A 922746-nucleotide genomic window follows, 5' to 3' on the forward strand; every position below is an offset into this window, starting at 1 on the left:
CAGAATTATGCTTTATTAATACAGAAATTTTGGTTTGTAAATTAATTTGCCCAGAATTCATGAGGATAATTTTCTATGTAAGGAACATGTAAATGATCAATCTCTTTACCTATAATTTCTAACTCTTCTGCAGCTAAAGTAGACTCTAGATAAGGAAAAAATTCTCTTTCCTCGTAACGGATATGAGCCTCTAATACCTCAGCTAGACGCATAAGACCCGCTGAATCTTTCGGCTTTGAAGAAATAAGTTGCTGAATTAATGTTCTAATTTCTGTATGCTCTTTCATTACTCTTTTACCATACTCATCATCAGGAAGCAAGTAAACAAGAATCTGATTTTCTTCTGCCTCAAAGTGTTTAAACAATGCTTCCTGAGCAAAATAAGCCACATACTTTATGATTTCTATTACAGCCACTTGCTTTTTTAAGCCTTGCTTAATTTTCCATCCTAATAATAAACCATGATGATGGTCTCTGGATAACTCAATCAGATTCTTGTTACGTTTCATATGCTTTTTGGTGGATTTAAACTGATAAATCTTTCTCTAGACGAATGGCTTTAGGGAAAAGAATGTTGTTTTCTAGATGAACATGATTAAACAAATCGTTTTCAAACTCTTGTAATTTCTTAAAGAGAATAGTGTAAGATGTGCAGGCATCCTGAGGCAACAAATAATTCTGCGTAAGCTCACGAATTTCAGCTAAATCTTCTCCGGCATGTTCATGTTCTACCTCCATAATTTGTGTAGGATTACTTACGCTACCAAAAGGTGCTTCAATAAATTTGGTTTTATTTTTAGCTGCCGATGCTAAAGCTTTAACATGAGGAAAAAGAATTTTTTCTTCTTTTTCAAGATGTAAGCTTAAATCATGAGCTATCCTGTTGAAGATATAAGCAACTTTTATAAGCTCTGGATGTCTATCGCCATGTACACGAGCAACTTTATTTGCGAGTTCAAGAATGAAAGGAATATTTTCTTTTACGTATTGATGATGGGTATTTTCAATATAATCACTTAAAAAACCTAAATCCCATGAATCAAAAGGTAATGCATTTGCCTGCTCTATATCGTTAATTTCAGAAAGTTGTGCTTTTACGACTTCAACATCAATTCCCTTTTTATCGCAAACTTCGGCTAGTGTTTTTTTACCTCCACAGCAAAAATCTATACCTAACTTTTTAAAAACCTGTGCTTTTCTGTAATCTTTTACAACCATTTCACCAATGGTTTCTTGCGGCTGATTTGCATCTATTTTACCAATTTTTACTTCCCAAATTTCTGGACCATTGGCTAAATACTCCCATGTAAAAACATGGCCACGCTCTCCTATCAATTGGTAATAAAGCGGTTTTGGATCGTGGTCGTTATGAATAATAAATGCCTCATTTGGATTTAAATCGTCAAATTTTTCAAAAATTTGTGGATGCTTAAATCGAGGTTCAATCTTGGTTACATCAAGTGTTAGAATAGTTTCCATAAAATTTCTTGCTTTACATAATAAAAGATAAACTTATCTTCTATTACAAAAGAGCTAAGAAATTCAGTAGTAAAAAATGATGACCATCACGTTTGAACGATTTTTAGGAGAATAATTGAAGTAATTAGAGGTCTTTCTTTTTGAAGATTTTAAGTGCCAATATCATAGGAATTACAATCCACAAAAGTTGGAGTATTAAAGAAAAAGCTATGCCTAAACCGCTACCAAAAAACTGCTGATATAAGGCCCCGGTATAACCCATAAGGGCAGAAATATCTAATTGCAAGAGAATCAATATCCTAGCTAAATCAATAGGATTAAGAGAGATAATAGCTATCATGGCTTTTTCTAAAGGATAATCGCCAAAAAGGAAAAGAAAAAGCAGTACCAAGCCATCAAAAATAATAGCGAAATAAAACCAAATCATTAAAGCCAGACCTATCCCTTTAGCTTTATCTCTGGTAATGGTTGATGCCCAAAAAGCAAGAGAAATAAAACTTAGTGTAAGTAAAGCGCCGGTAGCCATCATGGTTAAACCTGTGGTAGAAAAAGCAAATACCGCTATGGGCACACAAACACCCAATACAAAAGCAAGAAGAATAGATGTACTGATACCTATATATTTCCCCATCAGAATATGCAGCCTACTTATTGGCTGTGATACCAAAAGTTCTGTAAACTCGTAAGCATTAAAATAATATGTAGTTGCATAAACAATACTTACCAAGGGCACAATAATGAGCATGACTGTTGTAATACTTACCAAACCTTTAGTAACATCGGCATCAGCCATAAAAATGCTGGTACAAATAATGGCAAGAAGTAAGGTATAAGCAAGTAAAACCTTACTTTTAAGAATATCAAAAATGATATATTTAGCTATTTTAAACATCATGATGCTAAAATTTTAGTTAAGGCTTTGCCTAATTTTTCTTCGCCTGTGCTAGATTTAATTTGGCTAAGTGGCATAAAGAATTTTACTTGTCCTTCAAATAAATACATCACTTCATCTGCAATTTCATCAACCTCGCTCATGATATGTGAAGTAATAAGAATTAATTTCCCTTTCGCCTTTTGCTCCTGTATTTTTTCTTTCAGGATTTCTGCTGCTAAAGGATCTAAACCTGCTGTTGGTTCGTCAAGTATTAAAACATCCGGATTAAATAAACAAGCTAGGGCAGCGCTTACTTTTTGTCGCGTTCCGCCAGATAAGGTATGCATGGCTTTGTTAAACATGCTTTGAAGCTGAAAAGCTGCTATCAAACTTTCATCTAAACCGCTATGCTTTTTCCTGATATCCTGCATCATTTTCAAAAGCTGGCCTATTCGCATATGATCTGGATAACGCCCAATTTGAGGCATATACCCAATATTTTCTTTGTATTGATAGGTGTTCACAACAGGAGAACCTTTAAAAAATATCTCGCCACTATCTGGTATAACCATACCTAAAATAGATTTGATTAAAGTGGTTTTACCTGAAGCATTTGGACCTAAAATAGATACTACCCTACCGCCATTAAAACTACAGTTTAAGCCTTTTAAGACATTGAGTTTGCCAAAAGACTTTTTAAGATTGGAAATTTTTATAAGTTCTTCCATGGTTTCATTTTTGGTTGTACATCTTTAACAGATTCTGGCGTTACCGATGGTATAGAGCGCTCTACTTTATCCATCAGATTAATGATAAAACTCCTCATCAGCATAACACTTTGTGGTATTTGCTCCATAATTTGTGCATATAAACTGATGGGGCGGTATGGAATATCGCCAATGCCGTTTTTATTTAAATCATAACCTTCGTATTTATCCCAATAATTATATTCAAAATGGTTGAGGTTAAGGGTTCCGTTGGTACTTACATCAAAAGAATTGGCAATGAAATTATTAGCTATAAACTTGCTATTTATGCAATTGGCTAATACTCTTATGGCCCATCCGTTATTATTGAAATTGTTTTTACTGATGCTTATTTCCTCGCAAGCTTCCATATAAACACCCGTGGTATTTCTTATGAAATTGTTATTACTTATTTGACTGTAAGAAATATCTTTTAGCAACAAACCGTAAATAGAACTCCCCCAGTTTTCTTTAAAGACATTGTTTGTCATTTTTATGCGTTTAGAATACATCACCGCAACACCAGAACCATTGTTTTTAAAGGTATTGTATTGATAAACATCATCATCAGAAAACATAAAATGTAAGCCGTATCTAAAATTTTCCTCGCTTAAATTGTGGTGTATTAAACTGGCTTTCACAAACTCGAAATAAATCCCATCCCGGTGGCCGGTTACATAATTATTTTTGATGGTGATGTGGTTAGATTTCCAAAGGTGAATGCCATTGCCAGATTCCATTTGTATGGCACTACCTTTACACTCGTTATTTAAGATTTCGATATTTCTAGAATCTGAAACATATATCCCAAAAAAATTATGGAGTAATTTATTGTTACTGATGGTTACATAAGCCGTATGATGCAAACGTATACCTGCATAATCTCTCATGGCTCCGGTTTTAGAGTTTTTAACAATAAAACCATCCACTTTAACGTGGTGTGCGGTAATGGTTAAGCACTCTTCTTTAAAACCAGCATCTAAAACCGGATAACCTTGCCCTAAAATAGTAAGCTGTTTATTAATGAGGGTATTGAAAGAATTGTATTTACCCGCTTTAACTATAATTGTATCTCCGTCTTTTGCTAAGGCAACCGCATTTTTTAACGACGTTATCTTACCTGCTGGAGCAACAACAATAGTCCTAGAAATAAGCATTTCTGGAATAAACAAACATAAGACGAGCAGTAATACCCTCATTTTAAAACAGTTGAAATTTGCTGATTTTCTAAAAGTTCATCCCATGAGAAAATTTCCCAATCTGGATTTTGCCTATTGTTTTCTGCCAATTGTTTTAATTCAAAAGCCGCTAAATTACCACCCATGGGAGATTTAAAAGCTTTGTCTTTTAAGAAATAGGCTTTTTTAGCATCAATAAAATTTCCTGGTTGTGCCACATTCATTGCTAAGAAAGAAGCTTCAGGAACATTAATTTCCTGGTTCTCTTGGATAAAATCTGTCATGCATTCTATAGCATCAAACTTGTAAATTTTGCCTTTAGCGGTTATAATTTCTGCTGCAAACTTATCATCCATAATACTCATTTTACAATGAGCGCAAGCATCTTTACCGTAGCTTATAGGTTCTGGCCCTTGGTTGCAAGCACTTAAGCTTAAGCATATCCATAAAAAACAAATTAGTATTTTCATGATGTTAAAGGTTTAATATTTCTTTCCATAAATAATGTAAGCCCTACCAGTATCACTGCAATTGCGATAAATACACCGCCTATATCTGGAAAAGAACCCGCAAGAAAATTCAATAGTTGTTTGTAGCCAATAAGTGGCGGTTGGTAAGACATCCCCGGCACTTTTATAGCCGCTTTAGGGTCTAGGTTATGGCCGTAATCATACTCCCATAAATAAAAATCTACTAAACCCACTACAGAAAAAGACATCAGTAAAATAAATAGAAACCATAAAAGCTTTTTATTGCCTATTGTGGCCGTTAAAAAAGCAGTTAACACAATTGCAGCAAAAATATAGGGTACAATTTTAAACTCTATAAAATCTTCTACAAAAATATGTTTCATACCGATGTAGTGGTTTAAGCCATTTATTTGGTCAACATTTCCGGTTATATTATTTAGCCAGATTTTTAAGCCTAAACCTTCTGGGTATTGTGGTGCCTCTAAAATGATTTGCCACAAAGGCAAGAAATAAGCACTTAATAAGAGTAACCCGCTTATGGCAATGATAATTCTGGATTTCTTTTTCATGACTCAATTTTAAAAAACCGGGGGAATTTCTCCCCCGACTTGTTGGTTATTTTTTGGCTATTGGATTCTCCCCTATTTTATAGGAAATAGGAAGTGTAGAGCTTTTTGGAGATACCCTGATATAGCCAGACATTTCTTGGTGTAAGGCAGAGCAAAAATCTGTACAATAGAAAGGGAACATCGCTACGCGGTCTGGCACCCATTTTAATGTTGCTGTTTCACCTGGCATCACTAAAAGCTCGGCTGTATTGGCACCTTTTACGGCAAAACCATGCGGCACATCCCAATCTTGCTCTAAATTTGTTAAATGGAAATAAACTTCATCGCCTAGTTTAATGCCTTCAATATTGTCTGGCGCTAAGTGAGAGCGAATGGCTGTCATGTAAACATCAACACGGTTTCCTTTTCTTACCACTCTTGCGTCTTTTTCTGATTTAGCAACGTAAGGATGGTGGTTATCTTCTAATTTGAAAAACTTAACTTGATTTTTGGTTACAAGCGCTGCAGGGATAGATTGAGCATAATGCGGCTCGCCAATGGTAGGAAAATCTAACAATAGCTTCATTTTATTACCAGTAATATCTATCAATTGAGCTGATTGTGTAAGCTCTGGCCCGGTTGATAAATACCTGTCTTTGGTAATTTTGTTAAGCGCTACTACATATTTTCCGTAAGGTTTTTTATTATCACCACCCGGAACAGATAAGTGACCAATAGAATAATAAGTAGGAATTCTGTCTATAATCTCTCTGGTAGATAATTTCCATTTCACAATTTCTGAAGAAACAAACATAGAAGTATAAGCATAACCTTCGCTATCAAACTCGGTATGTAATGGGCCTAAACCTGGTTTTTCTACTTCGCCTTCTAAAACGGCGGCATATTTAAGAACTGGTATGCCTGTTTCTAAACCTTGGTCTTCAAACTGTTTGCTTTCTATAGCTTTTAACATTTTTTTGAAAGAAAATACCGGAATAACAGCTGCTAGTTTACCACTGGCCACAATATATTCACCACTTGGGTCTACATCTGCACCATGCGGAGATTTTGGACAAGGGATATAGTAAACAATACCCGGATAATCTTTAACATCTAACATTAATACATCTTTTTTGATGGTTGATGTTGCAGAGTGTGTTTCTTCATTCCATACGTTATGTGCGTATCTGGCAGGTACTTTTTTACCTTTCCCTTGTGCTATAAGCTGCTCTGCTTTTCTCCAATTTACAGCCATCACAAAATCTTTATCACGCTGACTGGCATTTACTTCTAACATGGTATTGGCTTGCTCTGTATTGTAAGTAGAAAAGAAAATCCAATCTTTAGAAACGCCTTTTCCGGCTCTGGCTAAATCATAATTGAAACCAGGAATTACCAATTGAAAAGCTAAATTCATGGTACCTTTATCTTTATCTACTTTTATAAAAGATGCAGCACCTTTAAAGTTTTGTTTGTAAGAATCTATAGATACATCACTATTGGCATCTAAAGGAACACTAAAACGGGTGTTACCTACAATATACTCGGTATTTTCTGTGCAAAACGGCGATGCGTGATTTCCGCCAACATTAGGAAGTTCAATAATCTCTTCTGTTTTAAAAGTAGCAAGGTTAATTCTGGCAATTCTTGGTGTATTATTACCATTAATGAATAACCAGCGACCATCATCCTGTCCATTAGTTTTTGATAATTGTGGATGGTGGGTATCATCCCAAGGGACAAAACCATGCGATGTATTGAGCATGGGTTTGGTTTCTTCTGAATAGCCATAACCATTTTCTGGATTTTGAGAAAATACCGGAATCACTTTTAACAATCGGCCAGAAGGTAAACCGTAAGCAGCAATTTGCCCGCTAAAACCTCCGGAAGCAAACATATAAAGTTCATCATACTTCCCTGGCGCTACATAAACCTTTTCGGCGGCATCTCCATCTGCCTCTTGGCTTACTTTCCCTGGTTTACAACCAGAAAAACCCATAGCTGTTACAACAGTAATACCTGCTGCAACCCATAAACAATTAAATTTCATTTTCATGTCTTTATATTTTAAATTTTATTGTGAGTCGTTTTTGCGAAGAAATTCCAGAATCTGTCTGGCTTCATCATCAGATACATTCTGAAAAGTCATTTGAACTAAATGTTCTTCAAATAAGGCTTTAGCAACAGGGTCCTTTTTGGTCATTTCTTCTGGATTGGTAATCATATTCATGATCCATTCTGGTTCTCTGATATTGGTGATATTTTTAAGACCTGGCCCAACTACCTTATCTGCTGTGGTTTTGTGGCAAGCAGCACATTTAGAAGTAAAAACAGCTTCTCCTTTGGCTGCCAAATCATGATCTATAGGCCCAATCTCTACTGATGTAAAACGCCCTACTCCCTTGCTGTTACTTTTGGCTTTGGTATCTGTAACGGTTGCTTGCTCTGCTGGCGCTTCTGTTTGCTCTTGTGTTGATGTAGGCTTATCGCTACCACCACATGCGTAAATGAAGGTTACTATTACCATCCATAATGCAATTGATACTTTTGTTAAATTTTTCATTTTACCTGTTTTATGAGTTAATAATATTCTTGTTAAATCTGCTCCGCTGTTTTTAATTGATGCAAATTCTATTACCATTATAATTAAAGACAAAATTATCTTTTATTATTTTCTGATAAATGATTTACATCACATTCTTAGATTTATAAAGAAAAAGAGACGTAATTATAATTTTTGCTTTATCATAACATGTTTAACTTAGCCATGATTTTTATTCAGAATGATACTTTCAAAATCTTGCGAATATGCTGTTAGGGCAGCTATTTATATCGCTTTAAAAACACAACAAGGTGAAAAAACCGGGATAATTGCTATTTCTGAAGCTATTGGCTCGCCTACACATTTTACTGGAAAAATTTTACAAGCTTTAGCTCGTAAAAAAGTAATCTCTTCTATTAAAGGACCACACGGAGGCTTTTTCATAGAAAACCCAAAAGATATTTATTTAGTAGATATTATAAAAGCAATTGATGGTTCTGGCCTGTTTAGCTCTTGTGTAATGGGTTTAAAAACTTGCTCTGATACCAAACCCTGCCCAATGCATGAACAAATTAAACCCATAAGAACACAATTACTTACAGAGTTTAGTAAAAAATCTGTTGATGAACTGGTAAAAGACTTTGATAAAACAGGTTACTTTCTGAGATAAAATTCATTTTCTTCTTTTTTTTTCCTGAATAAGCCTTTTGTTTATCTAATTCAGTGTTAAGAAAATAAAAATCGATTTCCATTTTTGTTAGACATTCATTTACAATACTTTACAAAATTTATTTTTTCTTAGATTTTAAAAAAAATAGCTACATTTAAAATTCCTAAAAACCAATTTTAAAAGATAATTTAGAATCTATTATGACCAGATTAAACTGTAGAATTACAGGAATACTAGCTTCGCTATTTTTTCTTGTGTCTTTTTCTAGTACGCTTAAAGCTCAAAAATTTGAAGCCAATCTTGAATCGTTTAAACAATACGAATACCCAGCATGGTTTAGAGATGCTAAGTTTGGTATATGGTCTCATTGGGGGCCACAAGCTGTACCCAGACAAGGCGACTGGTATGCCAGAGACATGTACCAAAGCGATTATTATGATAGAAAAAAGAATGAATATACCGGCAAACCTCATCCTGCTTACCTCTATCATGTAAAAACTTATGGTCATCCGTCAAAATTTGGCTATAAAGATTTATTACCTCTTTGGAAAGCAGAAAGATGGAATCCAGAGCAATTAATGGCTCTATTTAAAAGAGTTGGAGCTAAATATTTTGTGAGTATGGCTGTGCATCATGATAATTTCTTTTTATGGAATTCTAAAATCCACAAATGGAACTCGGTGAACATAGGTCCTAAAAAAGATGTTGTTGCACTATGGCAACAAGCGGCTAAAAAAGAAGGCTTAAGGTTTGGCGTTTCTGAACATTTAGGAGCTAGTTATAACTGGTTTCAAACTAATAAGGGTGCTGATAAAACTGGGCCTTTAGCTGGTGTCCCTTATGATGGAAACGACCCTCAGTATGAAGATTTATATTATGCTAAATCTGATGAAAAGGCATGGTTAACTACAGACCCTAAAAACCATGCTCATTGGTTAAAAAGCGTTAAAGAATTGATAGACCTTTACCAACCAGATTTATTATATTCTGATAGTGAATTACCTTTTGGTGAAACTGGCCATAAAATGCTAGCTCATTTTTATAATCAGGATATTGCAAAAAACAACGGGAAATTAGAAGCCGTTTACAATAGCAAAAGAAGACCATCTGAAGGACGTTGGGTACAAGACATAGAACGTGGCGTAATGGACTCTATCAGTCCGTTTCCTTGGCAAACAGATACTTCTATTGGAGATTGGTTTTACCGTACCGGCCAAAAATACCGTAGTGGAACAGAAATTTTGCAAATGTTGGTTGATATAGTAAGTAAGAACGGAAACTTATTAATTAACGTAGTACAAACCCCTGAAGGAGATTTAGAACCTGATGTTTTAAACATCTTAGAAGAAATTGCCGCTTGGACGCCAGTAAACGGAGAAGCTATTTATGGCTCTAGACCTTGGAAAATTTATGGCGAAGGACCATCAACCAGCTCTAACAAGCCAGAAGGTAAATTTGGTGGTGTTAGCGATGAGCGTTCTTTTGAATCAACTGATATCCGTTTCACAACAAAAGGCGAAACATTATATGCTTTCTGTATGAAAAATCCTCAAAATGAGATTAGCATACAAGCATTAGGTAAAAACACAAAATACAATAATAAAACTATTGCTTCTATAGAGTTATTGGGAAGCAAAGAAAAACTAAATTGGAAACAAGAAAATGGCAAGTTGGTTATCCAGAAACCAACAAAACTTCCAAATTCGCAGGTAACCACTTACAAAATACAGTTTAAAAACTAAATTAAAAAAAGCCCGAAGTTGATGAAATTTCGGGCTTTTTTTTTATGATTAACCTGCTTATTACAACAATTTATCTATAGAGTTCCATATAATCCGGATACTAGAAATTAGGACAATTAAACCTACTCCAATAAACATTTTCTTTACAGGGAGTTTTCCTACCAATCTGGCTGCTATAGGTGCAGCTAAAAGCCCTCCTAAAATTAAACCTATAATGGTTTCTATATGGCTTGTACCCAACATGATAAAGAAGGTTAACGCACTGGCCATAGTAACAAAAAACTCGGTTAAACTAACAGAACCAATAACATATTTTGGACTTCTACCTTTAGATATTAAGGTACTGGTAACTAAAGGGCCCCAGCCACCGCCACCAAAAGAATCCAAAAAGCCACCTGCACCCGCTAACCAACCTGCTCTCTTTACTTTTTTGGGTTTGATATCTGTTTTGAAGGCATTAGTTAAAATTCTAACTCCTAAAATAAAGGTGTAAACAGAAAGTACCGGACGCACCCATTTAGAATTCTCTTCGCCCAGAGTTGTTAATAATAAAGCACCTACTATAGCACCAATAACACCCGGAATTAAAAGTGTTTTAAACAGCTTCATATTCACATTACCAAACCTGTAATGGCTAAAGCCTGATGCACCGCTTGAAAACATCTCTGCCGTATGTATACTTCCAGAAATAACAGCCGGATTTAATCCGCCAGATAGCAATAAAGTAGTAGAAATTACACCATAGCCCATACCCAATGCACCATCTACCATCTGGGCAAAAAATCCAACAGCCACCATAAACAAAAATTGCTTATCTACCTGCTTAATTATATAGTCTTTAACCTCATTAAAAGTAAAATACTCTACCACACTTACACCTATTATCACTAAAGCTAATAGGGCTAAACTGAGTGTAGCAATGTTCTTCCATTTTCTTTCTTCTGTTTTAGGTAAATTTGTTTTTGTCTGCGTTGTTTTTTGCTCTGTCATTCTGAATTGTATAAATGGAAAAAATCTGGCCCTGTCTTTATTCAAAAACAGGAACCAGATTAACCAGCGTGTTAATTAAATTTTAGTTTAAAAGTCCATCAAATGTAAGTGCTAAATAATACAAACCACCTAGGGTTGGTCCGCCTGCATATTGCACATAATTTCTATTTAAGATATTAGTACCTCCTAATTTTATATTAGCTTTTGCCTGAGGAACTTTATAAGTAACCTGCGCATCAAAAGAGTGAAATGCTGGCACAGTACCATTTACAAGCGGACTTTCCCACAAGAAAGATTCTTGCCATCTCCAACCCACATTAAAGCCTAGGTTTTTAACAATTTCTCTGTTGCCAAAAGATAAATTTGTTGCCCAATTAGGCGTATTAAAACCAGTTACAAAAATATCTCTGTTTTTATTTTCTGTGATATCGTTATAGTTGATATTCCCGGCAATGGTAAATTTCTGATAGAAGTTATAAGTTAAACCCAAAGCAGAACCATAATTGGTATATCTATTTTTTGCATTTGTATAAACTCTATAACGTATCTGCTGATTGTTACGATTAGTTTGCACAGAGGCTAAAACAGCTTCATCTGTACCAACCGTTACTTGTTGTGTTAAATTGGTACCTGCTCTGTAAGGTACAGCAACCTCAACCTGGCCTAAGAAACCATCATATTCATTCATATAAGCATCAATATCCACAACTAATTTATTTTCTAATAAAACGCTTTTATAACCTATCTCAAAAGAGTTAATACGCTCTGGACGAGTTTCTCCTAAATTGGTAACCTCTAAAAGGTCTCTGTTTTGAAGTGCCGCTGCATTTGTAGTAGCCCCACCTGCTACGCTTCTGTTTACCGCAGCATTAAATGCATTTATAGATGCTAAAGTGTAAGAATTATCTAAATAATTTAAACCATTATTGATGTAAGATAAACCGCCTACCCTTCTGATATTTCCATTATTCACATAAGAAATAGCTTCAAACAAGGCAGGGAAACGGTACCCATTTTGGAAAGATGCTCTGAAATTATGCTTTTGCGCTAAGGTATAAACAGCCGCTATACGAGGGTTTAATTTAGGATCAAATTCTGGGTTATAATCTAATCTTACCGAACCAAATAACTTTAATTTATCACCAAAAAGGTTTTTGTTACTTGCGCAAATGAACCAAATTTCTTGTAATAAACATTATTTCCGAAGCTCCCATCGGCTAAAGGAGTAGTTCTATCTGCTATAGGTCTAGAGAAGTCTACGAAGTTATTACCATCAGGGATAACCTCATAAACACGAGCATCAGCACCTATCAATAAATCAAATATTTTAACTTTTTCTGATAAATCCCACTGCGCATCGGTATGGTAAGTACGACTCCTCTGCGTTAAAAATGCTCCTCCGGTTGCTGGCGCACCCGGGATAACAGCGCCATGATCCCAATTATTGATTTTGATAATTTGGCTTTTTAACGCATTAAAAGCTGCTGTACCTGGCTCTACTCTACTAGCATCTGCTGCTGCCCTACCTACACGTAATGCTTCGGCTAATGGTGTACCGTTGTTTAGCGCATTTTGTAGAGCTGTTCTATATTTTGCGCCCCATACAGCATTAGTTCCTCCACTGGTGATATCTAAATTATCAACCAAAGGTTTGATATTGTAAGAATCGCCTGTGTTTTCTACAGATAAGTAAGATTTGATAAAATAGTTAGCCCCTTTAAGCTCTAGCTTGTGGTTTTGTACATTTACATTATCCATTTGTATTTTGTTACCACGTTGAAATAAACCATCTAGTTTACCAAAACGGTAGCCATAAGAAAGCTCGGCATGATCACCAAATCTGTAATGTAAAGCAGCATCAAATTTTAAGTTATCTACTGTAGGTTGTACCACATCTTTTTCAAAATATCCTGTTCTTCTTACGATGATACTTTGGTTTCCTGTTCTACCTGGGATGCTTAAACCAGTAAGCGTTACAGCATTGCTACCATTATCATCTCCATATTTATTCCAAGCATCATAAGCTGGGTTATCCGCATCAGCGTTAAGCTCTGGAAAAGAAGGATTTGCGGTATTTAAATTGTTAGGATTTTGATTTGTACGCGTATCAGAAACCCAATCTGTACCTCTCATGTAGCTTAAATTAACCTTGAAGGCAAATTTGTTATTAAAAGCTTTAGCATAACGGATAGCCGTTTCAGATAAATTGCTAAGCTCTCTTCCTGTGCCTCCCAAATGATTTAAACCACTTTTTTGGTAAACACTTAACCCTTGATATAGAAAAGGACTTTTAGTTATTAAGTTGGCCATACCATTGATAGCATTCATCCCATAAAGGGCAGAAGCCGCACCCGGAGTAATCTCAACACTGGCAATATCTAATTCGGTTGGCCCGATAGCATTACCCAGCGGTACGCCTAAAGTACCCGCTTGCATATCCACACCATCTACCAATTGTACAAAACGAAAGTTATTAGGAATATTAAATCCCCTGGTGTTTGGAACTTTAAAAGTGATGCTTGAGGTGGTCATTTGTACACCTTTAACATTTTCTAAAGCATCGTAAAAACTTGGAGCCGGAGATTCTCTTATAGCTCTGATATCTAATTTCTCAATAGCTACCGGAGATTTCAAAATACTCTCTTCTACCCTAGATGCAGTTACCACAACCTCTCTACCTAGTTGAGTTTGCGTAACAAGCTCTATATTAAGCTTAGAATCTGCATTTTCTATAAGAAATTCCTGAGTTTGAAATCCAACACTAGAAATAACTAAAGTAAAAGGAAATTTGGCTCTGGTTCTTAGCTCAAACAGGCCGGCAGAATTTGTGGATGTTCCAGAAACAGTATTTTTTATAGTTACAGTTACGCCCGGAAGAGGTAATTTATCATCTTGCCCAAGTACAGTACCGGATATAACAATAAAGTTATTTCCTTGAGCTGAAGTTGTTTTGGTACTGCCAATAAGTAGCAGTATAAGTAAGATAGTGGTATATAGTTTATTCATGATTTCTTTTTAATTCTTATTCATATTTCATTCTTCTTTTTGCGGAGGTTAGCTCTTCTAACAACAACACATTTTCAACATCATCATAGTCGACATAATTTACATAAACAATAAATCCTACTGATTTAGTCGACAATATTAAAACAAACTTTTAAACTATACAAATAAAATCAATAGATTTTGTAGATTTTATTTTTACTTTAGTGATTTCTAAGCAAAACATATGAAATGGATTACCAGAAAAAGGCCTAAAATTGATAGAATAGCTTGCCCTTGGCTTATTAAAAGATTTATTGATGCTGATGCAGAAATAATTTATGTAGCAGAGCAAGATGTTATAAGAAAAGCTCGAGAGTTGGGCGCAATTCCGTTTGATGTCCCTCATGTAGAGTTTACCCATTATCAAGATAAATGTACTTTCGATTATTTTATTGAGAAATACAAGCTAGAAGACGAGGCGCTTACTACCCTATCTTTAATTGTTAGAGGTGCCGATACAGATGCCCATCATTTAGCCCCACAAGCATCTGGTTTATGGGCAATCTCCGCTGGTTTGGCTTATAATTATAAAGATGATGATGAACTTTTAGAGATAGGACTTACTATTTACGATGCTTTATACAGTTGGGCAAAACATTTAAAGCATGTTAAACATACCCAAAACACTACCGATAGTTTGTTTCTTGATGTTTATCATAAATATCTGAAACATCAAAAAGAGCAGGGTAAAAAAACGCCATCCTGGGCAAAAGAACTCAAGGAAATTATACAAGACCAAATAGACATTAATATAAATGTTAGTTTAAAAGATGTTTCCGAAGAGTTAAACGTTAACCCAGCTTATATATCCCGAGAGTTTGCTAAACATTTTGATAATCTTTCTTTTGGAGATTATATTAGAAAACTACGCATAGAAAAAGCTATATCTTTAATAGAAAGCACTGATTATAAATTATCAGAAATAGCTTTTCTTACGGGATTTTCAGATCAAAGTCATTTCACCAGAATCTTCAAAAAAATTTATGATGTTAGCCCTGCTCAATATAAAAAAGCTTTAAAAAGTAAAATACATCCAAAAGGTAAAATCTCTTCTAAATAGTTTGTGCATCAGCCTTTATTCTTGTACAAAAAAGAAATTATGAAATACTGTATTTATTTAAAATCGGCTTTAAGCCTGATATTAATTAGCATTTGCTTTATTTTGGATGGCTATGCGCAAGAAAACCCAACTACATTTCCTAAAATCACAGGTTATGTAGGCATTCTACACCCAATAGCTACTTTAAATAATGATGGTTTACATACCAATTTTACTGATTATTATGTAGTTGGGATGCCAACGGGTATTAATATCTGGAAAACAGAAAAAATAGGCTTTTCTTTTGAAATCGTTCCGTTTATTAGAACAGAAAACGGCCTAAGTAGAGCTAACAATATCCTCATTCACCCTGGTATATTGCTAAAACTTAAACATGGCTTTACTTTGGTTAACCGGATAGCTTTTGAAACTTCTGGTAGGTACGGTTTTACACCCATCCTTAATAAAGTAATTAAGAAAAATAAACACAGCAATTATTTTATAGCCATGCCATTACCTGTAAGATTTGGTAACAATAATCCGGCTTCTGCTACTGTAGCTTTTCAATTTGGAATTGGTTTTTAAATACATAGAATGCAAAAAAAATACACACTTAAAGATATTGTTATTTATTTCCTCAAACTTGGCACTTGGGGCTTTGGCGGACCTGTAGCTTTGGTAGAATACATGCAAAGAGATTTAGTGGAAGACAAAAAATGGATTTCTCAGGAAGAATATAAAGAAGGCTTGGCCTTAGCACAGTTAGCCCCAGGACCACTAGCAGCACAGCTAGGTATTTATTTAGGCTTTGTACATTACAGAATATTAGGTGCAACATTAGTAGGTTTGGCCTTTGTACTACCCTCCTTTTTAATGGTACTCACTTTAGGTGTTGCCTATAAGCTTTACAGTGGTTTAGCTTGGATGCAAGCTGTTTTTTATGGCGTTAGCGCTGCTGTTATAGGTATTATTGCATTAAGTGCTTATAAATTAACCATCAAATCTATTAGCAAAATCAACCTTAAAGGTTTACAGGATAACTGGCTTTTATGGGTGTTTTACTTAGTTGGCGCTGTTAGTACAATTGTCTTACAGCGAGAAGAAATTCTATTATTCATATTAACAGGGTTGATTTATATGTTGGTAAAAGCTAAGCCCAAAAAGCTACAAAACACAGCAAATTTACCCGTTATTGCGTTTTACTTTTTACCTATAATTACCTATGCAAAAGGCACTTTACCTAAAATGGCCTTATTTTTCTTAAAAGCCGGAGCTTTTGTTTTTGGTAGTGGTTTAGCCATTGTACCTTTTTTACATGCCGGTGTAGTGCAAGAGTATAAATGGTTAACAGAAAATGAATTTGTTGATGCCGTTGCCGTTGCTATGATTACCCCAGGACCAGTAGTTATTACCGTAGGTTTTATAGGTTATTTGGTTGCTGGTTTCTCGGGAGCTTCAATTGCTGCGGGAGCAACCTTTTTACCTTGCTATTTGTTCACCATCTTACTAGCACCCTCTTTCAAAAAGATTTCTCAAAATCAGCAAATTAAACTTTTTGTTGATGGCATTACTGCAACAGTTATTGGTGCCTTGGTAGGTTCGGTTATTGTAATTGCTAGTCGCTCTATAATAGATTTAACTACTGTGATAATAGCCTTAGCATCCGTTTTAGGATTAATGTATTTCAAAAAACTAAAGGAACCCCATATCATTTTAATAGCGGCACTTATTGGTCTTATCCTTAAAAACTTACTTTGATAGACGCCGGGAGCGGATTCGAACCGCTGTACAAGGTTTTGCAGACCTCTACCTCACCACTCGGCCACCCGGCTTTATTAAATTTATCCAAACAAAAAGTAAGCAATCACTAGCGTTACCACTACATTAAATACTTGTGCTATTAAAAAAGCATAAAATGGTTGTTTACTATTTTCGGCAAATAAATCTTTAAAATTTGTTTCTAAGCCAATACTGGTAAAAGCTAAGGCAAACCATAATCCCTGAAGATTTTTTAAACTCCCTTTCACGGTAGACACCGTTTCTGTAGGTACTAAAAAGGAGAAAATTAAAGATGCAGCTATAAAACCAATAACAAACTTAGGAAACCTATCCCAAATAATTTTTAAGGTTGGCTTTTCTGGTCTTCCTGCTTCATTATTTTTGGTTTGTGTAAAAGACCAATAAATACTGATGGCAAAAGCGGCTAAACCTAGCAGTACATTCTGAGAGAACTTCACTATGGTACTTATTTTTAAGGCTTCCTCGCCCACCAAAGAACCCGATGCAACAACCGCCCCTGTGGTATCAATACTTCCACCAAGCCAAGCCCCTGTTACTTCTTGAGATAAACCGAAATATTGAGCTAAGTAAGGCATGAAAATCATCATCGGGATAGCTGTGATTAATACCATAGAAATTACATAAGACAATTTCTTAGAATTACCCTGAATAGCGCCAGATGTTGCAATAGCTGCTGAAACCCCGCAAATGGATACCGCACTAGAAATCATCATGGTTAATTCCTGATCTATTTTAAGCTTTTTACACAGCCAGAAAGCAAAATACCAAACCGATAATACCACCAATAAAGCTTGTACTAATCCTAAAGAACCAGCTTTTAGGATATCAGAAAAAATAACGCTGGTACCTAATAAAACTAAGCCAATTTTCACATAAAGCTCGGTAGATAAGGCTGCCCTAAACCAAGCCGGTATTTTAAAAAAATTACCGATAAGCAATCCAATAGATAAACTAAAAATAACAGCCTCTAAATTGATAGATTTTACAAAATCATTTCCTGCCAATAAAAGAGCAAGAATTGTTAACAAATACACCACAGGAAAAACAATAAGTAAATGTTTAATAGATTTCCCGGTAAGAAAAGCTCCTAGGATAGCAACCGCTATTACCAATACAAACTGCATAAGTAGTATTTCTAAATTTTTGATATTAAAGATATCTGTATTTAATACGGATAAAGATTCCCAATTGAAATTAGGAACTGGTAATAAAAAACCAAGAAGCGAAATAACAATGATGCTTGCTCCTAAAATAACAACAGCCCAATCTTCATGAACCCATTCTTTTTTAATTGTCGACATATTTTATAATAAATTGATTTTATAAATATCACTTAACACAGTTTTTGCTGCATGATAACCACACATACCATGCACACCTCCGCCAGGCGGTGTTGATGAAGAACATATATAAATTCTTTTAGATGATGTACGATAAGGCGAAATTTTTACCGCTGGCCTCGTATACAACTGAGCCAAATCAATGATTCCACCATTAATATCACCACCAATATAATTAGGATTATAAGCTTCCATTTGTACAGTATTCATACGATGTTTTGCTAAAATAGTATCCTTAAAACCAGGTGCAAAACGCTCTATCTGATTTTCTATAGCATCAGTCATATCCATAACAGAGCCATGCGGAACGTGGCAATAAGCCCATGCGGTATGCTTCCCTTCTGGTGCTCTACTTTTATCAAATAAACTTTGCTGAGAGAATAAAACAAACGGCTTTTCTGGGTGGATACCTTGAGACGAGCTTAATTCTGAACTTTCTATCTCTTGATAAGTATTACCTAAATGTACGGTTGCTGCTTTTTTACAAGCATCGGCAGTAAATGGTGTAGGATCGCTTAAAGCCCAGTCTACTTTAAAAACTCCCATACCATGTCGATAGCGTTCTAATTGCCATTTGTAAAGACTAGAAAATTCTTCGCCTGCAATGCTTAAAAGTTGCTTAGGCGTTACATCAAACAATACAACCTGATGCGGTGGCAACTCTTTAATATTTTTAACCATAATGCCTGTTTCTATTTTACCTCCTAAAGAAATAAAATAAGATGCTAACGCATTTGCAATAGCTTGCGAGCCACCTTTAGGAATAGGCCAACCATGTTTATGCCCTACGGCAGATAAAATTAAACCAATAGCTGCCGAAGCCCAGTTACTTAAAGGTTGTATGGCATGAGCAGACATTCCGCCCCATAAACCCTTAGCCTCTTTTGTTTTAAATTTAGCCGCTATAGCATTGGCAGACCTAATAGCATTTAAACCAAACTGAGCCAACAAAAAAGGATGCGATGGAAAGCTTAAAGGCCCCATGGTATCTTCTGCTATTTCATCCCAGTGGTTAACAACTGGCTGAATAAGTTTTAAGTAGGTTTCTTTATCCTTACCTAAATAAGATGCGGTCTCCTCAATAGATTTTGATAAAAAAGCGGCCTTTCCATCATCAAAAGGATGGGCTGCTGCTAGCGGAGCTTGAATAAACTCCAGTCCGTGTTTTGCTAAAGGTAATTTCGAAAAAAAAGGTGAACCCATTGCCATGGGATGAATAGCCGAACACACATCATGTTTAAACCCTGGCAAAGTTAATTCTTGTGTACGCATGCCACCGCCAATGGTATCTTTACCTTCTAACAACAAAACAGAAACCCCGGCTTGCTGCAGCGTTATTGCTGCAGCTAAACCATTGGGTCCCGAACCAACTATAATAGCATCGTATTTCATCTCACAGATTAAGGTGTTACAACCAAATTTTCTTTTCTGCCAGCATATAGCGGATAAACTTTGTCTCTTTTATCTAAAACAACATAAATAGAGTCTTTATACTGGTTTTTACCCCATAATATGATTCTGTTAGCTGATGGTCTTTGGTAATGAAGCGTAAAATTTTCATCCTTATAAACTTTATTCTTACTTTGGAAAGTAATCGTCTTTTTAATGGTATCAGCTTCATAATAAAATGTCTTCTGCCGCCACCTGTCCCGGCAGATTCATAGGTTCTATCAATATCTTTAAATTGTTTTCCTCTGCCTGCTTCTCCATGAATTAAGAAGATATTAAAAACAGTATAAGACATGGTAGACCATTTTTCAAAAGTTACATTTTGCCATCTTACTGAATCAACCGGAGAATATGGGACAATTTTATTATTCACTTTAAACTCTGTAACATCATACAAACCTCTTGAGTCCGCTAAACCGGGTCTTGATGGTACTTTATAAGAGTCGTATTTATAATTATGCCAATGTAAATAAGCACTCAACACAAAAAAGAACAGGAATACAAAGCTTTTAAAAGTTATTCTAAAGTACTTTTGTAGAGGTGTTTTAAAATCGTGGTAATATAAATTAGGCTTAACATCTTTTTGGAGAACAAGTAAAGTCCAGATATTTTTAAGATAAGGCCATAGTACAAATGCACCACCTAAAGTAAAAAAAGCAGCAGCCAAGTGTATGCCACCATCATAAGCATGATTAGCAAAAGTTATATTACCAATCATTGCTAAAGATAAAGCCGCCCCAACTGCTCTGGTAGGCTTAAAAAGTAGAAAAAGCATAATCAGAAGCTCGGCTAAGCCCGCAAAAACTTCGTAACCATGAACAAAGCTAAATTGTATCCAATACAGCTTTTGAGCAGTAAAATCGCCAAAAGGTGTATTCAACTGCGTTAAGGCTAAATCTGGCATTTGTGTAGGAAAGACCTTGGAAAAAGTTAAACCTTGCAGTTTAATCAGCATGGCATAACTTACACCTACCAATAAGAAATAGTATAAATTTCTGTAATGCTTACGCTTTTGATCTAAGAAGCCCCAAATAAAGGCCCCAATTATCCCAATACCTAAAGCTAAAAACCAGTTGATATAGCTTGCTAATCCATAAATTCCTTCTTTAGCAGTTATCGTTAAAAAAGAAGTATTGGCATCTTTTAAAGAGCCTTTATCAGCCGCTCCGTCAAAAAGAGGTTTAATTTTAATGGGATTAAAGGAAGAACCGCTCAACCTCCCAATATCTCTAATATGTAAATTGGCCCAATCCGTAGTGAACCATCCTTTATAGTAATCTAGCTCTAAAGGCACTATGAGCAGGAAGAAAAAAATAAATGACACCCTAAAAGCCCATTTTTCAAAGGCTGACCAAACAGGTTCTTTGTTTTCTAAAAATATATCTGTTGTATTCATTTTGATTGATGTTGGGGTTATAGTTTAACAGATTTTCTTCTGCCTTCTAATAACATATACTTCTTGTTTATTTTATCTAAAACAGCATAAACAGAATCTTTCTTCTCATTTACACCGCTTAAAACCAAAGTAGAATCATTTAAAAAGCGATAACTTAACTGGAATTTTTCTGAAGCATGGTTTTTGTTTTTATTTTGTAGAGAGAGCTTTTTAGAAACAGTATCTGCCTGATAGGCAAAATAATGTCTGCCTCCAACACCAGCCGATTCGAAATTTCTATCTATATCATTTGTATGATAAACATCCCCGAAAGAAGTATCTATTTTTACTGGTTTAGCAATTTTAATACTTATGGTAGCCCATTTTTCAAAAACAACATTTTGCCATCTATTTGTATCTGAGGTAGTGTAAGGAATAACTACGCCATTGTACTTAAACTCTCTTACATTATAAAAGCCATAAGTTCCTTCTAAACCTGTTTTTTTAGGCAATTTATATGGCTCTTTAATATAATTAGCATAAGTGCTTACTCCCAAGACTATGAGAAATATAAATACAGATCCTTTTAATGTTGTTCTTAATCTTTTAAGCCCAAGAGTAGTATAAATAGGCTCAAACTTGCTAGCTATGGTGTATTGCTCTAAAACCAATAAGCTGTAAAGTCGCTTAGCATCATAAATCAATAAAAATAATGCTATCACAACTAGATATAAACTATAAACCTCTTCGCTAGCATCGTAAGCTATATTAGCTGCAAAAACATTTCCTGTAAAACCGGCAATAATACCTGCGCCAAAAGTGGTAGTTCTTCTAAATAATAAGAGTGTACCAGCTACTACTTCTATAGCACCTAGAAAAATTTCATAGCCTTGAGTGATACCTAACGTATGAAAATAAATCTTCCACGCTAAGAAATCACCATAATTGGTATGCATATTACTTAGCGAAGGAAATGGCATTTGTAGCGGAAAAACCTTTAAAAAACCATAAGCGATGATACCAATAGCTAAACGATAGCGCAAAATTACCCTTAACCAATAGTACAGACTATCGTAATTGCAATTAGTATTGCTAAAAGTCCAAATTATAGTAGCTAGAGTAGCTATGAAGCCAGCGAAAAGCCAATTCTGATAACCTACTAATCCAAAAAATTGTGGAGCATATTTGGTTAAACTAAATAGACTATAAAAGTTAAAAGTTGCCCAATTTATATTAAAAAGTTCTTGATAAAACTTCCAATCTATGGGTACAACCAAGATAAAGAAGTAAATAAAGAAAAATCTAAGTAGTATTTTTTCATAACCTTTCCAGTCGGACGAATCATGATTTGAAATATTTAGAAAACTCATAGGTTTTATAATTAATAATCAGGGTTTTGTTCAAGATTTTTATCTAATTGAATCTGAGCCACAGGAATAGGAAAAATATATTCATGCTCTTCCACTTCAATATTGCTATCTAAAGCTTCTAAAACTGTTTTAGCCCTGCCTGTTCTGGCTAAATCAAACCAACGGTGTGGTTCAAAAGCAAACTCATACCTTCGCTCTTCTTCTATTGCTTGTAATATTTCTTGCTGCGTAACCGCTATTGAAACGGGAAGTTCTGCCCTGTCTCTTACCAGATTTAAATCTGCTAAAGCACCATTAGTAATACTTAAATTATTTTGTTGAGCTCTTGCCTCTGCTCTTATTAAATACATTTCTGAAATTCTAAAGATATAAGCAGGATCTGTAGCTGGTAACCTATAATATAAATTACCAAACCAAATACGGGTATTATTTTGTACAACACTACTGATTAAAGCACTTCTTCCACCGCTAATAGCTGGATTATTAAGAAGTGAAACAAATCTATCATTTGGTGCATACCTGTAAGTACCACCTCTGGTAGGATGTTGCATTTGTGCTCTGGTTGCATTAGGGTTAATAGCGCTATATTGCAGTTCAAAAATAGACTCTCTGGTACCCACAACATTATTGGCAAACCAAGCACTATAAGGCTTAACCAAGGTATAATCTGCTGATTTTTCTATCAGCTTGGTGGCATATTCCTCGGCTAAAGCCCATTCTTTTTTGTAGAGGTGTAATCTCGCTCTTAAAGCCCAAACTGTTCTTTTTGTGGCTCTTATTCTATTAACCGCATCAGGTAATAATGCTTCCGCATCTTGTAAATCTGCTAGTACTTGCGCATAGGTTTGGGCTAAAGTACTTCTTCTAATATTTGGCCTTTCTTGTAAAGATACCGTAGGCTCTAAAAATAATTGTACACCACCCCAAGCTCTAGCCAAATCAAAATAGGCTAATGCTCTTATAAACTTGGCTTCTCCTATAATCTGATTTTTTAGGTTTGTGGTAAGCGTAGGGTCTTGTACTGAAGGTACTTTAGTAATAACATGATTAGCTCTGTTGATGGTATTGTAAATAGCAGACCAAGCTGTATTAAACAATACTTCATCTGTACGGAAATTAATGTTCACCAAATTTGCTGCCCCACCAGTAGTTAAATTTCTAATATCAGCACTAGGGAAAAAACCTAAAGTAACATAAGTCTCGCCGTAATAACCGGATGAACTTAATTGCCTATAAACACCTCTTAACGCTGTTTCACTAGATCCTTTATCATAAATAGGATCTAAATCTGATACGGCATTTAAGGGCTCTGTCTCTAAAAACTTCTCGCAAGAGGAAAATAAAATAGAAAAGAGAATAATATATATTTTAAATGTTTCATGATACTCATATTTAAAGGGTGAGATTTAAACCAAACTGAACTGTACGTGGTTGTGGAGGTGTACCATAATCGTAACCTTGGATATTTCCTGTTCCTAGATTAGATTCAGGATCAGCCCCAGTATACTTCGTAAACAGAAGCAGATTATTACCCGTTACATAGAATCTTAGCTTATCTATTTTAGCTCTTGCTGTAAGTGTTTTGGGTAGCGTATATCCTAAGGTTAAGGAACGCAACCTTAGAAAAGATGCATCCTCAAAAAACCTACTGTTTTCTTGTCTGGCGTAATTAGCTGCTGTTAATTTAGGTACATCAGTAACTTGGCCAGGGCTTGTCCAACGGTTTAGCTGACTTGCTAACAAAACACGGTTAGCATCTAACGTACCACCTGTTTCTCCCAACATTCTATTATGGTTCCATAGATTATTTCCATAAGAGAAAGTAAAGAACACGCCTAAATCAAAGGTTTTATAATTGAAATTATTCGTAATCCCTCCAAATAATTTAGGCCAAGTACTTCCTAATATTTGTCTGTCATCAGCAGTAATTCTACCATCCTTATTAAAATCATCAAATACAGCATCACCAGTATTAGGGTCTACATAAAGCTGTTTATACAACCAATATGAGTATAACTCTTTTCCTTGTTGTAGTCTTATTAAATCTCTTCCTGCAAAAGGGATATCAGCCGGTATTCTTTCTATCGTATTTTTATTTTGAGCCAGATTTAAATCGGTTTTCCAAGTAAAGTTTTTAATCTTGACATTGGTAGCATTTATACCTAACTCGAAACCTTTATTGCTAATTTCTCCAAAATTGGTAATGTAAGATGAAAAGCCAGATGTAGCAGGAGTGGCAACCAGTAACAAGGCATCTCTGGTATATTTATTATAGTAGTTAAACTCTATGTTAATTCTGTCATTTAACAACCCTATATCTAAACCTGTACTAAACTGACTTGTTGTTTCCCACTTTAAATTAGGGTTAGCAATTTGTAAAGGAGCAGTTCCGGGTAATTCTGCGCCTCCTAAAGCATCGGCATAGCCAAAACCGCCTGTCCATAAACCATTAGATGCAAAATCATTTATCCCACCTTGGTTACCAGTTGTACCGTAACTTACCCTTAGTTTTAGATTAGAAATTGTACTTAAATCTTTTAAGAAATTCTCTTCATGAATACGCCAAGCCCCACCAACAGAAGGGAAATATCCCCATCTATTATTTTCTCCAAACCTTGATGAACCATCTGCCCTGATGGTAAATTCGAAATAATACTTTCTTTTAAAATTATAATCTGCCCTCGAGAAAAACGATGCTAAAGTACTATTAGTCGTAAACTGAGATGCAGTTTGTATAGCTGCTGATGATATTTGTGTATAAGAGTTATTAGGGAAATTTGTTCCCGTAGCCGATACGTTTTTAATCTCAGCGCTTTGCAAAGTATTACCAATCAATACACCAAAACTGTGTTCTTTTGATTGATTACGATAAGATAGGGTTTGCTCATTAATAACAGTGGTAGATTGAGTAATACTTTGTGTACCTCTGCCTCCACTGGCTCCTAAAATTGTTCGAGTATCCCAATATTCGTTCTCTTCATAATTATTATAATCAGCACCAAAAGTAGAACGAAACTTAATTTTGGGTGTGATATCATAATCCAGATAAACATTACCAACATAATGGTAGCTGTTAGACCAAAGATTAACTGTATTGGTTAATACAGCAATGTTATCAAAATTTACCCACCTTAATGGCGAACCATCTGCAGCAAAAATTGGTAAGTAGGTTGGGATATTTAGAGATGCTTGTAATAGCGTTCCGTTACCACCGTTTGCAGGTCTTGCTTGGTCTCGATAGCTTTTAGACAAGCTATTACTTGTACCAATGGTAATTTTATCATTTACTTTTTGATCTAGATTTACTTTAAAACTTGCTCTATCAAAACCCATAGGTTTCCAAATAGATTCTTGATCTGTAAACCCAGCACCTAAATAATATCGTGTTTTTTCTGAACCACCGTTAATAGATAAATCATAGTTACGTAAATTAGCTGTACGATTTAAATAAGCCATCCTATCAAAAGTGGGTTGCTCCTGAGGTAAACCTCTTCCCGGTACATTATTGATAATTTGATTAACAGGCCTGAATGGTTCTGGTAAACCTGCATTTCTGCTGTACTCATTCACTAAAATTGCATGTTGCTCGCCTGTAGTTGTTTTCCAAACCCTATCAGCCGGAGCCCAACCCAAACCTTCGGAAGCGTTAAAAGAGATACTTGGTTTTTGCCTGTAATTACCTCGTTTTGTAGTAACAATAACTACCCCATTAGCCCCTCTAGAACCATAAATAGCTGTTGCTGTGGCATCCTTTAAAATCTCTATACTTTCTATATCAGCCGGATTTAGATCTGCCAAAGGCGATGTTCCTCTATCTTGTGATATGTTTTGAAGACTTACATTATTAACAAATACACCATCTATTACATAAAGAGGGTCGTTACTGGCATTAATAGAAGTTGCTCCTCTCACCCTGATGAAAATATCAGAACCAGGAACCCCCGTGTTACTGCTGATTTGTACGCCCGCAGCTTTACCTTGCAACTGGGCATCAAAACTTACTTCTGGTATGGTTTTAACATCAGCAGGATTAATTTTAGAAACAGAACCTATTAAGTCTTTTCTATTTTGCGTAGCATATCCAACAACCACAACATCACTTAATTGTCTTCTATCTTCTTGTAATTCTATGGTTATAGGGGTTGTGGTTGCAACAATCCTAAGTTTTTGATAACCTAAATAGCTTATGATTAAAGTTACTGGAAGCTTCTGACCCGTAACAAAATTGAACCTACCTGCTGCATCTGTTTGTGCATTATGGGTAACACCTTCTAATTGAACTAGCGCACCCGGTAGCGGTTCTTTAGTTTGTGCATCTATTACTTTACCACTTAAGGTTGCATTAATGAGCGGTTTGGTTTGTACTTGAGCTTGTAAATAGCTCGATGTAAATATTATAAAAAGAAATAATAGGAATTTCTTGGACAAAGCTATAGCGCAAAAAGACTTTATAGCTTTTTCATAATTTTGCATACTTTTACTAAGGTTTAATTGAACATTTATGCAGGCGACAACGCCAATTGAGGACCTGCATGATTAAAGTTTTAGCCAGGGGGAATATGCTATCATGTTCCCCTTTTATTTTTTCAGTATCAACACATCATTTTTAATCCTCCCGTGTTTTGTTTTAAAATCTTTTTCTGATGCAAATATAGAATTAAAATAATAATCTACAAATTTTATAGATTATATAGTCTTTATATACTTTATAAGTTAAACAAGATTTAAGATTTCAGTATAAAACCTTAAAAAACAATCAAATAAGAATTATACACAAAATCTATTGAAACAAATCTTATTAATTAATGGGTTATTTTAGTAGATTTAAAGTTCTATTACTTTTAATTCTTACCCATAATAAAGAATAAGTTTTGTTAACCAAAAAAACTAAATACGCAGTAAAAGCACTAATTGCACTCGCTAGAAGTGAGGATAATAAACCCATGTTAATTGCAGAAATTGCAAAAAATGAAGGTTTACCCAAAAGATTTTTAGAAGCTATTTTATTGGATTTAAAACGTGGACAAATTTTAGGTAGCAGAATGGGAGCTGGTGGTGGTTACTTTTTAATGAAGCCAGCATCAGAAATTATGGTGTCTTCTATTATTAGGATTTTAGATGGTCCAATTGCCCTATTACCTTGCGTAAGCTTAAATTTTTATCAGCGTTGTGAGGAATGTAAAGATGAGGTTACTTGCAGTATACGCGAAATGATGCAAAAAGTAAGAGAAGCTACCGTAGGCATCATGGATAATACCAGTGTTGCCGATTTGGTAAGAAGAGAAAAAGAAATGTTAGGAAGTTTATAAAAAGTCCATGGACCATAGTCAATAGTCCATGGACTAAAAAATTACCTACTATAATTAGGCGCTTCTTTCGTAATGGTAATATCATGAGGGTGAGATTCTCTGATACCTGAAGCTGTTATTTTCACAAATTGTGCTTTTTGTAAAGTCTCTATATCTTTAGCACCGCAATAACCCATACTTGCTCTTAAACCACCTACGTATTGATGCATCACTTCCATTAAAGTTCCTTTATAAGGCACACGCCCCACTATACCTTCTGGAACTAATTTTTTGATGTCATCTTCTACATCTTGGAAATACCTGTCTTTAGAACCTTGCTCCATAGCCTCAACAGAGCCCATACCACGGTAAGATTTAAACTTACGTCCTTCGTAAATGATGGTTTCGCCTGGTGATTCCTCTACCCCTGCAAATAAAGACCCGGCCATAATAGAACCCGCTCCTGCTGCAATGGCTTTGGCTATGTCTCCAGTATGTTTAATACCGCCATCAGCAATAACAGGTACTCCGGTTCCTGCTAAACCTTTTGCTGCTTCGTAAACAGCATATAATTGAGGTACACCCACACCAGCAATAATTCTGGTGGTACAAATAGAACCCGGTCCAATACCAACTTTTACAGCATCGGCACCAGCATCAGCTAAAGCTTTAGCACCTTCTGCGGTAGCCACATTACCAGCTATAATTTGTAAATCAGGGAAAACCGCTTTAACTTCTTTTAATTTATCTATAACGCCTTTAGAGTGACCATGGGCTGTATCAATAGCAATAACATCAACACCAGATTTCACAAGGGCTTTAACACGATCTAAAGCATCAGGCGTAACACCAACTGCTGCACCAACACGTAAACGACCATGCTCGTCTTTACAAGCTTTAGGGAAATTTTTGAATTTTTGGATGTCTTTGAAAGTGATTAATCCGCTTAGTTTACCATCTTTACTAATAACCGGCAGCTTCTCAATTTTATAATCTTGTAAGATGATTTCGGCCTGACCCAAAGTTGTACCTTCTGGCGCTGTAACTAAGTTGTCTTTAGTCATCACTTCTGTGATGTTACGATCCATGTCTTTTTGGAAGCGTAAATCGCGATTGGTGATGATACCTACCAAAACATTATCAACAGAAACTACCGGAATACCGCCAATTTGGTATTCTTTCATAATTTTAAAAGCATCAGCAACTTTAGCATCTTCTTGTAAAGTAACAGGGTCTTGTATCATCCCACTTTCTGATCTTTTTACTTTACGTACTTCATCAGCCTGAGCTTCAATACTCATGTTTTTGTGTAGAATACCAATTCCCCCAGCCTGTGCTATAGCAATAGCAAGGTTAGCGTCTGTAACGGTATCCATAGCCGCAGAAACAATAGGAACGTTAAGCTTTATTTTCTTGGTAAGATAAGTTGAGGTATCAACTTCACGTGGTAAAACTTCTGAATAAGCCGGTACTAAAAGTACATCATCATAGGTTAAACCTTCGGCTAAAAATTTATGTGGATCTAATTGCATAGCAAATAAATTAGGGTGCTTTATTTGCCGCACAAAGGTAGATTATTTTTTTGGGATTGGAAGAATTTCTTTTTGATGAACTAAAAATTATACCTAATTAAAATTTTAAAAAGAAATGCTGATAAGAAGAACTTATTTAATATATTGAATTCAACAAAACCTACCCCAAAATGAGAAACAAAGAAAATACTACGAAATTCAAATGTATAATTTTATCTATTGAAAAGTCATCTTATACCTCTTGGATATTCATCCTTATAATCTTTTTATCAGTTCAACAATCAGTTGCTGTGACGCAATACCACCCTATCATAGTAGCAGGTAAATCAAAAATAACAGGAGTAATAAAAAATCTTAGTCCTTCTGCAAGAGATAGCATTTTCGTACATATTGCAGTTCCAAATCCTATTTCAGGTGAGACTGTCAAATATAAAGCAATAGTTGACCAGTCTGGAAAATTCGCTATTGATGCTGAAGTAGAAACAAATAATACACTCATTTCTCTGTATACCAATATAAATCCAAGTAAGTATTTTTTTCTTAAACTAACAAATGGTGGTATTACTCATGTTGATATTACCTATAATTCCAAAAATCAGATTGATAGCATAAATACTAATCTTGACATGAATCAAAATGATATAGTTAATGGAATGGAAGTATTAGGTAAAATAATAAGTCATAAATCTGGTAGAAAACCTCAATCTCTATATAATGAAACGCCTGATTATTTTCTTAATTACGCCAAAACTATCTTATTAGGAAGATTAGAGATTTTAAAGAGTAACACAGATATTTCGGAAGAATACAAAGAAATTTTAGCTAAAGATTTCCACTTATTCTTGTATAAATCTCATGTATTTAATTACGAAGATGAGATGATGTTGAATTATCGAAACACTAATGGAGGTAAAAGCGATAAGACTGACTTTATTAAGATTGATAGAACATATTATCGTTTTCTAAAAGACTTCAATCTTAATGACCCACAATATCTAAATACTCCAACTTTCTTAGAATTTCAAAAAGAAATTTTAAGAAATGAAATCTTAAATCTCCCTCTAATAGAAGAACTTGACATCCCCTCTTGGTTAAGTAAAGTAAAAGCTACCTTATCTGATTTAGTTGGATTTAACGATGGTCAATATTATGATATTTTAGCTGCTAATGCCTATGCCAGACAGCTAAATGAAGAATTAAGACCTCTTAGCAAAAAGCAGAAAGAAAACATCTCAAACTATTGGGGAAATGGAGAAATTGCAAAGATACTCTTTAGAAAAAACCAGCAAGTTGTTGAATTAGATAAATTCAAAGCTCCTGTTGTTTTAAATGATGTCTCATCGGTTACCAATGAAAAGTTAATAGCAACAATTCTTTCTAAGTACAAAAATAAAGCCGTTTTTATTGACCTCTGGGCTACTTGGTGTGGGCCTTGTCTGGATGCTATGCAAAGATTTAGAAATACCAAAAATCAGTTTAGAGATAAAGATATTGTGTTTGTTTATTTAACAAATGCCTCTTCACCAAAAAAATTATGGGAAGAAAAAATTAAAGGAATAGGAAATGAACATTATTACCTTACGAATAGTCAATGGGAATACATCATGAATATGTTTAAGTTTGAGGGTATTCCATCCTATCTATTATATGATAAAAAAGGAATACTTGTCAATAAATTTACCGCTTTCCCTGAAAGTGAAGAAGTAAAAGAAATGATTGATAATTTATTGTAAGAAATCCATGTCTAAAATCATTCTCATAACCTTATTTTACGTTTTATTTTTTGGACTTAACTCCTTATCACAACCTAAAACCTATAATTTCACAATTGAAGGAACTTCAAATATTGAAAAAGGAACCATAATTTTAGAATTGGCAGCAGACTCTAGTCTTTATCCAGAAGAATTAAGAAATATCAAAGCTGATGTAATTAATGGTAAATTTGAAATAAAAGGTAATATACCCCATCCTCTCGCCTATCGTATATCTTATGGTGATAGAGCTTATTTATCTGGACTATTTGTTATTGATAAAGGTTATCAAAAAATAGTACTTGATACACTTTTAAACAAAAAAGTCCCACAGATTTCTAACAAAATCATGAGTCATGATTATCAAAATTACCTAAATCATTTTCAAGAATTAACACAGCAGTATAACGCTTTAAATAGTAAATGGGATAGTATTAAAACGCAAACAAACAATAAAATTCCTACAGAAATTAACACGCATCTAAATCAAGAATTAAAAAGACTATACCGCTTAACAGATAGCACCTTACTAACTTATGTAATCAAAAATCCTGATTCTTATTATGCTTTTTGGAGATTAGCCGAACTTCATCAATTTGGCTTCGAAAGCACATTCTTCACTATCTTTAACAGCTTTGATAAAACCATCCAAAATTCTTTTTCTGGGAAAAATCTCTATCAAAATCTCTTAAAAGGGAATGAATTATCCATAGGGAAAAAGATACCAAAATTTATAGCATTAAACCAACAAAACGATGCCCTTTCTTCCAACTTTTACCAAGAGTACAAATACACTTTAGTAGATTTTTGGTATAGCAACTGTGGACCATGCATCGCTCAATTTAAAGAGCTAAATGAAATTTACACCAAGTACCACCAACAAGGCTTCGAAATAATAGGCATATCTACAGACCGTCAAAAAGAAAAATCTAAATGGATAGCTGCCATTCATAAACATAAACTCTTATGGCCGCAATATTGGGATATTGATGGAAAAGAAAGCTCGATGTTTTCTATTCAAGCTTTCCCAACCAATTTATTAATTGATTCTACTGGAAAAATCATAGCAAAAAACATCAAGCCTTCAGAATTATATATTTTCTTAAATAAGTCACTTTAGATACAGCTCATATAAAATTAAATCTCTTCCTAAACCTTCCCTACAATTACCTTATAAAATTGGTCAAAATCCCAATATTTATTAGCTAATTCTAATAATTGTGGCGCATTAATGGTTTTAATGGTATTGATATAATTTGTATAATATTCATAATCCTGATTAAAGAAATAAATATTCTTAAACTTATCGGCATGTGAAAAAGCATTCTCTAAGCTGCCTAATAGACTTCCTAAAAGATAATTTTTAACCAAGGCTAGTTCTTCATCACCAATTAATTGGGTTTTAAGGATATAAACTTCCTTTTCTATTTGTACCAAAGTGTCAGCACAAACATCGGTACCTACCTCAGAAGCAATAAAAAAGTATCCGGCTTGTTCTAAAGATACATTTGCAGAACCTATACCATAAGTATAACCTTTATCTTCTCTGATATTAGCCATCAATCTGCTACCAAAATATCCGCCTAAAATTGTATTTAGCACTTGTAAAGCAGGAAAATCCTGATGTTTCCTATTGATAGAAGGCATCCCGATTCTTATAGCTGATTGTAAAGCCTGTGCTTTTTCTATGTAATGATATTTCTCATCCGCAGCTTTAAATTCAACCGTGTTAGGTTTAAAAGCAACATCGCTTTTCCATGCACCAAAAAGGCTATTTAAAAGCGTTAAAATATCTTCATTTACCTTCCCAGAAACCACTATGGTGCAATTTTCTGGATGATAAGTTTGCTCAAAATGCTGTCTTAAATCTGCTTGATTTAAAGCATCATAATCTTCCAAACTTGATGAAAAACCATAAATGGTATCACCAAAAATAGCCTTGCTAAACTGTCTTCTTGCTAAAAAATCGTTCTTTTCTAAGCTTACTTTTAACTTTTGTTTTTGATTATTGATAAATGTATCAACTTCCTTTTCAGGATAAACAGAATCTGTTAAAACTTCTTTGATAATAGGTAAGGTATTTGGCAAATGCTTATTTAAAGAGTAAAGCACAACCGCAGATCGGTCTAAACCATATTCGGTTTGAAAAAATGCGCCATAATAATCTATTTTATTAGCAATCTCTGCTCCGCTTAAATTACTAGTACCATCGTTTAACATGGTATTGGCCGCTAATGATAATAGTGGCTTTTGAATATCCCAATTAACATTTTTGAAGATAAACTCTATCCTTACCAATTCTTGATCACCAGCATTGATGATGAAAACCGGAATCTCATTAGCTAATTGATGCTTGCTGGCTTGTATAAAATGTATATCCTCAATATTTTTAAACTGAGGCGCTGTGTTTCTATCTAACATGGTGCTTTATTTAGCTAAATAATATAATGTAGTGGCTTGTTCTTTGGTAAACAATTGCTGTGCTTGCTCTTGAATATGAGCCGCTGTAACACTTAAATATTTGTCAACTTCAGTATTAAAAAGTGAAGCATCTCCCATTAACTCATAAAAAGCAATATTCATGGCTCTGTCTAGCAAACTCATTTCAGAAAAAGTTAAGGTAGACTCAAACTTATTCTTCACTTTAGTTAATTCATCATCAGCAACCCATTCTTTTTTAAGCTGTTCTAGCTCGGCCCAAATAGCTGCTTCTGCGGTTTCTACACTTATACCTGGGTTTAACCTGCCTTCAACAATGAACATACCTTTATCTAAACTGCCAAAATTATAAGCATTAATATCACTAAATAACTGTTGCTCTTTAACTAGGTTACGGTATAACCTTGATGATTTCCCTTGAGACAAAATATCCGAAATTAAATCTATAGCCGGATATTCCTGCTCCATTTTCCCTGGCATTTTAAAAGCTTTATAAATTGCATTTAAAGGAACATCAGCATATACAGTTTCTTTAACTTCTGCCACTTGCTTAGGTTCTTCAGGTAAGTTTCTATGGTATTTTTCCCCTGCCGGGATGGGCCCAAACCATTTCTCTGCCAGCTCTTTAACTTTTGCTTTATCAACCGCTCCGCCTACTACCATAATAGCATTTTGTGGGTTATAGTGCTTTTTGAAAAAAGCTTTTACATCAGCCATTTCGGCATTTTCTATATGCGATAACTCTTTACCTATGGTTGCCCATTGGTAAGAGTGCTTTTTGTAAACTAAAGGACGTAGTTTTAACCAAACATCGCCGTAAGGCTGATTAAGGTAACGCTGCTTAAATTCTTCGCAAACAACATTTTTTTGTACCTCTAAGCTTTTTTCAGAGAAAGCTAAACTCAGCATCCTATCAGATTCTAGCCAAAAAGCAGTCTCTAAATTTACCGCAGGTAAAGTGATATAATAGTTGGTGATATCGTTACTGGTAAAAGCATTATTTTCGCCTCCAACACGCTGTAAAGGCTCATCATAAGAAGGTATATTTATAGAGCCCCCAAACATTAAATGTTCAAATAAATGGGCAAAACCCGTTTTGTCCGGATGTTCATCTCTAGCCCCTACATCATATAAAATATTTAAAACAGCCATGGGCGTAGTATGGTCTTCATGTACCAAAACTTTTAAACCGTTTTCTAAAGTAAATCGCTCAAAATGAATCATAAAAGAATTTATAAACAAACAGTAAAATTGTATATATCTGGTGGATTTGTTGTCAAGACATAGTCAACAAAGTTTAAACTTAATGATTTCTAAAACAAATCAAACTGAATAAAGTATTTTTGTATATGAATGTTGCTGAATTATTAAGCAGAGCGTTAAACTTTGAGTTTTTATCGCTAGAGGAAGGAGTTTACTTATATCATGAAGCCAGCACTCCAGAGCTCATGTACGTTGCTAACGAATTAAGAAAAAAACAAGTTCCACATGGCAAAGTTACCTGGCAAATAGACCGTAATGTAAACACCACCAATGTTTGTATTGCCAATTGTAAGTTTTGCAATTTCTTTAGAAGACCGGGGCATGATGAAAGTTATATCACAGATATAGCAACTTATAAACAAAAAATTGAAGAAACTTTTCGCTTAGGCGGAGATCAATTACTCCTTCAAGGTGGGCATCACCCAGATTTAGGTCTACAATTTTATGCCGATTTATTTAAACAGCTTAAAGAGCTATATCCTACTTTAAGACTACATGCTTTAGGCCCCCAGAAATTGCCCATGTTTCTAAGCTAGAGGGTATGAGCCATTATGATGTACTTAAAGCTTTAAAAGAAGCTGGTTTAGACTCTTTACCGGGTGCTGGAGCAGAAATTTTAAATGATAGAGTAAGACGCTTAATTTCTAAAGGTAAATGCGGCGGACAAGAATGGCTTGATGTGATGCGAGCAGCTCATAAACTTAATATTGCAACTTCTGCAACCATGATGTTTGGCCATATAGAAACCATAGAAGAACGTTTTGAGCATTTGGTTTGGATAAGAGAAGTGCAGGCAGAAAAACTCGAGGGAAATTATGGTTTTACCGCTTTTATTCCTTGGCCTTTCCAGGATGATGGTACGCTACTTAAAAAAATAAGAGGCATCACCAATGATGTTACAGGCGATGAATACATCAGAATGATAGCTTTATGCAGAATCATGCTTCCTAACGTCAAAAACATTCAAGCATCATGGTTAACCGTTGGTAAACAAGTTGCCCAATTATGTTTACATGCAGGTGCTAATGATTTTGGCTCTATCATGATAGAAGAAAACGTTGTAAGTGCTGCTGGCGCTCCGCATAGGTTTACATCAAACGGTATAAAAGAAGCTATTAAAGAGGCTGGTTTTGAGCCACAGCTAAGAAATCAGTTGTACGAGTGGAGAACCGAGGAAAAAGACATCCTTCAACAAGAAATTAACTATTAATTTTATTTTTCTTTGTAGCACATGAGCATGACAGAAAAATATATTGAGGCGCTTATTTTTGCTTCTGATACCAGCATACGCTTAGAAGAGATTGTAGCTTGTTTGCAAATAACGCTACAAGAAGATATCAGCGATGCAGAAGTGCTTACGCATATAAACAACATCCAAAGTAGATATGCTCAAGAAGAATCTGCTATAGCGCTGGCTAAAACGGGTGGAGGCTATCAGTTTCTCACTAAAAAAGAAACTCAACCCATATTACAACAGCTTTATATACAACGTTCTAAGAAAAAATTGAGTCAGGCATCTTTAGAAACCTTAGCTATTATTGCTTACAGACAACCTATAACCAAACTAGAAATAGAACAAATTAGGGGCGTAAGCTGCGATTATACCATTCAAAAATTATTAGAAAAAGATTTTATCACCATTGCTGGCAAGGCTAATAGCCCTGGCAGGCCAATCTTATATAACTTAAGTGCTTATTTCTTAGACTATTTCGGTATAAACTCAGTATTAGACCTTCCTCAGTTAAAAGATTTAGAGAGTACAGAGTCATCAGAAATAGGTGAAAAAAATGAATAATTTATGCTTTTGATTTTTTGAAATTAGAATTTCCTTCTATTTTTGAGACATAATTTCACAACAAAAACAAAAAAATTGTTGTTTAAATATTTATAAAATCTTATTAACTTTAATAGAGCTAAGAGTAAAATTTAAATTCATGAAAACTCCTAAAAAACCAGTATCGAAGAACAGTGAGAACTCGGGGATAGAACAACCTGAAGACTCTAAAGCAAACAACAAATTCATGGATGAAGAAGAAGATGAGTTTGATCTCCCTATAGATGATTTGGGAGCTATAGATGATTTTAACGATTTTGATGACGATGATGATTTCTAAACATCACTGATAAAATATATTTATAAGCATTTCAATATGGAATGCTTTTTTATTTCTGCTTAATATTTCATAATGCTGATAAAAGAGGTAAGCTCTACAAAAGACAAAAAACAGTTTTTAGACATTGCAAAGGCTATTTATAAAGACGACGAACATTGGGTTTGCCCATTAGACCAAGATATTGAAGCTGTATTTGACCCTAAGAAGAACAATTTCCATAACCACGGCAAGGTAACCCGCTGGCTTTTGTTTGATGGCGATAGATGCATTGGTAGAATTGCAGCCTTTATAAATGATAAAAAAGCTTACACTTTTGAACAAGCAACAGGCGGCATAGGTTTTGTAGAGTGTATTGATGATCAAGAAGCTTTTAAATTATTATTTGATACCGCCCAAAGCTGGCTAAAAAGCCACGGCATGGAAGCTATGGATGGCCCTATTAATTTTGGTGAAAACGATAACTTTTGGGGTTTATTGATAGATGGTTATACGCATCCTTCTTACGGAATGAATTACCATATGCCCTACTATAAAAAACACTTCGAAGATTATGGCTTTAAAACCATGTATGAGCAAATTACCAATCATTTAGAGCTAAAAACACCTTTTCCAGAGCGTTTTACCAAGATTGCCAATTGGGTTTCTAAAAAAGATGGTTATAGTTTCAAATTTCTTGATACAAAGCAATTTGAAAAATTTGCTGCAGATTTTATGGAGATATATAACGATGCATGGAAAAGCTTTCCAAACTTCTCTCCTATTAAACACCAAACAGTATTAGAAAGCTTTAATAAAATGAAGCTAATCATGGATCCAAAGCTTATTTGGTTTGCTTATGTTAATGATGAACCTGCATCTTTTGTGGTTATTTTACCAGACGCTAACCTCATGATTAAGCCTCTTAAGGGTAAATTAGGATTAATAGAAAAACTAAGGTTCCTTTATTATAAAATGAAAGGTGTAAACAGAATGCGAGCTATTGTAATGGGAACTAAAGAAAAATTCCAGAAACATGGGTTAGAATCTGCACTTTTCATCAAATTAAAAGAATATGTCATCCCGATGAACCAATACGAAGAGCTAGAACTTTCTTGGGTAGGAGATTTTAATGATAAAATGCTATCACTTCATGAAGCAACAGGTGCCAAATTTGGCAAGAAGCATGCTACCATGCGCTATATATTCAAATAAAAAAAGAGGCTGTCTCAAAAATAGTATCTGTCACATTGAGCGGAGTCGAAATGTTCTCTGATATGCTTAGAAAAGGCTTCGACTCCGCTCAGCCTGACACAAAATGGTAATTTGAGACAGCCTCTTGTTTTATGTCTTACTTATGCAAAAGATTTCATGTTTCTAATCTCTTCATAAAGCTCAATTACTTTTTTCTGAAGATCAATAACTTCTGTTTCTCTTTCTTGCAACTTCTTAGTAATCACCTCTAGATCAGATGCATACTTTAACTCCTGTTCAGGATCGTTGTAAGTTAACAATTGTACTACTGTCATATCAAATAAAGCAGAAATTTGCTCTAATCTTGATAAATTAACATCTGTAATTCCTGTTTCAATTTTTGAAAACGCAGGAATAGAAATATCCAATTGTTTAGAAACATCTTCCTGGCTCCACCCTTTTTGGTGTCTTAATAATCTGATTTTTTTACCTAATAACTTCATCTTTAACCTTACTAAAAAACTTTTTTAACTTCTAAATTTATAAAAAATTTAATAAGCATCAAAAATAAAATGAAAATTAATTGAGTAGCAATTTATTTGCCAATGTAACTAAATCAATACCTCCAAAATTACCTGAGCTCATTAATAACAGATTAACATCTCTTAACTGAAACGTTAATAAGTGTTCTTTTATTTTTTCAGGCTGATTAAAAAATTTTATCTCCTTTGATTTAAAAGCATTCAAGATTTCTTCTTCTGTAAAAGCTTGCATCCCTTTCTGTTTTAATGTTTTATCATCAATAAAGACAATAGCATAATCAGCTTGGTTTAATGTATACGCATATTCATTTAAAAAGTTTCTATTTAAACTAGAAAAAGTATGCAATTCTATACAAGCAATTAATTTTCTTTCTGAATATTGTTCTTTAACAGCTCCAACTGTAGCTTTAAGTTTAGATGGCGAGTGTGCAAAGTCTTTATAAATAACGGTATTATCATTTTCTGCCAGCTTTTCTAATCTTCTAGCAGCACCTTTAAAAGACTGAATGGCTTCATAAAACTCATCATTTGAAATACCAGCCTCTAAACATGCTAACCTAGCCGCGTTTAAATTCATGAGATTATGCGCACCAAATATTTCTAAAGGCAATTTTTTATTTTCATTTACTAAAAGAAAAGTCTTACCCGATTTTATAACAGCCTCATGTGCTTGGTATGGATAAACTTTTAAAGATTTATCACCCTTATAATCGCTTACTAAAGTTTTAAGTGCTACATCATCTTCACAATAAATTAATGTTCCGTTTGGTTCTATCGTATCAATAAACTTTGTAAACTGTTCTTTGTAATTTTCAAAAGTTGGAAAAACGTTAATATGATCCCATGCTACTCCACTTATGATACCTACATGTGCTTTATATAAGTGAAACTTAGGCCTTCTATCAATTGGCGATGCTAAGTACTCATCTCCTTCGATAATAATTAATGGAGCATCAGATAAGCCAACCATATTATCAAAACCTTCTATTTGTGCACCTACCAAGTAATCAAAGTCCTTTTTATGATATTTTAAAACATGAAGAATCATGGAAGTAATGGTTGTTTTACCATGACTACCTCCAATGACAATCCTTTTTTTCTGTTTTGATTGCTCATAAATATACTCCGGATAAGAAAAAATAGGAATATTCAATTCCTGAGCTTTTAAAAGTTCAGGATTGTCTGCTTTAGCATGCATACCAAGAATAACTGCATCAAGTTTGTCACTTATATTTGCTTCATTCCAGCCCTCTTCTGCTGGTAGCAAACCATGTTTTGCTAACCTAGATTTTGATGGTTCAAAAACAACATCATCAGAACCTGTAACCTTAAATCCTTTTAAATGTAGTGCTATTGCTAAATTATGCATAGCCGCACCACCAACGGCAATAAAATGTACTCTCAAAATTTTTTACTTTATAAATTTAGCAGAAACCCAATTGTTTAACTCTTTATGCGATATAAATTTCAAATCATGCTTTCTAGCTTCATCAATAATGATTTCTAAATCTGGCTCTTTGTAGAAACCACTCATAAAAAGCTCGCCACCTTCTTTTAGCGCTGTAGCATAACGGTCTATTTGTTCTAACAGAATATTTCTATTGATATTAGCCAAAATAACATCATAAATTTTATTTGGGATAGCTTCTTTAGAACCACAAATAGCAGTAAGATTTTGTATATCATTTAATGCTGCATTTTCCAATGCGCTATCATAACTCAATTCATCATAATCTATAGCGTCTACTTCTTTTGCACCTAATTTAGAAGCCAGAATAGCCAAAATACCTGTACCGCATCCCATATCTAAGATATTTTTATCCTTTAGTTCTGTTTCTAACAACCATTCTAACATTAAAACAGTTGTTTGATGATGCCCTGTGCCGAAAGCCATTTTAGGGTCTATCACAATTTCATAAGGGAAGTGTGGCTTAGACTCATGAAAAGTTGCTCTGATGTAAACTTGATTAGCCAATTCTATTGGAGAAAAATTACTTTCCCACACTTCATTCCAATTTTTTTGTGGAATCAAATTAACATCATACTTAAAAGTAAACATTTCATGGTATGCGCTTAAAGCTTGATCTACATGATCTTTATTAAAATCTACCGATTTGATATAGGCTTTAAAACCTAAATCTGTTTCTTCAAAAGTATCAAAACCTATTCCTGCAAGCTCATTAATTAATAAGTCTTGATGAAAATCTTCGGCAGAAATAAGGGTAAATACCAGTTCGTAATAGTTCATGATGTTGAATTTATGGCAAAAAAAAACTTACAGCTATTAATAAATATACTGTAAGTTTTGAAATAATAAGATTAAGATTATGAATTGAAAACTTTTACGATATCTAAAAAGTCTCTTGATTTTAATGATGCGCCGCCAATTAAGCCACCATCAATATCTGCTTGTGAGAATAACTCGGCAGCGTTTTTTGGATTACAGCTACCACCATATAAAATAGTTGTCGCCTCTGCAACAGTTTCACCATATTTTGATGCTATTTCTTTTCTGATAAAAGCATGTACTTCCTGAGCCTGCTCTGAAGAAGCTGTAACCCCTGTACCAATAGCCCAAACAGGCTCATAAGCAATTACTAATTTTGAAAAATCTGCTGCTGATAAATGGAAAGTTGCCTCTGCTAATTGAGATTTAATGATATCGAAATGCTTACCACTCTCGCGTTCTTGCAAAGTTTCACCAATACAAAATATAGGCTTTAGGTTGTTCTTTAAAGCTACATCGGTTTTCTTTGCTAATAGCGCATTATCTTCACCAAAATACTGGCGACGTTCTGAGTGACCTAAAATCACATACTGAACACCAATAGATGTTAGCATACCAGCAGAAATTTCACCTGTATAGGCACCAGCTTCTTCCTGATGACAGTTTTGTGCACCAACAGAAACCTTTTGGTTACCTTTACCTAAAGCTACTAAGCTATGTAAATGAACAAAAGGAGCACAAACCACAACTTCTTGTTGGCCTTGTACCTCATCATTTACCATATTTACTACCTCAGAAAATAAGCTCATTCCTTCGGTATAATCTTTATTCATTTTCCAGTTTCCTGCAACTATTTTTTTTCTCATTTTAAAATCTTCTGTATGCTTCTGTATTATTAAAAATATGTGTTAAAATATCTTTTTCAACATCGTTAAAAACGCTGCCTCTTCTTTTGTAAACTTCTTCTGCGGTGGTAAACATTTTCTTTAACTGGTAAACCTCAAACCCATGCGAACCTCCCCAAGCAAAATCAGGCACAAAATTTCTAGGGAAACCAGCACCAAATATATTAGCACTTACTCCAACTACAGTTCCGGTATTAAACATGGTATTGATACCGCATTTAGCATGGTCTGCCATAATTAAGCCGCAAAATTGCAAGCCTGTTTTTCTAAATCTCTGGCTATTATAATTCCATAATTTCACCTCGTCATAATTATTTTTGAGGTTAGAATTGTTAGAATCTGCACCTATATTACACCACTCTCCTAAAACTGAATTTCCTAAATAACCATCATGTCCTTTAGACGAACGTCCCCAGATAACGGCATTATTAATCTCTCCTCCTACTCTAGAATAAGGGCCAATAGTTGTACCTCCATATATTTTTCCTCCCATTTTCACTTGGGAATCATGACAAAGTGCAAAACTGCCTCTTATATGTGTACCTTCCCATACCTGAGCATTTTTACCCAAGTAAATAGGCCCATTTTTGGTATTAAACGACGAACACTCTGCTTCAACACCTTCCTCAACAAAAATATGCTCGCCTATTATGGTATTGGTACTACTTAAGGTAGCTGATGTTCTGTTTTTGGTTAACAAATCAAAATCTGCTCTTATCTCTTGGTCGTTATATTTAAAAATATCTTCTGGATAAACCAATTTAGTAAAAGTACCATCAAAATTTGCCCGAGCGTATTTGCCTAAATCTTGAAGATTAAAAGCATTTGCATCTGTATCAGCTAATTTAATAGCTAGGACAACATCATCTTTCACTAAAAGCTCCGCATCTTTTAAAGCATCAATAGCTTCTAGTAGGGGCTGATTAGGAAGAACAGAACCATTAATAAAAATATTCTGTTTTTGAATAAGGATTGGATATTTTACCTGAAGGTAGTCTGTAGTTAAGTAGGATGATTCCTGTTGCAGATAGTGCTCCCATTTTTTTGATATGGTGAGTATACCAATTCTAAGATCTGCAACTGGGCGGGTAAATGTCAAAGGGAATAAACTTTCCCTGGATTGATCATCAAAGAGAATGATTGCCATGCTGCAAAAAAACAAAAAAGTCCCGACAAATTAGTCGAGACTTTATAAAAAATATCTTTTTTATAAAATTATTTTTTTGCGTAACGATTTTTGAATTTATCGATACGTCCTGCAGTATCTACTAACTTCATTTTACCAGTATAAAAAGGGTGCGAAGTATGAGAAATCTCTAATTTAACTAGAGGGTACTCATTACCGTCTTCCCATTTAACTGTTTCGTTGGTATTGATACAAGATTTAGTTATAAAAGCATATTCGTTAGACATGTCTTTAAAAACAACTAATCTGTAGTTTGATGGATGCAAATCTTTTTTCATTATATTTCAGTTCCTTTCAGTCCCATTTTTAAGAGGGGCAAATATATTAATTTATTATCTGAATTATCAAATGAATTCTACTTTTTTTTGAATTACCTTATTTCTTGGCAAATTTCTATTAAAACACCATTTGTATTTTTAGGATGTAAGAAGGCAATCCATTTATCATCAGCCCCTTTTCTAGGCTCGGGATTAATAAGTTCATACCCTAAAGCTTGCAATCTTTTTATCTCTTCAAAAATATCATCAACCTCAAAAGCTAAATGATGTACGCCCTCACCTCTTTTATTTAAGAATTTTGCAATAGCACTTTCATCACTTAACGCTGCTAAGAGTTCAACTTTACTTTCTCCCGCTTGTAAGAACACTGTTTTTACTTGTTGTTCTACCACATCTTCCTCTTTATAAACTTTTGTGTTCATGATAGCCTCAAAAACCGGAATAGCATCTTTTAAACTCTTAACTGCAATACCTACATGGTCTAATTTCTTCATACTCAAAATTGCATTTTTATGACCAATTTACCTATATCTAGATAGACAATATATATAACCTCTCCAAAACTTTTTTCTTATCTTTGTTGTTGATTTAAAATAATTCTAAATAATACATAAGATGTTAACTACACCTATATATCTAGATAATAATGCAACAACGCCTATGGACCCAAGGGTTCTTGAAGCGATGCTACCTTATTTCACTCAAAAATTTGGAAATGCTGCTAGCAGAAACCATCCATTTGGTTGGGTTGCAGAAGAGGCTGTTGATTATGCTCGTGAACAAGTTGCAAAATTAATTGGTGCTTCAGAAAAAGAAATTATTTTCACTTCTGGCGCTACAGAATCTGACAACTTAGCTATCAAAGGCGTTTTTGAAATGTATAAAGACAAAGGTAATCATATCATTACCTTAACTACAGAACACAAAGCCGTTTTAGACACTTGTAAACACTTAGAAAAATTGGGCGCTCAGGTTACTTACCTTGAGGTTGAGTCTGATGGTTTGCTAGATTTACAAAAATTAGAGGCTGCTATGACTCCTCAAACCATCTTAGTTTCTGTGATGTACGGAAATAATGAGATTGGGGTTATCCAACCTATCAAAGAAATTTCTGCTATAGCACATAAACATGGTGCGTTATTTTTCTCTGATGCTACACAAGCAGTAGGTAAAATACCTGTAAATGTAAACGAAGATGGTATTGACTTAATGGCCTTTACTGGTCATAAAATGTACGGACCAAAAGGTGTTGGTGCACTTTATGTAAGAAGAAAAAACCCAAGAGTAAAAGTAACATCTCAAATGGATGGTGGTGGCCACGAAAGAGGCATGCGTTCTGGTACATTAAATGTTCCTGGTATTGTAGGCTTTGGTAAAGCCTGTGAACTTTGCCACTTAGAAATGGAACAAGACGCTAAAAGACTTTCTGCTTTAAGAGATAAATTAGAAAATAGCTTACTTACGCTAGAAGAGTCTTACGTTAATGGTAATAAAGAAAGTAGATTGCCACATACTACAAATATCTCTTTTAAATATGTTGAAGGAGAAGGTTTAATGATGGCCATGAAAGATATGGCAGTTTCTTCTGGTTCTGCTTGTACATCAGCTTCTTTAGAACCTTCTTATGTTTTAAAAAATCTTGGTTTATCTGATGATTTAGCACATTCTTCTATCAGATTTGGATTAGGACGTTTCTCAACAGAAGAAGAAGTTGATTTTGCAATAGAAAACACTAAAAAAGCAGTTAATCACTTAAGAGAACTATCTCCTCTTTGGGAAATGTTTAAAGAAGGAATAGACTTAGATTCTATTGAGTGGGCAGAACACTAGTTAAATTACAATTTAGAGATTTACGATTTTAGATTAGACCTGCGTACTAAAAAGCTAAAATCAAAAATTTGAAAATAAAAATAGAATTATAAATTGATTTACGATAAAAAGGCTTAAGTCTAAAATCGTAAATCTTAAATCTTAAATAAAATGGCATATTCAGATAAAGTAATTGACCACTACAGTAACCCAAGAAACGTGGGTACTTTAGATAAAAGCAAAAAAAATGTAGGTACAGGCTTAGTTGGTGCACCAGAGTGTGGCGACGTTATGCGCTTACAAATTGAAGTTGATGACAACAATATCATTACCGATGCAAAATTCAAAACTTTTGGTTGCGGTTCTGCAATTGCTTCTTCTTCTTTAGCTACAGAATGGTTAAAAGGCAAGTCTATTGATGATGCAATTACCATTGATAATATGGATATCGTAGAAGAGTTAGCTTTACCTCCTGTAAAAATTCACTGTTCTGTTTTAGCAGAAGATGCAATTAAATCTGCAATCAATGATTACAGAGTTAAAAATGGTTTACCAGCTTTAGAGTTGGAAAAATCACATCATTAATTTGTATTGCGTATAGCGTAGTGAGACTTCGCAATACTCATTATTTAATACCCAATACTAAAAAATATGGTTACAATAACAGATAAAGCAAAGCAAAAAGTAGAGGAGCTGATGTCAGAAGCTAGCCTCGACAGCTCTTATTTTTTAAGAGTTTCTGTTAAGGGTGGTGGTTGTTCTGGTTTATCTTATAATATGGATTTTGATAACGAATCTCAAACTGGAGACCAAGCTTTTGAAGATAAAGGAGTTAAAATTGTTTTAGACATGAAATCTTTCCTTTATTTGGCTGGCACCGAACTTGATTTTTCTGATGGTTTAAATGGTAAAGGATTTAACTTTATCAATCCAAACGCTAGCAGAACCTGCGGATGCGGTGAAAGCTTCTCTGTATAAAGTATTATTGATATTACAATTTTAAAAGGCATTCTATAAAGGATGCCTTTTGTTGTTTTATTACTTTAAATAACATAATATTGTCTTTAAACAACCAGTTATAAAAAGTCTTTATTAAAATGAGTTTAATAACAGAGAAAACTACCATACCACATTTATTAAGAAATGTGGTAGATAAGATTCACCCAGCTGAGCGTACTTTCCTAAAAAGAAAGGTTAATGATATTTGGGAAGAAATATCTTACCAAAAAACACTAGATAACGCCGATGCAGCATCCTCCTATTTCTTAGAAATGGGAATAAAAAAGGGAGATAGACTTGGCTTTATCTTAGAGAACTGTCCAGAATATGTTTTTTTTGATCAAGGCCTACAACAATTAGGTGCTATAAATACGTCTATCTATCCTACCCTTACAGAACATGAAATAGAATATATCATTAATGATTCTGGCATAAAAATTCTCTTGGTAGGAACTCATTTCTTATTAAAAAAGATTATTAAAATTGCGAATAACTGCCCTTCTTTAATTAGAATAGTAGCCAATTTTGATGATTATCATAAAATAATAGATAAAGCTAATTTGAATGCCGGCGTTATCAGTTTTAACGAACTTTTAAACGAAGGTTTTGCTACAGTAGAAAAAAACAAAGAAGCAATAACGATTGCTAGAGATACTGTTGTACCTACAGATTTATCAGCATTAATTTATACATCAGGTACAACCGGAACACCTAAAGGCGTTATGCTTAGCCACTCTAACTTTGTAGAAAATGTTAAAGTTTGTTTAGAGCAGATTCCTGTTATAGATAAGAATGATTTATTCTTATCCTTCTTACCCCTATCGCATGTTTTTGAAAGAACAGCAACATATCATGTTTGTTGTACTGTAGGTTGCCAAATAGCTTTTGCCCAAAGTTTAGAGCTTTTGGCAAGCAATATGGGCGAAGTTAAGCCAACGGTTATGTCTTGCGTACCCAGATTATTAGAAAAAATACATGATAAGGCTATTAAAGGCGGTACAGCGGCTGGAGGGATGAAAGCCAAAATATTCTTATGGGCTTTAGAAGTTGGACAGGCACATCGTATGGTATTAGAAGCAGGAAAAACACCGGGATTACTATTATCACTTAAACAAAATATTGCAGAGAAGCTTGTTTTTAGTAAAATAAAAGAAAAAACAGGCGGACGTTTAAAATTTATGATTTCTGGTGGCGCTGCTTTACCAAAAAATGTTGGCGAGTTTTTCGGGAACCTAGGTATCAAAATTTTAGAAGGCTTTGGTTTAACAGAAACTTCACCGGTAATGTCTGTAACAGAATATCATCGTCAGGTTTATGGTACTGTAGGTAGGGTAATTCCAGGAATAGAAGTTGGTATACAAGATGTAGAATCAAAAGAATTTGTTACCATACAAACACATAACACCTTTAAGGAGGATAATACCAGTGAAGAAGGAGAAATTTGTGTAAGAGGACATTGCGTGATGCAGGGCTATTGGAATAAGCCTCTAGAAACCGCATCTGTTATTGATACTGATGGCTGGTTCCATACCGGAGATATAGGTAGGTTTTATAAAGGAAACCTGCAAATTACAGACAGGTTAAAGAATATGTTGGTGAATGCCTTTGGGAAAAACATTTATCCAACCCCAGTTGAAAACACTTATTTAAAAAGCCCTAAAATTGAAAGCGTTTTCTTAATTGGAGATAAAAAAGAATACGTTACAGCTATCATCACCCCCGCAAGAGAAACGATGCAGGAAACCTTCAACTTAGCTAACAACTTTTTTGAGCAAGCAGATGTGTTTATTGAAGATGAAGCTATTAATAAATGGATTGAAGATGACATTAAACGCTTCTCTAACGAATTAGCCAAGTTTGAGCGTATCAAAAACTTTAAAATTAAAAGAAACCCCTTTAGTATTGAAGAAGGTGAGATGACACCAACCATGAAAGCAAAGCGTAAGGTGATTGAGAAAAAATACGCTGATGCTATTGAGGATATGTATTTAGAAAAAGCAGACATGGATTAAATCCAGTCTGCTTTTTATTTTTGATTATTTTTCCATGATTTCCATCTTTTCTGCAAAATGGGCACAGTAATCTCTTAAATCTTCAACAATATTTTTTTCTCCTGTAGCTCTTAAAAAGCTATCGGCCATGGTTTGTAAAGTCTCATAAAAGAATCTTTTCATTTCATCTACAGGCATATCTTTAGTCCATAAATCTATTCTTAAACTATTTTTGAAATTATGATCCCAAAGGGCTAGCATCATTGATTTTACTGCTAAAGCTTCTTTGTTTTCTGCATCACTAGATTCCCAAGTAATATTTTCAGGAACATTATTATCGTCTAGCTCTATCGTTAGTTTTATTTCTGCTTTCTTCATATCGTTTGAAAAATTAAAATCATTAAAGTTATGAGTATTATAAAGGAGCCTTGTATTAACCAAAGCCATCTTTTATCAAGAACAAATCTTCTAAAAAGTAAATCGGTAAGCCAAAGAATAACGGCAAGTAATAGTGTAAAAAAAACTTTTGAATTTACGCCTATTCCAGCATTTTTAGAGGCATCAAAACCTAAAAGCATATAACATGCATAAGTTATGCAGCAAGCAACTACTAAGGTTAAAGGTGTAAACTTTAAATTCTTCATCTTTTCTTTCTCTTGCTTGATGAAACAGGTCTTTTACCAGTGGCTTTAGCTCTTTGTGCTTTAAATTTAGCCTTCTGGTTTTGGGTTTTCTTTTCATGAAAAGCACCTTTAAAATCAGGGTTTTCTCGCTTCTTTTGGTCGTCTATTTCCCTTGCTAGGCTTTGGCGCTCTTCGTAAGGAGTTTCTTCAATATAAACCTTCTCTGGAATATTGTAGACAGGTATGGTTTGTCTAATGAGTTGCTCTACTTTACGGATATAAAGCTCTTCTGCCGGGTTACAAAAAGTAATGGCTTTACCAGCATTTAATGCTCTACCTGTTCTACCAATACGGTGTACATAATCTTCTATCACCACGGGTACATCAAAGTTTATGACATGGGTAACATTGCTAACATCAATACCTCTGGCGGCAACATCTGTAGCTACTAAAATTCTAACTTCCTCGTTTTTAAACGCATTAATAGAATTTATACGTGTATTTTGACCTTTATTGGCATGTAACACCTTTACATGGCTCTCGTTAAACCTTCTTAAAAGAAACTTATAAACGTTTTCTGCATTAACCCTGCTTTTACAAAACACAATTAACTTTTCTACACTAGGGTCATCCTCAACAAAAACCTTTAATAAGTTAATTTTGGTTTTAAAATTAGGCACAAAATAAAGCTCTTGTGTAACAGTTTCTGCTGGTGTTGCTTGTAAGCTTACCTCTACTTTAGTAGGCCAAAGCAAAAAGTTTTCTGAAAGTTTCTCAACTTTAGCACTCATGGTGGCAGAAAAAAGCAGATTTTGTCTTTTCTGAGGCACTACTTCTAAGATTTTATTGATTTGTGGCATAAAGCCCATATCCATCATCTTATCTGCTTCATCTAAAACTAATATTTGTAGCTTCTTTGTTGCAATATGCCCTTCTAAGTATAAATCTGTAAACCTACCAGGAGTAGTGATGAGTATATCTAAGCCCTTTTTTAGCTGTTCTATTTGGGTTTTAGGCCCTAATCCGCCGTAAAGTGCAACAATTCTTAAGTCGGTATATTTTGCATAAAGCCTAACATTTTCTTCAATTTGTATAGCCAGTTCTCTGGTAGGCGCTACTATTAAAGCTCGTATATCATTATCTTGTGCATATTTTAGTTTCATGATAATAGGCAAGACATAAGCAGCTGTTTTACCAGTACCCGTTTGGGCTATACCTAAAACATCTTGTCCGTTTAAAATAGACGGCATTGCTTTAACTTGTATGGGTGTTGGTGTTTCGTAGCCTGCATCAGCAATAGCGCTCAGAACCTGTTTATTGAAATTAAAATCCTCGAATGTTTTGGACATAGCGGCAAAGATACGAAATACAATACTAGCTACGATTTTTAGAACACGATTTTAGATTTTATTTATATTCGCAACATGGCAAATTCAATCCTTATCAAAGCAGCAACACTTGTAAACGAAGGCAAACAAACCGTTGCCGATGTTCTCATTAAAGATGGTAAAATAGCAAAAATCGGGACTCAGCTGAGCGCTCCGGAAGCTAAAGAAATTAATGCCGAAGGTAAATATTTATTACCAGGCTGTATTGATGACCAAGTCCATTTTAGAGAGCCTGGTTTAACCCATAAAGGAGAAATTTATACAGAAGCAAAAGCGGCTGTTGCCGGAGGTATCACCACCTATATGGAGATGCCAAACACCGTACCTAATGCTTTAACCCAAGAATTATTGGCAGATAAATATCAAATTGCCCAGCATAAATCATTAGCCAATTACTCTTTTTATATGGGCGCTGGTAATACCAATTTAGATGAGGTTTTAAAAACTGATCCTAAAAATATCTGTGGAATTAAAGTTTTTATGGGCTCTTCTACTGGTAACATGTTGGTAGATGATGAGAAAACTTTAGAAGGGATATTTAAAAACGCTCCTATTTTAGTTGCCACACACTGCGAGGACGAATCTACCGTAAGACACAACTTACAATTATTTAAAGAAAAATATGGCGATGCTATTACTCCAGAAATGCATCCTATCATTAGAAATGAAGAGGCTTGTTATTTATCTTCTTCTTTTGCTGTTGATTTAGCTAAAAAACACCAAACTAGGTTACATATTTTACATATTTCTACAGGGAAAGAAACCTTCTTATTTGATAATAAAACAGCTTTAGCCGATAAAAAAATAACTTCTGAAGCTTGTATACACCATTTGTGGTTTCATGATGAAGACTATAAAACCAAAGGAAATTGGATCAAATGGAATCCTGCTGTTAAAACTATTGAAGATAGAGATGAAATCTTAAAAGCTTTGTTAGACGACAGAATAGACGTAATAGCAACCGACCATGCTCCGCATACAAAAGAAGAAAAACAACAAACTTATTTAAACGCTCCTTCCGGCGGCCCATTAGTTCAGCATGCATTAAATGCGATGTTAGAAATGTACAAACAAGGCAAAATAAGCTTAGAGAAAATAGTTGAGAAAATGGCTCATAACGTGGCCATTTGTTTCCAACTCGCTGATAGAGGTTTTATTAGAGAAGGTTACTGGGCAGATTTAGTTTTGGTAGATTTAAATGCTTCATACACTGTTAAAGAGGATAATATTTTAGCAAAATGTAAATGGTCTCCTTTTGAGGGTACAACTTTCCACTCAGAAATTACCCACACTTTTGTAAGCGGACATTTAGCTTATGAAGATGGTAAATTTGATGAATCTGTAAAAGGTCAACGACTTACTTTTAGTAGGTAATTAGACTCAAGTCTATATTATTATGCAAGTATTTCGATAATTTAGCCTAAGCATTAACAACCGTTTACGCTTTATTCCGCCTTGGCGGTTGCGGCAGATTCAGAACTAGCCTTAGCAGATCCTTTAGAAGCAAGCGGCGCAGCGGAGAGTTTTTGGGTACTTTTTGCGGAAAAAAGTACCTAGGGCTGGCCGCCTATGAGGCCGGAAAGTCTTGTGTGTAAATGCTTAATCTCTTCAAAAAATTAATAACTTAAGATAAATAATATAATTATATAAAACACTCATTCACAAAAAGCCTCTTGAATGACATTTTAATAACATACCCTAATTTAAAACTAATTACCTTTGCAGCCTGTTAATTTATTATGGCTAAAGTTTCAATTAACCTGGCAACGGGCTCTTTACAAAAAGAGGATATTATTGTAGGAATAGATTTAGGTACAACAAATTCTTTGGTAGCCTTTATTAATCCTGATGGAAATGCACAAGTTATTAACGATATGGGCAGGGGCGTTTTGGTTCCGTCTATTGTACACTTCCAAAATAACCAGACCATTGTAGGTAATGAAGCTAAAGAATACTTAATCAGCGACCCACAAAACACCATATTTTCAGTTAAAAGACTTCTAGGGCGTTCTTATAAGGACATCCAAAAACACGAAAATTATTTCTCTTATAAAGTTATTGATGATGATAATGATGAATCTTTAGTTAAAATTAAAGTTGGCGAACAATTTTTTACTCCTATAGAGCTTTCATCACTCATCTTAAAAGAATTAAAAGAAAGAGCAGAACATACCCTTAAAACAAAAGTTACCAGAGCAGTTATTACCGTTCCGGCTTATTTTAACGATTCGCAAAGGCAAGCAACCAGAGATGCGGGTAAACTAGCAGGTTTGGATGTTTTACGTATTGTGAACGAGCCAACAGCCGCTTCTTTGGCTTACGGTATCGGGTTAAACCCTGATGAATCTAAAACCATTGCTGTTTATGACCTTGGCGGAGGAACTTTTGACGTATCTATACTTAAAATACAAAATGGCATTTTTGAAGTTTTAGCCACTAACGGAGATACATTTTTAGGTGGCGATGATTTTGACCGAGCTATTATAGATTATTGGATTACACAAAATAATCTTTCAGGAGATGTCATTCCTATGCAAGCCTTACGTCTAAAAGCCGAGGAAGCTAAAAAAGCCTTAAGCCATCAAAACTTGTTTAATGAGAAAATTGGTGATATAGCCTGTGCCTTAGATAAACAAACATTTGAAAACTTAATTGCCGATAGAGTTGATTTAACCATTAAAGCTTGCCAAAATGCTTTACAGGACGCTGGCTTAAGCATTACTGATATTGATGAGGTAGTGATGGTTGGCGGTTCTACCAGAACAGCTTTAGTTAAACAAAAAGTTGCTACTTTCTTTAATAAAACCGTTAATGATAGCATAAACCCCGATGAAGTTGTGGCTTTAGGTGCTGCCATACAAGCTGATGTTTTAGCGGGCAATAGAAAAGATATTTTGTTATTAGATGTAACACCACTTTCCTTAGGAATAGAAACCATGGGTGGTTTAATGGATGTTATTATTCCGCGTAACTCTAAAGTACCTACAAAAGCAGGCAGACAGTATACGACTTCTATAGATGGACAGGTAAACATGAAAATATCTGTTTATCAAGGAGAGAGAGATTTGGTAAAAGAGAACAGGAAACTTGCCGAGTTTGATTTAAAAGGTATCCCGGCTATGCCAGCTGGTTTCCCTAAAGTAGATATTAACTTTTTGCTTAACGCCGATGGTATCTTAAAAATACAAGCTATTGAGTTAAGGTCTGGTGTTAAACAAGAGATTGATGTAGTACCAACTTATGGTTTAAAAGATGAAGAAGTAGAAAAAATGCTTTTAGATTCTGTAACTCATGCAAAAGATGATGTTGCCCAACGTATGGTGATAGAAGCCAGAACAGAAGGCGAACAAATGGTTTACACCGCAGAAAGATTTATAACTAAAAATAGCGCTTACTTAAATACAGCAGAAATTGCTGAAACCCAAAAACTCATTGAAGCTTTAAAAGAAAGTTTAGGCAAAGCAGATAAAGACGCTATCCTAAATAATATTGACACTTTAAATGAATATACCAGACCATTTGCTGAAAGACTAATGGACCAAGCCATTGCCCAAGCTATGAAAGGTAAAAACATATAAAACCTATAAAACAGAAAGAGCCGTTTCATAAAACGACTCTTTCTGTTTTCACTGCAATTCAAAGTATACTCCTAAACATCCGACTTTTAAGAGTCTTTATACTCTATACTTTCTACTTTGTAATTTAAAACCTGTACTTTCTACTTTACACTATTCACTAATTCTTGCTCTTTTAAAGCATCTATATTGTTTTTACTCTCGTAAGAAGATTTAATATTTTCAAAATCGCCTAGTATTTCCTGAATACTATCAACCATATCGGCGGCACTTTGGTGCATATTTGGTAATTTATCTTCAAGCTTTTTATTATTAAGCTCCATATTGTCAATCTCAATTTTAGCCATCTTATTTAAAACAGCTATTTGGCTATTTTTAAGATCCTCTAGCTCATGTGAGATCTTCTCCATTAATGCAAATTTTTTCAACTTATCCATAATGATCTTAATTTTAGTTCATCATGAATAAACCATAAATGATGCCAAAATACAACAACTCAATTATCTACTTAACTCAACAAAATTATCTTTAACATCATACCAAAAATCATCCAGCGCTATCAAACGTGGCTTAAAAAAAGATATGATAGCTGGCCAATCTTGTTTATTAAAAACATTTACTTCATGAATTTCTAAACCAATGCGAGATATTGTTCTGCCGTAATCATCTTGGGTATGTAATTGCCAATCCCATTCTTCTTGGCAGGCTTGCTCCAAAATCAATTTAAACTCTTGAAATTGCTCGAAAAATATTTCTTGAAGACCTAAATCTGCATGGGTAATGGCGATACAAATGGATGCAGTTCTTTTATCAGCTTGCATCCTAAAATAAATATCCTTTACCCCGGTTTTATAATTAACCCAATTTACTTTAGTACCAAAAACAGATTGATGGGGCGCTAGGTACTTACCAAAGCTAGTCCAAAATTCTTCCTTTATTCTTGAGGCTTCTTCTCTTGTATACATGAAGGCACAAAAATAGCTTATTTTAGATTTAAAGCCAGTTGATAATATGCCCAATAAGTGTGATGAGAAAAAACTTTACCATCTTTTAAAGGGCGTTCTTTTAAATACTTTTCATCTGGTATTAAAATAATAGGCGTTCCTACTCTGGTATAAGCATTAGAAGACTCGTACTTTGGTTCTTCCATCTCTGGGAAAGTTTTCTTTAGAATTTTAAACACCTGAGTTCCCATATAATGCTCAAACCTCTGCTGGGCTTTACTGGTACTTTTATCTATCCTATTAAATAATCTTTTAGCATACAGGCGTACCAATAAAGGTTGCTTTTTTAAAGCTTTATCTAAATTTACAAAAGGATTGGTTGGATTAAAATCTCTTAAAGTTTGTATAGAAAATGGCGTTTCAGGCACCCAATCGGCCGTATTGATAACAGAAAAAGCCCAGCCACCATAATTAATCGCTTCAAAATCATAAGCGTAATATAAGTTACCAGGTTTGGGTGGCGCACTACAAAAAGTCTTGAATTGGAAAGCTTTGTTAAGCTTGCCCTGTTGCTGTAAATAATGTAAATGAGAACGTAATAAATAAGACAAAGAAGCACCTTGGCTATGCCCCATAATAAAGATTTGATGTTTTCCGGCTTTATCTAAAGAATCTAATTTTGGCAAAATATCTCTTTGTAAATAAGCCAAACCTAGCAACCAACCTACATGAACTTTAGCCTCTTCGCTTTTGGCTAATTGATAATTAAAAGTAAAATTGTTTTCTAATTTTATACTTCCTGTAGCGGGCACCATAGCAGCGTAGAAATTCTCCATCCAACTAGGCAAATCAGCAGTAGTGCCTCTTATACTAATTACAGCAGTTGTAGCATCTTCCCATAACTCCCATCTGTTTAAAAGACCTATCTCTTTAGAGCGATACAATTTCTTAAATCTTGTTGAGGCTGGAGTTTTATCTCCAGGAATAAGAGAATCTATATGACCTCTTGAAACGCTTAACATTTCCAAATATTCATCAACCATGAAACCTGGCTTTAACTGTGCAAAAGAAGAAAATCCGAAAAGGATAAGAAAAACAAAGACAAATATATTTTTCATATTTAAATATTTAACTCAGAATACGTACAAACCTAGCATTTAGTTTATTTTATTTAAAAATAACCTGAGTAGCGCCATAACCAAACTTTTCCTTTTGGGCATCCATAAAGGTTTTTACTTGCGGATGCTTACTTATTGTCTTATGAATAAAATCTCTTAAAACACCATTGCCTACCCCGTGTATAAAAATCATTTGAGGATATTTATGTGCAATTGCTGCATCTAAACTCTTTGTGAAAATATCTTGTTGAATGGTTAAAATCTCGTTTTTGTTTAAAAACTGATGATCGTCTCTTAACTTTTCAATGTGTAAGTCTAGCTCTTTGGCCGGTCTTTCTAGCGTTAATTTTTCTGTGCTAGGTTTAAAAAAGCTTTCTTTTAGTTTATCAACATCTATTTTGAGCTCATCTTCATCAACTCTTAATAACCAGCCATTTTGCTTTATTTGCGGCACATTTACCTTAGCACCAGAAAAATCCTTAGCCTTAAATTTAAAACTCGTGTTTAAAGGCTCTAAAGATTTAACATCCTGCGTAGCATAAGTTAAAAGTTGAATATGTAAAGTAGGCCAAACATCTAATTCTGGCAAAGCTGCTGAATAAATTTTTCTGTTTTGATGAGGCTCTATCAAACCTGCAAATTCTCCCTTTATTTTATTGTTTTTATCTGCTTGCACAGCTGTTAAAAGCTGAAAAGAAGTTTCATTAACAATATAAAAATGTACAATAGAACCCTTGTTAGCATCAGGAATAACCGCTAAATGTATTCCTCTCTTAGTAAAATTATCTTTCACCATTTGAGGAGTGTCTTTTGCAGTTAAATCTTCCACATCTTGGTATTGATACCCATGTACACGTGTAATATGAGTTACCAAAACCGGAATCTCAAAATCATCTTCACCTGTTACACCTACCAATTGCTCATCAATAATTTTAGTGATATAACCTTCTCTATTTTCATCAACAAACCTTACAAATTCGCCCAGCTTAAAATTCATCTTTTTTAATTTTTGTACAATATAAGTTTAATATCTGCCCTCTGCCCAGTTTGGTACAAAAATAGCATGATTATGAAAAACATCACGACTATGGAAAACGAACAAACACTGCCTGCACAAGAGCAAAACCATCAACCGGGTATAGAATCAGAAATGAATCCCCAACCAGAATTTGAAAGTGTTATACAAACCGGGCAACGTTTAAAAGGAAAAGTAGCCATCATTACCGGTGGAGACAGCGGTATAGGACGAGCCGTTGCCGTTGCCTATGCTAAAGAAGGCGCTCATGTTGCTGTTTCTTTTTTAAATGAATTTGAGGATGCAGAACTTACAAAAAAAGAAGTTGAAGCATGTGGTAAAGAATGCCTGCTTATTGCCGGAGATATTTCTGAAGAAAAACATTGCCAATTGATTATCGATAAAACCATTGAGAAATTTGGCAAAATTGATATTCTGGTGAATAATGCCGCTGTACAATTTCCGCAAGAAAGTATCGAGGATATTAGCTCATCGCAATTAGAACAAACTTTTAGAACTAATATTTTCTCTCAATTTTACATTGTAAAAGCTGCATTAGCACATCTTAAAGAGGGTTCTTCCATCATCAATACAGCATCTGTTACGGCTTATAAAGGCAATCCTCAATTACTAGATTATTCATCAACAAAAGGAGCTATTGTGGCTTTTACCCGCTCTTTATCTATGTCTTTAGTAGAAAAAGGCATTCGTGTAAATGGTGTAGCACCGGGACCTATTTGGACACCCTTAATTCCTGCTACTTTTGATGCAGAAAAGGTTTCTAAATTTGGGTCTAATGTACCTATGAAACGCCCAGGGCAACCTAACGAAGTAGCCTATTGCTACGTCTTTTTAGCTTCTGATGAATCTTCTTATATATCCGGACAAATGATGCACCCTAACGGTGGCGAAGTAGTAAATGGTTAATATGGAAAATCACAAAGAGATTATACCTAAACAACAAGAAGGTATAGCAACAGATATTAAGGAAAGCATTACTTTATCTGGTTCAGAAGAAGCTATTCAGTTTTATGATATAGCCGTTAACCGTTTAAAAGATGTAAACCATTGGCATTTACTTACCAAACATACTGGAACCAAATTTACCTTACGTGATAAAAACGGCTTTGAGGTAAAACGCCAAGTTGTTTTAGGAGATTATTTCCAAATAAATATCCCTTTCCCTGGTTTAGACAGTGGAAAGGGATATGATTGGGTACAAGTAAAAGAGCTAAAAGAAGAAAATAACCAACAGCAAGATGAACAAACGTTTTCTATGTTAGTAAAACCCGCTCATCCTCCTTTTGAAAAAGAAACCGCTCATTTTTTTGATGCTGAGGCAAGTTCTACCTTTTCTGTGTTACGTAATGGCACTAAAATTACAGCTTTGGTGCATGGCAGAAATGAAAAGCCAAATACTTTTGTACATAGTTTAGCAGGAAAAATCAGAAACATCATAGTTGCCCTAGGCTCTTTTTTGGGTTTTTCTTACTTCCAATGGAAATCTTTAGTTAAAGGCTTATTGTCTGATAATGAATAAGTAACAAGACCACATAAGTAACAACATCATCACCAAAAACAACTATATCAGAAATTATAAGCACCTTTGTGAAAATTTAAAAAGAAGGTTTGCCTATTTTGATATCAATAATGGGATTTTGCCTTAACCCCATATATGATTTCATTTGATGAATTGGATTTAATAAATCCGATAAAAAAAGCCTTACAAACAGAAGGCTATACCAAACCCACTCCTATTCAGGCTCAAGCAATTCCATTAGTTTTAGACGGAAATGATTTATTAGGTTGTGCACAAACAGGTACAGGTAAAACTGCTGCGTTTGCCATACCTATTATTCAATTATTACATAACTCATCGCACCAACAAGCTAAAGGTACAAGAGCTATTAGAGCTTTAATTGTAACCCCAACTAGAGAACTAGCCATACAAATTGCAGATAGTTTTGCTGCTTATGGTAAAAATACGCCTTTAAAATATGCTGTTATTTTTGGTGGTGTTGGACAAAAAGCACAAACAGATGCTTTAGCAAAAGGTGTAGACATTTTAATTGCAACACCAGGAAGGTTATTAGATTTGATGAACCAGCGTTACATCAGTTTAAAAAGTATCAATCTTTTTGTTTTAGATGAGGCAGACCGTATGTTAGATATGGGCTTTATTCATGATGTTAAAAAACTGATAGCAGCTTTACCAGCAAAAAGACAATCCTTATTTTTCTCTGCTACTATGCCTCCAGTTATTCAGAAGCTAGCATCAGAAATATTAAAAAACCCTGTAAAAGTTGAAGTAACACCAGAATCTTCTACGGCAGATACCATTAACCAATTTGTTTATATGGTAGATCGGGATAATAAGAATAAATTGTTAATCCATATCCTAGAAGATAAAAATATAAAAACGGCTTTGGTATTTACCAAAACTAAACATGGGGCAGATAAAGTGGTGAAAATGCTACTTAACCACGGGATTAAAGCTGCTGCCATACATGGTAATAAATCGCAAAATGCAAGACAAAGAGCTTTAGAAGAATTTAAATCTCATAAAATAAGGGTTTTAGTTGCTACAGATATAGCTGCCAGAGGTATTGATGTGGATGATTTAGCTTATGTGGTAAACTATGAAATCCCTAACATCCCAGAAACTTATGTACACCGTATTGGTAGAACAGGCAGAGCTGGGGCAAACGGAACGGCTTTTTCTTTTTGCGAAATAGATGAGAAAGAGTTTTTACAGGATATCCAAAAAATAATAGGTAAAACTATACCTAAAGCAGAGGAAAACCCCTTCCCTATGACTAAGTTTACTGCCGCACCAAGTACTAAAAAAGGCGGTAAATCTGGAAGAAGTAAATCTGCTGCACCGCATAAAGCGGCACAAGGGAACGCTAAAAATAATACTGCTCAAACTGGTAAAAAGAAGTTCTTTAGAAAAAGAAAAGAAACCAATTCGTAGTAAAATAATGAGCTACTTCTTTTTGGCAAAATTATAGCTACAGTGCTTCATAAACACTAGGCTATGAACCAAACAACAGAAACTTTGATGACCGCTATTGAGGAAAATACCGGTCATCCTTTAGAACATTGGATAGAAATTATCAGAAAAAGTGGGAAACCAGATTGCCAAGCCATCACCAACTTTTTAATTGAAGAACATCAGTTAAACCCTGTATTGGCCGAATTGATAGCTCAAAAAGCAAAAGGCAGCCATTAATTTCTCCTATATTTCCTGCTCATTAAAATAATAGGCTTTTCGGTGTTGTATTTAAGCTATAAATAAACAAAGAAAAGCTTATTTTTGTCCGAAATTTTCAAATTAATGAGTATACTTTCAGAACAGGAAATACAGAGACGCCAGTCTTTACAAGAACTTAGAAATTTAGGTATCAATCCCTATCCTGCAGAGGCATTTGAGATTAATGCAAATGCCTTAGATATTACTTCAAATTACGAAAGAGATAAAACTTCTTATAAAAATATCAGCTTAGCTGGCAGAATCATGACCCGTAGAATCATGGGAAATGCTTCTTTTGTAGAATTACAAGATGCTACTGGCAGAATACAAGCTTATATCAGAAGAGATGATGTTTGCCCAGAAGAAGATAAAACTTTATACAATACCGTATTTAAAAAATTATTAGATATTGGCGATTATATTGGTGTAACAGGTTTTGTTTTTACTACACAAACCGGAGAAATTTCTATACACGTTACAGAGTTTAAGGTTTTAAGCAAATCTTTAAAACCATTGCCTATTGTTAAACGCGATGATGATGGTAATGTTTATGATGGCTTTACAGACCCAGAAATGCGTTACCGTATGCGTTATGTAGATTTAACGGTTAACCCGGAGTTTAAAGAAATCTTCAAAACACGTTCTAAAGTCATTAGCACCATGCGTAATTATTTTGATTCGCAAGGCTGGATGGAAGTAGAAACACCTATTTTACAAGCCATACATGGTGGTGCAGCAGCAAGACCATTTAACACCTACCACAATACCTTAGACATGCCGCTTTTCTTACGTATTGCTAACGAGCTTTACCTAAAAAGACTTATTGTTGCAGGTTTTGATGGCGTTTACGAGTTTGGTAAAATGTTCAGAAACGAAGGTATGGACCGTACCCATAACCCAGAGTTTACATCCATGGAAATTTATGTAGCATATAAAGACTATATCTGGATGATGAGCATGGTAGAAGAATGTTTAGAAAAAGTTACCACAGCCATACATGGCAAAACAACTATAAAAGTTGGGAACGATGAAATTGACTTTGCGGGCCCTTACGAGAAACTATCTATGTATGATTCTATTAAGAAATATACAGGTATAGATGTTTCTCAGATGAACGAGCAGCAATTGATAGATACTTGTAAAAGCTTAAATATTGAGGTTGATGCTAGTATGGGTAAAGGTAAATTGGTTGATGCTATTTTTGGTGAAAAAGTAGAACACAACTTAATTCAACCTACTTTCATTACCGATTACCCTATAGAAATGACTCCTCTAGCTAAAAAACACCGCACCACAGAAGGTTTGGTAGAGCGTTTTGAGCTATTTGTGCAAGGTAAAGAAATTGCTAACGCTTATTCTGAGTTAAACGATGCCATTGATCAAAAAGAGCGTTTTGAAGATCAATTAACTTTAGCAGCTCGTGGTGATGATGAAGCTATGGCTATGGATGATGACTTCATTAGAGCTTTAGAATATGGCATGCCACCAACCGCAGGTTTGGGTATTGGTATAGACCGTTTGGTGATGTTGATGACTAACCAATCATCTATCCAAGAAGTACTATTCTTCCCGCAAATGCGCCCAGAGAAAAAAGCCAAAGTAACCACCGATGAGGATTTTGTAACAGCAGGTATTCCGGCTGCATGGGTACAAGTTATCCGTAAAATGGGTATCAATACCATAGAAGATTTAAAAGCTGCAAACCCTAATAAAGTATTTAACGATTTAGGTGGGATGCGCAAAAAGTTAAAATTAGATTTAACCATGCCTCAAAAAGAAGAGGTTATGGAGTGGTTTAAATAAGCTAAAACTTAACAAAAGCTTAAAGGCCGGTTAACGATAAGTTATTCGGCCTTTTTTATTTTAGGAGAAATTAAGATGAATAGCTATGCAAAACTCCGTTTTAGAAATCACAGAACAGGAATACCTGATAAAACTCAATAAACAAGAGTTCGATTTATCTTTTATCCATGCGCTTTTAAAGAGGATACAATCAGAAAAAGCTTTTTTCTCTAAAATTTGGGATGATGATGACATCATTGCAAAAGGACGGTTTTTAGAGGAACGCGATATAGATTATCTAAGCGAAAAATAAATCATTTATTCCTCAAAGGCTTTAATAAATACTCTAAGCCGTTAATTTTAATCTCGTAAATGGTTGCTAGCTGCTGTCCCAATTTACCAGCTGGCCAACCTTTGGTATACATCCACTCTAAATAACTTACTGGTAAATCGCACAAAATGCGGTCTTTATATTTACCAAAAGGCATACGCACTTTAACTAAATCTAACAGTATCTCGGGGTTCATAGCTCAAATTAAGCAATTTAATATCGAAGATGAGGAATAGATTTTACCTTTGTGTTTATGAATGATGTTTATGGCGATTTTTTGAAAGATTACCTCGATAAAGGAAAAACTTCTACCATTTGGCTACATAACAATTACGCCGAGGCAGAAGAAATGCCTGCCGAAGTTTTCTTCCGTAAAGACTATGAAATTACCGATTTGGAAGCTTTCGCCCTTAGGCAATGTAAAGGCAAAGTGCTAGATATTGGCGCAGGTGCTGGCGCTATAACGCTTATTTTACAAAAACGAGGTTTTGATGTTACAGCTTTAGAAATATCGCCCGGCGCAGCAGAGGTAATGCAAAAAAGAGGTGTTCAAAAAATCATCAATACCAATATTTTTGATTATCAGGATGAGCAGTACGACACCTTATTGTTAATGATGAATGGTATTGGTTTTTGCCAGTATCTAGACGAGATTGAGCGCTTTTTACATCATGCTAAAAAACTACTAAAACCAGAGGGACAAATTTTATTCGATTCCTCGGATGTTTTATATCTGTACGAAAATAAAAAGTACGAAGACGATGGTTATTATGGTGAGATAGATTATCAATACGAATATAAAGGCAAAAAAGGAGATTGGTTCACCTGGATTTACGTTGCCCGAGATATCATGAAAGAAATTGCTACCAAATGCGGTTTCCAAATGGAAGTTCTATTTGACGATGGTAGCGACCAGTATTTGGCAAGGTTAAGTTTAAAATCGTGATAATTTGTATTTTTAAAGAACAAAAAGCAAGTGTAAATGTTCAGTATTTAGTATTTTCAAGACATATTTTAGAAGAAAAAAACATAAAAAATGGCAAAGGCATCAATTTCTGTAATTCAAGCGCTGCTGAAAACGGTTGAAAACCTAGAAAAAGGCGCTGCATACCAGTGGGGACACATGGGGAGCTGCAACTGTGGCAATTTGGCTCAAGTAATTACCAATAGAGACAAAGCTGAAATTCATAAATCTGCAATGCGTAGCAGGCATGGCGACTGGAACGAACAACTGATAGACTACTGCCCTACCAGCGGCTTACCTATAGACCATATTATTGATGAAATGGTTGCCTTCGGTTTCACCAGAGCAGATTTAGCACATTTAGAAAAATTATCAGACCCGCAAGTACTACGTCAGCTACCTGCAAGTCATAAGTACCTGAAGCATAATCAAAAAGCAGATGTCATTTTATATCTAAAAACTTGGGTAAAAGTTTTAGAAAATGAACTTATTGATACAATCAGTTTAGAGGATGTAAATAAGGGGAAAGAATTGGTGACGGTGTAAAACTAAAATCACGAAGTTTTATAAAGAAATAGCACTATTTGGCAGCGTAGGATCTACGCTGTCTTTTTTTTATCTCTTCTTTAGGGATTACCAGAGAATATATTCTTCGCTATTTGTTCGCACCTTGTTCGTAACACCTTCGCAAAACACCCCATTTTTGCGAACAAGTAGCGAAGATGGTACGAAGATGCTAGCTAAATATCAAGCACAATTCTTAGGTTAGCTTTTAGTTTTTCTTTTTGGTTTTGAGTTAATTCCCCAAGTTTGCTCATAAGCCTTTTGTTGTCAATCGCCCGGATTTGGTCTACCAAGATATCACTTAATTTATCCAGTTGATTTTCATTCAAATGAACCCTTAATATTTGTATATCTTGCTGTACATTGGTAGTGATAGGACAAATAATGGTAGATGGATGAATATCATTCAATAAATCAGTTTGAATAACCACTACCGGTCTTATTTTGCCCGGCTCTGTGCCCCTACTCGGATTAAGGTCTGCTAGCCAAATGTCGAATTGTTTAATTTTCATCTAGCAAGCGTTCAAATTCATGAAGAACATCCATAGATTCTTTACTTGTTAATGCAGATTCTTTAGCAAGTTGCTTCTTCAATAATCTCTTTTTTTGAACAAGATTATAAATTCTAACAGCCTCGTTGATATAACGATTTCTAGCTATATGTAGCTCATGAGTAATCTCCTCAGCCTCATTGAAGATTTCATCATCTAATTTTAATGATAACACTTTCATACTACAAAAGTATATGTTTTTAGTATATACTAGAGCTTCTTTGGTTAATAATTTTCAAAATATAAACAATTAAATCAAGACAATTCCAGAAAACTAACCAACTAAAATCTAACTCCCAATAGCTATCTAACTAATAACTAACAACCTAACCATCTAACCAACTAACACCAACAACCTAACTAACTAACTAACTAACTAACTAACTAACTAACTAACAACCTAACCAACTAACCATCTAATCAACTAACAACCTAACCAACTAAACACTATTCGCAATTACAAAACCACTAGCCCAAGCCCACTGGAAATTATAGCCGCCTAACCATCCGGTAACATCCACACACTCGCCACCAAAGTACAAGCCGGGTACTTTTTTAGCTTCCAATGTTTTAGATGATAATTCGTTTGTGTCTACACCTCCACGCATGACCTCGGCTTTATCGTAACCTTTATCTCCTGCTGGTTTAACTTTAAAATGATGGATAAACTCGTTTATAGCGGTAAAATCATCTTTTGTTAAAGAGGCTAGATTCTTATGAGTAGGTAAAATATCACTTAAAGCATCAATAAATTTACGGGTATAAAACAAGGCTAAATAATTAGCCAGCAGCTTTTTACCATTAGCACTTCGCTCCTGCTCTATTAGCTCTTGTATGTTTTGGTGGGGTAATAAATCAATAACAATACTTTGACCCGGACGCCAGTAAGAAGAAATTTGCAAAATAGCTGGACCACTTAAACCCCAATGAGTAAATAAAATATTCTCCTCAAAGCTTATCTCATCATTACTCACAACGGCAGGCATACTATTGCCAGATAAATGGGCGAACCAATCTGCATCTTTACCTGTAATGGTTAAAGGAACCAAAGCTGGCGCTGTTTGCACTACTTGTAATCCAAATTGTTTGGCAATTTTCAAAGAAAAATCTGTAGCACCCATTTTAGCAATAGGCAAACCACCGCTAGCCATCACCACTTTGAAGCTATATAAAGTTTCTGTTTTTCCGTTTCTTTCAAAAGTGATTTTAAAAAGCTCGTCTAGCTTTTCAACAGCTAAAACATGGCTATTTAAGTAAATATCTTGTCCAAAATCATCACAAATTTGTTTAAAAACCTCAACAATATCTTTCGCTTTATTACTGGTAGGAAAAAGTTGTCCTAATGTTTTTTCTTGCCCCGTGATGCCGTAAGTTTCAAAAAAACTAATGGTATCATCAACCGTCCATTGTGATAACGCAGACTTACAGAAGTGCTCATTCTCTGAAATAAAGTTCTGTGCCGTTGTATAATAATTGGTATAATTACACCTACCACCACCAGAAATTAATATTTTAGCCCCTACTTGAGCATTTTTTTCTAAGATTAAAGTTTTCTTACCTAAATATCCGGCTTGTACTGCACACATGAGACCACAAGCCCCACCTCCAATAATAATGGCATCGTATTTAGTTTCTAGCATGCAGCAAAAATGAGATTTTTATGAAGCATCACCAAAGAATATCCTGCTTAAGTTTGCAGCATTTGGCTTAATAATCTTATTTTTGTATCGAATCATGGAAGAATACTCCCAAATTTCGGCATTCGGTAAAGTTCTCATTTTCCTAATTATGGGAATTGTATTCGTGATGCTGGCTTTTATCACCAGTAAAATTATTGCTCCAAACAAGCCAAATCCAGAAAAAAACAGCTCTTACGAGTGTGGCGAGGAAGTTATAGGTAGTTCATGGATTCAATTTAACAGCCGCTTTTACGTTATAGCCCTTATTTTCCTATTATTTGATGTAGAAATGGTGTTTATTTTCCCTTGGGCTATAGTTTTTAGTGATGCTACGCTTATTGCACAAGACCAACGTTGGGGATGGTTAAGTTTCACTGAAATGTTGATTTTCATCAGTATCTTATTATTAGGCTTGGTTTATGTTTGGAGAAAAAAAGATTTAGATTGGATAAAACCTGTTTTAAAACTACCAACGGTTGATACTAAAATTCCATTAAGCGCCTATCAAGCTATTAATGAGGCAAAATATCAACCCGGCTTAAAAAATAAACAGCAAGAAAATAGCTCTGTTGTAAAGGAAAACAACATCGAAACAGAAAATATAAAACCAAAATTTGTCCCAAGATTTAAAAAATCATGAGCTTAGAACAGCAATTAGAAAATGGTGGTGTTGTAGTTACCAAATTAGATGATTTGCTAAATTGGGCAAGGTTGTCATCTTTATGGCCTTTAAGTTTTGGTATTGCATGTTGCGCTATAGAAATGATGGGTTCTATGGCTTCTAATTACGATTTAGATAGATTTGGGGTTTTCCCTAGACCTAGCCCACGCCAAGCAGATGTGATTATTATTGCTGGTACAGTAACGTTTAAAATGGCCGAAAGAATAAAACGCCTTTACGAACAAATGCCAGAACCTAAATATGTAATTTCTATGGGTTCTTGTTCTAATTGTGGCGGCCCTTATTGGGAACACGGCTACCACGTAGTAAAAGGTGTTGATAGAATTATTCCGGTAGATATTTATGTACAAGGCTGCCCACCAAGGCCAGAAGCTTTAATAGGTGGTATTTTAGAGTTACAAAAGAAAATAAGCACACAATCTTTAAGTACAATTTAAGTTTTGTTAAAACAAGGCTTTTGAATATATAAATGAAATCAAATATTACACAAACCCGTTTGGGTATTTTAGGTGGCGGTCAGTTAGGCCGAATGCTCATTCAGGAAGCCATTAATTTTAATCTTTCTATTAGTATTTTAGATCCTGATGCAAACGCCCCTTGTAAAAATATATGCGACTATTTTGAAGTTGGCTCTATCAGCGACTATGAAACTGTATATAACTTCGGTAAAAACCTTGATTTACTGACAATAGAGATAGAAAAAGTAAATATCGAGGCTTTAGAAGATTTAGAAAAAGAAGGCGTTACAGTTTTTCCTCAGCCCAGAATCATCAGGTTGATACAAGATAAAGGTCTTCAAAAGCAATTCTTTAAAGAAAATGATATTCCAACATCAGAGTTTCAACTTATTGCTAACAAAGAGCAGTTGCTAACTGATAAAATACCTTTTCCTTATATCCAAAAGCTAAGAAAAGATGGTTATGATGGCAAAGGTGTGGTTAAAATTGTTGATGAATCTGATTTAAATAAAGCTTTTGAGCAAGCTTCTATTGTTGAGAAATGGATTGATTTTGAAAAGGAAATAGCTGTTATTATTGCTAGAAATGAAAACGGCCAAACAAAAACTTTCCCTTTAGTAGAAATGGATTTTAACAAAGAAGCTAATTTGGTAGAGTTTCTAATCAGCCCATCAACCTACAACTTTGAAATCCAGCAGAAAGCCGATAAAATTGCCAGAGACATTGCTGATTGCCTAAACATTGTAGGCTTATTAGCAGTAGAAATGTTTGTAACCAAAAATGGCGAAATTTTAGTAAACGAGTTAGCTCCTCGCCCGCATAACAGTGGTCACCATACCATAGAAGGAAACGTAACCTCTCAATTTCAGCAACATTTAAGGGCTATACTAAATTTACCTTTAGGTAGTACTGCAAGTATCGCCAATGCTGTGATGATTAATCTTTTAGGTGAAGCTGGTTATGAAGGCCCGGCAGAATATGAAGGTTTAAAAGAGGTGCTACAAAAAGAAGGGGTTTATGTGCATTTATATGGTAAAGTTTTCACTAAACCTTTCCGTAAAATGGGCCATGTTACCATTGTAGATCAAGATAGAAACGCTGCTATAGAAAAAGCACAATTTGTTAAAGAAAAACTAAAAGTTAAATCATAATGTATAAGCCAAAAGTTGGTATCATCATGGGTAGCCGGTCTGATCTTCCTATTATGGAAGAGGCTGCAAATGTTTTAAAAGAATTAGGTGTAGCATACGAATTAACCGTTGTATCTGCACACCGTACCCCAGAAAGAATGTTTGAATATGCTAATAAAGCAGCAGAGAGAGGCTTAAAAGTTATCATAGCTGGTGCAGGTGGCGCAGCTCATTTACCTGGCATGGTAGCTTCTATTACTACACTTCCTGTTATTGGTGTTCCGGTAAAATCAAGCAATTCTATTGATGGCTGGGATTCTGTTTTATCTATCTTACAAATGCCAAATGGTATTCCTGTAGCTACAGTAGCGCTTAATGCCGCTAAAAATGCAGGTATATTGGCCGCACAAATTTTAGCTACCGCTGATGATCATTTAGCACAACAAGTAGCAAAATTTAAAAACGATTTAAAAGCAAAAATTGAAGAATCGGCAGAGCTTTTAAAATCAGAAGGATACCCTTCTGCGTTTTAATTCCATTCTGGGTTTTCAGGAAAATTAGCTACATGGGCATATTTAACGCCCAAATTTAAGATGGCTTCTTTCCAGATATTTTTATCAGAATATTCAAAAATCATAGCTGGGTTGTATTGATCAGATACTATCCAGCTATTTTCATTTATCTCGGCTACTAATTGTCCTTTATCCCAACCAGAATAGCCTATAAAGAACTTAATCTCAGACTCTGTAATGTTGTAACTGTTAATTTGGAGCTTTAGCGTTTCAAAATCGCCACCCCAAAATAAATCTTTCCCTATAGGTGTACCACCTGGAATTTTATCCGGACAACAATGTATAAAATTTAAGGTACCATTAGCTACAGGCCCGCCAATATGAATCAAAAAATTAGCATCCCAACAATCTGCAACAACATCTTTCAGTAATAAATTACTTTTATGATTTAGTACATAGCCAACATCGCCTTCATCACCTCGTTCGGTTAATAAAACTACAGAACGCTTGAAATTTTCATCAAGCATAAAAGGCTCTGATATTAATAAATCTCCAACTTTAGGTAAAACTTTACTCAGCATATTGATATAAACGAAGATGTATGGATTTAGATTTTAAAAATCGTAATAAATACTGATTCATGTCATTTATTTTAAATTATTTTTATCCCAATTTGCAATTCGTAAGTTTGTATAAAATGAGTGAGCAAAAATTAAATTTAAAAGATTTAAGACAAGATTATCGTTCTGCTTTTCTTCTGGAAGAAGATATAGAAAAAACGCCTTTAAAACAGTTTGAAAAATGGTTTAAAGATGCTTTAAAAGCAGAAATTCTAGAACCTAATGCCATGACCTTGGCTACTGCATCTAGAGAAGGTATACCATCGGCAAGAATTGTTCTTTTAAAAGATTACGATGAAGATGGCTTCACTTTTTTCACCAATTATAGCAGCAATAAAGGGCAACAATTAACAGAAAATCCTTTCGCAGCACTGGTATTTTTTTGGGGAGATTTAGAAAGACAAATTCGCATTGAAGGTGTGATAGAGAAGATAAGTATACACGAATCAACATCTTACTATCACTCTAGGCCAAAAGGAAGTCAGCTTGGCGCCTGGGCATCTCCACAAAGCAGTGTAATCCCAAATAGGGAGTTTTTAGAACTAAACTTGAAAAAACTAGAAGAACAGTATAAAGATAAAGAAGTTGTACCGAAACCAGACTTTTGGGGAGGTTACAGGCTTATCCCTAATTTGATAGAATTTTGGCAAGGAAGATCTAACCGTTTACACGATAGAATTACCTATAAAAGACAAAAAGATGAATCTTGGACTATAGAAAGGCTTGCTCCATGACATTTGTAGAGATAAAAGAACTCCTAATACAAAAATTTGGCACTGATAGTATTGAGGCAGAGGAAACACAAGGCCTGCAACCTGCTTTAGTAATCAAAAAAGACCATATCGTTGAGGTTTGTTTGGCATTAAGAGATAATGAAAAAACCTGGTTTGATTTTTTATCAAGCCTTAGCGGTATTGATTATGGTGTAGAAGCACAAAAATTTGGTGTGGTTTATCACCTTACATCTATCCTTAAAAAGCATCAACTGGTTTTAAAAGTCTATCAAGAGAATGATAGAGATGAGCAAAACTTACCTGTATTTAAATCTGTTACCAGCGTTTGGAAAACAGCCGATTGGCATGAAAGAGAAGCTTTTGATCTTTTGGGTATTTATTTTGAAGGTCATCCAGATTTAAGAAGAATTTTATTACCAGATGATTGGGAAGGCTATCCTTTAAGGAAAGATTATAAAACAGCAGAGCAATATCACAACATTAAAATAGACCTTTAAATTGAAGTATACAGAAGCATTAGAAAGGTATCAGCATAAAATTAATAGCGTTTCATCAGAAGAAATGGTACTTAATTTAGGTCCACAGCACCCTAGTACGCATGGTGTTTTACGTTTAGAATTAATTACGGATGGGGAAATTGTAAAAGAAGTAATCCCCCATTTAGGATATCTACACAGGTGTTTTGAAAAACATGCTGAAGCACTCAATTACGGTCAGATTATTCCTTTTACAGATAGGATGGATTATATGGCCTCTATGAATAACAATCATGCTTTTGTAATGGGTGTTGAGAAGATGCTGGGTATTGAAGATAAAATACCAAAAAGAGTGGAATACATTAGAGTGTTGGTTTGCGAGCTTAACCGCATTGCATCACACCTCATTGCAATTGGTACTTATGGTATTGATATTGGTGCTTTCACTCCGTTTTTATGGTGTTTTAGAGATCGTGAACATATCATGAATATGTTAGAGTGGACTTCTGGCGCCAGAATGCTGTATAACTATATTTGGGTTGGAGGTTTATTTTACGATGTTCCTGTAGGCTTTGAAGAACGTTGCGTAGAATTTGTAAAATACTTCAAACCTAAAATGAAAGAGCTGAATGAGCTGCTTACAGAAAATCAAATCTTTATTTCTAGAACAGCAAACGTAGGTGTTTTACCTTTAGATGTTGCCATTAATTATGGATGCTCTGGTCCTATGCTACGTGGCTCTGGCTTAAAATACGATTTGAGACGTGAGGATGAATACTCTGTTTACCCAGAACTAGATTTTGAAATCCCTTATGCTAAAGGAGAAATTGGTACTGTTGGAGATTGCTGGAACCGCTACAAAGTTAGAATTGATGAAATTGCCGAGTCTTTAAAAATTATTGAGCAATGCGCAGTAAAACTACAGCATGAACATAAACGAACACCAGACTTTGACCCCAGAGCTTTAGTACCTAAAAAAGTAGTGCCAAAGCAACAAGATTTTTATTGCAGAGCAGAAAATCCTAAAGGAGAAATTGGTTTTTATTTTATTGCCGATGGCAAATCCGATAAACCTTTCAGGGTAAAATCAAGAGGACCAAGTTTTAATAACCTATCAGTTATATCAGAGATTTCTAAAGGTGTTTTAATAGCAGATTTAGTTGCCATTATTGGCTCAATAGATATTGTTCTTGGAGAAGTAGATAGATAACCCTAGCTTGAGTTGGATAGATAAAACAAAAAAAGCTTCGACAAAGATCGAAGCTTTTTAATTTGTTTAAAGGTTAATCTTAATTATATACTTTCACCATAAAAATATAATCCTGCATCTTTTTAATTTGTTGAGTTCTATTAAATGATGCTAAACTGTTTTTATGATTGATTTTAAGTTTCTTCTTTAAAGAATCTTGAGGAATATTGTCTATAGCTTTTAATAAATAATCTGATTTTATGGCAAAAGCAGCACCATCAACCTGAGTTTGTTTACCACTTATAACACCAATTACGTTTCCTCTATTATCCATTAAAGGACCACCAGAGTTTCCTGGGTTAACGGGTATAGAAACTTGGTAAGCGATAGAATCTCCACCAAAACCAGTTTGTGCGCTTAAATAGCCCTTACCATAAACGACTTCGTCTCTAGGATATCCAATAGTATAAACATCTTCACCTAAATCTGAAGATGACTTTTTAAAGGTGTATGGTAATGGAGATAAAGACTCAAACAAAGGGTCTACAATTTGCAAAATAGCAATATCATAAGATGGGTCTATATAAATGGTTTGCACTTTAAAAGATTCGCCTTTGTTGTTTTGGATATAAACAGAATCTGCACCTTGTACAACATGATAATTGGTAACCAAATAACCATTTGATGATAATGCGAAACCTGTACCTCCAAACTGACTAGGTGCTATTTCTTTATTCGGAGATTTAGAATTGATATCTCTGATTAAAGCATTTTGAGACTTTTTGATAGATTCCATATCTCTTTTTAAGGCATTGTAGGTAGAAGAGTTGGTAGCTTTTCTAAACTGCCCTGTAGAAATTAGCGTAATTAAAGTAGCTAAAATAGCTACTGATGCAGCAACAGCCAGATTTCTCTTATATTTTCTAAAGAATAATACAACAGCGGGTTCCTTTTCTTCTAGTTCTTCTTTTAAAGCAATTACATTTAATTCTTGATGAAAATCTTCCATAGATGCTTTCAAATCTTGAACTTCACCATAGTTTTTTAATGATTTCAAAAAATCTATATGTGCTATTACTTTAGCATCTAAAGCCGGATTTTCTGCTCTCTCTTGTTCAAATTGCATCATCTCTTCATCAGACATTTCCTGATACAGATAGGCTTCAATTCTTTTAATCAATACTAACTCACTACTCATTTTTCATTTTTTTGATTAAAAAATAATTTTTTCAATCGCTGTAAACACTTATACTTTTGCGTTTTAGCATTATCTGCGTTGGTATAACCAAATTTTTCGCAGATTTCTTGCATAGAACGGTTATGTATATAAAAATCTTCAATAATAGTTTTACACGGCTCACCTAAATCCTTTAGCGCAGAGTGCATCATCGTAAATTGTCTATCCTTCTCTTGATGATGTTCTATTTCTTGCTCTACCGGAATATGATCTTCATAATCTTTAATATCGCCGCTAAATCTACTTTTCTGATGAAGCTTCTTTAACCATAATCTTCTGCAAACAGAATAAATAAAGGTTTTTAGTTTACTGCTTAATTCAAAATCTCCACTTTTAATTTTACCATGCAATACAATAATTGCTTCTTGGTAAATATCTTTAGCATCATCCTCATTACCGTTGTTATTAATAACAAGTTGTAGTATCATAGGAAAATAAGCTAGATACAAATGCTTTAAAATGGAAGATGAATTATTCAGAATACCTAAAATAATCTCACTATCTGTTGGCTTCGAATGATTTATCTTTTTATTCAATGTTAATACGATTTAAACGGAATTGTAACCCAAAGTTGGTAAAAAAAAACTTTAAGCCAATTAAAATATGAAGAACTATGCAACAATAATTTTAAGAGTATAACTCATGGTAAGAAAATCTCTAAAAATCTAAAGATTATTTCATGACTTATACAAAATATCTGTATAAACAATTAGACTTAAAGCATTTTAAAATATTTCTAAAAATTATTTTCGCAATAAAAACCCTGATTTATTAGCAGTTAGCAGGTTTTTTCTTTTTTTATTAAAAAAATATTTAAAAATCGGGTTACCTTTTTACCTTTGCAGTATTAACGATTAAATTATCAAAAATTAAAAAAGAAATTAACATGAAAAATTTATTAAAATTCGGATTTTTTGCTTTAGCTATCTCTTTATCAGTAGTTGCTTGTAACTCTAACAAACCAGCTGAAGAAGCAACTGATTCAGTTGTTACTGATTCTGTAGTTGTTGATACTGCTGCTGTTGATACTGCTGCTGTTGATACTGCTGCTGTTGATACTGCTGCTGCTATGTAAGCAAAAATCTTTTTAAGATTTTAAGAAAAAGCCCTTGCTATTAGCGAGGGCTTTTTTACGTTAAATACATTTTGATTTACCTCAATATCCTAAACAAAAAAAGGTTGTCTTTTTCAAGACAACCTTTCAAATAAGGGCGGACGATGGGGCTCGAACCCACGACCCTCGGCACCACAAACCAATGCTCTAACCAACTGAGCTACGACCGCCGTTTCGTGTTGCAAAAGTAGAATCTTTTATGATATATGCCAAATTTTGCTGAAACATTTTTTTATAATAAAACTAAATTATTGATTGTTAGCCTGATTATTTTATTTCCTTTAGGTATTTAGTCTTTTCTTTATCTTCGTTGGATGATTGAAATTTTTACTGATGGTGCTTCTAGTGGTAACCCCGGACCAGGTGGGTATGGTGTGATTCTGCGTTCTGGTAATCATTATAAAGAACTTGCAGATGGCTTTAGACTCACTACCAACAATAGAATGGAGCTATTAGCTGTTTGCGCTGGCTTAGAAGCTTTAAAAAGCTTAAACCAACAAGTGACTATTTTTTCAGACTCTAAATACGTAATTGATGCTGTAGAAAAAAAATGGGTATTTGGCTGGCTAAAAAAGGGCTTTGCTGGTAAAAAAAACAAAGATTTATGGCTGAGATTTTTAAACGCCTACAAGCTTCATCAAGTAAAATTTGTTTGGGTAAAAGGACATGCCGGACATCCAGAAAATGAACGGTGCGACCAATTAGCTGTTTTAGCAGCAAAAGGAAAGGAATTAAAAATAGACACTGTTTTTGAAATGGAAAATAAAATCAATAAGACCATTTTATAACAGTCTTATTGATATTTTTTAAGCTATTGCTATTGGCGAGTATTCACGCATCATTTCTTCGGCCTCTAAAACCATTGTGGTAGACCCAATAAAAATAGCTGCCCTTTGGTGAATCTCTGTCACTTCCATATCTAAAATTCTTTCGTAACCATTGGTAGCCCTCCCTCCTGCTTGTTCTATAATAAAAGCTAAAGGATTACATTCATAAACCAACCTTAATTTACCATTAGGTGCACTTGCTGTAGAAGGGTAAATATAAATTCCTCCCTTAATTAAATTACGATGCAAATCGGCCACCATAGAACCTATATATCTTGATGTATATGGCCTTGAAGTAGCTGCATCTTCAACTTGGCAATACTTAATATATTTCTTTACACCTTCTGGAAAATGAACATAATTACCCTCATTAATACTATAAATAGAGCCCCTTTCCGGGATTCTCATTTCTGGGTGTGATAAACAAAACTCTCCGATAGAAGGATCTAAGGTAAAACCGTTTACGCCTTTACCAGTAGTATAAACCAACATGGTAGAAGAACCATAAATGATATAACCTGCCGCAACTTGTTCTGTTCCTTTCTGCAGAATATCTTCTAAAACACCAGGACCTTCTTTACTTTTTCTTCTATAAATAGAAAATGTGGTACCTACAGCAACATTTACGTCAATATTAGATGAGCCGTCTAAAGGATCTATAGCAACTACATACTTAGCATTTTTAGACACTTCTTTATTTAATAATACAACCTCTTCGTTTTCTTCTGAAGCTACCAAACAACACTCGCCCCCACTACTCAAAGCAGAAATAAATTGTTCATTAGCATAAACATCCAATTTTTTTTGTGTTTCGCCTTGTACATTTACGATACCCGATTCTCCTAATATATCTGCTAAACCAGCTTTATTAATTTCTCGGTTAACAATTTTTGCTGCAATACCAATATCTCTCAAAAGACGAGAAAGTTCTCCTTTCGCATAAGGAAAATCTGCTTGTTTCTCTATTATAAATTGGCCTAGTGTTGTAACTCCTATCATAAATACCTTAGTGTATAATTTACATTATCTTGCGCCTAATTCGACGACTTCTAAAGTATGAATTTTTTCTTCGGAAATGCAAAATCTAATTAAAGTTCTCTGCTTATGCCATCCTATTTTTCCGGCAGCACCCGGATTTATATGCAAGCATTGTATTTTTTTATCAAACATTACTTTTAAGATATGTGAATGACCAGAAATAAACAACTTTGGCGGCTTAGTGTAAATTTCTTTTTTCACAGATGGGCTATACCTATCTGGATAACCTCCTATATGTGTCATCCAAACATTAACTTTTTCGCAAGTAAATTTCAAATGCTCTGGATAAACTGCTCTTAAAGCATGATCATCTATATTTCCATAAACGCCTCTTAGAGGTTTAAAAGCAGCTAATTCATCAGCTAGTGCTAAAGTACCAAAATCTCCGGCATGCCAAATCTCATCGCAGGTATCGAAATATTTAAAAACAGCATCGTCTAAATAACTGTGTGTATCTGATAACAATCCAATTTTAACCATATAATATGCTAAAAAATAGTAAAGAAGTTTTTAAGTGCGCTTTTGTATTGCAAAGAATGCTCGCCCTCTCTTTCGTAAATTGTAAAAACCTCTATTTGCTCTTCTAATGAAGGATTTTTTTGAAACTTTAAGATATGCCTGAAACCTTCTTTATCCTGAAAAGATTTAACAACTATTTTTCTTTCGAGATGTAAATAATAATCATTTGCTAAATGTTGTAATAAAAGTGAAATTTCTAAAGGAACAATAATTTCTAAGCTACCATGTTCATGTAAATGGGTTGATGCTATTCTTAGCAAATCAATAAAAAAGCCTCATCTGTATGTTTGGCTAAGTTTGTTTGATGATGTGGAGATTTTAAAGCATTGAGAAAAAAAGGTGGGTTAGAAATAATTAAATCGTACTTTTTTGTTGGATGCATCTCGAAAAACTCAATAAAGCTATGATGATGTGCTGCCAAACGCTCGTGAAATAAAGAGTTCTGAAAATTTAAACTTGCGGTATCAACAGCTCGATAATCTATATCTAAAGCATCTATTTTACTTTGATGATTTCTTTGCGCCAACATTAAAGCTATCACTCCTGTACCGGTTCCGATATCGCAAATACTTTTTGCCTTTTGAACATCGCATAAGGCGCCCAATAATACTCCATCGGTATTAATTTTCATAGGGCAATTTTCCTGATTGACAATAAACTCTTTAAAATGAAATACCGACATATAACAAATTTAGGTTTTTGATTGGCTACAAAAGCATCAAAGCTTAAACAAAAAATGCTCTTTCAACTTTAACGTTAAAAGAGCATTTATTCTGATAGGATAATAAATTTATTCTCCTAAAATATGGTGTAATACATTATCGTAAGTTGATTTAGCATCTTGAACAGAACCGAAATTTTCATCATCTACCAATAATGAACCTGTGGTTACATGACCTAACAAGCTAAATTCTATTTCTGTAGTTGCCATAAACTCTACAAAAGCTTCTTGCTCTTCTGGTTTAACGCTAACTACAATACGTCCTTGCGCTTCACCAAATAAGAAAGCATCTTTTCTGATTTCTGAATCTGAATTGATATTGAAACCCAATTTGTTTGGCATAGAAGCCTCTAATAAGGCAATATACAAACCTCCATCAGCAACATCATGAGCAGATTGGACAAGCTTATTGCTGATTAATTGTTTGATTACTTGGTGTGTATCGTACTCTTTATCTAAATCAAAATAAGGCGCAGGAGACGCCGAAATCTTATGATAAGATGCCAAATATTGTGAAGATGCGATATCGTTTACAGACTCGCCAACTAGATAGATTAAATCTCCTTCTTGTTTGAAGTCTAGTGTCATCATGTTATTGATATCATCCATAACACCTAACATACCAATAGTTGGTGTTGGGAAAACCGGACCTTCATCTGATGATTGATTATAGAAAGAAACATTACCACCTGTTACCGGAGTTTCAAATTTGGTACAAGCTTCGCCCATACCTTTGATAGCTCCTACAAATTGCCAGTAAACTTCTGGCACATAAGGATTACCAAAGTTAAGACAGTTGGTGATAGCTACAGGCTCTCCTCCAGCACAAGTAATATTTCTTGCAGCTTCTGCTACAGCTATAGCACAACCTTTTTGAGGGTCTGCATTTACATATCTTGAATTACAGTCTACCGTAAGTACGATAGCTTTATCAGTATCTTTAACGGAAACTACTGCTGCATCGCTTGGTTTATTGGTAACCATATTGGCGGTACCAACCATAGAATCGTACTGACTAGTTACCCATCTTTTAGATGCGATATTTGGATGATTGGTTAAATGCTGAGCTACAGCTTTTAAGTCTTCTGGCTCTTTAACATCATTGATATTAAATTTCTGGAATTCTTGATAATAAGTAGGCTCTTTGTATTCGCGTTGGTAAACCGGAGCACCACCACCTAGAACTAAATCATCGGCAGGAACATCGGCAACTAACTCGCCATTCATGAAATATTGTAGTCGTTTGGTATCTGTAACCTCACCTATAATAGCGCAATTTAAATCCCATTTCTCGAAAACAGCTTCTACTAAAGCTTCTTTTCCTTTTTCTACTACAATAAGCATACGCTCTTGAGACTCTGATAATAAAATCTCGAAAGGAAGCATATTTTGTTGACGGGTAGGTACTTTATCTAAATCTATACGCATACCATGCTCGCCTTTGGCAGACATTTCTGAGTTAGAACAGATGATACCTGCCGCACCCATATCTTGCATACCTACAACGGCACCAGTTTTTATTACTTCTAATGAAGCTTCTAACAATAATTTTTCTTGGAAAGGATCACCAACCTGAACTGCTGGTAAATCATTAACAGAATCTTCGGTGATATCTTTTGAAGCAAAAGCAGCACCATTGATACCGTCTTTACCTGTAGCAGAACCTACTATGTAAACCGGATTACCTACACCGTGTGATGTTGCAGAAACTGTTTCTCCTACTTTCACAATACCGGCAGACATGGCATTTACAAGTGGATTAACATGGTAACACTCATCAAAAAACACTTCACCACCTACAGTAGGAATACCAAAGGCATTTCCATAATCACCAATACCTTTTACAACGCCTTTAATTAACCATTGTGTTTTAGGGTGATTGGGATCTCCAAATCTCAATGAATTTAGTTGAGCAATAGGTCTTGCTCCCATCGTAAAAATATCACGATTAATACCACCCACACCAGTTGCGGCACCTTGATAAGGCTCTAAAGCTGAAGGGTGGTTATGAGATTCTATTTTAAATACACAAGCTATACCATCGCCAAGATCTACCATTCCTGCATTTTCTTCACCAGCTTTGGCTAGCATTCTAGGCCCATCTTTAGGTAAGGTTTTTAACCAAGTGATAGAGTTTTTGTAAGAACAGTGCTCGCTCCACATGACAGAGAATATAGATAATTCTGTGAAATTTGGTGTTCTGCCTAAAATTTCTTTTATTTTTTCGAACTCTTCGGGACGTAAACCTAAATCTTTTGCGGTTTCTTGTGTGGTAAGGTTATTATTTTCCAATTTGATACGTATATTTGAATTAGGCCTCAAAGGTATGAATTCAAATCAGTTACTAAAAGAGATTTTAACATCTTCTTTCTAAAATTGTATGCTAAAAATTAAGTTTCTTAAAGTATTTCTATTATTTGGCTGTTTATTATTTTGCAATCTCTTGCAGGCACAACCGTTCGGTAACGAGTGGATAATTCCTTCACAAAAATATGTCAAAATTAAAGTTTCTGAAGAAGGACTATTTGGAATAGACTTAAACCAAATTATACAATCTGGTTTAGTTACGCAAAACATTGACCCCAAAAAATTTCAACTTTTTAATAAAGGGAAAGAAGTTGCAATTTTGGTAACAGGTGATGCTGACAATGTCTTTGATGCTAATGATAAAATAGTTTTTTATGGTAAACCCAATGATGCATCACTAGATAAAGTTTTATATAACAACCAGGCCGATTTACCAAATGAGGAAGTAAGCATCTATGAAAATGACAATTACTACTTTTTAACCTACAGCAATAACACAACTGGATTAAGATTAAAAGAATTTCAACAAAACAACACTGGATTATCTGAAGAAAACTGGATTATTGCTAAAAGTAGAGTTAACCTTACGGACAGCTATTATCCTGGTGAATTTATCCTTTCTGCCATGAGTTTATCTGAATATATTGAAGGAGAAGGTTTCATGAGTAATACTTTTGGTAAAGGCCAAACTTCTAATCTGAATCTAAACACTCCAGATATTATATCAAGCAGTTTTCAACCGCAATTATCATTTTATGTAGCTGGTAGGTCTAACGCTTCTTCTACCAATGCTAATGGCTTTAATCATCATTTAAGAGTTTCATTAAATAATGTTACTGTGTTTGATACTTTATTTAGAGGATATAAAACTGTTAGAAAAACTTTGCCAATCACACTCAATACAAATAATAATCAAATAAGCTTTACGTCTATTGATGATTTAGGTGCTCTTACAGATTTTCAGGCTATTTCTTATGCGGAAATAACTTATGCGAGAGGCACAAATATCAATAACCTTACTAGCTTAAAATTCATCATAAATAACAGTAAGGCTATAAGCTTTTTAAGATTTAGAAATTCTGGTCTTGCTAACCCCGTTTTATGGGATTTGACTACTGATTTTATGATCAGAGGAGTAAAAAATTCTACAAATGCAGATTTTGTTATCAATACTACAAGTCAACAAAAAAGTTTTTTTTTAGCTGATTTGGATAATTTGAAATCAACAAACCTTACACCAGTAACATTTAGAAATTTCTTAACCACAGATGTGAAGTCGTTTTTGATGATATCAAATAAGCTACTTACAACAGGAGCTAATAATTACAAAACTTATAACGATACAAGAAATATTGAAACTACGATTGCTTATACGGATGATTTATATAATGAGTTTTACTATGGGTTTCATCATCCATTGGCATTAAAAAATTTTGTGCATGGGCAATAGCAAGAGGGAATACAAAACCAGAATATCTTTTACTTTTAGGTAAAGGAATGGAGATTTCTAAAGGTAATTTTAATAATAATTTAGTCCCTACAATAGGATTCCCAGCATCTGATAATATGCTCACATCGGGCTTAAATGGCAGCAATTTAGAACCTGGTTTGGCAACAGGAAGAGTACCTGCAAAAACCAATGAAGAGGTTGAAAATTATTTGAATAAACTTAAAGTTTATGAACAATTACCTAATGAGAATTGGAGGAAGAAGCTTTTACATATATCTGGGGGCAATAGTAGCTCTGAAAATACTTCCTTTTTTAATTATCAAAATTTATTATTCGAGAGTGCAAGGAGGGAATTTTTTGGTGCAGGATTGGTTAGGGTCAGAAAAAATGTTGTTAATCCGGTGACGGACATACTTACTGATAAAATAATGTCTGAAACGCAATTAGGCACCGGCCTTATTTCATATTTAGGGCATGGAAGCTCTAATACGACTGAAATTATATTAGCTGATTTAAATAAATTAAACAATGAAAACAAACCAGCAATTTACTTAGTAAACGGATGTAGTACAGGTGCTGCATTTAGTACTCAATCATCATCCTTAAGTGAACAATTTATCTTACAAAAGAGATCTGGTGCTGTTTTATGGATTGGAACAACAAGTGAAGGAGTTGCTTCTTATTTGAATGGGGCCTCTTTAAATTACTATAATAATTGGTTTAAAAATTCTTACGGAGAATCAGTTTCAAAAGGATTATTTAGAGGGCTCAAGACTTATCAAAACCCCAATGACAGACTTAATGTTGCGCATACCAGACAATATATTGTTCTAGGAGATCCTTTTTTAAAGTTTTATTCTCCTGACAAACCTGATTATGATATTGAATCTATAATAATCTCTCCCGGCCAAACAGCAGCAAATCCTAATTTAAATATTCAAATTATCATAAAAAATCTTGCAAAAGCCCTAAATAATAAAGTAACATTAAAAATATCAAGAAGACTATCAGATAATTCAGAGGTTAATTTACCTGATACAAGTATCAATATCTTCAATACAGACACTATTAATGTTAATTTCAATAATACAAATATTATAAGTTCTGGAAATAACAGAATAATGATTCAAATTAATCCTCAAAGATTAGTCGAAGAAACCAATTATTTTAATAATACAGCGATTAAAGACTTCTTTTTGCCAGGAAATGGTTTAAAAATTATTTCACCATTTAATAAAAGTATAGTTAAAAATCAGACCTTAAAACTTCAAGTTCAATCTGAAAATTTACTTACTAATTCTGCTGAGTATTTTTTTGAAATTGATACTACTCCGGATTTTAACTCAGTATTCCGAAAAGAGTCTGGATTAATAAGCTCAAGTTCAATAGCATCATGGAATCCCAACATTAATATGGAAAACAACAAAATCTATTATTGGAGGACTAGGCTTAATCTGGACCCATTAAGAGGTGGAGCATGGATATACTCAAGCTTTACATATGTTCAAGATTTTCAAGGAGAAGGCTATAATATCGGACATGAAGGACAATTAGGTGATTTTACTTTTGACAACATCAATGCCGTAAGACCATTCTTAATGAGCTTCAACACATCTAACATGCTCACCAACATAAAAACAAGAGGAGATGATGCACCTACTAATGTTGAAAAAAGAATAAGAATAGATGGTTTAGCAATATCATATGCTTCAATTGAGTTTAATGGAATAACTATGCTTGCGTTTAATCCTATCAATTATGCTGAGAGATTTCAATATCCAAGTCCTTATAATTATATAAATCCTCCTGGTAGTGGTTTCTATGCCGGTCCATCTGGTCAATATAGATATGATATAAGGAATTCAACAGACTTGGATTCATTAGTAAGATACTTAAATCAAATACCTAAAGGACACCACATTATAGGTTTCAATGGATCAAATGCGGCGTTTAATCTGTTACCTCAATATGTGTTAGATGAATTCAGAAAACTTGGATTAACAAAATTAGAAACTATAAAAAAAGGTGAACCTTATGGCTTTTGGGTTACTAAAGGTAATCTTGGAAGCGTGAAAGAAATTACAGCAGATTATTCATCTTCTATCCCACCGGCTCTTCAGTTAATTTCTGGAGACAATCCAATATCATATCCCGGAAAAAACGGCAGCTTATCAACTGGTATTATAGGACCTGCTAAGAGTTGGAATAAACTAGAATTTAATTTAGAAAATTCAATTAATGACAATTTTAATATTACTGTAGTAGGTGTAGATACTTTAAATAATCAGATAAACTTATTTAATAGCATTAATAATAAAATAGTTGATATTTCTCAAATAAATGCAAAGAATTACCCCTATCTAAAATTTAATTACCAGTTCAACAACAATGTAGAAGCAAAACTTCCTAAAACAAACTTTTTACGAGTTACCTATCAACCCGTTTCAGATATATCTTTCTATCCTGAGTTAAAAAATGAACAATATAAAATATCCTTAGATGAAGGTGACTCCATTAAATGGAATATTGGTCTTAAAAATTTCGGACCAGTTATTTCAGACTCTTTAAAAGTTAAATATGAACTTATTAGTTCGAATAGAACGATTACAAAAAACTTTAAATTACCGTTTTTACTTAATGTGAATGAAACCAATAATATTATTATACATGTTCCTACAATTGGTTTCTCTGGAGAGTGTTTACTTAAAGTATCTATTTCACAAATAGGATTAAAGGAAGAAAATATATTTAATAATGTTATATCTTCTAATTACACTATAAATAAAGACAAAATTCCTCCGGTGGTTAATGTTACATTCGATGGTAAACATATAATAAATGGCGAATTAGTTTCTCCAAATCCTCACATCAAAATCATGAGTTATGATGATAATAAGTTTTTGCTAATGAGAGATACGAGTTTGATAGAATTATCCATTAGAAATATAAATGATAACAATTTTAAGAGAATATATTTTAGTGGACCTCAATTATCATTCTCGAATTTAAATGGAGCTAATCAGATAAATATTGATTATCTCCCAGAAAAATTTGTCGACGGCAATTATACTCTAAAAATCACGTCTAAAGATGTAAGTGGGAACAAGCAACTAAACAACGATTTTGAAATTGATTTCGAAGTTGTTAACAAACAGTCTATTACTAATTTTTATCCTTATCCTAACCCAGTCAGTGATAAAATGAAATTCGTCTTTACACTTACTGGAGATAAAATACCTGAAAATATTAAAATTCAAATATTAACGGTAAGTGGTAGAGTTATCAAAGAAATATCAAAAGAAGAACTTGGCAGTATTAGAATTGGTAATAATATTTCTGACTATACTTGGGATTGTACAGATGACTTTGGAAACAGATTAGCTAATGGAGTTTATTTCTATAAAGTTGATATTTCAGATAGCAGTAATATAAAACATAGAGAATCTGAAGGTGATAAATACTTCAAAAACAAGATGGGTAAAATTTATATCATTAAATAATTTTTTTATCTGCATAAAAAGAAAAGAGCAAAGAAGATACTTGCGAAATACTCCCGGCGATAGCTGCTCCCATTATCCCGAATTTATAAGTGAGTATTATGCCAAAGAGAGCTATAGTTAATAAACCAATCAAGAAAGATATTGTGTTTAAATGTCTTTTATTTATAACCCCGAAGTATTCCATATAAATCGTATTTAATGATTTGGCAAGTATCCCAGGTAAAAAATATAATAAAAACATTTTTATTTGTATAAAATCCTTTCCTAGAACTTTCACATATAAAAAGTTTGGAACGCAAAAAACAATGATTATTATAAGAATTGTGCCTAAAAAACTAAGAGTTAACATTTTATTGCGAATTTTCTTTATATCACCATGATTATCATATTTAATGACTTCTGAAAAAAATATTGTAGCTACACTTTTTGAGAAAATCCAGATAGATTCTGCTATTAAAGTGATGACAGAAAAAACTCCTAGTAATGATAAACCTAAAAACTTATTGATGATAAAATAATTAGTCCTTGAATTAAAAAGGAGTACTAGATTATTTAATTGATTTATAGAACCAATTTTAAAGGAATTATTAAAAGTATCTTCAAAATTTCTGATGCTTTTAAAGCTAAATAACTTTATAAACCACCATACAGAAAGAAATAATATGATTATCAATACACCTAACAATAAATCAATATAAATTACTTCATTAAATGAATTAAAAAGTTTAATAAAAAGAAAGATAAAAAGCAAATGTAATATTGGCTGGCTAATTCTGAGGAAATTATATTTTTCGTATAACTTATTCACCAGAAAAACCTCCATAACATTTTGAATTAGAGTAAATAGTACTGCGGCTATTATTGTTTCATAAAGCTGATCTTGAGGAATGATCCCTAACCAAAACATAATGAAACTTACAATAGGCGCAACTAGGAAACACCATAATGTTGTTAAGATGACTAAAGAAGACAAAGAAGTTTTATTATAAACAAACCCTATGGAACTTGTCCCAATAATAGCTGTGAATATTTGAACTAACGAAGTATTTAGTAAGAATAAACTTAAACTACCTCTACCATCAAGACCTACATATTGTAATGTATAAATAACTATAAAAGCATTTAAAATTGTATATCCAACAGAACTTTGGAAATTATAAAAATACTTTTAATCATTTCATCTTCTTTCTAAGCGTTTTAACAAAACTATCGAATTTACGTTTAGTTAATACTGCCTTCCATCTCCAACTATTAAATTTTACTCGATAAAATGGAGTTAGTTCACCCTTAAATTGCCTCTTAAAGTTACTTATACCTTTAGTATTTGCACCACATAAATCAAAGGATAAATATCCGTGAGATTTCAAATAATAATAATTCTCTGCATAAATAGCGCTATGTACACCAGTATGATATGAGGTTTTATTAGAAGTAACAAGGAAATTATTAGCTATCAAGGAGCTATCGTCCAGAAGTATTATTGATGAGCAAATCAATTCATCATTGACTGTATACTTGGCATTCATAGAATAACAGAAATTTACATCAAAAAGCTTCGCAATAAATTCAACCATTTTCTCGCTGTAAATACTAGAATAGCCTAAACTAATGAAACTTTTATAATGATATTGAAGTATTTCTTCACTAATTGAGTTATTAGCCTCAAATTTTATGTCATACTTTTTACTCTTATTTATTATATTATTTACTTTGGAGTTAAAATTTAAATCTTGAGATAAATCACTAATATAAGTATAATAAACATCCGCTTTAAACCCACTCCAATAAAAAGCTCTTATGTCTTTAATATTAGGCGGTAAATTAAATTCAATTCTGTTAAATTTTTGCGTTAATAAAGATATCCAATAGAGAATGCCTTCTTGTATGATTAAATCAGATTTCGAATTTAACCAAATTGCAGTGTAAAAATACTCATTAGGTTGAATAATCTGATTTGCTTTTTGATATAATATGGATCCTAAAATCGGAACTTTATCATTAAAAATTATACTTAAAAAAGGCTTTAAATTAAACGTCTCACAATTAATCTTAATAAACTTAGAACTATTTAATACAGATTGTCTGCCTAAACTTTGTGTTATTGCACACCATTCATCTAAATCATCATATATAACAACTTTCATTATTCGTTTTAATCTAAATACTTATTTAATTTAGAAAATTAAATATAATCATCATTAAAGAAAAAATATTATCTTATATCAATATGGCATTTTTTAACCAACTAAAAAAAGAGAATAAAGTTCTTTATTATGGGATATTGATATTTATGTTCTTCACACTTTTAGCAAATTCTTTAAGATTAGAAATTGTTCCATTTTTTGTCTTTAAAATGTATTCTTATCCTTTGCCTACAACTAAAGAAGTTCCATTTTATGTTTTAGAATACAATAATAAAGAATTTAATGTTCCTGAAATCTGGAATCATCATAAAAGAATGCTCTTTTATTATTCTATTGAACATCAACAAGATATACAAAAAAATAATGGTTATGATAAATTTCAAACAAGACTCAAATCTTATTTTTCTAATATTGCTTTTTTAAAAGAGCACTCTCTTTATCCATATCAGTATCAGAAGCACACAGACTATGCGCAATGGCTTTCTTCTTATTTAGAGGAAGTGACTAAAGAAAAAATAAAATATATAAAAATATTTAAAGTCGTAGTTGTTTTTGATAAATACAAGATAAAAGTAAAAAACAGGAAGCAAATCATAGAGTATGTCAACCGCAGAAATTAGAAATGTAGCACCTTACAGAGCTTATATAATTAGGATTAGCTTTATTTTTTTCTTAGTTATACTTATTTGGAAGTATTATTCACATGTATTACCTCATCAATTAAATAATCCAGTTTTATTTAGTTTAGGCTTAGATCCTTTGTATATTTTATATTACTTATCAAGTATTAGTGAAGTTCTAACAAGAGAAAATTATTCACATGTATTTTCTACTTTATTGTTTTTATCAACTATATATCCCATTATAAATCCCAATAACCATAGATTTTTAATTATTTATGCTATACTATATTTAACCTATTTTATAGTATTTAATACTTTTCTAACATTTCATGCGCATTACATGAGCTGTATTTTACTACTTAATTTGTGTTTTACAATTAAGGAGAATATAAATTTTAATCTGATATGGGAATTAATGAGGTACTTTATATGCTGGGTTTATTCTTCAGCATTTATTTGGAAAATTATAAACGGCTCATTCTTTCAAAGTTCTTTCGGATTAGAAATTATCAAAACTAGCCAAGCTTCATTTATATACTCAAATCCAAACAATTTCTGGAGTTCATTGTACTTTTTCTTTTTATCAAACCCTGTATTAACTAATTTAGGAACTGTATTTATTTTTTTACTGGAAGCTCTTTTTCTGATAGGATTCTTTACAAAAAAAATAGACGGATTATTGATTTTATCAATTTTTATAATTCATCTAATTATATATTTATTTGTAGATACATTATTTGTAGAGCAATGTATATTATCTATTGCACTAATTTCAACTAGAACTTGGCAAAAAATAGTGAAGAAACAGAATCGATTTTTAAAAATTTCAAGTCGTAAAAATCCACCTAATATTAATTAATAGTTATACTAAAAATATAGGTTTTTGATATTATAAAAAGATTAGAAACTATCTTTTATAAAATTTAACACCATAATTAGCTATTTAGACAAGATTTAATTATATTTTTTAATGTCAATTTGAATTTATTTAATTTGGCATTAGCTCGATTATATTTTAAAATATAGTAGGGTTTAAGTTCTGGTAGAAAATTTTGCTTAAATTCAGCTATGTTAGAATAATTAGCTCCTAAATAATCAAAATATGATATTTGATTTTCAAAAAGCCACTTTTGACTCTCAATATACATAAATGCATTAACCGCAGATTTATTTTCTGTTTTTAAACTTGAGCAAAATAAAAAATATCCACAGTCAACATCTCTATTTATTAATACAATACCAGAAGCTAACCTTTTCCCTTCTAAATTATTAACAGAAAAACACGAGATTAATTTTTCATCATAAAGAGTCTTTAAGTAATTAAATAAAAATGTCTTAGATTTCATCCTGATTTCTTTTTTACTTAAGAAATCATATTGTTCTTGAAAAATTTGTTTAAAATCAAATTCTTCCCTAAACTTTAAATTATAAATTGAAGTTGCTCTTTTATAATGTTTGACAACGTTATAAGAATAATTAATATCTTCAGTTCTTTTTACGTATGTATATCTTAATTGTATAAAAAAATTATATCTTGAAAACGTTCTTAAATCTTTGATATCAATTAAACGGAACTCTATTTTTTTATATTGTTTGATTAGCAGCTCAATCGCGTTGTTTAAATCCTCTCTGGAGTTCTTAGTATTGAGGTTATCTTTAATCCAAATAAAAGAATAGTGATAAATATTTGGATGAACTATTGAATTACCATCGATATACAAGAAGAATCTAATAGAATATTCTCCATCCCTATTTTTATAAGCTAGATATTTAGGTATTAAACCATAATGAATTGTTGTTTTATTTTGAATAAGAAGTCTAAAATTTTTCTTTTCAAATAGATTCAAAAACTCATATTCACTTAATTCCTCTAACATTTCATCATTATGGATTTAAGTGTAAATATACCATCAATCCAACCTAAAAACAATAGGAATAACATAAGAAACCCTTACCGTTTTACCATTTTGTTTTCCTGGTTTCCATAATGGAGATTTTTTTATCACTCTTATAGCTTCTTCATCGCAGCCAGCACCTATACCTCTTAAAACTTTTATATTAGTGATTTCGCCGTTTCTTTCTACCACAAAAGATACGGTTACACGACCTTGAATTTCATTTTCTCTAGCTATAGCAGGATATTGTAAGTTCTTATTTAAATATTTAGCCCATGCTGTCATCCCTCCAGGAAATTCTGGCATTTCTTCTGCAGAAACTAAATACTCATTTCCGGATTCAGTATTTGAACCTGCTTCTAAAATTCCATTCGCCCCTTCATGATGAGTAGCATTAAGTCCGCCAGTTTCGCCTGCTTTATCTGTAGAACTTATAATTCCTGTTTCTAATTCCTTTAAGGTTGGAGCCTCCTTAGTCACCAAATCATCGGTTGTTGGTTTAAAATTAGTGTATTTAATTTCTTTTTGCGCTGTTTGCTTTGGAATAGCTATCTCAGAACCTGCTTTTACCTTATTGAGTTGTTTTGGAGGTAGTTCTATTTCTATAATCTTATGTATCTTCTGGTCATCTTCCTTAGAATTATCAATTGGTATAACATCTACTACTTTTTGCTTATAGAGATAATAAGCAGATGGACCAATAATAAGCAGCGCAAAGCCAAATGAAGCTATAAACAATGCCTTAGCTAGATAGTTACCAGAATTTTTTCTCAGCTCGTAAGCTCCGTAAACTTGGTTTCTGCCATCAAAAATAAGATTAAGCCACTCAATCTTATTTAAATTAAATTTTGAGTATAACATAAGAAGTAGAATTGTTTTACTAAAAATATAAAATTTTAATGTCAGTATCCAATTTTTTCTTGAAATAAAATTATATATCCCGGTACTCTACAAACAAGCTTTAAACAAAAAAACAGCCGAGGATTTTAGTCTCGACTGCTTTTTTTCTCTCTATGATGTGTGTATTTAAACGTATTTGTTAGAAGTTGAAAAAGAAAGACATTTTATAGAAATCAGGACCAGTAGTACCGTCTTCTAAATTAGCCCCACCTGCAAATCTTAATCCAGCGTTACCTTTTGAAAATTGAACATAAGGACCTAACCAAGTATAAACAGTGCTACCTTCAACACTTGCTCCTGTAGCGCTTGTACCACCGGTAAAATCTAAAGTCTCATAATGAGCCCCTAAAGATAACCAAGAACTTGCTTTAACACCAGCATTTAACCAGTAGTGTAAATAGTTGTTTTTATTAGGTTTTTCGTCTCTTAAAGCTCCGTAGTAACCTACATAAAGTTGACCTTCATATTTATCGCTACTGTGGTTGATAGTTAAGTTTGGTACTATACCATCACCAGCTACTGGTCTACCAGCTACACCTGAAGATAATAAGTTACCCATAGTGAAACCTAATTGAGGATTGATACTGAAAGTTCCTGCTGTAAAGTTAAGACCAGCACCAAACTCTGTCCAGTTACCCCATGCTTGAGCTGTACCAGCTCCCCATTGGATACCATAAAAGGTAAAAGCAGTTTTATCATTAAAAGCATACGCACCTGTTAACATTGGGTTAACTCCAAAAAAAGCATCCGTATTTAAAGATAAACCAAATGATAGCTTGCTTTTTTCTTCTTGAGCTGTTGCTTTTGAAATACTCAAGATAGTTAAACCTAATACCAGTGCTAAAGGAAAAATAAATAATTTTTTCATAATTTTTGTTTTTGTGTTTATTATTTAGTTAAGTTTAATTTATGGAGCCAGGTTAATAAAGAGAGAATAAAAACCCGACTCCAATATTTTTATGTTATAATTCTTCTTGATGTTGAGTTAAATCTAAACCATGAATTTCTTCTTCATCAGAAACCCTTAAAGGCATAATGAAATTGGTTATGCGTAGAAGAATATAAGAACCTACAAATGCAAATATTGAAACTCCAATTAGTGTTAGAATATGCAGTACAAATAATTTAGTTTCGCCATAGAATAAGCCATTGCCTGTGGTATTAGCAGCGTTAACACTTTGCGAAGCAAAAACACCAGTTAAAATCATCCCAACCATACCGCCAACACCATGACAAGGGAATACATCTAATGTATCATCGATATCAGTTTTTGTTCTCCACAATACAACCAGATTACTAATAATTGCAGCGACAAAACCTATTATAAATGAACTTGTAATAGTTACAAAGCCAGCAGCTGGAGTGATAGCAACTAAGCCAACAACTGCCCCAATACAAGCGCCTATTGCGGTTGGCTTTTTCCCTCTCATCATATCAAAGAAAACCCAAGCCATTGCAGCCGCTGCAGAAGCGGTTGTAGTTGTGGCAAGAGCGGTTGCTGCTAGTACACCAGCACCACCTGCAGATCCTGCATTAAAACCAAACCAACCAAACCATAGTAAGCTGGTTCCAAGAATAACATAGCTTATTCTTGCCGGAGTGTGATCTATTTGATTTCTCTTCTTTAAGAATAATGCTGCAGCAAGTGCTGCCCAACCTGCAGACATGTGCACTACAGTACCTCCGGCAAAATCTAGAACTCCTAATCCGAATAATAATCCTTCTGGATGCCAAGTTGCATGTGCTAAAGGAGTATATATAAATACCATAAATAAACACAAGAACAATAAATAAGAGTTAAATTTTATACGCTCAGCGAAGGCCCCTGTTATAAGTGCAGGAGTAATTACCGCAAACTTTAATTGGAACATAGCGAATAAGATTAAAGGCACCGTAGGCATTAAAGACCATGAAGCAGTACCTAAAGTATCTTTCATCATGAAAAAAGTACGAGGATCTCCAATGATACCACCAATGTCTTCACCAAATGCTAAACTGAACCCGAAAACCATCCATAAGATTGTAATCAACCCCATACATACAAAACTTTGTAACATAGTGGAGATTACATTTTTCTTTCTCACCATTCCACCATAAAAAAAGGCTAAGCCTGGCGTCATCAATAACACTAATGCCGTAGAAACCAACAGCCAAGCTGTATCTCCAGTGTCAATTGTCGTGTCTTTAACTTGTAAAACGTCTCCGTTAGGAAAAATAAAACAGAGTATTGCTACTATAAGTATAGCAATGAAGGGTACATTTTTTTCATGTTATTAGTTTAGGGTTTAAATTATATGTCCAAAAAAGCATATTATTAATTTTAAATATTATAATTATTACAAAGATTAATTAATAATAATTCATTTTTGACATTGCTAAATTGTATATTTTATAAATTACATCAAAATAATTTTAGTTTTTTAACTATTTTTTAGTATATTTTTAAATAAACACATATAATTTTATTCAATTTTGAGTTATTTTTAATAAAAAAACTAGAATTTTATATTTTCTTTAAAGTAAATAAGAAACTATTAGCACACTTTTAATGCTCTTTCTTCAAAAAAGAACATTAAAACTTCAAACACCCGTCAGAAAATTGATAACAGAAAGATTTTTTTATCATAAAAATGGGATTTTCAAAAAAAAGCTCTAATTCTTGACATATTTTTTTAATATTTTATTGAGATTTAAGAAAAAGCCCGTACTTTTAGCCAAAATTTAATCAAAAACATAATTTATTCATTAAAATAACCTAAGCAATGTCAACAATCAGGTTTCAAGCTTTACAGACTGTTTTAACCAGAACTATTCCTGAGGTAAAACAACCATCATTTAAAATCTCTGATTTTTATGGTTCAAATGTTTTCGATAAGAAGAAAATGCAAGACTATCTACCTAAAGAAACTTTTAAGGCAGTACTTGCTTCTATAGAAAGCGGCTCTCCTATAAGTAGAGAAATTGCAGAACAGATTTCTTCGGCTATGAAAGCTTGGGCTATGAGTAAAGGTGTAACACACTATACTCACTGGTTTCAACCTTTAACAGGAACTACTGCAGAAAAACATGATTCTTTCTTTGAGCCAGCATCAGACGGCCAAGCTATAGAAAGATTTGCTGGCGACGCACTAGTACAACAAGAGCCAGATGCTTCAAGTTTCCCTAATGGTGGTATCCGTAGCACTTTTGAAGCTCGTGGTTATACTGCTTGGGATCCATCTTCTCCTGCATTTATTTTTGGTAAAACATTATGTATCCCAACAGTATTTGTTTCTTATACTGGTGAGGCTTTAGATTATAAAGCTCCTTTATTAAAAGCACTATCTGTAATGGATAAAGCTGCTACAGAAGTTTGCCACTATTTTGATAAAAGCATTGAAAAAGTAAATGCTTCTTTAGGTATAGAGCAAGAGTACTTCTTAGTTGATTTAGCATTATTTAATGCAAGACCAGATTTATTCTTAACCGGAAGAGCTTTATTTGGCCATGCATCTGCTAAAGGACAACAGTTAGAAGACCATTATTTTGGTTCTATCCCTGAAAGAGTTTTAGCTTACATGCAAGATTTTGAAAACGAAGCTTTACAATTAGGTATTCCTTTAAAAACTCGTCATAATGAGGTTGCTCCATCTCAATTTGAGTGTGCTCCTATTTATGAAGAAATAAACTTAGCTATTGACCATAACCAATTATTAATGGATTTAATGGAGAAAGTAGCTAAGAGACATAACTTCAAAGTTTTATTACACGAGAAACCATACGCCGGTATTAACGGATCTGGTAAACACAATAACTGGTCTTTAATTACTAACACTGGTAAAAACTTACTTGCTCCGGGTAAAACTCCTAAAAACAACTTGATGTTCTTAACATTCTTTGTTAACACCATCAAAGCTGTATATGAGCATGCAGATTTATTAAGAGCGTCTATTGCCTCTGTAAGTAACGATCACCGTTTAGGTGCTAACGAAGCTCCACCAGCAATTATCTCTATTTTCTTAGGCGAGCAATTAAATGATGTTCTTGATGAAATTGAAACTTCAAGAATTTCTAAAAAAGCCAAAGAAGATTCTGCAATGTGGCATAGCATTCCAAAAATCCCTCAGATTCTTTTGGATAATACAGATCGTAACCGTACTTCTCCTTTCGCTTTCACAGGTAATAAATTTGAGCTTAGAGCAGTAGGTTCTTCTGCTAACTCTTCTAGCCCAATGACTGTGTTAAATATGATTGTTGCAGATCAATTAACTAAATTTAAAGCAGAAGTTGATAAATTAATCAAAAAAGGAGACAAGAAAGATGTTGCTATCTTAACTGTTCTTAAAAAATACATCAAAGAATCTAAAAATATCCGTTTTGAAGGTAATGGATATAGCGATGAGTGGGCTGCTGAAGCAGAAAAACGTGGCTTACAAAACATCAAAACTACACCTAAAGCTTTAGATGCATTAGTTTCTGAAAAAACTGAGAAAATTTTTGAAGAAACTGGCGTATTTACAAAAAGAGAAGCTCACGCAAGACACGAAATCTTATTAGAGGCTTATTACAAAAAACTTCAAATTGAAGCTCGCGTAATTGGCGAATTAGTAACTAACGTAATTCTTCCTGCTGCTGTTAAATATCAAACAGAATTGATTACTAACGTAAAAGGTTTGAAAGATTTAGGTTTAGCTAAAGACACTTATGCTTCTCAATTAGAAATCATTGAGCGTTTATCAAAACACATCAACTTTATTAAATCTAATGTTGAGCAAATGGTTGATGAGCGTAAAAAAGCTAACGTTCTTGAAGATAGCCGTGATAAAGCCATTGCTTACGATGAAAAAGTTAAATCTTACTTCGAACCAATTAGATATCACGTTGATAAATTAGAATTATTAGTTGATGATACTATATGGCCTCTACCAAAATTCAGAGAGCTATTATTTATCAAATAAGCTAAAAGCAGAAGGCTTAAAGCAACAAAAAAAGCGTATCTAGATTTCTGGATACGCTTTTTTTATGGGCGTTAGGACAGGTTTTACATTGCTCCAAAGCAGTCTCCCCTAGGAAACATGCTTAACCATTGAGACCTGTATCCTCGCCTATCTGCAAAAAGGGTCTTTACCAAAAGCATCCCTTTTGGACAATCCCTAACGCAATCCAGATAACAAATTTTTTATACAGTTCTGTCTTTTTAATTCTTACTTTCTACTTTCTACTCCCTACTTTATTATCTTTGCAAACCATGAGTGATAATAGATACAATCAAAGAGGCGTTTCTGCGGGTAAAGAAGACGTACATAACGCAATAAAAAATATAGATAAAGGAATTTTCCCTCAAGCTTTTTGTAAAATCATTCCTGATATTTTAGGTGATGACGATGCTTATTGCAATATCATGCATGCAGATGGTGCCGGAACAAAATCATCTCTAGCTTATATCTATTGGAAAGAAACCGGAGATTTATCGGTATGGAAAGGCATAGCACAAGACGCTATCATCATGAACCTTGATGATTTACTTTGTGTAGGTGCAACTGATAAAATTTTATTATCATCAACCATAGGAAGAAATAAAAACTTAATTCCAGGCGAAGTTATCGCCGAAATTATTAATGGTACCGAGGAAATCTTAGCAGATTTACGCTCTATGGGTGTAAATATTTACTCAACAGGCGGAGAAACAGCTGATGTTGGCGATATTGTTAGAACCATCATTGTAGACTCTACCGTTACTTGCAGAATGAAACGTTCTGATATTATTTCTAACCACACCATAAAAGCAGGAAATGTAATAGTTGGTTTAGCATCAGATGGGCAAGCTAATTACGAAAGCTTTTATAATGGAGGAATGGGGTCTAACGGACTTACATCCGCAAGACATGATGTTTTTCATAAATATATTGCTGAAAAATATCCAGAGAGTTATGACCCAGCAGTTCCTTACGACTTATTATTCTCTGGCAGTAAAAAATTAACTGATGAAATTAAAGTTAATGATACTACAGTTTTAACAGCAGGAAAATTGGTTTTATCTCCAACCAGAACTTATGCTCCTATTATCAAACAAATATTAGACAAATACAGAAGTCAAATAAATGGCATGGTACATTGTAGTGGAGGCGCACAAACAAAGGTTCTTCACTTTATAGAAAACCTACATGTGATAAAAGATAATTTATTCCCTACTCCTACATTGTTTGAATTGATTCAAGAACAATCTGGTACAGATTGGAAAGAAATGTATAAAGTTTTTAATATGGGACATCGTATGGAACTTTATGTAGACGAAAACATAGCTGAAGATATTATCGAAATATCATCATCTTTTGGTGTTAAAGCACAAATTATTGGAAGAGTAGAAGCTTCTGAAACGAAGCAAGTCACTGTAGATAGTCAATACGGCACATTTATCTACAACTAAGAACATGATAGATATTAAAAAAAGGGCTTCTGAAATTTCAAAAGCCCTTTTTTGTTGTCAAAGCAACTTTATTATTTAGTTCTAATATCTAATTCATCAATGATATTTTTTGCACCTCCAAGTACATCAATACACCATAAAACAAATCTAACATCAACGTTGATAGTACGTTTATAGTTCTTATCAAAAGCGATATCGCCACTCATGGCTTCCCAGTTACCATCAAATGCTAAACCAATAAGCTCTCCTTTACCATTGATAACCGGAGAACCAGAATTACCGCCAGTAATATCATTATTACTAATAAAACCAACCGTTAAAGTTCCGTTCTTACCATATCTTCCAAAATTCTTGGCGTTATAAGCTTCTATTAAATTCTGAGGTAAATCAAACTCATCATCACCAGGAACATATTTTTGCATCATACCATCAATAGAAGTTGTGGTTTGGTATAAAATACCATCCTTAGGAGAGTAATTTTGAACGTTTCCATAAGAAATTCTCATGGTTGAGTTTGCATCAGGGAACATTAATTTTCCATTACTCTTCTTTAGTAAAGCTTGAAGATGTAAATGATCTAGCTTTGCTTTACTTTCTTCAAAATCTGTAATGATACCTCCAAAATTAGATTTTACATACTCTGCTGGAACCAGATTTTTAGCATATTGGTATCCCGGATCTTTATCTAAAGCCTTTAAATCAGGGTTATTTAAGAAAGCTCTTAGAGCTTCTGGTTTAACTATTAAAGATTTCTCCCAAACTTCATTAGTAAACTTCTTAAATGTAGCTTCTGGTGAACCATCCCAATATTTTTCTAAAATTAAAGTGATAAATTGTGGATGTTGACTTTTAGGAATATCTGTATAAAAAGCATTTAGAATTTGAGCAAATATCTTCTTATCAGCAGATTCATTATAAACTGTTTCATAAGCAGCTACGGTTTCTTCTACTCTAGCCTTAATATTTTTTAAAGCTTCTGGGTTATCTTTTGCTTTTTCTAAAGCATTAATGATGGGACCAAGCTGCATCCCTATTTTCACCCATTCTGAAGCCATAAAGCCTTCATTGATAAAAGCTCTGTGTACAGCATAAGCTTCATAGGCTTTATAGATATCACTATATTTTTGCATTAAAGAAGCATATTCTGGTGTATTGGCCGCCCAAGTAGTAAAATTAGCTTCCTCTTCTTGCTTCTTGTCGTAAATCTTTAGTCTTTTTAATTGCTCAGTTTGGCCAATAAAGTATTTCCAATAATTAGCAATGCTAGCATATTTAGAAGAAATTTTCAGTCTGAAAGCTACATCCTTATCCATTTCTTCTTTCCAAGCCTTTAAACGGATATCTCTTAGTTTAACAATTTCTGGCGAAACATACTCGGTTGCCAACTTAACACCATGAGAAGTTAAAAATCTATCTGTTCTTCCTGGGAAACCATAAACCATAGCAAAATCGCCATTTTCAATGCCTTTTATAGATACAGGCAGGTATTTTTTAGGAACATAAGGTTTGTTATCAGCAGCGTAAGCTGCTGGTTTATTGTCTTGATTAGCATAAACTCTAAAAACAGAGAAATCTCCGGTATGACGTGGCCATTCCCAGTTATCGGTATCGCCACCAAACTTACCAATAGATTGTGGCGGAGTACCAACCAATCTGATATCATTAAATTTCTCAAAAATGTAAAGAAAATACTGATTGCCTTTATAGAAATCTCTTACAAAAGCCTCATAATTAGTTCCTTTTGTAGCTTCTGCCGCTAAACTTTTTCCTACTTCTAAAATTTTAGCAGCCTTTTCCTTATCAGAAAGACCTTGAGTAGCATCCATAACTTTTTGTGTAACGTCCTCCATCTTTACCAAAAAATTAACAAAAAGACCCGGAATTGGCTTTTCTTCACCAAAGTTTTTTGCGTAAAAACCATTATCTAGAATGTTATCCTGCGGTGTAGATTTTGAAGCGATAGCATCATAACCACAATGGTGGTTAGTAAAAATCAATCCGTTTTTAGAAACAATTTCTCCGGTACAAAATCCACCGAAAGAAACAATTGCATCTTTTAAACTAGCTTTATTAATACTGTAAAGGTCTTCAGGAGTTAATTTAAAACCCTGTTTTTTCATCTGATCGTAGTTTTTACCAATCAGCATCGGGATCCACATCCCTTCATCAGCTTTAGCTATATTACCTAAAAGTAATAAAAGCGAAAGCGATAGAATTGCAAAAAATTTAATTTTCTTCATATTGTTAGTGTTGTCAATCCAAAATTAACGTTAAAAACAAGATTGTGTTTTTTTTCATGCAATTGTTACAAAATAAAAAAGGCCATCAGTTTTCACTAATGGCCTAAATGTTCAAATAATTATAACTAGAAACCTAAACCTACTGTGAAAGCTCTAACTTTTCTTGGAAACACAACCCCAGGATTTGCAGAACCTAAACTTAAGTTGATGGTGTAAATTCTAGTTTCTGTTCCTTTGGTAAGGATAGCATATGCGGTATTACTTACCGCACCAACATCAAAACCATTTGCAGCATCAGCAGTTACGTTTAATTTCCCTACTCTTGTTACTCTTCCATTTGCCGCATCGTTAATTCTATACAAACTATCTGTAGTTGTATTCATCACAAAGAATACAGGATTTGAAGAAGGGAGAAGATTGTTATTATATGCTGTTGCAGAGAATGTCACACTATTACTTCCGTTTATTCCAGCATCTATGTTTGAAACTAATCCTGTTGTAGGACTTACTCTTAAATTCTGGCCAGTATTACTAACTATCCTAATTAAATCAGCATTAGGAATAAAATCAAAACCAAATGATGTACCTGACAACAATGGAACTAATGGTAAAGTTCCTACTACTGTTGCCGCTCCGGTAGCTGGATTAATCACATAAACTCTACTAGAATTACCTAAAGCATACAACTGGCCATTTAATGGCCTAAAATCTAAACCCACAATAGTTTCATTAGCTTGCAAACCACTTATTGTTTTGGAAACAGGCTCTGGTTTAGTTAAGTTAAATATTAATAAGTTGTTATTAGCATCATCAATAGCATAACCAACAGGTGCTGGAGCGATAGCTAAACCAATTAAAGCGGTTGCAGCAACCCCATTATTTGGTGCAGGCAAAGGTATAACCCCTAAATCAATTGCTTTTCCTGTTGCCAAGTTAATTTGGAATAACGTTGGGTTTCCAGGAACTGCATTTACAGCAGATGAAGGATTAGCAGGAGGACCAGCAGTAATACCACCTATAGGTATTGCAGGTGCGGCGCCATTTTGATTGGTAAATACAGCCAAGGCCTCCCCATTTGGAGCAATATCAAAACCTGCTAAAGCAGAATTCCTAAAGTTTGTGATATTAGTATTGTAAGCTGTAGAAAATGTTGGATCAGTATTAATAGTAATAGGTCTGATACCTAAAGAACCTACCGTTGTTAAAGCACCTGTATTAGGAACTTGCTTATATAATCTTGCATTAATTAAATCCAAGTTGTATAGTTCAGTAGTATTAGATCCATTTAAATTATTAGTATAAGCAGCCTCAACTAAAACAGCATCAGAAACACTATTAATTGCTCCATCGGTTGCTAATATAGTTCCATCATTAGGGTTTAGCCTATAATTTTGACCAGTCTTAGTAATCAATCTTATAAAATCTAAGGTTGGGTCAAAATCAAAACCTGCTACTATACCTACCGTTGTAGCTAATGCTGGAGTAAAAGGAGTTGAGTTTACAGCTCTAGCATTTCCATTTAAAGGATTTAGAATATATAATCTACTCTGGTTACTAATACCATATAAAATACCAGTAGCTGGACGATAATCTATAGCTAAAATACTTTCTCCTGTTTGTAAACCACTAATAGATACGGCTGCGCCAACTATTTGATTAACATTTGATGCATTGTATCTAATTAATTGACCGCCTGTACTAACAGTATTGGTATTAGTTAAACCAACAAAAGTAACGTTTGGCCTAACTCCATTTGGATTAATTGAAAGTTCATCTTCTTGTTTACAAGAAGTCATAGAACTTATAAATAAGGCTACTAAGCCTAATATTTTTATGTTTGAATTTATGAGTTTCATCTTCATTTTCTTATTTTAATTAACAACTTATATATTAATTAAATATATACCTTAACCCAAATTGCATACTGTATGTAGATGCAAAGCCTACGTTATCTCTTAGAATTGTTGGTGATGGTGCATTTCCATCAAACTGTAATCTATAAGTAGGTCTTGTAGCACCATTTGCATCAAGTGCGGCTAAATTAGTAGGTACTAATAATTGATTTCTAACTAAGAAATAGCGTACTCCCCAGTTTCTGTTAATTAAATTCCCAAAGTTTTCTACTGTTACATTGAATTGCAACGTATTTTTCTTTTTACCTACGTTAACAAATAAATCTTGAAGTAAGTTTAAATCTACGTTATTAACCCATGGTAAAAGTCCACCATTACGTTCTGCATACTGACCTCTTCTTGAGTTCAAGTATTTATCTTGCTCTATCAATCTAAAGAACAAATCACTTTGCTGTTGAGCAGTATATGTAATTTGATTAGGTGCAGTACCAGCGGTAAAAGGAGTAAAAGTAATCTCGCTAGGGTTTCTTGGAACATAAATTAAATCAGCATTAGCTCCATCTCTATTCATATCTTGAGAATAGGTGTAAGAAACTCTACCTTGACTTGAACCTTCATAGATCAAAGAAATAGTGGTTCCTAAATTACGTAAGTATTCTTTCTTGTAAGTAATACCCGCTACAACTCTATCAGGTACAAATCCATTATATCCTAGTTCTTTACTATTAGAACCATTAACAGTAGGATTATTTAACCAAGAACCTGATGGTTGATCACCGCCGCCATCAAAAAAGTTTTTACCTTCTTGTCTGGTGTAAGCAATAAATGACGAGAAGCCTTTACTAAATTGCTTCTCTATTCTAGCTGTGACAGAATAATTGTAACCACCACTAGCATTATCTAAAACATAAGTGTTTAAAGCGCCTGTTGCAGTTGGTGTTACCAAACCAGCGCTAGTTAATTTATTGATATACTTATCCGCATTGGCATTCGGATAAATTATTCTATTATCTGGATATCCAGAAACGTTTAAAGGTGCGGCTTTAGTAGGATCTAAGTTTGGATTTCTAAAAAACACCTGATTAATATCATAATTATAAATACCTTCAATAGTACCAATTAAACCTAAAGGTAATTTAACATCCATAGCTAAACTTGTTTTAAAAGCTTGTGGTGCTTTTACATTTGGGGTCAGCATAGAAATTGCATTAGGTAAAGCCTGACCAGGCGTTGGTTGTGTTGTAGGTAGATAAGCGTTAATATCCTCACTAAATTTTCTATTTGGAATAGGTGCAAAATTATTTTGCAAAACTTCCGAGAATTGTAACAAACCTGAATCTCCTGCTTGACTAACAATCCAAACTTTTGGAATACCTCCAGAATAAACACCAACAGCACCTCTAAATTGTAAGGTTCTATCTCCTTTTACATCATAATTAAAACCAAATCTTGGTGAAATAAGTAAAGCAGAACTCGGTAAAACACCAGTATCTAATTTCTCACCATTTGCAAAGGTTAACGGTTTTAACAGTGGATGACTTAATAAATCTTGCTTATAAGTGTATAAGTCCCCTCTAATACCAAAAGACAAACGTAATCTATCATTTACTGTAAAGTCATCTTGAGCATATAATGAATATTTCGAGTCTCTAAAAGTAGGGAATGCCTGAGCATATCCCGGGGTTAAAGAAAAAGTTTTTGCGTAACCAATTGGGTCTACATCATTTTTAAAATCATCAAAAGAATTGAAGATATAGTAACTAGTTCCAAAACGTTGGAAACCGTTTTGCGTAGTACTGGTTTCAAACTCAATACCTGCTAATAAATTATGTCTTCCAATTGTAGTTTGTACATAATCTATAACATTATAAGATTCTACATCTCTTAGGTTTCCAAAACTAAATGGCTCATAACCAAAAGAAGTAAATGGTCTTCCGTCTTTTAGGATATCAACGAATGGAAATACAGAACTATTGCTGGTTCTAGGTTCGTTTTGATTAGAGTAAGATGCTCTTAAAGTGTTGGAAAATCTACCTCCACCAAATGTTGAGTTTAACTCTGCAACTAGGGAATAATAGTTATTATCTGTAAAATAGTTTGAATTTTCAAAAGCTAAAGCGTTATTATCTGTTCTAGATCCATTTACAGGATAAGGGCTACCTAAGAAAGGATTAGTGGAGCCACTTAAAAAAGTAGGGCTTTTACTTTCTAATTGCGAATAACGCAGTGTGAATTTATGGTCTTTATTGATATTCCAATCTAATCTACCTAATAAGTTTAAACGCTCACTTTGAAAGCCATAGCCATCGTAAGCCCCGGTTTCATAACCATAGGTATCTCTTAAATACTGGCTTATCTCATCTAGCTCTGCTCTTGTTGGTCTATTTGCTCTCGGGTTAACACCAAAATCTGATGGATCAATAGATGCTAATCTATTTTGACCTGGTCTATCTTGTTTATCAGATTCAACACTAGCAAAGAAGAATAATTTATTCTTAATGATAGGTCCACCAAGTCTAAATCCATAAATTTTTACATCATTAGGGTTAGGAATTAACTCATCGTGTCCTCCAACTCTCGTACCTACATTATTTTGATTTCTAAAATAAGTATACGCAGAACCAGAAAACTCATTTGTTCCTGAACGTGTTGTAGCATTAACAGCACCACCAATAAAACCTGATTGTCTTACGTCTACAGGAGTAACATTTACAGAAATCTCTCCTAAAGCATCTAATACAATAGGATTTGCTTGACCACCAGGTAAGTTAGTTCCAATACCAAAACTATTGTTAAAGTTTGCACCATCGACCGTAATGTTATTTTGACGATAATTACCACCACCAATACTATTACCTTGCGCTTGAGGGGTTACCCTGGTCAAGCTATTAATACCTCTGTTGATTGTAGGAATCTCATTAATCTGAGCTGTACCAATATTAGTTACAGAACCTGATCTGTCTGAACTTAAAATTGAATTACCACCCGCAGTTATAACTATTTCGCTTAACTCTGTACTAGCTTGTGATAAAGTAACATTCAGAACAAACGGCTCTCCTAAGGTTAAGAAAAGGTTACTTGAAGTTTTAGCCTGATAACCTATATAAGTTATTTGAACTGTGTAAGGACCGCCTGGTCTCATGTTTAAAAGGGAAAATCTACCATCAGCGTTTGTGGTAGTGGCATAAACTGTACCGGTTGGTAAGTGTGTTGCTTTTACAGTACCTCCAATAATAGTTTCTTTAGAGTCTCGCACTGTTCCAGTCATACTACTAGTTGTAATTTGCCCATAAGCCACAGAAGTGACAGCTAGCATCAGTACAAACAAGTAATTTAGTGTTAGTAAATACTTCTTCATAAATTATAAGTTAGTGTTAATTAAGGGCAAAGATAACTTGAAGAAATCACTTTGCATTATCATTTACATTAAATTAATGTTAATTCCACAAAGAATTTATTAACATTTTACAATTATTACATCTAGTTATGATTAAAAAGCATTGTTATGTTAATACTTCACTCCCCTTTTTAGATTATTTTCTTAAATTCGAAGCCAAATTTAAATAGATATGAATTACGATCTTATTGTTATTGGTAGCGGTCCGGGTGGATATGTAGCAGCTATTAGAGCGGCACAACTGGGCTTAAAAACTGCTATTGTAGAAAAAGAGTCTTTAGGTGGAATTTGCCTAAACTGGGGTTGTATACCAACAAAAGCGTTGTTGAAAAGTGCTCAAGTTTTTGAATATATCAATCATGCTGCAGATTACGGTATTAAAGTTAATGGCGCTGAGGCTGATTTTGAAGCTGTTATAAAGAGAAGTCGTGGTGTTGCCGATGGCATGAGTAAAGGAATCCAATTCCTGATGAAGAAAAATAAAATCGATGTCATCATGGGGTATGGAAAAATAAAAAAAGGTGGTAAAGTAGAAATTAAAACTGCCGATGGTTCTGTTAAAGAGTATACAGCAAAGCATACTATTTTAGCAACAGGTGGCCGTTCTAGAGAGCTTCCAAACTTAAAACAAGACGGTAAAAAAATTATTGGCTACCGCGATGCTATGGTGCTTCCAAAACTACCTAAAAGCTTAGTAGTCGTAGGTTCTGGCGCTATTGGTGTTGAGTTTGCCTATTTCTATGCAACCATGGGTACCAAAGTAACCATTGTTGAGTTTATGGATAATATTGTCCCAGTTGAGGATGAAGAAATCTCAAAACAATTGGCTCGCTCTTTCAAAAAAGTGGGTATAGAAATCATGACAAAATCTTCTGTAGAAGCTGTTAACACTAGCGGAGAACTTTGCAAAGTTTCTATCAAAACAGAAAGTGGCGTTAAAGAAATAGAAGCCGAAGTTGTTTTATCTGCTGTTGGGGTTACTACCAACATAGAAGGAATTGGTTTAGAAGATGTTGGAGTTAAAACCGATAAAGGAAAAGTTCTTGTAGATAAATTTTACAAAACTAATGTAGATGGTGTTTACGCTATTGGAGATATTGTGATGGGTCAAGCTCTAGCTCACGTTGCCTCTGCAGAAGGTATTATTTGCGTTGAGAAAATTGCTGGTCACCACCCAGAACCTCTAGACTATAACAATATCCCAGGATGTACTTATTGCTCTCCTGAAATTGCTTCAGTTGGCTATACCGAGAAAAAAGCAAAAGAAGCAGGTTACGAAATTAAAGTAGGTAAGTTCCCATTCTCTGCTTCAGGAAAAGCGAGTGCAGCAGGCGCTAAAGATGGCTTTGTTAAAGTTATTTTTGACGCTAAATATGGCGAATTCCTTGGCGCACACATGATAGGAACTAACGTTACAGAAATGATTGCCGAAATTGTAGTAGCTAGAAAATTAGAAACTACTGGTATGGAAATCGTAAAATCTGTACACCCACACCCTACCATGAGCGAAGCCATCATGGAAGCGGCAGCAGATGCTTACGGAGAAGTGATTCATTTGTAATTTAGTTGGTTAGATGGTTAGTTTGTTAGATGGTTAGTTGGTTAGATGGTTAGTTGGTTAGTTTGTTAGATGGTTAGATGGTTAGTTGGTTAGATGGTTAGTTGGTTAGATGGTTAGTTGGTTAGATGGTTAGTTGATTTATCTTTAATTTCTAACAAACTAAAATTACGACAAGTACTAACAAACTAACCAACTAATACCTAACAAACTAAAATTACGACAAGCACTAACAAACTAACCAACTAATAACTAACAAACTAAAATTACGACAAGCACTAACAAACTAACCAACTAATAACTAACAAACTAAAATTACGACAAGCACTAACAAACTAACCAACTAATATCTAACAAACTAAAATTACGACAAGCCCTAACAAACTAACCAACTAATAACTAGCCAACTAACATCACAATAAGCCCTAACAAACTAATACCTAACAAACTAACCAACTAACACCTAACCAACTACCATGAAACTCCATACCTTAGATACCGGTTTTTTTAAATTAGATGGTGGTGCTATGTTTGGTGTTGTACCAAAAGCTATCTGGAATAAAACCAACCCGGCAGATGAAAACAATCTATGCACATGGGCCATGCGTTGTTTGCTGATTGAAGATGGTGATAAAATCATTTTGGTAGATAATGGTATCGGCGATAAGCAAGATGAAAAATTTTTAAGTCATTATCATTTACATGGTGATGCTAGTTTAGATAGTTCCTTAGCCAAACTTGGTTATAACAAAGATGATATTACTGATGTTATTTTAACACATTTACATTTTGATCATTGTGGAGGTTCTATCATCAAGAAAGGTGATGAACTAGTTCCAGCATTTAAAAATGCAAATTATTGGAGCAACCAACAACATTGGGAATGGGCTGTTTTACCCAATGCCAGAGAAAAAGCATCCTTTTTAAAAGAAAATATCCTACCTATTCATGAAAGTGGACAGCTAAAATTCATTCCGGTAGAAGATGGTTATGCCTTTTCAGAAAATATTAACATACGCTTTGCTTTTGGCCATACAGATGCAATGATGCTTCCTGAAATTCATATCGATGGCACAACATTCTTGTATATGGCAGATTTACTTCCTTCTGTTGGCCATATCCCTCAGCCCTATGTCATGTCTTACGATATGTTTCCTTTAAAAACCTTAGAAGAGAAAAAAAGGATATTGGAACTGGCAGAAAAAAACAACTATATCCTAATTTTAGAACATGACCCCATTCATGAATGCTGTACTTTACAGATGACAGAAAAAGGGATAAGACTTCATAAAACTTTCGATTTGAAAGATTATAAGCAACAAATTGTTTAAAATATTTTTAGCAAAAAGCATACTGGCTAAATAATTGATTCTTGCTGACGAAAACATTATATGTTGGCAAAACCATCTTTTACCTATTTACTTACACTTTTCGTTTCCTGTATTACTTTTTCCTGTAATAAACTAGAATACAGCCCAAATCAAAGCTTCTCAAAAAATAGTGCATCGGCAATAAACGCAAAAAACATAGCTAAATTAGCAAAACAACAATCCGCAGATGATACTTTAAGATTTATCCTTACCGGAGATACACAGCGCTCTTACGACCAAGCAACCGCTTTGGTTAAATTGGTAAATTCTAAATTCCCTAAGCTAGATTTTGTGATCCTTAGTGGTGATATATCTGATTTTGGCTTACTACAAGAAATGGTTTGGGTAACTGATATTTATAACGGCTTACAAGTACCCTATTTAGCCGTCATTGGAAATCATGATTTAATAGCTAACGGCAGAAATGTTTACCTAAAGATGTTTGGCGATTTGAATTTCACTTTCACGCATAAAGGAGTAAAGTTTATTTGCCATGATGACAACAGTAGGGAATATCAATTTAACGGGAATGTACCAGATTTAACATGGATAGCACAAGAATTGCAAACTAGCAATGAAGTTGAGGCTATTGTAGGGGTAGCACACATCCCACCAAGAGGTGGAGATTTTGACCCTGCAATGGAAGACGCTTATATTCATTTATTTAACGCCCCTAAAGTAGTAGCCTGTTTATTTGCCCATGAAAATAAAAGCGATTTATATTATCCTATAGCAGGTGGAGTTCCATTTATTGTAACAGATGCCGTCACCAATAGAGAGTGCTTGTATGTAGAAATTGTAAACGGGAAATTATTCAAAAATGAAAACATTACCTACTAAAATATATTTGCTAGCCATTTGCTTATATATAGGTCAAATAGGCTTTGCACAAGAACCAGATTCTGTACCACATAAGTGGTACACGCCTACCAGTATCACGGTACAGCATGCGGGAAGTATAGGCTTCTTTAGTGTTGGTGCAGGATATTTCCTTAATAAAAGTCACTCGAGCACATTAGACATCAGCTATGGATATGTACCCGCTAAGTTTGGTGGAGATTTAAATATTGTTGCTGCAAAATTTAGCTGGAGACCATTTGCTGTTAGATTAACCGACTGGGCTTTGATACTCCCAATTAACCCTGGAGCCTTTTTATCTTATCATGCGGGTGGTGATTATGATTCTTCTTGGGATGATGATGATTATCCCGAAGGTTATTATTGGTGGTCAACCGCTTTTAGACCTCATGTTACATTAAGTACAGAAATTAAGTTGGATGCTAGGAAGATTTTTAAAACATCTGGGATAAAAGTATAAGTTTCTATTCAGAATTTAACACCAATGAACTGTATTTTGTAAGCTATTTTCAAAATATGAGGCGTTTAGACGTGAATGACATTTTTAAGCTCGGCTTTGGCACAAGAATTTATTTTTAAAAGATTAATTAAGAGCTTAAAAATCTATCTATCAATAAATTAATACAAAAAACAAAATCTTAACAGACACCTGACAAAATGTTGATGGAATGATTTTTGCGGAGCAATTTCTAAATGTTTAATTTAAATTTTTTCTAAAATAACTCCAACATTTTCATATAATTAACGTTAAATCAAACAAAGTTTTATTAGCTTTGCAAGCTTTCGTTATTCAGAAAAATAGAGAATATATAATAAATAGATGAGACAACTCAAGATTACGCAATCCATTACCAATCGTGAATCACAATCACTTGACAAGTACCTTCACGAAATTGGAAAAGTTGATCTAATTACAGCAGAAGAGGAAGTAATCCTCGCACAGAAAATCAGAGAGGGCGACCAAGCAGCCCTAGAACGTCTTACAAAGACAAACTTACGTTTCGTTGTTTCCGTAGCAAAACAATATCAAAATCAAGGCCTTACCCTAGGCGACCTTATAAATGAGGGAAATTTAGGCTTAATTAAAGCCGCAAAAAGGTTTGATGAAACTAAAGGTTTCAAATTCATTTCATATGCAGTTTGGTGGATTCGCCAATCAATCTTACAAGCTATTGCAGAGCAATCACGTATTGTACGTTTGCCGCTTAACCAAGTAGGTTCTTTAAGTAAGATTAGTAAGGCGTTTTCTAAACTAGAACAAGAATTTGAAAGAGAGCCATCTCCAGAAGAACTTGCAGATATTTTAGAAACTACGGTTGATAAAATTTCAGATACATTAAGTAACTCTGGTCGTCATGTATCCATGGATGCGCCGTTTGTACAAGGAGAAGAAAATACGCTTCTAGATGTACTAGAAAACGATAACCCGGATACTGATAGTATGTTGATTGATGAATCTTTATCTGAAGAGATAAAACGTTCTTTATCAACTTTAACAGAAAGAGAAAGAGAAATTATTGTCCTTTTCTTTGGTTTAAGCACCAATCATCCACTTTCTTTAGAAGAAATTGGCGAAAAATTTAACTTAACCCGCGAACGTGTTCGTCAGATTAAAGATAAAGCGCTACAAAGACTTCGTCATACTTCAAGAAGTAAAATCTTAAAATCTTATTTAGGATAAGCATCCTTTTCAAGAATAAACTTTCAAAAAGACTGTCTACAAAAAAGGCAGTCTTTTTAGTTTTAACCAGAGTTTAGAAACTGAAAATGGTATTTACCCTCAACGCAGATATAAACCTATCTTTCCCACTAAAAGACTCTTGTTGGGTAAATTGGTAAAACGGACTAACCTTTAATTTTTGACCAATAGCGCATTGAAAACCTAAATGAATTCTATTTTGATCAAAATGAGAACCCACGGCATTTTCTCTTGAATTATACATGATTTCATCTCCAAAAATTAAGCTTAAATCACTTTGCTTATTAAGCGCTAATAATTTCTTTATCAAATTAATCTGAAATCTCACCCTTAGGTTGGAACTTAAGTTAGCATGTTCATCAAAATATCTTTGTTCTATTCTTAACCTATTCATGGTATTAAAAGAACCTATATTTTTCCTATAGTTAGCCTGTATATAAAATCTGTTTTCTTTACTGTAAAAAGTTTCTTGCGATGTCTCAAAATATGCGTATCCAATGCCTAATTCTAGGTCATTATTTACATTGTATTTGATATCAGGCCTTAAAAGCCAAAGCTGCTCCTTATCAAAAAAACCAGTAAAGCGAGGCATATATTCTACCGACATGGCAAATTTATGAGTAAGTTTTTTAGCTATTCTAAAACTCATCCAGTTTTCTAGAGGTTGCGCTTCGGCATAAACATTGCTCAATAAAAGAATACATGGCAGAAATATTTTTCTTGAAAACATCCAGATCATCCTAAAAATTTGCAATTTACAATCAGGAAAATTATTTACAGCCCATTAACAGATATATTTACAAATGAAAGATATTCCTTTAACCGTTAAAAGATCTATAGAGCTTTTAGGATTAGTGCTGATTATGACCGTTATTTTCTTAGGTAACGATATTATCATGCCGCTATTAATGGCCTTTTTCATCAGCATTATGCTGTTACCGGTTTATCGTTTCTTTAAAAAATATAAGTTTCCTGATATTATTTCTATTGTTATACCGATTATAACTTTATTAGTTGTTGTAGCTGGCTTAGTTTGGTTTTTATCTTCTCAAGTAGCTGTTTTGGCTGATGATTTTCCTCAGATTAAACAAAATGTAAATACCCATTTAGACTCTTTAAGTTATTGGATTAATAAAACCTTTAAAATCTCATCAAAAGAACAAATAGATTTTATTAACGAACAAAGCAATAAGCTACTTAGCTCGGCAGGTAATATTCTATCCGGCGCAGTAGGCTCTGTTTCGGACTTTTTCTTGTTCTTTGGGCTTTTACCTATTTATATTTACTTGTTCTTATTCTACAAAAACTTATTCCTGAGATTCATTTTTATGTGGTTTAAAGACGATAGCCATGAAAAGGTAAAAGAAAGCCTTAAGGCAACTGAAACCATCATTAAAAGTTATTTAATAGGCTTATTGATACAAGTAACCTATATGACTATTTTACTTGGTGGAATTTTAATGCTTATTGGCATTAAACACGCTTTATTGATTGGGGTTATATTTGCACTTTTAAACTTGATACCTTATATAGGAGCCTTGTTTGGCAATATCATTGGTGTTTTGCTTACGCTAACATCATCTGAAGAATTATGGCCTGTTCTAACTGTTCTGGTTGTTATTGCTGCTGTACAGTTTTTAGATAATAATATTTTAATGCCTAAGATTGTGGGCTCAAAAGTTAAAATAAATGCTTTAAGCGCCATTTTAGGTGTTATCATAGGCGGTACGCTTGCTGGTATATCCGGAATGTTTTTAGCCTTACCTATTATTGCAGTACTCAAAATCATTTTTGACCGCTCTGAGATGTTTAAACATTGGGGCGTTCTTTTGGGTGATGAAAAACCTGAACAAAGCCCAATGAATTTAGAAAGACCATAGTTGATGCTATTTATTTAGCAACAGCTCCATTTAATAATTGGAAAGTTGCCCCATCAGGGTTTTCATTAATTTTTAATTTCCCTTTAATAGTGACAGGTTTATTTGAAAATTTTATTGGGACATCCATCATCACTTCTACCATTTCTGGGATATCTCCCTCGCCACAGAACTGACATTGCATAATAGGTAAAACAGATAGTAAAAAGGTTTTGTGTAAAGCGGCAGTTTTAAGCGGCACTATATATCCTGGCAAGGTAATAGTTGTTCCGTTTAGTACCATTAAAGGAGGAGGAAAATAAGGCTCATAAGTTCCAGAAGCACTTTTTTTAATGGTTCTGGTACTTAATAAATCCCAATATTTATTCATTAAAGGAATATGTTTTGGCGCTTGTGCGAAAACAGATGAGCTAGTAACTACTCCAACAAAAAACAATAAAAACAAAATCCCTCTCATTAATTATTTAAAATTTTGGCAATATCATAACGGTAAACTTGCATAGCTGGTATAATAGCAGCTATGCCACCAAGCGCAATACCTGTGAATAAAACATAAAATTCGTCTTTTAAAAACAAATAACCAGAGAATAGAACTTGTGATTCGCCATCCAAACTACCTAAAACATCTACCAAAATATGCCCAGCTGCTAAACCTAATAAAGCACCAAAAAAAGTAAGGATGATACCTTCTATCAACATCATCATAAAAAGCTGTTGTTTTGAGGCTCCTAAAATGCGTAGCACAGCTAAATCATATTTGCGCTCTTTAAGGGATGAAAATAAAGTTACAAAAACACTTATGGCAGCTATAAGGATAATTAAAATGGCAAAATAATGCAAAACATCAAAGCCTATGCCTACCAAAGAAAATAAACGAGCACTTTCTATAGCTGGCGATGCTGCTTGTAAATTGGTTTGCTCATTTATCATTTTTGGAAATAGAATGGTTGATACCGGAGAGCGATATTGAATCAAGATAGAAGTAATATCTTGCTCTTCTTCAATAACTTCTTCATGATGATGCATAGCCCAAATGCTTGATAAGTGGGTAATTACCAATTGGTCTGCACTAGTATTTTGCTTTTTTAAGATCCCCACCACTTTATAAGCGTGTTCCTCATGAACCTCTGCCCACTGGTTAAGCCATGTGAGCCATAAATAAGAGCGCCAAGCTTTATATTTTTTGCTTTAGCAACATCGGCACCTATAACAACTTCAAAATTCTTCTCCCAAAGTTTACCGCTTGCCAATTTTAATTGATGCAATTGTAAAAAAGATGGCTCAGTACCTACAATTCTGTAGCCTTCATAACTATCTCCCAAAGCAATAGGCACAGCCAGTTTAACCATTCTATTTTTCTGAATTTCTTCAAAATCCTGTAAAGGGATATTACCCGTAGGAAAATCAATAAAATAAACGCTGCTTAATATCAATTGTAAAGGACTGCCTTTGGTACCAACAACCGCATCAACATAAGCTGCGTTACGTTCTAACTTCTGCGTAAGCTGATGAGAAACTAAAATAAGCGTAGTAATAATAGCCATACCAAAAGCCACTAGCAAGACACTTAAAAAAGATGATAGCTTTTTAGCTTTTAATGCTTTGATACTTATCCCTACTATAGTCATAACCTAAATTTGATAAGTATTTTTGAAACAATCTTTAACTCTTTTATCATGCGTTGCGATGATTAAACCTGCTTGATTTACAGCTGCCTGAGCTATAAAAAGATTTAAAACTACTTTAGCATTTTCATCATCTAAACTTGATGTTGGCTCGTCTGCGATGATATATTTTGGCTTGTTTAAAACTGCCCTCGCGATAGAAACTCTTTGTAATTGCCCCACGCTTAATTGTTTAGGGTAATGGTTTAGCTTATCGCTAATCTGTAATTGTTCTAAAACCTCCAAGATGCGATTTTTATCTTCTTTAAGTTTGGCAAACTTTTGTGCTACCAGCAAATTCTCTGAAACGGTTAAACTAGGGATAAGATATGATTTTTGGAAAACGATACCCAAATGTCTAGCTCGCCATTGGTCTAAATCATTTCCTGTAAGTTGATACACATCCTGTTGATTGATGTTAACAATGCCCGAAGATGGCTTTAATAAACCCGTTAAGATATTTAGCAGCGTTGTTTTACCGCTACCAGAATTACCTAATACCAGCCAGTGTTCATCAGATTTAATTGCTAAATCTTTAAAATTGATGCTTTTTGTATGAGGATAAGAATATGTAATTCCGCTTAAGGTAATCATGCTATGGTGCTATTAATTTACAAAATAAGCGATTTTTAACACTATAAAGCCTCATTAATGGATGAAAAATAAAGAATAGCATAAAAAATGCCGGCTTAACCGGCATTTCTTGGTTACAATATACTTTTTGAGATTCCTAATTCTAAACCTCTAAGTTCTGCTAATCCGCGTAAGCGACCAATGGCAGAATAACCCGGATTGGTTTTTTTGGTCAAATCATCTAACATTTGATGACCATGGTCTGGCCTAATCGGGATATTTACCTGTCTTTTTTGCATCAATTTTACAATCTCTGCAACTACAGCATACATATCCACATCGCCCTCTAAATGATTATCCTCATAAAAATCACCAAATTCATTTCTTCTGGTGCTTCTTAGATGAAGAAAATTGATACGCTCTCCAAACTGACGAACCATAGCAGGCAAATCATTATCGGGTCTTACACCAAAAGAACCAGTACAAAAGCATAAACCATTACTTAAAGATGGTACAGCATCAGCCAAAGCTTGAATATCTGAAGCGGTACTTACCACACGTGGTAAACCTAATATGGCATAAGGTGGGTCATCTGGATGGATAACCATTTTTACGCCACATGATTCTGCTACGGGTATAACCTGCTTTAAGAAGAAAATTAAGTTTTGTCTAAGTTTATCAGCATCAATACCAGCATATTGGTCTAATGCTAATTGAAATTTCTCTACCGTGAAACTCTCTTCGCTACCGGGTAATCCTGCAATAATATTTCTTTCTAACAAAGCTTTATCAGCATCACTCATAGCAGCAAAACGCTCTTTAGCTCTCTTAATTTCATCGGCAGTATAATCTTGCTCTGCTCCTTTCCTTTTCAGGATAAATAAATCAAAAGCAATAAAAGCCGCTTTTTCAAAACGTAGGGCTTTAGAACCATCGGCAACGGTAAAAGCCAAATCGGTACGTGTCCAGTCTAAAACAGGCATAAAGTTATACGTAACCGTATAAATACCGCAAGCAGCTAAGTTTTGAAGAGATTGCTTATAATTTTCTATATGCAATAAATAATCTCCTGTTTGGGTTTTTATAGCTTCTGATACAGGTACGCTCTCTACAACGTTCCAAACCAAACCAGCATTTTGCACTTCTGCTTGTCGTTTTTTTATTTCTTCAACTGTCCAAACTTGTCCGTTAGGTATATGATGAAGAGCGGTTACAACGCCCATACATCCTGCTTGCAGAATATCTGATAAACTTACCGGATCATTAGGACCATACCAACGCATGGTTGGCAACATTTGATATGACATTTATGCTAAATATGTAATTAAACCCCTCCGAAGGTAGCAAAACCACCATCTACGTTAACAATTGTACCCGTTACAAATTTAGAAGCATCACTTAATAACCAAATTAAAGCGCCTTCTAGCTCTTCTGCTTTACCAAAACGTTTGTATGGAGTTTGTTTGATAACTAAATTTCCTCTCTCTGTATAGCTACCATCTTCTTTGGTTAATAAGGTTCTGTTTTGCTCTGTTAAGAAGAACCCTGGTGCTATAGCGTTCATTCTGATTTGGTCTTTATAACGATTAGCCAACTCTACAGCAAACCACTTAGTATAAGAATCTATAGCTGTTTTTGCCATGCTATACCCCAAAACTTTGGTAATAACACGCTGCGAAGCCATAGAAGATATATTTACAATACTACCATTACCTGTTTTGGCAATTTCGGCTCCAAAAACTTGAGTAGGTAAAACGCTTCCAAAAAGGTTAAGATCTAAAACTTGTTTTAAAGCTGGTATATCCAACTTAAAAATATCTGCTGATGGATCTACCACAGCACCAGGCATATTGCCTCCAGCACCATTTACTAAACCATCTATTCTGCCAAAAGCAGCTAAAACTTGCTCCTTTGCTTTTAAAAGACTTTCTTCATTTAACACATCAGCTACAACAGCTATAGCTTTACCACCTTTAGCTTTAATAGCTTCTGCTCTTTCTTTTGCTACTGCCTCATTTCTCCCTAAAATAGCAACGCTACCACCCGCTTCTGCAATAGCATTTACAAAAGACTCGCCTAAAACACCTGTTGCACCGGTAACAATAATTACCTTACCTTCCAGAGAGAAAGGGTTATTTTTGTTGATCATCATATTATAATTAAATTGGTTTTATGTCCTCTAGTAAAGACAAAGGCGAAATTATAAAATTAATTGAAAAAGCGATTAATTAATTGAAATTAAGCAAATTGATATTAAATTTCTTAATAAGATTTTAAGAGTTTGATGATATTTTGATAAGTTTGAGTAACTGCAAAAGAAATAACAGCCGCTGCATCTCCTGAAAACACATCTCTATAAGCCAGGCTTTTATCTTGATGAAGAATATGTGTAAAAATAGTACCTACTGGTTTGTATGGTGCTTCGCTACCGCCTGGGCTACACAAACCTGTAATGGCAACTACTATATCAGCACTTATAAAATCTTTTAAACCGATTGCCATTTGCCTGGTTACCTCGGCAGATTCTGGCGTATAATGTTCAATCATGGTATCGCTTACGCCAAGATATTGCTTTTTTAACTCACCATCATAACAAACTAAACCGCCTTTAAATACCGCTCCAGAGCCTTCTACAGTAGCAAAACCTGCACATAAAGCTCCTGAAGTAACACTTTCTGCAAAAGCAATAGTTAACTTTTTATTTTTTAGTAGTTGGCAACATTGTTTGGCAAGCTCTTCCATAATCATGGAATTACAATTTTAACGCCAACACTTGCTTATTCTATTAGAAAAGAATCTTCTGTATCATCAGTTAAACTAAATTGGTTGTTATCTGTACCCGCAATACCCTCTACAGAACCATGAATATGGGCTGCATTTAACATTACTTTTTCCAATTGCTTTTCGCGAGCTTTCCATAATTTCTCCATAGCATCCCGTTCTCTTTGGATGCTCATTTTCATGCTTAGGAAACCTTCACGGATGGCTTTCCATTGCTCGGCAAATTCATTCCCCGTAAGATAATCATACAACATGTGCATTTTATCTCCTTTATTTTCTTGAGAACGGGCTACTCCTGCTATTTTAATGATACCATCTCTTAATAAATGAGCAACTGCTTTAACTTCCGCAAAAGAGCAAATCCAAACACCGTCTCTTTCACCAAAGCAATCCATACCTTTAGGGTAAACCTGGCTAACGATTACCGCAACATCTACACCTGTGCTACGCATATCTTTTTTAAGTTTTTCTATCCATTCCATAGAAAAATCTTTTGTGCGTTTACTCTCGTAGATGATTTTACCACAATCTTGCCCGAATTTATTACGCACCAATTGTACGCAATCTGCACCGCGAACGCCTTTGCCTACTTCAGAAATCACATCAAAAGGGAAGCTGTTTTTTAAGAGCTCTTCTAAAATTAACTCTTGAACTTCGCCTTGTAATTGCATAGAACCTTGCTCGGCTTTTCTACGCATTTCTTCTGCCAGCTTTTTCTGATCCTCGATTTGCTTTTCTAATTCTCTAACTTTAAGCTGGTACTCGGTATCTTTAACACTACTTTTTTCTGCTTCTTGTTTTCTAATTTGTTCTGCTAACTCTTGGCGCTGCTCTTGAAGCTTTCTTTGTAGCTGAATTTCTAGCTCTGCTTCTTTATCTTTTAATGCTTGTTCTTGCTTTAAAAATTCTAATTCTTTTTGGCGGGCAAGCTTCAATTTTTCTTCGTTTTCTTTATTATTTTGTTCTAATAAGGCAAGTTTATTCTCAAAATCATTAGCAATTGCCTTACGTAAATTTTCTTCTACATTTTGCTGCAACAGTTTTTTTTCTTGTTGCAAGCGCAGTTCAAAAGCTTGCTCTTGTTGCTGTTTTTCTTTATCAAGATCTTCTAGTTTCTTCTTAAACTCCTCTTCCTTTTGCTTGGTAAAAGACAGCATTTTCTCTCTCAATTCTTTCTTATACTCCTCTGTCATAGCTTCTTCCATAGGAAAAACATGAGCGCAATTAGGACATTTAATTTCTGTAGACATGAATAATATTTTGATGTTAGAATTTACAAATTTACATCGCTAAAGCTAAAAAAAATAGCAAATTATACCTAATGCGTATAACTATTTTAAAAGCATGATTACAGAAGCTAGTAAAGTAATGGCAATGATAAACCAGCGGAAAGTTTTATCGGTCAATTGTTTTACAACGGTTATCCCTACATAAGCGCCTAATAGTATGGCTGGTATAGTTAAAAGATTTAACACAAAACCATCCCAATGTATGGTATGCCATACAAAAACATGGAAAGGAACTTTAAAAACATTTATCACAAAGAAAAACCATGCAGTTGTACCAATAAAAGAGTTTTTATTAAGCTTCATAGATAAAAAATATACTGCCATAACGGTACCAGCTAAATTTCCTATCATAGATGTAAAACCTCCGGCTATGCCCATAGAGGCTGCAAAAGCCGGATGTTTAGGAATCTTTTCTCTATTTGTCCGCTCCATCCAAATCATGACCATAACACTTAACACAATAATAACAGCCATAAAGGCTCTAAATATGCTATCGTTTATATAAGTGCCCACCCAAGTGCCTAAAATAATACCTACTGCTGCCCAAGGAAATAATTTCTTTAGATAAGACCACTCGGCATGGCGGTGGTAGTATATAACACCAAAAATATCTGCTATAATAAGCATGGGTAAAATGATTCCACTTGATGACTGTCCGCCGAAATAAATAGCCATAACCGGCACAGAAAGCATACTTGTACCATGAATACCTGTTTTAGACATCCCTACCAAAAAGGCTACCAGCATAATTACCCAAACTTGGGTTATATCATAAGAAAAGGAAAAAATCTCTATCAAAGCGTTCAGGTTATGTATGACAAAACAACTAAGAATTTATGTGATAGAAGAATTTATTTTAAGGATGTTGAGTTTGTAACGGCAAAGAGAAATAAAAAGTAGAACCATTACCTATTTCACTTTCTATCCAGAAATCGCCATCGTGTCTATTGATGATTTCTTTAGAAATAAACAAACCTAAACCCAAGCCTTGAAATATCATTGCCGTTTTATCAACCCTAAAATAACGGTCTGATATATGTAAAATATTTGCATCAGAAATTCCTATTCCATAATCCTGCACAGCCACAATTAATTGATTGCCTTGAACTTTAGTGCTTACGTTTACCTCTTTTGCATTTGGAGAATATTTTATAGCGTTGGATAAAAAATTATAAATCACCTGTTCTATTCTAAATTTATCTCCGTTAATATTTACCCTTGCAGATTCTAATAAATTAATTTGATGTGTTGGAGATATATTTTGAATACTGGCAATACTTTCTTCAAGCATTTGATGAAAATCAAACTCTTTGATATGATAGGTAAGTTTTCCTGCATTTATTTTAGACACGTCTAGTAAATCGGCAATTAAAATCTCTAGCCTTTTGAGGTTTTTAGATGCTTTTAACACAAATTGATAGGCTTTATCATCCTCATTTAAAGATTTTTCTATCAGTTGGATAAAAGCTTTTACACTGGTTAAAGGTGTTTTAAGCTCGTGACTGGCTATACTTAAAAATTCGTCTTTTTTAGCCGATAATTCTTTTTCTGCTTGTTGCACCAATTCTTGTTCGGTAATATCTATAATACTACCAATAAAACCAGCAAAATCACCATCAATATCATAAGGATTGGCTTGCGCATACACCCAACGTAAAGCGCCATCGGCTCTTCTAAGCTGAAATTTGTTTTGGTATGATGTTTTGGTAGCTATTGCATTTGCCCAAGCTGCTTTGCGTTCTTCATCATCTCCGGGTGGAATTGCAGTTCTAAAGCCTGAACCCAAGCTTTCGGTAATACCTAATCCCGTAAAGGCTGTCCATTGCTTATTTACATAAACAAAATTGCCCATCGCATCAGATTTCCAAACCATAAAAGGCGTTTCATCTGCCAAGGTTTTAAAATACTCTTCGCTATCTTTTAATTGTTTAAGTTGTTGTTTTTGGTCGTGGATATCACTATTAGAACCTACCCAAACCAACACTTCATTTTCTTTATTTTTTAAAGGAACACCTTTTATTAAATGCCAACGGTATTCGCCTTTTGCATTTTGCAAGCGGGCTTCAATAGTGAAATTTTGGTCGTATTTCATAGCCTGCGACCATAAAATTTGCACTATAGCTTTGTCTTCTGGGTGTACGGTATCAAACCAACTCCAACCATTTGATGATGATTTCCCTACATAAGCTAACCAAAGCTTATTCACATAAATAATATCTCTTCCGTTGGCTGATGTCATCCAAACTTTTTCAGGCATGGTATCGGCCATAGAAGCAAAACGGTCTTTACTAATTTCCATTTCCTGGTTTGCTAGAACCAAATCTGTTACATCAAAACCAAATGTGGCAATACCATCTACCTTACCTTCATAATCATAAACAGGGGTAATTAAATAATCTAGATAAATATTTACCATTTCGCCTGCTTCATTTTTATAACGAGCTTTATGGCGCTTACCTTTAGCTGCTATACCGCTACGGTATACTTTCTCACTTATTTCTTTATCTTCTTCACTGACTAAATCGGGGAATAATTCTTCAGGAGTTTTACCGATATAATCATCTCGATGGGTGAAATCTGTAATGGCCTTATTAACAAAAGTATATCTCAATTCTGGCCCTCTTCTGATAGAAATATAAGCCGGAGCATTCATAAAAACCGATTTAAACTCTTCCTGCTGGCGCTTAATAATGGTATTAAACTGTTTGGTTTTTGCATCAACCTCTTTTTTAGCAGAAATATCTATCACGTAAGTAATAGCATCTCCTCTTTTATCATTTAGTAACCTTGCAGAACCTAATAAAACCCAAACTTTGCTACCATCTTTATGATAATATTGCTTTTCAAAAGGCACACACTCGCCTTTTGCTTTTAATTGTTGAAGCGCTTGAAGAGATTCTTCTTTAAACTCTGGCGGTGTTAATTGATCCCAACGGATAAACCCTTGTTCTAGTTCCTCTCTGGTGTAACCAATAATATCCAAAAAAGCATCATTAGCATCTACAATTAAACCATTGAAATCAGAAATTAAAATTCCTAATACGTTAGCATCGTAAATACGTCCAAATTTTTGCTCGGCATTTTTGAATTTATACTTTGCATTTTGTATAGTTATACTGATGTTTTTTCTAAGCAATAAGAAAAATAAAATAGCCGCTGTTAATAAAATAGCGATGATGATTTTAAAGGTAATTAAATCAATATTTTCTATAAAGAATAAAATAACTGTAATAGAAATAATGAAAAGAAGTGCTATAGAAGCTATTTCAAGGGCATGGTAAACTTTCTTTTCATTCATAGGTAAAAGAAGTTAAAGCTATCATTAATTAAAATGGGTTTATGTACGTTTAAAACAGTAAGCGAGTTGTGATATATATCACTAAAATTATACCATCTTATTACAAAATATAAGCTATTAAAGGCATACTTTTAGATATATTTAAACAACAAAATACATACGTTATGATTATACAGGTTAATACAGACAACAACATCGAAGGAAAAGAAAGATTAAATGAATATGTTAAAGGCATTATAAGCGAAAGCCTTAACAGATTTAGCGGCCATATTACAAGAGTTGAAGTGCATTTAAGTGATGAAAACGGGCAAAAAGAAGGTGCTGATGATAAGCGTTGTTTATTAGAAGCAAGAGTTGAAGGTTTAAAACCTGTTGTAGTTACCAACTTTGCAGAAAACTTGCATAAAGCCGTAGACGGAGCAATTAGCAAAATGAAAAGTGCTTTAGATAGTGCTTTAGGAAAAATTAAAGAACATTAAGAAATCATCTTTTTAAAGGTGTTTAAATTTCATCAGCGTAAGGTTATTTTTATTTACCTTTCCGCAAAATCTTTAGATTGATGAAATTTAAACACCTTTTTTATTAAAATTATTATGGCAAAAACTAAACTTACGGTAAATAATAACGGTTCTTTAAAAGTAGAAGGCGATTTTGAAATTGTTGACAAAGCAGGAAATGTATACCATTTAGGAGGCAGAGAAATAGTTTCTTTATGCAGATGTGGTTTATCTAAAAACAAACCTTTTTGCGATGGTGCGCACAAAGGCCATTTTGAGCATGATGCTACTGCTTTTGACCTTCCTCCTAGAAATATTTAAGTAAAAAAAGCAGCCTAATTTTCATTAGGCTGCTCGTATAAATAATATGAAGAAATATTAATATTATTGTGCTCTGCCAGATTGTTTATCTTTTTGTCTTCCGATGATATAACCTGTACCAGCACCAACCACACCTCCTATTGCAGCACCTCTACCATCTTTTTTATCAACTAAAATACCAGTTACCGCACCTGCACCTGCACCTATAACGGCTCCTTTTGCTGCTGAACTCCAGCCTTTTTTCTCTGGCTGGCTAGCCACAGTATTACTACCACTAGAAACAGAAGATGAAGACCTATAACTATTACGAACTTCTTCCCTTGCTGCAGCTTTTGCTGCTGCTATTTCCTCGGCTCTTTTTGCTTCGTCTTTTCTAGCTTGCTCTGCCCTTTCAAAGCTATCTAATCTTAAACTATCTCTAATAATTTTCACAGAATCTTTAAAGGTATAAGTTTGATTACCTTGATTATTTTTAGCGTTACTATTACATGCAGATACCGCTACGGCAACTGCAAGCGACATGATTAATAATCTCATAATTTCTTATTTTTTCTATCCTCATTAACCTATGTATTTAGGTTAATAACCACCCAAACACTAAGAAAAAACTATGCCAACTTATAAAAGTATTTTATTGCTGAGCTCTTTATCTATAGAAATATAACCCGGATATTTAATAAGTTTATTGCCAATAACTATGCTTGGTTTAATCTTCAAAGTCACCAGTCCTTTTTGTTCTTTATCAGTATTTAAGAAATCTATAATTTCATTACGGATTTTATCGTCGGCTAATAAGCTATAAATATTTGCCTTTAAAGCGATGGGTATAATAGTAGAGGAGCCTGTACCAATGCTAACTTTCTGGTTTACAAAGCCATTAGCTATCTCCCTACCTTTTATCATGATTAAATATTCAAACTGATTGATAGAGGCCTGCCTTGATGTTGGATTGGTAATTTGAAGATTAACATTTCCCTCTATAGGGATATTCTTTCTTAGCAAGCCTAGTGCAATGCCGGGATATTTTGCCAAATTAAAATCTTTAGCTGTAGAAAAATCTTTAATAGCTATACCTGCTAGGTAAACACTATCTGCCGAGCGAATATGATACTTACAATCTTCTAAAGCTTTAAGCTCTCTGGTTTGTTTATTTATACCACAAGCTGTAGCAAAAACAGACACTAAGGTTAACAATAAAATATGCTTGGTTAATTTCATGAATCTTTATTTTTATATCATAACGCTTAAAGCGGATGAAATATATCTCAGCAAATTTTATTCATCTTCTAATTTTCCCTTTTCGGGATGATCATACTCTTCTGAAGTGCTTGTTAAAGGCGGGTGTCCTTGAAATTCGGCATTAACATCATCAACCCATTGTTCCTTATTGGTAGGTTGGTGTTCATTTTCCTCATGAGGATAAAATGGAGATCTTTCTAAAGGCTCTTGCTCTGGAATATCTTCTGTAATGATTTTATTTTTCAAAGGTTTCATAAGCGTTTTTTTCTGTAACACTTACAAAAACACGACCAATACCATTAGAACTTAATTTTTTTGGCTGTTATCCTTTTCGTATCCTGATCCATGGTTTCAAAAACCAATTTTTGGGCATTTAGCTCTTTTACCAGAAAAGGTATAGCTCTTTTTTGTCCGTCTGGCAATACCTCTTCATAACGGATGATATCACCATCTAAAACAAAAGTGCCTTCTGATAATATTTTTCCAGAAGAAACAATTTTGGCTTTACCGCTTTTTTCAAAAACGACATAAGGTTCATCAGCCTTGAGCTCTTCGCCTTCTGTAATGATAATGGGATTTTGCCTCAAAAACTCAACTTTTTGGTATAACCATTTACCTTCAATTTCCTCTGTTCTTAAGCTTTGCTTACAAGCGAAAAGTAAGCTAAAACCCAATAAGATCATGTATAATTTATAGCTCATTATTTTTTGTTCTGTTTGTGCGTATCATGGTTCCAAAATCCATATCATACTCCATAGCTTGTAGGGTTTGGGTAAGCCTTTTTACTCGGGTTATATCTGTTTTGGCTTTATTAATCCAATTGATGAAATAGTTGCGATGAGATTTACTCAACTTCATAAAGTTATCCATTAACTCATCTTGTTCTGCAAGACAAGCTTCTAAATCTTCCGGAAGTTCTACTTTAAAATCAACATCTTCTTCTAAAGTAAGTTTTACCATAGCTCCAGGTCCTTTAGCGATATCTTTTCTAATGGCTTGTTTTAAAGGCAATATGAAATCACCATCGCCAACAGGCAAAAGTGCTAAACCGTTAAAATTATAATTGTCTATTTCTCCTCTCACCCTAAAACTAACTTTGCAAGACGGTTTTAAATCGGCAGCTATATGGCTTGGAATATCAATATATGTCCAACCGGTTTTTTCACCCATTTGTCCGTACTTTTTATAAGTTTTTGAAGCGTAATCATCTACACTAAAGTATACATTATCAAGAAATATTAATGCTTAAATTGGTATTTAAGACTTAAACCTTGATAGTTAAAACCCATAGCAGGTGTAAGAGACAAATTTGTATTATTGCTTTTCTTGTGTAACTGAGGCACTAAAATACCAGCCCCGGCACCTATAGCATAGCCTAATAAATTATCAGAAAGAAAATGTTTACCCGCTTTTAATCTTAAATAGCCTACGGTAGCTGGTACAGCCGCTGCTGCGGCCCAAACGTATGGTTTAGCTTTAGAATCGGGATTAAAATCTTGAAAAACTTTAGCTACAAAGAAAGAAGCTGCTGCCGTTGCTGCTGTATGCCCTGCAAAAAAAGAACGTTGTGCATCTTTATCTATACGATCTTCTACTGGTAAGCTGGCATTATAAACCAAAGGTCTGCTACGGTCTACCAAACCCGCTGTTAAAGTAAAAGCAGCACCGGTAACAGCCATAGTTTCAACAAATAGCACCATTACTTGCCCAGCATGAGAGCGTTGACTTTTATTTAAGAAAGCCATGATGGGTGCAGCAGCAAAAGAGGCGTAAAAAGGGATATAGCTATCTTTATCAGCCTTATCAGAAAAATTCCCTGCTGTACCTCTGTCCATAAAAAAGATATCTTCTTTATTTAAATCGTTTAGCTGGGCCAAAGTAAGTTCATCTTTATTTTTAATGATACTAAGGCCTAAAACATTTAAGCCAACCAAACCTGCAACAATAGGTGCATCGGTTTTAAAACTGGTTCTATAAGGCGATGATTGCTCTTGAGCAAATACTAAATTCCCGAAAAATAAGGATAATAATACGAGGGTGTAAAATGATTTTAAGTTCATATGTTTTTCTTTTAGCAAAATTTTTTGATTGATTTACACCTAATCAAAGTACTTGCCAAAAACCTAGAACTTACATTTTATACACAATACCAAAGCTTAAAGAGGTATAACCACCTTTAAGATTTTTATTTTTAATGAGCCCAAAATTACTACCACTAGTATATTGTAGGTTAAGATTTTTACCAATTTTCATCCTGGTAAAGAAAAGAGGTTCTATAAAAACATTACTTTCTAAAGGTGCATTAATGTTATTGATGGTAAAATCTCGCATACTGATATAGTTTACACGTATTGCTGTACCATAAGTTAGCGGGAATTTAGAACCAAATAGTTTCAAATCTTTCTTCTTGTTTTTACTGAAATTTACTTGAGCAAAGGCTTTACTTAATGATGCATCTTGTATTTCTGTTATTTCAGGACCATCAAAAGTTAAATCTTTATACACCCTTCTGGAGTTACCAAAGCCAAAACCACCGTAAACTTCTAAAACACGCTCTTTTTGCTCGCCAAAGGTGGTAAAGTAGCCCGCTCCTATCTCCATAAAATCAGATGTAAAATCTCTTTTATCTTTAACTTGGTCTACATAAGCTCCGCTAAAAATAACACCAATATGGTTTGATACTGCATAAGCCGCATTAGCGCTAATATTTCCTTTTAAACCTATATGGCCGTCTACATTAAACTCGCCTTTGTTACGCAACATAGGTGTATTGGGTACATTAGGTAAATAAAGGGAAGAGCATGAACTCAGTAATACACCAACCAATACTATCGAAAAGATTTTTATCATATGTTTTTGTTACAATTTACAAGAATCCTAAACGAAGAAAAACCAGCATTAGTTTATACTCCAATTCTGGCATCTCCTTTTTAGGGCTTTTTGGTAAATCTCATGATGGCTACATCATCAATCAAAAGTGTTAAAGCGCTTTCATTTACAATGTAACGTGTAGATTTTTTTAAGCTTTCAAGAAATAATTGTTCTCCTTGTCCTTCGCAAAATCTTTTCGTTAGGGCCATAGGGGTATTAAAATCTATACCATTATCGGTAATCAGCAAAGCGCCACTTAAGCTATTGCAACTGGTATTACCATAAAGTTTATTGCTTGCAATATCAAAGGTGAGTTGTGGCTTTTGGTTGGGATATAAACCTTCAAAAGCTATTCTAGGGCCAGAGATATAATTAAGCTCCCAAGTACCAGTGAGTTGGTTTTTATCTTCCGTTGCTTTTTTAACAGCACAGCTACTGATGATGCATATGAAAAAGAAAATGAGGTAGTTGTGTTTTTTCATAATATTATTTTTTTAATGATAAATATAAGGAAAGGCTGTCGCTATCAAAACTTCTCTTCTATTCCTAAGCCAAATAGAGCAAAATCGTATTTCACAGGATCGTCTTTATCAAGCAATCTTAATTGCTGCGTAAGTTCTAAAGCTGTTTGCCAATCGGTTTGTTTACGTGTTATCAGATGAAGTTTACGAGCTACCCTATCTACATGTAAATCGCAAGGGCAAATCAATTGTGAGGGTTTTATCCTATTCCAAATACCAAAGTCTACACCTTTATCATCATCACGAACCATCCAACGCAAAAACATATTTAAACGCTTACAAGTAGATTTTTGTAATGGCGATGAGATGTGCTTTTTAGTGCGATGAGGAAAATCTGGCAAAGAGAAAAAATAAGATCTAAAGAAATTAAGGTTGCCTTCAATGGTTTCAGCTGCTAAATCTTCTTGTAAGCAAACTGCCGATTGATTTTTATCTTTCTTTTTTAATTGCGGACTTTCCAGATAAGCATCTTGATAAACTTGCTGCAATTGAAAGGGTAAAAAAGCATCTTCTAAACTCTCGAAATTACTATAATGATGCTTGAAGAAATGGATAAAATATAAAGTATCGGTATAGTTAAAGGTACGATGTTTAAAATGCTGAAATCTTTTTAAATCTTGCTCTTGATGATGAAGGATAAAATCATGCGGAGTGCCATCCATTAAATCAATCAGCTCTTTACATTTATTAATGATGGTGATTCTTTGTCCCCAAGCTAAAATAGAAGCCCAAAACCCCATGATTTCTATATCTTGTTTTTTAGAAAACAAATGCGGGATACATATAGGATCATGAGCAATAAAACCAGGTTGGTTGTATTGAATAACTTTTTGATCAAGAAAAGCTTTGAGATTTATGATTTGAGACATAAGGTATTGAAATTTCAGATATGAGACGTTAGGCTTGAGAAGTGATACAAAGAAATTATACACCAAGAGCGTACATACTCTGTACTTTCTACTCTATACTTTTGACTTTCTACTTTAACGCCTCTTTTAAATCTTCCAGTAAATCTTCAATATCTTCTACGCCAACGCTTAATCTTAATAAATTATCAGTAACACCAACTTTTTCACGTTCCTCTCTTGGGATAGAGCCATGCGTCATAGTTGCAGGATGATTAATTAAAGATTCTACTCCGCCAAGAGACTCTGCCAAAGAAAACACTTTGAAGGAAGAGGCTATTCTGAAAGTTTCTTGTAAATCGGCACCTTTTAAAACTATAGAAATCATCCCACCAAATCCTCTCATTTGCTTTTTAGCAATATCATGATTAGGATGATCCTGAAAACCTGGCCAATAAATTTTTTCTACTTTAGGATGGTTTTTCAAGAATTGAGCAACAAGAGCTCCGTTTTCGCAATGCGCTTTCATGCGAAGATGCAAGGTTTTAATCCCTCTTAAAGCTAAAAAGGCATCTTGCGGACCAGGTGTTGCACCACAAGAATTGTAGATAAACCATAATTTCTTATACAAATCTTCATCGTTTACTACTAAAGCGCCCATCACAACATCAGAATGCCCTGCAATGTATTTGGTAACCGAGTGCATCACGATATCTGCACCTAAATCTAAAGGATTTTGTAAATATGGCGATGCAAAAGTATTATCAACCGTTAGCAATAACTGATGCGCTTTAGCAATTTTGGCACAAGCCTCAATATCAATAATTTGCATAGTTGGATTGGTAGGCGTTTCTATCCAAATTTGCTTGGTATTGGCATTGATATAAGGCAGCATATTATCCGGATTTGACAAATCCAGAAAATGAAATTTGATACCATAATTGGCAAATATTTTCGTAAAGATGCGGTAAGAACCACCATATAAATCATTCCCGGTGATAACCTCATCACCAGGCTTTAGTAGTTTCATAACGGCATCTGTAGCACCCATGCCGCTAGAAAATGCTAAACCAAATTTTCCATTTTCTATCGCCGCAAGGCAATCTTCTAAAGCTTTACGAGTAGGATTTGTACCTCTAGAATATTCGTAGCCCTTATGTTCTCCAGGAGATTTCTGCCAGTAAGTAGAAGTCTGATAAATAGGAGTCATCACAGCCCCGGTTGTTGGGTCGGGTTCTTGTCCTGCATGTATAGCTTTAGTTGCAAATTTCATAAAAACACCATTTTAAAATTTTCCTACTTCCAACTCACCATCTGCTACTTACTCATTACCATTATTAATAAGCTCTCGCAAATAATACTCGTTGGCTTGATGGTTTTCCAGTTACCATACAAAGGCCTTCTTCCTGTTCGTTATTTAAAGGAATACATCTGATAGTAGCTTTTGTTTCTTCTTTAATTTTGGCTTCGGTTTCAGAAGTTCCATCCCAATGTGCGGCAATAAAGCCGGGTGTTTCATCTAAAGCCTTTTTAAAATCATCGTAAGAATCTACTTTTCTGGTATTCTCTGTTCTAAACTGTAAAGCCTTGTTATAAATACTTTCTTGAATTTCTTCCAGTAAAAGTTCTATTCTGTTGGCTATGCCATCTCTTGATACCGTTTCTTTTGTTTTGGTATCTCTTCTAGCAAGCTCAACGGTATTATTCTCTAAATCTCTACCTCCCATGGCTAAACGTACAGGTACACCTTTTAGTTCATATTCTGCAAATTTAAAGCCTGGTCTTTGTGTATCACGGTCATCATATTTAACAGAAATACCCTTTTGCTTTAAATCTTTGATGATAACATCAACAGCTTCAGAAATTTTAGCCAACTCTTCTTCTCCTTTGTAGATAGGTACTATCACCACTTGTATTGGAGCCAATTTTGGAGGTAATACCAATCCGCTATCATCAGAATGGGCCATAATTAAAGCGCCCATTAAACGGGTAGAAACGCCCCATGAAGTTGCCCAAACAAACTCTTGTTTACCTTCTTTACTGGTAAATTTTACATCAAAAGCTTTGGCGAAATTTTGCCCCAAAAAATGCGAAGTTCCAGCTTGTAAAGCTTTACCATCTTGCATTAAAGCTTCAATACAATAGGTGTCTAAAGCTCCTGCAAAACGCTCATTAGCGGTTTTCTTACCTTTTACTACGGGTAAAGCCATCCAGTTTTCTGCAAAATCTGCATACACATCAAGCATTTGCTCGGTTTCTGCAATAGCTTCTTCTGCGGTTGCATGCGCTGTATGGCCTTCCTGCCATAAAAACTCTGCAGTGCGTAAAAATAAACGTGTACGCATTTCCCAACGTACCACATTAGCCCATTGGTTTACTAAAATTGGCAAATCTCGGTAAGACTGTATCCAACCTTTATAAGTATTCCAGATAATGGTTTCTGATGTTGGCCTAACGATTAATTCTTCCTCAAGTTTGGCATCTTCATCAACAATGATATTGCCGTTTCCATCATTTTTTAATCGATAATGTGTAACCACGGCACACTCAGTTGCAAAACCATCTACGTGAGATGCTTCTTTAGAAAAAAATGACTTAGGGATGAATAAAGGAAAATAAGCGTTGCTGTGGCCAGTTTCTTTAAATTTCTGATCCAAAACAGCCTGCATTTTCTCCCAAATAGAGTATCCATAGGGCTTAATCACCATACAACCTCTAACGGCAGAGTGTTCTGCAAGGTCGGCCTTTGCTACTAATTCGTTATACCATTGTGAATAGTCTTGTGATCTGCTTGTTAATCCTTTACTCATGAGCTGATATGGAATAATTTTTGTACTTTTAATATTGATTCTAGTGCTCAAAGTTATAAAAATATTACACTTATAATTTTAGGTTTGATGCAACCAATTGTAATATTTTACGTCTTATAAACGTATGTTATTGTTAGACCAGAATTGTCTTTAAGACCTTAAAAATATACAACATGAAAAATAGAGTTATTATATCGGTAATTAGTGGGGGATTGCTCTAATTCTAGGTGGTTGTGCTACCGGCAATATCGCTACACAAACGGCTTTGTACGATGATGTTTACAACTCGGAAGTAGAAGCCAGAGCTTTGACATTTACGCCAAGGCCAGCAGCTAATGCTAACAACCATAGTTATGATTATTCTACTGATAATTATGCTTATGAAGAAGAAGCTGCACCTCGTTTGGATATAGAAAACCGTAACGATTACAATTGGAGAGACCATTATTACAATAACAACCTTGCATTTGACCCATTTTTTGACCCTGCATTTTCTATGGGTTCTATGGGTTGGAATAATTGGGGTTGGAATAGCTGGAACAGACCAGGTTTTGGTTTCAATTTAGGATGGAACAACTGGGGTTGGAATAATTGGAACTTAGGCTGGAATAATTGGGGATGGAACAATTGGGGTTGGAATAATTGGGCTTATAACCCTTGGTACAGTCCTTTAGGTTCTCCTTATTGGGGCATATATTCTTTCAATAACCCTTGGGGTGGCGGTTGGATTGGCAATGGCGGCTTATGGGGTGGCGGAGGATTTTTTCCGGGTGGAGGTGTCATCACCAGACCTAACAGCCCAAGGCCTTCCAGAGGAAGCGTTGCAACAAGACCTATTGATGCTGATGGAAGTAGCGTAAGCAGAATCCCTCGTCCAACAGGTCCGGTGAGTACAACTAGACCAGGAACGTCATCAAGACCTACAAGAGATAGCTATGGAGATTATAGCAGACCAGCAACTTCTAGTACAAGACCATCTTCTAATGGAGGTTCATCTAGCCCATCAGGAAATAGTAGACCAACAAGATCCGAAGCACAACAAAGTAGGCCTTCACGTACAGAAAGCAGCAGGCCATCTCGTACAGAAAGACCAAGTTATTCTCCTTCTCCAAGCTATAGCCCACCTTCAAATAGTGGTGGCAGTTCTGGCGGTAGTAGCAGAGGTTCTTCTGGAGGCCGCAGTTCTGGTGGTGGCAGACCATCAAGATAATTTTATCATAATTTTTTGTCAAATTGAGCGGAGTCGAAATATTGTTTTACGTCCTTTTAAAGGCTTCGACTCCGCTCAGCCTGACACTAAAAAAATGTGTTGATAAAGTTCAATTTATAAAAGATATACTTTATTAAATATCAGTGGTTGAAACTTAATACCTCTGATGATTATCCTTACAAAAAACATGAAATTAAAAATATTTGCTCTTACAACTTTTATAGTAGGTGCGGTTTCAAGTGTTTCTGCACAATACACTGCTGACGCATTAAAATTCTCTGGAACAGAAAATAGTGTTACTGCTAGGTTTGGAGGTTTAGGTGGCCCACATACTTCTTTAGGTGGAGATTTAAGTTCTCTTTATGGTAACCCAGCAGGTTTGGGCATGTTTAGTAGTTCTGAATTTAGCTTTACCCCTGGCTATGTTAATTCATCAAATAAAACCACTTATTTAGGCCAAAACTCAGAATCTTCTTTAGGCAACCTAAATATCAATAATTTAGGCGTTGTGTTTCATAGTCCAACATACAGAACAGGCGATTTAAAAAAAGGCCTTGTATCCATAAACTTTGGTATAGGCTATCAAAAAAACAACTTTTTTAGAAATGAAATTTCTTTTGATGGTGTTACCAATAATGCTAATGGATTGGGAAATTATTTTGCTTACCTAGGTAATACAGACATAAATCCAGATAATAATCAACCTTATCCTCCTAATCAAATTTTTGATAATTTGGTATTTGCAGCGCATGAGGGCTTTTTAATAGATTACAATACTGATGCCAACGAGTCTTTTTATTCTTCTAATACTCGAGCTAATGCAAATCAGGTAGTTTCGTACGATAGAAAAGGCGGGCAATCTAATGTTGATTTCTCTTTAGGAATGAATTTTAGCAATAAATTTTATCTGGGCTTTGGATTAGGCTTAGCATCTATAAATTATCGTTCAGAAGAATTGTTAAATGAACAAGGTTTAAATTTTGTTGATAACGTAAACTATAATGCCAATTTCACTAAGAGTTTTGATACTAGAGGTTCTGGCGTAAACTTCAAAATAGGTGCTATTTTAAAACCTGTTAAAGAAATTAGGCTGGGATTATCTTTAGAAACACCTACTTATTATTCTATTGATGATGATTATTATGAAGAACTTTCTTTAAGAGACCCTGATAACAGGCTGATTACTGATAATAACTCTTCACCTTTTTCTTATCGTTTAAACACGCCTTTAAAATTGAACGGAGGTATTTCCTTCTTTATAGGCAATAAAGGTTTTATCAGTGCCGATATTAATTATCAGGATTTTTCTACTATAAAATTTAGGTCTGATGAAAATGCTTTAAACATCAATACCAATAGGCAGATTACTTCTACCTATCAAGAAAGTATCAATGTGGGTTTAGGCGCCGAGTTTAAGGTTACCAATAGCGTAGCTTTAAGAGCTGGCTATAGAAATTTAGGAAGTCCTTATCAGGATATTGACTTTAAAGCTCATAGATATACCGGAGGAATTGGCTATCGTTTTGGTTCTTACACATTAGATTTTGCGTTACAGCACCAACAAAATAGCGCCTTATCTACCTCATTTTATACTTTTGATAATCCACAAGTTACTCCGTTTGCTAATACTAAGACTAACGTAACGGCGGTAAGTATAACTTTTGGAGCTAGATTTTAGATATCTCTAAAAGTCATAAAAAAGCCTTAAATGCATCATGCATTTAAGGCTTTTTTATGCTGGAATCTTAAACAATAACTCATTTTTCGCAACTATATTATGTCTTAAAAAGATATGAAGAGTTTAGTTTATTACTATTTATCTTCATAATGTCCCCAAAAAGCAAGAACTAAAACGATTACCTTATCATCCATTATCTTATAAACTAAGCGATGTTTATCTGTAATTCTACGAGACCAAACTATAGACTTAAAGTATTTTAATTTTTCAGGTTTGCCTGTTCCTTTTGTAGGATGTTCTCGTAATTCATTTAAAAGCCTATCAATCTTTGTAAGAACTTTTCTATCACCTGCTTTTTTATGTCTTTCAATATCTAAAATAGCTTCATCGGTTAGTTCTATGGTATAACTCATAAACCTAAAAACTTCTTTTGCTCTTCTTTAGCTATCCTTTTTATTTTTCCTAGATCTGCTTGCTCAATTGATTTGTCTATTTTAGCGGTAAATTCATCTTTACTTAACAAAGTTTTATCCTCTAATTTTACTACTTCAAAACGGACTTTCATTTCTTCCAATAAGGATTCAAGTAAAGATTTCTGCTTATCATTTTTAGGATATATGGTAATGCTGTCCATTTTCTTATTTTTAAGATGATATACAAAATTAATAAAAGTATTACGTAATATACTAAAATGAATTTTCCAAATTTTACTTCTTAATTGAAATTAGCCAATCAAAAATCCATTAAAAAAAGCAATTATTTCTTCACTACAAGCTCTCTTAACTCGCTATTAGGGTGATATTGATGATTACCTTCATGAAAGGCTAAGATAAGTGTCTTGCCTGGCCCCACAATATGTACTTTACCTTCTGGTGTAATGGTTGCAACGGTTAAATCAGAACTTCTGTAAATTAAGGGAAGTTTGGCACTAGAGCTAGCTCCTGCATCAAAATCAGCATCTCCTAGTTTTTTAACTGCTAAAGGCGGATAATTGATTTTTTGCTCTTGCTTATCGTACATCTTACCACCTTTATCTTTAAAATGTTGTACGTTACGCCATATCACTTTAGGACTCTCATGGCCATCCCTTACCGTACCATAAACACCATATTTATGATAATTCCCATTAAAATTATTGATAGCTTTTTCGTTATCTGCCAACTCAAAAACTTTCTCATCATTTAAATAGACCATAAATTTATTACCCACATCTTCTTGCAGGTGTATCACATTTACCTTTATCTCTTTCCCGTAAATATTATCCATCACTTTAACTCTAGTTGATGAACCACAATTAATGGTTAAGCTTCCGTTATCTTCATGAAAACCTCTTAGCATAAATTGCGTTGCACCTTCATGACTTCCCCAAATCTGCATTAAGCATTCGTCATCTAAAGGTTTAAAAATGGTTACATAACCTTCAAACTGGCGAGCACCATATTCATACTCGTTTATCAACCTAATTTCTGCCCGGTTAGATTTCTTATCATACAATTGGAATGTTTCTGTCTTATCTTTAGGGTTATAAGTGTAACTGGCGTTTTTACCCACCGATGTATGTAGCTCTTGATGCGCTGTCCAATCGTACATCATGTGTTTGCCAACCTCGTTACAGAGGTGTATTTTCTTTTTAGGATGATAGTTTTCCCAAGTAATACTACTTACAGGAATTTGAGCCATCAATTGAGATGATATAAATACCACCACAGTAGTTAATTTTAATTTTAGCATGATTTAGCTTATAAAGGTTTATTGGTCTTAACCCAAATATCAAAATTAAAAAGAATGAAAAACTACTGCATATTAGCAGATTCATCATTCAAATTAGCGTTAAAAAATTATGATAAACCGTTTTTTAATCAAAAAAAGGCACCTACTCAAGCAGATACCTTTTTAAATCATCAATGAAGAAATTTATTTATTTCCGTTGTATGCTCTCAACATCCAACTGGTTTTTTCTTGAAACTTCATAAAACCTGTAATCATATCGGCAGTACCTTCATCATTCGCATTTTCTGAGGCATTTTCGATGATTTCTCTTTCTAAATCAATAAGGGTTTTATAATCTTGCAATACAGCATCAACCATTTGCGCTGGCGCTAAACCTTCTGTTTGTATTTCTTTAATTTGAGCAACTTCTACATAACTTTTAAAAGTACTGTAAGGAGATTTGCCTAAAGTTAATACACGTTCTGCAAGTTCATCAATGGTGAGTTGGGCGTTATTGTATAATTCTTCAAATTTCACATGTAGCGTAAAAAAATCATTCCCTCTAACATTCCAATGGCAGCCTCTAAGCTTTTGATAATGAACTTGATAATTAGCTAATAAATCATTCAGTTGGTCTACTAATGCTACTACTTTTTTGTCGTTTAATCCTATTTTGTTTGTTGCCATAATCTATAAGTATGATTTAAATTAAAAGGTAATTAGCTATCAGATTTTCTAACTACCAGATTATAATTTTCAATCTTACTTACAACAATATTCGTTCCGTTCTCAATAAAACCATCATTAGAAACAGCATCGTACCAATTCCCATCTATTTCTATTTTACCTGATGGACGTAAATCGGTTTTAGCAAAACCAGTTTTACCAATAAAAGTGGTTTCTGGTTTCCTTACCTGATAGCCTTGTGTTGCCTGTTGCTCATCCTCTAAAACTAATCTTTTAAACATTTTAGATTTCAGGATATTGCCACCAAAGAAAGCACCAACTACAACTGCCCCAATCATAGAGAGGAGAACCAGCAAGAAAGAATTGGTTAAACGCTCACCACTGGTGACGCTAAAATCAAAGAAATCATTCAAAATAAGGCTAAAGGCCAATCCGCTTATAATCATCACAATGCCTAAAATACCAAAAATTCCAAAGCCGGGGATAAGAAATATTTCTAACACCAATAAAGCTATCCCCACAATAAATAATAGAATCTCCCAGTTATCTGCTAAACCTTCTAAATATAGAGGAGCGAAAAATAATAAAGCCGCTACAACAGAAACAAGCAAGGCAAAACCAATTCCGGGTGCTTGTAACTCAAAATAAATTCCTCCAATAATTAATAAAATTAAAATACCACTTACAGCCGGGTTGATTAAAAAGCCTATAATATTGTCTATTAAAGTAGGTTGATAAACTTCCAAATCGTAAGACTTTAAACCTTCTTTGGCTAGTAATTCTTTTATAGAGCTAGCTTCTGCATCGCAAAAACCATTAGCAATAGCTTCTGAAGTGGTAAAAGTGAGTACCTTACCTTTGGGTTTAATATTAGGTATTTCTAAATCCGGATCAACAAAACCTTCTGCTATTTTAGGGTTTCTACCTTTGCTTTCTGCCGTAGTACGCATTAAGCCACGCATATAAGATTGATATTTCTCTGGTAGCACCTCGCCTTCTGCGTTTACAACACTTGCTGCGCCAATACTTGCTCCTTTGTGCATATAAATTTTATCGCAAGCTATAGCAATTAAAGCACCGGCTGATGCTGCATTGTTATCTATAAAAACAACAGTTTTCATGGGTGCGGTTAAAATAGCAGAGCGTATAGAATCTGCATAATCTAGCATGCCGCCAAAGGTATTCATGTGTATCAATAAAACATCGGCTTTTTGTTGTTTCGCATTTTCTATAGCTATTCTAGTTGTACGCCAAGCAGCCGGATTTATTTCTTGCTTTAAGTTAAACTGATAAACTTTTGGCTGCGCCATTGCAAATTGACTGCCTATAAACACACTTATGAACAAGTAAAAGATATGCTTCATGATATTAATTTCTATTTTTGATTAAGATGTTAAATAAAGATACATTAAAGCCCTTACTAAACCAGAATATTGAAGGAATTATCTGGAAAATAATGTTGGATGATGAGCAAAACTGCTTAGCTATAGAAAGTAGAACTTTAGCAAAACAGGTAGTATTTTCTGTTTACGATTTTAATAAACAAACTTTCCTTATCCTTAACTATGCTTTTGAGGAAAGCTGGCAATTGGGTTTATTAGCAGTTCATGAGTACAAATTGGTGCTACATGGTTTCGAAAATGAATTTGCCCCTACTCCAAAAAACATATTGGTATTTGATTTAGCACAACAAAAACTTAGCTGGCAAAACTATAGTCATACTGCCCAGGCTGTTTATAAAGAAGGTATAATGGCTTATAATGCTAGAATAATGCCTCGTAAACTAGAATTATTAGATTTAAATACAGGCTCATCTTTAGGTTATGTTAAAACTAATGAAGCCTTAAAGCAGCTTCAAAATCAAATTATTTTACCAGAAAATAAGCTTGCAGAAAATATTTGGGAAACAGCGCAACAATTAATTTACAAAGACCTTTTTATAAGAAGCTTATACCTAAAAAACAACAGCAGCTATACCCAAATAATTGAAGTTTACGATAAAGAAAACAATATTTTGCTTTCTGATATTTTAAGTAACGACATACAAAAACTAGCTGAAGACACGTTCTTTGTGTGGCTTGGCAAACTGGTTTACATCAGAAACAAATCAGAAATTGTGAGTTATTTACTATAATTGCAAAGTTTTTCAGAGAAGACCTTAATACATGAAGCTTAAAAAAATCTTATTAATCACCTTTTCTATACTATCATTTTCTGCATCTGCAACTACTTTGGTAGATTCTGTGGGTATAGAAAATTCTGCCGGAAAAAAAGTTATCCTACACAAAATAGAACCTAAAGAAAACTATTATGCTTTAGGCAGAAAATATAATGTTGCTCCAAAAGCTATCATGGATTTTAATAGTAACGCAGCACTTAGCATTGGCCAAATTATTAAAATACCAACCGATAGACCTTTTGCAGAACAAAAACCGGTTAGCTTTAATTCTTCATCAAATACAACTCAAAATAACGGCAAAAGAGAATCTACCCATGTGGTGCAAGCCAAAGAAACTTTGTATAGCATAGCCAGTAAATACAATATGCGTGTAGATGATTTGAGACTGCTGAATAACTTAAAAACATCTGCTTTAAGCATTGGCCAAACTTTAAAAGTTTTAGTGAACGATGAGGTTAGCTTAAAACCAGAAGTGGTTAAAAATACGCAAACAGGTAAACCGGAAGTGGTGAGAGAACAAATCACAAAACCCGAAACCAAAATCAAGTATTTGGATTCTACTGATTCTAACTTGGGCATAGAAATACCGAAAAACAGATATGGTATTACCGAAAAAAATGAAAAAGGTATTGCCGTTTGGATAAATGATGAAAACTTAGACGCAACAAAAAGCTATGCTTTACACAAGCTTGCCCCGGTGGGTACTATAGTAAAAATCACTAACCCAATGACTAATAGAAGTGTATTTGCTAAAGTTGTAGGTAAGTATACCGAGAATGAAACTACCAAAGATGTCATCATTGTTATAACCAAAGCAGCGTCTGATGCTTTAGGTGCGCTAGATAAAAGGTTTTTAGTAAACATTACATACGGACTTCCAAATGAACAATAAGCCTTTTGTGATAGGGGTTGCTGGTGGTAGCGGCTCGGGCAAAACGTTTTTCTTAAACTGTTTTTTAAACCATTTTACACCAGAAGAGGTTTGCTTAGTGTCTCAGGATGATTACTACATCCCGGTAGGCCATTTATCGGCTGAGGAAAACAAACTTTACAACTTTGATTTACCTTCTTGTATAGATATTGAGGCTTTTGAAAAAGATATCACCAGCTTATTAAATTACCAAACCGTTTACAAAAAAGAGTATACTTTTAACAATAGCAATGCGGTTCCTAAAATTTTAGAAATAAAACCCGCTCCTGTATTAATTGTAGAAGGTTTATTTATTTACCATTACCCAAGTGTAGACCCGCTTTTTGATTATCGTATTTTTATTGATGCTGCTACAGAAATAGCACTAGAAAGACGTTTACATAGAGATTTAATGGAGCGAGGATATTCTGAAGAAGATGTGATGTATAAATGGGAAAACCATGTGATGCCAGCTTATGAGGAATACCTATTACCGCACCGTAACCGTTGTAATAAAATTGCAGATAATTCTACCAACGAGCTCAGAAATATTCTTGATTTAACAGACGAAATATCTCAGGAACTACGTTTGAAGTTGAATATATAAACTTTAGAATTATTTATAGGTATTAATTTTCTTAAAAAGCTCTAATACCGAAATTGCTATTTATCTATGACCAAAGAGCCTAAAAATGCTGCACTCGGATTTATATTTATCACTTTATTGATAGATGTAACTGGTTTAGGTATCATCATCCCGGTATTGCCCACTCTTATTTCTGAACTTATTCATGGAAATATTAGCGAAGCAGCAAGCATTGGAGGCTGGTTAACTTTTGCTTATGCTTTTGTTCAGTTCATATGCGCTCCACTATTAGGAAATTTAAGTGATAGATACGGTAGAAGACCAGTTTTGCTTTTTTCTTTATTAGGTTTCGGGATTGATTATTTACTACTTGCTTTTGCCCCCACAATAGGATGGTTATTTGTAGGACGTATTATTGCTGGTTTTACCGGAGCAAGCTTTACAACAGCGTCAGCCTACATTGCTGATGTAAGTACACCCGAAAAAAGAGCTCAAAATTTTGGTTTAATTGGCGCTGCCTTTGGTCTAGGCTTTATCTTAGGCCCCGTACTAGGCGGAGTATTAGGGCAGTTTGGATCTAGAATACCATTTTTTGCTGCTGCAGGTTTAAGCTTTTTAAATGTTATTTACGGATATTTTGTACTGCCAGAATCTTTACCTGTAGAAAAAAGACGTCCTTTTGATATTAAAAGAGCAAATCCATTAGGCTCATTATATCAATTAAAAAAATATCCTGCTGTTTATGGCTTAGTGCTTACCCTCATCCTCATGTACATTGCTAATAATGGTTTGCAAAGTACGTGGTCTTTTTATGGAATGGAAAAATTTAAGTGGAACGAAGCTTGGGTGGGCTATTCTTTAGGCTTTGTTGGTTTGATGATTGGGATTGTACAGGTGGGTATCATCAGGTGGGTAATTCCTAAGTTTGGGCAAGAAAAGAGTTTATACATTGGCTTAGCTTTTTACAGCCTAGGCTTATTATTATTTGCTTTTGCAGCAGAGGGCTGGATGATGTTTGCCTTTATCATCCCCTATTCTTTAGGCGGTATAGCCGGACCAGCACTTCAAAGTATTATAAGTGGTTATGCCCCAACAAATGAACAAGGAGAGCTTCAAGGTGCCTTAACAAGCTTAATGAGTGCAACAACTATTGTAGCACCACCAGTAATGACTAACCTTTTTGCTTTCTTTACCGGAGATAAAGCACCATTTATTTTCCCAGGAGCACCATTTTTTGTTTGTTCTATTCTGGTTTTGATAAGTGTTTTTACTGCTGCAAAAAGCATGAGAACACATGCACCAAAAAGTTAAAGATTTTGTATTCTTGTTTATGCTTTTAAGCCTTCACTATTTCGTTAAAGAAACTATACTTAAAACTGTTGATTTTTTCTATCCAATCTTCAGGAAGTTTATGCCGTTACAAACTTACCGTTATGCCGCTTGTGGAGGTTCAAATACCGCTTTAAATATTTTAATTTACTTTATATCTTATAATTTTGTACTAAAAAAGCAAATTGTTCATCTACCATTTATTGCCATAAGCCCGCATATTGCAGCTTTTTTAATAGCCTTTTTTATAACCATGCCCATAGGCTTTTATCTAAATATGTTTGTAGTTTTTAAAGGCTCTTACCTGCGTAGAAGAATACAATTTATAAGATACTTTATGGTAGTAATGGCTTGTGTGGTTTTAAACTATCTGTTTTTAAAACTATTTGTAGAGCAATTTGGCTGGTACCCTACCCCTTCTGCAATTTTAACTACGGTTATTATTATAGGTTTTAGTTATTTATCGCAAAGGTATTTCTCTTTTAGGGTTAGAAAATAAAAAAGGCCCGAAATTTTTCGGGCCGCTCATATAAAATTTTGCGCTATTAAAACTGTCTAAACCCGCTTCCGCCTCTGCCACCACGCACCATTTGAGTTTTATCTAGCATATTCATCTGCCCTTTCATCATTTTAATTTGCTCAGCTAAAAGCTTATTCTTATCAGCTTTTTCAGCTTCTTTTAATAATCTTTGTGCTTCACGCTTATTTCTTTTACCCATCTCTACACCAGCTAAACTTAAGTTCGCTAAGGCGATGTTATGATCCATCGTCAAACCAAAAGATAAAGCCTTTTTAAAGAACTTTTCTGATTTCATTGGAGATTTTCTAGACTCTATTAAACCTAATAATAAATGGTAATATCCCCACTGACCTTTAAACAGCTCCTTTTCATAATTTTTGATGCTATCTAACCAAGATTCTGCTTTGTCCATGTTTTCTTTTCTCAAAAACCATTGCGCTATAAGCATTTTTTCGTTGAAGATATAGGTAACAAAAACTAAGATGGAAATGAAGATTAAAAGAATTCCCCATCCCCAATGAGAAAAAACAATTAAAGTGATGGCAGCTCCAAGAATCAAAGCTCCTAATATAATTCTGATGAAATTTGGCATGTCAAATGTATTTAATATACTTTAGTGGCTGCAAATATCGTTTATTTGAGCTTTTAATCAATAAAAAGATAAAGAAATATGTCTGTACAATTAGAATCATCTTGGCTAGCTGTTTTAGGGGAAGAATTTGAGAAAGATTATATGCTTCAATTAAAACAGTTTTTACGAGAAGAAAAGCAAAAAGGGAAAACCATTTACCCACCTGGCACAGAAATATTTAATGCTTTTAACTTAACTCCTTTTCATGATGTCAAGGTTGTGATACTGGGGCAAGACCCTTATCATGGCCCTGGGCAGGCACATGGTTTATCTTTTTCTGTTAAAGAAAACATGAAATTACCTCCATCATTACAAAATATTTACAAAGAACTTAGTACAGATATTTCTGGCTTTAAAATTCCTTTTCATGGAAATTTAAGCAGCTGGGCCAAACAAGGTGTATTACTTTTAAATGCCACTTTAACGGTAGAAGCCAGTAAAGCAGGTTCGCACCAAAACCAAGGCTGGGAAATTTTTACCGATGCAGCAATAAAAGCCTTATCACAACATAAAGAGAAACTTGTTTTTATGTTGTGGGGTAAATTTGCACAGCAGAAAATTACTTTAATAGATACAGCAAAGCACTTTATTATTAAATCTGCACATCCATCTCCGTTTTCTGCCTATAATGGTTTTTTTGGTTCTAAGCCATTTAGTCAAACCAATAATTATTTACTACAACAAGGTAAAGAAGCTATCAATTGGCAAATAATTTAGATAGATACAAACTCGAACATGAAATTAAACGTAAAACCATAAAATAGAACTAACTTTGTATTTATAATTGAGCAGCTTGAATCTACCCATAAGCAATCTTATTAAAAAAATTATCGTACCCTGTTTGCATCTTGCTTACTGTTGCTTGTTTTATTTGTAAGCGTCAAAGAAAGCTATTTACTTTTTCATACGCTGGTAGAGCTATTTTCTGTAACGGTTGCTTTTGCAGTTTTCATCGTTACCTGGAACTCTAGAAAAATTCTCGATAATAACTACCTCTTTTTGGTTGGTATAGCTTATTTGTTTATAGGGATATTAGATATTTTGCATGCCCTTACTTATAAAGGGATGAACATCATCAATAGTACAGCCTTTTATGCCAACCAATTTTGGATAGCCACACGTTTCCTAGAAAGTATTACTTTACTGGTAGGTTTTTGGTTTTTAAAACGTAAACAAAGGCTTAACGCCGATTATATCTTTCTAATCTATTTATTTATCAGCGGCTTACTCGTTTTATCTATTCTTTATTGGAAGAATTTCCCTGTTTGCTACATAGAAGGTATTGGTCAAACAGCTTTTAAAATTTATTCAGAGTATATCATCATCATCATATTAATGATGGCTTGCTTCACCTTAGTTAGAAGGAAAAAGTATTTTGATCCTAAAGTTTTTTACTTGCTTTTTGCCTCTTTAGCTTTTTCTATTTTAAGCGAGTTTTGTTTCACTTTATACATCACCAATGATGGTATTCTTAACCAAATTGGTCATTACGGCAAACTCATTTCCTTCTTTTTAATTTACAAAGCCAATGTAGAAACCAGTTTCCTTAACCCAACTGGTATTTTATTTAAAGGACTAAAAGATAAAGAAGAAAGCTACAGAACTTTAGCAGAAAATCTTCCAGAACTTATCATCCGTTTAGACAAAAATTTCAGATGTATTTATACCAATAATGCATTAAGTAAATTCACAAAGCTAAACAGCCAGCATTTTTTAGGTAAAGCATTATTTGCTATGGGTTTACCTAATTATTTTGAGCAAGCCTTAATGGAAACCCTGTTGAGTGCCCAAAGAGATAAAAGCTTAAAAGAAACCAAGCTAGATATTGTCTTAGATCATAAATCCTATTTTTTTGCGATACAAATTGTACCAGAATACCTATCAGATAATGAAATAGAAACTTACCTCATCATTTGTTATGATATTACTCAGCTTAAAAACACCGAAAATCATTTACAAGAAATAAATGCTACTAAAGATAAATTCTTCTCTATCATAGCTCATGATTTAAAGAATCCTTTTAACGCCTTAATTGGCTTTAGTGAACTCATTTATAAGAATACCGAAAAGTATAGTACAGAGCGTATACAGCAACTGGCACTTAGAATGAATACCAGTGCCAAACAAGCGTTCAACCTTCTAGAAAACTTATTAAGTTGGTCTAGAATACAAACAGGTAATTTAGTACCCAAAATACAAACCCTACATGCTGTAGATATACTAACAGAAACACATCAGTTATTTTTGGCTTCCGCCGATGCTAAAAATATCACCATCAACTTAAATTACCGAGAACTTATTTACGTAAATGCCGATAGGCAAATGCTGAATACCGTTTTACGTAACTTAATCACCAATGCCATAAAGTTTACGCACCCAAATGGTAAAATAGAGCTTAAACTAGATGTAAAAAATCAAGAAGTTTTATTTAGCATCACCGATAACGGCATCGGGATAGAAAAAGCTTATGTTGATGAAATTTTTAAGATAGAAAACAGATATTCTAAACCCGGCACCGCAGATGAAAAAGGCACAGGTTTAGGATTGATACTAGCTAAAGAATTTATAGAACTACACCAAGGAAAAATTTGGGTAAAAAGCGAAATTAACCAAGGAACAACTTTTTACTTCACGCTTCCTGGCTTTGCAGCCGATAAATCCTAATATTCTAAAGGGATAATAGGCTCTTTTTTACTGGTAGACATAATCATCATGGTTTGGAAAGTCTTTACCACAGATATTCTACTTATCTTCTGCATAATTAACTGCTCATAAGCCTTAATATCTTTTACATAAGCTTTTAAAATAAAATCGCATTGGCCGGTTACGTGGTGGCACTCAGTAATTTCTTTTATCGCATTAACTTCTTCTAAAAAAACCGTAATGGTATCGTTCTGATGAAAATCTAAAGACACTTGTATAAAAGTTTTAATTCCTAAGCCTAGCTTTTCCTCATCAACCAAGGCATGGTAACTTTTGATATAGCCAGAATGCTCTAACTTTCTTACCCTTTCTAAAGTTGGCGCTGGCGATAAACCAATCATTTGTGAAAGTTGCAAATTGGTAATTCTACCATTTTCTTGCATAATCTTAAGAATATTCAAATCTATCTTATCCAGTTCCATAACCTTATATTTTATACAAATTTAGCTTTTAATCCCTTAAACCAAATAAAATTCTTTAAAACGATTTATATCAAGATATTAATTGGTTAAAATAATTTTTAGATTAATCTAAAAATATAATTAGATTTGTAATAATAATATTTTAGCATCATGATTACTTCCTTTACAGAAGAAAATTACTTAAAATCTATTTATCACTTATCACCAGACGAAGGCACTGCCGTTAATACCAATGCCATTGCAGAATCTTTAAATACCAAAGCAGCATCTGTTACAGATATGCTGAAGAAACTTGCTGAGAAAGAATTCATCAATTATATCAAATATCAAGGTGTTACTTTAACGCCTTTGGGCAGAGAAAGGGCTTTAAATATTATTCGTAAACACCGTTTATGGGAAGTTTTTCTGGTAGAGAAGCTTAATTTTAAGTGGGATGAAGTACATGATTTAGCCGAAGAACTAGAACATATCCATTCTGATTTATTGATCAATCGTTTAGATGAATTTTTAGAGTTTCCTAAAACAGACCCACACGGCGACCCTATTCCTGATAAGCATGGCAAATTTAACGTTCCAGAGCTCATCCCCATATCAAAACTTAAGAATGAAACTTTAGGAATTATCAGTGGCGTAAGAGAACACTCGCCCCTATTTCTCAAATACCTTGAAAAAACCGGACTGGTTTTAGGGCAGGAAATTAAAATTAAAGAGCAAATAGAGTTTGATGGCTCTTTCATTATTTCTATCAAAGAAAACGACATTATGATTAGCAGAGAAGTGGCAAAAAATTTATTGATAGCTATATGAACAGAAAACATACAGAATCTTTAAGTGAGGTACACAGCAGCATTAAAACCGAAAAAAAAACAGGTTGGAGAAAAATTTTCGCCTTTCTTGGGCCAGCCTATTTGGTTAGCGTTGGCTATATGGACCCCGGAAATTGGGCTACAGATATAGCCGGAGGCTCTCAGTTTGGTTATAAACTGATATGGGTTTTACTGATGTCTAACCTGATAGCGCTTTTATTACAATCATTAAGTGCCCGTTTAGGTATTGTAAGAGGTTTAGATTTGGCCCAAGCTTCTAAAAAAGCTTATCCTAACTGGGCAAATATTCCACTTTATATTTTAGCTCAAATAGCTATTATAGCTTGTGATTTAGCAGAAATTATAGGAATGGCTATTGGCTTAAACCTCCTTTTTGGCATTCCTCTAATTTGGGGCATCAGCATAACAGCATTAGACACCATTCTTTTACTTTTCTTATTAAAAAAAGGGATGCGCAGCATGGAGGCCTTTATAGTTTCTATGGTTTTTATAGTTGGCGTTTCTTTTTTGATGGAGATGATTATTGTACAACCCCAATTAAATGATGTTGTAAAAGGTTTTATCCCTAGCTCTTTAGATGGTAGTGCTCTTTATATTGCCATTGGTATTATTGGCGCTACGGTAATGCCCCATAATTTATACTTACACTCTTCTTTGGTGCAAACACGTAAAATAGAGCGCAGTAGCAAAGGCATTAAAGAAGCTTTAAAATTTAATTTAATTGATACTACCATTGCACTTAATCTGGCTTTCTTAGTTAATGCAGCCATTTTAATACTCTCGGCAGCTGCTTTTTTCACCAATGGTTTTAACGAGGTTGCAGAGATACAAGACGCACATAAACTACTTGGAAACATATTTGGTAACGCAGCACCAACACTTTTCGCTATTGCGCTTATTGCATCGGGCCAAAGTTCTACCATAACAGGTACGCTAGCAGGGCAAATTGTAATGGAAGGGCATTTAAATTTACGTATTGCACCTTGGTTAAGAAGGTTAATTACCCGTTTATTGGCTATTACCCCTGCATTTTTTACCATCATTTATTTTGGAGAAGAATCTTTGGGTGCACTGCTTATTTTAAGTCAGGTAGTGTTAAGCTTACAACTAGGTTTTGCCATCATCCCGCTTATCCATTTCAATTCAGACGCTAAGCTGATGAAAGAGTTTGCTATTAAAACATGGGTTAAAATTTTGGCTTGGCTAAGTGCAGTTATCATCATCAGTTTAAACGTAAAATTAGTTATTGATGAAATTAGCGGATGGCTGGTAAGTGCTGGCGAAAATGCTTTCTGGTTATACTTAACGGTAATTCCTTTAGCTATTGCCGTTGGTCTATTATTGTTATACATTATCATTAAACCCTTTTTCCCTACGCAAGACAAGCAAACGGCGGTACCTCATGGTAGTGCCCTCAACCTAGCAGATTTAAATACTCCTGTTTATCAAAACATTGGCATCAGTATAGATTTTTCTGAGAACGATAAAAACGTTATCAGACATGCTATTTTACAAGGTGGCAAGCAAGCCAATTATACGCTTATTCATATTGTTGAAACAGCCGGAGCCCGCTATCATCAGCAAAATGTAATGGATATGGAAACCATCAGCGATGAAGAAAATCTTAAGAAATATCAGCAAAACCTAAAAGATTTGGGTTTTAACAGCACCTATAAAATTGGCTATGGTTCTACTTCAAGTGCTATTGCAAAAATTGTGAATAAAAGTGAAATAGACTTTTTAGTGATGGGTGCACATGGCCATAAAGGCTTTAGCGATTTATTATTTGGTTCTACAGTAGATGCAGTAAGACATCAGGTTAACATACCTGTTTTAGTGGTTAGGAAATAACATGAAAAATTTAAATAACATGAAAAATTTATTTATTCTATCATTTTTTTTATCGCCAATGGCGCTTTTAGCTCAAAAAGCTAACATTTATGGAAGAGTTTTCGCTTCAGGTATGCCTGTAAAACAAGCGGTTGTTAAACTAGATAAAAGCTTAAATTATCAGGTAACTGATAGTTTGGGAACTTTTCAATTTTCAGATGTTTTACCCGGACAGCATATCATCAGCGTAAGCTTATTGGGCTATAAAAATTATAAAAAATCTATTTCGGTTAAACCGGATGAAAAACTAAACTTAGAAATACAGCTCCATAACGATGATTTAGGCTTAAATGAAGTGGTTGTAAGCGCTACCAGATATGGCGTATCAAGAAAAGAGGCCCCGGTTGTGGTAAACGTCATTGGTGCAAAACTTTTTAATGCCACACAATCCTTAAGCTTATCAGAAGGTTTAAATTACCAACCCGGTGTAAGGTTAGAAAACAATTGTCAAAATTGCGGCTTTACCCAAGTAAGGTTAAACGGATTAGAGGGCGCATATTCCCAAGTTTTAATCAATAGCAGGCCAATTTTTAGCGCTTTAAGTAGCGTTTACGGTCTAGACCAAATACCCACCAGTATGATAGAGCGTGTGGAAGTGGTAAGAAGCGGAGGCTCGGCACTTTTTGGTTCAAATGCTATTGCAGGTACTATCAATATCATTACCAAAGATCCAGTTCTAAATTCGTGGGAAATAGGCTCTAACATAGCCTTAATAAATGGAAGAGAACCAGACAACGTTATAAATTTTAATGGTAGCATTGCCGCAGAAGATTTAAAAAGTGGCGCTACATTTTATGGGATGTTTAGAAATCGTTCTCCTTTTGATGCCAACGCAGATGGTTTCACAGAAATTACCCGTATGGAGAACAATACCTTTGGTGGCAAAGCTTTTTTAAAACCTACCGATAGAAGTAGGCTTACGCTAGATTTTAGCGCTATAAAGGAATTTAGAAGAGGTGGAGACCGCCTAAATCTTGCACCACATTTTACTGATATTGCAGAGCAGCTAGACCATAATATTTTAATAGGAGGTTTAACTTTTGACCAGTATAGTAAAAATTATAAAAACAAATATTCGGCTTATATATCAACACAAAAGGGTACCAGAAACAGCTATTACGGTGGTTTAGGAGGTAGTTATACTGCGGCAGATAGTACCAGAGCTAATAATGCTTATGGTTTTACCGATGATATTTCTGTTGTAGGAGGCTTGCAGCTAACCAAAAATCTTGAAAACACCTCGGTTTTTGTCATGGGTGCAGAAGTACAACATAACCAAGTTGAGGATGAGATTGCTGGCTATAACAGGATTATAGATCAATCTTTAACAACTTTAGGTTTTTATGCACAATACGAATGGAAACCTAACGATAAACTCACTGCTTTATTAGGAAGTAGATATGATATTACTCATGTAAATGGAAATTATACTTTGCAAAATATCTTCCGTAACTCGAACCTTAGGAAAGGGGTGTTAAGTCCGCGTTTTACGCTTTTGTATAAATTTAATGAAGACTGGCAGTTTAGAGGCGGCTATGCCCGAGGTTTTAGAGCGCCACAAGCTTTTAATGAAGATATGCACATTTCATCCGTAGCCGGCGAGCAAAGATTTGTGATATTATCAGAAAACTTAAAAACCGAATTTTCTGATGCTTTCACGGCATCTTTAAGCTATGCTTGTACTTGGGGTAATACGCAAGTGAGTTTCCTTACAGAAGGTTTTTACACCACTTTAAAAAACCAATTTGTTACCATTAATACAGGTGCTTCTTTAGGAAACGGAACTATTTTAGAAGAAGTAAGTAACGGAGAAGGCGCTTATGTAAGTGGTGCAAATTTCGAGCTTAATATAGTGCCTTCTGCTAAATTTAACCTGCAAGCTGGCGGAACTTGGCAAAAAACCGCATACAACAATGCTCAGGTTATTTATGATAATCCTGATGATTTAACAAATACCAATGTAAGTATTACCGAGTTTTTAAGAACCCCACGTAGCTACGGCTATTTTAATAGTAATTATAAGGCTACCCAAAAGTTAAGTTTTGATGCAAGTGCAGTTTATACCGGAAATATGATTGCCGCTAGAGTTATCAATGCTGATGGATTACCACAGCTGGTTACAACCCCAAGTTTTTTAGAATTAAATTTAAAAAACACTTATCAGTTTAAGCTAAAAATTTGATGATAGATTGCAGTTTAGGCGTTCAAAATATATTTAATAGTTTCCAGAAAGACTTTGACACAGGCCCTACCAGAGACTCTGGTTATGTTTACGGACCAGCCAGACCAAGAACATTTTATTTAGGCTTGAAATTTAAGAGTTTGTAATATGCTGAGGTTTTTGCTAGTTGTATTTTTTTGCTTAGGCGTGATAAAGTCTGGAAATGCTCAGGAAATTACATGGCTGAGTTTTGAGCAACTAGATGATTCTTTAAAAGTAAAGCCTAAACCTGTTATTATTAGTTTTTATACTGATTGGTGTTTATACTGCAAAAAAATGGATAAAGAAGTTTATTCTAAAGCTGCTGTTATTAAAGAAATTAACCTACATTATTATGCAGTTAAGTTTGATGCAGAAACTAAAACACCTATCCATTTTGATGGTAAAACTTTTCATAAAAAATCTCAATTTCATGAGCTGGCCCTTTTGCTTGGCGCTAGAGAAAAACAATTTACACCTCCGGTAATACTTATTTTAGATAGTAATTTCGTTATTAAAAGTCGGTGGTTTGAATATTTAAGTAGTGATAAACTCCTTGAAATTTTAAAAACTAACTAGGAAAGTAACCCTGTTAAAGCTTCAATTACTCAATTTTTTCACGATATTTGCGCCATGTCTAATAAAATAACATCCAGTGTAAACATCAGAAACAAGAAAGCTACTTTTGAATTTAGCATTCTTGAAAAATTTGTTGCTGGCATTAAACTTTTAGGTACCGAGATTAAATCTATCAGACAAGGGAAAGCAAATATTGGCGATTCTTTTTGTTCTTTTATCAATAACGAGTTATATGTGAGAAATATGGATATTGCCGAGTATTCTCACGGTTCTTTTTACAATCATGAAGCTAAAAGAGACCGAAAACTTTTACTCAATAAAAAGGAAATCAAAAAATTATTGGTTAAAGGAGAAGATAAAGGTCTTACCATTATACCCTTACGTATTTTTATTAACGAGAGAGGCTTTGCTAAAATGGAGATAGCCTTGGCCCAAGGTAAAAAAGCTTTTGATAAACGTGATGCCATTAAAGAAAGAGACGTAAAGAGAGAATTAGATATGGTGAAGAAGAAGTATGTTTAGGTGGTTAGTTTGTTAGGTGCTAGGTGGTTAGTTTGTTAGGTGGTTAGGATCTAGGTGGTTAGTTTGTTAGGATCTAGGTGGTTAGGTGGTTAGGATCTAGGTGGTTAGGATCTAGGTGGTTAGTTTGTTAGTGGTTAGTTGGTTAGTTTGTTAGGTGGTTAGGATCTAGGTGGTTAGTTTGTTAGGTTCTAGTTTGTTAGGTGGTTAGGGTCTAGTGTTTAGTTCCGATAGCTATCGGGAGTTTTTAGGTTAGGCATCTTAAATAGCGCTATTTTACCAAGCTTGGTCTCCTAATAAGGGCACAAATCTGAAAGTATCCAATACAATTTTATCGAAATCATTTTCTGAAACACGCAAAACAGTTACCATTTTTTGGCTTTTTTCATCCCCTACGGGTATGACTAAAATACCTCCTATTTTTAACTGCTTTAATAATATTTGTGGAACTAAAGGTGCGCCTGCTGTTACAATAATCTTATCGTAAGGGGCATGTTCTGCAATACCTTTAGAGCCATCTCCAAGAAAAAACTCTGCCTGATAACCAATATGAGGCAATACTTGTCTTGTTCTTTCGTATAGTTTTTCTTGTCTTTCTATGGTATAAACCTTGGCCCCTAACTCTAACAAAACACAGGTTTGATACCCACAGCCAGTACCAATCTCTAAAACTTTATCTCCTTTTTTAATATGTAATAATTCACTTTGGTAAGCTACAGTATAGGGGTTAGAAATAGTTTGCCCTTCGCCAATTGGGAAAGCTTTATCTAAATAAGCTTGGTTCCAGAAAGTTTCATCAAAGAAATAATGTCTTTTTACAGCACCAATAGCTTTTAGTACCTGTTCATCAGAAATCCCTTTTTGCTTAAGCTCTTCTACTAGCTTCTTTCTTGCCCCCTTTTCGCGGTAATTATCTACAAATTTATATCCCATTTTGCTACAAAAATAGAATCTGAAATCGAATTTAAAGCAATTTTATTAGCTTTACCAGCAGTTCATCATCATAAAAATATACAAGTAACAGAACATCAATGTTTAAACAAAAAAACTTATACTTTTATTTGTGTTGATTTACTTGCTGCACTCTTTTTTCTATTTAGCACAAAAAGCATCCTGAAGGAGAATCTTTTTCTAGTCTTTATCACCTTTATTCTATTAGTTCTGCTTTATGCCTTTACTGGTACTTATGCGCAGTTTACTAGAAAATCAAGATTTAAAGAGCTTATTAGAACATTTAACCAATCTATCATCATCACCTTATTTTACATTTGGTTATTTACAACTATTAAAGACAGTAATTTATTCAGCGTCTATTTAGAGGAATTTTTAAACTTTGGCCTTTGCCACTTATTAATTGTTGGCTTTTGCCGATTATTATTTCTAACCTGGATAAAGAGACAAATTCAGAAAGGAAGTATAGGATTTAATACAATTTTAATTGGCAACAATGTTAAAGCCAAACAACTGCTCGAAGAAATTCAATCTCAACCTAAAAAATTAGGTTTTAAATTTATTGGCTATGTTTACCTTAATGACGGAACGTTAGATTCGCCAGCTATAAATCTTCCAAAACTGGGTAGCTTTGATGAAATCCATCAACTCATTAAAGACCAAGAAGTAGAAGAAGTTATCATTGCTATAGAAAGTAAGCAACATCATCAACTAAAGAATATTTTAAGCCAATTAGAACAAACAGAGGTTATCATAAATATCATACCTGATATTTATGACATCATCTCTGGTTTTGTTAAGCTTAACTATTTGTTTTCTATTCCGCTGATAACGCTACACCCAGATAATATGCCTTTTTGGCAAAGAAGCCTTAAAAAGATACTAGATTATAGTATTGCTATAACAGTACTTACCCTCTTTTCGCCAGTATTTTTAGTCATTTATGTTTTAATTAAATTAGATAGTAAAGGCCCTGGCATTTATCAACAAGAAAGAATTGGCAAAGACGGAAAGCCGTTTAATATCTATAAGTTTAGGACAATGTTTGTAGATGCAGAGAAAAATGGTCCTTCTCTATCTAAATCTAATGACCCAAGAGTTACTAGAATTGGTAAAATTCTAAGGAAAACTAGATTAGATGAGCTTCCGCAGTTTATTAATATTTTAAAAGGAGATATGGCTTTGGTAGGGCCCAGACCAGAAAGAGCTTATTATATTCATGAAATAGAAAAAGAAGCACCTCATTATCATTATCTGCATAAAGTATTGCCAGGTATTACTTCTTGGGGACAAGTAAAATTTGGCTACGCAGAAAATGTTGAGCAAATGGTAAAAAGATTAACATTTGATATAATTTATGTCGAAAACAGGTCTTTGGCATTAGATTTAAAGATATTGCTGTATACAATTATTATAGTATTGCAGGGAAGAGGAAAATAAATTATATACTTGTAAAATTTTTGAGCTCAAAAAAATGAAGAAAATACTAATCTTAACTTTAGGTATCTTATTTTATAGTCAAGCTTTTTCACAATCGCAAAATAACTACTCTTATAGCTTTGGTATAAAAGCAGCAAATTATGGTGATTTTCCTAGATTGATGAACGAAGTTAGGGGTACTAACAGTTACCGTTCTTCGTATTTAAACGGCTTTGTTTTTAAATTTAACGACAATCAAATCAGTTACAGATTTATCGGCTCTAAATATGCAAATAGTAATTATTCTTTTAAAAATATTTGTCATGATTGTGAAGCTGTAACAGGTAACTTTTCTGATTTTAATTTAAAAGCCGGTTTTGAGCGTAGTTTAATCTATGGAGTGGTACAACCCTATTATGGCTTAGACTTAGGCTACAGGAAAATATATTTTGATGGCACTGCCAACAGTGCTAATAATAACGCTTTGCTGTATGATGTTATAGTTGAGAAAAATGGCGCACTTATACATCCATTTTTAGGTGTTAAAGTAAATTTATACAAAGCAATGTTTACTTTAAGTGCAGAAGCAGGCTTAGACATTCTTTTTTCTAATGATAAAGAAACTAAAACGCTTAATGATGGTAATAGAACTACATCTATTGCTAACTTTAGAAGATGGGGATTCAATAATTTGCCCTTAAGTATGCTAAGTTTACAGTATAATTTTGGTCGTCAATAAGGGTCTACATTTACAACTAGATAGCTTCCTTTATTGAGTTTATTAGCCTCAAAATTGCCAATTTCTCTTTTTAGATATTCTTTAATTTTAGGTATAGATTGATGCTGCAAATCTATCTTAAGAATAATGGTTTGGATATAATAGTTGCGTATACGTCCAATAAGCGGAGTTTGAGGTCCAATAACCAAATCACCCAAAGTTTTCTTTAATTCTCTTGCAAGACCTTCTGCTATTTGTTGGGTTTTAGCAAAATCTTTGTGCTTGATATCGATATGAATTAAACGGTAAAATGGCGGATACTTAAATTGCTTTCGTTCTAAAATCTCATGTCTATACATAGCCTCATAATCGTTATTCACAATTTGTTGGATGACACGGTTTTTAGTATCATAAGTTTGGATAATCACTTTCCCTTGCTTCTCTCTTCTTCCTGCCCTACCTGCAACTTGAGACAACATTTGAAAACTACGCTCGTAAGCTCTAAAATCAGGAAATTGCAGCATACTATCTGCATTGATAACACCTATGGTTGTAACATTATCAAAATCTAAACCTTTAGCTACCATTTGGGTACCAACTAAAACATCTAAACGCTTCTCTTCAAAATCTGTAATGATATGTTGATGAGCGTTCTTATTTCTTGTTGTATCATAATCTAAACGCCCAATTTTTAAATCAGGCAGCATCACACGTAAATCATCCTCTACCTTTTCTGTACCTAAGCCTTTATATTCTATATGTTTAGAACCGCAAGCCGGACATTCAGAAATATTATCTTCCCTATAACCGCAATAATGGCAATGTAATTTCCCCGAGGCCTTATGATAGGTTAAGCTTACATCGCAATTGATACATTTTGGTGTATTACCACAAGTTTTGCAAATTAAGATGGGTACATAGCCTCTCCTATTCTGGAATAAAATAACTTGCTCTTTTACTTTTATAGCTTCCTGTATACGATCTAAAAGTACGCTGGTAAAATTTTCTTTGATGGTTTTCCGAGCCTTTTCTTCAGTGATACTCACCACTTCTATTTCTGGTAGGTTAACTCCGCTATAGCGAACATCTAACCTAACCAAGCCATACTTTTGCTGAGTAGTAGCATTAAAATAGCTTTCTAAAGATGGCGTTGCAGAACCTAATAAAACTTTTGCTTGATAAATATTGGCCAAAACAATAGCAACATCTCTGGCATGGTAGCGTGGTGCTGGGTCATATTGCTTGTAGCTGGCTTCATGCTCTTCATCAACAATGAGGAAACCTAAATCTGCAAAGGGAAGAAATAAAGACGAGCGAGCTCCTAAAATGATTTTAGCTTCATTCTTTAAAACTTTCTGCCAAATTTCTGCCCTTTCATTATCATTAAATTTACTGTGATAAACCACAATTTGATTTCCGAAATGGAACTTTAATCGTTCTACAATTTGTGCTGTTAAAGCAATTTCGGGAAGTAGATAAAGTACTTGTTTGCCTAAGGCTAAATACTCTTCCATTAAGCGTATATACAACTGTGTTTTACCAGATGAAGTAATACCATGCAAAAGTGTAACCGGCTTCTCTTTAAAAGATTGCTTGATTTCATCAAACGCTTTTTGTTGCGCTTCGCTTAAACTAAAATTATTTGTACTTTCTTCATCATCAAAACTAAAACGACTGATGATTTCTTCCTTAACCTCAAAAATACCTTTTTCTATTAAAGCTTTTATAACTGCTGCACTAGCACCGCTTGCTTCTGTAAGGGCTGCTCTGGTTATTTTTATTTGTTCCTTTTGAAGTTTTAAATAGGCTAATAAAGCATCTAATTGCTTAGGCGACCTTTCAAGAAGTTCAAATAGCGCTTTCAGATGTTCTTTATCTTCATAAAAGCTATTTAAACGAATATTTTTAACGGTTTTGGGCTTAAATTTTTCATTTATCTCTTCCGATATAAAAACAATACGTTTATCTAGCAGACTTTTTATGATAGGAAATATGGTTTTCTGGCCTAGTATTTTCGCAATTTCTTGCAGCGTAAGTTCATTCTGAATTTCAAGAGCGTCTACCACAAGATACTCTTTATCATTAAGGATACTTTTGTCTAACCCTTCCTCATGGCTAAGAATAATTTTTGTTTCGCTTGCCAATTTTAGTGCTGAGGGTAATGCGGCGGCCATAACCTCGCCTGTGTAACACAAGTAATATTCGGCAATCCAGTCCCAAAGTTTTAATTGTTTTTGGGTGATGATAGGATGCTCATCTATAATATCAATCAGGTATTTAGCTTCGTAGGCAATTGGTGCTTTATCTGTTATAGAAGCAATAATAGCTGTATAAATCTTACTTTTACCAAATTGTACAACTGCCCGCTTCCCTATAGCCAATTCGTCATTTAGCTCAAAAGGAACACGGTAAGTGTAAAGCTTAGGAATTGCCAAAGGCAAAATTACCTCAGCAAATAAGGTTTTTCTTGCATTATGATGATCAAAATCTATCATTTATCTCTTAAGGCTGCTAACAATAAACTTAACCAACCCATTATAAATAATAAGCCACCAACAGGTGTTACCGGACCAAGAAAAGAAGCGCCGGCCCAGCCCATATAATCTTTTAAAGACAAGATATATAAAGAGCCGCTAAACAGCAAAATACCTCCTGTAAAACAATAAGAAGCAAAATTTATGAGCGCATTTTTATATCGAGCAAAAGTGCTCAGAAATAGTAATGCAAAAGTATGATAGAAATGATACTGAACAGCAGTGTGCCAAACATCTAAGCTTTGTGCCGATACTATTTTTTTTAATGCATGAGCGCCAAAGGCACCTAAAATTACGGCTAAAGCTCCAAAAAAAGCTGCTGTGATGATAATTCTCTTGTTCATAAACCCGCAGTGTAAATCGCTAATTTAATAAAGATGCAATCAATTTTCGGTGCTTCAATACAAAAATCTATTTTTGTTGAGAGGAAATATAAAATGAGAAAAATAATAATCACGATAAGCGTACTTGTAATTGCCGTTTTTGCTGCCGTATGGCTATATTTCAGTAATATTTCCGCGTCTGAAAGCACCACAGAAAAAGCTTTTAATGCAATACCTGCTGATGCTTCTCTTATTTTCGAATATAAAAATGAATCTTCTTACTATGATATTTTTAAAGATTTCACACTTTTTAAAGATGTGTTAGGTGAAGATATCATGAAGCATTTAACTGCCCTTAAAAACACTTTTATTGATGATGCCGGATTTAATGAAGCCTTATTTGCATCCGAGCTTTACTTTTCTATTCACCAAACCAGTAAAAACCAAGCTGATGTTTTGATTATTGCTCCTTTAAAGAACAAACAGCTAGAGCTTAGCCAAGAAGGCATCAATAATTTAAAACAGAAGTTTAAAGTAACAGAAAAACTGCTAGATAAAACAACACTTTATACGCTTACTTTTAATAACCAAAGCAAATTCTACTTCACTTTAGCAAAAACTGTTTGGATAGGTAGTTTCAATGAAAATCTTGTTCAAAAAGCAGTTTTAGAAAGCTCAAATAAAAAACAAAAATTCTTTAAAGGCGAGAGCTTTAGCTCGGTAAGAAATAAGAACGCTATTGCTAACCTATATATCAATTACCCAAATTTAGCTTCTTTCTTAGCTGGCTTCTCTAAAAAAGATAAACCCGCAGAAACAGAGAATTTAAAAACCTTTCCAGCATTTTCTAGCTTAAACATCAATTACCAAAAAAATGCTTTTATGTTTAGTGGCATTACAGAGCTAGAACAAAAAGGCAGTTATCCTGCTTTATTTTTAAAGCAACAATCGGGAAAATGCACCTTATTAGATTTAGTTCCTTTTGATGCCGCTTCTTACCTTTTTTACCTCGTTTCCAATCAACAAACTTTTCAAAATGATTTGAATACCTTATTTGAGAAGAGAAAAGAAATTGGAAAGAGAAAAAGCCAACTTCAGAATATTTCTGAAACGCATTCTATCAATATCGAAAAAGAATTCCCAGTTGTATTAGGGAAAGAGTTTGGATGTATCCAAGTAGCATCGGGCAATAAAATAGGCATCATTAAAACTACCAATACCGGAAGATTATCTTTCATACTATCAACTATCAGTACTTCTATCAACTCAAAAATATCAAGGTTTGATGATTCTGATTTACTCTATTACCATTTAGGAGATCCTTTCAAAGGCTTTAGAAGACCTTATTATGCTATTATAGAAAATCATTTATTGGTTTCTAATAATATGCAGGCTTTAAATGGCTTCCTAAAAAACTACGAAGAGCAAGATTTCTTAAGCAGAACAGATAAGAATTTGCAGTTTCAACAGTACTTATCTAACCAAGGAAACATCTTTTACTTCTTACATAATAGCAATGCTAAAGCTGTAGTAAAATCTTATTTAAGCAGTAAAGCAAACAAACAGTTTAAAGGTGAAGAGTTTGGTTGGAAGAATGTTTACGGTATATCTATACAATTTAGCGCTGATAAGGATAAATTTTTTACCAATTTGTATATGAGTAAAGTTCCAGAATTGGAAGATGTAAACCCTCAAGCAGATTCTTTACTTTTAGACTCCTTATTAAAATAAACTTTATTTAACCCTTATTTTTAGATAAATTTAATCATGAGAATTTGGGTATTTTTAAGCTTTCTAGTGTTTGCCCATCTTGTAGTTAAAGCTCAAGAAACATCTCTTATACATTCTAAAACTGTATTTGATTCTTTTGAAAACCCTGTAAATACTGCCTTTGTTCCTGAAGTAAGTAACAAATATGCAGTAAGCTTTTTATTATCATCTTTTAGCACACAATTACGTTTTAAGGGAGATATAGAGCCTAGCTTAAAGGCTTTTATTTTTAACCGAGACAGTATAAAAGGCGGTCCTTTATTAGGGGCTAACAAACAAAATGAACTAACGGGTAATGTAAATTACTACTTAGCCATGTTTAAATTATTCAAGAGTATTAAGTATCAAAGAGAAATTGGCGCATCAATACAATTTAGAAATATTGGCAATGCTTTAGTACCTAACTCTACCTTTGCATTTTTAGATAGCTATAAAAATTTTAATAGCCCTTATGCTGATGTTTTTAATAGCACAGCACTTAATCAATCTTTTTGGCAATTTGGCTTAACTTACCGAGAGAATTATAATGAAAAACTCGCTTTCGGTGCTAAGTTAAGCTTCTTAAGTGGCGCAACTTATCATCAAATTGATATTAAAGAATCGGCCATAAGGCTATTAACAAAAGGTTATGAAGCATACTTTAATGGCTCTTATCAATCTAACTTAGGTACAGATTCTGTAGAGATTAAAAACCTTTTACCCAACTTTAAAAACCCAGGGATGGCCATAACTTTAGGAAGTTCTTATGCTTTTAAAAATGGCATGTATGTAACTGCACATTTGAAAGACTTAGGCTTTATCAGGTGGAATAAAAATGCGGTAAGCTCAACTTTTAGTGATACATTAACTCCTACTAAAATAGATACTTTGATACCCAATGGTAACATCAGAACAAATCTTAATAGAATGATTGCCACTGGAGCTCATTTAGGTAAATTCACCAGCTTTTTACCTGCTCATTTACAAATTGCTGCCTCCAAAGAATTTGGCTTATACAAACCCGTTTTTGTAGCTACCCAATATTTTGATGGTCGTGGCACCCAGTTAGCCTTGGTAAATAATTTTAGAACCGGTGCTTTTAATTTTGCTCTTAATGCTCAATATGATAAACCTAACGGATTGCAATTTGGTGGCTTGGTGATGTTACAATCTCTTACTACCGAGCTGTATTTAGGCTCTGAAAAGCTTTTACCAAGTTATTATTTCACAAAAGGCATGCTTAATAAAGATGCCAATATTGGCAGAAGCCCTACCCAAATGAATATTTTTATGGGACTTAATATTAAGTTTGGTAGAAAAGTTCAAAGCGATGGAATGGCAGATTTTATTGATGGTTTAAACGATGCAGAAACAGGTTTTGTGTACAGATTGAGCAATAAAGAAAGAAAAGCTGTTAGAAAAGAAGCCGCAAAAAACACTAAGAAAGCTAATAAAAGAAGAAATTAAGCTTTTTTCTTTCCGGCCACGTAGTCCTTTAAATAATATGGCTCAAAATAGGCTATGTCTTCAAAAACAGCTTCTTTAAACTTCTCATAAGCTGGTTCTATTAAATCCTGAGCAGAATTGGTAAAGTCATCCATTACTCTGGTATTGATATGCGTAGCTAAAACCTCTTCACATTTAGGCGCTCCATCACCAAAAAAGTAAACAATATAAGTGTCTAAAATAGCTTTAAAAGAATTTTCATCTACAATTACAGCTTCCGTAGCTTTTAATACTTCTACCTCTTTGTTGTAAAAAGCAGTATAAACTTCCATTCTTCTGGCGTCTATCATAGGACAAAAAACAGTGTTTCCATTTACAGAATAACACTTTTTAATAAAACCATTAGCCATTGCGGTTAAAGTATTAATGGCTATTAAAGGAATATCCAAAGCAAAACATAAACCCTTTGCGGTAGAAACACCTATCCTTAAACCAGTATAAGAACCGGGCCCCATACTTACGGCAACAGCTTTAAGTTCTTTAAAACTTCTTTGCGTCTTTTTCAGCAATTCATCAATAAAAACAGTTAAAGATGCAGCATGAATATTAGCTTCTGTACGTTCTATTTTATCTATAAATACACCGTTTTCTGCTAAAGCTACAGAACAAGTTGTAGTAGCTGTTTCTATATGTAGGATAAGTGCCATATGGTTTAAGGTACTGGATCATGCCCATGGCCGCCCCAAGGGTGGCATTTTCTAATTCTATTTAAAGTTAACCACATCCCTTTAAATGGACCATGCTTTTTAATGGACTCAACCCCGTATTGAGAACAGGTGGGTGTAAATCTACATGATGCGCCAAATAAAGGAGAAAGCAAATATTGATAAAGCCTTATCAGCAATAAAAACAAAAATGAAAATATTTGTTTGATAAAACCCATTACTTAACCATTTGCTTTTCTAGGTTTAAAAGCGCCAAAGAAAGTTTTTCATAAAGGTATTGATAATCTAATATCTCTTTACCAACATAATTAAATGCTACTAAAACCTGCTTTTGCTGATTTTCTAAAAAAGGATATAAGCTAGTGGCTTTTTGTAATCTATAAGCTTCTTTTATTCTCCTTTTGATGAGATTTCTATCAACACTTTTTTTAAACCTCCTTTTTGGTACAGAGATTACAATTTGTGCAGGATATTTCTGAGGCGTTTGATTGATTAACCAAGTTATCCTAAAAGGATAAAATAAAAAAGAAGAACCATTGTTAAAAAGCTCTGTTAAAAGCTTTTTGCTACACAATCGTTCTTCTTTTGTAAGTTGGAAATTTTTCATTGCATTAAACCCGATTTAAAATATAGAGACATCGGATTATACATTCACCTTATAAAGGTAATGAACGCAATTAAAATTATGCTTTATGACGACGCTCGTCAGAAACTGTTAATCTTTTTCTGCCTTTAGCTCTTCTAGACGCTAATACTCTTCTACCGTTTGCAGTAGACATTCTTTCTCTGAAACCATGCTTGTTTCTTCTTTTTCTTTGAGAAGGCTGGAATGTTCTTTTCATGATTATATATAATAATAATTTCGCTCTATAAAATAAGAGTGCAAATATAGACTTGTTTTTCTATAAATCAAAACCAAATTAGAAATAAATAAAATTTAGGCTTTGATAAACATTTAAGCTTAAGTCCTTTTATTTTGCTTTTAAAATATCTCTAATTTCTGACAGTAATAATTCTTCCTTACTTGGTACTGGCGGTACTACAGCCTCTGCTTCTTTATCCTTTTATTGATTCTATTTACGCCTTTAATAAGAATAAAAAGCACAAACGCCACAATCACAAATGCTAAAACTTCTGATAAAAAGTTACCATACTTTATAGCGGTACCAGGTATTACCAATTGGTTAAGCTCTGTTAAATTTGCAGCTGTTAAAGCAGGTGTTAATATAGCTGGTGTAATCACATCATCTACCAATGAGCTTACAATTTTTCCAAAAGCTGCACCTATTACAACCCCTACTGCTAAATCAATTACGTTACCTTTTATAGCAAATTCTCTAAATTCTTTAATTATCCCCATAGATTTTGGTTTTAGTTTTGTTATTAATAAGAAATGAAATTAGAAAAAAATTAAATACCACCGAAATTTATCGAACAAAATATCCATAAAATATGCTTAAACTAGTGCTGTTAATATTAAGCAGCTTTGTTTAACTTTGCTATTTCTGATACACTATTATGCTTAAACAGAATCTTCAACAAAAATTATTACAAAAACTATCTCCTCAGCAAATACAGTTTATCAAACTGTTACAAGTGCCAACCGTTGCGCTAGACACTAGAATTAAAGAAGAATTAGAAGAAAACCCTGCTTTAGAGGATATTAGCTTGGCTGATATGAATGACCCTATTGAGGAATATCCTGATAAAGACCCTGATGATGACTTTAGAGGCGAGGATTCCGGTGATGATTTAGCCGAGTTTAATGTTGATGATTACCTTCAAGATGATAACCTCAATGAATATGGAAACAGGTATGATAGCAACGATGATGAAGAAGAGAAAAAAGAGCTTCCAATAGCTATAAACAATACTTTTTTTGAAAATTTACAAGCTCAATTAGATTTAATTCCTTTAGAGGATAAAGAATATTTAATTGCACAACAAATTATAGGAAGTTTAGATGATGATGGTTACCTGAGAAGGCCTATACCTTCTTTAATAGATGATTTAGCTTTTTCTCAAAGTGTAATGGCAGAAGATGAAGAGGCCGAGGAAATGTTAAAGGTTATCCAGAACTTTGACCCACCAGGTGTAGGTGCTAGAGATTTACAAGAATGTCTACTCATACAGCTCAGAAAAAAGGACACTTCTTTAAAAACCATTCAAATAGCTATCAATATTGTTGAGAATTATTTGGATGAATTTACAAAAAAGCACTACGATAGATTAGAAAAATCTTTAAGCTTAACTTCAGAAGAGTTAAAAGAAGTTATCAATGAGATTTTAAAATTAAACCCAAAACCTGGAGATTCTGGAGTTTCTAACTTGAAACAAATGCAAGTAATTCCGGATTTTCATATCACTAAAAATGATGGCGTTTTAACCCTTACGTTGAATTCTAAAAATGCTCCGGAACTTAGGGTTAGTAAATCTTACCAAGAAATGTTTCAGCATTATGAAAAAACTTCAGAAAAAGATAAAAAACTAAAAGAAGCAGTTCATTTTGTAAAACAAAAGTTAGACTCTGCCAAGTGGTTTATAGATGCTATTAAGCAAAGACAACAAACCCTGCTTAAAACCATGAATGCTATTATGCATTACCAATATGAATACTTTCTTTCTGATGGGGATGAACGCTATTTAAAACCTATGATTTTAAAAGATATAGCAGATAAAATAGGCATGGATATTTCAACGGTTTCTAGGGTAGCTAACTCTAAATATGTACAAACAGAGTTTGGAACTTACTTATTAAAATCATTCTTTTCTGAAGCTATACAAACGGAAAGTGGAGAAGAAGTTTCTAACAAAGAGGTTAAGAAAATTTTGGAAGAGTGTATTGGTAATGAGGATAAAAGAAAGCCTTTAGCAGATGAAAAACTAACTGAAATTTTAAAAGATAAAGGCTATAACATTGCCAGAAGAACCGTAGCTAAATACCGCGAGCAAATGGGGATACCAGTTGCTAGACTAAGAAAAGAATTATAAATAAATTGTGATAGGTTTAAAGCTTTAAACCTATCACAATTTCATGTGTACCATTAGAAACTGCATTTAAAGAGGACCTGGTTATATCATAAGCATAACCTGCATCTAAAGTTTTACTAATGGTAAAACCCATAATAGCAGAAAAAGAATCCTTTTTACGATACGAGCCTCCTAACCAAAAATTATTTCTGTAACTCATTCTTAAATTAAAGTCTATACCAACAGGTAAAGGCTTTATATACTTAAACATAACTGAAGGTGTAAAAGAAAGATCTTCTGTTACCCAAAACCTGTATCCACCGTTAATAAAGTAATGACTTACCTCTAAACCATCTTCGTAATTACTATTAAAAACTAGTTTTTGCTTCATCACCTGTTGCATAGATGCTCCTAAAAAGAATTGATGCGCATATAAATAAACGCCAACATTTACATCAGGAATCCATTTAACGGTACTGCCTTCTGCTAAAGCTGGCTCAAAAGGGTCTTCAAAATTAAGTTCATTAGCATGAAGACTTATCCGGCCAACGCCACCACCAACACCTACGGATAAATTAGCAATATCGCCCAAAGCTAGATGATAAGCATAAGTTAAGTTGATACTTGCCCTACCAAAAGAACCTGTTTGGTCATTCAAAATAGTTGCACCAAGCCCGTGATGATTTTCTGAAGATAGGTAGCTGTTTTTATCAGACCTAGTACCTATTTCATCTACACCATAATCAGCAGAGCCGGCAATAAGCATATCACGATCAAAATTTATGGGAGTTGAAATGGTGAGATAACTGGTTTTTGGCGAGCTTTCTAAACCTAACCATTGATTTCTAACTCCTCCTCTAATTTCTAAAGCTCTAAACATCCCAGTAACAGCAGGGTTTATAACCTGCATATTTTGCAAATATTGTGTATAATGAGGTCTCTGTTGTGCTATAACCACAACATTTAACACCATCAATAAGATTAACAGCTTAACTATCTTCATTATCTTATCAATGTTATAGAACCTGTATACCTATTGCGCCCATTATTAGGTTCGATGATGTAATAATAAACCCCAACCGGGACATCAACCCCATTAAACCTACCATTCCAAGGAGTGTTATATTGTTGAGCCTCAAAAACCACTTGCCCATACCTGTTAAAAATTTTGATAGATGCACTAACAAAAGATTCTAAATATTTAATCACCCAAGTATCATTATAACCATCGCCATTAGGACTAAATGCATTAGGAATATTTGGATCTTGATAAACGGCCACTAATACTTCATCTGCTACATAACAACCTTGTGGCGAGCTCACCGTTAAAATGTATTTTGTTGTTTCTTTAGGCGATGCAATAGGGTTTAATATTTTATCATCACTTAACCCTATAGAAGGAGACCATTTGTAGGTAAGATTTTCGCCTTTTATGATTTTAGCTTGTATTTGTTTTTCTCCTGCTAATAAGATGTTTAAATCTTCGCCAGCGTCTACCTCAGGAACATCTAAAACTCTTATGGTTTGTTTCACTGTATCGGCACAACCTCTTGGAGTTAAAAAAGAATATACAATTTCATGATTCCCTACACCGGCTACCACAGGGTCAAAATACACACCGTCCACAACTCCTTTACCCACGTACTTTCCTGTTCCAGCTATACTATTAATGTCTTTCCCATTTAAAAGAACCCTGAAATTATTTAAACAAAGCTCTGCAGGAGCAAGAAAACTTAAAGACGGACTGCCATTAACAGTTACATTTGTTGGTAAAGATTGTTGGAAACAAACCGAACCAGAGTAGGCTCTTAATACTACTCTATAATTTGTTGCTAAATGATTTTTAGGATATTTGAAACTATATATTTCCTCAAATTGTGGGTTCACATCAACCAAATCTGGTACAGAAGAAACGCCGTTATATTGGAAAAACCATTCTATTTTGGTGATATTACCAAAAGGAATGGTGCTTTTATTTTTAAAAAAGACTTCTTTATTGCTACATAATCCGGTAGCATCCATAACTTCAAAAATTGGCTGAGGGTTAGCGCCACTTATTTTAATCACCCTAGAAAAAACAGCGTTACAACCTTCTGTAGAAATAGCTGTTAGGGTTACCGTATATTGCCCTGCTGCATTATATTTATGTACAGGCTCTGCTTTGGTGTTTTGAGAAACATCATTGCTACCATCTCCAAAATTCCAAAACCAAGATGTTACACTGCCTGTTAAAACTTTAGCCTTAAAACCTACAAAATCATTCACACAAGAACCAGGGTCATCAAAAGTAATTTCAGCAGGATTATTAATTACAAAGCTTCTGGTTATGGTATTTTTACAATTGAAAGAAGTTGTAGTGGTTAACTTAACATTATAAGTTCCGGCAACTGCGAAAAGATGAGAAGGGTTTTGTAAAGTACTTATTGTTGTATTATCTCCAAAATCCCACTCCCAAGCTATAATATTTCCATCTTGTGAGGTACTTTCATCTCTAAAACTGATATTGGTATTTACACAAAGAGGAGACGCTACACCTATTTTAGAAACTTGTGGTGCAGCAATAAAAACAGTTTTCTCTAAAACATTAGACAAACAACCAATAATACTTTTCAGAACTAATTTTACTTTATAATTTCCTGGACGAGCATAAATATGTGATGGATTTTGCAAGGTAGAGGTACTTCCATCACCAAAATCCCAAATCCAACTATTAACAGGCTCTCCAATATTTTTCTCTACATAAGTAAAATTAGCCGGAGTACCTAGACAAGTAGCTGCCGGAAATGTAAACTCGGGAACAGGTAAATCTATCACCTCAAAATCAAACTCGATGACTTCTTCATCTGTAGTAGAACAAATATTTGCTCCAGGTGGAGTTGTAGAGGTAATGATAATCTTTTTAACTCCGGAGGATGAAAAATTCTTTTGTGAGGATAATCGATATTCATACAGAACCTTATTCCCAGAATTAATGATAATAGGCTCTGGATTGTTTTGTACAATTTCTGTATCAGAAGCTTCTAATTTCCATACCAACTTAGTTGTTCTATAAGGTAAAGCCAGCTTAAAATCATACGTATCACTCACACAGGCAATTTTTACGGCTTGGTTTGTACCACTTTTAAGTGCCGATACATTGATATTAGATGCCAAACTTGTTCCTGCAGAATAAGCATAAGATTCATAGTTACCGAAGCCATAGGCTATCGCATTAAAACCTGTATCTGCGGATAGGCTAAAACTACTTCCACCTATTTGATGAAGTAATATTTGTGCATAAGAAAACTCTGGCTTACTTGGGAAAGCGGTAAAACGATTAGAAAAATCCTGATTATTTAGTTTAAATGAGGATACTTTTGATGTAGGTATAGTGATATTTAAAAATTGCTCTGCTATGTTTAGCTTAGTTGATGAATACAAGGTTATTCTATCTATACTGTATTCTAAAGGATTAAGCAATACCATATCTGGGTCACTGGTTCTAGCAGGAGAACGTATACCATTTCTAGAGTCGGCACATATTTGCGTTAAAGCATATTGAGCTACTGATATTTTTTGTCTGCAGTAATGAAAGAAAATGATGTTACAGGCGCTGTAGTATAATATTCACCAGCATTTAAAGTAATCGTTGTTCCTAATAAATTAACATTTGTATTATTCTCAGAAGCTAGAATACGATAAATACTACCCGAGTCTCTATCATAAAAGGGAACCATACTAAAATTAACACCCCAGCTTTCTATTGGATAAAGCTGCTGCAATAAAGGATCAAGTGATGTATCATTGGTGACGATACAAAATGGACTACTTATAATGATAGCTGAACTACCCGAAAAAACTGCGATTTTTTTACAATTAGAAATGGTTTTGTCTACTTCAATCAAAGTTCCGGTAACATCCTGAGGATTTTGGTATTGATAAACATCACCAATATTAGGTAATACGACCTGAAAAGTACTTTGTTTGATGCCATCTAAAACCGGCGTAATATTAACGGTTGTATTGGCTTCAACAGCAACTACATTAAGTTGAGATAAACCACGATCTATTGTAGATTGTGTGTAAGCCATAGCATGATACTTTTGCCCTAATGCTTCATTAGGAAGCACTAATGTTGCAGCAGATCTTGCTCCTGCAAAAATATGCCCATAAACAACTATTTTAGGCTTGCCAGGGTCTACAGTTACTTTTATCCCTTTATTACTAAAAACACTTGTCCCTTCACCTATATAAGAGATATCTCTAGGCAAAACAACTTCTGTTATGGTATTAGCGGCTACACTAAAATCTTTAGAAAAAGTACCACACTGAACTTTTCCGGAACTATTACTTTTAGACGTAACAAAAACTGAAATATTTGCCAAACTACCACCCGAAGGCACATGCGCTGGGAAACATAACCAAAAAGAAGTACCCTCATTAGAAATATTTTGAGCCTTACTGGCTGAAGATACGGCTATTAAAAAAAATAGAAAGTAGAAAAACAGTAGCCTACGCTTGAACATGAACAGATCCCAAAAATTAAAAATTAAAACACAGGGGTTTATTTTTATGCCATCCTAAAACTTTTCTATACCTGCCAACGTAATTGTTAGTAATTTTGAGGAAAAGGTTTAATTTATTCTAATCTAAAGATTAGTTTAATAAAAGTTAAATATATTTTAAAATATTTAATCTAGCTTTTCTTATTGAAATATCATTGAATTAAAAATATTTAAGAGATACATGCCAGAGAAATTATCGCAACCCAATATTGATGTATATGTAATTATTCCGGCATATAATGAAGAGCAATCTATAGCTAAAGTTGTACAAGCTATACCCAAAGAACTGGTTAAAACTGTTGTTGTAGTTAATAATAATTCTAAAGACAACACTAAAATACAAGCAGAAATGGCTGGTGCCATTGTTGTTGATGAACCTAGACCAGGCTACGGATATGCCTGTTTAAAAGGTATAGATTTCTTGAGTAATCATATTAAACCCCAAGATATAGTTGTTTTTTTAGATGGTGATTTTTCTGATTACCCGGAAGAAATTCCTGATATCATCAATCCGATTTTAAACAATAAAGCCGATTTAGTAATTGGTTCTAGAGCTTTAGGCGTAAAAGAAAAAAACTCTATGACCATTCCGCAAGAGTTTGGTAATTGGCTGGCAACAAAATTAATCAAGTGGTTTTATGGAGTTAAATTTACAGACTTAGGACCATTTAGAGCCATAACATGGTTACATTTGCAGCAAATTAATATGCAAGACAAAACCTACGGCTGGACGGTTGAGATGCAGATTAAAGCCGCCAAACAAGGTTTAAGATGTATGGAAGTGCCCGTTAAATACCGTAAAAGAATTGGCGTTAGCAAAGTTTCTGGAACCGTAAAAGGTGTTATATTGGCGGGCTATAAAATTATTTGGATGATTTTTAAAAATCTATAAAGCAAAATGTTTCTACAGTATTCTATCTTAATCATTTATGCTTTTTGCTTATTGGCTATTTTTATATTTAGTATTGGACAAGCTTTTTTGATTTATTACTACATCAAATCATCAAAAAAAGAGGTTAAAGCTTTATCATGGCATCATCAACCTAAAGTAACCATACAATTACCTTTGTTTAATGAGCTTTACGTTGTAAAACGATTGATACACAGCGTTTGCGAGCTAGATTACCCAAAAGAACTACTAGAAATACAGGTATTAGATGATTCTAATGACGATTCTCTTGCCCTAACAGCTCAATTGGTAAAAGAGCAACAAGCTGCTGGTTTTAATATTAAACATATTACCAGAACAAAAAATATAGGCTTTAAAGCCGGAGCTTTACAATACGGTTTAGAACAAGCTTCAGGAGAATTGATAGCTATTTTTGATGCCGATTTTGTGCCTCCACAAGACTTTTTGCAAAAGCTTGTCCCTTATTTTCAAGAAGCCCAACTGGGTATGGTACAAAGTAAATGGGAGCACTTAAACGAAGATTATTCTTTATTAACAAAAATTCAAAGCTTTGGCTTAGATGGCCATTTTACGGTTGAACAAACAGGAAGAAATAAGCAAAATTTATTCATCAACTTTAATGGTACAGCTGGTATATGGCGTAAAAACTGTATTGTGGAAGCTGGCGGCTGGCAACATGATACCTTAACAGAAGATCTGGATTTAAGCTATAGAGCACAACTAAAAGGCTGGAAATTTAAGTATGCAGAAGCGTTTGGCACTCCGGCAGAGCTCCCAATGGAACTTAATGCTTATAAATCTCAACAACACCGCTGGACAAAAGGCGCTATAGAAACCTCAAAAAAAATGCTTTCGCAGATTTGGCAATCTGATGAAAATCTTAGCCGTAAAATTTTTGGTTCTTTACACTTGCTTAACGCTTATGCTTTTTTACTGGTGTTTATAGCAAGTATTTTAAGCTTACCTATTTTGGTTATTAAGAACCTGCATCTGGTTGATATGTTGTATTTTAATTTGATGACCGTTTTTGTTGGCGGATTTATCATTGTTACCATTTTCTACACCACCTCTTATTTTTCTAAAAAAACAAGTTTTATAAACTTCTTGAAGCTTTTCCCTGTTTTTCTATCATTCTCTATGGCCATGAGTTTCCATAACGCAATAGCTGTTTTAGAAGGTATTTTTGGGTTTAAATCTGATTTTATCAGGACACCAAAATTCAATATCAACAATAAAAAAGAAGGTTTTACCCATAACATCTATATCAAGAAAAGTTTACCGAAATCATTTTATATAGAACTTTTCTTGGCTTTTTACTTCCTTAGCGGGATGATGATGTCTTTTATCTATCAGGATTTCGGATTATTGCCCTTTCATACGCTGTTGTTTTGTGGTTTTTGCTTGTTAAACTTTTATGCCATCAAACATAGTTTTATGGGCTTAAAAAATTAAGTTTTTATGCTTTCAGCCTTGCTATCTGGTTCATCAATAAATTTAACTTTTTTATAAGGCCAATAAGCGTTTCATCAAAACTTTCATTCCATAGCTTAGCATCCTGCAAAAGTAGTTCCTGCTCTCTAAATAAAGCCGCTAAAGGCTTTGCCCCTACTTGTGCAACACGCCCAGCAATACGATGAACTACTAAACTAACCTCTTCTAATTTTTGCTTTTTGATATTGCCTTCTAAAATTTTAATATCTTGATGAGAATCTTCTATGAATCGATTTAAAATATTTAAAGTTTGTTGCCAATCACCAAAAGTCATTTTCTCTAGCGCAGTTAAATCAAATTCTGGATGAGTTTGATTTTCCTCTTCAACAGTATTTACACTACCATTTATCAGCATAGAAAGTAATTGTTCTTCTTTAAAAGGTTTCATAAGCAAACCATCAAAACCACTATTTAAAACTTGTACGGTTTCTTCTGGTAAAACTTGCGCTGTTAAAGCGTATATCAACACATCGGGATGTTGAATTTTCTCTTTTAATTTTTTACAAAGGGTAATACCGTTCATCCCCGGCATACGCATATCTAAAAAAATAAATTTAACATCATTGGTAAGTTCTGTTTTTAAAGCCTCTTCAGGCGATGAAAAACATTCATAAGCTATTTGATAGTTATCAAAAATTAAAGCACATAAATCTAAAATAAATTGGTCATCATCTACTATCCAAACTTTACCCTTGAAAGCAGTTGATAGCAGATTATTTTTTACCCCTAATAAGCCTTCTTCTTGAGGCTGATGGACTTGCCTGAATTTTAGATAAACCGTAAAAGAACTACCTTTTGCGGGGCTACTTTTTACATGTATTCTCCCTTCTTGGCTTTCTACTAATGCTTTAACAATGCTTAAACCTAAACCTGCGCCTGCCCTGTTCATCTCCTTATTTTCGGGGTTGTTGGCTTGTTCAAACTCATTAAAAATAAGTCTAACTTCATCTTTAGTCATCCCAATTCCAGTATCTTCAATAACAAACATAAAATGCACATCATCAGCTTGTTTCTTGTAAGATACGGCAATGCTCACCATCCCCACATGGGTAAATTTTATGGCGTTACTTAACAAATTATAAAGAATTTGTTTGAGCCTAAAAGCATCACCTTCTACCCATAAGTCATCGTCAATATCAAAATCCTGAACAATTTTAAGTTCCTTTTTCTCTGCTTGTAAGTGCATCACAGAAAGCACCTCGGTTAAAAGTTTTTGCATATTAAAAACTTCATGAGAGAAAGTAAGCTTTCCTGATACAATACGGTTATAATCTAATACCTCATTTACAATTTGCATTAAATGTTCTGATGAATGATAAATAGCCTCAATATCTTTTTTACGAGGATTTTCTTGTTTTCTAATAAGTTCAGAATATCCGATGATTGCTTGTAAAGGTGTTCTAATCTCATGGCTCATGTTAGACAAAAAGCGTTGTTTGGCTAAGCTATGATATTCTGCCTCTTCTTTAGCTAACTCTAAATCTTTACGGTATTGGTTGCTTTTAGCGATATCTGACAGGATAAAATAAAGCAAGATAACGGTAACCAAGAAAAACACAATAATGATGATGCTGATTTGCTTAATGCTATCATTTACAACTTCGCGGGCTTCTTTATTGTTGATTTCTATTTGCTTCACAGCTTCGCTTTCTACCTCACGTAATACAGTTAGCATTTTATTGATGAGTAAATCGCTAGTACTGGCTAAAATGGCTTCCCTATTGATAAAAACTTCGCTTTTTTTACGTTGAACTTCTTCTAGCTGCCTAATAGTTCTTTCTACATTTTGGATGATACTATCTTGACGAGACAAAGCTACTGTATCCACTTTAACATTAAGCTCCTCATTCATGATATTGAAAGACTGATTATTCTTATCATCCTTTTTTTTACTGAAGAGCTTACCAAAGAAGGTTTTAGGTCCTTCGGATAGCTTATTTTCATCATTATTTTTAATGGTAGTGATTAATGTTCTTTTTTCTGAACGCAAGACCAAACTATCCAAATCTTTAGATGATTCATCAACCAAAGCGTTTAACTCTGCCACTTGATTAGAAAAAGAATTGTTATTAAGCAAACCTTCTCTTACTTTAAGGTAATTGATAAACAAACGGTCTCTTTCTTTTAGCAGCGCATTCATAGATTTTATGCGGCTAAGCTGTAAAGAATCATTAGCGTAAAGTTTGCTAAGGCTATCAATACCTAAACTTAATTGCTTTGTTTCTTCCAGAAAGATACTGTAATCGCCTGGGTTATTTAAAGCCTGTGCTTTTTGTAATTGATCAAGACTAATGATTTTGAACGTAAGCTCATTTACCAATCTTAAACGTTCGCCGGGTTTGGCTACATCCTCAAAAGAACCTAGCATTTTGTTAAATGCATACTTACTGGTAGCCCAAGCTAGGCCTAAAGCAATACAAGCAAAAAATGCTGCTATAATAATTTTACCCCGAACAGATTGGCTAAAGCTTTTTGTTTGTTGGTTCATTAAAAAGCTTTAAGCAAAATTTAATCCAATGTTAGGTAAGTTTTGGATAGATTAATAATAACAAAGCGCTGCAAATAAGCTTAGCAACGCTTTGTACTAGTTAAAAGATGAATTTTTGTTCTTAGCGTAAAGTGAATTTTTGTTCTAACCTGATATCATTAGAAGCGCTACCAATCATAAGTTTAAAATCTCCGGGCTGCGTAATGTAATTTAAATCATCATCATAAAAGGATAACTTACTTCTCTCTATTTTAAAGGTTAAGTTTTTAGACTCGCCCGCTTTTAAGTTGATTTTTTGAAAATCTTTTAATTCTTGTACAGGCCTTATAGGTTGTGCAACTTCATCTTTTAAATATAATTGAACAACCTCTTCGCCATCATATTTACCTGTATTAGTTATATTCACACTTACAGTTATTGTATCATTCAGATTCATTTCAGATTTATTTAAAACTAAATCAGCATATTTAAATGTGGTATAGCTAAGACCATGACCAAAAGCAAACTGCGGTGTGTTAGGGATATCTAAATAAGCAGATTTGTATCGTGTATCATTTTTTAGAGGAGGTCTGCCTGTATTGTAATAATTATAAAACAATGGAATTTGACCTACAGAACGCGGGAATGTCATAGGTAATTTACCAGATGGATTGTAATCTCCAAATAAAACATCGGCCATGGCATGACCTGCCTCACTACCTAACCACCAAGTATATAGGATAGATTTTACGTGATTGGCTGTATAATTAAATACCAAAGGACGGCCAGCCATAATCAAGACCACAACTGGTTTTCCGGTTTCTTGTATAGCCTGAATTAATTTCTCTTGAACACCTGGGATATGAATATCAGATCGGCTTTTTGCTTCTCCGCTCATATCGAAGGTTTCTCCAACAGCCATTACCACAACATCTGCCTGTTGGGCTACTTTTAAAGCTTCTGCAAAGCCTGAAGTTATAGTATCGTTTATATTACAACCTTGTGCGTAAAGGATATCGGTGTTTTTACCTAGCTTACTTTTTACCCCATCATATAAAGAAACCAATTCATCGTTTTCCCATTCTACAGACCAAAAACCTTTCATATCTTTATTAGATTTAGCTAAAGGCCCTATTAAAGCAAGTTTCTTAACTGTTTTAGAAATAGGTAATATTTGGGTTTCATTTTTTAGTAAAACGATACTCTTTTTAGCTACTTCTTTGGCCGCTTGCCTATTTTTATCAGCGTTAAGCTCTTGTTTTTCCCTTTTTTCATTACTATAACGGTAAGGATCCTGAAATAAACCAAGCTCAAATTTCTTTCTCAAAACTCTTCTCACCGCATTGTCTACATCAGCTATAGAAATCTTACCTTCTTGCACAAGCTCTACCAGATGTTTACGGTAACCACGGCTTTCCATATCCATATCATTACCAGCTGTAATTGCTAATTGTGTGGCGTGTTTTAAATCTTTGGCATAACCATGAGCTGTCATCTCTGTAATAGAACCCCAATCGCTCACTATAATACCATTAAAGCCCCATTTATCTTTTAAAATATCTCTTTGTAAATATTTATTTCCGGTAGCAGGGATACCATTGATATCATTAAAAGAATTCATGAAGGTGGCTGCACCAGCATCAACTGCAGCTTTAAAAGGAGGTAAATATATTTCCCAAAGAGCTCTTTTACTAATGTCTACACTATTATAATCTCTTCCAGCCAAAGCAGCACCATAAGCTGCAAAATGCTTGGCACAGGCTAAAATAGCTTGTAAATCTCCAAAACCTTTGCCTTGTAAACCTTCTACTCTAGCTTTTGCTATTAAAGAACCTAAATAGGGATCTTCTCCAGCACCTTCCATCACCCTTCCCCAACGTGGGTCTCTAGAAATATCAACCATGGGTGCAAATGTCCAATGCAGACCTGCGGCAGCAGCTTCACGAGCGGAAACCTGAGCAGATAGCTTAATAGCATCTAAATCCCAGGATGCCGCCTCTGCTAAGGGAATAGGAAAGGTAACCCGATAACCATGTATGACATCTAAACCAAATAGTAGTGGAATTTTAAGCCTTGTTTTCATGGCTTCTTGCTGAATTTCTCTGGTTACTTTAGCACCTTTAACATTTAACATAGAGCCTACATGACCTTTCCTAATCTCATCAAGCATATTCACGTTTCGCTCATGCACAGGGCCGGTTACGTTTCTACCAGAATATTGGTTTAATTGGCCTGCTTTTTCTTCTAAAGTCATGAGGTTTAGTACCGAATCTACTTTTTGATCGATTGTTTTTTGTTGGGCATAGCCTAGACTACTCCATAAGCCCGCAATAAATAATAAAGATGTTTTTTTCATTAAATTAATTGTAAAAGGGAAGCTGTTTTATACAGCTCCCCGATAAGTTTAGTCCCATATGGTAATAGCATTTTTTAATCCATCATAAAAACGCTCATAAGTATATTTTTTGTATAACTTGATTGATTATATAAAGTTGCAAAACCATTGTTTTCAACCTTATTTAACCATGAATCAGAATCACCGACGTTCCATAAAGTAATACCCCATCTTTGATTATCAGGTACGATAGAACGATAAGCCTGAGGGACAAAATAATAACGATAATACTGCGCTCCTTTTCTCTCACTCTCTGTTGTCGTGTCATTATTTATACTGCCGTTTATTTCTCTTTTTGCGATGCTAACATCTAGTTCAGAAATATGAACTTTTAATCCGGTTTCTTTCATTTTACGGATGGCATACTCTATATTTCCGTTTGCGTTTTCAGCTATATCTTTAGTTTTTGTGGTATAATTCATGTGAAATTGCAAGCCTACACCGTCTATAATAGGTTTACCTCCTTCTGTTTTTGTCTTTAGATAATTAACCAAATTATAAATGGCATTGGTTTTAGCTTTAGAGTATTCATGACCATAATCATTATAAAATAATTTCAAATCATAATCTCCTGCTTCATTAGCGGCCTTTCTTGCAGCTCTAAAAGCTAATTCTATATGATGGCGTCCTTTTTCTTCATCAGTAGAGCCTTGCTGAAGATTTCTGTACCAAACACTGTAGTCTTTATCTTTGTCTGAAACTGCATCGCCACTTCCTCTATAGGTACCATTATCATTAAAAGCCTCATTTACAACATCCCAAGATTTCATTAGAGGCTTTCCATTTGCATCTTGATAAATACTTTCTCTTGCATAATGCTTAACAACTTTAGAAATATGCGCTTCTAAAATCCCTTTAAATCTGTTATATCTTTCTGCTTGAGGAGTATTATTTTCAACATAAGTTATCCAAGATGGATTACTAAAATACCATATTAAAGCATGGCCATGTATCCTTTTTCTACCATTGTACATTGCAGCATGTTCTATTATCGTATTATCTAAACCTGTAAAATTATTCTCATTAGGCTGAAGAGCACTAAATTTCATGGCATTTTCTGCTGTAATACTGTTATATTCTTGCTTAACTAAATCAGAATACAGCGAATTATTAGTATAATCACTAAGACTTATTGCAACACCCACTTTAACATCAGGATTTGCAGTTTGTAATCGCTCATTCCCCACTAGAGCGCTAGTATTTGCAATATTTTTATTTGATGGCTTAACTGATTTTTCAGCGTTTTCAATAGTTTTTTTACAGCTTAGGATGCTTAACCCCATAACTGTAATAAAGATGATTTTTTTCATAAAAATTGCTTTTTGGTTTTATAATGGTGAATATTAAATTTTAAAGCTGTTCCTCCTTTCGTTGTTAAGAGCATTAATAAATATTGTTTTTAAATATCCTTCTTAGGATTATCATAAAACTTGATAAGATTATACACGTTATCGTTCATGATTTTCATTTGCTTTAATAATGGTTGATACCTATTAAAGTCTGAGTCTACAATCCCTTTATTGGAATCTCTATTAGAATAGTCTACCTTTAAATTATTTGGATCATTATCTTGATAAGTAAACCAATGCCAGCCAACGCAATTTTTACTTTTAATAAGCTCATTCACAAAATTCTGATAGAAATAGCCTCTATCTAACTGCGTTTTAACTATCCAACCTGCACCAGTGGTATTTTTTAAGCCAGAATCTTCTCCTTTAGTATACCATTCTGTAATTAAAAAAGGTTTACCGCTCCATTTACCCCAGTTTTGTAATTGAAGAGAATCTGGCTCCCACATTCTGTAATGGTTAATAGAAATAATATCCATATACTTACCAGCAACCTTAAAAATTTCCGGATTGGTTAATTCCTGACGATTTTGCTGATTGAATCTACAACCTAAGTACATGTGGTTAGGATCATATTTTTTAATAGCTTTTGTAACCTTTTGCATGTAGGTCTCAAAATAATAGCCTGAGAATGCTAATCTATCCTCTTCTGTAATATCTTCTATACCAGCAGTTTTACCCTTACGTTTATTTAACCAGTTACTTGCCGCTATATATCCAGCCTCGTCTTTGGCTAATTGTGTTAAGTGAATATCTAATGCATCAGTTTTCCAAGGAAGTTCATTATCGGTATAATAACCTAAGAGATATTTATCTTCTTTATATTTTACAATTTCTTTAATTGCTTTTTCAACGTGAACATCAAACTCAGAATCAAAAACCATTGCTAAATCAAAACGATAGTTTTGCCAGCCTGCTACTTTATATTTACCACCAAAACGCTTAATATGTTCTTCTCTATAATTCCCCATTGGACTAATTATAATAGTGTAAACCAGGGGTTGCTTAGCTGCTCTTAATAAATCTACCGCAGACCAGCTTCCGGCTCCATTAAAGCCATAGCTTCTTAACATAGCAACCTCTTCTTCTCTCCAGCGCTCTTCTGTTTGGTATTTCTGTTTTAACATTTCTTTTTGATGGTCTGATGAGCCTGGCCTAAAAACAGCTACTGCTTTATGTATAAAAGGGTAACCCTCTGGATCAATAATCCACCAACGACCATCAATTTGCTTGGTTGTAAAAAAACCACTTGCTTGGACCTGATTTACTTTCCAACTACCATATTGGTTTAAGATTGGCTCTTTTTTAAATTTAAAATTTGGAATCTTGTCTAGTGTTTTTGCCTTAAATTGCAACCAGACACTATCTTCTTTAGACTTTTTAACGTCTACCAAGTGGTAATTAACAGGATTTTGTGCCCATAAATGGGTTAAGAAAATTAGACATAAAATGCCTATTAATGATAATTTGTATTTCATCATTTTATATAATTAGATATAGTTTTTATTATTTTAAACCAGCTAGGAAACCAAAGTAAGCAGGCTTTTTAGCATATGATTCATCAAAAAGTAATGGATATTCTTTAAAGCCATTTGCACTTTCTTTAAGCCAAGTGTATTTATCAGTTATTCCCCACGTTGTGATAGCAAATTTTTGATTGGCAGGTATAGCATTATAAAGTTTAACGATGTTTTTATAAACCTCTGCTTGTTTTTGTTTATCAGCATCTGTTAATACATAGGTACTTACATTATTAGTATTTACTTTAATATCTATTTCAGAAATATGTATTAATAAGCCGGTACTTACTAAATCGGCAAATCCGTTACTTATTTGAGTTTGGTTTGTAGAAATACGATAATGAAATTGGTCTCCTAAACCATGAATTGGTACTCCGCTTTCCTTAAATCTTACGGCCATTTCCTTCATGGCTCTTCGTTTTCCGGCGGCCAACACTACGCTATAATCGTTATAAAATAATTTAGCAGCCGGATCTGCCTCGTTAGCATACTTAAAACATCTACCTACAAAAGCGATTGGATCTTTAAATTTTCCTTGTATTTGAGATTCTACTCTTAATGAACCATTATCATTAAAAATCTCATTGGCTACATCCCAGCTTTTGATTTTCCCTTTATATCTTCCAACAACAGTTTGAATAAAAGTTTTCACTTTATTTTCGAAAGTAACTGTATCATAATTAGCATTTTTAAACCATTCTGGAAAAGATTTATACCACAACAAAGTATGGCCATGTACATCCATATTGTTTTGTTGAGCATAATTTACCAGATAATCGCAATCAGCAAAAAAGTAAGTGTTTTCTGCTGTCCAAATGAAATTCATTTTCATCTCATACTCTGCAGAAAGCTGATTAAACTCTCCTTTAAAAGTATTGTTATAAGCGCTTTCTCCTTTAATCAAATCTGATTTTACAGCTGCACCAAATTTAAAATTAGCTACATCTTTAATTTTTTCTGTTGATGTAGGAGGTGTAACTACTGGAGGCTCAACTACAATAGGTTTCTCTACTGTATTTTTCTTACACGCTGTTGTTGCCAACATTAGGAAAGAGATGTATAAAAGTACTTTTCTCATAATCATTTAATTTATCATACTAAGCAACAGAGTTGGTATTAGTAATTGGTTTTAAATTGGTTTATAATGGTTTTACCATTTTTTCTATTACAAATTTCTATTTTAGAATTGGGGTTAAAGGGTGTCTTTTTTCCTTAATTAAGGGCTTAAACGTACTTTAAAATGTTAATCATTAGTTTTAATTAGTTTACGCTCTTCCGGAGCTTTCATTAAACGCTCATCTAAAGCAGAGTAACTGAATTTTTCAATAAATTTCCACGTTTATCAAATACTAGCATGTGTGTAGTTTGAGGCGAAATAGCAGATTGATAGTTTTTAGCTAAACCAGCTGCTATATTTATACTCACATGTTTATTTGTTTTTTTCCTATTAAATTGTAAATGATATTCAAATGCTTTCTGCTTACTTTTATTAAGTAACATTACTGTCATTCCTTCTTTATCTCCCATAGGAATAACTACTATTTCTTTCTGGCTTTCTTGATGTGGTAAGTAATAAGCTCGCTTGTAACGAGACAATAACCAAGTATGGTAATAATTAGACCTTTTTAAATATTGATTATTTAAAAAATCAAACATACTCAGGTCTGTTCCTTCTCTATCTGCACCTCCTTCTAAAATACTCCAAGGGCAAATGGTAAAAGCTTGCTCTCGCATGCCTAAATCGTATAATTCGGCAAACATTTGTCCATTATAAAAAGTATAAGGCTGATAATCTTCTTCTAACTTCTTATCTACCAACCAATGCGAATTAAACTCTGTAATAGCCCAAGTTAAATGATGCTTTTTTGCTCTATTTTTATTTAGAACATAGAGCTTCTGCTTTAAATCTTTTACATCAGTTTCAAACCTGCTGATATCTTTAAATTTGTAATGATGAAACGAAACTACATCTAAATAATAATAGTCTTTACCTGATATTTTACCAGTTAAATCTAAATCGCCACCAAGCAGCCTGTTATGATAATCAGGAGTGAAAGAAGCAGCATCAAACCCAATAATTTTTACATTGGCATCGTATCTTTTTATTTGCTCGCTAATTTTTGTAAAATAATCATACACTTCTTCTGGTTTTGCAAACTGATTTTTGTGATCAGGTTCATTACCGATACTCCAAAACTTAACTCCCTTTTTGTTTTCTCCATTGATATAAGTAATGGCTTTAAAAGCTAGGTCGTTATTTTTAAATTGACGCGGCATTTGCAAAATAGGTTCTGCACCTACAGATCTTACATAATCAATTAACTTTATAGCTTCTTTATTGATAAAACCTGCATTTTCATACCCATTACCCCCAATTCTTATGGTTTGATACTGAACATCTTTTACAAACTCTTGAACCTTAAAAATTCCACTTCTTTCCCATGCATTTTGTCCGAATAGATAATTGCTAATCTTGATTTTCTTAGGATAAACAGATTGTGCAAACAAATGCCCTCCGAAAAATATATACAGAAAAAAAAGTAAGCATCTCATATTTATTGCATTAAAACAAAGCGGAGAATATGATTATCTCCGCTTTGTATATTTATTTAATAATCTTCTTACTGATGTTTCCTGTTGCAGTTTTTAAGGTTACTACGAGTACATTTTTAGCATTTACAGGTATCGTAAAAGAATTATTCCCTTTAGAAAGCTTAAGAGAGGTTTCTTTAATTTTTCTTCCTGTTAAATCTGTTATGATAAGATCAGCATTGGTAAAATGAGCTGAATGAATAATGACTTCTAATTCGTCTGAATTTTGCCTACTAAAGACTTTCAAATCAGCTATCTCTAAACCAGATTGAACAGCGATTATATCAGATAGGCTAAAAGATCCGTTAAAATCAATTTGCTTTAATTGATAGTAGTTTGTTCCTATTACTGGATTTTCATCTGTAAAACTGTAAGTAATTTTGTTATTAGAGTTTCCATTTCCATCTATAGCTTTGATTTTTTCAAACTTTTTACCATCGCTAGAACGCATAATATCAAAATATGAATTATTACGTTCAGAAGAAGTTACCCAACTCAGCTGAATGCCACTTTCTACTTTTTTTCCTTGAAAAGAAACTAAACTAACAGGTAAGGTTGCTGTACCTATGGCACTACTTCCCTGTGGCGCCATGGTAACACTTCTAAATACTGTGCCAGCAGGCGCTGTTGCTAAAGTTGTTACAGCTGTTGTTGCTGTAGGCGCAGCAGGAGCTCCGGTTGGTGTTAGGTAGGTATCCTTAAAAGTAATTAATCTAGAAGAACCTGTTCCGGTACCATCATTACCCCAAGTAGTGAGATACAAAGTAATTTCTGTATTGGCCCCTACTACATTTAACACTCCGGTAATACTTTTAACTAAATCAGTATTTGGACTTGAGCTTATATTAGTTCCAAAAGAAATCCAATCTGTATTAGTAGAGTTGGTATAGTATCTTCTTATGGTACCCGTTGCATCATCAACAGCATACATCAACCTTCTTGTGCCTAGCTGAAACTCAATTACCTGATTTATAGTTACACCACTACCTAAGCCTGCTCTTGTTATAAAAGTTGTAGATGTTGTTGGCAATGGAGATGCATAAGCTAAAGTAGAGAATGTGCCAATTGGAGCTATTAAGCTATTATTTATAATACTTAAAGTTCTAGGAGCATTTTGATTTACACTTATTCTTGTTGAGCTGGTTGATCCTAAAGTAGTGTATTGAACACCGTTAGTAAAGCCATTAGCCCAGATATTTGTACCATCAATCACTGCGGAACGCGGTGCTCCTAAACCTGTTGTGGGGTCGCTTGAAAGTGTAGTTGTAGTATTTAAACTTCCATCTGCTGCTATTACACCTACCACTAAACCGTCTGCGGCATTTGGTGCTGTAGAACCTACTGCGGCATTATAGCCAAAAATTGTAATGTATTTACCATCTTGAGACAAAGTAGATGCACCCTCTTCTTGATATTTACCAGTTGCTGCTAGCTTTAATAGACCTGTTAAACCTTTGTTTACTCCATTAGTTACTGTTGGTACTGCTCTAGTTTTAACTAAATTTCCGGATGTATTATACTCATCTAAAAAAACTGGCACTAATTCTCCGTTGGTATAAGTAGCACCATTACCGTAGCGGTACACTACCAAATTACCGGATGTAAAACCTTGGGAAAAAGCAATACTCCCTGCTAGTAACATAGCACCAATTAAAAGTAATTTTTTCTTCATGTTGTAATAATTTAAGTTTATAAGGGTTAGAAAAAGGACTATTTGTATAGTCCTTTTATAGTTTCATAAAAATTATAAAGCGTATAAAACGCTTTCTTCTTTTTACCCGTTTCTGAAATAAGCCCTTTACGGTTCCAGAAATTCTGATAAATAGGATGAGGTCTTCTAGGCGATCTAAAATCAACTAAAATCCAAGGCGTCATTCCTCTTAAAGCATCAATCTTTTTAAGAATTTTAAACTGATTTTCATAAAGAGCTTCTTGATACTCTTCAGAGAATTTAGTTTCAGCATCTGCATGGAAACCACCCAAAGCATCTCCGCCAAATTCTGATATAACCACAGGTTTATCGTATTTTATATCAAAATAGTATTTGGTAATTTCCTTAGGTGTACCACCCCAATACCAACCTGCGTACTCATTAAAACTTACTAAATCTAGCTTTGCTCCTAAAACATCATCAATAATAACACGGTTACCATCACGATGTAATTCTAATGCGGCAGCCACTAATCTGGTATTATCATTATTTCTGGCAACATCTACCAAATTCCCCATAAATTTGTGTCTTGGGTTACTTAAAGGTGTTTCATTACCAACAGACCAGATGATAACACTTGCTCTATTTTTATCACGTGTTATTAAATCTGTTAATTGTCCTTTTGCATTAGCATAGGTATCAGGATTTTCCCACTCTATTGTCCAATAAACTGGCACTTCTGCCCATACCATTAGCCCCATCTCATCTGCAAGACGTAGCATTTCTTCATTATGAGGATAATGAGCAAGTCTTACAAAATTACAGTTGAGTTCTTTAGCCCAATTCAGTAACATCCTTAAATCACCGGTAGAACGCGGGCGACCTGCAACCATTGGATTTTCATCATGTATAGAAATACCTCTTAAAAAAACAGATTTACCATTAAGTAAAATATCTTTACCAGAGGTTTGTATGGTTCTAAAACCAATTTTATCTGCTACGGTATCCGTATTAGCTATAATTTTTACTTGATATAACTTAGGGCTCTCTGGAGACCAGTATTGCAATTTTTTTATAGGAATTTTTATGGCCGCATAACCATTGTTATTGGTTTGGACATTGATATTAAGTTTAGCTTCAGGTATTTGGATATTAAGTTTTTGACTCTTATTACTTCCTTTTAACTGAACAAAACCCTCTAACTCTTGCGCATTATTTTTAGCTAACTGTATCTTATAATCATGTATATAAGTATCAGGCAATTCTGCTAAATAAACATCGCGAGTTATACCGCCATAATTCCACCAATCTGTATTAATAGTAGGTACTTCTTCTTTTCTTCGGGTATTATCTACTTTTAAAACAACAGAATTTTCGCCTGATTTTAGCAAGTCCGTAACATCAAAATGAAAAGGCGTAAAGCCACCTTTATGAATACCTAATTTTTTACCGTTTAAATAAACATGTGCTTCATAGTTTACGGCAGCGAAATAGAGTAAATACTTTTTACCATTTATTGGCTTAGCACTAAATAAACGACGATACCATACCGTACCTTCGTAAAAAGCAAGTTTTTCTGCTTGCGAATTCCAATCAGCAGGTACATTTAAAGTGGGCTCATAATCAAAATTATATTCTATCAACTCTGATTTATCAACCTCTGTTTTATCATCATAATAACCACCAGTTTTACTGTTAGATTCATCAAAAGGCTTTCTTCTATAGTCATAAAAACCATTCTCATAAGGGTCTAAAACGTAATTCCATCGACCGTTTAAACTTATTTTTTTTCTTGAAGATATGTTTTGTATTAGCCCATCTTGAGCCTTGATAGGCTGCACTAAACATAAAACACATAAAATGGCGAGTAACTTTCTCATATAATTTGTTAAAGAATAACTTGATAAGGTTTACTTATGCAAGGTTTGATAATAAATTGCTATTTAATTAAGTAGTTAGGCTAGATGCACTGCACCTAACCTTTACTACTTTAAGAATGAACATTAACCAATTAATACTAATTTGTCCATCCGGGATTTTGAACTAATGCAGGTTGCCTATTGATATCTACTAAAGGGAAAGGAAATAAATAATTTTTGCTGGTGAAAATCCTGTTTTCTACGATAAACCTTTCATAAGTAAAAGAACCGTTTGCTTGTCTGGTGATACGCATACCACTTACTGGCTTGTTAAATTCTGTTTCGCCTTTTTTCCATCTTCTTACATCATAAAAACGGTGACCTTCAAAACATAGCTCAACACGTCTTTCGTTATGTATCAAATCTCTCATCTGTTCTTTTGATAAAGTTGGAGAACCTGCTACTAAAAGAGGTAAATTAACACCTGGTCTTCTTCTAACTTGGTTTAAATAAGTATATACACCAGCTACAGGGCCCTGTGCCTCATTTAAAGCTTCAGCATAGTTTAGCAGAACCTCTGCATAACGTAAAATAACCCAAGGTCTTCTCACATTACTGTTAGATGCTTGATTCCAGGTAGCCGCTTCGCTTAAGAATTTGCGCATATAATAACCTGTCTTTGTAGCATTTACATTTCTATTTAAACCATCTCTACCATCAACAAAAGTTTCAACTGCTCTGCCTTTAAATACTCTGCCATTGTAATTGATATTAAGATCTAGCCTTGGATCTCTTCCTGTATAGGGGCTGTTAGGATTATAACCAGATGTAGGGTCTGTAAGAGGCTTACCGTTTGCCATACCAAAAGCATCAACCATTTCTTGCGTAGGGTTTGTTCTTCCACTTGCCCCATCAAAACTGATTGGCGCATTAAAGGTTTCTATATCATTACGGTTGGTGGCTTGAGTAGCAAAGATTACTTCATTGTTGTATTGCGCTTGATTATAATTAAAAATAGATACATAGCTAGCTTGAAGGCTATGTCTATTTAAATCTATTAATGCTTTTGCAGCATCTGCAGCAGCTTGCCATTTTGCTAAATCATTATTAGGATTATTGAGAGGGCTTGCCGCATACAATAGCATTCTTGCTTTTAATGCCATCGCTGCGGTCTTAGTTGCTCTTCCACGATTAGCAGCACTCCAAGACTGTGTCCATTCTGGTAATTTAACCATAGCAGAATCACAGTCTTTAATAATTTGATCAACACATTCTTGAAATGTGTTCTTTGGCTGGTCTAAATCTTCTAACCTATCGAAAACACGAGTAGCTAAGATGACACCTCCGTATCTTTTCACCAAATCAAAATGAAACATGGCTCTTAAAAAAAGAGCTTCTCCTTTTAAACGTGTTTTATCTGCCTGCTCTGTTAAACCATCAACTGGTATAATCACAGCTCTATCTACATTTTCTAAAAAAAGATTTACCCTTCTTAAACCTGTATAAAGTGTTGAGTATTGTTCATCAACGGTTCTAACGGGGCTCCAAGTACCATTATTAAAGATATTAATGGAAGAACCTACGTTAGAATTAACAGCCTCGTCACTACCAGAAGCTAATAAAGCACCATTTCCATCAATATTATAACCATCTTGAAGAGATAAATACGCAGTATTTAAAACTCCCCTAGCATAAGCATCATTAGCCCAAACTTGATCTCCGGTTATAGCACCATCTGTAGTGGTACCATCTTGTAAAAAGCTTTCTTTACAACCAGTTGCTACTGTAGCAGCTAGCATGATATATATTATATTTTTAAATGTCTTGTTCATCTGCTTACAATTAAAATTTAAGATTTAAGCCTAGCGAATAGGTTCTTAGGTAGGGATATGATGAGTTATAACCTGCTTCTGGTATTTCAGCATCAATAGGTAAATCTAAATCATCAAACGTAAGTAGATTAAAACCACTTACATAAACCCTCATAGAGGATAACTTCAACTTTTTAAGTACTTGAGGAGAAATAGTATAACCTATTTCTGCATGCTTTAACTTAATAAAATCACCAGAACGTAACCAAAAAGTAGAATTTTGAACATTATTACCTCTATTCGCAAGGGTTAATCTTGGATAAGCTGCAGTAGCGGATGTTTCTGGTGTCCATCTATCAACACTAAACTGATTGATGTAACCTGTATTATTTGAACCAGCGTTTACTAAATCATTTATTTGGATTGTTCTGCCTCCAACACCTTGAAAAAGGGCTGAAAAATCGAAGTTCTTATAGTTGATAGAAGTTCCGAAACCAAAATAAGAAGTTGGAATATTGGTATAATCTGTAGTAACAAAGTCAAGATTATCTATTACTTTATCATTATTCATATCGCGGTAGCGGATATCACCTGGCTTAACCAATGCAGAAAAACGCTGTACAGGTGCTGCATCTATTTCTGCTTGAGATTGAAAAAGCCCTTCTGCTATAAGAAAACTCTTGGTAACAGAGCCTCCAACATCAACACCACCAATAGGCTTACCAATATTTCTTTGATAGGATGGTATGTTAGCAGGTTCGTTTAAAGCATCTGCCTGGCTTTTCACATAAGTATAATTACCAAATAGCCCAACAGTTACTTTATTAAAAGTTTTGCGGATGTTGATTGTTCCTTCTACACCTTTAAAGCTTGCTTCACCTTCATTAACTGCAACCAAATTTTGGCCAATAATTCTAGGTAGTAAATCAGTAGTGAGTAGTTTTTCTCTATTTTCTTGAAAATAGTCTGCGCTAATAGAAACTACTTGTTTAAACATGTAGGCATCAAAACCTAGACTTGCTTTTTTAGCTCTTTCCCAAGTTAATAATGGGTTTCCTAACTCTTGCTCGTAAGTAGAAGGCACATTAGAGTAACCGGTTCCAAAGAAAGTTTGAGTACCACCTCTTGAAAAATAATTTCTATAAGCAAATTTTCTTGATGTACTTAAAGCATCATTACCTACAATGCCGTATGAACCTCTCAGTTTAAAATAATCTAAAGCTTTGAAAGTTTTAAGAAAGTTTTCCTCTGTAACTATCCATCCGGCTGAAATAGCTGGAAACCATCCTGCCCTATTGCCAGGCAAGAAATTTTCAGAACTGCCATAGGTAGCAATAAAATCAGCAAAATACTTTTGTTTATAGTTATATGATAATCTATTAGCTAATTGCTCTGTCTTATTATCTAAACGCCCAGGCGCTGCACTAACGGCTCTTTGGAAACGAGTACTAAAATTAACATTGTGTTTACCAAAACCCCTGATATAATCAAACCCTCCCCAGAACTCATTAGCTCTTATATTACTATTAAAAACTGAGTTTGAGTATGCAATTGGGGATTGATTTCCGAAACGCGTATACGAACCATCATTTTCTAATTGATAAACTTCATATGATTCATCAAACCCAGATTGATACAAGCCAGTAACATCATAGGTATAAAAAACATTTGCCGATAACCCTTCTGTGATAAAGTTTAATTTTTGTTTAACATTTAAGGTGGCTAATAAAGTACGATATAAGTCTGTTCTGTTTCCTCTAGCTTGTATCATTCCTAGTGGATTATTTCTAAAAAGTGCACTTCCACCGTAAGTACCATCGGCATTATAAATAGGAAATGCATTAGAAGGAGTTCCGAAAACAGCCGATAAAAAACCGCCGTTCCCATCTCTAGGGTAACGTAAATCATTAACTCTACCACCAACATCCAAGGCAACATCTAAACTTTTGTTCACACGGATGTCTAGATTAGTTCTAAAATTGTACCTTTTAAAATTAGTATTTGCATTGTAACTGATATTTTCTCCGCCACCATATAAGCCATCCTGATTAAAGAAGCTTACATGAGTAAAGTATTTAGCAAAAGAATTCCCACCGCTTACAGTAGCTACATAACGTTGTACAGGAGCAGATTTTTTGATAAACAAATTCGGAAAATTAACATTTGGATATTTGAAAGGATCTGTTCCATCACGATAAGCGTCTAAAACAGTTTGATTATATTGAGGAGTATTACCATCATTTACTTGAGCTTCATTAAATAAAGTAGCATAATTAAATGAATTTAAAGGACTGATTAAATTTACCGGGGTTTGCAAACCTCCTTGAACATCAAAAGTTACTTTTGTTTTACTAGCACTTCCTCTTTTTGTAGTTACATAAATAACACCATTAGCAGCATTCATACCATACCAAGCCAAAGAAGCTGCATCTTTTAAAACGCTTATTCCTTCAATCTCATTCAAATCCATATCAACAAAATCCCTAGCTACACCATCAACCAATACCAGAGGTGCTTGCGAGCTGTTAAAAGAAGACCTTCCTCTGATTAAAAATGTAGCATCATCTGTACCTGGTCTTGTGCCTGTCTGTTGAATATGTAATCCCGATAATCTGCCTGCTAAAACGTTATTTAGGGTTGATGATGGAAGTTGAGGTAAAGCATCGCCTTTAATTGTATTAATGGTTGCTGTAACTTCTCTTTTTTCCTAACTCCGAAAGGTATAAATACGTCATCATCATCACTAGCATCTATTAAACTACGATTTAGTATTACCTGAGCATCTTGTAACTCTACTGCAGATTTTCTTAAGGTATTAAAGCCAGGTTTAGTAAAAATAATTTGATTAGTTGCGTCTGTCTCTAAAGAAAATGCGCCATTATCATCAGACATCACACCTGTTGTTTTCTCTTGGATAATGATGCTAACACCACTTATAGGATTGTTTTTAGAATCTTTTATCTTACCAGATATGGTAATTTTTTCTTCTTTATTTTGAGCAAAGTTGCTAAAAGCAGCCCCCAGCAATAGAAGAAGAGAAATGATATGTTTATATTTTGATTTCATCTTATTTAAGTTTAAAGTTTACAACCTATTCCCATCCAGGATTCTGAGTAAGAACACCCTTACTTTTAAATATCTCTGTTCTTGGAATTGGATACAGGTGCATATAATCAGCAAAAGTTCTTTGGTAGATGCTTGGTAAAACAATAGGATTATAAGTAAAAGAGCCATTAGAATTTCTTACCACATTCATCCCCATAACAGGCTTATTAATGACTTCTACACCTATTTTCCAACGCATAATATCATACCATCTAAAATCTTCAAAAGCTAGTTCTACAGCTCTCTCATGTCTAATAGCTTCTCTCATTTGAGCTTTTGTTAATCCTAAAGGAAGATTTGGCATAGAAACCCTTGCTCTAATAGTATTTATAGCATTATAAACCGTATTATCTGGTGCTGCTAAAAATTCATTTTGTGCTTCGGCATAGTTTAATAGCACCTCTGCATATCTAAAAAAGATATAATTAAAGAGTGCTCTTGCCGTTGTATTTCTGGTATAAACTTCTGGCCACATTTTTCTGCAGTAATATCTGGTGGCTGTATAAATGATATTATTCTCTCTAAAATCATTACCATTATTCCACATCTGCATTCTTCTTCCTTGCCAAGGCGCATCATTATAAAGAATATTGGCGTAAAATCTTGGATCTCTACCTGCATATGGATTAGCAGGATTATATCCAGAGGTTGCATCAGTAATAGGTTTACCGGTAAGTTGCATTTCATACATATCCACATGGTTTTGGGTAGGATTCATAGAACCCTGTGCACCACCAGAACCTGGAGACATGATGAAATCTAGTAGCATCCCATCTATAGCTCTTGGACCTCTTATTTTAATCATGATATATTCTGGAGACTCTGCTACATTCATGATTTCGCTATAAGTAGGATGTAAGGTAAATGCATTTAAATCCATTAAAGCTTTAGCAGCATCAGCAGCGGCTTTCCATTTATTTAAATCATTTGAGGTATTATGTAAGGCACTAGCTGCATATAATAATACTCTTGATTTTAAGGCCATGGCAGCTCTACTTGTAGCCCTTCCATAACTAGCATTATCATAAGAAGGTGGTAAATTAGTTATAGCTTGGTCTAAATCTGCCACTATAAAGTCTACACATTCTTGATAAGTATTTCTAGGTAAATCAGCATTATCGGTAATTTCAAGAGCTTTGTCTACAATCGGTACACCACCAAATCTTTTTATCAATTCAAAATATAAAAACGCTCTTATAAACTTCATTTCTCCTTCTATCCTTGTAGGATCTTGATTGGGTGTCCATGGCACTGTAGACATTTTCCCTAGCATTACATTGGTAATTCTTATACCGGCGTATGCTCTTTCCCATATTCCACCAATATCATTTAAAGCAGAACCTCCTCTTTCATAATGATCATGAAATAGACCTTGATTTAATGTTCTGATAGAAACATCGGTATTACCAGAAACCGCTTCATCTGAAGCTTGTGATGTTGTACCTCTGTGGTTGTTAAACCTTGCATAATCATCTACTAAAAAGTTATATGCATTATTTGCAAACTGAGAAGCCAAAACAGGATCACTAAATACTTTTTCCTCTGATAAGGCTACTCCAGGTGCTCTATCGAGAAAGTTCTTCTCGCAAGAAGTAGCTGTTAAAAGTATAACGATGGATACTATAATTTTAAAATTTTTCATCATTACAGAATTATAATTGAATGTTTAAACCAAAATTGTAAATACGGGATGATGGATACAGAGACTGTACAGAAAACGAGGTGTTAGATAAATTGATGTTTTCTGGATCTAAATACATACGGAATTTTGTCCATGTATGTAAGTTCTGTCCGTTTAAAAACAATCTTAAAGATGAGATTTTAGCTTTCTTTAACCACGTTGCAGGAACATTCCAAGAAAGCTCTGCATTTCTAATTTTTAAATAACTAGCATCTTGTAAGATAAAATCATTTAACCTGTAATTTACATAAGGATTTCCTCTAGAATGTAATGCCGGCCAAGTTGCTGTAGCAGCGGTTTCTGGTGTCCATCTGCCCAACTGTATACCATACATTTGTTGACCATTGTTTTGTTCTGTTAAAATTACATTTGAGCTTACATTGGCAACACCTTGAAATAGTACCGATAAAGAGAACCCTTTATATGCTAACCTTGGGGTTACGCTATAAGTATATTCAGGAGTACGAGAGTAACCTATAGCAGTTTGGTCATCATTAGTAATTACTCCGTCTTGATTTACATCTATATATTTTAAATCTCCCGGAATAGATGTTCCTAATAAATTTTTTGGAGAGTTATCAATTTCTTCTTGAGAGTCATAAAAACCATCCGTAACAAAACCAAAGAACTGACCTAGTCTTTTACCTTCTTGTTTTTGGTATTCTGGTCTACCTTGTGGTTCATCCCTATTAATAACTTTATTTCTAGCAAAAGATAATTGGGTAGTTAAACCATACTTAAACTGTCCGGTTCGTTTTTGATAATCTAACTCAATTTCATAACCCTTGTTATAAACTTCTCCAATATTTAATCTTGGATAAATTTCACCATAAGTTTGTAATCCCGATTGTCTTGCAGTTAAAATATCTGTTCTTTTCTCATCAAATAAATCAAATGTTAACCTGATAGATTCTTTTAAAAATGAGGCATCAATACCAATATTTCTTTTTCTACCTTTTTCCCAAGTAATATTAGGGTTACCTACAGAACTGATAAAGGAAACCAAATTATTAGTAATAGAATTGGGGTTACCAAATTGAACACCGTTATTTGGTCTTGACCATGCAGGATTAAAAGAAGTTCCTCCAGAAGCGGTCCCATAATTCTCCAAAAACAAAAATCTTTGATTTGTCCCGTCAATAGATAAATTATCATTACCTACAATACCATAACTACCTCTTATTTTTAAAAGGTTAAGCCATGATATATCTTTCATAAAATCTTCGTTGGTAATAGTCCAACCGGCAGAAACCGCGGGAAAGAAACCATATTGTAATCCTATCGGGAAGTTCTCAGAACCATTGTAAGCTGCATTAAATTCTGCAAAGTATCTGTTATCATAATTATAAGTAACCCTGCTTACTACACCTTGTGAAGCAGATGGCGGAGCTGTTGTTTGACTAGAGCCTGGACTCTTTACAAGCTGACGAGTACCTAATGCTAATGCTGTAACTGTGTGTTTTCCAAAAGATCTATTGTAGTAAAGCCCTCCTTGTAAATTAGAACTTATTCTACCATCATAACTTACTAATAAGCCACTTAGGGGCTCGTCTCTTTGTCTGTCTGGTGATAAAGTAACATCTCCTGTCCTTCTATCATAAACATAAGCCGCCCAATTGGCATTTCTTCTGGTTGTACTATTAAAATAAGAGTCATAACCTAAATTGGCTTTAAAACTTAAGCCTTTTACTAAAGACCCTAAATTATAATTTATGTTAAAAGTACTTTCTACAGCATTAAAATCATCATTTCGGGTTCCCCATCTGGTTAAAACAGCAAGCGGATTCCAGATATTAGTACCTACAGACGGGTTTTGAGCTATTCTACCATCAGGTAGCATAATAGGATAAGCAAAAGAAGGTGTTTGTAAGATTCTAGAAATCATTCCCTCTACGTTATCATAAGAAAAAGAGTTCGACTGTAAACCAGAAGGTTGATAACGTTTTTGTAGCCTACCACCTAGTATAACACCAACAGTTAAATTTTTTGATAATGTGATATCTAAATTTGAACGAAGATTGGTACGATTGTAATCTGGTGTGCTTTTTATGCCAAAAGGAGAATCAAATTCCTTAAAGATACCTCCTTCATAAAGATATCCAACCATAGCAAAATACTTAATAACTTTTGTACCCCCACTTACTTGTAGATTATGTTGTGTTTGCGGATAATATTTTTTGTCACATAATCAAACCAATTTACGTTGGGATAACCTAATGGGTCTGAACCATCTTTAAATTTCTGTAGTTCTTCTGCTGTCCATGTCTCGGTTAAATTGTCATTCCTATTAGCTTCATTAATAAGGAGTGCATTATCATAAGCACTTAAAGCCTTGGGGATTCCTGTATAGGTTTGTATACTGGCATTACCTGAATAACTCACTACTGGTTTACCTACTTTACCTGATCTTGTAGTTACTAAAATAACCCCGTTAGCTCCTCTGATACCAAAAATTGCCGTTGATGAAGCATCTTTTAAAACAGAGATTGATTCTATTTCATTAGGGTCTAATTGTCCAAAATCGGGTCTTTCTATACCATCTACTATTACTATTGCAGATGAATTACCATAAGTAGCTGCACCTCTAATATTAATAACCGAGCCGTTAGCTCCAGGTTGTCCGCTAGCTTGTACAGTTGTAACACCAGTTAAACGTCCTGCCAAACTATTGGTAACATTAGCTACTGGAGATTGCAAAATTTCTTTAGTTTGAATAGTACTAACAGCACCTGTTAAAGTTGCCTTTTTTTGTTCTCCGTATCCTACTACAACTACTTCATTTAAATTATTTACACTTTCTACAAGTACTACTTGTATGACAGATTGGTTTCCTACCGTAATTTGTTGAGAGAGAAAACCCAAATACTTAAATTCTAATACGGCTTGTTCATTAGGTACTCTAATAGAAAACTCTCCATTAGCTCCGGTTATCACTCCGTTAGTAGAATTTTTCACTAATACACTTACACCTGGAAGGGTTAAGCCTGTTGCATCTTTCACGGTTCCTGTTACTACCTTATTTTGTGCTAAAACTTCTACTGTTATTAAACATAACATTAAGCATAGGCTTCGCTTAAAATAAGTTAATAGGATACCGCACTTGAAATTTTTCTTCTTGTAAAGACTTTTCATTTGAATAAGTTTGGTTTAATAATTTGGTTGTGTTACACAAGACTGGCAACAGCACAAAGATGTATAGATAATGAAAAAGCAGAGGGATTCATCTGTACGTAATTGAGGTGTTAAACGTACTTAAAGGCATAAAAAAAGGGATTTTTAAAATCCCCTCCTACTTATTGAAAAAATTTGATGGATGATAAGAGACTTAAGAAAAGTGTGGATAAAAATATTTTCAACCTTTATTACATGAGCTTAATTAATCTGTTTGTTTAACAGACTGTAAAAATTCAGAAGGAGATAATTGATATTGTTTTTTAAATTCTTTACTAAAATGTTTTCTATCGTTAAAGCCTACCATATACGCAACCTCTGCAATAGAGAAAGTAGAAATTTTAAAAAGCTCTGCTGCCTTTTTTAATCTCATTTGTTTAATTAATTCTGCTACAGAATAACTGGTAAGTGTTTGAACTTTTTTATAAAGAACAGTCCTGCTCATCCCTATTTCATTTACTAATTCATTAACATCAAATTCTGGATTACCCATTTTATCTTCAATAATGTGTATCAGTTTTTGAATAAATTTTTCTTCCGGAGATGTTATAGCAGTATTACTTGGCTGTAAAATTACTTGCTGACTAAATTTTTCCCGCATCACCTCTTGAGCTTTTAGTAGATTCCTAATATTTAACAATAATATTTGCAAACTAAAAGGCTTAGAGATGTAGGCATCAGCCCCTATACTTAAACCATCTACTTGATGAGCTACTGAAGCTCTGGCTGTAAGTAAAATAAAAGGAATATGACTCGTACTTTCTGATGATTTTGCTTTCTCGCAAAGTTGTAACCCATCTAAACCGGGCATCATGATATCACTAATAATTAAGTCTGGAATTTCTTCTTGCATGTAATCCAAGGCTAATTGACCATTTGTAAACTCTACTATTTCATACTCATCTCTTAAAGTATCAGCTATTAAACCTCTAACCTCATCATTATCTTCTGCAATTAATAATTTATACTTTTTATTTTGGTTTGACACCTCTGCTTCATCATGGCTATAAGCTGGTACATGATAAGGCATGAAAGATTTTTGATAATTCTCTATGTATGCAGATTCTGAAACAACTTCTGATTCTGCTAAATGATTCTTTCCAGTTCTGAGCTCTATGGTGAAAACAGTAAGCTTATTTTCAGCCTGCTTACTAGAAACTCTAATTTTACCTCTATGCAGTTCTATAATACTTTTTGATAATGCTAAACCTATACCACTACCAATATTCTGATGCCCTCTATCATCAACCTGAAAAAAACTATCAAAAAGTTTATTCTGGAAATCTTCTGGTATTCCTTTTCCCGTATCAGTAACTTTAATTTCTATCCAATCTTTATTTCCTTCTTGGTAAGCTATCTCAACTTTTATACAACCATTATCTGGCGTAAACTTAAAAGCATTAGATAGCAAATTAAAAATCACCTTTTCTAACTGATTTTTATCAAAATACAGAAAAATTGGTTCTTTAGGTGCAACAAATTGATAATCTATGTTCCTATCTATGGCTAAGTTTCTAAAAGATTCATAAATATCTTTTGAAAAAGGGATTATATCTTGGTAACTACAATATATCCTCATATGCCCTTCTTCTGCCTTCCTAAAGTCAAGAAGCTCGGTAACTAATTTCATTAATCTATCTGCATTATTTTTTATAAGCTCTAGCTGTTTAATAAATTTAGGATGGTTATCTCCAGATATTAACCTTTCTAATGGCCCTAATATTAATGTTAATGGAGTTCTTATTTCATGAGAAATGTTAGTAAAAAAGTTCAATTTCATTTGATAAAGCTCTTGTTGCCTTTCATTTTGCAAATGTTCTAGATATAAATCACGTTTTAACCGAGCTCTATTTCGTAAGAAATTAATAATTATACTTGATACTAAAACTATGATTGCAGCATAAAGCAGATATGCCCACCATGTTAACCACCAAGGTGGCAAAACAATTATCTTAAGATTTGTAACCTCATTACTCCAAACGCCATCATTATTAGAAGCTTTAACTTTAAACAAATGAGAACCAGGTGCAAGGTTTGCAAAATTTACAACTCGCTGTTTTCCGGTTAGTTGCCAATCTTCATTAACAGAAAATCCTTCAAGTTTATAAGCATATTGATTATTTTCTGGATTTATAAAATTAAGTGCAGCATATTTTAAACTTATATTAGCTTGATTATAATCAACGGTTATTTCTTTTAACTCAGAAATAGACCTTGATAAAGGAGAATCATCACCGTTAATTTTAACTGCTTTATTATTAATTAGTATTTCTGTAAGAACAACTTTAGGTGCTTTCTTATTCTTAATGATTTTCTCAGGATAAAAAATGGATAATCCATTCATTCCGCCAAACAGTAGTTCATTGGTTTTAAGCCTTACAGCTGCAAGCGTTGAAAACTGATTACTAATTAAGCCATCATTTGCAGAATAATTTGTAATCTCTATATCTTCTTTTTTAAAGGGCAATGAAAACTTCTTGAAACTGAGTTTGAACATGCCTACATCAGTACTTATCCAAATATTTTGTTTACTATCTTCTACAATAGAGTGTACAACATCATCTTCTAAGCCTAATTTCTTATCTATAACATAAAATCTTTTTGATTTTTTATCAAAGTAATTTAAGCCCCCCCTTCTGTACCTATCCAAAATCTTTTTTTTGAATCTTGATAAAGGGTTGTTATGTTATTGTTGCTTAATTGAAACTTAGTATCTCTAACCTTTTTATAGAGCTTAGTGAGTTTACCTAAACTTGTATCATAAAAATTTAAACCGTTTTGAGTTCCAATCCACAAATTGTTATTTTCATCCTTTAATAGGGCAGTTACAAAATTATCGCTCAGAAAACTTAGGTTTGGAGAACTTAAATAAGAAAAATAGCCGTTTGGAACTACATCTCTAATATTTAAAAAATTTTGTGGTTTTTTAAATCGATTGATAGCTAGTTGCTCTGTATTTTTCCGTAGGTATACAGGAGATTCTCCGTTTGGCCTAACAAACCTTAGTCCACCACCATTAGTACCTACCCAAACACCATCATTATCAGGTAATACGGTTAAAATAAGGTTTTCACTAAACTTTCCATCTTTAACAGGAAAGCTAAAATATTTAAATTGTTTATTTGCTTTATTAAATAAACTTAAACCATCTAAAGTACCTACCCATAAATTTCCCTTTCCATCATCACCTAAAGATTTAACTCCATTATTTGGCCGACCAATACTTTTAGCTTTTATAGCATAATATTCACTTTTATTAGTTTCTAAATTGATATGGTTTAACCCACCTCCAAATGTACCTACCCATAAAGAACCATCCTTATCTTCTAAAACAGCGTTAACCAGAACATGGCTTAAGCCTATTTTACCTCCTATACGTTCTCCTATATTCCTAAAATTAGAGTTTCCTGCATAATAAAAGTTTATTCCACCACCAAATGTACCTACCCAAACACAAGAAGCTTTATCTTTCATAAAACTCCAAATAGCATTATCATTTAAAGAATTAGGGTTTAATGGATCATGCTGATAATTAGTAAATTTTTGAGTTTTAATATTTAAAGAACTAATACCATTTCTTGTAGCAAACCATACGGTTTGATGATCATAAATTAAAATATCCCTTACCCAATTAGACGCTAGAGTATTAGCGTTATTTTCTTCAGATATAAAACTAGTAACCTTATCTTTTTTTATATCATAAAAAAATACACCGGTAACCTCGGTTCCAAACCATAAATTACCTGTGTAATCTTGTTTGATTACCATAACTTTAGAATCTATAAGCAATGGTGTTTGATTAAAGACTTTTGGTAAAGACACTAACTTACCCGTAAATGGGTTAAACTTCTTTAAGCCTTGTTTAGTGCCTACCCATAAATAATTACTATTATCTATAAATAAAGAAAATATAGGTACAGTTCTAAAAGATGGATTTTCAGAATCATAATCTACATCTTCTAATTTTAAAGTTTTCTTATTTAACTTCTTTAAACCCCCAAATGTACCTACCCAAATATTTTTTTGTTTGTCTTCAACTATTGTAGATACATAATTACGTCCTCCTTTTATCTCTTGTATATCTATATGAGTAAAAGTTTCTGAATCTTTATTGTAAAGATTTAAGCCATTTGCTGTGCCTATCCATATTTGTTTATAGCTATCTTGAATAATGGCATTAACACGGTTATTACTGATACTTTTGGGGTTAGTATCATCAAAAATGAAATTTTTAAACTCATACCCATCATAACGGGTAAGCCCTTTTAGGTTACCAAACCAAATGAAGCCTTTATCATCTTGTAAAAATCCAGAAATAGGACTTTGTACTAAGCCTTCTTTATAAGAGATATGCTTAAAATTTATCTCATGGGCCTTTTCTTGAGCTTTTAAATTTAAAAGCATACAAAAAATGCCACAAACAAATAGAACTTGTAAATGAGAGTTTTCAAAAGTTAAAAGATAAGTTGGCTTATACGAATCTAGTAAATTATAATTTAATGTATTAAATTTTTTACAAGTAATATTATAATCTTCAGCTTCAAAAACAAAAAGGCGAAATTTTAAAATTTCGCCTTTTTTATATTTAAAATAATCCCAATTGCCCTTTGTCGTCTATATCAATGTCATCGGGGTTGGTAATTTCAAAATCTACTTTTTTAAGAGGTTTTACTTCTGCTTTTTCTGGCTGCTTTTCATCCTCAGGAGATTCATCATTATCATCAGCTATTTCTGAAGTGCTGTTCTCTAAATCATCTGTTTCTTCTTCATCTGAAGGCGCTTCTGGCTTTTCTTCTTCTGGTTCTTCGGCTTGCTCATCAGTTAGTAAAATTACCTTTTGCACATCATGCGGACTTAATTTGTTCCCTTGTGCTTTCATGCCTTTTACATCTATCAGCTCTGCTAAGTCAACCTCGCTTTCATCATAAAGTTGGCTTTTACCTTTTAAAGCTTCTATTTTTACTATTGGATGTTGCGCTTTGGTTATGATAATCATTTTAGAACCTGGCTCTTCATTAATGAAACCAATTCTTTTACCTATGGCTAAGTCTTCAAATTTAAAGCGTTTGATATAGTAAACCTTTGATTTTCCGTCTTGATGGATAACGGAATAAATCGTTTCTAGATTAAACTTCTCCATCCTCATCATTTTATCATCAAAATGATTGGTTAAATCAAAACTACTAAGCTCATAACTACCATCAGCAAATACGCATAATATTTTATCTTCTGCTTGGAACTCGCCTAAGAAACGCCCATGGCCGTTTTCATTTAAGCGTTTTACCACATCATCAAACCATATTCTTCTTCCGGCAAGTGTAGAAACTCCTTTAGATTTTAAGGTGATTTTCTTTACCGCATATTTGCTTGCGATATTACCTTGGGAGGCTCTTCCTTTAATGGCTGTCTCGGCAAAATCTAAATCAAAACTTAGTTTACGGAGTTTAGACATCGGCTTTAAAGCCACATTTACAACTTCTGCTTCTCCGTTAGGGTTGGCTGTAAAATACAATACTTTAGACCCTTTGGTTCCTTTGGTTAAATCGTATTCCTTATCTCTGGTAACACCGCCAACAGCAAACCTTTTAATGTAAGATGTGCCTGTTTTGCCGTCTTTATAAATCATGTTATAAATGGTGCGGTCATCATTCTTTTTAAAAACCCCAACATGTAAAATGCCTTTTCCTACGAAAGTTTTGTCTTGTACTTTGGTTACTAGGCAAATACCATCTTCTCTAAAAACAATGATATCGTCTAAATCAGAACAATCAAAAACATATTCGTCTTTCTTTAAACCTGTTCCTACAAAACCATCTTCCCTACTTACATAAAACTTAGTATTTGCTAAAGCCACTTGCGAAGCCTCTACCCTATCAAAAGCTCTGATTTCTGTTTTACGTTCTCTGCCTTTGCCGTACTTCTCTTTCAATTTCAGGAAATAATCAATAGCAAAATCTGTAAGATGCTTTAAATGCTTTTTAATTTGGACGATTTCTTTTTCTAAAGCGGCCATTTGCTCATCCGCTTTTTTAACATCAAAGCGGGTGATGCTGCTCATAGGTTTATCAATCAACCTTTTAAAATCTTCAGCTAAGATTTCTCTGTAAAGAGATGACTTAAATGGCTCGAAAAGTTGATGTAATACCTTTACAACTTCATCAAAATTTGACGAGTTTTCATAATCAGGATGTTTGTACATCCCTTCCTGAATGAATATTTTTAGTAAAGAGCTAAAGAAAATCTTCTCTTGCAAATCATGCAATTTAATCTCTAACTCCCTTTTTAATAAGTTTTTGGTGTAATGTGTACTCTCTGTAAGAATATCATTTACACTTAAAAAATGAGGTTTATCGCCTTTAATAACACAAGTATTTGGCGATATAGATGTTTCACAAGCTGTAAAAGCATATAAAGCATCTATGGTAACGTCTGGTGATATACCTGGCGCCAAATGAATCAAAATCTCTACATCCTTTGCTGTATTATCTTCTATTTTCTTGATTTTGATTTTTCCCTTATCATTAGCTGCGATAATACTATCAATTAAACCGATAGTTGTGGTGCTAAAAGGGATTTCGGTAATAACTAAAGTCTTTTTATCTAGCTCAGAAATTTTAGCTCGAACCCTAATTTTACCACCGCGTTGACCTTCATTATAGGCGGAAAAATCTGCCATACCACCAGTTTGAAAATCAGGAAGGATATCTGGTCTATTTCCTTTTAAAACCTCTATAGAAGCATCTATTAACTCTATAAAGTTATGCGGCATCACCTTGGTAGCTAAACCAACAGCTATACCTTCTGCGCCTTGTGCTAATAATAAAGGAAATTTTACAGGTAATGTAACGGGTTCTTTATTTCTACCATCATAAGAAGCTTGCCATTCTGTAGTATCAGGATTAAAAACTACGTCTAATGCAAACTTAGATAACCTTGCTTCTATATAACGCGGAGCTGCCGCAGAATCTCCTGTAATAGGATCTCCCCAGTTTCCTTGTGTGTCTATTAAAAGATTTTTCTGACCAATTTGTACCATGGCATCCCCAATAGAGGCATCACCATGTGGATGATACTTCATGGTATTACCAATAACGTTTGCCGCTTTGTTAAAACGACCGTCGTCCATTTCTTTTAAAGAGTGAAGAATACGTCTTTGTACAGGCTTTAAACCATCATGTATATGAGGTACCGCCCTATCCAAAATTACATAAGAAGCATAATCTAAGAACCAGTTCTCGTACAGGCCGTTTATAGCCGTTACATTATGAAGTACTTCTTCGTTTTCGTAATTGTTTTCTTCCATATTATTATAAACTACAGAGATTTATTTAGGAACCCCCATCTTTGTTTATTATTTTATTCAATATTGTTAATCAATCTTTTAATTCCGCTCTTTAACAAGAGAACATTAAAATTAATAAGCAAACCTAACTTACATTCCGAAAGCTTTAAATAAGTTAACATTTGTGCTAAATGTATATCATTTATTTCTGCTACAGCTTTTACTTCAACAATAAGCTTATTATCAACTAGAATATCTAATCTATAACCACAATCTAATTCTACATCTTCATATAATAGTGGCAGTTTTTCTTCCTTTTTAACGTTTAAACCCGATTTCTTTAATTCGTAATATAAACATTCTTTATATGCAGACTCTAGCAAACCAGGACCTAAATATTTATGAACTTTTATAGAAGCTCCTATTACTTCGGTTGCTAGTTTGTTTTCTATGTTCATATGGTGTTTTAATTCGTTTTTAACTGCAATTTTTGTTTTAACCACAGAGAGTAATGATTTTATCTCTATTCAAAAGCAACCCAGCTCTGTGCTCTCCGTGTACTCTGTGGTTATTTTTTTTATTAAACGCCGAGTTTTTTTGTTTAACCACAGAGGGCGCAAAGTACACAGAGTTGCCTAAATTCGCTTTACCTAGCTAGGTATTTAATTCTCAAACTCCATTTTATGAGTAAGCCAGCTCTGTGCTCTCCGTGTACTCTGTGGTTATTTTTTTATTAAACTCCGAGTTTTTTTGTTTAACCACAGAGGGCGCAAAGTACACAGAGTTGCATAAATACGCTTTACCTAGCTAGGTATTTAATTCTCAAACTCCATTTTATGAGCAACCCAGCTCTGTGCTCTCCGTGTACTCTGTGGTTATTTTTTTTATTAAACGCCGAGTTTTTTTGTTTAACCACAGAGGGCGCAAAGTACACAGAGTTGCATAAATACGCTTTACCTAGCTAGGTATTTAATTCTCAAACTCCATTTTATGAGCAACCCAGCTCTGTGCTCTCCTTGTACTCTGTGGTTATTTTTTTTATTAAACGCCGAGTTTTTTTGTTTAACCACAGAGGGCGCAAAGTACACAGAGTTGCATAAATACGCTTTACCTAGCTAGGTATTTAATTCTCAAACTCCATTTTATGAGCAACCCAGCTCTGTGCTCTCCTTGTACTCTGTGGTTATTTTTTTTATTAAACGCCGAGTTTTTTTGTTTAACCACAGAGGGCGCAAAGTACACAGAGTTGCATAAATACGCTTTACCTAGCTAGGTATTTAATTCTCAAACTCCATTTTATGAGCAACCCAGCTCTGTGCTCTCCGTGTACTCTGTGGTTATTTTTATAAACCTTGGAGTTCCAAATAAAACTCTGTTGTAAAATCAAAAAATCACCCTTTACCCAACCTTTTTTCAAAAAACATCATTGGTAAAAAGCTATTTACACCTTTAACTTTCCAAACTTCTCCGTTAATGCAGTAAAGTAAAACCTCTATGGGTTTATTTTGCTTCTGCTCATACTCGGCCATTACCTGCAAACAAGGGCCACAAGAAGTTACAGGCCTTAATAATTGAAATTCTTGTGTTGATGCTGTAACTGCTATGGTAAGTATTTCTTCCTCTGGAAAATTTGCTCCGGCAGCAAAAAGAGCTACCCTTTCTGCACATAAACCTGATGGATATGCTGCATTTTCCTGATTACTTCCTCTAACAACCTGCTTATTACTTAATAAAACAGCCGCACCCACTCTAAATTTAGAGTAAGGAGAGTAAGAAGACTCCATAGCTTTAACAGCCTCTAAACATAATTGCTTGTCTTGGGTAGAAAGTTCATCAATACCTGCATAAGCTTCGTAAGCTATGTTTATATTTTAACTTCCATTAAGCTGCGTTTTCTTTACTAGCCAATAAAGCATCTGCTGCTTCCTGTACTGCTTTAGCATCAGCTATAATATCAGCCTCGTCTTTCTCTATTCTTAAATTCTGAACGATATGTTTTTGTCTATCTGGAGTATTTTTACCCATGTAATACTCTAACAGGTTTTTGATTTTCATATCTGCTGATAAAATTACGGGGTCTAACCTAATATCAGCGCCTATAAAATTTTCAAACTCATCCGGGGAGATTTCACCTAAACCCTTAAACCTGGTTATTTCTGGCTTATTACCCAATTTATCAATAGCTAAAACGCGTTCTTCATCGCTATAGCAATAAATGGTTTCTTTTTTATTTCTTACCCTAAATAAAGGTGTTTGTAAAATAAACACGTGACCAGTTTTTACCAAATCAGGGAAAAATTGCAAAAAGAAAGTCATTAGTAATAAACGGATGTGCATGCCATCCACATCGGCATCTGTTGCAATAACAATATTATTATAGCGTAAACCTTCTAAACCATCTTCAATATTTAAAGCGTGTTGCAAAAGGTTAAATTCTTCATTCTCATACACTACTTTTTTGGTTAAACCATAAGCATTTAATGGCTTACCTTTTAAACTGAAAACAGCCTGTGTTTTTACTTCACGAGCTTTGGTGATAGAACCAGAAGCCGAGTCTCCCTCGGTAATAAATAAAGTTGTCTTTTTACGGTCTTCTTCAGAAAGCTTCTCATCATCCATATGCCATTTACAGTCTCTTAACTTACGGTTGTGTAAAGAAGCTTTTTTGGCTCTTTCATTAGCTAGTTTTTTGATACCCGCTATGTCTTTACGCTCTCTTTCTGATTGCAGAATACGTTTTAATAAGCCGTCTGCCGTTTCCGGATGCTTGTGTAAATAGTCGTCTAGCTCTTTCTTAACAAAATCATTGATAAAAGTTCTAACCGTAGGGCCATCCGGACCAACATTTAAAGAGCCTAGTTTGGTTTTGGTTTGCGACTCAAAAACGGGTTCTTGTACCCTGATAGATATTGCCGCTACAATAGAGGCTCTAACATCAGAGGCATCAAATTCCTTCTTGTAAAATTCTCTTATGGTACGTACAACCGCTTCTCTAAAAGCTTGCTGATGTGTACCCCTTGGGTGGTGTGCTGCCCATTCACAAAAGAATAATACTCTTCGCCGTATTGCTGCCCGTGGGTCATGGCTATTTCAATATCTTCGCCTTTTAAATGGATGATTTGGTATCGGTTTGATTCTGCATCGGTATTTCTTACCAATAAATCATGCAAACCTCTTTCTGAGAAGAATTTTTGATTATTAAAATTGACAGTTAAACCGGCATTTAAGAAAACATAATTCCAAATCATGTTTTCAATAAACTCTGGTATGTATCTAAAATTCCTGAAAATACTTTCATCAGGAATAAAAACTATAGCCGTACCGTTGCGCTGTGTAGTTTCTATTTCAGGATTATCTTTAACTAATTCTCCCCTTTCAAATTCGGCTTTTTTTGTTTTTCCATCACGGTAAGATTGAACCGTGAAAGATGCAGATAAAGCGTTAACGGCTTTTGTACCTACCCCGTTTAAGCCTACAGATTTTTGGAAGGCCTTAGAATCGTACTTACCGCCAGTGTTTATTTTACTAACGCAATCTATTACTTTCCCTAAAGGGATACCTCTACCATAATCTCTGATAGAAACTTTATGATCACTTACAGAAATATCTATGGTTCTACCTGCGCCCATCACAAACTCATCAATGGAGTTATCCATAATCTCTTTCAAGAGCACATAAATACCATCATCAAAAGCAGAGCCGTCTCCTAGCTTCCCGATATACATTCCAGGTCTTAACCTGATATGTTCTTTCCAATCGAGCGAGCGAATGCTATCTTCACTGTAATTCACTTGTAATTCAGCCATTTCTTTTTATAGATTGATATGGAAAATGAGAAAACATTATTTTTTCCCTTGTACAAAGCTAAAATTTTACGCAAAAGGGGCAAATATGATTTATTAACATTTAGACATTCTCCGGGATGAGTAAGCCTCAACACCAAATCAGAAAAATCCAAATGTTTAATATTAATTCGTAAGGAGCTTTAATTAAGCTTTGTTGTACAAATCTCTGATCACAACACTGGCTACCGTACAACCAAATATAGCTGGCATCCAGGAAACTGTACCAATTAAAGATTTTTAGGTCCACCTTCTGGCGCTAAAATAACTTTATTTGCATCTGGAAGTTCTGATGAGAACACCACTTTTAAGCCTTTTCTAATACCAAATTTCCTCAATCTTTTTCTTACATAACGGGCTAAAGTACAGTTATAAGAATCAGATATATCTGATACTCTTACTTTGGAGGGGTCTACCCTGCCGCCAGCGCCCATAGAAGACACCAAAGGAATGCCTTTTTCTAAGCAGGTTTGAATAAAAAACACTTTTGGAGAAAGCGTATCGATACAATCTACGGCATAGTCAAAATTACCTTCATTAAGAATTTCTTCGGTACGTTGGTCTTTGATATATTCATTAATAACGGTTAAATCTATATCAGGATTAATATCGCGTAAACGCTGAGCCATGACTTCTGCTTTAGGCTGATTATCTGTAGATATTAAAGCAGGAATTTGCCTGTTACGGTTACTTGCCTCTACCACATCAGCATCTACAATAGTCATTTTACCCACTCCAGCTCTGGCTATCATTTCTGCACAAATGCCTCCAACACCACCTAAACCTACAACCAACACATTGGCATTCATTAATTTTTGCATTTGATGATTGTCTAGCAATAAATTGGTGCGAGACATCCAATGAGGAATTTCAATCATGATATTATTTATGGAATTAATCTTTTAAAAACGGCTTCAAAATTATAAAAAACCTGCTTTTTTAATTGCACTATATCTATTTTTCTGATTTTTGCAGCTTGCTGATAAAGCGCTTCAATCTGTAAATGTGCTGTATCTGTTTCTAGAAAGAAACGGTCTGCCGGTACTTCCTGAAATGTTTTTGCAGCTTTGCTATCCTCGTAAAACAAATCCTTCCCAAAAGAAAAATACACCTGTGGATATTTTAAAAACTGATTTAGCTGGTGCAGATTAGCTTTAAAACCATGTAGAACAAATGGCATCTTAAACTGCTTTAAATAAGGGAGTACATCGGCGTAAGCCTTAACAGCATGAATAATAACTGGTTTTTGATAAGCTTCTGCAGTAGCTAATTGCTTTTGAAAAACTTGCTTTTGCAATTCTAAACTAGGTCCATTTACTCGGTCTAAACCAATTTCACCTATGGCCAATACATTTTCTATTTCTAAATAAGAAGCCAAATTTTGGGATATATCTTGAGCCTCGGAAGCAAACCAAGGGTGTAAGCCTACAGAAACAGCATAATCCAAATGATGCAAATTCTGAGGTTTTAAAACAAAAAAAGCATTTCTCAAAATCCACTCGTGACAGCTAGATGCCTTTTTATGCGTGTGAATATTGATGAAATGCTCTTTTGTAGGATATATCATTTATTCTAAGCCATCTATAGTTACAGCAACTTTTCCGTTTGCAGTCATCATGGCTACAATAGCATTTGGTGTTAAGATAATTTTATCTGGCGTAAACTGATTTAAAGCGCCATTAACTTTTACCCCCTTTACTGGCTGATAATTGGTTAAATAGCTTTTCATTGATTTTTCTCCCTCTGCTAACTGTGCTGCAATAGAAAAACGGCAATTTTGTTTGATTTTATTGAGGATAATACCATGCGCCAACCAGCTTCCTGCTTTAAGGAGTTTACTTTTAGAATCTAACACATAATCTATCTGGTCTAGATACACTTCTTTGGTTGTAGCATCATATAAAGGCACTCCAGAAAGGTAAAAATCACCATTAACAGCACCACTCATGTTTACCGCGACAATCATTTTTCCTTCTTTACCCCAAAGGTCTACTTTATTAACCGTTACAGATTTCTTTCCAGACTCAAATTTCTGACCAGCAAAATTTTTCTGAATAATTTCTGATGCATAAGTGTATGGTGCAAAAGCAGCTACATTAACTTTAAACTCGTTAGGAATTTTATCTACCGCTTTTAATGCAATAGCGTTTTTATTAAAAGTAAGCGATGGTTTTCTACCTATAGATGTCTCTAAATAAGTTTTTAAGCCTAAGGTAGCCGTTATTTTTTATTAGCTGCAACAGCTTTTGTAGCATACATTTCTACTGGCTGCATTGCAAACCAAGTGTTATATTGCTCATCAACCTGTATGGGAGATGCAATAGCTTGTAAAGCGTCTAAGACATAAGGTTTAATATCTAAAGATTGTGCGATAGCGTCATCAACCATTTTAGATAATCTGCCTTTAAAAACGCTGATTGCAGGGTTGATTAAATAGGTAATTGGCACATTTTTACCAGCTACACTTATACTAGGGCTTTCTTTCCAAACAATTTCCTGAATAACGGTATTGGTGTTAATTTTCCAATCTTTTAAAGCCACCAAAGAGTTTAGTTTTACAACGCCATTTAAATAAAAATCGCGGGTATCATACATAGAAACACCCATACTCTCAAAGCCATATTTAACTTTCCCGTTGATACGTAATGGCAGGTCTATATAAATTCTTCCGTTTTGCTCTTTAATGGTAACAGGAGCTTCTTTGGTAACTTTCATCATCACGTTATCACCATCTAAAGATTTATCGTCATAAATGATGCCTACCAAATACTTATTGGTTTGGTTTTGTAAGTCGGCAATGCTAACCTCTACAGGCATATTGATATAGGATAACTGCTTATCATATACAACTGTAGTGGAAGAATAATCTGGAAGTGGTTTTAAAGCTGTTACTTGTTTGCTAGTGCTACAGCCAGCTATTACAAATAAAGCCGAAGCAAAGAATATAGATAATACGGTTTTCATGTTTTTAAAAATTTCACAAAGATAATTCATAATTGATGTAAAAAAATAGGATAAAATCATATTTTTTGAGGATAAAACACAAGAAAGTAAAAATTAATTCTATTTATAATCAGATGGTTATAAAAAAATTAAAATTTTAAAAAACGCTTTGGCATTATTTTTCGTAACCTATTTTAAAATCAGTCGTCTTATTATCTAAAAAACCAAACATATGAAAACTAAAGAAACTACTAAAAGCACCACAAGCAAAGTAAAAAACTTGATTAAAAAATTTGATAAGCAATTAGCTGCTTTATTGATGGAAGATATTAAATCATTAAAGTTAAAAACTGCCTAAGCCAGCCTCATGAGCTTCCGTTTGTAATAATTTCATAATTATTAGAGCCTGTATTGTAAATACTCTTAAGTTTTTACATATTTGCTCACCTTAAAAACGGGGGTTTAGCTCATTTGGCTAGAGCGCTTGCCTGGCAGGCAAGAGGTGACCGGTTCGAATCCGGTAATCTCCACAACTTATTAAAATCCTCTTTAAGAAAATTAAAGAGGATTTTTCTTTTTAGAGCTTTTCACAAGAAACCATTGTATTTCAATCTTATTGTAAAAAGAGATATATAACTATTAACAGGGTACTCACAGGGTACTAACAGGGTCATTACCCGTTAATAACAAGTAAATTTACGAGTAAGCTCCCTGTTAGATTCTTGTTATATTCCTATAAGTTCTGAATGTATCACTCTTTAAATTACTGACCTCGCTTACGCTGATTATCTTTATTAGAAGTTTGATCAGACCGCTGTCCACCTGCATTGCTGATACCTATTTTCTTTTTGTCTTCTTTTAAAGAATTAAAATTTCTGTCGGCAGTAGATTTACCTTGTAAACTTCCTGCACCTTTACTTTTGTCTTTCATATGGTATTGTTTAGGATATGTTTAACAAAGGATAGACCAATATTAAATCTCATAAAAATAAATGGCATATAGTTTGCGAACTTTTATTTCGGGAAAATGGACCCGATATTATGAAAACATTATTGAATATTCTTGCAATGCTGTTTGTATTGGGATGGGGCTTAGGAGTATTTGTTTTTACTGCCGGTATATTGATTCATATTTTATTAGTATTAGGCGTATTCACGATGATTATTAATTTGTTAAGCGAAGAAGAATCTACAGGATAAAATAAATATACATCTATATGGAAAACGCAAGCCAACATCGAAAAGATTTTGACACTATGGTTGAAGCTTTAAATGATTTAAATGCCAGAGGATATTCTGGAAATTTAAAGCTTAGAGCCGATTTTTTAGAAGAAACAGAAAAGCAATTGATTTTATATCCAGAAAACTTTAAAGTGGTAGAGTCTTACCGTTTTGAAGGCATTACAGACCCTGCAGATAATGCTGTGGTTTATGCTATAGAATCTATTGAAGGAGATTTTAAAGGCGTATTGGTAAATGCTTATGGCGCTTACGCTGATGACGCCTCTTCTGAATTAATCAAAAAACTGGAAATAGAACATCAGCATTAATATTTTTTTGAAACAAAAAAGGGATAGTTTTCAATAAAGACTATCCCTTTTTCTATATAAGCTACAACTTAGACAGCAACAGGATAATCTGTAAACCCTTTTTCGTCTGGAGTATAAAGTGTATTGAAATCTGGCTGTGCTAAAGCAAGGTTTTGTTGTAAGCGTTCTACCAAATCTGGGTTTGAAATAAAAGGTTTGCCAAACGCAATTAAATCTGCTTTTCCATCTTGCAAATCTTGAATAGCTCTTTCTAAATCATAAGCTCCGCACCAAATTAAAGTACCTTTAAAATTTGCTCTTATGGTTGCTCTTAAATCTGCCGGAACTAAATCTAACCCATTTGCAGAATGATCTAAAAGGTGTAAATAAGCAACACCTAAATCATTTAATTTCTGCGATAGATAATCATAAGTTTCGGTTACTTCATTGTAAGCAGGTATATCATTAAAACCGCTAAACGGAGAAAATCTTACCCCTACTTTTTCTTTACCGATAGCTGCAATTGTTTGCGCTGCAATCTCCAATAAAAATTTACTTCTATTTACTACCGAGCCACCATATTCATCTGTACGGTTGTTTACAACTCCGTTAATAAATTGTTCAATCAAATAACCATTAGCAGCATGAAGTTCTACGCCATCAAAACCTGCCTCTACAGCTAATTTTGCGGCGTTTACATATTCCTGAATGGTTGCTTTAACTTCTTCTGTAGTTAATGCATGTGGCTGAGTGTGTGGCTTCATCCCTTCAGCATCTGTCCACATATCACCTGCAGCGGTAATGTTAGACGGACCAACAACTCTAGCTCCTTTAGGAAGATTTACTTCGTGTGAAACTCTACCTGTATGCATCAGTTGTATAAATATTTTAGCGCCTTTTGCATGTACAGCATCTGTAACTTTATGCCAACCCGCTACTTGTTGCTGATTGAAAATACCAGGAATTCTGGCATAACCTAAACCATTAGGTGACGGGGAAGTACCTTCTGTGATGATTAATCCTGCTCCTGCTCTTTGCTGGTAATAAGTTACCATTAAATCGTTAGGAATGTTATTTATAGCTCTAGAACGAGTCATTGGAGCCATAACAGCTCTATTTTGTAAGGTAAGTTGACCTAAATTATAAGTCTGAAATAAGTGATTGCTCATATTGTAATTACATGTTTAAACAAACATATTACAAATATCATTCCCACGTGTCATGAAAGAAACAGTTATTCGTCAGTAAAAAGTAAGTCTTACCTATTCAAATACTCATAAATAAGCTTTGCGGTTTTCTCAGAAGCGCCTGGCAAACCCATTTTATCTGCTAGTAGCTGATATTGCTGTAATTGAAGTACTCGTTTCTCTCCTTCTAAAAGGGGTTTTAGCTCTTTCAAAATTTGCGCTGCATTACAATCTTCCTGAATTAATTCTTTAACCACCTCTTTATCCATAATTAAATTCACTAAAGAGATAAATCTGATTTTTACAAGCATCCTAGCAATAGTAATACTTATTTTTCCGCCTTTATACAAAACAACTTCTGGTACTTTAAATAAAGCGGTCTCTAAGGTTGCCGTTCCGGAAGTTACCAAAGCAGCATGTGCATGGTGCAACAAATCATAAGTAGCACCAAAAACAACAGGAATATTCCTTCCGTTTAAAAATGAATCGTAATGTTCTTGATTAAAACTAGGCGCTCCGGCAATTACAAATTGATAATCAGGCAGTTTATCGGCTACAGCCAACATATCTGGCAATAAGTATTGTAGTTCTTGTTTTCTGCTTCCGGGTAAAAGTGCGATGATTTTCTTATCACCTAATTTATAAGAAGCCAAGAAATCATCCTGAGGTGTAAAGGCGGCAATGGCATCTAATAAAGGATTGCCCACGTAATCAACCTCCATACCCCATTCTTTATAAAAATCAACTTCGAAAGGTAAAATGCAAAACATTTTATCTACTACCTTTTTAATTTTGAGTACACGTTTTTGGTTCCATGCCCAAACTTTAGGAGAGATATAATAATACACTTTGATGTTGTGCTTCTTAGCAAAATCGGCAATTTTTAAGTTAAAGCCAGGGAAATCAACCAGAATCAAAACATCGGGCTGGTAAGCTAATACATCCTGTTTACAGAAACTAATGTTTTTAAGAACAGCTCTTAAATTCATAAGTACTTCTAGGAAGCCCATAAAAGCCATATCTGCATAGTGCTTTACCAAAGTTCCACCTTGTGCCTGCATTAAATCGCCACCAAAAAACCTAAACTCTGCCTCAGCGTCTAAATTTTTAAGCGCTTTCATGAGGTTTGCACCATGTAAATCTCCGGAAGCTTCGCCAGCTACAATGTAATATCTCATGAATAATATTTAAAGATTGTATTTGTAAAAAAAGAAAATGATAGCGCAAATGAAAGATGCAGAAATAATACCTCTTACTGTTTGCTCGTATTCGTCTTTATATACAAACTTTATAAGAACCAGATTTAAAGCTACACAACCTACGTATAACAAATCGTCTTTTGCTAATACAATTAAGTTTCTTTTCAAAACTTGCACCAGCAAAAAGGCTATACCAGGTACTACAAGACCCAGTGCTAAGCCTAACCAAACATTATCTTTCTTAAACATTAAAATCCCATGTATTTAAGGTAGAAATTGCATGATGAGCTGTCATATCAAACTGAACGGGTACAACAGAAACAAAACCATTGTTTAAAGCCCAAACATCAGAGTCTTCACCGTGGTCATGAGATTGGAAAACACCTGTTAACCAATAATAACTTCTTTTATAAGGGTCTTGTCTTTCATCAAAATCCTCTGCCCATTTAGCATTTGCTTGTCGGCATATTTTTATACCCTTCAATTGCTGCCCAGCCGGGAAATTAACATTTAATAAAACACCTGGCTGTAAGCCATTTTTAAGTACTTGTAAGCAAATCTCTTTGATGTATTTTTTACAATGTTCAAAATTGGCATCCCATGTGTAATCATCTAAAGAGAAACCAATTGAAGGAATACTTTCTATAGCGCCTTCAACAGCTGCAGACATGGTACCAGAATATAAAACATTAATAGAATTATTAAGACCATGGTTAATTCCTGAAACACAGATATCGGGCTTTTTACCTTTAAAAATTTTGGTTACCGCTAGTTTTACACAGTCTACAGGTGTACCAGAACATTTATACATCTCTACCCCTTCGTATAAACTAACCTTATCCATTCTTAAAGGTTTACCAATAGTGATGGCATGGCCCATACCCGATTGCGGACTATCAGGAGCAACTACGGTTACCTCTCCTAACTCTTTCATCACTTCAATTAAAGCCTTAATTCCTGGAGCTGTTATACCATCATCATTAACTACCAGTATTTTATATTTTTTAGTACTCATCTGTATTATTCTCTTTATTAATTAACCTTGAAAACGCATGCCTAAAAACACACCAAGTATCACAAAGTTAAGAAAGCTAAGGGTAAAACTAAGAAAGATTGTAAGTCGGCAAAAAAACAAGAACATAACCGTTATCTTATTAAGTGCCTTAGTAGGTTTAATAGTTGGTTTAGCGGCTATTTTAATTAAACAGATAATTTATGCGGTAGAAAATTATGCGGTAAGTTTCTTTCCGGGTTATTTATTTTTTGTTTTGCCCATGATAGGCTTATTGCTGGTAACTTTTTTAAACGGCAATATTTTCAAGAAATTGGTAGCTTTTAAAGGGATGCAGCATGTTATACAAGCTATAGAAAACCATCAATCTTTTATCAATATCAGGCTAATATATGCCAAGTTTGTTACAGCAGGTATTACCATTGGTTTTGGAGGAAGCTCTGGCATGGAGGCCGCAATTGTTACTTCTGGGGCATCTATTGGCTCTAATTTAGGGAAATCATTAGGCTTAAATTATCAACTTAGAACTTTATTAATAGGATGCGGAACGGCATCTGGTATTTCTGCCATGTATAATGCCCCTATTGGCGGGTTTTTATTTGCCTTAGAAGTGATATTACCTGAATTCACCCCTGCTTTACTCATTCCTTTACTGATAGCATCGGCCACAGGAAAAATTTTATTTGAGATGATTATGGGGGAAAACCTCCGTTTTGACGCTCATGTGGAGGCCTTTTCTTATGAAAGCTTACCCTATGTAGTTTTAATAGGTTTTGTTGGTGCTTTTACAGCGATGTATATGATTAAAACTTATGGTTTCTGTTATAAAATACTCTCTAGGTTAAATAATCCTTATTTAATGGCTTTAATAGGTGGTGGACTTTTAGGTTGTTTGATTTATATTTTCCCTGCTTTGTATGGCGAGGGCTATGTAAGCATCAATCGTTTACTACACGGACAAGAAACTGAGGTTTGGAAAAATTCCATCTTCCAAAATTTAAATATTCCTTTTCAGGGATTATTGATTTTATTGGTATTGCTATTACTACGGCCGCTTAGCACTGGCCTGAGTTTGAGCGCAGGTGGCGAAGGAGGTTATTTTGCACCATCTCTAGTGGCAGGCGGTATAAGTGGATATTTACTTTATAAGGTAATCATCGCGGTAAGCGGACCTCATCTAGATTTAGAAGGCAATACTTTTATATTTTTAGGGATGGCTGCCACTTTTGCATGTGTTATGCGGGCACCCGTAACGGCTATTTTCCTCATTGCTGATACCACCCAAAGCTATGCGATAATAGTCCCTTTAATGATAGCAACAACTATAGCTTACACTTTTAAGAATTATATTGATGCACACCATCCGCTTACAAAAGATAGCCATGGACCATTGCAAATGGAGAAATTTATCCTTAACCAGATTAATTTGCGTGATATTATAGACCCTGTGGATACTTTTGTGTACACCAACTATACACTACGTAAAATAATTGAACACTTTTCTAATCATGACCATGCGATTATACCAGTTTTAAACAGCCAAAATGAGGTTGTTGGAATTATTGAACTAAAAAAAGTACGAGAATTAATGAAAAATTTTGAGCAATACGATAGTATTGTTGCTGAACAATTATTAGAAAAAGATTTTCTCCAAATAGAATACGCACAACTTAGAAATGAATTGATTAGCGCACCAGAATTAATAAAGCGAAACCACGTATTAGTGAAAAGAAAAGAAAATACCATAGGTTATGTCTCTAAATACAAGGTTTTGAATATGTATAACCAGTATTTAAACCACCCAGACCGCTTATTTGTAAAATAAGCATTAAAAAGAAAAAGGAGACATGGGCATGTCTCCTTAATCTTTACTAAACCTAAACCTAAACGTATGAATAATCTTTCGATCAGAGAAGATTACATTTGATATTTATCAAAGTGCATACCAAAATTTTATAATAAGTGTAACAAAAAAGCAGCTTATGATTAGCTTATCCTTAATATTTACAAACTTCTTAACCAATTAATCACTTCGTCTCTGGTTTTACCTGTTTTGTTCTGTATTTTTCCAAGCATTTCATCTTCTTGGCCTTCTTGGTAAGTTAAATCATCATCGGTTAAATCGGCATAAGCCTGTTTTACTTTACCTTTAATTTCATTCCACTTACCTTTTAATTCTAAATTGTCCATGATGTTTTTCTTTTAGGGTGAATAAATATTTATATCATTCACCCAAGCATCATGCCACTAGAAGCTAAGATAATCTGCCGTTTTTAATCTCATCTACTACCGCTGGGTCTAATAAAGTTGAGGTATCTCCTAAGCTATTTACCTCTCCCTCAGCAATTTTTCTTAAAATTCTTCTCATGATTTTCCCAGATCTAGTTTTAGGTAAACCACTTACAAATTGTATTTTATCTGGCTTAGCAATAGCACCAATAATACGACTAACCGTCATAGAGATATCTTTTCTGGTTAGTTCATCGTCATCTGTTTCTCTAGAAAGTATTACATAAGCGTAAATACCTTGTCCTTTAATATCATGCGGATAACCTACCACGGCAGACTCTACCACATCAGAGAACATATTGATAGCGTTTTCTACTTCTGCGGTTCCAATTCTATGTCCAGATACATTAATAACATCATCTACCCTGCCGGTAATGCGGTAATAACCATCTTCATCTCGCATACAACCATCGCCAGTAAAGTATAAATTCTCATACGTAGCAAAGTAGTTTACACGGCAACGCTCGTGGTCTCCGTAGGTTGTTCTTAGCATTCCCGGCCACGGAAATTTGATACATAAATTACCAGAAACGCCATTTCCTATAATTTCTTCGCCCTTTTCATCAACTAAAATAGGTTGTATGCCCGGTAATGGTAAAGTGGCAAAGCAAGGTTTTACGGGTGTAACATTGGCTAAAGGAGATATTAAAATACCACCAGTTTCTGTTTGCCACCATGTATCCACAATAGGACAATTCTTTTTACCAATATGCTCATGATACCAATTCCATGCTTCTTCATTGATAGGCTCTCCCACAGAACCTAAAACTCTTAAAGAGCTTAAATCTTTATCTTTCACGAAATCTAAACCAAACTGCATTAAAGAGCGGATTGCCGTAGGCGCTGTGTATAAGATATTTACTTTATATTCTGCAACAATATCCCAAAATCTACCAGCATCTGGCCAAGTTGGCACTCCTTCAAACAATAAACTTGTGGCACCCATAGCTAATGGTCCATAAACGATATAGGTGTGTCCAGTAATCCATCCAATATCTGCTGTACAGAAATAAACTTCTTCTGGCTGGTACTGAAAAACGTTTTGGAAACTGTAACCAGCATAAACCATGTAGCCTCCGCAAGTATGCACTACGCCTTTAGGTTTCCCGGTTGAACCGGATGTGTACAAAATAAACAAGGGGTCTTCTGCATCCATTTCTTCTGCAGGGCAATTTAGCATTCCCAAAGTTTCCACTTTTTTAATTTCATCTTCCCACCAAACATCACGACCTTTTATCATGGATATTGGTGTTCTGCTACGGGTAAGCACAATAACTCTTTTAACAGATGGGCATTGCACCAAAGCATCATCCATCACATTTTTTAAGGGCACTTCTTTGGTACCACGGTAAGAACCATCGGCAGTAATAACCATGCTACAATTAGCATCTTGTATTCTATCTGCAATAGATTGGGCAGAAAAACCACCAAATACTACCGAGTGTATAGCCCCAATTCTGGCACAAGCTAATACCGCAACTGCCAATTCTGGCACCATAGGCATGTAAATACAAATTCTATCGCCTTTTTTAGCACCGTTGTTTTTTAAAACATTGGCAAACAAACATACTTTTTGGTGTAATTGCTTGTAGGTAAAAGCTCGGTGATGCTCCTCGGGGTCGTTTGGTTCCCAAATTAGAGCAGGCTGGTCGCCTTTATCTGCTAAATGCCTATCTAAGCAGTTTTCTGTAATGTTTAATTTTCCTCCAACAAACCAATTGATATCAGGCTCTTTAAAGTTCCAGTCTAACACTTTGTTCCACTTCTTTTTCCAAACGAAGCTGCTTGCAACAGTATCCCAAAATTGCTCTGGCTGCTCAACACTGTGTTGATAAACTTTCTGATAATCTTCAAACGACTTGATGCTTAAATCCATTTTTCTCTTTATTTTATTGTTTTATAATCTTCCTTATTTAATGCTGTTATTTTCTCTATCAAACGGCGGGTAGAGAAAGGTTTTATGATAAACAAATCTGCTCCTTTACTATACGCCAATTTAATATCCTCATCTTTACTTTTTGCCGAAATAAAAATCACTTTTATATGTTTGTAAACTTCGCTTTGCTTCACAAAATCACAAACTTCGTAACCGTTAACATCGGGCATCATAATATCCAGTAATATTAATTCTGGTTCATGCTGTTTTATCTTCACTATAGCTTCTGTACCGCTTAAAGCAATAAAAACTTCGTAGCCTACTTTTCTTAATAAAAACTCTACAGACATCACTATGGCTGGGTCATCATCAACAATTAAAACTTTTCTAGCTATACTCATCATTTAATCTCTATAGGTAATGTAAAATAAAAACAAGTACCAGATGTTGCGGCATCAGTTACACCAATTTCGCCTTGATGTAACTCCACAATTTTCTTGCAAATTGCTAAGCCCAAACCACTTCCTTCTGCCTTTTTGGTTTGATTTTCTGTTTGATAGAACTTGTTAAAAACGTAATTTTTATCCTTGTCAGGGATGCCTTCACCATTATCTGTGATGTTTATTTTTATAAAGCCTTCATCCTCTAAAACCATCACTTTTATCTCTCCATCCTTTGTACTACAATACTTAATAGCATTAGAAACCAGGTTGTTAACCACCCTGGATAGTAAATCCTGATCTCCATAAACTAAAGGAAGATGCTCTGGAAAAGATATAGATAAGGTGATATTTTTATCTTTAATTAGCTGAGATAAAGCATGCAAGACATCTTCTACTAATTTTTTAATAGCTATTTCCTGATGCTTTATATTTTGCTTACCAGATTCTAATTTCTCTAAATCTAAAACCTGAGTAATTAACCTACTTAAGCGCTCAATTTCCTTAATCATGGTGGCTAAAAACTGTTGTCTTTGTAAGGTATCTAACTCCGGGTTATCGAATAAAATCTCAGAGAAGGCTCTTATAGAAGTAAGCGGTGTGCGTAGCTCATGCGTAATGCTGTACAGGAAATCATCTTTAATAATTTCTGCTTCTTTCATTTGCATATTGGCCAGTTCTAAGGCATCAGAAGCTTTTTTAGTTGTTCTGATTTTTGTTGTAGTTCTTTGTTTAAGCTGATAAATTGCTGAGATTCTTTCAGGATTTCTACAACTTCATTCAAGCTTATTTCTTCTTCTTTAACAATAGACTCTATTAATATTCTTGATGATGCAGAACCAATAACACCCGATAAAATTTTCTCTGCATAAGTAATCAAGCGTTGGTCGGCATTGGTGTCTTCTTGCAATAAATTAAGTTGATACCTCCTAGAAAAATGCGTTAAGAGTTGCTTGGTTTTCTCTTGCCCTAAGAATTGCTCCATCAAGCTTTTAATTTCTTTTATTTTGATTTGCCCTGTTCTGTTTAACGATGTTTCATAAGCAGCTTTATATTTTGATACGTTGATAAAAAGCTCGGCCTGTATTTCTTCCTGATTGCTTGATTTAGTATATAAAGAGCCTAAAATGTAAAGTAAAATATTGATAAACATGCTCCAAAAAAAGGCATGAGTTAATGGCGTAAAAGCTGCCAAACCAAATAATTGGTTGGGTTTTAACAGGTAAACACCAAACAAACCGTCGCTTAATATCTCTTTAGGTAATAAACCCGCACCAATAATGGCCGGGATAATTAATGTAAAAAACCATATGGTAAAACCGCTGATGATACCCATTAAAGCGCCATTTTTATTGGCCCTAGACCAAAACATCCCACCAATAACAGCAGGTGCAAATTGTGCTACAGCGGCAAAAGAAATTAAACCTGTTGAAACTAGCGAGTAACTTTCTGCTATCTCAGCAAAATAAGCGTAAGCTAAAAGCAGGATTAGGATGATTGATAACCTTCTGATGTTTTTGATAGAACGCTCTACTTTATGGATGAAAATCTTTTTAAAAGGAGCTACTTTAAGAATGAGTGGTATCAACAAATTATTGCTCAGCATGGTACTTAAAGCAATAGTTTCCACAATAATCATCCCTGTTGCTGCAGAAAAACCTCCCAAATAAACCAATAAAGTAACCCCTTGATGATGGTGTACAAATGGCAGAGAGAGTATACTAAAATCAGCCTCAAAGCTTGATGATGTAGGTAGTAACTGCCCTGCTAAAGCTATGGGTAATACAAATAAATTAATGATTAAGAGATACAGAGGAAATAACCAAATAGCTTTATAAAGGTGTTTTTCATCAACATTCTCTACCACCGAAACCTGAAACTGCCTTGGTAATAACAATACCGCAAACATAGATAGGATGCACATTACCAACCAATCGGTATAATTGTAAGAAGCGTCAAAAGTAAAACTCTTTTGTAGTGCGGGTATGGCGGCTGCTCTGCTAAAAATATCATCAAACCCATTAAAAAGAAAGAAAATAACAAAAATTCCACCTACTAAAAAAGCTACTAATTTCACTATCGACTCAAATGCTACGGCGGTAACCATCCCTTCATGTCTTTCTGTTGAATCTACTTTACGTGTACCAAAAATGATGATGAAAACAGCTAGTAAAACAGTTATCCAAAAGGGAATATTACTTAATAAAGAGATGCTTGAATTTGAATTGGTATGCTGAGGATGATTAACTAAAAAAGCAAAGGTTATAGCAATGGCCTTTATTTGTAAGGAAATGTAGGGAATTACGCCTAACACGCAAACAATAGTTGCTAAAGTACCTAAAGAGGTGTTTTTACCATAACGGGCAGAAATAAAATCAGCAATGGAGGTTATTCTTTGCGCCTTGCAGATTCTTATCATCTTCCTGAGAATCAAGAACCAAAGCGGTGCTGCAATGGTAGGCCCTATGTAAATAGCTAAGAAATCAGGACCAAAATCTGCCGCCCTGCCAATGCTGCCATAGAAAGTCCATGCGGTACAATAAACCGCCATAGAAAGTGCATAAACGTAAGGCTTCAGCGTAGTGCTTTTTTGGTTTGATTTTTTCTCGGCCCAATAAGCCACACCAAACAGTAAAAGCAGGTAACCAAAAGAAAATATGACAACCAATAAAGTATTCATATCTATTCTCGACTATCCTTTCTTACCACATAAAACAATACTGCGATGATGAAAATCCAAGCAACAAATAGGTATAAATACAAGGTAGGGATACCCCAAATTAAAGAAGAGCGATTAAAAATAGAAAGTACAGGATATAGCAACAGCACACAAAATATAGCGCTAAAGAAAACTAACTTTTCATTCATTAATCGCTCTCTCATTTCTACTAATCTTCCTGATTATATTCGCCCTGCATAGCGTATAAGCCAAAAACAAACATGCCTCCTACTATAATGGGGGCTAAAATAAAGCAGTAAATAATGGCTGGCACTAAATCCTCAGTACTGCCAGTAGCAAATTTTGGAAGAGCTTGACTAACCAGCAAATAATAACCAGCTGCAATACCCAGAAGAATCCATACTATTCCTAATATTCTTTTTATAAAATTCATGTCTTTTAAAATTAATCGTTCATAGCTTTTTGTTTACCAATGTAGAGTACACCTATAATAAAGCATACACCAGCAATAATGATTGGATACCATAAACCTTCCAGATAAGGCTTATCAAAAGGTAATACCTGCCCAGCAGCTGCGGCGGCCTCGTTAGCTGTAGTAGCTTGCGATGCTAAATAGGTAGCAATAGCAGGTAATAATCCACCAAAAACACCATTTCCAATGTGGTAAGGTAAAGACATAGAAGTATACCTGATATTGGTTGGGAACATCTCTACTAAAAATGCTGCAATTGGGCCATAAACCATGGCTACATAAATAACCTGAATCAATACTAAAGCAACAAGAATATAAAAGCTTTCATTACCGACATTTACTATTTTTGTAATTTTAGCTTTACTCGCTTGCGCTGATGATGAAATAACTTGTTCTGATATCTCGGTATAAATAGTTCCATCAGTATAAGATTTGGTTGTGGTTACAGTTTTGATAGAATCTGAAGTACCTTCTTTAAGTGAAACTGCAAGATCTGTTTGCACTTTATCCTGAAGTTCTACTTTATTAGTTACATCTGCTGTCTGATAAATTTTATCATAGATTGGTCTGTAAGTTAAAATCGCGACAAGCATACCCACCATCATGATACCTTTTCTGCCTATTTTATCAGATAACCAACCGAAAAACACGAAAAAACCCGTTCCTAACATCAAAGCCAAAGCAATGATATAATTGGTTTGATCAAATTCTATATGGCAAACAGTTTGTAAGAACGATAAGGCATAAAACTGCCCGGTATACCATACCACGCCCTGACCCATAGTTGCACCAAATAAGGCTAGCAAAACAAATTTGAAGTTTAACTTTTTCCCGAATGATTCTTTTAAAGGATTAGCAACGGTTTTACCCTCGGCTTTAGCTTTCTTAAACAACGGAGATTCATCCATATTTCTTCTGATGAAGTAAGAAACGGCTACCATTACAATAGAAATTAAGAAAGGTACACGCCATCCCCAGTCTTCAAAAGAAGCTTTATCCATAGAATTTCTGGTTATCAGAATCACAAAAAGCGAAATAAATAAACCTACCGTGGCTGTAGTTTGTATCCATGCTGTTCTTAAACCTCTTTTATTAGGTTCAGAATGCTCTGCTACATAGGTTGCAGCACCACCGTATTCACCTCCTAAAGCTAATCCTTGTAATAGTCTTAAAATCAAAACTAAAACCGGTGCTATAAAACCAATAGTATCATAACTTGGAATTAAGCCTATAGCAAAAGTTGAGAAGCCCATCAACAATAAGGTTACCATAAAGGTGTATTTCCTTCCTATAATATCGCCTAATCTACCAAAGAACAATGCGCCAAAAGGCCTTACCACAAAACCTGCTGCAAAGGTGGCTAAAGTTGATAAAAACGCTGCTGTGGGATTGTCTTGCGGGAAAAATTTAGTTGCAATAATAACGGCTAAGCTTCCGAAGATATAGAAGTCATACCATTCAATGAGGGTGCCTGCACTGGAGACACCAATTACTTTCCAAAGGTTTTTTTTATCCACCTTTTGTTGCGGAACACTTTCTAACATAATTAAAATTCTAGGTTGTTTGGTTTATAAAAGTTTTATAAAGCTTGTTATAAAGTCGCTTAAAAACAAACTACAATCTTAAAAATGCTAACTATATATATAAGCTTATTTAAACCTATCCCACTTGATGAGCATATATTTGTCTCCTAATTCTGTAACAATCATTCCTGCTCCTTTTAAATTCTCTTCCTGAGCATAAAAATCTATCAATTCTTGATGTTTAAGTATTTTATATGAAGGTTTATAGACCGTTTTAACCGGTCTTATTAACTGAAACTTTTTAACCCATTTAATTACGGAAACATGGCTTACACCCAACAAACGTTCTATTTCTCGGTAAGAAACTCCCTCAACGTATAACTGCAAAGCTTTGATAATGTAAGAATTATCTACTTGTTTACCTAACTTATCAACCGTGAAATAATATTGGCAATCTTTGCACTTAAAGCGTTGTTTATGATTGATAACTCCACTTTTAACCACCTGATGAGATTGGCATTTTGGACAAGTCTTTTTTATTTCTTTTGTTGGCTCCATAAACTATAGCAAATTAGCAATAAAATTTTAATAAGAAAAATGAAGCCTATTTACAAAGGCATTTGCTTACAAGATTTTAGCGATTAAAAGAGGGGAAGAAATAAATTCTAAAAATAATTGAGTTTACTATTGCCTAATACATTTTATTTATTGATATTTGCACACTCTTTGTAAAACTGAGTTTTAATAGAAAACACGATATAGTCATGTCAAGAATTTGTGATTTAACAGGAAAAGCATCATTAGTAGGTAACCACGTATCTCACTCGAACGTGAAAACCAAACGTAAGTTTCATCCTAACCTTCAATTAAAGAGATTTTATATCCCTGAAGAAGACCGTTGGATAACTTTAAAAGTTTCCACATCAGCAATAAAAACTATCAATAAAATCGGTATTACCGAGGCTATTAACAGATTCATTAATAAAGGATCTATTTAAATTTAAGACTTTTAAAACCGAAATAGAATGGCTAAGAAAGGCAACAGAGTTCAAGTAATTTTAGAATGTACTGAACATAAAGAAAGCGGAATGGCGGGTACTTCAAGGTATATCACTACTAAGAACCGTAAAAACACTCCAGAGAGATTAGAGATAAAGAAATTTAACCCTGTTTTAAGGAAAGTTACTTTACACAAAGAAATTAAGTAAGAAATAGCTACCTGTTAGCATAAAATAATATTTAACATGGCAAAGAAAGTAGTTGCAACCCTAAAAACCGGAACCGGTAAAGAGTATTCAAAGGTTATTACTATGGTTAAGTCTCCTAAAACAGGCGCTTATACCTTTAAAGAAGTTATTGCACACAATGATCACATTAAAGATGCTATCGTTGCTGCAAAAGAAGGCACTAACGCTTAATTTAAAACTTCTATGATATTGAAGCCGTTCTAATAACCATTAGAATGGCTTTTTTTATTTAATTTTATACCCTATGGGATTATTTGATTTCTTTAAGAAAAAAGAAAAAACTGTTGAAGAAAAAGAAGCACTGGATAAAGGGCTTGAAAAAACTAAAGACACGTTTTTTTCTAAAATAAGTAAAGCTGTTGTTGGAAAATCTACAGTTGATGATGATGTTTTAGACGAATTAGAGGAAATATTAGTAACCTCTGATGTAGGTGTTAGCACTACACTGAAAATTATAGAAAGAATACAAGCAAGAGTTGCTAAAGATAAATACTTAAATACCAGTGAGCTCAACAACATCCTAAAAGAAGAAATACAAGGATTATTAGAAGAAAACAACTCAAGTGATTTTGAAAATTTAGCATCTTACAGTAACCAAAAGCCTTATGTAATTATGGTTGTTGGTGTAAATGGTGTTGGAAAAACCACTACTATTGGTAAAATGGCTTATCAATTAAGAGAAGCCGGACAGAAAGTTGTTTTAGGTGCTGCCGATACATTTAGAGCTGCAGCTGTAGATCAAATTAAACTTTGGGGAGAGCGTGTTAACGTAAGAGTAGTATCGCAAGGCATGAATGCCGACCCTGCCTCAGTTGCGTTTGACACCTTACAATCTGCTGTTGCTAACCAAGAAGATATAGCTATTATTGATACAGCCGGAAGGTTACATAATAAAGTAGGCTTAATGAACGAGCTTTCTAAGATTAAAAATGTTATGAATAAAGTTGTACCTGGTGCACCTCATGAAATTTTATTGGTTTTAGATGCTTCTACAGGGCAAAATGCTATTGAACAGTGTAAGCAATTTACACAAGCAACAGATGTAAACGCCTTAGCACTAACTAAATTAGATGGTACAGCCAAAGGCGGTGTAGTTATCGGAATTTCTGATCAGTTTAAAATCCCGGTAAAATATATTGGTGTTGGCGAAAAAATGACCGACTTACAGCTTTTCAATAAAAAAGAGTTTGTGGATAGTTTGTTTAGTACATGATTACCTAGATTAATTTGATTATACTGATTTCTTGTTGATCTATCTATAATATGGCAGAATCAAATTTAGTAAAAGACACTCTTACACATAAGATCATTGGATGCTGTTATGAAGTACATAAAGAATTAGGTCCTGGTTTTTTAGAAAAAATATACGCAAGAGCCCTTATCCTTCAATTTAATAAAGAGAATTTAAAATTTGAATATGAAAAAGAATTTACAGTTTTATTTCAATGACAATCTGTAGGTAAATTTCGATGTGATTTTTTAGTTGAAAATAAAATCATTGTTGAATTAAAATCAGTTACCGGAATAATGCCGAAACTTTTTCAAAGTCAAGTGATATCTTATTTAAAGGCTAGTAAAGTAAAAACTGGTTTGTTAATAAATTTCGGAAATACAAGTTGTGAAGTTAAAAGATTTTCTGTTTAGCGTCAGTGAAATCAAAAAATCGGTGAAATCAAAAATAATGAAAGTAAAATCAACAAAATCCCCTATCATAAAACCACGTGTTAATGTAGTTACCTTAGGCTGCTCTAAGAATACTTATGACTCTGAGGTTCTTATGGGGCAATTAAAAGGCAATCAAATAGATGTTGTGCATGAGGCAGACCGTGTACAAGAAAATGATATAATTGTTATCAATACTTGTGGATTTATAGATAATGCTAAGCAAGAATCTATTGATACGATATTGCAGTTTAGCGAGTTAAAAGAACAAGGTAAAGTTGGAAAAGTTATTGTTACCGGATGTTTATCAGAACGTTATACTCCAGAATTATCAGCAGAAATTACTAATGTTGACGCCTGGTTTGGTACTAACGATTTACAAAACCTTCTAACCTCGGTAGGTGCCAACTACAAATATGAGCTACTGGGAGAAAGACTTTTAACAACACCATCGCATTTTGCTTATTTTAAAATAGCCGAAGGTTGTAACAGACCATGCTCTTTTTGTGCTATTCCTCTCATGCGAGGCAAACACTTATCAAAACCTATTGAAGAATTGGTAAAAGAAGCTAAACATTTAGCTAAAAATGGCACAAAAGAACTTATTTTAATTGCTCAAGATCTTACTTATTATGGTTTAGATCTTTATAATGAGCGTAAATTGGCTGATTTAATGCGCCACCTTTCTGATGTTGATGGTATTGAATGGATAAGATTACAATATGCTTATCCGTCTGGTTTCCCTATGGATATTTTAGATGTGATGAATGAGCGCTCTAATATTTGTAATTACTTAGATATGCCGCTACAACATATTACAGATAATATGTTAAAATCTATGCGTAGAGGAACAACAAAGCAAAAAACCATCGACTTGGTTAATCAGATTAGAGATAAAGTGCCTGATATTGCTATGAGAACCACCTTGATTTGCGGTTACCCAGGCGAGACGAAACAAGATTTTGAAGAAATGTTAAATTGGGTTGAAGAAACCAAATTTGATAGATTAGGCTGTTTTACTTATTCACATGAAGAAAAACACATGCTTATGATTTGATTGATGATGTAGCGCAAGAAGTAAAGGAAGAACGTGTTGAGGCTATTATGGAAGTGCAGCAAGGCATCTCTTTTGACCTCAATCAGCAAAAAGTTGGCAACACTTACAAAGTTTTAATTGATAAAAAAGAAGGTGATTATTTTGTGGGAAGAACACAATTTGATTCTCCGGAAGTAGATAACGAAGTTTTACTACATGCTGCCGATAATTATGCTACTACTGGCAGTTTTGTTCAAGTTAAAATAGACCGAGCCGAGGACTTTGACCTTTATGGAACTATTGTCAAATAATTGATAGAAATAGGGGAAATGATGAATTTCTCCTATTTTCGTTTTCAATGGAAGCTCAGTATATTGATTATGAAGAAACCCGATGTTTTTCACCGGCGTTAATCAGATACATCAGGCAAGATGCCGATTTAAAGCCTTTTTATCATCATCCAGCAAATCTTGCAGGTTTTAAAGCTCTGCTAGCAAATAAAAAAGTCATCGCCAACAGGCAAGCTTTGGTTGAGGTTTTAAAAGAGCAATACCAAGCTATCACCAACCAGTCTGCTGTAACACAAACCCATATCAACCAGCTTTTACAGGATAACAGCTATACCATTACAACAGGGCATCAGCTCAATATTTTTACAGGTCCGCTTTATTTTATATTCAAAATAGTAACAGCTATTAATTTAGCTAAAGACCTTAAAAAAGAGTTTCCTCACCAAAATTTTATCCCAGTTTATTGGATGGCTTCAGAAGATCATGATTTTGAAGAAATTAACCATACTTATATTGGAGGTAAAAAAATAGCGTGGAAAAAAGAAACAGCTGGCGCAACTGGCAAGGTAGATACAAAATCCATCATCCAAGCTTTAAATGAATATAAAGGAATTTTAGGCCTTTCTGATAATGCTTTACAACTGAGTAAAATGGTTGATGAAGCTTATACCAAGTTTGCTAAACTTGCCGATGCTACCAGATATTTAGTGAATGAGATTTTCGGAGAACACGGCTTGGTGATTATAGATGCAGATCATCCACAGCTAAAAAAACAGTTTGTTCCTATTATCAAACAAGATATTACGAAGCAGCATAGCTTCAAAAATATCTCTGATACTGATAAAGCATTAACGGATATTGGGATAACACCGCAAGTAAATGCCAGAGAGATTAATTTTTTTTATCTAACGGATGATTTACGTGAGCGCATTATTTATGAAGGCCAACAATATCAAGTATTAAATACAGCTATTAAGTTCTCTGAGGATGAATTAAAGCAGGAAATAGAAAATAATCCTGAAAGATTTAGCCCAAATGTGGTGATGCGCCCACTTTATCAAGAAGTGATATTGCCCAATATTGCTTATATAGGTGGCGGGGCCGAAGTGATTTATTGGTTACAACTAAAATTAAATTTTGATTTCTATAAGGTAGATTTCCCTATTTTGATACTTAGAAACTCGGCCATGATTGCCAATACTAAGCTAAAAGATAAATTAAACAGACTTAAGCTAGACTTTAAAGATATTTTCGAAGATATAGATACCCTAAAATCTCGTTGGATAAAAGCACACTCTAACCATATTTTAGATTTAAAAAACGAGTGGAGAGAGCTAGAATGTATTTTTGAAAGGTTAAAATTAAGAGCTCATAAAATAGATCCTACTTTATCGCCAAGCACAGAAGCTGTAAAAGTAAGATTAGAAAAAGCGATTCTGAATCTCGAGAAGAAGCTCTTAAAAGCCGAAAAAAAGAATTTTGCTGATGCGATGAGTAATCTGGATAAAATAAAATATGCCCTTTTCCCCGGTGGAGGTTTACAAGAACGGAAAGAGAACTTCGGCTTATTTTATGTAGCCCAAGGAGATGATTTTATCCAAAATCTAATCCAACATTTTATACCTTTAGATTTTAAATTTACCATACTTATTTAATGGAATACCATATTTTCCCTGAACAGCAGTTAAGAAGTTTTACAGAAAATATTTTTAAAGCAATGGGTTGCTCTGATGAGCATGCCCAGCTGGCTGCCGATGTTTTAATAAAAGCAGATTTAAGAGGTATAGACTCTCATGGCGTTGCCCGTTTAACAGGATATGTAAGGCTATGGGAGAAAAAAAGAATTAATACCAAACCACATATTAAAGTAGTACACGAAACTAACAGCACCGCTACCGTTGATGGCGATGCAGGATTAGGGCTTATTGTTGCACCTTGGGCTATGCAAGTAGCCATTAGAAAAGCCGAGGAATGTGGTTCTGGCTGGGTAGCAGTAAGAAACTCGAACCATTTTGGTATTGCTGCTTACCATACTTTAATGGCTGTAGAGCAAGACATGATTGGCTTTGCTGTAACCAATGCTAGTCCTTTGGTGGCACCAACCTTTTCTACCGAAAGAATGCTAGGGACCAACCCTATTTGTTACGCTTTTCCGGCAGAAAACTACCCGCCAATGGTGGTTGATATGGCAACTTCTACCGCGGCCAATGGCAAACTAGAAATAGCACAAAGAAAAAATACAGAAGTACCTAACGGTTGGATACAAGATAAAGAAGGAAATACTACCATAGACCCTCATGGGTTAAAAGCTGGTGGTTCTTTACTTCCGCTAGGCTCTGATAGAGAACATGGCAGCCATAAAGGATTTGGCTTAAGTGCTACAGTTGATATTTTATCGGCAGTATTGTCTGGTGCTAGTTATGGGCCTTGGGCGCCGCCTTTTGTAGCCTTTATGGACCCACTTCCTAATCAACCAGGGCAAGGGCTTGGCCATTTCTTAGGCGCTATGCGGGTTGATGGTTTTAGACCTAAAGCAGATTTTAAAGCACACATGGATAATTGGATAAAGCGCTTTAAAGAAGCTAAGCCTATTAACGAAAATCAAAAAGTTATTATACCTGGCGAGCCAGAACTAGCAGCAGAAAAGGACAGGAAAATTAATGGTATACCTTTAATAGAAGCTGTTGTTAAAGATATGAATGAAGTTGCAGCTAAATTTGGGTTGCCTATTTTATAAATCTTACCGATTTTTAAAATAGCTTAAATACATATCGGGAGTAAAAACAGCTAATTCACTTTTTTGATAACCTTTAACGTTTCTGGTTATAATAAAAGAAACGTACTGGTGATGAATAGCCGAAAAGTTCTGTAACGCATCCTCAAAATCTTTAAAGTCAGAATTTAAAGAATCTATAATAGTGTTTTTATCCATCTGAAGAACATCTATTATAGTAAGCAGTTGTTTTAACTTTTCAACTATAACTTGATGCTTTGCTATTTTTCTTAAGAGGTAATAAACGTTACAAATGATAACTGGAGTTGTAAAACCTTTTATCTGCTTTTTTTCACATAAGGTAAAAACTTCTGCGGCACTTTTAACAAAAGGTTCTCTGTCAAAAAAGAAGTCTAAAATTACATCTGTATCTATTAATACATGATCCATTTTACAAATATTTTGCTTGTAATCTATCTCTAAGCTCCTTTTTATAGTCCATTTCATTAGCTATTTTAAAGCTTCCTTTTAAAGATTTCACTACAGGAGTTAAATGCTCATTTTTTTGACTTTCAGTTTCTTTCGTAAGGCTTTTAAGATAATTTTCTATGATATCAGACAAGCTGCGATTTTTACTTTTAGCATATTTCTTTGCTTTGGCAATAATCTCTTCTTCAATGGTTAAAGTTAGTTTGGTATTCATATCCATTTAAATTATCAGTACAAATATAACACAAAAACACGTGTGATAAACATAAAAATCACACGTGTACCAATAAAAAAAGCGAACCTTTAATTAAAAGTTCGCTTTTATTATATTTTAAATGAGAATTAATGAATCCCCATAAATAGTCTATTCCATCTTATCTTATCAAAGAAAGTTCCATTTTCATTCCAACTCATCCATACGAATAAGGCTTTACCAACAATATGATCTTCTGGTACAAAACCCCAATATCTAGAATCTAATGAATTATGGCGATTATCTCCCATCATCCAATAATAATTCATTTTAAAAGTATAAGTGTTAGATTTTTTTCCATTGATATAAAAATCATTACCCTTTACTTCTAATTGGTTACCCTCGTACAATTGAATAGCTCTTTTGTACATGGGGAAAGTTAAGCTATCTAAAGTAACTGTCCAGCCTTGTTTAGGAACAATGATAGGTCCGTAATTATCCTCGTTCCATTTCAAATTAGGATCATGCGGAAAAATTTCTTGTTTAAACTCCCCTTTTTGAGCTATCATAGGTGTAAAAACCTTCACATTAGAAAAAGCTTTTACTTTACTGATTTCTGTAGATGGCATGATAAAAACATATTCATCGGCACTAACACGCTCTACATCAGTATCTATATCCTCTAAAGCTTTAGGATTAAATTCGCTACCATCAGTTTTAACGTAATAGGTTGTTTGGCTTCTTTCTGGAATATCAACCTGTTTTCCATTTACAAAAACAACACCATTATCAATGCTTAAAGTATCGCCACCAATGGCTAAACATCTTTTAATGTAGTTCTCTCGCTTATCAATTGGACGATTTAAAGGTTCATCAGCATCCATAGGATAATTAAATACCACTACATCATTACGCTTTATATCCTGAAAACCAGGTAAACGGTAATAAGGTAATTGCCAGCCGTCCCAATAAGCTTTAGTACCCGTTACGGGCATCGTATGATGAGCAAAAGGAAAGGCGATAGGCGTTATAGGTGTACGAGCACCATAGTTAACCTTACTTACAAATAAGAAATCGCCCACCAATAAAGAGCGCTCCATAGAACCTGTTGGTATGGTATAAGCCTCTATAAACAAACCACGAATTAAAGTAGCGGCTATAACAGCGAAAACTATCGCATCAAGCCATTCTCTACCTGCACTTTTCTTTTTTGCTGGTGTTTTTTTGTTTTTGTTCTTTTCCCAGAATTTAAAATTCATGTGTGTATTATTTATACATTAAAATTGTACATCTCTTTTACAGAGTAAAAACCTTTTTTACCTTGTAACCATTCACCAGCTAAAACAGCCCCTAAAGCAAAGCCTTGTCTGCCATGCGCTACATGCTTTAATTCTATACGGTCTACATCAGAATCATAAATAACTGCATGTGTGCCCGGTACTTCGCCTTCTCTGTAAGATTCTATGATTAGATGCTCTGGGCGATGTTGTGTTACATTATTTTCTGAAGCATTGACATCAACCCACTCTTTTTTAGTTTTAAACTCTTCTAAAATGTCTTCAGCAATGGTAATAGCTGTACCGCTTGGCGAATCTAATTTATGAATATGATGAATTTCTTCCATACCAACATCATATTGGTCAGAAAAGTTATTCATCATCTTGGCAGCAATTTTACTGATTTGGAAAAATATATTAACCCCTACACTAAAGTTAGAGCCATACATAACAGTAGAATTTGCTGCTAAGCAAGCATCTTTAACTTGTTGTAACTGGCCGTACCAACCTGTTGTACCTACAACCAATGGCACTTGTGCATCAATACATATTTGGATATTGGCTAAAACGGTAGCTGGTGTGCTAAACTCTATGGCAACATCTGCCTTTTGCAGATTCTCTACCGTAAGTTCATGTATATTGCTTTCATCTATTTTTAAAACAATTTCGTGATTACGGTCTAAGGCAATGCTCTCAATCATTTTACCCATTTTACCGTAGCCTAATAATGCTATCTTCATAATTTTATGGTTAATTTAAGCATAGGAACCGGAGCTTGGTTTATGCCGAAAGAATAAACTGGTGTATAAATTGAAGGTGATATTTTGATGGCTAAATCGTCATCAACATCAAAAGTTGCTAAGCGGGCATCTATATAGGCATCAATCATATTGATACCATAAAAGCCGACAAAAGCCAATATACTTAAATCTCTATTTCTTCTGTAAAAGTCTTTTGCGCTGTAAATTTGTACGTCCGAAGCATTGAAGTATTGCTCAAGTTCTTTACGACCTTCGCTTCTGGCCTGGCTTTCGCCTAAGAACTCTTTATAAAGACGCTGATTAAAATCATAAACTAAGCCTATACCTACAAAACCACCATAAACTAAGGGTACTTTCCACCATTTACCGTTTCTTGCTTGTCCCCACCCGGGGATAATAGCAGAACGTAAAACAGCTTTACGTGGCGATTGCAGTTCTGTACTATCTTTAAACAAAGAAAAAACATCTCTATTTAAACGTTGTTTAACAAATATTTTTGGCTTTTCTACCGATACAGTATCTTTATTCTGTGCCAAACACAAAACACCGCTACATAGTAAAATCGCAAAAAACAAAGGCTTAAGCATGCTACCAGTCCAAAAGTTCTAAAATCCTACTCAGGTCATCATCAGATAAAAAAGGAATTTCTATACTTCCTTTTCCGTTTGGCTGAACTTTCATCTTAATTTTAGTTGCAAATTTTGAAGATAAATCGTCCTGTATTTTTTGATACTGAAAAGAAACACCATCTACTTTTTTTGCTGATTCTGGTTTTTTAGCACCATTTTGCTTGATATTTCTTACCAGCTCTTCTACCTTTCTTACTGATAAATCTTTATCAATAATCTCTTGAAAAATAAATAACTGACTGGAAGAATCTTCTACACTAATAAGCGCTCTTGCATGGCCCATAGATAAATGATTATCTCTGATAGCAGCCTGTATTACCGGAGGTAATTTTAACAAACGCAGATAATTGGTAATGGTTGAGCGGTTTTTAGAAACCCGATCGCCCAATTCTTCTTGCTTTAAAGAGCATTCATCTATCATTCTCTGGAAACTTAAAGCTACTTCTATAGCGTTTAAATTTTCTCTTTGGATGTTTTCTATTAAAGCCATTTCCAGCATCTGCTGGTCGTTAGCGGTACGTATATAAGCCGGTATTTCATCAATACCTGCCATTTTAGTAGCTCTTAATCTTCTTTCACCAGAAATTAACTGATAAGCATCTCCGACTTTGCGAACAGTAATAGGCTGAATTAAGCCTTGCAGTTTAATAGATTCTGAAAGTTCTTTTAAAGCTTCTTCATCAAACTCAAAACGAGGTTGAAACGGGTTAACCTGTATTTGGTTGATTTTAATTTTACTGATAGAACCTAAAGAACCTGAATTTGCACTTTCTGAAACGATGGGCTGCTGGCGCTGATAGGATGTATCCGGAGTATCATTAAGTAAAGCACCTAAACCTTTACCTAAACCAAATTTTCTTTCTTTAGTCATGCTTTATACTACTTCTTTTTGATCAACCGGACTTTCTTTTGATAAACCATTCTTTTTGATAATCTCGCGGGCAAGATTTAAATAGTTTATAGCGCCTTTAGAGTTAGCATCATGCATAATCACAGAAATACCAAAACTTGGCGCCTCGCTTAATCTTGTGTTTCTAGCTATAATGGTTTGGAAAACTAAATCTTCAAAATGAGAACGCACTTCTTCTACCACTTGGTTAGAAAGACGTAAACGTACATCATACATGGTTAATAAAATACCTTCTATTTGTAATTCTGGATTTAAACGTGTTTGTACAATTTTGATGGTGTTTAATAGTTTACCTAAACCTTCTAATGCAAAATATTCGCATTGTACAGGGATGATTACAGAATCTGCGGCAGTAAGTGCATTAATGGTTATCAAACCTAAAGATGGAGAACAATCAATAATGATAAAATCATATTGATCTCTAATTTTTTCTAAAACAGCCTTCATCTTGAACTCGCGTTCATGAAGATTAATCATTTCTATTTCTGCACCTACTAAATCTATGTGGGCAGGTAATAAATCAAGATTAGGGGTTTCTGTTTTCCTAATAGCCTCTTTAGGATCAACATCATTAATGATACATTCGTAAATACTTGTTTTGATGGTACGAGGATCAAAGCCTATACCTGATGTAGAATTTGCCTGAGGATCGGCATCAACAATTAAAGTTTTAAATTCTAGTACGGCTAAACTTGCTGCTAAATTAATAGAAGAAGTTGTTTTACCTACCCCTCCTTTTTGATTGGCAATTGCTATTATCTTACTCATCTACCTAAAGTGTATTGCTATTTTGCTTTGTTTGTTTTTTATAAAGGTTAAAAAAAAGCCATAAATTTGTAATTTTAAGCCTGTTTAACCCTTTTTCATAAAGGGCTAAGATACAAATTTAAACAATATCAATTTCCACACGTTTACAAGACTTATAAACATATCAATATGACTTTAATAATTTCAGCAACTAACAGGCTGAATAGTAATACGCTTAAAGTAGCAAAATATTACCAAAAAATTTTAAAAGCCAAAGGCACAGAAGCTTCTGTTTTATCTTTAACAGATTTACCAGAAAATTTAATCGTTTCTGATTTGTATGGTAAAAGAAGTGCTGATTTCCAGAACATACAACAATTAGTGTCTGCTGCTGATAAATTTCTATTTGTTATTCCAGAATATAATGGAAGTTTCCCTGGTGTTTTAAAAGTTTTTATGGATGCGTGTGATTTCCCTCAATCTTTTTATGGCAAAAAGCTGCATTAGTAGGTATAGCATCAGGTAAATATGGAAACATACGCGGTATAGACCATTTTACTGGCGTTTGTAATTATATGAATATGCAGGTTCTGCCATTAAAAATTCATATTACAGCGGTTCATAAAGAATTAAATGAAGATGCTGATTTCTTTAATGCCGATACTATTAAGTTTTGCGATGAGCAGGCAGAAAAGTTTATTACTTTTAAGCTACATCAAACTTAAGCCAAGCATTACCCTCATAACCAAAATTGAAATATTTTGGTGTGATAATTTCAGCTAAAATCTCAATAGAATCTACTAACCTAGGACCACTTCTGTTAAAATAGTGGTTACCATCAGCAATGTAGATTTTATTGTTTTTAACTGCTTGTAATTGGCTCCATTGCGGCTGACTTAATAAAACATTTAGCTCTTGCATGGTTCTGGAAATAGAAAATCCGCATGGCATGATGATCATGATATCAGGATTTGCTTCTGCAATTTCATCCCAACTTACAAAAGGAGAATGCTCGCTATTTTGCGCTAATAATGATGTGCCTCCAGCAATTTCTACCAACTCAGGAATCCAATTTCCTGAAACCATAACAGGCTCTAGCCATTCTATACAAGCTACTTTAGGTTTCTCGTTAAAAAATTTTAGTTTATGTTTTATGATGTCTTTTCGCTCTTCTAAATCTTCTATCAAAGCTTCGGCTGCAAGCATCGTGTCTGTTGCTGTAGCTATTTTTCTGATATCATCAAAAACATCATTTAAAACTTTAGGCTCTAAAGAAATAATTTGGGTTTGATGACCAATAAAATCGGCTAAAGCCTCTTCAACATCTTTTAAAGAAACGGCACAAACATCGCACTGTGCTTGGGTGATGATGATATCTGGCTTTAACTCTTGAATTAATGCTTTATCAATCTTATAAATAGATAAAGAATCTGATAAAATTTCTTTAACCTGCTGGTCTATTTCTTTACTACTACCTGTTGAAGTGAATTTTGCATCAGAGCAAATGGGCAAATGCTGGATACTTACAGGGAAATCACACTCGTGAGAGCGGCCAACAAGGTTTTCTTCTAAGCCTAAGGCACAAATAATTTCGGTTGCGGCAGGTAATAAAGAAATAATTCTCTTCATGAATATCAAATTTCTGCAAAGATAGTAAAATCAAAACAGGGATAAACCAATCCGATTTATCCCTGTTTTAAATTGTTTTATTAATGGTTTTAGTTGCCCATACCGCCACCTGCTTGGCCGCCACTTTCACCTTGTTTTAAGTCGTCATTTTTAACACCTTTTTTAGGGTTTTGATTAACTTTTAAACTTCCAAATCTCCAACTGAAGTTAACGCCAACAGAACGGAAAGGAATGGAGAAATTATTAGATTGTACAAAGGCTGGATTTCTAATCTCAGACTCGAAGTTTTTACGATTGTTGAATGGATCTATCATATTTAATCCAATACTTCCTTTTTTATTAAATAGCTCTTTTTTAAGACCTAAACTCCACATATTGAAAGATGGATTTCTACCTTGGAAAGTTCTTCTTGGTGAGTTGGCAATTAAAAAAGTCTCGAAAACTAAACCTTTAGGCATGGTATAAGTTGCGCTTAAGAAACCATTATATATCAGGTAAACTTTATCTTCTATAGCTGATATATTTGCGCTGGCTGCAGATAAGTTAATATCATAAGTATAAATATTAAAATTACCTCTTAAGGTAAGTTTTTTGTTGGGTTGATAGAACCAAAGAAGTTAAATCCTACAGAATTATTTTTACCAACGTTATCATAAGTGGTATAAGAAATATTTTTTCCATCAACAGGTATATTGGTAATAATACTCTCAATAATATCTGTAGTTGCTCTATAATAAATAGAAGCATTGATAATAGTTGTTTTAACAAAAGTGGAATAATTAATCTCGAAATTATCTGCCAATTCTGGCCCAAGAAGCGGATTACCTTGAGATTGATTATAAAAATCGGCCGAGTTTAAGAATGGATTCAAGAAAAATACACTTGGCCTTTGTAAACGTTTATTATAGCTAAACTTCACCGTTTGAAAATTTTTGAAAGTTCTTGAAACCACAAAGCTTGGCACAAAATTGCCATAATCATTGGTGAAAGGCGTAAAAGCAGCAGTTCCGGTTGCAAAACCATTAATATCTGTAAACTCATACCTACCTCCTATTTTCACTCCATACTTTTTAGCCAAAGTAAAGCCGAAGGTTGTATAGGCAGAAAATACATCCTGATTATAATCATAAATAAAATTTCTACCATCTACGGGGATTCTATTACCTCCTAATAAATCTGCACTATCTACACCAGAATCATTGGTGATATCTCTTATGATAGCTTTTACACCTGTTTCCCAAACTACTTTTTGAAAGGATGGGTATAATCTAACTGAAAGGTAGATTCTTTGTTGATAGCATCACTAGTACCAATTTCTTGACGAGCTAGGGTAGAAAAATAAGAATCATAATCATTAACCAAATTACTCTGGGTTAGCTGCCATGCTAATGAAATTTCTTGTCCTTCTTTTTTGAATTTGTGGGTATAATCATTATTCCAATCGTAACCCGTTACCCTATTTTTGTTGTTAGTTACCCTGGTAAAGGCTTGTTGTACTCCTCCAAAAGAATTTCTATTGTTGTTAAAACCATCTACACCAAACTCAAACCAGTTTAGTTTAAGGGTAGAGCTAACAGAGTTGTATTTATTAAAATCATAATCGGCACCAATAGAACCATTGGTAGCTAAACGCTCTGTTGTACTTCTACCATTTTGTAAATTAAAATCTCCGTTGTTGTTTACTCTATTAAAATCTAGAATAGAAGTTTGTGGCCAAGAATAGTAACCACCACCATTTGCAGTAACCGTTAACCTACTCTTTTTAAGATTTAAATTTAAGTTTCCACTGTTTTGACGGATACCTACACCTGCATTAACAGAACCGCTCATCCCTTCCAAGTTATTTTTTTTGGTGATGATATTGATGATACCAGAAGTACCCTCAGCATCGTATTTAGCCGATGGTGATGTAATGACTTCTACGTTTTTAATTTGATCTGCAGGAATCGCTTTTAAAGCATCAGCAATATTACCTGCCATAGTACCCGATGGTTTACCATTAATTAAAACCCTGATGTTTGAGCTTCCTCTTAAAGATACGTTACCATCATAATCAACAGATAAAAGAGGCACTTTACGTAAAACATCTGTAGCATTACCGCCAGCAATAGCTACGTCTTTCTCTGCATTATAAACCAGCTTATCAATTTTATTTTCTACGATAGAGGTTTGCCCTTCTACCACAATTTCTTTAAGAACTTTAGTATTAGGAGACAATTTAATAGTGCCTAAATTAATATCTGGCTTACTATTGGTAGTTACTACTGGGTCTATAACTTTTGTATGATATCCAATAAAAGAAATGGTTATTCGGTATCTACCGGGTATAATTTTCTCGATTTTGAAAGAACCTTTTTCATCGGCCAAAGAGCCGTTTGTAGATTTTGTTTGCTGACTTCTTGACAATGCAATGGTTGCATAATCTACCGGTTTGTTTGTTGCAGAATCTATTACCGTACCCGATATTTTTCCGATAATAGCACTTGAACCGCCGCCTGCTCCCATAGGCATTTGAGCAAATGTTTTAGTTGATATAAAAACAACTATTAATAAGTATAAATATTTCATCCCTTGTTTTGTTGTGTTTGCAAAATTAGAAGCAAAAAAAAAGTAAATGTTACAGGAATGAAGAATTATTTTCTCCTGTAACACTTACTTTACTAAACCTCTCTTTAAAAAGAGTTTTACATGTATTTGTTTTGAATTAAATATTCAATAACTCTTGAGAATTGTGGTGCTGTTTGATCTACCTTATCTACTACATTACTATTGAAATCTAAAAAGTTAGAACCAGTGTGGGTAACGTTATCTTTATAGGTTTTTAAAGACGCTTCTAAAATATTACGTTCTTTTTTTGAATGCTTTAGTACCGACTTTACATCATAAGTAGCAATTAAAGCCCCTTTTTTATTGTAAATAGAGACTACATAATTCTTGATTTTAGATTTTGCAGCAACTATCTCCTTTTCATCGGCTTTAATTTTTCCTAAAACTTTGTCTTTTGCTTTAATTTCATCGTTCTCTATTACTATATCAGGTTTTTTATCATCAAAAGAAGCCGCATTAGAGAAATTAGAACATAACAGTACAAGTAAAATAAAAATTAAATTTTCATAGTTTATGGGTTGTTAATTTGTTTAGTATAGATTGTTACGTAAAGATAGCATTTACGGTTTTAATTTTTCAAATTCTAAACTACAATATTAACAATTCTTCCTTTTACTACAATCACCTTTTTGGGGGATTTACCTTCTAAATATTTCTGAACAGCTTCGTTTGCTAAAACTTCCTTTTCTATATCTGCCGCTTCCATACTTAAAGGGAAGCTTAAATTAGTTCTGGTTTTACCGTTAACAGAAATAGGATAGTTAAAATCATTTTCCACCAAATACTCTGGGTTAAATTTAGGGAAGTTTGCATAAGAAATTGTTCCTGCGGCATTTCCTAATAAAGCCCAAAGCTCTTCTGTAACATGTGGTGCATAAGGGTGCAACAGCAAAACTAAATCTTGAAGGATAGCTCTTTTGTTACATTTTAAATCTGTTAACTCGTTAACCGCAATCATGAAACTAGAAACCGATGTATTGAAAGAAAAACGCTCTATATCTTCTTCTACCTTTTTGATGATTTTATGTAAAGCTTTTAACTCGGCTTTTGTTGGTGCTTCATCAGCAACTACAAAATTGAAGGCTTCATCATGAAACAGTTTCCAAAACTTTCTTAAAAACTTAAACACACCTTCTATACCATTGGTATTCCATGGTTTACTTTGCTCTAGAGGACCTAAGAACATTTCGTACATACGTAGAGTGTCTGCTCCGTAACGTTCGGTTAAATCATCGGGGTTAACCACGTTGAATTTGGATTTAGACATTTTTTCTACTTCAGCTCCGCAGATGTATTTAGCCTCACCCCTGCCCTCTCCAAAGGAGAGGGAGTTGGTTCCATCCTCGAAAATAAAGACAGCATCTTTATATTCAGGTCTGGATGCTCTAAATTTTTCTGTATCTAGGATATCGTTGTTTACGATATTGACATCGACATGTAAAGCAGAAGTTTTTGTATAATCTATATCAAAAGTAATTTCAAAATCATCTGAATCTAACCTATTTTTTATTTGTGATAACATTAAACTTTTAATACTATCATTCTCAAAAGAAGATAAACTACCTTTTAAACCTTTTTCGTAAAGACCTTTAGATAGAAGAATTATAGGAAAAGGTAACTTCGACTCATTATAAAAGTCTACATCATTATCTTCTAAATTTTTAATCTTTAGCTTATAATTTTTTAATTGAATCCTATAAACAAAATTAGACCTTCCCTGAATCATCCCTTGATTAATCAATTTTTTGAAAGGTTCTTCTTCTGTTACATAGCCTAAATCTTTTAAGAATTTATTCCAAAAACGGCTATATAATAAGTGTCCTGTAGCATGCTCAGAACCACCTATGTATAAATCAACATCTTTCCAATAAGCTATTTTATCTTTATCAGCGAAAGCGTTTTCATTTTTTGCATCCATATAACGGTACCAATACCAACTACTACCTGCCCAACCTGGCATGGTACTTAATTCATACTCGTACTCGTCTTTATATTTCCAGTCTTTTGCTCTTCCTAGCGGTGGTTCGCCAGATTCTGTAGGTAAGTATTTATCAACTTCTGGCAGCATTAATGGTAACTCGCTTTCGTCTATTAAGTATGGCAAGCCATTTTTAAAATACACGGGAACAGGTTCTCCCCAATAACGTTGGCGACCAAAAATAGCATCACGCATACGGTAATTTATTTTTGCGTAACCCATACCTTCTTGCTCTAAAAATGCAATTACTTTGGCTGTTGCCTCTTTATAGTTTAAGCCGTTGATAAATCCTGAATTAACATACCGTCCTTCTTTAGTTGGATCGGCCTCGTTTTCCATTTGCTGTGCATCTAAGATTTGGATGATTGGCAAATTGTACTGCTGTGCAAATAAATAATCACGCTGGTCTCCGGAAGGAACAGCCATAACCGCACCTGTACCATAACCTGCTAACACGTAATCAGCTATCCAAATTGGCACTCTGGCACCATCAACCGGGTTGATAGCATAAGCTCCTGTAAAAGCTCCTGAAACCGTTTTAGTATCGGCCATACGATCTAATTCTGATTTCTTTTTGGTTTGAGCAATGTAAGCTTCAATTTCTGCTTTTTGTGCAGCTGTAGTAATTTGCGCTACCAATTCATGCTCTGGTGCTAATACTAAAAATGAAACCCCGAAAATGGTATCTACACGGGTTGTGAAAACTTCAACATGGGCCTCACCCCCCGCCCTCTCCGAAGGAGAGGGAGCTGCCAGTCCTGCGGATAAACGCTCGGATTGTATCGTTTGATTTGTTGTAAATTCTTTTTGCTGGGATAAATGCTCTAGCTTTTCTTTTATAACAGAAACTACTTTTTCTGTTTGATTGATTGCTTCTTCGTTGGTAAAGCGGATAACTTCAAAACCTGCTTGATTTAAGAAATGAGTTCTTATTTTATCATATTCTGCTGCATCAATATCCTGGTGATAACCTCCGTCAACTTCGATAACAAGTTTTTGTGACAGACATGCAAAATCAGCAATATATCCTTCAATTACATGCTGCCTTCTTATTTTAAAACCTATTTGACTATTACGTAAACTCTGCCAAAGAACAAATTCCGCATCTGTTTGATTCTTGCGATTAATTTTAGAATTCTCTTTCAATAAATTCCAAGCAAAAGAATTAGCCGTTTCATATCCGAATGATAGGTTCTCCTGCGCTCCCTTCTCCTTTGGAGAAGGGTTGGGGATGAGGCTAAATTTCACCATCGCTCCTACACTCTTCCCTATCCAGTTGCGCTGCATTTCTTTTAGCGGTTCTGGCCAATCTATAACATTTAAGCCTTGAAGCAATCTTTCAGCGTAAGCGGTAATACGCATACTCCATTGCATCATTTTCTTTTGCTCTACAGGATGCCCGCCACGTTCTGAAAAACCATCTTTAACTTCGTCATTAGCTAATACGGTACCTAAAGCGGGGCACCAATTAACAGTACTTTCTTTTAAAAAAGTTAAACGGTATTTTAATAGCTCTGCTTGTTTCTCTTCTTCAGAAAAAGCAGCCCAGTCTGTTGGTAAAAGTTTTTGCGTATCATCATCAGAAACAGCATTTAGATTTGCTGTTCCTTGTGTTTCTAAATGATGGATTAAAGTAGAAATATGCTCTGCTTTGTCAGAAGATTTATTATACCATGCATTAAACAATTGCATAAAAATCCACTGTGTCCATTTATAATAGTCTGGCGAGCTGGTACGCACTTCTTTACTCCAATCAAAAGAAAAGCCTAGATTATCTAATTGCTCACGATATCTTTTAATGTTAGCCTCTGTGGTAATTGCCGGATGTTGCCCCGTTTGTATGGCATATTGTTCTGCTGGTAAACCAAAAGAATCATAACCCATAGGGTGCAAAACGTTAAAGCCTTTTAACCTTTTATAACGAGCAAAAATATCAGAAGCTATATAACCCAGCGGATGCCCAACATGTAAACCAGCACCAGAAGGATAAGGAAACATATCTAACACATAATATTTGGGTTTAGTGGTATCGGTTTCTACTTTATAAGTTTGGTTTTGAGCCCAGAAATTTTGCCACTTAGTTTCTATACTTTTAAATTGATAATCCATTTCGCAATTCTTTATTTGTGCGAAAATAAAAAATTAATGTATAGGCTTTAGGGTTTTATTTATTTTAAGATGCTGAGCTTATAAAATATCAAGACATAAAAACGTTATTTAAATATTTTAAAAGCCAAAAAATGTTAAATTCTATAGTTTACAAGCAATCATGCTTATTTTAGACTAAGGTTTCTTATTTTCGCAGAAATAATCGTCAGTTTTTATGGAAGAATTTGAAGATAGCAGAGCATCAAAAAAAACCAAAACCATTTATATCTCAACCGTTATAAGCATTTCTTTAGTGTTATTGATGGTTGGTTTACTAGGTTTAATTCTGGTACATGGTAAAAATTTATCAAACTATGTTAAAGAAAACATTGTACTTAACCTGGTGATTAATGAGGGTACAAAAGAGGTTGATATTTTGGCTTTGCAAAAACAGGTAGAGGCTAACGGTTATGTAAAATCTACACAATACATTAGTAAAGAGCTAGCTGCAAGAAACTTAACTCAAGATTTAGGTGAAGATTTTATTAAGTTTTTGGGCTATAATCCTTTACTTTCTTCTATTGATGTTTATTTAAAAGCAGAATATGCTAACAACCAAAGCATTGAAATTTTAAGTAAACAGCTTCAAAAGAACCCCATGATTAATGAGGTGCGGTATCAAAAATCTTTAGTGGATATGATTAATCAAAACATCAGGACTATATCTTTAGTAATTTTTGGATTTGGTGCTGTGCTTTTAATCATTGCTATTGCTTTAATTAATAATACCATAAGATTGGCCATTTACTCGCAACGTTTCTTAATAAAAAGTATGCAATTAGTAGGTGCTACAAGAAGTTTTATTAGAAAGCCTTTCTTAGTATATGGCTTTTTACATGGCTTAATTGCTGGTTTAATTGCTATTATTTTATTGGTGCTAACTTTATATTTTGCACAACAGCAAATTCCAGAATTGGTAATTTTAAGAAACTACTATGAGTTTGCAATTGTATTTATAGCTGTAATTGGTGTAGGCATATTTATCTCATGCTTAAGCACTTACTTTGCGGTTACAAAATACTTGAAATTAAAAATTTACGATTTATACAGATAAACCATGTCTCAAAAACCAACATCAACCCCAGACAATAAAGTTCAATTTGTTTTTGGTAAAAGCAACTATCAGTTTTTGGTGATTAGTATCGCTATCGTAATTATTGGTTTTGCTTTAATGACAGGCGATACAGATATTTATGATTTCAGGAAAACTGTTTTAGCCCCTATTGTGGTTTTAGCTGGTTTTGCTTTAGGCTTTTACGCTATCTTAAAAAAATCAACTCCTAAATCTCATTAATGAATCTTTTTGAAGCTATTATTTTAGCCATTATAGAAGGTTTAACAGAGTTTTTACCAGTTTCTTCTACTGGCCACATGATTATTGCCTCTTCTTTAATGGGTATACAATCTGATAATTTTGTTAAACTATTTACGGTTGCCATACAACTAGGCACTATTTTATCGGTTTTTGCACTTTATTTTAAAAGATTCTTTAGGTCTTTAGATTTTTATTTTAAACTATTTGTTGCTTTTATTCCGGCCATTATATTCGGTGTACTTTTTAGCGATAAAATTGATGAATTATTAGAAAGTCCGCTTACGGTAGCCATTTCTTTATTGGTTGGAGGGATTATCCTCCTATTTGTTGATAAATGGTTTAAAGATGGCAATATAGATAACTCTGATGACATAAACTATCCAACAGCTTTTAAAATAGGGATGTTTCAATGTATTGCGATGATCCCTGGCGTTTCAAGATCTGCTGCTAGTATCATCGGCGGGATGACACAGAAACTTAGCAGAAAAGCAGCAGCAGAATTTTCTTTCTTTTTAGCTGTGCCTACTATGTTTGCAGCTACAGCAAAAAAACTATTCGACTTTTATAAAGACGGCAATACAATTACCAGTGAAGAAGTAAACTTACTTTTAATTGGCAACATCGTTGGTTTTGTGGTAGCATTAATTGCGATAAAAAGCTTCATTGGCTATTTAAGCAAGCATGGCTTTAAAATATTTGGGATATACAGAATTATAGTTGGTGCTATACTTATTGCTTTTATTTTGAGCGGTGCCAACCTACAAGTGGTATAATGGAAGAAGTTCAAGAAAAAAAATTCCCCAATTTTGATTTTACTACTGGCGAAGTTTTATTGATTAACAAGCCTTACAAATGGACATCTTTTGATGTGGTAGGTAAACTGCGTAACTCTTTTAAACCTTTAAAATTAAAAGTTGGTCATGCTGGTACGTTAGACCCTCTGGCTACCGGTTTATTAATCATTTGCACAGGAAAACTCACCAAACAAATTGATACTTTTCAGGCCGAGGAGAAAGAATATACGGGTACCATTACTATAGGTGCTACTACACCTTCTTATGATTTAGAAACAGAGGTTGACCAGAATTTTGATATTTCTGCACTTACAGAAGATGCTATAAAAGACAATACCCAACATTTTATTGGCGAATTAGACCAATTTCCACCAGCACATTCGGCCATTAAAGTAGATGGCGAAAGGCTTTACATGAAAGCAAGAAGAGGTGAAGATGTTGAACTAAAATCAAGAAAAGTTACCATTTCTGAATTTGAAATTACCAGAATAGAGCTCCCTGAAATAGATTTTAGAGTAGTTTGTAGCAAAGGTACCTATATACGTTCTTTGGCTCATGATTTTGGCAAGAAATTAAATAACGGCGCTTATTTAAGTAAACTTAGAAGAACCAAAAGTGGTAATTTTAATGTTGATGATGCTTTTGAGATTATGGAATTGGTAAATCATATCAGAGAGATTAAACAAAACCCTGATTTTAAATAATTCAGTATCATGAAGATTTATAATCATATAAATGAGTTTAAGAAGCTAGATAACGCTGTAGTTACCATAGGTACTTTTGATGGTGTACATCTAGGGCATCAAAAAATAATTGGAACACTTGTTGAAGAAGCTGTCAAAACAAACGGAGAAACGGTTATCCTTACTTTTTTTCCGCATCCAAGAATGATTCTTCATCCAGAAGATCATCAGCTAAAACTTATCAATAATATGATAGAAAAAGCTGCTTTACTAAGTAGCTTAGGCGTAAACCATCTAATTATAACGCCCTTTACCAGAGATTTCTCTAACCTAAGTCCAGAGAACTATATTAAAGACATTCTTGTTGATAAAATTGGAACCAAAACCATCATTATTGGTTACGACCATAGGTTTGGTAAAGACCGTAGCGGAAGCTTAAAAGAGCTTCAACATTTCTCAACTACTTTTAATTATAAAGTTGAAGAAATACCCGAGCAAGATATTAACGATGTTACCGTTTCATCAACCAAAATAAGAGAAGCCATTTTAGCTGGAGATGTAAAAACAGCTCATGATTTTATGGGGCACCCTTTTTCTTTAACCGGAAAAGTTATCAAAGGCGACCAAATTGGACGTACCCTTGGCTACCCTACCGCCAATTTATTTATTGAAGAAAACTATAAACTTATTCCGTCTGACGGGATTTATGCTGTTGAAGTTTTCATTAAAAAGAACCGTAACAAAAATCAAATTATAGGAAACCCTTTCTATATTTCTACCGATGCTAAACTTGATGTTACCGAAGTTCAGAAATTTAGAGGCATGGCTTATATTGGGCACAGACCAACCATTAACGGAATGAGCCAAAATATTGAAGTTAATATTTTTGATTTTGCCGATGATATTTACCACCAACATATTCAATTAGATTTTCTTCACTTCATTAGACACGATATAAAATTCGGAAACCTGGAGCAGCTTACCGCTCAACTAGCTAAAGATAAAACTGCTGTAGAAAAGATATTTGTATCTTAAACTTATAGCTATTGGCTGATATTTTGCCAGCTAATTTTAAAGGGCTAAATATGAATATAGACCGCGAGAAAGCAGATTTTTTAGATGAGATGATAGATTACTGGAAGAAAGAATCTATTATTGAAGAAGAAACTGCCGAAAAGCTAAAATCTTCTTATGAAACCAAAGCATTCGACTGGCGCAAATTAGCACAATACGCTATTTATATTGCGTTAGCTTGTGGCGTATTTGCTTTAGGCTCTCTCCTTATTGATGATGACATCTTGAATTTCATTTATCAAATTTATGATGCTCCAAATTACATCATCAGTTTATTTTCTTTTGCTATAGCCGCTTGGGTACTATATAGAGGTAATAAAAGAAGAGCAACATTCCCTAAACAGGAATTCACCAATGAAGCCTTACTTTTTATTGGTGTTATGCTAATTGCTAATGGTTTAGCTTATTTAGGAAAATCTTTTCAGGGGAATGCAGATAGGTATTCTACTATCTTCCTGATGGCGATACCTGTTTATGCATTTTTAGGTTATTTCTTTAAATCTAGGTTGATATGGGCTTTTGCCTTATTCTCGTTAGGTGCCTGGTTTGGTACAGAAAGCAGCTATCTATCTAGAAGTAATTTTTATTTCCTGGGGATGAATTACCCTTTACGCTTTGTTTGTTTTGGAGCTATTTTAACTGCCTTATCTTTTACCTTAAAGAATATCAAGAAGCACCAATTCTTATTCCAAACCACTTACTTTATTGGTTTATTATACTCATTTTCTGCACTTTGGCTCTTATCAATTTTCGGAAATTTTGCTTCTATAGACCAATGGTATCAGGTAAACCAAATACAGCTTTTTGCTTGGGCTTTACTTTCTATTTCCATCTGTATCCTTACCCTATTTATTGGCTTTAAATTTAAAGATGAAATGGCTAGAGAGTTTGGGGCTACCTTCCTCATCATTAACTTATACAGTAGGTTTTTTGAATATTTTTGGGATAGCTGGCATAAAGCTTTATTCTTCTTTATTTTGGCAATTTCTTTTTGGTTGATTGGGCGTAAAGCAGAGAAAATCTGGAATGTTGAATTTCTAAAAAAGTAAAAGCCCTCCAAATTTGAAGGGCTTTAAGATATATTAGTGTGTTAGTGTGTGTTCTAAATTATGCTTGTTTTGTAAATTGTACGTTAATGGTTAATTTAATTTCATCGCCTACAACAATTTTACCTGCCTCGGTTACGCCATTCCAAGTTAAGCCAAATGCAGTACGGCTGATTTTACCTGTTACCTCAAAACCTGCTTTTTCTTGATTATAGAAATCTGTTGCTGTTCCACCAAATTCAACATCAAGCGTAACTGGTTTAGTTACATCTTTTATAGTTAAATGCCCTTCTAATTTATAATCATCGCCACTTTTGGTAAAAGCAGTTGATGTAAATTTCATAGCTGGATATTTCTCTGCATCAAAAAATCAGCAGATTTTAAGTGATTATCTCTATCCGTTTGGTTGGTATCTATACTGGTAACATCCAAAGAAAAATCAATAGATGCGTTAGTGAAATCTTCGCTTTCTGTACTTAAGTTACCATCAAATACTTTAAAAGTACCTGTTACGGTAGAAATTACTAAGTGCTTAACTTTAAATTGCACCTCTGAGTGCATAGGGTCTACAACCCATTTTCCAATGTTTGACATATGCTTTTTATTTTAATTTAAAATCTAATATACATGTTTAAACATCTAAATACAATAATTGTTTTTTTATTAGAATTTATTTAAAAAATACAAGCTTTACAATATGAATAATTGCTAAAGCAAAGAATATACAAGCTACGCTTTTATTAATTATTTGGTGACTTAAAGCAAATTTATTTTGGATGTATTGGGCAAATTTAGCGAATAGGTATAAAGCAGAAAAAGCACCTATAGCAGCTCCAACGGCAAAAATTTCTAATCCAAAACCCTCCGTGGTAATCCATTGATGAGATATAAGATAGGTTCCTCCAATCATCCAGAAAGGTATTTGCATAGGATTAAATATTCCTAAGATGATACCGGTTTTAATGCTGTCTCTTTTTCTGTGGTTGGTATTTTGCTTTAATTCTTTTTTTGCGTTGCTCCAACTACTGGTTCCTAAAATGATAAAAACAGCTATTAATACCCAATCTAGCCAGTGCATCAAATCTTTTTTTGTAGCAAACCATTCTGCGAAGCGCATCAACACATAAGTAAAACAAGCCTCAAAAATAGAAAATGTGAGTATAAATACCAATGCTTGTTTCATGCCTTTATTCACAGACATTTGAACAGCCGTGAGGTTAATATTGCCGAAGGGCAAATAACCTACAAAGTTTACAACTACAGCAACTATAAAGGTGAGTAAAAACATGGCTGCAAATATATATGGCTTATTTCATATTAACTCTAATAAAAGAGACGTTTTTTCTATGAGTTAAAATAATACTTTTGCAAAAAAAATATCACATGTCTCATCCTTTAAAAGCAATTCTTTTTGGTTTACTCTCGGCCTTATTTTTTAGTGCTACTTATATTTTAAATAAAAGTATGGCTAGTGCCGGAGGAGATTTCTTATGGTCGGCTTGTTTAAGATACATCATTACCTTACCCATTATTTTAATGGTAGCCTTATTAAGTAAAGGTGGTAAAACTATGTTTAAAGCAGTTTTTAACAACCCTTTACCTTGGTTATTATGGGGAAGTGTAGGTTTTGGGCTGTTTTATATCGCCTTAACGGCAGCAGCCTCTTTTAGTCCGGCTTGGTTGGTTGCTGGTACTTTTCAAACTACCATTATTGCGGGTTTACTTCTTTCTCCATTAATCTATAAAGATGAGCGAAAAATCATCCCCAAAAAGGCTTTTATAGCAACCTGTATCATCCTATTAGGCGTAATAATTTCTCAAATTGGCGAGGTTAAATCATCTTCCTTGCTTTATATCCTTATTGGGGCTTTATTAGTGATGTTTTCTGCCTTTATGTTTCCTTTAGGCAATAGAATGATTTTACTATTTCAAGAAAAAGAACATATTAAACTAAATGCCATACAACGTGTTGCGGGGATGACTTTAGGATCTATGCCTTTATGGTTAATAGTTGCCGCTATAGCTTACTTTAGAAGTGGTGCGCCATCATCTTCAGAGGTTGTACAATCGGGTATAATTGCTTTATCGTCTGGTGTAATTGCTACTGTTTTATTTTTTAAAGCTACAGAAATGGCGGGTAGCAATACTTCTATTTTAGGTGCGGTAGAAGCAACACAATCTGCCGAGATTGGCATTACCTTAATGTTAGAGCTTTTATTCTTAAATGGAAAAGCACCATCTACATTAAGTATTTTAGGGATGATATTGATAACCTTAGGTATGTTGTATTATACCAAAATATCATCGGCTAAAAGCCATTAAACAAAAAAGCTGCTACATTTCTGCAACAGCTTTTACCATCATAAATTATATTTTAAAGTGCTGCTCTTAACATTAAAGCACCAACGGTTACATTGGTTCTACTATCAATAATAATGGCACCACCGTTTCTCTTATTTACATCGTAAGCATCAAAAGCCAATTCATCAGCTGTTTTAATTTCTACCCTACCAATGTCATTCAATCCAAAAGCATCAGCGTTTACTTTTTCTAGTGTATTGATATTTACTTTGTATAGTATCTCTTGAATTTTGCATCGCGTAAGCTTACTATTATGCTGAATAAAATAGGTAGCTGATGTATCTAATTCGCGAGTATCCATCCAGCAGATATCAGCCTCAATTAAATTAGAAACTATAGGCTGTCTTTCGGCCTCAGAAATCATATCTCCTCTACTGATATCTATCTCATCTTCTAAATGCATGGTAATAGATTTTCCTTCTTCTGCAATGGCATGCTCGCCATCAAAAGTTTCAATTTTTGAAATTTTTGATTTCATACCAGAAGGTAATACTTTTATCGTATCTCCTACTTTAAAAGCACCGCTTGCCACACGGCCGGCATAACCTCTATAATCATGAAGCTCTTCTGTTTGTGGCCTAATTACCCATTGTACTGGGAAACGAGCTGGTAAAAGCGCATCCATTTCTCTAACAGGTACCGTTTCTAAATGGTCTAACAAGCTTTTGCCTTTATACCATGGCATGTTTAAAGAGTTATTAACGATGTTATCTCCTTTTAACGCACTTACAGGGATAAAAGTAACTTCATGCAAATTCAATTTAACAGCTAAAGAGTGGTAATCTGCGTGGATTTTCTCAAAAACTTCTTCACTATAATCAACCATATCCATTTTATTTACGCAAACTACCACATGCTCTAAAGCAAGTAGAGAAACTAAATAAGAATGGCGGATGGTTTGCTCTATCACACCTTTACGAGCATCTATCAGAATAATAGCTAAATCTGCGTTAGAAGCACCTGTAACCATATTTCTGGTATACTGGATATGACCAGGTGTATCAGCAATGATGAACTTACGTTTCTCTGTTTGGAAATATTTATAAGCAACATCAATTGTAATTCCTTGTTCACGTTCTGCTTTTAAACCATCGGTTAAAATGGCTAAATCTATAGAACCATCATCGTTTTTACGACTAGAGTTTTGGATAGCTTCTAATTGATCTTGTAAAATAGATTCTGTATCGTACAGCATTCTACCAATTAAGGTACTTTTACCATCATCAACACTTCCTGCTGTTAAAAATTTTAAAATATCCATTAGAAATATCCTCCTTTTTTACGGTCTTCCATAGCCGCTTCTGAAACTTTATCATCCATTCTGGCACCACGCTCACTTATTTTAGATTGTGAAATCTCTAAAATAATATCATCTATTTGGTCTTTATCAGACTCTACAGCGGCGGTACAAGTCATATCACCAACGGTTCTAAATCTTACTTTTTTTCTGGTGATGATATCTTCTTCATCCATATTTAGATATTCTGAAGCTGCCATCCATTGCCCGTTACGCATAATCACGTCACGTTCATGAGCAAAATAAACAGAAGGTAATTCTATGTTCTCACGTTTGATGTAATTCCAAACGTCAAGCTCTGTCCAATTACTAATTGGGAATACCCTAACATTTTCTCCTTTATGGATTTTTCCGTTATAGATATTCCAAAGCTCTGGGCGCTGGCGTTTTGGATCCCATTGGCCAAACTCATCACGAACAGAGAAAATTCTTTCTTTAGCTCTCGCTTTTTCTTCGTCTCTTCTAGCTCCACCAATACAAGCATCAAACTTACCTTCTAAGATGGTATCTAAAAGTGTAACCGTTTGTAAAGCATTTCTACTAGCATTTTTGCCTGTTTGCTCTATTACTTTTCCTTGGTCTATAGAATCTTGAACGTACCCAACAATAAGTTTTTCTCCTAATTGTTCTACCAATTTATCTCTAAACTCTATGGTTTCAGGGAAATTGTGGCCTGTATCAATATGTACCAAAGGAAAAGGAAATTTTCCCGGACGGAAAGCTTTTTCTGCCAATTTCACAAGGGTAATAGAATCTTTACCTCCCGAAAATAAAAGTGCAGGCTTTTCAAATTGCCCTGCAACTTCTCTTAAAATTGCAATTGCTTCTGCCTCTAACTGATCTAAATAATCCATATTTTAATGCTAAAAGCTGAAAGCCTAAGGCTAAAAGCTTCTTATAAATTTTTATGTTTTTTCTACTTTTGGCTTTTCGCCTTTAGCTTTTCGCTTCTAAATCATGCAAACCGCATTCTTTTTTGCTTTGGTCTTCCCACCACCATCTTCCTGCTCTAAAATCTTCTCCTTCTCTTACGGCTCTGGTACATGGTGCACAACCTATGCTAGGGAAACCTTTGTCATGTAAAGGGTTATATGGGATGTTGTTTGTAGCAACATACTTTTTAACGTCTTCTAATGTCCAATGAAAAATTGGGTGCACTTTTACCAATTGATGCGCTTCATCCCACTCTACCCAATCCATATCTTCACGGTTGGTAGATTGATCTGCCCTGATACCCGTTATCCAAATTTTTTGCCCCTTTAAAGCTCTATTTAAAGGTTCTACTTTTCTTATACCACAGCAGCTTTTTCTATTTTCTACCGATTCATAAAAACTATTTGGCCCTTTGGCCGATACAAACTCTTGTAACAAAGCCGCATCAGGAAAATAGGTATGAATAGGCTTTTGATAGGTTTCTAAAGTCCTATTCCACACATAATAAGTTTCTGGAAATAATCTTCCTGTTTCTAAAGTAAATACCTTTATGGGTAGGGCTTTAGTAAAAATCATGTGCGAAATTACTTGGTCTTCCCAACCAAAACTTGTTGAAAAAACAATCTCTCCCTCGTAGCTTTTAGCTAAGACTGCTAAAACCTCTTCAGGACTAAGACCTTTTATAATTTCTTTTATTTCTTCTGCTTTATTCATGTTAAAATTTCGGCAAAAATACAATTCTTAAACTTTATAAAACCCTATGCTAAAAATTTCATGATAAAACCAATGATATTTTTGCTGCTAGCTAAAATCACAATGATACCTACTGCAAACATGATGGTTTTGGCTGATATCTTATTTGATACTTTAGCTGCTATAGGCGATGCTATGGCGCTTCCTAAAACTAAACCGCTTACGGCGTACCAATGTAAATCATTCAACATGGTAACAAAGGTTAAGGAGCTCATTAAAGCCACAAAAAACCTACTCAGTTTAACCGAACCTAAAGAATAACGAGCATTTCTACCACCAGCAATAAGGGTTGATAATACAATAGTACCCCAACCACCGCCACCAACAGCATCTACAAAACCACCTGTAAAGCCTAAAGGCGCTACTTTCGTGATTTTTTTCTTTGCTGGCTCGTTTTTTCTTCTGTTAGCTATAATAGCTTTCCTGATGATAATCACCCCTAAAACAAAAGTGTAAACAGAAATTAGGGGTTTGGTATAATGACTGTAATGTTCTAAAGACGATAACAAAAACGCTCCTATAACCGCACCTATAATCCCAGGAATAACCAACATTTTAAAGAGTTTCTTATTTACATTACCCATTTTAAAATGCATCCAGCCGGCTATACCATTACTTAATATTTCTGAGATATGTACTGCCGTACTAGCTGATGCAGGAGGAATCCCCATAGAAAGTGAAAAAGTTGTAGAAGTTACGCCGTATGACATCCCAATAGCACCATCAACCATAGCGAAAATAAAACCTGCTATTAAAAAATAATAGAAGTATGGATTAACGGTAAGCAAGTAATTCTTAAAAGCCGGGTCTTGATTCCAAAGGGCAAAAAATGTTATCCCTGCAAAGGCCAGAACAGTTATCCAGATAATCCAACCTAAAGCTTTAGGAGAGATTTTCTGTTTAGGCTCTTCATCAACCAAACTAGCGGTAACTTCATTTAGCTTTTTAACTTTATAAGCGAAATCTCCTGTTAAGGTATTTCTTATTTTATTGATGTTATCTAGAGTTTGGTCTAACTCATCTGGTAAACTTTCGTTTAACACCTGTTTTAGTCTTTTTGCTACCGTTGGCGATTTACCATTGGTAGAAATAGCAATTTTAAGATTTCCTTTTTTTACAATTGAGCCTAAATAAAAATCGCATAGATGAGGTGTATCAGCAACATTAACCAATATGCCATTTACCTTGCATAATTGCTGTATTTGTTGGTGAAGCTCGTAATTATCGGTGGCTAATATCACCAGCTCTTTACCTTCTAAATCTGATACCTGAAATTGACGTTGAATAGTTTTTACTTGCGGATGTTTCTCTAACAAAGTAAAAACTTCGTCTAAATACCTATCTGCAACTACGGTAATATTTGCATCAGGACTATTGTTTAACATAGCTTCAAGCTTTTCTAAACCTACATTACCACCACCTACCAATAAGGTATTGAAGTTTTGCAGCTTTAAGAAAATAGGAAAAAGCTGATTTCCAGCCTTTTCCTTTTCACTATCTTGAGCTAATGTTTGATTCATTTTTATGTTGGTAGCTATTATGCGTTTGCAGATTTCTCTAACTCCGGTTGATTTCTGTGATTTTTAACTTTCTCAAGAAAATCATTTGCTTGTGCAAGGTAAGACTCTGCAAAAGCTGCTGTAGGCTCATTTTTATTGATTTCTAAAACTAAATCGCTAAAAGGACCATCTACAAACTGTCCTTCAAAACGCTCTGTAAATTCTTTGATGATACCAGATTGTGTACTGCTATTCACTCCCAAATCTAACAATAATGCTTTAGCACCACTAACAAATACGCTATAAGAATAGTAAATAGCATCGGCCCAAGCTTGTTTTTCATAAGCTTCTACTGCCCAGCTAAATTTCTCTTCAGCTTCAAATATTAAAGTAGCTACTAAGTCTATTACAACACCAGCACACTCACCAACCCCAATAGCCGTTTGGAAAGTTTCTTCATGTCCCCAATCAACAAAATCACTATCGGTAAACAAAGTGCTATCTGCCAAAGGCTTTAATAATTGATAGAAATAATCTTTTCCTTTTTCATCGTAATAAGCGTGGAATGTTTGGTTTTCTGATGCATTTGTATGAAAATCATCCAACACATTCCTTAAAACCTGTGGTGCTCTTTTAGATGGAACTTTTAAAACTTTATCTGCTGCTCTGCCTAAACCATCGCCAACAATACCACCACCTAAAAGTACTTGTACCGCTGGTAAAACTTTACCATTGGCTTTTAAAGAACTTCCGTGGAAACCAATATGTGCTAAACCATGCTGACCGCAGCTATTCATACATCCACTAATTTTAATTTTGATATCTCTATCGTAAATCAACTCTGGATATTCCTCATAAATTACTGATTCTAAAATACGGCTTAGCTCTGTACTGTTAGAGATACCCAAATTGCAAGTATCTGTACCCGGGCAGGTAGTCACATCGGCAACGCTATCAAAACCTAAAGCAACCAGATTTAATGATTTTAAAACATTATACAAAGCAGGTAAATTTTCTGCTGGCACATATTTTAAAAGTAAACCTTGGTTAATGGTGATTCTAATCTCATCTGCAACTAAATTCTTGATACCATCAATCAATAACCTTGCTTGTGCAGTAGGCATATCGCCAGTGCTTACTTTTATATAAGCCCCAAAAAAGCCTTCTTGCTTTTGCTCGAAAGTATTGGTAGCTACCCATTTTTGGTATTCAACTTCATCTATAACGGTTACTTGCTCAGTAACTTTTACTGGTAAAACCGGAGTTTTAACGGTATCTCTGTTGATTTTAAAAGTCTTAACTTTTATAGCGGTCTTTTCTTCTTCAACTAATCTTAAAACTTCGTCTATCCCGATTTTATTAACCAAGAACTTCATACGAGCTTTATTTCTGTTATTACGCTCGCCATATCTATCAAAAACACGAAGTACAGCTTCTCCAAAAGGGATAATATCGTCTTCATGCATAAACTCGCTTACTACATGCGCTAAAGAAGGTTGTGCACCCAAACCACCACCTAGTAAAACTTTGAAACCTCTTACTTCTTGGCCGTTCTCTATTTTCACTTTAGGGATAAAACCTAAATCATGAATAAAAGAGAAAGCAGTATCATCATCACTTGAAGAAAAAGAAATCTTAATTTTTCTACCCATTTCTTGGCAGATAGGATTTCTTAGAAAATACTCGAAATATGCCTGTGCATAAGGAGAAACATCAAATGGTTCTTTAGGATCTATTCCTGAAGTTGGCGATGCTGTAACATTTCTTACCGTGTTACCGCAAGCTTCTCTTAAAGTAATATCATCTTCTGCAAGTTTTGCCCATAATTCTGGCGTTCTATCTAAACTTACATAATGAATTTGAATATCCTGACGGGTAGTAAAATGCAGATTTTTTGATGCATACTCATCGGAAATATCTGCAATTTTTAAAATTTGCTTAAAAGTAACTTTACCAAAAGGTAATTTGATACGAACCATTTGAACACCAGGCTGTCTTTGGCCGTAAACGCCTCTGGCCAACCTTAGACTTCTAAATTTTTCATCATGAATTTTTCCTTCACGAAAAGCTCTAATCTTTTGTTCAAGATCTATAATTTCTTTTTCTACTAAAGGATTTTCAAGTTCTGTTCTAAAGCTTTGCATAATATTTTTATATAAAAAAACCTCCCTGAAACAAATCAGAAGAGGTTTTCAATTAACACACTAGAAATAATATTTTGATGTGCTTGCTCTCCTGTACCCACCTCAACTATTTATTTTTTGCAGGTAAAATTCAACTGTAAACCATCAAACTAATTTTGACTTCTGCAAATATATATAAAGTATACAGAATTAGTAGACATTTTTTAAAAAAAATCAGCTTAGCCAGCTAATCTTTTCTCCTTAGCAATTAAATCTGCGATGGTAGTCTCAGATAAAATTTTTAAAGTTGCGTCTCTTACATCTTTAAAAGTATCTCTGATACCGCAAGTGCTTTCCTCTTTACACTCATCGCAACGTTGATAAAAATTTAAGCTTACGCAAGGTAATTGAGCTATTGGCCCCCCGGTCAAGCGCATTACTTGCACAAGATTTATCTCTTGAGGATCTTTTAATAAAGAATAACCACCGCCAGCACCTTTTTTACTGTATAAAAAGCCAGCATTACGCAACTCGAGCAAAATTTGTTCGAGAAATTTCTTAGGAATTTTCTCTGTTTCTGCAATAAAAGAAATATTAACAGATTCTTTCTGGTAGCGTTCTCCTAAAGCAATAAGTGCTCTAATAGCGTATTTGGTTTTCTTGGATAACATTTTAATTTATTTCTATAGCATAGGTAATATCAACACCGCCTGCTGCAAGCATATCATGTACAGAGCAGTATTTTTTCACAGCCAATTCTGCTGCCTTTTCTACCTTTTGCAAATCTAAGTTACCTTTAAATTTAAAATCATATGTATAGAAGTGAAAACTGCTGGTATACCATCTTTTCTTTGGGCTTCTACTACCACTTTTAAATCTTCTATAACTTGTCTTTGTTTTTTTAGTATTGATATTAAATCTAAAGAACTGCAAGACGCTAACGCCATTAAAACTAGCTCCATAGGTCTTGCGCCTAAACCTTCACCGCCAATTTCCGGAGAACCGTCTATATGTACTTTAATATCACTAAAACTACTTGCAGCTTCGAAATGTACTGCATCGTTAACTCTATTTAATTCTACTTTCATTTTTTAGATATGAGTATGGAGATGTGAGCTATGAGACTTGCCTATCGTGAGATAAATTAACATATCGCATAACTCAAATGACCTTAATTCTAACTATTAACTAATGAACTATATACTAATGAAATTACCTACTAACCTCTAAAGCTTTAGAAATATCCTCCACAATATCATCAATATTTTCTAAACCCACAGAAATCCTGATACTACCTGGAAAAATACCAATTTGCTTACGCTCTTCTTCTGATAATTTAGAGTGCGTAGTTGATGCCGGATGTGTTGCAATGGTTCTTGAATCTCCTAAATTTGAAGAAATCAAAACCATTTCTAAAGCATCTAAGAAACGCTTTGCTCTTTCAAAACCACCTTTTATAACAAAAGTTACAATTCCACCGCCTTGTTTCATTTGTCTTTTTGCCAAATCATATTGTGGATGCGATGGTAAATGCGGATACCTAACTACTTCAACTTCTGCACTAGCTTCTAAAGCTTCTGCTACTTTTAAAGCGTTGCTACAATGCCTATCCATTCTTACAGGTAAAGTTTCTAAGCTTTTAGATAATAGCCAAGCGTTAAATGCAGACATGGCTGGGCCTGTATGCCTAATGAAGAACATCATCTCCTTAATTAAATCTGCTTTCCCGGCAACAATACCACCTAAAACACGTCCTTGTCCGTCCATATATTTTGTGGCAGAGTGACTCACAATATCAACGCCGTAAGCGATAGGCTTTTGTAGATATGGGGTTGCAAAGCAATTATCTACATTGATAATAATGTTTGGATACTTTTCTTTGATTTTACAAAGCCACTCTAAATCAACCAGCTCAAGACCTGGGTTTGATGGCGTTTCTAAGAAAATCATTTTAGTGTTTTCTTGTATAGCTGCTTCTAAACCTTCTGGATTTGCAGCATCAACATAAGTTGAGGTAATACCCCATCTAGGAAACAAAGTTGTTAAAAGCTGATGGGTAGAACCAAAAATAGAACGGAAAGCCACCACATGATCGCCACTTTTTAATAAGCCAGCAAATGATGCAAATACAGCCGCCATGCCAGAAGAAAAAGCCAAACCTGCCTCTGCTCCTTCTAAAGCGCATACTTTTTCAATAAACTCGGTTGTGTTGGGGTTAGAGTATCTTGAGTAAATATTCCCTTGTATTTCATCAGCAAAAATAGCTCTACCTTGTTCAGCATCATCAAATATAAAACTTGATGTTAGGTATAAAGGAACAGAATGCTCTCTGTTTTGTGATCTTGCTGCTTGTGTTCTTATTAATTTTGATTCTTCTTTCATCTTTATTCAGTTGTCAGTTTTTAGTTGACAGTTATCAGTTTCTCGTTGTCAGTTGACCATTGCCAGTTTTAGTTAGCCTTCCAAACTTCGGACTTCGGACTTCGGTCATCAAACCTCTGTCTTCATCAAAACCTCTCTCTCAAATATTCCCCAGTATATGATTTTTGTTCTTTGATGAGCTGTTCTGGTGTGCCTTCAAAAACTAGGTTACCACCTTTATCGCCACCTTCTGGGCCAATATCTATTATCCAATCTGCACATTTTATAACATCCATATTATGCTCTATCACAATAATAGTATTGCCTTGCTCTATTAATGCTTCAAAAGATTTTAGCAATTTTTTAATATCATGAAAATGCAAACCTGTGGTTGGCTCGTCAAAAATGAATAAATTTTTGTGACTATTATTACCTTTTATAAGAAAAGATGCCAATTTTATCCTTTGTGCCTCGCCTCCAGATAGCGTATTTGATGATTGTCCTAAGTGTACATAACCCAAACCAACATCTGCCAAAGGTTTTATTTTATTGATGATTTTTTGCTCAGATTCAAAGAATACCAAAGCTTCATCAATGGTCAAGTCTAAAACCTCTGATACCGTTTTATCTTTATAAGTAACATCTAAAACGTGTTGTTTAAAACGTTTTCCTCCGCAAGCTTCACATGGCAAGAATATATCTGCCATAAATTGCATCTCTATTTTCACCTCGCCTTCGCCTTGGCAAACATCACACCTACCCCCTCAACGTTAAAAGAGAAGGCCGCTGGTTTTAATCCGGCTGCTTTAGCCGCAGGTTGTGCTGCGTATAAAGCTCTTATCTCATCCCAAGCCTTAACATAAGTAACCGGATTTGAACGAGACGAACGCCCTATTGGATTTTGATCTACCAACTCAACCTGATTTAATAAATCATAAGCCCCTTCTATACCATCATACAAACCGGTTTGCTCACCAGAATAATTACCTAAAACTTTTTGTAAAGCAGGAAATAAAACTCTTTTTACCAAAGATGTTTTACCCGAACCCGATACTCCTGTAACAGCAGTTAATACATTAAGCGGAAATTTTACATTGATATTTTGAAGATTATTTTCTCTTGCTCCTTTTATTTCTATAAAATCTACTGGCTTTCTTCTATTCTTAGGAATAGCAATTGCTTCTCTTCCACTCAGGTATTTACCGGTTAAACTCTTCTCATCTTTAAGAATCTGTTGGTAAGAGCCTTCGAAAATTAAATTTCCCCCTTGTGTACCTGCTTCGGGGCCAATATCAATGATATGATCTGCGGCTTGCATAATTTCTTCCTCATGCTCTACTACCAAAACGGTATTACCAACATCTCGTAAAGATTTTAAAACACCTATCAGTCTGTTAGTGTCCCTTGGGTGTAAGCCTATACTTGGCTCATCTAAAACATAAACAGAGCCTACCAAAGAACTGCCAAGAGATGTTGCCAGGTTAATTCTTTGCGACTCGCCACCGGATAAGGTGTTGGATAAACGATTTAAAGTTAAATATCCTAAACCAACCTCGTTTAAAAAAACAACTCGGTTAGTGATTTCTAATAACAATCTTTTAGAGATTTTCTGCTGCTGCTCGTCTAATTCGATATGTTTAAAAAACTCCAGAAGTTTCTCTAAAGGCATTAAAACCAAATCTGTAATAGAAAAGCCATTAACCTTAACATAAGCAGCATCTGGACGTAAGCGTGTACCCAGGCAGTCTGGACAATTGGTTTTACCACGATAACGTGATAGCATTACCCGATATTGAATTTTATAGGTTTGTTCTTCTAGATATTTAAAAAATTCATCTAAGCCTTCGAAATATTTATTCCCTTTCCAAAGCAATTTACGCTCTGCAACGGTTAACTGGCTAACAGGTCTGTGAATAGGAAAATCAAATTTTGATGCATTTTTAATGAGCTTATCTAACCATTCTCGCATCTTTTCGCCACGCCAAGGAGCTATAGCACCATCATAAATAGATTTTGATTTATCTGGGATAACCAAATCTTCATCAATACCTATTACTTTTCCGTAACCTTCGCATTTTGGGCATGCTCCGTAAGGATTATTAAAGCTAAAGAAATTTGGAGTTGGCTCCTCAAACTTTATCCCGTCTAACTCAAACCTATCTGTAAAATGCTTTCTATCATCGCTATAATCAACAAAGCAATCGCCTTTACCTTCAAAAAAAGCAGTTTGTACAGAGTCTGCAATTCTACTTAAAGTTTCATCTTCTTGATTGGTTACTACCCTATCTATCAGGATTAAGATTGCATGCTCATCGGCTAAATATTCGTTCTTAATGCTAGCATCTTCCAAGATGGCTTCAACCTTTTTTATCTCACCTTTAAAAACAACTCTGGCGAAGCCTTTCTGCAATAATACAGCTAACTCTTCTTTTAAAGTTCTGTTATTGTGTGGATGTAAAGGACATAAAATAGTAACTGTAGACTCTTCAGGTAAGGCCGATATGTAATTTACAACATCAGTAACCGAGTCTTTTTTAACAACAGCATCAGAAATCGGGGAAATCGTTTTTCCTATTCTACTAAAAAGCAGCTTTAAATAATCGTAAATTTCTGTTGATGTACCCACGGTAGACCTTGGGTTAGAAGTAATAACTTTTTGCTCAATAGCAATTGCAGGCGCAATACCTTTGATATAATCTACATCAGGCTTGTTCATCCGACCTAAAAACTGCCTTGCATAAGAAGATAAACTTTCTACATATCTTCTTTGCCCCTCGGCATAAAGTGTATCAAAAGCTAAAGACGATTTTCCTGATCCAGACATACCTGTAACTACTACAAGTTTATTTTTTGGTATGGCTACATCAAGATTTTTTAGGTTATGAACCCTTGCCCCTTTTATAATTATATTGTTTACCGAGTTTTTATCTTCTATCATCCTTATACAAAAGTAGGGCTTCTAAAAATTGTTTTGCACTTTATTAAGTATTTTGACTTATTTTTAATATATCTTGTAAATATGTAGCAAATTAACAAAAGCTAACGTATTAAGACTTTAATTAGCTTTTGGATTTTTTATCTCAATTGATTAAAATAATATATCTTATAAAAAACTTGATGATAACATTTTGATTTTTATAAAATTATTATTTCATTTGGTAAAAATAAATTTAACAACTCAAATTTTTAGCTTATAGAGAAAACTCTTACTTAATTAGAACTAACACAAGGAAGAATTAACTAGGAGGAATTATGAGCTATCAAACCAAATCAGACCAAGAACTGGTACATCTTTACATTAAGGGTAAAGAAGCTGCTCTAACAGAATTAATTACCAGGCACAAATCCAGAATATATACATCTATTTATTTATTAGTAAAAGATGAATATTTGGCTGAAGATATTTTTCAAGACACTTTTATCAAAGTTATCAAAACCCTAAAACAAGGTAGATATAACGAAGAAGGTAAGTTTTTACCGTGGGTATTAAGAATAGGCCACAACTTGGTTATAGATTATTTTAGGAAACAAAAAAGATCACCCGTTATTACCAATACCGATGGTTTTGACATTTTTGATGTTTTAGGTATTTATGATGAAAGTGCAGAAGACAAAATGGTAAAAGAGCAAACTTACCAAGACTTAAAACAACTGATTCATTTATTACCATCTGAACAAAAAGAGGTATTAATTATGAGACATTATGGCGATTTATCTTTTAAGGAAATTGCAGATTTAACTCAAGTAAGCATAAATACTGCTTTAGGAAGAATGCGTTATGCACTAAATAATTTGCGCAAAATGATTACAGAAAAAGAATTATCATTAAAAAATTGATTTTTTATTTGGCTGTAAAATAATAGCAGCAGCTAAACGTTTCTATCTTATATTTTTAACAAATTTTAACAGTTAAAGCTTATGATAGAAACTTTTACACAACAAAACTCTGAATTGTTTGACGAACAAAATAACGAGGAGGAAACTGCTATGAAAAATTTTACTAAAGAAGAGCATCTGTTTTACGAACAGTTAAAACCTGCTTTAAACAAACTGATTAAAAATCCATCAGAAGAAAGTATAAACAGGATTTTAAAATACTCCAAATCGTTATAAACAAAAAAGCCTCTTGTAATTTGAAGAGGCTTTTTTGTTATGTTTTATTTTTTAGTCGGTAATACTTATAAACTTTAACTGCCGACATGATGACTGCGCTAAAAACAATCAGTCCGATTAATCCGTAAAGCCAATCTACTGCACTTTTCAAAACTACAGTAAAAACTATAGCTACCAGAAAAATGGTTGCTAGCTCGTTCCATAACCTTAATTGGGTACTTGTCATTTTAAAAACGCCGTTTTTTAGCTGCTTGATAATTCTACCGCATAAAAAATGATAGATAAGTAAACCTACTACAAAAGCTATTTTAACTTGCATCCAGCCGGTTTGTAATAAACCCGGATTTAAATGTAGCATAGTTAAACCAGCCAAAACACTTAATAACATAGCTGGTGTAGTGATAATATTCCAAAGTTTAGTTTCCATAACCTGAAATTGCTTTTGCAAAATATCACGCTCTATAAGAGGTCTTTCATTAGCTTCTGTATGATAAATAAATAACCTAACGATATAAAAAAGCCCTGCCATCCAACTAACAACAAATATGATATGTATTGATAAGACGTAGGAATACATGTTATAATTTTTTTATCAGATTAAAATCTTACTTGAATAAAATCTATGTTAGTGATAAAACCACAATCCAGAATTCTCTCTCCTTTTGAGAGGGATTTAGGGTGTGGCTTTTTAATATCTAAACTCTTTTACTACTTCAATAGCATATTTAACATTATCAAAAGGAATATCAGGCATAATACCGTGTCCTAAATTAAATATAAAGCCTTTTTCGCCACGCATACGTTCAAAAAGCCTATGGATTTTTTCTTTGATAACCTTTTTATCTGCATAAAGAATAAATGGATCAAGATTTCCTTGAACTGCCATTCCTTGTGGCAAACGTTGTTTAATATCTCTCAAATCAACATTCCAATCAATAGAAATAACATCTGGTTTGGTTTCTGCCATAAGTGGTGCAAAAACAGAACTTCCTTTACAAAAAGAAATTACAGGAATATCTTTCCTATTTAGTTTACTAATAATTTCATTGATATAACGATGAGAAAACTCAGTATAATCATCCCAGCTTAATGCCAAAGCCCAACTATCAAATATCTGAACTGCGTTAACGCCAGCTGCTATTTGCAGATTTAAATAATCAGCAGTTACCGTTGCAATTTTACTTAAAAGCTTATGCGCCAATTCTGGATGATTATTAATCATCAACTTTGTTAATTTAAAATCTTTAGAAGAACCGCCTTCAACCAGATAGCTCATCACGGTAAAAGGTGCTCCGGCAAAACCAATTAAAGGAATTTGCTTATCGCCCAAAGCGCTTAACCTTTGCTGAATAACCTTAATAGCATCTGCAACATACTGTAAACGATGGGTAACATCAACTTCTAAGGCATCAATATCTTGAGCCGTTCTTACCGGATTGGCAAACTTAGGCCCAACGCCTTGCTCAAAACTTAAATCGCCCCCATAGCCTCTCCTGTAACCAGTATATCTGAAAACAAAATAGCGGCATCTATACCTAATAAATCAACTGGTAACATGGTTACATCAGCAGCAATTTCTGGTGTTTTACACATTTCCAGAAAAGAATATTTGTTTTTAATCTCCCAGTACTCTGGCATAAATCTACCTGCCTGACGCATCATCCAAACTGGTGGACGTTCTGTTTCCTGAGATAAAGCTGCTTTAATAAATAACGAATCCTTCATTTAATTTGATGTAACTCTTTTTCTAAATTTTTTAATATGCTTTGTTGTCTAGCTGGTAAAGGTATCTTTTTTGCCTCTGCTATCCATAACAAACCTTTGTCTTTTTGCTTATTTCTAAGATTGATATTAGCCAAATGCATAATAGTTGTACCTAAATCTTGCACTTTAAGACCAGAAAAGGCTGCTTTTTCTAAATGCTGCTCAGCAGTTTGATAATCCATCTGGTGTACAGCTATACAACCTAATAAATACTCGTAATAAGGTTTTCTCTTTTTACTTAGATATTGTGGCTTAGCAATACTTAAAAGCAGATTTTTAGCTGCTTCGTAATCTTTATTTCTAAACTGTTTAGCTGCTAAAATAATAGGCCCTTCTTTAAAATAACCCCAAATAACTAAGCCAATAAATAAAAAGCTTAATGCTGCAATTTCATAAACCTTTAAAGTTATGGCCAATATAGCCACAATCAAAAGCAAGAAACCAACTAACCACCTAGCTTGATTACTAAACATGTTGCTTAAGCATCAGTAAATTTATAACCAACGCCTCTGATAGAGTGAAAATAAATTGGATTTTTTTGATCTGGTTCGAAATATTTTCTGAACGTAAGAATAAAATTATCTATGGTTCTTGTTGATGGATAAACATCGTAATTCCATACAGTTTCTAAGATTTGCTCACGAGAAACTGCCTCATTCTTACGCTCTATCAATAACTTTAAAAGCATGGTTTCCTTTTTAGTCAAAGGTGTTATAGTGCCATTTTCATGCTTTAACTCGAAAGAATTGAAATAAATAGTTTTATCTCCTATTTTATAGGAGTTGATTTCCTTTAAATCATCCCCCTTCATACTTCTTTTGATAAGATTATTTACTCTTAAAATAAGCTCTTCTAAATTGAAAGGTTTTGTTAAATAATCATCAGCACCTTTTTTAAGTCCCGTAACTCTATCTTCAGAAGTATTTTTAGCTGTTAAGAACATGATAGGTACCTCACTATTTTCTAGTCTGATAGTTTCAGCAACCTGAAAACCATCTATCTCTGGCACCATAACATCTAAAATGATAAGATTAAATTTTTCTTCTTTAAATACTTTTAAAGCTTTTTTACCGTCGGTTACAGCTCTTACAAAAAAACCTTCCATTTCCAGGTTCAATTTGATGGCTTCAAGAAGATGCTCTTCATCTTCCATCAATAATATTCTTTGTTTATTTACCATAATTGTAATTTTTTATCCAAAAGAAACTTCAAATACAGTTCCGCTTGGTTTATTATTCTTTACTTTAATAAGCGCTTGATGATTTTCTAGCACTTGTTTCACAATAAATAAACCCAAACCTGTGCCTTTAGTTTTACGTGTATTTTCGCTACCTACTCTGTAAAACTTATCAAATATCTTAGGCTTTTCTGCATCTGGTATACCCATACCTAAATCGGCAACTTTAAAGCATACTTTCCCATTACTTTTACGCTCTAAACTTACGTGGATAGGCACACATTCTGGCGAATATTTTACTGCGTTTTCTATTAAATTCGTCACTACAGAAGCCATAGCAAACTTATCACCAGTAATGAAAATATTAGGCTCTATTTGCGTAATTAAGGCTTCTTTGTTACAAACGTGTATCTGTAATCTAGCTACAATTTTCTCTATTAATTCTGATAGATTAAGCTGCTCTTTAGGGAAACTGTATGAATTATTTTCAATTTTAGATGCTAGCAGCATATTTTCAACTAAATCGTCTAATCGTTCTATATCTAAAAGTGATTTACCAATGAAATTCTTTTGAGTTTCTTGATCTAAATCCCTTTTCTGGATAGTTTGTAGATACAATTTTATAGATGCTAAAGGCGATTTCAACTCATGAGTTACAGAAAGTAAGAAGTTTTTCTGCTGTGCATTCATTTTTTTTTCTCTATTGATAGCCTTGTGTAATTTATAAGCTCCAAAGCTCATTAGAGAGATAAAAACAAAGCCTTCACCAATCACCATACCTCTTCTAATAGGTTCTAGCTCTATCAATAAGGTTGCCCACCAAAATAATTGTGCAATTACATAGAAAACTAAAACGTAAAATATGGTTAGCGGTTTCATATTACCTGGTTCTAAATACTAAATCTAAAGTTTCAAAAATTTGTCTTTTTGCCTTCTCTAAATCTACTTTATTATGCGCTGCCGATATAAAACCTACTTCGTAACCAGATGGGCCAAAATAAATACCTCTGTTAAGTAGTTCTTTATGCATCATTTTAAATTTTTCCATGCTAGCAGGATCAATATCTTCTGCAGTTTGGATTTTATCTTTATCCGTAAAGGCAAACCAAAAGATAGAACCTATGGTAAATACTTTAAATTTATAATTTTTAGCAGTAGCATAACGCTGTATAGAATCTGCAAACTCTTGGGTTTTATTGTTTAATTCTTTATAAAAGCCAGATTTACTGAGTTCGGTTAATTGAGCAATACCTGCTGCCATAGCAACCGGATTACCAGATAATGTACCGGCTTGATAAACCCCACCTTCTGGAGATATATTAGACATAATAGCGGCTGAAGAAGCATAAGCTCCTACAGGCAATCCTCCGCCAATTATTTTACCGTATGTAACTATGTCTGGCTGTATATCATAATATCCTGCAGCACCTTCAAAACCTACTCTAAAGCCAGAAATCACTTCATCAAATATTAATAGAGCGCAGTTTTCATTACAAATATCTCTTACAAATTGCAGAAAATCTTTGTCTTGTAAAAGTAAACCATTATTAGCTGGCACTGGCTCTATAATAACTGCTGCAATTTGCTCTTTGAAATCTTCAAAAGCCTTTTTTAAAGCTTCCTTATCGTTTAGTGAAACTACAATAGTTTCATTAGCAAATGATTTAGGTATCCCAGCGGATGATGTTTCTCCAAAAGTCACCAAACCAGAACCTGCTTTTACTAAAAGAGAATCTGAATGGCCATGATAACAACCTTCAAATTTGATGATTTTATCTCTTTTGGTAGTACCTCTTGCTAAACGGATAGCAGACATTACGGCTTCCGTACCAGAACTCGTAAATCTTATTTTTTCTATGTATTTATTATTTGAGATAATAAGCTCTGCTAATTCATTTTCTAAGGCTGTAGGAGCGCCAAAAGACATTCCATTAGCCATAACTTCAATAACTTTTTCTCTTACTTTAGCAGGATTATGACCTAAAATTAAAGGACCCCAAGAACAACAAAAATCAATAAACTGATTTCCATCTGCATCCCATAAATAGCAACCATCACCTTTTTCTATAAAAAGAGGTGTTCCATAAACAGATTTAAAAGCTCTTACCGGTGAATTTACTCCACCTGGGAAAAAAGTTTTTGCTTTTTCATATAATTGAGCAGACTTTTCTCTGGATATATCCGGTTTTGCACCAGAAGTTAAGGATGTAGTTTCTTCCTCTCCGCTACTAAAAATCTTTTTTATCGAATCGAACATCTTCTTATGATTATGGTAAATCTTTATTTAAATCCAATTATTAGCCAAAACTTCTTTAGCATGATAAGTTAAAATAACATCAGCTCCGGCTCTTTTTATTCCCATTAAGGTTTCTACAATAGCTCTCTTTTCATCTAACCAACCATTTTGCGCTGCTGCTTTTATCATGGCATATTCTCCACTTACGTTATATGCCGCAATAGGTAAATCAAAATTATCTTTCATTAATTTAATGACATCCAAATAAGCTAAAGCTGGTTTAACCATTAAAAAATCAGCTCCTTCTTGGCTATCTAACATGCCTTCAATTAAGGCTTCTCTTTGATTAGCCGGATTCATCTGATAGGTTTTTTTATCACCAAAACGCGGGGCAGAGTCTAAAGCATCTCTAAAAGGTCCGTAAAATGCGCTCGCATATTTTGCCGTGTAAGACATAATAGAAACATTGGTAAAACCTACAGCATCTAACGCTTCTCTAATGTAGCCTACTCTACCATCCATCATATCAGAAGGAGCAACAATATCTGCACCAACTTCTGCCTGTGCAACAGCCATTTTAGCTAATATTTCAAGTGTTTCATCGTTTACAATTTCACCATTTTTCACCAGTCCATCATGCCCGTCAGAACTGTATGGATCCATGGCTACATCCGTAACAATACAAGCTTCTGGAAAATTAGATTTTACCTCTTTAATAGCTTTAAGATATAATCCATTTTTATTTAAACTCTCTGTTGCGGTCTCGTCTTTTAATGACTCTTCTAAATTCGGAAATAAATCAAAAGACTTAAGCCCTAGTTTAAGACAAGACTCTACTTCCTTCAAGAGTAAATCTATTGAATATCTATAAATGCCTGGCATAGAAGAAACTTCTGTTTTTTGATTTTTACCATCAATAATAAACAGCGGAAAGATAAAATCAGAAGCTCTAAGAAAGTTCTCTTGAACCATATTTCTAATCACTTCAGATTTTCTATTTCTCCTTGGTCTGCTAAACATCATCATACTAAATTTATTTTATATCTATCCCAAAAACCGCTTCTGCTAAACCAATTTCATCTGGCGACGATGGCAATATATAAGGGACATTCATTTCCTCAAACTTCTTACCTGTAGAAACTCCTATCGCAACAATTTGCTGCCCTGGCTCAAGTAAGTTATCTATAAAATAGGCTTCAACATTAGAAGGGCTTGTAAATACCAGTACATCTGCAAAACTTTGGGCAGCATCATCAACCAATATGGTTTCATAAATGGTTAAATCTGTTATTTGAGTTTCTTGAGATAAAGCTTTTTGTACTGTTCTTAAAGAGTCTTTTGCTGATGGGAATAAAATATGTGTCCCATTAGCTATAGCAGCAAATTCCTCAGCTACTTCAGCAACATCACTGCTTTCGCCAACAAAAGCTGGCACTTTTCCTAATTGTCTTAAAGCATCTTCAGAGCCTCTGCCCACAACTCCAAATTTCACATCTTTTGGCAATACAGGATTTAACTTAAAAAAGTACTCTATTCCATTTTTACTACTAAAGAAAATCCAATCTACATTTCTAAAAATATAAGAATCTAGCTTATGTATGGTTGGTACAGTTTTAATTAACGATCTAGCTTCAATCTCTATATCGTGTTTAGCTAACGCTCTATAGAAATAACTATGTTCTGATAATTCTCTTGATATGAATACTTTTTTGGCTAATTTTCTTTTTTCTAAATCAAATTTAGCAACAATTTTTTCTGCTAACCCCTCAGTTATGATTGATTCTACATATAATCTATCTGGTAATTCTTCACCTGAGTTTGCTTTGGTAGTCCAAACTTTAAAGATATCGTCTTCTCTTTCACAATAACACCCCAAAGGCATATGACAACCACCATTGAAAAGGTTAAGAACCTTTCTTTCTACAGCAATACAATTAGCAACTTCTGCATCATTAATTTGCTGTAAAACTGTGTTAAGTTCTTCATCATTATCTCTAATCTGAATTGCTAAAACTCCTTGTGCCGGAGCGGGTACAAGCTCTGATGTTGGCTCTATTTCTTCGATGTAAAATTCAGATAAATCTAGTTTTAATCTACTAATTCCAGCTTTAGCTAGAATAATAGCATCGTAATTTTCATCTCTTAATTTCTGAATTCTTGTATTCACGTTCCCTCTTAAATCTTCAATCTCTAAATCAGGCCTAACTGCTAATAACTGAGATTGCCTTCTATTAGATGAAGTACCAACAATACCATTATGTTTAACTGATAGCTTTTTAGAGAAATCTACGCAATCTTTTAAAATTAATATAATTTCAGATGGATCTTCTCTTTCAGAAACAGCGGCTATTTTTAATCCAGGAGGATTCTCTGTAGGTAAATCTTTATGAGAATGAACAGCTAAATCTATTGTCCCAGCCAAAAGGTGTTCTTCTAGTTCTTTAGTAAAAAAACCTTTACCCTCTAATTTATCTAGTCTTAAGTTTAAAATATTATCACCTTGGGTTTTAATGATTTTAATCTCAGTACTTATCCCTATATCATTAAGTTTGTCAGCTACGTGGTTTGCTTGCCATAGCGCAAGATCACTACCTCTTGTTCCTATAATAATTGTTCTGTTCAATTGACCTAAAATATGAGTAAAAATAAAACTTTTGGAGGTACTTTAAGTGGATTATTAATTAAGCATTATTCACCAAGATATCCTTCGCCATTACCATAGGAACGCTGATATATTTCTTTTCCATATAAGCAATAACCTTTTCTAGAATCTCTCTGGAGTTTGGATCCAATGAACTTATTTCCTCAGCAAAAACAGAATTTAAAGCCCTAGTTTTAATTTCTTTAATTTTTTCAGGAACTTCTTTCATAGCAAGTTCAATCCTACGTTGCTTTAAAATAGGTCTAAACTCTTTAATATTTTTTTCAATAATAGCCTCACCGTTAATTAATTCTTGGTAACGCTCTTTAAGATTCTTATCAGCTATATCTTGTAAAGTTTTAACATCAATATACTCAAGTTTAAAATCAGATATAACATCCTGATGAGTATCATTAGGAATAGCTAAATCAACAATGATTTTCTTTGATGTATCGCCATTTAATAACTTAAGGTATAACTCCTTCGTAAGAATGGGCTGTGTAGCTCCTGTACAAGTAATAATAACATCAAAACCAGCAGAATAAAGCTCTAAATCTTCTAAACTATAAGCAACACCTCCTAGTTCTAAAGCTAAAGACTGTGCTTTACTTAAAGTTCTATTAAATATAGAGAAGTTTTGATATTTATGTTTCTTAAGATATTTAGCTAAATTTTGATTGGTCTCACCTGCCCCAATAATTAAAATCCTGCTATTTGGATTAATTTTTAAATCCCTAAGTTTTCTATAAGCTAAAGAAACAACTGAAATTGGATTTTTAGAGATATTAGTATAAGTATAAACTTCTTTTGCGGCTTTAACTACTCTATTCATAATGAGCCTTAGAAAATCTCCTGTGAACTCTTTTTCCTTACAAGATTCATATGCTTTTCTAACCTGAGCTAATATTTCCTTCTCTCCTACTACTAAACTCTCTAGAGAACTGGAAACCCTCATCAAATGATTAAGTGCGTCTTCTTGTTCATAAATACAACAATTATCTACTATCAGATTTAAATCCTTATCAGACATCCTTCCCTTATGGAATAAATCTAAAAAACGCTTTACAAAATCCTTGGTTATATCATGTTCTGCTGTAAACACGAATTCTACTCTATTACAAGTACCTAAGTAAAATATTTCTGAAATATTAAACTTTTCGCGTACCAAATTAAGAGTAGAATCTATAGCATCATTACACAATACTAAACATCCCAACTTATCAAGCTCAATTTGCTTATGAGTAAATGCTATAACCTTTAGATATTTCAATGATATATTTTTGAACTGTACAAATGTAAAATAGCTAATTTACACCTATGTCAATCATTTGTCAATTGCATTTATTTAGAAAGGATTTAAATAACAATAATAATTCGATAATTAACCAATACTAGATGGAGGATTATGAATTTAACATATAAACTTAAAGACTGAAGTTATACGCTAAGTAATTTATGTCAAACATCTAAGTTGTTATTATAACATATTAATTAGTATTCATTCCCAACTTGACCAGCAATCTAGTATTTCCTTTCAATACTGTCCTAAACGTTTATGAAAACATCAAAAGTAACGCAATAGCTTAAAATTTATGAGATAAAACAATAGCGTCCTAAACGAATAAAAAAGGAGAAAGGAAAGTTTTAACTCATCGTTACCTTTGAGGTGCAAAAAAACAAACCCTTTCTCAATGGTAAATGTAACACTATTCTCCCAAATCATATCAAAACTTGAGCGTTCAAAGTTCAACAAACTGGTATCTACATCTCAGAGCGACAAACATAATAAAGGTTATACAAGCTGGACACATCTAGTATCGATGTTGTTCTGCCAGTTTGCCAAAAGCCAATCGGTACGTGATATTAGTAACGGTCTTCGTTCAGCTACTGGCAACCTCAATCATTTAGGTATTCAAAAAGCTCCATCTAAATCTAGTGTAAGCTATCAGAACAAGCACAGGGACTATAACATCTTCAAGTCCTATTATTTCATACTGTTAGAAAGTTTGGGACAGCAGGCAGGCTTTAAACAAATAAAGTTCAGGATTAAGTCCAAAATCTTCCTGTTAGACTCCACTACTATCAGTCTGTGTCTTTCTCTATTTGATTGGGCCAGGTACAAAACAGCTAAAGGAGCGGTTAAACTGCATACTCTGCTTGATTATGATGGCAATCTACCAGCATATGTCAATATTACCAACGGCAAAACTGCGGATAACAAAGGAGCTTATGATGTGCCTTTACACAAAGGAAGTGTTATTGTTGCAGACCGATTCTATAATGACTTTGCCCTGCTGAATGTTTGGGACAGCAACGGCGTATTTTTGTGATCAGACATAAAGAAAACCTCCAATATACTACAGTTAAGGAAAATATATTGCCGGAGAACAGGCATAAGAATATCCTGATTGACGAGATTATTGAGCTTAAAACCGCAAAATCAAAGGACAGCTATCCCAAAAACTTAAGAAGAGTGGCTGTTTGGGATGATAAAAATGAACAAACTATAGAAATTATTACCAATCAAATGTATTGGACAGCAAACACCATCAGTGAGCTTTATAAAAGCAGATGGCAGATTGAAATCTTTTTTAGAGAGATCAAACAGAACCTGCATATCAAATCATTTATCGGAACCACAGAAAATGCCGTGATGATACAGATATGGACAGCGCTAATTACCATCCTCATCCTTAAAGCACTTAAAGCAATGGCTAAATATGGATGGCAGCTCTCCAACCTTATCGCATTTATCAGACTTAACATATTTGTGAAAATAAATCTACAGAATTGGCTCGATAGGCCTTTTGAAGAACCCGATGAGCTAAAAGATAAACAAGTTATTCAAGGGGTTCTTTTCTGAAATCTATTTTTATCTCATAAATTTTAAGCTATTGCGTTACTTTTGATGTTTTCATAAACGTTTAGGACAGTATTGGAGATAAAAATAGATTTCAGAAAAGAACCCCTTGAATAACTTGTTTATCTTTTAGCTCATCGGGTTCTTCAAAAGGCCTATCGAGCCAATTCTGTAGATTTATTTTCACAAATATGTTAAGTCTGATAAATGCGATAAGGTTGGAGAGCTGCCATCCATATTTAGCCATTGCTTTAAGTGCTTTAAGGATGAGGATGGTAATTAGCGCTGTCCATATCTGTATCATCACGGCATTTTCTGTGGTTCCGATAAATGATTTGATATGCAGGTTCTGTTTGATCTCTCTAAAAAAGATTTCAATCTGCCATCTGCTTTTATAAAGCTCACTGATGGTGTTTGCTGTCCAATACATTTGATTGGTAATAATTTCTATAGTTTGTTCATTTTTATCATCCCAAACAGCCACTCTTCTTAAGTTTTTGGGATAGCTGTCCTTTGATTTTGCGGTTTTAAGCTCAATAATCTCGTCAATCAGGATATTCTTATGCCTGTTCTCCGGCAATATATTTTCCTTAACTGTAGTATATTGGAGGTTTTCTTTATGTCTGATCACAAAAAATACGCCGTTGCTGTCCCAAACATTCAGCAGGGCAAAGTCATTATAGAATCGGTCTGCAACAATAACACTTCCTTTGTGTAAAGGCACATCATAAGCTCCTTTGTTATCCGCAGTTTTGCCGTTGGTAATATTGACATATGCTGGTAGATTGCCATCATAATCAAGCAGAGTATGCAGTTTAACCGCTCCTTTAGCTGTTTTGTACCTGGCCCAATCAAATAGAGAAAGACACAGACTGATAGTAGTGGAGTCTAACAGGAAGATTTTGGACTTAATCCTGAACTTTATTTGTTTAAAGCCTGCCTGCTGTCCCAAACTTTCTAACAGTATGAAATAATAGGACTTGAAGATGTTATAGTCCCTGTGCTTGTTCTGATAGCTTACACTAGATTTAGATGGAGCTTTTTGAATACCTAAATGATTGAGGTTGCCAGTAGCTGAACGAAGACCGTTACTAATATCACGTACCGATTGGCTTTTGGCAAACTGGCAGAACAACATCGATACTAGATGTGTCCAGCTTGTATAACCTTTATTATGTTTGTCGCTCTGAGATGTAGATACCAGTTTGTTGAACTTTGAACGCTCAAGTTTTGATATGATTTGGGAGAATAGTGTTACATTTACCATTGAGAAAGGGTTTGTTTTTTTGCACCTCAAAGGTAACGATGAGTTAAAACTTTCCTTTCTCCTTTTTTATTCGTTTAGGACGCTATTGATTTCCTTTATTAAATAATAAATTTAAGTCCCTAATAATATGGTTATAAAATAAACACTAAATAGCTATCTTCCTAAAGGTAATAATTAGTGATAGAGAAACAGTGGAAGAGGTATCAATAGGATTAGCAATCGAAGATCTTTGGAGGCATCATTTTCATTTGGATAGCTATCTCTACTAAAGCAAGAGATTAGGATTTACAATCCCCTAATAAACACAAAAAGCTCTTGAAAAGATTCAAGAGCTTAAAGTTTATTGATTAATAAAAGTCGGCATCGACCTACTCTCCCACATTTTACTGCAGTACCATTGGCTCTGATGGGCTTAACTTCTCTGTTCGGAATGGGAAGAGGTGGACACCATCGATATAGACACCTGAATATCTTTATGTTGATTCGTTTCTCAGTTAATAGTTGCTAGTTATCAGTTTATCAACTTTTAACCTATTACTTATAACTCAAAACATACAACAATGACATATTATTGAAAGAAGATATTGTTCGAGAAAACAACAGTTTGATTTTTATCTATCTGTTTCTGGAAAGTATCGGATAATTAGTACTACTCGACTTTGATGTTACCACCTTTACATCTATAGCCTATCAACGTGGTCATCTTCCACGATCCTCAATGGAAATCTCATCTTGTGGCTAGTTTCGCACTTAGATGCTTTCAGCGCTTATCTATTCCCGACGTAGCTACTCTGCAATGCCCCTGGCGGAACAACAGATTCACTAGAGGTCAGTCCAACCCGGTCCTCTCGTACTAAGGTCAGCCCCACTCAAATTTCCAACGCCCACAACAGATAGGGACCGAACTGTCTCGCGACGTTCTGAACCCAGCTCGCGTGCCACTTTAATCGGCGAACAGCCGAACCCTTGGGACCTTCTCCAGCCCCAGGATGTGACGAGCCGACATCGAGGTGCCAAACCTCCCCGTCGATATGAGCTCTTGGGGGAGATCAGCCTGTTATCCCCAGAGTACCTTTTATCCTTTGAGCGATGGCCCTTCCATGCAGAACCACCGGATCACTATATCCGTCTTTCGACCCTGATCGGCTTGTTGGCCTCACAGTCAAGCATGCTTTTGCTATTGCACTCCACGTACGGTTACCAAGCGTACTGAGCATACCTTTGAAAGCCTCCGTTACCCTTTTGGAGGCGACCACCCCAGTCAAACTACCCATCAAACAATGTCTCCGACTCAGTCGGATTAGACACCGAATACAGAAAGGGTGGTATTTCAACGTTGGCTAACTGAATCCTAGCGAACCCAGATCACAGCCTCCCACCTATCCTACACATCCTGTACCCAATGTCAATGTTAAATTGTAGTGAAGGTTCATGGGGTCTTTCCGTCCCGTTGCGGGTACCCGGCGTCTTCACCGGGACCACAATTTCACCGAGCTCATGGCTGAGACAGCGCCCAGATCGTTACACCATTCGTGCAGGTCGGAACTTACCCGACAAGGAATTTCGCTACCTTAGGACCGTTATAGTTACGGCCGCCGTTTACTGGGGCTTCGATTCAATGCTTCTCCATTGCTGAATGACATCCCCTCTTAACCTTCCAGCACCGGGCAGGTGTCAGGCCTTATACCTCATCTTTCGATTTTGCAAAGCCATGTGTTTTTGTTAAACAGTCGCCTGGGCCTTTTCACTGCGGCCTCTATTGCTAGAGGCGCCCCTTCTCCCGAAGTTACAGGGCCATTTTGCCGAGTTCCTTAGCCATGATTCACTCGAGCACCTTAGAATTCTCTTCTCGACTACCTGTGTCGGTTTACGGTACGGGTTTTTATAACCTGATGCTTAGAGGGTTTTCTTGGAAGTCTGATTACCTGCTCTATCTAATTGCCCGAAGGCTCTCAGTACTATTGGGGTTCAGCAAGACCGGCGGATTTGCCTACCAGTCCTATACCTACGCCTTTCAACGAACTATTCCGTCAGTTCGCGGCAGTGTCACTACTCCGTCACCTCATCGCAGTTATAAAAAGTATGGGATTATTAACCCATTGTCCATCGGCTTTCTCCCTTCGGATGCGCCTTAGGTCCCGACTAACCCTGATCCGATTAGCGTTGATCAGGAAACCTTAGTCTTTCGGTGGGCGGGTTTCTCTCCCGCCTTATCGTTACTTATGCCTACATTTGCTTTTCTATACGCTCCAACACCCATTACCAGATATCTTCGCTGCATATAGAATGCTCCCCTACCGATATATTTCAATCCCATAGCTTCGGTGATATACTTAATGCCCGTTTATTATCCATGCCCGATCGCTCGACTAGTGAGCTGTTACGCACTCTTTAAATGAATGGCTGCTTCCAAGCCAACATCCTAGCTGTCTATGCAATCGGACCTCGTTAGTTCAACTTAGTATATACTTGGGGACCTTAGCTGATGGTCTGGGTTCTTTCCCTCTCGGCGCGTGACCTTAGCACCCCGCGCCTCACTGCAGTGTATATTTAATCAGCATTCGGAGTTTGTCTGGATTTGGTAGGATTTGACTCCCCCGCACCCAATCAGTAGCTCTACCTCTGTTAAACTTTACCACCACGCTGTTCCTAAAAACATTTCGGGGAGTACGAGCTATTTCCCAGTTTGATTAGCCTTTCACCCCTACCCACAGATCATCCGGAAACTTTTCAACGTTTATCGGTTCGGTCCTCCAGTACCTGTTACGGCACCTTCAACCTGTCCATGGGTAGATCACAAGGTTTCGCGTCTACCCCCTCTGACTGTACGCCCTATTCAGACTCGCTTTCGCTTCGGCTCCGTGGCTTAACCACTTAACCTTGCCAGAGAGGAGTAACTCGTAGGCTCATTATGCAAAAGGCACGCCGTCACAGAACTTGTCTGCTCCGACCGCTTGTAAGCACACGGTTTCAGGTTCTATTTCACTCCGCTATTCGCGGTTCTTTTCACCTTTCCCTCACGGTACTAGTTCACTATCGGTCTCTCAGGAGTATTTAGCCTTACCAGATGGTGCTGGCAGTTTCCCACAAGGCGTCTCCGACCTCGCGGTACTCAGGATTCCACTATCTAATTATTACTTACGTCTACGCAGCTATCATGCGCTATGGCCAGGCTTCCCATCCTGTTCGACTTCATGCTAATCTTCATGTTGTGGTCCTACAACCCCAGTTATGCCGTAACATAACTGGTTTGGGCTCTTTCCCTTTCGCTCGCCACTACTCAGGAAATCATTATTATTTTCTCTTCCTCTGCTTACTTAGATGTTTCAGTTCGGCAGGTTTGCGCTATTGCAACTAGTCTTCAACTAGTTAGGTTGCCCCATTCGGAAATCTTCGGATTAATTCGTATGTGCCAATACCCGAAGCTTATCGCAGCTTATCACGTCCTTCATCGCCTCTGAGAGCCTAGGCATCCCCCGTGTGCTCTTATTTACTTTCTTTTTCTTGTATGATTACATACAAGCGTAGATGTCTCTACCTGTTGTCTTCTCTTTCAATAACTTCTTCCAATATGTCAAAGAACTTTTTTAAGCTGTAGTTTACATTGCGTATGCTACTTTTACTTAAACGTGGAGAATAACGGATTCGAACCGTTGACCCCCTGCGTGCAAGGCAGGTGCTCTAGCCAGCTGAGCTAATCCCCCTTTAAAGATGTTTTTTGAGTTATCGTCTTTACAGTTATTTAAAGTCTATTACATAGACTCTTATCTTAACTCTTTAACTTCTCTCTTGTAGTCTCGAGCAGATTTGAACTGCTGACCCCTACATTATCAGTGTAGTGCTCTAACCAACTGAGCTACGAGACTTTCTATCCCCTTACCTCATCGGTAGAACCACCGATTCTCATCTCTTCAGGTTCATTTCCTTTTATAAAAAAATATACATATAACGTAACAACTTAAAAACCTTTCGACTTCTCTAGAAAGGAGGTATTCCAGCCGCACCTTCCGGTACGGCTACCTTGTTACGACTTAGCCCCAGTTATCGGTTTTACCCTAGGCCGCTCCTTACGGTTACGGACTTTAGGCACCCCCAACTTCCATGGCTTGACGGGCGGTGTGTACAAGGCCCGGGAACGTATTCACCGCGTCATTGCTGATACGCGATTACTAGCGAATCCAACTTCACGGGGTCGAGTTGCAGACCCCGATCCGAACTGTGAATGGCTTTTTGAGATTGGCATCTTATCGCTAAGTAGCTGCCCTCTGTACCATCCATTGTAGCACGTGTGTAGCCCCGGACGTAAGGGCCATGATGACTTGACGTCGTCCCATCCTTCCTCTCTGTTTGCACAGGCAGTCTGTTTAGAGTCCCCACCATTATGTGCTGGCAACTAAACATAGGGGTTGCGCTCGTTGCGGGACTTAACCCAACACCTCACGGCACGAGCTGACGACAGCCATGCAGCACCTAGTTTCGTGTGGTAAACCACTGAATCATCTCTGATTCATTCACTAACTTTCAAGCCCGGGTAAGGTTCCTCGCGTATCATCGAATTAAACCACATGCTCCTCCGCTTGTGCGGGCCCCCGTCAATTCCTTTGAGTTTCACCCTTGCGGGCGTACTCCCCAGGTGGATAACTTAACGCTTTCGCTTGGACGCTGACTGTATATCGCCAACATCGAGTTATCATCGTTTAGGGCGTGGACTACCAGGGTATCTAATCCTGTTTGATCCCCACGCTTTCGAGCCTCAGCGTCAATTAAACCTTAGTAAGCTGCCTTCGCAATTGGTGTTCTGTGACATATCTATGCATTTCACCGCTACTTGTCACATTCCGCCTACCTCAAGTTTATTCAAGCCACTCAGTATCAAAGGCAAGCTTACAGTTGAGCTGCAAGTTTTCACCTCTGACTTAAATGGCCGCCTACGCTCCCTTTAAACCCAATAAATCCGGATAACGCTTGGATCCTCCGTATTACCGCGGCTGCTGGCACGGAGTTAGCCGATCCTTATTCTTACGGTACATTCAGCTCGATTCACGAATCAAGGTTTATTCCCGTATAAAAGCAGTTTACAACCCATAGGGCCGTCTTCCTGCACGCGGCATGGCTGGTTCAGAGTTGCCTCCATTGACCAATATTCCTTACTGCTGCCTCCCGTAGGAGTCTGGTCCGTGTCTCAGTACCAGTGTGGGGGGTCATCCTCTCAGATCCCCTAGTCATCGTCGCCTTGGTAAGCCGTTACCTTACCAACTAGCTAATGACACGCATGCCCATCCTCATCCTATGAATATTTGAACATTGTACGATGCCGTACTATGTTTTTATGCGGTGTTAATCCGAATTTCTCCGGGCTATCCCCCTGATGAAGGTAGGTTGCATACGCGTTACGCACCCGTTCGCCACTCTCATGAGGAGCAAGCTCCCCAATCCCGTTCGACTTGCATGTATTAGGCCTGCCGCTAGCGTTCATCCTGAGCCAGGATCAAACTCTCCATTGTATAATGTTGTTTGATACTAACTTTCGTTAATATTTGTTTTCTTCCGTCTCTAGGTTACTGATCTCTCAGTGTCGCTACGTTATATGATATCTTTTTAAAGAACTTTTGCGCCTCACCATCTCGGATCAGCTTTTATTGCTATCTCGATAATTACTTATCTACTTAGTATTTCTATTTTGTCTTGTCTTAAAATTACAATCGCTGTAACTCTTTCCCCCTTTCGGGGGCTGCAAAGGTAATCATCCAACTCCTAATATCCAAATGTTTTTGAAAATAATTTTTAACCCCTTCTTTTCTTCATCTCTCTCATTATTCCCTCTAACTTATGTCAACCTTTTCCCCCTTGCGGGCTGCAAAGGTGCATATCTTTTTCTTCTCTCACAAATACTTTATACCCTTTTTTATCCAAATCATCATAACTCACTGTATATCTTATCGAAAAAGTTTAATTTTCTTTTTTTTAAGCTATGGATGGGAAATATATGAAACGCTTAAGGCCTAATAGCGCTGACTTATACTATTATTATAGTGTTAAATTCTGTTAAAGGCTAATATGAGGCTTATTATTAGTCTTATATTAGTAGCTATTAAAAAATTGACTTGTATTATTTATTAAACTATCTTTGCAGCATGTTAAAAAATAAAGGCTTAGCATTATTCGGATTCATATTATTATTTGTAGGATTAAGCCTCAGTAGTTGTAAAAGCAAATTTGAAAAGCTTAGAACTAGCAATGATGTTGCTAAGAAGTACCAAGAAGCTATTAAACTTTACAATAAGAAAGATTATACTAAAGCATTAACTTTATTTGATGATTTAGTACAAAGATATAGAGGGAGGTCTGAAGCTGAAGACTTATATTACTATTACGCTTATACTAATTATCAACTGAAGGATTATTTATCGGCTAGATATCACTTTAAAACTTTTGCCGATACTTACCCTAGTAGTCCTAAAGCCGAAGAGTGTAGGTTTATGACTGCTTATTGCTATTATATAGATTCCCCTAATTTCTCATTAGATCAGGATAATACCTATAAAGCTATAGAATCATTGCAATTATTTATTAATATATACCCGAGAAGTGAAAGAGTGGCCGAGGCTAGTAAATTAATTTTAGACTTACGTGATAAATTGGAGCGTAAATCTTATGCTAATGCAAAGCTATTTTTGGATATTGGAGATTACCAAGCGGCAGTGATTGCATTTAGAAATTCTATGAAAGATTTTCCTGACACGAAATTTGCTGAGGAAATGGAATATTTAATTATAGAAGCTCAATATCTTTACGCGAAAAATAGTAGAGAAATTAAGCAAGAAGATAGATATAATGAAGCTTTAGTTGAATACGAAAGATTTACGGAAAAGTATCCTAGTAGCACTTATACGGAAAAAGCAAAAAAGCTTAAGGAAGATATAGTAAAAGGAATAGCATTAACAAAAGAAATATTAGCTACATATTCAGAGAATAAAAAAGTAGAAAAAGAAGATGAACAACAACAATAACAATAAACCTACGGTTTCTGGTACAACTGTAACAAGAGATTTAAGACAATTAGATATTGAAACTGAAAATATTTATGAGTCTTTAGTAGTAATTAGTAAAAGAGCTAATCAAATTGGAGCCAACTTAAAAGAAGAGCTTCACGGTAAATTAGCTGAGTTTGCAAGCTCTAACGACAATTTAGAGGAAGTATTTGAAAACAGAGAGCAGATTGAAATCTCTAAGCACTATGAAAGAATGCCAAAAGCTTCTTTAATTGCTATTGATGAATTTATTCATGGTAAAGTTTACCACAGAAATCCTTCTAAAGAACAAAAATAATTTGTTTTATATTTGGCTTTAGAGGCTGAGCGTTTTAGCAAAAAGCCTAAATAATTAACTCTTAAATTATTTGAGAGAAATTTTAAGACTTTTTGAAGATGCTTGAAGGAAAAAATATATTACTTGGCGTTTGTGGCAGTATAGCAAGTTACAAATCGGCAGAATTAACTAGATTACTTGTTAAAGCTGGCGCAAACGTCAAAATAATAATGACCAAGGATGCTAAAGCATTCATTACTCCTTTAACCTTATCTACCCTATCAAAAAATCAAGTATTTTCAGAATATTATCAGGCCGATACGGGCCAATGGAATAACCATGTGGAATTGGCTTTGTGGGCAGATTTAATATTAATTGCCCCTATCACTGCTAATACTTTAGCTAAATTTGCTTCTGGAGGATGTGACAACTTGTTAAGCGCATGCTACCTATCGGCAAAATGTCCTGTTATGTTTGCCCCGGCGATGGATTTAGATATGTGGCAGCACCCATCGACAAAAAAAATATCCAAACTTTATTAAATTACGGCAATATCTTGATTAAGCCAGGTAAAGGAGAGCTAGCCAGCGGACTACATGGAGAAGGTAGAATGGAAGAGCCGGAAACTATATATCAACAGGTCATTCATCATTTTGAGTTTGAACAACTATTGAAGGGTAAACATGTTTTAGTAACGGCTGGACCAACTTTTGAACCGATAGACCCGGTTAGGTTTATTGGTAATCATTCATCTGGAAAAATGGGCTTTGCTATTGCTGAGCTATGTGCGAAACTTGGTGCTCATGTAAACTTGATAAGTGGACCAGTAGCTTTGGATGTTCATCATCTGAATATTAAAAGGACTAATGTAACTACCGCAGAAGACATGTTAAATGCTGTTAATCTTACTTTTGCTGATTGTGATGTTTGTATTATGAGTGCAGCAGTTGCAGATTACACTCCGATAGAAAAGGCTGAACAAAAAATAAAAAAAAGTGATACCGAATTTAATATCACCCTAAAGAAAACAACTGATATTCTTCAATATTTAGGCTCCATCAAAAAAATCAAATCTTAGTTGGTTTTGCTTTAGAGACTGAAAAAGAAGAAGAGCATGCTGAGATTAAACTACAAAAGAAAAATCTTGACTTCATTGTTCTTAATTCCTTAAATGATGCAGGAGCGGGATTTAGAGGTGATTTAAATAAAATAACAATCATCAAAAAAGGTGGCGAAAAAACTAAGTATGATTTAAAATCAAAATCTGAAGTTGCAATGGACATCATCAATACATTAATAAAATTTTTATGAAGCATTACCTTTTAAGCTTGCTTTTTTGCATCATATCATACGTATCTTATGCTCAAGATTTAAATGCCAGGGTACAAATATTATCTCCACAAATTCAAAACACTAATAAAAGACCATTAGAAGTATTAGAAACAGCTATGTCTGATTTTTTGAATAATAGAAAATGGTCTACTGATGAACTTTTAGCTACCGAAAAAATAGACTGTAATTTTGTCATCAACCTTAAAGAATGGGATGGTTCTAGTAATTTTAAGGCTGAAGCACAAATTATTAGTAGTAGACCTGTATTTAATAGTTCATACAATACTACACTTTTAAGTATAAATGATAGAGATTTTGACTTTTCTTATTCTGAAGGGCAGCCTTTAGACTTTTCTGACCAAAATTTCATCAATAACCTGAGCTCGATGTTGGCATTTTATGCTTATATAATTGTTGGATTGGATTATGATAGCTTTACTAAACTAGGAGGCGCTAACTACTTTAATAAAGCACAAGATGTTTTAAATAATGCACAAAATGCCCCATTTTCTGGTTGGAAAGCTTTTGAAGGATTGAGAAACAGATATTGGTTAATTGAAAATATTACCAGTAAGAATTTCTTGCCATTAAGAGAGATTATTTATGATTACCATAGAGAAGGATTAGATGTGATGGCAGAAAATGCGGCTAAGGGGAGAAAAAACATCTTATCTATCTTACCAAAAATATCCGAAATAGATAAACAAAGACAGGGAGCAATGTTTAATCAAGCATTTTTCACTGCTAAAGCAGATGAAATCACGAATATTTTTTCAAAATCAGATCCTTCTGAAAAATTGAAAGTATATAATATTTTAGTTGTTGCAGACCCTGCTAATACCAGTACTTACGAAGCATTAAAAAACAATAAATAACAATTAGATTTAGCTATGCTGAGCAGATTACATATTAAGAATTATGCGCTTATAGATTCATTGGATATTTCTTTTGATGAGCATTTAAATATTCTTACCGGAGAAACTGGAGCAGGAAAATCTATTATATTAGGAGCTTTAGGTCTAATTCTAGGCCAGAGAGCAGAAGGTAAATACTTCTTCAACCAGCAGAAGAAATGCATTATTGAAGGTTTTTTCAAAGTGAAGAACTATCAATTGAATACATTTTTTGAAGAAAATGATTTAGATTATGAAGAGGAAACCGTTTTAAGAAGAGAAATTTCTTTAGATGGAAAATCAAGAGCCTTTATTAATGATACTCCGGTTAATTTAACCACACTAAAACAAGTTGGCGAGCAGCTGATAGACATCCACTCGCAACATGCGACATTAGAAATTAGTAATCAGAAATTTCAGTTATTAGTGGTTGATTTAATGGCTAATCATCAAGAGCTTATTGAAAAATATACATCTTCTTATAAAATCTATAAAAAGAAAGTTAAACAGCTTGACACTTTAATTGAGCAAAGCGAAAAAGAAAAAGCAGAGTTAGATTATTTACAATTTCAGTTTGATGAGCTTGAGCAAGCGAAGCTTAGTGCAGATGAGCAAGATCATCTGGAGCAAGAGTTGGAAAGGTTAAATCATGCGGAAGAGATAAAATCTAATCTTCTAAACGCTTCTACCCTATTGCAAAATCAAGAAGTTAATGCTTTAAACTTAATAAAAGAAGCATCAAACCAATTACAACAGGCTGAAAAGTATCAACAAGATATTAGTGCTTTAGGCGAAAGATTAAAAAGTTGCTTAATAGAGATAAAAGATATAGCTAGTGAAGTAGAGGATATAGAACAAACCATATCTTTTGATGAGAATAAAGCTGCTTTAGTGAGTGAGAGGTTAGATTTAATTTACAGTTTGCAAAAGAAACATCGTGTTAACAGTAATCAAGAGCTTTTAAATTATCAGGAAGAGTTATCATCAAAACTTAATAAAATTCTTTTTGCTGATGAAGACATAGAACGCTTGCAAAAGGAAATACAAGAAGAAAAGCTTTTACTTGTAGAGCAAGCGAAAACCATCAGCTTAAATAGAAAAAATGCAATTCCTGCAATAGAGGAATATATCATCAAAATTTTAGCAGAAATTGGTATGGCAAATGCTGATGTTAAGCTTGAGCAATTGGTTAAAGAAGAAAACAACTTTGACCAAGACGGTTTAGACCAGATTAAATTTTTGTTTAGTGCAAATAAAGGCCATCAGTTACAAGAATTAAGTAAGGTTGCTTCTGGAGGAGAGTTATCTAGGCTGATGTTAAGCATTAAATCTTTGATAGCTAAGAAAACTGCTTTACCAACCATTATTTTTGATGAGATTGATACCGGAGTATCTGGAGAAGTAGCTCATAAAGTTGGGAACATTATGGAAAAGCTAGCAGAAGACATGCAAGTGATAACCATTACACATTTACCGCAGATGGCTAGCAAAGGAAAGTCGCATTATTTTGTATATAAAGAAATAAAAGACGATTTTACTTATTCGCAAATAAAGAAACTTAATAACGAAGAACGCATTTTAGAGATAGCAAAAATGTTGAGCGGAGAGCATCCGAAAGAATCAGCAATACAAAATGCTAAAGAATTATTATTTGGATAAATTTTATCATCCACAAAATTTTATAATCTTTACACATTCAAATTACAATGAAGCTTAATAGCTTAAAAAAGAATTAAAATATGGCTTATAATTTATTAAAAGGTAAACGTGGTATCATCACAGGTGCTTTAGATGAAAACTCTATTGCGTGGAAAGTTGCTGAGAAAGCTCACGAAGAAGGTGCTACTTTTGTATTGACCAACGCACCTATTGCAATGCGTATGGGAGAAATAAATAAACTTGCTGAGAAAACTAACTCGCAAATTATCCCGGCTGATGCAACAAGCATAGATGATTTAACGAACCTTTATACTCAGGCTCAAGAAGTTTTAGGTGGTAAAATAGATTTCGTTTTACACTCTATAGGTATGAGTGTGAATATCCGTAAAAAAATTCCTTATACAGAGTCTAACTACGAGTATTTTGCAAAAGGCATTGATGTATCTGCTATGTCTTTACATAAAATGCTTGCGGTTGCAAAAAAATTAGATGCAATAAACGAAGGAGGAAGTGTGGTTGCCTTAACTTATATGGCAGCACAACGTACTTATCCTTTCTATACCGATATGGCCGATATTAAAGCTATGTTAGAATCTATAGCCAGAAGTTTTGGTTACCATTATGGATTAGAGAAAAAAGTACGTATCAATACGGTTTCTCAATCTCCAACAAAAACAACAGCTGGAACAGGAATTAAAGGTTTTGGCGATTTCTATGATTTTGCTGATAAAATTGCTCCTCTAGGCAATGCTGATGCAGAATCTTGTGCAGATTATTGTATTACTTTATTCTCTGATTTAACCCGCATGGTTACCATGCAGAATTTATTCCATGATGGTGGTTACTCATCAACAGGTGTAAGTATGGATGTAATGACTGCTATTGGAGCTGGTGAAGAAGGGTAATAATTCAAATTTTTATATAAAAGGAGGCTGTCTCAAAAATAGTATCTGTCACATTGAGCGGAGTCGAAATGTTCTCTGATATGCTTAGAAAAGGCTTCGACTCCGCTCAGCCTGACACAAAATGGTAATTTGAGACAGCCTCTTTTTTTTATTCCTCTGATGGTATTAAAACTATTTTAACCGGTAAAGCACCAGGTCTGTTAATCACTCCTAAATCAGTACTTTGTACCTTGATGATGGCACCTACTCTAACGGCATAGGTATAAGAAATTCCTTCAAATACATTTGGAATAGGTTCATCCTCACCATCAACAAATGTCCCATAAACCAAAATACCATCTAAATCATAAACATTTTGATTAATCTCTGTTAAAGGAATAGAAAAGGAATAAGTTACTCCGCCATCATTAGTAATCCATTCATTTTGTTGAATAACATCATAAATGGTTTTATTTGGAACAGTATAATATTCTTCTGTTACTTTTTGGCAAGCTGATGTTCCTAACACCAATACACCTAATAAAATGATGGACAGCTTCTTCATGTGTATTATGTTTGAGGTGAATAATTATTATTTAGACGATTGAAATTTCTATATGGTTGCATGCTAACAAAAAAAGCACCACAATTATTGTGATGCTTTTTTATATAGAAGAAGTTCTAACTACTCTCCGCCTTCTTTCTCTTCTTCCTTCTTCTTTTTCTTTTTAGCGGCTTTACCTATGATATGGATTTGATCTTTTTCTTTATCATAATCTACTTCCATGGTATCACCTTCTGTAAGCTCTCCTTTAAGAATTTCCTCTGCAATTGGATCTTCTAAGAATTTTTGGATGGCTCTCTTCAATGGACGAGCACCAAAATTAGAATCAAAGCCTTTTTCAGCTATGTAATCTTTGGCTGCTTCAGTTAATTTGATATCATAACCCAGAGTTTGAACTCGACCAAATAAGGCTTTTAGTTCAATATCAATGATTTGGAATATTTCTTCTTTTTCAAGAGAGTTAAATACAATTACATCATCAACACGATTTAAAAACTCAGGAGCGAATGCTCTTTTTAAAGCACTTTCAATTACAGTTTTATTATGACTTTCTGTTTGTGATAATTTAGCAGAAGTTGCAAAACCAACACCTTGGCCAAAATCTTTTAACTGACGAGCACCAATATTAGAAGTCATGATGATGATGGTATTTCTAAAATCGACTTTACGACCTAAAGAATCTGTTAACTGACCTTCATCTAAAACTTGTAATAAGATATTAAATACATCTGGATGCGCTTTTTCAATCTCATCTAACAATACAACAGCGTAAGGTTTTCTACGTACTTTTTCTGTTAACTGTCCGCCTTCTTCATATCCCACATAACCCGGAGGCGCTCCTACCAATCTGGAAACAGCAAATTTCTCCATGTACTCGCTCATATCTATCTGAATCAAGGCATCATCAGTATCAAACATAAAACGAGCAAGTTCTTTAGCCAACTCTGTTTTACCAACACCTGTAGGACCTAAGAAAATGAAAGAACCAATTGGTTTTTTAGGATCTTTTAATCCGGCTCTGGTACGTTGTATAGCTTTTGTTAATTTCTTGATAGCATCATCCTGACCAATAATTTTCTCGTTAATTTTCTCGAACATACCTAATAGTTTTTGGCTATCGGTTTGTCCAACACGTTGTAACGGAATACCAGTCATCATAGAAACTACTTCAGCAACATTGTCTTCAGAGACGATATATCTCTTAGTTTTAGTTTCTGCTTCCCATTCTGCCTTAGCTTTATCTAATTCTTCTAGCAGATTCTTCTCAGTATCGCGAAGTTTTGCCGCTTCTTCGTATTTCTGGCTACGAACTACTTTGTTTTTCTCAACCTTTATTTGCTCAATTTTTTGCTCAATATCAATGATATTTTGCGGAACATGAATATTGGTTAAGTGAACTCTAGAGCCAGCCTCATCTAAAGCATCGATAGCTTTGTCTGGTAAAAATCTATCAGTGATGTATCTTGAAGTTAGGCTAACGCAGGCTTCAATAGCTTCGTCTGTATAAGTTACACCGTGGTGTTCTTCATACTTTTCTTTGATTCTGTTTAAAATCTCGATAGTTTCTGTTGGTGTAGCAGGTTCTATCATCACCTTTTGGAAACGACGGTCTAAAGCACCATCTTTCTCGATGTACTGACGATATTCATCTAAAGTTGTAGCGCCAATGCATTGGATTTCTCCACGAGCTAATGCAGGTTTAAACATGTTAGAAGCATCTAACGAGCCCGAAGCACCACCAGCACCAACAATGGTATGAATCTCATCAATAAACAAAATAACATCAGGAGATTTCTCTAACTCGTTCATTACAGCCTTCATACGCTCTTCAAATTGGCCGCGGTATTTAGTACCAGCCACTAAAGAAGCTAAATCAAGTGTAACAACTCTTTTGTTAAATAATACTCTTGAAACTTTACGTTGTACAATTCTTAAAGCCAAACCTTCTGCAATAGCAGATTTACCAACGCCAGGCTCTCCTATTAAAATAGGGTTATTTTTCTTACGACGAGATAAAATTTGAGAAACACGTTCAATTTCTTTCTCACGACCAACGATAGGATCTAATTTCCCATCTTCGGCCATTTTGGTTAAGTCTCTTCCAAAATTATCTAGTACTGGTGTTTTAGATTTGATATCTGAAACCTTTTTTGGTGTAGAAAAAGACTCTTCTTCTTTAAAGTCATCATCACCACCACTAGTTGCAGAATTTGTAGGATCATCTCTAAAACCACCTTTATTATTTTCTACTTCAGATTTAAATATTTCATAATTTAAATTGAACTGCGCCAATATTTGAGAAGCTATGTTATCTTCCTCTCTTAAAATGGATAATAAAAGATGCTCTGTACCTATAATATCGCTTTTAAAAATTTTAGCTTCTAGGTAGGTAATCTTCAATACCTTTTCTGCTTGCTTGGTTAGGGGAATGTTCCCTAAGTTTGCGGTAATAGCAGAAGTACCGCGTACGGCATCTTCAATAGCTCTGCGAAGCTTTGCTGTATCAACACCCAAAGATTTTAAAATCTTTATTGCTACTCCATCTCCTTCTCTGATCAAGCCCAATAGCAAATGTTCTGTGCCAATATAATCATGACCTAACCTTAAAGCCTCTTCACGGCTGTAAGAAATTACGTCTTTAACTCGGGGCGAAAATTTAGCTTCCATATAATACCTTTCTCTATAAGTGTAGAAACGTTCTAATGTATCAAATAGTTTTAGAAATGCAAGAGTAACGTTTGGTAGTTTTTATCAACAATTTAACCAATATAGTGGAAAACCGTTTAACGATAGTGAAGTTAAGAATTTTTACCTGTTTCTGACCAAAAAAACGATATTTGCCTTTCAATTGATGAAATAATGGCAGACGAGAAAATAATCTTTTCAATGGCAGGGGTAAATAAGATTTATCCGCCACAGAAACAGGTACTGAAAAATATTTACCTTTCTTTCTTTTATGGCGCTAAAATTGGCGTTATAGGGTTAAATGGTTCTGGTAAATCTTCCCTATTAAAAATTATTGCTGGCTTAGATAAATCTTACCAGGGGGAAGTGGTATTATCTCCAGGATTTTCTGTAGGATACTTAGCACAAGAACCAGAGCTAGACCCAGAGAAAACCGTGAAAGAAGTAGTTGAAGAGGGTGCAAAAGAGATTACAGACATCCTAAAAGAATATGAAGAAATAAACGAAAAATTTGGTTTACCTGAAGTTTATGAAGACGCTGATGCGATGGATAAATTGATGGCAAGGCAAGGTGTTTTGCAAGACCAAATTGACGCTGTTAACGGGTGGGAGCTGGACGCAAAACTAGAGCGAGCTATGGATGCTTTACGTTGCCCAGAACCTGACGCAAAGATTGCCACATTGTCAGGAGGAGAGAAAAGGCGTGTAGCTTTATGCCGTTTATTGATACAAGAACCTGCTGTTTTATTGCTAGATGAACCAACCAATCACTTAGATGCAGAATCTGTGGATTGGTTAGAGCAGCACTTACAAAACTACGAAGGAACTGTAATAGCGGTTACCCACGATAGGTATTTCTTAGATAATGTAGCTGGTTGGATTTTAGAATTAGACCGTGGAGAAGGCATTCCTTGGAAAGGTAATTACTCATCTTGGTTAGACCAAAAGGCTAAACGCTTAGCTCAGGAAGAAAAAACGGAGAGCAAACGCCAAAAAACATTAGAAAGAGAGTTAGAATGGGTAAGGATGGCGCCAAAAGCAAGACACGCAAAATCTAAAGCCAGACTAGGGAACTACGAAAAACTAGCATCAGAAGAAACAAAGGAAAGAGAAGATAAGCTTGAGCTATTTATCCCACCTGGACCAAGGTTGGGTAATGTAGTTATTGAAGCTAATGGTGTTACCAAAGCTTATGGAGACCGTGTGCTGTTTGAAAATTTAACCTTCTCTCTTCCGCCGGCTGGTATAGTGGGTATAATTGGACCAAATGGTGCCGGAAAAACCACTTTATTTAGGTTAATTACCGGACAAGAGACACCAGACGCTGGTACTTTTAGGGTTGGGGAGACCGTAAAATTAGGTTATGTAGATCAGATGCATCATGATTTAGACCCAGAAAAATCTGTGTGGGAGAACATTACAGGCGGACATGAGACCATGATGCTTGGAAATAAATCTACCAATTCTAGGGCTTATGTTTCTAAGTTTAACTTTAACGGAGCAGATCAACAGAAAAAAGTAGCTGTGTTATCTGGAGGAGAACGTAATAGAGCCCATTTAGCTATTACTTTAAAAGAAGGTTCTAACGTTTTATTACTAGATGAGCCTACCAACGATATAGATGTAAATACTTTGAGAGCTTTAGAAGAAGCTTTAGAGAATTTTGGAGGTTGTGCGGTAGTTATTTCTCACGATAGGTGGTTTTTAGATAGAATATGTACGCATATTTTAGCCTTCGAAGGCGATTCACAGGTTTATTTCTTTGAAGGTAATTACTCGGAATATGAAGAAAACCGTAAAAAGAGATTGGGTGATGTTGCTCCTAAAAGGATTAAATATAGAAAACTAGCTTAAGCGATTATAAAAATCACTGAAAGCCTGCTTTTAACGAAGCGGGCTTTTTTATTTTTAAAAAATAAGCGTTTTAAATGCGCTATTTATGTTTAGATGCTAATTTAAAGGGTGTTGATAAACCAGTTTATGTTAACAATTAAATAATAGTAATTTTATAAAATTATGAAAATCAATTACTTAATTTTATAGACCACAAAAATTGATGGTCAAATAAACTTTAAAAAGCATTATTATGACCTGGAAAAAATTTAGCGGCGAAGTCATCAATTCATCTATCCTAGAAGAAGTAGAAAAAACTATTGAAAGAGAGTACGAAGCAGGCAACAAGCTTAAAGTTTGTATTGGTACAGACTCTCAGGTTAAAGGTAATACCACAGACTTTGCTACCGTAATTGTATTTCTGAGAGAACAAAAAGGCGGTTTCATGTTTATCCATCAGGAAAGAAGCACCCAGAAAATGAGTATTAAAGAAAGAATGCTTACTGAGGTACAGAAATCTATTGAAACAGCCTACACCCTATGTGATTTACTTGATTTGTACGATGTAGATTTAGAGGTACATGCTGATATTAATACCAACCCACAGTTTAAATCTAATGCAGCGCTACATGAGGCTATGGGCTACATCTTAAGTATGGGCTTTGTTTTTAAGGCTAAACCAGAAGCGTTTGCAAGCTCTGCTTGTGCTAATAAAATGGTGCAGTAATTAAAACTAGCTTAAAACTTTAATCATAGATGTTTGTTTAAACATCTACATGAAAACTTATACACTAAATTTTAGTCAGAAATTACCTATTAGCTTAGCAGAAGCTTGGGATTTTTTTTCATCACCTCTTAACTTGGCAAAAATAACTCCGCCAGGTATGAATTTCATCATCACTTCTGATTATACAGAAAAGACCAAGATGTATGAAGGCATGATCATAACATATAAGGTATCGCCTTTATTGGGGATTAAAATGGATTGGATGACCGAAATTACATCTGTAAAAGAGCATCAATACTTTATAGATGAACAACGTTTTGGGCCATTTAAATTTTGGCATCACGAGCATCATTTTGAAGAAATTGATGGCGGCGTTTTAATGACAGATAAATTGATTTACGGCATTCCCTTTGGCCCTATTGGAACTATAGCAAATGCACTTATTGTTGGTAAACAAACTCGTGAGATTTTTGAGTTTAGAGAAATAGCGGTAGAAAAATTGTTTGGGAAATATGGCTAGGTTGTTAGTGTCTAGTTGGTTAGGTTGTTAGTGTCTAGTTGGTTAGGTTGTTAGTGTCTAGTTGGTTAGGTTGTTAGTTGGTTAGGTGGTTAGTGCCTAGTTGGGTAGGTGGTTAGGGCCTAGTTGGGTAGGTGGTTAGTGTCTAGTTGGTTAGTTGGTTAGGTTGTTAGTTGGTTAGGTGGTTAGTGCCTAGTTGGGTAGGTGGTTAGGGCCTAGTTGGGTAGGTGGTTAGTGTCTAGTTGGTTAGGTTGTTAGGTTGTTAGGTCCTAGTTGGGTAGGTGGTTAGCCAAATATGATGATATAGAAACAGCGACTATGAGAAATTTAGAGTCGCTGTTTGTGTTTTATATGCTTTTAGATAAGTATCTTTTGATATTTAGAACCTTGTACTACTCCTCTTCTTTCTATTTCGTTATCAATATAAGTTTGGATTTCAGATTTTTTTAAGCCCCATTTTGGTGCAATTAACATATCTAAATCTGAAATACCGAAAAGGCGTTGTATAATAATGTTTGGACGAACTAATGGTAATAACTCGCAAAGAAAATCAGTATACTCTTCCAAACTAAACAACTTAAAAGGTTCTTTTTTATATTTTACGCCCATAATAGAGCCTTCTACGATGTGTAAATGATGAAATTTAACGAAGTTTATCTGCGGGAAACGGTTTATCTCGTCGGCATATTTAAGCATCATATCCTTAGTTTCTCCGGGTAAACCAAAAATGGTGTGTACGCAAATATCTAGTTTAGAATTTTCAAGCAATTTCATGATATCTATAAACTCATCATGAGAGCAGCCGCGGTTAATTTGCGATAGGGTTTCGTTATAAATAGACTCCATTCCCATTTCTAAATCAACATCTAGCCTATCGGTATAACTTTCTAATAAAGCTATTTTTTCTGCGTCTAAACAATCGGGTCTTGTACCAACAGATAAGCCAACAACATCGGTCGTATCAACACTTAAAGCTTCGTCATACATGGTTTTTAAATAATGTGCCGGAGCGTAAGTATTGGTGTTTGGCTGAAAATAAATGATAAATTTTTCTGCCTTATAATGCTTTCTTGCTCGTTCCATCCCAAACTCTATTTGCTCTTTCATGGTAGCCATAGTTCTGGATGTTGGCGTAAAAGAATCTACATTGCAATAGGTACAGCCTCCGTAGCCTTTAGAGCCATCGCGGTTGGGGCAAGTAAAACCTCCATCAACAATAACTTTATACACACGTTTTACCTGATACTTCTCTTTTAAGTAAGCACTATAGTAATTATAATTTTTTTCGCCGAAAGCGAGAGATTTTTCCACTATTAAAAGATATTTTTGCAAAGATACGAAATGATAAAGCAATACAAATTGATGGCCAATGCTTAGAATCTATTATAAAAAAAATACCCGCCTTGCAAAAGAGACTGATGTAGAGCTTTTAAGGGAAATACCTATGGAGAGCTTGGTTTGGGTAGATTTGCAGAACCCTACAGTAGAAGAAAAAGTTACCATAGAAACTTATTTTGATATTAAATATTCATCAGAAGAAGAATCTCAGGAGATAGAAAGTTCATCACGCTTTAGCGAAATGGATAATGAAATCATCATTAACTCTAACTTCTTAGCCGTAAGGCAACATGGTTTTGATTATAGTCCGGTTTCTATTATCCTTGAAAAAGGCATTTTATTTACTTACCGTGATGATGATTTAAAAACTTTTGGAGAATCTGTAAAAAAGATAAAGGCCAATCCAACTTTATATATTAATGGTTTCCAGATACTTTCAACCATTTTAGAAACCTGTATAGACCAAGATGCAGATTTGATAGAGAATATTGCCAAAGTAATATCAGAACTAAATAAAAGCTTAAAAGCAACCAGTGAGAAAGTAGATGAAGAAGATTTATTAAAGATTTCATCGCTTCAGAACGATAATATGATGTTAAGGGAAAACATCATTGATAAGCAAAGAATGATTTCTGCTTTGATGAAATCCTCAACTTTTCCGCAAGAGTATATGGGGGTTTTAAGAATCATGATTAAAGATATCAGCTCCCTATTAGAGCATAATAAATTTGCTTTTGAACGATTAGAATATCTTCAAGATACTTTTATGGGTTTAATTAACATTGAGCAAAACCGTATCATCAAAATATTTACCGTTGCTACGGTTGCTTTTATGCCTCCTACCCTAATTGCCAGTATTTACGGTATGAATTTTAAAATTATGCCAGAACTTGATTGGGAGTATGGCTATCTATTAGCTATTACTTTAATGTTTGTTTCCTCTTTTGGCACTTTGATTTATTTTAAGAAGAAGAAGTGGCTTTAATTTTGCATGATAGTGTAAAAACTAAACATGAAAAATTTAAAGTCTGCTATAAGTGTATTTGTAATTTTTGCTTTTATACTTTCTAGTTGTGCCTATCAAACAGCTGGAAGAAGCGGTAAGGTACCTCCGGGACAAGCCAAGAAAATGACAGGTAGTAAATCTGCCAAACCTTTTGCGCCAGGGCAAAGAAAAAAATAATTTAATTTTTCTAGGATAATACAATAAGTGGTTTAAAAATTGTGTTTGTAAAAGCAACTCATACCCCAATTTATTATCTCATGAAAAATATTAGTCATTTCGTTAATTTTAAAGCCGCCAGCGCTTCTGTTTTGCAGTGGATAACGTCTATTTCTAAAGTTACAGAAGCAAAATCAGCATTTTGCGATACGCAAATAAAGCAAAACGCTAAAGAGAAACAACTTAACCTTGTTGCAGAAACAGACAGTAGTGAAGTTTATTCTAAACAGGTTAATCAAACTAATTTATTACCTGAAATTTTACAAGGTAATTTTTCTAACCAAATACACTATCCTATTTTTAATGCTCAGGAGATTTTAAAATCTGAAGATAATTTCAAACAGGTTTTAGATACTCAATTCATCATCATCAATTGTTCTTATGTAGATGAAAAAGGTATTAGATTAGATGCCTTAACTTCTAAAATTATGAATGAAGCTAAATGCCCAGTTTTATTCATTCCTGATGATGTACAAGAACCTAAACAGCTTAAAAGTATTGTTTATTGCACTGATATTAGGTTTACAGAAGTAAGATTTATGAGAGTTTTTGGACAAGTTGCGAAGCATTTAAACTGCGATTTAACCATAGCCCATGCTTCTGATAGCGGCATACCCGATTTAGATATTGAATACGGAAAGCAACTTTACCAAGACTGCTTTGCAGGCAGAGTAAGCGATTGTAAAATGAATCTCGAGAATTTAAGACGTTTAGATATTCAAAAATATCCAGACTTAATTCATGAATATTTGTTGGGCGATGTTTACAGTATGATTAACAAAAACCATTTATTAAAAGATGGAGATTATTTAGAATCAGTGGCTATTAAATTGGCAAGAATTGCTAAAAAACCAATATTGGTGATTAATAATTAAGATTTAAAACCTTTTTAGAATAGGGAGCTGATGAATATTAGCTCCCTATTTTTTTTGACCTTATCAATATCCATAAGATTATTACGAATTAAAAGCTTTGGTACATCATCAATTAGTTAAATTTGCTATGTAAAAACCTTTCAGCGTTATGCAAGAAATCTCCATTTATAAACCAAAAAATAAAATAAGATTTGTAACGGCAGCCTCACTATTTGATGGCCATGATGCTACTATCAATATCATGAGGAGGATTTTACAATCATCTGGAGCCGAGGTTATACATTTAGGGCATAACAGATCTGTTGAAGAGGTTGTAAACTGCGCTATACAGGAAGATGTGCAAGGCATCGCTTTAACATCATACCAAGGCGGGCATATAGAGTATTTTAAGTATATGTTTGATTTGCTTAAAGAAAAACAAGCAGGTCATATTAAAATTTTTGGTGGTGGCGGAGGCGTTATTTTGCAAGAGGAAATACAAGAGCTACATCAATATGGTATAGCTAAAATATTCTCTCCGGATGATGGCCGTACGATGGGTTTACAAGGCATGATAAACTATATGCTGGAGAGTTGCGATTTTAACCCGATTGACATTTATCATCCACAGTTATCAAATATAAAAAACAAAGATTTTCAAGAAATAGCTCGTTGTATAACACTTGCAGAAAATGACGCTCAAAAACATGAGGATTTTATTAAGGCCTTAAAAAATCTTAACGAAAAGGCCACACCTGTTTTAGGTATTACAGGAACAGGTGGTGCAGGAAAATCATCTTTAACAGATGAATTGGTAAGACGCTTTTTAACCTATACAGATAAGAGTTTAGCCATAATATCGGTAGATCCATCTAAAAGGAAAACCGGTGGTGCACTTTTGGGAGATCGTATCCGCATGAATGCCATAAATACGCCCAGAGTATATATGCGTTCTCTAGCCACCAGACAAGCAAATTTGGCGCTTTCTAAACATATTGAAGAGTCTATAGCTATTTGTAAAACTGCCGGTTTTGATATGATTATTGTAGAAACATCTGGCATTGGCCAATCTGATACCGCTATTACAGATTATGTGGATGTTTCTTTATATGTGATGACCCCCGAATTTGGTGCAGCAACCCAATTAGAAAAAATTGATATGCTTGACTTTGCAGATTTGGTGGCCATCAACAAATCAGACAAAAAGGGTGCACAAGATGCGATTAGAGATGTAAGAAAGCAATTTAAACGTAATCATCTGTTGTTTGAAACTCCGGATGAAGATTTACCCATCTTCACCACGATGGCATCTCAGTTTAATGACCCTGGAACCAACCAGCTATTTAAGGCCATCATCCATCAAATAGAAGCAAAAACAAGCTTAAATTTTAATATTAAAACTGATATTGCTACAGCAGATCATGAGAAAAATTATATCATCCCACCTCATAGAACCCGTTATTTAGCAGAAATAACAGAAGCAAATTTTGCTTATTCTGGTTGGGTTGTGCAGCAAGCAGGTATTGCTCAAAAGATGTATCAGGTTAAAGGAGCAGCAGATTTATCTTTACATTACAAACAAGAACAAGCTGCTGAGGCTTTAAAAGAGATTTATAATCACTTAGAAGAGCAACTAGACCCCTATTGTAAAACGCTATTAAAAGAATGGCCTCAAACACTAGAAAAATATCAGCAAGATGAATTTGTTTATCATGTTAGAGATAAAGAAATTAAACAGGCTTTAAAAACAGTTTCTTTATCGAAACTTAAAATTCCTAAAATTTCTTTGCCTAAATATGAAGCTTGGGGCGATGTTTTAAAATGGTTACTTACAGAAAATTTACCGGGCGAATTTCCTTATGCTGCGGGAGTTTTCCCTTTAAAAAGAGCAGGTGAAGATCCTACAAGAATGTTTGCTGGTGAAGGCGGACCAGAACGTACCAATAAAAGATTCCATTATGTTTCTTTAGGTCAGGATGCAAAAAGATTATCTACCGCGTTTGACTCGGTTACTTTATATGGCGAAGATCCACATATCAGACCCGATGTTTATGGCAAAATTGGAAACTCGGGTGTAAGTATTGCTACTTTAGATGATGCTAAGAAGCTCTACTCTGGCTTTAATTTGTGCGACCCTAGCACATCGGTATCCATGACGATTAACGGACCAGCGCCCATGCTTCTAGGTTTTTTTATGAATGCCGCTATTGATCAGCAATGTGAAATTTATATTAAAGAAAACGGTTTAGAAGCAGAGGTTAAAGCTAAAATACAAGCTATTTATCAAGCAAAAAAACAAGCAAGACCAGTTTACAACGGAGCTTTACCAGAAGGTAATAATGGGCTAGGCTTAATGCTTTTAGGAGTTACTGGAGATGAAGTTTTACCATCAGCTATCTATAACCAAATCAAAGAAAAAGCCATAGCAACGGTTAGAGGTACTGTACAAGCAGATATTTTAAAAGAAGACCAAGCCCAAAATACTTGTATTTTCTCTACAGAATTTGCTTTAAGGATGATGGGCGATATACAGCAATATTTCATAGACCAAAAGGTTAGGAATTTTTACTCTGTCTCTATATCTGGCTATCATATTGCTGAGGCTGGCGCAAACCCTATTACGCAATTAGCATTTACCCTAGCAAATGGTTTTACTTTTGTGGAGTATTACCTAAGTAGAGGGATGCATATTGATGATTTCGCTCCTAATTTATCTTTCTTTTTCTCTAATGGTATAGACCCAGAATATGCCGTGATAGGAAGAGTAGCCAGAAGAATTTGGGCTAAAGCTATCAAAGAGAAATATAAAGGGAATGATAGGTCTCAAAAATTAAAATATCATATTCAAACTTCCGGGAGGTCTTTACATGCCCAAGAGATAGATTTTAACGATATCAGAACTACACTACAAGCGCTTTATGCCATTTATGATAATTGCAACTCTTTACACACCAATGCTTATGACGAGGCTATTACCACACCTACCGAAGCATCTGTAAGAAGAGCTATGGCTATACAGCTCATCATCAACAAAGAATTGGGTTTAGCTAATAATGAAAATCCTTTACAAGGTGCTTTCATTATAGAAGAGCTAACCAATTTAGTGGAAGAAGCGGTATTGTTAGAATTAAACAGACTAAATGAGCGTGGTGGCGTACTAGGCGCTATGGAAACCATGTACCAAAGAAGCAAAATACAAGAAGAATCTTTACACTACGAAACGCTTAAACATAATGGAGATTTCCCCATTATTGGTGTAAATACATTTTTAAGTAAAGATGGCTCGCCTACGGTTGCACCAGGAGAAGTTATTAGAGCAACTACAGAAGAAAAAGAATATCAAATACAGGTTTTAGAAGCATTTAAGAAAAGAAATTTAGATAAAGCAAGTATAGAGCTTGAAGCTTTGAGGAAAACAGCCATCCAAAACGGCAATATATTTGAAAGCTTAATGGAGGCCACAAAATATTGCTCTTTAGGGCAATTATCACAAGCACTTTATGAAGTTGGTGGGCAATATAGAAGAAATATGTAGGTTTTCGTCCCTAACGTTAATTTAATATTAACAAATCATTAACTTTTCAATTTGATTAAGCTATTGTTATCATAATATTAATTTTGCATCGATTTTAATATTTATTTAACAATTAATTATCCATGTATTTAAAACCTGTTAATGTATTAAGTAGCTTTTTATTATTTGCAATTCTAACTTTTACCCATTTATCTCAGGCCCAAACTAAAGATACTTTAGTGTTGAAACCTAAAGCATCAATAGAAAAATGGTACGATAAACTTGCTATTAGAGGTTATGCACAATTAAGGTATAACGGATTGATAGAAAGTAACCCGAACTTAAAATGCGAACAATGTGATAGATCTTGGGGCGATGGAGGAGATTTTTTCATAAGACGAATAAGATTAATATTTTTTGGACAAATAAGTGAAAAAGTATATCTATATATTCAACCAGATTTTGCGAGTGCAACTGGCAATTCATTAAATTTTGGACAAATTAGAGATGCTTATGTTGATGTAGGTTTAGATAAAGATAATGAGTTTAGATTTAGATTTGGGCAAAGTAAAATACCTTATGGTTTTGAGAACATGCAATCTAGCCAGAACAGATTAACATTAGACCGTAACGATGCTATTAACAGCGCAGCAGCTAATGAACGTGACTTAGGTTTATTCTTTTATTGGGCACCAAAAGAAATTAGACAAAGATTTTCAACTTTAGTTAAACAAGGTTTAAAAGGCTCTGGAGATTATGGAGTTTTTGGTTTTGGCGCCTATAATGGCCAAACCGCTAACAGACCAGACCTAAACAATAAACAACATTTAATAGCTCGTTTATCTTACCCTTTTCTATTTGGCAAACAGTTTATAGAACCTGGTATACAAGCTTATACTGGCAAATATGTAATGGCAGCAGACCAATTAAGTTCTGGTGTTAAAACCAATGCCAGCAAAAACTATTTAGACCAAAGAATTGCAGCAACTTTAGTAGTTTACCCGCAACCATTTGGTGTACAAGCAGAATATAATATTGGTAAAGGACCAGAGTTTAACAAACAAACAGATTCTATTGAAGTCAAATCCTTAAACGGAGGTTATGTAATGTTTAATTATATGGCTAAAATCAACAATCAATTATTATATCCTTTTGTTAAGGCCCAATATTATGATGGAGGGAAGAAACACGAAAGAGATGCCCGTAGTTATTTAGTTAAAGAACTAGAAATTGGGGCAGAATGGGAACCTAACAAATTCTTAGAATTAGTGGTTAACTATACTTTTTCTTCCAGAAGATTTGAAGATTTTGCACTTCAAGATAACTTACAAAGAGGGAGCTTACTGAGAATACAGGCACAAGTTAATTTTTAGGCCTTAGAAACAAAAGCATAAAAAAGCTATTGGAGATTCCAATAGCTTTTTTTGTACAACTAAGGTTTAGACTAAGGCCAAATACCCATATTCATATAAGAAACGGCTATTTTATCTACAGCAGCAACAAAAGCGGCTGTTCTTAAACTACCTGTATTTTTTACATTTTTAATTTCTCTTATTTCATGATAAGATCTTACCATGGTATCCTCAAGGCCAGAGTTTACCAATTCTAATTCAGACGGACCTTTCGCTATCATAGCTCTTTGCTGAGGGGTTAAAGTAACTCCGGTAGTGCTTTCTATCATGCTTAAGATATTCAGGTTATTCGTCTCATCGTATCTTCTATCCATTCTACCAAAAGCTACATGAGATAAGTTTTTCAACCACTCGAAATAAGAAACTGTAACCCCACCTGCGTTGGCATACATATCAGGAATAATCATCCCACCATTTTTAATAAAGAAATCTGCAGCATCTGGCGTAGTTGGACCATTAGCACCTTCTGCAATAATTTTAGCTTTTATTCTGGCTACGTTAGCCATAGTGATTTGATTCTCTAAAGCTGCTGGCACCAATATATCGCAGTCTTGCTCTAAGCCTTCGGCAGAGTTTTTAAATTCTGAGGTAGCTTTAGCATAACCCAGAATACTGCCTGTTTCTTTTCTATGCTTTACCACATCGTTAACATCTAAACCATTGACATTATAAATAGCACCATCAAACTCGCAGATACCTACAATGATACCGCCTTCTTCGCTCAAAAATTTTGCAGCATGGAAACCCACATTTCCTAAACCTTGTACAATGATACGTTTCCCATTAATACCTGCTGTTAAGCCTAATGCTTTCATATCTTCTGCAACAGAAACACATTCTCTAACAGCATAAGCCACACCTCTTCCTGTTGCCTCTCTTCTACCAGCAATACCATGTAAAGCAATTGGTTTACCTGTAACACAACCCAAAGCATCTAAAGAGCCTGGATTCATGGTTAAATAGGTATCAGCAATCCAAGACATTTCACGCTCTCCGGTACCGTAATCTGGTGCTGGCACATCTATACCAGGGCCTATAAAGTTTTTCTTAATAAGCTCTACGGTATAACGTCTGGTAATATTTTCAAGCTCTGCCGCAGTATAGTTTCTTGGATTAATTTTGATACCACCTTTAGCACCACCAAAAGGAACATTAACAATAGCACATTTATATGTCATTAAAGCTGCAAGAGCCATAACTTCATCTTCATTTACAATATCGCTATACCTGATACCTCCTTTAGTAGGTAGCATATGGTGCGAATGTTGTACACGCCATGCATGAATAATTTCAAAACTATTTCCTTTTTTTATTGGAAATTGAAGATGATAAACACTATTACATGCTTTAATTTGCTCTAATAAACCTTTATCGTGATTGGTAAATGCTGCCGCCTGGTCTACATACTGGCATACATCATTAAAAAAATGGTAGTCATCAAAAATAACCTCTCCTGCTTTGGTCATAGTAGTAATTTTTATGGTTTATAAAAAATTTTATACAAGTTGAGAGATTTTTTTGTCATCTCCAAATTGATAAAACCTTAGTGTTTTAACCACACAGGGGCATTTTTGTTTTAAATGTTTGTTTTTAAGGTAGATGAAGCTTATTTATTTTTTTCAATTTTTTTTAATCTTCTATCGATAGAAAATAGATAAAAAAACAAGCCGATAAATAATACCGCTATTACAGCTACTACTACGTAAATTTTACCAGAAGAACGCATGGTTTCTGCCATCTCAACTGACTGTGCTTGTGCAAATTGTACAACCAAAAAGAGTATTGCTGTTAAAGAGAAAAATCTTTTCATTATTGAATTTGATTATTTTTATTTTCTATGACTCTAATTCTAAAACGTATGGTCATGATCCAGGTAGCTACTAAAATCCATCCTAATACGGCAGGATAAAAAACATAGCGCATATTACTATCTAAATCATAAGCACCAAAACCTGGGTTTCCACCGTTACCGGGATGTAAAGAATCTGTTAATCGTGGTAACACAAAAATAAGTACTACCATGATGGGGAAAGCAAATATGTTATAAATAGCAGAAATTTTTGCCCTCTTTTGCTCTTCATCAATAGAGCCTCTTAAGATGATGTAAGCTAAATACATTAACGTAGCAATAGCAGAACCATTTAATTTTGGATCATTTGGCCAAGGTGCGCCCCAAGTAAAGTTTGCCCAAATCATACCGGTACCTAAACCTAAAAAACCGAAGATAATACCTGTATTTACACTTTCTACAGCAATTAAATCATCGTTTTCTTTTCCTGAACCCAAATACTTGATACTGTAAATTACAGAAACTAGGTAAATAATAATCATGGCAAACCACATAGGTACATGATAATATAGGTTTCTGATACTTTCATGTAAGATTGGAAGCGCCGGAACATCTATCAATAAACCTCCGGTAACGGAGAATAATACTAAGATTACAGACAATACTTTCCACCAATTTTTATACATCATTGCTTAAAAATTAATCTCGCCAAAGGTAAGGAAATAGTAATAAAGAAACAGCAATTACTACGATATTAATGAGGCATAAAACGCCAATTTCATCATAAGAAACTGAAGGATCTAAGCCATCCATGGCATTTTTAGAAAGCTTAATAATCAGCATCAATAACGGGATAATAACTGGGAAACTTAATATAGCCATTAAAGTACCATTATTACCCGCTTTAGAGGCTATGGCAGATATCATGGTAAAAACCGTTGAGAAACTGATACTACCCAATAAAACTGCTATTAAATACAATCCTAAATTGGCAACTGCATTCTGAAAAACAATTTGATAAGCCAAAAAAGCGATGGCAGACATAATCATCATCAACAAAATATTATAAATAATTTTAGAGATGATGATGGCCTGCGGACTAGCGATGGTGTAATAATATAATAAGCGGCCTTTACTTTCTTGCATAAAACTTTTTGCAATGGCATTGATAGCAGCAAAAAGTAAAATAATCCAGAAAAGCGCATTCCAAACTAAAGGCGGAGTAGTTTTAAACGATAAATAACAAACAAAAACGGTAGAGATAACATACAGCAAAATACCATTGAAGGCATATTTAGAGCGCCATTCTAATAAAATCTCTTTGTACAATAAACTCTTTACTTGTTTAATTAATATCATGCAGCTGCAAAGATAGTAAAAGCTCATATATAAGCTCAACATCGGTGTAAAGCCTTATATTTTTATGATATTTGATTGATGAATGTACAAAGTATGGAAAGTCCATTAGGCTTCGTTATTATTAAAGAAGAAGACCAAGCTATTTGTGAAATTAGTTTTGCAGATGTACCAGAGGAAAATGGTACTAAAACAGATGTTTTAACCTTGGCTTTAACAGAACTTCAACAATATCTTGATGGAGATTTAAAAAGCTTCACCTTCCCTATCAAACAAAGCGGCACAGTTTTTCAACAACAAGTTTGGAGTACCTTGCAAGAACTCAATTTTGCAGAAGTTATCTCTTACACCACTTTAGCTATCCGGATGCAGAATTTACTAGCCATAAGAGCCATTGCAGCTGCCAATGGTAAAAACAAAATCATGATTGCAGTACCCTGCCACCGAGTAGTAGGCATGGCTGGCGAACTTACCGGCTATGCTGGTGGTGTATGGCGCAAACAATGGTTGCTAGAACATGAAGCTAAAATTGCAGGAATAGGACAAACTAAACTGTTTTAGTATTCCTCATTAAACGAGCAACATATTTACCAATGATATCAAATTCTAGATTTACCATATCGCCAGGTTTTACGCTTTGTAGGTTGGTATGCTCGTAGGTATATGGAATTATAGCAACAGAAAACTGCCCAGGTTTAGAATTTACAACGGTTAAACTTATCCCGTTTATGCAGATAGAACCTTTTTCTACCGTAACATTTCCTTTATCTTCATTGTAGCTAAAAGTATAAAACCAACTACCTTCTTGTTCTTCTAAGCCCATACAAATACCCGTTTGGTCTACATGGCCTTGTACAATATGTCCATCTAACCTACCATTCATTTGCATGCAGCGTTCTAGGTTTACCAAACTTCCTTCTTGTATACTTCCCAGATTGGTTTTTTGTAAGGTTTCATAAATAGCGGTTACAGTGTGGCTTTCCTCATCTTGCGAAACCACTGTTAAACAAATGCCATTATGTGCAACAGATTGGTCTATTTTTAAATCTTTACTTATCGTAGAAGATACGGTAATGTGTAAGTTTTCTTGCTCTTTTCTTAAGCTTGTAACAGTTCCTAAAGTTTCTATAATACCTGTAAACATGTATTGTTTTATTTGTTGAATTACCAATTTCTTCTATTTCTTAACCAGTTTGAAGTTTGCTGCCCTGCCGCAACTAAATTTTGAATGCTTGATTTTGTAAACAGTCTATAAGCTAAAATTGCAGCTATTCTTTCTTCCTCGTTATTTTGCTGTTTCAATACATCTGGTTTAAAATATTTAGCTACAAAATGCGTATCAAAATTTCCTGATATAAAAGCTTCATGCTGCATGACAAAGCTACCAAAAGGCAGGGTAGTTTCAATACCACTTATTTGATATTCTTCAATTGCCCTTAACATTCTTTCTATAGCTTCTTCCCTATTTTTTCCGTAAGTAACCAATTTAGCTATCATTGGGTCGTAGTAAATAGGTATTTCCATGCCTTGCTCAAAACCATCATCAACCCTTACACCAATACCTTTAGGTGTTTTATAAGTTTTTAGTGTACCAATATCTGGCAAGAAATTATTGGCAGGGTCTTCTGCATAAACTCTTAACTCTATGGCGTGGCCTCTGATACTTAAATCATCCTGAGAAAAAGAAAGTACTTCGCCTCTGGCAATTTTTATTTGCTCTTTCACTAAATCAACTCCGGTAATCATTTCCGTTACCGGATGTTCTACCTGCAAGCGGGTGTTCATCTCTAGAAAAAAGAAATTCTTATCGGCATCTAAAATAAACTCTACCGTACCAGCACCTGTATAGTTTACAGAGCGAGCTACATCTACCGCACATTTTCCCATTTTAGCTCTAGTTGCCTCGTCTAAAACAGCAGAAGGCGCTTCCTCAACCACTTTTTGGTGGCGACGTTGTACAGAACATTCGCGTTCGAAAAGATGAACAATATTTCCATGCTGATCTCCTAAAACCTGAATTTCTATATGCCTAGGTGATGTTACATACTTTTCTATAAAAACAGCACCATCTCCAAAAGCAGATTCTGCTTCGGAAATAGCCAATTTCATTTGCTCTTCAAAATCTTCTACCTGATGTACCAAACGCATACCTTTACCACCGCCACCGGCAGCAGCTTTTATGAGAACGGGAAAGCCAATACTTGTTGCCCTTTCTTTGGCCTGCTCTATATTGGTGATAGCTTCTTCTGTGCCAGGAACCAAAGGAATTTGATATTTTAATGCAGCCGCTTTCGCTGATAATTTATTACCCATAATTTCCATGGCTTCTGGCGATGGACCTATCAGGATGATACCTGCCGCTTTTACTTTTCTAGCAAAATCTGGATTTTCTGATAAAAAACCGTAACCCGGATGAATGGCTTCTGCACCTGTTAGCTTACAAGCATCAATTACCTTTTGAATATTTAAATAAGATGCTGTAGAAGCAGCTTCGCCAAGACAAATAGCTTCATCTGCATAGCGTACATGTAAGGCATTTCTATCTGCCTCAGAAAAAACTGCAACAGTTTTAATACCCATCTCCTTTGCAGAGCGCATAATTCTGAGCGCTATTTCGCCCCTATTAGCAACCAATATTTTTTTCATATGGCTTAAATTATCTCAACAAAATACGCATTTATGAAGATAACCTAACTAAGCACCGACATGTTTTCTGAATCTAAGATTTTTACTAATAATTTTTCTTCGGGGAGAAGACTATCTTCTAAATCTTCATCAATATCATACTCGTATAAGGTGCCATTTTCATAGCTGTGTAGCACAATAGGGTGTATATAATATTTCTTACACACCGTACGGGTATTACCTAATTTACGGGCAAAAAGAAAACAGAATGTCATTTATATGATAATGAGGAATGATTTATAAACGCTAGAAATATAAATTCAAGAGAGGTAATTACTATTGGTATTTACACATCGGGGGTTAAAATCAAAGTAGGTTTTTACAACTTAAATCAGATTCAAATTATGAGTGCCAAATTTGACGAATTAATTCCGGGAGAAGACTTTAGGACAGGAAATGGCTATGAAGGTGTTTTAGAGATTAAAAGCATTGATACAGTTAATAGAAGAATGACAGGTACTTTTTATTTTGATCCTTACAATGAAAAAACTAAACAAACTGTGAAAATTACCTCTGGCACATTTAATCTTAAATACGTAAACTTTTAATTAGGAGCTTTTTATTTTAAATTATATATCTTTAATTTCATTTATACTATATACAATTAAAAAACTAACCATATGAAAAATCTAATCAAGCTAATTACTTGTTTGCCAGTCATCATTTTTTTATCTGCAGCATCTTGCAAAAAAGACGAAATAGATGCAGGTTTTACCTGTAAAGTAAACGGAGAAAGATGGAGACCTTTTGCTAATGATTTTAAACTACAGGAAACAGAATGTCATCTTACAAATAATAATGAGGAATTGTTTATCTACGCAAGAAATACTAGTAGAAATGAGGCTATCGGATTTGGTGTTTTTACTAAAGGCACAAAAATAAAAGTAGGCAAATATAATTTAGACCAAAAACAGATTATGAGGGGTTTCTTTGACGAAAGAATACCCGGTGAGGACTTTAGGACTGGTAATGGATACGTGGGTATTTTAGATATAATTACTATCGATGAAACTAATAAAAGAATGACTGGTACTTTCTTTTATGACGCTTATAATGAAAAAACTAAACAAACTGTAAAAATTACCTCTGGCACATTTAATCTTAAATACGTAAACTTTTAATTAGTAGCTTTTTATTTTAAATTATATATATCTTTAATTTCATTTATACTATATACAATTAAAAAACTAACCATATGAAAAATCTAATCAAGCTAATTACTTGTTTGCCAGTCATCATTTTTTTATCTGCAGCATCTTGCAAAAAAGATGAAATAGACACAGGCTTTACCTGTAAAGTAAATGGTGAAAGATGGCGACCTTTTGCTAATGATTTTAAATTACAGGAAACGGAATGTCATCTTACAAATAATGGGGAAACTTTATTTATTAAAGCAAGAAATACCAATAGTAGAGAGCATTTGGGAATATTAGTTTCAACTCCAGGAATCTTAATTTCTACAAAATATTATACAATTAATAGTAATATGTTTTTGAGTGGTACTTATGATTCAAATAGTTCAGGACCTGGCGATTATTTTCAAACAAACTCTAGTTATACTGGACAAGTAGAGATTAAAAGCATTGATACTGTTAATAAAAGAATGACTGGCACTTTCTTTTATGACGCTTATAATGAAAAAACTAAACAAACTGTGAAAATTACCTCTGGCACATTTAATCTTAAATACGTAAACTTTTAACCAAAACCTATGAAGAAAATTTACATTAAAAAAGCAGTTTTAACTGCTTTAATTTCTTGTTATGCATTATTTAGTGCAATAGCACAAACCCAAACCTATCAGCAAGAAGCAGATCAGGTTTTATTAAATCTTAATAAAGTAGAAGTAACAACAGGCATATTATATGACCGTGTTTTCCCTTTAGCTAACTTGCAAAATTTTCAAGGATTAGTTACCGATGACACAACTAATACCGAACATTTTCATCAAGCTTATTATGAACTTTATAATGCAATGTTGAATAACAACGGCTATCAAACGCCTGAAGCATTAAACAATTATCTGATTAATCATGATCAGCAAAATGAGCATAATATAGGTTTAATGATGTTTAATTATAATTATTTAGACACTAATGCTATAAAAAATAATCAGCTTTATTCTTCTGGTGGTTTATTATATGATAATAGTAACCGAAGCACCTCTCCTTGGTTGCAAAAAACTTTTTTTATTGCCACCCCACTATTACCTGCCGAAAGTGTAATAAAAACAGGAGAACATACCTTTAATTTTGACCCCAATTTAATCCTTAGTAATACTCCTGTAAATATTGCAAGCATCACTGTAAATTTTGATGATGGCTATGGCGATCAACAACTTTATTCTAACGGAGGCGGATCAGGGGGGCTTCAAACTTTTAGCATTTTTAGTAAAGTTGCTCGCTTTTTAACTAGTAGAACATTTTTAGTAAGGCTCACAGTAGTTTTAACTAATGGACAAATCTATAAATCAATTAGCACAGTAAGGGCTAAAAAAGAAGAACCTTTTAAAACAATTATAGATGGATGCAATGGTGGCGAGGAAATAAATATTACTGGTTTACCTATTAATGCAAGCCAATATGGTGGGGGATTAGAAAATGCCGAAGGTAAAGCTTATATATTTTACTCAAATGCCAACTGTGGTACTGGTAAAATTAGTAAACCTATAATTTTTCTGGATGGTTTTGACCCATCAAATGATAGAGGTGTTCAACAAATTTATGATGAATATGTAAATACAGAAATCATCTTTAATAACCAGCAAGTAAAATTAGGTGATAAATTAAGAGCAGACGGTTATGATATTATAATTTTTGATTACAAAGATGGTGGAGATTTTATTGAGAAAAATGCGATGGCTGTCATTAGTCTTTTGCAACAACTACAATTTAATTTTGGTACAAACACTAAAGAAGATTATGTTCTTATTGGGCCAAGTATGGGGGCATTAGTAGCTTCATCTGCATAGCGTACATGTAAGGCGTTTCTATCTGCTTCAGAAAAAACTGCAACAGTTTTAATTCCCATCTCTTTAGCAGAGCGCATAATTCTGAGCGCTATTTCGCCCCTATTAGCAACCAATATTTTTTTCATATGGCTTAAATTATCTCAACAAAATACGCATTTATGAAGATAACCTAACTAAGCACCGACATGTTTTCTGAATCTAAGATTTTTACTAATAATTTTTCTTCGGGGAGAAGACTATCTTCTAAATCTTCATCAATATCATACTCGTATAAGGTGCCATTTTCATAGCTGTGTAGCACAATAGGGTGTATATAATATTTCTTACACACCGTACGGGTATTACCTAATTTACGGGCAACCTCATCAATAGCTTGTATAATATTCTTTTTACTTATTTGCTCTTTATCAGCTTTTTCCATCTGCTTTAAGGTACATAAAGCATGTACACTACCAGCCCAAGTTCTAAAATCTTTAGCTGTAAAATCTTCTCCGGTTATGCTTTTAAGGTATTGGTTTACATCACCAGACTCAACACTATAATGTTTTCCTTCATCATCATAATATTGAAATAATTCTTTACCGGGGATATCTTTACATCTTTTTACTAAAGCCGCAAGTTTTCTACTTTGTAAATTGATATGGTGCTGAACCCCTTTTTTACCTTTAAAGATGAAATTAACTTCGCTACCTTTAAATTTCACATGCTTATCTCTTAAAGTAGTAAGACCAAAAGAGCCATAGAGCTTACTATACTCGGCATTTCCTATCCTGATATGCGTTAGCTCAATCAGTTTAACAACTAAAGCCAATACTTTTTCAAAAGGTAATCCTTTCCTATTTAAATCTATTTCTACTTGTTTCCTGATGCCGGGTAACGCCTCTGCAAACCTTCTTAAACGGTAAAATTTAGCTTCATTTCTTATTTTATTCCAATCTGGATGATAACGATATTGTTTTCTGCCTTTAGCATCTACACCAGTAAATTGCAGGTGTGTATTTTCTGCTGGAGAAATCCAAACATCTTCATAAGCAGGCGGAATAACAAGTTTTTTAAACCTTTCTAGCAGATTCTTATCTGTAACTTTTTGGCCATCCCAATCTTTAAAAGCGAAACCATTTTTTGTTCTTAACCTAATATAGCCCGCTTGTTGGTTGTTTACATAACGTAAGCCTACGGCTTTAGCTGTAATTTTTGGGTCGAGGCCAATTTTCTCTAGACGCTGTAGTTTTCTATTCATGTTCTTTACAAAAACATTGAATATCATGCCACTAATATTTAATGTAACATTTATGCCCTACTTTAGGTATCAGGTAAAAGAAATTATTTATTACTTTGCATCAATATCTATTTTTCAACATATGGCTAGTACGAATTCTATAGAAGAAGAGAGAATGAATGAGATTTACAAAATCACTTCGCTTCTTATTCAAACCCAGTCTGATGATTTTAAGGAAATTATCGGTATAGCCTGCGGCTTTCTTCAGATGGAAACAGGAATAATAGCCAAAATTGTAGATCAAGACTATCAAGTTCTTGATTTCTACTCTGCCAACAAAGAATTACAGCTTAAAAATCAGGTTTTTGATTTACAAGATACTTTTTGCGAAATCACTTTAACTGAAAACAAAGTTTTTGATATTGATGATGCAGAAACATCGCATTTAAAAGGGCATCCTTGTTACAGTAAATTTCAAACTAGGTCTTACATCGGTGTTCCTATTTTGTCTGAAGGCAAGAAATTTGGAACTTTAAATTTCTCATCATCTTATGCTAGTCCGAAAAGCTTTAACCAAGCTGATAGAGATTTTGTACAATATCTTGGGCAATGGATTAGCAATTATTTAGACAAAAGATCTTTTGAGAAGCAAATAGCTGAAAAGAATGAACAATTGCTAAAGCTTAACCAAGAACTAGCCGATAATAACGAGAACCTGTATAAAATTATGCAGGAAAAAGACCAGCTTTCGCAGATATTACTTCACGATTTGAAATCGCCTTTAAGTAATATTAAAATGCTATCGTTTTTATTTGAAGAAATGGTAACCAATAGCGAAACCGAGGAGCTTTTTGGCATCTTTAACAAAAGCATGCAGGATGTTTTCCACCTCATTAGTCAGATGGAGACTTTAAACAGCATGGAAAATAATCCGGTTAAACCGTATGTAGAAGACGTAGAAATAAACACTTTTATAAAAGATGTTGTAGGAAATTTCTTAAAATCTGCTGATGAAAAGCAAATCACTTTAAACTACGAGCCTTTAGCATCACCTTTAACCATTAAAACCGATAGTAATTTACTCACCAGAGTTATCAATAATATTTTATCAAACGCTATTAAATTTTCTGCTTTTAATAAGGAGGTATTTATTACGCTTCAAAATCAAGAAAACCAATTTAGTGTAAGTATTAGAGATGAAGGACCGGGAATTTATCCTCAAGAAATGGATAAACTTTTTAAACGTTTCACCCTACTATCAAATAAACCAACCAATAACGAAAGTTCTTCTGGCTTAGGCTTATACATTGTAAAAGAGCTGCTAGAAAAACTAAGCGGTACTATTAATGTTATTAGCACACCCGGACAAGGCAGTATATTTAGAGTAAATTTACCGCTTACCTTAGTAGTTGACTAATATCATTTAAAATTTAGAATGTCTTTTAAAGCTGTACCTGTTACCATACTTACCGGATTTTTAGGTGCTGGTAAAACCACTTTTCTGAACCATCTGATAGCAGAAAATCCTCACAAAAAATTCGTGATTATAGAAAACGAGTTTGGCGAAATTAATATAGACAGTCAGCTAGTTATCAATACCGATGAAAATATTTTCGAGCTTTCTAACGGTTGCATTTGCTGTTCTGTAAACGGAGATTTGGCAGCTTTATTGAACAAACTGGTTACTGGCCCTTATGATTATGACCATTTAATTATTGAAACAACAGGTATTGCAGATCCATCTGCCGTAGCAGCCACTTTTTAACAGATTACAACATCCAAACTGCTTTTAAGCTTGATGGCGTTATTGGTATTGTTGATACCTTAAATGTATTAGATGTTTTAGGTGTTGAGGAAGAAGCATCTAAACAAATTGCTTTTTCTGATTTCTTAATCTTCAATAAAAGTAGCGAAGCCTCGGCAGAAACCTTAGCAGAAGTAAAAGAAAAAGTAAAAGCCTTAAACCCATTTGCTGATTTTGTTTTTACCGATTATAGTAAAACCCCAAGTACAGCTTTATTAGAGCTTAATGCTTATGATAAAACTAAAGTAAGGTTTAATTTAGGTTTTAAAACCGATGATAAGCCGCTTATACAATTAAAACCAGAAACTCATCATCACAATATTGTATCACAAAGCTATGCGCTTAAACCCAGTTTTGATTTACTAAAATTGAGGCATTATTTTAGTGTGATGCTGATGATACAAGGCGCTTACTTTTACAGGATAAAAGGAATCTTAAATATTGAAGGATTTAAGAAACAACTTATTATACAATCTGTTAAAGGAGCACCTGTTTTTACAGAAGGCGACGACTGGAAAAATGATGAAGAAAGAGAAACAAGAATTGTTTTTATTGGTAAAAACCTAAAAAGAGAAATTTTGGAAAAAGGCCTTAAACAGTGTTTTTATCAGTAAAATCTTATTTTATAAAGAAAAATAACTTAGTGTATTTTGTACAATAAGAAGATTTGTCTATCTTTAAAAACCTAATTAAATTTAACATGATTATAATTGCCGACGGAGGCTCGACCAAGACAAACTGGTGTTTGATTACTGAAGATGGGAAAAAAGTACTTTTTAATACAGAAGGTTACAATCCTTATTTCTCAAATACCGAGTATATTATAGCATCCTTAAATAAAAACGTCCCTTCTGATTTACCAATAGCAGCTATTAAAGAAGTTAATTATTATGGCGCTGGTGTTCATAACGATGAGAAAGCAGAAATTGTAGCTAAAGCTATGCGAGCTTTTTTTGTGAATGCACAAGTTAACATTGGACATGATTTATTAGCCGCAGCAAGAGCTTTACTAGGCGATGAAAGAGGTTTTGCAGCTATCTTGGGCACAGGTACCAATACTTGTATTTACGATGGTGAGGATATTGAATTTAACATAGATTCTTTAGCTTATATTTTAGGTGATGAAGGTAGTGGCTGTTATATTGGTAAAAAACTTTTATCAGACTATATAAGAGGTTATATGCCGGAAAATGTTAGAGCTGTATTTTGGGAAACTTTTAAGCTTACTCCGGATGATATTTTAAACCATGTTTATACACAACCACTTCCAAACAGGTTTTGTGCTAGCTTTAGCAAGTTTGTTTATGATATTACCGTGAATATTGAGTATTCAAGAAATTTAGTTAAAACATCTTTTAACGATTTCTTTAAAAACTTGGTCAGTCATTATCCTAACTATAAATCTTATAAATTTAATTGCATTGGTTCTGTTGCATATAACTTTAGAAATATACTAGAAGAAGTTGCAAAGGAATACGATATGGAAATGGGTGTTATCATCCGCTCACCAATAGATAACTTGGTAAATTATCACGTAAAAAAATTCAACAATAAATAGAAAAAGGGGCTTTAAAGCCCCTTTTTCTATTTATAATTTTTTTGAAAAAATTACTCTTTCCCAAAAGAAAGTTCGTTATGGAAATACTTACTGTATTTACGTTTATCAAACTTGTATAATTTGGCAGCTCTGTAAGAAACACCTTTCTGTTTCTCGTCAAGTTCTTTTAAGATATCATAAGCCAACATTTTCTTTCTAAAGTTTCTTTTGTCTAGCTTTTTATTTAAGATAACCTCATACAAATTTTGCAATTGCGTAAGGGTAAACTTCTCTGGTAAAAGTTCAAATGCAATAGGTTGATAGCTAATTTTATTCTTTATTTTCTCGAAACCTTTTTTGAAAATTTCGGTATGGTCAAAAGCTAATTGAGGTAAATCTTGTACAGAAACCCAAACCGCTTTTTTAGCATAATTGGTAATAGGCTTAAGCTCCTTTTGGCCATTTAATCTAATCATGGCAAAATACGCAACAGTTATAACCCTGCCCTGTGGGTGTCTATTTACCTCACCAAAAGTATAAAACTGCTCCATGTATATCCCTTTCAGTCCTGTAAGTTCGTATAAAATACGCTCCGCTGCTTCGTCTATACTTTCGCTTTCGTAAACAAAGTTACCTGGTAAAGCAAACCATTCTTTAAAAGGCTCTTCATTTCGCTCTATCAATAAAATTTTCAACTCACCTTCATCAAATCCAAAAATGATGCAGTCTGCAGAGAAAATCGATTCAAAACGTAATGGTAAATTTTCCAAGTCTTAGGGTTTATAAAAACTAATAATAATCAAATTTGAAAAAAAAAATTGACAAAATCTCACTTAGTGTAAAAAATACACCGTATATTAGTGAGCCGTAAACGAGAGTTCAAAAATAAAAAATGTCGAAAATTAATAAAATAGCAGTATTTACTTCAGGTGGAGATGCCCCAGGAATGAATGCATGTATAAGAGCCGTTGTGAGAACGGGTATTCATTTTGGTTGTGAGATGGTAGGTATTAAACAAGGCTACCAAGGAATGATAGATGAGAATTTTATCCCAATGAACCGCCACTCGGTTAGTAATATTATGCAATTAGGTGGTACTATTTTAAAAACCGCCCGTTGTTTAGAATTTAGAACCGAAGAAGGCATGGAGAAAGCCTATCAAAACCTTAAAAAACAAGGCATTCAAGCTTTAGTTGCTATTGGTGGCGATGGAACATTTACAGGTGCAGAAAGATTTTCAAATAAATATGATATCCCGGTAGTTTGCGTACCAGGCACTATTGATAATGACCTTTATGGTTCTGATTTTACTTTAGGTTTTGATACCGCAACCAATACCGTTATAGAAGCCATAGATAAAATTAGAGATACCGCAGAATCTCATGATCGTTTATTTTTTATAGAGGTTATGGGCCGCGATGCTGGCTGTATTGCTTTAAGAGCAGGTATTGCAGGTGGCGCAGAAGCTATCATGTTGCCAGAAAAAGACACCGCTATAGAAGATTTAATTTCTACACTAGAGCATGGTGCGGCTAACTTAAAATCATCTAGTATTGTAATTGTAGCAGAGGGCGATAAAAACGGTGGCGCTTATAACGTTGCTAAAAGAGTAAAAGAAAAATTTGACTATTATGATACCAAAGTTACCATTTTAGGTCACTTACAAAGAGGTGGTAGCCCAAGTAGTTTTGACAGAATTTTAGGCAGTAGAATGGGCTTTGCAGCAGTAAAAGCATTGTTAGCAGGCCAAACCAGAAAAATGGTTGGCTTACATGGCAACAATATTGCACTTACAGATTTACGTGAAGCACTATCAGGACACGAGTTTAAGTTGGAAGACGATTTAATGGAAATGTCTAGCATATTAGCATAAAAAAATGGTTGCAGTTGTTTACAGTGGATCTAGATATGCCAATTGGCGAATTGCCCATAAGGGTACAGAAACCATTGAGCTTAGAACTGTAGGTATAAACCCATTTTTTAACGATGAAAAGTATATTCTTCAGGTTTTAAATAAGAACATACAACTCATCCATAATGCAGAAAAAATAAAGAAAATATTTTTTTTGGCGCAGGTACAACATCAAAAGAAAGAAATGAGATTGTAAGCAATGCATTTGCGCAATTCTTCAGATATAGCAAGATATTTGTACATAATGATTTGCTAGCTGCTGCAAAAGCAAGTTGCGATGATAAAGCGGGCATTGTTTGTATCATGGGAAGTGGCTCTAACGCAGCTTTTTTTGATGGAAAAAAAATCATCGATAACAATTATGGTTTAGGTTATGCCATTGCTGATGAAGGATCATCTAACTGGCTGGGTAAAAACTTAATAAAAGCTTATATCACACAAACTTTGCCGCCAGACATTAACCTACTTTTTAAGAAAAAATACGATTTAGATAAAAAACAAATTCTGGATAAGATATATAAACAAGCACATCCTAACATTTTTATAAGTTCTTTAGTAGATTTGCTCACAGAAAACAGAGAACATCCTTTTGTAAAAGACTTTGTTAAAAATGGATTTCATGTGTTTATCAGCACTTATCTTATTCCTTTGATAGAAAAGTACGGCAAGAAACAACCTATTTATTTTGTGGGGACAGTTGCTGCAAATTTTCAGGATTATTTAAGAGAAATTGCCAAAGAGCATAACATTAAAATATCCACTATCATTAAAGAACCTATTTATAACTTATTGAATTATTACGCAAATAAAAATTAAAACAAATGAAAATTGGAATTAACGGATTCGGAAGAATTGGAAGATTAGCTTTCAGAGCTGCAATAAACAGAAAAGACATTCAGATTGTTGGTATCAATGATTTGATTGATGTTGATTACATGGCTTACATGCTAAAATACGATTCTACACACGGAAGATTTGATGGTACTGTAGAAGTAAAAGATGGCAACCTTGTGGTTAATGGCCAAAGCATTAGAGTAACAGCAGAAAAAGACCCTGCAAACTTAAAATGGAATGAAATTGGAGCCGAATATATTATTGAATCTACTGGCTTTTTCTTAACTCAAGAAACTGCACAAAAACACATAGAAGCTGGTGCTAAGAAAGTAGTTATGTCTGCTCCTGCTAAAGATGATACCCCTACTTTTGTTATGGGTGTTAACCATAAAACTTTAAGAGCAGACCAAAATATCGTTTCTAACGCTTCTTGTACTACAAACTGTTTAGCTCCTATCACTAAAGTATTAAACGATAACTTTGGCGTATTAGAAGGCTTAATGACTACTGTACACGCTGCTACTGCAACTCAAAAAACTGTTGACGGACCATCTGTTAAAGATTGGAGAGGCGGACGTGGCGCTTACCAAAACATCATCCCTTCATCTACAGGTGCTGCAAAAGCTGTGGGTTTAGTTATCCCAGAAATTAAAGGAAAATTAACGGGTATGGCTTTCCGTGTTCCAACTGCTGACGTTTCTGTAGTTGATTTAACTGTACGTTTAGAGAAAGCTGCTTCTTACGAGGATATTAAAAAAGCTATGAAAGCTGCTTCTGAAGGCGAACTAAAAGGAATTTTAGGTTATACAGAAGATGAAGTTGTTTCTACAGATTTCTTAGGAGATGCTCGTACTTCAATTTTTGATGCAAAAGCTGGTATTTCTTTAAATGATAACTTCGTTAAAGTAGTATCTTGGTACGATAATGAGTGGGGATACTCTAACAAAATTGTTGATTTATTACAACACATGGCTACTTTGTAAGAAGATAGCTTATTAGCATAAAAAAGCTTTCCTGATACGCATCGGGAAAGCTTTTTTTATTTATACTCATTTGGATAGTGAATTTCTATATACTCTTGTAACTCTGTTTTAAGGAAAATATACTTGGCTTCCGCTTCTTTGCATATCCACTTTTTAATGGCCCTGCCCTGCCCAAGTACCTCAATAACTCGGAAACGTCTTACCAACTGATCCATTTGATTATTGTAATTCTCGATTATAGGATCGCTTAAAAGATGAAGATTCCTTTTCTTAAACTGAACTCCAAAATGAATATGACCTACTATCATAGTAAAGAATTTAATAGTTAAAAAATAGGTAGAAACATTTAGGTAGATATATGTTTCTGAAACAGAGAGCATCGCGTTAGAGAAACTAAGTTAATGAATAAATCTTAAAAAATATAATTTTAAAAGATAATTAATGATAAAAACATAATAAAATAACCCTATTTTTAAAGATGTTGCAACATTTATTATTAACAAAGCAAATAAAAAAGCGAAGCGCATGATTAACAAAAAAATTACTGCAACCGATTGCAATAATCTTTATTTTTCTTTACCTTGCTTCGGCTTTCAAAGCATAAACCTAGCATAAGAGATTTAAAAAATGAAGAAAGAGATAACAATTTATGACCTTGCAGAGAAGTTAAATATTTCTGCAACCACGGTTAGTAGAGGTCTTCAAAATCATCCTGCGATAAATATCAACACCAAAAAGAAAATTTTTGATTTAGCTAAAGAACTAGGTTATCAATCAAATAAATTTGCTAGCAGTTTGCGTAAACAAAAAACCCATACCATAGGCGTTATTGTCCCAAGACTTAATAGTTTATTTATGTCATCTGTGTTATCAGGTATAGAAAAAGTAGTAAATAACGCTGGCTATAACCTTATCATCAGTCAATCTTTTGAACAAGAAGAGAAAGAAAAAACAAACGCCATTACCATGTATAACAACAGGGTTGATGCATTAATTGTATCGCTTTCTTATGACTCGGCAGATTTCACCCACTTTAACAACTTCATTAATAAAGGTATTCCCATTGTATTTTTTGATCGGGTTACAGATAGCTTACCCGTTACAAAAGTTGTAATAGACAATTTTAAAGCTGGTTATGATGCGACTATGCATCTTATTGAACAAAATTGCAAAAGCATTATGCACATTACGGGTAACTTAACCAGAAATGTTTACAAAGACCGCTACGAAGGCTACAGGAAAGCACTTGCTGATAGTTATATTCCATTTTCTGATGATTTATTTATCACCAATGATTTAAGCGAGCAAGAAATTTACAATGCCGTAACCAACAATATTTTAAAAAGAAAACAACTTCCTGATGGTTTATTTGCCACAAATGATTCTGCCGCAGCTTACGCTTTAACATTATTTAAAGAAGCCGGTTTAAAAGTACCAGAAGACATTGCTATTGTAGGTTTTAATAACGATTTCATTTCTAAAGTAACAGAACCTGCTATTACAACCATTAATTACCCTGGTAATGAAATGGGAGAAAACGTAGCTCGCATTTTAATTAACCATTTAGATGGCGAAGGCGACTTAAGTTTAACCAGTACCGTTATCTTAAACTCGGAGCTTATTGTAAGAGGCTCATCTTTAAAAAGTAAAGTATGAAAAAATTTTGGGCTCTTATTATAATCGTCATCTCTCATTTAAGTGTTTCTGCTGAAAATGGCTATAACCTTTGGCTAAAATATGAACCAATTAAGGATGCAAAATTAGTAGCTGCTTATCAGGAAAATATATCTTCCTTATATGTTTATCAAAAATCAGAAACGCTTGACATAGCTACTAAAGAGTTTATCACTGCTTTTAAAGGTTTAACCGGAAAATCAATTAGCACATCGGTATCAATACAAAAAAATGCCATTTTATTCATAAAAACAGATGATTTACAAAAACTTAACATCACACACCCATCACCAGAAAACGATGAAGGCTACCTTATAAAATCTATCCAACATCAGGGTAAACCCCTTACTTTAATAAGTTCTAAAACAGATAAAGGCCTTTTATATGGCGCTTTCCACTTGATTAAGCAATTACAACTTAAACAAAGCATCTTCAATTTAAATATTTGGGAAGAGCCTAAAATTAAACATCGTATACTTAACCATTGGGATAATTTAGACCGTAGCGTAGAGCGTGGTTATGCCGGTTTTTCTATTTGGGATTGGCACAAGCTACCTCAATACACCGACCAGCGTTATATAGATTATGCCCGAGCAAACGCTTCTATTGGTATTAATGGCACTGTTTTAAATAATGTTAATGCTAATTCTCTTATCCTTACGGATGATTGGCTTAAAAAAGTAAAAGCCTTGGCTGATGTTTTTAGACCTTACGGAATAAAAGTGTACCTAACTGCCCGTTTTAGTGCTCCAATAGAAATAGGAAAATTACCAACTGCAGACCCTCTGGATGAAAAAGTACAACTTTGGTGGCAGCAAAAGGCTAAAGAAATTTATGCTAGCATTCCAGATTTTGGAGGCTTTTTGGTAAAGGCCAATTCTGAAGGACAGCCTGGGCCGCAAAACTATGGAAGAACCCATGCCGATGGCGCAAATATGCTAGCCAAAGCACTTGAACCTTATGATGGAATAGTGATGTGGAGAGCTTTTGTTTATGATAATGAAGTACCAGAAGATAGGGCAAAACAAGCTTTTAATGAGTTTAAACCTTTGGATGGTAGTTTCCATAAAAATGTAATTATACAAGTTAAAAACGGAGCTATAGATTTTCAACCCCGCGAACCTTTTCATCCCTTATTTGGTGCTTTAACAAAAACACCTGTAATGGCAGAGTTTCAATTAACGCAAGAATATTTAGGTTTTGCTACACATTTGGCTTATTTAGCACCTTTGTTTAAAGAATGTTTAGATGCAGATACTTATGCAAAAGGTGAAAATTCATCGGTTGCTAAGGTTATTGACGGTTCTTTATACAAAAATCAAATTACGGCTATTGCTGGTGTTGCCAATATTGGTAATGATGTTAACTGGTGCGGACATCCTTTTGCGCAAGCAAATTGGTACGCTTACGGCAGGTTAGCTTGGAATCATCAATTATCTTCTTCGGCTATTGCCGATGAATGGCTCAATACTACGTTTACTGGTCTACAGAAGACATCAAGTACTTTGTTAAAAGATATGATGCTAGAATCGAGAGAAACCGTAGTAAATTATATGACGCCACTAGGCTTGCATCATATCATGGGATGGGACCACCATTATGGACCCGGACCTTGGATAAAAGATAAACCTAGAGCAGATTGGACATCTGTTTACTATCATCAAGCAGATAACAATGGTATTGGTTTCAACAGAACATCAAGCGGTAGTAAAGCAACTTTACAGTATTTCTCTCCTGTTGCACAAAAATTTGATGATTTAAAAAGCTGTCCAGAAGAATATTTATTATGGTTTCATCATTTACCTTGGGATTATAAGTTAAAATCTGGCGATAGTTTATGGGATGGAATCGTAAAAAAATATTATAAAGGTGCTGACGAAGTAAAAGAAATGCAAAAAACTTGGGCTGCTGTTGAACATGATATCGATAAGCAGACCTATCAACAAGTAAAACAATTATTGACCATACAAAGTGAAGAAGCTTTATGGTGGCGAGATGCTTGTGTATTGTATTTTCAATCTTTTTCTGGTAAACCTATACCCATTGGCCTACCAAAACCTAAACACAACCTAAAATACTATCAAGATTTAGAATTTAAGTTTGTACCTGGCATATAATATCAAATCATACTCTCTTTTAAACGCTTATTAAACATGAACAAAAAATTATATCATCATTTAAAACCAGTGCTTTTTTTTAGCCTTTTTATGCTATCGATTGCATCATGTAAAATCACACCAAAACCAACTACATATCAGCAAGATAGCAAAGGATTAAAAGATTTTTATAAAGACTACTTTTCTATGGGAGTAGCTGTTGGCCCTAGAAACCTTAGTGGAGATGAAGCTACACTTATTAAAAGACACTATAATAGTATTACCGCAGAAAATGCTATGAAAATGGGACCTCTACAACCTAGAGAAGGCTATTTCTTTTGGCGAGATGCAGATTCTATTGTAAACTTTGCCACCAGAAATAATATTAAAGTTAGAGGCCATAATTTATGCTGGCATGAGCAAACTCCAAACTGGATTTTTACCGGTAAAGATGGTAAACAAGTATCTAAAGAGGTTTTATTACAAAGGCTAAAAGATCACATTTTTGCCGTAGCGGGCAGATATAAAGGAAAAATTTATGCCTGGGATGTTGTAAATGAGGCTATTGATGATAACCCTAATAATTTCTTGAGAAACTCTAAATGGTTTGAAATATGCGGAATAGATTTTATTATAAAAGCTTTTGAATATGCCCATGAAGCAGACCCCAATGCTAAACTTTTTTATAACGATTATAACACCGAAAGACCAGAAAAAAGAGAACGCATTTATAAACTTCTTAAATTACTTAAAGAACAAGGAGTACCCATCCATGGTGTTGGCCTACAAGCGCATTGGTCTTTAGAAGAACCTACAGAACAAGAATTAAGAAAAGCCATTACGCAATATGCTTCTTTAGGTTTAGAAATACAGTTTACAGAGGTTGATCTATCTATCTATAAATGGGAGAAAGAAAGAAGAGAAAAAAGAGTAGATGAATCTGATGCATTTACTGCCGAGTTAGAAGAACAACAAGCAAAGCAATATGAAATGGTTTTTAGGGTAATGCGTGAGTATAAAAACGTTGTTAGTAATGTTACTTTCTGGAATGTTTCTGACAGGTATACTTGGTTAGACCAATATCCAGTAAGAGGAAGAAAAAACTACCCTTTACTTTTTGATACTCAATTAAAACCAAAAAAAGCTTATTGGAGCGTTATCAACTTTAAGAAATAAGTATGAGAACAATTATTTTAACCATTGTATCTGTTCTTTCTGCTGTTGCTTGCTTAGCATCAGGCTTAGATAGAATTGTAACTAAGAATTATACCAAAGGGAGTTTTGCTATTGCTAATAAAGATAAAATAGCCCCTATCATCATCAGTGAAAACGATTTTATTGGCGTTAAAAGAGCCGTAAAAGATTTACAAACCGATATTTTTAAGGTTACAAGAAAAACCCCTGAATTACTTATAGATAATAAAAGCGCACTACCCATTATTGTAGGAACAATTGGTAAAAGCACTATCATTGATGAAATGATTAAGCATAACAAAATAAATGTTGCTGGTATTGCAGGCAAATGGGAAAGCACTTTAATTGAAGTTGTTAAAAATCCTCTGCCCGGTATAGATAGCGCTTTGGTAATTGCCGGAAGTGATAAAAGAGGAACCATTTATGGTATCTATGAAATATCTTATCAAATTGGGGTTTCGCCTTGGTATTACTGGGCTGATGTTCCTGTAAAAACAAGTCAGCAGTTATTTGTAATAGCTGGTAGACATGTTATTTCTTCGCCAGCAGTACAATATAGAGGCATATTTTTAAATGATGAAGCACCAGCTTTAAGTGGTTGGAGTAAAAAACAATTTGGAGGCTTTAATCATCAGTTTTATGAAAAAGTATTTGAACTAATTTTACGATTAAAAGGCAACTACTTATGGCCTGCCATGTGGGGAAGTGCTTTTAACGATGATGACCCTATAAATCCTGTTAAAGCAGACGAATACGGTATTGTGATGGGTACATCGCATCATGAACCTTTAATGAGGGCACATGATGAGTGGCGCAGATACGGCTCTGGCAAATGGAATTACGAAACCAATACCACAAAACTGAAAAGCTTTTGGGAGGATGGTTATAAAAGAACAGCAGGTAAGGAACAAATTGTTACTATTGGTATGCGTGGCGATGGTGATGAACCCATGACCGAAGGTACAGCTATAGATTTACTAGAACGTATTGTAAAAGACCAAAGAGCCATTATAGAAAAAGTTAGTGGTAAAGCAGCAGCAGAAACGCCACAATTATGGGCTTTGTATAAAGAAGTTCAAGATTATTATGATAAGGGGATGCGTGTACCAGATGATGTAACCTTGCTTTTATGCGATGATAATTGGGGTAACATTAGAAAATTACCTAAACTTAAAGAACAGCCAAGAAGCGGTGGATACGGCATTTATTACCATTTTGACTATGTAGGCGGACCAAGAAACTACAAATGGATAAACACCAATCCTATCCAAAAAATATGGGAGCAAATGAACCTAGCTTATGAACACGATGCTAATAAAATTTGGATTGTAAATGTTGGCGATTTAAAACCTATGGAGTTCCCTATCGAGTTCTTTTTAGATTATGCTTGGGCACCTGATGCTATTCCGGCAGAAAAACTTAAAGAATATGGTATAAAGTGGGCCACTAAACAATTTGGAGACTCTTATGCTACAGAAATTGCCGAATTGATAGAACTATATAGCAAATATAATGGTAGAGTTAAGCCAGAACTTTTAGATGCTAATACTTACAGCTTAACTCATTACAACGAATTTGAAACTGTTACTCAAGATTACCAAAACTTAGCAAACAGAGCTTTAGAGCTTTATAAAAACATACCCGAAAAGCAAAAAGATGCTTATTATCAATTGGTTTTACATCCGGTAACGGCAAGTGCAAATTTATACCAGTTATATTACAAGGTGGCTAAAAACAAATTATATGCAAAGCAAGGCAGAAACAGCGCCAACTCTTTAGCCACAGAAGCAAAAACATTATTTGCGAAAGATGCTGCCATTAGTAAATTTTATAACGATACTTTGGCTGGTGGTAAATGGAAACACATGATGGACCAAACGCATATTGGTTATACTTACTGGCAGCAACCTCCGGTAGATAAAATGCCAGATACCCAAGAAATTGCCATCCAAGAAAAAGCACAATTAGGTGTAGCTATAGAAGGTAGTTTAAAATCTTGGACAGGAAAAACCACCGTAGACGATAATTTTCCTATCTATAATTTCTATACTCAACAAAAACACTTTATAGAACTCTTTAACAAAGGTATAAAGAGCCTAAATTATCAAATTAAAACACCACCTTTTATTAAAGCTAGTTTAGGAAATGGAAAGTTAGAAACACAAGAAAGAATTTATCTGGAGGTTGATTATACTAAACTAAGTCAAACAAAAAATAAGAGTGCTATCATCATATCTGGAAGTGATGGTTCTAAAATTACCCTACCCATTGTTATTGATAACACCCGATTTGCAGATGAAAAAATAACGGGTTTTGTTGAACAAGATGGTTATGTATCTATAGAAGCTGTGCATTTTACAAAAGCGGTAAATAAGCGCCCTATTTTTTGGAAAGAGATTAAAAACTATGGTAAAACTTCTGGCGGGATGATAGCAGTACCTGTAAGCAGCGAAACACAAACGCTAGATAAGAACACACCTCATTTACAATTTGATATTTACTTGAAAAATACAGGAAATTTCACTTTAAACACTTACATATCTCCTACCATAGATTTTACCAATACAGATGGGCTAAAGTTTGCCTTGTCTATAGACGATGGTGAGCCTGTTATTGTAAATATCAACAAAGATGATCAGGATAATAAAGCTTGGGAAAAATCAGTAGCAGAAAGTATTAAAATCTTTAAAACACCTTTTAACATCAGCCAAAATGGGAAACACACTCTTAAGTATTGGATGATTAGCCCTGGCGTAGTCTTACAAAAACTTGTATTAGATACTGGTGGTTTAAAACCATCTTTCTTAGGACCAAAAGAAACATTTATTAACCATAAATAAAACATGAAAAAGAATTTAAAACCCACTATTACAGCCTCTTTTTTAGCTATAGCTATAAGCGCCATAGCTTGCCAAAACAATTCGGGAAAAACGGCACAAACCGACAGTTTAAAACAAGATACTTCTAAGTTTTTAACGCAACCGCTTATATCAAATATTTATACGGCAGACCCATCTGCCCATGTTTTTGAAGGTAAAATTTACATTTATCCTTCGCATGATATAGAAGCCGGTACACCAGAAAATGATAATGGAGACCATTTTGACATGCGAGATTATCGTATCCTATCTATGGATAGTGTGAATGGCAAAGTAACAGACCACGGAGTTGCTTTAGACATTAAAGATATACCTTGGGCAGGCAGACAACTTTGGGCTCCTGATGCAGCTTATAAAAATGGAACTTACTATTTGTATTTCCCTGTTAAGGATAAAAATGATGTCTTTAGAATAGGCGTAGCTACATCAAAAACACCTGCCGGCCCCTTTAAGGCAGAACCACAACCTATTAAAGGAAGCTTTAGTATAGACCCTGCCGTTTTCACGGATGATGATGGCACTTCTTACATGTACTTTGGTGGTATTTGGGGTGGCCAATTACAAAGATGGAAAGACGGAAAGTATGATGCTAATGGTTCTAAAACAGATTCACAAAAAGAAGATGAGCCAGCATTAACTGCGAAAATTGCAAAGCTGAGTAATGACATGTTAAGCTTTGCAGAACCCGTAAAAGATGTTATTATTTTAGATAAAGAAGGCAAACCACTGTTAACAAAAGACCATGATAGGAGATTTTTTGAGGGCGCTTGGATGCATAAATACAACGGAAAATATTATTTCACTTATTCTACAGGAGATACGCACTTCTTAGCATCAGCGGTTAGCGATAACCCATACGGACCATTTACTTACCAAGGTACTTTTATGGAACCTGTACAAGGCTGGACCACCCACCACTCTATTATTGAGGTTAAAGGTAAATGGTATATTTTTTACCATGACACACAATTATCTGGCAAAACACATTTAAGAAATGTTAAGGTTACAGAATTAACCCACAATGCCGATGGTACTATAGGCTTAATAAAACCTTTAAAAAAATAAGATTATTTTAGGTTTTATGCATAAAAAAGCGGCAGTTTTTTCACTGTCGCTTTTTTGCTTTTATACAAATGTTATGCTATTGTTTTAAATCAACACCTTCATAATCTAAATATTTAAAAGAAGCTGTATTTGTTGATGTTTTACCGTTAGCACTAGCATATATTGCAAATAAAGCTCCTACAAAACCACCTGCTTGTTGCGTACTTAAATATTTTCCATCCAAATGAGGTGCTAAAACTTTCCAATTTTTAGGTTGCTCGGCGTAAGCCAAATTATAATTAGCGCCTTTTGCTTCTATTTTAAGCCAAACTTTAGTATTAGCTGTTGTAAGCTTCTGTTCTTGTAGTAAATCCATACTTTTTGAAGCCTTATTGCCTTTAAAAACCTGAATTACAGGTATGCCACTAGCTATAGATTTACAGATATAGTAGAAATGGAATTCGTTTTGAAAAATCAGCAAACCAGCCTTTTCATTTTCCTTTGCAGCTTTAAAATCCATTTCTGTAACTACGGTTGCAAAAGCATGTTGCTGGCGTTTACCTACAAATGCCGGATTAGACAACTCCATACAGGTTTCTGGCTTTAACTGTAGGGTTAAACCTTTTTTGGCTGATAATTCTAACCAACTTTTATCATGAGACCTTAGAAACAAGAAAGAATAATCAAGCGTATCTTTAAACGTGTGGCGATACGTAAATGCACCACTTTGCGGTAAGGCATTTTGTTTAAGCTCTGGCCAATTCACCGTAAATTGATATTGAATTTCTTGATGATCTGGGTTGATGATTGGCCACCCATCGGCAGTCCATTTTACAGGCGCTAAAAAAGTTTCTCGGCCTGTATTGTAATAATTTCCTTCATAGGGTCTAACAGCCAAAAACACAGCATAAGTATTACCATCTGGGCCCTCAACTAAATCTGCATGACCTGCCGATGTGATTGGGTTTTTACGATTGGGGTCTAAATGCCTTTGCGTTAAAATAGGGTTTTTATCATAAGGGATATAAGGCCCTCTTACGTTTTTACTCCTCAAAATAACCTGAGAGTGATTTACAGAAGTCCCCCCCTCTGCGGCACATAGATAATAATAATCGTTTCTTTTATAAATATGAGGCCCTTCTATCCAAACAGGTTTGGTAGAAATATCAACCCCACCGTTAACCAAAATAGTTTCCTCGCCTTTTACAGAAAAATTTTCCTTATCCAGTTCATAAATTCTAATGGTACGATGCCCATCATACAGAGGTTTACGCTCTGGCGCATCGCTATTGTAAATGATATAAACCTTATCATCATCAAAAAACAAAGAAGGGTCTATACCTTTTACTTTGGGTAATAAAATAGGATTACTCCATGGCCCAGCCGGATTTTTTGCTGTCATGATGAAATTCCCATCCTGATCAATATCTGTACAGGTGATATAGAAAAGTCCATCGTGGTAACTTATAGCGGGTGCGAAAAGTCCACGAGAAACTTGCTCGCCCATAAAATCCATTTGTGTTGGGCGAGTAACAACACTGCCAATTTGCTTCCAATTTTTCAAGTCTTTGCTATGAAAAACTGGTATACCAGGCACATAAACAAAGGTAGAGTTCACTAAATAGTAATCTGTGTTTACTTTTACGATACTGGGGTCTGGATAAAAACCACCGAGTATTGGATTGTGTATAGTAGTTTGGGCCTGAGTAGCAGTAAACCACATCAGGCTAACCAAAAAGAAATATTTACGCATGTTTTTTTTATTTATCTGTGGCAAAAGGTGAAGCTGGCAAACCTGCTTGGTTATATAAATTAGCTCCTTCCGGATTATCAGCCCAAGCATAACGTACCGCAACCGGGTTTTTAATTTGAGGATGTTTAACTACAATTTGTTTTCCTGAAATAACAGCCTCTGCTTTTAAAAAAACTTTATCAGCACCTGCCAGGTAAAACTCATTTAATTTAGCACCTTTAGCTAGCAAGCCGCCATTAACATGGTCAAAACTGAGGAGAATTTCATCATTTTTAACCTGCATACTTTTATATATGGGCCCGCTGTAGGCGATATTTTTTTCATGATAGGCTAGCTTTCTAGCGGCTAAAGCTAAACGCTCTCCTACTGTTTTTTTATTTAGAGGATGAATATCATTCCATTCGCCAACATCAATGGTAACTGCCATGCCTGTATGATTTAAAGCTAATGTTTGCAATTGTGAATTTCTAAGCTCGGCCCAATTACTTTCTTTAAAAGTATCTTGAGCTTTCATAAAATTTGCGAGTTGCACATACAAAAAAGGCATATCAGCCTGTTTCCATCTTGCTCTCCATGTCTGGATTAGATCTCTAAAAAGCTGCTTATATTCTTGATATTTGCCTGTATTAGATTCTCCCTGATACCATATTACACCTTTTATGGGGAAGTTTAACATAGGCGCTATCATGGCGTTAAACAAACCTGCTGGCTGGTAGTGGAAAGTAGTTTGCCCCATTGGCATAGGCTCGCTGGCATAGCCTAAAGCAATTTTCCAATCTCCTTTTAAATCTATTTTATTGCTGCCTAATATTAAAGCGTATTCCTTATCTAAAACAAAACCGCCTTTTCCAATATTACTCACTACTCTTATAGCGATGGAGTTTTTGCCGGGTTTTAAAATCCCTTGCGGGATAGGATATCTTCTTGGAGGATATTGATAACCAGTTGTACCTACCTGCTTACCGTTTACATAAACTACATCTCTATCTACTATGGCGCCCAAAACTAATAAAGCCGAAGATTTAAGCATCTCATCGGTAACATAAATATCTCTTCTAAGCCATACTACACCATTTAAGTTTTGATTTTTATCTTGAGCTAGTTTGGTAAAGGTTTGTTTATCCCAAAAACCCGGTATAGAGAAATTAGTCCAGTGGGTATCATCATGTTCAGTTTCAAACCATTTATTTTTTAAGCCCTCATCATTTTTATCAATATTGTTGTTCCAGGTGTTAACAATGCTATTGTCTTTATTTCTAATACTATCTACCAAGCTGGTATTTTTATATTTTTGAGTGAGTTTTAGATAATGAGGATAAGCATGAAGCGCTTCTTCACTTAGCCAAGCCTCGGCCGGAGAGCCGCCCACACTAACCCGAATAAGCCCTATAGGGATTTGATATTTTGCATATAAAGATTGGGCAAAGAAGTAGCCAACGGCTGTAAAATCTAAGATATTTTCTGGTGTAACAGCCTTCCATTGGCCCGATGAAAAATCATCTTTTTCTTCAGTAAAAGCAAAAGAAGTTTGTACGCCAAACTGTCTAATTTTAGGGTTATTGGCATTTTTAACAACATCAGGATATAAAACTTCTACCCTACGCATAGGCAATTCCATATTAGACTGGCCGGATGCTACCCAAACATCACCAACTAAAATATCTTTAATGATGATTTGGTTATTTCCTTTAATATCCATTTCATAAGGACCACCCGCTTTTAAAGGCTTTAGGTTAATATTCCACACCCCATTATCACTGGTTGTTACTTTATACGCTTTATTTTTGAACCTCAAGGTAACCTGTTCTCCAGCGCTAGCCCAACCCCATATTTTAAGCGGAACGTTTCTTTGTAAAACCATCCCATCAGAAATTAAACGGGGCAGCTTAACATCAGCAAATGTTACCTTAACTGCTATTAATAAGAATATGATTAAACCTAAACGCTTCATAGAAATGTCTTTTAATAGGAACGGTAAGCCCTCTAAAGAGAACCTACCGTTGTAACCTAAACCAATAATAAATAATTATTTTCCTTGTAGTGCCATTTTTACCCCGGCGTAAGCTGGTTTTTTAGTAAAATTGGCATTAAAGAGCAATGCAAACTCCGGACGATCGGCTCTGTTTAGCCATCCTCTAGGGTCATCAACTCCCCAAATTGTAATTCCGCCTCTTTGTGCAGCAGGCACATATTTTAAGTAAGTTTCTACCACAAACTTATACATCTCTGCTTGTAAAGCTAAAGTGAATTCATCTGGTGTAAATGCAGCTGCGTTACCTACATTAACTCTGATATCTAATTCGGTAATTTTAACTTTTAAACCCGTAGAAGCTAATTTTCTTAAAGAATTGATGATACCAGCTCTGGAAGAATTAGTGGTAATGTGCATTTGCGTACCAATACCTGTAATAGGCACATTTTGTGCTTTTAAGCGGTTGCAAAGTGCTACCATAGAGTCTACTTTTAATTGGTTACCTTGCTCTAAATTAAAATCGTTGATGTATAAATCTGCGTTAGGGTCTGCTTCTCTGGCATATCTGAAAGCATTAGCAATATAATCTCGACCAAGGAATTTTACCCAATAGTATTCTGTAGGGCTGTTTGTACCATCTCTTAAAGTTCCGTTTTCTGCCAAAATCTCATTTAATACATCCCAACTTACCACGCCTCTTGATTTATAACGGTTAATCATGCCTTGAATAAAGGCTTTCATAGCATTATCTACACTTATTCTTACTTGAGTTAAATCTACACCCGGAACTGGCGTAGCATCAACCACTGTTACATCATCTACAAAATACGTATTTGCTCTTGCACCCATATCAAATAAAATACGTGTTTGTGCATCTCGAGCTCTAAAAGTCCAGCTAATAGGTGTCCAATCTGTCCCTACAGTTTGGTCTCCTTGAAATTGTGCTGAAGGGGCAGTTGATAATCTCATAGTACCTCCTGCTGTTGCTGCTCTAATGAAGAAAGTCACTCTATAATCAACACCAACTGTTGTAGGGAATAAATCACTAGCTAACTGTACCCTCCATTGGCCTCCAGGATTATCTGTAGCAACTACAGCTTTCATAGAGCGAGTGCCGGTTCTAACCTCGCCACCAGAACCTGCTGAAAAAGATGCTGCTCCGTTAAATTTAGACCAGTTGGTATAATCAGCACCGGTACCACTTTCAAAACCACCATTTAATAAAATATTTGGTCTTGGCGGTGGTGCAGTACCTCCTAAACTACTTAAATAAGTGCCATTTTGTTGAGAATGCCATACTAAAGTGTGACCATGAATTTTTAAACCTGCCGCAGTTGCAGCAGTAGCTAAAGCATCGGCTCTTGTAAAATCAAATGTTCCATTATCTCTAACAATGGCATTATGCTTCATAGAGTTTTCAAAGGTTATCATAGATGCATTTGAAACTATAGCTCTTCTGTAAGCGGCATTACTTTCAAAAGTAGGATTATCGGCTGCAAAGCCAATTGGAAAATCTGCTACTGCTTGTAAAGAGCCAACGGTATCTGTAAAATTACCTTTGTTTAAGCTATTAAATTCCACTTCTCTTTGGCAAGAGCTTAGTACTGTTGTACCTAAGGCAAACAGCACCATGGACTTTATAAATGTATTTTTCATTTTTATGTCTTTATGATTAAAAATTAATTATAACCTGGGTTTTGAGGGTAAGCAGGACCAGATGTTACCAAATCTATTTGTCTTTGCGGAATTGGTCTTAACATATGGAAATCTTGAATATTAGCTCCTGCTTCTGTATTAAAAGCTTTCACTCTGGTTACTAGAGAGCGGGTTCTTACTAAATCCCACCATCTGATGTGCTCGCCATAAAACTCTCTGGTTCTTTCATTTAAGATAAAATCTAAGGTAATATCAGCAGCTGTTACTTGTAAAGCTGTAGCTGCGGCGGCATTTTGTGCTGGTGTTCTGGTTGGGTTAAAGGCAGCTCTTCTTCTTACCACATTAATCATATCAGCGGCTCTATCATTTCTATTAGACTTATGATAAGCTTCTGCTGCAATTAGATAAACATCAGAAAATCTGAACATGATGAAAGGACGAGTTGATGGGTCATTCACCGCTGGTCTGCTTGGATCATCATATTTTTTCATTGAAGGGAAAAATACATTGGTATAAGCATTACCGCCATTAGCGCCTGTTGGCGTAAAAATAACCCCTTTAAATGCTTGTCTTCTAGCGGCGGTAACTTCAAAAGGAGGCATCCAGATTGCAGTATCAACACCTACCGTTAAAGCACCTCTTGGTGTAGTTACATTTGCCGTGTTAGCTATCCAAGTAGTTTGAAAAGTTTTATCAAAACGAGTATCGTTAGCTCTATTTGTAAATGCTACGTTAACCACATAATTGGTATTTGGGCGCATGCGAATAAAAGGTCTTCCGTTTGCAACATCTCTTGTCATCACTGCCGCACCACCAGTACCTGGGAAATTAGCATTAACAGTTGGGTAGTTTGGCCTTTGAAAATAAGCCGTACCATTAATTCTACCACCAGCAGCTGTAGGTACAAACTCCCCAAAACGAGGATCTCTATTATAATCTACCACAAATAAAGTTTCTTTACCATACTCATTACCTAGTTTATGTGCATCGGCATAATCTTCCCATAAATCAACCCCATAAGCTGCTTTATTATCTATTAAATTTTGAGCAATAGATGCCGCTGTTTGAAAATCATTGGGTTGAGCAACATCAGACCAACCTCTGGTAGCATAAACTTTAGCTAAAAGGTATAGTGCGGTTGCTTGTGTAGCTGGTTTACCGGTGAAAGGAGCGGTAGGTAAAACCTGTAATTCCGTTGAGGCTTCTGTTAAATCTTTAATAATAAGATTATAAATATCTGCTTTAGGGGCAGGGACTGCTGCAGTTGAAGGCTCTGTTATAAATGATGTACTAAGTGGAACATTACCAAAAGTAATTACCATATTATAATAAAGAAAAGCCCTCATAAATTTGGCTTGAGCTATTGCTCTAGTTTTCTCAGCTTCTGTAGCAAAATTTGCTGCAGGACCAAATTGTAAAATACCATTCATGGCATTGATATCTTGATAAGATATTTGAAATATTGGAAGATAATCATTAGAAGTTACAGCAAGGTTATTATAAGTTAAAGTATTGATAGACCCCCAGCACTAGCACCAGCTAAAACCTCATCCGTACCACCTTGTGTTTGGATAGAGAACCCTTCTGTTCCCCATAAAAAGCGCATATCTGAGTATGCTCCAGTAATTCCTGCTATAATACCTGCAGGTGTAGATAAATATTGCTGAGTTAAGCTTGTTCTTTGCTCTTCTACTAACAATTTTTTACAGCCAGAACCTCCTAATACACCTAGGATAAGACCTGAAAATAATATTTTCTTATATAGTTTCATATGCTTGAAGATTAAAATTTAAGATTTACACCTAGTTGGAATGTACGGGTTGGCGGATTATTTAAGTTTACCGTAATTGCTCTTCCTGTAACGTTTTCACCCGCAGCGGTAGAAGTGGCTACTCCTCCATAACCATTTCCTTCAGGATCTATGGCTAGACCTTGTCTTACAATTGGAGACCAAAGTATAAATGGATTGACAACAGTAGCATAAACTCTTAATGAGCTAATACCAGCCTTAGCTAAAACATTAGCTGGAAGGTTATACCCTAAATTGATACTTCTTACTTTTATAAAAGAACCATCTCTATAGGCTAAAGTCGAAGAATATAGTACTCTGTCTGAACTAGCATCTGGTGCAGGAAAATCATTTGTTGGATTCAATGGTGTCCAGTAATTTATTTTGTACTGGTTGGCTCTAGAGTTATTAAAGAATGGATATCCCCTATCGCTACCATCTGCAGTTAAATAAGGTAAAGCTACCGTTTGACCAATTCTTGCAAAAGTTACAATAGATAAATCAAATGCTTTATAAGAAAATCTATTGGTAAAACCGGCATCAAAATCTGGTTGAAAGTTTCCAATTATTTGTAAATCGGCTGCACTAATAGCAAAATCGTTATTTACATCTTCTACCCTTATCTGTCCGGGAAGCTGTCCGTATCTTGCAGCTAAATCAGCTTCATTAGTTTGCCATATACCTACTTTTCTAAAGTCTCTAATAATATTAAACGGTTGCCCTACTACCCAGCCTCTACCAAAGTCTTGTAATAATCCTTCTCTTAAAAAAGTAATTTTATTTCTTACAAAAGATATGTTAAAATCTGATGACCAGTTAAAACCACTCTTGCTTGTAATATTAGTACTGCTTAGACTGAACTCTAAACCTTTACCTTCAGTTCTACCTGAATTTACAGTAGTGCTACCAGCACCGTTAGTTGGAGGAAGAGGAAGTACTTGTAAAATATCTCTAGTTTCTTGTTGGTAAACTTCTAAACTACCCGTAATACGATTATTTAAAAAACCAAAGTCTAAACCCAAATTAAAGTTTGAAGTCTTTTCCCACTCTAAAGCCCTGTTGGCTAATGTTGATACAATAGCACCAACCTGACCCACCTCACCAAAATTATATACATAACCTTGTGGAGTAGATCCGCCACCAGTAGTTGTTAAATTACCTTGAGTAGCATATGCAGCAACTGACTGATTAGAAGTTAAGCCCCATCCTGCTCTTAATTTCAAAGCTGAGATAAAAGTTAGATCCTTTATAAAGTTTTCCTCAGCAATATTCCAACCTAAACCTAATGCTGGATAAGTAAAATATTGAAAGCCTGGAGATAATACAGAAGAACCATCACGTCTTACAGTGGCAGTTAATAAATATTTACCTGCAAATGAATAATTTAAACGGCCCATATAAGAAATCAATCCTCTTTCTACGAAGCCTCCACCATCAGCAGTTATAGAATTAGCTAAGCTTAAATTATAATTTTGTATATAATCTGCTGGTATACCTACACCTCTAAATCCACTACTTTGGTTATGGTTTTTCTCCATTGAGAATAAACCTGTAAATGTTACATTATGCTTTTCAGCGAATGTTTTATTATAGGTAATAACGTTTTCCCATAAAGCCGCCCAATTTTGTGAATTTGAAACGGAAGCTGTTGATTGACTAGCTAGCCTACTATTATTGTAGAAAGTATTGGGACCTGTATAAGCACCACCCTGTACTTGGTTAAAAGTTAAACCAATATTGGTACGGTACTTTAATCCTTTTATAATATCTACTTCTCCATACAAGCTATTAAATGTTGCTAACCTTCTGCTAGGATTAGTATGAGTATCTTCATCTCTTATAGTTAATGGATTTACAGACTCTACATCTAATGTACCAACTTGCGGTCTTAAATTAATACTTCCATCTTCATTATAAGGAGAGAATAAAGGACTAATTCTTAGAGAACCACCAACCGGGAAACGTCCACCGCCTTGGCTATTACCTAAACTATTTAAGGAATTGATACCAACTTTTATACGCTTATTAATTCTATGGTCTATAGTTGTTCTTAAGGTGATACGATCATAATCTTGACCATAAACAATTCCTTCTTCCTTTCTGTATCCGGTACCAAATGAGAACTGAGTATTTTCATTTCCACCAATTACAGATAAAAAATGATCTGTATTATAACCTTGTCTAAAAACAATATCTTGCCAATCAGTATCAACACCAGCTGCAAGATTTGCAGTTTCTACTGGAGTAAGTGCGTAAGGATTTGTCCCATTAAACCTTGTCGCTGCATCTTTGAATGCGGCAAATTCTTGGGCATTAAAAAAGTTATAATCATCCATTCTACGGTTAATGCCATAAAAAGAATCAAAACTTACAGTAGCTTTTCCTGATTTACCTCTTTTAGTAGTAATTAAAATTACACCGCTTGAGCCCCTAGAACCATAAATAGCAGTTGCTGATGCATCTTTTAAAATATCTAAAGAGGCAATATCATTAGGATTAATTTCATTGATACTTCCCACAAATGGAATTCCATCTAATACAATTAAAGGCTGATTTTGTCTATCAGCATCCCCTGCACCAACAGCTAAAGAACGCTCACCTCTAATACGTATCTGACCGCTAGCTCCAGGTTGCGTACTATTACTTTGAATATCCACACCGGCTGCTCTACCTTTTAATTGGTCTATTACGTTGGTTGTTGGCACTTCTCTTAAAGCGTCGCCACTAACAGATACTACAGAACCTGTCACATCACGTTTCTTTTGCGTACCGTAACCTACAACAATAACTTCTTCAAGACTTTTTGCATCAGGCGCAAGACTTACGGTAATGTTATTCTTGTTTGCGATATTAACTTCTTGTTTAATGTAGCCTATAAAAGAAACTACAATAGTATTTTGCTGTGCAGGTACATTGATAGTAAAAGAACCATCAACAGAAGTTTGCGTACTTGCTGCACTACCTTTTACTTGTACTGCCGCACCTGGTAAGGGCTGCCCAGTTTCATCAAGCACCTTTCCCTTAAGTGAGGTTTGCGCCAAAGACAGCAAGGGCACAAAGCTTAATAGCAACACCAATAGTGTAGCTACTCTTAAATAATTTTTAAATTCAGGTTTATTCATAATTGAAATGAAATTTTTTAAAGCCCTAAAGCCTTTTGTAAAAAATGAGATTGTTTAACTGTTTTGAATAAGCTTAGGTATGGGGCTTGCCTGTTCTGCAAAATCAAAATGAATACTTGATAAAGCATGGCAGTAGCTTATAGATGACCATAATACAGAATTTAAATAACTGTATAATTTTTCAGCGTCATCTAATACATAAAATTGAAAGTAATTTTTGTACATATGATTTTTGTTAATTGGTTAAATAGCTCCTTAAGTTTTAGCCTTTGATTGTTAAGCTTTTCTTAATTGGTTAATCTAAAGTAGAAATTAAAAAATTAATTTGCAACCGATTGCATAGTTTTTTTTTATTTTTTTATAAAAAGCTTATTTAAATACCTTGTAAGCTTATTTTGGTAATTGTTATCGGTTGCAATAAATAAAAAAAATATTTTATAAGAATGAATTGTATTGCAAAAGGGAGAAAATATAAAAAGGAAAATTAGATAGGATTACCAAAAATTAAGACCTTTTTAGGCTTAATAAGCTACATTAAAAAGAGTTAATTGAAAGGTTTTATAATTAGGAGATAGTTATAGAAGAGCCATATATAAACGTAACAAAATTTAAAGGCAATTTAGGAAGAAAAGGCAATTTTAATCCTTTGCCAAGGTAGCCGTTATCAGCTTTACTACTTCAAAAGATTTAAAAGGTTTGGTAATGAAATGGCGACAACCTAAATCTAGGCCCTTCTGTTTATCATCATGACTAGTTAAGGCAGAAAGAAAAATAAAAGGGACATCTTTGAATTGAGCTTGTATTTTTACTTGCTCCATCATTTCAAAGCCGGTCATGCCGGGCATTAAAACATCACTTAGTATCAAATCAGGAACTGTATCTTTTAAAATCTCCAATGCTTCTAAACCAGAGCTAGCGGTTATAACTTCAAAATCATTTAATTCTAAAATTTCTGCTAAGGTTTCTCTTAAAATGGTTTCATCCTCAACTAACAAAATCTTACTCATAGGTATTAGGCAAAGTTAAAGTTACTAAAGTTCCTTTATCTAATTCACTATCAATTTTTATTGTTCCTTGGTGAAGCTCAGTAAATTGCTTTGCAATAACTAAACCTAAACCAGAACCTTGTATGGTTGATGTGTTAGAAGCCCTATAGAAAGAACTAAAAAGTTTAGATTTTTCATCAGGAGGAACACCAATTCCGTAATCTTTTACTAAGATATCAATTTCATTCTCTTTATAAACAATTTCTAGCTCGGGATTTGGTTTACCTACAGAGTATTTAAATGCATTTGAAATAATATTGGTTAATATATATATGAATAGCAGCTCATCTAATGCCACAATCTTTCTGATACCTTTATTGTCAAAGTTGATTTTCCTTCCATCAGGCTGATTTGAAAAATAGGTTTCCAAAACACGGTCTATCAAAGCGGAAAGCTCAACAGGTTTAAGATTTACAGAAAGTTCCTGAGCGTTATAACGACCAAAGAGCAAGATATTATTCATCAATTCTGTCATCCTATCTATTTCTCCTTTTATTCTGCTAGCAAAAATGGTAAAACGCTCTAATGATTTATCATCTAATTTACTAGCATAGGATTCTATAAGCTCTATGTTAGAGTAAATAACCGTTAATGGTGTCCTAAACTGATGAGAAGCCATAGAAACAAAGTTCGACTTTAGCTCGGTTAGTTCTTTCTCTCTTTCTTGTGCTTCTTTACGGTCATTAATATCTATGATACTACCTGCAAAAGCCGATGTATCTGAAAAAGAAGATTTAAACTTACTAGCAATTACATTTACCCACCTGTAGTTTCCGTCTTTATGTTTTAACTTAACATCAATATTGATAGCATGATTGGCTTTACCTTCCAACAAAGAAAACTGTTTCTTCATGAACTCCACATCATCATCAGCCATAAAACTACAAATGGTTTTATGTGTAGATTCTTGTTGGGTATAGCCCGTCAGGTTATACCAATAGTCATTTAAAAAAGTAAACTCATTAGCTGTATTAAGCCTAAATACAACTTCTGCAAGGTTATTTATTAAATAATCAAATTCGTTACGTTGCTCTTCAAGTTCTTGCTGCTGCGTTTTAAGTCTGGTTATATCTAAATGAGAACCTGCCAGATAAATTAGTTTCCCTTCATCATCCCATTTCCCTACGGCAGAACCTCTTACCCAAACACAATGGCCTTCTTTGTGTACTTGTCTAAACTCTACAGAAAACTCTGGGATTCTTTTATGGATATAATCATCAAAGGCTTTAACAACATTTGATTTATCATCAGGGTGTATGATGTTTACTGCAAATTCAAAAGTTTGCTCAAACTCTTGAGATGCATAACCCGCCATAGACATGTATATCTGGGAGAAATACCACTTATTTTCAGCTACATCAAATTCCCATATCCCTTGTTGCGAGCCTAAAACAGAAAGATTAAACCTTTCTTGAGAGTGAAGAACTCTTTGTTCGCTTTTTTCACGAGAAAGCCTTATCCCGATATTTTTGGCTACCACATGTAAAGCCTCTACTTCCTCTGGCAGCCACTTTCTTTCTATCTGGCAATCGTCGTATCCCATCCAACCCCAAAATACTCCTTCGCAAAAAATTGGTGTAAATAAGAAAGCTTTAATGTCTTGAGACTCCATTACTTCCTTAAAAAGCTCATTTTGGCTTTCTTTAACTATACCATAATAAGCTTCTTGGTTAATTAAGGTTTCATACAAGCCTGGGAAAATAGCATATTCCAAGCCGCTTAAATCGGGATTACCTAATTGAATTTCTATGTCTTTATTACACCACTCATGTGTATAATAAAGTTTTAAAATACCATCAGTATCTATCTTATTGGTAAAAATATAGCAACGGTCTACATCTGTAGCCTTACCTAACTCCTCTACTACTTTTTGTAAAGACTCGTTAACGTTACTTTCTTGAAGGAGGACAGTGTTGGCATTTGAAATGCCTACTAGTAAATGTAGCATTTGATTGTTATAGATTCTCAAAACTAAACATCCTCATTTATTTTTATATCCCTTAAATTAGGGATATAAATAATTTAAAAAATACTATGTAAAACACTGCTATTTAATTAATTCGCTGTAAATACAGATTAATGTTAAAAAAATATGGTAGTTATACCCCCTTTTTAGGGATAACCAATAAATACACTATGAATAAACTAAACATAAAGCTCTTCAAGAGCTCTAGCAACTAAAGCCTTAGCCTTTTCAGAGAAAGGTAGTTTTAAAGCATGTTCATGACCATGTTTATCCATTTTAAGGAGAGATTTTCTTAAAATACCAATCATTTTTATATCGGGCTGCGTGTTTAAAAAGTCTTCGAACTGATATTGTAAAAAAACCAAACACAAAGCATTTTCCATAATTTGCACTTCGGCATCAATCTTAATTTTTTGTTTTAAGATGATTTGCTTAACGCGATAGCAAACAGTTTCATCAAAACCTGCATGACGTAAAATAGCCAAAGATTTATCTACATGAAAATTTGCCTGTTCTTTTCTCCATTTTAGATAACCTTCTCTTCCTTCTGGATATTGCTTACGCGGAGTTTCCCAACGCCCAATATGTTGGCATCTAGATGCTAACAAAAGCTCTAAACTAGCTTTTGGATTTAAAGTTAAAACCCATTCGTGTAGTTTTAAGGCTAAAAAATATTCTTGTGGATAAGTTAGCCCTTCGTATACAATCTGATTTGGATCTTGCTGATTATAGGCATCAAATGCTGCAAATGCAGCTTTCATATTTCTCATACGGCACTAGGTTGATTTATTGCCTTAAAGGTAAATACTTTTTTTAAAAATCAAATTAGAACAGCATTAAAAATGGTTTATATTTTGCTATATAACTTCTAAAAAAAAGCAATCTTTCATACTTCATTCATGGTTAAAACAAACTCTAAAATTCCTGTATTTTTTTGCATACCAGACATTACAGGTTTCACAAAATTCATGATGTCTGCCAATCAGGATTTTGCGCATGAAGTAATACCCAATATTTTACAAACCATTATTAAAACCAATATATTAGAACTTAATGTAGCCGAAATTGAAGGCGATGCTATATTTTTTTACAAAACAGGCAGGCTACCATCTGTACAAAAAGTAGCTAGGCAATGTAAAGCTATTTACGATGCTTTTAACAACTTTATTGCATCGTACAAAGAAATAGATATACAGAATTATGAAAAATACTTAGCTAATAACCAGCTTGGTATTAAAATCATCATCCATCATGGAAAGATATCTATTTCTAATATAGAAGGGCATATTAAATTAATGGGCGAAGATGTTATTTTGGTGCATAAGCTACTTAAAAACAGCGTACAGCAGCATAATTACATCCTTTTATCACAACAATATTTAGATAAGCTTAAAGACAAAAAAGTGGCTAAAAACTGGTTCAATTGGGATAAACTACAAAAAGGAAAAGACAGTTACGAACATTTTGGGTCTGTACCTTATCATTATATCGCTTTCGCTGATGTTAAGAAACTTAGTAAGACAAAAGCATAATCAATAAAAAGCCTACAGCACACACAACTAAGCCTCCCATAAAAATATTATAAGAAGTAGTTAATAGCTTATATTTCCTTACCAGTACTACTCCCAAGTGGTAAATATCTACTGTCATACTATCATAAAGCTCTTCTTTTTCTTTTTTAAGTTCTTTAATATGACTTACAAATTCATTGATTTGTATTTGAGCAAAATTCCCAAAAAACAGGATACTACTGTTTTTATTATCGAGCTCGAATTTTTCTTTGCTGGTAATATTTGGCCTGGCAGATAAAATAGCAAATACCACAGAAAGCAAACTACTGATAACTAAAAAAGCCATTGGAAATACAAATCTTATACTGGCAAAAGTACCATCGCCTGTAAAGGTATAACCAGAACCAAATAGCGTAATAATTAAAGAAACTATAATGGTATTGATACTAATCATGATGTTGGCTTTATTATCAGCAATAGAGCTTAAATTGATATGATAATCATAAACAGAACGGTATAAAGTTTCTATCCCTCGGCCCTCTTTTTTAGATTTTACTTCAATACCTTTTTCTTTTAAATGTAGCTTAAACTGGTCGCTTTTTAGTTTTTCTATTTGCTTACGCTGCTTTTTTAAATTTTTCTCTTTGCCATCGCCATAGGTTTGTAAGGCATAAGCTGTTTTAAACTTTTTATTGATAAGAAAATGTAGCTGCCCCTCGGCCCATTGTAAATCCGTATAATTTTGTTTAAGGCTTTGCTCCCACTCTACCCTTAGCAATTCTGCATTTTTGCAAAACTGCTTTTTACCCATGTTGATACAATCTGCATCATGTAAAATTTCCTCGTTTAAATTATTAACAGGAACATTTACATGCGTACTTTTTATCATTTCGGTGATGCTGCTTAAGCGCTTTTCATCTAGTTTACTTCTTAAAAAAGTTTCGGCAATTTTAACGCTTTCTTCTTCATGATCTTTGTATTTTACGGTATAGCCAGTATCATGAAACCATGCTGCTAGCATTAAATCTTCTTTCTCAATATCATTTAATTGATAATGATTTGCCATTTCTTCGCAAGCGTCTACCGTATCTTTAGTATGGTTAAAATTATGGTAAACCAACTCGTTGGGCAGTTTATCTTTTAATAAATCAAAAACATAAACTTCTGCTGCTTTTAATAAACCAGATGGTGTTGTCATCATATATGATTTTAGTGGTATAGGATTTGATTTGTGTGTGCTACAATTTATTTTTATGCACAAGGTCTACATCATACCTTTTTTAATTTCATCAATACTTATCACATCCTGTACCAATTCTTCTTTAAAGAAAAAGAAAGCACAGGCTGTTAAGAAATCTTATATCAAAAATTTCGAGACCATTAACCTCGATTATCAGCTTAAAGAAATTTCTGGAATCACCTTTATTAACGATAGTTTAATAGCTGCCGTAGAAGACGAAAATGGTATAGTGTACTTTCTTGATCTTATTGAGAAAAAAGTTGTTAGAAAATTAATTTTTCAAGAGCCTGGAGATTTTGAAGACATCACCAAAGTTAAAAACGACCTTTTTATCATCAACAGCAAAGGCAGTTTAACCCAAATTGTATCCTTTAAAGATAAAAGACCAGAAGTTATACAGCATAATACCGCTTTTAAGAAGAAAAACGATATTGAATCTGTTGTTTATGATGAAGCACAGCATCAATTATTAATTGCTGTAAAAGCAGAAGATTTGAAAGGTAATGAAGATAAAAAAGCTGTTTATACGTTCTCTTTAACAAATTTTAAGGTTGATGAAGAACCTTATCTAAATATCTCTCATCAAAAAATCTTAGCCATTTTTGAAGGAGACCGTTGGGAAGAGCTATCCAAGGCTTTTCTAAAAAAACTTGGGAACGAAAATCTAAACAAAGTTTTTAGTCCTACCGCAATGGCTATACATCCGCAAGACAAAGATTTATACATCCTATCATCAACAAATAACTTTATTGTAGTTATCCATCAACAAGAAATTAAACAGGTTATTTCCCTACTTGGAAATGCTTTTACCCAGCCAGAAGGCATGGCCTTTAATAGCAAAGGAGAGCTTTATATTTCTAACGAAGGAAAAAAACTGAGTGGCAACATCTTAAAAATCACATCTATACATGACAAATAAGTTTAAAATATCATTCATTGTTCTCAGTAGCTTTTTGTACGCTGCTTGTACAACTTATAAGCCTTTTTATGCTAAAAAGAAAAGGAATGGCAAACGGCAAACAATCCCGATACCTTAAGTCTTAAATACACGGTTTTTTTAGTTGGCGATGTAGGCAACCCTGATTTAAGCAGGCAAGAACCTACATTGAAACTCATGGAATCGCAGATGTTTAGTTACGATACCGTGGTTTCTAAAACTGGTAGCGATACGCTTATCAAAAAATTATCTAACCCTAAAGACGTAGCTATATTTTTGGGAGATAATATTTATGATAAGGGCTTACCAGAACCTGATGATTATGACCGTGAAGAGAAAGAAAAACGACTGGTAGAACAGCTGAAAATTGTAAAAGATTTTAAAGGCCGTAAAATATTTATTCCGGGTAACCACGATTGGAACCACAGCAGACCAGGCGGACTTGCTGCTGTAAAACGCCAAGAGCAATTTGTAGAGCAATACTTAGATAGTACCGATGTATTTATCCCTAGTAATGGTTGTGCCGGACCAGTAGAAGTTCGTATGAATAAAGATCTGGTTATTATTGTTTTAGATAGCGAGTGGTGGTTGCATAAGCACAGTAAATCTAACAGATACCAACAAGGCTGCACAGCGGTTTCTAAAGAACAAGTACTTACCCAAGTAAAAGACATTATTCTAAAAAATAAAGGAAAAAACATACTATTTACCCAACATCATCCGCTATTTTCTAATGGTAAACATGGTGGTTATTTTACGCTGATAGATTACATATTTCCACTCACCTTGGTTAAAGATAATTTATACATTCCGTTACCTATTTTGGGTTCTTTATATCCTTTATTGAGGCAATATGGTTTGTCCAGACAGGATATTTCTAACAAAGATTACCAGCAGCTCAAAAACGGTTTACTTTCTATACTAAACAATGCAGAAAATGTAGTTTTTGCTGCCGGGCATGAACATGCTTTACAGTTTACTAAATACCAAAACTTAAATCATATTATTAGTGGTGCAGGCAGTAAAAACAGTGCGCTTTTTAAAGGCAATAATGCGCTTTTTGGTCACGGAACAAAAGGCTTTGCCCGCTTAAACTATTATACCAACGGCCAATGCTGGGTAGAGTTTTGGGAGCCTGTTAAAGATGGCTCTACCGGTAAACTGATGTACAGAAAACCGCTCTACGCAACAGCACCTAGCAAAGCAGAAATAAAAGAAGAAGACTTGTTAGATCTTCAAGATTCTATGAAATACGTAGCCGTAGGTAAACAGTACAGGGCTTCTAATTTTAAAAAGAAAATTTTAGGCGAACATTACAGAAACGTTTGGGCTACACCAGTAGAAATTCCTTACCTAGATTTAACCAAATATGCCGGAGGTCTAAAACCTTTACAACTTGGTGGCGGTAAACAAACTACTTCTTTACGGATGATTGGTAAAGACAGTATCCAATACCAATTTAGAACGGTTAATAAAGACCCATCAGATTTATTACCAAACGGTTTTGAAACCACTTTTGCTGATGATTTCTTGCAAGACCAAATATCATCTGCCCATCCTTTTGGCGCTTTAACCATCCCAGAAATGGCTAGCGCAGCAGGAGTTTACCATACCAAACCACAATTGGTTTATATGCCTTATTCTAGGTTATTAGGCCCTTATTTAGCTGAAGTTGGTGGCAGGGTTGGTATCATAGAAATAAGACCCGATGAAAATTTATCTCTATATAAAAACTTCGGCAGAACCAAAAACGCCATCGGTACAGAAACCTTATACGAAAAACTAAAAGAAGATAACGATAACGAGGTTGACCAAAAAAGCTTCTTAAAAGCCCGTTTGTTTGATATGCTTATTGGCGATTGGGACAGGCATGAAGACCAATGGCGTTGGGCTGAGTTTGAAAAAGATAAAGGTGCTATTTACAGACCTATCCCTAGAGACCGCGACCAAGTTTATACTAAATTTGATGGCTTACTACCTTCGCTTTTTAAAAGTTTTGTGGCAGACATACAACATTTTGGATATGAAATTAAAGACCCCGCCGAACTCTCTATTGCCGCCAGAAACTTAGATAGAAATTTCTTGAACGAGCTTAACCTTAAAGATTGGCAAAAAATAGCCAAAGAACTGCAAACAGAGTTGACTGATAGTGTTATAACATCATCTATTAAGGCTATGCCCAAAGAAGCTTTTATGGTTTCTGGGAATGAGATTATCGAGAAATTAAAATCAAGACGTAACCAATTACATGATGTGGCGGTATCTTATTATAAAACTTTAGCTAAAGAAGTTACCATTGCTGGGTCTGATAAATATGAATATCTAGAAATTACTAGAGAGGCTGATAGCACCTTGGTTTGTCTATACAAAACCAGAAAAGAAGGGAATATCGATACCCTAATTTATTCTAGAAAGTTTGACAATAGCCTTACCAAAGAGCTTAATTTTTTCCTTTTGGATGAACGCGATAGCGCTATAGTGAAAGGAAAATCTAAGCATCCTTTAAAAATTAGAATTGTTGGCGGAGATGGGAAAGACCGTATAACAGACACTTCTAATACTGGTAAAATAGTTATTTATGATACGCCAGAAAATAACATCAGCGGAAGCAAAAACACCAGAATTGTACTTTCTAACAAAGCTTGGATTAACCAGTATACTCCAAATTGGTTTAAGTACGATAAGGCAGGTATTGCACCTTCTGTAGATTATCCAAACGGTTTAGATGGCCCTTCTTTTGGCTTATCTCACCAAATAAAACGCTATGGTTTTAGAAAAGACCCTTATGCTTTTGAGCAGAAAATAACTGCTTTATACGCCCCTAAAAACGGAGCATTTGAAGTAAAGTATAGAAGTATTTTCCACTCGCTATTTGCTAAAAAATATGACTTGGTTTTTAGTGGCGATTTTGCCGGACCAGCCTATAGTTTTAATTATTACGGTATTGGTAATAGTACGCCTAATGAAAATCATGTTGATTTCTACAGGGTACGTTCCAGAGCTTTACAGGCAAATGCATATTTCCAATACCGTTTATCTGAAAGGGCTAAGTTTGGTATTGGACCGGGGCTAGCTTACGTAGATATTATGAAAAACAGACCCAATAGCTTTATTGGTAATTTAGCTGATGATTTTTCTAATACCGATAAATTTATCACGATAAAATCTTATGCTGATTTAGATTTGAGAGATAGAAAAATCAATCCGCAAACGGGGTTCAGATGGCTGAGTACCATCAACTATATTTGGCAAACCAATGCAGAGCAATATAAACATCTAAACTTATACACCAGCTTTAGCGGTTATGCTACGCCTAATATTTCTTTCCCTGTAACTTTTGCTGTTAGATTAGGTGCAGAAACTAATATTGGTGATTATCAGTTTTACCATGCCAGCTCTTTAGGTAACAATGAAAACTTAAGAGGCTTTAGAAATCAACGCTTTTCTGGAAAAACAGCCTATTTTGCTAATACCGAGGTGAGAATACCAGTTACCAAAATACGTGGCTATATCTTAACCGGAGATTTTGGCGTATTTGGTTTTTACGATACCGGCCGGGTACATTCTGCCCAAATTGAAAGTAATACTTGGCACCAAGGTTATGGGCCGGGTGTTTGGCTAAACCTTTTTGATAATATTTTTATAAGCTTAGGCTATGGCTTTTCTAGAGAAGATAAAGTGCTTTCTTTTAATACTGGGTTTAGATTTTAACAAAAAAGCAGAGCCTGGGAAGGCTCTGCTCTAAATATAAACGAACAAAAAACTTACTGTATAAAACTACTTGTACTATAAATATGGTACTCGCCAGGCGCTAAAGATTTGGTATAGTTACCTGTAATACTGATAGTTTCGCCACTAATAAAATCTTTCCATTGGCCTGTAGTTGGAAATTCTACATTGGCGCTTCTGGTAACAACATCAAAATTGCCTACTACTACAACTCTGTTATTTTGACCATTTAATACCACACTCTTAACTGCACCGCCAAGTGCGTATTGTGCGTTAGTAGTATTGAAGACATCGTTTTTAGTTTTCAATTTTATAAACTGTGCAAACCTGTTATATAAAGCTTTTCTTGGGGCATTACTATTATAAGTCCATAAAACAGGCTTTTCTCCTGTTCTACCATTTTGGTTGATAGAGATATCGTAACCTAATTCGCCAAATTGCCAAAGCATTTTAGGTCCTGGTATAGCAAATAAAAATGCTGCTGCAAGTTCCTGCCTTTTTAAGGCAGTAGCTAAATCTTTCACGTTATACGTTCCTGATGTATTACCAAATTGCAGATTTTTATACATCATACGCTCTTCATCATGGCTTTCCATATAGGTTACCAAACCTGCCGTTTGCGTAAAGCCATGTGTGCTTGCAACTGCCCTGCTTAAATCTGAAGTGGCCACAAAACCCATACTAGCCTCGGTAAAAGAATGGTTCATGTTGTTCCAGAACATCATACCTTCATCGGCAAGTTCTTTTTCTTCTAAATCAACAGCAAAATGTTCTAGAATGACATAGAAGTTATTGGCATCTAGGCTCTTCATGTAATTGTTATAATTTTTCCAGATGGCAACTCTGCTAGCATCGTAAGCGCTCCACGCACCAACGCCAGTTTCTGCGGTACCCGAATTTTTCTGTGTAAATCCTTTAGATAAATCAAATCTGAAACCATCTACTTTAAACTCTTGCATCCAAAATTTCAGTACATTTTTAGAAAAATATTGGGTAGCCTCACTTTCATGGTTAAAATCATAACCTACATTAAAAGGATGACGAGCATCCGTATTAAACCAAGGATTATTTGCACTTGGTTTGCCCGCAGCTTGGTCAAAATATAGCTGTACCATTGGAGATTGCCCAAAAGAATGGTTTAATACCATATCTAAGATAACGGCTATCCCACGACCATGACATTCATCAATTAAAGCTTTTAAAGCATTTTTAGTTCCGTAAAATTTATCAACGGCAAAGTAGAAAGATGGGTTGTAGCCCCAACTAGAATTTCCCTCAAACTCGTTTAAAGGCATAAATTCTATCGCGTTAACGCCTAATCTGCTTAAGTAATCTAGGGTATCTTTTAAGGTTTGATAATCTCCTTGCTCTAAGAAATCTCTTAAATGTAGTTCGTAAATAACCAGTTTATTTTTATCAGGACGGGTGAAACTTGCATTTCTCCAAGCATAAGCCGTTTGGTTAGCTTTAAATACACTCACAATACCTGTTGTTTTACCTGTTGGATAGGTTTTAAGGTTAGGATAAGTGATAAAAGGTATTCCTGCATCTTGTTGCGGATCTAAAACTTTTTCGCAATAAGGGTCTGCAATACGTAAGTTTCCATCAACCAAAAATTGGTAAGCATACTCTACATTAGGATCTAAATTATCTACTTGTACCCACCACCTACTACCATCAGGTGTTTTTTTCATGAAATAAGTTTGCTCTGTTTGCCAGTTATTAAAATCGCCAATTAAATAGGCAAACTGTTTGTTAGGAGCAAATAAATTAAAAATGGCAGATCTACCACCGTTAATAAAAGTTATACCATCTTTTGCTCCTGCTGGTAATGCTGCTGTTTCTACGGCCCCGTTAATGATAAACTCAAAAGAAGCATTGGTAGTTTCTGCACCACTGCTAGCTGTTACTGTAATCAGTTGCTTTCCTGTAGCAGTAATTTTGGCTGTTGCCGATATTTTATTGGTGTTAGCTGCGTTTCCTAAAGGATTTCCATTTAGCTGTAGCGTTAAATTTGCAGCTTTAGAAGATACTGCCGTAACAGCTAATTCTTGCCCAACCATGGTAATTTTAACCGCTGGTGCTGGGGTATAAAAAGGCTCAAAAGCTGGATTTGAGAATTTAACATGAAGTTTATCAGCCTCGTAAAGAGGGATATAAATATCACTGTCATCGCTATTTCTGCCTACGCTGCTGCCATCGGTATTTCTAAAAACCATGGCTAGTTTTAGAATTTTCTCTCCGGCAGGTACAGTATAAAACTCCCTTGGGTTTAAAGTAAATTTATACTTCCCACCGCCAATAGCAGTCATTTTAGTAGCCGCAACGGGCTGGGTAAAATTGCTGTTTTTCACATATTTCCAATCGGTAGCACTAGTACTTCTATCGGTAATGACACCGGTATGCACATAAACATCGCCGCTAAGACTTTTTAATCCGCCGTTACCTTTAGCAGCATCGTAAATAAAAGTAAAAGCTTGGTTTTCTGAAGGAAAATCTGTCTCCAGACTTATTAAAGTAGCTTCTGTTATACCTACTGGAGGCTTTTCTTCTTTATTACCGGTAACCATGTCCTTTTTACAAGCTGTAAAAAGAAAGGCCACAAACATCCCATAGAAAATAATATTTTTCATTTGCTTTATTTTTGTTTTTATTGATGATGAATCATCGTCATCTGCAGAACTCAGTTTATAAACTCAGTTAAACAAAGATTAATGAGTATGACTCTTCTTATTATCTTGAATGTATAGGACAGAGACAGCGCCAAGAATCATGAAAATACCTGCCATGACGATGGCATAAATTGCCTCTCCGTTATAAAAATGTTTTACTATTAACCCGCCAAAAAAACCATTTACAATTTGCGGCATGGTGATAAAAAAATTGAAGATACCCATGTAAACCCCCATTTTTCTGGCTGGTATAGACCCCGATAGTAAGGCATAAGGCATTGCTAAAATACTTCCCCAAGCCAAGCCTACGCCTACCATAGAGATGATAAGCATATTAGGATCTTGAATAAAATAGATAGATAAAAGTCCGGCACCACCAGCAATTAAAGAAAAAGCATGAGCCATTTTTTTGCTGGTTAACCTTACTATGGCAGGTAAAAAAAGTGCATAAATAGCAGAAACGGCATTGTAGATACCAAATAAGATACCTACCCAGTTTCCAGCATCAGCGAAAGCTACAGAATTGGTATCACCAGGTGCTACTTTATAAATATGATTGGCTATAGCCGGGGTAGAAAAAACCCACATAGAAAACAAAGCAAACCAAGAAAAAAACTGCACCAAACCTAGCTGCCTCATGGTTAAAGGCATCTTAGAAAAATCGGTAAAAATAGAGCTGATACCTTTAGATTCTTCTACCTCTTCTTCATCTTTAGAAAAAGCAGCCATTTCTGCTGGAGAGTATTCTTTGGTACTTACTACTGTCCATAAAATAGAAGCTAATAATACCAAAGCGCCCGCATAGAAAGCATAAATCACATTATCTGGTACAAAACCACTGGCAGCTGTTTTAGAAACCCCAAAGTATTCTGATAAAATATAAGGCAGCCAAGAACCGCTAACGGCACCAACACCTATCAAAAAGGTTTGCATAGAAAAGCCTAAACTTCTCTGGCTTTCTGGAAGCTTATCAGCCACTAAAGCTCTAAAAGGCTCCATAGCAACATTAATAGAGGCATCCATAATCATAAGCATACCGGCACCAATAAGTATTGGGGGCAGAAAGTAGGCAAGCAAAGCAGCGTTTGGCATTAAGGTTAAAGCCAAGGCAGTTAAAATAGCCCCTATTAAAAATAGGGTCTTCTACGGCCAAATCTATTCCAAGTTCTATCGCTATAATAACCAATAATGGGTTGTACCAACATACCTGTTACTGGGGCAGCCAACCAAAAAAGAGAAAGATGTTCCACATCGGCACCAAAGGTTTGTAAAATACGCGAAGCATTACCGTTTTGTAAGGCAAAACCAAACTGGATTCCGAAGAAACCAGCACTCATGTTAAAAATTTGCGCAAAACTTAATTTAGGTCTTTCCATTGGTTTTATCTCTCTTGTTTAGGCAACAATGTTTACAATTTTTTCTTTATGAACAATGTAAATTACGGTTTCTGCTGCAATTGTATAGTCTTTATCAAACACTTTTATCGTTATCGCTTCCGCTGATTTATTGCTAATTATAATTTGCTCATGCCCTATTTTTATATTTAAAACATACACCCTAAAGTTGATGGTGAAAGAGAAAGACTCCCAACTATCCGGTAAAAAAGGGCTAAATTTTAATTGATTATCGCGGACACGCATACCAGCAAAACCTTCTACAACACTCATCCATGTACCTGCCATAGAGGTGATGTGTAAACCATCTTCGGTATCATTATTATAATCGTCTAAATCTAAACGGGCGGTTCTTAAATAAAATTGATATGCCCTTTCCTGATTGCCTAAACGAGCGGCCAAAATACTATGAATACAAGGAGATAAAGAGCTTTCATGTACGGTACGGGGCTCGTAAAAATCAAAATTTCTTCTTAAAGTGTCTTTATCATAATCATCCTCAAAGAAATATAAGCCTTGTAAAACATCGGCTTGTTTGATAAAACAAGAACGTAATATTCTATCCCAACTCCATTTTTGGTTTAGTGGCAAATGCTCTGAGGCAAGTTCTGACACCAAAGTTTGCTCTTTATCTAAATAACCATCTTGTTGTAAGAAAACCCCAAGCTCTGTACTAGCAGGATAATACATGCCTTTTACAATGGCATTCCAACTGCTAAACTCTGCAAATTCATCTAGCTGTAGTTTTTGAACAAGCTTTTGATAAACATGAGGCTGATTATCTTTTACATAAGTTGCCGCTTCTATTGCATATTTTAAGCACCAGGTGGCAATTGTATTTGTATACCAATTGTTATTAATGTTGTTTTCATACTCATTTGGCCCTGTTACCCCCAGCATAACGTAAGCGTTTTTAGCAGCGCTCCAGTTAACACGTTGTTTCCAAAAACGAGCGATACCTATTAAAACTTCTAAGCCATATTCTGCTAAATAATCAGCGTCTCCGGTATAACGGATATAATTATAAATTGCATAAGCGATGGCTCCATTTCTATGAATTTCTTCAAAGGTGATTTCCCATTCGTTATGGCATTCTTCGCCATTCATGGTAACCATAGGGAACAAAGCAGCACCATCTGTAAAGCCTAGTTTCTGAGCGTTTTCTATAGCTTTATCTAATTGCTTGTAGCGATAAATTAGCAAGTTACGTGTAACTTCTTGTGCCGATGTAGATAAGTAAAAAGGCACACAATAAGCCTCGGTATCCCAATACGTAGAACCTCCGTACTTCTCGCCAGTAAAACCTTTAGGACCAATATTTAAGCGAGCATCTTTACCCGTATAGGTTTGATTAAGTTGGAAAATATTAAAACGTATAGCTTGCTGTGCTTTCACATCTCCTTTAATCACGATATCGCTGGTTTCCCATTTTGCAGCCCAGGCAGCAGCCTGCTCCTCAAGCATATTATTGAAACCCTTAGCTACAATTTTATGCAGCAATTGCTCGCTAATGTGTTGTAATTTATCTTTTGGATGATTTTCTGAGGATACCTGTACAGCATATTTATGTAGAACAATACTATCTCCTGCTACAACATCTGTTACTGCCAAATGCGATACAAATTTCTCGCGATGGGTACTCGCTGGCTTTATAGCAACAGGCTTATTATTCTTCTGTATAAAAACTTGTGTGGCCGTACAAACTTCAAAAAAGGTTTTCTTGGTTTGCAAGGTTAAAAAAGCAATATTATCAGAAACAGCCCCTGAAACTTCGTTCCAAAATTTCTCATCGTAATTAGCATCTTGGTTTTGGATATCGCCGTCTGTAAAACTGGTAATTTGGATAGTTCCAGCAAAGTTTAAAGCTTTTATGCTATACTGTAAAGCACCTGCTTCATCATCAACAATACTATAAAAGCGCTTTGCATGAACTTGTAACTGTTTGCCACTTGTTAATTTTGCTATAAAGCTTCGCTCCAGATAGCCTTCTTGCATGTTTAAAACACGCTTAAAATGGGTAACTGTACAAGTATTTAAATCCAGAATTTCATGATCTATTTTTATCTTTAAACCAATCCAGTTTGCAGCATTTAATACTTTTGCAAAATACTCGGGATAACCATTTTTCCACCAGCCTACACGTGTTTTATCAGGATAATAAACCCCTGCGATGTAGTTACCTTGCAATGTTTCTCCGCTAAAAGTTTCTTCAAAATTGGCTCTTTGGCCCATACGGCCATTGCCAATACTAAAAATACTTTCAGATATTTTATTTAAATGAGGATCAAAACCTTCCTCAATAATATTCCACTCGTTTGCTTTGATGTAATTTTTCATAAACCCCTCTGTTCTTACAGGCTTCTACTCTTCTCTAACTTGTTTAAAATTTGTGCTGCGCTTTGGCCTTCTAAATTTGGCAGTACCCAATCGGCGTTTTTTAAAATGCTTTCTTCACCAATACCAATAACCCGCATATCTGCATTTTTTGCCGCTTCTATCCCGGCAAGGGCATCTTCAAAAACCACACATTGTTGTGGCGCTACTTGTAATAATTGTGCTCCTTTTAAAAAAACTTCGGGATTTGGTTTAGATACTGAAACTTCATTTCCATCAACTATAACATCAAAAAATGAGGTTAAACCCGTACGTTCTAGAATTAAGCTTGCGTTTTTACTAGCCGAGCCTAAAGCACATTTAATACCTGCTGATTTTAATGAACTTAATAAGCTTTGCACCCCAGGTAAAATTTCCTGAGCTGTCATCTTATTTATCATTTCTACATACCACTGGTTTTTTAAAGTGGCAAGTTCTTGCACTTCTTTAGCTGTTTTTTCTACACCACCCCAGCCTAAAATCAGGTTTAAAGAATCTATCCTACTGATGCCTTTTAACTGCTCATTTTGGGCTTCAGTAAAATCAAAACCAAGTGTATTGGCTAGCTTTTTCCAGGCTTTAAAGTGATAAACTGCGGTATCTACAATAACGCCGTCTAAATCGAAAATAAAAGCTTTTATCGTACTCATTGCAGCTCCATTACCAAAGTACTTATGCTCGGAATTTCCATGGCTACGCTTAAATCGTATACTTTTCCGCTTACAATATCCTTTGCCTTTTTAAAACCTTGAGTTCTTTCGCTAAAGCGTGATGTTTCTAACGACATAACTTTATCATTACTGTTTACCACCACCATAACGGTTTTAGCATTATCGTATCTGAAATACACATAAACACCGTCTTGTGGTACAAATTGCATCAGTTTGCCAGTTTGTAAAGCTGTTGTTTGCTTGCGGTACTTAGCTATGGTTTTGATATAGTTGAAAACATCATTTTCTGCAGCTGTTCTACCCTCGCTGCTAAACTTATTTACTTTATCTTCTGCCCATCCGCCAGGGAAATCAGAACGTACCAAACCATCGGGATTAGAAAAGTTCTTCATCATGATTTCTGTACCATAATAAAGCTGTGGTATGCCTCTGGTGCTTAACAACATCGCTAAACCAGATTTAAACTTCTTTACATCCTCGCCAACGATAGAGAAAAACCTGCTCATATCATGGTTATCTAAAAACACAACATTTCTACTGGCATCTTTATAAATAAAATCTTGTGATAAAACGGAGTATAAACGGTTTACACCTGTAGTCCAGTCGAACTTACCATTTAAAACATCAAAAATAGCATCCTTAACCTGTACATCTGTAACACCGGGTAAACCTGTATCAAAACCTTGTCCTATGGTATTGCCTTCCGTAAAATAAGCCTGACTTACTACTGAGTTCACCAAAGTTTCGCCAAAATACCTAGGTGCGGAAATTCGGCTTTCATTTGTGCAGCCCATTTAGCCATATAGTTTAGGTTATTATAAGGGTAAGTATCTAACCTTAAACCATCTATCCCAGCATATTCTACCCACCAAATGATGTTTTGGGTGATGTAATTTTGTACAAACTCGTTCTCCTGATTTAAATCGGGCATGGTACGTACAAACCAACCATCTAACATTTGCTTTTTATCTGCCGCAGCAGCATAAATATCCATTAAGGTTTGGTCTTTATAAGTGGTTTGAGTGTAAGTAGGCCATTGGTGTACCCAATCTTTCATGGGCATATCTTTGATAAACCAATGCTCGTTACCACTGTGGTTGTGTACCACATCTTTAATTACTTTAAGGCCTTTAGCATGTGCCTCATCCACAAACTTTTTGTATAGCTCGTTAGAACCGAAACGAGGGTCTATTTGATAATGGTCTGTAACTGCATATCCATGGTAAGAAGCCAGTGGTTGGTCGTTCATTACCTCCGGAGTTAACCAAATAGCCGTAGCACCAAGTTCTTTGATATAATCTAAGTGATTGATGATGCCTTGAATATCGCCACCATGACGATAGTACATAGAATCTCTGTTTAGAGCAGTTTCTTTTAAGCCTTTAACAACATCATTATTTTTATCGCCATTGGCAAAGCGGTCTGGCATCAATTGATAAATAAAATCTTTATTGGTAATGCCCTGAATTCTGTTTTTAGCGTCTCTTTCTCTTAATTCGTAATTGTATGCTAAAGTTTTAGCTCCTTTTTTAATAAACTGTATTAAGAATTTTCCCGCTTTCGCTGATGTAGAAACCTCTAAATCCAAAAACAAATAATTAGGATTTTCTACCTGATGCACCTTTTTTAAGCTAACACCCGGATAATTGAGTTGTACTGTTCTTTCGGCAATTTTATCGCCATAGATGATGAGTTGCAGCTGCTGATTTTTCATCCCTACCCACCAAAACAAAGGCTCTACCCTTTCTAATGGTTTGGGAGCTGCAAATATTTGCTGACAAAACAGCAAGAAGAATATAGAGAGTAATTTTTTCATAACAATTGCTTTTTAATTTTTTTTACCACGATAAGGATATTTTATCCGTATCATTTTTGATGATTAAGCTTTTAGCTTGATATCCTTCTGCCGGATTATTATTCCCCTGCGGATCAAACCTTGATATTGGCGTTAATAAAGACACAAATTCATTTTTAGTATTGATAGATTTCCCTGCATTTTTTAAAGCTTTTAAATCATCAAAACCTGTAAACACAACCTTGATATAGTTGAACTTAGATTTATAGTTACCTTCTACTTTATCAAAAACTAGGCTTTTAGTACTTGGGCTATATAAAATTACCCTTTTAAAGAACTCGCCTTTTTCATAGTTATAGCTATCGCCATCATCTTCATAATAAACATAGTTATTGTTCAACTCGCCTTTATAAACATGGATAGTTAAAGTATCTGTAGGTTTTTCTGCGGTTGTTTGTATTAAAGACTGCATCGGGATGATACTGCTTTCTTTAACATAAACCGGTAGTTTGTGCATGTTTAGTTGTATAATTTTTTCTTGATTACCTTGCTCTTTATCAGCTGTATAAAGGTTATACCAAGTAGCTTTAGGGAAATATACCTTTCCGTATTTATCTGTACTTTCAAAAGGAGCTACCATAATGGCTTTACCAAAGAAAAACTGATTTTGGAATTGCGTATCGTAAACTTTAGCATCATGCGTATAGTCAATAGCTAAACTCCTCATGATAGGTTGGCCACTTGTGCTTGCCTCATAAAATGCGCTGTATAAATAAGGAAGCATTTTATACCTTAAGCTAATGTAGTTTCTAGAGATTTCTAAAACTTCTTCGCCATAGCTCCACGGTTCTGATGATTTGGTATTTACCGCCGTATGATTTCTGAAATAAGGGTTAAAAGCACCAATCTGAATCCATCTGGCATAAAGTCCTACGGTTGGATTTCCTGTAAAACCGCCTATATCCATCCCTGTAAAGGCAACCCCACTTAAGCCTAGGCTATTCATTAATCTTACGCCTAAAAGCATATGATTATCTTCAGAACGGTTATCGCCTGTCCACTTTGCAGTATAACGCTGCATACCTGCATAGCCCGCTCTGGTTAAAATGAAAGGACGTTTATTTGGTACTTGCTCTGTAATTCCTTCAAAACTAGCTCTTGCCATCTGCATACCATAAACATTATGTGCTTGCTTGTGAGATGCCTTCATCCCATCATAATCAAACAATACGTTTGAAGGCATTTTTTGACCCCAAGTAGCTATCTCGTTCATATCATTCCAGATACCAGACACACCCGTTTCTGCAAAAAACTTCACTTCCTTTTTCCACCAATTTCTTGCTTTATCGCTTGTAAAATCTGGAAAATGACACCAGCCCGGCCAAACCTGCCCGCTGTAGTTTGTACTATCAGGATATTTTATGAAAATATTATCGGTTAAGCCACGCTCATATGCACCATAATTTTTCTCTACTTTAATGCCTGGGTCTACAATAACTGTTGTTTTAAAACCCATTGACGATAGCTTTTTAGTCATCTCTAAAGGGTTTGCAAAACGCTGTTTATCCCAGGTAAATAACTTATAATTGTCCATATAATGGATATCTAAGGTGATACCATCAGCAGGGATTTTTTCTCTCTTAATGTTTGAGCTATACGATACACTTCTGTATCGGGATAATAGCTATAACGGTTTTGCTGGTAGCCTAAGCTCCATAGTGGAGGCATTTTCATGCGACCAGTTAAGGCCGTGTAGGAAGTAATAATATCTGCCAGATTTTTGTGGTAGATGAAATAATAATTCATTTCGCCACCTTGCGCACCAAAAGACGAAAAACGATTGTTAGAAGCACCAAAATTGAAATCGCTTTGGTAGGTATTGTCTAAGAAAATACCATAATTTAAATTGTTGTGGATACCTATATAAAAAGGTATGGTAGAGTAAATGGGGTCTTGGTCGGTACGGTAGCCAAAAGCATCGGTATTCCAGTTGGTATAGCCATTCCCTTTACGGTCTAGGTTACCCGTTTTTTCGCCTAAGCCAATAAAACGTTCACCTTCTTGCATTTTTTTGTAGGTAGTCACTTCCTCGCCAACCCAAGAGGTTGTTAAATCCGCTTCATCTTGATTGATGATTCTCCCATCAAGCGTTTGAAAACTTATGGCATATGGTTTTTTTTGGATAACAGCCTTTAAAGAATCTGTTTGGATGATGACTAAATCATCTGTTTGTGAGATATTAACTTTTGTAGTTTTTGGCTGCGAGATGACCGCATAAGAAAAATCTTTCTTTAAGCTTTTATCGATACGTACTCTCATAACATTAGCACTGTAAACAGTAATTTCTGTTTGTGCATGGTCTGTAGTTAAATTTACTTTTTGGTTGTTTACCACTACTGATTTTACATTACCAATAGGTAAAACCTGAGCATCAGCATTAACGAAGTTTAAGCCTAAAATGGTTAAGCTGGCTATCACTCCTCTAAAAGTCATCTTCATAAAAAAGCCTGTTATAGTTTAAAAAAAGCAGGGAGCATAAACTCTCCCTGCAATAAGAATTTTATAATCTTGTGATGGTGTAAGTATTGGTTACAGTGCTAAAAGAAACACGGTAAGTTCCGGCTGTAGTAATATCTATATCTCCACCACCAGAAACAAGTTCACCGTTTGCACCACCATAATTTGTTCCCCAATCATCATTTTTTCTAAATTTAATAACCCCTACGGTAAGTGGCAAAGTTACACTCCAAGTTCTGGTACCGTTGTTATAGGTCATGTCTGTATCGGTAGTCCAACCACCTGGTGTTGCGTTGCCTATTACACCAAAAGAGAATGGTTCAAAAACAAGAGTATTAGCATTTAAATTAGCAATTAAACGATAACTACCTGCTGCTGGTGCACTTAAATCGCCACCACCAATAGCTATTGACCCTGCTACTGAACCCGCACCATACTCTGGCGGACCCCAAGATTTGTTGGTCAACATTTTAAAGCTTAAACCATTTGATGGGAAATTGATAATACCTTCATAAATGCCGTTACTGGTAGCAGAAATTAGACTTTCTGCCGTTGCCGGATTCCAGCCTTGATAAGCACCTGGCACATAAATGAAAGAAATTAGCGGATACGGAGTTACTTTTAAGGCTGTAACATTAGAAAATACAGGTGCAACATTCGAAGAAATGGAGGATTTAACCCTTACGTCAACATCTGAAAGTGCATTAAAAGGCAAGTTCATAGTTAATAATAAAGCATTAAGCTCTAAACCTGTATAAGCTTTCGAAGTAGCTCTTGTAGGTAAAGTAACTTCCTTTGCATTAGCAAAATTAGTACCCTTTAAACCAAATTGCAATGTGTTTGTAACGGCTGCTTCATACCCAAAGTCTGGCGCAGTAAAGTTAAACTTAATGGCTTCCTGAGCTTCGGTTGCTTTTGTAAGTACTAAAGTGTTTCTTGTTACCGATAAATTGCCAGATGCATTAGATAAATTGGCTACTGCCATGTCTTGATCCTTTTCACAACTTATCAAAAACAATGACGTTAAGCTAAGTAGAAGGAAATTTGAAAATAATTTTTTCATAATTATAATATTTAATAACCTGGATTTTGAACTAAGTTTGGATTTGCAGTTACATCAGCTGCTGGAATCGGGAATACTTTTCTGAAATTTTCAACACTTCTTCCGTCTCTAATTCCACCTTTCCAAGGCCATAAGTAAGTAGCTTCTGTAAAACGATTGTATCTAATTAAATCCGTTCTACGATGACCTTCCCAGTGTAATTCTCTTGCTCTTTCATCAAGAATTAAATCCAATGACAAAGCTGTTACCGCTCCGGTTGCGTTACCATAAGCTCTAGTTCTTAAATTATTGATATAAGTTAAAGCAGTTCCAGCAACTCCGTTTCCTCCTCTTAAAGTAGCTTCCGCATAAATAAGATACATCTCTGCTAGTCTGAATAATGGAAAGTCGGCATCAACGAATGTTAAATTCGTACCTGCCACACCAGCGCTAGTTTTGTTTTGGAACTTAGGTAGGGCATAACCATCAGTAAAGGTGGTTAAACTAGCTATTTCTAAATTTTGTCCGTTAGTGTAAAAATTAGCTCTACGATCTGGAGAACTGGTAGGATTAGGAAATAAATTTACTAATGCTTTAGTAGTTCTTATACCTCCCCATCCAAAATCAACACCATAATCACTTGCTTGCATACTGCCACCAATAGCGGCATGAGTTAAGAAAGTTGTACCACCAAATACTTGAGATCTCTGTCCGTCATAATTAATCGTAAAAATTAGCTCAGGACTGGTATTATTGTCATTTAAAGTTAGCTTACGGTAGTTTGGATCTAAAGTATAACCAGCATCAATTACCCTTTTAGAGTATTCTACAGCCTCGTTATTTTTTTGAGTACCAGTATAAACCTGAGCATTCAAATATAAACGAGCTAATAAAGCTTGAGCTGCTCCTCTAGTTGCTCTTCCGTAATAGTTCGCTGCTCTGGTAGCTATTAATTCAGGCTCAATAGCTTTTAACTCAGTTTCTATATAAGTAAATAAGGCTGCTCTCCCTATTTGTTTAGGGAGCGGTCCTCCAATAGGGTCGTTTTCTGTAACAAAAGGAGGATTACCAAATACATCCATAAGCGACCAATATTGGTAAGCTCTTAAAAATCTAACTTCTGGTCTATAAGCTTTAATCCTATCAGCATCTGCCCCAGATATCCCGCGGCTTGCCAATTTAGCATCAGTAGATTCTCTTAAAAACTCGTTAACTAAGGTTATTTGATACAAGCTTCTAAAATATAATCCCCTTAAAAATGAATTATCTGGTGTCCAGTTCATTTGATGGAAATCCTGTAAACCAGCATCACCCCAAGCAATTACTGCCTCATCTGTGGTAAGTTCTTGTGCTTTCCAAAATGTTCTAAGATAATCTGCATTACCGCCTTCATCCAAACCAACTACATCAGGTTGTCCAGTAGGACCTGCATTACCTGTTAACGCAAAGCTACCATAAACCTTAGCTAGTGATTGTTGGTAACCTAGAGGTGTTCTATAAACAATCTCAGAGGTTACATCATTCATAGGCTCCAAATTCAAAGAATCTTTACAAGAGCTTAAGCTCAAGGAAATCACTCCAATTATTAGCCCTGTTTTATAAAAAAGATTTTTCATTGTTGTAAGTTTTATTATTAAAATCCAAGGTTTAAACCTAATGTAAATGTTCTAGGTCTTGGATAGAAGTTGTTATCTATACCTCCACTTATTTCAGGATCAATTCCATCATATTTAGTAAGAACAAAAGCATTTTGGATATTTCCGCTGATGCTTAAATTTCCTGTCCCTTTAAATACTTGGCCAAAATTATAACCTAGGTTAAAGTTATCCATTCTTAAGAATGATGCATTTTGTACATAGTAATCCGATAAAAAGTATTGGTCTCCAGCTCCCGAAAATTGGGTATTTAGAATATCTCTTGAGCCATTACTTAAGAACTCTAAAGGATTAAAGATATTTCTATAAGTACCTGTGCTAGAAGCTACGTTATTATATACGTAATTGTTAATGTTAGCTCTTAAAGTAAAACCACCAGTGAATTTTTTGTAATTAAAATTCGAAGTAAAACCTAAAAAAACATCAGCATCAGGATCTTTAAATCTGTAAAGATCTTTATCAGAAATTTGTCCATCACTATTTCTATCTACAAATACTCCATCAAGAGGTTTTCCATTAGCATCATAAACTTGTTGATACACATAAAAAGAAGCTCTATTGAATCCTACAGAATTAATTTGGATATTATTACCAGTACCACCAGAAATACCGCCAAATCTGTTACCGATAAAGTTAGGATCATCTACCAATGTTAAGTTGGTAATAGTATTTTTATTGAAGGTAGCGTTAAAAGAAAGGCTTAATCTGAAATCAGTTTTATCAACCGCTAAACCTGTAATCATCATCTCGATACCTTTATTAGTCATGTTACCAACGTTGTAAGTAAATTCGTTAATAAAGTTTGTTCCAGCAGGTTGAGTGATATTACTCAATAAATCGCTAGTGTTTTTGTAATAAGCATCTATGCTACCAGTAATTCTATTATTGGCGAAACCATAATCTAAACCAATGTTAGATGTAGCTGTCGTTTCCCATTTAAGGTTAGGATTAAAACCTAAAGGGCGATACATATTAAAAAACTCATTACCCAATTGGTATTGCGCAGTTGGTGTACTTAACGCATAGTTAGCTAAGTAAGAATAATTACCTATTCCTTCTTGCTGACCAGTAATACCATATCCAACTCTTAGTTTCAAATCAGAAAATACATTAGATGATTTCATGAATGATTCTTCTGAAATTCTCCATGCAAATGCTGCAGAAGGGAAAATACCTACTCTATCTTCAGGATTGATACGAGAAGAAGCATCTGATCTTACGGTAGTTGTTAAGGTATATTTATCACTTAAAGTATAGATCATCCTACCATAAATAGAAAATAATCTATTTTGAGGAACATCCAATGGGAAATTAGGCTCCGAATTTGGTCTTATCGTTCCATCAAAACTAAAATCAGCAAAAGAGTAATTTCTAGCTTCAAACGCCTGATAAGATGTACCACCTGTTATATCAATACGGCTATTAATTGATTTTATGTCCTTAACATAATTTAAATAGAAGTCAGAAACATAGTTAGAACGCTCTTGCTTGTATTGGTTATTTACACCACTTTTGTTTGCTCCGTTAGCATCTGCAAATCTACGGAATGCAAAACCAGCACTTTCAGGAACAATTATAGTTCCTCGACCTTGTGCCACATCATAACCTAAATTTAAATTAGCTCTTAAATCTTTTAAGAAAGGAAGTGCATAATCTAATTGGATATTTCCTATGCTTCTGTAAACATCCGATGTATTGTTTCTTAAATCTAAAAATGAAACTGGGTTACGTGGTGCTAAACCTACTAATGGATTTACACCCGGTCCAGCTTGAGGATTTAAATATTCAAAAAATCCACCAAAGTTTTGGTTACCCGAAAATATAGGTTGAGTAGGGTTAAAGGTAGCAGCAGTACCAATAGCAGCGCCATCAGCAAAACGGCTATTACTTAAACTACCTTTTAAACTTACATTCACTTTTAAGCTATTATTAAATAGGGAAGGGTTTAGGTTTAAACCTACAGTTCCTCTATCTAAGGTTCCTGTTTTCAATAAACCATCCTGAGACAAGTATCCAAGTGATAATCTGTAAGGAAGTTTTTTATAAGTTCCTGCTACACTTAAATTATTATCGGAAGTAATGGCATTATCATAAATAGCATCCTGCCAATCGGTATCAACATTACCTAATTGAGTTAATAATTTTGTTTTTAAGGCAGGAGTAACTGTAGTATTAGTAGGTGCATTGGTTACTAAATCTCGGAACTCCGCAGGTGATAAAATATCAGCCTCTCTAGCTAAAGTTGCTACCGAGAAATTGGTACCGAAATTAACTTTAGCTTGTCCGCTTTCACCTTTTTTGGTGGTGATTATAATTACACCATTAGATCCCCTGTTACCATAAATTGCAGTTGCAGAAGCATCTTTTAATACGGTAAATGATTCAATATCATTAGGGTTAATTAAGGAAAGTGCATTTGGAGATCCCGCAATGCCACCTTGGTCTAAAGGAACTCCATCTACCACAATTAGTGGATAATTATTTCCAAAAGAAGAACCACCTCTTATTAAGATGTTACTTCCACTTCCTGGCTCACCACTACCCTGAGTGATTTGCACACCGGCAATTTTACCCGCAATTAATTGCTCTGGACTTGTAATTTGTCCTTTAGTAAAATCTTTTGTGGTTACAGTAGTAATAGATCCAGTAATATCTGCTCTTCTGGTTGTACCATATCCCACAACTACCACTTCGTCTAGACCTCGGCTATCTGGAACAAGAGAGAAATTAAGCACTTGCGGAGTAGCAGAAACGGTAATTTGTTTCTTTTGTTCTACATAACCAACAAATCTTGCGGTTACGGAAACGTTCCCGGATTTAATTCCAGAAATTTGGTAATTACCATTTACATCAGTTTGAGTGCCTAAAGATGTGCCATCTATAAACACCGCAGCACCTGGTAAAGGCTGGTTAGCTTCGTCAATGATTTTACCTGAAATACTTCCGCTCTGAGCTTTTACAACTACAACGTTCAGGATTAAAAGTAACATCAAAAGACCACACTTTTTTAAGTAATAGAGTTTCATTTTGATTAGTTTATTTTGGTATGAATAATTGGTTTCTAAATTGTCATTCACAGACAAAGACTAAGTTACTCTTCTATTTTAAAAAACAAAATTTTAAATAAAAAAATATTCCACACCTATTTTTGAAAAAATCAGAGTGTATTCTGACACAGAATCATTCAACAAAATGAAAATATAAAATATTGATTTACAAAACTTTAATACAAATCTATCATTACCTTATTGTATTTTTTACACAATATAATTTTTACTAATTTTTCGGGAACGGTACCGGCACCGTTCCCGAAAATGTGAATAACTTTTATGTTACTCGAGTCAAAATTCTTCCTGATTTTACAATTTGTTTGAAAAAATTTAATTTTTTATCCTCTTAAAATGAGTAGAATTTATATAAATTTTGTGCTAATTTTTTTTAGGATTTTCACAAAATCTTACCCACCTCCGCTAGAGCGTCGCTCTATTAATTTTGAGTTGAGAGTCAAGTTATCTGATTCTGAAAAGTCTCCACCAGATTCCATAGCTCTGAATAAAATTTTGGCCGACTTAACGCCCATTTCAAATGCGGGTTGGGTGATGGTAGATAAGGATGGATTTAGTAGTGGGGCAATCTCTAAACTAGAAAAACTGATAACTTTTAAATCTTCCGGGATTTTAATTCCTAGTTCATAAGAAACATAATAGGTAGAAAAAGCTAACCTTTCTACCGATGCGAAAACACCATCGGGCTTTAGGGTTTTAAAAGCCTCTTTTAATATGATACTATTGGCTTCGTAATCGTTACTACAATCTATTACATATTCATCAACATATGGTAAACCATGCTTTTTTAAAGCATCTACATAGCCATTCATACGGGTTTTGCCAATAGAAAGGTTTTTATTCACCACTAAATAAGCTATTTTTTTACAGCCGGCTTTTATCAAATGCTCGGTAGCATCAAAACTACTTTCGTAATCATTAGTAGTGATTTTTGCGGTATCAATATCCTCATAAACCCTATCAAAGAAAACCAAGGGCATTCTTTTACTCTTTAGCTTTTTCAGGTATTGATGATCGTTAGCTTCCCCAGAAACAGACATGATCACACCATCTGCCCTACCACTGTTGAGGTGCGTTATGTAAGCCACTTCCTTTTCGTAATTATCATCGGTAACGTAAATTAAAACATGATAATCTTTCTCTCTAGCCACACCCTCAATACCTCTAATAACTTGTGAGAAAAAATTATTGGCTATCTCTGGAACAATAACAGCAATAGTTTTGCTTCTTTTCTCTCGCATATTACTAGCCAAATGGTTTGGCTGGTAATTAAGTTCTTTAGCCATAGCGAGGATACGCTCTTTTGTTTCTTTATTAATATCACTATGCCCCCTAAACGCTCTAGAAACTGTTGATGTAGATAAATTTAGTTTGGCAGCTAACTGTTTGATATTAATAGCATCCATAATTTTATAAAATATAATGTAAAGCTAGCAATTTTGTATGAGTTGTATCTATTTTGAATCTAATCAAACATTCTTCAATATTATTCTTTTATTTTTATCATCATGAAAAAAGAAAACTTCTCTCTAACTGGCAGTAATCAACATACTATCATAGGAGACATAACTTATAGTGCAAAACCAACAAAGCAGGTTGCCATTTTTGTACATGGTTTTAAGGGATTTAAGGACTGGGGAGCTCATCATTTGGTGGCTCAGTATTTTGCTTCGTATGATATTCATTACGTAAAATTTAATTTTTCGCATAGCGGCGTCAATCCAGAAAACCCTGTAGATGTTAATGATTTAAATCTCTTTGCTGCTAATACACCTAGTTTTGAACTTTTTGATTTAGACCTTATCATATCCTACACAAAACAAAAATTTCCTGATGCCGCACTCACTTTAATTGGGCACAGCCGTGGTGGCGGCTTAAGTATCTTAACAGCAGCAGAAAATAAGAGCATCCATAAATTAATTACTTGGGCCGCTATTGATAGTTTTAGCAGCTTATGGAAAAAAGAACAAGAGCCAGAATGGCGAGAAAAAGGCAAAATTGAAGTTTTTAACGCCCGAACCAAAGAATATATGCCTTTAAACTTATCTCTTTTACAGGATATTGAACAAAATGCTGATAAACTAAACATCAAAACTGCTGCAGAAAACATTAAAAAACCTTGGCTTATTATCCATGGTAATGATGATATTAATGTCCCTTTAAGCGTAGCACAAAACTTCTTAAAACTTAATCACGAAGCTAGTTTTATAGAGATAAACAAAGCTAATCATGTATTTGGCGCTAGTCATCCCTATAAAGAGGACCAACTACCAGAACAATTAATAAAAGTTTGTGATGCTAGTATTGATTTTATAAAGAAAACCGAATAAGCTTACTCTTTCTCTACCCAATTACCGTCTGCCCTGATGATTTCTATCAATTCATCTAGGGCATTTTCTGTATTTACATTTTTCTGGATAACTTCTTTTCCACGATACAAGGTTATCTTACCCGGACCAGTTCCTACATAGCCGTAATCGGCATCGGCCATTTCACCTGGGCCATTAACTATACAGCCCATAATACCAATCTTTATTCCTTTTAAATGATCGGTACGGCTGCGTATCATTTGGGTGGTTTCTTGCAAATCAAACAGGGTACGTCCGCAAGAAGGACAAGAAATATATTCTGTTTTAGAGATACGGCTGCGTGTTGCCTGTAAAATCCCAAAAGAGGTAGATACAATAAATTTAGATGACAGATGTGGAGCATCTATCCAAACGCCATCGCCAAAGCCATCTAATAACAAAGCACCTAGATCTGTAGCTGCATAAAGCTGAGCTTTTAAAGCTATATCTTCTTGATTTTCATCATCAAATTGATAACTTCTTTTAATAATGACTGGCGTATCGATACCTGCTTGGGCTAGTTTAAAGAAAAACGCTCTTTGGTCTGCCATGCCATGTGTTTCATTAGTTTCTAATACAAAAACTAATGTTTTATCGAAAGGAATATCAGCGAAAGCGTCTGTATCTAAATCCTCACGTTTAATTTTTACTAGATTAAGCGCAGTATCTCTTTCTGTTGCGCTTACATATTCTGTTAGGCTAAATAGCGGATGGCAATTGGTTTTATTTTTCAATTGCTGCCAAGTAGAATAATCAAAAAGCTGTTTTAAATTACCCGGAAAGCTAAAAGAAGGCAACTGACTACCCATATAGGCAAAATCAATGGATTGATCGCCCATGTTGTATTTATCTAAAGCTGCCGAATAGATATATCCAGCATCAGCCAACACAAATGGATCTTTTAGGTTTTTATCAGATATATCTAAAATAACTCGTGGAACTTGATGTCCGCCAATAAAAGTATTTAGCTCCGCAGAAGGGCGTTTATTATACTCGAAAGGAGAAAAATATTCAGGAAGTTCAACATCATCAGCATTTTTTAGTTGCGTTTGCTGATGTTTGCGCTCTTCATAACGTTGGGCTAACACTCTGGCAACTGGTATTTCAAACTCTGGTTCTTCTGTTAAGGAAACTCTAATGGTATCGCCCAAACCATCTTCTAGCAAAGTACCAATACCCACGGCAGATTTTATTCGGCCATCTTCACCATCACCAGCTTCGGTAACACCTAAGTGTAAAGGATAATTCATCCCCTCTTTTACCATAGTTGCTACCAATAAACGGTAAGCTTGCACCATAACCTGTGGGTTGCTAGATTTCATAGAGATGACCAGCTGATGGTAATCTAAAGCATGGCATATACGAATAAACTCCATTGCCGACTCTACCATTCCCTTAGGTGTATCGCCATACCAGCTCATGATACGGTCTGATAGCGAGCCATGGTTAGTGCCTATACGCATAGCTGTACCATGTTCTTTACAGATTTGTACCAGTGGAGCAAATTTCTTTTTTATACGTTGAAGTTCTATTTCGTAAGCTTCTGGCGTATAATTAAGCTCTTCAAATTTCTTTTTATCGGCGTAGTTTCCCGGGTTTACCCTTACTTTTTCTACAATTTTTGCTGCAAGTTCTGCTGCATTGGGGGTAAAATGTATATCGGCAACAAGTGGTGCGTGGTATCCTTTTTCGTGTAAACCTTTTCTTATTTCTGCTAGGTTTTGAGCTTCTTTTATAGATGGTGCTGTAATTCTTACATACTCGCAACCCGCATCAATCATCCTGATACTTTGCGCTATAGAACCTTCGGTATCCATCGTATCAGTAGTAGTCATAGACTGTAACCTGATAGCATGATTTGCCCCCATAGGAACATTTCCTATATAAACTTCTAGCGTATTAAATCTGGAGTATTGGGTTAAAGAATTACAATAAATACCTTTTAAAGACATTGCCGCCTCTGCATCCATAAAATAAAATTTAAACAAAAATAAAGGATTTTATTAAAAGCCGGCTTTTTAAAATTTGTTTTAAAAAAGCAGAAAATTTATGCTTTTAAATTAAACGCTCTTTTATAACTAAAGTGCCAGCCCAAACATCGTGTAAACATTGCTGTTTTTTATTTAAGAAACTATACAAATAGCCTATAAAAAGAGTTAAAGTACTACCAATTTTACCAAGATTTCTAATGAATATCTGATGAAATGATGGTTTTAGGCCATCTAAATTGGTAACTTTTATATTTAACATACGCTTACCTACTGTAAACTGAGTTTTAGTTTCTGCAATAATTTGATAAACAAACTTCAGGAGTGGTAACGCTACTAAATTGGATAATAAGATAAGTTGTACAGCATCTTCCTTATCAAAAGCTAGGATATAAGTAAACTCGGCAACAGCCACCACAAATAAAACTAAAAACCAATCTATGGCAGCTGCTAAAAGTCGTAAATCAAAACCGGCGAAGTATTGCGGAGCTGTAAATTGTTGCTTAAAACCGAATAAACTTCTGAGCTCTTCAAATTCATGGGCTTCTTTATAATCATCCATACCGGGCTTTCTAATGAAAGCATCGGGTTTAACATCCAAAGCTTTTAATTCTTCTAAACTAAAAGGTCCTTCGGGTTTACCCTTCATCACCAAGGTATAGATTTTGGTCTCCATTGTTATTTAATTATTGACTGCTTATTTTCTTAGGTGGCGCTTCTTGCTTGGCTGGCGGAGCGTTTTCTTTCTTAACAGTTGGAGCCGCCTTAGGTTTAGCTTTACTAGCAGTTTTAGATTTTGACGTACTTGCTTTTGGCGTTGGCTTTTTACTCGTCGCTTTTTTAACTGCCTTTTTAGCAATAATTTCATCCTTAGATTTTGGCCTATCTTTGGGCTTCCAGCTAAAGTTTGGTAAGGTCTTTAGCTCTTCTGTAACATCTTCTATAGGGTAATAAGTCATTTCTGGCTTCCTAATAAAAGTGATAGACATTAAGCTATCGTTGGTGAAATTAATCCGCATACGGGCGGCCAGCGTTCTAGACATGCTATTGTATGCTGTACTATCCTTAGGGAAATAAATACTCTCTGCATTACCATCCACAAAAACCCGGTCTAGCTGCTCGTTAACAAAATAACCTTTCATTATTTTACCAGCAACTTGGTTAAAATAGGCAGAATCTTGTTCTGTATTTACAACAATGGCATTTCTAATCATGTCCATATTGTCCATCTTCTTATTGACCATTTGTAAGTACATAGTATCGGCAGAAATTTGGCTACCCTGTGCCCAAACCATAGGAGCTTGAAAAATTCTTAAGGTAGAATCTCCGTAACTAAAAAAAGCAGAATCAGACCTGGCCTGTAAATCAGATTTAAAAACTCTTACTTTACGCCAAGCACTTACAACCCTAATTTTTGTGGTATCGCTTTCCAAAGCGTAAATGCTATCTTTTCTAATACTATCTATCACAAACTGCTTTCGCAAATTGGCTTTTATCAAAACAGAATCTACTTTGGGCGGCATCAAGTTTTGCTCTTCTACAGGAGCTTTACTTTGCGTAGCAATTTCTTGTACAGGGGCTTCATTGCTCTTATTCTTTCGCTTTCTAGTTCGTTTAGGTGTCTTTTCATCCTCAGCAGCTTTAACTATGGCTGGTTGTTTTGGTGTATCTTCTAGGATGACTAAACTATTTTCTTTTAGTGTATCTATAACTAAAGAATCAGCCGGATTGAGACCTTCTTGTTTTGGTAAAGTTAAAGCTGCGCTATCTAAACTGGCTTTGGTACTATCTGCCGCTAAGCTATCTGCAAGTGCAGCCAAAGCCTTTGCTTTTTGTATAGCGTAGAGTTCCTTTTTCATGTAAACTTTACTGTAAAGGGTATCTGCCGACATCCAGATGCTATCTTTTGAGACCGAATCTTTTTCTGTTACAAAAACGATATAAGCATTTTGCGTAACGGTTATACTTTCATCCTTTTTAAGATAATTCCCCAAATCGCCTCTTAGCTCTACTTTTTGGGCGGTATCAACAAAAAGAATATTTTTAACCGCCCTGCCATAGCCCACCTTACCATCGTAAAACAAGCTATCGCCCTTTAAACTTTTAGAGTTCTGCGTATATAAATTTCTTTTACCAAAAGCAGCTTGCTCTGTAGCGGTATTGTATTGGCCGTTTTCTGTATATAAAGTATCGTCTTTACCGTAAATATGGGTTGGCCCATAGAAATAGGCAATTTTACTTAAAGAATTATAGCGTAAAGTATCAGATTTTATTAGAACCTCTGGCGTTTTAACTCTTACATTGTACCTAAAATAGGCATCGCTAGAGCTAGAAAAATAATAACCATTGGTGCTGGTTAAAGTATTATCTCCGTTTACAATTTTACCGCCATTGGTATAGGTACCAACCTTGCTGGCCATGTTGTATGTTAAATTATTGGTGGTTAAAACCGAGCCTCTATCAACCATTCTTACATTATTGGTTAATACCGCCATCTTGGTATTTCCGTTATAATTCAGTAAATCAGCAAAAATATTAACGGTATCTGCTTGGTTAATATGTACATGTCCAAAAGCATCAAAGCTATTTTTTTCGATGTAGAAATAAGCGCTATCGCAAATTAATGTGGCGTTATCTTGCTGAAAAACAGGCCTAATAACTTTCTGAATATTTTGTCCGTTCCTTTTCATCCCGATAAAGGACTGCGATTGCAACAGTTCTACACGAGTGATTTTTTGTGCTTGTACCATTTGTACCAACACCAGGATAAACAATAAAAGGGAATACTTTTTCACAAAGCAAAATTAGTTTTTTGGTAACGATTTTAAACGGTTAAATTTGATTGATGTTATGGCAACTAAAATCTTTTCAGGATTTCATTAAATCCGAAGGCTTAATTGGGTCTAAAGATACTGTTTTGCTAGCTGTTAGCGGTGGTAAAGACTCTGTTGCGATGGCTCATTTATTTAAACAAGCCAACTTTTCTTTTGCTATTGCACACTGCAATTTCCAATTGAGAGGTACAGAATCTGACCGCGACGAGCAATTTGTAGCTCAATTAGCCAAAACTTTAGAAGTTCCTTTTCATGTAACCAGTTTTAATACTTTGGCTTACGCCGATGAGCATAAAATAAGCACCCAAATGGCGGCTCGGGATTTAAGATATCGCTTTTTTGAGGAGCTTGTATCAACTTTTAATTATCAGAAAATAGCTGTAGCACAACATCAAAATGATGCTATTGAGACTGTTATTTTAAATTTAACTCGAGGTACGGGTATAGCCGGTTTACATGGCATTAAAACCGAGAGGCAAAATATCATCAGACCTTTAATGCTTTTTAAACGTGAGGATATTGATGCTTATATTTTAGCAAACCAGCTAGATTTTGTTGAAGATAGCTCTAACAGTTCTACCAAATACATCCGAAATAAAATCAGACATCAGATTATTCCGGTGATGAAAGAGATTAACCCCTCTTTAGAAGATACTTTTCAAAAAAACATTGCTTATTTTTCTGATTTAGAAGCCTTTTTAAAAGCAAGCATCCAAGAATACAAGCAAAAACTGTTTCAAAAACATCCGAAAGGCTATCTAATCAGCATCCAAAAATTAAAAGAAATACCCGCTTTACATTTTATTTTAACCGAGCTATTATTGCCTTATGGTTTTAATAGCACCACAGTAACTGATGTTATTTTGGGTTTAGATAAAGAGAGCGGCAAAACCTTTTTTGGTAAAGATGATGTTTTATTAATTGATAGAGATTTCATCTTCTTACAAAAAATACAGCAAGAGCACCGTACCGAGTTGACCTTAAATGAAGATGATTTGATGCTTTATTTTCAGGATTTCATCATCACCCAAGAAATTACAGAAACTACTTTTTCTAATAGCCAAACTACCGCATTTGTTGATACCGAGAAATTAAAATACCCTTTAGCGCTAAGAACATGGCAAGAAGGCGATAAATTTATGCCCTTAGGAATGAAAGGCTTTAAGAAGTTGAGCGATTTTTTCATCAGCTTAAAAATACCGCTTACGCAAAAACATCTGATTCCGGTTTTAGTTAATGCTGATGATCATATCATCTGGATTGCTGGTTACCGTTTAGATGAAAGATTTAAAATAACTGCCGATACTAAAAAAATAACTAAATTCGAATTAAAGAATATAAAGCCATGATTCATTATTACCCTTTTTATGAAAAACAATACCTTGGAAGAGACTACTCTTTTATAAGCATTAGGTTGGTAATGGCTATTTTTTGTTTCTTGGCTTACTATTGGACAGAAAATAAAGATAAAAACGGCGATTTATTACTCTTAGTAGGATGCGGAATTTTAGCCGTTAGCGTGTTGATGTTGTTTTTACTTCATTACCGCACCATTGTAAACAACAAAGCTGTTTTAATTGATGGTTTATGGACCACCAGATTGGTTAAAATAGATTTAAATAGCATTGTTAAAGTTGAAAAAGGAGAATACAGCAAGTACTTTCTTAATAACCCCGTATATAATTTACATAGAAACGGTTCTATTAAATTTTATGCTGGTGGTAAAGATGCCATCCGCTTAACAGACCGCGACGGCTTAATTTATGTAATTGGTACCCAAAGACCAGTAGAACTTTATCAGGCTATTATGGAAGAGATGAAGAAGTAGTGATGGGAAAGGCCGAAGGCTGAATCTGGACCAAAGGTATTTTTTATACCTATACTAGCATATAAAAATTAAAGCCCAAGGTTTAAACCTTGGGCTGTTAAAATGCAAGTTTAATATTAGAATTATAGATTTTCTACTTTTTAGAACACCTTATATATAAATCAAAATTAGACTTACAAGGTTCGCCAAAATAACAATCATGATCTGCTTGACTCCAATAAACAGACTTCCTTTGAGGTAAACAATAAATAAGCTCTTCTAAAATGTATGTACATCCATTATGATTGAAGTTCATCCCAATATAAAATTCTGATTCATGGAATACATTTTTATATAGCCAATCAAAATCTCCTGACATCAAAAACACGTCACTTTTATCCTTACTAAGAATAAAATTAAATAACACTTGTACGCTCATAATCTAATTATTTATTTTCACGAGAAAATTTAATACAATAGCACTAATACCTATTAATTAAGACCCGCAAGACAAGCAACCATCTTCCATACTACAACTTGCACCTTCTTCTATCACAACTTCTGGTGTTTGTACCAAAGGTTCCATCTCTTTTCCCGCCTGACTTTCTACCGAGAACTTGACTGCTTGTGTAGCTGCTTGTGTTCTTAAGTAATACATACCTGTTTTTAAGCCTTTTTTCCAGCTATAAAAATGCATAGAGGTTAATTTTGAAGCGGTTGGAGAACTGATAAACAAGTTTAAAGACTGAGACTGACAAATAAATGCTCCTCTATCGGCAGCCATATCAATCACATTTCTCATCTTAATTTCCCAAACCGTTCTATATAAATCTTTGATGCGTTGCGGTATAGCCTCTATATCTTGTACCGATCCGTTTGCCAAAATAATAGCATCCTTCATTTTACTATTCCAAAGATTGAGTTCTACTAAATCTTTTAATAAATGCTTATTTACCACTACAAACTCTCCGCTTAATACCCTTCTGGTATAAATATTAGAGGTATAAGGCTCAAAACATTCGTTATTTCCAAGTATTTGTGAGGTTGATGCTGTTGGCATTGGCGCCATTAATAAAGAGTTTCTTACACCTTTTTTTATAACTTTCTTTCTTAAAGCATCCCAATCCCAACGTTTACTTTCTGGCTGTACTCCCCATAAATCAAACTGGAACTGTCCTTTAGAAAGTGGTGAACCTTTAAATGTTTCATAAGGTCCTTCTTTCTCTGCTAAATCAGCAGAAGCTGTCATAGCAGCAAAATAGATGGTTTCAAAAATATCTTTATTCAGTTGTTTTGCTTCTTCACTTTCAAAAGGCATTTTTAACAGAATAAAAGCATCGGCAAGACCTTGTACACCCAAACCAATTGGTCTGTGGCGCATGTTAGAATTTTTAGCCTCTTCTACCGGATAGTAGTTGTTATCTATAATTCTATTAAGGTTTAAAGTTGCCTGATAACTTACTTCGTAAAGCTTTTCGTGGTTAAAAGTACCATCTATAACATAACGAGGTAAAGAAAGTGAAGCCAAATTACATACCGCAACTTCATCTGGAGAAGTGTATTCTATAATCTCGGTACATAAATTAGAACTTTTTATAGTGCCTAAATTTTGCTGATTTGATTTTTGATTGGCTGCATCTTTATACAATAAATATGGCGTACCTGTTTCTATTTGCGAATCAAGAATAGCGAACCATAATTCTTGTGCTTTAATGGTCTTTCTGGCTCTTCCTTCTTGCTCATATTGCTGATAAAGCGCTTCAAACTCGGCACCAAAACAGTCGGCTAAGCCTGGTGCTTCATGTGGGCAAAACAAACTCCAATCGCCATTAGCTTCTACCCTTTTCATGAATAAATCAGACATCCACAGAGCGTAAAACAAATCGCGAGCTCTGTTTTCTTCCTTACCGTGATTTTTCTTTAAATCCAGGAAGTCAAAAATATCTGCATGCCAAGGCTCTAGATAAATAGCAAAAGCACCTTTTCTTTTACCACCACCTTGGTCTACATAACGGGCAGTATCGTTAAACACTTTCAGCATAGGAACAATACCATTACTGGTTCCATTTGTACCACTAATGTAAGAACCGGTTGCCCTAACATTATGGATGCTTAAACCAATACCTCCTGCACTTTGCGAAATCTTGGCGGTTTGCATCAAGGTGCTATAGATACCTTCAATGCTATCATCTTTCATGGCAACCAAGAAACAGCTAGACATTTGTGGCTTTGGTGTACCAGCGTTAAATAAGGTTGGTGTAGCATGAATAAACCAACGTTCGCTCATTAATTCATAAGTTTTGATAGCGCTAGCTAAATCCTGCTTATGAATACCTACTGCAACACGCATAAATAAATGCTGCGGACGCTCTACAATACGACCGTTAAGTTTTAGCAAATAAGAGCGCTCTAAAGTTTTAAAACCGAAATAATCGAAACTAAAATCTCTATCGTAAATGATGGTACTATCTAAAATGTCGGCATTTTCTTCTATCACCTGCCAAACATCATCAGCAATTAAAGAAGCTGGCTTTAATGTTTTTGGGTCTTTATATTCATGCAATAATCGCATGGTTTCTGAAAAAGACTTGATGGTATTCTTATGTAAATTAGATACCGCTATACGAGAAGCTAAAATGGCATAATCTGGATGACGGGTGGTTAAAGAAGCCGCGGTTTCTGCCGCCAAATTATCTAGTTCTGATGTTGTTACTCCGTCGTACAAGCCATCGATTACCTTTTTAGCAACCTCTACAGGGTCTACAAAATCTGCATTTAAGCTGTAGCTGAGTTTCTCTATTCTTGAGGTTATTTTATCAAATTTTACGGATTCTGTTCTTCCGTCTCTTTTTATTACGAACATTCTTTTTTAGTTTGTTAGATTGTTAGGTGATTAGTTTGTTAGGTTGTTAGTGGGTAGTTTGTCGGGATGGCGATTTCATAGCCTAATAAACTAACCAACTAGCCCGATAATTCATCAGGACTAAGCATCTAATTAAAAATCTTCTTCCAGTGAAAACGCTTGGTCTTCTTTGCTACTTAATACACCACTTTTTTGGTAATCGCCTACACGTTTTTCAAAGAAATTGGTTTTACCTTGTAGGGATATCATTTCCATGAAATCAAAAGGATTTGTAGCATGATATTTTTTATCATAACCCAATTCTACTAGCCATCTATCAGCCACAAACTCGATGTATTGCATCATTAAGCGAGCATTCATCCCGATTAAATTAACGGGTAATGCCTCAGAAATAAATTCTTTTTCTATCTCTACAGCTTCAGAAATAATTTCATAAACCTCTTCTTTGCTCAACTTATTTTGAAGCATACCGTAAAGCAAGCAAGCAAATTCGCAATGTAAACCTTCGTCTCTTGAAATTAACTCGTTACTAAAAGTTAAACCAGGCATTAAGCCTCTTTTCTTTAACCAGAAAATAGAACAGAAACTACCGCTAAAGAAAATACCTTCTACGGCAGCAAAAGCTACCAAACGTTGTGCAAAAGTGCCTTTTTCTATCCATCTTAGTGCCCATTGTGCTTTCTTCTGCACACATGGAACCGTATCTATGGCATGTAAAAGATGGTTTCTTTCTTTTACATCTTTGATATAAGTATCAATTAATAAAGCATAGGTTTCTGAGTGGATATTCTCCATCATGATTTGGAAACCATAAAAGCACCTAGCTTCTGGCACCTGTACTTCGCTCATGAAATTAACCGCTAAGTTTTCATTCACAATACCATCGCTAGCGGCAAAAAAAGCTAAAATATGGCTAATGAAATGCCTTTCGCCATCATTAAGATTTTCCCAATCTTTTTGGTCGGCAGATAAATCTATCTCTTCTGCTGTCCAAAAACTAGCTTCGTGGCGTTTGTACATTTCCCAAATTGCGGGATAATTGATGGGCAGAATCACAAAACGATCCTTGTTTTCTTTAAGTAATACTTCTTCCTGTTGCATGGTTCTAATTTTTAAATTTTACAAACAGGAATTGACAAAAGACAACATAGACCCTGATAGGTATTGAGGGTTTAGAAGAGCTTCTATCAAAACCTTTTACGTGAAAGTCTTGACAAATCCTAATCGGCAGGTCTCCTGGCTTATCTGTTTACTAAATGCCTTCCCATTTTGTTGAAAAACAAAACAGTGACCTGATATTTAGCAAATTTTTGATTTCAAATTTTAGTTGAAAAAACAGAAATACAGTTGCAACGTCAGCCCATGATTTTAACATGGTTCCCTTTTAATACCAAAACAAATTTGGTAACCTGAATAAGTGATGTTAAAGAACTATTTCAAAAGTATGACTAATAAAGCGAGTATAGGCAATGAAGTTTTGAACAATAAGGAAACTTATTCACAACCTTGCTATAAAAACAAAAAAGCGCCTTTTTGGGGCGCTTCCTTCCTATTCTGAATTACTGATTTTTATTTTTTAAGACCTATTTCTCTTAAACGTTCGTCGAGATACTCGCCAGCCGTCATATCGCTATAAGCTTTAGGGTTTTCTTCATCAATACAAGAAGTTAAAGAAGTTAAATCCATACCCGATTTTGGATGCAAGAAAAAGGGTACCGAGTACCTAGAGCTCTTCATCAATTCTCTTGGCGGATTTACCACACGATGAGTGGTCGATTTTAACTTGTTATTGGTTAAACGCTGTAACATATCGCCAACATTAACTACAATATCTTCGCCATGGGCTTTAACGGCAAACCAATCTCCGTTTCTAGTCAAAACTTCTAAACCATCTGCGCTAGCACCAATTAATAAAGTAATGAGGTTGATATCTTCATGCGCCCCGGCTCTTACTGCATCGGCAGGTAAAGCATCTGGATTTTCAATCGGGAAATAATGTATAGCTCTTAATATGGAGTTTCCATTATGCACTTTATCCTCAAAATAATCCTCGGGTAAACCCAAATAAACTGCTATAGCTTTTAAAAGCTGCTTACCTGCATGCTCTAATTTTTGGTAGATTTCTTTGGTAACGATGTTAAAAGCAGGTACTTCTTCTACAAGAACATTATCTGGATATTCTTCTTTGATGACATCTCCATCCTCAACATATTGCCCGGTTTGCCAAAACTCTTTTAAATCTGGTGTTTTAGAATCTTTAGCTTTTTCGCGACCTTTTGAGGTATAACCACGTTGCCCTGCAAGCTCTACTTTTTCGTATTTTAATTTAGTTTCTTCGGGTAAACTAAAAAACTCTTTTACTTGTGTGTAAAGGTTATCGATAAGCTCCTTACTTAAACCATGATTGGTGATGGTAACAAAACCTGTATCATTAAAAGCTTTGCCAATATCATCAGAAAATTGTTTTCTCTGTACTGCTGTACCATTCACATAATCGTTTAAATCTAAACGCGGTATATTTATTGATGTAGCCATGTTTTGTTGTTTGTAGTAAAACAAATGTAAGCTCAAAATGTGGATAAACCTATATTGTTTTTAAACATCACGCTTTAAAACTCTGATTTTCATTATTTTGAGTTTTACACATTTTTATAAAGATAAATAATTTCCTGAATTATAACTATGAATGAAATTTTTGAATGGGAAAGAGTTTTAATGAATGATTTGCCTATTATTTTCTTGTTGGAGGTGATATTCAGATGCTTAGTCATGTTTATCGTGGTCTTATTTTCTTTAAAACTTACAGGCAAGAGAGGCATTAAGCAATTATCTATTTTTGAGTTGGTCATTATCATCACGCTAGGTTCTGCAGCCGGCGACCCTATGTTTTATGAAGATGTAGGTTTATTACCCGCTATTACTGTTTTTATTTGCGTTTTAGCTTTTTATAGAACTGTTACTTGGGCGCTTAAATTTAAAAAATTTGAGCATTGGATAGAAGGCAAACCGGCTTATTTAATTGTCGACGGGGAATTTGTTATAGAAAGAATGAAAAAAGAAGACATAGCTGTTGACGAATTTTATGCAGAACTAAGAATGGAACACATAGACCATTTAGGCCAAGTAAAACTAGCTATTTTAGAAGTATCTGGAGATATAAGTGTATTTTTCTATAAAAACGAAGATGTAAAATACGGTTTACCTATACTGCCACAAGAAGTTAGAAATCCTGTAAAAGAGATTACAAAAAAAGGTTTATTTGCTTGTGTTTCTTGCGGTAAAGTTCATGAATTAGACATAGCAACAGAGGCGGTTTGCAGCAAGTGCGGCAAAAAGAAATGGTTAGAAGCTAGGAATAACTTTAGGGTAGTTTAGTTTAGATAGACACCATCGGGCTCATTATTCTCGTCTAAAACTACTTCTACGTGTTCTTTTAATACGGTAGAAAGTTGTAGGCCTACAAAATCTGTAGCTACCGGAAATAGTTTATGACTTCTATCTATCAAAACAACAGATCTCAATTTTTTTAAAGGGATATTTAAGAATACTCCTAAACCATAAGCAATGGTTCTACCGCTATTTAAAACATCATCAACTAAAATAATAACTTTATTTTGGCAGGCTTCTATAGGGATATTGATAGATGATTCTAGCTTAGAGCTATCTTTATTTAACTCAATTTCTGCTAAGGTAATTTTAAAATGAGCAATTTCTTTTAATACTTTTTCTAGCCTTAAAGCAAACCTATAACCTCTAGAAACCACACCCGCAAGAATAATTTCTTGTTCTTCTATATTGTCTTCTAAAATTTGATAAGCAATACGGTTAATTTTCTGCTGTATTTGCGTATGGTTAAGAATAAGTACTCTTTTGGTTGGCATAGCTGCTATTTTTGGCTCAAATTAACTAATTATGTTTAAACCTGTAATCTTTTTTAAAAATTAATGTAACTAATGATGCTATGATAGCGTCTAAGTTTTAAAAGGTTTACAAATTTGTCTTAATAAATTTTTAGTGTGTGTTAATGCTAAGAGGTTATCAATAATCGAATCCACTTTATGTGGCTGGTTTCAATTGTCATCCTGAGCAGGGTCGAAGGATGAATTAGGCTTCAACTCCGCTTCAGCCTGACACGAATTATTTGATTTGACAGCCTCTTTTCTTTTAATAGGGGTAATAAACAAAATTTGCTCCTTCTGGCACCACAACAAAGACACAGGCAAAATCGTCGGCATTTTTATAGCTGCTTAAAAAAGCATCTTTCTTAGTCTCCTGAATAATGCCTCTTTCTATAAATTCTTCTAAAGTGGATGCTTGTATAGTCCAATCTGTAGCCAATTCTACCCTATCTAAAATAACTTCACCAATATGAACTTCATGCTGATGAGCAATAAATATAGGATGGGCCGATAAACCTTCTACCATAATTTCTATGGCAACCTCCCTAATGGCATCTTTATAATTTGCTAAATCTTTTTTTAAAGAGAGTAAAGGACTTTCCTGAGGTTTTTGATTTTCCCCCGCAGCCGGATTACCCATTAAATCTTCTTGATTCATTTCTTCAATTCTAATAAAACCACATTTTCTACATGCTGCGTTTGAGGGAACATATCAACAGGTTTAATTCTGCTCACTTCATATTTCTCTTTTAAACGCAGCAAATCTCTAGCCTGTGTAGCCGCATTACAGCTTACATAAACAATTTTATCAGCCTCCATCTCCATTAAGCGCTCTACAACATCAGGGTGCATACCCGCCCTTGGAGGGTCTGTAATCACCACATCGGGTTTGCCATGTTGGGCTATAAATTCGGCATTTAAAACGTCCTTCATATCGCCAGCATAAAACTTCGTATTGTTTATACCATTAATTTGTGAGTTTACCTTTGCATCTTCTATGGCCGTTGGCACATACTCTACCCCAACAACTTCTTTAGCATCTTTTGCTACAAAATTGGCAATGGTACCTGTACCGGTATACAAATCGTAAACCAATTCTTTACCTGTTAAACCTGCAAAATCACGCGTTATTTTATACAATTCATAAGCTTGTAAAGAGTTGGTTTGGTAAAATGATTTAGGCCCGATTCTGAACTTCAAGCCCTCCATTTCTTCATAAATAAAAGGCTGCCCGTGGTATAATAAAATATCTTGATCAAAAATGGTGTCATTTTTCTTTTGGTTGATGATGTACATAAGCGAATTTACCTGAGGAAAACTAGCTTTCACAAAATCCATCAAAAGCTCTACTTGCCCTTCTTCCGGATAAGCAAAAACCATCACAATCATCAGTTCTCCTGTTGAAGAAGTTCTGATGATTAAATTTCTTAACGCACCTTCATGAGCTCTTAAATCGTAAAAAGAAATTTGATTAGCTAAAGCAAAATCGCGGATGCTGTTTCTAATTTCATTAGAAGGAGAAGCCTGAAGCCAGCAATGCTGAACATCTAAAATCTTATCAAAACGAAGAGGTACATGAAAACCTAAAGCATTCATTTCCATAGCTTCGCCAGAGGCAACATCTTCTTGGGTTAACCATCTTTTATTAGAAAATGTATATTCTAATTTGTTACGGTAATAAGTAGTTTCTGCCGATGCTAAAATAGGCTCGGTATGTGCAACATCTAAACCTGCAAGCCTTTGCAAAGCATCAGTAACAGATTTTTGCTTGTATTTTAACTGTGCGCTATAATCCATGTGCTGCCATTTGCAGCCTCCGCAAGTTCCAAAGTGTACACAAAAAGGTGTTACCCTATCTGCCGATGGTTGATGTAGCGTATGCACCTTGGCCTCAGCAAATTTTTTCTTCTTTTTATAAACTGCGGCATCTACAACATCACCAGGGATAGCTTTTTCTATAAAAACCACCAAATCTTGATGTCTTGCTACACCTTTACCTTCTTCTGCAATGTCAAAAACTTCTAATTGCTCTAATATCTTTTGTTCGCCCAAAACTTATGCTGTTTAAGCTGGCAAAATTAAGGTTTTAAAAAGATTATTCACCATGAATAAATTTCTTATGTACCTGTTTTGTGCCTACTTCAAGCTTCACTATATAAACGCCTTTTACTAAAGGTACTTTACTTAGGAAAACATGGTTTTCTCCTTTTGCAAAACTTAATAAAGAAGTTTGTACGCATTTACCAGAGATATCGTAAACATAAAGCTTAGCGTTTTCTTCTTTAGCCGTAAATGCTGAGAGCTTAAATTCTGAGGGTAAAACAATAATATCTAGCTCTTGCTGATTGGAGATACCCGTATTTACTGCAATAATTTTTAATTCTGTAGATTTTCCATCAAAATCTACTTGAACCAATTTATAGTAATTTGTTCCGCTTAAAGGCTTTGCATCAGTTAAGCTATAATTTTGAGGAACAGATGAATTACCTACACCAGCTATACTTTTTAATAAATGGAAGTTTTTACCATCATTAGACCTATAAATATGAAACTTCTGGTTATTGGTTTCTGTAGCTGTAGACCAAGCCAGCTTAACCTCATTATTTTGGTTAAACCCATTGAAAGAAAGCAAACTTACCGGTAAAGTATAAATACCACTAGTAGCCAAAGTTTGGTTAAAATTTAACCATGGACTACCTAAAATAGAACTATCGTTAGATGATATGAATAAAATTTGCTCATTTGCAGCTATACTGTATGACCTAGCAGTAAGGGTTTGTGGTGATGGTACAAAGTTATCTCCACGGGTAAAATGAATTTCATGCTGATTACCTGCTGGCATTAAAGTATCTAGATTTAGCGTTACATTTGTGTTGTTATCATTTCTAAATGATGCATAAACTGCTCCGTTTAACCTTACCACTAACCCTTTAACACCGTTTACGGTAAGTCGGCTTACCGAAGCTTCCCCCGTTGCGTTTGCTCTTCTGATTTCTGTGATGAAGAATTTTCTGGTATTTGCCGGATATGTGAATGGAGTTGTTCCTGTAGAAAGGTTAAATCTTAATCTAATTTCTGAGGCTAACCTAACGAAATCTCTTAAAGTACCGGCCATAGCAGTATCTACAGAAGTAAAATCATGCTGATGTATAATAGCTCTTAAGCCACCATAGGTATATCTTTTGCCAGGCTCATCTATGGTAAAAACTTTTGGGTTTAATAAGCCGAACCTTCCGTAAGTAAATCTGATACGGCCATCAATACTACCTGCTTGCGTAGCTACATTATCTTTAGGATAAACTTCTACCAAACCTACCATTCTATCTGGCAACATGATCCATTGCTGAAAAGAAGCCCAGTTGGTATCAAAACCTCTAGGGCCGGATGTTTGGTATTGTAAAATAGAAGGAGTAGAAATTGTAGCAGCAGTTTTAGCTACATTACTTTTAGCATTCATTTTGGTACTCATATAGCCCCAATCTGTCCATTCTGTTGTTCTGGTACTAGTAGCAAAGTTTCTAACATGAACTTTAGCATGTACAGCCATTAAAGCAGCATCCATTTCATCTTGTCCGGCAAATCTTCCGGGCTGGGTTGTCATGGCGCCAACAATGGTTTGTGCACCTGGAAAATCCTCATTACCAGAGACATTTCTACCAGATGCAGCATAAGAGAAACGGCCATATCTTGCTTTAGGTCCTTGGATATTTCTGTTATAAACAAAAAAATTATCGGGTACTGGTGAAGATGACAGATTCATCTTATGAAAAGTAACCGAAAGTGGGTCGCCATCAAAACCATAAACCTGATGGTATCTATCATAAACAGATTTCAGGTATGGATTTTCTGTGATGTATAAAATGGGCGCTAAAGAGGCAGACCTAGAAAACAAATGTGTTGCACCGTTCCACATCGTTTTCCAGGCGCCTGCCGTGTAATACTCTGGTACCTCTAAGGGTTCTATGTCTAAAATTTCATAATTGGCTGATTTTGAAATGATATCCCAAGCAGGCTGATACTCTATCATAGCCCAAATTTTAGCTAGAGAAGCCGTTGTACCGCCATGATAATTTGCTACTTCATTTTGCTTTTTGATATAGCTGTAACCTCCATCAGGATATAAACCGTATTGATGTAAAGAATCTACCAATACTTTAGCCCTATCAATCCAACCATTATTATTTCTATATAAACCCGCATGGATTAATACTTCTGCATAAGATATATCTCGATTGGTATAAATACCTTTTAATAATTCTGTTTGGCTAAAGATGATATTAGACCTGTTGAAGAATTGTCTGCCCATTTCATCGGCTGCACCACGCATTTTTTGCTTTAAGCTAGTAGGTATATAATCAGGAAAAGAAAATTCAGACATGTACCAACCATAGGTTACTAATGGAGCTGCAAACCAATCATTTAAAGCATTTGCCGTTGTACCTGGCACACCATTACTATCAGACCCGTTGATTAAATAATCATCAGAAGTAGCATATAAACTCATTAAAAAGCGTCTAAAAAGCTCTGGATGATTGCGGTAATTACTTTGCGGAGAAATTAGCAACCAGTACATTTTCTCTATATTATCTCCTAACAGGCGAGAATTATATTCCTGTGGGAAAACAAAATTACCAGGTGTAGATTTTGCAAAAGCAGGAAAACTACTTGCTAAATAAGATGAAGCCCAAGCATTTAAGCTGGCAATAAATGGATTTGTAGCCTCTGTAGTATGCAATGGTGGCGGATTAAACCCTATTGCTTTTTGAGGAACTAAAGGAGTGCCTGGTGTTGCATCTCTTAAAGCTTCAATTTCTAAAGCTAGGGTATTGGCCTCGGCATCATAGCCTGCATTTTGTGCTAGTAATTTACGCTCTTCAGCAACATCTATGGCTATATCTTTTAGCTCGGCCAAAGCCGTAAGCGGTACGATAGAAATATCATCAAACCAAATGTTTTTTGGATAAGGACCTGTAGGAAGTGCTGTTGATGTATTTGGCCGAATAGAAATACGCATGTTGGTACGTTCTGTAACCGTCCAAGTTGAAATATCTACATACATTTTGTACCTACGCCATGTACTGGTAGGTGTAAAAACTTGTAAAGGGGTAGCTACTGTACCAGAGCCATCTCCATTAGAGGTAATACTCTCGGTAGATTTAAAAATATTAACCGTTACCGGATATACCTGATCTGATTTCATGTAGAAACTAACTACATAATTTCCGGCAGGTACAGGTGTTATATTTCCGAAGGATTGTAACAACCTGATATCATTTCTATTGGTTTGTTTATCTATTTGTAAAAATAAAGACCTCGCCCCAGAATTTACTGTATTACTTACAATAGTAGCAGAACCTAAAGCACATGGACTACCAGAACAGTTACTACTAGAAATGATAAGCTGCCATTCATTTGGACGACCTGAAGGGGTGCCAGCATTTGATGTATTTAAAAACGCTGGTGTACCTGTTGGAGTAATTTCAAAACCTGCATTACTAAGTAAATTGCTTTGTGCCTTGGCAGTTCCAAAATTTGCTAATGTGAAAGCTACAAGGGTGTATCTCGCAATTTTTTTAAAGTTTATAAAATGAAGTATCATGTGGTTTATTTGGTAAAGCTAAGGTAGGTGAAGCTGCTATAGACCAAATGCTTACATGTTGCAATTGATTATTTAAAAGTTGCAAGTATGTTAGATTTAAAAGGATGAAACATCTAAAAAGACCTAAACTGCTTGTTTTGGCGAGTTGAAACAAGAAGATGCAACATCTGGCAAATCTGAAAAATAATTCTAAACCTACCTTTATGATAACCAATTAGAAAAGGCAAAAGCCTTTATCGAAAATTTTATCAGCAAAAGTATTAACAAGTTTTTTTAATCATTTTAAATAACCAATTATGAAAATTTCTACTCGTAAATTTAAATTCATGAAGCTAAACTTCATGGCAATTTTGCTCATGATGAGCATTAGTTTTACTGCTTTTGGGCAGACTACTATACCTGCAAGACTAACTGGTGATTACGTATCTACTGCAGTTGGTGGAGCTTGGAATAGCACCAGTACATGGACTAGGGTTGGAGGGGCAGCAGTAAATGCAAATGGACCACAAGCTGGAGATAATGTACATATTATTGGCGGAAGCACTGTTACAATTACAGCACCTAATACCACAACAGCCTTTACCGTAAGTTGTAGAAATCTTTATATTGAGGCGAACGGTAAATTAGAAAGTGGAAGCAGTGGCGCTGTTGCTTATGTAACAGCTACAGGTGCTACACAAGGAAATGTTTCTTCTGTAACCTATAATGTGCTTAGAGTAGGAGTAAATTTACAAACGGATTCTACAGCATCACGTATTATTAACAATGGTACAATAGGCTCGGGAAATAACATAGATGCTGCTTTAGATATTAGAGATATGATTGATATTCATGTTTATAATTCAAACAACTCAACTAATACATCTTTCGTTCCTAACTCTACTTTTACTTTTTCTGGAAATGGAAAGACTAAAATAGTTGGTCTGGCTGCATTTGGAGCGCAAACAGGAACAAGTCCTAACATTATTAATCATACTAGAACCTTAACTATTAATTTAAATAACACAACTAATCCATTACTAATAGCTGGTCAGTTTTCTAATGGAGCCAGAAGTTTAACACTTAACCGACTGGGTAACAACTCCATCAATGAAAATCATATTATGAATATCAATACTACAGTAACGGTAAGAGATAATGGTTCTTCAGTTGCCAAAACTTGCCTAAAGTTAGTGGCTTTCAGCCTTACCAAACAGACGGACCAACTTGGGAGAACGATAAAGTAGGTTACCGCCATTATTTAGATGGTAGACATGCTAAGGATTTGTTTGGAAAATTACAAGCGGAAATTTCACCCGAAAATGTGGGTTTAACTGATAAAATGGAAGTGGTAGATAATTATCATGTCATGGAAAAATGGGGCAGAGATATACTGCCTGTGGGAAATTCTGTTGGCATTGGTGGTATTGCCATAAGCACTAAAAATGGTTTTAAAAGAATAGGTAGTATTGCTACCGATACCCTTTATCCTGTCAAAAAAACTAAATGTAGAATTTTAACAGAAGGCCCTATTTACAGCCAATTACAGATTAAGCATCATCAAGCTCGACTAAACAATAAAAACTTCAAAATAAAAGAAAAACCCGCTATTTGGGCATCAAGCTATGCTTATGAAAATCAGATAAATGTATCATCAAAACATAAAACTGATGAAAATTTAATGATTGGTTTACCTAAAGTAGTGACCGATGTTGCTTTAGATGAAATAAGAACTAAAAATTGGATTGCCCTTTACACTTACGATAAGCAGAGCTATAATAAAGAAAATGTAATAGGTATTGCTATTGTTGTGCCTACAAAGCATTTTATAAAATCTGGCAAAATACCCGATACCGAAAAACTTTCTAATTCTTATTTTGCAGAACTCTCTTTAAAAAACACTAAAGAATCCATCTCTTATTTTGCTTTAGGATGCTGGGAGTATTCAAACACTCAATTTAAAACTAAAAGTGGTTTTGAAACCTATTTAAATAGCTTTTTAAGAGGTTTAAATGCGGATGTTAGGGTAAATATACTAGATTAACTTCTTAGAGAAATAAAAAACGGGGCTGATTGATCATCTAGCCCCGTTTTTTTTATGCATTAGCCAAAGCCCTATCCAGATGTACGTAGCCGCCATCAACATGAATCAGCTGCCCGGTGGTATGACTTGATTTATCTGACATTAAGAACGCTACCGTATTCGCAATTTCTAGCGTAGTTGTCATTCTGTTTTCTAATGGAATATTAGCTGTAATCTCTGCTAACTTTTCTTTCGCATTTGCTAAAGTTTCTATCCATTTAGCATACTGTGGTGTCCAACACTCGGCAACAATAACAGCATTAACCCTAATACCGTATTTTAGTAATTCTACTGCCCATTCGCGGGTTAAAGCATTTCTTCCGCCATTTGCTGCTGCATAGCCAGAGGTATTACCTTGTCCGGTTTCTGCTGTTTTAGAACCAATATTTACTATACTACCTTTAGATGCTTTTAAGTAAGGTAAAGCATAATGAGCGAGTAAATAATAATGTACCAAGCTATGGTGTAAACTTTTCACAAAACCCTCATAACAACCATTTTCCAAACCTACACCATCATTTAAACCTGCATTATTAACCAAACCGTCTATCCTGCCAAAGGCTTTTACAACTGCTTTAATGGCATCTTCACAAGCTACTGGGTTTGATAATTCTGCTTGCACACAAAATGCTTGCCCTCCTGCTTTAGCAATATCATCTGCTAATAATTGATTATCAGCTTGGTTTCTGCCTAAAATAACAGGAATGGCACCTTCCTGAGCCAAAACTCTACAAACGCCTTCTCCTATACCTTTGGCTCCACCAGATACAACAATAACTTTATCCTTTAATCCTAAATCCATAATGATTAGCCTTGATATGCCTTAACCTGTTGCTTAGAAGTTCCTAAGCCATCTATACCCAACTCTACAACATCTCCTGGTTTTAAATATACAGGCGGATTAAAGCCTAAACCTACGCCATGTGGCGTTCCTGTCGAGATGATATCCCCAGGCAATAAAGTCATGAAATGACTTAAATAACTTACCAGTTTAGGTATACTAAAAATTAAATCATCGGTATTACCGTCTTGAAATATCTTATCGTTTACTTTTAACCAAAGTCTTAAGTTGTTTACATCAGCAACTTCATCTTTTGTAGCTAACCATGGGCCAATAGGAGCAAATGTATCACAGCCTTTTCCTTTATCCCAAGTACCACCACGCTCCAGTTGAAACTCACGCTCACTAACATCATTGTGCAAGCAATAACCAGCAATATAATCCATAGCATCTGCTTCTTCAACATAGCTTGCTTTTTTACCAATTACAAAAGCCAATTCTACTTCCCAATCTGTTTTAACCGAGTTTTTAGGGATGATGATATCATCATTTGGACCAACTAAAGCTGTGGTAGATTTAAAAAACAAAATAGGCTCTGCCGGAATAGGTGCATTTGTTTCTTTGGCGTGTTTAGCATAGTTTAAACCAATACAAACTATTTTTGATGGTCTTGCTACAGGCGAACCTAATCTTTCTGATGCAGAAACCTCTGGCAAATTACCTTCATTTTCTTTCAAAAAGGTTGCTAATCTATTTAAGCCATCGTTTTCAAAAAATGCCTCGTTATAATCTTCACCAAATGCAGATGTATCATATCTTTTATCGTTAATAATAACACCTGTTTTTTCTTTTCCTGCTTGTCCGTATCTTATTAATTTCATTGTTTGTATGTTTTATCAGAAGCTCTCTTAAGAAAGCATTTTAATTTATTAGTTATTCAATTTTATAAATCCACCATCTATAGGATAATCATTACCAGTAATAAAACCAGCTTCATCACTACATAAGTATAATGCTAATGTAGCAATTTCATCAACACTACCCATTCTGCCTATAGGCTGAGATTTAGATAATTTCTCGAACATCTCTTGTTCTTTACCAGGATAATTTTTAGCTATAAAACCATCAACAAAAGGAGTGTGTACCCTTGCCGGGGATATAGAATTACATCTGATATTTTGATGAATAAAGTCTTTAGCAACACTTAAAGTCATGGCAAAAACAGCTCCTTTACTCATGCTATAAGCAAATCTATCATTTAAACCTACATAAGCCGCAATAGAGGCTACATTTAAGATAACACCCTGTTGTGTTTTGGTGAAATAAGGCAAAGCCTCATGTAAACAGTTATATGTTCCTTTTACGTTTACTTGATAAACGCGATCAAAATCTGCTTCGCTAGTGTTTACCACATTACCAACATGAGCAATACCGGCACAATTAACCAAAATATTAATGTTACCAATTTTTTCAAATACAGATTTTACGATTTGCTGATTGGTAACATCGCATGCAAATGCAAATGCTTCCCCGCCGTCTTCCTGAATCTTGAAAACAGTTGTACTAGCCTGTTCCTGATTAACATCTAAAACATAAACTTTAGCCCCTTGCCTTGCAAAAGTTAGCGCTATAGCTTGCCCAATACCGCTTCCTGCTCCTGTTACAACGGCTGATTTACCTTCTAATGAAAACACGTCTTCTTTATTTTAATGATTACAATAATATGAACTTATAAACTTACACCTCTTTTCCAAGGGATAAAATCATCCTGATTTAAACCTACCGCCTTTGGTATTATTTCGCCGCTAGCAGCTTTGATACAATAGTCTAAAATCTCTTCTCCCATTTCTGCGATGCTTTTCTCTCCTCTAATAATAGCGCCTGTATCAATATCAATAATATCAGACATTCTTAAAGCTAAACCCGAGTTTGTAGCAACTTTAATAACCGGACAAACTGGGTTACCCGTGGGTGTACCCAAACCTGTAGTAAATAAAATTAAGGTTGCCCCGCTAGCTGCTTTTCCGGTAGTAGCCTCAACATCATTACCTGGTGTACAAACTAAATTTAAACCTGGTTTAACTGCTGGTTCTGTATAATCTAGAACATCTACCACAGGCGCTGTACCTCCTTTTTTTGCTGCTCCGGTACTTTTGATAGCATCGGTAATTAAACCGTCTTTTATATTACCCGGCGATGGATTCATGTGAAAACCAGAACCTACGGCATGTGCCTGTGCATCGTAAGTTTGCATCAAGTGGATAAACTTTTCTGCAATTTCTTTCCCTTCACAGCGGTCTATCATGTTCTGCTCTGCACCGCACAACTCTGGAAACTCGGCCAATAATACCTTAGCACCTAAGGTTACCAACAAATCTGCGGTATAACCAACCGCCGGATTAGCGGAAATTCCGCTAAAACCATCACTACCTCCACATTTAACACCTACAGTTAAAGCTGATAGAGGCGCTGGCTTTCTTCCAATTTTATTGATTTCTACCAATTGCAAGAAAGTTTGCTGTATGGCATCTTTAATGAGTTGCTCCTCGCTTTTACTTTGTTGCTGCTCAAAAACTAATAAAGGCTTATTGAAATTTGGATTGTATCGCTTTAAATCATCTAAAAAGTTTTGCGTTTGAAGATGCTGGCATCCTAAACTTAAAACCGTTACACCCGCAACATTTGGATGATTAGCGTAAGAGGCTAAAAGCTTACTCAATAACTCGGCATCTTGTCTGGTACCTCCGCAACCACCTTGGTGATTTAAGAATTTTATGCCATCAACATTTTTAAATAAACGTTCTGTAGGTTGTACGGCATTTAATTCTAAAGATAAGTTTTGGATATCTTTACCTGCTTCTAAAGCCTCTCTTAAAGCTTTTGTATAAAGTTTATACTTATCAGTTACAGCATAGCCTAAAGTATGGTGTAAAGCTTCTTTAATAACATCTAGGTTTCTGTTTTCACAGAATACTGTGGGTATAAATAACCAGTAATTTGCGGTACCTACACGCCCGTCTTCACGATGATAGCCTAAAAAAGTCTTATCAATATATTTACTTACATCTGGTTTTTCCCATTGGTAACTTACTTCTCTGTAAGCATAATCTTCTGCTGCATGTTTAAGATTGTTTACAGTCATCAAATCTCCTTCATTTACCGGAGTTTGAATTTTACCAACTAAAACACCGTACATGGTTACCTCATCACCAGGCTGCATCGTATTTAAATAAAATTTATGCTTAGCCGGAATATCCTCTTTAAGGGTTAACACGTTACCGTTAAAATCTACGGTTAAACCCTTTTCTAAATCTTGTAGCGCTACCAGCACATTATCATGTGAATGAAGCTGTAAATACTTCTTACTCATATTACTTTAAATCAAAAATCTTATCCATTAAAACCCATTTCTCTCCTTCTTTTGCAAAAGGCAAAGGTTGTTGAAAATCCCACATAAGAGTTTCCCAATCTTGTACTTTGGCATTTTTTTCATCAGCTTTTGATTTTTTATCAAAAGAGAAATTGTCATCCACCTCCATAATCATCAATAACCTGTTTCCGGTTCTATAGATTTCCATATCTCTAATACCTGCTGAAATGATACTGAAAGTAACCGCAGGCGGAACTTTTTTATGCCATGCCTCATACTCGGCAATTAACTTAGGGTCGTCTTTTAAATCGAGAGCTAAACAATATCTTTTCATTTTTTTACGGTTGAAACTTTATGACCATGAACAGCAAAGATTAAAATCACAAAAAAGCAAAATGCAGGTACAATATAACCCAGCTGGATATTACCATATAAATCACTTACATGACCAAAAATTAGAGGTAAAATAGCTCCTCCTACAATAGACATGATGATGAAACTACTTCCTAGCTTAGTGTCTTCTCCTAATTCTTTTATCCCTAAAGAGAAAATTGTTGGGAACATGATAGACATAAAAAATGCAATACCAATAACAATATAAATAGATGTTAACCCTGTGATATACATAGCTAAAACACTTAAGCCCATACATAACACGGCATAAATAGCCAGTAAAACCGGAGGCTTAACAAATTTCATAAAGAAAGTTCCTACAAAACGCCCTATCATAAAGGCCATTCCTACCCCAAAACCTGCATATTCTGCTGCTTTCATTTCAGAAATTCCGGTTGCATGGGTAGCATAAAGAATAAAGAAACTGAAGATACAAACTTGCGCTCCAACATAGAAAAATTGTGCTGCTATAGCCCAATTAAGGTGTTTGTGCCTAAAAACAGATAAAGAAGAACCAGAAGTACTTTTCTCCTCTTCTTTAATCTCCGGAAGTTTCATGAAGAAGAAAATAACGGCTAGCACTAAAATAACAGAGCCTAATATAAAGTAAGGCATTTTAACGGTTGCTGCTTCTGCGGCAAGGGCTAATTCTCTTGCTTGCGGCGTCATTAAAGCTAATTTTTCTTCGGGCAAACCTTCTGTTAAAATAATTTTAGCCCCAATGATAGGTGCTAAAGTAGCCGCCAATCCATTAAAAGATTGTGCTAAATTTAAACGTTGAGTAGCTTTCTCTGGTGGCCCCAATAAAGATGCGTAAGGGTTTGCTGCTGTTTCTAAAATGGTTAAGCCACAGGCAATAATAAAAAGTGCTACAAGAAAAAAGTATAAGATTGTAAGTTTGCCGATGGTATAAATAAATAAGAACCTACTGCAAACAACATTAAGCCTAAGATGATTCCGGCTTTATAGCCTTTTTTCTTGAGTAAAAATCCGGCTGGTAATGCCACAACAAAATAAGCTATAAACACAGCCGAGTCTACCAATGAAGCCTGTAAAGTGGTTAAACTGAAAGCTCTTTTTAAATGTGGTATTAATATAGGATCTAGATTATGAACAAAGCCCCACATGAAAAACAAAATCGTAATCATGATGAAGGCAAAATTGGTAGAGCCTTTTTTTGATGTTGTCATTTAATTTGGTTTAATAATAACTGAGCTTCAAATTAAATAAACTTATTTTTATAAAACAAAAATTTTATATTGTGGAATAAAATAGTAGTTTTGGTTGTATGATACAAGTGATAAACCGAGCGATAGACATCCTAGAATACGTAGCCAATAACCCCAAAGAGCCAAAATTAATGGGGCATATTGCTGATCACCTAAATTTAAATACCGCAACTTGTGCCAATATCATCAAGACTTTAGTAGACCGCGGCTTTTTAAAAAAAGCCGAAAAAGAAAAAGGCTATTTGCTTGGAGATAATTTTACAGAAATTGCAAGCGGCTCTTTTGGCTACAAACAACTGTTAGATAGAGCAGAACCAGAATTATTGCTTGCCCAACAAGCGCTTCAAGAAAACTGCTTGATAGCTGTATTAAAAGAAAATAAGCGCATTATCTTAAAGCATCATATTGCCAACCAACTGATACAGGCCACAACTGCTGATGAAAAAAATGCTTATGATGCCTCCACCGGCAGGTTATTAGTTGCCATGCTGCCTGATAAGGAACTAGCCCAATTTATTAAACGCTTTGGTTTACCCGATAAATCTATTTGGCCAGAAGCTTCTTCCAGAACACAATTGCTAGAGCAAATAGCCATCATTAAAAAACAAGGCTATGTCTTAATTGAAGATAGTGTGCAAGTTATTGGTATAGGAACACCTATTTACCAAAACGGGAAGGTGGTTGCAGGATTTAGTATTTATATGCCTGCTTTTAGGTTTAACCATGAAACTAAAGAATTAATGATTAAAACTGCCTTAGAAGCCGCTCGTCATATTTCTATAATTTAGTTTCATATTTATCCCTCATAGCATCAAAAAAGCCTCTAAGAAAAATCTTAGAGGCTTTTTTATTTAGAAATTAACAATTACGCTTCTTTCTTGGTTGCTTTTTTAGCAGGTGCTTTAGCAGCTTTCTCTGCTTTAGGCTTAGCTTCTTTAGCTTTGGCTGCTTGAGGTTTTTCTTCCACTACAGCTTCAACCTCTTGCACTTCTGCAACAGCTTGTTCTTCTTCTGTAAAAACTGGAAGATCTTTTAAAATATGGAACCATGATACTATCTTTTTAATATCAGAAGAGTAAACTCTAGTTTCATCATGGTTAGGCGCTACTTCAAAAAAGAATTTTCTAAGGTCTTTACCATCAACTTTGGCTTCTGGAACAACACCTTTAAAAGCTTTCATAGCCTCAAAAACGTCTTTTAATCTTAAATCTTCATCATCACCATAAATGGTAATATCTTCTAAAGATGCCAATTTAGCTGTAGACATATTAACAACTAATTTAGATTTTTGAGCATCTAAGCTTTCTAATATGAAACCCGATTTGTTTTGCCCTATTAATTTGTATAATCCCGGTTTCCCCGAAACAGCTACTAAGCCTGTTAAATTCATATCTCTTGCTGAAGCTAATTAATCTTCTACTATTTCTATGCTTAAAATTTTATCACCTTGTCTAATATCATCAACAACGTCTACATTTTCTACAACTTTACCAAAGCAAGTATGGTTACGGTCTAAATGAGCAGTATTGTTACGACTGTGGCAGATAAAAAACTGAGAACCACCAGTATTTCTTCCTGCATGCGCCATAGATAACACACCACGGTCATGATATTGGTTACCACCAGTTAACTCGCAGTCTATATGATAACCCGGACCACCACTTCCAGCTTTATATGCTGTTGCAGCGTCTTTAGAAAAAGGACAGCCGCCTTGCACTACAAAATCAGGAATAACACGGTGAAAAGTTACGCCATTGTAAAATCCTTCTTGTGCTAATTTTTTAAAGTTGGCTACTGCATTTGGTGCGTCTTCATCATAGAAGGCTACAGTCATATCTCCTTTTTCGGTTTTAATGATTGCTTTACTCATATTGTTGGTTTTAAGAATGCAAAATTAATAAAATTTTTAGCCTCCACTAATCGTTTTCATTCAATATGCTTAATTTTAGAGAAATGAAAAAAAACTTCCTCCTTTTATTGCTCCTCATTTTCACTTTTAAAAGCTTTGCAGCTTCTATTCTTATCCCCATGGATGAAGATCAGAAAAACCATTTAAAAGCTTACGGACTTACTTATTGGATTTTAAAAAACCAGCAGGAAGTAAACTGGCTATTAAATTATAGAGGTGGGAGCTTTTTAACCAATTATCAAACCACAATAGAAAAAGAACTCAAAATAAGAGGAATAAGCTATGAAGTTATTGCCGATGCTAAAGTAACAGCCATTTTTACCGAGATATCTAATCCTGAAGTGAATATGGATATCGTAAAACTTGAAAAAACTCCAAAAATTGCTGTTTATACGCCTAAAAGTAAGCTTCCTTGGGACGATGCCGTAACCATGGTTTTAACTTATGCAGAAATTCCTTACGATATTATTTATGATGAAGAGGTCTTAAACGGAAAACTTCCTGAATATGATTGGCTTCACCTACATCACGAAGATTTTACAGGGCAATACGGCAGGTTTTGGGCCAATTACCGCATGGCTACTTGGTACAGAGATGATGTGCAACAGCAAGAAACTACAGCAAAAAAAATGGGCTTTAAAAAAGTATCTCAAATGAAACTAGCTGTAGCTACTAAAATAAGAGATTTTTGCAGTGGAGGAGGTTTTCTATTTGCCATGTGTTCTGGTACTGATAGCTATGATATAGCTTTGGCTGCCGCCGGAACAGATATCTGCGAAAGCATGTTTGATGGCGACCCTGCCGATCCACAGGCTCAGCAAAAACTAAATTTCAATAACACTTTCGCTTTTCAGAATTTCCTATTGGATTTAAATCCATCTAATTACGAGTTTTCAAATATTGATGCTACCAGCTTCAGGAATATAGAAAGAACAAGAGATTTCTTTACGCTATTTGATTTTTCGGCAAAATGGGATGTTGTTCCTGCCATGCTTACTCAAAACCATGAAAAGGTTATCAAAGGTTTTATGGGGCAAACCACTTCTTTTAACAATAAAACCATTAAACCTGATGTATTGGTGATGGGCGAATTAAAAGCTGCAAATGAAGCCCGATACATTCACGGACAGTTTGGAAAAGGACAATGGACTTTCTATGGCGGCCATGATCCAGAAGATTATCAACATATCGTGGGCGATCCGCCAACAGATTTAAATCTTTACCCCAACTCTCCAGGTTACAGGCTTATTCTAAACAATATCCTTTTTCCGGCAGCTAAAAAGAAGAAACAAAAAACTTAATCGTAGAAATTCCACTTTACACCAAATTGCGCAATAGAATAAGGCATTGGGTACCTGTTAACGGTATAATAGCCATTAGAGAAAAGCCCTTTATTTACATAGTTATACCTTAAAAATAAGTTTGCTCTTTTCCAATTGGTTCTTATCCAGGCATCGGCAATAGGCCAAGTATTAAACCTTACCGCTTCACCATTATAAAACTGCCCAATAGCTGGCGCATAAGAAGGTGCGGTATATTGGCTAAAGTAACGCACATCAAAACCAAATTCGGTTTTTAAAACCTTAAAGAAATTCTGATGCATGTAAATGCTATGGAAAGTATAAACTTCTGGTGTTCTTAAAATTTGCTCAAAATCTGTTTTCTGGTAAACCAGATAATTCTCAAAAGTAAACTTGCCAAACTTAAAATCTTTACCAACACTTAATTTCAATAAGTTGATATTACTCCCTAACTGCTTAGGCTCTATGATATTATTTTCTGATGAAAAGTAAAGATGATTAGACACTAAAAAATACTCGGCTTTAGCCTGAAAATGATACTTAGGATTTAAATAAGCAAAAGATAAATTTTGTGTTTTTTGATTATCGAAATTCAAATTCCAACGGTGGTGGTTAGAGAACCAACGTTCGTAAATAATAGCAGGACTCTGATTTTGAGAGTAAGCACCTAAGACCAATCTACCGGCAGAATTGCTCAACTTTATTTCTGATTGCGCTTGATACAAGAAATCACCAATATTTCTGCCTTGGAAAATCTGTTGTAAGTCTACTTTTAAACTGGCTTTATCGCTAAAGCTATAATTTAAAGTTCCTTTTAAGCTTAAGTTCTGAAATTGAGATTGATAATTAACCTGCTTATAATCATAAAAATCTTGTACCAAACCTACGTCCAACTTCAACTCATTCTTTAAAAAAGAGAGCTTCTTCCCTCTTAAATAAAAGCTATAAGCAAATTCGTTTTTAAGATGATTTACCAAGGTAGAATCTGAAGTAGAATCTCTAAAAATATAATAGTTATTTAATACCCCAGTAGTATCAACTCCTTCATTTCTGAAAAAATATTTCTGCCTGTTATAAGTAAAATTATAGCTAACCCTTTGTGTTGGCAAAGCCGATGTACTATCTGCCGAAGCAAATCTTTGCTTACCAATATTGTAAAACTGTTTGATGTTGATGGTATTATATCGCCAGTTGTGTAGCGCTCCATCTAAACGGGTAGCTTCAAACTCGGGCTGTACTACGGTAGGTACAGTAAAAATAGAATCATTTCTGATAGAGCCATTCTCGCCACTCTTTATGGTGTTAAAAATAGCGTTTGCTAAAAGTGTATAGCGTTTATTTTTAGACTCGTACCATGTCCATAAAGAAGCATTTAAATTGTTAGCCGTTTGCCCAAAATAATAACCTTCTGTACGGTTGGTAGCATATTTTGCCCCTACATTCCAATTGGGTTTTATATTCTGACTGTGGATAACATGAAAAGCCTGTTCAGCATTTACCCCAAAAGTGGTAGATAGCATATACATTTCTGTAAACTGAGACCTGGCTTGATAATAAATAATATCTTCTGGCTTGGTTAAATACCTATCAAAAAAATGATAGCCTAAATCAAAGCCAATAGTTTTTAAGGGCTCAAACAACATCGGCCTATAAGCCAAACCCATAGCTCCGGTATTCATGGTTGGGCTTTTTGGGTCGTATAAAGGATTAAACCTATGAAAATTGGTAGTACTGGTATCTAAAGGAAATAACCTAGTGCTATCTCTTAAAAACTCTTCTTTAGTAACTTTTATAAACTTAGCTGTGTAAATAATAGAATCCTTCTTGGTTTCTAATTGCTTTCTTAAAGAATCAACACTAATTTCTTGTTTGGGTTGCGCTGGTTGCTGCTGCCCATTTGGTTGATTTTGGTTTGGATTAAGAGAAGAAGGATCATTAAATCTGGTATTACCCGTTCCAATAGTACGCGGTGTACGAATTACCTGTGCCATTAAAGGGTAATATCCAACAGCCAATAAAAGTAAAAGGAACAGCTTTTTTAACATTACACCAATAAAATTAACTGTTTTAAGATATTGGTCATGTGTGGCTCTGCCTCTGTAGCAGTTTTGATAATTTCTTCTACCGAAACAGCTTTCAACGTTTCAGGGAAACCTTCATCTGTTAAAACAGAAATGGCAAATACAGGTAATCCCATGTGGTTAGCAACAATAACTTCAGGTACAGTACTCATCCCAACAGCATCTGCACCAATAATTCTTAAATACTTATATTCTGCTCTGGTTTCTAAGTTTGGCCCTGTTACAGAAGCGTAAACACCTTTATGGCAAGTAATCTGTTCTTTTGCGGCAATAGCCAAAGCTTTTTCTATCAAATGCTTTTGATAAGGCTCGCTCATGTCTGGAAACCTCGGACCCAACTCATCAAAATTTGTTCCCGTTAGCGGATTTTCTGGCTGTAAGTTAATATGATCTTCAATAATCATTAAATCGCCTTTTTTAAAAGCCGGATTTAAAGCTCCACTTGCATTAGAAACAAACAAAGTTTTAATACCTAATAATTTTAAAACCCTTACCGGAAAAGTAATTTGTTTCATATTGTAGCCTTCATAATAGTGCAAACGCCCCTGCATAGCTACCACCTTCTTGCCAGATAATGTTCCAAATATCAATTTACCAGAGTGAAATTCTAAAGTTGAAATAGGGAAATGAGGAATATGCGAATAAGATAATTGATGCGTAACTTCAATATCATTTACCAAACCACCTAAACCTGTGCCCAAAATAATACCTATCTCTGGCTCAAAGTCGCCTATTCTTTTCTTTATAAATTCTACAGAATCATTTAACTGCTTTAACATATCTTATAATTTCTTCTTTAAAAGTCAATTCATCATGTTTAAAAACAACCTCTATAGGCCATTCATAAATAGGAAGTTGGGCCAATAGTTCTTTATCAGCCTGAGATTTTAAACGTACCGCATCCTTTTCTGTTGTAATAATGAATGCTCCTTTACCACATTTCTTAAAATCTGCTACAAGTTTAAGCATATTTTTTCGGCTGAAATGGTGATGATCTGGATAATTATGATGAATAATATGAGTGCTATACTTTTCTACTTCCTTTCGTAATAAAGCTGGCCTAGCTATACCCGTAAGTAATAAAATAGGTGTGCCGGTTGCTATTTCTTCTAAAGCCAAACCTTCGCCAGTAGCTATTCTTCTCAGTTGCTTACTGTATGCTAAGGATGAGAAAAAGATTTTTTGATAACTAGCTAAAGAAAAAGATTCCTTGATGTTTCTTTTCTCAATCTCGGATAAATCTATAGGGCATTTGGTAATGATGATGATACGGGCCCTGCTTTTACCCGCAAAAGATTCTCTATAATTTCCTGCCGGTAATAATAATTTCAAATGCTTTAAGCGATGATAATCAAACAATAAAAGATTCATCTCAGCTTTTAAAGCTCTATGCTGATAAGCATCATCTAATACTATAAGCTCATGCGTTTCTTTAAGTTTCTCCACTCCTAAAACCCTGTCTTCGCAAACAGCTACCGTTATTTCAGGAAATTTATTTTTCAATTGCTGAGGCTCATCGCCGTTTAAGGATGCGTCTTGGTTTGCTTCTACCAGCCTAAAACCTTTGGTTTTACGTCCGTAACCCCTACTTAAAGTAGCCATTTTAAAATCAGACTTTAATAGTCTGATGATATATTCTGTTAAAGGCGTCTTACCAACACCACCAACTTCTAAATTGCCAATAACTATAAGGGGTAACTTAAAAGATGTACTGTTAAACCAGTTCCAATCGTAAAATTTATTACGCAGCCAAACAATGATTCCGTAAATCAGCGAAAAGGGAAAAAGTAATAAACGGAATATGGCCATGCTATTTCTTAATAAACAAAATTAGAAAACCTAAGCATTATATCTTTTAAAGATTAAAATAAAAATCCACATGCTTACAAAAATAGCTATCAAAGCAAAAAACCCTTTCAAGATAAACTCGAAAGGGTTTCTGGTGGTATGGGCCGGGATCGAACCGGCGACACATGGATTTTCAGTCCATTGCTCTACCGACTGAGCTACCGTACCATCTTGGTGGAAACGTTGCTTCGTTTCGGGATTGCAAATGTAGCCTCTTTTTGATAAAATACAAATAATATTTTCAAATAATTACTAAACTTCTTTAAGTCACCTCTTTAAAGCTCATCAAAAAGAATTTCATCATGCATCCATACCTTAAAACCCTTACGATATTAGGCTAAAACTTTTTGTACAATAGCCAATACTTCGCCCAATATAGAATCATCCTCCTGCTCTCCGGCAAGCATCAGCTGTAAAGCTTCTTCTAGTAATTGCTCTTCCATAAATTAACTGTTTTGTATCCTAAGACGATGTTCATGAAAGCTTTGTTACAATCACAAGAAAAAAATCTTAAGGGGTATAATTCTTGATATTAAAACATTTAATACATTACACCTATTCTAGGTGAATAAGAAAATTACTATGCTTGCATAGTTTTTATGAATTTAATCTTTATATTAGCTCTATCATCAATTTAAACACTATGCTGGCACAAATTATTTTCATTTTAGCACTTATTACAGCTATTATAGCTTTTACCATTAGTATTAAGAAAATCATCAGAAATATTAATCTAGGAAAAGACATAGACCGTACAGACCATCAACCGGAGCGCTGGAAAAACATGCTTAAAGTTGCACTTGGCCAAAGTAAAATGACAGCCAGACCTGTAGCTGGTATCATGCACATACTTGTTTATGTTGGTTTTATCATCATCAATATTGAAGTTTTAGAAATTATCATAGATGGTATTTTTGGTACCCACCGGGTATTTTCTTTTTTAGGAAGCTTCTATAACTTTTTGATAGCTTCTTTTGAAATCTTAGCTTTATTAGTTCTTTTAGGCGTATTTGTTTTTTTAGCAAGAAGACTGGTCTTACAGCTTAAGCGTTTTAAAGGTATAGAGATGACTGCCTGGCCAAAATCAGATGCTATTTATATTTTAGTGATAGAGGTCTTATTAATGTCGGCCTTTTTAACCATGAATGCCGCAGATTACAAGCTACAACAAGCTGGCGTTCATCATTATACACTTGCTGGTAGTTTTCCTGTATCTCAGTTTATTCTACCTTTACTCCCTACAGATATCAATTCTTTAATTCTAATTGAGCGTTTTTGTTGGTGGTTCCACATCTTAGGTATATTGGCATTCTTAAATTACCTGCCATTCTCTAAACATTTCCATATTATTTTGGCATTTCCTAATACTTGGTATGCTAAACTTGCTCCAAAAGGCGAATTTAATAATATGGAAACCGTATCTCATGAGGTAAAAGCGATGCTAAATCCTTCTTATACACCACCTGCTATAGATGCAAATAATAAGTTTGGAGCTAAAGATGTACAAGACTTAAACTGGGTGCAATTGATGAATGCCTATACCTGTACAGAATGCGGTAGATGCACCTCTTCTTGTCCGGCTAATATAACAGGCAAACTTTTATCTCCTAGAAAAATTATGATGGATACCCGTGATAGAATGGAAGAAATTGGTAGAAACATAGATAAACACGGTAAAGATTATAACGATGGTAAAAGCTTATTAGATGACTATATCAGCAGAGAAGAAATTTGGGCTTGCACCACTTGTAACGCTTGCGTAGAAGCCTGCCCAGTAAATATAGACCCGCTTTCTATCATCTTAGATTTAAGACGCTTTGCTGTGATGGAAGAATCTAATGTAACAGGTAGCTTAAACGCGATGTTCTCTAACATCGAAAATAATGGCGCTCCTTGGAAATATTCGCCTGCAGATAGATTTAATTGGGCAAATAAAGAGGATTAGATTTTAAGATAAAAGAGTTAAGGACACTTGACGATGTTAAAGATTCTACCAAAGAAACCGATAACTAACAAAGATAACCAATGATACAAGTACCAACCATGGCAGATATGATAGCTGCGGGCGAAGAACCAGAAGTTTTATTTTGGGTAGGCTGCGCCGGTAGTTATGACGAAAGAGCACAAAGAGTTACGCAGGCTTTTGCTAAAATTTTAACCCATTGCAATATTAAATTTGCGGTATTAGGCACAGAAGAGAACTGTACCGGAGACCCTGCTAAAAGAGCAGGTAATGAATTTTTATTTCAAATGCAGGCCATGATGAATATCGAAGTTTTGAATGGTTATAACATCAAAAAAATTGTAACCGCTTGCCCACATTGCTTTAATACCATTAAAAATGAATACCCAAATTTAGGTGGTCATTATGATGTTATCCATCACACGCAATTGATACAAGAACTTATTGATGCTGGTAAGCTAAAAGCAGAAAACGGAGAATCTTTTAAAGGCAAAAAAATAACTTACCACGACCCATGTTACTTGGGCAGGGCTAATGGCGTATATGAAGCCCCTAGAAAAGTATTGGAAGTTTTAGATGCTGATTTGGTAGAAATGAAACGTTGCAAGCAAAACGGACTTTGCTGTGGAGCCGGTGGAGCGCAAATGTTTAAAGAGCCAGAGAAAGGCAAAAAAGATGTGAATATTGAAAGAATGGACGATGTTTTAGAAACTAAAGCAGAAGTTGTGGCTGTAGGTTGCCCTTTTTGTATGACGATGATGAAAGATGGCGTTAAACATTTTGAAAAAGAACAAGAAATAGAAGTCTTGGATATCGCAGAAATTACAGCCAGAAATAATAATTTGATTTAATCATTCTTCCAGCATCTTCCAAGAAGGTGCTGGATATTTTATCTACTTACGGAAATAGATTCTGCCTTTTGAGAAGGCATAGCTTTATAGTTAATCAACTTCCCCTCTTGTTTTAAACTATCTTTAGTGTTCTGATACTTCTTGAAGCTTACTTTAGTAGTTTGGATAGCATCTTTACTTAACCAAATATTCAGAATCAGGGTATGGGTAATAAGAACCATACATATTAAAACAATATAACTTATTTTACCAAACTTCATTTAATTCATAAAAACAATGTTACCAAAATAAGAAAAACTATCCATAATCCCTAATTTTAGGGATTATTTTTGGTGTTTTCTCTCAAAACATCAAAACTTTTATGGAGAGAGTTAAGTTCATCTTCAGAAATTCCCTTTAATGGAAAATTTATTTCATTCGCCATAGAGTCAACATCCCCGGAAGGGTCTTTATAACTCTGAAAGATAACAGAAGACGGCTCGCATACGACACTTAACCAACCCGACTTTTCATTTCCATAATAGTTCAATTTTTGAACTTTTTCTATTTTTACGGAATAGTATTCTGTTTTGTTACTGGCTAGTATCCTCTTGTAACGCAAAAAGCCATTGTTATTCACTTCTAAGGTAAATGACTTTGTCCCCAATAATTGGTCAGCATCATACTTTTTCAGCAGCTCTTCTATTTGCTTTCTATAAAAATTTTTATGCTCATCGGTATAATTTAGAATACCTAAGAAACTCCAGAAAATAAAACTTAAGGCATATAGTAAATTCACGCTCTAATTTAACGTAACATTTAAAAAGGATGAAATATATTTTTCCACTTATTAACTCCATATTAATGTAAACTCTTTTAATCATCCTGTACAAGACATTTAATATTATTAATTTTACGGTTATGGAATTTCACCCACTTTCTAGAGTTTGGATTTATCAATCAGACAGCGTTTTCAACAAGGCTCAAGTACAAGAGCTTGAGCAATTACTTGCAGATTTCACTGCAGATTGGCAAGCACATCAGCAACAGTTAAAAGCTGGATATGAAATAAGATACAATCGTTTCCTTGTTTTAATTGTGGATGAAAGTCAAGCTGGAGCCAGCGGTTGTTCTATTGATAAATCTGTTCATTTGATGAAAGAAATTCAGGAAAAATATCAGGTGAATCTTTTTGACAGATTTAACATCGCTTATAAAGAGCAAGAAGAAGTAAAAGCTTTAAGTCGTGAAGGTTTTGAATCTTTAATAGCAGAGGGACAGATTAACCAAAATACTATTGTTTTTAATAATCTGGTACAAAGCTATCAAGAATATCAAGAAAAGTGGGAATGTAAGTTTCTAGATAGTTGGCATAATAGGGTATTTTCTTTACCTCAGGGTATCTAAAATTTCAATTTTCCTAGGTTTCTCATATTCCTTAAAATAACACCTTGTTTGTAGTAGATATAGGCAGTTGGTTTTAGGGGTGTCCACCTTCTTGGGTTAGGTAAAACTGCCGCTAATAAAGCAGCTTCTCCTTTTAATAGGCTTTCGCAAGATTTACCATAATAAGTTTGCGTAGCGGCTTCCATACCGTAAATACCATCTCCGGTTTCTATAACATTGAGATAAACCTCTAAAATTCTTTCTTTAGACCAGAAGAGTTCAATCAGCAAGGTAAAATAAGCTTCAAAACCTTTTCTTACGTAAGACCTACCTGGCCATAGAAATACATTTTTTGCAGTTTGCTGAGATATAGTGCTACCCCCACGTATTTTTTTGCCTTTCTTATTTTTTTGATAGGCTTTTTCTATAGCTTCAAAATCAAAACCATGATGAACCAAAAACCTAGCATCTTCGGCAGCTAAAACTGCTTTTTTGAGGTTCATGGAGATCTCTTCAAAATCTTTCCATTCTTTTTTGAGCTTCCATGTTTTACCTTCTGCTTTTCTTTCAAAACCTCTTTGCAGCATCAAATAGGTAAGAGGAGGGTTTATAAATCTCAACAGGATAACCCATACGATACTGATACCTAAAAACCATAACAAGAGTCTGAGTATGATTTTAGATAACTTTTGCAGGATAGAAGATGATTTTGCCATATATGATTTCAAAAAAAATGCTTCCTGAACATGATCAGGAAGCATTTAAATTATTCATGTACCGATAAATTACTCAGCAACTACGTCAAAAGGAACTTGTACTTTAACTTCTTTGTGTAAGTTTAAATTAGCAATGTACTCACCAACAAACTTAACATCAGAATCAAAAGTAATTCTTCTTCTGTCTACATCAAAGCCTAATTTCTTTAATGCATCAGCAACCTGAATTGTGTTAACAGCACCAAAGATTTTACCGCTTTCTCCAGCTTTAGCACCAATGCTTAATCTTACATCAGTTAATCTAGCTGCAACAGCATCTGCGTCTTTCTTAATTTTTTCTTGTTTGAACTGAGCTTGTTTGATGTTCTCAGCTAAAACTTTCTTTGCCGACTCAGTAGCTAAAATAGCTTGACCTTGAGGAATTAAATAATTACGGCCGTAACCTGGCTTTACTGAAACGATATCGTCTTTCTCGCCTAGGTTTTTTACATCTTGTGTTAATATAACTTCCATCTGCTTAGCCTCCTTATTTTAAACCGTCTGTAACAAAAGGTAATATACCAATTAAACGAGCTCTTTTAACTGCTTGAGCTACTTTACGCTGGTATTTTAAAGAAGTACCCGTTAAACGACGAGGTAAAATTTTACCTTGATCATTGATGAACTTCAATAAAAAGTTGGCGTCTTTGTAATCGATATACTTGATACCATTTTTCTTAAAACGGCAGTATTTCTTTCTGTTATCCTCCACCTTGGGAGCAGTAACATATTGGATTTGATCTTGTGCCATTAGTTTGCTGCCTCCGCTTTTTTCTTGTTAAATGCGCCGTTACGTTTTTTCTCGTTATAAGCTACAGCATGTTTATCTAAACGTACTGTTAAAAATCTCATAACACGCTCGTCACGTTTTAACGCTAATTCAAATTTGCCGATAACCTCTCCTGATACCTTGTATTCAGTTAGATGATAATATCCAGTTGATTTTTTCTCAATTGGATACGCTAGTTTTTTCAAACCCCAATTATCCTCTTGGACAATTTCGGCGCCGCTATCAGTTAAAATCTGAGTGAATTTTGCAATCACTTCTTTTGCGATTTCTTCTGATAACAATGGGGTAAGAATGATAGTGGTTTCGTATTGATTCATTTCTTACTATTGTTTTACCCGATTTTACGGGACTGCAAAGGTAGAAAACATTTAGTTGATAAACAAGAGATTAAAAGGATTTTATATTAAAGAACTCCATCTGAAGATTTGGTAATACCTTCATTTTATTACTTTTCTGAATAAAAAAGTTATAAAACCAGGTAATAGTTTTACAAAAAATAAGAACTTATGCATTGGTTTAAAATTGGTCTATTAAAAATGAAAAAATTAATTTAATAAAACAAAATATAATTCAAACAAAGCTGTATGTTTAATCATTTTTAAATTGCACAATCAAATACATCTTTCTATTTTAGCACCCTGATGGAGAACTTTATAGTATCGGCTAGAAAATACAGACCTGTAACATTTGAAAGTGTTGTGGGGCAGCTGCATATCACCAATACTTTAAAGAACGCTATCAAAAACAACCAGCTTGCGCAAGCATTTTTGTTTTGCGGACCAAGAGGTGTAGGTAAAACAACTTGCGCCAGAATTTTAGCTAAAACCATCAACTGCTTGGATTTAACTCCAACAGGTGAAGCTTGTGGCACTTGTGCGTCTTGTATTTCTTTCCAAAATGGTAACTCTTTTAATTTTCATGAGCTAGATGCAGCATCAAACAATTCTGTTGATGATATCAGAAATTTAATAGACCAAGTAAGAATACCTCCACAAGCCGGAAAATATAAAGTTTATATCATAGATGAGGTTCACATGCTTTCTCAAAGTGCTTTTAATGCCTTTTTGAAAACTTTAGAAGAACCACCTTCTTACGCTATTTTCATCTTAGCAACAACAGAAAAGCACAAAATATTACCAACCATATTATCGCGTTGTCAGATATTCGACTTTAACAGGATAAAGGTTGAAGATATGGCTAAGCATTTGGCTAAAATTGCTACCAGAGAAGAGATTGCTTATGACCAAGATGGCTTACACCTGATTGCCCAAAAAGCAGATGGTGGTTTAAGAGACGCCTTATCTATGTTTGACCAAATTGTTAGTTTTTCTAACAGACAGGTTAATTATCAAGCTGTTATTGATAACCTTAATATTCTTGATTACGATTATTATTTTAAGGTGACCGAGTTTTTAATGGCACAAAACACGCCAGCCGCTTTACTTTTGTTTGATGAGATTTTAAACAATGGTTTTGATGGAAATAACTTTATCACTGGCTTAGCATCGCACTTTAGAAATATACTGGTTTGTAAAGACGCCGCTACCGTTCAATTATTAGAGGTTAGTGAGAATATTAAACAAAAATATTTGGAGCAAGCTAAATTAGCTTCAGCTTCTTTTTTAATAAGCGCTTTAAATATTGCTAACCAATGCGATTTAAATTATAAAATCAGTAAAAACCAACGCTTACAAGTTGAACTTACGCTGATTAAGATAAGCCATATTAGCCAAGCGGTAAGCTTAAGTCAAAATCCTAATGTTCAGCAAATGGCTGAGCAACTAAAAAAAAAACCTGAAAATTTAGCAATCCCTCAAGCTAGCATAAGCCCTGCTTTACCCAAACAGGAAGTTGTGGAAAAGGCAGTTCCTACTCTTCAGGAAGTAGAAAAAGTTATAGCTCCTGCTGCTGCACCACAGCCAGAAGCACCGGTTGCAGAAATTAATATCAACCCAAAAAATCTTATTCCTAAACTAGGCAATACTCTAATTCCTAATTTAAAGAATCCTACAGCTATCAAAACCAAAGAGCAGCTGGAAGACACGATAGATTACCTTACCGGTGATGCTAAGGATGATTTTACCACAGAGCAATTTATTGAGGCTTGGGGAACCTTCTCGTTTAAAGCTAAAGCTGATGGAAAAATGGGCTTAGCTACTTTAATGATGAATTATACGCCCAAATTGAAAGATGGCTATCAAATAGAATTAGAGGTTGAGAATAAATTGCAAGCCAACGAGTTGGTTAATGAGCGTATAGATGTTTTAAATTATCTGCGTAAGCAATTGAATAATTTCTCTATTACTTTAGAACCTGTGATTAACGAGAAACAGGAAGAACGTAAATTATATACCAGTAGAGATAAATACCAACATCTGGTTGAAAAAAACCCTAAACTAGAAGACTTTAGAAAAACTTTCAACCTAGATATTGATTTCTAGTTATTTCAAGAATTTAGGATAACCCTCTTCATCTAAATCATCACGATCATCTTCCGGAGTACGAGCAATTTCTTCATCTTTTTTACTAATTTTAAGATTCTCCTCCCCTGTAATGTGCATCCCTAATTTATCTGCATCATGTTCTAAAGAAGCATTTTTATCATACTCATCTCCTACATAAGGGTTAGATTCATCATAATCAGAATCAAAATCATCTGCAGCTGTATCATAAGGGTCTGGATGATCATACCCTAATTCTTTGGCTTCTTCGGGGTCAACATCTAACTCAAAACTATCTTCTTTAGGGTTGTATTTTAGATTTTGAGCCTCATTATCAACTAAATTAGACTCTTGGTTACGGTTAAATTGTTCATCGTTAGGATGACTTTCTTTTTTATTTTCCATGGCTTATTTTATTTAAGATTTATACTTAATGATGTACTATAAATATGCCAAAACATAAAAATTAAGACCTTAACATTACAAAAAACACCTTATTCAAAAGCCTGCATTAAAAATCAATTCTTATATTTACCCCTCATTTTAAGTGGGATAAACAAAAACAAATAAATAATGAGCAAAATCAAAGTTGCAAACCCTGTAGTAGAACTAGATGGTGATGAAATGACCAGAATTATCTGGAAATTCATTAAAGACAAATTGATTATTCCTTACCTAGATTTAGATATCAAATACTATGATTTAGGAATGGAATATCGTGACGAAACAAATGACCAAGTAACCATTGATGCAGCTAATGCAATTAAAGAATATGGCGTTGGTATTAAATGCGCTACCATTACTCCGGATGAAGCCAGAGTAGAAGAATTTGGTTTAAAACAAATGTGGAAGTCTCCAAACGGAACCATCAGAAATATTTTAGATGGTACGGTATTTAGAGAGCCGATTGTTTGTAAAAATGTTCCTCGTTTAGTTCCTAACTGGACTGCTCCTATTTGCATTGGTCGTCATGCTTTTGGAGACCAATACAGAGCAACTGATTTTGTTACCAAAGGAAAAGGTAAATTAACCGTTAAATTTGAAGGCGAAGACGGTAGCGTTCAAGAATTTGAAGTATTTAACTTTAAAGGAGATGGTGTTGCTTTAGCCATGTACAATACAGACGAAAGTATTAAAGGATTTGCTAGATCATGCTTTAACCAAGCTTTAAGCAAAAAATGGCCTTTATACTTATCTACTAAAAACACCATCTTAAAGAAATACGATGGTCGTTTCAAAGATATTTTCGAAGAGATTTATCAACAAGAATTTAAAGCTCAATTTGAGGCTGCTGGTATTACTTACGAGCACCGCTTAATTGATGACATGGTTGCTTCTGCCTTAAAATGGAATGGTAATTTTGTTTGGGCTTGTAAAAACTACGATGGTGACGTACAGTCTGACACCGTAGCACAAGGTTTTGGTTCTTTAGGTTTAATGACTTCTACTTTAGTTACGCCTGATGGTAAAGTTATGGAAGCGGAAGCTGCACATGGTACAGTTACCCGTCATTACCGTGATCATCAAAAAGGAAAACCTACTTCTACTAACCCTATTGCATCTATTTTTGCTTGGACTAGAGGTTTAGAATTCCGCGGTAAGTTAGATAACAACCAAGAGCTTATTAATTTCTGCCAAACTTTAGAGCAAGTTTGTGTTGAAACTGTAGAAAGTGGTAAAATGACTAAAGATTTAGCGGTATGTATCCATGGCAATAAAGTAGAACATGGTAAGCACTACTTATACACAGAAGAATTCTTAGCAGCTATTGATGAGAATTTGAAAGCTAAATTAGGCTAATCATCTAAAATGACAAGCATTGAAGTGAATTGATAGCTTGTCTCAAAATTTATAAATCCTCAACATAAAAGTTTTTTAGCTTTAGGTTGAGGATTTTTTAATGCATTTTATTTTTTAATGATGGACGGAACAGTAAGAAGTAATATTAAAATAGGCGCTTTGGTGAATATTGTTTTAAAGAAAGACCAAAGAACAGGTATCCTTACAGAAGGTATTGTGAAAAGAATCTTGACAAGCGCCCCAAAGCATCATCGTGGAATTAAAGTTATGCTGGATGATGGACAAGTTGGCCGCGTTCAGGAAATATTGGAAGAAGATTAAAAATTCATCCCCATAAAAAAAGGCTACCGATTAAAATCAGTAGCCTTTGCTATTTAGTGTGTTAGTTGTGTTATTTAATATCAACTAAAATTCCTGCAAAAATCATTCTTCCCAATTGCGGTCCACCCCAAATTTGAGTGTTGTAAGCATTGGTTAAGTTAGAACCACCAATCTGGATGGTTGATTTAGCTTTAGGAACTTTGTAAGACAAAGAAGCATCTAAAGTTCCGATGTTGTCTATTGGACCAACATCAAAAGGGAATTCATATACAAAACCTTGTTGCCATCTGTAATTAACGTTATAGCCTAATCTTTTCTTAAACTCGCCATCAATACCTAAGTTAAACTTGTTTTCTGGTGTGTTAAAGAAAGCCAAGAAACCTGTTGGTAAATCGCCAATTTTGTTATAGCTATAATTAGCATTGAAGTTTAACTCTTTTTTGTAAGCGTATCCTAAACCAACACTAACACCTTGCGTTGTTACCTCTTGTTGGCTATTAAACCAAACTTGAATGATACGGGTAGGACTTGAAGCATCATTTAAACGGTTTCTTGCTCTAACAACATTATTATCATTTGGGTCTGGAGCAGGTACCGCACCTACTGCAACAGCTATTTGTCCTGCTGTTGGTCTAGAACCATCTGTATTACCAATAAATGGTTGTGCACCAATGAAGTTATTATAATTACTTCTAAAATAAGTAATATCAAAAGTTAATTTATCTTGTATGATAGTTTTATAACCCACTTCAAAAGTAGCAACTTGCTCTAAATCTAAGCGTGGCGCAGCATAGTTAAATGCTGTAGAACCACCGGCTACTGCCGCAATGTTTGCAGCTGGACTGCCTTGAGTTAGCAAAGTAGTATTATAACCATTAAAACCGTTTCTAACATTACCTAATAATAAGGCACTACCAATATCTAAACGGATGTATTGGTCTATTTGGGTAGGACTTCTAAACGCTACACCGTAACTAGAACGGAAATTATGTTGTCTTTTTTCGCCAAAGGTATAAACCGCTGAAGCTCTTGGTGAGAATTTAGACTCGAAATTTTTAAAATCATCTAAACGAGCAGCAACTTGTAGTTTTAATGCATCGTTGAAGAAGGTTTTAGCCACCTGGCTGTAAACGCCATATTCATAGTTTTCAATTCTATCACCACCTGGGCTATCTTCAAAAACTGCCCCTTGTGATGCTAAACCAAATGCTCTGTAAGCACCACCCACAATAACATCGGCAAATTTAAATCCGAATTGGTATTGCCCACTCACATCTGTCATAACAGAATTTACTGGTAATCTTGAACCTGCTGGCTGGTTTAGCTCGGCATTGTATTTACGTAAGGCATTAAAAGAAGGAGATCCTGCTTGTGGCCAAGTTGCGCTTGCTGCTGCATAAGCTTGTGCAGGCGTTGCGCCTTGTTGTATAGCACCTCCGTAGGTAGTAAAAAACTGTTGAGTATGACTAGTATAAGGCTGGCCTGTAGTAGGATTTATAGGCAACGCTGGTAAACCTGCTGCTGTAGGATTTAAAGTAGCCATTCTAGCTCCTAAAAAGCTTAAATCATAAGTATCACCACCATTATCTTCAGTTCTGAAAGCTCTTAAAAACCATTTATCAGATTTTAACTCGGCTCTAAATTGGTCTACACTTAAGTTTTTAAAACGATACCTACTGGTAGATTGGTAAGTGGTAGTACCACCTGCTCTTTTATAATCTAAAGTCGCTTTTATCTTATCGGTAATTAAATAAGAAATGCTTGGATTAATTCTATAGCTTAAAGTTCTGTTATCGTTTGCAATTAAAGCAGTTTCAGACCATCCTGGTGTGTAAATTACCTCTCCCGGAACAATAGGAGTTGTTACACCAGCTTGTACTGTACTGATTTCCCCATAGGTATTTAAGGCATCATAACCAAAGGCAGAACCTGGCCCGTAGTTTTTAGCAGACGTAATACGCTTTGCAGATTGGTCATTGGCCATCCAGTCATCGGCAGAGAAATAAGAAGCATTAATTTTAAAAGCTAACTTATCAGTTAATTTTTTAGCATATCTGATTTGACCATCAAATAAAGACCTATTACCGCCTCTTAATTTTAATGATAAACCTTCTGTATAAAATGGATCTTTTGAGTTGGTTAACAAAACACCATTAAACGCATTTGCGCCATACAAGGCAGATGCAGGGCCATGTATAATTTCTACTGAGCTAACATCTAACTCTGCAACGCCTAGCATATTACCAGCGTTAAGGTTTAAACTTGGCACTTGCGTATCTACATAGTCGGCTAGTTGAATCATACGCTCTGATTTAGGGCTGTTAAAGCCTCTGGTAGAGATGGTAGTAAGCAACATAGAAGAGCTATTTACGTCAATACCTTGGTATCTGGCAAGGTTACTAAACATCTCTGGCCCTCCACCAGCTAAAAGTTGGTTAGAACTTACTTTAGTTACCGTTACCGGAGCCTCCAAAATACGTTCTTCAACCCTTGAGGCAGAAACCACCAATTCATCAAAATTGATACTTGCCTCTTTTAAAGTGACTTTTAAATCAGCATTGGGTTTACTTAAAGAAATCTTTTGTGTTTGGAAACCCAACATAGAAAACTCTAAAACTATTGGCCCCTTTTCAAAATTTACATTTAAGGCAAAAGCCCCGTCTCCATTGGTAGATGTTCCAACAAATGAGCCCTGTACAGTAACACTTACCCCGGGTAAAGTACTATTATCAGACGCTATAACTTTACCTTTTACGTTTTGTGCTAAAACAGGAAAGGCAAAAAATGAACAGCAAAGCATAACTATGCTTAATAGTATTCGTCTTTTCATCTTAAATTATTTTTCGTTTATATATGGTTATATTATGCAAGCATAATAAATAAAATTATAACAATTATTTGTAATATCAAATAAATTAAATCTTACTTAGGTAAATAATTATCTTACGAGCCAAAACAAAGCCAGAAATATAATTATGGTCATGATCATTTTTATATAGAATCTCCTATATGTATATCGTAAACCATACAAAATTGTATTTTAGCGGCACAATTATTTAAGGAACAACAAAGTTGAGTTTAGACTTAAAACATCAAATAACGAAAGCATGAATAGGTTATATCCATTAAAATTTAAAACCATTTTTAAAGACAAAATTTGGGGCGGACAAAAAATTAAAACAGTTTTAGGGAAAGATTTTGGTACACTGCCTAATTGCGGCGAAACTTGGGAGCTATCTGGCGTAAAAAGTGATGTTTCTGTTATAGCAAACGGACCTTTAGCAGGTACTTCATTGGCCGCTTTATTGGCTTCTGAAAAAGAAAACCTGATAGGTAAAAGTGTTTATAATAGGTTTGGAGATGAGTTTCCTTTGTTGGTGAAATTTATAGACGCTAATGAAGATTTATCTATACAGGTTCACCCTGATGATGAATTAGCAAAAAAACGCCATAACTCTTTTGGTAAAACAGAAATGTGGTATGTGCTCCAGGCTGATGAAGGTTCTTCTTTAATAGCCGGCTTTAACCAAAAAGTTGACAAAGCGCTTTACCTAGAAAAGTTTAATGAAGGTAAGCTTCAAGATATTTTAAACGAAGAAGCTGTAAAAGCTGATGATGTTTTTTTCTTACCAGCCGGAAGGGTGCATACCATAGGAAAAGGGCTATTAATTGCCGAGATACAGCAAACATCTGACATTACTTACCGCATATATGATTTTGATCGTGTAGATGATCAAGGCATTAAAAGAGAATTACATGTTGAAGAGGCTTTAGATGCTATTGATTACAACTTCTACGATGCTTATAAAACATCCTACAAAAAAGAAAAAAACACGCCTACTCAGCTTGTTTCTTGCCCGTATTTTACTACCCAAGTTTTAGATTTTGATACTTCTGTAGGTAGAGATTATAGTGCTCTAGATAGTTTTGTGATACATGTTTGTATATCAGGTTCATATATACTAAAATATGGTATGGAAGAGCTACCAGTTAACATGGGAGATTGTATTCTAATTCCTGCCGGCACACAAAAAGTAGAACTAAGCACTAGCCACGGCTTTAAGATTCTGGAGAGTTTTGTTGGGTAAGTAGGCATTAGTCATTGGTGGATAGTCAATAGTTTATTGGTGAATAGTTATTGGTCAAGAGTTCATTAGTCAATAGGGAATACTTTATAGAAACTGATAACCAAAAACCGGCAACTGACAACCGGCAACTAAAAACTGACAACTGATAATAAAAAAAGCTGCCTAATAGCTATTATTGCTAAATCAGACAGCTTTTTTTTGTGGCTATAGATTTCTAGCCTTGTATAGCTTTTACGCCTGGAAGTTCTTTACCTTCCATATATTCTAGCAAAGCACCACCGCCTGTAGAAACATAGCTTACTTCGTTTTCTAAACCAAATTTAGCAATAGCTGCTGCAGAATCGCCACCACCAATTAAAGAGAAAGCGCCGGTTTTAGTTGCTGCTACTATAGCATCAGCTACGGCTCTGGTACCTTCTTCAAATTTCTTCATTTCAAAAACACCCATTGGACCATTCCAAAGTATGGTTTTAGAATTCATCACGATGTCTGCATATAGTTTACGGGTTTCAATACCGATGTCTAAACCTTCCCAATCTGAAGGGATATTTTTTGTTTCTACATATTGTGTGTTGGCTGTTTCTGCAAAATCATCAGCAATTAAAGAATCTGAAGGGATATATATTTTCACCCCTTTTGCTTCTGCTTTCTTTAAAATCTCTAGCGCTAGTTCTTGCTTATCTAACTCTACAATAGATTTACCAATTTCACCACCTAAAGCTTTCACGAAAGTATAAGTCATGCCACCACCAATGACCAAATTATCTACTTTATCTAATAATCTTTCAATCAGTTGGATTTTATCTGAAACTTTAGAACCACCCATAATTGCTGTAAATGGTCTTTCCGCTTTATTTAATACTTTCTCTGCATTTTCTAACTCAGAAGCCATTAAATAACCAAAGTATTTTGCTGTTGGGAAAAATTTAGCAATGACAGCGGTAGAAGCATGTGCCCTATGTGCTGCACCAAAAGCATCGTTTACATAAACATCACCTAGTTGCGCTAATTTTTCTGCAAATGCTTCATCACCTTTTTCTTCTTCTTTGTAGAAACGTAAATTTTCTATCAATAACACCTCTCCTGCTTGTAAAGCATCAGCTTTAGCTTTTGCCTCTGCACCTATACAATCATCGGCGAAAGCCACTTCTTTACCTAATAAAGTAGACAAATGCTTCACTATATGTTGTAAAGAATATTTATTTGTAGGACCATCTTTTGGCCTGCCTAAGTGCGACATTAAGATAACTGCACCACCATCATTCAAAATCTTTTGGATAGTTGGCAAAGCAGCGGTGATACGTTTATCATCGGTTATATTGAAATCAGCATCCAGAGGGACATTAAAATCTACCCTTACTAAAGCTTTCTTGTTTGCGAAATTTAATTTGTCTACAGTATTCATATTTATTGTGTTGGATTGTTATTGAATTTTTAAATACATGCATTTATGAGGACCTATACCTGTAATTTCAAACTCGTCTGAAATAAACTCGAAACCCAAGCCTTCATAAAATTTATAAGCTACTTTTCTGGCATTACACCACAAATAGTTGGCCTTTTTGCCTCGCAAATATACGATTGCAAAATTAATCAACATATTACCATATCCTTTACCTCTAAAAGTAGCGTGGGTAGCCATACCTCTTAATTGATAGCCCAAACCCGTAAAACCTTCTTTTGAAACGATATGAAATGTGGCAATGGAAACCAATTCATCTGCCACGAAATAGCCTAAATGGAAACTTTCTTGTTCTTCATCTAAAGGCAAAGCGCATTCATGGTCTTGAAGTTTGCCTTCTCTTAAAACCTGATTGCGTAAAGGCAAAACATCTTTTGCGGAAATAAACTTAATCATAAGCTTTATTTTATGGCCATTTTTTGGGCTACATCTACCAACCTGCTAGCGTAACCAAACTCGTTATCATACCAACCCACCACTTTTACCATGCCACCTACAATAGAGGTTAGTAGCGCATCAAATACGCAAGAGTGTGGGTTATCAATAATATCAACAGAAACAATAGGGTCTTCGGTATAATATAAAATACCTTTAAGTGAGCCCTCTGCCGCGGCTTTAAAAGCCTCGTTTATTTGCGCTACCGATGACGGCTGCTGCTCTAAAATGCATGTAAAATCTGTTAAAGAACCATTTAAAACAGGTACACGGATGCCTGCACCTCCCAACTTACCTTCTAATTGAGGAAAAATACTGGTGATGGCTTTTGCCGCTCCTGTTGTGGTTGGGATGATAGAAGACGAAGCTGCTCTTGCCCTTCTTAAATCTCGATGTGGGGCATCATGTAGGTTTTGATCACCTGTCATAGAGTGTACCGTGGTGATGTAACCTTCTTTGATTTTCCAGTTATCATCTAAAACTTTTACCATAGCCGCCACATTGTTGGTGGTGCAAGATGCGTTAGAGATGATTTTTGAAGACCAATCTACCTGCCCATCATTTACGCCTAGTACTACGGTTGGAATATCTTTATCTATAGCTGGGGCTGATAATAAAACCTTTTTAGCGCCAGCTTCCAGATGCTTGTTAGCGGATGCTTTAGTTAAAAATTTACCGGTAGACTCTATCACTAAATCTATGTTTAAGGCGCTCCAAGGTAAATTTTCCGGATTTTTCTCTGCAAAGGTTTGGATGTTTTGCCCGTTAACAACAAGTATTTGCTGATGATGTGTTACGGTTCCTTTATAATTACCATGTACAGAATCGTATTTGAACAGGTGCGCTAATGTTGCGGTATCTGTTAAATCGTTAATGGCTACAACCTCTATATCTTGCTTTTGTAATAATAGTTTTAAAACGGTACGCCCGATGCGCCCAAAACCATTAATGGCTACCCTCATATATGCTCTCAGAAATTTTAGCGAATTTACCTAATGTGTACGATTAAAAAATATTTAATTTTTTTTGTGAGTTTTAGTCAGTTTTCTATATTTGCACACCCAAAGAAATTTGGCCCGTTCGTCTAGGGGTTAGGACGCCAGATTTTCATTCTGGAAACAGGGGTTCGATTCCCCTACGGGCTACAAAATAAAATCCTGCAAATGAAAATTTTGTGGGATTTTTTGTTTTAAAGCCCAAATAAGCATCTACGATTAAATTATCCGATTTTTAAAAATAATTCTGCTGGCAGGTTAAAAAAATCCCTTAATTTTTGAGCCGTTCTCAGTGTAATTTCCTTTCTACCTGAAAGCACAGAAGAAACATGACCTTTACTGCCAATAAGCGGTTCAAGGTCTTTGTTTTTTAAGCCTTGTTCATTCATTTTATCTCTGATAACTTCCAAGACATCTATTTCGGGCATTGTTACAGTTTTATCCTCATAATCTTTGATTAAAAGCAGTAATACACCTAATTCATCATCTTCTGGCGTACCTTGTTCCGCATGGAATATTTCCATAGCCCTATCAACCGCCTTTTGATGTTCTTCTTCTGTTTTTATTAATTTCCAGTTCATTGCTTTATAAATTAAGATTGTAAGAAACCGTTGTTACATCTATTTTATCGTACTCTTTATGTGTACCAAACCAAATAGTATAACAAGCATTCTGCCTAAAATTAATAGAGACCACCAACCTATAATCATTGCCCTTGATATTAAAAACTACCCCTTGGTTATTTACCAAACTGGCATTACCGTATACAGCTTTTAATTCGTTGAAATTCCCAAAACTTTGTTTCAGAATCTCATTGTACCAAACTAACAATTGCGTTTTAGCCTGCGGATATTTTTCTGTATAATAAATAATTGTCTTACGGTTGATGACATTCATGAAAAACAAATATGAATAAAAGTTTTCAAAAAGAAAACCAATTTTTATTAAAGGAAGAGGTAGACAAAGTTGGTCATTACATATCATCAGATTTTAATACAATTTCTCCTATTGTTTCCCCTTTGGATTTAATTCTTACAAGGCTGTACGGGAAAATTGATAAAGATTCGAGATTTTACAAGCCACTACGGGCTACAAAATTAAAATCCTTCAAATGAAAATTTTGTGGGATTTTTTGTTTTAAAGCCTCTCCTAACATTAAAGAATACTCAAAAAAGCCTCAACATATAAGGCTACAGAAACCACGATAAGCCTAAGAGATTTAATACCTACCAGCTATATCATTCAGCTTAGGGTTATAAAAAAATAGAGAACAAGATTATAATGAAGGAGTAAATTTTAAATATCCAACGCATGATATATATTTGTATCATCTCATTAACCAAGTTGTTAAAGGAGAAACAAAGCCGTTAAGTCTACTTAGCGGTTTTAGCTTTTTTATAAAGCTTACTGGCTTGTTAAAAACTAAAACTACCTAAACATTTATCTATATGAATATATCATCTGCTTTAATATTAAATCTTAATTTACGATGTTATCATTATTAAAAAAGCAGCCTTAAACGTATGAACACAAAATCAAAATACATGTAACTTCTTTGAGAAAAATAAACCTATAGGTTGATAATATGAAAATCGTTTCTATATTTGAGGACAGTTTATTTGCTATATGTTATGGAGATGGTTCTCTTAATGAATTTGATAAATTAATGGATTTATGGACAAATGTAGCATACTTAAAAGAATTTGCTGTTAACAATAAAGTTGTAGACGTGGCACAATTTGTGGAAGATAGATTAGCAGAAGCAGACAAACTACAGGATAAGCTAGACGAAATCATGAGCAATCATGATCCATTAGAAAAATATTTTATGCCTTTATATAACAGTGAAACTGGTTTTAAAATATTGTCTTTACAAAAAGGAAAGCTCTCTAAAAGTAAATTACGTATTTATGCTATCAAGATTGATGAAAACATGTTTTTAATTACAGGCGGTGCAATTAAAATGAGCCAAGAGATGAAAGATCATGATGATACCAAAAATGAGTTAGACAAATTAAATACTGCACAACAATACCTAAAATCTCAAGGTATATTTGATTACGATTCATTTTTTGAACTTTTAAACGAAGAAAATGACCACTAGAGAAAAATTTAACCAATTGGTATCTAAAGAAAAAACAGATACCATAGAAAGAAACAAGGCCCGAATAAAAAACAGGCAAATGTTAAAAGAATCTCAGAGGATTGCTTTAAAAGTATTATTAAAGTTAGATGAATTAGGCTGGACACAAAAGGATTTGGCAGCAAAAATGGAGGTTAGCCCTCAGTATATCAATAAGGTTGTAAAGGGGCAGGAAAACATTACGCTAGAAACCCAAATTAAGTTACAAAGTTTATTAGACATCCCTATTCTGGCAAGTTATTTTGATGATAAAATAAAAATTAGTCCCGAAGAAGTTTTCCTCAAATAGAATCTAGCTGCCATTTCGAGTTGAAGAAACAATCTTGGGATAAATTAAAAAAAGAGGAAAATAATAAATTAGAAGTCCCTAAAAATTTTTTTAGCCCATTTACTTATTATTACCGTAGGCACTACACGTGGTGTTTTGTTTGCTAAAACAGAAAACACACCATACAACCAATTCATTATCCCTTCCTTAAATATTGCAGAGTTGGTAAATAAAGATGCCATATTTGATTTAGGAGATTATGCTAACTAGACTCTTAAGTAAAGAGTTGTAGATATTTATAGCACTTTAGGCTTTTGCTCAAAACAAGCTTCCTTAAGAGTTGAGCTAGTGATGAGGTAGAATATTTTAAACCAAAATCAGATTTTTATAAGCTGAAGCTTATTGATTAATATTTTTGAATGAACAAATTATGTCCTTGTTAATGAATAATAGAGAACCATCTAAACGTTTAATAGTAACTTCTCTCGGTAACTTATGATGACCTTTTTTCGTTTTTAAATTTATAGTATAAATATCCTTGTCAAAAAAAGTCAACAATTTATTCTCAACTTTAGTTGACATGTCAATAAAGTCTTGTTTTATAATCTTACCTATTTCTGGATAATGCTTTTCATCAATTTCTCTTAAACATCCGGTTAAATTAGCTAGATAATCTTGTATATAGTATAGCTCATGAACAACATCTAAATCAAGCCAGTGAGAATTAGTATTTGAGTTTGAGTAAAATTTAGAATGAAACTCTTCAAGCATATATTTATTATCTAATATTAAAGGGTAAGTAATCAAATTGCCATCAATATCAATGGAATATGAGGAAACAGTTACTCTTAATGATTTTATCATCTCTAAAACACTCTCATAAGCCTTTAATCTTGTATCAAAAACTTTTTCTAAAATCCTAAGCTGACTTTCTCTTTTTTTAAGTTTATCATTCGCAAAAACACCAATTAGACTACCAATTAAAACACCGATTATACCAGATAATGAGGGAATTAAAATTTGCCATAATTTTATTTCATTTTCTAACATTATAACTATCCCTCCACAATTCTAATCTCCTCTTCTGTTAATTCATAAAGTTCATAAACCATTTTATCTATTGCTTTATCTGTTTCTTCTATTTGGGCCTTAATAGCTAATGCTTTTGCTTTTTGCTCTTCGAAAATATCCATAAATTCAAATTCATCTTTTTTTGAGAGTTGATTTCCACCCTCAATTTTAATAGATTTATTTAGCTCTTTAATAAAATCATTAAATGAAATATTTATCCAGTTTTCTATTTTGGCGGATACTTTATTAAATTTATATACTCCTTTTACATATTCAATAAGCTTTTTGCATTTTATTCTTAAATCTTTATTCAGACAAATCATTTCTTCTACAATTTCTGTGAAATTGTCTTGAATACATTCTTGAACGTTTTTTATAGGAAACTCTTTACACTCTTTTATAAGGATTTTTTGAAATCTATCTTTAAATTCTTCTAGAAATTTTTTCTTGTGGTAAAATGTCATTAAGGAGCTATTTATTAGAGCAACTATATACTCAATCTTAAAATTTTCCTTAGGAATTAAATTAAAAGCATTCTGTGTATTATATAACTCATCTTCTGTAATAGCAGCCCAAATTCGTTTATCTGACCAATCTATAATTTGCTTAACTAGTATTCTTTTCTTTTGAAAAAATTTAATTTCTCTTGATGCACCTAGCCAGTTTCCATAACTAATCCATTCTTTACCGCCCCACTCCACATTGTATCTAATAATATCATTACCTGCTAGCAATTTTTTAAAAGTCTCATCTTTTTTATATTCTGAATGAAAAACTCTATTTGCTATTTGCTCTTCTGTATGTCCTGTATATTTATCATAAGGAGTAAGACCTAAACAAAACTCAACACAATCATTTAATCTGTTTGTATTCTTTTCGATTTTCGTTAATAAAGAGTCAATATTATTATTACTATTTATCCTAAACACATGCTTATCGTCATTTTCCCAAGTTGATTGATTTATATAGATATTCTCGTTGCTAGTTAATCGGTTAATCTCATCTATTCTATCAAAACCTTTATAAATTATTATCTCAATAACTGATTCAATATTTTTTAAATTTTCAAAACTTAATATTATTGTATCAACCTTAACTTCACCTGCACTGCCTCCAAAGGATTCATTAGGCAGCCTAATTATATTCTTTATCTGCGTTCTCTTAAGTAATAACTCTCTAATTTTTATATAAGAGTCTTGAGTTAATAATGAAGATGGTATTATAAAAGAAAAATTTCCCTCTTGATTTAAAATTAAACATGACTTTTCTATAAATAAGGAAAATAAGTTTATTCTATTATTCGCCGTAATATAATTATCGAAGTAATATCTAACCTCAACTTTATTTAATGCTTTTATATCAACATAAGGCGGATTCCCAATCACCACATCAAAACCACCTTTATCAAAAACTTCTTTAAACTCGGTTTGCCAGTTAAATGCTTTCTCCCCTGCTACTGCTGCATCATCTATTAAAGAGTTGCCGCATTTTAAATTCTGGTTTAGAGAATTAAGCTTTCTGCCTTTGCGGGCGGTACGTAACCATAAAGAAAGTTTAGCTATTTCTACAGCTTCATCATTAATATCAACACCGTAAAGGTTGTTCTCCAGAATGCTGGTTTCCACATCAGATAATACCATACTGCCACCCAATAACTTTGCTTTTAATTCATCAAGCTTGGTGTGTTCTTGTATCAGAAATTCTAATGCTTGGTTTAAAAATGCTCCTGAACCACAAGCTGGGTCAACAATTTTTAATGCTAAAAGCCACTGGCGGTAATCTGTTATTTTTTGATTAAGGGCTTCTCTTTTTGTTTTGTCTTTCCCCTTTGCTTTAGCATCAATGTATTCAAAATCTTCATCTTTTATCTCTAGCTTTTCTTTTTGCTCTTTACAAAGTGTACCAATGGTATTTTCTACAATGTATTTGGTAATGTATTTAGGGGTATAAAAAACGCCATCCTTTTTTCGCTTACTTACTTTCTCAACTTTTTCTTCTTGTAAGCTGGCCTGTATTTCGTCAATTTCATTTAAAGAATGTTCAAAAATATGTCCGAGGATATTTACATCAACTTCGCTCTCAAAATCATAATTGCTTAATTTTAACGAGCCTTTAAATAGTAAATCATCATCAATAGTTAAACTATCTAAAATTTCATCAGGAGCAAACAAACCTCCGTTATAAGCGAATATTTCACCATCTTTTCCACTATATCCGGTATTTAAATAATCGAAGTTTTTACGAAAACGGTTATAGAGCGGAATATAATTGTCGTATTTATCTTTTAAATCGGTCCAATCTTGTAAAATCTTTCTGGTCCAGTTAGGAGAAACCAAACCTCTATCTTCGGCAAAAAACAAGAACAAGAATCTATCTAAAAGCTTTTGAGTTTTCTTGAAGAGAATGAGTTTATCAAAATCAGGATTTTTTTGAAGGATATTTTGAAACAAATCTGTTCTAAATCTGGCATAATCAGCATAAAGCTTTTTAGTAACGTTTTCTTCTTCGTGGTTTGATGCCTCTTTTATTTGCGAAGGAATATTCTTTAACAAGTAGCTTGAGCTCAAACAAATCCAAAGTAATTTAAACTGCTCTACTGTTAAATTGAATAAATCAAACTCTTCAAAATCAACAGCGTTATCTATATAAAATCTAAGCTTCCTGAAATTGGAGGTAATAACATATTTACAAGCTTGCTGATTGTTTTTATAGCCAAAAGCTTGACTTTCTATGGTAGAAAGATCTATGGTTTTTGTTGATTTTAACTCTATTACAGCTAATACCCTTAAACCATCTAAAATTGCCCCATCAGACTTTTTACTATCCTTCTCATTTTTTTGCTCGGTTATAAGGTTGTAATCCACATCAGGATTTAATACATAGCCTAAAACTTGTACAAATAATTCTCTGAGAAAACCTTCCTGATATTGCTCTTCTTTAGAATTAAGGATATTCTGCTGCTTAGCCGGATGATTAAAAATATTTTGAAATACTTGATAAGAGCTTAAGATTTGCGCTTGAGGTAGCTCTGCTAAATATCTTTTTAATACTGATTTTTGAAATAAAGGCATGTTAAAAATAAAAGATGCTCTAATATGAGAAAAAAACAATTAAATTTAGATAGGGCACATTATTTTAACTTTTGTTTAATGTTGCACTACCTTATAAGTAGCCTCTAGTACTTCATATAAAACATCACTACTTCCCATACATTAAATAGAGCGAATAAGTATTTTCTGAAATCTCTTGAGATACTCTAGAACGACTTCTAATTTGGTGTTTACACAAAAATTATGATTCAATAATCCTTCAAAACCTTAAATAGACCTTACTTAACAGGGTACTAACAGGGTGCTAACAGGGTTATTACTCGTTTTTAACATATTAGTCTACCCTATTAATACCTTTTTATCTTCTTGTTAAAACCTTATAAATATTATCGTTATATTTAATAAAATTAAAATCATCACTATGGGAAAATTAGACAATGGTATTTTAGGAGGTTTTAGTGGCAAGGTAGGCCCGGTTGTAGGTGTGTACAACAAAAGCACTTATTATATGCGCTCTTTACCTGCCAAGAGAACAACATTTACAGATGCAGAGCTTTTGAACCAAGCTAAATTTAAATTGGTACAAGATTATTTAAGGCCAATAAAAGAATTATTGGTTTTGGGCTTTAAAAATTACTTTACCAAAACCGGAGGATATAGAGCTGCGATAGCTTATACCCGTAAACATGCACTGGTAAATGATGAACATGGTTTTCATATAGACCCTGCTTTATTTAAAATCAGCGGAGGAGATTTGGCCCTAGCGGTTAATCCGAGGGTAAGTTTAGAAAATCAAAGCACACTTTTATTGCAATGGGAACAAGCAGCAGCAGATAGCAATGCGCATAGTGCCGACCAATTACTGGTTTTACTTTATCATCAAGAATCATTTTTGGCCTACTATCAAATTTATGGAACTGCCTTTCGTCATCAAGGAACTTACAGCTTAGAGGTTCCTCCAGAGCTTAAAGAAAAAGATATAGCTATTTATATAGGCTTTGTAGCTGCTAATGGTTCACGACAATCAGACAGCCAGTATTTGGGAAGAATAACTTTATAAACTCTAAAAGATCCATTTATCTCAATCAGAGCAAAATTAAAATATCATCTAATTGAAGTCTAAGAATCATAACACCTCGACTTCAATTATTTCTGGTAAAAGAACATCAAAAAACTTACTCCTTATTTACCTTCACATCCCTAAACATAAAAGTATTATCACTTATTCTTAAAGGTTTTCCGCTTAAAATAATAAGGTTTTTGATGTTTAATCTTTGGTTTATAGGTGAAAATTAAATGATAGATTTACAGGAAGTAAAATTGAAATGATGTTGAATTCATCACCGATAAAATTTGATTATCTGAAAATATGAATTATTATACTTTCAGATACACTGCTAAATGAAAATATAAAATTCTATATTTACAATTGAAACCAGAATTTAAGCTTCAATGAATATTAGTAGTTTCAAGTCGGGCAAATTAGTACAAAGGCTTCAATACAAAAGCTTTGAACCAACATTAATTAATACCCAATGGCATTTAGATAATGATGATGTAGCATTATTATTAAGCCAAGCTGATCAAAAACTGGGAGAACTGAATGCTTTTAGCCAATTAATACCTGATGTTGATTTTTTTATAAAAATGCATGTCTTTAAAGAAGGTACAAAAAGCAGTCGTATAGAAGGTACTCAAACCAATATAGACGAAGCGTTGCAAAAAGAAGAATACATTAATCCCGAAAAAAAAGATGATTGGCAAGAAGTCCAAAACTATGTACAAGCTATGAATACTGCCATTAATAACTTGAATAGTTTACCTTTAAGCAATCGATTATTAAAAAATACTCATAAAATAATACTACAAGGAGCTAGAGGAAAACATAAGCAACCTGGAGAGTTTCGTATAAGTCAAGACTGGATAGGAGGAAATAGCCTAGCCGACGCTAAATTTATTCCACCTCATCAAGATGGTGTATTAGAATATATGTCAGATTTAGAGCAATTTATTCATAGCGAAAACAGTAATCTCCCTCATTTAATAAAAATAGCCATCTTGCATTATCAGTTTGAAACCATTCATCCATTTTTGGATGGTAATGGTAGAATAGGCAGACTTTTAATAACTCTCTATCTAGTAAATTCAGGTTTATTGGTAAAACCAACTCTCTACTTATCCGACTTCTTAGAAAAAAACAAGGAACATTACTACGACAATTTAACCGCAGTAAGAACTAAAAATGATTTAGTGCAATGGCTTAAATTTTTTCTAGAAGGCATACGTGTAACTGCTGAAAACTCAATTCAAACTTTTAAAGAAATTATTGCTTTAAGAGCTTCAGTAGAAACTAAAATTATTTCACTTGGTAAAAAGCAAATGCTTGCTAAAAATGTGTTACAATATTTGTATAGTCAGCCTATCACAGATATGCAAAGTATTGCTAAGGAGGTGAATGTAAGCATAGCTACCGTTTCAAGATTATTAAATGACTTTGTAAAACTTGGAATATTATTAGAACTAACAGGCTTTAAACGCAATAGAATATTTGCATTTGAGCAATATTTAAAACTATTCCGCTAATGTGTAAAGATTAAATGGATTTTAGAAAGCATTTAAAGATGCTTCAGCAGGGCAATATCAATAAGACAACACAATCCAGAAAGCCCCAGCGGAGAGAAATCAACTAATAATTATATTTTAAAAATATTCTTTTGTTATGATTTTATTAGTAAAGTTTTGCTCCTCTGGAACTGAATTATCAAAAAAGCTTACTCCTTATTTACTTTAACATCCCTAAACATATAAGTATTATCACTTATTCTTAAAGGTTTTCCGCTTAAAATAATAAGATTTTTGATGTTAACTTCTTTGGTTTTCACGTAAGGAAATTTTTCCTGATAAGTTTCATTCATCATTTTAGGATTGAAATTTGCAAAAATTGCAGGTCCGTTATAATCCGACGGAGACTTCTTATCATCAATACGGAGGTTCTCTATGGTGATTTTTTCTGGCATGTAACAGGTATAACCAAAATCATGCTGACCAGAATAAGACCCGCCAATAAGGCTAGCCATTTGAACATTGGAGGGTACAAAAGTACAATTACGAATCATGATCTCACCCTGCCAGGTACTACCATAATCGGGACGTAAGTTGATTAAATGCCTTGAATAGATGGTAGAGTTTTCTAATAAAAATTTTCCTCCGCCAATAGCATTGATACCTTGATGCCCTAAAGTTGAATTTCTGATGGTTGCATTGGCTACACCCATGTGGGCATCAAATCTGGAGAAAGAACATCCATCATACAACAGGTTTTTAGAATAGTTAGAGCCTAGTATGCCCCAATAAGTACTATCGTTAATATTATTGGTTTGACTGCAATTGATAAAAGAAACGTTGAGTGCTTTATTAACAGAAAGATCATAAGTACCCATAGATACCGGAACTCCAGCAGCACCAATGGTTCTATAAACTTTATGGCCCGTGAGAAGCGTATTTTTAACAGTTACATTGGCACAATCGCCTATATTGATGAATCCGCCATAAGGCGCTCCGTTTTCGCCTTCACCAATAATACGATGCTCTAAGCCTTCTACCACAACGTTAGAACGTCTTATCGAAATTCCTCTGCTATAATAGTTATATTTCGCATTTTCTTTATTAGCAATAGTAGTAAAACGCCCTCCTTTTAGGGTTAATATAGTGCTATCCATTGGCAAAGCTGTCATATCTGTAATGGTATTAAAATCCCAAATGATTGGCGCTTTAGCATCTACATAACCATGCTTATCTACTATAAAAATGTCTGTTTGTGCTTTTCCGCTATTTTGGTTTGCACCAAAACGAATGTATTGCTTTACCGTAGCATTGCTTACCGTAACCAGATGAGGACCGCTTAAACTAACATCTATTTTCTCTTGATTTTTTTGAAGAGTGCTTATCCCTTTTAATTTAAAAGATTTAAGGGTAGAGCTTACCATAAAAACTGGCAGATTACGGTTTTCTACTTGGGTATCATCAATCATGAAAGATGCATCGCCAAAATCGGTATTTGTTTGGACAACTACTGTACGCCCTTTACCTCCAATATAATACTTGGCTTTACTATTGGCTTTTACAGGAATTTGGTATTGATTAGCAAAGGCATGAGTTGCAGCTATGGCATCTATATCATCGGTTTTGCCATCTCCTACTGCACCAAAATCGCTATAGCTTACTTGTTTATTTTTTTGAAATTTTTGTAAATCTTGTGGAGAAACATTGATCAATAATTCTCCCTTATCACCAGTGCTTACTTCGGTTTTACTGTTGTTTGAGGTAATGGTTGCACTTGTACTATTGGATTGCCCGTAGGCTAAACTAAAGGAAAAAAATACTAAAATTAGTAGCCTGTGCTTCATCATGATTTTGTTATGTATAGAGGTTTAATAAGTGATTTAAAGCCTTTTGACTTTAATATTTGAAGATAGTTTAAATTTTAGTATTTGTGAGGTGAGAATTTATTTTTCTATTTCCTCTTCTAACAGATTTTCTTCCGCTATTAAAATAAGTAAGGAGTTACAAGTTTTTAAGTCTATTTCTCATAAAAAAATCTTTAAAAGATAAACTCAATTAACAGCTTTTGCCAAAGGTTAAAAGAGTAGAAAAAGTATCATTTACAAAACCTTTTTGTTTAGAATTTTAATTAAGTTTAAGCACAATCCCGAAGGGATGAAAATATTATAATCACCTTTGAAAATTAAAATCAACCCCGAAGGGGTGAAATAAATACAACCTATGGCAGGTACCTACGCTCAAATTTACATCCAATATGTTTTTGCTGTAAAAGGCAGACAAAATATTTTACAACTACCTTGGCGAATCGAGGTTTTCAAATACATAAGTGGGATTATAGAAGCAAAAGGGCAAAAATCTATTATAGTAAATGGAGTTACATACCATGTTCATGTATTTGTAGGCTTAAAACCTTCTATGAATATTTCTGATTTAATTAGAGATATAAAAAACAATTCATCAAAATTTATTAATCAACAAGGCTGGGTAAAAGGTAAATTTTCTTGGCAAGAGGGCTACGGAGCTTTTTCTTATGCTCATTCTCAAGTAGATAATGTATATCAATATATTTCAAATCAAGAGGAACACCACCAAAAGAAAACTTTTAAAGAGGAGTATCTAGATTTTCTTTAAAAATTTGAAGTAAAGTATGATGATAGATATATCTTTGATGATTTAGAATAATCATATCACCCCCTTCGGGGTTTCTTAAACAAGTATAGTCCTGTTTTTATAATGATATCAGCCTTTCAGGCTTTTACTTTATATGGTTACTTATTCTTATGTTTTATAAGTGGATTGTGTTGCTTTGTTGTATGATGATATTAAGCTTTTACATCAAACAACGAAATTGCTTAACAAATATCACCTTTGCTTTTTTAATACTCAAATCATTCCATCCATCAAAAAAAATCTCTCTCTTGGCTAAATATTTGATAGTTATACCGCACAATCCATTCATATTAAAAAAATACAGTTATGAAATTTACAAGAAAAGCATCTGCTAATTGGAAAGGTACAGGTAAAGAGGGAAGTGGAAATATTAGTACAGAGAGTACGGTCTTAAATAACGCTCAATTATCTTACAAAACTCGTTTTGAAGATGGTATTGGCACCAACCCAGAAGAATTAATTGCAGCAGCCCATGCGGGTTGTTTTACCATGCAGTTGAGCTTCTTAATATCAGAAGCAGGCTTTACACCAGAAAATTTAGATACAGTTGCTAAAGTACAATTGGAAGATGGCAGCGTTAACCTCATTACCCTAGAGTTGAGTGGCGCCGTACCAGGAATTTCTGCTGAAGAATTTGAGCAATTAGCACAGAAGGCAAAAGAAATATGCCCTATTTCTAAGCTTCTTGATACAGAAATCACTTTAACTGTTACTTTACAAGAATTGTCTTAAAACAGAAAACGCAGCTATTAAAACTGCGTTTTCTTACCCAATTTTAGGAATTGGGCTTAACTAACACTTTATTGTTTAATCAATTTGAGGTAGCAATAACGGTCCCGCAGCCTAACATATTTTTAGGGTAGTATGGGTTTTTGATTTCTTTTGAAAGGCTTAACCATTTAACACCTGTCATTGGGCATCTTTGTAAGTAAAGCGTTGAGCCTTTGGTTTTATTTACCAATGGCCATATTTCTGCCGAAATACCTTCAAAATACTGTCTTTGTAAGTTGATATTTCCTGTTTTAGATAAGGATGCAGCATACTTAACTATTTTGGCTTTCGCCGAGTTTAGCTTGGCTAAAGTATCAGGATGATTAGCTTTAACAGGCATGTCTTTAAGCAATTTACTTAGTTGCGCACTTGATACTTTGGCTGCTAAAGAGTCTGAAACTACCAACTGATCTTTTAATTGTAGATAAGCATTTAAAGCTCCAGATTTTACACTTTTATCTTGTGCCGATACCATTTGTGTAGCAAATAAAAAGGCTACGAATAAGATTTTCTTCATGTTGATACTTATTTATCTTCTTTAGGATTTAAAATTTTATCGATTTCTTTTATACAAGCTTGAAAATGCAATTGATCTAATTTACTGCTTGAAACAAGCGTTTGGATATGACTTTTCAGCTTCATAGCATGTTCTTTGGCATAAAGCGGCACATCACTTTTAAAAGTAAAACCAGATTCTTTCATGTCTTTTACTTCTGGGTTTACCAAAGCTTTTAACCTCTCTAGGTATAACCTCTGGAAAGCTCTTCTATAAACAGCAGCCTCTGCAACGTTTTCTTTCTTCCAAATGACAGGAATTAAATCATTCAAATATTCATCTGCCGGATATTTAGCTTCATGAGCTGTAGGCTTACTGATGTTGATGACTAAACCTGAACTTAAAAGCATATTTACTATTTGACCCTGCATTTCAGGTATTCTTTTTAATGGATCTGCCTCAATTTTAGAGCTTATAGTCTCTGGAAACAACCATAAAGGCGAGCTAAATAACTGCATATCTAAATAAGTTAGCCCCTCTTTCACCATACTTTTAGGGATAGGTGTAAAAACTGGCCCTTCTTGCTCATAAGTTTTTAAATTGATATAATAATTGCCAAAATTCTTCATCACATGATATAGGTATCTTGAATACTGGGTAACCACTTGCTTGTGCATGCGCTCTAGGTTGGTATATAAATTACCATCCTCATAAGTCCACTGTGGTAGGTTTTCAACTACTCTTTTCAAGTTTTTAATACCATAATTGCTTGCTTTAATGGCATTATCTCCTAAATCCTCACGTTGCGATCGTGGGTCGGCATCTTTACCTTCGCCACCAAACCATAATTTGGGATTTTTCTTTAAGCTCTCTATCGTAAGCTTATTCAAAATTTTAGTTTCCTCTTCTAATGGCTTATAAAACCTGCGGTAACCCCATTCTATAGCCCATTTATCATAAGCACCTATTCTTGGAAAAATACCTTTAGGACCTATTTGGTCTTCTGGTTGCGCTACATAATTAAAACGAGCATAATCCATAATAGAATTGGTATGTCCATTCGCTTCTACCCATTTCTTATCTCTTAATAACTCTACCGGCGTTTGGCTGCTAGCCCCCATATTATGCCTTAAACCAATGGTATGACCAATTTCATGGGATGATACGAAACGAATTAACTCGCCCATTAATTTATCATCAAAAACCATTCTCCTGGCTCTTGGGTCTAGCGGACCAGCCTGTATCATATACCAATCGTGTAATAGGCTCATTACATTATGAAACCAGCCCACATGACTTTCAATAATTTCTCCACTTCTAGGGTCGCTGATGCGAGGGCCATAAGCATTTGGTGTTTCTGAAGCATAGTATCTGATGACAGAGAAACGAGCATCTTCTAAACTCATGCTAGGGTCGTTCTCAGGCCATTCTTTAGCAAGAATAGCTTTCTTAAAACCAGCAGCTTCAAAAGCTTCTTGCCAGTCTTCAACCCCAGCCATTAAATAGGGTCTCCATTTCTTAGGTGTGGCAGGGTCTATATAAAATACAATTGGATTTTTAGGCTCTACCAATTCGCCTCTTAAATACTTTTGTATGTCTTGCTCACGAGGTTCTAACCTATAACGTTGAATAAACTCGGCACTTTTGCTGCCTTGGTCATCATCATTAAAAGTGAGAATTTTATTAGCGAAATAACCTACACGCTCATCAAACATACGCTTCATCATAGGTACTTTAGGCAACAATACCATAGAAGTATTAAGCTCTAAAGTAATATTACCGGTTAAAGCACCAGCCCCTACCGTTGATGAACTTGCGTTATACGTTTTGGTTGTTCTTACCTCTAGGTTAATAGGGTAAGCATGAATGCTATTGATGAAAGATCTATCATCAGCCAAGCCAGATAATTTTTTATCCGTTTTGATACTCGCGGCAAGCGAAACAACAGCATTATCCTTTTTGAAAAAATCAGTTACCTCTATAACATGTCTGTTATTTTTAGGATTAACAGTTTTAATATCAAAAGCTGCTACAATAGGGTTTAACCTTGATGCCGAAACTGCCCTGTAAATAGCTTGAGTAGAATCTTTACTTTCTTGCTTATAAACTTCTGATCTGATAAAAATCCTGTTGTCTGGAGCTTTTTCAAAATAGATGGTTTGCTCGTTCACTTTCTCTCCGCCAAATAAACCAAAACCTTGTGGGGTAGCGGTTAACCTGGTAATGGTTAAGATAAGTCGGTTAAACAAACTGTCTGGTATCTCGAAGAAGTATTTACCGTCGAAATTTTTAACGGTAAATAATCCTTCTGTGGTAATGGCTTTGTCCGGAATAATGTCTTCATACTTCTTTTTTCCTTTTGTGCTGGTACTTGTTTTTGTACTATCACTTTTTGTTTCTACACTTTGTGCAAAACCAATTTGAATTAAAAAAGAGAAGAAAACGATGCTGATGATGAATCTCATGTATTTTTTATGGGTTAAAATGGTAATTTCTCGTCGGTGTTAAGTCTTAAATTTGGATTAAGTTTCATCGCATTTAACGGAAATGGAATGATATATAATCTTGAATTTGGCGCTAAAGTATAGGTTTGCCTAGGCACTGCTGTGCTTACAAGCGGATATGTTCTGGTTAAAGTTTTAGCATAGTCTGGCTCATTGTTTAAGCGCTTTAAATCAAAGAAACGATGAAAACCAAAAAGTAGTTCTTTACGTCTTTCGTTTACAATTAATTCCATAGTTGCTTGCCTGGTTGCCGGAACATCTAAATTAACAGTTCCTGAAAGTATTCTTTTAGCTCTTAATTTATTAAGGATAGCAATAGCATCAGTGAAATTATTTTCACGAGCATAACATTCTGCTAACATCAAATGTACCTCGGTTGTTTTTAAGCCTACCGTACCGTAGAAAAATTGGTTAAACCTGATGTTATAATAAGCCGCCCCTGTACCTAAATCTACAAAACTAGCGGTGTTGTTAACAAAGAAAAGGTTAAACCTAGCATCATTGTTTCCAAAAAGGTTTCTTAACTCAGGACTGATTACATAATTAAATCCAAAATTCATTTCGTTATAACCTGTCATGTACATATAACTTAAAATTTCTGGATTATTTGGTGCTATTACAGGTACAGAAGTTGGCCCGCCTCTTCTTGAATAATCAACCAAATCAAAAATCTCATCTTTATAAGATAAAGATTTTAAAGCAGCTTCTTTAGCTTGTGCAATTTCTCTTTTGAATAAGTGTACTTTAGCTTTTAAAGCATATCCGAAAGCAACATTTGGATGATATGGCCCAGCTGGATTTTCTTGTAAGAAAGGAAGCGCTTCATCAATATCTTTCTGGATAAACCTATAAACCTCTTCTACTGTAGATTTTTTAGGCTTTGCTTCCAAATCGTACTTATCCATAATACAAATACCACCATCTGTAGCAGCTGTTGCAGGGTCATAAGCTTTGGCATATACGTTTACCAAGATGAAATGATCAAAGGCTCTTAAAATTTTAGCCTCAGCTTTAGCTAAATCTTTAATACGCTGTTCGCCATCGGTAAATTCAATACCAGAAATTATGGTATTCCATCTATTGATGTAGAAGTAAGCTCTATCGTATAAGTTAGACGAACTTAATAAAGAAACTCTATCTGTCTGTTCGTCAAAAGTAAAGTTGATGATATTGATATTTTTGTTTAGTCCAATAACATTAGACTCTTTCATCCATTGGTCATCTACCAAGTATTGGAAGTTTAAAGTTACATATGCTCTATTTGGAAAAGACACCAACCTGTAATAATCTTGAGTTGAATTTAAGATGACAGCACCTGTTGGGGTAATATCTGTATATTTTTCGCATGATGGAAGTAAAGCCATTACAACCAATGCAAACGCTAATATTTTATTCTTCATTTGTTTAATTTTATTTTCTAATGATGATAAAGCAATCATAATTGTTTTATGCTTAGAAAGTTACGTTTACACCTATTAAAAATGATTTTGGAAGCGGAACGCTATAATTACCAGAGTTTAACGAGTAAGTTTCTGGGTCTATATCATCACCAGCTGCACTAGCATACCATAAATTATTAATCTGACCAGTTAAACGAGCAGATGCTAAACCTACTTTTGTAACCATTGCTCTTGGTAAACTATAAGCCAATGATATATTTCTTAGCTTGATATAATCAGCAGAGAAAACATTTACATCCGCAGCTCTAAACTGAGAGTTGATGGTACTCATGTTACTAAAAATATGGGTAGTAATAGGATAATCTGCCGGTAGTCTTGGTGTAGAACCATCGCTTACGGCTATATTAGCTGCTCTAATATTATTAACATTATCTTGAACTGGGTTTTTACGTAATTTATTACCTCCAGAGTATATAAATAACATTCCTAACTCAAATTGTTTATAAGCAACTCTTTGAGAGAAAGAGCCATTAAACTTAGGAATTAATGTCCCTAAATTCACCAAAGCTCTGTTATCATTTATGGATTTAATTGTACCTGCAATAGGCTGCCCATTAGCATCAAATTGTATACTAGGATTACCATTTTCATCTAATACGTAAGGGTAACCATTAACAATACCACCGTAACGGAAACCATAGAGACTACTAAAAGCATCATTCTCAAAGAAATTAGAATTAGGAGATTGGATATAAGAGAATGGAGTAGGTATTGCTTTATTCACATCCTCTATGATATTCTTATTATACGCATATACCAAAGTAGAGCTTAATTTCCAATCTTTAGTTCTTAACCACTCGCCACCTAAAGTAATCTCTATCCCTTTATTTCTTAAAGCGCCATTATTTAAAACAATGCTAGTAGTACCAACAGTTGGCTCCAGTTCTGTACTTACAATTAAGTCTGAGCTATATCTGTTATACAAATCAATATTTCCGAATAAACGATTGTTAAACAAGGCGAAATCAATACCTAAGTTTGTAGTAGCCGTTTTTTCCCATCTTAACATAGGGTTTGCTAAATTGGTTAGATCCAGAAACTGTAATGATGGGAATAATTGATCGTTCCTTAATCTAAAAGTTGCGTATCTGCTGGTACTTCTATCAGTTCTACCATTTATACCGTAACTACCTCTTACTTTAAGCATTTCTAACCAACTGATGTTGCTTAAGAAATCTTCATTGCTGGCATTCCAACCTAAACCAACCGACCATAAAGGTCTGCTTCTATCGTTAAACTCTACACCAAAAAGGTTGGTTTGGTCTACACGGAAACTACCTGTAACATTATACTTGTTTTTGAAAGTATAGCCAGCATTGGTATAAAAAGAAACATATCTATTTTTAGATTCTTCTTGAAGTCTTGGTGCAACACTTAAAGTTTTTCTACCTCCGTAAATATAACTTGGTAAACCTGTTATGCTTAACTCATTTTCATTGATGATGGTTGATGATAAAGTAACAGGATCGTAACCATAACGAATATCCTGAACAGATCTTGGTGTAAAAGTTTGTCGCATCTCGAAACCTGCTATAGCATAAATAGCATGGGTACCTTCATCAAAACTTTTATCTAAATTTAATTGATTCCTAAAAGTATAAGCATTAGATGCTCTATTTAACTGCTCAAATCTTCCGCCAATAGGTAAACCATAAGTATAGGTATTACTGGCAAAATTGGTTAAAGCATTTGCAGCACTACGTACTTTATAAGAGTTAACATCTAAATAACTTTCTCTTCTAGTCTCATTCAGCTCGTACTGAAACTGAGTGCTATAACTTATAGCTTTAGTAATATTAAATTGCAAATTGGTAAAAGCTCTTAATCCAATTCTTTTGCTGCTTGTTACACCTTCATCTAAAGCATCTAAAACATTAAAACGCGTAGACTTAAAAGCAGGCGTAGCATTTAAAATTCTGGCAACAGCACCATTTATAGGGGTAGCTCCCGCAAAGCTATCGCCAATGTTCACAAAATCTGCCTGCTCTCTGTTTCCATTTTCAGCTATAATACGCTCGTAACGGTTTTGAAGAAATATATTATTGTAAATACCTTCCGTATCATCAGCTAATTGATACTGACCATTTAAACCAACCGTTACATCTAACCATTTTTTAGGCTTGAAACTATTTTTAACATATAGGTTATAGTTTTCGTTGTTATTACCTATAATACGTTCTTTACCTTTATCGTAATTTAAAGACACAAAAGTGTTGCTTTTGGCATTTCCGGTACTTAAAGAAACGTTATAACGTTGTCTAAACTCGTTTTGCCAAACTTGGTCTCTGTACTCTTGCATATAGTCATTTTTGGCCCAGTTACTTAAGGTTTGGTCTACCGCAGCCTGACTAAACAAACCAGCATCTCTGTCTCTATATAATTGATATAAAGGAGAGTAATACCTAATATTTCCGTTAGCTACTGTACCATAAGATTGAAACATAGCATCTGTAGTAGCAACCCTTGATCTTTCTTGGTTATAAAGACGTGTTTCATAATCTATCACCTGTGCTGTAGATGCTAATCCTAACAAGTCTAAATCTGGCTTGGTATTGATAAAAAAGTCTGAGTTTACAGAAATTTTTGTAGCTCCTTGAGCTTTTTTAGTAGTTACCACGATAACCCCATTAGCAGAACGAGCACCATAAATAGAAGCTCCCGCCCCATCCTTTAGCACCGTTACAGATTCTACATCGTAAGGGTTAATTTGGTCAAGTGTTAATTCTGTAGGTAAACCATCAACCACAATAAGCGGAGCATAATCACCAGACAGCGTAGAGTAAGTAGCTCTACCTCTTATTTCTGGTTGGTCTGCACCTAACCCATTTGGGTTTTTATTATAAACTAAACCTGCTACCCTACCCTCTATGGCGCTTAGTAAATCTACGTTGATGTTTTCATTTAACTTTTTCTCGGTTAAAATGGTCGCAGCAGCTGTAGAGCGCTCTCTGCTAATGGTTTGATAACCATTTACTACAACAGCGCTCAACTCTTCTGCATTAACCTGCATTTGTAAAGAAACATAAGCTGGATTTTTAGATACAGAACGCTCTTCCGTAGCATAGCCTAAATAACTAAACACCAAATACAGATGGGTTGTCTGATAGATTGATAGAGAAATTTCCATTCGCATCAGTAAGAACAAAATTATTGCTGCTCTTATTTTTAACTACTACACCCGGTATAGCTTGTTTATTTTCATCTATCACCAATCCTTTAGCCGTAAAGCTTTCTTTAGCTGATGCTTTTTTAGGCACTATCACAATGGTGTTTTCTGATAGCGTGTAACTAAAAGTCTGGTTCTGAAAAACAGCATCTAATATTTGTTTCATCCCAGCACTGTTTACCTTTAAACTAACAGGTTTAGCTTGCTGCAAATAGCTTGCATCAAAAACAAATTGATAATTGGTTTTTGATGTAATCTCTGTTATAACTGTGTTAAAGGGAGTGTTTTTAAACTCGAAACTATAAGTTTGAGCATTTGATTTTAATGTTACTAAAACTAAGAATAGCGGTACTAATAAGAACTGCAAACATAGTTTAGCGGTAAGTGAATAGGTTTTGTGGGGTTGTTTCATATCATACGTTTTGGTTAAATTTTAATTTTTCATTGTTCTATGCTAAGTTTCCTCCCTTCAAGCTTGAATTTCACATCGGTAGTAAGTGATATCATTTCTAAAACTTTCTGCATGTCTACATTTCTATTAATTTTCACGTATAGATTTCTTTCTGGTAAACTATCATAGTCTACTTCTATGTTATACCATCTGGCTAGTTTTTGCATCACTACATCAAACGGAACATTATTAAATAAGAATAAATTATTGGTCCAGGCGGCAGATTCTTCTGTATCTACATCAGCAATGGTTAAACCGCCCTTGTTAAATAAAGCTTGTTGATTGGGTTTTAAAAGATTGGTTTTGTTATTACCCGGATAATCTATAGCAACACTTCCCTCTAGTAGCGTAGTTTTTATTCCTTTATCTTCCGGATAATTACTCACATTAAACTTGGTACCCAAAACTTTCACCTGCATACCATTAATATCTACTATAAATGGTCTTTTGGCTTGATGCGCAACTTCAAAATATGCTTCGCCATCTAACTTAATACTTCTGGTATTACCCCTAAAGCCTGCTGGAAAATATAGTCTTGATTCTGAGTTCAACATCACCTTTGTTCCATCGCTCAGCGTAATTTTATATTGGCCACCTCTTGGGGTTTTAATGGTTTGTAAAGCAACAATTTCTGTACTGTCTGCACCTTCATTGATATGATAAGTGATGGAACCATTTTTATGATGGATGATAGAAATACCTGTCTGTCTGTAAATTTCACTTTCACGCTTATCATCCAAAAAGATCTTTTTACCATTAATCTCTAATAAGGCTATATTTTTTCCTGGCTTAATGGGGTTTATTGGCAGATTTTTAGGATAAAATAAATAAGCAACTACACTTATCAGTACTAAAACTGCGGCAACTCTTAAATAAGTAGGAATAATAAAGCGTTGATTTTTTTGCGCAACAACTTGCTCTTCTTTTATTTTATTGATGATTTGCAAACGTAAACGTTCTAAATGTTGCTCATCTGTAAACTCAGTTTGATTTTGATTGGATACAAAAGCCTCCTTGATCTCATGTTTAAGAGATGCTTCACTTTCATTTTTAAAGTGATCCATCAATTTTTCAAGCTCAAGCTTGGTGATGGTATTAGATAAGAATTTACGGTAAAGTGCTTTAAATTTCATACTATCTTAACATGATATATCCTAAATACGCTCGAAAAGAAAAAACACACTATTGCTGTTGCATATTTTTTTTAAAAAAATTGATTTCAGGAAAGAATTAGCTTTGTAAAAGACAAAATCACGCATACAAAAGCTACAATTACGCAGTTTTAGCAACTAAAATTTTATTTCTGACGAGAGAAAATAGAAAGCTAGATTATTTTCTTAGGTATAAACCAATGCAAATCATTAAAAACTCTTGAGAATGCAAAAAAACATACTCTTTTATGCTTTTTGTTGCCGCTACCAATTGGTTACTTACAGTAGATGGACTTATCTGTAAGATATCTGCAACTTCTTTATAACTCTTATCTTCAAATTTACAGAGTTTAAAAATCTCTCTCCTTTTAGGGCTAAGTGTTTCTAAAGCGGCACTCAAGATAGCGTTACGTTCTTTGTTGAGCAGGTAATCTTCTGTTTCTGAGTAAAGATTGTTAAAGCTCTCTATAAAGTAATCTTGCATTTTTTTATCATGCGCAAGCTTACGATAATAATCATATACCACATTTTGGGCAATGGTGTATAGCCAAGCTTTAAAAGATTTATCGGGGTTGATGTTAGCCCTGTTAGACCAAATTTTGAGAAATATGTCTTGAAGTAATTCATCAGCAATATGCTCATACTTAGTCATCAAAAATATTTTCCGATAAATAAGACTGCTATACTTCTGGTAAAGCAAATTAAAAGCATTTTGGTCTCCTTTAACCAAATCTTTAACTAGCTCACGCTCATCATCACCAGAAGCTTCAACAATATGAGACATATAAATTAATTGATTAATCTCGCTAATTAAGGAATAAATAAGCTAATAAAGACTATCCTCAACAATAAATCCTCAACAATTAAATAAAGGACTTAAATTTAATGAAATTTAAAATTGTAAAGAAGAAGGATGTAATTTATAATCCTTGTTTTATATCATACCAAAGTTGTACTAAGCCTGTTGGGTAAGTTTCGCTTTTTTTAAATTTCAACTTCTGCTCTAGTCTGCCATTCTTAAACAGGCTTTTTCCACTTCCTAATAAATGCGGAATGATAGAAATAATCATTCTATCTATCAATTGGTGTTTCAATAATTCATCCACAATCTCTGCTCCTCCATCACAATAAATATCTTTCCCTTCTTGCTGCTTTAATTCATGCACCAAAGCCACAACATCATCCCGGTAGGTGATGTGCTGTATGTCTCCTTTTCTTTGTCTAGACATCACGTATATCTTCTTGTCGGGATAGAGAAGTTCATCTCCGAAGGTTAAAATCTTATCAAATGTTTTTCTACCCCAAATTACGGTATCAATGCTATCCATAAAAGCTTGGTGACCATAGTCTTCCCCGGCAGACTCAACCATAGATAAAAAACCAATATCATCAGATTCTGTAGCTATGTATCCATCTAAGCTCATCGCTATATAAAGATTAACTTTTCTCATAAGACTTCCTGTATAAAGGGTAAATGAATATTATTCTTGAGATACTTCTAAAATAAAAAAACCCAAAAACATAAGTCTTTGGGTTTTATGAATAAAGTACTTGGTTAATTATTTACCAGTAGCTTTATTTTTAGTTTCTTGAACTTCTAAACGAATAGCTTGAGCTAAGTTTTTTAAGTCTTGCATTCCTTTTCTTACTCTTGTACCAGCAGCGCTGTTACCTTTGTTGTAAAATTTGTCAGCATCACCTTCTAGTTCTGCTACTAATCTTTTTACTTCTTCGAATTGTTTCATTTTAAAATACTCCTTTTTTTATTTATGATGGTTAGTAATATTGTTTACTTATAGCTAATGTATAATGTTTTTTTGTAAAAAAAAATATTATACGAGGTAATTAATGCCCCTTAAAACGCTTTTTTTTCCACAAACATCAAGGTTTTAACAATCTGCTTTAAATCATCCCTCATTAACCGACTCATAATCAACATTATAACAAAACATAATTAAACAAAAATGCCCCTGCGTTTATTACAGGGGCATTTATATTTTTTTCTAATTTTTAAGCTTCAACAGCCTTATTTTCTTTGTATAAGCCTTTATTAAGCTTGTCTCCTACCTCGCTAAATGCGCTTAAAGTACGCTCTACGTCTTCTAAAGTATGCATAGCTGTTGGGATTAAACGTAGCATAATTAATCCTTTAGGGATAACCGGATATACCACAATAGAGCAGAAGATACCATAGTTTTCTCTTAAATCCATGGTGATAGCTGTAGCGTCTGATAATTCTCCTTTTAAGAATACAGGTGTTACCACAGAATCAGTATTACCAATATCAAAGCCTCTTTCTCTTAAACCTTTTTGTAAAGCCGTAGCAATAGTCCAAAGTTTATCTTTTAATTCTGGCTTGCTTTTTAAGAGCTCTAAACGCTTTAATAAACCCATTACCATTGGCATTGGCAAAGATTTGGCAAAGGTCTGAGAACGCATATTATAGCGTAAATAATTGGTGATTTCTTCCGTAGACGCTACAAAAGCACCAATGCCTGCCATAGATTTTGCAAATGTTCCAAAATAAACATCTACTCCTGCTATAGAATTTTGGTGTTCATGTGTACCAGCACCCGTTTTACCCATCGTACCAAAACCATGAGCATCATCAATTAACAAGCGGAATTTAAATTCTGACTTAAGAGCAACTACTTCACTTATTTTACCTTGTGCACCAGACATTCCAAATACACCTTCGGTAATAACTAAAATACCACCTCCAGATTGCTCTGTAAGTTTTGTAGCTCTTTCTAATTGCTTGCGTAAGCTATCCATATCATTATGTTGATATACGAAGCGCTTACCCATGTGTAAACGAACACCATCTATAATACAAGCATGAGATTCTGCATCATAAACAATAACATCATTTCTGTCTACAAGCGTATCAATAATAGATACCATACCTTGATAGCCATAGTTTAACAAGAATGCATCTTGAAAACCTGTAAACTCCGCTAATTGCTTTTCTAATTCCTCATGGTTGTTAGAGTTACCAGACATCATTCTGGCACCCATAGGATAGGCCATACCATAATCGGCAGCAGCTTTTGCATCAGCCTCTCTTACTTCAGGATGGTTAGCTAAACCTAAATAGTTGTTTAAGCTCCAAACTAAATGTTCCTTGCCTCTAAATTTCATATGAGGTGCAATCTCTCCCTCCAATTTCGGAAAAGAAAAGTAACCATGAGACCATTTTTGGTGTTGACCAAGAGGCCCCATATTTTTAGCTATCTTATCAAAAATATCCAATGTGATGTATTTTTTGTGTGTTATTAAAATATTAATTTGCTGCAAATTTACTTTAATTCATTGATAAACAAAACCTATTAGCACAATGAAGAAAATATGGCATTAAAATTAAAAAGCCATTCGTTTAACAGAATGGCTTTAAATTGGTTAATGCAAAGGTTAATCTACATTATCATGAAGAAATGAATTATTTGGTCTTATTTCTGTTTGACCATCTTCATTGCTTAAAGTAAATCTTGATACCTGAGATTCAGAAGAATGTGGCACATCTTTCAACTGCATTTGTTTTCTTTTGTAAGCTGGCTCGTTTTCCAACTCTTGTAAACCGCTTGTTGATCTCAGTTTCATACTTAAGTCTTTTAATCTTAAGATACGTTCTTTAGACTTCCTCAATTGTTCTTCAATAGAGTCATCTGTTTTATACTCATCTACCTGCTGTACAGGTTCTGGTGTAACTTGGATAGGTTCCTCTTCTTTAAAAGTATCTTCTACTTGATTAGCCTGAGGAATAGAAAAATTATAAGCTGGCTCTTCTATTTTAAGATTAAACTCAAAAGCGTGTTCTTGTTCCTGAGTTTCTTCTTGTGCTGGCTCCTCTTCTATCAATTGATGTCTAATGGTATCAGTATCCTTATTTACAGGCGTTTGCTCTGGTTGTGCAAACATGCCACCAAATAAATCTGCCTGAGGCAAAATACTTTCTTTTGGTTTAGCAATTTCTTGAGTTATTTGAGGTTCTTCTACCTGAGGTTTAGCTTGTACAAACTCATTAACCGGTCTGATTAAAGGCGTATCAGAAGTTAAAAACTGTTTTTTAGGTGCACTTTGCTGTGTCTGTACCCTTTCTTCTCTGGTTTGGAAACCTGTAGCTATAATGGTTACAGATATTTTATCTCCTAGAGAAGCATCATTACAATTACCCCAAATTAAATCTGCCGATAAACCAGCTTGGTCTTGAATAAAATCAGTAATAATACTTACTTCATCCATGGTAACCTCTTTGTCTCCAGAGCTGATATTTAATAGGATGTATCTTGCACCTTCTATTTCATTATCTTTTAATAATGGAGATAATAAAGCGCCCTCCACAGCTTTTAAAGCTCTGTTTTCGCCTTCTGCTGCATAACTTCCCATGATGGCTACACCGCTTTCTTTCATAACGGTACGCACATCTTTAAAGTCGACGTTTATATAACCCGGTACGGTAATAATTTCTGCTATACCTTTTGCTGCGGTAGTTAAAATATCATCAGCCTGGCCAAATGCAGAGCCTAATGTTAGGTTACCAAATATCTCACGCAATCTATCATTAGAAATTACTAGGTAAGAATCAACATATTTTTTTAATTCTTCTAGTCCTTCTTCTGCTTGCATTCTTCTACGTTTACCTTCAAAGGAGAAAGGTGTAGTAACTATAGCAACGGTTAATATATCTAGCTCTTTAGCCGCTTTCGCGATGATAGGACTAGCCCCGGTACCTGTACCACCGCCCATTCCGGCAGTAATAAAAAGCATACGGGTATTAGCGCCAAGCATTTCTTTAACATCGTCTATATTTTCTATAGCCGAGTTTTTTCCAACTTCTGGAATAGAGCCTGCACCCATTCCTTCTGTTAAACTTGCCCCTAATTGTACTTTGTTAGGAATAGGACTGAGTTCTAAAGCCTGAGCATCGGTATTACATATGATGAAGTCTACACCAGTAATTCCTTGCCTGTACATATGGTTAACAGCGTTACCACCGCCACCACCAACACCAATAACTTTGATTATTGATGATTTTTCTTTTAACATTTCAAACTGCATATCCTTTATTATCAGCTTTTAAGCGTTTTGTAAAATTGAATTATTCCTACATGTAATATTAAAAAATATTCCACAACAGTTATCCACAAATGTTAATAGTGTGGAAAACTTCCTGATTGTTGAAAATTATTTAAGAAAATCCTGATCGCTAATATCATCCTTAATAAATTTCTTAGTCCCTTCAAGTAAAGAAGCAAATAAACCTCTGTTTTTCTTCGAGCTGCTTTCTGCAACAGAAGAAACAGGTGCAGAAGATGAAACTTTATAATCTTTCTGCAATTCGCTTTCTACTTTCTCAATACCTTTTATCAACAAACCGATACCTGTTGCATACATTGGGCTTTTTAAATCCTCATAAATATTCTTAGGCAATTCTTCATTCTTTGCCAAGTGCTCATTAGGGTAACCAATTCTGCAATCTAAACCTGTTACATATTCTACCAATTGCGATAAATGCTTTAACTGCGCACCACCACCAGTTATTACAATTCCGCCTATTAATTTTTTCTCGTAACCTGATGATTTAATCTCATAATAAACATGGTCTATGATTTCTTCCATCCTAGCTTGTATCACATAAGCTAAGTTTTTAACCGATATTTCTTTAGGCTCTCTTCCTCTCAATCCTGGAACACAAATAATCTCATTTTCTTTATTTTCTTCTGCTAATGCAGAACCAAATCTGGTTTTTAACAATTCGGCCTGATTGCGCATAACAGAGCACCCTTCTCTGATATCTTCAGTTACGCTATTTCCTCCGAAAGGAATAACTGCAGTATGTCTGATCAAGCCTTCATGGAAAATAGCCACATCAGTTGTACCACCACCAATATCAACCAAAACAACACCAGCTTCTTTTTCTTCTTCGCTCAATACAGATTCTGCGGAAGCTAAAGGCTCTAATATTAAATCCTGAGTTTCTAAACCACCTTGCACCACACATTTCATGATATTTTTAATAGCCGTTACTTGCCCAGTAATGATATGAAAGTTTGCTTCTAAACGCACTCCAGCCATACCAACAGGGTCTTTTATACCCGGCTCATTATCTACCGTAAATTCTTGCGGTAATACATGTATAATTTCCTCTCCTGGGTTCATCGCTAGTTTAAACATATCGTCTATTAACCTATCGATATCTTTTTTAGAGATTTCATTACTGAGGTCTTTTCTTGTTAAAATACCACGGTGCTGCAAGCTTTTGATGTGCTGCCCAGCAATACCAACATTAACAATTTTAATGTCAACATTAGATTGTGAACTGCCCTCTTCTACTGCTTGGGTGATACCCTTAACGGTTTTTGCAATATTAGAAACCACGCCACGGGTAACTCCGGCAGATTCTGCCTTACCCAAGCCTAAAACTTCTATTTTACCGTGTTCGCTTCTTCTGCCCACGATAACACAAATTTTAGTGGTACCAATATCAAGACCTACTACAATGGGTGATACTTTGGATTGTTTAGTAATGCCTTTTTCCATGTCTATAATGTATTTTGTATTGAATCTTTTGCTATTTCTTTTATTTCTTCTTTGCGTAAGCTATCTCTTAACTGTTGCTGTTCAAACTGAGTTCTTAAGATGGTAGAATCGCTTTTTTGGCAAACTATTTGGCCTTTAAATTTTAAACTTACTGATGAGTAAGTATCCCAACCTACGTAAGGGATGGCCTTTTTATAGAAAACCAATAATCTCTTAAATTTATCTTCAATATCATTTCCATCTCCGAAAATGATTTTTTGCTTACCCACTCTAGGAACCAGCTCTATTTCTTTTTTATCATTTACATAAAGCTGTACAAATTGCTCGTTCCATAAAGAATCCTTTGCAATATGTACGGCCACTTTAAATAGGTCTTTAGCCAAGGTAGTTCTTAGGGTATCAATTTTACCGCTAAAGCCTTCTAATATCATTCCGTTTGCAACTAATACTCTAGCCGTAAAATGCTCTGATAATGGGATTTTCAATCCGTTTTGATCTATATAATAATCTTGACCAGCGATGTTTAACATCCTTAAAATTGGTACTCGCTGCCTAATATTTGCATGGATAACCCCATTCATATCGGCAAAAACATTGGCGTATTCTATAAAAGGATTGGCTTGTAACCTATCCTCTAAGCTTTGTAAATCGATATTATCTAACCTTCTACCCACCAATAAACCATTTTTTGAAACCAGTATCTCATCAACCTCAGCTCTTTCTATAAAATATTGATTGCCAGGTAAGATTACTTTTACCTCCCTGCAAACTGTTTCTACCTTTTTAGTTTCGATAAAACTCATCAGCACCACTAAACCGCTCAGACTTACTAGCCAGAGAAATATAGCACCTACCAATTTCCATTTTATCTTTTTAAGCATTTGTAAATAAAGTATGTAAAGGTTTAACCAATGTATCTATATCGCCAGCGCCAACAGTTACCAATAACTCGGGATTTAAACTTCTAAGCAATTGCAAAGCTTGCTCTTTAGAGCATCTGATAACTTTATCTGAATTTATTTTTTGAGCTAAGAAATCACTATCAACACCCGGTATAGGCAATTCTCTTGCCGGATAAATATCTAAAAGCAGCAATTCATCCGCGGTAGCCAAAACTTCTGCAAAACCGTCTGCGAAATCTCTGGTTCTGGTAAATAAATGAGGCTGAAAAACAACTGTCAGCTTTTTATCTGGATATAAGGTTCTTACAGCTTTGAAACAAGCTCTTAACTCTTCTGGGTGATGCGCATAATCATCTATATAAATTCTTTTAGGCTGTTTGATGATATACTCGAAACGTCTTTTTACACCTTTAAAACTGGCTAAGCCTGCTCTTATATCTTCTATGGATATCCCCATTAAAAGGGCAACTTGTATAGCTGCCACTGCATTTTCTATATTGTGCTGCCCAGCCAATCCCAATACCAGATTCGGCATTTCTAACTCTTGATTTTTGAAATCAAATTTAAACTCACCAGCTTCAACCCTTATATTTTGTGCGTAAGCATCAGCTTGGGTGGTTAAACCATAAGTAGAAGTTCCTGCTAGTGGCAAGCCTTTACGAACAAATAATTTACCATCGGTTTTTACTTGCCCGGCAAATAGTTTGAAAGAGTCTATCAGATGACTTTCATCACCGTAAATATCAAGATGGTCTGCATCCATAGAGGTTACTACGGCAACATCAGGATGTAGGGTTAAGAAAGATCTGTCATACTCATCGGCCTCAACCACCATCACATTATTTTTACCGATGATGATATTGGTATCATAATTAGAGCTGATACCTCCTAAAAATGCAGAGCAGTCATTCCCACCATTTAACAATAAATGTGTTATTAAGGTACTGGTTGTTGTTTTACCATGTGTACCTGCCACTGCAATGGTGTACATACCAGCAGACAGGATACCTAAAACTTGCGAACGTTTATAAAGTGTAAAACCTTTTCTTTTGAAGAAGTTTAACACCACACTATCCTGCGGAATTGCCGGTGTATAAATAATTAAAGTTGAAGAAGAAAGCTCATGAAAATTCATTGGAATATTTTCTTCCAAATCTTCATAACGTACTGGGATACCTTCATCAGCAAGGCTTAAGGTAAGCGGGGTAGCTGTTTTATCATAGCCACATACCACACAGCCTCTTTTATGGAAATAACGGGCAAGACCACTCATGCCAATACCGCCAATTCCGATAAGGTAAACCCTTTGTATGTCTTCTAATTTTATCATGCTATAATGCAATATTTAATACTTCTTTTGCAATAGTTTCATCTGCCAATGGCAAAGCCAACTCAGCAATATTTGAAGATAAACGCTTCATCTTAGCTTCATCTTTTAACAATTTTAAAGTTTGCTCTACCAAATCAGATTCGGCATGTTTATCATCAATTAAAACGGCCGCATCCTTATTTACTAAAGCCATGGCATTTTTAGTTTGATGGTCTTCTGCAACGTTTGGCGATGGCACCAAAATCACTGGTTTTTGCACCAAACATAACTCTGCAATGGTTCCTGCTCCGGCTCTTGAGATAATCACATCTGCCATTGCGAAAGCTAAATCCATACGATTTAGAAATTCAAAAATCCTTATTCCGTTGTCTTTAGGCTGGTTACCATAACTATCTATAATCCCTCGGTAGTAATATTTACCTGTTTGCCAAATCAGTTGTATATCTTGGCTTTGTAATAAAGCCAAACCAGCCATCATACTTTTGTTTAAAGTGCCAGCACCTAAACTTCCACCTACTACTAAAACTGTTTTTTTGGTTTCGTCTAATTCAAAAAATGCTGCCGCCTCTTTTCTTTTGCCTACAATTTGAACCGATTCTTTTCTTACCGGATTACCCGTTTTAATGATACGCTCTGCAGGAAAAAATGTATCCATAGCATCAAAAGCAACACATATTTTTTCTGCTTTTTTTCCCAATAATTTGTTGGTAATACCTGCATAAGAGTTTTGCTCTTGAATGAGATAAGGAATTTTCTTTATGGATGCTGCATACAACAAAGGACCAGATGCATAACCGCCAACCCCTACTACTGCATGAGGTTTAAAATCTTTTATAATTTGTAGAGACTTTCTTATGCTACCTAATAATTTAAAGGGCAATAACAGGTTCTTAGCCAAATTACTTCTTTGAAAACCCTGAATATCTAAACCTATAATACGATAACCAGCAGCCGGAACTTTTTCCATTTCCATTCTTCCTGCTGCACCTACAAATAATATTTCTGTGTCTGGCTGTAAAGCTATCAAAGCATTGGCTATAGCAATAGCAGGGAAGATATGTCCTCCTGTTCCGCCTCCACTGATGATGATTCTTTTTGCCATATTTTTAGTATTGAGTAGATAGTATTGAGTATTGAGACTCATCTGCTATCTGGCTATTTTATTTTTTGATTTAGTGATTTTTGATTGATTACTATCAGCTCTACTAAATTTATTTTGATTTAGTGATTTAAATAATATCAATCTCCCATTCAATCCATCTATCATTCACTAAATATTTACCCCATCGCAGGTATCTCTCCTACAATAACTTTTTCTTCTTTATTGGTTGCTTTTAAATCCGCTTTATATTCTTCAACATCTTTACTAACCGATAATATAATACCAAATGCTACACTTGTAAATAAAATAGACGTACCACCCATACTAACCAGCGGCAAAGGTACACCCGTAACCGGGAATAAATTTACCGCCACGGCCATGTTTGCTAATGCCTGTATAGTTAAACTAAAACCTAAACCAGCAGCTAATAAAGCCCCAAAAGCTTTAGGGGCTTGGGTTACTATCTTGATAATCCTAAACATGAGTAATAAGTATAGGGCTACCACCACAATACCACCAACCATACCGTATTCTTCTATAATGATGGCAAAAATAAAATCTGAATAAGGGTGAGGCAAGAAATTTCTTTGTGTGCTATTACCCGGTCCTTTACCTAAAACACCTCCGCTAGCAACTGCTATTTTTGCTTGGTCTTGCTGGAAAGTTTTATCAGAATGCTGCATTTCTGGATGCATGTAAGCATTTATCCTTGATTTATAGGTCTCTCTACGCGGGCCAAAAAACACTAAAGCTAATAATAGCGACAAGCCTCCTACACAAACAACGGCAATCTGTTTAAAGCTAATTCTGCCAATTAACAAGATTAATATACTAACACCAAACAGCATTAATGCTGTTGATAAATTTGCTAAACCTATTAATATAAAAACCAAACAAACAGAACCCATAATAGGGATAAAAGCTTTCTTTACATCCTTAATATTCTCTTGCTTTTTGGTTAAGGTTCTCGCTAAAAAAGTAATAAGTGCCAACTTAGCTAAATCTGATGTTTGAAAGGTTAAACCTGTACCTGGTATAGCTATCCATCTACTTGCATCATTCATGGTGCTACCAAAAAGTAGCGTATAAAGCAAAAGTGGGATGGTAATAATCATTAAAATTTTTGATATCCCGCCGTAATACCTGTAATTAAGTAAGTGGGCAAAATATATCAAAACAAAACCTATGATGATAAATAACAAATGTTTAAACATTAAAGATTCTGAACCTACACCACGCTTGTATGCCAAGGTACCTGTAGCACTGTAAACAGCTAACACAGAAAGTAACGATAGCAGGATGATGATTAGCCAAATCCATCTATCGCCACGGGTATGATTTAGAATATCTTTAATCATGTTTATGGATATTAAAGTTCTCTTACAGCTGCTTTAAATTGATTACCTCTGTCTTCGTAATTTTTAAATAAATCAAAACTTGCACAAGCAGGAGACAGTAAAACGGTGCTTCCTTTTTTAGCTAAGTGATAGGCTACTTCTACAGCTTCACTTGCAGAAAAAGTATTTACGATAACTTCTACATCGTCTTCAAAAGCATCATGTATAGCTTTATTGTCTTTACCCAAGCAAACTATAGCCTTAACTTTTTGCTTAACCAAGTCTTTAATCATGCTATAATCATTTCCTTTATCTACGCCACCCATAATTAATACCACATCGGTATTAACGCTTTCTAGTGCATACCAGGTAGAATTTACGTTGGTAGCTTTAGAATCGTTGATAAAAGTGATACCTGAAATTTTGGCAACATGCTCCAGACGGTGTTCAATATTTTTAAAGTCACTCATGCTTTCTCTGATGGTTGCATTTCTAAGATCTAAAATCTTAGCTGCTATACCAGAAGCCATAGAGTTGTAAACATTGTGACTGCCTTGCAGTGCTAAATCTGATAATGACATAGTTAATTTATCTGAATGGTTTAGATTAAATGTGATGGTTTGCGCTAAAGCATAAGCGCCATTGGTAACTTCCTTTTTGATAGAAAATGGATGTATTTGAGCTTTAATAGCAAAATCTGCAATTACAGCTTCTGTTTCTGAATCATCGGCGCAGTAGATAAAATGATCTTCTTGCTTTTGATTTTGAGCAATCCTAAATTTAGAGTTCACATAATTGCGCATCTCATAATTATATCTATCTAAATGGTCTGGTGTGATGTTTAGTAAAATAGCTATATCAGCTTTAAACTGATACATATTATCCAGCATGAAACTGCTAATTTCTAATACGTAATAATCAAAGTTTTCCTGAGCAACCTGCTTAGCAAAACTTTTCCCAATATTACCTGCTAAACCAACATTTAAACCTGCTTTCTTTAAAATATGGTAAGTTAAAAGCGTGGTGGTAGTTTTACCATTAGAACCGGTTATACAAATGGTTTTAGCTTTGGTATATCTACCAGCAAATTCTATTTCTGATAGAATGGAAATATTTTTTCTATTAATTTCTTGATTATTGGAGCCTTATCAGGGATACCTGGGCTTTTTACAACCTCGCTAGCATTTAAAATTAAATCTTCAGTATGCTGATTTTCCTCAAAAGGGATATTAAAAGCAGTAAGTTCTGCTTTGTAATGGTCTGCAATAGCACCAAAATCAGAAACAAAAACATCAAAACCATGCTTCTGAGCTAGAATAGCAGCACCAACGCCACTTTCGCCAGCCCCAAGAACAACAAGTCTCTTCGTATTGGAAGAAGTAGTATTTTGTTCTAACGGATTCATATCTTGATGTTTATTACTCATTTAATTTTTACTCTTTGTTTTCTTCTTCTATCTCAATTTCAAGGTTACTATAGTTATAATAGCTAGTAGTATCCCAATAATCCAAAAGCGGGTAACAATTTTTGCTTCGTGATAACCCTTTTTCTGAAAGTGATGGTGTAATGGCGACATTAAGAAGATTCTTCTGCCCTCGCCATATTTTTTCTTGGTGTATTTAAACCAAGATACCTGCATTATAACCGATAGATTTTCTATCAAGAAAACACCACAAAGTATAGGGATAAGCAATTCTTTACGTATCATGATAGCTAAAACTGCTATGATACCTCCAATGGTTAAGCTTCCTGTATCGCCCATAAAAACCTGAGCCGGAAAGGTGTTGTACCACAGAAAACCTACACAAGCACCTACAAAAGCCGCTGCAAAAATTACCAGTTCGCCAGAATTTGGGATGTATAAAATCTTTAGATAATCGGCAATAATCATATTACCAGAAACATAGGCCAGCAAAGCCAAAGTAATTCCAATGATTGCTGATGTTCCGGTAGCTAAACCGTCTATCCCATCGGTAATATTAGCACCGTTAGAAACTGCCGTAATGATGACGATAACAAATATCAAAAACACTGGAAAAGCATATTTCTCATAGCCATCGCCCATAAACTTTAAGACTTTGGCGTAATCAAACTCATTATTTTTATAGAAAGGGATATTGGTGATGGTAGATTTTACATCATTTGCATAATGTACACCTGTTGATTTTTCTACCTTAATAAGCTTTTTACCATCCTTATTATAAACTTCTTCTGTTTGTGAGGCAGCACTTCCGGCTGGTAAAGCGCCTGTAACAGTTTGTCTAACTAAAATACCGGGATGGAAATACATGGTGCAACCCACAATGATAGCTAAACCAACTTGCCCAACTATTTTAAACCTACCCGCTAAACCTTCTTTATTTTTCTTAAATACCTTAATATAATCATCTAGAAAGCCTATCGCTCCCATCCAAATGGTGGTTACAATCATTAAAATGATGTATATATTTTCTAGCTTGGCAAACAACAGGGTTGGGATTAATACCCCAGCAATAATGATTAAGCCACCCATAGTAGGTGTACCTTGCTTTTGTATTTGGCCGTCTAAACCTAAATTTCTTACGGTTTCGCCAACTTGCTTTTGTCTTAAATACTTAATCAGTCTACTGCCATAAACAGTTGTGATAATTAAGGATAAGATGATGGCCATACTTGCCCTAAAAGAGATAAACTGAAATACACCTGCTCCGGGGAAATCAAATTGTTTATCTAAAAAGTTAAAAAGGTAGTATAACATTAAGCAAGTAGGTTAAATTGGTCCAACAATATTTTTTTATCATCAAAATCTGTCCTTAGGCCTTTTATTTCTTGATATTTCTCATGGCCTTTACCCGCTAATAAAATAATATCACCAGGTTGGGCTAAATGACAAGCAGTTTTTATAGCCTCTCTTCTATCAATAATGGTAAGCACTTTACGCTGATTTACAGGCGTTACACCAGCTTGCATATCTTTGATGATATCTTCTGGATTTTCTGAACGAGGATTATCTGAAGTAAGAATAACTTTATGACTCCAATCGCAAGCTGTTTGCGCCATTACAGGGCGTTTAGTTTTATCTCTATCTCCGCCACAGCCTATGATGGTAATGATAGATTCATTTCCATTTCTGATATTATCTATGGTAGACAGTACATTTCTTAAAGCATCTGGCGTATGTGCATAATCAACAATACCTACTACTTTATTTGGCGCCACGATATAATCAAACCTACCTTCTGCACCACTAAGTCTGCTTAAAATGGTTAAGACTTTTATTTTGTCTTGCTCTAACAACATGGCCGTTGCATAAACAGCCAATAAATTATAAGCATTAAAAGAGCCTACCATTTTCATATAAACCTCATGCCCGTCAATATCTAGATGTAAACCAGAGAATTGATTTTCCATCACTCTAGCTTTAAAATCAGCTAAAGTTTTTAAAGCATAGCTTTTTTTGTAAGCCTTGGTGTTTTGCAGCATCACCTCACCATTTTTATCATCAATATTGGTAAGCGCAAATGCTGATTTATTTAAGCCATCAAAAAATGTCTTCTTTGCTTTTAGGTAATTATCAAAAGTGAGATGAAAATCTAAATGGTCATGAGTGATATTTGTAAAAACAGCCCCAGCAAAGTTTAATCCTTCTATACGATGTTGTGCTACCGCATGCGAGCTTACTTCCATAAAGCAATAATCGCAGCCGGCATCAATCATACTATTTATTAAAAATTGTAGCGCAACTTGGTCTGGTGTAGTATGTGTTGATGGAATAATAGCATCATTTATCTTATTCTCTACCGTAGATATTAACCCTACTTTATAACCTAAATCTCTAAATAGCTGATAAAGTAAAGTACAAACTGATGTTTTACCATTCGTACCTGTTACACCAACTAGTTTAAGTTTTGATGATGGATGATCGTAAAAATTAGCAGCTATAGTTCCTAAAGCTTTAGCAGAATTTGCTACAACTAAATAGGTAACACCATCTACCACATGTTCTGGTAAGCTTTCTAAAACAACAGCATGAGCTCCTTTTTCTATAGCTAAGCTGATATAGGCATGCCCATCTGTTAGCGTTCCTTTAATGGCAACAAAAAGTGTTTGGGACGCTACTTTTCTAGAGTCGAAAGCAATTTGAGCTATTTCAACCTCGGTTGAGCCAATTACTTGCTCTAAAGCAACACCATACAATATGTCTTTTAAAACTGCCATTATTGTAACTCAATTAAAATTTTAGTCCCTTTCATGATAGGTGTTCCTACAGCTAAAGATTGTGTTATCACCTCACCACTTCCCTTAACCACTGGCTTTAAGCCCGAATTCCCTAAAACGTATAGTGCATCTCTCAAGCCCATTCCAACTACATCTGGCACCACACCACGATTCATCTTTACCTCTTTATAAGTGATACCATTATTGGTATCTATATCATTTTCTGTAGCCGAAGCGAAATAAGGTTTAATACCAAAAGCGCTATATACTTTTTGTGCAGATTGCTTATGCCCATCTTTTACTTTTGGCAGCCTGGTATTACCTACCAATTTGGGCGCTTTCATATCAGAATACATCTGTATATCCCCAGCATAAACCATATCAGCAACTTCTCTAAAAATTGGCCCTGCCACATCTGCAGCGTAGTAAGAACCTTTAGTTGGATTTTGAACAACCACAATCATGGAGTATTTAGGCTTTTCTGCCGGGAAATACCCACAAAAAGATGCTTGATATTGTCTTTTACCTTTATAGCCTTTAGAACCATCTGCCACTTGTGCTGTACCTGTTTTACCTGCAATTTTATAAAGTGGATTGTTTAAAGCTTTTCCGGTACCATCAATCACAACGCCTTCTAACATCACTTTAAGTTTCTCCAAAGTGGCGTCAGAACATATTTTATCATTAACTACCCTAGGTTTAAATTGCTCAACAGTAGACCCCAATCTTCTAATTTCTTGCACAAACATTGGGCTTATCATTTTACCGTTGTTAGCTACCGCATTATAGAGGGCTAGTATTTCTACCGGAGTCATTTTAAGCTCATAACCATAAGCCATTTGAGGCAAGGTTAAACCGCTCCATGATTTGCTTTCTGGTGTTTTAATTAAAGGGCTGCCTTCTCCAGGGATTTGTAAACCCATTTTTTCACCTAGTTTTAAATCATGAAGTTTACTGGTAAACTCTTCAGGCTCGTCTTTATAGTGGTTATAAATTTGTTTGACAATGGCTACGTTAGATGAAACTTCAAAAGCTTGTTTCATGGTTATTACACCATAACCACCTTCGTGAGAATCTTTAATGGTATGACGGTAAACTTTGTATTTACCACCCTCTGTATCAATACGGTCGTTTAAATCAAACTTGCCGTCTTCCATAGCAATCATGTAAGACGCTAATTTGAAAGTTGAGCCAGGCTCAGCACTTTGAGCAATGGCATAATTAAACTTCTCTTTATACTCAAGTTCTTCACCATCTCTGGTGTAATTTGCTATAGCTTTAATTTTTCCTGTTTCTACCTCCATCACTAATACACAGCCAAAATCAGCCTCGCTTTTCACCAATTGCTTTTTCAAAGCACTTTGTGCTAGATCTTGCATATTGATATCAATGGTAGAAATAATATCTGCACCATCCTTAGGAGCAATTTCTGCATCCTCATTAATTGGCATCCACACGCCACCTGCAATTCTTTGTACTAATCTTTTCCCTGTTTCACCATTGATATAATCGCCATAAGCACCTTCTAAACCTACAGCTGCACCAGCATTTGCATTATAATAGCCTATAGTTCTGGCAGCTAAATCTCTGAAAGGAAAAATTCTTTTATTTTGCTGTACAGCAATCATCCCGCCTTTATACCTACCCAAATTAAATATTGGAAACTTCTTTAGCGCTTTTAAATCCTGATAGCTCACGTTTCTCTTAATCAAAAAATAACGTTGGCGTTCTTCTCTAGCATCACGCAAAAGACGAGCATATTTAAAACCTGGTTTATCTTTAAAATGTGCCGCCAGACGATAAGCCAAAGAGTCTACTTTCTCATAAAAAACTTTATCATCTTCTATACCACCTGCCAGTAAATCCATTCTGATTTCATATTCAGGAACCGATGTAGCTAGTAAACTGCCATCTGCCGAATAAATATTACCTCTAGCCGCTTCAACCTCTACATATTTGGTACTTAAACTATCGGCCATAGCCCTGTACTTATCGCCTTCTACAACTTGCACATGAACCATTTTAGCGATTACTGCAAATGCAAACAAAACGATAACCCCGAAAGCTGCGTAAACACGCAGAAGAATGTTAGTTCTTATATTCATCAGGACTAATTTTTATTTTTATGGGTGGCTCTACAGAAACTTTAAGACCCAAAACGGAATCTACCCTGCTTGCCACTTCTGTTTGTTTACTTTTAAACATAAGGTCAGCTTTAAGCGTCTTAAAATCCCAACTCAGCTCTTTCACCTCTTTGCTAACCTTATCTATTTTCCTAATATTATTCTCTGCAGTATGCCTGTTTCCTATATAAATCATCCCTAGAAAAGCCAAAAACACGATAAAGGGAAGCGCTTCTGTAGCACCTTCTTTAGAAACCACACCTTTTGTAAAAAGAGAGATCAAAAAGCTTGGAGCAACCTCTTTAGGCTCCTCTTTCTGCTTTGGAAGAATTTCTTCCTCTACAGGCTCCGCTTTGGGTTCTCTAATTTTATTTATCATTGTTTTACAGCAATTCTTAATCTTGCACTTCTTGCTCTGTTATTTAATTTGATTTCCTCTTCACTTGCCGTAACAGATTTTTTAGTTACCACCCTAAAAGGCTTAATCTCATTCCCAAAAAAATCTTTTTCAACCTCGCCGCTAAACTTTCCTTTAGCCATAAAGTTCTTCACCAACCTATCTTCTAAAGAGTGATAAGACATTACTACCAACCTGCCACCTGGCTTTAAAACTTCTGCTGTTTGTTCCAGAAAATCTTTAAGCGCCTCCATTTCTTGGTTAACCTCTATCCTTAGTGCCTGAAAAACCTGTGCTAAATATTTATTCTCTTTTCCTCTCGGAATTAATTTATGGATGACCGTTTTTAACTGAGAAATTGTTTCTATCGGAACATTTAACCTTGCTGTAACCATAGTTCTGGCTAAAGATTTTGCATTTTGTATTTCGCCATAAATGCCAAATATTTTATGCAAATCATCCTCTTCATAAGTATTTACAACTTCTTTTGCGGTTAAACCGGATGATTGATCCATACGCATATCCAAATCGCCATCAAAACGGATGGAGAAACCGCGTTCAGGAACATCAAACTGATGAGAAGAAACACCTAAATCGGCCAAAATCCCATCAACAGGAATTAAATCATGCGCCCTTAAATTATTCTTTAGAAATCTGAAGTTTTGATCAACAAAAACAAACCTATCATCAGCTATGATATTCTGTCTAGCATCTTCATCTTGGTCAAAAGCTACCAAAACCCCATCATCACCCAAGTGCTTCATGATTTCTCTTGAATGGCCACCGCCACCAAAAGTTACATCTACATAAACACCTCCAGCCTGAAGAGCCAAGCCCTCCATACATTCTTTCAACATCACCGGAACATGATAAACGTTATCCATCTATCCTCCTTCCTTTACCCATCACCTCTTCGGCAAGGCTTGAGAAATTTTCTGGCTCATCATCCAACTGCGCATCGTAAGCATCTTTAGCCCAAACTTCTATCTTATTAAACTGACAAGACAAAACCACCTCAGCACCTATACCAGCATACTCTAATAAAGACTTTGGAAGCAAAACCCTTCCAGAAGCATCCAAAGAAAGCTCAGTAGCACCTCTAGTGAAATAGCGAATAAATTTCCTGTTCTTTTCTTCGTACTGATTTAACTGCGCTAACTCTGCCGTTACCTTATCCCACTCTGCCTTAGAATAAACAACCAAGTGCTTTTCAAAACCACGGTTTATCACCAAGCCCTCTGCATCTGCCGCAGGCAATTGCTTCTTCAAACCAGAAGGCACCATCAGGCGTCCTTTGGCATCAAGCTTACAATCAAATTCTCCAATCAGATGAGACATGCTAAGTGTATATAGTTTTTCTTAATGTAAAAATAAACATAAGTTCCACTTCTTACCACTTTTTACCACAAAAAGTTTTCAACACATTAGAAAATGCTTAAAACAGGCATTTTTGAAAACAAATTTGCGCTACTACTTGTACAAGCACCTATCTTATCCTCAAAGAACACCAAAACAAAACCTTGATTATCAAATTTTTAAAATCGTTAAGATTTACTAAGTGGGAGACTTTTTCGATTTTTTGTAGAAAAGTAGAACAAAGTGGGAGAACTCTTCAGATTTTGGCATCAAAACCTATCCATTTCATCCATAAAATAAACCAGTATAAATAACGTTATGCCACAAAACCTTCTATATGTTGACCCATATCTTTAAAATAACACTCCTTATTCCTCTTATTCTATCTTGTAGCTTTTCAAAAAACACACTTCCGGCTAAAACAAATACCAGCATTACCAAACCCGCTGATATAGAAAGCCTAGAACAAGAACTACATCAACTTGTTAATCAAGAGAGAAAAAAGCAGGATTACCCCTTCTAGTTTTTGATCAACAAGTTCAGTTAGTAGCCAGAGCACATAGCAGAGATATGGCCAAAAGAGATTTCTTCTCGCATATAAACCCTGATAAAGAAAATCCTTTTGATAGGATGAAAAAAGCGGGTATTGTATTTAGGGCGGCAGCAGAAAATATCGCTTATGCATCAACTATTAAAGAAATTCATGAAGGCTTAATGAACTCGCCTAAACACAAAGCCAATATTTTAAACCCTAAATTAGGCAGAATGGGTGTTGGCATTGTAGCCTCCAAATATGGTTTAATGACAACGCAATTATTCAAAAATCTGGAGTAACACAATTAATTATTAATTCTGTTTATTACATTTAGCTATTGGCTTAAAATGTAATTTCTATGAAAGTAATTTTATCTATTGATGGTGGAGGCATAAAAGGTATCATACCGGGAATGATTTTAGTTAGCTTAGAAGAAAGGCTTAAAAGAAAAACCCATAACCCCGATGCATCTATAGTAGACTATTTTGACTTTTTTGCAGGCACTAGCACTGGTGGAATATTAACTGGCCTATTACTTTGTCCTTCTGAAGCCGACCCTACAAAACCCAAATTTAGTGCTAAAGAAGCTTTAGACCTCTATATTAAACATGGCGCAGAAATATTTCAGAATAAAGGCTTTAAAAAGATTTTAGCCCAAATTGGCTGGGTTACCGAGAAATATAATAATGCCGCATGGGAGAAAATTTTAAAAGATTATTTTGGCGATGTTAAGCTTAGCCAGCTGATAAAGCCTTGCATTATTACTGCCTACAATATAGAATTAAGAAAGGCTCATTTCTTTAGACAAAAAACAGCTATAGAAAGGGGTGATAGTAGAGACTTTTATTTAAGAGATGTTTGCAGGGCAACATCTGCAGCGCCAACTTTTTTTAGCGTGGCCGAGATTTATTCTTTAGCGGGTGTTAGATACCCTTTATTAGATGGAGGTGTTTTTGCAACCAACCCAACTATGAGTGCCTTTGTTGAAATACAAAAAACACCAGAAAAAGAAATCCCTAGAAATATTCATATTTTATCTTTAGGCACTGGGGTTTCTAAAAAATCATATGATAGCGATGAGCTAAGCCAAACAAAAGCTTTATTTGTTGTGCCCGCATTATTAGATATGATGATGAGTGGGGCAAGCGAAACTAGCCATTTTTATATGATGCAGATTTTTTCATTTTTAGGGATATCCAATCAGTACATTAGGCTAGAGCCAAAAGATTTACAAAGTGTTGATGAAAGAATGGATGCCGCTACACCTAAGAATATTAAAAAGCTTATGGCTTTAGGCGATAGATTAATTAGCGAAAGAAATTTATTATTAGACCGAATTGTTGATACTTTAATTAATCTTAAAGAAGAAGTAAATCATTAAAAAACTATTTATAAAAGCTTTCAAATTTATCCCAAAAACCATCCTTTGGCAGAGGAGCGAAAACGTCAATCGGCTCATTTTTAACCGGATGCGTAAATTGTAATCTTCTGGCATGCAAACAAATGCTCTTTTTACGACTGCCACGTGGGTATCCGTATTTATTATCGCCAACAATGGGACTGCCTAAAGTAGCTAATTGAACTCTTATTTGATGAGGCCTACCCGTAATAGGATCTACCTCAATAAGGTAATAGCCGTCTAGAAACCCTAATACTTTAAAGTTTAGCTCGGCTCTCTGGCTACCCTTAACTTCTTCATCATAAGCGGTGGTAATATTCTTTTTAGGATTTTTTACTAACCAGTGAATCAACTTACCTTCCATCTCACGAGGCTTTTGTCTTACCACAGCCCAATAAGTCTTATGCATTTGTCGCTCTTTAAACATTTTATTGATACGATCTAATGCTTTAGAAGTCTTTGCAAAAAGTATTACCCCGCTCACTGGCCTATCTAAACGATGTACAACACCTAAAAAAGCACCATTAGGTTTCTGATATTTTTCGGCGATGTATTTTTTCACCATATCATCCAAAGACAAATCTCCGGTATCATCTACCTGAACAATCCAGCCTGCTTTTTTATAAATCGCAATAAGATGATTATCCTCGTAAAGAACATCTTTATCTGTAACTGTATAATTTAAATCCGGGTATTGAGACATTTTTTTTAGATATGAGTATTGAGATATGCGTATAGAGACTCTTTGCAATTCCGCAAAATAAAGATATGAGATTTTTAGATTTGAGTATTGAGATGTGCATATGGAGACCTTGGCAATTCCATTTAATATCGCTAACTTGTATCCATTTTCCTAAAAACTAACCAACTAACCAACTAACCAACTAACCAACTAACCAACTAACCAACTAACCAACTAACCAACTAACCAACTAACCAACTAACCAACTAACCAACTAACCAACTAACCAACTAACCAACCAACTAATTAATACTGTTCTTTATCGTTAGGAAAATCGCCACTTTTAACATCGGATACGTAAGATTTTACAGCGCCATTAATTTCTGTAAATAAATCTAAATATTGTCTTAAAAACCTTGGCGTAAAACCTTTGGTTAAACCAATCATATCATTAATCACTAACACTTGTCCATCGCAGCTGCCACCTGCACCAATACCAATAGTAGGAATTTGTACACTTTCTGTAACCTCTTTAGCTAGTGCGGCAGGTATTTTCTCTAAAACAACAGAAAAACAACCTGCATTTTGTAAGGCCAAAATATCTTCTTTAAGTTTTTGAGCTTCGGCTTCTTCTTTAGCTCTTACTGTATAGGTACCAAATTTATAAATAGATTGAGGTGTTAAACCTAAATGCCCCATTACAGGTATACCAGCGGTTATAATTCTTTGAATAGACTCTACAATTTCTGTCCCACCTTCTAATTTCACCGCATGTGCACCAGATTCTTTCATAATCCTGATAGCAGAATTTAAAGCTTCTTTAGAATTACCTTGGTAAGAACCAAAAGGTAAATCAACCACTACTAAAGCCCTTTTTGTTGCTCTTATCACAGATGCCGCATGATAAATCATTTCATCTAAAGTAATAGGCAAAGTAGTTTCATGTCCGGCCATCACCATAGAAGCAGAATCTCCAACAAGTATAATATCTACCCCACCTTCATCAACAACTCTTGCCATAGAGAAATCATAAGAAGTAAGCATCGCTATCTTCTCACCTCTATTTTTCATTTCCTGTAAAATATGAGTGGTTATTCTCCTGATTTCTTTATGTACAGACATTTTTAATAATTATATGGTGTTAATTTAATTAAGCTAACAGGCTTCAAAGTTAGAAAAAGGAAAATGTAATGTTTAATATTTTAGGTATTAATATTGATGAACATATTTTTAATGATAATTATTTTGAGCTTTTACTTTGTCTGTTATGCTATTTTTACTAGTTTTGCACCCCGAGATGAAAAATAAGCAAGCTCTTATTTCTAACATTAACATCAAGGAATTTATTCCATCCCATAGCCTTTTTCAATTAAATTTTCATTTAGAGTTTATTAATCACAAATGAACGCACACTACACAAAATTACCCGCCGTACTTCTTTTAGCTGATGGAACCGTTTTTCACGGTAAAGCAGCAGGAAAAATTGGTACTACAACAGGCGAAATCTGTTTCAATACAGGTATGACTGGTTACCAGGAGATTTTTACAGACCCTTCTTATTTTGGACAAATCATGGTTACGACCAATGCTCATATTGGTAATTATGGTATACATGCTGATGAGATTGAATCTGGAAGCATTAAAATTGCTGGCTTGGTGTGCAAAAATTTCAATATAAGCTATAGCAGAAAAGAAGCAGAAAAATCTATTCAAGATTACTTCCAAGACGAGCATATTGTTGGTATTTCTGATATCGATACCCGTGAGTTGGTAAGACATATTAGAGATAAAGGTGCTATGAATGCCATTATCTCTTCAGAAATATTAGATATCGAGGAACTTAAAGCTAAACTTGCTGGCGTACCTTCTATGGATGGCTTAGAGCTTTCATCGCAAGTAAGTACAAAAGAGCCTTATTTTATGGGTGATGAAAATGCCCCAGTAAAAGTTGCTGTTTTAGATTTAGGCGTTAAGAAAAATATCTTAAGAAATTTTGCTGAAAGAGGTGTTTATGCTAAGGTTTTCCCAGCTAAAACTGCTTATGATGAAATGAAAAAATGGAACCCTGATGGTTACTTCATTAGTAATGGCCCCGGAGACCCTGCTGCAATGCCTTACGCCATAGAAACGGTAAAAGAAATTCTTGAAGAAGACAAGCCTTTGTTTGGTATTTGCCTTGGTCACCAATTATTAGCACAAGCTAACGGTATTGGCACCATGAAAATGTTTAACGGCCACCGTGGTTTAAATCACCCAGTAAAGAACATCATTAAAGACCATTGCGAAGTTACTTCACAAAACCATGGTTTTGGTGTAATTGCGGAAGAAGTTAGAAAATCTGATAAAGTAGAAATTACTCACTTAAACTTAAACGACCAATCTATTGAAGGTATAAGAGTTAAAGGTAAAAAAGCGTTTTCTGTGCAATACCATCCAGAATCTTCACCAGGTCCGCATGATTCAAGATACTTATTTGATGATTTTGTGGAAATGATGAAAGGATAATAATCATAAAAATCCCTCCCAAAAAGAGGGATTTTTTATTTTAATAATATTACGAGTTATTAAGCTCCATAAACTTCATAACCGCTCTTATTTCGCCATAAGAAATCTCTTCGCCTAAAGCTGCTTTGGTATCATTCATAGATGAAGGTTTATTTCTCCAGATATAATCTTGAATTTGGCTTACTTTACTCTTATTTACAAAGCTATAAATATCTAAATCGCCAGTACCAATGTAATGTGTTAAATGAGTCTCTATTGTAGTAAGCGCTAAATTTCTTTCTAAAGCAATTTCTTGCATGGTTTTACCTGCTTTAAATAAATCGAAACTTAACTTTTTGGTATCTACTTTCTCTGCCGTGGTTTTTACAAACAATTGAAAAGGTGTCTGAGAGACTTCTTTCTTCTCGCAATAATCGCTAATCATCACCAATAGCTCGTTCCCAAATTGCTTCACTTTGGTTTTACCTATTCCTTTTATACTTTCTAGTTCTTGAAAGTTTGAAGGCAATTTATTTACCAACTCTATCAAAACCTTTTGCGGTAAAATATGATAAACCGGTACATTATTTTCTGCAGCTAATTGGTCTCGCCAAGTTTTAATGGTTTTGTACAATTCGGGATGGTTAACACCACTAACCGGAGCAGTTGCTTTTTCTACCGGAGCAGCTTTTTTAAGGTTCAAGAAATCTATCTCTGCATTGGCCTTAGTTTTTAGATAATTTAAAGTTTGAAAACCATTACAGCAAAGTTTAAGTGCAGATTGCTTGATGAAAACCTCTTTTTCTACCTGCTCTATAGCCTCTAAAAATTGCTTTTTGATGGTTTTATTATCTGCATCAAAACTTACTTTATCTAAATTTTCATGAAGCACAATTAGCTTATCTGCAAAATAAGTACAAGCTTTTTTAACACGTTCTTGCAACTCCTCATTTTCCTCCGGTAACTTACCTTGCTGCAAGTATTGTTCAATCTGCCTGTTAAATTTCTCCGCTACGGTATAAATATCAATTTCTACTGCCTCTCTAACTGCATTAATATTCTCTAAAAAGCCTAAACTTATAATTTGATGATATTCTTCTGCTAATTTCTTACACAAATAAAGGGATGATTTGAGTCGTTTAAAATCAAACAGTTCTAATAACAAATTTCTTTGAAAAACAACTTTGGCTTCTACAAGATGCTGCTCTCCCGGGCTGTTTTGCTCGGCATTTTTGGTATAGGTGGCAACAGTTCCATCTGTTTTAATGCTATTAAAAGAAATTGGCGTACGCAAAACCATTCCTTCGAAGCTTTTACATCGGCTTAAAGCCACATAAACTTGTCCGTGGGCAAAGGCGGCATTAGCGTCAATAATAGCTTTTTCAAAAGTTAAGCCTTGACTTTTATGAATGGTGATAGCCCAAGCCAACTTAATAGGATATTGAATAAAACTACCTATTACTTTTTCTTCAATTTCTTTACTAGCCGCATTTAATTCGTATTTGGTATTTTCCCACTCTACCCTGCCTACCACAATTTCTTGTAAATCTCCGGGACATTTTACATGGATATAATCATCTTTTATTCTGATGATTTTACCTATTTTCCCGTTGAAATAGAGCTTATCTCTAGAAGCGTCGTTTTTAACAAACATCACTTGTGCACCTTCTTTCAATTCCAACTCTAATGCGTTAGGATAAGAAAACTCTGGAAACTCGCCTTTAACATCAGCTTTATAATGATGACTTTTTGCTTTTAAACCTTTCAGCTTTTCATCGTTAATGATATTGGCAGATTGGTTATGAGATGTTAAGGTGATATAACCTTCTTCCTCATCGGGATTGAAATTAGGGATATAACGTTGGTTAAGTTGCGCTAAAAAGTGTTCATCAATACGGTTTTCTCTAACGGCATTTAAGATATCTATAAAAAAAGTATCAGACTGACGATAGATATGCTTAAGCTCTATACTTATTGGCGATGTTTGCTGCAAAGCCTTGCTGTTAAAAAAGTATAAATTGCTGTAATATGGTTTTAACAGCTCCCAATCTTGATCTTTAACAACCGGCGAAAGCTGATGCAAATCGCCAATCATTAAAAGTTGTACACCACCAAAAGGCTTATTTCTATCCCTATATCTTCTTAAAACTTCATCAATATTATCTAAAGTATCGGCTCTAACCATACTTATTTCATCAATAACCAATAAATCAAGACTTTTTATAAGACTGATTTTTTGCTTATTCATTTTGTGTTGAAAGGATTTTTGATCAGCATTTGGCACATAAGGCCCAAATGCTAATTGAAAAAAAGAATGGATGGTGCTTCCACCTGCATTGATAGCAGCTACACCTGTAGGTGCTACAATAACCATCCTTTTAGGGCAATTTTCTTTTAAACGATGTAAAAAGGTTGTTTTACCTGTACCAGCTTTCCCGGTTAAAAAGATATTCTTATCCGTAAACTGTACAAATTCTGAAGCTAATTGAAGTTGAATATTTTGCGCCATAAAATTTATAGGATAAGCTTTAGGTAGTTAACTCATCCTAATTGCCTATAAAATATAAATAATTCTTTTTAGCTAAAATTTTTAGTTTATTTTAACAAAAAAAAGCCTTTTAGAAAAAATTCTAAAAGGCTTTGTATATGAAAATTGTTTATACTAAACTACATAAGTTGTAGATGATGTTGTACCACCACGACCTGTCCAATTGGTGTGGAAGAATTCTCCTCTAGGTTTATCAATACGTTCGTAAGTATGCGCACCAAAATAATCACGTTGTGCTTGTAATAAGTTGGCAGGTAAACGCTCGCAACGGTAACCATCGTAATAATTTAAGCCAGCGCTTAAGCAAGGTGCAGGAATACCATTGATAGTTGCTAGAGCAACCGCTTGTCTTAAACCATTTTGGCAAGCCTGGATTTTTTCAGCAAAATATGGGTCTAAAAGAAGGTTAGCTAAATCTGGGTTATGATCAAATGCTTCTTTGATATTGCTTAAGAAACGAGAACGGATAATACATCCACCTCTCCACATTAAAGCAATATTACCGTAGCTTAACTCCCAACCGTACTCTTTAGCGGCAGCTTTCATCATTTGGTAACCTTGTGCATAAGAAATTACTTTAGCAGCATATAGTGCATCTCTTAAGTAATTGATATATTCTTGTCTATCGCCATTAAATGATGGTTTTGGACCAGCAGTTAAAACTTTAGATGCAGCAACACGCTCGTCTTTTAAGGCCGATAAACATCTTGAGAATACAGACTCGGTAATTAAAGTTAATGGAATACCTAGTTCTAAAGCAACCGTACCTGTCCATTTACCTGTACCTTTTTGCCCGGCTGTATCTAGTATTTTTTCAACTATTGGAGAGCCATCTTCTTCTTTATATGCTAAAATATCTCTGGTGATTTCTACTAAGTAGCTATCTAATTCACCTTCATTCCATTCTTTAAATACGTCATGCATTTCATCTGTAGACATTCCTAAAACGTCTTTCATGATGTGATAAACTTCGTTTATCAATTGCATATCGCCATACTCGATACCATTGTGAACCATTTTAACAAAATGCCCAGCACCACCATCGCCTACCCAATCGCAGCAAGGAGAACCATCACTTACTTTGGCAGCTATACCTTGGAAAATTGGTTTTACAGCTGGCCATGCAGCTTTAGAACCGCCTGGCATAATTGAAGGACCTAATAAAGCACCTTCCTCGCCACCAGAAACACCACTTCCTATAAAGTGTAGCCCTTTGCTTTCTACGTATTTTACACGACGCTCTGTATCTGGAAAATGAGAATTTCCTCCATCAATAATAATATCACCAGGAGATAAATGAGGGATTAATAGCTCGATGAAATCATCAACAGGCTTACCTGCTTTTACCATTAACATAACTTTACGCGGAGCTTTTAAAGAGGCGATTAAATCTTCAATAGATTTTGCTCCGTAGATGTTTTTACCTTTAGCTCTACCGTTGATAAAGTTTTCTACCTTATCTACAGTACGGTTGTACGCAGTTACATGAAATCCTTTACTTTCCATGTTCAAGATTAGGTTTTCGCCCATTACAGCGATACCTATGATCCCGATGTCTGAAATTGCTTTACTCATGATGTATAATTAAATATGTTGGTTTTGTTTGAAATGTTAGTGCTGCAAGATTAGCAATTTTTTAGGAATTTGAGGGCATAAACCTGTGCTAAATTGAAAATAATAACTATTAACCTGAGTTCGATTAATCAAAAAGCTAAGATTTGATTAGAATTAGCATTTTGATATTTAATTGAAGGTTTTTTAGGAAAAAAAGAATAGGCAATTAATGCGGCAATCATGTTGGATATAAAATTTGTAAAAGACCTATGTCTTGAATGCTCAATTTGGCAAATGTTTTTTAGTTCATCGTTTACCGTTTCTATTACTGATCTTTTTCTAAGAGTAATCTTATCATTCATAGTCATTAAGCTGTTTTTCATATTGTTACGAATGCTCGTAATTAGATGTATATCATTGACAAACAATATATTGGCTAGTTTCTCAGAAATATATCCCTTATCTGCGAATAGTTTTCCAAATACTGATTTCAGGAAGTTTTCATTTTTGAGCGGATCTCTGTCATCAACATTTGCCTGTGTAATTGCAAAGTTTAAAATTTCTCCTTTATCGTTGATTACAATGTGGAGCTTAAATCCATAAAACCAGCCCATTGTAGATTTACCTACCTCTGCAATGCCCTTAAATACCTTATTCCGTTTTATTCGCTTATTGTTACATACCCTAACTGGGGTTGAATCTACAAATGAAATACCGCTACAAATACCTAAACAGCAGGTCTTCAAAAATATGGTCATCGGCATAAGTATGCTTTGGCTAAGCTCAACAAAGCGATTATAAGAAACCGTTTTTGGAAATTCGGACTGCATGTGTCGTTGAATATAAAACAGATAAAAGTGCTTAAAGCACCTGAAACCACTAAGATGAAAGAATAGGCAAATCGATATAACCTCACTCTTGGACATCACTGGTGGTCGCTTAGAAGCTTTTCCCAGTAGAAAGGAATGTGTATTGTTATCGAAATCTTTGCAAAATTCATCCACAAGACAAAAAATATCGCTAATTTTAGAGTAGTCAATCATATATAATTATAGTTAAGTATTTGATTTTAAGACACTTAAATATAACTATTTTTATTATGATTGACTAATTTATTTTAAAATATTAATCGAACTCAGGTTATTATTTCATATCCTATTTTTGAACTTTAATTATGCTATGTGAAGATGTTACACTCTTTTATATTCATGATTTTATCATTTGTGTTTTATTAAACTTGCTTTAGAATTGATTATATTTGATTATTAAACGAATTACTTATGGATATTCATGCAGAAAAATTAATTCTCATTGAGGAGCTTGTAAAAACACAAGACATCAATATTATTAAACAAATCAAGAACTTGTTTCATAAAAGTAATGATGATTTAGCTGGATATGATTTAAATGGTAAGGAAATAACCAGACAACAATTAATTGAGCAGATAGAAAATGCTGATATAAGAATAGAAAGCGGCATGTTTATAACCCAACAAGAAATCGAAAAAGAAGCTGAAGATTGGTAATTGCTTTATCAAGTAGTTTGGGACATAAAAGCTAAAGAATCTTTAAGAGCTATTTATTTATACATCAAAGAAGCTTCACCAAGTGCAGCAATTATGGTTAGAAAAGAAATTCTAAATTTAACGGCAAGTCTTCAAAAAATGCCTGAACGCTTTTCAACCGAAACTTATTTAAAAGGCAGCAATAAGGAATTTCGTTCTGTTTCTTTATGGAGTTATAAAATTATTTACAGGATTCATGAGCAAAAAGTAAGAATTTTGGACATTATACACACAAAAAGAAATACAGCCCTTATTGAAAAATTAGATTTTTAAGCGTTTTAGTTTAAAGTCTCCTAAACAAGCCCTGCCCCATAAACTGGATTGAAGCGTATACCGGCCCTTGTGGCTAAGGCCATGTGATGTATGAGCGAAAAGCCAGACTAGCTATAAATAGTAGCAACTACCCTGCTTTCCAAAAAATTAAAATCAACATTTTCTTAGCATATCCTTAACATTTTATAATTAAAGCATATGCCTAAAAAGTTTATATTTGCCCAGTTAAAATAAAAACTATACTTTAGTGTACTTTTAACACTAATAGTAGAATTGAATAATCCAACAAATTAAATACTATGAGCTTAATTCTTGATGTACATGCAAGACAAATCCTCGACTCGAGAGGTAACCCTACCATTGAGGTAGATGTAATCACCGAAAACGGTGCTATTGGAAGAGCAGCTGTTCCTTCTGGTGCTTCAACCGGACAATACGAAGCTGTAGAATTACGTGATAAAGATAAATCTGTATATTTAGGCAAAGGTGTTTTAAAGGCCGTTGCCAATGTTAATGATGTGATTGCTAAAGAATTAAGAGGTGTTGATGTTTTTGAACAAAACACCATTGATAGCATCATGTTAAAATTAGACGGTACTGAAAACAAAGGTAACTTAGGCGCTAATGCTATTTTAGGTGTTTCTTTGGCCGTTGCTAAAGCAGCAGCACAAGAAAGCAGACAGCCTTTATACCGTTATATTGGCGGTGTAAATGCTAACACTTTACCTATCCCAATGATGAACATTGTTAACGGTGGTTCTCACTCTGATGCTCCTATCGCTTTCCAAGAATTTATGATTATGCCGGTTGGCGCTTCTTCTTTCTCTGAGGCTTTACGTTGGGGAACAGAAGTTTTTCATAACTTAAAAGCTATTTTACATGATAGAGGTTTATCTACTGCGGTAGGTGATGAAGGTGGTTTTGCCCCTACTTTTGAAGGTACTGAAGATGGTGTTGAAACCATTTTAAAAGCGATTGAGAAAGCTGGTTACAAGCCGGGTGTTGATATTTGCTTAGCCTTTGACTGTGCTGCATCTGAGTTTTACAAAGACGGAATTTATGACTATTCTAAATTTGAAGGACCAAACGGAGCAAAACGTACCAGTGCAGAGCAAGTAGCGTATTTAGCTTCTTTAACAGAGAAATACCCTATCATTTCTATTGAAGATGGTATGGATGAAAACGATTGGGATGGCTGGAAATTATTAACTGAAAGAATTGGCGATAAAGTTCAATTAGTTGGTGATGATTTATTTGTAACCAATGTTACCCGTTTAAAACAAGGTATTGATAACCAAACTGGAAACTCTATTTTGGTAAAAGTAAACCAAATTGGTTCTTTAACAGAGACTATTAATGCGGTAAGCATGGCACAAACCAACAGCTATACTTCTGTAATGTCTCACCGTTCTGGAGAAACTGAAGATACTACAATTGCTGATTTAGCGGTTGCTTTAAACTGCGGTCAGATTAAAACTGGTTCTGCTTCTCGTTCTGATAGGATTGCAAAATACAATCAATTATTACGTATTGAAGAAGAATTGGGTAGCAATGCAAAATTCATTGGTAAAGACTTTAAATTCTTCAAAAACAGAAAATAGTTTTTTAGGATAAAAGAACAAGGATGAAGGAGTAAAGACTCTGGATGTCTAAAGAAACCGTTCCTTATTTTAGGAACGGTTTTTTTTTGAACATTGAATTTGGAGCAAGAAATAAAGACCAAAGAGTTAAGACTCTGTGTGGCTATAAAAAATGAAAGCAGATCCTTCTTAAATTAAACAAGTATCTCCTGCGCTTCCCTATCCTTTGTCCCAAAGGGACTCCTTGGGAGGAGAGGGACTGAGGGTGAGGCTCTCTATCACATCACCGTCAAGAAAGGCTAGTCATAAAATGTATTTGGTTTAGCATCGTTAAATTTGTGTATGAAGATGAGATTAAGTGTTTTAGACCAAACTCCTATAAGAAAAGGGAGTAGTGCAGAGGAATCTTTACAAGAAAGTATAGCACTTGCCAAATTAACAGATCAATTGGGTTATACCCGCTATTGGCTTAGCGAACATCATAATTCTGCAACTTTAGCAACTGGCTCGCCAGAAATTATGATTGCCCGCTTAGGTGCAGAAACTAAAAAGATACGTTTGGGTTCTGGCGGTATGATGATGCCCAACCACAGCACTTTAAGAGTAGCAGAGAATTTCAGGGTATTGGAAGCCCTTTACCCAAACAGGATAGATTTAGGCATGGGAAGAGCGCCAGGTGGCGACCGCATAACGGCACATTTGCTAAACCCATCTAATAATTTCGACCCTCAAAATTACATTCAGCAGCTTAGAGATTTAAGAGCTTTTTTAAATGATGAACCCATTGAAGGGGTAAGTGAAATTAAAATTAATGCCATCCCTATGATTAGTACATCGCCAGATTTATGGCTTTTAACTTCTAGTGGAGAAAGCGCTTTGTTGGCGGCTTATTTCGGCATGGCTTTATCATTTGCCCAGTTTATTAACCCAAAAGGTGGTCCGGAAGCTATAAAAGCATACAAAGAAAAATTTGTCCCTTCTGATGAATTAAAAGCCCCTCAAACCAGTGTTGGTATTTTTGGTTTTTGTTCTGATGATGAAGAGAAAGTTAAACAAGTACAAGCCTTAATGGATTACCGACTATTAAGCTTTGAAAAAGGTAAATTTAACGAGCGCTTCTCTTACGAAGACATCAAAGATGAGGATTACGATGCGCTAGAATGGAACAGAATTTTATACAACCGCCAAAGAATGGCGATTGGCACACCAGATGAAATGAAAATGAAGCTAGAAAATATCTGTCGTGATTTTGGTACTGATGAAATTATGATTTCTACCTTTACAGATACAGCAGAAGATAGGTTTAAATCTTACGAGCTTTTGGCTGGTTTAATTAATTAAATTACGAAAAGATGGATAAATTCATGGAAGCAGCTTTTGAAGAAGCTAAAAAAGGTTATGAAGAAGGTGGCATCCCCATTGGCTCCGTTTTGGTACACGATGGAAAAATTATAGGAAGAGGCCATAACAAAAGGGTGCAAAAAGGCAGCGTTATTTTACATGGAGAGATGGATGCTTTAGAAAATGCTGGCAGATTATCCGCTAAAATTTATCAAGAATGCACCTTGTATACTACTTTATCACCATGCCCAATGTGTTCTGGAACCATACTTTTATATGGTATCCCAAGGGTAGTTATTGCTGAAAATAAAACTTTTATGGGAGAAGAAGAACTCCTAAGCAGCCGCGGTGTTAAAGTATTGGTTACCCACCATGAAGGTTGCTACCAGTTGATGCAGCAATTTATCAAAGAAAAACCAGGTCTTTGGAATGAGGATATTGGAGTTTAAATATGGAAACACTTCAAAATTTATATCGTTGGCAACAAGATTTAGAAACAAGCACTACAATGCCTGTTTTGTTTATGGGCCACGGTAGCCCCATGAATGCTATTGAAGAAAATGATTTTGTTAACAATTGGAGGAAATTAGCCTTAGAAATACCAGAACCTAAAGCTATTGTTGTTGTATCTGCACATTGGGAAACACGTGGCACTGCCGTTACAGCTGTAGAAAAACCACATACCATACATGATTTTGGTGGTTTCCCTCAAGCTTTGTTTGAGGTACAATACCCTGCCCCAGGAGACCCTGAACTTGCTGAGTTTATAAAAGAAGCGCTTAAGCATTACACACCTGTAGAATTAAACCATATTTGGGGTTTAGACCACGGCACCTGGAGTGTTGTTAAGCATCTTTACCCTCGAGCAAATATTCCAGTTTTACAGTTGAGCTTAGATTATACAAAACCTGCCATTTATCATTATGAACTAGCCAAAGAGCTACAATTATTGCGTAAAAAAGGTGTGCTTATTATTGGTAGCGGCAATATGGTTCATAATTTAAGAATGGTAGCTTGGGATAAACTTAATCAGCCTGGTTTTGGCTATGATTGGGCTTTAGAACTTAATAATACTTTCAAAAGAAATATTATGGAAGGTAACCATACAGCGATGATAAATTTCGAGAATTTTGGTCAGGCTGGTAAATATGCGATTCCAACACCAGAACATTATTTGCCTTTATTATACAGCTTAGGCTTACAAAATAAGCATGATGAAGTAAGTTTCATTAATGATGTTGCCGTTGGTGGTTCATTAACCATGACATCGGTAATCATACAAGCTAATTGATTAAGAGCTTAGCAAGTTTAACTTATTGATGTAAACAATAAGCCAAACTCTTTTAAAGCAAGTTTAATCTAATCTTTTATTCGTGATTTTACCAGAAAGTCTAATTTTCTCTCTAGCGCTATAATTATGTGTCTTCAGGTTTTTAGCTTTTTTCTCATGGAAAGCACCACCCCTTGTTGGGTCATCCTCTTCCTCATCTTCTTTCTTCTTCTTAACCTCTTTTTCGATATACAAATCATCAGGTAAATCCATCAATTGCATTTTTTTACCTTGCTTTTGCTCAAGCTTTTTAATTTGAAGCAATTCTAAATCTGTACATAAAGTAATAGCTAGATTTTCTTTTTGCTCATCGCTTTTCAAGACGACCCTTTGCAAGTAATGGCTATCATCTTCAGGAATATCAAAATGTATAAAAATAGGTAGCTGGCTAAGGTCTAATTGCTCTTCTTGCTGACCAACAACAATTAAAACTCTACTTTTTGGGCTTAGTTTAAAATCCTGAATACTTTTAACACCTACATCACCGTACTCTGGATGGTTTAGGATGATAACTTCCTGCTCATCTGATTTTAAGATGTTTTTATAAGCTGTTTCTGCGTTAAAAGTACTATTAACAAAAACCACTACCTTGTCAAACACCTCTTTATCGGCCAAAAGTAAATACAGTAAATTAAGCTTTGTTTTAAAATTTGGTACCTGATAAAGTATTTGTTCAAGCGTATCTAATTGCTCGTTTCCTAAATCTTCTATTTCTATAAGGTTAGGTATATCAATAAACTGCTCTACTATATGTTGTAATTTAGGATGATAAACTTCTGTAAACACCAAATGCTGTGTTTTTATAATCCCTCTAGCTAATTCAACAACGGGTAATTGCAGTCCTTTTTTGATGATGATATCAGCATCATCCAAAATAAACATTTGTATTTTATTGAGGTTTAAGCCCAGTTTCAGATAAGCTGCTCTTGCTCTATCTGGCGTAGCAACAACAATATCAACACCATCTGTTAATTCTAAAACATGGGTATCTAAACTTGTTTCGCCATTAAAAAGCCCCATGATTCTTAAATTTCTATTTCTATTTAAGGTATGAAAAGTATCAATCAATAACTCGCCGCTTTCTATATCAGGCACTAAAACCAAAACTCTTGGAGCAATTTCTTCAGTAAATTTTAATTTATTTAAAACAGCTAATACCAAAGCGGTAGATTTACCAGCACCTTCTGGCGCAACTGCAATTACATCTTGTCCCCCGTTAATTCTAGTTAAAATTTTTGATTGTAATTCTGTTGGCTGCACAAAGCCTGCGTTAGAAACAGCAATTAGTAACTGTTTAGTAAGTTTTAATTTCTCAAATGATGCCATTGGTACAAAAGTACCTAAAATTGAGCTGTTTTTATTTAGATGTTAACATGTGGAGAATTTATTTTTTGGTATTCTTTAATTTCTACATATTTGTATAAAACACTGGTGATATGCACAAATTATTATCATTACTAAAAAATAAATATTTCCTATCTACAACAGCGTTTTTAGTGTGGATGTTATTTTTTGATAGAAATGATTTGTTATCTCAGTACGAATACCGCTCTCAATTACAAAAATTAGAACAAGAAAAGCAGTTCTACAATCAAGAAATTGCTAAGGTCCAAAAAGATTTGGACGAGTTAACCACTAACAAAGATAAGCTCGAGAAATTTGCAAGAGAGCACTATCTGATGAAAAGAGATAACGAAGACGTTTTTGTAATTATTGAAGAAGAGAGAAAAGAAGAACAAAAAAGCCTTTTTTAAATCCATCTTCATTATCTAAATTAATAATTGATACAAATTTGATGTCTCAATCTATAATTCATATACTCAATTTTTAATGATGGATAAAAACCCAATTCCTGATAATGAACTTCAAAGAATTCTTAATCTCGCTGATTTTGATTTAGACTATTATAGCTTAGAAGATAATTTTAAAGATTTAACTCGCTTAGCTGCAAAAGCATTAGGTGCCCCCATTTCTTTAGTAAATTTAATAGACTCTTACACACAGTGGACCATTGCAGGACATGGCTTTGATATGAGCCAGATGCCTCGGGAAAATTCTGTTTGCCAATATACCATCATGCAAAATGATGCTTTTGAGGTAAATAATCTTATTGAAGATGATAGGTTTAAAGATAAAGAATATGCAGGTATAAGTGGCGAGCGCTTAAAATATTACCTTGGTGTACCACTTACCACAACAGACGGATTAAATATTGGCGCCCTTTGCATTTTAGATACGCAAACAAAGGACATAGACCCTGAAAAAGCTGAGTTACTTAAAATTATTGCTAAAGAAATTATTAGTAGACTTACCGCTTTAAAAGTTATAAAGGGATTAAAATATAAACTAGACGAAGCAAATAATATACAGAAAAAAGTTGCACATGATATAAGAGGACCAATTGGAGGTATCATTGGTTTAGCACAAATTATAAGTGAGCAAGGCGATCAAAATAAACTTGATGAGGTTTTAGAATTTGTACAATTAATTCAAAAAAGCGGAACTTCTTTGTTAGAATTGGCAGATGAAATTCTAACAGCCAATACGCCTAAACAACTTGGTAATGATGAGTTTAATCTAATCACTCTAAAAGAAAAATTAGAGCAGCTATATAAACCACAAGCTATTTATAAAAACATCAGCTTCGTAGTTAATATTAATAAAAAAGCAGAAGATATACCTTTCCCTAAAGACAAAGTCCTGCAGATTATTGGCAATCTGGTCTCTAATGCTATGAAATTTACTGCAGAAAATGGTGCTGTTTCTATTGATTTAGATATGATAGATGGTTTATCAGGAAATTCCTTACAAATCATTGTAAAAGATAATGGTATAGGAATTCACCAAGATAGGATAAATGCTATTTTAAATGGTAATATAAGCTCTACCAATGGAACCAAAGGAGAAGAAGGCTACGGATTTGGTTTAGCACTAGTAAAACATTTAATAGATGGTTTAAAAGGCACTCTTGCCATATCTTCCAAAGAAGGCGAGGGAACAACCTTCTTAATCATTCTTCCACAACCAACAAGAAGCAATTAAGCTTCTTGTTGGTTAGTAAAACCTTGGTAGAGTAAAATTATACTTCACAGAAATTATCCTGATAACAAAAACTACAATTACGGATATAATTTCTACCAAAGCGATATTCATCCCTAAATAAGACAATAAGAAAAAACACAAGCCTCCAACTATACAAGCTGTAGCATAAATCTCTTTTCTAAAAATTAGGGGGATGTTATTTAATAATATATCTCTAGTAATACCACCGAAACAACCTGTAATAGTCCCTAAAGCAATACAAATACCCGGACTTAAATCAAAACTTAGACCTTTTTGCAAACCTACAATGGTAAAAAAACCTAAGCCTAAAGAATCAAATAGAAACAAGGTTATTTTTAATGATTTTAGTTTCTTCCAAAAAAACATGGAAAACAAAGCAGTTAAAATAATCAGCAAGCTATAATTGGCGCCTTTTAACCAAAATACAGGCGTATCTCCAACAATTAAATCTCTTAAAGTCCCTCCGCCAACGGCTGTTACAAAAGCTACAATGAGTACTCCAAAAGCATCTAATCTTTTCTGCATAGCAGCAAAAGCGCCAGATATTGCGAAAGAAATAGTTCCGCAAATGGTTATGACATATCCTAAACTATCAAATAATTCCATTTCTCTTTCTTAAAAACCATTCTAAGGTTATGAAAAGCATCAAAACAGCAAAAAACCATTTCAAATTAATTAAATCATCATAGCTTTTATCTTCAAAAGCTATAGTTTTGATTTGTTCTTTTTCCTTTAAGCGTGAGTTTAAACTTTCTAAATCATCAGGATATAAAAAATCTCCTCCGGTTGTTTGCGCTATTTGATAAAGTAACTGATGATTGGCTTTAATTTGTTGATATTCTGCCACCTGCTGTTCTACCAAAAACTGTCCTTTTACCACTTCTTGTTTCCCTGTAGCACTAGTTCTAGCTATAAAATTATAATCGCCTGCTGGTAGTAAACCAGCATTAAGTTCGTAATTTTCTCCTTTAGCCGTAAAAATATAGCTATACTTTTTACCCGTATTGCTAAAAATATCTACCGCTATTTCGGCATTTTTTACAGGCTCAAAAACATCATTATATAGCTCTGCATTTAGCATGATAGCTTCATCATCATTAAACCTATTTTTTGCTGGATAGGCTCTAAATTTCCTTCTATCTTCTTGTACACTTAAATATTGTACTACTTTGTTTAAAATCTCCTGAAAAGCATCATGGTTTTCTGCAAGCTTGTAGTTTTCTAGTCGCCACTTCCATAAACCTTCTCCAAAAAGAAAGCCGGTGGTTAAATTATTCTGATTCACGAAAGATAAAAGCGGCTTATCATCAGGTTTAACCAAAAAATTTTGATGCTGAGCAACGAATGTAAAAGAGCCTATCTGGCTGCTTAAAGGTGGGAATTTAGCTATCAGTCCGGTAGATGTTGCAGACAAACTAAAAGCAAAAAAGCCAGTATTTAACTTTGGTAAAAAATCCTGGGTAGCTATTCCTCTTGTTGCTTTTAGTAAATCTTGAACTTGATTTAATTGTATAAAATCTACATCTAGTCCTATCACAAACAATTTGGGTTTACTTTTTATTTTAGTAAAAACAGTTTTTATAGGCGCTTTCGCTGATGGTAGATTATGCAAAATAACCAAACTAAAGGCGTCAAAATCAAGATTACTCTCATTGCCATTGACCACATTTACCAGCACTTCGTAATTTTCATTAGCATCTAAACCCTGCTTAATGGCTGCTAAATCCGGATGCGGAGCATGAGCCAATAACAATACTTTTTTCTTGCCATCTAAGACATCAATAAAAATGGTTTGCTTATTATTTTGTAAGGTTGCCTCTTTCTCCAAAGGTAAAGCCTCTATGGTTATTTTTTGTACGCCTAGCTTAGCGGCTTTTAAGTTGAAGATTAAAGCATTTCGCCAATCTTGCTCATCAATCAAAATGGTTTTATTAAAAGTTTGCAAGCCTTCGGCTTTTATATTCACAGTAGCTTTATTTCCTTTTAAATCAAAAGCACCTAAATTAACAGCCACCGAGTAATCATTACCTAAATAAGCAATTTTGTTATAATTAGTGCTATTGATAAATAAGTCCTTTTTAGGGATAGTATCGCCTAAAGCAATGGTAAAAATTGGCGACTTAAATTTTGTAAGCTCGGTAATGGGGTTGTATCCTGCATTTAGAATCCCATCTGAAGCTAAAATAACTGCACCTAAATTTCTGCCTTCGTATTGCTTATTGATGAAATCAAAAAGTACCGATAGGTTTGTTTGTTGCTCTTTATAATCTAAAGTATCGTTTAATTTAACTGCCTTTCCAAAACTTAAAACTTCTACTTCATAATCTTCCCTTAAACGCTCTTTAAATAACTTTAACTGCTTATCGTAAGTCTTTAAATCAAATCCAGTGGGTTTCCCTACTTTAATAGAGGCAGAATTATCTTGTGCAATAATAATTAAAGGTTTTTCTATACGCTTACGCTGAGTTTTGATAAGAGGCGCTAATAATAAAAAACACAATAGACTAATTAAAATAACTCTTAAAGCAAATAAGAAGTAGTATAAGTTCGATTTTTGCTTCAGCTCCTTTCTATAAAAAAACCATCCAAATAAAAGACCTACACCTAAACAAGGTAAAATCCACCAGATAGATAACTCTGTAAATACTATAAATAAAAGGGATTGCACCATGTTAAATTATAAAAATCTAAAAATTACCTCAACAAAAAACATCACAAAGAGAATGATAGTTAAAGAACGTATTTTTTTATGTGTAATTTTTGATACTAAATGTAGATATTAATTTATGAGGCGACAAATACGCAGGTAAAAGGTCTCAAAATTTAAGCACATTTTTATTCATAATCTTAATAGGCGAACCTTGAGCAATAAAAACAGAATTAGGTTTCCTATCTTTTAAAAAGGCAAATTTAGCACCGTATAAACCTTCAAAATCACAATTGATATGGTAAGACGCTACATCATAAATTAACCAAGAGGGATGTCTAACAGCATATTCATAAGTAATATTGTCACTATATTGAGCATAGCCCCAATAATGTTCTGCAATAAACTCTTCCTCGCTACCCGCTTCCATAGCTCTTGCACTGGTAGAAGTTACAGCTTCTATGCTATTCCATGTTCCTTTATATTTCCAGAAATAACCTAGTTTTATTTCATTTGTAGTTTGCGCTTTGTAATGCTTCATGAGCATGGTACTATATTTCTCGCGATACAAAGTATTTGCTACTAAACTTATAGCAAGTTTAGGCACTATTTCTTTAATAAAGACCGCACCTCTTTTCCAAATGCCTTGATCTAAGTATTTCACATAAAATCTTAGGTTCACTTCCTCAAAGTTTACATGAAAAGGTATTTTAAAACCTAATAAACGAGTTTGCTCGAACATAAAACCAATTAAACTTACGAATACTTCCCCGTGGTAATCATCTAAAACAGTTCCTTTGGGGATATAAGGCATCAACAGCTCAGCATCAATAACATAATTAGCCATGATTAAATCATTCCATTCGGCAGTTAAAAAAGGGCTTTCCTTACTCATAAAATCATTTTTCTGAATGTTAAATTTATTCTTAAATCTTTCACCTTCTTAGTTTTAGGTAAAGCATGTAGCCATTTCTCTTGCGTAAGTCCTTTCATTACCAATAAGCTAGCATTCTCTAATAACAGAGAAACACTTTCTTTACTTTCTTTATGCTTAAACACAAATTTTCTTGCTGCTCCAAAGCTTAAAGAGGCTATTGCAGATTGCGGAACAATTGATTTTTCATCATCACTGTGCCATCCCATACCTTCATCGCCGTGATGATAAAGATTTAACAAACAAGCGTTATAATGTTCTTTAGAAATATCCTCAACTTTATATTTTAACGTTAAAAGATCTTTTGTCCAAGGTAAGGCAATTTTAGTTTGGTTAGAATAAGTGTAGGCGCAATCATTTTCTCCATACCAAGCTACTTTTCTAGCGGTGATAAATTGCTTTCCAAAAATCTTAACTACATCTTGCTGCCAAGCTATACCTGATAAAAGATTTTGATAAAATGCTTTTGCATCTTCTAAAGAAAGAATATTTGGATAATAAAGCACCTCACCATCATAAGGTAAAAAATTAGTTTGCTTACGCTGATTAAATAAATCCATCAGTAATTTCCTTATATGAAGCTAACAGGTTTGCATGCATTAAGTTTTTAAAATAAATTGATGATTTATCTTGCTTTTTGATATTTAATAGCTTTTCTTTAAAAGAAAAACGATGAATTTTCATACCAGAAAATGGATAAAACCAGAAGACTTAAACCCTAACGGAACTTTATTTGGTGGTAGTTTATTAAAATGGATTGATGAAGAAGCAGCTATTTACACCATTTGCCAGCTAGATAATAACAGGGTGGTTACTAAATACATGTCTGAAATTAATTTTGTAAGCTCGGCCCGCTTAGGTGATGTGATAGAAATGGGTATTACAGCAACACATTTTGGCACTACTTCCATCACTTTATATTGCGAAGTGAGGAATAAAATAACTCGTCAACGAATTTTAACAATAGATAAAATTGTATTTGTAAACATGAACGAGGATGGAAAACCAGAGCCTCATGGTAAAACTAAAATTGTTTATTCTTCAGAGAAATTTAAGGGAGATAATATTTGAGTTTGAAGGTTTATAGAATAGCAAGTAGTTTTATTAGAACTAAAAACAAACACTAGAAACTAGAAACTTTTAACCATAACTGTTAGGCTACTGATTAATCTCTTTCCAAAGTAAGTCCTTAAGTTCTAAAAGCCCTTTTTGTGCCACGGAAGAAATGAAAATAAAAGGAATGTCTAAATCAATTTCTTTACGCATTTCGCTTTCAAGCTCTTCATCCAACATATCAGATTTTGTAATTGCCAAAATCCTTGGCTTTTGCATCATTTCTGGGTTATAAGCTTCCAGCTCTGCTAATAAAATCTCATACTCTTCTTTAATACTTCTATGTGTATCGGCAGGAACCATAAAAAGTAAAACGGAGTTTCTTTCTATATGACGCAAAAATCTAAAACCTAAGCCTTTACCTTCTGAAGCACCTTCTATAATACCAGGGATGTCTGCCATCACAAAAGATTGATTACCACGGTAAGAAACAATACCCAAATTTGGGACTATGGTTGTAAAAGGATAATCGCCAATTTCTGGCTTAGCAGCAGTAATAACAGATAATAAGGTAGATTTACCAGCATTAGGAAAACCTACTAAACCAACATCTGCTAAAACTTTGAGTTCAAGAATTTTCCATTCTTCTTTTCCTGCCTCCCCTTGTTGTGCAAAACGAGGAGTTTGACGGGTAGCACTCTTAAAATGCCAGTTACCTAAACCGCCTCTTCCGCCTTCAACTAAGATGCGCTCTTCACCATCTTTCGTTATTTCAAAAGCAATCTCACCTGTCTCAGCATCTTTTATTACTGTACCCAAAGGCACTTCTAAAATTTCATCATCACCACTTTTACCAGTTTTTAGAGAACTACCACCAGACATGCCATGCTCTGCAATAACATGTTTACGGTATTTAAGATGCAGCAATGTCCATAGCTGCGCATTACCTCTCACAATCACATGGCCACCTCTACCGCCATCGCCACCATCGGGGCCTCCCATACTTGTTCTTATATCGCGGTGTAAATGTGCAGAACCGGGACCTCCGTTACCTGAACGTCCACAAATTTTAACATAATCAACGAAATTTGAGCCCTGTGACATAGTTTTATTCTCCTCTGTAAAAATAAAAAAAGCGGATGTACAGAAACACATCCGCCAGTTTTTTTGTAAAATTTGCTTAGTAAGTATCTACTACTTTACTAATATTGGTAAAAATATCTTCAATAGTACCAATTCCATTAACACTGGTAAACTTACCTTGCTCTTTGTAATAACTGGCTACTTGTGCTGTTTTAGAATTGTACTCTTCTACTCGCTTTTTAATAATTTCAGGATTTTGATCATCAGGACGACCAGAATCTTTACCTCTTAACAATAGTCTTTTTTCTAATTCTACAGGCTCTACTTCTAAAGCTATCATTCCAGATATGGCTTCACCTTTAGATGATAATAAGTTATCTAAAGCTTCTGCCTGAGCTACTGTTCTTGGGAAACCATCAAAGATAAAACCATTAGCTCCTTTGTTAGCATCTAATTTATTGCTAATCATACCAATAACCACTTCATCAGGCACTAAAACACCTTCATCCATTAATTTTTTAGCTTCTAGCCCTAATGCTGTGCCATTACTAATCTCTCCTCTTAAAATATCACCTGTAGAAAGATGTACTAGGTTATATTTTTCAATAAGATTTTGAGATTGTGTGCCTTTACCGGCTCCCGGAGGGCCAAAGAGTACTAAATTAAGCATAGTGATATCTGTTAAAATTTAAAAAGCCTTTTCGCCTGTTGGCAAAAAGGCTTTACCTTAATTAGTGGACCTGAAGGGAGTCGAACCCCTAACCTCCTGATCCGTAGTCAGGTGCTCTATCCAGTTAAGCTACAGATCCATTTCCCATATTTGGGAATGCAAAAATAGACAATATAGACATTAATGCAAATTTTATTTGAAATAAGGTAGATTAGAATTGCTTAACTCAAAATCTTTAAAATAGAAAAAGCGCTTAATTTTCACTAAGCGCTTTCTATACAAAGATATATATATTACTTTTTATCCTTTTTTTGATCTCCACTAGGTCTTGAAATAGATTCTCTCATCTCTGTATCAGCCTGTATGTTTTGCATTTTGTAATAATCCATAATTCCGAGATTACCGCTTCTAAATGCTTCTGCCATAGCTAGCGGTACTTGAGCTTCCGCTTCTATCACCTTAGCTCTTGCATCTTGTGCTTTTGCTTTCATTTCTTGTTCAAAAGCAACTGCAATAGCCCTTCTTTCCTCAGCTTTAGCATTAGCAACTTTTAAATCAGCCTCAGCTTGGTCTGTTTGTAATTTAGCACCTATGTTATCGCCAATATCAATATCAGCAATATCAATAGATAAAATTTCAAATGCTGTTCCAGAATCTAAGCCCTTAGAAAGTACAACTTTAGAAATCTTATCAGGATTTTCTAAAACCTCTTTATGGCTAACTGCAGAACCAATAGTAGTTACAATACCTTCGCCTACGCGAGCTAGAATAGTTTCTTCGCCAGCACCACCAACCAGTTGGTTAATATTTGCTCTTACTGTAACTCTTGCCTTAGCAACCAATTGTATACCATCTTTTGCAACAGCAGCAACCGGAGGTGTATTGATAACTCTTGGATTTACTGACAGTTGTACGGCTTCAAAAACATCTCGCCCAGCTAAATCTATCGCGGTAGCTAATTTAAAATCAAGAGGAATATTAGCTTTATCTGCAGAAATAAGAGCTTTTATAACATTATTTACATGCCCACCGGCTAAATAATGCGTTTCAATCTCGTTTGAAGTGATATTTAAACCAGCTTTAGTAGAGGTAATCATGGCGTTTACCACCAAAGAAGGGGGTACTCTTCTTAATCGCATTAATACCAAATTAAGTAAGTTAATTCTTACACCAGATAATTGGGCTGTGAACCACAAATTTATGGGTAAAAAATACAATACAAGTACAAGAGCAATAAAACTCCCTACTATAATAAACACAATGTTTAGAGAACCCTCCATAAGCTGAATTTTTTAAATTTAATTATTTGACAATATCGTCAATTGCTTTGAAATTTGGTAAATCTCCAGCAGATTCTAATACTTCTGCATAAATTACTTTTTGGTTTTCATCAATTACAAAAGCTGCTCTTTTAGAAACCCCTTTTAAATTAAACACAAATTCATCGTAAAAAGCTCCGAATGCTTGTGAAACCTCTTTGTTAAAGTCTGATAATAATGGGAATTGATAATTGTTGTCTTCTTTAAATTTAGCTAAAGTAAATGGAGAGTCTACTGAAATCCCTAATACTTGAGCATTTAACCCTTCGTAAAAACCAAAATTATCTCTCATTGTACACAATTGTGTTGTGCAAACTCCTGTAAATGCCATTGGAAAAAAGTGAATAATTACTTTCTTGCCTGCAAAATCTGTTAAACTTACTTCTTTAAGCTCAGAATTAAATAAAGTAAAATCTGGTGCTTGTTCTCCTAATTGTAATGCCATAATATTTATTTATTGATTTTTGAATGATTATTTATTGAGTAATTGATTTTAGAATCTCATCTTTAACTTCTAACAACTCACCTTTGTTTCAATTGTTTATCCATAATTTCTAAACCTTCTTTAAAAGAGTGTGGTTGATATCCTAAATCTTTGACAGATTTATCTAAAATAAATCCTGTTCTTTTTGGTCTTTTGGCAGCCTGGTTTAAAGAATCAGAGCTAATAGGTTTGATTAAGCTTTTATCTAAGTTATAAAAGTCTGCCACTTGTTCTACAAGCTCCATAATACTCATCATATCTTTTCCAGAAGCATTATAAATACCTTTTGCACCTTTTTGAGCGGCTAATAAACAAATTTCTGCTAAATCCTCTGCTAAAGTTGGCATTCTCCATTGGTCGTTAACAATATTAATCGGCAAACCTTTTTCTAAAGCACCTTTAGCCCAAAGTACAATATTACTTCGACTCATATCATTCACAATACCGTAAACAATAATGGTTCTTAATATGGTATAATGAATATCAGATTGCATTAAAAGCTGTTCCGCAGCCCATTTAGATTCTCCATAATAAGAAACTGGATTAGCTTTATCTTCTTCCGTATAAGGACCATCCTCACCATCAAAAATAAAATCTGTAGAAAGATGAACCAACTGGATTTGGTATTTCTTACATGCTTTAATCAAGTAATCTACTGCTGTAACATTAAGCAGCCAACAAAGTTCCTTTTCATTCTCGCAGGTGTCTACATTAGTCATTGCAGCTGTATGAATAATCACATCTGGTTTGTATTTAGCTACAACCTCATGGATACTATCTTCATTGGTGATATCCATTTCTGCATAGGTATAACCATCTTTTACAGCATATCTGTTTTGCCCTTTAGATGTAGCAATTAATTCAAAATCTTGCTGAGCTAAAATTCTTTCGGTTATTTTTTGCCCCAACAGACCATTGCTGCCGGTTACTAAAATCTTTTTCATTGCCCGAAAATACTTCTTTTGCATGAAAAACCATTTTTAAGATTCATTTTAAAATAAAAAAAGGATAGTCGACTAAACTATCCTCTTATATTTTTGAGAAAACTCTAGTTAAGCAGTCTTTAGTTGAACCTTAAAAAGCTATAATTTCCTAAATATACTTTTGGTAAGGTTGCATTATACTTAGCATTAATAACATTTATAAACTCATTAGCAACTACCGCATAACCCATTGGAGTTAGGTGTACACCATCTAAAGAGAATATTTTTCCACTAATATAAGCTGTAGTAAAGGTAAGTCCATCAACAGTAGTACCTGCTCCTTTAAATTTATTTAGATACTCATTAGCATCAAAAACAGCCAAGCCTTTAGAATTAGCAACTGTTTTAATGGTGTTATTGTAACTTGTTATTGCTGCTCTAACATTAGCAACTTCATCTCTATCTAGCACATATCTACTTTCAATTGGATTGGAAGGTGTTAAACCATATAAAGTAGCTCCTCCCATTAAAGATGTGGGAAAATTAAGCACAATTAAATCTTCTGCAGTTGCAACTCTAGCACCAGCACTTGTGGCTATAAAAATGTTTGTAAATGCAGGAACACCAGTCGGTCTGAGAGCATTTACCCCAGCTAAAACTGCCGCCACAGTTACCGTATTAAAAAACGGTATAACAGAAACATCTGGCACAGTTGCTACCACACCTTTTGCCCCTGTAGCTGTTAACTTATTGATTAATTCTGTATACATGGTAGTAAAATCTGCTGTTGGTGTTAACACATCTCCCACTCCGCCACTAGTAGCATATCCTAAAGCATCATTATTACCTAACCAATTGGTAAAGAAGGTAAAAGGTGTTGTTGTAACAAAATCTAGGTATGTAGTAGTGTTGGTTCCAGCATTTCCGGCTAATAAACGCTCAAAATAACCATTAACATTTCCGTAAACATTTAATTTTATGTCTCTTAATTTGATACCCGGTACACCGTAATTATTTAAAGGACCGGTATGCTTGGTATATAAAGTTACATTGCCGAACCCAGGTATAGTTGCCGAACCCCTTATACCTAAATTAGTGGTTACAGGAATCAAAATTGGCGTACCAGCAGGAGTTAAACCTCCATAACGTACATAACCAGATCCATTAGCTTGGTTTGACGAAAACAGAGGCTGCGCAAATTCCCCACCACCCGCAAGCTTCATTTGCTGCGCTATAATACTTGGAAAAGAATTTAGCTGACCATTTAAGTACAAACCATTATCAGCAAAACCTGCTGTTAATGAGTTCCCTATTGAAATATATCTAGTGAAATCTGCACTTCCAGAACTAGGAACAACAGCAGCTTCATCATCTTTCTTACAAGCCGATGCAACTAAAATTATAGCCGCAAAAGCCCATTTAAATGCGTATTTAAATTTCATTTTAAATTATTTTAAGTTAATTGGTTAAGACAAGATGAGCTTATCTTTTCTTTATTATGCAAGCATAACAAATTTTTAGATTCATTCCTATTTTTTTTAAAGAAAAATTTATGCCGGAATTTTATAAAAGGAAGAGTCATTGAGAAAACAAACTTCACCTAATAAAATCCTCGAAAAGTCAAAAAACAAATTACAACATAAATAACTGAAAAACAATAACTTATAAAACAAATGAGTAGTATACATATTCCTTAAAAACATTTTACATACATATATTTGTATTTTGATGAATAAAAAGTAATTTTGCCCACTCAAAAATTCAATTGATAGGGATTTATATCTCACTGATACATAATTAAATTTCGATATGCCAAACATTGGAAAAATAGCACAAATCATCGGACCAGTTGTAGACGTTAGTTTCTCAGCCGAGGATGCCAAACTGCCGAAAATTTACGATGCTTTAGAAATCCGTAAAGAAAATGGTCAAAAAATCATTTTAGAGGTACAACAGCATTTAGGTGAAGACAGAGTTAGAGCCATAGCGATGGACTCTACAGACGGTTTAGTAAGAGGTATGGATGTTACTGATACCGGAGCTCCTATTAAAATGCCAATAGGCGAAGGTATTAAAGGTCGTGTATTCAATGTTGTTGGTGATGCTATTGACGGTATCGAAAATATTGACAAAGTAAATGGTAAATCTATCCATAATTTACCTCCAAGATTTGAAGATCTTTCTACAGAAAATGAAATCTTATTTACAGGTATTAAAGTAATTGACTTATTAGAGCCTTACGCAAAAGGTGGTAAAATTGGTTTATTTGGTGGTGCTGGTGTTGGTAAAACTGTATTAATTCAGGAATTAATTAACAACATCGCGAAAGCTTATGACGGTTTATCAGTATTTGCTGGCGTAGGTGAGCGTACTCGTGAGGGTAATGACCTTTTACGTGAGATGATTGAAGCTGGTATCATCAAATATGGCGATGCTTTTAAACACTCTATGGAAGAAGGTGGTTGGGATCTATCTAAAATTGATAAAGAAGAATTAAAAGATTCTAAAGCAACCTTCGTTTTCGGACAAATGAATGAGCCTCCTGGTGCTAGAGCTCGTGTAGCTTTATCAGGGTTAACTATTGCAGAATACTACCGTGATGGTGAAGGAGATGGACAAGGAAAAGATATCCTTTTCTTTATTGATAATATCTTCCGTTTTACACAAGCAGGTTCTGAGGTATCAGCGCTATTAGGTCGTATGCCTTCTGCGGTAGGTTACCAACCAACATTAGCAACTGAAATGGGTACTATGCAAGAGCGTATTACTTCAACAAAAAGAGGATCTATTACATCTGTACAAGCGGTTTACGTACCTGCAGATGATTTAACTGACCCTGCTCCAGCTACAACTTTTGCTCACTTAGATGCTACTACAGTACTTTCTCGTAAAATTGCAGAGCTGGGTATCTACCCTGCAGTAGATCCATTAGACTCTACTTCAAGAATCTTAACTCCTGTAGTGGTTGGAGAAGAGCACTATGCTTGCGCCCAAAGAGTAAAAGAAATCTTACAACGTTATAAAGAATTACAAGACATCATTGCTATTTTAGGTATGGATGAGTTATCTGAAGAAGATAAATTAACCGTAGCAAGAGCAAGAAGGGTACAACGTTTCTTATCACAACCTTTCCACGTAGCAGAACAGTTTACAGGCTTAAAAGGTGTTTTAGTTGATATTAAAGACACCATTAAAGGCTTTAATATGATTATGGATGGAGAAGTTGATGAGTATCCTGAAGCAGCATTTAACCTTGTAGGTAGTATAGAAGATGCTATTGAAAAAGGTAAAAAATTATTAGCTGAAGCAAACGCTTAAAAAGATGTTAGATAAGAGTATTGCGTATTGAGATTAAAACTGAATACGCAATACTCACTACTCAATACTAAAACATGAATTTAGAAATATTAACTCCAGATAAAAAAGTATTCGATGGTGAAGTTATATCAGTAACTGTTCCAGGAACCATGGGGTCTTTTGAAGTACTAAATAACCACGCTCCTATCATCTCTACTTTAGAGAAAGGACAGGTTATCATTAGAACAACAAGTAAGACAGAAAAACTTATCATTAATGGTGGTGCAATAGAAGTTATTGATAATAAGATTATTGTCCTTGCTGAAGGAGTAATGGAGAGCTAAATAAAGCTTCAATAAAATATTAAAACCGATGGTTCATGCTATCGGTTTTTTTTTGACCAAAATTTCAATTTTTTTAAACCCTATTAACATTTTAGGAAGATTTAGCTCCTAAAATACAATGCTTGCATAGTATTAATCTAATTTATACTGAATACCATTTTCATTTTTGGTTCAAAAATTATGAAATTTATAACGGTTTGATGTTTCAAGAGCAAATATTATTCTGTTTGACATCATTTTATGAAATAATATTTTTTTTAGCTTTTTTCATGATTTACTATTGACATTAAATATTACATGCCTTACCTTGAGAAGATTAAAGTTGATAAAAAGTAAAGTATAAATATGATTTTAACAGCTCTTATAACAGTCATTATTTTCTTACCTATTTTACTAGGTATGCAGTTGAAGGCATGTTTTAATTAGCTACATAAAATTAAAAATGCCTTCCAATAAAGAAGGCTTTTTTTTTATCATTTAAACCCAATAAAAAAATGAAAACAATTATATACCAAGATGGAGAATTTGTCCAGGCAGAAAATGCAGGTATAGATATTTTCAGTCAAACTGTTAATTATGGTTTTGGAGCTTTTGAGGGTATTAGATCTTACCAAACCAATAATGGTATAAAGCTTTTTAAAGTTCGCGAACATTTTGAACGCTTAAAACGCTCTTGTGAAAAAGTAAACATTCCTTTTCATTGGGATATAGAAGAACTTATTGAAGTTTCTTATAAAGTTTTACATAAAAACAGATTAAAGAATGCTTATTTAAGACCTTTGGTTACTTGTGGTATAGGCATGGATTTAAAAGTAAATAAGCAATCAGGAATTACCATTATGGCTTGGCATTGGGATTATTATGATTCCAATAAACCCTTAAATACTTGTATTTCTAGATTTGAAAGACCAAATCCAAAATCAGTACCTGTAGATGCAAAGCTTACAGGTAATTATATCAACTCTATTTTAGCTACAACAGATGCAGCACAAAATGGATACGATGATGCTATACAACTAGATGCTAGAGGCTATGTAGCAGAAGCGCCTGGTGCAAATATTTTTATAGAGAAAAATGGGAAGCTGTATACTCCAGAAATATCAGCATATATTTTACCTGGCATTACCAGAGCTACCATTATTAAAATTGCCAAACAACTAGATATAGAAGTAATAGAAAAACTTATTTCTGTAGAAGAACTAAAAAACGCAGATAGCGCATTTTTATGCAGTACAGCTGTAGAAGTTGTTGGGCTTGCGTCTTTAGACGATATCCCTTTTAAAACACCTTTTAAAGACTCTTTAGGAGCAACCCTCCAAAGAGCATATAAAAATTTAGTATTAGATAAATTAAGTTTTGAAGTAATTATATAATGGAATTAAACAAGTACAGTAAGACTATTACGCAGGATGAAACTCAGCCTGCATCACAAGCAATGCTTTATGGAATTGGCTTAACAAGAGAAGATTTAGCAAAAGCACAAGTAGGTATTGCCAGCATGGGTTATGATGGCAACACTTGTAACATGCACCTAAATGATTTAGCTGAAATTGTAAAAAAAGGCGTTTGGAACAATAATCTTGTAGGTTTAAAATTTCATACCATAGGTATAAGTGATGGCATTACCAATGGTACAGATGGGATGCGTTTCTCTTTAGTATCAAGAGATGTTATTGCTGACTCTATAGAAACTGTTTGTGGAGGCCATTATTATGATGCTTTAATAGCTTTACCTGGCTGTGATAAAAACATGCCTGGCGCTATCATTGCCATGGGAAGATTAAACAGACCATCTATTATGGTTTATGGTGGTACTATCCACTCTGGAAATTATAAAGGACAATCTTTAAATATTGTATCTGCTTTTGAAGCTTTAGGACAAAAAATTGCTGGTAACCTTAGCGAAGAAGATTATCAAGGTATTATAGAACATTCTTGTCCGGGTGCTGGCGCTTGTGGTGGTATGTACACTGCTAATACCATGTCTTCTGCAATAGAAGCTCTTGGTATGAGTTTGCCTTACAGTTCATCAAATCCGGCTTTAAGCCAAGAGAAAAAAGATGAATGTTTAGAGGCCGGTAAGTTCATTAGAATTTTAATGGAGAAAGATATCAAACCTCGTGATATCATGACTCGTAAAGCTTTCCATAATGCCATGGTTGTTATCATGGTCATGGGAGGTTCTACCAATGCAGTTTTACACCTCATAGCTATGGCTAGATCTGTAGGGATAGAGCTAACTATGAAAGATTTCCAAGACATCAGCGATAGCGTACCAGTAATTGCAGATTTAAAACCTAGCGGAAAATATATGATGGAAGATGTTCATGATTTAGGTGGCACACCTGCTGTTATGAAATATCTTTTAAAGAAAGGTTTAATACATGGCGATTGCTTAACTGTTACAGGAAAAACCGTTGCAGAAAACCTTGTTGAAGTTAAAGACCTTGATTTTGACGAGCAGAAAATCATTTTCCCTATAGAAAGCCCAATAAAAGCTACCGGTCACTTACAAATGCTATATGGTAATATCGCTACTCAAGGTAGTGTTGCTAAAATATCTGGTAAAGAAGGTGAACGTTTTGCCGGACCAGCAAGAGTTTTTAACGGAGAATCAGCACTTATTGAAGGTATATCTTCAGGAAAAGTAAAAGCAGGAGATGTAGTGGTTATCCGTTATGTTGGACCAAAAGGCGGACCAGGTATGCCAGAAATGTTAAAACCAACTTCTGCCATTTACGGTGCAGGCTTAGGTTCTTCTGTGGCATTAATTACTGATGGCAGATTTTCTGGTGGCACCCATGGTTTTGTGGTAGGCCATATCGTTCCAGAAGCATTTGAAGGTGGTAATATCGCTTTAATTAATGATGATGACATCATTGAAATTGATGCTACTAAAAACACCATTAATGTGATGCTTTCTGAGGAAGAACTAGCTGCAAGAAAAGCAAAATGGACACAACCAGAGCCTCCGGTAAAAAGCGGGGTATTGTATAAATATTTTAAACTTGTAAAAAATGCAACAGAAGGATGCGTTACTGATGAGTTCTGAGGAAGAGACAGCAATCACTGTAGAACAGCTTAAAGGCTCAGAAATTTTATTAAACGGTTTAATTGCCGAAGGCGTTGAGACCATTTTTGGATATCCAGGCGGGGCAATCATGCCTATTTATGATGCTTTATACGATTACCAAGATAGACTAAAACACATTCTTGTTCGTCATGAGCAAGGTGCAACACATGCTGCACAAGGTTACGCCCGTACATCAGGAAAAGTAGGTGTTGTGTTTGCTACTAGCGGACCAGGTGCTACCAACTTAATTACAGGTTTAGCTGATGCTCAAATTGATAGTACCCCAATGGTATGTATCACTGGGCAAGTATTTGCGCATCTTTTAGGAACAGACGCTTTCCAAGAAACTGATGTTATCAATATCACTACACCTGTTACTAAGTGGAATTATCAAGTAACTGATGCTTCTGAAATTGCAGAGGTATTAGCAAAAGCTTTCCATATAGCTAAAACAGGCAGACCAGGCCCTGTACTTATTGATATTACTAAAAATGCACAATTACAATTAACAGCTTATAACGGTTATCAAAAATGTGAGCATATCAGAAGTTACCGTCCTGCTCCTATTATTAGAAATAACTATATAGAACAAGCCGCAGCTTTAATTAACGAGGCTAAAAAACCTTTTGTTTTATTTGGACAAGGCGTACTGTTAGGTAATGCAGAGCAAGAATTTAAAGCTTTTGTAGAAAAAACAGGTATTCCGGCTGCTTGGACTATTTTAGGCGCAGGCGCTATCCCTACAGACCATCCTTTAAACGTAGGTATGTTAGGTATGCATGGTAATTACGGGCCAAATGTTTTAACCAATGAGTGCGATGTTTTAATTGCTATTGGGATGCGTTTTGATGACCGTGTTACTGGCCGCTTAGACAAATATGCTAAACAAGCTAAGGTTATCCACTTAGATATAGACCCTGCCGAGATTGACAAAAATGTAAAAGCTCATGTTCCGGTATGGGGAGATTGTAAAGAAACTTTACCCTTATTAACTGCTTTAGTTAAAGAAAAGAAACACGAAGAGTGGTTAGAAAAATTTAGAACTTACACCAGAGAAGAGATTGAACAATGTATTGATGCTGAGATTAATCCTCAATCTGGAGAGTTAACTATGGGCGAGGTAATCAATCAGCTTAACCAATTAACAAAAGGAGACGCCATTATTGTAACAGATGTTGGTCAACACCAAATGGTAGCTTGCCGTTATGCTAAATTTAACCATACCAGAAGTAATATCACCAGCGGTGGCTTAGGTACTATGGGTTTTGCTTTACCAGCAGCTATTGGAGCTAAGTTTGGTGCGCCAGAAAAAACCGTAGTTGCTGTTATTGGCGATGGTGGTTTCCAAATGACTTTACAAGAACTAGGCACTATTATGCAAAGTGGTATTGATGTAAAAATCATGATTTTGAATAATCAGTTCTTAGGGATGGTAAGACAATGGCAAGAGCTTTTCCACGATAGAAGATATTCTTTTGTTGATATTACCAGTCCGGATTTTGTAGCTCTTGCAAAAAGCTATTACATAGACGGACAAAAAATATCGGAAAGAGCAGAGCTTAAAGACGCTTTAAAAACCATGCTTGATCATAAAGGCTCATACCTTTTAGAAGTTATGGTGACCAAAGAAAATAATGTATTCCCTATGGTTCCACAAGGCTGTAGCGTTAGCGAAATCAGGCTTAAGTAAACCTTCAATTTAAAAAATCATGGAATCAAAATTAGAAAAGAAGGAATTTAACATCACTGTTTATACCGAAAACCAGGTTGGTTTACTGAGCAGGATAGCAATTATATTTAGTAGAAGAAAACTGAATATAGAAAGCTTAAATACATCGCCTTCTGAGGTAGAAAGTATTCACCGTTTTAACATCGTGATAAACGAAACCGAAGAGGTGGTAAGAAAAGTTGCTCGTCAGCTAGAAAAGCAAGTTGAGGTATTAAAAGTATACTATAACACCAATGAAGATGTTATTTGGCAAGAACTTGCACTTTACAAAGTACCTACAGAAATTATTGCAGAGCATGTAAGTGTAGAGCGTTTACTACGTGAATATGGTGCAAGAGCAGTGGTTATCCGTAAAGATTATACCGTTTTTGAAACCACCGGACACAGAGAGGAAACTGATGCTTTGGTAGTTGTACTACAACAATATGGTTTAATAGAGTTTGTGAGAAGCGCCCGTGTAGCTATTATAAAAGCTAGCGATGGTTTCCATACCAAACTTAAACAATTTGAAAACCGCGAACCAGGAGAATCAGCTTCAGAAAATGAGTACCTGAATAATGGCGATAAGGTGTTTACAATGTAGTTTAACGTCGGCAGACCGAGGTCATAAGGCCAAAGTCATAAGAATTAATTAAAAAAATAGAAACAATAAACAAACATATATAAAGAACGAATTTGGCTCCGGTCTACAGACTTCCAACTTCGGACATAAAAACAAAAAACAATGGCAAATTATTTTAATACTTTACCCCTTAGAGAAAAACTAAACCAATTAGGCGTTTGCGAATTCATGGATAATGCTGAGTTTGCAGATGGTGTAAATGCTTTAAAAGGGAAAAAGATTGTAGTTGTAGGTTGCGGTGCACAAGGCTTAAACCAAGGCTTAAATTTAAGAGATAGCGGCTTAGATGTAAGCTATACTTTGCGTAAAGAAGCAATTGAAGGCAAACGTGATTCTTGGAAAAACGCTACTGAAAACAACTTTAAAGTTGGTACTTATGAAGAGCTAATTCCTTCTGCAGATGTAGTGGTTAACCTTACACCAGACAAGCAACATACTGCTGTTGTAAATGCTATTATGCCTTTAATGAAACAAGGTTCTACCCTGTTATATTCTCACGGTTTTAACATCGTTGAAGAAGGCATGCAAATCCGTAAAGATATTACCGTTATTATGGTGGCGCCTAAATGCCCAGGTAGCGAGGTAAGAGCAGAATATGTAAGAGGTTTTGGTGTACCTACTTTAATTGCTGTACACCCAGAAAATGATCCTGAAGGTAAAGGTTTAGCGCAAGCAAAAGCTTATTGTGTAGGTACTGGCGGTCACAGAGCTGGTGTATTAAAATCATCTTTTGTTGCTGAAGTAAAATCAGATTTAATGGGCGAGCAAACTATACTTTGTGGTTTGTTACAAACTGGCTCTATCCTTTCTTTTGATAAAATGACTGAAAAAGGTATTGATGCTGGTTACGCTTCTAAATTGGTACAATATGGTGTTGAAGTTATCACTGAAGCTTTAAAACATGGTGGCGTTTCTGGCATGATGGATCGTTTAAGCAATGTTGCAAAAGTTAAAGCTTTTGAAGTTTCTGAAGAGTTGAAAGACATTATGCGTCCTTTATTCCAAAAGCATCAAGATGATATTATGAGTGGTGAGTTTAGCCGTACCATGATGGAAGACTGGGCAAATGGCGATAAAAACTTATTGGCTTGGAGAGCAGAGACAGGTGAAACTGCCTTTGAAAAAACTGCTGCCGGAGATGTTAAAATTGGCGAGCAAGAATACTTTGATAATTATTTATTAATGGTTGCTTTTGTTAGAGCAGGTGTTGAGTTAGCTTTTGAAACTATGGTTGAGGCTGGTATTAAACCAGAGTCTGCTTATTATGAGTCTTTACACGAAACTCCACTTATTGCAAATACCATTGCTCGTAAAAAATTATTCGAAATGAACCGCGTAATTTCTGATACGGCTGAGTACGGTTGCTATTTATTTGACCAAGCTTGTAAGCCTTTATTAGCTGATTTCATGAAAAAAGTTGACACTGACTTAGTAGGTAAAAACTTTAATGAAGGTAAAGATGGTTCTGTAGATAACAGAAGATTAGTAGAAATCAATGAAATTTTACGTAGCCACCAAGTGGAAGTTGTAGGTGTAAAATTGCGTAAAGCAATGACAGCTATGAAAGCTATTAAAACGGCGTAAAAAAAGCCTCACCCCAACCCTCTCCAAAGGAGAGGGAGTACAATGAGTGCTATATATTAATTAACATAATAAAGTTAAATTTTATTCTGCCAACAAATCCCCTCTCTTTCTGAGAGGGGATTTAATGGTGAAATTTATGTCACAACCAGTCGTCCATATTAACAATTTAAACTTGCAATACCCACAAACGTTGGTGTTGGAGGATTTGAATTGGACTATCCTTTTGGGAGAAAACTGGTTATTAGGTGGGAATAGCGGCAACGGAAAAACATCCTTAGCTAAAGCTATAGCTGGCTTAATACCTGCCTTTGGTAATATCGAAATCAACTTTAACGATACAAGTAAATTACCTGCAAAAGTTTTGTTGGTAGAAAGTTGGTATCAGTTTAAGAATTTAGAAGGTGTTGCTAATTTTTACTATCAGCAACGCTATACCAGCCAACAGGCAAAAGATACTTTAACTGTAAAAGCAGAACTAGCTTATTACGCTAAAGAACATCACTTAAATATTGCTGATGTTGAGCCTATCTTAGATAGATTAGACTTTACATCTTTACAAAACTCGCAACTTATAGAGCTTTCTAGCGGCGAGCATAAAAAATTACAACTAGTTAAAGCTTTGTGGTTAAAACCTCAAGTGCTTATTATAGACCAGCCTTATACAGGTTTAGATTTAAAATCGAGAAAAAACCTAAATCTTCTTTTAGATGAAGCTGCATCATCAGGGGTAACATTAATCTTAATCAGTAATGATGATGATTTACCATCATCAATCAATCGTTTTGCTACCATTGCAAACAAAAAATTGGTAGCCGTAAATACGAAGACAGATTTACAGCAATTCATCCCCCTAAAGGAAAATAAAACTGTACCAGCTTTTTTAAGAACATCACCAGTTTATAGCTCTCAGCAGATAGCTAAAATGGAGAATATCCAAATTAGTTATGGCGAAAAACAAGTGCTAAAAAATATCAACTGGGAAGTTAAAGCTGGCGAAAAATGGTTGTTACAAGGGCATAATGGCTCTGGTAAATCAACCTTATTAAGTTTAATTAATGGCGACCACCCACAATCTTATGCTAATACTCTGTATTTATTTGGTCATAAAAGAGGAAGCGGAGAAAGTATCTGGGATATTAAACAACATATTGGCTTAATTTCTCCAGAATTTCATTGGTATTTTGATGCATCAGCTACGGTATGGGAAAGTGTTGCTTCTGGCCTTTATGATTCGGTGGGTTTATTTAGACAGTTACCTTACTCTAAAAGTATTTTGGTAGATGAGTTGGTTGCATATTTCGGTTTAACCAAAGAGAAAAACAGACTTTTAAATACTTTGCCTTTAGGAGCACAAAGATTGGTTTTACTAGCTAGAACCATCATTAAAAACCCAGAATTACTTATTCTGGATGAGCCTTGCCAAGGTTTAGACAAACAACAAACACAATATTTTAACCAATTGGTAGATGAGCTTGGCAGCAATGGTATGACTATCATTTATGTAGGTCATTTTGAATCTCAATTACCCAATTGCTTAGAAAAAAGGATTGTTTTGGAGAACGGAGAAGTTCTTCTGATAGAAGAAATAGATAAAGAAAATAAAAAGCATAAGGCTTTAAATGAGTTGAGCCTTGCGTTATCCATATAAAAAGAGATAAAAAATTCATTTCATCCTGTAAAAGGTAAATGAAGCTAACAAAAGAATATGTTACACGACCCGAATAGAATTTACATTTTTGACACTACTTTAAGAGACGGTGAACAGGTACCTGGCTGTCAATTAACAACATCAGAAAAGATAGAGATTGCAAAAGAACTAGAAATCTTAGGTGTTGATGTTATTGAGGCTGGTTTCCCTATTTCAAGTCCGGGAGATTTCCAAAGTGTTGTTGAGCTATCTAAAGCAGTAAGAGAACCTATTATTTGTGCTTTAACAAGAGCCAATACTATGGATATTGATGCTGCTGTAGAATCTTTAAAGCATGCCAAAAGACCAAGAATACATACTGGAATTGGCGCATCAGACATGCATATCAAATACAAATTTAACAGTACCCGTGAAGATATTCTGGAGCGTGGTGTTGCAGCAGTAAAATATGCCAAAAAGTTTGTTGAAGATATTGAGTTTTATGCAGAAGATGCCGGAAGAGCAGATGTAGTTTTTCTTGCCCAAATGATAGAAGCTGTAATTGCAGCTGGTGCTACAGTAGTTAACATACCAGATACCAATGGCTACTGCTTACCAGACCAGTATGGTGCTAAAATTCGTTTCCTGAAAGAGAATGTTAAAAATATAGACCAAGCTATAATTTCTGTACACTGCCATAATGATTTAGGTTTGGCAACAGCAAATTCTATTGCTGGTATTCAAAATGGAGCTCGCCAGGTAGAGTGTACCATTAATGGTATTGGCGAAAGAGCAGGTAATACTTCTTTAGAAGAAGTTGCTATGATATTAAAAACCCATCAATTGGGATATTATACCCATATCAACAGCAAAAATTCTATGAATTAAGCGGAATGGTAAGTCGTATGATGCGTATGCCAGTACAACCAAACAAAGCTATTGTAGGTAAAAATGCATTTGCGCATAGTTCGGGTATCCATCAAGATGGTGTTTTAAAATTCAGAGAGAATTATGAAATCATCAATCCGGAAGATGTAGGGATAGACCAATCAGAGATTATCTTAACTGCAAGAAGTGGTCGTCATGCGCTTAAGCATCATTTAGAGCGTTTAGGCTATATTATTGAAAAAATAAACTTAGATGATGTTTACGAGCGTTTCTTAGTACTTGCTGATAGTAAAAAAGAAATCAAAGATGACGACTTATTACTTTTAATGGGCGATGGTACAGAGCGTAATTATAAAGATGGTATCACCATAAAATTATTACAGGTGATGTGCGGCGACCCGCTAATTCCTACCGCTATGGTAAAGCTAGAAATTCATGAAAAAGTATATGAAGCCGTAGCATCAGGAAACGGCCCAGTAGACGCAACTATTAGAGCAATGGATAGCATCATTAAAAAAGAGGTTGCCTTAAAAGAGTTTCACATAGATGCTATACATGGTGGAAGTAATGATACCAGCAAAGTAAATATGAGAGTAAAATATGGCGATAAATATTATGCAGGATACGGTTTCAGTTCTGATATCGTAAAAGCATCTGCAAATGCTTATTTAGATGCTATAAATAAATTTATATAAGATTTAAATTTGCCTTATCGAGATTATTGACAAGGCCTTAAGATAAAAAACAAATAAAATTATAATAAGATGAGCAAGACATTGTTTGACAAAGTGTGGGATAAACATGTGGTTCGCAAGATAGAAGGCGGCCCAGATGTTTTATTTATCGATCGTCATTTAATCCATGAAGTAACCAGCCCGGTAGCTTTCTTAGGATTAAAAACTAGAGGTATTAAAGTTTTATATCCTGAGCGTACTTTTGCTACGGCAGATCATAACACGCCTACTATTAACCAACATTTACCAGTTGCAGACCCATTATCAGCAAATCAGCTAAAAGCTTTAGAGGCTAACTCTAAAGAATATGGTATTTCTCACTGGGGCTTAGGTCATCAAAAAAATGGTATCGTTCACGTAGTTGGTCCAGAGTACGGTATTACCCAACCAGGTGCAACTATTGTTTGTGGCGACTCGCATACTTCAACTCATGGTGCTTTTGGTGCTATCGCTTTTGGTATAGGTACATCTGAAGTAGAAATGGTACTTTCTACACAATGTATCATGCAACCAAAACCAAAGAAAATGAGAATCACCATCAACGGTACTTTAAGCAGAGGTGTTACGCCTAAAGACGTTGCTTTATTCATCATTTCTAAATTAACTACCTCTGGCGCTACTGGTTATTTTGTAGAGTATGCTGGTGAAGTTTTTGAGAAAATGAGTATGGAAGGCCGTATGACTGTTTGTAACCTAAGCATAGAAATGGGTGCTCGTGGTGGTATGATAGCTCCAGACGAAACTACTTTCAATTATATCCAAGGTCGTGAGTTTACACCAAAAGGTGCAGCTTGGGATAAAGCAATGGAATATTGGAAAACCCTTAAAACAGATGCTGATGCAGTATTTGATAAAGAGTTAACCTATAGCGCTTCTGAAATTGAACCTATGATTACTTATGGTACCAACCCAGGTATGGGTATTGGTATTTCTAACCAAATTCCTGATGCTGAACAAGTAGAAGGCGGTGTAGAAACTTACGAGAAATCTTTAAACTATATGGGTTTCAATGAAGGCGATTCTATGATAGGCAAACCTGTTGATTACGTTTTCGTAGGAAGCTGTACCAATGGTAGAATTGAAGATTTCAGAGCTTTTGCATCAGTAGTAAAAGGAAAACAAAAAGCAGAAAATGTAACGGTTTGGTTAGTACCAGGTTCTCATATTGTTGAGTCTCAAATTAAAGAAGAAGGTATTTTAGATATTTTAACTGAGGCTGGTTTTACACTACGTCAACCAGGTTGTTCTGCTTGTTTAGCTATGAATGATGATAAAATTCCGGCAGGTAAATATGCGGTAAGTACATCAAACAGAAACTTTGAAGGCCGTCAAGGACCAGGTTCTAGAACCATGCTTGCAAGCCCACTAGTAGCAGCTGCGGCAGCGGTTACAGGTAAAGTAACAGACCCAAGAGAATTAATGGAAGAATTAGTTGGTTAGATGATTAGGTTGTTAGTTGGTTCGTTCAACTACATCTAAAAACCCTAAAAACTAACAAAAATGTATCATTTAGGATAAGTTTCAAAATTTGTTATCAGTCTTTAAGGCCTAACAAACCAACAAACTAACAACTAAAAAACTAAAAAAAATGGCATACGATAAATTTAACATATTAAAAAGCAGTGCAGTTCCACTTTCTATAGAGAATGTTGATACTGACCAAATTATACCCGCTCGTTTCTTAAAAGCTACCGAACGTGTAGGCTTTGGCGATAACCTATTTAGAGATTGGAGATATAATCCAGATAATACTCCTAAACCAGATTTCGTCTTAAATAACCCAACTTACAGCGGTAAAATTTTAGTAGGTGGTAAAAACTTTGGTTCGGGTTCATCAAGAGAGCATGCTGCTTGGGCTGTTTACGATTATGGCTTTAGAGCTGTAGTTTCTAGCTTCTTTGCAGATATCTTTAAAAATAACTGTTTAAATATTGGTGTTTTACCGGTACAGGTTAGTCCAGAGTTTTTAGATAAAATATTTAAAGCTATTGCGGCAGACCCTAAAACAGCATTAGAAATAAATCTTCCGGCACAAACCATTACTTTAACATCAACCGGAGAGCAAGAAAGCTTCGATATTAGCTCATACAAAAAAGAAAATATGATGAATGGTTTTGATGATATTGATTATCTGCAAAACATAAAATCAGAAATTCAGGAATTTGCCACGCATCTTCCATTATAAAAACAGACTGTTTTTGATAAACTTGTTTAAAACGAAGCTGTCTAAAAAAATCATATTTGTCACATTGAGCGGAGTCGAAATGTTCTCTGATATACACAGAAAAGGCTTCGACTCCGCTCAGCCTGACACAAAGTGGTAATTTGAGACAGCCTCGTTTTCTAAAATAGATTTAGATAATAACAATCATCAACAAAAAAATATTTACATGGTAAACAGGAAAATAGAAATAATGGATACAACACTCCGTGATGGTGAACAAACCTCAGGAGTTTCATTTTCCGCCTCTGAAAAGCTTACAATTGCCCAGCTATTACTGGAGGAACTGCATGTAGACAGAGTTGAAATTGCTTCTGCCCGTGTTTCGGATGGAGAATTTCAAGCTGTAAAAGCCATTATGGATTGGGCAAACCAAAACGGTTACACCAATCGTATAGAGGTACTTTCTTTTGTTGATAACGGTGTATCCATCAATTGGATGCTAAATGCTGGTGTTAAAGTTCAGAATTTACTTACTAAAGGCTCTTTAAATCATTTAACACATCAACTTAAAAAAACTGCCGAACAACATTTCGCTGAAATTGCCGCAGTTATAGCTTTAGCTAGTCAAAATCAGATAGAAACCAATGTTTATTTAGAAGATTGGAGCAATGGCATGCGTAATTCTAAAGACTACGTTTTTCAGTTCTTAGATTTTTTAAGCCAGCAATCTGTAAAAAGAGTGCTTCTACCAGATACTTTAGGGGTTTTAACGCCTTCAGAAACGTATGACTATATTGATGAATTAAAATCAAAATATCCAAATATTCATTTTGATTTTCATGCTCATAATGATTATGATTTAAGTACAGCCAACGTTCTAGAAGCCGTAAAAGCAGGCATAGATGGCCTACATTTAACCGTAAATGGTATGGGTGAAAGAGCAGGAAATGCACCTATGGCAAGTGCTGTAGCTGTTATTAACGATTTTCTGCCAGAGGTAAAAATCTCTTTAAAAGAGTCTTCCATATTTAAAGTAAGTAAACTGGTAGAAACTTTTTCAGGCATCAGAATACCTGCAAATAAACCTATCGTAGGAGACAATGTATTTACCCAAACAGCTGGTATCCATGCTGATGGCGACAATAAAAACAATCTTTATTTTAACGATTTATTACCAGAAAGATTTGGCAGAAAACGTACTTATGCTTTAGGCAAAACATCTGGCAAAGCCAATATTGAAAAAAACCTTCAAGAATTAGGCTTAAAACTTAATGATGAAGATTTAAAAAAGGTTACCCAACGCGTTATAGAACTTGGAGATAAAAAGGAAACCGTTACTAAAGAAGACCTACCTTATATCATTTCTGATGTTTTAGATAGCAAGCTTTATGAAGAAAAAGTTACCGTACAATCTTACGTTCTAACACATGCTAAAGGTTTACGTCCGTCTGCAACCATTTCAGTTTCAATAGAAGGAGAGCATTTTGAAGAAAATGCACAAGGCGATGGACAGTTTGATGCTTTTATGAATGCCTTAAACAAGGTTTACGCTAAAAAGAAAAGGCAATTACCGAAATTGGTAGATTACGCCGTAAGAATTGCCCCAGGAAGCGATTCTGATGCACTTTGCGAAGCCATTATTACTTGGGAAACCGATAAAAAAAGCTTTAAAACACGCGGTTTAGACTCAGACCAAACCGTATGTGCCATTAAAGCAACACAAAAAATGTTAAATATCATCTAGGTGGTTAGGTTGTTAGTTTGTTAGAGCTCTTGAAAACGGATAAAAAACAATCTAACCAACTAACAAACTAGAAACGAACAAAAAAATAAAATATGAAATTAAATATCGCCCTTTTAGCGGGAGACGGAATTGGGCCTGAGGTTATAAACCAGGCTGTTAAAGTAGTAAATGCTGTTGCTACAAAGTTTAACCACGAAATCAATTGGACATCTGCTTTAACAGGTGCTTGCGCTATTGATGATTGCGGAGAGCCTTATCCGGATAGCACACACGAAGTTTGTATGGCTGCTGATGCTGTTTTATTTGGCGCTATTGGCCATCCAAAATACGATAATGACCCTAAAGCTACCGTTCGTCCGGAGCAAGGTTTATTAAAAATGCGTCAGAAATTAGGCTTATTTGCAAACGTTCGTCCTACTTTTACATTCCCTTCTTTAATAGACAATTCGCCCTTAAAAAGAGAGCGCATAGAAGGTACAGATTTAATCATCTTACGCGAACTAACAGGTGGAATTTACTTTGGCGAAAGAGGCAGAAAAGACAATGGCAACACCGCTTTTGATACTTGTACATACACCAGAGCAGAAATTCAGCGTTTAGCAAAATTAGGCTTTGAAATAGCGATGACACGTAGCAAAAAATTATGCTGTGTAGATAAAGCAAACGTTCTAGAAAGTTCTCGTTTATGGAGAGAAACCGTACAGGATATGGAAAAAGATTATCCAGAAGTAACCGTAAGTTACGAGTTTGTTGATGCCGTAGCTATGCGTTTAGTACAGTGGCCAAACTCTTACGATGTTTTAATTACCGAAAACCTTTTTGGAGATATTTTAACTGATGAGGCCTCTGTAATTTCTGGTTCTATGGGTTTAATGCCATCAGCTTCTAAAGGCTTACATACTTCATTGTACGAGCCTATTCACGGCTCTTACCCACAAGCAGCAGGAAAAGACATTGCAAACCCATTGGCAACAGTTTTATCTGCCGCAATGATGTTTGAAGATGCTTTTGGTTTACATGCAGAAGCGGCCGCTATCAGAGATGTTGTAAATAAATCTTTAGCAGAAGGTGTAGTAACAGAAGATTTATCCGGAAGTAACAAAGCTTACAAAACCAGCGAAGTTGGCGATTGGTTAGCTAAAAACGTATAAAAAATCTACAGAAAGCAGCTCCAAAAATTGGGGCTGTTTTTTTTGGAAAAGCAATTACATCTTTATTTTGTACCGCTAGTCCCGTTTTCCACTATATCCCTCCACTCCCGATGGTCGTTCCGGGGATGCCGTTTCAACCGGGTTTAAATGGCAAATGCAGTGCTTATGAAATAACGATGCAATCGTTAAACCAGATGAAACACTCGTTGCAAACGAGCGTAAGCTCTAGCACTAAAAGATAATTCTCTTCTGAATTTCTCCCCAATAAGAATAACTTTTTGACAATACTTTGTAATGAATCAAATTGTCTTTATTAATTACCTCATCTATTAATTCTTGAACATCTTCATTACTGCTTAAATTTAAATATCTAACATCCTTTAAAAGCTGCCTAAAGTCTACATAGTAATTATCAGATTTTATTTTTAACAAATAAATTTCCTTTGCAACTCTTAAATAACATATTCTTCTATGAAAATCATCATAATGAGATACATCTATCTGAAACACTTCATTAAATTTTAATAATGCTTTTAAATCGTCATCAGATTTAAACAGCTTAAGATCAATCTTATGTAATCTCAAAATTAGTTCTATCAAATTATATTGATTCTCTTCTGTTAATTTATGAATCCCCATTCTGCAAAATTAAACACTATAACTATTAGTTCCTAAATTAAAATATTAATATTAAAATATTAACCATGACATCTAATTAACATTAAAATCTCTCCCCGGCACTCGTTTGCAATGAGTACTTAAAATGGACTTTCGATTTTTCCTATCCCAAAAACTAGATTATGTAGATGACAACCTCTCATTGCGCTCGTTTGCAACGAGTGCTTAAAATGGACTTTCGATTTCATCGAATTTTCTATAATTTTAAATATCAAGCTCAAGCCTATGTCGCATCAATACCGTGTAAAAACTCAAGATCAAATTCATTTTATAACTTTTACAGTTGTAGATTGGGTAGATATATTTATTAGACCAGCCTATAAAAAAATCATCATTAACTCTTTAAAATACGCACAAGAAAATAAAGGATTAGAACTTTATGCGTGGTGCTTAATGACTAATCATTTACACCTGCTAGTTTCTATTAAAGAGCCTTTCCAATTATCAGACTTTGTTAGAGATTTTAAGAAATTCACTAATAAAGAAATCATTAAGTTAATGGATGCTGAGCATGAAAGTAGAAGAGATTGGATGTTATACCGCTTTAGTTACCACGCTAAGTTTAACAATAGAATTAAAGATTATAAAGTTTGGCAAGATGGCTATTATACTATTGAATGTTTCAATCATCATATCCTAGCTCAAAAACTAGATTACATACACAATAATCCTGTAAAAGCTGAAATTGTAGCTCTACCAGAAGAATATTTATATAGCTCTGCAAAAAACTACTTAAATGAAAAAGGCCTTTTAAATGTTATAAAAGTTGATACTAGCTTTAGTGATTTTATGAAATAACGATGCAATCATTAAACCAGATGAAGCACTCGTTACAAACGAGCGCAAGAAAAAACTTATGAAATAACGATGCAATCTTTAAACCAGATGAAGCACTCGTTACAAACGAGCGCAAGAAAAAATAACCATGCAATCGTTAAACCAAATGAAGCACTCGTTGCAAACGAGTGTGAGAAAAAACCCCTAAGAATCCAGTTTCATCAGCTTTTTAAAAGCGATATTTACTTCATCTCCTTTGGCTAAAGGTATAAAATCAAAATCATAAGATAAGATGGTTTTATCTTCAGCAATATATTCTACTTCTTGATACAAGCCTCCAAAATGAACTGATTTTACTTTAGCAGTCATCCCATCTTGATTTACAAAAACATCTTGCGGATAAACAGCATATTTACCATTCTCTAAAAAAGATAAACCATTTAAAATATTGGCTTTACCAATTAACTGTGCAACATAAGCATGCTGTGGTTCGTAATAAATCTCCTGGGGTTTACCTTCCCTAACCACTTTTCCATCTTTCACAATCACCAATTTATCTGATAGTGATAGACCATCACTAGGATCATGAGAAACCATGATGACTGTTATCTTCAAGAAACGAGCTAAACGCTCTATATCATCTCTTAATTGCTTCTTTAAAATGGTATCAACCTGACTAAAAGGTTCATCTAACAATAATACCCTAGGCTCTGTAATTACAGCTCTTGCTATTGCAACACGTTGCTGCTCGCCACCGCTTAGCTCCACAATTTTTTTATACGCTAAATGGTCTATCCTCAAGAACTCCATGGTTTGCATGGTTAAATCTCTTTTAACTTCTAAATCTGTATTAGAAAGTAAAGACGATATATTATCATAAACCCTAGCATAAAGGTTTAAGGTAAGCTCTTGCGTAACCATTTTCATTTCATCATGCCCTGGTATTAGCTTTTCTGTGGGCCCAAGTACGCGTTTACCTTCAAAAAGAACTTCGCCCCCTTGCGGTATCAGATAACCATAAATTAACTTTAATAAAGTTGTTTTACCACTACCACTTTCCCCTACAATACTTACAATTTCACCTTCATTAATTTCAAGATTAATTCCCGAAACGCCAGAATGGGTAGCATCTGTAAAGTTTTTATAGATATTGTGAACAGTTATTAAAGGAGTCATATTCTTGATTACTGGGTAAATATAACTATCGCATCGGTAAAAAAAAGAATTAAACAAAAAGCCCCGCAACAATTACGGGGCTTTACACACATCATTTTATGAAGGATTAGAATCCGAAGGTTAATCCGAATGAAAGATTTTTATAGCCTTCTAAACCCGGAGCTGTATTATCTGCAAATACATCATTAAAGTAGTATTTAAAGAATAAACCTGTACCACCATAACCTAATCTAACATTAGCTCCGTATCTAAATTGGGTGAAGTTATAATCGTCTTTAACTTTAATTTTCTCGCCACCATCTGTCTTTTGTTTCACTTTACCATCTATTAAGAACCCTACTTCAGGACCAGCTACAAAAGAGAATCTGTTCTTGTGCTTATCCTGCTTACTTCTATATTCAAAATATAGAGGCACTCTTAAATATCTACTAGAAAATCTATTCTTTTCTAGATTGGTTTCTGATGAAGGATCTGCAGTTAAAACTGCTGCATCTGGCCTAATGGTAACATCTCTTTCTAACCTGATATGGTTCCAATCTATACCTCCAGCCAAAGCAATTTTGAAATTAGGATTAAATCGTACACCAAACTGAAGTAAATCAAAACCAACAGTATGGGTTTTCCAGTTATTATTTTCTAAAAAATCATAACTAGAAGGGAAACCAAAATCACTACCATTGTGGTATTTGCTTAAACCAATATCAAAATGCTCGATATTTAATCCAAAGCTTACTTTTGGAAAACTACCTTTATTATCTTTTTTGGTAGAATCTGTTTTACCAATATGGATATTTACACCCTCTTTACTGATTTCTACCTGGGCGTTTTTTTCTTTCTTTACAACGGTAGAATCTGTTGCTTGTGCCTGCGCCAACTGGGCGAAGGAAAACACTGTACAAGCTATAAGTATTAATTGTTTCATGATTTTTTAGTCTTTTTTATATTTAAAGAGTCCTAGATTAATTCCTGTTATTTCTATATCACTTTCATCAGTTTTACTGATTTTGAGTACTTTATTTTCTCTCTTATCTACTTTAGCGATAACAAAGTTTACTAAATCGCCTACAGATCTTATTCTTTCTTGCTGATTGCTACTTTCATCTTTGCTACTACTTAAAGAAGACAACATAGTTGATTTAATTTTATTAGTTTTTACTGTATTTTCTTCTTCAAGAAGCATCAACTCTGTTACTGTAATTCTTTTTACAGGCTCTGTACGTGTGGCGGCAAACTCTTGCTCGGCCTCAGGATTTTCTGTTTGTATGGAAGCTAAATAGTTCTCTTGCGAGTTACTTTCTTCTGTTGTATTTGGAGTTTCCTCTTGCGCTACACGACTAACAGTTTCTACTTTAGCCTCAGCCGGCTGAGTATTAGTAATAACTTCATCAATCGTATTGACAGCATTATTTTGAGCGATAACCCTATCACCTTCTTCAACAGCTGGTTTGCCTTTTAGCATAATTTGTTCTTGCGGTTTGTTCCATAAAAGTAAACCTAAGCCAAAAACCACTACCACACTTGCTGCTGCCATCCACAGAAAAGGAACTTTTTTGCGCTGCATTGGCTTAACAGATAGTTGTTCTTCTATTTTAGACCAACTTGAAACTGATGGCTCTACTTCATAATCTGTAAATTTAGATTTGAATAAAAGATCCAATTCTTTATCCGACATGGGTTCCATAACTGTTTCCCTCCATTTTTAAAATTTGTTCTCTTAATATGGCTCTGGCTCTACTGAGTTGAGACTTTGAGGCCCCTTCTGTAATGCCTAGCTCTTTTGCTATTTCTTTGTGCGAGTATCCTTCTATTGCATACATGTTAAATACTAGTCTGTAACCGTCAGACAGGTTTCTAATCAGCCTCATCAAATCGGCAATATTTAGTCTACTCATATCAAACGCTGTTGATGCTTGGTGATCATGTGTTTCATCTATATCAACAACATTTAAACTTCTTAAATTTTTGCGGTACACTTCTATAGAAGTATTTACCATAATTCTTCTTATCCAGCCTTCAAACGAACCTTCTCCGCGGTAAGCGTTTATATTTCTAAACACCTTTACAAAAGCAGTTTGCATCATGTCTTCTGCTTCAAACTGGTCTTTGGCGTAGCGCATACAAACACCTAGCATTTTGGATGACATCATCTTATAGAGTAACTCTTGATAACGTCGTTCGCCTGCTTGGCATCCTTGAATAATTTCTTCTTGAGCGTATTTGTGCTGCAAATTCATCGTGTTATATGAGGTAGATGATGAATTTGTAAGATTGGTTGCATGAGGGTTTAATTTTTTTTAAAACATCATGAACTTTGTATGATTTGCAAGATTTCATCAACATAAGTTCTGTTGTTTGCCAATCTTGGAACCTTGTGTTGCCCGCCTAATTTCCCTTTCTGTTTCAACCATTTATAGAAAGTATTATCTGGGGCAATATGTACAGTTGGCCTTCTTAAAGCCATATCTTTAAATCTTTTAGCGTCATAATCAGAGTTTACTTCGCGTAAAGTATTATCTAAAATATCAACAAACCTATTAAACTCGTTAGGTTTCTTTTCAAATTCTATAATCCATTCATGACCGCCAGCTTCATTCCCTTGGAAATAAATTGGACAGGCAGTATAATCTTTAATAATTGCATTGGTCTCCGCACAAGCTTTAGTGAGTGCCTTTTCAGCATTATCTATAATAACCTCCTCACCAAATGCATTAATAAAATGTTTAGTTCTTCCAGTTATTTTTATTCGGTAAGGGTCTAATGAAGTAAACTTTACTGTATCACCAATAACATACCTCCATAAACCGGCATTGGTACTGATGATGATAGCGTAATTTTTATTAAGCTCAACCTCGCTTAGGGATAATGTCTTAGGATTTTCTTCATCAAAATGCTCCATTGGTAAAAACTCGTAGTAAATACCATAGTCTAACATCAACAATAAGTCTTTATCTTCACTTTGATCTTGTATCCCAAAAAAGCCTTCTGATGCATTGTAGGTTTCTAAGTAAAACATCTGCTCGTTAGGAATAAGCATTTTAAATTGTTCCTGATAAGGCTCAAAATTTACAGCACCATGTACATAAAGCTCTAAATTAGGCCAAACTTCCATCAAGTTATTTTTACCTGTAAGTTCTAATACGCGTTTTGCCAAAACGATAGTCCAAGTAGGTACGCCGGCAATATTGGTTACATTAACATCCATGGTTGCTCTGGCCATCTTTTCTATCTTCTCCTCATAATTATCCATTAAGGCGATAGACATATCAGGTGTACGCATCATTTCTGCCCATATAGGCAAGTTTTTTATGATAACGGCAGATAAATCTCCATAGAAAGAATCAGGGCTTAATTGATTGATTTGATGGCTACCACCTAACACCAAACTTTTACCAGTAAACATCTTAGCATCTGGTCTATTATTACAATAAATAGCCAGCATATCTTTACCCCCTTTAAAATGACATTCTTCTAAAGCTTCTTCACTTACAGGGATAAATTTACTTCTATCGCTAGTGGTGCCAGATGATTTGGCAAACCATTTAATTTCTGATGGCCATAGTATATTCTGCTCGCCTTTTAGCATTTTTTCAATAAAAGGCTTAAGGGTATCATAGCTTTGTAGCGGTACACGCTCTTTAAATTGGCGCTCGTTTTCTATTGATTTATAATCATAAAGCTTCCCCCACTCTGTATTTTCTGCAGAGTTTATCAAAGTATTTAGCCATTCTTCTTGTACTTCATTAGGATATTTCATGAAAAGCTCTATCTGGTGCATACGCTTTTTCATTATCCAGTTAAGAAAAGAATTTACAATTGTCATAATGGGTTATTGGCTACCTTGAATATAAGAGATATAAATTTAAACTTTAAAATTCTTGATTTTAAGTACAAAATGCTGGCCTAAATAAAATTTTCTAGCCATTTCATTATCTGCAATTTCTTGCGGAGTACCAGCAAGCATAATTTTACCTTCTGCTAATAAGTAAGCTCTATCTGTAATAGATAAGGTTTCGTTCACATTATGATCGGTAATTAAGATCCCAATATTGCGGTGTTTTAGTCTGGCAACAATAGTTTGAATTTCTTCTACCGCAATGGGGTCTACCCCAGCAAATGGCTCATCTAGTAAAATAAACTTTGGGTCTGCAGCTAAAGCTCTGGCAATTTCTGTTCTTCTTCGCTCGCCACCCGATAATAAATCGCCACGGTTTTTTCTTACTTTATGAAGGCTAAATTCATCAATAAGTTGTTCTAATTTATCTTTTTGTTCTGCCTTAGATAGTTGCGTCATTTCTAAAACAGCCTTAATATTATCCTCAACCGTAAGTTTTCTAAAAACAGAAGCTTCTTGCGCCAAATAACCAATTCCCTTTTGCGCTCTTCTGTACATAGGGTCTTGGGTGATATTTTCATCCTCTAAAAAAACATTGCCTTCATTTGGTCTTATTAAACCCACTATCATATAAAATGAAGTTGTTTTTCCGGCTCCATTTGGACCAAGTAACCCTACAATTTCACCCTGGCCTACATGAAAAGAAACGTTATTTACAACAGTTCTTTGCTTATATTTTTTAATTAGATTTTCTGCTCTTAATATCATAAATTTTAACCTAATAGGTTTTAATGCCTTTTATGTTTAATTGTATAGAACGTTTATCTTTCCATACATTTTCTTCTATGGTGTAACAAATATCAAAAGGAATACCTCTGTTAATTTGCTCTAAAAAATCTCCATGACCAAAGGCTATACAATCAAAAACCTGACTATCTTTTTGCCTAACACTCATTTTTAAATGGTTATTACCAACAATAGAACCATAGCCGTACGAATATACATTTCTACTGATAAAAACAGGTGCCATGTTTTGAGGACCAAAAGGAGCAAATTGTTTTAATATCCTAAAAAATTTAGGTGTAATATCTTTTAAATCAATACACTTTTCCGCCTCTATTACTTGCATCAACATATCATCTGTGATAGTAGCCGATACAACTTCTTCAAATTTATGGATGAAAGCAGGCAAGTTTTCTGGTTTCATGGTTAAACCTGCTGCGTATTTATGTCCGCCAAATTGCTCTAACAAATCGCTACACTCGCATAAAGCTTCGTACAAATCATATCCTAAAACAGACCTTGCGGAGCCTGCTATATGTCCGTTAGACTGTGTCAAAACAATAGTTGGGCGATAATATTTCTCTGTTAACCTACTCGCTACAATTCCTATCACACCTTTATGCCAAGTCTCATGATAAACAACGGTTGATTTTCTTTTTTCCATTTCTGGAGAGTTTAAAATCATGTTAAGAGCTTGCTCTGTAATATTATTATCAAACTCTTTACGTTCAGAATTTTTGAGGTTAATGATAAAGCCCGCATCTTCTGCTAATTGTGTTGATGAGGCAATTAAAAGTTTAACAGCTTGTTTAGCATCATCAATTCTACCAGCAGCATTAATTCTGGGGCCTATAGAAAAAACAATATCTGTGATGGTAAAATCATCGGCCTTGCCAGATAATTCTATCAAAGCTTTTAAACCGTTACATGGCTCTGAGTTAAGCTTCTTTAAACCATAATGCGCTAAGATTCTATTTTCACCTGTAATAGGGACAATATCTGAGGCGATACTTACCACTACCAAATCCAAGTATTTTAGAACCTTCTCTTGTGGTATATCATTTCTAGATGCAAAAGCTTGAATTAATTTAAAGCCTAAACCACACCCAGAAAGCTCTTTGTATGGATAATTACAATCTTTACGTTTTGGATCTAAAACAGCTATAGCATCCGGAATTTCGTCTCCCGGTAAGTGGTGGTCGCAAATGATAAAATCTATTCCCTTTTCCTTCGCATACTCAACCTTATCAATAGATTTGATACCGCAGTCTAAAGCTATAATAAGGCTTATACCATGATGAGCGGCATAATCAATCCCTTGTGTTGATATACCGTAACCCTCCACATATCTATCTGGAATATAATAAGTTAGATGAGGGTATAAATCTTTAAAAAACGAATAGGTTAAAGCTACGGAGGTTGTACCATCTACATCATAATCTCCATAAATTAAAATATGCTCTTGATTTTTGATGGCTCTTTGTATTCTGGATACAGCTTCCTCCATCCCATTCATTAAAAATGGGTCATGCAAATCATCCAAAGAAGGTCTAAAAAATAGTTTAGCTTGCTCAAAAGTTTTAATGCCTCTGGCAACCAACATTTGGGCTAAAATCTCATCTATATTTAACTCTTCTGATAGTAAGTTAACAGTTTCTAAATCTTGTATCGAATGCTCTACCCACCTTTTTTCCATATATTTGCGCAATGTAACACAGTAAAGATACAATAATCAACAAGCTCCATAAAAAAGATTTGTAAGCTATTGATTATGTCTTATTTAAATTACAAAAAACTAGCATTTTGGAAATAATAGCACTTAACGAAGGTTCGTATTCTGTAGATTCATCAAAGAAATTTATCCCCTTTGACCCTAGTATTCATAAAGCAAGCGAAAGACCAGCTTCATTGTTTATACATATCAATCCGTTTTTGATTAAAACCGAAAAAGAATTACTTATTCTAGATACAGGTTTGGGTTATAATGATGAAAAGGGGAATCTTATTTTACATGAGAATATTAAAAAAGCAGGTTATCATCCAGATGATGTGACCAAAGTGCTCATGTCTCATTTACATTATGACCACAGCGGCGGCATGGTTTGGGATAAGCAGGGTAAGTTAGAGCCTAGTTTTGCAAATGCAGAATATATTATCCAACAAGGCGAGTGGGAAACGGCTTATGCCAAGCAATCATCCTCCTACAAAACAGAAATTTTTGATGTGATACAAAGATCTGGTCAGGTTCATTTTATTGAAGGAAACGGAATCTTAACAGATGAAATTAGCTATGAGCTAACCGGTGGACATTGCGAATATCATCAAGTTTATCATATCAAAAATGATGAGCATGAAATCTTTTTTGGTGGAGATGTGGTACCTGAGCCCGAACAATTACAAAGAAATTTTATTGCTAAGTATGATTACGATGGAAAGCTAGCTAAAGACTTAAGAACAGAGTATGGAAAAAAGGCTGCCATAAACAATTGGATATGCTTATTTTACCATGCCAAGAACAGGGCTATTGGCACAGTTAAAGAGGATGAACAAGGTAATATAAGAGTAGACGCTTTTTAGCTAATACCTAAGCTTTGATACAAATCTTGAATTTTTTCTATGGTTAAAGGTTTAGAAATAAACCTGTTAACAGTAGGATATGTTTTAGATTTACTGATATCATCATTATAAACAGATGATGACAACATATTAATTACAATCTTTTTTGATATTTGATGAGTTACGGCAGCATATTCTTCTAAAAACTCCCAGCCATTCATGATAGGCATGTTAATATCTAAAAAAATAATATCTGGAAGATCTTTTTGATTATTTAATCTAGATGTTATATAATTTATACCTTCCTGACCATTTAAACAAGTAGAAACTCTTGCTCTAGGCGGTATCTTGTCTATTAATTTAGCGGCTATAAAATTATTGATTTCGTCATCATCAATAATTAAAATATGTAACGTTTCATCTATCATATCTGGGCTCTTCTACGAAAGCTTAAAAATAAAGTTTTAATGATTTCAAAGCATATTAAACTCATTAATAATTATCCCGCTATTATAACTATTAATATTTATAGATACACTTTAAAATAGTTTCAAGTTTTATACCATAAAAGCATTTTTCTAGATAATTAAGATTTTAAATTGATATTATCTTGCTTAAAAGATTTAAAGACCATATTAAAAAGGCATATTATTTATAAGCTTATTAAATCAAATAAAAAAACGCCTCTTTTTTGATTATTATAATACCCAAAATGGGGAATTTGAGAATTTTATTCTACAATATAAGGCAAAAAAAAAGAGGCTAGCTTTAATAGCTAGCCTCTCATACTTTATAATAGAAATATTCTATTTTTTCGCAACCAAGTTGATATTTAATTCAAACTCATCATTAATTGCTTTGTCTCCTAAACTATCAAAAAAGCTTTTAGAACCATATTTAATATCGTATTTTGTTCTATCAACTTTAACTCCATTAGCAACAGCTACCAAAACACCATTTTTCACAGTGATTGCAGCAGGGAAAGTTAATGGCTGAGTGATTCCTTTAATTGTTAAATTACCAGAAATATTTACTTTACCTGCACCAGCAGCAGTAACTTTAGTAATCACAAATTTTGATTGAGCAAATTTATCAACGCCAAAGAAGTCGTCAGCTTTTAAATGGCCTAATAATTTACCATTCATTTCGCCTTGTAAATCAGTTACAGTCATGCTGTTCATATTGATAACAAAATTACCTCCATTTAAAGCAGAACCATTGTAATTAAGAACCCCAGAAGCTAATTTAATTTCTCCACGGTGTTCACCAGTAACTTTTTTACCAATCCACTCAATTTTAGATTTTTGAGTATCAACTTTATACTCAACTGCAGCTGGCTTAAATGCCAACGAAATCATGCTTACGAAAGCAATTAATAATATTCCTTTTTTCATAATTTTTAATTTTGTTAAACAAACCTACATAAATAATTTATATGTTTAAACATCTATTTTTGATATTACATTAAATTGACATTCTTAAGATTCTGGCTGAGGAAATCTTAAAATAAAGGTAGTACCTACATTTGGCTCGCTTTCTACCTCAATGGAGCCGCCTAAAGATTCTATATGCGATTTAAGTATAAACAAACCAATACCTTTTCCTTCTGTATTCTCATGAAACCTTTGGTATAAACCAAAGATCTTTTCAGCATTTTTCTTCAAATCAATTCCTAAGCCGTTATCTTTTATTTTCAAAACAACATCATTACCTATTAACTGGCTAGAAATATGAATTTCTAAATTTCTTTGATTAGACTTATAATTAATGGCATTAGAAAGCAAGCAAAAAATGGCACTTTCAAAATATTGTTTAGGATAATAAAGCTTATTTACATCAACTGCTAACTTTATTTTAGCGTTTGCTTTCACGAGTTTATTCTCTAAGGAATTGATTACCTTAACACACTCATCTTCGATATTTAGGTTAGTAGCGCATTTTTCTTCCGCAGCAATTTCATGCGATACAATTTCAATTAAATCATCTAATACACCACTCAATTTAGCTATAGAGAGTTTCATATTATCCACAATTACCAAATCATCTTGACTTAGTGCTTCTAGGTTTAGCATTCCAAAGAGGGCTTCTATATTAACAATGGGCGCTCTTAAATTATGAGAAGTTATGTAAGCAAATTTTTTCAGTTCACTATTGCTTCGTAACAACTCCTCAGAAACTTTTATCAACTCAATTTCTTTTCGCCTTATCTTATCAATATCAATAACTATCCCAGATACAATATTTCTATGTTTATCAGTTTGATCGTGAGCTGTAAAAGATATCATCACATGCAAATCTTCTCCGTTTCTTAGCTTTAGTCTAACCTGAAAATTTGCCTTTTCTTATTCCCCTTTTTAAATGCTCTAAAACTTTTAAGGGCTACCAATTTATCTTTAGGATGGATAAAATCTAAAAGGTTAACCTGAGATAACTTTTGTTGATATTCAATCCCTAGCCTTTCGCACCATTCTTTACTTACAAAAGCTTTTTTAGATCCAACATCCCAATCCCAAACACCAATATTAGCGCTCTTTATAGCCAGCTTAAGCTTTTCTTCATTTCGCTTAGCCATAAGCTCTGCAGATTTCCTGTTTTCAACCTCGGCAGATAACTCTGCTGTTTTAGCTTTCACAACTTTTCTTAATTGCCAATTGATGACAACAATAACTACTATAATTACAAAAGCAATGATGGCAGAATACAAAATTGGTTTCAGCCATTTACTTAAATTTTCTTCTTCTGAGCTATAAATGAAATCTTTTAAAGTAATCTTCTTATCTGCTATACCCAGTTGTTGATAAATTTGAAGCATATATTGCCATCTTCCTATATTCATATGGCCAATTTGCACCAAATCTGGCATCACTAATTTTTTAACCTCTTGAGCTTCTATTTTTAAAAATTCTTTATTATTACCATGTGCTTTAACACCAGGTAGCGTTAAGATATAATTGATGAGTTCATCCTCATGTTCAAAAGCATATTGCCAACCTTTCAAGGTAGCTCTTATAAAAGCATCTGTTCTTTCCGGATTATTATAAGCAAAAGATTTAGTTGTAAAAATTACATCGCCGTAAAAATCTACGCCGTACTCTACAGGTCTTATCATATTTACAGATAAGCCTAGCTTTTTTAATCTTTGGGGCTGTGTGGTGATATAAGTTACAACCGCATCAGCTTTACCATTTGCAATTTCTTCAGAATCGTTTTTTCTTGGAATAACATCAATTAAATCTGATTTTATTCCTTCTTTCAACAATACGGCTTTAAAAATATTCCAACCTTGATCCTGATCTGCTAAAATTGTTTTACCAATTAAATCAGATGGCTTTAGAATATTCTTACTCTTTAAACTGATGATAACATATGGAGAGGACTGCATGATGGTAGAAAGCACTACCAAAGGTTTAGCTTTGGTATTTCTAAGTACAACATTTGGATCAAAAATCCCAATATCTGCATTACCCTTAAGAATTTCTTGTACAGGAGAACTATTAGGACCACCAGGAATTAATTCAACATTTAATCCTTCCTCTTTATAATAACCCTTAATAAGTGCAGCATAATAACCTGCAAATTGAAATTGATGTCGCCACTTGAGTTGCAGCTTAATTGTATCTTTTCCAATAGCATGAGATGGGGTTATTATTGTTATAAGAAAGACATACAACGTCAATAAAAACCTCATCATAAATAGCTAGATCAAATTTATGTTTAACATATTTTAAAGCTAATATTTTAATTGTTTATAAAGGGCTTTTTATTAGGGATTTAAAATAAAAAAAGCTAGACAATTGCCTAGCTTTTCTTTTAAATAAAGTATTTAATTTATACTGTTTCTATCTCGGCATAAGTTTCTAATGGAGGACAAGAACAGATTAAAGTTCTATCGCCATGGGTATCATTAACCCTACCTACAGAAGGCCAAAATTTATATTGAGCTACATAAGGCAAAGGAAATGCTGCTTTTTGTCTGGTATAAGGTTTATCCCAATCATTACCTGTTACTACCGCAGCAGTATGCGGAGCATTTTTTAAAGGATTATTTGCTTTATCTAATAAACCAGATGCTATATCAGCTATTTCATTTCTGATAGCTATCATAGCATCGCAGAAACGATCTAGCTCATGTTTAGGTTCAGATTCTGTAGGTTCTACCATAACAGTACCAGCCACAGGGAAAGAAACTGTTGGTGCATGGAAACCATAATCCATTAACCTTTTAGCTATATCGGTTACTTCAATACCTAAAGCCTTAAACTCGCGACAGTCTAAAATCATCTCGTGTGCACATCTTCCGTTGGCTCCTGAGTACAAAACAGGATAATGCTGTTCTAACCTAGCTTTGATATAATTTGCATTTAGGATAGCATATTTTGTAGCATTGGTTAAGCCCTCAGCCCCCATCATAGCTATATAAGCATGAGAAATTAACAAAATAGATGCAGAACCCCAAGGTGCTGCGGATACTGCATGTATAGATTTTTCTTGACTAATATCAACAACAGCGTGGCCGGGTAAATATGGAACTAAATGTTTAGCTACGCCAATTGGCCCCATACCTGGACCACCTCCACCATGTGGAATGCAAAATGTTTTATGTAAGTTGAGGTGGCAAACATCGGCACCAATATTTGCTGGAGATGTTAAACCTACTTGAGCGTTCATGTTGGCACCATCCATATAAACCTGCCCACCATGTTGATGAATAATATCGCAGATTTCTATGATAGACTCTTCAAAAACGCCATGTGTTGATGGATAAGTTACCATTAAACAACTTAAGTTAGCAGAGTGCTCTTCTGCTTTTGCTCTTAAATCTTCAACATCAATATTTCCTTTCTCGTCACATTTAGTTACCACGATTTTCATACCTGCCATAGCAGCAGAAGCCGGGTTTGTACCATGTGCAGAAGATGGAATCAAAGCGATATTTCTATGGAAATCTCCTCTATCTTGATGATAAGCTCTAATAACCATTAATCCTGCGTACTCACCTTGTGCACCCGCATTTGGTTGTAAACTCATAGCTGCAAAACCAGTTATCTCGCTTAACCAACGGTTTAACTCATCCATAATTTGCATATAACCACCAGTTTGGTCTATAGGTGCAAAAGGATGTAAGTTTCCAAACTCTGGCCAAGTAACCGGAATCATTTCTGTGGTAGCATTCAATTTCATGGTACATGAACCTAAAGCTATCATGGAGTGGCATAAGGATAAATCTTTTGCTTCTAAAGATTTGATATAACGCAGCAACTCATGCTCTGAGTGATGACTATTAAATATAGGATGTGTTAAATAAGCTGATGTTCTAGCTAAAGAAGCAGGAATAGTACTTGTTAAATCTCCTTTTAAAGCATCAACATCTATATCATTTTGATTGATGCCTTTTACTTTTCCAAAGAATCTTACTAAAGTTTTAATATCTTCTACAGAAGTAGTCTCATCTATAGAAATAGTAACTGTTTCGCCTTGGTAATTTAAGTTAACCTCGTTGTTTAAAGCTTCTGCTTTAATAGCGTTTAACAAAGTGCCAACGTTAAACCTTACCGTATCAAAATAAGCTTGGTTTTCTTGTTGGTAACCTAGGTGCTGTAAAGCATTAGACAATAAAACAGCTAAACCATGTATTCTTTCTGCTATAAGTTTAATGCCTTTAGGTCCATGGTAAGTAGCATACATACCCGCCATAATAGCCAATAAAGCTTGTGCTGTACAAATGTTTGATGTTGCTTTATCTCTTCTGATATGCTGCTCTCTTGTTTGTAAGGCCATACGCAAAGCGTAATTTCCATGAGCATCAATAGTTACCCCAATGATACGGCCTGGCATAGACCTTTTGTACTCTTCTTTTGTAGCAAAAAAAGCGGCATGAGGCCCACCAAAACCCATTGGAATACCAAAACGTTGGGTTGTACCTACAACAATATCAGCGCCCCATTCTCCTGGAGGAGTTAATAAAGCTAAACTCATAATATCTGCCGCAACAGTAAGTTTTATATTTTTTTCATGAGCTTTATTAGCAAAATCGCTATAATCAAAAACTTCGCCGTTACTTGCTGGGTATTGAACAATAGCACCAAACATATCTTCTGTTAGTTCTGCAGTTCTATGGTCGCCAATAACTAGCTCTATACCATAAGGCTGTGAACGTGTTTTTAAAATATCTATGGTTTGCGGGAATACTTCTTGAGAAACAAAGAACTTTTTAGCTGCGGCATTTTTTCTTAAGCTGTATTGCATAAACATCGCTTCTGCAGCTGCTGTTCCTTCATCAAGCAGAGAAGCGTTTGCTATTTCCATTCCGGTTAAATCAATAACCATCGTTTGGAAATTTAATAGCGCTTGTAATCTACCTTGTGCAATTTCTGCCTGATAAGGAGTGTATTGCGTGTACCATCCTGGGTTTTCTAAAATGTTTCTTTGGATAACACCTGGCACAATAACACCGTAATAACCTTGCCCTATGTATGATTTAAAAATCTTGTTTTTAGAAGCCGTTTGTTTAAGATGATTCAGGTATTCGAACTCACTTTTTGCCGAAGGTAAATCCATAGCACCTTTAAGACGTATGTTTTGCGGCACTGTTTGGGCAATTAGTTCTTCTAAAGAATTTACCCCAACAGCATCTAACATTTCTTGGGTATCCTGCTCATTTGGTGCAATATGTCTTTGCTCGAACAGTTCCTGATAATCAACATTTAATTTCATTTAAACGGAAGTTTTTAAGATGCGCAAAATTATGAAAAATGAGGGTGCTTTTATAATAGAAACAGCATGAAATTGTAAAGATTAAAATACAAGTAGCTTAAAAGTTTAAACCTTGTTTTTTGGGTTTCTTTTGAAATGAAAGATGGAAGCTATATAGATAATCCTAGAGGTTTCATCTATACTGTAAATGATGATAAATGGAAATTTTTTGACAACCAATTCTCTTAGTTCTCTTATCTTTTTGGGATAGTGTTTTGGATTTTCTGATATTAAATTAAGATGTTTATAAATCTCGGTTTTAAAATCATCACCTAAACCTAATTTTTGTTCTTGATACCAACAAAAAGCATCCAGAAATTCTTTCCTACTCTTTTTCGTTAGTAGTACTTTATAGTTCATGAAATAGTGTTAGCTTTTATTTTCTCTATATCTGCATCTATTTCTTCCAAAGAAAAGGCCTTATTTGTACCATTCTTGCATTTTTTTACCCTGTCCTCAAAATCCTTTACTAAGTCTTTATCTTCCCACCAATTAAAATCTTTTACAATATCATCTTCTAAAAGTGCAAAAATAGCTTTGACTTTTTTTTCATCTGCCACTTTTATATATTCTTGTAATTTGATTCTTATTGCTGAGATTGTCATGATAAGTGCTTTGTGTAAATATAATTATTTCAACTGATACAAATATCTTTGGATAGTATTTTCTAAGCCTAGATAAAGTGCATCGCAAATAAGTGCATGCCCTATACTAACTTCTAACAAACCTGGTATATTTTGCGCAAAATATTGAAGATTTTGTAAATCTAAATCATGCCCAGCATTGATGCCTAAACCTACTTTATTGGCCATTTCGGATGCTTTTACATAAGGTAATATAGCTTTTTCTTTATCTTGATGATAATTTACCGCGTAAGACTCTGTATAAAGTTCTATCCTATCTGTACCTGTAGTTTTTGCGGCTTCAACCATTTCTGGATTAGGATCTACGAAAATAGAAACTCTAATTCCTTCCTGTTTAAAAACGGCAATGATATCTTGTAAGTAGTTTTGGTGTTTGATGGTATCCCAGCCATGGTTAGAGGTGATTTGGCCTAAAGCATCGGGTACTAAAGTTACTTGTGTTGGTTTATTTGTTAAAACCAATTCTACAAATTTTTCTTCTTGGCAATTGCCTTCTATGTTAAATTCTGTTTGGATTTGACCTTTTAAATCGTAAACATCTTGATAGCGTATATGTCTTTCATCCGGACGTGGGTGTACGGTTATTCCTTGTGCGCCAAAACGCTCGCAATCTAGTGCTATTTGTAATACATTTGGGTTATTACCACCTCTTGAGTTTCTTAAAGTGGCTATTTTATTGATGTTTACTGATAATTTGGCTAATGACATATACAAAGGTATCATTATGCTGTGATACTGTAAATACTTAGCACAGGTTTTGAAAAATAAACCGGGGCGAGGGCGGTACCCCGCAGGACATTTGGAGCTTTTGCGGAAAATGGACGAGGAGTAAAGCAAAGCACCGGACTAGCCTTAAAATGAAATGCTGCCATTGCTTTTCTAAATAAAATTCTTTCTGAAATAAATAAAAAAACCGCCCTGTGGGTACAGAGCGGCTTGGATTAATCGTCAATCTAAAATCAACAATCTAAAATATTAATAACGGTATGCGTCTGATTTGAAAGGACCTTGAACCGTAACACCAATATATTCTGCTTGGTCTTGACGAAGTTCTTCTAACTCGACACCGATTTTTGCTAAGTGTAAACGAGCTACTTTTTCATCCAAAGTTTTTGGTAAAACATAAACTTTGTTTTCGTAAGCTGCTGCGTTTGTATATAATTCTATTTGCGCTAAGGTTTGGTTTGTAAAGGAGTTAGACATTACAAATGATGGATGACCAGTTGCGCAACCTAAATTCACTAAACGACCTTCGGCTAAAACGATAACGTCTTTACCATCAAGGGTATATTTATCCACTTGTGGTTTGATTTCGATTTTGGTATCGCCATAGTTTTGGTTTAACCAAGCCATGTCAATTTCGTTATCAAAGTGGCCAATGTTACAAACGATAGCTTTATCTTTTAAGGCTTTAAAATGCTCGCCTCTAACGATGTCTTTATTACCAGTTGCTGTTACCACGATGTCTGCTTCTTTGATAGCAGTAGCTAATTTTTTAACCTCGAAACCTTCCATTGCTGCTTGTAAAGCACAAATTGGATCTATTTCTGTAACGATAACTCTTACACCTGCGTTGCGTAAAGAATCTGCTGAACCTTTACCTACATCGCCATAACCGCAAACAACGGCTACTTTACCAGCCATCATCACGTCTGTAGCTCTGCGGATAGCGTCTACTAAAGACTCGCGACAACCGTATTTGTTATCGAATTTAGATTTGGTTACAGAATCGTTAATGTTGATTGCCGGCATTGGAAGTGTTCCTTTTTTAACGCGATCATGTAAGCGTAAAACACCTGTAGTTGTTTCTTCTGAGATTCCTTTGATACCTGCTGCTAGTTCTGGATATTTATCTAAAACCATATTGGTTAAATCGCCACCGTCATCTAAAATCATGTTTAGAGGCTCGCGGTTTTCACCAAAGAATAAGGTTTGCTCAATACACCAATCAAACTCTTCTGCATTCATGCCTTTCCATGCGTAAACAGGAATACCAGCTGCTGCAATTGCTGCTGCTGCGTGATCTTGGGTGGAGAAAATATTACAAGAAGACCAAGTAACATCTGCACCTAATTCTACTAAAGTTTCTATTAAAACTGCTGTTTGGATGGTCATGTGTAAACATCCGGCAATTCTTGCGCCTTTTAAAGGTTTGCTTGCGCCAAACTCTTCTCTAAGGGCCATTAAACCTGGCATTTCTGCTTCGGCTAATTCAATTTCTTTTCTTCCCCATTCGGCTAGGGAAATGTCCTTCACTTTGTAAGGTACGTAAGTTGTCTCTACTGATGACATAGTTGTTTTATTTTGTGAGCTGCAAAGATACCGCTTAGGCGGATGAAATTCAAATGGTTAATGGTAATGAGATTGTTAAGATTGTAAAAACATATTTTATTATAAATTTTTCAATTTATGTTATCTAAATACTACTTATCTTTACATTTGAAAGCTTATAGAAATAAATAAAAATGTCTGAAACTAAACAAGAATTCATTAATCTTATTCATAATAATAAATTAAAGAAGATTAATGCAAAACTAAAAGCGATTGATTTAATTGATGGCAATTTTCATATTTGTTATATACCTTCATTGAAACTTAGCGCATATGGTTCTACCTCATCTGAAGCATTTAAAATGATGAAGAATATAGTTATTCCAGATTTTTGCGAAACTCTTATGTCTCAAGAGAAAAACAAAATTTTAAGTGAACTTAAAGCTTTAGGGTGGTCTCAAAGTCCATTTTTCAAAACTGAACTTTGTAAATCAGCACATATTGACAAAGAAGGAATCTTACGTGACTTTGATTTATCTGAAAACACTGAATTAAGAGAACGACTAATGACAGTGTGATTACAATGGGAAACAATAGACCTATAAAAACAAAATGTTGGATTAAATTTTTAGAATTTAAAAACTGCAAATACATCTCAACTGAAGCCTCACATGATAAATGGAAATGTCCTGGATGTTTAAGATCTATTATTCACAGGCAAAAAGATAAAGAAATACCTGCTTTCCATATAAATTCTAATTTAATAACAATGGGAATATCAAAAGCTGAATTTTTGGAATGGATTAAGGAAAATTGTTAATAATAAATTTTAGATAATTTATTAACTTCTTTTTTTAAGATATCCAATTAAATAAATCATCCGTACAATCTACAACACCGCCACAGCTTCTCTCCAAAAAACTCTGATATTATCGGTATTCACTTTTTTTTAGCTTGCGCAAGATTATAATTTTCTTGTGCTCAACCAAAAATTGGGACTGGTATTGAAAGCTTTGGCAAGTTTTAATGCCATTTCAGGACTTATACCCTGTTTCTGATTGATGATAGCAGATAAAGTCTTACGACTAATATCTAGTCCAGAAGCTACTTCTTCTAAAGTAAGTTTGTTACCGGTTTCTTCTCTTAATCCTTCTATTGTTTCTTTTATTAATTCTCCGGGATGTGCTGGTGCAAACATGGTCATAATCTTTAAATAATGGCAATCTAATCCTATTAAACGTTTGCGTTAAAGAATACCACAGTAGGGATACCAAGTTTATGGTGTAAAATGTTAGCTATACGCAGTGTTATCTCCCTTTTACCACTTAGTATAGAAGATACATAACTTTTAGAACCAATATAGGGTTGTAGGTCTTTATTCTTCAATCCTAATTCTTCCATCTTCAATTTTATCGCTTCTATGGGATTGGGGCTAGCTATTGGATAATGCTTATCCTCATAATTACTAATAAGTAATCCTAATAATTCAGCTTCTGCAAAATCAGGACTGTTAGGTTCAGCATCAAAAATTATGTCTAGCCTCTCTAAGGCTTTATTATAATCGCTTTCTGTTTTTAAAATTGTCCAATTCATTTTTTATAGCTTATAGTTTCTACATCTATCTTATCGTAATCTTTATGCGTCCCAAACCAAATGATAAAAATTTGCTTGGTGTAAAAGTTAATCTTGACAACTAATCTGTAATTATTGCCTTTTATATTGAAAACAACTCTGTTATTTGTTGCTACAATACTTGCATGCTTATAAACTGCCTTTAACTCATTAAAGTTGCTAAAATCACTTTCTCTAATTTCAGAATACCAAAGTTCTATAGGCTTTTTAGCATCTGGATACTTAGTATAAAATTCAATTAAAGTGCTACGCTTTATGATGTTAAAATGATTCATCTGCACAAAAGTAAAAAAAGTTTACAAATTGTAAACTATAATTTCTATCAAACTCAAAACTTAATTTTCTATACTATGATTCAATTCTTTTATGACATCCAGTTGATATGCTTTATTGTTAGCATATAGTTAAAAGCTTAATTTTGCATTTGTAAAAAGAATCAAAAATTTCAATTCGTAAAATCGTAAATACAAAAAAATGTATCCAGAATATTTAGTTGCACCCATGAGAACCGACTTAACTAGCGTTGGTTTTGAAGAATTAAAAAATGCCGATGAAGTAAAGCAAGCTATAGAAACAGAAGGTACTACGTTTGTTGTGGTTAACTCTGTTTGTGGTTGTGCTGCTGCAAATGCTCGTCCGGCTGCTAAAATTGCCGTACAGGAAGGTAAAAAGCCCAGCAAAATTGTAACTGTTTTTGCCGGAATGGAAAAAGATGCTGTAGATGCTGCTCGTAACTACATGTTGCCTTATCCTCCATCATCACCATCAATGGCTTTATTTAAAGATGGCAAATTGGTACATATTATAGAAAGACACCAAATTGAAGGTCGCCCAGCACAAATGATAGCTGATAATTTAATTGGCGCTTTTGAACAATATTGTTAATTTATAAACTGCGATAGCTTTTAGGTAGTATATCATAAAGTGTGTAAGTGAATCAAAGTTGAGGGCTAGCCCTCAACTTTGATTCACTTTTTTTAATTTTAAAACACACGATTATGAACAAAGAAGAAATGTTATCAGATGCTTTTTTAAAGCAATTCAAAAGCGGCGAAGAGTTGAGCAGTTTTTTAGCACAACTCCAAAAGCGAGGCATTGAAAAAATGTTAGAGGGTGAGTTAGATGCTCATTTAGGTTATGATAAGCATGCCCAGGCAACCTCTACCAATTCCAGAAATGGATTCAGCAGCAAACGTATAAAAACATCTTTTGGGGAGACAGAGATCCAAGTACCCAGAGACAGAGATGCCTCTTTTAATCCTATGATTATACCTAAGCGACAAAGTATGGTCGATGGTTTAGAAAACGTCATTGTATCGCTATATGCAAAAGGCATGAGTGTAAGCGATATTGAAGAACAGATTAGAGAAGTATATCATTTTGATGTATCTACTTCTACTATATCACGCATTACAGAAGCAGTAGCTAACGATATTATTGCTTGGCAGAACAGGCCCCTAGATGCTGTATATTTAATTGTATGGATGGATGGTATTGTTTTTAAGGTAAGGGAGAATTCTAAGGTCATTAACAAAACTATTTACTTAGCAGTAGGGCTCAATAGAGAAGGAAAAAAAGAAGTATTAGGCATGTGGCTAGGTAAGAATGAAAGTGCCGCATTTTGGCTTGGTGTATTAACCGATCTAAAGGCTAGAGGAGTGGAAGACATACTTATCACTGCTACCGACAATCTCAACGGATTTACCCAAACAATAAAAAATGTGTTTCCTCAATCACAAACTCAAATTTGTGTAGTGCATCAAATCAGAAACTCGGCAAGATATGTGGTCTGGAAAGATAAAAAGCTTTTGCCAAGGACATGAAACTTATCTATGATGCCCCAACAAAACAAGCCGCAAAAGCCGCCCTAGAAGACTTTAAGAATATTTGGAACCATAAATACCCTTATGCCATAAAATCATGGGAAGAGAATTGGGAGGAACTGACCGTTTTTTTTGAATTCCCACTTGAAATCAGAAAGATTATTTATACCACCAATTTGATTGAAAACCTAAATGGTAAAATCAGAAAATACACTAAAAATAAATTATCATTCCCCACTGATGAAGCGGTGTTGAAATCGGTATATTTGGCCTTAAGGGAGGCAACAAAAAAATGGAGTATGCCTATTCAAAATTGGGGTATTATCCTAAACCAGTTCTTAACTTTATTTGAAAATAGGGTTCAACTTTAATGAAAAGCAAACCCTATTAAATTTTTACTTACACACTTTATGGGATACTGTCAGCTTTTAAAAGGCTATCGCAGTTCATTTAACATTTACCTTTCTTTAAGGTAAAACTAAAAGTAGCTCCTTCCCCTTCTTGGCTACTTACATAAATTTCGCCACCGTTACTTTCTATAAATTCTTTACAGATAATTAAACCTAGGCCTGTACCCTTTTCATTATGCGTACCACTTGTACTTGAAGAATCTGCAGTAAAAATTTTATCTATTCTATCTTTGGAGATGCCTATCCCACTATCTTGAATAGAAAACTTAAAGTATTCATCCTCATCTGTACAGGTTAAAGTAATTTTACCACCTTGAGGCGTAAATTTAACCGCATTAGATATTAAGTTTCTGATGATAAAATTGAAATGATTTTTATCTGCCAAAACGCAAACTTCTTTATCTATTTGATTATTCACTTCAATTTGTTTCTCATGAATAAGTTGAGCCAAGAAGTCTAATGTTTGCTTAATTGGCTTAGTGCAATTAAAATCTTCTAAAGTAATTTTAGCACCTCTTATTTGGCTATAGCCCCAATGCAATAATTTATCTAAAGTTTCTAAAGCTGTTTCTGATTGATGGATAACCCGATTAATCATGTCTATCTTCTCACTTGCAGATAAATCGTCTTCTTTGATAAGCTTTAGAATACCTAGTGTAGAAACATAAGCACTTCTTAAATCATGCCCTATAATAGAGAAAATTCTATCTTTTACTTGGTTACTTTCTGATAGTTTATCTTTTACAATGATATTTTGTTTATTTAAAATTCTGATTTTGTAATAAGAATAAGCAAAAACCACCATAGATAGTAAAGCAATTACTAAAAGTATAATACTTAAATTCCGTTGCTTGGTTCTGGTCTCATTTATCTCATTTAAAAGTTTGAGCTGCTCCTGTGTTTTCTCTAATTCATATTTATCCTTTATTCCAGAAATTTCACGTTCGCGTTCTTTCACATTTAGTTTCAAAGAAGCTTCATAATACTCCTCAGTATATTTATGGGCATTTTTGTAGTCTTTTTGTTTTAAATAATTGGTTCTTAAACCTTCTAAAATCTCAACCTCTAAATCAATAACACCCATTTCTCTTACTTTATTTAGCGCTTTTAAAGCTTCTTTATTACTCTTCTCATAATCTCCTAGAAAATAATAAGCAACAGAGATATTTTGCATGTTCTTTAAAATCCCCTCAGGGTAATTATTATCTAAAGAAACCTGATAAGACTGCTGATAATAATCTAATGCCTTATTAAATTCTCTTTTTTCTTTATAAACCAAGCCAATATTCATGAGGCTCGAAGCATAAGCCGCTACTTGGTCTCTATGTCCTTTGGTTAATTTGCTTACCCTTTCAAACATCGCTAAAGCATCATCAAGCTTACCTTGCTCTGCAAATGCAATAGCCATATTATTGGCTATATCCAGTTCAAAAACTTTATCCTTAACGTCTTTATTTAAAGAATCAGCCATTTTACAGTACGTAAGAGCACTCTTAAAGTCCTGAATCTGAATATGAATAGCACTCAGCTTAATGTAAGCGTTTACCATTCCTTCTTTGTTTTTTAGCTTCTCAAAAATATTTAATGATGAAAATGCATTCGCTGTTGATTTTGGGAAATCACCCTTTCTACCATGTATAACAGATAATAATCCATATGCCCGAGCCATACTAACTTGGTCTTTCTGGCTTTTTGCTAAAGCCAGTGCTTTATTGGCGTAAACTAAAGCCTCAGATAAATCGCCATGTACGCTTAAAAGATTGGCCATATTATGGTTCAACAAAATCTCTCCCAATACAAAACCATTGTCTTTAGAATAAGCTATCGCCTTGTTATAATAAATTCTTACTGAATCTATTTTATTTGGTCCTAGAGATTTCATGATCATCACATGGGCATTAACCACTAAAGAATCATTATCAGAAGTATTAATTACCTTTTTATAATGATTTACATCAATACCCTGAAAAAATAACAGATTAAAATAGAGTAGGATAAAGTAGATATTCATGTTTTCAATTTAGAGGTGTAATATAAATAGGATATAAATTCTTTACAAATGAAACTGTAATACTTTTAACTCAATTTAAATATCTTTGCGTTTTCACTAACTAAAATTCACATGACTAGTCGCTTTTTCAGGTTTTTATCTGTAATTATCTTATTATTTTCCTTTAATAACTCCGTTTTTTCGCAACAGCAGAAAATTTACAGAGCAACAGCAGAAAAAATTAATAGTTTAATCCATACAAAATTAGATGTTAGCTTTGATTACCAAAAGAAAAGATTAATCGGTAAAGCTTGGATAACTCTTAAACCTCATTTTTACAATACAGACTCTTTAACCTTAGATGCTAAAGGAATGGATATTAAAAATGTGGCTCTCATGAACGGCAATAAGCAAAGTAAACTAAATTTTACTTATGATAGTTTAAAGCTTAAAATAAAGCTCGATAAAACCTACTCGAGTAAAGAAAATTACACTGTTTATATTGATTATGTGGCTAAGCCCGATGAACTTAAAGCTAAAGGTAGTGCCGCAATTACCAACGCAAAGGGTTTATATTTCATAAACCCTGATAGCACTGTACAAAATAAGCCTGTACAAATATGGACACAAGGCGAGACCGAGAGTTCTTCTGTATGGTTTCCTACTTTAGACAGCCCTAACCAAAAAACTACACAAGAAATTAGTATAACTGCACCTGCAAAATACACCACTTTATCTAATGGCATTTTAGTTAGTAAAAAATCTAATAAAGACGGTACACGTACTGATACCTGGAAAATGGATAAACCTCATGCCCCTTATTTATTTATGATGGCGGTAGGGAATTTCAAAATCTATCAAGATAGATGGAAAAACATTCCTGTAGATTATTATTTAGAGCCCGAATATGCTCCTTACGCTAAAAGCATTTTTGGTAATACACCAGAAATGATGACTTTCTTCTCTAATAAATTAGGTATAGATTATCCTTGGGATAAATATGCACAAGTTGTGGTAAGAGACTTTGTAAGTGGCGCCATGGAAAATACTACAGCCACCATACATGGCGATTTTGTACAACAAACGGACCGCGAACTATTAGATGGAAGTGCAGGAGAAGATGTTATTGCTCACGAACTTTTCCACCATTGGTTTGGGGATTATGTAACCGCCGAAAGTTGGAGTAATTTATCTGTTAATGAATCTTTTGCTGATATAAGCGAAACTCTTTGGAACGAATATAAATTTGGTAAAGATGCCGGAGATGCTCATAATTATGAGGCTATGCAAGCTTACCTAAACAATCCTTCGGCTAAATCTAAACACCTTATTAGATTTCATTACGAAGATAAAGAAGACATGTTTGATGTAGTTTCTTACCAAAAAGGAGGACGTATTTTAAACATGCTTCGTCATGATATTGGTGAAGATGCATTTTACAAAAGCTTAAATTTATATCTAAAAAGTAATGCCTTTAAAACTGGTGAAGCGCACCAACTAAGACTAGCTTTTGAAGAAGTTACAGGTAAAGATTTAAATTGGTTTTTTAATCAATGGTATTTTAGAGAAGGTCATCCGGAGCTTAACATCAAATACAACTGGAACGAAGCCACAAAAACGCAGCAAGTTATTTTAAGTCAAACACAAAAAACTGATGTCTTCTTATTACCCATGAAAATTGACATCTATGTTGATGGTAAGAATGAACATCACGATTATTTCATGACCCAAAAAGCCGATACATTAAACTTCATTTTAAATAAAAAACCAGATTTAGTTAATGTTGATGCTGATAAAATTATACTAGCAAAGAAAACAGATGAAAAATCTTTAAGTGAATACGCTTTTCAGTACGAGAATGCACCACTTTATGTTGACCGTTTAGAGGCGCTAAATGCAGCTATAAAAAATAATAGTGATGCAACTGCACAAGCTATTATCTATAACGCTTTAAAAGACAAATATCACAAAATAAGAATCAAAGCTATTGATGCTCTAAAGCTAGACCAAGCATCAGTAAAAACTAAGGCATTACCCATACTTAAGAATTTAGCTAAAGCCGATGAAAAAACTTTAGTTCAAGCGGCAGCAATAACCGCATTAGCATCATTAAAAGATAATGCTCATGAAATACTATTTAAAGACGCTTTAAAAAGTAAATCATACGCTGTACAAGGCGCTGCCTTAGAAGCTCTAGCTACTACTAATAAAAAAGAAGCATTAATGCTGGCCAAAACATTAGAACAAGACAGCAGAGGACCTTTATCTGTAGCCTTAGTATCTCTTTACGCTTCAGAAGGTTCAGAAAATAATTTCGATTTTGTTTCTAAAGCATTTAAAGATGGGGGTATAGAAGAGAAATTTCAGATGATGCAACGCTATGTTAGTATGCTGGGCAAAGTAAAAAGCGCTAGCATTTTCAATGAAAACGTAGATCTTTTAAAAGGTATAGGTGTCCAATACAAATCTTACGGGATTGATAAATATGTAGTAGGCTTGCTTAATAGTCTTTTGAAAATCAAAACAGACCAGTTAAATGCTGGTAATACCCAAGCTAAAGCCGATCTTAATAATCAAATAGAATATTTGAAAACGAATATTGCTGTCTTAGAAAAATTATAATCTAAATAGCGCCAAATTTAACAAGGGGTTGATTCTAGGAATCAGCCTTTTTTTTGTTTCGCGAGGTTAGATTACAATAACATCACACCTAATTAACAAATATTTTACATAAAAAAGCTCTTTATCAACTACTTACAGAACAAAATCTTAAATCTCTACAATCGTTTTTATAAATTTATCAAATAGTGTATCATTTACACCTAGATATTTTTAATTTTTAACAAAAAAGCCTTTTCTATATTAATTTTTCATAAAAATACAATTTCACTTATGTATTTATCAATATTTATATACTTTTGTTGTGTAAATAATTACAACACTACTTAAAATTTGAAATTATGAAAAAGGCTATATTATCAATCGCACTATTATTAAGTTTAACAGTAAGTTTTGCTGATGAAAAAGATTCTAAATCAGCTGCAAAATCTGGAAATGTTGCAGAAAATGTTCTAAGACAATTTGCTTACAATTTTTATAACGCAACCGACGTAAAGTGGAATATCAATGAAAAGTTTCAAACTGCGTTTTTTAAATTAAATGATAAACCAGCTTATGCTTTATACAATTTACAAAACGAATTTCTAGTTGCTACTCAAATTGTAAAAGCAGAAGAGTTTTCTAAAACTGCGTTAAAAAACATCAATGATACTTACGCTGGTGCTAAAATTCAAAAAATTGTTAAAATCATTTCAAGACCGTCTGATTTCCAATTTTCTGACGATACTGGTTCTTACTGGGTATCTTTAATCAGTGCAGAAAAACAAGTAATCTTGTTAGTTTCTCCAGAAGATAACATTACTACAGTTACTTCAATAAAATATTAACATAAAAACCACCTTACGTAAAACCGGGCCTTTCTAAGACCCGGTTTTTTTTATGCTTAAAAATTTAATACCATATTTGCTATTGAAACGTTAAACATTCATTATGACAGAAGGCATCAGCATTATTACAGATGATAAGGGAAATAATAAAGCTTTAATTATAGACTTATTGTACTTAAAAAAGGCGAATATTAAAGCAGAAGAAGTATTAAAAGGTTTATCTAACCTACAAGAATTAATAGATAATACCCCAGAAAAATCTCAGCAAAATACTTGGGATGCTGCTAAAGAAAAACTCAATAAAATAAAACCTGAAAATTAATGAAGAAAACTGTGCTGTTTACGCTTTTATTATGCGGATTAGGATTTTCTCTTTTACATGCAAATACTCCTCAAACAGATTCTGTAAAAAGTAATACCCCTGCTTATTTAAGTCATGAACAATATATGGCTTACACTAAAGCCAGTCCGTTAGGGATGGTTTTAATAGCAGAAACCAACAACTATCCTTCGCCAAAGAAAGCTTTACAATATGCTCAACAGCTTAATTTAAGCTCTGTACAAAAGATGCAAATCACTCAAATTCTTAATGAAATGACTAGGAAAGCTAAAGAAATGGGTAATTTCATTTTAGCTCAAGAAAGCAAGCTCAATACTTTATTTAAAGAGCAGAAAATAAACGATGGCTCTTTAATTTTTTACACTAATAAAATTGGGGCTTTGCAGGGCGAATTAAGAAATGCTTATTTAAAAGCTCATATAGCAACTAAGAAAGTATTTTCTGCACCTCAGCTCCAGAAATACAAACAACTAGCTGTTGTAAATTAGTTTTTTTAAAATTTAAGATTAAACGATAACTTAGCAACCTAAATAAAGGAGTGATATGAATACATCTTTCGACTTTGAAAAACCTATTGCAGATTTACAGCAACAGGTTGAAAAAGTAAAGCAGGTAGCAGAAAAAACTAAGGTAGACATGTCTGCTACATTGAAAGAACTGCAAGATAAAATAGAAAAAACAAAGCTAGACATATACAATAACCTTACAGGCTGGCAAAAAGTACAAATCTCTAGGCATCCAGAAAGACCTTATACATTACAATACATAGAAATGATTTGTGATGACTTTATTGAGATGCATGGAGATAGAACTGTTAAAGACGATAAAGCTATTGTTGGCGGTTTTGGAACTATTGCAGGGCAATCTGTGATGATTATCGGTCATCAAAAAGGTGTAAATACCAAAATGCGTCAATACAGAAATTTTGGCATGGCTAATCCTGAAGGATATAGAAAAGCATTAAGATTGATGAAGCTTGCCGAGAAATTTAACAAACCAGTTATTACTTTTATAGATACACCTGGGGCTTTCCCTGGCTTAGAAGCCGAAGAAAGAGGACAAGGCGAAGCTATTGCAAGAAACTTGCTAGAAATGTCTGTTTTAAATGTTCCTATCATTTGTATCATTGTTGGTGAAGGTGCTTCTGGCGGAGCTTTAGGTATTGGTATAGGAGATAAAGTTTATATGTTAGAACATACTTGGTACTCGGTTATCTCTCCAGAATCTTGCTCTTCTATTTTATGGAGAAGCTGGGATTTTAAAGAACAAGCGGCAGAATGCTTAAAACTTACCGCTGATAATATGTATCAAAATAAATTGATAGATGGTATTATCAAAGAACCTCTTGGTGGCGCACATCAAGACCCTAAGGCTATGGCAGAAACTATCAAAAACCAGTTATTAACTGATTTATCTGAGCTAAAAGCAAAAAAAGTAGAAAAGCTAATTGATGAAAGAATTGAGAAATTCTGTAACATGGGTGTTGTTGTAGAAGATTAGCAAAACCTTCATCTTAAAAATACAAAGCCTTTAAGCATTTCGCTTAGAGGCTTTTTTATGTGTAATTGTTTTATGAAATTTCTTAGAAAAAGACTACTTATCAGGATGATCTAAAACAAAAAAATCCGAATCAATGATTCGGATTTTTTATAAAGTTGCGGCTATTTTAATTATCTACTTACACCAAATTTTCTTTCATAATCACTTAATAAAGTATTTATCTCTTTATTTAGTGATGCTTCTCCGTTTCGTTTGGTAATATCATCAAACTGAGCTAATACAAATAAACCAAGTTGAATATCTCTCATGCCCAAGTTTTCCTTATTTTGTGTTAAGCTATAATGATAATCAAGCTCGCCTTTTATTAAATTTTTACTTTGTGCTAATAACTTAGCCGCTTCTTGTTTCATCCCAACTTGATACATCAAATCAACCAATTCATACTTACTAAGGGCAAAATTAGAATCATATGTAGTATAAATAGGCAGTTGAGCTAAACATTCTTTCAAAGCATTTCTGGCGCTATCTAATTTACCTTCAAATATTAAGTTTCTGGCTAATTCTGTAAACTTATTTACTGATAAATAAACCATTTTGGTTGATTCTGGATCTAAATAAGATGCAGTTTTCATGTTACCCCAAGTAAATTTGCTCATCATATTTTGATACATAGCGGCAGTATTTACCACATCAGTTTCTGATAATGGATTATTATCATTGATAGCTGTTTTGGTTTTAGGTAATAATCTTAAAGCAAAACCTTCATTATATAAATACTTATCTAAGCCAAAGAAATTGCTGCTAGGCACAGTAAATGCAAAATAAATAGGACGCTCCCATTTGTTATGAATCAGGATGTCTAAAAACGCTAACTGACCTTTCGTGATGTAATTTCCAGGAAACTGCCATTCTATAGCAGGAACAATTTCTGCCGTATTACTTAAAGTTTTTGTTTTTAAAACTTCATCCGCATTTACAGTAAGCTTAAAGTTCTTGGTTGGCAAGAAGTTTTCTTGCTTACCACTTTGATATTGCACTTTAGCTTCTGGATTATCTGAGGTGATAAATTCAAATATATCACCTATTTCTTGGTTACCCGGAAGATTAAAATCCTGATAAAAAAGGACATCACGAGTACCTGTTGCATAAGCAGATGAGTCCATTGTAATTGGTAAGGCTTGTGATGCATTAAAAGGCTTTCTTAATTGGTTGATATACCAATCTGTATCAAATAAGCTTAGGTTTACGATTCTTACATCGGGTCTAAAATTCTCAACCTCTTGTACATACCATAAAGGATAGGTGTCATTATCACCATAAGTGAATAAGATAGCATTAGGAGCACAGCTATTTAAATAATTCTTTGCCAAATCTCTGGCAGTAGTTTTTCCAGATCTATCATGGTCATCCCACTCTTCACTTGCCATTAATACTGGTGCTGCTAGCAAACATACTACAGTTGCCAAAGCACCAGCAGTTTTTGCATTCAAGAATTTATTCATCCATTCGCTTATCGCTAATACTCCCAAACCTATCCAAATGGCAAATGCATAAAAAGACCCTGCATAAGCATAATCTCTTTCACGCGGCTGGTTTGGCGTTTGATTCAGATATAAAACAATGGCTAAACCTGTAAAGAAAAACAACAAAGCTACTACACCAGCATCTTTTTGGTTACGTTTAAAATGCCAGAAGGCACCCAAAATTCCTAAAATAAGTGGCAAGAAATATAATTGATTATAAGCCTTATTTTCTGTCATACTTTTAGGTAAATTATTTTGATCGCCTAAACGCATAGCATCAAGAGGTTTTATACCGCTTATCCAATTTCCTTTGGTATAATCGCCTATTCCTTGCTCATCATTTTGCCTTCCAGCAAAATTCCATAAGAAATAACGCATATACATGAATCCAACTTGGTAAGTGCTAAAAAAGCCTATATTATGTTTAAAGCTAGGACTCTCTTCAGGTCCCATATCTAACCAATCGCGGTAAACAGCTACATGGTTTCCCTCTTCACTGTAAATTCTTGGGAATAAAGTATTTCTATCGTAAACATAAGATTGCTTTTTACCTGTAACCTCATATTTATCATTCCCTTTACGATAGTTCTCAGAACCTTCTTTAGAATCTACAACTTTACTGTCAAAATACTGTCCGTATAATAAAGGTCTATCACCATACTGCTCCCTGTTAAGATAACCTAATAAAGCAAATACATTCTCAGGATCACTATTATTTAAATTGGTATCGGCTTTAGCCCTAATTACAATCATAGCATAAGAGCTATAACCAAAAATGATAAGTAAAAAAGAAAGTACCGCTAAATTTAAAATTGGCTTACTTTTCTGGATAGAATAATAAAGCAACCATGCCACAGCAGCAACAATAAGTAAGGCAAAAAAGATAACTCCGGTACCAAAGCCCAAACCCAGCGTGTTTACAAAGAACAAATCGAAATTTGCCGCAAATTTCACTAAGTATTGGATAATGCCATATTGGATAAAGCCTAAAATAACTACCCCTATCATTAAGGCTATAAAAGTACCTTTGGTTGTAGCTTGTTTTGTTCTTCTGAAATAATAAATAACAGCCATAGCAGGTATCACCAATAAATTTAAAAGGTGTATACCTATAGATAAGCCCATAATGTAGGCTATAAATAACAACCATTTATCGGCCTGTGGTTCATCTGCATGAGCATTCCATTTTAAAATTGCCCAAAAAACTACCGCTGTAGAAAGAGATGACATAGCATAAACTTCCGCCTCAACAGCAGAAAACCAGAAGGTATCTGAAAAGGTGTAAGCTAATGCCCCCACTAAACCAGCCCCCATGATGGTGATAAGATTTGCTAATACAGGCTCTTGCTTACCTGGCGCAACAACTTTCTTTGCTAATGCTGTTATAGTCCAGAAAAGGAATAAAATTGTAGCCGCACTAGATAAAGCCGAACTCATATTAACCCAGAAAGCTATCTTATCCTCGCTACCCGCAAAAAGACTAAAGATTCTTCCTATCATTAAAAATAAGGGAGCACCAGGCTGGTGTACTACTTGCAATCTATACGCTGCAGAGATAAACTCTCCGCAATCCCAATAACTTGAAGTTGGTTCTAATGTTAAGGTATAAACCACCGCAGCTACTAAAAAGCTAAACCAACCCAGTAAATTATTAATCTTCTTATAGGCCATTTTCTATTTAAATTGATTCTTTATCGGCCGAAAATAACTATTTGAAATGAATAAAACAGGACTTTAACAAATATTAACCAGCCATTAAGATTTATTTCATTACAAATTACCACTATAAAACAAGCAGTTACACTTTTTAAATTTCGATAGCTAAAGCATCTTTAAAAATTTTTAAAAAAAATTTGCATGCTTTCTGTAATGAGGCTATATTTGCATTCCATTTCAGGAATACTTGAAATTGGAGATTGCCTGATAGTATAATGGTAGTACGACGGTTTTTGGTACCGTTTGTCTAGGTTCGAATCCTGGTCGGGCAACTAAAAATTAAAATCAGATTGTGAAAGCCACAATCTGATTTTTTTTAAAATCGAATCGAAAGCTCATGCCTTCTAATCCAGTAAAACTCTTCTCAGGATCTGCAACAAGAACGCTTGCTGATAAAATTGCTAAGTCGTACGGAAAAGAACTCGGTGATATTAATCTATCTCGTTTTTCAGACGGCGAAATTCAACCTTCATTCGATGAATCCATTAGAGGCTGTGATGTTTTCTTAGTACAGTCTACTTGCCAACCAAATGATAATCTTTTTGAGTTATTGATGATGATAGATGCTGCCAAAAGAGCATCAGCGCATTATATCAATGTAATTATCCCTTATTTTGGTTACGCTCGTCAAGACAGAAAAGATAAACCCAGAGTAGCTATCGGCGCTAAGCTAGTTGCTAATTTATTAACTGCCGCTGGTGCACACCGTGTGATGACTATGGATTTACACGCAGCACAAATACAGGCATTTTTTGATATTCCAGTAGACCACTTAGATGCTGCGGTTATTTTTGTGCCTTACATTAAAAGCTTAGGATTAGAAAATTTAACCATTGCTTCGCCGGATATGGGCGGTTCTTACAGAGCTCGTTTATTTGCTAAATTCTTTAATGCCGAGGTTGTTATTTGTGATAAGAGAAGAAAAAGAGCAAACGAAATAGAATCAATGTCTATTATAGGCGATGTTACCGGACAGGATATCGTTTTAATTGACGATATTTGCGACACAGCCGGCACCTTATCTAAAGCAGCAGCTTTAATTATGGAAAAGGGAGCTAAAAGTGTAAGGGCTGTTTGTACGCATGCTGTATTATCTGGCAATGCTTATGAAACCATAGAAAACTCTGCTTTAACAGAAATTATTGTTACAGACACCATTCCTGTTAAAAAAGAGAGTAGCAAGATTAAAATATTATCAACGGCAGACTTATTTGCGAAAGCCATAACTAACGTAAACGAGCATGCATCAATTAGCGAACTTTTTAAAATTTAATATATAACAAACATGAAATCAATCGCAATTAGCGGTTCTCCAAGAGAGAACGTAGGGAAACGCGACGCTAAGGAGCTTCGTTATTCGGGTAAAGTGCCAGCTGTTTTATACGGCGGAAAAGAGCAAGTTCACTTTGCTGTTGAAGCACCATCATTAAGAGATTTAGTTTACACTCCAGAAGTAAACTTTGCTGAATTAGAAATTGCTGGTAAAAAAATCAAAGCAGTTTTAAAAGAAATTCAGTTTCATCCATTAACAGAGCAAATCTTACACGTAGATTTCTTACAGTTATTTGATGATAAAAAAGTAACTATGGAAATCCCTGTTAAATTAACTGGTACTTCTCCAGGTGTTAAAATGGGTGGTAAATTAGTTCAAAAGTTACGTAAATTAAAAGTTAATGCTTTACCTAAAGATATGCCTCAATACGTTGAAGTTTCTTTAGAGCCTTTAGAAGTAGGTAAATCTACTCGTGTTCGTGATTTAAATCCAGAAGGATATACCATTACCAATGTTGGTGAAGATACTATCGTTTCTGTAATTATGTCTAGAGCTCTAAAACAAGCAGAACAAGAAGCTAACAAAAAATAATTAGCTTTAAAAAATTTAAAAAAGGCTGTCTTTTGGCAGTCTTTTTTTGTTTATAGCAGAAATACATAATTTAAGCATGCAAATTTTAGAGAAGAAATACCTGATATTCTTTTTCGTAGTGTTAATTGTTTCGCCTTTAATAGGGCTACTTTTATTTCAAGAAGAATTTAATAGTTTATTTATAGCAAGAGCTCTTTTTACTGCATCTTTAAGTACTTTAATATTTTTCTTTATCAATAAAAGAAGATAGTTATAGAAAAACGATATCGGTTACTACTTCAGCCCCTGTTTTTTCATTCAAGCCTTCAAGAATTTTCGAGCGCATTATCACCAACTCATTCTTTACAACGGATGATTCTATCCTAACAAAAAGTTTTTTATCTCTTATATAAATCTCTTTGGTTCTATTAGCTACAGCCTTGCCTACTACCGCCTCCCAAGAAGAAACGGCAAAAGTTTCATCATATTTACCTTTTAACCGATAAGCCTTTAGCATTTGTTCTAATGCCTCTTTTAATGTTTTATCATTAGTTCTGCTCATTGCGGATGATTTGATTTTCTATGGTAAATAAATTAAGCTTAACATTTATAGAGTTGAAAATGGTTTTCAACCTTTCGGGATTAGTATCTGTAATAAAAATTTGCCCAAAATCTTCCTCAGAGACCATTTTCATTAATTTGGTAATTCTCTTATCGTCTAGCTTATCAAAAATATCATCTAATAATAATAAGGGTTTATAGCCCTTTTGTTGATTGAGGAAACTATATTTTGCAAGTTTTAAAGCTATTAGAAAAGATTTTTGTTGCCCCTGAGAACCAAATTTCTTAAGCGGCATACCATGTATGGTAAATTGCAGTTCGTCTTTATGTATGCCTACGGTGGTTCTTTGTAAGATTTTATCCTTTTCTGCTGCACTCTTTAGTAAAGTATCAAAATCTCCATTTAACAACATCGAGTCGTAAATTAATGAAACTTGTTCAGCATCATCACTTAAATATTGATAATGTTCATTAAAAACCTGAGTGAAAGATTCCATAAATTGCTTTCTTTTCTCAAAAATCTTCTTTCCAGAATTTACCAGCTGCTCATCAAAAATTTCTAATAAAGTTGGGTCATAACGGCCAGTTTCTGCAATTCTTTTTAATAAGGCATTCCTATTAAGTAAGCTTTTATTGTAGGTAATAAGCTCATCCAAGTAGTGATTATCTGTTTGAGATATCACATTATCTATAAATTTTCTACGCTCCTCGCTCCCATCTAAAATTAAACCAATATCATTTGGAGAAATCATTACTAAAGGAAACAAACCAATATGGTCTGCCAACCTTGTATACTCCTTTTTATTTCTTTTAAACTGCTTTTTTTGATTTTTCTTTACACCACACGCTATAAACTCCTCTTGATTATCCTTATCAAATTTTCCTTGTATCATAAACAAGTCTCTGTCTTGTTTAATTTGCTGGCTATCAATAGGATTGAAATAACTTTTACATAAAGACAAATAATGTATTGCATCTAGTAAGTTTGTTTTACCTGCTCCATTATCACCAGTAAAAGCGTTTGCCCCATCAGAGAAAACTAGCTCCGCTTCGTCATAGTTTTTGAAATTTACAAGTGAAAGATTCTTCAAGTACATATAACAAAGTTAACGATCTAAGGCTTCTTAACTGTATTATTACCAAATAATTTACGGTCAAAAATTCCATTTAAAGTATAGTAATTGAATATTAGTAAATTATATCGTAATTATTTAAATATAAGAGTTGTTGTTTTTAACGAAAACACTATTTTTGCAATCTTTAATAAAACCCAAAATGTCGAACACACAGATTGATAGTACACCAGAAGTAGTAGGTTCTTTAGGTAAAACAGGAAGCTTCATTCAGGAAAACCGTAAAAGTCTTCTTATTATAGGTGGTGCCGTAGTAGGATTAATATTATTATTTTTTGCTTATCAAAAGTTTTATTTGGCTCCAAGAGAAACTGAAGCTTTAAACCAAATGTACAAAGCACAGCAATACTGGGAACAAAAAGACTGGGATAAGGCTATAAAAGGCGATGGAAATTTCCCTGGCTTTGAGAAAATCATAGAAGATTATGATAACACAAAATCAGCCAACTTAGCTTATTATTATTTAGGTATAGCCTATTTAAATAAAGGTGAGTTTCAAAAAGCAGCAGACAATTTAACAAACTATAGCGGTGCTGATGAAGTTATTTCACCATTAGCATTAGGTGGCGCTGCTGACGCTTTTGTAGAATTAAAACAATACGATAAAGCAATTACCTATTATAACAAAGCAATTTCTAAAGGTAATAACCAGTTTGCTGCTCCAATCTATCTTAAAAAGTTAGGTTTGGTTTATGAGGAGCAAAAAGATTACAAGTCTGCTTTTGAAACATATAATAAAATTAAAACCGATTTCCCTGAAAGTACTGTAGCATTTAATATTGACATGTACATTGCTAGAGTAGAAGGAAAATAATTGTTTAAATAAGATTTACATCAGGTTAGCTTTAATGGCTAACCTTTTTTTTTGGATATTATGGCAAGTAACTTAAAAAATTTATCAGATTTTTCGCATACAACAGTACCATCTGCAAAACCTTTTCGCTTTGGCATAGTAGTAGCAGCATGGAATGCAGAAGTAACAGGAAACTTATACCGAGGGGCTTATGATTCTTTGCTTAAGCATGGTGCCGAGGAAGAAAATATTATTTCTGTAGAGGTAGCAGGAAGTTATGAATTAATTGCTGGAGCAGATATTTTATTAAGCAAGCAACAATTAGATGCCGTTATTTGCTTAGGATGTGTGATACAAGGAGAAACTCGTCATTTTGATTTTATCTGTAATGCCGTTGCTAATGGAATTGCTCAAGTAGGCATCAAACACACAAAACCTGTTATTTTTGGTGTATTAACAACAGACAACCAAGAACAAGCTTTAGACAGAGCTGGAGGTAAGCATGGCAACAAAGGCGATGAAGCAGCTATCACTGCAATAAAAATTGCAGATATGTCAAATAGTTTGAAATAAATATATTAGCTTTACACAAATTTATATACTGTAGATTTATCAATGAAGAAATTTGTCTTTATAGCATTAGTTTTAATAGCAAGCATAACAATATTAGAATCTTGCTCTTCTAAACTGTGCCCAGCTTACAGCTCTTATCCTCAAGCTAGAGGAAGAAGATAATTCTTAATCCCTTAAAATTTAATATGAAAAAATTACTTTTTTCATGTCTATTTATTGCCTTGTGTTTAACTACCATAGCACAAGATAAGAATGCCGTGATTAATAAAATTTGGACTGCCGTTGGCGGTAAGCAAAACTTTGAGAAGAGTAGATATATCCAATTTACTTTTGAAGTTAAGCGAAATGATAAGATTGCGACATCAAGAAACCATTTATGGGATCGTTACACTGGTGATTATAGGTTTGAACAAACCACCAACGATAAAAAGCTAGTCACCTTATTTAATATCAACACAAAAAAAGGTAAGGTATACGAAAATGGCTTTCTTTTAAGCGACTCTTTAAATGAAGCCGCCGTAAAAAAAGCTTATGCTTCTTATATCAATGATACTTATTGGCTATTGGTACCGTTTAAAGTTGAAGACCCTGGTGTAAATACCACTTTGATAGCCAATGAAACTATAGATGGCAAAGAATACCAGGTATTAAATTTAAATTTTGATAAAGTAGGCTTAACACCGGGCGATCAATATTGGCTTTATATTAACCCTGCAAATGGGGAAATAGAAAAATGGAAGTATCTATTACAAAATCAGAAAAACGCTAGCGTTTCTAACTGGTCTCCTTATGTAGAAATTGGTAACGGAGTTAATTTATCTGTAAGCAAAATAAACAGTAATAATACATCAGCTATTAATTTCCCGAATACTAAAGTTTTGCAGAAAGTTGATAAACATATATTTACAAAACCATGAACTGGATTAATTTAGACAGCGAAGAACAATTAAACGAGATAAAAAACAAGCAAGGAAACAGTGTTATTTTTAAACATAGTACTAGATGTTCTATCAGTATGATGGCTAAAAAAAGATTGGATATGGATGGAGATATTGTTCCAGAAAACTTATCTTGCTATTATTTAGACCTTTTAAATTACAGAAGCATCTCTAACCAAATTGCTGATTTATTTCAGGTACATCATGAGTCTCCTCAATTACTGCTTATCCAAAATGGAGAATGTATTCTAGATCAATCTCATGGAGAAATCAATCTGGAAGAAGTTGTAGAAATGATATAACAAAGAAGGAATGCGTGAAAGCATTCCTTTTTTATTGAGACCTCTCCTACCAATTAAATTTAACTTCTCTTTTAATATCAGGGTGCAAGCTATAATGCACTGGGCAAGTTAAAGCCGCATGTTCTAATATCTTTTTGTCCTTATCAGTGTATTGGTCCTTTAAAGGGAAATCGAAATTCACATGAATTTCTGAAACTCTTCTTGGCTCAGCAGCCATTACTTTAGTAACCTCCGCGGTTAAGCCCGATAAATCAATGCCATGTGTATTTGCTGCTATTCCCATAATCGTCATCATACAATTACCAAAAGAAGTAGCTAATAAATCTGTTGGAGAAAAAGCCTCTCCTTTGCCATTATTGTCTACAGGTGCATCCGTAATAATTTCTTTCCCAGATTGTAAATGAGTTGATGTAGTTCTTAAAGAACCGTTATAAATAATTTTTGAGGTTGCCATAAATAAAATTTAATATCACTCAAATATAAGAGCGACTGCATAGTTTAAAACAATAATACTACTTTTTAGCATGATTAATTTACCCTATAAGCGCCATCTGTTTAAATAAATTACAGAATATCGACACAACTTTTAATTAAACTATATGTATTTTTGTTGCCATGATAGAGTTACCAGTAATACCTGCAAATCAAGTACAACGAAAACCAGATTGGTTAAGAGTGAAGCTTCCTGTTGGAAAAGAGTATGCTCATGTGAGAAGCTTGGTAGACGAGCATAAACTACACACCATTTGTGAAAGTGGTAATTGCCCTAATATGGGCGAGTGCTGGGGTGCTGGTACTGCTACTTTCATGATTTTAGGTAATATATGTACCCGTTCATGTTCTTTTTGTGCGGTTGCAACCGGAAGGCCTTTAGCTGTTGATACAGATGAACCTAACCGCGTAGCCAACTCTATCAAATTGATGAACGTGAAGCATGCTGTTATAACTTCTGTTGATAGAGATGATTTAAAAGATGGAGGCTCTATCATTTGGGCAGAAACCATAAAGGCTATCAGAAGAGAAAGCCCGCAAACTACCATGGAAACCTTAATTCCAGATTTTAAAGGTATTTGGGATAATCTTTATAGAGTTTGCGAAGAAAAACCTGAAATCATTTCTCATAACATAGAAACGGTTAGAAGACTAACCAAAGAAGTAAGAATACAAGCTAAGTACGACCGTAGTATGGAGTGTTTAAAACGTATTTCTGATTCTGGTTTAAGAACAAAATCAGGTATAATGCTTGGCCTAGGCGAGAAAGAAGAAGATGTAATTGAGACATTAGGTGATTTAAAAGCTAATGGTGTGCATGTAGTGACTATCGGACAGTATTTACAGCCTACCAAAAATCACCATCCGGTTATAGATTGGATTCATCCAGATCAATTCCTGAAATACAAACAAATTGGTATGGAGATGGGTTTTAAATATGTTGAAAGTGGACCCTTGGTAAGATCGTCTTACCATGCAGAAAAACACTTGTTTGATTTATAAAAATTCATCGCTACCTTAGATAAATTGATTAAGACTAAAAAAATAACGCTGGAAGAACCAGCATTAATTGAAGCCCTACAGCAACGCAAAGCGATAGGTGCTGAAGCATTGTATGACATGTACTCTTCCTCTTTGCTAGGTGTTATATTTAAAATAGTTGCTGATAGAGAAATTGCTGAGGATGTTTTACAAGATACGTTGGTAAAAATCTGGAATTCTATTCACCAATACGATGCCACTAAAGGTAGATTATTTACATGGATGGTAAATGTTGCTAGGAATTTAGCTATTGATAAACTAAGATCTAAAGATTTTAGAAATCATTCTAAAAACCAAGATATTGAAAACCACGTAAATGCTATAGACGAGCAAAGGAATACGACATACAAGCCCGAGCTATTAGGTGTGAAAGATTTGGTAGAGAAACTTAAGCCCGAACAAAGAAAGATTGTTGAATTGGTTTACTTCCAGGGTTATACTCACGTAGAAGTTTCAGATGAATTAGAAATTCCTTTGGGTACCGTTAAAACCCGACTTAGAATGGGTATTATGGAGCTTAGAAAATATTTTAAATAATTGGAAGATATTAAAACATATATGGAATCTGGCGTTCTAGAACTTTATGTTCTAGGAGATCTTACACCTGAAGAAAACCTTAAGGTAGAAGAGATGGCTGCGCTTTACCCAGAGGTTAAAGCTGAGCTTGCCGAAATAGAAAAAACGTTAGGAGAGTTGGCAGATTCTTATGCTATTGAGCCTTCTGAAAGTTCAAGAGATAGCTTTTTAAGTAAACTAACTTTTAATGAAGAAGAAAACATTACTTCTTTGCCTACAGCAAAGGCTGAACATAATTCGCAAGAAACTTTAAATAAAAAAGAAGCGGAAGTTATTCCTCTTAACAACACCAAACTAAACTTTTATAAATATTCTTTTGCCGCATGTTTTGCACTTCTTATTATGAGTGTAGCTGCTTTATTTGTTCTTTATGGTAATTTACAAGAGTCTAAAGAGCAATTAGCTGTATTACAAAGCAGCAATCAGGATTACGCAAATCAGGTAAATTACTTAGATAAGAAAGTAGAAAGCACTAATGAAATCTTAAGCGTTTATACCAATCCAGATTTTAAAATGGTAGAGCTAAAAGGTACTGCAAATTCTCCTGAATCTAAAATGCTGGTTGCTTTTAATCCAAAGGAACAAAAAGTTATGATAGATATGAAAAACATGTCTATGCCAACTCATGATGAAAATCATCAATATCAATTATGGGCACTGGTTGATGGTAAGCCTGTTGATTTAGGAGTTTTTGACGGCGTTGTATCAGAAGCTGCTATGAAAAAGATGAAAGCTATTGACAAAGCCCAAGCTTTTGCAGTTACTTTAGAACCTAAAGGTGGTAGTGTAAACCCTACCCTAGAAAAAATGATGGTAATGGGCGCTATTTAAGGTTGCACCCATTTACCTTCCCAAGAATTTTCCACTAAATTTTTAGTAATAACTGCTCTTTTATGGCCTCTTCTATTTAGAAAGAGCCAATCGCAAGAGATAAGATTTGTTTTAACAACAGCAAAATTATCGTAACCATTACTCACCAACTGTTCTGTTAAATCTTGATGTGCAATATCAGGAATACCTTCCCAAACTTCCTGAATTTGTATAGAAGGGGCAGGCTCAACTAAATAGCATTTACGACTTTCTAATCTTGATGCGTCCCACTGCTTTTGTGCTAATTTATTTTGATGATGAATTTCTGCTATAGCTTTAAACCTAACCTGAATTCTTAAAGCAGCATCATAAAATAACCAACTTATGCAAGGGTTCTGTTTAATTTGATGAATCTTTGGTGAACGCACATCTGTATGAAAAATCAAAGCTTCTTCATCAAAAAGTACTTTACGTAAAACAACAGTTCTAATTTCAGGTACATCCTCATTTATGGTAGCTATGTATCCTTCATGGAAAGCTGCCTTAGAAGATCTGGTGGCATCATCTAGTCTTTTTAAGACGTCTGGTATAATTTGGTCTAACTCTATTTTTAAAAATAAATCTGTATCGGCCTGGTGAAACATATTTTATATTACATCAATTCTCTTAAAACAGTTGGTATCTTTTTAATTAAGCTGGTTGCTGGTACAACATACATATTTTGAGCTAACTGTTCGCCGGCATAACCATGTGTAAAAACGGCTAACAAAACGGCTTTATCTACCGAATAGCCTTGTGCCATCATACTAGTTATCATACCAGTTAAAACATCTCCCATGCCTCCACTTGCCATAGCAGGCGAACCTGATGAGTTAAAATAGCACATCCCTTGAGGACTAAATATCATGGTGTACCTATTTTTTAACACAATAAATATTTTTTGTTTACAGCTTCTTCAAAAGCCGTTACTATTCTATCCCACCAATTTTGATGTGCGCTAAATAGCCTATCAAACTCTTTCATATGAGGTGTTATAACAGAATTTATAGGCACATTTTTCCATAACTCTGGCTTGTTAGCTAATATGTTTAAAGCATCAGCGTCTAGCACTATGGGTTTTTTAAAATGCGTGAGCGCTTGTATCAAAAGTTCTTCTGCTTCGGCAGAAGTGCCTAAACCTGGGCCAATGCCTACAACATTATATTTTTCCCAATTTAGCTCTGCAAGCTTATTTCTGTTGCAATACATAACTTCAGGGATACGGGCATTTAAAGCTGCCAAACCACTGTTAGGTATCAAAGCTGTTGTTAAACCAGTACCCGCTTTATGGCAAGCTTCAGCACATAACAAGGCTGCCCCCATCGTTTCATCCTCGCCAGCAATAATAAGTGCGCTGCCTAACAGTCCTTTATGTTCAAAAGCTTGTCTGGGTTTGATAAATTTCTGAACATCCTTTTTCCAAAACCAATAATAAGGGGAAGAAGTACTTTCTATAAAATTCTCGTCCAAGCCAATATTTACCACTTTCCATTCTTTAACATAAGGGCTAGATGGTGGCAACAAGAAATTAAGTTTAGGTCTTTGAAAGGTAATTACCCAATCTGATTTAAAAATAGCATCCCCAACAACTTGTCCTTCTGCGGGCAAACCAGACGGAATATCAACACTTACTTTAAAACCAGGAAACTGATTTATTTTTTTAATTAACTTAAACCATTCATCTTCTAAAGGTCTGTTTAAACCTATCCCAAATAAAGCATCGATAATAATATCTGTAGCTTGTATTTCTAGTTCTGCAGCCTGAGTTAAATAAAAGATTTGAGCATCTAATTGCTGTAAACTCTCTAGATTATATTTAAAATCTGGGGTTGAATTTTCTGTAAAATCTGCTATCCAAACTTGTATGGAAGTGTAATTTTCATTCAGCAACATTCTGGCTATAGCCAAACCATCGCCACCATTATTACCTTTACCACAGAATAAAGCGATATTAATTTTTTATCTGTAAAACGTTCTGTAAAAACTCTAACGAAAGCTTGGCCTGCTCTTTCCATTAAGTCTAGAGAGCTGATAGGCTCGTTTTCTATGGTATATTTATCTGCCTCTCTTATCTGAACGGCATTCAAAAGTTTTAGCATGAGCGTAGTGTTTTGTAAAATCTTAAAATCAAGTTAAAGATTTTATTCTTAAAACACTATCTCTTTTTAAATGTTTGGGATTATAATTTTAGAGCGACAATATATTACGAACAATTAGCCATGGCCTCTTAATTTTTTAATTTGCTCTAAAGCTGAAATATCTATTTGATCTTTAGGACGATTGACTGCTTTTTTTGCTTGAATTAAATGATTGATATGTAAAAATGGAACTTGTGTTTTCATAATATCAGCAATTGAGGCTAATTGATAGGCTTCATCAAAGGTATATTTTTCTAAACCTTTAACTGAAGTCATAATATCTAATCTAATTCCATTTCTTAAATAGAAATCAGTCCAACCTGGAACAAACTCTATAGTTAATAAAGATTTTAGATCACCCATTCCTATATCCTTAAAAACATGATAAAGAGATTTACGATTATCTGGTGTATCCTCAATCCATAAATCGATATCAGCGGTAGTTCTAAAATAACCATGTAGATTAGTTGCTACACCTCCAATCATGATAAATCGAAGGTTAAATTTATTGGCAGACTTCCAAAAATCTAGAAAGGTTTCGTCATAAATATCCATTAGCCTTTATTTGTCTTGACATCTGGCTGATGAGTAATCTTAGCATTTCTAAACATACTATCTAGCTTCATCAAAGAAGTCATGATGAAGAATCTTTCAGTATAAGACTTTTTTAACGCATTCCTGAGTAAATCTAACTCAGCTTTTTCAAAATCCACTGTTGTTTTTCTATCAGTATATTTTTCATTTCCCTCCATACAACGTACTGTTAATATCCTATTAAAGATAATTAAAAATTACGATACCTTAAACGCGTTATTAACCATTTCCTTTTGCAAGAATTTCCCTGTAAAGCTGTCTTTACATTTTGCTAATCCTTCTGGTGTGCCTGCAAATACAATATTCCCTCCGCCCGAGCCACCTTCTGGACCTAAATCAACAACATAATCTGCAACTTTCACCACATCTAAATTATGCTCTATCACTAAAACGGTGTTCCCTTTATCAACTAAAAGTTGTAAAACACCTAGTAAAACATTAATATCTTCAAAATGTAGTCCGGTTGTAGGCTCATCTAAAATATAAAAAGTGTTACCTGTATCTTTTTTTGAAAGCTCGGTAGCTAATTTAACCCTTTGCGCCTCGCCACCAGAAAGTGTGGTAGAAGATTGCCCTAAAGTGATGTAACCTAAGCCAACATCTTTCAAAGTTTTTATTTTTCTATATATGGATGGGATATTTTCAAAGAAATCAACAGCATCTTCAATACTCATGTCCAGCACATCAGAAATAGATTTACCGCGATAGCGTACTTCTAAAGTTTCACGGTTGTAGCGTTTCCCACCACATTCCTCACAAGGTACTTGTACATCGGGTAAGAAATTCATTTCAATAACTTTCATACCTCCGCCTTGGCAAGCCTCGCATCTGCCACCTTTAACATTAAAAGAGAAACGACCAGGCTTATAACCTCTAATTTGAGCCTCAGGCAAAGCCACAAACAGATTCCTGATATCAGAAAAAACACCTGTATAAGTTGATGGATTTGAGCGTGGTGTACGCCCAATAGGGGTTTGGTCTATCTCTATCACTTTGTCTATATGCTCCAATCCTTTAATTTCTTTATAAGGCATTGGGTGCTTTTTAGCCCTAAAGAAATGCTTATTTAAAATAGGATAAAGTGTTTCGCCTATCAGGGTAGATTTTCCACTTCCAGAAACACCCGTAACACATATCAACTTCCCTAGAGGAAAATCAACACTTACATTTTTTAAGTTATTACCTGATGCTTTTTTAGCGATAAAATATGTCCGTTTCCGGCTCTTCTTTCTGTTGGGATATGGATACCTTTTTCTCCGTTAAGGTAAGAAGCTGTAAGTGTATGGGTTTTTAAAAGCTCTTGAGGTGTGCCTTGGGCTACCACTTCACCACCATGCACCCCGGCAGATGGGCCCATATCAATAACATAATCGGCTTCTAAAATCATATCCTTATCATGCTCTACCACTAAAACGGTATTGCTTAAGTCTCTAAGATCTTTTAAGGCTTTTATCAAACGGTCATTATCTCTTTGGTGCAGCCCGATAGAAGGTTCGTCTAAAATGTACATCACATTCATAAGCTGAGAACCTATTTGCGTTGCCAGCCTAATACGTTGTGCTTCGCCACCAGAAAGTGTACGAGCAGTTCTATCCAATGTAAGATATTCTAAACCTACATCTAATAAAAAACCTATTCTGGCTCTTATTTCTTTTAAAATCTCTTTGGCGATAACATTTTGCCTATCAGAAAGTCTTTCTTCAATACCATCAAACCATTGCTTTAGATTTTTGATATCCATAGAAGCTAACTCGAAGATATTCTTCTCATCAACTTTAAAATGGAGTGATTCTCTCTTTAAACGAGCACCATCACACTCGGGACAAGTTTTCAGGATACGATAACCTTCTAAATCTGTTGCAGTATCTCCCTTTTTTTCGTTCTGTTCTTCCAGCATTTTGATAATGCCATCAAACTCTATCTGATAATTCTCAACATTCCATTTGTTGTACTCTACAGGTACGGTAACCAACTCGTCAGTTCCGTGTAATAGAATACGAATAGCTTCATCACTTAACTTTTCTACAGGTTGCGATAAAGAGAAACCATACTTTTTACCTAAAGCTTTAATCACCTGAAATATCCAAGTTTCGCGGTACTCGCCTAAAGGAGCTAAAGCGCCATTAAGAATGCTTAATTTTTTATTTGGGATAACCGATTCTTCATCAATATCAAAAACATAACCTAAACCATCACACTCCGGACAAGCCCCATAAGGAGAGTTAAAGGAAAATGTATTAGGTTGCGGTTCATCATACGAAATACCTGTAGTTGGGCACATCAAATATTTAGAGAAATGATAAACATGATTCTCTTTATCAGATATTTTGATGATGCCTTTCGCAATTTTTAGCGCTTGTTGTATAGAAGCATACAGCCGTTTTTTATCGTCCTGAGAAACAATTAACCTATCAACAACGGTTTCTATATCGTGGATTTTATAACGATCTACCTGCATTTTAGGTGTTACATCCATAATCTCCCCATCTACCCTAACTTTTAGGAAACCTTGCTTTCTTATTTGCTCAAACAATTCGCGGTAATGTCCTTTTCTACCTTTAACAACAGGTGCTAGAATGTTAATAGGTTTGCCATCAAATTGAGTTAAAATTTGGTTTAATATCTGGTCTTCAGACATTTTAACCATTTTCTCTCCCGTATTATAGGAGTACGCATCGCCAACACGGGCAAATAAGAGACGCATAAAATCATAAATCTCTGTAATGGTACCTACCGTAGAACGAGGATTTTTAGAAGTAGTTTTTTGCTCAATAGCGATAACGGGACTTAAGCCTGATATTTTATCTACATCAGGGCGCTCCATACCCCCCATAAACTGACGAGAATAGGCCGAGAAAGTCTCCATATAACGCCTTTGCCCTTCGGCATAAATGGTATCAAATGCTAAAGAAGATTTTCCCGAGCCGCTTAAACCAGTAATAACAACCAGTTGGTTACGCGGAAATGATATATCTATGTTCTTTAAATTATGAACTCTGGCACCATAAACTTCTACTTCTGTTTGTTCGCCAAGGTCAATAGGTTTCTTACTCATATAAAAGCTTCCTGCACTAAATAAAGATTTTATTTATGCTTTTGTTTGTTGTTTGCGAGGATTTTCTCAGCCGCAAAAATAACAAAAAAGGCTGGACCACAGGGTCCAACCTTTCTATTTCATTGTCATTTTAATTCTTAAGGTTGGTAAGCCAACAACTTCCTAGGGTTGTTAATTTGATAACCATATTTTTCTGGTTTTTCTATAACTTCTTTCATAGAAATAAGGCTGTACACATACCTACCCGTTTCGCGGTTTAGTTTTAACCTAAAATAGTTATCTTCTCCTTGCCTGTTAATTTGTCTTTGTAAACTTCCTTCGCCAACGTTGTAGGCTGCTGCAACTAAAGTCCAACTGTTAAATACTTTGTATAAATCTTTTAAGTATTTAGCTGCTGCTACTGTAGAAAGGTACACATTGGTACGCTCATCAATTTGGCTGTTTACTTTTAAACCGTAGCTTTTGGCTGTTTGGGGCATAAACTGCCATAAACCTGCTGCTCCTTTTGGCGAAACTTTTCCACGAGCCATACCGGTTTCTACCAAAGGGATATACTTAAAATCTTCTGGAATACCGTAGGCTTTAAGCACTGGTTCTATCACTGGGAACCATCTTTCTGCTCTTTGGTGTAATTTTAAAGTTTGAACCTGACGAAATGAGTTTGCCTTTAAGGCTCTTTTCATTTTATAGTCGATTTTTTCATCCCCTAAAGGGATCATTTCATCGGCAAAACTTAATAATTCTTGAGACCTTTCTTTTGCTACTTTATCTTTTGTAGCCTCAATATTTAACGGATTATTTATCTTGTTAAACCCGGTGGAATAGCTGTAACCAAACATTTTTGCAACTAAGCAAACAACCAACATCAAGCTACAAGTTATTACGCTTTTACGCTTCATAAATCTTGTTTTAATTACCACTCAACTTTTAAAAGAGTGCAAATATACAACATATAAATCACATTATCAAACACTTACAAAAACACCCGTTTTTTGGATGCTTATATGGATGCTTTATTTGACTAGTTTTCCATACAGAACGCTACTGTTTTTTACCATAAAAAATTGCATAATTTTAGTACATTTGTAGCCCTCAAAAGAGGATAAAAACGATAACATGTCATTCAACAAAAACAGGAACAGTCGCGACGACAAGTCCGGAAGAGACAGCAACAAACCTTCCAGATCTTCATCATCAAATAGAAGGCCACAATCAGGCGAAAACTCATCAGACAGAAAAGACAAACCTTACGGCGATAGAAAAGAAAGCTCCAGCGGAGAGAGAAAATCTTTTGGCGATAGGAAGCCTTATGGCGATAGAAAAGAAGGTGGTTTTGGTGGAGAAAGGAAATCTTACGGAGATAGAAAAGAAGGTGGCTTTAGTGGAGAAAGAAAATCTTACGGAGACAGAAAAGAAGGCGGTTTTGGTGGAGAGAGAAAATCTTACGGAGACAGAAAGCCTTTCGGCGATAGAAAAGAAGGCGGTTTTAGTGGAGAGAGAAAATCTTACGGAGACAGAAAGCCTTTCGGCGATAGAAAAGAAGGCGGTTTTAGTGGAGAGAGAAAATCTTACGGAGATAGAAAGCCTTTCGGCGATAGAAAAGAAGGCGGTTTTGGTGGTGAGAGAAAATCTTACGGAGATAGAAAAGAAAGCGGTTTTGGTGGAGAGAGAAAATCTTACGGAGACAGAAAGCCTTTCGGCGATAGAAAAGAAGGCGGTTTTGGTGGAGAGAGAAAATCTTACGGAGACAGAAAGCCTTTCGGCGATAGAAAAGAAGGCGGTTTTGGTGGTGAGAGAAAATCTTACGGAGATAGAAAAGAAGGCGGTTTTGGTGGAGAAAGAAAATCTTATGGAGATAGAAAGCCTTTCGGCTATAGAAAAGAAGGTGGTTTTGGTGGCGAGAAAAGAGAGCGTTTGAATGACAGTGAACAGCCACGTAATTATAGAAAAAGAGAACCTCAGGGAGAATTTTCTGAAGTAAAAGACGAGCAGGTAAGATTAAGATCTAGACAAGCAAAAGGCAATACAAAAAAAGAAGATGATACCATCAGATTAAACAGATACATTGCCAATTCTGGAATTTGTTCTAGAAGAAAAGCTGATGAATTAATTGCAGCAGGTGTTGTAAGTGTGAATGGTGTTGTAGTATCAGAACTTGGTGCTAAAGTAAACCCCGCGGTAGACCAAATACGTTATAACGGAGAGTTATTAAAACGAGAAAAAATGGTTTACGTTTTATTAAATAAACCAAAAGACTTTATCACCACTACAGACGACCCACAGGAACGTAAAACGGTGATGGAATTGGTTGATAAAGCTAGTAAAGAACGTATTTACCCAGTTGGCCGATTAGATAGAAATACTACAGGTTTACTTTTAATGACCAATGATGGAGATTTAGCAGAGAAATTGTCACATCCTAGAAATAACATTGTTAAAATTTACAATGTTGAATTGGAAAGAAACCTTTCTCAAGGAGATTTCAATAAAATTGCTTTCGGTTTAGAATTGGAAGACGGTTTTATAAAACCTGATGCGGTGAGCTACGTTACAGGCGGTGCCAAAAATGAAATTGGTATACAAATACATAGTGGTAAAAACAGAATCGTAAGAAGAATTTTTGAGAGCTTAGGCTATGAAGTAGTAAAATTAGACCGTGTTATTTATGCAGGTTTAAGCAAAAAAGACTTACCAAGAGGAAAATGGAGATATTTATCAGAACAAGAAATTATCAATCTTAAACACCTCATTAAATAAAGAAAAGGCAGCCATTACATGAATGAGCTGCCTTTTTTACTAACACACCTATTTTATTTTTAATTAATTAATGATTTCCTTCATCATCAAAATCAGCACCTAGCATGATTATTTTAGCGGGTTTACCAGCAACAAGAATTTTATTCTGTTTAGAAAAGTTACCACGCTCTAATTGTATAACTTCTCCTCCATTTGGATTGGTAACGTAAACAAAATGTTTTGTTGCGGTTACATTTGGCACTAAAGCTCCTGTACCAAAAGTAATATTCAGTTTAACTTCTTGTAATTTAGCTAAAGAAGAACCACTATATAATTGTACAGTACCATCTTCTAATAAAACTAAAATATCTTTTCCTTCTGCATCAAATACGGCGCTTCTAATATTGTTTACTGTAATAACTTTTGTAAAACTATTTTGGGAAGGGTCTAAAATATATGCTCCAAATTTAGATTTGAATCCTAGAAACCTATTAGATACTTTGCCGTAATTAATAGTAGATAGCCAGTTAGCCTCCCCTATTTCGGATGGCCAGTTTACCAGATTTTGGCTTCCATCACTTTTTACAATTAACATACCACCAACAGTACCAAAAATAGCTGTACTTCCATTTCCTGCCTCACCATGTATGCCTTTAGTAGCTACTGTAGAGGTATGTAAAACTTGTCCAGCAGCATTAACAATCTTAACTCGTTCTGGTAAAGCTCCGCTAATGCTATTGTCTTTTTCTGTTACAGCATAGCTACCATTGTTAAAAATAACCACAGCACCATGATGAGCCCTATCTACCACAATATGGTTGGTTTGGGCCTGCGTATGCAATTTATCTTCAGTAACTAAACTTAAAGATGCATCACCATCATTAAAAACAGCTATTTCATTCCCTAAAGAATAAAAATGTGTTGGTCTAACTGCTAAAGAATTGGTTAAAGCCCATTTGGGTGTGCCTTTTAAATGCGCATGATCTCCATGAGCTTCCACACCTGAATCAAAAAAACTTACGTGATTATTGGTAGCATTTATAATCCCAGCAAAACGTTTGCTTTCCGTTGGATAAATATTATTTACTGCAAATTGCGCTTGAAATGTTGATTGCTGATTGGTTACTGGATTAATAAAAGTGAGGGTTTTATCCTGTGCATCTGCAATTAACAACCTCACAAACTTATTTTCTTCTGTTTTTTGATGCTCTATTGTACTATCCTTTTTACAAGCAGCAAAGGCAGTTAAAAGAAAAATAAATAGGTAGAATTTAATTTTTGTAGACATAATAGTTTTTAATAAATGAAATAATGTTGCAAATATAATTAAATGCAATATTGTTGCAACAAAAAAATAAACTATTATTCTCTACTGTTTGGATATAATAATAAAAAATCTAGATTGCTACTTTACTTTTCTCTATTACTTCTTCGTAATATTTCTCATAAACGGGCAGAATAAGGCTTAAATCAAATTCTTTAGCTCTTTTTATGGCGTTCTCTTTAAAGGTTTGTAAAATTTGGTTGTCTTGCAAAATATAGATAGCGTTAGTAGCCATACCATCTACATCGCCAACATTATTCAAGAATCCGGTTACACCGTTTACATTAAGCTCTGGTAAGCCTCCGGTATTGGAAGAAATAACAGGAACCTTACAAGCCATTGCTTCTAAAGCGGCTAAACCAAAACTTTCAGACTCTGAAGGCATCAAAAATAAATCCGATACGGATAGAATCTCTTCTACCGCATCTTGCTTACCCAAGAAACGTACGTGTTCGCAAACTTCTAACTCGCGACATAAAGCCTCGCAATTAACACGCTCTGGACCATCACCTACCATTAAAAGTTTAGCTGGCACTTTAGTTAAAATTTGTTTAAAAATATGAACAACATCTTGTGTACGCTTCACTTTCCTAAAGTTTGAAGTATGTACTAAAATTCTTTCTCCAAAAGGGGCTATAGCTTTTTTGAAATGGTCTTTAGCTTTTAGGCTAAATCTTTGTAAATCTATAAAATTGGGTATTACACGTATCTCTCTTTGGATATCAAAATGGTCGTAAGTAGCTTTTTTCAAATCCTCAGAAACAGCTGTAACCCCATCAGATTTATTGATAGAGAACGTAACTACAGGTTTGTAGGTTAAATCTTTCCCTACCAAAGTAATATCTGTACCATGCAAGGTTGTAACCACAGGGATATGTATTCCATAAGTTGCTAATATTTGCTTTGCCATAAACGCTGCCGATGCATGTGGAATAGCATAATGAACATGTAAAATATCGAGTTTTTCGAATCTGGCAACATCAACCATCTTGCTAGATAAAGCTAACTCATATGGGGCGTAATCAAAAAGTGGATAATTTGAAACAGAAACTTCATGATAGAATAAATTTTCTGAAAAGAAATCTAAACGAGCAGGCTGGCTGTAGGTAATAAAATGAACCTGATGGCCATTATCAGCAAGTGCCTTACCTAATTCTGTAGCTACAACACCGCTTCCACCAAACGTGGGATAACAAACAATACCTATTCTCATTTTATATTCATCCTTCTTAAATGTGTAGCAAATTAAGTAATTTAATTAGAATAGTTATGTTAGGCTTTTGTAACAATTAATGAAGGTAAAAGCAAAAAAATAAGATTGCATCATATCGCCATTTTGTATCAGGCTGAGAGGAGTCGAAGCCTTTTCTTATCCATCGACTCCGCTCAGGATGACATTTCCTTCGACTCCCTACCTCAGGCAGGCAAGCGCTCAGGATGACATTTCCTTCGACTCCCTACCTCAGGCAGGCAAGCGCTCAGGATGACATTTCCTTCGACTCCCTACCTCAGGCAGGCAAGCGCTCAGGATGACATTTCCTTCGACTCTGTTTAATGTGAGAAATATTATTTTTTAGACATCATCATTTAATGTCTAACTACTTAGCTTCTTGCGTAGGCACAAAATCTACTTTCTGGTCTAAAGTATTAAGTTCTTGCTGTGTCTTATCGATTTCTTTCTGTAAGCTCTCTACCTTTTTATTTGATTTGCTTAAAGCATCATTTAACTTGTGAGCTTTCTTGGCATCTTTAGCCGCAGCTTTTGCTGCTCTATCAGCCTTAGAAGATAGTTTAGCGTTGCCAGGGTTGTTACTTAAATCATCAGAAACAGATTTTGCATCTTTGGATGATTTTGATGCGCCTTCATTTACGCTTTCTACTTGTTTACTTAATTTTTGGACCTTCAACAACTCTTTTTCTAAATCTAGATTTAGGCTATTAAGCTTTGATGTTAGGCTTAAAACTTCTTCTTGCTTCTCTAATTTTAAAATGTCAGGTTTGGCGAACAGGCAGCAAATAATAATATACTTGCACCTATTACAAAGGCTAATCTTCTATTCATAGTTATTTGATGTTTAATACAATGGATGTAATAAGTAAAAGCTTATTTCAGTTCAAATGTTTTAATCTACTTTAGAAATAGCTTTATAAATCTCATCATGAATACGAGAGCGGATATTTAAATCCAACAATTTATTATTGACTTGTGGATGAACCCTGTTTGATAAAAATATGTAAATGAGCTGCTTAGCAGGATCTACCCATACACATGTACCTGTATAACCTGTATGTCCAAAAGTTTCTTGAGAAGCTAAAGTCGATGGGTACTTTTTTGATAAATCTGGGTCTTTTCTATCAAAACCTAAACCTCTTCTGCTTAATGGCGATTGCTGTTGGGTAAAAAGCGTAACTGTTTCTGGTTTTAAAAACTGCTCTCCACCATAGCTTCCTTTATTTAAAAGCATTTGCATCAGTATTGCTAAATCTGTAGCATTAGAAAATAAACCTGCATGGCCGGCAACACCTCCAGCCATGGCCGCACCTTGGTCGTGTACATAACCCCAAAGCAATGTTTTTCTGAAATAATTATCTACCTCAGTAGGTACAATCTGACCTTTTTTAAACCTATCTCTAGGGTTAAAAACCATAGTTTCTAAACCTAATTTATTGTAGAAATTTTGACTAACATAACTAGGAATAGGCTGTTGAACAATACCTTCAATAATTTCTTTCATGAAATACATACTTAAATCGCTATACACATATTTACCTGGCGTTGTTAGCGGACTAGCCAACATTTGTTTCCACATCACATCTCGGTAATAGTTAGTATTGAGATAGAAACTATCGGCTACTTTAACTGTGTAATTTTCATCTGCTACCCTACTAAATGCATTCTTTTCTAAATCTTTATAAAAAGGAATAAAAGGCACAAAACCCGCCTGATGCAGCATCACATCCTTCACTTTAATATTAGCTTTATTAGTTTTACGTGTTCTGGCTATATAATCGGCTACGGGAGCATCAAGATTAAGTTTACCTTCTTCTTGTAATTTCATGGCAGCTACTGTTGTTGCTGCAATTTTAGTGATAGATGCTAAATCAAAAATATCATCAACCCCCATTAAAGTTTCTGATTGATAAGTATGTTTTCCGTAAGCTTTGTTGTAAATAATTTTACCATCCTTAGCTACTAACACTACTGCACCAGGCGCAGCCTTTTTTTGTATGGCTTCTTCCGCTATGGCATCTATATTTTCAAAATCTTTAGTTTTTAAACCTAACTCTTCTGGCCATGCAAAGCCTACTCTTGTAGTTTGTGTCTCAAAACCATCATTTACTTTAAATTGGTTACTATAGGTTTCTTTTAACTTTGCGGAGATTGATAAACCGCCAAATATTGCCTGAGGTGCTATAAAAGCCGTTGCTGCATTGGCTTGGCTACTCCATAAAATAGGTTGTTTAATATTATCCAGTTTAGAAAGTAAAGCTCCATCTCCTAAAAAATTTATAACCAAAGCTTTTTGGCTGGCTAAATCTTGAATAAAATTAACAACCTGAGGCAGGTTTAAAGTTTTATTGGTTAAGGTAATGATGATGAGATTGTAAAACTTTAAGTCGTCTTCTAATCCGTTTAAATCATTTAAAAAAGTATTTCCGTTTTCTGTATGGATGCTATGGTATTTAGCCAACATACTATCTAAAAGTGGGGCTTCCTGAAAATCAAAAGTTACACTCGCTATTTTTAAATTTTGTAATGATTTTAAAGGAATAATTTGCTGCTGATTATTTAAAAGCACCAAATTGCTTTTAGCTTCTTGTATTTGTTCTAAATTAAACTTTTGATTTTGCTGAGCTTGACCACAAGCTTGAACGGCTAAAAAAATTATTAAGACTATTACACTTAAGACTTGTTTCATGATATTTAAACGACCAGCTTTTTGTTTTGTTGGATACAATATTTTAAAATAAGTGATAAATTAAATATTATATGGGTACTTATCTTATTTAAAATTTAAAAAATGGGATAGTACTGATTAAAGAGCCTTAAAATTTTGATAAATTAGCAGCATATAAGATATGCCAGATATAATACAATAGTATTATAGAATATTAAGAAATATCAAAACACATCCATAAACCTCATAAATATCTGGTTATCAGAAAGATTATTTAATATAACTGAATCATTATTTAACTACATTTTGCACCTTTATTGCACCTTAACTAATTAAAAGGTACAAATGGTGAAAAAAGTTACTCATAGAGAAAAGTCATCTCTCCTGAAAAAATAGCTTTATATTTGAATTATTATCTCTCCATCAAGCAAAAGCTATCATTTGAAGTGAAACTATAAAGCCATTACTCAACTTCTTTTATATTGTCTTTAAGCTTATCCTTTAAAAATTTCGCAAAATTTATTACAGGTATATTTATTGTTTCCATACCTGAAAGCGAAGTGACTGCAGATATAAATGATCGAATAAAAGGAAACATTATAGCAGGAGCATTGATGTAAAAATAATCTTCGATTATTATATTTTTTTCCTTTAAATCTTTGAACTTAAAGAAACCTAAACAGTTTGCTTTGATTTTAAAAGAATCAATTTCGTCAGTAACTAATACATCTAACTCTAATAAAAAAGACTTATTATTATTATTGACATAACCTTTTGGTTCTACCTCAAGATGAATTTTCCCTGCTTTTTGTGGACTTCTTTGAATCGAAAAATCCGCTACGTGAAAATCTTTAAAACTGAATGGTGTTTGTGACATTTATATTTTTTTAAGCTGCTAATGCATAGTTGTTTTCTCCAGCTGATGCTGGCACAATCAAATCACCTACAAGTGAGCCATTAGTAAATAAATCATACCAATTAACAACATTTAAAACTGCATTGTCAATTAAATGTTCAGCATATTTTGATAAAGGCATATTATCTGATGATGATGAAAATACAATGCAATCATTAGGAAATAAATTATTCATTGTTATTGATAAATCAGAAATAGCATTTTGGAATTGTTCTTTGTTAAACAAAGAACTCGGATTTACTTCCACAAAATGTATATCGGACAAACCGTCATAATCATAAATACAACTTTCAATACGAAATTGCTTAACAAGCAAATCCATACATAATTTTATATATTGTTTAACTTCACTCATGGGAATCTTTTGTCTAATATAGCTATGACTTTATTGTAAAATTCTTCAGCTTGTTCTAAATCATTAACTTCTACAGAAGATAATTTATAATCAGCTAAAACTCTTTTTTGTTTTAAAAATGATAAGTATTTCTTTAAATCTAAACCATCAATTTTATGAGTTTGTTTTGCTAAATATTCCTCAAAATACTTAGCTAACCATGTGTGAGTCCCTCCATTCCCACTCAATTTAGGGTTGCATTGTTTATCAATATCTGCTTCACTCATTCCAATTGTAGTATTAAGAATAAAAAACAGTCTTTGAACGCAACTATAATAATAACAATGAACGCGATTGTCTAGATAAGGATTAGCCTTATCAGATGCAATTAAAAAAGAAACTTTTGACTTTAAAAGCCAGTTACTCATGTTAATTCAGAAAAGTATACAAAGATATTATTTAATATTATTGCTTTTAAATATCATACAATATATATTTCTTATAATGATAATATTATATTGAAATAATTATTGCAAGTATAACTTACATGAATCAAATTTCCAAATATACACAAATATGATACCATACAAACAGACTTAAAAAGTAGTACAGTAACGCTAGATTCCAAATTAAATAAGGAATAGACTAAATTTACTTGGACAGAGTGTTCAATATTAAAATTAATTTAAGCCATTATTAAACTCGAGTACTAATTTATCAAAAACAGCTTTATCTTTGAATGAGATAAAAACTTAAATCAGTGTATTTGTATCCTATTATCCTATATGTACCTTTGCTAAGTATTAATTCTCATTATTATCCAGTAACAAATTTATTAAATAAAAATTAAATTAATTTGCCAGATATAATACAACTTTTACCAGATTCGGTTGCCAACCAGATTGCTGCCGGTGAGGTAGTACAAAGACCCGCTTCTGCTGTAAAAGAACTCATAGAAAATGCGATAGATGCCGGTGCCGATAAAATTCAGCTGATTGTTAAAGATGCTGGCAAAACCCTTATCCAAATTATTGATAACGGTTGCGGTATGAGTGCGACAGACGCAAGAATGTGTTTTGAGCGACATGCAACATCAAAAATCAGAAAAGCTGAGGATTTATTTGCCATTAAAACCATGGGCTTTAGAGGAGAAGCGATGGCTTCTATTGCCGCCATTGCCCAAGTTGAGCTTAAAACACGAAGACACGAGGATGAATTAGGTACAAAACTGGTGATAGAAGGCTCAGAAGTTTTAAGTCAGGAACCTTGCGCTACAACTGCTGGTACATCCATATCGGTTAAGAATCTGTTTTATAATATCCCCGCAAGGAGAAACTTTTTAAAAAGTAACCCGGTAGAAATGCGTCATATTATTGATGAATTTCAACGGGTAGCATTAGCACATCCAGAAATACATTTTACCCTTCACCACGATGGGCAAGAGGTTTATCATTTGCCGCAAACACAGCTTAAGCAACGTATTATTCACCTTTTAGGAAATAATTACAATGAAAGGCTTGTCCCTCTAGACGAGGAAACCAGTATTATTGAGGTTAAAGGTTTTATTGGAAAGCCGTCTTTTGCTAAGAAAACACGTGGCGACCAGTTCTTTTTTGTAAACAAGCGTTTTATAAAAGACCCTTATTTAAACCACGCAGTGATGACAGCTTATGAGGATTTATTGCCTGATGACTGTTTCCCGCTGTATGTTTTATTTATTGAGATAGACCCATCTAAAATTGATATCAACGTTCATCCTACTAAAACAGAAATTAAATATCAGGATGAAAAAGCAATTTATGCCATCATTAGGTCTGCTGTAAAGCGCTCTTTAGGTAGGTATAACATTACGCCTACTTTAGATTTTAATCAGGAAACTGGTTTTGATAGGATGATATCGCAGAAAGCGTGGGAAGATATAACGCCTCCAGCTATACAATTTAATCCTAATTTTAATCCCTTTGCGGATGAAAAGAAAAAAGATAGAGAAATACCTTTTTTAAGAGATTTAGGAGAGAAAAAGGCTATCCCACAAAATTGGGACACCTTATATGAGATTAGCAAAGAACAGAAGTCTGTTCAATCATTTTTTGATTTAGATTCATCATCAAATACCATTTCATCGGCAGTAAATGGCGTTTCAGAAACCGAAACTTTAAGCAGACAGGTTTTTCAAATCCATCAGAAATATATTATTTCTTCGATAAAATCTGGCTTTATGCTGATAGACCAACAAGCGGCACATGAGCGTATTTTGTACGAACGCTTTTTATCACAGTTAGAAAATCATAAAGGCTTAAGTCAGCAAAGTTTATTTCCACAAACCATCACTTTAAACACCACAGATTATGCTTTGGTAACCGAATTGCTTCCTGCTTTTCAGGCATTAGGTTTCCAGATTAGAGCGTTTGGTAAAAACACATTAGTCATAGAAGGTGTACCGGCAGATATTCCGGAAAACAATAATTTGGCTACCATGATGGAAGAATTAATTGAAGGTTTTAAAAACAATCATACCGTTTTAAAGCTTGATAAGAGAGATAATTTAGCCAGAACACTTGCTAAAAATGCTGCCATTAAAAGTGGACTTAAATTAAGTGAAGAAGAAATGGTTGATTTAATAGACCAACTGTTTGCTTGCCAAATGCCAGGCATCGCCATTAATGGCAAACAAATTATAGTAAAAATAAGCTTAGAAGAATTAGCAGAACGCTTTAACAAAGGCTAGTAGTATGAGAGAATTTAGGCCATTAGGCAACACTATATTTCCGCCAGTTGTAAAAAACCTATTGATTATCAATGGTATTGTTTTTTTGGCCACCAATGTTTTTCAAAACAGCTTAGGTTTTGATATGTACCAGCATTTTGCGCTGTACTATTACGAGTCGCCAAATTTTAGAATATGGCAATTTATAACGCATTTATTTATGCATGGAGATTTTATGCATATTTTCTCTAATATGCTGGCTTTGTGGATGTTTGGTGCTGTACTGGAAAACTTCTTTGGCTCTAAAAAATTCTTACAATATTATATTTTAACTGGACTTGGTGCGGCTCTTTTACATACCGGAGTGCAGTATATAGAACTATCATCTTTTATAGAAAATTCAAGAGATTATTTAGCCAATCCAACCCTTGGGCGTTTTGGGCAGTTTATTGAAAATACTGTGCCTGAGGCGTATCAAAGAGATTTTAATAGCCTGTACAACTTTTGGCAAGCAGACCCAACAAGTTTAAACGCCAAAAACAATTCGGTTGAGCTGGTAAAACAACTTACAGATATTAAAATTAACATCCCTACTGTTGGTGCTTCTGGTGCTGTTTTTGGTTTGTTATTAGCTTTTGGGATGTTATTCCCCAATGCAGTTATATATTTATATTTCTTTTTCCCGTTAAAGGCTAAATACTTTGTGTTTTTTTATGGTTTATTTGAGCTTTACAGCGGTATAGCCAACAACCCAGACGACAATGTAGCTCACTTTGCCCATTTGGGGGGTATGCTTATCGGTTTTATTTTGATAAAACTGTGGCGAGTGAGAAGACCTGGTGATTATTTTTAAACATCATCAATTTGATTAATTAAATTAGCACTATGAATACCATCCAAGAATTACGATATAAAATTTTTAACTCGGGTAGTAGGGTAAATCTTTTTATTGGGATAAATGTGATTGTATTTCTGGCTTTTAACCTCATAAGGGTTGTACAATGGTTGTTTACCAGACAAACTACCGTTTATGAAACCATTATTGATTATTTAGCTGTACCTACTTATACCAAAGAGCTTTTATTTAAATTTTGGACACCTTTTACCTATATGTTTTTACATAATGGCGTGTTTCATATTCTATTTAACATGCTTTGGTTGTTTTGGATGGGAAGAATTTTCGAAGAGTTTTTAAATACTAAAAAACTAACTTTTGTTTATTTAGCTGGCGGATTAGCAGGAGCTTTTTTATTCATCATTAGCTATAATTTTCTTCCTGCATTTTCTAATCAGGTGATGTTTGCAACAGCTGTAGGTGCATCTGCTGCTGTTACCGCAATTATTGTGGCTACGGCAACCTTATTGCCCGATTATACTATTTCTTTACTGCTATTTGGGCCTGTTAAGTTAAAATGGATTGCTTTAATTTATATTGTTTTAGATATTATCAGCTTAGCAGGTGCTAATGCTGGAGGGCATATGGCGCATTTAGGAGGTGCTATTTTTGGTTTTTTCTATATCAAGTCTTTACAAAACGGCAGAGATTGGAGCAAGCCTTTTATCAACCTGTTTAAACCACGTAAAAAGCTTAAAGTAGTTTCAACAAATTATAGTAAACCACATCAAGAAAACATACATCCAGACCAAAAAACTATCGATGAAATTTTAGATAAAATATCGCAATCAGGTTATGATAAGCTAACCAAAAAAGAGAAAGAAATTTTATTTAGAGCCAGCAAAAGCAATGAGGAAAAATAAAAAAATAAGTCTCGTTAGTAAGTTTATTCTATTTATTAATATACTGGTAATTATTGGTTTATTTTTAAGCTATTTGGCAAAATACACCAACCCGGCAGACTATTGGTTTATTGCGTTTTTCGGCCTTTCTTATCCCATTATCCTTTTCCTCAATTTCTTGATTATCCTCTATTGGCTCATCAGAAAAAAATGGTACGCCTTAATTTCTATCATCAGTATTTTATTAGGTTATAATTCGCTAACATCTACCATAGGTTTTAGAGGAAAAACAGAAAGTAGCTTTGTTACAGATAGTAACACGCTAAAATTGATGACTTATAATGTTCATTATTTTAAAAAATTTGGTCTAGAGCTTGATACCCATACCAGATCTGGCATTTTTAATCTCCTCAGAAATGAGCAACCCGATATTATAGGTTTTCAAGAGTTTTTCACCAGAAATAAAGGCAAATACAACATTAAAGATTCGGTTTTTAACATATTAGATACCAAATATTATTATTACAATCCTTCGGTAGATAATAATTATGAATCTTCTGGTATTGCCGTATTTAGCAAATTGCCCATAAAAGCTAAGGGCAATATAGATTTAAAAGACGACACAAAAGGCAATCAAGGTATTTGGGTTGATATTGAGAAAAACAACAAAATTTTTAGGGTTTTTATAGTGCATTTAGCTTCCATATCTTTCCAGCCAGAGGATTATAGCTACCTCAATAAATTAAAACAAGATTTAAATACTGAGGAAGATTTAAACTCGGGCAAAAGAATCATCAAAAGGTTAAAAAATGCTTTTATCAAAAGGAGTATGCAGGTAAAATATCTACAAGCTTATATTGATTCTTGCAAAACGCCATATATCATCATGGGCGATTTTAACGACACCCCAGTTTCATACACTTTACATACACTAAAAAAGGATATTAAAAACGGTTTCGAAGAAAAAGGTAGCGGCTTAGGCATTACCTATAACGGCGATTTTCCTAATTTTCAGATAGATTACATCTTGGCTTCAAAAGAATTTGATTTTAAAACTTACAAAATCATAAAAAAAACTTTTTCAGACCATTATCCTGTTAGATGTAATGTAACTTTGGCAGATTAATTTAAACAATCATCTAAATTCGTATTTTGCGACATGCACAACAATCTTACTATTTATAATACCATATCCAGAAAGAAAGAAGAATTTAAGGCTTTAAACCCACCTTATGTAGGGATGTACGTTTGCGGACCAACCGTTTATAGCGATGTACATTTAGGAAACTGCCGCACTTTTATTTCTTTTGATTTGATTTATAGATACCTAAAACATTTAGGTTATACGGTAAGATATGTAAGAAATATTACTGATGCTGGCCACTTAGAAGGTGATGGCGATAGCGGAGAAGATAAAATCTCTAAAAAAGCAAAACTAGCATCTTTAGAGCCTATGGAGATTGTACAACAATATACCAATGGTTTCCATAATATGATGGCTGTGTTTAATGTTTCGCCACCTAGTATAGAACCAACAGCTACCGGGCATATCATAGAGCAGATAGAAATGGTTAAAACCATTATAGAAAAAGGCTTTGCTTATGAAACCAATGGCTCGGTATATTTTGATGTTGAGAAATACAACCAAACACAAGATTATGGTATTTTAAACAATCGTAAGCTTGAAGATTTATTAAACAATACCAGAGACTTAGGTGGCCAAGATGAGAAAAAAGGTAAACTTGATTTTGCTCTTTGGATAAAAGCTAAGCCAGAACATTTAATGCAATGGCCCTCGCCGTGGGGAATGGGCTTTCCTGGTTGGCATTTAGAATGCTCTGCCATGAGTAATAAATACTTGGGAGAACAATTTGACATACATGGTGGCGGTATGGATTTAGCTCCTACACACCATACCAATGAAATTGCCCAAAATGTGGCTTCTTGCGGCAAGCATCCGGCTAATTATTGGATACACACCAATATGCTTACGGTTAACGGACAAAAAATGTCTAAATCTTTAGGAAATAGCTTTTTACCACACGAGCTTTTCTCTGGCCAACATCCCTTACTACAAAAAGGCTATAGCCCAATGGTGGTGAAGTTTTTTATGCTGCAAGCGCATTATAGAAGCACCTTAGATTTCTCTAACGAAGCCCTAGATGCTAGCGAAAAAGGCTTTAAAAGGTTAATGGCTGCCTTAGCACTCTTAGATAAAGTTAAAACATCTGCCCAGTCTGAAGTTGATGTTAAAGCTTTAGAAGAAAAGTTTTCCAAGGCGATGAATGATGATTTTAACTCGCCTATTCTTATTGCTGAGCTTTTTGATGCCGTTAGAATAATCAATTCTATTTACGATGGAAAAACAGCAATCTCCGCTGATGATTTAGCTGCTTTAAAAAATCTTATTCAAGCTTATGTTTTTGATATTTTAGGCTTACAAGATGAAAATCAGGCGCATGATATAGAACCTTTAATAAGTTTCTTGATTAATATCCGTAAAGAAGCTAAAGAGAACAAAGATTATGTTACTTCAGATAAAATAAGAATAGGACTACAAGAAATTGGCTACCAGTTAAAGGATAGTAAAGAAGGCACAACATGGTCTAAAATTTAGCGTTTTAGCAATAATGACAAAAAAAATAAGCTACTTTTTTCTTGCTTTATGCTTTAGTATCCCTGCTTTTGCACAAAAAGCAGATGGTACCATACGTTCCTTAATTAATACCGAAGACTTTTTTAACCTCTTGGTAAAAAGAGAAGGTATACAAAAAAGCTTTCTAAAATTTGCTGATGCTAAAGGTATCGTTTTTAGACCTGGCCCGGTAGATATGAGAAAGTATTACACCAAAAACAGCGAATCAGAATATCAAATAAGTTGGAAGCCAGAATACGCCAGAATATCTAAAGAAGGTGATTTAGCTTTTACCACAGGGCCTTATGAGTTGGTTTCTGCTCAAGATACTACCTATGGCCATTACCTTTCTATCTGGAAAAATGACCATAGCAAATGGAAGTTGTGGCTAGATGTAGGTATTACCCACGCTAAACCACCTACGGTTTTAAAGTACGAGTATTATGACCCTTCTAATTATAAATATCCCAAATTATTAGGTCCGCAAAAAATTCAAATGCGTGAGGATATTGTTTTCAATACGGATATTCTTTTGGGTAAAGCGCTAAAACTATCAGGAAATAAAAACTTTAAAGAATTTTACGACCCTAAAGTGAGATTATACTTCCCAGAATATTTACCTGTTATTGGGAAGTTAAAAGCTTTAGATTTTATTGATAAAAAGGATCTAAACATTGTCTCTAACCCAATTACCGCAGAAAGAGCTATAAGTGGAGATTTAGCTTATACTTATGGCGATGCTAGCATCAACCAAGAAAATTACCATTACGTAAGGGTTTGGAAATTAGATGACGATATGAAGTGGAATATTATTTTAGATGTTTATTCTAAATAATACTAGAACAAACCTCTGATGATATCTTCTATACTTATTCCTTCTGCTTCGGCTTTATAATTTCTTACCATACGGTGTCTTAAAATTGCTATTGCAACGGCTTGTACATCTTCCATATCTGGAGAATACTTACCATGAATAGCTGCATGGCATTTAGCGCCTACCACTAAAAACTGAGATGCTCTGGGGCCTGCACCCCAAGTGATGTATTTCTTAACAGTATCAGTAGCCATAGCCCCTTGAGGCCTTGTTTTAGCAACCATAGCAACTGCATATTCTACTACATGGTCTGTTACCGGAATATTTCTTACCAATTGCTGGAAATAGCTAATCTGCTCGGCATTGATAATTTTCTTTAAATCCTGAACTTTGGTACCCGTTGTATTTTTAACGATAGCAATTTCATCCTCAAAAGAAGGATAATCTAAACTTACGTTAAACATAAACCTATCTAATTGGGCTTCTGGTAAAGGATAAGTACCTTCTTGTTCTATGGGGTTTTGAGTTGCCAAAACAAAGAATGGTTTTGGTAAAGCATGTGTAACACCAGCAGCAGTAACAGCCTTCTCTTGCATAGCCTCTAATAGAGCAGCCTGCGTTTTAGGTGGAGTTCTGTTAATTTCATCGGCCAAAATAATGTTGGCAAAAACTGGCCCTTTGATGAATTTAAAAACTCTTTCCTCGCCTAAAATTTCACTTCCTATAATATCAGAAGGCATTAAATCTGGCGTAAATTGTATCCTGTTGAAAGATAAATCTAGTACCCTAGAAACGGTTTGTACCAATAAGGTTTTGGCTAAACCGGGTACACCAACCAATAAGCAATGACCATTGCTAAAAACAGCTATCAATACTGCTTTTACAACATCATCTTGCCCTACTATAACTTTAGAAATCTCTTTGGTTATTTCTTTGTAAGACAAGCATAATGCATCAATAGCCTCTACTTCTGATTGAAATTTACTCATTCTTTAGCTGTTACAGGTTTAGTTACCCATTCTTGCAAAACATCACAAGATTGAAATTCCTTATCTATTTTAATATAGCTTGCTTTTCTTCTTTTCTCAAACCACTCGCTCACCACTTTATTAACTTTAGTTTCATAAGCAGCATCTTTTAACTTAGGTAAGTCCTGCTCTAAATTGGCTTTATGAGGTGGTGTTTTAGATCTTAAATACAAGAAACGATAGCCTTTTTTACCTCTAGCATCGGCAAATACTTCTGGGTTAGAATAAGTTCCAACTTTCATGGTATCTACAACCAAAAATATAGCAGGGTCTAACTTATCAGTAGGGATAAACGTAGTTCTGTTAGAACTCTCGTAATTTAATATCATCCCACCATTATATTTGGTATCGTTATTATCAGAATATAAAGATGCGGCGGTAGAGAAATCCATCTTTTTATCTATAACCTTTTTATAGATAGAGTCTATTTCTACTTTGGCCCTATCTAAAGAAGCTGGCGTTGTTTCTGGAATTACTAAGATATGCCTTGCTCTTACTTGCTCACCCTTTCTTTCAAGAACCTCTAAAAAGTGAAAACCAAATTCGGTTTCAAAAACAGGAGACATTTCTTTTTCTTTTAATTTAAAAGCCCAAGCTGTAAATTCCTTTGCCATGGTTTGTCTATCAAAGAAAGGTAGCTCGCCACCATCGGCTGCAGAGCCAGGGTCTTGAGAATATAATCTCGCTAAGGTTCCAAAATTATCGCCGCTTTTAACTCTTAAACGTAAAGCTTCTGCTTTGTCTTTATAAAACTCTTTCTCTTTTTTTGTTAACTCAGGATAAACCACCAATTCGCCTACTTCAACTTCTGTATTAAAAGTAGGAAGTGAATCTTTAGGAATCTCGTTAAAAAATCTTCTTACATCTAAAGGGGTTACTTCTACTTTTTCAGTGATTTTGGCTTGCATTTTTTGAGCTACCAATTGCTCTTTGATATCTGGTCTGATTTCATCTTTATATTGCAATACAGAACGACCTAAGAACTCTTCTAACCTATCTTGCCCGCCTGCATTGGCTATAGATCTACGCATTCTTCTATCAATTTCTTCATCTACCTCATCATCATTAACCGTGATAGAATCTATTACAGCTTGTTGCGATAGCAGTTTCTGGCTCAACATATTTTGTAAAATATAGCATTTAATACCAGGGTCAGGTTTAGTGCCTTGCACTAAGTATTGCGCATATTGTTGGTCAACCTCAGATTGTAAAATCACGTTATCACCCACCACAGCCACTACTTTGTCTATCACCTTCTTTTGTGCCAGAAGGCTGTTGCTTACAAAAAGTAGCGCAATTATTAAATACTTCTTCATTTCTTGTACACTTCTAATTCGTTATTTTTTTGGGCCTCTTGAAAAACTTCTCTTTCCATTTGGCTTATTAACTTCAGCTTACGCTGATTTAGTATCAAATTTTTAATATTCTCTTTTTCAAACGCTAAAGGCGATAAGCTATCGCGAAATTTAGAGCCCTGCAAAATTAGGAGATATAATGTATTATTTTCAGAAATCTGAAAAATACGGTTTAATGTTTCGTAATTATACTCTCCAATTTTCGAGATAGGCAGCGTTTTCTCTAATTCATCAATATAATGCCAGCTGGTATCCATTAAAGAAAATGCTGGCGAGTACTTAAAACAATATTTTTCAAGTAAATCTCTGTCTCTAACATCCTTAGAAGTAAAAAGCTTTTTCACCATATCTATTTTAGGAGCCTTATCACTAAGTTTGATGTAAGAGACCTTTAATATCGGCTTTTTTAATTGAAAGTTCTTCTTATTCTCTTCATAATATTTGGTAATCTCTTCTTCCGTAACGGTAGTATCCAACTTCTGGTTAATCAATTCTTGTTCGTATTGGAAACGAATAAGAGATTTACGGTAATTATCAAGCTGTTCTTGGATATATTTTTCATCAACTTGGATATTCTCTTCAGCTTGATGTTGCAAGACCATATCATGCTGCCATTGGTCTATAAAACCTCTTACAATGGCTATACTATCATTACCATGAATATTTGGAGGCACTATACCTTCAATATCTTTAGCGTAAAGATATTTATCGAAAGCTCTTGCTATGGGTTGCTCTTCATTGCCAGTAAACCTAGCGCAAGAGGTAAAAGCAACTGAAATAGCTAAACAAAAAATACGAAGTATATAGTTATTCATGAATTTAAACGAATGTAAAGTCTTTTTATGTAAAACATGAAGCATTTTAAAATTTTTAACAATATTTAACCCTAAATTTGCCCTTATGGATTCTTTAAATACAGCCCACCCTTTAGCATTAAGCATTCTTTTAAATGAAGACTTATATGTTATTGAACCTGTTGAAACCACTCCAAATACAGAAGTTATAACAGCCCAAAAAGAAGAACCTAAAGCAGCTGTAGAAAATAAAACTGTTATACCAGTTTTACAGAATACTCCAATAGAAACGCAAGAGTCAGCAAAAGCACAAACCCCTGTAAGTAAACCAGTTTTTAATTATTTAGGCGATAATAACAAATATCTTCTCATTATTGTAAACGATACCACACATCAGTTTATTAACGATAAAGATTTAGCATTTCTTTTAAAAATTTTGGCTGCTAAAAAACTTGATTTGCATGATATTGCCATCTTAAACACCAAGAGTTATACCGATTTAACCTTTAAAGATTTAAAGGATTATTTTGCTTGTAATAAGATTTTAACTTTCGGGATAGACCCAAAATCGCTTCAAATACAAGGCATTACAGCTAACAAAGCAGGAGAATTTGATAGCGTAAAAATATTGGGTACATGGGCTTTATCTTTATTAGATACCGATGTAAAAAAGAAGACTGTTTATTGGAATGAGTTGAAAAATTTTTAATAATTATTGATTTATGCAATTGGTATTTGCCACAAATAACCATCACAAAGTAGCAGAAGTACAATCAAAAATAAACCAACAAATAAAGGTTTTAAGCTTGGCTGATATTGGTTGTTTTGAGGATATTGCCGAAACCGGCTTAACCTTAGAAGAAAATGCCTCTATAAAAAGCAGGTATATTTTTGGTGCTTATCAAATAAATTGCTTTGCCGATGATACTGGTTTAGAAATTGAAGCTCTTAACCAAGAGCCCGGTGTATTCTCTGCCCGGTATAGTGGAACCAGAGATTCTGAAAAAAACATCGATTTAGTTTTAGAGAAACTTAAAAACGAAAACAACCGTAAAGCCCGCTTCAGAACTGTTATTTCTTTAATATTAAACGGAAAAGAGATTTTATTCGAAGGAATTGTAAATGGGAATATCCGTAAAGAAAGAACCGGTACAGGCGGCTTTGGTTATGATGCTATTTTTGAACCAGAGGGCTATAACATTACTTTTGCAGAGATGGATATGGCAAGTAAAAATAACATTAGCCACCGTGGTTTGGCTGTAGAAAAACTTATTCATTACTTAAATAGCTTGTAAAAAATAAAGCCCCGTTTGATTAAAACGAGGCTTTATGATATACATATTTAAGATTAATCAATATCTTCTTACTTCAAAATCACTTAAGCCACCTTTAAAGTTGATATAAATTTTCTGCTTTGCGGTTTTAAAATTTGGCGTTTCGTAATCGCCTACTTCATTTTCTTTAAAACCATCAAACTTACGCGATGAAAGTTCGCTGGTGTTTTCTATTAAGCATCCAGAGTTTTCAGGAATTTTAATCACCACTTTTGCAACACCAGTTTCTGCGTTAAGGCTTACACTATCTTGTAAACTACCTAGTTTAATATCAAATTTTGCAGCACCGCCTTCTAAGTCTAAGTTTCTTACTTTATAATCAGATAAATCAAAAGTTGCTTTACCAGCTCCCATTTTTAAACTGATATCCCAAAGTGGATTCGTATTTAAAAAAAGTTTAACCTTGCTATATTCTTCATCTTTAAAGTTGAAATCTTTATTGTTATTGGTAGTAAAATCTAAGCTTACAGTACTATCCTGCTCGGTTTTCTTTAAAATATATCTAGCCTTAGCGCCTTTTATATTGGCTTCAAATAAATTATCTGTGTATTCATCAATCACAAAAGAACTTGCTCCACCAGAAACTTCAAGCTTAACAATTTTAAAACGTGGGTCATAAGTTTCGGTATAAGCATTTAATTCTTTTGAATCTCTTTCTACCTCTACTTTATCGTCATTAGACCAGGTAATACCCGTATTAGAGTCGTTATTTAAACCTTTATAAGTGATAAAACCTAAACTTATAACAGTTACACCTGCTACCAAAGCTATTGCTAAAATCGTTTTCTTCTTGGCAAATAAGATATTGATACCTGTAACAATTAAAACAAGTGGCCAAAAGCGCCAGATATATCGCCAGCTAAAATCAATCATATTAAAATTCTCTAATAGGATAATTCCTCCTATATAAACCAATATGATTCCCCAAAAAATTCTATCTGTTTTCATGACTATAAATTTTCGTTGGTTTTATCTTCAGTTACTTCTTGTGCTGTTGTTTCTTCCACTGGCTCTTCCTCTTTAGTTTCTGTTAGCACTTCTTTTTCTTTTCTAGTTTTCATCAACATCGTTAAACCTAAAACCACAAAAACTAAAGGCCAAAGTTTGCTGATGCTAAACCAATCTGGTATTAAATCAAATTCTTCCATTAAGAAATACGAGCCTAAAACAATGAGGATTAAACCGCCAACTGTACTTATGTTAGAATTTTTCTCTTTCTTTTTTGATGCTTTATAGGAAGTATAATCTGGCATTGGCGGCTGATAATTTTTGGCGTAACCACCATACATAGCACTATATTGTTCTGGCAAAGCAATCCATAAAATGATATAAATTAAAAAGCCACCGCCACCAAAAAATACTGCTAAAGCAAATGCAATTCTAACCCAGGTCACATCTAACTGAAAGTAATCTGCTAATCCTGAGGCAACACCAGCAACCATCTTGTCGCTCATGTTTCTTGTTAATTTTTTAGACATAATCTTGTTTTTTACAATCCTTACTCTTTTTTTCTTTCTTAAACTTGTCCGCCTGTTGGGCTAATTATCAATTGATCTACATTGGCCCCTGCACTTAGGTTTAAAGTTTGGTTAATCATGAGGGCAACATCTTCTGGCTGTATAAATTTATCTGCCGCCACGGTTGTACCCTCCCAAGAACTTGTTAATGTTGAACCAGGCAAAACAGCTGTTACTTTTACTTGGTTATTTATTAATTCTGCTCTCATAATATTGTTAAGACTAAGCATCGCTGCTTTTGTTACACAATAAGAACCAGCATTTACAATATTCTGAATGCTAGCTACAGAACAAATGTTAAAAATATGACCTTTTCTAGCTTCTCGCATACTTAAACCTATTTTTTTATACAATAAATAAGCGCAATTCACATTCACCATAAAGTGCTTTTCTAATAAATCATCAGCTTCATCTAAGATAGCCGCTGGCTCAAAAACGCCAACGTTATTGATTAAAACATCAATAAAACCAAAATACTGTAAAGATTGTGCCGCAAAAGCATTTACTTCTGCTTTTAAGCTGCAATTAACGGCCTGAGTGTATACTTTAACAGATGGATAAAGCTTTTGTATTTCTTCTTTTAAGGATGTAAGTTCGGTTTCGTTTCTTGCGCATAAAGCTAAATAATGGCCTTCTTGTGCCATTTTTATTGCTATAGCTTTACCTATTCCTTTTGTTGCGCCTGTTATGAGTATATTCATCTTGAAATTTTAGCTAAATATGTCAATTTAGGATTAATAATTGCAATTGATAAAAAAGCTTATTTTTACAAAAAATAAATTTTATGATATTTTACCATTTTGGGAAATACATTTTATTACTGAAATCTGTTTTCAGACGCCCCGAAAAAGCTTCTATTTATAAAAGAGAGATTTTTAAAGAGATGGTAGATATTGGACTAGGCTCTTTAGGCATCATCAGTATTATCTCTATTTTTATTGGTGCAGTTACAACTGTACAAACGGCTTTTCAATTGGTTAGTGATTTAATTCCGAAATCTATTATTGGCTCTATTACCAGAGATTCTACCATATTAGAATTAAGCCCTACCATTTGTTCTCTGGTATTGGCAGGTAAAATTGGCTCTAGTATAGCATCCCAAATTGGAACTATGCGAGTAACCGAGCAAATTGATGCTTTAGAAATTATGGGGATTAACGCTCCGGGCTATTTAATCTTACCTAAATTATTGGCTGGCGTTATGATGATTCCTTTGTTAGTGATTATCGCAATCTTTTTAAGTATTACCGGAGGATATTTTGCTGGTGTAGCTTCTGGCGCTGTAACCGCAGCAGAATATATACAAGGTTTAACAACAGATTTCATTCCTTTTACCGTTACCGTGGCTATGGTAAAAGCTGTCATATTTGCTTTTATCATAACTACTGTTTCTTCTTATCAAGGTTTTTATACAGATGGAGGCGCACTTGAAGTTGGACAATCTAGCACCAAAGCGGTGGTAATTTCATGTATTTCTATTTTGGTTGCAGATTATATAATAGCACAACTCTTACTATGATAACAGTAGAAAATATCCATAAAAGTTTTGGAGACAACCAAGTTTTAAAAGGTATTAGTGCCGAGTTTAAACCTGGTACCACCAGCTTAATTATTGGCGGATCTGGTTCTGGAAAAACTACTTTACTAAAATGTATGGTTGGTTTACACGAACCTACAGAAGGTACTGTTGAGTATAACAACAGAAACTTCACAACGATGAATTTTGAAGAGCGTATCGCTATAAGAAAAGAAATTGGTATGTTGTTTCAAAGTTCTGCTTTGTTTGATTCTATGACGGTTGAAGAAAATATCATGTTTCCGCTAAACATGTTTACAGAACAACCTAAGAAAGAAAAATTAGAAAGGGTAAATCTTGTTTTAGAAAGGGTAAATCTGGCTGGTAAAAATAAATTGTACCCATCAGAGCTTTCTGGCGGGATGATGAAAAGGGTTGGTATAGCAAGAGCTATTGCCATGAACCCTAAATATTTATTTTGCGATGAACCAAACTCGGGCTTAGACCCAAAAACTGCTATTTTAATAGATGAGCTTATTAAAGAAATTACCGAAGAATATGATATTACTACCATTATCGTCACTCATGATATGAATTCTGTAATGGGAATTGGAGAATACATCCTATTTTTGCATCAAGGTCAAAAATGGTGGGAAGGCTCTAAAGAAGAAATTACTTCTACCCATAACCAAGAATTAAATGATTTTGTATTTGCTACAAAATTGATGGAAACTTTACTCAAAAAATAAATATAATGCCCAAACCTGCTATACAAGCCCTTACCCCTACCTACTGGAAAGACTACGAATTGATTGATTGTGGCGATTTTGAAAAACTAGAACGGTTTGGAGATTTAATCCTCATTAGACCAGAACCACAAGCAGTATGGGCAAAAGGTTTAAGCGATGCAGAATGGCAAAAAAGACATCACATAAAATTTAAAGGTAGGTCTGCCACAAGTGGCGAGTGGGTAAGAAAATTTGGAAATGTATCTGACCGCTGGCATATAACCTATAAAAATCCTGATGTTGAAATCAAATTTAGATTGGCTTTAACCTCATTTAAGCATGTAGGTATTTTTCCTGAGCAGGCCGTAAATTGGGATTATATCTCATCAACCATTAAAAAATTTAAAACCAAAAGTCCAAAGGTATTAAACTTATTTGCCTATACCGGTGGAGCTTCTTTAATTGCTAAAGCTGCTGGCGCAGATACCACCCATGTTGATTCTATAAAACAGGTAGTTACTTGGGCAAATGAAAATCAAGAAATTTCTAATTTGAAAGATATTAGATGGGTGGTTGAGGATGCCTTAAAATTTGTTCAAAGAGAGATCAAAAGAGGCAAAACTTATAATGGTATTATTTTAGACCCACCAGCCTATGGCCACGGCCCAAAAGGTGAAAAATGGAAGCTAGAAGACCAAATTAGAGAAATGATGACTGATGTTGTTAAACTACTTGACCCTCAGGAGCATTTTCTTATTTTAAACACCTATTCGCTTGGTTTTTCTTCTATCATTGTAGAAAATCTAATTACAGGTGCTTATCCGCAAGTTAAAAATTTAGAGATTGGCGAATTGTATTTAGAAGCAAGTTCTGGCATTAATTTACCGCTTGGTGTGTTTGGTAAATTCCGTTCTGTTTAATTGTGAATATCTTTTTTTAAACATCCAATACATATATCTATTTTCAAGAAAATTTAATCCATGTTATCTAAAAACACACTTTTAACAAGTATTTTCTCCTTAGGCTTAGTTTCTATTTTAGCCTCTTGTGATGGCGCAAACAGTAAAACTGGTAAGAGCTCAGCATCTACAGCTGATTCAGCTAAAACAAATACTGTTACAGAAGAAAAAGCCGTAAACCCATATCAACCAATAGACTCTGCAAAATATTTTGCTTTACACAAAGAGCTAGCAAACGGCGATACCACAGGCTTATGGCCGGTTAAAAATCAACCCGTACCTTCACCGGGAGCTATTTTACCGTTTAAAAGAGTGGTGGTTTATTATGGTAATCTATACTCTAAAAGAATGGGTGCTTTAGGCGAGTATGCCCCTAAAGAAATGTGGAGAAGACTTAATGCTGAGGTTAAAAGATGGGAAAAGGCAGACCCTAAAACGCCAGTACAAGCAGGCGTACATTATATTGCTGTAGTTGCCCAAGGTGACGGTGGTAAAGACGGGAAATACCGTTTTAGAATGCCAGATAAGCAAATAGACTCTGCTTTGAAAATTGCTAAAATGCATGATGGTATTGTTTTTCTTGACATACAAGTATCTTTAAGTACCATTCAACAAGAACTTCCTTTGTTAGAGAAATACCTAAAATTACCACATGTTCATTTAGGAATTGATCCAGAATTTTCTATGAAAACCGGACATAAGCCAGGTTCAAAAATAGGAACTTACGATGCAGAAGATATTAATTACTGTTCTAACTACTTAGCTAAATTGGTGAAAGAACATCATTTACCGGCTAAGATGTTGGTAATACACCGTTTCACAAAAGGAATGGTAACCAATTATAAAAACATTAAATTAAGACCAGAAGTACAAATAGTTATGCACATGGATGGATGGGGCGAACCTGAACTTAAAAAAGGCACTTATCGCCATTGGATAAGAGAGCAACCCGTACAATTCACAGGTTTTAAATTATTCTATAAAAACGATTTAAAGAAAGCACCAAATAGGTTAATGACTCCTGAAGAGTTATTAAAACTTTCTCCTAAACCGATTTATATTCAATATCAATAAGAAAAAACACTTCTAAAGCTGCCTCCAAAAAAAGGCGGCTTTTTTTTATCATTAATAAACCACCATTTAAATTCACTTCCCTGCTGTAACAAAAATCTATTTAAGTTGTCTTATCTTCGTATCAATAGCTCCCATCAAAAATGAATACGAGAGAGAATATCAAAGTTGCTTTACAATCTATTAAGAGTAATAAATTGCGAACATTTCTTACCGCACTTATTATTGCTATAGGTTTAATGGCTTTGGTTGGCATTCTAACTTCTATAGATGCTATTAAGGGTTCTCTTAACAATACTTTCGCCAGTATGGGTGCAAACTCTTTCACCATAAGAAACAGAGGGACGGGTATAAGAATTGGCGGTAATGGTGCTAGAAAAATTTGGCCTGTAATTACCTACCGCGAGGCAATGGCTTTTAAAAATGATTTTAATTTACCAGCTACAGTTTCTGTAAATACTTTTGCTTCTTTTGCTGCTACAGCTAAATATGGTAATGAAAAAACAAACCCAAATATATCTGTGCTTGGCGCTGATGAATCTTATGTTTTTACTGGCGGCTATAAAATAGCAGAGGGAAGAAATTTCTCTGCCAACGAAACAGAATTTGGCGCTAGTGTTGTGATTATTGGTGATGAGATAAAGCAAAAGTTTTTTAAACAAGGTTCTGCGGTTGATAAAATCATCACCATAGGAAGTAATAAATTTAAAATCATTGGAGTTTTTGAACCTAAAGGTTCTAGTGTTGGCTTTGGTGGCGATAAAGTTTGTGTGGTGCCAATTGTTAAAGGCCGACAAATCATGAGCAATCCTAAACCTACCTATACCATTTCTGTTATGGCTAATGACCCTACCAAGATGGATTATATGGTTGGCGAAGCTACTGCTCTCATGCGACGAATAAGAGGTTTAGAAATACAAAATGATAATAATTTCGAAATCACAAAAAGTGATGCTATTGCAGAAACACTGATAGAAAATCTTAAAATAGTGCAGATTGCTGGCGTAGCCATAGGTTTAATTACCTTAATTGGTGCTGCCATAGCTTTAATGAACATCATGATGGTTTCTGTAACCGAAAGAACAAGAGAAATTGGTATTAGGAAAGCAATAGGTGCAACACCACAAGTTATAAGAAAACAATTTTTATACGAAGCCATTGTGATTTGTTTGATGGGCGGAATGTTCGGTATTTTCTTAGGTATCATCATGGGTAATTTATTAGCCATTGCCATGGGAGCTTCTTTTCTCATCCCCTGGGCATGGATACTATTGGGTCTTTCTGCTTGTGTGGCAACAGGCTTAATATCGGGCTTTATCCCAGCTTCTAAAGCCGCTAAGTTAGATCCTGTAGAGGCATTGAGGTACGAATAAAATATTTTTTTTTTAGAGATATTACTTCAACAACTCGTTATACAAACTGTAATCATCAGAAAGTAATTGTTCTACTGCTGTAGTTTGAAGAGACTTTTGTAAAGAATCTGCATGTCTTAGATGATGCATATCCGAGCCTAAAAAATCAACCATCATATTTTCAACTAAATTTTCTGCAACCTTTTGGGCTTGTTTGCCATAATGGTTGCTTAAAGAAATAGTGTTTAATTGAAAATAACAACCGTATTCTTTCACTTGTTGATAGCTTTCTAAAGAAGCATAAAGATAAGGATAACGCTCTGGATGCGCTAAAATAGGTTTATAGCCTTTATCATTCATTTTTTGAATAATATCTTTCAGGTTATTTGGGTAGTTGATATAAGAAAGCTCAAATAAGAGGTAATTATCTCCTAAGGTGAGTAAGTTTCCGGCATCTAATTTCCTTTCAAAAGTTTCATCAAGATAGTATTCGGCAGCAGCTTCAACAGGTATTTGGATATTTTGCTTTTCTAGCTCTTCCCTAAGTTCATCAAGGGCATTATGAATGGTATCAGGCGTATTTCTATAATAATCTGCCATGATATGTGGCGTGGCTATCAATTTGTTAAAGCCCAAATCCATTAACCTTCTAACCAACATGATAGATTCTTTTACTGTTGGCGCACCATCATCTATACCAGGTAGGATATGCGAGTGCATATCCACCTGAATACGATTAAAATTATATTTTGCTTCTTTCTTCTTTTTAAAAAACGAGAACATTAACGGTTTTGATATTGGTCTTCATAGTAATGTTGATAATTACCAGAAGTTACATTATTTAACCACTCTTCATTAGCCAAATACCAATCAACAGTTTTTTCTAAACCTTCCTCAAACTGCAAGCTTGGCTCCCAGCCTAAATCATTCTTAAGTTTTGTAGCATCTATAGCATAACGTAAATCATGTCCGGCTCTATCGGTAACAAAAGTAATGAGCTGAGCTGAGGTACCTTCTGGTCTGCCCAACTTCTTATCCATTACCTTACACAAGGTTCTGATTAAATCAATATTTGTCCATTCGTTATGGCCACCTATATTATAAGTAGAACCTGTTTTAGCTTTATGGAAAATTACATCAATAGCTCTGGCATGGTCTTCTACCCAAAGCCAATCTCTAATATTTTCGCCTTTACCATAAATAGGAATAGACTTATTATTCTTGATGTTATTGATAGAAAGCGGAATTAATTTCTCTGGAAAGTGGAAAGAACCATAATTGTTTGAGCAATTAGAAATCACACAATCCATACCATAAGTATCATAATAAGCCCTTACAAAATGGTCTGAACTTGCTTTTGAAGCAGAATATGGAGAATGTGGATCGTAAGCCGTTTGCTCTGTAAACATTTCTGTGCCTTCGCCTAAAGTTCCATAAACTTCATCTGTAGAAACATGGTAAAAACGCTTGGTATCATAAGCGCCTTTCCAGCTATTTCTAGCAGCATTTAACAAGTTTACAGTACCAACAACATTAGTCATTACAAACTCTATTGGGTTAGCAATGGATCTATCTACATGAGATTCTGCTGCTAAATGGATAACAGCATCAAAATTTTCATCAGTGAATAACTTAGCAATAAACTCAGCATCAACAATGTCGCCTTTTATAAATTTGTAATTAGGCGCTTGTTCAACATCTCTTAAATTCTCTAAATTACCAGCATAAGTTAGTTTGTCTAAATTAACAATCTGATAGTTTGGATAAGTATTTACAAAACGTCTTACCACATGTGAGCCTATGAAACCAGCACCACCTGTTATTAATATTTTTTTCATTTTTCAGTTGTTAGTTGTTAGTTGTTAGTTGCTTAGGATGTTCTTCTAACAACCTAAATACCAATAACTAACAAACTATTTTAAAACGGATTATTCTTAATATATTTCTCCCATTCCCAGGCAGATTTCATCATTTCTTCAATACCTAAAGCTGCTTTCCAGCCTAGTTCTTGAGTAGACTTTGTAACATCGCCATAAACTTGTTCTACATCGCCTTCTCTTCTTGGGCCTATCTGATAATCTAATTTTTCACCCGTTGATTTCTCAAAAGCATGGATAATTTCTAGTACCGATGTTCCTTTACCTGTCCCGATATTATAAACCTCATAATTATCGGCAGATTTACCAGATTCCATTCTTTGTATAGCTGCAACATGTGCTTTTGCTAAATCTACTACATGGATATAATCTCTTATACAGCTACCATCAACGGTATTATAATCATTACCAAAAACGGTTATTTTACCTCTTTTTCCTATAGCAGATTGCGTGATAAAAGGAACTAAATTTTGAGGAACACCAATAGGTAACTCGCCAATCAATGCCGATTCATGCGCACCAACCGGATTAAAATATCTTAAAGCAACAATATTGTAATTTTTATGTACTGATGCCGTGTCTTTTAAAATTTCTTCTGCTACTTGTTTAGTATTTCCGTAAGGAGATTCTGCTTTTTTAACAGGTGCTGCCTCTGTAACAGGCAAAACATCTGGCTGACCGTAAACTGTACAGCTAGATGAAAAAACAAAATTGATAGCCTTATCTCTATAAGCATCAAGTAAATTGATAAGCGAAACAAAGTTATTTTTATAATAATCTAAAGGCTTCTGAACAGATTCTCCAACAGCTTTATAGGCTGCAAAGTGTATGATACCTTTGATATCTGGATTTTCTGCTAAGAATGCTTTAGTTTTAGTTTCATCACATAAATCAAATTCATGAAATTCTGGTTTATAACCGATGATTTTCTCTAATTGGTCTAATATTTTGATTGATGAATTAGAAAGGTTATCTACAATAACCGGAGTATAACCTGCATGATGCAGTTCTACTACGGTGTGTGAACCTATAAATCCGGTACCACCGGTTACAAGAATTTTATTTGCCATTTATTTTTTATTGAAAGTAGTAAAATCTTTGTGGTCTATTTTTTCTAAAGCCTCTTTTGATAACGATTTAAAATATTCGTACGTTATTTTTAAACCTTCTGCCCTGTTTACTTTAGGCTCCCATTTTAACAGTTCTTTTGCCTTAGTAATATCTGGTCGACGTTGCTTAGGATCATCCTGTGGCAATGGTTTATAAATGACCTTTTGCTGTGTACCTGTTAGTTTAATAATTTCCTCTGCAAACTGACCAATCGTAATTTCATCTGGGTTTCCGATGTTTACAGGATGAGCGTAATCAGACAGTAACAATCTGTAAATACCTTCTACCAAATCATCTACATAACAAAATGAACGGGTTTGCGTACCATCACCAAAAACAGTTAAATCTTCTCCTCTTAAAGCTTGTCCTATAAATGCTGGCAATACTCTACCATCATTTAAACGCATTCTTGGACCATAAGTATTAAATATTCTTACAATTCTGGTTTCTACGCCATGGAAAGTGTGGTAAGCCATCGTCATTGCTTCTTGAAAACGCTTAGCTTCATCATAAACGCCTCTTGGCCCAACCGGATTTACATTACCCCAGTATTCTTCTGGCTGTGGATTCACTGAAGGATCACCATAAACTTCTGAAGTAGAAGCAATTATAATACGAGCTTTTTTTACTCTTGCTAAACCTAATAAATTATGAATACCTAAAGAACCAACTTTTAAAGTTTGGATTGGTATTTTTAAATAATCAATAGGACTGGCCGGAGATGCGAAGTGTAAGATATAATCTAAATCTCCAGGAACATGCACAAACTTAGAAACATCATGATTATAAAACTCAAAGTTTTCTAACTTAAACAGATGTTCTATGTTTGATAAATCTCCAGTAATCAGGTTATCCATACCGATAACGTGATAATCTTCTTTGATAAATCTATCACATAAGTGCGAGCCTAGAAATCCTGCTGCTCCGGTAATTAATACTCTTTTTCTGCTTGCCATACTTATGCTTCAATAATTTTTCTACCAATACTATTATAATAATAACCTAAGTCTATCATTTTTTGTAAATCATAAAGATTTCTACCGTCAAATATCACTTTATACTTTAAGTTTTGCTCCATCAACTCATAATCAGGGTTGCGGAAAAGCTGCCATTCTGTTGCTATAATTAACGCATCAGCACCTTGTAAAGCATCATAAGGGTTATCAGCAAAACTAATTTTATCACCTAACAAACGCTCTACATTATCCATCGCTTCTGGGTCATAAGCTACAATTTCAGCACCGGCTTTTAGTAACTCATCAATGATGTACAAGGCTGGAGCTTCCCTGATATCATCAGTCTCTGGTTTGAAAGCTAAGCCCCATAAAGCAAATTTCTTGCCTTTTAAATCCCCTTTGTAATAGCTTATCATTTTCTCTATGATTTTAATTTTCTGCACTTGATTAACATCCATTACAGATTTTAAAATCTTGAAATCATAGTTATATTCCTCTGCCGAAAGAGCTAAGGCTTGTACATCTTTAGGGAAACAGCTACCTCCGTAACCTATTCCTGGGAAAAGGAATCTTTTACCTATACGAGCATCAGAACCTACACCTTTTCTTACCATATCAACATCGGCACCAACTAATTCGCATAAGTTAGCAACCTCATTCATGAAAGTAATTTTGGTAGCTAAGAAAGAGTTAGCTGCATATTTAGTAAGCTCTGAAGAACGCTCATCCATAAAAATGATAGGATTACCAGACCTAACATATGGCGCATAAAGTTCTTCCATCAATGCTTTAGCCTTTTCGCTTGATGTTCCAACTACCACCCTATCTGGCTTCATAAAATCATCTACAGCAACACCTTCTCTTAAAAATTCTGGATTAGAAACAACATCAACCTCTACTGAAGTATGTTCTTTAAATACAGCTTTCACCTTATCTGCCGTACCAACCGGAACGGTAGATTTTGTTACGATAACTTTATAATGATCTATAATTCCAGCTATATCTTTAGCCGCTCCAAGTACGAAACTTAAATCTGCTCTACCATCACCGCCCGGAGGCGTTGGAAGGGCTAAAAATATAATAACAGCATCTTTAATAGCTTCTGCAAGGTTTGTTGTAAATTTTAAACGACCTTGTTCTATGTTTCTATGAAACAAAATATCTAGACCAGGCTCATAAATAGGCATAACACCTTCTTTCATTTTTTGAACCTTTTCTTCTACTATATCAACGCATGTTACATTGTTTCCTGTCTCTGCAAGACAGGTTCCGGTTACTAAACCTACATACCCGGTACCTATTACGGCTATCTTCATATTATGGCGGAAATTATTACCTTTAAATCAAACTTCAGGCGAAGTTAATCAATACAAAATTAAATGCCCTCAATATATAACATTGGAATAAAATTTTATTACTTATTCATACTTTTTGCATCTTTTTTTAACGATAAGGCAAAGAAGTGGATTGATGGAAGAAAAGACTGGAAAGAAAAGTTTAAAAATTCTGAGATTACTTCATCGATTTGGTTTCATTTTGCTTCATTAGGCGAGTTTGAGCAAGGTAAACCGCTTTTAGAAGCTGTTAGAAGTCAATATCCACAGCAAAAAATAGTCATCACTTTTTTTCTCCATCAGGCTATGAGATTAGAAAAAACTCGCCCTTAGGAGATTATATACTTTATTTGCCTTTAGATACCGCAAAAAACGCGAATGATTTTATTCGGATTTTTAAACCCTCACTGGTGTTTTTTAACAAATACGAATATTGGTATCACTTTTTTAAAGCTTTAAATCAATATCAAATTCCTTTATACGTAACATCAGCTATTTTTAGACCTCAACAAATTTTCTTTAAATTTTATGGAAGCTTTAATAGACAAATACTTCGTTATGTAAAGCATTTTTTTACTCAGAATAAAGAATCTGACGATTTACTTTCAAGTATAGGTCTACATAATTATACCTTGTGTGGAGATACCAGATTTGACAGCGTAAATAATTTAGCCCAAAAAGTTAAAGAACTTCCATTTGTTAAGGCTTTTAAAAATGAAAGTAAATTATTAATAGCTGGCAGCACATGGCCAGATGACGAGAAGCTTTTGGCTCAATGGTTTATAAATCAACAAGACGACTGGAAAATACTGTTTGCTCCTCATGAAATAAAACCAGAAAAAATAAAAGCACTGCAAAATTTATTTGATGATGGAAGAGTAATTAAACACTCAGAAATTGCAGATTTAGATTCATTGAAGAATTTTAAAATACTCGTTATAGACAATATTGGTATGTTATCTTCTCTTTACCCTTACGGGGAGATTGCTTATATAGGCGGAGGTTTTGGCGCTGGTATACACAATACTTTAGAAGCTGCCACTTGGGGATTACCCGTTATTTTTGGGCCAAATTATCAGAAATTCCAGGAGGCTAAAGACCTTATTAAAAATGAAGCGGGTTTTAGTATCAAAAACCAAGAAGAGTTAGATATCATTTTAGCTAAACTTACCCAAAGCGAAGTTTATTGTAATAACTGTGGCAAAAAAGCCCAAGCTTATGTAAAAGAGAATATTGGAGCTACAGCTTTAATCATGAAAAAAGTTTTTGGCTAAGCTTTAATTCGCTCATCAAAAATAAAGGGTTCTGCTTTTAACAATTTTATTGCTTTAAAATCTGCGTGTTTTGGATTCAATAAGTAATTAAATTCTTGAGGAATTATTGATGAAGGCACTTTTAAAATAGCTGTTTGTTGGTTTGTTAACCATTCATCGCCCAAAAGTTGTGTTACAGGGATATTTTCAAAATGATGCCATTTGCTTGGTAGCTCATCATTAGAAATTTCTTTTTGAGGCAAATCATCAGGAATATCTATATATAAAACTTTAAATAAAGCGTTTAAGCCAAGCTTATTCCGATGTACTACATTTTCTAAACAAGCCAAAGAGATGGATGAAGCCGTATAAATAACATGGCTATCATGACTATTCCATCTAGCAGCCCTCCCAGAAGAAAGTAAAGCATCTGCAAATGGCGCTAAAACAATTCTGTAGACCAACATAGATTTTAACTAGGCTAAATCACCGTAGGCTATACGAATAAGCTCTTCTTCTATGAGGTTTATCCCAGTAATGGTATCCATGAGATGAAAGGGCGTTTGGTTTCCTAAACCATAGGCCGGCAAATTTAACCACTGATGAAAAGCCTCTACCGAACCAAAAACCTCAATACCTTTATTAAAAAGAGCAAAAGACTTGATGAGTTTTTCACTTAAAGCGGCATCTAATTTTAAACCTTGAACAGCATAATTTTGTATGGTTTTAACGGTGGTTTTAAATGCACTTTGAAACTCATCATAAGTAAAACCAGAAATGTTTAAAAAATCTAAAGCAGCATTTGCACTTAAACCCTCTTTAGAATTTTGCAATAAAGCAATAGGATTAACAGACATCTTTTGGTAAACCGCAATAGTTTCTTGAACCAATTGGTTAGTGATATCATCAAGATGATTGATGCTGTAATTTTTTGGCTTTTTTTTGTCTGTTTTCATAAGCTTAACAAAAGAATAATCTAATATAGGAAATTTTTCTTTTTATCAAAGAAAAATTTCCTGATTATTAATTCTTGTTAAGTATGATATCTTCCAAAGCGTCTATCCAAGCCGGATTATCGTTTAAGCTTTCTACTAATTGTACTTTCTCGCCGCCCAGTTCTTCAAACTCTTCTTGGTATTCAAAAGAGATTTCAAATAAAGTTTCTAAACAATCGGCAACAAAAGCAGGACATAAAACTAAAATTCTCTTTACGCCTTTGCCAGCTAATTCCTTTAAAACATCGCTGGTATAAGGTTGCATCCAAGGATCGTTTCCTAAACGAGATTGAAAGCATAAAGAGTACTTATCGTCTGATAAATTAAGCTCTTCTGCAATTAATTTAGCTGTTTGGTGGCATTGGGCCGAGTAGCAAAACTTATTGTTCTCTGTTAAAGTCTTGCAACAGTCTTTCACTTTTAAACAATGTTCACCAGAAACATCGGCTTTACGCATATGTCTTTGCGGCACTCCGTGGAAACTAAATAAGATATGATCCCAACCTTCGTCTAAATATTTTCTGGTATTGTCTGCAAAAACTTTAATCATACCCGGATGATCATAATAGCTATTTACAAAACTTATAGATGGTATGGCTTGCCATTGGCTAACAATTTCCATAACCAATTGATGAACAGAACCTGTAGATGCCGAAGCATATTGCGGAAACAACGGAATAACTTTAATGCTATCTACTTTAGCTTGTTTTAAACGTTCAAGAGCATCAGGAATAGAAGGAGATTGATAACGCATAGCTAATTCTACATGATAATCTTCACCCAGTCTATCAGCTATGGCATTTTTAACATTCTTCCCATAGATTAATAAAGGCGAGCCTTGCTCGGTCCAAATTTCTTTATAAATTTTTGCTGATTTAGGTCCTCTAAAAGGTACAATAATACCTTTAACTAGTAGAGTTCTTAAAACAGGGTTAACATCTATAACCCTACCATCCATTAAAAACTCATCTAAATATTTTCTAACATCAGCAGTTTTAGGACTATCTGGTGTTCCTAAATTAACCAATAAAATTCCCTTTTTTCCCATTCCTGTTTATATATGATTTGCTTTATCTTTTAAAATCCATAATTGCCACCAAGGTGTACCCGGCGAATCGTGATGTTCGTAATGATAACCAAAAAAGTAACAACTTATAAAAGCTAAAAAATGATTTCTTTTTTGAGACCTTGATTGATGTTTATTATCGTGTTCTCCTTTATGAGGTAAATAAGTGCCAAAATAAAATAGCTGTAAAGTGCTTATCAAAGATGGTATCACCCAAAATAAAACAAGGTTTACTTCATCAAACCAAAGTTTTAAAATATTAAAAATAATAGCCATAAAAACTATTTCCCACCAAGTGATATACTGTGTTATAAAATGAAAATACCATTGAAAAAAATTACCATGATGGTAGTCTGGGTCATCATGAGAATGAACATGACTGTGATGTAAATGATGTTTAGCATTTAAAGCCTTAAAAGGAAAAGCGGCATACAAAGCGGTACATATTTGTCCTATTAAATTATTTAAACCTCTATTAGCGCTATAAACTGTGCCATGCATGGCATCATGTGCGGTAATAAATAAACCCGTATATAAGTGTGCTTGAATGAGGATAAAAATATAAATAAGAGGATTAGAGAAATTAACCTCGAAATTTAAGAAAAAAGATAGTGAACAAAACCATAGGGCGATGACAAGCAAAGCAATAAACAAACCTTTGTGAGATTTTTTATTCACGATATAAAAATTTAGTATGTTTCTAAAACCTTCTTCACGTCCTCCATGAGCCACATTGGGGTAGAGGTTGCACCACAAATACCAATTTTATCTCCAGGGTTAAACATCATAATTTCTAAATCTTCTGCCTTACTGATGAAATAAGTAGCCGGATTATTTTTGCGACATACCTCATATAAAACTTTACCGTTTGAAGATTTTTACCAGATACAAAAACGATTTTATCAAACTTCTTAACAAAATCTGGCAAGTCTTTATCGCGGTTAGAAACCTGTCTGCAAATGGTATCGTTAGCCTTTACCTCATAACCTTTACCAATAAGCTCTTCTTTAATTTGATAAAATTTATCTGTAGACTTTGTGGTTTGGCTGTATAAGGTGAATTTTTGTGGAAGCTCTACATCCTCCAATTCTTTAATATCTTGAAAAACCAAAGCTTCATTATTGGTTTGACCTTGCAAACCAATAACCTCAGCATGACCATGTTTGCCAAAAATCAAGATTTTCTCATCAGCATCATGTGTGGTTTTGATACGATTTTGCAATTTTAAAACCACCGGGCAAGATGCATCTATTAAAGTGATATTATTTTCTAGTGCAACCTTATACGTTTCAGGCGCCTCGCCATGTGCTCTTATAAGAACTTTTTCGTTTTTAAGTGTTTTAAGATCCTCATTATCAATAATTCTTAGGCCTTTAGCTTTTAAGCGTTCTACCTCTTCATCATTATGAACAATATCCCCTAAACAATATAAATAACCATCTTCTTGTAGTATTTCTTCTGCCATATCTATGGCGTAAACTACTCCGAAACAAAATCCAGAATCACTATCAATGGTTACTTGTAAATTATATTTCATGGTGCAAGATAATCAAGCTTTTATGCCGTAAAATTAGGCAAATTCTTGTTTAAAAAATTTAAAAAAACATCAAAGCTCTGCAATATTTAATATGGCAAAAAACACAAACTGACTAATGAATAATACCAAACCAACCGGATTTGTTTTCTTAAAATCTACCGCATAGTAAAATCTCAATAAAAGGAAAGAAACAATATACCAGCCTACATAATTTTGAAAAGGTACGGTATAGCCCTCCCAGCTCCAATAATCATGCTGAATGGCCACTGGCTCTATTAAAATATCAGTGGCAACTAAAAAAACTGCCCCCACTAAAGATTTAATAGTGGGTTGATGTTTAAATTTTCTTTTTAGATAAGAACCCAGAGAAAACACCATGATGAACCAGTTCACCCCTATCATTAAAGGTATATCTGCCAGTTTAAAGCCCAAAGTACTGCCATAACTATAAACGCCAAAGATTTTTCCGGTACTTACACCAATAAGTTCTACTATATAACCTGCAACTGCAACCGTTAAAGCGGCAACCCAAAAGTTTAAGCTAAATTCTTTTTGGTTGATGATTAAAATACCCGCCATTAAAAGTAAATGAAAGGGTACTAAAGAGATAAACAAATCATAAAAAGTAGGAACCAAAAAGCCTATTAAGCCCACTATATGGAAAACAATAATAAAAATGATAGAGAGTTCTTTTTTACCTAATCTAAAATTCATATGCTTACTTTACGACCTTTCCAGGTTACTTTATTTGTGATTTTTTTTCTGATGGATTGAAATGAAACTATCCCCAATGATAACATTTGAAGAGGATGGAACAAAATATTGATGATGGGTGATTGACCAGAGAGTAGGGAAATCATTAATCTGCTTAATAATATGAGTGTACAACAGAAAAAAAACAATTGCGAGTTTAAATAAAACAAGATTAAAATAGGTCCTAAGAGCACTAAAAACAAATAAACCATTAAACCCGGTATAGAATTACCAAAACCAGATAGCATATTTTTAGAAAAACCGTTAATAGCATCATTATAACCTTTATACATCCGACAAAAGATATATCCATTTGCCAATAAAGCTTCGCCAGTAAGCTTTTCTTGTTTAATACGCTTCATAATCTCAACATCCTCTACTACCTGCTCTTTCACTTTTTTGTGCCATTTGTATTGGTGGTAAGTTATAGCATTAAACATCATAAATTGCCCACTAGCAGCAGAAAAAGCAGGGTTTTTAGACAAAAAAACTAACCTTAACGGCAATAAATTAAGTAAAATATAATGCATCATTGGTACAACCAACTGTTCGCCACGGGTTTTCATCGTTTGGTTTGTAAATAAACTTAATAAATCAAGCTTATTCATGTGCATTCTGTGTACAGCGCTATTGATGAGGCCATCTTTCACCAATTCATCGGCATCTAAAAAAAGTAAATATTTGCCTTTAGCATGTTTAGCTAATTGATGACAAGCAAAGTTTTTCCCTAACCAACCTTGTTTTAAAACCTCTCCCTTTAAGGTATGAAAACGAGCATCAGTTTGGGCAAATGCTTCACAAATTTCAGAGGTATTATCATCAGAATTATCATCTAAAACATAAACTTCTATATGCTGATAGTCTTGTTGTTTAAGTGATTCTAAAAGCGGTAAAATATCTTCTGCTTCGTTTCTGGCTGGTATGAGTACAGAAACCAAATCTTGATAATGCTTTGGACTAGCCGTTAATTTTGGATTAGAAATAAAATTAAATAGCGTAACCGTAAAGCGCAAAATCAAAAAGAAAAATATGATATAAAACAAGACCATCATTTACACTACAATTTTACTTTGCTGGCTTTTAGCATCATCATAATGCTTATTAAACTCGTTTTTGATAACTTGTAAACTTGTATATTCTTGAGCTTGCCATTCTTTTAAGTAAATAGAAACAGAGGGCTTTCTGTTTTGAAAATAATCAAATAAACTTACCGCAAAGAGGTACTGAAATTTTTTGCTTGTATTTTGTACAATGTGCAACAAACCTTTCTCGAAACCTATACTTGAAACATGGTTAGAAAAGAGCTGACCTTGAGGAAATATCAACACCAAATTATTTGGGTTTTCTAAAAGTTGGGCTGCATATTGCAAAGAGTTAACCACGCTTCTAGATTGCTTTTGAACACTAAAAGCACCCAAATACTTCATAAACCAAACTTTTTTGGCTGTATCCTCAACAATCATCACATGGAATTTCTTTTTGAGGTAAATTTTATTGAGGTAAAACAGCAAGAAACCATCCCACCAACTGCAATGGTTGGCCAATAATAAAATAGCTTTATCCTTATCTACTTCAATTTTATTAAAAGAAAAAGACGAAAAATCTTTCTTGATGATATATTGAATATACCAGGAGAAAAACCTGTAAATCAATCTGTTTTCTTTTGGTGTTACCATGTCTTGCTTGTAAAATTAGCTTTATTTTCTTGATATCAGCTTGTTGATGGTATCATTTCGCCAACTATTTTGGCTGATAACAAGGCTAAAGGTATTCCCCCACCGGGATGAACGCTTCCACCTGTAAAATACAAATTTTTAATTTTTGATGAGAAATTGGCATGACGTAAAAATGCCGCAAACTGGTTATTAGAACTTGTGCCATATAAAGAACCTTGGTAAGAAAAACTTTTAGATTCTATAGTTCTTGGGTCTAAAATGGCCTCGGTAACCATCAGTTCATCTAAATTTACCTTTAAATTTTTATTGATTTTTTTAATGATGTTTAGCTTCGCTTTTGCGATTAAAGTATCCCAATCTTGCCCAATGTTGTTGGGTACGTTTATCATGGTAAACCAATTTTCGCAACCTTCTGGCGCATCATCAGCTTTAAGCTTTGAGGTGATATTGATATAAACCGTTGGATCATCATCAATACCTTTTTCTTTAAAAATAGTATTAAACTCTTTCTGATAATCATCACTAAAGAAAATATTATGTAAACCCAGCTCTTTAAACTGTTTTTTAACTCCCCAATAAAAAATAAGCGCCGAGCTGGAACGCTCTTGTTTTAATATTTGCTGTGGCTGCTTCGCGTCTTTGAGCAGGTTTTTATAAGTAAAATAAACATCCATATTAGAAACTACAACATCTGCAAAACGCTTTTCAGCATGGATGATGATGCCTTTTGTCTCTTTATTTTCTACTAGAATTTGTTCAACATAGCTGTTATAGTGGAATTTTATGCCTAGTCGTTCTGCTAAACGTACCAAACTTAGGGTAATATCAAACATCCCATTTTTAGGGAAGTATGCTCCAAAATGTTGCTCCAAGTGAGGGATAACATTTAAAGTTGCTGGTGCTTGGTAAGGATTAGAACCATTATAGGTGGCATATCTATTGGCATATTGGACCATTTTTTTGTCGCTAAAAAAAGATTCATTAGCCTTTGCCATAGTTCTAAAAGCATCTATTTGTGGTAATCTTAAAATAGATTTTAGCGTAGGGATATTTAAAAAAGTAGCTAGTTTATGTAAAGACTTCTCTAAAAAAACATGGTTGGTAATTTCGTAAATCTGTTTGCTTTTGGCTAAAAAGGCAAAAAGTTCTTCGCGTTTAGAAGTAGTTTTAGCAGCAATTTCATCGGCAAATTTTTCAGTATCGGCCCAAGCGGTTAAATGAGTACCATCGTCCCAGAAATAACGACACACTTCGTCTAGTTTTTCGTACTGAAAATAATCTTGAGGCAACTCGCCAGCCAATTTAAAAAGCTCTTCTACATATTGCGGCATGGTAAACAAGCTAGGTCCGGCATCAAACCTAAAACCATCTTGTTCAAATTCTGATAATTTCCCTCCTGGATAGGCATTAGACTCGTAAACATCAACCTGATAACCTTTCAAAGCTAACCTTATAGCACTTGCAATTCCAGCTATACCGGCACCAATAACTATTGCTTTAGACATGATATCATTACTGTTTATTTTTAAATTGTTTTAAAACTGGTGATTTTAGAACAAATATTGTTAATATGCAAATAACTTTTAGTTAAATCTTCCGTAAAAAAACATTATACCCAAACCAATGGCTAAAGTATACACCAAACTACATGCTGTAAAATTTCTTAAGAAAAGTTATAGTCTTAAATTTCTCTTTATATCATTTATAGGAATTCATATCCCCTTAATTGGTGTTATAATATTTCTTTTAGGTGCTGATAACAGTTTAGAGAAAAGCACTATTATCATCATCACTTTAATATTAACGCTTGTTGCCACTGCCGCAACCCTATTTATCTTAAACAGCCTTATAAAACCGCTTATATATTCAAAAAACGCCCTTCAGGATTATATTTCAGAAAAGAAACTTCCTAATTTACCAACACAATATAAAGATGAAGCTGGGGTATTGATGCGACTTATCCAGCAAAATATACTTCAGCTAGACGGTTTACTACAAGAAAACCAAGAGATTACAGCGCTTTTATCGCATAATTTAAGAGCCCCTTTGATACAAATTAAAGGATTATGCCATGTTTTAGAAATTCAGAAAATAGAAAACAAGGATATTGTAGAAAAGATAGACCATATTACCGATACCCAACTTAAAAACATTGATGAATTGCTGCTTAATTTGAAATATCATCATATGGATAATGAAACAGAAGATAAAGCTGTAGACTTAAAAAAGCTTATTAAGCAATCTGTAGATCAGGCAAAAGCAGAAGCATCTAAAAAGACATCAACATTGTGGCACATATTTGTACCGAAGAGGCTATAAATTTTGCCAATGAGCATAAGCTAGGCTTAATTATCCAAAATTTACTAAGTAATGCGATTAAATTTTCATACCCTAAAAGCGAGATAATTATTGGTTTACAACCCTATCAAAACAAGTTCAAAATTGAAGTAAAAGATCATGGACTTGGTTTTACACCAGAGTTAGCTAAAAAACTCTTCACAAACTCTGCATCCGTTGGAAGGATGGGCACCAACGGAGAACCAAGCATGGGTTTAGGCTTAAGCCTGAGCCAAAAAACCATGAAACAAATGGGCGGTAAGCTAAAAGCCCATAGCGAAGGGGAAAATAAAGGCGCTACTTTTAGTTTGATTATTTAAATGAGTTTAAAAGCGTAAAAATCTTTTGCCTTATGGCCGATGTAGAACCGCTATAATTATTCACCATGATAGCAAAACACTTGTTTTCATGGTAGCCGCTATAACATAAAACATCGCCAATGGTACCGCTTTTCATTTTCATATTGTTGTAAACCGGAAAACTGTTGAGATAAGCATTAAACCATTTTTCTTTTTTTGAGGCCTGTAAAACATCAACCATAGTTTTAGAAGTTACCCGGTTTGCTGGCGATAAACCACTGGCATCATAAATATTTAAGCTTGCGTTGGCAATACCTTTATTTTTCCAGAAGTCTTTGATAAATGTTATGCCTTTTGCTATGGTTTTATCAGGAGATATTATCCTTAATAATTGCTCGCCGTAAAGGTTTAAGCTTTTTTGGTTAAACTGATAAATAATATCAGAAAGCTTAGGAGATTCTATCATTAGCAAACTCTTTTGTATGCCCTTTACTGCTACAGACTGTAATTGAAGTTTCCTAGTGGTGTTAAATCCTGATGTTTGTATACCATTTTGATTTAAAAAATCATGAACATCATAAGCCATAGCTAAAGCAGCATCTGGCAAAGCAAACCTGATGGTTTTCTTGAGATTTTGCGCATAAGTACCTCTTAAATAGATAAACTGACTATAAGGTGATGAGTAACCATAAACTTGGTCTCCAGAACCAGCAGCACCTGTACTTACCTCATTCACTAAAGTTAAAAAAGGATAAAGCTGCTTTTCGTTAATGATAGTAACCGGCTTACCTAAAGTTGTTGAGGGATTGAAATTAACATCAAACTCGTTCTCTCCCCAACAAACTGCACTGGTAGAAGCCCCGTAATAATTACCCATATCTTGCCAAATCCATCCATCAGGTAAAGATTGTGAATCCCACATGGCATCATCGGCAATAATTTCTCCTGTAATTTTTTTAATTCCGGCTTGTTTAAGAGCATCTAAAATTTTAGTGTAAATAACAGTTTTGGTTGTTGATGTATACCTATCGCTACCCAAAGTAGGGTCGCCACTACCTTTAATAATGATATGACCTTGTAAAACACCATTATTGATCACACCGTTATAACCAATTTCTGTTTTAAACCGATAATTTTCTCCTAAAACACTTAAAGCCGTTGCCGCTGTGATAACTTTTAATGTAGAACCAGGAACCATCCCAAGTTGTGGCTGCGCAGTAAAAATAGAGGTATTATCATCTGTAGAAGCAACAGAAAAAGAAACTGAGGCATGTTTTAATTGCTCATCAGCCATAAATTTCTGGTAGGCTACTTGTATTTTTTGATTTAGCGTTTGGCTATAAGCATTTGAACACAAAAAGAAGAAGCTTAAAGCAAGGAGGATATTTTTCATCACAGTGAAATTAAAATTATCATCCATTAAACCAGAAAAAGACCAAAAACAAAAGAAGCGGAATTAAAATTCCGCTCCTTTAAGTGTATCTATATAAAAAATTAACCTATTAACTTTTGGCTATAAAGATATTCTGCAATTTGAACTGCATTGGTAGCAGCACCTTTTCTTAAATTATCAGCAACACACCACATGTTTAGCGTATTTGCTTGTGATTCATCTCTACGGATACGACCTACAAAAACTTCATCTTTACCGTGTGCATCCATTGGCATTGGGTATTTAGCATTTGCCGGGTCATCAACAACAATAACTCCACTGGTAGCAGCTAACAACTCGCGAACTTTAGCTAAATCAAAATCTCTTTCAAACTCAATATTGATAGACTCTGAGTGGCCACCCATAACCGGTATTCTTACAGTTGTTGCAGTAACTTTAATACTGTCATCGCCCATAATTTTATTGGTTTCTTTAATCATTTTCATCTCTTCTTTGGTGTATCCATTATCTTGGAAAACATCAATTTGAGGGATAACATTTAAATCAATTGGGTACGCATAAGCCATTGGGCCATCTGTAATGCCTTTACGCTCGTTCATTAACTGGTCTACCGCTTTAACACCAGTACCTGTTACAGATTGGTAAGTAGAAACCACAACTCTTTTTACTTTATACTCATCATGCAAAGGTTTTAAAGCTACAACCATTTGTATGGTAGAACAATTAGGGTTTGCAATAATTTTGTCTTCTTTAGTTAAAACAGATGCATTAACTTCTGGAACAACCAATTTTTTGGTTGGATCCATCCTCCATGCAGATGAATTATCAATTACTGTAGTACCAGCAGCAGCAAATTTTGGTGCTTGTTCTGTAGAAGTACTACCTCCGGCAGAGAATAAAGCAACATCTGGCTGCATGGCAATAGCTTCATCAACAGTTACAACTTTGTACTTCTTTCCCTTAAAATCAATTTCCTTCCCCTTGCTCTTTTCTGAAGCAACTGGAATTAATTCTGTAACCGGGAAATTGCGCTCTGCTAATACTTTTAACATCTCCGTACCTACTAGGCCGGTTGCGCCTACAACTGCAACTTTCATTTTTTTAAAATTTAATACTAACTTTCTATTGATTAACTATTTTGTGAAAATTTTGAACGCCAAATATGAGAAAGATTTTACTATTATTTTTGATTATATGCTATAAAAACTCTTTTGCACAGATAAATGAAGCATTTTCTGACGGTAATTTTACTAATAACCCAACTTGGATAGGACAAAATGCTGATTTGAACTTTATTGTGGTGAATGAGCAGCTACGTTCTAACCATACAACTGCTAATGCAAGCTTTGCTATAGCTACAGAAAACACAAAAGCTTTGGGTTGCACTTGGGAGTTTAATTGTGTTTTACAATTTGCAACATCCGGAGCTAATTATGTTGATGTTTACCTCATCAGCAATACATCAGACCTTAGAGCTACAAATATTAACGGCTATTTTGTAAGAATTGGTAATACTGCTGATGAAATTGCACTTTATAGAAGAAGTGGCACAAGTGCTACAAGTACTAAAATTATTGATGGTAGAGATGGTTTGGTATCAAGCTCAACCAATAATAATTTCAAAATAAAAGTAAGTAGAACGGCGAATGCAATATTTAATTTGGAAAGAGATAGTACTGGCACAGGAAACGCTTACCGCTCTGAAGGAACAGTTACCGATAATACTTTTACCAGCACCAATTGGTTTGGCTTTTTAGTTCAGCAGTCTACAGCTACATTTTTTCAAAAGCATTTTTTTGATAACATCATAGTACAAGATTTGGTTGTTGATGTAAATCCGCCTGTATTAAATACTATTGTACCAGACTCTAATAAAATAACCTTAAACTTTAATGAAGCTGTTGCATCGGCAGAAGCCAGTAACCGTTTAAATTATCTGATAAATCCTGGAAATATCATCCCGGCAACGGTAAATGTAAGTGGTAGTACCGTAGTTTTAAATTTAGCAAACAGCTTAAATACAAACTCTTACAACATCAGTATTAATAATATAAAAGATTTAAGTGGAAATACCATTACCAGTCCAATAAGCAGAAATTTCAATTACAGAAGACCTTATCGGGCTAGAGTTAATGATATTGTGATTAATGAAATATTTGCCGACCCATCGCCACAAATAGGTTTACCTGCGGTTGAGTTTATTGAGCTTTGGAATCGTACTGCAGAAAACATCCAATTAAATGGCTATAAGTTTAGCGATGCTACTACAACATTTACATTTACTGGAGATACAATAAAAGCAAATGAATATTTGATTATTTGTGCCCGGGCAGATACTACTTTATTAAAACCTTTTGGTAGAGTTATGGGAATTTCTCCTTGGCCATCTTTAAACAACGCATCAGACCAATTAAGTTTTTTTAATGATGTAAATACGTTAATCAACCATGTAAATTATAATGACACTTGGTATAGAGATGCAACAAAAAGAGCTGGTGGTTGGTCATTAGAAATGATAGACCCTTTAACAAGTTGCAAAGCATCGCAAAATTATTCGGCCAGTATAAACCCCATTGGCGGGACACCGGGTGCACAAAACAGCATTTATTTAAGTAACAGAACAGTAAATCCGCTATTAGCAAATAACGCGGCAATAAAAGATAGTGTTACCGTATTGGTAACTTTTAACCGTGGATTAGACAGTTTACAAGCATCTATCAGAACAAATTACAGCTTAAATAATGGTTTAGGAAATCCCCAAAGTATAAGCTTATTAGCCCCAGATTTTTCTCAGGCAGAACTAAAATATCCAGCTCCGCTAAGCAGAAATTTAACTTATACCCTTACACTTTTTAACATTGCAGATTGCGGTGTAAGTACCATCAATAATCAAACGCTTTCATTTATCTATCCGGGTTTATTAGAAGCTAAAGACTTTATTGTTAATGAGGTTTTGTTTAATCCTAAACCTGGCGGAGTAGATTTTGTAGAAGTATATAACCGTTCTGATAAAATTTTAGATTTAAAAGATTTAAACATTGCTAGCCTCAATGCAGAAAAAGACTCTTTAATTAGTATAAGAGCAGTAAGTGCAGCTACCCTATTAGCAGAACCCGGTAGTTATTGGGTGCTTACCACCAATTCAGATCAGATTAAAACAGCTTATCAAACTTTAAATCCTTCTCATTTTGTGCAGATGACTAGTATGCCTGCTTATAATGATTCTGAAGGCGTTGTTGTATTGTTAGATAAAAACAACAAGCGCATAGACCAATTTAATTATGATGCAAAAATGCATTTTAAGCTTTTAAGAGATGTAGAAGGCGTGTCTTTGGAAAGGGTATCAGCAAATGAAGAAACCAATAAACCGGGGAATTTTAAATCGGCAACATCAACAGTTGGCTATGCCACGCCTGCTTATCAAAATTCTCAAACGTTAAACGATTTTGTTACAAACGAAGAATTTACCCTCTCTGGAAAAAGTTTTTCGCCTGATAATGATGGCTTTGAGGATATTTTAACCATAAACTACAAATTACCTAACAGCGGTTTTGTAGCTAAAATTTCTATTTTTGATGATAAAGGACAATTGGTAAAAAAACTGATTGAAAACCAAAATGTTTCTGCTGAAGGAAGTTTTACTTGGGATGGCTTCAACGAAAATAACAGTCTTTTAAAAACAGGAATTTATATTGTTTATGCTGAGTTTTTCGACTTAAAGTCTGAAATAAAAAAGTTCAAAAAGGCGGTGACTTTAGCCTCAAAATTAAATTAAAGATGACAGAGCACATACTAGTTTTAGGTTCTAATGGGCAAATAGGTACCGAGTTGGTTACCGCCCTCAGAAAAGCCTATGGTTTTAATAAAGTGGTAGCCTGCGATATCCGCAGGCCCGATTATGACATTAAAAATGCTGGTCCGTTTGAGTTTGTAAACGTTTTAGATAAAGAAAACCTAAAAGCTGTTTATGAAAAATACAAACCCAAACAAGTTTATTTATTGGCCGCATTACTATCTGCAACTGGCGAGCAAAACCCAAAATTAGCTTGGGATTTAAATATGAATGGCTTGCTTAATGTACTTGATTTTTCTATCGAGTACCGCACACAAAAAGTCTACTGGCCAAGTTCTATCGCCGTTTTTGGGCCATCATCACCAAAAAACCAAACACCACAATTTTGTACTATGGACCCAAATACCGTTTATGGTATTAGTAAACTTGCTGGCGAAAGATGGTGCGAATATTATTTCCAAAAATTTGGTTTGGATGTAAGAAGCATACGTTATCCGGGTATCATCAGCTGGAAAGCCATGCCGGGCGGAGGAACAACAGATTACGCCATCCATATTTTTCATGATGCTTTAAAGAAGAAAACATACCAAAGCTTTCTATCTGCCGAAACAGATTTACCCATGATGTATATGGATGATGCTATTCGCGGCACTATTGAATTGATGGATGCTCCGGCAGAAAATATCCAAATTCGTTCTAGCTATAATTTTGATGGACTTAGCTTTAATCCAGAAGAATTAGCTGCTGAGATTAGAAAACATATTCCTGACTTTACTTTAACCTACGGCGATAATGACCCCAGACAAGCCATTGCTAACAGTTGGCCAAAATCTATTGATGACAGCTATGCGGAAAAAGACTGGAATTGGTCGCCAAAATTTGACCTTCAAAAAATAACTAGCGAAATGCTGAGAAATCTGGGAAAGGGTTAAGCATTTTTTTATAGTTTTGGGATTGGAATATAATTGATAGTCTATGGTTAATGGACCATGGTTAATCGTAAATAAACCATGGACTATCGACAACAAACCATAGACAGGTAAATAACAAAAAACACAATGGGAAGAGCATTTGAATTCCGTAAAGAAAGAAAATTTAAGCGTTGGGCTAAAATGGCCGTACAATTTACCCGTATAGGTAAAGATATTGTTATTGCCGTTAAAGAAGGCGGACCAAGTCCAGAAACCAACTCGAGATTAAGAACTGCTATACAAAATGCCAAGGCAGTAAATATGCCAAAAGACCGTGTAGATGCAGCCATTAAAAGAGCTTCTGATAAAAGTACTGCGGGTTATGAGGAAATTGTTTATGAAGGTTACGGCCCAAATGGTGTTGCTGTTTTGGTTGAAACCGCTACCGATAATACCAACAGAACAGTAGCAAACGTACGTAGCTATTTTAATAAATGTAATGGCGCTTTAGGAAAAACTGGCTCTTTAGACTTCATTTTCAAAAGAGTATCGTCTTTTAGATTTACTCCCGGAGATTTTGATCTTGAAGAACTAGAATTTGAACTGATTGATGCTGGTTTAGAGGAAATATTTGTTGAAGCCAACGAAGAGGGCGAAGACGAGGTAGTAGTACATGCTGCTTTTGAAGATTTTGGTAAGATGCAAAAAGCTTTAGAAGAAAAAGGTATTGAACTTAAACAAGCCAAATTAGAGCGTATTGCACTTTCATACACAGAAGTTAATGAAGAGCAAGCTGCCGATATTTTAAAATTATTAGATAAACTGGAAGAGGATGACGATGTACAAGCAGTTTATCATAACATGGCAGAATAATTTTTTACGCCCAAAACATACGGTATAAATGACTTTTGAAGAGTTTTTTTTAAAAAAGAAAATAGACCTGGATAAGCTTCAACAAGCTGATGAAGGTTTATACACTCAATTCAAAAGTCATTTTACGTTAATGGGCGAAAAAAGCTTTGACCATACCAAAAAATACTGGTTTAACAAGTTGCGTAAAGATTTTCGTTTATCTGAAGAAGAAGAAATTAAGTTAAAAGCTTTACACCAAAAACCTGCTGCAACGGCTATAAAAGAAGAAAAAATACCGAAACAGAAGTTGCAACAGCTAAACCCGCAGGTTTTAAACCCAAATTTAAAGCAGCTAGTATAGCACCAAAAGAAACTGAAGAAAAGCAAGAAGAAAATCCTTCAGCAAACCCAAATGCCATAGAAACAACCGTAGCAAAACCTGCTGGCTTTAAACCCAGATTTAAAGCTGGAGCTACGCCAATAAAAAGCGAGGAAACTAAAGCAGAAGAACCTATAGCAACTCCTGAAAAAGAGGAAATTAAGCCGGCTGCTCCTCTTGGTTTTAAGCCGAGATTCAAAGCTGGTACTACTCCTATAAAAACAGAAGAAACAAATTCTGAGGAACCTATTTCAACTCCTGAACCCGAAGAAAGTAAAACTAACGCTCCTGCTGGTTTTAAACCTAGGTTTAAGGCTACCAAAACCCCTAATCAACAGGAGGAAATAAAGGAAGAGCCTACAAACATAGAAACAGAAAAAGCTACTGAAACACTAGCTCCAGAAGATAAGCCTTTAGGCTTCAAACCTAGATTTAAGGCTAAGACAACTACAATTAAAGAAGAAGTTAATATCGAAGAAAACAAGGTTGAAGATATACAAGAAGAATTTAAAGAGGACAATACTTCAACAGCCAAACCTTTAGGTTTTAAACCCAGATTTAATCAGAATAAGTAGAAATTTACTTGTAAAATAGCTTCGTACTTCCCTAATAACAAAACTTACAAATGGGGTTTAAGTTGACCTCTTTTTATATCTTAACCCAGCTCTGAAAACTCTGCTAGCTTAGTGGTTGAGAAATACTAGCATATTCTAAGATTTTAAAAAATCAACTTATCACATAATATAATTAAAAACATCTATAAGATATTATTACGTAAAAATAAAAAGATTAAAAACATCTTATTTTTACTATTTTTGTTTAAATAGAAAGTATTATGGGTAAAATTAATCTTATTCCGACAGAGAAAATAATTGAGAGATTACGTTATGAAAATCCTTGGTGGGTTAATAAGAGCATCCCTGAGATGTACAGTTCTATGGCTAAGCGCCTATATTTTAACTTGTTTTATCCATACGTAATTGAAAAAAATATTCGTAGAGCTTTAGTATTAATGGGTCCTAGGCGGGTGGGCAAAACAGTCATGTTATTTCATAGTATTCAAGAATTATTAGCAGAAAATATAAATCCACAAAAGATATTTTTTATTGGTATCGATAATCCTATTTATGTTCATTTAAGTTTAGAAGATATACTAAATCTATGTAAACAATCTCTTCATCTTGAAAATCTTAATCATTGTTATATCTTCTTTGATGAAATACAATATCTTAAAGATTGGGAACGCCACCTTAAAGTGTTAGTTGACTCTTATCCTGAAACTAAATTTATAGTATCAGGTTCTGCAGCAGCGGCTTTAAAATGGCACAGTACTGAAAGTGGCGCAGGAAGATTTACTGATTTTATGCTCCCTCCTCTAACCTTTCAAGAGTATATACATCTAAAGAAAATGAATCATCTTATTTATGATGGACATATAAGTTACGGTGATAATCAAATTCCATATTGTCTTACACACGATATTAAAACTTTAAATAAAGAATTTGTTCATTACCTCAATTTTGGCGGATACCCTGAAGTAGTGTTAAGTGAAAAGATCCAGAGCGACATGGGTAGATATGTAAAAAATGATATTGTTGATAAAGTATTGCTGCGTGATTTACCAAGTTTATATGGTATTAAAGACGTTCAAGAATTAAATCGCTTTTTCACATATCTGGCTTATAATACAGGAAACGAATTTTCTTATGAAACCATGAGTAAAGAAAGTAGCATACAAAAAGACACATTAAAAAAGTATCTAGAATATTTAGAAGCTGCTTTCCTTATTAAGGTTTTAAATAAAGTAGATATAAATGCAAAGCGTTTAAAACGTATAACTAGTTTCAAAGTTTATTTAACAAATTCCTCTTTAAGAACAGCTTTATTCTCTCCTATTAATGAAACTGATACTGAAATGGGTAATATGGTTGAGACAGTAGTATTATCTCAATGGATGCATAGAGAAAAATTAGACCTAACTTATGCTAGATGGAAAGAAGGTAGAAGCGAAGGAGAAGTGGATTTAGTATTAGTTGATGATAGGAAATTTAAACCAGTTTGGGGAGTAGAAATAAAGTGGAGTAATAGATATTTTGACAAGCCAAAAGAGTTAAAAAGCTTAATTAATTTCTGTAAAAGTAACAACATTCAGAAAGCCTTAGTTACTTCAATTGATCAATCGGGATTAAAACATATTGAAGATTTAGCATTTTCATTTTTACCAGTATCTGTATACAGTTATAACATAGGCAACATCACTTTAAAAATGAAAAATGCTACTTAAACTGAAAGTTAAGATAACTAGGACAGACGATGATGTTCTTTTTAAAAATACGGCTTCAATACCTTAATCCAAATATCATATCCCTTTTGGTTCATGTGTAAATTATCTTGGATAAAAATATCTTGTTGTACCTTACCATTTTCAGCTAGCATGGCTTGGTAAACATCAATAAAATCTGTTGCGGGTTGCGAGCTTAAAAAAAATTTGATTTTAGCGTTAGCATCTTGAAAAGCAGCATCAAATCTTTCTCTGCTGATGCTTGGTTTAATAGAGATATAAGAAATTCTAGCTTTTGGGATTTGCTTTCTAATCAGATTAAATAGGATTTTGAACCTATCTACCGTAACATCAACACTTGCTCCGCTGGCAATATCATTTTCTCCACTATAAATAAAAATATGCTTTGGCTGATAAGGAAAAATAATATCATCGGCATAATAAATAGCATCAGCTAAATTTGAGCCTCCAAATCCACGATTGATAGCTCCATAAGCTTTAAAGACATTTTCTAAATCTTTCCATAATCTTAAGGAAGAACTTCCTACAAAGAGTACAGCATTTTTTTGAGGAAAACGAAGCGAGTCTTGCTTTTTGTATTGCGCTATCTCTTTATAAAAGGGAGCTTTAGCAGGCTGAGCTTGTATAATACCTCCCGAAAATAAGAAAGCAATAACCAATAAGAACTTTAAAAAATGTTTCATCAGTATTATTTTTTATGCGAAAACAACCAAGGCAGAAGTTCTGGTTCTTTGAAAGCAGGATCCCAGCTGTTATGGTTGGCATCCGGGTAAACCGTATATTTTGGGTTAGCGCCTAAACGTTTCAATTCCTCATGTATCAATAAAGAAAATTCTGGTATCACAACATCGTCTTTTGCGCCATGAAAAATCCATAAATTAACTTTATGAGCGTATTTTCTAACATTTTTCACATGGTCTCCGCCGCAAATGGCAAAAGCTGCTGCAAATGTATTGGGCTGCCTACGTAATAGTTCATAAGTTCCCATTCCACCCATAGATAAGCCTCCTACGTAAAATCTATCTTCATCTAAATAAGCTAATTTTTTAAGTTCTTTTAAATAAGCCAACAGCAAAGACATGGCTTTAGTAGGCTTACCACCTTGCTGAAAGTTGAAATGCCTTTTACCTTTTTCTTTATCTGTAACAATGTTCACATTGGCCCAGTAGCTATCTTTAGAACACTGCGGAAAAACCACAATAGCAGGAAATTCATCCTGCTTTTCTAAAAATAATTTAGAGCCATGTATCAGCTGACTTTTATTGTTATTTCCGCTCTCGCCACGACCATGTAAAAACAGTACGAGTGGATATTTCTTTGTAGCATCAAAATTTTTAGGATACAAAACCCTCACTGGCAAAGTATCTCCTTTATAGATAAAAGTTTCATCCTTAAACTTAGAAATATCCTGAGCTTTCATTTCAAAACTCAGGACAACCAATAATAATATGCTACTTAAAATTCTCATTATTCTAATTTAAAATCGGCAGATTTTACGTTTGCTGAGCTATTGCCTACAAAAATTTTAAAATCGCCAGGCTCTGCTACAAAATCTAAATTACTATTATAAAATTTCAAATCTTCCTCGCTTAAAGTAAAGGTAAGATTTTTAGTTTCGCCAGCTTTTAAATACACTTTTTGGAAACCCTTAAGCTCTTTAACCGGTCTGGTTATAGAACCTACCAAATCTCTAATGTATAATTGTACAACTTCTGCGCCATCTACTTTACCTGTATTTTTTACGCTTACGCTGATATTGATTTTCTCGCCAGAACGTAAGGTAGTTTTATCTAATACAGGCGCTTGAATATCAAAAGTTGTGTAGCTTAAACCATACCCGAAAGGATAAAGTGGCTCGTTACTTACATCTAAATAATTTGATTTAAACTTGGTAAACCATTTACCTTCTGCTAATGGCCTACCAGTATTTTTATGATTATAATACAAAGGAATTTGCCCAATATTTTGAGGGAAAGTAGCGGTTAATTTACCTGACGGGTTAACATCGCCAAATAAAACATCGGCGATAGCCAAACCTGTTTCTGTACCACCAAACCAAGTGTTTAGGATAGCAGGAACGTTCTTTTCTTCCCAACTTAAATCTAAAGGCCGGCCTGTAAACAATACCAGTACCACAGGTTTACCTGTTTTAACCAATTCTTCTAAAAGCTCTCTTTGTATTTTTGGGATTTGGATATCTGTTCTGCTAGAACTTTCTCCGCTCATTTCAGAGCTTTCACCTAAAGCGGCAACAATAACATCGGCTTTTTTAGCAATAGCAAGGGCTTCTTGTAAAACCTGCTCTTTTGGGCGATTGTCTCTTGGGATTTCTCTGCCAAACATGGTTGCTCTGGCTTGATAGGCTGCATCTTCAATTAAATTAGAACCTAAAGCATGGAGAATTTTCACTTGTGGACCAGCAACTTGCTGTAAACCGTCTTTTACCGAAACAGCTTTAGCTAAATCTGTTGAAACGCTCCAAGTGCCTGGCATATTCACACGGCTATCTGCCAAAGGACCAATTAAAGCAATAGTTCCTGTTCTTTTTAAAGGTAAAACAGCATTTACCTGTCCAGCGATAGCTGTATTTTTAAGGAGCACAAAACTTTTAGCCGCTACTTCGCGGGCAAATTTTCTATTTTCTGCTGTAAAAAGGGTTGTTTTAGCTCTTTCCTCGTTGCAATAACGGTAAGGGTCATCAAACAAACCTAATTTATATTTAGCTTCTAAAATCAATCTGCAAGCTCTGTTGATATCAGCTTCAGAAACTTTACCTTCGTCTAAAGATTTCTTCAAAGTTGTTAAGAAACCTTCGCCCACCATATCCATATCTACACCAGCTTTTACCGCTTTGGCTGATACTTCTTGTAAGTTACCTATACCATGGTCTATCATTTCATTGATAGCAGTATAATCTGTTACAACTAAGCCATCAAATTTCCAATCTTTACGTAATAAATCAGTTAATAACCATTGGTTTGCCGATGCTGGTACACCATCAATCTCGTTAAAAGATGTCATCACACTTCCTGCTCCCGCTTCTATGGCAGCTTTATAAGGAGGCATAAACTCGTTATACATCCTCACTTTACTCATATCTACGGTGTTATAATCTCTTCCGGCTTCGCCTGCTCCATAAAGGGCAAAATGCTTTACACAAGCCATTAAGGTATTGTATTTAGCTAAATCATCGCCTTGGTAGCCTTTAACCATAGCTCTGGCTATTTCTGCTCCTAAAAAAGGGTCTTCACCATTACCTTCAGAAACACGGCCCCAACGTGGGTCTCTGGAAATATCTACCATTGGTGAAAAAGTCCAATTGATACCATCTGCAGAAGCCTCTTCTGCTGCTATACGAGCTGTTTTTTCTATCAAAGGCATATCCCAAGTGGCTGATAAGCCTAGTGGAATAGGGAAAGTTGTTTTATAACCATGTATCACGTCTAACCCAAAAATTAAAGGAATTTTTAGACGAGTGTTGTTAACGGCAAGTTCTTGAACTTTTCTAATTCTAGCTGGCGTAGTTAAGCTAAAAAAACCGCCTACTTCGCCATGTTTTACTTTAGTTTCTAAATCAGAATTTCCGGTAGTACCTGTAATGGCTTCGCCACCTGTTAATAAATTTAGCTGACCAATCTTTTCTTCGATGGTCATTTTAGACATTAAATCACTGATAAAGACATCCATTTTATTTTGTGGACGGCTTTGTATATTTTTTTGTTGTGCACATGCTGTTAATATGGTAACACAACATGCGGTAAGGGCTAATAGAATAAAAAACTTGTTCTTCATGGTAATTAATTTGATATATACGGACTTTGGAAACCTAGTTTCTTTAAACCTGCTTGCACTTCTGGGGCTTTCATAAATAAATTCCATAGTAAACCGCTGCGATGATTTTCTAACATCACTACTATTGGACCTTGGTCTATACCTAAATATCTTTTTGGATACCAGTTTGCTGATTCAGAAAAAGCATCGTAAAAGCCATATTTTCCCCATACTTTATCGCCTAAATTCTCGTACCAATGGCGCATAGCTTTTAAAGACTCTTCTGGTGTATAAGGAAAAGAAGACAAAGCCGCTGTTGGCGAGATTACGCCTAAATCTCTGTTAATGGTATGACCGGCATAGCCGTTTACAGAATAACTAGCGGTTAAACCCCAACTATTTTCGCCATAACCTTTAAATCCTTTTGGGTTTGCTACACCATAATCTCTCATAGCTAAAGTGTGGTTTCTATTCTGCTGCCAATAATCTGCATATTGGTCTTTTAAGCCTTTCGGGTTTAAACCTAGGTAAGAATAATGTGCCCAAAATAATGGTCCTACACTATTTTTCTCTCCTTGATGGTCTAATGTAATTTGATGACCATAAACACTAACATTTGTTTTGATGGCTCCGTTTCTTGCCCATCCTTCGTGGTAAACTTCTGCCGGGATTGGATATGTAGGAGACGATGCCCCAAGCACATACATAATTAAACATTCATTATATCCTTTTACAGGGAAATTCATTTGCCAAGCGTAATTTGGCGACCAATGCCAATACAATACGTTTTGGTTGTTTCTGTAAAAGTTAAAATCTATTTCTTTCCAAAGCTGGTCTGCCTTAGCGGCTAAAGCTTTTTCTTGTGTATTTCCTGATTTAAAGTATTCTCTGATACAAATAAGAGATTGCGCAATAAAAGAAGTTTCTACCAAATCGCCACCATCATCTTTTGTAGAAAAAGGTTTGGTTTTACCGGTTTCACCCTCCATCCAGTGTGGCCAAGCGCCATGAAAACGGTCTGCTTTTTCTAAGAAATTAAGTATTTTTTCTAGTCGGGCTGTACCTTCTAATTTGGTTATATAGCCCCTATCAATAGCGCTAATAATAGCCATAAGGCCAAAACCTGTAGCGCCTGTGGCAACCACATTTCTATCGTTTTGTGGATAATAATTATCTAAGTGAATTCGCTCTCTACCGGCTCCAGAGTTTGGTTCTGCACCATCCCAGAAATATTGAAAGGTTTGTTTTTGAACCAAATCTATCAATTGTTCATCACTTAATTTATTTTGATTTTCTAAAGGGGTATTCACGATTTTCTTACCATTGCTACATCCCGAAAGGACAATAACAACAGTAGCTAGGGCAGATAAAAAGGGTTTTAACATGATATCATTTTTACGTCTTCACTTGATCTAAAAGGCAGAATTATATTTTAAAGAGATTAAAAATTTGTCAGCAGAGCGAAGCTGGATTTTTACCAGCTCCGCCCATTATGACAAACTAACCCAACCTATTTATTTGTTTGCTTTACCTAAATTATATAAAGCTCTGATGTGTGCATCTGGCAAAGCCCTATTGTACACTCTTATTTCATCTATTTGGCCAACCATATTAGCAAAAGAAGCATCAGTACCAATGGTTTTACCTGGTATAGTATTATAGTTACCACCAATAATAATTTCTCCTGGCTCATAAGATCTAAATAAATTATTACCTACACCTCTATTATTAAAAGAACCCACATTTACACCATCAGCCCACATATTAAATACACCAGTAGTAGTTTCATATTTGAGTACTAGGTGTGTCCACTTATCGGCGCCAATGGTTGGCGATAAAGTATTATTTAAATTATCTTGAGAACCGCCACCTACAGTAGTAAACCTTGGGTTCATTCTTAAAGTAGTAGTATTAGTAGCAGGAAAACTCTGGGTATTTAACCTAAAATCTAAACTTCCGTTAAAAATACCCGGTCTGGCAATTTGGAAAATCATGGTTCTTTTAGAACCGTTATTGGTAATTTTAATCCACTGACTAAGCGTAAAACTTTTTAGTGAGTCTGATTTAAATGCATTAATTTGAGTTGCATAGTACAGATAACCACTGTTTAAGCTGATAGCTTTACCTCTTACGCCACCATCAACAAAAGAATCGTTTGATGTTTGGGTTGGCGCTGTATTACTTTTCACTTCGTTTTTGGTATCATCAAAAGACCAATAAGCTACCAAGTTTCGAGGAAAAATCTCATCTGAGCTTGTATAACCATCTATTTTTCCTTCATAATCTGCCGGATTTACGTCTGGCAGATTATTAGGGTTACCATCCTTCTCGCAAGAAGATAGCAGACCAAGACCTATTAGTGCACTTAGCATTAATTTTCCTGATATATATGTTTTAAAAAATTTCATATCCTTATAAGATTAATTATAACCTGGATTTTGAGTTAATCGTCCATTACTTAAATCAATTTGAGCTTGTGGTATTGGTAATAGCTCATGCTTACCAGGGACAAAGCTTTTGCCGACCCCTTGCATAACTGTTGCTACAGTACCCCATCTAACTAAATCAAAGAAACGATCATGCTCCATAGCCAATTCTATTCTTCTTTCTTTTCTTATAGCTTGGCGTAACAATTCTTGATCTGTAGTGGTAACGTTAGGTAAAATATTGGCGTTTGTACCTCTTGCTCTTGCTCTTACACTATTTAAGGCTTGCAAAGCTCTGGTAGTATTTTCTGTACCGCCTAACTCATTAGCTGCTTCTGCATACATCAATACTACATCGGCGTAACGTAATAAACGTACATTCATCCACCAGCCAGAACGACTATTTATTAAAGCTCTTTTTGCTGGGTTTGTATACACTTTGTTATTGTAGCGAGGATTTGGTAAACCAGCTTGAGGACGCTCGCCAAAAATAGTTACAGAATCTGGTACGCTGTAGAAAATAGTACGTCTTCTTCTAGGATCACCGGGCTCATAAGCGTTGGCTAAGTTCTCACTTGGCACATTAAATCCCCAACCGAAATTCCAATCGTTTTCCCCTCTTACACTTTGTACTTGTGTATACTGAGAGCCAAAATCTGTAGGTACTGCAGGAGGTGATGTTGCTTGTACTTCAAAAATAGACTCTTTAGAATTCTCTCCTTCTTCATTGAAGATGGTAGCATAAGGAACTGATAGATTATACTCGCCAGACGTCATGACAATATTTGCCTCATTCATAGCCTGTGCCCATTTGCCTTGTGTTAAGTAAACTTTAGCTAGCAAAGCATGTGCTGCACCAGAGTTAATTCTGCCAATGAATTTTCTATCATAAGCGGATGCTGGTGATAAATTATTAGCTGCGAATTGTAAATCTTGTTCTATGAAAGCATACACCTGAGCTGGAGTGCTTTGAGGAATATTTGCTTGCGATACATTCGTAGAAATTACTGTATCTATAATAGGTACTCTTCCAAATGACCTTACTAACATAAAATAAGCATAGCCACGTAAGAATCTTGCTTGTGCCTGTGCATCAATTTTTAAAGCTTCTGGGGTATTTGGGTTAGGATCTTTAGCAACTCTATCTAAAATAAAATTACAGCTATTTACTAACCTGTAATGCCCTAGCCATAAATCATTTGCCAAACCATTGGTAGGTGTTAAGGTGAAATTATCCATCTGTATACCATCGGGGCTATCAGCTGGGGTACTTCCTTTATCAGCATCATCACTTCTAAAGCTAGTTGCAGCAATAAATGGAAATACGGTAACATCATAACTTCTTAAACTTGCATAAGCACTGTTTATAAATTGGTCATAAGGCCCCGCACCTTCCGGATAAGGATAATTATCCTGATTATAATCTCCTTGAGCTAATCTATCCAAAAAATCTTTTTGACAAGAACTCAGGAATAATGCTATAGCTAGCAATGCCATAGCACCGTAACTTGTTTTTATATTTTTAAGCATTTTCATGTCTATTATTTTTAAAATGTTGCGTTAATACCAAATGTATAGATAGCAGGTAATGGAAATATTCCGTTATCAGCACCACCACCCAAGATAGATGATAATGGAGCTTCTGGTGTATAGCCTGTAGTTTTGCTCCACGTAATCATGTTTTGCCCACTTACGTATAGTCTTAAAGTCTTCATACCAGCTTTACTCAACCCTTTGGCATCAAAAGTATAACCCAATTGTACTGTTCTTAAACGGAAGTAATCTCCAGGCTCTAAATAGTAAGAGCTAAATAATTGATTATTAGCTCTCGTGTTATCAAGAATTGGCTCCACATTAGAAGTTCCTGGGCCAGTCCATGCGTTAAGTCTATTACTTTCATAATTAACTATAGCAAAACTTGCTAATCTTCTTTGGGTATAAACATAGTTACCTGCAACACCCTGACCTTCAATCATAGCATCGAACTTTTTATAGCTGAAAGAAAGGTTCAATCCGTAATTGAAATTTGGAAAAGGATTACCTAAGTTTACCCTATCTGCAGGCGTAATAACACCATCACCATTGGTATCAGCGTAAGCAATATCACCCGGAAGTGAATCCCCAAAAGCTGGAGTTCTGTCTAAATCTGCTGTAGATTGGATAATACCAGTTTGACGATACCCAAAGAAATGACCTATAGGTTCGCCAGAAATAGTTCTATTAGCGCCTCCATTACCCAAAAGCTGGAAATTAAAGTTATTTCCTATAGACTCTACTTTATTTCGGTTATAACTAAAGTTTGGTGAAAAGGAATATTTAAAGTCATTTCCTATTTTATCATTCCAACCTAGAGCCACCTCGATACCTCTATTGGTAATATTACCTAAATTGGTTAAAAAGGATAAAGTTTGATTTGGTATGGTTACACGGGTTAAGATACCGTTAGTTTTTCTATCATAAAGGGCAATATCAGCACTAAATCTATAATCTAAAGCTCTTAACTCTAAACCAAGATCAAAGCCTCTGGTAACTTCCCATCTTAAAGCAGGGTCTGGAATATAAGCAGGTGTAACAGATGGATAAACATTATCACCGAAAACACCCACATCAGTAACATTTAAGCCTGGCAAAAATAAATTTTCACCAAAACCATTGGCATTGCCTAAAGTACCCCAAGAAGCTCTAAATTTTAAGAAATCTATTTTTTCTATATTAAAAAAATCTTCTTCACTAGCTACCCATCCTAAACCTACGCTACCAAAAGTGCCCCATCTGTTAGCCGGAGCAAATTTTGAGATTCCGTCTCTTCTTGCAGAAATATTTACTAAATATTTATTCTTAAAAGCATAGTTTACTCTTGCAAAATAAGATAGCTGAGCAGATCCTGAACCAGATCCGTTAACATCGGCCGCTGGATTAGAGTTATTAATAATATCTAAATACCAAAAATCTGGACTATCTGGGATATTTAAGGTGGTATCTCTTCTACTTGCTGATAAGCTTGTGCTTCCAGTATAAAGAGAGCTAAAACCCGCAAGAGCCGTTACTTTATGATCTTCGTTAATGGTTTTATCAAATGTAAGGGTATGGTCTTGTTGGTATCTACGGAACTCATTTTGACTTTGGCCAACTGATGTTCTTACAATATTATCAACTGTTCTAGTAGTTGGCGCAGTACCTTCGCCCAAATTGATAAATGTAAAAGGTAAACGAGAGTAATTTCTAGTACCGTTAAAACTTAAATCAGTATAAAAAGCAGAACGCCATTTGAAGTTCTTTAAGAAGGTTACTTCTCCGAAAATATTACCTACTACACGGTAACCTTTATTAATCTCGGTACCATCGCTTCTGTTTAAAGCTGCAATTGGGTTACCAACTTGTGCTCTTTGGAAAGATGGCATACTGTAATAAGTATTAGCATCTTCTTGCACTGGTACAATAGGTACTGCTCTTAAAGCGCTATTAAAACTCACATCAGAAGGGTCTACAATGTAATGCGAACCTACAATATCACCACCAATTTTAATATTGTCGTTTACTCTAATTTCTTCGTTAAAACGCACATTAAAACGTTGGAAATTGGTATTTCTTAAAACACCTTCTTGGTTGTTATAGCCAATGCTTAATAAAGTAGTTGTTTTTTCGCCGCTGTTTGAAATGCTTAAATTGTGGTTTTGCATTGCAGCGGTTTTAAAAATTAAATCTTGCCAATCTGTATTAGCTGTATAATTTGTAAAATCAAATGCTGGTGCATTTAAGTTGGCTAATTGTGCGGTATATAATCTGGTAAAACCTGCAGCATCAACTACATCAATTTTGTTAGGTACAGATTGTATACCGGCCGAGCTTTGCAAAGCAACCCTTGTTTGACCTTTGGCTGCTCTTTTAGTTGTAATTACAATGACACCATTACCACCTTGAACCCCAAATATAGCGGTTGATGAAGGGTCTTTTAATACTTCAATACTTTCAATATCGCCTTGGTTTACATAGTCTATATTAGTTTGGATAACTCCATCAACTACATATATTGGATTTGAAGCATTGGTACTATTAACACCTCTAATTCTTACAGTAGGTGCAGCACCCGGTACACCGCTATTTACTACGGTTAAACCAGCAACTTTACCTTGTAAAGAAGATATAGGGTTTACGTTTGGAGACTTCTCTATATCTTCTCCTTTAATGGAAGTGATAGAACCTGTTAAGTCTCTTTTTCTTTGTGTACCATAACCAATGACTACTACTTGTTCAAGACTTTGAGAAGACTCGGCCAGCGTAGCATTAATAACTGTACGGTTGTTAATCGTAATTTCCTGAGTAGAATAACCCAGATAAGTGAATACTAAGGTTCCATTTGATGGGACACTTATCGTGTAGTTCCCTTGAGCGTTTGTCTGTGTAGCAATGTTAGAGCCTTTTAACAATACTGCAACCCCAATCAGTGGTTCGCCATTAGCATCAGAAACCTTACCTGTTACACTAAGGTTCTGTCCGAAAGCAAATAAACTGAATGAGAAAAGACATAAAAATAGTAAAATCTTTCTTTCCATAATTTAGTTAATTGTGATAAGTATTAATTGGTTTTTTGGTAACACAAACTTCAAGCTATTTCTTGGAATGCAAAAGAAAATCAACTCTACATTACTACATCATCATGAAAATAAGACAATTTCATACATCATAAAAACATGCATTATAAAGCTAAAAATGCGTTTTTATAACTACAGAGCTATTTTTACAACTACATCATGATGTTGCTTACTACATCAAAAATTTAGGGCCGTTAAAAGTACTATGAGAGGTAATGATGTAGTGTTAGAGTTCCATTAAAAACTCTACTAAATTTTTATCATGCGGAATGTTTAGTTTTTTACGCAAGCGGTATCTCCTAATCTCTACACCTCGTACACTAATATTCAATAGAGATGCCATTTCTTTACTGCTCATATTTAGTCTTAAATAGGCACAAAGCTTTAAATCATTAGGTACTAAATCGGGGTGGTTATACTTTAGTTTTTTGAAAAAGTTTTCATGAGTTTCGTTGAAACTGGTTTCAAATAAATTCCAATCTCGCTCATCACTCATACCATCATCAATAACTTTCTGAATCTTTCTCAAACGTTCTTCTGATAGTTTTTTACCTGAATCATCTTTCAGATTAGAGAGCTCGTCTTTTATTTTCTGCAGCAATTCGTTCTTATAAACAATATTCATAGCAGAATTGGTTACTTCTCTGCTTTTACTTTCTAACTCTGCTTGTAGCTTCTCGTTAGTAAGCTTTATCATCCTTTGCTCATTAGCTAATGCTTCACGCTTAAGATGCTCTTCCTTTTCTTGCTGTAATTGTTGTTTAATACGTTCTTGATGTTTGATAAGCTTCCTGAAATACGATTTTCTTATCAAGTAAACAGCTACTATCAGTAAAACTAAATAAATAAAAAGAGCTGTTTTACTAGCATAAAGTGGTGGTAAAACCTCAAACTCAAAAACAGTTTCTGGAGTAATGATGGTTTCATTAATTTTTGCTCTTACCTTAAAAGTATAAGTACCGAAACTTAAACTAGTAAAGTCTTTTTGCGATTGATTAGACCACTCAGACCAATCATCAGAAAAACCTTCTAAATAATATTGATATTGAACATTTGCCTGCCTATAATAAGGTAAAGCGTAATTTATTCTGATGCTACTTTCTGATGCTGGTATCTCTATATTTTTACTGAGCGAGCCACTACCTGTGATTAAAAAATTAGAGCCTGTAATATTGGTTATCTTTCCAATAACTACTGATGGGATTTTAGGCTGTTGCTCTTTGCTTTCTTGGTTGTAAAGCACAAAGCCATCATCAACACTAATGAGGTATAAATTACTGTTGATTTTGGATATGTTTTCATAATCCTGAACCATTCTCCCATCTAAAACACTAAACTTATTAGAATCGATTTTAACCTGACCAGCTTCTTTAAAATTCACTAAAGCCACCCTACCGTGGTCTATAAACCAATACACATTATCACTAGCCTTTATAACTTTGTTTGATTTTGCGTAAGATCCTAAATTTTGGTTAAGCTCTTGGTAGCGCTTAAATTTATCTGTTATCTCATCATAAACATAAAATCCTTTTTCTGATGAGAAGATGATACGGCCATCTAAATTGAAAATATTGATGCCATAACTAGACGGCAAACCATCTTTCTCGCTATAGTTTTTAAGTTTGGTTACTCGCTTTAAATCTCCACCTAAATTAATTTTAAAGACACCTTTATAAGCTTGGCTTACCCATATATTACCTTTAATATCTTGCTCTACATACCTAGAAGGCTCGCCAAAACCATCAATTTTATGAGAAAATTGGTAGGTATTAGCTGGTGTTTGGTTATAAATCACCAAACCTGTATAAGTACCTTGAATAAGTTTATCAGCAAGTAAAGGCATCTTCTTTAAAGTCCAACCACCGTTTACTGCCGATATTCTGCTGATAGTAGCTCCGCTTACTTTAAAAGTTCCAGAGTTATGGCCGCAATACAATTCACCGTTAATAACGGCAAGCTCCCAGACTTGTCCTTGCGAATTAGGGATAAGCTGAAAATTAAACTTCTGCATTTTCCCGCTGGCATCCCAATTACTATAGAACAAACCTTGGTTGGTTCCTAAATAGATTTTGCCTCCGTAAATGATACTAGAATAAACCGTTCCGAAAACGCCTGCTTTATCAAAATAAAAAGATAAGGGCGAGTTTAACTCTATTCTATCAATACCGTTATCTAAACCTGCCCAGAGGTTTTGTGCATCATCTAAAAACAAGCTTAAAACGGTATTATTTTGCAAACCGCTTGATTTATTGATGTGCTGAACAATATTACCCGCTTTGTCTATCACTACCACCCCATCTAAAATAGTCCCAAAAGCATAATACTGTTCTGATATTTTTACACCATTGTTGAGTTGTGCTACTTTTAAAAAATCGCTTGCTGGTACTTTCCATGGTGTTATTGTATTGCCATCGTATAAAAACAAGCCACTTTTAGAGGTCCCAATTAAAGACAAGCCATCACTAAAAGGCAGTGCCGATAATATAGCACTACCACTTAAAATTTCACTTCCTTTGATAAAACTTAGCTGTTTTCCTTTTAACTCATGTAGCCCTCTTTTTAGCTCCTCAACAAAGAAACGCTTGCCAGATTGCAACAAAAACAAGTATGGGTTGGTAGAGCGCAACACCTCTATTTTACTGTTTTGATAAATTAATATCGCTGCAAAAGATTGAAAAATAACCCGATTACCATCTATATAAATCTTCCAAATCTCATCGTTTAACTTAAAGCTTTTAGGTATTAAATGGGTGATAGAATGATATTTTAAAATTGCTTTTTCGTTGTAAGACCAATAGCCCAACTCGCCAAAAGCACCAGTAAAAATTTTTCCTTTTTTGTCGGCCGCTACAGAACGTACAATAAGTTTATTGGGCAAACGATGTAATTGCCAAGACCTACCATCAAAAGACAACAATCCCTCAGAATTACCATAATACATGATGTTTCGTTCATCTATAGTGATGCCCCAGTTTTGGTTACCCGCCTGATATACTGATTTGGCATAATTCTCTACATAAGGAACACCTATTTTTTGTATCTCAGCAAGTACGGTTGAGACAACGAAAAGATAATATAAAATAAATGCTACAATAGATTTTAGCATGACTATTCTGTTTATATTTAGATTTTAAAATACTTTAACAAGTTGGTCGTTTTGTTCTTAAGAAAATAAACCAAGCCTTTGTTTTAATATTATTGATTATGAAAACTAAATTACTGATATTTTTTACTTTCCTTGCCTTCATAGGTAAACTAAGTATTGCACAAACTTACACCGCCGGAACTTTTAACATCAGACTAGATACCGAAGCCGATAAAGAAAACCAATGGAAAAACAGAGCTGCGGTTGTTAGTCAGTTAATTGAGTTTCACGATTTTGATATTTTAGGCACACAAGAAGGTTTTCATCACCAATTACAAGATATTTTAAAAGCTTTACCGCAATATGCTGTTTATGGTAAGGGTAGAGATGATGGTCAACAAGCTGGCGAGCACTCGGCTATCCTCTACAAAAAAGATAAATTTGAACTTTTAGCGCAAGGCGATTTTTGGTTATCAGAAACACCAGAAACACCTTCTTTAGGTTGGGATGCTAAATGTTGTAAACGCATTTGCTCTTGGGTTTATTTAAAGGATAAAAAAACGAAGAAAAGCTTTTACTTCTTTAATGCTCATTATGACCACCAAGGCGTTACTGCCCGCAAAGAAAGTAGCAAACTTATTTTAGAGAAAATTAAAGCTATTGTTAAAGATAAACCTGTAATTTTTACTGGCGACTTAAATGGAAACCACAGCAGCGACCCTTATTTAATTATTGCAGATAGCGATATTTTAAAAGACACTTATAAACAAGTTAAACAGCCTTATGCAAACAGTAATTCTTTTAACGGTTTTGGCGCTCAATTAAAAGGTAATAGCATCATAGACCACGTTTTTGTTAGCAAACATTTTAAAACACATAAATGGGGCTTGCTTACAGATAGCTATCAGGGGAAATACCCATCAGATCATTTCCCTATATTGGTAGAAATTGGGTTTTGAGTAGGTGGTTAGTTTGTTAGGTGGTTAGTTTGTTAGGTGGTTAGTTTGTTAGGTGGTTAGATTGTTAGGTGGTTAGATGATATAGACAATATTAAATTACTTCCTAGAAGTTTATCCACTTGCTGTTTAAGCTCTGGTAAATCTCTACAAACTATAGTCCAGATTAATTCATCTGATATATTATCATAACTGTGAATTATTCTATTTCTGGTTCCAATGATATTCTTCGCATTCTGAAACTGGAAATTAGCATCCATTTTTATGATATGATTAACTGCTTCTCCAATAATTTCTAAATTTCGTTCAACGGCATTTCTAATTTTTTAATCTTTCTGATAGGCTTTAAAATCCTTTTGATCTGCAATAAATAGAAATATTTCATCAATACACTGCTGTATATCTAATAACCAAGTTCTGATTTTAATATCCACAAATCTTAACTTTTGTACTTTCTAGTTCTTGCTTAAAAATGCGATTTTTGATTCCTCTTTCTTCAAGTAAATCAATTTGCTTGGTTAAAATCTCTTCTATCTTCGTTTTTAGATTGAAATATAAATCAGTATACTTATATGGGTCTTGTTCATCAAAATCCACTACTAAATCTATATCTGACGATTCATTATAGTCATCTCGAATAACTGAGCCAAAAGCAAAAAGTGATTTTACTTTATTTACTTTGCAAAGTTCCCTAATCTGCTTTAGTTTAGACTTTTCTATATTCATACTCAAAAGTAAATCTTTAAAATACCATATTCAAAAATATCAGCATATACTATCAAATGCTGTACCCTTCATAGCATTTTCTAAATCCCATATTTCAGGTTCTTTCTACTCAGTACTTTTTACGCTTTACTTTCTACTCCCACAAACCTAAAACCCTACCCCTACACCAAGACCTACAGATTGTAATTTTACCGTTTCAATAAAATTAAACTGACTTAAATTTTGCTGTAAATACAAAGCTTGTATAAATAACCTACCTCCTTTTTTGGTGGTGATGATATAACCTAAACCTGCATCGTAAGTAAAACCTTGGTTATAGCCGTTAAAAACACGAGGCGAATATCCGGCGGCAGCCTTAACAAAAATATTATTCCCACTATCCTCATTTTTAAAGGGGAAAGCGTGTGCTTCTGCTAAAAAAGAAATGGTATTGTAATTACCTCCACCACTTCTGTCAATAGTATTAAAACTTGCAGTTGAAATTCCTGCACCAATACCAAAAAAGTTATTTTGCTTTCCAAAAATGGTTTTTATCCTAAATGCATTGATACCAGAAGTACCCAAAACCTCATTAATAGCTAAAGAATAAGAAACCTCAGTACGGTTAAAAAAGTTAAATCTTTTAGCCGATTGTATCTGTGCCGAAGCCGATACAGCTACTAAACTAAAGGCAATAAACATCCATATTTTTATCATTCTCATGTGCTTCTTAATTTTCGATTTAATATTAAACAATTTTTCTTAAAGCTTTGCTTTCATAAGTATAAATCCGCTTTTTTACATTATGTTTGCAAACCCAAAGTATCAAAGCTTGTTTAACTCAAGATGCTGAAACTCGACGAAATCAAAAAACCCATAGAAAAAGAAATTGATGCTTTTGAAGAGAAGTTTAAAACTTCTATGCAAAGCTCAGTTCCGCTTTTAGACCGCATTACGCATTATATTGTAAAGAGGAAGGGTAAGCAAATTCGTCCGATGTTTGTATTCTTTGCTGCCAATGTTTGCGGCGGCATAACCGAGTCTACTTACCGTGGTGCTGCTTTGGTAGAACTGCTACATACCGCAACATTAGTTCATGATGATGTGGTAGATAATTCTTTCGAAAGAAGAGGTTTTTTCTCTGTAAATGCCCTTTGGAAGAATAAAATTGCTGTTTTAGTTGGCGATTATCTCTTAGCCAAAGGCTTACAATTATCTGTAAACAACCAAGAATTTACCATCCTCAAAATTGTATCAGATGCAGTACAGCAAATGAGCGAGGGAGAACTACTTCAGGTAGAAAAAGTTCGCCGTATGGATATTAGTGAGGATGTTTATTATGAAGTTATCAGACAAAAAACAGCTTCCTTAATAGCCTCTTGTTGTGCGGCAGGTGCAGCATCAGCCGGTGCTACAGAAGAAACCATACAGCAAATGCATACTTTTGGAGAGAAAATTGGTATAGCTTTTCAAATTAAAGATGACTTATTTGATTTTGGTGTTGATGATGTGGGTAAACCAAAAGGTATAGATATTAAAGAGAAAAAGGTTACGCTTCCGCTGATATATGCCTTAAACAAAGCAGAAAAAACGGAGAAAAAGAGAATCATCAACTTGGTTAAAAACCACAATGATGACCCAGATAAGATTAACACCATCATTAATTTTGTTAGAAATAGTGGCGGTTTGGCTTACGCCGAGCAGCAAATGATGAACTATCAGGAAGAAGCTTTTAAAATTTTAGCTCAATTTCCTGCAAGTGAATCCTTAACAGGATTAGAAAATTTAGTACGTTTTACAACAGAAAGAAAGAAATAATACATGAGTAACGAAATTATATTTTTTGGCGCATTTGCCCTATTCATCATATTGATGTTGGCCCTTGATTTAGGTTTGTTTAATAAAAAAGACCAACCCGTATCTTTAAAGCAGGCCGGTATCATGAGTGCCATTTGGGTAAGCTGTGCAATAGGCTTTTATTTCTTTTTAAGGATACAAGGTCATATCCTTCATGATATTCAGGATGAAGCCCATTTGATAGAAGTGGTTCAAAAAAACCAACATAATATTGTCTTAAACGGCACTTCCTTTGAAGAAAACCTCATCAAATACAAAAACAATTTATCTCTTGAATTTATTACAGGCTATGTTATTGAGTACGCCCTTTCTGTAGATAATATTTTTGTAATGGTATTGATATTCTCTGCCTTCGGTGTAAAAGAAAAATATTACCACCGCGTATTGTTTTGGGGCATTTTAGGTGCCGTTATCATGCGTTTCCTGTTCATATTTATTGGCGCAACCCTCATCAGTAAATTCGGATGGATACTTTATCTTTTTGGAGCATTCTTAATTTACTCGGGTATTATGATGTTTATCAACCGCGAAGGAGACGATGAAATAGACCCCGAAAACCATAAAGTAGTAAAGCTAGCTTCTAAGTTTTTCCCCGTTTATCCAGATTTTGTTGGCAATAAATTCTTCCATAAAGTAGATGGTAAACAATACATCACTCCGCTATTTCTAGTTTTATTAATTATAGAGTTTACAGATGTAATTTTCGCGGTAGATTCTATCCCGGCTATATTTGCGGTAACAAAAGACCCATACATTGTATTTTTCTCTAACATATTTGCCATACTAGGCTTACGTTCTATGTTTTTCTTATTGGTAAATGTGATACATAAATTCCATTACTTAAAAACAGGTTTAGCCTTCTTATTGGTATTTATTGGTATTAAAATGCTTGGGCATCATTACCTAAAAGAATGGGGCTTTACAACAGCACATTCTTTATATATCATTATTGGTATACTGGTTATTAGCGTTGTTGCTTCTTTAGCATTTCCTAAAAGAGAAAAGACAATTTATTAGGTTGCTTTATGCTTAAGAAAGAGCGTTATCAAGAATTTGTAGCTTATTTTTCACAACATCAACCGCAGGCAGAAACAGAATTGCATTATAGCAATCCGTTTGAATTGCTTATTGCGGTTATCCTATCAGCACAATGTACAGATAAGCGTATCAACCAAATAACACCAAAACTTTTTGGGCGTTACCCAACACCAGAATCTTTAGCAACATCAACGGCAGAAGAAGTTTTTACTTATATACGCTCTGTTAGCTACCCCAACAATAAATCAAAACATTTGGTGGGTATGGCTAAAATTCTGGTAGAAGAGTTTGGCGGTATTGTACCAGAAGATGTAAAAGATTTACAGAAAATGCCAGGTGTTGGCCGTAAAACAGCCAATGTTATTGCATCGGTTATTTATAATGCCCCTACCATGGCGGTAGATACACATGTTTTCAGGGTATCTAATCGTTTAGGCTTAACATCAGCAGCAAAAACGCCTTTAGCTGTAGAAAAGCAATTAACCAAATACCTCCCTCAAGATAAAATACATATTGCACACCACTGGCTTATTTTACATGGCAGGTATGTTTGTATTGCTAGAAATCCAAAATGCGAGATTTGCCCTATCAGCTATTTCTGCAAATATTATGCTTTACAAAATACACCAGCTGCTTTGTTAAGAAAAGAACAAGCCGAATTGAAAAAAGCTGCACTAAAGAAAAAGCTAGCCAAGAAGAAACAAGTAGCTAAAGAGTTGAAAAAAAGAGCTATTAAATAATTTTCTATTCATTACATTTGAGAATAACAGAAATATTTTATATTTGCTAAAAAATTAGTATTATTGTTTTTCATATTCATTAAAAGATATACATGAGTGCCTCAAACGAAAAATTAAAAGCCCTACAGCTTACGCTGGATAAACTAGAAAAATCATACGGTAAAGGCACCGTAATGAAATTAGGAGATGCTGCAATAGAACCAATGGAAGCTATTTCTACAGGTTCTATTGGTTTAGATATAGCCCTAGGAATTGGAGGTTTACCAAAAGGTAGAGTTATAGAAATATACGGTCCAGAATCATCTGGTAAAACAACTTTAGCAACACATGTAATTGCAGAAGCACAAAAAGCTGGCGGTATAGCTGCTATAGTTGATGCTGAGCATGCCTTTGACCAATTTTACGCTAAAAAATTAGGTGTTGATATAGAAAACCTTTTAATCTCACAGCCAGATAATGGTGAGCAAGCCTTAGAAATTGCAGATAACTTAATTCGCTCTGGTGCAATTGATGTTATCGTGATTGACTCTGTTGCTGCCCTTGTACCCAAAGGAGAGATAGAAGGCGAAATGGGCGACTCTAAAATGGGCTTACAGGCTCGTTTAATGTCTCAAGCATTAAGAAAGTTAACAGGAACCATAAGTAAAACTAAGTGCTGCTGTATCTTCATCAACCAGTTAAGGGATAAAATTGGGGTGATGTTTGGTAACCCAGAAACTACTACAGGTGGTAACGCTTTGAAATTTTACGCTTCTGTACGTTTAGATATCAGAAGAATATCTCAGATAAAAGATAGCGACGAAGTTTCTGGTAACCGCGTTAAGGTTAAAATTGTTAAAAATAAGGTAGCTCCTCCTTTCCGTATTGCCGAGTTTGACATTATGTTTGGCGAAGGTATTTCTAAAGTGGGTGAAATTATTGACCTTGGCGTAGATTACGGTATTATTAAAAAAGCAGGTTCTTGGTTTAGCTACGGCGATACCAAATTGGGCCAAGGAAGAGACGGTGTTAAACAATTATTACACGATAACCCCGAACTTTCTGATGAACTAGAAGCTAAAATAAGAGCTGCTGTAACGGCTGCTCCCTTAGAAGAGAAAGAGTAATCTTTTGTCTTTCTATACTATACAAAAGCCTCAAAAAATAATTTTTGAGGCTTTTTTGGTTTTTAATGAAATACTAAAACAAGCTAAAAAAATAAAGCCTTACCATAAAAGAATTAAAATCAATTCTAATAATAATGGTTTTAACACATATTTAAGCAACGATAAGGGAATGTAGATGAGCTGCCCAATCTGGCAATATTTGATTGACTTCAACAATCTGACCACAATGTATATTCATCAAAGGTGTCATTATTACTTGTTCATGAGGAGGAGAGAAATTTTGGAACAAGTGTACAGATGTAAAAAAACTATAATATCTATATAGATTTTCAAGACTTTTAATGTAGTTGATATTAATATATTCCAAAGAAACATTGTGTCCTCCTTTTGCCACGCGAAGTTTTACCCTATCGATGCTTGCTTCTACAGAATCCAGCCCCATGAAAAACAAACGAGTTTCAAAACCCGTTGTAGCAAAACGCTCAACCGTTTTTATTATTTCTTTACTTCTAAAATTAGTTTCAAAAGCCGCATCGGCTCCAGATGAAAGAGAAGTTTCTTTCCATTTTGCAAAAGCAACATCGTTAACATTAGCCCATAATAGGCTTTCATCTAAATCTGTATAAATATTTTTCAGATTTTGAAATACTATATCTCCATCAAAAACAGATGTACCGGGAGAAACCATTGAAGCAGAGAGCGTACTCTTACCTGCGCCATTAGGCCCTGCGAAAACATATAATTGAGGCCGTATCATCCAATAACCTTTACGGTCATCGTGGCGCCTGTTAAAGCGTCTATGCGCACCAATAACTTATGATCGGGATACTCATGTATGAATAAATCTTTGCTTATGCAAAGTTCATTTCGATAACTATTGTAAAGCCCCATACGAAGATTGATTGTCTGAACTTCTGCTACATGAGGTGCCAACACTTGAGATTGCTCTCTTAGTGAACGTTCAAATAAAGGTTTGAATTTATCACGTACCATATAATCAAAGGTACAAAAAACGAAATAAAACAAAAAGCCCATCACTTTTTATGATGGGCTTTATAAATTCCGACAATTTTCTTGAGTAAAGTTGGGTAGTACTCAACCTTTCAAGCTCCCGAAGCTGGGCTCGAACCAGCGACCCTCTGATTAACAGTCAGATGCTCTAACCAGCTGAGCTATTCGGGATCGTGTGTACAAAACGTGTTTGCAACTGTGGCGCAAATATATCAATTGATTTTAATTCTAGAAAAAAAATCATCAATAATATTCACAATTTTAGAAGCTAAAAAATTCAATCATCTCATCTGTTTGATATACAGATTTTTCCATAAAAAAGCCCCATATTTTCATATCGGGCTTTTTATGGAAATTTCATCATTTTAAGATTTCATAACACCAATGGTACTGCCATTCCAGTCTGGAAATAATTGAGCATGATCATTTACTTTCAAATGTTTTGCAGCAACTTCACTAAATACACTTCTAAAATCTGTAGTTACGGCCAAATCTCTTCCATCTTCTAAATTTTCTACAGATAATGGTGCCACTTTACCATGTACTAAGCCACCTTTAACATCATTACCTAAAATAAAATTACATGATGCTCTTCCGTGGTCTGTTCCTCCAGTTCCGTTTTGTTTAACGGTACGTCCAAATTCAGTCATCGTCATTACCGTAACATCATCTTGTAAAGTGCCCATATCTGTCCAAAAAGCCATGATACTATCGCTTAAATCATTTACATTTCTAGCGAAAATACCGGTATCTGTACCTTGGTTAAAGTGGGTATCCCAACCGCCAGACTCGGCGAAAGCCACCTCTAAACCAACATTCATTTTAATGAGCTGAGCTATTTGTTTTAACGAATTTCCTAAAGATGATGTAGGGTACACGGCGCCATTAGCTGGCTTATAATTTTTGGTATCGGTTTTTTGAAGCATTTTAATAGCCTCAAAACTTTCTTTACCTGTATTTTTCAATAGCTCAGAAGATGTTTGATCGTATAAATCTTCAAAATTCTTAGCTGCCATATTAGCACTTGCTTGGTTTCCTCTCATCTGGATATTAAAATCCTGAAGATTACTGATAGCTAAAGAAGGATTATCTCCATAAAAAGAACGTGGTAAAGAGGATGTTAAACTTACTGCCTGAAATGGCGTAGCCGTTTCATGACCAAGTAAGCCCACCGCCCTGTTTAACCAACCGCTAGGCGTTCCTTTTTTGAAAGGCGTACCAGATTCCATATAATCCTGAGCATCAAAATGTGAGCGAGTAGTATTTGGCGAGCCAATACCATGTACAATGCCCATTCTTTTCTCTCTAAAAACTTGCTCAAAAGCTGCCATTGATGGATGTAAACCAAAATTTCCGTCTAAATCTATCAAAGGTTTTTCATTAGCCGCTTTAACTGGCGACATGAATAATGTTGGTCTTGCAGCCTTTAAATATTCATCATTAAATGGCGTTACTGCCATTAAACCATCCATAGCACCACGTTGAAAAATACAAACTAGTATTTTACGACGTTGAAATAAACCCGGCTCTCTGATTCCTGCTACAGCTTCTGATAAGAAGGTTGGAATACCTCCAATACCTATCCCAAAAAGAGCTAAACCACCTGCTTTTATAAATCCTCTCCTTGATGTCATATCCTTAATATTTTAATTTCTTATTTACGTTGAAACTCTGGCGAACCAATGATAACCCCAACTACTTGTGCTAACATATTGCTACCTGCATTAGCTTGTATAGTTGGCTTAGGCTGAGTTGGCTTTGCTTGATTTTTCTCTTTCATAGCTTGCATACCCATCATATCTTCACCTAAAGAAGCTTCTTCATTCATCATCATATTCTCGGTTTTAACCTGATTTTTGTTGGCCGCAGCTTCTACTTTTTTAATCAATTCTGGGTCGTTCACCATAGGTTTTAACCTTTTTACCGTTTCATGTACGTTGCGCTCTGGCATCATGATCTTGCTATAGGTATACAAAGCTGCTTCTGCACTTTCTGGCTCTCTGTTTTGGTTTAAAGCCTGAATATTGAATTTTATCCCTGGTATTTTTTGCGATGCAATAGCTAAACCAAAATTCATTCTGTTTAATAATGAACCTGTATTTATCCAATAAGCTGCTCTATCTGGGAAACCGGTTGGTGCTTGGTAATAATATATTTTTTGCCCCATTTTATTTATCCATGTAAATAATTGGTAAGGCTGAGTAATTTCTGCATCTAAGCTTCTTACGGCACTCATAGCTAGCTCAAAAGGAGATTTAGTTTTTTCTCTTAAAGCTTCTTTGTTCCAAAATTCTGAAGCTGTAACCATGGTTATCATCACTTCTCTTAGATTGCCTTTTTTCTCGCGGAAAGTTTTAGCCATTTTATCGATAAGACTTTGTGGAGGATTATCGCTAACAAAACGCACTGCCAATTTGCGTGAAATAAATTTAGCTGTTGAAGGATGATTAGCCAGCATATTTAATAAAGTAACGCCTTCTTCATAACCGCCACCTTCTGGGAAATATTTATCTAAAACGGTTTTCTCTCCTTTATCATGACGGTTAGGCACAAACATGAAATCACCATCTAATACATAACCAGTACTTAGAAGCTTCTCTTTGGATGAGTTTTCCATGATTTTCTTCATCCCATCAGAGTAGCCATCATTCATAGGCGCTATCGTCCACCCGGTTAATACACGGGCAGCTTGGGTAACATCTTGCTGATTGTAGCCTCCATCAACACCTAAAGTATGCAACTCCATTACCTCTCTGGCATAATTTTCATTTAAGCCTCGGTTATTGTTAGCTGGTTTTTTAACTTTTGCATTTTTAGGCATCTCCATAGGGCCAGCACTAGAAAAATTATCTAAATACCTTAACATTGCCGGAGATTTTGCGGTTGCTAGTAGTAAAACATTAAAATCCTGAAATACATTTGGCCTAATAACATCTCGCTCATAAGCAGGAATAAACTCGGCACATTGCCCTTTATCTAAAGAAACATTGAAATGGTTAAACCAAAACTCGGTTAAAACCTCTTGAACTTGATTTTGTGAGTAAGCCGCTCTCAGGATTTTTTGACTGATAAATTGTCTATAAAGCTCTTGTTGAGGTCTTAAGCCCTTTTCATCCATATATTTTTTGATGATTTGGCGATAATCTGCTCTGTTTTGGTCTACAGAATCTTTATGAACATAACCATCTTTAATAGCCATTCTAATTGCAACTCCACCTCTTGGGTATTTTTCTACAACTTGTGCGTTAGAAAGTTGAAGTGCATCATACTTATCTAGCATCTGCTTTAGCTCTTTATCCTCTAAATTTGCTTTTAGTTGACTGGCAAACCATTTTTCAAGTCCTATTTTTAAAACAGCATCTATCTCACCAGGTTTAATGCCATAAGTAAATCTGCCTAATAGATGTGCCGCAGCTTCACGCTCCGTTAAACCTGCCTGCTTATAAGGAAAAGAAAAATTTGCTCTTCCAGACTTTTCTTTTGTGAAAGAAGCTAGTACTATTAAACTAGTAACTATTAATGCGGTTATACTGAAATAACGAAAAGCAATTTTCATAAATCTGTGGTTTATAAAGTAATAATGTATTTAAGACATGATAAAATAGGATAGGTTTAACCAACGATGAAACAGGAAAGTTATTTCAAAAAAAAGCGCTCTTCTGATTAGAGAACGCTATTAAGGAATAAATAAAATATTTTTAAAATTAACCTAATACCGGCTGATTGACTGAGTAATATTTCAACTCTATAATATCATTAGGAAGAGCTTTTGTATTCCAATGTTGATGTATGGCTACCGCAGCTCCTAAAGCCGTTGCTTGAGCCATGGCGGCGGCATAAACTTCTATCTGAGGGAATGCTCTTGCCAATAAATTCATATAAATGGTATTTTTTGAAAAACCGCCATCTACAAATATTTTCCTTATGGCAGAACCTTTGATGATTAAAGCTGTGGATTGCGATTGTAAATCAATAATATCTGCAACTAACTGATGATAAGCTTCTTTCTCATTTGCAAAACTGCTTAAATCTCTATCACCAAATTGAGATTGCTTTGGTAAAATTGCTGATGCTTGCTCTTCATTTTTAAAACGCTCTTTTAATTGCGCTGCCAATTGAGCATCAAAAGGCATGGTTCTAAAAATAAGCGCATCTACCTTAAAATGTGCTGCTATTCTTTTACTTTGCTGTTCTAACTCGAACCCTGCAAATAATCTTGAAGCTTTTACAGGTTTCCCATGATAAGCTATGTAAGCCAAGCAATCGTTCTCTAACTCTTGCGAGGTTAAAGGGCTTTCGTTAAACGGATTAAGACTAATACACCATGTACCTGTAGAAAGCAATACAAAAGGCTCTTTAAAATTTACCAAATAAGGAATCAAAGCTGCTGAGCTATCATGTAAACCTACACCTGTTTTATAAGTTTTACCCATAAAAGAGGCTTCAATAACATCATCAGCAGGAAAAATTTCAGGAAGCTTTTCTACCAATTGTTCATCATAAACCCATTGGTGATAATCTTTTTTATTGAAATCCCATAGTTGAGTATGGCATCCAACACTGGTCATATCGGTAAAATATTTACCAGTGATTAAATTGCTCATGTACTGCGGAAGATGCAAAACATGTTTTATCTGCTGAAAAATATCAGGTTTTTGATACTTGATACGGTACAATTGCATTCCAGAGTTTAAACTACCCGAGGCTGGTGATGCCGTTTCTTGTGCTATTTTTTGTGGACTACCATGTGTTTTATAAAACAGCTCTTCTAAATCCTTTGGATAAGGTTTTAAATAATTATAAAGTGGCGTTAAGGGTTTTCCTTCCTCATCTAGGTATACAAAACTTGCCCCGTAAGTAGAAAAATTAATGGCTTTGATATCGTATTTATTGATTTTTAAAACTTCATTTAAAGAATCAAAAACTGATAATCTAAGGCTGTCTAAATTCTCGCAGCTGTCTCCATCTTCGTCTTTGGTTTCTAAAAAACGAGCTGATTTTTCATAAACAATATGGTATTGCTCATCAAAAAGGAAAAGCTTTTTATTGGTTTTACCTACATCAAAAACAGCAATAACGGGGATAAGCATTTTTTAAGTTGAAAGTATTAAGTTAATGGTTGTAAGTATTAAGTTGAAAGTGAAAATTTTAGAGTTTAAAGTCTTCAATATAAATCGTCATTTAAACTCTAAATTCTTCAGAAATCAATCTAAAATCGTCATTCTAAAATCTAAGCTCTCTCTTCAGGAACCAATCTAAAATCGTCATTCTAAAATCTAAAATATTAAAGTCCGGTTGCTACCGTTACAGCTCCTCTTTCTTTGATGAGTTCTTGTCTTACGGCTAACTTTCTGTAAGCTGCCACAGGATCTAAAGCTGCACCAGAACGTAAACGAGCTTCTGCTACAATTGCTCTAACATCGGTACGGAAAACATTTTGTAATATTTCCTGACATTTAACTGTATCGTTTTCTTCTTGAGCTTGTTGTAAAGCTTTTCTATCAACCAATAAAGCTTGCGTATAAGCAATCATGATAGCTTCAACAGACTGTAATAAATCTTCTAACGGATCTTTTACGTTATGCGATGCATCAATCATCCAACCTAAATCTTTGGCGTGGTTCATGTTTTTAGCATCCATACCCTCTACCAATTCGTTAAATATTAAGAATAACTGATATGGTTTTAAGCTTCCTGCGGTTAAATCGTCATCGCCATATTTAGAATCGTTGAAATGGAAACCACCTAGTTTACCTTCCATCAATAATAAAGAAACGATTTGCTCTATATTGGCATTTGGTAAATGGTGACCTAAATCTACCAAAGTATAAGCCTGCGGACCTAGTTTATTGGCAAATAATAAAGATTGTCCCCAATCTCCAACCGTCATCGAATAGAAATTTGGTTCGAAAGCTTTATACTCTACAAACATTTTCCAATCTTTTGGTAAGGCTGCATATATTTCTTGTAAGCTTTCTAAAGTATTTTGGAAAGCTTTTCTAAAGTTTAATTGCCCAGGAAAGCAAGAACCATCTGCTAACCAAACGGTTAAAGAATCTGAACCTAAAGCTAAACCTTGTTTAATAACCTCAATATTGTGCTCAATAGCTTGTTTTCTTACCGCTTTATTTACATGCTGTAATGACCCAAATTTATAGCTTAACTCTTGTCCTTTTTGATCTTGAAAGGTGTTAGAGTTCATGGCATCAAAACGTAAACCATGACTTGCCGTAAGATTTTTTATAGCGTCATAATCTTGAGGGATATCCCAAGGAATATGTAAAGATATAGCACCACTAGATTGGTTTAATTTATGTAACAAGCCAATATCAGCAATTTTTTCTTCTAAGTTACGAGGCTCGCCACCGCCAGAAAACCTACCGAAACGCGTACCGCCTGTACCTAAAGCCCAGCTAGGGATAGCTATTTGAAAATCAATTAATTTTTGGATAACAGCCTCTACCTGAGGAATTTCTGACTTAATAAAATCAAACCTTTTTTGATGTGATGCTTGATTATCGCTATTATGTTGTTCTATCTGACTTTTTTCTATCAACATGCTTGTAATTGGTTTTTATTAATGTAATAAAAAAATAACCGATTAAGAAACCGTAGCAATTGTTCTTAATCGGTCTTTAATTGCTGCTTTTATCTTACAAATGCCATGGCAACACCACCATCAACATTTAATACATTACCGGTTGATTTATTTAATAAACCACCAGCAAATGCGAAACAAGCGTTAGCAATATCTTCTGGTAAAATAATCTCGTTTAATAAAGTACGTTTTGCGTAATAAGCAGGTAATTCTTCTACTTTAACGCCATAAGCTTTTGCTCTGCCTTCTGCCCAGCCACCAGCCCAGATATTACTATCAGAGATTACGGCATCAGGGTTAACCACGTTTACACGGATTTTATCAGCACCTAATTCTGCAGCATTTAACCTACTTAAATGTAATTGTGCAGCTTTTGCAGAACCATAACCAGCGTTATTTGGACCAGAAACTAAAGCGTTTTTACTTACAATATTGATGATATCGCCACCAATATTTTGCTTACGCATGATTGCTACACTTGCTTGGGTAATTTTAAATTGGCCTTTTACCAATACATCGTAAAGTAAATCCCAATCTTTATCGGTATGGTCTTCTATAGATTTTGAGATAGATAAACCAGCATTATTAACAATTAAATCTACCCCGCCAAAAGCCAAAGCAGCTACTTCTAAAGCTTCTTGTATTTGGCTATCATTGGTAACATCTAAAACTGCTGTTGTATAAGAATCTTTCCCGTAAAGCTTTTTAAACTCTTCGCCTGCACTAGCTAAACGCTCTGCATTCATATCGTTTAAAATAACTACAGCACCTTCTTCTACAAATTTCTTTGCAATAGCTTTACCTATACCACCGGCACTACCTGTAATTAAAGCAATACGTCCTGATAAAGACTTAGGCTTAGGCATACGTTGTAATTTAGCTTCTTCTAGCAACCAGTACTCAATATCAAAAGCTTCTTGTCTTGGTAATGAGGTATATTCTGAAATAGCTTCAGCACCCTTCATTACATTAATAGCATTGGTATAAAATTCTGCCGCTACGCGGGTAGTTTGTTTATCTTTTGAGAAAGAGAATAAACCTACACCTGGGTATAATATAATTACCGGATTAGCATCTCTTATAGCTGGGCTATTATCATGCTTGCAAGTCTCGTAATAGGCAGTATACATGTTACGATAAGCTTCAAAAGCTGGCGCTAATTGCTCTTTTATAGCTTTTACGTCTGATAAATCTTGCTCTGGCTTTAAGTCTAATACTAAAGGACTAATTTTAGTTCTTAAGAAATGGTCTGGACAACTGGTTCCTAGTGGTGCTAACCTATCTAAATCATGAGAATTGATAAACTCTAGCACTCTAGCATCATCAGTAAAATGTCCAATCATACTTCTCTCGCTTGAGCAAAAACCACGTAAAATGGGTGCTAAAGCAGCTGCTTGTTTCTTACGTTGGTCTTCTGGAAGACTTTGTATTTTTTGTCCGCCAAAAACAGGTCCTTTTTTACCATAATTTTGCTCTAGATATTCAGCACATTTCTCTATCACCTCTAAGGTATTGATATAGCTTTCGTAAGCCGTATCTCCCCAAGTAAACAAACCATGTGAGCCCAACATAATACCTTTAATACCAGGGTTCTCATCTAAACATTGCTTCAATTGTAAGCCTAGTTCAAAACCTGGTTTTTTCCACTCTACCCAACCAATTTCTCCGTTAAATAATTCTTGAGTGATTTTTTTACCATCTTTTGCTGCCGCGATAGCAATAGCTGCATCGGGGTGTAAATGGTCTATATGTTTAAATGGCAAGAAACCATGTAAAGGCGTATCTATAGAAGGTGCTTTAGAAGCTAAATCGTAAATACAATGGTTAAAAAGTTCAACCATTTCATCCTCATAAGCTACACCACGGTATATATTTTTTAAATTACGTAAACGGTCTACATATAAAGCTGCTAATCCGCTTTTCTTTAGGGTACCTATATCTCCACCAGAACCTTTAATCCACATGATTTCGGTATCTGCTCCTGTTAACGGATCTTTTGCAATAGCTTTACAAGATGTATTTCCTCCACCGTAATTAGTAAGCCTTAAATCTGCTCCTAATAAATTTGAACGGTAAATTAATAACGCTACTTCATCTCCTGCTAGCTTTGCTGCTTCGGCTTCATCCCATAAATAGCTTACGTGTTTAAATTGCTTTGTATCAAAAGACATAATATGCTGGTTTTTATTGTTTTATTATTTGATTGAGTTTCCGTAGCCTACAATTAAAATAGAAAGGATAATAAATAGTATACCTACGATAATGGTAGTGAGGGTTTTACTTTTTACACCTTTCCATTCTTTAAGGATTAAACCCCAAAGGTTGGCTATAAGAATGATAAATGCCATGTGTAATATCCACGAGCTTGGACCATTTCCTAATTTACTTTCACCCATGCCGTAAAAGAAAAATTGTAAGAACCAAGTTGTACCTGCTAATGCAGAGAAAATGTAGTTTTTTAATAGAGGCGTAGCCGCGTTGGTATAATCTCCGAAAGTTTTATTGCGGAAGTTTAACAACATACACCAAATAAAATTGGTAGTTAAACCACCTAATAAAATGACTACATAAGTAACATTATTTTGAAACAAAAATTCGCCTTGGTTAGGGTTACTAGCTTTCCACACTTCATTTGCTGTAGAAGCCATGTCTTTACCTGCATCAATCCCGAAAGCAAAACAGGCACTTAAAACACCAGAAATTATGGATACAAAAAGTCCTAACCCTATTTTAAATTCGTTATTGGCCGATGAAGCGTCTTTTTCTGCCGCTTTTAAATCTTTCTCTTTCATCATACCTGCTTTTCCGCAGATGATAATTCCGATGATACATACCAGAATACCCAGCAACACCATTTGACCCCAAGTATTGCTAATTAAATCTGAAAAAGAATCTTTACCCGGACTAGGGTGTAAATCATAATAAAAAGAAGGAATTAAAGCTCCAAAAACAGAGCATAAGCCCAAGATGATAGAGCTCCCTAAAGAAACACCAAGATATCTTACGCCCAGGCCATAAGTTAAACCACCTATTCCCCATAAAACGCCGAAGAAATAAGTTAAGCCTAAAATGCCACCATCAGTAGCGGCAATAATTCCGGTAAAATCTGGTATGGTTAAATAAGCAGCTAAAGGAGGTACAATAAGCCAAGAAAATATCCCGCCTACTATCCAATAACTTTCCCAAGACCAACCTTTAACTTTTTTATAAGGGATGTAAAAACTACCGGAAGCAAAGCCCCCAATAAAGTGAAAAATGACGCCTAATAATGCTTGCATGTATAATTCGTTTAACTTACTATTGGTAGGGCTAAATATGCACCTAACTACGTTAAACTGTCATGTACCATCATGCATCTTTTACAAAGACGCTCTTAAAGTAAGGTAAAATGGAACCTCGCGGTGAGCCGAGATTTGATTTTTATCATTTCTGCAGCCATAGTTCCCATCAATTTAAAATCTGTAGAAATGGTAGTGATTCCGTTAAGTAATAATTTTTTTAAAGGTGTCTCATTATAAGAGATGATTCCCACTTCTGTACCCAGTTTAAAATCTAAAGAAACAATCTTCTCTATTAGGGTAACCAGGTCATCCTCCATCAAATTGATATAAACTTCTCCTTTTTCTATGAGCTCTGTTTCTATATCGTGTATGATGCGGTGGGTAAAAGCATATTGCTGACAAAACAGCTTAAAGCCATCAATAATTTCTGTAGGATAATAACTTTTATCCGGGAAGATTAATTTTAAGGTATGATATTTTGAAAGCTCTTCTTTGGCCTGATTAAGTGCTTGATAGATATCCTGCCTAAAGTTTTCATAAACAGCAGAGAAATTACCCTCTATACCCTCAATTTTCTTATCCAATAAGATAAGTTTATCTGCCGGTATGGTATTGATAATTTGATAGGCGTCTTCACCTCCCTCCATAAAATGTGGTACAATTACATAATGAGAATAATCATTACGCTTGCTTTGGATAAGTTTTTTGAAGATAGCATACTCATTGTTATAGATATAAAAATCTATAGCGGCATCTTCACCTAAGGCAGCAACAAAGGCATCATAAATGATTTTTTTATGTGCCGATAGCTTATTGAAAAGTAAGAAAACCCTAATTTTCTTTTTAAAATCTGTATTGCCGATATAATAACCCTTACCCGGTACAGAAACCAGAATGTTTCTTTTCTTAAGATATTTATAGCCTTTTTCTGCCGTATCTCTAGAAATATCTAAAGCAAAACTTAATTCGTTTATAGATGGCAATGGATCATCCTTTTTAAGCTTAGCATTTTCTATGGCTGCTATAATAGAATCGCAAAGCTGCATATATTTTGGTGTTGCAGAATATTCATCTATTTGTATAAGCTTAAAAAAATTATCTGTCCGCATAAATCAGAAACGCAAAGAAAACAAAGGTTTATACAAATGTAGGTAGAACAAAGTAAAATGTCCTACCTCTATATGATTTTAATTGAATATTTACATTTTTATCTAAGCGGTTTTATTTCTTTAATGATGCCCAATTACCACTATAATAAGCTTTATCTAATTGGCTTACCAAAGTTGTATTGTTAGCTGCTTTTGCTGCGTGTCTTAAATCCTGATAGATATAAAAACCTAACCAATAACCGTATTGATATTTCTCGTTAACAGAGTTTGGTTTTTTGTAAAAAGCATACCAATCTGTATTAAGATTATGTTTTTTTGCTACTTCTAAGGCTGCTAAAGCCTTGTTCCAAATGTTATTAGCAACTTTTTCAAATAGTTTTTGTAGTCCTTTATGGTTTAGTTCTGCCGAATTAATAACCGCTTGTTTATCATCAATACCTAATGCTTTTAAAGAAACTTTATCTTCAAACTTTTGGTCTCCATCTAAATCATATTCAATTACATCTATGAAGCCGTTATTATCTGCATCCGTATATTTTACGGTTGCAAATACATTGATGTTTTTTTGCATTCTGCCGGGTTTCCATCTGTCGTAAATACCACCAAAACCTTGGAATGAGAAAGCGTTTTGATCTATCCTCCAAGCACCCCACTCGGCACCATGAAGGTGAATTCTTCCATCAAAAGCCCCTATATAAAGATTTCCTTTACCAGAGTTATCCATATCAAACTCGCCTCTATCGCCAATAACGTCTGCTTGCAGGTTATTATCCAAACCGCCTTTACCACCACCGGTTTTAAACAAATCTAGAGGGTCATAAAACTCCACCCGCTCCCAACGGTTGCAATCATCATCTTCATCAAAAACCAATCTTGCTTCCTGCCAATCGCCTTTTTTGAAAATCATATCATAGGCTACATGTCTATCCGGATAAAATAAAGTATCTATCTCTCTCCACCGTTTATCAAAGAAATACTTATTAGCTGCTGGTATACCTTTTAACTTTTTAAAAGTATGGGCTTGGTTTGTATAGCTAAAGCCTTTGCCTTTCAGCAATAAGCTCATATCAAAATCAAACTCGTTGCCCGGTGCATTATCATTATCTAAATCCCATGCTGGAGCAGCATAGGTAATCATTCTGCTGTATTTGGTATCAATTTCTTTATCTAGTTTATCAAAACCATTGGCAATATTTTTTGCTTCTGATGAATCTCTAAAAACGGGTATATCTAACAAGCGGATAGCCATTTCAGACAAACCATCTTTATCAAAATCATAAAAAATGAAAGGATTTTCCCAGTTGTAACGTAAATCATCTATCCTAAAGCTTGAACCATGCATTTTTAAGAAGGTAGAATTGCCGTGGTAATCGTAGAAAAAGTTTGCATGACCTATGTGTTCCCAAGCTTCCATGGCAATTTTGTTCCAATCTACATAGTGCATAATTTGGTCTTTGTCATCGTCCATGATGTACATAAAATCTGCCTGCCAATCAAAAAAATTACGCTTTTTAGCATTTCCGTTGTTTACAATCAGTTGTATATCGGCTTTGCCATCGTTATTTTCATCTGTCCAATCTATACTAAAATCTAAAGGACCAGCAAAAATACCGTCCATATTTTTGTCTATTAACAAACAGTCGTCTACGGTATCTCCTTCTTTATCTCCTACCTTCATATTGTCATTATCATCAATCCAAATAATAGGAATTTTACCGTTTAGCATCGCTTTTAAAACATCCGGGTCACCGTCTTTATCTAAATCTTCATAAGTGATATTGGTAATTTGAGGTTGGAAACGCCACGGAATAAGCTGTGTTTTACTATTCCAATAAGGAACAGCACTCTTGTCTTGCGCAACTGCATGTATAGTGGCTAATACTAAAGCTATTAAAGCAATTCTTTTCATGATGAGTATGTAATTAATTGTTTAAGGAATGAGATAGTTTATTGATTTACCCAAAGCTTGCCCCTTAGGTAAAGCTATTTGATGTGTTTGATTCTTTAATTGAAACGTTATTTCTGATAGTTTTTGTGTTGGGTCTGCAACGGTGATGTTCCATTTAGCATTTTCTTTAGCCAGCAAGTATAAACCCGCTTGCTCAAACTTGATGTTTCCTAATTTAGGATGAGAAAAAGTATAAGGCTGATAAATCACAAAAGCAAATTTATCATCCTTGCTAAAGTTTATGATTTGTGCCTTAGTACTGTTTTCTAAAACTTTAAAATTGGGCTTATAGCTTTTAACTTCTTTTAAGCTAACCGCAGGTTGGATAAAATATGCATAACTAGCAGCTTTAGGCTGTTTACCATGATTTACAAATAAGGTAAACATATCTGTCTGTAACTTATCTGTATTGTAAACTTTAGCAATTTCTCCCCAACTACCCTTTTGTTCTTCTATTTTTAAAGATAATGGCAATTTGCCTAGGTTATGATACGCTATTTTGTGGTGATAAACCCAATCTACATGATTTAAATTCTTACTTTTTGATACTTCTTCAAGCTGCTTAGCTTTTACATAAACCTTACCGTTTAAGTAAGTTTGATTGATGGTACTGGTAACTGCATTAGCATTACCTGATTGAATATCGGCACCTAAAGCAATAACACCATCTTTGGTATAAAACCATGCTTTTTTAGCTTTTAAACCATCTCTATCTAAAGAAAAAACAGATATCCCTTCATTTGCATGAGATAAGCCTCCTACAAAATCAGAAGGGTTTTGGTAGCCCTTAAAAGTTAATAAAGGAAGTGCTTCTTTAGCATCGTAACAGGTAACACCCGGTAGCTTTCTCCAATCTAAAAGCGGGAAAATATCATCATACTCGGTACCGTCTACCATAATATAGTGGGCGCCATCGGCCAAATAATAGCCTTTAAGATTTTCATTATTGCCAGCCTCGCCACCTATAACACGGTTAGAAGACATTTTAAGCGATGAAAACCAATCCTTATTTCTATGGATGGTAAAATCAGAATACCAAAAGTGCTGATGCCCTTCTAAAGCGTTTGCTTCTGTAGTTTTACCAAAATTTCTTTGAATGTAAGCTGCATAAAGTTGTTGATGCTGTGGATCTATCAACATCATATCTGCCACAACAAAGCCTACTCCTAATGCCTTATTCTTTAAAGCATTTTTAAAAAACTGTCTTCCTAAAGAGTTTACATCAAACTGGGCTTTCCAAGATAGCCAGTTATAAGCCTCAGAAAATAAATTTCTTAAAATACCTACCTGCTCTGGATTAAAAGCTAAAGGCGTTTGGTTAAAAACACGCCCCCACATAGACATCCCAATAAAAAAAGATAAGCCATAGTTGCCAAATTGCTGTTGTGGCCCGTGTTGATGAAAGCTATAATCGGGCTTAATACCTTCTACATTAGTAAGCACAATTTCAGAAACAATGGTATCTCTGGCTTGTTGGGCCAATTGCGCATCATTTAATAAAATAGATTTGAATAAAACATTTCCGGCTAGCCATACCTTATTTTGCCCTGTCATTCTAAAACCAGCATTATTCATCACTTCTATAGCACCTTGCAATTCTTCGGCAGATAATTCATTTTTAAGCATAACAAAGGCAGGGCCCAATGTACGCGGCAAGCCAATTTCATTATACCACCAATTTAAGCATACTGGCTTTGTAAGAAACCAAAACTGTAATGCTTTATGTATAGCTGTAGAAATTTCTTTTTTATTATAAAACGCTGACGATGGATTCTTATAAGCTTTTGTTAATAATAACACCCTATCGCCATGTAGTTTGGGCTCCCAACCGCCACGTTTTTCGTCTTTATAATTGATATCTGCCCAGCTACCGTTTCCACTTTGCGAGTTTATGATTTTTAAAACATCTTCTTTCTTAATTTCCTTCTTCTCATAAAGCTCTATAGTACCTTGGTCTGATGCTTGTTTATCTATCTTTAAATTCTGCAATGCAAGACTTAAGTTTTTGTCTTGTTGCTTATTCATAATGTAATAGTCTTTTATGTTTACTGCAAGAACATCAATAAGATTAGACTGTCCGTATACGCTACCTGATGTGAATAAAAACAGTAGGAGCATCATTTTTTTTGCCAAGCTAGATTTCTCTAAACTGAATACAAACGTTTGCATAATTAGAATATGGTTTAGGCCTTAATAAATTAGTTTAATAAATTGGTTTGGGGCAAATAATTCTGCGTAGTTATTAATATTTTCTAAGAAAACAAAATTAGAAATAATTTGGCCCAGCAAGCGGGCTTTTAAATGGGATAAAAAAAGCTTCTGAAAGACTCCCATCTTTCAGAAGCTTATCTTATAAGTTGAAGACTATTTTTTTAACATACTGATAAGCCAATTGGTAGCTTGCTCTCTTTGAGCTTCTACAGTATTATGACCTGTTTCTTTGTAAATAGCCAGCTCTTTTGCTGCGCTGATGCTGTTATAAGCTGCATACATAGAGGTTGGCGGACAAGTTTCATCATTAAAACCCCAACTGTAAAAGCCAGGTACTTTTAATTGCTTAGCAAAATTTACCACATCATAATATTGGCAGGTTTCTAATTTTGCTTTGGTATTATTTTGTGTAACAGATGTAGCATTGAAATAATGCGGCCAGCCTCCTGCTCTGTTAAATAAATAGCCTGTAACATCGCTTAAAGCGGGATAAAATGCAACCAAATATTTTATTCTTTTATCTAATGCAGCTGTTACAATAGATAATGCACCACCTTGGCTACCGCCTTGTACGGCTAAGTTAGTACCATCATAAGCCGGATGACTGGCTAAATAATCTAAAGCTCTGATACATCCTAAATAAACCCTTTTGTAATAAAAGCTGTTTTTATTGTCTAAATTAAAGCTAGGATAACCTGCTAATGCTCCGGCTCTTAAATCGTTATAAACATCGGTATTTAGGTTAACCGGAATACCATGTATGCCTATTTCAAGTGTGATAAATCCTTTTTCAGCTAAAGCAATATCACCATTGTAAGGCCTTACCCCTGCACCCGGAACTTTTAAAACGGCTGGATATTTTCCTTCCTTTTTAGGTACACATAAAATACCGTAAATTCTTGAAGCACCAATGTTTTGGATATTTAATTGGTACACATCAACCGTAGCGGTTGAACGCTCTTTTAAAGCTTCTAGCTTTACATCAAAAGGTACTTTTTCTAAATCTTTTATGGCTTTTGTCCAAAAGGTTTTAAAATCATCTGGCAAAGTAATGGTTGGTTTTATAGCTTCTGGTGCAAAAGCTGCTGTGGCTAAACTTTTAATGACTTTATCACCAGACTGTGTAGTTACCGTGATTCTTAAAAAACCTGGTTCTGCTAAAGAGCTAGCAATTACCACTGCCTCGCCATGAGTTAACACTAAAGAGTCTTTTTTAATAGCGGGCATTTTTTCTGGACCAAGCTCGTACTTTACTTTTACATTTTTAAGCTGCTTACCGTCTTGCATTGCGGTAATTTTAAACTTAGGTTGCTCACCTATTTTATAAACCCAATCAGGTTTATCAGCGGTAACAGCTAAAGTAAGATTTGTAGACTTATGGGTTTGTGCCTGTACGTTGGCAATGAATAAAAAGCCTAACAAGATGAATGTTAAGTTTTTAAACTTAAGAATTGAATTATTCATTTTTAGAGGTTTGGTATATTGGGTTAGCTAATAAGTACTAAGTTAGTGTATATGTTGTATCTACAAAAACCTATTTGATTTTAGTCTGTTATTTTAAAAGTCGTATGAAAAACACCTTAACTGGCCTAGCATTTTCTGTATTTACAAACTTAACTTTTAAAGATTTTGCATTTTCAAGAATATCAGCTGGGATGATGTATTCCTCATCAAAAAACTTCTCTCCTTTATCTCCGTTTAAAACAACTTTTTGAAGCATTTTATCATTCACGAAAATCTGAAGTCCTTTAGCTACATCTGCACCATAATAAGTAACACGTAGTTTTTTAGCCTGCTTATTTTCATTCTTTAGCTCGTAAGAAAACCATGCTTTGGTAGCTCTAAAACGCCTATCTCTAAACAAGCCGTTCTCGGTTTCTTGGCCTTCAAAGGCATGGTCTACTTCAGACTGCTGCTCGCCGGGTGCAACAAAATCTATCGTTGCTGTTTCTAAAGGCAAGACTTTTTGCTCTTCTGCTAACCATTTTTTTCGATTTTCTTCTAAACTTTGGATACTGCTTACGGGCCAATAAAGCATATATCGGGCATCATGTAAATTAAAAAATGGAATCAGTTTTAGGTTTTTATATTTATCCTGGTGGATATACTTAGCGGCACCAAATATCAGTTTATCTTTATCTATAATTTCTAATTGAGGTTTGAAATTTTTCTGTTCTGAGATAAGCACAGGAGCATCAGCAACAGAATATAAAGGTCCGTTTGCAATATGTCCTTTTCTAGAATCATCAGCAATTAAGCCTTCTAAATCTTGCTTAGAAGTGGCAGAAGCCAACACAATTGGCCCATGCCTAAAAGCCACCCAAGAAGAATGGTCTGGTAAAGATTCTAGCTGTGTTTCCATTGGAAGTGTTAGGCTTATTTTATCGTTATTTTTCCAATTTCTTTTGATAGCCACATAACCATTTGCTGCAAGTTTAGCCTCTACAGGTTTCTGGTTTACTAAAACCGCTAACTGATTGCTTTTTACCCAATATGGCTTTCTGATGTATAAAGTAAAAGATTGTGGTTTTGCTAATTGTAAAGTTAGGGTACTAGACTCCTGAAAAGGAAACTTAGTTTCTTGCTTCAATGTTAAGCCTTTTTCTTTCCAATGGAGGGTAGAAGCAATAAATAGGTTTACAAATACATCATTTTGCTGATGAGCATAAATCAACTCGCCATATTTTGCATGATTTTCTATACCTGTACCTACACAGCACCAAAAAGCAAGCTCGGGTTTAGAATAAACCCTGTAATGTTGCGCCCGCATAGGCGTTAAATAAACAAAACCGCCATGCTCTGGGTGTTGCGATGCTAAGATATGGTTGTAAGTAGTTTTCTCGTAAAAATCTAAATAGCCAGCTTGCGGTTGGTCTTGAAATAAATGCTTACTTAGTTTCAACATGTTATAACTATTGCATGTTTCAGGACCTTCTTTATGGTAAATAAGTTCAGCAAAATCATCGGTTTTATTGAAATGCTCTCTTACACTATTGCCTCCAATTACCACACTTCTATTATTGACTACGGTTTCCCAAAAAAACTTAGATGCATTTTTCCAGCTATCATTTTGTGTAAGCTCTGCAATACGCATAAAGCCAATTACTTTAGGGATTTGTGTATTGGCATGTAAACCGGTAAGCGCATCTTTCTGCTGCAATAAAGGTTCTAAAATAAATTGATGCGAAAAACGCTTAGCCGCCACTAAATATTTATCATCGCCAGTAATGGCTGCTACATCTGCTAAAACTTCGTTCATCCCGCCATGCTCGCAACGTAGCATGTTTTGCATTTGCTCATCGCTTAAATTGGCGATGATATTTAAACACCAATCGCTTAGTTTTACCAATATCTGCTTAGCTTCTGGCCTCTGTGCTATCACATAAGCATCTATTAAACCCGCATAAAGTTTATGTATGTTGTACCATGGCACCCACTTTTTGTTTAAAGCGAAGTTGGCTACTTCCAATTTGCCTTTTGCTACATCGGCCCACATGGCTAAACCATCCGGCACACCGCCTACATAGCCGTTTGCATTTTTTTGCTGACATAGTGCCAATTCATTTAGCATATAATCTAAACGCTTTAGCAACTCGGGTTCTCCTGTGGCGGCATACATCAGCGCAAGCGAAGAAAGATAATGACCAGCCGTTTGCCCACCCAAACCACTGGTTTCCCAATTGCCATACATAGCTGCTTTGGGTTTAAGCCCGGCTTCTTTTAAGAACGGAGCTAAGAGTCTATCGGGCTCTAAAGCCAGAATATATTTTAAATTATTTTGCTGCGCTTTTAAGAAAAGTTGGTCTTCTAGTTTAACCGCCGAAAGTGGAAATAACTGAGCTTTTTGCTGCGCTTGTGCGGTAAATTGTGTACCCACAAAGAAGAAAGAATAGATGATAATTTTACGTATCATAAAATAGGTTTTTTGGCTTATAGCTGGTTAAATCAAATATAAGTGTAATTTTTACATTTCTTAAAAAGAATAACAAATCATGTTGTTAATTTAAAGATGCATAAGTAAGTTTATTTGTTTAATTCTTGATAATCAAACCAAGCAAAATCTGCATAATTAGTGGTTTTAGCGCCATTACTACTGGCATACATAGCCAGGTAAACACCGGTAAAGCCGCCTGCTGTAGCTCTGTTAAGCATAGTGCCTTCAACATTTCCTAACAATAAATTCCAATCGTTTTCTTTTGTTGCAAAATGAAAAGCATAAGCTTGCCCTTGGGCAGATACTTTTAAAAATAATTGCTTAGCATCAATAGCTTTCTCGGCCAATATTTCTACCACGCCTGCTTTTACCTGAGTTAAGCGCAGCACCTTTTTTCCGTTCTGTAAGAGATACTCTAATTTAAAATGATGCGTTGGATTTTGATAAACAACTAAGCCTGCCGTTTCCTTATTTTTAGGATTAAACTGCATGAATGTGCTTGCCGCAAAATTGATATGCTGTTGCCTACGACCTATAAAAGCCGGATTAGCTTTTTCTGTAATATTTTCTGGTTTTAGATATAACCTTAAAGTACCAGGTTTTTTGGTTAAAGAATATAAGTTTGCCGATGGGGTTCTGATTAAATTCCATTGAAAGCCCAATTTATCGCTATTAAAATCATCTCTTACACTGGGTTTAGCCACCTTAAATTCTGGTAAATTAGGAAAAAGAAATTGAGGCAACACCTTACCTTCGCCTGGGGCTACCACTGGCCAACCATCCTCCCAAATTAATGGAGCTATAAAAGTTTCTCTGGCTAAATTGGCCAAGCCTTTTCCGCCATAGGGTCTGGTTCCTAATAAAACGGTATACCATTCGCCATTTTGAGTTTCTACAAAATCTGCATGACCAATGTTTTGTATAGGATAATGGTTACCTAAATGCCTGCTGGTGATGATGGGGTTTTTAGCACCAATTTCATAAGGCCCTTGAATATTTTTACTCCTAAAAACTGTAACGGCATGGTTAAAATCTGTGCCTCCTTCTGCTATAATGAGGTAGTAATAACCGTTTACTTTGTAAATGTGTGGCGCTTCTATGTTACGGGCTTCTCTGGTTGCGCCTTCATCAAGCAAGAGCGTAACAGGGCCTTTTAATTTCATGCTTTTGGTATCAAACTCTTGCAACCAAATTTCTCTTTGCTTAAAATAGCGTTCCTTATTGGGGGTTTTATTTCCTGTATACCAAACTCTTCCATCATCATCAAAAAACAAAGAGGGGTCTATACCGGGCGCATCTTCTAACCAGTAAGGGTTGCTCCATGGGCCAGCAGGATTTGTTGCCGTTATAACGAAATTTCTTTTTACAGGATCACCACCTGCCCTGGTACACAAAATGTAATACAAACCTTGATGATACCTGATGGTAGGCGCAAAAATCCCTCCTGATGGATTCACGCTGTCTAATCTTATTTGATCTGGCCTATCTAAAGCATGACCAATTTGCTGCCAATGGGCTAAATCTTTACTATGAAAAATGGGTAAACCCGGGAAATACTCGTTGGTAGAACAAACCAAATAATAATCATCATTTACACGGCAAATACTAGGGTCTGGATAATAACCTTCTAAAATAGGGTTTTTAAGTACTTTTTCTTGTTGTGCGTAAAGCTGTTGCATGCATAATAAGCAAATCATCAGCAAGCAGCCAAAAATGCTGCGAGAGCGAGAATTAATCATGAGTTTAAATTGGTTTTAATGATAGAGCTTATTTTAAAGCCGAACGCACATGGATGGAGGTGAAGAAGTTGTAATTTGATATCAAACATGCAAATATGCTAAAGCTAAAAGAACATTAAAGAGCTTTATGCAACCTATTTAGAACAAAATAGAACATTTAGCACCTATTGGTCTTGCTGCTTAACTCTTGGAAAATGATAGACAAAACGGCCTTTTCGTATTTTCTTCCTTCGGTGTTCCTTCGGTTTGCTATGTGTGATCTCTGTGTGATGTATGTGTTAGCTATGCTGTAAGAAGGATAAAAGAGATACTTAGAGCTAGGCTTTCATAAAGATGTTTAAATTATTTGGAGTATGAATTTTTTATAGGCTTTGGCTATGTGTAAATCTTTAACCGTCTTTTAAATAAATCTATTTATTAAGGTTTTTCTCTATCGCTATATTGATAATGCTTAGTAATTATTCAACTCGTTGGCTTTCTTTTTCAACATTAAGTAATAACAATATTTAAGATTCATCTTAAAACAGTACGAGAAGCTCTTGATAGTTTATGGTTTTAAAAGTATTTCTTATTTTATGTATGAGGAGGCTAGCATAATAATAAATAAAATTCTCCAATATAAGCATTGTATCCTTGTCCTGTTTAAAAAACCGAAGTCAAAAATGCCAGCTATTGTATGTACGTATAAATTCTTTAGATTTAAATCTTGATGTTGCTCATATATATTTAGTTAAAACTATCACGAATCAGTTAAAAGTAAAAGCCCAGTAAGTTATATTTGCAACAGATTAATACCATTTTTCCCTTCGTTTAGTTGAAACCATGTGAAAATTGGAAAACATATTGAAGGGTTAAGAGAAACATACTGACAAAGAAAAAATTCAGTGAGAATAGGGATAGACATATTAGAAAATGAAATTTTAGAACAACATCCTGATGTTCTCAATATATTATTGCGAGACCACACAACGCAACATAACATTTTTTGGGCAACTGAAAATTATAAACAGTTTGGTTCTGCTTACAGTTTTCATTCTCAAATTTTACCAGAGTTAATTACAGGAGAAAATGGCAACATAATTATGCCACGGATACATAAAGACAAGATTTTACAGCAGTCAAGGTCAAAAGAAATGGCTGAGGTATTTACGCCGTCTTGGATTTGTAATGCTCAAAATAACTTGATAGACAACGCTTGGTTTGGCAGAAATGATGTCTTTAACTCTGAAATCTCATTAGATTATGGAACCTATAAATGGGAAGTAAATAAGGAGAAAATCAAATTTCCAAAAGGAAAAACGTGGAGAGATTATATTAGCGACACCCGTTTAGAAATGGCATGTGGCGAAGCGCCTTACATTACTAGCAGATATGATAGCACAAACGGAGAGTTTATTCCAATAGAAAAAAGGATTGGAATTTTAGATAGAAAACTGAGAGTCATTAATGAGAATGTAAACACCACAGGCGAGTGGTTAAAAGCGGCACAAACAGCTTACAAAAGTACTTATGCTTTTGAATGGCAGGGCGATAGTTTACTTTTGGCTCGGGAAGCAATGTTGGTAACCTTTATTGAAAATTACACCACTAAATTTGGTAAAGAGCCTCTTTTAAAATCTCTTGATTTTATTGCTTATATTATTTCTTGGAATGTTTGGCAAATGGATGGCTTAAAAGGTATTGTTCCAAATACATGTGGTGGATTAACGGTAACTGAAGTTGATCTTTTTGGCAATGTTAAGACCGAAAACAGTTTCTGTAAAGGTTGCATGGACAATAATATTTTAAAGCACAACGGCACTTATTGTCTAATTAAAGATTGGTCTAAGAAAGACACAACAACAGGAAGATCAGGAAAAAAAATTAGGTTCATAGACCTATTAAAGACAAAATAAAATGAAATTTACCTCTTCATTAAAACTAAAGCTAATCTATGTATTCCGTATCAATGATGAAGCTCATAAGGGTTGTTTAAAAATTGGCGAAGCTACTTCGGATAATGAAGACATTTGGGGACTAGAACCCAATAGCAAAGCATTAAACAGGGCTGCAAAGAAACGTATTGACCAATACACACAAACAGCAGGAATTGCCTACGACTTATTATACACCGAACTTGCGATTTTCAACGATAAATCGGGACTAAAATCATTTTCTGACCATGAAATACACAATATATTTACACGCTCAGGTATAAAAAAGAAAACTTTCGACACTAAAAATAAAGCTAACGAGTGGTTTGTTACCGACCTTGAAACTGTAAAAAAGGCAATAAAAGCATTTAAAGAGGGTAAGGATTCTTTACATGCTAGTGAAATTACAGAAACTCAAAATCCAATTGTATTTAGACCCGAACAAAAAGATGCCATTGAAAAAACCATTAAGCAATTCAAAAAAGGGAATGAAATGTTATGGTTTGCAAAAATGCGTTTCGGTAAAACGCTTTCTGCACTTCAATTAGTAAAAGAGCATGAGTTTACTCGCACACTTATATTAACACATCGTCCGGTTGTAGATAAAGGTTGGTTTGAAGATTTTGGTAAAATATTTTATGATTCCCCTCAATACTCTTATGGCTCTAAAAACCAAGGCAACCAATACGCAACTTTAGAAAAAGCTTGTAAAGCTAATGGTACAAAGTATATATACTTTGCTTCTATGCAAGATCTAAGAGGTTCAGAAAAAGTAGGTGGCAACTTCAATAAAAATGATGAAATATTTGGAACGTTTTGGGATTTTATAATTGTAGATGAAGCACATGAGGGAACACAAACCGACCTAGGAAAAAACGTAGTTGATGGGTTGAAAAAAGTAAACACAAAAATCCTTCACTTATCTGGCACACCTTTTAATTTATTGGATAATTATAAGGAAGAAGAATTATACACTTGGGATTATGTGATGGAACAAAAAGCCAAAGCAGAATGGGACCAAATTCATTTGGGCGACCCAAATCCTTATGCTTCGCTTCCCAAACTCAATATTTTTACTTACGACCTTGGAAAATTAATTAATGGGTATATTGACGAAGAAGTAGCGTTTAATTTCCGTGAGTTTTTTAGAGTGAATGAAGCTGGGGCTTTCTTACATGAAAAGGATGTAATTTCTTTTTTGAATTTAATTTGTAAAGAAGATTCAACAAGTAACTACCCATATGCTACAACTGAATATCGAGATAATTTCCGCCATTCTCTTTGGATGGTTCCAGGGGTTAAAGAAGCGAAGGCATTAAGTAAGATGTTAAAATTGCATCCAGTTTTTGGACAATTTGAAATTGTTAATGTGGCTGGTGATGGTGATGAAGAAGAAGCAAAAGAAGAATCATTAAAAAAGGTAGAAAAAGCAATTGGCGACAAACCTCACGAAACCTACACCATTACCTTATCATGCGGGAGATTAACAACAGGTGTTTCCGTTAAGGCATGGACAGCCGTTTTTATGCTGTCAGGCTCACACAACACTTCTGCATCAGGTTATATGCAAACCATTTTCCGTGTTCAAACCCCAGCAACCATTAATGGCATGGTTAAAGAAGAATGTTTTGTATTTGATTTTGCGCCAGACAGAACATTAAAAGTTATTGCTGAAACCGCTAAAGTATCAGCCAAAGCTGGTAAAACAACTGGTGAGGATAGAAAAATAATGGGTGAATTTCTCAATTTCTGTCCAATTATATCTATTGATGGCTCTCAAATGAGAAGCTATGATGTAAACGGCATGTTAGAACAGCTTAAGAAAGTTTATGTGGAGCGTGTTGTTAGAAATGGTTTTGAAGATGGCTATTTGTATAATGATGACCAATTAAAGAATCTAGAATCTGTTGAATTAGAAGAGTTTGAAGGACTTAAAAAGATAATTGGCACTACTAAAGCAATGCCTAAAAGTGGCGATATTGATGTAAACAAACAAGGCTTTACAAATGAAGAAATTGAACAATTAGAAAACATCAAGAAAAAGAAGAAAGAAGATCTTTCTGAAGAAGAGAAGCAACTTTTAGCAGAGAAATTTGAAAAGAAGAAGAATAGAGATAGTGCCGTTTCGATACTGCGTGGTATTTCTATCCGTATGCCTTTATTAATTTATGGTGCTGATGTAAACAACGAGGAAAATGAAATTTCAATAGACAATTTTACCGAATTGGTTGATAACCAATCTTGGGAAGAGTTTATGCCTAAAGGCGTAACAAAACAAACCTTCCTGAAATTTAAGAAATATTATGAGCCCGATGTATTTAGGGCAGCAGGAAAACGAATAAGAGCTTTAGCAAGAGCTGCCGACCATTTACCCATAGAAGACCGAATAGAACGTATCACTTCCATATTTGCAACTTTCCGTAATCCTGATAAAGAAACCGTTTTAACACCTTGGCGTGTGGTTAACATGCATTTAGGCGATTGTTTGGGTGGATATGTATTTTTAGACGAAAAGCGAGACAAAACAATTGCAAACCCCGTTTTTATTACACAGAGTGAAGTTACAGCAAATGTTTTTGCGCCTGAGAGCCGTGTGTTAGAAATCAACTCTAAATCTGGGCTTTATCCACTTTATGTGGCTTATAGCATTTTCCGCAATCGGGTGAGCCAAAAATATCCTGATAAGGAAGTTGAAACTTTAATTATTGAAGAACAACAACAATTGTGGGATGAAACTTTACTGGAAAATATATTTGTCATCTGTAAAACGCCAATGGCAAAAAGCATTACTAAACGAACTTTAGCTGGTTTTAGAAATGCCAAAGTAAATACACGCTTTTTTGAAGATTTGGTTCATCAAATTACGCACAGACCCGAGGACTTTATCTCCAAAGTAAAAAAAGGACAATCTTTTTGGAAAACAAATAATGATAACGAAATGAAATTTAATGCAATTGTGGGTAATCCACCTTATCAAGAAATGGATGGCGGAAATAGTGAAAGCGCTAAACCTGTTTATCAACACTTTGTAGATATTGCAAAGAAAATCAAACCTGATTATTTTTCTATGATTATGCCAGCCAGATGGTATGCAGGTGGAAAAGGGCTTGATGCTTTTAGAGAATCTATGTTAAATGATAATAGGATGTCACATCTTTTCGACTTTCCTAACTCTAATGATTGCTTTACTAATGTTGATATAGCAGGCGGTTTATGTTATTTCTTATGGGATAAAAATTACGCTGGTAATTGTACCATATCCAATAATATTAATGGTGAAATTAATAGTGCTAAAAGATCACTGAATGAATTTGAAATACTAATAAGAGATAACAAAGCTATTTCAATTATAAATAAAGTGCTTAACTGGAATAAAGAAAGTAGGTCTTTATTTGATAGGGTTTCTTCATCAAAGCCTTTTGGAATAAGAGGATTTTACATACCTAAAAAGAGTGGTATTCCGTGTTACTTTACTCAACGTATAGGTTTACAATATGCAGATGAAAATGATATTACTGATAAATTTGATTTATTAGATAAATGGAAGTTGCTATTACCAAAATCACCAATTGCAGGACAGACGGACTTTACTAAGCCGGTAGGATTCTATTATGATGGAAATATACGTATAGCAAAACCTGGGGAATGTTGTACAGAAACATATATAGTTGCTGGAGCATTTGATAAAGAAGAGGAAGTGCTTTCATTTAAATCTTATGTTTTTACAAAGTTAGTCCGGTTTCTGTTGTTGCAAATGGTTATTTCTCAAGATGTTACAAAAAGGTGTTTTGGATTTATTCCAGATTTAACAAAATATGAAGGTACATATACAGATAAACAACTATGTAGCCTTTGGGGTATAACTAATGAAGAATGGACTTATATTGATTCAAGAGTGCAGGATATTAAACCAATGGCGGAGTAAAGGATTAATAGGTTACAGATATTGTGGTTTTTAAGAGGGTAAATTATGATCGTTGTAAATTATATTTTAAAATAATTTCACTTTTAAGTGAAATTGATTAACATTGCAAACTCAAATTGAATGAAATATAAGATAGTCAAACTTGAAAAGTTAAGTGGAAAAATGGCATCTATTTATTCAATTGTAATAAATAATGAAATATCTACTCTGTTTGATGATTTTTTGAAAGAAAACATGATTTCATTTAAAGATGAAACAATAGATATTTTTAAGCGTTTAAATAGTATAGGAAAAGAACTTGGGGCTAGGGATATTTTCTTCAAAGATTTCGAGGGGAAACCAGGGGATGGTGTTTGCGCACTATTTGACCTTCCTAATAGTAATTTAAGATTGTATTGCATTAAATATGGTACACAAATTGTCATACTTGGAAGCGGTGGCTTCAAATCAAAATCAACGAGAGCTTTACAAGAAACTAAAAAATTAGAAGATGAAAATTATCTTCTTAGATCCATATCTGCACAAATAACTCAACGCATTAAAGACAAAGACATCAGATTCACTGAATCGGGTCATGATTTTATAGGCGATTTAGACTTTAACGACGATGAAAACTAACAAACCAGAACTTTATAATAGTAATATTATTGATGAGATGTTTGATGAAATCTCTCAGGAAGATTTCGAGAAAACCACCACAAAAATGAAATTGGCTGCAAAAATTGCTGATGCCATTAAAAGTAATGGTTGGAAAAAAAGTGAATTTGCTAAGATCGTTAAGCAACAACCTTCTGTTATTAGTAAATGGCTAAGCGGGACACACAACTTCACAACCGATACACTTATTGATTTGGAACATATTTTAAACATTAAACTTTTAAATGTTGATCAAAAACCAGAATCAATAATTTATAAGCGGAGTGTAGAAACTACTATAGAAATTGATGAAGTAACTTTTTGGAATAATAATTTAACGTGAGTTCGGGATAACAGAGGTTAGATTAATTTGGATTATTTTAAAATACAATCATCTGATTATCAAATAAGTAAGCATATTTTGTTATATTTAAGTGACAAATTTAAGAACAACAATTTATGCTTACTTCTGATAAAATTATTGAAATTTTTGTAAAAGTTGATGATTTCTGCAAAGAATTTGAAGCTGAAATAGTTAAACATCAATTAGATGCAGGTCATTATAAGGTTAGAAACAGAAAAGCATCACTTGCTGATAGTGAAATCATGACCATATTGATTACCTTTCATAGTGGTTATTACACTAATCTGAAACACTTTTATCTAGGATTTATTTGCCAGCATTATAAAGATCATTTCCCTGGTCTTGTTTCCTATAACCGATTTGTAGAACTACAACAACGTGTAGCAGTACCTATGATGCTGTTCTTAAAAACCCACTGTTTAGGACGTTCCGCAGGAATAAATTTTATTGATTCTACACATATTAAAGTTTGTCATAATCGGCGAATCCACAACCACAAGGTATTTGCTGCTGTAGCAGAGCGGGGGCAATGTTCTATTGGTTGGTTTTATGGATTCAAACTACATCTGATTATTAACGACAAAGGCGAAATACTGTCTTTCTACCTTACCAAGGGCAATGTAGACGACCGTAACATTAAACTGATGACTTCTATGACTCAAGATATTTTCGGTAAATTATTTGGTGATAAGGGATACATATCTAAAGCTTTGGCTGATTTGCTTTGGGGAAATGGTATCCAAATGATTACTAAACCTCGTAAAAACATGAAAGAATTTAACATCTCACAAGCTGATAAGATTATGCTTCGCAAAAGAGCTATTATCGAATGTGTTAATGATGAACTAAAAAATATCTGCAAGCTCCAGCATACTCGTCATCGTTCTATCAATAACTTCTTGATGAATACTATGGGGGTGCTTTGTGCTTATCATTTCTTCCCTAAAAAACCTTCTCTTAATATTATTTTTGAAGATCACGATAAACAACTCCTTTTAGCTGCTTAAACCGAACTCACGTTAATTTAATAAATTCTTTCTCAAGGTCTCCTGTTCAATTTAGTTTCTCCGGTAATTTACTTCATCAAGAAAACACCAAACCATTACCATGTTAGAGATAGAAAAAGTAAGTTTTCAGATACAAGGTGTAGAATTAGTAGAAAGTTCATTTAAAGTTCCTGCTAATAGACCAATTTCTGAAAAAGAAGTGTTCAAGTTTAATCTTAATCTGGAACATTTACTTGATCCCGGGAAGGAAATATTAATCGTTAAAACTCACGTAAATATTTTGGTGGAAGATTCAGAAGAAGCAGTAGGTGTAATTAAATCCCAAGTTATTTTTAAAGTGTTAGATCTTGTTAGCTACTTCCAAGAAAGCAAATTGAATTTGCCAGATATTTTTATTTCAACATTAAATTCAATTAGTATTTCTACAACTCGAGGGATGATGTTTTCGGCTTTCAGAGGTACGTTTTTGCATAATGCTATACTTCCTTTAATCGACCCTGCTTTTAAAGAAGAGGATAAAGATTTAAATTAATATTTCCATTACCTCCAACAGGTTAATTTCCAAAAACAAAAGCAGACTAAAATATGAACCAAACTTTGAGACAATAGACATCAGCTATTAAAATGAGTCATATAGCGTTTGGGGTATAATGAAAGAGGTTTAATGTAACATTGGTAATTAAAAGAAGTTATATATTTGTATTCTAATAACAAAACGTAATAATGGCACTAACAATCAGATCGATACCTGTTCTTAAAGCACAAGAAGCAAGTGCTTTTGTTAGCAACGCTACCGCTCAGTCCTCAAAAAAAGCAACGATAGATTTCTCTAAGCAATCTGAACAAGCTTCTAAAATTTTAGCAAAAGCAAAGCTTAAATAGTTTAACATTGCTATTAGAGAATTGCACTTTCCGCCCTTTCAATCAAGAAATATTAGAAACCTGTAAACCTTTTGATTGCGGTCATGAGGATTTAAACGATTTCTTTTTTAACGATTGTATTCCATACTCGAATGATTTAAATGGTAAATCATATTGTTTCACGTTGGACGAAAATCCAGAAACAATTGTTTGTGCCTTTACAATTTCTATATGCAAACAAAAAGCCTCACTATTTCTAGTAAGGCTTTAAGGAGCTCCCGAAGCTGGGCTCGAACCAGCGACCCTCTGATTAACAGTCAGATGCTCTAACCAGCTGAGCTATTCGGGAATTTTAAGCATTTCAACATGCTCCTGGTTAAGGGACTGCAATATTCGGGATTTTAAATTTATTATGCAATATTTGTAAAAACTTTTTTGAAGATAATATATGAGCTTAGTTGTTATAGGTACTGTGGCTTTTGATGCTATAGAAACTCCGTTTGGTAAAACCGATAAAATTGTAGGTGGTGCAGCTACTTATGCTAGTTTAGCGGCCTCTTACTTTTATAAAAAAACAAAAATTGTGGCGGTTGTAGGTGAAGATTTCCACGAAGAAGACATCAACAGCATTAAAGAGCATGGTATTGATGTAGAAGGCTTACAAATAAAAAAAGGAGAGAAATCTTTTTTCTGGGCTGGTAAATACCATAATGATATGAACAGCCGCGATACTTTAGCTACAGAGTTAAATGTTTTAGCTGATTTTGACCCTATCATTCCAGAATCTTACCAAGATTGCGAGTTTTTAATGTTGGGTAATTTAACGCCGCAAATACAACAAACCGTTATCAAAAGGTTAAAAAATAAACCCAAGCTGATTGTAATGGACACCATGAATTTTTGGATGGATATTGCCATGGATGATTTATTGGAAACCATTAAAATGGTAGATGTTTTAACCATTAATGATGCAGAAGCCCGCCAGTTATCTGGTGAGTATTCTTTGGTTAAAGCGGCAAATAAAATCTTAACCATGGGCCCTAAATATCTGATTATTAAAAAGGGAGAACATGGCGCATTATTATTTCATGAAGACCAAATATTTTCAGCTCCGGCTTTACCTTTAGCTGAGGTTTTTGACCCAACGGGTGCTGGTGATACTTTTGCTGGTGGTTTTATTGGATTTTTGGCCCAAGTAGGTACGGTAAATTTCAATAATATGAAAAATGCAATCATTTATGGATCGGCCTTAGCATCTTTCTGCGTAGAAAAATTTGGCACAGAGCGTATTAAAAACTTAACTCAGGAAGAAATAGCTGCTAGAGTACAAGAATTTGTAAGGCTAAGTAGCTTTGTAATTTCTAAATAAAAAAAGAGGCAGTCTTGAATTTCAAGACCGCCTCTAACACACTAACCAATCGTATTTACTTTATTTGAAGAAGATATAAAGTATCTCTTTAATTTCTTGATGTTTTAAAAAAGAGACAGTCTTGATGGGCAAGACTGCCTCTTAACACTTAACTAACTTATCGCATTTATTTGGAGTATGAAGGAGCTTTAATAAAGTCTTTTATACCTGATAAACTTTTTTAATGTTGCTTAAAAAAGAGGCGGTCTCGCTTATCAAGACCACCTCCTAAAAAAAGAACTAACCTTTTGTTTTTACTTTATTCTGAGGAAGATTCAATAAAGTCTCTTGTAAAAATTCTACTTTACCTGTATGTATATCATATACGGCTCCTACAATAATAATCTCTCCGTCTACATACTTTTTGTGTAAAATAGGTTCTAAATCTCTTAAATGGTTTACTTGTTCTATCACATTCTGGCGAACTGCATTATTTACTGGGTCGCCCGGTAAATGCGCACATTTAGCAACTGCTGGTTTTATATCATTAATAAGGGTAACAATATGTCCCGGTACATTTTCTGGTCTCTGTACTGCTGCTGCAACTGCACCACACTCGGTATGCCCTAAAACTACAATAAGCTTTGTATTAAGTTTTAGGGTGGCAAACTCCATACTTCCGTAAGATGCTGCTGCTGAAACTTGCCCAGCTGTACGGATGATAAATAAATCTCCTAAACCTTGATCAAAAATCACCTCATTAGGTACTCTAGAATCAGAACAGCCTACAATAGTGGCAAAAGGTTTCTGACCGTTTTCTAATTCTTTAATAGTTCTAGCATCTTGCCTTGGTCTAATGCTTTTACCTTCCACAAATCTTTTATTACCACCCATTAGTTTTTTTAATCCTAAGCGTGGGTCTGCGTAAGCAGAATCTCTATTGATAACATAATGCTCTGCTCTCCATTTTGCAGAATCTATTTTGGCAACTGCTTTATTATTGTTTTTTCTACTTTGTTGCGCTTGTAAACTTAAACTTGCTATAAACAAGAACAGGAAGGTGATATAATAATTTGTTTTCATTGTAATGCTTTTAAGTGTGTCTGTTTAAATGAGTTTAAAAATTTATTTTTAGTCCGCCGTAATTCCTTTTAATTACATCTGTCGGAATAATGGGGTTGTGGTGAACATCAAGAAATTTTAATTTCTTAAGTTCTTTAATCTCTACCGGAATGGTTTGTAATTTATTATCACCTAAATACAGCGCCTCTATTTTTTGAAGTTTGCTGATATTTTTTGGTAAAGTGCTAATTCCGTTATTCTCTAAGTGAAGAATTCTAAGGCTCTTCATCCTACTTAAAATCTCTAAATCTTCCTCTAGCTGTAAGTTTTTTTCTTTATCCAGATACAACTCTGTAAGATTTTTTAAAGCATCAAAGTTTTTAGGGAGTAATGCAATTTCATTATCACCAATATCTAACACCTTTAAGTTTTCTAGCGTGGTAATCTCTTGTGGAACACTCGATAAATGAGTGTTCCTGAGATTTAAATATTGTAGATTCTTGAATTTGGCAATCTCTTCTATATGATCAAGATGTTGGTTTTGTAAGTTTAACCTAATCACTTTTTCAGGTTCCTTTAAAGCCTCCTCTAGCGTAGTATATTCTTTTACTGCTACTTGGGCATCAGCCTTGTGAGGCAGTACAGCCAGTAGTATACATACCATAATGATAAGCAGTTGTAAGTAATCATACACCGTAAAACGCTGTAAGAAAGGTCCTTTTTTAGATTCCATGATCTTTATATTAGAGATTGATGTCTTAAATTCTTAAAGCTATTTACCATCTGCATTTAAAATCAGAGGCGAATCTCCATCTGTTATAATCGTCTTAGCATTTGGAGATGTAGAAAGCTTATTAAAGGCCTCGATAGCTTTAAATCTTAGTAGCATTGGAGATAAACCCTCTGAAATTATTTTTTGAGCATCTCTAACACCTTCTGCTTCAATAGTTCTACGTGTAGCTTCTTGGCGTTCTTTATCTAAGATAAATTGCATTCTTTGCGCATCTTGTTCTGCCTCTAATTTCTCTTCAATAGCTTTGGTTAAACCTGGAGGGAGTACTATGCTCTTTAATAACACAGATTCTATAACAAAACCTCTACTTTGTAACTGCGTCATCATTAAATCTTTAATAGATTTTTCTATCAAAGTTCTTTGGCCGGTATGCATATCTTTAGCAAAGTATTGAGAAGAAATATCTGCCACGGCAGATCTAAATACCGGTATGATAACTACCTGCTCATAACTTTTACCCAAGTTCTCTACGATTTTAGGTCCGTAATCACCAACCAATCTGTATAAGATTGATACTTCTGACTGTACCGTTAAACCTTCTTTAGATGGCAATGGCAAACGCACCTCCATGTTAATAGTACGTGTTGGAAGCTTGATAATTGTTGTTGTAAAAGGATTAAACACTTTGGCGCCTTCCATTAAAGGTTTTGGATTTATTTTACCAAAAGAACGTTTAACACCAATTTCGCCTTGCTTAATAATGGTACAGCTACTTAAAGATGCTACTGCCAGGCATGCTGAGAATAAAATAACTTTAGTTTTCATTATATTAAAATTTAGATTACACATTCATTTTTCTTTATAGTGTAAACATAAATTTCTCTTATTAGACTAAACTTAAGCCGATATTAGGATTAGCTTAGAATTTACAAAGGGCTTCCTTTTGGTAATTTCAGGATGAATTCTACAAAGTCAGATTCTTCAAGATTTACAGCTAAATTACCTTTATGGATATCGGTAATTCTTTTAGTGAGCGATAAACCTACGCCATGTCCTTTTACATTTTTAGAATTTGCGCCCCTAATAAAAGGATCAAAAATTACATCCATATTTAGGTTAACTAGCGTATAAATCTTATTCTGAAACTTAATTTGTATACCATCTTGCAGAGTTAGTAATTTCACCTGAGCAGTTTGGTCAGATGCAAATTTTACAGCATTTTCAATAAGATTAATAAAAGCACTAAATATTAAGCTCTCGTTAGCGTAAATTTCTGGCAAATAATCTTCGTGGTCATCAATTTGAAGAATAATCTTACTCTCTGGGTATTTTTGACTGACCTCAGATTTTGCTTGTAGTAATAAATCTACCACATTAAGCAAGCTTGCTTTAATTCTAATATCATCAACATCAATACTGTTTAATTCTAATAAATTGTTGGTAAGGATATTAAGTTGATTTACATCTTCTAGAACAGATTTCGCCATGGTTCGCAACTCCTCCATATTATCATTAGCAAGCAAAGAAACTTGTATTTGCCCAGTAATAGCGGTTAGTGGAGTTCTTAACTCGTGAGAAGCATGAGATACAAAAGCCCTTTGCTTGTGAAATGCTATTTGTAAGCGGTCTAGCATTTCGTTAAAACGCTGCGCCAATTGCCCCAATTCATCTTTATTACCTCTTTGGCTAAGTCTTAAACTTAAATAAGATGCATTAATAGCATCTATTTCTTTAATCATTTGCTGCATAGGCTTAAGCAAGCCTCCGGTAAAAAATCGTCCTAGGATAGCACTTAAGGCAATTAATAAAATACTCCCAAAGCTTAATAAAATGGCTAAATTGTGTTGCTTACTGAGGCCATATTTATCAACCGCAGATACAATAACCAAATAATCACGAGCTCTGTTTTTAATAGTTATTCCAAATTTTTCTACTTCACCTTCTTCCCAAAAAAGTTCTTCATTACGTTTAATTTCTTCAAGTTTAGATGGTGTGTATAGATTGTTTTTTAATCCGCTTTGGTAAATAACCTTATCCTGAGCGTTAAGAATGACAATATTTTCTTTGCTGAGGGCTGTCATCTGATTGCGGGTTAATATCTTCAACAAATCAGGACTTACCTCTTCTTTGTTAAAAACAATGGTAGCGGCAGTTAAGGCTTCTCTTTTTAGTCGAGTTTCAAACTCAGATTGCCGGTAAACATCACTTAAAAAGTAAATGGTTACACAAAAAACCAATAATAAAACTGTAACGATACTTAAAAATAAGACCGTCATCTTGGTTCTGATTGTCATTTCTGTTTTAAGATATAACCCATCCCTACAACAGTATGAATAAGTTTGTTAAGATGCCCTTTATCTACTTTATTACGAACGTAATTGATATAAACTTCAACAAAATTGGTTCTGGTATCAAAATTAATATCCCAAACTTTTTCTGCTAACTCTATTTTAGAAACTACTTTACCTTTGTTAATCATTAAATACTCTAATAAGCTAAATTCTCTGGCGGTAAGTTCTATTTCTTTTCCGGCTCTGCGGGCAATTTTTTCGTTTAAATCAAGCTCTAAATCTGCTACTTGTAATATTTCTTGTTGTTTAACCTTTTCGGGATAATACTTTAGAAGTGATTTTACCCTAACCAAAAGCTCCATAAAATCAAAAGGTTTAACCAAATAATCATTGGTACCAACCTCAAAACCCGATAATTTATCGGCTAAGCTACCCATGGCAGTTAACATTAAAACAGGAATTCTACTATCACTTTTTCTAATTTGCTCGCAAACTGCTAAACCACTCATATCTGGTAAACCAATATCTAATATCACCAAATCATAATGGTTTTGGTTGAAGAGATTAAGCGCCTGAAAACCGCAATCTGCAATATCACTAGAGAAATCTTGAGTTTGCAAACCCTTATGGATAAAGGCCGCTACTTTAGTTTCATCTTCTACAATTAATATATTTTTTCGTTCTACCATGTTTGTTTAGCGTTAAGGTGCTTCTTGAAGATTGAAACTTAAGTTTTAACATCACCTTCAAAAACAACATAAAACTAGTTGATTAAATTAGGTAGAAATTATATCAACCTTAGAAATATATTAGAATTTAATTTCCCGTTTGAGTCAAATTCTAAATCTAGGGCTCTATGCTCAAATAACTACATTTCTTTCGTAATGTTCATCATCATTCAAAAAAATTATTTAGAATCATTTTAAAATTAATTTGGATTAGTTCTAAATAAAACAGAAATTTGAGTCCTCATGAATCAACTAGCGGAAATTACACAAACAGAAGTCTTTAGCACCAATTTTGGTTCTATTAGTCATTGCCCTAGAACAGATTTACTTACTTTAACATTCTCTGGCAAAACGGTTACGTATAAATATCCTTGTTTGCAAAGGCTAAACAAAGTTATCCATCAGGTTGATTTAGCTAAAATGACTGATGCCAGCCACTCTGGTTTAGAAATTATTTTCTTGTGTGGCGCCGAGGATTGCTTTGTACTAGATATTCATGAGATTTTAGGTCTTAAAAATTTATTGCATGGCACTTTTACTATGTTTAACCTAAATAGTGCCATTAAAGATTGCCTTCAAAGGGTTATCTGATAATTAGATTAACTCCAAATTACTTTTCTAATCTGCCTACGGTGTAATATTTGCTATATTTAGGATATAAAAATTTACGTCATGAAAGATTTAGTACGTCATAAAAGTTTACTTTCTACCGAGATAGAAAGCAGCTTAAATCAGCAAATAAAAAAAGAAGCTCATTCATCATCTCTATATTTAGCTATGGCTTCTTGGTGTGATAGAAATGGTTTTGATAGTTCGGCTCAATATTTCTATGATCAATCAGAAGAAGAGCGCAAGCACCAAATGAAATTATTTCATTATGTTTTAGATATGGGTGGTACGGCTATATCGCCAGATATCAATAATATCAAAATAGAGTACATGAGCTTCAGAGAAGTTTTTGAAGAAGCTTTAGAGCAAGAAATAGCTATTACACAATCTTTCAAAAACATTGCTGCAAAATGCCATAAAGAGCAAGATTTTGTAACCTTAGAGTTTTTAAACTGGTTCTTTAAAGAGCAACGCGAAGAAGAGTTTAAAGCAAGAAGAGCTTTAGAATTGTTTGATTTAATTGGCGAAGCCGGAACTGGTCGTTGGGAAATTGATAGACATATAGCTAAAATAAAATATAGCGAAGGCGAAGAATCTTAAAAGCTTTAAACCATTATTAAAAAAGCGATAAGAAATTATCGCTTTTTTAGTTTAAGCTCTTCTAAAGTTTTGAAAACTTGCTTTTCTGTATATTCTTTAAGCCAGATATTTTGAGGTTGCAGGTTTAAAACAGGGGCAAATTTGCATCTATCGGTACATTCTATCCTAATAACTTCTGTATCTGTATGTTTTACATAAGATTTTAAAGATTTATAGCAGTCTTTACCGCCCTTTTTAGCGCATTTGCTTCCGGTACAAACGTAAATGATGTTTTCTGGTTCGTAAAATTTACTCATGCTATTGTATTTTTTTCTTCGCAACTTACCTCATCGTTATGATGTGTTTTTTGCTCTATTAAATCTTTAATATCTCCTTTAGTATTAACAACTATTGCAGAAAGTTTGTTGCATTTATATGCACCAGTATCTATACAAATAGCATGGGTAGCTTCATCATACCGGGCTTTCTCTACCGGTGTATGCCCGTAAACCTGTAACTGTTCAAGTTTTCTTATGCCATTTCTTTGGTATAAAACACTATCTACATTATCCGGATTAAAAGGCTCTGCTGTTTCACCAACCCCTGCATGACTCACTAATAAATACGGCGTTTGGTAATATAAAGGCATTTTTTTAAACAACTCCGCATCAGGCTCTATTCTTCTTCCGTGATATAAGTATTGAGAAAATGTTTGCTCTCCAGATTTCTGAAACCACTCTTCGTTATATTGACTGAGTACATGTTTGTAAAAATACTCTTCATGGTTACCCCTAATTAAAACGCTATCAGGTTCTTCATCTTTAAGTTTAAAAGCTAGTTCTACTACTTGCGGACAAAAATTTCCATGGTCTACCAAATCTCCAACAAAAATAAGCTGTTGCGTATTGGGTTTCCACTTTTTTAACAAAGCTTGTAAAGTATGTAAACACCCATGAACGTCTCCTACAATAAAGTGTTCTTTTTTCATTTTCGGCATGAACTTGTGTGAAAGATTTTAATTAAAATCCTTGTTCAACAAACGTTCCAAATCAGTAAAACTAATATTCATTTTAACCCTACCCTGCTGTGCATAAGAAATTTCTCCTGTTTCTTCAGAAACGATTAATGCAGTAGCTTCGCTAGATTCTGTTACCCCTATTCCAGCCCGGTGTCTTAATCCAAATTGTGGTGGCAACTTATCATTTTCTGTTAAGGGTAAAATACAGCTGGCAGATTTTATTTTATTTTCTGATATGATAACAGCACCATCATGCAGGGGGCTGTTTTTTTGAAAAATACTTTCTAGTAACCGTTTTGAGATTTTTGCATCCATCATTTCACCGCTATTGGCAAAAGCATCCTGATCAAAATATTTTGCAAAGACAATTAAAGCTCCTGTTCTGGTCTTTTTCATAGATTTACAGGCATCAATAATAGGTTTAATTTTGGCCATATTGTTTTTCTCCAGCTCTTCTTTGCCAAACATCAGCTTTAGCCAAATCTTATTTTTTAGAGATATATTTTTACCGATAGTAAGTAAAAACCGCCTAAACTCTTGCTGAAAAACAATAATTAAAGCAATAAAGCCTACGCTAACAAAACTGCCTAAAATACCAGCAAGCAATTTCATATTCAGTTGCTCTACCACAAAATAAACAACATAAATAAGGATGAAACCTATAAAAATATTAACGGCAATAGTTCCCCTTATTAAATTATAGATATAATAAATGATAACAGCTACTAAAAGGATATCTATTACATCTAATACCGTAAGTTTTAAGAAGCTAAAGTCGAGAAAATCCATATTTTAATATTGTACTCTTGTAATTTATCAAAAATTATTGAAAAATGGCGGCTATTGCGCTTTTAGATAGCTTTGGTAAAGGCTAATGCTCTCTTTTGCCGCCTTCACATCATGAACTCTTAAAATAGCTGCCCCATTTTGTAATGCTATAGTATTTAAAACTGTGGTACCATTTAATGCTTCGTCTGCCGTGGTATTAAGCGTTTTCCAAACCATAGATTTTCTGGAAAGACCTGCCAAAACTGGGAAACCCAATATTTTAAATGTAGCTAGATGCTTTAATAAACTAAAGTTTTGGGTAATATCTTTTGCAAAACCAAAGCCGGGGTCTATGATGATATCATGCACTCCGTAAGCCTTCAATTGCTGAATTTTGGTTGAAAAATAATACATCATCTCTTCCATCATATCATCATAGTGATTTTGCGATTGCATATTTTGAGGCGTACCTTTCATATGCATTAAGATGTAAGGGACTTTTAATTTCCCTACAGTTTCAAACATCTTTGGATCAAAATTACCTCCTGATATATCGTTAATGATATGTGCCCCAGCATGTATGGCTTTTTCTGCTACTCTTGCCCTAAAGGTATCAATAGAAATAAAAGCTTGCTTAAATTCTTTGCTAATGAGTGCTACTGCTGGTAAAAGTCTTGCTTCTTCCTCGGCTTCGCTTATGTCTTGCGCCCCTGGTCTAGATGAATAGGCTCCCAAATCTAAAAAATCTGCCCCTTCGGTAAGCATTTTTTCTGCTTGTTTAAGAATTTCATAGTTGGTATTAACTCTACTCCCAGAAAAAAAAGAATCTGGCGTAATATTGATAATTCCCATCACTTTTGGCTCGTTTAAGTCCACCAATTCGCCGCCAATATTTAATGTGTTTTTTACCAGAAGCCTTGTATCTTTAACCATTATTTTAAATGCTAACAAAACAAAGCCCTCTTTCATCTATAATGATGATAAATAAAGGGCATAATTTTTAAAAGCAACAAAATAGCCATAATTTTACTATTTAAATAAACCCTATATCAGATTGGCAGCTCAAACATCAACACAATACGACGCAGTAATAAAAGTATGTAAAGACCTTTTCATGAAAAAAACTCGTGATTATGGTACAGCTTGGAGAATTTTACGTCCATCTTCTATAACCGATCAGATTTTTATTAAAGCGCAAAGAATTAGAACTTTAGAAGAGAAAAAAGTTAGTAAAGTTGGTGATGATATTAAGGGAGAATACATGGGCATTATCAATTACTGCATTATAGCCATGATACAGCTAGAGCTTGATGAAAATGCTGCCACCGAGCTTGAACCGAGCATTGTGGAAGTTAATTTTGACCAAAAAGTTACCGAAACAAAAGAACTTATGTTTGCCAAAAACCATGATTATGGTGAAGCTTGGAGAGATATGCGTGTAAGCTCTTTAACAGATTTAATTTTGATGAAGATTTTACGCGTAAAACAAATTGAAGATAACCAAGGGCAAACAGAGGCATCTGAAGGTGTAAAAGCCAATTACCAAGATATGATGAACTACGCTATTTTTGCACTGATTAAATTGTCTTAACCGATAAGTTCTTAACCTATGTTATATCAAAAACACATCCTTTTATTTAGTCGGATATTTGTTGGGCTCCTTTTTATTTTCTCAGGACTCATTAAATTAAACGACCCTTTAGGCTTTTCTTACAAATTAGAAGAATACTTTGAAGTGTTTCATGTAGTTTTTTTAAATCCATTTTCTGTATATCTATCCATCTTTTTATGTGCGCTTGAAGTGGTTTTAGGCGTATTTTTATTAACTGGGATATCTTCTAAAAAAGTAAGTTGGGGCTTATTGCTACTGATTATATTTTTCACTTTCTTAACTTTTTACTCGGCAGCTTTTAATGTTGTTAAAACCTGTGGCTGCTTTGGAGATGCCATACCTTTAACGCCTTGGCAATCTTTCAGCAAAGATTTGATTTTATTGGTCTTTATCATTTACATCTTCTTTAATAAAGCGTATATCAAGCCTGTATCAGCAGAGAAACCTGGCAGAACAGCCATTATCTCTTTAACCATCGGCTTAACCATATTATTTGGCATTTATACCTATGCATATTTGCCTATTATAGATTTTTTACCTTATAAAGTTGGTGCTAATATCCCGGATGCGATGCGTATTCCTGAAGGTGCACCACAAAACGAGTATGAAATTATTTACACCTTAAAAAATAAGAAAACTGGTGAACAGCAGGAAATGAGTGATAAAAAGTATCTGGAAACTAAAATATATGAAAATCCGGATTGGGAATTAATCAGCTCATCAGAACCAAAACTTGTTAAAGAAGGCTATCAACCTAAAATAAGCGATTTAAATATTTACGATTCGCAAGGGGTAAGCTATACCAAAGAATTGATAGAAAACCCTTATTATAATTTAGTTGCTGTTGGCTGGAGGCTAGATAAAGCTAATAAAAAAGCCGCTGGCGATATTAATGCTTTGGCGATAAATGCGGCGGAAAATTTTAATATCCGTACGGTTTGGTTAACGGCAAACTCTGCTACGGATGCAGAAAAATTTATCAAAGAAAATAAACTGGTGATGGAGTTTTTTTATGCCGATGCTGTACCTCTTAAAAGTATGGTAAGAGCAAATCCCGGTTTAATGCTTTTAAAAAACGGAACAATTATTAATAAATGGCCGGCAAGTGCTTTACCTAGTTATGATGATTTGGTAGCACAATACTTGAGCAAAAACTAAAGATGAAGATATTCTTAATAGGTTTTATGGGTTGCGGAAAAACAAGAATGGGTAAAAACCTTTCTGCCAAAATAAACCGTCCTTTTATTGATTTAGATACTTTAATAGAAAGCACACAGCATAAAACTGTTCCTGAAATTTTTGCTGAGCTAGGCGAAAATGGTTTTAGAGAAATTGAGCGTAACTTATTACAAAATAGCGCTATAGCTGATGATGCTATTATTTCTACCGGTGGTGGGGCGCCTTGTTTTTTGATAATATAGATTGGATGAACGCCAATGGTTTAACTATTTTTATTGACCCACCTGTTAAAATTTTAGCAGATAGATTGATAAACGCCAAAACAGAACGACCATTAATAAAAGGTAAAAGCTTTGATGAACTGGTTTTATTTATTGAAGACAAACTAAAAGAACGCAGACCATTTTATGAAAAAGCCCAAATTTCTTTACATGGTGTAAGCTTAACGCCAGAAATTTTATTGGAAGAACTAGAAAAGAAAGACATCAAACTGGTTTAAGCCAGTTTGCCGATAACTTTAAAGCGCTCAAAAACCTGTTCTGTATGTGGCGCATCTTTTAGCTCGGCAGTTAAATCTTGACCAGCCCAATGCTCATAATGTTTGCCTTTTAGCCATAATCTGCTTTGGCTTACATCATAAATTAAACCCAAATAAGCAACCCATATTTGCGGCTTATCTTGTCCGTTTCTTAAAGCTAACTGAGATTTGGTATAAACAGGCAATTCTTCTTCTATCATGCAGCTTGTTTCTTATTTCTAAAGAATTCAAAGAAAAGCAAATTCATCAAAAATAAAGACATCGAATAAAAATGATCCTCGAAAGGAATAGTTCCAACTCTAAAACCCATATTTTCCGCATTATTATACATCACAATAGGTATAGATGTTAATATCCCATTTACAATATAAAAAGGCAATAAAGAAACCACATAAGCTATATAAAATTTGCCCATATTTAAATGCGTTTTAGCAAAAAGGGTATAGAGTAAAACTACTAAAAGGGTGCTAAAATTTACCAAACTGTAAATTCTATCATGAAATAGCACCAGCATGATAACACATAAAATAACCAGCAACCAGCTAATAGCATTTACAATTTTGGCAGAGATTTCAATCTTAAAATAAGCTATTAAACACTCATATATAAAAATACAAGCAAAAGGAATGGTGATAAAAAACATGATTTCCTCTAGCGGTAAATCAAAAAACCGGATTCCAAGAATATAATCATCATTAAAAGACCAAACTTGGTTAATGGTAAAAATATAATCCCAAAGAAGATATAAAAGCCCAGTGATGAATAAGCCAGGCATGATAAATCTCCACTTTTTATAATAATGTACTTTTTTATCAAATGATAAAAGAATAGGAAAGAAAACAGTTGAAATATTGATGAGCAGATAACTCAGTTTACTATCCATTTATGCTAATACTTTTCTTAAAACACTTACTTCATTATCGGTACATCTTTTACTATCAATCATAAAATTGACCATATTTTTCAAGATGTTTTCATCTACATGTAAAGCTTGTACGTTAGATTTCTGTACCAATTCTAATATCTTCTTTTTATCTATTTCAAGATGTTTGCTATAGCCTAAAAATGGCGGTAAAAAATGCTCTAAACTAAATCTTAGAAAACGTATTTCAAGCTGGTTGGGGCTTAATTCAACAGCCCTATCAATGGTTTTGCAACCTTGCTTTAAGAAAGCCATTTTATTAACCGGATTCCAAGAATGTTTTGCCCTAACAGCATCAGCAGAACCTAAATAAGCCAATATTAACGGACTAGGATTTTTAATTGCTTTTAATTCTTTGTAGAGTTTATCGGCAGCATCGGCATCTTTAATAGCTTCTATATAATCTTTCCTTATTTTTTGAAGATCATAAGCAAAACCTTTAACCGTAAAACAAGCTAAAAACAGAAAGCAAAAGACAATATTTTTCATAATTTTTTATTCTTCTATAACAAACGCAAAAACTTTAAACAAAGTTTAGTTTGTCTTTAATTAATGCTTGTGCCATTAAGAATATCTTTTGTGTATCTGGAATACGTATTCTTTTATTTGCTATGGTTTGGGCCGATGTAGCTTTGATTTTCTCGAATAATTTAAGATAATAAACATAGGCAATGTAAACCCCCAGTTTAGAACCTTGCGGAAGTTGTTTTATCCCTTCTAAAGCATCATCAAAATCTGCTTTGATATCTTTTTCTATTTCTTGTTTATCAGCCTCAGTAAATTTTGTAAAATCAATACCAGGAAAATACGTTCTTCCTCTTTCCTCGAAATCAGATTTAATATCTCTTAAAAAATTAATTTTCTGAAAAGCAGAACCCAAACTTCTTGCTTTTGGTAATAGCGCATCGTAAAGCTGATGATTGCCTTCACAAAAAACTCTTAAACACATTAAACCTACTACTTCTGCCGAGCCATAAATGTACTCCTTGTAGCTATCATCGGTATAACGGGTTTTGTCTAAATCCATTTCCATAGATTTAAGAAAAGCATCCATTAAATGAAACTCAATATGATATTTATTTACCACTAGTTGGAAGGCATGTAATACCGGATTCAGGCTAATTTTACGTTCTATAGCTTCAACTGTATCTTTTCTAAACTGGGCAATTAAGCTTTCTTTGTCTTGATCATGAAAAGTATCAACAATTTCATCAGCAAAACGCACAAAACCATAGATGGCATAAATAGGTTCTCTAAATTTTTTATCAAAAGCCTTAATACCCAAACTAAAAGAAGTACTGTAGTTATTGGTAATAATTTTACTGCAATCTAGGCAGGTTTGGGTGTATAAATCCATCAAGAGCTAAAATTGTAAAATATAATCAGATTACAAAATCTTACAGATTTTGTTTGCCCAAGGTTATGATGATTTATTGCTAAGCTAATAAAAAGCAGAAATCAAGAAATTGTAAAACAAATTAGCTTATTTTGAATTTTACTTTTAACATGGGTACTCAATCTAAAATTGCAGTTATTGGCGCAGGTTTTTCTGGTTTGGCTGCGGCAACAGTATTGGCTAAAAAAGGCTATCAGGTAACTTTAATAGAAAAAAACGACCAAACTGGTGGCCGAGCGAGAATTTGGCAAACCGAAGGTTTTACTTTTGATATGGGACCAAGCTGGTATTGGATGCCAGATATTTTTGAGAACTATTTCAACCTATTTGGTAAAAGTGTTAAAGATTATTATCAGCTTATTCAATTAGACCCCGGTTATAGAATTTATTTTGGTGAGGATGAAATCATGAATATCCCGGCCAATATGCAAGAACTAGAAGCTTTATTTGAAAAGTACGAGCCAGGAAGCAGCATTGGTTTAAGAAAATTTATGGAGCAAGCGGCTTATAAGTACAAAACCGCCATGAGCGATTATGTTTTTAGACCTTCGCACTCTATTACCGAGTTTATAGATTTAAGAATGATGCTGGAAAGCTTACGTATTCATATGCTTAAACCTATGAGCTCTCATGTAAGAAAGTACTTCAAAAACCCAAAACTGATACAACTCTTAGAGTTTCCGGTTTTGTTTTTAGGCGCTACAGCACAAAAAATACCAGCCATGTACAGCTTAATGAATTATGCCGATTTAGCCATGGGCACTTGGTACCCAATGGGTGGCATGAATCAAATTGTAAAAGCCATGACTAAGCTTGCCGAAGAACAAGGTGTAGAAATATTGCTAAATACAGAAGTTGAAAAAATTGCAGTAGACAAAAACAAGGCTACAACTTTAGTTACAAACAAAGGAAATATTGAAGCAGATTTTGTTATTTCTGGCGCAGATTACGAACATACCGACCAGCAACTTCTAGAACCAAAGAACAGAAATTATACTGCCGAGTATTGGGATAAAAGAACCATGTCTCCTTCATCTTTACTGTTTTACATTGGTTTAGATAAAAAACTGGAAGGTATTAAACATCATAATTTATTTTTTGATGAAGATTTAGACCAACACGCTAAAGAAATTTATACCACTCCTAAATGGCCTACCAAACCCTTGTTTTACGCTTGTTGTCCATCGCAAACAGATGATACCGTAGCACCAGAAGGAAAAGAAAACTTGTTTTTCTTGATACCGCTAGCCCCAGGCTTAGAAGATTCTGATGAATTAAGAGAAAAATATTATAACATCATCATGGATAGGTTTGAGAATATCACTAAACAAAAAGTTAGGGGACATGAAATCATCAAAAGAAGCTATGCTATGGAAGATTTCAAGAAAGATTATCATTCTTATAAAGGTAATGCCTATGGTTTAGCTAATACTTTAGCGCAAACAGCATTCTTTAAACCTGCTATGCGAGCTAAAAAAGTAACTAACCTATTGTTTACTGGCCAACTTACCGTTCCAGGACCAGGTGTACCACCATCCCTAATTTCTGGACAAGTTGCAGCATCAGAAGCTGATAAATATTTTAAAGGAATTTAGGTAGAAAATAAAGAAGTAAAACTTCTTAGGCTGCAACAGCCTCAGAAGTTTTACGGTCATAAGCTTTCAAGCTTTTCTTAAGCAATTTTCTTGCTACGTGTATTCTGGTTTTTACTGTACCAATTGGTATAGCTAAATGGTCTGCAATTTCGTGGTATTTATAACCTTCAAAGTACATGGTGAAAGGCACATAATACTCTTCCTGTAGTTTAGATAGTGCTTTTTTAATATCATCCATCACAAACTTTGGCTCTCCTCCGTTTACAGTTGCAGAGTAAGATAACTGCGAAGATGAAATCTCATCTGTTTTGGTTACAAAAGTATTAATCTTCACAAACCTACGATAATTGTTAATGAAGGTATTCTTCATAATGGTGTATAACCATCCTTTTAAGTTTGTTCCTTCTTTAAATTTATTATAATAGGTAATTGCCTTTAACATAGTATCCTGTACCAAATCATTGGCATCATCAGCATCATGTGTAAAATGTAAGGCATACATTTTAAGTGATGATGCTTGGCGCATTACTAGGGTGTTAAATTCTATCTTAGTCATTTTGTTTAACTTTTATGATTAATACCTAAACAAACTTAGTGATTAAAATTTATAATCTGCAAATTTTGTTTAAGTTTTTTGTCAAAAAAATTAAACAATATGTTGCAACACTTTTCCGGCATCAAAAGTTAGACCAAAGGCGTATAAATAAGGTTTTCAGGATTTTAATCTAATAATGGGTAGTAAAAAAATTACATACCTTAGTTAAAAGACGTTTACTTCGCGTTCTAAGACAAGGCCAAACTTCTGTTGAACAGAATTTATGATGGAGGTAGAAAAATCATAAACTTCTTTTCCTGTTGCGCCACCGTGGTTTACTATTACTAAAGCTTGCTGGTGCCATGTACCAGTATGGCCAACTACTTTGCCTTTAAAGCCACATTGCTCTATTAACCAACCAGCGGCTAATTTTACTTGGTTATTGGGTACTAAAAAGTACACTATTTCTGGAAACTGTTTATGTAATAGGTCAAATTGATCCTTTGTAATGATAGGATTTTTAAAAAAAGAGCCTGCATTACCAATAGTAGATGGGTCTGGCAGTTTAGACACCCTAATTTCAGATACTACTTTAGAAACATCACTTAAAGCAGGATGCGTAATATTTCTCTTTGTTAATTCGGTTTGGATGGCGCCATAGCTGATATTAATTTGAGGAATTAAAGACAGTTTAAACTTTACGCTACATATAATGTATTGCCCCTTTAAAGCTTGTTTAAAAACGCTTTCGCGATATGCGAATTTGCAATCTTCATGGGTAAAATACTTAAAAGTGCCTGTAGCAATTTCAAAAGCTTTACAACTTTCAAATACATCTTTAAGCTCTACACCATAAGCACCAATATTTTGGATAGGCGAAGCACCTACAGAACCGGGTATGAGGCTTAAATTCTCTACTCCTGCAAACCCCCAATGCACACAATAATTCACAAAATCATTCCAAACCTCACCAGCACCAGCTTCTACCACCACTTCTTGATGATTGATGCGATGCGCTATCCCTCTGATATTGATCCTGATGACTAAACCATCAAAATCTTGTGTTAATAACATATTGCTGCCACCGCCCATTACCAAACGTGGGGTTTGATGCCATTTTGGGTCTAGAAACAGCTCTACTAGTTCATCCTCTATACATATTTCAACAAAATATTTAGCAAAAACCTCAATTTGAAAGGTATTGAAATTTTTTAAAGAAACATTTTGATGAATTTGTAACATGGTGAAATTAAATTGATGTTCTGAAATGACGACTAGCTTTTAAAATATTTTCTGGATGCCCAAAGTAAGCCAAATTCTTCTGAAGGTGTTTTTTCTGTTGATTTATGATGTATTTTGTGCGCTCTTCTGATACCTTTTAAATAAACATTCTCTGTTTTAAAAGCTTTAAAACGATTGTGAATAAACCAATCGTGAAAAATAAAATAGATAATACCATATATAGATATACCTACACCTATCCAAAATTTATAGTTTAATGTTGTTTGGTTATCAAACATCAGCCAGCAGGCTAATATCCCAAAACCTAAACTAAAAACATCATTTAACTCAAAAAAACCATGTCTTTGTTGGTGGTGTGTTTTGTGAACAAACCAAAGCGGACCGTGAAATAAGTATTTATGCAAAGCCCAAGAAACTAACTCCATCCCTATTAAGGTTCCTAAAATAATGAGAATATTTACTAGCATAATTAGAATGGATTTTTGAAGGATTGATTTTTGAATGAGAGAATAATTAAATCAATCCTTCTCTCATTCATTCCCTCAACATTATATATGTATCGCTCTATTATCAGTAGCAGCTAAAGCAGCTTCTTTGAAAGATTCTGTAAAAGTTGGGTGAGCGTGGCTTATTCTACCAATATCCTCTGCACTTGCTCTAAACTCCATAGCTACAACGGCCTCTGCAATCATATCGGCAGTACGTGGCCCAATCATATGTACACCTAAAATCTCATCAGTCGTGGCATCAGCCAATACTTTCACTAAGCCATCGGTATCCATACTGGCTCTTGCTCTTCCACTTGCTTTGAAAGGGAAAGAACCCACTTTATATTTCTTGCCTTGTTCTTTCAATTGCTCTTCGGTATAACCAACAGAGGCAACTTCTGGCCATGTGTAAACCACACCTGGTATTAAATTATAGTTGATATGCGGTTTTTGTCCGGCAATAACTTCGGCAACAAAAGTACCTTCTTCCTCGGCTTTGTGTGCCAGCATAGCACCTTTAATAACATCACCAATGGCATAAATACCTTTAACAGAAGTTTCAAGATGTTCGTTTACAGGGATTTTCTTGCCTCTTTCCTCTACAGTAATACCTATTTTATCTAAACCTAAACCTTCGGTATAAGCAGTTCTACCAACTGCAACTAAGCAGTAATCGCCTTCTAAAACTACTTTTTCACCTTTTGGAGAATCAGCGGTAACGGTTACTTTTTTACCTTTTACCTCGGCACCTGTAACTTTATGACTGAGTAAAAACTTAACCCCTATCTTTGCTAAAGATTTTTGTAGCTCTTTACCCATGGTACTATCCATAGTTGGGATAATAGATGAAGCAAACTCTACCACCGTAACTTCAGCACCTAAACGGGCGTAAACCGAACCTAACTCTAAACCAATAACACCACCTCCAATTAAGATTAAATGCTTCGGCACTTCTGTTAAATTTAAGGCTTCGGTAGACGTAATAATACGCTTGCCATCAGTTTTTAAGAAAGGTAGTTCTGTTGGCTTAGAACCTGTTGCTATGATGACATTTTTGCCTGTAATTTCTTGCTCGCCACCTTTTGCTAAAGCAATTTTAATGGTGTTTTTATCTTTAAAAGAACCTAAACCCTCATAGGTATCTATCTTATTTTTTTCATCAGGAAAGTAATACCAGCAGTAGTTTGCTCTACTACTTCATTTTTCCTTTTGATCATTTGTTTGATGTTTACTTTTACATCTTTCACATCAATACCATGTTCTGCAAAGGTATGGGTTGCATTATGGTAATGTTCTGATGAGTCTAACAAAGCCTTTGATGGGATACAACCTACGTTTAAGCAAGTACCTCCAAAGGTTGAATATTTCTCTACAATAGCGGTCTTCATTCCCAATTGGGCACAACGGATAGCGGCTACATAACCGCCCGGACCAGAACCTATTACGATAACGTCGTATTGCATCTTTTTAATTTTTTGTTTGGGCTAAATTAACGATTCTATTTGCCTTCTGGCAAGCTTCTTTTCAATTATTTTGATTAACCATTAAGGCTTGTTTATTGTTACATTTTAATTCCTATTTTTAAATAATGAAAAAACGTCTTTATAACATCATTTTCGAACACGATACTAAAGCCGGAAGGGCATTTGATATAGCTTTACTTTGGATGATTTTGTTTAGTGTGGTGATTGTTATTATAGAAAGTATCCCCGAAGTACATGAGGCTTTTTTTAAAGAATTTTATACCATAGAGTGGGTTTTAACCATTTTGTTTTCTATAGAATACATCTTGAGGATATGGACATCGCCAAAACCATTTCGTTATATATTTAGTTTTTGGGGCTTGGTAGATTTACTTTCTATTATCCCAACCTATTTTGATTTATTTTTTGCTGGATACCATTATCTGCTTACTGTAAGGATATTTAGATTATTAAGAGTTTTTAGAATCTTAAAATTGGTACGCTTTAACCGCGAAGCACAAATGCTTTTTAACGCTTTAAAAGCCAGTTCCTATAAAATAAGTGTTTTTTTAATGACGGTACTTACCATGGTTACCATTTTAGGCACCCTAATGTATGTGATTGAAGGTAGTGAAAACAATTTTACCAGTATCCCACAAAGCATTTACTGGGCAATAGTAACGGTAACAACAGTAGGTTTTGGAGATATAGTACCACAAACTGTATTAGGTAAATTTCTTTCTTCTTTGGCGATGATTATGGGCTATGCTATTATTGCCGTTCCAACGGGTATCATTACGGTTGAGCTATCTAAAAATAAAAGTAAAGTTTGCGGTAATTGCAGTACAGAAAACCCTATTAGCGCTAATTTCTGTAGCCAATGTGGTAAAGAAATTACACAATTACCGGATGCCTCTTAAACTCTTTCTCTCTATCAAATAAATATCTGTAGGTGTGATGAGTTTTATAAATTTTACCTCCAATTTGCTCGGCAACGTTCATCATTTTAGGGTTAAAATCACCTATCCAATTCATCTGAAAATCTTCGTATATAACTTTATCCTTGTCTTGAATAGTTTCTGCGGCTCTTACAATCATAGCTACTTCCACGCCTTTTTTCTGATGCTCTGGCACAATTCCGAAAACAATCCCATACATGGTTTTAGCAGTTTTTCTCCATTTATGATATAGGAATTTGATTTTTCCTATCCAATCTAACTTACCGTTAACATGCTTTACAAAAAGTTGGTTAAGCTCTGGAGTATTTACAAAAAAGCCAATGCACTCACCTTTATAATAGGTATACCAAACAATTTTTTCATCTAAAATAGGTTTAAGCTGCAACATAATGGCTCGGGCTTGTTGGGTACTCATTTCCTTTACACCTTTATGCTTTACCCAAGCCCTGTTATAAACCAACCTAAAATCTTCTATATACTTAGCTAGGTTAGAAAGCTTCAAATGCTCAAAAGTATAATCGGGGTTACTTAAAATATGTTCGGCTTTATCAGCATAGTTAGCAGCTAATTCTTGTGCTATTTTGCGGTAATAAGTGTATTGTTTAAAGTAAACTTCAAAGCCATAATCTTCAAAAAGCTGTTGATAATAAGGCGGGTTATAATTACAACAATAACAAGGTTCGTAAAAACCATCTACCAATAATCCCCACCATTTATCTCTATCACCAAAATTTATGGGCCCATCCATAGCTTCTATTCCTTGCGCTGCAAGCCAAGCTTTGGCGGTATCAAAAAGCAAAAAAGCCGCTTTTTTATCGTTTACACATTCAAAAAAACCTAAGCCGCCGGTGGGTTGGTCAAAACTGTTTAAAGTTTTTCTGTTGATGAAAGCAGCAATTCTACCAATAGTTTTACCGGCATCATCTTGCAAAATAAAACGGATGCAACTACCATGTCTAAAATACTTATTGCGTTTCTCATCAAAAACCATTTTTATATCCTTATCTAAAGGTCTTATAAAATTTTTGTCGGCTTTATAGAGGTGTACAGGTAACTCTAAAAATGCTTTTTGCGTGGCTTTATCCTCTACTTTAAGTATCTTCATTTAAAATTTGTAAAAGCTAATTCGAATAACAGATTTTTTAAAAATACGTTTTTGGATGTTTAAATCAACCATTAAAATAGCCTAAATTTTTCTATGATACTTAAAAATATAATCTCTTTCGTGTTTCTTCTTTTATCAATAAGCACTTACAGTCAGCTTTTAAACACCCATAAAACTACCTTGGCCGACTCTTTAAGAGGTAATATCCACAGCCCCTACAGAACTTGTTACGATGTTAACTTTTATCATCTAAAAGTGAAAATAGATATAGCCAATCAGACCATTAAAGGCAGTAATATTTTTCAGTTCACAGCTACCAAAGATTTCAAAACTTTACAGTTTGATTTATTTGAAAACCTGCAAATAGATAAAGTGATTTACAAAGGACAAGCTTTGGATTTTACAAGAACCTACAATGCAGTTTTTGTAAGCTTCCCGGATAGTATCAAAAAAAATAGCAAACAACAATTTGAAGTTTTTTATCAGGGGAAACCTAAAATAGCTAAAAATGCACCTTGGGATGGAGGCTTTACATTTACCAAACATCAAGATAAAGATTGGATTGCTACCTCTTGCCAAGGTTTAGGTGCTAGTAGCTGGTGGCCTAATAAAGACCAACAAGCAGATGAAGCAGATAGTATATGGATGAGCATTAGCGTTCCAGAGTCTATCATAAATGTTTCTAATGGCAGGTTACGCTCAGTAGAAACTCTTCCGGATGGTTATAAAACTTATCATTGGTTTGTGAGTGCGCCCATTAACAACTATAATGTAGCGGTAAACGCAACCAATTATGTTCATTTTAATGATATTTATAAAGGTTTAAAAGGTAATCTTAGTCTTGATTATTATGTTTTACCAGAACATCAAGAAACTGCCAAAACGCATTTCGATAATGATGTTAAAAGAATGCTACAAGCTTTTGAACATTGGTTTGGACCTTATCCTTTCTACAAAGATGGTTTTAAGTTAATAGAAACGCCTTATTTGGGTATGGAGCACCAAAGTGCTATTGCTTATGGTAACCAGTTTAAAAAAGGGTATTTAGGTAGAGATTTATCAGGTACTGGCTGGGGATTAAAGTGGGATTTTATTATTGTACATGAGGCCGGACATGAGTGGTTTGGTAACAATATCACCACCAAAGATATTGCCGATATGTGGGTACACGAAAGTTTCACCAATTACGCGGAAAGCTTATTTATAGAATATCATTATGGTAAAAAAGCTGGGGCTGAATATGTGCTAGGCTTAAGAAATAACATCCAAAATGATAAACCTATTGTTGGACCTTATGGCGTAAACCAAGAAGGCTCTGGAGACATGTATTATAAAGGTGCTAATATGTTGCATACTTTAAGAACCATTGTTAATAATGATACTTTATGGCGTGAGTTATTGATAGGCTTAAATAGAGATTTTGCTTTAAAAACCGTCACCGGAAAAGACGTTATCGATTACATTAACCAAAAAACTAAAATTAATTTTACTCCAATATTCCAACAATATCTTGAATATAAGAATATCCCTGTACTAGAACTTAAGAAAGAAAAAAAGGGTTTCAGCTATCGTTGGAAATGTGATGTAGCTGATTTTAACATGCCTTTGCAAGTAAACATCAACCACAAAATCTTAAAACTTAAGCCTACTTCAAGTTGGCAAAATATACCGGGCTCTACTTTTATGGTTGATGCTAATTATTACATCGCCATCAAAAAAATATGATTTAAATCTTATTTAATTTTAAATTATTTAAAAAGCATCAATGAAAATATAGTTAATATTATATTTGTTAATTATTTGGGGCTTTTCATATGTTAAAATTTTTAAGAGGAAATATATATTTCTCTTTACTACTAAGGCTATTTATTATAGTGGTCTTATATGCTATTTGTAGGATAGCATTTTATATTTTCAATGCTTCTTCTTTTCCAGAATTTAATTTTTCTCATTTTTTAATGCTTTTGTATGGGGGCTTAAAGTTTGATATTAGTGCAATTATTTATCTAAATCTTCTTTTCATAGCCAGTCAAATTATCCCTTTAAAAGTTAGATACAGTAAAAGATATCAAAAAATATTTGCAGGCATTTTCTTCTTTTCTAATGGTTTGGGCTTAGCTTTTAATATCGGAGATATTGCCTATTTCCCCTTTACCTTAAAACGTAGCACTTTTAGCATGTTTTCGCAGTTTTCTAATGAGCAAAACTTAGGAACACTTGCCTTAAAATTTATTTTTATTGATTATTGGTATACCACATTATTATTTGCGCTTTGCCTTTATGCGATGTATTGGACTTATAAGCAAATCCCCATAAAAAAGCCTAAAATAAAGAATACAACTATTTATGGAAGCAGCGCAGCAGTTATGATGTTGCTAATCATATGGTTTTCTATAGCAGGTATGCGTGGTGGTTTTAGACATAGCACTCGGCCTATTACCCTAAGTAATGCGGGGGAATATGTACAAGACCCCTCTGAAATTAATATTGTTATCAATACACCATTTTCTATTATCAGAACATTAAAAACAAAACCTTTAAAAGAGCAAAACTTCTTTTCTAAAGCGGTAGCAGATAGTTTATATAACCCTATTAAACGACCTATTTTAAACCAAAAGTTTAAACCCAAAAATGTTGTTGTTATTATTTTAGAAAGCTTTAGTAGAGAGTATATAGGCTTTTTTAATCCTCAGTTAGACGGAGGGAAATACAAAGGCTATACTCCTTTTTTAGACTCTTTGGCAAGGCATTCTTTGTGCTTTACCAATGCTTATGCTAACGGTAGAAAATCTATAGAAGGGCTGCCATCTGTTATATCTAGCATACCGGGTATAAATGAGCCTTTTGTATTATCTTATTATTCTGGAAACAGAATAAATAGCTTAGGTGGCTTACTAGCCGAAAAAGGCTATCATACTTCTTTTTTTCATGGCGCCCCAAATGGCTCTATGGGCTTTAGCTCTTATATTAAAATGGCTGGTATTAAACACTATTTTGGGAAATCAGAATATGCTCATGATGATGATTTTGACGGTATTTGGGGCATTTGGGATGAGCCTTTTTTACAATATTGGGCAAAAAACATCAATACCTTTAAACAACCTTTTTTCACGAGTGTATTTACGCTTTCATCGCATCATCCATTTAAATTGCCTGCTGCTTATGAAGGTAAATTCCCAAAAGGTACTTTACCCATTCATCAAAATGTAGGCTATACGGATATGGCTTTACGAAAGTTTTTTAAAACGGTTGCTAAAAGTGAGTGGTATAAAAACACATTATTCATCATTACGGCAGACCATTCTACCTTGGCCAGTCATCCAGAATATCAAACATCCTTAGGTGCTTTTGCAGTTCCCATCATTATTTTTGACCCAAGCGGCGATTTAAAAGGTGTACGAGATTATCCGGTACAGCAAATAGATATAGCCCCTACCATTTTAAATTATCTAAATTTTGATAAAGCTTATTTTGCTTTTGGCCATGATATGCTTCAGCCTCAAAAAAATCATTTTATCGTTAATACTATTGATGGCAACTACGAAATTATTAAAGACCAGTATGTATTGAAATACAATGAAGAAAGCAGTAAACTTTACAATTATAAAAATGATGTTTTATTAAAAGCAGAAATTGGCAAAAGTCATCCACAAGAAAAACAAGAATTAGAAACTTATTTGAAAGCTTTTATACAGCAGTATAATAAAAATATGATTGGGAATAGTTTAACGGTTGATTGAGAAAAATCCGTTCAATTCTTTATATGAGTAAGAAATATTAAAACCAAAAAAGCCCAATTTCCATCGGGCTTTCTGTGTGGGAGATACTGGGTTCGAACCAGTGACCCTCCCGATTATATATCGGGATGCTCTGAAAATCCACCATAAATACCACTTATTATCTAAAATATTAAAACCAAAAAAGCCCAATTTCCATCGGGCTTTCTGTGTGGGAGATACTGGGTTCGAACCAGTGACCCTCCCGATTATATATCGGGATGCTCTGAACCAGCTGAGCTTTCTACAAGTTTCATGATTAGCTTCCTACTTTTCCACGACTTAATCTGCTTCTCTCTTTTTATAGCAGCGTCTTTAGTTTCATAAATTTCTTGAAATACCAACTTCCAATCACCTACTTTACCGGTAAAACCTTTATGATTAGTATTATGTTTCTCTATTCTGGATTTTATATCGGAAGTTGATCCAACATAAAATATATTTCTTAAACTTGAGTAGATGATGTAAACGAAATACATATTAGATAAGAATTAAAACCAAAAAAGCCCAATTTCCATCGGGCTTTTTGTGTGGGAGATACTGGGTTCGAACCAGTGACCCTCCCGATTATATATCGGGATGCTCTGAACCAGCTGAGCTTTCTACAAGTTTCATGATTAGCTTCCTACTTTTCCACGACTTAATCTGCTTCTCTCTTTTTATAGCAGCGTCTTTAGTTTCATAAATTTCTTGAAATACCAACTTCCAATCACCTACTTTACCGGTAAAACCTTTATGATTAGTATTATGTTTCTCTATTCTGGATTTTATATCGGAAGTTGATCCAACATAAAATATATTTCTTAAACTTGAGTAGATGATGTAAACGAAATACATATTAGATAAGAATTAAAACCAAAAAAGCCCAATTTCCATCGGGCTTTTTGTGTGGGAGATACTGGGTTCGAACCAGTGACCCTCCCGATTATATATCGGGATGCTCTGAACCAGCTGAGCTTTCTACAAGTTTCATGATTAGCTTCCTACTTTTCCACGACTTAATCTGCTTCTCTCTTTTTATAGCAGCGTCTTTAGTTTCATAAATTTCTTGAAATACCAACTTCCAATCACCTACTTTACCGGTAAAACCTTTATGATTAGTATTATGTTTCTCTATTCTGGATTTTATATCGGAAGTTGATCCAACATAAAATATATTTCTTAAACTTGAGTAGATGATGTAAACGAAATACATATTAGATAAGAATTAAAACCAAAAAAGCCCAATTTCCATCGGGCTTTTTGTGTGGGAGATACTGGGTTCGAACCAGTGACCCTCCCGATTATATATCGGGATGCTCTGAACCAGCTGAGCTTTCTACAAGTTTCATGATTAGCTTCCTACTTTTCCACGACTTAATCTGCTTCTCTCTTTTTATAGCAGCGTCTTTAGTTTCATAAATTTCTTGAAATACCAACTTCCAATCACCTACTTTACCGGTAAAACCTTTATGATTAGTATTATGTTTCTCTATTCTGGATTTTATATCGGAAGTTGATCCAACATAAAATATATTTCTTAAACTTGAGTAGATGATGTAAACGAAATACATATTAGATAAGAATTAAAACCAAAAAAGCCCAATTTCCATCGGGCTTTTTGTGTGGGAGATACTGGGTTCGAACCAGTGACCCTCCCGATTATATATCGGGATGCTCTGAACCAGCTGAGCTTTCTACAAGTTTCATGATTAGCTTCCTACTTTTCCACGACTTAATCTGCTTCTCTCTTTTTATAGCAGCGTCTTTAGTTTCATAAATTTCTTGAAATACCAACTTCCAATCACCTACTTTACCGGTAAAACCTTTATGATTAGTATTATGTTTCTCTATTCTGGATTTTATATCGGAAGTTGATCCAACATAAAATATATTTCTTAAACTTGAGTAGATGATGTAAACGAAATACATATTAGATAAGAATTAAAACCAAAAAAGCCCAATTTCCATCGGGCTTTTTGTGTGGGAGATACTGGGTTCGAACCAGTGACCCTCCCGATTATATATCGGGATGCTCTGAACCAGCTGAGCTTTCTACAAGTTTCATGATTAGCTTCCTACTTTTCCACGACTTAATCTGCTTCTCTCTTTTTATAGCAGCGTCTTTAGTTTCATAAATTTCTTGAAATACCAACTTCCAATCACCTACTTTACCGGTAAAACCTTTATGATTAGTATTATGTTTCTCTATTCTGGATTTTATATCGGAAGTTGATCCAACATAAAATATATTTCTTAAACTTGAGTAGATGATGTAAACGAAATACATATTAGATAAGAATTAAAACCAAAAAAGCCCAATTTCCATCGGGCTTTTTGTGTGGGAGATACTGGGTTCGAACCAGTGACCCTCCCGATTATATATCGGGATGCTCTGAACCAGCTGAGCTTTCTACAAGTTTCATGATTAGCTTCCTACTTTTCCACGACTTAATCTGCTTCTCTCTTTTTATAGCAGCGTCTTTAGTTTCATAAATTTCTTGAAATACCAACTTCCAATCACCTACTTTACCGGTAAAACCTTTATGATTAGTATTATGTTTCTCTATTCTGGATTTTATATCGGAAGTTGATCCAACATAAAATATATTTCTTAAACTTGAGTAGATGATGTAAACGAAATACATATTAACCTGAGTTCGATTAATAATAAAAGGATAAATGATAAATAAATCTTAGGAATAAAGAGGTAATATTCAGTTGTGTTTTATATATTTAAGTATCTGAAATTTAAGTATATAGATAAACAAAACATGAATATTACCATTGATAAAGTTACTGAAATTTTCTATTTAACAGATGAGTTTTGCAATCATTTTACAGCCAATATTAGCTCTTTTAGGATAGGAAACATTCCGAAAAGGAAGCCCCTGATGTCTGATAGCGAAGTCATTACCTTAATGGTTCTTTTTCACTCGGGCAGTTTTAGAAACATGAAGCACTTTTACCAGCAGTATGTTCAGAAACATCTGCTATCAGAATTTCCTCAAACGGTTTCCTATAATCGATTTACAGAGCTGATGCAATCAGCCGTTTTACCCATGACAATCTTTCTTAAAACGATGTGCCTGGGCGAATGCACAGGGATCTCTTTTGTTGATTCTACTCCTATCCGGGTATGTAAGAACAAACGTATCAAACGCAATCGGGTATTCAAGGATATTGCTACCGTAGGTAAATCGACCATGGGGTATTTCTTTGGGTTTAAGCTTCATCTAATTATTAATGACAAGGGTGAAATTCTAAACTTTGTCATTACCCAAGGCAATGTAGATGACAGAGAACCGCTTAAAAATGAACGGTTTATCCAGGCTGTCAAGGGTAAGCTATATGCCGATAAAGGATACTTATCCAAAGAACTGACCCACATGCTGTTTGTGGACGGATTACATCTAATTACCAACATCAGAAACAATATGAAGAATTGTTTAATGGAATTGAAAGATAAAATTATGCTAAGAAAGCGCTCGGTGATTGAAACCATCAATGATGAATTAAAAAATATGTGCCAGATTGAGCATTCAAGACATCGCTCTTTTGGTAATTTTTTGACTAATATTTTATCAGGACTAATCGCTTACAGCTTCTTTCCTAAAAAACCGGCTATCAAATATGAAGTACAAAAAACCTCGCAGGTGAGCCTATTTTTATAATCGAACTCAGGTTATTAGATAAGAATTAAAATCAAAAAAGCCCAATTTCCATCGGGCTTTTTGTGTGGGAGATACTGGGTTCGAACCAGTGACCCTCCCGATTATATATCGGGATGCTCTGAAAATCCACCATAAATACCACTTATTATCTAAAATATTAAAACCAAAAAAGCCCAATTTCCATCGGGCTTTTTGTGTGGGAGATACTGGGTTCGAACCAGTGACCCTCCCGATTATATATCGGGATGCTCTGAACCAGCTGAGCTTTCTACAAGTTTCATGATTAGCTTCCTACTTTTCCACGACTTAATCTGCTTCTCTCTTTTTATAGCAGCGTCTTTAGTTTCATAAATTTCTTGAAATACCAACTTCCAATCACCTACTTTACCGGTAAAACCTTTATGATTAGTATTATGTTTCTCTATTCTGGATTTTATATCGGAAGTTGATCCAACATAAAATATATTTCTTAAACTTGAGTAGATGATGTAAACGAAATACATATTAGATAAGAATTAAAACCAAAAAAGCCCAATTTCCATCGGGCTTTTTGTGTGGGAGATACTGGGTTCGAACCAGTGACCCTCCCGATTATATATCGGGATGCTCTGAAAATCCACCATAAATACCACTTATTACCTAAAATATTAAAACCAAAAAAGCCCAATTTCCATCGGGCTTTCTGTGTGGGAGATACTGGGTTCGAACCAGTGACCCTCCCGATTATATATCGGGATGCTCTGAAAATCCACCATAAATACCACTTATTACCTAAAATATTAAAACCAAAAAAGCCCAATTTCCATCGGGCTTTCTGTGTGGGAGATACTGGGTTCGAACCAGTGACCCCCTGCTTGTAAGGCAGGTGCTCTGAACCAGCTGAGCTAATCTCCCATCTTTGATTTATTGGTGGAGGATACTGGGTTCGAACCAGTGACCCCCTGCTTGTAAGGCAGGTGCTCTGAACCAGCTGAGCTAATCCTCCAAATCTTTGGGACTGCAAAAGTAAACTCTTATTCGAGAAAAGCAAAATAAATTTGAAATTATCCTAAAACTTCTTCCAAAATAGCATGTGATTTTACCTGCCCAAAGTCATCTATATGCAAACTGTAATAGTCAATCAGCTTCTCTATCAAAAACTTACGGCTCTTATGGGTGATTTTAAGTTCCTGATAATTTTCTAAAGAACATCTTAGCAATAAAATAAAGTTTTGTAAATCATCATTGGTGATGTATAATAAATGGTTGGGCTGCTGCTTACTAAAAATACCATTCTTTAAATCGAAGTAATTACTGGTATCGGCATAACTGGTATCGGGGTAAAACCCTAAAAACCTGGTTAATTTCACTAAAAAAACAAGATGGAAATTAGCTGTAGATTCATCCGCAGCATCTAAAAGCTCTATAGATTTAAAAACAAACTCGAAAAGCACTTCATCATCTGTTTGCTGTCTTAAGGATTTATATAAAATCTCATTGATAAAAATAGCGATAGAACTCTTCACAATATCATAAGGAATATGATGCAGCATTGGCATGCTCCTGATGTCTGAAATCTTCTGAATACCACCATTAGGTTTATGATAAACTACCATGTCTAAGAGGTGTAAAGGCTGCAACATATTCATCTTCACTTTAGACTTGGCCTTTTTTACCCCATTAATCATGTAAGATTGCAAGCCGAATTTTTCGGTAAAAATTCTGGCCACAACACTACTCTCAGAATAATCTGTAACTTTTAAAACGATACCTCTAGTCTTATGAATCATATTATCTTACCATCATCAATTTAGAAATGGCGGTATCTGTGCCATCTTCTGCAACAATTAAAATAAGATATACACCAGAAGAAACCGCATCTCCGTTAAACGTACGGCCATCCCATGTTGCCAAACCACCTTTTGCTACGGTTTGGTAAACTAAGGCCCCACTAATATCTGTTATTTTAATTCTGGCTTGCTCTGTTAATCCTTTTATAGCGATTAAGCCTGTATATCCCGGTCTTACCGGATTTGGGTAAACCGTAATTCCAGAAAGTTTTGCTGATGCCGCAGTAGCATCGCCACGGTAAGACATTAAACCACCTTCGGTTGCAAAAAACACTTCTCCACTTTCGGCTTCTACCTCAATATCTAAAATACGGTTGCTCATTAAAGGGCTATTACTGGTATTAAAATTTAAGATTTGTTTTCGCAAAGCTTCATCAAAAAGCCAAACCCCATTGTTTGTACCTATCCATTTACGGTTTGCACCATCTATAGCTATACAATTTATCTGCTCCTGACTTAAAACTGGTCTTATAAAACCATTTTCTGTAAGTGTTGGAATTTCTACCTCTACATTACTAAAGGCATCTTCAGGACTTTCAATAAAGGCTACTCCCCTATCTGTACCTACCCACAAAGCGCCTTTTAGGTCTTTTTTGATACTTAAAACATCGGTCCCAGGCAATAAATTAGTTCCAAAACCTAGCATTCTAGCTTGCGAGCCATTAAATATCAATAAGCCCCTATTTCTAATCATCAACCATTTCTGGGATGCATCATCTACCAATAAACCTTTAGCCTCAATAAAAGAACCCGGCAAAACATCCTGAAAAGAAAAAGCCTGCCATGTACCATCCTTCTTTAAAAGAGATAAAGGACTGCTAACTCCAAACTGACTTACCCAAATATTACCCCTCTGGTCTTCTGCAATACCAGAAACTCTTGTAGTAGCAGCATCGCCCATAGTGCTTTGTAAGCTGCTATTTGCGCTGTTAAAAAGGTTAAAATTATCTCCTTCTTTAACCAATAAGCCATTAACAAAAGAACCTAAATAGGTTTTATTGGATGATTGATGTACAACCGTAATATCTCTAATAGGCGCTAAAAATGAGTTTGATTGCTCGCTATAATTCCTCCACTCGCCCTTTTTAAACTCTGTAAAACCTAAATTTTGAAATAAAGGCGAGTAGGTATCACTAAAACCGCCAGGCGCAATTGCTAATTGTTGGTTTAATGATGATAAATCTTTAACAATTTTGGTTTGAGGACCTGCAGGCGTATAATTTACAATACTTGCATCTGCTTTAAAACCAACTAAGCCAATTTTACTGTCTGCTATTAAAACTTCCTCACCCAGCAAAGTAACATCACTAACGCTATTAAAAACATTGGTGTTTTGGATGTTTTTGAGTTGGTTAAACTGACTATCGTAAATAATTACCCTAAAGGGAGCTATGGTGATAAACCTATTATTAACTACTTTTAAGCGTTTAACATCAACACCAAAAATGGAAGATAAAAGCCATTGATTATTCTCAAAAACATAAATCTGATTGTTAAATAAGCCGTAAAGTTTTCCGTTAAAATCTACTATAGCGTTACAAACTCCACCGGGATATAACTGATTTACAGCATGCTTACGCCATCTTCTAAAATCTATCAATAAATCATTGGTATTGGCTTCATAAATACCTGCGGAGGTTGCTGCAAATATTTTATCGCCCAGAATAACGGTTTCAAAAACTTCAAGAGGCGCAGCATTTTCTGTAAAAAAGTAAGTCTCTCTAACTTCTTTTCTAGCAAGATTATAAACCACTACACCAAATGCAGTACTTAAATAAGCCAATTCTTGCTTAAAGAAAACCGCATTAATATTTTTTCTTCCTAAATTATTACGATTAAAAATCTCTGGTAGGTTATAAAGTTTACCTTTATCTAAAACATCAATATTTGAGTTTTGATAAACTATTAAAAGTTGTTTTGCACTTACATTCCATTTAACAAGTTTAACATCACTACTAGCAAAGCCATCTAAAACAGAAAATTTTTGTACTTCTTTGGTGTTTCTATCTAGCGTAGAAAGCCCGCCGCTAGTGGCACAAAAAGCTTCATCCTCATTTATATCAACACTAGAAGCATTAAAAAAAGGTAAATAAACTTGCCATTGGCCAATACCAAGCTGCTGTGCACATACAACTTTACCAACAAAGAGAAATAAAAAAATAAGCTTGATTTTCATTTATAGCCCCAAATTAAGGCTTATCGCTTAAAGCGCAAAAACCTAGGGACTTTATTGTTACTAAAATTAAGAAATAGGCTTTTTCTCGCCGTATCTTTTAAACATAAAAACAATATACAAGACGGTTGCTATGGCTAAACTTATTAAACCAAAACCTAAAATATACTTGCCAAAATCTGGATTAAACAAGTATAACAAGATACTGGCAGCTACTATAATTGCCGAATATCTTAATGCGTAAATTGACCTTTTTAACATAAGCTTTTTTAACAATTGTAATACAATTTTCAAACCAGCTTTTGTTTTTCTCTTTCTATTACTATTTAAGCATCTAAATGCCTAAATTTGCATCCTTAATTTTGGAGACAAAGCGCTGATGTACAAAGAATATAAGCAACTTAACTTATCACAAATAGGCAAAGAAGTATTAGAAAGCTGGAAGAGCAATCATATTTTTGAAAAAAGTATAGGCAATCGCCCGGCTTCTAAACCATACACATTTTACGAAGGTCCGCCGTCTGCCAACGGAATGCCTGGTATTCACCATGTTATGGCTCGTTCTATTAAAGATATTTTTTGCCGATATAAAACTTTAAAAGGTTTTCAGGTTAAAAGAAAAGGTGGTTGGGATACGCATGGTTTACCTATTGAGCTAGCTGTCGAAAAATCTTTAGGAATCACCAAAGAAGATATTGGTAAAAAAATTACTGTACAAGAGTATAATGATGCTTGCCGAAAAGAGGTGATGAAATATACCGATGTATGGAATGATCTTACCGAAAAAATGGGCTATTGGGTTGATCTAGAGAACCCATACATTACTTACGAAAACGAATATATAGAAAGCCTTTGGTGGATTTTAAAACAATTACACAGTAAAGGTTTCTTATACAAAGGCTATACAGTACAACCCTACTCACCTGCTGCTGGTACCGGCTTAAGCTCACATGAGTTAAACCAACCGGGCACTTATCGTGATGTTAAGGATACTTCTATTGTTGCGCAGTTTAGATTAAAGAAAAATCAGGTTCATCCGCTAATTTCAAAACTTTTTGAAACTGAGGAAGAAGATACCACCATTATCGCTTGGACAACCACGCCATGGACTTTACCGTCTAACTGTGCTTTGGCTGTTGGCGAGAAAATCACATATGTAAAAATCAAAACCTTTAACCAATACACTCACCTTCCGGTAAGCGTAATTTTGGCTAAAGATTTAATAGCTAAACATTTTAAAGCCGAAGCGCAAAATTTATCTTTTCAGGATTATAAAGCTGGTGATAAATTAATCCCTTGGGAAATTGCGGCCGAGTTTACAGGTAAAGAACTTTTAGGCTTACGCTACTTCCAACTGATGCCTTATGTAAGCAATGAAAACTTAGAGGCCAATGCTTTCCGTGTGATAGGTGGAGATTTTGTTACTACCGAAGATGGTACTGGTATTGTACACACAGCCTCTGTTTATGGTGCTGATGACTTTAGGGTTGCCAAAGAGAATGGCGTACCATCTGTTATGGTGACCGATGAAAAAGGAAACGAATTCCCACTGGTAAACAAACAAGGTAAGTTTGTTGATGAAGTAACAGATTTTGCAGGCAAATATGTAAAAGAAGAATATTATAGCGATGAAGAGCGTAAAGCTGCTGATTTTAAGCCAACAGATGTTTTAATTGCCATAAAACTTAAAGAAGAAAACAAAGCTTTTGATGTTAAAAAGTACGAACACAGTTACCCACATTGCTGGAGAACAGATAAACCCGTACTTTATTACCCTTTGGATAGCTGGTTTATTAAAACCACTGCCGTTAAAGAAAAACTGGTAGCCCTTAATAAAACCATTAACTGGAAACCAGAAAGTACCGGGACAGGAAGATTTGGTAATTGGCTAGAGAATTTAGTGGATTGGAATTTATCTCGTTCTAGATATTGGGGAACGCCTCTACCAATTTGGAGAACGGAAGACGGGACTGAAGAAATTTGTATTGGCGCTGTTGCGGAGCTAAATATAGAAATAGAAAAAGCTATAAAAGCTGGTTTCATGCCAGAAGGCTTTTCTTTACAAGATATGCACCGTCCTTTTGTTGATGATGTAATTCTTGTTTCTTCAACAGGTAAAAAAATGTTCCGCGAGCCAGATTTAATAGATGTTTGGTTTGATTCTGGAGCTATGCCTTATGCACAATGGCATTATCCGTTTGAAAATAAAGAAGAATTTGAGAAAGCTTATCCAGCAGATTTTATTGCTGAAGGTGTAGACCAAACCCGTGGATGGTTTTTTACCTTGCACACTATTGCCACTTTATTAAGCGAAACCAGCGATGATATAAAAGCCGTAAATATCAAAAATGCTAACCAAGGCATTGCATTCAAAAATGTAATTTCTAATGGTTTGGTATTAGATAAAAACGGCAATAAAATGTCTAAAAGGTTAGGTAATGCGGTAGATCCTTTTAGCACCATAGAAACCTATGGCGCTGATGCTACACGCTGGTACATGATTAGCAATGCATCACCTTGGGATAACTTAAAATTTAATTTAGATGGTTTAGATGAGGTTCGTCGTAAGTTCTTCGGTACCCTTTATAATACTTATGCGTTTTTTGCTCTCTATGCCAATATAGATGGTTTTAAATACGCAGAAGAAGAAATTGCTAATCGCCCAGAAATAGACCGTTGGATCATCTCTTTATTAAACACCTTAACTAAAGAGGTAGACGAGTTTTATGAGGATTTTGAACCTACAAAAGCAGCAAGAGCCATCCAAAACTTTGTTGATGAGCATTTAAGTAACTGGTTTGTACGTTTAAGTCGTCGCCGTTTCTGGAAAGGCGATTATACAGCCGATAAAATATCGGCATACCAAACTTTATACACCTGTTTAATTGGAGTGTCTAAACTAATGTCGCCCATAGCTCCTTTCTTCTCAGACAGGTTATTTAATGATTTAAATAGCATCACTCAGAAAGAGCAAGTAGCATCTGTACATTTAACAGATTTCCCTGTTTACCAGGCTAAGTTGGTGGATAAAGATTTAGAAGAAAGAATGCAACTAGCGCAAGATATTTCATCCATGATATTATCACTGCGTAAAAAAGTAGGCATTAATGTAAGACAACCGCTTAGTAAAATATTATTACCAGTACTAGATCAAAGTTTCCAGCAAAAAGTAGAAAAAGTAAGAGAACTCATTCTTTCTGAGACCAATATCAAAGAAATTGAATTCATTACAGATACGGCGGGCATCATTAAAAAGAAAATAAAACCAAACTTTAAAGCACTTGGACCAAAAGTTGGTAAGAGCATGAAAGCTGTAGGAAATTTCTTAACTGCTTTAAATGATGAGCAAATTCAAACTTTAGAAACAAATAGAAATATTACGTTTAAAGTAGAAGAACAAACATTTACAATTGCTGTTGAAGATGTAGAGATTATTGCGGAAGACGTACCAGGCTGGCAGGTTACCAATCTAGGTCGTTTAACTGTAGCTTTAGATATTACCATTACCCAAAGCTTAAAAGAAGAAGGTATTGCCAGAGAGGTCATCAACAGAATACAAAACTTAAGAAAAGACAAAGGTTTTGAGGTTACAGATAAGATAAGTGTTACACTACAAAAGCTCCCTATTATTACGGATGCTGTTAGTAGCAATTTATTATATATTTGTGAGGAGACCCTTGCTGAGTCTTTAATATTAAGCGATGAATTAACAGGTGGAGACACCATTGAAATAGAAGAAACTAATATTTTAATCTCACTAAAAAAGAACTAAACATGGAGACTAATAATAAAACCCGCTACTCTGATTCTGAGTTACAAGAATTTAAAGAACTCATAACAGCAAAATTAAATAGTGCTAAGGAAGAGTTGGCCATGCTTGCAGGCTCTTTAAGTAATCCAAATGTAAATGGTACAGACGATACGGCTGGCACTTACAAAACTTTGGAAGATGGTTCTGCAACTCTAGAAAAAGAGCAAATTAACCAGCTTGCTGCTCGTCAGAAAAAGTTTATAGAAAACCTAGAAGCTGCTTTAGTAAGAATAGAAAATAAAACTTACGGTATATGCAGAGAAACAGGGAAATTGATACAAAAAGAGCGCTTAAAAGCTGTTCCACACGCTACTTTAAGTATGGAAGCTAAATTAAAACAGAATTAATGAAAGGTTATACAAAGCCTGTATTTTTAATTATACTGGTACTTCTTACCGATCAAGTTTTAAAAACCTGGATTAAAACCAATATGTACATTGGTCAAGAATTTCAGATTATTCAAGACTTTTTCATTATCCATTTCACAGAAAATAACGGAATGGCCTTTGGAATGGAGTTTGGCGGTGAGCTAGGTAAATTAGCGCTTTCTCTATTCAGAATTATTGCTGTTATAGGTATAGGCTATGGCTTACACCACTTAATAAAGCACAAATATCATAGAGGTTTAATCCTTAATGTATCTCTTATTTTTGCCGGAGCATTGGGTAATATTATAGATTCTGTTTTTTATGGTCTTATTTACGGATATGAAAAACTTTTTCATGGTCGTGTGGTTGATATGTTTTACTTCCCTATTTTTACAGGTGTTTTCCCAGAGTGGTTACCTGTATGGGGCGGCGAAGACTTCATTTTCTTCAGACCAGTATTCAACATCGCTGATGCAGCTATATCTGTAGGTGTTATTTTGATATTGATTTATCAGAAAGTTTACTTTAAAGAAGAGATTGTAGAAGCGCCAAGCACCAATAGTGAAGTAATTGAAGATTAAAAAAAAACATTAATTACATCCATGAAGAAACATATTTTACTCTTTTTAGCAGCCACTACTTTATCATTAGCGGCAACAGCACAAACGGTTAACCAACAATCTGGTTGGGCAGCTTGGTTTCATAGCCAAAAATTTTCTAAAAAAACAGGTTTACATTTTGATTTTCAGGTGCGTTCTGCAGATGATTTAGCATATGTAAGAAATATCCTAATAAGACCTGGTTTTACTTATTTTATTAACGATAAGCTAAATGCAACAGTTGGTTATGCTTTAATTATTAGCGACCAACCCGGCGCAGATGCGCTAACGGAAAGTCGAATTTGGGAGCAATTTGTAGTTACTTACAAATTAGGCAAAATTCCTTTAACCCATCGTTTTAGATTAGAGCAAAGGTTTATTAACCAAGCTAATGGTGATGATGCTTTTTCACAAAGGCTACGCTACTTCTTTAGAAGTGTTATCCCACTACAAAAGCAAAGTACACCTGCATTTAGTAAAGGTGCTTTTGTTGCTTTACAAAATGAGGTTTTCTTAAGCATCCAAAACCAACCTAACGGTCATTTATTTGATCAAAACAGGTTGTATTTAGCCGCAGGTTATAGGCTAAATCCAAAAATGGATTTAGAAGCAGGCTATCTTAATCAATCTATCAAAGGTGCTGTTGTAAATACCAATAACAACATCTTCCAAGTAGCATTATATACAAGATTTTAATATTTAAGAACAACCGTTCTCAGCTATACTATACGCGGGTAAGGATTTTAACCACTAAACATCCTGAGAAGAACTGAACTTTAAATTTGGTACTTTTCTGTCCAAAGAGGTTGGAAGCTCTTGCTTGTGTATAGATCTGATGTTAATCCTAGTGTTTCTTCATTACCTTTTGTATGGGCCAAGAAATTTATCTCCATTGAAGTGAACTAAATGATCGGGGTTATCTGCAATCCAAACTTCTGTTTCCCAAGCAATGTCGGTGATAAATTGCCTAAACTTCGGTCTATTCAAAAATGCAGTTATATAAACAATGTCAGCTTTGCAGTCCTTAGTAAGCTTTTGAAGTTGGATCAACCTAAGCTCGCTTATTGGACCCGAAGAGTGAACAGCTTCTATCAAGTATAGCCAATTCTTATTCTTTGAGTAAGCAATTACATCTGGTAACTCTTCGTGAGAAATTTCAAAGAAATTCAGTTCTTCAAGTTTCTCTTTTTCAAGGTAAAGATATTTGTCAGAAGTATCTCCCACATAAAGCACTTCTGCACCGTGTCCATATCTTGGCAAGAAATCTTCAATAATCGCTTTTTGTAAATCATTATGTTCACCTGTGGAAAAAGTCAATTCACCGCCAGAAGGTAGTGTAACATTTACTTTTGCGATTTCTCTCTCCTTTTTCAGTTTTTTACTTAAAGGTTCGATATTTTTCAATTGCTCAAAGACCATTTTCTCCCACCCTTTTGAGCCGAAATTTCTTATAAGTTCAGCATAGGTTGGATTGATTGAATAGCCACGTGTTGAATCGTTGGTCGCAGAATTAGGGCTTGATTGTAAGATTACTTCTGCAATAGTAAGAAGTTTTAAATCCTTTCTGCGGATATCATCATAAGAACCTGAACTTATATTTTCCCCAAAATGATTATTGACGTATATAATTATATCTCTTGTCTTGAGAGCGTGTCCACTATTCAAATCTTTTACTTTTTTAAAGTCAGCAACTTTTTTAATGTCGCCACTTGCTAAAAACGTAATTGCCATTCTTTCCAATCTTCTTGGTGTTGCATTTAAAGGAATTCCAAAAGTATCAAGAATGTAAAGCGTTGTATTTATCAGTTCCTGAACTTGAGGTGTTTTTTCGCTAAAAGTTTTTGATTTATCGGGACTGATATACTGCTTCATTTTCAAATAATTTAAGTTGTTCGTCTTCTGTGATGATATATTTGTTTTCTAATTCTCCTATTAGGTGATTTTTGATATTTAATGCTAAATGATATGCGAAGTTTGGAGCAACAGCATTGCCAATTTGATTATATTTATGAGTTTCTGTACCTGAAAATTCAAACCAATCAGGAAAACTTTGAAGTCTTGCGGCTTCACGAACTGTAATTCTACGTCTACGACCATCTTTTAATTTTACTCGGTGCATATCTCCCGTTGCACCTGCTAAATTCCTACAAGTCAAAGTTCTTGCTGGCTTGTGTAAGTACAAATCTCTTGGATTAATACATTTTGATGCTTTTTCATAGTTAGCAACATACCTGTCCATAGATTCAGTAAAAAATTTAGAATCTTCGTTAAATTGAAATGGCAGTTCTCCTAATGCTTGACCTGCGGTTACTTTTCGGTTAATTTTTCTAGGAAGATTGATTTTCTGTTTAGAACCAATAACTATGACACGTTCTCTATTTTGTGGAACTTCAAAGTTAACGGCATTTAAAAGTGAATAGTTTATAGAATATCCTAAACTCTCAAGTTCTTCTATTACTTCTTTTAAATACCATTTGTTTTTATAAAGCATTCCCCTAACATTTTCAAAAAGCAATACCTCTGGGTCAAGCTGTCTTATTGCTGACAAAAAATCGGGAAACCGTCTCTTGAATCTTTTAAGCCAAGTTGTTTCCCACCAACGCTAAAAGGTTGACAAGGTGGGCCACCAATCACAATATCGGCTTTCGGGTATTTTGTTTCAACTGTTAACTTTTCATTGAAGCACTCTCCAATTAAATTTTTGTTGTATGTGTTTGTTGCTTGCTCGTCCATTTCATAGCCAATAGTTTTAAACCCATTAGCTTCAAAACCAAGGGAAAGTCCACCGCAACCTGCAAAAAGGTCAACTACTGTTTTATCCAAATCAGTGTCAATCCAAGGCTTTAGTTTAATATTTATTTCTTCCCAATATTCCATACTTCTAAGTTACAAATTTTTGTTGTTTTCACGGTTTCTTAACATTGGTGGTAAATTATAGAATGAGGCTGTCTCAAATCACAATTTTGTGTCAAGCAGTGGAGTCGAAGCCTTTTTTAAGCATATCAGAGACCATTTCGACTTCGCTCAGGATGACAACGAAGGTACACTCAATGTGACAAATATGATTTTTGAGCCTCTTTCTTTTTACACCTATCATAAAAACTTCATCCACAGGTAAAACTGCTTTCGGTTTTAGGTGTTGATATAATTATGAAGATTCTACTAACAGGTGCTAATGGCTATATTGGAACCAGATTATTACCTGTGTTACTAGAAAACAAACATGAAATAGTTTGTCTGGTAAGAGATAAAAGGCGTTTCCAACAAGATAACAATTGGGAAAATCAGGTAGAAATCATCACCGGAGATTTACTTCAGGAAGAGTCTTTACAAGAAATCCCTAAAGATATAGATGCTGCTTACTATCTGGTTCATTCTATGAGCAGTACAGATTTTAGCGATTTAGAAAAACTATCTGCACATCATTTTATCAAAGCTTTAGAAAAAACCAACTGTAAGCAAATCATCTACCTCACAGGTATTGTTAATGATGAAAATTTATCAGTCCATCTAAAATCTAGATTAGGAGTAGAAGATATCCTAAAAACATCGCATATAGCGCATACTTACCTAAGAGCAGCTATTATTATTGGTTCTGGTAGTGCTTCGTTTGAGATTATTAGAGATCTAACAGAAAAGCTGCCTGTAATGATAGCGCCAAAATGGCTAAAAACCCGCTGCCAGCCCATTGCCATAAGAGATGTCTTGGCTTATTTACATGGTGTTTTAGGGAACAGCAAAGCATTTAATAAAACCTTAGATATTGGTGGGCCAGATATACTTACCTACAAGCAAATGCTTTTACTTTATGCAAAAGAAAGGCATATTAAACGTTGGATTTTTACGGTTCCGGTTCTTACACCCAGATTATCATCATACTGGCTAAACTTGGTAACATCTGTAAACTACAGTATCGCCAGTAGCTTGGTAGAAAGTATGCGTAATGAGGTGATTTGTAAAGATGATGAAATTAAGAAAATTGTTACGCATGAGTGTGTAAGCTACCAAACAGCTTTACAACTGGCCTTTGAAAAAATAGAACAAAACTCTATTGTATCTAGCTGGCGTGATGCCTTAAACCGTGGCTTTTTAGAAACCAGTTTTATGGACCAAGTTAAAGTACCACAAAACGGAACTTTAGCGTATAAAGTTAAACTCGACTTAAATCGGGATAAAAACGAAGTGCTTCAAAATATTTGGGCCATTGGCGGTAAAAGAGGCTGGTACTACCTAGATTGGCTTTGGAATTTAAGAGGTTGATTGATAAACTAGCTGGCGGTGTGGGCACTAGAAGAGGGAGAAGAAGTGATGTAAGTCTTAACGCTGGCGATGCTGTTGACTTTTGGCGTGTTATCTTAGCAGATAAAAAGAATGCTAGGCTTTTATTATATGCAGAAATGCGCTTACCCGGAGAAGCATGGCTAGAATTTAAAATTATTGATAGACCAACAGGAAGTATCTTAAGCCAAGTGGCTACCTTTAGGCCTAGAGGCCTTTGGGGCCGTATCTATTGGTGGATATTATGGCCTTTTCACTATTTCATTTTTAATGGAATGGCACTTAACTTAATGAATTACAAAGATAAAGTGCAATAATTTTTGGCGCTTATATTTCATTTGTAAATAAAATTTTACTAAATTTATTAGGCTCACAAAATTTTAAACAAATGAAATCAGTAAGAAAAATCCTCAATCAAAAAAACAATCATTTGATAAAACTTAGTCCTAACGCGACTGTTTTTGAAGCGCTACAACTCATGATGGACCATAACATCAGTGCGGTTTTAATAGCTGATGAAAATCTAGAAGGAATTTTTACTGAAAGAGATTACGCCCGTAAAGTAGTACTGCAAGGCAAATCATCAAAAGAAGTTAAACTTAAAGAAGTGATGACTGCAAATTTGGTAACCATTTCTCCGCAAGACAGTGTTGAGTATTGTATGCAGATTATGACAGACAGGCATATACGCCATTTACCTGTTTTAGAATTTGAAAATCTGGTAGGTATGGTTTCTATTGGTGATGTTGTAAAGTTTGTTATAGAAGACCAAAAACAAACCATCCAAGATTTAGAAAGCTATATCAAGAGCTAATAAATTTAACCTCTTAAAATTACAGGCTGTTAAAACTAAAATCTGGTATTTTGGTTAACTTAACAGCTATGGCAAAAAAGATTCTTATTACTGGCGGCACAGGCTCTGTTGGTAAAGCACTAACGCAATTATTACTCAGCAAAGGACATGAAGTTAGTCACCTTTCTAGAAGCAAAGGCAAAAACGCTACTGTTAAAACTTTTATCTGGGATGTAGAAAATCAAGTTATTGATGATGCTTGTATTGATGGTGTAGATACCATTATACATTTAGCTGGTGCTGGTATTGCAGATAGCCGCTGGACAGAAAAAAGAAAAGACCTTTTAATTAAAAGTCGTACAGACTCTATAAAACTGATTTATAATCTGCTAGACAAAAAACCACATCAGGTTAAAGAAGTTATTTCTGCATCGGCTTCTGGCTATTATAGCAACCGTGGTGATGAAATTTTAACAGAATCATCAAAACCTTTGGATGATTTCTTAAGTACCTGTTGTATTTTATGGGAGCAAGCTGTAGACCTAGGTAAAAAATACAATTTACGCATTGTAAAATTTAGAACTGGTGTTGTCTTAGATAAAGATTCCGGAGCTCTAGAAAAATTAGCACAACCTATCAAATTTGGTGTTGGCTCTCCGCTAGGTAATGGGAAACAATGGATCTCATGGTCGCACATAGAGGATGTTGTAAACATGTATGATTTTGCCATAGAAAATGAGCAATTAGAAGGTGTTTATAACATGGGTTCGCCAATACCGGTTACCAATACAGCATTAACAAAGGCCGTTGCCCAACAATTTAAAAAGCCTATTTGGCTACCTCATGTACCTGCTTTTGTTTTAAAACTATTGTTTGGCGAGATGAGTTTAGTAGTTTTAGGAAGCACCCGTATGGATGTAAAAAAATACAAGATGCTGGCTTCAAATTTAAATTCCCTGATATTAAATCTGCATTAAAGAATATATATGAGTAACTCTAAAATCAGTATCTTTTGGTTTAGAAGAGACCTTAGGTTAAAGGATAACGCCGCACTATACCATGCTTTAAAAGGTAATCATCCGGTTTTACCGCTATTTATTTTTGATGAAGATATACTTTCCAAATTAGAAGATAAAGATGATGGTAGGGTAACTTTTATTCACCAAGAAATCATGAAAATAAGAGAACAACTTCATGGTTTAGGCAGTTCAATCATCATCAAATACGGGAAACCTTTAGAAATTTGGTCGTCTCTTTTAAAAGAATATGATGTTGCTGAGGTTTATACCAATCATGATTATGAGCCTTATGCTAAAGAAAGAGATAAAAATTTAAATCAGCTATTTCAGCAGTATCAGGTTTTATTTAAAACCTTTAAAGACCAAGCTATCTTTGAAAAAGATGAAGTTCTTAAAGATGATGGTTCAGCTTATGTGGTGTTCACTCCGTATAAAAGGAAATGGTTTACTCAATTAAAATCTTACCATTATAAACCTTATCCAACAGAAAAATATTTTAATCGTTTATATCAAACGCAAGCGCTAGCCTCTATCGCTTTATCTGATATGGGCTTTATACCAAGTCAATTAAAATTTCCAGAAATAGCTTATACGGGTGCTTTAAAAGGATACGGAGAAAACAGAGATTATCCTGCAAAGGATGCAACTTCACGTATCAGTTTACATCTCAGATTTGGAACCATCAGCATACGCGAATTGGTAAAAAATGCTTTAGATGCTAAAAGCGAAGCTTGGTTAAATGAATTGATATGGAGAGATTTTTATTTTGCTATCATTTGGCACTTCCCACACTCGGCAACCCAAGCTTTTAGACCAGAGTACGATTTAATACAATGGCGTAAAGACGAAGATGCTTTTAAAGCTTGGTGTGAAGGAAAAACAGGCTACCCCATTGTAGATGCAGGCATGCGAGAGCTTAACGAAACTGGCTTTATGCATAACCGAATTAGAATGGTAGTGGCAAGCTTTCTTACTAAACATTTACTGTTAGACTGGCGTTTAGGAGAGCGCTATTTTGCCAGAAAACTTCTTGATTTTGAACTTTCTAGCAATGTTGGAGGTTGGCAATGGGCAGCAGGTTCTGGCGTTGATGCAGCACCTTATTTTAGGATTTTTAACCCTTACGAACAACAAAAAAAGTTTGATAAAGAGCTTGTTTACATAAAAAAATGGGTGCCAGAAATTTCAGACCCTTTTAAATATCCTAAAGCTATTGTTGACCATAAATTTGCTAGAGAAAGGTGTTTAAAAGTTTATCAGGAAGGCTTAGCTAAAAAATAATTAGGTTGATGCTCTTTCTATTAGGATAGACGGTAAGATAATTTTCTCATCGTCTAGTTCTACTATATTCTTGTTTAAAGCATCTAATATAGCCTGGGCTGCGGCTTTGCCTATTTCATAAGCTGGCTGTGATATGGTAGTTAAAGGCGGACTTAATAATGCTGCTGCTGGCATATTAGAGAATGTCACCACCTTCACATCAACAGGGATAGATAGCCTTAAATCTCTACAAACGGTATAAGTTGTAATGGCTAATCTTTCTACGCAAGTAAATATAGCATCGGGTCTAGTAGGCGAGGATAACATCTTTTTGATGAGCTGATAATTCTCTTCATCATTGATAGTGCAACTTAAAACTCTCTTTTTATCTCCAGTATATTGATGATCTTCTAAAGCCTTTAAACAGCCTTGCATTCTTTTTTGATCTACCGATATATTGAGCGATAGTGATATATAAGCGATTCTTTGAGCTCCTCTTGCTATTAAATGCTCCGTTGCCTTATAAGCGCTTTCTATATCATTGGTAATAACCTTTACGGTATTCAGTTTATTAGAAACCCTATCAAAAAAAACAATAGGAATTTTCTTTTCTTTAAGTCCTCTTAAATGAGAAATATCATGGGTTTCTGTAGCCATACAAATTAACACGCCATCTACCCTACCTTCTAATTTATTAACTATGCTTACCTCTTTTTGTTGATCTTCATGACTTAAATAAATAAGCAATTGATAACCTGCTGTTTGCATGATAGACTCTATACCATCTATGGCTAAAGCGAAGAAATTATTTGATAACTCTGGAATGATTACAGCAATGGTCTTAGTCTTTTGACTACGGAGACTCATTGCATGAGGATTAGGCTGATAATTTAATTTTTCTGCTAAATACTTTACTTTCTCCTTTGTTTCCTGACTAATTTCATGACTATTACTTAAAGCCCTTGAAACAGTTGAAACAGAAAGGTTTAATTCTTTAGCTAATTGCTTCAGATTAACTTTACTCATATGACTTCTCTGATACCAATATAAGAATAAGTTAAGAAATGTAGAATTGTTGATGAATGTTCAAATAAAAACGGGCGAGTTTTTAAGCTCGCCCGTTTAAAATTGGTTGAATAAGATTATGGAGTGTTCAAAATAGTCCCGTCATTGTTAATGTAAACACTATTAACGGCTATAGTGGTACCAGTTTCATTAGCATTTGCTCTTGCTGGGAATGCTATTCTAAATTCTCTGCCAATTGGATCTTCAAAATCTGGCCATTGAGTTTTTGCTTTAGTAATCCAATCTTTAATACCATTACTTCTAAACCATTCTACCCCATCAACGTGAGCTATAAATGTATAGTCACTGGTTAAAGAAAAAGTAAATGCTTTTTGCTGCCCATTAGCTAAAGCAAAAATCGCATTTCTACCACTATTTGCTGTAAAACCAGCAGAAGGATTAAGTAAAGGATCTGGAGTTGGGAAAGCTCCAGCAGTATTACCACTGAAAACGGCTACGCCGGTAGCAGGGGTGAAAATCTCATACCTAATTTGAAAATTATTTGTTGTGGTTGGATTAACAGTAGGGTTAAAAGACCATCTTACCTCTCTTATATGAGGACGGCTTGTATTTCTTGATGGCTGTACAAATAACATAGAAATGGTAATTGCTTGACCAGTTCTAAAAAAACCTTTCCAGCCAAGTTTTGTCTTTACAGAAAACGGCGCTTTAAGTTCAGCCAGATTCAACAGTCGTCTCATGTTTGGAGCAGAAGTTCCACTTGCTACAATATCTGCGGTGCTTAACGATGGGTTATTAGCATTAGAAATTACAGGAATAAAATCAGATCCTGAGTTTGAGTTAACTAAGTTTGATTGTAGCCAACCATTACCTCTGAACATGTAAGTAGGATTCTGAAATTCATCAAAGAAATACTGCGTTACCCGCATAGAGGTAGTCTTAGTAGATGTAGACTTTCCATTTTTTGCAGTAGCAGTAACCTCGTAAGTTCCTGGTGTGGTTGGTGCTATCCAAACGTTTTCGAAACGATTTTGCGTCCTAAAACCATCGAAAGAACCACCTGTAGCTTTCCATTCATAGGTCATATCCTCGCGTTCTCCTTCTGTTGAAGCCCACATAAGTACTCTTTCTCCTAAATAGAATTCATCTCCAAGTTTATTTAAAGAGGTCATTTCTATATTTGGATCTTTCTCACAACCGGAAATCAATATTGCCGCTGCAAGAATATAAAATATTTTGTTTTTAACTTTCATAATTATAGTCTTTAATTTATGAGTCATACCATTACTCCTTAAAATTAAGGTGTAGCTACTATGAACGCGTTTAATACATGAATAACATTTCCTCCGTTAGCATATAAATTTGGTGTCCTTGGTGTTATAAATGTAGGACCATTTCCAATTTGAATGTTTCCATCCCTGTTATCAGTCATAAACATCCTCATTTTATAAGTACCATCGTAAGTATCAAATAATTTTGGAGTTGATGATAAATTTGGAAAATCAGCTTTACCTTTTATCACGTGGCGTCTTAATAATTTTGCTATATCCTCTTTTGGATACTGAGCCCAAGAACTACCCGCTACAAGTTGATTAAACGTTGGACTAGTAGGGTCTGTATCCGTCACTCTATTTTCGGGTCTACCCCAATAACTAGTTGTTGATGGGATAGTAGTTAAAGCGTCATTATGTAACAATAAAAAGGTATTGTTTTGAGACTGAAACATTTCCTTAATATCTGCATAAGCAGGATCAGCATCTAAATATGCTATTGCATCTATCAATCCTGAAAACAAATCAGGACGAGACTCAATAAATTCTAAAACAGTCTTATTGGTATTATTTTGAAAAAATGAAGTTTCATACTTTCTAGATTTCTGTAGAGGAAACTTCTCACATCCTGTTATCAATACAACCGAAATTGTAAGTGCGATAACTAAAATTCTTTTTACTTTCATCATTTATATAATTATAGTAAGTTAAATTATTCAGAGTAAGGTGGATTTTGCTGACCTCTTAATAAAGGATTTGCATTAATGATATCTGAATTTAATGGATATAAAATACGACCCATATTAAGATCAGAATCATAAGCTACTGCACCTACTCTACCTTGAAGAATTGGATTCATTACAGACCTCAAATAATCGTATCCAGTACTTGTAAAATCATACATTCTACCAATTCTGCATAAGTCAAACCATCTCTTACCTTCACCAATAAATTCTAACTGGCGTTCAGCTAAAATTGTTCTTTGAATAGCTATACCTACTTGTTCATCTGAACCTGTATAATCAGATCTTTGTGCTTGTACTGTAAATCCAACTCTTGCTCTTATTGCATTTAAGATGGTTAATGCTTCAGTAAAACGATTCAATCTTGCTAGAGCTTCTGCTCTAAGCAACATTACATCAGCAAATCTATAAATAGGAAGTTTAACACTACAATCATTGTTATTAACGTAAGTGAAAGTGTTTGTAACAGGGTTAATAGCCATAAACTTACCATATTGTTCGTTTAGTAAATCATACTGAACTAGATTGGGTGATTGTAAAGTATCGATAGACAACCATAATCTAGCATCTGCTTTTCTTCCATTAATTTGTCTGGTATAATAAGTTGAAACAACGCCAGGTCTTATCCTATAATTACTTGTATTACTTCTCGAGCCAAGCCTTGCACAAACGCCAACACCTTGATTATTTCTTTCAGCAGAATTCCAAAATAAATTAAAGATAGTTTCTGTTGATAATTCTGGATCTACAAATATGGTTTTCCACTGTGCTGGTGTAGATATATAAGAATATCCAGTCACATTTGCAGAAGCGTCAACAGCAGCTTGATACTCTTGAAACCACATATGAACATCCGTTTTTAAAGCAAAAACCGCTGCTCTTTGGATGTAATACTTATTTGGAGTATTTCCTATGCTCAATAAAGATTTATCTATATCAGATAATATTTGCTTTTTCAAAGAATCAATAGGAGCTCTTGGATAATAAAGCTGTTGATCTGGCCTTGTTACTACCTCATTAACAATAGGAACACGACCCCAAACTCTTAAAGCATAGAAGTACATTAAGCCTCTTAAAGCATAAGCTTGTCCTAATTGATCTCTGTATTGAGGTGATGCATTATCAAGATTACGATCTATTAATCCCGGGAATACCTCTATAGCCATATTACATAGAGAGATTGTTCTATATAAGTCAGACCAATTCGTAACTGCGTTTAAGTCATTATCATTAGCTGCTAAAGCATTATTAACTAATTTAGCTTGAGCAGTACCAGTTCCTTCAGGTTCAACATTATCAGATCTAACTTCGCCCCAATCAAAATAATTAGTTCTCAAGGTAGTTTGCATAGAATTATAAATACCTGCCATAAAAGCATTGGCATCATTTCTATTTTGAAAAAACTGCTCTGGCTCTATTGATGATATAGGATCCTTTTCTATAACATTACAGCCAATAGTACCTCCAGTTATTAAGGCAGCTAATAAAAGGAATATATAATTTATCTTTTTCATAATATCAATTAAAATGTTGCATTAAGACCAAATCCAAACTCTCTTCTCTTTGGAAATCTACCATTATCGTTACCCGGCTCAAGAACATTTCTTTGGCCAACCTCAGGATCAAAACCTGAATAACTAGTCCATGTAGCTAAATTATTGCTAAATGCGAACAAGGTTAAGTTCTTACTAAATACTACTTTAGAGTATTTCTGTGGTAACTGATAGGTTAATCTTACAGTTTGTAAACGAATAAATGAACCCTCCTCTAAGAAGTAACTATTACCTGGGCGAGAGTTATTTAAAGCATTATTTCTTTGATAAACGTCAGTAACTTGACCAGGATATTTCCAAATATTAGAAATAACATAAGGGAAAGGTGTTACGTTAACCGAACTAAACTGAGCATTACTTCTTGCTAAGCTGTTGTAGATTTTGTTTCCAAAACTTCCGAATACAAATACAGAAATACCAAACTGCTTGTAATTAAAGCTATTGTTAAGACCTAATGTTAATTTAGGAATACCTGAACCTAGAATTTGTCTATCCTCAATACTAATATTTTCGTTATAAACACCATTTGCGTCTGGTAAATTCTCCCAAATTACATCTCCTGCCCTTGCAATAGCACCATCTGTTCTTAATTGCGTAACAACTCCTGTATATGGAGTACCATTAGGAAGAGTATAACCAGTTAAAACAGGTTGAAAATCTCTACCAAAGATCACATTACCTTGTGCATCTCTTTGGAACTGAGGAACAAGTCTTGTTCTGAAATCTTCAGTATAAGCATTAGACTCATTATAAGCATAAACACCTAAAGCTTTGTATCCAAAAAATCTACCTGCTTCTTCGCCTTCTCTAACAATATAAAGGTTGTTTAAAACTACTTCTTCACCAGGTAAATCAGTAATTACGTTTTTGTTATACCCAAGGTTTAAAGTAGTATTTAATGAAATCTTTTTAGAAGTATTTCTGATTGGGAAACCAGATAATTGAACCTCTAAACCTCTGTTTCTGATTGTACCAGCATTTAAGAATACGTTATCGGGTCTTCCAAGCTCTCCTGGAAGATCTCTAGCCGTATCAGAAATTAAATCTTTAGTAATTCTTTGGTAATAAGAAGCCTCCATAGAAAGTCTTCCTCCAAAGAATATTAAATCTAAACCTATATCTGATTGCGTTTGTTCTTCCCAACGGATATTAGGGTTACCTAATAATGGATTGGTAACTACACCACTAACACCATTATAAAAGTAATTACCAAATACAAGTTGATTTCTAGATGCAAAGTCTCCTAAATTCTCTGTTCCCTGCTTACCCCAGGTTGCTCTAAATTTAGCATCAGTTAAGAATTTTTTAGACCAGCCCATGAATTTTTCATCACTAAATCTCCAAGCAGCTGAAAAAGCTGGGAAATTACCCCATACATTTTCTCTACCAAAGCGAGAAGAAGCATCTCTTCTTAAAACTGCATTAAATAAGTATCTTTTTTTATAGTCATAGTTTACCCTAGTCCAGAAACCTAATAAACCATTAGTAGTTCCTAATGAGTTTGTACTTCCAGGATTAAATAAAGCTACAGCATTTAAAGTATTTACACTTTCTGTAACAAAGTTTGTTCCTGCAACAGATACCGTTCTGGTAAGAGAATTATCTAATGAAGAAGCTATTTGTGCTGTTACAGTATGATCTTTATTAAATGTTTTGGTGTATCTAAGAATCGCATTAGCTTGTAGACGAGTAGTTCTACCTAAACTCTCGCTAGCACTACCAACACCTGAAGTATTCAAGAAACCCGAAATAAAGGTTCTATTTTGATTGAAGTTTAATGTTGCAGAACCATCTAAATGTAATTGAAGAGCATTATTGAAATTGTATTCAAATATCTGACCTAAAATACCATTATATCTAGCTCTTTGATTTCCTCTTAACCTAGCTTCTTCAATTGGATGCTTACGACCTCCATTATCAAAAATAGGTCTTCCATCTGGTAAATATAAAGCTTGAGAAGCTGGTCTTTGTGCCGTTTGTGATAATACCTGGCCATCATTAATTAAATTAGCATCGGTATAACCAAATGTTAATCTTGTAGCAAATAATATCTTCTTACTTGGCTTATAATCAATATTTGTTCTAAAAGTAGCTCTTTGTTCCTGAGAAGCTAGGATGATACCTTTGTTATCAAGATACTGAATACCTGTGAAATATCTTAAATTTTCATTACCTCCACTGATGTTGATGTCATATTGACCTCTTACACCTGTTTGAGTAATTAAATCTTGATAATCAAAATCATTATTACGACCGTATGCTGTTGAGTCATTTCTTACTGGATACAAGCCAAAACGAGTAGGTAAAGTACCTTGATCAAAAATTTCTCTTTCCAGACGGTTAGCTTGAGGTAACTTACGAGCTAAATTACTGTAACTATTTGTGTAAGAGAACCTAACTTGAGGCTTACCAGATTCACCTTGTTTGGTGGTTATCAAAATAACGCCATTTGCAGACCTAGCACCATAAACAGCAGCCGATGCAGCATCTTTTAAGATTTCAATAGATTTGATATCATTAGGACTTATACCATTGATATTATCAACTAAGATACCGTCAACTACATAAATAGGAAGACCTCCTTCAGGAGAAATAGACGATACACCACGTATATTGATTGATGATTCATCTCCGGGAGCGCCAGAATCTGTTGCTACACGTATACCTGCAGCAGCACCCTGTAATACATCAAAAATATTTACTGGTACACGCTCTTCAATAGTTTTAGCATCAACAGAGCTAATTGCACCGGTGTTATCTCTTTTAGTTTGTGTTCCAAAGCCAATAACAACAACTTCATCTAACCTACTGATATCCTCCTTTAAGGTTACATTGATAGCCGTTCTTTTATTAACTGCTATCTCCTGAGAAACAAAACCCAGATACTTTAGTTGTAAAACACCAGTCGCTGGTGCATTAAGCTTAAATTGACCATTTTCGTTGGTCATGGTACCTGAGGTAGTTCCTTTAACAGTTACTGCTACACCGGGTAAAGGTAATCCACCTTCATCTTTGATGACCCCAGATACACTAATAGTTTGTGCATAAGCGCTGGCTACCATTAAAGGTATTACCAACAAGCATAGCACTAACTTTTTTTGAAAAATTAACTTTTGGAAAAAGTCTAGTAGTACTCTTTTTTTCATTTTATTGATTTATAGATTGATTAATTGGTTTTAATTTTTAATGATTCTTTAATCGATGAAGAGATAAAACAGCGATGTTTAATCTTCCGTGATTTAACTTGCATAGTAATAAAATAGTAATGGTCTTTGGTTTACAATAAAGGATAGTGTTAACTTCCTATTTGGGTTAACTTCTATTTACAACCCCTTTATTCAAATATCGAATAAATAAAATGCAGATATATATGGCAGATTGGCAAAAGAATATCTCATATTAACATAAACCTTTATGCCAATAGGAGATAATTTTTAAGAAGATAGTGTAGGAAGCCACCAATAAGTGGCTTTATGAGGATGAAAAGTAAAGTCTTACAGCTGCTTAATACTGGGTTAACTCGCCTCTTATAGAAGTACGCAGTCTACGCAATAAACGGTCTTTTGGATAGTTTCTTCCTAGTAAATACATCAATTTGGTAACGGCTGCTTCAAAGGTCATATCGTAACCGTTAACAACGCCCATTTTCAATAATTCGCTACTTGTTTCATAGCGTCCCATTTCTACTGAGCCTACTTTACATTGTGAAATGTCTAGGATAATTTTTCCGTTTTTGATGGCATTGTCCAACCTATCTAAAAACCATTTTGCTGTTGTGGTGTTACCTGCGCCAAAGCTCTCCATAATGATTGCTTCTGCATCGGAGTTTAAAACGGCGTCTACTATTTGTGGGCTTATCCCTGGGTACAACTTCAATACCCCTATGTTGTTATTTACATTAGAATGTACTTTTAAAATGCAATTTTCGCACTTTCCAATAGCAGCATCATTATATTTAATATGTACACCAGCTTCTACTAAAACAGGATAATTAGGTGATCTAAAAGCTTCGAATTTGGCAGAGTTATACTTGAAGGTTCTATTACCTCTAAAAAGTTTATTCTCGAAATAGATACACACTTCTGGAACCCGAGCTTTACCATCTGGTAACTTGGCCGATGCAATTTCTAAAGCGGTAATGAAGTTCTCCTTAGCATCTGTTCTTACTTCAGATATAGGAAGTTGCGAGCCTGTAAAAATAACTGGCTTAGTTAAGCCTTCTAGCATAAAGCTTAAAGCTGATGCAGAGAAAGCCATCGTATCAGACCCATGAAGAATTAAAAAACCATCATGGTCATCATAATTATCTTCAATTAATTTTGCTAGAAATGCCCAAATTTCGGGCGTCATATCTGAAGAATCTATGATAGGATTAAAGGAATGAACGGTTAATTGATAATCCATTCTTTTTAACTCGGGAACATTCTCAATAATTTGTTCAAAAGTAAATGGCTTGAGAGCGCCTGTTGCCGGATCGGTTATCATACCAATAGTACCGCCGGTGTATATGACAAAAATTTTGGTCATCAGGTTGATTTTAATTTTGAACGTTAATGGTTACAAAGAAAAAGAAATAGTTCTTATACACCAAAGATTTCTACGGAATTAGCCGTTGTAATTTCTGCAAGCTCTTCTATTGAAATCTGATGTAAATCTGCTACTTTTTGCGCAACATGAATCATATAGGCACTCTCATTAGGCTTTCCTCTAAATGGTACCGGAGCCAAATAAGGTGCATCGGTTTCTAAAACGATATGCTTTAGATTTATTTGCTTTACCACTTCATCTAAACCAGACTTTTTATAGGTTACAACACCACCTATCCCTAAGAAAAAACCTAAAGAGATTACTTCTTTAGCTTGTTCTAAGTTTCCGCTAAAACAATGAAATATTCCTCTTAGCTTTTCGTCTTTCATTTCATGAAGTATGGCTAACACCTCATCAAAGGCATCACGACAGTGAATAACAATAGGTAAATCTAAATCTTTAGCCCATTGAATTTGCTGCTTAAATGCTTCTTGTTGTATACGAAGTGTGGTTTTATCCCAATATAAATCTATACCTATTTCACCAATAGCATAAATTTTTGCATCATGTAGATAAGATTTTATTTTACTTAATTCATCCTCAAAGTCAATTTTAACATCGCAAGGATGCAAACCCAGCATAGGGAAACAATTTGCTGGATAGTGTTTACATAAATCAAAAATCATAGGAACAGATTCATGATCTACATTAGGTAAAAACAACCTACTCACATGGTTATTGAAACAGTTATCTATTAACTGCTTTCTCTTTTCTATATCCTGCTCATAATAAATATGAGTATGGGTATCTGTTAATATCATTTCTAAAAATTACTTTCTTTATCTTTTAAAAAGGAACATAACAAAAACCCTTTCTAAAATTAGAAAGGGTTTTTGCTTTTTATTTTTTCGGCGCTTCCGGCGAAACCGGCGTTGCTACACCTTTACCCGGTACAACGTTAACCAATTCTATTTCAAACACTAAAGGAGTGAAAGGACCAATCATGCCACCTTGCATTCCTTGCTCTCCGTAAGCTAATGAAGAAGGAATCAATAAAACTGATTTACCACCTTTTTTCATTTTTAAAACACCTTCATCAAAACCTGGTATCACATTACCTTGACCAATTACTAAGTTTAATGTAGTATAAGGCTCTCTTCCTGGATTGTAAATGTTATTCTTTTTAGCAACTTCTGGTAAGCTAGTATCAAATACTTTACCTGAAACCAATTTACCTGTATAGTTTACCATTACGCTATCACCTGGTTTTGGTTGTACACCTGTACCTTCTGTTAAAGTAGCTACTTGTAAACCTGAAGGGTATTTTTGCGCTTTTAAGCTGTTGTCTTTGATGTATTTATCTAATTTAGGAGTTTCTGCTTTTTTAGCTCTATCACCTTCTGCTTTAAAGAAAGCCTCAATTTTAGATTGGAACTCTTGCTCTTTAGTAGTATCCTTTTTAATTACATCTTCAATTTTTACGGTGTAGATGATGTATTTTCCTTTGATACCTTGTGGTCGTGGCTGACCTTTTTTCTCAGCAGAATCAATATCTACTTTAATGGTAGCACTATCACCTTTGGTTAATTTCATAACAGCGGTAAATAAATCGCCATCATACATAGGTTTTGGCACAAAGGTTTGAGATGCTCTATCCATTTCATAAGAATTGTATAAAACAGAATCGCCATCGGTTTTTGCAATAATATTTAAGCTGATAAAATCTCCTTCTTTGATTGAATCTCCTTCAACATCTTCATGAATTTTATAAAGTAAGCCTGATGCACCTTTCTTAAATCCACCGTTACAAGCTGCGAATCCTAACGCTGCTATACTTAAAATCAATAATCCTTTTTTCATTAATTTAATTTTGTTTAATGAGGCAATTTTGCCCTTTACTATTTTATAATCGTTTATCTGTTTTTAATGATTCAATATATAAAAAAATCGATGCCAAATATAAACTTATGTTTCTTATAGTAGCAATAGCTTTTTATATTCAGGCAATATACTTTTAAATTTTTGTACTACCTGCTCTAGGCTTTCTTCAGAATGGCCACCTGCAGCATTTCTATGCCCTCCGCCATCAAAATATTTTTTACAAATTTCATTTGCTGGAAAATCTCCGGTAGAACGTAAAGATAGCTTTACCCTATCTGATCTTTCTACAATAAATGCAGCTAATTTTATTCCGTTTATTGATAAAGCATAATTAACTATTCCTTCTGTTTCGCCGGTTTGAATATCAAATTTGGCAATATCACTTTTAGAAACACTAATTAAAGCTGTATTGTATTCTCTAAAAACTTCTAATTTATTGCTTAAGCAATAACCCAAGAATTTTAAACGCCCTTCTGTAGCATTATCATATACTTGCTGATGAATTCTCCAGTTTTCTGCTCCTGCATCAATCAAATCTGCAACTATACGGTGTAAGCCTGATGTTACGGTAGGAAATCTAAATGAGCCAGAATCTGTCATGATACCTGTATATAAACAAGTAGCTACATCTTTATTGATGTATTGCTTCTCGTCTAACTCATTTACAATAAAATCATAAACCAATTGGGCGGTAGCACAAGCGCCAATATTCCAATAACGATAATCATCAAAACCCTCTGGCTCTAAGTGATGATCTATCATGATTTTAATTGCTGATGATTTTCTCACCTCATCTCCTAATTCATTGATACGAGATAAAGCATTAAAATCAAGGCAAAAGATAAGCTCAGCATCGGCTACTAATTTTTTGCTTTCTTCTTGCTTTTCTGTAAAAATAATAACCTCTGGATTATTAGGTAGCCATTGTAAAAAGTACGGATAATCTGTTGGGGAAACTACTTTAACAAAGTGTCCTTTTTGGATTAAATAGTTATACAAACCTAATGAAGAGCCCATGGCATCTCCGTCTGGTTTGTGGTGAGTAGTAATTACAATACGTCTAGGCTCAGCAAGCAGCGCTTTAATAGCGGTTATATCAATCATCCAAAAATCTAATAATTGCGAAGTTACATAATTACCAACAAATTAAAGAGCTATAGCTTTTACATTAAGATTTTAAACGTATTTTTGCGGTCAAATTCAAAACAAATATGGCTACTAACAGAACTTTTACAATGATTAAGCCCGATGCCGTTGCAAACGGACATATTGGTGCTATTTTGAATGATATTACATCTGCCGGATTTAAAATTATTGCATTGAAATATACCCGTTTAAGCGAAGAGCTTGCTGGTAAATTTTACGAAATCCATAAAGAGCGTCCTTTCTACAAAGATTTAGTTGATTTTATGTCTTCTGGACCTATTGTAGCTGCTATCCTTGAAAAAGATAATGCTGTAGAAGATTTTAGAAAATTAATTGGCGCTACAGACCCAACTAAAGCAGAGCCAGGAACTATCCGTAACAAATACGCAAAATCTATTGATGCAAACGCAGTACACGGATCTGATTCTGATGATAACGCTTTAATTGAAGGTAATTTCTTCTTTAACGCTTCAGAGAGATTTTAATTAAAATAAAACTCCTAAAAAAGAGCTTTGGGATCATTCTAAAGCTCTTTTTTTTTATAAATCATTTCTTTAAAGCTTTGGAATTAAACAGATTATATCTTAAAGAAAAAGCTTGTTGACTATCAATTACACCATCTACAAAATGTAAAGAACAAATAAATTTACCTTGGATATTCTTAAACATAATAGGTGTAAAACCAATATCTAAACGGTCATAAACATCAGAGGTATAAAACTTATCCCCATTAATTAAGAAATGACCTTGACCTGCGTAAAAGGTATTTTGTATATCAAACTTTTTGTAAGCTGCATACACATTGCTGATAAAACCTTTTGGTATTTCTATACCTGTTAAACCTCTGGTTCTTTCTATAGAAGCCATTGCTCCTGCTGAAATTGTTAAAGAATCAAGAAATAGAGGTTTGCCTAAATCTAAACCCAATTGTACCAAAACAGCTCCATTGTCTTGCAGATATTGGTCGGTAGGTGGCATTTTAGAAAAAGCATTATGGAACATGTAAGCATGATGCGATACAAAAAATTTACCCGGTTGGTACTTTCCAGAAAAACCAAATAAAAATGCCTCTCTGTTCTCATTGGTTTGCTTACTTGTCCAATCTATCCAGATATTTTGTTTAAACTTTGCTGTTTCATACTTTACTAGCATACCCTCTATATTGGGTCTGAAGTAATTTAAGGTATCGTTTAAAAGAATACGCGGATAATCATCCAACAAATTAACCCTTGGGAAAGCACCTAAATAAAAATCCCAAGCTTTCTTTTGGTATTGATAATAGATTACCGGGTCTGCTTTTTCTATAAACTCTGATGAACCAAATTCATGAAACAAGTTTACCCCTACCCTTAAACGATGTGTGCTATCTAATAAAACACCAATTTCTGGAGAAAACCGAGCACCAAATATCGTTTGAGATAAACGCCCTGATTTTGCATACTCTCTATTATCTGCAAAACCGTGGAAATTAAAATTCGTCTCTAATTGCTGTGTAAAGCCACTTAAAGAGCTTAAGAGAAGAACAGAAACGATTAAATACTTTTTGATACTCATAAATTTGCTCACTAAAAAAGAAAACCTCTGGAGATTATTCCCAGAGGTTTCTTTAATTTATGGAAGAGGCTTAAATGCCTAATAATAATCTTGCTGGGTCTTCTAAAAGTTGCTTAACTCTTACTAAGAAACCTACAGACTCACGTCCATCAATAATACGATGGTCATAAGATAAAGCAACGTACATAATGGGTCTGATAACCACTTGTCCGTTTTCTGCAACTGGTCTTTCAACAATATTATGCATACCTAATATTGCCGATTGTGGCGCATTAATAATAGGCGTAGATAACATAGAACCAAAAATACCACCATTGGTAATAGTGAAATTACCACCTGTCATTTCCTCAATAGTGAGTTTGTTTTCTCTTGCTTTTGTAGCTAAGCTGATAACTTCTTTCTCTATCTGAGCTAAAGACATTTTATCTGCATTTCTGATGATGGGTACAACCAAACCTTTAGGCGCAGAAACTGCGATAGAAACATCAGCAAAATCGCTGTAAACAATTTCATCGCCATCTATTTTAGCACCTACCGCAGGAAAATCTTTTAATGCTTCTGTAACAGCTTTGGTAAAGAAAGACATAAAACCTAAGCCAACGCCATGTTTCTCTTTAAACTGATCTTTATATTTTTTTCTAAGCTCCATTACCGGTGCCATATTAACTTCGTTAAAAGTAGTTAACATAGCTGTTTCATTTTTAACTGAAACTAAACGTTTAGCAATGGTTTTTCTTAGCGAACTCATTTTCTCACGACGTTCTACTCTATCGCCAGATGTAGTTGTACTTGGCTGACTAGTAGCAGCTGCCTTTGCCGGAGCGCTTGCTGGTTTAGCTGCTTGTGCGTTATGAGCATCCTCTTTTGTGATTCTGCCGCCAACACCAGTTCCGCTTACTGCACTAGGGCTGATGCCTTTTTCTGCTAAAATTTTAGCTGCTGCCGGAGAAGGTGTTTTATCTGCATAAGAAGCTCCTTCAGCTTTCGCTGAGCTAGCCGCTGGTGCTGCTGCCGGTGTAGAAGAAACAGTTTTTGCAGAAACACCTGCTGAACCACTAATTGATGCTACTAAAGCGCCAATCTCTAATACATCGCCTTCTTTAGCTATAGTTTTTAAAATCCCTGCACTTTCTGCTGGTAGTTCAAATGTGGCTTTATCAGATTCTAATTCTGCAATTACCTCATCCATAGCCACTTCATCACCATCTGCTTTTAACCATTTGGTTAAAGTAACTTCTGCAATTGACTCTCCAACTGCCGGAACTTTTACTTCTACAACACCACCACCTGTTGAAGCTGGCGCAGCTGCCGGAGCCGCTTCTTCTTTAGCAACTTCAACAGAAGCCGCTTCTTTAGCCGGAGCAGAAGCTGAACCTTCTATTTTACAAACTAAAGCACCAATTTCTAAGGTATCGCCTTCTTTAGCAATCGTTTTTAATACTCCTGCACCCTCTGCAGTAAGCTCAAATGTAGCTTTATCTGATTCCAGTTCTGCAATAACTTCATCCATTTCTACATGATCTCCATCAGATTTGATCCATCTGGAAAGGATCACTTCAGTTATAGATTCGCCTACTGCAGGCACTTTAATTTCTAAGCTCATAAATACGCTATTATATATTTTGATATATGATTAATCTACTTTAGCAGTTTTAGCGGTCGACGCTTTTTTTACTACTTCTTTAACTTGCTCTGTATTTTTTATCTCGAAAGCCTTAGCTACAATAGCAGCTTGCTCTGCTAAGTGTAATTTAGCGAAACCTGTTGCAGGGCTGCTGCTAGGTTTCCTAGAAATTACATCAAAATCAAATTTAGATTTTCTAAACACTCTGCTGATGAATGGCCAAGCTCCCATGTTTTCCGGTTCTTCTTGCACCCAAACAAACTCGGCATTGCTATATTTCTCTCTAATTTTATCTAACTGCGCAAAAGGAGTAGGATACATTTGCTCTAATCTTACTACGGCAATATCCTTACTGTTTAATTTTTCTTTCTCCTCTTGTAAATCGTAGAAGATTTTACCTGTACAAATTAAAACACGCTTAACTTCTTTAGCTTTTGCTGTTGCATCATCTATAACTTCTTGGAATTTACTATTTGTAAAATCTTCTAAAGGAGAAACACATTTAGGGAATCTTAACAAACTCTTAGGTGTAAATACTACTAAAGGCTTGCGAATTTCTCTTTTTAACTGGCGACGTAATACATGGAAGAATTGAGCTGGTGTTGTACAGTTTACAACGCTCATGTTATACTCGGCGCAAAGCTCTAAGAAACGCTCTACCCTTGCAGAAGAGTGTTCTGGACCTTGACCTTCGTAACCATGTGGCAATAACATGACCAAACCATTAGCTCTTTGCCATTTGGTTTCTGCTGATGAAATATACTGGTCAATAATAATTTGCGCACCATTAAAGAAATCTCCAAATTGTGCCTCCCAAATGGTTAAAGCATAAGGATTAGCCATGGCATAACCATACTCAAAACCTAATACACCATATTCTGAAAGGTGAGAGTTATATATCTCAAAAGGAGCTTGTTTTTCTGATACTTGAGTTAAAGGAGTGTATTCTTCTTCAGAATCTTCTACTTTAACTACCGCATGACGGTGAGAGAAAGTACCTCTTTCAACATCTTGGCCGCTTATTCTTACTCGGTTACCTTCATTAACTAAAGAACCGTAAGCCATTAACTCGCCCATAGCCCAATCAAAAACTTGGGTTTCTTCAACCATTTTCTTACGCTCTTTAAACAAGCGGTCTACTTTTGATAAGAATTTCTTATCAGTTGGTAAATCGGTAATTTTAGAAGCTATTTTTAAGAAAGTGTCTTTATCTACACTTGTATCAGGAGATGATGCAAAATCTTCTTCTTTAGAGAATCTTACTTCTGTCCATGCACCAGAGAAAACTGGATTGATTGGAGCACCTTCATCTTCTTTTGATTCATTTAACCTTTCTTGTAAAAGATCTCTGAATTCTTTATCCATTTGCTTTGCCAAATTGGCATCAACAGCCCCAGAAACTTTAAGTTTTTCAAGATAAATCTCTCTAGGGTTTGGATGCTTCTCTATGGTTTTATAAAGTAATGGCTGCGTGAATCTTGGCTCATCAGACTCGTTATGTCCATATCTTCTGTAGCATAAAATATCTATAAATACATCGTTATGGAAACGCTGACGATATTCCATCGCCATATTGATAGCATAAACTACTGCCTCAGGATCATCACCATTAACGTGAAATACTGGCGATAACGTAACTTTTGCAATATCTGTACAGTAAGTTGATGAACGAGCATCTTTAAAGTTAGTGGTAAAACCTACTTGGTTATTGATAACCAAATGGATAGTACCGCCTGTTTTATAAGCATCTAACTTTGCCATTTGTAAAACCTCGTAAACCAAACCTTGACCGGCTACAGAGGCATCACCATGTATCAAAATAGGAGCAATTTTTTTATAATCGCTACCGTATTTCATATCCATTTTAGATCTTGATAGACCTTCTACAATAGCGCCAACAGTTTCTAAGTGAGAAGGGTTAGGACAAAGGCTTAAATGAACTTTATTATTGTTAGACGTTTCTACATCGGTAGAAAAACCCATGTGGTACTTAACATCCCCACCAAAAGGTAAATCTTTATTGTATTTACCATCAAACTCAGAGAAAATGTCTTTATAAGTTTTACCCATAATATTGGCTAAAACATTTAAACGACCACGGTGAGCCATTCCAATAACAAATTCCTGAATACCTAAATCGGCACCTTTTTCTATAACAGAATCTAAAGCTGGTATTAAAGATTCTGCACCTTCTAAAGAAAAACGTTTCTGGCCTAAGAATTTAGTACCTAAGAAACTTTCAAAAACTACCGCTTGATTAAGTTTTTGTAAAATTCTTTTTTTCTTATCGGTATCAAAATTAGGAAGGTTACGACTAGATTCCATACGCTCCTCAAACCATTTAAATTTGATAGGATTACGCATGTATCTGTACTCAACACCTATAGATTGGCAATAGGTATCTTCTAATAATTGATAGATGTCTCTCAGTTTTGCAGGGCCTAAACCAACCTCTACACCTGCATTAAATACGGTATCTAAATCAGCATCTGTAAAACCAAAAGTTTCTATTCCCTTACCAGGATAATATTTTCTTCTTTCTCTTACTGGGTTTGTTTTGGTAAACAAATGGCCTCTTGTACGATAGCCATTAATCATGTTTAAAACATTAATTTCTTTTAATACATGATCTGGTGTTGAATTTACAGATACGTTTTCGGTGTTGCTACCGTCTGCTGCCTGCTGACCAAAATCAAATCCTTCGAAAAATTTCTGCCAGCCAAAATCTACTGATTGAGGATCTTCTTTATATGATTGATAAAGGGAATCTATATAGGCCGAATCTGCGTTACTTAGGTATGAAAAACTATCCATTAAAAACTAATTCTTTATAAGGGGCAAAAGTAAAAAATAGGTTTGTAAACCACTAATTTAAAGGCTTAAATATTCAAATAATTATTTGAAATTAAGAAGCTATGCTCATATTTAACTTTTCTATGATACTTGCAAACTCTCTAATATTTTTCACAATAATAATTTTCTCTGCCTTATTGGTCTCTTGATTAGTGATTAAACTGCCTGTAAGGATTAAAGGCGTTGTACCAATAGCGGTTTTAATTTTGGAAATTGCATCATCTACATCAGTATCTGTGTTTAATACAGTTAAAACCGACAAAACGAAATCGGGTTCGTAGTAGTTTACAACTTCTGTAAGACTCTCGTAAGGAAGGTTTTGCCCTAAGTATAAAACATGGTGACCATTGCTTCTTAGCATGTATTGCGCAAACAGCAAACCTACCTGATGATGCTCATTAGGGGGTAAAAATAATATGTATCTTTTACCTTGTTTATTTGTTTTTTTATTGAATTGGGTAGTACAATAAATGATTTTCTGTTCTATTTTATGAGTAGCAAAGTGCTCATGGGCCGGATTAATGGTGCCAACCTGCCACATAAAACCTACTTTTCTTAAAAAAGGGAAAACGATTTCGGCTACAGCAGTTTCCATTCCCATCTCTCTTATACAGGTACTTAAAATTTCATCAAACTCATCATCATCCATTTTTAACATGGCGTTAGACAACATTTGAACCTGAATATTAGTATTGTAATGGTTTTCTTTAAGTGAGGCAACCAGTAAATTGATTTCTTCACTATTCATTTTAGAAATCTTACTGATTTTATAGCCATTCTCATTTAATGTGGCGATGTTTAAGAACATGCACAAATCCTGATCATCGTAATAACGGATATTTGTTTCTGTACGTTTTGGCGTAAAGAAATTATAACGCTGTTCCCATACCCTGATGGTATGGGCTTTTATACCAGTTAAGTTCTCAATATCACTAATAGAAAATCTTTTCACCTTACCTGTTTTATAGCTACTCCTGCTTTAGAGTTATTGCAGTAACAAGCTAATGTTAAATTTGTTTAAAGAAATACAAATTTACAAGCTGTTTAGACTTTCCAAATATTTTTTTGCTTGTTCTGTGATTTTTTCTTTCTCTTCGGGCTCAATTTTTTCCAAAAGCTTATACATCATAGCTACTCGCTGATTGTTTTTTAGCTTTTCTTCATGCTCCATATAAAAGTTCCAATACAAGCTATTGAATGGACAAGCTTTACTACCATGTCTCTTCCCCTTATCGTAAAAACAACTTTTGCAGTAATTACTCATCTTATCAATATAATTGGCTGATGATACATAAGGTTTACTACCCACAATTCCTCCGTCTGCAAATTGGCTCATCCCTCTGGTATTGGTAATTTGAACCCATTCAACAGCATCAGCATAAGTACCTAAAAACCAATAATCAACTTCAGTTGGATGTATACCTGCCAACAAGGTGAAATTTCCAATCACCATTAAACGCTGTATATGATGGGCATAAGCATTTTCTAAAGAATTAGATATGCAGTGTTTTAGGCAATTCATTTTTACTTTTCCATCCCAAAACCATTGCGGTAATGTGCCAGAATAATTGAAGAAGTTTTTTTCTTTGAAAGCAGGCATTTCTACCCAATATATCCCCCTCATATACTCTCGCCACCCTATAACCTGTCTTGTAAAACCTTCTACTTGAGCTATAGTAATACTATGTTGGTGCAACTCCCAATACTTAATAACCTGTTGTACAACCTCGCTGGGGCTGATGATTTTTAAATTGAGTACAAAAGATAATCTGGAGTGGAAAAGTGTTACATGCTCTTTTAGCATAGCATCTTCATAAGTACCAAAAGCTGGCAAAAGTTCCTCGCAAAAATAATCTAATAGGGCAAAAGCTTCCTGCCTACCAACCGGATAATCAAATTCCTTTTTGTTGATTTCTCCCATATAGGGAACTTCCATTTTGTCTAGTACAGCCACCAACTCGGTTACATCTCTTTTGAAAAGTAATGGTTCTTTTAATGAAGTTTTGCCATCATATTTTTTCCTATTCTCCGCATCAAAATTCCATTGGCCTCCTATGGGATTTAGCTGGCTATCTACCAATATTTGGTGCTTCTTACGCATATAACGGTAGAAATTTTCCATCAGGTATTGCTTCTTTCCCCTAAAAAAATCTCTGACCTCATTTCTTGAAGTTAGGAAGTGGTGGGTATCGTAAACTTTGCTTTCTTTAAAGTCTTTTTGAATTTCTTTTAACGTTTCGTCTAGTCTTAATTCATCTGGTAATTGGTATTCTAACTTTTTAATATTGAGCTTTTGCTTAAGCCAAAGTAGGTTTTCTTTAAAATCTTGCTGATTTTCTGTGCTATCCAGATAAAAGTAAATGACATGATGCCCTTGTTGTTTAAGGCTTAAGGCGAAATGCCTCATATTAAGGAAGAAGCCAATAATTTTTTGGATATGATGCTTCACATATAATTGTTCTGGCATAATTTCCATCATCACATAAGTGACATCCTTTTGCTTATCAGCAAACCAAGGATGTTGCAAATTGAGTTGATCTCCTAAAATTAACCTTAAGGTTTTAGACATGTAAAGTCAACATGGAAAATGCAATTTGGTTTTGCATTATTTTATTGAAGTTAGAACAGGCGGATGATTAAATCTAAATTATTGATTTACGGTATTTTTTAGGCAAAATTCAGATTAAAGAATGACTCCTATCTTAATCGGGATGAGATGAAATAAGTAGGAATTGCTTCGCTTCATTCACAAGGAACAAGCTCATCAATAATTCAATCACATATAATTTTCATGTACAATTTCTGAGCTACGTTCAGAAAGTTCTGGTAGCCATAGCTTTACGTATTCGCCTTTGGGGTCGTATTCTTTAGCTTGCTTTGGAATGTTGAAGTACCTATCCTCTCTAGGGTCATTACCTACACCTGCAACATAAGCCCAATTTCCCCAATTACTTGCAGGACTATAATCTACCAGTTTCTCTTCAAAATAGGCCGCTCCCCAAGTCCAGTTTACGTTTAAGTCTTTCACTAAATAAGAAGCTACATTTTGTCTTCCTCTATTACTCATGAACCCTGTTAAGTTCAATTCTCTCATATTAGCGTCTACGAAAGGAACTCCGGTTTTACCGGCTTTCCATTTCTCAAAAAGCTCTTCTTGGTTAGGTGCTAAATCCTGAGATTTCCCCTTCACCCCTTCTTGAATAAAGTATTGTGTGCCATGTTTTTTAAACATGAAACGGAAATAATCTCTCCAAAGCAATTCAAAAATTAGCCAATAAGTAGAATCATTAGCCCCACGTTCTTTCTCATATTTTTTTACTTCCCAATAAACTTCTCTAGGCGAAACGCACCCAGCAGCCAACCAAGGAGATAGTTTAGAACTATAATCGGCACCTATTAAGCCATTTCTGGTGATTTTATATTGCTTTAGAAAATCGGTCTCCCACAAATAATAGTTTAACCTTTTTAAGCCTTCAGTTTCGCCACCTATAAAATTTATAGCTCTGCGTTGATCTGGCTGAAACTCTTCAAAACCTAAATCTTGAAGCGTAGGAATCTCCGTTTGTTCTAAATGAAGAGGAACTACAATTTTTTCTGGCGTAGCAAATACAGAACGTATTTGCCCTTCTTTTTCTGCTTTTTTCCTGAATTTGGTAAATACATCAGGAATATCTTTTATAGGAAAAGGTAAATCTTCTTTGTGATATAAAGTATGGCCAATAAAATGCTTCAGGTTGGTTTGGCTTTTCCATAGCGCATCTTCAACTAAAGAAGAAATTTTAGTTTCCTCAGAAGCTACCTCTCTATGGTGATAAACCTCATCTACTTGATGTTTTTTAACTATTTCTGGAAGTATTTCTTCCGGTAAACCGGTATACACCATTAAGTCTCCACCTAATTTTTGTAACGAAAGTCTTAAATCTGTAACGCTTTCAATGGTAAACTGAGCTCTAAAAACACCGGTTTTTTGTGTTTGATAAACAGACTGCGTGTAATAACGAGTATCAAAAATATAGACAGGAAGAATTTTGGCACCTTTTAAAGTAGCTTCAAGCAATATTTCATTGTCATGAATACGTAGATCATTCCTGAACCAAACTAATATCGTTTTACCACTCATATCAAGGTTTATAATTTAAAATGCCTGCAATTTGGTTATTATTTCATATTTCGGCAACATTCTGAGCAATATTTTACTTCTTCCCAACATTTTTCCCACTTTTTACGCCAAGAGAAAGGCTTATGGCAAGAAATACAAAGCTTTGATGGTAAATGAGCCTTACTAATAACTTTACCGCTTTTGTTCTTCATGATGTTTAAACAATAAAATACTTCGGATGTTTAAAACATAATGAAACAAGATTTTAAACACTTTAGTCAAGTAGATATTGATAGAATTATAGAGATGGCCTGGGAAGACCGCACTCCTTTTGAAGCTATAGCTTATCAGTTTAAACTATCAGAACAAGAGGTGATTAGGCTAATGAGAAGAGAGCTCAAACCGTCAAGCTGGAGACTTTGGAGAGAGCGAGCTCACCAGGTTTCTATCAAACATCAAAAGAAAAGAGAGCAAGACGTAAGCCGCTTTAAATGTTCATTGCAACGTCAAATTACGTTAAACAAAATCTCTAAGCGATAATCTATCGTACATTTGTTTAAGAAATATCTATAAAAGTTAAACAAAACTACATCCTTGATGTTAAACTTACAATGAAACAGAAAATAGCCGTTTACAGAAAAGAACATTTTAATGCCGCACACAGACTTCATAACCCTTTGTGGAGTGATGAAGAAAACAAAAAAGTTTTTGGCAAGTGTAATAATCCCAGCTTCCACGGCCATAATTATGAACTTATCGTAAAAGTTATAGGCTACACCGATGAGCAAACAGGTTATTTGGTAGATATGAAAATCTTATCAGACATTATCCAAGAGCATGTTGTAGAAAAATTTGACCATAAGAACCTCAATTTAGATGTGGCAGAGTTTAAAGACTTAAACCCTACTGCAGAAAATATTGCCATGGTAATTTGGAATATACTAAGAGCGCAAATAGACAATGCGCTAGATCTTTATGTTACACTTTTTGAAACTGAAAGAAACTATGTTGAGTACCCAGCTTAAACCACTAAAAAAAGATTTACTAACCCATTTTGAGGAGTTAGGCGATGAACATATTGGCACTTCTTACGATACACCGCTAAGAGACGATGCCTTTGATTTAGATGATGATGTTAAAATAGACCAGATTGCCCATCATTTTAAGCATATTATGGATATTTTAGGTCTTGATCTTACTGATGATAGCCTAAGAGGTACTCCGCAAAGAGTAGCTAAAATGTATGTGAAAGAAATTTTCAAAGGTTTAAATCCGGCTAATAAGCCTGATATGAAGCTGTTTGATAATAAATACCAGTACAATCAAATGCTGGTAGAAAAAAATATCACTTTATACAGCAATTGCGAGCATCATTTTGTACCTATTATAGGTAGAGCACATGTAGCTTACATTAGCAATGGTAAAGTAATTGGCTTATCAAAGCTTAACAGAATTGTTCAATATTATGCGCAAAGACCGCAAGTACAAGAACGCTTAACCATGCAAATTGCTAACGAGCTAAAGCAAGCTTTAGGTACAGAAGATGTAGCTGTTGTTATTGATGCTACACACTTATGTGTTTCATCTAGAGGGATTAAAGATGTGCAAAGTTCAACAGTTACTGCAGAATACGGTGGTAAGTTTTTGGATATTGATACCCGTAATGAATTTTTAAAACACATAGGATAACATGAATTATTTAGTAATTGGCGGCAGTACAGGTATAGGTTTAGCATTAGTTGAAAAGCTAATTGCTGATGGGCATGATGTTATTGCTGTTTCTAGGCACAGAGGAGAACTACCTTTAGAAGCAAAATTTATTGAATTAGATATTTTAGGTGATGTTGCTGTTTTAAAAGATCATTTACCAGAAACTATTCATGGTTTAGCTTATTGCCCAGGCACTATTAATTTGAAGCCATTTTCTAGACTTACAGCAGACGATTTTAGAAAAGATTACGAAGTAAATGTTATTGGCGCTGTAAAAGTTATTCAGCAAGTTTTGCCACAACTTAAGGCATCTAAACAAGCTAGTATTTTAATGTTTAGCACTGTAGCTGCCAAAGCAGGGATGGGTTTCCATGCATCTATAGCAGCTGCTAAAAGCGCTATTGAAGGTTTAACCGTTTCTTTGGCGGCAGAATTTGCAGCTTCAAACATAAGGGTTAATACTTTAGCGCCTTCTTTAACAGATACGCCTTTAGCTGCTAGCTTACTGGCTACACCAGAAAGAAGAGAAGCTTCGGAGAAAAGGCATCCTTTAGGAAGAGTTGGTACCGCAGAAGAACTTGCAGAAGCTGCTTATTTCTTGCTATCAGAAAAAAGCTCTTGGATAACCGGGCAGGTTATAGGTATAGATGGTGGAATGTCTACTTTAAAATCATTTTAAGATGAAGCATCTCACTTCAGAGCAAATTACAGAACTCCCATCCAGATATCGTACTACATTTATGAATAGTATTTCTGGGTTTAAGAGTTTACAAATGGTTGCTACCAAAAGTAAAACTACAGGTGCAACCAATATTGCTTTGTTTAACTCTATTTTTCATATTGGCGCCAACCCAGCATATATTGGCATGGTAGTAAGACCAGATGGACCAGAGCATGAAACTTTAAAAAACATCAGCGAAAGCGGATTTTATACCCTTAATAATGTAAAAGAAGAGTTTTATAAAGCGGCGCACCAAACAAGCGCTAGGTATAAAGCAGGCGAATCTGAATTTGCTGCCTGTGGTTTTTTGGAAGAGTATCTAGAAGGTTTTGATGCTCCTTTTGTTAAAGAATCATCGGTTAAATTGGGCTTAAAGCTCAAAGAGATTATACCTATTACGCTAAATAATACCCGTATTGTAATTGGTGAAGTACTACATGTTTGTGTTGATGAAAATTTAATTTCGGCAGATGGTTATATAAACCTAGCAGCAACAAATACGGTAACAGTAGCTGGTTTAGATGCTTACCACAGCACACAATTATTAGCCAGATTAAGCTATGCACAACCAGAAAAACATCCGGAAGAAATAAACGTTTAAGAATTAATTAATCTTGAAGATGATGGAAAATAAAATCTCAGAAAAAAAGCCAAAAGCAATAGGTACCAAAGAAAAAATTCAGAACGCTTATATAGAATACCTATTAACCGAGGGTAAGCAGCCTGCATCGGTTTTTATTTTTGCGAAGAAGAATAAAATGGCCGAGGAAGAATTTTATAAATTTTATGCCTCTTTTAGCGCTATAGAAGCTGATATCTGGAATGATTTATTTTCTAAAACCATAGCCGAGATTAAAAGTCAAGAAGTTTGGGAACAATACTCGGCCAGAGAAAAAGCCCTTTCTTTCTTCTACAGTTTTTTTGAACTTTTAAAAAGCAAAAGAAGTTATGCTTCGCATAGCATAAGAAGCTTCAAAAAAGGTCTTAAAACACCTATAGCATTAAGTTTTGCCAAAGAAACTTTTAATGAATTTAGCACTCAAATTATACAAGAGGGTATAGAAAGCGGCGAGTTATCAGAAAGAAAGTTTATAAGCGATAAATATGTGGATGCGCTTTGGTTACAAGTAGCCTTCTTATTAAACTTCTGGACCAAAGATCAATCTGCAGGTTTTGAAAAAACCGATGAAGCTATAGAAAAAGGTATTAACGTAACTTTTGATTTATTCCAGCGCTCTCCTATTGATAATTTATTTGAATACGGAAAGTTTTTAGCACAACATGCAGGTATTAAAATGGCTTTTTAACTAAATATTAAGGTGCAAGGATTAAGGAGCAAGGAATAAGGATTAAGGAGCAAGGATTAAGGAGCAAGGATTAAGGATTAAAGAGCAAGGAATAAGGATTAAGGAGCAAGGATTAAGGAGCAAGGAATAAGGATTAAAGAGCAAGGAATAAGGATTAAGGAGCAAGGATTAAAGATTGAAAAATAAAGGATGGATTTGAGAATTAAAACCATAGAATCTTGTATCATCTAATCTATATACCCACATATAAAAATGAAAGAGCAAAACAGTATTCCATCTAGTAAAGTAGCCCGTTCTGCAAAATTTGTAGGCACAGGTATAAAAATAGGTGGTAATTATATCAAGCATTATTCTAAAAAACTTTTCAACCCAGATTTAAGTAAGGATGAATTGAATGAGGATAATGCAAGCGACATCTACAACTCTTTAAGTCAGCTTAAAGGTAGTGCTTTAAAAGTTGCACAAATGCTTAGCATGGATAAAAACATCCTGCCAAAGGCTTATGTAGACAAGTTTTCTTTATCGCAATACAATGCGCCACCTTTAAGCGGACCATTGATTGTACAATCTTTCAGAAAGCATTTTGGTAAAACGCCAGAAAAAATATACGATACTTTCAATTTAAAATCAACCAATGCAGCATCTATTGGGCAGGTGCACCAGGCAACATTAAATGGAAAAAAATTGGCTGTAAAAATCCAATATCCGGGTGTTGGCAGCTCTATTTCGTCAGATTTAAAATTGGTAAAACCTTTCGCCTTTAGGTTGTTAGGCATGAGCGAAAAAGAGCTTGATATCTACATGAAAGAAGTTGAAGAGCGTTTGGTAGAAGAAACAGATTATGAATTAGAAGTAAAACGCTCTTTACAGTTTTCTAACGCTTGCGCTGATATTCCTAATTTGGTTTTCCCGGCATACTATCCAGAACTATCTGGCCCAAGAATTATTACCATGGATTGGATAGAGGGCTTACACCTCAAAGAGTTTTTACAAACCAACCCTAGTCAGGAATTAAGAAACCAAATTGGCCAAGCACTTTGGGATTTTTATAATTTTCAACAACATGAATTAAGAGCGGTACATGCCGACCCTCATCCGGGTAATTTCTTAATTACCCCAGAAGGTAAACTAGGTATTATTGATTTTGGATGTATTAAAGAAATTCCAGATGACTTTTACTATCCTTTTTTCTCTACTACATCAACAGAATTATTAAATAATAAAGAAGAAACTATTAAAGCTTTTAGGCTTTTAGAGATGATTTTACCAAAAGATAACGCTCAGCAAATAGAGTTCTATTATCAAAATTATAAAGAGATGATTACCCTTTTTGCAGAACCTTATATGACTGGCGAATTTGATTTTGGGCAAACCCATTTCTTTGATGCTTTATATACTTTTGGCGAGAAAATAGCTAAAATGCCTGAGTTTAAGCAGGCTCGTGGTGTAAAACATTTCATTTATGTTAACCGCACCAATTTTGGCTTGTACAATATTTTACACGAGTTAAAAGCAAATATCAGAACAGATACTTACAGGCCACATGTACAATTGGCTTACTAAGGCAATAAACAAAAAAGCTCTGGCGAAAATCCAGAGCTTTTTATTTTATATAGCTTTCATATATTTTTAAAATTTGTTCAGAATCTTGTCTTACTTAAACTTGAAGAGTTAGTTTTAAATGCCCTCCCAAACCTTTTTGAATGATTTTCATTAAAGTAGAAAGTCTGATATCAGAAGCATCATTCTCAATTCTGGAAATATAGGATTTATTAGTACCGCATTTTTTTGCAAGTTCTTCTTGTGTCATTCCTAACTTAGTTCTGGCTTCTTCAAGTAATGCACCAAGTCTGAAAGCTTCAAATTGTTGTTCCCATTCTTCTCTTTTTGGATTTCCCTTTTTTCCGTATTTTTTATCTAGAATTTCGTCTAAAGTTGTGATATTTTTTTTAGTTATCATTTTGATATTCCTCCATTATTCTTAGTGCCTTTTCAATTTCCTGTTTCGGTGTCTTTTGGCTTTTTTTCTGAAAAGCGTTTCCAAGAACAACTAAATTTCCTTTATCGAAAAATGAAAATATGCGATAAATATTATTTCCAACCTCTACTCGTATTTCATAAAGTCCTTTTGTTCCCTGTAGATGCTTAAAAAGCTTTTCAGGAACTTTAGGAGTAACTTTTATCAGATTCAAAGTCCTTCAATTTTAGCTTGAACTTTCTCGTTCTGACTTTCATAAAAGTCTAGAAAGTAGTTTTTGTAAACTATTACTTGTCTCTCATCGCTCACATAACAAAGTTAACTATTGAGACAACAAGTTCAAAATGTTTTAGACTCAATCCTATCCAACAATATTAGTTATCACAATAATCTTAAAAAAAATTTCATCCCCTTTATGGAATTGGTATAATTATTACATCTTAGAGAAAAACAAATATCAATTACATGATTATCCAAAAAAGAAAGAATATGAAAAAGCTAGTTTTAACCTTTGTAGCCTTAGTTTTAGTAGCACAGGCTTTTGCTCAAGCAGATTTAAGAAAAAAATAGAAGTAAACGGTAGCGCAGAAATGGAAATCACTCCAGATGAAATCTATGTAGGTATTTCTTTAAAAGAGTATATGAAAGATGCTAAAAGAAAAGTAAGCATCAGTACTTTAGAAAAGCAATTACAAGCGGCCGTTTTAAAAGCGGGTATTCCATCAGAAGATTTCATGATTAACAACATGAGCAGCTATACCAATTACTGGGAAAAGAAAAAAGACCCAGCTTTTTTAGCCAGCAAACAGTATCGTTTAAAAGTAAAAGATCTATCTAATTTAGATGCTATTATTGCCGCTGTTGATGCACAAGGAATTGCCTATACCAACATAGAAAGCTTTTCGCACTCTAAAATAGAAACTTATAAAAACGAGCTTAAAACCAAAGCCTTAAAAAATGCCAAAGAAAAAGCTACGGCATTGGTAGAAAGTATTGGCGAAAAACTAGGCGGCGTACTTTTAATACAAGACCATAACAGTGATTTTACCCCACAACCTATGCTTTATAAAACTATGGCTGTAAGAGCAGAAATGGCTGATGCTGGTGCTATGCCTGATATAGATTTTAAGAAAATAAAATTGAATTATACCATTAATGCTGCTTTTGAGATTAAATAAGCATCATTATTAAAACGTACTAAGCCCATTCTTCATTCAGGATGGGCTTTTTTTATTTTCAAGAGCCACTAAATATTGATAAATTACCAACAGAAAGAGCCTGATGATATGAATATTATTGAAGAACGGAATGATGTGCCTTCTAAAAAGAAGATACTTTACGCTGTTAATCCAACTTTAAAACAATACCTTATTAAATATGATAGGGAAATAAAACTCCCTGTTTTATATGCTGATATGCTGCGCTTTAATCTTTCTACACCGCTGTTAGATAAAAATAACCAAGATACTTTGTGGCAAACGGTTTATTATGACGAATCTGAGATGAAAGAGCTTTATCCGGGTTTGAAATATATTTATGCTTTGTTGCATACATCGGGCCGTATGGAGGTGATGGACCATCTTTCTGTTTCCAGAATAGACTACTGCACCTTTGGTAATTCTAAACCTTTTAGGGTAAGAATCATCAATAGGTTAAATGACAATTACGACCATTTTTACGTTAAAATTGCCGATGCTAGCCGGGTTTACGGCTTAGAATTAGAGCATATTCTATCCCCAAACAGAATAAATTATTTAACAGACGATAATACTTTAATAGAAGAGCATATTCCCGGTTTACCCGGAGACCTTTTCTTAAACAGTTACCTCAATGATAGTAGCTTTAACCAAACCCGTATCAGCAAAGAATTTGTAAAATTTAACGAACGTTGTTTTGTAAGGCTTTTAGGCGATATGCGCTCTTATAATTTTGTGGTAGATATTACACCAGATATTGAAGGTAACCAATACCGTATTAGAGCTATAGATTTTGATCAGCAATCTTATGAAAGTAGATTAAAGCTGTACCTCCCGCATTATTTTAAGGAGAATAACAATATTGTTTTTATGGGTATGGAGCATATGAACGAAAAATCTATGCTGCAATACCAACAAGAAGAACGCAGCTTAATTAGTCACCGAGTAAAACTAGCCCATTACAGGCTAAAAGAAATTTTTGGTGTGATGGTTCAGGATGATATAGCGCCAGAAGAAAAAATAATAGCTTTAAGAGAAGAGCTGGCAAAATACCATAAAATGCCCAAATTTAAGAAGATGACCACCATGGGTATGTTGGTAAAAGAGCATTTACATGCCTGTTTATTTCTAAAATAATTATAATATGTATTCTGCCGATTTTATTAAAAACTACGTAAAGAAAATATTTCATTTACAAGACACCACAGACCAAGAGGGTACGGTAAATAACATCAATGAAAATATAGATTTAAAAGGCTATAACATCTGGATTTTAATATGTTCTGCCGTTTTGGCTTCTATTGGTTTAGATGTTAATTCTGCCGCTGTCATTATTGGTGCCATGCTTATATCGCCCCTAATGTCGCCCATATTAGGTGTAGGTTTATCTTTTGGTATTAATGATAAAGAAATGCTTACCCGCTCTTTACGCAATCTGGGTATGGCAACTTTTATCAGCTTAATTACGGCTTATATATACTTTACCATAACGCCTTTAGGCGATGCTACTGCAGAAATTTTAGCTCGTACACAACCTACCTTATTGGATGTTATGGTAGCATTTTTTGGTGGTATTGCAGGTATTGTATCTGGTTCAAGAAAAGAAAAAACAAATGCTATACCTGGTGTTGCTATTGCTACCGCTTTAATGCCGCCACTTTGTTCGGCAGGTTTTGGGCTTGCAACCGGGCAGTTGATGATTTTTGCCGGAGCCTTTTATCTTTTCATCATTAACGCCATCTTTATCAGTTTATCTACCTATTTGGTTATTAAGTTTTTACAGTTCCCACTAAGGCAATACATGGATGTAAAAACCCGTAAAAGAGTAAGCAGAATTATGTCTTTTGCCTTGCTTTTTGTAGTGATACCAAGTGGCTATTTCTTATGGGAAGTTTATCTTAAAAATAAAATGAACAGGCAGGTGCAAAACATCATTATCAATAAAATTAGTAATGATGAAACAGAGGTATTAAAATGGAATCAATAGCGTCCTAAACGAATAAAAAAGGAGAAAGGAAAGTTTTAACTCATCGTTACCTTTGAGGTGCAAAAAAACAAACCCTTTCTCAATGGTAAATGTAACACTATTCTCCCAAATCATATCAAAACTTGAGCGTTCAAAGTTCAACAAACTGGTATCTACATCTCAGAGCGACAAACATAATAAAGGTTATACAAGCTGGACACATCTAGTATCGATGTTGTTCTGCCAGTTTGCCAAAAGCCAATCGGTACGTGATATTAGTAACGGTCTTCGTTCAGCTACTGGCAACCTCAATCATTTAGGTATTCAAAAAGCTCCATCTAAATCTAGTGTAAGCTATCAGAACAAGCACAGGGACTATAACATCTTCAAGTCCTATTATTTCATACTGTTAGAAAGTTTGGGACAGCAGGCAGGCTTTAAACAAATAAAGTTCAGGATTAAGTCCAAAATCTTCCTGTTAGACTCCACTACTATCAGTCTGTGTCTTTCTCTATTTGATTGGGCCAGGTACAAAACAGCTAAAGGAGCGGTTAAACTGCATACTCTGCTTGATTATGATGGCAATCTACCAGCATATGTCAATATTACCAACGGCAAAACTGCGGATAACAAAGGAGCTTATGATGTGCCTTTACACAAAGGAAGTGTTATTGTTGCAGACCGATTCTATAATGACTTTGCCCTGCTGAATGTTTGGGACAGCAACGGCGTATTTTTTGTGATCAGACATAAAGAAAACCTCCAATATACTACAGTTAAGGAAAATATATTGCCGGAGAACAGGCATAAGAATATCCTGATTGACGAGATTATTGAGCTTAAAACCACAAAATCAAAGGACAGCTATCCCAAAAACTTAAGAAGAGTGGCTGTTTGGGATGATAAAAATGAACAAACTATAGAAATTATTACCAATCAAATGTATTGGACAGCAAACACCATCAGTGAGCTTTATAAAAGCAGATGGCAGATTGAAATCTTTTTTAGAGAGATCAAACAGAACCTGCATATCAAATCATTTATCGGAACCACAGAAAATGCCGTGATGATACAGATATGGACAGCGCTAATTACCATCCTCATCCTTAAAGCACTTAAAGCAATGGCTAAATATGGATGGCAGCTCTCCAACCTTATCGCATTTATCAGACTTAACATATTTGTGAAAATAAATCTACAGAATTGGCTCGATAGGCCTTTTGAAGAACCCGATGAGCTAAAAGATAAACAAGTTATTCAAGGGGTTCTTTTCTGAAATCTATTTTTATCTCATAAATTTTAAGCTATTGCGTTACTTTTGATGTTTTCATAAACGTTTAGGACAGTATTGAAATGGAATATAGAAAATAGAGACTCTTTAAAATACATACAGGTTGTTATTGCTGGTAAACCAGTTTCTGAAAAAGAAATAGCCAGTTATGATAGTTTATTAAAAGCCAGTGGTTTTGATGATTTAAGAATAAAGCTTTCTAGAGTAAATGTTTCTAAAGAAGAAATTGCAGATATGAGCCGTGAGGTAGCAGCCAGTATGCTAAATGCTATCAATTTAAAAGCGGCCACTCCTATTAACAATAAAGATAATGTTTACGCAACATCTGATATCTCTAAAGAACTTGCAGTTTTATACCCAGAAGCTAGTCAGATTAGTATAGGTGAAATGGTTAATTTAAGGCAAAGTGGTAATTCAAATGATACGCTAACTCATGTAATCATCAGTTGGAAGAAAAAAACTTCTTTAAGCAATCAGGAAGCAAAAAAACTTTACGCTTTTTTAAAGTTGAGGCTTAATAAAGATACTTTAATTATCCTTAACAAATAATGAGGTATATAAATTGCTTATTGAACTAAAACAACAGCATGAACCAGCAGCCATTTAAGAACGATAAATTAAGATGGGTAGAACGCATCTCAAAATTAATGGACGAACAGTTTAGCATAAAAGGTTATCGTTTTGGTTTAGACCCTATTCTAAATTTCATCCCCTATCTCGGAGATTTAGCAGGTTTTAGTGTTTCATTAGCCCTTATTGCTACCATGCTGAAAAATGGCGCCAGCAAAAAAGTGGCTCTTAAAATGTTTGGAAATGTTTTAATAGATACCATCTTAGGTGCTATCCCTGTTTTAGGTTTTTTCTTTGATTTCGGCTTTAAAGCCAACAGTAGGAATATTAAATTATTAAGAGAACACTATACAGAAGGTAAACATACTGGCAGTATAATGGGTATCATCATCGGTTTTATACTTATTGCTGTAGTGGTGTTAGGCTTAATTGCTATTGCTCTGTACTATTTGTTTGCTTATTTGTATACGCTGATTCAAAATTGGTTATAAAAAAGAGGCTGTCTCAAATTACTACTTTGTGTCAGGCTGAGCGGAGTCGAAGCCTTTTCTGAGTATATCAGAGAACTATAAATGTTTAAAAATCAAGCATTCACCCACTGGCTTTCCGGCCTCTTGACCGGCCACATCAAGGTACTTTTATTCAAAGTATTAGTTTTATGTTTTGGCCTTCATGAATGCTACGCATGTTTCCGCAAAAAGTACCCAAACCCGAGCTAAGCGAACACATGAAAGCCTTAAAAAAACAATAAGCTAATTGAATAAACTCTCCGCTGCGCCGCTTGCTTCTAAAGGTTCTACTAAGGCTAATCCTGTAGAAGCCGCAACCGCCAAGGCGGAATTTGGCGTAAACGGTCGTTAATGCTTGGGCAAGACTATCGAACTACTTAAACACGTCATTTCATATTGATTTATATGAAGTATATTAGACCTTAATTTGACAGATACGACTTTTGGAGACAGCTTCTTCTCTCTTAAGCTTTTTTCCCTTATTTAATGATATCAAAACCTGTATAAGGAACCAATACATCAGGAATTTTAATTCCTTCTGGCGTTTGGTAATTCTCTAAAATAGAAGCTACAATTCTTGGTAAAGCTAAAGCACTTCCGTTTAAAGTATGTGCTAACTGTGTTTTACCCTCGCTACCTTTAAATCTTAATTTTAAACGATTGCTTTGGTAAGTCTCAAAATTAGAAACAGAAGAAACCTCTAACCAACGCTGTTGTGCAGCACTCCATACTTCCATATCGTAAGTTAAGGCCGATGTGAAGCCCATATCGCCACCGCATAATCTTAAAACGCGATAATGTAAGCCTAAATTTTGTAATAAGCTTTGTACATGTAAGCTCATTTGTTCTAGCACATCATAAGATTTATCTGGATGTACCACTTGAACAATCTCTACCTTATCAAATTGGTGTAAACGATTTAAACCTCTTACATGTGCGCCATAAGAACCCGCTTCTCTTCTAAAACATGGTGTATAACCACAGTTTTTAACAGGTAACTGTTCTTCTTTTAAAATAACATCTCTGTATAAATTAGTAATAGGCACTTCAGCAGTAGGTATTAAATATAGGTTATCTAAGCCTACATGATACATCTGCCCCTCTTTATCTGGTAATTGCCCGGTACCAAAACCTGATGCCTCATTTACCAAATGTGGTAACATCATTTCTTCGTAACCAGCTTTATCAGCCTCGGCTAAAAAATAATTAATTAGTGCTCTTTGTAGTTTAGCTCCTTTGCCTTTATAAACCGGGAAACCAGCACCAGTAATTTTAACACCCAATTCAAAATCAATCAAATCGTATTTTGCGGCTAAATCCCAATGTGGCAAAGCATTTTCTGCCAAGTTTGGCACCTCACCATAGGTTAATACCACTTCATTTTCTTCTGGAGTTTTGCCTTTAGGCACAGATGAATGAGGTAAATTTGGTAACTGTACCAATTTTAGGTGCAGCTCTTGCTCTATAACTGCAAGCTCTTCATGTAATTTTTTTATTTCTTCTTTGGATGATGCCGTTTTTGCTTTAAAAGCTTCAGCTTCTTCTTTTTTACCTTGCTTCATCAACTCGCCAATTTGCTTGGCTGCTGCATTTGCTTCTGCTTGCAAAGCGTCTCCTTTGGATTGCGTAGAACGTCTTCTCTCATCTAAACTGATGATTTCATCTACCAGTTCTGGCTGACTAAAATTTCTTACACTTAAACGTTCTAGAACCTGCTCTTTATTTTCGCGGATATAACTAACTTGCAGCATGATTTTTATTTTTTCTGCAAAGATATTAAAAGGATGTACGATTTACGATTTTTAAGGATAGATATTTTATAAGCCGAAAAAAGAGAAAACCAGCTAGAAGATTAAATAAAAAACGGATAACGTTAAATAGGAAAACAAAACACAGGTCCAAAATTCACGCTCTTTTTAGAGAGGATTGAGGGTAAGGCTAAACAATGAACGGAAAACTATACCTCGTACCTACGCCCATAGGGAATCTTGATGATATGACTTTTAGAGCTGTTAAAGTTTTAAAAGAGGTAGATATTATTTTGGCAGAAGACACCAGAAACTCTTCTCCTATGCTGAAACATTTTGGTATTGATAAAAAACTTTTTTCGCACCACCAACATAATGAGCATAAGGCCGTTAATGAAATTATCAGGTTTTTAAAAGAAGGGCAAAACATAGCTTTAATTTCTGATGCTGGTACGCCGGCTATATCAGACCCGGGCTATTTGTTAACTCGTGAGGCTATAAAAAACGATTTAGAAATAGAATGTTTGCCAGGCGCTACAGCTTTTGTACCGGCTTTGGTAAACTCGGGCTTACCTAATGATAGATTTGTATTTGAAGGATTTTTACCCGTAAAAAAAGGTAGACAAACACGTTTAAAAGAATTGGTTTTAGAAGAAAGAACCATGATTTTTTACGAATCGCCACACCGTTTATTAAAATCTTTAGAAGAATTTATCACTTTTTTTGGTGCAGATAGAGAAGTTTCTGTTTCCAGAGAGCTTACTAAAATGTACGAAGAAACCAAAAGAGGAAGTTTAGCCGAGGTTAAAAACTATTTTGAAACCCATACTATAAAAGGTGAATTTGTAATTTGTTTAGCCGGGAAAATATCAGGCAAAGCTGTAAAAGAAAAATTTAGAGACCAAGAAGTTTAATAAAGTTAAATTCTTCATCAAATCAAGAAATTACTATTCAATGAAAAAGCATATCCAATACGCACTTATATCTGCCATTATACTTTTTATAGCTTGGCCACCTATTCCATACACCTCACTATTGTTATTGATAGGCTTTTTCCCGCTATTAGTAGCTATAGAAAATATCAACAAAAGTGACACTAAACAAAAGGGCAAAAAAGTATTTATTACAGCAGGTTTAACCTTTTTATTATGGAATACAGCTAGTATCTATTGGATTTGGAATGCATCGCCAGAAGGCTCTATTGTGGCTTATGTATTAGGCGCTTTGCTCATGACTTTCAGTTTTTTCTGCTATCATAAACTTAAAAATATTACCAAGCCCATTGTAGCTGATATAGCCCTCTTGGGATTTTGGATTTCTTATGAATATTTACACCAAAGTTGGGATTTAAATTTCCCTTGGATGACTTTAGGAAACGGTTTTGCTAGCAGTCCGCAGTTTATCCAATGGTATGAGTATACAGGTGTATACGGAGGCTCTTTATGGATTTTAGGAAGTAATATTTTATTATTTAACATCTGGAAACAATTAAAAAATAGTGAAAAACAGCAAAAAAACACATTCAAGCTTTTAGCAGGTTTAGCTTGCTGGGTGCTCATCCCGATAGGTTTTTCTACCCTAACCTACATGAACTATGAAGAAGAAAATAACCCCGCCCATGTAGTAGTGGTACAACCCAATATAGACCCTTATGCCAAATATGAAAGTTATACTACCAACCAGCAACTAGATCATTTAATTGCTTTAAGTACTAAGGCAGCAAAAGTTAGTACCGAGTTTATCATTTGGCCAGAAACAGCTATTCCAGAATATGTAAATGAAGATTATATTAGGCAAGGGAACATATTTTACCGCTTACAACAATTTATGCAGCCTTATGCCAATGCAACTTTAATTACCGGTGCAGAAACATATTTAACTTATCAAAACCCAAAAACTAAAACAGCAAAATTTAACGCCCAAAGTAACGAGTATTGGGATAGTTTTAATACCGCTGTGGCGATAGAAAACTCTGCCAAAGTACAATTCTATCATAAATCTAAACTGGTGCCGGGGGTAGAGAAAATGCCTTTTATTAATGCGCTTGCTTTCTTAAAACCCGTGTTTGCCAAATTTGGTGGCACTACTGGTGGTTATGGCTATCAGGATGAGCCTTCTGTATTATTTTCGCAAAGTGGTATTGGCGTTGCGCCTGTCATTTGTTACGAATCTATTTGGGGTAATTGGGTTGCGGGTTATGTTAAAAAAGAAGCACAGTTTATAGCCATTATCACCAACGATGGTTGGTGGGGCAATACATCAGGTAAAGACCAACATTTACACTACGCCAGATTAAGAGCTGTAGAAACAAGACGTTGGGTAGCCCGTTCTGCAAATACCGGAATATCTGGCTTTATTAACCAGCGTGGAGATTTGGTACAGCAAACATCATGGTGGCAACCTGCTGTTATAACGCAGGATATTAATCTAAATTCTGAACTTACTTTTTACGTTAAACATCCAGATATTATAGTTTATCCATTTTTACTGATAGGTATTTTTGGGCTATTATACCTTTTAACGCAGAAAATCAGAAACAAAGCAGCTAAACCTAGTGCTTAAAAATTTGAATCTATATTTTTTTATATTTGTAATGATTTGAAAAAGATAATTGCCATATCGTTATTAAGCATCCATTTGATAGCCACTACAGAACTGTACCAGCTATTAAAATTGCCTATTTTGGTAGAGCACTTGATAGAGCATAAATTACAAGATAACAATATCACCATCTTTGAATTTTTAAGTATGCATTATGCTTTAGAAGATATTAGAGATGCTGATTATGACCGCGATATGCAGCTGCCTTTTAAAACCCACAACCACTTAAACCAGGTTGATTGTAATGCAAGTTTGCCGCAAAATCATGTATATGTAGTTGCTCTTCCAGACATTATACATCAACAAAAAACACCTGTTTATAATAGTTTCTTCATCAATTCTGTTTATCTATCTTCTATTTGGCAGCCTCCAAAAACTTGCTAATTCTTTTCTCTACAAACTAATACATTACTATTTTTTTCATAAAATTTAGCAATACTGATATGTTAAATAAGATTATTGAGTTTTCCATCAGGAATAAACTCATCATTGGCTTATTTACCCTTGCCCTTATTGGCTATGGTATTTACCAAACTACACGCTTACCCATAGATGCTGTTCCAGATATTACCGATAATCAGGTTCAGGTGATTACCGTGGCCCCATCCTTTGGTGCTACTGATATTGAAAGACTGGTAACTTTCCCAATAGAGCAAGCAAACAGCAATATAGATGGGATGAAAGAAATCCGTAGTTTTTCACGATTTGGATTATCCTTAGTTACCCTAGTTTTTACTGATGAGACAGATATTTATTGGGCCAGACAGCAAGTAGCAGAACGCTTACAAAAAGTACAAACAGAAATCCCTAAAGGTATAGGTACGCCAGAACTAGGTCCGGTTTCTACCGGTTTAGGCGAGATTTACCAATACGTAGTAAAGCCAAAAAAAGGCTTTGAAGATAAGTACGATGAAACAGAACTAAGAACCATTCAAGATTGGATAGTAAGGCGCCAGCTTTTAGGCGTTAAAGGCGTTGCCGAAGTAAGCAGTTTCGGGGGTAAGCTTAAACAATATGAAATAGCACTTAACCCTAACAAATTACAAGCTTTAAATCTTAGTATAGACGATGTTTTCACAGCCTTAGAACAAAACAACCAAAATACAGGTGGTGCTTATATAGAGAAAGGCGCTAGCGTATTATTCATCAGAAGTGAAGGCTTAATTGGTGGCATCAGCGATATTGAAAATATTGCTGTAAAAACGACGGGGCCAACTACTTTATTTATTAAAGATATTGCTGATGTTAAAACAGGTTATGCAACACGTTATGGCGCTATGTGTTATAATGATGAAGGCGAAGTTGCAGGTGCCATTGTAATGATGCTTAAAGGCGCTAATAGTAACGAGGTAATTAAAAACGTAAAAGACCGTGTAGCCCAAATACAAAAAACCTTACCAGAAGGTGTAGAAATCGAACCTTTTCTAGACCGCACTAAAATGGTAAACAATGCCATTAAAACGGTGGAGACAAACTTGATGGAAGGCGCTTTAATTGTAGTTTTCATATTGGTACTTTTCTTAGGAAATTTTAGAGCTGGTTTAGTAGTGGCTTCTGTTATTCCCCTTGCTATGCTTTTTGCCATTATCATGATGAATACCTTCGGCGTAAGCGGAAATTTAATGAGTTTAGGCGCTTTAGATTTTGGTTTAATTGTGGATGGTGCTGTGATTATTGTAGAAGCCGTTATGCATCAGCTTAAGCATAGCAATAAATTTGGAGCTGTTTTACAACTTAACCAAAAACAAATGGATGAAGAAGTAAAAACGTCAGCAAGTAAAATGATGAATAGTGCTGTCTTTGGGCAAATCATCATCCTGATTGTTTATTTACCCATTTTTACACTACAAGGTATAGAAGGCAAAATGTTTAAACCAATGGCGCAAACTGTTGCTTTTGCCTTGATAGGTGCTTTTATACTATCCCTCACTTACATCCCTATGATGAGTGCTTTATTCTTAAATAAAAAGATAGCGCATGAACCCAATTTCTCTGATAAATGGATGTTTAAATTAGAACGTGTTTACCAAAAGGCCTTAGCTCGTGTATTAAAATACCCTAAAATGGTTTTAAGCGGTGTGGCAGCATTATTTGTTATGGCATTGCTGGTACTTTCTACTTTGGGTGGCGAGTTTATCCCGGCACTGGAAGAAGGCGACTTTGCGGTTGAAACCCGAGTTTTAACCGGCAGTAATTTAAGCACTACCATAGAAAGCACTCAAAAAGCTGCTCATATCTTAAAATCTCGTTTTCCGGAGGTAGAAAAAGTAGTTACTAAAATTGGAAGTGGCGAAGTGCCTACAGACCCAATGCCTATGGAAGCTAGTGATATGATGGTGATTTTAAAAGATAAAAGCGAGTGGACTTCTGCTAAAACTTTTAATGAACTGGCCGATAAAATGGGCGAAGCTTTAGAAGAAGTACCGGGCATTACAACAGGCTTTCAGTACCCTGTACAAATGCGTTTTAACGAGCTCATGACAGGTGCCAGACAAGATGTGGTTTGTAAAATATTTGGTGAAGATTTAGATACTTTATCGCACTATGCACATAAGCTTGGTAAAATTATCAATACGGTAGATGGCTCTCAGGATTTATATGTAGAACCTGTTACAGGTATGCCACAAGTTATCATCAATTACAATAGGGCAGCAATAGCTCAGTATCAATTAAACATTGCTGATGTCAATAGAATTGTAAATACGGCCTTTGCTGGCCAAAGTACAGGTTTAGTTTTTGATGGAGAGAAACGCTTTGATTTGGTTGTAAGACTAGGAAGCGAGCAGCGTAAGAATTTAGAAGATATCCAAAACTTGTTGATACCAACGCCAAAAGGTCCACAAATTCCTTTACAGCAATTGGCAGATGTAAGTATCCAAAACGGCCCCAACCAAATACAACGTGAAGATGCCAAAAGAAGAATTATAGCAGGTTTTAATGTTAAAGGTAGAGATGTGCAAAGTATAGTAGATGAATTACAAAAAAAGGCAGAAACACAGCTTAAATTACCAGCCGGCTACTATGTTACTTATGGCGGTGCTTTTGAAAATTTAAACGAAGCCAAACAACGTTTAATGATAGCGGTACCAGTTTCGCTTGCGCTGATATTTGTATTGCTATTTTTCGCTTTTAACTCGGTTAAACATGGCTTGTTGATTTATTCTGCCATTCCGCTTTCTGCTATTGGTGGGATATTATTTTTAGCCTTAAGAGGGATGCCTTTTAGCATTAGTGCCGGAGTTGGTTTTATTGCGCTATTTGGCGTTGCTGTGTTAAATGGTATTGTATTGATAGCCGAATTTAATCGCTTAAAAGCATCGGGTTTAAAAGATTTAAACCGAATTGTATTAATGGGGACTAAAGTACGATTAAGACCTGTTTTAATGACAGCCTTTGTGGCATCATTGGGCTTTTTACCTATGGCTTTAAGTCATGGTGCTGGTGCCGAGGTACAAAGGCCATTAGCAACTGTTGTTATTGGCGGTTTAATGATAGCTACTTTCCTTACCTTGTTTGTACTTCCTATTTTGTATATCATTTTTGAAAAAGGTGGTAAAATAAAAGTAAATCCAAAACTTGGTGCTTTAATATTGGTGTTAGGCTTAGGCATTTCATCAGCGCAAGCGCAACAAAATATCAGTTTAAAAGCAGCTATAGATACCGCTATAAAAAACAATACGTTGGTAAAAAATGAGCGTTTAAAAGCCACTTATCAAGAAAAATTGATTAAAACTGGCGCTGGCTTACCATCAACCAATTTTAATACAGATTTTGGCCAAGTAAACAGTGTTTATAACGATTTAAGGTTTGGTGTATCGCAATCTTTCCAGTTCCCTACGGTTTATGCTAGGCAAAAAAACCAACTGAAAGAAGAAGCTAAAACGGCAGCTTTAAACATTGCTGTTAAAGAGGCCGAACTTACTAAGGCTGTTTCTTTAACGTACTATCAAATTATAAATTTGAAAGAGCAGGAAAACTTACTTAAAACTAGTGATAGTATTTATGCCGAGTTTCTTAAAAAAGCACAATTAAGACTAGCAAAAGGCGAGACCAATGCTTTAGAAGCAGCTACAGCATCAAGCCAAAGAGGCCAGATATTGATGCAATTAAAACAGCTGAAACAAGATTTAGAGCTATCCGAACTACAATTTAAACTCTTGTTAAACAGTAATTTAGATTTCAATCCTGTAAAAGAAAATCTTAAACCAGAAATTGGCTTAAGCCAGATAAATAAAGCAGAAGAGCATCCGCAACTTAAAATGTTGGAGCAACAAAAGGCAGTAAGTTTGGCACAAACTAAAACAGAAAAATCTAAACTATTACCAGAAATAACTTTGGGTTATTTTAATACGAATTTCCAAGGTGTTGGACCCGATGAAGTTTTTTACGACCGTAGCAAACGTTTTAACTCTGGACAAATAGGTTTAGGAATACCTATTTTTAGCTCGCAAAATAGTAGGATTGCTGCTTCTAAAATTAACCAAGAAATTGTTTCGCAAGAGTACGAGATACAAAAGCAACAACTTGAAAATCAATATCAAGTAATATGGGTGCAATATCAAAACAGTTTAGAAATTGTTCAGTATTTTGAAGATAAAGGCTTAGCCGATGCTGATACGATTTCTAAAACTGCCCAAAAACAATTTGAGAATGGCGATATCAATTACCTAGATTGGGTAATGCTGATGCAGCAAAGTATCGGTATTAAAAGTCAATATCTACAAGCTTTGAAAATTTGGATGAGCAAAGCATTCAGTTACAATATTTAAACGCAAAATAAACATGAAAGCATTCATATATTCCGCTAAAGTATTTCTTCTGCTTACTAGCATTGTCCTTTTTACGGGCTGTAATAGCACCAAAGAAGAACAAGCAACAAATGAAGAAACTAATGAGCAAGTAGTAACTTTAACCAACCAACAGCTTAAAAACGTAACTATAGCTACCACGCAGCTCATTAAAAGAAATATTTCATCGGTAGTGAAAGTTACCGGAACTATAGATGTACCACCGCAAAATATGGTATCGGTAAGTACTCCTTTAGGCGGTTATGTGGCTAGTACGAAATTGTTACCCGGTATGCATATCAATAAAGGAGAAGTTATTGCCAAAATGGAAGACCAACAGTACATCCAATTGCAGCAAGATTACCTCATTACAAAATCTAAATTGGCTTATGCAGAGCAAGAATATCAAAGACAAAAAGAGCTAAATTTAAATAAGGCTAGTAGCGATAAAGTTTTACAGCAAACAGAGGCCGAATATAAAACTCTGCGAATTAGTTTAAACGCTTTGGCAGAGAAGTTAAGACTCATCAATATCAACCCTGCGAAACTTAGTGAAGGCAATTTATCTAGGCAAATAAACATCTACTCGCCTATTGATGGCTATGTTTCTAAAGTGAATGTAAATATTGGTAAATATGTTAATCCTACCGATGTTTTATTTGAATTGATAGACCCTAGCGATATCCATTTAAACTTAAAAGTTTTTGAAAAGATATTAATAAACTGGCTATTGGACAAAAATTAGTGGCTTATACCAATAATAATCCTGATAAAAAGTACCATTGCGATATCATACTCATCAGTAAAGATTTTGATGCTGATAAAACTGCCGAAGTACATTGCCATTTTGATGAGTATGATAAAAGCTTACTTTCTGGCATGTACATGAATGCCGAAATAGAAATCAAAAATCATGAAGCTTATACCTTACCAGAAGATGCCATTGTAAATTTTGAGGGTAAAGATTATGTATTTGTAGCCAACAACAAACAAGCATTTAACATCCAAGAAGTACAGTTGGGTGTTAAAGAAAATGGCTATATAGAAATTAAAAATGCTGCTTCATTAAGCGGAAAAGACATCGTAAACAAAGGCGCTTATACTTTACTCATGAAAATGAAGAATAAAGCTGAAGAAGAGTAAATAGTAATAAGGTTCGTGTCAAAAATCTTATTTTTTAAATTAACAACTCTGCTTTTATCTTAAGTAGAGTTGTTTTTGTAATTCTAAGACATCATAACTGCCCGCTATATGATATAAATTAATATGAAATGACATGCTTAAGTTTGAAGTGACGCCTAAGTACAGAGTATAAAGTAGGTAGACTTTTTAAGTCGGATATTTAGGAACTTCCAATAATATTAAACCCAACTTTCCGAAGAACGAAGGACGGCCTATGAAGATTTAGAAGTGAAGTCAAATAAATCTGTAGTATAAACTTTCATTAAACAGTGTCGGAAAACAATCCGACGGGTGTTGTAAATACTTTCACAAAGCAAAAACAATCACACCACTCAGGATTGTAGATGAAGATTTATTTAGACGAAACAACAAATATTCATGAGCCTTGATTTTTTGTTCACTTTTTTATCAAGAAAAAAGTGAATAGGGTTGGCCGCCTATGAGGCCGGAAAGCCTTGAGCGTAATTGCCAATTAATTCAATATTTTTAATGATTCTCCGCCTCTATCGCCGGCGAGGCTCGTTCCTTTTGAGGGACCAAAAGGAACCAAAATGAAGCTTTAGCGAATTCATGAATACCTTTTATAATCAATAAAAAATAATGAATAAAGTCCTGAACAATCCCCGCTGGAGCCTTTGCCGCACATACCTTACCCACACTCAAAAACAATTAGCGCTTATTTTTGCTCGTTTATGCTTTATGAAAGTTTTTACAAACTCGAACGCAAAACCGCATTCGCTATAGGCTTGTTGGTGCAAGATTTTTAATTTCTGCTTCTGTTTTTTCGCCTTTCCGGCTCTGGGGGATTGCCCATGCGCTTCGGTTTAGACTGTTTTTTATGAATGGTTGTTCCTATCTAGAAGTAGAAAGTACAGAGTATAAAGTAAAAAGAACCTGTAAGGCGATTATTAAGGAACTGCCTTTAAACATTAGACTCATCTTTCCGAAGAACGAAGGATGGCCTATGAAGATTTAGAAGTGAAGTCAAATAAATCTGTAGTATAAACTTTCATTAAACAGTGTCAGAAAACAATCCGACGGGTGTTGTAAATACTTTCACAAAGCAAAAACAATCACACCACTCAGGATTGTGGATAAAGATTTATTTAGACGAAACAACAAATATTCATGAGCCTTGAATTATTCATTTTTTGTTTATGGTTTTTCTTAGGTATTCATGAACTCGTTCCTCGTTTTTTGGGCACTTTTTTTCAAGAAAAAAGTGAATAGGGTTGGCCGCCTATGAGGCCGGAAAGCCTTGTGCGAATGCCTGATTTTGAAATACAAGAAGATAATACATACACTCACGCCTGAGCCAAAAGTGTTGTTGAAACAACCATTTTTTCTAATTTTTTAATGATGCCCAATAGAAGCAGCCCCTATTAAAGGTGCTCTTTCACCATGTACAGCAATATGAATAGGAATGCTGTAAAACATTTTTTCGTAGAGGTACTGTGCTGTTTTTCTCCAAAAATATTTCTGAGCAGGGATAATTAAGCCGCCTATAACAATACTTAAAGCATCTTTTTTCCTCACGAAAGTATAAAGAAAATCGGCCAAATTAACAGAAAACTCTTCAAAAATAGCCTCAAAAGCGGGGTCTTGCGTATCAGTAGCTAATAAAGCTCTAATATCTTTAACAGAATTACCCGTTAGCTCTTTATATCTTTTAACAAACCAACGGGTAGATAAATAATCCTCCGCCTTACCTTTTAGGAAAGGTGTTTTCCAAAGTTTACAGTCTTCCGTTACACCATCTTTATAATGCGCAGTTCCTAAACCTGTGCCAATGGTAATGCCAATGGTATTGTTGCAACCTTCTAAATCCCTTTTAAATAATTCGCCAGTTAAAAAACAAGCAGCATCATTCATCATTTTAATAGAAGCTTTAGGGTAACCTAACTCTTCGGCCAATAGGCTCTTGATATTTAAACCATACAAAGCTTCGTATTTGCCATTATCCTTTAATAAAGAAATACCATCTTCGTAGTTAAAGGGGCCGGGGAATGCCATACCAATACCGCTAACCGGCCGATAGCTAGAATTGATAATATCTTTTATAACGATGCCCCAATTTTTAATGATATTTTCTGCAGAATCCTTAGCGTTTATTCTTTCTCTTCTATAACTATCATCTAAGATATGACCAGATCTTAAATCAACCAGTGCAGCGGTAATATGAGACCTACCAATATCTACACCTAACGTAATGTGCTTTTCCAAAATAATTAGTTTAGCTTTTAAAGAGTATCAAAAATATTAAAATTCTTAGGTATTTAAGTTTTTAATATCAAAAGGAAATGAAGGTTATTTGGGTAATAACTTTTTGTAAAGTTATTATTCTTATACTAAATTTTAAATTATCAAAGGTTAACAATATTTTAATATTTATTTATAATTTAAAGAAAGCCTTCAAAAAACTAAGACTTATTCTAAAATTAAATCAGATGAAGAATTATAGGCGCTTAAATTGTATATTTCCCCTCGTAAACGCACACTAAACTACTCATTTTAGGCTTTTATATATGAGCTACTTAAAAGACGAACTATATCAATTGATAAAAGAAGACTCGTCTATATTTGATTTTCTTCAAGATGCAGCCCTTGATGGCTTGTGGTATTGGGATTTAGAAAACCCAGACCACGAATGGATGAACCCTAAATTTTGGGCTACACTTGGCTATAAAGCAGAAGAAATGCCTCATTCGCCATCATCTTGGCAAAACATTATACACCCAGATGATTTAAAACTTGCCGTAGAAAGTATTCAACGCCATTGTGAGAATCCGGAAACTACTTTCGATATAGTTGTTAGATATTTTCATAAAAATGGTTCTATAGTTTGGGTTAAATGTAGAGGGCTATCTATAAGAGATAAGAATGGTAAGGCAAAAAGAATACTTGGTGCCCATACAGATATTACAGAATTAAAAGTTAAAGAAGACCTTTTAGAGCGTTGTAATATGGCAGCTTCTGTAGGCTTTTGGGAGGTTAACTTGAATACCATGCAGCCGCATTGGAGTCATGTTACCAAACTTATTCATGAAGTACCAGAAGATTATAAGCCTGATATACACTCGGCCCTAAACTATTATAAAGAAGGCGACAAAGTCCTTATTGAAAAAGCGTTTACAGCAGCCTTAAAACATGGCACTCCTTATGATTTAGAGCTACAGATTATCACCGAAAAGGGAAATTTAAAATGGGTAAGAGCCATAGGCTTATCAGAATTTAAAGACGGTGTTTGCACCAGATTATACGGTACTTTTCAAGACATTCAAGAACGCAAAACACTAGAACTAGCCTTAATTGCAGAGAGAGAAAAACTGGCTAATATACTCATAGGTACTCATGCAGGTACATGGGAATGGAATATACAAACAGGAGAAACCATTTTTAATGAACGCTGGGCAAATATTATAGGTTATACCCTTGAAGAATTACAACCTATAAGCATAGAGACATGGGTTAACCTCACGCATCCAGATGACATTAAAAACTCTAATGAAAAAATAAACGAATGTTGCGAGAAGAAATCTGAATATTACCATTGCGAATGTAGAATGCGTCATAAAGACGGACATTGGGTTTGGGTATTAGACCGCGGAAAAATAACCTCATGGACAGCAGATGGTAAACCTCTCATGATGTTTGGTACACATACTGATATTACCGAGCAAAAAACAGCTTTTGAACGTAGCCAACAATTTATTGAACAAGCACCAAGCGCTATAGCCATGTTTGATACCCATATCCATTATTTAGCAGCTTCTAATAAATGGATAGATGATTATAAGCTTAACGGTTTAGATATCATAGGAAAATCTCATTATGAAATTTTCCCTGAAATAGGTGAGGATTGGAAAAGAATACACCAAGATTGTTTAAAGGGTAAAAGCCAGAAATGTGATGAGGATAAATTTATTAGACAAGACGGCACCCTACAATGGATAAAATGGGGCGTAAGGCCGTGGTATATAGATAAAAATACCATTGGTGGTGTTGTGATGTATACAGATGATATTACCGAACGTAAAAAAGCACAAGAGCAGCTGGGCATAAGTGAACAAGCTTTCAGAGGGAATTTTGAAAATGCGGCTATTGGGATGGCTTTACTAGACAGAGATGGTAAATGGCTAAAAATTAATAAGACTTTACATGATATGCTTGGTTATGATGAGGAAGAACTTCAGCATTTAACCTTTAGAGACATCACGCATCCAGATGATTTAGATATAGATGTTAGCTTATATCTAGATTTACTCCATGGAAAAATTAACCATTACCAACTTGGTAAAAGGTACATCCATAAAAATGGAAGTATTGTTAACATTATCTTGACCGCCTCTGTAGTAAAAGATAGCCATGATGAAATCTTATATTTCATCACTCAAATTATTGATATTACGGCGCTAAAAAATGCAGAAAAAGAAATTCAGGCTTTATTAGACGTTACAAAAGACCAAAATAAAAGGCTTAAAAACTTTGCTCATATTGTGTCTCATAATTTAAGATCGCACTCTAGTAACATAGAAATGCTCATTTATCTTTTATTTAAAGAGCATCCAGAACTGGAGGAAAACAACATTTTACAATTGGTAAAAACTGCTTCAGATAATTTAAAGGGCACCATATCCCATTTAAATGAGGTTGTACAAATGAATTTAGAGACATCATCTAATTTAGTTGAAATCAATTTATATCATTTTGCAGAAGCTGCTATTAATAACTTAAATCTTTTAGCTAACGATGCTCAAGTTAAAATCATCAATAACATCAATCCTAAAGATGAAGTAAAGGGCATCTCCGCATACATAGATAGTATCTTACTTAATTTCTTAACTAATGCAATCAAATATGCTGCGTCAGAAAGAGAAAGCTTTGTTGAGCTTAAAACCTATCAAAAAGAGCAATACTTAGTTTTAACCATTACGGATAACGGAATGGGTATAGATTTAAAAACACAAGGCTCTAAATTATTTGGGATGTACCAAACTTTCCATGGCAATACCGATGCCAGAGGTATTGGATTATTTATCACAAAAAATCAGGTGGAAACCATTGGCGGTAAAATAGAGGTGCAAAGCGAAGTAAATAAAGGAACTACGTTTAAAGTTTATTTACTAAATGCACAAAAATAAATACTTAAACTTTAAAGCTTTTTATCTATCCAAACATAAAAAATAGATGATGCTTAAAAAGTTACTTTTATTAATCATAGGGCTTTGCTTAATGCATGATACTTCTGCACAGGTCCAACTTCAAACTTTGGAATTTACGGTAGCTCAACAGCAACGTAAAGCTTTAGCTTACATACCCGCTTCTGCAAAAAATAAAGTTACGCCCGTGGTATTTGCATTTCATGGGCATGGTGGCACTATGAACCACGCTTACCAAGGTCGCAAATTTGAACAGTTATGGGCTGATGCTATTTATATTTACCCACAAGGCTTGCCTACTCCTGGACAAATTACAGATAAAGAAGGTAAGAAAAATGGTTGGCTTGTAGACCCTCAAGAACAAAACAGAGATTTGATTTTCTTTGATACCCTATTAGCCTATATCAAAAAAGAATATCAAGTAGATACGGATAGAATTTTTGCTACCGGGCATTCTAACGGAGGTTCTTTCACCTATTTACTTTGGGCTACCAGAGGCGATATTTTTAAAGCCTTTGCCCCAACAGGTGCTGCCGCATTTAAAACACTGCATTTAATGAAGCCAAAACCTTTTTTTCATTTAGTTGGAGAAAAAGACCCCTTAGTAAAACCAGCTTGGCAAAAAATCACCTATCAGGCTTTATTAAAGAAAAATAAATGTGAGGCGGTAGGTAAAAAAATCAATGAATTTGCAAGGCTCTATCCATCATCAAGTGGAAATAATAGTATCATTTACAGCTACCCTGGTGGGCATGAATATCCTCAGGAGGCTAATGAGGTTTTGATAGACTTTTTTAAATCGTTCTGAAAAAGCACAAAAAGCTTATAAAAGACAAAACCCTCTGTAAAATTTACAGAGGGTTTTATTTTTGTAGCCCGTAGGGGAATCGAACCCCTGTTTCTAGAATGAAAATCTAACGTCCTAACCCCTAGACGAACGGGCCATTTGAAAGCTTGCCTAAATTATTTTCAAACAATTCTTTAGCTTTCTTAGGTAGCGGGGACCAGACTCGAACTGATGACCTTCGGGTTATGAGCCCGACGAGCTACCAACTGCTCCACCCCGCACTATATTTTTATGGTTAAATCTTCAATTTTAGAACACAATCGCTGTGTTTTTTTTCGGTTTAGAATTTAAATCCTGTTCCGAATTGGACTGCAAAGATATAATTCGTTTCTTTGTACTCCAAATAAAATTTAAAAAAAATTAAATGTCGCATAAAGCAGGCTTTGTAAGCATTATTGGGAAACCAAATGCGGGTAAATCTACCTTAATGAACGCACTTGTTGGAGAGAAAATGGCTATCATTACGCCTAAAGCTCAAACCACCAGACACCGTATTATTGGTATTGTAAATGAAGAAGACTATCAGATTGTTTTTTCTGATACCCCAGGCATCATCAAACCAAATTATAAACTGCAAGAAAACATGATGCATGCAGTTGATGATAGCTTAGAAGATTCTGATATTTTAGTATTTGTTACCGATATTAATGAAAAGCATGACGAGCAAGACGTTTTAGACAAGATTAAAAAGTCTAAAGCTCATCTCATGATTTTGATTAATAAGATAGATGAATCTAACCAAGACCAGGTAGAAGAAAAAATCAACTACTGGAAAGAAAAACTAAACCCCGATGCTATCATAGGCATTTCTGCCCTACACCAATACAATGTAGATAAGGTGATGCAGTACATTGTAGAAAAACTACCTGTACACCCACCCTATTACGAAAAAGATGAGCTAACTACTCGTTCTGAACGATTCTTTGTATCAGAAATGATTCGTGAAAAAATATTTAAACTCTACAAAAAAGAAATCCCTTACAGTACAGAAGTTATTGTAACCGCTTTTAAAGAGGCTAAAGACATTATCCGTATTAGTGCAGAAATTGTGGTAGAAAGAGACTCGCAAAAAAATATCATCATTGGCCCTGGAGGCTCTATGCTAAAAAGAGTAGGTACTTATGCCAGACAAGACATGGAAGAATTTTTACAAAAGAAAGTTTTCCTAGAAATGTTTGTTAAAGTAATACCCGATTGGCGTAACCGCGAAAACTACCTTAAAAGCTTCGGCTACGCAGAGTAGATTTCTATCTTGGATCAGTTATCAGTTCTTAGTTACCAGTTGTCAGTTCTGGGTGGTGAGTTTTATTAATTGATTTTGAATCAGTTACCAGTTGTGCGTTTTCAGTTCCCAGTTCTAGATGCTTAGTTTCCTGTTTTTGAATTTTGATTTTTCACTTTTGAATTTTTAATTCAGTTATCAGTTGGTGGTTACCAGTTATCAGTTCTGGGTGGTGAGTTTTCTGTTTTTCTTTTTTAACTTTTCCTTTTGAATTTTTCATTCAGTTACCGGTTGTTGGTTACCAGTTTCCAGTTCTGGGTGGTGAGTTTTATTGAGTGATTTTGAATCAGTTACCAGTTGTGCGTTTTCAGTTCCCAGTTCTAGATGCTTAGTTTCCTGTTTTTGAATTTTTAATTTTTAATTTTCACTTTTTAATTTTTAATTTTTAAAAGATTGATTAAGCCTCCCAATTTTAGTAATCACTAACATTAATCTAACTTATATTCGCATACAAATTATTAATAGATGGAATTGAATAATAAATTAGAAGCACAGCAATTTGAAATAAAAAATTTCACTTACGATTTACCTGAAAACCGAATAGCAAAATACCCATTAGCTGAAAGAGATTTAAGTAAATTATTAGTTTATCATAATGGGGAAATTTCTGAAGATATTTACAGAAACCTTGACAAATATATTTTCGAAAAATCAATATTTATTTTCAATAACACCAAGGTTGTACAATCACGTCTTTATTTTAACAATTCCACAGGTGGTAAAATTGAAGTTTTCTGCTTAGAACCAAGCGAAAAAAATCATGAACCATCAATGGCTATGATGAAAAAGACCTGTGTTGAATGGAAATGTTTAATTGGCCGACTTGATAGATGGAAAGAAAAAGTAATAAGCATTAACACCAAAGACATTTCTTTAGATGCTGAAATATTAGAAAGAGACGGGAATGTTTTTACAATTAGGTTCAGTTGGCAACCAACTAGTTTTTCATTCGCTGAAATATTAGAACATTTTGGTGCAATGCCAATTCCGCCATATTTAAAGAGAGAGAGTGAAGAAATAGATGTAAGTAGATACCAAACCGTTTATGCAGAACAACAGGGTTCTGTTGCAGCGCCAACAGCAGGACTTCACTTTACAAATCAAATTTTTGAAAAAATAAAATCTAAAAATGCAATTGTAGATTATGTAACGCTTCATGTTGGCGCAGGTACTTTTATACCCGTTAAAAGTGAAACGCTTGAAGGGCATCAAATGCACTCTGAATGGATAGAAGTGGCGCAGGAAACTATCTTGAATATAGTAGCGCAAATTTCTGATGAGCAAACAAACAAAAATGTTATTGCTATAGGTACAACCTCGTTAAGAACTATCGAATCACTATATTGGATGGGTGTTAAGGCAAATCAAAATATGAGTGCTTCTATTGATGAATTAGAAGTTAAACAATGGGATGCATACGAACTTCAACAAAGTCTCACTGCATCTGATGCGCTAAATTGCTTGCTAGCTTGGTTGAAAAGAAATAAAATAGAAAAAATAATTTGCAAAACACAGCTACTTATTGTTCCGTCTTATCAATTGAAAATTGCAAACGCTCTTATTACTAATTTTCATCAGCCAAGTTCTACGCTACTTTTACTTGTTGCGGCAGTGGTGGGTGATGATTGGAAAGTTATTTATGATTATGCGTTAAAGAATGACTTTAGGTTTTTGAGCTACGGAGACGGAAGTTTACTTTTTGACAATAAACGAAATAAAAACTAATCAATTCAATATTAAAATTCCGCTTCGGACAGAAAGGAAGCAAACTTTTTATTCAGTTGAATCAGTTATCGGTTGCCAGTTTCCAGTTCTGGGTGGTGAGTTTTATTGATTGATTTTTTGTCATTGCGATGAGGAACGAAGAAGCAATCTTTTTATCAATCAGTTAGCGGTTGTTGGTTGCCAGTTATCAGTTCTCCGATGGTTTGTGCACAATCAAAATTGCTCAATATATTTAATAAACAAAAATCACAGCAAACCCTAAAGCAAAAACAAAAGCGTTTACTGTAATCTTGTACATCATTAAAAAGGCTTTACAATTATTTAAACCTATTATTTTTCCGTTTAGCAAGGCATATGAGCGCAATAGCTGTTGTTACTACCAATGCTTTAACAACTAACTTTTTCGTAAATGCTTTACGATTATATTTCCACTCGGCACCTAAGCCTTTTTCGGCAAAGAGATTAGGAAAATGACCATGTTTAAGATCATCCAAAATACCTTCTACCACATTAACCCTATCGGCAAGAATAAGCGGCAACCAGTGTGCAAAGCTAGACTCGCTATACTTAAACGCTTGTCTACGTATCATTCCGCTTAATCCGGAAGGCGGTATAGAGGCTCCAAATACGGCTGTTACATGTGGCCTTTCCATAGACTGTAAAACCTCTACCGTTTTAGCTTGCTGTGCTGGTCTTTCCCAATCATAACCTTTATGCTCTTCTTGGCTTCTATTTCTTATAGGATAGGTAGGGTCGTTTTGCGTATCTGCATCAACACCCCACCCTTCAATTTCTGTTGGATTTATATTTTTATTTTTCATGGCAAATAGCTTTATGTTCTTACTGATGGTGGTATAAGAACAGTTTTAATACAGTTATCTAATTTTGAGGAGAAGATATGATAAGCCTCGGCAACTTCTTCTAAAGGCACCCGATGAGTGATGATGGCTTTAGGATTTATTCTTCCTGCTTGCACATGCTCTATCATTTTAGGCAGTAATCTTTTTACTGATGCTTGGTTTGCCCTGATGGTGATACCTTTATTTACTACATTTCCAATAGGAATAAGATTACCAGTGGGCCCATAAACGCCAACAATAGAAACTATACCACCCTTTTTAACCGAATTGATTGCCCAATGAAGTGCCGTAGCAGCCCCCGCTTGCAACAATAATTTTTTACCTGTAATGGTTTGTAGGGCACTACCCGCAGCATCTGCCCCTACGGCATCGATACAAACATCGGCACCTAGCCAATCTGTTGCCTTTTTAAGAAAAACTACAGGATCATCCATGCTTTTGAAATTATAAGCTTCACAATTGGCGTAATTCTTTACAAATTCTAAACGGTAATCTATATGGTCTATCACAATTACCCTAGCTGCACCAAAAAGCCAAGCACATTTTGCTGCCATGATACCAACCGGACCGGCACCAAAAACCACCACTGTATCTCCTTTTTGTATACCCCCCATTTCCGCAGCTTGATATCCAGTAGGCAATACATCGGTTAACAATACGGCATCATCAGGGTCCATATCAGGTGGAATAATAGTTGGCCCAACATCAGCATAAGGGACTCGAACATACTCTGCCTGACCGCCCTGATAACCGCCTGCTGTGTGCGAATAACCAAAAATACCACCTACGGCAGTAGCTTGTGAATTAGACTCGTGGCAATTACCGTATAGCTCTTGTTTACAAAAAGCACATTTTCCACAGGCAATATTAAAGGGAACAAGCACATGGTCGCCAACTTTTAATTTTTCTACCGATGAGCCTATCTCCTCAACAATACCTATAAATTCATGTCCGAAGGTTGAGCCCACCCGAGTATCGGGCACCATACCGTGGTAAAGATGTAAATCTGAGCCACAAATACAAGATCTGGTGACTTTTACAATAGCATCATTGGGATGCAAGATTTTAGGATAAGGTTTGTGGTCTATCCGTACGCGACGCGGACCACGATAATTCATTGCTATCATAGTATAGATGTTTTTCTTTCACACCCATATATCATACCAAAGGAGAAAAATATGGTAAAGAGCTAATTCATAGATTTTTAATAATGACCAACATAAAATTTTAAAGAGAGGCTTATCTTATCGATAAAAATAAAAAAACCAAGAATCAAAAGGATAATGTTAAATCCTCTCTATTCTTGGGTTTATAATAACTTGAAAATTTTTAATTCTTATTTATAAGTTTCGGCCAATTTTAAAGCTTCATAGGCGTTAACAATACCACCAGCAATACTTAAATCAGTAAAAGGAACTTTTACTTTTTTACCATCACCTATAAATTCTACATCTTGGTTAACTTTCACAACAGATTTCATGATGATATCTTTCACCTGTACCGCACTTAAACTAGGATAATAAGATCTTATTAAAGCCGCTAAACCACTTACCACTGGGGCTGCCATACTGGTACCGCTATTAGCTTTGTATAAAGAACCCGGTATGGTAGAATTGATATCAACACCAGGGGCAAAAACATCAACGGTAGTTTTACCATAGTTAGAAAAATTAGCTTTTAAGGTTTTATCGTTTTTAGCGTCTGAAGCCCCAACTTCTATCCACGCTTGGGCGGTTTTGCCATTGTTGAAATATCTGTTAGGGTAAACACGCTCTAGGTCTAGGTTTTTATTATCATTACCGGCAGCATGTACTAGTAAAACATCTTTCTTCATGGCATATTGTACAGCCTTGTCTACCGCTTCTTTATCCCAGCTATGGCTTTTACCAAAACTCATGTTAATAACTTTAGCACCGTTATCCACGGCGTAAATAATGCTATTGGCCACATCTTTATCACGCTCATCGCCGTTAGGCACAGTTCTCACAGCTAAAATGCTTACGTTATCTGCAACGCCTCTAATACCTTTATCGTTAGTTCTATCGGCAGCAATAATACCGGCTACGTGGCTTCCATGCTCGGCATCGGGGCCCATTACATCTAAATTACCATAGCTTTTTTCGTAGCTGTTTTGGTAATTATCGCCTACCATAGATCTAGAATTATAAGCCATATTTAAGTGATAATACAATTGCTCGTAATAATATTTTACGCCTCTGGCAAGCTCTTGCTCATAAAAATCCTGAAAATCATCGCTCTTATTAGCCTTCATGTTCACCAAAATAAGTTTCTTGATTTGCTCTTGTTGTTTAGAAGCAGGGCTAGAAGCTTTAAACTCATCTAAGTTTGGTTTCTCTTTTCCTGTTGATGCAATTAAAGAATCAACTGTTTTTTTAACCGAGTACAGCATGAAATACTCTTGCTCTGCTTTACGCTTCTTTTGGTCGTAAATTTTAAGGTTCTTTTGATAAGCTCTTAAAGCAGGTAAATCTGCTTTTCGTACCGAGTTGGAGTCTTTTCCATCAAATTTCTCCATATCTCTTAATAAAACCCTTACCAATTCTATATTATCAAACTCCACATTTCCTTTAGCAGAGCCCATAAAATTCCATCCTCGCAAATCATCGGCATAGCCATTTTTATCATCATCTATACCATTACCTGCTACTTCTAGCTTGTTTTGCCATAAAACGGATTTTAAATCTTCGTGGGTAGTATCAACACCGCCATCTAAAACGGCTACAATTACCGGGGTAGATTTTTTACCTTTTAAAATTTCTTGATAAGCTTTGTCTGCACTTATCCCAAAAGAGCCGTCTTTTTGTAAATCTTTGTTGTACCAATCTGTTTTTTCTGTCTTTTGTGCTTGAAGAAAGGCCGGTATTACTAACAGCGCCAGTAATCCAATAGTCTTCATCACCTGCCTTTTTATAATTCTCATATATTATCTATTAATGATTAGGTTCTGGAAAAATAATGAATATGTTTTTAAATTTTTATTTAAACTGTTAATCTCGCTTAAAATTACACCATACAGCAAAATTGTTACTATGATAAGCTGATGATGTATAAAATGAGGCTCAAAACCAAGCTCATAGAGGAGGGGCCACAGCGGTGTTCGGGATTTTTTAGCTACCTTTGCACCTACAAAAAATTATGCCGGCAAGATAAGGCTGGGAAAAACAATCAGATATGAGTAATATAGTAGCGATCGTCGGGAGACCGAACGTGGGAAAATCAACTTTATACAATAGGCTAACAGAAACCCGCAAAGCCATAGTTGATGATATGAGCGGTGTAACCAGAGACCGCCATTACGGCCTTGCCGAGTGGACCAACAAAAACTTTACTGTTATAGATACCGGAGGTTATGTAGCAAACTCTGAAGATGTATTTGAAGCTGCCATACGTGAGCAAGTTTTAATTGCAATTGAGGAAGCAACCGTTATCATTTTTATGGTTGATGTTACCACGGGCATTACAGATTTAGACGATGAAATTGCCAGCGTTTTACGTAAAAGCAAGAAACCTGTTTTGGTTGCTGTAAATAAGGTTGATAATTACCAACTACAATCAGACGCTACCGAGTTTTATAGCTTTGGTTTAGGCGAAATTCATTGTGTTTCTTCTATGTCTGGTTCTGGTACCGGAGATTTATTAGACGAGGTTGCCAAACACCTAGAAGACGATGTTGAAGAAACTGATAGCTTGCCAAAATTTGCTATTGTAGGTAGACCAAATGTGGGTAAATCATCTATGATTAATGCCCTAATAGGTAAAGATAGAAACATTGTTACTGATATAGCTGGCACAACCAGAGACTCTATACATATCCATTACAACCAATTTGGGCATGAGTTTATGTTGATAGACACCGCCGGATTGCGTAAAAAAACCAAGGTTAGAGAGAATATCGAGTTTTACTCGGTAATGAGAACCATTAAAGCTTTAGAAGAAGCAGATGTGGTTATTTTAATGATTGATGCTGCTGAAGGTATAGAATCTCAAGATATTAATATTTTCCATTTGGCCGAGAAAAACAAAAAAGGTTTGGTATTGGTCATTAATAAATGGGATGTAATAGAGAAAGACCATAAAACAGCGAAAGCTTTTGAAGCTAAAATTCATGAGAAAATAGCTCCGTTTACAGATATTCCTATCATCTTCACCTCGGTAACAGAAAAACAAAGAATATTTAAAACAGTAGAAGCAGCAGTTAAAGTTTTCGAAAATAAAACCAAGAAAATACCTACTTCTAAACTGAATGATATTTTATTGCCTATTATAGAAAAAACACCTCCACCAGCTATAAAAGGTAAACACATTAAGATTAAATACATTACGCAAATAAACGCTTCATCGCCTATGTTTGCCTTCTTCTGTAACTTACCGCAATACATAAAAGAACCTTACAAAAGATTTTTGGAGAATAAATTGAGAGAACATTTTGATTTTTCTGGCGTTCCTATTCAGATATTCTTTAGACAAAAATAATAAACATAAAGCCTAGGTGTTTAGCATCATACTTTCATGATGCTAAACACAAATGGTATACTACCGCTTAGGTTTTAAAAATATAAAACAGATGAAAAAGCTATTTTGGGTAATTACTTTGGTTATTGGTTTTGCAGGTGCTGCTTGTAACCAAGAAGTTAAAACAGACCAGCAATTAGACTCTTTAAATCAGGCTAAAGCCGATTCTTTATTGCAAGACGCCTTAAAAGATTCTTTAGCACAAGACAACGTAGCTACAGATTCTATTGCTACAGCAGATAGCATAGCGAAATAATTAGGTTTACTTATTCAGTAGTTCTAAAGCCTTACTTACATAAGGTTCTTGATTATTGACAACTTGGTAAAAACCTTCCTCCTGAAAATAATAACGAGCTAATATAGCTTTGATATCTTTCTTAAATTTGGGGATAGCTTTGGCTATTTCTTCTTGCTTGGCTTTAATATTTCTATGCTTAATAAACCTCATTAAACTTTTAATGCTAGCATCGCTAAGCTTATAATTTTGGCTAAACTCGTAAGCGTTTTTATAGGGCAGAATCTCGTTATGGATAAGATTTCTGTACACAAATTCTTGAAGTATAGAGGCTTCAGAAACCTGCTTATAAAGCTCGGTATAATAAGAAGTATCTAGAGGCACAAAATAATCTGGCATGATACCGCCACCGCCATATACCAATCTACCTTTTTCTGTTTTATAAGGTTTATTAGATTTCACAAAAGCCGAATCTTTTAAGGCGCTATCAATAGAAACATACTCGCCACGTTCAAAACGTTTTTTAAGCTCCTCTTTATAATCTGCCACACCTTTATCATAAGATTTTTGGATAGATCTTCCTGATGGTGTAAAGTAACGGGCTACGGTTAAATTCATGGCAGAGCCATCTTCAAAAGAAAACTGCTCTTGCACCAAACCTTTACCAAAAGACCGTCTTCCTATAATATAACCTCTGTCTAAATCTTGTATAGCACCAGCCACAACTTCACTGGCAGATGCCGTTCCCTCATCTATCAAAACTACCAATTGGCCTTTTTCAAATAAACCTTCTGTAGTGGCAATATAATCTGTACGGGGCTCATGTAAGCCTTTGGTATAAACAATTAATTTTCCGTCGGGCAGGAACTGGTCTGCTAAGGCTGTAGCCGATGTTAAATAACCTCCACCATTACCTCTTAAATCCAAAATCAGGTTTTTCATACCCTTTTGGCTAAGCTTTTCCAACTCGTCAATAAAATCTTCATCGGTGTTTGCACCAAACTTACTGATTTTGATAAAACCCGTTTGGTTATTCATCAAATAAGCAACATCAATACTACTTACAATAATGCGGTCTCTTACAATTTCTAACTCTTGGATATTGCCCTTACCGTTTCTAATAACCGTTACCTTAACCCTGCTACCCTTTTTTCCCCTCAGTTTACTGATAACGTTTTCTGCCAATAAACCCTTTCCGGTTACATACTCGCCGTTAACAGCAATAATTTTATCCCCTTTTTGCAAACCAGCTTTTTCTGCTGGCCCTTGCGGCCTTATTTGCGTTACAAACAAAGTATCAGACAGTAAATAATATTCAATACCAATTCCTTCAAAATTACCTTCCAAATTTTCTGTTTGTGCTTTTGCCTGTACAGGTGGCAGGTATAAAGAGTGTGGATCTAAATTTTTAAGAATTTCATGAATGGCTAAATTCTCCATAGAATCTATGTTAACAGAATCTACATAGTTCTTTCTGATGAGGTTTAAAATGCGATTTACCTTATTGCTTTTACTAAAATCAAAAGCAATTACACCATTACCATTGCTATCAACAGAGAATTGTGTACCTAGAAAAAATCCAAGAAATAAAATCAGCAGAATAAAAAAAAAGAATAAAAAATTTTTCGTTAACGATTTCATGGACTTATATGCACAAATGTAATGACTAAACCATTAGAAAACAGAAATTTTATCTATTTATCTGTAAAAAAGCATATATTTTTTGTAGAATTTAACATTTACTATAGTTAACAACGTCCAAGTATTACATTTTAGCTCCTATTACTGTCCTTTATTCTTAATTTCTGTAATCTTATTTTATTGATGGTAAATCGACATCAACTGTACCAGAATTTTTGGTCGTAACAAAATCATGTTTAAGTCAACACTAACAAGGTACTAACAGGGTTCTAACAGGGTCATAACAGGTTACAAACTATATGATTAACCCTATAAATTACCTATGAACCTGAGTTCGATTATAAAAATAGGCTCACCTGCGAGGTTTTTTGTACTTCATATTTGATAGCCGGTTTTTTAGGAAAGAAGCTGTAAGCGATTAGTCCTGATAAAATATTAGTCAAAAAATTACCAAAAGAGCGATGTCTTGAATGCTCAATCTGGCACATATTTTTTAATTCATCATTGATGGTTTCAATCACCGAGCGCTTTCTTAGCATAATTTTATCTTTCAATTCCATTAAACAATTCTTCATATTGTTTCTGATGTTGGTAATTAGATGTAATCCGTCCACAAACAGCATGTGGGTCAGTTCTTTGGATAAGTATCCTTTATCGGCATATAGCTTACCCTTGACAGCCTGGATAAACCGTTCATTTTTAAGCGGTTCTCTGTCATCTACATTGCCTTGGGTAATGACAAAGTTTAGAATTTCACCCTTGTCATTAATAATTAGATGAAGCTTAAACCCAAAGAAATACCCCATGGTCGATTTACCTACGGTAGCAATATCCTTGAATACCCGATTGCGTTTGATACGTTTGTTCTTACATACCCGGATAGGAGTAGAATCAACAAAAGAGATCCCTGTGCATTCGCCCAGGCACATCGTTTTAAGAAAGATTGTCATGGGTAAAACGGCTGATTGCATCAGCTCTGTAAATCGATTATAGGAAACCGTTTGAGGAAATTCTGATAGCAGATGTTTCTGAACATACTGCTGGTAAAAGTGCTTCATGTTTCTAAAACTGCCCGAGTGAAAAAGAACCATTAAGGTAATGACTTCGCTATCAGACATCAGGGGCTTCCTTTTCGGAATGTTTCCTATCCTAAAAGAGCTAATATTGGCTGTAAAATGATTGCAAAACTCATCTGTTAAATAGAAAATTTCAGTAACTTTATCAATGGTAATATTCATGTTTTGTTTATCTATATACTTAAATTTCAGATACTTAAATATATAAAACACAACTGAATATTACCTCTTTATTCCTAAGATTTATTTATCATTTATCCTTTTATTATTAATCGAACTCAGGTTATGATTTACGAGTTGGTATATAGTAGTGTAAAAGGATGCTAGGATATATATCAGTTATTATTTTTTCTTGTAGCATCAAAGCGAAACCTAATGATTAATGAGCCATCATCACTTATATTTCACTCCTGATAAGCTTGACTTTAAGCTATTTTAGGTTTTTAAACGAACTGCCGTTATGTGTGATACCAACCGAACGGGGATACATCTTTCATTTAAAATATTTTCGTAAATTAACAGAATGAAAAAAAAGCAAGAAATACATTTGGATTTTGTGGTTGACAAGCTGACCAATTCTATCCAAAACACTATTTCTGGCGACAGTTTTCAAACTGAAGTTGCAAGGTTCACGCTGAAAGACAGTAAACATATTACAGTTAAAAATGGTTGGAATTTCAACTGGAAAGCCGAACTAAAAGATTACGCTAAAGAAGTTTACAAACTAACGATTATCAATAATTCGGATATTATTCAGGGTTTATTGAGCATAACTAAAGAAACAGATTATGTTTTTATGAACCTTCTAGAAAATGCGCCTTTCAATATAGGACGAAATAAACTCTATGAAGGTGTAGCTGGAAATTTAGTTGCATTTGCTTGTAAGCTCTCCTTTCAATATGGTTTTGATGGGTTTGTTGCTTTTACCGCAAAAACGAAGTTAATACACCATTATGAAGAATCTTTAGGTGCTTATCATTTTGGCGGGCACAGAATGATTTTACCAACAGAATCTGCAAAAATATTAGTTGAAAAATATTTTAAAACCTAAGATTATGGGATTTATTAGAGAACCAAAAGGCATTGACTTTATCATACAAAGTGAACCTTTAACTGAAAAAGAAAAAAAAGAAATCAGCCAGTTTATAGCAGATTATAAGGCCAATAAAAAGCAAACAGAATCGAAAAAAACGGCTAATAAACGTAAAAAGCAACATTCATAAAAAAGTACAAACACATAACCACAAGTTTATACAAAGATGGCTGAACTGCTTAAAGTAACTTTCTGCAAATTAATTTAGTTTATGCTAGCTGATATAGGTTGCGTACCTGCCAGTGGGTAAATACCGCTGTTTATTATCTGTGTAGCAAATTAAGACAGTACTCGAGCATAATTGCATAACCTCTTTTTGCTAATCGTTTTAAGGTAATAGTTAAGGTTAAGATAGGGCTTACATAAGCACTTATCAGCTATTATTTTTCTTATAGCATCAAAGCAAAGTTAAAACTACTAATTTTTTAATACGCCGTAATCGCACCTATTTTACTCCTTATAAGCCTGAATTTAAGCTATTTAGGTTTTAGACAAACTGCCATTGAGTGTAACCGAACCCCAAAAACATTCTATAACATTAAGATTAGAAAAATTGTTCCTTATACCAATTATTGGTACCTTTATAGTGAAGTTTAAAATTATGGCAAAGAACACATCAATACTACTCGGCGACTATTTCGAAAAGTTCATTAACGAACAAGTTCAGACTGGAAAATTTTCTTCTGCAAGTGAGGTTGTACGAGCAGCTTTAAGAATGTTTGAACACGAGGAAACAAAAAAAACTGAGCTTATTAAAGAACTTGTAAAAGGTGAAAAATCTGGATTTGTAAAAAACTTTAGCAGAGATACATTTTTAGATAATCTTCATCAAAAACATGTATCAAAATAATGACTTATAAAATCGGTAATGAAGCTCAAATCGACATTGAAAACATTTGGCTTTACACTTTCGAAACTTGGTCTCTTGAACAAGCAGACAGATATTTCAACTTAATCCTTAATGAAATCGAGTATTTAACTCAACATCCAACTAGTGGGAAAGATTTTAATCATATCAGAAAAGGGTATTACCGCACAAAAGTAAAATCACATTTTATTTTCTATCGAATAAATTTGAAAGAAAACGAAATAGAAATAATCAGAATTCTGCATCAGCAAATGGACATTGAAAGCAGATTAAATGATTAACCTGACGACACATAACACGCGTAACTGATGCACTACCCTCTAAATACCCTTCCAGCAAGTTTTTCTTATATAAATTGAGTCATTTAAAGCTGATATAAGCGATGCTAATTTTTAATTGTTTTTGCTGATAAAAATACAAGATTTGAACAATATCCTATCCTAGAAAAAACACTGTTCCCAATTTGGTTAGTTCCACACATTTTAAAGACCATCCAAAAATTCACTCTTCGATTATAAGTTCGGATTATAGTTCATAGCATCTTAAATTTTAATACTTCTACAGGCTATCCTCAACTATGATAATGCCCTGTTGAGTATTTGTCTATAAAAGCGCACATTTTTTTCAATAAAACTGATTATTTACCGACATTTATGCCCACCTTAATACGTTATGAGTAAAACCACCGAATCAACCTCTTTATATCATGATTTAGATCAGATGTCTGTTAAAGAAATCTTGCATAACATCAATAAAGAAGACCAAACAGTTCCTTTTGCAGTTAAAGAAGCATTGCCACAAATAGAAAAACTGGTTAATGCTGTGGTAGAAAAAATGAAAAAAGGCGGTCGCTTATTTTATATTGGAGCCGGTACCAGTGGCAGATTGGGTGTTGTTGATGCCTCTGAATGCCCGCCTACATTTGGTGTAGACTTTGAAACCGTAATTGGGCTTATTGCTGGTGGCGATAGCGCTATCAGAAAAGCTGTTGAATTTGCAGAAGACCATACCGAGCAAGCTTGGGAAGATTTAAAACCTTATAAAATCAACTCCTCAGACAGTTTAATAGGCATTGCAGCATCAGGCGAAACACCTTATGTTTTAGCTGGTTTAAAAGCAGCTAACCAAAACGGTATTTTAACTGGCTGTATAGTTTGTAATCACAACAGCAGCATTGCTAAAGAAGCCATATATCCTATTGAAGTGATTGTAGGTCCAGAGTTTTTAACAGGCTCTACCCGTATGAAAGCGGGTACTGCGCAAAAACTGGTTTTAAATATGCTGAGCACATCAGTCATGATAAAATTAGGTAAAGTTAAAGGCAACAAAATGGTTGATATGCAGTTAACCAATAATAAGCTGGTAGATAGAGGTACCCGTATGGTGATGGAAGAAACTGGATTAGACGAACAAAAAGCAAGTTACTTATTAAAAAAATATGGAAACGTTAGAAAAGCAGTGGAAGCTTTCTTAACATCTTTACAATAGTTATGCATGAAATAGAGCCTTATTTTAAGTGGAGGGATGATTATATAGCAGCAGAGGATGAAAGGTCTCCCTTTTATGAAACCCAATACAACGAGTTTTATTACGACAAACAAATCTATAATTATTTACTTCACCCACAGTGGGATACCTTTGGGTCTAACACCTTATATCTCAAAGTTTTATTTGTTGATTATGACCGCCAATACGCCATTATAGAATTTATTGGCGAGTGGAATGATGCTATTAACAACGATATTATGCTTTTGAAAAGAGAAATACTAGAAAGCATTATAAATGAAGGCATTAATAAATTTATTCTGGTTGGAGAAAACGTGTTAAATTTCCATTCATCTGATGATTGTTATTACGAAGAATGGTTTCAGGATGTAGAAGACGGATGGATTGCAGGTATTAATTTTAGACCTCATGTTATTGATGAATTTAAAACCAATAACATTGATTATTACATCAATTTTGGCGGCGAGTTAGACGATTTAAGCTGGCGACAATTAAAACCTTTACAGTTTTTTAAACGCGTTGAAGAACAATTGACGAAAAGACTGTATTAGAAGTCTCGCTTCTGAACTTTCCTTCTGAGAGATAGCTCCTTTTTATCATTACAAATACAATTATCTTTCTAATGTCTTTTAAGCATTTACCTTAAGGATAATATTTGCTTTTGACCAAAAATATCATCATTTTTGCAGCGCTTATAGAGAAAGACGGAGGGATTAGACCCTACGAAGTCTTAGCAACCTGTGCTTACAAGGTGCTACATTCTACTTAGGGTGCAACTCTAGGAAAGATAAGTGAAAGTCTAAATGCCAAAAATCCTGACTTTTCTAAATAAGCTAATAAGTATTGAGAGGTGATTATTGCGTATTGAATACCATTCAATTACGTGTATTCGCACTTCACAATACGCTCTACGCAATACGATAAAATGAATATCAGAGAAGAATTAAAAAAGAGAATTTTAGTGATAGATGGCGCCATGGGTACCATGATACAGCGTTATAACCTAACGGAGGAGGATTTTAGAAGCGAAAGATTTAAAAACCACCCATGCGATGTTAAGGGAAATAATGATTTGCTGAACATTACCCGTCCTGATGTTATCAAAGCTATTCATGCGGCTTATTTAGAAGCTGGTGCTGATATTATTGAAACCAATACTTTCAGCACTCAGCGTATTTCTATGGCTGATTATCAGATGGAAGATCTTTCTTATGAGCTGAGTTATGAAGGCGCTAGAATAGCTAAAGAAGTTGCCTTAGCATTTACAGCTCAAAATCCTGATAGGCCAAAATTTGTTGCCGGTGCTATTGGCCCTACCAACCGTACTTTATCTATCTCTCCGGATGTTAACGACCCTGGTTTTAGAGCCATCACTTTTGATTATCTAGAAGAATGCTATTACGAGCAGGTAAGAGGTTTAGTTGATGGTGGCGCAGATGTATTATTGATAGAAACTATTTTTGATACTTTAAATGCAAAAGCTGCAATTTTTGCTATCAAACGCTACGAAAAAGAATTAAACGATAAGTTAGCCAACCAGTCTCCCCTCTCCTTTGGAGAGGGGTCGGGGGTGAGGCTCGAAATCATGATTTCTGGAACCATTACAGATGCTTCCGGAAGAACATTATCTGGGCAAACCGTAGAAGCATTTTGGAACTCTGTTCGCCATGCTGATATTTTATCTATAGGCTTAAACTGTGCTTTGGGTGCTAAAGAAATGCGTCCTTACGTACAAGAGCTTTCAGAAATTTCTGATGTTTTTGTTTCTGCTTATCCAAATGCTGGCTTACCTAATGAGTTTGGTGCTTATGATGAGACTCCAGATGAAACTGCCACATTGGTGAATGATTTTCTAGCATCGGGCTTTATCAATATTATAGGTGGCTGTTGTGGTACTACGCCAGACCATATTCAGAAAATGGCAAATTTTGCTGCACAACATCCAGCAAGAGTCCCTCAGCAACAAGCTCCTTATTTAAGATTATCAGGTTTAGAAGCTTTTAATATTACCGCACAAACCAACTTTGTAAATGTTGGAGAGCGTACCAACGTAACAGGTTCGCCAAAATTTGCCAAGCTTATTTTAAGTGGGGATTTTGAAGGCGCTTTATCCGTTGCTCGTCAGCAGGTAGAAGGTGGTGCGCAAGTCATAGATGTAAACATGGATGAAGGTATGCTTGATTCTGAAGCTGCCATGACCAAGTTTTTAAACCTTATTGGTGCCGAGCCCGATATCAGTAAGCTACCTATCATGGTAGACTCTTCTAAATGGACGGTTATAGAAGCTGGCTTAAAATGTTTACAAGGAAAAGGCATCGTAAATTCTATTTCTCTTAAAGAAGGTGAAGAAAAGTTTAAAGAATATGCGCATAAAATAAAGCAATATGGTGCTGCCGCCGTCGTAATGGCTTTTGATGAAAATGGTCAAGCCGATAATCTGGAACGTAGAAAAGAAATTTGTAAACGTTCTTATGATATTTTGGTTAACGAGTTAAATTTCCCTCCGCAAGACATCATTTTCGACCCTAATATTTTAACTGTAGCTACAGGTTTAGAAGAGCATAACAACTATGCTGTTGATTTTATTGAGGCTACCCGTTGGATTAAACAAAACCTTCCTCACGCTAAAGTAAGTGGTGGTGTTTCCAACATATCTTTCTCTTTCCGCGGAAATAACCCTGTACGTGAGGCCATGCACTCGGCATTTTTATACCACGCCATTAAAGCTGGTTTAGATATGGGTATTGTTAACGCTGGGATGCTGGAAGTGTACGAAGAAATTGAACCAGAACTTTTAATAAAAGTTGAGGATGTTCTCTTAAACCGCAGACCAGATGCTACAGAAATCTTGGTAGAATACGCAGAAACCGTTAAAAATAAAGGTAAAGTACTGGTTAAAGATGAAGAATGGCGTAAAGGCACTGTAGAAGAGCGGTTATCTCATTCTTTAATAAAAGGTATTATTGATTATTTAGATACTGATGTTGAAGAAGCCCGATTAAAATATGCTAAACCTTTAGATGTTATTGAAGGTCCTTTAATGGCTGGTATGAGCATTGTTGGTGATTTATTTGGCGAAGGAAAAATGTTCTTACCACAGGTAGTAAAATCTGCCAGGGTAATGAAAAAAGCCGTTGCCATCTTAATGCCTTACATTGAAGCAGGAAAGGTTGAAGGCGAGAGCAGCTCTGCCGGTAAAATATTATTAGCAACTGTAAAAGGAGATGTGCATGATATTGGAAAAAATATTGTAGGTGTTGTATTAGCTTGTAACAACTTCGAAATTATTGATTTAGGTGTGATGGTTCCTGCGGCTAAAATCATTGAAGAAGCTAAAAAACATCAGGTAGACATCATAGGCTTAAGCGGCTTAATCACCCCTTCTTTAGATGAAATGGTTCATTTTGCTAAAGAGCTAGAACGTGAAGGTTTTGATATTCCTTTATTAATTGGCGGCGCAACTACTTCAAGAATACATACTGCTGTAAAAGTAGACCCACATTATAAAGGGGCTACCGTACATGTTTTAGATGCTTCAAGAAGTGTAACCGTTTGCAGCGATTTATTAAACCCTGAGACGAAAGTATCTTACAAAGAAAAAATTAAAGAAGACTACCAAACAACCCGAGATAATTACAACAAAAAGAAGGTTGATAAAAGCTTGGTTGCTATTGAAGAAGCCCGTAAAGAGAAATTTAAGATAGATTGGTCTTTGCCTATTGCTGGCGCACCTACTTTTACAGGTACTAAAGTAATAGAAGATTATCCCTTAGAAGAGCTGGTACCTTATATAGATTGGTCTCCTTTTTTCCATACTTGGGAGCTAAGAGGTTCTTATCCTAAAATTTTTGATGATAAATATGTAGGTATTGAGGCTAAAAAATTGTTTGATGATGCCCAAGTTCTTTTAAAACGTATAGTTGATGAGAAATTACTAAAAGCAAGAGCTGTATTTGGTTTCTGGCCGGCTGCTACCGTTGGCGATGATGATATTGAATTAACCATAGAAAATCAACAATTGCCGGATTTACAATATCAACTTACAGAAGAAGGTTGTGTGTTAAAAGAGCAACAAGAAACAGCACCAGAGACCATCAAGATACATACTTTACGTCAGCAAGCAGAAAAACCAAAAGGCGAACCTTATTATGCTTTGGCAGATTTTATAGCGCCTAAAGAAACAGGTTTACAAGATTATCTTGGTGGTTTTGCAGTTACAACAGGTTTAGGATGCGATGAGCTGGTAGCTAAATTTGAAGCCGATTTTGATGATTATAACAGCATCATGACCAAGGCTTTAGCCGATAGATTGGCAGAAGCTTTTGCGGAAAAGCTACATGAAATGGTTCGTAAAGACTATTGGGCTTACGCTAAAGCAGAAAAATTAGATAATGAAGAACTGATAAAGGAGAAATATCAGGGTATAAGGCCAGCACCGGGTTATCCAGCCTGCCCAGATCATACAGAAAAAGCTACTTTATTTAATCTTTTGGATGCTACACAAACAACTGGCATAAAACTAACAGAAAGTTTAGCCATGTACCCTACCGCAGCGGTAAGCGGATTTTACTTTGCACACCCTCAATCCAGATACTTTGGTTTAGGCAAGATAGGTAAAGACCAAGTAGAAGACTATGCTAAAAGAAAAGCTTTAGACCTAGAAACCGCTGAGAAGTGGCTGAGCCCGAATTTGGGGTATTAGTTTGTTAGGTGGTTAGGTTGTTAGATGGTTAGTTTGTTAGATGGTTAGGTGGTTAGGTGGTTAGGTTGTTAGATGGTTAGGTTGTTAGGTTGTTAGGTTGTTAGTTTGTTAGATGGTTAGTTTGTTAGGTGGTTAGATGGTTAGATGGTTAGATGGTTAGGTGGTTAGGTTGTTAGATGGTTAGTTTGTTAGATGGTTAGGTTGTTAGTTGGTTAGATGGTTAGTTGGGTGGGTTGTTAGTTGGTTAGAAAGTTAAAAATATGTCTGGTTATCAAAAGTATACAGAATTAGATGTTTGGAAACAGGCTAAAGATTTAGCGGCTTATATTTATCATGTAACTGCATCTTTTCCTAAAGAAGAACAATTCGGTATTATTTCTCAAATGCGAAGATGTGTAGTTTCTGTTCCATCTAACATTGCAGAGGGCTGTGGGAGGCAACATATAAAAGAAACTATCCACTTTTTATCTATCGCTAGAGGCTCTCTTTACGAACTAGAAACCCAAATACATATTTCAAAAGATTTGCATTTTATAAATGAAGTCGATTTTAATAAAACGCTCCAAAGCATTGAACACGTTGGAAAACTAATTAATGGATTTATAAGATTCCAAAACACCAAGAAAGCACCTAAACCCTAACAAACTAACAAACTAAATCCTAACAAACTAACAAACTAAACCCTAACAAACTAACAAACTAAACCCTAACAAACTAACAAACTAAACCCTAACAAACTAAACCCTAACAAACTAACCCTAACAAACTAACAAACTAAACCCTAACAAACTAAACCAAAATGCCAAATCAAATTAGTTCTACAAAAGGTATTCTCCTCATTGCTACAGGGGCGATATGCTTTTCGGCGAAAGCGATTATGATTAAGCTGGCTTATCAAGAGGCTCCGGTTGATGCATTAACTTTGTTAACCCTACGTTTTGCTATTTCTTTACCCTTTTTTATGTTGATTGCTTTTTTAAATCATCGTAAAAACCCAAACAATAGCATTAAACAAATATCTGGGAAAGATATTGCCATCATTTGTGGTCTTGCGCTTCTAGGTTATTATATCGCTAGTTTGTTTGATTTCATGGGCTTAGCTTATGTAACTGCTGGTTTAGAACGTATTATACTTTTCAGCTACCCCACTTTTGTGGTTATTTTTTCTTATCTGTTTTTCAAGAAAAAAATCACCTTACAAATTACAAAGGCACTTATCATCACTTATATAGGCTTATTGGTTATTGTTTATAATAACGATATTTTCAGCACAGCAAATAGCATAAAAGGCGCTATTTTTATTTTTATCAGTGCTATAACTTATGCATTATATTTGGTGTTTGGTAGTAAGTATATCCAAAAATATGGTTCGGTAAATTTTAATAGCTTAGCCATGATGATTTCTTGCTTATACGTTATAGCACATTATTTAATCTTAGGAAATGGTTCCTTATTAAGCTACTCTTGGACCATTTATGCTTACGGATTTGCTTTAGCCATCATCAGTACCGTAATACCTACATTTTTAGTGATGGAAGGTATTAGACTGCTTGGTGCAAATAAAGGTGCTATAGTAGCAACGGTAGGACCAGTATCAACCATATTTTTAGGTTGGTTAATATTAAATGAAGCCTTTACTTTGCAAGAATTCTTTGGCTCTGTACTGGTAATTATGGGTGTATTTTTAACCAGTCAGCAGAAAAAAGAAATTGAACAGGTAAATCCTGAAACAAATAGATAATTTTGAACAGCAAAAATGAAAATTACAGATCATATAAAAAACGCAAAAGGTAAAACGCTTTTCTCTTTTGAGCTTTTACCTCCTGTTAAAGGGCAAAGTATCCAATGGATTTACGATGCCATAGAACCTCTTTTAGAGTTTAAGCCTCCTTTTATTGATGTAACTTCTTTACGTGAAGATTATATCTACAAACAAAAAGAAAACGGTCTGCTAGAAAATTATCTTACAGAAGAAGGCCAGGTACCATTGCTATTTGTGCTGCCATCTTAAATAAATACAAGGTTGATGCCGTACCACATTTAATATGCGGAGGTTTTACCAAAGAAGAAACAGAAAATGCCTTATTAGATTTACAATTTTTAGGTATTGATAATGTTTTGGTTTTAAGAGGCGATGCCCGTAAAGCAGATGCTTCTTTTATACCTACCCCAGGTGGCCATGCTTATGCTACAGATTTATTAGCTCAAGTAAAAAACCATAATGCTGGTAAGTTTTTACATGAGGATGTAGAGAGCGAGTATAAAAGTGATTTTTGCATAGGTGTAGCAGGCTACCCCGAGAAACATTTTGAAGCACCAAACTTATCTACAGATTTCAAATACCTAAAAAAGAAGGTAGAAATGGGTGCAGATTTCATCGTTACCCAAATGTTTTTTGATAACCAGAAGTATTTTGATTTTGTAAAGAAATGCCGCGAAAACGATATTAACGTACCTATTATACCGGGTTTAAAACCTATAAGTGCATTAAGCCAGTTGGTTAACTTGCCAAAAATTTTCCATATAGATTTACCCGAGGATTTATGCGAGGCTGTACAAAGCTGTAAAACCCCTAAAGATGTAAAGCAGGTTGGTACCGAGTTTATGATTAAGCAATGTAAAGAATTGATGGACTTTGGCGCTCCGGTTTTACATTTCTATACTATGGGAAGACCAGAACAAACAAGACAAATTGCAGAAGCAATTTTCAAATAAAAATTATTGATATTCTTCAAAAGCCGCATTTTTCATGTGGCTTTTTTTGTGCCTAAAAAATTGAGCTAATTCTTAGAAATAACAAGCCGTATGGTCTCTGCCGAAAACAGGCATCCTAAACTTTACCATAATCTCATGAGTACCTTTTTGTACGGTTGCTAAACGGGTATTGGTAAAATCAAAAGCATAACCCACCTGGAAATCTGGGTTAACAAAGAAAGATGCCATGGCGTCAAAAGAGTCTAAAGTACGGTAAGAAACCCCTAACCACAAACGGTCGCTTATTAACATATTCGCATTAATATCAAACTGTAAAGGCGAACCATTTACATATTTGGCTAAGATGTTGGGTTTTAATTTTAAGATATCGTTTAGGTTGATAAGATAGCCTGCTTGTAGTAAAAAATGTGGTTTATAACGACCAGCAATACGTGGCTGGCCAAAATCTGATAAGTCTCTATTATAAAAATGTGGAGAAGACAAGCCTACATAATATTTGCTTGAAAACAGCATTACGCCAACGCCAAAATTACCTCTCAGGTTACTTACATTCTGGAAGGCCGGGTCGTTAAAAGACTCTGGACTAAATGGATAATTCTCAGAAAAATTAGCTCTAAAACTACTCAACCCTCCATTTATACCTACTGCTAAGTAAGATTCGTAACCAATCTGAACCCTTTGTGCTAAAGTTAAATAACCCCAGTTTCTTTGATAACCTCACCTATTTGATCATTAATTAATAAACCTCCAATAAAAGTTTCGCTAGTACCTAAAGGCGAGTGGATAGATATGGTTTGGGTATTAGGTGCTCCTTTAAAACCTACCCATTGGTGACGAGATAAAGCGGTAACAGATAGAGATTCGTCTAGTGTTGGATAAGCCGGATTAATAGCCAAAGTATTGAACATGTATTGCGTATACATAGCCTCTTGTTGTGCCTGTACACGCAATACCAATAATACCTGTAATAAAACGAGTAGTAATAACCTCATACCTATGCGATAAAGAGCATATCATACAAAACATATAATAGCTCTTTGATTAACATTTTACGATAAAGGCCCTGTATTGTTACCGCTAATATGAATTTCTTTAAATACGAGATGATTATCTTCTCATAATGACGTAACCTTTATTAGCTTTTTGCTTTCCATCTGCAGATTTTGTATAAATCATAAAGAAGTAAACACCGTCAACTACAGGGCTTTGGCTATTAGCTAATATACCAATATTTGAAAACCCTGCAAATGCATTGTCTTTATTATTATAACCTTTTGTTTTGTATACTTCATTCCCCCAACGGTTGTAAATAACAACCTCATTATCAGGGAAACGCTCTATGTTATAAATGATAAATTTCTCGTTCCCTAAACCATCGCCGTTAGGAGACATGTAAGGATCTGGATTTATTTCTCCATTTTCTTCTGGACCAATAGGTTTATCTTCCGGATAAAAATCTGTAATGATAACATCTGTACCCGAACCAATTCTTACAAAAGCAGCTGGGTCTGGCGATACGATAGAAATTTCAACGCTTTCTTGTCCTTCTTTTAAGAAATCTTTTAGAGCTACTAAACTAAATTTCTGCGTGGTAATGGTGTCTCCTGCTGGAATCATCATGGTATCAAAATTTCCGCTTAAAGCGTAATCTTTATCTTGTGTAGCAGTTCCTGCAAAGTTCAATACAAAATTTACATCTTGAAATAAAGACTCGGTAAGTTTAGCTGTAACAATTAAGGTATCACCTTCATTTAATAAAGACACGCTTGGGGTAAGACTAACAGTAACCACTGGCTGTGTATATAATGTTGCCGTAGCTGTATCTCTTAATCCCGATGGATCTGTTAGGATATAAGTAAACCTATCTATACCTTTAAAATTGCGATTAGGGATATAAATAAAAGAACCATCAGATTCATCAAACTGGGCTAAACTACCTTTGGAAGTGCTTTGTAATACGCTAAAACGTAGCGGGTCTTGGTCTGGGTCACTATCATTAAGTGAAACACTGGCTCTTATAGTACTGTCTTTTTCACATAAAACTCATCGTCTAAAGCTATAGGGGCATCGTTTACAGCTACAAGGGTAATAATCACTGTAGCAATATTAGATAATCTGCCTAAAGCATCTCTAACGGTATAAGTAAAGCTATCAAAACCAAACTCATTTAAAGCCGGAGTATAAATGGCTTTGCCACTTTGCATCATTTGCACTCTGCCCTTTTGCGGGTTAGAAACCACATTTACACTTGCTGTATTAATTCCATCTGCATGGAAATCATTATCGGTAACAGAAAAAGTAATAGGTGTATCTTCTAAAGTACTTATCCTATCATCATTAGCTACAGGACCAATGTCATCATTTAGGATGGTAGCACTAGCATCATTACCCAAAATCATTTTACCTGCAAAATTGGTTGATAAGTCAAATATTTTGAAACCAAAAGTCTCGTTATTTTCTAATTCTATATCGCCAATTACAGGTACGGCAATGGTTTTAGTTTCGCCAGCAAAACCTGCAAATGAAACTCTGCCTGTACGGCTTTCATAATCTCTATTGGCGGTTGTAGCAGAAATATCGTAAGTATTATAGTCTAGGGTAAAAGAACGGTCGGTTGCTTTATCTAAAGTGATGTTAAAGTTAAAACTCTTTTGACCTAAATTTCCTTCTAAAGTTGGTGCCGGGGCAGTTATAGTAAGCTTGGCAACATCATTATCAAAAATATTAACCACTGGTACAGGCTGTGCTAAGCTCAGATTGTTATAAGCGTTTGCTATTTGTATGTTATTAAGTGCTACCGTTTCTGTTTCTTCTAAAACCAAATCATCGGCTACAGCTAATGGCAGCGCCACACTGTTTTGCCCTGCCGGGATAACCATACTACCCGTTGCCGGATTTGCTGTATAATCACTACTGCCGGCTGTACCCGCCAAACGATAGGTGATATTGATAGGTTGGTCTGAATTTACGCCCGGAGGTAAACTAAAAGTAAATCTTGCATCTTGCAAACCTTCTGTACCGTCTATTTTAGAAATGGTGATGATACCTTCATCATCATTTAAAATGGTAGCCATACTGCTATTTACCGGAATGCTTAACCGATTATTAAAATTGTTACTTAAGCCAGAAATGGTGAAATTAAAATTCTCATTGCCTTCAAGTTTTAAATCGCCGTTTACAAAAACGGTAACGGTACGGATTTCTCCGGCAGTTCCGGCGAAACTTAAAACTCCGGTAGCGGCATTATAATCATTATCGGCATTGGTTGCAGAGCCGTCTTGTGTTGCGTAGTTTAAAGTAAAATTATTACCAGTTGCTTTATCAAGCGTAACGGTAAAATTAAATGGGGTTGTGCCATTATTTCCCTCGTTTATTCTAATGGCATCGCTTATTCTTAAGGTAGCAACATCATTATCAATAATTCTAAGGGTTGGTAAAACAGGGTTAAAACTTATACTACTATTATAATTACTATTGATAGAATTGATAGTTATACTAATGGTTTCATCCTCCTCAATGATATCATCATCAATAACAGGTAAATCTAAAATTGCTCTTTCTGCTCCGGCAGGAATAGCGATAACTCCATTTACAGAGCCTCTATAATCTGTATCTCCGGCTGTAGCCGTACCACCTAAAGTGTAGTTGATAACGGTGGGAATATCGGCGGTAACTCCGGCAGGGAAACTAAAAATAAACCTAGCCGCTTGCTGGCCTGCCTCGGCCCCATTAAGGCCAGTAACTGTAATTACAGCAGTATCATCATTTTTTATGGTGGCCGTAGCCGATGAATTTTGCAGCGTTAACCTTCCTTCAAATGTGTTTGATAAAGTTCCTAAAGCTACTCTCAATATTTCATCAGCTTCTAGTTTTCTATCTCCATTAACAAGAACACGTATATTTCTTGTTTCATTAACATTACCTGTAAAATTTAATTGTGCGCTAATAGGCACATAATCAGCATCAGCAGAGGTGGCTGTGGCATCTGCGGTAGCAAAACTTAAGGTAAAAGGTAAACTGGTTTGTTTATTTAAGCTAACCGTAAAAACTGCTTCGCTTGTTCCTAAATTACCTTCGTTTAGCTCTATATTCTGGATACTTAAATGGCCTGTATCGTTATCTTCTATTTCTGCTTGGGCTGGCGAGTTTACTACCGTAATCCCATTAAAACTGTTATTAATTACCGCTCCGGCAGTTAAAATCAAAGTTTCTTTGCCTTCAATAATTTCATCGTTAACAACAGGCAAGCTTAATAATACATTATTTTGCCCGGCAGGTATAGTAACTGTACCGGCTAAAGCGCCTGTATAATCATTGGTAGTTGCAGTACCTGTTAAAGCGTAAGGAATGGTTGTAGCAACATCACTCACTACCTGAGGCGGGAAACTAAATCTAAACCTTACAGCTGTACCATCTTCAGAGCCATTTAAAGCAGTAATCATGATGCTTCTGTTCGCCGGGATATTATCATCATCTAAAATAATTCCTCGGGCTGGCGAACCTGCTACTTTTAAACGATTGTTAAAATTATCGGTTAAACCTAGTAAATTCACGAAGAAATCTTCTGTCTGCTCGATATTTCTATCGCCATTAACCAATACAGTAACAGGGTAACTTTCTGATGCATTGCCTGCAAAATTAAGTGTGCCACTGCGTGGAATATAATCATTAGCCACAACCGTAGCGCTACCATCGGCCGTTGCGTAATTGATGCTGAAACTTCTACCTGTATTTTTATCTAAGCTAATTATGAAAGTTAAAGCTGTTGTGCCTGTATTTCCTTCGTTTACGCTGATGGGACCATTAATACTTAGGGTAGCTTCGTCATTATCTCTAATGATAGCTGTTGGAATAAGTGGATTTAAAGTAATAGCAGCACTATAAAGGGTGTTTAAAGCGCTTACGCTGATGCTGATGGTTTCATCTTCTTCTATCAAGTTATCATCTACAACAGGTAAAGAAAGTGTAGCGCTGTTTTGATAAGGTGCTATGGTAATACTACCCGTATTTGCACCCCTATAATCTACACCGGCAGCTAAAGCAGTACCAGCAAGCTGATAATCTATCTGGATAGGCTCATCTGTAAGCACATTTGGCGGTAAGCTAAAAATAAAACTTACTGGGGCGCCACCTTCTGTGCCATCTGTTTTGGTAATGCTTACCTGCGCATCATCATCGTTTAGAATAGTGCCTGTAACAGTATGGATAGGGATGCTTAAACGGTTATTAAAATTATCTACCAGAGGCTCTAGCATAAGATTAAACTGTTCGTCTCGCTCTATATTAATGTCTCCATTGATGGTGATGGTGATGGTTTTTCGCTCGTTAGCATCGCCTGTAAAGGCAATAGTTTCTGCTTTTGCGATATAATCTTGGTCTGCAACCGTAGCGGTAGCATCAGCAGTACGGAAACTCACATCAAAACCACGTGAAGTTTGTCTATTTAAAACAACATCGAAATTGATTTGCGTTACGCCATTATCGCCTTCTGTAATTTGGGCAGCTTCTAGGGTTAAGGTTGCTTCATCATTATCTTTAATTTGAAGTGTTGATGGCGAATTAGCAACCACAATATCTTGATAGTTGCTGTTATTGATATTACCTGTTATCAAAGAAACGGTTTCGGTATCTTCTACAATAGCATCATCTGTAACGGTAAGATTTAAAGTAACGCTATTTTGCCCTGCCGGGATGATTAAGCTACCTGTGGCGGCTGTTTGAAAATCTTGATTGATAATTGCCGTACCGCCCAAAGTGTAGAATATTTCGGTATCGGTATCTAAAGTTACGCCACTTGGGAAAGCTACGCTAAAAGAAGCATTGTTTGCACCTTCTTCGCCATCAATTTTAGTGATAATTAGTGTTTTATTCAGCGGATTATTATCATCATCTAAAATAATTCCTCTGCTAGGTGAACCAGAAATTCTTAATCGACCGTCATAAGAAAGACTTAAGTTTTCTAACCAAAGCTCAAAAAACTCGGTACCTTCTACTCTAGTATCGCCATTAATGGTAAGGGCAATGGTTTTAGTTTCATTGGCTAAACCAGCAAAAGCTAAAGTACCTGTAAGACTTTGATAATCGTTATTAACCACACTGGCAGTAGCATCTTGTGTACGATAGTAAACCGTAAAATTAGCAGCTACGGCTTTGTCTAATTTAACTTCAAAAGTGAGGGTTTTAGTTCCTGTATTTCCCTCTGTAATACTTAAAGGACCATTAATGGTTAAGGTAGAAATATCATTATCTTCTATGCTTAAAGTATCTATACTGCTTCGCATTTGAAGATTATAATCACTCATTACATTATTTACGCTTAGTACTACGGTTTCTGTTTCTTCAAGCAGCGTATCATCTATCACATTAATATCTAAAATAGCGCTATTTGTATTGGCAGGTATGGTTACACTACCTGCTGCTGGGTTGTTATAATCTGTCCCGGCAGCAGCAGAACCAGATAATACGTAGTTGATTTGTACAGGTTTATCTACCGTAACACCTGCTGGTAAACTAAAAATAAATTGTCCCTTTTGCGCTCCGGTTTCTTTTCCGTTTAGGGATGATAAGGTGATATCTCCTAAATCATCATTATTAATAACAGCATTTACAGTAGGATTAACAAGCGTTAAACGGTTATTAAAGTTTTCTGATAGCGAATCTAATAACATGCTAAAAACCTCGTTGGCTTCTATTTTACGGTCGCCTTTTACATCAACGGTAAAATTGATGGTTTCACCTGCATTGCCATTAAAGCTTAAATTACCGCTGGTTAAGGTATAATCTTGGTCGGTAATTGTAGCTGTACCATCAAGGGTTTTATATGTTACAGTAAACGGAGTAGAAACTTTTTTATTTAAACTTACTGTAAAGGTAAAAGGCGCTGTACCTACATTGCCCTCGTTCATAGGAGCCGGACCAATTAAGGTTAGAGTAGCATCATCATTATCTAAAATAGCTAAAGAAATACCCGAATTATTAACCAAAATTGGATAAGAACTTGCCACTAAGCCTGTAGTTAAAATTACATTTTCTGTAAGTTCTACCTCTTGGTCGTCTATCACCGGAAGGTTTAAAATAAACTCATTATTATTAGCAGGAATGGTAATATTACCATTGATAGCGCCAGTATAATCTGTCCCTTGGCCAATTGACAATCCGCTTAAAGTATAAGGAATGGTTATATTTTGGTCTACAGTAACATCGGTATCAAAATTAAATTTGAAGATAGCTGGTTTAGTGCCATCGGCTCTTTCTTCACCATCTTCTTTGGTGATGGTGATATTGCTATTATCATCATTTATAATTGTGGCCGATGTTTGCGTTTGTGCAAAGCTTAACCTATTGCCAAAATTGGTGCTAAGGTTACTTATCAAGAAATTGAAGGCTTCATTGGCTTCTATTTTTCTATCTCCGTTGATAGAAATTCTTACCGTTTTAGCTTCGCCAGCAGTACCGTTGAAATTTAAAACCCCAGCAAGCGGAATATAATCTTGGTCGCTGGCTTTAGCTTGGTCATCTGCGCTAGCAAAATTTATGTTAAATGCTGTGGCGGTTTCTTTGTTTAGGGTAATGGTGAAATCGGCAAAAGAGACGTCGCCTAAATTACCTTCTGTAATAGAAAGTGGTGCATTCAGGGTAATTAGAGCTATATCATTATCTATAATTTGAAGGGTTGGCAAAGTATTTTCTACCGTTAGCGGATAAGGAGCGCTTACATTTACACCAGAAATACTTACAGTTTCATTGCCCTCCACAATGGCGTCATCAACAATATTTAACTCGGTATCTATAGAAGAAGTACCTGCCGGGATGGTGATGGTATTTAAATTTAGGGAAGTGTAATCTGCCGGAGCTAATGCTATACCGCCTAAAGTATAATTAATAACAGTTGGTGCATCTGCTGTTACTCCGTTTATAAAGCTAAATCTGAAAATTCCTTTTGTACCATCCTCAGAACCGTTTACTGCTGTTACTCGGATGGTGCCTGCATCATCATTTAATAGGGTTGCTTTACCAACTGATGCGGTATTATCTAAAGCTAATCTATTTTCAAAAGTATTAGAAATAGCTCCTAAAACTAGGTTAAAGACCTCGTCTTGCTCTATTTTTAAATCTCCGTTATAGGTGATGGCAATATTTTGTGTTTCATTGGCATTACCATTAAAGTTTAGCACATTATTGATGCGGGCTACATAATCTTCTCCGGCTGTAGCGTTAACGTTTTGCGTATTGTAAATGATGTTGAAAGGCAGCTTGGTAGCTTTATCTAAACTTACGGTAAAGATTAAGGTTTGTGTGCTGCTATTGCCTTCTTGCACACTAACATTGTTGATAGCTATTGTAGCCCTATCATTATCCAAAATGTCTAAACTTTGAGCTGCGTTTGCTAAGGTAATACCATAAACACTTAAAGGTAAAGTAGCGCTTAGGCTTAGTGTTTCTGTACCTTCCACCACAGCATCATCAACCATTTGAACTGGTAAAACCACGCTATTTGCCCCGGCATTGATGGTGATACTACCCGGTAAATTAGCAAAATCTGCCCCTGTAGTTGCCGAGCCTGATAACAAATAATTAATGTTGATGTCTTGGTCTGCTGTTATACCTGCTGGTAAGCTAAACCTAAATAAACCATCTTTAATACCCTCTTCGCCATTTTCGCTGCTGATGGCAATAGCGCCAGTATCATCATTCAAGATACGAAGTTGTAGCGGCGAGCCTTGTACGGTTAAGCGGTTATCAAAATTGATACTTGGCGCACTTAAATTGATAGCTAAAGTTTCATCAGCTTCAATTTTTTGATCGCCACGGATAAATAATTTAAAGGTTTTGCTCTCTCCGGCTTGACCGAAAAAATCTATAAAACCTGCTAAATCTAAATAATCTTGGTCTGTTGTACTGGCTGTGATACCTGTTGCAGCATAATCTACCCTAAAAGGCGAAACCGTTGCTTTGTTTAAAGTTACAGTATAGGTAACTTCTGTTGAGCCGCTGTTGCCTTCATTCACAGCTGTACTTCCTGTTAAGGTGAGTTGGGCAACATCATTATCTGTAATATTTACCACAGGCAAAACCGGGTTAAGGGTGATGCCGCTATAGACACTATTAACCGAAACCGCAGTAAGACTTACATTTTCTGTAAATTCTACCAAATCATCATCATTGATGTTTAAAGTTAAAGTTCCTGATGATGCATTTGCAGGAATAGTAATAGCTGTTGCAGATGGATTTGCAGTATAATCTACTCCCGCTCCGCTTGCTGTACCACCTAAACTAAAGTTAATTAGGGTTTCTTTATCGGATGTAAAGCCCGTAGGAAAACTGAAAATAAATTGCCCATTGTTTCCACCCTCGGCAGCATCTTGTTTGGTGATACTGATAACAGCCGCATCGTCATTTTCTATAGTACCATTTACTGTGTTAGCCGGGATTGTTAAATGACCTTCAAAATTGTTAGATAAAGTACCAAGGATGATATTAAACACCTCGTTAGCTTCTATTTTGGTATCGCCTGTGATAGGAATACTAATGGTTTCTGTTTCATTAGCTGCACCATTAAAACTTAATAAAGCGCCGCCAGGTACAGCTTGATAATCTTCGCCAGCGTTTGCATTAACATCAGCGGAAGCGTAAGCTAAAGTGAAAGGTAAAGCAGTTTGTTTGTCTAAAGTAACTGTAAATAACATATTGCTGCTACCTGTATTAAGCTCGGGCTGGTTAATTGCTGTAATGGTTAAAGTAGCCTCATCATTATCAGTAATGGTAATGGTTTCTTGCGGATTATTGATACTGATATTTAAGCTATTTGGTCTAACTGAGGCTGTTATCCTAACCGTTTCTGTGCCTTCTACAATTAAATCATCAGTAATGATAACTGGTAAATTTATAGCATTACTGCCCGCTGCTAATACCAAAGTACCTGATGTTGCGGCATGGTCTGCTCCTGATAAAGCTGTACCATCTATCACATAATCTATAGTTAAATTCTCGCTGGCAACTACGCCTACAGGCAAGCTAAAAGTAAAGCTTCCGTTATTTGCTCCTTCCTCACCATTTAGTTTGGTAATGTTGATGTTATCGTTATCATCATTTAAAATATTAACCGCCAAAGGCGAACCTTGTAGCACCAATCTGTTATTGAAGTTATTATCTAAACCAGAAAGTTGTAGGGTAAAAGTTTCATTTGGTTCAATATCGATATCGCCATTTACTAAAACATTGATAGTTTTGGTTTCATTGGCTAAACCGGTAAAATTTAAAGTTCCTGATGATGCTACATAATCTGAATTGGCACTTGTAGCTGTTTGATTTTGTGTGCTGTAATTGATATTGAAACCTGCTCCGGTTGCTTTGGTTAGCTTTACGGTATAGGTTAAAGTTGTAAAACCAGTATTACCTTCTAAAACACTTGGCGGACCAGCCAAAACAAGTTCTGCTTGGTCATTATCGGTAATGTTTAAAATTGGCCTTGCTGGGTCTAAACTAATACCTGGGTAGGCAGCATCAAGTGCCAAACCTAATACTTCCACCGTTTCTGTGTCTTCTATACGGGTATCGTTAATGATGTTGAGCGTAATTTCTGCAAAAGAAGCACCTGCCGGGATAGTGATGCTTGATGTGAAATTAGCGGTATAATCTGCATCTAAACCTGATGGTAGGGCCGTACCCGCCAAATTATAATTTAAAACAATAGGCTGTGCAGCAGTTGCTCCGTTTAAAAACTCGAATCTTATTTTACCATTAACACCATCCTCAGAGCCATTGCTTACCACCATTCTAATGATGCCAGAATCATCATTTTGGATGGCTGCAACACTAGTATTTACAGGTATACTTAACCTATTTTGAAAGTTATTAGATAGACTACCTAATAAAAGGTTCAATATTTCATTGGGTTCTACTTTGGTATCGCCATTAATGACTATTTCTACCGTTTGCTGCTCATTTGCTAAACCATTAAAATTTAAAGTACCCGTTTTCAATACAAAATCTTCTCCTGCAAGAGCGCTTCCATCAACAGTTTGGTAAGGTATAGAAAACGGCTGCGCTGTTGCGGCAGTTAACCTCAATATAAAAGTTTGTGTGCTGGTGCCCACATTTCCTTCTGGTGCGGCAGTTGGGGCGGTAACTAAAATTTCTGCAATATCATTATCCTGAATGTTTAATGATGCAGTACTGTTAGTTAAATTGATACCATAAGCACTATTTACAGCCACTGCATTTAATTCTAGTGTTTCTTGTCCTTCTACAATGGCATCATCAACTACATTGATATTTAGCTGAGCGCTATTTTGCCCTGCAGGAATGGTAATGGTTACTGGCGATGGATTCGTCAAATAATCTGCATTAGTAGCAGTGCCAGACAAAACGTAATTGATAACTGTTGCTTGGTCTGAAGTTACGTTAGCCGGAAAGCTAAACCTAAAATAACCATTGGCGCCACCCTCGGCACCATCTGCTGCAGTAATGGTAATATCGCCAGAATCATCATTTAAAATGGTGGCCGATACAGTATTTTGTGGAACGGTTAATAAGCCACCAAAATCATCACTTAAACCACTAATGATAAAGTTAAAAAGCTCATCAGCTTCTATTTTAGCATCTCCATTTACAACAACATTAACAGTTCTGGTTTCTCCGGCAGTAGCCCCAGTAAAACTTAATTGGTTGGTCTGCGGAACAAAGTCTTGATCAGTGGCACTAGCAGTACCGTTTACTGTGGTATAATTAATAGTAAAAGGCCTTTGTGTAGCTTTACTTAAAACTACCGTAAAGGCAACATTTTGTGTAGTTGCACTAGCACCCTCTGTAATACTTGGCGGCCCTGTTAATTGTAGTGTTGCAGCATCATTATCTAAAATATTAGCATTGGTTGTTAAGCTTAACGCTGTTATGTTATAATCGCTAACGATATTGTTAATGGTTAGGATAAGCGTTTCAGTATTCTCAACCAAATCATCATCAATTACAGGAAGAGTTAAGATAATACTCCCTGTATTGGCGGGTAAAACAATGGTATTGGTGATAGCTCCGGTATAATCAGTTCCGTTACTAGCAGAACCACTTAAGGTATAAGTAATACTGGTATTTTTATCTACCGTTATTCCGGCTGGTAAAGCAAAGGTGAAACTTGCAGGAACTAAACCTTGCTCATTTCCGTTGCTAGCTGTGATACTTAATTGGGCTTGGTCATCATTTAAAATAGTTCCTGTTGCAAGGGCATCAGCGAAAGCTAAATGGCCACCAAAATTATTACTGATAGCACTTAAATTTAGGGTAAAAGTTTCATCGGCTTCAATCTTGGCATCACCGTTAAGGGTAATATTGATGGTTCTTACCTCACCTGCTGTACCATTAAAAGTTAAAGTACTATTTACTGCTGCCAGGTAATCTTCTCCGGCTGTAGCTGTAGCATTTGCTGTGGAATAGCTTACATTAAAACTCTCTTTAGTTGGCTGATTTAGGGTAACATCAAAACTTAAAATTTTGGTACCATTATCTCCTTCTGTTATACTGGCATCAGCAATACTCAGGGTGGCAAAATCATTATCTGTAATATTTAAAGTTTGTGGCGAATTAGCAATCACAATATTATAAGGACTTGTTACCGTCCCTGTAGTGATAGAAATACTCTCTGTACCTTCTACAATAGCATCATTTATGACAGGTAAATTTAAGCTAACACTATTACTTCCTGCTGGTATGGTGATGGTTCCGGTAAGTGCCCCTGTATAGTCTGAACCATTACCTAAAGCCAAGCCGCCCAAAGTATAATTAAAAGTTATGGCTTGGTCTGCCACAACACCTGCTGGTAAACTAAAAGTAAAAACAGCTGCTGCGCCGCCTTCTACTCCGTTTGTGCTGGTAATATTGATATTTCCGCTATCATCATTTAATATTTTGGCTGTTGCCGATGTATTTGCAAGTGTTAAAAGACCACCAAAATTTTCGCTTAAATTGCTTAAAGCGAGATTAAACAACTCATCGGCTTCTATTTTAGCGTCTCCGTTTAGGGTTACGCTTACCGTCCTAATTTCATTTAAAGCGCCAGAAAAACTTAAGCTACCATTCTCTGTGATATAATCTTCTCCGGATAAAGCAGTTAAATTATTGGTATCATAATCTATAGCAAAAGGGCGTTCTGTTGCTTTGTTTAATTGAACTTGAAATTGTACGATTTTGCTGGTACCATCTGCTCCCTCTGTAACATCTGCAGGGCCAATTAAGGTTAAAGTACCAGCATCGTTATCTAAAATATTTAAAGTTTGTGGCGAGTTGCTTACGCTGATGGTATAAGGACTATTAACCAAACTACTGCTTAAAATGATGGTTTCTAAGCCTTCTATCGTATTGTCATCAATTACAGGTAGGCTAAGCGTTACATTATTTTGCCCTGCCGGGATGATGATGGTGCCAGAAGTTGCCCCGGTATAATCAGCCGCAGCAGTTGCCGAGCCTGCTAAGGTATAGCTAATTTCTGTTGGGCTATCAACCGTAACGCCCGTAGCAAAACCGAAAGTAAAAGTACCTGCAACTTGCCCAGTTTCATTTCCGTTAGTAGAAGTGATTTGAATGGTTGAAGCATCATCATTTACAATGGTACCCGTTGCACTTGCATTGCCTATAGCTAAATGGTTATTAAAATTTTTAGATAGATTTTGAAGAGTAACCGTAAAAAGCTCATTCGGTTCTATTTTAGCATCACCAATAACCGTTATAGTGGCTGTTCTCACCTCTCCAGCGGTACCAGAAAAACCTAAAGTTCCGTTGGCTACAGCCTGATAGTCTTCACCTGCTAAAGCTGTACCGTTTGTAGTAAAATAATTAACAGAGAAAGATTCTTTAACCGCATTGTTTAGCGTTACGTTAAAGCTGAAGATCTTGTTACCGCTATTACCTTCTGTTTCTGTCACATTAGAGATAGAAATGTTGGCATTATCATTATCGGTAATGGTAATTGTTTGTGGCGAGTTGGTAACAGTAATACCGTAGGGGTTAGCAATGGCTCCGGTTGTTAGGGTTAAATTTTCGGTGCCCTCAACTAAATTATCATCAATAACATTAAGGGTTAACGATACAGAATTTTGCCCTGCTGGTAAAACGATATTCCCTACAGCTGTACCCGTAAAATCACTACCATTAGCTAAAGCAGAACCTGTAAGTGCATAAGGGATAAGCAAATTTTGGTCGGCAGTTTTACCATTATCTAAAGTAAAAGTAAAGCGCACATTCTGGCCTCCTTCTGCACCATCTATTTTGGTAATGGTAATATTGGCAGCATCATCATTTACAATGTTTCCGCTTGTATTAGGACTTGGAATAGTTAAACGACCACCAAAATTATTGTTCAACGTTGTCAGCAATAAATTAAAACTTTCATTTGCTTCTAGCTTTTGGTCGCCATTTACTAAAACCGTAATGTTTTGTACCTCGTTTAAAGTGCCGTTAAAAGTTAAGGTTCCGCTGCTCGTTACATAATCATTATCTGCTATGGTAGCTATATTATTTGCAGTATTATAATTTACCGTAAAGCTACTGCTAGTTGCTTTACTTAAAGTTACCGTATAGTTGAAAGCAGTTGTGCCGCTATTACCTTCTGCTAAAACAATGGGGTTACTGATGGTTAAAGTGGCAGCATCATTATCAAAAATATTTAAAGTTGGCACCGTTGGATTTAACGTAATGTTAGTCCCTAAAGGCAAACTATAGGCACTATTTATTCTTACAATATCTATGATTACTGTTTCTGTACCTTCAACAATATCATCATTTACCGTATTTAAAGTTAAAGTTGCGCTTTGTTGCCCTGCCGGGATGATGACAGAACCTGTTAAAGCTTCTGGATAATCTGGGCCGCTACCTGTTGCAGTACCGCTAAGTTCGTATTCAACTTCGGTATCAGCATCGGCAAAAACTCCCGGAGGGAAACTAAAAATAAACCTAGCTGGGATAGCATTTTCCTCGTTTCCATCTACTTTGGTGATGGTAATTTGCGCATTATCATCATTATTAATAGTGCCTGTAGCGGTTCCCATAAAAATGGTATTGCCTCCGGTGGGGTTGGCTAATGTTATGGTAAAGGTTTCATTAGCTTCAATAATATTATCTGTTGCAATGGGGATAAGAATATTTGTTGTTGTACTTCCTGCCGGGATGGTTATAGTGCCACTAGTTAATCCAGCAAAATCAGATGCTTGGGTAGTGCCGTTTGCGATAGCATAATCTACAGAAATATCACAAGCAGAAACTGCAGACAAACTAACTGGGAAACTAAGATTTCGGGTGCCCCCTGTACCCTCTGCTACAATTGCACTAGCAACACTTATTGTTCTAACATTTATACTTACCGATGCATCTTCTTTGATATTATTACAACCTGCTGTACCTGCATTACATTCTATTAAAGGGTCTGTTGGTGGTAAAGCATCTTCATTGGTGGCGTCTGGGTCTGTAACATCAATAGGTCTTAAAATAGATGCGCTGGTACTTAAAGTTCCACCCGGATAATTATTTAAAGCTCCATTAATAGTAAATGCGATAACGGCAGCATTAGACATGTCTAAAGTTGCGCTATATTGACCAGAAGTAGTTGCACTACCAGTTATAGTTGCTGTACCCGTTGTAACTGCTGATGTTGTGCTGCTAACGTTAAATTGTGTTGGAAAGTTAAAAGTAAATTTTGCCCCAGAAACAGCATCAGGACCATTATTTCTTACCCTAACTACGTAGCTGATATTTTCACCAACACAATAAGAAGTTTTACTTGGTACAATACTGATGACTTCTAAATCTGCCTCTTTAAGTGTCACATTCATAAATGGAAGCACTGTATTACTCACTACATATGTCCAGGTGTCTAATCCTACTTCATTTCCAAACGCATTATCATTATAGGCGTTGCTACCCCATTTATGCCCATTTACAGCACTACTAATACCATTTACGGATGCATCTCTAGGATTAGAAGGGTTAGTATTAGAGGAAATACCAGTATCATTCCAATAGACAATATCATTAGGCGCATTTACGCCGTTTAATCGTCTTATAATAATTCCATTGATATTATTTTCTACATCTAAAAACGGAAAATGGACTTCACCACCTACCAAGCTTAAGTTTAAATTGCTAGGACTAAAGGTGAAATTACCTTGAACTTTAGCTCCTAAACCATTTAAACCATCCCAATATATGGTATTGCTTCCCGAGCCTGCTAAACCTGTTAATCTCCTATCAATAGCATCATTAAAAATTCCATTTTTATTGATATCAATATCAATAATATAACTTCCTGTTTGGTTAGTTTCAAAAGTTAAATTAGCACCTAAAGGTGCAGTACCTGCTTGGTTTTGCGTACCTTCTTTACCTTCAAATAGAAAATTAGCTGCCTGCGGACTCACAGGAGTTGTATACAACCAAGTGCTGCCAGAAGGTGTTGCCGCAGTTGCGGGCATGCTTGCATCTGGCGTATTGAAAAATATTTTGTGAGTAATATCTGTACCGGTATCTAAAGTTCTGGGGTCTTGCACAGGAATAGTTCCTGTTAAGGTATTTACGCTTCTATAAATAGGATTCCCTAATGCATCTTTAAAGCCTTTATTATTGGCAAAAAAACTAAACACATAGCCAGATTGCCCATTATTATCTACATCATACTGATAACCATCTTTAGTAAGTATTTTAAATTTTCCTGTGAAATTAGCGTCAAAGGCACCTATTGAGCCAACAAAAATATTAGTAAAAGCTCGGCCAGTTACAAATGCCGTATTGGCACTATTTCTAACAGAAACATCAAAAGCAGCTATTCCGGGGCTGCCACTAGATTGAGTCCAAGCTGCATTAGCATTGGTTCTATTGATACCAGATTGTTGCCCTGCAGTAACATCAGGGGAGATAAAATCAATTTCCCAAACACCTTCTTGCCCTACGCCTACAGGTAAAATCCATGGTGTATAGCCTCCTGCATTAGGCAATGGTCCCGCATCTTCTTGGTTTTTATTAGTAATTAAACCTACTCCTGCGGCTAGAGCTGCTGAACTATAGGTTGCCCCTCCGGGCGCTCTCACATTCATTCTACCATTACCTATTTGTTGCGCACTTGAGCCTAAGTATATGAATTCCCCTGCTCTAACATATACCTTAACAGTACCTAAAGTTGGAAAAGGATTATTATTAGAAACGGTAGTAGTACTTAATAAAAAAGCCCGATGTCCAACGCCTCCGCCTGTTACAATTAAATCTTTACTACCTTCAGCAAAAGAAAATTGACACATACCCATCCAAAACAAGAAAAAAACAGAAATCCATTTAAAAAAGGCATCCCTTAATTCTTGATTTAGACTAACTAGATTGAAACTATGAGCATTTCTTCTTTTAAGCACTGATTTTCTTTATGCGGTTACCTTTGGTAACATGATACGACTCCAAACAATAAGATAGTAGCAGCTTTATAGCACTAAGCTGCTGTTGGTGTCTTACGAAAAGGATGCTTTTTGGTTACTAAAAATCTAGAATATTGACACAGATAAGATTAATCTAAAAATATTAACTCAAAAAAAAGGCCTAGTAAACTACTAAGCCCTTCTTAATTAACACTAAAAAATTTTATGGAAGAAGCACTCTATCTATAATATGTACGACTCCGTTTGTTGTTTGTATATCAGGAATTACCATGTTAGCAGCTTGTGCATTTCCTCTTCCAGAAACTGGTAAAACACCATTATTAAATGCACCTAATGTAATACGTGAATTATCCAATTGTGGATTTAATGTACCTTGAAATAATTCTGATGTAAATTTACCACCATCAGCAACAACATGATTTAGCAATACATTGGTTACTACATCTTTTGGAAGTTTTCTAATATCCGCAGGTACATTAAGTGGAACGCCTAGAATTACACCTAAATCTTTAAAAGCTTGATCTGTTGGTGCAAAAACAGTGAAACTTGGTGTATTAGTACCTTTAGTTAAGGCCCCCGCTAGCTCTGCATATAAAACCGCCTCTACAAGAAAACTTAACTCTGGAGTAGTAAAACCTTGAGCATTTCTTAAAGTTAATGCAGATTGTACAATATCTCCGCCTGTTGCTAATAAAACTTTATCAATCACATGTACAATACCATTATCTGCTTGTACATCTGTAGCTAAAATTTTTGATCCGTTGATATAGTATTCATTATTTCTAACGATAACTTTTTTTGTTACTCCGGCAATTAATGATGGAATATTACCAGCAGACATCACCTGTGTTTGATTTAAAGCACCACTACTTACATGGTATAAAAGAACTTGATTTAAAAAAGGCTTTTGTAATACATTTAAATCTTGTGGATTTACTAAACCTAATCTAGCAAAAGCATCATTAGTTGGTGCAAAAACGGTATAATTTCCTGATGGATCGTCTGGGTTTTTATTTGATAAAGCAATTGCAACATCGCCTCTTATGGCAGCAGCTTCTAATTGGCTAAAACCAGACATAGATACAGCTACTTGCGCTACTGTAGGTTTAGCATCTTCTTCTTTATTACAAGATGAAAAAACAGTTGCTACTGTTAAAGCTACTAGCCCAAAAACTAACTTTGAATTTATAAATCTATTTATTTTCATTTCTTTGATTTTTAATTTAATTAACGATTGAATTATTTCCGATAAGCAATCATTTCATGTACATACGAGCAAAAGTTTTTGATAGATTTACAGTTTGAAAAAATAATTTAAATAATTAAAAATCCAGATCTATATAAACTTTCGTATTTCATGCAAATGTGTAAATAAATTCATCATTTTAAACATCCGGTAAGCAATTTAACTCATTATTAACAATTAAAAGACTTGAAAATGAAAATATTCGACAAATCAAAAATATTAGCTTTTGTAACGGCAGTAGGCCTAAGCAGTGGAGCTTATGCACAAACTCCGTTAAGTGGCTTTATGCAAGGTAAAAACGGCGGGAATGTAGCTTTCTCTGCCAATCATGAAAATTATGGAGAAGTTTATCTTGTTCCGGAGAAAATAGATGGTGTTCCAATCTTTAATAGTGTAACTGTAAATAGCTTTAACATTTATGCTTCTTATGGTTTTAGCGATAAATTAGACTTTATAGTAAACCTGCCTTTTGTAAGAACTGCAGGTTCTGCAAATCAAGATGTTTTAAACGATTTAGGTTTTCAAAACTCAAGAGAAGGCGCTCAAGATATTTCTGCTTTCTTAAAATATGAGTTTGCCAAAAAAGGTAATTTATCTTTACAAGGCTCTTTTGGTATTACAACTCCTCTTGGCGACTATAAAGTAGATGAAGGCTTGCAATCTATTATTGCTATTGGTAATAGAGCTACCACATTTAACGCTGTTGCTTTAGCACACTACAAACTTTCTAATGGCTTTTTCGTAACCGGACAAGCAGGTTATAGTTTAAGAAGTACTGAAGTACCTGATGCCGTTTTAAGTCAGTTAAAATTGGGTTGGGCTAAAAAGCGTTTTTATGCTGATGCTTATTTAGCTAACCAAACATCTACAGGTGGTGTTGATATTTTAAGACCAGGTTTTACCGGATTTTTCCCTGCAACCCAAGTAAATTATACCAGAGTAGGTGCTAATGTTTACGCTCCTCTTGATGGTAACTTTGGTATTAATGCTGGTGCAGGTACTACCATTGGAGGTAGAAACTTAGGTAAAGCAGATTTCTTTAGCTTTGGATTTGTTTATAATTTCAAATACAGAGAATATTAAAATTAATTTTGATAAGCTATTTGAAAGCTCGTGGTTCTAACTACGGGCTTTTTTTGTATTTGATACTTTCAGAAATGGAGTCATAAAAAAAATCCTCAGCTAACAGCATGAGGATAATTTGAATCAACCTTAAAGTATTTATGAAATCTGATTAGAAATTACCTACGCTTCTTGATCTTGTATTACTAACAATTAATTTCTTAGCATAGCTTCTTTTATTTGCTTTTACGCTGATGGTATAAACTCCGTCTGCTAAAGTTCCCAAGTTGAAATGTAATTTTTGATTACCCGCTGGAACCTGAAAATCTTCTGTTTTAACAACCTGACCCCAAGTATCAATCAACATTACTTTAGCGCCATCATGGTCAATCAAGTTTAACTCTAATTCTGTATAATCTACAGCTGGATTAGGATAAACATCAAGCTTTAACAAGCTTAAGTCTTTAAACGCCGCAGATGCTATAAGTAAATTATCAAATGCTATGGGCTGCTCAAAACCTTGAGTTATAATTTCTGATTTATTATTAGAAAGAGATTCAGTAAAGAAAGCTTGGCCAATAGTGAATTGAACTGACTCTCCGTATGCATTAGTTGCAGAACCATTTCCTGAAGAAAAAACAAATCTATCTATCTGTTGAGCTTTAGCATTTGCTAAAAAGTTTAAAGTAATTACTAAAGCGAATATTAATCTTTTCATACTGGCACTATTACAACTTAGAAGCCACGAGTAAAAAATTCGCTTTAAATAGGATGTTTAAACATCTATATCTTGCAAAAGATTGAGCTTATCATGCTAAATAGTGCCTTTAAACTATTTAAACGCATATTTTATATTTTAAAAGTTGAGAAGATTTTTGATGTCAAAAAAATTATTTCTTAGTCTCGAGATTTAAAAATCAAAAAAATCGGTAATTAATTCCACGTATTAAAAAATCATAGACATAATTCCCCAGTATTAAAATCAAAAGAAATTAAATACCTAAATCCTAAAATTTCACTTGAACTCTTAGCTCATCCAACAAAATTCAGATCAATAGAAAACAATGCATACATAATATTATGTAGATTATTTTCTACCTATTGTAGATAAATACGAAAATTAATACACAAAAAAACGCTTGCCAAGACGGCAAGCGTTTTCTATATAAGTTAGTTTTTAAATTTAATTTATTTGTTGCCAATCAATACCATCAGACTGTATAATGATAACACTTGAAGATGGCACATTTGAAGTAGAGGTATTACTAGCATTTCTATAATTTGGTGTAACAGTTTTAGTACCCCCTGTACCTGTATTCTTTATTACATAAATCCTACCTATGCAAGAATTTGCAGCTGGTAAAGTTATAGTTAAACCACCATTATTTGTTATAATTACAGTATAATGCGTATCATTTAAAGTTATATTATTATTAGTCCTTAAAATAGAATTAGAAACAGAGCCATTCACTTGCATGGTTGAATTAGCAACATTACCATTGGTATTTACACCAACTCTTACTGTATTATCTAAACCTGTACCTTGCATTCTCATCATTTCTACTGGGGTAGAAGTAGTGTAATTAAATTTAGAAAATACAATTGGCTCATCCCCATCATCTCCGATAATAAAGTCTAACCTACCCGCATTACCTGTTCCGGCACTTCCTATCTCAAAGAAATCTGTCCCTGCTGCACTACCTTTTAATCTGAAATTACCTTCTGTTGTAGTAAAAAACATAGGTTTATAGAATTCCGCTGCAGATGCCGCAAATTGTAAGGCCGAAGTTGTACCATTACCATTAACATGTACCAACGGCTGATCGTTATTGGTATAATCAACTTGAGACTGTGTTAAACCTAGCGTTTGTCTTCTACCAAATTCTAACATCGGTATATTATTAGACCTAATTCTCATGGCTATATCATTTGTTGTTCCTAAGAAACTTGACGCTGTAGCATTATTATTACCACCTATTAACCAATTATTAACAGCGGCTTCTGTTGCAGGAGCCCAAGCCGTACCGTTAAATTTAAGTACTTGACCATCAGTAGCAGACATAGCATTTAGTTTAGCACCTGTAATAGAACCATCTGCTAAATCTGCTGTAGCTATCGTTCCATCAGTAATTTTTGCTGATGTTACCGCATTGTCTGCAAGATCTTGAGAAATAATACTTCCATCAAAAATCTTTAATCCTGTCACAGCCCCATCTGCTATATCTTCTCGTAATATCGTTCCATTAAGAATTTTGGCTGATGTAATTGCATTATCAGCTATATCTGTTGTAACAATTGTTCCATCTGCAATTTTTGCTGATGTAATTGCGTTATCTGCTACATCTATAGTTGCAATAGTACCATCTGCAATTTTTGCTGATGTAATGGCATTAGCAGCAACTATTGGCGCAGTAGCAGTTCCAGATAAATCTCCAGCTAATTGAACAATACCTCTAGTTGTTGCGTTTGCATCACCTGCAACGCTTGGGCTAGTAGGCACCCAACTTCCGCCATTCCAACTTAATACTTGATTCAATGTTGCTCCAGAAGCAGATAATTTATTAGGATTAATACTTGCAAAACCAATTGCAGCATCTGTAACAGACGCACTAGCTAATTTAGCTGCGGTTATTACCCCATCCTGAATTTTGGCCCCAGTAACAGAAGCATTAGCTAATTTAGCAGCTTGAATTGTGCCATCAGCAATTTGAAAACCTTCAACTGCACCACTTCTTAATAGCATTTGATTTAAAGAACCTTCAATATCTCCACCTCCAGCGCCAATAGTACCGAAAAGATTAACACCTAGAGTACTTCCTGATATAGAAATTAAAGATCCCGCTGTGTATGTTCCTGCTGGACCTTGTGGACCGGTTGCACCAGCTGGACCTGTTGCTCCAGTTAAACCTATCGGACCTGCTGGACCTGTTGCTCCGGTTAAACCTACTGGACCTTGAGCTCCTGTATCTCCCTTGTCGCCTTTCGCTCCTGCTAATCCTTGAATTCCTTGTGGACCTGTCGCTCCAGTTAAACCTATTGGACCTTGAGCTCCTGTATCTCCCTTGTCGCCTTTCGCTCCTGCTAATCCTTGTGGACCTGTGGCTCCGGTTAAACCTATTGGACCTGTATCTCCCTTGTCACCTTTATCACCTTTCGCTCCTGCTAATCCTTGTGGACCTGTTGCACCTGTATCTCCCTTGTCGCCTTTATCACCTTTCACTCCTGCTAAACCTTGGATACCTTGTGGGCCTGTTGCTCCAGTTAATCCGATTGGACCTGCTGGACCTGTTGCTCCAGTTAAACCTATCGGACCTTGTGGACCTACATCTCCTTGATCTCCCTTATCACCTTTTACTCCAGCTATACCTTGTGCTCCTGTCGCTCCAGTTAAACCAATTGGACCTTGTGGACCTGTTGCTCCAGTTAAACCGATTGGACCTGCTGGACCTGTTGCTCCAGTTAATCCTATCGGACCTTGCGGACCTACATCTCCTTGATCTCCCTTATCACCTTTTACTCCAGCTATACCTTGTGGACCTGTCGCTCCAGTTAAACCAATTGGGCCTTGTGCACCTGTTGCTCCTGTCAAGCCTATTGGACCTGCTGGACCTGTTGCTCCGGTTAAACCTATCGGACCTTGTGGACCTACATCTCCTTGATCTCCCTTATCACCTTTTACTCCAGCTATACCTTGTGCTCCGGTCGCCCCAGTTAAACCAATTGGACCTTGTGGACCTGTTGCTCCTGTCAAGCCTATTGGACCTTGTGCACCTGTTGCTCCGGTTAAACCTATCGGACCTTGTGGACCTACATCTCCTTGATCTCCCTTATCACCTTTTACTCCAGCTATACCTTGTGGACCTGTTGCTCCTGTTAAACCTATTGGACCTTGTGCACCTGTTGCCCCGGTTAAACCTATCGGACCTTGTGGACCTACATCTCCTTGATCTCCCTTATCACCTTTTACTCCAGCTATACCTTGTGGACCTGTTGCTCCAGTTAAACCTACTGGACCTGCTGGACCTGTTGCTCCGGTTAAACCGATTGGACCTTGTGCTCCTACATCACCTTGATCTCCCTTATCACCTTTTACTCCAGCTATACCTTGTGCTCCTGTTGCTCCAGTTAAACCAATTGGACCTTGTGCACCAGTTGCTCCAGTTAAACCAATTGGACCTTGTGCACCAGTTGCTCCTGTTAAACCTATTGGACCTTGTGGACCTACATCTCCTTGATCTCCCTTATCACCCTTTACTCCAGCTATACCTTGTGCTCCTGTTGCTCCAGTTAAACCAATTGGACCTTGTGGACCTGTTGCTCCGGTTAAACCGATTGGACCTTGTGGACCTGTTGCTCCGGTTAAACCGATTGGACCTGCTGGACCTGTTGCTCCAGTTAATCCTATCGGACCTTGCGGACCTACATCTCCTTGATCTCCCTTATCACCTTTTACTCCAGCTATACCTTGTGCACCAGTTGCTCCTGTTAAACCTATTGGACCTTGTGGACCTACATCTCCTTGATCTCCCTTATCACCCTTTACTCCAGCTATACCTTGTGCTCCTGTTGCTCCAGTTAAACCAATTGGACCTTGTGGACCTATTGCTCCGGTTAAACCGATTGGACCTTGTGGACCTGTTGCTCCGGTTAAACCGATTGGACCTGCTGGACCTGTTGCTCCAGTTAATCCTATCGGACCTTGCGGACCTACATCTCCTTGATCTCCCTTATCACCTTTTACTCCAGCTATACCTTGTGCACCAGTTGCTCCTGTTAAACCTATTGGACCTTGTGGACCTACATCTCCTTGATCTCCCTTATCACCCTTTACTCCAGCTATACCTTGTGCTCCTGTTGCTCCAGTTAAACCAATTGGACCTTGTGGACCTATTGCTCCGGTTAAACCGATTGGACCTTGTGGACCTGTTGCTCCGGTTAAACCGATTGGACCTTGTGGACCTGTTGCTCCGGTTAAACCGATTGGACCTGCTGGACCTGTTGCTCCAGTTAATCCTATCGGACCTTGCGGACCTACATCTCCTTGATCTCCCTTATCACCTTTTACTCCAGCTATACCTTGTGGACCTGTCGCTCCAGTTAAACCAATTGGACCTTGTGGACCTGTTGCTCCGGTTAAACCGATTGGACCTGCTGGACCTGTTGCTCCAGTTAATCCTATCGGACCTTGCGGACCTACATCTCCTTGATCTCCCTTATCACCTTTTACTCCAGCTATACCTTGTGCTCCTGTCGCTCCAGTTAAACCAATTGGCCCTTGTGGACCTGCTGGACCTGTTGCTCCAGTTAAGCCTATTGGACCTTGTGGACCTACATCTCCTTGATCTCCCTTATCACCCTTTACTCCAGCTATACCTTGTGCTCCTGTTGCTCCAGTTAAACCAATTGGCCCTTGTGGACCTGTTGCTCCGGTTAAACCGATTGGACCTGCTGGACCTGTTGCTCCAGTTAATCCTATCGGACCTTGCGGACCAACATCTCCTTGATCTCCCTTATCACCCTTTACTCCAGCTATACCTTGTGCTCCTGTTGCTCCAGTTAAACCAATTGGACCTTGTGCACCAGTTGCTCCTGTTAAGCCTATTGGACCTTGTGGACCTACATCTCCTTGATCTCCCTTATCACCCTTTACTCCAGCTATACCTTGTGCTCCTGTTGCTCCAGTTAAACCAATTGGCCCTTGTGGACCTGTTGCTCCGGTTAAACCGATTGGCCCTTGTGGACCTGCTGGACCTGTTGCTCCAGTTAAGCCTATCGGACCTTGTGGACCTACATCTCCTTGATCTCCCTTATCGCCTTTGTCACCTTTTACTCCGGCTATACCTTGTGCACCAGCTTCTCCTTGTGCACCTGTTGCTCCTGTTAAACCTATTGGACCTTGTGGACCTACATCTCCTTGATCTCCCTTATCACCTTTCGCTCCTACTAAACCTTGAATACCTTGTGGACCAGATTCTCCTTGTGGACCTGTCGCTCCAGTATCTCCCTTGTCGCCTTTATCACCTTTTGCTCCTGCTATACCTTGTGGACCAGCTTCTCCTTGTGCACCTGTTGCTCCTGTTAAACCTTGAATACCTTGTGGACCAGCTTCTCCTTGCGGACCTGTCGCTCCAGTATCTCCCTTGTCGCCTTTATCACCTTTCGCTCCTACTAAACCTTGAATACCTTGTGGACCAGCTTCTCCTTGTGGACCTGTCGCTCCTGTTAATCCTATTGGACCTGTTGCACCTATATCTCCCTTGTCGCCTTTATCACCCTTCGCTCCTGCTAAACCTTGTGGTCCAGCTTCTCCTGTATCTCCCTTGTCACCTTTTGCGCCTGTTAATCCTTGAAGTCCTTGTGGACCAGCTTCTCCTTGCGGACCTGTTGCTCCGGTTAAGCCTATTGGACCAGCTTCGCCTTGTGGACCTGTCGCTCCTGTATCTCCCTTGTCACCTTTATCACCTTTCGCTCCAGCTAAACCTTGAATACCCTGTAGGCCAGCTTCTCCTTGAATTCCTTGCGGACCTGTTGCTCCGGTTAAGCCTATTGGACCTTGAGCTCCTGTATCACCTTTGTCTCCCTTATCACCTTTTACTCCTGTTAATCCTTGTGGTCCAGCTTCTCCTGTATCTCCCTTGTCGCCTTTATCACCTTTTGCTCCTGCTAATCCTTGAATACCTTGCGGACCAACTTCTCCTTGCGGACCTGTTGCTCCGGTATCTCCCTTGTCACCTTTATCACCTTTTGCGCCAGCTAATCCTTGTGGACCAGCTTCTCCTTGTGGACCTGTTGCTCCAGTTAAACCTATTGGACCTTGAGCTCCTGTATCTCCCTTGTCACCTTGATCACCTTTTGCTCCTGCTAAACCTTGAATTCCTTGTGGACCAACTTCTCCTTGCGGACCTGTTGCACCTATATCTCCCTTGTCGCCTTTATCACCCTTCGCTCCTGCTAAACCTTGAATACCTTGTGGACCAGCTTCTCCTTGTGGACCTGTCGCTCCAGTATCTCCCTTGTCGCCTTTATCACCTTTCGCTCCTACTAAACCTTGAATTCCTTGTGGACCAGCTTCTCCTTGCGGACCTGTTGCTCCAGTTAAACCTATTGGACCTTGAATTCCTTGTGGACCAACTTCTCCTTGCGGACCTGTTGCTCCGGTATCTCCCTTGTCGCCTTTATCACCTTTTGCTCCAGTTAATCCTTGTGGACCAGCTTCTCCTTGTGGACCTGTTGCTCCAGTTAAACCTATTGGACCTTGAGCTCCTGTATCTCCCTTGTCACCTTGATCACCTTTTGCTCCTGCTAAACCTTGAATTCCTTGTGGTCCAACTTCTCCTTGTGGACCTGTTGCTCCAGTATCTCCCTTGTCGCCTTTATCACCTTTCGCTCCTACTAAACCTTGAATTCCTTGTGGACCAGCTTCTCCTTGCGGACCTGTTGCTCCTGTATCACCTTTGTCGCCTTTTGCTCCTACTAATCCTTGAATACCTTGCGGACCAACTTCTCCTTGCGGACCTGTTGCTCCGGTATCTCCCTTGTCACCTTTATCACCTTTCGCTCCTGCTAATCCTTGAATACCCTGTGGGCCAACTTCTCCTTGTGGACCTGTTGCTCCAGTATCTCCCTTATCACCTTTTGCGCCAGCTAAACCTTGAATTCCTTGTGGACCAGCTTCTCCTTGTGGACCTGTTGCCCCAGTTAATCCTATTGGACCTTGAGCTCCAGTATCTCCCTTATCACCTTTCGCTCCAGCTAATCCTTGTGGACCTACTTCTCCTTGAATACCTTGTGGGCCTGTCGCTCCTGTATCTCCCTTGTCGCCTTTGTCACCTTTTGCGCCAGCTAATCCTTGTGGTCCAGCTTCTCCTGTATCTCCCTTGTCACCTTTATCACCTTTCGCTCCAGCTAAACCTTGAATACCCTGTGGGCCAACTTCTCCTTGTGGACCTGTTGCTCCAGTTAATCCTATTGGACCTTGAGCTCCAGTGTCTCCTTTGTCACCTTTATCACCTTTTGCTCCTGCTAATCCTTGTGGTCCAGCTTCTCCTGTATCTCCCTTGTCACCTTTATCACCTTTCGCTCCAGCTAAACCTTGAATACCCTGTGGGCCAACTTCTCCTTGTGGACCTGTTGCTCCAGTTAATCCTATTGGACCTTGAGCTCCAGTGTCTCCTTTGTCACCTTTATCACCTTTTGCTCCTGCTAATCCTTGAATTCCTTGTGGACCAACTTCGCCTTGTGGACCCGTTGCTCCTGTTAATCCTATTGGACCTTGAGCTCCTGTATCACCTTTGTCTCCTTTATCACCTTTCGCTCCTACTAAACCTTGAATTCCTTGTGGACCAACTTCTCCTTGCGGACCTGTTGCTCCGGTATCTCCCTTGTCACCTTTTGCTCCAGCTAATCCTTGTGGGCCTACTTCTCCTTGTGGACCTGTTGCTCCAGTTAATCCAATTGGACCTTGATCACCTTTGTCGCCTTTATCACCTTTTGCTCCTGCTAATCCTATTGGACCTTGAGCTCCAGTATCTCCCTTGTCACCTTTATCACCTTTTGCTCCTGCTAAACCTTGAATACCTTGTGGGCCTGTCGCTCCTGTATCTCCCTTGTCGCCTTTATCACCTTTCGCTCCTGCTAAACCTTGAATTCCTTGTGGACCAACTTCTCCTTGTGGACCTGTTGCTCCAGTTAAACCTATTGGACCTTGAGCTCCAGTGTCGCCTTTTGATCCAGCTAATCCTTGAATTCCTTGTGGTCCTACTTCTCCTTGAATACCTTGTGGGCCTGTCGCTCCCGTATCTCCCTTGTCACCTTTATCACCTTTTGCTCCTGTTAATCCTAGTTCACCTTGAGCTCCTGTATCACCTTTGTCTCCCTTATCACCTTTCGCTCCTACTAAACCTTGAATACCTTGTGGACCAACTTCTCCTTGTGGACCTGTTGCTCCAGTTAATCCAATTGTACCTTGATCACCTTTGTCGCCTTTATCACCTTTCGCTCCAACTAATCCTTGTGGACCTGTTGCTCCGGTATCTCCCTTATCACCTTTTAATCCAACTTCTCCTTTATCGCCTTTTAAACCTTGAGGGCCTGCTGGTCCGGCTAAACCAATTGGACCTTGTGGACCTGCTTCTCCCTTTTCTCCTTGCGGACCTTGTGGCCCCACATCTCCTTTTTCTCCTTTCGGTCCAGCAACAGCATTACTTTGTTTTGAACCTCCGCTAGATTTTGCATAAAGTGCAAAAGGGACCGCAATAAGCTCAGAACTACCAAATACTTGAAAATTATTACCACCAGCAAGATCCAACTCAACTTTTAAATAATAGTTAGTAATAGAAAAATCAACATCTGTTAATCTTAATGTTCCTGTTGGCTTACCCCTTCCAACAATGTGAGAAAATACCCCAAATTGGTTTGAATTCACCTTTTGAGTTTCTGAATAAACAGAAACACCGTTTGCAGAACCACTTACAATAGTAAATCTTGCGTGGATAAGCTGATTAACCAACTCCTTACCGTCTGCCTTTCGGGCAACAGCTTGATATTGAAAACCATTTAATCCGTCTTGTGCAATTAAATTGCTGAGCGTTAAGAAGAGTAGACTTAGGGTTAAAAGTAAAGATTTAATCATTTTTATAATTTATATATTATGGTGCTAAAGACAATTGTTAAGCCATTAAAAAACATAACACTTTTATATTAATAATTAAAATTAAACATCTTAAAAATATAAAAATTTCTAAAACGAAAAACCCCTTAAAACATCCCTAATCTATTTAAAGCTTGGCTAGGCAGCTTTTAAAGAGCGATTTAATCATAATAAAGCCCTAAGTAACAACTAAAACTTTTTAATCTATAATAAATATAAAAAGGTGCAAATATTACCCCAAAAATCCTCTCTGATCGTTAAAATTCCACAGTAAAATTCCACACTTTTGATTAGGAAACCATAAACAGATTTATAATAATTGTAAGTGGATTAGTTTTATTCTTAAATTTGAGCTATGATAAAGTTTGCCGATAATTTTAATGAAGTTTCAAAAGAAAAAGCTTTTGATAAACAACATAGAAATATTATTAATTATAATATCGGCAAGTATGATGTAGCAGTTACCAGAGGACTTTCCAGGCTCATCAATTTAGAGCATGCAAAAAAGAAAGGGCATGTGATTAAGTGGAAGGTCATGGAAAATCTAGATAAACTTTTGCCAGAATTTGAATCTAATTTTCAAAAAAAAGGTGGAAAGGTTATTTGGGCTAATAATGCAGAAGAAGCCAATCAAGAGATTCTTCAAATTATTAAAAGAAGCGGAGCTAAATCGGTAATCAAATCTAAATCAATGGTAACAGAAGAAATTCATTTAAACGAGTTTCTTGAAAGCCACGAGATAGAATCTTTAGAGTCTGATTTAGGAGAATATATTGTTCAGTTGCTTGGGCAAAAGCCTTATCATATTGTAACACCCGCTATGCACCTAAGTAAGGAAAATATTGCTCAGCTGTTTCATGAAAAGTTTGGCACTCCGGTAGATGCAACCCCGCAACAATTGACCTTAAAAGCTAGAGAATTACTAAGAGATAAATATTTAAGTGCAGATATAGGTATTACAGGCGGCAATTTTCTTATTGCGGATACAGGTAGTATAGCGCTTACAGAAAACGAAGGTAATGCTCGTTTAACCACAACTTTCCCTAAAATCCATATCGCTATTGTAGGTATTGAGAAATTAATACCATCTATAACAGACTTAGACCTTTTTTGGCCAATGCTTTCTACGCATGGTACTGGACAAAACTTAACTGTTTACAATACCATTTTAAGTGGCCCACGTAAAGCGGATGAAACTGATGGCCCTGAAGAAATGTATGTTATTTTATTGGATAACGGTCGTACCGATTTACTGGCCCAAAAAGACCAAAGGCAAGGCTTATATTGTATAAGATGTGGCGCTTGTTTAAATGGTTGCCCAATTTATAAAAATGTGGGAGGACATACCTATGAAACTACCTACAGTGGACCTATTGGCTCCATCATTACGCCACATTTAAGAGGGATGCAAGATTTTAAGCATTTAAGCTATGCTTCTAGTTTATGCGGAAAATGTTCTGAAGTTTGTCCTGTTAAAATAGATATCCACAGCATGCTTCTATTAAATAGAAGAGATGCCGTAAACCAGAAATTAGCTACTTCATCAGAAAAATTAGGCTGGTATTTTTGGAAAAATTCTATGCTCAAAAGAAGTAAAATGGATTTAGTGGGTGGCAAATTGAAAAACTTTGTGATGAATACCTTCTTTGGAAAAATGTGGGGAAAAAACAGAACACTCCCCAAAGTTGAGCAACAATCTTTCAGCAAACAGTGGAAAGATAGAAACAAATAAAATTACCTATCATAAAATATGTTAAAATACTTAGTGTTGCTAATGGTTTCTTTAGGAATCATTACTTGTTGTAATTCTGTTAACCAAAGCTCATCGGTTACTGTAAAAGACTCTATCAATGCGATAAGTATTACAGATACATCTATATTAATTTATACAGAAGGTTTATTAAAGCTGAAAGACTCTTTTGAAAAATTAGAAAGCCCCGTTTACAGTAAAGGAGATTATGCTTATTTCTATAGTGCATATAAAAAGGATGGTGAACCTGTTATTTATCAGGAGTATGGAGATTCTGGAGCATACGGTTTTCAAGAAAAAACGTACTTTTTAGAAGATGGTGAAATTGTATTATTTACTGAGAAAAGCAAGCTTTTAATCCCAGAAAGCCAAGGAGATTATCAACATAAAGAATCAAGGTATTTCTATAGAAATGGGATATTCTTAAAAGCTGAAGAAAAAAGTGCTGCTAACGAATCGGCACTTCATAAACTACCATTTGTAAAGTTGGATGAAAACTTAGCCGACGAAAAGAAAGTTTTTGATTTTACAGAGATAGAAAATGCATTGCAAGGAACAAGTAAATATGCCCTAACCTTTAATAAGCTGAATACCCTAAATACTAAGCAATACTTAATGTTAAGTAATAATAATTTAAGTATTGATGTGGCTTATTTGATAAAAACACCCGATTCTTTAATCAACGATATTGCTTTACAACCCGCTTTATATAAAGGTAAGAAGCTTAATATCCAATTTGAAAAGCAAGGTAAAACTTTGATGATTTATAAAAGTGGAAGCTTAGCTAACTAATTTAACTTCTGCCAAGGGATTAAAAAGATACATCCTACCGGTTTTAACTTCCAAGCATCTAAATCTGGTTCTTATTTTATTGAGTTTTTTAAACTCTCTTCCGTTTGGGAGTGTGAAATGTTGATTTTCTAAAACATCTTCAACATGTAAAACATCCTCTTTAGGTGCATCGTAGCGTTTTAGGGTCTTATACAAATCTTTATCGGCACAACTAGAAGCTGCCGGATTTTGCAAATAAGAAACAACAGCTTTTTTAACATCCAAAGGAAAAATATCTAACTCAAAAAAAGGAAGCATCATCTTTTTAAAAGTATTCTTCCACTCGGTGCCATGAGGTTTTATTCTGTTTTGATGGGCATTCCAAGCAACCAAATGTGCAAACTCATGAACCGTAGTAATTAAGAAAGCATAAGGGTTTAGATTATAGTTTACCGAAATACGATGATGGCTACCTCTAAAAGGCGGTCTATAATCTCCTAATTTTGTATTTCTTGTTTTAGATATTTTAAACTCACAAGCATAATCATCAATCCAAGCAGCTATAATGGGTGCCGATTGTTCTGGTAGGTACTGTTTTAAAATGCTTATCTTATCTTGTTTCACAAAGAATAAATATCCGCAAATAAAGCAATTATTTCAAGAGATTGTAGACAATAAAACTAGCTCCGTAAGCCAAAACTAACATGTAAAAAAACTGTATAATTGGCCATCTCCATTGTTTTGTTTCACGATAAACAACTGCCATGGTACTCATACATTGCATCGCAAAAGCATAAAAAACCATTAAAGAGAATGCTGTGGCGGTAGTAAAAACTAAAGCTCCGGTTTTAGCATTTCGGGCTTGAGCCATTTTATTTCTTACAGGCTCCATTTCAGAATCGTCTCCATCTACAGAATATAGCGTAGCCATTGTCCCAACAAATACTTCACGAGCTGCAAAAGAGGTAATTAAAGAAATTCCGATTTTCCAATCGAAGCCTAAAGGCTCTATACTAGGCTCAATAAATTTACCAACAATACCTGCATAAGAATTCTCTAGTTTTTCTGAGCTCTTTAAGATGTTTATTTCTTCCTCTGTATACTGTGAGCTTATTTCTGAAGAACTATATTTCTGATCTATTTTGTCTATCCTATCTCCAGGACCATAACTTGCCAAAACCCATAACACAATAGAAACTGCAACAATAACTTTACCGGCTTCTGTTACAAAGGTTTTAATACTTCCAAACATGGTGAGTGCAACATTATTCCACCTTGGCATACGGTAAACCGGAAGCTCCATAATAAAATAACTTTTTAGATTGCTCCTGATGATAATTTTCATCACCCAAGCAACTAAAATGGCCATCACAATACTTAGCAAGTACATCAACATCAATACTAAGCCTTGTAAATTGATAAAGCCAAGTACCAGTTTTGATGGCACTACTAATGATATCAGTAGCGTATAAATAGGCAAACGGGCAGAACAACTTACCAAAGGTGTAACCATAATGGTGATGATTCTGTCTTTCCAGTTTTCTATAGTTCTGGCACTCATGATAGATGGTACAGCACAAGCCAAACCTCCTATTAATGGTACCACAGACTTACCACTTAGCCCTACTTTACGCATTAATTTATCCATCATAAAAGTAACTCGGGCCATATAACCGGTATCTTCTAAAACAGAAATAAAAGCAAATAGTAAAGCAATTTGAGGGATGAAAACCATTACACCACTTAGCCCTGCAAGTACGCCATCTATTAATAAATCAGTAAATACACCTGCTGGTAAATAGGTATGTCCTAATTCTGCCAGCCAAACAAATACGGTTTCTATCAGCATCATAGGATACTCTGACCATGCGAAAATAGATTGGAAAATGGCAAATAGGATTAGGAAGAATATCACAAAACCCCAAACCTTGTGCGTAAGGTAATGATCTATTTTATTGCTGATGTTTTCTTCTAAGGCTACAGATTTATAAACAACGGTATCTAACAAAACCTCATTTATAAAATTATAACGAGCAATAGTTTCGGCAGCTTGCGCTTTTTGCGGATGGAAATCATGAATTTTCCCTTGCTCTTCTATCCATAAACTATCTTCCTTATTGATATACTTTAAATGTTCATGCTGATGAACAATTTGAAGTGCCACGTAAGGATTATCAATATTTAATTTATCGCCAACTGCTTTGATAAGCTCTGGAGCGATGTTTTCAACATCAATGGTAGCGTGTTGTAATGGGATATTTGTACTGTAAGAAATAGCACTCTTTAGCTCATCTAAACCCAAAGATTTTCTTGCCGCTAGAGCCACAACAGGTACATTTAATCTAGCTGCTAAAGCATGAATATCAATTTCAATATTACCTTTTTCTGCCTGATCCATCATGTTTAAAGCGATGATAACAGGCAATTTTAAATCGGCAATTTGAGTGTATAAAAGTAAATTTCTTTTGAGGTTAGTTGCATCGGCAACAATAACTACTAAGTCTGGATGTGAGGAATTATCTGGATTAGAGAGTACTTCAAAAACGATGGTTTCATCGGCACTTTTAGGATATAAGCTGTAGGTACCTGGTAAATCAATAATTTCTACCTGTTTGCCATCTGGTAATTTGCATAAACCAGATTTTTTATCAACTGTAACACCAGGGAAGTTTCCAACTTTTTGGTTTAAACCCGTTAAGGCATTAAAAATAGTTGATTTACCTGTATTGGGATTACCAACAAGCGCTACTCTGAGTGTACTTTTCAAGCCAGATTAGATTAGTTCAATGGTTGAGGCTTCACGCTTTCTTAAAGACAATTGATAGCCGGATACGGTTACAGCGATAGGATCTCCTAAAGGAGCAATTCTTTCTACCTTAACCGCTTCTCCTGGTAAACATCCCATCTCCATCAATTTTACAGACATTTCTAAATCTGTAAACTCTTTAATAATACCTTGTTGTCCTATTGCTAATTGCGAAAGCTTCATGATCAAAATGTATATGAACTGGACGAAATTAAGGCTTATTTAAATTAAATCCAAATTAGAAAGTCTTAATTTACATTAATTTGAAAGGCTTTTTTATTTGGATAATTGGAGGACTGTATCAAATTTAAATTTAGGGCAATCGCAACCTTTTTTAAATACAAAACATCCTGATAAAGAAACCATTATCAATACAAAAAAAATAGTATAGCTAAGCTTTTTCAATGATTCTGGATTTACGATGTAACAATAAATAACTAAATATACCGGCTCCAACGCCTAGCATATCTGAAATAAAATCCCACCACTCGGCAGAACGGTAGGTAAATACTTTCCATTGTAGTAATTCTACACCTCCGCCTAAAGCAGCTGTGATGATGATAATTTTAACAATGGTAAGTGGGCGGTAGTGATAACTGTTTTGCTGATTTATTTTTCCAAACAACAGCAAAACAGTTAATATAAAAAAGAAACCTAAATGCACCATTTTATCAAAACCTTCAAATAAAGGTAATTGATTGTCTTGCGACATGGGCAAGTTACAAAATATCAATACCAATATTGACCATGCAATTGCCGGTAATTGAAACTTTATGGTTGTTAACACTAGGCTCCTACTAAAGCTTGGTAAGCATCTGAAGATAATAAACCAGCAGAATCTGTTTCTGATAAACTGATTTTAACCATCCAGCCATCCCCGTAAGGGTCTTGATTTACCAACTCTGGATTAGCATCTAACTGAGCGTTTACCTCAAGTACTTTGCCACTTAAAGGCATAAATAAATCAGAAACAGTTTTAACGGCTTCTACAGTGCCAAAAACATCCCCTTCAGTAACATCGCTACCAATGGTATTGATATCGATATAAACGATGTCTCCTAATTCTCTTTGAGCAAAATCTGTAATACCTACAGTTGCTATGTCACCTTCTATTTTTACCCACTCGTGGTCTTTGGTGTATTTTAATTCGGCTGGAAAATTCATTTTTTTCTTTTATTTATTACAAAAATAACTAAATCTATCAGATAAAGTCAGCTATACAAAGATGATACATTAAAAAATTAAGCGTCTTCTTCTGCTGTATCGCTTTGTTGCTCTTGTGGCCCGCGTAAATGTATAACCAAACCGTTCAAGAAATTTCTTAAGATTTGATCGCCACAAGGCTTATAATTAGGATGATCTTCTCGTCTGAAAAAAGCACCTAACTCGCTAGGGGTAACTCTAAAATTAACCAATTTTAGAATTTCAATAATCTCATCGTTTCTGAGTTTTAGAGCTACGCGGAGCTTTTTTAATATTTCGTTATTACTAATCATAATTATTGAATAGTGAACCTTAAATTAATGCCAAAGTTACTAAAGGCTGTGTTAAATGTTTGCGATGTATAAGGCTGCGTAATATTAGAATCATAAAAGACTCTTAAATTAAAGCGCTGGTTTAATACATAATCTATACTCGGCCTAAAGGTGATGTTTTTAGACCCTCCAGAAATCTCGGCATCTTCTACATCTGCTCTGAAAATTACGGTTTTATTATCTCTTATAGCTACATCTAGCTTGAAGTTTAAATCGTTTTTAAGATTTACACTTTTAAACAAGCCAAAAGGGAATCTGAAATTTGCTGTTCTATATCCAAAACCAAATACAAAAGCTTGGTCTTTTTGTTGTGCCAACTGGCTATTTGCTAAAGCAAAACTTAAAGAACGAGATTTTCTATATTCGATATTGATAGTCATGCTGTTTTTTAAACGCATATCTATCCCTAATAAAGGCACAAACTGCTCAAACAAAGTAACCTGTGAGAATTGATAAAAAGGTAAAAAATTATTTTGCTGATCTCTAGAATTTGCAAAACCATTAAGTTCTGAATATCTGATTAAAGAGTTAAAAGCGTTAACGTTATAAGTAGAGTTATAACCATGTGTTACATCAAATGAAGAGAACCACTGACTTATGAAAGGTAGCTTTGCTAAACCATTATAAGTCATACGCCAGTTAGGAACCGGTATTTTCTTGAAGCTATTTAAACTGATACTACCTGCATCTTTATTTAGATAAGCAGCTAATAAAGCTGGTATCACTACATCCTGTGAGCTTTTGTTATACCCATCGGCAAAGTTATCGGTGCCTAAGCCACCGCTATTAGGATTTTGTGTTCCTAACCTTCTTGATATAATTTCTCGGTTAACTAAAAACTGTTGGAAGACAGCCGAATTTCTATCGCTATTTTTTTCTTTAAAGGCGCTTCCTAAAGAGATAATAGAAATGCTATAATCGCCTGAAGTTATAGGCCTTAAACTTTCGAAACCATTAGTTTCTGCATCAAACCTAAAATTGGTTGAGAAATTTCTACTCTGATTTTTGAAGACGGTTAACTCTAACCTAAAATCTTTAAAAGGTTCTAGCGTTCCTCTTAGGTTAAGTTTTTCGTTTAAATTCTTTACAAATAGTTGGTTTAGCAAGGTGTCTCTGGTTAACCAACCATTTTGTAAGGCAGTGCCTCTTATATCTTCTTGCGAGCCTAAAACAAAACCTACGCCTGGTGCATTGGCAGAAAAATCCATACCAAAGGCATTGGTTTCTGGTAGATAGCCAGGCAAGAATGTGCCATCGTTACGGATATATGAACCGCTTATATTTTTGATAGAGAAGAGAACATCAAATAAAGCTTTGCTCAATCTGCTAGCTTCGCTATTAGCGCTATTCATTTTACGGTAAAAGCCAAATTTATTATACAGTAAATTGAAATTTAAAGTAGGATTTAACTGAACCGTACGAGAGTTTTGTATGGTATTACCAAAGTTAATGTCAGGGTCGTTAATACTGATTAAAGGCTCTGTCATCCAGCTAAACTGGGTTTGATAACGGGTTATAACGTTCACAAATTCTAAACCCGGTATTTTGTTAATAGGCACTGTATAGCTTAAGCTTACGGTATGGTTATAATCTGTTGTTCTGCCCAGATTTCTAAAATTATTCCAAACTGTATCTCTTTTTAAGCCTGTTATTCTTCCTTCTGGCTCATCTACCAAAGAAAGATTGGTAGCATTAAAATCTAACTTTAATGTTTTGGTTAAATCCCAACTGATGCCATACAACCTGCTGATGTTAAAATTCTTATTGAAAGTAGTTTGTATAGGAATGGCATTGTTAGGATCGTTATCTCGGAGTGTATTTTCTGAGTATAAACGGTTTACTTCTATCCTGAAATTTAAAACAGAAGGCAATAAGTTAAAGTTGAAGTCTTTTAATAAAGCTAAATTATTGCTTTTGATAAGTTTGCTAAACGGTGTGATAAAAGTTGCTTGGTTATTATAATTATAAGCTAAAGAGCCTCGGTAATTTTTTTGTAGAGAACTTTGGTTGATAAAATCACGATGATCATACTCGTTAAAAGCATAAGTAAGACTTAAGTTTTCTATATCCCAGATTCTGCTTTTAGCATCGGGGTTGGTTTTAATTTTTCTAACATTGGTAAAATTGATACCGCGTCTTAAAGTATAATCTTGTGCATAATTTAAGATAGAATCTCTTGTTCCACGAGGTAATAAATCCATGATATTCTTCAACTCTAAATCAGGGTTTCTTGGATCAAACTGTGGTGTACTTAGCTGACTAGAGTAATTAAAGTACATTGGTATTTTGATACCCGTTCTATCTGGGAAGAATTTCCCTAACTCAAAACTTGTTGATAAATCAAAGAATTGATCATCAGAACGGTTTATCTCGCTTACGCGTTTTTCTAAAGAGGCAAAACCTATGGTGCTTCTATTTCCAGAGACGGTTACATCGCCAAAATCGGCTAGTTTAGCATTCATTCTGGCAGTTGCAGCCCAACCACCACGCTCATCAAAATCGGTTAATCTTAACTCGTTGAACCAAATTTCTACGTTTTTATCTAAGCCATCATCTGGTCTGCCATCATTTTTGTTTAAAGGATTTCTTACCCCTAACATAATTACCCGCAGTTTACTTAAATCTGGTTGCCCTTTAATGGTTACTTTATTTTCCCCATCAGAAAAAGAATAAGGAATATTAAAAGGCCAAGGCGAGCCATTTCTAGTAGCATTGTTTCTGGCAATTTTTGCTTGTTGTAAAAGTCTGAACTCTAGATCTAACCTGTTTGCTGCTGGCCATATAGCTTCTGGGTCTCTAGAGCCCGCTGTAGTAATCTTCATAGGTATTTCATACTCATAAAAATTATCCTGATTATCGGTACCTAACCTTATAAAAGCATGAATATCACCATCCCTTAAAGGTGCTGCCATCACATCGCTCTCCGCATGGATAAACATTTGTAACTTTTTGTATGCCCTTACATCGTTAACAGTTGTTTTGAAGGCGGCTCTAGAATACCCGTCTCTTAAATTTTTTACTACTACAGAAAGTGATTGCTCGTTTTGACGAGTATCACCTCTAAAGTTTGAGAAATCTCTTTCCCTTACTATACCCGGCGGGGTAACATAAGGAATAGGCGTTCTTGTACCGTTTTCTTCTATGTTTACCGTAGATACATCCAAGGTAGAATTATCTAAGCCTACATTTCCTAAAGCGGGGTCAGCTATAACTTTATCTGGTTGTGCTTCTGCGTTAAACCTTCTCCACTCGCCCCTAACCAATTGTAGCCTTGCAAAACGTAATACGGTAGTATCAGCAAAATCTGTTAAATACATTCGCATAAAGCGGATAGATTTAAAATCTTGAATACCGCCAACCCTGTCTCTAAACTGTGCTACCGGAACTCTAAATTGATACCAAGTAACGTTTTCTGTTGTTCCATCAGCCAATCTTACGGCTGCAACTACACGGTCTGCAATAAAATTTTGCCCTACTACTAAATCTTGTGGTCTGATGCTTACTTTATACTCAAAATACTCATCCGCTTTGGTTGTGCTATTATCGCGGTTAACATCCTCACCGTCTGGTAAAGGTGTAGAAGCAGAGTTTTCTATCCCTAAAGCATCTTGTGATTGTTGAGAGGTTTTAGAGTTACCTTCTGTACCATTAAAGTTTTCGTACCTTTTTAAGATACCTGCATTAGCTTGGTCTAAAGCCGGACCACGGTAATACATATAATCATCTGAAGATGGATCTGCATTGTAAAAACTAGCTGCTTGCGAGTTTAGTTGCGCTGTAATCTGGTTAATTTGTGTTTGAAATTTAGCCTGTTCTGCAACATTATTTAATCCATCTATACCGATATCTTGTATTTGGCGAGCATTAGGATCATTATCAAAGGCTTGTATAACGGGTTGTAATTTGGGTACTCTTCCCCAAACTGTTTCGTCGGTTTTTGTTGGGTCATTATCTGGTGCAATACCGTTTTCTAAGCTTCTACGCCCATCTTTTAAAATATCTTCTGAGATGTTTCCAATATTTAAATACAAATCTCCACCTTGAGAACCTGGCTTATAAATAAAGGGGTCTAAAACCCAAAACTCTATAAATTCTATATTTAGGGCTTCAAAATCATTGGTTTCTACTCTCCTAAACATCCCGCCCCAGCGTTGTCTCGGGTTAGTTAATGTTCCATCAGGATTTAAACCTGTTGCTGTAAAATTGTAGGGACCACGTAGTGAAGGATAGTAAGCAACGTTAAAAGTTGGCAAAGTAAGTAAAGTACCTGTGGCCACTTGCCTGAATGGGAAAACTTCGGTTTCTAAAACTTCTCTAACATAGTGGTTAGATAACTCGGTACGGTTACCCGCTATGTTTGGGGGCGTTAAATTACTTCTGTTGTAAAAAATAGGGTCTATGGTGAAATAAGAAAGTTTTGCTCTATTAAACCCGTAAGATAAATCATTAGTTAATTGAGATTCTGGGAAGCGTTGCGGTGTACCGGATATTTGCCAATTTACCGGACTTTTTAAGTCTATGATAGATCTGCTTCCTTCAAAATCATCTATATAACTTGCGCCGCCTTCGCTACCAGCAAAATCTAAAGCTTTTGGATGCCCGGGGTCAAATTTTGCAAACTCGCCACTAAAAGTAAAACTAGACTCTTCTTTGGTTGATAAAAATGGAATTCTATCTACCAGTTTTGTTAAAAATCTGCTAGATGTATTGTAATTAACATCAAAACCATACATGGTATTAGAGATAGATTCTTCGCCAAAATTAACTTTTTGTGTTAAAGGCGTTTCCTTCAAATTCATGATGGTAGCCCCGAGGTTTAGTTTTTCGTTGGCTTTATAATCAAACCGGGTTCCAAATAAAGAGCGTTGTTGAATACCAAATAATTCGTTACTTTCTAATTTTATTTTGATGGGTTGCCCCGAGTTTAATAAAGCCTGATTAAGAATTCTTACCCTTCCAATATTATAATCAACCGTATAATCTGCCCCTTCTGTTAAGCGTAAAGTTCCGGCCGTTACCGTAACCGAGCCTTCTGGCACATTGATGGCATTTAACTGAAATTCTGAACTTACTTGAGATTGATAAGTTCCTTTAATGATATACCTGTTTAAAGCTGGGAAAAACTGTTGTGCTAATGCTTTGGTAGAATCGTAAAGAGGTTGGTAAACATATTTACTAATTAGCGCTTGCTCTGTTGTTTCATCAAACTGAGCTCTTAAATCTTTACCAAAAGGCTCTATCACAGGGAATATTATTTTTCCGTTTAGGGGATCTATGGTTTGACCTTCTAGAAAATCAAAGAAACCATCTGGCTGTCTGGCATTTTGTTGATTTAACCTATCAACACCCGTAACTTGTAACCACAACTTGCTAGCTAAAGGCCGATTATTATCATCTAGTTTAGCCCCTTCTGTTATTAAGGGCTTTTCTATACCGCTTTCATCCAAACGGAAAATATTCAACCTAAAATCGTTTCTACTGATTTGGTAAGCACCCAAAGCATAGATATTTTTCATCATTAAATCCCAAATGGGCAAATTGGTTTTAATGGTTTCGTTCTTTAAAAGCTTGGCATAAAGTACTTCAGGATTCTCTGGTGCCACCGGTCTATCTGTAGAAAACTCGCCCACCTGAAATTCTTCGCCATTTACGGTATAACGATAAGCTACGGCTAAAACTTCATCAGCGTTAAGCGCATTATTTAAAGAAATATAACCCAAAAGTGGGTTTAAAGTAAACTCTCTTTCGGTAAGTTTTCTAGCATAAGTTAATTTATTGTAATTATCTGTACGACCAGAGCCTTGAAAAAAAGCGTCAATATCATTAGCGTTGGTTAACCTCGCATTAGCCGGAATTCTTTGCAATAAATTGTTTGATTGCGGCTGCGGGAAGTTCTGATCTGTAAAAGCTGATGGAAACCTATTACCGCCGCCAGTAAATTGGGTGGTGTTGTAAGGTGTATTTTCTCCTAAATCTAGAAATGCTAATATATCTCTAGAATCTGTAGTGCTGTTGCTTCTGTTTGTTATCCAAACTTCTACACGGGTAATATTGATGCTTGAAGTTATCACAGGAAGCCTAGCCATGGCGTTGTTAAAATTATCTCTAAAATATTGCGCTAAGAAATAGTGCTTATTGGCTTCGTAATTATCTGAAGATATCCGAAACTCGTTTTGTTGAGAACCATTAGTAATGGTGATTTCCTTGGCCTGAGATTTTTGTTGAGAGTATAAGCTGGTTACACCTAAGCGCCCAAATTGTAGCTGTGTTTTTACCCCAAATAAGGCTTGGCTACCCGATATTAAGGTTGTATTTAGCGGAAAATTAACCATACCAGCCTCAAGCTTTTGTATGATTTCGTCTTTCTTGCCTGTATATTCTAGTTTAAGCTGATTTTCAAAATCAAATTGAGCTTCGGTATTATAATTGGTGGTTATTTTTAACTTTTCACCAATATTACCAATCAAATTCATTTGAATTCTTTGGTCGAAATCAAAATTTCCTTGTTTTCTCTGTCTTTCGTTAAATAAAGGATTTTCATTTTTATTAATTCTTCCAGAGAAAGTTAAATCAGCCGTACCGCGTGGTTGAATATTGATGGTATTACCTCCAAATATTCTTTCAAAAGATTTACTTTTTACAGTTACAGATGGCATGAAGCCATTACTTTCATCGGGGATACCTGTAACAACCAAATTGTTCCAGTATTGTTGCTGTATTCTTTGCTGTTCTAGTTTCTGATACTCGCTAAAAGATAAAAATTGTGGCGCTTTATAGTCTCTATCGCCTATTTTTTCTTTAATGATATATTTTTTGGTAAGCGGGTCATACACTACAGTACGTTTAATATTTTCCGGATTTTTGAGAAAAATCCCCCCACCCCCACCAAAAACAGGCGTAGTACGCGTGTCTTTAACCGGATATTTAATCTTCAAAGAATCATTACTAGTGTTATTTTGTGCTACAGCAGTACTAGCAATGAATAAATAAGCAACAATAATTAATAACCTGTTTAACAAACAGGAAAAATTAATTTTCAAACGTATTATGGTTTAGGATTAGCAATTAAAGGTTTTTTAAAGCAATTTTTATAATCTCCTCTACAGAAAGTGCTTTTTCAGAGTTTTTTAATGCAAAATCTACTGCCTTTTCTGCGCTGTTTTTAACAAAACCCAACATCACTAAAGCACTTAACGCTTCTTCTTTTGCAGTATTGTTTAACGGTGCAGAAATTAATGTACCAGTACCATCTTTTTTCAGTTTATCCTGAAGTTCAATGATTAAGCGCTGAGCAGATTTTGGCCCAATACCTTTTATGCGTTTTATTTGATCAACATCTCCTTTGATAATGGCATCTTCTATTTCTTGCGGAGAGATGGAAGAAAGCATCATTCTTCCTGTATTTGGCCCAATACCGTTTACCGATATCAAATGCAGGAATAATCTCTTTTCGCCTTCTTCTATAAACCCATAAAGTGTATGTGCGTCTTCTTTTACATGAAGCCAAACATACATCTTACATCTTTCTTCATCTTTTAATAAAGTGTAGGTATGTAAAGAAATGTGGAGTTGGTAACCAACTCCACCAGCTTCAAGAATAACATAAGTAGGACATTTAAATGTTAACCTACCATCAATATAAGCGTACATGAATACTTAATTTATTGCTCATGAAATATTATTTTTTCTTAGAAACCTTTATGGCAGCTTTATCCTGTGCATCAACAACGGCTATAGTTACCATATTTACTATTTCTCTTACTGAACTACCCAATTGTAATACATGAACTGGCTTATTCATGCCTAACAATATTGGGCCTACGGCTTCTGCACCGCCTAATTCTTGTAAAAGTTTATAAGCAATATTTCCGGATTCTAAGTTAGGAAAAACCAACGTATTTGCCGGCCCATCTTTAAGTTTAGAGAAAGAAAAATTATCTTTCATCAACTCAGGGTTTAAAGCAAAGTTAGCCTGCACCTCTCCGTCTACAACAATATCTGGAAATTGGTTGTGTAAAATCCTGACTGCTTCTCTTGTTTTTTGAGAAACTTCACCATCATTAGATCCATAATTAGAGTAGGATAATAAAGCTATTCGTGGTGATATATTGAATTGTTGAACAGACCTGTTTACCAATAAAGTTATATCTACCAGTTCTTGTGCAGTAGGAGCTAAATTGATAGTGGTATCGGCAAAGAAAACTGGACCTCTTTTGGTCAACATCATGTACATACCAGCTACTTTATTAACTCCAGACTCTGTACCAATAATTTGTAAAGCTGGTTTTACGGTGGTTCCATAATCTCTGGTTAAACCAGAAATTAAAGCATCGGCATTACCAAACTCTACCATAGATGCGCCAAAGTAATTTCTGTCTCTCATCAATTTTCTGGCTTGATAAAGCGTTATCCCTCTTCTTTGGCGCTTACTGTATAAGAACTGGGCAAATTTCTCGCTCAATTCTATTTCTTCAAGCGGGTCTATTACCTCTACACCCTCTAATTCTAAATCATTATCAGCAATAATTTTATTGATGATGGATTTATTACCAAGTAAAATTGGGATGGCTATACCATCATCCTTTACAATTTGTGCCGCTTTTAAGATTTTATAATTATCAGCCTCAGCAAAAACTACTCTTTGCGGGTTAGATTTAGCTTTGTTTGATAACGCTCTAACAATGGCATCATCCATTCCTAAACGCTTTTTCAATTCCTCAGCGTAAGCGTCCCAATCTTTTATGGTTGTACCTGCCACACCAGATGCTATAGCTGCTTTGGCAACCGCAGGTGCTACTGTGGTAATTAATCTAAAATCTATAGGTTTTGGGATGATATAATCTTTCCCGAATTTAAGATTTGTAGTGTTATAAGCTAAATTAACAGCCTCAGGAACAGACTCTTTTGCTAATTCAGCAATAGCTTTAACAGCTGCAATCTTCATCTCTTCATTAATGCTTCTAGCTCTTACATCTAAAGCACCTCTAAAAATATAAGGGAAACCCAAAACGTTATTTACTTGGTTAGGATAATCAGAACGGCCGGTGGCCATGATGATATCTTTGCGGGTTTTTACTGCAAGTTCATAAGCAATCTCAGGATTTGGATTAGCCATAGCAAAAACAATAGGATTAGGCGCCATTGTTTTCAGAACCTCAGCACTTAAAATATCAGCAGAAGATAAGCCAATAAATACATCTGCATTTTTTACAGCATCTGCCAGGGTAGCAATATCTCTTTTGGTTGCAAATTCTGCTTTTGTGCCATCTAAATCTGGTCTATCTGCTCTAATAACACCAGTTCTATCTAGCATTACAATGTTTTCTTTTTGCGCACCTAAAGAAACATACAGTCTGGTACAAGAAATAGCCGCAGCACCAGCCCCGTTTATAACAATCTTAACATCTTTGATTTTCTTTTTTTGAAGTTCGCAAGCGTTAAGTAAAGCTGCCGCAGAGATGATAGCTGTACCATGCTGGTCGTCATGCATCACAGGAATGTTCATTTCCTCTTTTAAGCGACGCTCAATCTCAAAGCATTCTGGTGCTTTAATATCTTCTAAGTTTATACCTCCAAACGTTGGCTCTAGTGCTTTAACAACATTCACAAATTCATCTACAGTTTTGGTGTTCAGCTCTAAATCAAAAACATCAATATCTGCAAAGATTTTAAACAAAATACCTTTACCCTCCATTACAGGCTTTCCGGCTTCAGGGCCAATATCGCCTAAACCTAATACTGCTGTACCATTACTTATAACGGCAACTAAATTGCCTTTGGCAGTATATTTATAAACATCTTCCGGATTAGCCGCTATCTTTAAACAAGGTTCTGCAACACCTGGCGAGTATGCTAATGTTAAATCTCTTTGTGAATTGGTTGGTTTTGTTGGGACAACTTGAATTTTCCCCGGTCTGCCTTGTGAATGATAATCCAAAGCATCCTGCTTTCTGGTAGTCTTACTCATTTCCTCTGTAATAAAAATTCTCTCTAATTGTAAGATTAATTGATTTATATGCTCCCTCTTTATAATGCCATAATTTTAAGCACCATCCCTACGGAAAGGCTCGCATTTTGGAGGTTATTTAATGTTTGTATGCTGCTAACTGTTGCCCCGTTAAATTTCTTTGCAATAGCGGTTAAGGTATCGCCAAGTTTAACGGTATAGGTTAAATATTGTGGTTTAGGTTTTTCTTCGTTTACTTTGGTGATGATAATTTTTTGCCCTGGCACAAGGGTGAAACTTTTTAAATTGTTCCAAACTTTAAGGTCTTGAGCTTCTAAACGATACTTATTAGCAATACTAGCTAAAGTTTCTCCTTTTGCTACAAGATGATAACCTTGCGACTGTGAGGCTGGCATAATAACAGGATTTTCTGCTAATTCTGCAAGAGGTTTATCATTGTTCAAGATATCATATAAAGAAGCATAAGTTTTAAAACTCACTTTAGGGATGATTAATCTTTTAGGCTTATCTTCACTTCCGTTGATGATATTTCGCTTATAAGCCGGGTTTAAAATCTGTAAATCTTTCTCCTCCATATCTAAAACCGCAGCTAAGTCATCAATACCAACAAATTTATTTACATAAATAGAGTCTATATTAATTTTAGCATCAGCGTCAGGTATTTTAATATCCTTATAGGTATGATAATAATTCATGAGGTAAGTTACCGCAATAAATTTAGGGACATAATTTTGCGTTTCTACAGGCAAATAAGGTTGAATTTCCCAATAATTTCTTACTCCGCCAGCGCTTTGTATAGCTCTTTTAACGCAACCTGTACCACAATTATAAGCGGCTAAAGTAAGCAGCCAATCTCCCAACTCTTTATAAGCATCTTTTAAATAATTTGCAGCAGCATAGCTAGAGCTGATAGGGTCTTTACGCTCATCTAAATAGCTATCTATGGTTAAACCATAACCCTTTCCGGTGATGTAGGTAAATTGCCACAAACCCGTAGCGCCAGACCGCGATACAGCATGCGGATCTAAAGAAGATTCTATGATAGGTAAAAACTTAAACTCTTCTGGTATTTGTTTTATTTTTAGCGCTTTTTCAAAAATTGGAAAATAATAGTTCCCTAAACTTAGCATCTTGGAAACCATAAACTTTCTCTGTCCAAGAAAAATATCAATATAAGTTTGTACTTGCTGATTATAGTCTAATGGAATTGGCGTTTTTATAGAATCTAGCCGATACTTATATAACAAATTAGCATTATATTTTAACAGCTCTAGTTGTAGAGGTAATTGGGTAGGTACAAAGCTAGAATCAGTTCTTACCAGATTTCTAATGGTTCTAGATTCTTTGGGGCTTAATAATGTTCTGCTGGTATCGGTTTTAATTAAATTCTGAGATTTAACCTGTGCTATTTGCAAAAATAATATACACAGGATAAGACTTTTTATGCTTCTCATTCTTTAAAATTTTCCGGCTACGGCCAATTAATTAAATAGGGTTAGCCACAAAATAATTATTTTTTGTCTAGTTCAGAATAATATTTTGAAAAAGACAGCAAATCTGCCTCGCCAAAGCGCTTACCAATAATTTGCATGCCTAAAGGTAAACCATCTTTATTGATGCCTGATGGTAAAGAAATTGCAGGTAGTCCGGCTAAAGACGCTCCTACGGTAAAAATATCTGCTAAGTACATCACTACAGGGTCTGTAGGTTGCTCGCCTATATTAAAAGCAGGAGTTGGTGTTGTTGGAGTTAAAATAAAATCGTAATCTTCTAAAATATGTTCGGTTTTTTCTTTGATAAGCCTGCGTATTTTTTGAGCTCTTGAATAATAAGCATCATAATAACCAGCACTTAAAACAAAAGTGCCTAACATAATTCTTCTTTTCACCTCATCTCCAAAACCTTCAGACCTAGAGAATTTATAAGTGCTAATTAAATCTGTTGATGAATCACTTCTGTAACCGAAATGTACACCATCATATCTAGCCAAATTAGAAGAAGCTTCTGCCGTTGTTAAGATGTAATAAGTTGCAACAACATAATCTAAATATTCGAAAGAAACAGGTTCAACAGTATGACCTTGGCTACGTAATAGTTGAATTTGAGCTTCTATGTTTTGCTTAATCTCTGGATCTAAACCTTCTGAGTGTAAAGTTTCCTCGATATAAGCTATTTTTCTTTTTGATGAATTGCTTAAAAGGGTAGAGTATGCAGGTACAGGCTCTATGGCAGAAGTACTATCGTAATTGTCTTTTCCGGCAATTACTTCTAACAATAAAGCCGCATCTTCAACAGAGCGGGTTATAGGCCCTACTTGATCAAAAGATGAAGCATAAGCTACAATACCATATCTTGACACTCTGGCATAAGTAGGTTTTAACCCAACTACACCACAAAAAGCTGCTGGCTGTCTAATAGAGCCTCCGGTATCTGAACCTAACGAAGCCAAACATAAATGAGCTTGTACTGCTACGGCAGAACCACCCGATGAACCACCAGAAACTTTTGTGGTATCAGCAAAATTCTTAACGGGGCCAAAGTAAGAAGTTTCATTAGAAGCACCCATGGCAAACTCATCGCAATTTAAGCGCCCAATAATAATGGCGTCTTCTGCTAAAACACGTTCTACAACCGTTGAAGAATAGATAGCAACATAACCATCTAATATTTTAGATGATGCAGATAAGCGATGTCCTTTATAAGAGATATTATCTTTTAAACCGATAACCATACCCGCTAACTTGCCTGCTGTACCGTTATCAATCTTTTTTTGTATCTCTTTAGCTTGCGCTAGCGCTTCTTCTCCAAAAACTTCTAAATAAGCATTTAGATCAGCCAATTGCTGAATGCGGTCTAAATAAAAAGTAACCAAATCTTCCAGCTTTAATACGCCAGAGCGTATATCAGCCTGTATATCTTCTAATTTAGAATAGTTGTAAGTAGTTTCTGCTAGCATCATTTAAAACAAAACCCTGGATCTTTTGAGTGTAAGAATGGTTCAAAAGATTCAAGGTTACAAGAATCATAAATAATTTGGATATTAAGAAAATTATTGTGGCTTTTCTTCCTTTTTCTCAACTCCGTTTTGTCCGTCTTTGAATTCTTTAACACCTTTCCCTAAGCCTCTCATCAATTCTGGAATTTTTTTACCTCCAAATAATAGTAACAAGGCTACTATTATAAGTATAATTTCTGGTGCACCTAGACCCATTTTCTTTATATTTTAATTGTGATTAATTACGGTTTAATTGTTTGTTCTGTTTCTACTGAAGTAACTCCCTCTTCAGGTTGTTGGGTAGAAGGTCTTTGAGCCGCAGCTTCATCTCTTCTTAACTCTTCTTCAGCAGTTAATGTATTGATATTTCTGTGAATTTCTCTTTTAACGCCATCAGAAGCATCTTTAAACTCTCTTATTCCTTTTCCTAAACCTCTGGCAAGCTCTGGCAATTTTTTACCTCCAAATAAAAGTAATGCCACAAAAACTATCAACATAATTTCTGGAGTACCCAAATTTAAGAATAATAAAACTCCGTAGTACATGCTTTATTTTTAATAGTTCAAACGCAAATATAAAAAATTTATTCTTTAACGCCTTTTCTTAATGATGTTAATTAGCCAACCAAAGCGATGGATTTTGTGCTTGCATGCCCTTCCAAAGTTCGAAATGAATTTCAGAAACCCCCTCTTCATCTGCGCCAACAGTGCCTATGCTTTGTTTGGTACTCACCTTCTCGCCCGCACTAACACTTATGGTTTTTAAATTTTGATATACGGTAAAAAACTCTCCATGTCTAATCATCACTACACCTTTACCTGCAATTTCTAATACCCTTGCAACTGTACCACCAAAAACCGCTCTTACAGAGGCATTTGCTCCTGTCCGTATATTCCAGCCATTATTTTCTGATGTTACGTTTCCTACAACATTTCTTTTACCGTAACCATCGGTAATAACACCATTGCTTACAGGCCATGGTAAACGGCCTCTATTACTTACAAAATCTGCTGATAACTTTGCTGCCTCTGGTGTTGCTGATAAAATAGACCCGCTACTTGATTTTGCAACTGGCGCCTCTTTACCTTCTGCTTTGGCTTTTGCGGCCGCGGCTCTGGCTTCATCTTCTGCTTTCTTTTTAGCAATTGCAATCTCTCTCTGGATAGCCTCTCTAATTGCTCTATCTAATTTAGCTGCATCTCTTTGTTTTTGAGCTAAGTTTTGTTTTAACTTTTTCTCTTGAGAGGTTAATGTCTTCACCACCTTAGCTTGGTTGGCCTGCTCATTGCCCAACTTGTTTTTTTCTTTCTGTTGGTCTGTTAAGAGGTGATCTTTTTCTTGCTTATTCTTATTTAGAACAGCAATTTTTCCTCTTAAATTATTTTGAGTTTCCTCGATATAATTGGCCTGCTTGATACGATACTCGCTAAACTGCTGCAAGTATTTCATCCTTTTATAAGCCTGGTTAAAATCATTTGCTGCAAAAATATACATCAACTTACTATATGCGCCTTGGTTTTTTTGGGCAAATCTTATCATGGCAGCATAATCTACTTTAAGCTGTTTTAACTGAGATTGAAGCGATTTAACTGTATTAAGATTTTCATTGATTTGCCCGTCTAGTAATCTCACCTCAGAATTTATGGTTCTGATTTTCTCTTCACGTAATCTTATCTGCGCTCTTAAAGCATTTAATTGTTGTAGAGTAACTTTCTTACTAGAAGCTGTCTTTTTAAGCGTATTATTAATCATCTCAATATCTTTATTGAGCTGTGCTTTCCTACGCTCTAACTCTGCTCTGGTTTGGGCAAATAATTGGTTACTGCCAATGGCCAGCAAAAAGAATATGATAAGGGCTTTAAAGTACTTCATTTTCGCAAAGGTATCTAAAAAATTATTCTATCAAGGTGTATCTTTTAGGAATATTAAAGGGATAATCTTGTTGTACCTGAACCTGTACAGTTTGATAGTTAAGATTTAAACTCACTTTTTGATTTTCTATACTAGAACTTAAACTTATTTGGTAAGGAAAATCTTTCCCTGATAAAGGTCTATAATCTTGATAAGAAGCTTCTAATTTTTGTTCTGCCAAAGTATCTTTTAGCTCTAGCTTTAATAATTGTAAAACTTCATTAAACTGATGCTTAAAATGTAGATTCTCATAATTACCTGCTAAGTAAAAAAGCTTATTTTCTTCTGTAATTTTTGAACTTCCATTCACTAGCGCAAAGGGTAAGGTATTACCTATAAATAAAGCTTCTAATTCTTGATAAGAAATAGCAGAACTGGTATAACGATGAATAAAGTTAAAAGGCTTCAATACATATTCGCTATTGAGGCGATTGATTAATTTAACGCTATCTGGTGTTACATATAAACGAGCCACTTCTACCCCAGCAAATGCCGTTACCGATAACCAAATGATTTGTCCTTTTTTTATCCTGAGATTGAGGTTTAAATCCTGATTTTTACCCGCTATATCAATACTAGCTTTTGCTTTGGCAGCTAAAGTTTCGAAAGAAAATCCTTTCTTTTTGATATCAGATAAACTAAACTTCACCTTCTTTTCTACCGCAACTGTACCCGTATTTGAAACTATTCTTTTTGTACTGCAAGCTGTTGTAAAAAACAAAGCTATTAGCATTAAGAAAATGTTATTCAAAATATTTGCCTTCATTAATCTTCTTTTGTAATAATATACTTTTCTCTCCTAATTGAAGCGCTTTTTTCCAATGTTCTAAAGCCCCGGCCTTATCTCCTAAGTGGAAAATAATATCTCCATAATGCTCTACAATGGTGGCGCTTTGGTTATCGCTTGCTTTTAAAGCTTTTTCTATCCAATCTTTAGCCTCTTTGTACTTCTTTTGCCTAAACAATATCCAAGCGTAAGTATCTAAAAAGAAGAATTGTCTTTTTCTAACTGGTTAGAACGATAAGACATACGCTCGGCTTTTTCAAGATTCTCATCTCTTAACGATAAATAATAAGCATAATTGTTGAGCGCATATACATTATCGGGCTCTAAAGCTAATGCTTTTTCATAAGCTGCAACAGATTCTTTAAATTTCTTTAAACTTTGATAAGCATCGCCTAAGCTACTGTAAACCTGTACTTTTAAAGCATTATTAAGCTCGTAATTAAGTGCCGCATTTAAATAATTTACAGCCTTTTCACTTTGTTTTAACTGATTATAAGCTAAAGCCGTATAAACGTATAAAACAGCCTGATTGGGAAATAATGTTAATGCTTCCTCCCCATCTTTAACCACACCTGCCATATCATTAAGGGCAAGCTTTATCCTAATCAGTTGATCCCAAACCACATAAATTTGCTTGTTTAAAATTACCGCCTGCTGGTAAGCTAGTTTAGCTTTATCTAACTCGTTCTTTTGATACAAAACATCGCCATAAACCGCAAAAGCTTTAGCTTCATTGCTATGTATTTCTGTTAAAGTTCTAGATAAAGTTTCGGCATACCTAACTGCTCTTAACTCTTGAAAAGCAGAAAAATAACTGATGATAATCTTTATCTTTTGGTCTATATCTAATTCTTGATGCGAAAAAGCAACTCTTAACTCGTTAAAAGCTTCTTCATTTTTACCTATCGAGTTGTAAATATCAGCCAAAGCTAGATTGATATAAGCATTCTCTGGAGCTAAAACTTTTGCTTTTTTATACACCTCAAGCGCTTTATCTTTTTGTCTGTTATTAAAATATAAATCTCCTAGATAAATATAATTAACAACCTCTTCTGGGTTTTCATCAATTAGCTTTTGCAAATGAGTAGTAGCACCTTTAAAATCTCCCTTACTAACAAAAATGCTTTGTTTGCCTTTAATAATTTCAGGATTTGAGCCGTATTGTTGTTCTAAAGCATCATAAATAGCTAAGGCCTCATCGTTTTTCTTTAAAATCATCAAGGTGTTAGCCTTATCTAGTTGATATTCTATTTTATCAGGAGCTGTTTTTACCAATTCTGTTAAGGCGTAATGGAGCAACTGATAATCCTTAAGTTCCTGATAAATATTGGAAGAAAGTAACCAGTACCACTCGTTTTGTGTTTCTACGGTGATAGCCTTTTGAATGAAATTTTTGGCTTGTTCAAAATCTTTGGCTCTGAAATAAATTTGAGCCAATTCATAAGCAGAAAAATGATGTAAAGGATCTATATCTAAAGCTCTTTTAAAAAAATCTGCTGCTAAACTGTAATTATCAGAAACTTTCTCTTTAAGACCAGAAAAATATAGGTTTTCTACCAAGCTGCTATCCTGCTGAGACAGCTGCTTACCGCTTAGAACGATAAATTCTTGCTGTTTATTCTTGTTTTTTTGAGCATAACTCAACAGCCCTGCAAAGGTTAAAGCTAAAATTAAGATATGCTTCTTATTCATCATTTATTTTACTCCTGTATGCCCATAACCACCGGCACCTCTTTCTGTTTCGCTTAGTACATCAACTTCAACCCATTCTGCCTGCTCATGTGCCGCTATAACCATTTGTGCTATTCTATCGCCATGGTTAATGACAAAATCTTCGGTAGAAAGGTTTATAAGTAATATTTTAATTTCTCCTCTATAATCGGCATCAATAGTACCCGGACTATTGACAATAGAGATACCAGATTTATATGCTAAACCACTTCTGGGTCTTATTTGCGCTTCATAACCCATAGGTAACTCTATAAACAAACCTGTTGAGATAAGCTTTCTTTCTAAAGGTTTTAATGATTCTGGGCTTTCTAAATTTGCTCTTAAATCTAAACCTGCTGAAGCTACAGTTTCATAATGAGGTAAAGGGTTATTAGATTTATTGATGATGTTAATCTTCATATTTTAAAAATGCGTTTTAGAGTATCTTTCTCTGTATAAACAATGATGGAAGTGAAAAGTAATAATAAAATATTACCAGCTATGATATTTCGCTTAAATAATACAAAAGAAGCAAAAACAAATAGCACAGCTAAACCAATATACATCATATCCTTCCTCAATTTATAAGGTATTGGATAATGTTTTTGCCCCCATATATAAGACAAAATCATCATTAACATATACACCGTTAAAGATATACATGCCGATGCCATATATCCCCATAAGGGAATAAATATAAGATTAAGGATAATGGTACAAACTGCCCCAATACCAGATATGTATAAACCATATTTTGTTTGGTCTGATAGTTTATACCATACCGATAAGTTCATGTATATCCCTAAACTTAAATACCCTAATAATAAAACAGGCACAACATTTAAGCCTACCCAATAAGCCTCGCCAATAAAATATTTAAGTAATTCTATATTGGCCACCAAACCTACAAAGATGATACTTAGCGCTATGATAAAATAACTCATGATAGTTGCATAAGTTTCTTTAGCATTGCTATTTTTTGCATGGTTAAAGAAAAAAGGCTCGGCACCAAGCCTAAAAGCATTGATGAAGATGCTTAAGAAAATAGCCAATTTACTACAAGCGCCATAAATACCTACTTGCTCTTCGCTAATAGCGGCTGGCAATAATTGACCTAAGAAAATTTTATCTAAATTCTCATTAATAATAAAAGAAAGGTTGGCTATAAGAATAGGAAAACTGTAGGTAAACATATCTAAAACCAACTTCTTATCGGGATTAAATTTTAGTTTTAGCAGCTCTGGCAGCAATAGTAAAAGCGTTAAACCGCTGGCTATTAAGTTAGAAATAAAAACATATCCTATCCATTCTGTCTGGTAAAACTGCGATAACTCGTTTGAAAATGGCAGCCGATGATGAATGATGAAGGGAATACCAAAGATGAAAAACAAATTGAGCGAGATAAAACTTAAAATATTAACAAATTTGATGATAGCATAGCGTTTGGGCTTTCCTTCTGCCCTTACTCTGGCAAAAGGAATCACGGCTAAAGCATCTAGAAATAAAATGAAAATAAAGTATTGGATATATAGCTTATAATCTGCTAAAGAGCTTTGCTTACCTGCTTGTAGCCATTGCGCCAAAGGGTCAAGAAATAAGAAAGTTGTGCTTAGAAATAAAAGCCCTAACAACAAAACTACCAGAAATGTATTGCTATAAACTTTTTCCTTATCTCCCTCATTTTTATTGATGAACCTAAAAAAGGTGGTTTCCATACCAAAGGCCATTACTGCATTGCAAATAGATGCATAAGCGTAAAGGGTGGTGAAAATACCATAAACAGCCGGTTTGTAAACCAGGGTATAAACCGGTGTAAGAAAGAAGTTAAGGATACGAGATGCTATGGTACTTAAACCATAAATTGCAGTTTGGCCAGCAAATTTTCTTAATACAGACAAGCTTATCTTTTTAGAATCTCAAAATTAATGAAGTTTTTTAATTCTGCTTCTTTTACTTCTAAAGCGGTTACTTCTGCCTCATCAGGGCCGGTTTTGCACCATTCTAAAAAATCTTGCTCAAAAAAAGCATCAACTTCGGCTTCTATAAATACATCGCCATTAGGCAAATTCTTCACATTTCCTTTAACGCCCAGCTGGTCTGCCACGGCTTTTGTAGAGGCTCTAAAAAACACACCCTGTACTTTTCCTTTAACTGTAATTTGGAAAGCCTTCTTCATAAAATTGATAAAAACAAAAGAAACAACTATTTAAACAAAGCTAATTTGGCTGTTTACTCATGATTATCCAAATTAAATAAGCTTTTTAACAGTAGATTTTTCTGTAAGGTGGTTATTCTTGAAATTTGAGATGAGGTTTAAACCTGGTTTTTTTCCTACTGCAAGACTTCCTAGCTCTTTGTCTAAGTCTAAAAACTTTGCTCCGTTTATGGTAGCCCACTTTAATAAAGTTTCGAAAGAAAAATCTTCTCTATGCTGATGAATGATTTTCATTTCCTCTAAAATGCTTAACCCGTGGTTTGATGCTAAACTATCTGTACCTAAAGTTATAGGGTAATCGCTTTGCTTAAAGAAATCAAATGCAGGTAGTTTATGGTCGATATATAAATTTGCACCTGGACAGAAACACCAGAAAATATTTTTGGTGAACCTTCTTAACATGTAAACATCTTTTAAGCTGGTATACACATTATGTACCAATAAAATGCGTTGCATCTCTGGCAATAAAGGAACAATAGCTTGCATGGTATTTTTAGAAAGTGGCGAAAAATAATCTATATTGATACCTAAATCTTCATAAAACTTTACAAATTCACCGGTTTTGTAGCGATAGAATTTATTCTCCTCATCACTTTCTTGGTTATGCAAACTGATAGGGTTTACCTTATGCTTACAATAATTATAAAGCTTTTTTAATAATGCCTTTGATAAAGTATAAGGTGCATGAGGTGTTAAAGATACAGAAGTATCAAAAGCATTTGCTGTTGCAATAGCCTTTTCCATCACTTCATCTGCCTTTGCAGGGTCTAGCCCAACCATTTCAACAAATGTATGGTAGTGTATAGGACTTTGTGTTTTTATTTTTGCAGTAATGTCTGTATTTGAAATATCGCCAACGGCAACTATTCCATTCTTCCACATTTCTTTGTCGGCAGCCTGTATAGCTTTCTGTACATCTTTACTTTCTTTACCTCTTATAGCAATTACATCTTTAAGAAAAGCAACTAAACCATTACCCGGTTCAATTTTATCTTTAAGATGAGATAATTCTAGATGACAATGTGCATTAATGAAACCAGGAACTATAGCGCCATTAAAGTGTTCAATTTCTTTGTCCTTTTCATCAAACGAATCGTTTACGGCAAGAATTTTTCCTTCATTATCAGTTACAATTAAACCATTTTTTAATGGTTCTGACTCTAATGTAAAAATATAATCTGCTGTAAACTTCCTCATTGCAAAATTTTGGATTTATCGTTAATTATTTGAATATATATTAAATTGATAATTGAACTTGAACAATCTTTATACCATAATATGAATATTACCTAAGCTTGTAAATATAAATTGTAATTTTGCAACCATAAATGGATACTCAAATAACTAAAACAGACATCAGGAGCTTATCTCTGGAAGATTTAAAAAAACGTTTTTTAGACCTTGGAGAAAAAGCTTTCAGAGCTAATCAAGTGTATGAATGGCTTTGGAAAAAATCTGCTTTTAGTTTTGATGAAATGAGTAATCTCTCCAAACCACTTCGCGAAAAACTTAACGAGCTATTTGTAATTAATGCTGTTAAAGTTAATACCTCTCAGTTTAGTAGTGATAAAACCATCAAAAACACATTTGTTTTACATGATAAACATTTGATAGAAGGTGTTTTAATTCCTACAACAGAAAGAATGACGGCTTGTGTATCCTCTCAAGTTGGCTGTAGTTTAACCTGTAAATTTTGTGCTACGGGTTATATGGAGAGAAAGCGAAATTTAAATGCCGATGAAATTTATGACCAAGTTGTTTTAATAGACCAACAAGCGAAAGAACATTATGGCATTCCACTGTCTAATATTGTTTACATGGGCATGGGCGAACCTTTATTAAATTACAGCAATGTTTTAAAATCTATAGATAGAATTACAGCAGAAGATGGCTTAAACATGTCTTATAAAAGAATAACAGTTTCTACGGCTGGCATCGCTAAAATGATTAAAAAATTAGGTGATGATGATGTAAAATTTAATTTAGCCTTGTCTTTACATGCTGCAAATGATAGCAAGAGGAATGAGATTATGCCTATTAACGAGCAAAACTCACTTGCTGCTTTAGCCGAGGCTCTTAAATATTATTTCGCTAAGACTAAAAATCCGGTTACTTACGAGTATATCATCTTTAATAATTTTAATGATGAATTAGAAGATGCTAAAGAACTTGCCCGTTTTTGTAAACATGTACCTTGTAAGGTAAATATTATAGAATATAACCCTATCGCTTTCGCTGATTTTACAAATGCAGCCGTTGATAAAACCGAGATATTTGCTAATTATTTAAAAAAGCAAGGCGTGATTACCAATATTAGAAGAAGTAGAGGTAAAGATATTGATGCTGCTTGTGGACAATTGGCTGTGAAAGAAGAAAATAAATAATTATTTTGAGGCCATGAATCTGGCTAAACTCTACCTAAAAGATTTCTGGGGACTATTTTTTCCTAAGCTTTGCCATACTTGCGGTATCCCTTTATTGCATCAAGAATACTTGATTTGTACTACTTGCATTTACCAATTACCTTTTACAGATTACCATTTAGATGATGAAAATAAACTGGTAAAACAGTTTTGGGGAAAGGTTCATGTTAAATCTGCCGCAGCTTATCTTTTCTTCAGTAAAGAAGGGAAAGTACAAAACCTTATGCATCAATTAAAATACAACAATCATCCAGAAATTGGGGTTGAGCTTGGCAAAATGTATGGTAAAGTTTTAAAAAAACAACAGCGCTACCAAAGTATAGATGCCATTATACCTGTACCCTTGCACCCCAGTAAACAGCGTAAAAGAGGATATAACCAAAGCGAACAATTTGCCTTAGGTTTAAGTGAAAGTCTATCTATACCCGTATTAAACCATGTTTTAAAACGTGTTAAATCATCAGATAGCCAGATTTTCATGAAAAGAGAATCTAGGTTTTACAATATGCAAAGTGTATTTGAGGCTACTCAAAATGATAAACATCTTAAATCGGTATTATTGGTAGATGATACCATTACCACAGGTGCTACACTAGAAGCTTGCGTATTGGCATTGGAAAAAGCTGGCATACAAGATATTCATATCGCAGGAATTGCATTTGCCAGCTAATTATGGATATTTGTATCAAAAAATTGAATGAAGAAGCTTTTATATTTCTTGTTAGCTATTATCTTATTTGCTACAGCTTGTAGCAAAACAGATTTATTAGAAACCAGCCCTAATGCAAGATTAAACTTCTCTACAGATTCTATTTTGTTTGATACCGTTTTTACTGAAAGGGGAACAACAACACGTATCCTCAAAATTTTCAATTACAATGCTAACAGTATTCAAATTAATGAGCTAAAGTTGGCCAGAGGTAGTGCATCAGATTTTAGCATCAACATTAACGGATTAAATGCTAACCAAGCGCAAAATATCAGAATTAAAGGGAATGATTCTATTTATGTGTTTGTAAGGGCATCTATTAATCCAAATAACCAAGAAAATCCCTTTATTGTTGAAGACTCTATCATCTGTAATTTTAATGGTAATCGTGTTAAAATACCGCTCATAGCTTATGGGCAAAACGCTATTTATTTAAAAAATGTTGAGGTTAATACTCAGACTACCTTTACCAAGGGAAAACCTTATATTGTTTATAACCAGCTTAAAATAAATAAAAATGCTACTCTAAATATAGCCCCTGGGGCAAGAATATATTTTCATAAAGATGCCAAACTTCTGGTTCATGGTACGCTTACCGCTAACGGAACTTTACAAGACAGCATAACCTTTGCTAGCGATAGGTTAGAAAGAATTTATAGAGATGAACCCGGACAATGGGAAGGAATCCATATTTTTCCATCTTCTAGTCATAATATCATCAACTACAGTTGTATTAAAAATGCCATTATTGGTCTTCAGGTTGATTCTTTAAGTAGAAATAGTAATCCTAAGGTACTAGTAAGTAATACTGTTATTAAAAACCATCAAGTTGCAGGGATATTAGCTTATCAAGCAGATATTACCGCGTATAATAATTTGTTTTTTAATTGTGGGCAATATCTTTTAGCGGCTATTAATGGTGGAAGGTATGAGTTTTATCAAAATACTTTTGCGGGCTATAACTTTAGTTTAGCTCGTTCTACACCATCGGTTTATTTGGCAGACCATAGCTATAATTCTTCTACTGCCTTTAATTTTAATGCCTTATTTAAAAACAATATCATTTGGGGAGTATTAAGAGAAGAATTAGAAATTAGTCGTAGAGGTACTAATCAAATTTTTACGCAAAATTTTGAAGCTAATATTATTAGGAGTAACAGACTAACATCAGATGTGAATATTAATAATGGTAATTTCCTGAATCAAGACCCTGCTTTTATAAACCCTAGAGAGGGGAATTATAAAACTGCTACCAATAGTGCAGCAAGAAGTAAAGGTGTTAATTTAACTAGTACAACTTATGGTTTAGCGCTTAATAAAGATTTAAAAGGTATTAAAAGAGTTTACCCTTCTACCTTGGGTTGCTATGAAGATTAAAAAAATAAAAAAAATTGTAACCTTCCAGGAAATGTATAGTATAAGTATCTGAGAGCGTTAATTTAGATTAAGAAAAGGCGGAGATCTGTAGCAGACTTCGCTTTTTCCTTTTTAAATGCTTTACTTAACAAGTCTTAGTCTCTCAATTTTTTCCAGAAGCTCTTCTGTTTTAAATGGCTTAGATTGATAATCATTCATCCCATATTCATAAACCTCATCAATATCTGTAGGCATAATACAAGATGTTAAGGCGATGATAGGCAACTCTTTAAAGTATAAATCTTCTTGAGCTCTTATTTTTCGGGTAGCTTCTAAGCCACTTAAAATAGGCATATGCACATCCATCAAGACAATATCATAAACCTTAGTTAAAATCATATCATAAGCTTCTTGCCCGTTTGATGCAAAATCCATATCCAATTCAAATCTGGAAAGCATCTTTTTTATCAATAGCTTATTGATATCATTATCATCTACAATTAATATTTTTTTTTGGTAGGTCATTTAATTATATGATGTCACTTAAAACATTAACTCCATTTAAAAAGCGTCCTTTCTTGGATAGGAAAGAAAGGACGCTATATTTTAACCTTTGTATAAAGGAAATTTCTCCATCAAATCATTAACCTGATCAGCTATACTTTCTAAAATAGTTTCATCTTCATGATTTTTAATCACTTCATCAATAAAACCAACAATAGTTTCCATGTGCTCTTCTTTTAAACCTCTAGTGGTAATAGCGGCAGTACCCACTCTTATACCTGATGTTACAAAAGGCGAACGTTTATCAAAAGGAACCATGTTTTTATTTACAGTAATATCTGCTGCACCTAAAGCCTCTTCGGCTACTTTACCAGTGATATTTTTATTACTTAAATCAATAAGCATTAAATGATTATCTGTACCACCAGAAATAATTTTATAATCACGACTTACAAATGCTTTTGCCATAGCTTGTGCATTTTTCTTCACTTGTAATGCATAATCCATATATTCATCACTTAAAGCTTCGCCAAAAGCAATAGCTTTAGCTGCGATAACATGCTCTAAAGGACCACCTTGTGTACCAGGGAAAACAGCTCCATCTAATAAAGAAGACATCATTCTGGTTTCTCCTTTAAGTGTTTTTATTCCGAATGGGTTTTCGAAATCTTTACCCATCATAATTAAACCACCTCTTGGACCTCTTAAAGTTTTATGAGTAGTTGTAGTAACAATATGGCAATGTGGAAGTGGATCTTTTAACAAACCTCTGGCTATTAATCCAGATGGATGCGAAATATCTGCCAAAACTAAAGCACCAATTTTATCAGCTACAGCTCTAATAAATTCATAATCCCAATCTCTAGAATAAGCAGAAGCACCGCAAATAATTAATTTTGGTTTCTCTCTTAAAGCCACTTCTTCTAATTGTTTGTAATTGATAAGGCCAGTTTCTTCTTCTACACCGTAGAAAAATGGTTGGTATATCTTACCAGAAAAATTCACCGGAGAACCATGAGTTAAGTGACCACCATGAGCTAAGTCAAATCCTAAAATTTTATCTCCCGGGTTTAAAACTGCTAAAAAAACAGCCGCATTTGCTTGTGCACCAGAGTGAGGCTGAACATTTGCCCATGCTGCGTTAAATAATTGCTTAGCTCTATCAATGGCAATATTTTCAATTTCATCAACAACTTCACAGCCACCATAATACCTTTTACCCGGTAAGCCTTCGGCATACTTGTTTGTTAAAACAGAGCCCGCAGCCATCATAACTTGCTCACTTACAAAGTTTTCAGAAGCAATTAGCTCTAGGCCCTGCTCTTGTCTTTGCTGCTCCTCGTTAATTAAATCAAAAATAATTTTGTCTTTTTTCATGAAATTATAAATATTATTAGCTAATATTAGGGCAAATATTTAGAACGAAAATGTAGCCATTTTCATCAAAATTTAATCTACTCTATTAAAAGCCTAAATTATGCATTTTATACGATTTATTTGATAAAAACTATACATGAATAAATTGAGCTTCGTAATAGTTGGAGTAGGAAATATTGGCGCCAAATATTCAAGAATTATTCAGACTCTTGAAGATGCAGATTTAGTTGCTGCTGTAGACCCTGATTTTGCCAGAAGAAAGAGATTAAAATCTTTAGTTCCCTTTTTCACTTCTCTTCAAGATTTTTTTAATGCAAAAATTCCTGCCGATGTAGTTTGTATTTGTACCCCTAATGGCTTGCATGCTAAACAAACCATCGATTGCTTAGAAGCTGGTTACCATGTTATTTGTGAAAAACCTGTAGCCCTTACCGCTGATGATGTAAGAGATATGATGTTGGCAGAAGAAAAATCTGGCAAAAAAGTTTTTGCCGTTATGCAAAACAGGTATAGCCCGGTTTCTATTTGGCTTAAAAAATTAATAGACCATAACATGCTAGGTGATATTCTTTACATGCAAATTAACTGCTTTTGGAATAGGTGCCAGCAATATTATAATGATTCGCCATGGCGAGCAACAAAAAGCTTAGGCGGCGGCCCACTTTATACCCAATTTAGTCATTTTATTGATTTAATGATTTGGCTTTGCGGTGAACCCAAAGACATAAAAAGTCAATCTTATAAATTAAGAACAAATATTGATACTGAGTTTGACGATAGCGGCGCCATAAGTTTTGATTTACCAAAAGGAGGAAAAGGCAATTTTAATTATACCAATGCTGCATGGAATAGTAATATAGAAAGCAGTATCACCATCATTGGTACTAAAGGCAATGTAAAAGTTGGTGGGCAATATATGGAGAAACTCGATTTTGTGCAATTACAAGATCAATTTGATATCCCTGTTTTTGATAAACTTACACATGCTAACCAATATAATTACTATCAAGGCTCGGCAGATAAGCATGATGTTTTCATTAAGAAGGTAATTTCTTGCATACAAGAAGATAAAGAACCTGAAATTAGGTTAGTTGATGAATTACATGTGGTTCATTTTATAGAACAGGCTCTTCTTTGTTTACAATCCAAAAGTTATTAAAACCTAAGCCAACCTGTATCTGAATAAGCTGTTGTTGTAACATTTCTAAAACCGCTAGAAAATTATAAACAAATTGCACCTTGTCTTTTGATTGCTGAACAAGATTTTTAAAATCTAAGCGACTGTTAATTCTGAGCAGTTCGCCAATCACAATCTTTTGTTCCTCTATGGTATACGGATACTGCACAACGGTATGCTTCACTTCTTCAGATTTTATTTGATAAGCCTGCATCAGTTTATGGTAAATCTTCAAAAGTTTATATAAGTCAAACGAGGCTAGTTCTTCTTCTGTAGATTGTGTTCCTTCTGTAAACCTTTTTAAATCCTCAGCAATATTACCTCTCTTCTCTTTAAAAAATCGTTCTTCTTCTAAAAGCTTAAACTCCTCTGTAACAGCTTTAAAACGTTTATACTCTAATAATTTCTGAATTAAATCTTGCTTTAAATCAACCTCATTACCATCTTCATCTAGTTCTACCCTAGGTAATAGCATTTTAGCTTTAATACGCATTAAAGTAGCCGCAACATAAATAAACTCACTAGCCAACTCCATATTTAAAGCATTCATCTGGTGAATATAATTCAGAAAATCATCTGTAATTTTTGCTATCGGGATATTGTGTATATCAAGTTCATCACGCTCTATAAAAAACAGCAAAAGGTCAAACGGACCTTCAAACATGGGTAATTTTATAGCAAAGCTTTCTTGTGGGTTCATTTAATAGCTCAAATATAACCAACCACTTTCAATTTACAACAATAGGCTAAGCTTACTTATCCATTAAAAAATATACCTTTCTTAAAAACAAATCAATCTTGTAAATTGTCATGATATTTAATAGAATTATTCTTTTAAATTTGTAAATTAATTACTCCTAAACGTAAAAATGGAAGTACAGGCGGGCCACCTATTATCACAAATAAATATACCCTCTGATTTAAAGAAATTTAAAGAAGAAGATTTAACGGAGATTTGTAAAGAACTACGTCAATATATTATTGATATTGTATCTGTTAATGGAGGGCATTTTGCTTCCAGCTTAGGAGTTGTGGAGTTAACTGTTGCTTTACATTATGTGATGAATACACCTTATGACCAATTGGTTTGGGATGTAGGTCATCAGGCATACGGACATAAAATATTAACCGGAAGAAGAGAAGTATTTCATACCAATAGAATATATAAAGGTATTAGCGGTTTCCCAAAAAGGTCAGAAAGTGAGTATGATACTTTTGGTGTAGGCCATTCATCTACCTCTATATCAGCAGCGTTGGGTATGGCAGTTGCTTCACATTATAAAGGAGAAAAAGACCGTCAACATGTAGCTGTTATAGGAGATGGCTCTATGACTGCCGGTATGGCATTTGAAGCTTTAAACCATGCAGGAATAGAAAATTCTAACGTTTTAGTTATTTTAAACGATAATTGCATGTCTATAGACCCTAACGTTGGGGCCTTAAAAGATTACCTTACCGATATTACCACCAGTAAAACTTATAATAAATTTAGGGATGATGTTTCTGCCGTTTTAAGCAAAATATCAGAACTAGGCCCCAATGCACATGAAATAGTAAAAAAGATTGAGAAAAGCATTAAGGGTACCTTATTAAAGAAAAGCAATTTATTTGAAGCTTTAAATTTTAGATACTTTGGCCCTATTGACGGTCATGATGTAGTTCATTTAGCTAAAGTTTTAAAAGACTTAAGAGACATACCAGGGCCTAAATTATTACATTGTGTAACCGTAAAAGGTAAAGGCTACGCTTTGGCAGAGAAAGACCAAACTAAATGGCACTCTCCAGGCTTATTTAACAAGATTACAGGAGAAATCAAAAAAACCGCTCCTTCTAAACCACAAGGACCAAAATATCAGGATGTTTTTGGGCATACCATGGTAGAGTTAGCAGAAATGAATGATAAAGTGATGGGGATTACCCCTGCCATGCCGTCTGGTTGCTCTTTAAATATCATGATGAAAGCCATGCCTCATAGGGCTTTTGATGTGGGTATTGCCGAGCAGCATGCTGTAACTTTTGCGGCTGGTTTGGCAACACAAGGCTTAATTCCTTTCTGTAATATTTACTCGAGTTTTATGCAAAGGGCTTATGACCAAGTGGTACATGATGTTGCCTTGCAAAAGCTTCCAGTAGTTTTTTGTTTAGATAGAGCAGGTATAGCTGGCGCTGATGGACCAACGCATCATGGGGCTTATGATATTGCCTATTTTAGGTGTATTCCAAATATGATTGTTTCTGCCCCTATGAATGAGGAAGAGCTCAGAAACCTGATGTACACTGCTCAATTAAAAAATCATGGTGGACCATTTTCTATTCGCTACCCACGTGGTAATGGTGTTATGCCAGAATGGAAGAGACCACTGAAAGAAATTGAAATAGGAAAAGGAAGAAAAATTACCGCTGGAGAAGATGTTGCTATTTTAACCATTGGTCATATTGGCAATGAGGCTGCTAAAGCCTGTCTAGAACTCAATGCTGAAGGTTATTATCCTGCACATTACGATATGCGCTTTGCAAAACCTATTGATGAAGAGCTTTTACATGAAGTTTTCAAAAACTTTAAAAATGTAATTACCGTGGAGGATGGCTGTATACAAGGCGGAATGGGAAGTGCTGTGCTAGAGTTTATGGCAGACCATCAATACCAAGCTGTTGTAAAACGCCTAGGCATACCAGATGCTATTATAGAACACGGTGAGCAAGCAGAACTTTGGAACGAGTGTGGCTATGATGCTTTTGCTATTTTAAAAACGGTAAAGGAAATGGTAAAAGCTAAACCTACTGAGCGGTTGGTGGGGTAAAAGTTTTTACTCTACTAACAAGCCATCATCTTTAGTAGTAAATTGGCTTGGTACTCCCTAGAGTTTTTATTTAGAAAATCTTCTGATTGTAGAATACGTTCTGGATTTTGATTTAGAAATTTCTGATACAATTTATTTAAAACATCAACATTCTCCTTAACGTTACTACAAACATATCCTGCCTGATTATTTAAAATACTCTTCTCAATATCTCCTTCATCACTCACAGGCAAAAGAATAGGTTTTCTAAAAAACAAATAATCACTTTGCTTTGAAGTTATAATACCACTTTTATCTCCATATCTAAGATGTAGAAATACAGAGGCATTGTTAAAATACGTTTTCAACTCGTCTCTTCTTAATCTTGGGGTTATTTCTGTAAAATCATCTAAGTCAAACTCTTTTAACTTCTTTCTAAGCTTCTCATTATAGAACGACCCAAAAAACTGAAGCTTTATCTTCTTGGTATTACAATTATTTAAAAATAGTTGCATTGCTTTAAAAAAAGTATCATCTATCAATTGATCATCATAAACGGTTCCGGCATACACAATATTGAAATTTTCAGGTATTTCTAGGCTTAAATCTTCATTACTATAATTAAAGCCATTAGAAATAACATGAATTTTACTTTGAAACTCTTGAGGATAATAACTTTTTAAAGTTTCAGATACAGTACTAACAAATTTTGCTTTACTAAGGTATAGGTATTCTAATTTTCTGTTAAGTTTTAATTTTAATAAATATATGAGTTTAAACGAGCCTAATACTTTATAGCCATAAGTCCAAGGGTCTCTATAATCTAAAATAAGTTGGTAATTTAACCGCTTGGCGAGGTAATCAGCGTAAGAAAAAATCCCGAAAGGTCCACCAGAAACAATGATAAAACCTTTCTTTAGCTGCTTTAAGTTTTGAGGTATGGTCTTATAACCCGGATGATTAATATCTCTCCTAAAATAAATTTGATATAAAATATGTAGGGTTTTAGCAATTAATAAGTGATTCTTCCTAAACAAGAAAAATATTAAGGTTTGTAAAGGATTTAATTGAGGCTTTATAACATGCAAATTTGAGCTAATACTTGAATCTAATTGATCCACATTATTGGTCTCATGTCCCATCCATGTTTTTTCTTTCCAAGGATAATCAAACTCATAAATATGAACATTTTCATATCCGGATATAAATGCTTTAGCAAAACTCTTATACCGTTCTGCCGAAGTTGTATTATCGCGGATATGAGCCGTAATAAATATGATCTCTGTATCGTTATTTTTCACAAAATCAATTTAACCTCATTAAAAATCATCATAAAAATTTCTAAATGAGCTCCTTATTCCTAAAGTAAATATGCCTGTATTACTATTTATTAACTGATTTTTTTCAGTTCTTAGAATCCCCCCAAGTTCTAGTCTTAAGTTACTCTTAGGATTTATCAAATAAGATACATTAGCTTTAGCAAAATAAAAGTCTGTAGGTACTCCATTACCCACTTTACTGCCATAATCTAAAGTTCTGGTATTATATGAAAGAAAAATGTTTTTACCAAAATTCTGATTTACAGGATCTAAACCATAGAAAGCATAAGTAAGTTGTCCGTTAAAATCAAATCTATGAAGACTGTAATTGATTATCCCAACAAATTCTCTAAAATTTGCTCCAAAGGGATGGGCTAAGGGTTGATTATAATGAGTATAACTAGATAATCTATCAAAATGTGCATAAGTATAAGGTCTCGCAGTATTAAATTCTCCCAAATAATTTAACCGCTTTACCCCAAATAAATTACTACCTCTAAACCCTAGTTGTAAGGCCCATTTATTTGCCCAATAACCATTTCTCGCGAAAAATTCTTTAGCCGTGAATTCATCAATCATAAATTGCCCGTAGATAGCGGTGTTTGCTAAAACTTCATACTTAAGATTTAATCCTAATCGCATTTTATCTGGGGAGGTAGAGTTAGCCCCCTCAATTGGTCTGAGAAAAACAAATGGATGTACATAGTTAAAATCAAAACCACGTTTACCCTCGGGTTCAGCATCAGCCCAGGTAATGGCTTGAAAAAGTCCTAATGAAAATCTTTTAGAAACATTCCAATCTAAATATTGGAAAGCTCCCCATTTTCCTCTATCCCCTAATCTCCTATCGCTAGTAAGGCGTGGTGCGCCAGGGTCTAGCATATAAGCGTAAATGGTTTGATAGGTAACATTACCCAAACTTGCTCTCAATCTAAAGAAAGAATAGTTAGCCGCTACATCAGATAATAAGATTGAACGGTAACCATCACCAATAAAATTTTTATCATATCCTAAAGCGAAGTTTAGGTATTTATTAGGCGTATAAGATAATAATGCAGTAGTATAGGCCCAATCCTTTATATCATTAGCCAGTTTACCATTTACTTGTCCGGGTATTATACGGTTTTCATTTATAAATTGCTCTTGATAAGCTGGGAAAATCCCTTGATTTTCGTATCCGCTGGTATAAAAAGAAAATTTACTTCCAACAGTAACTCCTATTTGATAGCCCCTAGTATTTAACCATATATTTTTTGCTGATTGCTCATCATAACCTAAAACCAAATCTGGTAAGAAATCAGCAAAAAAGGTAAACTCATTCTTTTTCACCTGTATAAGATGCTCTTGAAACAATTTACGATAAGCCCAGCTTCTCTTCATGGTATCAAATCCTATGTTATAAAAAGAATCAACAGCATTTTTTATAAGTGTATTATCGGCAAGAAATGGTTTAATAGAGCTATGCATCTTGGTAGATGGATGATAAACCTCTTGATTAAATTTTTGATAAAATTGATGTGAGAATTGCAAATTTTGATTAAAAGTTTGCCCATGCAGTAGCTCTACCTGAAAAAGTAGAATAGTAATAAACGAGGTAATAAATATTTTCTTGATCATAAAGTGCTCAATTCCTTCTAGATGTTAATTTTAATTGTACTCCCCTAGCAACTATGAGTAAACTAGCCGGTATTAGCAGATAAAATATTTCTCGAATAAAAAATGTATCCTTCAAAACATTTCTCCTATCCTTTCTTAAAACATGAAAGAAGTAAATCATAGCCTGATACTTATTATTTTTTCTGTTATAAGCCATAACCAATCTTTTTTCTAATTCAATAATTGCTTTTCTTATCCCATCGTCCTGACTATCTTCCATTTTTAATTTATTTATCATAGCATGTGCAACACTTGTCACAGACTCTTGGATGTTAAAAAAGGAAGAGTTATCATCATGTCGATAAATATTTAAAATATTTTTTTGGGTTGATACAACTTTTTCAAATCTGCAAATTTTAAGTAATAGCTCCCAATCTTCTGCATATTCTAAAGAGCAATTAAAACCTCCAGAAGCTTCAATTAGACTTTTTCTAATCATATTATTACCCATATTCAATATCATCATCTGAATTTGTTCAATAAATATATTCCTCAAATGTATATCAAACTTTCTTTTATAGATTTCAAAATACTGACCATTCTTAATTTGATACAACCTATAACCTCCACTAAAGATATTTATTACTGGATATTCTAATGATAGTTTCACCAATGCATCAATTGCATCTAGTTCTAAATAATCATCAGAATCTAAGAAAAGAATAAACTCTCCTTCAGCATGAATTAAACCCTGATTTCTAGCAAATGATCTTCCTTTGTTTTCTTGAAAAATATACTTGAAATTATTTAATTGCAAAAAAGGCTGAATTACAGCAAGAGTATCATCAGTAGAGCCATCATCAACTAACACAATTTCAACATTCTTATAGGCTTGATTAAGGACACTGTTGATAGCATTTGACACCAAATGGCTTCTATTATAAGTTGGTATTATTACACTAACTTTATACTTAGAACTTTGATAAGAATAATGTCCTGAATTGATATGATTGAGGTTTTGTTGATTGAATACTTTAAACGCTGATGACTTGTTTTTGATCTAGCTCCTCAAAGATAGAGTTGTTACTTTTAAACTCAGGAACTATATCCTTCATTTTTCTAACTACTTCTTTATCCTGATAATTGCAAGCTATCTCAATAAGTTCTTGAATATCTTGATTAACTTTTTCAAATGCCCTAGGAATTACCTTGGCTATCATGATTTTTTCATGATGTGTAGGGATGGTATTTTCTAAATCATTTAAAAGTTCTTCATAAAGCTTTTCCCCTGGCCTTAACCCGGTAAACTCAATATGAATATCTTGGTTAGGCACTAAGCCAGAAAGTTTAATCATCTTCTTAGCAAGCTCTACAATTTTGACAGATTTACCCATATCAAAAATGTAAATCTCCCCACCATTACCCATAGAACCTGCTTCTAATACTAAACGACAAGCCTCTGGGATAGTCATGAAATAACGGGTAATATCTGGATGTGTTACCGTAACAGGTCCGCCCTTTTGAATTTGAGCTCTAAATCTCGGAATTACAGAACCGTTTGAACCCAAAACATTACCAAATCTGGTGGTAATAAATTTAGTGTTTGATTTTTTTGTATTTAAATAGCTATGTCCGTTTTCAAAAACAGGCGACTCGTAATTTAAAGCTGTATAGAAGGCTTGTACATAGATTTCTGCAATACGCTTAGATGCCCCCATCACATTGGTAGGGTTAACCGCTTTATCTGTAGAAACCATCACAAACTTAATAACATCATGTTTGACAGATAAATCTGCAATATTTTTTGTCCCGCCAACATTGGTACAAATAGCCTCGGCAGGATTATCCTCCATCATAGGAACATGTTTGTAAGCCGCAGCGTGGTAAACATAATGAGGTTTGAAAGTCTCAAACAAATTATCCATACGTTGCTTATTTTTCACATCGCCTATATAGGCAATAAAATTACTACACATGTTATTGTCTTGTAATTCTAATTGTAAATCATGCAAAGCTGTTTCTGCAATATCATTTAAGATGATTAATTGAGGATTAAACTTGGCGACTTGTCTTACAATCTCACTTCCAATAGAGCCCGCAGCACCCGTTACCAAAACTCTTTTCCCTGTTAATTGAGAGCTCAAAACGTCTTCTTCAATGGTTATGGGCGCTCTTTCCAGTAAATCTTCAATTTTAACATTTTTAATCTGATTAACTTTAATCGTTCCCTTTACCCATTCTCTGGTAGGCGGTACATTTAGTACTTTTACATTGTGATCTAAACATAAATCAACAATTTTGTTTTTCCTATCGGATGATATTCTGTGTGTAGAGAAAATTAAATCATCAATATTTTCAGCTTCAATGATGCCCTCTAAATCATCTGCATGGTATATTTTAACATTATCTACAACCTTACCTCTTTTACGTGGATCATCATCTACGAAAGCAATCACACTCATATTAACCGTAGGGTCTGTATCTAATGTTCTTTTGGTTGCAACCCCTGTTTCTCCAGCACCATAAATAATCACCCGTCTTTTATCAAGACGCATATTTTTGATATACAAGAAGAAGTATTTGACCAAAACGCGGTAAGTGATTAATAAAACGAAGCTGCAAAGCCCTGTAATTACAACAATCACATTAGAGATGATAGGAGGCCTATCGAATGATTGTAGGAAAAGATTACAAAAAATAAAAAACGCATTACTGATGGTAATACTAAACAAAATTCTAAAAGAATCTTGAGCGCTGGTATATCTTACAATACCTGCATAGGTTTTTACATTGAAAAAAACCACACAATTGATGCCTAAAAATATGAGCGTATTTCTGCTCAATTCAGAAATATCTATTTGTGAAGCTTCAAAATTATACCTGAGGAGATAGGCTAGAATAAGCGCAAATCCACAGAAAAAAAGATCAATACAAAATATTATCCATCTCGGAACGATATTGATTTTTTTAAACATATTTAATTTCTATTTAAAAAGTCAAATATACTATTTGTTTTTATTTAGTGGGAATTTAAATCCGCTAAGCATAGTTCCTAAACAAGCGCTCTTTTCCTTCCAGTTTTAATCTTATAAGGATGTAAGTTAAGATAATTACCACAAATAAACCATATATCAAAATTGCATTTGCATACAGTATTACTAAATTTAGTGCCAATTGTACCAAACCATAAACAAAAGCTATAAAAACATGTGAAATCTTTTTCTCGTTAGCTAAGAATTGGTAGAAATGGGATCGATGAGCTTCAAAAATATTTTCTTTTCTTAACACTCTACAAAATATAGTTGCAACAGCATCTAAGCCATAAATACCTAATAACAGTATCCATCTAAAATCTTGAGTTAGATAAATGAGTTGCGCTATAAAAAAGCATATAAATAAGGCCATACTGATACTTCCAACATCGCCTGCAAAGGCTTTAGCTTTCTTCCTTAAATTAAAATAACCAAAAACGAGAAGTGAGGCTCCTGTTACTACAATTATCTGTGTATCCAGAATAGCTATATCTTTTACTTCCTGTATTAGGTAAAAGCTCCCTACGGCAACTATCGAATAAATAACGGTTATCCCATTTATGCCATCCATAAAATTATAGGCGTTGATGATCCCTATGATGATAATGAATGCTAAAAGTATCGATATGAAAGTTTGGGGTTCTGATAGGAAGGAGGAACTTATATCTTGATTAAACATGATTTGATAAATCACCAATAAAACAGCTAGAAAATGTATACTTATTCTTATTTTATTATTTAAGGTGATGATATCGTCTAGAAAGCTTATCAAAGCGATAGCACATACAGCTAAGGTTAAATACCACTGTGTAGCTTGATAATTTAATAAAGCCGTAATGATTGCTAGAGGAAAAATAATCCCTCCGCCTCTTAAAGTTATCTGACTATGAGAACTACGTTGATTAGGTTTATCAATGATATTATAACGATCTGCTATTTTAAAATAAAGTAATTCTATCAGAAATAGGCAAATGATGGATATGACAAAGGTTAACATATTTGCAAAGATGCTAAATTGCTTTCAATTTGAATATGAGCAAATGAATTTCAATATAGGAAGCCAAATAACCACAGTGGAATTTTTTGCGCAAAACCATATTCAATATCATCTGAAACTATATAAGCACCCTCTAAGCCAGCAACCTGCTTAAAGCCTTTATCTCTTCCTCCTATCTCAAAAGTATATTGATTATTAACTTTAAAATCGCCTTTGTCTGTATAATTAAGCTCGTGTAAAAAAGCTACTTGATTAATGAAAAATGTTTCTCGCAAATTTCCTTTATTTACATTTTGGGGGCTTATAGCAAAGCTTAGGTTTGTATTTTCCAGATATACCTTAGAAGGTTTTTGTAATAGACTTACACCTTTTGTATCTCTAAAAAGATTTTTTGTTAAATTAATCTCATCTAGATAGTGGAAATAACTCAGTAACGTTGCCCTATTAATGCCAATCCTTTCACTTAATTTACTCACATTGGGGATAAAAGGTACTGATTCGGCGATAATCATTAATAATTGCTTAATTTTTGCAATATAAGATATATCCACACCTCTTAACAAAGGCAATTCTATTTCCAAAATCATATTGATGACTTCTCCTAATCGGGAACTATATAAATTAGGTTGTTCCTGATAAAAAGGATAATATCCTTGCTTTATATAATCATCAAAGTATTGGAAAGGTTTAATTTGGTTATTAATCATACTCGCTTCTTGAATATGATTTTCTAGAATCCTTTCAAGCGTAAGCTTTTCAAATTTTATACCTGTTTCTAAAGCAATATACTCTCTAAACGAAAAACCCTGCATCTGGTATACAACCGCTCTTCTGCTTAAATCTGCTCTAGCATTTAAGATTTCAAGTAAGGATGAACCCGTAAAAACCACTTTAAGTTGGGGATAATCATCGTAAATATTCTTTAGCTCTTGTGCCCATCCTTTATATTTATGAACTTCATCTAGAAATAAATATGCACCCCCTTTTCTAACAAAATCATTCACTAAATCAGATAAAAGATGGTTATTAAACCATATATCGTCTAAGCTTATATATAAAGTTTGAGATAATTTATCTGATAGGTTTAACTTTATATACTGTAGTAAAAGAGTTGTTTTACCAATTCCTCTTGCTCCTTTTATACCTATTAATCTGGCGTTCCAATCAATATCATCCATCATAGAACGTGTATATGAAAGACTGGTATACTTTAGCTTTTGCTGATATTTTTCAAATAAAAATTCCATTTTGTTTACTACGATGAACAAAAATACAAAATATTGTTTATTTTATATGAACAATATGAGGAATTATTATAGTCTTTGTTCGCTTAAGCAGATTTTTTTAACCGCAGAGGGCGCAGTGTTCACAGAGATTTAACTGGTTTTATTACCTAGCTGGATGTTGTTTAGTGCACTATGTTGTCATCTCGAACGTAGTGATTTATCTCTTCTTGCAGGTTACCGTAGAGAAGCTTCGTTCACCGCAGTGACAAAAACCATGAATGGAGTCGAAGGGATTGTCACCCTGAGCGGAGTCGAAGGGATTGTCACCCTGAGCGGAGTCGAAGGGATTGTCACCCTGAGCGGAGTCGAAGGGATTGTCACCCTGAGCGGAGTCGAAGGGATTGTCACCCTGAGCGGAGTCGAAGGGTGGTGTATGACGACTAAAATGCTTCGACTCCGCTCAGCATGACACAAAAGCCAAGAGTTCTTAACATAGTGTGGCGATTGTATCGCCTTGATTATCTAAAGTGTTTTTTTAACCGCAGACGGCGCAGTGTTCTCAGAGATTTAACTGGTTTTATTACCTAGCTGGATGTTGTTTAGTGCACTATGTTGTCATAGCGAACGTAGTGACGCTATCTCTTCTTTTAGGTTATCCTAGAGAAGCTTCGTTCACCGCAGTGACAAAAACCATGAATGGAGTCGAAGGGATTGTCACCCTGAGCGGAGCCGAAGGGATTGTCACCCTGAGCGGAGTCGAAGGGTGGTGTATGACGACTAAAATGCTTCGACTCCGCTCAGCATGACACAAATCAACGAGTTCTTAACGTAGGGTGGCGATTGTATCGCCTTGATTATCTAAAGTGTTTTTTTAACCGCAGACGGCGCAGTGTTCAAAGAGTTACCATATCACCTCTAAGGGATATTTTTTAAGCTGTTCATCTTTAGAGATTAAAACAAAATTATAACTTATAGCTGTCGAAATGATTAACCGATCAAATGGGTCTCTGTGAATGAATGGTAAATCTTTAAGTATATCCAATTCGCTCATAAGGATAGGTAAAATTTCAATATCGCTTTTTACACAAGCTTCATGGAGTTCCTGTAAACTATAAGATAAATTAAGTTTCCCTAGCGACTGTTTAATGGCAATTTCCCAAAAACTTGCTATACTGACATAAAGACTCTGATTAGCGTCTGTAAGAATCTTAATGGAATTACTAGACAAAGAAGAATGATTATCTTGCATCCAAAGTAAGGTATGCGTATCTAATAAAAACCCTTTCACTACATATAACTTTTAAAATCCTCAAGGGGATCGTCAAATGAGTCACTCATCTTCATTCTACCTTTTAATAAACCTAAAGGTCTTTTCTTGGATGAAATGGAAGTTTTTTTTACTTTTTTTTCTAAAATAAAATCAATAAAATCAACAACTTCTTGTTGGTAGTTTTCGGGGATAAGCCTAATTTTTTCCAATATTTCAGTCGTACTCATTGATATCCTTAATTATTTAAATAAAAGTAATAAAATATTACATAAAAGCTATGGAAAAATATATCACTATTTTAATCTAAACGTGAGGTTCTATAATAAATTATTAAGTTATTTAGAGAAATTCCGCATTTAGATAAGTTCGTTTAGCATGAAACAGGATACTACTTTGTTTCACTTCTTGAGCTCGTTTGCAACGAGTTCTTAACATAGGGTGGCGATTGTATCGCCTTGATTATCTAAAGTGTTTTTTTTTAACCGCAGAGGGCGCAGTGTTCACAGAGATTTAACTGGTTTTATTACCGGGCTGGATGTTGGTTAGTGCACTATGTTGTCATAGCGAACGTAGTGACGCTATCTCTTCTTTTAGGTTATCCTAGAGAAGCTTCGTTCCCCACAGTGACAAAACCATGAATGGAGTCGAAGGGATTGTCACCCTGAGCGGAGTCGAAGGGTGGTGTATGACGACTAAAATGCTTCGACTCTGCTCAGCATGACACAAATAAACGAGTTCTTAACATAGGGTGGCGATGTTGTATCGTATTGATTATCTAAAGTGTTTTTTTTTAACCGCAGAGGACGCAGTGTTCACAGAGATTTAACTGGTTTTATTACCTAGCTGGATGTTGTTTACTGCACTATTTTGTCTTAGCGAACGTAGTGACGCTATCTCTTCTTTTAGGTTATCCTAGAGAAGCTTCGTTCACCGCAGTGACAAAAACCATTAATGGAGTCGAAGGGATTGTCACCCTGAGCGGAGTCGAAGGGATTGTCACCCTGAGCGGAGTCGAAGGGATTGTCACCCTGAGCGGAGTCGAAGGGATTGTCACCCTGAGCGGAGTCGAAGGGATTGTCACCCTGAGCGGAGTCGAAGGGATTGTCACCCTGAGCGGAGTCGAAGGGTGGTGTATGACGACTAAAATGCTTCGACTCCGCTCAGCATGACACAAAAGCCAAGAGTGCTTAACATGGAGTGGCGATGGTATCGCCTTGATTATTAAACGCAGATTTTTTTTTAACCGCAGAGGACGAAGTGTTCATAGAGATTTAACTGGTTTTATTACCTAGCTGGATGTTGTTTACTGCACTATGTTGTCATAGCGAACGTAGTGACGCTATCTCTTCTTTTAGGTTATCCTAGAGAAGCTTCGTTCACCGCAGTGACAAAAACCATTAATGGAGTCGAAGGGATTGTCACCCTGAGCGGAGTCGAAGGGATTGTCACCCTGAGCGGAGTCGAAGGGATTGTCACCCTGAGCGGAGTCGAAGGGTGGTGTATGACGACTAAAATGCTTCGACTCCGCATGCACAAATCAACGAGTTCTTGACGTAGTGTGGCGATTGTATCGCCTTGATTATCTAAAGTGTTTTTTTTTAAACCGCAGAGGGCGCAGTGTTCACAGAGATTTAACTGGCTTTATTACCTAGCTGGATGTTGTCTAGCGCACTATATTGTCATAACCAATGAAATAAAGCTATCCTCACAGCTAAGTTTGCCATTGCAAAAGTATTATGCAAATTTTAAGTACTACTTTAATATATCATGTAAATTTAAAGTCTAAATTTCGGTTTAGTACTTATTATTATAGCTAATGCTACTAGCTATCCTCTAAATAAAACTGAAAGACCTTGCATACGCATTAAGATAAAGGGGAAACAAAGTCACTCCCAACCCTGTATGTAGGCTGTGTGTAGCCTGTGTGTAGGCTGCGCCACGGCAATAGGTAAAATTTACAGTAATTCTTTATTGTTTAAAAGAAAGAATAGTTTTTCTTAGCCCTTCGCGAGCGCTTACTGGGAGTTCTTTACCTAAAGCATTTTTAATCTTGTTATTAGAAACTACATAACTTTCCGTAAGCTTGTTTAATCTTTCAGAATTTAAAGGCAACCTCAAAACACCCCCTATCTGCGCTAGCACTTTAATTAATGTAACGGGAACTGACCACAACCTTGGCTTTAAGTTTAAGCTTAAAGCTATTTCTGCTACAAGCTCTTTAGTTGCTAAGCTCTTATCATCTGCTAAGTTATAAACCCCTGAAGGTATCTCTCTTTCTAGTAATTCTTTTATCACAAAACAAAAATTCTCTATGCTTAGAAAAGAACGTTTATTCTCAAAAGCAGCTAAAGGATATGGAATTCCTTTACTCACAAATTTATAAAGCAAGTTTAAATTCCCCTTATTACCCGGACCATGAATCATACAGGGTCTTAAAATATAATAAGATTTTCCTTCTGGCAATGGTTGGCTTTTGATATATTCCTCTGCCATTAACTTGGATTTTCCATAATGAGTTTGAGGGTCAGGCTTAATCTCCTCCGTTAATATATCATTCACTGAATCTGCGGCGGCTTTTACCGAACTGATATAAATAAACTTACGAGCATCTGATTTTAAAAAAGCATCGTAAAGCTGCTTGGTTAGTTCAAAATTTGCATTATAATAATCTTGGGGTTGAGAAGCGTTTTTCAAATCATGAGCTTTACCGGCTAGGTGGATGATGGCTTCTTTATCGTTTAAATATATTTCTTGATTAGGGACGTATCTTAATGATAGTTTATAAATCTCGTACTCAGCAAGATATGGAATAAGATTCTGTCCGGTGAAACCGGAGGTGCCGGTGATGGTTAGTTTCATGATATTAGAGCAAATTAATTTTTTATAACATTCTCACTAAGATATTTTCTCGCTCGTTCTGTAAGTTTATATTTTTGTAAGCGGCTATTGGGCTTTTCTGGAATGGTTTGAACAATTAAGCCTAATGAAATGGCTGGGTGAATATAGTTATCTCTAAAGGTAGCTCTATGCTTAATTCCTAATCTGGCTCGCATTTCGCTGGAAGATAATTCTCCTTGAGCTAGTAATTTCAACAGTTGAATGACTGGGTCGGCGACTGGGTCGGTGACTGGGTCGGTGAAGGCTAAGTAATGTGCAGAAATTGGTACTGTAACTTCAAATACTGTTAATTTAGAAAAATCGAAAAGCGCTGAGCCATTGCCATTTTCTAATAATTCCTCTTTTACCCGGGTAACGCCCCTGCTAAATCTTAAGGATAAAGGAGCAAGGAATAAAGACACCTTACTATTAACATAGCCTAAAATCTTTAAGGCTTCCGCGATAACTGGATTACGATAATCATTTACATTGGGAAAATTTTCGGGGCGAGCATTACCATACAAATTCCCAGGATTCATTAACTCTATACGATTTGAATATTCATAAAAGCGAATTGGAGTATTTGATTCATAATCACGATGCATGATTGCGTTCATCATTAATTCTCGGATTGCACAAAAAGAATAATTTTTAACGGTTTCTTCTCTTAGAACCGTAACAGGTACTGGATGCCTCTTTATAAGAGAAGTTTCTATAAAAGTATCTAATTTTAAAAGAACTGAGAACAAATCTCCAGAGAATTTAAGCTCATTATTTATTTCAGAGCCTAGTGTTAGTCCTTTAAAACTTACATATTGAACATAAGCCCCAAAAAGAAAAAACTCGGGGCTCTTACCAAATAATAGTACACCTGCATGAGTTGGACAATTGTATCTAACATCAAAAAAACGTAATGAGGCTAATTTTTGAACGATGGTTCTATTATCTGCTTTTAGGCTTTCTGAACTTGCCACATTAGGGGATTTCGGAGCGCAAAACCTTCTACCAAGCACAAATGTTGATAGAGCTACTTCACTTGAATTAACCACGTTAGCCTCCATTGCGGCAAACGGCTGTGGCTGTTGTGTGTTCGGCATACTTTTTAGTACGCTAACTTTTTGTTATTCAGTTCCACATTAAAGTTCACTTTCGCACCCAAAGCTTCAAAAACTTTCATAATAGTTTCAAATCTTGCATTTTTTACACTGTTTTCAATTTTTGAAATTTGAGCTTTTTGAACACCTACAAGTTCGCCTAATTCTTTTTGGGTCATATTTCGTTCTTGTCGAGCTTGTTTTATCGCTTGTCCTAACAAGTCAATTCTCAACTCATTTTCAAATGCTTCTCGCTTTTCTGTTCCACGCTTTCCAATGTGTTTGTCAATCATTGTTTCAAGCGAAACGGTTTTAAATTTATTGGTCGCCATATTATTTATTTTTTGCTTTGTATTCTAAATATTGTTTTCTAATTTCTTCCGCCTTTTTAATTTCATTTGTTGGGGTTTTCTGTGTTTTCTTTAAAATTCCGTGTGTAGCCACCACCAAAGTTTCTTTACCATTTGATTTGACCCAAAATGAAAAAAGTCGGAATGCTTTTCCATTGTACAAAGTCCTAAATTCCCAAATGAAGTCATTGAGCTTTTTGAATAATTCATTATCGTTTACAAATTGAGCTTTTTTGATATTGTAATAAATTTTTTCTCTAGATTTATGATCAAGATTTTCTAAAAACTCTATTGCTTCTGGTAGTAACTCAATGTCAAAATTTGGCTTCATTCATAGTTTTTGTCAAAGATAAATATTTCCTTATTGGGAAACAATCATTTTCAGTAAATTCGATTTGTCAAGTAGATTGGAAGCTGGTAAATTTGAAATAATAAATCGCAGATGATGGAAGTATCGGATTTTCCCAAGGTGATGATGTCTTGCTTTTTAGAGTTGAAAAAATTGACCTTCCTAAGAACCCTGTTGATCCCGTCAATATGATATCCATTATTTTATCTTTTCTAAATATTTTATAGCCCTAGCGGTTAGCTTATATTTTTGTAAGCGGCTATTGGGCTTTTCTGGAATGGTTTGAACAATTAAGCCTAATGAAATGGCTGGATGGATATAGTTATCTCTAAAGTTAGCTCTATGCTTGATTCCTAATCTGGCTCGCATTTCGCTGGAAGATAATTCTCCTTGAGCTAGTAATTTCAACAGTTGAATGACTAGGTCGGTAAAGGCTAAATAATGCGAAGAAATAGGTACCTTAACTTCAAAAACAGTTACTTTAGAAAAATCATTTGCAAAGGCACAAATAGCAATAGCGAACTTTTGTGTATTATTTGTAGAAACAGTACGCTCTACCCTATCTGATTCAAGATCTAGCAAAAGTTCTCTTAACTGTATTTTAGTTATCAAAATATTTACTTTTTACTCAAATATAAGAATGCTTATGTATAATCTATTGCTATTCTGGAAATAGTAGCTGTACTTAAAATAGCGTTATAAACAGAATAAACTGCTTTAAACGTTTTTTAAATCATACGCTTTAGCAGCTAGGTGGATGGTGGCTTCTGTACTATCTAAATATATTTCTTGATTGGGAACATCTCTTAAAGATAGTTTACAAATCTCGTAATCAGCAAGGTATGGAATAAGATTTTGACCATTTAAGCCGAAGGTACCGGTAATGGTTAGTTTCATGATTTAAACTGCTCTAAAGTACTTTTATTCATTTCCTTTCTCTCCTTATCATTAAACCATCCCCACTTATTGAAATAGGTAAACATAGACTTTAAAAATATTTTAAACAACTTAAAACTTTTATTTGCTCCACCCTCATAACCATGATAAACACAAACTTCAGGAAAATAAACTGTCTTATATTTTTGATGCATTCGTCTTGATAAATCAAAATCCTCAAAATACATGAAAAAATTTTCGTCATACATTCCTACTTCCTTAATAGCATCCAATCTTAGTAAAGTGAAACATCCTGAAAGTATTGGAACGTTTAGTATTTGATCTTTGGAAAAATCTCTTAATTCATATTTATTGATGAATTTTTGATGATTGAGGTCTATCTTTTTTAATTTTCGTCTAAAAATCCAAGCAGGATGAGGTAATAATTTTGGTAGATGCTGAATAGTCCCATCTTCATTTAAAACTTTAGGCATCAACATTCCAACATCTGGATTCTGCTCCATGTAGTTAATCATTGGAGTAAAAACGTCTTCTTCAATAATAATATCTGGATTGATAATAAAATGGTATTTTGAACCAGCATCGATTGCCTTTTTTATGGCGATGTTGTGAGCGGCACCGAAGCCAGGATTTGAGGGGTTGTGGATGTATATTAATTCTATTTTTCTTGAACAATTTAATGTCGAATCTCCCAATATTTCAATCTTAGAGTTATCAATTAGAAAGAGTTTCATATTCGAACTATATAAACTAGCTAATAGTTTCATCAGCTGTCCAATCGTATGCTTGAATAAGACAATACTTCCTGAGATTTTCATTATATTAGTTTTGTTCATTTAGCGTATTAATTATAAGATCAAAAATGCTATCTGCGGTTTTCCGCCATTCATACATAAGTTTAAGCTTTTTCAAATGGGAGGAATACTTTTCTTGATCTATATCACCGTTAATGAATAACGTGATTTTTTCCAAAATATCCATCAAATTGTAAGGGTCAACATAGATTACAGAGTCCCCATAAATTTCAGGCATGCAAGAGGTATTAGCTACAAAAGAAATTTTTTTATAGAATGATGCTTCTATCGGAGGGAATCCAAATCCTTCAAGTAAACTGATATAAATATTAGCAATACTATACTCATATAAACTCGACAATTCGTCATTGCTTACATACGGCATAAGTATTATATTGGTTAATAATTTTTCTTGAATTGCCTTTTCAACGGCAACTCTATAACTTCCATTGCACCCTACAATTACAAATTTATAACCACTTCCTTTAAGAGAGTTTGCCACTTCTAGCAACATCATAATATTCTTATGTGGATAATTAGCTCCAACTGTTAGAAAATACTTCTCAGTCTTGAGATTAAAACCAAATACTTCACTTGATTTATTTACCTGTTGTGATTGACGGTTATAAAAATGATCTGCGCCATTATATATCGTTGAGATTTGATTGTCACTAATATTATATTTTGTTAAGACTTCGTGTCGTGTAAAATTGGAAATAGCTATTACTTTAGATTTTTTTATAATTTTGGGTACCAAATACTTGAAATAAAAATATTGCATTTTGTTCTGTCTTGGGTAATTAAGGCAAATAAGATCATGAATTGTAATCACCTGCTGCGATGTTCCAGCAAAAAAACCGTGAGTAGAGGGGCTATAAACAACATCATATCCAAGAGCAATTTTTTTAAGTACTAACCAGTTCCAGAGAATCCTATGCAACGAACGCTTCTTGCAAAAAATTTTTTCAAGAATTGCAGGAAGTCTAATATATTCAACATTTATTTGCGGAATAAATTCTAAATGCTCAACATCATAGCTATAGATGGTAAAATCGATTTTATCAGTTTGAAAGTGATTGATTAATTTTTTCAATACTTCTATTGTGTACACGCTTACACCATTTAACTGCTTGCTTAGGATGGAGGCATTAACAAGAACTCTTCCTACTTTTTTCATCTGATCGACTTTTAATTTAAATTGTGACTCAATTCCATATAAACCAGTTCGTAGAGATGTGCAATTCTGTTAATATTAAATCTCTCAGCATTTGATTTACCAGCCTCTATCAAATCAAATCTATATTTATGATCAGATGTAATTTTGATTAACCCTTTAAGAATCGATTCTTTATCTCTTGGATCAACAAAACATGCAGCGTCTCCGGCAACTTCAGGCATAGGCTCAATATCAGAAGTTAGGACGCAACGCCCTATTGCATTGCCTTCAATTATTGGCATACCAAAACCTTCATATATAGAGCAAAAACTGACAATATCACAAGCCTGATATTCCGAAATAAGTTCAATATCAGAGAGGCCTTCTTTGATAAGATAACTAATACCATAATCCTTCATTCGTAATTCCTGTTCAAGTGCCACACTTCCAATAATAATTAATGTGCAATTAAAATCCCTAATTACCTCTATAATATTATCTAAATTCTTGTTCCATCCAGTTCCCACTTGCAATATAGCCGGACAGGAGATGTTGAAACTTTTCGGACTATACTTAAACGATGGATCCACAGGATTATGAATCATACGCACTTTATTGCTATCTACTAATTTAACTACTTGATTATAAGTATGATGTGATATACATACCACCTTTTCCGCCAGAAAAAAAGGAATCGTAAACCACAACAATTTTATTAACTTCTTTTTAAATATATTGGTTTCGCAATCTAACATACTTAAATCATGAACGGTTAGTACAGTCCGGCACCCAATCAAGCCCAACATACAGTAATGTATATCTCCCGTAATGTGATTGATACCTTTTCTATTACGATTTTTAAATACAAAAATTATGTTTCTAATTAAGCTTAAAACATCAGCCCTTCGAGCAGGGACAACATATTCATTCACATTATTTCTATTAGATACCTCGGTTACTAATGTTCGGAAAACTTTTCCAATGCTGTAACCTGCTTTAGGACTACGGTAAAAGTAACTAATATTCATATTTATATTAAAGTCATCTTAAATCTCTAGTATATTCTGAGTTAATAAACAATCCTTTGTATGGTATAAAAAGATCTGGATATTGAGCAATTGATTGAAAGAAATATAAAATGCTTAGAAAGAAAATCAGCAACATTACAATAATCTTATCATTATGGCTTTTAAACAATAAAAACTGACTTACAATGAGTATTGGCTCAAACATATTAAAATATAGACTACCCCTACTCACTAATATCGTTAGGGAACTAGAGAATAGAAAGTAAAGTAGTATGCCTAAGATATAGGTATTAAGAATAAGATTATAGTACGGCATTTTCAAGGTCAATATCTTTCTTGCATAAATAAATATTATGACAAAAACTATACGCTTAATCAATCCTATTGTGCTTACACTATATTCCTTTGCATTTTCTATACCACCTTCTAAATAAAACATTACTTTATCACCAACGCCCCCAAAACTACTTAATACTTTAAATGCATCATAAGGTAGAGATGTTCTTCCAAGTAAGAAAGCACCGAAAATTAAACCCATTAACAAATATTTATTCCACGAAGTGTTTAGAAAATAAATCGGGATGCATATAATTGCTGTTGTGTGAAATGCGGTAGCAAAGAGAATACAACCAAAAAAACGATAGATGTCTCTATTAATAATAAACTTTATTGAGTATAAAACAAAAGAAATGGCTAAAAGTTGCCGATGGGAGCCCATAACACCCATAGTAAATGCATAGAATAAAAGTATAGATGGAAATATATATGGTGAAAGCTTTTTAATCCCTTTAAAAATAAAGGCATAATAAATTAGTGAATGTACTATTAACAATAAAGTATATTTATTAGTAAATAGTTTAACTAGCCAACAAAGGATGCTATATCCAAATTCCATCCCCGTGTTCAATGGAGAAGTACTTTCGATAGTATCAATACTTTCAAAATGGACTAGATAGGGTATCCAATCGGTACCTGTTTCCCATCTTAATCCGATCTGAAAAGAAATTAGAAGATATGTTAATATCAGAAAGGTCATCTTCAAGCTTTTAGAAAGTTGATAATAAACTTCTAAAATCGAAAAGCTCAACAATGTGAAATATGTAAACAGATAAATACCCAAAGCCTGTATATATAAAATAGTTAGTGGAAAATAGTAAAAAGCTAAGCCATTTATTTAACATTTATAAACTATATCTAACATTTGCTTTACCCTAACATCATAGGTATGATTTAATAAAAAATGTTCACGCTGTAAGGTTGCCATCTCATATCTAAGCGCTGGCTTATTTATGTAATAATTTATATGCTCGATAGCTTGATCTATACATCCAAAAGTAAAACAAGATGAATCAATCGCAGAATATTCATTAATAGTAGGTTTCCAATCACAAATTTGAAAGCCACCAGCGCCAGCTATCTCAAAGAATTTACAATTTACTGAGTCTATTTCAGCATAATGAAAATTGTTAAAAACAATCTTTGCCCCTACCAATACTTCGCTCTTTCTATCACCAGTTATCCATTCATTTTTAAAAAACTCTTTTAGTTCTTGGTCCTTAGTCTGATTATCTCCAAAAATTGTCGGCCTAAGACCAACTGAAATCAGCTTTTTTAACAGTCTTGCTCGATAAGGATATATGGATCCAAACGCTAAAACGTCAATATTAATATCACGCTCTAAGTCAGTTCTGCTCTTCTTAGGCATCTTATGTACACGTTGATTAAATGCCTCCGGCAAGTAATGAGCATTTAACGATGCTTTTTTTTTCATAAAATCAACAATATAAGGATCTTTAGTAAAAAAAAAATCGTAAGGTGAATAAAATATCTGTTGCTTTTCAAATGTAGTTAGAGCATCCGGGTTTAACTGAACAATAGGGATTCCATTAAGTGCTGCTTTAATTTTTTGAATGGTAACAATCGGAATAAATCGATATGTTCCAATAACTAAATCAGGTTCATAGCTGATTATCTTTTTTGCCAAATTATTAAAAAGATACTCTACATAGTGGGGTATGAATTTTGAAAACCAATAGTTATATAGGTATTTAATATCGATTTGATCGGACATGTCTACGTGGTATACATGATGGCCTAGATGTTTTAAGGCGTCTGCAGTGTGATATTCAATTGTATCAAATCCCTTATTTCCGATTAACGCAACTTTCATTTTTTCTTTGGTTGAAGATTAAATTTCAAATAAGTAATAAAGTCTTTAAAAGTGTAGGAAGATTTAAAAAGTAATAAAAATGAATCAAGCACTCCGATTAATTTAAGAAGATAATATTCCCAAAACGGCCGATTTTTATAATAATATTTATATGCACTTTCTTGTACCATAATCATCTTCCGGATAGAGTTATATGAAGATTTACCTTCTAAGTGTATAATTCTAGGACCTTCTATTATTTCTATAGCATAACCAAGCTGAGCTACCCTCAATTGCAGGTCTGACTCCTCAAAATACATAAAGAACCGTTCGTCAAAACCATTAACCTCTTTAAAAATCTGATGAGGCATAAATATATCCGCTCCTAATATATAGTCTATCTTATCACAGAATATTTTTTCGATGTCTTTATCGAAGAATTTAAACCTTAAAGCATAAAACCTACTTTTTAAAAGGTGACTAATTTTGGGAAACTGACCTCCATTTCCATTAATTTTATAGTCTTCTCCCAAAAGATTGCATCCAATACATCCTAGCTTTCGGTAAACATTTTGACGGAAATAGTTTAAAAAAAATTTAATCACGTTATTAAGTAATAAAGTATCAGAATTTAAAAAAAATAAATAATCACCCTTAGCGAATTTAGCAGCCAAATTGTTTGCCTTTCCGAATCCCAAATTTTTTTCTGATTCAATCAATTGGACCTGTGGAAAATTCGTCTTAATTTCCTCTTGTGATCCATCATAAGACCCATTATCAACCACTATAATTTCGTAGACAACATCAGTTGTATGTTCAACAATAGATCTTATGCAATTTGATACAAAATCTTTTGTATTAAAGTTTACTATAATTATTGAACATTCCATCAATATGACTTAATGTTTTTGATTATGAAATCCAGGTTTTCTTTAAAAGTATAATTTTTGTTGAATATACGTGTAATATTTAACAACATGTCTACAACAACATATAATTTGTAATTTTTTCGTTCATTTTTTCTAAAATAATAATTGCGGCTTACTTGATTAATTACTCTCTTAAACTGTGAAAATTTAATTCTACTCGTACTTCCTCCTTCCAAATGTATAATAGAAGTCTTAGTTGTAATAAAACACTTATAACCCAATTTTCTTATCCTTATCTGCATGTCCGATTCTTCATAGTACATAAAATAAGTAGGATCGAAACCACCAACAGATTTATACAAGTGTTTACGCATAAACATATCCGCACCTATTACATAATCAATTTCAAAAAACGGTAAAGTAAAATCATAAGAATCACGCTCCTCATATTTCATTTTTAGCATCTTTTCAGCAATTAAATAATAATACTCTTTAAGATCATTTACAATACTTGGAAATCCCCCTCCAGAATTCATAGTTTGCCCTGATTCATCTACTAACTTGCAACCTAATACCCCCAATGATAAAGCATGCTCATTAGCAGTAAAAAAATCGTAAAGAATTTTAATAGTATTTTCTGTCAATAGAGTATCTGAATTCAATAAAAAAACAAACTCGCCATTTGCATTTTCTACACCTATGTTGTTAGCCCTACCAAATCCTATATTTTGCCTTAATTGAATGCAGTTTACCTCTGGAAATAATAATTTTAACATTTCCCAAGATTCATCCTTAGAATTATTGTCTACGACAATAACTTCAAAAGAAGTAAATTTTGTTGTACTATATATGGAAGAAAGACATTGCTGTAGCAATTCTTTAGTATTATAATTTACGATTATTATCGAGATTTGTATCATTTAACATGGCACCAAGTAAGTAAAATATCATAATTACGCAGAGTAAACTACTTTTTAAGTTTACTAATTTAAATTCAAAGGTAATTTAAGGAAGAGATAGTATAAATTAATTTTAATAAAATTAAAAAATCCTAACTTTATAATATAATCAGATCTATAAATTAAATCTATACTTTTTATAAATTTAACTTGATTAGAATGTAAATAAAGAACTAAAAACTTCAGATTCTCGTATTCTATCTTACTATTTGTCTTTAGACCAGTTGGGTTCAAAGGAAGGATGTTACTATATTTTTTATTAACCTTAAAAATATCAGTAAGCCAATTTACATCAGGATTACCCTCAGAAAGATGCTCTACAAGAATATTATGAGATACTACGACTTTATACTTTTGACCTATTGATAAAGAAATATCTAAATCATAACCATGATAGCCCTTTAACATTTCACTATCAAAGGGATGACTTTCTATAATAGTTTTTCTAGTAGCCATAAAAAATCCATCTATAACTGCAACCTCTGTTGTAGCCTTTATGTTGATATGGTGGAAGCGTTTTGCTATATTTTTATGGTCAGACTGTATGAAATTATAAGCTAAGTATTCATCACTTACCGTGTGCCAACCACTTGCAATATAACTTTTAACTTTGCATCCGGCTAATCCTACTAATCCTACCTTACAATCATCGTTAAAAAGACAGAGTAAGTCTTCTCCCCAGTTATTGCTCCTAAATAACAAATCTTCATGACAAAAAAGTAAGATCTCATATTTTGCCTTTGAAACTCCTTGATTGTAAGCTTCGCAAATCCCCATCAACTTAGGGTTGTATATCTTGACAATCTCATATGCAACCCCTATTGTTTCCTCAATGCAATTCTGAAACTGATGAAAAAGCTCTTCCTTACAAGAGGAAACTATAATACTAATCATTTTTTAATTTATCTATAATCTTAACTGAACTCACATACATACTCGCAAATAGATAGAATTCTGTTATTAGTACTGAACAGGCAACTCCGTACACGCCAAATATCTTAATAAGTGGATAGAGGAGCACAGAATTGATTATTGCTGCAATAATCATGTTATATAAAAAAGATTTGTCATGATTTAAATTCAACAAGGTTTGCGTTCCATATAAATTGTTCAGAAAGACAAATAAAGGAATTGAGCACATTATCCTAATTAGGATAGGTATTTCAGATAAGCCCGAACCGAACAATAAAGATGATATTAAATCCGAAAGAATAAAAATAATAATAATGATTACTGCATAAATCATGGAACCATAAAGGGCAACTTTTCTAACATTAGCATAGGCAACTTTATAGTTAGTTTTGAATAATCTACTGAAATAAGGAAATAGAGCAGATACGATAGGAATCTGAACAGCAGACATAACTTTAATAATTTTATCAGCAGAAGAAAAAACTCCCACCGCAGCATTACCCAGTACAACTCCCAAGATCAAAACATTCATGTTAGAAAAAAAAGTAATTTTTATTTGAGATAAGAAAATATATTTCCCCCTCTTGTATTGTGCCACCACATACTTTAGCTTTGGCTTTTCTATTTTTATCCTGTGTATTCTTATCACATAAACAATGGACAAGATTGAAGAAACGGAAGCACCAATTAGTGTAAACGTTGGAACCATCCAAAAATCGCTTCTCTCTTTTACGAAAATAAAAATCATTAATGTAAAAAACAATTTTGTTATTATATTGCTAAATGTTACAAATTTTAATTGTTGAATTCCCTGAAAATACCATGTCGGAGATATATTTAAGCAAGCTATTGTTCCAAATGTAATTAAATATATATAGCTGTGTTCTGCAACTGATGGTATTATTGCCACAAGTAATAACAATACTAAGAAGGATATTCCAAGGAGATAATTTTTAGCGGTAAATACAACATTGAAAATTTGCTGAATCTTTGCTTTATTGCCAATATGTTGTGAGATTTCTTTTGTAGCAGTAAGGCTGAATCCATAATTAATGAAAATGCCAAAGTAACCGATTACTGCGTTCACAAAAGCTAACAAGCCCACATTTTCAACACCTATCACTCTAATAAGATATGGTACGGTTAGCAATGGCAAGAGCATATCTAAGCCCTGAATTATGGATAACGAAAGAAAATTTTTTATTAATTGCCTTACACCTTTTCCTTTTGTAAGAGTAAGTATCGTGTCTCTGATGCTCATTACATGTTCAAAAAATAAATTGTGCTTTATGCTCTCTATATAAAAGAATTCTAAAAGTTAGATTTTGTTAATTTAATGCAATGAGTAGATTGGTATTAAAATATCCGATTCCTTAACTTCAATTTGAGGTAACATCAGAAAATTTTTCCAGGAGCAACTTAACATAATTATCCCAAGTATAATTCTTTACTTTTTCTTGTGCATTTAAACAATGATTACGATAGTTTGGTGAGTTGATTTCATCTTCCAATAAATGTTGCAGGTGCAATACCTCAAATTCATTACAATACCGCCCAAAAGAAATTTCCTCCCCAAATTCGGTGGTAAATTCTTCGTACGGAGCAATAATGATAGGTGTGTAAAAATACATTGCTTCAATTGTAGAAGAATATCCTCCCCAAACAGGAGTTGGATTTACAAAAACCTTTGCATTGATTAGCAAATCATAGTAACGTCTATTATCATTTTCCAAATTCTTGTCAAGATATCCAAATGCTTCAACTCCATCTGGAAGTTCGCCCAACTCTTCACCTCTTATACCTATAATTTTAACTTTAAGCATTGGATAATCAATTTTCAAATTCACATAAGCTGTTATCAAAAGTTTAGCCCCAGCAATATAGTTAGTGCTCCCTATGAATAATAGATCAAACGATTTTTCTTTAATCTTGAGAATTGCAGCCTCATCCAATTCCTTTTCATAAAGACTGTTGATAACATTCTGATTAAGATGAAAAATATTCGGATTTTTATACATTTTCTTCATTATATCCGCAGATTTCGGAAATAATGAGATTACTAAATCGGCATGTTCAATTACTCTCATCTGCCTCCGAATAGCTTGCTGCTCAAAATAATATGGTTTACGTCCTAGTCTATCATTGATACCAATACTTAAATCCCAATCACACAATAAAATGTTAGGTCGGGCAGAATATTTATTATAGAAACTGAAATTTGTAAAGATGTTTAAGTCAGCATTTGGATATTTCTTATTATATCTCCAGATCTTTATAAAGGTAAGAATATAGTTAATATAAGTTCTCTCGTAAAGATAAACATTGTCATTTTTTAATAAAAGTGTCAGCTTGTAAATAACACGATTATAAAATGATTGCAAGTAACGATTGGGATTGATATTAATCCTATTTATCTTATATCCTTGTTTTTCTAAGGTTTTTGTAAGCATATAAGGAACATTAGACCATGTTCTAACAAGAGTGGAATCACCGAAAGTAAAGACACTTATTTCCTTAATTTTTTTTTTCATCTGTAATTATCTTCTTACATATTAATGATTAAAATTAAGCTTCATATGATTTAAGGAGATATGCTTAATAATATTTAGAAAAGTTAAAATAAATATAAATTCATCAATACTAATCGCTTTAAACTAAATCTCATTATAGAAACGAACAATAAGACATGCATATATAAATCAATATATTAGTTAGACATTATTCTTTTTAAAATGCCCTTTACTAAAAGAAAAATTATAGCTATAAAACCAAATGAAATCCCCCCAAAAACAATTCCTTTAGCCTTTCCTATTTTATCCATCTTCAAAGGCAATACCGGCTCATCAATCACCTGAATCAAAGGCTTATCTTGCCTTAATGTGATTTTTGATAATTCTAAATTTTTAACTAACTCCTCATAAACAGCCCCAGCTGCCTGTACATCCATTTGCTTTTTTTGTGAACCTACTCTTAATTTTTGAAAAGCAGGATTGGTGTTTGGATTAGCGTCTATTTCAGCAGCAACACCACCAATACTATTATTCAATACCCTTCTTACACTATCCGTTTGATACTGTAGAATAGCTACATTTTCTATAGATTTTTTAGTCTTCGTTTCTACATAAAACTGATTTACCTTGGCTACGATATTGTCTGCAAAAGATTTGGCAAACAATTCATCTTTAGAGACTACATCAACTTTGATGATAGAAAGTTTTTTATCAGGCTTGCTTACACTTAAAACGCCATTATTGATATTCTCAACAATCTTTCCCATCAGGGAATCTCTTAGTCGATTGTAGCCTTTTAGATCAGCAGAAAAATTTAAATTAGCTAATTCAGGCTTTTCTTTCCAAGACTCTCTTAACTTATTGAATTCAATGTAACGATCAATTAATAATTGTTGTTTACCCTCAAAAGTGTCTTGGCTCAGTAAAGTCTCTTGTATCATTTTCCGAGACTTATATAATTCTAAGATATTCTCCCCTTTAAATATACCTCCACCACCTCCACCTAAGTCAATACCCACCATAGAGGCTATACCTGCGTAAGCACCCAAGCCGCCACCGCTTTCTCCTTCTTCCAATACAAAAGTTGTGGTAGCCGTATATACAGGCTTTTTCATATAAGCATAAGCTAAACCTAAAGCTCCACCTAATATACCCGCTATTAAAATGGTTTTCCATTTTGATAATAGGTATAGGTACCATTCTTTTAATTTAAGAATGAGTTCTTTGAGGGAGATTTCGTCTTCTGCTGTATTGATTTTTTCTTCTGCCATAAGGCCGGGCGTATTTTTAAGATTTTAATGCTGGTGTTTTTCTTGTTAAATGAATCTATTTTTTTGATAGCTGTTTTGTGATGGGCAAAGGTAATTATATTTTAAGTTGAAAGAAATAGTTTGGTTAATTATTAGCAAACTTATTGTTTATAGCTGCAAAATACTCGGCTAAAACCCAATCTGCTTCGGTATCTATATCTATGCTACGCTCTATAGGCATGAGTATTTTTTTTATCTGCTTAAAAGCGCTTATCTCCTTTTCTTCCAATGCTTTAACGCTTATCAGGTACATAGCGCCATTATAAGCATATACTTTAGGACAATCTTGTCGGCGTTTAAAATGACCTTCTTTACTTTTGGTTAAGAAGCCTTCGGTATTTTCCTCAAATAAGGTAAAATATGGGTTTTCTTTAGCTTCTTTTACGCTAACGACCATATCGCAATGCTCATCAAACTGTGCTATTAATTTATTAAAATCTGCTATCTGCCTAAAAGGCGAGGTGGGTTGTAGTAATAAAACAGCATCAAAAATTTTGTTTTGCGCTTTGTAATAAGCCAAAGCATGCATGATGACCTCATAGCTACTTGCGGTATCTGTAGCTAAGTGTTCTGGTCTTTTAAATGGCGGTTGAACACCCAATTTCTTGGCTATATGTATCACCTCATCATCATTGGTAGAAATACATATTTCATCATGAGGATTGGCTGTTGCTAAAGCAAATTCAATGGTGTATTGTACCAAAGGCTTGCCTTGTAATAGTTTGGTGTTTTTACCGGGTAAGCCTTTAGAGCCTGCCCTGGCTGGTATCAAATATAAAATCCTCATATTAGTTTAAATTTAAATATTTGATATCTTCTTGTGCTTTCTTAAAATCTTCGTGTTTACCAATATCTAACCAATAACCTAAAATCGGGAAACTGATTACTTTTTTATTTAACATCAATAAACGCTCTATTAAATCGGTGATGTTATAAAATTCGCCATCAGGAATTAAATTGATCAATTCCTTTTTAATTAAATAGATGCCTGCATTGGAATAGTAGGTGTATCGAGGTTTTTCTTTAAGCGAGTTTACCTGAGCTTCTGCGTTCACTTCTATAACGCCGTAAGGTACATCTACGTGGTAAGAGGTAGAAGCTATAGCCATATCTGCCCCTTGTTTTAAAAAGGCTTGATAAAACTCGGTAAAATTGATATTAGTCAACAAATCGGAGTTCATGATCAACAGCGTATCACTTTGATAATCTTGGGTTAATTTTACCGATGCGATGGTGCCTAAAAACTCTTTCTCTACTAAGTATTTAATATCAAGTCCTCTTTCTTTTCCATCTTTAAAATAGGCTTGTATTTGCTCGCCTAGGTAATTGATACTGATGTGGATATGTGTAACGCCGCTTTTGGCTAAACGGTCTATGTTATATTCTATAATAGGCTTATCGCCGATGCGCAATAAAGGTTTTGGAGTTGTTTTGGTTAGGGGTAATAAACGCTGTCCTTTGCCACCCGCCATGATAATAGCATGTACAGGTAGTTTGGGTTGATATTTATTAACCTCGATAATTTCTATAATTTGATGCTGTTGATTTACTATCGGAACAAAAGTAATGTTGATGTTGCGAAGTTCTTCTATATCTTTTACATCAAAATTCTGATAAAGGTATTTACAGTTCTGACGCATGACCGCTGTAATCAATGTAGCTAAGGTTTCGCCTCTGAGTAATGCTCTCCGAATATCTCCTTCTGTTACTGAGCCTAATAACTTACGTTCCTGACTCACAACAAATAAAACATTAGCTATAAGCCCCTGTTTATCAATAATTAACAAGGCATCCCTAATGGTGATGGTATCATTTACGGTATGTTTTTCTAGGTTATACATGGTGGAGGTTGTAAAAAGGTTTTGGTAAAAGATGCGCTAAAGAAGTTTCTGCTATAATTTTCACGATTTTCTCTGCTGTATGTCCATCCCCGTAAGGGTTTATGTTATTGAAATTTTCTTTTGATAGTTTGATGTTGTTTATCGCAACGACTATTTCTGATGTGGAAGCATTTACATTTATTACACTACTGGCTTGTACTCTACCTTTTTGCCTATCCCCAATATTGATACTGGGTTTATGAAAAGATGGTGCCTCTATGATACCGCTTGAGCTATTGCCTATAACTGCGGTACAATATTTCATAGCTGATAAATACCTTAACTGCCCCATAGAAGTAAAAGCAATGGCTTTTTGGGGATTTTTTGACACGTAATCATCAATCATTTGGTTGATGGTACGACCATGGGTATCTGCATTAGCTTTTGTAAATATAAACAAACTATCTGCTTGTGTATCCAATGCCTTTAAAAGTTCTTGAAATTGTGCCTCTACCCCTATTTTAGCATGAGTTTCTGGATGGAAGGTGATGAGGTAATTGTACTCTAAAAATTTTACTTGAAGTTGCTCTTGTAGCGCTGCCAAGCTTAGTAAATTTAAGTTTTTGATATTATCTAAACCTATAGCTCCTACATGGTGCACATGTTGAGGATTTTCTCCTAACTGTATCACCCTCTGCCTGTAAGCTTCTGTTGACGTAAAATGTAGGCTGCTCATTTTGGTGATGGCGTGTCTGATAGCATCATCATAAGCACCTTCTGTAAGCTCGCCGCCATGTAAATGTGCTATTGGAATTTTAAAGATTAATGCTGCCGATGCCACAGCCAACATCTCGTACCTATCTCCTAAAATTACCAATACATCTGGTTTTAAACGCTCCAATACATCGGCAAAACCTATCAGCGCTAAGCCCATAGATTTGGTGATGCCTACTGCACTATCAGAAGACAATAGCATTTCTACTTTTTCTATCTGTTGGTAACCGTCCTGAATAATTTGTTGGTAGGTTAAACCAAATTCTGGAGAAAGATGTGCGCCTGTTACACATAGCTGTAATTGAAAGCGTTCATCCTGAGCAAAGCTATCTATGAGTGGTTTTAACAAACCATATTCGGCCCGGGTACCTGTTACTATACAAACTTTCATACGATTAAATCATCTTCATTAAAATCCTGGGTAGCAATTGTCCCCATGATACTATCCCAAAGCATAGGAGACAAGCCAGTACCTGGTCTTTTGGTAGTTATATTATCTTCTGTAAGCGGTGTGCCTGCCTTTATGGGTTTTTTAGCCGTGATGCTTTTTCTGGCTATAGCTATATTTTTTAATTCTGATGCTGTTGGCTCTTTGATACCGTTTCCGGACAAAGCAAGCTCTATATTTCTAATGGCTTTTACCATAGCACCCAATTCTTCGGGGTTTAAAGATGCTTTATGGTCTGGTCCTTCCATATTTTTATCTAAGGTGAAATGTTTTTCTATAACACAAGCACCGAGTGCCACAGCTGCAATGGGGATTTCTATTCCTGTTGTATGGTCTGAGTAGCCTACCTGAACATCAAATTCTTGTGCTATAGTTTGCATCGCTTTAAGGTTAACTTCTTGCATAGGTGTAGGATACTCTGTAGTGCAATGTAACACAATGATATCTTTTAAGGGAATTCCTTCCTTTAAAAACACTGCTATCGCAGCTTTAATTTCTGCTAAAGTTGCCATCCCGGTTGATAGGATAACTTTTTTAAATAGATGGGCAGCCTTTCTTAAATAAGGTAAATTGGTAAGCTCGCCAGAAGGAATTTTAACCAAATCTAAACCAATATCTGCTAGATATTGTAGCGACCCTAAATCAAAAGCGGTTGAGAAAAAATGAATACCTTTTTGCTTACAATATTGAATTAGGCTTTGATGATCTTGTTCAGACAGCTCTAGTTTCTTGAGCATTTCTAACTGCGTTTCATGCTCATTTTGAGTGTTTACTATTTGATAATCAGCTTTTTTAGCTTGTTTCGCTACTAAAGCCTCGGCTTTAAAAGTTTGAAATTTCACATAATCTACCCCAGCTGCTACTGCAACATCTACTAAGCTTTTGGCTAAGGTAATATCTCCATTATGGTTTACACCAGCTTCTGCAATAATGATGGTTTTAGCCATGCTTCATTCGTTTTGATGGGTTTCCTACAAAAATACCCGGTTCATCTATGTTTTGCAATAGCACTGCACCTGCCCCAATAATGGTAGAGGCGGCTATGCTTATCCCATTACGGATAATGGCTCCGCTACCTATAAATACTTCATCTGCTATGTTTACATCGCCATTGATAACAGCTTGGGTAGAAATATGACAATGATGACCGATATTAACATCATGTTCTATATTACAGCCCGTATTTAAGATACAATTTTCTCCAATTTGTACACCTGCATTTACTTTTACATGGTGCATGAGGATGGTGCCTTGGGCGATACTGGCATACTTAGAAACAATAGCGTGAGGTGAAATAATGGTGGCTATAGGCGCATCCAAACTTTTTAATTTCTGATAAAGGCTTTTTCTTGCAGCAAAACTTTTAATTTGCCCTAGGGTGATCAAGAAATGATACTCTTGCTTGGTTAAACTTGGCAAATCATCATCCGTACCGATGATAGGATAGCCCAAAAGGGTTTCGCCAACTTTATGTTGAAGATCTAAAATACCTTTAATTTGATATTGATCTTGTGCTTCTATAACCTCTATGCAAGATTTGCAATGACCGCCAGCGCCTATGAGTATTAAAGTCTTCATTATTTATGTTCTTACACTACTAGGGATATTTACTAAACGGTCTGCAATATACTCACTATTGCTAAGGTGGGCTTTTTGAGCTGTATTAAACATAGGTAAACGGTGCATCAGTTCCCAAACAGGTCTCGACATTACCCCGTGATTATTTGCATATTTTAAAAAGGCTTCTCTTTCTGCTACATCTTTCCATAAAATTGCATTTAACCAATAATTTGATTGTGCCTCTGGTAGTTCTTCTACAAAAGGTATAGCTAAATCTTGGAAAAAGTTTTTGTATGATGATGCTAAGGCTCTTTTATTCTCAACAAAAGCTTTCAACTGCTCTAATTGGGCACAAGCTAATGCCGCATTTAAATTAGGCATACGGTAGTTGTAACCAATTTCATCATGTAAAAAGGCCCATGGATGTGCCTGTTTAGCTTGGGTACTCAGATGTTTAGCCCTTTTAGCCAAAGCCTCATCATTGGTAATTAATGCGCCACCACCTCCACAGGTTACTGTTTTATTGCCATTGAAACTAAAAGTACCTATTTTACCAAAAGTTCCGGTGTGTTGATTTTTATAATAACTACCAAGAGATTCGGCAGCATCTTCTACAAGACTGATGTTCCACTGCTTACATATTTCTGCTATTTCATCTATACGGCAAGGTAAACCAAAAGTGTGCATAGGTACGCAAGCTTTTATACGCTTTTGGCTTTGCTTGTTATAGGTAAAACCATCAGCTCTTTTTTCTCCATATTGATGAAGAAATAGGTTTAATGAACTTGGCGACATGCCTAAGGTATCTAAATCAACATCTATAAATACAGGTTTAGCTTTGATATAACTTATGGCATTGCAGGTAGCTATGAAAGTTAGACTTTGTGACAATACTTCATCTTCCTCTTGCACATCAGCTAATAATAGGGCTAAATGTAGTGCATTAGTACCATTTACGATGGCAATAGCATGTTTAGCCCCTGTAATTTCGCACATCATCTCCTCAAACTTATTAACATACGCACCCACTGAAGAAACAAAAGTTGAAGATATAGCATCTAAAACATAAGCTTTCTCATTCCCAATAAATCTTGGCTCGTGAAGCGGAATGAAATCCTGCTGAGGAAATTGTTGTTTGATGAATTTTACGACTGTTTGGAAGTTCTCTTGCATAAATACTACATTTTAGCGTCTAAATATCTTCCTGTTTCTTTATGTCCGAATTCCGGAATCATCTCATGAAATAGCCTTACTATATCTTCTTTAGACCAATAGCCTTGTCCTTTGAGCTTTAAGATTTGTTGTGAGAAATAGTTGAGCTGAACATCATCGTAAGATAAATTATTTTTAATGACTCCGAGATTGTGGAATCTTTCCATATCTAGCATTTCTTCCTTAGTATAGAACTCTTCAAAATCCTTTTCTCCTGTAGTATCACTGCTAGAAAATAAACAAGGCCATTTTTTCTCTTGTATTAAGGTATCAATGCTATCCCTTGCTTCTTCTTCTGTTTGACAAATATGAGGCTCTAAACCTAAATTTCTTAGGTATCTAACAGCAATATCAGAAAAAGTAATTAAGTGTAGATGTTCGCTTAGCTTAGGAAAAAATATATCTCTATTTTCACCTAATAAACAAGACATCAGGCATAATTCTCCAGACTCTTTTGGGACAACAAAATATCGTTTGATGTCATTTGGAGCCGCTATAGGTTGTTTCTTTTGAATACGCTGGTTAAACCCATGAAGCAAAGAACCATCTGAAAAAGCCACATTAGCAAAGCGAGCAGTAGATATCTTTATTTCTGCACTTCTACGCATTAAAAACATTTCCATAATTCTTTTAGAAGCTCCCATCATATTGGCAGGATTTGCTGCCTTATCTGTTGAAACGCAGAAGTACTTCTTAATACCTTTTTTTATACATTGTTGTAGAGTTTTTTCGGTATTAAAAATATTTACCTGTATCATACGCATTAAAGTGTATGGGTCTTTCTCGCTCCTCACATGTTTTAATGCCGATAAATTAAGAACATAATCATAATCACCATCGGCTTCAAAAAATGCATCATATTCTATAGTTCCAATATCAAGCGCAAAAGTTTGAAAATCACCGGATATATAACCGTAGGAACTTCTGATGTCTCTTACTAATTCAACCATGTTGTTTTCACTGATATCAACAACATGTAGCTTTAGCGGGTTTCTTTTGAATATTTCTTTCGTAACAGCTTGCCCAATAGAGCCAGCACCACCAATCACTAAAAATTTAGATTGGTTCACTAGCTCAACTAATTCTTGATTATAGTGAGTTATATCCTGATTAAATAATTCTTCTCTTCGGCCAATTAATTCTAAAATATCCATCTATATGAAGTAATCATTACATAATTTCAAAACTTTAAAGATTATAGTTTGAAACAACCATTAAAACTAATGTTTTTATATACAAATTTTGATAATGATTTAAAATAACAAAATTAGGGTTCTAATGAAAATAATATTATATGAAAAAGCAGTGTTCTATTAGAAGAAAACACTGCTTAGTATGTTATATAAACAATTAACTAGATTGAAATTAGGTTAAAAAAGCGACATTACTTCAATAAATTCATTACACCTAACATAATGGCACCAAAAGACGCTAAACCTGATATCAAGCCAACGGTTTCTGCTGGTGTTAACTTACGTTTTTCTTCTGCTTTTGGCACAAAAATCTCTGCTCCTGTTTTCACTAATGGATAATTATTAAATAATAAAAATCTTTTGGTACTTCTTACAGAGCCATTGGCATAAATGATATAAGAACCTTTTCTTAATGCTTTTTGTGAAAAACCGCCTGCATTATTTACATATTGCTTAAAGCCTCTTGATTTAGTGTAAACCACGGTATTTGGTGATAATACCTCGCCACTTACTTTAACAGTTTGTAGTTCTTTAGGTATAGAAATAATATCGCCTTCTTCTAAGAACAAATCATCTCTTTTTCCTGGCTTATCTAAAATGGTTTCCAGATTAATGCCTACAAAATTATTTCTAGCTACTTTATTTTCTATTTCTACAGCAGTGCTATCTTTAGCTTCTTTTTGTACTTTTTTAAATTGCAATAATTTTTGGTCTTCTTTTTCTTTGTCTAATTGGGTATCCATTCTCCCTTCTCTTTTCAAAGAAGCGCCTTCTGCATAGGCTAATTCAGTTAAACCACCCGCTCTGGTAATTAAATCAGAAATACGTTCGTCTTTACGGGTAATGCTATAGATACCAGGATATAAAACTTCTCCCTCAATACGTACTTGTTTTTGTACTTCATAGCCTGGTAAAGAACGTACCGTAATGATATCAAAAGGTTTTAAAATGAATTTGGCAGCTACTAAACTCAGATTTTTATTCACCTCTACCTGAAATACCTCTGCTGTTCTGGCTGATGCTGAAGCTGCTGCTTCGCCACTATTGACTACCCTTCTGGAAATTTCTATTCTTTGCGGACTAGCAGATTCTTTAAAGCCTCCAGCTTGAATGATTAAATCCTCTAAGCTCATATTCTCTGCATAAGCAAAAGAACCTGGTCTTCTAATTTCTCCATCTATACTTACTGCATATTCTTCTCTTAGCTCAAAAATGGAAGATATGTTAATAACATCTTCTCTTTTAAGCGTAATATCTGCAGCTTTACCATTCATGACCTTTCCTAAATCAAATGACAATAATTGGGTCTGATTATTGGGTAATAATCTGGTGATGTATGCCCTATTCATGAACGCATCTTCTTTTAACCCTTCTGCTTTTTCTACCAATTGTTTTAAGGTTAAACCTGATGTTAGTTCGTATTCTCCTGGTCTAAAAACTGCTCCAACAATAGATACTCTGTTTTCAAAACGGTCTAATATCTCATTTACGAAATATTTATCTCCGCTTTCTGGTTGGTAAGCAGAAAAAGCATCGGCAACAATATCTGCTATTTTACGCTCTGTGGCTGTATTTTTTAATACTTTGATTCTGGCTTGATAAGCTCTTTCTGTAAAGCCGCCTGCAAAGTTTAATAAGTCTTTTAAATCTTCGCCATTTTTCATCTCGAAAATAGCTGGACGTTTAACTTCTCCTACAATTTCTACCCTTTTCTGATAAGTAGGTACGCGAATGATATCCTGATCTTGCAAGCGGATATTGTTTTTTAAATCTCCTCTTAACAAGAAATCGTAAACATCTAATGTGCCTACTTTTTTTCCGTTTCTAATAATTTCAATATTTCTGAAAGAGCCATTATCCGTTGGACCGCCAGATGAATATAAAGCATTAAAAACTGTTGCTAGAGATGGTAAGGTATAAGTTCCCGGTTTGGTAACTTCACCTGTTAGGATAACTTTAATGCTTCTGATATTACCAATAGCAACGCTAAGTTTGGTATTACCCGTTTGTAACCCGCTATAGATAGGCGAAAGTTTGTTTCTTATTCTTGAAGTAGCGGCTTCTACCGTTAAGCCACCAACTTGTACTATACCTGCATAGGGAATATTGATCGTACCTTCTGGACTTACCGTTAATTGATAGCTAACTTCAGAATAGCCATAAATATCAATCAATAATTGGTCGGCTGTACCAATCACATAATTTAAAGGCGTAGCTAATCTTAAATTAGGCTCAAAAGTGGTTGCTGCATTAGAAAATAACTCTTTACCAAATATTTTAGATTTTAAAGCTTGTAAAGCAGCATCTGCCTCGGTTTCTGTTTTTTTATCGTCTGAATTAGAAATGTCTTCTACTTCGCCTTCAAAACTTCTGCTTCTGCTACCATCTTTTCCTTTTACAGTAGCATCTGTAGTGCCCGTTGCTGAGCTTTTGCTGTTTACAGCATTTACTCTTGCTCTTAGTTTTTGGATTTCTGATGGTTGCATGCCTCGGGCAGCAGCCATTTGCTCTAATTGTGCTTCTGATAATCCGGATGACTCTAATTGCTTGATAATTTGCTTGATTTGTTCATCTGTTAGCTCATCTACACGAACATTAGAAAAATTCTGTTGTGTGATGCTTTGTGCTAAAGATGGCAGAGCGTTAAATGATAGAATAAGGAAAATGAAGTATATATATATCTTCTTGATATTCATGTTTAATTTTTCTTTTAAGCTTTGCAAAATTATCAATTTGTTTATATTATTTTCTATTTGTTTTTTCCTTCGCCTGCTTGCCTCCGACAGGTAGGCGCTCAGGGTGACAGTATTTTGTCATGCTGAGCGGAGTCGAAGCATTTTTTTGAGTACCCTTCGACTCCGCTCAGGGTGACATTCCCTTCGACTCCGCTCAGGGTGACATCCCCTTCGACTCCGCTCAGGGTGACATTCCCTTTGACTCCCCACTTCGACTCCGCTCAGTGTGACAGTATTTTGTCATGCTGAGCGGAGTCGAAGCATTTTTTGATTCCCCTTTGACTCCGCTCAGGGTGACATTCCCTTTGACTCCGCTCAGGGCGACATAACTCAAGGATACATGATTAAAGGCTTTATACCATAATCTTTTATTTAATCATTTATTGAAATTATTAGCGCTACTTTGATTTTTACAAACCGCTAGCTCCTTCAATTTCATCCAATTATTTTCTATAATCGCTTCTTTCTTTTTTCTAGTCCAGCCTTTTATTTGCTTCTCAAAAGCAATTGCCTGATTTATTTCTGTAAAATCTTCACAGAAAACTAACTTAACTGGTCTTTTATTATATGTATAAGCATTTTTATCTTCTCCCGATTGATGCTCTTCTACTCTTCTTTCTATATTATTTGTTACACCCGTATAATATGAATGATCTCTACATTTTAGTATATAAACGTAATAGTATTTCATATTAGTTATTTCATTTTAAAACTTATCCTTCGACTCCGCTCAGGATGACATTCCCTTCGACTCCCTGCCTACCGGACAGGCAGGCGCTCAGGATGACATTCCCTTCGACTCCCTGCCTACCGGACAGGCAGGCGCTCAGGATGACATTCCCTTCGACTCCCCACTTCGACTCCCCACTTCGACTCCGCTCAGTGTGACAGTACTTTGTCATGCTGAGCGGAGTCGAAGCATTTTTTTGATTCCCCTTCGACTCCGCTCAGGGTGACATTCCCTTCGACTCCCTGCCTACCGGACAGGCAGGCGCTCAGGATGACATTCCCTTCGACTCCCTGCCTACCGGACAGGCAGGCGCTCAGGATGACATTCCCTTTGACTCCCTGCCTACCGGACAGGCAGGCGCTCAGGATGACATTCCCTTCGACTCCCCACTTCGACTCCGCTCAGTGTGACAGTATTTTGTCATGCTGAGCGGAGTCGAAGCATTTTTTTGATTCCCCTTGACTCCGCTCAGTGTGACAGTATTTTGTCATGCTGAGCGGAGTCGAAGCATTTTTTTGATTTCCCTCCGACTCCGCTCAGGGTAACATTTTATTCAACTATTCAAAGTAATTCATCGTTTGGTAGCCACCATCTTTCAGGTATTGATCTTTTTTAGTTTGATGTAAATCAGACGCTATCATATCCTTAACCAAAGCAGGTAAATCATATTTTAATTTCCAACCTAATTTTTCTTTAGATTTTGTAGGGTCTCCTAATAACAGTTCTACTTCTGTAGGCCTGAAATATTTAGGATCTACCTTTACTACAGTTTGCCCTAATTTTAAAGTTTCTAAGTTTAAGCCTAAAGCTGTAGCTTTTTCTTGGTCTACATCTATAATTACGCCTTTTTCATGTTCATCCTTACCACTAAACTCTAGCTCAATTCCCAATTCAGCAAAACTCATCCTTACAAAATCTCTTACTGTAGTGGTTACACCAGTAGCAATAACGAAATCTTCTGGTTTTTCTTGTTGTAAGATTAACCACATGGCTTCAATATAATCTTTAGCATGTCCCCAATCTCTTTGGGCAGATAGATTACCCAAGTATAAACAGTTTTGTAAACCCATGGCAATCTTAGCTGTTGCTCTGGTAATTTTTCTGGTAACAAAAGTTTCCCCTCTTATTGGACTCTCATGATTGAAAAGAATACCATTACAAGCAAACATATCATAAGCCTCGCGATAATTCACTGTTATCCAATAAGCATACATTTTTGCAACTGCATAAGGCGAACGAGGATAAAAAGGCGTAGTTTCTGATTGAGGAACTGCCTGAACCAATCCGTAAAGTTCTGATGTTGAGGCTTGATAGATACGTGTTTTCTTGGTTAAACCCAATAATCTTACAGCTTCTAAAATTCTTAGGGTACCAATACCATCAGCATTAGCGGTATATTCAGGAGTATCAAAGCTCACTTTTACGTGGCTCATGGCTGCCAAATTATAGATTTCATCTGGCTGAATTTCCTGAATCAACCGGATTAAATTGGTAGAATCTGTTAAATCTCCATAGTGTAGCTTTAGTTTTATTCCCTGTTCATGAGGGTCTTGATATAAATGGTCTATTCTATCGGTATTAAAAAGCGATGATCTTCTTTTTAAACCATGAACCATATAGCCTTTTTTCAACAGGAATTCAGCTAAATAGGCTCCGTCTTGACCAGTAATACCTGTTATTAAAGCAACTTTCATTTATTTATTCTTAATATATTAAAATGGAATGTTGGGATGTCTTTTTTGGAAAATTGGAATGTCAAATCTTCCCTTTAAAAATTCATTATCCTTAGTTCCGTTTATTTTCCTATTTGTATTTATCTAGTTTGGAATGTTGGAATGTTTTCTTTGGAAAATTGGAATACCAAATCTTCCCTTTAAAAATTCATTATCCTTAGTTCCGTTTATCTTACTATTTGTATTAATCTAGTTGGAATGTTTTTTTTTTGGAAAATTGGAATGCCAAATCTTCCTTTTAAAAATTATTTTCCTTAGTTCCGTTTATTTTACTATTTGTATTTATCTAGTTGGAATGTTTTTTTTTGGAAAATTGGAATGCCAAATCTTCCTTTTAAAAATTATTTTCCTTAGTTCCGTTTATCTTACTATTTGTATTAATCTAATTGGAATGTTGGAATGTTTTCTTTGGAAAATTGGAATACCAAATCTTCCCTTTAAAAATTCATTATCCTTAGTTCCGTTTATTTTACTATTTGTATTTATCTAGTTGGAATGTTTTTTTTTGGAAAATTGGAATGCCAAATCTTCCTTTTAAAAATTATTTTCCTTAGTTCCGTTTATTTTCCTATTTGTATTAATGTTTTTTTTTGGAATGTTGGAATGCCAAATTTATCCTTTTAAAAATTATTTTCCTTAGTTCCGTTTATTTTCCTATTTGTATTAATGTATTTAATTGGAATGTTGGAATGCCAAATTTATCCTTTATAAAAACTATCATCCCAAGTTCCATCTTTCATTTTCTTTTGTAACGATTTTATTAATTGTATTAGAGCGTTTTCTATTTTATAATGCAATTGATCTAATTTTTCAAAATCACTTTTAATTATTTGATTAGCTTTTAAGAAACTATAAATACATGAATGGTATTCTCCACTGGATCCTAAAGCTATATTTAAAAATTGCAGATATTCTTTAATACTTCTTCTGCAATAACCTTCTGCAATATTTCTACTTATACTATGTGCACTATCAATGCAATTACTTGCTGTTTTTTTTAACTCAAATGGGAAATTTGAAATTATTTCACATGATATCGCATACAAATCAATAGCATCACTCCAGACTCTTAACTGTTTATAACCTCTATTAATATTATTACGTTCCAAGTTATTATTAACGTTTTATGCTTTCTTCTTAAAACTCATGGTAGCAGAACAAAATCTTTCCAAATTCCAGATTATACTACATTTTTGTTCCATTCCAATATTCCAAAAAATTACAAAATCTTACCCTCAACAATATCCATTAAATATGTGCCATAACCACTTTTTACTAATGGTTTTGCTAAGGAAGCTAGTTGTTCTTTATTGATAAAATTCATGCGGTAAGCAATCTCTTCTATACAACCAATTTTTAATCCTTGCCTATCTTCTATCACCTGTACAAATTGTCCAGCTTGCATTAAAGATTCAAATGTACCTGTATCTAACCAAGCTGTTCCTCTACTTAAAACTCCCACTTTTAATTTACCTTGTTCTAAATAAACTTTGTTAATATCGGTTATTTCGAGCTCTCCCCTTGGAGAAGGTTTTATGTTTTTTGCTATTTCAACCACAGAATTGTTATAAAAATACAATCCTGGTACTGCATAATTTGATTTTGGTTTAATTGGCTTTTCTTCTATAGATTTTGCATTACGATGCTCATCAAACTCCACAACACCGTAGCGTTCTGGATCATGAACAGGATAAGCGAAAACTACTCCACCATCAGGATGGGTATTGGCTTGCATTAACCTTGCCATTCCATCTCCAAAGAAAATATTATCTCCCAAAACTAAGGCAACCGAGTCATGCCCAATAAATTCTTCCCCAATGATAAAGGCTTGTGCTAAACCATCTGGAGAGGGTTGTACAGCATAAGAAAACTTACAACCTAAATTGGAACCATCTCCTAGTAATTTTTCAAAACCTGGTAAATCGTGAGGGGTTGAGATAATTAAAATCTCATTAATACCAGCTAGCATTAATGTAGAAAGTGGATAATAAATCATCGGTTTATCATAAACCGGCATCATTTGCTTACTTACCGCCAAAGTAAGAGGATGTAAACGTGTTCCTGAACCTCCTGCTAAAATAATTCCTTTCAAGTGTATCCCTTATTTTAATAATTCCGCAAATCTATCAAATTAAGTTTGATAAGGTTGCAAAACCTTTGTTATTTTCAATATTTTATAGTTAAAATTAAAGATGTTTAAACAAACATTCTAGGCGCCTTCTACTTTTTCCTTTAAATCTAAATACCATGCTTCACCATACTTTCTTATCAATGGTTCTTTTAGAAACTCGTATACCTTTACGTTTAAAGCGTCTCCAAAATTACAAGCATCGGCACAAATACTCCATCTATCGTAATGTAAAACATCAAAATCCGGATAAGCGGTTATCCTTATAGGATATAAATGGCAGGAGATAGGTTTTTTCCAATTCACTTTACCTTCTTCGTAAGCTTTTTCTATAGCGCATTTGGTAATTCCGTTTTCCCAAATCACATAGGCACACTCTTTATTGGTGTCTACACATGGTGTGGTATAATCGCCTTCAAAATCTTTTACAGATGTACCCACTTGCTCTACAGTTTCAATACCTTTAGCTGTCATGTAGGGTTTAACCTGAGGATAAATCTCGTCTAAAATAGCCAACTCATGCGCTTCTAAAGGAGCACCCGCATCTCCTTCTATACAACAAGCCCCCTTACATTTATCTAAATGGCACACAAAGTTTTCTTTTAAAACATCTTCATGTACTAAAGTATTTTGAACTTCTAACATATCTCCTTTATTATATCAACCCACAAAATTACTCTTTTTATCCTGAGAAGTTTCCGCTTATAACTTATTTCCCTCTTTATCAACCATGCCTTGCTTTCTAGCTGGATTGCCATACCAAAGCTCAAAATCTTGAACCGCTTTAGTAATTACTGAACCAGCTCCAATAAAAGCATAAGCACCAATATCATGGCCGCAAATGATGGTGCTATTGGCGCCCAAAGTAGCTCCTTTCTTCACCATAGTAGGCTTAAATTCGGCTTTTCGCTCTATAAAAGCTCTAGGATTGATGACATTGGTAAATACTACCGAAGGACCTATGAAAACATCATCTTGTATTTGGACGCCTTCATAAACAGAAACGTTATTTTGAATTTTAACACCGTCCCCAATTCTCACATTTTTACCAATAAATACATTTTGCCCTATCACACAATTTTTACCAATTTTTACGCTTTCGCTGATATGAGAAAAGTGCCATATCTTAGTCCCTTCGCCAATTTCAACAGCAGCATCTATAAGGGCTGTATCATGAACAAAAAATGTTTGCTTATCCATAAAATTCTTTGATAAGTTTAGAAACTTGCTGAATATCTTCTTCTTTCAGTTGATCATGTATGGGTAATGACAAAACTTCTTTGGTTAATTGCTGGGCAACCGGAAAATCTTGATTTAAACCAATATATGCGGGTTGCTGCGATAATACTTTTGGATAGTAAATCATACTTTGAACACCATGCTGCGCTAAAAATTGCTTTAACTCATCTCTGTTTTGATGAACTCTGATGGTAAATTGGTTCCAGCTGTGCTGACTATGCGTTGCTACTTGAGGTAGGCTTATTTCTTCAATTTCTAGAAGTTGCTGTTGGTATAACCTTGCCAAACCGACTTTAATAGCTAAAGAAGGTTTTAAATAGCGTAATTTAACTTGTAAAACGGCAGCTTGTAAAGTATCTAATCTTGAATTTCTACCCACCACTTCGTGTTGGTATTTAGCACTTTGACCATGGTTAGCTATCATCCTGATTTTTTTTGCCAGAGTATCGTCCTGTGTAAAAATAGCTCCTCCATCTCCGTAACAAGCTAAATTTTTTGTTGGGAAAAAGGAGGTACAACTGATATGACCAAAAGTTCCTAAATATTGGTTTTTATACATCCCACCAAAAGATTGTGCATTATCCTCAATGATGTATAATTGATGAGCTTTGGCAATCTCAAGCAATTCATCTACATCAACTGCTTGACCAAATAAATGTACTGCGATGATAGCTTTGGTTCTTGGATTAATGAGCGATTTTAGTTTTGTAACATCTATCTGAAAATATTGCGCATCAACATCTACCAGAACGGGCTTAGCACCTAGCAAACTCACCACCTCTAAAGCAGCTACATAACTAAAGGCTGGAACTATCACTTCATCGCCTTCGCCAATATTTAAAGCTCTTAATGCTATTTCTAAAGCATCGGTGCCATTAGCACAAGAAATACTATGTTTGATATTTAAAAACTGAGCAAGCTGATGTTCAAATTCAGTTACAGCTTTGCCTTTTATAAAATCTCCTGCCTGTAAAACAGCTTGCATAGCCTCATCATACTCCACTTTCCTAGTGGCATATTCTAGAGGTAAATCTATCATACTTACAGGTTTCATGTTATAATCTTGCATCTACAAAAACTCGTGGAATAATAGATTTAGTATCAAAAATTACCGTTCCGTTCTTTTTAAAACCAGCATAATCTAATGCTAAAAATTGATGATGCGCTACTGCAATAATTACGGCATCGTATTGTTCATCTGCTAAAGTAGGAATTAAAGAAAATTGATATTCTGCCGCCACTTCTTGTGGATTTGCCCAAGGGTCATAAACATCTACTTCTAAACCAAATTGCTTCAATTCTTTATAGATATCAATTACTCGAGTATTTCTAATATCCGGACAATTCTCTTTAAAGGTAAAGCCTAATAAGAGTGCTTTAGCGCCCTTAATGGTATTTCCTTTACTAATTAATAGCTTAATCAATTTATTGGCAACAAACATCCCCATATTGTCATTCACCCTTCTTCCAGAAAGAATAACCTGTGGATGATAACCTAAAGCCTCGGCTTTATGAGCCAAATAATAAGGATCAACACCTATGCAATGCCCACCAACCAAGCCCGGTTTAAACTTTAAAAAATTCCATTTGGTGGCAGCGGCATCTAAAACATCATGGGTATCAATACCTATTCTATCAAAAATAAGTGCCAATTCATTTACAAAAGATATATTGACATCTCTTTGAGCGTTCTCTATAGCTTTTGCAGCCTCTGCCACTTTAATAGATGGGGCTAAATGAGTACCTGCTGTGATGATGGATTGATATAATTGATTTACAAATGTTGCAGTTTTTGGGTTTGAACCCGATGTTACTTTAATAATATTGCTTAAAGTATTGATTTTATCTCCAGGATTAATACGCTCTGGCGAATAGCCAACAAAAAAATCCTCATTGTATCTCAATTTACTATGAGCTTCTAAAACAGGAACGCAATCATCTTCTGTACAGCCTGGATAAACGGTAGACTCGTAAATGACAGTATCTCCGCTTTTTAAAATACTACCTACCATTCTGCTTGCTTCTAAAAGCAATCCTAAATCTGGAGATTTAAAAGCATTTATAGGTGTAGGAACTGTGATGATGAAAACATTGCAAGCAGCAATATCAAGTTGATTAGAGGAAAATTGTAGTTTTTCTGAATCGCTTAGCTCATCAGCGGTAAGCTGTAAAGTTTTATCTTCCCCTTTTTGGAGCTCTTTTATACGTTGTGTATCGATATCAAAACCTAGGGTTGGATAGCATTTACCAAAAGCTGCTGCTAGCGGTAAACCTACATATCCTTGACCAATAACGGCTATTGAAATTTGTTTAGAATCTATCAAAGTTTTACTAAAACAGTAAAATTATAAAATTCTATCAGAAATAGAACCTCTTTACTTTATAATTTGAAGTGCCTGTCTTAAACCTCTGGCATCGCTAAGCTCCATGGTAATGCTACCTACCAAAACTTCTGCTTCTGCTTTTACTGGAATACGGTTTATATCATCGGTTATCCATAAGAATAACTGACTATCTTTTTTAAAGATTCTTCCTGGTGAAATAGATGGTCTAAATTTTAAACATCTTAATTTCCCCTTATTGGTTCTGATCACCTCTTTGCCTAAATACTCTATGGTAAGTGGTGTAACTTCATCGCTTAAGAAATAACGTATGGTAAGTTTGTCTCCCACTTTTACACCAGATAAATCTAAATTTCTTGCAAAATAATAGGCTGATACTAAATCAAATGTTTGCTCTACCGGAGATTTAAAAGTGCCTTTGTTAGCTATAACTTTACGCTCATCTTGATAAAAGCGAGCTTTCTCTGCTCTTCTATAATTTTCTTCCTGAATATTCTCGGTATACAAAAAAGGTACAAAGGTTTTTTTGTTGATATAAGAATCGTACCTGTTACGCACCTTATAAAAAATATCAAAGGTACCTGTAGTTTTACCTTGAACCAATAAATGATAAGTTGGTTGATTATCAAATTTTACATCGGTATCTAAAACTCTTAAAGAAGCCTCTGCTGCGGTAATGAAGCCATATTTAAGTTTATATTTTAAAACCTCTCCGGTATTAAAAGAAGAGCTACTTAAATAAGCTATGTCTTGACCGCTTACTTGCTTAAAGCTTAGTATAGCGATGATGAGGATATATATGTACTTCATGGTTGGCTTCATTATGTAAATCTAATTACGTAAAATATTTCTATTGATTGTATACATGATGATTTACATCCATCTAAAATCAAAAAGCAAACCAAATTAATCCTTTCTCTTGTATAAAGGAACGGTAGAACAAGGCTCTCCGTACATGATGCTTTTTACAACCGGAAATAGCTTTGATGTTAAAGCAACAAAAGAAGCTGTAGGCACATAAATATCGCCACAACCTTTTACCACAATTCTTTGATCTTTGTATTGTTGAGCATCTAACTTCTCTATTTCGCGGTTAAAAAGATAGATTTCTAAATCTTCTAAACTCCCGTATATGATAGTAGACGCATAATCTGCCAATTTGGTTGCAAGCAACATATAAGCCCAAGTGGGCACTATAGCATCTGCAGAACAAGTAATAGCAATATGTTTCCCTGTATATTGCTCCCAGTTGTGGGTTTTGATAAATTCTCTAAAATCTTTTTCCTTTAAAATTAAACCATGGAAAAGATTATCCTTTATATCATAAACCAATCTTTCTCCGGCTGGCTTTAATTCTGCAAGGTCTACAGATACTAAGCCACTTTGAGCAACTTTGTTAACTATATTTTCCTGAATATCCATAATGTAAAAATAAAAAAACCGGAGCCTATTTTTAAACAGACTCCGGTCATAAAATGATGAATTACCGATTAATAGAATTTTGCTCTATAATCTTTAACCTCTGCTTTTTCTCTTAAAACTTCAAATACAGCGCCATCTACTTGTTGAGAAAGTGCTTGCATTAATTGTTCTTTAGCTTTAGCAACATCTTTAAATGCTGGAGGATTGGTAAAGCCTTTAACGGTATAAACATAAACACCAGCTTCACCTTCAATAGCTGAAGATAATTTTCCTGGCTGAGCGCCAAAAATTGAACCTATAACTTTATTCTCTTGAGATAAACCTGGAATTACTGGATTTGCAAATACAATGTTTTCTACCGGAGTAACAGCTTTACCTAATTTTTGAGCTACCTGCGCTAAAGAAGAAGTGCCTTGTAAAGCTTTATCTGCTTTTTCTTTTAGCATTCTACCTTTAACCATATTTTGTACAGCTGGTTCTATTTGCTTCTTAACATCTTCTAATGATAAAGTTCCTTCTGGTTTAATTTTAGTTAAAACAGCAATTACATACTTATCACCAATGTCAAAAATTTCTTTAGAAACATCACCTTTTTCTGCGGTATACACCCAACGCACTAGGCTTCTTGCATCTTCTAATCCTGGAATACTAGCTTGTAAAGGACCAACATCCTCTCCTACTAATTTATTCATTTTCTTAGCTTGTGATGCTGCTTCAAACTCTTTCAAGTTGCTTACTTCGCTTAAGAAAGATTGTGCTTTTTGGTAAGCCACTTGCTCTGTTTGTGAACTTGGCGCTAATGATTTATCAACCACAGCAACTTTAACCACTTTAGAAGAACCAATTTGTTTTTGAACCTCGATAACATGAACTCCAAATTGAGTTTTGATAGTCATTACCTGCCCAACGTTAGCTGCAAAAACAGCATCTTCAAAAGCTGGCACCATAGCACCGCGACTGAATGTACCCAAATCGCCACCAGAATCTTTAGAACCATCTGTGCCAAACTCCTTAGCTAATTTTGCAAAATCAGCACCTTTAGCGATAAGATTTTTGATAGAGTCTGCTTTTGCTTGTGCTTTATCAACACCGCCTTCTGCTGCCGGATTGATTAAGATATGACGAGCTTTCACAGAATCTGGACCAACTCTAGTATCTATAAGCTTGGCTACTTTATAAGAGTTTCCAGAGAAATAAGGGCCATAAATATATCCGTTAGGCGCTGTAAACATTACAGAGTCTAATGCTGGCTCTAAAGCACCTTTCTTTTGATAAGTTAAAGGCATTTTAGTATCTGCATTGATAGCAACAAAAAGAGAATCATTGGTACTGGTTCTTAAACCTTCAGTAATTTTATCAATTTTTGCTTTTGCTTCTAAGGTATCTTGTTTAGAAGGTGAAGCATCAAAAGAAACATACTCAAATGTTCTGGTTTCTGTTCTATTTTTGAATCTGAATTTATTTTTATCGTAATACTCTTGGTAATCAGCGTCAGTTAACTTTACCTGATTTGCAGGTATAGAAGCGTAATCCAAAACTACATAATCAAACTTAACCAGTTTGTTTCTGTTGGTAAAATCGTCTTTAGCATCTAAAGAATTGGCGTAAACACCATTTTTAATTAGGCTTAAATATTTTTGGTTGATACGCTCTTGCTCAACACTTTCTTCTAAAGCTAACCACTGTTTCTCTAACTGACCAGAAGGATCTGTTCCAGCACTTTTTCTAGAGTTGATAGCCGTATTTCTATCAAAAGAACCAGTTTCAGGATTCGTGAAAATTTGTTGCATTTGTTGAGTAGGGTTATCAAACATGATGTTAAATAATTCTGTATTACCTACAGCAATACCTAATTTTTCTGTTTGCTTTTTCAGAATCACAGAAGACTGCATTTGATTCCAAGTGTTCTCTACCACATAAGACTGCATTTGGGCGTTTAAATTACCTCCCATTTGAGCTTTAAACTGTTGAGAGTTTTGCTCTACACGCTCATTAAAGTCGGTATACAAAATTTCTTCCCCATCTATTACACCTACCTCATTTTGTGCATCCGCAATAAATCCTCTTCCGCTACTAATTGCATCGCCTAAAAGAAATGCTACAATTGCTAAACCTATGGCTATAATAATAATCGCACCAGCTCGGTTACGCAAAAAACCCATGATTCCCATATGATTCTTTATTTATTTTAAATTTTAGAGGGCGCAAGATACAAATTTCAGTAATTAATGCGCAAATTTTATTTATTGGCTTTTTTAAGCTATTTCGGTATAATTTAAGGCGTTGCGGTTGCAGTGCTATCTAAATCTGCATTAAATTGTATGGGGCCGCTACCTTGTTTTATTTCATAATAACTAAAGTCTTCTAATGCCCAGAAGCTAGTACCAGAAATAGTTGCTTGCCCAGTGTTGATACTTACTACCTGATTAGAATAAAACTTCTTTGTATTCTCATCCCAAAATAACTCTTCTGATTTAAATGTCTCGCCTTTCATGTTTTTAGCTACAACATTTCTACGTAATTCTATAGTTTTTTCATGCTCTCTTCTAATAGCATAATCAGAAGTTACAGTACTAGTAGGTTTTAGATTTTCATCGTAAAAAACTACATCAATGCCTTTTGGCATCTCATAATAAGGCTTTGCGGCTTTAAAATGTAATAAAATAGGCGCTTTTAGCTTGGCTTTAACTTTTGTAGAATCGCTATAAATAATTTCGGCTCCTTTGGTGGTTTCTACCTGAACATTTTCATTCAAATCAATAGGTTTGGCCGAATTTAAATCGCTATTGCAAGCTGACAAAAAAAAGCCACAAACACCAATAAACAGAAAAAAAGAGATTCTGCTTAACATTTTTAGTCGTATTTATATTTCTGAAACCATCTATCGTTGATGGTAAAACCTAAGCTGATATTATAAAAATTTTCTTTGATGAGGTTGTTATCAAGTGTACCACGCGTTCCAATCTCGCCAGAAACATTTATTTTATAGAATGCAGACCTATTTGAAACTAAAGGTAAACCTAAACCAACATTAATACTTTTAACATCTATTTCGTTATTGTTAATCTTCACGTAAGATTTATCGTAATTAACACCAAAACGATAATCCATTAATTTAAGGTAATTGGTAACCGCATTAATATTAGGCACTATTACCCCACCAACCGATACGCCCCAAGTATTGTTAAGATTTGGATTATTACCATTGATACGGTAATTAGACCAATTAGACATTCTAAAATCGGCACCAATAAGCCATTTATTCTCTTTCATTAAGGAGATACCTAAAGTATGAGAAGCAGGTAAATTTATTTTCCCTTCACGGTCTAAAACAGAAGAAATAGTGTCTATTTTAAACTCATCGCCAGTAGAAATATTGGTGATATAAGTAAAGGTACTGTTGGTAGTATTGGTATTTAATGATGATTTTAATGATGTATTATAGCCAATGGTTAAAGATGTTTTGGAAGACAAAGCAGCTATATATTGTAAGCCTAAATCTAAAGTTAAGCCACCAATACCATTTCTATTTTCGGTTCTTGAATTAAAAAAAGAAGCAACGTTTTGGTATTGTGCAGAACGGGCCTCTTTCAAACTCCCAAACAAATAAGACATATTAAACCCTAAATTTAGGTTTTTGCCTAAGCCGAAACCATAACCTAAATAAGCTTTAGATACACCACCTTCTCCTCTATAGAAATAATCAACATCTATATCTTCTACTTTGCCTGGTGTTGTAAAAGTATATCCGAAATTGCTATAAGGGATAAGACCAAAACTTACCGCAGATTTTTTATTTACCGGAACTGCAATAACCAAATGCTTCAGCATGGCATTAAAACTATTTTCTGAATCTGAACCTTTTTTTAAGGTTTGGATGTTAGAGCCCACACCGATATCAAAAGTGGTTAATCTTATTTTTGAATAAGAAGCCGGATTGTTTGAGTTGATATTGCTGTATCCGCCGAAGTAACTTACCGCAGCTGATAAATTACCCATTCCTTTATTTTGAGGCATGTAAGTGCCTGTTAAATTACCTAAGCCAAATTTTGAATAAGGCGAATTTATGGTGGATTGCGCAAGAGCTGTAAAAGTAAAAGCTACCATTAAGGTAACCATTAATAAATATTTTTGAGTTTTAATCATGCTGATAGTTAACAACCTTATTTAAACCTATAAGAACCAAATGAGGTTCTGTAAGTATTTGGTGGGCAAAGATGCTATTTTTCAATCTAGTATCAAAAAACGATGCATCACCGCCACATAGTATAATTTTAGTTTCAGGATGTTGATTTAAATAATGATTGATGCATCCTGTAACTTCAAAAATCAATCCGTTTATAACGCCACTTTGTAAAGCTTCTTTTGTTGAAGCTCCGTAAAAAGCGTTGTTATGTTCATCTAAAGTTACTAAAGGCAACTTTCCGGTGAACTCATGCATGGCTTTAAACCGCATTTGTAAACCCGGGGAGATGCTTCCCCCTTTATATTCTTTTTGTTTGCTTATTAAATCGTAAGTGATGCAAGTGCCTGCATCTATCACTAAAACATCTGTATTGCTAAATAAATGATTTGCTCCTATTACTGCTGCTAACCTATCTAAGCCTAATGTTTCTGGCGTTTGATACAGATTTTGAATAGGGATTTTAGTTTGATGGCTAAACTTTAAAACAGGAACGCCTATGTTAAAAGTAAAATCTTGTTTTACCGAAGCGTAAATAAGCTGTTTGATAGCGTGTTTTTGTACTATCTTATTTAAGTCTTCTTCTTTAAGCTGTGCTACTTTTGTAATAGATACTAATTTGTCATCCTCAAAAACTGCAATTTTTGTAAATGTATTACCAGTATCTATGACTAGGTTAGCCATTAAGCATTCACCATTTTTAAGATAGATTCAAATAAAGGCAAGCCATCTTGATTTCCTAAAATAGCATCAGCGGCTCTTTCTGGGTGCGGCATCATTCCAAAAACGTTTCTCCCTGCATTACAAACACCTGCAATATTTTCTATAGAACCATTAGGATTAGCTTCTTCTGTGATATTTCCTACTGCATCGCAATATCTAAATAATACTTGGTCGTTATCATTTAGCTTTTTCAATTCATCAGCATGAGCGTAAAAATTACCCTCGCCATGCGCTATAGGAATATTTAAAACCTGGTTTGGAGCTATTGCCGATGTTACCAAAGAGTTTTGTGTTTGCGCTTTTAGGTAAACATTTTTGCAAATGAACTTTCTGTTGGTATTGTGTAATAAACCACCTGGTAGTAAACCTGCTTCTGTTAAAATTTGGAAGCCGTTACAAATACCCATTACATAACCACCTTTATTTGCGAAAGCAATAACTTCTTGCATGATAGGAGAAAAACGAGCAATTGCACCAGAGCGTAAGTAATCACCAAAAGAGAAACCTCCCGGTAAGGCTATAAAATCTACATTTTGTAAATCGTGGTCTTTATGCCATAAAGGAACTACTTCTTGTCCAAGAATTTTATCGAAAACATAAATTAAATCCTGATCACAGTTAGAACCCGGGAAAACTACTACGCCAACTTTCATTTTTCTTTTGATTATCAGGCTAAAACAGCCTGTAGATTTTAAAAAATTTTATTGAATATACTCGTTAGCAAAACTAACTAAATTTTGATTTTATTTGGCCGACTATCTGTTAAAAAAAGTTAAAGCGCTGTTACACAAACTGGAAATAAACGACAAAACCAATGATGCATAGAAAAAGAGGCTCGTAAAACCACTTTTTATTTGCCTGCAGAAAGTAATATGCCAATAAGGCCGAAACCGGAATTACAGCCAGATGAAAATGATTGATACGGTAATCTGGTTTTAGATAAAAAGTAAAGGCCGCTATGATAAAAATAAAAAACAGCAGCTGAAAAGTTTTTCTAACCTGCACAAAACTTTTGAAAAAATTCTCTCTGAGATGATAAAAACCCAACAGCAAACCAATGGCAATGGGTAATAATACAATGTAATCTTGAAGCTGAATTCTGACAAAAATTGGAAAAGCACTAGTTAAAGGTCTCCAAATGGCGTAAAAAGCAGCTAGTTTATCATTCCAGAAATAGTAGACTCCTAGAAAAAATATGATGGTACAAAAACCCAATATAACGGCTATCCACTCTCGCCAGTTAAAAGGCCTAAAAATGAGTAAGGCTAGCCAGAGTATCAAAATCATCCCGATAAAGGGGAAATAAAAAATGGTGCCTATAGCGGTAACCATGCCTAAATCAAACATGGTAGTTATAAATGCCATGTCTTTTGATGGAGCAAGTATGCGATAAACCATAAAAAGCAAGAAAAAATTGCAAATTAATGGTGGCGATAAAAATAGAAAAGGTGTAAATACACTTGAAGAAACAATATAAACCAAAGCAGGTAAAAATGTTGATTTTCCTATAATATTGAAGGTATTTACAATTCTGTTAAACAATAAAGCTTGTATAAAAACTACAATAGCAGCAAGCGTTACATTGGTAAAAGGCGTAAAGATGGTGTCTGACTGGGAAATTAATAAGCGATTGCCTACTTCAGAAAAACCTGTATTGATGCTTTCTGGTAGTTGAACATACAAACCAATTCTGAGTATATAAACCAGAAAAAATAAGACGAACAGGTTAATAAAATTTAAGCTTCTAAATTGTCCTATCATTATGGCAAATATAATTATTTAGCCCTAATAAGATTTACTGCCTGTAGGTATTCACTACTTTTTCTACAATAGCAGCCGTTTGGTTGGGGAAATCAACTTTAATTTTAAAGTCTTCTTTTATCCAAGTGTCTAAGTAAGAAACAAATTTCTTATTGATATCATTCACCACTGGCACACCCATTAAACGGGCAGCTTCTGCATTACACTCTTGCTCAAACTGGTATTTCATAGGTACTAGCAAAACTTTTTTGCCGAGATATAAAGCTTCTGCAGGTCCTTCAAAGCCACCTCCGGTAAGTAAGCCTTCACAATTTTCTAAGCTCTTGTTATAATCATTGTTGGTGATAGGTTTTACCCAAACATTAGCATATTGATAAGGCGTTTTTTGATGCTTACTAAATACATGCCACCTTACTTTAGGAAATAGATGAAGATATTTTACCAGAATCTTATCATCAACAGCAGGCAGATAAACAGTGTAATGACCAAAATTTTTGGGGTTTAATGCTCTTATTTCACTTCTGATAACGGGGGTATAGATAAAATCATCGTAAGGTTGAAAATGAAAACCCACATGATCTGTTGTTGGGGCATAATATTTTAAAATCCACTCGGCATATAAACCTTTTTTTAGTGGCCTAGGAGTTTTGTCTGAAATAAAAGCAGCTTGATGACTTAAAGATACGCTGCGCTTACCCTGTAATTTACAAGCCCAAGCGGTTAGGGGTTCAAAATCGTTGATAATTAAATCGTAATCGTTTAAGGGAATACTACGCATATCTTTCCAAAACCTGCGTAAATTCATTAATTGATAAGATTTCCAATGGTCTACCCCACCTTTTTTTCCAAATACAAAACTAAAACCATGAAACTGATACTTCACTTCTTGCTGTAAAGTAATATCAGCTTGTGTACCGCTAACAAGAATATCTAATTCGCCATACTGCTGTAATAATGGCACAATTTCTTTTGCCCTGCTGATGTGGCCGTTTCCGGTTCCTTGTATAGCGTAGAGGATTTTCATAGACAGTATAGCGTATTGAGTAGTGGGTATGGAGTAGTAAATATTACGTAGTGGGTATTGAGTATGGAGTATGGAGTGAATTTCATCGATGATAAAAATAAAATTTAAGCTACACTTTGTGTGAATTTTTTAAATAATTCTTTAATATCCATTTTAGATTGGGTGTCTTCAAACTCGTCTTCTTCTTTTTCTGTGTAAGCTGCCCCATCGTATTTATAAATGCTCCAATTGCCATGATGGTATTCTAAGGATGTTAAACTTTCTACCCAATCGCCAGAATTGAGATAGGTTACTTGCCCTTTTTCATTTTGGATATTTCGCATTTCTGCATGGTGTATATGCCCGCATATTACGTATTGATAATTTTTCTCGATGGCTAAATCGGCAGCAGTTTCTTCAAACTGATTGATGAATTTTACGGCTTCTTTAACGCTTGCTTTTATTTTTTGCGAGAAACTGTATTTTTTTCTACCCATTTTTACTAAACACCAATTTACAAAGCTGTTGATGAGGATAAGTGTATCATAACCTACAGCGCCTAATTTTGCTAACCATTTAGAATGTTGCATGGTTACATCAAAAATATCGCCATGAAAAAACCAGACTTTTGCCCCATCCACATCTAAAACCAATTTATTTAAAAGTTGAAGTCCGCCCATGTTAAAATCTGTAAACTTACGTAGCATTTCATCGTGGTTACCGGTAAGGTAATACACCGGAGTTCCATCTGTTACAAACTTTAGAATTTTTCTGATGACTTTGGTGTGCGCCTCTGGGAAATAGGATTTACTAAACTGCCATATATCAATAATATCCCCGTTAAGGATTAAAATTTTAGGGTTTACGCTTTTTAGGTACTTCAATAATTCTTTGGCATGGCAGCCATAAGTTCCTAAGTGAATATCAGAAATTACCAGAATATCTATCTCTCTTTTTGGCATATCCTAAGGAATTTAATCTTCTTCTTCCTCTATGCGTAATTCAAAAGGACTGAAATAGAAGATAATGACTGCTAAAAGTGCTATAGCAATTAAGAAACCATCATAGATATGTATCATACATCGTTGTTTTTTCAAAGTAACAATACTAAGATTAACAACAAGTTAAGTAGTGATTAAGTTTAGTTTTTTGAGTAGAAAGTTAAAGGTAGAAAGTACAGAGTATAAAGACCCTAAATTCGGATATTTAGGAGCTACTCTTAAATAATTTAAAGAAACCTTTGTACGAAACAGCAATTTTTAATCTACAACTGCTTAACATGATGTTTAGTATGTACCACCATAAAACGCAGCCAATTTTTAGCGTCTAAATAACCTAATCTAGGATGTTTAATTTTATAATGGGTATCAAAATTTTTAAAATCTGCTTCTAAAGCGGGTAGTTTTCTTTTAAGATTGATGATTTGATTTGCAGCATCTTCTAAACTGATACGCTCTACCTTAGCAGCAACAGCTTCTGGGGCTTTAATCTTACCTGGAGGGAAAACTCCGAAAAATAAAATGAGTCTAACTCGCCAATCGGGTTTATTGGTTTTAATATGAGCAGTTCTGTTTAAGCAATTTTCTGTCGCAATAGCTGCTGTTTTATTTACCCAAATGACATGTGAATAAACTTCTGAAACCGACCAAACATTTGCCTCTGGCTTAGCAAAAAAATCATCTTCATGAATAGCTTTTAGGTATGCCAGGTAATAATCTAACAGTTTATGTAATGATTTAAAATTTGCTCTTACACTCATAACAAAGCTTTTAGTTCTGATAAATGATTGATATGCACATCAACATCTTCGGGTATGGTAAGCTTATTTGGATTAAAATAAATAGCATCCATACCTATATTTTTAGCCCCTCTTATATCGGCTTCTATGCTATCACCAATCATGATACTCTCATGGACAGCGCCACATGCTAAGTTTAAAGCATGTTGAAAAATAGCCTTATCCGGTTTATTGATTCCTACTACTTCTGATATAATGATATTCTTGAAATAAGGCTTCAAATTGGTATTTTCTACTTTATACTCGGTAGATTCTTTAAAACCGTTAGATATTAGATGTAAATGATATTTCTCATGCAGATAGGTTAAAACCTCATGCGTATGAGGAAACAAATTGGTTTTGGTAGGACAAATACGTACATAATCATCCTCGAAAGAGATAGGTACTTTAGTTTCATCAATGCCTAAATCAATAAAAGTTTTTCTAAAACGTGTTTCTCTGAGTTCTTGTTTTGAGATTTCTCCTAAATGGTATTTAGCCCATAACTGATGATTATTAGCCGTATAAGTTTCAATTAAAATATCGGGGGAATGTAAGCCCAATACTTTTAATTGATGATGATGGTATAATTCATAAATGGTTTCTTCTGCATTTTTATCAAAATCCCAAAGGGTATGATCTAAATCGAAGAAAATATGTTGGTATTGCATGTTCAGTTGTCGGTTATCAGTTGTCAGTTGCGGGTTATCAGTTGTTGGTTTTCAGTTATTAGTTGCGGGTTATTAGTTTTATTATTTTGGGGTAAGTGATGCGTAATATTTTATAAATCCACTTAACAATTTTCTTGATTTTTGTAATACTTCTAACTTTCTTTCTAAGCTTTCTTGATTAATAAAGCCAAGATCATAAACTAAGTATAGCTGCGTTTCGAGCTCATATAAAGATCCTCGGGCGATATAAAAAAACCTAATAGAATCCTTTTGAGTTTCTCTGCCGCACCCTTCTGCTATATTAGACGGAATGGATATCGCCGCTCTTTGAATTTGTGAAATAAGTCCGAACTTTTCAGAATCTGGAAATAATCTCGTCATTTCATATATAACTTTCACCAAATATCTAGCTTCTTTCCAAACTTCTAAATCGGTATAATTCATTATCTCTTCAAAAAATTATTTTACGTAATAAAAAAGCTTCGCCAAAATTCAGGAACTGGAAACTGTCAACCGGCAACCGGCAACTGATAACCCATTACACTTTTTCTCCAAAGGCTAAATCTCCGGCATCACCCAAACCGGGTACAATATAAGCTTTGCTGGTCATCTCTTCATCTATAGCTCCTAACCAAAGTTTGGCTTTTGGTAAATGAGCTTTTACATGTGCTACACCAACCTGGCTGGCAATGGCCGATACGATATGTAAATCTTTAATCTTATAATTTGCCATCAATTCTTTGCAACAAAGTACCATACTTTGGCCAGTGGCCAACATAGGGTCGGCAATAATTAAAGTTCTTCCATCTAAATCCGGAGTAGAGAAATACTCCATTTTTATGATGAAACTACCATTCTTTTGCGTTTTCCTGTAAGCAGCAATAAAAGCAGAATCGGCTTTATCAAAATAGTTCAGTAAACCTTGGTGTAAAGGTAAACCGGCTCTTAAAATGGTTGCTAAAACAGGCTGATTTTTAGTTAAATTTATATTGGCCAAGCCTAAAGGTGTTTGTACTTCAAACTCTTCATAAGTGAGCGTTTTGCTGATTTCGTAAGCAAAAATCTCCCCTAAACGTTCCATATTTCTTCTGAAACGCATGCTATCTGTTTGTACATCTACATTTCTAAGTTCTGCTAAAAAATGGTTAGCTATGGTATTTTGCTGGCTGAGTATGAACATGCTATAAATTTACAATTTTTACCCCTTCCGTTTATCATTTATTTGTGTTGCTGGCATTTTCTAATAACTTCATATAAACCGGTTTCCAAGCTTTCCAAACGCCAAAGTTGCTTAAAGACTCGTTATGCCAAAGGCTAATGAAAGTACCGTTTACATTTTTCACTTCCTGAATGAGCTTATTTAAAACTTCTGTAGCCTCCTGAGGTTTTAAACCGAGGTAGCTTCTTAAAGTTTGATCCATCACTACAGTGGGAAAAACTTTTAAACTGGTGCTACGCTCTGTTTTTAAATTATACCAATAAAAAGGGGTACAAGTTCCTGCTCTAAAACCTATATCATCGGCGTAAGCCATAGAATAATCTTCTGTTATACCGGCTTCTAAAAGATTCTCAAAGGTTTCTGGCAAATTAAATTTCAAGTAATGTTGCCTGCTTTTTTTGATAGGATGTTGAATAATATCTTCTAAAGCTTGTTTTTCTTTTAAAACTTCTTCTTGGTGGATATGACTTTCATAAGATGGATGAATACCTAGCTCATACCCCAGCGCTAACTTGCTTAAAAGTTTTCTAAACTTTGGGTTGTGGTTATCAGGCGCTACATCAAACTGATGTTTATTCCCCATTAAAATAAAATATTGGGTTTGGGTTTGATAATATTTATCCCACTGAGCAACTTGCTTATAAACATCAAAAGGATCTGTGAATTTTCCTTTTAACAAGGATTTAAACTGTTTTAAAATCCTCCTAGTAAATTTCTCTGTTTTAAAATAATAAGGTCTATCTATATCTAAGGTGGGGATAAACTTGAATTGGCGTTTTTGAAAAGCTAAATCAGGGTAATAATTGTGTATAATGTTTAAAATATCATAAGCCCAAATATCTATTACTGGTTTATGTAAAAATGAATTTGCTTTCGAGATGCTATATTTTGCTGGAAAACGTCTGTGCTGGTCTCGCCCTTTATTGGTATATTCCTCGTATCGGCTTAATAAATAAAAAGAAGCAGCAAAAACATCAAATGGCATAACCGATGATTGTACAGGGAAAAATACTTGCACATCATGATAATCTATACTCACTAAATCTTGATGTTTAAGTCCTAACTCATCTAAAAGACCATAAGACTTAAAATGGATTTCATCAGCTAAAGCCTCGGGAGCATAACTTATTTTAGGCCCTTGATAATTAGAAAACGTAGATGCATCATCCAGAACTTGGTGGTTAATACCCAACACCTGGCTAAACAAGAAATCAAAAATATATTGTTTCCTGCTATTTAGCTTGGGTGTATAGATGAGCAGTTGCATGGCTAAAAATAGAGATAATATTGAGATTTCTTACGAAAATCAGAAGATGATAATTTCATCAGTTATTTGATAATCTGGAAGTTACTATTAAGTATTTTATTTATATTTGTTTAACCTCGAAAAAACATCTCGCTTAATTACAGAAATTTTATTAACTCAAGTCCACGTATAACCCACGTATACCCCACCTTTTATCCACGTTTTATCCATACTTCCTTCGAAGCTCCTCCTGAGCTTCTCCAATCCCCCTTAGGAAAAATGGGGGTATTTCTCGAACAAGTCTCGAACATGGTGCGAAGAAGGTGAAAAGCTGAAAACTTTATTATCCGCAAATCGCTTTATAATTTTGAAGAATGTTATAGGAAAACCTCTAGCTATTCGTTGTTTTGGTTGGTCTTACTTCTACTTTACTAGGCAATACTCTTGGGTGCATATTTAATAAATCTACCACCATTTGGCCCATGTCTTCGGGTTGTATTTTCCATGCATCTTTTTCAGTATTGGGTTCATGCTCGTTAAAATGGGTAGAAACAGAACCTGGCATAATGGTACTTACTTTAATGCCGTATTGCCTTAAATCTAACATAATAGCCTGCGTAAAACCTACTAAACCAAACTTGCTAGCATTATAAGCTGCACCACCAGCAAAGAAATTTGTTCCTGCTAAACTGGCAATGGTAAAAATATAACCTGTGGTTTTCTTTAACTCTGGCAAAGCCGCTTTAATGCTATAAAATACCCCTGTTAAATTGGTGTCTATAGTATCATTCCAATCAGATACGGATAAATCTTCAATACTAGCAAAATGCCCAACACCTGCATTGGCAATTAGAAAATCTAATTTGCCCCATTTGGCTATCATTTTATTAATGACTTCTTGTTGAGATGAAAAGTCTTTAACATCGGCTTCTAAAGCCAATACATCATGACCTAATTTCTGGGCCGCTGCCTCTGCACTAGCCAAACTTCTACTGGTAATAGCTACTTTTATACCTTGTTTAAGTAAAGCTTCTGCAATACCAAAACCTATACCTTTGCTTCCGCCTGTTATGAGCGCTACTTTATCTTGTAATTTTTGCATTGTAAATGTTTTAAGCTATTAAAACAACCTTACAATTAAAGTATTGTTTAACAGAAAAAACATTCTATCATTCAAAAGTAAAAAAGCGCCAGTTTTAATCTAAGAACAACACTAAATACTAGCCTATAACGTATTTAAAATGAGCATCTTCGAATGTTCATTTTAAGGTTCAACAAAGGGGTTTATCTTTTAAAAGCTAAATCCCTTTTTGTTTGGTTAAAGCCTGTTGAAATCATTTATATTTGTTAAACATGAATTTTAAAATAGAATCTTATTACAAACCTACCGGCGACCAGCCAACGGCCATAAAACAACTGGTTGAGGGCGTTAAAAGTGGAGAAAATTATCAGACACTGCTTGGCGTAACTGGTTCTGGTAAAACTTTTACCGTTGCCAATGTAATAGAACAAACACAAAAACCAACTTTAATATTAAGTCATAATAAAACATTAGCCGCACAGCTTTACGGAGAGTTTAAGCAATTCTTCCCTGATAATGCGGTTAACTATTTTGTATCTTATTATGATTATTACCAGCCAGAAGCATTTTTACCAACAACAAACACCTATATAGAGAAAGACTTACAGATAAATGAGGAGATAGAAAAACTACGGTTGAGAACAACATCGGCTTTAATGTCTGGCAGAAGAGATGTTATTGTGGTATCTTCTATTTCTTGTATTTATGGTATGGGTAATCCCGAGGATTTTTCAAACTCGGTTTTTAGATTTGGTGTTGGTACTCGCATCAGCAGAAATGCTTTTCTGCACCGTTTGGTAGAGATTTTATATTCTAGAACGACCTTAGAATTTAAGCGTGGTACTTTTAGAGTAAAAGGCGATACGGTTGATATTTATCCGGCTTATTTAGATTTAGCGTATCGTATTTCTTTTTTTGGAGATGATATTGAAGAAATATCGGCTATAGACCCAGCATCGGGTAAAACCCTAGAAAAAATGGACCAAGTAGCTGTTTTCCCAGCCAATTTATTTGTTACGCCAAGAGATAGATTTACCAGTGTGCTCCACCAAATTGGGGAGGATATGGAAAGTAGAAAAAAGCAATTTGAAGGCGAAGGTAGATTTTTGGAAGCCAAACGTTTAGAAGAGCGCACCAATTACGATATGGAAATGATGCGTGAATTGGGCTACTGCTCTGGTATAGAAAATTACTCGCGTTATTTTGATGGTAGAACACCAGGGATGCGCCCTTTCTGTTTATTAGATTATTTTCCTGATGATTACTTAATGGTGATTGATGAAAGTCATGTTACCGTACCGCAAATAAGAGCCATGTATGGCGGAGACCGTTCTAGAAAATTATCTTTAGTAGAGTATGGTTTTAGATTGCCTGCTGCCCTAGATAACAGACCTTTAAACTTTAATGAGTTTGAGAACCTTGCCCCACAAACCATTTATGTAAGTGCTACACCCGGAGATTACGAGCTAGAGAAAACAGAAGGTGTAGTGATAGAGCAAGTGATAAGGCCAACAGGCCTATTAGACCCCTTAATTGAGGTGAGGCCAGTGATAAACCAGGTGGATGATTTGTTGGATGAAATAGATAAAACCATTAAATTGGGCGACCGTATTTTGGTAACTACCCTAACCAAAAGAATGGCAGAGGAATTGGCCAAATACATGGATAGGTTAAATATTAAAGTACGCTACATACACTCTGAAGTAAAAACTTTAGAACGTGTAGAAATTTTGCGTGGCCTCCGTTTGGGCGAGTTTGATGTTTTAATTGGGATTAACCTTTTAAGAGAAGGTTTAGATTTACCAGAGGTTTCTTTAGTTGCCATTTTAGACGCCGATAAAGAAGGTTTCTTACGGTCTGAACGTTCTTTAATACAAACCATTGGTAGAGCCGCCCGTAATGACAGAGGCCGGGTTATTATGTATGCCGATAAGATTACCGATTCTATGCGGATTACCATGGAAGAAACCGAACGCAGAAGAGAAAAACAAATTAAGTATAACGAGGAGCATGGTATTGTACCTAAAACGGTTGGCAAATCTAGAGAGGCTATTATAGAGCAAACATCAGTAGTAGATTTTAAAGGTGGTGTACAACAAACTTATGTGGATAATGCAGAAGTTACACTAGCTGCCGACCCAATAGTACAATACATGACCAAGGCACAGCTTAAGAAATCTTTAGATAATACTAAAAAAGACATGTTAGCTGCTGCAAAAGATATGGATTTCTTACTAGCTGCTAAGCTAAGAGATGAAATGTTTGCTTTAGAAAAAATGATGGAAGAGAAATTTGGAAAGTAACATTTCCTACATAAAAAAGTCTTATAAAACATAAAAAACTATATTTGCAATCATGGGCGGATTATTAAAATTTATCATTATAACCATTTGTGTACTTTATATTTTAAGGGTATTAGCTCGTATTTTCTTGCCTTTTTTATTCAAAAAAGCGATACATAAAATGCAAGAAAAAATGCAGCAACAACAAGGTGGTGCATATCAACAACAAACAAAACCAGAAGGAAAAATCACGGTAGACTATATACCACCTCAGAAAAAAGAACCTAAGCTAGACAATGCTGGCGATTTTGTGGATTATGAGGAGGTAAAGTAATCTTAATTTTAACCACAAAGGGTGCAAATATTTAGGACTTTGCTTTATGCACTCCTTTGTGGTTAAATTTTTAAGTTTAAAATGGGACACAATCCAAGGCAGTTTTAGCTAAAACTACGTTATCAGATGTGCCAGAACTGTAATTAATACTAAACTTAAGTTCAGAGGCATTAATACTAGTAATTGTTAAATTATACGTGTTAGTACTACTATTGGCAGCTGTACTTATTAAGGTGATGCTTTTTCCATCTTCGCTTACTGTATAAGTTAAATTTCTACTGTTTCCTTCAAAACCCCAAGTATCAATAACAGAACCATCAGATTTAAACTCCCAATAAGAATCCTCATTAAAACATCTTGAAGTGTTAAACGATTGATAATACCATTTTCCACTTGTCAATAATACTGTCACTCTTTCTTTTTCAGATTGCTCTTCATCTTTTTTACAAGAAGTAAATACTAATGCTGTACTTATAAACAGCATAAATAGGATAGTTGATTTTTTCATAATTATTGTTGTTTGATTTTAGTTACGAATATTTAAAGGTTTGATAGTTTTCTTTCATAGTGCTGGCTTTATTACTCATTTCATTTTAATATTTATGAGAAAATAAACCTGACATATCCAGAAAACATCTTTAGAAATACAGGGGTTTATTTCGCTTAAAAAACAAGTAATCTTTGTCGCAAAAATACAGGCTTAACCATTTACCTTACCTACCCCAAACGGGTAGGTAAATTTTATTTGAATTCACTTAACTCTTAAAGCTTACTTAAATTTTATCATCAGGTTTTTATTATTCATTAGCTCTTTAAACCAAGACCTCTTCTGCTTTTTGAGTAGGCCTTTTTTATTTTATATCCTCACATACCTGATATATCTTGTATTTTTCTATTTTTGATGTTCAACACTTATAAATTAAAATGAATTGGTTTAAGAAGAATGGTATACACTTGGCTGTCATAGGTGTATTTGTAATTTTATGTTTTATCTATTTCGCACCTGCTTTCCAAGGAAAAGTTCTGGTACAGAATGACGTTTCGCAGGCTAAAGCCATGCAAATGGAAATCATGAAGTATAAAGAAATAGATGGTAAAGCACCATTATGGACAAATAGTATGTTTGGGGGAATGCCATCTTACCAAATTTGGGCTACTTATCCTAAAAATATTACGACCTATATCATGACAAGCTATAGAGCCTTGTTTCCAAACCCGGTGGATATGGTATTATTATACATGTTAGGAAGCTATTTACTTTTTAACGTTTTATTAGGTCTTTATAACGATAAACAAAAAAGCCTAAATGCTTATTTAGCCGCTATTGGTGCATTGGCATTTACTTTTTCTTCTTATAACTTCATTATTATAGAGGCAGGACACGGTAACAAAGCATTAGCCATAGGCTTCTTTGCCCCTGTTTTAGCTGGTATTTTACTAACCCTAAGAGGCAGATACCTATTAGGAGCTGCTTTAACCGCATTATTTATCGCTTTAGAAATTAGGGTTAATCATATCCAAATGACTTATTACCTATTCTTAGCCTTATTAATTTTGGTGGGGATAGAGTTTTACCATGCTTACAAACAAAAGCTTACTAAAGATTTCTTCAAATCTATAGGCTATTTAACAGGCGCTGTACTTATTGCTGTTATTATTAACGCTAGTATGTTGTGGACTACCTATGAGTACGGCCAATTATCTATCAGAGGGAAATCTAATTTAACCAGTACAAATACCCCTGCTAATACAGGTTTAGATAAAGAATATGCTTACCAATGGAGCCAAGGAGTAGGAGAGTCTATCACTTTCTTAATCCCTAATGCTTACGGAGGCGGTTCAGCATCATTATTAGATGAAAAATCTGAGGTGGTAAAAAATCTTACTTCAAAAGGGATAGACATCAATCAATCATTAGACTTTGCTAAACAATTACCCGGATATTGGGGACCAAAGCCATTCACCTCTGGACCGTGGTATTTTGGTGCTTTTGTATTTTTCTTATTCGTTTTAGGATTATTTATTGTTAAAAGTCGTTTAAAATGGTGGTTATTAAGTGCAACGCTCTTGAGCTTGTTCTTATCATTCGGAAAAAATTTCAGTCTTATTTCTGATTTGTTTTTTGATTATTTTCCGCTCTACAATAAATTTAGAGCGGTAGAGTCTACCTTGGTAATAGCCTCTTTATGTATTCCAATTTTAGCTATTTTGGCTTTCGCCGAGATTTTAAAAGCAGACAAAGACCAAAAAGCTATCTTAAAAGCTTTAAAAAACACCAGTTATATCTTAGGCGGAATTGTAGTTGTTTTACTAGCAGTACCAACTTTATTATTCAGCTTTAAAGCAGATAATCATCAAGATTTTATTACCCAACTGAACCAAGTAACCGGCGATATGTCTTTTGCTACTAGCATTGCACAATCTTTAGTAGAAGACAGAATTAGCTTATTTAAAGCCGATGCTTTAAGAACCTTAATTTTTATTGCCGTAGGTGCTGGTATTTTATGGGCTATCATCAGCAAAAAAATCAATACTACTTTAGGCACATTAGCTATTGGAGTTTTAATTGTTACAGACTTATGGGCTGTAGATAAACGTTATTTAAACAACGAAAACTTTGTTGCTAAAGCGGTTATAGATCAACAATTTAAAACCAGAGAGGTAGATGAATTTATATTACGTGACCCAGACCCAAATTACAGAGTTTTAGATTTAACTATCCCAACTTTTTCTAGCGCAAATGCTACATATTTCCATAAAACAGTAGGCGGATACCATGCTGCCAAGCTTAAAAGATTTCAAGAAGTTATTGAAAAACAATTTACAGGAAGTATGAATCAGGATGTTTTAGACATGCTGAACACCAAATACTTTATTACACCAAGTAAAGATGGGCAAAACACTTCTATGCAAGTAAACAGCACTGCATGTGGTAATGCTTGGTTTGTAGATAAAGTACAGTTTGTTAAAAATAACGATGAAGAGATGGTAGCCATCAGTTCTTTTGATCCTAAAAAAGAAGCTATCATCAATGATGAATTTAAAGCTCAACTAGATGATAAAAATTTAGGTACAAGCTTTAATGGAAAAATTAATTTAACAAGCTATCATCCAGACCATCTCAAATATGAATATTCTATTGGCAAAAGTGCACTAGCTGTATTTTCTGAAGTTTGGTATCCTAAGGGTTGGAAAATGTATATAGACGGCGAAGAAAAGCCATATATAAGAGCTAATTATTTGCTTAGAGCAGCCAAATTACCTGGCGGAAATCATACTTTAGAGTGGAAATTTGAACCAGAGTCATATTATTTTGGAGAAAAAATTTCGTTAATTGGTTCAATACTATTATCTTTAATCTTAGCTTTTGCATTTTATAAAGAGAGAATACAAAAGTTGAAAGCTTAAACCAACCAGTAAAAACCTAAAATCCCGATGCTAACCACATCGGGATTGTTGTTTCTAGACGTTTTTTTTAAACTATTTTTTCAGTATTGATTTCATCGTAATGATGAAGTGATTAAAAATATTAGGCCAAAAACCATAATATTTTTGAAGAATCAGGTAACGTTCTTTTAAACTTTCTCTATGCCTTTGTTTAGAGGCCCCGCCTTCTAAAAACTTAGCCACATACATTTGGGTGTTTACAATATGTTTGGCTTTTTTCGCAATTTTCAGAATCCAATCTATATCTCCGCTTAAGCGATATTGCAAATCATAAGGTTGAGCTAATGCTCTTTTCACATAAATAGCTTGATGGCCTACATTCATCCCATACTTAAAACTTTTCCAAGAGAATTGCTCTGGTATAAGATGTTTCCGAGGGCCTAAACTTTCTAACTTCTCATTAATACGCAGTGTTTCTCCGTAATAGATATCAGCACCATCAGCGCAAGCGAAAACTTTTTCTACAGTATCTAAAGCATATATCTCGTCGCCAGAGTTCATAAAAAGAACATAATCTCCAGTGGCAACAGCCAAACCTTTATTCATAGCATCGTAAATACCTTTATCTGGTTCAGAATTAAAATAAAACAAGTTATCTTGATATTTTTTAATCACATCAACCGTTCCGTCTGTAGAAGCGCCATCAATAATAATATATTGTATGGGCTTATAAGTTTGGTTTAAAACAGAAAGCATAGTTCTTTCTATATGCTTTGCATCATTATAAACTATGGTAATAACAGATAAAAGAGGCTTTTCTTTTTGCATAAGCAATTTTAAGGGCTTTTTTATTAGCAGCGAAAGCTAATTAAATATTTTTAAATTTGTGCTTCATGCAACAATTAGAAAATATATATAAATCCTTTAATTGGTTTTTCTCCAATCTGATAAATACAATTTTTTCTTTTTGTAAGGTTTTTCTTATTTCTGGTTTCAACCAAAAAATACACAAAACAACTCCTCATGATAGCTGTATTATTTTAGGTAACGGTCCATCACTTTCAAATTCATTAAAAGAATATCAAGACTATTTAGCTAAGTATTCATTGGTTTGTGTAAACCTTTTTGCCCTAACACCAGAATATGAACAGCTAAAGCCAGCATACTATGTCATGCATGACCCTGCGTTATGGAAAACAGAATTACCTTTGCCACAAAAAGTTTTTGCTGCTGTAAAAGAAAAAACAAATTGGCACATAACCCTGTTTTTTCCCTATAGAGCGAGAAAATCGGCTTTTGTACGAGCTCTAAATTCAGAACATATAAAAGTAGTTTACTACAACTATACTATTTTTAAAGGTTTTAATGCTATTGCCTTTAGCTTATTTAAACAACAATTGGCTATGCCACAAAGCCAAAATGTTTTAGTAGCCTCCTTATTTCTATCTATCAACTTAAGATATAAAGAGGTTTATGTTATTGGAGCAGACCATACCTGGCATGAAAACTTAATTGTTAATGATGAAAATATACTTTGCTTAAAAAATGTTCATTTTTATAGCGAGGGTGAACAAGTTTCTTATAAACCATTTTACAAAGGTTTGAACACGCAAGAAACCTTTAAAGTATCAGAGATTTTTGAAAATTGGACAAAAGTTTTTAGAGGTTACGAACATATCAAAAAATACGCAAAATACTGCAATACAAATATTTACAATGCTAGCCATGTTTCTTTTATAGACGCATTTGAAAGAAAAAAAATATCATAATGGAAACATTGTTATTAAACCCAATATCGCTTTGGCTAAGATGGCTTTTTACTAAAGCTGTTTACCTTTTTAAAAATAGAGGTAAGCATCTTAAAATAGAATATATGGTAGAGCTTAGTAGTTGTACTTTTGGTTCTTACAATACCATTTACAAATATACAAGACTTAGAAATAGTACTATAGATAGCTTTAGTTATGTAGCTCGTAATACTTTAGTACAACATGCTAAAATTGGCAAATTTTGTTGTATTGGCCCTCATGTAAGTATAGGCTTAGGTGCGCATCCAAGTTCTCAATATGTATCTAGTCATCCTTTATTTTATTCGATCATTGGTCAAGCATCTGGTTTAACACTGGTAGAAAAAGAACTTTTTCAAGAATATCAAGAAACGATTATAGAAAACGATGTTTGGATAGGTGCACAAGTCATTATTAAATCGGGTGTTAAAATAGGAAATGGGGCAATTATAGCTTCTGGCTCTGTAGTTACCAAAGACGTTGAACCTTATAGTGTGGTTGGTGGTGTACCGGCAAAATTCATAAAATATAGATTTGCTCAAGAGCAAATAACCTTTCTACAGAAATTTAAATGGTGGGAGCAAAATTTAGATTGGCTAAAAGAACATAAAGATTTATTTCTTGATGTGGATTTACTGATGAAAAATTTAATCGTTAATAGCTTGGATAGAAAGGAATCTTATAAAACAGGCACTATTGGCTCGCAAACCATTAAAGGAAGCATTTATTCTTACTTAGGAATCATCATTGGCTTTTTTAGTGTTACTGTTTTACGTTCTCACGGATTGGGGCCTGAAGAAAATGGAATTTTAGATTTAATTCTGTCTTTCACCATGATTTTGGCCCAACTGGGTTCTTTAGGCTTTTTCAATGCCAGTATCAGATGCTTCCCCTATTTTAGAGACGAAACAAAAAACCACAACGGTTTTATGTTTTTATTACTAGCAATACCTTTTGTTGGACTTTTACTTTTCACCTTACTTTTTTACTTAGGTAAATCTGTATTACCTGTGGAAAGTAATTTCACTACGCTTTTTCAAGATTATACGCCTGTTATACTGGCACTTACTTTAGGTACGGTTTTATTTAATGCCTTAGATACTTTTAACAGAACGGCTTTATTAGATGCCGTTACGGGCTCAACACTAAAAGAATTTGTACAAAAACTTACCGTAGCCATAGCTATGGGTTTGATGCTTTATTTTACCTTACCTTTTCCATTATTTCTATGGATTTGGGTATTGGCAAATCTCATCCCAACTGTATGGATATTTATCAAACTGTACAGGAAAAAAGTTTTTAACCTCAAACCTGATTTTGCATTTTTAAATCCGGAAATGGTTAAGATGCTGAGTAGTGTGAGCTTATTTGCTGTGCTTACGGGTTTCACCACTATGATTATCCAATACATTGATAAAATCATGATTAATGAGATGATTAATACTTCCTTAACAGGAATATACAGTATCACAGCATTTTTTGGCACTGTTGTATTGATGCCTTCACGTATCATGTACAGAATTGGGGGCATCATCATAGCAGAGAAATGGAAGGTTCATGATATTGATGGGATAAAATCTGTGTACAAGAAAAGTTGTATCAATCAGCTTTTAATTGCTATGCTGATATTTATTGGCATTTGGGCCAATATTGATAACGTATTTGAGATGATTCCTAAAGAATACGAGGCCGGTAAATATGTGATTTTATTCATCAGCCTTTCTGGCTTAATAGAAATGGCAACCGGCTTTAACGGTGTTATCATTGCCACCTCTAAATATTATAAGTACGATACTTATTTCTTTTTAGCACTTATATTCATCACGATAGCTACCAATTATATTTTTATCCCTATTTGGGGGATAACCGGCTCTGCTATGGCAACAGCTTTGGCTACGTTGTTATTTAATTTCTTTAGATACCTTTTCTTGGTTATTAAGTTTAAGATGCAACCTATGGGCTTAAATAACCTTTTTATACTGATGATAGGCTTGTTTACCCTCTTCATTATTGGTTATTTACCAAAACAATCTTTCTTTGTTTGGGATATTATCTTACGCTCGGGTATCATCACTCTAGTATATGTAAGCAGCATTTATGTGCTTAAACTAGCTCCAGAAATGAATACCATCATTGATAAATATAAAACCAAATTATTAAGCTAAAACGGCTTATTTCAACTTAGCCAATGCTTCTTTTAATTGCGGAATTTTAGCTGCAATTTCATCGGCAGAACAAGCGCCAACAGATGCTCTATACCAACACATATCATTGGTACCAAAAGCAGAAAAAGGTACTAAAGCAATATTAGCTTCTTTTATTAAATAGAAATTTAAATCTATAGATGATTTTAAGACCTCGCCTTCTGGTGTGCTTTTGCCTAAATAATCAATTTTTAAGGTAAGGTAGATAGCGCCCATAGGTTCAATAGCATCTACTGCAAAACCTTCGTTTTTTAAGGCGTTAATACCTTTATAGAGTGTATCTAAACTATTTTGTATGCGGGTTTTAAAATCTCCTAAATAAGTATCAACAGCTAAAGTATCTTTTAAATACTTGGCCATAGCTACTTGCTCTGCCTTTGGAGCCCAAGCACCCATGTGACCAACAATAGCCTTCATTTTATCGATAATTTCTGCCGGACCAAAGCCCCAGCCTACTCTTACACCTGTTGCTGCAAAACATTTTGAGCTACCATCAATAAAAACGGTATAATCTCTTAATTCTGGAAATAAAGTTACAGGGTCTACATGTTGATGTTCGCCAAATGTTAGTTGAGCATATATTTGATCGTAAAGGATGTAGAGCGGTTTCTCTCCTGCGGTTCTGCTTTTATTTTCTGCAATTACCAATTCGCAAATCTCTCTAAGCCCTTGTTCAGAAAACATAGTACCCGTTGGGTTTAACGGGGAACATAAAGCCAATAAACTAGCGCCTTTTAGATGTGGTTTTAACTCGGCAGCAGTAGGCATGAAATTATTCTCAGGCTGGGTAGCTACACTAATTCCATGAGCGCCTAATAAATGAACGTAATGGTTATTATTCCATGATGGAGCAGGAAAAACTACTTTATCTCCGGCATCAATCAAAGCTAAATAAGTGGCATAAATAAGCGGACGAGAGCCTCCAGAAATCAGAATTTCATTTTTTGCCGCGTAATCTAAACCCATTCTGCTTTTCAAGAAATCAGAAACGCTTTCTCTTAAAGTTAAAACACCATCTGCAGGTGGGTAATTCGTCTGAAAATCAGCGTAAGCGTCAACAATATTACTTTGTAGCTCAGCAGGAATAGGATATAATTGAGCATCAAAATCACCGATAGTCAAATTAGCTATTTGTGCTCCTTTGGCCTTCATTTGGTTTACTTCGCCTGCTATTTTTATAATCTCTGACCCAATTAAGGTTTCTGCTAATACTGATACTTTCATTGTTATTTTGGAATTACGATTGACGATTTTTGATTTTTCCTTGCGCTCGTTTCTAAAAAGTGCTAAATATGGTTTTGCGATTCTATCGCAGCTTTATTTTGAATTACGATTGACGATTTTTGATTTTTCCTTACACTCGGTTTTATTTTCTTGCGCTCGTTTGTAACGAGTGCTTAATATGGTTTTGCGATTTAATCGCACCTTTACTTCACTAATTTATCAATCGCCATTTCTATTTTATCGAACTTAAATTGTGCTTGCAAATTCTGCATCATGGCTTTAACTTCTGGTAAATTTAAGTTTCCTATACTGCCTTCGTGGGTATGATTAACTTTTCTATCGGTCTCAAAATTTCCTGCTTCGATATCTAAACCTACTTTTTTATAAGCTTCTCTAAATGGCATGCCAGCCAAAACCAAATTGTTTACTACCTCAACGCTAAATAAGTAAGCATATTTATCATCTGCCAAGATATTATCCTTAATCTTGATATTTTTCAGCATCAGTTTTGCCATATCCAAACAGCTCATCAAGCTATTAAAAGCCGGGAAAAGCGTTTCTTTCAGCAATTGCATATCTCTATGATAACCTGATGGTAAATTGGTAGTTAACATCATGATTTGATTTGGCAAAGCTTGTAATTGGTTTGTACGACCTCTTATCAGCTCCCAAACATCTGGATTTTTCTTATGAGGCATAATGCTAGAGCCTGTTGTTAATTCATCAGGGAAACTGATAAAACCAAAATTCTGGTTCATAAATAAGCAAGCATCCATAGCCATACGGTTTAGCGTTGCCGCGATAGAAGACATAGCCTGTGCAACCACTCTTTCACTTTTACCACGTCCCATTTGCGCATAAACCACGTTATAATTTAGTGTATCAAAACCCAATAATTGCGTAGTTAAAGTACGGTTTAAAGGGAAAGATGAGCCATAACCAGCAGCAGAACCCAAAGGGTTTTTATTACTGATTTTAAAGGCTGCTAACATCAACTCTAAATCGTCTATCAGGCTTTCCGCATAAGCTCCAAACCACAAACCAAAAGACGATGGCATGGCAATTTGAAGATGTGTATAACCTGGTAATAATTTATCTTGGTGTTGCTCGGCAAGCTGGGTTAATAAATCAAACAGCTCTTTTGTAGAAAGCACCATTTCCTGAATTTGGCTACGGAAAAACAGCTTTAAATCAACCAAAACTTGATCGTTTCTAGAACGTCCGCTATGGATTTTCTTTCCTGCCTCGCCCACTCTTTGGGTTAAAAGCATTTCTACCTGCGAGTGTACGTCTTCTACACCATCTTCTATAGTGAAATTTCCATCGGCAATTTCCCGGTAAATATTTTTTAACTCATGTTGTACTTTATCCAAATCTTCTTTAGTCATTAAGCCAATACTTTCAAGCATTTGGGTATGTGCTAAAGAACCTAAAACATCAAAAGCAGCCAGATAAAGATCCATTTCTCTATCCTGTCCAACCGTAAAAGTTTCTACCAGATTATTTGTTGATGTATTTTTTTGCCACAATTTCATTTTTTGGAGTATTGAGTATTGAGTATTGAGTATTGAGATTTTTAAATCATCATTTAATCAAATTCAATACAAATTGATATTATTTATTGTAAAGCTCTATAGCATTTTCTATTTGTGTATAAAACCAATTACCTATAGAATTAGTGATTGATTCCATTTCCTCTTTGGTTAACTCTTCATCATAAAGTTTACTTATTGTTGTTTTAGAACCAGAATAAGAAATCTCATACGCATTTTGATGAAATTGTATTTCAATAAACCCACCATTGAAACTACCACTATCTTTAACACTTTTTAATTTTCTATAACTCGATGAAAACCTGATTCTAATTATTTTTTGATTGTTATTTATTAAAAGAAGAAGTTTATTCAGAAAGTTATTTGTGAGCTTTTCGTTTATTTCCATTCCACTCACCCTTCCAAATTCAGTATTTAAAGCTACTTCTCTAGAGAAAAAAAACTGATCAAATTTTTTTAAACCTTTTTCCCATTCATAGGCAAGAGGAAAAATATGCTTCTTTACCAATTTTTCAAGAACACTATTGTCAAATTTAAGCTTAACCTCTTTATCTTGCTTTAACTTTTTCTTTAAAACTGATATTTTCTTTTCTAAATCGCCTTGCTCATCAATAGTTTCTCCCTTTGCTGCTTTTATAGAAATCTCTAAAGACCATTTTACTTGTTGTGAGATATATTCTATAAAAGGTTCATAATCTCCCACATCTGCTAAATGCAGAGCTCTCAGATAATTTTGCTTATCGGCTGATTTAATAATAATAGGAGGATAATTATGCTTCAAAAGCACATAATTCATTAATAATCTAGATACTCTACCATTACCATCATCAAAAGGATGAATCCTAACAAACTTATAATGTAACATGGCAGCAAGTTTAACAGGATGCAGATTATCTTCTCCTTCAGCATACCATTTTATAAGATCCTGCATTTCAAAAGGAGTATCTGTTGGAGAAGTGTAGTGAAAAATTTCACCATTTGCTAACCTTACAGAATTAGGATGATTCTTATAATTACCAATATTAATGAGTCTTCTTGTATTCTGACCATCAGGAGTTATAGCTTCTTTCCAAAAAGGTCTAACAAGTATAATCTCATTTAAATTTTTTATTTTTTGTTCAATCAATGGGCTCTCCTTATCCTGCGCCCATTCTTCTACAAGTAGATAAGCAACATCGTGAGCTTTCATTTCTTCATACTCTCTTAAAGTATGATTTCCTTTTGTATCATCAAAAATAAGTAGAAGCTCTGTCTCTCCGTATGTTAAAGTGTTCCCCTCTAAATGATTAGAATTAAAATTAAACTCAAGTCTGAACTTTTTATCTAGTTTAGTCTTATACTCAGGCTTTATGGGTTTTAAAGCCTCAAGTCTTGTCCACAACTGATCTATAATTTCTATTGTTCTTGACATAGTCTAATATAAGTCTAAAATCGTAAATCGTACCTCTTAAATAATCTCACTTATCATCTTCACATATAGCTTTATGCCTTCTTCAATTTCATCCACATAAATAAATTCATCTGCGGTATGTGAGCGGGCAGAATCTCCCGGACCACATTTTAAAGATGGGATATTTAATAAAGCTTGGTCTGATGTTGTTGGCGAACCATAAGTTTTTCTACCTAAAGCCATACCTGCTTGTACAATAGGATGATCTATTGGGATAGAAGATGGCTTTAACCGTGTTGAACGAGGAATAACTTCACAATCTACAAACTGCCTGATGATTTTTAAAACTTCCTCATTGGTGTAAGCATCTGTTACCCTAACATCCACTGTAAACTTACACTCGTCTGGCACCACATTATGTTGCGAACCTGCATTAATAATGGTTACAGTTGTTTTGATAGGGCCTAAAGTTGGCGATACTTTTGTAAACTGATAATCTCTAAACCAAGCAATATCTTTTAGTGCATTATAGATAGCATTTTCTCCTTCATTTCTTGCGGCGTGACCAGATTTTCCTTTAGTCACACAATCTAACACAAGTAAACCTTTCTCGGCCACTGCCAAATGCATTTCTGTAGGCTCTCCTACAATAGCAAATTCTAGTTTGCCTAAATCTGGCACAATGCGCTCTAAACCTTCTTTACCAGAAATTTCTTCTTCGGCCGTAGCTGCAATAAGGATATTATATTTTAAATTTTCTTCCGGATAAAAGTATAAGAAAGTAGCTATTAAAGATACCAAAGCGCCTCCAGCATCATTACTTCCTAAACCGTAAAGCTTTCCATCAATTATTTCTGGTAGAAATGGGTCGCGGGTATAACCTTGATTAGGCTTTACCGTATCGTGATGAGAGTTAAGCAATATCGTTGGCTTTTTTGCATCAAAATGCTGGTTATAAGCCCAAATATTATTTCCTTTACGATGGATGTTAATACCTCGCTGCTGTAAAAAAACAGCTATTTCATCGGCTGTTTTAGCCTCTTCTTTACTTAACGAGGGAATAGCAATTAACCTTTGTAATAATGCTAAAGCATCTTGAAACAAAATGTCTAAATCCATCAATAATTAATCTTTATCGTACAATTCGCCAGCTTTTTGTGCTGATAATTTTATTCCTTTAATCATGGCCGAGCTAAAGCCGTTATGCTCCATCTCATTTAAACCGGCAATGGTACAGCCTTTCGGCGATGTTACCTTATCAATCTCATGCTCTGGATGCGATGCTAACTGTAAAAGCAAATCTGCCGCTCCCTTAGCCGTTTGTGCTGCCATTTTTAAAGCTTCACCAGCATGAAAACCAACCTCAACACCACCTTGTGAAGCCGCTCTGATAGAACGTAAGAAAAACGCAATTCCGCAAGCACATAAAGCTGTAGCTGATGTCATAAGCTCTTCGTTAATCACCACACAAATACCCACTGTATTGAAGATGTTTTTTACCAATTCTATATTCTCCTGAGATGCATTGCCTACCGAAATACAAGTCATAGATTGCTTAATAGCGATAGCCGTATTAGGCATTACCCTTACTACTTGCACATCTTTTTTCAATCTGTTTCTGATATCCTCGCAAGAAACTCCAGATATCACAGAAATGATTAAATGCTTACTTACATCTATTTGCCCAGCAATTTGGTCTAATACCTGATTTAATTGTTGAGGCAAAACCGCTAACACAATAATATCAGCTTGCGCAGATGCTGAAACGTTATCTGCACTAACCTGAAAGCCTTGAAATTTATACTCATCTAAAGCCTCAATATTTCTTCTGGTTAAAGTGATGCTAGATGCCGGATATAAACCAGATTGTGCTAAACCTTTAGCCAGAGATAAACCGATATTACCACTTCCAAGAATGGCTATTTGATTTGATTTTTTAAAGTCCATGGGCTTATTTTGTTAATCTTGTTCCAAATATACTTTCTTTTTGTAAAGCAGCTAATTTAGCAGCATGACCGATATAAACTTCTTTCACCCCATTTTGAATGGCATCAAAAGCATTTTGTAGCTTGGGTAACATACCATCAGCAATAATTCCATCGGCTTTTAGCTCTTCAAAATAAGATGGATTTATTTCTTGAATAACAGAATTATCGTCATTGATATCTCGCATCACGCCATTTTTCTCAAAACAATAAATCAATTTTGTTTCATATAAAGATGATAAGCCTAGCGCTAAAGCCGAAGCAATAGTATCTGCATTGGTGTTAAATAATTGACCATTTCCATCATGCGTAAGCGCATTAAAAACAGGCACTAAACCTGCTTCTAACAAGGTTTTGATGATATTGGCATTCACAGCATCAGGCAATAAATCTCCTACAAAGCCAAAATCAACATCTTTAACGGGGCGTTTTACGGCTTTTATAGCGTTTGCATCGGCACCTGTCATCCCAATAGCGTTAACTTGGTTGGCTTGTAACTGGGCAACAATATTTTTATTCACTAAACCACCATACACCATGGTTACTACGTCTAACATAGCGGCATCAGTAATTCTTCTGCCATTTACCATCTGCGTTTGTACACCTAGTTTTGCAGCTGTTTGCGTTGCTATCTTCCCGCCACCATGAATTAAGATTTTAGCTCCTGATAAGCCCGCAAAATCTTTTAAAAATTGTGCAAGTTGTATAGGGTTATCAATAACATTACCGCCTATTTTAATGATGTATAGAGCCTCACCCCGGCCCTCTCCGAAGGAGAGGGAGCCATGATCTAGCTTATCTTGTGGATTATTTTTACCCATATTTATTTAAAAACTTAAAAAATCAGACATTTTATTTACGCTATTTAGGTAAGCCCTCTCCTTCGTTCCAAAGGAACTCCTTAGGAGAGGGTTTGGGTGAGGCACATTTTTAATACCGCCTGTGCAGCCCAAACCCTATTATTTGCTTGATTAAGCACTAAAGAATTTGGTCCGTCTAGTATTTCGTGAGAAAGCTCTAAACCTCTTCTTACAGGTAAGCAATGCATTACGCCAGCGTTGTTGGTGAGTTTTAATTTCTCATTAGTCATCATCCAACCTTCACCATCAGAAAGTATTTTACCATAATCCTGATAAGAAGACCAATTTTTTACATAAACAAAATCAGCCCCGGCTAAAGCTTCGTCTTGATTGTTGGTAACGATAGCATTTCCAACAAATTCTGGCGCTAAATCGTATCCTGCTGGGTGGGTAATAACAAAATCGTAATCTGCTTTATTCATCCACTCTGCAAAAGAATTGGCAACAGCTTGTGGTAAAGGTTTAACATGAGGTGCCCATGTTAGTACTACTCTTGGTTTAGCGGTTGTTTTTAGCTCCTCAATGGTAATTAAATCGGCCAAACTTTGCAAAGGATGTCTAGTTGCTGATTCTAAACTCACAACCGGAACACCGCAAAACTGTACAAACTTGTTAAATATCAGCTCCGAGTAATCTTCATTTCTGTCTTTTAAACCAGGGAAAGAGCGTATACCTATGATGTCACAATATTCTCCCATCACACCGGCAGCTTCTCTAATATGTTCTACCGTAGTACCATTCATGATAATGCCATCTTGTGTTTCTAAAGCCCAGCCTTCTTTATCCATATTCATCACCATTACCTGCATACCTAAATTCATAGCAGCCTTTTGGGTGCTTAAACGGGTACGTAAGCTAGGGTTTAAGAATATTAAGCCCAGCGTTTTATGCTTTCCTAAATGCTCATCAGCAAAAGGATTTGCTTTTAATTGGATAGCTTCTGAAACCAGTTGGTTAACATCAGACACATCTTTAACGGAGGAGAATAGTTTCATCTTTATTGAGGGTTATGATTAGATATTTATCATGGGATTTTGTCTGTTATCCCAAAAGAACACTAATAAAATAGTTTGTTGTGATGTTTCATAAAATAGGGAGGTATGCTTTGATATGAATGCTTTGCGAACATTTTTAATTTCTGATTCCTTAAATAAATAAGGATTTACAGCTATTTGTTCTAAAACTTTTAATGTTTGCACTCTTAACTTTTCTGCTTGTTTAATATTCCATTGAATAGAAACAAACTGATATATTGCATCAAAGGTTACTTCAGCTTCATCAGACCAACGTATTTCAAATTTCATACGTTATATTTTCTCATTACTTCTTCTGTAGATTTTGTAAGTCCTGCTTTACCCTGCTCCTGACCTCTTTTAATTCCTTCCTTAACGTGGTCGGGTAAAAGATTTGCACTTTCTAATAATGAGAGATAATCCTCCATACTTAGTTGTACAGCTGTTTTATTTCCTTTCTCGTCTACTAAATAAGTAACTGTCATATCACAAATATAACCATTATCAAAAAGAGTTGAAAACCTAAGCTTTCAACTCCTTACTTAATGCTTCTAAAAATCTATCAGCGTGTTCTCTAGTTAAATTTAATGCTGGCAATAACCTAATCACGTTAGGTTTAGCTTCGCCAGTGAAGATATGATGGTTAAATAATAAGTTTTTCTTCACTTGGTTAAGCTCTTCTGGTAAATCAATACCAATCATTAAACCTTTGCCACGTACTTCTTTAATGTGGTTTAGTTTCTGAAGCTCTTGAATTAAATAGCCGCCTATTTTAGCTGCATTATCCATCAAATGCTCTTGCTCCATCACTTCTAACACAGCTAAAGCTGCCGCACAAGCCAAATGGTTACCACCAAAAGTAGTACCTAACATACCATGCCAAGGTTTTAACGCCGGACTGATACTGATACCGCCAATAGGAAAACCATTGCCCATACCTTTTGCCATGGTATAAATATCGGCATCTACACCAGCAAAATCTGAGGCATAAAATTTACCGCTTCTGCCGTAACCACACTGTACAGAGTCTGCAATAAAATAAGCTCCGTATTGTGTACATAATGAACGTATGCTTTGTAAAAATTCATCACTAGCAACCTGTATACCGCCAACACCTTGAATACCTTCTATTATAACTGCACAAATTTCATTTCCTTGTTCAGCAAATAAGGTTTTTAGTGCATCAACATCATTATGAGGCAAGAAAACAACATTTTCTGTTTGGTTTACCGGAGCTATAATTTTAGGATTATCTGTTGCCGATACTGCTAAAGATGTTCTGCCATGGAAAGCTTTTGTAAAAGCCACAATTTTTTTTCTTCCATTGGCAAAAGATGCCAATTTTAAAGCATTCTCATTAGCCTCGGCACCAGAATTACACAAGAAAAGCTGATAATCTTCTCTGCCTGATATTTTCCCTAGTTTATCTGCCAATTCTTCCTGTAAAGGAATTTTAA

General features: G+C 34.7%; 806 protein-coding genes, 23 tRNA genes, 3 rRNA genes, 25 pseudogenes and 2 riboswitches (2 of these 859 only partly in view). Of the genes and pseudogenes, 308 read left to right on the forward strand and 549 right to left on the reverse strand.

Going from position 1 to position 922746, the window contains the following annotated elements; genetic code table 11:
• From FYC62_RS07775 to FYC62_RS07820, 10 genes are all read right to left on the reverse strand, one after another.
• Nucleotides 1-61 carry the start of a DUF2249 domain-containing protein gene (locus FYC62_RS07775; RefSeq protein ID WP_149074546.1) on the reverse strand. 764 nt of this gene lie to the left of the window's left edge, so the window shows 61 of its 825 coding nt (coding positions 1-61); the start codon lies at nucleotides 59-61; the stop codon falls past the left edge of the window.
• The gene (locus FYC62_RS07780; protein ID WP_149074547.1) at nucleotides 42-509 is read right to left on the reverse strand and encodes a hemerythrin domain-containing protein; all 468 of its coding nucleotides are present in this window, start codon (nucleotides 507-509) and stop codon (nucleotides 42-44) included. The genes FYC62_RS07775 and FYC62_RS07780 overlap by 20 nt, the downstream gene beginning before the upstream one ends.
• Before the next feature lie 16 nt (nucleotides 510-525).
• Complete coding sequence (gene ric, locus FYC62_RS07785; protein WP_149074548.1) at nucleotides 526-1479, reverse strand: iron-sulfur cluster repair di-iron protein; 954 nt, start codon at nucleotides 1477-1479, stop codon at nucleotides 526-528.
• A 124-nt stretch (nucleotides 1480-1603) separates the two neighbouring features.
• Nucleotides 1604-2374: an ABC transporter permease subunit gene (locus FYC62_RS07790; RefSeq protein WP_229655552.1), complete on the reverse strand. Its 771-nt coding sequence runs from the start codon at nucleotides 2372-2374 to the stop codon at nucleotides 1604-1606.
• Nucleotides 2371-3081 (reverse strand): ABC transporter ATP-binding protein, encoded by a 711-nt coding sequence (locus tag FYC62_RS07795; RefSeq protein WP_149074549.1) that lies wholly within the window; start codon nucleotides 3079-3081, stop codon nucleotides 2371-2373. Before FYC62_RS07795 ends, FYC62_RS07790 begins: the two co-directional genes overlap by 4 nt.
• Nucleotides 3066-4256, reverse strand: a complete 1191-nt coding sequence (gene nosD / locus FYC62_RS07800) for a nitrous oxide reductase family maturation protein NosD (RefSeq protein ID WP_240534859.1) — start codon at nucleotides 4254-4256, stop codon at nucleotides 3066-3068. Before nosD ends, FYC62_RS07795 begins: the two co-directional genes overlap by 16 nt.
• 38 nt (nucleotides 4257-4294) lie before the next feature.
• Complete coding sequence (locus FYC62_RS07805; protein WP_039447302.1) at nucleotides 4295-4747, reverse strand: nitrous oxide reductase accessory protein NosL; 453 nt, start codon at nucleotides 4745-4747, stop codon at nucleotides 4295-4297.
• Entirely contained in the window at nucleotides 4744-5316 is a 573-nt protein-coding gene (locus FYC62_RS07810; protein WP_149074551.1) for a hypothetical protein, read from the reverse strand. The genes FYC62_RS07805 and FYC62_RS07810 overlap by 4 nt, the downstream gene beginning before the upstream one ends.
• Nucleotides 5317-5362: 46 nt before the next feature.
• Nucleotides 5363-7351, reverse strand: coding sequence for a Sec-dependent nitrous-oxide reductase (gene nosZ / locus FYC62_RS07815; protein WP_039447307.1), 1989 nt, complete (start codon nucleotides 7349-7351; stop codon nucleotides 5363-5365).
• 18 nt (nucleotides 7352-7369) lie between these two features.
• Nucleotides 7370-7951, reverse strand: a complete 582-nt coding sequence (locus FYC62_RS07820) for a c-type cytochrome (RefSeq protein ID WP_240534860.1) — start codon at nucleotides 7949-7951, stop codon at nucleotides 7370-7372.
• Nucleotides 7952-8078: 127 nt separating this feature from the next.
• On the opposite strand from FYC62_RS07820, the gene FYC62_RS07825 reads away from it, so the two are divergent.
• Entirely contained in the window at nucleotides 8079-8507 is a 429-nt protein-coding gene (locus FYC62_RS07825) for an RrF2 family transcriptional regulator (RefSeq protein WP_052176702.1), read from the forward strand.
• Nucleotides 8508-8707: 200 nt separating this feature from the next.
• Nucleotides 8708-10249 (forward strand): alpha-L-fucosidase, encoded by a 1542-nt coding sequence (locus tag FYC62_RS07830; protein WP_149074552.1) that lies wholly within the window; start codon nucleotides 8708-8710, stop codon nucleotides 10247-10249.
• A 60-nt stretch (nucleotides 10250-10309) separates the two neighbouring features.
• Here FYC62_RS07830 and FYC62_RS07835 read toward each other — a convergent pair whose 3' ends face one another.
• The 3 genes from FYC62_RS07835 to FYC62_RS17535 form a co-directional block, all read right to left on the reverse strand.
• Nucleotides 10310-11239, reverse strand: coding sequence for a sulfite exporter TauE/SafE family protein (locus tag FYC62_RS07835; RefSeq protein WP_149074553.1), 930 nt, complete (start codon nucleotides 11237-11239; stop codon nucleotides 10310-10312).
• Between the two features lie 82 nt (nucleotides 11240-11321).
• A complete protein-coding gene (locus FYC62_RS17530; RefSeq protein ID WP_317131540.1) occupies nucleotides 11322-12419 on the reverse strand; it encodes a TonB-dependent receptor in 1098 nt (365 codons plus the stop codon).
• Nucleotides 12371-14245, reverse strand: a complete 1875-nt coding sequence (locus tag FYC62_RS17535; RefSeq protein ID WP_240534861.1) for a carboxypeptidase-like regulatory domain-containing protein — start codon at nucleotides 14243-14245, stop codon at nucleotides 12371-12373. The genes FYC62_RS17530 and FYC62_RS17535 overlap by 49 nt, the downstream gene beginning before the upstream one ends.
• Before the next feature lie 223 nt (nucleotides 14246-14468).
• Between FYC62_RS17535 and FYC62_RS07845 the strand changes: the two genes are divergently transcribed.
• From FYC62_RS07845 to FYC62_RS07855, 3 genes are read left to right on the forward strand one after another with little or no spacing between them, the layout of a single operon-like run.
• The gene (locus tag FYC62_RS07845) at nucleotides 14469-15344 is read left to right on the forward strand and encodes a chromate resistance protein ChrB domain-containing protein (protein WP_039447316.1); all 876 of its coding nucleotides are present in this window, start codon (nucleotides 14469-14471) and stop codon (nucleotides 15342-15344) included.
• A 39-nt stretch (nucleotides 15345-15383) separates the two neighbouring features.
• Nucleotides 15384-15908 carry a hypothetical protein gene (locus FYC62_RS07850; protein ID WP_039447319.1) on the forward strand — a complete coding sequence of 175 codons (525 nt, stop codon included), beginning with the start codon at nucleotides 15384-15386 and terminating at the stop codon, nucleotides 15906-15908.
• 9 nt (nucleotides 15909-15917) lie between these two features.
• Nucleotides 15918-17081, forward strand: coding sequence for a chromate transporter (locus FYC62_RS07855; protein WP_039447322.1), 1164 nt, complete (start codon nucleotides 15918-15920; stop codon nucleotides 17079-17081).
• A gap of 3 nt (nucleotides 17082-17084) precedes the next feature.
• On the opposite strand, the gene FYC62_RS07860 is transcribed toward FYC62_RS07855, so the two are convergent.
• From FYC62_RS07860 to FYC62_RS07890, 7 genes are all read right to left on the reverse strand, one after another.
• A tRNA-Cys gene (locus FYC62_RS07860) sits at nucleotides 17085-17155 on the reverse strand.
• A 9-nt stretch (nucleotides 17156-17164) separates the two neighbouring features.
• Nucleotides 17165-18424: a YeiH family protein gene (locus FYC62_RS07865; protein ID WP_039447325.1), complete on the reverse strand. Its 1260-nt coding sequence runs from the start codon at nucleotides 18422-18424 to the stop codon at nucleotides 17165-17167.
• A gap of 3 nt (nucleotides 18425-18427) precedes the next feature.
• On the reverse strand, nucleotides 18428-19855 hold the full coding sequence (locus FYC62_RS07870) for a phytoene desaturase family protein (protein ID WP_039447327.1): 1428 nt from the start codon (nucleotides 19853-19855) through the stop codon (nucleotides 18428-18430).
• Nucleotides 19856-19928: 73 nt separating this feature from the next.
• The gene (locus FYC62_RS07875; protein WP_205943821.1) at nucleotides 19929-21308 is read right to left on the reverse strand and encodes a hypothetical protein; all 1380 of its coding nucleotides are present in this window, start codon (nucleotides 21306-21308) and stop codon (nucleotides 19929-19931) included.
• 17 nt (nucleotides 21309-21325) lie between these two features.
• Complete coding sequence (locus FYC62_RS07880) at nucleotides 21326-22657, reverse strand: DoxX family protein (protein ID WP_149074555.1); 1332 nt, start codon at nucleotides 22655-22657, stop codon at nucleotides 21326-21328.
• Nucleotides 22658-22668: 11 nt separating this feature from the next.
• Nucleotides 22669-23784, reverse strand: a complete 1116-nt coding sequence (locus FYC62_RS07885; RefSeq protein ID WP_205943822.1) for a RagB/SusD family nutrient uptake outer membrane protein — start codon at nucleotides 23782-23784, stop codon at nucleotides 22669-22671.
• A gap of 265 nt (nucleotides 23785-24049) precedes the next feature.
• Nucleotides 24050-27130, reverse strand: a complete 3081-nt coding sequence (locus FYC62_RS07890) for a SusC/RagA family TonB-linked outer membrane protein (RefSeq protein WP_149074557.1) — start codon at nucleotides 27128-27130, stop codon at nucleotides 24050-24052.
• A 398-nt stretch (nucleotides 27131-27528) separates the two neighbouring features.
• On the opposite strand from FYC62_RS07890, the gene FYC62_RS07895 reads away from it, so the two are divergent.
• Nucleotides 27529-27966: an RrF2 family transcriptional regulator gene (locus FYC62_RS07895; RefSeq protein WP_039447335.1), complete on the forward strand. Its 438-nt coding sequence runs from the start codon at nucleotides 27529-27531 to the stop codon at nucleotides 27964-27966.
• A gap of 41 nt (nucleotides 27967-28007) precedes the next feature.
• Here FYC62_RS07895 and guaB read toward each other — a convergent pair whose 3' ends face one another.
• Nucleotides 28008-29477 carry an IMP dehydrogenase gene (gene guaB / locus FYC62_RS07900; protein ID WP_149074558.1) on the reverse strand — a complete coding sequence of 490 codons (1470 nt, stop codon included), beginning with the start codon at nucleotides 29475-29477 and terminating at the stop codon, nucleotides 28008-28010.
• Between the two features lie 170 nt (nucleotides 29478-29647).
• Here guaB and FYC62_RS07905 point away from each other — a divergent pair, with 170 nt between their 5' ends.
• Together FYC62_RS07905 and FYC62_RS07910 are read left to right on the forward strand one after the other, a co-directional pair.
• On the forward strand, nucleotides 29648-31210 hold the full coding sequence (locus FYC62_RS07905; RefSeq protein ID WP_149074559.1) for a TlpA family protein disulfide reductase: 1563 nt from the start codon (nucleotides 29648-29650) through the stop codon (nucleotides 31208-31210).
• Between the two features lie 7 nt (nucleotides 31211-31217).
• Complete coding sequence (locus FYC62_RS07910; protein WP_149074560.1) at nucleotides 31218-32348, forward strand: TlpA disulfide reductase family protein; 1131 nt, start codon at nucleotides 31218-31220, stop codon at nucleotides 32346-32348.
• Between the two features lie 29 nt (nucleotides 32349-32377).
• Here FYC62_RS07910 and FYC62_RS07915 read toward each other — a convergent pair whose 3' ends face one another.
• Entirely contained in the window at nucleotides 32378-33649 is a 1272-nt protein-coding gene (locus tag FYC62_RS07915) for a M16 family metallopeptidase (RefSeq protein WP_149074561.1), read from the reverse strand.
• Nucleotides 33650-33655: 6 nt separating this feature from the next.
• On the reverse strand, nucleotides 33656-34891 hold the full coding sequence (locus tag FYC62_RS07920) for a M16 family metallopeptidase (RefSeq protein WP_039447340.1): 1236 nt from the start codon (nucleotides 34889-34891) through the stop codon (nucleotides 33656-33658).
• A gap of 125 nt (nucleotides 34892-35016) precedes the next feature.
• Between FYC62_RS07920 and mqnC the strand changes: the two are divergent.
• The 4 genes and pseudogenes from mqnC to FYC62_RS07940 all read left to right on the forward strand — a co-directional run bounded on the left by mqnC (nucleotide 35017) and on the right by FYC62_RS07940 (nucleotide 38235).
• A pseudogene (gene mqnC, locus FYC62_RS07925) lies at nucleotides 35017-36140 on the forward strand (cyclic dehypoxanthinyl futalosine synthase).
• A 27-nt stretch (nucleotides 36141-36167) separates the two neighbouring features.
• Nucleotides 36168-36725, forward strand: a complete 558-nt coding sequence (gene scpB, locus FYC62_RS07930) for an SMC-Scp complex subunit ScpB (RefSeq protein WP_149074562.1) — start codon at nucleotides 36168-36170, stop codon at nucleotides 36723-36725.
• Nucleotides 36726-36864: 139 nt separating this feature from the next.
• Nucleotides 36865-37044 carry a hypothetical protein gene (locus FYC62_RS07935; protein WP_039447348.1) on the forward strand — a complete coding sequence of 60 codons (180 nt, stop codon included), beginning with the start codon at nucleotides 36865-36867 and terminating at the stop codon, nucleotides 37042-37044.
• 72 nt (nucleotides 37045-37116) lie between these two features.
• A complete protein-coding gene (locus FYC62_RS07940; RefSeq protein ID WP_149074563.1) occupies nucleotides 37117-38235 on the forward strand; it encodes a GNAT family N-acetyltransferase in 1119 nt (372 codons plus the stop codon).
• A gap of 140 nt (nucleotides 38236-38375) precedes the next feature.
• Here the strand turns inward: FYC62_RS07940 and FYC62_RS07945 are convergent, their stop codons facing one another.
• The 7 genes from FYC62_RS07945 to mce all read right to left on the reverse strand — a co-directional run bounded on the left by FYC62_RS07945 (nucleotide 38376) and on the right by mce (nucleotide 43846).
• Nucleotides 38376-38717, reverse strand: a complete 342-nt coding sequence (locus FYC62_RS07945) for a helix-turn-helix domain-containing protein (protein WP_039447351.1) — start codon at nucleotides 38715-38717, stop codon at nucleotides 38376-38378.
• Between the two features lie 76 nt (nucleotides 38718-38793).
• Nucleotides 38794-40161, reverse strand: coding sequence for a UDP-N-acetylmuramate--L-alanine ligase (locus FYC62_RS07950; RefSeq protein WP_149074564.1), 1368 nt, complete (start codon nucleotides 40159-40161; stop codon nucleotides 38794-38796).
• A 6-nt stretch (nucleotides 40162-40167) separates the two neighbouring features.
• Nucleotides 40168-41004 (reverse strand): 50S ribosomal protein L11 methyltransferase, encoded by an 837-nt coding sequence (gene prmA / locus FYC62_RS07955; protein WP_149074565.1) that lies wholly within the window; start codon nucleotides 41002-41004, stop codon nucleotides 40168-40170.
• Between the two features lie 77 nt (nucleotides 41005-41081).
• A complete protein-coding gene (gene tpiA, locus FYC62_RS07960; protein ID WP_149074566.1) occupies nucleotides 41082-41849 on the reverse strand; it encodes a triose-phosphate isomerase in 768 nt (255 codons plus the stop codon).
• Between the two features lies 1 nt (nucleotide 41850).
• A complete protein-coding gene (locus FYC62_RS07965) occupies nucleotides 41851-43035 on the reverse strand; it encodes a GlmU family protein (RefSeq protein WP_149074567.1) in 1185 nt (394 codons plus the stop codon).
• Between the two features lie 68 nt (nucleotides 43036-43103).
• Nucleotides 43104-43352, reverse strand: a complete 249-nt coding sequence (locus tag FYC62_RS07970) for a type B 50S ribosomal protein L31 (protein WP_039447359.1) — start codon at nucleotides 43350-43352, stop codon at nucleotides 43104-43106.
• Nucleotides 43353-43444: 92 nt separating this feature from the next.
• Nucleotides 43445-43846: a methylmalonyl-CoA epimerase gene (mce, locus tag FYC62_RS07975; protein WP_149074568.1), complete on the reverse strand. Its 402-nt coding sequence runs from the start codon at nucleotides 43844-43846 to the stop codon at nucleotides 43445-43447.
• 121 nt (nucleotides 43847-43967) lie between these two features.
• Here mce and FYC62_RS07980 point away from each other — a divergent pair, with 121 nt between their 5' ends.
• The 4 genes from FYC62_RS07980 to FYC62_RS07995 all read left to right on the forward strand — a co-directional run bounded on the left by FYC62_RS07980 (nucleotide 43968) and on the right by FYC62_RS07995 (nucleotide 48172).
• Entirely contained in the window at nucleotides 43968-45182 is a 1215-nt protein-coding gene (locus FYC62_RS07980; protein WP_149074569.1) for an IscS subfamily cysteine desulfurase, read from the forward strand.
• A gap of 150 nt (nucleotides 45183-45332) precedes the next feature.
• Nucleotides 45333-45746, forward strand: coding sequence for a Fe-S cluster assembly scaffold IscU (gene iscU / locus FYC62_RS07985; RefSeq protein WP_039447367.1), 414 nt, complete (start codon nucleotides 45333-45335; stop codon nucleotides 45744-45746).
• Between the two features lie 66 nt (nucleotides 45747-45812).
• Nucleotides 45813-46139, forward strand: a complete 327-nt coding sequence (locus tag FYC62_RS07990; protein WP_149074570.1) for a HesB/IscA family protein — start codon at nucleotides 45813-45815, stop codon at nucleotides 46137-46139.
• A 119-nt stretch (nucleotides 46140-46258) separates the two neighbouring features.
• A complete protein-coding gene (locus tag FYC62_RS07995; protein ID WP_149074571.1) occupies nucleotides 46259-48172 on the forward strand; it encodes an AMP-dependent synthetase/ligase in 1914 nt (637 codons plus the stop codon).
• Nucleotides 48173-48196: 24 nt separating this feature from the next.
• On the opposite strand, the gene gldC is transcribed toward FYC62_RS07995, so the two are convergent.
• The 3 genes from gldC to FYC62_RS08010 are packed head-to-tail and all read right to left on the reverse strand — an operon-like array spanning nucleotide 48197 to nucleotide 50123.
• On the reverse strand, nucleotides 48197-48529 hold the full coding sequence (gldC, locus tag FYC62_RS08000; RefSeq protein WP_026903651.1) for a gliding motility protein GldC: 333 nt from the start codon (nucleotides 48527-48529) through the stop codon (nucleotides 48197-48199).
• Nucleotides 48526-48795 carry a hypothetical protein gene (locus tag FYC62_RS08005; protein ID WP_039447380.1) on the reverse strand — a complete coding sequence of 90 codons (270 nt, stop codon included), beginning with the start codon at nucleotides 48793-48795 and terminating at the stop codon, nucleotides 48526-48528. Before FYC62_RS08005 ends, gldC begins: the two co-directional genes overlap by 4 nt.
• Complete coding sequence (locus tag FYC62_RS08010; RefSeq protein ID WP_149074572.1) at nucleotides 48792-50123, reverse strand: DEAD/DEAH box helicase; 1332 nt, start codon at nucleotides 50121-50123, stop codon at nucleotides 48792-48794. The genes FYC62_RS08005 and FYC62_RS08010 overlap by 4 nt, the downstream gene beginning before the upstream one ends.
• A gap of 75 nt (nucleotides 50124-50198) precedes the next feature.
• Here FYC62_RS08010 and FYC62_RS08015 point away from each other — a divergent pair, with 75 nt between their 5' ends.
• Together FYC62_RS08015 and hscA are read left to right on the forward strand one after the other, a co-directional pair.
• A complete protein-coding gene (locus FYC62_RS08015) occupies nucleotides 50199-51536 on the forward strand; it encodes a dihydroorotase (protein WP_149074573.1) in 1338 nt (445 codons plus the stop codon).
• Between the two features lie 365 nt (nucleotides 51537-51901).
• Nucleotides 51902-53740 (forward strand): Fe-S protein assembly chaperone HscA, encoded by a 1839-nt coding sequence (gene hscA, locus FYC62_RS08020; protein ID WP_149074574.1) that lies wholly within the window; start codon nucleotides 51902-51904, stop codon nucleotides 53738-53740.
• Between the two features lie 140 nt (nucleotides 53741-53880).
• Here hscA and FYC62_RS08025 read toward each other — a convergent pair whose 3' ends face one another.
• The 4 genes from FYC62_RS08025 to FYC62_RS08040 all read right to left on the reverse strand — a co-directional run bounded on the left by FYC62_RS08025 (nucleotide 53881) and on the right by FYC62_RS08040 (nucleotide 56796).
• Nucleotides 53881-54147, reverse strand: coding sequence for a hypothetical protein (locus tag FYC62_RS08025; protein WP_317131531.1), 267 nt, complete (start codon nucleotides 54145-54147; stop codon nucleotides 53881-53883).
• 90 nt (nucleotides 54148-54237) lie between these two features.
• The gene (locus FYC62_RS08030; protein ID WP_149074575.1) at nucleotides 54238-54702 is read right to left on the reverse strand and encodes a DUF4268 domain-containing protein; all 465 of its coding nucleotides are present in this window, start codon (nucleotides 54700-54702) and stop codon (nucleotides 54238-54240) included.
• 17 nt (nucleotides 54703-54719) lie between these two features.
• The gene (locus tag FYC62_RS08035; protein ID WP_149074576.1) at nucleotides 54720-55799 is read right to left on the reverse strand and encodes a lipase family protein; all 1080 of its coding nucleotides are present in this window, start codon (nucleotides 55797-55799) and stop codon (nucleotides 54720-54722) included.
• A 49-nt stretch (nucleotides 55800-55848) separates the two neighbouring features.
• The gene (locus FYC62_RS08040) at nucleotides 55849-56796 is read right to left on the reverse strand and encodes a Smr/MutS family protein (RefSeq protein ID WP_149074577.1); all 948 of its coding nucleotides are present in this window, start codon (nucleotides 56794-56796) and stop codon (nucleotides 55849-55851) included.
• Between the two features lie 72 nt (nucleotides 56797-56868).
• On the opposite strand from FYC62_RS08040, the gene FYC62_RS08045 reads away from it, so the two are divergent.
• The 6 genes from FYC62_RS08045 to FYC62_RS08070 all read left to right on the forward strand — a co-directional run bounded on the left by FYC62_RS08045 (nucleotide 56869) and on the right by FYC62_RS08070 (nucleotide 62162).
• Nucleotides 56869-57741 (forward strand): SDR family oxidoreductase, encoded by an 873-nt coding sequence (locus FYC62_RS08045; RefSeq protein WP_317131532.1) that lies wholly within the window; start codon nucleotides 56869-56871, stop codon nucleotides 57739-57741.
• Nucleotide 57742: 1 nt separating this feature from the next.
• On the forward strand, nucleotides 57743-58354 hold the full coding sequence (locus tag FYC62_RS08050; RefSeq protein ID WP_149074578.1) for a hypothetical protein: 612 nt from the start codon (nucleotides 57743-57745) through the stop codon (nucleotides 58352-58354).
• A 135-nt stretch (nucleotides 58355-58489) separates the two neighbouring features.
• Nucleotides 58490-59788, forward strand: a complete 1299-nt coding sequence (locus FYC62_RS08055) for a DEAD/DEAH box helicase (RefSeq protein ID WP_394348898.1) — start codon at nucleotides 58490-58492, stop codon at nucleotides 59786-59788.
• A gap of 63 nt (nucleotides 59789-59851) precedes the next feature.
• Nucleotides 59852-60046 carry a DUF4287 domain-containing protein gene (locus FYC62_RS08060; RefSeq protein WP_149074579.1) on the forward strand — a complete coding sequence of 65 codons (195 nt, stop codon included), beginning with the start codon at nucleotides 59852-59854 and terminating at the stop codon, nucleotides 60044-60046.
• Nucleotides 60047-60151: 105 nt separating this feature from the next.
• Nucleotides 60152-61870, forward strand: coding sequence for a lysine--tRNA ligase (lysS, locus tag FYC62_RS08065; RefSeq protein ID WP_149074580.1), 1719 nt, complete (start codon nucleotides 60152-60154; stop codon nucleotides 61868-61870).
• 85 nt (nucleotides 61871-61955) lie between these two features.
• Complete coding sequence (locus FYC62_RS08070) at nucleotides 61956-62162, forward strand: hypothetical protein (RefSeq protein ID WP_149074581.1); 207 nt, start codon at nucleotides 61956-61958, stop codon at nucleotides 62160-62162.
• Nucleotide 62163: 1 nt separating this feature from the next.
• On the opposite strand, the gene FYC62_RS08075 is transcribed toward FYC62_RS08070, so the two are convergent.
• Nucleotides 62164-62376, reverse strand: a complete 213-nt coding sequence (locus FYC62_RS08075; protein ID WP_039447413.1) for a DUF3820 family protein — start codon at nucleotides 62374-62376, stop codon at nucleotides 62164-62166.
• A gap of 57 nt (nucleotides 62377-62433) precedes the next feature.
• Here FYC62_RS08075 and FYC62_RS08080 point away from each other — a divergent pair, with 57 nt between their 5' ends.
• On the forward strand, nucleotides 62434-63126 hold the full coding sequence (locus FYC62_RS08080) for a class I SAM-dependent methyltransferase (protein WP_149074582.1): 693 nt from the start codon (nucleotides 62434-62436) through the stop codon (nucleotides 63124-63126).
• Between the two features lie 90 nt (nucleotides 63127-63216).
• Complete coding sequence (locus tag FYC62_RS08085) at nucleotides 63217-63690, forward strand: hypothetical protein (RefSeq protein WP_039447418.1); 474 nt, start codon at nucleotides 63217-63219, stop codon at nucleotides 63688-63690.
• Nucleotides 63691-63884: 194 nt separating this feature from the next.
• On the opposite strand, the gene FYC62_RS08090 is transcribed toward FYC62_RS08085, so the two are convergent.
• The 3 genes from FYC62_RS08090 to FYC62_RS08100 all read right to left on the reverse strand — a co-directional run bounded on the left by FYC62_RS08090 (nucleotide 63885) and on the right by FYC62_RS08100 (nucleotide 65899).
• Nucleotides 63885-64220, reverse strand: a complete 336-nt coding sequence (locus FYC62_RS08090; protein ID WP_149074583.1) for a type II toxin-antitoxin system PemK/MazF family toxin — start codon at nucleotides 64218-64220, stop codon at nucleotides 63885-63887.
• Nucleotides 64210-64440 (reverse strand): hypothetical protein, encoded by a 231-nt coding sequence (locus tag FYC62_RS08095; protein ID WP_039447423.1) that lies wholly within the window; start codon nucleotides 64438-64440, stop codon nucleotides 64210-64212. Before FYC62_RS08095 ends, FYC62_RS08090 begins: the two co-directional genes overlap by 11 nt.
• 259 nt (nucleotides 64441-64699) lie before the next feature.
• Nucleotides 64700-65899, reverse strand: coding sequence for a BaiN/RdsA family NAD(P)/FAD-dependent oxidoreductase (locus FYC62_RS08100; protein ID WP_149074584.1), 1200 nt, complete (start codon nucleotides 65897-65899; stop codon nucleotides 64700-64702).
• 148 nt (nucleotides 65900-66047) lie between these two features.
• Here FYC62_RS08100 and FYC62_RS08105 point away from each other — a divergent pair, with 148 nt between their 5' ends.
• The 4 genes from FYC62_RS08105 to purE are packed head-to-tail and all read left to right on the forward strand — an operon-like array spanning nucleotide 66048 to nucleotide 68741.
• Nucleotides 66048-66578 (forward strand): NADH-quinone oxidoreductase subunit A, encoded by a 531-nt coding sequence (locus FYC62_RS08105; protein WP_240534862.1) that lies wholly within the window; start codon nucleotides 66048-66050, stop codon nucleotides 66576-66578.
• A complete protein-coding gene (locus FYC62_RS08110) occupies nucleotides 66575-67057 on the forward strand; it encodes an NADH-quinone oxidoreductase subunit B (RefSeq protein ID WP_026903629.1) in 483 nt (160 codons plus the stop codon). The genes FYC62_RS08105 and FYC62_RS08110 overlap by 4 nt, the downstream gene beginning before the upstream one ends.
• 32 nt (nucleotides 67058-67089) lie before the next feature.
• The gene (locus FYC62_RS08115; RefSeq protein WP_149074586.1) at nucleotides 67090-68229 is read left to right on the forward strand and encodes a 5-(carboxyamino)imidazole ribonucleotide synthase; all 1140 of its coding nucleotides are present in this window, start codon (nucleotides 67090-67092) and stop codon (nucleotides 68227-68229) included.
• Complete coding sequence (gene purE / locus FYC62_RS08120) at nucleotides 68229-68741, forward strand: 5-(carboxyamino)imidazole ribonucleotide mutase (RefSeq protein WP_149074587.1); 513 nt, start codon at nucleotides 68229-68231, stop codon at nucleotides 68739-68741. Before FYC62_RS08115 ends, purE begins: the two co-directional genes overlap by 1 nt.
• Here purE and FYC62_RS08125 read toward each other — a convergent pair.
• A complete protein-coding gene (locus tag FYC62_RS08125) occupies nucleotides 68738-69301 on the reverse strand; it encodes a YqgE/AlgH family protein (protein WP_149074588.1) in 564 nt (187 codons plus the stop codon). The genes purE and FYC62_RS08125 overlap by 4 nt on opposite strands.
• A 116-nt stretch (nucleotides 69302-69417) precedes the next feature.
• Between FYC62_RS08125 and pdxH the strand changes: the two genes are divergently transcribed.
• The 3 genes from pdxH to FYC62_RS08140 all read left to right on the forward strand — a co-directional run bounded on the left by pdxH (nucleotide 69418) and on the right by FYC62_RS08140 (nucleotide 71760).
• Nucleotides 69418-70074, forward strand: a complete 657-nt coding sequence (gene pdxH, locus FYC62_RS08130) for a pyridoxamine 5'-phosphate oxidase (protein ID WP_149074589.1) — start codon at nucleotides 69418-69420, stop codon at nucleotides 70072-70074.
• On the forward strand, nucleotides 70071-70571 hold the full coding sequence (locus FYC62_RS08135; RefSeq protein WP_149074590.1) for an NADH-quinone oxidoreductase subunit C: 501 nt from the start codon (nucleotides 70071-70073) through the stop codon (nucleotides 70569-70571). The genes pdxH and FYC62_RS08135 overlap by 4 nt, the downstream gene beginning before the upstream one ends.
• A gap of 64 nt (nucleotides 70572-70635) precedes the next feature.
• Nucleotides 70636-71760: an NADH-quinone oxidoreductase subunit D gene (locus FYC62_RS08140; RefSeq protein ID WP_240534882.1), complete on the forward strand. Its 1125-nt coding sequence runs from the start codon at nucleotides 70636-70638 to the stop codon at nucleotides 71758-71760.
• Nucleotides 71761-71839: 79 nt separating this feature from the next.
• Here the strand turns inward: FYC62_RS08140 and FYC62_RS08145 are convergent, their stop codons facing one another.
• On the reverse strand, nucleotides 71840-72937 hold the full coding sequence (locus FYC62_RS08145) for a S1C family serine protease (RefSeq protein ID WP_149074591.1): 1098 nt from the start codon (nucleotides 72935-72937) through the stop codon (nucleotides 71840-71842).
• The gene (locus tag FYC62_RS08150; RefSeq protein ID WP_149074592.1) at nucleotides 72934-73512 is read right to left on the reverse strand and encodes an RNA polymerase sigma factor; all 579 of its coding nucleotides are present in this window, start codon (nucleotides 73510-73512) and stop codon (nucleotides 72934-72936) included. Before FYC62_RS08150 ends, FYC62_RS08145 begins: the two co-directional genes overlap by 4 nt.
• 350 nt (nucleotides 73513-73862) lie before the next feature.
• Between FYC62_RS08150 and FYC62_RS17095 the strand changes: the two genes are divergently transcribed.
• A complete protein-coding gene (locus FYC62_RS17095) occupies nucleotides 73863-74051 on the forward strand; it encodes a hypothetical protein (protein WP_168199411.1) in 189 nt (62 codons plus the stop codon).
• A 135-nt stretch (nucleotides 74052-74186) separates the two neighbouring features.
• Here the strand turns inward: FYC62_RS17095 and FYC62_RS08155 are convergent.
• A tRNA-His gene (locus FYC62_RS08155) sits at nucleotides 74187-74260 on the reverse strand.
• A 144-nt stretch (nucleotides 74261-74404) separates the two neighbouring features.
• Here FYC62_RS08155 and rnhA point away from each other — a divergent pair.
• On the forward strand, nucleotides 74405-74878 hold the full coding sequence (gene rnhA, locus FYC62_RS08160) for a ribonuclease HI (RefSeq protein ID WP_149074593.1): 474 nt from the start codon (nucleotides 74405-74407) through the stop codon (nucleotides 74876-74878).
• Nucleotides 74879-74896: 18 nt separating this feature from the next.
• On the opposite strand, the gene fbp is transcribed toward rnhA, so the two are convergent.
• The 5 genes from fbp to purL all read right to left on the reverse strand — a co-directional run bounded on the left by fbp (nucleotide 74897) and on the right by purL (nucleotide 79487).
• Nucleotides 74897-75916 carry a class 1 fructose-bisphosphatase gene (gene fbp / locus FYC62_RS08165; protein ID WP_039447462.1) on the reverse strand — a complete coding sequence of 340 codons (1020 nt, stop codon included), beginning with the start codon at nucleotides 75914-75916 and terminating at the stop codon, nucleotides 74897-74899.
• Nucleotides 75917-75940: 24 nt separating this feature from the next.
• Complete coding sequence (locus FYC62_RS08170) at nucleotides 75941-76435, reverse strand: metallophosphoesterase family protein (RefSeq protein ID WP_149074594.1); 495 nt, start codon at nucleotides 76433-76435, stop codon at nucleotides 75941-75943.
• 8 nt (nucleotides 76436-76443) lie between these two features.
• Nucleotides 76444-76734 carry a hypothetical protein gene (locus tag FYC62_RS17540; RefSeq protein WP_240534864.1) on the reverse strand — a complete coding sequence of 97 codons (291 nt, stop codon included), beginning with the start codon at nucleotides 76732-76734 and terminating at the stop codon, nucleotides 76444-76446.
• Nucleotides 76728-77156 carry a tRNA1(Val) (adenine(37)-N6)-methyltransferase gene (locus FYC62_RS17545; RefSeq protein ID WP_240534865.1) on the reverse strand — a complete coding sequence of 143 codons (429 nt, stop codon included), beginning with the start codon at nucleotides 77154-77156 and terminating at the stop codon, nucleotides 76728-76730. The genes FYC62_RS17540 and FYC62_RS17545 overlap by 7 nt, the downstream gene beginning before the upstream one ends.
• A gap of 108 nt (nucleotides 77157-77264) precedes the next feature.
• Nucleotides 77265-79487 (reverse strand): phosphoribosylformylglycinamidine synthase subunit PurL, encoded by a 2223-nt coding sequence (purL, locus tag FYC62_RS08180; RefSeq protein WP_149074595.1) that lies wholly within the window; start codon nucleotides 79485-79487, stop codon nucleotides 77265-77267.
• Nucleotides 79488-79638: 151 nt separating this feature from the next.
• Between purL and FYC62_RS08185 the strand changes: the two genes are divergently transcribed.
• Nucleotides 79639-80952, forward strand: a complete 1314-nt coding sequence (locus FYC62_RS08185; protein ID WP_149074596.1) for a hypothetical protein — start codon at nucleotides 79639-79641, stop codon at nucleotides 80950-80952.
• Nucleotides 80949-84452, forward strand: a complete 3504-nt coding sequence (locus FYC62_RS08190; protein WP_240534883.1) for a C25 family cysteine peptidase — start codon at nucleotides 80949-80951, stop codon at nucleotides 84450-84452. Before FYC62_RS08185 ends, FYC62_RS08190 begins: the two co-directional genes overlap by 4 nt.
• On the opposite strand, the gene FYC62_RS08195 is transcribed toward FYC62_RS08190, so the two are convergent.
• Nucleotides 84445-85359: a lipopolysaccharide biosynthesis protein gene (locus tag FYC62_RS08195; protein ID WP_168199412.1), complete on the reverse strand. Its 915-nt coding sequence runs from the start codon at nucleotides 85357-85359 to the stop codon at nucleotides 84445-84447. The genes FYC62_RS08190 and FYC62_RS08195 overlap by 8 nt on opposite strands.
• Nucleotides 85360-85624: 265 nt before the next feature.
• Entirely contained in the window at nucleotides 85625-86596 is a 972-nt protein-coding gene (locus tag FYC62_RS08200; protein ID WP_149074599.1) for a hypothetical protein, read from the reverse strand.
• A gap of 83 nt (nucleotides 86597-86679) precedes the next feature.
• Between FYC62_RS08200 and FYC62_RS08205 the strand changes: the two genes are divergently transcribed.
• Together FYC62_RS08205 and FYC62_RS08210 are read left to right on the forward strand one after the other, a co-directional pair.
• A complete protein-coding gene (locus tag FYC62_RS08205) occupies nucleotides 86680-87216 on the forward strand; it encodes a hypothetical protein (RefSeq protein ID WP_149074600.1) in 537 nt (178 codons plus the stop codon).
• Nucleotides 87197-88078, forward strand: coding sequence for a hypothetical protein (locus tag FYC62_RS08210; RefSeq protein ID WP_149074601.1), 882 nt, complete (start codon nucleotides 87197-87199; stop codon nucleotides 88076-88078). The genes FYC62_RS08205 and FYC62_RS08210 overlap by 20 nt, the downstream gene beginning before the upstream one ends.
• A gap of 76 nt (nucleotides 88079-88154) precedes the next feature.
• Here the strand turns inward: FYC62_RS08210 and FYC62_RS08215 are convergent, their stop codons facing one another.
• The 4 genes from FYC62_RS08215 to FYC62_RS08230 form a co-directional block, all read right to left on the reverse strand.
• Nucleotides 88155-89096, reverse strand: a complete 942-nt coding sequence (locus FYC62_RS08215) for a hypothetical protein (protein WP_149074602.1) — start codon at nucleotides 89094-89096, stop codon at nucleotides 88155-88157.
• 33 nt (nucleotides 89097-89129) lie between these two features.
• A complete protein-coding gene (locus FYC62_RS08220; protein WP_149074603.1) occupies nucleotides 89130-89975 on the reverse strand; it encodes an energy transducer TonB in 846 nt (281 codons plus the stop codon).
• A gap of 178 nt (nucleotides 89976-90153) precedes the next feature.
• Nucleotides 90154-90882 carry a DUF6733 family protein gene (locus FYC62_RS08225; RefSeq protein WP_149074604.1) on the reverse strand — a complete coding sequence of 243 codons (729 nt, stop codon included), beginning with the start codon at nucleotides 90880-90882 and terminating at the stop codon, nucleotides 90154-90156.
• A 94-nt stretch (nucleotides 90883-90976) separates the two neighbouring features.
• A complete protein-coding gene (locus FYC62_RS08230; protein ID WP_149074605.1) occupies nucleotides 90977-92263 on the reverse strand; it encodes an ammonium transporter in 1287 nt (428 codons plus the stop codon).
• Between the two features lie 513 nt (nucleotides 92264-92776).
• Here FYC62_RS08230 and FYC62_RS08235 point away from each other — a divergent pair.
• Together FYC62_RS08235 and FYC62_RS08240 are read left to right on the forward strand one after the other, a co-directional pair.
• Nucleotides 92777-94951 carry a glutamine synthetase III family protein gene (locus FYC62_RS08235; RefSeq protein ID WP_149074606.1) on the forward strand — a complete coding sequence of 725 codons (2175 nt, stop codon included), beginning with the start codon at nucleotides 92777-92779 and terminating at the stop codon, nucleotides 94949-94951.
• A 290-nt stretch (nucleotides 94952-95241) separates the two neighbouring features.
• Nucleotides 95242-96420 carry an AIR synthase related protein gene (locus FYC62_RS08240; RefSeq protein WP_149074607.1) on the forward strand — a complete coding sequence of 393 codons (1179 nt, stop codon included), beginning with the start codon at nucleotides 95242-95244 and terminating at the stop codon, nucleotides 96418-96420.
• Between the two features lie 71 nt (nucleotides 96421-96491).
• Here the strand turns inward: FYC62_RS08240 and FYC62_RS08245 are convergent, their stop codons facing one another.
• The 3 genes from FYC62_RS08245 to FYC62_RS08255 form a co-directional block, all read right to left on the reverse strand.
• The gene (locus FYC62_RS08245; RefSeq protein ID WP_149074608.1) at nucleotides 96492-98660 is read right to left on the reverse strand and encodes a S46 family peptidase; all 2169 of its coding nucleotides are present in this window, start codon (nucleotides 98658-98660) and stop codon (nucleotides 96492-96494) included.
• A 125-nt stretch (nucleotides 98661-98785) separates the two neighbouring features.
• On the reverse strand, nucleotides 98786-100522 hold the full coding sequence (locus FYC62_RS08250; protein ID WP_052176710.1) for a DUF4394 domain-containing protein: 1737 nt from the start codon (nucleotides 100520-100522) through the stop codon (nucleotides 98786-98788).
• Between the two features lie 28 nt (nucleotides 100523-100550).
• On the reverse strand, nucleotides 100551-103871 hold the full coding sequence (locus FYC62_RS08255) for a TonB-dependent receptor (protein WP_240534866.1): 3321 nt from the start codon (nucleotides 103869-103871) through the stop codon (nucleotides 100551-100553).
• A 211-nt stretch (nucleotides 103872-104082) separates the two neighbouring features.
• Between FYC62_RS08255 and lpdA (FYC62_RS08260) the strand changes: the two genes are divergently transcribed.
• From lpdA (FYC62_RS08260) to FYC62_RS08280, 5 genes are all read left to right on the forward strand, one after another.
• Nucleotides 104083-105471, forward strand: a complete 1389-nt coding sequence (gene lpdA / locus FYC62_RS08260; RefSeq protein ID WP_149074609.1) for a dihydrolipoyl dehydrogenase — start codon at nucleotides 104083-104085, stop codon at nucleotides 105469-105471.
• A 473-nt stretch (nucleotides 105472-105944) separates the two neighbouring features.
• The gene (locus FYC62_RS08265; protein WP_149074610.1) at nucleotides 105945-106799 is read left to right on the forward strand and encodes an MBL fold metallo-hydrolase; all 855 of its coding nucleotides are present in this window, start codon (nucleotides 105945-105947) and stop codon (nucleotides 106797-106799) included.
• Nucleotides 106800-106859: 60 nt separating this feature from the next.
• Nucleotides 106860-107678, forward strand: coding sequence for a metallophosphoesterase family protein (locus tag FYC62_RS08270; protein ID WP_149074611.1), 819 nt, complete (start codon nucleotides 106860-106862; stop codon nucleotides 107676-107678).
• Nucleotides 107659-108156, forward strand: a complete 498-nt coding sequence (locus tag FYC62_RS08275; RefSeq protein ID WP_149074612.1) for a hypothetical protein — start codon at nucleotides 107659-107661, stop codon at nucleotides 108154-108156. The genes FYC62_RS08270 and FYC62_RS08275 overlap by 20 nt, the downstream gene beginning before the upstream one ends.
• 360 nt (nucleotides 108157-108516) lie before the next feature.
• A complete protein-coding gene (locus FYC62_RS08280; RefSeq protein WP_039447530.1) occupies nucleotides 108517-109377 on the forward strand; it encodes a sigma-70 family RNA polymerase sigma factor in 861 nt (286 codons plus the stop codon).
• Between the two features lie 73 nt (nucleotides 109378-109450).
• Here FYC62_RS08280 and FYC62_RS08285 read toward each other — a convergent pair whose 3' ends face one another.
• Nucleotides 109451-110125 carry a DUF2490 domain-containing protein gene (locus FYC62_RS08285; protein ID WP_168199413.1) on the reverse strand — a complete coding sequence of 225 codons (675 nt, stop codon included), beginning with the start codon at nucleotides 110123-110125 and terminating at the stop codon, nucleotides 109451-109453.
• A 73-nt stretch (nucleotides 110126-110198) separates the two neighbouring features.
• Between FYC62_RS08285 and FYC62_RS08290 the strand changes: the two genes are divergently transcribed.
• The gene (locus FYC62_RS08290; protein ID WP_149074614.1) at nucleotides 110199-111275 is read left to right on the forward strand and encodes an AI-2E family transporter; all 1077 of its coding nucleotides are present in this window, start codon (nucleotides 110199-110201) and stop codon (nucleotides 111273-111275) included.
• A 10-nt stretch (nucleotides 111276-111285) separates the two neighbouring features.
• Here FYC62_RS08290 and FYC62_RS08295 read toward each other — a convergent pair whose 3' ends face one another.
• The 10 genes from FYC62_RS08295 to FYC62_RS08335 form a co-directional block, all read right to left on the reverse strand.
• Nucleotides 111286-111729, reverse strand: coding sequence for a hypothetical protein (locus FYC62_RS08295; RefSeq protein ID WP_149074615.1), 444 nt, complete (start codon nucleotides 111727-111729; stop codon nucleotides 111286-111288).
• On the reverse strand, nucleotides 111729-112370 hold the full coding sequence (locus FYC62_RS17550; protein WP_240534867.1) for an ABC transporter permease: 642 nt from the start codon (nucleotides 112368-112370) through the stop codon (nucleotides 111729-111731). Before FYC62_RS17550 ends, FYC62_RS08295 begins: the two co-directional genes overlap by 1 nt.
• Nucleotides 112358-112900 carry an ABC transporter permease gene (locus FYC62_RS17555; protein ID WP_240534868.1) on the reverse strand — a complete coding sequence of 181 codons (543 nt, stop codon included), beginning with the start codon at nucleotides 112898-112900 and terminating at the stop codon, nucleotides 112358-112360. The genes FYC62_RS17550 and FYC62_RS17555 overlap by 13 nt, the downstream gene beginning before the upstream one ends.
• A 3-nt stretch (nucleotides 112901-112903) precedes the next feature.
• Complete coding sequence (locus FYC62_RS08305; protein ID WP_149074616.1) at nucleotides 112904-113530, reverse strand: ABC transporter ATP-binding protein; 627 nt, start codon at nucleotides 113528-113530, stop codon at nucleotides 112904-112906.
• Nucleotides 113531-113643: 113 nt separating this feature from the next.
• Nucleotides 113644-114816 (reverse strand): mannonate dehydratase, encoded by a 1173-nt coding sequence (gene uxuA, locus FYC62_RS08310; RefSeq protein ID WP_205943824.1) that lies wholly within the window; start codon nucleotides 114814-114816, stop codon nucleotides 113644-113646.
• Between the two features lie 17 nt (nucleotides 114817-114833).
• The gene (locus FYC62_RS08315; RefSeq protein ID WP_149075885.1) at nucleotides 114834-115658 is read right to left on the reverse strand and encodes an SDR family oxidoreductase; all 825 of its coding nucleotides are present in this window, start codon (nucleotides 115656-115658) and stop codon (nucleotides 114834-114836) included.
• 113 nt (nucleotides 115659-115771) lie between these two features.
• A complete protein-coding gene (locus FYC62_RS08320) occupies nucleotides 115772-116257 on the reverse strand; it encodes a CinA family protein (protein ID WP_205943825.1) in 486 nt (161 codons plus the stop codon).
• 29 nt (nucleotides 116258-116286) lie between these two features.
• A complete protein-coding gene (locus tag FYC62_RS08325; RefSeq protein ID WP_149074617.1) occupies nucleotides 116287-117540 on the reverse strand; it encodes a DUF2130 domain-containing protein in 1254 nt (417 codons plus the stop codon).
• A gap of 81 nt (nucleotides 117541-117621) precedes the next feature.
• Nucleotides 117622-118377 carry a sulfite exporter TauE/SafE family protein gene (locus FYC62_RS08330; protein WP_149074618.1) on the reverse strand — a complete coding sequence of 252 codons (756 nt, stop codon included), beginning with the start codon at nucleotides 118375-118377 and terminating at the stop codon, nucleotides 117622-117624.
• 58 nt (nucleotides 118378-118435) lie between these two features.
• Nucleotides 118436-120877 carry a PAS domain S-box protein gene (locus tag FYC62_RS08335; protein ID WP_149074619.1) on the reverse strand — a complete coding sequence of 814 codons (2442 nt, stop codon included), beginning with the start codon at nucleotides 120875-120877 and terminating at the stop codon, nucleotides 118436-118438.
• Nucleotides 120878-121041: 164 nt separating this feature from the next.
• On the opposite strand from FYC62_RS08335, the gene FYC62_RS08340 reads away from it, so the two are divergent.
• Both FYC62_RS08340 and FYC62_RS08345 read left to right on the forward strand, forming a co-directional pair.
• Nucleotides 121042-121356, forward strand: a complete 315-nt coding sequence (locus FYC62_RS08340) for an HPF/RaiA family ribosome-associated protein (protein ID WP_149074620.1) — start codon at nucleotides 121042-121044, stop codon at nucleotides 121354-121356.
• Nucleotides 121357-121470: 114 nt separating this feature from the next.
• Nucleotides 121471-121695, forward strand: coding sequence for a CDGSH iron-sulfur domain-containing protein (locus FYC62_RS08345; protein ID WP_149074621.1), 225 nt, complete (start codon nucleotides 121471-121473; stop codon nucleotides 121693-121695).
• Between the two features lie 63 nt (nucleotides 121696-121758).
• Here the strand turns inward: FYC62_RS08345 and FYC62_RS08350 are convergent, their stop codons facing one another.
• From FYC62_RS08350 to proS, 11 genes are all read right to left on the reverse strand, one after another.
• Nucleotides 121759-122232, reverse strand: a complete 474-nt coding sequence (locus tag FYC62_RS08350) for a YMGG-like glycine zipper-containing protein (RefSeq protein ID WP_149074622.1) — start codon at nucleotides 122230-122232, stop codon at nucleotides 121759-121761.
• A gap of 81 nt (nucleotides 122233-122313) precedes the next feature.
• On the reverse strand, nucleotides 122314-122913 hold the full coding sequence (locus FYC62_RS08355; RefSeq protein ID WP_149074623.1) for a hypothetical protein: 600 nt from the start codon (nucleotides 122911-122913) through the stop codon (nucleotides 122314-122316).
• A 57-nt stretch (nucleotides 122914-122970) separates the two neighbouring features.
• Nucleotides 122971-123189: a hypothetical protein gene (locus tag FYC62_RS08360; RefSeq protein ID WP_039447577.1), complete on the reverse strand. Its 219-nt coding sequence runs from the start codon at nucleotides 123187-123189 to the stop codon at nucleotides 122971-122973.
• A 44-nt stretch (nucleotides 123190-123233) separates the two neighbouring features.
• Nucleotides 123234-123635 carry a hypothetical protein gene (locus FYC62_RS08365; RefSeq protein ID WP_149074624.1) on the reverse strand — a complete coding sequence of 134 codons (402 nt, stop codon included), beginning with the start codon at nucleotides 123633-123635 and terminating at the stop codon, nucleotides 123234-123236.
• Nucleotides 123625-124104: a YdeI/OmpD-associated family protein gene (locus tag FYC62_RS08370; RefSeq protein ID WP_149074625.1), complete on the reverse strand. Its 480-nt coding sequence runs from the start codon at nucleotides 124102-124104 to the stop codon at nucleotides 123625-123627. The genes FYC62_RS08365 and FYC62_RS08370 overlap by 11 nt, the downstream gene beginning before the upstream one ends.
• A gap of 68 nt (nucleotides 124105-124172) precedes the next feature.
• On the reverse strand, nucleotides 124173-124994 hold the full coding sequence (locus tag FYC62_RS08375) for a phosphatase PAP2 family protein (RefSeq protein ID WP_149074626.1): 822 nt from the start codon (nucleotides 124992-124994) through the stop codon (nucleotides 124173-124175).
• A 70-nt stretch (nucleotides 124995-125064) separates the two neighbouring features.
• Entirely contained in the window at nucleotides 125065-125784 is a 720-nt protein-coding gene (locus tag FYC62_RS08380) for a hypothetical protein (protein ID WP_039447588.1), read from the reverse strand.
• 80 nt (nucleotides 125785-125864) lie between these two features.
• Nucleotides 125865-126287, reverse strand: coding sequence for an META domain-containing protein (locus FYC62_RS08385; protein ID WP_149074627.1), 423 nt, complete (start codon nucleotides 126285-126287; stop codon nucleotides 125865-125867).
• A 44-nt stretch (nucleotides 126288-126331) separates the two neighbouring features.
• A complete protein-coding gene (locus FYC62_RS08390) occupies nucleotides 126332-127195 on the reverse strand; it encodes a TIGR02757 family protein (RefSeq protein ID WP_149074628.1) in 864 nt (287 codons plus the stop codon).
• Nucleotides 127196-127304: 109 nt separating this feature from the next.
• Nucleotides 127305-128444, reverse strand: coding sequence for a cystathionine gamma-synthase (locus FYC62_RS08395; protein WP_149074629.1), 1140 nt, complete (start codon nucleotides 128442-128444; stop codon nucleotides 127305-127307).
• Between the two features lie 64 nt (nucleotides 128445-128508).
• Complete coding sequence (proS, locus tag FYC62_RS08400; RefSeq protein WP_149075887.1) at nucleotides 128509-129981, reverse strand: proline--tRNA ligase; 1473 nt, start codon at nucleotides 129979-129981, stop codon at nucleotides 128509-128511.
• 265 nt (nucleotides 129982-130246) lie between these two features.
• On the opposite strand from proS, the gene FYC62_RS08405 reads away from it, so the two are divergent.
• Both FYC62_RS08405 and FYC62_RS08410 read left to right on the forward strand, forming a co-directional pair.
• On the forward strand, nucleotides 130247-131191 hold the full coding sequence (locus tag FYC62_RS08405) for a hypothetical protein (protein ID WP_149074630.1): 945 nt from the start codon (nucleotides 130247-130249) through the stop codon (nucleotides 131189-131191).
• A 187-nt stretch (nucleotides 131192-131378) separates the two neighbouring features.
• The gene (locus FYC62_RS08410; protein ID WP_168199414.1) at nucleotides 131379-132869 is read left to right on the forward strand and encodes an OmpP1/FadL family transporter; all 1491 of its coding nucleotides are present in this window, start codon (nucleotides 131379-131381) and stop codon (nucleotides 132867-132869) included.
• A 134-nt stretch (nucleotides 132870-133003) separates the two neighbouring features.
• On the opposite strand, the gene FYC62_RS08415 is transcribed toward FYC62_RS08410, so the two are convergent.
• The 5 genes from FYC62_RS08415 to FYC62_RS08435 form a co-directional block, all read right to left on the reverse strand.
• Nucleotides 133004-133282, reverse strand: a complete 279-nt coding sequence (locus FYC62_RS08415; protein WP_039447599.1) for a Txe/YoeB family addiction module toxin — start codon at nucleotides 133280-133282, stop codon at nucleotides 133004-133006.
• Nucleotides 133279-133503: a DUF2683 family protein gene (locus FYC62_RS08420; RefSeq protein ID WP_149074632.1), complete on the reverse strand. Its 225-nt coding sequence runs from the start codon at nucleotides 133501-133503 to the stop codon at nucleotides 133279-133281. Before FYC62_RS08420 ends, FYC62_RS08415 begins: the two co-directional genes overlap by 4 nt.
• A gap of 122 nt (nucleotides 133504-133625) precedes the next feature.
• Nucleotides 133626-134600, reverse strand: a complete 975-nt coding sequence (locus tag FYC62_RS08425) for a hypothetical protein (RefSeq protein WP_149074633.1) — start codon at nucleotides 134598-134600, stop codon at nucleotides 133626-133628.
• A gap of 183 nt (nucleotides 134601-134783) precedes the next feature.
• Nucleotides 134784-135266, reverse strand: coding sequence for a Dps family protein (locus FYC62_RS08430; RefSeq protein WP_039447603.1), 483 nt, complete (start codon nucleotides 135264-135266; stop codon nucleotides 134784-134786).
• Nucleotides 135267-135298: 32 nt separating this feature from the next.
• Complete coding sequence (locus FYC62_RS08435) at nucleotides 135299-136630, reverse strand: NfeD family protein (RefSeq protein WP_149074634.1); 1332 nt, start codon at nucleotides 136628-136630, stop codon at nucleotides 135299-135301.
• A 26-nt stretch (nucleotides 136631-136656) separates the two neighbouring features.
• Here FYC62_RS08435 and FYC62_RS08440 point away from each other — a divergent pair, with 26 nt between their 5' ends.
• The 5 genes from FYC62_RS08440 to FYC62_RS08460 all read left to right on the forward strand — a co-directional run bounded on the left by FYC62_RS08440 (nucleotide 136657) and on the right by FYC62_RS08460 (nucleotide 140769).
• Nucleotides 136657-137400 (forward strand): DUF4905 domain-containing protein, encoded by a 744-nt coding sequence (locus tag FYC62_RS08440; RefSeq protein ID WP_149074635.1) that lies wholly within the window; start codon nucleotides 136657-136659, stop codon nucleotides 137398-137400.
• Between the two features lie 31 nt (nucleotides 137401-137431).
• Complete coding sequence (locus FYC62_RS08445; protein WP_149074636.1) at nucleotides 137432-138337, forward strand: DPBB and LysM peptidoglycan-binding domain-containing protein; 906 nt, start codon at nucleotides 137432-137434, stop codon at nucleotides 138335-138337.
• Entirely contained in the window at nucleotides 138327-138962 is a 636-nt protein-coding gene (locus tag FYC62_RS08450; RefSeq protein ID WP_149074637.1) for a uridine kinase family protein, read from the forward strand. Before FYC62_RS08445 ends, FYC62_RS08450 begins: the two co-directional genes overlap by 11 nt.
• A gap of 66 nt (nucleotides 138963-139028) precedes the next feature.
• Nucleotides 139029-140252: a TCR/Tet family MFS transporter gene (locus FYC62_RS08455; RefSeq protein ID WP_149074638.1), complete on the forward strand. Its 1224-nt coding sequence runs from the start codon at nucleotides 139029-139031 to the stop codon at nucleotides 140250-140252.
• Nucleotides 140236-140769: a GtrA family protein gene (locus tag FYC62_RS08460; RefSeq protein ID WP_237612867.1), complete on the forward strand. Its 534-nt coding sequence runs from the start codon at nucleotides 140236-140238 to the stop codon at nucleotides 140767-140769. Before FYC62_RS08455 ends, FYC62_RS08460 begins: the two co-directional genes overlap by 17 nt.
• Before the next feature lie 46 nt (nucleotides 140770-140815).
• Here FYC62_RS08460 and FYC62_RS08465 read toward each other — a convergent pair whose 3' ends face one another.
• Nucleotides 140816-141382, reverse strand: a complete 567-nt coding sequence (locus tag FYC62_RS08465) for a tetratricopeptide repeat protein (protein ID WP_149074639.1) — start codon at nucleotides 141380-141382, stop codon at nucleotides 140816-140818.
• A 78-nt stretch (nucleotides 141383-141460) separates the two neighbouring features.
• Between FYC62_RS08465 and ung the strand changes: the two genes are divergently transcribed.
• Both ung and FYC62_RS08475 read left to right on the forward strand, forming a co-directional pair.
• On the forward strand, nucleotides 141461-142138 hold the full coding sequence (gene ung / locus FYC62_RS08470; protein ID WP_149074640.1) for a uracil-DNA glycosylase: 678 nt from the start codon (nucleotides 141461-141463) through the stop codon (nucleotides 142136-142138).
• A 141-nt stretch (nucleotides 142139-142279) separates the two neighbouring features.
• Nucleotides 142280-144085, forward strand: a complete 1806-nt coding sequence (locus FYC62_RS08475; RefSeq protein WP_240534690.1) for a sensor histidine kinase — start codon at nucleotides 142280-142282, stop codon at nucleotides 144083-144085.
• Here the strand turns inward: FYC62_RS08475 and FYC62_RS08480 are convergent.
• On the reverse strand, nucleotides 144082-144546 hold the full coding sequence (locus FYC62_RS08480; protein WP_039447626.1) for an Lrp/AsnC family transcriptional regulator: 465 nt from the start codon (nucleotides 144544-144546) through the stop codon (nucleotides 144082-144084). The genes FYC62_RS08475 and FYC62_RS08480 overlap by 4 nt on opposite strands.
• A 150-nt stretch (nucleotides 144547-144696) precedes the next feature.
• Between FYC62_RS08480 and FYC62_RS08485 the strand changes: the two genes are divergently transcribed.
• The 6 genes from FYC62_RS08485 to smpB are packed head-to-tail and all read left to right on the forward strand — an operon-like array spanning nucleotide 144697 to nucleotide 150564.
• On the forward strand, nucleotides 144697-145353 hold the full coding sequence (locus tag FYC62_RS08485; RefSeq protein WP_317131474.1) for a metal-dependent transcriptional regulator: 657 nt from the start codon (nucleotides 144697-144699) through the stop codon (nucleotides 145351-145353).
• The gene (locus FYC62_RS08490) at nucleotides 145350-147224 is read left to right on the forward strand and encodes an Nramp family divalent metal transporter (RefSeq protein ID WP_149074642.1); all 1875 of its coding nucleotides are present in this window, start codon (nucleotides 145350-145352) and stop codon (nucleotides 147222-147224) included. Before FYC62_RS08485 ends, FYC62_RS08490 begins: the two co-directional genes overlap by 4 nt.
• Nucleotides 147225-147243: 19 nt before the next feature.
• Nucleotides 147244-149445 carry a TonB-dependent receptor gene (locus FYC62_RS08495; RefSeq protein ID WP_262713539.1) on the forward strand — a complete coding sequence of 734 codons (2202 nt, stop codon included), beginning with the start codon at nucleotides 147244-147246 and terminating at the stop codon, nucleotides 149443-149445.
• Complete coding sequence (locus FYC62_RS17800; RefSeq protein WP_262713540.1) at nucleotides 149445-149591, forward strand: TonB-dependent receptor; 147 nt, start codon at nucleotides 149445-149447, stop codon at nucleotides 149589-149591. The genes FYC62_RS08495 and FYC62_RS17800 overlap by 1 nt, the downstream gene beginning before the upstream one ends.
• A gap of 40 nt (nucleotides 149592-149631) precedes the next feature.
• Nucleotides 149632-150042 carry a thioredoxin family protein gene (locus FYC62_RS08500; protein ID WP_205943697.1) on the forward strand — a complete coding sequence of 137 codons (411 nt, stop codon included), beginning with the start codon at nucleotides 149632-149634 and terminating at the stop codon, nucleotides 150040-150042.
• A gap of 54 nt (nucleotides 150043-150096) precedes the next feature.
• Complete coding sequence (gene smpB, locus FYC62_RS08505; RefSeq protein WP_039447637.1) at nucleotides 150097-150564, forward strand: SsrA-binding protein SmpB; 468 nt, start codon at nucleotides 150097-150099, stop codon at nucleotides 150562-150564.
• Nucleotides 150565-150837: 273 nt separating this feature from the next.
• Here smpB and FYC62_RS08510 read toward each other — a convergent pair whose 3' ends face one another.
• Nucleotides 150838-151494, reverse strand: coding sequence for a protein-L-isoaspartate(D-aspartate) O-methyltransferase (locus FYC62_RS08510; RefSeq protein WP_149074644.1), 657 nt, complete (start codon nucleotides 151492-151494; stop codon nucleotides 150838-150840).
• 126 nt (nucleotides 151495-151620) lie between these two features.
• Between FYC62_RS08510 and FYC62_RS08515 the strand changes: the two genes are divergently transcribed.
• Nucleotides 151621-152952 carry a sugar transferase gene (locus FYC62_RS08515; RefSeq protein ID WP_262713587.1) on the forward strand — a complete coding sequence of 444 codons (1332 nt, stop codon included), beginning with the start codon at nucleotides 151621-151623 and terminating at the stop codon, nucleotides 152950-152952.
• A gap of 34 nt (nucleotides 152953-152986) precedes the next feature.
• On the forward strand, nucleotides 152987-153670 hold the full coding sequence (locus tag FYC62_RS08520; RefSeq protein ID WP_149074646.1) for a hypothetical protein: 684 nt from the start codon (nucleotides 152987-152989) through the stop codon (nucleotides 153668-153670).
• On the opposite strand, the gene priA is transcribed toward FYC62_RS08520, so the two are convergent.
• Nucleotides 153664-156144, reverse strand: coding sequence for a replication restart helicase PriA (priA, locus tag FYC62_RS08525; RefSeq protein ID WP_149074647.1), 2481 nt, complete (start codon nucleotides 156142-156144; stop codon nucleotides 153664-153666). The two genes, FYC62_RS08520 and priA, sit on opposite strands and share 7 nt — an antisense overlap.
• Complete coding sequence (locus FYC62_RS08530) at nucleotides 156141-156527, reverse strand: DUF423 domain-containing protein (RefSeq protein ID WP_149074648.1); 387 nt, start codon at nucleotides 156525-156527, stop codon at nucleotides 156141-156143. Before FYC62_RS08530 ends, priA begins: the two co-directional genes overlap by 4 nt.
• 93 nt (nucleotides 156528-156620) lie before the next feature.
• On the opposite strand from FYC62_RS08530, the gene FYC62_RS08535 reads away from it, so the two are divergent.
• Both FYC62_RS08535 and FYC62_RS08540 read left to right on the forward strand, forming a co-directional pair.
• On the forward strand, nucleotides 156621-158237 hold the full coding sequence (locus tag FYC62_RS08535; protein ID WP_149074649.1) for a hypothetical protein: 1617 nt from the start codon (nucleotides 156621-156623) through the stop codon (nucleotides 158235-158237).
• A 36-nt stretch (nucleotides 158238-158273) separates the two neighbouring features.
• Nucleotides 158274-159722, forward strand: coding sequence for a DUF5723 family protein (locus FYC62_RS08540; RefSeq protein ID WP_149074650.1), 1449 nt, complete (start codon nucleotides 158274-158276; stop codon nucleotides 159720-159722).
• Here FYC62_RS08540 and tsaB read toward each other — a convergent pair.
• The 5 genes from tsaB to mscL form a co-directional block, all read right to left on the reverse strand.
• Nucleotides 159719-160408, reverse strand: a complete 690-nt coding sequence (gene tsaB, locus FYC62_RS08545; RefSeq protein WP_149074651.1) for a tRNA (adenosine(37)-N6)-threonylcarbamoyltransferase complex dimerization subunit type 1 TsaB — start codon at nucleotides 160406-160408, stop codon at nucleotides 159719-159721. The two genes, FYC62_RS08540 and tsaB, sit on opposite strands and share 4 nt — an antisense overlap.
• Before the next feature lie 5 nt (nucleotides 160409-160413).
• Nucleotides 160414-160644 (reverse strand): membrane protein insertion efficiency factor YidD, encoded by a 231-nt coding sequence (yidD, locus tag FYC62_RS08550; RefSeq protein WP_149074652.1) that lies wholly within the window; start codon nucleotides 160642-160644, stop codon nucleotides 160414-160416.
• Complete coding sequence (locus tag FYC62_RS08555) at nucleotides 160644-161033, reverse strand: ribonuclease P protein component (RefSeq protein WP_039447660.1); 390 nt, start codon at nucleotides 161031-161033, stop codon at nucleotides 160644-160646. The genes yidD and FYC62_RS08555 overlap by 1 nt, the downstream gene beginning before the upstream one ends.
• A 76-nt stretch (nucleotides 161034-161109) precedes the next feature.
• Entirely contained in the window at nucleotides 161110-161268 is a 159-nt protein-coding gene (gene rpmH, locus FYC62_RS08560) for a 50S ribosomal protein L34 (RefSeq protein ID WP_017258626.1), read from the reverse strand.
• Nucleotides 161269-161465: 197 nt separating this feature from the next.
• Nucleotides 161466-161786: a large conductance mechanosensitive channel protein MscL gene (mscL, locus tag FYC62_RS08565; RefSeq protein ID WP_317131475.1), complete on the reverse strand. Its 321-nt coding sequence runs from the start codon at nucleotides 161784-161786 to the stop codon at nucleotides 161466-161468.
• A gap of 158 nt (nucleotides 161787-161944) precedes the next feature.
• On the opposite strand from mscL, the gene rpoN reads away from it, so the two are divergent.
• Nucleotides 161945-163417: an RNA polymerase factor sigma-54 gene (gene rpoN / locus FYC62_RS08570; protein WP_149074653.1), complete on the forward strand. Its 1473-nt coding sequence runs from the start codon at nucleotides 161945-161947 to the stop codon at nucleotides 163415-163417.
• Between the two features lie 16 nt (nucleotides 163418-163433).
• Here the strand turns inward: rpoN and FYC62_RS08575 are convergent, their stop codons facing one another.
• The 3 genes and pseudogenes from FYC62_RS08575 to FYC62_RS18155 all read right to left on the reverse strand — a co-directional run.
• Nucleotides 163434-164399, reverse strand: coding sequence for a PorP/SprF family type IX secretion system membrane protein (locus tag FYC62_RS08575; protein ID WP_149074654.1), 966 nt, complete (start codon nucleotides 164397-164399; stop codon nucleotides 163434-163436).
• Nucleotides 164399-165418 (reverse strand): gliding motility-associated C-terminal domain-containing protein, encoded by a 1020-nt coding sequence (locus FYC62_RS18150; protein ID WP_394348904.1) that lies wholly within the window; start codon nucleotides 165416-165418, stop codon nucleotides 164399-164401. The genes FYC62_RS08575 and FYC62_RS18150 overlap by 1 nt, the downstream gene beginning before the upstream one ends.
• Before the next feature lie 69 nt (nucleotides 165419-165487).
• A pseudogene (locus tag FYC62_RS18155) lies at nucleotides 165488-167901 on the reverse strand (PKD domain-containing protein); the annotation flags it as partial.
• Between the two features lie 220 nt (nucleotides 167902-168121).
• On the opposite strand from FYC62_RS18155, the gene FYC62_RS08590 reads away from it, so the two are divergent.
• Nucleotides 168122-168832 carry a glycosyltransferase family 2 protein gene (locus FYC62_RS08590; protein WP_149074657.1) on the forward strand — a complete coding sequence of 237 codons (711 nt, stop codon included), beginning with the start codon at nucleotides 168122-168124 and terminating at the stop codon, nucleotides 168830-168832.
• 6 nt (nucleotides 168833-168838) lie between these two features.
• Entirely contained in the window at nucleotides 168839-170302 is a 1464-nt protein-coding gene (locus FYC62_RS08595) for a cellulose synthase family protein (RefSeq protein ID WP_149074658.1), read from the forward strand.
• A 4-nt stretch (nucleotides 170303-170306) separates the two neighbouring features.
• On the opposite strand, the gene FYC62_RS08600 is transcribed toward FYC62_RS08595, so the two are convergent.
• The 23 genes and pseudogenes from FYC62_RS08600 to FYC62_RS17985 form a co-directional block, all read right to left on the reverse strand.
• A complete protein-coding gene (locus tag FYC62_RS08600; protein WP_149074659.1) occupies nucleotides 170307-172829 on the reverse strand; it encodes an ATP-binding response regulator in 2523 nt (840 codons plus the stop codon).
• Between the two features lie 121 nt (nucleotides 172830-172950).
• Complete coding sequence (locus tag FYC62_RS08605) at nucleotides 172951-175164, reverse strand: glycoside hydrolase family 3 N-terminal domain-containing protein (protein ID WP_149074660.1); 2214 nt, start codon at nucleotides 175162-175164, stop codon at nucleotides 172951-172953.
• Nucleotides 175165-175238: 74 nt separating this feature from the next.
• Nucleotides 175239-176513 (reverse strand): endo-1,4-beta-xylanase, encoded by a 1275-nt coding sequence (locus tag FYC62_RS08610; RefSeq protein WP_149074661.1) that lies wholly within the window; start codon nucleotides 176511-176513, stop codon nucleotides 175239-175241.
• An 89-nt stretch (nucleotides 176514-176602) separates the two neighbouring features.
• Entirely contained in the window at nucleotides 176603-178033 is a 1431-nt protein-coding gene (locus tag FYC62_RS08615) for a hypothetical protein (protein WP_149074662.1), read from the reverse strand.
• 25 nt (nucleotides 178034-178058) lie between these two features.
• On the reverse strand, nucleotides 178059-179150 hold the full coding sequence (locus FYC62_RS08620; RefSeq protein WP_205943698.1) for an endo-1,4-beta-xylanase: 1092 nt from the start codon (nucleotides 179148-179150) through the stop codon (nucleotides 178059-178061).
• A gap of 221 nt (nucleotides 179151-179371) precedes the next feature.
• On the reverse strand, nucleotides 179372-180625 hold the full coding sequence (locus FYC62_RS08625; protein ID WP_149074664.1) for a hypothetical protein: 1254 nt from the start codon (nucleotides 180623-180625) through the stop codon (nucleotides 179372-179374).
• A 52-nt stretch (nucleotides 180626-180677) separates the two neighbouring features.
• Nucleotides 180678-182336, reverse strand: coding sequence for a hypothetical protein (locus FYC62_RS08630; protein ID WP_149074665.1), 1659 nt, complete (start codon nucleotides 182334-182336; stop codon nucleotides 180678-180680).
• A gap of 38 nt (nucleotides 182337-182374) precedes the next feature.
• Nucleotides 182375-184195, reverse strand: a complete 1821-nt coding sequence (locus FYC62_RS08635) for a glycoside hydrolase family 2 protein (RefSeq protein WP_149074666.1) — start codon at nucleotides 184193-184195, stop codon at nucleotides 182375-182377.
• 137 nt (nucleotides 184196-184332) lie between these two features.
• A complete protein-coding gene (locus tag FYC62_RS08640; protein WP_149074667.1) occupies nucleotides 184333-186006 on the reverse strand; it encodes a RagB/SusD family nutrient uptake outer membrane protein in 1674 nt (557 codons plus the stop codon).
• A gap of 10 nt (nucleotides 186007-186016) precedes the next feature.
• A complete protein-coding gene (locus FYC62_RS08645) occupies nucleotides 186017-188668 on the reverse strand; it encodes a SusC/RagA family TonB-linked outer membrane protein (protein ID WP_149074668.1) in 2652 nt (883 codons plus the stop codon).
• Nucleotides 188617-189051 (reverse strand): carboxypeptidase-like regulatory domain-containing protein, encoded by a 435-nt coding sequence (locus FYC62_RS08650; RefSeq protein WP_149074669.1) that lies wholly within the window; start codon nucleotides 189049-189051, stop codon nucleotides 188617-188619. The genes FYC62_RS08645 and FYC62_RS08650 overlap by 52 nt, the downstream gene beginning before the upstream one ends.
• Nucleotides 189052-189076: 25 nt before the next feature.
• The gene (locus FYC62_RS08655) at nucleotides 189077-190735 is read right to left on the reverse strand and encodes a RagB/SusD family nutrient uptake outer membrane protein (protein WP_205943699.1); all 1659 of its coding nucleotides are present in this window, start codon (nucleotides 190733-190735) and stop codon (nucleotides 189077-189079) included.
• Nucleotides 190736-190742: 7 nt separating this feature from the next.
• Nucleotides 190743-192893 (reverse strand): SusC/RagA family TonB-linked outer membrane protein, encoded by a 2151-nt coding sequence (locus tag FYC62_RS08660; protein ID WP_240534887.1) that lies wholly within the window; start codon nucleotides 192891-192893, stop codon nucleotides 190743-190745.
• Between the two features lie 17 nt (nucleotides 192894-192910).
• Entirely contained in the window at nucleotides 192911-193828 is a 918-nt protein-coding gene (locus tag FYC62_RS08665) for a TonB-dependent receptor plug domain-containing protein (RefSeq protein ID WP_168199415.1), read from the reverse strand.
• Between the two features lie 319 nt (nucleotides 193829-194147).
• Complete coding sequence (locus FYC62_RS08670; RefSeq protein WP_149074672.1) at nucleotides 194148-196592, reverse strand: hybrid sensor histidine kinase/response regulator transcription factor; 2445 nt, start codon at nucleotides 196590-196592, stop codon at nucleotides 194148-194150.
• Complete coding sequence (locus FYC62_RS08675; protein WP_149074673.1) at nucleotides 196565-198346, reverse strand: ligand-binding sensor domain-containing protein; 1782 nt, start codon at nucleotides 198344-198346, stop codon at nucleotides 196565-196567. Before FYC62_RS08675 ends, FYC62_RS08670 begins: the two co-directional genes overlap by 28 nt.
• 181 nt (nucleotides 198347-198527) lie before the next feature.
• Nucleotides 198528-201245, reverse strand: a complete 2718-nt coding sequence (locus FYC62_RS08680; protein WP_149074674.1) for a DNA gyrase/topoisomerase IV subunit A — start codon at nucleotides 201243-201245, stop codon at nucleotides 198528-198530.
• 53 nt (nucleotides 201246-201298) lie between these two features.
• Nucleotides 201299-201682, reverse strand: coding sequence for a GxxExxY protein (locus FYC62_RS08685; protein ID WP_149074675.1), 384 nt, complete (start codon nucleotides 201680-201682; stop codon nucleotides 201299-201301).
• A gap of 933 nt (nucleotides 201683-202615) precedes the next feature.
• A complete protein-coding gene (locus FYC62_RS08690) occupies nucleotides 202616-203092 on the reverse strand; it encodes a cytidine deaminase (protein WP_262713588.1) in 477 nt (158 codons plus the stop codon).
• A 13-nt stretch (nucleotides 203093-203105) separates the two neighbouring features.
• Nucleotides 203106-205030 (reverse strand): annotated as a pseudogene (locus FYC62_RS08695) (DNA topoisomerase IV subunit B).
• A gap of 266 nt (nucleotides 205031-205296) precedes the next feature.
• Nucleotides 205297-205944, reverse strand: coding sequence for a tRNA threonylcarbamoyladenosine dehydratase (locus FYC62_RS08700; RefSeq protein WP_240534692.1), 648 nt, complete (start codon nucleotides 205942-205944; stop codon nucleotides 205297-205299).
• Between the two features lie 8 nt (nucleotides 205945-205952).
• Nucleotides 205953-206633 (reverse strand): TatD family hydrolase, encoded by a 681-nt coding sequence (locus FYC62_RS08705; protein WP_149074676.1) that lies wholly within the window; start codon nucleotides 206631-206633, stop codon nucleotides 205953-205955.
• Nucleotides 206634-208090: pseudogene (locus FYC62_RS17985) on the reverse strand (DUF4403 family protein).
• A 151-nt stretch (nucleotides 208091-208241) separates the two neighbouring features.
• On the opposite strand from FYC62_RS17985, the gene FYC62_RS17815 reads away from it, so the two are divergent.
• Both FYC62_RS17815 and FYC62_RS08715 read left to right on the forward strand, forming a co-directional pair.
• Nucleotides 208242-208367 (forward strand): hypothetical protein, encoded by a 126-nt coding sequence (locus FYC62_RS17815; RefSeq protein ID WP_262496858.1) that lies wholly within the window; start codon nucleotides 208242-208244, stop codon nucleotides 208365-208367.
• 98 nt (nucleotides 208368-208465) lie between these two features.
• Nucleotides 208466-208539: transfer RNA gene (locus FYC62_RS08715), tRNA-Ala, on the forward strand.
• A gap of 233 nt (nucleotides 208540-208772) precedes the next feature.
• On the opposite strand, the gene FYC62_RS17100 is transcribed toward FYC62_RS08715, so the two are convergent.
• Nucleotides 208773-208940, reverse strand: a complete 168-nt coding sequence (locus FYC62_RS17100; RefSeq protein ID WP_168199416.1) for a hypothetical protein — start codon at nucleotides 208938-208940, stop codon at nucleotides 208773-208775.
• 110 nt (nucleotides 208941-209050) lie between these two features.
• Here FYC62_RS17100 and FYC62_RS17105 point away from each other — a divergent pair, with 110 nt between their 5' ends.
• Both FYC62_RS17105 and FYC62_RS08720 read left to right on the forward strand, forming a co-directional pair.
• A complete protein-coding gene (locus FYC62_RS17105; protein ID WP_168199417.1) occupies nucleotides 209051-209209 on the forward strand; it encodes a DUF5670 family protein in 159 nt (52 codons plus the stop codon).
• A gap of 17 nt (nucleotides 209210-209226) precedes the next feature.
• The gene (locus FYC62_RS08720) at nucleotides 209227-209559 is read left to right on the forward strand and encodes a hypothetical protein (protein WP_039447704.1); all 333 of its coding nucleotides are present in this window, start codon (nucleotides 209227-209229) and stop codon (nucleotides 209557-209559) included.
• Nucleotides 209560-209627: 68 nt separating this feature from the next.
• On the opposite strand, the gene FYC62_RS08725 is transcribed toward FYC62_RS08720, so the two are convergent.
• From FYC62_RS08725 to surE, 4 genes are all read right to left on the reverse strand, one after another.
• Nucleotides 209628-210707: an alkene reductase gene (locus tag FYC62_RS08725; RefSeq protein ID WP_149074677.1), complete on the reverse strand. Its 1080-nt coding sequence runs from the start codon at nucleotides 210705-210707 to the stop codon at nucleotides 209628-209630.
• Between the two features lie 89 nt (nucleotides 210708-210796).
• The gene (lpxB, locus tag FYC62_RS08730) at nucleotides 210797-211903 is read right to left on the reverse strand and encodes a lipid-A-disaccharide synthase (protein ID WP_149074678.1); all 1107 of its coding nucleotides are present in this window, start codon (nucleotides 211901-211903) and stop codon (nucleotides 210797-210799) included.
• A 9-nt stretch (nucleotides 211904-211912) separates the two neighbouring features.
• Nucleotides 211913-212173, reverse strand: a complete 261-nt coding sequence (locus FYC62_RS08735; RefSeq protein WP_039447715.1) for a hypothetical protein — start codon at nucleotides 212171-212173, stop codon at nucleotides 211913-211915.
• The gene (gene surE / locus FYC62_RS08740) at nucleotides 212166-212939 is read right to left on the reverse strand and encodes a 5'/3'-nucleotidase SurE (RefSeq protein ID WP_039447717.1); all 774 of its coding nucleotides are present in this window, start codon (nucleotides 212937-212939) and stop codon (nucleotides 212166-212168) included. The genes FYC62_RS08735 and surE overlap by 8 nt, the downstream gene beginning before the upstream one ends.
• Nucleotides 212940-212976: 37 nt before the next feature.
• Here surE and FYC62_RS08745 point away from each other — a divergent pair, with 37 nt between their 5' ends.
• On the forward strand, nucleotides 212977-214761 hold the full coding sequence (locus FYC62_RS08745; protein WP_149074679.1) for a chloride channel protein: 1785 nt from the start codon (nucleotides 212977-212979) through the stop codon (nucleotides 214759-214761).
• Between the two features lie 179 nt (nucleotides 214762-214940).
• Here FYC62_RS08745 and FYC62_RS08750 read toward each other — a convergent pair whose 3' ends face one another.
• The 9 genes from FYC62_RS08750 to FYC62_RS08785 all read right to left on the reverse strand — a co-directional run bounded on the left by FYC62_RS08750 (nucleotide 214941) and on the right by FYC62_RS08785 (nucleotide 222774).
• Entirely contained in the window at nucleotides 214941-215126 is a 186-nt protein-coding gene (locus FYC62_RS08750) for a CsbD family protein (RefSeq protein ID WP_039447721.1), read from the reverse strand.
• Between the two features lie 64 nt (nucleotides 215127-215190).
• Entirely contained in the window at nucleotides 215191-217101 is a 1911-nt protein-coding gene (acs, locus tag FYC62_RS08755; RefSeq protein ID WP_149074680.1) for an acetate--CoA ligase, read from the reverse strand.
• A gap of 8 nt (nucleotides 217102-217109) precedes the next feature.
• Entirely contained in the window at nucleotides 217110-217505 is a 396-nt protein-coding gene (locus FYC62_RS08760) for a response regulator (RefSeq protein WP_149074681.1), read from the reverse strand.
• Complete coding sequence (locus FYC62_RS17320; protein ID WP_205943700.1) at nucleotides 217502-218209, reverse strand: sensor histidine kinase; 708 nt, start codon at nucleotides 218207-218209, stop codon at nucleotides 217502-217504. The genes FYC62_RS08760 and FYC62_RS17320 overlap by 4 nt, the downstream gene beginning before the upstream one ends.
• A gap of 11 nt (nucleotides 218210-218220) precedes the next feature.
• Nucleotides 218221-220221 (reverse strand): sodium:solute symporter family protein, encoded by a 2001-nt coding sequence (locus tag FYC62_RS08765; RefSeq protein ID WP_205943701.1) that lies wholly within the window; start codon nucleotides 220219-220221, stop codon nucleotides 218221-218223.
• A 2-nt stretch (nucleotides 220222-220223) separates the two neighbouring features.
• Nucleotides 220224-220424, reverse strand: a complete 201-nt coding sequence (locus FYC62_RS08770; RefSeq protein WP_081987539.1) for a hypothetical protein — start codon at nucleotides 220422-220424, stop codon at nucleotides 220224-220226.
• Between the two features lie 5 nt (nucleotides 220425-220429).
• Nucleotides 220430-220654, reverse strand: coding sequence for a DUF6814 family protein (locus tag FYC62_RS08775; RefSeq protein WP_026902654.1), 225 nt, complete (start codon nucleotides 220652-220654; stop codon nucleotides 220430-220432).
• 11 nt (nucleotides 220655-220665) lie between these two features.
• Nucleotides 220666-222237 carry an MFS transporter gene (locus tag FYC62_RS08780; protein WP_149074682.1) on the reverse strand — a complete coding sequence of 524 codons (1572 nt, stop codon included), beginning with the start codon at nucleotides 222235-222237 and terminating at the stop codon, nucleotides 220666-220668.
• A gap of 105 nt (nucleotides 222238-222342) precedes the next feature.
• Entirely contained in the window at nucleotides 222343-222774 is a 432-nt protein-coding gene (locus FYC62_RS08785) for an IS1 family transposase (protein ID WP_149074683.1), read from the reverse strand.
• Nucleotides 222775-222980: 206 nt separating this feature from the next.
• On the opposite strand from FYC62_RS08785, the gene rpmB reads away from it, so the two are divergent.
• The 8 genes and pseudogenes from rpmB to FYC62_RS08830 all read left to right on the forward strand — a co-directional run bounded on the left by rpmB (nucleotide 222981) and on the right by FYC62_RS08830 (nucleotide 229188).
• Nucleotides 222981-223214, forward strand: coding sequence for a 50S ribosomal protein L28 (rpmB, locus tag FYC62_RS08790; protein WP_026902657.1), 234 nt, complete (start codon nucleotides 222981-222983; stop codon nucleotides 223212-223214).
• Nucleotides 223215-223241: 27 nt separating this feature from the next.
• Nucleotides 223242-223424: a 50S ribosomal protein L33 gene (gene rpmG / locus FYC62_RS08795; RefSeq protein ID WP_026902658.1), complete on the forward strand. Its 183-nt coding sequence runs from the start codon at nucleotides 223242-223244 to the stop codon at nucleotides 223422-223424.
• Between the two features lie 36 nt (nucleotides 223425-223460).
• A complete protein-coding gene (locus FYC62_RS08800; RefSeq protein WP_081659159.1) occupies nucleotides 223461-223634 on the forward strand; it encodes a DUF4295 domain-containing protein in 174 nt (57 codons plus the stop codon).
• A gap of 73 nt (nucleotides 223635-223707) precedes the next feature.
• Nucleotides 223708-224676, forward strand: a complete 969-nt coding sequence (gene ftsY, locus FYC62_RS08805) for a signal recognition particle-docking protein FtsY (protein ID WP_039447740.1) — start codon at nucleotides 223708-223710, stop codon at nucleotides 224674-224676.
• A gap of 50 nt (nucleotides 224677-224726) precedes the next feature.
• Nucleotides 224727-225107 (forward strand): annotated as a pseudogene (locus FYC62_RS17560) (GxxExxY protein).
• Nucleotides 225108-225144: 37 nt separating this feature from the next.
• A pseudogene (rimO, locus tag FYC62_RS08820) lies at nucleotides 225145-226472 on the forward strand (30S ribosomal protein S12 methylthiotransferase RimO).
• Nucleotides 226473-226519: 47 nt separating this feature from the next.
• Nucleotides 226520-228106, forward strand: a complete 1587-nt coding sequence (bshC, locus tag FYC62_RS08825) for a bacillithiol biosynthesis cysteine-adding enzyme BshC (RefSeq protein WP_149074685.1) — start codon at nucleotides 226520-226522, stop codon at nucleotides 228104-228106.
• Entirely contained in the window at nucleotides 228106-229188 is a 1083-nt protein-coding gene (locus tag FYC62_RS08830; protein ID WP_149074686.1) for an Ldh family oxidoreductase, read from the forward strand. Before bshC ends, FYC62_RS08830 begins: the two co-directional genes overlap by 1 nt.
• Nucleotides 229189-229191: 3 nt before the next feature.
• Here FYC62_RS08830 and FYC62_RS08835 read toward each other — a convergent pair whose 3' ends face one another.
• From FYC62_RS08835 to FYC62_RS08865, 7 genes are all read right to left on the reverse strand, one after another.
• Nucleotides 229192-229614: a PIN domain-containing protein gene (locus FYC62_RS08835; protein ID WP_149074687.1), complete on the reverse strand. Its 423-nt coding sequence runs from the start codon at nucleotides 229612-229614 to the stop codon at nucleotides 229192-229194.
• Between the two features lies 1 nt (nucleotide 229615).
• Nucleotides 229616-229867: a DUF6364 family protein gene (locus FYC62_RS08840; protein WP_149074688.1), complete on the reverse strand. Its 252-nt coding sequence runs from the start codon at nucleotides 229865-229867 to the stop codon at nucleotides 229616-229618.
• A gap of 128 nt (nucleotides 229868-229995) precedes the next feature.
• Nucleotides 229996-231105: a signal peptidase I gene (gene lepB, locus FYC62_RS08845; protein WP_149074689.1), complete on the reverse strand. Its 1110-nt coding sequence runs from the start codon at nucleotides 231103-231105 to the stop codon at nucleotides 229996-229998.
• A gap of 11 nt (nucleotides 231106-231116) precedes the next feature.
• A complete protein-coding gene (dapB, locus tag FYC62_RS08850) occupies nucleotides 231117-231863 on the reverse strand; it encodes a 4-hydroxy-tetrahydrodipicolinate reductase (protein ID WP_039447751.1) in 747 nt (248 codons plus the stop codon).
• Nucleotides 231860-232471 carry a DUF5683 domain-containing protein gene (locus FYC62_RS08855; RefSeq protein WP_149074690.1) on the reverse strand — a complete coding sequence of 204 codons (612 nt, stop codon included), beginning with the start codon at nucleotides 232469-232471 and terminating at the stop codon, nucleotides 231860-231862. Before FYC62_RS08855 ends, dapB begins: the two co-directional genes overlap by 4 nt.
• Nucleotide 232472: 1 nt before the next feature.
• Nucleotides 232473-233384 (reverse strand): ParB/RepB/Spo0J family partition protein, encoded by a 912-nt coding sequence (locus FYC62_RS08860; protein ID WP_039447757.1) that lies wholly within the window; start codon nucleotides 233382-233384, stop codon nucleotides 232473-232475.
• Between the two features lie 3 nt (nucleotides 233385-233387).
• On the reverse strand, nucleotides 233388-234191 hold the full coding sequence (locus FYC62_RS08865) for a ParA family protein (protein ID WP_026902669.1): 804 nt from the start codon (nucleotides 234189-234191) through the stop codon (nucleotides 233388-233390).
• Between the two features lie 168 nt (nucleotides 234192-234359).
• On the opposite strand from FYC62_RS08865, the gene FYC62_RS17990 reads away from it, so the two are divergent.
• Nucleotides 234360-234677, forward strand: coding sequence for an NADPH-dependent FMN reductase (locus FYC62_RS17990; protein WP_317131476.1), 318 nt, complete (start codon nucleotides 234360-234362; stop codon nucleotides 234675-234677).
• 68 nt (nucleotides 234678-234745) lie between these two features.
• On the forward strand, nucleotides 234746-234895 hold the full coding sequence (locus FYC62_RS17995) for a hypothetical protein (RefSeq protein ID WP_317131477.1): 150 nt from the start codon (nucleotides 234746-234748) through the stop codon (nucleotides 234893-234895).
• On the opposite strand, the gene FYC62_RS08875 is transcribed toward FYC62_RS17995, so the two are convergent.
• From FYC62_RS08875 to FYC62_RS08885, 4 genes and pseudogenes are all read right to left on the reverse strand, one after another.
• On the reverse strand, nucleotides 234876-235799 hold the full coding sequence (locus FYC62_RS08875) for a cobalamin-binding protein (RefSeq protein ID WP_240534693.1): 924 nt from the start codon (nucleotides 235797-235799) through the stop codon (nucleotides 234876-234878). The genes FYC62_RS17995 and FYC62_RS08875 overlap by 20 nt on opposite strands.
• 89 nt (nucleotides 235800-235888) lie before the next feature.
• Nucleotides 235889-237084, reverse strand: a pseudogene (locus FYC62_RS18160) (outer membrane beta-barrel family protein).
• Complete coding sequence (locus FYC62_RS17575; protein ID WP_240534694.1) at nucleotides 237042-238367, reverse strand: TonB-dependent receptor; 1326 nt, start codon at nucleotides 238365-238367, stop codon at nucleotides 237042-237044. The pseudogene FYC62_RS18160 and the gene FYC62_RS17575 overlap by 43 nt, the downstream one beginning before the upstream one ends.
• A 622-nt stretch (nucleotides 238368-238989) precedes the next feature.
• The gene (locus FYC62_RS08885; RefSeq protein ID WP_149074691.1) at nucleotides 238990-242493 is read right to left on the reverse strand and encodes a leucine--tRNA ligase; all 3504 of its coding nucleotides are present in this window, start codon (nucleotides 242491-242493) and stop codon (nucleotides 238990-238992) included.
• 214 nt (nucleotides 242494-242707) lie between these two features.
• On the opposite strand from FYC62_RS08885, the gene FYC62_RS08890 reads away from it, so the two are divergent.
• Genes FYC62_RS08890 through FYC62_RS08915 form a run of 6 tightly spaced genes read left to right on the forward strand, consistent with a single transcriptional unit; the run spans nucleotide 242708 to nucleotide 247447 of the window.
• A complete protein-coding gene (locus FYC62_RS08890) occupies nucleotides 242708-243586 on the forward strand; it encodes a cell division protein FtsX (RefSeq protein WP_039447772.1) in 879 nt (292 codons plus the stop codon).
• A gap of 3 nt (nucleotides 243587-243589) precedes the next feature.
• Nucleotides 243590-243826, forward strand: a complete 237-nt coding sequence (locus FYC62_RS08895; RefSeq protein ID WP_026904456.1) for a DUF3098 domain-containing protein — start codon at nucleotides 243590-243592, stop codon at nucleotides 243824-243826.
• Nucleotides 243826-244620, forward strand: a complete 795-nt coding sequence (locus tag FYC62_RS08900) for an undecaprenyl-diphosphate phosphatase (RefSeq protein ID WP_149074692.1) — start codon at nucleotides 243826-243828, stop codon at nucleotides 244618-244620. The genes FYC62_RS08895 and FYC62_RS08900 overlap by 1 nt, the downstream gene beginning before the upstream one ends.
• A complete protein-coding gene (gene truB / locus FYC62_RS08905; RefSeq protein WP_149074693.1) occupies nucleotides 244620-245345 on the forward strand; it encodes a tRNA pseudouridine(55) synthase TruB in 726 nt (241 codons plus the stop codon). Before FYC62_RS08900 ends, truB begins: the two co-directional genes overlap by 1 nt.
• A gap of 9 nt (nucleotides 245346-245354) precedes the next feature.
• The gene (locus FYC62_RS08910) at nucleotides 245355-246359 is read left to right on the forward strand and encodes a bifunctional riboflavin kinase/FAD synthetase (protein ID WP_149074694.1); all 1005 of its coding nucleotides are present in this window, start codon (nucleotides 245355-245357) and stop codon (nucleotides 246357-246359) included.
• Nucleotides 246360-246370: 11 nt separating this feature from the next.
• Nucleotides 246371-247447, forward strand: a complete 1077-nt coding sequence (locus FYC62_RS08915) for a DUF2157 domain-containing protein (RefSeq protein WP_240534695.1) — start codon at nucleotides 246371-246373, stop codon at nucleotides 247445-247447.
• Between the two features lie 58 nt (nucleotides 247448-247505).
• Here FYC62_RS08915 and FYC62_RS18165 read toward each other — a convergent pair.
• Nucleotides 247506-248038, reverse strand: a pseudogene (locus tag FYC62_RS18165) (YceI family protein).
• 76 nt (nucleotides 248039-248114) lie between these two features.
• Nucleotides 248115-248732 carry a LysE family transporter gene (locus FYC62_RS08925; RefSeq protein ID WP_149074695.1) on the reverse strand — a complete coding sequence of 206 codons (618 nt, stop codon included), beginning with the start codon at nucleotides 248730-248732 and terminating at the stop codon, nucleotides 248115-248117.
• A gap of 95 nt (nucleotides 248733-248827) precedes the next feature.
• On the opposite strand from FYC62_RS08925, the gene FYC62_RS08930 reads away from it, so the two are divergent.
• Entirely contained in the window at nucleotides 248828-249766 is a 939-nt protein-coding gene (locus FYC62_RS08930; protein ID WP_149074696.1) for a DMT family transporter, read from the forward strand.
• 52 nt (nucleotides 249767-249818) lie between these two features.
• Here the strand turns inward: FYC62_RS08930 and cysN are convergent, their stop codons facing one another.
• The 9 genes and pseudogenes from cysN to uvrA (FYC62_RS08975) all read right to left on the reverse strand — a co-directional run bounded on the left by cysN (nucleotide 249819) and on the right by uvrA (FYC62_RS08975) (nucleotide 261709).
• A complete protein-coding gene (cysN, locus tag FYC62_RS08935; RefSeq protein WP_149074697.1) occupies nucleotides 249819-251066 on the reverse strand; it encodes a sulfate adenylyltransferase subunit CysN in 1248 nt (415 codons plus the stop codon).
• Complete coding sequence (gene cysD / locus FYC62_RS08940; protein ID WP_039447799.1) at nucleotides 251066-251956, reverse strand: sulfate adenylyltransferase subunit CysD; 891 nt, start codon at nucleotides 251954-251956, stop codon at nucleotides 251066-251068. The genes cysN and cysD overlap by 1 nt, the downstream gene beginning before the upstream one ends.
• An 82-nt stretch (nucleotides 251957-252038) precedes the next feature.
• Complete coding sequence (locus FYC62_RS08945) at nucleotides 252039-252749, reverse strand: phosphoadenylyl-sulfate reductase (protein WP_149074698.1); 711 nt, start codon at nucleotides 252747-252749, stop codon at nucleotides 252039-252041.
• Nucleotides 252750-252793: 44 nt separating this feature from the next.
• Nucleotides 252794-254308: a TSUP family transporter gene (locus FYC62_RS08950; RefSeq protein ID WP_149074699.1), complete on the reverse strand. Its 1515-nt coding sequence runs from the start codon at nucleotides 254306-254308 to the stop codon at nucleotides 252794-252796.
• A gap of 17 nt (nucleotides 254309-254325) precedes the next feature.
• On the reverse strand, nucleotides 254326-256431 hold the full coding sequence (locus tag FYC62_RS08955) for a HEPN domain-containing protein (protein ID WP_149074700.1): 2106 nt from the start codon (nucleotides 256429-256431) through the stop codon (nucleotides 254326-254328).
• 218 nt (nucleotides 256432-256649) lie between these two features.
• On the reverse strand, nucleotides 256650-257081 hold the full coding sequence (locus FYC62_RS08960) for an RrF2 family transcriptional regulator (protein WP_039447813.1): 432 nt from the start codon (nucleotides 257079-257081) through the stop codon (nucleotides 256650-256652).
• Nucleotides 257082-257195: 114 nt separating this feature from the next.
• A complete protein-coding gene (locus FYC62_RS08965) occupies nucleotides 257196-257498 on the reverse strand; it encodes an OsmC family protein (protein ID WP_240534696.1) in 303 nt (100 codons plus the stop codon).
• A 124-nt stretch (nucleotides 257499-257622) separates the two neighbouring features.
• Nucleotides 257623-258792, reverse strand: a complete 1170-nt coding sequence (locus FYC62_RS08970; RefSeq protein WP_149074701.1) for a trans-sulfuration enzyme family protein — start codon at nucleotides 258790-258792, stop codon at nucleotides 257623-257625.
• Nucleotides 258793-258917: 125 nt separating this feature from the next.
• Nucleotides 258918-261709, reverse strand: a pseudogene (gene uvrA, locus FYC62_RS08975) (excinuclease ABC subunit UvrA).
• Between the two features lie 314 nt (nucleotides 261710-262023).
• On the opposite strand from uvrA (FYC62_RS08975), the gene FYC62_RS08980 reads away from it, so the two are divergent.
• Both FYC62_RS08980 and FYC62_RS08985 read left to right on the forward strand, forming a co-directional pair.
• Nucleotides 262024-262608, forward strand: a complete 585-nt coding sequence (locus FYC62_RS08980) for an RNA polymerase sigma factor (protein WP_039447825.1) — start codon at nucleotides 262024-262026, stop codon at nucleotides 262606-262608.
• A gap of 81 nt (nucleotides 262609-262689) precedes the next feature.
• Nucleotides 262690-262884, forward strand: a complete 195-nt coding sequence (locus FYC62_RS08985) for a hypothetical protein (RefSeq protein ID WP_149074702.1) — start codon at nucleotides 262690-262692, stop codon at nucleotides 262882-262884.
• A gap of 37 nt (nucleotides 262885-262921) precedes the next feature.
• Here FYC62_RS08985 and hemJ read toward each other — a convergent pair whose 3' ends face one another.
• The 9 genes and pseudogenes from hemJ to hemA all read right to left on the reverse strand — a co-directional run bounded on the left by hemJ (nucleotide 262922) and on the right by hemA (nucleotide 271972).
• Nucleotides 262922-263461 (reverse strand): protoporphyrinogen oxidase HemJ, encoded by a 540-nt coding sequence (gene hemJ / locus FYC62_RS08990; RefSeq protein WP_149074703.1) that lies wholly within the window; start codon nucleotides 263459-263461, stop codon nucleotides 262922-262924.
• A gap of 111 nt (nucleotides 263462-263572) precedes the next feature.
• Nucleotides 263573-264609 (reverse strand): annotated as a pseudogene (gene hemE, locus FYC62_RS08995) (uroporphyrinogen decarboxylase).
• Nucleotides 264606-265121: a hypothetical protein gene (locus tag FYC62_RS09000; protein WP_039447835.1), complete on the reverse strand. Its 516-nt coding sequence runs from the start codon at nucleotides 265119-265121 to the stop codon at nucleotides 264606-264608. Before FYC62_RS09000 ends, hemE begins: the two are co-directional and overlap by 4 nt.
• 5 nt (nucleotides 265122-265126) lie before the next feature.
• On the reverse strand, nucleotides 265127-265828 hold the full coding sequence (locus FYC62_RS09005) for a response regulator transcription factor (protein ID WP_026904638.1): 702 nt from the start codon (nucleotides 265826-265828) through the stop codon (nucleotides 265127-265129).
• A 12-nt stretch (nucleotides 265829-265840) separates the two neighbouring features.
• Nucleotides 265841-266704: a sensor histidine kinase gene (locus tag FYC62_RS09010; protein WP_039447837.1), complete on the reverse strand. Its 864-nt coding sequence runs from the start codon at nucleotides 266702-266704 to the stop codon at nucleotides 265841-265843.
• 1 nt (nucleotide 266705) lies between these two features.
• Nucleotides 266706-268082, reverse strand: coding sequence for a glutamate-1-semialdehyde 2,1-aminomutase (gene hemL, locus FYC62_RS09015; RefSeq protein ID WP_149074704.1), 1377 nt, complete (start codon nucleotides 268080-268082; stop codon nucleotides 266706-266708).
• A 27-nt stretch (nucleotides 268083-268109) separates the two neighbouring features.
• A complete protein-coding gene (gene hemB / locus FYC62_RS09020; RefSeq protein WP_149075894.1) occupies nucleotides 268110-269081 on the reverse strand; it encodes a porphobilinogen synthase in 972 nt (323 codons plus the stop codon).
• A 13-nt stretch (nucleotides 269082-269094) separates the two neighbouring features.
• Nucleotides 269095-270684, reverse strand: a complete 1590-nt coding sequence (gene hemC, locus FYC62_RS09025; RefSeq protein ID WP_149074705.1) for a hydroxymethylbilane synthase — start codon at nucleotides 270682-270684, stop codon at nucleotides 269095-269097.
• Between the two features lie 58 nt (nucleotides 270685-270742).
• Nucleotides 270743-271972, reverse strand: a complete 1230-nt coding sequence (hemA, locus tag FYC62_RS09030; RefSeq protein WP_149074706.1) for a glutamyl-tRNA reductase — start codon at nucleotides 271970-271972, stop codon at nucleotides 270743-270745.
• Between the two features lie 421 nt (nucleotides 271973-272393).
• On the opposite strand from hemA, the pseudogene FYC62_RS09035 reads away from it, so the two are divergent.
• Nucleotides 272394-273565: pseudogene (locus FYC62_RS09035) on the forward strand (IS4 family transposase).
• A 91-nt stretch (nucleotides 273566-273656) separates the two neighbouring features.
• On the opposite strand, the gene FYC62_RS09040 reads toward FYC62_RS09035, so the two are convergent.
• The 6 genes from FYC62_RS09040 to FYC62_RS09065 form a co-directional block, all read right to left on the reverse strand.
• Entirely contained in the window at nucleotides 273657-274829 is a 1173-nt protein-coding gene (locus tag FYC62_RS09040) for an IS4 family transposase (RefSeq protein WP_149073853.1), read from the reverse strand.
• 355 nt (nucleotides 274830-275184) lie between these two features.
• Nucleotides 275185-275296, reverse strand: a 5S ribosomal RNA gene (rrf, locus tag FYC62_RS09045).
• Between the two features lie 157 nt (nucleotides 275297-275453).
• Nucleotides 275454-278329: ribosomal RNA gene (locus FYC62_RS09050) — 23S ribosomal RNA — on the reverse strand.
• Nucleotides 278330-278459: 130 nt separating this feature from the next.
• Nucleotides 278460-278533 (reverse strand) — tRNA-Ala (locus FYC62_RS09055).
• Nucleotides 278534-278621: 88 nt separating this feature from the next.
• A tRNA-Ile gene (locus tag FYC62_RS09060) sits at nucleotides 278622-278695 on the reverse strand.
• Nucleotides 278696-278811: 116 nt separating this feature from the next.
• Nucleotides 278812-280333 (reverse strand): 16S ribosomal RNA (locus FYC62_RS09065).
• The 16S, 23S and 5S rRNA genes sit together here with 2 tRNA genes alongside, the layout of an rRNA operon.
• A 630-nt stretch (nucleotides 280334-280963) precedes the next feature.
• Here FYC62_RS09065 and FYC62_RS09070 point away from each other — a divergent pair.
• The 7 genes and pseudogenes from FYC62_RS09070 (at nucleotide 280964) to FYC62_RS09095 (ending at nucleotide 286926) form a co-directional block, all read left to right on the forward strand.
• The gene (locus tag FYC62_RS09070; protein WP_149074707.1) at nucleotides 280964-281839 is read left to right on the forward strand and encodes an outer membrane protein assembly factor BamD; all 876 of its coding nucleotides are present in this window, start codon (nucleotides 280964-280966) and stop codon (nucleotides 281837-281839) included.
• Nucleotides 281823-282158 carry a DNA-directed RNA polymerase subunit omega gene (locus FYC62_RS09075; RefSeq protein ID WP_039453385.1) on the forward strand — a complete coding sequence of 112 codons (336 nt, stop codon included), beginning with the start codon at nucleotides 281823-281825 and terminating at the stop codon, nucleotides 282156-282158. The genes FYC62_RS09070 and FYC62_RS09075 overlap by 17 nt, the downstream gene beginning before the upstream one ends.
• A gap of 98 nt (nucleotides 282159-282256) precedes the next feature.
• Nucleotides 282257-282679 (forward strand): flavoprotein, encoded by a 423-nt coding sequence (locus FYC62_RS18010; protein ID WP_317131480.1) that lies wholly within the window; start codon nucleotides 282257-282259, stop codon nucleotides 282677-282679.
• A 68-nt stretch (nucleotides 282680-282747) separates the two neighbouring features.
• Nucleotides 282748-283448 (forward strand): annotated as a pseudogene (coaBC, locus tag FYC62_RS18015) (bifunctional phosphopantothenoylcysteine decarboxylase/phosphopantothenate--cysteine ligase CoaBC).
• Nucleotides 283445-284344, forward strand: coding sequence for a type IX secretion system protein PorD (porD, locus tag FYC62_RS09085; protein ID WP_039453380.1), 900 nt, complete (start codon nucleotides 283445-283447; stop codon nucleotides 284342-284344). The pseudogene coaBC and the gene porD overlap by 4 nt, the downstream one beginning before the upstream one ends.
• A gap of 15 nt (nucleotides 284345-284359) precedes the next feature.
• Nucleotides 284360-286021: a DNA repair protein RecN gene (gene recN, locus FYC62_RS09090; protein WP_039453378.1), complete on the forward strand. Its 1662-nt coding sequence runs from the start codon at nucleotides 284360-284362 to the stop codon at nucleotides 286019-286021.
• 80 nt (nucleotides 286022-286101) lie between these two features.
• Nucleotides 286102-286926 carry an enoyl-ACP reductase FabI gene (locus tag FYC62_RS09095; protein ID WP_039453374.1) on the forward strand — a complete coding sequence of 275 codons (825 nt, stop codon included), beginning with the start codon at nucleotides 286102-286104 and terminating at the stop codon, nucleotides 286924-286926.
• A 148-nt stretch (nucleotides 286927-287074) separates the two neighbouring features.
• Here the strand turns inward: FYC62_RS09095 and FYC62_RS09100 are convergent, their stop codons facing one another.
• Both FYC62_RS09100 and FYC62_RS09105 read right to left on the reverse strand, forming a co-directional pair.
• Nucleotides 287075-287470, reverse strand: a complete 396-nt coding sequence (locus FYC62_RS09100; RefSeq protein WP_149074708.1) for a hypothetical protein — start codon at nucleotides 287468-287470, stop codon at nucleotides 287075-287077.
• A 120-nt stretch (nucleotides 287471-287590) separates the two neighbouring features.
• The gene (locus FYC62_RS09105; RefSeq protein WP_039453369.1) at nucleotides 287591-290137 is read right to left on the reverse strand and encodes an ATP-dependent Clp protease ATP-binding subunit; all 2547 of its coding nucleotides are present in this window, start codon (nucleotides 290135-290137) and stop codon (nucleotides 287591-287593) included.
• A gap of 192 nt (nucleotides 290138-290329) precedes the next feature.
• Here FYC62_RS09105 and ettA point away from each other — a divergent pair, with 192 nt between their 5' ends.
• From ettA to FYC62_RS09120, 3 genes are all read left to right on the forward strand, one after another.
• On the forward strand, nucleotides 290330-292009 hold the full coding sequence (gene ettA, locus FYC62_RS09110; RefSeq protein ID WP_039453366.1) for an energy-dependent translational throttle protein EttA: 1680 nt from the start codon (nucleotides 290330-290332) through the stop codon (nucleotides 292007-292009).
• A 232-nt stretch (nucleotides 292010-292241) separates the two neighbouring features.
• Nucleotides 292242-292715, forward strand: a complete 474-nt coding sequence (locus tag FYC62_RS09115; protein ID WP_039453364.1) for a ribonuclease H-like YkuK family protein — start codon at nucleotides 292242-292244, stop codon at nucleotides 292713-292715.
• A gap of 49 nt (nucleotides 292716-292764) precedes the next feature.
• Nucleotides 292765-293235 (forward strand): SRPBCC family protein, encoded by a 471-nt coding sequence (locus tag FYC62_RS09120; protein ID WP_149074709.1) that lies wholly within the window; start codon nucleotides 292765-292767, stop codon nucleotides 293233-293235.
• 354 nt (nucleotides 293236-293589) lie between these two features.
• Here FYC62_RS09120 and FYC62_RS09125 read toward each other — a convergent pair whose 3' ends face one another.
• Nucleotides 293590-294543, reverse strand: a complete 954-nt coding sequence (locus FYC62_RS09125) for a TIGR01212 family radical SAM protein (protein ID WP_039453360.1) — start codon at nucleotides 294541-294543, stop codon at nucleotides 293590-293592.
• Between the two features lie 58 nt (nucleotides 294544-294601).
• On the opposite strand from FYC62_RS09125, the gene corA reads away from it, so the two are divergent.
• From corA to FYC62_RS09145, 5 genes are all read left to right on the forward strand, one after another.
• Entirely contained in the window at nucleotides 294602-295555 is a 954-nt protein-coding gene (gene corA, locus FYC62_RS09130; RefSeq protein WP_149074710.1) for a magnesium/cobalt transporter CorA, read from the forward strand.
• A gap of 27 nt (nucleotides 295556-295582) precedes the next feature.
• Nucleotides 295583-295753 carry a hypothetical protein gene (locus tag FYC62_RS17110; protein ID WP_168199419.1) on the forward strand — a complete coding sequence of 57 codons (171 nt, stop codon included), beginning with the start codon at nucleotides 295583-295585 and terminating at the stop codon, nucleotides 295751-295753.
• Nucleotides 295754-295833: 80 nt separating this feature from the next.
• The gene (locus FYC62_RS09135) at nucleotides 295834-296667 is read left to right on the forward strand and encodes a hypothetical protein (RefSeq protein WP_149074711.1); all 834 of its coding nucleotides are present in this window, start codon (nucleotides 295834-295836) and stop codon (nucleotides 296665-296667) included.
• Between the two features lie 148 nt (nucleotides 296668-296815).
• Complete coding sequence (locus FYC62_RS09140; RefSeq protein WP_149074712.1) at nucleotides 296816-300181, forward strand: methylmalonyl-CoA mutase family protein; 3366 nt, start codon at nucleotides 296816-296818, stop codon at nucleotides 300179-300181.
• A gap of 122 nt (nucleotides 300182-300303) precedes the next feature.
• The gene (locus FYC62_RS09145) at nucleotides 300304-301533 is read left to right on the forward strand and encodes a porin (RefSeq protein ID WP_149074713.1); all 1230 of its coding nucleotides are present in this window, start codon (nucleotides 300304-300306) and stop codon (nucleotides 301531-301533) included.
• A gap of 71 nt (nucleotides 301534-301604) precedes the next feature.
• On the opposite strand, the gene FYC62_RS09150 is transcribed toward FYC62_RS09145, so the two are convergent.
• From FYC62_RS09150 to FYC62_RS09165, 4 genes are all read right to left on the reverse strand, one after another.
• On the reverse strand, nucleotides 301605-303038 hold the full coding sequence (locus FYC62_RS09150; protein WP_149074714.1) for a Glu/Leu/Phe/Val family dehydrogenase: 1434 nt from the start codon (nucleotides 303036-303038) through the stop codon (nucleotides 301605-301607).
• Nucleotides 303039-303178: 140 nt separating this feature from the next.
• Nucleotides 303179-303382, reverse strand: a complete 204-nt coding sequence (locus tag FYC62_RS09155) for a CcmD family protein (RefSeq protein ID WP_149074715.1) — start codon at nucleotides 303380-303382, stop codon at nucleotides 303179-303181.
• Entirely contained in the window at nucleotides 303382-304047 is a 666-nt protein-coding gene (ccsA, locus tag FYC62_RS09160; protein WP_039453345.1) for a cytochrome c biogenesis protein CcsA, read from the reverse strand. Before ccsA ends, FYC62_RS09155 begins: the two co-directional genes overlap by 1 nt.
• 13 nt (nucleotides 304048-304060) lie before the next feature.
• The gene (locus FYC62_RS09165) at nucleotides 304061-304720 is read right to left on the reverse strand and encodes a heme exporter protein CcmB (protein ID WP_149074716.1); all 660 of its coding nucleotides are present in this window, start codon (nucleotides 304718-304720) and stop codon (nucleotides 304061-304063) included.
• Between the two features lie 78 nt (nucleotides 304721-304798).
• Here FYC62_RS09165 and FYC62_RS09170 point away from each other — a divergent pair, with 78 nt between their 5' ends.
• Nucleotides 304799-305278 (forward strand): methylated-DNA--[protein]-cysteine S-methyltransferase, encoded by a 480-nt coding sequence (locus tag FYC62_RS09170; RefSeq protein ID WP_149074717.1) that lies wholly within the window; start codon nucleotides 304799-304801, stop codon nucleotides 305276-305278.
• Here FYC62_RS09170 and FYC62_RS09175 read toward each other — a convergent pair.
• Genes FYC62_RS09175 through FYC62_RS09185 form a run of 3 tightly spaced genes read right to left on the reverse strand, consistent with a single transcriptional unit; the run spans nucleotide 305265 to nucleotide 307617 of the window.
• Nucleotides 305265-305861 carry a riboflavin synthase gene (locus tag FYC62_RS09175; RefSeq protein WP_149075895.1) on the reverse strand — a complete coding sequence of 199 codons (597 nt, stop codon included), beginning with the start codon at nucleotides 305859-305861 and terminating at the stop codon, nucleotides 305265-305267. The genes FYC62_RS09170 and FYC62_RS09175 overlap by 14 nt on opposite strands.
• A 20-nt stretch (nucleotides 305862-305881) precedes the next feature.
• Nucleotides 305882-307363 (reverse strand): acetyl-CoA carboxylase biotin carboxylase subunit, encoded by a 1482-nt coding sequence (gene accC / locus FYC62_RS09180; protein ID WP_149074718.1) that lies wholly within the window; start codon nucleotides 307361-307363, stop codon nucleotides 305882-305884.
• Between the two features lie 44 nt (nucleotides 307364-307407).
• The gene (locus FYC62_RS09185; protein WP_039453333.1) at nucleotides 307408-307617 is read right to left on the reverse strand and encodes a hypothetical protein; all 210 of its coding nucleotides are present in this window, start codon (nucleotides 307615-307617) and stop codon (nucleotides 307408-307410) included.
• A gap of 57 nt (nucleotides 307618-307674) precedes the next feature.
• Between FYC62_RS09185 and FYC62_RS09190 the strand changes: the two genes are divergently transcribed.
• The 4 genes from FYC62_RS09190 to FYC62_RS09205 all read left to right on the forward strand — a co-directional run bounded on the left by FYC62_RS09190 (nucleotide 307675) and on the right by FYC62_RS09205 (nucleotide 310373).
• The gene (locus FYC62_RS09190) at nucleotides 307675-307950 is read left to right on the forward strand and encodes a DUF6252 family protein (protein ID WP_262713590.1); all 276 of its coding nucleotides are present in this window, start codon (nucleotides 307675-307677) and stop codon (nucleotides 307948-307950) included.
• A gap of 72 nt (nucleotides 307951-308022) precedes the next feature.
• The gene (locus FYC62_RS09195) at nucleotides 308023-308523 is read left to right on the forward strand and encodes a DUF6252 family protein (protein ID WP_149074719.1); all 501 of its coding nucleotides are present in this window, start codon (nucleotides 308023-308025) and stop codon (nucleotides 308521-308523) included.
• Nucleotides 308524-308597: 74 nt separating this feature from the next.
• The gene (locus FYC62_RS09200) at nucleotides 308598-309104 is read left to right on the forward strand and encodes a DUF6252 family protein (protein ID WP_039453324.1); all 507 of its coding nucleotides are present in this window, start codon (nucleotides 308598-308600) and stop codon (nucleotides 309102-309104) included.
• A gap of 9 nt (nucleotides 309105-309113) precedes the next feature.
• Complete coding sequence (locus FYC62_RS09205; RefSeq protein ID WP_149074720.1) at nucleotides 309114-310373, forward strand: lipase family protein; 1260 nt, start codon at nucleotides 309114-309116, stop codon at nucleotides 310371-310373.
• Here the strand turns inward: FYC62_RS09205 and FYC62_RS09210 are convergent.
• Nucleotides 310358-310498: pseudogene (locus FYC62_RS09210) on the reverse strand (biotin carboxylase N-terminal domain-containing protein); the annotation flags it as partial. The gene FYC62_RS09205 and the pseudogene FYC62_RS09210 overlap by 16 nt on opposite strands.
• A 44-nt stretch (nucleotides 310499-310542) precedes the next feature.
• A complete protein-coding gene (locus tag FYC62_RS09215; protein WP_149074721.1) occupies nucleotides 310543-311613 on the reverse strand; it encodes a DNA topoisomerase IB in 1071 nt (356 codons plus the stop codon).
• A gap of 121 nt (nucleotides 311614-311734) precedes the next feature.
• Between FYC62_RS09215 and FYC62_RS09220 the strand changes: the two genes are divergently transcribed.
• From FYC62_RS09220 to FYC62_RS09230, 5 genes and pseudogenes are all read left to right on the forward strand, one after another.
• Nucleotides 311735-313009 (forward strand): GAF domain-containing sensor histidine kinase, encoded by a 1275-nt coding sequence (locus tag FYC62_RS09220; RefSeq protein ID WP_168199420.1) that lies wholly within the window; start codon nucleotides 311735-311737, stop codon nucleotides 313007-313009.
• An 18-nt stretch (nucleotides 313010-313027) separates the two neighbouring features.
• Nucleotides 313028-313357, forward strand: coding sequence for a CobW family GTP-binding protein (locus FYC62_RS17580; protein WP_262713542.1), 330 nt, complete (start codon nucleotides 313028-313030; stop codon nucleotides 313355-313357).
• Nucleotides 313358-313404: 47 nt separating this feature from the next.
• Nucleotides 313405-313515 (forward strand): annotated as a pseudogene (locus FYC62_RS17820) (CobW family GTP-binding protein); the annotation flags it as partial.
• A 249-nt stretch (nucleotides 313516-313764) separates the two neighbouring features.
• Nucleotides 313765-314010 carry a CobW C-terminal domain-containing protein gene (locus tag FYC62_RS17585; protein WP_240534891.1) on the forward strand — a complete coding sequence of 82 codons (246 nt, stop codon included), beginning with the start codon at nucleotides 313765-313767 and terminating at the stop codon, nucleotides 314008-314010.
• Nucleotides 314011-314096: 86 nt separating this feature from the next.
• Nucleotides 314097-314954 carry an N-acetylglucosamine kinase gene (locus tag FYC62_RS09230; RefSeq protein ID WP_039453304.1) on the forward strand — a complete coding sequence of 286 codons (858 nt, stop codon included), beginning with the start codon at nucleotides 314097-314099 and terminating at the stop codon, nucleotides 314952-314954.
• 50 nt (nucleotides 314955-315004) lie between these two features.
• Here FYC62_RS09230 and FYC62_RS09235 read toward each other — a convergent pair whose 3' ends face one another.
• Nucleotides 315005-315703 carry an NUDIX hydrolase gene (locus tag FYC62_RS09235; protein ID WP_052176962.1) on the reverse strand — a complete coding sequence of 233 codons (699 nt, stop codon included), beginning with the start codon at nucleotides 315701-315703 and terminating at the stop codon, nucleotides 315005-315007.
• Between the two features lie 122 nt (nucleotides 315704-315825).
• Between FYC62_RS09235 and pfkA the strand changes: the two genes are divergently transcribed.
• From pfkA to gap (FYC62_RS09250), 4 genes are read left to right on the forward strand one after another with little or no spacing between them, the layout of a single operon-like run.
• Nucleotides 315826-316806, forward strand: a complete 981-nt coding sequence (gene pfkA, locus FYC62_RS09240; protein WP_039453303.1) for a 6-phosphofructokinase — start codon at nucleotides 315826-315828, stop codon at nucleotides 316804-316806.
• Between the two features lie 4 nt (nucleotides 316807-316810).
• The gene (locus FYC62_RS18020; protein ID WP_317131481.1) at nucleotides 316811-317041 is read left to right on the forward strand and encodes a hypothetical protein; all 231 of its coding nucleotides are present in this window, start codon (nucleotides 316811-316813) and stop codon (nucleotides 317039-317041) included.
• 53 nt (nucleotides 317042-317094) lie between these two features.
• Nucleotides 317095-317661 carry a hypothetical protein gene (locus FYC62_RS09245; protein ID WP_317131482.1) on the forward strand — a complete coding sequence of 189 codons (567 nt, stop codon included), beginning with the start codon at nucleotides 317095-317097 and terminating at the stop codon, nucleotides 317659-317661.
• A gap of 5 nt (nucleotides 317662-317666) precedes the next feature.
• Nucleotides 317667-318662, forward strand: coding sequence for a type I glyceraldehyde-3-phosphate dehydrogenase (gene gap, locus FYC62_RS09250; protein WP_039453301.1), 996 nt, complete (start codon nucleotides 317667-317669; stop codon nucleotides 318660-318662).
• A 56-nt stretch (nucleotides 318663-318718) separates the two neighbouring features.
• Here the strand turns inward: gap (FYC62_RS09250) and FYC62_RS09255 are convergent, their stop codons facing one another.
• Nucleotides 318719-318970 (reverse strand): hypothetical protein, encoded by a 252-nt coding sequence (locus FYC62_RS09255; protein ID WP_039453299.1) that lies wholly within the window; start codon nucleotides 318968-318970, stop codon nucleotides 318719-318721.
• A 319-nt stretch (nucleotides 318971-319289) separates the two neighbouring features.
• On the opposite strand from FYC62_RS09255, the gene FYC62_RS09260 reads away from it, so the two are divergent.
• From FYC62_RS09260 to FYC62_RS09280, 5 genes are read left to right on the forward strand one after another with little or no spacing between them, the layout of a single operon-like run.
• Complete coding sequence (locus tag FYC62_RS09260; RefSeq protein WP_149074723.1) at nucleotides 319290-320318, forward strand: LacI family DNA-binding transcriptional regulator; 1029 nt, start codon at nucleotides 319290-319292, stop codon at nucleotides 320316-320318.
• Complete coding sequence (locus FYC62_RS09265) at nucleotides 320315-322453, forward strand: alpha-glucuronidase family glycosyl hydrolase (RefSeq protein WP_149074724.1); 2139 nt, start codon at nucleotides 320315-320317, stop codon at nucleotides 322451-322453. The genes FYC62_RS09260 and FYC62_RS09265 overlap by 4 nt, the downstream gene beginning before the upstream one ends.
• Nucleotides 322454-322489: 36 nt before the next feature.
• Nucleotides 322490-323608 (forward strand): endo-1,4-beta-xylanase, encoded by a 1119-nt coding sequence (locus FYC62_RS09270; RefSeq protein WP_039453294.1) that lies wholly within the window; start codon nucleotides 322490-322492, stop codon nucleotides 323606-323608.
• Between the two features lie 2 nt (nucleotides 323609-323610).
• Nucleotides 323611-326466 carry a glycosyl hydrolase 115 family protein gene (locus tag FYC62_RS09275; RefSeq protein ID WP_149074725.1) on the forward strand — a complete coding sequence of 952 codons (2856 nt, stop codon included), beginning with the start codon at nucleotides 323611-323613 and terminating at the stop codon, nucleotides 326464-326466.
• 3 nt (nucleotides 326467-326469) lie between these two features.
• The gene (locus FYC62_RS09280; RefSeq protein ID WP_149074726.1) at nucleotides 326470-327570 is read left to right on the forward strand and encodes a glycoside hydrolase family 43 protein; all 1101 of its coding nucleotides are present in this window, start codon (nucleotides 326470-326472) and stop codon (nucleotides 327568-327570) included.
• Between the two features lie 76 nt (nucleotides 327571-327646).
• Here FYC62_RS09280 and FYC62_RS09285 read toward each other — a convergent pair whose 3' ends face one another.
• The 10 genes from FYC62_RS09285 to FYC62_RS09320 form a co-directional block, all read right to left on the reverse strand.
• A complete protein-coding gene (locus tag FYC62_RS09285; RefSeq protein WP_149074727.1) occupies nucleotides 327647-329302 on the reverse strand; it encodes a glycoside hydrolase family 43 protein in 1656 nt (551 codons plus the stop codon).
• Nucleotides 329303-329309: 7 nt separating this feature from the next.
• On the reverse strand, nucleotides 329310-331253 hold the full coding sequence (locus tag FYC62_RS09290; protein WP_149074728.1) for a sialate O-acetylesterase: 1944 nt from the start codon (nucleotides 331251-331253) through the stop codon (nucleotides 329310-329312).
• A gap of 75 nt (nucleotides 331254-331328) precedes the next feature.
• Entirely contained in the window at nucleotides 331329-332930 is a 1602-nt protein-coding gene (locus tag FYC62_RS09295; RefSeq protein WP_149074729.1) for an endo-1,4-beta-xylanase, read from the reverse strand.
• Nucleotides 332931-332953: 23 nt separating this feature from the next.
• Nucleotides 332954-334447 carry a RagB/SusD family nutrient uptake outer membrane protein gene (locus tag FYC62_RS09300; RefSeq protein ID WP_317131544.1) on the reverse strand — a complete coding sequence of 498 codons (1494 nt, stop codon included), beginning with the start codon at nucleotides 334445-334447 and terminating at the stop codon, nucleotides 332954-332956.
• Nucleotides 334435-334701, reverse strand: a complete 267-nt coding sequence (locus FYC62_RS17325) for a hypothetical protein (protein ID WP_205943703.1) — start codon at nucleotides 334699-334701, stop codon at nucleotides 334435-334437. The genes FYC62_RS09300 and FYC62_RS17325 overlap by 13 nt, the downstream gene beginning before the upstream one ends.
• Nucleotides 334702-334712: 11 nt before the next feature.
• Nucleotides 334713-337841, reverse strand: coding sequence for a SusC/RagA family TonB-linked outer membrane protein (locus FYC62_RS09305; protein WP_149074730.1), 3129 nt, complete (start codon nucleotides 337839-337841; stop codon nucleotides 334713-334715).
• A 54-nt stretch (nucleotides 337842-337895) separates the two neighbouring features.
• A complete protein-coding gene (locus tag FYC62_RS17115; RefSeq protein ID WP_161792141.1) occupies nucleotides 337896-338066 on the reverse strand; it encodes a hypothetical protein in 171 nt (56 codons plus the stop codon).
• Nucleotides 338067-338479: 413 nt separating this feature from the next.
• Entirely contained in the window at nucleotides 338480-338848 is a 369-nt protein-coding gene (locus tag FYC62_RS09310; protein WP_052177052.1) for a response regulator, read from the reverse strand.
• Nucleotides 338841-340835 (reverse strand): PAS domain-containing protein, encoded by a 1995-nt coding sequence (locus FYC62_RS09315; protein WP_149074731.1) that lies wholly within the window; start codon nucleotides 340833-340835, stop codon nucleotides 338841-338843. Before FYC62_RS09315 ends, FYC62_RS09310 begins: the two co-directional genes overlap by 8 nt.
• A gap of 197 nt (nucleotides 340836-341032) precedes the next feature.
• The gene (locus FYC62_RS09320; protein WP_039454876.1) at nucleotides 341033-341623 is read right to left on the reverse strand and encodes a DUF4202 domain-containing protein; all 591 of its coding nucleotides are present in this window, start codon (nucleotides 341621-341623) and stop codon (nucleotides 341033-341035) included.
• Between the two features lie 129 nt (nucleotides 341624-341752).
• On the opposite strand from FYC62_RS09320, the gene FYC62_RS09325 reads away from it, so the two are divergent.
• Nucleotides 341753-342385, forward strand: a complete 633-nt coding sequence (locus FYC62_RS09325) for a DUF2652 domain-containing protein (protein WP_149074732.1) — start codon at nucleotides 341753-341755, stop codon at nucleotides 342383-342385.
• Here the strand turns inward: FYC62_RS09325 and FYC62_RS09330 are convergent.
• Nucleotides 342366-343565, reverse strand: coding sequence for a Pycsar system effector family protein (locus FYC62_RS09330; protein ID WP_149074733.1), 1200 nt, complete (start codon nucleotides 343563-343565; stop codon nucleotides 342366-342368). The genes FYC62_RS09325 and FYC62_RS09330 overlap by 20 nt on opposite strands.
• Before the next feature lie 52 nt (nucleotides 343566-343617).
• On the opposite strand from FYC62_RS09330, the gene FYC62_RS09335 reads away from it, so the two are divergent.
• Together FYC62_RS09335 and FYC62_RS09340 are read left to right on the forward strand one after the other, a co-directional pair.
• Nucleotides 343618-344523 carry an SdiA-regulated domain-containing protein gene (locus FYC62_RS09335; RefSeq protein ID WP_149074734.1) on the forward strand — a complete coding sequence of 302 codons (906 nt, stop codon included), beginning with the start codon at nucleotides 343618-343620 and terminating at the stop codon, nucleotides 344521-344523.
• 195 nt (nucleotides 344524-344718) lie between these two features.
• Nucleotides 344719-348252, forward strand: coding sequence for a metallophosphoesterase (locus FYC62_RS09340; protein ID WP_149074735.1), 3534 nt, complete (start codon nucleotides 344719-344721; stop codon nucleotides 348250-348252).
• A gap of 53 nt (nucleotides 348253-348305) precedes the next feature.
• Here the strand turns inward: FYC62_RS09340 and FYC62_RS09345 are convergent, their stop codons facing one another.
• The 13 genes from FYC62_RS09345 to FYC62_RS09390 all read right to left on the reverse strand — a co-directional run bounded on the left by FYC62_RS09345 (nucleotide 348306) and on the right by FYC62_RS09390 (nucleotide 366860).
• The gene (locus FYC62_RS09345) at nucleotides 348306-350903 is read right to left on the reverse strand and encodes a DUF4961 domain-containing protein (RefSeq protein WP_240534697.1); all 2598 of its coding nucleotides are present in this window, start codon (nucleotides 350901-350903) and stop codon (nucleotides 348306-348308) included.
• Nucleotides 350904-350981: 78 nt separating this feature from the next.
• Nucleotides 350982-352034 (reverse strand): MFS transporter, encoded by a 1053-nt coding sequence (locus FYC62_RS09350; RefSeq protein WP_240534698.1) that lies wholly within the window; start codon nucleotides 352032-352034, stop codon nucleotides 350982-350984.
• 35 nt (nucleotides 352035-352069) lie between these two features.
• Nucleotides 352070-352318, reverse strand: coding sequence for a hypothetical protein (locus FYC62_RS17590; protein WP_240534699.1), 249 nt, complete (start codon nucleotides 352316-352318; stop codon nucleotides 352070-352072).
• 18 nt (nucleotides 352319-352336) lie between these two features.
• Entirely contained in the window at nucleotides 352337-354673 is a 2337-nt protein-coding gene (locus FYC62_RS09355) for a glycoside hydrolase family 65 protein (protein ID WP_149074736.1), read from the reverse strand.
• A gap of 14 nt (nucleotides 354674-354687) precedes the next feature.
• Nucleotides 354688-355359, reverse strand: coding sequence for a beta-phosphoglucomutase (gene pgmB / locus FYC62_RS09360; protein WP_149074737.1), 672 nt, complete (start codon nucleotides 355357-355359; stop codon nucleotides 354688-354690).
• The gene (locus FYC62_RS17595; protein WP_240534700.1) at nucleotides 355356-356117 is read right to left on the reverse strand and encodes a cyclomaltodextrinase C-terminal domain-containing protein; all 762 of its coding nucleotides are present in this window, start codon (nucleotides 356115-356117) and stop codon (nucleotides 355356-355358) included. The genes pgmB and FYC62_RS17595 overlap by 4 nt, the downstream gene beginning before the upstream one ends.
• A complete protein-coding gene (locus FYC62_RS17600) occupies nucleotides 356114-357196 on the reverse strand; it encodes an alpha-amylase family glycosyl hydrolase (RefSeq protein ID WP_240534701.1) in 1083 nt (360 codons plus the stop codon). The genes FYC62_RS17595 and FYC62_RS17600 overlap by 4 nt, the downstream gene beginning before the upstream one ends.
• 22 nt (nucleotides 357197-357218) lie before the next feature.
• Nucleotides 357219-358769 (reverse strand): TIM-barrel domain-containing protein, encoded by a 1551-nt coding sequence (locus FYC62_RS17605; protein WP_240534702.1) that lies wholly within the window; start codon nucleotides 358767-358769, stop codon nucleotides 357219-357221.
• Between the two features lie 11 nt (nucleotides 358770-358780).
• The gene (locus FYC62_RS17610) at nucleotides 358781-359674 is read right to left on the reverse strand and encodes a TIM-barrel domain-containing protein (protein WP_240534703.1); all 894 of its coding nucleotides are present in this window, start codon (nucleotides 359672-359674) and stop codon (nucleotides 358781-358783) included.
• 61 nt (nucleotides 359675-359735) lie between these two features.
• On the reverse strand, nucleotides 359736-360677 hold the full coding sequence (locus FYC62_RS09375) for a SusE domain-containing protein (protein ID WP_052176787.1): 942 nt from the start codon (nucleotides 360675-360677) through the stop codon (nucleotides 359736-359738).
• A gap of 89 nt (nucleotides 360678-360766) precedes the next feature.
• Nucleotides 360767-362260, reverse strand: a complete 1494-nt coding sequence (locus FYC62_RS09380; RefSeq protein ID WP_240534704.1) for a RagB/SusD family nutrient uptake outer membrane protein — start codon at nucleotides 362258-362260, stop codon at nucleotides 360767-360769.
• 107 nt (nucleotides 362261-362367) lie between these two features.
• Nucleotides 362368-365415 (reverse strand): SusC/RagA family TonB-linked outer membrane protein, encoded by a 3048-nt coding sequence (locus FYC62_RS09385; protein ID WP_149074739.1) that lies wholly within the window; start codon nucleotides 365413-365415, stop codon nucleotides 362368-362370.
• 431 nt (nucleotides 365416-365846) lie between these two features.
• Complete coding sequence (locus FYC62_RS09390) at nucleotides 365847-366860, reverse strand: LacI family DNA-binding transcriptional regulator (protein ID WP_149074740.1); 1014 nt, start codon at nucleotides 366858-366860, stop codon at nucleotides 365847-365849.
• Nucleotides 366861-366962: 102 nt separating this feature from the next.
• Here FYC62_RS09390 and FYC62_RS09395 point away from each other — a divergent pair, with 102 nt between their 5' ends.
• Complete coding sequence (locus FYC62_RS09395) at nucleotides 366963-367784, forward strand: alpha/beta hydrolase family protein (RefSeq protein WP_149074741.1); 822 nt, start codon at nucleotides 366963-366965, stop codon at nucleotides 367782-367784.
• A 2-nt stretch (nucleotides 367785-367786) separates the two neighbouring features.
• Here FYC62_RS09395 and ispG read toward each other — a convergent pair whose 3' ends face one another.
• The 3 genes from ispG to FYC62_RS09410 form a co-directional block, all read right to left on the reverse strand.
• Nucleotides 367787-369772 (reverse strand): (E)-4-hydroxy-3-methylbut-2-enyl-diphosphate synthase, encoded by a 1986-nt coding sequence (gene ispG / locus FYC62_RS09400; RefSeq protein WP_149074742.1) that lies wholly within the window; start codon nucleotides 369770-369772, stop codon nucleotides 367787-367789.
• 85 nt (nucleotides 369773-369857) lie between these two features.
• Nucleotides 369858-370466: an RDD family protein gene (locus FYC62_RS09405; protein ID WP_149074743.1), complete on the reverse strand. Its 609-nt coding sequence runs from the start codon at nucleotides 370464-370466 to the stop codon at nucleotides 369858-369860.
• Between the two features lie 10 nt (nucleotides 370467-370476).
• Nucleotides 370477-372585: an OstA-like protein gene (locus FYC62_RS09410; protein WP_149074744.1), complete on the reverse strand. Its 2109-nt coding sequence runs from the start codon at nucleotides 372583-372585 to the stop codon at nucleotides 370477-370479.
• A 50-nt stretch (nucleotides 372586-372635) separates the two neighbouring features.
• On the opposite strand from FYC62_RS09410, the gene tilS reads away from it, so the two are divergent.
• Together tilS and FYC62_RS09420 are read left to right on the forward strand one after the other, a co-directional pair.
• A complete protein-coding gene (gene tilS, locus FYC62_RS09415) occupies nucleotides 372636-373973 on the forward strand; it encodes a tRNA lysidine(34) synthetase TilS (protein ID WP_149074745.1) in 1338 nt (445 codons plus the stop codon).
• Nucleotides 373970-374452, forward strand: coding sequence for a hypothetical protein (locus FYC62_RS09420; RefSeq protein WP_149074746.1), 483 nt, complete (start codon nucleotides 373970-373972; stop codon nucleotides 374450-374452). Before tilS ends, FYC62_RS09420 begins: the two co-directional genes overlap by 4 nt.
• A 475-nt stretch (nucleotides 374453-374927) precedes the next feature.
• Here the strand turns inward: FYC62_RS09420 and FYC62_RS09425 are convergent, their stop codons facing one another.
• The 3 genes from FYC62_RS09425 to FYC62_RS09435 all read right to left on the reverse strand — a co-directional run bounded on the left by FYC62_RS09425 (nucleotide 374928) and on the right by FYC62_RS09435 (nucleotide 379829).
• Nucleotides 374928-377294, reverse strand: coding sequence for a ribonucleoside-diphosphate reductase subunit alpha (locus FYC62_RS09425; protein WP_149074747.1), 2367 nt, complete (start codon nucleotides 377292-377294; stop codon nucleotides 374928-374930).
• A gap of 132 nt (nucleotides 377295-377426) precedes the next feature.
• The gene (locus FYC62_RS09430) at nucleotides 377427-378395 is read right to left on the reverse strand and encodes a ribonucleoside-diphosphate reductase small subunit (RefSeq protein ID WP_149074748.1); all 969 of its coding nucleotides are present in this window, start codon (nucleotides 378393-378395) and stop codon (nucleotides 377427-377429) included.
• A gap of 108 nt (nucleotides 378396-378503) precedes the next feature.
• A riboswitch (cobalamin riboswitch) is annotated at nucleotides 378504-378723 on the reverse strand.
• A gap of 140 nt (nucleotides 378724-378863) precedes the next feature.
• Nucleotides 378864-379829, reverse strand: a complete 966-nt coding sequence (locus FYC62_RS09435; RefSeq protein ID WP_149074749.1) for an isopenicillin N synthase family dioxygenase — start codon at nucleotides 379827-379829, stop codon at nucleotides 378864-378866.
• A gap of 147 nt (nucleotides 379830-379976) precedes the next feature.
• Here FYC62_RS09435 and FYC62_RS09440 point away from each other — a divergent pair, with 147 nt between their 5' ends.
• Nucleotides 379977-380669 carry a DUF421 domain-containing protein gene (locus FYC62_RS09440; protein WP_039449207.1) on the forward strand — a complete coding sequence of 231 codons (693 nt, stop codon included), beginning with the start codon at nucleotides 379977-379979 and terminating at the stop codon, nucleotides 380667-380669.
• Here the strand turns inward: FYC62_RS09440 and FYC62_RS09445 are convergent.
• The 4 genes from FYC62_RS09445 to FYC62_RS09460 form a co-directional block, all read right to left on the reverse strand.
• A complete protein-coding gene (locus FYC62_RS09445) occupies nucleotides 380666-381175 on the reverse strand; it encodes a phosphoribosyltransferase family protein (protein WP_149074750.1) in 510 nt (169 codons plus the stop codon). The two genes, FYC62_RS09440 and FYC62_RS09445, sit on opposite strands and share 4 nt — an antisense overlap.
• A 283-nt stretch (nucleotides 381176-381458) precedes the next feature.
• A complete protein-coding gene (locus FYC62_RS09450; protein ID WP_149074751.1) occupies nucleotides 381459-381851 on the reverse strand; it encodes a hypothetical protein in 393 nt (130 codons plus the stop codon).
• Complete coding sequence (rlmD, locus tag FYC62_RS09455; protein ID WP_149074752.1) at nucleotides 381848-383245, reverse strand: 23S rRNA (uracil(1939)-C(5))-methyltransferase RlmD; 1398 nt, start codon at nucleotides 383243-383245, stop codon at nucleotides 381848-381850. Before rlmD ends, FYC62_RS09450 begins: the two co-directional genes overlap by 4 nt.
• A 43-nt stretch (nucleotides 383246-383288) precedes the next feature.
• Nucleotides 383289-386792, reverse strand: coding sequence for a T9SS type A sorting domain-containing protein (locus tag FYC62_RS09460; RefSeq protein WP_149074753.1), 3504 nt, complete (start codon nucleotides 386790-386792; stop codon nucleotides 383289-383291).
• A gap of 296 nt (nucleotides 386793-387088) precedes the next feature.
• Here FYC62_RS09460 and FYC62_RS09465 point away from each other — a divergent pair, with 296 nt between their 5' ends.
• Nucleotides 387089-388018: a hypothetical protein gene (locus tag FYC62_RS09465; RefSeq protein ID WP_149074754.1), complete on the forward strand. Its 930-nt coding sequence runs from the start codon at nucleotides 387089-387091 to the stop codon at nucleotides 388016-388018.
• The gene (locus tag FYC62_RS09470) at nucleotides 387952-388815 is read left to right on the forward strand and encodes a DUF4861 family protein (protein WP_149074755.1); all 864 of its coding nucleotides are present in this window, start codon (nucleotides 387952-387954) and stop codon (nucleotides 388813-388815) included. Before FYC62_RS09465 ends, FYC62_RS09470 begins: the two co-directional genes overlap by 67 nt.
• Nucleotides 388816-388867: 52 nt before the next feature.
• Here the strand turns inward: FYC62_RS09470 and FYC62_RS09475 are convergent, their stop codons facing one another.
• Genes FYC62_RS09475 through FYC62_RS18025 form a run of 7 tightly spaced genes read right to left on the reverse strand, consistent with a single transcriptional unit; the run spans nucleotide 388868 to nucleotide 394588 of the window.
• Nucleotides 388868-389656, reverse strand: coding sequence for an L-fucose dehydrogenase (locus tag FYC62_RS09475; protein ID WP_149074756.1), 789 nt, complete (start codon nucleotides 389654-389656; stop codon nucleotides 388868-388870).
• 5 nt (nucleotides 389657-389661) lie between these two features.
• Nucleotides 389662-390516, reverse strand: a complete 855-nt coding sequence (locus tag FYC62_RS09480; RefSeq protein WP_149074757.1) for a fumarylacetoacetate hydrolase family protein — start codon at nucleotides 390514-390516, stop codon at nucleotides 389662-389664.
• A 48-nt stretch (nucleotides 390517-390564) separates the two neighbouring features.
• A complete protein-coding gene (locus FYC62_RS09485) occupies nucleotides 390565-391329 on the reverse strand; it encodes an SDR family NAD(P)-dependent oxidoreductase (protein ID WP_039449153.1) in 765 nt (254 codons plus the stop codon).
• Between the two features lie 35 nt (nucleotides 391330-391364).
• The gene (locus FYC62_RS09490; protein WP_149074758.1) at nucleotides 391365-393005 is read right to left on the reverse strand and encodes a UxaA family hydrolase; all 1641 of its coding nucleotides are present in this window, start codon (nucleotides 393003-393005) and stop codon (nucleotides 391365-391367) included.
• 1 nt (nucleotide 393006) lies between these two features.
• Complete coding sequence (locus FYC62_RS09495) at nucleotides 393007-393339, reverse strand: L-rhamnose mutarotase (protein WP_039449146.1); 333 nt, start codon at nucleotides 393337-393339, stop codon at nucleotides 393007-393009.
• Nucleotides 393336-394313 carry a glucose/galactose MFS transporter gene (gene gluP, locus FYC62_RS09500; protein ID WP_317131545.1) on the reverse strand — a complete coding sequence of 326 codons (978 nt, stop codon included), beginning with the start codon at nucleotides 394311-394313 and terminating at the stop codon, nucleotides 393336-393338. The genes FYC62_RS09495 and gluP overlap by 4 nt, the downstream gene beginning before the upstream one ends.
• Entirely contained in the window at nucleotides 394268-394588 is a 321-nt protein-coding gene (locus FYC62_RS18025) for an MFS transporter (protein ID WP_317131483.1), read from the reverse strand. The genes gluP and FYC62_RS18025 overlap by 46 nt, the downstream gene beginning before the upstream one ends.
• A gap of 98 nt (nucleotides 394589-394686) precedes the next feature.
• Here FYC62_RS18025 and FYC62_RS09505 point away from each other — a divergent pair, with 98 nt between their 5' ends.
• The gene (locus FYC62_RS09505; protein WP_149074759.1) at nucleotides 394687-395415 is read left to right on the forward strand and encodes an IclR family transcriptional regulator; all 729 of its coding nucleotides are present in this window, start codon (nucleotides 394687-394689) and stop codon (nucleotides 395413-395415) included.
• Between the two features lie 77 nt (nucleotides 395416-395492).
• Here the strand turns inward: FYC62_RS09505 and FYC62_RS09510 are convergent, their stop codons facing one another.
• Nucleotides 395493-396017, reverse strand: coding sequence for a DUF5606 family protein (locus FYC62_RS09510; RefSeq protein WP_149074760.1), 525 nt, complete (start codon nucleotides 396015-396017; stop codon nucleotides 395493-395495).
• Nucleotides 396018-396035: 18 nt separating this feature from the next.
• Entirely contained in the window at nucleotides 396036-396497 is a 462-nt protein-coding gene (locus FYC62_RS09515; RefSeq protein ID WP_149074761.1) for a peptidylprolyl isomerase, read from the reverse strand.
• A gap of 83 nt (nucleotides 396498-396580) precedes the next feature.
• On the opposite strand from FYC62_RS09515, the gene FYC62_RS09520 reads away from it, so the two are divergent.
• On the forward strand, nucleotides 396581-397837 hold the full coding sequence (locus FYC62_RS09520; RefSeq protein WP_149074762.1) for an asparagine synthetase B: 1257 nt from the start codon (nucleotides 396581-396583) through the stop codon (nucleotides 397835-397837).
• On the opposite strand, the gene FYC62_RS09525 is transcribed toward FYC62_RS09520, so the two are convergent.
• The 4 genes from FYC62_RS09525 to FYC62_RS09540 form a co-directional block, all read right to left on the reverse strand.
• Complete coding sequence (locus tag FYC62_RS09525) at nucleotides 397834-399882, reverse strand: putative porin (protein WP_240534705.1); 2049 nt, start codon at nucleotides 399880-399882, stop codon at nucleotides 397834-397836. The two genes, FYC62_RS09520 and FYC62_RS09525, sit on opposite strands and share 4 nt — an antisense overlap.
• Nucleotides 399882-400697, reverse strand: coding sequence for a purine-nucleoside phosphorylase (locus tag FYC62_RS09530; RefSeq protein WP_149074763.1), 816 nt, complete (start codon nucleotides 400695-400697; stop codon nucleotides 399882-399884). Before FYC62_RS09530 ends, FYC62_RS09525 begins: the two co-directional genes overlap by 1 nt.
• Nucleotides 400678-401727 carry a tetraacyldisaccharide 4'-kinase gene (gene lpxK / locus FYC62_RS09535; RefSeq protein ID WP_149074764.1) on the reverse strand — a complete coding sequence of 350 codons (1050 nt, stop codon included), beginning with the start codon at nucleotides 401725-401727 and terminating at the stop codon, nucleotides 400678-400680. The genes FYC62_RS09530 and lpxK overlap by 20 nt, the downstream gene beginning before the upstream one ends.
• Before the next feature lie 131 nt (nucleotides 401728-401858).
• Nucleotides 401859-401934, reverse strand: a tRNA-Phe gene (locus FYC62_RS09540).
• A 475-nt stretch (nucleotides 401935-402409) separates the two neighbouring features.
• On the opposite strand from FYC62_RS09540, the gene FYC62_RS09545 reads away from it, so the two are divergent.
• Both FYC62_RS09545 and FYC62_RS09550 read left to right on the forward strand, forming a co-directional pair.
• Nucleotides 402410-403711, forward strand: coding sequence for a 4Fe-4S dicluster domain-containing protein (locus FYC62_RS09545; RefSeq protein ID WP_149074765.1), 1302 nt, complete (start codon nucleotides 402410-402412; stop codon nucleotides 403709-403711).
• A gap of 80 nt (nucleotides 403712-403791) precedes the next feature.
• Nucleotides 403792-404580, forward strand: coding sequence for a (Fe-S)-binding protein (locus FYC62_RS09550; protein ID WP_149074766.1), 789 nt, complete (start codon nucleotides 403792-403794; stop codon nucleotides 404578-404580).
• Between the two features lie 38 nt (nucleotides 404581-404618).
• On the opposite strand, the gene FYC62_RS09555 is transcribed toward FYC62_RS09550, so the two are convergent.
• Nucleotides 404619-404840 carry a hypothetical protein gene (locus FYC62_RS09555; protein ID WP_149074767.1) on the reverse strand — a complete coding sequence of 74 codons (222 nt, stop codon included), beginning with the start codon at nucleotides 404838-404840 and terminating at the stop codon, nucleotides 404619-404621.
• Nucleotides 404841-404896: 56 nt separating this feature from the next.
• Nucleotides 404897-405358, reverse strand: coding sequence for a hypothetical protein (locus FYC62_RS09560; protein ID WP_039449118.1), 462 nt, complete (start codon nucleotides 405356-405358; stop codon nucleotides 404897-404899).
• A 122-nt stretch (nucleotides 405359-405480) separates the two neighbouring features.
• Here FYC62_RS09560 and FYC62_RS09565 point away from each other — a divergent pair, with 122 nt between their 5' ends.
• Complete coding sequence (locus FYC62_RS09565) at nucleotides 405481-405966, forward strand: ABC transporter ATPase (protein WP_149074768.1); 486 nt, start codon at nucleotides 405481-405483, stop codon at nucleotides 405964-405966.
• Here the strand turns inward: FYC62_RS09565 and mtgA are convergent.
• The 4 genes from mtgA to rpsF all read right to left on the reverse strand — a co-directional run bounded on the left by mtgA (nucleotide 405963) and on the right by rpsF (nucleotide 407807).
• Nucleotides 405963-406661, reverse strand: a complete 699-nt coding sequence (mtgA, locus tag FYC62_RS09570) for a monofunctional biosynthetic peptidoglycan transglycosylase (RefSeq protein ID WP_149074769.1) — start codon at nucleotides 406659-406661, stop codon at nucleotides 405963-405965. The genes FYC62_RS09565 and mtgA overlap by 4 nt on opposite strands.
• Before the next feature lie 69 nt (nucleotides 406662-406730).
• Nucleotides 406731-407174: a 50S ribosomal protein L9 gene (rplI, locus tag FYC62_RS09575; protein WP_039449112.1), complete on the reverse strand. Its 444-nt coding sequence runs from the start codon at nucleotides 407172-407174 to the stop codon at nucleotides 406731-406733.
• Between the two features lie 13 nt (nucleotides 407175-407187).
• Nucleotides 407188-407451, reverse strand: a complete 264-nt coding sequence (rpsR, locus tag FYC62_RS09580; protein WP_026902889.1) for a 30S ribosomal protein S18 — start codon at nucleotides 407449-407451, stop codon at nucleotides 407188-407190.
• Nucleotides 407451-407807 carry a 30S ribosomal protein S6 gene (rpsF, locus tag FYC62_RS09585; RefSeq protein ID WP_039449108.1) on the reverse strand — a complete coding sequence of 119 codons (357 nt, stop codon included), beginning with the start codon at nucleotides 407805-407807 and terminating at the stop codon, nucleotides 407451-407453. The genes rpsR and rpsF overlap by 1 nt, the downstream gene beginning before the upstream one ends.
• Nucleotides 407808-408131: 324 nt before the next feature.
• Here rpsF and FYC62_RS09590 point away from each other — a divergent pair, with 324 nt between their 5' ends.
• Entirely contained in the window at nucleotides 408132-409931 is a 1800-nt protein-coding gene (locus FYC62_RS09590) for a DNA polymerase III subunit gamma/tau (RefSeq protein WP_149074770.1), read from the forward strand.
• On the opposite strand, the gene FYC62_RS09595 is transcribed toward FYC62_RS09590, so the two are convergent.
• A complete protein-coding gene (locus FYC62_RS09595) occupies nucleotides 409932-410336 on the reverse strand; it encodes a hypothetical protein (protein WP_149074771.1) in 405 nt (134 codons plus the stop codon).
• A 168-nt stretch (nucleotides 410337-410504) separates the two neighbouring features.
• Between FYC62_RS09595 and FYC62_RS09600 the strand changes: the two genes are divergently transcribed.
• Nucleotides 410505-411731 carry an NADP-dependent isocitrate dehydrogenase gene (locus FYC62_RS09600; protein ID WP_039449099.1) on the forward strand — a complete coding sequence of 409 codons (1227 nt, stop codon included), beginning with the start codon at nucleotides 410505-410507 and terminating at the stop codon, nucleotides 411729-411731.
• Nucleotides 411732-411851: 120 nt separating this feature from the next.
• Nucleotides 411852-412052, forward strand: coding sequence for a YwbE family protein (locus FYC62_RS09605; RefSeq protein WP_039449097.1), 201 nt, complete (start codon nucleotides 411852-411854; stop codon nucleotides 412050-412052).
• A 70-nt stretch (nucleotides 412053-412122) separates the two neighbouring features.
• On the opposite strand, the gene FYC62_RS09610 is transcribed toward FYC62_RS09605, so the two are convergent.
• Nucleotides 412123-414882 (reverse strand): TonB-dependent receptor, encoded by a 2760-nt coding sequence (locus FYC62_RS09610; protein WP_149074773.1) that lies wholly within the window; start codon nucleotides 414880-414882, stop codon nucleotides 412123-412125.
• Nucleotides 414883-415159: 277 nt separating this feature from the next.
• Here FYC62_RS09610 and FYC62_RS09615 point away from each other — a divergent pair, with 277 nt between their 5' ends.
• The gene (locus FYC62_RS09615) at nucleotides 415160-416140 is read left to right on the forward strand and encodes a type I phosphomannose isomerase catalytic subunit (RefSeq protein ID WP_149074774.1); all 981 of its coding nucleotides are present in this window, start codon (nucleotides 415160-415162) and stop codon (nucleotides 416138-416140) included.
• Nucleotides 416141-416354: 214 nt separating this feature from the next.
• Here FYC62_RS09615 and FYC62_RS09620 read toward each other — a convergent pair whose 3' ends face one another.
• The 3 genes from FYC62_RS09620 to gap (FYC62_RS09630) are packed head-to-tail and all read right to left on the reverse strand — an operon-like array spanning nucleotide 416355 to nucleotide 418999.
• Nucleotides 416355-417545 carry a phosphoglycerate kinase gene (locus FYC62_RS09620; RefSeq protein ID WP_149074775.1) on the reverse strand — a complete coding sequence of 397 codons (1191 nt, stop codon included), beginning with the start codon at nucleotides 417543-417545 and terminating at the stop codon, nucleotides 416355-416357.
• A gap of 18 nt (nucleotides 417546-417563) precedes the next feature.
• Nucleotides 417564-417998, reverse strand: coding sequence for a GNAT family N-acetyltransferase (locus tag FYC62_RS09625; protein ID WP_149074776.1), 435 nt, complete (start codon nucleotides 417996-417998; stop codon nucleotides 417564-417566).
• 5 nt (nucleotides 417999-418003) lie between these two features.
• Complete coding sequence (gap, locus tag FYC62_RS09630) at nucleotides 418004-418999, reverse strand: type I glyceraldehyde-3-phosphate dehydrogenase (protein ID WP_149074777.1); 996 nt, start codon at nucleotides 418997-418999, stop codon at nucleotides 418004-418006.
• A 111-nt stretch (nucleotides 419000-419110) separates the two neighbouring features.
• Between gap (FYC62_RS09630) and FYC62_RS09635 the strand changes: the two genes are divergently transcribed.
• A tRNA-Glu gene (locus FYC62_RS09635) sits at nucleotides 419111-419182 on the forward strand.
• 74 nt (nucleotides 419183-419256) lie between these two features.
• On the opposite strand, the gene FYC62_RS09640 is transcribed toward FYC62_RS09635, so the two are convergent.
• Entirely contained in the window at nucleotides 419257-419613 is a 357-nt protein-coding gene (locus FYC62_RS09640; RefSeq protein ID WP_149074778.1) for a helix-turn-helix domain-containing protein, read from the reverse strand.
• A 4-nt stretch (nucleotides 419614-419617) separates the two neighbouring features.
• Complete coding sequence (locus FYC62_RS09645; protein ID WP_149074779.1) at nucleotides 419618-419929, reverse strand: type II toxin-antitoxin system HigB family toxin; 312 nt, start codon at nucleotides 419927-419929, stop codon at nucleotides 419618-419620.
• 688 nt (nucleotides 419930-420617) lie between these two features.
• Between FYC62_RS09645 and FYC62_RS09650 the strand changes: the two genes are divergently transcribed.
• Nucleotides 420618-421136: a hypothetical protein gene (locus FYC62_RS09650; RefSeq protein ID WP_149074780.1), complete on the forward strand. Its 519-nt coding sequence runs from the start codon at nucleotides 420618-420620 to the stop codon at nucleotides 421134-421136.
• Complete coding sequence (locus FYC62_RS09655) at nucleotides 421126-421464, forward strand: helix-turn-helix transcriptional regulator (protein ID WP_149074781.1); 339 nt, start codon at nucleotides 421126-421128, stop codon at nucleotides 421462-421464. Before FYC62_RS09650 ends, FYC62_RS09655 begins: the two co-directional genes overlap by 11 nt.
• 378 nt (nucleotides 421465-421842) lie before the next feature.
• Here the strand turns inward: FYC62_RS09655 and FYC62_RS09660 are convergent, their stop codons facing one another.
• Complete coding sequence (locus tag FYC62_RS09660) at nucleotides 421843-422493, reverse strand: hypothetical protein (protein ID WP_039449073.1); 651 nt, start codon at nucleotides 422491-422493, stop codon at nucleotides 421843-421845.
• A 5-nt stretch (nucleotides 422494-422498) separates the two neighbouring features.
• Complete coding sequence (locus tag FYC62_RS09665) at nucleotides 422499-425066, reverse strand: Eco57I restriction-modification methylase domain-containing protein (protein WP_205943704.1); 2568 nt, start codon at nucleotides 425064-425066, stop codon at nucleotides 422499-422501.
• Nucleotides 425067-425985: 919 nt separating this feature from the next.
• On the opposite strand from FYC62_RS09665, the gene FYC62_RS09670 reads away from it, so the two are divergent.
• Both FYC62_RS09670 and FYC62_RS09675 read left to right on the forward strand, forming a co-directional pair.
• Complete coding sequence (locus FYC62_RS09670; protein WP_149074782.1) at nucleotides 425986-426624, forward strand: DUF6266 family protein; 639 nt, start codon at nucleotides 425986-425988, stop codon at nucleotides 426622-426624.
• A 392-nt stretch (nucleotides 426625-427016) separates the two neighbouring features.
• Nucleotides 427017-428147, forward strand: coding sequence for a Fic family protein (locus tag FYC62_RS09675; protein WP_039449068.1), 1131 nt, complete (start codon nucleotides 427017-427019; stop codon nucleotides 428145-428147).
• Between the two features lie 188 nt (nucleotides 428148-428335).
• Here FYC62_RS09675 and FYC62_RS09680 read toward each other — a convergent pair whose 3' ends face one another.
• Nucleotides 428336-429973 carry a hypothetical protein gene (locus FYC62_RS09680; RefSeq protein WP_205943705.1) on the reverse strand — a complete coding sequence of 546 codons (1638 nt, stop codon included), beginning with the start codon at nucleotides 429971-429973 and terminating at the stop codon, nucleotides 428336-428338.
• A gap of 373 nt (nucleotides 429974-430346) precedes the next feature.
• On the opposite strand from FYC62_RS09680, the gene tnpA reads away from it, so the two are divergent.
• The gene (gene tnpA / locus FYC62_RS09685) at nucleotides 430347-430757 is read left to right on the forward strand and encodes an IS200/IS605 family transposase (RefSeq protein ID WP_149074783.1); all 411 of its coding nucleotides are present in this window, start codon (nucleotides 430347-430349) and stop codon (nucleotides 430755-430757) included.
• Nucleotides 430758-431102: 345 nt separating this feature from the next.
• Nucleotides 431103-431528, forward strand: coding sequence for an OsmC family protein (locus FYC62_RS09690; protein ID WP_149074784.1), 426 nt, complete (start codon nucleotides 431103-431105; stop codon nucleotides 431526-431528).
• Nucleotides 431529-431607: 79 nt separating this feature from the next.
• Here the strand turns inward: FYC62_RS09690 and FYC62_RS09695 are convergent, their stop codons facing one another.
• The 24 genes from FYC62_RS09695 to mraZ all read right to left on the reverse strand — a co-directional run bounded on the left by FYC62_RS09695 (nucleotide 431608) and on the right by mraZ (nucleotide 460061).
• A complete protein-coding gene (locus FYC62_RS09695; protein ID WP_149074785.1) occupies nucleotides 431608-432084 on the reverse strand; it encodes a DUF3347 domain-containing protein in 477 nt (158 codons plus the stop codon).
• A gap of 8 nt (nucleotides 432085-432092) precedes the next feature.
• Nucleotides 432093-434528: a zinc-dependent metalloprotease gene (locus FYC62_RS09700; protein ID WP_149074786.1), complete on the reverse strand. Its 2436-nt coding sequence runs from the start codon at nucleotides 434526-434528 to the stop codon at nucleotides 432093-432095.
• Between the two features lie 14 nt (nucleotides 434529-434542).
• Nucleotides 434543-435967, reverse strand: coding sequence for a RagB/SusD family nutrient uptake outer membrane protein (locus FYC62_RS09705; RefSeq protein ID WP_149074787.1), 1425 nt, complete (start codon nucleotides 435965-435967; stop codon nucleotides 434543-434545).
• Nucleotides 435968-436019: 52 nt separating this feature from the next.
• Nucleotides 436020-439154, reverse strand: coding sequence for a SusC/RagA family TonB-linked outer membrane protein (locus FYC62_RS09710; protein ID WP_240534706.1), 3135 nt, complete (start codon nucleotides 439152-439154; stop codon nucleotides 436020-436022).
• Nucleotides 439102-439605 (reverse strand): STN and carboxypeptidase regulatory-like domain-containing protein, encoded by a 504-nt coding sequence (locus FYC62_RS17615; RefSeq protein ID WP_240534707.1) that lies wholly within the window; start codon nucleotides 439603-439605, stop codon nucleotides 439102-439104. The genes FYC62_RS09710 and FYC62_RS17615 overlap by 53 nt, the downstream gene beginning before the upstream one ends.
• Before the next feature lie 29 nt (nucleotides 439606-439634).
• The gene (locus FYC62_RS09715) at nucleotides 439635-440777 is read right to left on the reverse strand and encodes a FecR family protein (protein ID WP_149074788.1); all 1143 of its coding nucleotides are present in this window, start codon (nucleotides 440775-440777) and stop codon (nucleotides 439635-439637) included.
• 196 nt (nucleotides 440778-440973) lie between these two features.
• The gene (locus FYC62_RS09720) at nucleotides 440974-441579 is read right to left on the reverse strand and encodes an RNA polymerase sigma factor (RefSeq protein WP_039449058.1); all 606 of its coding nucleotides are present in this window, start codon (nucleotides 441577-441579) and stop codon (nucleotides 440974-440976) included.
• Between the two features lie 136 nt (nucleotides 441580-441715).
• Nucleotides 441716-442246 (reverse strand): dihydrofolate reductase family protein, encoded by a 531-nt coding sequence (locus FYC62_RS09725; RefSeq protein ID WP_149074789.1) that lies wholly within the window; start codon nucleotides 442244-442246, stop codon nucleotides 441716-441718.
• Between the two features lie 108 nt (nucleotides 442247-442354).
• Complete coding sequence (locus tag FYC62_RS09730) at nucleotides 442355-442540, reverse strand: hypothetical protein (protein ID WP_039449053.1); 186 nt, start codon at nucleotides 442538-442540, stop codon at nucleotides 442355-442357.
• 265 nt (nucleotides 442541-442805) lie between these two features.
• Complete coding sequence (locus FYC62_RS09735; protein WP_039449256.1) at nucleotides 442806-444047, reverse strand: aminotransferase class I/II-fold pyridoxal phosphate-dependent enzyme; 1242 nt, start codon at nucleotides 444045-444047, stop codon at nucleotides 442806-442808.
• Between the two features lie 159 nt (nucleotides 444048-444206).
• A complete protein-coding gene (gene ftsZ / locus FYC62_RS09740; RefSeq protein ID WP_149074790.1) occupies nucleotides 444207-445853 on the reverse strand; it encodes a cell division protein FtsZ in 1647 nt (548 codons plus the stop codon).
• 126 nt (nucleotides 445854-445979) lie between these two features.
• Nucleotides 445980-447335, reverse strand: a complete 1356-nt coding sequence (gene ftsA, locus FYC62_RS09745; protein WP_149074791.1) for a cell division protein FtsA — start codon at nucleotides 447333-447335, stop codon at nucleotides 445980-445982.
• 2 nt (nucleotides 447336-447337) lie between these two features.
• Entirely contained in the window at nucleotides 447338-448216 is an 879-nt protein-coding gene (locus FYC62_RS09750; RefSeq protein ID WP_149074792.1) for a cell division protein FtsQ/DivIB, read from the reverse strand.
• Nucleotides 448209-449564: a UDP-N-acetylmuramate--L-alanine ligase gene (murC, locus tag FYC62_RS09755; protein ID WP_149075899.1), complete on the reverse strand. Its 1356-nt coding sequence runs from the start codon at nucleotides 449562-449564 to the stop codon at nucleotides 448209-448211. The genes FYC62_RS09750 and murC overlap by 8 nt, the downstream gene beginning before the upstream one ends.
• 4 nt (nucleotides 449565-449568) lie before the next feature.
• A complete protein-coding gene (murG, locus tag FYC62_RS09760) occupies nucleotides 449569-450669 on the reverse strand; it encodes an undecaprenyldiphospho-muramoylpentapeptide beta-N-acetylglucosaminyltransferase (RefSeq protein WP_149074793.1) in 1101 nt (366 codons plus the stop codon).
• Between the two features lie 176 nt (nucleotides 450670-450845).
• The gene (locus FYC62_RS09765) at nucleotides 450846-452027 is read right to left on the reverse strand and encodes an FtsW/RodA/SpoVE family cell cycle protein (RefSeq protein ID WP_205943706.1); all 1182 of its coding nucleotides are present in this window, start codon (nucleotides 452025-452027) and stop codon (nucleotides 450846-450848) included.
• An 11-nt stretch (nucleotides 452028-452038) separates the two neighbouring features.
• Nucleotides 452039-453133, reverse strand: a complete 1095-nt coding sequence (murD, locus tag FYC62_RS09770) for a UDP-N-acetylmuramoyl-L-alanine--D-glutamate ligase (RefSeq protein WP_317131546.1) — start codon at nucleotides 453131-453133, stop codon at nucleotides 452039-452041.
• Complete coding sequence (locus FYC62_RS18030; RefSeq protein WP_317131484.1) at nucleotides 453097-453432, reverse strand: hypothetical protein; 336 nt, start codon at nucleotides 453430-453432, stop codon at nucleotides 453097-453099. The genes murD and FYC62_RS18030 overlap by 37 nt, the downstream gene beginning before the upstream one ends.
• 27 nt (nucleotides 453433-453459) lie before the next feature.
• Nucleotides 453460-454743 (reverse strand): phospho-N-acetylmuramoyl-pentapeptide-transferase, encoded by a 1284-nt coding sequence (gene mraY, locus FYC62_RS09775; protein ID WP_149074794.1) that lies wholly within the window; start codon nucleotides 454741-454743, stop codon nucleotides 453460-453462.
• Nucleotides 454743-456203, reverse strand: a complete 1461-nt coding sequence (locus FYC62_RS09780; RefSeq protein ID WP_149074795.1) for a UDP-N-acetylmuramoyl-L-alanyl-D-glutamate--2,6-diaminopimelate ligase — start codon at nucleotides 456201-456203, stop codon at nucleotides 454743-454745. Before FYC62_RS09780 ends, mraY begins: the two co-directional genes overlap by 1 nt.
• A complete protein-coding gene (locus FYC62_RS09785; protein ID WP_149074796.1) occupies nucleotides 456203-458308 on the reverse strand; it encodes a penicillin-binding protein in 2106 nt (701 codons plus the stop codon). The genes FYC62_RS09780 and FYC62_RS09785 overlap by 1 nt, the downstream gene beginning before the upstream one ends.
• Nucleotides 458292-458705: an FtsL-like putative cell division protein gene (locus FYC62_RS09790; protein WP_149074797.1), complete on the reverse strand. Its 414-nt coding sequence runs from the start codon at nucleotides 458703-458705 to the stop codon at nucleotides 458292-458294. Before FYC62_RS09790 ends, FYC62_RS09785 begins: the two co-directional genes overlap by 17 nt.
• Nucleotides 458702-459607 carry a 16S rRNA (cytosine(1402)-N(4))-methyltransferase RsmH gene (gene rsmH, locus FYC62_RS09795; RefSeq protein WP_149074798.1) on the reverse strand — a complete coding sequence of 302 codons (906 nt, stop codon included), beginning with the start codon at nucleotides 459605-459607 and terminating at the stop codon, nucleotides 458702-458704. The genes FYC62_RS09790 and rsmH overlap by 4 nt, the downstream gene beginning before the upstream one ends.
• Nucleotides 459600-460061 carry a division/cell wall cluster transcriptional repressor MraZ gene (gene mraZ / locus FYC62_RS09800; RefSeq protein WP_039449034.1) on the reverse strand — a complete coding sequence of 154 codons (462 nt, stop codon included), beginning with the start codon at nucleotides 460059-460061 and terminating at the stop codon, nucleotides 459600-459602. Before mraZ ends, rsmH begins: the two co-directional genes overlap by 8 nt.
• A 528-nt stretch (nucleotides 460062-460589) precedes the next feature.
• On the opposite strand from mraZ, the pseudogene FYC62_RS09805 reads away from it, so the two are divergent.
• Nucleotides 460590-460913, forward strand: a pseudogene (locus tag FYC62_RS09805) (CAP domain-containing protein); the annotation flags it as partial.
• Nucleotides 460914-460972: 59 nt separating this feature from the next.
• Nucleotides 460973-461995: a patatin-like phospholipase family protein gene (locus tag FYC62_RS09810; protein WP_149074800.1), complete on the forward strand. Its 1023-nt coding sequence runs from the start codon at nucleotides 460973-460975 to the stop codon at nucleotides 461993-461995.
• A 4-nt stretch (nucleotides 461996-461999) separates the two neighbouring features.
• Here the strand turns inward: FYC62_RS09810 and FYC62_RS09815 are convergent, their stop codons facing one another.
• Nucleotides 462000-462716, reverse strand: a complete 717-nt coding sequence (locus tag FYC62_RS09815) for an RluA family pseudouridine synthase (protein WP_039449031.1) — start codon at nucleotides 462714-462716, stop codon at nucleotides 462000-462002.
• Between the two features lie 285 nt (nucleotides 462717-463001).
• Nucleotides 463002-463817 (reverse strand): 3-methyl-2-oxobutanoate hydroxymethyltransferase, encoded by an 816-nt coding sequence (gene panB, locus FYC62_RS09820; protein ID WP_149074801.1) that lies wholly within the window; start codon nucleotides 463815-463817, stop codon nucleotides 463002-463004.
• Between the two features lie 279 nt (nucleotides 463818-464096).
• Between panB and carA the strand changes: the two genes are divergently transcribed.
• On the forward strand, nucleotides 464097-465200 hold the full coding sequence (gene carA / locus FYC62_RS09825) for a glutamine-hydrolyzing carbamoyl-phosphate synthase small subunit (protein WP_149074802.1): 1104 nt from the start codon (nucleotides 464097-464099) through the stop codon (nucleotides 465198-465200).
• Nucleotides 465201-465249: 49 nt separating this feature from the next.
• On the opposite strand, the gene FYC62_RS09830 is transcribed toward carA, so the two are convergent.
• The 3 genes from FYC62_RS09830 to FYC62_RS09840 form a co-directional block, all read right to left on the reverse strand.
• Complete coding sequence (locus FYC62_RS09830) at nucleotides 465250-467688, reverse strand: helix-turn-helix domain-containing protein (protein ID WP_149074803.1); 2439 nt, start codon at nucleotides 467686-467688, stop codon at nucleotides 465250-465252.
• A 153-nt stretch (nucleotides 467689-467841) separates the two neighbouring features.
• Nucleotides 467842-469302, reverse strand: a complete 1461-nt coding sequence (gene gnd, locus FYC62_RS09835) for a decarboxylating NADP(+)-dependent phosphogluconate dehydrogenase (RefSeq protein ID WP_039449019.1) — start codon at nucleotides 469300-469302, stop codon at nucleotides 467842-467844.
• 128 nt (nucleotides 469303-469430) lie between these two features.
• On the reverse strand, nucleotides 469431-470324 hold the full coding sequence (locus tag FYC62_RS09840; RefSeq protein ID WP_149074804.1) for an IS982 family transposase: 894 nt from the start codon (nucleotides 470322-470324) through the stop codon (nucleotides 469431-469433).
• Between the two features lie 237 nt (nucleotides 470325-470561).
• Here FYC62_RS09840 and FYC62_RS09845 point away from each other — a divergent pair, with 237 nt between their 5' ends.
• The 6 genes from FYC62_RS09845 to ygiD all read left to right on the forward strand — a co-directional run bounded on the left by FYC62_RS09845 (nucleotide 470562) and on the right by ygiD (nucleotide 475331).
• Nucleotides 470562-470807, forward strand: coding sequence for a hypothetical protein (locus tag FYC62_RS09845; protein ID WP_149074805.1), 246 nt, complete (start codon nucleotides 470562-470564; stop codon nucleotides 470805-470807).
• Entirely contained in the window at nucleotides 470808-471119 is a 312-nt protein-coding gene (locus FYC62_RS09850; protein ID WP_149074806.1) for a type II toxin-antitoxin system RelE/ParE family toxin, read from the forward strand.
• A 299-nt stretch (nucleotides 471120-471418) separates the two neighbouring features.
• The gene (gene eno, locus FYC62_RS09855; RefSeq protein ID WP_149074807.1) at nucleotides 471419-472720 is read left to right on the forward strand and encodes a phosphopyruvate hydratase; all 1302 of its coding nucleotides are present in this window, start codon (nucleotides 471419-471421) and stop codon (nucleotides 472718-472720) included.
• 321 nt (nucleotides 472721-473041) lie between these two features.
• Nucleotides 473042-474040: an LLM class flavin-dependent oxidoreductase gene (locus FYC62_RS09860; RefSeq protein WP_149074808.1), complete on the forward strand. Its 999-nt coding sequence runs from the start codon at nucleotides 473042-473044 to the stop codon at nucleotides 474038-474040.
• An 11-nt stretch (nucleotides 474041-474051) separates the two neighbouring features.
• Nucleotides 474052-474489, forward strand: coding sequence for a nucleoside deaminase (locus FYC62_RS09865; protein ID WP_149074809.1), 438 nt, complete (start codon nucleotides 474052-474054; stop codon nucleotides 474487-474489).
• Nucleotides 474490-474491: 2 nt separating this feature from the next.
• Nucleotides 474492-475331 carry a 4,5-DOPA-extradiol-dioxygenase gene (gene ygiD / locus FYC62_RS09870; protein ID WP_149074810.1) on the forward strand — a complete coding sequence of 280 codons (840 nt, stop codon included), beginning with the start codon at nucleotides 474492-474494 and terminating at the stop codon, nucleotides 475329-475331.
• Between the two features lie 63 nt (nucleotides 475332-475394).
• Here the strand turns inward: ygiD and FYC62_RS09875 are convergent, their stop codons facing one another.
• Entirely contained in the window at nucleotides 475395-476696 is a 1302-nt protein-coding gene (locus tag FYC62_RS09875; protein ID WP_149074811.1) for a DEAD/DEAH box helicase, read from the reverse strand.
• Nucleotides 476697-476806: 110 nt separating this feature from the next.
• Between FYC62_RS09875 and FYC62_RS09880 the strand changes: the two genes are divergently transcribed.
• Both FYC62_RS09880 and FYC62_RS09885 read left to right on the forward strand, forming a co-directional pair.
• Entirely contained in the window at nucleotides 476807-477124 is a 318-nt protein-coding gene (locus FYC62_RS09880) for an FtsB family cell division protein (RefSeq protein WP_149074812.1), read from the forward strand.
• A gap of 76 nt (nucleotides 477125-477200) precedes the next feature.
• Nucleotides 477201-478412, forward strand: coding sequence for a GAF domain-containing sensor histidine kinase (locus FYC62_RS09885; RefSeq protein ID WP_149074813.1), 1212 nt, complete (start codon nucleotides 477201-477203; stop codon nucleotides 478410-478412).
• Between the two features lie 12 nt (nucleotides 478413-478424).
• On the opposite strand, the gene FYC62_RS09890 is transcribed toward FYC62_RS09885, so the two are convergent.
• The 4 genes from FYC62_RS09890 to FYC62_RS09905 all read right to left on the reverse strand — a co-directional run bounded on the left by FYC62_RS09890 (nucleotide 478425) and on the right by FYC62_RS09905 (nucleotide 482574).
• Nucleotides 478425-479039, reverse strand: coding sequence for a trimeric intracellular cation channel family protein (locus tag FYC62_RS09890; RefSeq protein WP_039452260.1), 615 nt, complete (start codon nucleotides 479037-479039; stop codon nucleotides 478425-478427).
• Entirely contained in the window at nucleotides 479026-481104 is a 2079-nt protein-coding gene (locus FYC62_RS09895) for a vWA domain-containing protein (protein ID WP_149074814.1), read from the reverse strand. Before FYC62_RS09895 ends, FYC62_RS09890 begins: the two co-directional genes overlap by 14 nt.
• A gap of 145 nt (nucleotides 481105-481249) precedes the next feature.
• Nucleotides 481250-481975 (reverse strand): YqjF family protein, encoded by a 726-nt coding sequence (locus FYC62_RS09900; RefSeq protein ID WP_149074815.1) that lies wholly within the window; start codon nucleotides 481973-481975, stop codon nucleotides 481250-481252.
• Nucleotides 481972-482574: an alpha-ketoglutarate-dependent dioxygenase AlkB family protein gene (locus FYC62_RS09905; protein ID WP_149074816.1), complete on the reverse strand. Its 603-nt coding sequence runs from the start codon at nucleotides 482572-482574 to the stop codon at nucleotides 481972-481974. Before FYC62_RS09905 ends, FYC62_RS09900 begins: the two co-directional genes overlap by 4 nt.
• 112 nt (nucleotides 482575-482686) lie before the next feature.
• On the opposite strand from FYC62_RS09905, the gene FYC62_RS09910 reads away from it, so the two are divergent.
• Nucleotides 482687-483085, forward strand: a complete 399-nt coding sequence (locus FYC62_RS09910) for an acyl-CoA thioesterase (protein WP_026903831.1) — start codon at nucleotides 482687-482689, stop codon at nucleotides 483083-483085.
• An 87-nt stretch (nucleotides 483086-483172) separates the two neighbouring features.
• Here the strand turns inward: FYC62_RS09910 and obgE are convergent, their stop codons facing one another.
• The 7 genes from obgE to FYC62_RS09945 all read right to left on the reverse strand — a co-directional run bounded on the left by obgE (nucleotide 483173) and on the right by FYC62_RS09945 (nucleotide 488988).
• Entirely contained in the window at nucleotides 483173-484171 is a 999-nt protein-coding gene (gene obgE / locus FYC62_RS09915) for a GTPase ObgE (RefSeq protein ID WP_149074817.1), read from the reverse strand.
• Between the two features lie 76 nt (nucleotides 484172-484247).
• A complete protein-coding gene (locus tag FYC62_RS09920; RefSeq protein ID WP_149074818.1) occupies nucleotides 484248-484820 on the reverse strand; it encodes an adenylate kinase in 573 nt (190 codons plus the stop codon).
• A gap of 65 nt (nucleotides 484821-484885) precedes the next feature.
• Nucleotides 484886-484959 (reverse strand) — tRNA-Arg (locus tag FYC62_RS09925).
• Between the two features lie 154 nt (nucleotides 484960-485113).
• Nucleotides 485114-486100, reverse strand: coding sequence for a flotillin-like protein FloA (gene floA / locus FYC62_RS09930; RefSeq protein ID WP_039452245.1), 987 nt, complete (start codon nucleotides 486098-486100; stop codon nucleotides 485114-485116).
• A gap of 22 nt (nucleotides 486101-486122) precedes the next feature.
• Complete coding sequence (locus tag FYC62_RS09935) at nucleotides 486123-486584, reverse strand: redoxin domain-containing protein (protein WP_149074819.1); 462 nt, start codon at nucleotides 486582-486584, stop codon at nucleotides 486123-486125.
• Nucleotides 486585-486661: 77 nt separating this feature from the next.
• A complete protein-coding gene (locus FYC62_RS09940) occupies nucleotides 486662-487567 on the reverse strand; it encodes an SDR family oxidoreductase (protein WP_149074820.1) in 906 nt (301 codons plus the stop codon).
• Nucleotides 487568-487686: 119 nt separating this feature from the next.
• Nucleotides 487687-488988, reverse strand: coding sequence for an SGNH/GDSL hydrolase family protein (locus FYC62_RS09945; RefSeq protein ID WP_149074821.1), 1302 nt, complete (start codon nucleotides 488986-488988; stop codon nucleotides 487687-487689).
• Nucleotides 488989-489355: 367 nt separating this feature from the next.
• On the opposite strand from FYC62_RS09945, the gene atpD reads away from it, so the two are divergent.
• The 14 genes from atpD to leuB all read left to right on the forward strand — a co-directional run bounded on the left by atpD (nucleotide 489356) and on the right by leuB (nucleotide 506503).
• Entirely contained in the window at nucleotides 489356-490864 is a 1509-nt protein-coding gene (gene atpD, locus FYC62_RS09950; protein ID WP_039452234.1) for a F0F1 ATP synthase subunit beta, read from the forward strand.
• A gap of 74 nt (nucleotides 490865-490938) precedes the next feature.
• The gene (gene atpC / locus FYC62_RS09955) at nucleotides 490939-491187 is read left to right on the forward strand and encodes an ATP synthase F1 subunit epsilon (RefSeq protein ID WP_039452231.1); all 249 of its coding nucleotides are present in this window, start codon (nucleotides 490939-490941) and stop codon (nucleotides 491185-491187) included.
• Nucleotides 491188-491681: 494 nt separating this feature from the next.
• Nucleotides 491682-492560 (forward strand): branched-chain amino acid transaminase, encoded by an 879-nt coding sequence (locus tag FYC62_RS09960; RefSeq protein WP_149074822.1) that lies wholly within the window; start codon nucleotides 491682-491684, stop codon nucleotides 492558-492560.
• The gene (ilvD, locus tag FYC62_RS09965; RefSeq protein WP_149074823.1) at nucleotides 492560-494239 is read left to right on the forward strand and encodes a dihydroxy-acid dehydratase; all 1680 of its coding nucleotides are present in this window, start codon (nucleotides 492560-492562) and stop codon (nucleotides 494237-494239) included. The genes FYC62_RS09960 and ilvD overlap by 1 nt, the downstream gene beginning before the upstream one ends.
• On the forward strand, nucleotides 494229-495950 hold the full coding sequence (gene ilvB / locus FYC62_RS09970) for a biosynthetic-type acetolactate synthase large subunit (protein WP_205943847.1): 1722 nt from the start codon (nucleotides 494229-494231) through the stop codon (nucleotides 495948-495950). Before ilvD ends, ilvB begins: the two co-directional genes overlap by 11 nt.
• A 19-nt stretch (nucleotides 495951-495969) precedes the next feature.
• Nucleotides 495970-496572, forward strand: coding sequence for an acetolactate synthase small subunit (ilvN, locus tag FYC62_RS09975; protein ID WP_149074825.1), 603 nt, complete (start codon nucleotides 495970-495972; stop codon nucleotides 496570-496572).
• A gap of 141 nt (nucleotides 496573-496713) precedes the next feature.
• On the forward strand, nucleotides 496714-498195 hold the full coding sequence (ilvC, locus tag FYC62_RS09980; protein ID WP_039452214.1) for a ketol-acid reductoisomerase: 1482 nt from the start codon (nucleotides 496714-496716) through the stop codon (nucleotides 498193-498195).
• A 172-nt stretch (nucleotides 498196-498367) separates the two neighbouring features.
• The gene (locus FYC62_RS09985; protein ID WP_317131485.1) at nucleotides 498368-499843 is read left to right on the forward strand and encodes an ATP-binding cassette domain-containing protein; all 1476 of its coding nucleotides are present in this window, start codon (nucleotides 498368-498370) and stop codon (nucleotides 499841-499843) included.
• Nucleotides 499844-499900: 57 nt separating this feature from the next.
• Nucleotides 499901-500710, forward strand: coding sequence for a beta/alpha barrel domain-containing protein (locus tag FYC62_RS17620; protein WP_240534708.1), 810 nt, complete (start codon nucleotides 499901-499903; stop codon nucleotides 500708-500710).
• 5 nt (nucleotides 500711-500715) lie between these two features.
• Nucleotides 500716-501405, forward strand: a complete 690-nt coding sequence (locus FYC62_RS17625; RefSeq protein ID WP_240534709.1) for an alpha-isopropylmalate synthase regulatory domain-containing protein — start codon at nucleotides 500716-500718, stop codon at nucleotides 501403-501405.
• A gap of 69 nt (nucleotides 501406-501474) precedes the next feature.
• Entirely contained in the window at nucleotides 501475-502884 is a 1410-nt protein-coding gene (gene leuC, locus FYC62_RS09995) for a 3-isopropylmalate dehydratase large subunit (RefSeq protein ID WP_149074827.1), read from the forward strand.
• A gap of 148 nt (nucleotides 502885-503032) precedes the next feature.
• Entirely contained in the window at nucleotides 503033-503629 is a 597-nt protein-coding gene (gene leuD, locus FYC62_RS10000; RefSeq protein ID WP_149074828.1) for a 3-isopropylmalate dehydratase small subunit, read from the forward strand.
• Between the two features lie 205 nt (nucleotides 503630-503834).
• Nucleotides 503835-505352 (forward strand): alpha-isopropylmalate synthase regulatory domain-containing protein, encoded by a 1518-nt coding sequence (locus FYC62_RS10005; RefSeq protein ID WP_149074829.1) that lies wholly within the window; start codon nucleotides 503835-503837, stop codon nucleotides 505350-505352.
• 92 nt (nucleotides 505353-505444) lie between these two features.
• A complete protein-coding gene (gene leuB / locus FYC62_RS10010) occupies nucleotides 505445-506503 on the forward strand; it encodes a 3-isopropylmalate dehydrogenase (protein ID WP_039452193.1) in 1059 nt (352 codons plus the stop codon).
• Between the two features lie 231 nt (nucleotides 506504-506734).
• Here the strand turns inward: leuB and FYC62_RS10015 are convergent, their stop codons facing one another.
• Complete coding sequence (locus FYC62_RS10015; RefSeq protein WP_149074830.1) at nucleotides 506735-507142, reverse strand: hypothetical protein; 408 nt, start codon at nucleotides 507140-507142, stop codon at nucleotides 506735-506737.
• Nucleotides 507143-507406: 264 nt separating this feature from the next.
• Here FYC62_RS10015 and FYC62_RS10020 point away from each other — a divergent pair, with 264 nt between their 5' ends.
• A complete protein-coding gene (locus FYC62_RS10020) occupies nucleotides 507407-507979 on the forward strand; it encodes an REP-associated tyrosine transposase (protein ID WP_149074831.1) in 573 nt (190 codons plus the stop codon).
• Nucleotides 507980-508162: 183 nt separating this feature from the next.
• Here the strand turns inward: FYC62_RS10020 and FYC62_RS10025 are convergent, their stop codons facing one another.
• The 7 genes from FYC62_RS10025 to recJ form a co-directional block, all read right to left on the reverse strand.
• Entirely contained in the window at nucleotides 508163-509134 is a 972-nt protein-coding gene (locus tag FYC62_RS10025) for an ABC transporter ATP-binding protein (protein WP_149074832.1), read from the reverse strand.
• A 106-nt stretch (nucleotides 509135-509240) separates the two neighbouring features.
• On the reverse strand, nucleotides 509241-510056 hold the full coding sequence (locus tag FYC62_RS10030; RefSeq protein ID WP_149074833.1) for an outer membrane beta-barrel protein: 816 nt from the start codon (nucleotides 510054-510056) through the stop codon (nucleotides 509241-509243).
• Nucleotides 510057-510062: 6 nt separating this feature from the next.
• Nucleotides 510063-510815 carry a hypothetical protein gene (locus tag FYC62_RS10035; RefSeq protein ID WP_168199421.1) on the reverse strand — a complete coding sequence of 251 codons (753 nt, stop codon included), beginning with the start codon at nucleotides 510813-510815 and terminating at the stop codon, nucleotides 510063-510065.
• Nucleotides 510796-511368 (reverse strand): RNA polymerase sigma factor, encoded by a 573-nt coding sequence (locus tag FYC62_RS10040; protein ID WP_149074835.1) that lies wholly within the window; start codon nucleotides 511366-511368, stop codon nucleotides 510796-510798. The genes FYC62_RS10035 and FYC62_RS10040 overlap by 20 nt, the downstream gene beginning before the upstream one ends.
• Nucleotides 511369-511436: 68 nt before the next feature.
• Nucleotides 511437-512954, reverse strand: coding sequence for a GH3 auxin-responsive promoter family protein (locus FYC62_RS10045; RefSeq protein ID WP_149074836.1), 1518 nt, complete (start codon nucleotides 512952-512954; stop codon nucleotides 511437-511439).
• 39 nt (nucleotides 512955-512993) lie between these two features.
• Nucleotides 512994-513734 (reverse strand): LPS export ABC transporter ATP-binding protein, encoded by a 741-nt coding sequence (gene lptB / locus FYC62_RS10050; RefSeq protein WP_149074837.1) that lies wholly within the window; start codon nucleotides 513732-513734, stop codon nucleotides 512994-512996.
• Nucleotides 513735-513744: 10 nt separating this feature from the next.
• Nucleotides 513745-515445: a single-stranded-DNA-specific exonuclease RecJ gene (recJ, locus tag FYC62_RS10055; RefSeq protein ID WP_149074838.1), complete on the reverse strand. Its 1701-nt coding sequence runs from the start codon at nucleotides 515443-515445 to the stop codon at nucleotides 513745-513747.
• Nucleotides 515446-515552: 107 nt separating this feature from the next.
• Here recJ and FYC62_RS10060 point away from each other — a divergent pair, with 107 nt between their 5' ends.
• The gene (locus tag FYC62_RS10060; RefSeq protein WP_205943707.1) at nucleotides 515553-516326 is read left to right on the forward strand and encodes an MBL fold metallo-hydrolase; all 774 of its coding nucleotides are present in this window, start codon (nucleotides 515553-515555) and stop codon (nucleotides 516324-516326) included.
• Here FYC62_RS10060 and FYC62_RS10065 read toward each other — a convergent pair.
• From FYC62_RS10065 to ahcY, 9 genes are all read right to left on the reverse strand, one after another.
• Nucleotides 516323-516733 carry a response regulator gene (locus FYC62_RS10065; RefSeq protein WP_149074840.1) on the reverse strand — a complete coding sequence of 137 codons (411 nt, stop codon included), beginning with the start codon at nucleotides 516731-516733 and terminating at the stop codon, nucleotides 516323-516325. The two genes, FYC62_RS10060 and FYC62_RS10065, sit on opposite strands and share 4 nt — an antisense overlap.
• 378 nt (nucleotides 516734-517111) lie before the next feature.
• Complete coding sequence (locus FYC62_RS10070; protein ID WP_149074841.1) at nucleotides 517112-517699, reverse strand: YceI family protein; 588 nt, start codon at nucleotides 517697-517699, stop codon at nucleotides 517112-517114.
• Between the two features lie 84 nt (nucleotides 517700-517783).
• Entirely contained in the window at nucleotides 517784-518590 is an 807-nt protein-coding gene (locus tag FYC62_RS10075; protein WP_149074842.1) for a sensor histidine kinase, read from the reverse strand.
• Nucleotides 518591-518619: 29 nt separating this feature from the next.
• Nucleotides 518620-519996 (reverse strand): ABC transporter substrate-binding protein, encoded by a 1377-nt coding sequence (locus tag FYC62_RS10080; RefSeq protein ID WP_149074843.1) that lies wholly within the window; start codon nucleotides 519994-519996, stop codon nucleotides 518620-518622.
• 137 nt (nucleotides 519997-520133) lie between these two features.
• Nucleotides 520134-523019 (reverse strand): aminomethyl-transferring glycine dehydrogenase, encoded by a 2886-nt coding sequence (gene gcvP / locus FYC62_RS10085; RefSeq protein WP_149074844.1) that lies wholly within the window; start codon nucleotides 523017-523019, stop codon nucleotides 520134-520136.
• A 105-nt stretch (nucleotides 523020-523124) separates the two neighbouring features.
• A complete protein-coding gene (locus FYC62_RS10090; RefSeq protein WP_149074845.1) occupies nucleotides 523125-523418 on the reverse strand; it encodes a type II toxin-antitoxin system RelE/ParE family toxin in 294 nt (97 codons plus the stop codon).
• Nucleotides 523415-523663 carry a hypothetical protein gene (locus FYC62_RS10095; protein ID WP_026902966.1) on the reverse strand — a complete coding sequence of 83 codons (249 nt, stop codon included), beginning with the start codon at nucleotides 523661-523663 and terminating at the stop codon, nucleotides 523415-523417. Before FYC62_RS10095 ends, FYC62_RS10090 begins: the two co-directional genes overlap by 4 nt.
• A gap of 24 nt (nucleotides 523664-523687) precedes the next feature.
• Complete coding sequence (locus tag FYC62_RS10100) at nucleotides 523688-524410, reverse strand: pyridoxine 5'-phosphate synthase (RefSeq protein WP_149074846.1); 723 nt, start codon at nucleotides 524408-524410, stop codon at nucleotides 523688-523690.
• A 267-nt stretch (nucleotides 524411-524677) separates the two neighbouring features.
• Nucleotides 524678-525994 carry an adenosylhomocysteinase gene (gene ahcY / locus FYC62_RS10105; protein ID WP_039452150.1) on the reverse strand — a complete coding sequence of 439 codons (1317 nt, stop codon included), beginning with the start codon at nucleotides 525992-525994 and terminating at the stop codon, nucleotides 524678-524680.
• Between the two features lie 173 nt (nucleotides 525995-526167).
• Here ahcY and FYC62_RS10110 point away from each other — a divergent pair, with 173 nt between their 5' ends.
• On the forward strand, nucleotides 526168-526551 hold the full coding sequence (locus FYC62_RS10110) for a hypothetical protein (protein WP_039452149.1): 384 nt from the start codon (nucleotides 526168-526170) through the stop codon (nucleotides 526549-526551).
• 5 nt (nucleotides 526552-526556) lie between these two features.
• Nucleotides 526557-526793, forward strand: a complete 237-nt coding sequence (locus FYC62_RS10115) for a type II toxin-antitoxin system HicA family toxin (protein ID WP_039452147.1) — start codon at nucleotides 526557-526559, stop codon at nucleotides 526791-526793.
• 144 nt (nucleotides 526794-526937) lie between these two features.
• On the opposite strand, the gene FYC62_RS10120 is transcribed toward FYC62_RS10115, so the two are convergent.
• Genes FYC62_RS10120 through FYC62_RS10130 form a run of 3 tightly spaced genes read right to left on the reverse strand, consistent with a single transcriptional unit; the run spans nucleotide 526938 to nucleotide 527880 of the window.
• Complete coding sequence (locus tag FYC62_RS10120) at nucleotides 526938-527171, reverse strand: HigA family addiction module antitoxin (RefSeq protein ID WP_205943708.1); 234 nt, start codon at nucleotides 527169-527171, stop codon at nucleotides 526938-526940.
• Nucleotides 527172-527206: 35 nt separating this feature from the next.
• The gene (locus FYC62_RS10125; RefSeq protein WP_026902947.1) at nucleotides 527207-527566 is read right to left on the reverse strand and encodes a helix-turn-helix domain-containing protein; all 360 of its coding nucleotides are present in this window, start codon (nucleotides 527564-527566) and stop codon (nucleotides 527207-527209) included.
• Nucleotides 527563-527880, reverse strand: coding sequence for a type II toxin-antitoxin system HigB family toxin (locus FYC62_RS10130; protein WP_149074848.1), 318 nt, complete (start codon nucleotides 527878-527880; stop codon nucleotides 527563-527565). Before FYC62_RS10130 ends, FYC62_RS10125 begins: the two co-directional genes overlap by 4 nt.
• Nucleotides 527881-528079: 199 nt before the next feature.
• On the opposite strand from FYC62_RS10130, the gene FYC62_RS10135 reads away from it, so the two are divergent.
• Both FYC62_RS10135 and FYC62_RS10140 read left to right on the forward strand, forming a co-directional pair.
• Nucleotides 528080-528490, forward strand: coding sequence for a BrxA/BrxB family bacilliredoxin (locus tag FYC62_RS10135; protein WP_026902945.1), 411 nt, complete (start codon nucleotides 528080-528082; stop codon nucleotides 528488-528490).
• A gap of 113 nt (nucleotides 528491-528603) precedes the next feature.
• Nucleotides 528604-529799: pseudogene (locus FYC62_RS10140) on the forward strand (IS256 family transposase).
• A gap of 79 nt (nucleotides 529800-529878) precedes the next feature.
• Here the strand turns inward: FYC62_RS10140 and FYC62_RS10145 are convergent.
• Nucleotides 529879-531849: a tetratricopeptide repeat-containing sensor histidine kinase gene (locus FYC62_RS10145; RefSeq protein ID WP_149074849.1), complete on the reverse strand. Its 1971-nt coding sequence runs from the start codon at nucleotides 531847-531849 to the stop codon at nucleotides 529879-529881.
• Between the two features lie 111 nt (nucleotides 531850-531960).
• On the opposite strand from FYC62_RS10145, the gene FYC62_RS10150 reads away from it, so the two are divergent.
• The 5 genes from FYC62_RS10150 to FYC62_RS10170 all read left to right on the forward strand — a co-directional run bounded on the left by FYC62_RS10150 (nucleotide 531961) and on the right by FYC62_RS10170 (nucleotide 537114).
• On the forward strand, nucleotides 531961-534450 hold the full coding sequence (locus FYC62_RS10150) for a M1 family aminopeptidase (protein ID WP_149074850.1): 2490 nt from the start codon (nucleotides 531961-531963) through the stop codon (nucleotides 534448-534450).
• A 338-nt stretch (nucleotides 534451-534788) separates the two neighbouring features.
• Nucleotides 534789-535274: a hypothetical protein gene (locus FYC62_RS10155; RefSeq protein ID WP_149074851.1), complete on the forward strand. Its 486-nt coding sequence runs from the start codon at nucleotides 534789-534791 to the stop codon at nucleotides 535272-535274.
• Between the two features lie 103 nt (nucleotides 535275-535377).
• Nucleotides 535378-535596, forward strand: a complete 219-nt coding sequence (locus FYC62_RS10160; protein ID WP_039452133.1) for a hypothetical protein — start codon at nucleotides 535378-535380, stop codon at nucleotides 535594-535596.
• Entirely contained in the window at nucleotides 535596-536102 is a 507-nt protein-coding gene (locus FYC62_RS10165; protein WP_149074852.1) for a hypothetical protein, read from the forward strand. The genes FYC62_RS10160 and FYC62_RS10165 overlap by 1 nt, the downstream gene beginning before the upstream one ends.
• Nucleotides 536103-536157: 55 nt before the next feature.
• On the forward strand, nucleotides 536158-537114 hold the full coding sequence (locus FYC62_RS10170; RefSeq protein WP_149074853.1) for an acetyl-CoA carboxylase carboxyltransferase subunit alpha: 957 nt from the start codon (nucleotides 536158-536160) through the stop codon (nucleotides 537112-537114).
• Nucleotides 537115-537284: 170 nt separating this feature from the next.
• On the opposite strand, the gene FYC62_RS10175 is transcribed toward FYC62_RS10170, so the two are convergent.
• Nucleotides 537285-540308, reverse strand: a complete 3024-nt coding sequence (locus FYC62_RS10175) for a glycosyltransferase family 117 protein (RefSeq protein ID WP_149074854.1) — start codon at nucleotides 540306-540308, stop codon at nucleotides 537285-537287.
• 246 nt (nucleotides 540309-540554) lie between these two features.
• Between FYC62_RS10175 and FYC62_RS10180 the strand changes: the two genes are divergently transcribed.
• The 4 genes from FYC62_RS10180 (at nucleotide 540555) to FYC62_RS17120 (ending at nucleotide 542467) form a co-directional block, all read left to right on the forward strand.
• Nucleotides 540555-540625, forward strand: a tRNA-Gln gene (locus FYC62_RS10180).
• Nucleotides 540626-540690: 65 nt separating this feature from the next.
• Nucleotides 540691-541626 (forward strand): ribose-phosphate pyrophosphokinase, encoded by a 936-nt coding sequence (locus FYC62_RS10185; protein WP_149074855.1) that lies wholly within the window; start codon nucleotides 540691-540693, stop codon nucleotides 541624-541626.
• Between the two features lie 12 nt (nucleotides 541627-541638).
• On the forward strand, nucleotides 541639-542217 hold the full coding sequence (locus FYC62_RS10190; RefSeq protein WP_039452117.1) for a 50S ribosomal protein L25/general stress protein Ctc: 579 nt from the start codon (nucleotides 541639-541641) through the stop codon (nucleotides 542215-542217).
• A 76-nt stretch (nucleotides 542218-542293) separates the two neighbouring features.
• Nucleotides 542294-542467, forward strand: coding sequence for a hypothetical protein (locus FYC62_RS17120; RefSeq protein WP_161792133.1), 174 nt, complete (start codon nucleotides 542294-542296; stop codon nucleotides 542465-542467).
• On the opposite strand, the gene FYC62_RS10195 is transcribed toward FYC62_RS17120, so the two are convergent.
• Nucleotides 542468-542758, reverse strand: coding sequence for a DUF721 domain-containing protein (locus FYC62_RS10195; protein ID WP_039452115.1), 291 nt, complete (start codon nucleotides 542756-542758; stop codon nucleotides 542468-542470). It lies immediately after the preceding gene.
• Nucleotides 542745-543854, reverse strand: a complete 1110-nt coding sequence (recF, locus tag FYC62_RS10200; RefSeq protein WP_149074856.1) for a DNA replication/repair protein RecF — start codon at nucleotides 543852-543854, stop codon at nucleotides 542745-542747. The genes FYC62_RS10195 and recF overlap by 14 nt, the downstream gene beginning before the upstream one ends.
• Nucleotides 543855-544032: 178 nt before the next feature.
• On the opposite strand from recF, the gene FYC62_RS10205 reads away from it, so the two are divergent.
• The 4 genes from FYC62_RS10205 (at nucleotide 544033) to ytxJ (ending at nucleotide 546496) form a co-directional block, all read left to right on the forward strand.
• Nucleotides 544033-544704, forward strand: a complete 672-nt coding sequence (locus FYC62_RS10205; RefSeq protein WP_149074857.1) for a YfgM family protein — start codon at nucleotides 544033-544035, stop codon at nucleotides 544702-544704.
• Between the two features lie 60 nt (nucleotides 544705-544764).
• Nucleotides 544765-545256 (forward strand): 6,7-dimethyl-8-ribityllumazine synthase, encoded by a 492-nt coding sequence (gene ribH / locus FYC62_RS10210; RefSeq protein WP_039452108.1) that lies wholly within the window; start codon nucleotides 544765-544767, stop codon nucleotides 545254-545256.
• 185 nt (nucleotides 545257-545441) lie between these two features.
• Nucleotides 545442-546173, forward strand: a complete 732-nt coding sequence (locus FYC62_RS10215) for a DUF6503 family protein (protein ID WP_149074858.1) — start codon at nucleotides 545442-545444, stop codon at nucleotides 546171-546173.
• Complete coding sequence (ytxJ, locus tag FYC62_RS10220) at nucleotides 546170-546496, forward strand: bacillithiol system redox-active protein YtxJ (RefSeq protein WP_149074859.1); 327 nt, start codon at nucleotides 546170-546172, stop codon at nucleotides 546494-546496. The genes FYC62_RS10215 and ytxJ overlap by 4 nt, the downstream gene beginning before the upstream one ends.
• Before the next feature lie 46 nt (nucleotides 546497-546542).
• Here ytxJ and FYC62_RS10225 read toward each other — a convergent pair whose 3' ends face one another.
• Nucleotides 546543-546950 carry an OsmC family protein gene (locus FYC62_RS10225; RefSeq protein ID WP_039452103.1) on the reverse strand — a complete coding sequence of 136 codons (408 nt, stop codon included), beginning with the start codon at nucleotides 546948-546950 and terminating at the stop codon, nucleotides 546543-546545.
• A 161-nt stretch (nucleotides 546951-547111) separates the two neighbouring features.
• On the opposite strand from FYC62_RS10225, the gene lipA reads away from it, so the two are divergent.
• Genes lipA through FYC62_RS10240 form a run of 3 tightly spaced genes read left to right on the forward strand, consistent with a single transcriptional unit; the run spans nucleotide 547112 to nucleotide 549436 of the window.
• Entirely contained in the window at nucleotides 547112-547990 is an 879-nt protein-coding gene (gene lipA, locus FYC62_RS10230) for a lipoyl synthase (RefSeq protein ID WP_039452101.1), read from the forward strand.
• Nucleotides 547991-548014: 24 nt separating this feature from the next.
• Nucleotides 548015-548566 carry an RNA polymerase sigma factor gene (locus tag FYC62_RS10235; protein WP_149074860.1) on the forward strand — a complete coding sequence of 184 codons (552 nt, stop codon included), beginning with the start codon at nucleotides 548015-548017 and terminating at the stop codon, nucleotides 548564-548566.
• Between the two features lie 21 nt (nucleotides 548567-548587).
• A complete protein-coding gene (locus FYC62_RS10240) occupies nucleotides 548588-549436 on the forward strand; it encodes an anti-sigma factor (protein ID WP_149074861.1) in 849 nt (282 codons plus the stop codon).
• On the opposite strand, the gene FYC62_RS10245 is transcribed toward FYC62_RS10240, so the two are convergent.
• From FYC62_RS10245 to FYC62_RS10270, 8 genes and pseudogenes are all read right to left on the reverse strand, one after another.
• Nucleotides 549433-550059 carry a pyridoxamine 5'-phosphate oxidase family protein gene (locus FYC62_RS10245; protein ID WP_149074862.1) on the reverse strand — a complete coding sequence of 209 codons (627 nt, stop codon included), beginning with the start codon at nucleotides 550057-550059 and terminating at the stop codon, nucleotides 549433-549435. The genes FYC62_RS10240 and FYC62_RS10245 overlap by 4 nt on opposite strands.
• 8 nt (nucleotides 550060-550067) lie before the next feature.
• On the reverse strand, nucleotides 550068-550322 hold the full coding sequence (locus FYC62_RS17830; protein ID WP_262713549.1) for an ADP-dependent NAD(P)H-hydrate dehydratase: 255 nt from the start codon (nucleotides 550320-550322) through the stop codon (nucleotides 550068-550070).
• Nucleotides 550323-550336: 14 nt separating this feature from the next.
• Nucleotides 550337-551347 (reverse strand): NAD(P)H-hydrate epimerase, encoded by a 1011-nt coding sequence (locus tag FYC62_RS10250; RefSeq protein WP_262713550.1) that lies wholly within the window; start codon nucleotides 551345-551347, stop codon nucleotides 550337-550339.
• Nucleotides 551348-551352: 5 nt separating this feature from the next.
• Complete coding sequence (locus tag FYC62_RS17630; protein ID WP_240534710.1) at nucleotides 551353-551553, reverse strand: hypothetical protein; 201 nt, start codon at nucleotides 551551-551553, stop codon at nucleotides 551353-551355.
• 114 nt (nucleotides 551554-551667) lie between these two features.
• Nucleotides 551668-552147 carry a hypothetical protein gene (locus FYC62_RS10255; protein ID WP_039452091.1) on the reverse strand — a complete coding sequence of 160 codons (480 nt, stop codon included), beginning with the start codon at nucleotides 552145-552147 and terminating at the stop codon, nucleotides 551668-551670.
• On the reverse strand, nucleotides 552147-552344 hold the full coding sequence (locus FYC62_RS10260) for a hypothetical protein (protein WP_039452089.1): 198 nt from the start codon (nucleotides 552342-552344) through the stop codon (nucleotides 552147-552149). The genes FYC62_RS10255 and FYC62_RS10260 overlap by 1 nt, the downstream gene beginning before the upstream one ends.
• Before the next feature lie 39 nt (nucleotides 552345-552383).
• A pseudogene (uvrA, locus tag FYC62_RS10265) lies at nucleotides 552384-555241 on the reverse strand (excinuclease ABC subunit UvrA).
• 137 nt (nucleotides 555242-555378) lie between these two features.
• The gene (locus FYC62_RS10270; protein WP_149074863.1) at nucleotides 555379-556140 is read right to left on the reverse strand and encodes a lytic transglycosylase domain-containing protein; all 762 of its coding nucleotides are present in this window, start codon (nucleotides 556138-556140) and stop codon (nucleotides 555379-555381) included.
• A gap of 217 nt (nucleotides 556141-556357) precedes the next feature.
• On the opposite strand from FYC62_RS10270, the gene FYC62_RS10275 reads away from it, so the two are divergent.
• On the forward strand, nucleotides 556358-557998 hold the full coding sequence (locus FYC62_RS10275; RefSeq protein ID WP_149074864.1) for a pseudouridine synthase: 1641 nt from the start codon (nucleotides 556358-556360) through the stop codon (nucleotides 557996-557998).
• A gap of 67 nt (nucleotides 557999-558065) precedes the next feature.
• Here FYC62_RS10275 and FYC62_RS10280 read toward each other — a convergent pair whose 3' ends face one another.
• From FYC62_RS10280 to FYC62_RS10310, 7 genes are all read right to left on the reverse strand, one after another.
• Nucleotides 558066-559265 (reverse strand): hypothetical protein, encoded by a 1200-nt coding sequence (locus FYC62_RS10280; protein ID WP_149074865.1) that lies wholly within the window; start codon nucleotides 559263-559265, stop codon nucleotides 558066-558068.
• 109 nt (nucleotides 559266-559374) lie between these two features.
• Nucleotides 559375-560514, reverse strand: a complete 1140-nt coding sequence (gene bshA / locus FYC62_RS10285) for an N-acetyl-alpha-D-glucosaminyl L-malate synthase BshA (RefSeq protein WP_149074866.1) — start codon at nucleotides 560512-560514, stop codon at nucleotides 559375-559377.
• A 385-nt stretch (nucleotides 560515-560899) separates the two neighbouring features.
• The gene (locus tag FYC62_RS10290) at nucleotides 560900-561211 is read right to left on the reverse strand and encodes a hypothetical protein (protein ID WP_168199424.1); all 312 of its coding nucleotides are present in this window, start codon (nucleotides 561209-561211) and stop codon (nucleotides 560900-560902) included.
• Nucleotides 561212-561424: 213 nt separating this feature from the next.
• On the reverse strand, nucleotides 561425-563260 hold the full coding sequence (locus FYC62_RS10295; RefSeq protein ID WP_240534711.1) for a serine hydrolase domain-containing protein: 1836 nt from the start codon (nucleotides 563258-563260) through the stop codon (nucleotides 561425-561427).
• A 403-nt stretch (nucleotides 563261-563663) separates the two neighbouring features.
• The gene (locus FYC62_RS10300) at nucleotides 563664-564077 is read right to left on the reverse strand and encodes a protein-export chaperone SecB (protein WP_149074868.1); all 414 of its coding nucleotides are present in this window, start codon (nucleotides 564075-564077) and stop codon (nucleotides 563664-563666) included.
• Between the two features lie 10 nt (nucleotides 564078-564087).
• Nucleotides 564088-564471: a hypothetical protein gene (locus tag FYC62_RS10305; RefSeq protein ID WP_149074869.1), complete on the reverse strand. Its 384-nt coding sequence runs from the start codon at nucleotides 564469-564471 to the stop codon at nucleotides 564088-564090.
• Complete coding sequence (locus tag FYC62_RS10310) at nucleotides 564468-564878, reverse strand: hypothetical protein (RefSeq protein ID WP_149074870.1); 411 nt, start codon at nucleotides 564876-564878, stop codon at nucleotides 564468-564470. Before FYC62_RS10310 ends, FYC62_RS10305 begins: the two co-directional genes overlap by 4 nt.
• Before the next feature lie 428 nt (nucleotides 564879-565306).
• Here FYC62_RS10310 and mutL point away from each other — a divergent pair, with 428 nt between their 5' ends.
• From mutL to FYC62_RS10340, 6 genes are read left to right on the forward strand one after another with little or no spacing between them, the layout of a single operon-like run.
• Nucleotides 565307-567178, forward strand: a complete 1872-nt coding sequence (gene mutL / locus FYC62_RS10315; RefSeq protein WP_149074871.1) for a DNA mismatch repair endonuclease MutL — start codon at nucleotides 565307-565309, stop codon at nucleotides 567176-567178.
• A gap of 4 nt (nucleotides 567179-567182) precedes the next feature.
• Entirely contained in the window at nucleotides 567183-568010 is an 828-nt protein-coding gene (locus FYC62_RS10320; protein ID WP_052176936.1) for a rhomboid family intramembrane serine protease, read from the forward strand.
• Between the two features lie 32 nt (nucleotides 568011-568042).
• Nucleotides 568043-568915, forward strand: a complete 873-nt coding sequence (locus FYC62_RS10325; RefSeq protein WP_039452798.1) for a rhomboid family protein — start codon at nucleotides 568043-568045, stop codon at nucleotides 568913-568915.
• Nucleotides 568902-570020: an endonuclease/exonuclease/phosphatase family protein gene (locus tag FYC62_RS10330; RefSeq protein WP_149074872.1), complete on the forward strand. Its 1119-nt coding sequence runs from the start codon at nucleotides 568902-568904 to the stop codon at nucleotides 570018-570020. The genes FYC62_RS10325 and FYC62_RS10330 overlap by 14 nt, the downstream gene beginning before the upstream one ends.
• A 33-nt stretch (nucleotides 570021-570053) precedes the next feature.
• Nucleotides 570054-571511, forward strand: coding sequence for a cysteine--tRNA ligase (gene cysS / locus FYC62_RS10335; RefSeq protein WP_149074873.1), 1458 nt, complete (start codon nucleotides 570054-570056; stop codon nucleotides 571509-571511).
• Between the two features lie 13 nt (nucleotides 571512-571524).
• The gene (locus FYC62_RS10340) at nucleotides 571525-572364 is read left to right on the forward strand and encodes a hypothetical protein (RefSeq protein ID WP_149074874.1); all 840 of its coding nucleotides are present in this window, start codon (nucleotides 571525-571527) and stop codon (nucleotides 572362-572364) included.
• A 2-nt stretch (nucleotides 572365-572366) separates the two neighbouring features.
• Here FYC62_RS10340 and FYC62_RS10345 read toward each other — a convergent pair whose 3' ends face one another.
• Genes FYC62_RS10345 through FYC62_RS10355 form a run of 3 tightly spaced genes read right to left on the reverse strand, consistent with a single transcriptional unit; the run spans nucleotide 572367 to nucleotide 575541 of the window.
• The gene (locus FYC62_RS10345) at nucleotides 572367-573332 is read right to left on the reverse strand and encodes an AAA family ATPase (RefSeq protein ID WP_149074875.1); all 966 of its coding nucleotides are present in this window, start codon (nucleotides 573330-573332) and stop codon (nucleotides 572367-572369) included.
• On the reverse strand, nucleotides 573329-574687 hold the full coding sequence (locus FYC62_RS10350; RefSeq protein WP_039452810.1) for a peptidylprolyl isomerase: 1359 nt from the start codon (nucleotides 574685-574687) through the stop codon (nucleotides 573329-573331). The genes FYC62_RS10345 and FYC62_RS10350 overlap by 4 nt, the downstream gene beginning before the upstream one ends.
• Complete coding sequence (locus FYC62_RS10355; RefSeq protein ID WP_149074876.1) at nucleotides 574684-575541, reverse strand: hypothetical protein; 858 nt, start codon at nucleotides 575539-575541, stop codon at nucleotides 574684-574686. The genes FYC62_RS10350 and FYC62_RS10355 overlap by 4 nt, the downstream gene beginning before the upstream one ends.
• 85 nt (nucleotides 575542-575626) lie before the next feature.
• Between FYC62_RS10355 and FYC62_RS10360 the strand changes: the two genes are divergently transcribed.
• Both FYC62_RS10360 and FYC62_RS10365 read left to right on the forward strand, forming a co-directional pair.
• The gene (locus FYC62_RS10360; protein WP_149074877.1) at nucleotides 575627-576229 is read left to right on the forward strand and encodes a hypothetical protein; all 603 of its coding nucleotides are present in this window, start codon (nucleotides 575627-575629) and stop codon (nucleotides 576227-576229) included.
• Between the two features lie 13 nt (nucleotides 576230-576242).
• Complete coding sequence (locus FYC62_RS10365; protein WP_149074878.1) at nucleotides 576243-576815, forward strand: non-canonical purine NTP diphosphatase; 573 nt, start codon at nucleotides 576243-576245, stop codon at nucleotides 576813-576815.
• Between the two features lie 57 nt (nucleotides 576816-576872).
• Here the strand turns inward: FYC62_RS10365 and FYC62_RS10370 are convergent, their stop codons facing one another.
• The 3 genes from FYC62_RS10370 to FYC62_RS10380 are packed head-to-tail and all read right to left on the reverse strand — an operon-like array spanning nucleotide 576873 to nucleotide 579072.
• Nucleotides 576873-577802 carry a LiaI-LiaF-like domain-containing protein gene (locus FYC62_RS10370; RefSeq protein ID WP_039452818.1) on the reverse strand — a complete coding sequence of 310 codons (930 nt, stop codon included), beginning with the start codon at nucleotides 577800-577802 and terminating at the stop codon, nucleotides 576873-576875.
• A 2-nt stretch (nucleotides 577803-577804) separates the two neighbouring features.
• Complete coding sequence (locus FYC62_RS10375) at nucleotides 577805-578332, reverse strand: PspC domain-containing protein (protein ID WP_149074879.1); 528 nt, start codon at nucleotides 578330-578332, stop codon at nucleotides 577805-577807.
• 38 nt (nucleotides 578333-578370) lie between these two features.
• A complete protein-coding gene (locus FYC62_RS10380) occupies nucleotides 578371-579072 on the reverse strand; it encodes an SDR family oxidoreductase (protein WP_149074880.1) in 702 nt (233 codons plus the stop codon).
• Between the two features lie 83 nt (nucleotides 579073-579155).
• On the opposite strand from FYC62_RS10380, the gene FYC62_RS10385 reads away from it, so the two are divergent.
• The 5 genes from FYC62_RS10385 to FYC62_RS10405 all read left to right on the forward strand — a co-directional run bounded on the left by FYC62_RS10385 (nucleotide 579156) and on the right by FYC62_RS10405 (nucleotide 584018).
• Nucleotides 579156-579890, forward strand: a complete 735-nt coding sequence (locus tag FYC62_RS10385; protein WP_039452826.1) for an MlaE family ABC transporter permease — start codon at nucleotides 579156-579158, stop codon at nucleotides 579888-579890.
• A complete protein-coding gene (locus FYC62_RS10390; protein ID WP_149074881.1) occupies nucleotides 579887-580636 on the forward strand; it encodes an ABC transporter ATP-binding protein in 750 nt (249 codons plus the stop codon). Before FYC62_RS10385 ends, FYC62_RS10390 begins: the two co-directional genes overlap by 4 nt.
• A gap of 5 nt (nucleotides 580637-580641) precedes the next feature.
• The gene (locus tag FYC62_RS10395; RefSeq protein ID WP_149074882.1) at nucleotides 580642-581535 is read left to right on the forward strand and encodes a class I SAM-dependent methyltransferase; all 894 of its coding nucleotides are present in this window, start codon (nucleotides 580642-580644) and stop codon (nucleotides 581533-581535) included.
• 60 nt (nucleotides 581536-581595) lie between these two features.
• Nucleotides 581596-582648 carry a hypothetical protein gene (locus tag FYC62_RS10400; protein ID WP_039452834.1) on the forward strand — a complete coding sequence of 351 codons (1053 nt, stop codon included), beginning with the start codon at nucleotides 581596-581598 and terminating at the stop codon, nucleotides 582646-582648.
• A gap of 140 nt (nucleotides 582649-582788) precedes the next feature.
• A complete protein-coding gene (locus tag FYC62_RS10405) occupies nucleotides 582789-584018 on the forward strand; it encodes an ABC transporter permease (protein ID WP_149074883.1) in 1230 nt (409 codons plus the stop codon).
• Nucleotides 584019-584039: 21 nt separating this feature from the next.
• Here FYC62_RS10405 and FYC62_RS10410 read toward each other — a convergent pair whose 3' ends face one another.
• The 5 genes from FYC62_RS10410 to FYC62_RS10430 all read right to left on the reverse strand — a co-directional run bounded on the left by FYC62_RS10410 (nucleotide 584040) and on the right by FYC62_RS10430 (nucleotide 589256).
• Nucleotides 584040-584780 (reverse strand): tyrosine-protein phosphatase, encoded by a 741-nt coding sequence (locus FYC62_RS10410; protein WP_149074884.1) that lies wholly within the window; start codon nucleotides 584778-584780, stop codon nucleotides 584040-584042.
• Nucleotides 584780-585835 (reverse strand): dTDP-glucose 4,6-dehydratase, encoded by a 1056-nt coding sequence (gene rfbB, locus FYC62_RS10415; protein ID WP_149074885.1) that lies wholly within the window; start codon nucleotides 585833-585835, stop codon nucleotides 584780-584782. Before rfbB ends, FYC62_RS10410 begins: the two co-directional genes overlap by 1 nt.
• A gap of 80 nt (nucleotides 585836-585915) precedes the next feature.
• Nucleotides 585916-586944: a UDP-glucose 4-epimerase GalE gene (gene galE, locus FYC62_RS10420; protein WP_149074886.1), complete on the reverse strand. Its 1029-nt coding sequence runs from the start codon at nucleotides 586942-586944 to the stop codon at nucleotides 585916-585918.
• The gene (locus tag FYC62_RS10425) at nucleotides 586945-587940 is read right to left on the reverse strand and encodes a UDP-glucuronic acid decarboxylase family protein (protein ID WP_039452848.1); all 996 of its coding nucleotides are present in this window, start codon (nucleotides 587938-587940) and stop codon (nucleotides 586945-586947) included. It lies immediately after the preceding gene.
• Between the two features lie 2 nt (nucleotides 587941-587942).
• The gene (locus tag FYC62_RS10430; RefSeq protein ID WP_149074887.1) at nucleotides 587943-589256 is read right to left on the reverse strand and encodes a UDP-glucose dehydrogenase family protein; all 1314 of its coding nucleotides are present in this window, start codon (nucleotides 589254-589256) and stop codon (nucleotides 587943-587945) included.
• A gap of 63 nt (nucleotides 589257-589319) precedes the next feature.
• On the opposite strand from FYC62_RS10430, the pseudogene FYC62_RS10435 reads away from it, so the two are divergent.
• Nucleotides 589320-590548, forward strand: a pseudogene (locus FYC62_RS10435) (3-deoxy-D-manno-octulosonic acid transferase).
• On the opposite strand, the gene FYC62_RS10440 reads toward FYC62_RS10435, so the two are convergent.
• The 9 genes and pseudogenes from FYC62_RS10440 to crtD form a co-directional block, all read right to left on the reverse strand.
• Nucleotides 590545-590994, reverse strand: a complete 450-nt coding sequence (locus FYC62_RS10440) for an RES family NAD+ phosphorylase (protein ID WP_149074888.1) — start codon at nucleotides 590992-590994, stop codon at nucleotides 590545-590547. The pseudogene FYC62_RS10435 and the gene FYC62_RS10440 sit on opposite strands and share 4 nt — an antisense overlap.
• A 9-nt stretch (nucleotides 590995-591003) precedes the next feature.
• Entirely contained in the window at nucleotides 591004-591483 is a 480-nt protein-coding gene (parS, locus tag FYC62_RS10445; RefSeq protein ID WP_149074889.1) for a type II RES/Xre toxin-antitoxin system antitoxin, read from the reverse strand.
• Nucleotides 591484-591550: 67 nt separating this feature from the next.
• Nucleotides 591551-592570 (reverse strand): ferrochelatase, encoded by a 1020-nt coding sequence (gene hemH, locus FYC62_RS10450; RefSeq protein WP_149074890.1) that lies wholly within the window; start codon nucleotides 592568-592570, stop codon nucleotides 591551-591553.
• Between the two features lie 6 nt (nucleotides 592571-592576).
• Nucleotides 592577-593266, reverse strand: coding sequence for a fatty acid desaturase (locus FYC62_RS10455; RefSeq protein WP_149074891.1), 690 nt, complete (start codon nucleotides 593264-593266; stop codon nucleotides 592577-592579).
• Nucleotides 593267-593277: 11 nt separating this feature from the next.
• A pseudogene (locus FYC62_RS10460) lies at nucleotides 593278-594125 on the reverse strand (4-hydroxy-3-methylbut-2-enyl diphosphate reductase).
• Between the two features lie 69 nt (nucleotides 594126-594194).
• Nucleotides 594195-594839 (reverse strand): carotenoid biosynthesis protein, encoded by a 645-nt coding sequence (locus FYC62_RS10465; RefSeq protein WP_149074892.1) that lies wholly within the window; start codon nucleotides 594837-594839, stop codon nucleotides 594195-594197.
• Nucleotides 594836-595897: a glycosyltransferase gene (locus FYC62_RS10470; protein WP_240534712.1), complete on the reverse strand. Its 1062-nt coding sequence runs from the start codon at nucleotides 595895-595897 to the stop codon at nucleotides 594836-594838. The genes FYC62_RS10465 and FYC62_RS10470 overlap by 4 nt, the downstream gene beginning before the upstream one ends.
• 33 nt (nucleotides 595898-595930) lie before the next feature.
• A complete protein-coding gene (locus FYC62_RS10475; RefSeq protein WP_039452876.1) occupies nucleotides 595931-596554 on the reverse strand; it encodes a lysophospholipid acyltransferase family protein in 624 nt (207 codons plus the stop codon).
• 35 nt (nucleotides 596555-596589) lie between these two features.
• Nucleotides 596590-598059 carry a 1-hydroxycarotenoid 3,4-desaturase CrtD gene (crtD, locus tag FYC62_RS10480; RefSeq protein WP_149074894.1) on the reverse strand — a complete coding sequence of 490 codons (1470 nt, stop codon included), beginning with the start codon at nucleotides 598057-598059 and terminating at the stop codon, nucleotides 596590-596592.
• Between the two features lie 118 nt (nucleotides 598060-598177).
• Between crtD and FYC62_RS10485 the strand changes: the two genes are divergently transcribed.
• Together FYC62_RS10485 and FYC62_RS10490 are read left to right on the forward strand one after the other, a co-directional pair.
• The gene (locus FYC62_RS10485; RefSeq protein WP_149074895.1) at nucleotides 598178-598873 is read left to right on the forward strand and encodes an ATP-binding protein; all 696 of its coding nucleotides are present in this window, start codon (nucleotides 598178-598180) and stop codon (nucleotides 598871-598873) included.
• Nucleotides 598843-599211 (forward strand): sensor histidine kinase, encoded by a 369-nt coding sequence (locus FYC62_RS10490; RefSeq protein ID WP_168199425.1) that lies wholly within the window; start codon nucleotides 598843-598845, stop codon nucleotides 599209-599211. The genes FYC62_RS10485 and FYC62_RS10490 overlap by 31 nt, the downstream gene beginning before the upstream one ends.
• Here FYC62_RS10490 and dacB read toward each other — a convergent pair.
• Nucleotides 599204-600583, reverse strand: a complete 1380-nt coding sequence (gene dacB / locus FYC62_RS10495; protein WP_149074897.1) for a D-alanyl-D-alanine carboxypeptidase/D-alanyl-D-alanine endopeptidase — start codon at nucleotides 600581-600583, stop codon at nucleotides 599204-599206. The genes FYC62_RS10490 and dacB overlap by 8 nt on opposite strands.
• Nucleotides 600584-600684: 101 nt before the next feature.
• A complete protein-coding gene (locus tag FYC62_RS10500) occupies nucleotides 600685-601680 on the reverse strand; it encodes an aspartate-semialdehyde dehydrogenase (protein WP_149074898.1) in 996 nt (331 codons plus the stop codon).
• A gap of 65 nt (nucleotides 601681-601745) precedes the next feature.
• Here FYC62_RS10500 and FYC62_RS10505 point away from each other — a divergent pair, with 65 nt between their 5' ends.
• The 3 genes from FYC62_RS10505 (at nucleotide 601746) to FYC62_RS10515 (ending at nucleotide 606160) form a co-directional block, all read left to right on the forward strand.
• Nucleotides 601746-604358: a lamin tail domain-containing protein gene (locus FYC62_RS10505; protein WP_149074899.1), complete on the forward strand. Its 2613-nt coding sequence runs from the start codon at nucleotides 601746-601748 to the stop codon at nucleotides 604356-604358.
• 2 nt (nucleotides 604359-604360) lie between these two features.
• On the forward strand, nucleotides 604361-605308 hold the full coding sequence (locus FYC62_RS10510; RefSeq protein ID WP_149074900.1) for an NAD-dependent epimerase/dehydratase family protein: 948 nt from the start codon (nucleotides 604361-604363) through the stop codon (nucleotides 605306-605308).
• Nucleotides 605309-605434: 126 nt separating this feature from the next.
• The gene (locus tag FYC62_RS10515; protein ID WP_039452885.1) at nucleotides 605435-606160 is read left to right on the forward strand and encodes a YebC/PmpR family DNA-binding transcriptional regulator; all 726 of its coding nucleotides are present in this window, start codon (nucleotides 605435-605437) and stop codon (nucleotides 606158-606160) included.
• Nucleotides 606161-606414: 254 nt separating this feature from the next.
• On the opposite strand, the gene FYC62_RS10520 is transcribed toward FYC62_RS10515, so the two are convergent.
• On the reverse strand, nucleotides 606415-606840 hold the full coding sequence (locus tag FYC62_RS10520) for a hypothetical protein (protein WP_149074901.1): 426 nt from the start codon (nucleotides 606838-606840) through the stop codon (nucleotides 606415-606417).
• 513 nt (nucleotides 606841-607353) lie between these two features.
• On the opposite strand from FYC62_RS10520, the gene FYC62_RS10525 reads away from it, so the two are divergent.
• Entirely contained in the window at nucleotides 607354-608802 is a 1449-nt protein-coding gene (locus FYC62_RS10525; RefSeq protein WP_039452889.1) for an ATP-binding protein, read from the forward strand.
• Between the two features lie 41 nt (nucleotides 608803-608843).
• Here the strand turns inward: FYC62_RS10525 and FYC62_RS10530 are convergent, their stop codons facing one another.
• The 8 genes from FYC62_RS10530 to FYC62_RS10565 form a co-directional block, all read right to left on the reverse strand.
• Entirely contained in the window at nucleotides 608844-609503 is a 660-nt protein-coding gene (locus FYC62_RS10530; protein ID WP_149074902.1) for a GDSL-type esterase/lipase family protein, read from the reverse strand.
• A gap of 5 nt (nucleotides 609504-609508) precedes the next feature.
• A complete protein-coding gene (locus FYC62_RS10535; RefSeq protein WP_149074903.1) occupies nucleotides 609509-610288 on the reverse strand; it encodes a carboxylesterase family protein in 780 nt (259 codons plus the stop codon).
• Entirely contained in the window at nucleotides 610288-612612 is a 2325-nt protein-coding gene (gene bglX / locus FYC62_RS10540) for a beta-glucosidase BglX (RefSeq protein WP_149074904.1), read from the reverse strand. Before bglX ends, FYC62_RS10535 begins: the two co-directional genes overlap by 1 nt.
• 5 nt (nucleotides 612613-612617) lie before the next feature.
• Entirely contained in the window at nucleotides 612618-613976 is a 1359-nt protein-coding gene (locus FYC62_RS10545) for a glucoamylase family protein (RefSeq protein ID WP_149074905.1), read from the reverse strand.
• Nucleotides 613977-614105: 129 nt separating this feature from the next.
• The gene (locus FYC62_RS10550) at nucleotides 614106-614999 is read right to left on the reverse strand and encodes a LamG-like jellyroll fold domain-containing protein (protein WP_149074906.1); all 894 of its coding nucleotides are present in this window, start codon (nucleotides 614997-614999) and stop codon (nucleotides 614106-614108) included.
• A 12-nt stretch (nucleotides 615000-615011) separates the two neighbouring features.
• Nucleotides 615012-616553 carry a RagB/SusD family nutrient uptake outer membrane protein gene (locus tag FYC62_RS10555; RefSeq protein WP_205943709.1) on the reverse strand — a complete coding sequence of 514 codons (1542 nt, stop codon included), beginning with the start codon at nucleotides 616551-616553 and terminating at the stop codon, nucleotides 615012-615014.
• Between the two features lie 11 nt (nucleotides 616554-616564).
• Nucleotides 616565-619570 carry a SusC/RagA family TonB-linked outer membrane protein gene (locus FYC62_RS10560; RefSeq protein WP_149074907.1) on the reverse strand — a complete coding sequence of 1002 codons (3006 nt, stop codon included), beginning with the start codon at nucleotides 619568-619570 and terminating at the stop codon, nucleotides 616565-616567.
• 265 nt (nucleotides 619571-619835) lie between these two features.
• Entirely contained in the window at nucleotides 619836-622715 is a 2880-nt protein-coding gene (locus tag FYC62_RS10565) for a triple tyrosine motif-containing protein (RefSeq protein WP_149074908.1), read from the reverse strand.
• A 98-nt stretch (nucleotides 622716-622813) separates the two neighbouring features.
• Here FYC62_RS10565 and FYC62_RS10570 point away from each other — a divergent pair, with 98 nt between their 5' ends.
• Nucleotides 622814-623653, forward strand: coding sequence for an endonuclease/exonuclease/phosphatase family protein (locus tag FYC62_RS10570; protein WP_149074909.1), 840 nt, complete (start codon nucleotides 622814-622816; stop codon nucleotides 623651-623653).
• 56 nt (nucleotides 623654-623709) lie between these two features.
• On the opposite strand, the gene FYC62_RS10575 is transcribed toward FYC62_RS10570, so the two are convergent.
• From FYC62_RS10575 to FYC62_RS10585, 3 genes are all read right to left on the reverse strand, one after another.
• The gene (locus FYC62_RS10575) at nucleotides 623710-623973 is read right to left on the reverse strand and encodes a HepT-like ribonuclease domain-containing protein (RefSeq protein WP_205943848.1); all 264 of its coding nucleotides are present in this window, start codon (nucleotides 623971-623973) and stop codon (nucleotides 623710-623712) included.
• A 100-nt stretch (nucleotides 623974-624073) separates the two neighbouring features.
• On the reverse strand, nucleotides 624074-624376 hold the full coding sequence (locus tag FYC62_RS10580; RefSeq protein WP_149074910.1) for a nucleotidyltransferase family protein: 303 nt from the start codon (nucleotides 624374-624376) through the stop codon (nucleotides 624074-624076).
• A 147-nt stretch (nucleotides 624377-624523) separates the two neighbouring features.
• Nucleotides 624524-625078, reverse strand: coding sequence for a hypothetical protein (locus tag FYC62_RS10585; protein ID WP_149074911.1), 555 nt, complete (start codon nucleotides 625076-625078; stop codon nucleotides 624524-624526).
• Nucleotides 625079-625201: 123 nt separating this feature from the next.
• Here FYC62_RS10585 and FYC62_RS10590 point away from each other — a divergent pair, with 123 nt between their 5' ends.
• The 4 genes from FYC62_RS10590 to recA all read left to right on the forward strand — a co-directional run bounded on the left by FYC62_RS10590 (nucleotide 625202) and on the right by recA (nucleotide 629096).
• A complete protein-coding gene (locus tag FYC62_RS10590) occupies nucleotides 625202-626173 on the forward strand; it encodes a polyprenyl synthetase family protein (RefSeq protein WP_149074912.1) in 972 nt (323 codons plus the stop codon).
• A gap of 3 nt (nucleotides 626174-626176) precedes the next feature.
• Nucleotides 626177-627229, forward strand: a complete 1053-nt coding sequence (locus FYC62_RS10595; RefSeq protein WP_149074913.1) for a TerC family protein — start codon at nucleotides 626177-626179, stop codon at nucleotides 627227-627229.
• 8 nt (nucleotides 627230-627237) lie between these two features.
• Nucleotides 627238-627990 (forward strand): endonuclease III, encoded by a 753-nt coding sequence (nth, locus tag FYC62_RS10600; protein WP_149074914.1) that lies wholly within the window; start codon nucleotides 627238-627240, stop codon nucleotides 627988-627990.
• Between the two features lie 92 nt (nucleotides 627991-628082).
• Complete coding sequence (gene recA / locus FYC62_RS10605) at nucleotides 628083-629096, forward strand: recombinase RecA (protein WP_149074915.1); 1014 nt, start codon at nucleotides 628083-628085, stop codon at nucleotides 629094-629096.
• A 151-nt stretch (nucleotides 629097-629247) separates the two neighbouring features.
• Here recA and FYC62_RS10610 read toward each other — a convergent pair whose 3' ends face one another.
• From FYC62_RS10610 to FYC62_RS10675, 14 genes are all read right to left on the reverse strand, one after another.
• Complete coding sequence (locus tag FYC62_RS10610; protein ID WP_240534714.1) at nucleotides 629248-629784, reverse strand: hypothetical protein; 537 nt, start codon at nucleotides 629782-629784, stop codon at nucleotides 629248-629250.
• Nucleotides 629785-630204: 420 nt separating this feature from the next.
• Nucleotides 630205-630278: transfer RNA gene (locus FYC62_RS10615), tRNA-Asn, on the reverse strand.
• A 194-nt stretch (nucleotides 630279-630472) separates the two neighbouring features.
• Entirely contained in the window at nucleotides 630473-631741 is a 1269-nt protein-coding gene (locus tag FYC62_RS10620; RefSeq protein WP_149074917.1) for a DUF1501 domain-containing protein, read from the reverse strand.
• Between the two features lie 20 nt (nucleotides 631742-631761).
• On the reverse strand, nucleotides 631762-633663 hold the full coding sequence (locus tag FYC62_RS10625) for a DUF1800 domain-containing protein (protein WP_149074918.1): 1902 nt from the start codon (nucleotides 633661-633663) through the stop codon (nucleotides 631762-631764).
• 148 nt (nucleotides 633664-633811) lie between these two features.
• Nucleotides 633812-635197, reverse strand: coding sequence for an FGGY-family carbohydrate kinase (locus tag FYC62_RS10630; RefSeq protein ID WP_149074919.1), 1386 nt, complete (start codon nucleotides 635195-635197; stop codon nucleotides 633812-633814).
• Between the two features lie 194 nt (nucleotides 635198-635391).
• A complete protein-coding gene (locus FYC62_RS10635; protein ID WP_149074920.1) occupies nucleotides 635392-636666 on the reverse strand; it encodes a sugar isomerase in 1275 nt (424 codons plus the stop codon).
• An 89-nt stretch (nucleotides 636667-636755) separates the two neighbouring features.
• The gene (locus tag FYC62_RS10640; RefSeq protein ID WP_149074921.1) at nucleotides 636756-638876 is read right to left on the reverse strand and encodes a bifunctional aldolase/short-chain dehydrogenase; all 2121 of its coding nucleotides are present in this window, start codon (nucleotides 638874-638876) and stop codon (nucleotides 636756-636758) included.
• A 24-nt stretch (nucleotides 638877-638900) separates the two neighbouring features.
• Nucleotides 638901-639983: an L-rhamnose/proton symporter RhaT gene (gene rhaT / locus FYC62_RS10645; protein WP_039454382.1), complete on the reverse strand. Its 1083-nt coding sequence runs from the start codon at nucleotides 639981-639983 to the stop codon at nucleotides 638901-638903.
• Nucleotides 639984-640078: 95 nt separating this feature from the next.
• A complete protein-coding gene (locus FYC62_RS10650) occupies nucleotides 640079-641095 on the reverse strand; it encodes a GntR family transcriptional regulator (RefSeq protein ID WP_317131486.1) in 1017 nt (338 codons plus the stop codon).
• A gap of 112 nt (nucleotides 641096-641207) precedes the next feature.
• Nucleotides 641208-643004 carry a hypothetical protein gene (locus tag FYC62_RS10655; RefSeq protein ID WP_149074922.1) on the reverse strand — a complete coding sequence of 599 codons (1797 nt, stop codon included), beginning with the start codon at nucleotides 643002-643004 and terminating at the stop codon, nucleotides 641208-641210.
• Between the two features lie 21 nt (nucleotides 643005-643025).
• A complete protein-coding gene (locus FYC62_RS10660; protein ID WP_149074923.1) occupies nucleotides 643026-645212 on the reverse strand; it encodes a polysaccharide lyase family 8 super-sandwich domain-containing protein in 2187 nt (728 codons plus the stop codon).
• Between the two features lie 195 nt (nucleotides 645213-645407).
• Nucleotides 645408-646718 (reverse strand): acetylxylan esterase, encoded by a 1311-nt coding sequence (locus tag FYC62_RS10665; protein ID WP_149074924.1) that lies wholly within the window; start codon nucleotides 646716-646718, stop codon nucleotides 645408-645410.
• An 88-nt stretch (nucleotides 646719-646806) separates the two neighbouring features.
• Nucleotides 646807-649167: a glycoside hydrolase family 127 protein gene (locus FYC62_RS10670; RefSeq protein WP_149074925.1), complete on the reverse strand. Its 2361-nt coding sequence runs from the start codon at nucleotides 649165-649167 to the stop codon at nucleotides 646807-646809.
• Nucleotides 649168-649277: 110 nt separating this feature from the next.
• Nucleotides 649278-650885, reverse strand: a complete 1608-nt coding sequence (locus FYC62_RS10675; RefSeq protein WP_205943710.1) for a glycoside hydrolase family 43 protein — start codon at nucleotides 650883-650885, stop codon at nucleotides 649278-649280.
• A 926-nt stretch (nucleotides 650886-651811) separates the two neighbouring features.
• On the opposite strand from FYC62_RS10675, the gene FYC62_RS10680 reads away from it, so the two are divergent.
• From FYC62_RS10680 to FYC62_RS17125, 7 genes are all read left to right on the forward strand, one after another.
• On the forward strand, nucleotides 651812-652822 hold the full coding sequence (locus FYC62_RS10680; protein ID WP_039454377.1) for a hypothetical protein: 1011 nt from the start codon (nucleotides 651812-651814) through the stop codon (nucleotides 652820-652822).
• Between the two features lies 1 nt (nucleotide 652823).
• Entirely contained in the window at nucleotides 652824-656765 is a 3942-nt protein-coding gene (locus FYC62_RS10685; RefSeq protein WP_039454376.1) for an Eco57I restriction-modification methylase domain-containing protein, read from the forward strand.
• A gap of 120 nt (nucleotides 656766-656885) precedes the next feature.
• Complete coding sequence (locus FYC62_RS10690) at nucleotides 656886-657383, forward strand: hypothetical protein (RefSeq protein ID WP_149074927.1); 498 nt, start codon at nucleotides 656886-656888, stop codon at nucleotides 657381-657383.
• Entirely contained in the window at nucleotides 657373-657744 is a 372-nt protein-coding gene (locus tag FYC62_RS10695) for a helix-turn-helix domain-containing protein (protein ID WP_149074928.1), read from the forward strand. The genes FYC62_RS10690 and FYC62_RS10695 overlap by 11 nt, the downstream gene beginning before the upstream one ends.
• A gap of 116 nt (nucleotides 657745-657860) precedes the next feature.
• Entirely contained in the window at nucleotides 657861-658772 is a 912-nt protein-coding gene (locus tag FYC62_RS10700; RefSeq protein ID WP_149073630.1) for an IS982 family transposase, read from the forward strand.
• Nucleotides 658773-658872: 100 nt separating this feature from the next.
• Nucleotides 658873-659304 (forward strand): hypothetical protein, encoded by a 432-nt coding sequence (locus FYC62_RS10705; protein WP_039454344.1) that lies wholly within the window; start codon nucleotides 658873-658875, stop codon nucleotides 659302-659304.
• A gap of 191 nt (nucleotides 659305-659495) precedes the next feature.
• On the forward strand, nucleotides 659496-659654 hold the full coding sequence (locus FYC62_RS17125) for a hypothetical protein (protein WP_168199426.1): 159 nt from the start codon (nucleotides 659496-659498) through the stop codon (nucleotides 659652-659654).
• A 254-nt stretch (nucleotides 659655-659908) separates the two neighbouring features.
• Here FYC62_RS17125 and FYC62_RS10710 read toward each other — a convergent pair.
• Nucleotides 659909-659982, reverse strand: a tRNA-Asn gene (locus FYC62_RS10710).
• A 99-nt stretch (nucleotides 659983-660081) separates the two neighbouring features.
• On the opposite strand from FYC62_RS10710, the gene FYC62_RS10715 reads away from it, so the two are divergent.
• Complete coding sequence (locus FYC62_RS10715; RefSeq protein ID WP_149074929.1) at nucleotides 660082-661002, forward strand: PfkB family carbohydrate kinase; 921 nt, start codon at nucleotides 660082-660084, stop codon at nucleotides 661000-661002.
• Nucleotides 661003-661281: 279 nt separating this feature from the next.
• Here the strand turns inward: FYC62_RS10715 and FYC62_RS10720 are convergent, their stop codons facing one another.
• The 5 genes from FYC62_RS10720 to FYC62_RS10740 form a co-directional block, all read right to left on the reverse strand.
• Nucleotides 661282-662064, reverse strand: coding sequence for a carbonic anhydrase (locus FYC62_RS10720; RefSeq protein WP_205943711.1), 783 nt, complete (start codon nucleotides 662062-662064; stop codon nucleotides 661282-661284).
• 34 nt (nucleotides 662065-662098) lie between these two features.
• Nucleotides 662099-662776 carry a leucine-rich repeat domain-containing protein gene (locus FYC62_RS10725; protein WP_052177007.1) on the reverse strand — a complete coding sequence of 226 codons (678 nt, stop codon included), beginning with the start codon at nucleotides 662774-662776 and terminating at the stop codon, nucleotides 662099-662101.
• A 39-nt stretch (nucleotides 662777-662815) separates the two neighbouring features.
• Nucleotides 662816-663601 carry a prohibitin family protein gene (locus FYC62_RS10730; RefSeq protein ID WP_149074930.1) on the reverse strand — a complete coding sequence of 262 codons (786 nt, stop codon included), beginning with the start codon at nucleotides 663599-663601 and terminating at the stop codon, nucleotides 662816-662818.
• Nucleotides 663602-663702: 101 nt separating this feature from the next.
• Nucleotides 663703-665070, reverse strand: coding sequence for a HAMP domain-containing sensor histidine kinase (locus FYC62_RS10735; RefSeq protein ID WP_149074931.1), 1368 nt, complete (start codon nucleotides 665068-665070; stop codon nucleotides 663703-663705).
• Nucleotides 665067-665756 (reverse strand): response regulator transcription factor, encoded by a 690-nt coding sequence (locus tag FYC62_RS10740; RefSeq protein ID WP_149074932.1) that lies wholly within the window; start codon nucleotides 665754-665756, stop codon nucleotides 665067-665069. The genes FYC62_RS10735 and FYC62_RS10740 overlap by 4 nt, the downstream gene beginning before the upstream one ends.
• 282 nt (nucleotides 665757-666038) lie before the next feature.
• Between FYC62_RS10740 and FYC62_RS10745 the strand changes: the two genes are divergently transcribed.
• Together FYC62_RS10745 and FYC62_RS10750 are read left to right on the forward strand one after the other, a co-directional pair.
• Nucleotides 666039-666386 carry a hypothetical protein gene (locus FYC62_RS10745; protein WP_149074933.1) on the forward strand — a complete coding sequence of 116 codons (348 nt, stop codon included), beginning with the start codon at nucleotides 666039-666041 and terminating at the stop codon, nucleotides 666384-666386.
• 81 nt (nucleotides 666387-666467) lie between these two features.
• Nucleotides 666468-667004, forward strand: coding sequence for a ferritin (locus FYC62_RS10750; protein WP_149074934.1), 537 nt, complete (start codon nucleotides 666468-666470; stop codon nucleotides 667002-667004).
• Between the two features lie 35 nt (nucleotides 667005-667039).
• Here the strand turns inward: FYC62_RS10750 and FYC62_RS10755 are convergent, their stop codons facing one another.
• From FYC62_RS10755 to folP, 4 genes are read right to left on the reverse strand one after another with little or no spacing between them, the layout of a single operon-like run.
• Nucleotides 667040-667300 (reverse strand): (2Fe-2S) ferredoxin domain-containing protein, encoded by a 261-nt coding sequence (locus FYC62_RS10755; RefSeq protein WP_149074935.1) that lies wholly within the window; start codon nucleotides 667298-667300, stop codon nucleotides 667040-667042.
• On the reverse strand, nucleotides 667297-667971 hold the full coding sequence (locus tag FYC62_RS10760; RefSeq protein WP_168199427.1) for a metallophosphoesterase family protein: 675 nt from the start codon (nucleotides 667969-667971) through the stop codon (nucleotides 667297-667299). Before FYC62_RS10760 ends, FYC62_RS10755 begins: the two co-directional genes overlap by 4 nt.
• 27 nt (nucleotides 667972-667998) lie before the next feature.
• Nucleotides 667999-668790: a diadenylate cyclase CdaA gene (gene cdaA / locus FYC62_RS10765; RefSeq protein WP_039454351.1), complete on the reverse strand. Its 792-nt coding sequence runs from the start codon at nucleotides 668788-668790 to the stop codon at nucleotides 667999-668001.
• A gap of 51 nt (nucleotides 668791-668841) precedes the next feature.
• On the reverse strand, nucleotides 668842-669738 hold the full coding sequence (folP, locus tag FYC62_RS10770) for a dihydropteroate synthase (protein ID WP_317131487.1): 897 nt from the start codon (nucleotides 669736-669738) through the stop codon (nucleotides 668842-668844).
• Nucleotides 669739-669883: 145 nt separating this feature from the next.
• Here folP and FYC62_RS10775 point away from each other — a divergent pair, with 145 nt between their 5' ends.
• The 4 genes from FYC62_RS10775 to FYC62_RS17840 are packed head-to-tail and all read left to right on the forward strand — an operon-like array spanning nucleotide 669884 to nucleotide 672059.
• A complete protein-coding gene (locus FYC62_RS10775; protein WP_052177009.1) occupies nucleotides 669884-670360 on the forward strand; it encodes a DUF1599 domain-containing protein in 477 nt (158 codons plus the stop codon).
• A gap of 18 nt (nucleotides 670361-670378) precedes the next feature.
• On the forward strand, nucleotides 670379-671539 hold the full coding sequence (locus FYC62_RS10780) for a BT_3928 family protein (protein WP_149074938.1): 1161 nt from the start codon (nucleotides 670379-670381) through the stop codon (nucleotides 671537-671539).
• A gap of 2 nt (nucleotides 671540-671541) precedes the next feature.
• Nucleotides 671542-671802, forward strand: a complete 261-nt coding sequence (locus FYC62_RS17835; protein ID WP_262713553.1) for a shikimate kinase — start codon at nucleotides 671542-671544, stop codon at nucleotides 671800-671802.
• A gap of 5 nt (nucleotides 671803-671807) precedes the next feature.
• Entirely contained in the window at nucleotides 671808-672059 is a 252-nt protein-coding gene (locus FYC62_RS17840; protein ID WP_262713554.1) for a shikimate kinase, read from the forward strand.
• Here FYC62_RS17840 and FYC62_RS10790 read toward each other — a convergent pair.
• Genes FYC62_RS10790 through FYC62_RS10805 form a run of 4 tightly spaced genes read right to left on the reverse strand, consistent with a single transcriptional unit; the run spans nucleotide 672056 to nucleotide 674377 of the window.
• Entirely contained in the window at nucleotides 672056-672298 is a 243-nt protein-coding gene (locus FYC62_RS10790) for a cytochrome b5 domain-containing protein (RefSeq protein ID WP_039454355.1), read from the reverse strand. The two genes, FYC62_RS17840 and FYC62_RS10790, sit on opposite strands and share 4 nt — an antisense overlap.
• Nucleotides 672295-672981, reverse strand: coding sequence for a lycopene cyclase domain-containing protein (locus FYC62_RS10795; RefSeq protein ID WP_149074939.1), 687 nt, complete (start codon nucleotides 672979-672981; stop codon nucleotides 672295-672297). Before FYC62_RS10795 ends, FYC62_RS10790 begins: the two co-directional genes overlap by 4 nt.
• A complete protein-coding gene (locus FYC62_RS10800) occupies nucleotides 672982-673509 on the reverse strand; it encodes a hypothetical protein (protein ID WP_039454357.1) in 528 nt (175 codons plus the stop codon).
• 34 nt (nucleotides 673510-673543) lie between these two features.
• Entirely contained in the window at nucleotides 673544-674377 is an 834-nt protein-coding gene (locus FYC62_RS10805) for a phytoene/squalene synthase family protein (RefSeq protein ID WP_149074940.1), read from the reverse strand.
• A gap of 149 nt (nucleotides 674378-674526) precedes the next feature.
• Between FYC62_RS10805 and FYC62_RS10810 the strand changes: the two genes are divergently transcribed.
• Nucleotides 674527-676011: a phytoene desaturase family protein gene (locus FYC62_RS10810; RefSeq protein WP_149074941.1), complete on the forward strand. Its 1485-nt coding sequence runs from the start codon at nucleotides 674527-674529 to the stop codon at nucleotides 676009-676011.
• Nucleotides 676012-676036: 25 nt separating this feature from the next.
• Here FYC62_RS10810 and FYC62_RS10815 read toward each other — a convergent pair whose 3' ends face one another.
• The 4 genes and pseudogenes from FYC62_RS10815 to lpdA (FYC62_RS10830) all read right to left on the reverse strand — a co-directional run bounded on the left by FYC62_RS10815 (nucleotide 676037) and on the right by lpdA (FYC62_RS10830) (nucleotide 679739).
• Nucleotides 676037-676567, reverse strand: coding sequence for an RNA polymerase sigma factor (locus FYC62_RS10815; protein ID WP_026903286.1), 531 nt, complete (start codon nucleotides 676565-676567; stop codon nucleotides 676037-676039).
• Nucleotides 676568-676771: 204 nt separating this feature from the next.
• On the reverse strand, nucleotides 676772-677788 hold the full coding sequence (murB, locus tag FYC62_RS10820) for a UDP-N-acetylmuramate dehydrogenase (RefSeq protein ID WP_149074942.1): 1017 nt from the start codon (nucleotides 677786-677788) through the stop codon (nucleotides 676772-676774).
• 32 nt (nucleotides 677789-677820) lie between these two features.
• A complete protein-coding gene (locus FYC62_RS10825; protein ID WP_149074943.1) occupies nucleotides 677821-678255 on the reverse strand; it encodes a sterol desaturase family protein in 435 nt (144 codons plus the stop codon).
• A gap of 81 nt (nucleotides 678256-678336) precedes the next feature.
• Nucleotides 678337-679739, reverse strand: a pseudogene (gene lpdA, locus FYC62_RS10830) (dihydrolipoyl dehydrogenase).
• A 125-nt stretch (nucleotides 679740-679864) separates the two neighbouring features.
• Between lpdA (FYC62_RS10830) and FYC62_RS10835 the strand changes: the two are divergent.
• Nucleotides 679865-680659: an ion transporter gene (locus FYC62_RS10835; protein WP_149074944.1), complete on the forward strand. Its 795-nt coding sequence runs from the start codon at nucleotides 679865-679867 to the stop codon at nucleotides 680657-680659.
• Here the strand turns inward: FYC62_RS10835 and FYC62_RS10840 are convergent.
• Nucleotides 680634-681803, reverse strand: a complete 1170-nt coding sequence (locus FYC62_RS10840; RefSeq protein ID WP_149074945.1) for a hypothetical protein — start codon at nucleotides 681801-681803, stop codon at nucleotides 680634-680636. The two genes, FYC62_RS10835 and FYC62_RS10840, sit on opposite strands and share 26 nt — an antisense overlap.
• 93 nt (nucleotides 681804-681896) lie before the next feature.
• On the opposite strand from FYC62_RS10840, the gene FYC62_RS10845 reads away from it, so the two are divergent.
• Together FYC62_RS10845 and FYC62_RS10850 are read left to right on the forward strand one after the other, a co-directional pair.
• The gene (locus FYC62_RS10845; RefSeq protein WP_149074946.1) at nucleotides 681897-683528 is read left to right on the forward strand and encodes a M1 family metallopeptidase; all 1632 of its coding nucleotides are present in this window, start codon (nucleotides 681897-681899) and stop codon (nucleotides 683526-683528) included.
• A gap of 89 nt (nucleotides 683529-683617) precedes the next feature.
• A complete protein-coding gene (locus tag FYC62_RS10850; protein WP_149074947.1) occupies nucleotides 683618-685543 on the forward strand; it encodes an LTA synthase family protein in 1926 nt (641 codons plus the stop codon).
• 209 nt (nucleotides 685544-685752) lie between these two features.
• Here the strand turns inward: FYC62_RS10850 and FYC62_RS10855 are convergent.
• The 14 genes from FYC62_RS10855 to FYC62_RS10920 all read right to left on the reverse strand — a co-directional run bounded on the left by FYC62_RS10855 (nucleotide 685753) and on the right by FYC62_RS10920 (nucleotide 688206).
• A tRNA-Ile gene (locus FYC62_RS10855) sits at nucleotides 685753-685825 on the reverse strand.
• The gene (locus tag FYC62_RS10860; RefSeq protein WP_149075904.1) at nucleotides 685789-686058 is read right to left on the reverse strand and encodes a GIY-YIG nuclease family protein; all 270 of its coding nucleotides are present in this window, start codon (nucleotides 686056-686058) and stop codon (nucleotides 685789-685791) included. The genes FYC62_RS10855 and FYC62_RS10860 overlap by 37 nt, the downstream gene beginning before the upstream one ends.
• 52 nt (nucleotides 686059-686110) lie before the next feature.
• A tRNA-Ile gene (locus FYC62_RS10865) sits at nucleotides 686111-686183 on the reverse strand.
• Nucleotides 686147-686416 (reverse strand): GIY-YIG nuclease family protein, encoded by a 270-nt coding sequence (locus FYC62_RS10870; protein WP_149075904.1) that lies wholly within the window; start codon nucleotides 686414-686416, stop codon nucleotides 686147-686149. Before FYC62_RS10870 ends, FYC62_RS10865 begins: the two co-directional genes overlap by 37 nt.
• A gap of 52 nt (nucleotides 686417-686468) precedes the next feature.
• Nucleotides 686469-686541: transfer RNA gene (locus FYC62_RS10875), tRNA-Ile, on the reverse strand.
• Nucleotides 686505-686774 carry a GIY-YIG nuclease family protein gene (locus FYC62_RS10880; protein ID WP_149075904.1) on the reverse strand — a complete coding sequence of 90 codons (270 nt, stop codon included), beginning with the start codon at nucleotides 686772-686774 and terminating at the stop codon, nucleotides 686505-686507. Before FYC62_RS10880 ends, FYC62_RS10875 begins: the two co-directional genes overlap by 37 nt.
• A 52-nt stretch (nucleotides 686775-686826) precedes the next feature.
• A tRNA-Ile gene (locus tag FYC62_RS10885) sits at nucleotides 686827-686899 on the reverse strand.
• A complete protein-coding gene (locus FYC62_RS10890; RefSeq protein ID WP_149075904.1) occupies nucleotides 686863-687132 on the reverse strand; it encodes a GIY-YIG nuclease family protein in 270 nt (89 codons plus the stop codon). Before FYC62_RS10890 ends, FYC62_RS10885 begins: the two co-directional genes overlap by 37 nt.
• A 52-nt stretch (nucleotides 687133-687184) precedes the next feature.
• Nucleotides 687185-687257, reverse strand: a tRNA-Ile gene (locus FYC62_RS10895).
• On the reverse strand, nucleotides 687221-687490 hold the full coding sequence (locus FYC62_RS10900; protein ID WP_149075904.1) for a GIY-YIG nuclease family protein: 270 nt from the start codon (nucleotides 687488-687490) through the stop codon (nucleotides 687221-687223). Before FYC62_RS10900 ends, FYC62_RS10895 begins: the two co-directional genes overlap by 37 nt.
• Before the next feature lie 52 nt (nucleotides 687491-687542).
• Nucleotides 687543-687615: transfer RNA gene (locus FYC62_RS10905), tRNA-Ile, on the reverse strand.
• Nucleotides 687579-687848: a GIY-YIG nuclease family protein gene (locus FYC62_RS10910; RefSeq protein WP_149075904.1), complete on the reverse strand. Its 270-nt coding sequence runs from the start codon at nucleotides 687846-687848 to the stop codon at nucleotides 687579-687581. Before FYC62_RS10910 ends, FYC62_RS10905 begins: the two co-directional genes overlap by 37 nt.
• Nucleotides 687849-687900: 52 nt before the next feature.
• Nucleotides 687901-687973, reverse strand: a tRNA-Ile gene (locus FYC62_RS10915).
• Nucleotides 687937-688206, reverse strand: a complete 270-nt coding sequence (locus tag FYC62_RS10920; RefSeq protein WP_149075904.1) for a GIY-YIG nuclease family protein — start codon at nucleotides 688204-688206, stop codon at nucleotides 687937-687939. The genes FYC62_RS10915 and FYC62_RS10920 overlap by 37 nt, the downstream gene beginning before the upstream one ends.
• 126 nt (nucleotides 688207-688332) lie before the next feature.
• On the opposite strand from FYC62_RS10920, the gene FYC62_RS10925 reads away from it, so the two are divergent.
• Nucleotides 688333-689232, forward strand: a complete 900-nt coding sequence (locus tag FYC62_RS10925) for an IS982 family transposase (RefSeq protein WP_149073919.1) — start codon at nucleotides 688333-688335, stop codon at nucleotides 689230-689232.
• Between the two features lie 197 nt (nucleotides 689233-689429).
• On the opposite strand, the gene FYC62_RS10930 is transcribed toward FYC62_RS10925, so the two are convergent.
• The 7 genes from FYC62_RS10930 to FYC62_RS10960 all read right to left on the reverse strand — a co-directional run bounded on the left by FYC62_RS10930 (nucleotide 689430) and on the right by FYC62_RS10960 (nucleotide 693495).
• Nucleotides 689430-689502, reverse strand: a tRNA-Ile gene (locus FYC62_RS10930).
• Nucleotides 689466-689735, reverse strand: a complete 270-nt coding sequence (locus FYC62_RS10935) for a GIY-YIG nuclease family protein (protein WP_149075904.1) — start codon at nucleotides 689733-689735, stop codon at nucleotides 689466-689468. The genes FYC62_RS10930 and FYC62_RS10935 overlap by 37 nt, the downstream gene beginning before the upstream one ends.
• A gap of 316 nt (nucleotides 689736-690051) precedes the next feature.
• Nucleotides 690052-690126 (reverse strand) — tRNA-Val (locus FYC62_RS10940).
• Nucleotides 690127-690139: 13 nt separating this feature from the next.
• A tRNA-Val gene (locus FYC62_RS10945) sits at nucleotides 690140-690217 on the reverse strand.
• 58 nt (nucleotides 690218-690275) lie between these two features.
• Complete coding sequence (gene recO, locus FYC62_RS10950; RefSeq protein ID WP_039451048.1) at nucleotides 690276-691001, reverse strand: DNA repair protein RecO; 726 nt, start codon at nucleotides 690999-691001, stop codon at nucleotides 690276-690278.
• A 1-nt stretch (nucleotide 691002) separates the two neighbouring features.
• Nucleotides 691003-693237 carry a type IX secretion system anionic LPS delivery protein PorZ gene (gene porZ / locus FYC62_RS10955; RefSeq protein ID WP_149074948.1) on the reverse strand — a complete coding sequence of 745 codons (2235 nt, stop codon included), beginning with the start codon at nucleotides 693235-693237 and terminating at the stop codon, nucleotides 691003-691005.
• A gap of 66 nt (nucleotides 693238-693303) precedes the next feature.
• Nucleotides 693304-693495 (reverse strand): hypothetical protein, encoded by a 192-nt coding sequence (locus FYC62_RS10960; RefSeq protein WP_039451053.1) that lies wholly within the window; start codon nucleotides 693493-693495, stop codon nucleotides 693304-693306.
• 118 nt (nucleotides 693496-693613) lie between these two features.
• On the opposite strand from FYC62_RS10960, the gene ileS reads away from it, so the two are divergent.
• The 4 genes from ileS to FYC62_RS10980 are packed head-to-tail and all read left to right on the forward strand — an operon-like array spanning nucleotide 693614 to nucleotide 698708.
• The gene (gene ileS, locus FYC62_RS10965) at nucleotides 693614-697006 is read left to right on the forward strand and encodes an isoleucine--tRNA ligase (RefSeq protein WP_149074949.1); all 3393 of its coding nucleotides are present in this window, start codon (nucleotides 693614-693616) and stop codon (nucleotides 697004-697006) included.
• Nucleotides 697007-697008: 2 nt separating this feature from the next.
• The gene (locus tag FYC62_RS10970) at nucleotides 697009-697392 is read left to right on the forward strand and encodes a TraR/DksA family transcriptional regulator (RefSeq protein ID WP_039451058.1); all 384 of its coding nucleotides are present in this window, start codon (nucleotides 697009-697011) and stop codon (nucleotides 697390-697392) included.
• Nucleotides 697392-697994 (forward strand): lipoprotein signal peptidase, encoded by a 603-nt coding sequence (locus FYC62_RS10975; RefSeq protein ID WP_039451060.1) that lies wholly within the window; start codon nucleotides 697392-697394, stop codon nucleotides 697992-697994. The genes FYC62_RS10970 and FYC62_RS10975 overlap by 1 nt, the downstream gene beginning before the upstream one ends.
• Nucleotides 697995-698015: 21 nt before the next feature.
• On the forward strand, nucleotides 698016-698708 hold the full coding sequence (locus tag FYC62_RS10980) for a DUF2490 domain-containing protein (protein WP_149074950.1): 693 nt from the start codon (nucleotides 698016-698018) through the stop codon (nucleotides 698706-698708).
• Nucleotides 698709-698870: 162 nt separating this feature from the next.
• Here FYC62_RS10980 and FYC62_RS10985 read toward each other — a convergent pair whose 3' ends face one another.
• Genes FYC62_RS10985 through FYC62_RS17330 form a run of 3 tightly spaced genes read right to left on the reverse strand, consistent with a single transcriptional unit; the run spans nucleotide 698871 to nucleotide 700889 of the window.
• The gene (locus FYC62_RS10985; protein WP_149074951.1) at nucleotides 698871-699884 is read right to left on the reverse strand and encodes a BsuBI/PstI family type II restriction endonuclease; all 1014 of its coding nucleotides are present in this window, start codon (nucleotides 699882-699884) and stop codon (nucleotides 698871-698873) included.
• Nucleotides 699859-700560: a DNA cytosine methyltransferase gene (locus FYC62_RS17845; RefSeq protein WP_205943712.1), complete on the reverse strand. Its 702-nt coding sequence runs from the start codon at nucleotides 700558-700560 to the stop codon at nucleotides 699859-699861. Before FYC62_RS17845 ends, FYC62_RS10985 begins: the two co-directional genes overlap by 26 nt.
• Nucleotides 700548-700889: a DNA cytosine methyltransferase gene (locus FYC62_RS17330; protein WP_205943713.1), complete on the reverse strand. Its 342-nt coding sequence runs from the start codon at nucleotides 700887-700889 to the stop codon at nucleotides 700548-700550. The genes FYC62_RS17845 and FYC62_RS17330 overlap by 13 nt, the downstream gene beginning before the upstream one ends.
• A 273-nt stretch (nucleotides 700890-701162) precedes the next feature.
• On the opposite strand from FYC62_RS17330, the gene FYC62_RS10995 reads away from it, so the two are divergent.
• The 6 genes and pseudogenes from FYC62_RS10995 (at nucleotide 701163) to FYC62_RS11010 (ending at nucleotide 705383) form a co-directional block, all read left to right on the forward strand.
• On the forward strand, nucleotides 701163-702272 hold the full coding sequence (locus FYC62_RS10995) for an NAD(P)H-binding protein (RefSeq protein WP_240534715.1): 1110 nt from the start codon (nucleotides 701163-701165) through the stop codon (nucleotides 702270-702272).
• Nucleotides 702269-702607, forward strand: coding sequence for a DUF2867 domain-containing protein (locus tag FYC62_RS17640; RefSeq protein WP_240534716.1), 339 nt, complete (start codon nucleotides 702269-702271; stop codon nucleotides 702605-702607). The genes FYC62_RS10995 and FYC62_RS17640 overlap by 4 nt, the downstream gene beginning before the upstream one ends.
• Before the next feature lie 71 nt (nucleotides 702608-702678).
• Nucleotides 702679-703104 (forward strand): CBS domain-containing protein, encoded by a 426-nt coding sequence (locus FYC62_RS11000; protein WP_039451066.1) that lies wholly within the window; start codon nucleotides 702679-702681, stop codon nucleotides 703102-703104.
• 68 nt (nucleotides 703105-703172) lie between these two features.
• Nucleotides 703173-703949, forward strand: a pseudogene (locus FYC62_RS11005) (TIGR01777 family oxidoreductase); the annotation flags it as partial.
• Nucleotides 703916-704077 carry a DUF1731 domain-containing protein gene (locus tag FYC62_RS17850; RefSeq protein ID WP_262713555.1) on the forward strand — a complete coding sequence of 54 codons (162 nt, stop codon included), beginning with the start codon at nucleotides 703916-703918 and terminating at the stop codon, nucleotides 704075-704077. The pseudogene FYC62_RS11005 and the gene FYC62_RS17850, both read left to right, overlap by 34 nt.
• Nucleotides 704070-705383 carry a cryptochrome/photolyase family protein gene (locus tag FYC62_RS11010; protein ID WP_149074952.1) on the forward strand — a complete coding sequence of 438 codons (1314 nt, stop codon included), beginning with the start codon at nucleotides 704070-704072 and terminating at the stop codon, nucleotides 705381-705383. Before FYC62_RS17850 ends, FYC62_RS11010 begins: the two co-directional genes overlap by 8 nt.
• On the opposite strand, the gene FYC62_RS11015 is transcribed toward FYC62_RS11010, so the two are convergent.
• The 9 genes from FYC62_RS11015 to FYC62_RS11055 all read right to left on the reverse strand — a co-directional run bounded on the left by FYC62_RS11015 (nucleotide 705384) and on the right by FYC62_RS11055 (nucleotide 717467).
• Entirely contained in the window at nucleotides 705384-706388 is a 1005-nt protein-coding gene (locus FYC62_RS11015; protein ID WP_149074953.1) for a LacI family DNA-binding transcriptional regulator, read from the reverse strand.
• A gap of 116 nt (nucleotides 706389-706504) precedes the next feature.
• Nucleotides 706505-707641: a PKD domain-containing protein gene (locus FYC62_RS11020; protein ID WP_168199428.1), complete on the reverse strand. Its 1137-nt coding sequence runs from the start codon at nucleotides 707639-707641 to the stop codon at nucleotides 706505-706507.
• Between the two features lie 44 nt (nucleotides 707642-707685).
• A complete protein-coding gene (locus FYC62_RS11025; protein WP_039451078.1) occupies nucleotides 707686-708348 on the reverse strand; it encodes a hypothetical protein in 663 nt (220 codons plus the stop codon).
• 23 nt (nucleotides 708349-708371) lie between these two features.
• Nucleotides 708372-709916, reverse strand: coding sequence for a RagB/SusD family nutrient uptake outer membrane protein (locus FYC62_RS11030; protein WP_149074955.1), 1545 nt, complete (start codon nucleotides 709914-709916; stop codon nucleotides 708372-708374).
• An 8-nt stretch (nucleotides 709917-709924) separates the two neighbouring features.
• Nucleotides 709925-713101, reverse strand: coding sequence for a SusC/RagA family TonB-linked outer membrane protein (locus FYC62_RS11035; RefSeq protein WP_149074956.1), 3177 nt, complete (start codon nucleotides 713099-713101; stop codon nucleotides 709925-709927).
• Between the two features lie 358 nt (nucleotides 713102-713459).
• Nucleotides 713460-714482, reverse strand: a complete 1023-nt coding sequence (locus tag FYC62_RS11040; RefSeq protein WP_039451085.1) for an asparaginase — start codon at nucleotides 714480-714482, stop codon at nucleotides 713460-713462.
• A 53-nt stretch (nucleotides 714483-714535) separates the two neighbouring features.
• A complete protein-coding gene (locus FYC62_RS11045) occupies nucleotides 714536-715303 on the reverse strand; it encodes a TatD family hydrolase (RefSeq protein ID WP_149074957.1) in 768 nt (255 codons plus the stop codon).
• Nucleotides 715304-715382: 79 nt separating this feature from the next.
• Nucleotides 715383-716342: an FKBP-type peptidyl-prolyl cis-trans isomerase gene (locus tag FYC62_RS11050; protein WP_149074958.1), complete on the reverse strand. Its 960-nt coding sequence runs from the start codon at nucleotides 716340-716342 to the stop codon at nucleotides 715383-715385.
• Nucleotides 716343-716456: 114 nt separating this feature from the next.
• Nucleotides 716457-717467, reverse strand: coding sequence for a DHH family phosphoesterase (locus FYC62_RS11055; RefSeq protein ID WP_149074959.1), 1011 nt, complete (start codon nucleotides 717465-717467; stop codon nucleotides 716457-716459).
• 107 nt (nucleotides 717468-717574) lie between these two features.
• Here FYC62_RS11055 and FYC62_RS11060 point away from each other — a divergent pair, with 107 nt between their 5' ends.
• On the forward strand, nucleotides 717575-717994 hold the full coding sequence (locus FYC62_RS11060) for a nucleoside-diphosphate kinase (RefSeq protein ID WP_149074960.1): 420 nt from the start codon (nucleotides 717575-717577) through the stop codon (nucleotides 717992-717994).
• 61 nt (nucleotides 717995-718055) lie between these two features.
• Here FYC62_RS11060 and FYC62_RS11065 read toward each other — a convergent pair whose 3' ends face one another.
• From FYC62_RS11065 to FYC62_RS11095, 7 genes are all read right to left on the reverse strand, one after another.
• Complete coding sequence (locus FYC62_RS11065; protein ID WP_149074961.1) at nucleotides 718056-719063, reverse strand: hypothetical protein; 1008 nt, start codon at nucleotides 719061-719063, stop codon at nucleotides 718056-718058.
• Between the two features lie 70 nt (nucleotides 719064-719133).
• On the reverse strand, nucleotides 719134-720666 hold the full coding sequence (gene odhB, locus FYC62_RS11070) for a 2-oxoglutarate dehydrogenase complex dihydrolipoyllysine-residue succinyltransferase (RefSeq protein WP_149074962.1): 1533 nt from the start codon (nucleotides 720664-720666) through the stop codon (nucleotides 719134-719136).
• Nucleotides 720667-720696: 30 nt separating this feature from the next.
• A complete protein-coding gene (locus FYC62_RS11075) occupies nucleotides 720697-723501 on the reverse strand; it encodes a 2-oxoglutarate dehydrogenase E1 component (RefSeq protein WP_149074963.1) in 2805 nt (934 codons plus the stop codon).
• Nucleotides 723502-723592: 91 nt separating this feature from the next.
• Nucleotides 723593-724492 (reverse strand): MerR family transcriptional regulator, encoded by a 900-nt coding sequence (locus tag FYC62_RS11080; protein ID WP_039451106.1) that lies wholly within the window; start codon nucleotides 724490-724492, stop codon nucleotides 723593-723595.
• Between the two features lie 81 nt (nucleotides 724493-724573).
• Nucleotides 724574-726109, reverse strand: a complete 1536-nt coding sequence (locus FYC62_RS11085; RefSeq protein WP_149074964.1) for a cryptochrome/photolyase family protein — start codon at nucleotides 726107-726109, stop codon at nucleotides 724574-724576.
• A gap of 207 nt (nucleotides 726110-726316) precedes the next feature.
• On the reverse strand, nucleotides 726317-727660 hold the full coding sequence (locus tag FYC62_RS11090; RefSeq protein ID WP_149074965.1) for a DASH family cryptochrome: 1344 nt from the start codon (nucleotides 727658-727660) through the stop codon (nucleotides 726317-726319).
• 38 nt (nucleotides 727661-727698) lie between these two features.
• Nucleotides 727699-727851 (reverse strand): DUF2256 domain-containing protein, encoded by a 153-nt coding sequence (locus FYC62_RS11095; RefSeq protein WP_149074966.1) that lies wholly within the window; start codon nucleotides 727849-727851, stop codon nucleotides 727699-727701.
• A 40-nt stretch (nucleotides 727852-727891) separates the two neighbouring features.
• On the opposite strand from FYC62_RS11095, the gene FYC62_RS11100 reads away from it, so the two are divergent.
• The 7 genes from FYC62_RS11100 (at nucleotide 727892) to FYC62_RS11130 (ending at nucleotide 732940) form a co-directional block, all read left to right on the forward strand.
• Nucleotides 727892-728179: a TIGR03643 family protein gene (locus tag FYC62_RS11100; protein ID WP_039451111.1), complete on the forward strand. Its 288-nt coding sequence runs from the start codon at nucleotides 727892-727894 to the stop codon at nucleotides 728177-728179.
• Nucleotides 728180-728250: 71 nt separating this feature from the next.
• Nucleotides 728251-728664, forward strand: coding sequence for a 6-pyruvoyl trahydropterin synthase family protein (locus FYC62_RS11105; protein ID WP_149074967.1), 414 nt, complete (start codon nucleotides 728251-728253; stop codon nucleotides 728662-728664).
• Nucleotides 728645-729328 carry a GTP cyclohydrolase I FolE gene (gene folE, locus FYC62_RS11110; RefSeq protein WP_052176859.1) on the forward strand — a complete coding sequence of 228 codons (684 nt, stop codon included), beginning with the start codon at nucleotides 728645-728647 and terminating at the stop codon, nucleotides 729326-729328. The genes FYC62_RS11105 and folE overlap by 20 nt, the downstream gene beginning before the upstream one ends.
• Before the next feature lies 1 nt (nucleotide 729329).
• Entirely contained in the window at nucleotides 729330-730028 is a 699-nt protein-coding gene (locus FYC62_RS11115; RefSeq protein ID WP_149074968.1) for an SDR family NAD(P)-dependent oxidoreductase, read from the forward strand.
• Between the two features lies 1 nt (nucleotide 730029).
• Nucleotides 730030-730671, forward strand: a complete 642-nt coding sequence (locus FYC62_RS11120) for a flavin reductase family protein (RefSeq protein ID WP_039451119.1) — start codon at nucleotides 730030-730032, stop codon at nucleotides 730669-730671.
• A 19-nt stretch (nucleotides 730672-730690) separates the two neighbouring features.
• A complete protein-coding gene (locus FYC62_RS11125) occupies nucleotides 730691-731377 on the forward strand; it encodes a TetR family transcriptional regulator C-terminal domain-containing protein (RefSeq protein ID WP_317131488.1) in 687 nt (228 codons plus the stop codon).
• Between the two features lie 252 nt (nucleotides 731378-731629).
• Nucleotides 731630-732940 (forward strand): ABC1 kinase family protein, encoded by a 1311-nt coding sequence (locus FYC62_RS11130; protein ID WP_039451123.1) that lies wholly within the window; start codon nucleotides 731630-731632, stop codon nucleotides 732938-732940.
• 94 nt (nucleotides 732941-733034) lie between these two features.
• On the opposite strand, the gene FYC62_RS11135 is transcribed toward FYC62_RS11130, so the two are convergent.
• The gene (locus FYC62_RS11135; protein WP_039451126.1) at nucleotides 733035-733337 is read right to left on the reverse strand and encodes a helix-turn-helix domain-containing protein; all 303 of its coding nucleotides are present in this window, start codon (nucleotides 733335-733337) and stop codon (nucleotides 733035-733037) included.
• Nucleotides 733327-733569, reverse strand: coding sequence for a type II toxin-antitoxin system RelE/ParE family toxin (locus FYC62_RS11140; protein ID WP_240534717.1), 243 nt, complete (start codon nucleotides 733567-733569; stop codon nucleotides 733327-733329). Before FYC62_RS11140 ends, FYC62_RS11135 begins: the two co-directional genes overlap by 11 nt.
• Nucleotides 733570-733945: 376 nt before the next feature.
• On the opposite strand from FYC62_RS11140, the gene FYC62_RS11145 reads away from it, so the two are divergent.
• From FYC62_RS11145 to FYC62_RS11170, 6 genes are all read left to right on the forward strand, one after another.
• Entirely contained in the window at nucleotides 733946-734533 is a 588-nt protein-coding gene (locus FYC62_RS11145) for an SIMPL domain-containing protein (RefSeq protein WP_240534718.1), read from the forward strand.
• A 108-nt stretch (nucleotides 734534-734641) separates the two neighbouring features.
• Nucleotides 734642-735688, forward strand: coding sequence for a hypothetical protein (locus FYC62_RS11150; protein WP_149075905.1), 1047 nt, complete (start codon nucleotides 734642-734644; stop codon nucleotides 735686-735688).
• Between the two features lie 7 nt (nucleotides 735689-735695).
• Nucleotides 735696-736538: a TIGR00341 family protein gene (locus FYC62_RS11155; RefSeq protein WP_149074969.1), complete on the forward strand. Its 843-nt coding sequence runs from the start codon at nucleotides 735696-735698 to the stop codon at nucleotides 736536-736538.
• A gap of 82 nt (nucleotides 736539-736620) precedes the next feature.
• Entirely contained in the window at nucleotides 736621-737793 is a 1173-nt protein-coding gene (locus FYC62_RS11160; RefSeq protein ID WP_149074277.1) for an IS4 family transposase, read from the forward strand.
• A gap of 72 nt (nucleotides 737794-737865) precedes the next feature.
• Nucleotides 737866-738357, forward strand: coding sequence for a hypothetical protein (locus tag FYC62_RS11165; protein WP_149074970.1), 492 nt, complete (start codon nucleotides 737866-737868; stop codon nucleotides 738355-738357).
• Between the two features lie 38 nt (nucleotides 738358-738395).
• A complete protein-coding gene (locus FYC62_RS11170; RefSeq protein ID WP_149074971.1) occupies nucleotides 738396-738869 on the forward strand; it encodes a DUF4112 domain-containing protein in 474 nt (157 codons plus the stop codon).
• 497 nt (nucleotides 738870-739366) lie between these two features.
• Here the strand turns inward: FYC62_RS11170 and serS are convergent, their stop codons facing one another.
• Nucleotides 739367-740638, reverse strand: a complete 1272-nt coding sequence (serS, locus tag FYC62_RS11175) for a serine--tRNA ligase (RefSeq protein ID WP_149074972.1) — start codon at nucleotides 740636-740638, stop codon at nucleotides 739367-739369.
• Nucleotides 740639-740832: 194 nt separating this feature from the next.
• Between serS and rsmI the strand changes: the two genes are divergently transcribed.
• The 6 genes from rsmI to FYC62_RS17335 are packed head-to-tail and all read left to right on the forward strand — an operon-like array spanning nucleotide 740833 to nucleotide 749166.
• The gene (rsmI, locus tag FYC62_RS11180; protein WP_149074973.1) at nucleotides 740833-741549 is read left to right on the forward strand and encodes a 16S rRNA (cytidine(1402)-2'-O)-methyltransferase; all 717 of its coding nucleotides are present in this window, start codon (nucleotides 740833-740835) and stop codon (nucleotides 741547-741549) included.
• Nucleotides 741550-741589: 40 nt separating this feature from the next.
• The gene (gene lnt / locus FYC62_RS11185; RefSeq protein ID WP_149074974.1) at nucleotides 741590-743197 is read left to right on the forward strand and encodes an apolipoprotein N-acyltransferase; all 1608 of its coding nucleotides are present in this window, start codon (nucleotides 741590-741592) and stop codon (nucleotides 743195-743197) included.
• Between the two features lie 36 nt (nucleotides 743198-743233).
• Nucleotides 743234-743620, forward strand: a complete 387-nt coding sequence (locus FYC62_RS11190; RefSeq protein ID WP_149074975.1) for a hypothetical protein — start codon at nucleotides 743234-743236, stop codon at nucleotides 743618-743620.
• A gap of 59 nt (nucleotides 743621-743679) precedes the next feature.
• Nucleotides 743680-748005 (forward strand): CusA/CzcA family heavy metal efflux RND transporter, encoded by a 4326-nt coding sequence (locus FYC62_RS11195; RefSeq protein WP_149074976.1) that lies wholly within the window; start codon nucleotides 743680-743682, stop codon nucleotides 748003-748005.
• Nucleotides 748006-748018: 13 nt separating this feature from the next.
• On the forward strand, nucleotides 748019-748768 hold the full coding sequence (locus FYC62_RS11200; RefSeq protein WP_205943714.1) for an efflux RND transporter periplasmic adaptor subunit: 750 nt from the start codon (nucleotides 748019-748021) through the stop codon (nucleotides 748766-748768).
• Nucleotides 748768-749166: an efflux RND transporter periplasmic adaptor subunit gene (locus tag FYC62_RS17335; protein ID WP_205943715.1), complete on the forward strand. Its 399-nt coding sequence runs from the start codon at nucleotides 748768-748770 to the stop codon at nucleotides 749164-749166. Before FYC62_RS11200 ends, FYC62_RS17335 begins: the two co-directional genes overlap by 1 nt.
• 1392 nt (nucleotides 749167-750558) lie before the next feature.
• On the opposite strand, the gene FYC62_RS11205 is transcribed toward FYC62_RS17335, so the two are convergent.
• Nucleotides 750559-751428 (reverse strand): ROK family protein, encoded by an 870-nt coding sequence (locus FYC62_RS11205; protein WP_039451162.1) that lies wholly within the window; start codon nucleotides 751426-751428, stop codon nucleotides 750559-750561.
• Nucleotides 751429-751730: 302 nt separating this feature from the next.
• On the opposite strand from FYC62_RS11205, the gene FYC62_RS11210 reads away from it, so the two are divergent.
• Nucleotides 751731-754346: a PAS domain S-box protein gene (locus FYC62_RS11210; protein WP_149074977.1), complete on the forward strand. Its 2616-nt coding sequence runs from the start codon at nucleotides 751731-751733 to the stop codon at nucleotides 754344-754346.
• A gap of 46 nt (nucleotides 754347-754392) precedes the next feature.
• Complete coding sequence (locus FYC62_RS11215; protein WP_205943716.1) at nucleotides 754393-755172, forward strand: alpha/beta hydrolase family esterase; 780 nt, start codon at nucleotides 754393-754395, stop codon at nucleotides 755170-755172.
• 64 nt (nucleotides 755173-755236) lie between these two features.
• Here the strand turns inward: FYC62_RS11215 and FYC62_RS11220 are convergent.
• Both FYC62_RS11220 and FYC62_RS11225 read right to left on the reverse strand, forming a co-directional pair.
• Nucleotides 755237-755308 (reverse strand) — tRNA-Glu (locus tag FYC62_RS11220).
• Nucleotides 755309-755359: 51 nt separating this feature from the next.
• Nucleotides 755360-755432 (reverse strand) — tRNA-Met (locus tag FYC62_RS11225).
• Nucleotides 755433-755575: 143 nt separating this feature from the next.
• Between FYC62_RS11225 and era the strand changes: the two genes are divergently transcribed.
• Both era and FYC62_RS11235 read left to right on the forward strand, forming a co-directional pair.
• Nucleotides 755576-756454 (forward strand): GTPase Era, encoded by an 879-nt coding sequence (era, locus tag FYC62_RS11230; protein WP_149074978.1) that lies wholly within the window; start codon nucleotides 755576-755578, stop codon nucleotides 756452-756454.
• A 504-nt stretch (nucleotides 756455-756958) separates the two neighbouring features.
• The gene (locus FYC62_RS11235; protein ID WP_149074979.1) at nucleotides 756959-758218 is read left to right on the forward strand and encodes an S-adenosylmethionine:tRNA ribosyltransferase-isomerase; all 1260 of its coding nucleotides are present in this window, start codon (nucleotides 756959-756961) and stop codon (nucleotides 758216-758218) included.
• Between the two features lie 317 nt (nucleotides 758219-758535).
• On the opposite strand, the gene FYC62_RS11240 is transcribed toward FYC62_RS11235, so the two are convergent.
• The 3 genes from FYC62_RS11240 to FYC62_RS11250 form a co-directional block, all read right to left on the reverse strand.
• A complete protein-coding gene (locus FYC62_RS11240; RefSeq protein ID WP_149074980.1) occupies nucleotides 758536-759039 on the reverse strand; it encodes a hypothetical protein in 504 nt (167 codons plus the stop codon).
• Between the two features lie 11 nt (nucleotides 759040-759050).
• On the reverse strand, nucleotides 759051-760205 hold the full coding sequence (locus tag FYC62_RS11245) for a zinc-dependent alcohol dehydrogenase (RefSeq protein ID WP_149074981.1): 1155 nt from the start codon (nucleotides 760203-760205) through the stop codon (nucleotides 759051-759053).
• Between the two features lie 209 nt (nucleotides 760206-760414).
• Complete coding sequence (locus FYC62_RS11250) at nucleotides 760415-762019, reverse strand: S8 family peptidase (RefSeq protein ID WP_149074982.1); 1605 nt, start codon at nucleotides 762017-762019, stop codon at nucleotides 760415-760417.
• A 251-nt stretch (nucleotides 762020-762270) separates the two neighbouring features.
• Here FYC62_RS11250 and der point away from each other — a divergent pair, with 251 nt between their 5' ends.
• Together der and FYC62_RS11260 are read left to right on the forward strand one after the other, a co-directional pair.
• The gene (gene der / locus FYC62_RS11255; protein WP_039451190.1) at nucleotides 762271-763572 is read left to right on the forward strand and encodes a ribosome biogenesis GTPase Der; all 1302 of its coding nucleotides are present in this window, start codon (nucleotides 762271-762273) and stop codon (nucleotides 763570-763572) included.
• Nucleotides 763573-763663: 91 nt separating this feature from the next.
• Entirely contained in the window at nucleotides 763664-763867 is a 204-nt protein-coding gene (locus FYC62_RS11260) for a hypothetical protein (RefSeq protein ID WP_149074983.1), read from the forward strand.
• A gap of 6 nt (nucleotides 763868-763873) precedes the next feature.
• Here FYC62_RS11260 and FYC62_RS11265 read toward each other — a convergent pair whose 3' ends face one another.
• Nucleotides 763874-765487 (reverse strand): S41 family peptidase, encoded by a 1614-nt coding sequence (locus FYC62_RS11265; RefSeq protein WP_149074984.1) that lies wholly within the window; start codon nucleotides 765485-765487, stop codon nucleotides 763874-763876.
• Between the two features lie 338 nt (nucleotides 765488-765825).
• A complete protein-coding gene (locus FYC62_RS11270; protein WP_149073919.1) occupies nucleotides 765826-766725 on the reverse strand; it encodes an IS982 family transposase in 900 nt (299 codons plus the stop codon).
• Between the two features lie 361 nt (nucleotides 766726-767086).
• On the opposite strand from FYC62_RS11270, the gene FYC62_RS11275 reads away from it, so the two are divergent.
• The 10 genes and pseudogenes from FYC62_RS11275 to FYC62_RS11315 all read left to right on the forward strand — a co-directional run bounded on the left by FYC62_RS11275 (nucleotide 767087) and on the right by FYC62_RS11315 (nucleotide 777447).
• The gene (locus FYC62_RS11275) at nucleotides 767087-767614 is read left to right on the forward strand and encodes a hypothetical protein (RefSeq protein ID WP_149074985.1); all 528 of its coding nucleotides are present in this window, start codon (nucleotides 767087-767089) and stop codon (nucleotides 767612-767614) included.
• Nucleotides 767615-767618: 4 nt separating this feature from the next.
• Nucleotides 767619-767786 carry a hypothetical protein gene (locus FYC62_RS17130; protein ID WP_168199429.1) on the forward strand — a complete coding sequence of 56 codons (168 nt, stop codon included), beginning with the start codon at nucleotides 767619-767621 and terminating at the stop codon, nucleotides 767784-767786.
• Between the two features lie 471 nt (nucleotides 767787-768257).
• Complete coding sequence (locus FYC62_RS11280) at nucleotides 768258-768506, forward strand: type II toxin-antitoxin system ParD family antitoxin (RefSeq protein ID WP_039451266.1); 249 nt, start codon at nucleotides 768258-768260, stop codon at nucleotides 768504-768506.
• Nucleotides 768506-768805, forward strand: coding sequence for a type II toxin-antitoxin system RelE/ParE family toxin (locus FYC62_RS11285; RefSeq protein ID WP_039451215.1), 300 nt, complete (start codon nucleotides 768506-768508; stop codon nucleotides 768803-768805). Before FYC62_RS11280 ends, FYC62_RS11285 begins: the two co-directional genes overlap by 1 nt.
• Before the next feature lie 391 nt (nucleotides 768806-769196).
• Nucleotides 769197-770012 (forward strand): N-acetylmuramic acid 6-phosphate etherase, encoded by an 816-nt coding sequence (murQ, locus tag FYC62_RS11290; RefSeq protein WP_149074986.1) that lies wholly within the window; start codon nucleotides 769197-769199, stop codon nucleotides 770010-770012.
• 2 nt (nucleotides 770013-770014) lie between these two features.
• Nucleotides 770015-770581 (forward strand): hypothetical protein, encoded by a 567-nt coding sequence (locus FYC62_RS11295; RefSeq protein ID WP_149074987.1) that lies wholly within the window; start codon nucleotides 770015-770017, stop codon nucleotides 770579-770581.
• A 138-nt stretch (nucleotides 770582-770719) separates the two neighbouring features.
• A riboswitch (SAM riboswitch) is annotated at nucleotides 770720-770824 on the forward strand.
• Between the two features lie 131 nt (nucleotides 770825-770955).
• Nucleotides 770956-774732, forward strand: a complete 3777-nt coding sequence (gene metH, locus FYC62_RS11300; RefSeq protein WP_149074988.1) for a methionine synthase — start codon at nucleotides 770956-770958, stop codon at nucleotides 774730-774732.
• A 260-nt stretch (nucleotides 774733-774992) separates the two neighbouring features.
• On the forward strand, nucleotides 774993-775373 hold the full coding sequence (locus FYC62_RS11305) for a four helix bundle protein (protein WP_149074989.1): 381 nt from the start codon (nucleotides 774993-774995) through the stop codon (nucleotides 775371-775373).
• Nucleotides 775374-775531: 158 nt separating this feature from the next.
• On the forward strand, nucleotides 775532-776473 hold the full coding sequence (locus FYC62_RS11310; RefSeq protein WP_149074990.1) for a DMT family transporter: 942 nt from the start codon (nucleotides 775532-775534) through the stop codon (nucleotides 776471-776473).
• Between the two features lie 15 nt (nucleotides 776474-776488).
• A pseudogene (locus FYC62_RS11315) lies at nucleotides 776489-777447 on the forward strand (methylenetetrahydrofolate reductase).
• Between the two features lie 72 nt (nucleotides 777448-777519).
• Here the strand turns inward: FYC62_RS11315 and FYC62_RS18170 are convergent.
• The 5 genes and pseudogenes from FYC62_RS18170 to FYC62_RS11335 form a co-directional block, all read right to left on the reverse strand.
• Nucleotides 777520-778439 (reverse strand): annotated as a pseudogene (locus FYC62_RS18170) (PorP/SprF family type IX secretion system membrane protein).
• Between the two features lie 115 nt (nucleotides 778440-778554).
• Complete coding sequence (locus FYC62_RS11325) at nucleotides 778555-779211, reverse strand: gliding motility-associated C-terminal domain-containing protein (protein ID WP_149074991.1); 657 nt, start codon at nucleotides 779209-779211, stop codon at nucleotides 778555-778557.
• A 99-nt stretch (nucleotides 779212-779310) separates the two neighbouring features.
• A pseudogene (locus FYC62_RS18175) lies at nucleotides 779311-779466 on the reverse strand (Ig-like domain-containing protein); the annotation flags it as partial.
• Complete coding sequence (locus FYC62_RS11330) at nucleotides 779463-794825, reverse strand: Calx-beta domain-containing protein (RefSeq protein WP_168199430.1); 15363 nt, start codon at nucleotides 794823-794825, stop codon at nucleotides 779463-779465. The gene FYC62_RS11330 and the pseudogene FYC62_RS18175, both read right to left, overlap by 4 nt.
• A gap of 223 nt (nucleotides 794826-795048) precedes the next feature.
• Complete coding sequence (locus FYC62_RS11335) at nucleotides 795049-796053, reverse strand: fasciclin domain-containing protein (RefSeq protein WP_149074993.1); 1005 nt, start codon at nucleotides 796051-796053, stop codon at nucleotides 795049-795051.
• 231 nt (nucleotides 796054-796284) lie between these two features.
• On the opposite strand from FYC62_RS11335, the gene FYC62_RS11340 reads away from it, so the two are divergent.
• Complete coding sequence (locus FYC62_RS11340; RefSeq protein WP_039451231.1) at nucleotides 796285-797175, forward strand: hypothetical protein; 891 nt, start codon at nucleotides 796285-796287, stop codon at nucleotides 797173-797175.
• Nucleotides 797176-797326: 151 nt separating this feature from the next.
• Here FYC62_RS11340 and FYC62_RS11345 read toward each other — a convergent pair whose 3' ends face one another.
• Nucleotides 797327-797872 carry a T9SS type A sorting domain-containing protein gene (locus FYC62_RS11345; RefSeq protein WP_039451234.1) on the reverse strand — a complete coding sequence of 182 codons (546 nt, stop codon included), beginning with the start codon at nucleotides 797870-797872 and terminating at the stop codon, nucleotides 797327-797329.
• A gap of 465 nt (nucleotides 797873-798337) precedes the next feature.
• Nucleotides 798338-806785 (reverse strand): hypothetical protein, encoded by an 8448-nt coding sequence (locus FYC62_RS17140; RefSeq protein WP_168199431.1) that lies wholly within the window; start codon nucleotides 806783-806785, stop codon nucleotides 798338-798340.
• Nucleotides 806786-807158: 373 nt separating this feature from the next.
• Here FYC62_RS17140 and FYC62_RS11365 point away from each other — a divergent pair, with 373 nt between their 5' ends.
• Nucleotides 807159-808535, forward strand: coding sequence for a LutB/LldF family L-lactate oxidation iron-sulfur protein (locus tag FYC62_RS11365; RefSeq protein WP_149074994.1), 1377 nt, complete (start codon nucleotides 807159-807161; stop codon nucleotides 808533-808535).
• A gap of 18 nt (nucleotides 808536-808553) precedes the next feature.
• Nucleotides 808554-809345 (forward strand): hypothetical protein, encoded by a 792-nt coding sequence (locus FYC62_RS11370; RefSeq protein WP_149074995.1) that lies wholly within the window; start codon nucleotides 808554-808556, stop codon nucleotides 809343-809345.
• Here FYC62_RS11370 and FYC62_RS11375 read toward each other — a convergent pair.
• From FYC62_RS11375 to FYC62_RS11475, 21 genes are all read right to left on the reverse strand, one after another.
• A complete protein-coding gene (locus FYC62_RS11375) occupies nucleotides 809334-809948 on the reverse strand; it encodes a SprT-like domain-containing protein (RefSeq protein ID WP_149074996.1) in 615 nt (204 codons plus the stop codon). The two genes, FYC62_RS11370 and FYC62_RS11375, sit on opposite strands and share 12 nt — an antisense overlap.
• A gap of 28 nt (nucleotides 809949-809976) precedes the next feature.
• Complete coding sequence (gene feoB, locus FYC62_RS11380; protein WP_149074997.1) at nucleotides 809977-812091, reverse strand: ferrous iron transport protein B; 2115 nt, start codon at nucleotides 812089-812091, stop codon at nucleotides 809977-809979.
• Between the two features lie 6 nt (nucleotides 812092-812097).
• Nucleotides 812098-812313 (reverse strand): FeoA family protein, encoded by a 216-nt coding sequence (locus FYC62_RS11385; protein ID WP_026905428.1) that lies wholly within the window; start codon nucleotides 812311-812313, stop codon nucleotides 812098-812100.
• A 208-nt stretch (nucleotides 812314-812521) separates the two neighbouring features.
• Entirely contained in the window at nucleotides 812522-812842 is a 321-nt protein-coding gene (locus tag FYC62_RS11390) for a VanZ family protein (protein ID WP_168199432.1), read from the reverse strand.
• A 74-nt stretch (nucleotides 812843-812916) separates the two neighbouring features.
• Nucleotides 812917-813294, reverse strand: a complete 378-nt coding sequence (gcvH, locus tag FYC62_RS11395; RefSeq protein WP_039448965.1) for a glycine cleavage system protein GcvH — start codon at nucleotides 813292-813294, stop codon at nucleotides 812917-812919.
• 77 nt (nucleotides 813295-813371) lie between these two features.
• A complete protein-coding gene (locus tag FYC62_RS11400; protein WP_240534720.1) occupies nucleotides 813372-813626 on the reverse strand; it encodes a DUF1456 family protein in 255 nt (84 codons plus the stop codon).
• A gap of 2 nt (nucleotides 813627-813628) precedes the next feature.
• Nucleotides 813629-820705, reverse strand: a complete 7077-nt coding sequence (gene sov / locus FYC62_RS11405; RefSeq protein WP_317131490.1) for a T9SS outer membrane translocon Sov/SprA — start codon at nucleotides 820703-820705, stop codon at nucleotides 813629-813631.
• Between the two features lie 25 nt (nucleotides 820706-820730).
• Nucleotides 820731-821315: a Holliday junction branch migration protein RuvA gene (gene ruvA, locus FYC62_RS11410; RefSeq protein ID WP_149074998.1), complete on the reverse strand. Its 585-nt coding sequence runs from the start codon at nucleotides 821313-821315 to the stop codon at nucleotides 820731-820733.
• A 28-nt stretch (nucleotides 821316-821343) separates the two neighbouring features.
• Nucleotides 821344-823632, reverse strand: a complete 2289-nt coding sequence (locus FYC62_RS11415; RefSeq protein WP_149074999.1) for an NADP-dependent malic enzyme — start codon at nucleotides 823630-823632, stop codon at nucleotides 821344-821346.
• Nucleotides 823633-823691: 59 nt separating this feature from the next.
• A complete protein-coding gene (locus FYC62_RS11420; RefSeq protein ID WP_039448958.1) occupies nucleotides 823692-825086 on the reverse strand; it encodes a LysM peptidoglycan-binding domain-containing protein in 1395 nt (464 codons plus the stop codon).
• A gap of 56 nt (nucleotides 825087-825142) precedes the next feature.
• Complete coding sequence (gene gatA, locus FYC62_RS11425; RefSeq protein WP_039448991.1) at nucleotides 825143-826588, reverse strand: Asp-tRNA(Asn)/Glu-tRNA(Gln) amidotransferase subunit GatA; 1446 nt, start codon at nucleotides 826586-826588, stop codon at nucleotides 825143-825145.
• 93 nt (nucleotides 826589-826681) lie between these two features.
• Nucleotides 826682-826843, reverse strand: a complete 162-nt coding sequence (locus FYC62_RS11430; protein ID WP_026905154.1) for a Sec-independent protein translocase subunit TatA/TatB — start codon at nucleotides 826841-826843, stop codon at nucleotides 826682-826684.
• A gap of 26 nt (nucleotides 826844-826869) precedes the next feature.
• A complete protein-coding gene (locus FYC62_RS18035; RefSeq protein ID WP_039448957.1) occupies nucleotides 826870-827172 on the reverse strand; it encodes a Sec-independent protein translocase subunit TatA/TatB in 303 nt (100 codons plus the stop codon).
• 67 nt (nucleotides 827173-827239) lie between these two features.
• A complete protein-coding gene (locus FYC62_RS11440; protein ID WP_039448956.1) occupies nucleotides 827240-828499 on the reverse strand; it encodes a murein hydrolase activator EnvC family protein in 1260 nt (419 codons plus the stop codon).
• Between the two features lie 22 nt (nucleotides 828500-828521).
• Nucleotides 828522-829304: a DUF4292 domain-containing protein gene (locus tag FYC62_RS11445; RefSeq protein ID WP_149075000.1), complete on the reverse strand. Its 783-nt coding sequence runs from the start codon at nucleotides 829302-829304 to the stop codon at nucleotides 828522-828524.
• Nucleotides 829282-829503, reverse strand: coding sequence for a tetratricopeptide repeat protein (locus FYC62_RS11450; protein WP_168199433.1), 222 nt, complete (start codon nucleotides 829501-829503; stop codon nucleotides 829282-829284). The genes FYC62_RS11445 and FYC62_RS11450 overlap by 23 nt, the downstream gene beginning before the upstream one ends.
• Before the next feature lie 17 nt (nucleotides 829504-829520).
• Entirely contained in the window at nucleotides 829521-831017 is a 1497-nt protein-coding gene (locus FYC62_RS11455; protein ID WP_168199434.1) for a tetratricopeptide repeat protein, read from the reverse strand.
• 3 nt (nucleotides 831018-831020) lie between these two features.
• The gene (gene dut, locus FYC62_RS11460) at nucleotides 831021-831455 is read right to left on the reverse strand and encodes a dUTP diphosphatase (protein ID WP_149075003.1); all 435 of its coding nucleotides are present in this window, start codon (nucleotides 831453-831455) and stop codon (nucleotides 831021-831023) included.
• Nucleotides 831452-832933 carry an oligosaccharide flippase family protein gene (locus FYC62_RS11465; RefSeq protein WP_149075004.1) on the reverse strand — a complete coding sequence of 494 codons (1482 nt, stop codon included), beginning with the start codon at nucleotides 832931-832933 and terminating at the stop codon, nucleotides 831452-831454. The genes dut and FYC62_RS11465 overlap by 4 nt, the downstream gene beginning before the upstream one ends.
• A 2-nt stretch (nucleotides 832934-832935) precedes the next feature.
• Entirely contained in the window at nucleotides 832936-833211 is a 276-nt protein-coding gene (locus FYC62_RS11470; RefSeq protein WP_149075005.1) for an acylphosphatase, read from the reverse strand.
• A gap of 72 nt (nucleotides 833212-833283) precedes the next feature.
• Nucleotides 833284-834447 carry an amidohydrolase family protein gene (locus tag FYC62_RS11475; protein WP_149075006.1) on the reverse strand — a complete coding sequence of 388 codons (1164 nt, stop codon included), beginning with the start codon at nucleotides 834445-834447 and terminating at the stop codon, nucleotides 833284-833286.
• A gap of 131 nt (nucleotides 834448-834578) precedes the next feature.
• Between FYC62_RS11475 and rlmN the strand changes: the two genes are divergently transcribed.
• The 3 genes from rlmN to FYC62_RS11490 are packed head-to-tail and all read left to right on the forward strand — an operon-like array spanning nucleotide 834579 to nucleotide 837759.
• Entirely contained in the window at nucleotides 834579-835634 is a 1056-nt protein-coding gene (rlmN, locus tag FYC62_RS11480) for a 23S rRNA (adenine(2503)-C(2))-methyltransferase RlmN (protein WP_039448944.1), read from the forward strand.
• 13 nt (nucleotides 835635-835647) lie between these two features.
• Complete coding sequence (locus FYC62_RS11485; protein ID WP_149075007.1) at nucleotides 835648-836343, forward strand: ComF family protein; 696 nt, start codon at nucleotides 835648-835650, stop codon at nucleotides 836341-836343.
• A gap of 27 nt (nucleotides 836344-836370) precedes the next feature.
• The gene (locus tag FYC62_RS11490; protein ID WP_149075008.1) at nucleotides 836371-837759 is read left to right on the forward strand and encodes a hypothetical protein; all 1389 of its coding nucleotides are present in this window, start codon (nucleotides 836371-836373) and stop codon (nucleotides 837757-837759) included.
• A gap of 120 nt (nucleotides 837760-837879) precedes the next feature.
• On the opposite strand, the gene FYC62_RS11495 is transcribed toward FYC62_RS11490, so the two are convergent.
• Complete coding sequence (locus tag FYC62_RS11495) at nucleotides 837880-838263, reverse strand: response regulator (RefSeq protein WP_149075009.1); 384 nt, start codon at nucleotides 838261-838263, stop codon at nucleotides 837880-837882.
• Nucleotides 838264-838344: 81 nt separating this feature from the next.
• Nucleotides 838345-839619: a serine hydroxymethyltransferase gene (gene glyA, locus FYC62_RS11500; protein ID WP_149075010.1), complete on the reverse strand. Its 1275-nt coding sequence runs from the start codon at nucleotides 839617-839619 to the stop codon at nucleotides 838345-838347.
• Nucleotides 839620-839755: 136 nt separating this feature from the next.
• Here glyA and FYC62_RS11505 point away from each other — a divergent pair, with 136 nt between their 5' ends.
• Nucleotides 839756-840778, forward strand: a complete 1023-nt coding sequence (locus tag FYC62_RS11505) for a Gfo/Idh/MocA family protein (protein ID WP_039448940.1) — start codon at nucleotides 839756-839758, stop codon at nucleotides 840776-840778.
• Here the strand turns inward: FYC62_RS11505 and FYC62_RS11510 are convergent.
• Nucleotides 840735-841496, reverse strand: coding sequence for a segregation and condensation protein A (locus FYC62_RS11510; protein WP_149075011.1), 762 nt, complete (start codon nucleotides 841494-841496; stop codon nucleotides 840735-840737). The genes FYC62_RS11505 and FYC62_RS11510 overlap by 44 nt on opposite strands.
• 169 nt (nucleotides 841497-841665) lie before the next feature.
• On the opposite strand from FYC62_RS11510, the gene dxs reads away from it, so the two are divergent.
• Nucleotides 841666-843597, forward strand: a complete 1932-nt coding sequence (gene dxs / locus FYC62_RS11515; protein WP_149075012.1) for a 1-deoxy-D-xylulose-5-phosphate synthase — start codon at nucleotides 841666-841668, stop codon at nucleotides 843595-843597.
• Between the two features lie 14 nt (nucleotides 843598-843611).
• On the opposite strand, the gene FYC62_RS11520 is transcribed toward dxs, so the two are convergent.
• From FYC62_RS11520 to FYC62_RS11800, 57 genes are all read right to left on the reverse strand, one after another.
• Entirely contained in the window at nucleotides 843612-844877 is a 1266-nt protein-coding gene (locus FYC62_RS11520; RefSeq protein WP_149075013.1) for a glycosyltransferase family 4 protein, read from the reverse strand.
• 18 nt (nucleotides 844878-844895) lie between these two features.
• A complete protein-coding gene (locus FYC62_RS11525; RefSeq protein WP_149075014.1) occupies nucleotides 844896-846512 on the reverse strand; it encodes a capsule assembly Wzi family protein in 1617 nt (538 codons plus the stop codon).
• Between the two features lie 7 nt (nucleotides 846513-846519).
• Nucleotides 846520-847551, reverse strand: a complete 1032-nt coding sequence (locus tag FYC62_RS11530) for a glycosyltransferase family 2 protein (protein ID WP_149075015.1) — start codon at nucleotides 847549-847551, stop codon at nucleotides 846520-846522.
• Nucleotides 847526-849466: a polysaccharide biosynthesis protein gene (locus tag FYC62_RS11535; protein WP_149075016.1), complete on the reverse strand. Its 1941-nt coding sequence runs from the start codon at nucleotides 849464-849466 to the stop codon at nucleotides 847526-847528. The genes FYC62_RS11530 and FYC62_RS11535 overlap by 26 nt, the downstream gene beginning before the upstream one ends.
• A 64-nt stretch (nucleotides 849467-849530) precedes the next feature.
• Nucleotides 849531-850520: an MraY family glycosyltransferase gene (locus FYC62_RS11540; protein WP_149075017.1), complete on the reverse strand. Its 990-nt coding sequence runs from the start codon at nucleotides 850518-850520 to the stop codon at nucleotides 849531-849533.
• A 50-nt stretch (nucleotides 850521-850570) separates the two neighbouring features.
• Nucleotides 850571-851767 (reverse strand): ATP-binding protein, encoded by a 1197-nt coding sequence (locus tag FYC62_RS11545; RefSeq protein ID WP_149075018.1) that lies wholly within the window; start codon nucleotides 851765-851767, stop codon nucleotides 850571-850573.
• Between the two features lie 880 nt (nucleotides 851768-852647).
• Nucleotides 852648-853034: a type II toxin-antitoxin system VapC family toxin gene (locus FYC62_RS11550; RefSeq protein ID WP_205943717.1), complete on the reverse strand. Its 387-nt coding sequence runs from the start codon at nucleotides 853032-853034 to the stop codon at nucleotides 852648-852650.
• Entirely contained in the window at nucleotides 853034-853243 is a 210-nt protein-coding gene (vapB, locus tag FYC62_RS11555) for a type II toxin-antitoxin system VapB family antitoxin (protein WP_149075019.1), read from the reverse strand. Before vapB ends, FYC62_RS11550 begins: the two co-directional genes overlap by 1 nt.
• Nucleotides 853244-854984: 1741 nt before the next feature.
• Nucleotides 854985-855875, reverse strand: coding sequence for an NAD-dependent epimerase/dehydratase family protein (locus FYC62_RS11560; RefSeq protein WP_205943718.1), 891 nt, complete (start codon nucleotides 855873-855875; stop codon nucleotides 854985-854987).
• A gap of 14 nt (nucleotides 855876-855889) precedes the next feature.
• Nucleotides 855890-856990 (reverse strand): Fic family protein, encoded by a 1101-nt coding sequence (locus FYC62_RS11565; protein WP_149075021.1) that lies wholly within the window; start codon nucleotides 856988-856990, stop codon nucleotides 855890-855892.
• Between the two features lie 5 nt (nucleotides 856991-856995).
• Nucleotides 856996-857319 (reverse strand): helix-turn-helix domain-containing protein, encoded by a 324-nt coding sequence (locus FYC62_RS11570; protein WP_026904676.1) that lies wholly within the window; start codon nucleotides 857317-857319, stop codon nucleotides 856996-856998.
• Between the two features lies 1 nt (nucleotide 857320).
• Complete coding sequence (locus tag FYC62_RS11575) at nucleotides 857321-857668, reverse strand: type II toxin-antitoxin system RelE/ParE family toxin (protein ID WP_149075022.1); 348 nt, start codon at nucleotides 857666-857668, stop codon at nucleotides 857321-857323.
• A 216-nt stretch (nucleotides 857669-857884) separates the two neighbouring features.
• Nucleotides 857885-858298: a Fic family protein gene (locus FYC62_RS11580; RefSeq protein WP_205943719.1), complete on the reverse strand. Its 414-nt coding sequence runs from the start codon at nucleotides 858296-858298 to the stop codon at nucleotides 857885-857887.
• A gap of 105 nt (nucleotides 858299-858403) precedes the next feature.
• Complete coding sequence (locus FYC62_RS11585) at nucleotides 858404-858583, reverse strand: hypothetical protein (RefSeq protein WP_149075023.1); 180 nt, start codon at nucleotides 858581-858583, stop codon at nucleotides 858404-858406.
• A complete protein-coding gene (locus FYC62_RS11590) occupies nucleotides 858580-859401 on the reverse strand; it encodes a glycosyltransferase family 2 protein (RefSeq protein WP_149075024.1) in 822 nt (273 codons plus the stop codon). Before FYC62_RS11590 ends, FYC62_RS11585 begins: the two co-directional genes overlap by 4 nt.
• Before the next feature lie 4 nt (nucleotides 859402-859405).
• On the reverse strand, nucleotides 859406-860554 hold the full coding sequence (locus FYC62_RS11595) for a glycosyltransferase family 4 protein (RefSeq protein WP_149075025.1): 1149 nt from the start codon (nucleotides 860552-860554) through the stop codon (nucleotides 859406-859408).
• Between the two features lie 11 nt (nucleotides 860555-860565).
• Entirely contained in the window at nucleotides 860566-861561 is a 996-nt protein-coding gene (locus tag FYC62_RS11600) for a glycosyltransferase (protein ID WP_149075026.1), read from the reverse strand.
• A gap of 13 nt (nucleotides 861562-861574) precedes the next feature.
• Nucleotides 861575-862597, reverse strand: coding sequence for an EpsG family protein (locus tag FYC62_RS11605; RefSeq protein WP_149075027.1), 1023 nt, complete (start codon nucleotides 862595-862597; stop codon nucleotides 861575-861577).
• A 138-nt stretch (nucleotides 862598-862735) separates the two neighbouring features.
• On the reverse strand, nucleotides 862736-863731 hold the full coding sequence (locus FYC62_RS11610) for a CgeB family protein (RefSeq protein ID WP_149075028.1): 996 nt from the start codon (nucleotides 863729-863731) through the stop codon (nucleotides 862736-862738).
• On the reverse strand, nucleotides 863728-864600 hold the full coding sequence (locus tag FYC62_RS11615; protein WP_149075029.1) for a glycosyltransferase family 2 protein: 873 nt from the start codon (nucleotides 864598-864600) through the stop codon (nucleotides 863728-863730). The genes FYC62_RS11610 and FYC62_RS11615 overlap by 4 nt, the downstream gene beginning before the upstream one ends.
• Nucleotides 864600-865499, reverse strand: a complete 900-nt coding sequence (locus FYC62_RS11620; protein WP_149075030.1) for a glycosyltransferase family 2 protein — start codon at nucleotides 865497-865499, stop codon at nucleotides 864600-864602. Before FYC62_RS11620 ends, FYC62_RS11615 begins: the two co-directional genes overlap by 1 nt.
• A 63-nt stretch (nucleotides 865500-865562) precedes the next feature.
• The gene (locus FYC62_RS11625) at nucleotides 865563-866432 is read right to left on the reverse strand and encodes a glycosyltransferase (protein ID WP_149075031.1); all 870 of its coding nucleotides are present in this window, start codon (nucleotides 866430-866432) and stop codon (nucleotides 865563-865565) included.
• Nucleotides 866425-867711, reverse strand: coding sequence for a flippase (locus FYC62_RS11630; protein ID WP_149075032.1), 1287 nt, complete (start codon nucleotides 867709-867711; stop codon nucleotides 866425-866427). Before FYC62_RS11630 ends, FYC62_RS11625 begins: the two co-directional genes overlap by 8 nt.
• A gap of 118 nt (nucleotides 867712-867829) precedes the next feature.
• Nucleotides 867830-868981: a glycosyltransferase family protein gene (locus FYC62_RS11635; RefSeq protein ID WP_149075033.1), complete on the reverse strand. Its 1152-nt coding sequence runs from the start codon at nucleotides 868979-868981 to the stop codon at nucleotides 867830-867832.
• Nucleotides 868982-869157: 176 nt separating this feature from the next.
• The gene (locus FYC62_RS11640; RefSeq protein ID WP_149075034.1) at nucleotides 869158-870231 is read right to left on the reverse strand and encodes a Wzz/FepE/Etk N-terminal domain-containing protein; all 1074 of its coding nucleotides are present in this window, start codon (nucleotides 870229-870231) and stop codon (nucleotides 869158-869160) included.
• Nucleotides 870232-870355: 124 nt separating this feature from the next.
• Entirely contained in the window at nucleotides 870356-871057 is a 702-nt protein-coding gene (locus FYC62_RS11645) for an acylneuraminate cytidylyltransferase family protein (protein ID WP_149075035.1), read from the reverse strand.
• Nucleotide 871058: 1 nt separating this feature from the next.
• Nucleotides 871059-872111, reverse strand: a complete 1053-nt coding sequence (locus FYC62_RS11650; RefSeq protein WP_149075036.1) for a nucleotidyltransferase family protein — start codon at nucleotides 872109-872111, stop codon at nucleotides 871059-871061.
• The gene (gene neuC / locus FYC62_RS11655; protein WP_149075037.1) at nucleotides 872104-873255 is read right to left on the reverse strand and encodes a UDP-N-acetylglucosamine 2-epimerase; all 1152 of its coding nucleotides are present in this window, start codon (nucleotides 873253-873255) and stop codon (nucleotides 872104-872106) included. Before neuC ends, FYC62_RS11650 begins: the two co-directional genes overlap by 8 nt.
• Nucleotides 873252-874259, reverse strand: a complete 1008-nt coding sequence (gene neuB, locus FYC62_RS11660; protein WP_149075038.1) for an N-acetylneuraminate synthase — start codon at nucleotides 874257-874259, stop codon at nucleotides 873252-873254. Before neuB ends, neuC begins: the two co-directional genes overlap by 4 nt.
• On the reverse strand, nucleotides 874252-874890 hold the full coding sequence (locus tag FYC62_RS11665; protein WP_149075039.1) for an acetyltransferase: 639 nt from the start codon (nucleotides 874888-874890) through the stop codon (nucleotides 874252-874254). The genes neuB and FYC62_RS11665 overlap by 8 nt, the downstream gene beginning before the upstream one ends.
• Before the next feature lie 3 nt (nucleotides 874891-874893).
• Nucleotides 874894-876045 carry a LegC family aminotransferase gene (locus FYC62_RS11670; protein ID WP_149075040.1) on the reverse strand — a complete coding sequence of 384 codons (1152 nt, stop codon included), beginning with the start codon at nucleotides 876043-876045 and terminating at the stop codon, nucleotides 874894-874896.
• A gap of 5 nt (nucleotides 876046-876050) precedes the next feature.
• The gene (locus tag FYC62_RS11675) at nucleotides 876051-877238 is read right to left on the reverse strand and encodes a UDP-N-acetylglucosamine 4,6-dehydratase (RefSeq protein WP_149075041.1); all 1188 of its coding nucleotides are present in this window, start codon (nucleotides 877236-877238) and stop codon (nucleotides 876051-876053) included.
• A 230-nt stretch (nucleotides 877239-877468) separates the two neighbouring features.
• Nucleotides 877469-879973, reverse strand: a complete 2505-nt coding sequence (locus FYC62_RS11680; protein ID WP_149075042.1) for an SLBB domain-containing protein — start codon at nucleotides 879971-879973, stop codon at nucleotides 877469-877471.
• A 415-nt stretch (nucleotides 879974-880388) separates the two neighbouring features.
• A complete protein-coding gene (locus tag FYC62_RS11685; RefSeq protein WP_149075043.1) occupies nucleotides 880389-880703 on the reverse strand; it encodes a GIY-YIG nuclease family protein in 315 nt (104 codons plus the stop codon).
• A 596-nt stretch (nucleotides 880704-881299) separates the two neighbouring features.
• Nucleotides 881300-882436: a GDP-mannose 4,6-dehydratase gene (gmd, locus tag FYC62_RS11690; RefSeq protein ID WP_149075044.1), complete on the reverse strand. Its 1137-nt coding sequence runs from the start codon at nucleotides 882434-882436 to the stop codon at nucleotides 881300-881302.
• Between the two features lie 737 nt (nucleotides 882437-883173).
• Entirely contained in the window at nucleotides 883174-883584 is a 411-nt protein-coding gene (locus FYC62_RS11695; protein WP_240534721.1) for a four helix bundle protein, read from the reverse strand.
• 110 nt (nucleotides 883585-883694) lie between these two features.
• Nucleotides 883695-884567, reverse strand: a complete 873-nt coding sequence (gene rfbA / locus FYC62_RS11700; protein ID WP_039448879.1) for a glucose-1-phosphate thymidylyltransferase RfbA — start codon at nucleotides 884565-884567, stop codon at nucleotides 883695-883697.
• 117 nt (nucleotides 884568-884684) lie between these two features.
• Nucleotides 884685-885248 carry a DUF3109 family protein gene (locus FYC62_RS11705; protein WP_149075045.1) on the reverse strand — a complete coding sequence of 188 codons (564 nt, stop codon included), beginning with the start codon at nucleotides 885246-885248 and terminating at the stop codon, nucleotides 884685-884687.
• A 57-nt stretch (nucleotides 885249-885305) separates the two neighbouring features.
• Nucleotides 885306-885803, reverse strand: a complete 498-nt coding sequence (locus FYC62_RS11710) for an acyltransferase (RefSeq protein WP_149075046.1) — start codon at nucleotides 885801-885803, stop codon at nucleotides 885306-885308.
• On the reverse strand, nucleotides 885796-886911 hold the full coding sequence (locus FYC62_RS11715; protein WP_240534722.1) for a DegT/DnrJ/EryC1/StrS family aminotransferase: 1116 nt from the start codon (nucleotides 886909-886911) through the stop codon (nucleotides 885796-885798). Before FYC62_RS11715 ends, FYC62_RS11710 begins: the two co-directional genes overlap by 8 nt.
• Nucleotides 886898-888163 (reverse strand): nucleotide sugar dehydrogenase, encoded by a 1266-nt coding sequence (locus tag FYC62_RS11720; RefSeq protein WP_205943851.1) that lies wholly within the window; start codon nucleotides 888161-888163, stop codon nucleotides 886898-886900. The genes FYC62_RS11715 and FYC62_RS11720 overlap by 14 nt, the downstream gene beginning before the upstream one ends.
• Nucleotides 888164-888217: 54 nt before the next feature.
• On the reverse strand, nucleotides 888218-888994 hold the full coding sequence (locus FYC62_RS11725) for a DUF3108 domain-containing protein (protein WP_149075048.1): 777 nt from the start codon (nucleotides 888992-888994) through the stop codon (nucleotides 888218-888220).
• Between the two features lie 96 nt (nucleotides 888995-889090).
• Nucleotides 889091-889606 (reverse strand): DUF2480 family protein, encoded by a 516-nt coding sequence (locus FYC62_RS11730; RefSeq protein ID WP_149075049.1) that lies wholly within the window; start codon nucleotides 889604-889606, stop codon nucleotides 889091-889093.
• Nucleotides 889607-889674: 68 nt separating this feature from the next.
• Nucleotides 889675-891768, reverse strand: a complete 2094-nt coding sequence (locus FYC62_RS11735; protein ID WP_317131491.1) for a peptidylprolyl isomerase — start codon at nucleotides 891766-891768, stop codon at nucleotides 889675-889677.
• 113 nt (nucleotides 891769-891881) lie between these two features.
• Nucleotides 891882-892457: an LPS export ABC transporter periplasmic protein LptC gene (gene lptC / locus FYC62_RS11740; RefSeq protein ID WP_149075051.1), complete on the reverse strand. Its 576-nt coding sequence runs from the start codon at nucleotides 892455-892457 to the stop codon at nucleotides 891882-891884.
• Between the two features lie 2 nt (nucleotides 892458-892459).
• Nucleotides 892460-893752, reverse strand: a complete 1293-nt coding sequence (locus tag FYC62_RS11745; protein ID WP_149075052.1) for a hypothetical protein — start codon at nucleotides 893750-893752, stop codon at nucleotides 892460-892462.
• Entirely contained in the window at nucleotides 893745-894473 is a 729-nt protein-coding gene (locus FYC62_RS11750; RefSeq protein ID WP_149075053.1) for a type III pantothenate kinase, read from the reverse strand. The genes FYC62_RS11745 and FYC62_RS11750 overlap by 8 nt, the downstream gene beginning before the upstream one ends.
• A complete protein-coding gene (purQ, locus tag FYC62_RS11755) occupies nucleotides 894473-895165 on the reverse strand; it encodes a phosphoribosylformylglycinamidine synthase subunit PurQ (RefSeq protein ID WP_149075054.1) in 693 nt (230 codons plus the stop codon). Before purQ ends, FYC62_RS11750 begins: the two co-directional genes overlap by 1 nt.
• 130 nt (nucleotides 895166-895295) lie before the next feature.
• Nucleotides 895296-896273 (reverse strand): DUF6427 family protein, encoded by a 978-nt coding sequence (locus FYC62_RS11760; protein WP_149075055.1) that lies wholly within the window; start codon nucleotides 896271-896273, stop codon nucleotides 895296-895298.
• Nucleotides 896274-896307: 34 nt separating this feature from the next.
• Complete coding sequence (locus FYC62_RS11765) at nucleotides 896308-897297, reverse strand: glycosyltransferase family protein (protein WP_149075056.1); 990 nt, start codon at nucleotides 897295-897297, stop codon at nucleotides 896308-896310.
• A 104-nt stretch (nucleotides 897298-897401) separates the two neighbouring features.
• Nucleotides 897402-898238: a UDP-2,3-diacylglucosamine diphosphatase gene (locus FYC62_RS11770; protein WP_149075057.1), complete on the reverse strand. Its 837-nt coding sequence runs from the start codon at nucleotides 898236-898238 to the stop codon at nucleotides 897402-897404.
• A gap of 302 nt (nucleotides 898239-898540) precedes the next feature.
• Nucleotides 898541-899035, reverse strand: a complete 495-nt coding sequence (locus tag FYC62_RS11775; RefSeq protein WP_149075058.1) for a DinB family protein — start codon at nucleotides 899033-899035, stop codon at nucleotides 898541-898543.
• Nucleotides 899032-899724, reverse strand: coding sequence for a YjjG family noncanonical pyrimidine nucleotidase (locus tag FYC62_RS11780; protein ID WP_149075059.1), 693 nt, complete (start codon nucleotides 899722-899724; stop codon nucleotides 899032-899034). The genes FYC62_RS11775 and FYC62_RS11780 overlap by 4 nt, the downstream gene beginning before the upstream one ends.
• Before the next feature lie 81 nt (nucleotides 899725-899805).
• A complete protein-coding gene (locus tag FYC62_RS11785) occupies nucleotides 899806-900168 on the reverse strand; it encodes a four helix bundle protein (RefSeq protein ID WP_149075060.1) in 363 nt (120 codons plus the stop codon).
• A 94-nt stretch (nucleotides 900169-900262) separates the two neighbouring features.
• Entirely contained in the window at nucleotides 900263-900904 is a 642-nt protein-coding gene (gene upp / locus FYC62_RS11790) for a uracil phosphoribosyltransferase (protein ID WP_149075061.1), read from the reverse strand.
• A 34-nt stretch (nucleotides 900905-900938) separates the two neighbouring features.
• On the reverse strand, nucleotides 900939-902210 hold the full coding sequence (locus tag FYC62_RS11795; protein ID WP_149075062.1) for a polysaccharide deacetylase family protein: 1272 nt from the start codon (nucleotides 902208-902210) through the stop codon (nucleotides 900939-900941).
• A 370-nt stretch (nucleotides 902211-902580) separates the two neighbouring features.
• On the reverse strand, nucleotides 902581-903291 hold the full coding sequence (locus FYC62_RS11800) for an SDR family oxidoreductase (protein WP_149075063.1): 711 nt from the start codon (nucleotides 903289-903291) through the stop codon (nucleotides 902581-902583).
• Nucleotides 903292-903542: 251 nt separating this feature from the next.
• Here FYC62_RS11800 and uvrB point away from each other — a divergent pair, with 251 nt between their 5' ends.
• Nucleotides 903543-905573, forward strand: a complete 2031-nt coding sequence (uvrB, locus tag FYC62_RS11805; RefSeq protein ID WP_149075064.1) for an excinuclease ABC subunit UvrB — start codon at nucleotides 903543-903545, stop codon at nucleotides 905571-905573.
• A 52-nt stretch (nucleotides 905574-905625) separates the two neighbouring features.
• Entirely contained in the window at nucleotides 905626-905886 is a 261-nt protein-coding gene (locus tag FYC62_RS11810; protein ID WP_039448842.1) for a DUF4834 family protein, read from the forward strand.
• A gap of 76 nt (nucleotides 905887-905962) precedes the next feature.
• Here FYC62_RS11810 and FYC62_RS11815 read toward each other — a convergent pair whose 3' ends face one another.
• Nucleotides 905963-906394 carry a hypothetical protein gene (locus FYC62_RS11815; protein WP_149075065.1) on the reverse strand — a complete coding sequence of 144 codons (432 nt, stop codon included), beginning with the start codon at nucleotides 906392-906394 and terminating at the stop codon, nucleotides 905963-905965.
• Between the two features lie 416 nt (nucleotides 906395-906810).
• On the opposite strand from FYC62_RS11815, the gene FYC62_RS11820 reads away from it, so the two are divergent.
• Nucleotides 906811-909294, forward strand: a complete 2484-nt coding sequence (locus FYC62_RS11820) for a glycosyltransferase family protein (protein ID WP_149075066.1) — start codon at nucleotides 906811-906813, stop codon at nucleotides 909292-909294.
• Nucleotides 909295-909366: 72 nt separating this feature from the next.
• Here the strand turns inward: FYC62_RS11820 and FYC62_RS11825 are convergent, their stop codons facing one another.
• A complete protein-coding gene (locus FYC62_RS11825; protein WP_149075067.1) occupies nucleotides 909367-910101 on the reverse strand; it encodes a glycosyltransferase family 2 protein in 735 nt (244 codons plus the stop codon).
• Between the two features lie 65 nt (nucleotides 910102-910166).
• Here FYC62_RS11825 and FYC62_RS11830 point away from each other — a divergent pair, with 65 nt between their 5' ends.
• The 3 genes and pseudogenes from FYC62_RS11830 (at nucleotide 910167) to FYC62_RS11835 (ending at nucleotide 913225) form a co-directional block, all read left to right on the forward strand.
• On the forward strand, nucleotides 910167-911042 hold the full coding sequence (locus tag FYC62_RS11830) for a 6-hydroxymethylpterin diphosphokinase MptE-like protein (RefSeq protein WP_149075068.1): 876 nt from the start codon (nucleotides 910167-910169) through the stop codon (nucleotides 911040-911042).
• A gap of 395 nt (nucleotides 911043-911437) precedes the next feature.
• Nucleotides 911438-911597 (forward strand): annotated as a pseudogene (locus tag FYC62_RS18185) (DapH/DapD/GlmU-related protein); the annotation flags it as partial.
• A 101-nt stretch (nucleotides 911598-911698) separates the two neighbouring features.
• The gene (locus FYC62_RS11835) at nucleotides 911699-913225 is read left to right on the forward strand and encodes a lipopolysaccharide biosynthesis protein (RefSeq protein WP_394348905.1); all 1527 of its coding nucleotides are present in this window, start codon (nucleotides 911699-911701) and stop codon (nucleotides 913223-913225) included.
• A gap of 6 nt (nucleotides 913226-913231) precedes the next feature.
• Here the strand turns inward: FYC62_RS11835 and FYC62_RS11840 are convergent, their stop codons facing one another.
• The 10 genes from FYC62_RS11840 to FYC62_RS11885 form a co-directional block, all read right to left on the reverse strand.
• Nucleotides 913232-914488 carry a pyridoxal phosphate-dependent aminotransferase gene (locus FYC62_RS11840; RefSeq protein WP_149075070.1) on the reverse strand — a complete coding sequence of 419 codons (1257 nt, stop codon included), beginning with the start codon at nucleotides 914486-914488 and terminating at the stop codon, nucleotides 913232-913234.
• Between the two features lie 203 nt (nucleotides 914489-914691).
• Nucleotides 914692-916023, reverse strand: coding sequence for an argininosuccinate lyase (argH, locus tag FYC62_RS11845; protein ID WP_149075071.1), 1332 nt, complete (start codon nucleotides 916021-916023; stop codon nucleotides 914692-914694).
• Between the two features lie 79 nt (nucleotides 916024-916102).
• Nucleotides 916103-917452, reverse strand: coding sequence for a Fic family protein (locus FYC62_RS11850; RefSeq protein WP_039448831.1), 1350 nt, complete (start codon nucleotides 917450-917452; stop codon nucleotides 916103-916105).
• Between the two features lie 36 nt (nucleotides 917453-917488).
• A complete protein-coding gene (locus FYC62_RS11855; protein WP_039448830.1) occupies nucleotides 917489-918550 on the reverse strand; it encodes a M20 family metallo-hydrolase in 1062 nt (353 codons plus the stop codon).
• Nucleotides 918551-918556: 6 nt separating this feature from the next.
• Nucleotides 918557-919378 carry a pyrroline-5-carboxylate reductase gene (proC, locus tag FYC62_RS11860; protein WP_026905346.1) on the reverse strand — a complete coding sequence of 274 codons (822 nt, stop codon included), beginning with the start codon at nucleotides 919376-919378 and terminating at the stop codon, nucleotides 918557-918559.
• A 4-nt stretch (nucleotides 919379-919382) separates the two neighbouring features.
• A complete protein-coding gene (gene argB / locus FYC62_RS11865; RefSeq protein ID WP_149075072.1) occupies nucleotides 919383-920237 on the reverse strand; it encodes an acetylglutamate kinase in 855 nt (284 codons plus the stop codon).
• An 80-nt stretch (nucleotides 920238-920317) separates the two neighbouring features.
• Nucleotides 920318-921271, reverse strand: coding sequence for a Rossmann-fold NAD(P)-binding domain-containing protein (locus FYC62_RS11870; RefSeq protein WP_149075073.1), 954 nt, complete (start codon nucleotides 921269-921271; stop codon nucleotides 920318-920320).
• Nucleotides 921272-921289: 18 nt separating this feature from the next.
• Nucleotides 921290-921580: a type II toxin-antitoxin system RelE/ParE family toxin gene (locus FYC62_RS11875; RefSeq protein WP_149075074.1), complete on the reverse strand. Its 291-nt coding sequence runs from the start codon at nucleotides 921578-921580 to the stop codon at nucleotides 921290-921292.
• A complete protein-coding gene (locus tag FYC62_RS11880; protein ID WP_026905351.1) occupies nucleotides 921577-921774 on the reverse strand; it encodes a hypothetical protein in 198 nt (65 codons plus the stop codon). The genes FYC62_RS11875 and FYC62_RS11880 overlap by 4 nt, the downstream gene beginning before the upstream one ends.
• Before the next feature lie 37 nt (nucleotides 921775-921811).
• Nucleotides 921812-922746 carry the 3' portion of an aspartate aminotransferase family protein gene (locus FYC62_RS11885; RefSeq protein WP_149075075.1) on the reverse strand. Its footprint extends 199 nt past the window's final position, so 935 of the gene's 1134 nt are visible here — the last part of the coding sequence; its start codon lies beyond the right edge, outside the window — the gene reads right to left on this strand; the stop codon is at nucleotides 921812-921814.

The organism is Pedobacter aquae, from assembly GCF_008195825.1.
Classification (GTDB): Bacteria; Bacteroidota; Bacteroidia; order Sphingobacteriales; family Sphingobacteriaceae; genus Pseudopedobacter; species Pseudopedobacter aquae.

Excerpts from the sequence above, each read along its gene's own strand:
- FYC62_RS07780 (WP_149074547.1), bottom strand. The coding sequence starts at position 509 with ATGAAACGTAACAAGAATCTGATTGAGTTATCCAGAGACCATCATCAT.
- ric (WP_149074548.1), bottom strand. The coding sequence starts at position 1,479 with ATGGAAACTATTCTAACACTTGATGTAACCAAGATTGAACCTCGATTT.
- FYC62_RS07790 (WP_229655552.1), bottom strand. The coding sequence starts at position 2,374 with ATGATGTTTAAAATAGCTAAATATATCATTTTTGATATTCTTAAAAGT.
- FYC62_RS07795 (WP_149074549.1), bottom strand. The coding sequence starts at position 3,081 with ATGGAAGAACTTATAAAAATTTCCAATCTTAAAAAGTCTTTTGGCAAA.
- nosD (WP_240534859.1), bottom strand. The coding sequence starts at position 4,256 with ATGCTTATTTCTAGGACTATTGTTGTTGCTCCAGCAGGTAAGATAACG.
- FYC62_RS07805 (WP_039447302.1), bottom strand. The coding sequence starts at position 4,747 with ATGAAAATACTAATTTGTTTTTTATGGATATGCTTAAGCTTAAGTGCT.
- FYC62_RS07810 (WP_149074551.1), bottom strand. The coding sequence starts at position 5,316 with ATGAAAAAGAAATCCAGAATTATCATTGCCATAAGCGGGTTACTCTTA.
- nosZ (WP_039447307.1), bottom strand. The coding sequence starts at position 7,351 with ATGAAAATGAAATTTAATTGTTTATGGGTTGCAGCAGGTATTACTGTT.
- FYC62_RS07825 (WP_052176702.1), top strand. The coding sequence starts at position 8,079 with ATGATACTTTCAAAATCTTGCGAATATGCTGTTAGGGCAGCTATTTAT.
- FYC62_RS07830 (WP_149074552.1), top strand. The coding sequence starts at position 8,708 with ATGACCAGATTAAACTGTAGAATTACAGGAATACTAGCTTCGCTATTT.
- FYC62_RS07835 (WP_149074553.1), bottom strand. The coding sequence starts at position 11,239 with ATGACAGAGCAAAAAACAACGCAGACAAAAACAAATTTACCTAAAACA.
- FYC62_RS17535 (WP_240534861.1), bottom strand. The coding sequence starts at position 14,245 with ATGAATAAACTATATACCACTATCTTACTTATACTGCTACTTATTGGC.
- FYC62_RS07845 (WP_039447316.1), top strand. The coding sequence starts at position 14,469 with ATGAAATGGATTACCAGAAAAAGGCCTAAAATTGATAGAATAGCTTGC.
- FYC62_RS07850 (WP_039447319.1), top strand. The coding sequence starts at position 15,384 with ATGAAATACTGTATTTATTTAAAATCGGCTTTAAGCCTGATATTAATT.
- FYC62_RS07855 (WP_039447322.1), top strand. The coding sequence starts at position 15,918 with ATGCAAAAAAAATACACACTTAAAGATATTGTTATTTATTTCCTCAAA.
- FYC62_RS07865 (WP_039447325.1), bottom strand. The coding sequence starts at position 18,424 with ATGTCGACAATTAAAAAAGAATGGGTTCATGAAGATTGGGCTGTTGTT.
- FYC62_RS07870 (WP_039447327.1), bottom strand. The coding sequence starts at position 19,855 with ATGAAATACGATGCTATTATAGTTGGTTCGGGACCCAATGGTTTAGCT.
- FYC62_RS07875 (WP_205943821.1), bottom strand. The coding sequence starts at position 21,308 with ATGAATACAACAGATATATTTTTAGAAAACAAAGAACCTGTTTGGTCA.
- FYC62_RS07880 (WP_149074555.1), bottom strand. The coding sequence starts at position 22,657 with ATGAGTTTTCTAAATATTTCAAATCATGATTCGTCCGACTGGAAAGGT.
- FYC62_RS07890 (WP_149074557.1), bottom strand. The coding sequence starts at position 27,130 with ATGCAAAATTATGAAAAAGCTATAAAGTCTTTTTGCGCTATAGCTTTG.
- guaB (WP_149074558.1), bottom strand. The coding sequence starts at position 29,477 with ATGCAATTAGATCCACATAAATTTTTAGCCGAAGGTTTAACCTATGAT.
- FYC62_RS07905 (WP_149074559.1), top strand. The coding sequence starts at position 29,648 with ATGAGAAACAAAGAAAATACTACGAAATTCAAATGTATAATTTTATCT.
- FYC62_RS07910 (WP_149074560.1), top strand. The coding sequence starts at position 31,218 with ATGTCTAAAATCATTCTCATAACCTTATTTTACGTTTTATTTTTTGGA.
- FYC62_RS07915 (WP_149074561.1), bottom strand. The coding sequence starts at position 33,649 with ATGTTAGATAGAAACACAGCGCCTCAGTTTAAAAATATTGAGGATATA.
- FYC62_RS07920 (WP_039447340.1), bottom strand. The coding sequence starts at position 34,891 with ATGATTCATTTTGAGCGATTTACTTTAGAAAACGGTTTAAAAGTTTTG.
- scpB (WP_149074562.1), top strand. The coding sequence starts at position 36,168 with ATGACAGAAAAATATATTGAGGCGCTTATTTTTGCTTCTGATACCAGC.
- FYC62_RS07935 (WP_039447348.1), top strand. The coding sequence starts at position 36,865 with ATGAAAACTCCTAAAAAACCAGTATCGAAGAACAGTGAGAACTCGGGG.
- FYC62_RS07940 (WP_149074563.1), top strand. The coding sequence starts at position 37,117 with ATGCTGATAAAAGAGGTAAGCTCTACAAAAGACAAAAAACAGTTTTTA.
- FYC62_RS07945 (WP_039447351.1), bottom strand. The coding sequence starts at position 38,717 with ATGAAGTTATTAGGTAAAAAAATCAGATTATTAAGACACCAAAAAGGG.
- prmA (WP_149074565.1), bottom strand. The coding sequence starts at position 41,004 with ATGAACTATTACGAACTGGTATTTACCCTTATTTCTGCCGAAGATTTT.
- tpiA (WP_149074566.1), bottom strand. The coding sequence starts at position 41,849 with ATGAGAAAAAAAATAGTTGCAGGAAACTGGAAAATGAATAAAGATTAT.
- FYC62_RS07965 (WP_149074567.1), bottom strand. The coding sequence starts at position 43,035 with ATGGCAATCATTCTCTTTGATGATCAATCCAGGGAAAGTTTATTCCCT.
- FYC62_RS07970 (WP_039447359.1), bottom strand. The coding sequence starts at position 43,352 with ATGAAAAAAGATTTGCATCCATCAAACTACAGATTAGTTGTTTTTAAA.
- mce (WP_149074568.1), bottom strand. The coding sequence starts at position 43,846 with ATGAAGAAATTAGACCATGTAGGTATTGCAGTTAAGAGTTTAAAAGAT.
- FYC62_RS07980 (WP_149074569.1), top strand. The coding sequence starts at position 43,968 with ATGTTAACTACACCTATATATCTAGATAATAATGCAACAACGCCTATG.
- iscU (WP_039447367.1), top strand. The coding sequence starts at position 45,333 with ATGGCATATTCAGATAAAGTAATTGACCACTACAGTAACCCAAGAAAC.
- FYC62_RS07990 (WP_149074570.1), top strand. The coding sequence starts at position 45,813 with ATGGTTACAATAACAGATAAAGCAAAGCAAAAAGTAGAGGAGCTGATG.
- FYC62_RS07995 (WP_149074571.1), top strand. The coding sequence starts at position 46,259 with ATGAGTTTAATAACAGAGAAAACTACCATACCACATTTATTAAGAAAT.
- gldC (WP_026903651.1), bottom strand. The coding sequence starts at position 48,529 with ATGAAGAAAGCAGAAATAAAACTAACGATAGAGCTAGACGATAATAAT.
- FYC62_RS08005 (WP_039447380.1), bottom strand. The coding sequence starts at position 48,795 with ATGAAGAATTTAAAGTTTACACCTTTAACCTTAGTAGTTGCTTGCTGC.
- FYC62_RS08010 (WP_149074572.1), bottom strand. The coding sequence starts at position 50,123 with ATGTCCAAAACATTCGAGGATTTTAATTTCAATAAACAGGTTCTGAGC.
- FYC62_RS08015 (WP_149074573.1), top strand. The coding sequence starts at position 50,199 with ATGGCAAATTCAATCCTTATCAAAGCAGCAACACTTGTAAACGAAGGC.
- hscA (WP_149074574.1), top strand. The coding sequence starts at position 51,902 with ATGGCTAAAGTTTCAATTAACCTGGCAACGGGCTCTTTACAAAAAGAG.
- FYC62_RS08025 (WP_317131531.1), bottom strand. The coding sequence starts at position 54,147 with ATGGAGAAGATCTCACATGAGCTAGAGGATCTTAAAAATAGCCAAATA.
- FYC62_RS08030 (WP_149074575.1), bottom strand. The coding sequence starts at position 54,702 with ATGTATACAAGAGAAGAAGCCTCAAGAATAAAGGAAGAATTTTGGACT.
- FYC62_RS08035 (WP_149074576.1), bottom strand. The coding sequence starts at position 55,799 with ATGAAAAATATATTTGTCTTTGTTTTTCTTATCCTTTTCGGATTTTCT.
- FYC62_RS08040 (WP_149074577.1), bottom strand. The coding sequence starts at position 56,796 with ATGAATTTTAAGCTGGGCGAATTTGTAAGGTTTGTTGATGAAAATAGA.
- FYC62_RS08045 (WP_317131532.1), top strand. The coding sequence starts at position 56,869 with ATGAAAAACATCACGACTATGGAAAACGAACAAACACTGCCTGCACAA.
- FYC62_RS08050 (WP_149074578.1), top strand. The coding sequence starts at position 57,743 with ATGGAAAATCACAAAGAGATTATACCTAAACAACAAGAAGGTATAGCA.
- FYC62_RS08055 (WP_394348898.1), top strand. The coding sequence starts at position 58,490 with ATGATTTCATTTGATGAATTGGATTTAATAAATCCGATAAAAAAAGCC.
- FYC62_RS08060 (WP_149074579.1), top strand. The coding sequence starts at position 59,852 with ATGAACCAAACAACAGAAACTTTGATGACCGCTATTGAGGAAAATACC.
- lysS (WP_149074580.1), top strand. The coding sequence starts at position 60,152 with ATGAGTATACTTTCAGAACAGGAAATACAGAGACGCCAGTCTTTACAA.
- FYC62_RS08070 (WP_149074581.1), top strand. The coding sequence starts at position 61,956 with ATGCAAAACTCCGTTTTAGAAATCACAGAACAGGAATACCTGATAAAA.
- FYC62_RS08075 (WP_039447413.1), bottom strand. The coding sequence starts at position 62,376 with ATGAACCCCGAGATACTGTTAGATTTAGTTAAAGTGCGTATGCCTTTT.
- FYC62_RS08080 (WP_149074582.1), top strand. The coding sequence starts at position 62,434 with ATGAATGATGTTTATGGCGATTTTTTGAAAGATTACCTCGATAAAGGA.
- FYC62_RS08085 (WP_039447418.1), top strand. The coding sequence starts at position 63,217 with ATGGCAAAGGCATCAATTTCTGTAATTCAAGCGCTGCTGAAAACGGTT.
- FYC62_RS08090 (WP_149074583.1), bottom strand. The coding sequence starts at position 64,220 with ATGAAAATTAAACAATTCGACATTTGGCTAGCAGACCTTAATCCGAGT.
- FYC62_RS08095 (WP_039447423.1), bottom strand. The coding sequence starts at position 64,440 with ATGAAAGTGTTATCATTAAAATTAGATGATGAAATCTTCAATGAGGCT.
- FYC62_RS08100 (WP_149074584.1), bottom strand. The coding sequence starts at position 65,899 with ATGCTAGAAACTAAATACGATGCCATTATTATTGGAGGTGGGGCTTGT.
- FYC62_RS08105 (WP_240534862.1), top strand. The coding sequence starts at position 66,048 with ATGGGAATTGTATTCGTGATGCTGGCTTTTATCACCAGTAAAATTATT.
- FYC62_RS08110 (WP_026903629.1), top strand. The coding sequence starts at position 66,575 with ATGAGCTTAGAACAGCAATTAGAAAATGGTGGTGTTGTAGTTACCAAA.
- FYC62_RS08115 (WP_149074586.1), top strand. The coding sequence starts at position 67,090 with ATGAAATCAAATATTACACAAACCCGTTTGGGTATTTTAGGTGGCGGT.
- purE (WP_149074587.1), top strand. The coding sequence starts at position 68,229 with ATGTATAAGCCAAAAGTTGGTATCATCATGGGTAGCCGGTCTGATCTT.
- FYC62_RS08125 (WP_149074588.1), bottom strand. The coding sequence starts at position 69,301 with ATGCTGAGTAAAGTTTTACCTAAAGTTGGAGATTTATTAATATCAGAG.
- pdxH (WP_149074589.1), top strand. The coding sequence starts at position 69,418 with ATGAGTGAGCAAAAATTAAATTTAAAAGATTTAAGACAAGATTATCGT.
- FYC62_RS08135 (WP_149074590.1), top strand. The coding sequence starts at position 70,071 with ATGACATTTGTAGAGATAAAAGAACTCCTAATACAAAAATTTGGCACT.
- FYC62_RS08140 (WP_240534882.1), top strand. The coding sequence starts at position 70,636 with ATGGTACTTAATTTAGGTCCACAGCACCCTAGTACGCATGGTGTTTTA.
- FYC62_RS08145 (WP_149074591.1), bottom strand. The coding sequence starts at position 72,937 with ATGAGTAGTGAGTTAGTATTGATTAAAAGAATTGAAGCCTATCTGTAT.
- FYC62_RS17095 (WP_168199411.1), top strand. The coding sequence starts at position 73,863 with ATGAAAAATTTATTAAAATTCGGATTTTTTGCTTTAGCTATCTCTTTA.
- rnhA (WP_149074593.1), top strand. The coding sequence starts at position 74,405 with ATGATTGAAATTTTTACTGATGGTGCTTCTAGTGGTAACCCCGGACCA.
- fbp (WP_039447462.1), bottom strand. The coding sequence starts at position 75,916 with ATGATAGGAGTTACAACACTAGGCCAATTTATAATAGAGAAACAAGCA.
- FYC62_RS08170 (WP_149074594.1), bottom strand. The coding sequence starts at position 76,435 with ATGGTTAAAATTGGATTGTTATCAGATACACACAGTTATTTAGACGAT.
- FYC62_RS17545 (WP_240534865.1), bottom strand. The coding sequence starts at position 77,156 with ATGTCGGTATTTCATTTTAAAGAGTTTATTGTCAATCAGGAAAATTGC.
- FYC62_RS08195 (WP_168199412.1), bottom strand. The coding sequence starts at position 85,359 with ATGTTTTGGTTAGGGATCATTCCTCAAGATCAGCTTTATGAAACAATA.
- FYC62_RS08200 (WP_149074599.1), bottom strand. The coding sequence starts at position 86,596 with ATGAAAGTTGTTATATATGATGATTTAGATGAATGGTGTGCAATAACA.
- FYC62_RS08205 (WP_149074600.1), top strand. The coding sequence starts at position 86,680 with ATGGCATTTTTTAACCAACTAAAAAAAGAGAATAAAGTTCTTTATTAT.
- FYC62_RS08210 (WP_149074601.1), top strand. The coding sequence starts at position 87,197 with ATGTCAACCGCAGAAATTAGAAATGTAGCACCTTACAGAGCTTATATA.
- FYC62_RS08215 (WP_149074602.1), bottom strand. The coding sequence starts at position 89,096 with ATGTTAGAGGAATTAAGTGAATATGAGTTTTTGAATCTATTTGAAAAG.
- FYC62_RS08220 (WP_149074603.1), bottom strand. The coding sequence starts at position 89,975 with ATGTTATACTCAAAATTTAATTTAAATAAGATTGAGTGGCTTAATCTT.
- FYC62_RS08225 (WP_149074604.1), bottom strand. The coding sequence starts at position 90,882 with ATGAAAAAATTATTTATTTTTCCTTTAGCACTGGTATTAGGTTTAACT.
- FYC62_RS08235 (WP_149074606.1), top strand. The coding sequence starts at position 92,777 with ATGTCAACAATCAGGTTTCAAGCTTTACAGACTGTTTTAACCAGAACT.
- FYC62_RS08240 (WP_149074607.1), top strand. The coding sequence starts at position 95,242 with ATGAGTGATAATAGATACAATCAAAGAGGCGTTTCTGCGGGTAAAGAA.
- FYC62_RS08245 (WP_149074608.1), bottom strand. The coding sequence starts at position 98,660 with ATGAAGAAAATTAAATTTTTTGCAATTCTATCGCTTTCGCTTTTATTA.
- FYC62_RS08250 (WP_052176710.1), bottom strand. The coding sequence starts at position 100,522 with ATGAAGATGAAACTCATAAATTCAAACATAAAAATATTAGGCTTAGTA.
- FYC62_RS08255 (WP_240534866.1), bottom strand. The coding sequence starts at position 103,871 with ATGAAGAAGTATTTACTAACACTAAATTACTTGTTTGTACTGATGCTA.
- lpdA (WP_149074609.1), top strand. The coding sequence starts at position 104,083 with ATGAATTACGATCTTATTGTTATTGGTAGCGGTCCGGGTGGATATGTA.
- FYC62_RS08265 (WP_149074610.1), top strand. The coding sequence starts at position 105,945 with ATGAAACTCCATACCTTAGATACCGGTTTTTTTAAATTAGATGGTGGT.
- FYC62_RS08270 (WP_149074611.1), top strand. The coding sequence starts at position 106,860 with ATGTTGGCAAAACCATCTTTTACCTATTTACTTACACTTTTCGTTTCC.
- FYC62_RS08275 (WP_149074612.1), top strand. The coding sequence starts at position 107,659 with ATGAAAACATTACCTACTAAAATATATTTGCTAGCCATTTGCTTATAT.
- FYC62_RS08280 (WP_039447530.1), top strand. The coding sequence starts at position 108,517 with ATGAGACAACTCAAGATTACGCAATCCATTACCAATCGTGAATCACAA.
- FYC62_RS08285 (WP_168199413.1), bottom strand. The coding sequence starts at position 110,125 with ATGTTTTCAAGAAAAATATTTCTGCCATGTATTCTTTTATTGAGCAAT.
- FYC62_RS08290 (WP_149074614.1), top strand. The coding sequence starts at position 110,199 with ATGAAAGATATTCCTTTAACCGTTAAAAGATCTATAGAGCTTTTAGGA.
- FYC62_RS08295 (WP_149074615.1), bottom strand. The coding sequence starts at position 111,729 with ATGAGAGGGATTTTGTTTTTATTGTTTTTTGTTGGAGTAGTTACTAGC.
- FYC62_RS17555 (WP_240534868.1), bottom strand. The coding sequence starts at position 112,900 with ATGACTATAGTAGGGATAAGTATCAAAGCATTAAAAGCTAAAAAGCTA.
- FYC62_RS08305 (WP_149074616.1), bottom strand. The coding sequence starts at position 113,530 with ATGATTACCTTAAGCGGAATTACATATTCTTATCCTCATACAAAAAGC.
- uxuA (WP_205943824.1), bottom strand. The coding sequence starts at position 114,816 with ATGTCATATCAAATGTTGCCAACCATGCGTTGGTATGGTCCTAATGAT.
- FYC62_RS08315 (WP_149075885.1), bottom strand. The coding sequence starts at position 115,658 with ATGATCAACAAAAATAACCCTTTCTCTCTGGAAGGTAAGGTAATTATT.
- FYC62_RS08320 (WP_205943825.1), bottom strand. The coding sequence starts at position 116,257 with ATGATTATGGAAGAGCTTGCCAAACAATGTTGCCAACTACTAAAAAAT.
- FYC62_RS08325 (WP_149074617.1), bottom strand. The coding sequence starts at position 117,540 with ATGTCTACAGAAATTAAATGTCCTAATTGCGCTCATGTTTTTCCTATG.
- FYC62_RS08335 (WP_149074619.1), bottom strand. The coding sequence starts at position 120,877 with ATGAATGAAAAGAAAGTTTACCATGCCCTTGAAATAGCTTCTATAGCA.
- FYC62_RS08340 (WP_149074620.1), top strand. The coding sequence starts at position 121,042 with ATGATTATACAGGTTAATACAGACAACAACATCGAAGGAAAAGAAAGA.
- FYC62_RS08345 (WP_149074621.1), top strand. The coding sequence starts at position 121,471 with ATGGCAAAAACTAAACTTACGGTAAATAATAACGGTTCTTTAAAAGTA.
- FYC62_RS08350 (WP_149074622.1), bottom strand. The coding sequence starts at position 122,232 with ATGAGATTATTAATCATGTCGCTTGCAGTTGCCGTAGCGGTATCTGCA.
- FYC62_RS08355 (WP_149074623.1), bottom strand. The coding sequence starts at position 122,913 with ATGAAATTAACCAAGCATATTTTATTGTTAACCTTAGTGTCTGTTTTT.
- FYC62_RS08360 (WP_039447577.1), bottom strand. The coding sequence starts at position 123,189 with ATGAAACCTTTGAAAAATAAAATCATTACAGAAGATATTCCAGAGCAA.
- FYC62_RS08365 (WP_149074624.1), bottom strand. The coding sequence starts at position 123,635 with ATGAGCTATAAATTATACATGATCTTATTGGGTTTTAGCTTACTTTTC.
- FYC62_RS08370 (WP_149074625.1), bottom strand. The coding sequence starts at position 124,104 with ATGGGTGAAAAAACCGGTTGGACATATATTGATATTCCAAGCCATATA.
- FYC62_RS08375 (WP_149074626.1), bottom strand. The coding sequence starts at position 124,994 with ATGAACTTAAAATCATTTTACACCCTCGTATTATTATCCTTATTTTTC.
- FYC62_RS08380 (WP_039447588.1), bottom strand. The coding sequence starts at position 125,784 with ATGATAAAAATCTTTTCGATAGTATTGGTTGGTGTATTACTGAGTTCA.
- FYC62_RS08385 (WP_149074627.1), bottom strand. The coding sequence starts at position 126,287 with ATGAAAAAACACAACTACCTCATTTTCTTTTTCATATGCATCATCAGT.
- FYC62_RS08390 (WP_149074628.1), bottom strand. The coding sequence starts at position 127,195 with ATGTCTCAAATCATAAATCTCAAAGCTTTTCTTGATCAAAAAGTTATT.
- FYC62_RS08395 (WP_149074629.1), bottom strand. The coding sequence starts at position 128,444 with ATGAAATTTGCAACTAAAGCTATACATGCAGGACAAGAACCCGACCCA.
- proS (WP_149075887.1), bottom strand. The coding sequence starts at position 129,981 with ATGAGTAAAGGATTAACAAGCAGATCACAAGACTATTCACAATGGTAT.
- FYC62_RS08410 (WP_168199414.1), top strand. The coding sequence starts at position 131,379 with ATGAAATTAAAAATATTTGCTCTTACAACTTTTATAGTAGGTGCGGTT.
- FYC62_RS08415 (WP_039447599.1), bottom strand. The coding sequence starts at position 133,282 with ATGAGTTATACCATAGAACTAACCGATGAAGCTATTTTAGATATTGAA.
- FYC62_RS08420 (WP_149074632.1), bottom strand. The coding sequence starts at position 133,503 with ATGGACAGCATTACCATATATCCTAAAAATGATAAGCAGAAATCTTTA.
- FYC62_RS08425 (WP_149074633.1), bottom strand. The coding sequence starts at position 134,600 with ATGCTAAAATTAAAATTAACTACTGTGGTGGTATTTATATCATCTCAA.
- FYC62_RS08430 (WP_039447603.1), bottom strand. The coding sequence starts at position 135,266 with ATGGCAACAAACAAAATAGGATTAAACGACAAAAAAGTAGTAGCATTA.
- FYC62_RS08435 (WP_149074634.1), bottom strand. The coding sequence starts at position 136,630 with ATGAAGCATATCTTTTACTTGTTCATAAGTGTGTTTATAGGCAGTCAA.
- FYC62_RS08440 (WP_149074635.1), top strand. The coding sequence starts at position 136,657 with ATGTTAAATAAAGATACATTAAAGCCCTTACTAAACCAGAATATTGAA.
- FYC62_RS08445 (WP_149074636.1), top strand. The coding sequence starts at position 137,432 with ATGAAGCTTAAAAAAATCTTATTAATCACCTTTTCTATACTATCATTT.
- FYC62_RS08450 (WP_149074637.1), top strand. The coding sequence starts at position 138,327 with ATGAACAATAAGCCTTTTGTGATAGGGGTTGCTGGTGGTAGCGGCTCG.
- FYC62_RS08455 (WP_149074638.1), top strand. The coding sequence starts at position 139,029 with ATGACCAAAGAGCCTAAAAATGCTGCACTCGGATTTATATTTATCACT.
- FYC62_RS08460 (WP_237612867.1), top strand. The coding sequence starts at position 140,236 with ATGCACCAAAAAGTTAAAGATTTTGTATTCTTGTTTATGCTTTTAAGC.
- FYC62_RS08465 (WP_149074639.1), bottom strand. The coding sequence starts at position 141,382 with ATGCCAAATTTCATCAGAATTATATTAGGAGCTTTGATTCTTGGAGCT.
- ung (WP_149074640.1), top strand. The coding sequence starts at position 141,461 with ATGTCTGTACAATTAGAATCATCTTGGCTAGCTGTTTTAGGGGAAGAA.
- FYC62_RS08480 (WP_039447626.1), bottom strand. The coding sequence starts at position 144,546 with ATGGAACTGGATAAGATAGATTTGAATATTCTTAAGATTATGCAAGAA.
- FYC62_RS08485 (WP_317131474.1), top strand. The coding sequence starts at position 144,697 with ATGATTACTTCCTTTACAGAAGAAAATTACTTAAAATCTATTTATCAC.
- FYC62_RS08490 (WP_149074642.1), top strand. The coding sequence starts at position 145,350 with ATGAACAGAAAACATACAGAATCTTTAAGTGAGGTACACAGCAGCATT.
- FYC62_RS08495 (WP_262713539.1), top strand. The coding sequence starts at position 147,244 with ATGAAAAATTTATTTATTCTATCATTTTTTTTATCGCCAATGGCGCTT.
- FYC62_RS17800 (WP_262713540.1), top strand. The coding sequence starts at position 149,445 with ATGATAGATTGCAGTTTAGGCGTTCAAAATATATTTAATAGTTTCCAG.
- smpB (WP_039447637.1), top strand. The coding sequence starts at position 150,097 with ATGTCTAATAAAATAACATCCAGTGTAAACATCAGAAACAAGAAAGCT.
- FYC62_RS08510 (WP_149074644.1), bottom strand. The coding sequence starts at position 151,494 with ATGGGATATAAATTTGTAGATAATTACCGCGAAAAGGGGGCAAGAAAG.
- FYC62_RS08520 (WP_149074646.1), top strand. The coding sequence starts at position 152,987 with ATGAAGAAAATACTAATCTTAACTTTAGGTATCTTATTTTATAGTCAA.
- priA (WP_149074647.1), bottom strand. The coding sequence starts at position 156,144 with ATGATAGATTTTGATCATCATAATGCAAGAAAAACCTTATTTGCTGAG.
- FYC62_RS08530 (WP_149074648.1), bottom strand. The coding sequence starts at position 156,527 with ATGAACAAGAGAATTATCATCACAGCAGCTTTTTTTGGAGCTTTAGCC.
- FYC62_RS08535 (WP_149074649.1), top strand. The coding sequence starts at position 156,621 with ATGAGAAAAATAATAATCACGATAAGCGTACTTGTAATTGCCGTTTTT.
- FYC62_RS08540 (WP_149074650.1), top strand. The coding sequence starts at position 158,274 with ATGAGAATTTGGGTATTTTTAAGCTTTCTAGTGTTTGCCCATCTTGTA.
- tsaB (WP_149074651.1), bottom strand. The coding sequence starts at position 160,408 with ATGGCACTTATCCTACATATAGAAACAGCTACTACAACTTGTTCTGTA.
- yidD (WP_149074652.1), bottom strand. The coding sequence starts at position 160,644 with ATGGGTTTTATCAAACAAATATTTTCATTTTTGTTTTTATTGCTGATA.
- FYC62_RS08555 (WP_039447660.1), bottom strand. The coding sequence starts at position 161,033 with ATGAAAAATTTCCAACTTACAAAAGAAGAACGATTGTGTAGCAAAAAG.
- rpmH (WP_017258626.1), bottom strand. The coding sequence starts at position 161,268 with ATGAAAAGAACATTCCAGCCTTCTCAAAGAAAAAGAAGAAACAAGCAT.
- mscL (WP_317131475.1), bottom strand. The coding sequence starts at position 161,786 with ATGGGGATAATTAAAGAATTTAGAGAATTTGCTATAAAAGGTAACGTA.
- rpoN (WP_149074653.1), top strand. The coding sequence starts at position 161,945 with ATGCTTAAACAGAATCTTCAACAAAAATTATTACAAAAACTATCTCCT.
- FYC62_RS08575 (WP_149074654.1), bottom strand. The coding sequence starts at position 164,399 with ATGAAGATAGTTAAGCTGTTAATCTTATTGATGGTGTTAAATGTTGTG.
- FYC62_RS18150 (WP_394348904.1), bottom strand. The coding sequence starts at position 165,418 with ATGGATGCTACCGGATTATGTAGCAATAAAGAAGTCTTTTTTAAAAAT.
- FYC62_RS08590 (WP_149074657.1), top strand. The coding sequence starts at position 168,122 with ATGCCAGAGAAATTATCGCAACCCAATATTGATGTATATGTAATTATT.
- FYC62_RS08595 (WP_149074658.1), top strand. The coding sequence starts at position 168,839 with ATGTTTCTACAGTATTCTATCTTAATCATTTATGCTTTTTGCTTATTG.
- FYC62_RS08600 (WP_149074659.1), bottom strand. The coding sequence starts at position 172,829 with ATGAACCAACAAACAAAAAGCTTTAGCCAATCTGTTCGGGGTAAAATT.
- FYC62_RS08605 (WP_149074660.1), bottom strand. The coding sequence starts at position 175,164 with ATGAAAAAAACATCTTTATTATTTATTGCGGGCTTATGGAGTAGTCTA.
- FYC62_RS08610 (WP_149074661.1), bottom strand. The coding sequence starts at position 176,513 with ATGAAAAAAATCATCTTTATTACAGTTATGGGGTTAAGCATCCTAAGC.
- FYC62_RS08615 (WP_149074662.1), bottom strand. The coding sequence starts at position 178,033 with ATGATGAAATACAAATTATCATTAATAGGCATTTTATGTCTAATTTTC.
- FYC62_RS08620 (WP_205943698.1), bottom strand. The coding sequence starts at position 179,150 with ATGAGAAAAGTACTTTTATACATCTCTTTCCTAATGTTGGCAACAACA.
- FYC62_RS08625 (WP_149074664.1), bottom strand. The coding sequence starts at position 180,625 with ATGAGATGCTTACTTTTTTTTCTGTATATATTTTTCGGAGGGCATTTG.
- FYC62_RS08630 (WP_149074665.1), bottom strand. The coding sequence starts at position 182,336 with ATGAAGAAAAAATTACTTTTAATTGGTGCTATGTTACTAGCAGGGAGT.
- FYC62_RS08635 (WP_149074666.1), bottom strand. The coding sequence starts at position 184,195 with ATGAGAAAGTTACTCGCCATTTTATGTGTTTTATGTTTAGTGCAGCCT.
- FYC62_RS08640 (WP_149074667.1), bottom strand. The coding sequence starts at position 186,006 with ATGAACAAGACATTTAAAAATATAATATATATCATGCTAGCTGCTACA.
- FYC62_RS08650 (WP_149074669.1), bottom strand. The coding sequence starts at position 189,051 with ATGAAATCAAAATATAAACATATCATTTCTCTTCTTCTATTGCTGGGG.
- FYC62_RS08655 (WP_205943699.1), bottom strand. The coding sequence starts at position 190,735 with ATGATGAAAAATTTTAAAATTATAGTATCCATCGTTATACTTTTAACA.
- FYC62_RS08665 (WP_168199415.1), bottom strand. The coding sequence starts at position 193,828 with ATGTTATGTTTAATAACAGTAGAAGTTTTAGCACAAAATAAGGTAGTA.
- FYC62_RS08675 (WP_149074673.1), bottom strand. The coding sequence starts at position 198,346 with ATGCTTTTAAATTTAAAAGCTCAAGAAAAGGCCCATGAGATAAATTTT.
- FYC62_RS08680 (WP_149074674.1), bottom strand. The coding sequence starts at position 201,245 with ATGGAAGAAAACAATTACGAAAACGAAGAAGTACTTCATAATGTAACG.
- FYC62_RS08685 (WP_149074675.1), bottom strand. The coding sequence starts at position 201,682 with ATGAACATAGAAAACAAACTAGCAACCGAAGTAATAGGAGCTTCTATA.
- FYC62_RS08700 (WP_240534692.1), bottom strand. The coding sequence starts at position 205,944 with ATGATTGAAATTCCTCATTGGATGTCTCGCACCAATTTATTGCTAGAC.
- FYC62_RS08705 (WP_149074676.1), bottom strand. The coding sequence starts at position 206,633 with ATGATATATCCTACAAAAGAGCATTTCATCAATATTCACACGCATAAA.
- FYC62_RS17815 (WP_262496858.1), top strand. The coding sequence starts at position 208,242 with ATGAAAACTAAAGAAACTACTAAAAGCACCACAAGCAAAGTAAAAAAC.
- FYC62_RS17100 (WP_168199416.1), bottom strand. The coding sequence starts at position 208,940 with ATGAAAGACAAAAGTAAAGGTGCAGGAAGTTTACAAGGTAAATCTACT.
- FYC62_RS17105 (WP_168199417.1), top strand. The coding sequence starts at position 209,051 with ATGAAAACATTATTGAATATTCTTGCAATGCTGTTTGTATTGGGATGG.
- FYC62_RS08720 (WP_039447704.1), top strand. The coding sequence starts at position 209,227 with ATGGAAAACGCAAGCCAACATCGAAAAGATTTTGACACTATGGTTGAA.
- FYC62_RS08725 (WP_149074677.1), bottom strand. The coding sequence starts at position 210,707 with ATGAGCAATCACTTATTTCAGACTTATAATTTAGGTCAACTTACCTTA.
- lpxB (WP_149074678.1), bottom strand. The coding sequence starts at position 211,903 with ATGAGATATTACATTGTAGCTGGCGAAGCTTCCGGAGATTTACATGGT.
- FYC62_RS08735 (WP_039447715.1), bottom strand. The coding sequence starts at position 212,173 with ATGTTTAAGAAAGATAATGTTTGGTTAGGCTTAGCACTGGGTCTTGTA.
- surE (WP_039447717.1), bottom strand. The coding sequence starts at position 212,939 with ATGAGTACTAAAAAATATAAAATACTGGTAGTTAATGATGATGGTATA.
- FYC62_RS08745 (WP_149074679.1), top strand. The coding sequence starts at position 212,977 with ATGCCTAAAAACACACCAAGTATCACAAAGTTAAGAAAGCTAAGGGTA.
- FYC62_RS08750 (WP_039447721.1), bottom strand. The coding sequence starts at position 215,126 with ATGGACAATTTAGAATTAAAAGGTAAGTGGAATGAAATTAAAGGTAAA.
- acs (WP_149074680.1), bottom strand. The coding sequence starts at position 217,101 with ATGGATTTAAGCATCAAGTCGTTTGAAGATTATCAGAAAGTTTATCAA.
- FYC62_RS08760 (WP_149074681.1), bottom strand. The coding sequence starts at position 217,505 with ATGATGAGTATAGCTAGAAAAGTTTTAATTGTTGATGATGACCCAGCC.
- FYC62_RS17320 (WP_205943700.1), bottom strand. The coding sequence starts at position 218,209 with ATGCAAATGAAAGAAGCAGAAATTATTAAAGATGATTTCCTGTACAGC.
- FYC62_RS08765 (WP_205943701.1), bottom strand. The coding sequence starts at position 220,221 with ATGAATACTTTATTGGTTGTCATATTTTCTTTTGGTTACCTGCTTTTA.
- FYC62_RS08770 (WP_081987539.1), bottom strand. The coding sequence starts at position 220,424 with ATGAGAGAGCGATTAATGAATGAAAAGTTAGTTTTCTTTAGCGCTATA.
- FYC62_RS08775 (WP_026902654.1), bottom strand. The coding sequence starts at position 220,654 with ATGAATTTTATAAAAAGAATATTAGGAATAGTATGGATTCTTCTGGGT.
- FYC62_RS08780 (WP_149074682.1), bottom strand. The coding sequence starts at position 222,237 with ATGTTAGAAAGTGTTCCGCAACAAAAGGTGGATAAAAAAAACCTTTGG.
- FYC62_RS08785 (WP_149074683.1), bottom strand. The coding sequence starts at position 222,774 with ATGGAGCCAACAAAAGAAATAAAAAAGACTTGTCCAAAATGCCAATCT.
- rpmB (WP_026902657.1), top strand. The coding sequence starts at position 222,981 with ATGTCAAGAATTTGTGATTTAACAGGAAAAGCATCATTAGTAGGTAAC.
- rpmG (WP_026902658.1), top strand. The coding sequence starts at position 223,242 with ATGGCTAAGAAAGGCAACAGAGTTCAAGTAATTTTAGAATGTACTGAA.
- FYC62_RS08800 (WP_081659159.1), top strand. The coding sequence starts at position 223,461 with ATGGCAAAGAAAGTAGTTGCAACCCTAAAAACCGGAACCGGTAAAGAG.
- ftsY (WP_039447740.1), top strand. The coding sequence starts at position 223,708 with ATGGGATTATTTGATTTCTTTAAGAAAAAAGAAAAAACTGTTGAAGAA.
- bshC (WP_149074685.1), top strand. The coding sequence starts at position 226,520 with ATGGAAGCTCAGTATATTGATTATGAAGAAACCCGATGTTTTTCACCG.
- FYC62_RS08830 (WP_149074686.1), top strand. The coding sequence starts at position 228,106 with ATGGAATACCATATTTTCCCTGAACAGCAGTTAAGAAGTTTTACAGAA.
- FYC62_RS08835 (WP_149074687.1), bottom strand. The coding sequence starts at position 229,614 with ATGGATCATGTATTAATAGATACAGATGTAATTTTAGACTTCTTTTTT.
- FYC62_RS08840 (WP_149074688.1), bottom strand. The coding sequence starts at position 229,867 with ATGAATACCAAACTAACTTTAACCATTGAAGAAGAGATTATTGCCAAA.
- lepB (WP_149074689.1), bottom strand. The coding sequence starts at position 231,105 with ATGAATTTTAAATTCTGGGAAAAGAACAAAAACAAAAAAACACCAGCA.
- dapB (WP_039447751.1), bottom strand. The coding sequence starts at position 231,863 with ATGAAGATAGCATTATTAGGCTACGGTAAAATGGGTAAAATGATTGAG.
- FYC62_RS08855 (WP_149074690.1), bottom strand. The coding sequence starts at position 232,471 with ATGCTTAAGCCTTTGTTTTTTGCGATTTTACTATGTAGCGGTGTTTTG.
- FYC62_RS08860 (WP_039447757.1), bottom strand. The coding sequence starts at position 233,384 with ATGACTAAAGAAAGAAAATTTGGTTTAGGTAAAGGTTTAGGTGCTTTA.
- FYC62_RS08865 (WP_026902669.1), bottom strand. The coding sequence starts at position 234,191 with ATGAGTAAGATAATAGCAATTGCCAATCAAAAAGGAGGGGTAGGTAAA.
- FYC62_RS17990 (WP_317131476.1), top strand. The coding sequence starts at position 234,360 with ATGACTTTAATAATTTCAGCAACTAACAGGCTGAATAGTAATACGCTT.
- FYC62_RS17995 (WP_317131477.1), top strand. The coding sequence starts at position 234,746 with ATGAATATGCAGGTTCTGCCATTAAAAATTCATATTACAGCGGTTCAT.
- FYC62_RS08875 (WP_240534693.1), bottom strand. The coding sequence starts at position 235,799 with ATGAAGAGAATTATTTCTTTATTACCTGCCGCAACCGAAATTATTTGT.
- FYC62_RS17575 (WP_240534694.1), bottom strand. The coding sequence starts at position 238,367 with ATGAAATATTTATACTTATTAATAGTTGTTTTTATATCAACTAAAACA.
- FYC62_RS08885 (WP_149074691.1), bottom strand. The coding sequence starts at position 242,493 with ATGGATTATCAATTTAAAAGTATAGAAACTAAGTGGCAAAATTTCTGG.
- FYC62_RS08890 (WP_039447772.1), top strand. The coding sequence starts at position 242,708 with ATGGAAGAATTTGAAGATAGCAGAGCATCAAAAAAAACCAAAACCATT.
- FYC62_RS08895 (WP_026904456.1), top strand. The coding sequence starts at position 243,590 with ATGTCTCAAAAACCAACATCAACCCCAGACAATAAAGTTCAATTTGTT.
- FYC62_RS08900 (WP_149074692.1), top strand. The coding sequence starts at position 243,826 with ATGAATCTTTTTGAAGCTATTATTTTAGCCATTATAGAAGGTTTAACA.
- truB (WP_149074693.1), top strand. The coding sequence starts at position 244,620 with ATGGAAGAAGTTCAAGAAAAAAAATTCCCCAATTTTGATTTTACTACT.
- FYC62_RS08910 (WP_149074694.1), top strand. The coding sequence starts at position 245,355 with ATGAAGATTTATAATCATATAAATGAGTTTAAGAAGCTAGATAACGCT.
- FYC62_RS08925 (WP_149074695.1), bottom strand. The coding sequence starts at position 248,732 with ATGTTTTTACTCACCTTTATAGTTGCTGTAGTTGTAAACTTTGTAGGT.
- FYC62_RS08930 (WP_149074696.1), top strand. The coding sequence starts at position 248,828 with ATGTCTCATCCTTTAAAAGCAATTCTTTTTGGTTTACTCTCGGCCTTA.
- cysN (WP_149074697.1), bottom strand. The coding sequence starts at position 251,066 with ATGGATATTTTAAAATTTTTAACAGCAGGAAGTGTTGATGATGGTAAA.
- cysD (WP_039447799.1), bottom strand. The coding sequence starts at position 251,956 with ATGGATTATTTAGATCAGTTAGAGGCAGAAGCAATTGCAATTTTAAGA.
- FYC62_RS08945 (WP_149074698.1), bottom strand. The coding sequence starts at position 252,749 with ATGAATAAAGCAGAAGAAATAAAAGAAATTATAAAAGGTCTTAGTCCT.
- FYC62_RS08950 (WP_149074699.1), bottom strand. The coding sequence starts at position 254,308 with ATGAATCAAACATTAGCTCAAGATAGTGAAAAGGAAAAGGCTGGAAAT.
- FYC62_RS08955 (WP_149074700.1), bottom strand. The coding sequence starts at position 256,431 with ATGCAAAGCTTTAGAACAGAACTTGAAAATCCTTTAGTAGAAAAAGAA.
- FYC62_RS08960 (WP_039447813.1), bottom strand. The coding sequence starts at position 257,081 with ATGTTATCCAAGAAAACCAAATACGCTATTAGAGCACTTATTGCTTTA.
- FYC62_RS08965 (WP_240534696.1), bottom strand. The coding sequence starts at position 257,498 with ATGAAAGTAGAATTAAATAGAGTTAACGATGCAGTACATTTCGAAGCT.
- FYC62_RS08970 (WP_149074701.1), bottom strand. The coding sequence starts at position 258,792 with ATGAAAGAAGAATCAAAATTAATAAGAACACAAGCAGCAAGATCACAA.
- FYC62_RS08980 (WP_039447825.1), top strand. The coding sequence starts at position 262,024 with ATGAGCTATCAAACCAAATCAGACCAAGAACTGGTACATCTTTACATT.
- FYC62_RS08985 (WP_149074702.1), top strand. The coding sequence starts at position 262,690 with ATGATAGAAACTTTTACACAACAAAACTCTGAATTGTTTGACGAACAA.
- hemJ (WP_149074703.1), bottom strand. The coding sequence starts at position 263,461 with ATGTATTCCTACGTCTTATCAATACATATCATATTTGTTGTTAGTTGG.
- FYC62_RS09000 (WP_039447835.1), bottom strand. The coding sequence starts at position 265,121 with ATGTTTAGTAATCAAGCTAGGTGGTTAGTTGGTTTCTTGCTTTTGATT.
- FYC62_RS09005 (WP_026904638.1), bottom strand. The coding sequence starts at position 265,828 with ATGGTAAATAAACAAAGAATATTATTGATGGAAGATGAAGAGCATCTT.
- FYC62_RS09010 (WP_039447837.1), bottom strand. The coding sequence starts at position 266,704 with ATGAAACCGCTAACCATATTTTACGTTTTAGTTTTCTATGTAATTGCA.
- hemL (WP_149074704.1), bottom strand. The coding sequence starts at position 268,082 with ATGTTCGATTCGATAAAAAAGATTTTTAGTAGCGGAGAGGAAGAAACT.
- hemB (WP_149075894.1), bottom strand. The coding sequence starts at position 269,081 with ATGTTTAGCAGACCAAGGAGAAATAGAAAATCTGAAGTGATTAGAAAT.
- FYC62_RS09040 (WP_149073853.1), bottom strand. The coding sequence starts at position 274,829 with ATGGTAAATGTAACACTATTCTCCCAAATCATATCAAAACTTGAGCGT.
- FYC62_RS09070 (WP_149074707.1), top strand. The coding sequence starts at position 280,964 with ATGTTAAAAAATAAAGGCTTAGCATTATTCGGATTCATATTATTATTT.
- FYC62_RS09075 (WP_039453385.1), top strand. The coding sequence starts at position 281,823 with ATGAACAACAACAATAACAATAAACCTACGGTTTCTGGTACAACTGTA.
- FYC62_RS18010 (WP_317131480.1), top strand. The coding sequence starts at position 282,257 with ATGCTTGAAGGAAAAAATATATTACTTGGCGTTTGTGGCAGTATAGCA.
- porD (WP_039453380.1), top strand. The coding sequence starts at position 283,445 with ATGAAGCATTACCTTTTAAGCTTGCTTTTTTGCATCATATCATACGTA.
- recN (WP_039453378.1), top strand. The coding sequence starts at position 284,360 with ATGCTGAGCAGATTACATATTAAGAATTATGCGCTTATAGATTCATTG.
- FYC62_RS09095 (WP_039453374.1), top strand. The coding sequence starts at position 286,102 with ATGGCTTATAATTTATTAAAAGGTAAACGTGGTATCATCACAGGTGCT.
- FYC62_RS09100 (WP_149074708.1), bottom strand. The coding sequence starts at position 287,470 with ATGAAGAAGCTGTCCATCATTTTATTAGGTGTATTGGTGTTAGGAACA.
- FYC62_RS09105 (WP_039453369.1), bottom strand. The coding sequence starts at position 290,137 with ATGGAAGCTAAATTTTCGCCCCGAGTTAAAGACGTAATTTCTTACAGC.
- ettA (WP_039453366.1), top strand. The coding sequence starts at position 290,330 with ATGGCAGACGAGAAAATAATCTTTTCAATGGCAGGGGTAAATAAGATT.
- FYC62_RS09115 (WP_039453364.1), top strand. The coding sequence starts at position 292,242 with ATGACCTGGAAAAAATTTAGCGGCGAAGTCATCAATTCATCTATCCTA.
- FYC62_RS09120 (WP_149074709.1), top strand. The coding sequence starts at position 292,765 with ATGAAAACTTATACACTAAATTTTAGTCAGAAATTACCTATTAGCTTA.
- corA (WP_149074710.1), top strand. The coding sequence starts at position 294,602 with ATGCTTAGAATCTATTATAAAAAAAATACCCGCCTTGCAAAAGAGACT.
- FYC62_RS17110 (WP_168199419.1), top strand. The coding sequence starts at position 295,583 with ATGAAAAATTTAAAGTCTGCTATAAGTGTATTTGTAATTTTTGCTTTT.
- FYC62_RS09135 (WP_149074711.1), top strand. The coding sequence starts at position 295,834 with ATGAAAAATATTAGTCATTTCGTTAATTTTAAAGCCGCCAGCGCTTCT.
- FYC62_RS09140 (WP_149074712.1), top strand. The coding sequence starts at position 296,816 with ATGCAAGAAATCTCCATTTATAAACCAAAAAATAAAATAAGATTTGTA.
- FYC62_RS09145 (WP_149074713.1), top strand. The coding sequence starts at position 300,304 with ATGTATTTAAAACCTGTTAATGTATTAAGTAGCTTTTTATTATTTGCA.
- FYC62_RS09150 (WP_149074714.1), bottom strand. The coding sequence starts at position 303,038 with ATGACCAAAGCAGGAGAGGTTATTTTTGATGACTACCATTTTTTTAAT.
- FYC62_RS09155 (WP_149074715.1), bottom strand. The coding sequence starts at position 303,382 with ATGAAAAGATTTTTCTCTTTAACAGCAATACTCTTTTTGGTTGTACAA.
- ccsA (WP_039453345.1), bottom strand. The coding sequence starts at position 304,047 with ATGTATAAAAATTGGTGGAAAGTATTGTCTGTAATCTTAGTATTATTC.
- FYC62_RS09165 (WP_149074716.1), bottom strand. The coding sequence starts at position 304,720 with ATGATATTAATTAAACAAGTAAAGAGTTTATTGTACAAAGAGATTTTA.
- FYC62_RS09170 (WP_149074717.1), top strand. The coding sequence starts at position 304,799 with ATGAATGTACAAAGTATGGAAAGTCCATTAGGCTTCGTTATTATTAAA.
- FYC62_RS09175 (WP_149075895.1), bottom strand. The coding sequence starts at position 305,861 with ATGTTTACAGGTATTATAGAAACTTTAGGAACTGTTACAAGCTTAAGA.
- accC (WP_149074718.1), bottom strand. The coding sequence starts at position 307,363 with ATGAAAAAAATATTGGTTGCTAATAGGGGCGAAATAGCGCTCAGAATT.
- FYC62_RS09185 (WP_039453333.1), bottom strand. The coding sequence starts at position 307,617 with ATGACATTCTGTTTTCTTTTTGCCCGTAAATTAGGTAATACCCGTACG.
- FYC62_RS09195 (WP_149074719.1), top strand. The coding sequence starts at position 308,023 with ATGAAAAATCTAATCAAGCTAATTACTTGTTTGCCAGTCATCATTTTT.
- FYC62_RS09200 (WP_039453324.1), top strand. The coding sequence starts at position 308,598 with ATGAAAAATCTAATCAAGCTAATTACTTGTTTGCCAGTCATCATTTTT.
- FYC62_RS09205 (WP_149074720.1), top strand. The coding sequence starts at position 309,114 with ATGAAGAAAATTTACATTAAAAAAGCAGTTTTAACTGCTTTAATTTCT.
- FYC62_RS09215 (WP_149074721.1), bottom strand. The coding sequence starts at position 311,613 with ATGAATAGAAAACTACAGCGTCTAGAGAAAATTGGCCTCGACCCAAAA.
- FYC62_RS09220 (WP_168199420.1), top strand. The coding sequence starts at position 311,735 with ATGGCTAGTACGAATTCTATAGAAGAAGAGAGAATGAATGAGATTTAC.
- FYC62_RS17580 (WP_262713542.1), top strand. The coding sequence starts at position 313,028 with ATGTCTTTTAAAGCTGTACCTGTTACCATACTTACCGGATTTTTAGGT.
- FYC62_RS09230 (WP_039453304.1), top strand. The coding sequence starts at position 314,097 with ATGATTATAATTGCCGACGGAGGCTCGACCAAGACAAACTGGTGTTTG.
- pfkA (WP_039453303.1), top strand. The coding sequence starts at position 315,826 with ATGTCGAAAATTAATAAAATAGCAGTATTTACTTCAGGTGGAGATGCC.
- FYC62_RS18020 (WP_317131481.1), top strand. The coding sequence starts at position 316,811 with ATGGTTGCAGTTGTTTACAGTGGATCTAGATATGCCAATTGGCGAATT.
- gap (WP_039453301.1), top strand. The coding sequence starts at position 317,667 with ATGAAAATTGGAATTAACGGATTCGGAAGAATTGGAAGATTAGCTTTC.
- FYC62_RS09255 (WP_039453299.1), bottom strand. The coding sequence starts at position 318,970 with ATGATAGTAGGTCATATTCATTTTGGAGTTCAGTTTAAGAAAAGGAAT.
- FYC62_RS09260 (WP_149074723.1), top strand. The coding sequence starts at position 319,290 with ATGAAGAAAGAGATAACAATTTATGACCTTGCAGAGAAGTTAAATATT.
- FYC62_RS09265 (WP_149074724.1), top strand. The coding sequence starts at position 320,315 with ATGAAAAAATTTTGGGCTCTTATTATAATCGTCATCTCTCATTTAAGT.
- FYC62_RS09270 (WP_039453294.1), top strand. The coding sequence starts at position 322,490 with ATGAACAAAAAATTATATCATCATTTAAAACCAGTGCTTTTTTTTAGC.
- FYC62_RS09275 (WP_149074725.1), top strand. The coding sequence starts at position 323,611 with ATGAGAACAATTATTTTAACCATTGTATCTGTTCTTTCTGCTGTTGCT.
- FYC62_RS09280 (WP_149074726.1), top strand. The coding sequence starts at position 326,470 with ATGAAAAAGAATTTAAAACCCACTATTACAGCCTCTTTTTTAGCTATA.
- FYC62_RS09285 (WP_149074727.1), bottom strand. The coding sequence starts at position 329,302 with ATGCGTAAATATTTCTTTTTGGTTAGCCTGATGTGGTTTACTGCTACT.
- FYC62_RS09290 (WP_149074728.1), bottom strand. The coding sequence starts at position 331,253 with ATGAAGCGTTTAGGTTTAATCATATTCTTATTAATAGCAGTTAAGGTA.
- FYC62_RS09295 (WP_149074729.1), bottom strand. The coding sequence starts at position 332,930 with ATGAAAAATACATTTATAAAGTCCATGGTGCTGTTTGCCTTAGGTACA.
- FYC62_RS17325 (WP_205943703.1), bottom strand. The coding sequence starts at position 334,701 with ATGAAACTATATAAGAAAATATTATTTTCAGGTCTTATCCTAGGTGTA.
- FYC62_RS09305 (WP_149074730.1), bottom strand. The coding sequence starts at position 337,841 with ATGAATAAACCTGAATTTAAAAATTATTTAAGAGTAGCTACACTATTG.
- FYC62_RS17115 (WP_161792141.1), bottom strand. The coding sequence starts at position 338,066 with ATGTACAAAAATTACTTTCAATTTTATGTATTAGATGACGCTGAAAAA.
- FYC62_RS09310 (WP_052177052.1), bottom strand. The coding sequence starts at position 338,848 with ATGAGTAAGATTTTGTTAGTTGAGGATGAAACCATTTTAAGAGAAACC.
- FYC62_RS09315 (WP_149074731.1), bottom strand. The coding sequence starts at position 340,835 with ATGCTACATTTACTAGTAGGCATTTCAAATGCCAACACTGTCCTCCTT.
- FYC62_RS09320 (WP_039454876.1), bottom strand. The coding sequence starts at position 341,623 with ATGAGAAATATGAAAGCTGCATTTGCAGCATTTGATGCCTATAATCAG.
- FYC62_RS09325 (WP_149074732.1), top strand. The coding sequence starts at position 341,753 with ATGGTTAAAACAAACTCTAAAATTCCTGTATTTTTTTGCATACCAGAC.
- FYC62_RS09330 (WP_149074733.1), bottom strand. The coding sequence starts at position 343,565 with ATGATGACAACACCATCTGGTTTATTAAAAGCAGCAGAAGTTTATGTT.
- FYC62_RS09335 (WP_149074734.1), top strand. The coding sequence starts at position 343,618 with ATGCACAAGGTCTACATCATACCTTTTTTAATTTCATCAATACTTATC.
- FYC62_RS09340 (WP_149074735.1), top strand. The coding sequence starts at position 344,719 with ATGGAATCGCAGATGTTTAGTTACGATACCGTGGTTTCTAAAACTGGT.
- FYC62_RS09345 (WP_240534697.1), bottom strand. The coding sequence starts at position 350,903 with ATGAAAAATATTATTTTCTATGGGATGTTTGTGGCCTTTCTTTTTACA.
- FYC62_RS09350 (WP_240534698.1), bottom strand. The coding sequence starts at position 352,034 with ATGCCAAACGCTGCTTTGCTTGCCTACTTTCTGCCCCCAATACTTATT.
- FYC62_RS17590 (WP_240534699.1), bottom strand. The coding sequence starts at position 352,318 with ATGGAAAGACCTAAATTAAGTTTTGCGCAAATTTTTAACATGAGTGCT.
- FYC62_RS09355 (WP_149074736.1), bottom strand. The coding sequence starts at position 354,673 with ATGAAAAATTACATCAAAGCAAACGAGTGGAATATTATTGAGGAAGGT.
- pgmB (WP_149074737.1), bottom strand. The coding sequence starts at position 355,359 with ATGAGTACGATAAAAGCTTTTATTTTCGATTTAGACGGCGTTATTGTA.
- FYC62_RS17600 (WP_240534701.1), bottom strand. The coding sequence starts at position 357,196 with ATGAAAAAATTACTCTCTATATTCTTCTTGCTGTTTTGTCAGCAAATA.
- FYC62_RS17605 (WP_240534702.1), bottom strand. The coding sequence starts at position 358,769 with ATGGACAATTATAAGTTATTTACCTGGGATAAACAGCGTTTTGCAAAC.
- FYC62_RS17610 (WP_240534703.1), bottom strand. The coding sequence starts at position 359,674 with ATGAAGATGACTTTTAGAGGAGTGATAGCCAGCTTAACCATTTTAGGC.
- FYC62_RS09375 (WP_052176787.1), bottom strand. The coding sequence starts at position 360,677 with ATGGCAGTAGCCAATTTATCTAATGCATCTGGCAATTTATCGGTAACA.
- FYC62_RS09380 (WP_240534704.1), bottom strand. The coding sequence starts at position 362,260 with ATGAATGATGTAACCTCTGAGATTGTTTATAGAACACCTCTAGGTTAC.
- FYC62_RS09385 (WP_149074739.1), bottom strand. The coding sequence starts at position 365,415 with ATGAAACTCTATTACTTAAAAAAGTGTGGTCTTTTGATGTTACTTTTA.
- FYC62_RS09390 (WP_149074740.1), bottom strand. The coding sequence starts at position 366,860 with ATGGATGCTATTAATATCAAACAGTTAGCTGCCAAACTAAATTTATCT.
- FYC62_RS09395 (WP_149074741.1), top strand. The coding sequence starts at position 366,963 with ATGAAAAAAGAAAACTTCTCTCTAACTGGCAGTAATCAACATACTATC.
- ispG (WP_149074742.1), bottom strand. The coding sequence starts at position 369,772 with ATGGATGCAGAGGCGGCAATGTCTTTAAAAGGTATTTATTGTAATTCT.
- FYC62_RS09405 (WP_149074743.1), bottom strand. The coding sequence starts at position 370,466 with ATGGAGACCAAAATCTATACCTTGGTGATGAAGGGTAAACCCGAAGGA.
- tilS (WP_149074745.1), top strand. The coding sequence starts at position 372,636 with ATGTTATGGCAACTAAAATCTTTTCAGGATTTCATTAAATCCGAAGGC.
- FYC62_RS09420 (WP_149074746.1), top strand. The coding sequence starts at position 373,970 with ATGATTCATTATTACCCTTTTTATGAAAAACAATACCTTGGAAGAGAC.
- FYC62_RS09425 (WP_149074747.1), bottom strand. The coding sequence starts at position 377,294 with ATGTTCGTAATAAAAAGAGACGGAAGAACAGAATCCGTAAAATTTGAT.
- FYC62_RS09430 (WP_149074748.1), bottom strand. The coding sequence starts at position 378,395 with ATGCAACAGGAAGAAGTATTACTTAAAGAAAACAAGGATCGTTTTGTG.
- FYC62_RS09435 (WP_149074749.1), bottom strand. The coding sequence starts at position 379,829 with ATGGCTACATCAATAAATATACCGCGTTTAGATTTAAACGATTATGTG.
- FYC62_RS09440 (WP_039449207.1), top strand. The coding sequence starts at position 379,977 with ATGAATGAAATTTTTGAATGGGAAAGAGTTTTAATGAATGATTTGCCT.
- FYC62_RS09445 (WP_149074750.1), bottom strand. The coding sequence starts at position 381,175 with ATGCCAACCAAAAGAGTACTTATTCTTAACCATACGCAAATACAGCAG.
- FYC62_RS09450 (WP_149074751.1), bottom strand. The coding sequence starts at position 381,851 with ATGAATCAAGAAGATTTAATGGGTAATCCGGCTGCGGGGGAAAATCAA.
- FYC62_RS09460 (WP_149074753.1), bottom strand. The coding sequence starts at position 386,792 with ATGATACTTCATTTTATAAACTTTAAAAAAATTGCGAGATACACCCTT.
- FYC62_RS09465 (WP_149074754.1), top strand. The coding sequence starts at position 387,089 with ATGAAAATTTCTACTCGTAAATTTAAATTCATGAAGCTAAACTTCATG.
- FYC62_RS09475 (WP_149074756.1), bottom strand. The coding sequence starts at position 389,656 with ATGGATTTAGGATTAAAGGATAAAGTTATTGTTGTATCTGGTGGAGCC.
- FYC62_RS09480 (WP_149074757.1), bottom strand. The coding sequence starts at position 390,516 with ATGAAATTAATAAGATACGGACAAGCAGGAAAAGAAAAAACAGGTGTT.
- FYC62_RS09490 (WP_149074758.1), bottom strand. The coding sequence starts at position 393,005 with ATGAGTAAGAAGTATTTACAGCTTCATTCACATGATAATGTGCTGGTA.
- FYC62_RS09495 (WP_039449146.1), bottom strand. The coding sequence starts at position 393,339 with ATGAAAAGATATTGTTTAGCTCTCGATTTAAAAGACGACCCTAAGTTA.
- FYC62_RS18025 (WP_317131483.1), bottom strand. The coding sequence starts at position 394,588 with ATGACAACATCAAAAAAAGGCTCTACCAATTTTGCCTTCATCATGATT.
- FYC62_RS09505 (WP_149074759.1), top strand. The coding sequence starts at position 394,687 with ATGATACAAGTGATAAACCGAGCGATAGACATCCTAGAATACGTAGCC.
- FYC62_RS09510 (WP_149074760.1), bottom strand. The coding sequence starts at position 396,017 with ATGAATTTAACAGGCTTAGTAGCTGTTTCGGGGAAACCGGGATTATAC.
- FYC62_RS09515 (WP_149074761.1), bottom strand. The coding sequence starts at position 396,497 with ATGAGTAAAGCAATCATTAAAACCGAAAAAGGAGATATGACTGTAGCC.
- FYC62_RS09520 (WP_149074762.1), top strand. The coding sequence starts at position 396,581 with ATGAAAAAAAACTTCCTCCTTTTATTGCTCCTCATTTTCACTTTTAAA.
- FYC62_RS09525 (WP_240534705.1), bottom strand. The coding sequence starts at position 399,882 with ATGTTAAAAAAGCTGTTCCTTTTACTTTTATTGGCTGTTGGATATTAC.
- FYC62_RS09530 (WP_149074763.1), bottom strand. The coding sequence starts at position 400,697 with ATGTTAAAGCAGTTAAATGATTCTGTAGAATTTATAAAGAAAAGAATA.
- lpxK (WP_149074764.1), bottom strand. The coding sequence starts at position 401,727 with ATGGCCATATTCCGTTTATTACTTTTTCCCTTTTCGCTGATTTACGGA.
- FYC62_RS09545 (WP_149074765.1), top strand. The coding sequence starts at position 402,410 with ATGCTGGCACAAATTATTTTCATTTTAGCACTTATTACAGCTATTATA.
- FYC62_RS09550 (WP_149074766.1), top strand. The coding sequence starts at position 403,792 with ATGATACAAGTACCAACCATGGCAGATATGATAGCTGCGGGCGAAGAA.
- FYC62_RS09555 (WP_149074767.1), bottom strand. The coding sequence starts at position 404,840 with ATGAAGTTTGGTAAAATAAGTTATATTGTTTTAATATGTATGGTTCTT.
- FYC62_RS09565 (WP_149074768.1), top strand. The coding sequence starts at position 405,481 with ATGGAATTTCACCCACTTTCTAGAGTTTGGATTTATCAATCAGACAGC.
- mtgA (WP_149074769.1), bottom strand. The coding sequence starts at position 406,661 with ATGGCAAAATCATCTTCTATCCTGCAAAAGTTATCTAAAATCATACTC.
- rplI (WP_039449112.1), bottom strand. The coding sequence starts at position 407,174 with ATGGAAGTTATATTAACACAAGATGTAAAAAACCTAGGCGAGAAAGAC.
- rpsR (WP_026902889.1), bottom strand. The coding sequence starts at position 407,451 with ATGGCACAAGATCAAATCCAATATGTTACTGCTCCCAAGGTGGAGGAT.
- rpsF (WP_039449108.1), bottom strand. The coding sequence starts at position 407,807 with ATGAATCAATACGAAACCACTATCATTCTTACCCCATTGTTATCAGAA.
- FYC62_RS09590 (WP_149074770.1), top strand. The coding sequence starts at position 408,132 with ATGGAGAACTTTATAGTATCGGCTAGAAAATACAGACCTGTAACATTT.
- FYC62_RS09595 (WP_149074771.1), bottom strand. The coding sequence starts at position 410,336 with ATGGAAAATAAAAAAGAAAGTCATCCTAACGATGAACAATTTAACCGT.
- FYC62_RS09600 (WP_039449099.1), top strand. The coding sequence starts at position 410,505 with ATGAGCAAAATCAAAGTTGCAAACCCTGTAGTAGAACTAGATGGTGAT.
- FYC62_RS09605 (WP_039449097.1), top strand. The coding sequence starts at position 411,852 with ATGGACGGAACAGTAAGAAGTAATATTAAAATAGGCGCTTTGGTGAAT.
- FYC62_RS09610 (WP_149074773.1), bottom strand. The coding sequence starts at position 414,882 with ATGAAAAGACGAATACTATTAAGCATAGTTATGCTTTGCTGTTCATTT.
- FYC62_RS09615 (WP_149074774.1), top strand. The coding sequence starts at position 415,160 with ATGAATAGGTTATATCCATTAAAATTTAAAACCATTTTTAAAGACAAA.
- FYC62_RS09620 (WP_149074775.1), bottom strand. The coding sequence starts at position 417,545 with ATGAATACTGTAGACAAATTAAATTTCGCAAACAAGAAAGCTTTAGTA.
- FYC62_RS09625 (WP_149074776.1), bottom strand. The coding sequence starts at position 417,998 with ATGATTAAGTTTATTTCCGCAAAAGATGTTTTGCCTTTACGCAATCAG.
- gap (WP_149074777.1), bottom strand. The coding sequence starts at position 418,999 with ATGAGGGTAGCCATTAATGGTTTTGGGCGCATCGGGCGTACCGTTTTA.
- FYC62_RS09640 (WP_149074778.1), bottom strand. The coding sequence starts at position 419,613 with ATGAACTGGAAATTAATAAAAACAGAAGAAGAACATCAAAAGGCGGTT.
- FYC62_RS09645 (WP_149074779.1), bottom strand. The coding sequence starts at position 419,929 with ATGAATGTCATCAACCGTAAGACAATTATTTATTATACAGAAAAATAT.
- FYC62_RS09650 (WP_149074780.1), top strand. The coding sequence starts at position 420,618 with ATGAAAATCGTTTCTATATTTGAGGACAGTTTATTTGCTATATGTTAT.
- FYC62_RS09655 (WP_149074781.1), top strand. The coding sequence starts at position 421,126 with ATGACCACTAGAGAAAAATTTAACCAATTGGTATCTAAAGAAAAAACA.
- FYC62_RS09660 (WP_039449073.1), bottom strand. The coding sequence starts at position 422,493 with ATGTTAGAAAATGAAATAAAATTATGGCAAATTTTAATTCCCTCATTA.
- FYC62_RS09670 (WP_149074782.1), top strand. The coding sequence starts at position 425,986 with ATGGGAAAATTAGACAATGGTATTTTAGGAGGTTTTAGTGGCAAGGTA.
- FYC62_RS09675 (WP_039449068.1), top strand. The coding sequence starts at position 427,017 with ATGAATATTAGTAGTTTCAAGTCGGGCAAATTAGTACAAAGGCTTCAA.
- FYC62_RS09680 (WP_205943705.1), bottom strand. The coding sequence starts at position 429,973 with ATGATGAAGCACAGGCTACTAATTTTAGTATTTTTTTCCTTTAGTTTA.
- tnpA (WP_149074783.1), top strand. The coding sequence starts at position 430,347 with ATGGCAGGTACCTACGCTCAAATTTACATCCAATATGTTTTTGCTGTA.
- FYC62_RS09690 (WP_149074784.1), top strand. The coding sequence starts at position 431,103 with ATGAAATTTACAAGAAAAGCATCTGCTAATTGGAAAGGTACAGGTAAA.
- FYC62_RS09695 (WP_149074785.1), bottom strand. The coding sequence starts at position 432,084 with ATGAAGAAAATCTTATTCGTAGCCTTTTTATTTGCTACACAAATGGTA.
- FYC62_RS09700 (WP_149074786.1), bottom strand. The coding sequence starts at position 434,528 with ATGAGATTCATCATCAGCATCGTTTTCTTCTCTTTTTTAATTCAAATT.
- FYC62_RS09705 (WP_149074787.1), bottom strand. The coding sequence starts at position 435,967 with ATGAAGAATAAAATATTAGCGTTTGCATTGGTTGTAATGGCTTTACTT.
- FYC62_RS09710 (WP_240534706.1), bottom strand. The coding sequence starts at position 439,154 with ATGGAAATTTCTCTATCAATCTATCAGACAACCCATCTGTATTTGGTG.
- FYC62_RS17615 (WP_240534707.1), bottom strand. The coding sequence starts at position 439,605 with ATGAAACAACCCCACAAAACCTATTCACTTACCGCTAAACTATGTTTG.
- FYC62_RS09715 (WP_149074788.1), bottom strand. The coding sequence starts at position 440,777 with ATGAAATTTAAAGCACTTTACCGTAAATTCTTATCTAATACCATCACC.
- FYC62_RS09720 (WP_039449058.1), bottom strand. The coding sequence starts at position 441,579 with ATGTCTCATATTGTTGAAGCTTCTGGTGATGATGAGCGTGAGCTAGTT.
- FYC62_RS09725 (WP_149074789.1), bottom strand. The coding sequence starts at position 442,246 with ATGAGAAAAGTTAATCTTTATATAGCGATGAGCTTAGATGGATACATA.
- FYC62_RS09730 (WP_039449053.1), bottom strand. The coding sequence starts at position 442,540 with ATGAAACAATTCGAAGAAGTAAAAAGATTAGTAGCAGAACTAGAAGGT.
- ftsZ (WP_149074790.1), bottom strand. The coding sequence starts at position 445,853 with ATGCAGTTTGAAATGTTAAAAGAAAAATCATCAATAATCAAAGTTATT.
- ftsA (WP_149074791.1), bottom strand. The coding sequence starts at position 447,335 with ATGGAAAAAGGCATTACTAAACAATCCAAAGTATCACCCATTGTAGTA.
- FYC62_RS09750 (WP_149074792.1), bottom strand. The coding sequence starts at position 448,216 with ATGCTTAAAAAGATAAAATGGAAATTGGTAGGTGCTATATTTCTCTGG.
- murG (WP_149074793.1), bottom strand. The coding sequence starts at position 450,669 with ATGGCAAAAAGAATCATCATCAGTGGAGGCGGAACAGGAGGACATATC.
- FYC62_RS09765 (WP_205943706.1), bottom strand. The coding sequence starts at position 452,027 with ATGATTAAAGATATTCTAAATCATACCCGTGGCGATAGATGGATTTGG.
- FYC62_RS18030 (WP_317131484.1), bottom strand. The coding sequence starts at position 453,432 with ATGAGTAATAAACATCAAGATATGAATCCGTTAGAACAAAATACTACT.
- mraY (WP_149074794.1), bottom strand. The coding sequence starts at position 454,743 with ATGTTATACTACCTTTTTAACTTTTTAGATAAACAATTTGATTTCCCC.
- FYC62_RS09780 (WP_149074795.1), bottom strand. The coding sequence starts at position 456,203 with ATGGCAGTTTTAAAAGACATATTGTATGGTGTTGCTTTAGAGCAAGTA.
- FYC62_RS09785 (WP_149074796.1), bottom strand. The coding sequence starts at position 458,308 with ATGAATATAAGAACTAACATTCTTCTGCGTGTTTACGCAGCTTTCGGG.
- FYC62_RS09790 (WP_149074797.1), bottom strand. The coding sequence starts at position 458,705 with ATGATAAATAAAATTAGAGAACCCAAAGCGGAGCCTGTAGAGGAAGAA.
- rsmH (WP_149074798.1), bottom strand. The coding sequence starts at position 459,607 with ATGGATAACGTTTATCATGTTCCGGTGATGTTGAAAGAATGTATGGAG.
- mraZ (WP_039449034.1), bottom strand. The coding sequence starts at position 460,061 with ATGTCTCATCTGATTGGAGAATTTGATTGTAAGCTTGATGCCAAAGGA.
- FYC62_RS09810 (WP_149074800.1), top strand. The coding sequence starts at position 460,973 with ATGAAAGTAATTTTATCTATTGATGGTGGAGGCATAAAAGGTATCATA.
- FYC62_RS09815 (WP_039449031.1), bottom strand. The coding sequence starts at position 462,716 with ATGTCTCAATACCCGGATTTAAATTATACAGTTACAGATAAAGATGTT.
- panB (WP_149074801.1), bottom strand. The coding sequence starts at position 463,817 with ATGTCTGTACATAAAGAAATCAGGAGAATAACCACTCATATTTTACAG.
- carA (WP_149074802.1), top strand. The coding sequence starts at position 464,097 with ATGAACGCACACTACACAAAATTACCCGCCGTACTTCTTTTAGCTGAT.
- FYC62_RS09830 (WP_149074803.1), bottom strand. The coding sequence starts at position 467,688 with ATGGCGCAAAATATTCAACTTCAATTAGCTTCAGAATTTGTACAGTTT.
- gnd (WP_039449019.1), bottom strand. The coding sequence starts at position 469,302 with ATGAGTAAAGCAATTTCAGACATCGGGATCATAGGTATCGCTGTAATG.
- FYC62_RS09840 (WP_149074804.1), bottom strand. The coding sequence starts at position 470,324 with ATGATTGACTACTCTAAAATTAGCGATATTTTTTGTCTTGTGGATGAA.
- FYC62_RS09845 (WP_149074805.1), top strand. The coding sequence starts at position 470,562 with ATGGATATTCATGCAGAAAAATTAATTCTCATTGAGGAGCTTGTAAAA.
- eno (WP_149074807.1), top strand. The coding sequence starts at position 471,419 with ATGAGCTTAATTCTTGATGTACATGCAAGACAAATCCTCGACTCGAGA.
- FYC62_RS09860 (WP_149074808.1), top strand. The coding sequence starts at position 473,042 with ATGAAGATGAGATTAAGTGTTTTAGACCAAACTCCTATAAGAAAAGGG.
- FYC62_RS09865 (WP_149074809.1), top strand. The coding sequence starts at position 474,052 with ATGGATAAATTCATGGAAGCAGCTTTTGAAGAAGCTAAAAAAGGTTAT.
- ygiD (WP_149074810.1), top strand. The coding sequence starts at position 474,492 with ATGGAAACACTTCAAAATTTATATCGTTGGCAACAAGATTTAGAAACA.
- FYC62_RS09875 (WP_149074811.1), bottom strand. The coding sequence starts at position 476,696 with ATGGCATCATTTGAGAAATTAAAACTTACTAAACAGTTACTAATTGCT.
- FYC62_RS09880 (WP_149074812.1), top strand. The coding sequence starts at position 476,807 with ATGCACAAATTATTATCATTACTAAAAAATAAATATTTCCTATCTACA.
- FYC62_RS09885 (WP_149074813.1), top strand. The coding sequence starts at position 477,201 with ATGATGGATAAAAACCCAATTCCTGATAATGAACTTCAAAGAATTCTT.
- FYC62_RS09890 (WP_039452260.1), bottom strand. The coding sequence starts at position 479,039 with ATGGAATTATTTGATAGTTTAGGATATGTCATAACCATTTGCGGAACT.
- FYC62_RS09895 (WP_149074814.1), bottom strand. The coding sequence starts at position 481,104 with ATGGTGCAATCCCTTTTATTTATAGTATTTACAGAGTTATCTATCTGG.
- FYC62_RS09900 (WP_149074815.1), bottom strand. The coding sequence starts at position 481,975 with ATGAGTAAGGAAAGCCCTTTTTTAACTGCCGAATGGAATGATTTAATC.
- FYC62_RS09905 (WP_149074816.1), bottom strand. The coding sequence starts at position 482,574 with ATGGATTTATTTAATCAGCGTAAGCAAACTAATTTTTTACCTTATGAT.
- FYC62_RS09910 (WP_026903831.1), top strand. The coding sequence starts at position 482,687 with ATGAATTTTCATACCAGAAAATGGATAAAACCAGAAGACTTAAACCCT.
- obgE (WP_149074817.1), bottom strand. The coding sequence starts at position 484,171 with ATGTCACAGGGCTCAAATTTCGTTGATTATGTTAAAATTTGTGGACGT.
- FYC62_RS09920 (WP_149074818.1), bottom strand. The coding sequence starts at position 484,820 with ATGCTTAATTTAGTACTCTTTGGCCCTCCGGGAGCCGGTAAAGGCACA.
- floA (WP_039452245.1), bottom strand. The coding sequence starts at position 486,100 with ATGGAGGGTTCTCTAAACATTGTGTTTATTATAGTAGGGAGTTTTATT.
- FYC62_RS09935 (WP_149074819.1), bottom strand. The coding sequence starts at position 486,584 with ATGGCATTACAATTAGGAGAACAAGCACCAGATTTTACTTTATTTAAT.
- FYC62_RS09940 (WP_149074820.1), bottom strand. The coding sequence starts at position 487,567 with ATGAAAAAGATTTTAGTAACCGGCAGCAATGGTCTGTTGGGGCAAAAA.
- FYC62_RS09945 (WP_149074821.1), bottom strand. The coding sequence starts at position 488,988 with ATGAAATTTAAATACGCATTTAAATGGGCTTTTGCGGCTATAATTTTA.
- atpD (WP_039452234.1), top strand. The coding sequence starts at position 489,356 with ATGCCAAACATTGGAAAAATAGCACAAATCATCGGACCAGTTGTAGAC.
- atpC (WP_039452231.1), top strand. The coding sequence starts at position 490,939 with ATGAATTTAGAAATATTAACTCCAGATAAAAAAGTATTCGATGGTGAA.
- FYC62_RS09960 (WP_149074822.1), top strand. The coding sequence starts at position 491,682 with ATGAAAACAATTATATACCAAGATGGAGAATTTGTCCAGGCAGAAAAT.
- ilvD (WP_149074823.1), top strand. The coding sequence starts at position 492,560 with ATGGAATTAAACAAGTACAGTAAGACTATTACGCAGGATGAAACTCAG.
- ilvB (WP_205943847.1), top strand. The coding sequence starts at position 494,229 with ATGAGTTCTGAGGAAGAGACAGCAATCACTGTAGAACAGCTTAAAGGC.
- ilvN (WP_149074825.1), top strand. The coding sequence starts at position 495,970 with ATGGAATCAAAATTAGAAAAGAAGGAATTTAACATCACTGTTTATACC.
- ilvC (WP_039452214.1), top strand. The coding sequence starts at position 496,714 with ATGGCAAATTATTTTAATACTTTACCCCTTAGAGAAAAACTAAACCAA.
- FYC62_RS17620 (WP_240534708.1), top strand. The coding sequence starts at position 499,901 with ATGTTACACGACCCGAATAGAATTTACATTTTTGACACTACTTTAAGA.
- FYC62_RS17625 (WP_240534709.1), top strand. The coding sequence starts at position 500,716 with ATGGTAAGTCGTATGATGCGTATGCCAGTACAACCAAACAAAGCTATT.
- leuC (WP_149074827.1), top strand. The coding sequence starts at position 501,475 with ATGAGCAAGACATTGTTTGACAAAGTGTGGGATAAACATGTGGTTCGC.
- leuD (WP_149074828.1), top strand. The coding sequence starts at position 503,033 with ATGGCATACGATAAATTTAACATATTAAAAAGCAGTGCAGTTCCACTT.
- FYC62_RS10005 (WP_149074829.1), top strand. The coding sequence starts at position 503,835 with ATGGTAAACAGGAAAATAGAAATAATGGATACAACACTCCGTGATGGT.
- leuB (WP_039452193.1), top strand. The coding sequence starts at position 505,445 with ATGAAATTAAATATCGCCCTTTTAGCGGGAGACGGAATTGGGCCTGAG.
- FYC62_RS10015 (WP_149074830.1), bottom strand. The coding sequence starts at position 507,142 with ATGGGGATTCATAAATTAACAGAAGAGAATCAATATAATTTGATAGAA.
- FYC62_RS10020 (WP_149074831.1), top strand. The coding sequence starts at position 507,407 with ATGTCGCATCAATACCGTGTAAAAACTCAAGATCAAATTCATTTTATA.
- FYC62_RS10025 (WP_149074832.1), bottom strand. The coding sequence starts at position 509,134 with ATGACTCCTTTAATAACTGTTCACAATATCTATAAAAACTTTACAGAT.
- FYC62_RS10030 (WP_149074833.1), bottom strand. The coding sequence starts at position 510,056 with ATGAAACAATTAATACTTATAGCTTGTACAGTGTTTTCCTTCGCCCAG.
- FYC62_RS10035 (WP_168199421.1), bottom strand. The coding sequence starts at position 510,815 with ATGGAACCCATGTCGGATAAAGAATTGGATCTTTTATTCAAATCTAAA.
- FYC62_RS10040 (WP_149074835.1), bottom strand. The coding sequence starts at position 511,368 with ATGAATTTGCAGCACAAATACGCTCAAGAAGAAATTATTCAAGGATGC.
- FYC62_RS10045 (WP_149074836.1), bottom strand. The coding sequence starts at position 512,954 with ATGACAATTGTAAATTCTTTTCTTAACTGGATAATGAAAAAGCGTATG.
- lptB (WP_149074837.1), bottom strand. The coding sequence starts at position 513,734 with ATGATATTAAGAGCAGAAAATCTAATTAAAAAATATAAGCAAAGAACT.
- recJ (WP_149074838.1), bottom strand. The coding sequence starts at position 515,445 with ATGGAAAAAAGGTGGGTAGAGCATTCGATACAAGATTTAGAAACTGTT.
- FYC62_RS10065 (WP_149074840.1), bottom strand. The coding sequence starts at position 516,733 with ATGATAGATGAAACGTTACATATTTTAATTATTGATGATGACGAAATC.
- FYC62_RS10070 (WP_149074841.1), bottom strand. The coding sequence starts at position 517,699 with ATGAAAAAAGGAATATTATTAATTGCTTTCGTAAGCATGATTTCGTTG.
- FYC62_RS10075 (WP_149074842.1), bottom strand. The coding sequence starts at position 518,590 with ATGATATCTTTTACAGCTCACGATCAAACTGATAAACATAGAAATATT.
- FYC62_RS10080 (WP_149074843.1), bottom strand. The coding sequence starts at position 519,996 with ATGATGAGGTTTTTATTGACGTTGTATGTCTTTCTTATAACAATAATA.
- gcvP (WP_149074844.1), bottom strand. The coding sequence starts at position 523,019 with ATGAAATTAAATGTTGATTATCAGGAACTGTTCGAGCAAAGACATATT.
- FYC62_RS10090 (WP_149074845.1), bottom strand. The coding sequence starts at position 523,418 with ATGAACTATAAAGTACTACTAACGAAAAAGAGTAGGAAAGAATTTCTG.
- FYC62_RS10095 (WP_026902966.1), bottom strand. The coding sequence starts at position 523,663 with ATGACAATCTCAGCAATAAGAATCAAATTACAAGAATATATAAAAGTG.
- FYC62_RS10100 (WP_149074846.1), bottom strand. The coding sequence starts at position 524,410 with ATGTCATTAGCCAAATTATCAGTAAACATCAATAAAATAGCCACTTTA.
- ahcY (WP_039452150.1), bottom strand. The coding sequence starts at position 525,994 with ATGTCATCAGTAGAGACAACTTACGTACCTTACAAAGTGAAGGACATT.
- FYC62_RS10110 (WP_039452149.1), top strand. The coding sequence starts at position 526,168 with ATGTCTGAAACTAAACAAGAATTCATTAATCTTATTCATAATAATAAA.
- FYC62_RS10115 (WP_039452147.1), top strand. The coding sequence starts at position 526,557 with ATGGGAAACAATAGACCTATAAAAACAAAATGTTGGATTAAATTTTTA.
- FYC62_RS10120 (WP_205943708.1), bottom strand. The coding sequence starts at position 527,171 with ATGTTTGCACCAGCACATCCCGGAGAATTAATAAAAGAAACAATAGAA.
- FYC62_RS10125 (WP_026902947.1), bottom strand. The coding sequence starts at position 527,566 with ATGAATTGGACAATTTTAAAAACAGAAAGCGATTATAATAAAGCCTTA.
- FYC62_RS10130 (WP_149074848.1), bottom strand. The coding sequence starts at position 527,880 with ATGAATCATTTTAACATCATAAAGCGTAGCACTTTAATTGAATTTTAT.
- FYC62_RS10135 (WP_026902945.1), top strand. The coding sequence starts at position 528,080 with ATGTATCCAGAATATTTAGTTGCACCCATGAGAACCGACTTAACTAGC.
- FYC62_RS10145 (WP_149074849.1), bottom strand. The coding sequence starts at position 531,849 with ATGAATATCTACTTTATCCTACTCTATTTTAATCTGTTATTTTTTCAG.
- FYC62_RS10150 (WP_149074850.1), top strand. The coding sequence starts at position 531,961 with ATGACTAGTCGCTTTTTCAGGTTTTTATCTGTAATTATCTTATTATTT.
- FYC62_RS10155 (WP_149074851.1), top strand. The coding sequence starts at position 534,789 with ATGAAAAAGGCTATATTATCAATCGCACTATTATTAAGTTTAACAGTA.
- FYC62_RS10160 (WP_039452133.1), top strand. The coding sequence starts at position 535,378 with ATGACAGAAGGCATCAGCATTATTACAGATGATAAGGGAAATAATAAA.
- FYC62_RS10165 (WP_149074852.1), top strand. The coding sequence starts at position 535,596 with ATGAAGAAAACTGTGCTGTTTACGCTTTTATTATGCGGATTAGGATTT.
- FYC62_RS10170 (WP_149074853.1), top strand. The coding sequence starts at position 536,158 with ATGAATACATCTTTCGACTTTGAAAAACCTATTGCAGATTTACAGCAA.
- FYC62_RS10175 (WP_149074854.1), bottom strand. The coding sequence starts at position 540,308 with ATGGCCTATAAGAAGATTAATAATTTACTGGGTTGGTTTAGCTTTTTA.
- FYC62_RS10185 (WP_149074855.1), top strand. The coding sequence starts at position 540,691 with ATGCCTTCTAATCCAGTAAAACTCTTCTCAGGATCTGCAACAAGAACG.
- FYC62_RS10190 (WP_039452117.1), top strand. The coding sequence starts at position 541,639 with ATGAAATCAATCGCAATTAGCGGTTCTCCAAGAGAGAACGTAGGGAAA.
- FYC62_RS17120 (WP_161792133.1), top strand. The coding sequence starts at position 542,294 with ATGCAAATTTTAGAGAAGAAATACCTGATATTCTTTTTCGTAGTGTTA.
- FYC62_RS10195 (WP_039452115.1), bottom strand. The coding sequence starts at position 542,758 with ATGAGCAGAACTAATGATAAAACATTAAAAGAGGCATTAGAACAAATG.
- recF (WP_149074856.1), bottom strand. The coding sequence starts at position 543,854 with ATGTACTTGAAGAATCTTTCACTTGTAAATTTCAAAAACTATGACGAA.
- FYC62_RS10205 (WP_149074857.1), top strand. The coding sequence starts at position 544,033 with ATGTCGAACACACAGATTGATAGTACACCAGAAGTAGTAGGTTCTTTA.
- ribH (WP_039452108.1), top strand. The coding sequence starts at position 544,765 with ATGGCAAGTAACTTAAAAAATTTATCAGATTTTTCGCATACAACAGTA.
- FYC62_RS10215 (WP_149074858.1), top strand. The coding sequence starts at position 545,442 with ATGAAAAAATTACTTTTTTCATGTCTATTTATTGCCTTGTGTTTAACT.
- ytxJ (WP_149074859.1), top strand. The coding sequence starts at position 546,170 with ATGAACTGGATTAATTTAGACAGCGAAGAACAATTAAACGAGATAAAA.
- FYC62_RS10225 (WP_039452103.1), bottom strand. The coding sequence starts at position 546,950 with ATGGCAACCTCAAAAATTATTTATAACGGTTCTTTAAGAACTACATCA.
- lipA (WP_039452101.1), top strand. The coding sequence starts at position 547,112 with ATGATAGAGTTACCAGTAATACCTGCAAATCAAGTACAACGAAAACCA.
- FYC62_RS10240 (WP_149074861.1), top strand. The coding sequence starts at position 548,588 with ATGGAATCTGGCGTTCTAGAACTTTATGTTCTAGGAGATCTTACACCT.
- FYC62_RS10245 (WP_149074862.1), bottom strand. The coding sequence starts at position 550,059 with ATGTTTCACCAGGCCGATACAGATTTATTTTTAAAAATAGAGTTAGAC.
- FYC62_RS17830 (WP_262713549.1), bottom strand. The coding sequence starts at position 550,322 with ATGATATTTAGTCCTCAAGGGATGTGCTATTTTAACTCATCAGGTTCG.
- FYC62_RS10250 (WP_262713550.1), bottom strand. The coding sequence starts at position 551,347 with ATGTTGCTGAATGAAAATTACACTTCCATACAAGTTTGGATAGCAGAT.
- FYC62_RS17630 (WP_240534710.1), bottom strand. The coding sequence starts at position 551,553 with ATGCTAAAACTTTTGAATGCCGTTCAGATAAGAGAGGCAGATAAATAT.
- FYC62_RS10255 (WP_039452091.1), bottom strand. The coding sequence starts at position 552,147 with ATGGATATTTATGACGAAACCTTTCTAGATTTTTGGAAGTCTGCCAAT.
- FYC62_RS10260 (WP_039452089.1), bottom strand. The coding sequence starts at position 552,344 with ATGGAGGGAAATGAAAAATATACTGATAGAAAAACAACAGTGGATTTT.
- FYC62_RS10270 (WP_149074863.1), bottom strand. The coding sequence starts at position 556,140 with ATGAAGCGTAAAAGCGTAATAACTTGTAGCTTGATGTTGGTTGTTTGC.
- FYC62_RS10275 (WP_149074864.1), top strand. The coding sequence starts at position 556,358 with ATGTCATTCAACAAAAACAGGAACAGTCGCGACGACAAGTCCGGAAGA.
- FYC62_RS10280 (WP_149074865.1), bottom strand. The coding sequence starts at position 559,265 with ATGTCTACAAAAATTAAATTCTACCTATTTATTTTTCTTTTAACTGCC.
- bshA (WP_149074866.1), bottom strand. The coding sequence starts at position 560,514 with ATGAGAATAGGTATTGTTTGTTATCCCACGTTTGGTGGAAGCGGTGTT.
- FYC62_RS10300 (WP_149074868.1), bottom strand. The coding sequence starts at position 564,077 with ATGTCACAAACACCATTCAGTTTTAAAGATTTTCACGTAGCGGATTTT.
- FYC62_RS10305 (WP_149074869.1), bottom strand. The coding sequence starts at position 564,471 with ATGAGTGAAGTTAAACAATATATAAAATTATGTATGGATTTGCTTGTT.
- FYC62_RS10310 (WP_149074870.1), bottom strand. The coding sequence starts at position 564,878 with ATGAGTAACTGGCTTTTAAAGTCAAAAGTTTCTTTTTTAATTGCATCT.
- FYC62_RS10320 (WP_052176936.1), top strand. The coding sequence starts at position 567,183 with ATGAGAGAATTTAGGCCATTAGGCAACACTATATTTCCGCCAGTTGTA.
- FYC62_RS10325 (WP_039452798.1), top strand. The coding sequence starts at position 568,043 with ATGAATACCATCCAAGAATTACGATATAAAATTTTTAACTCGGGTAGT.
- FYC62_RS10330 (WP_149074872.1), top strand. The coding sequence starts at position 568,902 with ATGAGGAAAAATAAAAAAATAAGTCTCGTTAGTAAGTTTATTCTATTT.
- cysS (WP_149074873.1), top strand. The coding sequence starts at position 570,054 with ATGCACAACAATCTTACTATTTATAATACCATATCCAGAAAGAAAGAA.
- FYC62_RS10340 (WP_149074874.1), top strand. The coding sequence starts at position 571,525 with ATGACAAAAAAAATAAGCTACTTTTTTCTTGCTTTATGCTTTAGTATC.
- FYC62_RS10345 (WP_149074875.1), bottom strand. The coding sequence starts at position 573,332 with ATGAGTAAATTTCAATCAGAAGTAGAGGCTATTGATGCATTATGCTTG.
- FYC62_RS10350 (WP_039452810.1), bottom strand. The coding sequence starts at position 574,687 with ATGAAGAAGTATTTAATAATTGCGCTACTTTTTGTAAGCAACAGCCTT.
- FYC62_RS10355 (WP_149074876.1), bottom strand. The coding sequence starts at position 575,541 with ATGAATAACTATATACTTCGTATTTTTTGTTTAGCTATTTCAGTTGCT.
- FYC62_RS10360 (WP_149074877.1), top strand. The coding sequence starts at position 575,627 with ATGGATTCTTTAAATACAGCCCACCCTTTAGCATTAAGCATTCTTTTA.
- FYC62_RS10365 (WP_149074878.1), top strand. The coding sequence starts at position 576,243 with ATGCAATTGGTATTTGCCACAAATAACCATCACAAAGTAGCAGAAGTA.
- FYC62_RS10370 (WP_039452818.1), bottom strand. The coding sequence starts at position 577,802 with ATGAAAACAGATAGAATTTTTTGGGGAATCATATTGGTTTATATAGGA.
- FYC62_RS10375 (WP_149074879.1), bottom strand. The coding sequence starts at position 578,332 with ATGTCTAAAAAATTAACAAGAAACATGAGCGACAAGATGGTTGCTGGT.
- FYC62_RS10380 (WP_149074880.1), bottom strand. The coding sequence starts at position 579,072 with ATGAATATACTCATAACAGGCGCAACAAAAGGAATAGGTAAAGCTATA.
- FYC62_RS10385 (WP_039452826.1), top strand. The coding sequence starts at position 579,156 with ATGATATTTTACCATTTTGGGAAATACATTTTATTACTGAAATCTGTT.
- FYC62_RS10390 (WP_149074881.1), top strand. The coding sequence starts at position 579,887 with ATGATAACAGTAGAAAATATCCATAAAAGTTTTGGAGACAACCAAGTT.
- FYC62_RS10395 (WP_149074882.1), top strand. The coding sequence starts at position 580,642 with ATGCCCAAACCTGCTATACAAGCCCTTACCCCTACCTACTGGAAAGAC.
- FYC62_RS10400 (WP_039452834.1), top strand. The coding sequence starts at position 581,596 with ATGTTATCTAAAAACACACTTTTAACAAGTATTTTCTCCTTAGGCTTA.
- FYC62_RS10405 (WP_149074883.1), top strand. The coding sequence starts at position 582,789 with ATGAATACGAGAGAGAATATCAAAGTTGCTTTACAATCTATTAAGAGT.
- FYC62_RS10410 (WP_149074884.1), bottom strand. The coding sequence starts at position 584,780 with ATGTTCTCGTTTTTTAAAAAGAAGAAAGAAGCAAAATATAATTTTAAT.
- rfbB (WP_149074885.1), bottom strand. The coding sequence starts at position 585,835 with ATGAAAAAAATATTAATAACAGGTGGTGCTGGTTTCATAGGCTCACAT.
- galE (WP_149074886.1), bottom strand. The coding sequence starts at position 586,944 with ATGGCAAATAAAATTCTTGTAACCGGTGGTACCGGATTTATAGGTTCA.
- FYC62_RS10425 (WP_039452848.1), bottom strand. The coding sequence starts at position 587,940 with ATGGCAAGCAGAAAAAGAGTATTAATTACCGGAGCAGCAGGATTTCTA.
- FYC62_RS10430 (WP_149074887.1), bottom strand. The coding sequence starts at position 589,256 with ATGAAGATAGCCGTAATAGGTACCGGGTATGTAGGTTTAGTAACCGGA.
- FYC62_RS10440 (WP_149074888.1), bottom strand. The coding sequence starts at position 590,994 with ATGTTGGTCTACAGAATTGTTTTAGCGCCATTTGCAGATGCTTTACTT.
- parS (WP_149074889.1), bottom strand. The coding sequence starts at position 591,483 with ATGAAAACAGACAAAAAAAAGCCAAAAAATTACAGCATCAATCATCTT.
- hemH (WP_149074890.1), bottom strand. The coding sequence starts at position 592,570 with ATGGGAAAAAAGGGAATTTTATTGGTTAATTTAGGAACACCAGATAGT.
- FYC62_RS10465 (WP_149074892.1), bottom strand. The coding sequence starts at position 594,839 with ATGAATTTTAGATTAGGTAAAAAAGAACTCTCTATCATTTTTATTATT.
- FYC62_RS10475 (WP_039452876.1), bottom strand. The coding sequence starts at position 596,554 with ATGGTAACACCAAAAGAAAACAGATTGATTTACAGGTTTTTCTCCTGG.
- crtD (WP_149074894.1), bottom strand. The coding sequence starts at position 598,059 with ATGTCTAAAGCAATAGTTATTGGTGCCGGTATAGCTGGAATTGCAAGT.
- FYC62_RS10485 (WP_149074895.1), top strand. The coding sequence starts at position 598,178 with ATGGCTAAAGTATACACCAAACTACATGCTGTAAAATTTCTTAAGAAA.
- dacB (WP_149074897.1), bottom strand. The coding sequence starts at position 600,583 with ATGAAAAATATCCTCCTTGCTTTAAGCTTCTTCTTTTTGTGTTCAAAT.
- FYC62_RS10500 (WP_149074898.1), bottom strand. The coding sequence starts at position 601,680 with ATGAAAGTTGCAGTTGTAGGCGCAACCGGCCTAGTAGGTACGGAGATG.
- FYC62_RS10505 (WP_149074899.1), top strand. The coding sequence starts at position 601,746 with ATGAGAAAGATTTTACTATTATTTTTGATTATATGCTATAAAAACTCT.
- FYC62_RS10510 (WP_149074900.1), top strand. The coding sequence starts at position 604,361 with ATGACAGAGCACATACTAGTTTTAGGTTCTAATGGGCAAATAGGTACC.
- FYC62_RS10515 (WP_039452885.1), top strand. The coding sequence starts at position 605,435 with ATGGGAAGAGCATTTGAATTCCGTAAAGAAAGAAAATTTAAGCGTTGG.
- FYC62_RS10525 (WP_039452889.1), top strand. The coding sequence starts at position 607,354 with ATGGGTAAAATTAATCTTATTCCGACAGAGAAAATAATTGAGAGATTA.
- FYC62_RS10530 (WP_149074902.1), bottom strand. The coding sequence starts at position 609,503 with ATGAAACATTTTTTAAAGTTCTTATTGGTTATTGCTTTCTTATTTTCG.
- FYC62_RS10535 (WP_149074903.1), bottom strand. The coding sequence starts at position 610,288 with ATGAGAATTTTAAGTAGCATATTATTATTGGTTGTCCTGAGTTTTGAA.
- bglX (WP_149074904.1), bottom strand. The coding sequence starts at position 612,612 with ATGAAGAACAAGTTTTTTATTCTATTAGCCCTTACCGCATGTTGTGTT.
- FYC62_RS10545 (WP_149074905.1), bottom strand. The coding sequence starts at position 613,976 with ATGTTAAAACCCTTTTTATCTGCCCTAGCTACTGTTGTTATTGTCCTT.
- FYC62_RS10550 (WP_149074906.1), bottom strand. The coding sequence starts at position 614,999 with ATGAAATTTTTTAAAACATATATATCAGGAAAATTAATGCTAAGTGCA.
- FYC62_RS10555 (WP_205943709.1), bottom strand. The coding sequence starts at position 616,553 with ATGAAAATGCTTAAAAATATAAAAACAAGTTACGGTGCTATGGCATTG.
- FYC62_RS10560 (WP_149074907.1), bottom strand. The coding sequence starts at position 619,570 with ATGGAAAGAAAGATTTTACTATTTTTATGTCTTTTCTCATTCAGTTTA.
- FYC62_RS10565 (WP_149074908.1), bottom strand. The coding sequence starts at position 622,715 with ATGCTAAAATCTATTGTAGCATTTATTTTATATTATCTTTTCGTTGTC.
- FYC62_RS10570 (WP_149074909.1), top strand. The coding sequence starts at position 622,814 with ATGAAAACTAAATTACTGATATTTTTTACTTTCCTTGCCTTCATAGGT.
- FYC62_RS10580 (WP_149074910.1), bottom strand. The coding sequence starts at position 624,376 with ATGAATATAGAAAAGTCTAAACTAAAGCAGATTAGGGAACTTTGCAAA.
- FYC62_RS10585 (WP_149074911.1), bottom strand. The coding sequence starts at position 625,078 with ATGAGAATGATAAAAATATGGATGTTTATTGCCTTTAGTTTAGTAGCT.
- FYC62_RS10590 (WP_149074912.1), top strand. The coding sequence starts at position 625,202 with ATGCTGAAACTCGACGAAATCAAAAAACCCATAGAAAAAGAAATTGAT.
- FYC62_RS10595 (WP_149074913.1), top strand. The coding sequence starts at position 626,177 with ATGAGTAACGAAATTATATTTTTTGGCGCATTTGCCCTATTCATCATA.
- nth (WP_149074914.1), top strand. The coding sequence starts at position 627,238 with ATGCTTAAGAAAGAGCGTTATCAAGAATTTGTAGCTTATTTTTCACAA.
- recA (WP_149074915.1), top strand. The coding sequence starts at position 628,083 with ATGAGTGCCTCAAACGAAAAATTAAAAGCCCTACAGCTTACGCTGGAT.
- FYC62_RS10610 (WP_240534714.1), bottom strand. The coding sequence starts at position 629,784 with ATGGTTTCTCCCGGTACATCTGTTTTTGATGGAGATATAGTATTTCAA.
- FYC62_RS10620 (WP_149074917.1), bottom strand. The coding sequence starts at position 631,741 with ATGACATCAAGGAGAGGATTTATAAAAGCAGGTGGTTTAGCTCTTTTT.
- FYC62_RS10625 (WP_149074918.1), bottom strand. The coding sequence starts at position 633,663 with ATGAAAATTGCTTTTCGTTATTTCAGTATAACCGCATTAATAGTTACT.
- FYC62_RS10630 (WP_149074919.1), bottom strand. The coding sequence starts at position 635,197 with ATGCTTATCCCCGTTATTGCTGTTTTTGATGTAGGTAAAACCAATAAA.
- FYC62_RS10635 (WP_149074920.1), bottom strand. The coding sequence starts at position 636,666 with ATGTTGATAGAAAAAAGTCAGATAGAACAACATAATAGCGATAATCAA.
- FYC62_RS10640 (WP_149074921.1), bottom strand. The coding sequence starts at position 638,876 with ATGTCTTTTGATACAAAGCAATTTAAACACGTAAGCTATTTATGGGAT.
- rhaT (WP_039454382.1), bottom strand. The coding sequence starts at position 639,983 with ATGCAAGCATTATTAGGCGTCATTTTTCACTTTATTGGGGGCTTTGCT.
- FYC62_RS10650 (WP_317131486.1), bottom strand. The coding sequence starts at position 641,095 with ATGCGGACAGATAATTTTTTTAAGCTTATACAAATAGATGAATATTCT.
- FYC62_RS10655 (WP_149074922.1), bottom strand. The coding sequence starts at position 643,004 with ATGAAAAGAATTGCTTTAATAGCTTTAGTATTAGCCACTATACATGCA.
- FYC62_RS10660 (WP_149074923.1), bottom strand. The coding sequence starts at position 645,212 with ATGCAAACGTTTGTATTCAGTTTAGAGAAATCTAGCTTGGCAAAAAAA.
- FYC62_RS10665 (WP_149074924.1), bottom strand. The coding sequence starts at position 646,718 with ATGAATAATTCAATTCTTAAGTTTAAAAACTTAACATTCATCTTGTTA.
- FYC62_RS10670 (WP_149074925.1), bottom strand. The coding sequence starts at position 649,167 with ATGATACGTAAAATTATCATCTATTCTTTCTTCTTTGTGGGTACACAA.
- FYC62_RS10675 (WP_205943710.1), bottom strand. The coding sequence starts at position 650,885 with ATGATTTGCTTATTATGCATGCAACAGCTTTACGCACAACAAGAAAAA.
- FYC62_RS10685 (WP_039454376.1), top strand. The coding sequence starts at position 652,824 with ATGAAATTTACCTCTTCATTAAAACTAAAGCTAATCTATGTATTCCGT.
- FYC62_RS10690 (WP_149074927.1), top strand. The coding sequence starts at position 656,886 with ATGAAATATAAGATAGTCAAACTTGAAAAGTTAAGTGGAAAAATGGCA.
- FYC62_RS10695 (WP_149074928.1), top strand. The coding sequence starts at position 657,373 with ATGAAAACTAACAAACCAGAACTTTATAATAGTAATATTATTGATGAG.
- FYC62_RS10700 (WP_149073630.1), top strand. The coding sequence starts at position 657,861 with ATGCTTACTTCTGATAAAATTATTGAAATTTTTGTAAAAGTTGATGAT.
- FYC62_RS10705 (WP_039454344.1), top strand. The coding sequence starts at position 658,873 with ATGTTAGAGATAGAAAAAGTAAGTTTTCAGATACAAGGTGTAGAATTA.
- FYC62_RS17125 (WP_168199426.1), top strand. The coding sequence starts at position 659,496 with ATGGCACTAACAATCAGATCGATACCTGTTCTTAAAGCACAAGAAGCA.
- FYC62_RS10715 (WP_149074929.1), top strand. The coding sequence starts at position 660,082 with ATGAGCTTAGTTGTTATAGGTACTGTGGCTTTTGATGCTATAGAAACT.
- FYC62_RS10720 (WP_205943711.1), bottom strand. The coding sequence starts at position 662,064 with ATGAAAACAAATTATTATATCACCTTCCTGTTCTTGTTTATAGCAAGT.
- FYC62_RS10725 (WP_052177007.1), bottom strand. The coding sequence starts at position 662,776 with ATGGAATCTAAAAAAGGACCTTTCTTACAGCGTTTTACGGTGTATGAT.
- FYC62_RS10730 (WP_149074930.1), bottom strand. The coding sequence starts at position 663,601 with ATGAAAACTAAAGTTATTTTATTCTCAGCATGCCTGGCAGTAGCATCT.
- FYC62_RS10735 (WP_149074931.1), bottom strand. The coding sequence starts at position 665,070 with ATGACAATCAGAACCAAGATGACGGTCTTATTTTTAAGTATCGTTACA.
- FYC62_RS10740 (WP_149074932.1), bottom strand. The coding sequence starts at position 665,756 with ATGGTAGAACGAAAAAATATATTAATTGTAGAAGATGAAACTAAAGTA.
- FYC62_RS10745 (WP_149074933.1), top strand. The coding sequence starts at position 666,039 with ATGAATCAACTAGCGGAAATTACACAAACAGAAGTCTTTAGCACCAAT.
- FYC62_RS10750 (WP_149074934.1), top strand. The coding sequence starts at position 666,468 with ATGAAAGATTTAGTACGTCATAAAAGTTTACTTTCTACCGAGATAGAA.
- FYC62_RS10755 (WP_149074935.1), bottom strand. The coding sequence starts at position 667,300 with ATGAGTAAATTTTACGAACCAGAAAACATCATTTACGTTTGTACCGGA.
- FYC62_RS10760 (WP_168199427.1), bottom strand. The coding sequence starts at position 667,971 with ATGAAAAAAGAACACTTTATTGTAGGAGACGTTCATGGGTGTTTACAT.
- cdaA (WP_039454351.1), bottom strand. The coding sequence starts at position 668,790 with ATGGATTTTCTCGACTTTAGCTTCTTAAAACTTACGGTATTAGATGTA.
- folP (WP_317131487.1), bottom strand. The coding sequence starts at position 669,738 with ATGAAAGAGGGCTTTGTTTTGTTAGCATTTAAAATAATGGTTAAAGAT.
- FYC62_RS10775 (WP_052177009.1), top strand. The coding sequence starts at position 669,884 with ATGAAAAAAACTCGTGATTATGGTACAGCTTGGAGAATTTTACGTCCA.
- FYC62_RS10780 (WP_149074938.1), top strand. The coding sequence starts at position 670,379 with ATGTTATATCAAAAACACATCCTTTTATTTAGTCGGATATTTGTTGGG.
- FYC62_RS17835 (WP_262713553.1), top strand. The coding sequence starts at position 671,542 with ATGAAGATATTCTTAATAGGTTTTATGGGTTGCGGAAAAACAAGAATG.
- FYC62_RS17840 (WP_262713554.1), top strand. The coding sequence starts at position 671,808 with ATGAACGCCAATGGTTTAACTATTTTTATTGACCCACCTGTTAAAATT.
- FYC62_RS10790 (WP_039454355.1), bottom strand. The coding sequence starts at position 672,298 with ATGATAGAAGAAGAATTGCCTGTTTATACCAAATCTCAGTTAGCTTTA.
- FYC62_RS10795 (WP_149074939.1), bottom strand. The coding sequence starts at position 672,981 with ATGGATAGTAAACTGAGTTATCTGCTCATCAATATTTCAACTGTTTTC.
- FYC62_RS10800 (WP_039454357.1), bottom strand. The coding sequence starts at position 673,509 with ATGAAAAATATTGTCTTTTGCTTTCTGTTTTTAGCTTGTTTTACGGTT.
- FYC62_RS10805 (WP_149074940.1), bottom strand. The coding sequence starts at position 674,377 with ATGGATTTATACACCCAAACCTGCCTAGATTGCAGTAAAATTATTACC.
- FYC62_RS10810 (WP_149074941.1), top strand. The coding sequence starts at position 674,527 with ATGGGTACTCAATCTAAAATTGCAGTTATTGGCGCAGGTTTTTCTGGT.
- FYC62_RS10815 (WP_026903286.1), bottom strand. The coding sequence starts at position 676,567 with ATGACTAAGATAGAATTTAACACCCTAGTAATGCGCCAAGCATCATCA.
- murB (WP_149074942.1), bottom strand. The coding sequence starts at position 677,788 with ATGTTACAAATTCATCAAAATGTTTCTTTAAAAAATTTCAATACCTTT.
- FYC62_RS10825 (WP_149074943.1), bottom strand. The coding sequence starts at position 678,255 with ATGCTAGTAAATATTCTCATTATTTTAGGAACCTTAATAGGGATGGAG.
- FYC62_RS10835 (WP_149074944.1), top strand. The coding sequence starts at position 679,865 with ATGAAAAAACGTCTTTATAACATCATTTTCGAACACGATACTAAAGCC.
- FYC62_RS10840 (WP_149074945.1), bottom strand. The coding sequence starts at position 681,803 with ATGAAGATACTTAAAGTAGAGGATAAAGCCACGCAAAAAGCATTTTTA.
- FYC62_RS10845 (WP_149074946.1), top strand. The coding sequence starts at position 681,897 with ATGATACTTAAAAATATAATCTCTTTCGTGTTTCTTCTTTTATCAATA.
- FYC62_RS10850 (WP_149074947.1), top strand. The coding sequence starts at position 683,618 with ATGTTAAAATTTTTAAGAGGAAATATATATTTCTCTTTACTACTAAGG.
- FYC62_RS10860 (WP_149075904.1), bottom strand. The coding sequence starts at position 686,058 with ATGTATTTCGTTTACATCATCTACTCAAGTTTAAGAAATATATTTTAT.
- FYC62_RS10870 (WP_149075904.1), bottom strand. The coding sequence starts at position 686,416 with ATGTATTTCGTTTACATCATCTACTCAAGTTTAAGAAATATATTTTAT.
- FYC62_RS10880 (WP_149075904.1), bottom strand. The coding sequence starts at position 686,774 with ATGTATTTCGTTTACATCATCTACTCAAGTTTAAGAAATATATTTTAT.
- FYC62_RS10890 (WP_149075904.1), bottom strand. The coding sequence starts at position 687,132 with ATGTATTTCGTTTACATCATCTACTCAAGTTTAAGAAATATATTTTAT.
- FYC62_RS10900 (WP_149075904.1), bottom strand. The coding sequence starts at position 687,490 with ATGTATTTCGTTTACATCATCTACTCAAGTTTAAGAAATATATTTTAT.
- FYC62_RS10910 (WP_149075904.1), bottom strand. The coding sequence starts at position 687,848 with ATGTATTTCGTTTACATCATCTACTCAAGTTTAAGAAATATATTTTAT.
- FYC62_RS10920 (WP_149075904.1), bottom strand. The coding sequence starts at position 688,206 with ATGTATTTCGTTTACATCATCTACTCAAGTTTAAGAAATATATTTTAT.
- FYC62_RS10925 (WP_149073919.1), top strand. The coding sequence starts at position 688,333 with ATGAATATTACCATTGATAAAGTTACTGAAATTTTCTATTTAACAGAT.
- FYC62_RS10935 (WP_149075904.1), bottom strand. The coding sequence starts at position 689,735 with ATGTATTTCGTTTACATCATCTACTCAAGTTTAAGAAATATATTTTAT.
- recO (WP_039451048.1), bottom strand. The coding sequence starts at position 691,001 with ATGATTCATAAGACTAGAGGTATCGTTTTAAAAGTTACAGATTATTCT.
- porZ (WP_149074948.1), bottom strand. The coding sequence starts at position 693,237 with ATGAAAATCAAGCTTATTTTTTTATTTCTCTTTGTTGGTAAAGTTGTA.
- FYC62_RS10960 (WP_039451053.1), bottom strand. The coding sequence starts at position 693,495 with ATGTTAAAAAGGTCAATTTACGCATTAAGATATTCGGCAATTATAGTA.
- ileS (WP_149074949.1), top strand. The coding sequence starts at position 693,614 with ATGTACAAAGAATATAAGCAACTTAACTTATCACAAATAGGCAAAGAA.
- FYC62_RS10970 (WP_039451058.1), top strand. The coding sequence starts at position 697,009 with ATGGAGACTAATAATAAAACCCGCTACTCTGATTCTGAGTTACAAGAA.
- FYC62_RS10975 (WP_039451060.1), top strand. The coding sequence starts at position 697,392 with ATGAAAGGTTATACAAAGCCTGTATTTTTAATTATACTGGTACTTCTT.
- FYC62_RS10980 (WP_149074950.1), top strand. The coding sequence starts at position 698,016 with ATGAAGAAACATATTTTACTCTTTTTAGCAGCCACTACTTTATCATTA.
- FYC62_RS10985 (WP_149074951.1), bottom strand. The coding sequence starts at position 699,884 with ATGAAGCAGTATATCAGTCCCGATAAATCAAAAACTTTTAGCGAAAAA.
- FYC62_RS17330 (WP_205943713.1), bottom strand. The coding sequence starts at position 700,889 with ATGGAATATTGGGAAGAAATAAATATTAAACTAAAGCCTTGGATTGAC.
- FYC62_RS10995 (WP_240534715.1), top strand. The coding sequence starts at position 701,163 with ATGAAGATTCTACTAACAGGTGCTAATGGCTATATTGGAACCAGATTA.
- FYC62_RS11000 (WP_039451066.1), top strand. The coding sequence starts at position 702,679 with ATGAAATCAGTAAGAAAAATCCTCAATCAAAAAAACAATCATTTGATA.
- FYC62_RS11010 (WP_149074952.1), top strand. The coding sequence starts at position 704,070 with ATGAGTAACTCTAAAATCAGTATCTTTTGGTTTAGAAGAGACCTTAGG.
- FYC62_RS11015 (WP_149074953.1), bottom strand. The coding sequence starts at position 706,388 with ATGAGTAAAGTTAATCTGAAGCAATTAGCTAAAGAATTAAACCTTTCT.
- FYC62_RS11020 (WP_168199428.1), bottom strand. The coding sequence starts at position 707,641 with ATGAAAGTTAAAAACAAAATATTTTATATTCTTGCAGCGGCAATATTG.
- FYC62_RS11025 (WP_039451078.1), bottom strand. The coding sequence starts at position 708,348 with ATGATGAAAGTAAAAAGAATTTTAGTTATCGCACTTACAATTTCGGTT.
- FYC62_RS11030 (WP_149074955.1), bottom strand. The coding sequence starts at position 709,916 with ATGAAAAAGATAAATTATATATTCCTTTTATTAGCTGCCTTAATAACT.
- FYC62_RS11035 (WP_149074956.1), bottom strand. The coding sequence starts at position 713,101 with ATGAAAAAAAGAGTACTACTAGACTTTTTCCAAAAGTTAATTTTTCAA.
- FYC62_RS11040 (WP_039451085.1), bottom strand. The coding sequence starts at position 714,482 with ATGACCAAAATTTTTGTCATATACACCGGCGGTACTATTGGTATGATA.
- FYC62_RS11045 (WP_149074957.1), bottom strand. The coding sequence starts at position 715,303 with ATGATATTAACAGATACCCATACTCATATTTATTATGAGCAGGATATA.
- FYC62_RS11050 (WP_149074958.1), bottom strand. The coding sequence starts at position 716,342 with ATGAAAAAAGGATTATTGATTTTAAGTATAGCAGCGTTAGGATTCGCA.
- FYC62_RS11055 (WP_149074959.1), bottom strand. The coding sequence starts at position 717,467 with ATGATTGATATAACCGCTATTAAAGCGCTGCTTGCTGAGCCTAGACGT.
- FYC62_RS11060 (WP_149074960.1), top strand. The coding sequence starts at position 717,575 with ATGGCTACTAACAGAACTTTTACAATGATTAAGCCCGATGCCGTTGCA.
- FYC62_RS11065 (WP_149074961.1), bottom strand. The coding sequence starts at position 719,063 with ATGAGTATCAAAAAGTATTTAATCGTTTCTGTTCTTCTCTTAAGCTCT.
- odhB (WP_149074962.1), bottom strand. The coding sequence starts at position 720,666 with ATGAGCTTAGAAATTAAAGTGCCTGCAGTAGGCGAATCTATAACTGAA.
- FYC62_RS11075 (WP_149074963.1), bottom strand. The coding sequence starts at position 723,501 with ATGGATAGTTTTTCATACCTAAGTAACGCAGATTCGGCCTATATAGAT.
- FYC62_RS11085 (WP_149074964.1), bottom strand. The coding sequence starts at position 726,109 with ATGTCTAAAACCTTAAGGTTAATTTTAGGAGATCAACTCAATTTGCAA.
- FYC62_RS11090 (WP_149074965.1), bottom strand. The coding sequence starts at position 727,660 with ATGAGTGGTAAAACGATATTAGTTTGGTTCAGGAATGATCTACGTATT.
- FYC62_RS11095 (WP_149074966.1), bottom strand. The coding sequence starts at position 727,851 with ATGAAGAACAAAAGCGGTAAAGTTATTAGTAAGGCTCATTTACCATCA.
- FYC62_RS11100 (WP_039451111.1), top strand. The coding sequence starts at position 727,892 with ATGAAACAAGATTTTAAACACTTTAGTCAAGTAGATATTGATAGAATT.
- FYC62_RS11105 (WP_149074967.1), top strand. The coding sequence starts at position 728,251 with ATGAAACAGAAAATAGCCGTTTACAGAAAAGAACATTTTAATGCCGCA.
- folE (WP_052176859.1), top strand. The coding sequence starts at position 728,645 with ATGTTGAGTACCCAGCTTAAACCACTAAAAAAAGATTTACTAACCCAT.
- FYC62_RS11115 (WP_149074968.1), top strand. The coding sequence starts at position 729,330 with ATGAATTATTTAGTAATTGGCGGCAGTACAGGTATAGGTTTAGCATTA.
- FYC62_RS11120 (WP_039451119.1), top strand. The coding sequence starts at position 730,030 with ATGAAGCATCTCACTTCAGAGCAAATTACAGAACTCCCATCCAGATAT.
- FYC62_RS11125 (WP_317131488.1), top strand. The coding sequence starts at position 730,691 with ATGATGGAAAATAAAATCTCAGAAAAAAAGCCAAAAGCAATAGGTACC.
- FYC62_RS11130 (WP_039451123.1), top strand. The coding sequence starts at position 731,630 with ATGAAAGAGCAAAACAGTATTCCATCTAGTAAAGTAGCCCGTTCTGCA.
- FYC62_RS11135 (WP_039451126.1), bottom strand. The coding sequence starts at position 733,337 with ATGATAACTAAAAAAAATATCACAACTTTAGACGAAATTCTAGATAAA.
- FYC62_RS11145 (WP_240534718.1), top strand. The coding sequence starts at position 733,946 with ATGGAAATCACTCCAGATGAAATCTATGTAGGTATTTCTTTAAAAGAG.
- FYC62_RS11150 (WP_149075905.1), top strand. The coding sequence starts at position 734,642 with ATGAATATTATTGAAGAACGGAATGATGTGCCTTCTAAAAAGAAGATA.
- FYC62_RS11155 (WP_149074969.1), top strand. The coding sequence starts at position 735,696 with ATGTATTCTGCCGATTTTATTAAAAACTACGTAAAGAAAATATTTCAT.
- FYC62_RS11160 (WP_149074277.1), top strand. The coding sequence starts at position 736,621 with ATGGTAAATGTAACACTATTCTCCCAAATCATATCAAAACTTGAGCGT.
- FYC62_RS11170 (WP_149074971.1), top strand. The coding sequence starts at position 738,396 with ATGAACCAGCAGCCATTTAAGAACGATAAATTAAGATGGGTAGAACGC.
- serS (WP_149074972.1), bottom strand. The coding sequence starts at position 740,638 with ATGCTGCAAGTTAGTTATATCCGCGAAAATAAAGAGCAGGTTCTAGAA.
- rsmI (WP_149074973.1), top strand. The coding sequence starts at position 740,833 with ATGAACGGAAAACTATACCTCGTACCTACGCCCATAGGGAATCTTGAT.
- lnt (WP_149074974.1), top strand. The coding sequence starts at position 741,590 with ATGAAAAAGCATATCCAATACGCACTTATATCTGCCATTATACTTTTT.
- FYC62_RS11195 (WP_149074976.1), top strand. The coding sequence starts at position 743,680 with ATGTTAAATAAGATTATTGAGTTTTCCATCAGGAATAAACTCATCATT.
- FYC62_RS11200 (WP_205943714.1), top strand. The coding sequence starts at position 748,019 with ATGAAAGCATTCATATATTCCGCTAAAGTATTTCTTCTGCTTACTAGC.
- FYC62_RS11210 (WP_149074977.1), top strand. The coding sequence starts at position 751,731 with ATGAGCTACTTAAAAGACGAACTATATCAATTGATAAAAGAAGACTCG.
- FYC62_RS11215 (WP_205943716.1), top strand. The coding sequence starts at position 754,393 with ATGATGCTTAAAAAGTTACTTTTATTAATCATAGGGCTTTGCTTAATG.
- era (WP_149074978.1), top strand. The coding sequence starts at position 755,576 with ATGTCGCATAAAGCAGGCTTTGTAAGCATTATTGGGAAACCAAATGCG.
- FYC62_RS11235 (WP_149074979.1), top strand. The coding sequence starts at position 756,959 with ATGGAATTGAATAATAAATTAGAAGCACAGCAATTTGAAATAAAAAAT.
- FYC62_RS11240 (WP_149074980.1), bottom strand. The coding sequence starts at position 759,039 with ATGAAAAATAAAAATATAAATCCAACAGAAATTGAAGGGTGGGGTGTT.
- FYC62_RS11245 (WP_149074981.1), bottom strand. The coding sequence starts at position 760,205 with ATGATAGCAATGAATTATCGTGGTCCGCGTCGCGTACGGATAGACCAC.
- FYC62_RS11250 (WP_149074982.1), bottom strand. The coding sequence starts at position 762,019 with ATGAGAATTATAAAAAGGCAGGTGATGAAGACTATTGGATTACTGGCG.
- der (WP_039451190.1), top strand. The coding sequence starts at position 762,271 with ATGAGTAATATAGTAGCGATCGTCGGGAGACCGAACGTGGGAAAATCA.
- FYC62_RS11260 (WP_149074983.1), top strand. The coding sequence starts at position 763,664 with ATGAAAAAGCTATTTTGGGTAATTACTTTGGTTATTGGTTTTGCAGGT.
- FYC62_RS11265 (WP_149074984.1), bottom strand. The coding sequence starts at position 765,487 with ATGAAATCGTTAACGAAAAATTTTTTATTCTTTTTTTTTATTCTGCTG.
- FYC62_RS11270 (WP_149073919.1), bottom strand. The coding sequence starts at position 766,725 with ATGAATATTACCATTGATAAAGTTACTGAAATTTTCTATTTAACAGAT.
- FYC62_RS11275 (WP_149074985.1), top strand. The coding sequence starts at position 767,087 with ATGAAAAAAAAGCAAGAAATACATTTGGATTTTGTGGTTGACAAGCTG.
- FYC62_RS17130 (WP_168199429.1), top strand. The coding sequence starts at position 767,619 with ATGGGATTTATTAGAGAACCAAAAGGCATTGACTTTATCATACAAAGT.
- FYC62_RS11280 (WP_039451266.1), top strand. The coding sequence starts at position 768,258 with ATGGCAAAGAACACATCAATACTACTCGGCGACTATTTCGAAAAGTTC.
- FYC62_RS11285 (WP_039451215.1), top strand. The coding sequence starts at position 768,506 with ATGACTTATAAAATCGGTAATGAAGCTCAAATCGACATTGAAAACATT.
- murQ (WP_149074986.1), top strand. The coding sequence starts at position 769,197 with ATGAGTAAAACCACCGAATCAACCTCTTTATATCATGATTTAGATCAG.
- FYC62_RS11295 (WP_149074987.1), top strand. The coding sequence starts at position 770,015 with ATGCATGAAATAGAGCCTTATTTTAAGTGGAGGGATGATTATATAGCA.
- metH (WP_149074988.1), top strand. The coding sequence starts at position 770,956 with ATGAATATCAGAGAAGAATTAAAAAAGAGAATTTTAGTGATAGATGGC.
- FYC62_RS11305 (WP_149074989.1), top strand. The coding sequence starts at position 774,993 with ATGTCTGGTTATCAAAAGTATACAGAATTAGATGTTTGGAAACAGGCT.
- FYC62_RS11310 (WP_149074990.1), top strand. The coding sequence starts at position 775,532 with ATGCCAAATCAAATTAGTTCTACAAAAGGTATTCTCCTCATTGCTACA.
- FYC62_RS11335 (WP_149074993.1), bottom strand. The coding sequence starts at position 796,053 with ATGAAAATAAATAGATTTATAAATTCAAAGTTAGTTTTTGGGCTAGTA.
- FYC62_RS11340 (WP_039451231.1), top strand. The coding sequence starts at position 796,285 with ATGAAAATATTCGACAAATCAAAAATATTAGCTTTTGTAACGGCAGTA.
- FYC62_RS11345 (WP_039451234.1), bottom strand. The coding sequence starts at position 797,872 with ATGAAAAGATTAATATTCGCTTTAGTAATTACTTTAAACTTTTTAGCA.
- FYC62_RS17140 (WP_168199431.1), bottom strand. The coding sequence starts at position 806,785 with ATGATTAAATCTTTACTTTTAACCCTAAGTCTACTCTTCTTAACGCTC.
- FYC62_RS11365 (WP_149074994.1), top strand. The coding sequence starts at position 807,159 with ATGATAAAGTTTGCCGATAATTTTAATGAAGTTTCAAAAGAAAAAGCT.
- FYC62_RS11370 (WP_149074995.1), top strand. The coding sequence starts at position 808,554 with ATGTTAAAATACTTAGTGTTGCTAATGGTTTCTTTAGGAATCATTACT.
- FYC62_RS11385 (WP_026905428.1), bottom strand. The coding sequence starts at position 812,313 with ATGAAGCTTTCGCAATTAGCAATAGGACAACAAGGTATTATTAAAGAG.
- FYC62_RS11390 (WP_168199432.1), bottom strand. The coding sequence starts at position 812,842 with ATGTCGCAAGACAATCAATTACCTTTATTTGAAGGTTTTGATAAAATG.
- gcvH (WP_039448965.1), bottom strand. The coding sequence starts at position 813,294 with ATGAATTTTCCAGCCGAATTAAAATACACCAAAGACCACGAGTGGGTA.
- FYC62_RS11400 (WP_240534720.1), bottom strand. The coding sequence starts at position 813,626 with ATGATTAGTAATAACGAAATATTAAAAAAGCTCCGCGTAGCTCTAAAA.
- ruvA (WP_149074998.1), bottom strand. The coding sequence starts at position 821,315 with ATGTACGCTTATATTGATGGTAGGTTAACATTTAAATGTCCTACTTAT.
- FYC62_RS11415 (WP_149074999.1), bottom strand. The coding sequence starts at position 823,632 with ATGAGTAAGACTACCAGAAAGCAGGATGCTTTGGATTATCATTCACAA.
- FYC62_RS11420 (WP_039448958.1), bottom strand. The coding sequence starts at position 825,086 with ATGAGAAGCATAAAAAGTCTTATCCTGTGTATATTATTTTTGCAAATA.
- gatA (WP_039448991.1), bottom strand. The coding sequence starts at position 826,588 with ATGCTAGCAGAAACTACTTACAACTATTCTAAATTAGAAGATATACAG.
- FYC62_RS11430 (WP_026905154.1), bottom strand. The coding sequence starts at position 826,843 with ATGGGTCTAGGTGCACCAGAAATTATACTTATAATAGTAGCCTTGTTA.
- FYC62_RS18035 (WP_039448957.1), bottom strand. The coding sequence starts at position 827,172 with ATGTACTACGGAGTTTTATTATTCTTAAATTTGGGTACTCCAGAAATT.
- FYC62_RS11440 (WP_039448956.1), bottom strand. The coding sequence starts at position 828,499 with ATGAAGTACTTTAAAGCCCTTATCATATTCTTTTTGCTGGCCATTGGC.
- FYC62_RS11445 (WP_149075000.1), bottom strand. The coding sequence starts at position 829,304 with ATGAAGGCAAATATTTTGAATAACATTTTCTTAATGCTAATAGCTTTG.
- FYC62_RS11455 (WP_168199434.1), bottom strand. The coding sequence starts at position 831,017 with ATGAATAAGAAGCATATCTTAATTTTAGCTTTAACCTTTGCAGGGCTG.
- dut (WP_149075003.1), bottom strand. The coding sequence starts at position 831,455 with ATGAAGATTAACATCATCAATAAATCTAATAACCCTTTACCTCATTAT.
- FYC62_RS11470 (WP_149075005.1), bottom strand. The coding sequence starts at position 833,211 with ATGAAGAAGGCTTTCCAAATTACAGTTAAAGGAAAAGTACAGGGTGTG.
- FYC62_RS11475 (WP_149075006.1), bottom strand. The coding sequence starts at position 834,447 with ATGAGGAAGTTTACAGCAGATTATATTTTTACATTAGAGTCAGAACCA.
- rlmN (WP_039448944.1), top strand. The coding sequence starts at position 834,579 with ATGGATACTCAAATAACTAAAACAGACATCAGGAGCTTATCTCTGGAA.
- FYC62_RS11485 (WP_149075007.1), top strand. The coding sequence starts at position 835,648 with ATGAATCTGGCTAAACTCTACCTAAAAGATTTCTGGGGACTATTTTTT.
- FYC62_RS11490 (WP_149075008.1), top strand. The coding sequence starts at position 836,371 with ATGAAGAAGCTTTTATATTTCTTGTTAGCTATTATCTTATTTGCTACA.
- FYC62_RS11495 (WP_149075009.1), bottom strand. The coding sequence starts at position 838,263 with ATGACCTACCAAAAAAAAATATTAATTGTAGATGATAATGATATCAAT.
- glyA (WP_149075010.1), bottom strand. The coding sequence starts at position 839,619 with ATGAAAAAAGACAAAATTATTTTTGATTTAATTAACGAGGAGCAGCAA.
- FYC62_RS11505 (WP_039448940.1), top strand. The coding sequence starts at position 839,756 with ATGAATAAATTGAGCTTCGTAATAGTTGGAGTAGGAAATATTGGCGCC.
- FYC62_RS11510 (WP_149075011.1), bottom strand. The coding sequence starts at position 841,496 with ATGAACCCACAAGAAAGCTTTGCTATAAAATTACCCATGTTTGAAGGT.
- dxs (WP_149075012.1), top strand. The coding sequence starts at position 841,666 with ATGGAAGTACAGGCGGGCCACCTATTATCACAAATAAATATACCCTCT.
- FYC62_RS11525 (WP_149075014.1), bottom strand. The coding sequence starts at position 846,512 with ATGATCAAGAAAATATTTATTACCTCGTTTATTACTATTCTACTTTTT.
- FYC62_RS11535 (WP_149075016.1), bottom strand. The coding sequence starts at position 849,466 with ATGTTTAAAAAAATCAATATCGTTCCGAGATGGATAATATTTTGTATT.
- FYC62_RS11540 (WP_149075017.1), bottom strand. The coding sequence starts at position 850,520 with ATGTTAACCTTTGTCATATCCATCATTTGCCTATTTCTGATAGAATTA.
- FYC62_RS11545 (WP_149075018.1), bottom strand. The coding sequence starts at position 851,767 with ATGGAATTTTTATTTGAAAAATATCAGCAAAAGCTAAAGTATACCAGT.
- vapB (WP_149075019.1), bottom strand. The coding sequence starts at position 853,243 with ATGAGTACGACTGAAATATTGGAAAAAATTAGGCTTATCCCCGAAAAC.
- FYC62_RS11560 (WP_205943718.1), bottom strand. The coding sequence starts at position 855,875 with ATGAAACTAACCATCACCGGCACCTCCGGTTTCACCGGACAGAATCTT.
- FYC62_RS11565 (WP_149075021.1), bottom strand. The coding sequence starts at position 856,990 with ATGCCGAACACACAACAGCCACAGCCGTTTGCCGCAATGGAGGCTAAC.
- FYC62_RS11570 (WP_026904676.1), bottom strand. The coding sequence starts at position 857,319 with ATGGCGACCAATAAATTTAAAACCGTTTCGCTTGAAACAATGATTGAC.
- FYC62_RS11575 (WP_149075022.1), bottom strand. The coding sequence starts at position 857,668 with ATGAAGCCAAATTTTGACATTGAGTTACTACCAGAAGCAATAGAGTTT.
- FYC62_RS11585 (WP_149075023.1), bottom strand. The coding sequence starts at position 858,583 with ATGAAACTAACCATTACCGGTACCTTCGGCTTAAATGGTCAAAATCTT.
- FYC62_RS11590 (WP_149075024.1), bottom strand. The coding sequence starts at position 859,401 with ATGAAAATCTCAGGAAGTATTGTCTTATTCAAGCATACGATTGGACAG.
- FYC62_RS11595 (WP_149075025.1), bottom strand. The coding sequence starts at position 860,554 with ATGAAAAAAGTAGGAAGAGTTCTTGTTAATGCCTCCATCCTAAGCAAG.
- FYC62_RS11600 (WP_149075026.1), bottom strand. The coding sequence starts at position 861,561 with ATGAATATTAGTTACTTTTACCGTAGTCCTAAAGCAGGTTACAGCATT.
- FYC62_RS11605 (WP_149075027.1), bottom strand. The coding sequence starts at position 862,597 with ATGACCTTTCTGATATTAACATATCTTCTAATTTCTTTTCAGATCGGA.
- FYC62_RS11610 (WP_149075028.1), bottom strand. The coding sequence starts at position 863,731 with ATGAAAGTTGCGTTAATCGGAAATAAGGGATTTGATACAATTGAATAT.
- FYC62_RS11615 (WP_149075029.1), bottom strand. The coding sequence starts at position 864,600 with ATGGAATGTTCAATAATTATAGTAAACTTTAATACAAAAGATTTTGTA.
- FYC62_RS11620 (WP_149075030.1), bottom strand. The coding sequence starts at position 865,499 with ATGATACAAATCTCGATAATAATCGTAAATTATAATACTAAAGAATTG.
- FYC62_RS11625 (WP_149075031.1), bottom strand. The coding sequence starts at position 866,432 with ATGATTAGTATTATAGTTTCCTCTTGTAAGGAAGAGCTTTTTCATCAG.
- FYC62_RS11630 (WP_149075032.1), bottom strand. The coding sequence starts at position 867,711 with ATGAGCATCAGAGACACGATACTTACTCTTACAAAAGGAAAAGGTGTA.
- FYC62_RS11635 (WP_149075033.1), bottom strand. The coding sequence starts at position 868,981 with ATGAAAAAAAAAATTAAGGAAATAAGTGTCTTTACTTTCGGTGATTCC.
- FYC62_RS11640 (WP_149075034.1), bottom strand. The coding sequence starts at position 870,231 with ATGGCAGAAGAAAAAATCAATACAGCAGAAGACGAAATCTCCCTCAAA.
- FYC62_RS11645 (WP_149075035.1), bottom strand. The coding sequence starts at position 871,057 with ATGAGGATTTTATATTTGATACCAGCCAGGGCAGGCTCTAAAGGCTTA.
- FYC62_RS11650 (WP_149075036.1), bottom strand. The coding sequence starts at position 872,111 with ATGTATAACCTAGAAAAACATACCGTAAATGATACCATCACCATTAGG.
- neuC (WP_149075037.1), bottom strand. The coding sequence starts at position 873,255 with ATGAAAGTTTGTATAGTAACAGGTACCCGGGCCGAATATGGTTTGTTA.
- neuB (WP_149075038.1), bottom strand. The coding sequence starts at position 874,259 with ATGGCTAAAACCATCATTATTGCAGAAGCTGGTGTAAACCATAATGGA.
- FYC62_RS11665 (WP_149075039.1), bottom strand. The coding sequence starts at position 874,890 with ATGAAGACTTTAATACTCATAGGCGCTGGCGGTCATTGCAAATCTTGC.
- FYC62_RS11670 (WP_149075040.1), bottom strand. The coding sequence starts at position 876,045 with ATGCAAGAGAACTTCCAAACAGTCGTAAAATTCATCAAACAACAATTT.
- FYC62_RS11675 (WP_149075041.1), bottom strand. The coding sequence starts at position 877,238 with ATGGATATTTTAGAATTAATTGGCCGAAGAGAAGAATTATTTAATCAG.
- FYC62_RS11680 (WP_149075042.1), bottom strand. The coding sequence starts at position 879,973 with ATGAATATCAAGAAGATATATATATACTTCATTTTCCTTATTCTATCA.
- FYC62_RS11685 (WP_149075043.1), bottom strand. The coding sequence starts at position 880,703 with ATGAAATACTATTACGTTTATATACTAAAATGTAGAGATCATTCATAT.
- gmd (WP_149075044.1), bottom strand. The coding sequence starts at position 882,436 with ATGAAAGTTGCTTTAATAACAGGTATTACTGGTCAAGACGGAGCCTAT.
- FYC62_RS11705 (WP_149075045.1), bottom strand. The coding sequence starts at position 885,248 with ATGTTAGAAGTTCAAAATACTTTAGTACATGAAGATGTTTTAAAAGAA.
- FYC62_RS11710 (WP_149075046.1), bottom strand. The coding sequence starts at position 885,803 with ATGGATAAGCAAACATTTTTTGTTCATGATACAGCCCTTATAGATGCT.
- FYC62_RS11715 (WP_240534722.1), bottom strand. The coding sequence starts at position 886,911 with ATGCAAGATTATAACATGAAACCTGTAAGTATGATAGATTTACCTCTA.
- FYC62_RS11725 (WP_149075048.1), bottom strand. The coding sequence starts at position 888,994 with ATGAAGTACATATATATCCTCATCATCGCTATACTAAGCTTTAAGCAA.
- FYC62_RS11730 (WP_149075049.1), bottom strand. The coding sequence starts at position 889,606 with ATGGATATTCAGGAAAATATAGTTAACAAAGTTGCTCAAAGTGGCTTA.
- FYC62_RS11735 (WP_317131491.1), bottom strand. The coding sequence starts at position 891,768 with ATGGGTTTTTTGCGTAACCGAGCTGGTGCGATTATTATTATAGCCATA.
- lptC (WP_149075051.1), bottom strand. The coding sequence starts at position 892,457 with ATGTTAAGCAGAATCTCTTTTTTTCTGTTTATTGGTGTTTGTGGCTTT.
- FYC62_RS11745 (WP_149075052.1), bottom strand. The coding sequence starts at position 893,752 with ATGATTAAAACTCAAAAATATTTATTAATGGTTACCTTAATGGTAGCT.
- FYC62_RS11750 (WP_149075053.1), bottom strand. The coding sequence starts at position 894,473 with ATGGCTAACCTAGTCATAGATACTGGTAATACATTTACAAAAATTGCA.
- purQ (WP_149075054.1), bottom strand. The coding sequence starts at position 895,165 with ATGAAAGTTGGCGTAGTAGTTTTCCCGGGTTCTAACTGTGATCAGGAT.
- FYC62_RS11760 (WP_149075055.1), bottom strand. The coding sequence starts at position 896,273 with ATGATAGGACAATTTAGAAGCTTAAATTTTATTAACCTGTTCGTCTTA.
- FYC62_RS11765 (WP_149075056.1), bottom strand. The coding sequence starts at position 897,297 with ATGAAAATCCTCTACGCTATACAAGGAACCGGAAACGGCCACATCAGC.
- FYC62_RS11770 (WP_149075057.1), bottom strand. The coding sequence starts at position 898,238 with ATGCCAAAAAGAGAGATAGATATTCTGGTAATTTCTGATATTCACTTA.
- FYC62_RS11775 (WP_149075058.1), bottom strand. The coding sequence starts at position 899,035 with ATGAGTGTAAGAGCAAATTTTAAATCATTACATAAACTGTTAGATTAT.
- FYC62_RS11780 (WP_149075059.1), bottom strand. The coding sequence starts at position 899,724 with ATGCAATACCAACATATTTTCTTCGATTTAGATCATACCCTTTGGGAT.
- FYC62_RS11785 (WP_149075060.1), bottom strand. The coding sequence starts at position 900,168 with ATGAATTATACCGATTTAGAAGTTTGGAAAGAAGCTAGATATTTGGTG.
- upp (WP_149075061.1), bottom strand. The coding sequence starts at position 900,904 with ATGTTCATACTCAGCCAGCAAAATACCATAGCTAACCATTTTTTAGCA.
- FYC62_RS11795 (WP_149075062.1), bottom strand. The coding sequence starts at position 902,210 with ATGCAACTGCTCATCTATACACCCAAGCTAAATAGCAGGAAACAATAT.
- FYC62_RS11800 (WP_149075063.1), bottom strand. The coding sequence starts at position 903,291 with ATGCAAAAATTACAAGATAAAGTAGCGCTCATAACAGGCGGAAGCAAA.
- uvrB (WP_149075064.1), top strand. The coding sequence starts at position 903,543 with ATGAATTTTAAAATAGAATCTTATTACAAACCTACCGGCGACCAGCCA.
- FYC62_RS11810 (WP_039448842.1), top strand. The coding sequence starts at position 905,626 with ATGGGCGGATTATTAAAATTTATCATTATAACCATTTGTGTACTTTAT.
- FYC62_RS11815 (WP_149075065.1), bottom strand. The coding sequence starts at position 906,394 with ATGAAAAAATCAACTATCCTATTTATGCTGTTTATAAGTACAGCATTA.
- FYC62_RS11820 (WP_149075066.1), top strand. The coding sequence starts at position 906,811 with ATGAATTGGTTTAAGAAGAATGGTATACACTTGGCTGTCATAGGTGTA.
- FYC62_RS11825 (WP_149075067.1), bottom strand. The coding sequence starts at position 910,101 with ATGCAAAAAGAAAAGCCTCTTTTATCTGTTATTACCATAGTTTATAAT.
- FYC62_RS11830 (WP_149075068.1), top strand. The coding sequence starts at position 910,167 with ATGCAACAATTAGAAAATATATATAAATCCTTTAATTGGTTTTTCTCC.
- FYC62_RS11835 (WP_394348905.1), top strand. The coding sequence starts at position 911,699 with ATGAAAAATTTAATCGTTAATAGCTTGGATAGAAAGGAATCTTATAAA.
- FYC62_RS11840 (WP_149075070.1), bottom strand. The coding sequence starts at position 914,488 with ATGAAAGTATCAGTATTAGCAGAAACCTTAATTGGGTCAGAGATTATA.
- argH (WP_149075071.1), bottom strand. The coding sequence starts at position 916,023 with ATGAAATTGTGGCAAAAAAATACATCAACAAATAATCTGGTAGAAACT.
- FYC62_RS11850 (WP_039448831.1), bottom strand. The coding sequence starts at position 917,452 with ATGTCAAGAACAATAGAAATTATAGATCAGTTGTGGACAAGACTTGAG.
- FYC62_RS11855 (WP_039448830.1), bottom strand. The coding sequence starts at position 918,550 with ATGGATTTAGACATTTTGTTTCAAGATGCTTTAGCATTATTACAAAGG.
- proC (WP_026905346.1), bottom strand. The coding sequence starts at position 919,378 with ATGGACTTTAAAAAATCAAATCAAATAGCCATTCTTGGAAGTGGTAAT.
- argB (WP_149075072.1), bottom strand. The coding sequence starts at position 920,237 with ATGGGTAAAAATAATCCACAAGATAAGCTAGATCATGGCTCCCTCTCC.
- FYC62_RS11870 (WP_149075073.1), bottom strand. The coding sequence starts at position 921,271 with ATGAAACTATTCTCCTCCGTTAAAGATGTGTCTGATGTTAACCAACTG.
- FYC62_RS11875 (WP_149075074.1), bottom strand. The coding sequence starts at position 921,580 with ATGAAATTTGAAATACGTTGGTCTGATGAAGCTGAAGTAACCTTTGAT.
- FYC62_RS11880 (WP_026905351.1), bottom strand. The coding sequence starts at position 921,774 with ATGACAGTTACTTATTTAGTAGACGAGAAAGGAAATAAAACAGCTGTA.